796 protein-coding genes, 1 tRNA gene, 3 rRNA genes, 45 pseudogenes and 5 riboswitches (2 of these 850 cut by a window edge) are annotated in these 912,398 nt (G+C 70.4%); of the genes and pseudogenes, 426 read left to right on the top strand and 419 right to left on the bottom strand.

Going from position 1 to position 912,398, the window contains the following annotated elements; translation table 11 throughout:
* From OHO83_RS40000 to OHO83_RS39980, 5 genes are all read left to right on the top strand, one after another.
* Positions 1–1,314, top strand: the 3' portion of a protein-coding gene (locus OHO83_RS40000; RefSeq protein WP_266666894.1) for a hypothetical protein. Its footprint begins 615 nt before the window's first position; 1,314 of the gene's 1,929 nt are visible here — the last part of the coding sequence; its start codon lies beyond the left edge, outside the window; it ends in the stop codon at positions 1,312–1,314.
* A gap of 1 nt (position 1,315) precedes the next feature.
* Positions 1,316–1,936: a DUF624 domain-containing protein gene (locus OHO83_RS39995; protein ID WP_266666896.1), complete on the top strand. Its 621-nt coding sequence runs from the start codon at positions 1,316–1,318 to the stop codon at positions 1,934–1,936.
* A complete protein-coding gene (locus OHO83_RS39990) occupies positions 1,933–3,006 on the top strand; it encodes a right-handed parallel beta-helix repeat-containing protein (RefSeq protein ID WP_266666898.1) in 1,074 nt (357 codons plus the stop codon). The genes OHO83_RS39995 and OHO83_RS39990 overlap by 4 nt, the downstream gene beginning before the upstream one ends.
* 61 nt (positions 3,007–3,067) lie before the next feature.
* Entirely contained in the window at positions 3,068–5,440 is a 2,373-nt protein-coding gene (locus OHO83_RS39985) for a polysaccharide lyase 8 family protein (RefSeq protein ID WP_266666900.1), read from the top strand.
* Between the two features lie 2 nt (positions 5,441–5,442).
* Complete coding sequence (locus OHO83_RS39980; RefSeq protein WP_323186829.1) at positions 5,443–6,417, top strand: acetylxylan esterase; 975 nt, start codon at positions 5,443–5,445, stop codon at positions 6,415–6,417.
* 5 nt (positions 6,418–6,422) lie between these two features.
* Here OHO83_RS39980 and OHO83_RS39975 read toward each other — a convergent pair whose 3' ends face one another.
* The 4 genes from OHO83_RS39975 to OHO83_RS39960 form a co-directional block, all read right to left on the bottom strand.
* The gene (locus OHO83_RS39975; protein ID WP_266666902.1) at positions 6,423–7,973 is read right to left on the bottom strand and encodes a phytoene desaturase family protein; all 1,551 of its coding nucleotides are present in this window, start codon (positions 7,971–7,973) and stop codon (positions 6,423–6,425) included.
* 112 nt (positions 7,974–8,085) lie between these two features.
* Complete coding sequence (locus tag OHO83_RS39970) at positions 8,086–10,344, bottom strand: serine/threonine-protein kinase (RefSeq protein ID WP_266666904.1); 2,259 nt, start codon at positions 10,342–10,344, stop codon at positions 8,086–8,088.
* Positions 10,317–11,273 carry an oxygenase MpaB family protein gene (locus OHO83_RS39965; protein WP_266666905.1) on the bottom strand — a complete coding sequence of 319 codons (957 nt, stop codon included), beginning with the start codon at positions 11,271–11,273 and terminating at the stop codon, positions 10,317–10,319. The genes OHO83_RS39970 and OHO83_RS39965 overlap by 28 nt, the downstream gene beginning before the upstream one ends.
* Positions 11,274–11,344: 71 nt before the next feature.
* Positions 11,345–12,823, bottom strand: a complete 1,479-nt coding sequence (locus OHO83_RS39960) for an MFS transporter (RefSeq protein ID WP_266666906.1) — start codon at positions 12,821–12,823, stop codon at positions 11,345–11,347.
* 231 nt (positions 12,824–13,054) lie between these two features.
* Here OHO83_RS39960 and mptB point away from each other — a divergent pair, with 231 nt between their 5' ends.
* Together mptB and OHO83_RS39950 are read left to right on the top strand one after the other, a co-directional pair.
* A complete protein-coding gene (gene mptB / locus OHO83_RS39955; RefSeq protein ID WP_330280612.1) occupies positions 13,055–14,518 on the top strand; it encodes a polyprenol phosphomannose-dependent alpha 1,6 mannosyltransferase MptB in 1,464 nt (487 codons plus the stop codon).
* Between the two features lie 283 nt (positions 14,519–14,801).
* Entirely contained in the window at positions 14,802–15,500 is a 699-nt protein-coding gene (locus OHO83_RS39950; RefSeq protein WP_266666907.1) for an SDR family oxidoreductase, read from the top strand.
* Between the two features lie 125 nt (positions 15,501–15,625).
* Here OHO83_RS39950 and OHO83_RS39945 read toward each other — a convergent pair whose 3' ends face one another.
* Complete coding sequence (locus tag OHO83_RS39945; protein ID WP_266666908.1) at positions 15,626–16,816, bottom strand: acyl-CoA dehydrogenase family protein; 1,191 nt, start codon at positions 16,814–16,816, stop codon at positions 15,626–15,628.
* A gap of 225 nt (positions 16,817–17,041) precedes the next feature.
* On the opposite strand from OHO83_RS39945, the gene OHO83_RS39940 reads away from it, so the two are divergent.
* Together OHO83_RS39940 and OHO83_RS39935 are read left to right on the top strand one after the other, a co-directional pair.
* Positions 17,042–17,932, top strand: coding sequence for a GNAT family N-acetyltransferase (locus OHO83_RS39940; RefSeq protein WP_330280611.1), 891 nt, complete (start codon positions 17,042–17,044; stop codon positions 17,930–17,932).
* 201 nt (positions 17,933–18,133) lie between these two features.
* Complete coding sequence (locus OHO83_RS39935) at positions 18,134–19,300, top strand: hypothetical protein (protein ID WP_330280610.1); 1,167 nt, start codon at positions 18,134–18,136, stop codon at positions 19,298–19,300.
* Between the two features lie 88 nt (positions 19,301–19,388).
* Here OHO83_RS39935 and OHO83_RS39930 read toward each other — a convergent pair whose 3' ends face one another.
* Positions 19,389–20,021: an HdeD family acid-resistance protein gene (locus OHO83_RS39930; RefSeq protein WP_266666914.1), complete on the bottom strand. Its 633-nt coding sequence runs from the start codon at positions 20,019–20,021 to the stop codon at positions 19,389–19,391.
* A gap of 137 nt (positions 20,022–20,158) precedes the next feature.
* On the opposite strand from OHO83_RS39930, the gene OHO83_RS39925 reads away from it, so the two are divergent.
* From OHO83_RS39925 to OHO83_RS39905, 5 genes are all read left to right on the top strand, one after another.
* Positions 20,159–20,542, top strand: coding sequence for a DUF488 domain-containing protein (locus OHO83_RS39925; RefSeq protein WP_330280609.1), 384 nt, complete (start codon positions 20,159–20,161; stop codon positions 20,540–20,542).
* Between the two features lie 192 nt (positions 20,543–20,734).
* On the top strand, positions 20,735–22,201 hold the full coding sequence (locus OHO83_RS39920; protein ID WP_330280608.1) for an APC family permease: 1,467 nt from the start codon (positions 20,735–20,737) through the stop codon (positions 22,199–22,201).
* Entirely contained in the window at positions 22,198–22,635 is a 438-nt protein-coding gene (locus tag OHO83_RS39915; RefSeq protein ID WP_266666922.1) for a hypothetical protein, read from the top strand. The genes OHO83_RS39920 and OHO83_RS39915 overlap by 4 nt, the downstream gene beginning before the upstream one ends.
* 443 nt (positions 22,636–23,078) lie before the next feature.
* Positions 23,079–24,902: an alkyl/aryl-sulfatase gene (locus tag OHO83_RS39910; RefSeq protein ID WP_329436548.1), complete on the top strand. Its 1,824-nt coding sequence runs from the start codon at positions 23,079–23,081 to the stop codon at positions 24,900–24,902.
* 80 nt (positions 24,903–24,982) lie between these two features.
* The gene (locus tag OHO83_RS39905) at positions 24,983–26,281 is read left to right on the top strand and encodes a hypothetical protein (RefSeq protein ID WP_266666927.1); all 1,299 of its coding nucleotides are present in this window, start codon (positions 24,983–24,985) and stop codon (positions 26,279–26,281) included.
* Between the two features lie 18 nt (positions 26,282–26,299).
* Here the strand turns inward: OHO83_RS39905 and OHO83_RS39900 are convergent, their stop codons facing one another.
* Positions 26,300–26,911 carry a TetR/AcrR family transcriptional regulator gene (locus OHO83_RS39900; RefSeq protein ID WP_266666929.1) on the bottom strand — a complete coding sequence of 204 codons (612 nt, stop codon included), beginning with the start codon at positions 26,909–26,911 and terminating at the stop codon, positions 26,300–26,302.
* 228 nt (positions 26,912–27,139) lie between these two features.
* Here OHO83_RS39900 and OHO83_RS39895 point away from each other — a divergent pair, with 228 nt between their 5' ends.
* The 6 genes from OHO83_RS39895 to OHO83_RS39870 all read left to right on the top strand — a co-directional run bounded on the left by OHO83_RS39895 (position 27,140) and on the right by OHO83_RS39870 (position 32,562).
* Positions 27,140–28,066 carry an acyl-CoA thioesterase gene (locus OHO83_RS39895; protein WP_330280607.1) on the top strand — a complete coding sequence of 309 codons (927 nt, stop codon included), beginning with the start codon at positions 27,140–27,142 and terminating at the stop codon, positions 28,064–28,066.
* 42 nt (positions 28,067–28,108) lie between these two features.
* The gene (locus tag OHO83_RS39890) at positions 28,109–28,597 is read left to right on the top strand and encodes a PaaI family thioesterase (RefSeq protein ID WP_266666933.1); all 489 of its coding nucleotides are present in this window, start codon (positions 28,109–28,111) and stop codon (positions 28,595–28,597) included.
* 51 nt (positions 28,598–28,648) lie between these two features.
* Positions 28,649–30,331, top strand: coding sequence for a class I adenylate-forming enzyme family protein (locus OHO83_RS39885; protein ID WP_330280606.1), 1,683 nt, complete (start codon positions 28,649–28,651; stop codon positions 30,329–30,331).
* A 290-nt stretch (positions 30,332–30,621) separates the two neighbouring features.
* Positions 30,622–31,284: an SRPBCC family protein gene (locus tag OHO83_RS39880; protein WP_330280605.1), complete on the top strand. Its 663-nt coding sequence runs from the start codon at positions 30,622–30,624 to the stop codon at positions 31,282–31,284.
* A gap of 69 nt (positions 31,285–31,353) precedes the next feature.
* Positions 31,354–31,866, top strand: a complete 513-nt coding sequence (locus OHO83_RS39875; RefSeq protein WP_330280604.1) for a DinB family protein — start codon at positions 31,354–31,356, stop codon at positions 31,864–31,866.
* Between the two features lie 66 nt (positions 31,867–31,932).
* Positions 31,933–32,562: a TetR family transcriptional regulator gene (locus tag OHO83_RS39870; RefSeq protein ID WP_266666941.1), complete on the top strand. Its 630-nt coding sequence runs from the start codon at positions 31,933–31,935 to the stop codon at positions 32,560–32,562.
* An 18-nt stretch (positions 32,563–32,580) separates the two neighbouring features.
* Here OHO83_RS39870 and OHO83_RS39865 read toward each other — a convergent pair whose 3' ends face one another.
* Both OHO83_RS39865 and OHO83_RS39860 read right to left on the bottom strand, forming a co-directional pair.
* On the bottom strand, positions 32,581–34,278 hold the full coding sequence (locus OHO83_RS39865) for an AMP-binding protein (RefSeq protein ID WP_330280603.1): 1,698 nt from the start codon (positions 34,276–34,278) through the stop codon (positions 32,581–32,583).
* 56 nt (positions 34,279–34,334) lie between these two features.
* Positions 34,335–37,562 (bottom strand): carboxyl transferase domain-containing protein, encoded by a 3,228-nt coding sequence (locus OHO83_RS39860; protein WP_330280602.1) that lies wholly within the window; start codon positions 37,560–37,562, stop codon positions 34,335–34,337.
* A 180-nt stretch (positions 37,563–37,742) separates the two neighbouring features.
* Between OHO83_RS39860 and OHO83_RS39855 the strand changes: the two genes are divergently transcribed.
* From OHO83_RS39855 to OHO83_RS39840, 4 genes are all read left to right on the top strand, one after another.
* A complete protein-coding gene (locus tag OHO83_RS39855) occupies positions 37,743–38,393 on the top strand; it encodes a TetR/AcrR family transcriptional regulator (RefSeq protein ID WP_330280601.1) in 651 nt (216 codons plus the stop codon).
* A 105-nt stretch (positions 38,394–38,498) separates the two neighbouring features.
* Entirely contained in the window at positions 38,499–39,056 is a 558-nt protein-coding gene (locus tag OHO83_RS39850) for a DUF6069 family protein (protein ID WP_266666951.1), read from the top strand.
* A 58-nt stretch (positions 39,057–39,114) separates the two neighbouring features.
* On the top strand, positions 39,115–39,699 hold the full coding sequence (locus OHO83_RS39845; RefSeq protein ID WP_330280600.1) for a nucleosidase: 585 nt from the start codon (positions 39,115–39,117) through the stop codon (positions 39,697–39,699).
* A 236-nt stretch (positions 39,700–39,935) separates the two neighbouring features.
* Positions 39,936–40,808, top strand: a complete 873-nt coding sequence (locus OHO83_RS39840; RefSeq protein WP_266676115.1) for a YihY/virulence factor BrkB family protein — start codon at positions 39,936–39,938, stop codon at positions 40,806–40,808.
* On the opposite strand, the gene OHO83_RS39835 is transcribed toward OHO83_RS39840, so the two are convergent.
* From OHO83_RS39835 to OHO83_RS39820, 4 genes are all read right to left on the bottom strand, one after another.
* Positions 40,777–41,943, bottom strand: coding sequence for an alpha-hydroxy-acid oxidizing protein (locus OHO83_RS39835; protein WP_330280599.1), 1,167 nt, complete (start codon positions 41,941–41,943; stop codon positions 40,777–40,779). The genes OHO83_RS39840 and OHO83_RS39835 overlap by 32 nt on opposite strands.
* A gap of 166 nt (positions 41,944–42,109) precedes the next feature.
* Positions 42,110–42,652 (bottom strand): TetR/AcrR family transcriptional regulator, encoded by a 543-nt coding sequence (locus OHO83_RS39830; RefSeq protein ID WP_330280598.1) that lies wholly within the window; start codon positions 42,650–42,652, stop codon positions 42,110–42,112.
* 11 nt (positions 42,653–42,663) lie between these two features.
* On the bottom strand, positions 42,664–43,245 hold the full coding sequence (locus tag OHO83_RS39825; RefSeq protein ID WP_330280597.1) for a sugar O-acetyltransferase: 582 nt from the start codon (positions 43,243–43,245) through the stop codon (positions 42,664–42,666).
* Positions 43,246–43,324: 79 nt separating this feature from the next.
* The gene (locus tag OHO83_RS39820; RefSeq protein ID WP_330280596.1) at positions 43,325–43,651 is read right to left on the bottom strand and encodes a hypothetical protein; all 327 of its coding nucleotides are present in this window, start codon (positions 43,649–43,651) and stop codon (positions 43,325–43,327) included.
* 321 nt (positions 43,652–43,972) lie between these two features.
* Between OHO83_RS39820 and OHO83_RS47125 the strand changes: the two are divergent.
* The 4 genes and pseudogenes from OHO83_RS47125 to OHO83_RS39805 form a co-directional block, all read left to right on the top strand.
* A pseudogene (locus OHO83_RS47125) lies at positions 43,973–44,268 on the top strand (3-hydroxyacyl-CoA dehydrogenase family protein); the annotation flags it as partial.
* 172 nt (positions 44,269–44,440) lie between these two features.
* A riboswitch (cobalamin riboswitch) is annotated at positions 44,441–44,664 on the top strand.
* A gap of 164 nt (positions 44,665–44,828) precedes the next feature.
* Complete coding sequence (gene metE, locus OHO83_RS39810; protein WP_330280595.1) at positions 44,829–47,153, top strand: 5-methyltetrahydropteroyltriglutamate--homocysteine S-methyltransferase; 2,325 nt, start codon at positions 44,829–44,831, stop codon at positions 47,151–47,153.
* Between the two features lie 34 nt (positions 47,154–47,187).
* Positions 47,188–47,520 (top strand): annotated as a pseudogene (locus OHO83_RS47120) (tRNA uracil 4-sulfurtransferase ThiI); the annotation flags it as partial.
* 165 nt (positions 47,521–47,685) lie between these two features.
* On the top strand, positions 47,686–49,806 hold the full coding sequence (locus OHO83_RS39805) for a SpoIIE family protein phosphatase (RefSeq protein ID WP_405603767.1): 2,121 nt from the start codon (positions 47,686–47,688) through the stop codon (positions 49,804–49,806).
* Positions 49,807–50,768: 962 nt separating this feature from the next.
* Here the strand turns inward: OHO83_RS39805 and OHO83_RS39795 are convergent.
* A pseudogene (locus OHO83_RS39795) lies at positions 50,769–50,870 on the bottom strand (disulfide bond formation protein DsbA); the annotation flags it as partial.
* Positions 50,871–51,117: 247 nt separating this feature from the next.
* Here OHO83_RS39795 and OHO83_RS39790 point away from each other — a divergent pair.
* From OHO83_RS39790 to lysA, 3 genes are all read left to right on the top strand, one after another.
* On the top strand, positions 51,118–51,654 hold the full coding sequence (locus tag OHO83_RS39790; protein WP_330280593.1) for a universal stress protein: 537 nt from the start codon (positions 51,118–51,120) through the stop codon (positions 51,652–51,654).
* Between the two features lie 261 nt (positions 51,655–51,915).
* A complete protein-coding gene (locus tag OHO83_RS39785) occupies positions 51,916–52,332 on the top strand; it encodes an SAV_915 family protein (RefSeq protein WP_266666970.1) in 417 nt (138 codons plus the stop codon).
* A 9-nt stretch (positions 52,333–52,341) separates the two neighbouring features.
* Complete coding sequence (lysA, locus tag OHO83_RS39780; protein ID WP_329436527.1) at positions 52,342–53,730, top strand: diaminopimelate decarboxylase; 1,389 nt, start codon at positions 52,342–52,344, stop codon at positions 53,728–53,730.
* A gap of 83 nt (positions 53,731–53,813) precedes the next feature.
* Here the strand turns inward: lysA and OHO83_RS39775 are convergent, their stop codons facing one another.
* From OHO83_RS39775 to OHO83_RS39740, 8 genes are all read right to left on the bottom strand, one after another.
* Positions 53,814–55,628 (bottom strand): APC family permease, encoded by a 1,815-nt coding sequence (locus tag OHO83_RS39775; protein WP_266666974.1) that lies wholly within the window; start codon positions 55,626–55,628, stop codon positions 53,814–53,816.
* A gap of 172 nt (positions 55,629–55,800) precedes the next feature.
* A complete protein-coding gene (locus OHO83_RS39770; protein WP_330280592.1) occupies positions 55,801–58,347 on the bottom strand; it encodes a sensor histidine kinase in 2,547 nt (848 codons plus the stop codon).
* Positions 58,348–58,415: 68 nt separating this feature from the next.
* A complete protein-coding gene (locus tag OHO83_RS39765) occupies positions 58,416–59,099 on the bottom strand; it encodes a response regulator (protein WP_330280591.1) in 684 nt (227 codons plus the stop codon).
* A 124-nt stretch (positions 59,100–59,223) separates the two neighbouring features.
* Complete coding sequence (locus OHO83_RS39760; RefSeq protein ID WP_329436521.1) at positions 59,224–59,892, bottom strand: potassium-transporting ATPase subunit C; 669 nt, start codon at positions 59,890–59,892, stop codon at positions 59,224–59,226.
* Positions 59,893–59,897: 5 nt separating this feature from the next.
* Positions 59,898–62,048, bottom strand: coding sequence for a potassium-transporting ATPase subunit KdpB (gene kdpB, locus OHO83_RS39755; RefSeq protein WP_330280590.1), 2,151 nt, complete (start codon positions 62,046–62,048; stop codon positions 59,898–59,900).
* Positions 62,045–63,709: a potassium-transporting ATPase subunit KdpA gene (gene kdpA / locus OHO83_RS39750; RefSeq protein ID WP_330280589.1), complete on the bottom strand. Its 1,665-nt coding sequence runs from the start codon at positions 63,707–63,709 to the stop codon at positions 62,045–62,047. The genes kdpB (OHO83_RS39755) and kdpA overlap by 4 nt, the downstream gene beginning before the upstream one ends.
* An 8-nt stretch (positions 63,710–63,717) precedes the next feature.
* A complete protein-coding gene (gene kdpF, locus OHO83_RS39745; protein WP_018536030.1) occupies positions 63,718–63,807 on the bottom strand; it encodes a K(+)-transporting ATPase subunit F in 90 nt (29 codons plus the stop codon).
* Between the two features lie 300 nt (positions 63,808–64,107).
* A complete protein-coding gene (locus OHO83_RS39740) occupies positions 64,108–65,949 on the bottom strand; it encodes an APC family permease (RefSeq protein WP_329436518.1) in 1,842 nt (613 codons plus the stop codon).
* A gap of 427 nt (positions 65,950–66,376) precedes the next feature.
* Between OHO83_RS39740 and OHO83_RS39735 the strand changes: the two genes are divergently transcribed.
* Entirely contained in the window at positions 66,377–66,799 is a 423-nt protein-coding gene (locus OHO83_RS39735) for a hypothetical protein (protein WP_329436516.1), read from the top strand.
* Between the two features lie 87 nt (positions 66,800–66,886).
* On the opposite strand, the gene OHO83_RS39730 is transcribed toward OHO83_RS39735, so the two are convergent.
* From OHO83_RS39730 to OHO83_RS39715, 4 genes are all read right to left on the bottom strand, one after another.
* A complete protein-coding gene (locus OHO83_RS39730; RefSeq protein ID WP_329436515.1) occupies positions 66,887–68,818 on the bottom strand; it encodes an NAD-binding protein in 1,932 nt (643 codons plus the stop codon).
* A 139-nt stretch (positions 68,819–68,957) separates the two neighbouring features.
* Complete coding sequence (locus OHO83_RS39725) at positions 68,958–69,779, bottom strand: DUF4118 domain-containing protein (protein WP_329436514.1); 822 nt, start codon at positions 69,777–69,779, stop codon at positions 68,958–68,960.
* The gene (locus OHO83_RS39720; RefSeq protein WP_329438038.1) at positions 69,769–72,357 is read right to left on the bottom strand and encodes a sensor histidine kinase; all 2,589 of its coding nucleotides are present in this window, start codon (positions 72,355–72,357) and stop codon (positions 69,769–69,771) included. The genes OHO83_RS39725 and OHO83_RS39720 overlap by 11 nt, the downstream gene beginning before the upstream one ends.
* A gap of 280 nt (positions 72,358–72,637) precedes the next feature.
* On the bottom strand, positions 72,638–74,203 hold the full coding sequence (locus OHO83_RS39715) for a hypothetical protein (protein WP_330280588.1): 1,566 nt from the start codon (positions 74,201–74,203) through the stop codon (positions 72,638–72,640).
* A 489-nt stretch (positions 74,204–74,692) separates the two neighbouring features.
* Here OHO83_RS39715 and kdpB (OHO83_RS39710) point away from each other — a divergent pair, with 489 nt between their 5' ends.
* From kdpB (OHO83_RS39710) to OHO83_RS39695, 4 genes are all read left to right on the top strand, one after another.
* Entirely contained in the window at positions 74,693–76,846 is a 2,154-nt protein-coding gene (gene kdpB / locus OHO83_RS39710) for a potassium-transporting ATPase subunit KdpB (RefSeq protein ID WP_330280587.1), read from the top strand.
* 317 nt (positions 76,847–77,163) lie between these two features.
* On the top strand, positions 77,164–77,973 hold the full coding sequence (locus OHO83_RS39705; protein ID WP_330280586.1) for an SDR family NAD(P)-dependent oxidoreductase: 810 nt from the start codon (positions 77,164–77,166) through the stop codon (positions 77,971–77,973).
* Between the two features lie 203 nt (positions 77,974–78,176).
* Complete coding sequence (locus tag OHO83_RS39700; RefSeq protein WP_329436510.1) at positions 78,177–78,947, top strand: GNAT family N-acetyltransferase; 771 nt, start codon at positions 78,177–78,179, stop codon at positions 78,945–78,947.
* A 56-nt stretch (positions 78,948–79,003) separates the two neighbouring features.
* Positions 79,004–79,354 (top strand): hypothetical protein, encoded by a 351-nt coding sequence (locus OHO83_RS39695; protein WP_266667004.1) that lies wholly within the window; start codon positions 79,004–79,006, stop codon positions 79,352–79,354.
* Here the strand turns inward: OHO83_RS39695 and OHO83_RS39690 are convergent.
* Positions 79,342–79,629, bottom strand: a complete 288-nt coding sequence (locus tag OHO83_RS39690) for a hypothetical protein (RefSeq protein WP_266667006.1) — start codon at positions 79,627–79,629, stop codon at positions 79,342–79,344. The two genes, OHO83_RS39695 and OHO83_RS39690, sit on opposite strands and share 13 nt — an antisense overlap.
* A 54-nt stretch (positions 79,630–79,683) precedes the next feature.
* On the opposite strand from OHO83_RS39690, the gene OHO83_RS39685 reads away from it, so the two are divergent.
* From OHO83_RS39685 to OHO83_RS39675, 3 genes are all read left to right on the top strand, one after another.
* Positions 79,684–80,415 carry a MerR family transcriptional regulator gene (locus OHO83_RS39685; protein ID WP_330280585.1) on the top strand — a complete coding sequence of 244 codons (732 nt, stop codon included), beginning with the start codon at positions 79,684–79,686 and terminating at the stop codon, positions 80,413–80,415.
* 447 nt (positions 80,416–80,862) lie between these two features.
* Positions 80,863–82,818 (top strand): amino acid transporter, encoded by a 1,956-nt coding sequence (locus tag OHO83_RS39680; RefSeq protein ID WP_266667010.1) that lies wholly within the window; start codon positions 80,863–80,865, stop codon positions 82,816–82,818.
* Between the two features lie 36 nt (positions 82,819–82,854).
* Complete coding sequence (locus OHO83_RS39675; RefSeq protein WP_266667012.1) at positions 82,855–83,040, top strand: hypothetical protein; 186 nt, start codon at positions 82,855–82,857, stop codon at positions 83,038–83,040.
* Between the two features lie 208 nt (positions 83,041–83,248).
* Here the strand turns inward: OHO83_RS39675 and OHO83_RS39670 are convergent, their stop codons facing one another.
* The 3 genes and pseudogenes from OHO83_RS39670 to OHO83_RS39660 form a co-directional block, all read right to left on the bottom strand.
* Positions 83,249–83,797 carry an integrase core domain-containing protein gene (locus OHO83_RS39670; protein ID WP_330280584.1) on the bottom strand — a complete coding sequence of 183 codons (549 nt, stop codon included), beginning with the start codon at positions 83,795–83,797 and terminating at the stop codon, positions 83,249–83,251.
* 1,758 nt (positions 83,798–85,555) lie between these two features.
* The gene (locus OHO83_RS39665) at positions 85,556–86,329 is read right to left on the bottom strand and encodes a hypothetical protein (RefSeq protein ID WP_266667016.1); all 774 of its coding nucleotides are present in this window, start codon (positions 86,327–86,329) and stop codon (positions 85,556–85,558) included.
* Positions 86,330–86,553: 224 nt separating this feature from the next.
* Positions 86,554–86,736 (bottom strand): annotated as a pseudogene (locus tag OHO83_RS39660) (IS5/IS1182 family transposase); the annotation flags it as partial.
* Between the two features lie 83 nt (positions 86,737–86,819).
* Between OHO83_RS39660 and OHO83_RS39655 the strand changes: the two are divergent.
* The 3 genes and pseudogenes from OHO83_RS39655 to OHO83_RS39645 form a co-directional block, all read left to right on the top strand.
* Positions 86,820–87,211, top strand: a pseudogene (locus OHO83_RS39655) (transposase); the annotation flags it as partial.
* A 132-nt stretch (positions 87,212–87,343) separates the two neighbouring features.
* A complete protein-coding gene (locus tag OHO83_RS39650) occupies positions 87,344–88,300 on the top strand; it encodes a hypothetical protein (RefSeq protein WP_330280834.1) in 957 nt (318 codons plus the stop codon).
* 270 nt (positions 88,301–88,570) lie between these two features.
* Positions 88,571–88,900 carry a hypothetical protein gene (locus tag OHO83_RS39645; protein ID WP_330280583.1) on the top strand — a complete coding sequence of 110 codons (330 nt, stop codon included), beginning with the start codon at positions 88,571–88,573 and terminating at the stop codon, positions 88,898–88,900.
* 222 nt (positions 88,901–89,122) lie between these two features.
* Here OHO83_RS39645 and OHO83_RS39640 read toward each other — a convergent pair whose 3' ends face one another.
* From OHO83_RS39640 to OHO83_RS39630, 3 genes are all read right to left on the bottom strand, one after another.
* Complete coding sequence (locus tag OHO83_RS39640; RefSeq protein WP_330280582.1) at positions 89,123–91,549, bottom strand: SpoIIE family protein phosphatase; 2,427 nt, start codon at positions 91,547–91,549, stop codon at positions 89,123–89,125.
* Positions 91,550–91,814: 265 nt separating this feature from the next.
* Positions 91,815–92,777, bottom strand: coding sequence for a DUF4331 family protein (locus OHO83_RS39635; RefSeq protein WP_330280581.1), 963 nt, complete (start codon positions 92,775–92,777; stop codon positions 91,815–91,817).
* Between the two features lie 89 nt (positions 92,778–92,866).
* Positions 92,867–93,031 (bottom strand): hypothetical protein, encoded by a 165-nt coding sequence (locus OHO83_RS39630; protein ID WP_330280580.1) that lies wholly within the window; start codon positions 93,029–93,031, stop codon positions 92,867–92,869.
* Between the two features lie 127 nt (positions 93,032–93,158).
* Between OHO83_RS39630 and OHO83_RS39625 the strand changes: the two are divergent.
* Positions 93,159–93,287, top strand: a pseudogene (locus OHO83_RS39625) (ATP-binding cassette domain-containing protein); the annotation flags it as partial.
* On the opposite strand, the gene OHO83_RS47115 reads toward OHO83_RS39625, so the two are convergent.
* Both OHO83_RS47115 and OHO83_RS39620 read right to left on the bottom strand, forming a co-directional pair.
* The gene (locus tag OHO83_RS47115) at positions 93,250–93,462 is read right to left on the bottom strand and encodes an IS1096 element passenger TnpR family protein (RefSeq protein ID WP_443066077.1); all 213 of its coding nucleotides are present in this window, start codon (positions 93,460–93,462) and stop codon (positions 93,250–93,252) included. The pseudogene OHO83_RS39625 and the gene OHO83_RS47115 overlap by 38 nt on opposite strands.
* A 304-nt stretch (positions 93,463–93,766) precedes the next feature.
* Entirely contained in the window at positions 93,767–94,603 is an 837-nt protein-coding gene (locus OHO83_RS39620) for a replication-relaxation family protein (RefSeq protein ID WP_330280578.1), read from the bottom strand.
* Between the two features lie 63 nt (positions 94,604–94,666).
* Between OHO83_RS39620 and OHO83_RS39615 the strand changes: the two genes are divergently transcribed.
* Complete coding sequence (locus OHO83_RS39615) at positions 94,667–95,653, top strand: hypothetical protein (protein ID WP_330280577.1); 987 nt, start codon at positions 94,667–94,669, stop codon at positions 95,651–95,653.
* Positions 95,654–95,728: 75 nt separating this feature from the next.
* Here the strand turns inward: OHO83_RS39615 and OHO83_RS39610 are convergent.
* The 4 genes and pseudogenes from OHO83_RS39610 to OHO83_RS39595 all read right to left on the bottom strand — a co-directional run.
* A pseudogene (locus OHO83_RS39610) lies at positions 95,729–97,300 on the bottom strand (GNAT family N-acetyltransferase); the annotation flags it as partial.
* Between the two features lie 167 nt (positions 97,301–97,467).
* A pseudogene (locus OHO83_RS39605) lies at positions 97,468–99,848 on the bottom strand (glycoside hydrolase family 65 protein).
* A gap of 2 nt (positions 99,849–99,850) precedes the next feature.
* Positions 99,851–100,597 (bottom strand): HAD family hydrolase, encoded by a 747-nt coding sequence (locus OHO83_RS39600; protein WP_329436490.1) that lies wholly within the window; start codon positions 100,595–100,597, stop codon positions 99,851–99,853.
* Positions 100,598–100,676: 79 nt separating this feature from the next.
* On the bottom strand, positions 100,677–103,061 hold the full coding sequence (locus tag OHO83_RS39595) for a phosphoketolase family protein (protein ID WP_330280576.1): 2,385 nt from the start codon (positions 103,059–103,061) through the stop codon (positions 100,677–100,679).
* Positions 103,062–103,109: 48 nt separating this feature from the next.
* On the opposite strand from OHO83_RS39595, the gene ppk2 reads away from it, so the two are divergent.
* Positions 103,110–103,913 (top strand): polyphosphate kinase 2, encoded by an 804-nt coding sequence (gene ppk2, locus OHO83_RS39590; protein WP_330280575.1) that lies wholly within the window; start codon positions 103,110–103,112, stop codon positions 103,911–103,913.
* A gap of 13 nt (positions 103,914–103,926) precedes the next feature.
* On the opposite strand, the gene OHO83_RS39585 is transcribed toward ppk2, so the two are convergent.
* Positions 103,927–104,817, bottom strand: coding sequence for a universal stress protein (locus tag OHO83_RS39585; RefSeq protein WP_405602722.1), 891 nt, complete (start codon positions 104,815–104,817; stop codon positions 103,927–103,929).
* 92 nt (positions 104,818–104,909) lie between these two features.
* Positions 104,910–105,022 (bottom strand): annotated as a pseudogene (locus OHO83_RS39580) (universal stress protein); the annotation flags it as partial.
* Between the two features lie 24 nt (positions 105,023–105,046).
* Between OHO83_RS39580 and OHO83_RS39575 the strand changes: the two are divergent.
* Positions 105,047–105,458 (top strand): annotated as a pseudogene (locus tag OHO83_RS39575) (zinc-binding dehydrogenase); the annotation flags it as partial.
* Between the two features lie 46 nt (positions 105,459–105,504).
* The gene (locus OHO83_RS39570) at positions 105,505–106,170 is read left to right on the top strand and encodes an SDR family NAD(P)-dependent oxidoreductase (protein ID WP_329436486.1); all 666 of its coding nucleotides are present in this window, start codon (positions 105,505–105,507) and stop codon (positions 106,168–106,170) included.
* On the opposite strand, the gene OHO83_RS39565 is transcribed toward OHO83_RS39570, so the two are convergent.
* A complete protein-coding gene (locus OHO83_RS39565; protein ID WP_266667154.1) occupies positions 106,146–106,367 on the bottom strand; it encodes a hypothetical protein in 222 nt (73 codons plus the stop codon). The genes OHO83_RS39570 and OHO83_RS39565 overlap by 25 nt on opposite strands.
* On the opposite strand from OHO83_RS39565, the gene OHO83_RS39560 reads away from it, so the two are divergent.
* Both OHO83_RS39560 and OHO83_RS39555 read left to right on the top strand, forming a co-directional pair.
* Positions 106,366–106,716, top strand: a complete 351-nt coding sequence (locus OHO83_RS39560; RefSeq protein WP_266667156.1) for a cyclophilin-like fold protein — start codon at positions 106,366–106,368, stop codon at positions 106,714–106,716. The genes OHO83_RS39565 and OHO83_RS39560 overlap by 2 nt on opposite strands.
* Positions 106,717–106,781: 65 nt before the next feature.
* A complete protein-coding gene (locus OHO83_RS39555) occupies positions 106,782–108,044 on the top strand; it encodes an MFS transporter (RefSeq protein ID WP_330280574.1) in 1,263 nt (420 codons plus the stop codon).
* 20 nt (positions 108,045–108,064) lie between these two features.
* Here OHO83_RS39555 and OHO83_RS39550 read toward each other — a convergent pair whose 3' ends face one another.
* From OHO83_RS39550 to OHO83_RS39540, 3 genes are all read right to left on the bottom strand, one after another.
* Positions 108,065–108,235 (bottom strand): hypothetical protein, encoded by a 171-nt coding sequence (locus OHO83_RS39550; RefSeq protein ID WP_329436482.1) that lies wholly within the window; start codon positions 108,233–108,235, stop codon positions 108,065–108,067.
* Positions 108,236–108,272: 37 nt separating this feature from the next.
* Positions 108,273–109,268 carry an LLM class flavin-dependent oxidoreductase gene (locus tag OHO83_RS39545; RefSeq protein WP_266667162.1) on the bottom strand — a complete coding sequence of 332 codons (996 nt, stop codon included), beginning with the start codon at positions 109,266–109,268 and terminating at the stop codon, positions 108,273–108,275.
* 63 nt (positions 109,269–109,331) lie between these two features.
* Entirely contained in the window at positions 109,332–110,603 is a 1,272-nt protein-coding gene (locus OHO83_RS39540) for an MFS transporter (RefSeq protein WP_330280573.1), read from the bottom strand.
* A gap of 50 nt (positions 110,604–110,653) precedes the next feature.
* Here OHO83_RS39540 and OHO83_RS39535 point away from each other — a divergent pair, with 50 nt between their 5' ends.
* From OHO83_RS39535 to OHO83_RS39525, 3 genes and pseudogenes are all read left to right on the top strand, one after another.
* The gene (locus OHO83_RS39535) at positions 110,654–111,031 is read left to right on the top strand and encodes a MerR family transcriptional regulator (RefSeq protein WP_323186834.1); all 378 of its coding nucleotides are present in this window, start codon (positions 110,654–110,656) and stop codon (positions 111,029–111,031) included.
* A gap of 85 nt (positions 111,032–111,116) precedes the next feature.
* Positions 111,117–112,073, top strand: a complete 957-nt coding sequence (locus OHO83_RS39530) for a nuclear transport factor 2 family protein (RefSeq protein WP_266667166.1) — start codon at positions 111,117–111,119, stop codon at positions 112,071–112,073.
* A 92-nt stretch (positions 112,074–112,165) separates the two neighbouring features.
* A pseudogene (locus OHO83_RS39525) lies at positions 112,166–112,525 on the top strand (MsnO8 family LLM class oxidoreductase); the annotation flags it as partial.
* Between the two features lie 487 nt (positions 112,526–113,012).
* Here the strand turns inward: OHO83_RS39525 and OHO83_RS39520 are convergent.
* Entirely contained in the window at positions 113,013–113,336 is a 324-nt protein-coding gene (locus OHO83_RS39520) for a hypothetical protein (protein WP_330280572.1), read from the bottom strand.
* A 580-nt stretch (positions 113,337–113,916) separates the two neighbouring features.
* Between OHO83_RS39520 and OHO83_RS39515 the strand changes: the two genes are divergently transcribed.
* Together OHO83_RS39515 and OHO83_RS39510 are read left to right on the top strand one after the other, a co-directional pair.
* Positions 113,917–114,315: a KUP/HAK/KT family potassium transporter gene (locus OHO83_RS39515; RefSeq protein WP_266667168.1), complete on the top strand. Its 399-nt coding sequence runs from the start codon at positions 113,917–113,919 to the stop codon at positions 114,313–114,315.
* On the top strand, positions 114,276–114,518 hold the full coding sequence (locus OHO83_RS39510) for a hypothetical protein (RefSeq protein WP_266667170.1): 243 nt from the start codon (positions 114,276–114,278) through the stop codon (positions 114,516–114,518). Before OHO83_RS39515 ends, OHO83_RS39510 begins: the two co-directional genes overlap by 40 nt.
* A gap of 380 nt (positions 114,519–114,898) precedes the next feature.
* On the opposite strand, the gene OHO83_RS39505 is transcribed toward OHO83_RS39510, so the two are convergent.
* On the bottom strand, positions 114,899–115,525 hold the full coding sequence (locus tag OHO83_RS39505) for a LysE family translocator (RefSeq protein WP_266667172.1): 627 nt from the start codon (positions 115,523–115,525) through the stop codon (positions 114,899–114,901).
* Positions 115,526–115,631: 106 nt separating this feature from the next.
* Here OHO83_RS39505 and OHO83_RS39500 point away from each other — a divergent pair, with 106 nt between their 5' ends.
* Complete coding sequence (locus OHO83_RS39500) at positions 115,632–116,603, top strand: LysR family transcriptional regulator (RefSeq protein WP_266667174.1); 972 nt, start codon at positions 115,632–115,634, stop codon at positions 116,601–116,603.
* Positions 116,604–116,944: 341 nt separating this feature from the next.
* Here OHO83_RS39500 and OHO83_RS39495 read toward each other — a convergent pair whose 3' ends face one another.
* The 3 genes and pseudogenes from OHO83_RS39495 to OHO83_RS39490 form a co-directional block, all read right to left on the bottom strand.
* Entirely contained in the window at positions 116,945–117,259 is a 315-nt protein-coding gene (locus tag OHO83_RS39495) for an ABC transporter ATP-binding protein (RefSeq protein WP_329436474.1), read from the bottom strand.
* Positions 117,260–117,357: 98 nt separating this feature from the next.
* Positions 117,358–117,498 (bottom strand): annotated as a pseudogene (locus OHO83_RS47110) (NAD(P)-binding protein); the annotation flags it as partial.
* Positions 117,495–118,451, bottom strand: coding sequence for an adenosine kinase (locus tag OHO83_RS39490; RefSeq protein ID WP_266667176.1), 957 nt, complete (start codon positions 118,449–118,451; stop codon positions 117,495–117,497). The gene OHO83_RS39490 and the pseudogene OHO83_RS47110, both read right to left, overlap by 4 nt.
* Before the next feature lie 473 nt (positions 118,452–118,924).
* On the opposite strand from OHO83_RS39490, the gene OHO83_RS39485 reads away from it, so the two are divergent.
* Together OHO83_RS39485 and OHO83_RS39480 are read left to right on the top strand one after the other, a co-directional pair.
* Complete coding sequence (locus OHO83_RS39485; RefSeq protein ID WP_266667178.1) at positions 118,925–119,455, top strand: PadR family transcriptional regulator; 531 nt, start codon at positions 118,925–118,927, stop codon at positions 119,453–119,455.
* A 20-nt stretch (positions 119,456–119,475) separates the two neighbouring features.
* Positions 119,476–120,456 (top strand): NADPH:quinone reductase, encoded by a 981-nt coding sequence (locus OHO83_RS39480; RefSeq protein ID WP_329436472.1) that lies wholly within the window; start codon positions 119,476–119,478, stop codon positions 120,454–120,456.
* 76 nt (positions 120,457–120,532) lie between these two features.
* Here the strand turns inward: OHO83_RS39480 and OHO83_RS39475 are convergent.
* Positions 120,533–120,934: pseudogene (locus OHO83_RS39475) on the bottom strand (CoA-transferase); the annotation flags it as partial.
* Positions 120,935–121,587: 653 nt separating this feature from the next.
* On the opposite strand from OHO83_RS39475, the gene OHO83_RS39470 reads away from it, so the two are divergent.
* The gene (locus tag OHO83_RS39470) at positions 121,588–122,787 is read left to right on the top strand and encodes an NAD(P)/FAD-dependent oxidoreductase (protein WP_266676131.1); all 1,200 of its coding nucleotides are present in this window, start codon (positions 121,588–121,590) and stop codon (positions 122,785–122,787) included.
* Between the two features lie 247 nt (positions 122,788–123,034).
* Positions 123,035–123,931 (top strand): RNA polymerase sigma-70 factor, encoded by an 897-nt coding sequence (locus OHO83_RS39465; protein WP_266667182.1) that lies wholly within the window; start codon positions 123,035–123,037, stop codon positions 123,929–123,931.
* Between the two features lie 633 nt (positions 123,932–124,564).
* Here OHO83_RS39465 and OHO83_RS39460 read toward each other — a convergent pair.
* On the bottom strand, positions 124,565–124,876 hold the full coding sequence (locus OHO83_RS39460; protein ID WP_266667184.1) for a hypothetical protein: 312 nt from the start codon (positions 124,874–124,876) through the stop codon (positions 124,565–124,567).
* A gap of 281 nt (positions 124,877–125,157) precedes the next feature.
* Between OHO83_RS39460 and dhaK the strand changes: the two genes are divergently transcribed.
* The 3 genes from dhaK to OHO83_RS39445 are packed head-to-tail and all read left to right on the top strand — an operon-like array spanning position 125,158 to position 127,224.
* The gene (gene dhaK / locus OHO83_RS39455; RefSeq protein ID WP_266667186.1) at positions 125,158–126,150 is read left to right on the top strand and encodes a dihydroxyacetone kinase subunit DhaK; all 993 of its coding nucleotides are present in this window, start codon (positions 125,158–125,160) and stop codon (positions 126,148–126,150) included.
* A 44-nt stretch (positions 126,151–126,194) separates the two neighbouring features.
* The gene (gene dhaL, locus OHO83_RS39450; protein WP_266667188.1) at positions 126,195–126,797 is read left to right on the top strand and encodes a dihydroxyacetone kinase subunit DhaL; all 603 of its coding nucleotides are present in this window, start codon (positions 126,195–126,197) and stop codon (positions 126,795–126,797) included.
* Positions 126,790–127,224 carry a PTS-dependent dihydroxyacetone kinase phosphotransferase subunit DhaM gene (locus OHO83_RS39445; RefSeq protein ID WP_266667190.1) on the top strand — a complete coding sequence of 145 codons (435 nt, stop codon included), beginning with the start codon at positions 126,790–126,792 and terminating at the stop codon, positions 127,222–127,224. Before dhaL ends, OHO83_RS39445 begins: the two co-directional genes overlap by 8 nt.
* 76 nt (positions 127,225–127,300) lie before the next feature.
* Here OHO83_RS39445 and OHO83_RS39440 read toward each other — a convergent pair whose 3' ends face one another.
* Positions 127,301–127,759: a glycoside hydrolase family 75 protein gene (locus tag OHO83_RS39440; protein WP_443066076.1), complete on the bottom strand. Its 459-nt coding sequence runs from the start codon at positions 127,757–127,759 to the stop codon at positions 127,301–127,303.
* 437 nt (positions 127,760–128,196) lie between these two features.
* On the opposite strand from OHO83_RS39440, the gene OHO83_RS39435 reads away from it, so the two are divergent.
* Both OHO83_RS39435 and OHO83_RS39430 read left to right on the top strand, forming a co-directional pair.
* Positions 128,197–129,183, top strand: a complete 987-nt coding sequence (locus OHO83_RS39435; protein ID WP_266667192.1) for a fibronectin type III domain-containing protein — start codon at positions 128,197–128,199, stop codon at positions 129,181–129,183.
* Between the two features lie 567 nt (positions 129,184–129,750).
* Positions 129,751–130,854, top strand: a complete 1,104-nt coding sequence (locus OHO83_RS39430; RefSeq protein ID WP_266667194.1) for a Gfo/Idh/MocA family protein — start codon at positions 129,751–129,753, stop codon at positions 130,852–130,854.
* On the opposite strand, the gene OHO83_RS39425 is transcribed toward OHO83_RS39430, so the two are convergent.
* The 3 genes from OHO83_RS39425 to OHO83_RS39415 form a co-directional block, all read right to left on the bottom strand.
* On the bottom strand, positions 130,851–131,390 hold the full coding sequence (locus OHO83_RS39425; RefSeq protein WP_266667196.1) for a PadR family transcriptional regulator: 540 nt from the start codon (positions 131,388–131,390) through the stop codon (positions 130,851–130,853). The genes OHO83_RS39430 and OHO83_RS39425 overlap by 4 nt on opposite strands.
* 61 nt (positions 131,391–131,451) lie before the next feature.
* On the bottom strand, positions 131,452–133,473 hold the full coding sequence (locus OHO83_RS39420) for an NADPH-dependent 2,4-dienoyl-CoA reductase (protein ID WP_266667198.1): 2,022 nt from the start codon (positions 133,471–133,473) through the stop codon (positions 131,452–131,454).
* A 149-nt stretch (positions 133,474–133,622) separates the two neighbouring features.
* Complete coding sequence (locus OHO83_RS39415) at positions 133,623–133,889, bottom strand: hypothetical protein (protein WP_266667200.1); 267 nt, start codon at positions 133,887–133,889, stop codon at positions 133,623–133,625.
* Between the two features lie 138 nt (positions 133,890–134,027).
* Between OHO83_RS39415 and OHO83_RS39410 the strand changes: the two genes are divergently transcribed.
* A complete protein-coding gene (locus OHO83_RS39410; RefSeq protein WP_443066107.1) occupies positions 134,028–134,420 on the top strand; it encodes a MarR family winged helix-turn-helix transcriptional regulator in 393 nt (130 codons plus the stop codon).
* Positions 134,421–134,442: 22 nt separating this feature from the next.
* Here OHO83_RS39410 and OHO83_RS39405 read toward each other — a convergent pair whose 3' ends face one another.
* Positions 134,443–135,162: a GNAT family N-acetyltransferase gene (locus tag OHO83_RS39405; protein ID WP_266667205.1), complete on the bottom strand. Its 720-nt coding sequence runs from the start codon at positions 135,160–135,162 to the stop codon at positions 134,443–134,445.
* A gap of 193 nt (positions 135,163–135,355) precedes the next feature.
* Between OHO83_RS39405 and def (OHO83_RS39400) the strand changes: the two genes are divergently transcribed.
* Positions 135,356–135,988: a peptide deformylase gene (gene def, locus OHO83_RS39400; RefSeq protein ID WP_266667207.1), complete on the top strand. Its 633-nt coding sequence runs from the start codon at positions 135,356–135,358 to the stop codon at positions 135,986–135,988.
* Positions 135,989–136,157: 169 nt separating this feature from the next.
* On the opposite strand, the gene OHO83_RS39395 is transcribed toward def (OHO83_RS39400), so the two are convergent.
* Positions 136,158–136,949, bottom strand: coding sequence for a VOC family protein (locus OHO83_RS39395; RefSeq protein WP_266667209.1), 792 nt, complete (start codon positions 136,947–136,949; stop codon positions 136,158–136,160).
* A 210-nt stretch (positions 136,950–137,159) separates the two neighbouring features.
* Between OHO83_RS39395 and OHO83_RS39390 the strand changes: the two genes are divergently transcribed.
* Positions 137,160–138,185: an NAD-dependent epimerase/dehydratase family protein gene (locus tag OHO83_RS39390; RefSeq protein ID WP_266667211.1), complete on the top strand. Its 1,026-nt coding sequence runs from the start codon at positions 137,160–137,162 to the stop codon at positions 138,183–138,185.
* A gap of 32 nt (positions 138,186–138,217) precedes the next feature.
* On the opposite strand, the gene OHO83_RS39385 is transcribed toward OHO83_RS39390, so the two are convergent.
* Entirely contained in the window at positions 138,218–139,330 is a 1,113-nt protein-coding gene (locus OHO83_RS39385; protein ID WP_266667213.1) for a sensor histidine kinase, read from the bottom strand.
* A gap of 367 nt (positions 139,331–139,697) precedes the next feature.
* Positions 139,698–140,390 (bottom strand): annotated as a pseudogene (locus tag OHO83_RS39380) (response regulator transcription factor); the annotation flags it as partial.
* A gap of 123 nt (positions 140,391–140,513) precedes the next feature.
* Here OHO83_RS39380 and OHO83_RS39375 point away from each other — a divergent pair.
* The 3 genes and pseudogenes from OHO83_RS39375 to OHO83_RS39365 all read left to right on the top strand — a co-directional run.
* The gene (locus tag OHO83_RS39375; protein ID WP_266667215.1) at positions 140,514–141,248 is read left to right on the top strand and encodes a glycosyltransferase family 2 protein; all 735 of its coding nucleotides are present in this window, start codon (positions 140,514–140,516) and stop codon (positions 141,246–141,248) included.
* Positions 141,245–141,913, top strand: coding sequence for a TIGR04282 family arsenosugar biosynthesis glycosyltransferase (locus OHO83_RS39370; RefSeq protein ID WP_266667217.1), 669 nt, complete (start codon positions 141,245–141,247; stop codon positions 141,911–141,913). The genes OHO83_RS39375 and OHO83_RS39370 overlap by 4 nt, the downstream gene beginning before the upstream one ends.
* Positions 141,910–142,560: pseudogene (locus tag OHO83_RS39365) on the top strand (class I SAM-dependent methyltransferase); the annotation flags it as partial. The gene OHO83_RS39370 and the pseudogene OHO83_RS39365, both read left to right, overlap by 4 nt.
* Here the strand turns inward: OHO83_RS39365 and OHO83_RS39360 are convergent.
* A complete protein-coding gene (locus tag OHO83_RS39360) occupies positions 142,518–143,069 on the bottom strand; it encodes a hypothetical protein (RefSeq protein WP_266667219.1) in 552 nt (183 codons plus the stop codon). The pseudogene OHO83_RS39365 and the gene OHO83_RS39360 sit on opposite strands and share 43 nt — an antisense overlap.
* Positions 143,069–144,301 carry a molybdopterin-dependent oxidoreductase gene (locus tag OHO83_RS39355; protein WP_266667221.1) on the bottom strand — a complete coding sequence of 411 codons (1,233 nt, stop codon included), beginning with the start codon at positions 144,299–144,301 and terminating at the stop codon, positions 143,069–143,071. Before OHO83_RS39355 ends, OHO83_RS39360 begins: the two co-directional genes overlap by 1 nt.
* A 153-nt stretch (positions 144,302–144,454) precedes the next feature.
* Here OHO83_RS39355 and OHO83_RS39350 point away from each other — a divergent pair, with 153 nt between their 5' ends.
* On the top strand, positions 144,455–145,813 hold the full coding sequence (locus OHO83_RS39350) for a hypothetical protein (protein ID WP_266667223.1): 1,359 nt from the start codon (positions 144,455–144,457) through the stop codon (positions 145,811–145,813).
* On the opposite strand, the gene OHO83_RS39345 is transcribed toward OHO83_RS39350, so the two are convergent.
* Positions 145,800–147,545: a phosphatidylglycerol lysyltransferase domain-containing protein gene (locus OHO83_RS39345; protein ID WP_266667225.1), complete on the bottom strand. Its 1,746-nt coding sequence runs from the start codon at positions 147,543–147,545 to the stop codon at positions 145,800–145,802. The genes OHO83_RS39350 and OHO83_RS39345 overlap by 14 nt on opposite strands.
* A 156-nt stretch (positions 147,546–147,701) precedes the next feature.
* On the opposite strand from OHO83_RS39345, the gene OHO83_RS39340 reads away from it, so the two are divergent.
* Positions 147,702–148,928, top strand: a complete 1,227-nt coding sequence (locus tag OHO83_RS39340) for an alpha/beta hydrolase (protein WP_266667227.1) — start codon at positions 147,702–147,704, stop codon at positions 148,926–148,928.
* Positions 148,929–149,065: 137 nt separating this feature from the next.
* Positions 149,066–149,551, top strand: coding sequence for a DUF4440 domain-containing protein (locus OHO83_RS39335; RefSeq protein ID WP_266667229.1), 486 nt, complete (start codon positions 149,066–149,068; stop codon positions 149,549–149,551).
* Here the strand turns inward: OHO83_RS39335 and OHO83_RS39330 are convergent.
* Complete coding sequence (locus OHO83_RS39330) at positions 149,548–150,273, bottom strand: class I SAM-dependent methyltransferase (RefSeq protein ID WP_266667231.1); 726 nt, start codon at positions 150,271–150,273, stop codon at positions 149,548–149,550. The genes OHO83_RS39335 and OHO83_RS39330 overlap by 4 nt on opposite strands.
* Positions 150,274–150,684: 411 nt before the next feature.
* Between OHO83_RS39330 and rho the strand changes: the two genes are divergently transcribed.
* The 3 genes from rho (at position 150,685) to OHO83_RS39315 (ending at position 152,982) form a co-directional block, all read left to right on the top strand.
* On the top strand, positions 150,685–151,845 hold the full coding sequence (rho, locus tag OHO83_RS39325; RefSeq protein WP_266667233.1) for a transcription termination factor Rho: 1,161 nt from the start codon (positions 150,685–150,687) through the stop codon (positions 151,843–151,845).
* Between the two features lie 60 nt (positions 151,846–151,905).
* Positions 151,906–152,394 carry a GNAT family N-acetyltransferase gene (locus OHO83_RS39320; RefSeq protein WP_266667235.1) on the top strand — a complete coding sequence of 163 codons (489 nt, stop codon included), beginning with the start codon at positions 151,906–151,908 and terminating at the stop codon, positions 152,392–152,394.
* Between the two features lie 153 nt (positions 152,395–152,547).
* The gene (locus OHO83_RS39315) at positions 152,548–152,982 is read left to right on the top strand and encodes an inorganic diphosphatase (protein WP_382480806.1); all 435 of its coding nucleotides are present in this window, start codon (positions 152,548–152,550) and stop codon (positions 152,980–152,982) included.
* A gap of 25 nt (positions 152,983–153,007) precedes the next feature.
* Here the strand turns inward: OHO83_RS39315 and OHO83_RS39310 are convergent, their stop codons facing one another.
* Complete coding sequence (locus OHO83_RS39310; RefSeq protein WP_116500521.1) at positions 153,008–153,370, bottom strand: ArsR/SmtB family transcription factor; 363 nt, start codon at positions 153,368–153,370, stop codon at positions 153,008–153,010.
* 89 nt (positions 153,371–153,459) lie between these two features.
* Positions 153,460–153,683: riboswitch (cobalamin riboswitch) on the top strand.
* 29 nt (positions 153,684–153,712) lie between these two features.
* On the opposite strand from OHO83_RS39310, the gene OHO83_RS39305 reads away from it, so the two are divergent.
* The 8 genes from OHO83_RS39305 (at position 153,713) to OHO83_RS39270 (ending at position 161,366) form a co-directional block, all read left to right on the top strand.
* Positions 153,713–154,807, top strand: a complete 1,095-nt coding sequence (locus OHO83_RS39305) for a HoxN/HupN/NixA family nickel/cobalt transporter (protein WP_266667241.1) — start codon at positions 153,713–153,715, stop codon at positions 154,805–154,807.
* Positions 154,808–154,849: 42 nt separating this feature from the next.
* Entirely contained in the window at positions 154,850–155,563 is a 714-nt protein-coding gene (locus OHO83_RS39300) for a YoaK family protein (RefSeq protein ID WP_405637168.1), read from the top strand.
* A gap of 91 nt (positions 155,564–155,654) precedes the next feature.
* Positions 155,655–156,383, top strand: coding sequence for a hypothetical protein (locus tag OHO83_RS39295; protein WP_266667243.1), 729 nt, complete (start codon positions 155,655–155,657; stop codon positions 156,381–156,383).
* 532 nt (positions 156,384–156,915) lie between these two features.
* Positions 156,916–158,637, top strand: coding sequence for a sensor histidine kinase (locus OHO83_RS39290; protein ID WP_266667245.1), 1,722 nt, complete (start codon positions 156,916–156,918; stop codon positions 158,635–158,637).
* Between the two features lie 117 nt (positions 158,638–158,754).
* On the top strand, positions 158,755–159,174 hold the full coding sequence (locus tag OHO83_RS39285) for a roadblock/LC7 domain-containing protein (protein ID WP_266667247.1): 420 nt from the start codon (positions 158,755–158,757) through the stop codon (positions 159,172–159,174).
* Positions 159,171–159,530, top strand: a complete 360-nt coding sequence (locus tag OHO83_RS39280) for a DUF742 domain-containing protein (RefSeq protein ID WP_266667249.1) — start codon at positions 159,171–159,173, stop codon at positions 159,528–159,530. Before OHO83_RS39285 ends, OHO83_RS39280 begins: the two co-directional genes overlap by 4 nt.
* The gene (locus tag OHO83_RS39275) at positions 159,511–160,125 is read left to right on the top strand and encodes a GTP-binding protein (protein ID WP_266667251.1); all 615 of its coding nucleotides are present in this window, start codon (positions 159,511–159,513) and stop codon (positions 160,123–160,125) included. Before OHO83_RS39280 ends, OHO83_RS39275 begins: the two co-directional genes overlap by 20 nt.
* Complete coding sequence (locus tag OHO83_RS39270; protein ID WP_266667253.1) at positions 160,122–161,366, top strand: cytochrome P450; 1,245 nt, start codon at positions 160,122–160,124, stop codon at positions 161,364–161,366. The genes OHO83_RS39275 and OHO83_RS39270 overlap by 4 nt, the downstream gene beginning before the upstream one ends.
* Before the next feature lie 56 nt (positions 161,367–161,422).
* Here the strand turns inward: OHO83_RS39270 and OHO83_RS39265 are convergent, their stop codons facing one another.
* Both OHO83_RS39265 and OHO83_RS39260 read right to left on the bottom strand, forming a co-directional pair.
* Entirely contained in the window at positions 161,423–162,646 is a 1,224-nt protein-coding gene (locus OHO83_RS39265; RefSeq protein WP_266667255.1) for a cytochrome P450, read from the bottom strand.
* 113 nt (positions 162,647–162,759) lie between these two features.
* The gene (locus tag OHO83_RS39260; RefSeq protein WP_266667257.1) at positions 162,760–163,641 is read right to left on the bottom strand and encodes an MBL fold metallo-hydrolase; all 882 of its coding nucleotides are present in this window, start codon (positions 163,639–163,641) and stop codon (positions 162,760–162,762) included.
* Positions 163,642–164,048: 407 nt separating this feature from the next.
* Here OHO83_RS39260 and OHO83_RS39255 point away from each other — a divergent pair, with 407 nt between their 5' ends.
* Positions 164,049–164,558 carry a transglycosylase SLT domain-containing protein gene (locus OHO83_RS39255; protein ID WP_266567632.1) on the top strand — a complete coding sequence of 170 codons (510 nt, stop codon included), beginning with the start codon at positions 164,049–164,051 and terminating at the stop codon, positions 164,556–164,558.
* A 67-nt stretch (positions 164,559–164,625) separates the two neighbouring features.
* A complete protein-coding gene (locus tag OHO83_RS39250; RefSeq protein ID WP_266667259.1) occupies positions 164,626–165,762 on the top strand; it encodes an LCP family protein in 1,137 nt (378 codons plus the stop codon).
* A gap of 19 nt (positions 165,763–165,781) precedes the next feature.
* Here OHO83_RS39250 and OHO83_RS39245 read toward each other — a convergent pair whose 3' ends face one another.
* Positions 165,782–166,228 carry a hypothetical protein gene (locus OHO83_RS39245; RefSeq protein WP_266667261.1) on the bottom strand — a complete coding sequence of 149 codons (447 nt, stop codon included), beginning with the start codon at positions 166,226–166,228 and terminating at the stop codon, positions 165,782–165,784.
* Between the two features lie 105 nt (positions 166,229–166,333).
* On the opposite strand from OHO83_RS39245, the gene OHO83_RS39240 reads away from it, so the two are divergent.
* A complete protein-coding gene (locus tag OHO83_RS39240) occupies positions 166,334–167,395 on the top strand; it encodes a right-handed parallel beta-helix repeat-containing protein (protein WP_266667263.1) in 1,062 nt (353 codons plus the stop codon).
* 50 nt (positions 167,396–167,445) lie between these two features.
* Positions 167,446–168,474 (top strand): methyltransferase, encoded by a 1,029-nt coding sequence (locus tag OHO83_RS39235; RefSeq protein WP_266676135.1) that lies wholly within the window; start codon positions 167,446–167,448, stop codon positions 168,472–168,474.
* 88 nt (positions 168,475–168,562) lie between these two features.
* On the opposite strand, the gene OHO83_RS39230 is transcribed toward OHO83_RS39235, so the two are convergent.
* The 7 genes from OHO83_RS39230 to OHO83_RS39200 all read right to left on the bottom strand — a co-directional run bounded on the left by OHO83_RS39230 (position 168,563) and on the right by OHO83_RS39200 (position 173,872).
* Entirely contained in the window at positions 168,563–168,895 is a 333-nt protein-coding gene (locus tag OHO83_RS39230; RefSeq protein ID WP_266667265.1) for a TcmI family type II polyketide cyclase, read from the bottom strand.
* A 31-nt stretch (positions 168,896–168,926) separates the two neighbouring features.
* The gene (locus OHO83_RS39225) at positions 168,927–169,403 is read right to left on the bottom strand and encodes an SRPBCC family protein (protein ID WP_266667267.1); all 477 of its coding nucleotides are present in this window, start codon (positions 169,401–169,403) and stop codon (positions 168,927–168,929) included.
* Position 169,404: 1 nt separating this feature from the next.
* Positions 169,405–169,665: an acyl carrier protein gene (locus OHO83_RS39220; protein WP_266667269.1), complete on the bottom strand. Its 261-nt coding sequence runs from the start codon at positions 169,663–169,665 to the stop codon at positions 169,405–169,407.
* A gap of 26 nt (positions 169,666–169,691) precedes the next feature.
* The gene (locus OHO83_RS39215) at positions 169,692–170,939 is read right to left on the bottom strand and encodes a ketosynthase chain-length factor (protein ID WP_266667271.1); all 1,248 of its coding nucleotides are present in this window, start codon (positions 170,937–170,939) and stop codon (positions 169,692–169,694) included.
* Positions 170,936–172,204 (bottom strand): beta-ketoacyl-[acyl-carrier-protein] synthase family protein, encoded by a 1,269-nt coding sequence (locus OHO83_RS39210; protein WP_266667273.1) that lies wholly within the window; start codon positions 172,202–172,204, stop codon positions 170,936–170,938. Before OHO83_RS39210 ends, OHO83_RS39215 begins: the two co-directional genes overlap by 4 nt.
* Positions 172,201–172,680, bottom strand: coding sequence for a cupin domain-containing protein (locus tag OHO83_RS39205; RefSeq protein WP_266667275.1), 480 nt, complete (start codon positions 172,678–172,680; stop codon positions 172,201–172,203). Before OHO83_RS39205 ends, OHO83_RS39210 begins: the two co-directional genes overlap by 4 nt.
* Before the next feature lie 67 nt (positions 172,681–172,747).
* A complete protein-coding gene (locus OHO83_RS39200) occupies positions 172,748–173,872 on the bottom strand; it encodes a SchA/CurD-like domain-containing protein (RefSeq protein WP_266667277.1) in 1,125 nt (374 codons plus the stop codon).
* 230 nt (positions 173,873–174,102) lie between these two features.
* Between OHO83_RS39200 and OHO83_RS39195 the strand changes: the two genes are divergently transcribed.
* Entirely contained in the window at positions 174,103–175,824 is a 1,722-nt protein-coding gene (locus OHO83_RS39195) for an FAD-dependent oxidoreductase (protein ID WP_266667279.1), read from the top strand.
* Positions 175,825–175,887: 63 nt separating this feature from the next.
* Here the strand turns inward: OHO83_RS39195 and OHO83_RS39190 are convergent, their stop codons facing one another.
* Together OHO83_RS39190 and OHO83_RS39185 are read right to left on the bottom strand one after the other, a co-directional pair.
* Complete coding sequence (locus OHO83_RS39190) at positions 175,888–176,658, bottom strand: class F sortase (protein ID WP_266667281.1); 771 nt, start codon at positions 176,656–176,658, stop codon at positions 175,888–175,890.
* Positions 176,659–176,862: 204 nt separating this feature from the next.
* Positions 176,863–177,876: a hypothetical protein gene (locus OHO83_RS39185; protein ID WP_266667283.1), complete on the bottom strand. Its 1,014-nt coding sequence runs from the start codon at positions 177,874–177,876 to the stop codon at positions 176,863–176,865.
* 715 nt (positions 177,877–178,591) lie between these two features.
* On the opposite strand from OHO83_RS39185, the gene OHO83_RS39180 reads away from it, so the two are divergent.
* The gene (locus tag OHO83_RS39180; RefSeq protein WP_266667285.1) at positions 178,592–179,983 is read left to right on the top strand and encodes an MFS transporter; all 1,392 of its coding nucleotides are present in this window, start codon (positions 178,592–178,594) and stop codon (positions 179,981–179,983) included.
* A 101-nt stretch (positions 179,984–180,084) separates the two neighbouring features.
* On the opposite strand, the gene OHO83_RS39175 is transcribed toward OHO83_RS39180, so the two are convergent.
* The 4 genes from OHO83_RS39175 to lnt (OHO83_RS39160) form a co-directional block, all read right to left on the bottom strand.
* Complete coding sequence (locus OHO83_RS39175; protein WP_266667287.1) at positions 180,085–182,028, bottom strand: helix-turn-helix domain-containing protein; 1,944 nt, start codon at positions 182,026–182,028, stop codon at positions 180,085–180,087.
* Positions 182,029–182,118: 90 nt separating this feature from the next.
* Positions 182,119–182,910 carry a 3-hydroxybutyrate dehydrogenase gene (locus OHO83_RS39170; RefSeq protein WP_266667289.1) on the bottom strand — a complete coding sequence of 264 codons (792 nt, stop codon included), beginning with the start codon at positions 182,908–182,910 and terminating at the stop codon, positions 182,119–182,121.
* Positions 182,911–182,965: 55 nt separating this feature from the next.
* Positions 182,966–183,445, bottom strand: coding sequence for an NUDIX hydrolase (locus OHO83_RS39165; protein ID WP_266667291.1), 480 nt, complete (start codon positions 183,443–183,445; stop codon positions 182,966–182,968).
* A 10-nt stretch (positions 183,446–183,455) separates the two neighbouring features.
* Positions 183,456–185,054, bottom strand: coding sequence for an apolipoprotein N-acyltransferase (gene lnt, locus OHO83_RS39160; RefSeq protein WP_266667293.1), 1,599 nt, complete (start codon positions 185,052–185,054; stop codon positions 183,456–183,458).
* A 224-nt stretch (positions 185,055–185,278) separates the two neighbouring features.
* On the opposite strand from lnt (OHO83_RS39160), the gene OHO83_RS39155 reads away from it, so the two are divergent.
* On the top strand, positions 185,279–186,349 hold the full coding sequence (locus OHO83_RS39155; protein ID WP_266676137.1) for an O-antigen ligase family protein: 1,071 nt from the start codon (positions 185,279–185,281) through the stop codon (positions 186,347–186,349).
* Between the two features lie 14 nt (positions 186,350–186,363).
* Here OHO83_RS39155 and OHO83_RS39150 read toward each other — a convergent pair whose 3' ends face one another.
* Both OHO83_RS39150 and OHO83_RS39145 read right to left on the bottom strand, forming a co-directional pair.
* Positions 186,364–186,915, bottom strand: coding sequence for a hypothetical protein (locus OHO83_RS39150; protein WP_266667295.1), 552 nt, complete (start codon positions 186,913–186,915; stop codon positions 186,364–186,366).
* A gap of 105 nt (positions 186,916–187,020) precedes the next feature.
* Entirely contained in the window at positions 187,021–187,809 is a 789-nt protein-coding gene (locus OHO83_RS39145) for a glutamate racemase (protein WP_266667297.1), read from the bottom strand.
* Between the two features lie 58 nt (positions 187,810–187,867).
* Here OHO83_RS39145 and OHO83_RS39140 point away from each other — a divergent pair, with 58 nt between their 5' ends.
* Positions 187,868–189,043 carry a glycosyltransferase gene (locus OHO83_RS39140; protein WP_266667299.1) on the top strand — a complete coding sequence of 392 codons (1,176 nt, stop codon included), beginning with the start codon at positions 187,868–187,870 and terminating at the stop codon, positions 189,041–189,043.
* 13 nt (positions 189,044–189,056) lie between these two features.
* Here the strand turns inward: OHO83_RS39140 and OHO83_RS39135 are convergent, their stop codons facing one another.
* Complete coding sequence (locus tag OHO83_RS39135; protein WP_266667301.1) at positions 189,057–190,334, bottom strand: TerD family protein; 1,278 nt, start codon at positions 190,332–190,334, stop codon at positions 189,057–189,059.
* 260 nt (positions 190,335–190,594) lie between these two features.
* Between OHO83_RS39135 and OHO83_RS39130 the strand changes: the two genes are divergently transcribed.
* From OHO83_RS39130 to OHO83_RS39115, 4 genes are all read left to right on the top strand, one after another.
* A complete protein-coding gene (locus OHO83_RS39130; RefSeq protein ID WP_266667302.1) occupies positions 190,595–191,035 on the top strand; it encodes a DUF6643 family protein in 441 nt (146 codons plus the stop codon).
* Positions 191,036–191,080: 45 nt separating this feature from the next.
* Positions 191,081–191,905 (top strand): MOSC domain-containing protein, encoded by an 825-nt coding sequence (locus OHO83_RS39125; RefSeq protein ID WP_266667304.1) that lies wholly within the window; start codon positions 191,081–191,083, stop codon positions 191,903–191,905.
* 173 nt (positions 191,906–192,078) lie between these two features.
* Positions 192,079–192,684 (top strand): Rv1733c family protein, encoded by a 606-nt coding sequence (locus tag OHO83_RS39120; RefSeq protein WP_266667306.1) that lies wholly within the window; start codon positions 192,079–192,081, stop codon positions 192,682–192,684.
* Between the two features lie 115 nt (positions 192,685–192,799).
* Positions 192,800–195,208, top strand: coding sequence for a right-handed parallel beta-helix repeat-containing protein (locus OHO83_RS39115; protein WP_266667308.1), 2,409 nt, complete (start codon positions 192,800–192,802; stop codon positions 195,206–195,208).
* On the opposite strand, the gene OHO83_RS39110 is transcribed toward OHO83_RS39115, so the two are convergent.
* Positions 195,178–197,517 carry a hypothetical protein gene (locus tag OHO83_RS39110; protein ID WP_266667310.1) on the bottom strand — a complete coding sequence of 780 codons (2,340 nt, stop codon included), beginning with the start codon at positions 197,515–197,517 and terminating at the stop codon, positions 195,178–195,180. The genes OHO83_RS39115 and OHO83_RS39110 overlap by 31 nt on opposite strands.
* A gap of 216 nt (positions 197,518–197,733) precedes the next feature.
* On the opposite strand from OHO83_RS39110, the gene OHO83_RS39105 reads away from it, so the two are divergent.
* Together OHO83_RS39105 and OHO83_RS39100 are read left to right on the top strand one after the other, a co-directional pair.
* Entirely contained in the window at positions 197,734–198,561 is an 828-nt protein-coding gene (locus OHO83_RS39105) for a DeoR/GlpR family DNA-binding transcription regulator (protein ID WP_266667312.1), read from the top strand.
* A 66-nt stretch (positions 198,562–198,627) separates the two neighbouring features.
* Positions 198,628–199,125, top strand: a complete 498-nt coding sequence (locus OHO83_RS39100) for an SRPBCC family protein (protein WP_266667314.1) — start codon at positions 198,628–198,630, stop codon at positions 199,123–199,125.
* A 14-nt stretch (positions 199,126–199,139) separates the two neighbouring features.
* On the opposite strand, the gene OHO83_RS39095 is transcribed toward OHO83_RS39100, so the two are convergent.
* On the bottom strand, positions 199,140–200,294 hold the full coding sequence (locus OHO83_RS39095) for a PLP-dependent cysteine synthase family protein (RefSeq protein WP_266667317.1): 1,155 nt from the start codon (positions 200,292–200,294) through the stop codon (positions 199,140–199,142).
* A gap of 306 nt (positions 200,295–200,600) precedes the next feature.
* Between OHO83_RS39095 and OHO83_RS39090 the strand changes: the two genes are divergently transcribed.
* On the top strand, positions 200,601–200,945 hold the full coding sequence (locus OHO83_RS39090) for a hypothetical protein (protein ID WP_266667319.1): 345 nt from the start codon (positions 200,601–200,603) through the stop codon (positions 200,943–200,945).
* 211 nt (positions 200,946–201,156) lie between these two features.
* Positions 201,157–201,675 carry an ATP-binding protein gene (locus OHO83_RS39085; RefSeq protein ID WP_266667321.1) on the top strand — a complete coding sequence of 173 codons (519 nt, stop codon included), beginning with the start codon at positions 201,157–201,159 and terminating at the stop codon, positions 201,673–201,675.
* A 38-nt stretch (positions 201,676–201,713) separates the two neighbouring features.
* Here the strand turns inward: OHO83_RS39085 and OHO83_RS39080 are convergent, their stop codons facing one another.
* The 3 genes from OHO83_RS39080 to OHO83_RS39070 are packed head-to-tail and all read right to left on the bottom strand — an operon-like array spanning position 201,714 to position 205,347.
* A complete protein-coding gene (locus OHO83_RS39080) occupies positions 201,714–204,275 on the bottom strand; it encodes an ABC transporter permease (RefSeq protein WP_266676139.1) in 2,562 nt (853 codons plus the stop codon).
* 5 nt (positions 204,276–204,280) lie between these two features.
* Entirely contained in the window at positions 204,281–205,069 is a 789-nt protein-coding gene (locus OHO83_RS39075) for an ABC transporter ATP-binding protein (protein WP_266667323.1), read from the bottom strand.
* Positions 205,066–205,347, bottom strand: a complete 282-nt coding sequence (locus OHO83_RS39070; protein ID WP_266567544.1) for an SHOCT domain-containing protein — start codon at positions 205,345–205,347, stop codon at positions 205,066–205,068. The genes OHO83_RS39075 and OHO83_RS39070 overlap by 4 nt, the downstream gene beginning before the upstream one ends.
* A 183-nt stretch (positions 205,348–205,530) precedes the next feature.
* Between OHO83_RS39070 and OHO83_RS39065 the strand changes: the two genes are divergently transcribed.
* Genes OHO83_RS39065 through OHO83_RS39055 form a run of 3 tightly spaced genes read left to right on the top strand, consistent with a single transcriptional unit; the run spans position 205,531 to position 207,612 of the window.
* Positions 205,531–206,091, top strand: a complete 561-nt coding sequence (locus OHO83_RS39065; RefSeq protein ID WP_266667325.1) for a TetR/AcrR family transcriptional regulator — start codon at positions 205,531–205,533, stop codon at positions 206,089–206,091.
* Between the two features lie 19 nt (positions 206,092–206,110).
* Entirely contained in the window at positions 206,111–206,695 is a 585-nt protein-coding gene (locus OHO83_RS39060) for a DUF4865 family protein (RefSeq protein WP_266667327.1), read from the top strand.
* Positions 206,692–207,612 carry a phosphotriesterase family protein gene (locus tag OHO83_RS39055; protein ID WP_266667329.1) on the top strand — a complete coding sequence of 307 codons (921 nt, stop codon included), beginning with the start codon at positions 206,692–206,694 and terminating at the stop codon, positions 207,610–207,612. Before OHO83_RS39060 ends, OHO83_RS39055 begins: the two co-directional genes overlap by 4 nt.
* 9 nt (positions 207,613–207,621) lie before the next feature.
* Here the strand turns inward: OHO83_RS39055 and OHO83_RS39050 are convergent, their stop codons facing one another.
* The 4 genes from OHO83_RS39050 to OHO83_RS39035 form a co-directional block, all read right to left on the bottom strand.
* The gene (locus OHO83_RS39050; protein WP_330280571.1) at positions 207,622–208,212 is read right to left on the bottom strand and encodes a DUF1097 domain-containing protein; all 591 of its coding nucleotides are present in this window, start codon (positions 208,210–208,212) and stop codon (positions 207,622–207,624) included.
* Between the two features lie 90 nt (positions 208,213–208,302).
* A complete protein-coding gene (locus OHO83_RS39045; protein ID WP_266667333.1) occupies positions 208,303–209,553 on the bottom strand; it encodes an amidohydrolase family protein in 1,251 nt (416 codons plus the stop codon).
* A gap of 102 nt (positions 209,554–209,655) precedes the next feature.
* Entirely contained in the window at positions 209,656–210,720 is a 1,065-nt protein-coding gene (locus OHO83_RS39040) for an acetamidase/formamidase family protein (protein ID WP_266667335.1), read from the bottom strand.
* Positions 210,717–211,748, bottom strand: coding sequence for a carbamate kinase (locus OHO83_RS39035; protein WP_266667337.1), 1,032 nt, complete (start codon positions 211,746–211,748; stop codon positions 210,717–210,719). Before OHO83_RS39035 ends, OHO83_RS39040 begins: the two co-directional genes overlap by 4 nt.
* Positions 211,749–211,919: 171 nt before the next feature.
* Between OHO83_RS39035 and OHO83_RS39030 the strand changes: the two genes are divergently transcribed.
* From OHO83_RS39030 to OHO83_RS39015, 4 genes are all read left to right on the top strand, one after another.
* Complete coding sequence (locus tag OHO83_RS39030; RefSeq protein ID WP_266667339.1) at positions 211,920–213,536, top strand: PucR family transcriptional regulator; 1,617 nt, start codon at positions 211,920–211,922, stop codon at positions 213,534–213,536.
* 133 nt (positions 213,537–213,669) lie between these two features.
* Positions 213,670–215,247: an acyl-CoA synthetase FdrA gene (gene fdrA / locus OHO83_RS39025; protein ID WP_266667341.1), complete on the top strand. Its 1,578-nt coding sequence runs from the start codon at positions 213,670–213,672 to the stop codon at positions 215,245–215,247.
* Positions 215,244–216,677, top strand: a complete 1,434-nt coding sequence (locus OHO83_RS39020; RefSeq protein ID WP_266667343.1) for a DUF1116 domain-containing protein — start codon at positions 215,244–215,246, stop codon at positions 216,675–216,677. The genes fdrA and OHO83_RS39020 overlap by 4 nt, the downstream gene beginning before the upstream one ends.
* Positions 216,674–217,666: a DUF2877 domain-containing protein gene (locus OHO83_RS39015; protein WP_266667345.1), complete on the top strand. Its 993-nt coding sequence runs from the start codon at positions 216,674–216,676 to the stop codon at positions 217,664–217,666. Before OHO83_RS39020 ends, OHO83_RS39015 begins: the two co-directional genes overlap by 4 nt.
* On the opposite strand, the gene OHO83_RS39010 is transcribed toward OHO83_RS39015, so the two are convergent.
* Positions 217,656–218,045 (bottom strand): transposase, encoded by a 390-nt coding sequence (locus OHO83_RS39010; protein ID WP_323186836.1) that lies wholly within the window; start codon positions 218,043–218,045, stop codon positions 217,656–217,658. The two genes, OHO83_RS39015 and OHO83_RS39010, sit on opposite strands and share 11 nt — an antisense overlap.
* Between OHO83_RS39010 and tnpA the strand changes: the two are divergent.
* Positions 217,971–218,270, top strand: a pseudogene (tnpA, locus tag OHO83_RS39005) (IS200/IS605 family transposase); the annotation flags it as partial. The gene OHO83_RS39010 and the pseudogene tnpA sit on opposite strands and share 75 nt — an antisense overlap.
* A 102-nt stretch (positions 218,271–218,372) precedes the next feature.
* Here tnpA and OHO83_RS39000 read toward each other — a convergent pair.
* The 5 genes from OHO83_RS39000 to OHO83_RS38980 all read right to left on the bottom strand — a co-directional run bounded on the left by OHO83_RS39000 (position 218,373) and on the right by OHO83_RS38980 (position 222,812).
* Entirely contained in the window at positions 218,373–218,864 is a 492-nt protein-coding gene (locus OHO83_RS39000; RefSeq protein ID WP_266667347.1) for a levansucrase, read from the bottom strand.
* A 63-nt stretch (positions 218,865–218,927) separates the two neighbouring features.
* Positions 218,928–220,190 carry an ROK family protein gene (locus OHO83_RS38995; protein ID WP_266667349.1) on the bottom strand — a complete coding sequence of 421 codons (1,263 nt, stop codon included), beginning with the start codon at positions 220,188–220,190 and terminating at the stop codon, positions 218,928–218,930.
* A gap of 69 nt (positions 220,191–220,259) precedes the next feature.
* Positions 220,260–220,976 (bottom strand): alpha-ketoglutarate-dependent dioxygenase AlkB family protein, encoded by a 717-nt coding sequence (locus OHO83_RS38990; protein WP_266667352.1) that lies wholly within the window; start codon positions 220,974–220,976, stop codon positions 220,260–220,262.
* Between the two features lie 60 nt (positions 220,977–221,036).
* Positions 221,037–221,888: a class II fructose-bisphosphate aldolase gene (locus OHO83_RS38985; protein ID WP_266667354.1), complete on the bottom strand. Its 852-nt coding sequence runs from the start codon at positions 221,886–221,888 to the stop codon at positions 221,037–221,039.
* A gap of 39 nt (positions 221,889–221,927) precedes the next feature.
* On the bottom strand, positions 221,928–222,812 hold the full coding sequence (locus OHO83_RS38980; RefSeq protein WP_266667356.1) for an SIS domain-containing protein: 885 nt from the start codon (positions 222,810–222,812) through the stop codon (positions 221,928–221,930).
* Between the two features lie 179 nt (positions 222,813–222,991).
* On the opposite strand from OHO83_RS38980, the gene OHO83_RS38975 reads away from it, so the two are divergent.
* The 3 genes from OHO83_RS38975 to OHO83_RS38965 all read left to right on the top strand — a co-directional run bounded on the left by OHO83_RS38975 (position 222,992) and on the right by OHO83_RS38965 (position 225,944).
* A complete protein-coding gene (locus tag OHO83_RS38975; protein WP_266567508.1) occupies positions 222,992–223,771 on the top strand; it encodes a DeoR/GlpR family DNA-binding transcription regulator in 780 nt (259 codons plus the stop codon).
* 153 nt (positions 223,772–223,924) lie between these two features.
* Complete coding sequence (locus tag OHO83_RS38970; RefSeq protein WP_266667359.1) at positions 223,925–225,142, top strand: MFS transporter; 1,218 nt, start codon at positions 223,925–223,927, stop codon at positions 225,140–225,142.
* A 64-nt stretch (positions 225,143–225,206) separates the two neighbouring features.
* Positions 225,207–225,944, top strand: a complete 738-nt coding sequence (locus OHO83_RS38965) for a maleylpyruvate isomerase family mycothiol-dependent enzyme (RefSeq protein WP_266667361.1) — start codon at positions 225,207–225,209, stop codon at positions 225,942–225,944.
* A gap of 25 nt (positions 225,945–225,969) precedes the next feature.
* Here the strand turns inward: OHO83_RS38965 and OHO83_RS38960 are convergent, their stop codons facing one another.
* On the bottom strand, positions 225,970–226,374 hold the full coding sequence (locus OHO83_RS38960) for a MarR family winged helix-turn-helix transcriptional regulator (protein WP_266667363.1): 405 nt from the start codon (positions 226,372–226,374) through the stop codon (positions 225,970–225,972).
* An 87-nt stretch (positions 226,375–226,461) separates the two neighbouring features.
* Here OHO83_RS38960 and OHO83_RS38955 point away from each other — a divergent pair, with 87 nt between their 5' ends.
* The gene (locus tag OHO83_RS38955; protein WP_266667365.1) at positions 226,462–228,003 is read left to right on the top strand and encodes an MFS transporter; all 1,542 of its coding nucleotides are present in this window, start codon (positions 226,462–226,464) and stop codon (positions 228,001–228,003) included.
* Positions 228,004–228,166: 163 nt separating this feature from the next.
* Here OHO83_RS38955 and OHO83_RS38950 read toward each other — a convergent pair whose 3' ends face one another.
* The 3 genes from OHO83_RS38950 to OHO83_RS38940 all read right to left on the bottom strand — a co-directional run bounded on the left by OHO83_RS38950 (position 228,167) and on the right by OHO83_RS38940 (position 231,001).
* Positions 228,167–228,832, bottom strand: a complete 666-nt coding sequence (locus tag OHO83_RS38950; RefSeq protein WP_266667367.1) for a response regulator — start codon at positions 228,830–228,832, stop codon at positions 228,167–228,169.
* Positions 228,829–230,124, bottom strand: a complete 1,296-nt coding sequence (locus tag OHO83_RS38945) for a sensor histidine kinase (RefSeq protein WP_266667369.1) — start codon at positions 230,122–230,124, stop codon at positions 228,829–228,831. The genes OHO83_RS38950 and OHO83_RS38945 overlap by 4 nt, the downstream gene beginning before the upstream one ends.
* 142 nt (positions 230,125–230,266) lie before the next feature.
* Positions 230,267–231,001 (bottom strand): TetR/AcrR family transcriptional regulator, encoded by a 735-nt coding sequence (locus tag OHO83_RS38940; protein WP_266667373.1) that lies wholly within the window; start codon positions 230,999–231,001, stop codon positions 230,267–230,269.
* Between the two features lie 264 nt (positions 231,002–231,265).
* Between OHO83_RS38940 and OHO83_RS38935 the strand changes: the two genes are divergently transcribed.
* The gene (locus OHO83_RS38935) at positions 231,266–231,748 is read left to right on the top strand and encodes a nitroreductase family deazaflavin-dependent oxidoreductase (protein WP_266667376.1); all 483 of its coding nucleotides are present in this window, start codon (positions 231,266–231,268) and stop codon (positions 231,746–231,748) included.
* Here OHO83_RS38935 and OHO83_RS38930 read toward each other — a convergent pair.
* Positions 231,732–233,027, bottom strand: coding sequence for a geranylgeranyl reductase family protein (locus tag OHO83_RS38930; RefSeq protein ID WP_405637098.1), 1,296 nt, complete (start codon positions 233,025–233,027; stop codon positions 231,732–231,734). The genes OHO83_RS38935 and OHO83_RS38930 overlap by 17 nt on opposite strands.
* A gap of 211 nt (positions 233,028–233,238) precedes the next feature.
* On the opposite strand from OHO83_RS38930, the gene OHO83_RS38925 reads away from it, so the two are divergent.
* Both OHO83_RS38925 and OHO83_RS38920 read left to right on the top strand, forming a co-directional pair.
* On the top strand, positions 233,239–234,597 hold the full coding sequence (locus OHO83_RS38925) for a dipeptidase (RefSeq protein WP_330280570.1): 1,359 nt from the start codon (positions 233,239–233,241) through the stop codon (positions 234,595–234,597).
* Positions 234,598–234,690: 93 nt separating this feature from the next.
* A complete protein-coding gene (locus OHO83_RS38920) occupies positions 234,691–235,428 on the top strand; it encodes an MBL fold metallo-hydrolase (RefSeq protein ID WP_330280569.1) in 738 nt (245 codons plus the stop codon).
* Between the two features lie 14 nt (positions 235,429–235,442).
* On the opposite strand, the gene OHO83_RS38915 is transcribed toward OHO83_RS38920, so the two are convergent.
* Entirely contained in the window at positions 235,443–236,513 is a 1,071-nt protein-coding gene (locus tag OHO83_RS38915) for an NUDIX hydrolase (RefSeq protein WP_330280568.1), read from the bottom strand.
* 148 nt (positions 236,514–236,661) lie between these two features.
* On the opposite strand from OHO83_RS38915, the gene OHO83_RS38910 reads away from it, so the two are divergent.
* Both OHO83_RS38910 and OHO83_RS38905 read left to right on the top strand, forming a co-directional pair.
* Entirely contained in the window at positions 236,662–236,892 is a 231-nt protein-coding gene (locus OHO83_RS38910) for a hypothetical protein (RefSeq protein ID WP_266667384.1), read from the top strand.
* Between the two features lie 61 nt (positions 236,893–236,953).
* A complete protein-coding gene (locus OHO83_RS38905; protein WP_266667386.1) occupies positions 236,954–237,331 on the top strand; it encodes an anti-sigma factor antagonist in 378 nt (125 codons plus the stop codon).
* 18 nt (positions 237,332–237,349) lie between these two features.
* Here OHO83_RS38905 and OHO83_RS38900 read toward each other — a convergent pair.
* From OHO83_RS38900 to OHO83_RS38890, 3 genes and pseudogenes are all read right to left on the bottom strand, one after another.
* A pseudogene (locus OHO83_RS38900) lies at positions 237,350–237,487 on the bottom strand (carbohydrate ABC transporter permease); the annotation flags it as partial.
* A 123-nt stretch (positions 237,488–237,610) separates the two neighbouring features.
* Complete coding sequence (locus OHO83_RS38895) at positions 237,611–238,021, bottom strand: hypothetical protein (RefSeq protein ID WP_330280567.1); 411 nt, start codon at positions 238,019–238,021, stop codon at positions 237,611–237,613.
* Positions 238,022–238,142: 121 nt separating this feature from the next.
* Positions 238,143–238,322: a hypothetical protein gene (locus OHO83_RS38890; RefSeq protein WP_266667389.1), complete on the bottom strand. Its 180-nt coding sequence runs from the start codon at positions 238,320–238,322 to the stop codon at positions 238,143–238,145.
* A gap of 886 nt (positions 238,323–239,208) precedes the next feature.
* On the opposite strand from OHO83_RS38890, the gene OHO83_RS47105 reads away from it, so the two are divergent.
* Positions 239,209–239,916 (top strand): VanZ family protein, encoded by a 708-nt coding sequence (locus OHO83_RS47105; protein ID WP_443066075.1) that lies wholly within the window; start codon positions 239,209–239,211, stop codon positions 239,914–239,916.
* A 122-nt stretch (positions 239,917–240,038) separates the two neighbouring features.
* On the opposite strand, the gene OHO83_RS38880 is transcribed toward OHO83_RS47105, so the two are convergent.
* Entirely contained in the window at positions 240,039–240,749 is a 711-nt protein-coding gene (locus OHO83_RS38880) for a DUF1206 domain-containing protein (RefSeq protein ID WP_330280566.1), read from the bottom strand.
* 19 nt (positions 240,750–240,768) lie between these two features.
* Here OHO83_RS38880 and OHO83_RS38875 point away from each other — a divergent pair, with 19 nt between their 5' ends.
* A complete protein-coding gene (locus OHO83_RS38875) occupies positions 240,769–242,028 on the top strand; it encodes a phospholipase D-like domain-containing protein (protein WP_330280565.1) in 1,260 nt (419 codons plus the stop codon).
* A 352-nt stretch (positions 242,029–242,380) separates the two neighbouring features.
* On the opposite strand, the gene OHO83_RS38870 is transcribed toward OHO83_RS38875, so the two are convergent.
* A complete protein-coding gene (locus tag OHO83_RS38870) occupies positions 242,381–242,554 on the bottom strand; it encodes a CsbD family protein (protein ID WP_266667393.1) in 174 nt (57 codons plus the stop codon).
* Positions 242,555–242,805: 251 nt separating this feature from the next.
* Between OHO83_RS38870 and OHO83_RS38865 the strand changes: the two genes are divergently transcribed.
* The 4 genes from OHO83_RS38865 (at position 242,806) to OHO83_RS38850 (ending at position 245,273) form a co-directional block, all read left to right on the top strand.
* Positions 242,806–242,976: a hydrophobic protein gene (locus OHO83_RS38865; protein WP_266567468.1), complete on the top strand. Its 171-nt coding sequence runs from the start codon at positions 242,806–242,808 to the stop codon at positions 242,974–242,976.
* 409 nt (positions 242,977–243,385) lie between these two features.
* Entirely contained in the window at positions 243,386–243,772 is a 387-nt protein-coding gene (locus OHO83_RS38860) for an ATP-binding protein (protein ID WP_266667396.1), read from the top strand.
* A 133-nt stretch (positions 243,773–243,905) separates the two neighbouring features.
* Positions 243,906–244,769, top strand: a complete 864-nt coding sequence (locus OHO83_RS38855) for a SigB/SigF/SigG family RNA polymerase sigma factor (RefSeq protein ID WP_266667398.1) — start codon at positions 243,906–243,908, stop codon at positions 244,767–244,769.
* Between the two features lie 99 nt (positions 244,770–244,868).
* Positions 244,869–245,273: an STAS domain-containing protein gene (locus tag OHO83_RS38850; protein WP_330280564.1), complete on the top strand. Its 405-nt coding sequence runs from the start codon at positions 244,869–244,871 to the stop codon at positions 245,271–245,273.
* A gap of 478 nt (positions 245,274–245,751) precedes the next feature.
* Here the strand turns inward: OHO83_RS38850 and OHO83_RS38845 are convergent, their stop codons facing one another.
* Genes OHO83_RS38845 through OHO83_RS38835 form a run of 3 tightly spaced genes read right to left on the bottom strand, consistent with a single transcriptional unit; the run spans position 245,752 to position 248,884 of the window.
* On the bottom strand, positions 245,752–246,684 hold the full coding sequence (locus OHO83_RS38845; protein WP_266667402.1) for a carbohydrate ABC transporter permease: 933 nt from the start codon (positions 246,682–246,684) through the stop codon (positions 245,752–245,754).
* Complete coding sequence (locus tag OHO83_RS38840; protein ID WP_405602617.1) at positions 246,681–247,604, bottom strand: carbohydrate ABC transporter permease; 924 nt, start codon at positions 247,602–247,604, stop codon at positions 246,681–246,683. The genes OHO83_RS38845 and OHO83_RS38840 overlap by 4 nt, the downstream gene beginning before the upstream one ends.
* 11 nt (positions 247,605–247,615) lie before the next feature.
* Positions 247,616–248,884, bottom strand: coding sequence for an ABC transporter substrate-binding protein (locus tag OHO83_RS38835; RefSeq protein ID WP_329436371.1), 1,269 nt, complete (start codon positions 248,882–248,884; stop codon positions 247,616–247,618).
* Between the two features lie 266 nt (positions 248,885–249,150).
* Here OHO83_RS38835 and OHO83_RS38830 point away from each other — a divergent pair, with 266 nt between their 5' ends.
* Positions 249,151–251,217, top strand: coding sequence for an NPCBM/NEW2 domain-containing protein (locus OHO83_RS38830; RefSeq protein ID WP_330280562.1), 2,067 nt, complete (start codon positions 249,151–249,153; stop codon positions 251,215–251,217).
* Between the two features lie 179 nt (positions 251,218–251,396).
* On the opposite strand, the gene OHO83_RS38825 is transcribed toward OHO83_RS38830, so the two are convergent.
* Positions 251,397–252,344, bottom strand: a complete 948-nt coding sequence (locus OHO83_RS38825; RefSeq protein WP_329436370.1) for an ROK family protein — start codon at positions 252,342–252,344, stop codon at positions 251,397–251,399.
* A 161-nt stretch (positions 252,345–252,505) separates the two neighbouring features.
* Between OHO83_RS38825 and OHO83_RS38820 the strand changes: the two genes are divergently transcribed.
* Positions 252,506–253,543, top strand: a complete 1,038-nt coding sequence (locus OHO83_RS38820) for a LacI family DNA-binding transcriptional regulator (RefSeq protein WP_266667412.1) — start codon at positions 252,506–252,508, stop codon at positions 253,541–253,543.
* Positions 253,544–253,574: 31 nt separating this feature from the next.
* On the opposite strand, the gene OHO83_RS38815 is transcribed toward OHO83_RS38820, so the two are convergent.
* The 6 genes from OHO83_RS38815 to OHO83_RS38790 all read right to left on the bottom strand — a co-directional run bounded on the left by OHO83_RS38815 (position 253,575) and on the right by OHO83_RS38790 (position 259,903).
* Positions 253,575–255,242: a serine/threonine-protein kinase gene (locus OHO83_RS38815; RefSeq protein WP_330280561.1), complete on the bottom strand. Its 1,668-nt coding sequence runs from the start codon at positions 255,240–255,242 to the stop codon at positions 253,575–253,577.
* 92 nt (positions 255,243–255,334) lie between these two features.
* Complete coding sequence (locus OHO83_RS38810; RefSeq protein WP_266667414.1) at positions 255,335–256,627, bottom strand: DUF6986 family protein; 1,293 nt, start codon at positions 256,625–256,627, stop codon at positions 255,335–255,337.
* Positions 256,628–256,800: 173 nt separating this feature from the next.
* Entirely contained in the window at positions 256,801–257,763 is a 963-nt protein-coding gene (locus OHO83_RS38805) for an electron transfer flavoprotein subunit alpha/FixB family protein (RefSeq protein ID WP_330280560.1), read from the bottom strand.
* A gap of 61 nt (positions 257,764–257,824) precedes the next feature.
* Positions 257,825–258,610, bottom strand: coding sequence for an electron transfer flavoprotein subunit beta/FixA family protein (locus OHO83_RS38800; RefSeq protein WP_266667418.1), 786 nt, complete (start codon positions 258,608–258,610; stop codon positions 257,825–257,827).
* Positions 258,611–258,778: 168 nt separating this feature from the next.
* Complete coding sequence (locus tag OHO83_RS38795; protein WP_330280559.1) at positions 258,779–259,285, bottom strand: flavin reductase family protein; 507 nt, start codon at positions 259,283–259,285, stop codon at positions 258,779–258,781.
* 210 nt (positions 259,286–259,495) lie between these two features.
* Positions 259,496–259,903, bottom strand: coding sequence for a TlpA family protein disulfide reductase (locus tag OHO83_RS38790; protein WP_266667422.1), 408 nt, complete (start codon positions 259,901–259,903; stop codon positions 259,496–259,498).
* 76 nt (positions 259,904–259,979) lie between these two features.
* On the opposite strand from OHO83_RS38790, the gene OHO83_RS38785 reads away from it, so the two are divergent.
* On the top strand, positions 259,980–260,396 hold the full coding sequence (locus tag OHO83_RS38785; RefSeq protein WP_329436365.1) for a DUF4395 domain-containing protein: 417 nt from the start codon (positions 259,980–259,982) through the stop codon (positions 260,394–260,396).
* Positions 260,397–260,571: 175 nt separating this feature from the next.
* Positions 260,572–261,300, top strand: coding sequence for a lysophospholipid acyltransferase family protein (locus OHO83_RS38780; RefSeq protein WP_266667426.1), 729 nt, complete (start codon positions 260,572–260,574; stop codon positions 261,298–261,300).
* 40 nt (positions 261,301–261,340) lie between these two features.
* Here the strand turns inward: OHO83_RS38780 and OHO83_RS38775 are convergent, their stop codons facing one another.
* The 7 genes from OHO83_RS38775 to OHO83_RS38745 all read right to left on the bottom strand — a co-directional run bounded on the left by OHO83_RS38775 (position 261,341) and on the right by OHO83_RS38745 (position 268,254).
* Positions 261,341–262,027, bottom strand: coding sequence for a B3/B4 domain-containing protein (locus tag OHO83_RS38775; RefSeq protein WP_266667428.1), 687 nt, complete (start codon positions 262,025–262,027; stop codon positions 261,341–261,343).
* A gap of 34 nt (positions 262,028–262,061) precedes the next feature.
* Positions 262,062–262,655, bottom strand: a complete 594-nt coding sequence (locus OHO83_RS38770) for a transglutaminase-like domain-containing protein (RefSeq protein ID WP_330280558.1) — start codon at positions 262,653–262,655, stop codon at positions 262,062–262,064.
* 105 nt (positions 262,656–262,760) lie between these two features.
* Positions 262,761–263,831, bottom strand: coding sequence for a threonine aldolase family protein (locus OHO83_RS38765; RefSeq protein WP_266676143.1), 1,071 nt, complete (start codon positions 263,829–263,831; stop codon positions 262,761–262,763).
* The gene (locus OHO83_RS38760) at positions 263,828–264,586 is read right to left on the bottom strand and encodes an SDR family NAD(P)-dependent oxidoreductase (protein WP_116500344.1); all 759 of its coding nucleotides are present in this window, start codon (positions 264,584–264,586) and stop codon (positions 263,828–263,830) included. The genes OHO83_RS38765 and OHO83_RS38760 overlap by 4 nt, the downstream gene beginning before the upstream one ends.
* Positions 264,587–264,612: 26 nt before the next feature.
* On the bottom strand, positions 264,613–266,031 hold the full coding sequence (locus OHO83_RS38755) for a DUF6421 family protein (RefSeq protein WP_266667432.1): 1,419 nt from the start codon (positions 266,029–266,031) through the stop codon (positions 264,613–264,615).
* A gap of 82 nt (positions 266,032–266,113) precedes the next feature.
* On the bottom strand, positions 266,114–267,115 hold the full coding sequence (locus tag OHO83_RS38750; protein ID WP_330280557.1) for an alpha/beta hydrolase: 1,002 nt from the start codon (positions 267,113–267,115) through the stop codon (positions 266,114–266,116).
* Positions 267,112–268,254 (bottom strand): LLM class flavin-dependent oxidoreductase, encoded by a 1,143-nt coding sequence (locus tag OHO83_RS38745; protein WP_329436359.1) that lies wholly within the window; start codon positions 268,252–268,254, stop codon positions 267,112–267,114. The genes OHO83_RS38750 and OHO83_RS38745 overlap by 4 nt, the downstream gene beginning before the upstream one ends.
* Before the next feature lie 154 nt (positions 268,255–268,408).
* On the opposite strand from OHO83_RS38745, the gene OHO83_RS38740 reads away from it, so the two are divergent.
* Entirely contained in the window at positions 268,409–268,993 is a 585-nt protein-coding gene (locus tag OHO83_RS38740) for a PadR family transcriptional regulator (RefSeq protein ID WP_266667437.1), read from the top strand.
* A 292-nt stretch (positions 268,994–269,285) separates the two neighbouring features.
* Positions 269,286–269,969: a glycerophosphodiester phosphodiesterase gene (locus OHO83_RS38735; protein WP_266667439.1), complete on the top strand. Its 684-nt coding sequence runs from the start codon at positions 269,286–269,288 to the stop codon at positions 269,967–269,969.
* A 55-nt stretch (positions 269,970–270,024) separates the two neighbouring features.
* Here the strand turns inward: OHO83_RS38735 and OHO83_RS38730 are convergent, their stop codons facing one another.
* Positions 270,025–270,576 carry a GNAT family N-acetyltransferase gene (locus OHO83_RS38730; protein ID WP_330280556.1) on the bottom strand — a complete coding sequence of 184 codons (552 nt, stop codon included), beginning with the start codon at positions 270,574–270,576 and terminating at the stop codon, positions 270,025–270,027.
* Between the two features lie 79 nt (positions 270,577–270,655).
* Here OHO83_RS38730 and OHO83_RS38725 point away from each other — a divergent pair, with 79 nt between their 5' ends.
* A complete protein-coding gene (locus OHO83_RS38725) occupies positions 270,656–271,042 on the top strand; it encodes a VOC family protein (protein ID WP_266667443.1) in 387 nt (128 codons plus the stop codon).
* Positions 271,043–271,180: 138 nt separating this feature from the next.
* Entirely contained in the window at positions 271,181–272,572 is a 1,392-nt protein-coding gene (locus tag OHO83_RS38720; RefSeq protein ID WP_330280555.1) for an NAD(P)/FAD-dependent oxidoreductase, read from the top strand.
* A 9-nt stretch (positions 272,573–272,581) separates the two neighbouring features.
* Here the strand turns inward: OHO83_RS38720 and OHO83_RS38715 are convergent, their stop codons facing one another.
* Positions 272,582–274,045, bottom strand: coding sequence for a PucR family transcriptional regulator (locus OHO83_RS38715; RefSeq protein WP_330280554.1), 1,464 nt, complete (start codon positions 274,043–274,045; stop codon positions 272,582–272,584).
* A gap of 89 nt (positions 274,046–274,134) precedes the next feature.
* On the opposite strand from OHO83_RS38715, the gene OHO83_RS38710 reads away from it, so the two are divergent.
* From OHO83_RS38710 to OHO83_RS38685, 6 genes are all read left to right on the top strand, one after another.
* A complete protein-coding gene (locus tag OHO83_RS38710; RefSeq protein ID WP_329436353.1) occupies positions 274,135–275,142 on the top strand; it encodes a DUF917 domain-containing protein in 1,008 nt (335 codons plus the stop codon).
* Positions 275,139–275,321, top strand: coding sequence for a hypothetical protein (locus OHO83_RS38705; RefSeq protein WP_330280553.1), 183 nt, complete (start codon positions 275,139–275,141; stop codon positions 275,319–275,321). Before OHO83_RS38710 ends, OHO83_RS38705 begins: the two co-directional genes overlap by 4 nt.
* The gene (locus OHO83_RS38700) at positions 275,318–276,673 is read left to right on the top strand and encodes a hydantoinase/oxoprolinase N-terminal domain-containing protein (RefSeq protein ID WP_330280552.1); all 1,356 of its coding nucleotides are present in this window, start codon (positions 275,318–275,320) and stop codon (positions 276,671–276,673) included. Before OHO83_RS38705 ends, OHO83_RS38700 begins: the two co-directional genes overlap by 4 nt.
* An 87-nt stretch (positions 276,674–276,760) precedes the next feature.
* A complete protein-coding gene (locus tag OHO83_RS38695) occupies positions 276,761–278,167 on the top strand; it encodes a purine-cytosine permease family protein (protein WP_266667451.1) in 1,407 nt (468 codons plus the stop codon).
* A 55-nt stretch (positions 278,168–278,222) separates the two neighbouring features.
* Complete coding sequence (locus OHO83_RS38690; RefSeq protein ID WP_329436352.1) at positions 278,223–279,794, top strand: hydantoinase/oxoprolinase family protein; 1,572 nt, start codon at positions 278,223–278,225, stop codon at positions 279,792–279,794.
* Entirely contained in the window at positions 279,787–280,857 is a 1,071-nt protein-coding gene (locus OHO83_RS38685) for a DUF917 domain-containing protein (RefSeq protein WP_266667453.1), read from the top strand. The genes OHO83_RS38690 and OHO83_RS38685 overlap by 8 nt, the downstream gene beginning before the upstream one ends.
* Here the strand turns inward: OHO83_RS38685 and OHO83_RS38680 are convergent.
* On the bottom strand, positions 280,836–283,172 hold the full coding sequence (locus tag OHO83_RS38680) for a penicillin acylase family protein (RefSeq protein ID WP_330280551.1): 2,337 nt from the start codon (positions 283,170–283,172) through the stop codon (positions 280,836–280,838). The two genes, OHO83_RS38685 and OHO83_RS38680, sit on opposite strands and share 22 nt — an antisense overlap.
* A gap of 176 nt (positions 283,173–283,348) precedes the next feature.
* Here OHO83_RS38680 and OHO83_RS38675 point away from each other — a divergent pair, with 176 nt between their 5' ends.
* Positions 283,349–284,545, top strand: a complete 1,197-nt coding sequence (locus OHO83_RS38675; RefSeq protein ID WP_330280550.1) for an RNA-guided endonuclease InsQ/TnpB family protein — start codon at positions 283,349–283,351, stop codon at positions 284,543–284,545.
* Positions 284,546–284,575: 30 nt separating this feature from the next.
* Here the strand turns inward: OHO83_RS38675 and OHO83_RS38670 are convergent, their stop codons facing one another.
* The 4 genes from OHO83_RS38670 to OHO83_RS38655 form a co-directional block, all read right to left on the bottom strand.
* Positions 284,576–284,818, bottom strand: coding sequence for an imidazolonepropionase-like domain-containing protein (locus OHO83_RS38670; RefSeq protein ID WP_329436350.1), 243 nt, complete (start codon positions 284,816–284,818; stop codon positions 284,576–284,578).
* 10 nt (positions 284,819–284,828) lie between these two features.
* The gene (locus OHO83_RS38665) at positions 284,829–285,083 is read right to left on the bottom strand and encodes a hypothetical protein (protein ID WP_329436348.1); all 255 of its coding nucleotides are present in this window, start codon (positions 285,081–285,083) and stop codon (positions 284,829–284,831) included.
* Positions 285,084–285,656: 573 nt separating this feature from the next.
* Positions 285,657–286,187, bottom strand: coding sequence for a MarR family winged helix-turn-helix transcriptional regulator (locus OHO83_RS38660; protein WP_266667463.1), 531 nt, complete (start codon positions 286,185–286,187; stop codon positions 285,657–285,659).
* The gene (locus tag OHO83_RS38655; RefSeq protein WP_330280549.1) at positions 286,184–287,926 is read right to left on the bottom strand and encodes an FUSC family protein; all 1,743 of its coding nucleotides are present in this window, start codon (positions 287,924–287,926) and stop codon (positions 286,184–286,186) included. Before OHO83_RS38655 ends, OHO83_RS38660 begins: the two co-directional genes overlap by 4 nt.
* A gap of 217 nt (positions 287,927–288,143) precedes the next feature.
* On the opposite strand from OHO83_RS38655, the gene OHO83_RS38650 reads away from it, so the two are divergent.
* The 3 genes from OHO83_RS38650 to OHO83_RS38640 all read left to right on the top strand — a co-directional run bounded on the left by OHO83_RS38650 (position 288,144) and on the right by OHO83_RS38640 (position 290,526).
* A complete protein-coding gene (locus tag OHO83_RS38650; RefSeq protein WP_266667466.1) occupies positions 288,144–288,692 on the top strand; it encodes a DUF5134 domain-containing protein in 549 nt (182 codons plus the stop codon).
* A gap of 159 nt (positions 288,693–288,851) precedes the next feature.
* Positions 288,852–289,787 carry a M56 family metallopeptidase gene (locus OHO83_RS38645; protein WP_266567386.1) on the top strand — a complete coding sequence of 312 codons (936 nt, stop codon included), beginning with the start codon at positions 288,852–288,854 and terminating at the stop codon, positions 289,785–289,787.
* Between the two features lie 73 nt (positions 289,788–289,860).
* Complete coding sequence (locus tag OHO83_RS38640) at positions 289,861–290,526, top strand: phosphatase PAP2 family protein (protein WP_266667467.1); 666 nt, start codon at positions 289,861–289,863, stop codon at positions 290,524–290,526.
* Positions 290,527–290,652: 126 nt separating this feature from the next.
* On the opposite strand, the gene OHO83_RS38635 is transcribed toward OHO83_RS38640, so the two are convergent.
* Together OHO83_RS38635 and OHO83_RS38630 are read right to left on the bottom strand one after the other, a co-directional pair.
* A complete protein-coding gene (locus tag OHO83_RS38635) occupies positions 290,653–290,898 on the bottom strand; it encodes a DUF2630 family protein (protein ID WP_266667468.1) in 246 nt (81 codons plus the stop codon).
* 29 nt (positions 290,899–290,927) lie between these two features.
* Positions 290,928–291,512: a GNAT family N-acetyltransferase gene (locus tag OHO83_RS38630; RefSeq protein WP_266667469.1), complete on the bottom strand. Its 585-nt coding sequence runs from the start codon at positions 291,510–291,512 to the stop codon at positions 290,928–290,930.
* A 260-nt stretch (positions 291,513–291,772) separates the two neighbouring features.
* Between OHO83_RS38630 and OHO83_RS38625 the strand changes: the two genes are divergently transcribed.
* On the top strand, positions 291,773–292,468 hold the full coding sequence (locus OHO83_RS38625) for a TetR/AcrR family transcriptional regulator (protein WP_266667471.1): 696 nt from the start codon (positions 291,773–291,775) through the stop codon (positions 292,466–292,468).
* Here the strand turns inward: OHO83_RS38625 and OHO83_RS38620 are convergent.
* Positions 292,456–293,958 (bottom strand): LVIVD repeat-containing protein, encoded by a 1,503-nt coding sequence (locus OHO83_RS38620; protein WP_330280548.1) that lies wholly within the window; start codon positions 293,956–293,958, stop codon positions 292,456–292,458. The two genes, OHO83_RS38625 and OHO83_RS38620, sit on opposite strands and share 13 nt — an antisense overlap.
* A 117-nt stretch (positions 293,959–294,075) precedes the next feature.
* On the opposite strand from OHO83_RS38620, the gene OHO83_RS38615 reads away from it, so the two are divergent.
* From OHO83_RS38615 to OHO83_RS38605, 3 genes are all read left to right on the top strand, one after another.
* Positions 294,076–294,720, top strand: a complete 645-nt coding sequence (locus OHO83_RS38615) for a DUF305 domain-containing protein (RefSeq protein WP_266667475.1) — start codon at positions 294,076–294,078, stop codon at positions 294,718–294,720.
* Positions 294,721–294,816: 96 nt separating this feature from the next.
* Positions 294,817–296,166 carry an FAD-dependent oxidoreductase gene (locus OHO83_RS38610; protein ID WP_266667477.1) on the top strand — a complete coding sequence of 450 codons (1,350 nt, stop codon included), beginning with the start codon at positions 294,817–294,819 and terminating at the stop codon, positions 296,164–296,166.
* 160 nt (positions 296,167–296,326) lie between these two features.
* Positions 296,327–297,688 (top strand): nucleobase:cation symporter-2 family protein, encoded by a 1,362-nt coding sequence (locus OHO83_RS38605; protein WP_266667479.1) that lies wholly within the window; start codon positions 296,327–296,329, stop codon positions 297,686–297,688.
* Here the strand turns inward: OHO83_RS38605 and OHO83_RS38600 are convergent.
* Positions 297,644–298,033, bottom strand: coding sequence for an ArsR/SmtB family transcription factor (locus tag OHO83_RS38600; protein WP_266667481.1), 390 nt, complete (start codon positions 298,031–298,033; stop codon positions 297,644–297,646). The genes OHO83_RS38605 and OHO83_RS38600 overlap by 45 nt on opposite strands.
* Before the next feature lie 165 nt (positions 298,034–298,198).
* On the opposite strand from OHO83_RS38600, the gene OHO83_RS38595 reads away from it, so the two are divergent.
* Positions 298,199–299,278 (top strand): NADH:flavin oxidoreductase/NADH oxidase, encoded by a 1,080-nt coding sequence (locus OHO83_RS38595; RefSeq protein ID WP_266667483.1) that lies wholly within the window; start codon positions 298,199–298,201, stop codon positions 299,276–299,278.
* A gap of 50 nt (positions 299,279–299,328) precedes the next feature.
* On the opposite strand, the gene OHO83_RS38590 is transcribed toward OHO83_RS38595, so the two are convergent.
* The 3 genes from OHO83_RS38590 to OHO83_RS38580 all read right to left on the bottom strand — a co-directional run bounded on the left by OHO83_RS38590 (position 299,329) and on the right by OHO83_RS38580 (position 301,662).
* Positions 299,329–299,583, bottom strand: a complete 255-nt coding sequence (locus OHO83_RS38590; protein ID WP_116500281.1) for a type B 50S ribosomal protein L31 — start codon at positions 299,581–299,583, stop codon at positions 299,329–299,331.
* A gap of 136 nt (positions 299,584–299,719) precedes the next feature.
* The gene (locus tag OHO83_RS38585; RefSeq protein ID WP_330280547.1) at positions 299,720–301,267 is read right to left on the bottom strand and encodes a M81 family metallopeptidase; all 1,548 of its coding nucleotides are present in this window, start codon (positions 301,265–301,267) and stop codon (positions 299,720–299,722) included.
* Entirely contained in the window at positions 301,264–301,662 is a 399-nt protein-coding gene (locus OHO83_RS38580; protein WP_443066106.1) for an ROK family protein, read from the bottom strand. Before OHO83_RS38580 ends, OHO83_RS38585 begins: the two co-directional genes overlap by 4 nt.
* 254 nt (positions 301,663–301,916) lie before the next feature.
* Between OHO83_RS38580 and OHO83_RS38575 the strand changes: the two are divergent.
* From OHO83_RS38575 to OHO83_RS38555, 5 genes and pseudogenes are all read left to right on the top strand, one after another.
* A pseudogene (locus tag OHO83_RS38575) lies at positions 301,917–302,099 on the top strand (ABC transporter permease subunit); the annotation flags it as partial.
* A 260-nt stretch (positions 302,100–302,359) separates the two neighbouring features.
* Positions 302,360–303,448 (top strand): WD40/YVTN/BNR-like repeat-containing protein, encoded by a 1,089-nt coding sequence (locus tag OHO83_RS38570; RefSeq protein ID WP_266667488.1) that lies wholly within the window; start codon positions 302,360–302,362, stop codon positions 303,446–303,448.
* Between the two features lie 34 nt (positions 303,449–303,482).
* A complete protein-coding gene (locus OHO83_RS38565; protein WP_266667490.1) occupies positions 303,483–304,160 on the top strand; it encodes a uracil-DNA glycosylase in 678 nt (225 codons plus the stop codon).
* The gene (locus tag OHO83_RS38560) at positions 304,157–305,209 is read left to right on the top strand and encodes an N-acetylglucosamine kinase (protein ID WP_330280545.1); all 1,053 of its coding nucleotides are present in this window, start codon (positions 304,157–304,159) and stop codon (positions 305,207–305,209) included. The genes OHO83_RS38565 and OHO83_RS38560 overlap by 4 nt, the downstream gene beginning before the upstream one ends.
* Before the next feature lie 132 nt (positions 305,210–305,341).
* The gene (locus OHO83_RS38555; RefSeq protein WP_330280544.1) at positions 305,342–306,292 is read left to right on the top strand and encodes a sirohydrochlorin chelatase; all 951 of its coding nucleotides are present in this window, start codon (positions 305,342–305,344) and stop codon (positions 306,290–306,292) included.
* An 83-nt stretch (positions 306,293–306,375) separates the two neighbouring features.
* Here OHO83_RS38555 and OHO83_RS38550 read toward each other — a convergent pair whose 3' ends face one another.
* From OHO83_RS38550 to OHO83_RS38540, 3 genes and pseudogenes are all read right to left on the bottom strand, one after another.
* Positions 306,376–307,416 (bottom strand): lactonase family protein, encoded by a 1,041-nt coding sequence (locus tag OHO83_RS38550; protein ID WP_405602550.1) that lies wholly within the window; start codon positions 307,414–307,416, stop codon positions 306,376–306,378.
* A 158-nt stretch (positions 307,417–307,574) separates the two neighbouring features.
* Complete coding sequence (locus OHO83_RS38545; RefSeq protein WP_266667494.1) at positions 307,575–308,954, bottom strand: nitric oxide synthase oxygenase; 1,380 nt, start codon at positions 308,952–308,954, stop codon at positions 307,575–307,577.
* Between the two features lie 300 nt (positions 308,955–309,254).
* A pseudogene (locus OHO83_RS38540) lies at positions 309,255–310,406 on the bottom strand (FUSC family protein); the annotation flags it as partial.
* Between the two features lie 84 nt (positions 310,407–310,490).
* Between OHO83_RS38540 and OHO83_RS38535 the strand changes: the two are divergent.
* Complete coding sequence (locus OHO83_RS38535) at positions 310,491–311,648, top strand: tyrosine-type recombinase/integrase (protein WP_330280543.1); 1,158 nt, start codon at positions 310,491–310,493, stop codon at positions 311,646–311,648.
* Between the two features lie 26 nt (positions 311,649–311,674).
* Here OHO83_RS38535 and OHO83_RS38530 read toward each other — a convergent pair whose 3' ends face one another.
* Positions 311,675–313,186: an FUSC family protein gene (locus tag OHO83_RS38530; RefSeq protein ID WP_330280542.1), complete on the bottom strand. Its 1,512-nt coding sequence runs from the start codon at positions 313,184–313,186 to the stop codon at positions 311,675–311,677.
* Positions 313,187–313,582: 396 nt separating this feature from the next.
* Positions 313,583–314,225 (bottom strand): annotated as a pseudogene (locus OHO83_RS38525) (DNA-methyltransferase); the annotation flags it as partial.
* Positions 314,226–314,849: 624 nt separating this feature from the next.
* Between OHO83_RS38525 and OHO83_RS47100 the strand changes: the two are divergent.
* The 8 genes and pseudogenes from OHO83_RS47100 to OHO83_RS38490 all read left to right on the top strand — a co-directional run.
* A pseudogene (locus tag OHO83_RS47100) lies at positions 314,850–315,438 on the top strand (C40 family peptidase); the annotation flags it as partial.
* Positions 315,439–315,509: 71 nt separating this feature from the next.
* Positions 315,510–315,989 (top strand): annotated as a pseudogene (locus OHO83_RS47095) (C40 family peptidase); the annotation flags it as partial.
* 82 nt (positions 315,990–316,071) lie between these two features.
* Entirely contained in the window at positions 316,072–316,371 is a 300-nt protein-coding gene (locus OHO83_RS38515) for a DUF6112 family protein (protein ID WP_330280833.1), read from the top strand.
* Complete coding sequence (locus tag OHO83_RS38510; protein WP_330280540.1) at positions 316,371–317,057, top strand: hypothetical protein; 687 nt, start codon at positions 316,371–316,373, stop codon at positions 317,055–317,057. Before OHO83_RS38515 ends, OHO83_RS38510 begins: the two co-directional genes overlap by 1 nt.
* Before the next feature lie 34 nt (positions 317,058–317,091).
* Positions 317,092–318,462, top strand: a complete 1,371-nt coding sequence (locus OHO83_RS38505) for an SCO6881 family protein (RefSeq protein ID WP_443066074.1) — start codon at positions 317,092–317,094, stop codon at positions 318,460–318,462.
* A 113-nt stretch (positions 318,463–318,575) separates the two neighbouring features.
* Positions 318,576–320,045: an SCO6880 family protein gene (locus tag OHO83_RS38500; RefSeq protein WP_330280538.1), complete on the top strand. Its 1,470-nt coding sequence runs from the start codon at positions 318,576–318,578 to the stop codon at positions 320,043–320,045.
* 44 nt (positions 320,046–320,089) lie between these two features.
* A complete protein-coding gene (locus OHO83_RS38495; protein ID WP_330280537.1) occupies positions 320,090–320,545 on the top strand; it encodes a DUF6238 family protein in 456 nt (151 codons plus the stop codon).
* Positions 320,546–320,565: 20 nt separating this feature from the next.
* On the top strand, positions 320,566–322,131 hold the full coding sequence (locus OHO83_RS38490) for an ATP-binding protein (protein ID WP_330280536.1): 1,566 nt from the start codon (positions 320,566–320,568) through the stop codon (positions 322,129–322,131).
* 158 nt (positions 322,132–322,289) lie between these two features.
* On the opposite strand, the pseudogene OHO83_RS38485 reads toward OHO83_RS38490, so the two are convergent.
* From OHO83_RS38485 to OHO83_RS38455, 7 genes and pseudogenes are all read right to left on the bottom strand, one after another.
* Positions 322,290–323,074, bottom strand: a pseudogene (locus OHO83_RS38485) (sulfite exporter TauE/SafE family protein).
* Between the two features lie 626 nt (positions 323,075–323,700).
* Positions 323,701–324,564: an SAM-dependent methyltransferase gene (locus OHO83_RS38480; RefSeq protein WP_330280535.1), complete on the bottom strand. Its 864-nt coding sequence runs from the start codon at positions 324,562–324,564 to the stop codon at positions 323,701–323,703.
* Positions 324,565–324,662: 98 nt separating this feature from the next.
* Positions 324,663–325,493 (bottom strand): oxidoreductase, encoded by an 831-nt coding sequence (locus OHO83_RS38475; RefSeq protein WP_330280534.1) that lies wholly within the window; start codon positions 325,491–325,493, stop codon positions 324,663–324,665.
* A gap of 16 nt (positions 325,494–325,509) precedes the next feature.
* On the bottom strand, positions 325,510–326,385 hold the full coding sequence (locus OHO83_RS38470) for an NmrA family NAD(P)-binding protein (RefSeq protein WP_326777071.1): 876 nt from the start codon (positions 326,383–326,385) through the stop codon (positions 325,510–325,512).
* Positions 326,386–326,452: 67 nt separating this feature from the next.
* Complete coding sequence (locus OHO83_RS38465; protein ID WP_330280533.1) at positions 326,453–327,151, bottom strand: winged helix-turn-helix transcriptional regulator; 699 nt, start codon at positions 327,149–327,151, stop codon at positions 326,453–326,455.
* Complete coding sequence (locus tag OHO83_RS38460) at positions 327,118–327,420, bottom strand: hypothetical protein (RefSeq protein WP_326777069.1); 303 nt, start codon at positions 327,418–327,420, stop codon at positions 327,118–327,120. Before OHO83_RS38460 ends, OHO83_RS38465 begins: the two co-directional genes overlap by 34 nt.
* A 531-nt stretch (positions 327,421–327,951) precedes the next feature.
* A complete protein-coding gene (locus OHO83_RS38455) occupies positions 327,952–329,373 on the bottom strand; it encodes an MFS transporter (RefSeq protein ID WP_330280532.1) in 1,422 nt (473 codons plus the stop codon).
* A gap of 108 nt (positions 329,374–329,481) precedes the next feature.
* Here OHO83_RS38455 and OHO83_RS38450 point away from each other — a divergent pair, with 108 nt between their 5' ends.
* Positions 329,482–330,108, top strand: coding sequence for a TetR/AcrR family transcriptional regulator (locus OHO83_RS38450; RefSeq protein WP_330280531.1), 627 nt, complete (start codon positions 329,482–329,484; stop codon positions 330,106–330,108).
* A gap of 33 nt (positions 330,109–330,141) precedes the next feature.
* Here OHO83_RS38450 and OHO83_RS38445 read toward each other — a convergent pair whose 3' ends face one another.
* Complete coding sequence (locus tag OHO83_RS38445; RefSeq protein WP_330280530.1) at positions 330,142–330,393, bottom strand: hypothetical protein; 252 nt, start codon at positions 330,391–330,393, stop codon at positions 330,142–330,144.
* Here OHO83_RS38445 and OHO83_RS38440 point away from each other — a divergent pair.
* Positions 330,392–330,574: a hypothetical protein gene (locus tag OHO83_RS38440; RefSeq protein ID WP_330280529.1), complete on the top strand. Its 183-nt coding sequence runs from the start codon at positions 330,392–330,394 to the stop codon at positions 330,572–330,574. The two genes, OHO83_RS38445 and OHO83_RS38440, sit on opposite strands and share 2 nt — an antisense overlap.
* 469 nt (positions 330,575–331,043) lie before the next feature.
* On the opposite strand, the gene OHO83_RS38435 is transcribed toward OHO83_RS38440, so the two are convergent.
* The 3 genes from OHO83_RS38435 to OHO83_RS38425 form a co-directional block, all read right to left on the bottom strand.
* Complete coding sequence (locus OHO83_RS38435) at positions 331,044–331,226, bottom strand: hypothetical protein (RefSeq protein WP_330280528.1); 183 nt, start codon at positions 331,224–331,226, stop codon at positions 331,044–331,046.
* Between the two features lie 173 nt (positions 331,227–331,399).
* Positions 331,400–331,585 carry a hypothetical protein gene (locus OHO83_RS38430; RefSeq protein WP_330280527.1) on the bottom strand — a complete coding sequence of 62 codons (186 nt, stop codon included), beginning with the start codon at positions 331,583–331,585 and terminating at the stop codon, positions 331,400–331,402.
* 157 nt (positions 331,586–331,742) lie between these two features.
* On the bottom strand, positions 331,743–332,408 hold the full coding sequence (locus OHO83_RS38425; RefSeq protein ID WP_330280526.1) for a hypothetical protein: 666 nt from the start codon (positions 332,406–332,408) through the stop codon (positions 331,743–331,745).
* A gap of 73 nt (positions 332,409–332,481) precedes the next feature.
* On the opposite strand from OHO83_RS38425, the gene OHO83_RS38420 reads away from it, so the two are divergent.
* Entirely contained in the window at positions 332,482–333,438 is a 957-nt protein-coding gene (locus tag OHO83_RS38420) for a GlxA family transcriptional regulator (RefSeq protein ID WP_330280525.1), read from the top strand.
* A 210-nt stretch (positions 333,439–333,648) separates the two neighbouring features.
* Here the strand turns inward: OHO83_RS38420 and OHO83_RS38415 are convergent, their stop codons facing one another.
* Entirely contained in the window at positions 333,649–334,290 is a 642-nt protein-coding gene (locus tag OHO83_RS38415) for a TetR/AcrR family transcriptional regulator (protein WP_330280524.1), read from the bottom strand.
* Between the two features lie 227 nt (positions 334,291–334,517).
* On the opposite strand from OHO83_RS38415, the gene OHO83_RS38410 reads away from it, so the two are divergent.
* The 4 genes from OHO83_RS38410 (at position 334,518) to OHO83_RS38395 (ending at position 338,953) form a co-directional block, all read left to right on the top strand.
* On the top strand, positions 334,518–335,861 hold the full coding sequence (locus tag OHO83_RS38410) for an MFS transporter (RefSeq protein WP_330280523.1): 1,344 nt from the start codon (positions 334,518–334,520) through the stop codon (positions 335,859–335,861).
* Positions 335,858–337,423, top strand: coding sequence for an MFS transporter (locus tag OHO83_RS38405; protein ID WP_330280522.1), 1,566 nt, complete (start codon positions 335,858–335,860; stop codon positions 337,421–337,423). The genes OHO83_RS38410 and OHO83_RS38405 overlap by 4 nt, the downstream gene beginning before the upstream one ends.
* Before the next feature lie 209 nt (positions 337,424–337,632).
* The gene (gap, locus tag OHO83_RS38400) at positions 337,633–338,631 is read left to right on the top strand and encodes a type I glyceraldehyde-3-phosphate dehydrogenase (RefSeq protein WP_330280521.1); all 999 of its coding nucleotides are present in this window, start codon (positions 337,633–337,635) and stop codon (positions 338,629–338,631) included.
* 28 nt (positions 338,632–338,659) lie between these two features.
* On the top strand, positions 338,660–338,953 hold the full coding sequence (locus OHO83_RS38395; protein WP_330280520.1) for a hypothetical protein: 294 nt from the start codon (positions 338,660–338,662) through the stop codon (positions 338,951–338,953).
* A 578-nt stretch (positions 338,954–339,531) separates the two neighbouring features.
* On the opposite strand, the gene OHO83_RS38390 is transcribed toward OHO83_RS38395, so the two are convergent.
* Positions 339,532–339,996: a MarR family winged helix-turn-helix transcriptional regulator gene (locus OHO83_RS38390; protein WP_330280519.1), complete on the bottom strand. Its 465-nt coding sequence runs from the start codon at positions 339,994–339,996 to the stop codon at positions 339,532–339,534.
* Between the two features lie 146 nt (positions 339,997–340,142).
* Here OHO83_RS38390 and OHO83_RS38385 point away from each other — a divergent pair, with 146 nt between their 5' ends.
* Positions 340,143–340,628, top strand: coding sequence for a DUF2269 family protein (locus OHO83_RS38385; RefSeq protein ID WP_330280518.1), 486 nt, complete (start codon positions 340,143–340,145; stop codon positions 340,626–340,628).
* Positions 340,629–340,653: 25 nt separating this feature from the next.
* Here the strand turns inward: OHO83_RS38385 and OHO83_RS38380 are convergent.
* Positions 340,654–341,461: pseudogene (locus tag OHO83_RS38380) on the bottom strand (IS5 family transposase).
* Positions 341,462–342,147: 686 nt separating this feature from the next.
* On the opposite strand from OHO83_RS38380, the gene OHO83_RS38375 reads away from it, so the two are divergent.
* The 7 genes and pseudogenes from OHO83_RS38375 to OHO83_RS38345 all read left to right on the top strand — a co-directional run bounded on the left by OHO83_RS38375 (position 342,148) and on the right by OHO83_RS38345 (position 349,041).
* The gene (locus OHO83_RS38375; RefSeq protein WP_330280517.1) at positions 342,148–342,864 is read left to right on the top strand and encodes a hypothetical protein; all 717 of its coding nucleotides are present in this window, start codon (positions 342,148–342,150) and stop codon (positions 342,862–342,864) included.
* A gap of 362 nt (positions 342,865–343,226) precedes the next feature.
* Positions 343,227–345,020, top strand: coding sequence for a type IV secretory system conjugative DNA transfer family protein (locus OHO83_RS38370; protein ID WP_330280516.1), 1,794 nt, complete (start codon positions 343,227–343,229; stop codon positions 345,018–345,020).
* A gap of 106 nt (positions 345,021–345,126) precedes the next feature.
* On the top strand, positions 345,127–345,363 hold the full coding sequence (locus OHO83_RS38365; protein WP_330280515.1) for a hypothetical protein: 237 nt from the start codon (positions 345,127–345,129) through the stop codon (positions 345,361–345,363).
* Entirely contained in the window at positions 345,360–346,538 is a 1,179-nt protein-coding gene (locus OHO83_RS38360; RefSeq protein WP_330280514.1) for a DnaB-like helicase N-terminal domain-containing protein, read from the top strand. Before OHO83_RS38365 ends, OHO83_RS38360 begins: the two co-directional genes overlap by 4 nt.
* 347 nt (positions 346,539–346,885) lie before the next feature.
* Positions 346,886–347,497 carry a DUF4913 domain-containing protein gene (locus tag OHO83_RS38355; protein ID WP_330280513.1) on the top strand — a complete coding sequence of 204 codons (612 nt, stop codon included), beginning with the start codon at positions 346,886–346,888 and terminating at the stop codon, positions 347,495–347,497.
* Between the two features lie 453 nt (positions 347,498–347,950).
* Positions 347,951–348,268: pseudogene (locus OHO83_RS38350) on the top strand (helix-turn-helix domain-containing protein); the annotation flags it as partial.
* 188 nt (positions 348,269–348,456) lie between these two features.
* Positions 348,457–349,041, top strand: a complete 585-nt coding sequence (locus OHO83_RS38345; RefSeq protein ID WP_330280511.1) for a DUF4352 domain-containing protein — start codon at positions 348,457–348,459, stop codon at positions 349,039–349,041.
* A 158-nt stretch (positions 349,042–349,199) separates the two neighbouring features.
* On the opposite strand, the gene OHO83_RS38340 is transcribed toward OHO83_RS38345, so the two are convergent.
* Both OHO83_RS38340 and OHO83_RS38335 read right to left on the bottom strand, forming a co-directional pair.
* Entirely contained in the window at positions 349,200–349,721 is a 522-nt protein-coding gene (locus tag OHO83_RS38340; RefSeq protein WP_330280510.1) for a hypothetical protein, read from the bottom strand.
* A gap of 11 nt (positions 349,722–349,732) precedes the next feature.
* Positions 349,733–349,966 carry a hypothetical protein gene (locus tag OHO83_RS38335; protein WP_330280509.1) on the bottom strand — a complete coding sequence of 78 codons (234 nt, stop codon included), beginning with the start codon at positions 349,964–349,966 and terminating at the stop codon, positions 349,733–349,735.
* 116 nt (positions 349,967–350,082) lie between these two features.
* Between OHO83_RS38335 and OHO83_RS38330 the strand changes: the two genes are divergently transcribed.
* The 12 genes from OHO83_RS38330 (at position 350,083) to OHO83_RS38275 (ending at position 358,342) form a co-directional block, all read left to right on the top strand.
* Complete coding sequence (locus tag OHO83_RS38330) at positions 350,083–350,676, top strand: hypothetical protein (protein WP_330280508.1); 594 nt, start codon at positions 350,083–350,085, stop codon at positions 350,674–350,676.
* Between the two features lie 867 nt (positions 350,677–351,543).
* Positions 351,544–351,714 carry a hypothetical protein gene (locus tag OHO83_RS38325; protein ID WP_330280507.1) on the top strand — a complete coding sequence of 57 codons (171 nt, stop codon included), beginning with the start codon at positions 351,544–351,546 and terminating at the stop codon, positions 351,712–351,714.
* A 358-nt stretch (positions 351,715–352,072) separates the two neighbouring features.
* A complete protein-coding gene (locus OHO83_RS38320) occupies positions 352,073–352,813 on the top strand; it encodes a DUF6879 family protein (RefSeq protein ID WP_330280506.1) in 741 nt (246 codons plus the stop codon).
* Positions 352,810–353,652: a helix-turn-helix domain-containing protein gene (locus tag OHO83_RS38315; protein WP_266667539.1), complete on the top strand. Its 843-nt coding sequence runs from the start codon at positions 352,810–352,812 to the stop codon at positions 353,650–353,652. Before OHO83_RS38320 ends, OHO83_RS38315 begins: the two co-directional genes overlap by 4 nt.
* Before the next feature lie 87 nt (positions 353,653–353,739).
* Positions 353,740–354,204, top strand: a complete 465-nt coding sequence (locus OHO83_RS38310; RefSeq protein WP_266667541.1) for a hypothetical protein — start codon at positions 353,740–353,742, stop codon at positions 354,202–354,204.
* On the top strand, positions 354,201–354,539 hold the full coding sequence (locus tag OHO83_RS38305) for a DUF6415 family natural product biosynthesis protein (RefSeq protein WP_266667543.1): 339 nt from the start codon (positions 354,201–354,203) through the stop codon (positions 354,537–354,539). The genes OHO83_RS38310 and OHO83_RS38305 overlap by 4 nt, the downstream gene beginning before the upstream one ends.
* On the top strand, positions 354,536–354,739 hold the full coding sequence (locus tag OHO83_RS38300; RefSeq protein WP_266667545.1) for a hypothetical protein: 204 nt from the start codon (positions 354,536–354,538) through the stop codon (positions 354,737–354,739). Before OHO83_RS38305 ends, OHO83_RS38300 begins: the two co-directional genes overlap by 4 nt.
* Positions 354,740–354,931: 192 nt before the next feature.
* The gene (locus OHO83_RS38295; RefSeq protein ID WP_266676150.1) at positions 354,932–356,029 is read left to right on the top strand and encodes a radical SAM protein; all 1,098 of its coding nucleotides are present in this window, start codon (positions 354,932–354,934) and stop codon (positions 356,027–356,029) included.
* On the top strand, positions 356,026–356,238 hold the full coding sequence (locus OHO83_RS38290) for a hypothetical protein (protein ID WP_266667547.1): 213 nt from the start codon (positions 356,026–356,028) through the stop codon (positions 356,236–356,238). The genes OHO83_RS38295 and OHO83_RS38290 overlap by 4 nt, the downstream gene beginning before the upstream one ends.
* A gap of 81 nt (positions 356,239–356,319) precedes the next feature.
* Entirely contained in the window at positions 356,320–357,129 is an 810-nt protein-coding gene (locus OHO83_RS38285; protein WP_330280505.1) for an aminoglycoside phosphotransferase, read from the top strand.
* A gap of 715 nt (positions 357,130–357,844) precedes the next feature.
* Positions 357,845–357,915: transfer RNA gene (locus OHO83_RS38280), tRNA-Cys, on the top strand.
* Between the two features lie 46 nt (positions 357,916–357,961).
* Positions 357,962–358,342, top strand: a complete 381-nt coding sequence (locus OHO83_RS38275; RefSeq protein ID WP_330280504.1) for a hypothetical protein — start codon at positions 357,962–357,964, stop codon at positions 358,340–358,342.
* A 2,634-nt stretch (positions 358,343–360,976) separates the two neighbouring features.
* Here OHO83_RS38275 and OHO83_RS38270 read toward each other — a convergent pair.
* The 8 genes from OHO83_RS38270 to OHO83_RS47090 form a co-directional block, all read right to left on the bottom strand.
* Positions 360,977–361,363, bottom strand: coding sequence for a hypothetical protein (locus OHO83_RS38270; RefSeq protein ID WP_330280503.1), 387 nt, complete (start codon positions 361,361–361,363; stop codon positions 360,977–360,979).
* A 78-nt stretch (positions 361,364–361,441) separates the two neighbouring features.
* Entirely contained in the window at positions 361,442–363,187 is a 1,746-nt protein-coding gene (locus OHO83_RS38265) for a mobilization protein (RefSeq protein ID WP_330280502.1), read from the bottom strand.
* Between the two features lie 3 nt (positions 363,188–363,190).
* Positions 363,191–363,541, bottom strand: coding sequence for a plasmid mobilization protein (locus tag OHO83_RS38260; protein WP_266667565.1), 351 nt, complete (start codon positions 363,539–363,541; stop codon positions 363,191–363,193).
* A 269-nt stretch (positions 363,542–363,810) separates the two neighbouring features.
* Positions 363,811–364,029, bottom strand: coding sequence for a hypothetical protein (locus OHO83_RS38255; protein ID WP_330280501.1), 219 nt, complete (start codon positions 364,027–364,029; stop codon positions 363,811–363,813).
* A gap of 84 nt (positions 364,030–364,113) precedes the next feature.
* Positions 364,114–365,112, bottom strand: coding sequence for a DUF2637 domain-containing protein (locus OHO83_RS38250; RefSeq protein ID WP_330280500.1), 999 nt, complete (start codon positions 365,110–365,112; stop codon positions 364,114–364,116).
* Positions 365,109–365,714, bottom strand: a complete 606-nt coding sequence (locus OHO83_RS38245) for a WhiB family transcriptional regulator (RefSeq protein ID WP_330280499.1) — start codon at positions 365,712–365,714, stop codon at positions 365,109–365,111. The genes OHO83_RS38250 and OHO83_RS38245 overlap by 4 nt, the downstream gene beginning before the upstream one ends.
* A gap of 85 nt (positions 365,715–365,799) precedes the next feature.
* Positions 365,800–366,513, bottom strand: a complete 714-nt coding sequence (locus OHO83_RS38240; RefSeq protein ID WP_330280498.1) for an ATP-binding protein — start codon at positions 366,511–366,513, stop codon at positions 365,800–365,802.
* Positions 366,513–367,457, bottom strand: a complete 945-nt coding sequence (locus OHO83_RS47090; protein WP_405602512.1) for a hypothetical protein — start codon at positions 367,455–367,457, stop codon at positions 366,513–366,515. The genes OHO83_RS38240 and OHO83_RS47090 overlap by 1 nt, the downstream gene beginning before the upstream one ends.
* Positions 367,458–368,318: 861 nt before the next feature.
* On the opposite strand from OHO83_RS47090, the gene OHO83_RS38230 reads away from it, so the two are divergent.
* Positions 368,319–369,203 carry a helix-turn-helix domain-containing protein gene (locus OHO83_RS38230; protein WP_330280496.1) on the top strand — a complete coding sequence of 295 codons (885 nt, stop codon included), beginning with the start codon at positions 368,319–368,321 and terminating at the stop codon, positions 369,201–369,203.
* An 18-nt stretch (positions 369,204–369,221) separates the two neighbouring features.
* Here OHO83_RS38230 and OHO83_RS38225 read toward each other — a convergent pair whose 3' ends face one another.
* The 3 genes from OHO83_RS38225 to OHO83_RS38215 are packed head-to-tail and all read right to left on the bottom strand — an operon-like array spanning position 369,222 to position 372,082.
* The gene (locus tag OHO83_RS38225) at positions 369,222–370,412 is read right to left on the bottom strand and encodes an amidohydrolase family protein (protein ID WP_330280495.1); all 1,191 of its coding nucleotides are present in this window, start codon (positions 370,410–370,412) and stop codon (positions 369,222–369,224) included.
* A gap of 27 nt (positions 370,413–370,439) precedes the next feature.
* The gene (locus tag OHO83_RS38220; RefSeq protein WP_330280494.1) at positions 370,440–371,564 is read right to left on the bottom strand and encodes an MAB_1171c family putative transporter; all 1,125 of its coding nucleotides are present in this window, start codon (positions 371,562–371,564) and stop codon (positions 370,440–370,442) included.
* Positions 371,564–372,082 carry a hypothetical protein gene (locus OHO83_RS38215; RefSeq protein ID WP_330280493.1) on the bottom strand — a complete coding sequence of 173 codons (519 nt, stop codon included), beginning with the start codon at positions 372,080–372,082 and terminating at the stop codon, positions 371,564–371,566. Before OHO83_RS38215 ends, OHO83_RS38220 begins: the two co-directional genes overlap by 1 nt.
* 325 nt (positions 372,083–372,407) lie before the next feature.
* Here OHO83_RS38215 and OHO83_RS38210 point away from each other — a divergent pair, with 325 nt between their 5' ends.
* Both OHO83_RS38210 and OHO83_RS38205 read left to right on the top strand, forming a co-directional pair.
* Positions 372,408–373,220 carry a helix-turn-helix transcriptional regulator gene (locus tag OHO83_RS38210; protein ID WP_330280492.1) on the top strand — a complete coding sequence of 271 codons (813 nt, stop codon included), beginning with the start codon at positions 372,408–372,410 and terminating at the stop codon, positions 373,218–373,220.
* A gap of 258 nt (positions 373,221–373,478) precedes the next feature.
* Complete coding sequence (locus OHO83_RS38205; protein ID WP_330280491.1) at positions 373,479–373,916, top strand: DUF6087 family protein; 438 nt, start codon at positions 373,479–373,481, stop codon at positions 373,914–373,916.
* 319 nt (positions 373,917–374,235) lie between these two features.
* Here OHO83_RS38205 and OHO83_RS38200 read toward each other — a convergent pair whose 3' ends face one another.
* Genes OHO83_RS38200 through OHO83_RS38190 form a run of 3 tightly spaced genes read right to left on the bottom strand, consistent with a single transcriptional unit; the run spans position 374,236 to position 376,780 of the window.
* A complete protein-coding gene (locus OHO83_RS38200; protein WP_330280490.1) occupies positions 374,236–374,910 on the bottom strand; it encodes a 3-oxoacid CoA-transferase subunit B in 675 nt (224 codons plus the stop codon).
* Positions 374,907–375,578 (bottom strand): 3-oxoacid CoA-transferase subunit A, encoded by a 672-nt coding sequence (locus OHO83_RS38195; RefSeq protein ID WP_330280489.1) that lies wholly within the window; start codon positions 375,576–375,578, stop codon positions 374,907–374,909. Before OHO83_RS38195 ends, OHO83_RS38200 begins: the two co-directional genes overlap by 4 nt.
* Positions 375,575–376,780, bottom strand: coding sequence for a thiolase family protein (locus OHO83_RS38190; RefSeq protein ID WP_330280488.1), 1,206 nt, complete (start codon positions 376,778–376,780; stop codon positions 375,575–375,577). The genes OHO83_RS38195 and OHO83_RS38190 overlap by 4 nt, the downstream gene beginning before the upstream one ends.
* 93 nt (positions 376,781–376,873) lie before the next feature.
* Here OHO83_RS38190 and OHO83_RS38185 point away from each other — a divergent pair, with 93 nt between their 5' ends.
* The 3 genes from OHO83_RS38185 to OHO83_RS38175 all read left to right on the top strand — a co-directional run bounded on the left by OHO83_RS38185 (position 376,874) and on the right by OHO83_RS38175 (position 379,363).
* A complete protein-coding gene (locus OHO83_RS38185; protein ID WP_330280487.1) occupies positions 376,874–377,761 on the top strand; it encodes a LysR family transcriptional regulator in 888 nt (295 codons plus the stop codon).
* A 292-nt stretch (positions 377,762–378,053) separates the two neighbouring features.
* On the top strand, positions 378,054–378,578 hold the full coding sequence (locus OHO83_RS38180; protein ID WP_330280486.1) for a hypothetical protein: 525 nt from the start codon (positions 378,054–378,056) through the stop codon (positions 378,576–378,578).
* Between the two features lie 470 nt (positions 378,579–379,048).
* Positions 379,049–379,363, top strand: a complete 315-nt coding sequence (locus OHO83_RS38175; protein ID WP_266667597.1) for a hypothetical protein — start codon at positions 379,049–379,051, stop codon at positions 379,361–379,363.
* Positions 379,364–379,403: 40 nt separating this feature from the next.
* Here OHO83_RS38175 and OHO83_RS38170 read toward each other — a convergent pair whose 3' ends face one another.
* A complete protein-coding gene (locus OHO83_RS38170; RefSeq protein ID WP_266667599.1) occupies positions 379,404–380,057 on the bottom strand; it encodes a TetR/AcrR family transcriptional regulator in 654 nt (217 codons plus the stop codon).
* Positions 380,058–380,205: 148 nt separating this feature from the next.
* Between OHO83_RS38170 and OHO83_RS38165 the strand changes: the two genes are divergently transcribed.
* The 3 genes from OHO83_RS38165 to OHO83_RS38155 all read left to right on the top strand — a co-directional run bounded on the left by OHO83_RS38165 (position 380,206) and on the right by OHO83_RS38155 (position 384,260).
* Complete coding sequence (locus tag OHO83_RS38165; protein ID WP_330280485.1) at positions 380,206–381,516, top strand: MFS transporter; 1,311 nt, start codon at positions 380,206–380,208, stop codon at positions 381,514–381,516.
* Positions 381,517–381,537: 21 nt separating this feature from the next.
* On the top strand, positions 381,538–383,325 hold the full coding sequence (locus OHO83_RS38160) for a glycoside hydrolase family 3 protein (protein ID WP_330280484.1): 1,788 nt from the start codon (positions 381,538–381,540) through the stop codon (positions 383,323–383,325).
* Positions 383,326–383,564: 239 nt separating this feature from the next.
* Positions 383,565–384,260 (top strand): TetR/AcrR family transcriptional regulator, encoded by a 696-nt coding sequence (locus OHO83_RS38155; protein WP_330280483.1) that lies wholly within the window; start codon positions 383,565–383,567, stop codon positions 384,258–384,260.
* Between the two features lie 193 nt (positions 384,261–384,453).
* On the opposite strand, the gene OHO83_RS38150 is transcribed toward OHO83_RS38155, so the two are convergent.
* Genes OHO83_RS38150 through OHO83_RS38135 form a run of 4 tightly spaced genes read right to left on the bottom strand, consistent with a single transcriptional unit; the run spans position 384,454 to position 388,268 of the window.
* On the bottom strand, positions 384,454–385,536 hold the full coding sequence (locus OHO83_RS38150; RefSeq protein ID WP_330280482.1) for an S-(hydroxymethyl)mycothiol dehydrogenase: 1,083 nt from the start codon (positions 385,534–385,536) through the stop codon (positions 384,454–384,456).
* A gap of 25 nt (positions 385,537–385,561) precedes the next feature.
* Positions 385,562–386,746 (bottom strand): NAD(P)/FAD-dependent oxidoreductase, encoded by a 1,185-nt coding sequence (locus OHO83_RS38145; RefSeq protein WP_330280481.1) that lies wholly within the window; start codon positions 386,744–386,746, stop codon positions 385,562–385,564.
* On the bottom strand, positions 386,743–387,078 hold the full coding sequence (locus OHO83_RS38140; protein WP_330280480.1) for a bifunctional 3-phenylpropionate/cinnamic acid dioxygenase ferredoxin subunit: 336 nt from the start codon (positions 387,076–387,078) through the stop codon (positions 386,743–386,745). Before OHO83_RS38140 ends, OHO83_RS38145 begins: the two co-directional genes overlap by 4 nt.
* Positions 387,075–388,268: a cytochrome P450 gene (locus tag OHO83_RS38135; RefSeq protein WP_266667610.1), complete on the bottom strand. Its 1,194-nt coding sequence runs from the start codon at positions 388,266–388,268 to the stop codon at positions 387,075–387,077. Before OHO83_RS38135 ends, OHO83_RS38140 begins: the two co-directional genes overlap by 4 nt.
* Before the next feature lie 130 nt (positions 388,269–388,398).
* Between OHO83_RS38135 and OHO83_RS38130 the strand changes: the two genes are divergently transcribed.
* On the top strand, positions 388,399–389,334 hold the full coding sequence (locus OHO83_RS38130) for a LysR family transcriptional regulator (RefSeq protein ID WP_266667612.1): 936 nt from the start codon (positions 388,399–388,401) through the stop codon (positions 389,332–389,334).
* Between the two features lie 305 nt (positions 389,335–389,639).
* On the top strand, positions 389,640–390,866 hold the full coding sequence (locus OHO83_RS38125; RefSeq protein ID WP_266667614.1) for an MFS transporter: 1,227 nt from the start codon (positions 389,640–389,642) through the stop codon (positions 390,864–390,866).
* On the opposite strand, the gene OHO83_RS38120 is transcribed toward OHO83_RS38125, so the two are convergent.
* The 5 genes from OHO83_RS38120 to OHO83_RS38100 all read right to left on the bottom strand — a co-directional run bounded on the left by OHO83_RS38120 (position 390,801) and on the right by OHO83_RS38100 (position 396,742).
* Entirely contained in the window at positions 390,801–392,093 is a 1,293-nt protein-coding gene (locus tag OHO83_RS38120) for an MFS transporter (protein WP_266667616.1), read from the bottom strand. The genes OHO83_RS38125 and OHO83_RS38120 overlap by 66 nt on opposite strands.
* 81 nt (positions 392,094–392,174) lie before the next feature.
* Positions 392,175–393,131, bottom strand: a complete 957-nt coding sequence (locus tag OHO83_RS38115) for a fumarylacetoacetate hydrolase family protein (protein ID WP_266667618.1) — start codon at positions 393,129–393,131, stop codon at positions 392,175–392,177.
* Positions 393,132–393,298: 167 nt separating this feature from the next.
* On the bottom strand, positions 393,299–394,255 hold the full coding sequence (locus tag OHO83_RS38110) for a VOC family protein (RefSeq protein WP_330280458.1): 957 nt from the start codon (positions 394,253–394,255) through the stop codon (positions 393,299–393,301).
* A complete protein-coding gene (locus OHO83_RS38105) occupies positions 394,248–395,774 on the bottom strand; it encodes a bifunctional 3-(3-hydroxy-phenyl)propionate/3-hydroxycinnamic acid hydroxylase (protein ID WP_330280479.1) in 1,527 nt (508 codons plus the stop codon). Before OHO83_RS38105 ends, OHO83_RS38110 begins: the two co-directional genes overlap by 8 nt.
* 128 nt (positions 395,775–395,902) lie before the next feature.
* Positions 395,903–396,742: an ABC transporter substrate-binding protein gene (locus OHO83_RS38100; protein WP_266667624.1), complete on the bottom strand. Its 840-nt coding sequence runs from the start codon at positions 396,740–396,742 to the stop codon at positions 395,903–395,905.
* A gap of 375 nt (positions 396,743–397,117) precedes the next feature.
* On the opposite strand from OHO83_RS38100, the gene OHO83_RS38095 reads away from it, so the two are divergent.
* A complete protein-coding gene (locus tag OHO83_RS38095) occupies positions 397,118–397,717 on the top strand; it encodes a TetR/AcrR family transcriptional regulator (RefSeq protein ID WP_266667626.1) in 600 nt (199 codons plus the stop codon).
* Between the two features lie 173 nt (positions 397,718–397,890).
* Positions 397,891–398,661 (top strand): hypothetical protein, encoded by a 771-nt coding sequence (locus tag OHO83_RS38090; protein ID WP_330280478.1) that lies wholly within the window; start codon positions 397,891–397,893, stop codon positions 398,659–398,661.
* Here the strand turns inward: OHO83_RS38090 and OHO83_RS38085 are convergent.
* The 4 genes from OHO83_RS38085 to OHO83_RS38070 all read right to left on the bottom strand — a co-directional run bounded on the left by OHO83_RS38085 (position 398,623) and on the right by OHO83_RS38070 (position 401,851).
* Entirely contained in the window at positions 398,623–399,564 is a 942-nt protein-coding gene (locus OHO83_RS38085; RefSeq protein ID WP_330280477.1) for an NAD(P)H-binding protein, read from the bottom strand. The genes OHO83_RS38090 and OHO83_RS38085 overlap by 39 nt on opposite strands.
* Before the next feature lie 225 nt (positions 399,565–399,789).
* Positions 399,790–400,098 carry an antibiotic biosynthesis monooxygenase family protein gene (locus OHO83_RS38080; protein WP_266667630.1) on the bottom strand — a complete coding sequence of 103 codons (309 nt, stop codon included), beginning with the start codon at positions 400,096–400,098 and terminating at the stop codon, positions 399,790–399,792.
* Positions 400,095–400,664, bottom strand: a complete 570-nt coding sequence (locus tag OHO83_RS38075; RefSeq protein ID WP_330280476.1) for a flavin reductase family protein — start codon at positions 400,662–400,664, stop codon at positions 400,095–400,097. The genes OHO83_RS38080 and OHO83_RS38075 overlap by 4 nt, the downstream gene beginning before the upstream one ends.
* Entirely contained in the window at positions 400,661–401,851 is a 1,191-nt protein-coding gene (locus tag OHO83_RS38070; RefSeq protein WP_330280475.1) for an acyl-CoA dehydrogenase family protein, read from the bottom strand. Before OHO83_RS38070 ends, OHO83_RS38075 begins: the two co-directional genes overlap by 4 nt.
* Positions 401,852–402,096: 245 nt before the next feature.
* On the opposite strand from OHO83_RS38070, the pseudogene OHO83_RS38065 reads away from it, so the two are divergent.
* Together OHO83_RS38065 and OHO83_RS38060 are read left to right on the top strand one after the other, a co-directional pair.
* A pseudogene (locus tag OHO83_RS38065) lies at positions 402,097–402,339 on the top strand (ATP-binding protein); the annotation flags it as partial.
* A 405-nt stretch (positions 402,340–402,744) separates the two neighbouring features.
* On the top strand, positions 402,745–403,746 hold the full coding sequence (locus OHO83_RS38060) for a LacI family DNA-binding transcriptional regulator (protein ID WP_266667636.1): 1,002 nt from the start codon (positions 402,745–402,747) through the stop codon (positions 403,744–403,746).
* 12 nt (positions 403,747–403,758) lie between these two features.
* Here OHO83_RS38060 and OHO83_RS38055 read toward each other — a convergent pair whose 3' ends face one another.
* Both OHO83_RS38055 and OHO83_RS38050 read right to left on the bottom strand, forming a co-directional pair.
* The gene (locus tag OHO83_RS38055) at positions 403,759–404,526 is read right to left on the bottom strand and encodes an SDR family NAD(P)-dependent oxidoreductase (RefSeq protein ID WP_266667638.1); all 768 of its coding nucleotides are present in this window, start codon (positions 404,524–404,526) and stop codon (positions 403,759–403,761) included.
* Complete coding sequence (locus OHO83_RS38050) at positions 404,526–405,380, bottom strand: sugar phosphate isomerase/epimerase family protein (RefSeq protein ID WP_330280474.1); 855 nt, start codon at positions 405,378–405,380, stop codon at positions 404,526–404,528. The genes OHO83_RS38055 and OHO83_RS38050 overlap by 1 nt, the downstream gene beginning before the upstream one ends.
* Positions 405,381–405,582: 202 nt before the next feature.
* Between OHO83_RS38050 and OHO83_RS38045 the strand changes: the two genes are divergently transcribed.
* Positions 405,583–406,914, top strand: a complete 1,332-nt coding sequence (locus OHO83_RS38045) for an MFS transporter (RefSeq protein WP_330280473.1) — start codon at positions 405,583–405,585, stop codon at positions 406,912–406,914.
* Between the two features lie 95 nt (positions 406,915–407,009).
* Complete coding sequence (locus tag OHO83_RS38040; protein ID WP_330280472.1) at positions 407,010–408,773, top strand: FAD-dependent oxidoreductase; 1,764 nt, start codon at positions 407,010–407,012, stop codon at positions 408,771–408,773.
* 134 nt (positions 408,774–408,907) lie between these two features.
* Here the strand turns inward: OHO83_RS38040 and OHO83_RS47085 are convergent.
* From OHO83_RS47085 to OHO83_RS47080, 3 genes and pseudogenes are all read right to left on the bottom strand, one after another.
* Positions 408,908–408,973 (bottom strand): annotated as a pseudogene (locus tag OHO83_RS47085) (transposase); the annotation flags it as partial.
* A gap of 142 nt (positions 408,974–409,115) precedes the next feature.
* Complete coding sequence (locus OHO83_RS38035; protein WP_330280471.1) at positions 409,116–409,472, bottom strand: MBL fold metallo-hydrolase; 357 nt, start codon at positions 409,470–409,472, stop codon at positions 409,116–409,118.
* A 253-nt stretch (positions 409,473–409,725) separates the two neighbouring features.
* Positions 409,726–410,067 (bottom strand): MBL fold metallo-hydrolase, encoded by a 342-nt coding sequence (locus OHO83_RS47080; protein WP_405602486.1) that lies wholly within the window; start codon positions 410,065–410,067, stop codon positions 409,726–409,728.
* Between the two features lie 607 nt (positions 410,068–410,674).
* On the opposite strand from OHO83_RS47080, the gene OHO83_RS38030 reads away from it, so the two are divergent.
* The gene (locus OHO83_RS38030) at positions 410,675–411,979 is read left to right on the top strand and encodes an NAD(P)/FAD-dependent oxidoreductase (protein WP_326777022.1); all 1,305 of its coding nucleotides are present in this window, start codon (positions 410,675–410,677) and stop codon (positions 411,977–411,979) included.
* Positions 411,963–412,868 carry an intradiol ring-cleavage dioxygenase gene (locus OHO83_RS38025; RefSeq protein WP_330280470.1) on the top strand — a complete coding sequence of 302 codons (906 nt, stop codon included), beginning with the start codon at positions 411,963–411,965 and terminating at the stop codon, positions 412,866–412,868. The genes OHO83_RS38030 and OHO83_RS38025 overlap by 17 nt, the downstream gene beginning before the upstream one ends.
* Here OHO83_RS38025 and OHO83_RS38020 read toward each other — a convergent pair.
* Together OHO83_RS38020 and OHO83_RS38015 are read right to left on the bottom strand one after the other, a co-directional pair.
* Positions 412,854–415,187: an ATP-binding protein gene (locus OHO83_RS38020; protein ID WP_330280469.1), complete on the bottom strand. Its 2,334-nt coding sequence runs from the start codon at positions 415,185–415,187 to the stop codon at positions 412,854–412,856. The genes OHO83_RS38025 and OHO83_RS38020 overlap by 15 nt on opposite strands.
* A gap of 104 nt (positions 415,188–415,291) precedes the next feature.
* Complete coding sequence (locus tag OHO83_RS38015) at positions 415,292–416,245, bottom strand: LysR family transcriptional regulator (protein WP_266667656.1); 954 nt, start codon at positions 416,243–416,245, stop codon at positions 415,292–415,294.
* A 472-nt stretch (positions 416,246–416,717) separates the two neighbouring features.
* Here OHO83_RS38015 and OHO83_RS38010 point away from each other — a divergent pair, with 472 nt between their 5' ends.
* Together OHO83_RS38010 and OHO83_RS38005 are read left to right on the top strand one after the other, a co-directional pair.
* Positions 416,718–418,073: an oxidoreductase gene (locus OHO83_RS38010; protein WP_326777021.1), complete on the top strand. Its 1,356-nt coding sequence runs from the start codon at positions 416,718–416,720 to the stop codon at positions 418,071–418,073.
* A gap of 118 nt (positions 418,074–418,191) precedes the next feature.
* Positions 418,192–418,779, top strand: a complete 588-nt coding sequence (locus OHO83_RS38005; RefSeq protein ID WP_330280468.1) for a winged helix-turn-helix transcriptional regulator — start codon at positions 418,192–418,194, stop codon at positions 418,777–418,779.
* A 144-nt stretch (positions 418,780–418,923) separates the two neighbouring features.
* On the opposite strand, the gene OHO83_RS38000 is transcribed toward OHO83_RS38005, so the two are convergent.
* A complete protein-coding gene (locus OHO83_RS38000) occupies positions 418,924–419,877 on the bottom strand; it encodes a LysR family transcriptional regulator (protein WP_266667662.1) in 954 nt (317 codons plus the stop codon).
* Between the two features lie 117 nt (positions 419,878–419,994).
* Between OHO83_RS38000 and OHO83_RS37995 the strand changes: the two genes are divergently transcribed.
* The 11 genes from OHO83_RS37995 (at position 419,995) to OHO83_RS37945 (ending at position 431,941) form a co-directional block, all read left to right on the top strand.
* Positions 419,995–421,200 carry an FAD-dependent oxidoreductase gene (locus OHO83_RS37995; RefSeq protein WP_326777019.1) on the top strand — a complete coding sequence of 402 codons (1,206 nt, stop codon included), beginning with the start codon at positions 419,995–419,997 and terminating at the stop codon, positions 421,198–421,200.
* Between the two features lie 35 nt (positions 421,201–421,235).
* A complete protein-coding gene (locus OHO83_RS37990) occupies positions 421,236–422,408 on the top strand; it encodes a CaiB/BaiF CoA transferase family protein (protein WP_330280467.1) in 1,173 nt (390 codons plus the stop codon).
* A gap of 9 nt (positions 422,409–422,417) precedes the next feature.
* On the top strand, positions 422,418–423,236 hold the full coding sequence (locus OHO83_RS37985; protein ID WP_330280466.1) for an HpcH/HpaI aldolase/citrate lyase family protein: 819 nt from the start codon (positions 422,418–422,420) through the stop codon (positions 423,234–423,236).
* A 172-nt stretch (positions 423,237–423,408) separates the two neighbouring features.
* Positions 423,409–424,887: an aldehyde dehydrogenase gene (locus OHO83_RS37980; protein WP_330280465.1), complete on the top strand. Its 1,479-nt coding sequence runs from the start codon at positions 423,409–423,411 to the stop codon at positions 424,885–424,887.
* Positions 424,888–424,926: 39 nt separating this feature from the next.
* Positions 424,927–425,307 (top strand): nuclear transport factor 2 family protein, encoded by a 381-nt coding sequence (locus OHO83_RS37975; RefSeq protein WP_266667672.1) that lies wholly within the window; start codon positions 424,927–424,929, stop codon positions 425,305–425,307.
* 54 nt (positions 425,308–425,361) lie between these two features.
* Entirely contained in the window at positions 425,362–426,372 is a 1,011-nt protein-coding gene (locus OHO83_RS37970; protein ID WP_266667674.1) for a fumarylacetoacetate hydrolase family protein, read from the top strand.
* A gap of 11 nt (positions 426,373–426,383) precedes the next feature.
* A complete protein-coding gene (locus OHO83_RS37965) occupies positions 426,384–427,589 on the top strand; it encodes a VOC family protein (protein WP_266667676.1) in 1,206 nt (401 codons plus the stop codon).
* An 85-nt stretch (positions 427,590–427,674) separates the two neighbouring features.
* The gene (locus OHO83_RS37960) at positions 427,675–428,616 is read left to right on the top strand and encodes an SDR family oxidoreductase (RefSeq protein ID WP_326777017.1); all 942 of its coding nucleotides are present in this window, start codon (positions 427,675–427,677) and stop codon (positions 428,614–428,616) included.
* A 128-nt stretch (positions 428,617–428,744) separates the two neighbouring features.
* Positions 428,745–430,043 (top strand): aminomethyl transferase family protein, encoded by a 1,299-nt coding sequence (locus tag OHO83_RS37955; RefSeq protein ID WP_266667680.1) that lies wholly within the window; start codon positions 428,745–428,747, stop codon positions 430,041–430,043.
* A gap of 103 nt (positions 430,044–430,146) precedes the next feature.
* A complete protein-coding gene (purU, locus tag OHO83_RS37950) occupies positions 430,147–431,019 on the top strand; it encodes a formyltetrahydrofolate deformylase (RefSeq protein WP_326777016.1) in 873 nt (290 codons plus the stop codon).
* 64 nt (positions 431,020–431,083) lie between these two features.
* Complete coding sequence (locus OHO83_RS37945; RefSeq protein ID WP_405602476.1) at positions 431,084–431,941, top strand: bifunctional 5,10-methylenetetrahydrofolate dehydrogenase/5,10-methenyltetrahydrofolate cyclohydrolase; 858 nt, start codon at positions 431,084–431,086, stop codon at positions 431,939–431,941.
* Between the two features lie 80 nt (positions 431,942–432,021).
* On the opposite strand, the gene OHO83_RS37940 is transcribed toward OHO83_RS37945, so the two are convergent.
* The 8 genes from OHO83_RS37940 to OHO83_RS37905 form a co-directional block, all read right to left on the bottom strand.
* Positions 432,022–433,086 carry a maleylacetate reductase gene (locus tag OHO83_RS37940; protein WP_266667686.1) on the bottom strand — a complete coding sequence of 355 codons (1,065 nt, stop codon included), beginning with the start codon at positions 433,084–433,086 and terminating at the stop codon, positions 432,022–432,024.
* The gene (locus OHO83_RS37935) at positions 433,083–433,802 is read right to left on the bottom strand and encodes an alpha/beta fold hydrolase (RefSeq protein WP_266667688.1); all 720 of its coding nucleotides are present in this window, start codon (positions 433,800–433,802) and stop codon (positions 433,083–433,085) included. Before OHO83_RS37935 ends, OHO83_RS37940 begins: the two co-directional genes overlap by 4 nt.
* A gap of 72 nt (positions 433,803–433,874) precedes the next feature.
* On the bottom strand, positions 433,875–434,669 hold the full coding sequence (locus tag OHO83_RS37930; RefSeq protein ID WP_266667690.1) for an SDR family NAD(P)-dependent oxidoreductase: 795 nt from the start codon (positions 434,667–434,669) through the stop codon (positions 433,875–433,877).
* A gap of 53 nt (positions 434,670–434,722) precedes the next feature.
* Positions 434,723–435,928: an NAD(P)/FAD-dependent oxidoreductase gene (locus OHO83_RS37925; protein WP_266667692.1), complete on the bottom strand. Its 1,206-nt coding sequence runs from the start codon at positions 435,926–435,928 to the stop codon at positions 434,723–434,725.
* A gap of 3 nt (positions 435,929–435,931) precedes the next feature.
* Positions 435,932–436,753 (bottom strand): mesaconyl-C4 CoA hydratase, encoded by an 822-nt coding sequence (locus OHO83_RS37920; RefSeq protein WP_266667694.1) that lies wholly within the window; start codon positions 436,751–436,753, stop codon positions 435,932–435,934.
* A gap of 1 nt (position 436,754) precedes the next feature.
* The gene (locus tag OHO83_RS37915; RefSeq protein WP_266667696.1) at positions 436,755–438,143 is read right to left on the bottom strand and encodes an MmgE/PrpD family protein; all 1,389 of its coding nucleotides are present in this window, start codon (positions 438,141–438,143) and stop codon (positions 436,755–436,757) included.
* A gap of 12 nt (positions 438,144–438,155) precedes the next feature.
* Positions 438,156–439,334 (bottom strand): cytochrome P450, encoded by a 1,179-nt coding sequence (locus OHO83_RS37910; RefSeq protein WP_266667698.1) that lies wholly within the window; start codon positions 439,332–439,334, stop codon positions 438,156–438,158.
* On the bottom strand, positions 439,331–439,522 hold the full coding sequence (locus tag OHO83_RS37905) for a ferredoxin (protein ID WP_266667700.1): 192 nt from the start codon (positions 439,520–439,522) through the stop codon (positions 439,331–439,333). Before OHO83_RS37905 ends, OHO83_RS37910 begins: the two co-directional genes overlap by 4 nt.
* A gap of 524 nt (positions 439,523–440,046) precedes the next feature.
* Between OHO83_RS37905 and OHO83_RS37900 the strand changes: the two are divergent.
* Positions 440,047–440,214: pseudogene (locus OHO83_RS37900) on the top strand (hypothetical protein); the annotation flags it as partial.
* A gap of 86 nt (positions 440,215–440,300) precedes the next feature.
* Here the strand turns inward: OHO83_RS37900 and OHO83_RS37895 are convergent.
* The 7 genes from OHO83_RS37895 to OHO83_RS37865 form a co-directional block, all read right to left on the bottom strand.
* The gene (locus OHO83_RS37895; RefSeq protein WP_330280464.1) at positions 440,301–440,912 is read right to left on the bottom strand and encodes a TetR/AcrR family transcriptional regulator; all 612 of its coding nucleotides are present in this window, start codon (positions 440,910–440,912) and stop codon (positions 440,301–440,303) included.
* A gap of 328 nt (positions 440,913–441,240) precedes the next feature.
* Positions 441,241–442,245: a 3,4-dihydroxyphenylacetate 2,3-dioxygenase gene (hpaD, locus tag OHO83_RS37890; RefSeq protein WP_330280463.1), complete on the bottom strand. Its 1,005-nt coding sequence runs from the start codon at positions 442,243–442,245 to the stop codon at positions 441,241–441,243.
* 14 nt (positions 442,246–442,259) lie between these two features.
* A complete protein-coding gene (gene hpaE, locus OHO83_RS37885) occupies positions 442,260–443,747 on the bottom strand; it encodes a 5-carboxymethyl-2-hydroxymuconate semialdehyde dehydrogenase (RefSeq protein ID WP_330280462.1) in 1,488 nt (495 codons plus the stop codon).
* Positions 443,744–444,691 carry a 4-hydroxy-tetrahydrodipicolinate synthase gene (gene dapA, locus OHO83_RS37880; protein ID WP_266667712.1) on the bottom strand — a complete coding sequence of 316 codons (948 nt, stop codon included), beginning with the start codon at positions 444,689–444,691 and terminating at the stop codon, positions 443,744–443,746. Before dapA ends, hpaE begins: the two co-directional genes overlap by 4 nt.
* Positions 444,688–446,178, bottom strand: coding sequence for a fumarylacetoacetate hydrolase family protein (locus OHO83_RS37875; protein ID WP_266667714.1), 1,491 nt, complete (start codon positions 446,176–446,178; stop codon positions 444,688–444,690). The genes dapA and OHO83_RS37875 overlap by 4 nt, the downstream gene beginning before the upstream one ends.
* A complete protein-coding gene (gene hpaB / locus OHO83_RS37870; protein WP_266667716.1) occupies positions 446,178–447,644 on the bottom strand; it encodes a 4-hydroxyphenylacetate 3-monooxygenase, oxygenase component in 1,467 nt (488 codons plus the stop codon). The genes OHO83_RS37875 and hpaB overlap by 1 nt, the downstream gene beginning before the upstream one ends.
* A 53-nt stretch (positions 447,645–447,697) precedes the next feature.
* Positions 447,698–448,201, bottom strand: coding sequence for a flavin reductase family protein (locus OHO83_RS37865; RefSeq protein WP_266667718.1), 504 nt, complete (start codon positions 448,199–448,201; stop codon positions 447,698–447,700).
* Between the two features lie 401 nt (positions 448,202–448,602).
* Here OHO83_RS37865 and OHO83_RS37860 point away from each other — a divergent pair, with 401 nt between their 5' ends.
* Positions 448,603–449,943: an SLC13 family permease gene (locus OHO83_RS37860; protein ID WP_266667720.1), complete on the top strand. Its 1,341-nt coding sequence runs from the start codon at positions 448,603–448,605 to the stop codon at positions 449,941–449,943.
* Between the two features lie 65 nt (positions 449,944–450,008).
* A complete protein-coding gene (locus tag OHO83_RS37855; protein WP_266667722.1) occupies positions 450,009–450,995 on the top strand; it encodes an ornithine cyclodeaminase family protein in 987 nt (328 codons plus the stop codon).
* Positions 450,996–451,083: 88 nt separating this feature from the next.
* On the opposite strand, the gene OHO83_RS37850 is transcribed toward OHO83_RS37855, so the two are convergent.
* The gene (locus tag OHO83_RS37850; protein ID WP_266667724.1) at positions 451,084–452,103 is read right to left on the bottom strand and encodes a dihydrodipicolinate synthase family protein; all 1,020 of its coding nucleotides are present in this window, start codon (positions 452,101–452,103) and stop codon (positions 451,084–451,086) included.
* 63 nt (positions 452,104–452,166) lie between these two features.
* Positions 452,167–453,651, bottom strand: a complete 1,485-nt coding sequence (locus tag OHO83_RS37845; RefSeq protein ID WP_330280461.1) for an NAD-dependent succinate-semialdehyde dehydrogenase — start codon at positions 453,649–453,651, stop codon at positions 452,167–452,169.
* Between the two features lie 112 nt (positions 453,652–453,763).
* Here OHO83_RS37845 and OHO83_RS37840 point away from each other — a divergent pair, with 112 nt between their 5' ends.
* Positions 453,764–454,303 (top strand): MarR family winged helix-turn-helix transcriptional regulator, encoded by a 540-nt coding sequence (locus tag OHO83_RS37840; protein WP_330280460.1) that lies wholly within the window; start codon positions 453,764–453,766, stop codon positions 454,301–454,303.
* A gap of 41 nt (positions 454,304–454,344) precedes the next feature.
* Here OHO83_RS37840 and OHO83_RS37835 read toward each other — a convergent pair whose 3' ends face one another.
* Genes OHO83_RS37835 through OHO83_RS37820 form a run of 4 tightly spaced genes read right to left on the bottom strand, consistent with a single transcriptional unit; the run spans position 454,345 to position 458,891 of the window.
* Positions 454,345–455,298, bottom strand: a complete 954-nt coding sequence (locus OHO83_RS37835) for a fumarylacetoacetate hydrolase family protein (RefSeq protein WP_326777011.1) — start codon at positions 455,296–455,298, stop codon at positions 454,345–454,347.
* On the bottom strand, positions 455,295–457,256 hold the full coding sequence (locus tag OHO83_RS37830) for an acetoacetate--CoA ligase (protein WP_330280459.1): 1,962 nt from the start codon (positions 457,254–457,256) through the stop codon (positions 455,295–455,297). The genes OHO83_RS37835 and OHO83_RS37830 overlap by 4 nt, the downstream gene beginning before the upstream one ends.
* Positions 457,253–457,840, bottom strand: a complete 588-nt coding sequence (locus OHO83_RS37825; protein ID WP_266667730.1) for a cupin domain-containing protein — start codon at positions 457,838–457,840, stop codon at positions 457,253–457,255. Before OHO83_RS37825 ends, OHO83_RS37830 begins: the two co-directional genes overlap by 4 nt.
* A gap of 31 nt (positions 457,841–457,871) precedes the next feature.
* Positions 457,872–458,891 carry a fumarylacetoacetate hydrolase family protein gene (locus tag OHO83_RS37820; protein WP_266667732.1) on the bottom strand — a complete coding sequence of 340 codons (1,020 nt, stop codon included), beginning with the start codon at positions 458,889–458,891 and terminating at the stop codon, positions 457,872–457,874.
* Between the two features lie 112 nt (positions 458,892–459,003).
* Between OHO83_RS37820 and OHO83_RS37815 the strand changes: the two genes are divergently transcribed.
* Entirely contained in the window at positions 459,004–459,603 is a 600-nt protein-coding gene (locus OHO83_RS37815) for a TetR/AcrR family transcriptional regulator (RefSeq protein ID WP_266667734.1), read from the top strand.
* A 21-nt stretch (positions 459,604–459,624) separates the two neighbouring features.
* Here the strand turns inward: OHO83_RS37815 and OHO83_RS37810 are convergent, their stop codons facing one another.
* The 4 genes from OHO83_RS37810 to OHO83_RS37795 form a co-directional block, all read right to left on the bottom strand.
* A complete protein-coding gene (locus tag OHO83_RS37810; RefSeq protein ID WP_330280458.1) occupies positions 459,625–460,581 on the bottom strand; it encodes a VOC family protein in 957 nt (318 codons plus the stop codon).
* A gap of 30 nt (positions 460,582–460,611) precedes the next feature.
* The gene (locus OHO83_RS37805) at positions 460,612–462,147 is read right to left on the bottom strand and encodes a bifunctional 3-(3-hydroxy-phenyl)propionate/3-hydroxycinnamic acid hydroxylase (RefSeq protein ID WP_266667738.1); all 1,536 of its coding nucleotides are present in this window, start codon (positions 462,145–462,147) and stop codon (positions 460,612–460,614) included.
* A gap of 74 nt (positions 462,148–462,221) precedes the next feature.
* Positions 462,222–462,650, bottom strand: coding sequence for a hotdog fold thioesterase (locus OHO83_RS37800; RefSeq protein WP_326777009.1), 429 nt, complete (start codon positions 462,648–462,650; stop codon positions 462,222–462,224).
* The gene (locus tag OHO83_RS37795; RefSeq protein ID WP_266667742.1) at positions 462,647–463,510 is read right to left on the bottom strand and encodes an ABC transporter substrate-binding protein; all 864 of its coding nucleotides are present in this window, start codon (positions 463,508–463,510) and stop codon (positions 462,647–462,649) included. Before OHO83_RS37795 ends, OHO83_RS37800 begins: the two co-directional genes overlap by 4 nt.
* Positions 463,511–463,831: 321 nt before the next feature.
* Between OHO83_RS37795 and OHO83_RS37790 the strand changes: the two genes are divergently transcribed.
* The 3 genes and pseudogenes from OHO83_RS37790 (at position 463,832) to OHO83_RS37780 (ending at position 468,094) form a co-directional block, all read left to right on the top strand.
* Entirely contained in the window at positions 463,832–465,055 is a 1,224-nt protein-coding gene (locus tag OHO83_RS37790) for an acetyl-CoA C-acetyltransferase (protein ID WP_326777007.1), read from the top strand.
* A gap of 612 nt (positions 465,056–465,667) precedes the next feature.
* A pseudogene (locus tag OHO83_RS37785) lies at positions 465,668–467,236 on the top strand (MFS transporter); the annotation flags it as partial.
* 102 nt (positions 467,237–467,338) lie between these two features.
* Positions 467,339–468,094 carry an MSCRAMM family protein gene (locus tag OHO83_RS37780; RefSeq protein WP_266676156.1) on the top strand — a complete coding sequence of 252 codons (756 nt, stop codon included), beginning with the start codon at positions 467,339–467,341 and terminating at the stop codon, positions 468,092–468,094.
* Positions 468,095–468,318: 224 nt separating this feature from the next.
* Here OHO83_RS37780 and OHO83_RS37775 read toward each other — a convergent pair whose 3' ends face one another.
* Entirely contained in the window at positions 468,319–468,819 is a 501-nt protein-coding gene (locus OHO83_RS37775; protein ID WP_405602456.1) for a MarR family winged helix-turn-helix transcriptional regulator, read from the bottom strand.
* 175 nt (positions 468,820–468,994) lie between these two features.
* Positions 468,995–469,804 carry a transposase family protein gene (locus tag OHO83_RS37770; protein ID WP_330280832.1) on the bottom strand — a complete coding sequence of 270 codons (810 nt, stop codon included), beginning with the start codon at positions 469,802–469,804 and terminating at the stop codon, positions 468,995–468,997.
* Positions 469,805–469,907: 103 nt separating this feature from the next.
* Here OHO83_RS37770 and OHO83_RS37765 point away from each other — a divergent pair.
* Positions 469,908–470,234 (top strand): annotated as a pseudogene (locus OHO83_RS37765) (AAA family ATPase); the annotation flags it as partial.
* Positions 470,235–470,805: 571 nt separating this feature from the next.
* Here the strand turns inward: OHO83_RS37765 and OHO83_RS37760 are convergent.
* Together OHO83_RS37760 and OHO83_RS37755 are read right to left on the bottom strand one after the other, a co-directional pair.
* A complete protein-coding gene (locus OHO83_RS37760) occupies positions 470,806–471,984 on the bottom strand; it encodes an alcohol dehydrogenase catalytic domain-containing protein (RefSeq protein WP_266667748.1) in 1,179 nt (392 codons plus the stop codon).
* The gene (locus OHO83_RS37755) at positions 471,981–473,288 is read right to left on the bottom strand and encodes an MFS transporter (protein ID WP_330280457.1); all 1,308 of its coding nucleotides are present in this window, start codon (positions 473,286–473,288) and stop codon (positions 471,981–471,983) included. The genes OHO83_RS37760 and OHO83_RS37755 overlap by 4 nt, the downstream gene beginning before the upstream one ends.
* A gap of 240 nt (positions 473,289–473,528) precedes the next feature.
* On the opposite strand from OHO83_RS37755, the gene OHO83_RS37750 reads away from it, so the two are divergent.
* The gene (locus OHO83_RS37750) at positions 473,529–475,517 is read left to right on the top strand and encodes a helix-turn-helix domain-containing protein (protein ID WP_266667752.1); all 1,989 of its coding nucleotides are present in this window, start codon (positions 473,529–473,531) and stop codon (positions 475,515–475,517) included.
* 210 nt (positions 475,518–475,727) lie between these two features.
* Positions 475,728–476,435 carry an esterase/lipase family protein gene (locus OHO83_RS37745; RefSeq protein ID WP_330280456.1) on the top strand — a complete coding sequence of 236 codons (708 nt, stop codon included), beginning with the start codon at positions 475,728–475,730 and terminating at the stop codon, positions 476,433–476,435.
* Positions 476,436–476,586: 151 nt separating this feature from the next.
* Here OHO83_RS37745 and OHO83_RS37740 read toward each other — a convergent pair whose 3' ends face one another.
* Both OHO83_RS37740 and OHO83_RS37735 read right to left on the bottom strand, forming a co-directional pair.
* The gene (locus OHO83_RS37740; RefSeq protein ID WP_266667756.1) at positions 476,587–478,440 is read right to left on the bottom strand and encodes a hypothetical protein; all 1,854 of its coding nucleotides are present in this window, start codon (positions 478,438–478,440) and stop codon (positions 476,587–476,589) included.
* Between the two features lie 155 nt (positions 478,441–478,595).
* Complete coding sequence (locus OHO83_RS37735; protein WP_330280437.1) at positions 478,596–479,492, bottom strand: LysR family transcriptional regulator; 897 nt, start codon at positions 479,490–479,492, stop codon at positions 478,596–478,598.
* Between the two features lie 194 nt (positions 479,493–479,686).
* On the opposite strand from OHO83_RS37735, the gene OHO83_RS37730 reads away from it, so the two are divergent.
* Genes OHO83_RS37730 through OHO83_RS37715 form a run of 4 tightly spaced genes read left to right on the top strand, consistent with a single transcriptional unit; the run spans position 479,687 to position 482,759 of the window.
* The gene (locus tag OHO83_RS37730; RefSeq protein ID WP_266676160.1) at positions 479,687–480,565 is read left to right on the top strand and encodes a carbon-nitrogen hydrolase family protein; all 879 of its coding nucleotides are present in this window, start codon (positions 479,687–479,689) and stop codon (positions 480,563–480,565) included.
* Positions 480,559–481,941: an APC family permease gene (locus tag OHO83_RS37725; protein WP_330280438.1), complete on the top strand. Its 1,383-nt coding sequence runs from the start codon at positions 480,559–480,561 to the stop codon at positions 481,939–481,941. The genes OHO83_RS37730 and OHO83_RS37725 overlap by 7 nt, the downstream gene beginning before the upstream one ends.
* A gap of 27 nt (positions 481,942–481,968) precedes the next feature.
* The gene (locus OHO83_RS37720; protein ID WP_330280455.1) at positions 481,969–482,427 is read left to right on the top strand and encodes an ATP-binding protein; all 459 of its coding nucleotides are present in this window, start codon (positions 481,969–481,971) and stop codon (positions 482,425–482,427) included.
* Complete coding sequence (locus OHO83_RS37715) at positions 482,424–482,759, top strand: aldo/keto reductase (RefSeq protein ID WP_330280454.1); 336 nt, start codon at positions 482,424–482,426, stop codon at positions 482,757–482,759. The genes OHO83_RS37720 and OHO83_RS37715 overlap by 4 nt, the downstream gene beginning before the upstream one ends.
* On the opposite strand, the gene OHO83_RS37710 is transcribed toward OHO83_RS37715, so the two are convergent.
* The gene (locus tag OHO83_RS37710) at positions 482,680–483,027 is read right to left on the bottom strand and encodes an IS110 family transposase (RefSeq protein WP_330280453.1); all 348 of its coding nucleotides are present in this window, start codon (positions 483,025–483,027) and stop codon (positions 482,680–482,682) included. The two genes, OHO83_RS37715 and OHO83_RS37710, sit on opposite strands and share 80 nt — an antisense overlap.
* On the opposite strand from OHO83_RS37710, the pseudogene OHO83_RS37705 reads away from it, so the two are divergent.
* The 6 genes and pseudogenes from OHO83_RS37705 to OHO83_RS37680 all read left to right on the top strand — a co-directional run.
* Positions 483,018–483,755 (top strand): annotated as a pseudogene (locus OHO83_RS37705) (LacI family DNA-binding transcriptional regulator); the annotation flags it as partial. The gene OHO83_RS37710 and the pseudogene OHO83_RS37705 overlap by 10 nt on opposite strands.
* A 250-nt stretch (positions 483,756–484,005) precedes the next feature.
* Positions 484,006–484,893: an alpha/beta fold hydrolase gene (locus OHO83_RS37700; RefSeq protein WP_330280452.1), complete on the top strand. Its 888-nt coding sequence runs from the start codon at positions 484,006–484,008 to the stop codon at positions 484,891–484,893.
* A 13-nt stretch (positions 484,894–484,906) separates the two neighbouring features.
* Positions 484,907–485,116, top strand: coding sequence for a hypothetical protein (locus OHO83_RS37695; RefSeq protein WP_330280451.1), 210 nt, complete (start codon positions 484,907–484,909; stop codon positions 485,114–485,116).
* 56 nt (positions 485,117–485,172) lie between these two features.
* Positions 485,173–485,970, top strand: coding sequence for an alpha/beta fold hydrolase (locus OHO83_RS37690; RefSeq protein WP_330280450.1), 798 nt, complete (start codon positions 485,173–485,175; stop codon positions 485,968–485,970).
* 87 nt (positions 485,971–486,057) lie between these two features.
* Positions 486,058–487,491 (top strand): MFS transporter, encoded by a 1,434-nt coding sequence (locus OHO83_RS37685; RefSeq protein ID WP_330280449.1) that lies wholly within the window; start codon positions 486,058–486,060, stop codon positions 487,489–487,491.
* Positions 487,492–487,588: 97 nt separating this feature from the next.
* Complete coding sequence (locus OHO83_RS37680) at positions 487,589–490,750, top strand: BTAD domain-containing putative transcriptional regulator (RefSeq protein WP_330280448.1); 3,162 nt, start codon at positions 487,589–487,591, stop codon at positions 490,748–490,750.
* A 63-nt stretch (positions 490,751–490,813) separates the two neighbouring features.
* Here OHO83_RS37680 and OHO83_RS37675 read toward each other — a convergent pair whose 3' ends face one another.
* The 6 genes from OHO83_RS37675 to OHO83_RS37650 form a co-directional block, all read right to left on the bottom strand.
* Positions 490,814–491,185 (bottom strand): MmyB family transcriptional regulator, encoded by a 372-nt coding sequence (locus OHO83_RS37675; RefSeq protein WP_330280447.1) that lies wholly within the window; start codon positions 491,183–491,185, stop codon positions 490,814–490,816.
* A 214-nt stretch (positions 491,186–491,399) separates the two neighbouring features.
* Positions 491,400–494,054, bottom strand: coding sequence for an alpha-L-rhamnosidase (locus OHO83_RS37670; RefSeq protein ID WP_330280446.1), 2,655 nt, complete (start codon positions 494,052–494,054; stop codon positions 491,400–491,402).
* A gap of 42 nt (positions 494,055–494,096) precedes the next feature.
* Positions 494,097–495,962, bottom strand: coding sequence for a hypothetical protein (locus OHO83_RS37665; RefSeq protein ID WP_330280445.1), 1,866 nt, complete (start codon positions 495,960–495,962; stop codon positions 494,097–494,099).
* A 75-nt stretch (positions 495,963–496,037) separates the two neighbouring features.
* Complete coding sequence (locus OHO83_RS37660) at positions 496,038–496,943, bottom strand: carbohydrate ABC transporter permease (RefSeq protein WP_330280444.1); 906 nt, start codon at positions 496,941–496,943, stop codon at positions 496,038–496,040.
* The gene (locus OHO83_RS37655) at positions 496,940–497,845 is read right to left on the bottom strand and encodes a carbohydrate ABC transporter permease (protein WP_266667769.1); all 906 of its coding nucleotides are present in this window, start codon (positions 497,843–497,845) and stop codon (positions 496,940–496,942) included. The genes OHO83_RS37660 and OHO83_RS37655 overlap by 4 nt, the downstream gene beginning before the upstream one ends.
* A gap of 11 nt (positions 497,846–497,856) precedes the next feature.
* Entirely contained in the window at positions 497,857–499,194 is a 1,338-nt protein-coding gene (locus OHO83_RS37650) for an ABC transporter substrate-binding protein (protein ID WP_330280443.1), read from the bottom strand.
* Between the two features lie 276 nt (positions 499,195–499,470).
* Between OHO83_RS37650 and OHO83_RS37645 the strand changes: the two genes are divergently transcribed.
* The 4 genes from OHO83_RS37645 (at position 499,471) to OHO83_RS37630 (ending at position 504,702) form a co-directional block, all read left to right on the top strand.
* Positions 499,471–500,499: a LacI family DNA-binding transcriptional regulator gene (locus OHO83_RS37645; RefSeq protein ID WP_330280442.1), complete on the top strand. Its 1,029-nt coding sequence runs from the start codon at positions 499,471–499,473 to the stop codon at positions 500,497–500,499.
* Between the two features lie 269 nt (positions 500,500–500,768).
* On the top strand, positions 500,769–502,193 hold the full coding sequence (locus tag OHO83_RS37640) for a glycoside hydrolase family 5 protein (RefSeq protein ID WP_330280441.1): 1,425 nt from the start codon (positions 500,769–500,771) through the stop codon (positions 502,191–502,193).
* A gap of 47 nt (positions 502,194–502,240) precedes the next feature.
* A complete protein-coding gene (locus OHO83_RS37635; protein WP_330280440.1) occupies positions 502,241–504,310 on the top strand; it encodes a beta-galactosidase in 2,070 nt (689 codons plus the stop codon).
* Between the two features lie 188 nt (positions 504,311–504,498).
* Positions 504,499–504,702, top strand: coding sequence for a hypothetical protein (locus tag OHO83_RS37630; RefSeq protein WP_330280439.1), 204 nt, complete (start codon positions 504,499–504,501; stop codon positions 504,700–504,702).
* A gap of 297 nt (positions 504,703–504,999) precedes the next feature.
* On the opposite strand, the gene OHO83_RS37625 is transcribed toward OHO83_RS37630, so the two are convergent.
* Both OHO83_RS37625 and OHO83_RS37620 read right to left on the bottom strand, forming a co-directional pair.
* Positions 505,000–506,382, bottom strand: a complete 1,383-nt coding sequence (locus OHO83_RS37625) for an APC family permease (protein WP_330280438.1) — start codon at positions 506,380–506,382, stop codon at positions 505,000–505,002.
* Positions 506,376–507,254 (bottom strand): carbon-nitrogen hydrolase family protein, encoded by an 879-nt coding sequence (locus tag OHO83_RS37620; protein ID WP_266676160.1) that lies wholly within the window; start codon positions 507,252–507,254, stop codon positions 506,376–506,378. The genes OHO83_RS37625 and OHO83_RS37620 overlap by 7 nt, the downstream gene beginning before the upstream one ends.
* A gap of 194 nt (positions 507,255–507,448) precedes the next feature.
* Here OHO83_RS37620 and OHO83_RS37615 point away from each other — a divergent pair, with 194 nt between their 5' ends.
* Entirely contained in the window at positions 507,449–508,345 is an 897-nt protein-coding gene (locus OHO83_RS37615) for a LysR family transcriptional regulator (protein ID WP_330280437.1), read from the top strand.
* A gap of 287 nt (positions 508,346–508,632) precedes the next feature.
* Positions 508,633–509,589, top strand: coding sequence for a hypothetical protein (locus OHO83_RS37610; RefSeq protein WP_330280436.1), 957 nt, complete (start codon positions 508,633–508,635; stop codon positions 509,587–509,589).
* Between the two features lie 395 nt (positions 509,590–509,984).
* Here OHO83_RS37610 and OHO83_RS37605 read toward each other — a convergent pair whose 3' ends face one another.
* Positions 509,985–511,799 carry a hypothetical protein gene (locus OHO83_RS37605; RefSeq protein ID WP_330280435.1) on the bottom strand — a complete coding sequence of 605 codons (1,815 nt, stop codon included), beginning with the start codon at positions 511,797–511,799 and terminating at the stop codon, positions 509,985–509,987.
* Positions 511,800–511,815: 16 nt separating this feature from the next.
* On the opposite strand from OHO83_RS37605, the gene OHO83_RS47075 reads away from it, so the two are divergent.
* The 6 genes from OHO83_RS47075 to OHO83_RS37580 all read left to right on the top strand — a co-directional run bounded on the left by OHO83_RS47075 (position 511,816) and on the right by OHO83_RS37580 (position 517,359).
* A complete protein-coding gene (locus tag OHO83_RS47075) occupies positions 511,816–512,133 on the top strand; it encodes a pentapeptide repeat-containing protein (protein WP_405603749.1) in 318 nt (105 codons plus the stop codon).
* 305 nt (positions 512,134–512,438) lie between these two features.
* Complete coding sequence (locus OHO83_RS37600; protein WP_330280434.1) at positions 512,439–513,242, top strand: SDR family NAD(P)-dependent oxidoreductase; 804 nt, start codon at positions 512,439–512,441, stop codon at positions 513,240–513,242.
* 64 nt (positions 513,243–513,306) lie between these two features.
* On the top strand, positions 513,307–514,617 hold the full coding sequence (locus OHO83_RS37595; RefSeq protein ID WP_330280433.1) for an MFS transporter: 1,311 nt from the start codon (positions 513,307–513,309) through the stop codon (positions 514,615–514,617).
* 11 nt (positions 514,618–514,628) lie between these two features.
* Positions 514,629–515,816 (top strand): C45 family peptidase, encoded by a 1,188-nt coding sequence (locus OHO83_RS37590; protein WP_330280432.1) that lies wholly within the window; start codon positions 514,629–514,631, stop codon positions 515,814–515,816.
* A complete protein-coding gene (locus OHO83_RS37585; protein WP_116501951.1) occupies positions 515,813–516,649 on the top strand; it encodes a polysaccharide deacetylase family protein in 837 nt (278 codons plus the stop codon). The genes OHO83_RS37590 and OHO83_RS37585 overlap by 4 nt, the downstream gene beginning before the upstream one ends.
* 5 nt (positions 516,650–516,654) lie before the next feature.
* Positions 516,655–517,359 (top strand): SDR family NAD(P)-dependent oxidoreductase, encoded by a 705-nt coding sequence (locus tag OHO83_RS37580; protein ID WP_330280431.1) that lies wholly within the window; start codon positions 516,655–516,657, stop codon positions 517,357–517,359.
* Between the two features lie 8 nt (positions 517,360–517,367).
* On the opposite strand, the gene OHO83_RS37575 is transcribed toward OHO83_RS37580, so the two are convergent.
* The 3 genes and pseudogenes from OHO83_RS37575 to OHO83_RS37565 all read right to left on the bottom strand — a co-directional run.
* On the bottom strand, positions 517,368–519,005 hold the full coding sequence (locus OHO83_RS37575; RefSeq protein WP_330280430.1) for an ABC transporter substrate-binding protein: 1,638 nt from the start codon (positions 519,003–519,005) through the stop codon (positions 517,368–517,370).
* A gap of 103 nt (positions 519,006–519,108) precedes the next feature.
* Complete coding sequence (locus tag OHO83_RS37570; protein ID WP_330280429.1) at positions 519,109–519,819, bottom strand: MurR/RpiR family transcriptional regulator; 711 nt, start codon at positions 519,817–519,819, stop codon at positions 519,109–519,111.
* A gap of 57 nt (positions 519,820–519,876) precedes the next feature.
* Positions 519,877–520,101 (bottom strand): annotated as a pseudogene (locus OHO83_RS37565) (integrase); the annotation flags it as partial.
* Positions 520,102–520,139: 38 nt separating this feature from the next.
* Here OHO83_RS37565 and OHO83_RS37560 point away from each other — a divergent pair.
* Positions 520,140–520,289 (top strand): annotated as a pseudogene (locus OHO83_RS37560) (IS5/IS1182 family transposase); the annotation flags it as partial.
* 16 nt (positions 520,290–520,305) lie between these two features.
* Here OHO83_RS37560 and OHO83_RS37555 read toward each other — a convergent pair.
* A pseudogene (locus tag OHO83_RS37555) lies at positions 520,306–520,413 on the bottom strand (transposase); the annotation flags it as partial.
* A 146-nt stretch (positions 520,414–520,559) separates the two neighbouring features.
* On the opposite strand from OHO83_RS37555, the gene OHO83_RS37550 reads away from it, so the two are divergent.
* From OHO83_RS37550 to OHO83_RS37535, 4 genes and pseudogenes are all read left to right on the top strand, one after another.
* Complete coding sequence (locus OHO83_RS37550) at positions 520,560–521,936, top strand: IS1380 family transposase (RefSeq protein WP_330280428.1); 1,377 nt, start codon at positions 520,560–520,562, stop codon at positions 521,934–521,936.
* A gap of 383 nt (positions 521,937–522,319) precedes the next feature.
* Positions 522,320–523,701, top strand: a pseudogene (locus OHO83_RS37545) (IS1380 family transposase).
* Between the two features lie 344 nt (positions 523,702–524,045).
* Positions 524,046–525,185 carry an ABC transporter substrate-binding protein gene (locus tag OHO83_RS37540; protein ID WP_405602430.1) on the top strand — a complete coding sequence of 380 codons (1,140 nt, stop codon included), beginning with the start codon at positions 524,046–524,048 and terminating at the stop codon, positions 525,183–525,185.
* A 37-nt stretch (positions 525,186–525,222) separates the two neighbouring features.
* Positions 525,223–525,382, top strand: a pseudogene (locus OHO83_RS37535) (IS110 family transposase); the annotation flags it as partial.
* A gap of 17 nt (positions 525,383–525,399) precedes the next feature.
* On the opposite strand, the pseudogene OHO83_RS37530 reads toward OHO83_RS37535, so the two are convergent.
* Positions 525,400–525,747 (bottom strand): annotated as a pseudogene (locus OHO83_RS37530) (transposase); the annotation flags it as partial.
* 668 nt (positions 525,748–526,415) lie between these two features.
* Here OHO83_RS37530 and OHO83_RS37525 point away from each other — a divergent pair.
* From OHO83_RS37525 to OHO83_RS37510, 4 genes and pseudogenes are all read left to right on the top strand, one after another.
* Positions 526,416–529,073 carry a SpoIIE family protein phosphatase gene (locus OHO83_RS37525; protein WP_330280831.1) on the top strand — a complete coding sequence of 886 codons (2,658 nt, stop codon included), beginning with the start codon at positions 526,416–526,418 and terminating at the stop codon, positions 529,071–529,073.
* Complete coding sequence (locus tag OHO83_RS37520; RefSeq protein ID WP_330280426.1) at positions 529,057–529,257, top strand: hypothetical protein; 201 nt, start codon at positions 529,057–529,059, stop codon at positions 529,255–529,257. The genes OHO83_RS37525 and OHO83_RS37520 overlap by 17 nt, the downstream gene beginning before the upstream one ends.
* Before the next feature lie 228 nt (positions 529,258–529,485).
* A pseudogene (locus OHO83_RS37515) lies at positions 529,486–529,626 on the top strand (IS5/IS1182 family transposase); the annotation flags it as partial.
* Positions 529,627–529,782: pseudogene (locus tag OHO83_RS37510) on the top strand (IS256 family transposase); the annotation flags it as partial.
* An 87-nt stretch (positions 529,783–529,869) separates the two neighbouring features.
* On the opposite strand, the gene OHO83_RS37505 reads toward OHO83_RS37510, so the two are convergent.
* The 3 genes from OHO83_RS37505 to OHO83_RS37495 are packed head-to-tail and all read right to left on the bottom strand — an operon-like array spanning position 529,870 to position 535,749.
* Positions 529,870–533,709 carry a non-ribosomal peptide synthetase family protein gene (locus OHO83_RS37505; protein ID WP_330280425.1) on the bottom strand — a complete coding sequence of 1,280 codons (3,840 nt, stop codon included), beginning with the start codon at positions 533,707–533,709 and terminating at the stop codon, positions 529,870–529,872.
* A complete protein-coding gene (locus OHO83_RS37500; RefSeq protein WP_405602426.1) occupies positions 533,706–534,674 on the bottom strand; it encodes an EamA family transporter in 969 nt (322 codons plus the stop codon). The genes OHO83_RS37505 and OHO83_RS37500 overlap by 4 nt, the downstream gene beginning before the upstream one ends.
* Before the next feature lie 58 nt (positions 534,675–534,732).
* Entirely contained in the window at positions 534,733–535,749 is a 1,017-nt protein-coding gene (locus OHO83_RS37495) for a PrpF domain-containing protein (RefSeq protein ID WP_330280423.1), read from the bottom strand.
* 434 nt (positions 535,750–536,183) lie between these two features.
* Between OHO83_RS37495 and OHO83_RS37490 the strand changes: the two genes are divergently transcribed.
* The 3 genes from OHO83_RS37490 to OHO83_RS37480 all read left to right on the top strand — a co-directional run bounded on the left by OHO83_RS37490 (position 536,184) and on the right by OHO83_RS37480 (position 540,735).
* On the top strand, positions 536,184–536,654 hold the full coding sequence (locus OHO83_RS37490; RefSeq protein WP_330280422.1) for a DoxX family protein: 471 nt from the start codon (positions 536,184–536,186) through the stop codon (positions 536,652–536,654).
* 1,837 nt (positions 536,655–538,491) lie between these two features.
* Positions 538,492–539,568 carry an ImmA/IrrE family metallo-endopeptidase gene (locus tag OHO83_RS37485; RefSeq protein WP_330280421.1) on the top strand — a complete coding sequence of 359 codons (1,077 nt, stop codon included), beginning with the start codon at positions 538,492–538,494 and terminating at the stop codon, positions 539,566–539,568.
* Between the two features lie 3 nt (positions 539,569–539,571).
* Positions 539,572–540,735 carry a hypothetical protein gene (locus OHO83_RS37480; RefSeq protein WP_330280420.1) on the top strand — a complete coding sequence of 388 codons (1,164 nt, stop codon included), beginning with the start codon at positions 539,572–539,574 and terminating at the stop codon, positions 540,733–540,735.
* 14 nt (positions 540,736–540,749) lie between these two features.
* Here the strand turns inward: OHO83_RS37480 and OHO83_RS37475 are convergent, their stop codons facing one another.
* Positions 540,750–541,367: a hypothetical protein gene (locus tag OHO83_RS37475; RefSeq protein ID WP_330280419.1), complete on the bottom strand. Its 618-nt coding sequence runs from the start codon at positions 541,365–541,367 to the stop codon at positions 540,750–540,752.
* An 898-nt stretch (positions 541,368–542,265) separates the two neighbouring features.
* Between OHO83_RS37475 and OHO83_RS37470 the strand changes: the two genes are divergently transcribed.
* A complete protein-coding gene (locus OHO83_RS37470) occupies positions 542,266–542,598 on the top strand; it encodes a helix-turn-helix transcriptional regulator (protein WP_330280846.1) in 333 nt (110 codons plus the stop codon).
* Here the strand turns inward: OHO83_RS37470 and OHO83_RS37465 are convergent.
* Both OHO83_RS37465 and OHO83_RS37460 read right to left on the bottom strand, forming a co-directional pair.
* Positions 542,511–543,071 (bottom strand): NADPH-dependent F420 reductase, encoded by a 561-nt coding sequence (locus OHO83_RS37465; protein ID WP_330280418.1) that lies wholly within the window; start codon positions 543,069–543,071, stop codon positions 542,511–542,513. The genes OHO83_RS37470 and OHO83_RS37465 overlap by 88 nt on opposite strands.
* Positions 543,072–543,912: 841 nt before the next feature.
* Positions 543,913–544,293, bottom strand: a pseudogene (locus OHO83_RS37460) (FUSC family protein); the annotation flags it as partial.
* 497 nt (positions 544,294–544,790) lie between these two features.
* On the opposite strand from OHO83_RS37460, the gene OHO83_RS37455 reads away from it, so the two are divergent.
* From OHO83_RS37455 to OHO83_RS37440, 4 genes are all read left to right on the top strand, one after another.
* Complete coding sequence (locus OHO83_RS37455) at positions 544,791–546,260, top strand: aldehyde dehydrogenase family protein (RefSeq protein WP_330280417.1); 1,470 nt, start codon at positions 544,791–544,793, stop codon at positions 546,258–546,260.
* A gap of 42 nt (positions 546,261–546,302) precedes the next feature.
* Positions 546,303–547,871, top strand: a complete 1,569-nt coding sequence (locus OHO83_RS37450) for an APC family permease (RefSeq protein ID WP_330280416.1) — start codon at positions 546,303–546,305, stop codon at positions 547,869–547,871.
* Positions 547,872–547,891: 20 nt separating this feature from the next.
* Positions 547,892–549,436, top strand: a complete 1,545-nt coding sequence (locus tag OHO83_RS37445; RefSeq protein WP_330280415.1) for a GMC family oxidoreductase — start codon at positions 547,892–547,894, stop codon at positions 549,434–549,436.
* A 135-nt stretch (positions 549,437–549,571) separates the two neighbouring features.
* Positions 549,572–550,459 (top strand): LLM class F420-dependent oxidoreductase, encoded by an 888-nt coding sequence (locus OHO83_RS37440; protein ID WP_330280414.1) that lies wholly within the window; start codon positions 549,572–549,574, stop codon positions 550,457–550,459.
* Positions 550,460–550,715: 256 nt separating this feature from the next.
* On the opposite strand, the gene OHO83_RS37435 is transcribed toward OHO83_RS37440, so the two are convergent.
* Positions 550,716–552,938, bottom strand: a complete 2,223-nt coding sequence (locus tag OHO83_RS37435) for an NADP-dependent isocitrate dehydrogenase (RefSeq protein ID WP_330280413.1) — start codon at positions 552,936–552,938, stop codon at positions 550,716–550,718.
* Positions 552,939–553,165: 227 nt separating this feature from the next.
* On the opposite strand from OHO83_RS37435, the gene OHO83_RS37430 reads away from it, so the two are divergent.
* The 4 genes from OHO83_RS37430 to OHO83_RS37415 all read left to right on the top strand — a co-directional run bounded on the left by OHO83_RS37430 (position 553,166) and on the right by OHO83_RS37415 (position 556,116).
* Entirely contained in the window at positions 553,166–553,648 is a 483-nt protein-coding gene (locus tag OHO83_RS37430) for an Lrp/AsnC family transcriptional regulator (RefSeq protein ID WP_266667816.1), read from the top strand.
* Between the two features lie 25 nt (positions 553,649–553,673).
* A complete protein-coding gene (locus tag OHO83_RS37425) occupies positions 553,674–554,372 on the top strand; it encodes an HAD family hydrolase (protein WP_330280412.1) in 699 nt (232 codons plus the stop codon).
* A 77-nt stretch (positions 554,373–554,449) separates the two neighbouring features.
* A complete protein-coding gene (locus tag OHO83_RS37420; protein WP_266667820.1) occupies positions 554,450–555,073 on the top strand; it encodes a helix-turn-helix transcriptional regulator in 624 nt (207 codons plus the stop codon).
* Positions 555,074–555,138: 65 nt separating this feature from the next.
* The gene (locus tag OHO83_RS37415) at positions 555,139–556,116 is read left to right on the top strand and encodes a threo-3-hydroxy-L-aspartate ammonia-lyase (protein ID WP_266667822.1); all 978 of its coding nucleotides are present in this window, start codon (positions 555,139–555,141) and stop codon (positions 556,114–556,116) included.
* A 44-nt stretch (positions 556,117–556,160) separates the two neighbouring features.
* Here OHO83_RS37415 and OHO83_RS37410 read toward each other — a convergent pair whose 3' ends face one another.
* Both OHO83_RS37410 and OHO83_RS37405 read right to left on the bottom strand, forming a co-directional pair.
* Positions 556,161–556,805, bottom strand: coding sequence for a hypothetical protein (locus OHO83_RS37410; protein WP_329436320.1), 645 nt, complete (start codon positions 556,803–556,805; stop codon positions 556,161–556,163).
* Positions 556,806–556,864: 59 nt separating this feature from the next.
* Positions 556,865–557,956: a baeRF3 domain-containing protein gene (locus OHO83_RS37405; protein ID WP_330280411.1), complete on the bottom strand. Its 1,092-nt coding sequence runs from the start codon at positions 557,954–557,956 to the stop codon at positions 556,865–556,867.
* 186 nt (positions 557,957–558,142) lie between these two features.
* Between OHO83_RS37405 and OHO83_RS37400 the strand changes: the two genes are divergently transcribed.
* Positions 558,143–559,603 (top strand): basic amino acid/polyamine antiporter, encoded by a 1,461-nt coding sequence (locus OHO83_RS37400; protein ID WP_330280410.1) that lies wholly within the window; start codon positions 558,143–558,145, stop codon positions 559,601–559,603.
* Between the two features lie 40 nt (positions 559,604–559,643).
* Positions 559,644–560,906: an arginine deiminase gene (locus OHO83_RS37395; RefSeq protein WP_330280409.1), complete on the top strand. Its 1,263-nt coding sequence runs from the start codon at positions 559,644–559,646 to the stop codon at positions 560,904–560,906.
* A 20-nt stretch (positions 560,907–560,926) separates the two neighbouring features.
* Here OHO83_RS37395 and OHO83_RS37390 read toward each other — a convergent pair whose 3' ends face one another.
* The 3 genes from OHO83_RS37390 to OHO83_RS37380 all read right to left on the bottom strand — a co-directional run bounded on the left by OHO83_RS37390 (position 560,927) and on the right by OHO83_RS37380 (position 563,108).
* Positions 560,927–561,790: a 3-hydroxybutyryl-CoA dehydrogenase gene (locus OHO83_RS37390; protein ID WP_266667832.1), complete on the bottom strand. Its 864-nt coding sequence runs from the start codon at positions 561,788–561,790 to the stop codon at positions 560,927–560,929.
* A gap of 66 nt (positions 561,791–561,856) precedes the next feature.
* Positions 561,857–562,270, bottom strand: a complete 414-nt coding sequence (locus OHO83_RS37385; RefSeq protein WP_389573678.1) for a Zn-ribbon domain-containing OB-fold protein — start codon at positions 562,268–562,270, stop codon at positions 561,857–561,859.
* A gap of 133 nt (positions 562,271–562,403) precedes the next feature.
* Positions 562,404–563,108, bottom strand: a complete 705-nt coding sequence (locus OHO83_RS37380; RefSeq protein WP_266667834.1) for a TetR family transcriptional regulator — start codon at positions 563,106–563,108, stop codon at positions 562,404–562,406.
* Positions 563,109–563,213: 105 nt separating this feature from the next.
* Here OHO83_RS37380 and OHO83_RS37375 point away from each other — a divergent pair, with 105 nt between their 5' ends.
* Together OHO83_RS37375 and OHO83_RS37370 are read left to right on the top strand one after the other, a co-directional pair.
* Entirely contained in the window at positions 563,214–563,999 is a 786-nt protein-coding gene (locus OHO83_RS37375; RefSeq protein ID WP_266667418.1) for an electron transfer flavoprotein subunit beta/FixA family protein, read from the top strand.
* 61 nt (positions 564,000–564,060) lie between these two features.
* Positions 564,061–565,023 carry an electron transfer flavoprotein subunit alpha/FixB family protein gene (locus OHO83_RS37370; RefSeq protein ID WP_330280408.1) on the top strand — a complete coding sequence of 321 codons (963 nt, stop codon included), beginning with the start codon at positions 564,061–564,063 and terminating at the stop codon, positions 565,021–565,023.
* Positions 565,024–565,091: 68 nt separating this feature from the next.
* On the opposite strand, the gene OHO83_RS37365 is transcribed toward OHO83_RS37370, so the two are convergent.
* The 4 genes from OHO83_RS37365 to OHO83_RS37350 form a co-directional block, all read right to left on the bottom strand.
* A complete protein-coding gene (locus tag OHO83_RS37365; RefSeq protein WP_330280407.1) occupies positions 565,092–566,627 on the bottom strand; it encodes a DEAD/DEAH box helicase in 1,536 nt (511 codons plus the stop codon).
* A 330-nt stretch (positions 566,628–566,957) separates the two neighbouring features.
* Entirely contained in the window at positions 566,958–567,161 is a 204-nt protein-coding gene (locus OHO83_RS37360) for a cold-shock protein (protein ID WP_100598391.1), read from the bottom strand.
* A 289-nt stretch (positions 567,162–567,450) separates the two neighbouring features.
* Positions 567,451–568,548 (bottom strand): alkene reductase, encoded by a 1,098-nt coding sequence (locus OHO83_RS37355; protein WP_330280406.1) that lies wholly within the window; start codon positions 568,546–568,548, stop codon positions 567,451–567,453.
* Positions 568,549–568,601: 53 nt separating this feature from the next.
* On the bottom strand, positions 568,602–569,855 hold the full coding sequence (locus OHO83_RS37350; protein ID WP_266667843.1) for an MFS transporter: 1,254 nt from the start codon (positions 569,853–569,855) through the stop codon (positions 568,602–568,604).
* 82 nt (positions 569,856–569,937) lie between these two features.
* Here OHO83_RS37350 and OHO83_RS37345 point away from each other — a divergent pair, with 82 nt between their 5' ends.
* Positions 569,938–573,186 carry a BTAD domain-containing putative transcriptional regulator gene (locus tag OHO83_RS37345; RefSeq protein ID WP_330280405.1) on the top strand — a complete coding sequence of 1,083 codons (3,249 nt, stop codon included), beginning with the start codon at positions 569,938–569,940 and terminating at the stop codon, positions 573,184–573,186.
* 51 nt (positions 573,187–573,237) lie between these two features.
* Here the strand turns inward: OHO83_RS37345 and OHO83_RS37340 are convergent, their stop codons facing one another.
* The 4 genes from OHO83_RS37340 to OHO83_RS37325 are packed head-to-tail and all read right to left on the bottom strand — an operon-like array spanning position 573,238 to position 578,048.
* Entirely contained in the window at positions 573,238–574,392 is a 1,155-nt protein-coding gene (locus OHO83_RS37340; RefSeq protein ID WP_330280404.1) for an XdhC family protein, read from the bottom strand.
* Entirely contained in the window at positions 574,385–576,523 is a 2,139-nt protein-coding gene (locus OHO83_RS37335) for a xanthine dehydrogenase family protein molybdopterin-binding subunit (RefSeq protein ID WP_266667848.1), read from the bottom strand. Before OHO83_RS37335 ends, OHO83_RS37340 begins: the two co-directional genes overlap by 8 nt.
* The gene (locus OHO83_RS37330; RefSeq protein WP_330280403.1) at positions 576,520–577,512 is read right to left on the bottom strand and encodes an FAD binding domain-containing protein; all 993 of its coding nucleotides are present in this window, start codon (positions 577,510–577,512) and stop codon (positions 576,520–576,522) included. The genes OHO83_RS37335 and OHO83_RS37330 overlap by 4 nt, the downstream gene beginning before the upstream one ends.
* The gene (locus OHO83_RS37325) at positions 577,509–578,048 is read right to left on the bottom strand and encodes a (2Fe-2S)-binding protein (protein WP_330280402.1); all 540 of its coding nucleotides are present in this window, start codon (positions 578,046–578,048) and stop codon (positions 577,509–577,511) included. Before OHO83_RS37325 ends, OHO83_RS37330 begins: the two co-directional genes overlap by 4 nt.
* Positions 578,049–578,328: 280 nt before the next feature.
* Here OHO83_RS37325 and OHO83_RS37320 point away from each other — a divergent pair, with 280 nt between their 5' ends.
* A complete protein-coding gene (locus OHO83_RS37320) occupies positions 578,329–578,916 on the top strand; it encodes a TetR/AcrR family transcriptional regulator (protein ID WP_266667854.1) in 588 nt (195 codons plus the stop codon).
* A 27-nt stretch (positions 578,917–578,943) separates the two neighbouring features.
* Here the strand turns inward: OHO83_RS37320 and OHO83_RS37315 are convergent, their stop codons facing one another.
* The 4 genes from OHO83_RS37315 to OHO83_RS37300 form a co-directional block, all read right to left on the bottom strand.
* Positions 578,944–579,396 (bottom strand): STAS domain-containing protein, encoded by a 453-nt coding sequence (locus OHO83_RS37315; RefSeq protein WP_266667856.1) that lies wholly within the window; start codon positions 579,394–579,396, stop codon positions 578,944–578,946.
* A gap of 383 nt (positions 579,397–579,779) precedes the next feature.
* A complete protein-coding gene (locus OHO83_RS37310) occupies positions 579,780–580,460 on the bottom strand; it encodes a DUF305 domain-containing protein (RefSeq protein ID WP_330280401.1) in 681 nt (226 codons plus the stop codon).
* Positions 580,461–580,546: 86 nt separating this feature from the next.
* Entirely contained in the window at positions 580,547–581,008 is a 462-nt protein-coding gene (locus OHO83_RS37305) for a DUF6153 family protein (protein WP_330280400.1), read from the bottom strand.
* Between the two features lie 175 nt (positions 581,009–581,183).
* Positions 581,184–581,744, bottom strand: a complete 561-nt coding sequence (locus OHO83_RS37300; protein ID WP_266667862.1) for an NAD(P)H-dependent oxidoreductase — start codon at positions 581,742–581,744, stop codon at positions 581,184–581,186.
* Between the two features lie 125 nt (positions 581,745–581,869).
* Here OHO83_RS37300 and OHO83_RS37295 point away from each other — a divergent pair, with 125 nt between their 5' ends.
* The gene (locus OHO83_RS37295; RefSeq protein WP_330280399.1) at positions 581,870–582,523 is read left to right on the top strand and encodes a TetR/AcrR family transcriptional regulator; all 654 of its coding nucleotides are present in this window, start codon (positions 581,870–581,872) and stop codon (positions 582,521–582,523) included.
* An 88-nt stretch (positions 582,524–582,611) separates the two neighbouring features.
* Here OHO83_RS37295 and OHO83_RS37290 read toward each other — a convergent pair whose 3' ends face one another.
* The 3 genes from OHO83_RS37290 to OHO83_RS37280 all read right to left on the bottom strand — a co-directional run bounded on the left by OHO83_RS37290 (position 582,612) and on the right by OHO83_RS37280 (position 584,883).
* A complete protein-coding gene (locus tag OHO83_RS37290; RefSeq protein WP_330280398.1) occupies positions 582,612–582,845 on the bottom strand; it encodes a hypothetical protein in 234 nt (77 codons plus the stop codon).
* A gap of 141 nt (positions 582,846–582,986) precedes the next feature.
* Positions 582,987–583,925 carry an AraC family transcriptional regulator gene (locus tag OHO83_RS37285; RefSeq protein WP_330280397.1) on the bottom strand — a complete coding sequence of 313 codons (939 nt, stop codon included), beginning with the start codon at positions 583,923–583,925 and terminating at the stop codon, positions 582,987–582,989.
* Positions 583,926–583,959: 34 nt separating this feature from the next.
* Complete coding sequence (locus OHO83_RS37280; protein ID WP_330280396.1) at positions 583,960–584,883, bottom strand: NADP-dependent oxidoreductase; 924 nt, start codon at positions 584,881–584,883, stop codon at positions 583,960–583,962.
* 313 nt (positions 584,884–585,196) lie between these two features.
* Here OHO83_RS37280 and OHO83_RS37275 point away from each other — a divergent pair, with 313 nt between their 5' ends.
* Positions 585,197–586,369: an NADH:flavin oxidoreductase gene (locus tag OHO83_RS37275; protein WP_389564152.1), complete on the top strand. Its 1,173-nt coding sequence runs from the start codon at positions 585,197–585,199 to the stop codon at positions 586,367–586,369.
* A gap of 214 nt (positions 586,370–586,583) precedes the next feature.
* Positions 586,584–587,201: a hypothetical protein gene (locus OHO83_RS37270; RefSeq protein ID WP_330280395.1), complete on the top strand. Its 618-nt coding sequence runs from the start codon at positions 586,584–586,586 to the stop codon at positions 587,199–587,201.
* Between the two features lie 83 nt (positions 587,202–587,284).
* Here the strand turns inward: OHO83_RS37270 and OHO83_RS37265 are convergent, their stop codons facing one another.
* Positions 587,285–588,064, bottom strand: coding sequence for a GntR family transcriptional regulator (locus tag OHO83_RS37265; protein WP_330280394.1), 780 nt, complete (start codon positions 588,062–588,064; stop codon positions 587,285–587,287).
* A gap of 204 nt (positions 588,065–588,268) precedes the next feature.
* Here OHO83_RS37265 and OHO83_RS37260 point away from each other — a divergent pair, with 204 nt between their 5' ends.
* The 8 genes from OHO83_RS37260 to OHO83_RS37225 all read left to right on the top strand — a co-directional run bounded on the left by OHO83_RS37260 (position 588,269) and on the right by OHO83_RS37225 (position 596,964).
* The gene (locus tag OHO83_RS37260) at positions 588,269–589,624 is read left to right on the top strand and encodes an MFS transporter (protein WP_330280393.1); all 1,356 of its coding nucleotides are present in this window, start codon (positions 588,269–588,271) and stop codon (positions 589,622–589,624) included.
* 46 nt (positions 589,625–589,670) lie between these two features.
* A complete protein-coding gene (locus OHO83_RS37255; protein ID WP_330280392.1) occupies positions 589,671–590,741 on the top strand; it encodes an alcohol dehydrogenase catalytic domain-containing protein in 1,071 nt (356 codons plus the stop codon).
* A 2-nt stretch (positions 590,742–590,743) separates the two neighbouring features.
* The gene (locus OHO83_RS37250; RefSeq protein WP_330280391.1) at positions 590,744–592,267 is read left to right on the top strand and encodes a mannitol dehydrogenase family protein; all 1,524 of its coding nucleotides are present in this window, start codon (positions 590,744–590,746) and stop codon (positions 592,265–592,267) included.
* Positions 592,268–592,348: 81 nt separating this feature from the next.
* Entirely contained in the window at positions 592,349–593,563 is a 1,215-nt protein-coding gene (manD, locus tag OHO83_RS37245) for a D-mannonate dehydratase ManD (RefSeq protein WP_330280390.1), read from the top strand.
* Between the two features lie 439 nt (positions 593,564–594,002).
* Positions 594,003–595,364, top strand: a complete 1,362-nt coding sequence (locus OHO83_RS37240) for a M20 family metallopeptidase (RefSeq protein ID WP_330280389.1) — start codon at positions 594,003–594,005, stop codon at positions 595,362–595,364.
* Between the two features lie 369 nt (positions 595,365–595,733).
* Entirely contained in the window at positions 595,734–595,865 is a 132-nt protein-coding gene (locus tag OHO83_RS37235) for a hypothetical protein (protein ID WP_329436287.1), read from the top strand.
* Between the two features lie 13 nt (positions 595,866–595,878).
* A complete protein-coding gene (locus tag OHO83_RS37230) occupies positions 595,879–596,112 on the top strand; it encodes a hypothetical protein (protein ID WP_330280388.1) in 234 nt (77 codons plus the stop codon).
* 258 nt (positions 596,113–596,370) lie between these two features.
* Positions 596,371–596,964 (top strand): TetR/AcrR family transcriptional regulator, encoded by a 594-nt coding sequence (locus OHO83_RS37225; protein ID WP_330280387.1) that lies wholly within the window; start codon positions 596,371–596,373, stop codon positions 596,962–596,964.
* A 1-nt stretch (position 596,965) separates the two neighbouring features.
* Here OHO83_RS37225 and OHO83_RS37220 read toward each other — a convergent pair whose 3' ends face one another.
* From OHO83_RS37220 to OHO83_RS37205, 4 genes and pseudogenes are all read right to left on the bottom strand, one after another.
* Positions 596,966–599,011 carry a galactose-binding domain-containing protein gene (locus tag OHO83_RS37220; RefSeq protein ID WP_330280386.1) on the bottom strand — a complete coding sequence of 682 codons (2,046 nt, stop codon included), beginning with the start codon at positions 599,009–599,011 and terminating at the stop codon, positions 596,966–596,968.
* Between the two features lie 285 nt (positions 599,012–599,296).
* Positions 599,297–599,596, bottom strand: a pseudogene (locus OHO83_RS37215) (IS701 family transposase); the annotation flags it as partial.
* Between the two features lie 357 nt (positions 599,597–599,953).
* Complete coding sequence (locus OHO83_RS37210; protein WP_330280385.1) at positions 599,954–602,026, bottom strand: SpoIIE family protein phosphatase; 2,073 nt, start codon at positions 602,024–602,026, stop codon at positions 599,954–599,956.
* Between the two features lie 219 nt (positions 602,027–602,245).
* Positions 602,246–603,172, bottom strand: coding sequence for a LysR family transcriptional regulator (locus OHO83_RS37205; protein ID WP_330280384.1), 927 nt, complete (start codon positions 603,170–603,172; stop codon positions 602,246–602,248).
* A gap of 157 nt (positions 603,173–603,329) precedes the next feature.
* Here OHO83_RS37205 and OHO83_RS37200 point away from each other — a divergent pair, with 157 nt between their 5' ends.
* The 12 genes from OHO83_RS37200 (at position 603,330) to OHO83_RS37145 (ending at position 619,486) form a co-directional block, all read left to right on the top strand.
* Entirely contained in the window at positions 603,330–604,523 is a 1,194-nt protein-coding gene (locus tag OHO83_RS37200) for an ATP-grasp domain-containing protein (RefSeq protein WP_330280383.1), read from the top strand.
* Positions 604,502–605,461: a succinate--CoA ligase subunit alpha gene (locus tag OHO83_RS37195; protein WP_266667894.1), complete on the top strand. Its 960-nt coding sequence runs from the start codon at positions 604,502–604,504 to the stop codon at positions 605,459–605,461. Before OHO83_RS37200 ends, OHO83_RS37195 begins: the two co-directional genes overlap by 22 nt.
* A 628-nt stretch (positions 605,462–606,089) precedes the next feature.
* Positions 606,090–606,611, top strand: coding sequence for an acetyl-CoA carboxylase biotin carboxyl carrier protein (locus tag OHO83_RS37190; RefSeq protein ID WP_266667896.1), 522 nt, complete (start codon positions 606,090–606,092; stop codon positions 606,609–606,611).
* Positions 606,608–608,038, top strand: a complete 1,431-nt coding sequence (locus tag OHO83_RS37185) for an acetyl-CoA carboxylase biotin carboxylase subunit (RefSeq protein WP_330280382.1) — start codon at positions 606,608–606,610, stop codon at positions 608,036–608,038. Before OHO83_RS37190 ends, OHO83_RS37185 begins: the two co-directional genes overlap by 4 nt.
* Positions 608,035–609,459 (top strand): hypothetical protein, encoded by a 1,425-nt coding sequence (locus tag OHO83_RS37180; protein WP_330280381.1) that lies wholly within the window; start codon positions 608,035–608,037, stop codon positions 609,457–609,459. The genes OHO83_RS37185 and OHO83_RS37180 overlap by 4 nt, the downstream gene beginning before the upstream one ends.
* 6 nt (positions 609,460–609,465) lie before the next feature.
* Positions 609,466–610,980, top strand: a complete 1,515-nt coding sequence (locus OHO83_RS37175) for a hypothetical protein (protein WP_330280380.1) — start codon at positions 609,466–609,468, stop codon at positions 610,978–610,980.
* On the top strand, positions 610,973–611,398 hold the full coding sequence (locus tag OHO83_RS37170) for a Zn-ribbon domain-containing OB-fold protein (RefSeq protein ID WP_330280379.1): 426 nt from the start codon (positions 610,973–610,975) through the stop codon (positions 611,396–611,398). Before OHO83_RS37175 ends, OHO83_RS37170 begins: the two co-directional genes overlap by 8 nt.
* The gene (locus OHO83_RS37165) at positions 611,395–612,951 is read left to right on the top strand and encodes a class I adenylate-forming enzyme family protein (RefSeq protein WP_330280378.1); all 1,557 of its coding nucleotides are present in this window, start codon (positions 611,395–611,397) and stop codon (positions 612,949–612,951) included. The genes OHO83_RS37170 and OHO83_RS37165 overlap by 4 nt, the downstream gene beginning before the upstream one ends.
* Positions 612,952–612,960: 9 nt before the next feature.
* Entirely contained in the window at positions 612,961–614,130 is a 1,170-nt protein-coding gene (locus OHO83_RS37160; RefSeq protein WP_266667908.1) for a thiolase C-terminal domain-containing protein, read from the top strand.
* Between the two features lie 83 nt (positions 614,131–614,213).
* Positions 614,214–615,599 (top strand): MFS transporter, encoded by a 1,386-nt coding sequence (locus tag OHO83_RS37155; RefSeq protein WP_330280377.1) that lies wholly within the window; start codon positions 614,214–614,216, stop codon positions 615,597–615,599.
* A 1,042-nt stretch (positions 615,600–616,641) separates the two neighbouring features.
* The gene (locus OHO83_RS37150) at positions 616,642–617,565 is read left to right on the top strand and encodes a TauD/TfdA dioxygenase family protein (RefSeq protein WP_093777795.1); all 924 of its coding nucleotides are present in this window, start codon (positions 616,642–616,644) and stop codon (positions 617,563–617,565) included.
* A 244-nt stretch (positions 617,566–617,809) separates the two neighbouring features.
* Entirely contained in the window at positions 617,810–619,486 is a 1,677-nt protein-coding gene (locus tag OHO83_RS37145) for a long-chain fatty acid--CoA ligase (protein WP_266667919.1), read from the top strand.
* A 1,067-nt stretch (positions 619,487–620,553) separates the two neighbouring features.
* Here the strand turns inward: OHO83_RS37145 and OHO83_RS37140 are convergent.
* Positions 620,554–620,976 carry a YjbQ family protein gene (locus OHO83_RS37140; protein WP_266667921.1) on the bottom strand — a complete coding sequence of 141 codons (423 nt, stop codon included), beginning with the start codon at positions 620,974–620,976 and terminating at the stop codon, positions 620,554–620,556.
* Positions 620,977–621,108: 132 nt separating this feature from the next.
* Here OHO83_RS37140 and OHO83_RS47070 point away from each other — a divergent pair, with 132 nt between their 5' ends.
* From OHO83_RS47070 to OHO83_RS37115, 6 genes are all read left to right on the top strand, one after another.
* Positions 621,109–621,192, top strand: a complete 84-nt coding sequence (locus OHO83_RS47070) for a putative leader peptide (RefSeq protein WP_350495123.1) — start codon at positions 621,109–621,111, stop codon at positions 621,190–621,192.
* 147 nt (positions 621,193–621,339) lie between these two features.
* Positions 621,340–622,254 carry an ABC transporter permease gene (locus tag OHO83_RS37135; RefSeq protein ID WP_330280376.1) on the top strand — a complete coding sequence of 305 codons (915 nt, stop codon included), beginning with the start codon at positions 621,340–621,342 and terminating at the stop codon, positions 622,252–622,254.
* Positions 622,227–623,009: an ABC transporter ATP-binding protein gene (locus OHO83_RS37130; RefSeq protein ID WP_330280375.1), complete on the top strand. Its 783-nt coding sequence runs from the start codon at positions 622,227–622,229 to the stop codon at positions 623,007–623,009. Before OHO83_RS37135 ends, OHO83_RS37130 begins: the two co-directional genes overlap by 28 nt.
* 132 nt (positions 623,010–623,141) lie before the next feature.
* Positions 623,142–624,185 carry an ABC transporter substrate-binding protein gene (locus OHO83_RS37125; RefSeq protein ID WP_330280374.1) on the top strand — a complete coding sequence of 348 codons (1,044 nt, stop codon included), beginning with the start codon at positions 623,142–623,144 and terminating at the stop codon, positions 624,183–624,185.
* Positions 624,186–624,187: 2 nt separating this feature from the next.
* Entirely contained in the window at positions 624,188–625,369 is a 1,182-nt protein-coding gene (locus OHO83_RS37120) for an LLM class flavin-dependent oxidoreductase (RefSeq protein ID WP_330280373.1), read from the top strand.
* 55 nt (positions 625,370–625,424) lie between these two features.
* Positions 625,425–626,525 (top strand): NAD(P)-binding domain-containing protein, encoded by a 1,101-nt coding sequence (locus OHO83_RS37115; protein WP_330280372.1) that lies wholly within the window; start codon positions 625,425–625,427, stop codon positions 626,523–626,525.
* 78 nt (positions 626,526–626,603) lie between these two features.
* On the opposite strand, the gene mltG is transcribed toward OHO83_RS37115, so the two are convergent.
* Complete coding sequence (gene mltG, locus OHO83_RS37110; protein ID WP_330280371.1) at positions 626,604–627,449, bottom strand: endolytic transglycosylase MltG; 846 nt, start codon at positions 627,447–627,449, stop codon at positions 626,604–626,606.
* Positions 627,450–627,543: 94 nt separating this feature from the next.
* Entirely contained in the window at positions 627,544–629,358 is a 1,815-nt protein-coding gene (locus OHO83_RS37105; protein WP_330280370.1) for an ABC transporter ATP-binding protein, read from the bottom strand.
* A 93-nt stretch (positions 629,359–629,451) separates the two neighbouring features.
* On the opposite strand from OHO83_RS37105, the gene OHO83_RS37100 reads away from it, so the two are divergent.
* From OHO83_RS37100 to OHO83_RS37090, 3 genes are all read left to right on the top strand, one after another.
* A complete protein-coding gene (locus OHO83_RS37100) occupies positions 629,452–629,895 on the top strand; it encodes a MarR family winged helix-turn-helix transcriptional regulator (RefSeq protein ID WP_266667935.1) in 444 nt (147 codons plus the stop codon).
* 38 nt (positions 629,896–629,933) lie between these two features.
* Positions 629,934–632,852 (top strand): FAD-binding and (Fe-S)-binding domain-containing protein, encoded by a 2,919-nt coding sequence (locus tag OHO83_RS37095; protein WP_330280369.1) that lies wholly within the window; start codon positions 629,934–629,936, stop codon positions 632,850–632,852.
* A 443-nt stretch (positions 632,853–633,295) separates the two neighbouring features.
* Positions 633,296–634,777 (top strand): Gfo/Idh/MocA family protein, encoded by a 1,482-nt coding sequence (locus OHO83_RS37090; RefSeq protein ID WP_330280368.1) that lies wholly within the window; start codon positions 633,296–633,298, stop codon positions 634,775–634,777.
* Positions 634,778–634,825: 48 nt separating this feature from the next.
* Here OHO83_RS37090 and OHO83_RS37085 read toward each other — a convergent pair whose 3' ends face one another.
* From OHO83_RS37085 to OHO83_RS37075, 3 genes are all read right to left on the bottom strand, one after another.
* On the bottom strand, positions 634,826–636,211 hold the full coding sequence (locus tag OHO83_RS37085; protein WP_266667938.1) for a cation:dicarboxylate symporter family transporter: 1,386 nt from the start codon (positions 636,209–636,211) through the stop codon (positions 634,826–634,828).
* A gap of 190 nt (positions 636,212–636,401) precedes the next feature.
* On the bottom strand, positions 636,402–638,069 hold the full coding sequence (locus OHO83_RS37080; protein WP_266667940.1) for a peptide-N4-asparagine amidase: 1,668 nt from the start codon (positions 638,067–638,069) through the stop codon (positions 636,402–636,404).
* Positions 638,070–638,188: 119 nt separating this feature from the next.
* Positions 638,189–638,875 carry a L,D-transpeptidase family protein gene (locus OHO83_RS37075; RefSeq protein WP_443066073.1) on the bottom strand — a complete coding sequence of 229 codons (687 nt, stop codon included), beginning with the start codon at positions 638,873–638,875 and terminating at the stop codon, positions 638,189–638,191.
* A 245-nt stretch (positions 638,876–639,120) separates the two neighbouring features.
* Between OHO83_RS37075 and OHO83_RS37070 the strand changes: the two genes are divergently transcribed.
* Positions 639,121–641,130: an ABC transporter ATP-binding protein gene (locus OHO83_RS37070; RefSeq protein WP_330280367.1), complete on the top strand. Its 2,010-nt coding sequence runs from the start codon at positions 639,121–639,123 to the stop codon at positions 641,128–641,130.
* Positions 641,127–642,917, top strand: a complete 1,791-nt coding sequence (locus OHO83_RS37065; protein ID WP_266667942.1) for an ABC transporter ATP-binding protein — start codon at positions 641,127–641,129, stop codon at positions 642,915–642,917. The genes OHO83_RS37070 and OHO83_RS37065 overlap by 4 nt, the downstream gene beginning before the upstream one ends.
* A 32-nt stretch (positions 642,918–642,949) precedes the next feature.
* Here the strand turns inward: OHO83_RS37065 and OHO83_RS37060 are convergent, their stop codons facing one another.
* A complete protein-coding gene (locus OHO83_RS37060) occupies positions 642,950–643,744 on the bottom strand; it encodes a metal-dependent hydrolase (protein ID WP_266667943.1) in 795 nt (264 codons plus the stop codon).
* Between the two features lie 157 nt (positions 643,745–643,901).
* On the opposite strand from OHO83_RS37060, the gene OHO83_RS37055 reads away from it, so the two are divergent.
* The 3 genes from OHO83_RS37055 to OHO83_RS37045 all read left to right on the top strand — a co-directional run bounded on the left by OHO83_RS37055 (position 643,902) and on the right by OHO83_RS37045 (position 647,900).
* Positions 643,902–646,415, top strand: a complete 2,514-nt coding sequence (locus tag OHO83_RS37055) for a DEAD/DEAH box helicase (RefSeq protein ID WP_266667944.1) — start codon at positions 643,902–643,904, stop codon at positions 646,413–646,415.
* 67 nt (positions 646,416–646,482) lie between these two features.
* Positions 646,483–647,355 carry an acyl-CoA thioesterase gene (locus OHO83_RS37050; protein ID WP_266667945.1) on the top strand — a complete coding sequence of 291 codons (873 nt, stop codon included), beginning with the start codon at positions 646,483–646,485 and terminating at the stop codon, positions 647,353–647,355.
* Positions 647,352–647,900 carry a tetratricopeptide repeat protein gene (locus OHO83_RS37045; RefSeq protein ID WP_266667946.1) on the top strand — a complete coding sequence of 183 codons (549 nt, stop codon included), beginning with the start codon at positions 647,352–647,354 and terminating at the stop codon, positions 647,898–647,900. The genes OHO83_RS37050 and OHO83_RS37045 overlap by 4 nt, the downstream gene beginning before the upstream one ends.
* A gap of 37 nt (positions 647,901–647,937) precedes the next feature.
* Here OHO83_RS37045 and OHO83_RS37040 read toward each other — a convergent pair whose 3' ends face one another.
* Positions 647,938–648,924 (bottom strand): DUF6397 family protein, encoded by a 987-nt coding sequence (locus OHO83_RS37040; protein WP_330280366.1) that lies wholly within the window; start codon positions 648,922–648,924, stop codon positions 647,938–647,940.
* Between the two features lie 110 nt (positions 648,925–649,034).
* Entirely contained in the window at positions 649,035–649,433 is a 399-nt protein-coding gene (locus OHO83_RS37035) for a roadblock/LC7 domain-containing protein (RefSeq protein WP_266667948.1), read from the bottom strand.
* 96 nt (positions 649,434–649,529) lie between these two features.
* Here OHO83_RS37035 and OHO83_RS37030 point away from each other — a divergent pair, with 96 nt between their 5' ends.
* The gene (locus OHO83_RS37030) at positions 649,530–649,958 is read left to right on the top strand and encodes a PPOX class F420-dependent oxidoreductase (protein ID WP_266667949.1); all 429 of its coding nucleotides are present in this window, start codon (positions 649,530–649,532) and stop codon (positions 649,956–649,958) included.
* A 12-nt stretch (positions 649,959–649,970) separates the two neighbouring features.
* Here OHO83_RS37030 and OHO83_RS37025 read toward each other — a convergent pair whose 3' ends face one another.
* From OHO83_RS37025 to OHO83_RS37005, 5 genes are read right to left on the bottom strand one after another with little or no spacing between them, the layout of a single operon-like run.
* The gene (locus OHO83_RS37025; protein ID WP_266667950.1) at positions 649,971–650,576 is read right to left on the bottom strand and encodes a GTP-binding protein; all 606 of its coding nucleotides are present in this window, start codon (positions 650,574–650,576) and stop codon (positions 649,971–649,973) included.
* Positions 650,557–650,988, bottom strand: coding sequence for a DUF742 domain-containing protein (locus OHO83_RS37020; RefSeq protein WP_116500195.1), 432 nt, complete (start codon positions 650,986–650,988; stop codon positions 650,557–650,559). The genes OHO83_RS37025 and OHO83_RS37020 overlap by 20 nt, the downstream gene beginning before the upstream one ends.
* 16 nt (positions 650,989–651,004) lie before the next feature.
* A complete protein-coding gene (locus OHO83_RS37015; RefSeq protein ID WP_266667951.1) occupies positions 651,005–651,442 on the bottom strand; it encodes a roadblock/LC7 domain-containing protein in 438 nt (145 codons plus the stop codon).
* Positions 651,439–653,988, bottom strand: coding sequence for a sensor histidine kinase (locus OHO83_RS37010; protein WP_266667952.1), 2,550 nt, complete (start codon positions 653,986–653,988; stop codon positions 651,439–651,441). The genes OHO83_RS37015 and OHO83_RS37010 overlap by 4 nt, the downstream gene beginning before the upstream one ends.
* Positions 653,989–654,044: 56 nt before the next feature.
* The gene (locus OHO83_RS37005; RefSeq protein WP_330280365.1) at positions 654,045–654,818 is read right to left on the bottom strand and encodes an MHYT domain-containing protein; all 774 of its coding nucleotides are present in this window, start codon (positions 654,816–654,818) and stop codon (positions 654,045–654,047) included.
* Positions 654,819–655,043: 225 nt separating this feature from the next.
* On the opposite strand from OHO83_RS37005, the gene OHO83_RS37000 reads away from it, so the two are divergent.
* Positions 655,044–655,643 carry a class I SAM-dependent methyltransferase gene (locus OHO83_RS37000; protein ID WP_266667956.1) on the top strand — a complete coding sequence of 200 codons (600 nt, stop codon included), beginning with the start codon at positions 655,044–655,046 and terminating at the stop codon, positions 655,641–655,643.
* Here the strand turns inward: OHO83_RS37000 and OHO83_RS36995 are convergent.
* Positions 655,640–656,419 (bottom strand): alpha/beta fold hydrolase, encoded by a 780-nt coding sequence (locus tag OHO83_RS36995; protein ID WP_266676168.1) that lies wholly within the window; start codon positions 656,417–656,419, stop codon positions 655,640–655,642. The two genes, OHO83_RS37000 and OHO83_RS36995, sit on opposite strands and share 4 nt — an antisense overlap.
* A gap of 136 nt (positions 656,420–656,555) precedes the next feature.
* Here OHO83_RS36995 and OHO83_RS36990 point away from each other — a divergent pair, with 136 nt between their 5' ends.
* From OHO83_RS36990 to OHO83_RS36975, 4 genes are all read left to right on the top strand, one after another.
* Entirely contained in the window at positions 656,556–657,101 is a 546-nt protein-coding gene (locus tag OHO83_RS36990) for a PadR family transcriptional regulator (RefSeq protein WP_266667957.1), read from the top strand.
* Between the two features lie 71 nt (positions 657,102–657,172).
* Positions 657,173–657,469 (top strand): hypothetical protein, encoded by a 297-nt coding sequence (locus OHO83_RS36985; RefSeq protein ID WP_266667959.1) that lies wholly within the window; start codon positions 657,173–657,175, stop codon positions 657,467–657,469.
* A 178-nt stretch (positions 657,470–657,647) separates the two neighbouring features.
* A complete protein-coding gene (locus OHO83_RS36980) occupies positions 657,648–658,607 on the top strand; it encodes a hypothetical protein (RefSeq protein ID WP_330280364.1) in 960 nt (319 codons plus the stop codon).
* A gap of 177 nt (positions 658,608–658,784) precedes the next feature.
* Entirely contained in the window at positions 658,785–660,188 is a 1,404-nt protein-coding gene (locus OHO83_RS36975) for a tannase/feruloyl esterase family alpha/beta hydrolase (protein WP_266667963.1), read from the top strand.
* A gap of 9 nt (positions 660,189–660,197) precedes the next feature.
* On the opposite strand, the gene OHO83_RS36970 is transcribed toward OHO83_RS36975, so the two are convergent.
* On the bottom strand, positions 660,198–660,380 hold the full coding sequence (locus OHO83_RS36970) for a hypothetical protein (protein WP_266667965.1): 183 nt from the start codon (positions 660,378–660,380) through the stop codon (positions 660,198–660,200).
* A gap of 283 nt (positions 660,381–660,663) precedes the next feature.
* Positions 660,664–661,719, bottom strand: coding sequence for a fatty acid desaturase family protein (locus OHO83_RS36965; protein ID WP_330280363.1), 1,056 nt, complete (start codon positions 661,717–661,719; stop codon positions 660,664–660,666).
* A gap of 319 nt (positions 661,720–662,038) precedes the next feature.
* Between OHO83_RS36965 and OHO83_RS36960 the strand changes: the two genes are divergently transcribed.
* The 3 genes from OHO83_RS36960 (at position 662,039) to OHO83_RS36950 (ending at position 668,656) form a co-directional block, all read left to right on the top strand.
* Complete coding sequence (locus OHO83_RS36960; RefSeq protein ID WP_330280362.1) at positions 662,039–664,909, top strand: DEAD/DEAH box helicase; 2,871 nt, start codon at positions 662,039–662,041, stop codon at positions 664,907–664,909.
* Positions 664,906–666,243: an SWIM zinc finger family protein gene (locus tag OHO83_RS36955; protein WP_330280361.1), complete on the top strand. Its 1,338-nt coding sequence runs from the start codon at positions 664,906–664,908 to the stop codon at positions 666,241–666,243. Before OHO83_RS36960 ends, OHO83_RS36955 begins: the two co-directional genes overlap by 4 nt.
* Before the next feature lie 220 nt (positions 666,244–666,463).
* The gene (locus tag OHO83_RS36950; RefSeq protein WP_330280360.1) at positions 666,464–668,656 is read left to right on the top strand and encodes an alpha-N-acetylglucosaminidase; all 2,193 of its coding nucleotides are present in this window, start codon (positions 666,464–666,466) and stop codon (positions 668,654–668,656) included.
* Positions 668,657–668,718: 62 nt separating this feature from the next.
* On the opposite strand, the gene OHO83_RS36945 is transcribed toward OHO83_RS36950, so the two are convergent.
* A complete protein-coding gene (locus OHO83_RS36945) occupies positions 668,719–669,948 on the bottom strand; it encodes an acyl-CoA dehydrogenase family protein (RefSeq protein ID WP_266667975.1) in 1,230 nt (409 codons plus the stop codon).
* A gap of 164 nt (positions 669,949–670,112) precedes the next feature.
* On the opposite strand from OHO83_RS36945, the gene OHO83_RS36940 reads away from it, so the two are divergent.
* Positions 670,113–670,769: a TetR family transcriptional regulator gene (locus OHO83_RS36940; protein WP_266667977.1), complete on the top strand. Its 657-nt coding sequence runs from the start codon at positions 670,113–670,115 to the stop codon at positions 670,767–670,769.
* A gap of 10 nt (positions 670,770–670,779) precedes the next feature.
* Here OHO83_RS36940 and def (OHO83_RS36935) read toward each other — a convergent pair whose 3' ends face one another.
* Positions 670,780–671,334: a peptide deformylase gene (gene def / locus OHO83_RS36935; RefSeq protein WP_326714192.1), complete on the bottom strand. Its 555-nt coding sequence runs from the start codon at positions 671,332–671,334 to the stop codon at positions 670,780–670,782.
* A gap of 141 nt (positions 671,335–671,475) precedes the next feature.
* Here def (OHO83_RS36935) and OHO83_RS36930 point away from each other — a divergent pair, with 141 nt between their 5' ends.
* The 5 genes from OHO83_RS36930 (at position 671,476) to OHO83_RS36910 (ending at position 675,932) form a co-directional block, all read left to right on the top strand.
* Entirely contained in the window at positions 671,476–672,714 is a 1,239-nt protein-coding gene (locus OHO83_RS36930) for a Mur ligase family protein (RefSeq protein WP_266667981.1), read from the top strand.
* Between the two features lie 23 nt (positions 672,715–672,737).
* On the top strand, positions 672,738–673,466 hold the full coding sequence (locus tag OHO83_RS36925; RefSeq protein WP_266667983.1) for a type 1 glutamine amidotransferase: 729 nt from the start codon (positions 672,738–672,740) through the stop codon (positions 673,464–673,466).
* Positions 673,467–673,609: 143 nt separating this feature from the next.
* Positions 673,610–674,635 carry a 6-phosphofructokinase gene (locus tag OHO83_RS36920; protein ID WP_330280359.1) on the top strand — a complete coding sequence of 342 codons (1,026 nt, stop codon included), beginning with the start codon at positions 673,610–673,612 and terminating at the stop codon, positions 674,633–674,635.
* A gap of 103 nt (positions 674,636–674,738) precedes the next feature.
* Positions 674,739–675,689 carry a cytochrome c oxidase assembly protein gene (locus OHO83_RS36915; protein WP_266667987.1) on the top strand — a complete coding sequence of 317 codons (951 nt, stop codon included), beginning with the start codon at positions 674,739–674,741 and terminating at the stop codon, positions 675,687–675,689.
* An 84-nt stretch (positions 675,690–675,773) separates the two neighbouring features.
* Entirely contained in the window at positions 675,774–675,932 is a 159-nt protein-coding gene (locus tag OHO83_RS36910) for a hypothetical protein (RefSeq protein WP_266667989.1), read from the top strand.
* A gap of 38 nt (positions 675,933–675,970) precedes the next feature.
* On the opposite strand, the gene OHO83_RS36905 is transcribed toward OHO83_RS36910, so the two are convergent.
* Positions 675,971–676,381, bottom strand: a complete 411-nt coding sequence (locus OHO83_RS36905; RefSeq protein ID WP_330280358.1) for an SSI family serine proteinase inhibitor — start codon at positions 676,379–676,381, stop codon at positions 675,971–675,973.
* Positions 676,382–676,570: 189 nt separating this feature from the next.
* Between OHO83_RS36905 and OHO83_RS36900 the strand changes: the two genes are divergently transcribed.
* Positions 676,571–677,293: a lysophospholipid acyltransferase family protein gene (locus OHO83_RS36900; protein WP_266667993.1), complete on the top strand. Its 723-nt coding sequence runs from the start codon at positions 676,571–676,573 to the stop codon at positions 677,291–677,293.
* A 75-nt stretch (positions 677,294–677,368) separates the two neighbouring features.
* Positions 677,369–678,406 carry an NAD-dependent epimerase/dehydratase family protein gene (locus OHO83_RS36895; protein WP_330280357.1) on the top strand — a complete coding sequence of 346 codons (1,038 nt, stop codon included), beginning with the start codon at positions 677,369–677,371 and terminating at the stop codon, positions 678,404–678,406.
* A 67-nt stretch (positions 678,407–678,473) separates the two neighbouring features.
* Here the strand turns inward: OHO83_RS36895 and OHO83_RS36890 are convergent, their stop codons facing one another.
* The 8 genes from OHO83_RS36890 to OHO83_RS36855 form a co-directional block, all read right to left on the bottom strand.
* Positions 678,474–679,985, bottom strand: coding sequence for an alpha/beta hydrolase (locus OHO83_RS36890; RefSeq protein ID WP_329438015.1), 1,512 nt, complete (start codon positions 679,983–679,985; stop codon positions 678,474–678,476).
* Positions 679,986–680,281: 296 nt separating this feature from the next.
* The gene (locus OHO83_RS36885) at positions 680,282–681,037 is read right to left on the bottom strand and encodes an urease accessory protein UreD (protein ID WP_330280356.1); all 756 of its coding nucleotides are present in this window, start codon (positions 681,035–681,037) and stop codon (positions 680,282–680,284) included.
* Positions 681,034–681,711 (bottom strand): urease accessory protein UreG, encoded by a 678-nt coding sequence (ureG, locus tag OHO83_RS36880; RefSeq protein WP_266667999.1) that lies wholly within the window; start codon positions 681,709–681,711, stop codon positions 681,034–681,036. The genes OHO83_RS36885 and ureG overlap by 4 nt, the downstream gene beginning before the upstream one ends.
* 59 nt (positions 681,712–681,770) lie before the next feature.
* Positions 681,771–682,445 carry an urease accessory protein UreF gene (locus OHO83_RS36875; RefSeq protein ID WP_330280355.1) on the bottom strand — a complete coding sequence of 225 codons (675 nt, stop codon included), beginning with the start codon at positions 682,443–682,445 and terminating at the stop codon, positions 681,771–681,773.
* Between the two features lie 19 nt (positions 682,446–682,464).
* Entirely contained in the window at positions 682,465–684,186 is a 1,722-nt protein-coding gene (locus tag OHO83_RS36870; RefSeq protein WP_266668003.1) for an urease subunit alpha, read from the bottom strand.
* Positions 684,179–684,490 (bottom strand): urease subunit beta, encoded by a 312-nt coding sequence (locus OHO83_RS36865; RefSeq protein ID WP_227293444.1) that lies wholly within the window; start codon positions 684,488–684,490, stop codon positions 684,179–684,181. Before OHO83_RS36865 ends, OHO83_RS36870 begins: the two co-directional genes overlap by 8 nt.
* Before the next feature lie 16 nt (positions 684,491–684,506).
* Positions 684,507–684,809, bottom strand: a complete 303-nt coding sequence (locus tag OHO83_RS36860) for an urease subunit gamma (protein ID WP_116501972.1) — start codon at positions 684,807–684,809, stop codon at positions 684,507–684,509.
* A 731-nt stretch (positions 684,810–685,540) separates the two neighbouring features.
* A complete protein-coding gene (locus tag OHO83_RS36855) occupies positions 685,541–685,819 on the bottom strand; it encodes a type II toxin-antitoxin system Phd/YefM family antitoxin (RefSeq protein WP_266668005.1) in 279 nt (92 codons plus the stop codon).
* A 230-nt stretch (positions 685,820–686,049) separates the two neighbouring features.
* Here OHO83_RS36855 and OHO83_RS36850 point away from each other — a divergent pair, with 230 nt between their 5' ends.
* From OHO83_RS36850 to OHO83_RS36830, 5 genes are all read left to right on the top strand, one after another.
* Complete coding sequence (locus tag OHO83_RS36850; protein ID WP_266668007.1) at positions 686,050–686,409, top strand: hypothetical protein; 360 nt, start codon at positions 686,050–686,052, stop codon at positions 686,407–686,409.
* Between the two features lie 159 nt (positions 686,410–686,568).
* Positions 686,569–687,204 (top strand): ATP-dependent Clp protease proteolytic subunit, encoded by a 636-nt coding sequence (locus OHO83_RS36845; RefSeq protein WP_266668009.1) that lies wholly within the window; start codon positions 686,569–686,571, stop codon positions 687,202–687,204.
* 7 nt (positions 687,205–687,211) lie between these two features.
* Positions 687,212–687,520, top strand: a complete 309-nt coding sequence (locus OHO83_RS36840) for a hypothetical protein (protein ID WP_329436224.1) — start codon at positions 687,212–687,214, stop codon at positions 687,518–687,520.
* Between the two features lie 354 nt (positions 687,521–687,874).
* A riboswitch (cyclic di-AMP (ydaO/yuaA leader) is annotated at positions 687,875–688,052 on the top strand.
* A 3-nt stretch (positions 688,053–688,055) separates the two neighbouring features.
* Positions 688,056–688,529 (top strand): C40 family peptidase, encoded by a 474-nt coding sequence (locus OHO83_RS36835; RefSeq protein WP_266668013.1) that lies wholly within the window; start codon positions 688,056–688,058, stop codon positions 688,527–688,529.
* A 106-nt stretch (positions 688,530–688,635) separates the two neighbouring features.
* Positions 688,636–689,196 carry a DUF6328 family protein gene (locus OHO83_RS36830; protein WP_329436223.1) on the top strand — a complete coding sequence of 187 codons (561 nt, stop codon included), beginning with the start codon at positions 688,636–688,638 and terminating at the stop codon, positions 689,194–689,196.
* A 53-nt stretch (positions 689,197–689,249) separates the two neighbouring features.
* Here OHO83_RS36830 and OHO83_RS36825 read toward each other — a convergent pair whose 3' ends face one another.
* Positions 689,250–689,684: an ATP-binding protein gene (locus OHO83_RS36825; RefSeq protein ID WP_266668015.1), complete on the bottom strand. Its 435-nt coding sequence runs from the start codon at positions 689,682–689,684 to the stop codon at positions 689,250–689,252.
* Between the two features lie 273 nt (positions 689,685–689,957).
* On the opposite strand from OHO83_RS36825, the gene OHO83_RS36820 reads away from it, so the two are divergent.
* Both OHO83_RS36820 and OHO83_RS36815 read left to right on the top strand, forming a co-directional pair.
* Positions 689,958–690,839: a helix-turn-helix domain-containing protein gene (locus tag OHO83_RS36820; RefSeq protein ID WP_330280354.1), complete on the top strand. Its 882-nt coding sequence runs from the start codon at positions 689,958–689,960 to the stop codon at positions 690,837–690,839.
* A gap of 9 nt (positions 690,840–690,848) precedes the next feature.
* A complete protein-coding gene (locus OHO83_RS36815) occupies positions 690,849–691,085 on the top strand; it encodes a DUF397 domain-containing protein (protein WP_266668019.1) in 237 nt (78 codons plus the stop codon).
* Here the strand turns inward: OHO83_RS36815 and OHO83_RS36810 are convergent.
* Positions 691,069–692,229: an 8-amino-7-oxononanoate synthase gene (locus OHO83_RS36810; RefSeq protein WP_330280353.1), complete on the bottom strand. Its 1,161-nt coding sequence runs from the start codon at positions 692,227–692,229 to the stop codon at positions 691,069–691,071. The genes OHO83_RS36815 and OHO83_RS36810 overlap by 17 nt on opposite strands.
* A gap of 213 nt (positions 692,230–692,442) precedes the next feature.
* Between OHO83_RS36810 and bioB the strand changes: the two genes are divergently transcribed.
* Genes bioB through bioD form a run of 3 tightly spaced genes read left to right on the top strand, consistent with a single transcriptional unit; the run spans position 692,443 to position 695,697 of the window.
* Positions 692,443–693,660 (top strand): biotin synthase BioB, encoded by a 1,218-nt coding sequence (bioB, locus tag OHO83_RS36805; protein WP_330280352.1) that lies wholly within the window; start codon positions 692,443–692,445, stop codon positions 693,658–693,660.
* On the top strand, positions 693,653–694,975 hold the full coding sequence (locus OHO83_RS36800; RefSeq protein WP_330280351.1) for an adenosylmethionine--8-amino-7-oxononanoate transaminase: 1,323 nt from the start codon (positions 693,653–693,655) through the stop codon (positions 694,973–694,975). Before bioB ends, OHO83_RS36800 begins: the two co-directional genes overlap by 8 nt.
* A gap of 5 nt (positions 694,976–694,980) precedes the next feature.
* Positions 694,981–695,697 carry a dethiobiotin synthase gene (gene bioD / locus OHO83_RS36795; RefSeq protein WP_266668027.1) on the top strand — a complete coding sequence of 239 codons (717 nt, stop codon included), beginning with the start codon at positions 694,981–694,983 and terminating at the stop codon, positions 695,695–695,697.
* A 27-nt stretch (positions 695,698–695,724) separates the two neighbouring features.
* On the opposite strand, the gene OHO83_RS36790 is transcribed toward bioD, so the two are convergent.
* Positions 695,725–696,063, bottom strand: coding sequence for a fic family toxin-antitoxin system, toxin component (locus tag OHO83_RS36790; protein WP_266676176.1), 339 nt, complete (start codon positions 696,061–696,063; stop codon positions 695,725–695,727).
* A gap of 49 nt (positions 696,064–696,112) precedes the next feature.
* A complete protein-coding gene (locus OHO83_RS36785) occupies positions 696,113–696,340 on the bottom strand; it encodes a toxin-antitoxin system HicB family antitoxin (protein WP_100597555.1) in 228 nt (75 codons plus the stop codon).
* A 177-nt stretch (positions 696,341–696,517) separates the two neighbouring features.
* On the opposite strand from OHO83_RS36785, the gene OHO83_RS36780 reads away from it, so the two are divergent.
* The 9 genes from OHO83_RS36780 (at position 696,518) to mug (ending at position 706,878) form a co-directional block, all read left to right on the top strand.
* On the top strand, positions 696,518–697,312 hold the full coding sequence (locus OHO83_RS36780; RefSeq protein ID WP_330280350.1) for an ABC transporter ATP-binding protein: 795 nt from the start codon (positions 696,518–696,520) through the stop codon (positions 697,310–697,312).
* Between the two features lie 10 nt (positions 697,313–697,322).
* Positions 697,323–699,890: an ABC transporter permease gene (locus OHO83_RS36775; protein ID WP_330280349.1), complete on the top strand. Its 2,568-nt coding sequence runs from the start codon at positions 697,323–697,325 to the stop codon at positions 699,888–699,890.
* A gap of 77 nt (positions 699,891–699,967) precedes the next feature.
* On the top strand, positions 699,968–700,858 hold the full coding sequence (locus OHO83_RS36770) for an LLM class F420-dependent oxidoreductase (protein ID WP_330280348.1): 891 nt from the start codon (positions 699,968–699,970) through the stop codon (positions 700,856–700,858).
* Between the two features lie 67 nt (positions 700,859–700,925).
* Positions 700,926–701,351, top strand: coding sequence for a GNAT family N-acetyltransferase (locus OHO83_RS36765; protein ID WP_266668035.1), 426 nt, complete (start codon positions 700,926–700,928; stop codon positions 701,349–701,351).
* Between the two features lie 194 nt (positions 701,352–701,545).
* The gene (locus OHO83_RS36760) at positions 701,546–702,886 is read left to right on the top strand and encodes a hemolysin family protein (protein WP_266668037.1); all 1,341 of its coding nucleotides are present in this window, start codon (positions 701,546–701,548) and stop codon (positions 702,884–702,886) included.
* Positions 702,883–703,896, top strand: coding sequence for a hemolysin family protein (locus OHO83_RS36755; protein ID WP_266668039.1), 1,014 nt, complete (start codon positions 702,883–702,885; stop codon positions 703,894–703,896). The genes OHO83_RS36760 and OHO83_RS36755 overlap by 4 nt, the downstream gene beginning before the upstream one ends.
* Before the next feature lie 79 nt (positions 703,897–703,975).
* Positions 703,976–704,764: an SGNH/GDSL hydrolase family protein gene (locus OHO83_RS36750; protein WP_329436212.1), complete on the top strand. Its 789-nt coding sequence runs from the start codon at positions 703,976–703,978 to the stop codon at positions 704,762–704,764.
* A gap of 105 nt (positions 704,765–704,869) precedes the next feature.
* Positions 704,870–706,312, top strand: coding sequence for an adenylosuccinate lyase (gene purB / locus OHO83_RS36745; RefSeq protein ID WP_266668043.1), 1,443 nt, complete (start codon positions 704,870–704,872; stop codon positions 706,310–706,312).
* Entirely contained in the window at positions 706,309–706,878 is a 570-nt protein-coding gene (mug, locus tag OHO83_RS36740) for a G/U mismatch-specific DNA glycosylase (RefSeq protein WP_266676178.1), read from the top strand. The genes purB and mug overlap by 4 nt, the downstream gene beginning before the upstream one ends.
* Positions 706,879–706,918: 40 nt before the next feature.
* Here the strand turns inward: mug and OHO83_RS36735 are convergent, their stop codons facing one another.
* From OHO83_RS36735 to OHO83_RS36720, 4 genes are all read right to left on the bottom strand, one after another.
* Positions 706,919–707,725, bottom strand: coding sequence for an SAM-dependent methyltransferase (locus OHO83_RS36735; protein WP_329436210.1), 807 nt, complete (start codon positions 707,723–707,725; stop codon positions 706,919–706,921).
* Between the two features lie 90 nt (positions 707,726–707,815).
* Complete coding sequence (locus OHO83_RS36730; RefSeq protein ID WP_266668047.1) at positions 707,816–708,250, bottom strand: hypothetical protein; 435 nt, start codon at positions 708,248–708,250, stop codon at positions 707,816–707,818.
* 65 nt (positions 708,251–708,315) lie between these two features.
* Positions 708,316–709,053 carry an ABC transporter permease gene (locus OHO83_RS36725; RefSeq protein ID WP_266668049.1) on the bottom strand — a complete coding sequence of 246 codons (738 nt, stop codon included), beginning with the start codon at positions 709,051–709,053 and terminating at the stop codon, positions 708,316–708,318.
* Positions 709,054–709,055: 2 nt separating this feature from the next.
* Positions 709,056–709,985, bottom strand: coding sequence for an ATP-binding cassette domain-containing protein (locus tag OHO83_RS36720; RefSeq protein WP_266668051.1), 930 nt, complete (start codon positions 709,983–709,985; stop codon positions 709,056–709,058).
* Positions 709,986–710,093: 108 nt separating this feature from the next.
* Here OHO83_RS36720 and OHO83_RS36715 point away from each other — a divergent pair, with 108 nt between their 5' ends.
* The 3 genes from OHO83_RS36715 (at position 710,094) to OHO83_RS36705 (ending at position 713,297) form a co-directional block, all read left to right on the top strand.
* On the top strand, positions 710,094–711,326 hold the full coding sequence (locus OHO83_RS36715; protein ID WP_330280347.1) for a sensor histidine kinase: 1,233 nt from the start codon (positions 710,094–710,096) through the stop codon (positions 711,324–711,326).
* Between the two features lie 45 nt (positions 711,327–711,371).
* On the top strand, positions 711,372–712,022 hold the full coding sequence (locus tag OHO83_RS36710; RefSeq protein WP_330280346.1) for a response regulator transcription factor: 651 nt from the start codon (positions 711,372–711,374) through the stop codon (positions 712,020–712,022).
* Positions 712,023–712,139: 117 nt separating this feature from the next.
* Positions 712,140–713,297, top strand: coding sequence for an ROK family transcriptional regulator (locus tag OHO83_RS36705; RefSeq protein ID WP_266676180.1), 1,158 nt, complete (start codon positions 712,140–712,142; stop codon positions 713,295–713,297).
* A 91-nt stretch (positions 713,298–713,388) separates the two neighbouring features.
* Here the strand turns inward: OHO83_RS36705 and OHO83_RS36700 are convergent, their stop codons facing one another.
* Together OHO83_RS36700 and OHO83_RS36695 are read right to left on the bottom strand one after the other, a co-directional pair.
* A complete protein-coding gene (locus OHO83_RS36700) occupies positions 713,389–714,156 on the bottom strand; it encodes a GntR family transcriptional regulator (protein WP_266668057.1) in 768 nt (255 codons plus the stop codon).
* A 260-nt stretch (positions 714,157–714,416) separates the two neighbouring features.
* A complete protein-coding gene (locus OHO83_RS36695) occupies positions 714,417–715,295 on the bottom strand; it encodes an RNA polymerase sigma-70 factor (protein WP_330280345.1) in 879 nt (292 codons plus the stop codon).
* Positions 715,296–715,479: 184 nt separating this feature from the next.
* Between OHO83_RS36695 and OHO83_RS36690 the strand changes: the two genes are divergently transcribed.
* Complete coding sequence (locus OHO83_RS36690; protein WP_266668061.1) at positions 715,480–716,310, top strand: alpha/beta fold hydrolase; 831 nt, start codon at positions 715,480–715,482, stop codon at positions 716,308–716,310.
* A 516-nt stretch (positions 716,311–716,826) separates the two neighbouring features.
* Here the strand turns inward: OHO83_RS36690 and OHO83_RS47065 are convergent.
* Positions 716,827–717,183 (bottom strand): annotated as a pseudogene (locus tag OHO83_RS47065) (EamA family transporter); the annotation flags it as partial.
* A gap of 47 nt (positions 717,184–717,230) precedes the next feature.
* Here OHO83_RS47065 and pdxR point away from each other — a divergent pair.
* The 3 genes from pdxR (at position 717,231) to OHO83_RS36670 (ending at position 722,017) form a co-directional block, all read left to right on the top strand.
* Positions 717,231–718,709 (top strand): MocR-like pyridoxine biosynthesis transcription factor PdxR, encoded by a 1,479-nt coding sequence (pdxR, locus tag OHO83_RS36680; RefSeq protein ID WP_330280344.1) that lies wholly within the window; start codon positions 717,231–717,233, stop codon positions 718,707–718,709.
* 176 nt (positions 718,710–718,885) lie between these two features.
* The gene (locus OHO83_RS36675; RefSeq protein ID WP_266668065.1) at positions 718,886–720,469 is read left to right on the top strand and encodes an alkaline phosphatase D family protein; all 1,584 of its coding nucleotides are present in this window, start codon (positions 718,886–718,888) and stop codon (positions 720,467–720,469) included.
* 96 nt (positions 720,470–720,565) lie between these two features.
* Positions 720,566–722,017 (top strand): GNAT family N-acetyltransferase, encoded by a 1,452-nt coding sequence (locus OHO83_RS36670; RefSeq protein WP_266668067.1) that lies wholly within the window; start codon positions 720,566–720,568, stop codon positions 722,015–722,017.
* Positions 722,018–722,105: 88 nt separating this feature from the next.
* Here the strand turns inward: OHO83_RS36670 and OHO83_RS36665 are convergent, their stop codons facing one another.
* Positions 722,106–723,317: a trans-sulfuration enzyme family protein gene (locus OHO83_RS36665; protein ID WP_266668069.1), complete on the bottom strand. Its 1,212-nt coding sequence runs from the start codon at positions 723,315–723,317 to the stop codon at positions 722,106–722,108.
* 60 nt (positions 723,318–723,377) lie between these two features.
* On the opposite strand from OHO83_RS36665, the gene OHO83_RS36660 reads away from it, so the two are divergent.
* The gene (locus tag OHO83_RS36660; RefSeq protein ID WP_266668071.1) at positions 723,378–723,872 is read left to right on the top strand and encodes an Lrp/AsnC family transcriptional regulator; all 495 of its coding nucleotides are present in this window, start codon (positions 723,378–723,380) and stop codon (positions 723,870–723,872) included.
* 35 nt (positions 723,873–723,907) lie between these two features.
* Entirely contained in the window at positions 723,908–725,611 is a 1,704-nt protein-coding gene (locus tag OHO83_RS36655; RefSeq protein WP_266668073.1) for a DUF885 domain-containing protein, read from the top strand.
* Between the two features lie 59 nt (positions 725,612–725,670).
* On the opposite strand, the gene OHO83_RS36650 is transcribed toward OHO83_RS36655, so the two are convergent.
* Positions 725,671–726,156: a rhodanese-like domain-containing protein gene (locus OHO83_RS36650; protein WP_266668075.1), complete on the bottom strand. Its 486-nt coding sequence runs from the start codon at positions 726,154–726,156 to the stop codon at positions 725,671–725,673.
* A 146-nt stretch (positions 726,157–726,302) separates the two neighbouring features.
* Between OHO83_RS36650 and OHO83_RS36645 the strand changes: the two genes are divergently transcribed.
* Positions 726,303–726,758, top strand: coding sequence for an Lrp/AsnC family transcriptional regulator (locus OHO83_RS36645; protein WP_116500112.1), 456 nt, complete (start codon positions 726,303–726,305; stop codon positions 726,756–726,758).
* Positions 726,759–726,785: 27 nt separating this feature from the next.
* Here the strand turns inward: OHO83_RS36645 and OHO83_RS36640 are convergent, their stop codons facing one another.
* From OHO83_RS36640 to OHO83_RS36630, 3 genes are all read right to left on the bottom strand, one after another.
* Positions 726,786–729,782: an SMC family ATPase gene (locus tag OHO83_RS36640; RefSeq protein WP_330280343.1), complete on the bottom strand. Its 2,997-nt coding sequence runs from the start codon at positions 729,780–729,782 to the stop codon at positions 726,786–726,788.
* On the bottom strand, positions 729,779–730,942 hold the full coding sequence (locus OHO83_RS36635) for an exonuclease SbcCD subunit D (RefSeq protein WP_266668081.1): 1,164 nt from the start codon (positions 730,940–730,942) through the stop codon (positions 729,779–729,781). Before OHO83_RS36635 ends, OHO83_RS36640 begins: the two co-directional genes overlap by 4 nt.
* 96 nt (positions 730,943–731,038) lie before the next feature.
* Entirely contained in the window at positions 731,039–731,665 is a 627-nt protein-coding gene (locus tag OHO83_RS36630) for a YigZ family protein (RefSeq protein WP_330280342.1), read from the bottom strand.
* 173 nt (positions 731,666–731,838) lie between these two features.
* On the opposite strand from OHO83_RS36630, the gene OHO83_RS36625 reads away from it, so the two are divergent.
* From OHO83_RS36625 to OHO83_RS36610, 4 genes are all read left to right on the top strand, one after another.
* Positions 731,839–733,806 carry an amino acid transporter gene (locus tag OHO83_RS36625; RefSeq protein WP_266668085.1) on the top strand — a complete coding sequence of 656 codons (1,968 nt, stop codon included), beginning with the start codon at positions 731,839–731,841 and terminating at the stop codon, positions 733,804–733,806.
* 74 nt (positions 733,807–733,880) lie between these two features.
* Positions 733,881–734,297, top strand: coding sequence for a BlaI/MecI/CopY family transcriptional regulator (locus OHO83_RS36620; protein WP_329436201.1), 417 nt, complete (start codon positions 733,881–733,883; stop codon positions 734,295–734,297).
* Between the two features lie 7 nt (positions 734,298–734,304).
* Positions 734,305–735,237, top strand: a complete 933-nt coding sequence (locus tag OHO83_RS36615) for a M56 family metallopeptidase (protein ID WP_330280341.1) — start codon at positions 734,305–734,307, stop codon at positions 735,235–735,237.
* 77 nt (positions 735,238–735,314) lie between these two features.
* Positions 735,315–735,722 (top strand): CoA-binding protein, encoded by a 408-nt coding sequence (locus OHO83_RS36610; protein ID WP_266668091.1) that lies wholly within the window; start codon positions 735,315–735,317, stop codon positions 735,720–735,722.
* Between the two features lie 39 nt (positions 735,723–735,761).
* Here the strand turns inward: OHO83_RS36610 and OHO83_RS36605 are convergent, their stop codons facing one another.
* The 4 genes from OHO83_RS36605 to OHO83_RS36590 form a co-directional block, all read right to left on the bottom strand.
* Entirely contained in the window at positions 735,762–736,532 is a 771-nt protein-coding gene (locus OHO83_RS36605) for a cupin (protein WP_266668093.1), read from the bottom strand.
* 99 nt (positions 736,533–736,631) lie between these two features.
* Entirely contained in the window at positions 736,632–737,483 is an 852-nt protein-coding gene (locus OHO83_RS36600; protein WP_330280340.1) for a hypothetical protein, read from the bottom strand.
* A 97-nt stretch (positions 737,484–737,580) separates the two neighbouring features.
* On the bottom strand, positions 737,581–738,138 hold the full coding sequence (locus OHO83_RS36595; protein WP_266668097.1) for a YbaK/EbsC family protein: 558 nt from the start codon (positions 738,136–738,138) through the stop codon (positions 737,581–737,583).
* Between the two features lie 43 nt (positions 738,139–738,181).
* Positions 738,182–738,754, bottom strand: coding sequence for a helix-turn-helix domain-containing protein (locus tag OHO83_RS36590; protein WP_227293492.1), 573 nt, complete (start codon positions 738,752–738,754; stop codon positions 738,182–738,184).
* Positions 738,755–738,857: 103 nt separating this feature from the next.
* Here OHO83_RS36590 and OHO83_RS36585 point away from each other — a divergent pair, with 103 nt between their 5' ends.
* Positions 738,858–739,724: a DMT family transporter gene (locus OHO83_RS36585; protein ID WP_330280339.1), complete on the top strand. Its 867-nt coding sequence runs from the start codon at positions 738,858–738,860 to the stop codon at positions 739,722–739,724.
* An 18-nt stretch (positions 739,725–739,742) separates the two neighbouring features.
* Here OHO83_RS36585 and OHO83_RS36580 read toward each other — a convergent pair whose 3' ends face one another.
* Positions 739,743–740,507 carry an acyltransferase gene (locus OHO83_RS36580; protein ID WP_266668103.1) on the bottom strand — a complete coding sequence of 255 codons (765 nt, stop codon included), beginning with the start codon at positions 740,505–740,507 and terminating at the stop codon, positions 739,743–739,745.
* Between the two features lie 144 nt (positions 740,508–740,651).
* On the opposite strand from OHO83_RS36580, the gene OHO83_RS36575 reads away from it, so the two are divergent.
* The gene (locus tag OHO83_RS36575) at positions 740,652–741,185 is read left to right on the top strand and encodes a gamma carbonic anhydrase family protein (protein WP_266566876.1); all 534 of its coding nucleotides are present in this window, start codon (positions 740,652–740,654) and stop codon (positions 741,183–741,185) included.
* 30 nt (positions 741,186–741,215) lie between these two features.
* Here OHO83_RS36575 and OHO83_RS36570 read toward each other — a convergent pair whose 3' ends face one another.
* The gene (locus tag OHO83_RS36570; protein WP_266668105.1) at positions 741,216–741,857 is read right to left on the bottom strand and encodes a DedA family protein; all 642 of its coding nucleotides are present in this window, start codon (positions 741,855–741,857) and stop codon (positions 741,216–741,218) included.
* Between the two features lie 101 nt (positions 741,858–741,958).
* On the bottom strand, positions 741,959–742,411 hold the full coding sequence (locus tag OHO83_RS36565) for a DUF4442 domain-containing protein (protein WP_266668107.1): 453 nt from the start codon (positions 742,409–742,411) through the stop codon (positions 741,959–741,961).
* Between the two features lie 72 nt (positions 742,412–742,483).
* Between OHO83_RS36565 and OHO83_RS36560 the strand changes: the two genes are divergently transcribed.
* Both OHO83_RS36560 and OHO83_RS36555 read left to right on the top strand, forming a co-directional pair.
* A complete protein-coding gene (locus OHO83_RS36560) occupies positions 742,484–743,440 on the top strand; it encodes a hypothetical protein (protein WP_327576955.1) in 957 nt (318 codons plus the stop codon).
* Positions 743,441–743,535: 95 nt separating this feature from the next.
* Positions 743,536–744,573, top strand: a complete 1,038-nt coding sequence (locus OHO83_RS36555; protein ID WP_327576956.1) for a hypothetical protein — start codon at positions 743,536–743,538, stop codon at positions 744,571–744,573.
* Between the two features lie 71 nt (positions 744,574–744,644).
* Here OHO83_RS36555 and OHO83_RS36550 read toward each other — a convergent pair whose 3' ends face one another.
* Positions 744,645–744,974: a hypothetical protein gene (locus OHO83_RS36550; RefSeq protein WP_266668113.1), complete on the bottom strand. Its 330-nt coding sequence runs from the start codon at positions 744,972–744,974 to the stop codon at positions 744,645–744,647.
* 170 nt (positions 744,975–745,144) lie between these two features.
* Here OHO83_RS36550 and OHO83_RS36545 point away from each other — a divergent pair, with 170 nt between their 5' ends.
* Entirely contained in the window at positions 745,145–746,449 is a 1,305-nt protein-coding gene (locus OHO83_RS36545; RefSeq protein WP_330280338.1) for an MFS transporter, read from the top strand.
* Here OHO83_RS36545 and OHO83_RS36540 read toward each other — a convergent pair.
* The 4 genes from OHO83_RS36540 to OHO83_RS36525 form a co-directional block, all read right to left on the bottom strand.
* A complete protein-coding gene (locus tag OHO83_RS36540) occupies positions 746,411–747,256 on the bottom strand; it encodes a spermidine synthase (RefSeq protein ID WP_329436189.1) in 846 nt (281 codons plus the stop codon). The two genes, OHO83_RS36545 and OHO83_RS36540, sit on opposite strands and share 39 nt — an antisense overlap.
* Before the next feature lie 277 nt (positions 747,257–747,533).
* Positions 747,534–748,373 carry a patatin-like phospholipase family protein gene (locus OHO83_RS36535; protein ID WP_330280337.1) on the bottom strand — a complete coding sequence of 280 codons (840 nt, stop codon included), beginning with the start codon at positions 748,371–748,373 and terminating at the stop codon, positions 747,534–747,536.
* A gap of 88 nt (positions 748,374–748,461) precedes the next feature.
* Positions 748,462–749,640 (bottom strand): elongation factor Tu, encoded by a 1,179-nt coding sequence (gene tuf / locus OHO83_RS36530; RefSeq protein WP_266668121.1) that lies wholly within the window; start codon positions 749,638–749,640, stop codon positions 748,462–748,464.
* A gap of 327 nt (positions 749,641–749,967) precedes the next feature.
* Positions 749,968–750,672, bottom strand: coding sequence for a DNA alkylation repair protein (locus OHO83_RS36525; protein WP_330280336.1), 705 nt, complete (start codon positions 750,670–750,672; stop codon positions 749,968–749,970).
* Positions 750,673–750,722: 50 nt separating this feature from the next.
* Between OHO83_RS36525 and OHO83_RS36520 the strand changes: the two genes are divergently transcribed.
* On the top strand, positions 750,723–751,448 hold the full coding sequence (locus OHO83_RS36520) for a TVP38/TMEM64 family protein (protein ID WP_266668127.1): 726 nt from the start codon (positions 750,723–750,725) through the stop codon (positions 751,446–751,448).
* Positions 751,449–751,505: 57 nt separating this feature from the next.
* On the opposite strand, the gene OHO83_RS36515 is transcribed toward OHO83_RS36520, so the two are convergent.
* On the bottom strand, positions 751,506–752,675 hold the full coding sequence (locus OHO83_RS36515) for a thiolase family protein (RefSeq protein ID WP_266668129.1): 1,170 nt from the start codon (positions 752,673–752,675) through the stop codon (positions 751,506–751,508).
* A 119-nt stretch (positions 752,676–752,794) separates the two neighbouring features.
* Between OHO83_RS36515 and OHO83_RS36510 the strand changes: the two genes are divergently transcribed.
* Both OHO83_RS36510 and OHO83_RS36505 read left to right on the top strand, forming a co-directional pair.
* Positions 752,795–753,265 (top strand): winged helix-turn-helix transcriptional regulator, encoded by a 471-nt coding sequence (locus OHO83_RS36510; RefSeq protein WP_266668131.1) that lies wholly within the window; start codon positions 752,795–752,797, stop codon positions 753,263–753,265.
* Between the two features lie 193 nt (positions 753,266–753,458).
* A complete protein-coding gene (locus OHO83_RS36505; protein WP_266668133.1) occupies positions 753,459–754,334 on the top strand; it encodes an undecaprenyl-diphosphate phosphatase in 876 nt (291 codons plus the stop codon).
* 39 nt (positions 754,335–754,373) lie between these two features.
* On the opposite strand, the gene OHO83_RS36500 is transcribed toward OHO83_RS36505, so the two are convergent.
* Positions 754,374–755,990, bottom strand: a complete 1,617-nt coding sequence (locus tag OHO83_RS36500) for a TROVE domain-containing protein (protein ID WP_330280335.1) — start codon at positions 755,988–755,990, stop codon at positions 754,374–754,376.
* A 486-nt stretch (positions 755,991–756,476) separates the two neighbouring features.
* Here OHO83_RS36500 and OHO83_RS36495 point away from each other — a divergent pair, with 486 nt between their 5' ends.
* Positions 756,477–756,653 (top strand): hypothetical protein, encoded by a 177-nt coding sequence (locus tag OHO83_RS36495; protein WP_266668137.1) that lies wholly within the window; start codon positions 756,477–756,479, stop codon positions 756,651–756,653.
* A 50-nt stretch (positions 756,654–756,703) separates the two neighbouring features.
* Here OHO83_RS36495 and OHO83_RS36490 read toward each other — a convergent pair whose 3' ends face one another.
* On the bottom strand, positions 756,704–757,342 hold the full coding sequence (locus OHO83_RS36490; RefSeq protein ID WP_266668139.1) for a hypothetical protein: 639 nt from the start codon (positions 757,340–757,342) through the stop codon (positions 756,704–756,706).
* Positions 757,343–757,426: 84 nt separating this feature from the next.
* Here OHO83_RS36490 and OHO83_RS36485 point away from each other — a divergent pair, with 84 nt between their 5' ends.
* Both OHO83_RS36485 and lnt (OHO83_RS36480) read left to right on the top strand, forming a co-directional pair.
* Positions 757,427–757,927, top strand: a complete 501-nt coding sequence (locus OHO83_RS36485; RefSeq protein WP_266668141.1) for a nuclear transport factor 2 family protein — start codon at positions 757,427–757,429, stop codon at positions 757,925–757,927.
* Positions 757,928–758,092: 165 nt separating this feature from the next.
* Positions 758,093–759,712: an apolipoprotein N-acyltransferase gene (gene lnt, locus OHO83_RS36480; protein ID WP_330280334.1), complete on the top strand. Its 1,620-nt coding sequence runs from the start codon at positions 758,093–758,095 to the stop codon at positions 759,710–759,712.
* Here lnt (OHO83_RS36480) and OHO83_RS36475 read toward each other — a convergent pair.
* Positions 759,636–760,541, bottom strand: a complete 906-nt coding sequence (locus OHO83_RS36475) for a Gfo/Idh/MocA family protein (RefSeq protein WP_266668145.1) — start codon at positions 760,539–760,541, stop codon at positions 759,636–759,638. The two genes, lnt (OHO83_RS36480) and OHO83_RS36475, sit on opposite strands and share 77 nt — an antisense overlap.
* Positions 760,542–760,578: 37 nt before the next feature.
* A complete protein-coding gene (locus OHO83_RS36470) occupies positions 760,579–761,889 on the bottom strand; it encodes an FAD-dependent monooxygenase (RefSeq protein ID WP_330280333.1) in 1,311 nt (436 codons plus the stop codon).
* A 117-nt stretch (positions 761,890–762,006) separates the two neighbouring features.
* Here OHO83_RS36470 and OHO83_RS36465 point away from each other — a divergent pair, with 117 nt between their 5' ends.
* Positions 762,007–762,621 (top strand): TetR/AcrR family transcriptional regulator, encoded by a 615-nt coding sequence (locus OHO83_RS36465; protein WP_330280332.1) that lies wholly within the window; start codon positions 762,007–762,009, stop codon positions 762,619–762,621.
* A gap of 148 nt (positions 762,622–762,769) precedes the next feature.
* Positions 762,770–763,165 carry a hypothetical protein gene (locus OHO83_RS36460; RefSeq protein ID WP_323186845.1) on the top strand — a complete coding sequence of 132 codons (396 nt, stop codon included), beginning with the start codon at positions 762,770–762,772 and terminating at the stop codon, positions 763,163–763,165.
* Between the two features lie 99 nt (positions 763,166–763,264).
* On the opposite strand, the gene OHO83_RS36455 is transcribed toward OHO83_RS36460, so the two are convergent.
* From OHO83_RS36455 to OHO83_RS36425, 7 genes are all read right to left on the bottom strand, one after another.
* Complete coding sequence (locus OHO83_RS36455) at positions 763,265–763,816, bottom strand: hypothetical protein (RefSeq protein WP_266668152.1); 552 nt, start codon at positions 763,814–763,816, stop codon at positions 763,265–763,267.
* Positions 763,817–763,997: 181 nt separating this feature from the next.
* A complete protein-coding gene (gene ung / locus OHO83_RS36450; RefSeq protein ID WP_266668154.1) occupies positions 763,998–764,681 on the bottom strand; it encodes a uracil-DNA glycosylase in 684 nt (227 codons plus the stop codon).
* Between the two features lie 105 nt (positions 764,682–764,786).
* The gene (locus OHO83_RS36445; protein WP_330280331.1) at positions 764,787–766,367 is read right to left on the bottom strand and encodes an ABC transporter substrate-binding protein; all 1,581 of its coding nucleotides are present in this window, start codon (positions 766,365–766,367) and stop codon (positions 764,787–764,789) included.
* A 165-nt stretch (positions 766,368–766,532) separates the two neighbouring features.
* The gene (locus OHO83_RS36440; protein ID WP_330280330.1) at positions 766,533–767,300 is read right to left on the bottom strand and encodes an SDR family oxidoreductase; all 768 of its coding nucleotides are present in this window, start codon (positions 767,298–767,300) and stop codon (positions 766,533–766,535) included.
* An 18-nt stretch (positions 767,301–767,318) separates the two neighbouring features.
* A complete protein-coding gene (gene fabG / locus OHO83_RS36435) occupies positions 767,319–768,080 on the bottom strand; it encodes a 3-oxoacyl-ACP reductase FabG (RefSeq protein ID WP_266566823.1) in 762 nt (253 codons plus the stop codon).
* A gap of 158 nt (positions 768,081–768,238) precedes the next feature.
* Positions 768,239–768,628, bottom strand: a complete 390-nt coding sequence (locus OHO83_RS36430) for a DUF3037 domain-containing protein (RefSeq protein WP_266668160.1) — start codon at positions 768,626–768,628, stop codon at positions 768,239–768,241.
* On the bottom strand, positions 768,625–769,452 hold the full coding sequence (locus OHO83_RS36425) for a HipA family kinase (RefSeq protein WP_330280329.1): 828 nt from the start codon (positions 769,450–769,452) through the stop codon (positions 768,625–768,627). Before OHO83_RS36425 ends, OHO83_RS36430 begins: the two co-directional genes overlap by 4 nt.
* A 119-nt stretch (positions 769,453–769,571) precedes the next feature.
* Between OHO83_RS36425 and OHO83_RS36420 the strand changes: the two genes are divergently transcribed.
* Positions 769,572–770,030: a Rieske (2Fe-2S) protein gene (locus OHO83_RS36420; protein ID WP_266668164.1), complete on the top strand. Its 459-nt coding sequence runs from the start codon at positions 769,572–769,574 to the stop codon at positions 770,028–770,030.
* Positions 770,031–770,039: 9 nt separating this feature from the next.
* On the opposite strand, the gene OHO83_RS36415 is transcribed toward OHO83_RS36420, so the two are convergent.
* Complete coding sequence (locus tag OHO83_RS36415) at positions 770,040–770,684, bottom strand: cysteine hydrolase (protein ID WP_329436171.1); 645 nt, start codon at positions 770,682–770,684, stop codon at positions 770,040–770,042.
* Positions 770,685–770,808: 124 nt separating this feature from the next.
* On the opposite strand from OHO83_RS36415, the gene OHO83_RS36410 reads away from it, so the two are divergent.
* Positions 770,809–771,276, top strand: a complete 468-nt coding sequence (locus tag OHO83_RS36410; protein ID WP_330280328.1) for a pyridoxamine 5'-phosphate oxidase family protein — start codon at positions 770,809–770,811, stop codon at positions 771,274–771,276.
* On the opposite strand, the gene OHO83_RS36405 is transcribed toward OHO83_RS36410, so the two are convergent.
* A complete protein-coding gene (locus OHO83_RS36405) occupies positions 771,273–772,214 on the bottom strand; it encodes a LysR family transcriptional regulator (RefSeq protein ID WP_266668170.1) in 942 nt (313 codons plus the stop codon). The two genes, OHO83_RS36410 and OHO83_RS36405, sit on opposite strands and share 4 nt — an antisense overlap.
* 75 nt (positions 772,215–772,289) lie before the next feature.
* Between OHO83_RS36405 and OHO83_RS36400 the strand changes: the two genes are divergently transcribed.
* Positions 772,290–773,279: a DMT family transporter gene (locus tag OHO83_RS36400; protein ID WP_330280327.1), complete on the top strand. Its 990-nt coding sequence runs from the start codon at positions 772,290–772,292 to the stop codon at positions 773,277–773,279.
* On the opposite strand, the gene OHO83_RS36395 is transcribed toward OHO83_RS36400, so the two are convergent.
* Positions 773,270–774,601, bottom strand: coding sequence for an aminotransferase class I/II-fold pyridoxal phosphate-dependent enzyme (locus tag OHO83_RS36395; RefSeq protein WP_330280326.1), 1,332 nt, complete (start codon positions 774,599–774,601; stop codon positions 773,270–773,272). The genes OHO83_RS36400 and OHO83_RS36395 overlap by 10 nt on opposite strands.
* A 35-nt stretch (positions 774,602–774,636) precedes the next feature.
* Between OHO83_RS36395 and OHO83_RS36390 the strand changes: the two genes are divergently transcribed.
* Positions 774,637–775,335 carry a pyridoxamine 5'-phosphate oxidase family protein gene (locus OHO83_RS36390; protein ID WP_266668176.1) on the top strand — a complete coding sequence of 233 codons (699 nt, stop codon included), beginning with the start codon at positions 774,637–774,639 and terminating at the stop codon, positions 775,333–775,335.
* Positions 775,336–775,402: 67 nt separating this feature from the next.
* Here OHO83_RS36390 and OHO83_RS36385 read toward each other — a convergent pair.
* The 3 genes and pseudogenes from OHO83_RS36385 to OHO83_RS36375 form a co-directional block, all read right to left on the bottom strand.
* Positions 775,403–776,334 (bottom strand): annotated as a pseudogene (locus OHO83_RS36385) (DMT family transporter); the annotation flags it as partial.
* Between the two features lie 258 nt (positions 776,335–776,592).
* Positions 776,593–777,651 (bottom strand): EamA family transporter, encoded by a 1,059-nt coding sequence (locus OHO83_RS36380; RefSeq protein WP_330280325.1) that lies wholly within the window; start codon positions 777,649–777,651, stop codon positions 776,593–776,595.
* A 168-nt stretch (positions 777,652–777,819) separates the two neighbouring features.
* The gene (locus tag OHO83_RS36375) at positions 777,820–778,332 is read right to left on the bottom strand and encodes a Clp protease N-terminal domain-containing protein (RefSeq protein WP_330280324.1); all 513 of its coding nucleotides are present in this window, start codon (positions 778,330–778,332) and stop codon (positions 777,820–777,822) included.
* A gap of 199 nt (positions 778,333–778,531) precedes the next feature.
* On the opposite strand from OHO83_RS36375, the gene OHO83_RS36370 reads away from it, so the two are divergent.
* Positions 778,532–778,720 carry a hypothetical protein gene (locus OHO83_RS36370; RefSeq protein WP_266668180.1) on the top strand — a complete coding sequence of 63 codons (189 nt, stop codon included), beginning with the start codon at positions 778,532–778,534 and terminating at the stop codon, positions 778,718–778,720.
* A gap of 123 nt (positions 778,721–778,843) precedes the next feature.
* Entirely contained in the window at positions 778,844–779,272 is a 429-nt protein-coding gene (locus tag OHO83_RS36365; protein ID WP_266668182.1) for a type II toxin-antitoxin system Rv0910 family toxin, read from the top strand.
* A 92-nt stretch (positions 779,273–779,364) separates the two neighbouring features.
* Here the strand turns inward: OHO83_RS36365 and OHO83_RS36360 are convergent, their stop codons facing one another.
* Entirely contained in the window at positions 779,365–779,982 is a 618-nt protein-coding gene (locus OHO83_RS36360; RefSeq protein ID WP_330280323.1) for a PadR family transcriptional regulator, read from the bottom strand.
* A 140-nt stretch (positions 779,983–780,122) separates the two neighbouring features.
* On the opposite strand from OHO83_RS36360, the gene OHO83_RS36355 reads away from it, so the two are divergent.
* The gene (locus OHO83_RS36355; protein ID WP_330280322.1) at positions 780,123–780,932 is read left to right on the top strand and encodes a PhzF family phenazine biosynthesis protein; all 810 of its coding nucleotides are present in this window, start codon (positions 780,123–780,125) and stop codon (positions 780,930–780,932) included.
* Between the two features lie 68 nt (positions 780,933–781,000).
* Here the strand turns inward: OHO83_RS36355 and OHO83_RS36350 are convergent, their stop codons facing one another.
* Positions 781,001–781,801 carry a CPBP family intramembrane glutamic endopeptidase gene (locus OHO83_RS36350; protein ID WP_329436162.1) on the bottom strand — a complete coding sequence of 267 codons (801 nt, stop codon included), beginning with the start codon at positions 781,799–781,801 and terminating at the stop codon, positions 781,001–781,003.
* A 164-nt stretch (positions 781,802–781,965) separates the two neighbouring features.
* Here OHO83_RS36350 and OHO83_RS36345 point away from each other — a divergent pair, with 164 nt between their 5' ends.
* Positions 781,966–783,738 (top strand): substrate-binding and VWA domain-containing protein, encoded by a 1,773-nt coding sequence (locus OHO83_RS36345; RefSeq protein ID WP_330280321.1) that lies wholly within the window; start codon positions 781,966–781,968, stop codon positions 783,736–783,738.
* A gap of 22 nt (positions 783,739–783,760) precedes the next feature.
* Here OHO83_RS36345 and OHO83_RS36340 read toward each other — a convergent pair whose 3' ends face one another.
* The gene (locus OHO83_RS36340; protein ID WP_330280320.1) at positions 783,761–785,281 is read right to left on the bottom strand and encodes a glutamate-cysteine ligase family protein; all 1,521 of its coding nucleotides are present in this window, start codon (positions 785,279–785,281) and stop codon (positions 783,761–783,763) included.
* 490 nt (positions 785,282–785,771) lie between these two features.
* Between OHO83_RS36340 and OHO83_RS36335 the strand changes: the two genes are divergently transcribed.
* Complete coding sequence (locus OHO83_RS36335) at positions 785,772–786,359, top strand: hypothetical protein (RefSeq protein WP_329436161.1); 588 nt, start codon at positions 785,772–785,774, stop codon at positions 786,357–786,359.
* Positions 786,360–786,694: 335 nt separating this feature from the next.
* Positions 786,695–786,892, top strand: a complete 198-nt coding sequence (locus OHO83_RS36330) for a DUF5999 family protein (RefSeq protein ID WP_165914281.1) — start codon at positions 786,695–786,697, stop codon at positions 786,890–786,892.
* Positions 786,893–786,981: 89 nt separating this feature from the next.
* On the opposite strand, the gene gcvP is transcribed toward OHO83_RS36330, so the two are convergent.
* Positions 786,982–789,867: an aminomethyl-transferring glycine dehydrogenase gene (gcvP, locus tag OHO83_RS36325; protein WP_330280319.1), complete on the bottom strand. Its 2,886-nt coding sequence runs from the start codon at positions 789,865–789,867 to the stop codon at positions 786,982–786,984.
* A 184-nt stretch (positions 789,868–790,051) separates the two neighbouring features.
* Positions 790,052–790,147: riboswitch (glycine riboswitch) on the bottom strand.
* Between the two features lie 114 nt (positions 790,148–790,261).
* Between gcvP and OHO83_RS36320 the strand changes: the two genes are divergently transcribed.
* On the top strand, positions 790,262–790,645 hold the full coding sequence (locus tag OHO83_RS36320; RefSeq protein ID WP_329436160.1) for a PRC-barrel domain-containing protein: 384 nt from the start codon (positions 790,262–790,264) through the stop codon (positions 790,643–790,645).
* Here the strand turns inward: OHO83_RS36320 and OHO83_RS36315 are convergent.
* The 13 genes from OHO83_RS36315 to OHO83_RS36255 all read right to left on the bottom strand — a co-directional run bounded on the left by OHO83_RS36315 (position 790,631) and on the right by OHO83_RS36255 (position 806,104).
* Positions 790,631–792,061 (bottom strand): DNA polymerase IV, encoded by a 1,431-nt coding sequence (locus OHO83_RS36315; protein ID WP_266668201.1) that lies wholly within the window; start codon positions 792,059–792,061, stop codon positions 790,631–790,633. The two genes, OHO83_RS36320 and OHO83_RS36315, sit on opposite strands and share 15 nt — an antisense overlap.
* Positions 792,062–792,117: 56 nt before the next feature.
* Complete coding sequence (locus OHO83_RS36310; RefSeq protein ID WP_266668203.1) at positions 792,118–792,762, bottom strand: MerR family transcriptional regulator; 645 nt, start codon at positions 792,760–792,762, stop codon at positions 792,118–792,120.
* Between the two features lie 194 nt (positions 792,763–792,956).
* Complete coding sequence (locus tag OHO83_RS36305; protein ID WP_100597640.1) at positions 792,957–793,430, bottom strand: bifunctional nuclease family protein; 474 nt, start codon at positions 793,428–793,430, stop codon at positions 792,957–792,959.
* An 86-nt stretch (positions 793,431–793,516) separates the two neighbouring features.
* On the bottom strand, positions 793,517–794,260 hold the full coding sequence (gene ftsR, locus OHO83_RS36300) for a transcriptional regulator FtsR (RefSeq protein ID WP_266668205.1): 744 nt from the start codon (positions 794,258–794,260) through the stop codon (positions 793,517–793,519).
* A 16-nt stretch (positions 794,261–794,276) separates the two neighbouring features.
* Positions 794,277–795,239: an FHA domain-containing protein gene (locus tag OHO83_RS36295; RefSeq protein ID WP_330280830.1), complete on the bottom strand. Its 963-nt coding sequence runs from the start codon at positions 795,237–795,239 to the stop codon at positions 794,277–794,279.
* Between the two features lie 82 nt (positions 795,240–795,321).
* Positions 795,322–796,206, bottom strand: a complete 885-nt coding sequence (locus OHO83_RS36290) for a DUF881 domain-containing protein (protein WP_330280318.1) — start codon at positions 796,204–796,206, stop codon at positions 795,322–795,324.
* A 5-nt stretch (positions 796,207–796,211) separates the two neighbouring features.
* Positions 796,212–796,544 (bottom strand): small basic family protein, encoded by a 333-nt coding sequence (locus OHO83_RS36285; protein ID WP_100597644.1) that lies wholly within the window; start codon positions 796,542–796,544, stop codon positions 796,212–796,214.
* Positions 796,541–797,449, bottom strand: a complete 909-nt coding sequence (locus tag OHO83_RS36280) for a DUF881 domain-containing protein (RefSeq protein ID WP_266668210.1) — start codon at positions 797,447–797,449, stop codon at positions 796,541–796,543. The genes OHO83_RS36285 and OHO83_RS36280 overlap by 4 nt, the downstream gene beginning before the upstream one ends.
* Positions 797,450–797,538: 89 nt before the next feature.
* On the bottom strand, positions 797,539–800,034 hold the full coding sequence (locus tag OHO83_RS36275) for a mannose-1-phosphate guanyltransferase (protein ID WP_329436155.1): 2,496 nt from the start codon (positions 800,032–800,034) through the stop codon (positions 797,539–797,541).
* Between the two features lie 115 nt (positions 800,035–800,149).
* A complete protein-coding gene (locus tag OHO83_RS36270) occupies positions 800,150–800,758 on the bottom strand; it encodes a CDP-alcohol phosphatidyltransferase family protein (protein ID WP_227293547.1) in 609 nt (202 codons plus the stop codon).
* Positions 800,759–800,929: 171 nt separating this feature from the next.
* Positions 800,930–801,046, bottom strand: a 5S ribosomal RNA gene (gene rrf / locus OHO83_RS36265).
* Positions 801,047–801,135: 89 nt separating this feature from the next.
* Positions 801,136–804,257: ribosomal RNA gene (locus tag OHO83_RS36260) — 23S ribosomal RNA — on the bottom strand.
* 319 nt (positions 804,258–804,576) lie between these two features.
* Positions 804,577–806,104 (bottom strand): 16S ribosomal RNA (locus OHO83_RS36255).
* Together the 16S, 23S and 5S rRNA genes form the textbook arrangement of a ribosomal RNA operon.
* 690 nt (positions 806,105–806,794) lie before the next feature.
* Here OHO83_RS36255 and OHO83_RS36250 point away from each other — a divergent pair.
* Together OHO83_RS36250 and ptsP are read left to right on the top strand one after the other, a co-directional pair.
* Positions 806,795–807,244 carry a PTS sugar transporter subunit IIA gene (locus OHO83_RS36250; RefSeq protein ID WP_266668218.1) on the top strand — a complete coding sequence of 150 codons (450 nt, stop codon included), beginning with the start codon at positions 806,795–806,797 and terminating at the stop codon, positions 807,242–807,244.
* A 74-nt stretch (positions 807,245–807,318) separates the two neighbouring features.
* Positions 807,319–808,989 carry a phosphoenolpyruvate--protein phosphotransferase gene (gene ptsP, locus OHO83_RS36245; RefSeq protein WP_329436154.1) on the top strand — a complete coding sequence of 557 codons (1,671 nt, stop codon included), beginning with the start codon at positions 807,319–807,321 and terminating at the stop codon, positions 808,987–808,989.
* Between the two features lie 62 nt (positions 808,990–809,051).
* On the opposite strand, the gene OHO83_RS36240 is transcribed toward ptsP, so the two are convergent.
* Together OHO83_RS36240 and OHO83_RS36235 are read right to left on the bottom strand one after the other, a co-directional pair.
* Positions 809,052–809,945, bottom strand: coding sequence for a hypothetical protein (locus OHO83_RS36240; protein WP_330280317.1), 894 nt, complete (start codon positions 809,943–809,945; stop codon positions 809,052–809,054).
* 78 nt (positions 809,946–810,023) lie between these two features.
* Positions 810,024–812,000, bottom strand: coding sequence for an acetoacetate--CoA ligase (locus OHO83_RS36235; protein WP_266668221.1), 1,977 nt, complete (start codon positions 811,998–812,000; stop codon positions 810,024–810,026).
* Between the two features lie 214 nt (positions 812,001–812,214).
* Here OHO83_RS36235 and OHO83_RS36230 point away from each other — a divergent pair, with 214 nt between their 5' ends.
* A complete protein-coding gene (locus OHO83_RS36230; protein ID WP_330280316.1) occupies positions 812,215–814,572 on the top strand; it encodes a glycoside hydrolase family 31 protein in 2,358 nt (785 codons plus the stop codon).
* A 36-nt stretch (positions 814,573–814,608) separates the two neighbouring features.
* On the opposite strand, the gene OHO83_RS36225 is transcribed toward OHO83_RS36230, so the two are convergent.
* Positions 814,609–815,142: an NUDIX domain-containing protein gene (locus tag OHO83_RS36225; protein ID WP_266668223.1), complete on the bottom strand. Its 534-nt coding sequence runs from the start codon at positions 815,140–815,142 to the stop codon at positions 814,609–814,611.
* Between the two features lie 72 nt (positions 815,143–815,214).
* Here OHO83_RS36225 and OHO83_RS36220 point away from each other — a divergent pair, with 72 nt between their 5' ends.
* The 6 genes from OHO83_RS36220 to glpK all read left to right on the top strand — a co-directional run bounded on the left by OHO83_RS36220 (position 815,215) and on the right by glpK (position 822,237).
* On the top strand, positions 815,215–816,039 hold the full coding sequence (locus OHO83_RS36220; protein WP_330280315.1) for a M15 family metallopeptidase: 825 nt from the start codon (positions 815,215–815,217) through the stop codon (positions 816,037–816,039).
* 59 nt (positions 816,040–816,098) lie between these two features.
* Positions 816,099–816,545, top strand: coding sequence for a Zn-ribbon domain-containing OB-fold protein (locus OHO83_RS36215; RefSeq protein ID WP_330280314.1), 447 nt, complete (start codon positions 816,099–816,101; stop codon positions 816,543–816,545).
* Positions 816,542–817,732: a lipid-transfer protein gene (locus OHO83_RS36210; protein WP_266668228.1), complete on the top strand. Its 1,191-nt coding sequence runs from the start codon at positions 816,542–816,544 to the stop codon at positions 817,730–817,732. The genes OHO83_RS36215 and OHO83_RS36210 overlap by 4 nt, the downstream gene beginning before the upstream one ends.
* A 106-nt stretch (positions 817,733–817,838) precedes the next feature.
* The gene (locus OHO83_RS36205; RefSeq protein ID WP_330280313.1) at positions 817,839–819,527 is read left to right on the top strand and encodes a GGDEF domain-containing protein; all 1,689 of its coding nucleotides are present in this window, start codon (positions 817,839–817,841) and stop codon (positions 819,525–819,527) included.
* Positions 819,528–819,890: 363 nt separating this feature from the next.
* The gene (locus OHO83_RS36200) at positions 819,891–820,643 is read left to right on the top strand and encodes an MIP/aquaporin family protein (protein ID WP_329436149.1); all 753 of its coding nucleotides are present in this window, start codon (positions 819,891–819,893) and stop codon (positions 820,641–820,643) included.
* Positions 820,644–820,719: 76 nt separating this feature from the next.
* Positions 820,720–822,237 (top strand): glycerol kinase GlpK, encoded by a 1,518-nt coding sequence (gene glpK, locus OHO83_RS36195; protein WP_266668234.1) that lies wholly within the window; start codon positions 820,720–820,722, stop codon positions 822,235–822,237.
* Positions 822,238–822,366: 129 nt separating this feature from the next.
* Here glpK and OHO83_RS36190 read toward each other — a convergent pair whose 3' ends face one another.
* From OHO83_RS36190 to OHO83_RS36170, 5 genes are all read right to left on the bottom strand, one after another.
* Positions 822,367–822,972, bottom strand: coding sequence for a GTP-binding protein (locus OHO83_RS36190; protein ID WP_329436146.1), 606 nt, complete (start codon positions 822,970–822,972; stop codon positions 822,367–822,369).
* On the bottom strand, positions 822,953–826,600 hold the full coding sequence (locus OHO83_RS36185; protein ID WP_330280312.1) for a hydantoinase B/oxoprolinase family protein: 3,648 nt from the start codon (positions 826,598–826,600) through the stop codon (positions 822,953–822,955). Before OHO83_RS36185 ends, OHO83_RS36190 begins: the two co-directional genes overlap by 20 nt.
* Before the next feature lie 72 nt (positions 826,601–826,672).
* Positions 826,673–827,077, bottom strand: coding sequence for a DUF742 domain-containing protein (locus tag OHO83_RS36180; RefSeq protein ID WP_266566735.1), 405 nt, complete (start codon positions 827,075–827,077; stop codon positions 826,673–826,675).
* Between the two features lie 9 nt (positions 827,078–827,086).
* Positions 827,087–827,527, bottom strand: a complete 441-nt coding sequence (locus OHO83_RS36175; RefSeq protein ID WP_266668242.1) for a roadblock/LC7 domain-containing protein — start codon at positions 827,525–827,527, stop codon at positions 827,087–827,089.
* Positions 827,524–830,394: a sensor histidine kinase gene (locus OHO83_RS36170; RefSeq protein WP_330280311.1), complete on the bottom strand. Its 2,871-nt coding sequence runs from the start codon at positions 830,392–830,394 to the stop codon at positions 827,524–827,526. Before OHO83_RS36170 ends, OHO83_RS36175 begins: the two co-directional genes overlap by 4 nt.
* A gap of 466 nt (positions 830,395–830,860) precedes the next feature.
* On the opposite strand from OHO83_RS36170, the pseudogene OHO83_RS36165 reads away from it, so the two are divergent.
* Positions 830,861–831,244, top strand: a pseudogene (locus OHO83_RS36165) (hypothetical protein); the annotation flags it as partial.
* Positions 831,245–831,415: 171 nt separating this feature from the next.
* On the opposite strand, the gene OHO83_RS36160 reads toward OHO83_RS36165, so the two are convergent.
* Together OHO83_RS36160 and OHO83_RS36155 are read right to left on the bottom strand one after the other, a co-directional pair.
* The gene (locus OHO83_RS36160) at positions 831,416–832,603 is read right to left on the bottom strand and encodes an NAD(P)/FAD-dependent oxidoreductase (RefSeq protein WP_329436141.1); all 1,188 of its coding nucleotides are present in this window, start codon (positions 832,601–832,603) and stop codon (positions 831,416–831,418) included.
* Between the two features lie 32 nt (positions 832,604–832,635).
* On the bottom strand, positions 832,636–832,956 hold the full coding sequence (locus OHO83_RS36155) for a bifunctional 3-phenylpropionate/cinnamic acid dioxygenase ferredoxin subunit (protein WP_266668246.1): 321 nt from the start codon (positions 832,954–832,956) through the stop codon (positions 832,636–832,638).
* 175 nt (positions 832,957–833,131) lie between these two features.
* Here OHO83_RS36155 and OHO83_RS36150 point away from each other — a divergent pair, with 175 nt between their 5' ends.
* The 9 genes from OHO83_RS36150 to OHO83_RS36110 all read left to right on the top strand — a co-directional run bounded on the left by OHO83_RS36150 (position 833,132) and on the right by OHO83_RS36110 (position 845,481).
* A complete protein-coding gene (locus tag OHO83_RS36150) occupies positions 833,132–833,950 on the top strand; it encodes an IclR family transcriptional regulator (protein WP_266668248.1) in 819 nt (272 codons plus the stop codon).
* 203 nt (positions 833,951–834,153) lie between these two features.
* Positions 834,154–835,239 (top strand): S-(hydroxymethyl)mycothiol dehydrogenase, encoded by a 1,086-nt coding sequence (locus OHO83_RS36145; protein WP_266668250.1) that lies wholly within the window; start codon positions 834,154–834,156, stop codon positions 835,237–835,239.
* A complete protein-coding gene (locus tag OHO83_RS36140; RefSeq protein ID WP_330280310.1) occupies positions 835,236–835,856 on the top strand; it encodes an MBL fold metallo-hydrolase in 621 nt (206 codons plus the stop codon). The genes OHO83_RS36145 and OHO83_RS36140 overlap by 4 nt, the downstream gene beginning before the upstream one ends.
* 33 nt (positions 835,857–835,889) lie before the next feature.
* Entirely contained in the window at positions 835,890–838,358 is a 2,469-nt protein-coding gene (locus OHO83_RS36135) for a GcvT family protein (RefSeq protein ID WP_330280309.1), read from the top strand.
* 18 nt (positions 838,359–838,376) lie between these two features.
* Entirely contained in the window at positions 838,377–839,600 is a 1,224-nt protein-coding gene (gene solA, locus OHO83_RS36130; RefSeq protein ID WP_266668255.1) for an N-methyl-L-tryptophan oxidase, read from the top strand.
* A gap of 158 nt (positions 839,601–839,758) precedes the next feature.
* Positions 839,759–840,859: an aromatic ring-hydroxylating oxygenase subunit alpha gene (locus tag OHO83_RS36125; RefSeq protein ID WP_382517183.1), complete on the top strand. Its 1,101-nt coding sequence runs from the start codon at positions 839,759–839,761 to the stop codon at positions 840,857–840,859.
* Positions 840,852–842,354, top strand: coding sequence for an aldehyde dehydrogenase family protein (locus tag OHO83_RS36120; protein WP_266668257.1), 1,503 nt, complete (start codon positions 840,852–840,854; stop codon positions 842,352–842,354). The genes OHO83_RS36125 and OHO83_RS36120 overlap by 8 nt, the downstream gene beginning before the upstream one ends.
* Positions 842,351–843,922, top strand: a complete 1,572-nt coding sequence (locus OHO83_RS36115; protein ID WP_266668258.1) for an APC family permease — start codon at positions 842,351–842,353, stop codon at positions 843,920–843,922. The genes OHO83_RS36120 and OHO83_RS36115 overlap by 4 nt, the downstream gene beginning before the upstream one ends.
* 8 nt (positions 843,923–843,930) lie before the next feature.
* A complete protein-coding gene (locus OHO83_RS36110; RefSeq protein ID WP_266676188.1) occupies positions 843,931–845,481 on the top strand; it encodes a GMC family oxidoreductase in 1,551 nt (516 codons plus the stop codon).
* A 92-nt stretch (positions 845,482–845,573) separates the two neighbouring features.
* Here the strand turns inward: OHO83_RS36110 and OHO83_RS36105 are convergent, their stop codons facing one another.
* The 4 genes from OHO83_RS36105 to OHO83_RS36090 all read right to left on the bottom strand — a co-directional run bounded on the left by OHO83_RS36105 (position 845,574) and on the right by OHO83_RS36090 (position 853,668).
* Entirely contained in the window at positions 845,574–850,271 is a 4,698-nt protein-coding gene (locus OHO83_RS36105) for a hypothetical protein (RefSeq protein ID WP_330280308.1), read from the bottom strand.
* Positions 850,272–850,337: 66 nt separating this feature from the next.
* On the bottom strand, positions 850,338–851,231 hold the full coding sequence (locus tag OHO83_RS36100) for a hypothetical protein (protein WP_266668261.1): 894 nt from the start codon (positions 851,229–851,231) through the stop codon (positions 850,338–850,340).
* Positions 851,232–851,322: 91 nt separating this feature from the next.
* Complete coding sequence (locus OHO83_RS36095) at positions 851,323–852,849, bottom strand: hypothetical protein (RefSeq protein ID WP_329436132.1); 1,527 nt, start codon at positions 852,847–852,849, stop codon at positions 851,323–851,325.
* 114 nt (positions 852,850–852,963) lie between these two features.
* A complete protein-coding gene (locus OHO83_RS36090; RefSeq protein WP_266668265.1) occupies positions 852,964–853,668 on the bottom strand; it encodes a GntR family transcriptional regulator in 705 nt (234 codons plus the stop codon).
* A 145-nt stretch (positions 853,669–853,813) separates the two neighbouring features.
* On the opposite strand from OHO83_RS36090, the pseudogene OHO83_RS36085 reads away from it, so the two are divergent.
* Positions 853,814–854,344 (top strand): annotated as a pseudogene (locus OHO83_RS36085) (MFS transporter); the annotation flags it as partial.
* Positions 854,334–855,161 (top strand): biotin-dependent carboxyltransferase family protein, encoded by an 828-nt coding sequence (locus OHO83_RS36080; RefSeq protein ID WP_330280307.1) that lies wholly within the window; start codon positions 854,334–854,336, stop codon positions 855,159–855,161. The pseudogene OHO83_RS36085 and the gene OHO83_RS36080, both read left to right, overlap by 11 nt.
* Before the next feature lie 71 nt (positions 855,162–855,232).
* Here OHO83_RS36080 and OHO83_RS36075 read toward each other — a convergent pair whose 3' ends face one another.
* The 5 genes from OHO83_RS36075 to OHO83_RS36055 form a co-directional block, all read right to left on the bottom strand.
* Positions 855,233–856,081 (bottom strand): SGNH/GDSL hydrolase family protein, encoded by an 849-nt coding sequence (locus OHO83_RS36075; protein ID WP_266668267.1) that lies wholly within the window; start codon positions 856,079–856,081, stop codon positions 855,233–855,235.
* Complete coding sequence (locus OHO83_RS36070) at positions 856,078–857,295, bottom strand: glycosyltransferase (RefSeq protein ID WP_330280306.1); 1,218 nt, start codon at positions 857,293–857,295, stop codon at positions 856,078–856,080. Before OHO83_RS36070 ends, OHO83_RS36075 begins: the two co-directional genes overlap by 4 nt.
* The gene (locus tag OHO83_RS36065) at positions 857,292–858,416 is read right to left on the bottom strand and encodes a glycosyltransferase family 4 protein (protein WP_266668271.1); all 1,125 of its coding nucleotides are present in this window, start codon (positions 858,414–858,416) and stop codon (positions 857,292–857,294) included. Before OHO83_RS36065 ends, OHO83_RS36070 begins: the two co-directional genes overlap by 4 nt.
* A gap of 140 nt (positions 858,417–858,556) precedes the next feature.
* Positions 858,557–859,975 carry a HEAT repeat domain-containing protein gene (locus OHO83_RS36060; protein WP_266668273.1) on the bottom strand — a complete coding sequence of 473 codons (1,419 nt, stop codon included), beginning with the start codon at positions 859,973–859,975 and terminating at the stop codon, positions 858,557–858,559.
* 278 nt (positions 859,976–860,253) lie between these two features.
* Positions 860,254–860,646: an ankyrin repeat domain-containing protein gene (locus OHO83_RS36055; protein ID WP_266668275.1), complete on the bottom strand. Its 393-nt coding sequence runs from the start codon at positions 860,644–860,646 to the stop codon at positions 860,254–860,256.
* Between the two features lie 282 nt (positions 860,647–860,928).
* Between OHO83_RS36055 and OHO83_RS36050 the strand changes: the two genes are divergently transcribed.
* Together OHO83_RS36050 and OHO83_RS36045 are read left to right on the top strand one after the other, a co-directional pair.
* Positions 860,929–861,123, top strand: a complete 195-nt coding sequence (locus tag OHO83_RS36050) for a hypothetical protein (protein WP_266668277.1) — start codon at positions 860,929–860,931, stop codon at positions 861,121–861,123.
* 37 nt (positions 861,124–861,160) lie between these two features.
* Positions 861,161–862,783 carry a hypothetical protein gene (locus OHO83_RS36045; protein ID WP_330280305.1) on the top strand — a complete coding sequence of 541 codons (1,623 nt, stop codon included), beginning with the start codon at positions 861,161–861,163 and terminating at the stop codon, positions 862,781–862,783.
* 94 nt (positions 862,784–862,877) lie between these two features.
* On the opposite strand, the gene OHO83_RS36040 is transcribed toward OHO83_RS36045, so the two are convergent.
* Positions 862,878–864,377, bottom strand: coding sequence for an SCO1417 family MocR-like transcription factor (locus tag OHO83_RS36040; protein WP_266668281.1), 1,500 nt, complete (start codon positions 864,375–864,377; stop codon positions 862,878–862,880).
* A gap of 99 nt (positions 864,378–864,476) precedes the next feature.
* Here OHO83_RS36040 and yczE point away from each other — a divergent pair, with 99 nt between their 5' ends.
* The 4 genes from yczE to OHO83_RS36020 all read left to right on the top strand — a co-directional run bounded on the left by yczE (position 864,477) and on the right by OHO83_RS36020 (position 867,943).
* The gene (yczE, locus tag OHO83_RS36035) at positions 864,477–865,145 is read left to right on the top strand and encodes a membrane protein YczE (RefSeq protein ID WP_329436121.1); all 669 of its coding nucleotides are present in this window, start codon (positions 864,477–864,479) and stop codon (positions 865,143–865,145) included.
* On the top strand, positions 865,142–865,909 hold the full coding sequence (locus OHO83_RS36030) for a glycerophosphodiester phosphodiesterase (protein WP_266668285.1): 768 nt from the start codon (positions 865,142–865,144) through the stop codon (positions 865,907–865,909). Before yczE ends, OHO83_RS36030 begins: the two co-directional genes overlap by 4 nt.
* A 46-nt stretch (positions 865,910–865,955) precedes the next feature.
* Positions 865,956–867,314: an MFS transporter gene (locus OHO83_RS36025; RefSeq protein WP_329436119.1), complete on the top strand. Its 1,359-nt coding sequence runs from the start codon at positions 865,956–865,958 to the stop codon at positions 867,312–867,314.
* A gap of 254 nt (positions 867,315–867,568) precedes the next feature.
* Positions 867,569–867,943, top strand: a complete 375-nt coding sequence (locus OHO83_RS36020) for an RNA polymerase-binding protein RbpA (protein ID WP_164314920.1) — start codon at positions 867,569–867,571, stop codon at positions 867,941–867,943.
* 152 nt (positions 867,944–868,095) lie between these two features.
* Here the strand turns inward: OHO83_RS36020 and fxsA are convergent, their stop codons facing one another.
* The 4 genes from fxsA to OHO83_RS36000 all read right to left on the bottom strand — a co-directional run bounded on the left by fxsA (position 868,096) and on the right by OHO83_RS36000 (position 872,177).
* A complete protein-coding gene (gene fxsA / locus OHO83_RS36015; RefSeq protein WP_329436118.1) occupies positions 868,096–868,677 on the bottom strand; it encodes an FxsA family membrane protein in 582 nt (193 codons plus the stop codon).
* A 69-nt stretch (positions 868,678–868,746) separates the two neighbouring features.
* Positions 868,747–869,514, bottom strand: a complete 768-nt coding sequence (locus OHO83_RS36010; protein ID WP_330280304.1) for a polyprenol monophosphomannose synthase — start codon at positions 869,512–869,514, stop codon at positions 868,747–868,749.
* 519 nt (positions 869,515–870,033) lie between these two features.
* A complete protein-coding gene (locus OHO83_RS36005) occupies positions 870,034–871,668 on the bottom strand; it encodes an amidohydrolase (protein WP_329436116.1) in 1,635 nt (544 codons plus the stop codon).
* A 68-nt stretch (positions 871,669–871,736) separates the two neighbouring features.
* Entirely contained in the window at positions 871,737–872,177 is a 441-nt protein-coding gene (locus OHO83_RS36000; RefSeq protein ID WP_100597468.1) for an Lrp/AsnC family transcriptional regulator, read from the bottom strand.
* Between the two features lie 245 nt (positions 872,178–872,422).
* Here OHO83_RS36000 and OHO83_RS35995 point away from each other — a divergent pair, with 245 nt between their 5' ends.
* A complete protein-coding gene (locus OHO83_RS35995; protein ID WP_330280303.1) occupies positions 872,423–872,863 on the top strand; it encodes a hypothetical protein in 441 nt (146 codons plus the stop codon).
* A gap of 7 nt (positions 872,864–872,870) precedes the next feature.
* On the opposite strand, the gene OHO83_RS35990 is transcribed toward OHO83_RS35995, so the two are convergent.
* Positions 872,871–873,965, bottom strand: coding sequence for a phosphotransferase family protein (locus tag OHO83_RS35990; protein WP_330280302.1), 1,095 nt, complete (start codon positions 873,963–873,965; stop codon positions 872,871–872,873).
* A 12-nt stretch (positions 873,966–873,977) separates the two neighbouring features.
* Entirely contained in the window at positions 873,978–875,102 is a 1,125-nt protein-coding gene (locus OHO83_RS35985; RefSeq protein WP_330280301.1) for a hypothetical protein, read from the bottom strand.
* A 245-nt stretch (positions 875,103–875,347) separates the two neighbouring features.
* Between OHO83_RS35985 and OHO83_RS35980 the strand changes: the two genes are divergently transcribed.
* The gene (locus OHO83_RS35980; RefSeq protein ID WP_266668301.1) at positions 875,348–875,608 is read left to right on the top strand and encodes a hypothetical protein; all 261 of its coding nucleotides are present in this window, start codon (positions 875,348–875,350) and stop codon (positions 875,606–875,608) included.
* On the opposite strand, the gene OHO83_RS35975 is transcribed toward OHO83_RS35980, so the two are convergent.
* Positions 875,571–876,743, bottom strand: coding sequence for an acyl-CoA dehydrogenase family protein (locus OHO83_RS35975; RefSeq protein WP_266668303.1), 1,173 nt, complete (start codon positions 876,741–876,743; stop codon positions 875,571–875,573). The genes OHO83_RS35980 and OHO83_RS35975 overlap by 38 nt on opposite strands.
* A 456-nt stretch (positions 876,744–877,199) precedes the next feature.
* Between OHO83_RS35975 and OHO83_RS35970 the strand changes: the two genes are divergently transcribed.
* Positions 877,200–878,441 carry a glycoside hydrolase family 18 protein gene (locus OHO83_RS35970; protein ID WP_330280300.1) on the top strand — a complete coding sequence of 414 codons (1,242 nt, stop codon included), beginning with the start codon at positions 877,200–877,202 and terminating at the stop codon, positions 878,439–878,441.
* 233 nt (positions 878,442–878,674) lie between these two features.
* On the opposite strand, the gene OHO83_RS35965 is transcribed toward OHO83_RS35970, so the two are convergent.
* Both OHO83_RS35965 and OHO83_RS35960 read right to left on the bottom strand, forming a co-directional pair.
* Entirely contained in the window at positions 878,675–878,821 is a 147-nt protein-coding gene (locus tag OHO83_RS35965) for an SCO1431 family membrane protein (RefSeq protein WP_266566660.1), read from the bottom strand.
* A gap of 285 nt (positions 878,822–879,106) precedes the next feature.
* Positions 879,107–880,474 carry a peptidase C39 family protein gene (locus tag OHO83_RS35960; RefSeq protein ID WP_330280299.1) on the bottom strand — a complete coding sequence of 456 codons (1,368 nt, stop codon included), beginning with the start codon at positions 880,472–880,474 and terminating at the stop codon, positions 879,107–879,109.
* 201 nt (positions 880,475–880,675) lie between these two features.
* Here OHO83_RS35960 and OHO83_RS35955 point away from each other — a divergent pair, with 201 nt between their 5' ends.
* The gene (locus OHO83_RS35955; protein ID WP_329436105.1) at positions 880,676–881,317 is read left to right on the top strand and encodes a uridine kinase family protein; all 642 of its coding nucleotides are present in this window, start codon (positions 880,676–880,678) and stop codon (positions 881,315–881,317) included.
* Positions 881,318–881,750: 433 nt separating this feature from the next.
* Positions 881,751–883,625, top strand: coding sequence for an AAA family ATPase (locus tag OHO83_RS35950; protein WP_266668312.1), 1,875 nt, complete (start codon positions 881,751–881,753; stop codon positions 883,623–883,625).
* A 54-nt stretch (positions 883,626–883,679) separates the two neighbouring features.
* Here the strand turns inward: OHO83_RS35950 and OHO83_RS35945 are convergent, their stop codons facing one another.
* The 10 genes from OHO83_RS35945 to OHO83_RS35900 all read right to left on the bottom strand — a co-directional run bounded on the left by OHO83_RS35945 (position 883,680) and on the right by OHO83_RS35900 (position 893,061).
* The gene (locus OHO83_RS35945; RefSeq protein ID WP_266668314.1) at positions 883,680–884,777 is read right to left on the bottom strand and encodes a hemolysin family protein; all 1,098 of its coding nucleotides are present in this window, start codon (positions 884,775–884,777) and stop codon (positions 883,680–883,682) included.
* Positions 884,774–886,108: a hemolysin family protein gene (locus tag OHO83_RS35940; RefSeq protein WP_266668316.1), complete on the bottom strand. Its 1,335-nt coding sequence runs from the start codon at positions 886,106–886,108 to the stop codon at positions 884,774–884,776. The genes OHO83_RS35945 and OHO83_RS35940 overlap by 4 nt, the downstream gene beginning before the upstream one ends.
* Positions 886,109–886,339: 231 nt before the next feature.
* Complete coding sequence (locus tag OHO83_RS35935; protein WP_266668318.1) at positions 886,340–886,792, bottom strand: PH domain-containing protein; 453 nt, start codon at positions 886,790–886,792, stop codon at positions 886,340–886,342.
* Positions 886,793–886,803: 11 nt separating this feature from the next.
* Positions 886,804–887,652, bottom strand: coding sequence for an ATP phosphoribosyltransferase (gene hisG, locus OHO83_RS35930; protein WP_266668320.1), 849 nt, complete (start codon positions 887,650–887,652; stop codon positions 886,804–886,806).
* A 62-nt stretch (positions 887,653–887,714) separates the two neighbouring features.
* On the bottom strand, positions 887,715–887,987 hold the full coding sequence (locus OHO83_RS35925) for a phosphoribosyl-ATP diphosphatase (protein WP_100597453.1): 273 nt from the start codon (positions 887,985–887,987) through the stop codon (positions 887,715–887,717).
* 34 nt (positions 887,988–888,021) lie between these two features.
* Complete coding sequence (ribH, locus tag OHO83_RS35920) at positions 888,022–888,507, bottom strand: 6,7-dimethyl-8-ribityllumazine synthase (RefSeq protein WP_266668323.1); 486 nt, start codon at positions 888,505–888,507, stop codon at positions 888,022–888,024.
* 73 nt (positions 888,508–888,580) lie between these two features.
* The gene (locus OHO83_RS35915) at positions 888,581–889,933 is read right to left on the bottom strand and encodes a bifunctional 3,4-dihydroxy-2-butanone-4-phosphate synthase/GTP cyclohydrolase II (RefSeq protein WP_266668325.1); all 1,353 of its coding nucleotides are present in this window, start codon (positions 889,931–889,933) and stop codon (positions 888,581–888,583) included.
* Complete coding sequence (locus tag OHO83_RS35910; RefSeq protein ID WP_266569488.1) at positions 889,930–890,574, bottom strand: nicotinamide mononucleotide transporter family protein; 645 nt, start codon at positions 890,572–890,574, stop codon at positions 889,930–889,932. The genes OHO83_RS35915 and OHO83_RS35910 overlap by 4 nt, the downstream gene beginning before the upstream one ends.
* A 2-nt stretch (positions 890,575–890,576) precedes the next feature.
* A complete protein-coding gene (locus OHO83_RS35905; RefSeq protein WP_100597450.1) occupies positions 890,577–891,185 on the bottom strand; it encodes a riboflavin synthase in 609 nt (202 codons plus the stop codon).
* Between the two features lie 303 nt (positions 891,186–891,488).
* Positions 891,489–891,619, bottom strand: a riboswitch (FMN riboswitch).
* Between the two features lie 251 nt (positions 891,620–891,870).
* On the bottom strand, positions 891,871–893,061 hold the full coding sequence (locus OHO83_RS35900) for an ROK family transcriptional regulator (protein ID WP_266668327.1): 1,191 nt from the start codon (positions 893,059–893,061) through the stop codon (positions 891,871–891,873).
* 140 nt (positions 893,062–893,201) lie between these two features.
* Between OHO83_RS35900 and OHO83_RS35895 the strand changes: the two genes are divergently transcribed.
* The gene (locus OHO83_RS35895; RefSeq protein ID WP_330280298.1) at positions 893,202–894,422 is read left to right on the top strand and encodes an MFS transporter; all 1,221 of its coding nucleotides are present in this window, start codon (positions 893,202–893,204) and stop codon (positions 894,420–894,422) included.
* Here the strand turns inward: OHO83_RS35895 and OHO83_RS35890 are convergent.
* Both OHO83_RS35890 and OHO83_RS35885 read right to left on the bottom strand, forming a co-directional pair.
* On the bottom strand, positions 894,382–894,840 hold the full coding sequence (locus OHO83_RS35890; RefSeq protein WP_266668330.1) for an acyl-CoA thioesterase: 459 nt from the start codon (positions 894,838–894,840) through the stop codon (positions 894,382–894,384). The genes OHO83_RS35895 and OHO83_RS35890 overlap by 41 nt on opposite strands.
* 96 nt (positions 894,841–894,936) lie before the next feature.
* Positions 894,937–896,208, bottom strand: a complete 1,272-nt coding sequence (locus tag OHO83_RS35885; protein WP_266668332.1) for an alginate lyase family protein — start codon at positions 896,206–896,208, stop codon at positions 894,937–894,939.
* A 204-nt stretch (positions 896,209–896,412) separates the two neighbouring features.
* Here OHO83_RS35885 and OHO83_RS35880 point away from each other — a divergent pair, with 204 nt between their 5' ends.
* Positions 896,413–897,819 carry a uracil-xanthine permease family protein gene (locus OHO83_RS35880; RefSeq protein ID WP_227293614.1) on the top strand — a complete coding sequence of 469 codons (1,407 nt, stop codon included), beginning with the start codon at positions 896,413–896,415 and terminating at the stop codon, positions 897,817–897,819.
* On the opposite strand, the gene OHO83_RS35875 is transcribed toward OHO83_RS35880, so the two are convergent.
* Positions 897,801–898,994 carry a glycoside hydrolase family 6 protein gene (locus OHO83_RS35875; protein ID WP_443066072.1) on the bottom strand — a complete coding sequence of 398 codons (1,194 nt, stop codon included), beginning with the start codon at positions 898,992–898,994 and terminating at the stop codon, positions 897,801–897,803. The two genes, OHO83_RS35880 and OHO83_RS35875, sit on opposite strands and share 19 nt — an antisense overlap.
* Positions 898,995–899,102: 108 nt before the next feature.
* Between OHO83_RS35875 and OHO83_RS35870 the strand changes: the two genes are divergently transcribed.
* Complete coding sequence (locus OHO83_RS35870; RefSeq protein ID WP_329436093.1) at positions 899,103–899,807, top strand: DUF5995 family protein; 705 nt, start codon at positions 899,103–899,105, stop codon at positions 899,805–899,807.
* Positions 899,808–899,911: 104 nt separating this feature from the next.
* Complete coding sequence (locus tag OHO83_RS35865) at positions 899,912–900,841, top strand: LLM class F420-dependent oxidoreductase (RefSeq protein WP_330280297.1); 930 nt, start codon at positions 899,912–899,914, stop codon at positions 900,839–900,841.
* 41 nt (positions 900,842–900,882) lie between these two features.
* Here the strand turns inward: OHO83_RS35865 and OHO83_RS35860 are convergent, their stop codons facing one another.
* The 10 genes from OHO83_RS35860 to OHO83_RS35815 all read right to left on the bottom strand — a co-directional run.
* Complete coding sequence (locus OHO83_RS35860; RefSeq protein ID WP_330280296.1) at positions 900,883–902,586, bottom strand: flavin monoamine oxidase family protein; 1,704 nt, start codon at positions 902,584–902,586, stop codon at positions 900,883–900,885.
* Between the two features lie 56 nt (positions 902,587–902,642).
* Positions 902,643–903,440: a carbon-nitrogen hydrolase family protein gene (locus OHO83_RS35855; protein WP_266668341.1), complete on the bottom strand. Its 798-nt coding sequence runs from the start codon at positions 903,438–903,440 to the stop codon at positions 902,643–902,645.
* Positions 903,441–903,821: 381 nt separating this feature from the next.
* Positions 903,822–904,274: an Lrp/AsnC family transcriptional regulator gene (locus OHO83_RS35850; protein WP_100597439.1), complete on the bottom strand. Its 453-nt coding sequence runs from the start codon at positions 904,272–904,274 to the stop codon at positions 903,822–903,824.
* 10 nt (positions 904,275–904,284) lie between these two features.
* Positions 904,285–905,757, bottom strand: coding sequence for an amino acid permease (locus OHO83_RS35845; RefSeq protein ID WP_330280295.1), 1,473 nt, complete (start codon positions 905,755–905,757; stop codon positions 904,285–904,287).
* A gap of 384 nt (positions 905,758–906,141) precedes the next feature.
* Positions 906,142–907,584: a GuaB1 family IMP dehydrogenase-related protein gene (locus tag OHO83_RS35840; protein ID WP_266668343.1), complete on the bottom strand. Its 1,443-nt coding sequence runs from the start codon at positions 907,582–907,584 to the stop codon at positions 906,142–906,144.
* A 109-nt stretch (positions 907,585–907,693) separates the two neighbouring features.
* Complete coding sequence (locus OHO83_RS35835) at positions 907,694–908,050, bottom strand: barstar family protein (protein ID WP_266668345.1); 357 nt, start codon at positions 908,048–908,050, stop codon at positions 907,694–907,696.
* Complete coding sequence (locus OHO83_RS35830) at positions 908,047–908,487, bottom strand: ribonuclease domain-containing protein (RefSeq protein WP_330280828.1); 441 nt, start codon at positions 908,485–908,487, stop codon at positions 908,047–908,049. Before OHO83_RS35830 ends, OHO83_RS35835 begins: the two co-directional genes overlap by 4 nt.
* A 72-nt stretch (positions 908,488–908,559) precedes the next feature.
* Positions 908,560–909,603 (bottom strand): sugar-binding transcriptional regulator, encoded by a 1,044-nt coding sequence (locus tag OHO83_RS35825; protein ID WP_227293623.1) that lies wholly within the window; start codon positions 909,601–909,603, stop codon positions 908,560–908,562.
* 78 nt (positions 909,604–909,681) lie between these two features.
* Positions 909,682–910,368, bottom strand: a complete 687-nt coding sequence (gene rpe, locus OHO83_RS35820) for a ribulose-phosphate 3-epimerase (RefSeq protein WP_100597433.1) — start codon at positions 910,366–910,368, stop codon at positions 909,682–909,684.
* A gap of 648 nt (positions 910,369–911,016) precedes the next feature.
* Positions 911,017–912,398, bottom strand: partial view of an RsmB/NOP family class I SAM-dependent RNA methyltransferase gene (locus OHO83_RS35815; RefSeq protein ID WP_330280294.1) — the 3' portion only. Its footprint extends 76 nt past the window's final position; only the last 1,382 of its 1,458 coding nucleotides appear in the window; its start codon lies beyond the right edge, outside the window; the stop codon is at positions 911,017–911,019.

Genomic DNA, 912,398 nt, shown 5'->3' with positions numbered 1-912,398 from the left:
ATGGAGAACACGTTCCGCTTCCGGCTCCACCAGTCGGCGCCCGGGTTCGCCGAACAGACGGGACACGGCGACTGCCACGACCGGCTCAGTGGGCACAGCGCCGCGCTCTACCACCGCCTCGCGGCCGCGTACGGGATCGGCGAGGCCCAGTGGCTCGCCGGTCTCGTCGGGCGCGAGCTGCTCGGCCGCGAGGCGGCCGGGAGCGGGGTGCGGCCGGGCATCCTGCCCGAGGCCTACCTGGAGTACCTCTGGTACGACCCCTCCGTCGGGGCCCGCCCGCCGGCCGCGTCGGACACCCACGCCCACTTCCCCGACCTGGGCCTCGTCACGGCCCGCACGAGCTGGGCCGACGACGCGACGTTCGTGTCGTTCAAGGCCTCGCCCGGCGGTGGCCACAAGGCGTGGGAGACAGCGGCGAAGCACCGGGCGGAGCTCGGCTGGGACACGCTCAACACCGGCCACCACCACCCGGATTCGGGTTCGTTCGTCCTGCTGTCGCAGGGCGCGTTCCTCGCCGTCGACGAGGGCTACAGCAACCGCAAGCGCGCCGCCCACCACAATCTCCTGCTCGTCGACGGGCAGGGTTTCGCGGACGAGGACCGCTATCACGTCTACGAGGGCATCCCCCACGAGCGCCGGGCCCGCATGCGCGACGTCCTCGCGGGCGGTGGCTGGGCACATGGCACGGCGGAGATCGGCGCCATGTACGACCCTCGCCTCGGGGTGCACCGCCTCGACCGCACCCTGGTGTGCACACCGTCGGGGCGGCTGGTGCTCCTCGACCTGGCGCAGGCCGAGGAGGGCGTCGCCCGCGAGTGGACGTTCCTGCTCCAGACCGACGAGCCCACGGTCCCCGAAGGTGACGGGTGTACGCGGCTGATCCGGTCGGGCGAGGCGCGCGCGGCGGTGACCCGGCTCGCGCCCGACGACGTCCGTACGCGGTCCGGTGTGACCGAGGTGGCGGCCAACCCCACCTCCAGCACACCGGAGTTGACGGTCACCAGGACGCTGCACACGCTGCGGGTGACCACGCCCGCCGCGCGCCGCGCCACGTTCCTGACCGTGATCGAGCCGGGCGCACAGGTCACCGCACGCGCGGTGGACTGCGCGCACGGGCACGGCGTGACGTTCGGGTCCGAGACCGTGCTGCTCTCGCCCGTGGGGCGGCGCGTCGAGGGGGCGGGGGTGCGGGCCGACGCGGCGGCGGTCCTCGTGAGCGAGGGCCGGCCCGTGCACGTGGTGGCCGCACGACGTCTGGAGGTGGACGGCCGCGTCGTCCTCGACGTTCCCGAACCGTTCACCGGAGGTGTGTGACATGGCGACCGCTCTCTCACCCGGCCGCTTCGCGGACCGGGGGCTGCTGCGCCGGCTCGAGTTCGTGGCGTACCCGGCGGCCGCCGGGGCGGCGTTCGCGGTACTCGCGCTCGGGGTCGTGACCTGGCTGCCCGCCCTCGCCGCGCTCGCCCGGGCTCTCCAGCGCTGGCGCACGGACGGCGACAGCCGCGTGTTCTCCGGCGTGCTCAGGGCCTTTCCGCACTACTGGCGCTCGCTGTGGCGGCACGGCCTGCTCTCCACAGGCGTCGTCGCACTGCTGGCCGTCAACACCCTTTATCTGCTGGGCAGTTCGAGCCCGTACGCCTTCGTTCTCCTGGCCGCCCAGGCGGGGATCGCGGCGGCCGTGGTGGTGCATCACACCGCGCTCGCGGCCTGCGCGGGCATCGCTCCCGAGGCGTCCGCCGGTGCGTGGACGCGCGGCGCGCTCGCTCTCTCCTTCGGCTCGCCCGCCCGCGGCACCGCGCTCCTCGGCGCCGCCGTCTCCGCCGTACTGCTCTCGCTCGTCGTCCCGCTCGGCCCGCTGCTCCTGGGGCCGAGCGTGCCCGTTCTGCTCGCCCTGTCCTTCGCCGATCCGTCCCCGACCGGAAGGAACCCCTCATGAGCCGCATCGCCCGTACCGTGCTCGTCGCCGCCCTCACGGCGGCCGCCCCGCTCGCGTTACCCGCGCACCCCGCCGCCGCGGCGAGCGCGTACTACGTCGGCCCTTCGGGCAGCGACGCCAACGCCGGTACGTCCGCGTCCGCGCCCCTCGCCACGATCCAGCACGCCCTCGACGTCGCCCCGTCCGGCGCGGTCGTCCATCTCGCCGCGGGGACGTACCGGCAGGACGCCGTCACCCGCAGGGCGAACGTCACCCTGACCGGGCCTTCGAGCGCGGTCGTCAAGGGCGCGGGCAACGCCCGTGTCATCCAGGTGCAGCACGACGGCACCGTCCTCGACGGCTTCACCCTCGACGGCCTGCACGGCTCGTCGACGTCCCTGGACGGCTACCGGCTCAAGCTCGTCTACGTCATGAGCACCACGCCGGGCAACGGCGTCGGCGGGCTGCGCATCACCGGCATGACGCTCAAGAACGCCGCCGACGAATGTCTGCGCCTGCGCTATCTGGTGACGGGCGCCGAGGTGTCCGGCAACACGATCACCGACTGCGGCGTCGCCGACTTCCGCTTCGGCGCGGGCGGCAAGAACGGCGAGGGGATCTACCTGGGCACCGCCCCCGAGCAGCAGGGCGACAACGGCGCTCCGGACGCGGCGCCCGACGTGAGCCGCAACAACCGCATCGACCACAACACGATCGCCACACGCGGCAACGAGTGCGTCGACCTCAAGGAGAACTCGACGAACAACTACGTCGAGTACAACGACTGTTCCCAGCAGCGCGACCCCAGTTCGGCCGGCCTCGACGCCCGGGGAAGCGGGAACATCCTCCGCTACAACACCGTGCACGACAACACGGGCGCCGGGATCCGGCTCGGTGGTGACACCACGGCCGACGGCGTCGACACGAGCGTGTACGGCAACACGATCACGAAGAGCGCGGGCGGCGGCATCAAGTTCATGCGCACCCCCCAGGGCCCCGTCTGCACCAACAAGATGAGCGGCAACACGGGCGGCGACGCCGTGGGCACCTACGGCAGCGCGTACGACCCGACCGGCCCCTGCCCCGCCTGAGCACTCGCCGCCCCTTCTTCTTTCTCCCTCTCCTTCTCCCACCCCTTCGCGAGGTCCCCTGATGACTCCGCACGCCTCCAGACGCACCGTCCTGATCGGCGGCGCCGCCACCCTTGCCCTGACCGGGCTCCCCGCCGCCATGCCGTTCGCGCGGGCCTCGGAGAGCCCCGACGCCGCTTCTCTGCTGGCCCGTTGGCAGGGGCTGCTCACCGGCGGCCCCGGTCTCGACCCGGCCGATCCGCAGATCGCCGCCGCCGTCGCCCGGATCGGCCGCGCCGGCACCTCCGCGGCCGTGGGCCTCGACCCCGGCCGCACCGACGGCCTGTGGCCCGACCTGACCAGCACCACCGTGTCCAATCACGTCACCACCTCCTTCAAACGGCTGGCCACGCTCGCCACCGCCTGGGCCGTCCCCGGCACCCCGCAGCACGCCGACGCCGCCACCGCCGACCTCCTGCTGCGCGGCGTGGACTGGATGCTCGACCACCGCTACGGGCCCGGTGTCGCGCGGTTCGACAACGACTGGGACTGGGAGATCGGCTGCGCGCTCGCCCTCAACGACGCGGCGGTCCTCCTCCATGACGTCCTGGGTGCCGACCGGCTCGCACGCGTCACGTCCGCGGTGCGCCACTACACGCCCGACCCCAATCTGTGGCGCGCCGACCGGCAGATCGCCACAGGTGCCAACCGCGTGTGGATCTGCACGGTCGTCGCCGTCAACGCCGTGCTCCGCGACGACTCCGACGCGCTCGCCCGCGTCCGTGACGCGCTGTCGGACGTGGAGGGGGCCGGCGCGAACAGTGTGCTGGCCTTCAACGACGACCAGACGGGTACGGGCGAGGGCTTCTACTCCGACGGCTCCTTCCTCCAGCACTACAAGCACCCCTACAACGGCGGGTACGGCAAGGAACTCCTCGGCAACCTCTCCCGCCTCCTCCATCTCCTGGCCGCCACACCGTGGGATGTCACCGACCCCGACGTGGCCAACGTGCGGCGCTGGGTGACCGAGGGGTTCGACCCGCTGATGGCGCGCGGTGACATGCTCGCGCCGGTGTGCGGCAGGGAGATCGCGCGCTCCAGCAAGCAGGGACACGTCTCCGCGCAGACGGTCATTGAGGCCGTGCTGCGCCTGCTGCCCGGCGTCCCGGCCGCGGAGACCGACCGTTTCACCGCGCTGCTGAAGCAGTGGATCACCGAGGACACCTACCGCGACTTCCTCGCCGCCACCGACCTTGCCTCGCTGGTGGCCGCCCGCGAGGTGCTCGGCTCCGGTGTCCCGCCCCGCGGGCGGCTCGTGACGCACCGTCAGTACCCGCGGATGGACAAGGTCGTGCACCACAGGCCCGCCTTCACGTTCGGCGTCTCCGCCTACTCGACCCGCATCTACAACTACGAGTCCATCCAGAACGAGAACCTGCACGGCTGGCACCTGTCCGACGGCATGACGCTGCTGTACGACGACGACCTCGGCCACTACAGCGAGGACTACTGGCCGACCGTCGACCCGAAGCGCCTGCCCGGCACCACCGTCCTCACCGGGCGCCCGGCCGACGCGGAGGGGCAGCGCACCACCAGTACGGCCGACTGGGCGGGCGGGACCGTACTGCCCGGCACGACGCTCGGCTCGTACGGGATGGACCTGCGGGCCTACGGCAGTTCACTGCGCGCGCTGAAGAGCTGGTTCTGTCTGGACGACGTGATCGTGCACATGGGGTCGGGGGTGAGCGCGGACGCGGGCGACGCGGAGACGATCGTCGAGAACCGCAAACTGCGCGATCCTCAGGCGCAGTTGACGGTCGACGGCGACCGCTTCGACGGATCCGGTGAACTCAGCGGCGTCCGCTGGCTGCACCTCGCCGGCACCGGCGGCTACGTCTTCCCCCGCCCCACCCGCGTTCGGGCCCTGCGGGAGGAACGCACCGCGACCTGGCGGGAGATCAACCTCAAGTACGGCACCGACACCCCGGTGACACGGCCCTATCTGACGCTGTGGCAGGAACACGGGACGGCACCTTCCGACGCCGGGTACTGCTGGCTCCAGGCGCCGGGCGCGTCCGCCGACCGGACCCGGCGGCTCTCCCTGGCACCGCCCGTACGCCCCGTGGCCACGACGGCGTCCGTGCACGCCGTTCGGCGCGGCGCGGACGGGCTGCTCGCCGCGAACTTCTGGGCGGGGGGCCGGGCCGGTGAGCTGTCCGCCGACGGTCCCGCCTCCGTCCTCGTACGGCCCGAGGGCAAGACCGTGACCCTGGCGGTCAGCGACCCCACGCAGCTGCGCGACCGCGTCACGCTCGACCTCGCGCTGCGCGGTCTGACCCTCGCCCGCGCCGACACGGGCGTCCGGGCCGAGCGCACGTCCGCCGGGACACGCGTCACCGTCGACACGGCCGGCGCGCGCGGCGCCACCTTCGCCCTCACCCTCACCAGGAGTTGACCTTGCTGTTCGACATGCCCCTCGACCGGCTGCGGGACTACCGTCCCGAGCCCGAGGAACCCGCCGACTTCGACGCGTTCTGGACCAAGACACTCGACGAGGCCGCCCGGCATCCACTGGACGCCCGGTTCACGGCGCACGACGCGGGCCTCGCCACGGTCGACGTGCACGACGTGACGTTCAACGGCTGGGGCGGCCAGCCCGTCAGGGCCTGGCTGCTGCTGCCGCGCGGTCACGCGGAGCCGCTGCCCGCGGTCGTGCAGTACATCGGCTACAACGGCGGCCGCGGCATCCCCTACTCGTGGCTGACCTGGAGCTCGCTCGGCTTCGCCCACCTCGTGATGGACAACCGCGGGCAGGGCGGCGGCGGCAAGAACACCGCCGACACCCCCGACATCGCGCCCGAGGGCCACGGCTCCTCGTCGCCCGGCTTTCTCACCCGGGGCATCGAGGACCCGCACCGGCACTACTACCGGCGGCTCATCACCGACGCCGTCCGGGCCGTGGACGCCGCGAAGGCCCACCCGCGCGTCGACGCCTCACGGATCGCCGTCCTCGGCGGCAGCCAGGGCGGCGGGCTCGCCCTGGCCGTCGCGGGACTGCGCGACGACCTGCGCGCGGCCGTCGCGGACGTGCCGTTCCTGTGCCATTTCCGGCGCGCCTCGCAGATCACGGACAGCGGGCCCTACGCGGAGATCGCGCGCTGGCTGTCGGGCCACCGCTTCAGCGTCGAGACCGCGATGGAGACACTGTCGTACGTCGACGGCGTCAACTTCGCGGCACGCGCCACTTGCCCCGCCTGGTTCTCCGTCGGCCTGATGGACAAGATCTGCCCGTCGTCCACCGTGTTCGCCGCCTACCACCGCTACGCGGGGCCCGCCGAGATCGAGGTGTTCCCGTACAACGGTCACGAGGGAGGAGCCGAGTACGACCTGCCGCGGAAGATCGCCGCGCTGGGCGGCGCCCTGCGCGGCTGATCCCTTCAGTGGCCGAGGACCGCCATCGCCGCGTTGTGCCCGGGGATCCCGCTGACCCCGCCGCCGCGCACGGCGCCCGCCCCGCACAGCAGGACGTTGGCGTGCGCGGTCTCGACGCCCCAACGGCCCGTCCCCTCCTGGGAGTACGGGAAGGACAGGTCGCGGTGGAAGATGTTGCCGCCGGGCAGGCGCAGGTCCCGCTCCAGGTCGAGCGGGGTCTTCGCCTCGATGCACGGCCGGCCGTCGGCGTCCGGGGCGAGACAGTCCTCGATCGGCTCGGCGAGCTGCGCGTCGAGCTGGGCGAGCGTGGCCTTCAGGAGCTCGGCGCGGGCGGCGTCGTTGTCGCCCGCGAAGAGCCGTGCGGGGGTGTGCAGACCGAACAGGGTGAGGGTCTGGTAGCCGCGCGCGACGAGGTCCGGGGCCAGGATGGTCGGGTCGGTCAGCGAGTGGCAGTAGATCTCCGACGGAGGCGCCACGGGCAGTGAACCGGCCGCCGCCTGGCCGTACGCGGTCGCCAACTGCTCGTAACCCTCGGCGACATGGAACGTGCCGGCGAACGCCTCGCGCGGGTCGACGGACGTGTCCCGCAGCTTCGGCAGCCGCGTCAGGAGCATATTGACCTTGAGCTGCGCGCCCTCGGCCGGAGCCGGCGGCTCGTCGCCGACGAGCGCGGCGAGTGCCTGCGGGGACGCGTTGACGAGCACGTGCCCGGCGCCCACGCGGCCCGCGCCGCTCTCCGACTCGTACGTCACCTCGGCGCGGCGCCCGTCGGTCTCCACGCGGGTCACCTCGTGCCCGGTGACGAGTTCGGCGCCGGCCACGCGGGCGGCGGTGGCGAGGGCGTCGGTGAGGGCGCCCATGCCGCCGACGGGCACGTCCCAGTCACCGGTCCCGTTGCCGATCACGTGGTAGAGGAAGCAGCGGTTCTGCTGGAGGGACGCGTCGTGGGCGTCGGCGAACGTGCCGATCAGGGCGTCGGTGAGGACGACGCCGCGCACCAGGTCGTCCGTGAAGCGCTCCTCGACAGCCCTGCCGATCGGCTCCTCGAAGAGCATCCGCCAGGCCGCGTCGTCGTCGACCCGCCGACGCAGCGCGTCCCTGTCCGGGAGCGGCTCGGTGAGGGTGGGAAAGACCCGCTCGGCGACGCGGCGGGTCGTCTCGTAGAACTCGGTCCACGCGGTGTACTCCCGCCCGCCGCCCGTGAGCCGCTCGAAGGAGGCGCGGGTGCGCTCCTCACCACCGCCGACGAGCAGACCGGTGGCCCGCCCGTCACGCTCGGTCGGGGTGTACGAGGACACGGTGCGGCCGCGCACGGCGAAGTCGAGCCCGAGATCGTCGACGATCTTGTGGGGCAGCAGGCTGACCAGGTACGAGTACCGCGACAGTCGCGCGTCGACCCCGGCGAAGGGCCGGGTCGAGACGGCGGCACCGCCGGTGGTGCCGAGCCGCTCGAGAACCAGGACGGAACGTCCGGCCCGGGCGAGGTAGGCGGCGGCGACGAGGCCGTTGTGGCCTCCGCCGACGATGACGACGTCGTAGCGCTCGTGTGCTGGCATCCCTCTTGGTAACACGACCCGATCATGCCGGGCCAGACCCCCGGTACGCGGGATGGCGCGGCGGGGACGATCTCGCGGGCCACGCGCGCGGGCAGCCGCCCCGCGCAGGCCCTCAGTGTCCGCCGGACGCCCGCTGCTGACGCAGGGCCGCCACCCGCCGGTACAGCTCGACCGCCTCCGTGCCGCGCCCGAGCTGTTCCAGGCAGTGCGCCTCGTCGTTGCGGCTGGCGAGGGTGTCCGGATGGTCGGCGCCGAGGACGTGTTCGCGGGCCGAGGCGACTTGCCGGTACTCGGCGAGCGCGTCGGCCCACCGGCCGAGCCAGCCGAGACCGACGGCCACCTCGCGACGGCTGACCAGCGTGTCCGGATGCTCGGCGCCGAGGACCCGCGCCCGGATCGCGCAGACGTCGCGGGCCTCGGCGAGCGCTTCCTCCCAGCGGCCCATCCGCCCCAGGTTGACGCCGAGGCCGTGCCGGGTGCGCAGGGTCTCGGGGTGGGCCGGGCCGCTGACGCGCGTACGGTCGTCGACGAGGTCGCGGTAGAGGGCGAGGGCCTCGGCGCTGCGGCCGAGCCGGCCGAGGCTGATGCCCACCTCGTAGCGCGCGGCGAGCGTGTCCGGATGGTCGGGGCCGAGCGCCTGTTCGCGGGCCTCCGCCACCTCGTGGTAGACGTGCAGAGCCTCCGTCCAGTGACCCAACTGGCCCAGCGCGTAGCCCACTTCGCACCGAGTGACGAGCGTGTCCGGATGACTGGCGCCGAGTACGCGGGCACGCGCCGATGCGACCTCGCACGCCATGCGGTACGAGTCCTCCAGGCGCCCGAGCCGGCTGAGGTTGTACGCGAGGTTGTGGCGGCAGCGCAGGGTGTCCGGATGGTCGGGCCCCATGGCCCGTTCCCGCGTGGCGAGCACCGACGTGTACGCCTGGTGCGCGTCGAAGTGCCGCCCCAACTGGCCGAGGACGTACGCCATTTCCTGCCGGGCGCCGAGCGTTTCGGCGTGCTCGGGGCCGAGGACACGCTCACGGCCCTCGGTGACGCGGCGATACTCGCGCAGGGCGTCGGCGGGGCGGCCGGTGCGGCTGAGCGTGAAGGCGACCTCGTAGCGGCTGGCGAGTGTGTCGGGGTGGTCAGGGCCGAGGGCGTGCTCGCGCTCCGCCGCGACGGCGCGGTGAACCTCGCCCGCCTCCTCCCAGCGGCCGAGCCGGCCGAGGCTCAGGCCCGCGTTGTGCCGGGCGGCGAGGTGGGCGACCACCTCCGGCGCGGGCGTGGGGCGTTCCGTGCGCACGGGCTGCTCACTGCGCCGCGACTCGGGGCGCGCGATCCACTCTCCGGCAAGCCCCGCTCCCACGTCGGGCGGCGTGCCGCCCAGGACGGGCGGGCCGGCCGCCTTGTGGCCGGTCGTCATGCCGCGCGTCCAGGACGGCAGCCGCGGCTCACGGGACACCGGCTGACGCGGCTCGACCGCGGCCTGGCGTACGGGGGTTGTCGCCACCGTCGGCACGTGTCCGGAAGGGGAACGGCCGTCAGCGATCCGGCGGGCCACTTCGCGGGCATCCCGCGGCCGCTCGTCCGGCTCCTTCGCGAGCAGGTCGAGGATGAGCCGGTCCAGGAAGCCGGGGAGCCCGGCCCGGTGCGTGCGGGGTGGTTCGGGCAGGGTGTCGCGGTGCCCGACGAGGACGGCCCAGGCGTCCTCCAGGTCGAACGGTGGCGCCCCGGTCGCGATCTCGTAGAGCACGCAGCCGAACGAGTACAGGTCGCTGCGCCGGTCGACGTGTTCGCCGCCGATCTGCTCGGGCGACATGTAGTGCGGGGTGCCCATCGCGATGCCGGTGCCGGTGAGACGAGCCGTGAACCCGATGTCGTGGCCGAGGCGCGCGATGCCGAAGTCGCAGATCTTCACCGTGCCGTCGGTGAGCCGCATGATGTTCGCGGGCTTCAAGTCGCGGTGGACGATGCCCTGTTCATGCGTGTAGGCGAGCGCGGCCGAGACCTGGCCGGCGATCTCGACGATGTCCGCGACGGGTAACGGGTGCTGCTTGTTGTCCTCCAAGAGCTGGCTCAGGTTCTTGCCCTCCAGGAGCTCCATCACGAGGTACAGCACGCCGTCGTGCTCACCGAAGTCGTGGACGACGGTCACGCCGCGGTGCTGAAGGGCGGCCGCCACGCGGGCCTCCCGGCGGAAGCGTTCCCTCAGGACACGGGTGAAGGACTGGTCGTGCTGCGGCCCCATCGGCTTGAGGCACTTGACCGCGACTCTGCGCCCGAGCGACTCGTCCCTGGCACGCCACACCTCGCCCATACCGCCCCGCCCGATGAGATCGAGCAGCCGGTACCGGCCCTGGATCAGCCTGGTCTCCCCCGACTCCGGCATCTCGCGCTGTCGCCCCCGTCGCCTCGCTGCGCCCTCCCCGGCCTGTCCAGTATGGCCGTCCGACTCCCGATTCTGTACGGTGCCGGACGGCTGCCGGGGCCGAGTCGTGACATGGCGCGCAGGATGTGTTTCGGCGGGAGTTGCCAGCGCACACGTGCGGGAACGCAGCGCAGGACGGTGCCGGTGAACCGCAGCTCTCGGGTCACGGCGGCCGGTGCCGGGGCCTGCCTGCCGTACAACTCGTGGGCGTACGGCGGCAGAGAGGCGTACGCGAGATGCGACACGCGCCTCCAGAGTGTCGCGCGCGCCGGGATCAGCAGCGGGTGGACGGGCGGCCTGCGCAGGAAGTCGTCGACGTCCCGGGCCTCCGGACCGGCGGCGAGCAGGGGCCTCGTCCTCTCGAAGTACGCGGCGAGCCCGGCCCGGTCGCCGGGCACGTCGGCGGGGTCGAGGCCGACCAGCCGGGCGCTGGTGCGGTGTTCGGCGACGTACTGGTCGGCCTGCGCGTCCGTGAGCCGGAACCCGGAGCGGCGCGCGACGTGGAGGTAGGAGTCGATCTCGGCGCAGTGCACCCACAGGAGCAGTTCCGGCTCGTCGACCCCGTACCGCTCACCGGTGTCGGGGTCGGTGACCTTGAGACGACGGTGGATCTTCCGCACGCGGGCACCGGCGCGCTCCGCGTCCTCAGCGGTCCCGTACGTGGTCGTCCCGACGAAACCGGCCGTCCGCATCAGCCTGCCCCAGGCGTCCTTGCGGAAGTCCGAGTTCTGCATGACACCGCGCACGGCCCGCGGAAGGAGCGCCTGAAGGTAGAGCGCGCGCACACCGGCAACCCACATCATGGGATCCGCGTGCACCTGCCAGGTCACCGATCCGGGCCCGAAAAGCCCGGGATCGCCCCGCCCCTCGTCCGTCCCTGTGCCCACCACGTCGCCGCCTCTCCCTGACATCAGCGGTCCCGGCGCGATCAGGGATCTCCTTCTGGCGCCTCAGCACAACGCTACCGGTGAGCCGTCGCGGACCGCGTCCGCTCCTCCGCGTCCGCGTCGAAGCCGATCGGCTCCCAGCGCTTCGACAGCAGAGCGATCAGACCGAGGACGGGGGCGGCGAGGATGACCCAGTAGACGTGGGTGCCGAGACCGGTGCTGAGGATGGGGAAGAAGAACAGCGTCAGCGTCGAACCCAGCCGCAGCACGGCCTGGTTGAAGCCGATGCTGACGCCGCGCATCGACGTGGGGAAGCCCAGTGAGGCGTAGCTCATGATGTGCGCGCCGGGGCCGAAGCCCTGGGCGAACATGAACGCGCCGAGCATCAGGATGCCCGCCGTCACGACGGCCGTCCCGGACGGATCCCCGATGAGGGCGAGCACCGTGATGGCGACGAGCTGGATCGCGAAGCCCAGCGTCATCATCGGCCAGGCGCCGCGGGTCGACGCCCAGCGGATGCCGAGCAGCCCACCGGTCAGGGCGAAGACGAGGTTCAGGGCGAAGGAGGACGCGATCGTGGTCAGCGGGCCCTGCGTCATCAGCGTGGCGATGATGACCGGCAGCCCGAACGCGACCGCGTTGTAGCCGAAGGTCTCCGCGAGGCCGACGGCCACCGACTGGATCGTGCGCGTGCGGTACGGAGGGGTGAAGAGCCGTGCGTACGCGCCGAGGCCCGTCCGGGGCGGACGGGACGTCGTCCTGGGCGCGTCGTCGGCGACGCGCGCGTCCACGCCGTACGACTGGCGCAGGATCTTCGCCGCGCCTTCCAGGTCGCCCTGGTCGGCGGCCCAGGTCGGGGACTCGTTCATGTAGCGCCGGCGCAGCAGCAGTACCAGCAGCGCCGGAACCGCGCCGAAGCCGACGGTGAACCGCCACAGCCAGCCCAACTGGGCGTCCGGCAGGAGGAAGTACAGCAGCATGATCACGAGGTAGCAGCCGCTGGTCGCGGTGTACCAGGCGGGTGACCAGGCGGCCGTGCGGGAGCCCTTGCTGCCCTTGCCGTGCAGCCGGGAGAACTCGGCGAGGAACGCGATCGCGACGGGGATGTCCATGCCGACGCCGATGCCCATCACGAAGCGTGCGGCGATCAGCGTCCACACGTCCTGCGCGACCGCGCACACCAGCGCGGTGGCGACGAAGAAGAGCATGTTCGCCATGAAGACGCGGTAGCGGCCGATGCGGTCCACCAGCCAGCCGCCGACGAGAGCGCCGAGGAGCGAACCGACGCTGATCGACGCGGTGACCGTGCCGGCCATCGTGGAGCTGAGGCCGAACTGCTTCGTGATGTCGGGCAGCCCGTACGCCAGGGAGCTCAGGTCGTAGGCGTCGAGGAAGATGCCGCCGAGCGCGATGACCACGATCATCTTGGCGTGACGGCCGCGCGCCGTACCCGAATTGACCAGATCGGAGACGTCTCCCGCGGAGCGGATCAGTACCGTGCCCGACGGCGTCAGCGCAGATGTGCTGGTGGACAGGGGGGAGGTGGAGCTCACGAGCGCCTTCCGGTGTGGTGCGGGACGTACCGTCGGATCGTATGCACCGGCCGGAATTCGCCCGTGCGCATGTCCACATCCTGGTCATCTTCGTGGACTCGGTCGCGACGCGTGATCCAAGCTGTGAACGTGGAGCCGGCCAGGTCGCGGACGCGGGCGACATCCTGCGTTTGCCGTCCATTGGGGCGGAGCCGGGTGCGGTGATCCGCAAAGCGTTCTACCTTCGACCGAATGAGAGCGGCGGATATCGATACACGGGTCTGGGCACAACGCGGCATGTGGGGTTCTGTGCTGCTCTCATCAGGCGCCTGGGGCGCCGGCGCTCTGCCGCGGGGCGTTCCGGACGGGATCTGGGGAGCCCCGGGACCCGCTCTCGCGCTGATCGGTGCGACGGCGGCGTATGCGGGACTCGGTCTGCTGCTGTGGTCCTGGTGGCAGTTGGGCAAGCTGCTGCGGGCCGGTGCGGTGATGAGCAAGCGGCGGCAGTGGCTCACGCTGGGCGGCTGGGCTCTGCCTCTGCTTCCGGCGCCGGCGCTGTTCAGCACGGACATCTACAGCTACGTGGCCCAGGGCGCGCTGGCCGGGCGCTCCTGGAACGTCTACGAGATCGGTCCCTCCGCACTCGGCGGGCCGCTCGCCGCGAACGTCCCGCAGGTGTGGCAGGACACCCCGGCTCCGTACGGACCCCTGTCCGTCGTGGTGAGCCGGGTCGTGGTCTTCGTGACCGGCGAACACCATGTGGTCGCCGCCGTCGTGCTCCATCGGGTGGCCGCGCTCGCCGGGCTCGCCCTGCTGGCCTGGTCGGTGCAGTGGCTCGCGACGCGGTCGGGCGGCGACGGCTCAGGAGCCTGGTGGGCGGCGTCGCTGAATCCGCTGGTGCTGGCCCACCTGGTGGGCGGGGCGCACAACGAGGCGCTGATGCTCGGCTTGATGATGGCCGGTCTTGTGGCGTGCCGGTCCGGACGATGGGTTCTGGGCATCGTCGTGCTGACGTGCGCCGCGTTGGTGAAGGCCCCGGCCGCGGTGGCCCTGGGGTGCGCCGCCCTCGTGGCGGTCGCGGGGCAGACGGGCTGGTGGCGACGTCTGGGACGCGCGGCGGGGATCCTCCTCGCGGCCGTCGGGACGCTGGTGCTGACGGTGGCGCTCTGCGGGCTGGGCTGGGGTTGGCTCGATACGCTCCGCACCCCGACCCGCTCGTACACGCCGATGTCGGTGACCACGGACATCGGCCGGCTGCTGAGGTGGATCGGGACCGAAGCCGGCTGGGTCACCACACCGGACCCGGTGACGGTGATGCGGACGATCGGGACCTTGGCAGGCGTCTGCGGGGCCCTGTACTTCCTGGCGCGCGCTCCTCGCCTCGGCGCCGAACGCGCCGCGGCCCTGGGACTGTTGGCCCTGGTGGTGTGCGCTCCCGCCGTGCAGGGCTGGTACCTGCTGTGGGGTGCGGTACCCCTGGCCACGGTCGCATGGCGCGCGCTGGCGGACAGCCGGGTCAAGACAGCGGTCGTCGTTCTGGTTCTCATGGTGTTTCCGTCCGGCCGTGGGCCCACCGTCACGGATGTGGTCGGCGTTGTCCTGGGGGGCTTGACGATCCTGCTGTGGGTGGCCTGGACATCTCAACGAGCCCGTGACGCCGGGCTTCAGCCTTCGCCTCGGCCCAGCTACGGAGAGGTGCCCTTGCGGTTTCCGTGACGCTCGGTCATGGACTTCGTCAGGGGGCATGAGCGCGACCCGGACCCTGCGCGTGGCGGAGCCCAACGCACGTGCCGGCAGAGCCGGTTCGGCCACTTCGTGTGGCATCGTGGCCGGTCGGCGACGGTCCGCCGGCTCGGCGCGGAGCTCTGTGGGTATAGTGCCGGCGCTGCGGGGGAACCGGCAGCCCGGAGTCGGTCGGCCTCACGCGCCCCCTCGCGTTCATCGACGTCCGGGACCCTGGTGGACCCCCGATGACCGCATTCGCCGAGGAGGCCGCCCCATGGAACCCGTCACGCTGATCACCGGTGGCTCGACCGGAATCGGCGCGGCCACCGCCCGCGCCCTGCTCAAAGAGGGCCACCGCGTGGCCGTCACCGGACGTGACCCGCAGAAGCTGGCGGCCTTCGCCACGTCGGCCGGAGCGGGCGAGCGGCTGCTGACGATCACCGGCGACACCAGCGACGAGCATGACGTCGCGTCCGCCGTTCGCCAGGTGGTGGACGCGTGGGGCCGGCTGGACAACGTCATCGCCAACGCCGGTTTCTCGCTGCCCGGCACCCTGGAGAACCACGCCCCGGAGGACATGCGCGCCATGGTCCTCACCAACGTCCTGGGCCCGGCGCTGCTGGTGCGGGAGACCCTGCCGCATCTCAGGGAGTCCACGGGCCGGATCGTGATCATCGGTTCGGTCGCCGGGGTGCGCAACACGCCCGGCAACCTGTACTCGGTCACCAAGTGGGCCGCGCACGCGCTGGCCGAGAACACCCGACTGCTGGTCGGCAAGGACGGGGTCGGCGTGACCGTCGTCGCCCCCGGGGTGGTGGACACCCCGTTCTGGGACAAGCGCGGCGGCACCCCTGAAGCGGCGCCGGTGATGACCGCCGAGCACATCGCGGACACGATCGTCTTCGTCGTCAACCAGCCCGCGGGCGTGGACATCAACCACATCACCATGCGGCCGTCCGGGCAGGTCGGCTGACACCGGGCTCCCGACGACCATACGAAGAGGCCCCCGCCACGTACCACGCGGTGGGGGCCGGCCGCCGTGTGCGTCACAGCCGACACCTGTGTCGGTCGCGGGCCATGAGTGGCGGACGCGCGGCCTCAGCGGCGGACGCGCGGCATCCCCAGGCCGATCCAGGAGATGATCTCGCGCTGGATCTCGTTGTTGCCGCCGCCGAACGTGAAGATCACGGCTGACCGGTAGCCGCGTTCGAGTTCGCCGTGCAGGACCGCGCCTGCCGAACCCTCCTTGAGCGCTCCCGCCGCGGCGACGACCTCCATCAGCCAGGCGTACGCCTCGCGGCGCGCCTCGGATCCGTACACCTTCACGGCGGAGGCGTCCTGCGGGGTGAGGCTGCCTTCCTGGACGGCGTTCACCATCTGCCAGTTGAGGAGTTTCATCGCGTCGAGCCGGGTGTGTGTCTGGGCGAGGCGCTTCCTCACCCAGCCGAGGTCGATGACGCGGCGTCCGTCGGCCAGTTTGGTGTCCATGGCCCAGCGCTGCACGTCGCGCAGCGCGCGGATCGCCATGGTGCCGTGGGCGGCGAGAGTGACCCGCTCGTGGTTCAGCTGGTTCGTGATGAGCCGCCAGCCCTTGTTCTCCTCGCCGACGCGACGGCTGACGGGAACGCGGATGTTCTCGTAGTAGCTGGCCGTGGTGTCGTGCGAGGCAAGCGTGTTGATGATCGTGCAGGAGTAGCCGGGGTCCGACGTCGGCACGAGGAGCATGGTGATGCCCTTGTGCGGCGGGGCGTCCGGGTCGGTGCGCACGGCGAGCCACACCCAGTCGGCCGTGTCGCCGTTGGTCGTCCAGATCTTCTGCCCGTTCACCGTGTAGTGACCGGTGGCCTCGTCCCCTTCGCGGACCGCACGCGTCTTGAGCGCGGCGAGGTCGGTGCCCGCGTCGGGCTCGCTGTAGCCGATGGCGAAGTCGAGCTCGCCGGAGAGGATCCTGGGCAGGAAGTACGCCTTCTGCTCGTCGCTGCCGTACTGCATGATCGTGGGGCCGACGGTGTTGAGCGCCATGAGCGGCAGGGGCACGCCCGCCTGCGCGGCCTCGTCGAAGAAGATGAACTGTTCCATGGGCGTGAGGCCACGCCCGCCGTACTCCTTCGGCCACCCGACTCCGAGCCACCCGTCGGTGCCGAGCCGGCGCACCGTCTCGCGGTAGAACCGCTTCTGCGCCGCCGGGTCCTCGTAGCGGGCGTACGCGTTGTCGGGCACCAGCTCCGCGAAGTAGGCGCGCAGTTCCGTGCGCAACTGCTGTTGCTCGGGCGTGTATTCGAGGTGCACGGCCCCTCCTGGCGGTCGCTGGTACACCGGGTCCCGGTCCTGACGGCGCACACAGTAGAACTCGTTCCAGAAATAAGGAATGGGCGCGGGCGGCCTGTTCCGGCGCACGGCCTGAACGCGCCCGGCCCGTGGCGCTCGGCCCGTGCGCGCTCAATTGCTTTGCGGGGGTCCCGCGGGCCCGGTTAGGTTCTGCCGCGTCCGCAACTCCCCGTACAAGGAGCCCTCTTGTCACTGCACCTCACGCCGCTGACCGATCCAGCCGGCGGTCCGGACGCCCGCCGCCTGGCGTGGCTGGCGTCCGACGCCGACGGGAATCCGGTCGGCTCCGCGTTCCTGCGGCTCATCGACCGGGACGGGCAGCGACATCTCGCCGAGCTGTCCCTCCAGGTCCATCCCGCGGAACGCCGTCGTGGCACGGGCTCCAGGCTCGTCGACGCGGCGGTGACGGCCGCGAAGGCCGACGGGCGGCGCTCGCTCACCGCCTCGGCCGACGACGGTTCACCCGCCGACCTGTTCCTGGCCGCGCGAGGGTTCCGCCGGGTGCTGAACCTGACGTACGCGCGGCTCCCGCTCGCCGACGCGGACATCCCGGCCCTCACGCGGACGGCGCGCGCGGAGCACCCCGGATACCGGCTCGTCTCCTGGGAAGGCGCGGTTCCCGACCACCTGGCCGCGACGTTCGCCGCCTCGCGTCGCGCCATGGACGACATGCCCATGGACGACACCGACTACGGGACGGTCGCGTGGGATGTGGACCGGGTCCGCGCGGTGGCCGAGGCCGTCGAGCGGCGCGGCGAACACCTCGACACGGTCGCGGCGGTCGACGCCCGCGACGGCACCGTCGTGGGGTTCACCGAGCTCGTCGTCCCCGGTGACGGCACGGGCGACGGACAGCACTACGGCACGGGCGTGCTGCCCGAGCACCGCGGTCACGGTCTCGCGCGCTGGATGAAGGCCGAGGCCGTCCTCCGCGCCCGCGACCGCCACCCGAAGCTCGGGGGTCTGCTCACGGACACCGCCGACAGCAACACACCCATGCGCGCGGTGAACGACGCACTGGGCTACGTGCCGACACACCGGACGTACGAGTACCAGCTCGACCTCCAACAGGCCTGACGACCTCGGCCTCCGGCAGGCCGACAGGCACGCGCGATGGCCACCGCGGGTTCGCGGTGGCCATCGTCACACCCTCCCCCGGGCCCCACCGAAGGCAGGTAGTTGTAGAGTACAACGTGAGTGAAGGTTGTAAACACCAACCCTTTGGTCGTATACGCCGACGCCTGTCTCGCTCTCCGTCCATCACTGGAGGTCCTGCCCATGCCCGCCGACCACAAGGCACACCGCTCCGAGTCCTCGGGCGCCGTGCACGGCGTGCGGAATCCGGCCCTGCGCCACGTCCTGACCCACCTCATCACCCCGCTGCTGATGTGCGTGGGCATGGGGCTGGCGTACATGGGGGCCTTCGTGGCGCCCGAGCCGCACCATCTGCCGGTGGCGGTCGTCGGGGCGGGGCCCGGGACGAAGGTCTTCGCCCAGACAGTGAAGGACAAGGCCGGCGACGCACTCGACGTCCGTACGCTCGACAGCCGCTCGGCCGCCGTCGACCAGCTCCGGTCCCGTGACATCGACGGCGCGTACGTCCTGAGCGCGAAGTCCCCCGAACTGATCGTCGCGACCGCCGGGTCCGACATGAGCGCGATCACCGCCGAGAAGATCTTCACGCCGGTCGCCACGCAGCAGGGCGTGCCGCTCAAGGTGACGGACGTGACCCCGACCGTCTCGGACGACCCGACGGGACAGGGCCTGTTCTTCCTGCTGGTGGCGCTGAGCATCGGCTCGTACGCGTCGGTGGCCGTGGTCGGAGCGGCGGGTGCCGCCCTGTCGATGCGGACGCGGGCCGCGCTCGTGGTCGGTGTGTCCGGCGTGGTCGGCCTCGTCGGCGCGGCTCTCGCCGGACCGGTGTTCCACCTGGCCCACCACGGCCTGTGGGGCATGTGGGCGATGTCCTGGCTGTACTCGGCCGGCATCCTCTTCATCGGCGTCGGCCTGCACACGTTCCTGAAGCGGTGGACGACCCTCGCGCTCATGGTGCTGTTCGTGATGCTGAACTTCACCAGCTCCGGCGGCCTCTACCGGCCCGAGCTCCAGAACGGCTTCTTCGGCACCCTGCACTCCTTCTGGAACGGCGCCGGCTTCGTCGAGGGCTCGCGCAGCCTGCTCTACTTCGGCAGCCACGACCTGTCCAGGAACGTGTGGACGCTGGCCGTCTGGCTCGTCGTCGGCCTGGTCGTGACGGGTCTGGCCGCGCTCACGGAGCGGCGGCGCGTCGCCTCCGCCGTCGAGCCCCGGCAGCAGGACCCGCACAGCGTGGCGCAGGCCCCCGCACGCTCCGCCCGAAGCGAGACCGAGGAGGCCCAGGAGGCCCAGGAGGCCCATCAGTCGGAGGCTGCGGAGGAGGAGATGGAGGAGACGGTCGCGGTCTGACCGTCACCGAGAAGCCGAAGCGGCCGCGCCGGGCGTCCCCGCTGGGGGTGCCCGGCGCTCGGGTGCCTGCCCGCCCCCATCGACACCGTCACACCCCGTGCGGAATCCGCTTCGCCTTGCTCCGCAGCTGGAACGCCGTGACGATCTCCACGACGCCGACCACGAGCAGCCAGCAGCCGCCGACCAGGGTGAGTACGGCGACGGACTGGAACGGCGAGACGATCAGGACCACACCGGCCAGCGCGCTCACGACGCCGAGGAAGATCTGCCAGCCGCGCGCCGGCATCGCCTCGTCGGAGATGGCGGCGACGGTCTGGGTGATGCCGCGGAACAGCCAGCCGATACCGATCCACAGCGCGAGCAGCAGGATCGACTGCGTCGCCCCGCGGAAGCAGAACAGGCCGAGCAGGATCGACAGAGCGCCGCTGATGAAAGCCATCACGCGCAGCCCGGTCGTGACATGGGTACCGAACGCGGCCACCAGCTGGAAGACGCCGGTGACCAGGAGATACACGCCGAAGAGCACTCCGGCGGCGAACAGGGACGCCCCTGGCCAGACCAGGACCAGTACGCCCAGGATCAGGGCGGCTATGCCGGCCAGCAGCACTACTTGCCACGCGGATTGCGCCAGGCGTCCGAGCGGACCCTGGGGCTCGGCGGGGCGCTCTTCGCGGGTGTCGTCGGCCGTCGGGATTCGGGGTTCGTGCGGTGCGTGCGTCATGTCCGACTGTTCACACGGCATCGGCGCGCCCGCCACTCGGGTGAGGCGAACGACGTACGACCCCGGCGGCCGGGGCCGTCACCGCGGCGGCGGACGGCCGCGGACGCGAGGCGGGGAAAACTCCGCACAATTGAGCCATGACAGAACGCTCCAAGAGCTCCGAACCTCACTTCCGCGTCCGCCGCGTCTACGATCCGCCGTCGTCGGACGACGGAATCCGGGTCCTGGTGGACCGCCTGTGGCCGCGCGGCGTCTCCAAGGAACGGGCCGATGTCCAGGAGTGGATGAAGGACCTGACGCCGTCCTCCGCGCTGCGCTCCTGGTACCACGAGGACCGCGCATCCCGCTTCCCCGAGTTCGAGCGCCGCTACCGCGACGAGCTCGCCGAGCCGGACCGTGCGGAGCTGACGGACAAGCTGCGCGCGCTGGCCCGTACGAGCACGGTCACCCTGGTCACCTCGGTCAAGGACATCGAGCACAGCCATGTGCCGGTTCTGGTGCGGCATCTGACCGAGAGCTGACCGGCCCGGGAACGGTGCGGACCCCCTCCCGCCGCGCCCACGGGCGTACGGGCCCGGCCCGACAGCAGGTGCGAACCAGCACAAGCTATGTCAATTTTGTGCAACGACGCACCACTTGGACGCATGGCGTCGTCCGAGCGACGCGGGCACCGGTGGCGCCGGGGCCCGCAGACGCGCCCCGGGAGGGCCCGTATGACCACCATGGACGTGCCGTCCGACGAACCCGTACCGCGGGCGAAGACGGCGCCCCCGGTCGTGGCGCCCGCCATGAAGTGGCTGACGCTGGCGCTGATGACGACCTCGTCCGTGGCAAGTCTGCGGGCCGCTCCGACCATGGCCGTGTACGGCCTGGCCTGCGTCTTTCTCTACCTCGTGCCGGCGATCGTGTTCCTGCTGCCGACCGCCCTGGTCTCGGCGGAGCTGGCGTCGGGGTGGAACGGCGGTGTCTACCGGTGGGTCAGTGAGGGCCTGTCGAAGCCACTCGGGTTCCTGGCCATCTGGTGCCAGTTCGCCATGACGATCTTCTACTACCCGAGTCTGCTCGCGTATGTGGCCAGCACCATCGCGTACGTCATCGACCCCTCGCTCGCCTCCAGCGGTCTCTACACGGCCATCGTCATCATGGTCCTGTACTGGACCGGGGTCTGGGTCTCCTCGCGCGGCACGAAGGCCGTGGCCGGGCTGTCGTCCTGGGGACTGGTCGTCGGCACGCTGATCCCGGGCACGATCCTCGTCGTCCTCGGCCTCGTCTTCCTCGGCCAGGGCAACGGATCGGCCGCCCCGATGGGGGCCGCGCACCTCTTCCCGCAGTGGACGGGCCTCGCCAGCCTGGTGCTGATCGTCAACAACTTCCTGAGCTACTCCGGCATGGAGATGAACGCGGTCCACGTCTCCTCGCTGAAGAACCCGGCCAAGGAGTACCCGAAGTCGATGTTCCTCGCGACGGGGCTCGTACTGCTGATCTTCATCCTGCCCGCGCTCGCGATCAGCTGGGTCGTGCCGTCCGACCGGCTCAGCCTCACCGCGGGCGTGATGCAGGCCTTCCACGCCTTCTTCTCGTACTTCCACGTCGGCTGGCTCACCCCGGTCGCGGCCGTCATGCTGGTCGCCGCCGCGCTCGGCGGGATGCTCACCTGGCTCGCCGGGCCGTCCAAGGGCCTGCTGATGATCTCCCGCGAGGAGGGCTATCTGCCACCGTTCCTGCAGAAGCTCAACAAGAACGGCATCCAGCAGAACATCCTCGTCACCCAGGGAATCGTGACGACGGCCATCGCTCTGATGTACGCGCTGATCCCGAACGTCTCCAGCGCGTACTGGATCTTCTCGGTGATCACCACGCAGGTGTACCTGATCGTCTACCTGCTGATGTTCGCCGCCGCGATCCGGCTGCGCAGGACCCAGCCCGACCACCCGCGCGGCTACCGCGCACCGGCTCTGACACTGATGTGCGGCGTCGGCCTGGTCGCCTCGCTCGCCGCGCTGGCCATCGGGTTCGTGCCGTCCTCGCAGTTCGGCGGAAACAGCGTGTGGATGTACATCGGGCTGATCGGCGGCGGGCTCGTCATCCTCGGTCTGGTGATCCCCGGGCTCTTCCTCAGGTTCCGCAAGCCGAGTTGGCGCAACCCCGCGTCGGCGGCCGAGGAGGCGAGGGCCGCGTGAGCCCCACCAGGTTCGCCTCCGAGCACCGGTGGATCTACGTCTGCGCGATCCTCCTGCTACTGGCCCTCGTGGTCGTCGGACTCGTCCAGTACAACAGCGTGAGGACGACCGACGACGCCCACAAGAAGGCCCACCAGCTCGCGGACGAGCTGGTGGCGGCCGGGTACTCCAGACCCGACACCGGTGGCATCGTGCGCACGCTCGGCACCGACGGCGGCAACGTCTGCCGCGATCCCGGGTCCGCCCTCAAGTCGGGCCTGTGGAAGATCAATCTGTCCAACGGCGCGGGCGGCCCCGGGCAGCGGCCCGTCATCTCCGACCGACGGGCCGTGGAGGCCGAGGCGATCGTCCTGGGCGTCTACTGCCCCGACAAGCTGGCGAAGATCCAGGACAAGATCGACGGCCTCAAGACCGACGACACGGTGAGGCGATGAAGCATGCCCTCCCCCGACAACGAACTGGCTGCCCGCATCGCAGAGTTGACGCGCCGGGCGAAGGCCGGCCCGAGCCGGCTCCTCGCCGTCCCGTCCCTCGCCGACCCGCGGCCACTACCCGCCCGAGGAGGGCCGCAAGGCCGCGCGGTGGGGGTGGGTCGCGGACGCGTTCGGCGAGGCGGGTCTGCGCGACGCCCATCTCGCCGAGACCCCGGACAGCAGCCACGCCGCCATGGGGCACCGGCCCGCGCAGCCCGGCGCGCCGACCGCGCTCCTGTACTGCCCCTACGACGTGCGGCTCCCGGTCGACGACGCGGCCTGGACGACCCCGCCGTTCCCCCTCACCGAGCACGAAGGACGCCGGAACGGGCGGGCGGAGGCGCTGTTCCTGCGCGCGTACGGCACCGAAGCGCGGCGCCGACACACACCCCTGGGAGACTCACGTGACCACCTCCGACACCCCCGCCTCCTCCCCCGACTTCGCCGACCGGTCCGACTTCGAGGAGGCGGACCGGGGCCTCGTCTCCCCGCCGCTGTCCTCGACGGTCACGGCCGAGGACGGGCGCGTCGTGTGGAACTTCGACGACACAGCGTTCCTCGACGAGGACTGTCCCGACACGGCGCACCCGAACCTGTGGCGGCAGTCCCAACTCTGCGCGCGGGCCGGTCTGTTCGAGGTAACGGAGGGCGTCTTCCAGGCACGCGGGTTCGACCTCTCCAACATGACGCTGATCGAGGGCGACCACGGTGTCGTGGTCGTCGACCCGCTCGCCTCCGCCGAGACGGCGGCCGCCGCCCTGGACCTGTACCGGTCGCAGCGCGGTGAACGGCCGGTCGCCGCCGTCGTGTTCACCCACTCCCACCTCGACCACTTCGGCGGCGTGCTCGGCGTCATCGGACCCGACGACGGCGTTCCCGTCGTCGCTCCCCAGGGCTTCATGGAACACGCCGTCGCGGAGAACGTGTACGCGGGCACGGCGATGCTGCGCCGCGGCACCTACTACACGGGGGCCAACCTGGAGCGGGGCCCCGGGGGCCTCGTCGGCATGGGCCTCGGATTCACCGCGTCCACCGGCACCGCGGGGCTCGTGGCGCCCACCGTCGAGGTCCGGCACACGGGACAGGAACTCACCCTCGACGGCGTCGTGTTCCGCTTCCAGATGACGCCCGGCACCGAGGCGCCGGCGGAGATGAACTTCCTGCTGCCCCAGCGGCGCGCCCTGTGCATGGCCGAGAACGCCACGCACAACCTGCACAACATCCAGACCCTGCGCGGCGCCGTGGTCCGCGACGCCCGGATCTGGGCCCGCCACCTCAACGAGGCCATCGAACTCTTCGGCCACGACGCGGACGTCCTGTTCGCCTCGCACCACTGGCCGACCTGGGGCTCGGACCGGATCAGGTCCTTCCTCGCCGAGCAGCGCGACCTGTACGCGTACCTGCACGACCAGACGCTGCGGCTGCTCAACCAGGGCTGCACGGGGACGGAGATCGCCGAGCTGATCGAGCTGCCGCCCCCGCTCTCCGCCGCCTGGCACGCGCGCGGCTACTACGGCTCCGTCAGCCACAACGTGAAGGCCATCTACCAGCGTTACATGGGCTGGTACGACGGCCACCCCGCCTCCCTGTGGGAGCACCCGCCCACCGAGACCGCCGAGCGCTACGTCGACTGCATGGGCGGGCTCGACGCGGTGCTCGGCAAAGCGCGTACATACCTGGAGGAGGGCGATCTGCGGTTCGCCGCCCAGCTCCTGAGGCACGCCGTGTTCGCCGCGCCGGACAGCGCCGACGCCAAGGAGCTGCTCGGGCAGGCCTTCGAGCGGCTGGCTCACGGCGCGGAGAACGCGACCTGGCGCAACTGCTACCTCACCGGCGCCCAGGAGCTGCGCGGCGACATCGGGAGGACCAGCATCGGAGGCGGCGACATGTCCGCCGCGCTGAACGTCGAGCAGCTCTTCGACTCACTCGCGGTCCGGCTCGACGGGCCCCGGGCGTGGGAGCACTCGCTCACCCTGCACTGGCACCTGTCGGACCTGGGCGAGATGTACCGCATGACGCTGCACAACGGTGTCCTGGTCCACACCCGCACGACCCGGCCCGCCGACAACGCGGATCTCTCCCTCACCCTCACGAAGCCCCAACTCCTGGCCCTGCTGGCCGGAAAGAGTCTTCACGGCGTCTATCATTCGGGCGATCTGGGCGTCCTCGACACCCTGCTCTCGCTCCTCGACGACAACGCTCCGGACTTCCCGATCGTCACCCCGTGACGGTGGTGACGGGGTGCGACGGCCGCCCGTACGCACTAACCCAACGCGCCCTCCACCCCCGCATGGCATCCCATGAATACATGACACCGGACCGTGAGGACCGTCCCCCGTCGAGCGACGAGATCGCCGAGCTGCGCGCCCGGGTCGCCCAGCTGGAGTCCGGTGGGCCGGCGCGGCCCCGGCCCCGGCACCATCTGCGCTCGTTCTTCGCGGGCCTCCTGATCGTCATCGTGGCGATCCTGACGCCGCTCAGCGCCGTCGCGACATGGGCCAGCGACATCGTCGGCGACACCGATCGCTACGTGGCGACGATGAAGCCGCTCGCTTCCGACCCCGATGTCCAGGCGGCCGTCACGAACCGTGTCACGAACGTCGTCATGGAGAACATCGATCTCAAGACGCTCCTCAGCGACGTGGCACCCGCCGACCGGCCGAGACTCGAAAAGGCACTGGGGAAACTGAGCGGCCCGCTCACCAGTGGACTCAGCGGCTTCGTGCACGACACCGTCCAGAAGTTCGTCTCGAGCGACGCGTTCGAGAAGCTGTGGACCGGCCTCAACCGGCGTGTGCACACGGCGGTCGACAAGGCACTGACCGGGAGCGGCGGCGGCGCCGTCAAGCTCACGAACGACACGGTGACGATCGACCTGGCTCCCGTCATCGCGGAGGCGAAGCAGCGGCTCGTCGACCGTGGCCTCGGGGTCGCCTCGAAGATCCCCGATGTGCACACCGACTTCACGATCGTGACGTCCGACTCCATCGGAAAGATCAAGAAGGGCTTCCGGCTGCTCCAGCTCATGGGGGTCTGGCTGCCGATCCTCACCCTGGTCCTCGCGGCCGTGGCCGTCCTCCTGGCCGTCCGCAAGCGGCGCGCCCTGGTGGCGGTGGGGATCGCCATCGCCGTGGGCGCCGCGATCCTCGGCATCGGCCTGTGGGCGTTCCGCGCGATCTATCTCGACGGGCTGCCCTCCGAGGTGTCGCAGCCGGCCGCCGGCGCCGTCTACGACGCGCTCGTACGGTTCCTGCGGACGACGGTACGCATGGTGATCACCGTCGGCGTCCTGGTGGCGCTCGCCGCGTGGCTGACCGGCGAGGGTCGGGCGGCGACCCGGGTCATGTCCATGTGGCGCGGCGGCATCGGCGCGGTGCGCGACGCGGCGGGCCTCACCGGCGGCCCGGTGGGCGCGTGGGTGCACCGGGCGAAGTCATGGCTGAACTGGACGGTCGTCGCGGTGTCGGCCGTGATCATGCTGGTGTGGGACCGTCCGACGGGCGTCGTCATCGTGTGGATCGCCCTGTGCGCGCTCATCGCTTTCGCGGTGATCGAGTTCCTGGACGACGACGGATCGCCGCACATGACGGCCGCTCCCGCCGGCTGACGCCGTCGCGGCCCGGTGTCAGGCGCGCGCGGGGCGCCGCACCGCACGGGGCCGGTACTCGACCACCGTCAGCGCCAGGGCCACGTACCGCTCCACCAGCTCGTCCACGGACACCGGGCCTTCCGCCTGGTACCACTCCGCGATGGCGTTGCACATCGCGATGACCGCGCGCCGGGCGTCGTCCGGATACGGGGTGAGGAAGATGCCCTGCGCCACACCGCCCTCGATGACCTCGCGGAACTGCTGGGTGCCGCGCGCCTCGTTCTTCCGGTAGCGCGCCAGGTGCTCGGGCTCCAGGCTGCGCCCCTCGGTCAGCACGATGCTGCTCTTCACGGGGTGGCCGGTACGGAACCGGACGGTCGCCGCGACGAGCGCCTCCAGCTGCTCGGCGGGGTCGTCACCCGCCGCCTCCAACGCCGTGTCGCACGCGCCGAAGTAGGCGTCGAGACCGTCGTCGAGGATGGCGACCAGCAGGTCCTGCTTGCCCTTGTAGTAGTAGTACAGGGCGGACAGGCTCACCCCGGCGCGCTGGGCGATGTCGCGGATCGAGGTCGCGCCGTAGCCCCGCTCGGAGAACTCCTGCCGGGCAGCCTCGACGATGGCCTTGTGGCCTGCGGGTCGCGTGGACACAGCTCTCCGATCTCCTGCTTCCGCCCCGGCGCCGTGCGCACTGAACGAACGGTCGAACAGTCGTAGCGGGACGTCGCCGAGTGTACTGGCACATGCCGCGAACCGGCCGGTCACAGGGTAAATGACCAGTGCAGACGCCTCCGCCGTCCGATCCGGGGCGGCACGGCTGCGGGCCGCGTGAGCACCGTCACAGCCACGGAGGCCCCCGGGGCTGGCAGCATGCCGACCATGGGTGCTCAATACAACCAACTCGCCGTGGCGCAGCCGGATGCCACGTCCGACCGCGCGGACCTGCTTCCCCTCGGCGAGCTACTGGGTCTCGAGGCGTCGGGCGACAGCGCCTTCACCGGCATGCCCCACATGGGCCGGCCTCCGCGGGCCTTCGGCGGGGTCACGCTCGCGCAGGCGCTGCTCGCGGCGGGGCGCACGGTCGACGGCGGGCGGCAACCGCACTCCCTGCACGCCTACTTCCTGCGTTCGGTCGCGCCGGAAGCCTCCGTCGCGTACGAGGTGGAGCGGCTGCGGGACGGGGCTTCCTACGCGGCCCGGCAGGTGGCCGCGCGCCAGGACGGCATGACGGTGCTCAGCCTGTCCGCTTCCTTCAAGAAGCCCGAGAGCGCGCTCGACCATCAGCCGGAGATGCCCGGCGCACCGTCGCCGGACGACTGCGAAGCCCCGTACGAGGTGATGGCGCGGGAGCACCCGGAGCGCTACCGAGAATCCGTCATCCCCCGCGCCGTCGACCTGCGGCTCGTGGAGGCGGACGCCGACGAGCTGGCCGCGCGGGCCGACGGCATGTCGCGGCGGCGCTGCTGGCTGCGGGCGGCGCGGCCGCTGCCCGACGAGCCGCTGCTGCACACCGCCGCGCTCGCGTACCTGTCGGACCTGACGATCTCCCCCACGGCCGCGCTGCCCTGGGAACCGCACGGCGCGCGGAGCGGCCGCCGGTCGAGGGTGATGCTGGCGTCGCTGGACCACGCCATGTGGTTCCACCGCCCCGCGCGCGCCGACGCCTGGCTGCTGTACGCCCAGCACACCACGAACCTGTCCGACGGCCACGCGATGTCACGCGGTGAACTCTGGTCGCAGGACGGCCAGTTGGTCGCCTCGGTACTCCAGGAGGCACTGATCCGCCACCGGCCCGCAGCCACCTGACCCCACCTGTCCCGCAGCACACCCGGAAGGAATCCACTCCACATGCCCGACTTCGCCTGGGGCGCCGGCACCGGCCTGGACCGCATCCGCACGCTCGCCGAGGAACTGGCGCACGCGCCGCACGTCCCCTACACGCAGTTCGGCCTGAGCATCACCCAGGTCGACAAGGGGCGGGTGGAGATGGCCTGGACCCCCGGGGAGTCCCTCCTCAACCGGGGCGGTGTCGTGCACGGCGGCTTCGTCGCGACCACGCTCGACGAGGCGTGCGGCGCCACCGTGATGTCCGGGAGCGAACCCCTGACGCCGTTCCTGACGATGAGCCTGAACGTCGAGTACCTGCGCCCGGTCCGGGCGGGCGCCACGTACAAGGTGGTCGGGACGGTGATCAAGCCGGGCCGCCTGCGGACACTGGTGCGGGCGGCCGTCGAGGACACGGCGGGCAGGCTGTGCGCGGAGGGCACCGCTTCGATGACGCCCAACCGGGCCCTGCTGCAGACGTCTGGACACGCGCCGACGGGGACCGTAGCTTAACGAATGTTCTGACTGCCCGCCCGTCGCACCCGTCGACAAGGGAGTTGCCGCGTGATCCGTCGCCGTCCGAAGGGCATGCCGGCCCGCCTCTCCTACCCTGAGGCATCCGTCGGGGACATCCTCGCCGGCTCGGCCAGGAGATATCCCGACCGGGTCGCCCTGCGCGACGGCGACGACACGCTGACCTACGCGGAACTCCACGAACAGGCGCTCCGCTTCGCACGGGGGCTGCGCCAGCGCGGCATCGCCGAGGGCGACGCGGTGGCACTGCACCAGCCCAACTCCCTCTGGTTCCCGGTCACCTACTACGGGATCCTGCTGGCCGGGGCCGTCGTGGCGCCCCTCAACCCCACCCTTCCCCCGGCGGCTCTGCGCGCTCAGCTGGACGAGGCGGAGGTCCGGGCGGCCGTGACGCACCCGGCCACGGCCCCGGCGCTCCTCGCCGCCGGCACCGACGGACTCGAACTGGTCGCCGTCGTACCGCCGTCGGCCGTCGCGCCCGGCGATCCGGCACCCTTGGACGGCACGGTGCCGCTCGCCGAGCTGCTCGCGGGCGACCCGGAGCCCGGCCCCCACGTCCCGCCCGACGCGGTCGCCCACCTGTCCTTCACGGGCGGCACGACAGGGCGCTCGAAGGCGGTCCAGGTGCTGCACCGTCATGTCGTGGCGAACTGCCTCCAGTTCACCTGCTGGCGCGCGGCCGCCGTGCCCGCGGTGGACCCCGACGGGGGCATCTTCCTCGACCCGGTGGCCGAGGCGGCCACCGAGTACACGAACCAGCCCGGACAGGGCGTCTCGATCGCCGTCGCGCCGTTCTTCCACGCGATGGGGCTGGTCGGCCAGTCGATCGGCGTACTCGCCGGACTGACGAGTGTCCTCGCCGGCCGTTTCGACCCCGAGCGGTTCCTGGAGCTGGCCGAGAAGTTCGGAGCCACCCAGATCGCTGGATCCCCCGCGCTCTTCCACGCCCTGCTCGCCGCCCCCGCCGCACAAGGCCGCGCGCTCTCCGCGGTCCGCGTGGTCAACTCCGGCGCCGCGCCTATCGATACGACGACGCTGCGGGCCCTGCGGACGCTGTTCCCCCGCGCGTGCGTCGTGGAGGGCTACGGGCTGACCGAGGCCACCATGGGCGTCACCTCGGGGATCGTCGACCCCGACGACCCGGTCCCGATCGGGTCGGTCGGCCTGCCCGTCTTCGACACCGAGATCGAGATCCGCGACCTCGTGGAGACGGGACGTCGCGTGCCCGACGGCGAGACGGGCGAGCTGTGGGCCCGCGGCCCGCAGATCACCGCCGGCTACCACGGCCACCCGGAGCTGACGGCAGAGCAGTTCGTCGACGGCTGGCTGCGCACCGGCGACCTGGCACGGTGCGACGAGCGCGGCCACGTCTACATCGTGGGCCGCGCCAAGGACATGCTCATCTACAAGGGTTACAACGTCTATCCGGGCCAGCTGGAGGAGATCCTCAGCGGCCATCCCGCGGTCGCGCAGGTCTCGGTGATCGGTGTTCCCGCGGCCGAGGCGGGCGAGATACCGGCGGCGTACGTCGTGACGCGTCCGGATGCCTCGCCGGCCCCCGGCCCGGCTCTCGCACAGGAGCTGATGGCGCATGTGTCCGCCCGCGTCGCGCCGTACCAGCGGGTGCGCGAGGTGCGGTTCCTCGAGGCGCTGCCGACCTCGGCCGCGGGGAAGGTCCTGAAGGCCGAGCTGCGGCGGACACACAAAGCGTAGCTTTAACGAACGTTCAACATGTTCGGTGCCGGGTCCCACGATCGGTGACGGCCCGGCCGCGCCTTCCTCACACCTCCCGCGCACCTCCCTCACACCCCCGGCCGCCGCGAGCCGCATGGCAGGCGGCGTTCCGGGCAGGCGACCACCGTACGTGCCTGCCATGTCACCCGTTCGGCCTACTCCGAGATGTCGTGGAGCCGATCCGCACGCACGTTTGGAATGTAGAGCCCGTGGGGTGCGTACCCGTCGGCACCGCGCCGACGACCGGACGGGCGTCGGGGAGGTGCGTGATGCCAGAGATTTCCGTTGACGTCCACATAGGCCGATCCGTCACCGAGGTGTACGACTTCCTTTCCGACGCACGGAATCTCCCACTCTGGTTCTCGGGAGTCGACACCGTCGCCGAGAGCGCAGAGCCCGCAGGTCCCGGCGTGGCCCATGTGTACCGCTTTCCCGGGCGCCACCGGGACCAGGTGCTCCAGTGCGTGGCGTACGTCCCGGGCGAGCACCTCGTCTTCCGCGGCGACCGGATGTGGAACGCCCTCGGCGCCCAGACACCGATGTACTCGTTCACGCTCTCCCCGCGCCCCCGCGGCACCCTCCTGCGCCTCACGGTGCAGTGCCGCCTGACCGGCGCGCTGACACTGCTCGCGCCCGTGGTCGCCATGGCCTGGCGGCGCGACCTGCCGAGGGACGTACGCCGGCTGGGCGAGCGGCTCGGCGCCCCGCACTGCCACGTCATATCCGCCCCGCGGCGGGTACGCCTGCCGATATCCGCGGCGGCCCCGGCCGCCGCCCCCACGACCGTTCCACCGGCCTTCGCGCCGCCGGCCCCACCACGGCCGCAGCTTCGTCCCGAGCCCCGCCCCGAGGCCCGCCCCGTGCCCCGCCCCGAGCCGCGCCCCGCCTCGGTCCCGGCCGCCAAAGAACGCGCGCCACGCTCCGCGGCGTAAGGCCGCGCGACGCCACCCGCAGGAAATTGCCGCGCGGCGGGAGAGACCCGGCCAGTAGCCTCCCCACCCATGACTCCTCCTCGCATACGCCCTCCCTACGACGCCGACGAGCGAACGCAGTTGCTCGCCTGGCTGGACATGCAGCGCGCCGTCGTCGAGTGGAAGTGCGAGGGCGTTTCCGAGAAGGACGCCCATCGCTCCGTACTCCCCGCGTCCCCCGCCATGACCGTGGCAGGGGTCGTGTCGCATCTGCGGTGGGTCGAGCACTGCTGGTTCGAGGTCATGCTGATGGGCGGCGCGGCCGAGGGGCCCCAGTTCGACGACGGGCCCGAGGACGCCGACATGCTCGTCGACGACGTCCCCCTCGAGCAGCTGCTCGGCGAGTACGCGCGCCAGTACGCCCGGTCGAACGAGATCACCGCCACGAACTCCCTCGACCAGGCGGGCCGGCACCCCGACTTCCGTGCCGGGTCGGCGAGTCTGCGGTGGATCCTCCTGCACATGATCGAGGAGACCGCCCGGCACGCCGGTCACCTCGACGCGATCCGTGAGCTCCTCGACGGCGAGAAGGGCTACTTCTGACCCGGGGCGTTCGACGGCCTCCGGGGCCCTGCGCGGGCGCCTCGTGCGACCTGCGAGACTGTCGCCATGCCCAGTCCGGTCCGTACGTCCGCAGCAGGCGAGGGCCTTCGCGCGAGGCGCCGCCGCGAGACCGAGCACGCGATCCACGCCGCCGCGGTACGGCTCGTCGAGGGGCACGGCCTGGCCGGGGTGACGGTCGACATGATCAGTGCCGCCGCCGGGATCTCGCAGCGCACGTTCTTCAACTACTTCCCGAGCAAGGAGTCGGCGCTCACCATCGGCCCGCCCCCGCTGCCGGACGCGCTCCGCCGGCGCCTCGCGCACGGCGACCCGGCGCCCCGGGCGACGCTCACCGAACTGCTCGACGTCCTGTCCGCGCACATCACCGACGATGTCGTGCCCGACCGCGAACTCGTCCAGACCACCTTCCGGATCGCCGAGCGGCATCCCGAACTGCGGGCGGCGCTCCACGCGCGGTTCGACGCCTTCGAGGAACAGGTGAGGGAGGCGGTGGCCGAACGGATGGCCGCCGCTCCGGCCGACCCCCGGCCCCGCCTGCTCACCGGCATCGCGCTCGCCGTGACCCGCACCGCGCTGGAACAGTGGTCACTGGGCACCGCCGGCGACCACGCCTCGCCCGAGCCGGACCTCCGGCAGTGCGTCGACCTGCTGCACACGCTCATGCCCAAGACCTGAGGCGCGCCGGCACGGCCTTCAGCGGTCGTCGGCGAGCTGCTGCGCGCGGGCCGTCAGGTCCACCTTCCGGATCTTCATGGTCGTCGTCATCGGCATCTCGTCGACTATCTCGACCAGGGGAACCTTGTAGGCCGCCATGCTCTCGCGCGCCCAGTCACGCAGCGCCGAGGCGCCCACCGCGCCCTTTTGACGGAGCGTCACGAAAGCCACGGGGACCTGGCCCTTCGACGGGTCGTCGGCCGGGACGACGGCGGCCGTGTGCACGTCGGGGTGACGGCACAGCAGCATCTCGACCTCCGCGGGGAAGACACTCATGCCCTTCACCTTGATGAGGTCCTTGTCGCGGCCGAGATAGTGAAGACAGCCGTCGTCGTTGATACGGCCGTTGTCCCCCGTGTGCAGCCAGCCGTCACGCAGCTGCCGCGCCGTGGCGTCGGGCTTGTTCCAGTAGCCGGTCGTCACCGAGGGGCTGCGCACGACGATCTCGCCCGCCTCGCCGAGCGGCAGCGGTTCACCGGTGACGGGCGACACCACGGCGATGTCCGTACCGGGCATGGGCAGTCCGCAGAAGACGGGTTCGGCGTGCAGATCCTGGTCATCGCCCTGGAACCCGTAGGGCGTCACGTCGATCGTGTGCGTCTCGGTCATGCCGTACGCGGCCTCGCGCAGGACGGAGTGGCTGCCCGCGGCGGCCTCCCAGCGCCGCCGGACGCCGACGTCGAGCTTGCGGATGAACGAGGTGCAGAGCGGGTCGACGAGCGAACTCAGGTCGTACGAGGCGAAGTCCGGCCGGTCGAGCAGTTCGAGATAGTTCTCCACGGTGCCGACCATCGTGGTGACCTTGTGCGTGTCGATCGCCCGCAGGACGCGGGCCGGGTCCCAGCGGGGCATGAGCACCGAAGTGCCGCCCAGCATCAGGGGGTTGAGGATGCCCAGATCCTCGCCCGCGATCCAGAAGACCGGGATGTAGCACAGGACCACCACCTCGCCGTCGGCCGTCTGGCGGGTGGCCGCGGCGCTGGTGGCGATGGTGTAGATCATGTGCCGCTGGGTGTGCATGCAGCCCTTGGGGAGGCCTGACGTGCCGCCGGTGTAGTTCAGCGCGGCCAGGGCGTCGAGGTCGGCCGGGCCACCGTCGACGGGCTCGTGCGCCACGGCCTGCGCCCAGGTGTGGACCGCGAGCCCCTCGATCGCCACACCGTCCGGTGCGGTCGCGGCCAGGGCCATCTCGGTGAGCGAGGTGACGAACACCCGTCGCACCGCGGTCTGTCGGCGTACGGAAGCCAGCAGCGGGAGCGAGGTGTCGCGGGTGATGACGGTCTCGGCGCCGCAGTCCTCGAGTTCGTAGGCGAGTTCGGCGCCCTGGAACATCGGGTTGACCGGCACGTGCACCGCGCCGAGCCGCAGCACGGCCAGGAAGGCGATCAGGAACTGGGGGCAGTTGGGCAGGTGGACGGCGACCCGGTCGCCCGCGCCGACCCCCTCGGAGGCGAGGCGACCCGCCACACGGCGGCTCAGCTCGTCCAGCTCGCGGTAGGTGACGGTGCGGCCCTCGAAGACGACCGCGGCCCGGTCGGGACGCAGCCGCGCCCAGTGCGCGACGTGGTCCGGCACGGAGATCTCGCCGAGCGGGTACACGACGTCGGACGGTGTGCCGTGCGGGCGGACCCGGGCCTGACGGGCGCGCAGATCCTCCAGGTACTCCTCGATCTTCATGCGGCTCCTCGGTTGTTGTCCCGACCTGACCTACCTGGACCTTCACCCCACGGGCGTCACCACGTGTCGACGAAACGACGGCGGGTGTGCCCCTCGGGCGGGTGCGGATGCGTGGGGTGCTGGGCGAACGTCGCGCTGATCCAGCGGCGGGTCTCGGCCGGGTCGATCACGTCGTCGACCTCGAAGGTCGTCCCCGCGTTGAGCGCCTTGCCCCGCTCGTACTGCTCCGCGAGGAGCGCCTCGTACATGGCCCGGCGCTCCTGCGGGTCGGCGATGGCTTCGAGTTCGCGGCGGTAACCGAGGCGGACTGCGCCTTCGAGGCCCATCGGACCGATCTCACCGGTGGGCCAGGAGACCATCGCCGTGGGCGCGCGGAAGCCGCCGCCGGTCATCGCCATCGCGCCGAGGCCGTAGCCCTTGCGCAGGACGGCGGAGAAGACCGGCACGCCGAGGTGGGCTCCCGCGACGAAGAGCCGGCTGAAGTGCCGTACGGTCGCGGTCTTCTCGGCGTCCGGCCCGACCATGAAACCCGGGGTGTCGCACAGGGTGATCACGGGCAGTCCGTGGGCGTCGCAGAGTTGCAGGAAGCGGGCCATCTTGTCGGCGGCGTCGCTGTCGATGGCGCCGCCGAGATGCTGCGGGTTGTTGGCGACCAGGCCCATCGGCCGCCCCTCGACCCGTACGAGTGCGGTGATGACGCCGACGCCGAACGCACGGCGCAGTTCCAGGACCGAGCCGGTGTCGGCGAGGAGGGTGACCGCCTCCCGGACGTCGTACGCGCGCAGCCGGTTCTCCGGGACGACGTGCCGCAGGAGGCGCTGGTCCGCGCAGTCCCAGTCGCTCAGGTCGCCCTGGAAGTACGAGAGGTACTTCTTGGCGACGGCCACGGCCTCGGCCTCGTCGTCGACCAGGATGTCGACGACGCCGTTCGGGACCTGGACCGGCATCGGTCCGACCTCCTCGGGCAGGAACTGCCCGAGGCCGCCCGCCTCGATCATCGCGGGGCCGCTCATGCCGACGGTGGCGTCGGCGGTCGCGATGACGACGTCGCAGCAGCCGAGGAGCGCGGCGTTGCCGGCGAAGCAGCGCCCGGCGACGATGCCGATCGTCGGCACCTGCCCGCTGAGGCGGGCGAGGGTGGCGAACGTGGGGACGTCGAGTCCGGCGACCGCCATCATGTCGGTGTCGCCGGGGCGTCCGCCGCCGCCCTCGGCGAAGAGCACGACCGGGATCTGCTGCCGCTCGGCGAGTTCGAGCATGCGGTCGGTCTTCTTGTGGTTGAGCATCCCCTGCGTGCCGGCGAGAACCGTGTAGTCGTAGGCGAGGACGGCGCACTGGCTGCGCCGGTCGCCGAACAGGGCGCCGTTGACCTGGGCGACGCCGGTGACGATGCCGTCGGCCGGTGTGCCGGCGATCAGGTCGTCGAGGGTCCGGCGCCGGCGCTGCGCGGCGATCGCCAGCGCGCCGTACTCGGTGAAGGTGCCCGGGTCGCAGAGGTCGGCGAGGTTCTCGCGTGCGGTGCGGTGGCCGGTGCGCCTGCGGCGCTCGACGGCCTGCGGCCTCGCCTCGTCGAGAGTGACGCGATGGCGCTCGACGACCTCGGCGAGGTCGGGCCTGATGATATCGAGATCGGCCTCGGCCGTCGCCTCGTCGACGCTCTCCTCGCCCTCCGACGGTGCGAAGACGACGAGTTCGGCGCTGGCCGGGACGACGTCCCCGACGCTCGCGCGGACCTCGCGCACCACTCCCCCGCGCGGCGCCGTCAGGACGTGTTCCATCTTCATCGCCTCGAGCACGACGAGTGGCGCGCCGGCCGCCACCTCGGCGCCCGGCTCCACACAGACGTCGACGACACTGCCCGCGGAGAGCGCGGTGAGGACCGAGCCGTGACCCTCCTGGGAAGGCGCGGCTCCCGGTACGAGCTTGTCGAGGTGTTCGTTGACGAAGGCGGTCGTCACGGTGCCGTCCCGGAAGGCCTCGTGGCGCAGGACGGCGCGCAGGAGCGGCAGGTTCGACGGCACTCCGGAGAGCGTGAACTCGCCGAGCGCTGCGGCCGCCTTCCCGGCCGCGTCGGCGAAGTCGCCCCGGACCGTGCGAGTGATCACCTTGGCGACGAGGGAGTCGTACGAGCCCTTGATCTCCAGGCCCGCGCGGCCGTGGGTGTCCACGCGCACGCCGGGGCCGCCGGGCGCCTCGAAGGCGGTCAGCGTGCCCTGCGAGGCGTGGGCCGTGCCGTCCGCGGACAGCTCTTCGAGGTTGACGCGGGTCTGGATCGCGAAGCCGCGCGGCCGCGGGACGTCCTCCTGGAGGAGGCCGAGTTCGGCGAGGGACCTGCCCTGGGCGAGGCGCAGTTGGGTGGCCACCAGGTCTACGCCGGTGAGTTCCTCGGTGATGGTGTGCTCGACCTGGAGGCGCGGGTTGGTCTCGATGAAGTAGGAGGCGTCCGGGTCGTCCGCGTCGACGAGGAACTCGAAGGTCCCGAGCCCGAGATACCGCGTCGCGGAAGCCATCGTGACCGCGGCCTCGATCAGCACGTCACGCGTGCGCGCGGGGAGCCACGGGCTGGGCGCGACCTCGATCAGCTTCTGGTTGCGGCGCTGGACCGAGCACTCCCGGTCCCACAGGTGGGTCACCTGTCCGGTGCCGTCCCCGACGACCTGGATCTCGATGTGCTTGGCGCGGGGCAGCAGTTGCTCGACGTAGACGTCGCCGTTGCCGAAGGCGCGCTCCGCCTCGGAGCGGCAGCGTTCGTAGGCCCAGAGGAGGTCCGCCGCGTCGTGCACGGCGCGCATGCCGCGCCCGCCTCCCCCGGCGACCGCCTTCACCATCACGCCGTCACGCACGCCGGCGAGGAACTCCGTGGCCTGCGCGAGCGAGGTCGGGGCGCCGGTCGCCGCGAGGACGGGGACGCCGTGCCGGACGGCGAGCGCCCGTGAGCTCGCCTTGTCGCCGAAGAGGGCGAGCAGTTCCGGGGTGGGTCCCACGAAGGTCAGCCCCGCCTCGGCGCACGCCTTCGCGAAGTCGGCGTTCTCGCTGAGGAACCCGTAGCCGGGATGGACCAGATCGCATCCCGCGCGCCCGGCGATCCCGACGATCTGGCGCACGTCGAGATAGGCGGCCACGCCTTCGCCCTTGAGCAGGTGGGCCTCGTCGGCGAGCCGCACATGGGCCGCCGAGCGGTCGTCCGCGGAGTGCACGGCCACGGTCCGCAGGCCGAGCGCCGACGCCGCGCGGTGGATCCGGACCGCGATCTCGCCCCGGTTGGCGATCAGCACACCTGTCATCGGACGTCCCCTCCACGGGCCCGTGCCGCGGGCCTTCTGTACGTGACGGCCTCGGGCCGTACATGACGGTTCCGGACGTGCCGGACCTGCCGACGCGCCATTGACGTTGACGCCGGTGTCAACGTCGATGGCGTGCCCAGTCTGCGTTGACGCCGTCGTCAACGTCAATAAGCTGGGGCCATGCCGATCGCGAGAAACTCCTGGACCGTGCGCGACAAGCTGGACCGCCAGGACAGCGCCACGCGCGCCCGGCTGCTCACCGCGGCCCGCACGGTCTTCGAACAGCGGGGCTACGCGCGCACGACGATCGCCGACATCACGGCCGAGGCCGACGTGGGCCGCGCCACCTTCTACGTCTACTTCGCCTCCAAGCAGGAGGTCTTCGCCGTGCTCGCCGCCGATCTGCGCGACCGGTTCCTCGCGGCACAGGAAGCGGCGGACCCCGAGGCCGAGGACCCGTACCTGCTCGCCGAACGGACCAACGCGGCGTTCCTGGACGCCTACGTGGACAACCTCGCCTTCATGACCGTGCTCGAACACCAGTCGCTCACCGATCCGGCGATGCGCGTGCTCCGCGACGAGATCAACGACCGGCCCCGCGGACGCACCGCGCGCTACATCGCCCGTCTGGTGCGCCAGGGCCTGGCCGAGCCGGCCGGTTCGCCGGAGTCCGTGGCCACCGCCGCGGCCGGCATGGTCGCCGGCTTCGCCCGGACCGTGGCCGCCGACCCGGCCTCCCGGGACCGCGCGGTCGCCGACCTGACGGCGATGTATCTGCGCCTGCTCGGCCTCACACCCCGCGCAGGCGCCCCGGCCCCCGGCCGCGACTGACCCACGACTCCTCCTGCCCGTCCATTCGGCCCACGCCCGCTCGCGCCGCGCCACCGCTCCTGTGTTGGCTTGAGCCAGGCATCCGGACGGAGGGGGAGATTCCTCATGGAGACACCGCATACGCCCTACGGCCAGGAACCCGGCTACGGGCAGGATCCGCACCAGCTCTACGGGCCCGACCCGGCACACCCCACCTACCCCGCGTACGGGCCGTACGCCGACAGCGCACCGCCTCCGCCCCCGCCGTCACGCGTCGACGCCCGCAAGATCTGGTCCGGCGGCCTGATGACCGCGCTCGTCGCCGCACTGACCGCCGTGGCCGGTGTGCTCCTCGTCCGCGGTGTCCTCGGCGTCGCCGTGTTCGCACCGGAGCGCGACGGCGCGATGGGGGACGCGTCCACCGGCCTGCTCGCGGGCGGCGCCGCCGTTGCGGCCCTCGCCGCGACGCTGCTTCTTCACCTCCTGTGCCTGGGCACACCGCAGCCCGGGCGCTTCTTCTCCTGGATCGTCACGCTGGCGACGCTTGTCATGGTGCTGCTGCCCTTCACCACGTCGGTGCCCCTCGTGACGAAGGTGGGCACGGCCGCCGTCTATCTCGCCGTCGGACTCACCATCGGGATGCTCCTGACCCCCGTGGCGCGCGGCGCGGTCCGCAGCCGCTGACCGGACGTTTCCTGCCCCGGCTGCGGGCCGGCGACCGCCTCGCCGCTACCGTTGCCGCATGGAACTCATAGGTGAGATCACCGCCGGCCGTCCCCTGCTCGTGCTGGCCGTGAAGGAAGAGGCGCAGTTCCTCGACACGGACCTCCCCGTCCTGCTCACCGGCATGGGCAAGGTCAACGCGGCGACCGCGCTGGCCACCGTCCTGGCCCGCGGCCCGCACCCCTCGGGCGTCGTGAACCTGGGTACGGCGGGTGCACTGCGCCCCGGCTGGACGGGCACCCACGTCATCGGCTCCGTGATCCAGCACGACCTGGACAACGCCGTGCTCGCCTCCCTGACGGGCGAGATCTACGGTGCGCCGATCGACCTCCCCGACCACGGCGGGCCCGTCCTCGCCACCGGCGACTCCTTCATCTCCGACGAGGCGGCCCGCGCCCGCCTGGCCGCGCACGCCCCGCTCGTCGACATGGAGGGCTACGCTCTCGCGTCCGCCGCCCAGCAGGCCGGTGTTCCGCTGCGCATCGTCAAGCACGTCAGCGACGAGGCGGGCGACGGCGCGGCCAGGGCATGGCGCGAGACGGTCGCCGACTGCGCACGCGTCCTCGCCGACTGGACCACGCTGAACCTCCCCGTACGCCCCTGATCCGCGACTCCCCGGCAGGCTGCGGAGACGGCGATGAGATGATCGCGGGCCATGTCCCGCGCGCGCCGGCACCCCCGCCGGGGCCGTCGGGCCCCTCCGACCGAGACGAGCACGCCTTGGGAACCCGGCCGACGGCCCAGGTCACCCGAACCGTCCCCTCCCCCGCCACGTCCGCCTCCTCCGGCGCCGAAGGCGACGACGACCACGGCCACAGTCCTGCGCCGGGCGACACGTCGATGTCCTGGCCCCGGCTGTGGGCGGCGCTGCGTCGCACGCCGGTGTCGATGTGGAACGACGACGTGTCGGACTGGGCCGCGGCGTTGACGTACTACGCGATCCTCGCCCTCCTGCCCGCCATGCTCGTGACCGTCTCGCTCATCGGTCTGGTCAGCCCGGCGACGACGGACGCCCTGATCGCGCATGTGACGGCCTGGGCGCCCGCCGAGTCGGGCACCGCCCTGCACGGGACACTGCGCCACATGGCACACGAGCGTTCCGCGGCGCTCACCGTGACGGTCGCCGGCGCCGTCAGTGCCCTGTGGTCGGCGTCGAGCTACTCGGCGGTGTTCCGCCGGGCCCTGCACACGCTGCACGGCGTCCGCGACACCCGGCCCGTGTGGCGCAAGGCCCACCGCATCCTGCTGACCGCCTGCACCCTGCTCGCGCTCCTCGTGGCCAGCGCGCTCGTCCTCGTGCTCAGCGGATCCCTCGCCCGGTCCCTCGGGCACTGGCTCGGGCTCGGCGACACGGTCGCCGCGGCCTGGAACTTCCTCAAGTGGCCTGCCCTGCTGTGCCTGGTGGCGCTGCTCGTCCTGGTCCTGTTCCGCTCGGGGCCGCCCGCCGCCCGAGGGTGGCGGCACGGCCTGCCGGGTGGTCTGCTGGCCGCGCTGATCTGGCTCGTGGCGTCGGCCGGCTTCACGTTCTACGCCTCGCAGCTCGGCACCTACAGCAAGCTCTACGGCTCCCTGGCGGGGGGCGTCGTGTTCCTCGTCTGGCTGTGGGTGTCGAACCTGGCGCTGCTGGCCGGGGCCCAGTTCGGCGTCGAGCTGGACCGGGCCGCGCCCCACGCGCCCGAGGTCAGCGCCGGCGATGCAGCGCCTGCGGAGTGAGGTCGGCGAGCGTCGGGTAGCCGTCGACGGCCATGATCAGGTCGGTCTCCGCGAGCAGGGACCGCAGTACGTGGACGATGCCGTCGACGCCGCCGAGGGCGAGTCCGTAGGCATAGGGGCGGCCGATACCGACCGCCGTCGCGCCGAGGGCGAGCGCCTTGACCACATCGGCTCCGGAGCGCACGCCCGAGTCGAACAGGACGGGCAGACCGTCGGCGGCCTCCACCACGTCGGGCAGGGCGTCGATGGCGGCGAGTCCTCCGTTGGCCTGCCGTCCGCCGTGGTTCGAGCAGTAGACGCCGTCGACGCCGCCGTCCTTGGCGCGTCGTACGTCCTCGGGGTGGCACAGCCCCTTGATGATCAGCGGAAGGTTGGTGAGCGAGCGCAGCCAGGGGAGGTCGTCCCACGTCAGGGGGTTGCCGAAGACGCTCGCGAACTGCATGACGACGGCCTGCGTGTCATCGGCGCGGCCCTGCGGGAGCCGGGAGCGGAAGACCGGGTCGGAGGTGTAGTTGCTGAGGCAGTGGCCGCGCAGCTGGGGGAAGTTGCCGGTGGACAGGTCGCGGGGCCGCCAGCCGGTGACCCAGGTGTCCATGGTGACGACGATCCCCTTGAAGCCGGCCGCCTCCGCGCGGCTGACGAGGCTCTCGGCGAGGTCGCGGTCGGTCGGCGTGTAGAGCTGGAAAAAGCCGGGGGTGTCGCCGAACTCCTTGGCCACGTCCTCCATGGGGTCCGCGGACAAGGTGGAGGCCACCATCGGAACTCCCGTGCGCGCGGCGGCCCGTGCCGTCGCGAGGTCCCCGTGCCCGCCCTGGCCGCAGAGCCCGATCACTCCGATGGGGCACATGAACAGGGGGCTGTCGAGCTTCAGTCCGAAGAGGTCGACGCTCAGGTCCCGCCGGCTCGCTCCGACGAACATGCGCGGTATGAGCCCCCACTGTTCGAACGCGGTGACGTTCTCGCGCTGGGTGAACTCGTCGCCCGCGCCACCCGCGACGTACGACCACACGGACGGCGCGAGCGCCTCGCCGGCCCGCTGCTCCAGTTCCGCGAAGGCCATGGGCAACTCGGGGACGACGCCCCCGAGCGCGTTGAAGTAGATCTCGTGCTGGTAGTCACCGAACTGCTGTGTCATCGCGGCCACCCTCCTCGTCGAACGCCACCGTGTCCTGGCGGTGGCGATCAGACACTAGTGCGCGGGCCGGCGGATGGGAGCCCGTGGGGTGCGGGGTCAGGTCCGCACCCCACGGGCGGCTCGGGGCCCGCCGCGCACCGGGCGTCGGCCGGGGATCGGGCGCAGATCAGCCGGAGGTCATGCGCCGCACGGCCGCCCGGGTGAGTTCGCGGCTCTGCGGGGCGGTGTCGAGGGAGCGGTGCAGGACCAACCCCTCGATCAGCGCGTCCAGCTGGCGGGCGGTGTCCGCGTCGAAGTGCCGCTCCAGGAGGTCGCGGCTGCGGGCCATCCAGGCGTGGGTGAGTTCGCGGTACTCGTCGCGGCGGGCGGCGAGGGCGTAGAGCTCGTGGGTGAGGACGAGATCGCGACGTGAACCTGCGGACAGGGCGTGGATGAGGTCGGTGACGGCTTCGCGGGCCCGCTCGGGGGTGCCGACGTCGGCCAGGTGCCGCTCGAACACCGCCACGATCTCGTCGGCGAACCGGGTGAAGGCCTCGCGCAGCAAGTCATCGATGCCGGCGAAGTGGTAGGTCATCGAGCCGAGCGGCACGTCGGCGCGTAAGGCGATCTTGCGGTGGGAGACCCCGGCGACGCCCTCTTCGGCGATGTGGTCGAGGGTGGCGGCGAGGATGCGCTCGCGCCGCTGCGGGTCCGTGCGTCCGGTGGCCATGGGGGCGCCGGTCAAAGGGTGCGGACGGGGCGGGCGGGGTTGCCGACGGCCACGACGTTCGCCGGGACGCCCTTGGTGACCACGGCTCCGGCGCCGATGACGGAGTTGTCCCCGATGGTCACTCCGGGGCACACGATGACCCCGCCGCCGAGCCAGACGTTGTCGCCGATGGTGATGGGCAGCGCGGCTTCCAGCTTGTCGCGGCGGGGCTGCGGCTCCACCGGGTGGGTGGGGGTGAGGAGTTGGACGTTGGGGCCGATCTGGCAGTCCTCGCCGATGATGATCCGGGCGACGTCGAGTGCGGTGAGGTGGTAGTTGACGAAGGTGCGGGCACCGATGGTGATGTTGCTGCCGTAGTCGACGTACAGCGGCGGCCGCACCTCGACGCCCTCCCCCACGGACTCGAGCAGGTCGGCCAGGATCGGCCGGGCCTTGTCGGCGTCCTCGAGGAAGGCGTCCTGGTAGTGGGCGGCCAGCCGCATCGCCCGCCGTTGACGCCGGGCGATCTCCGGATCGTCGGCGATGTAGAGGTCACCCGCGAGCATGCGCTCCAGGTTCGTCCGCGGGTCGTCGGCAAAGTGGTCCGTCGTCATGCGTACGATCGTACACTCCGGAATGTACGAACGTACGCTCCCGATCGGCGCGCCACTCGGCGCAGGGTGTCCGGCCCGGCTAGCCCGGCTGCCGCATCAGCATGTCCCGGACCGCGATGCCGTAGTGCGTGCGCAGGCGGCGCAGTTCCCACAGACCGACCGCGGTCACCGAGACCGGGGCACCGAGCACGAGCAGTACCCGGAGCGGGCCCGGCACACCCGCGTAGGCACCCGTGAACAGGTCGACGAGCGTCATCTCCCAGACCAGCGCCATGGCCAGCAGCGGCGGCACGGTCTCGTGGATGTCCGCGGTGCGGAAGTGTTCGGAAGCACCGAGTGAGCCCTCCGAGCTTTCCGCTCCTGTGACCGGATCCCGAGAATCGTGCGCGAACTCTTCACGACTCACACGCGCACCTCACTGCAACTCGGCTCCTGCACAGGCGAGTTGGTGCGTGTAGATCAACGGTCGGCATACTCCTGTGAGAGATCGGCGGACCCTCGGGGAGTGGCGGCGCGGGTCTCAAGTGCCATGCGTGCCGACGTACCGTACCGAGGTCTGTGCACGGGTCGACCTCGACACCGTCGTCTGCGAAGCAGATGCCACAGCCGCCGAGGGCGCACGCGACCGAATCGTCACCTCGCTCGAAAAGGCCGCGCGAAAGAGCAAGTTGACGATCGAAGAGGCGCGCACGGCCACGGACCGCATCACCTTCACCGACCTCCTGGACACCTCCTGTCGGCGATCCGCGCGACCGAGTCCGGCTTCGCCAACCCGACCGACGTCGACCACGGCATGGAACTCGGCTGCGCTCACCCCATGGGCCGGCTGTGGCTCGCGGACCTCATCGGCCTCGACACCGTCGCCGCCATCGCGAAACCCCTCTACTAGGAATTCAAGGAACCGCTCTACGCGCCGCCGACACGCTTCAACACATAGTCGAGGCATGCCTGTTGGGCCGCAAGACAGGCCGCTGCTTCCACGAGTACGAGCGAGAAGGCACCGTCAACGACCACCAGGGCTGAGGGGCCCGGGTACCGCATCCGGATTGAGGGCCGGAGGCGGTCGGAGCGCGGGGCGGGAACCAGACCGGATTCCGGTTCCCGCCCCTCTTTCGTGGTCCGACCCTCCGCCGACGTGCCTCACCTCACCATCCGCATCCTGGACCGGTCCGCTCGTGTGTCAGCGGCACCCCGTAGGGTGACCGGTGCAGCTGGTTCGCCCCGTCCGCCAGACGGGATGCGTCGCAAGAGGGAACCCGGTGGGAATCCGGGACTGCCCCGCAGCGGTGAGTGGGAACGACCGCCGTCATACGCACTGGGCCCGAGGAACGGGACCTGGGAAGCGACGGCCAGTAGGAGCCTCGTACGACACGAGGCGCGCCCGCGAGTCCGAAGACCTGCCAACTGCCCGTGCGCGTATGACGCGTGCGCGGACATCCCGGTGACCTCGTGGGCGGGTCGGCGTACATATCGAGCGGATGACCGCGCCTTTGCCGCGCGAGGTCGTGCCGCCGGTCTGTCACTCCCTTCTGGCCGCGTGAGTCTTCGGGATCTCAGGGATACGTCTCTCGAAGGAGAACTCCGTGACCACCAAGACCACAGCCGCGGGAGCACGGGCCACCGTGTACGGCTACCCCCGCCAGGGACGGAATCGCGAACTCAAGAAGGCGATCGAGGGCTACTGGAAGGGCCGCGTCTCCGCCGACGCCCTTCGGGACACAGCCGCCGACCTGCGCCGCAAGAACTGGCAGGAACTCGCCGGCGCCGGCATCGAGGAAGTCCCCACGGGCGACTTCTCGTACTACGACCACGTCCTGGACACCACCGTCATGGTCGGTTCGATCCCCGAACGCCACCGCACAGCTGTCGACACAGACGCCCTGGACGGCTACTTCGCCATGGCGCGCGGCACGCAGGATGTCGCGCCGCTGGAGATGACGAAGTGGTTCGACACCAACTACCACTACCTGGTGCCGGAGCTGGGCCCGGACACGGTGTTCTCCTCGGACTCGACCAAGCAGGTGTCCGAGCTCGAGGAGGCCCTCTCCCTGGGACTCGCCGCCCGCCCCGTCCTGGTCGGCCCGGTCACGTATCTGCTGCTCGCCAAGCCCGCGCCGGGCGTCGCGGCCGACTTCGACCCGCTCACTCTGCTCGACCGGCTGCTTCCCGTGTACGCAGAGGTCCTCGCCGACCTGCGCGCCGCGGGCGCCGAGTGGGTTCAGCTCGACGAGCCCGCACTCGTCCAGGACCGCACACCGGCGGAGCTGAACGCCGCCGCCCGCGCCTACCGCGACCTGGGCGCCCTCAGCGACCGGTCCAAGCTGCTGGTCGCCTCGTACTTCGACCGGCTCGGCGACGCCCTGCCGGTCCTGGCCAAGGCCCCTGTCGACGGTCTGGCCCTGGACTTCACCGACACCGCGGCCGCCAACCTCGACGCCCTCGCCGGCGTCGGTGGCCTGCCCGGCAAGCGCCTGGTGGCGGGCGTCGTCAACGGTCGCAACATCTGGGTCAACGACATGGAGAAGTCCCTCGCCACGCTCGGCACGTTGCTGGGACTGGCGGACCGGGTCGACGTGGCCGCCTCCTGCTCCCTGCTGCACGTCCCCCTCGACGCCTCCCTGGAACGGGACGTCGACCCGCAGATCCTGCGCTGGCTCGCCTTCGCCCGCCAGAAGACCAACGAGGTCGTCACCCTCGCCAAGGGCCTGACCCAGGGCACCGGTGCGATCACCGCGGAACTGTCAGCCAACCGCGCAGACCTCGCCTCCCGCGCAGGGTCGTCCCTGACACACGACCCCGCGGTGCGGTCCCGCGCCGCCGCCGTCACGGACACCGACGGTCACCGCCCGCAGCCGTACGCCGAGCGGGCCGCCGCCCAGCGTGCCCACCTCGGCCTGCCGCTGCTGCCGACCACCACCGTCGGCTCGTTCCCACAGACCGGCGAACTGCGCGCCGCCCGCGCCGACCTGCGTGCCGACCGCATCGACACGGCCGGCTACGAGGCGCGCATCAGGGCCGAGATCCAGGAAGTGATCTCCTTCCAGGAGAAGACCGGCCTGGACGTCCTCGTCCACGGCGAGCCGGAGCGCAACGACATGGTGCAGTACTTCGCCGAACAGCTCACCGGCTATCTGGCCACGCGGCACGGCTGGGTGCAGTCCTACGGCACCCGCTGCGTCCGTCCGCCGATCCTCGCCGGTGACATCTCGCGCCCCGAACCGATGACGGTGCGCTGGACCGCCTACGCCCAGTCGCTGACGTCCCGTCCCGTCAAGGGCATGCTCACCGGGCCCGTCACCATGCTCGCCTGGTCCTTCGTCCGCGACGACCAGCCCCTTGGCGACACCGCCCGTCAGGTCGCCCTCGCCTTGCGGGACGAGGTGAACGACCTTGAGGCGTCCGGGACGTCAGTGATCCAGGTCGACGAACCCGCGCTACGCGAGACGCTCCCGCTGCGCGCCGCCGACCACGCCGCCTACCTCGCGTGGGCGACGGAGGCGTTCCGCCTCACCACCAGTGGCGTCCGCCCGGACACTCAGATCCACACCCACATGTGCTACGCCGAGTTCGGGGACATCGTCCAGGCCATCGACGACCTCGACGCCGACGTGATCAGCCTGGAGGCGGCCCGCTCCCACATGCAGGTCGCACATGAGCTGGCAGAGCACGGCTACCCGCGCGAGGCCGGACCCGGCGTGTACGACATCCACTCGCCCCGCGTACCGAGCGCGGAAGAGGCAACCGGCCTGCTTCGCAGGGGACTTGAGGCGATCCCCGCCGAGCGGCTGTGGGTCAACCCCGACTGCGGCCTGAAGACACGCGGCTGGCCCGAGACCCGCGCCTCCCTGGAGAACCTCGTCGCGGCGGCCCGCACCGTCCGCGAGGAACTCGGAGCGTCCGCGTCCTGATCCTGGGCACGCCCAGCTCGGCCGGGGCACCGCGGTGCCCCGGCCCGGCACGTCGTACGACTCCCCCGTCGCCGCCCACCGCGCCATGCGCCGGGGCCTCGTCTGCGATTTCGTACACTTCAGCGGCGCCCCGTACACGAATCCCTCGTCCGTCTACAGGGCGTACGCACCGGCCCGTGAGCCGAACCGGTTCCAGCCACCTGACAGTCTGCACATGCTCGCGCTCGGCACAGCACACAAGCAACTCGCCATCGCGGGTGCGGGCCGCCTCCAGGTCATGGCGCGGCGCCGGCTGATGGTCCGGGCGGCTTCGGCCCTGGCCACGCGCACCGGGGCGGAGGCCCTGGTCACCGCCGACAGCCTCGGACAGGTCGCCAGTCCTTCCCGTGCAGGCCCGCGCCACGCGAACGGGGTGTGTTCTCCGGTGGTCTGGGTGACCATGGAAGTCGAAGCCGCCGGCAGGCGCAGACAGGCCGCGCCCCAGTCCGAGGGGTGGCTCATGTGGCGTCGGCGGGCGGAAGGAGTGCCAGCGATGAGCGAAGCCGAATGGCCTCCCCCCGACATCAGCCAGGTGTTCAGCAGCCGAGCGAGCGGCGAACCATCGCAGCCGAGTGGGTTGCTGGACCTTCTGGGAGTGGCGGCAGTGCTGCTGGACGCCGAGGGCCGGGTCGTCCTGTGGAGTCCGCAGGCCGAGGAGCTGTACGGCTACACCGCCGAGGAAGCGCTCGGGCAGTACGCCGCACAGCTGCTCGTCCCCGAGGAGCACTGCGACTGGGTGCTCAAGAAGTTTGCCGAGGTCATGGAGTCGGGCCGGAGCTGGGATGGCACGTTCCCCGTCCGGCGAAAGGACGGCGGCACACGACTGGTGGAGCTGCGCAACATGCGGCTCCTGGACGACCGCGGCGACTTCTACGCGCTTGGGCTGGGCACCGACGCGCCCACACTGCGCGAGGTGGAGCGGGACGTAGCCCTCTCCACCCGGCTGATCTCCCAGTCCCCCATCGGAATCGCAATCTTCGACTCCGACCTGCGGTACATGGCCGTCAACCCCGCGATGGAGCAGATGCACGGCATCCCCGCGAAAGACCACCTCGGCCGCCACTACCGCGAGATCATGAAAGCTGCGAAGTTCGAGATGCCCGAAGCCGCGATGCGGCAGGTCCTCGACAACGGGATGCCCCTGATCGACCAGTCCACCATCGTCGGCCACAGCCCGGCCGACCCGGCACCGCGCCTGCACGCCTGGACGATCTCGGTCTACCGGCTCGAAGACACCCAGGGCCGCGTGCTCGGGGTGGCCGAACTTGTCACGGACGTCACCGAGCGTTACCAATCGGCCAAGGAGGCGACCGCGACGCGGCGGCGTCTGGCCCTGATCGCCGACGGCTCCGCCCGTATCGGCACCACCCTGGACGTCGCACAGACCGCCCGGGAGCTGGCCGACGTCACCGTTCCCGAACTCGCCGACGTGGTCTCCGTCGACGTGCTCGACTCCGTCATCGACGAGCACCGGCCTCGCACCAGCGCCGGTCCCGCGTTCTTCCGCGCCCTCGCACTGAAGGCCGCCCACCCCACCGAGGCCCTCCAGGCCGCCGATCCGCCCGGCCACATCGCCGCGTACGACGACGACCGCGTGGCCACCCGCTGTGTGCGCACCGGCCGGCCCATCTTGATCCCGCACGCCGACGGAAACGACCTGACATGTATCGCCCGCGACGACCACGCCGCAACGCTGCTGGCCCGCGCCGGAGTGCACTCCTACATGGCCGTCCCGCTCATTGCTCGCGCCACCGTCCTTGGCTTCCTGGGGCTGACCCGCGCCCGCGACCCACGGCCCTTCGACGAGGACGACCTCGCCATCGCCACCGAACTGGCCTCCCGCACCGCGGTGTGCATCGACAACGCCCGCGCCCACCAGAGCGTGCGCAACGCCGCCGAGACCCTGCAGCGCAGCCTGCTCCCCCACCATCCACCCCACCTGCCCGGCCTGCAGGTCGCTTCCCGGTACCAGCCCGCACAGGCGGCCTACGAAATCGGCGGCGACTGGTACGACATCCTCCCCCTGGGCGGCGACCGGACGGCCCTCGTCGTGGGCGACGTCATGGGCAGCGGTATCGACGCCGCCGCGACCATGGGCCGTCTGCGCACCGCGACCGCCGCCTTCGCCGGCCTCGACCTCGACCCCACTCGCGTCCTCGAACAGCTCGACACGATCACCTCCGGACTGGAGCCATACATCGCCACCTGCCTCTACGCCGCCTACGACCCCCACCGTGGGGAGTGCCGCATCGCCAACGCCGGCCACCTGCCCCCCGTCCTCGTCCGCGACGGCGGGCATCCCCAGCTGCTCGACGTGCCCACCGGCACCCCACTCGGCGTGGGTGGCGTCCCCTTCGAGACCACCACTGTCAGCCTCGACCCGGGTGACCAGCTGATCCTCTACACCGACGGACTGGTCGAAACGCGCCACCACCCCATCGACGAGCGCCTCGACACGCTCCTGCGCGTTCTGGAAGCACTCGACTGCCCTCTGGAAGAAACCTGCGACCGGCTCCTGCACGATCTCCGGCTGCCCGACGACCACGACGACGTCGCCCTGCTGATCGCCCGCAGCCAGCCGTTCGCGCCAGACGGTAAGCAACGTCCCCGCTGATCCGACGCAGCAGATGACCGCCCCCGCCAACAGGCCACCGTCGGCGGAGGCGGTCTGGTGCCCAGACGACTTGTCTTCTGAACTCGGTGAGGCGGAGGCGTTGTTGAGGCGTCGGGTGGACCGAATCCACGGCGGATACCAGCGAAGCGGCCAATCCCGGCCGCCCCGCACGACGCGCGACATCGACTGGCCGCGTTCGGGCAGTGGCTGCGTGACGCCTTCGTTGTGGGTGCCGATACATCATCCGTGCTGGTCAAGCGGCATGTTCGTACGCGTGGAGAGTGCCGCCGAGCCGATCTTTTCGGCGGATGTCCAGACGCGGGATCTGCCCTGGTTCGGTGATCGGTTCGGGCAGCGAGCGGAGGGGAGCGGCCTGACGCAGGGCCCGGTGCGGCCGATGCCGGATCGCTTACGCCTGCCCACCTGCAGTGATGACGTTCCGAGCCCGACAGCGGGCGCCCGCGCCGCTATGGCACACAGGTGGCGGCATGGCGTAACACAACGTGGATCAACGACCCGGCCAGGGTTGGGAAGCCCCCACGGACTTCACAGCGTCACGACTGTCTCACCGGACTTGAAATCTTCCGCAGCGGCAGCGAAGGCAACGATGGCCGCACTGAGACACCGAAGAGTCGGAACCCGGATCCGAACCGGACGAACTGCCCTTACGAGCCCGGCGATTACCAGCCGCCGCCATGGGCGGTGCAGACCGCGTACCTGGACGCGGGCGGAGTGGCACAGGCCCAGGCCGCGCGGCGTTCACCACGGCGTCGCCCGGCACGAAGTTCAGCGGTTGTGTGCGCCGGCGGCCGGCCGGCCGTCGCAGGAGACCCGCGCCGCCACGGCACCGGCTGTCGCACCGAAAAGGCCGCGATGCTTCTGCCCACCGCACCGGTCGGTCCACCCTGTCACGCTCCGATCGGGCAACGCGCCCCGGTCGGCAGATGGAGGGGATTTCCGTCTCAGTCGAAGAGCGGGCCGACAGTGCGGCCGCGCTTGATCTCGTAGAAGCCGGGCGTGGTGACGACGGCGAGGGCGCCGTCCCACAGGCGTGCCGCGGAGTAACTCGGTGGCACGGGCCAGCTGGTCGGCGACGTCACGGGAGTACGCCCGTATCTCAGGACCGACGCAGCGCATCGGGTTCGGTCGCGAGTACCTGGCGGACAACGCGCGGCGTCAGGAGAGTGTTATCAACCCTCCGCCCGACATCAGGTAGTCGCCAAGAGTGTCGCCATGCAGCGCCCCGGGCCCTTCGATGGAACTCGGATGGCTGTCATGTCTGTGTGGGTGCATGCCGAGGGGTGATCGACTATGCGCAAAGCCGAGAGGCGACGCATCATTGCTGGAGTGAGTGGTTCGCTGGGGAGCCTGGCGGCGCTGCACCGAGCAGCAGACGAGGCCCGTCGTCACCATTGCGAGCTGCTGGCGGTACTGGCCTGGGAGCCTCCCGGCGGTGAACTCGCTCACCGGCGCTCTCCGTTCCCGTCACCAGTCGCCGACTTCCGTAAGGACGCGGCGGATCGACTTCTCTCCGCGCTGCGCACGGCGTTCGGCGACGCAGGGCCCAGGGTTCCCTTCCAGGGCCTTGTCGTACGGGGCGCACCGGGGCGCGCACTGACTGAGACCGCCGACCGCGTCGACGACCTCATCGTGATCGGCGCGGGGTGCCGTGGCAGGATGCGCCGCGCTCTGTTCCCATCGGTCGCCAGGTACTGCGTCGCACACGCCACCTGCCCGGTACTGGCCGTAGCGCCCTCGCCTCTGCAGAGAGAACTCAATTCCGTCCACCGACGCATCAGCCTGCGTCTGCCGATCGATACGCGGGAGCTGACGAACGACAGGTCCTGAGCGGGCGGGGCACGTTCCTGCCTGCCTGTATGTCCCACCGCAAGTCCGCCCCCTCAGTCCTGGCGGCGCTGCCCAAGAACATCAGTGCATCGCTGACCCGGAGTGCCGTTCGCCATCAGCATCGCGTTATGGGTACGGGGTTTCACGTCAGGTATCCGTCAGCGTGGTGGCCTGTCCCCGGCCAGGCGGGCATAGCTTCAATGCAGCGCCCGGGCAGATTCCGCCGGACTGCGCACGTCGCCTTCTTCGAGGAGCAGCACCATGTCTCCAGTCGAGTATTCCGAGGACCCAGAGCCCGCTGAACCGGTCCCGGCCGGACTTCTCCACGTCCCTGTCCGGTCGGGGCCCGCGGGCTGTACGGCCCGGTTCTTCCGAACACCGCTGGGTGGCCGCACGGCCGTCGGATTCACGTCGGCGGCCAAGCTCGCCGCCACTCTGGGCACGGACCAGGCCAGCATCAGGCTCTCCGAACCAGCGTTGCGTGCACTCGCCGCGCCACTGGGCGTCACGGCCCTCACCGTCGACCCACCGTTCTCAGCTCCGGCGGCCGACCGCACCACGGCAGCGATCCGTGAGCGTGAGAACTCCTGGCGCCGCTGGCATCCCCAGCATGTCGGCGCCCTGCGGGTGACCGGCGCCGCCGCCGTCGTCACGTGTCTGAACCTGCTGATCGGCTGAGGAGGCTCCATGTCAGTCCCCGTTTCGCCGCCCCGCGCGGCCTCCCTTCCGTCATCGGTGCCCTCGGATGCCCAGGAACTGTCCCGGCTCCTGGGCGACACCGACGGTCTGTCGGTCTGGCCCCGCTCCACCCGCCTCGAGGCCGACGGAGACGTCTCCGTCGGCGGGGTCTCCCTGACCGAGGCGGCCGAGCGCTTCGGCACCCCCGTCTACGTACTCGACGAGCGGGAGGTTCGAACACGTTGCCGCACGTACCGCACGGCGTTCCCCGACGCCGACGTCGTCTACGCGGCCAAGGCGTTCCTGTGCCGCGCAATGGCGCACTGGGTGCAGGAAGAGGGGCTGGGCCTCGACGTGTGCTCCGCCGGGGAGCTCGCGCTCGCCGTCACCACCGGCTTCCCCCCGGAGAAGATCGTGATGCACGGCAACGCCAAGAGCCCCGACGACCTGCGCACCGCTCTCCGCCTCGGGGTCGGACGCATCGCCGTGGACAGCGCCTCGGAGATAGCGCGTCTTGCCGCGCTCACACCCACCGGCACCCGCCAGAAAGTCATGGTGCGCGTGGTGCCCGGCATCGCGGCCGGCGGGCACACCAAGATCCGCACCGGCACCGACGACCAGAAGTTCGGACTGTCCATCACGGACGGATCCGCGCAGCATGCCGTCGCCCGGATAATCGACCAGCCTCATCTCGAACTCGTAGGCCTGCACTGCCACATCGGGTCGCAGATCGCTGCCGTGAAGCCGTACGTCGCGGCGGTACGGCGTGTGGTCGGGCTGATGGCCAGGATCCGCGACCAGCACAACGTCGTCCTCCCCCAGCTGAACATCGGCGGCGGACACGCCATCGCCTACCGGCCCGGCGAGGAGAGCATGAACGTCGGTGTCCTGGCAGGACGCATCCGCGCCGAGCTCGAGGACGGCTGCGCACGGGCCGGGTTGCCCGTGCCGCGGCTCACCCTGGAGCCGGGCCGCGCGATCGTAGGACCGGCCGGGGTCGCCGTCTACCGGGTCCTCGCCGTCAAACGCACCGGGGACCGCACCTTCGTCGCCGTCGATGGCGGCATGAGCGACAACCCCAGGCCCGCGCTGTACGGGGTGCGTTACGCGCCGCGGCTCATCGGCCGCCCCTCCAGCGCCCCACCGCGGCTGATGACCGTCGTGGGCCGGCACTGCGAAGCGGGCGACATCCTGGCGGACGAGGTGGCGCTCCCTGGTGACGTGCGGCCCGGTGATCTCCTCGCCGTACCCGCGGCCGGCGCCTATCACCTGTCCATGGCCTCCGGTTACAACCTCGTCGGCCGCCCGCCCGTCGTCGCGGTGTCCGACGGCATCGCTCGCGTCCTCGTACGCCGTGAATCGATGGACGACATGAGCCGCAGGGACGTAGGCCTGTAGGCGGCCCAAGTCCCGTGTCCGTCCGCATGGATGCGCTTTCCGCCGAGGCTTGTCCAGGCGGACACCGCTCGGCGTATGGGCATTCAGATGCACAGCCGGTACGGCACGACACACACCACGACGTCGGTACGGGCCCTCAGTGCGGCCGCGAGCAGGAGGCCGCGCTGGTTCTGGAGGATCTGGTAGCGGCGGTGGAGGGGCTCCACCTCGGGAATGAGGACGGCGATCTGCCGTCCTCCCTCCGCCGCCCGCAGGACGTAGTCGACGATGGGCTGCACGAGAGAACGATGCGGACTGTCGATGATCTCCAGTCGGACGCCGGGCTGCCAGCGCGCCCAACTCTCCTGCAAGGCACGGGCCTTGGCGGGGTCGCCGTGCACGGCGACGGCGACGACATCGTGGCCGAGGGCGCGGGCGGCCGTCAGCGCGAGCTGGGTGAGTTTGCTGACCTCGCCGACCGGCACGATCACGAGGGAGTCGGTGACACGCACCGGAGGCGGCACCTCCCCGAGCCCCAGCTCCCGGCCGACCGCCGTGTAGTAGCGCTGGACGCGGGCGAACAACAGCATCAGCAGCGGCACCGCGACGACCACCACCCAGGCCCCCTCCAGGAACTTGGTGGCCAGCAGGACGATGAGCGCCACTGCGGTCAGTACCGCGCCGACCCCGTTGAGCACCGCACGCCGCAGCCAGCCGGGCGGGCGCTGCGCCGTCCAGTGCCGTACGAGCCCGATCTGGCTGATGGTGAAGCCGATGAACACACCGATCGCGAACAGCGGGATCATGCGGTGTGTGTCCGCGTTCACGGCGATCAGCAGCAGAGCCGCGAGCACGGCGAGGGCCACAACTCCCCACCGATAGACGGGGCGTTCCGTGCGCAGCCCGAAGAGATGCGGCAGCCGGTGGTCCTTGGCGAGCAGGCTCATCAGGACCGGTAGGCCGCCGAAACTCGTGTTCGCGGCGAACGCGAGCGCAAGGGTGACAATGAGATTGGTCGCGTAGTACGGCCAGCCCGTCCCGTACGAGCCGGCCGTGAGCTGCGCGAGAACGGTCACTCCGCCGCGCGGAGCCACATGGTCACGGCGGATCAGTACGGCCAGCCCGATCAGCATCAGCCCGAGCAGCGCGCCCAGCATCAGCTCGGTGCGCTGTGCCCGCTTCACGCGTGGCTCGCGAAAGGCAGGCACGCCGTTGGCGATGGCCTCCACACCGGTCAGCGCCGAGCAGCCGGAGGAGAATGCCTTCAGGAGCAGAAGTACCCCCAACGCGTCGGTGGCATGGACGGGTTGGGCGGTGCCCACGACCTCCGCGGGGTGGCTTCGCAGCAGACCGAGGACGATGATGCCGAGGATGCTCACGATGAACAGCACGGTGGGCAGCATCAGCACCCTGGCGCTCTCCGCCACGCCTCGTAGATTCACGAGGGTGAGCAGCGCGAGCCCGGCGAGACAGATTTCGAGCAGATATGAGCCGAGCGAAGGAAACGCGGAGGCGAGACTGGCCGCGCCCGCCGCCAGGCTGACGGTCACGGTCAGCACATAGTCCACGACGAGACTGGCCGCCGCGAGGTAGCTCGTCCTGGGACCGAGATCCTTCTTGGCCACCGCGTAGGCGCCACCACCGTCCGGGTGAACGGCGATCACTTGGCCGTACGACACGACGAGCACCGCCAGCAGTGCGGCGATGACCAGCGTCACCGGCAGCGTGGCGGTCAGGGCCCCGGTACCGGCCGCGATCAGGACGAGCACGATCGCCTCGGGTCCGTATGCGACCGAACTCAGCGCGTCCAGGGAGAGCGCGGCGAGCCCCTCGATACTGGTCAGGTGGTGGCGTTCGCCCTCCCCGGGCTGCAACGGAACTCTCGGCCGCAGTTCGCGGCGGGCCAAGCCGAACGTCATGGGGGACCTCGCGGTGCAGGTGCAGCAGTATGGGAGCCGTGCGAGGCCAGTGTCATCGGGCCTTACGGCGAGGCGCGTCAAGGACGCGCCAAGGCCGCACACTGCGACAGGGAATCCCTGTGCCGAGTGGCGCTGTAGGTGCCTTAGGGCCGCGTGACCGGGCCCTTGGCGGCTAGGAGGCGGTGGTCGCGGGAAGGTCGGGGCCGGCCGGCTGAAGGCCGGACGCGGTCGGCAGGGTGAGGACCATGGTGAGGCCACCGCCTGGGGTGTCCTCCGCGCCGAGTGTCCCGCCCATCGCCTCGGCGAAGCCGCGGGCGACCGCGAGGCCGAGGCCGACGCCCGCCCCGCCGGGGGCGTCGCCGTAGCGCTGGAAGGGCTCGAAGATCCGGTCCTTGGCCTCGTCGGGGACGCCGGGGCCGCGGTCCACCACCCGTACCTCCACCCGGTCGGCGATGGCGCTCGCGGACACCAGGACCCGCTCGCCGGAGCGGCTGTACTTCACCGCGTTCTCAACGAGGTTGGCGACCGACCGCTCAAGAAGGCCCGGGTCAACGGTGACCATCGGCAGGGTCTCCGGGATCTCCAGCTCCACGCTGCCCTCAGGAACGCCGCCGAGCGCCATCGGCACCACCTCGTCGAGGTCGATCTCGCGGACCAGCGGAGTGACCGTGCCGGTCTGCAGCCGGGACATGTCCAGCAAGTTGCCCACCAGGTGGTCGAGGCGGTCGGCACCGTCCTCGATACCCTCGAGCAATTCCGCATGGTCCTCCTCGGACCATGCCACGTCGTCGGACCTCAGCGAGGAGACCGCTGCCTTGATTCCGGCCAGTGGCGTGCGCAGGTCGTGGCTGACGGCGGCCAGCAGCGCGGTGCGGATACGGTTGCCCTCGGCCAGCGTGCGGGACTGGTCGGCCTGGGACTGCAGCCGCTGACGGTCCAGGACCACGGCGGCCTGGGCGGCGAAAGCGGCCAGGACCCGCCGGTCCTCTGCCGGCAGCACTCGCCCGGACAGCGCCAGCGCCATGCGGTCACCGACCGGCATGTCCACGTCCGCGTCCTCGGGACGCTGGACCACCGCGCCCGTACCCACGCTGCCCGCACAGGTCCACGGATCCACGTCGCCGGCCCGCTCCAGCAGCGCCACCGACTCCATCCCGAAGGTCTCCCGCACCCGTTCGAGCAGAGCCTCCAGGCTGGTCTCTCCGCGCAGCACACTGCCCGCCAGGAAGGAGAGGATCTCCGACTCGGCTCGCAGCCGGGCCGCCTGATGAGTACGCCGGGCGGCGAGGTCCACCACGGAGGCCACCGACACGGCGACACCGACGAAGATCGCGATCGCGACGACGTTCTTGGGATCGGCGATGGTCAGGGTGTGTACGGGTGGGGTGAAGAACCAGTTCAGCAGCAGGGACCCCACAAGTGCCGATGCGAGCGCCGGGTAGAGCCCGCCCAGCAGGGCCGCGGCCACCGTCAGCGCGAGGAACAGCAGCATGTCGTTGGCCAGGCCGACTTCGGGGGCGACACCGGTGAGGAGCAGAGTGAGGAGGGCGGGGCCGGCCACACCGGCCAGCCAGCCCCAGATGACCCGGGACCGGCCGAGGCGCGCACTCCGGGCGACCGGCAGACCACGCCCCTTGCCCGCCTCGTCGTGCGTGATCAGGTGGACGTCCAGGTCCGGGCCCGAGTCCCGGGCGACGGTGGCGCCGACGCCCGGCCCGAAGACGTACTGCCACCCCTTGCGGCGGGACACCCCGAGGACGATCTGGGTGGCGTTGACTCCGCGCGCGAAGTCCAGGAGTGCGGTCGGGACGTCGTCCCCGATGACGTGGTGGAAGGTCCCGCCCAGGTCCTCCACGAGGGTCCGCTGGACCACCAGCTCCTTCGGTGACGCGGAGGTCAGACCGTCGCTGCGGGCGATGTAGACGGCCAGTACCTCACCGCCCGCGCCCTTCTCCGCGAGCCGCGCGGCCCGGCGGATCAGCGTACGGCCCTCGGGGCCACCGGTCAGACCCACGACGATCCGCTCGCGCGAGCCCCAGATCTTCGAGACCTGGTGCTCGCTGCGGTACTCCGTCAGATAGGCGTCGACCCGGTCCGCCACCCACAGCAGGGCCAGCTCGCGCAGCGCGGTCAGGTTCCCGGGGCGGAAGTAGTTCGACAGCGCCGCGTCGACCTTGTCGGGCTTGTAGATGTTTCCGTGCGCCATCCGCCGACGCAGGGCTGGCGGCGACATGTCGACCAGTTCGATCTGGTCGGCCCGTCGCACGACCTCGTCGGGGACGGTCTCGCGCTGCCGGATACCCGTGATGGACTCGACGACGTCGCCGAGCGACTCCAGGTGCTGGATGTTGACCGTAGAGATGACGTCGATGCCGGCCGCAAGCAGTTCCTCGACGTCCTGCCAGCGCTTGTCGTTGCGCGAGCCGGGGATGTTGGTGTGCGCGAGCTCATCGACCAGGGCCACCTGGGGGCGCCTGGCGAGCACCGCGTCGACATCCATCTCGGTGAAGACGCCGCCCCGGTATTCCAGCTCCTTGCGAACGACCTGCTCCAGGCCGTGCAGCATCACCTCGGTGCGCGGCCGGTCGTGGTGCTCCACGAAGCCGACCACACAGTCGGTCCCCCGCTCGACGCGACGGTGCGCCTCGGACAACATCGCGTAGGTCTTTCCGACGCCCGGTGCCGCACCGAGGTATATCCGAAGCTTGCCGCGTGCCATCTTCTCGTCTCTTCGTCTCTACGGGCGGAGGCCGTGGGAGTGCTGGGGCCGGTTCACGAAAGCTCGCTTCAGCTCTCGAAGCGGTATCCCATGCCGGGCTCGGTGATGAGGTAGCGCGGGTGGGCGGGGTCCATCTCCAGTTTGCGGCGCAACTGGGCCATATAGACGCGCAGATAGTTCGTCTTGTTGCTCTGGGACGCGCCCCAGACCTCCTGGAGAAGGTACTTCTGCGTGATGAGTCGCCCGGGGTTGGTGACCAGGATCTCCAGCAAGTGCCATTCGGTCGGGGTGAGGCGTACGTCGTGTCCACCTCGGCTGGCCTTCTTCGCGAGCAGGTCGATGGTGAATTCATCGGTCGTGACGAGGACGATGTCCGGGGCGAGCGGAGCGGCCTCGGTCCGGCGGACGGCCGCCCGCAGCCGGGCCAGCAGTTCGTCCATGCTGAACGGTTTGGTGATGTAGTCGTCAGCGCCCGCGTCGAGCGCCGCCACCTTCTCGTCGGAAGCGCGGCGGGCGGAGAGCACCAGGATCGGTACACGGGTCCAGCCGCGCAGGGCCTTGATGACGTCCGTGCCGTCCATGTCGGGCAGGCCCAGGTCGAGTACGACCGCGTCGGGCTGGCGCGCGGCGGCAAGGCGCAGTGCGGTGGCTCCGTCGGGCGCCGGGTCCACTCCGTATTGGCGGGCCTGCAGGTTGATCACGAGGGCCCGGACGAGCTGAGGATCGTCCTCCACCACCAGCACCCGAGTCATCGGTGTGCGCCTTTCCTCTTGTACGGAAGGCCGGAGCCTGCGGAACCTGTTTCATGGCTACGGGAGTTGACGCATCGGGGGTGTCGCCCCGTACGCCAACTCCCGCGTGGTGCGCATAAGGCCATCAGCTCTTCGCCACAAGTTCCTTGAGTGCGACGTTGAGTTCGAGGACGTTGACGCGGGGCTCGCCCATGAAGCCGAGGATCCGGCTGTCGGTGTGCTCGTCGACCAACTTCTGCACCTGGGCGACGGAGAGGTGGTTCCTCTCCGCGATGCGGTGGACCTGGAGGTCGGCGTAGTCCGGGGAGATGTCGGGGTCGAGACCGGAGCCGGAGGAGGTGACGGCGTCGGCCGGCACATCCGCCTTCCTCACCTTGTAGGTGGCCGTGGAGTTGTCCTTGATGACGGCCTTCTGTGCGGCCTCGACCTGGTCGATGAGGTCCTTGTTGTCGCCGGACAGGTTGGTGGCTCCGGACAGGATCAGCTTGTACTGGGTGTTGACGCTGTTGGTCCCCAGTCCGTTGGAGGGGCGCGGCTGGAACCACTTGAGGTCGGGTTCCGCGGTCTCCTGACCCTTCTTGAGCGGCAGGTCGTAGCGCTGGCCGATGAGAGACGAGCCGACGACCTTGCCCTCGGACTTGATCTCGGAGCCGTTGGCCTTGTTATGGAAGACGGCCTGCGCGACGCCGGTCACGGCGAGGGGGTAGATCACGCCGCAGACGACGGTCAGGACGAGCAGCGCACGCAGTCCCGCCCACAGCAACCGACCTGTGTTTGCCACTGAGTTGTTCATCGTGATCAGCCGATTCCGGGGATGAGAGAGATGAGTACGTCGATGATCTTGATGCCGATGAACGGCGCGATCAGACCGCCGAGGCCGTAGATCCCGAGGTTGCGTCGCAGCAGCTTGTCGGCGCTCACCGGCCGGTACTGCACGCCCTTCAGGGCGAGGGGTACGAGCGCGATGATGATGAGCGCGTTGAAGATGACCGCGGACAGGATCGCGGAGTCGGGCGAGGACAACTGCATGATGTTCAGCTTGTCCAGGCCCGGGTAGACCGCCGCGAACAGCGCCGGGATGATCGCGAAGTACTTCGCGACGTCGTTGGCGATGGAGAACGTCGTCAACGCGCCCCGGGTGATGAGGAGTTGCTTGCCGATCTCGACGATCTCGATGAGCTTGGTCGGGTTGGAGTCGAGGTCGACCATGTTGCCGGCCTCTTTGGCCGCCGACGTACCCGTGTTCATGGCCACGCCGACATCGGCCTGCGCGAGCGCGGGGGCGTCGTTCGTGCCGTCGCCGGTCATCGCGACCAGCTTTCCGCCCGCCTGCTCCCGCTTGATGAGAGCCATCTTGTCCTCGGGAGTGGCCTCCGCGAGGAAGTCGTCGACGCCCGCCTCGTCCGCGATGGCCTTGGCCGTCAGCGGGTTGTCGCCGGTGATCATGACGGTCTTGATGCCCATGCGGCGCAGCTCGGCGAACCGCTCCCGCATGCCGTCCTTGACGACGTCCTTGAGGTGGATGACACCCAGTACGCGGGCACCCTTGTCGTCCTCGACAGCGACCAGCAGCGGGGTGCCGCCCGCCTCAGAGATCCGGTTGGCCAGGGTGTCCGCGTCGTCGGAGACCCGGCCACCCTGCTCCTTGACCCAGGTGGTGACCGAACCGGCCGCACCCTTGCGGATCTTGCGCCCGTCGACGTCCACTCCCGACATGCGGGTCTGGGCGGTGAACGCGATCCATTCGGCGCCGGCCAGCTCACCCTGGTGGCGTTCACGCAGCCCGTACTTCTCCTTCGCCAGGACCACGATCGAGCGGCCTTCGGGGGTCTCGTCTGCCAGCGAGGACAGCTGCGCGGCATCCGCGACCTCTGCCTCGCGGGTGCCGGTCACCGGCACGAACTCGGAGGCCTGCCGGTTGCCGAGCGTGATGGTGCCCGTCTTGTCGAGCAGCAGCGTGGAGACGTCGCCGGCGGCCTCGACCGCCCGGCCGGACATGGCGAGGACGTTGCGCTGGACCAGGCGGTCCATGCCCGCGATGCCGATCGCCGAGAGCAGTGCGCCGATCGTCGTCGGGATGAGGCAGACGAGGAGGGCCACCAGGACGACCATGCTGAGGTGCTTGCCCGCGTAGTCCGCGAACGGCGGCAGAGTGGCGACGGCCAGCAGGAAGACGATGGTCAGAGACGCGAGAAGAATGTTCAGCGCGATCTCGTTGGGCGTCTTCTGGCGGGCCGCGCCCTCGACCAGAGCAATCATGCGGTCGATGAACGTCTCGCCGGGCTTCGTCGTGATCTTGATGACAATGCGGTCGGAGAGGACCTTCGTACCGCCGGTGACCGCGGACCGGTCGCCGCCGGACTCGCGGATGACGGGCGCGGACTCACCGGTGATCGCCGACTCGTCCACGGAGGCGACGCCTTCGACGACGTCACCGTCGCCGGGGATGATGTCGCCCGCCTCGCACACCACCAGGTCGCCGATGGTCAAGGCTGTGCCCGGCACCTGCTCCTCGGCCTTGCCGTCCTTGGACAGGCGGCGCGCGACGGTGTCGGTCTTGGCCTTGCGCAACGTGTCCGCCTGCGCCTTGCCGCGGCCCTCGGCCACCGCCTCCGCCAGGTTCGCGAAGATCACCGTGAGCCACAGCCAGGCGCTGATCGCCCAGCCGAACCAGTCGCTCGGGTCCTTGAAGGAGAACACGGTCGTCAGGACCGAGCCGACGAGCACCACGAACATCACGGGCGACTTGACCATGACGCGCGGATCGAGCTTGCGGCAGGCGTCCGGCAGCGACTTCAGCAGTTGCTTCGGGTCGAACAGACCCGCGCCGACACGTCCTTCGTCCTTGTGACCGGTCGGCACATCGCTGTGGGGCGCCCGGGTCGGAGTGGCTGTGGACATCGCGTCCTCGTCGTTTTCTGTACGGGTCTTCGCTATACGAGTGGTCATGACGCCAGCCCCTCGGCCAGCGGGCCCAGCGCGAGGGCCGGGAAGTAGGTCAGGCCGGTGATGATCAGAATCGTGCCGACGAGCAGCCCGGTGAACAGCGGCTTCTCGGTGCGCAGGGTGCCGGCCGTGGCAGGGATGGGCTGCTGCTCGGCGAGCGAGCCTGCGAGGGCGAGGACGAACACCATCGGCAGGAAGCGGCCCAGCAGCATCGCGAGGCCGATCGTGGTGTTGAACCACTGCGTGTCCGCGCTCAGACCGGCGAACGCCGAACCGTTGTTGTTCGCACCCGACGTGTACGCGTAGAGGATCTCGGAGAACCCGTGCGCGCCGGAGTTGAGCATCGAGTTCGGCGGGGTCGGCAGCGCCATCGAGATCGCCGTGAAGACGAGCACGAGCGCCGGGGTGATGAGGATGTAGCAGGCCGCGAACTTGATCTCGCGGGTGCCGATCTTCTTGCCCAGGTACTCGGGCGTACGGCCGACCATCAGACCCGCGATGAACACCGCGATGATCGCCATGATCAGCATGCCGTAAAGCCCCGAACCGGTGCCACCCGGAGCGATCTCACCCAGCTGCATGCCCAGCATCGTGATGCCGCCGCCGAACCCCGTGAACGAGGAGTGGAACGAATCCACCGCCCCGGTCGAGGTGAGGGTGGTGGCCACCGCGAAGATCGACGAACCGCCGACCCCGAAGCGGTTCTCCTTGCCCTCCATCGCGCCGCCCGCGATATCGAACGCCGGGCCGCCGTGGTGGAACTCCGTCCACATCATCAAAGCCGTGAACCCGATCCAGATCGTCGCCATCGTGGCGAGAATCGCGTAGCCCTGCTTCAGGGAACCGACCATGCGGCCGAAGGTGCGCGTGAGAGCGAACGGGATGACGAGGATCAGGAAGATCTCGAAGAGGTTCGTGAACCCGTTGGGGTTCTCGAAGGGGTGGGCGCTGTTGGCGTTGAAGTAACCGCCGCCGTTGGTGCCCAGCTCCTTGATCGCCTCCTGCGAGGCGACCGCGCCGCCGTTCCACTGCTGCGAGCCGCCCATGAACTGACCCACGGAATGAATCCCGGAGAAGTTCTGGATCGCGCCGCACGCCACGAGGACGATCGCGCCGACCACGGAGATCGGGATCAGGACACGGATCGTGCCGCGCACCAGGTCCGACCAGAAGTTGCCGAGCTCACCCGTGCGGGAGCGCGCGAAGCCGCGCACCAGCGCCACCGCGACGGCGATGCCGACGGCCGCGGAGACGAAGTTCTGCACCGCCAGGCCGGCCGTCTGCACGACGTGGCCCATGGCCTGCTCGCCGTAGTACGACTGCCAGTTGGTGTTCGCGACGAACGACGCGGCCGTGTTGAACGCCTGGTCCGGATCGATCGACGTGAAGCCGAGCGAACCCGGCAGGCTGCCCTGGAAGCGCTGCAGCAGATACAGGAACAGGACACTCACGGCCGAGAAGGCCAGCACACCGCGGAGGTACGCCATCCAGCGCATCTCGGTGTTCGGGTTGGCGCCGATGCCCTTGTAGATCCACTTCTCGACGCGCAGGTGCTTGTCGGAGGAGTAGACCCTGGCCATGTAGTCCCCCAGGGGACGATAGGCCAGGCCGAGCGCCACTATCAGCGCGAGGAGCTGGAGTACACCAGCGAGAACGGGGCTCATATCGGTGCTCAGAACCTCTCCGGGTAGATGAGGGCGAGGACCAGATAGCCCAGCAGGGCGACGGCAACGATCAGGCCGACGATGTTTTCGGCAGTCACAGCTTCGTCACCCCCTTGGCGACGAGAGCCACCAGCGCGAACACCGCGATCGTGGTGACGACGAAGGCCAGGTCGGCCATCGCGAGCTCCTAGATGAGGTTCGGATTGAACGGACGATTAGAGGAAACCGCCTCCCTGGCCGAATTCGAGCGCCGTTGACGTCTCCCATACGGAGGCGCGTACGCCTTTGACGGAACTCTTACGGCTGGCTCATCCATCAGCAGGAACCCGCTCCCCCATCCGCCTGAATACGCCGATGGCCCGCGCCGACGAGGTGCGGGCCATCAAGAGTGAAAGGCGTCACGAGATACGGAACCGGAGCCTGCAGATCACCGCGTCCGTGTCCTTCCGTACGGCATGGGCGACGACCGCGCCCCTCTGGTTCTGCAGCAGCCGCTGCCACAGCCGGTCGGGCTCGACCTCGGCGATCAGCACGGTCACCCGGCTACCGGCCTCGGCCGCAGCCGCCTCTCCCACGTACGCGGCGATCGGCCGGCCCAGCGCGCGACGCTCCGAGATGAGCTGGACCAGCGATACTCCGGGGTTCCACAGGGCCCAGTCGCGCACCAAGGCCTCTGTCTGCGCACGGTCCTCGGCGTCCGGGTGGCAGACGGTGACCGCCCGTACCTCGTCGCCCAGCGAGGCCGCCGCGTTCAGAGCCTCACAGGTCAAGCGCGACAGGTTCGACACCGGGACGATGACGACGGATCGGTCTCGGTGGGGCGGATCAGGGATGCGCCCGAGGCCCAGCCGTTCCCCGATGCGCGCATACGCTCGGTGCACCGTCTCGAAGGCTGCGACCAGCAGCGGCAGCGCGATCACGATCAGCCATGCACCGTCTTCGAACTTCGTGGCCGTCACGACGACTGCGGAGACGCCTGTGAGTACGGCTCCGAAGCCGTTCAGCGCCGCCTTGCCCTGCCAGCCCCTCCCTCGCTGCTCACGCCAGTGCCGGACCATGCCCACCTGGGCAACCGTGAACCCGATGAAGACACCGATGGCGAAGAGCGGCACGAGGGTGTTGGTGTCGCCGCCGGAAAAGACCAGCAGGGCGGCCGAGACGGCGGCCAGGGTCAGGACGCCGTGGCGGTGGACCTGACGGTCGGCCTTCAGTGCGAAGACGTGCGGAAGGTAGTTGTCACGGGCCAGCAGCTTCAGCAGGACCGGAAGCCCACCGAAGGAGGTGTTCGCGGACAGTGCCAGAAGGATCATCGTCGCGAACTGGATGACGTAGAAAGCCCAGTTGTGGCCCAGCGACGCGTCCGCGAGCTGTGCGAGGACAGTGACGCCCTCGACCGGCTGCAGGTGGAAGCGCGAGATCAGGACCGACAGGCCGATCAGCATCACGCCGAGTACGGCCCCGAGGGCGACCTCCGCGCGCTGTGCCCGGCGCACACGCGGGACGCGGAAGGACGGCACGGCGTTGGCGAGGGCCTCAACGCCGGTGAGCGCGCTGCATCCGGACGCGAAGGCCTTCAGCAGAAGCAGGGCGCCGACCGTGGTGGCGTTGTCCGCGAGCACGGAGGCGTGGCCCGCGGCAGCCGCCGTACTGACGGGCCCGGACCGGAACAGACCGACGGCGATGAGCACCAGGATCGAGACGACGAACACGGCCGTCGGCACGATGAAGGCCCTGGCCGACTCGACGATGCCGCGCAGGTTGACGCCCGTGATCAGGACGAGCACGGCAAGGCATATCCACAGCCTGTCGTCGTAAAGCTCCGGAAAGGCCGAGGTCAGGGCGGCCACACCGGCCGTGACGGCCACCGCGACGTTCAGCACGTAGTCCAGGACCAGCGAGGCCGCGGCCACCAGGCTCGTACGGGCGCCCAGATGGGTCTTGGCCACCGCGTACGAGCCGCCGCCGTCCGGGAACGCCGCGATCACCTGCCGGTACGAAGCGACGAGCACCGCGAGCAGTCCGGCGATGGCGAGCGTGACCGGCAGGGTGAAGCCGAGGCCGTGTGCCCCCGCGGCGGCCAGCACCAGGACGATCGCCTCCGGGCCGTACGCCACCGACGCCATCGCGTCGAGGGACAGGGCGGCCAAGCCGGTGAGGGCAGTGAGCCGATGGCGCTCGCCGGTATCCGGGGGTTCCTCGTCGGCAGGGGCGGCGCCGGACTCGGCGGTCAGGACAGACATGGGACACGTGCTCCTTCACATCAGAAAGGCCCACGTACACGGGGAGGCGATACGCGGGTGCATCCACGTTCTGTCCTCTTACCGCCCTCACCGAGCGCTCCTTGCGGCTTCTTCGCGCTGAAGTCCCCGACCTTGACGTGATCTTGACGACCGTGTGACTCATACGGCTCCGCAGGAGTGACCCCTTCCTCACGGCCGCGCCCTGACCAGGACGTCAAGGTGGGGCAGCGTGTCCGTCAGAGCCCCGTCAAGGTGCGGGGAATGTGCTTCCCCGGGCTTTACCGTCGGCTCCATGGGACGCCCCGACGACGCGCGACAAGACGCGGTCCACAGCCACGCAGAGCCCCCCGCAGCAGTGACGCACGACAGCCGCTGGGCAGGGGATCTACGCAGTGCGATTCAGTGCTCGGCGGTAATCCTCGGCCTCATGCTGCTGATCGATTGGTGGGCCGGCGGCTTCACGGCCCCGCGAGTCGCACTGTGGGTCGCTCTCGCGGTGCTGCTGTTCGTGGTCCTGTACCCCGCCCGGGTCACCGCGGGCGAAGGCTGGCTGGCCTCGCGCGGACTCCTGCGCGAGCGGCGGGTACGCACCGACACGTTGGTGTCGGTGCGCTGCCTGGGTGGCGTCTCCCAGCGGCTCCGCCTGCGGGACACGTCGGGCAGACGGCTCGAGATCAACCCCCAGGTCCTCCTCAACAATCCCGAGCTGTGGCACCGCTTCGCCAAAGACGCCCACGAGTCCGCCGCCCGCGGACACCTGACATGCGGGGAAACCGCGCTGCGCAGAATCTCCGCGCAGATCGACCGCGAGACGGCCTTGACGGTGTTCAAGGCCTCCGGCCTGGACTGAGTTCTTCACGCCCGTCACCGGAAGTCCCGCGCACCGGACCGGCCCACCGGCCGCAAGCACATCGACGTCGTCGAAATCGGCCACCTCTCACCCCCTTCTGTCCGCCGGGTGCGGCTGCACCCCAGTCATGAGGATGTCCAGGCCACGCCGCGTCGTCGCCAGCACCACTCGGTCGCCCGCACGCAGGACCTTCCCTTGCGAGGGGCGCCAGTCGAACCCGGGCCGGCGCAACCGGATCCCGGCGAGGGTGTCCATCGACGACTGGGGCTCGGGTCCGGCCGCGGAGGGGCCGACGGCCAGGACCCGCCACTCGTGCTCCCGGAACGCCTCGTGGACCGAGCGCCCTTCGAGCTCGGGGTGTCCCGCCACATCCACCACGGTGAACAACAGCGAGCCCCGCTCGACCGGCATCACCCCCAGCACGTGGCGGCCCATCATCGCGGCGGCGAAGGACGGTGCGGCGAGCGCGGAGACACTGCGGCTGCGGGTCGGGGCCTGGGGGTAGGAGGCGCGCAGGGTGCGCTGGACCGTGGCCGCGAAGTCGTCGTCGTACAGCCGCATCACCACGCGCACACTCGGGGTGGTCTCACGTGCGGCCATCACTATGTCGAGGTTCTCGCTGTCGTCCCGGGTGAGGACCAGCAGCGATTTGCTGTGCTGGATGCGTGCCCGGTCGAGGACTCCCGGCGTTCCGGCATCCTCGAGGACCAGCGGAACGTCGAGTTCGCGGGCGAGGGCCACGCCGCGCGCGTGCGGGTCCCGTTCGACGGCGACGACCTTGTGGTCGGTGGTGCGCAGCTGCGCCAGCACACGGGTACCGATCTTCCCGAGACCGACCACGACGATGTGGTCGTTGAGGTCGTCGGAGGGCGCGAAGCCGACGGAGGCGCTACGGAACGCCTCGGTGGCGCTCATGGTGGCGGCCACGACGAGGGGGAGGACAGCGAGACCGACGAAGCCCGCGACCAGTTGCAGCACACGGCGGGCCACCGCCTCGTCGGTGGCCGGGTCGCCCATCGTGAAGATGTCCAACAGAGGTAGGTAGACGTTCTTCCACCAAGGGTGCTCGTGTGCGAACACAGCGGTGGCGACCGCGAGCACGACGACGATCGCCGCCAGCGCGCCGAAGACGGCGATGACCTCGCGGGAGAGGAAGACCCGCCACGGCAGATGCGCGAGCCGCGCCAGCAGCCAGCCGCCGACCGGTCCGCCCCGCACACCGGCGGCCGGCTCAGAGACGTGGCGGTGGGTGACCTCCTCGAGCATCAGCCGTCCGTGCGTGAACTGCCGGTGGTAGGCCGTGCGGGTGTCCGGCAGCAGTTGGGTGCCTTCCTCTCCTGGTGTCTCGGGGCTGTCGTCGCTCGCCGGATCGTCCTGGTGGGCTCCGGACAGCACCGCGAGTGTGGCCAGATCGGTCGACCGGGGTGGCGACCCGGCGGGCCGCACGACGCCGCGGAAGACCTTTCCCTCGACCTGGAGGGTGTGGCCGTGGCCGACCGCGGCGGCGGCCACCAGCTCGGGCACAGCCGTATCGGCGTCGGACAGCACCGTGGTCGACATGTCAGGGCGGGGATCGTCGTCGCTTGCGCCGGTGACCTCGGCGGCGGCGCGGTCCAGGAGGCGCTCCAGGTGGCGTCCGCGCTCGCGGTTGAACATGCGGATGACGAGGCGAACGGACGGGTTGAGACCTCGGGCCAGCAGCGCTGCCGTCATGTTGACCTGGTCGTCGGCGTAGGTCAGCGCGAGTGCCGCGGCCCGCTGCACGCCCGCGGTCCGCAGGATCTGTTCGTCGGGGTGTGCCGCCACGAGAAGCTCGATGGGCGAGTGCGGGTCGCGGTGCAACGCTGCGATCTCGGCGCCGCGCCCGTCGCCTCGTGAGGGCAGTACGACGGTCACGGCCTCGCCGCACACAGCATCCAGTTCGACGGCGAGCCGGTGCGCGAGCCCGTCGTCGCCGCAGATCACCATGTGCTGGGAGCGGTGGCCAAGTTCCGTGCGGAGGTGAAGAGTTGACGTCACATCAGTCAAGAACAGCACTGCGGGGGTGCCTGGTTCCGGGTCAGTGAAGGTTCGGCGTCAACGTTGCGTATATGTACGCCGGCAGTGCGGGGGCGAACCAGGCACCCCTGCAGGCCTGCCGCCCCTGCCCTGCCGGGTGTCAGCCGTCCTTCATCGGTCCCGCGGTGTCGAGGGCCGCGCCGGTCTGGTCGGCAAGAGTCACTGCCACGAGGCGGGCCCGGAGCGGTGGGACGGGTCCCGGGCCGGGGCTGAGCATGAACCGGCCGAGGTAGTGGCCGTTGCCGTATGTGCGCAGTTCCGTCTCACCTTCCGGCCAGCCCCTGCCGTCGACGTCCCAGCGCCTGAGGCCGACCGCGACACTGCCGTCCGGTTGCAGTCGGGGCGGCTGTCCCATGAGGGTGCCGTATTCGAAGCGGCAGGCGCGCAGGCCGAGCAGTTCGGTGAGCTGGTGGCGGACGTGGTCGACGACGGTGTCCGAGGACTTCGCGGACTGAGCGAGGTCGGCCGTCGCGTGGATGCGGGCGAGGTATGCCGCGTCCGTCACCGTGATCACTTCGAGGCTGCGGGCGTGTGCCGCGAGCTGGGACACGATCAGGCCGACAATCAGGAGCAGGACTGCCGTCTCGATGTCGTCGGAGGCGTTGATGTCGAAGGTCCGGTACGGCCGGGTGAGGAAGAAGTCGAACCAGGCGGCCGCCGACAGCGCCGCGAGCGCGCCCGCCACGCGGCTCCCGACGGCGGCGATCGCGACGACCACCACGACCAGGACCAGTGCGGCGTTCGTCTGCGACAGGCCAGTGCGGAAGGGCACGAGCGCGAGCACCACCAGGAACGGTCCCGCAAGGCCTGCCACCAGGGCGAGCCGGTCACGGAGCCGGTAGCCGGTCATCATGCCGTCACCTCTTGCGTTCATCGCGGCGAGTGCGGGCCTGGGCCCTCGTACGCCGATGTCAGAGCTCATGTGCTCCTCCTGTGCTCTGCGTACCGCTGGAGTGCTCCGCCCGGTCGGCGAAGGGCAGGGACAGCACCATGGTCAGGCCCCCGCCGGGAGTGTCCTCCGGGACGAGGGTGCCGTTCATCGCCTCGGCCAGACCTTTTGACAGGGCTAGACCCAGGCCGAGTCCTGTGGCGTTGTCGGTGTCGCCGAGACGTTGGAAGGGTTCGAAGAGACGGTCGCGGGTGGGGGTACCTCCCTGCTCGAGCGGATCCGAGAGCTTGGGGGAGGGCGGGAGGCCCGGGCCGCGGTCGACGACGCGCACTTCGACACGGCCCGCGTGGGCGCTGGCGGTCAGCAGCACCTTGCGCCCCGCAGGACTGTGGCGGGCCGCGTTGCCCGCGAGGTTGGCGACCACCCGCTCCAGCAACGGCGGGTCGGCCAGCACGGCCGGAACCTCCTCCAGGTCCCCCACCTCGACCTCGGGTGTGTCTGCCAGCGCCGCCGGCAGGACCTCTTCCAGCGTGGTGGAGCGCAGGTTCAAGGTGAGCGCCCCTGCCTGCAGCCGGCTGAGGTCGAGGAGGTTCTCGATCAGCCTGTTCAGCTTGGCCATGGATTCGTCGGCGGTGGCGAGGAGCTCGTCCCGGTCCGCGTCGGAGAACTCCACATCGCGGCTGCGCAGCGAGGAGACTGCGGCCCATCCGGCGGCGAGCGGGGTGCGCAGGTCGTGGCCGACCGCCCGGAGGAGCGCCGTACGCATCCGGTCGGCGGCCTTGACCGGTTCGACCTCGGCTGCGGCCTCGGCGAGCCGGGCCCGTTCGACGGCGGCGCCCACGTGTGCCGCGAAAGCGGCCAGCACGCGTCGCTCGGAGGACGGGAGAGCGCGGCCTCGCAGCATCAGGAAGGCGCCGGGGCCCGCGGGCACGACTGTTGCGCCGTCCTCCCCCGGCGGCTCGTCGACCAGTACCGCCGAGTTCATTCCGAAGGTCTCACGGGTGCGTTCCACAAGAGCGGGGATCGTCGCACCGCCGCGCACGATGGTGCCCGCGAGAGATGACATGGTCTCCGCCTCCGCGGTGGCTCGCGCCGAGCGCCGCGACAGACGCAGGGAGCGGTCGACGACGGTGGCCACTATGGCAGCCACCACGACGAAGACCGCGAGCGCCAGCAACGCGTTGGGATCGCTCAGTGTGAAGTGCCCTCTGGGCGGGATGAACCAGTAGTTGAGCAGCAGGGACGCCGTCACCGACGCAATCACCGCCGACACGACCCCGCCTATGCAGGCCACCCCCACCACAGTGAGCAGGAAGAGCAGGGCCTCGCTGGTGAGGTTGAGCCTGTCCCTGGCCGTGTCCAGATCCAGCAGGAAGGTCAGGGCCACCGGCAGCAGGAGGCCGGCGACCGGGCCCGCGACCCTGCGGAAAGTCGACAGGGTGCGGCGGCGGGAGGGCAGCAGCGTGCCGCGCCCGGCGCGTTCGTGCGTGACCATATGGACGTCGATGTCGCTGGAGAACTTGACCACTGTCTCGCCGGTGCCGCGTCCGGTGACGAACCGCTCAAGGCGGCCACGGCGGCTGGTGCCCAGCACGAGCTGGGTGGCGTTCTCGGCGCGCGCGAACTCGACCAGGGCGGTGGCGACGTCGTCACCGACCACGGAGTGGTAGCTGCCGCCGAGGTCCTCGACGAGCCGCCGCTGCCGGGCCAGGGAGGCGTGCGAAGTGCCGGCGGCCAGTCCGTCGCTGCGCGTGACGTGCACGGCGAGCAGGTCACCTCCGGCCGCCCGGTCGGCGATGCGGGCGGCCCGCCGGATGAGAGTGTCACCCTCGGGCCCGCCCGTCAGAGCCACGACCACCCGCTCCCGGGTCTCCCACACGCCACCGATGCCGTGCTCGAAGCGGTAGGACTGCAGTGCCTCGTCGACTCGGTCGGCCACCCACAGCAGGGCGAGCTGGCGCAGGGCGGTCAGATTGCCGGGACGGAAGTAGTTGGCGAGGGCCGCGTCGACCTTCTCGGGGGTGTAGATGTTGCCGTGCGCCATCCGGCGGCGCAGCCCCTCGGGCGGCATGTCCACCAGCTCGACCTGACGCGCCCGGCGGACGACCTCATCGGGCACCGTCTCGTGCTGCGGGACCCGGGTGATCTTCTCGACGACATCGTTGAGGGACTCGAGATGCTGGATGTTGAGCGCGCTGATGACATCGATCCCTGCCTCGAGCAGCTCCTCGATGTCCTGCCAGCGCTTGGCGTTGCGGCCGGCACCCGGAACGTTGCTGTGGGCGAACTCGTCGACGATCGCGACCTGCGGACGCCGCGCGAGGACCGCGGCGAGGTCCATCTCGGTGAACTCGCCCCCGCGGTAGGTGCACGAGTTCCGATCGACGACTTCCAGGCCGTCGAGCATCGCCTGCGTTCCGGGGCGCCCATGGCATTCCACGAACCCCACCACGACATCGGCACCGCGCGCCGACCTGCGCCGCGCTTCGTCGAGCATGCGGTAGGTCTTGCCGACTCCCGGGGCGGCCCCGAGGTAGACCTTCAGCCGTCCGGGGCGTACGCCACCCGCGCCGGTCCGTGTCACACCCTCGCCGGCCCGCACGTCGCTCATCTCGGTCCGTACGTCACTCATCGCAGCCGATGCGCTCCGCTCACTGGCGATCAACTCTCCCGGAGGGAAGGGTTGCTTCTCTCTACCGAAGCGCCAGTGAGAGTGCATCAGCGCGCCTCTTGACGCATCCTTGGCGCCGGTCACGTGGACATTGACACCACATTGACGAAGCCTGGTCCGCCGGGGTGAAAGAGGCGTACCGGGAAGTCGAGTGGGCAGGGGGCCACCAGTCCGTCCGGAGTCGGCAGCGTGCCCTCTGCGGCCTGGTACGGCTCACTCGTCAGCGGAACTCCGCGTACCGCGGCCGCAGCCCGAAAACGGTGAGCGCGACCGCCGCGAGGAGCGCGCCAAGGGCCCAGGGCAGCAAACGGCCTACCGCGGAGCGGCCCGCCTGCACCGAGGCAGTGAAGTGCTGGCGGTTGATGTCGGTCACCTTGTCGAGGGCGGCCAGCCACGCCCCGAAGTGCGCGTTGGACATGCCGGGTTGCCAGCTGATCCCGAACGCGACGGCCTCGCGTTCCTTACCCTGAGCGACCAGTGCACGCATCGTGCGGTCGTCGCGCTCGTAGACGGCGTACGTCTCGACCGCTCTCTCGGCCGCCGCCCGCTCGCCGGGGAAGGTGATGTTGTCCAGCTCGCGCCTGAACTCGCCGGTGAAGCGCAGGTCTTCGCGGTCGGACCGGTACGCCTGCCAGGTCGTGGCGAGTTCGTCGTCGTACGTGGCGAGGGTCGCGCCCCGCACGCCGTACAACCGCTGCGACTTCTCCAGGAACGCTCGCTCGTACCGGCCGCGACGCTCCTGGTCGAGGAGGTAGCGGCTCTCGTCGGCGTTCGCGTCGTACGCGATCGCGCGGGCGCGGGAGAGCGCGACGACGGAGTCGAACGCGTCCCGGCGGGCGCCCCGCAGTTGCTCGGCCGTCTCGGAGAGCGCCTGAGCACCGAGGAGGGTGGCGAGCAGGACGCAGACCGTGGCGGCCAGGACGCCGGGATTGAGGATCCGGCGGAAGCGGCGCGCCAGATACCACTGGAGCACACCCAGCACGGCGAGGAGCAGCACGCCGAGCGCGATGACGGCGGCGAGCTGCGCGGAGAGTGCCGAACGGGCCTGCACGTACTGCGTGTCGAATGCCCGATCGTTGGAGGCCACCAACTCTGCCGATTCCGGCAGGAGTTTCCGCTGGAGCAGGTCCGTCGCATTCCGGTAGTCGCCGACGGCCGACGCCTTGCCACCGGGCCGGCCGTCGTTCTCGAGAGCACGCCCCACCAGCTCCTGGTACTCGGCGAAGTCGTCGGTCAGTGATTCGACGGTGTGCTCGTCGGTGTGGTCGCCTTGAGCGGCGACGGCGAGGATGCGCAGGTCGTGGCCGATGTCGGTGCGGGCGTCGCCGTAGAAGCCGACCGCCTTCTCGTACGGCGTCCTCAGACGCCTGTTGCCCGCGTCGCCGCTGGACAACAGGATGTTCGCGGCCTGCGCGTCCATGTTGTTGAGGGCGAGGTTGAGGTCGGCGGCACTGGTGGTGCGCGGCGAGTCCCGGTCGGCGACCGCGCCCCAGGTGCCGGACGCGGCGAGCCCGGCCAGCACAAGCAGCAGAGCGAGGACTGCGGTCAGCGAGACCGTGGACACGTGCAGGAGGCGCAGCCGCGCGGGCAGGGTGGCCCAGAAGCGGCGGCGCAGAGCGGCCCACGCGTCCACGGCCTCGCGACGGGGGTGAGGGCCCGGCCGCGACCCCCCTCGTGGCCGCGGACCGGGCCCGTCCCCGGGCGGGGCGACCGGTCCGTGCTGCGGCTCTGCGACAGTCTCGGCCTCCGCCTCAGAACTGCGCGTGGTGCCGGCCGTGATGGTCACGAGCCCTCCATCGTCACGCCACGAACGGTCGCCCGTGTCCCCCGTGCCGCTCAGTGTGCGACGCGAAGCGGACACGAATGTGGTCCGTTGACGCCTTCCTGACGTCTTCTCAGGTGACCTTGACGCGAGCTTGATGCCACCGTTCGGCGGGTCGTAAGAGGGGCGCAAATTTCGTACCGGGTGGCGCAGTGCGGTCATCCGGCGGGGCTAGATTTCCCCTCGGCCGCCGGTGAAGACCGCGGGCGTCAGTGGCGTGACGGCTTCCCTCGGAAGCGCCCATCGGACGCCTCCGGTCAGGGCATCTCATGGGCAGCCGAACACGCGGACGGCGTCTCCCAGCCCCGTCGCCGACGTCCGTGCGCAGCCTTGCGGTGCCGGGGCCCCGGCACCGCAAGGCCCGGCAGCCCCCACACGTTCTGTCAGCCCGACCGGTCGCCGGCGCGCCGCCCTGTGCGCGGGCGCGGTCCCCACCGAGGCATGAAGGTCCCCATGTTTTCCGCACCTCCCCAGCAGGCCCCACCGTCCCCTCTTCAGCACGGACCCGAACCATGGACCGAGCGAGGTTCGGGACGCCGCGCGCCGAGCGGACTGTTCGAACCCGCCCAGCTCGCACGGTCCTTCCCCGAGGCGCTGCGAAAACTGCACCCGCGAATTCTGGTCAGGAACCCGGTACTGTTCGTCGTCTCCGTCGGAGCCGTCCTCACCACCCTCTCCGCGGCCCTGCACCCCGCTGTCTTCACCTTGGTCATCAGCGCCTGGCTGTGGCTGACGGTGATCTTCGCGAATCTCGCCGAGGCCGTCGCCGAGGGCCGCGGCAAGGCACAGGCGGAATCGCTGCGCAGGGCGCGTACGGACACGGTCGCGCTGCGCCTGCGTCACTGGAACTACGGCACCGACCCGAACAGCGTGGAGACCGAGGCGGTGGCTGCCACAGACCTCAAGCCGCTGGATGTCGTCGTGGTCGAGGCAGGCGAACTGATCCCCGCCGACGGCGACGTCATCGACGGCGTCGCGGCGGTCGACGAATCCGCCGTCACCGGCGAATCCGCACCCGTCGTACGGGAGTCGGGGGGTGATCGCAGCGGTGTCACCGGCGGCACGACGGTCCTGTCCGACCGGATCGTCGTCCGCGTCAGCGCGCGCCCGGGTCACTCCTTCCTGGACCGGATGATCGCGCTCGTCGAAGGCGCCGCACGGCAGAAGACCCCGAACGAGATAGCCCTGAACATCCTGCTGGCCGCGCTGACGATCGTCTTCGTCCTGGTCGTCGTCACGCTCCAGCCGATGGCCGGGTATGCGGATGCCGCTCAGTCCACCACCGTCCTGGTCGCCCTCCTCGTCACCCTCATCCCGACGACCATCGGAGCGCTGCTGTCGGCGATCGGCATCGCGGGCATGGACCGGCTCGTCCAGCGCAATGTCCTCGCCATGTCCGGCCGCGCGGTCGAGGCGGCCGGCGACGTGGGCACCCTGCTCCTCGACAAGACCGGAACCATCACTCTCGGCAACCGCGAGGCGGCCGCCTTCGTACCGGTGCCCGGCATCACCGAAGGCCAGCTGGCCGGCGCCGCCCAGCTGTCGTCGCTGGCCGACGAGACGCCCGAAGGCCGCTCCGTCGTCGTGCTGGCGAAGGAACGCTTCGGGCTACGGGCTCCCACCGAGGGCGAGTTGGGCCACGCGCGGTGGGTGCGGTTCACCGCGCAGACCCGCATGAGCGGTGTCGATCTGCGCTGGGACAACGGCGCGGTGTGTGCGATCCGCAAGGGCGCCGCCCAACAGGTGATCGAGTGGGTGCAGATGTACGGCGGCCAGGTCCCCGCCGAGGCGCGCTGGTTCGCCGACTCGGTCGCCGCCTCCGGGGGCACGCCGCTCCTGGTCGCCGTGCACGACTGGGACGGGCCACGGGTACTGGGCCTGATCCACCTGAAGGACGTGGTCAAGGACGGCATCCGCGAGCGCTTCGCCGAGCTGCGCCGCATGGGCATCAGAACCGTCATGATCACGGGCGACAACCCGCTCACGGCCAAGGCCATCGCCGAAGAGGCCGGCGTGGACGACTACCTGGCCGAGGCCACCCCCGAGGACAAGCTCGCACTCATCAAGCGTGAGCAGGAAGGTGGCAAGCTGGTCGCGATGACGGGCGACGGAACGAACGACGCGCCGGCGCTCGCACAGGCCGACGTGGGCGTGGCCATGAACACGGGAACCTCCGCGGCCAAAGAGGCCGGGAACATGGTCGACCTGGACTCCAACCCTACGAAGCTCATCGAGATCGTCGAGATCGGCAAGCAACTCCTCATCACCCGAGGTGCATTGACGACGTTCTCCATCACGAACGACGTCGCCAAGTACTTCGCGATCATCCCGGCCATGTTCGCGGGCGCGTACCCGGGCCTGGAGTCGCTCAACATCATGAGCCTGCACAGCCCGACCTCGGCCATCACCTCGGCGATCATCTTCAACGCGCTCATCATCGTCGCGCTGATCCCACTCGCGCTGCGGGGCGTGCGTTACACGCCCGCGTCGGCGCACGACCTGCTGCGGCGCAACCTGACGCTGTACGGACTCGGCGGCCTCGTCCTGCCCTTCCTGGGCATCAAGCTCATCGACCTGCTCATTTCCACCGTGCCAGGGCTCGGGTGAACAGACGGCGTCAAGAACACGTCCGGGCACGTCAGGGGCCCGTAAGAGACAGTGACTTGACCTTGTACGGGGTAGCTGCCCCAGGTTCCATAACAGCATGAACAGCGAGTGGCTCCTCATCGACCGGCCGCCTCATCGGGCGTCCCGCCGTGTGCCCCGCTGCGCGGAAACGCCCGCGTCCGCCGTCCGCTGACGCGCCTTCCGCCGCCCCAGGGGCGCCGTGACCCACGTCCGGCGCCCCTTTCCACGCCCGTACGCAACCGCCGTACGCGGACCCGAGCCGTACGCGAAGCCGTACTCGGAACCCCGGATGGACCATGCCTGACACCACCCTTTCGTCCCGTACTCTCCTCGTCACCGGCGCCACTTCCGGCATCGGCCTGGAGACCGCCCGGCAGCTCGCCGAACGGGGCGCCACCGTGCTGCTGCACGGCCGCACCGCCGAGGAAGCGCGCGCCGCCGCCGACCGCCTCGTCGCGACGGCCGGCATCGACGCCGACCTGCTGTGCACCATGGGCGCCGACTTCACCCGCCTCGACGAGGTCGAGACCATGGCGGCCCGTGTCATCGCCGAGCACCCGCACCTGGACGTCCTCGTGAACAACGCGGGCATGGCGGCACCCGAGCGGCACACCATCACCGCCGACGGCAACGAGATCGCCTTCCAGGTCAACTTCCTCGCCCACTACCTGCTGACCTGCCTGCTGGAACCGGCCCTCACCAGCAGTCCGGGCGGCCGCGTCGTGAACGTCTCCTCGTCCCTGCACCGCACCGGATCCATCCAGTGGAGCGACCCCAACCGCGCCCGCCGCTACTCCCGGCTCGCCGCGTACGCCCAGTCGCAACTGGCCCTGACGGTCTTCGCGGCGGATCCGCGCGTCACCGCGGTGTCCGTCCACCCGGGTGTGTGCGACACCCCGCTGCTCCCCCTCTACGCCCACGACGGCGTCACACCCACCGAGGGCGCCGCACACGTGGTCCGCCTCTGCGACCCGTCGGTCGAAATCGTCAACGGCGCCTACTACGACCGCGCCGAACGCGTCGCCCCCGCGCCCGCCGCCACCGAGGACCGCACCGTCAAGCGCCTCAACAAACTGGCCGACCTCCTCGTCGGCCGCACCGCTTGAACGCACCCACCCCATAACGGAGTTACCACCCATGTCGAAGCGATCCCGCAAGAAGAAGACCCGCCGCAAGAAGAAAGCGAACCACGGCCACAAGGCCGGCCAGCGCTGACCCGCCCGTAGGGGCGAGCGGGGCCACCAGACCGGTGACGCACGCCGCACCTCCCCCGCCCGCCCCTCCCCCTCACTGCCCCACGGAGAAGCCGATGATCGAACTCGAACCCCGCCAACTGCCGCCACTCACCCGCTGGTTCCCTGCCGGCGCCCCCGGGCCGGCCACGATCGGCGAACACGTCCTCACCACCGGCGTCGGCCGCTGGTGGGCGGACCGAACGGATCAGCCGCGCGTCATCGCCGTTTCCTGCGCCGACCATGTCCTGCTGCGCGGCTCCCCTGACACACCCGAGGACCTGGCGGCCCTGGCAGGCAGCCGCATCGACGCGCCCACCCGCTTCCTGCCGGCCCTCGGCGCGGCCTTCGACCGCCTCACCCCGTGGGAACGCATGGTGTGGACCCTGCAGGCCGAACCGCAGCCCTGCCCGACCCCCCGCGGCGTGACCGTACGCCGCCTCGAACCCGCCGACACCGATGCCTTGCACGCCCTTGGCGCCGATTCGGCCTGGATCCACGCCAGTTGGGGCGGCGCCGAGGGCCTCGCCACCTCCGGTCACGGCTGGGCCGCCGTAGACCGCGGCGGCCAGGTACTGGCCATCGCCTGCACATACTTCCGCGGCACCCGCTACGAGGACGTAGCGGTCTTCACCACCCCTGACCACCGTCGCCACCGCCTCGCGCTGGCCTGCGTCACCGCCCTCGCCGCGGACATCACCGCACGCGGCCACACCCCCAGCTGGAACTGCTCCGTCCTCAACCGCGCCAGCCGCCTCCTGGCCTGGACAGCCGGCTTCCGGCTGGTACGCGAGTACGTTCACTACGCGGTGGGAAGCCCAGCTCGCCAGAACCTTCTCACCACGTAGGAGCCCCCATCAGAGCACCTCTCCTCAGCCTGACCATCCTCGAAGGCCGCCACGAAATGGCCATCCGCAAGCTGAAGCTGAAGGCCGATTCCTTCACCCTCACCTACTCCATCACGCTGCCCCTGCCCGAGTCCGACGCCCAGCCTGCCGCTCCGATACTCGAGGCACAGGACGACCTGGGCAACGAGTACCTCGACTGGGGCGGCGCGTACGGCCCGAGCCCCGACGGAAGCAGCACCCACGGCACCCTCTCAGGCCGGCCGGCGCTCCCGGCCGAAGCCCGGACACTGCACGTGCGCTTCACGTTCCTCCGCGCCGGGAGCGAGCAGTCGCACGAGGCGTCACTACAGATCCCGGGTTCGGTAGCAGGACACAGCCGCGACCACGCCCGCCCTCAATCCTCTTGATCGGCGGCCGATGCCTTCAGCAGCCGGTTCACCTGCTCGCCCGCCTCGTCGTACCCGGCGTCGCAGATGCGTTGCAGTTCACGCAGGTCACCGGTCGCACAGGCACGGCGAGTGAGCAGCAGTCCGGCTCGCATGCAGCCCTCGTCCAGCAGTTCGCTCAACTCCTCGACATCGTCTGCCGCGTCGGCGAGGTCGGCCAGCCGGTCCAGAGCAGTCTCATTGCCCGCGTCGGCCAGCTCGCGCAGGGACTCCCGATCGATGTTCGTGTGCGTCATGCCGTCATGGTGCGCCCCTGCCCCAGGGGAAAGGTCAAGTGGGACGATGGCCCGGTGATCACCATCGGGCAGCTGGCCAGGTACGCGGGGGTATCGACCAAGACCGTCCGCGTCTACCACGACAAGGGACTGCTCCCCGAGCCCGACCGGGACGCGTCCGGATACCGCCGGTATGGCGCGCAGGACGCCATCGACCTCATCAAGATCCGCACCCTTGCCGAGGCCGGCGTCCCCCTCGCCCGCATCCGGCAGCTGAGAGCGGCGTCCGACGAGGACCTCCAGCAGGCGCTGCGTGAGGTGGACGACGAACTCACCACCCGTATCCGAGATCTGCGAGCGGCACAGGGTCGCCTGCGCCGACTCGCCGCCGGTCGGGCGACAGCACTCCCCACCGAAGTCTCCACCCACTTGGAACGCCTGGCCGACTGGGGCTTCACTCCACGATGGGTGGATTTCCAACGCGACCTGTGGATCCTCGTGTTCGCCGCCCATCCGGAGCAGGCGATCACCCTGTTCCAGGACCAGTCCGAAACCCTGGCCGACCCCGCGCTGCGAAGCCTCTTCATCGACTACGACCGCGCGTACGACCTCGACGCCGACGACCCCCGCGTCGACGACCTCGCGCACCGCATCGTGGAGGCGACCCGGCTGCGCTACGCCAGCGCCGAACCTCCGTCGTTGGACGCGACCTCCGACGTCTCCGCGCTCATCCAACAGACGGTCAACGCCAGCGCCCCGGCGTGGCGACGACTCGACGCACTCATGCGCGCACAGCTGGACGGGTGATCCAGAGGCAGCCGGGCCGAGTCGGTCCGCCCGCCTGTGACGCTGTTCTCTCCCAGGCCGTTGGACGGCCTGCGCCACCTTGGCGATCTCCTCGACGACGTCGTGCAGCGAGGCGAGGTGCAGAATGTTGACGGCGGTGACGACATCGATCCCGGCTGCGAGGAACTGTTCGACGTCCTGTCAGCGCTGGCGTTGCGGGCGCCGCCGGGCACGTTCGTGTGCGCGAGCAGCGCGCCGGGGTCACGCTCGGTGAACGCGCCGCCGGGGTAGGCACAGTGGGCGCACGGCAGCTGTGCAGCTGGTATGGGCGGGTCCTTCTTAACGGAAGCTTGACGCCCTCGGACAGCTCATCCTCAGGCCCATACGTCACTCTCTGCTTACGCTGGTGCCGCCGTCCGTGTGATGGCCGGGACCACACGCTGAGCGGCACGTCAGGAGAGCACGTCGATGGCCACCACCGAACACCCGCCTCCGAGCCGACTACGGACGTGGATGCTGCAGGGCCTGTCCGACATGGGCAAGCCCGGAGGGCACACGGGACCTCACGCCGAGCCGGAGCCCCCGCACAACGGCCAGCGTTGGTGGCGGGTCATGTGTCTCACCGGCGTCGACTATTTCTCGACCCTGGGCTACCAGCCGGGCATCGCCGCCCTCGCTGCCGGACTGCTCTCCCCCATCGCCACCGTCGTGCTGGTGATCGTCACCCTGGCGGGCGCCCTTCCCGTCTACCGCAGGGTGGCTGAGGAGAGCCCGCACGGCGAGGGCTCGATCGCGATGCTGGAGCGGCTGCTGTCCTTCTGGAAGGGGAAGCTGTTCGTCCTGACCCTGCTCGGCTTCGCCGCGACTGACTTCCTCATCACCATCACCCTGTCCGCGGCGGACGCTTCGACCCACCTGGTCGAGAACCCGCATCTGACCGACACCCTGCACGGCAAGCAGATGCTGATCACGCTGATTCTCGTGGCGTTGCTCGGCGCGGTCTTCCTCAAGGGTTTCCTGGAGGCGATCGGTGTCGCGGTGGCCCTGGTGGCGGTCTACCTCGCGCTCAATGCCGTGGTCGTGGTCGTCGGTATGTGGCACGTGCTGACCGAGGGACACGTGGTCACCGACTGGACCAGTGCCCTGACCGCCGAACACGGCAACATCTTCGTCATGATCGGCGTATCCTTGATCGTCTTCCCGAAGCTCGCCCTCGGCCTCTCCGGCTTCGAGACCGGCGTCGCGGTCATGCCTCACGTCCAGGGCGACCCGGGCGATACCGAGGAGAACCCGAAGGGCCGCATCCGGGACACGAAGAAGCTACTGACGACCGCCGCGCTGATCATGAGCGTGTTCCTGATCGCGACCAGCTTCATCACCACGGTCCTGATCCCGGAGAAGGAGTTCGAGTCCGGCGGCCAGGCCAACGGCCGCGCGCTCGCCTACCTCGCGCACGAGTACCTGGGCGGTGCCTTCGGTACCGTCTACGACCTGTCCACCATCGCCATCCTGTGGTTCGCCGGCGCCTCGGCGATGGCCGGGCTGCTCAACCTGATGCCGCGCTACCTGCCCCGCTACGGCATGGCCCCGCACTGGGCACGAGCCGTCCGCCCCATGGTGATCGTCTTCAGTCTGGTGGCTTTCCTGGTCACCTGGGTCTTCGACGCGAGCGTGGACGCGCAGGGCGGTGCCTACGCCACGGGCGTCCTGGTCCTGATGTCTTCGGCGGCGATCGCGGTGACCATCGCCGCCCGCAAGGCCGGTCAGCGCAACTGGACCATCGCCTTCGCGGTGGTATCGGCGGTCCTGTTGTACGTGACGGTCGTCAACGTCATCGAGCGTCCCGACGGCGTGAAGATCGGTGCCTGCTTCATCGTCGGCATCATCCTGGTCTCGCTGCTGTCCCGGCTGGCGCGCGCCTTCGAACTGCGCGTGACCAGCGTGACGCTGGACGACATGGCGGAACGATTCGTCCGTGACATGGCCACCAGGAAGATACGGTTCATCGCCAACGAGCCCGACCGGCGCGACAAAGCCGAGTATCGCGACAAGATCGAGCAGATCCGGGCGGACAACGACCTGCCGGAGCCGGAGGACTTCGTCTTCCTCGAGGTGACGCTCACCGATCCGTCCGAGTTCGAGGGCGACCTGACCGTCCACGGCGAGGTCCTCCACAACCGCTACCGCGTCCTCACCCTGGAGTCCTCCTCCGTCCCCAACGCCCTGGCCGCCTTGCTCCTCCACGTGCGCGACTCGACCGTCTGCACACCGCACATCTACTTCGAGTGGACCGAGGGCAACCCCTTCCACAACTTCCTGCGTTTCTTCCTCTTCGGCCAGGGCGAAGTCGCCCCGGTCACCCGAGAGGTCCTGCGCAAAGCCGAACCCGACCGCGCCCGCCGCCCCCGCGTCCACACCGGCTGAATCCGACGTCGGCGTCGACGTCAAGATCGCGTCAAGATGCGACCGTACGCGTCAGCGCCACGTCAGGGGCCGTCGCTGATCTGGCACGAGCTCGACACGGGTGTACGCCGCTCCATCGAGCAGGGCGCACTGCGCCAAGGAGCAGACGTCCTGGAGCACCTCGGCCACAGGATCGACGACGAGACCACCCAGTCAGCCCTCAGCGCGTCCGGACTTTCCTGATCAAACACCGAAGAAAGCTACGGCAGGCGACGACGCCTGTGCCGCTCGAAAATACGATTCGTGCTGTGTCCTGTGCTGAAGTCGTTGGTTCAGGCGGCGCGCCGGTACTCGTTGATCAGGCCTCCGAGGACGGACTGTCGCCGAATCCTGCGAGTCTGGAGGTCGGTGACGGTGGCCGGGGCGGGCGTTTAGCCACTGCCGGGGGCCGCTACTGGCGGGATTGACGTGGGCGGTGCCCGTTGTAGTGACACATGCACTCGGTCAGCGTCGCCACGGCATGGGCTTCGTTGTAGATCAGCATGCGGTCCAGGATCTCGCGGCGGAGGGTGCCTACGACTCTCTCGCAGATCGCGTTCGCTCTCGGTGCCCGCGGTGGGCTGAGCAGGGTGTCCACGCCAACGGCTTCGAAGATGGCGTCGAAGGAGCGGATGTATTTACTGTCCCGGTCCCGGATGAGGAAGCGCATCAAGTGCATGCGGCACTCCAGGGTCATGGCGAGGTTCCTGGCCTGCTGAGCGGTCCACGCGGCGGTGGGGTGGGCGGTGACGTCGGCGAGGTGGAGGCGCCGGGTGCCGTGTTCGATGAAGACCAGGGCATGGAGGCGCTTGAGGAAGATGGTGTCGATGTGGAGGAAGTCGGCCGCGATGATGCCGTGGGCCTGGGCGGTGAGGAACTGGTGCCAGGTCGGCCCCGAGCGTTGTGGGGGCGGGGTCGATGCCGGCGGCGTGAAGGATTTCCCAAACCGTGGACGGGGCAATCGCGTAGCCCAGGCCGGCGAGTTCGCCCTGTACCCGCCACTGGCCCCCTCTGCCGTTCTCCCGAGCTAAGCGCAGGATGCGCTGTTTACGATGGGCGTGGTGGAGGGTCTTCCTGAGCGGCGGTGCCGGGTGAACGTCCGTTTGCGGGCCAGGAGTTGACGGTGCCGGGCAAGCACTGTGGTGGGGGTGACCGCGAAGACGTGGCTGCGCAGAACGGCAGCGGGCACCGTGATCAGATTCCGGACCAGTGCAGCGACGACCGACAGCGACATCCGCGGATCGCCCCAGAACGCTCGAAGCCGCGTCGCCAGGATCAACAAACGAGCAGGCCACAGCCCGAATCGTATTTTCGAGCGGGACAGGATTAGCCGCGGAGCTGTCCACATGCTCGCCCGTTGAGTACTCCGTCATCCTCAGCTGCCGGGGTCGCCACTGCTTCGCGTATTCCGAGACACCCCTCTGTCCGAGTTCACGGCGAGCCTCAGCCACGCATGGCGCCATGTTCCGTTTCTCCACGCAGGTCTGCGTGAGACGCTCGATCGCGTCGTCCTGTGTGCCGTAGCCGGCTTCCTCGCGTTGCTTGCCGAGAGCATCCCTGAACCGAATCGTGTACGGGTGCGGACAACGGGTCGGTTTGGCACAGTCGCAGCCCTTGAAGAAGGACCCCATGCCGCGGGCGACCTGTCGGGCCACGTATCGAACCTTCCAAGTGCAAGTCAGTGATCACGCACCCGCGTCTGCGCAACGTGCGCAAGGTCAGCAAGCGGAGACACTGCTGCGACGCATGCTGACCTCTTGCTGACCAGGGCCATCACTCATGCCTCCGGGAGGGGGAACCTCCGACCGGCGAGCAGCGGGACGCGATCGTCGAAGAGATCAGCAGCGCCATCACCAGCAAGATCTACGCTCTGACGGAAAAACGCATCAAAACGGATGTTCAGAGTGCCTGGCTGGATGCCTACTGCCAGCAAGGGAAGGGCTCCACCTTCATTCGGGCGGAGATCATCGACTCCGACGTGCTGGAGCGTGGCGCTCCCATCCCCACCGCCACCCCGTCACGCGATGGGAACGGTCTGCTGCATGCCATGTCCGCTCTTGTGGACCAGGTGATCGAGGAACAGGACCTGTTCCGCTGGAACGGTCATCGACCGTAAATCCCCTCCTGGCTCCCCCGCAGGCCCGTCCCGGTCAGTTCCGGAACGGGCCTGCTTTCAACTGGCCGCGCACCGGCCGCATGTCATGGCGTGGCCCAGGAGGGCGCGGTACGCCAAGTCCCCGGGCTCTTCCACCAGTTTCGCGGGCCCGCTTTGCTCGTTGCGCTCGATCAAGGTCGACTCCTCGTAGGCGGCCGCGCGCCGGCCCGCTCACGCGCGCCGGCGCGCGGCGTGCTCTCCAGAGCCCGACCTCAACTCACTTCAACGCCGTGCTGCCCGCAGTGTTCTGAGCTCAAGAAGACCGGCGACTGGAGTAACCCGGCGGGCACGGGTGAACGGGCAGCCATACGGTCGGTGTGGGCGCCGCGGACGGCGTGCCTTCGGTGGCCTCGCGTCCCGTGCGCAACGCGGGGCCACCATCTCCCGGGGCACCACGCAGACTCGGTGGACAGCGTGACCCCGCTGTCGATCTGCTCCGACATCCAACCGGTGACGTCCAGGAGCAGCCCGTCCAACGGCCCGCCGATGAGCGTGGCGTAGGTCCCGTGCGGGAGCGACCCCGGGTTGGGGTCGTCGTGGTCGTGACACCTGCCCCTCCTCCTCTTACTGCGGCGGCTGGCCGTACTGCGGCGGTTGCTGTTGCCCGTACTGCGGGGGCTGTTGCTGGTGCTGCGGTGCGCCGTACAGGGGCTGCTGCGGCTGGGCCTGGGCCTGGCCGCCGTACCCGGGTGCCTGCTGCCCGTATCCCGGTGCCGGCTGCCCGTACTGCTGCGGCGGCTGGCCGTACTGTGCAGGCTGCGGCTGCCCGTACTGCTGCTGGGAGCCCGGCGGCAGGTAGAAGACCTGGCCGGGGGACGGCTCGTGGCGCACGAAGCCCGCTGTCTGGAGATATGCGCCGGCCTTCTTGTGGCGCAGGAAGTTGACCCAGATGCCGACGCCGACCAGGACGACCATGCCGCACAGGTAGCCGAGGGCGAGACCTATGGAGTCGCCCAGGAAGCTGAGCGAGCGCAGCAACGCCAGGAAGAGGACCACCCCCACGACCGGCAGCCGCTTCAGCAGCGCGGCCTTGCCGCTCAGGTCGAACAGAACGCGCTTCTTGTTGAGTTCCAGCGTCTGCGGCGGGAAGCCGGGTACCTGCGGTGCGTACGGCCAGTACTGCGCAGCGCGTGCCTGCGCCTGCGGGCTCGGGTCGGGAGTGAAGAGCAGTTTGATGGAGAAGATCTCCTGCCGGGCTCCGGCGTACCTATAACCGAAGAGCTCGGCGGTGGACACCAGCGTCGCGAGCCGCTTCATCATCGACATCTTGGTCGTGAACTCGAACGGCATGCCCCTGCGCATGTGGTCGAACAACTGGGCCGTCTGGCGATCTGCCATGCGTCTTCCGTCCCCCGTCTTGGCGCGCCCGGCACTGCCGCACGCCGCCGCTGTGGCAAACATTCAGGAGCGGCAGCCTAGCCAGCCATGCTGTCCAGGCCACCCCCACCCCCTCTGGAAAGCTGGACTCCTACGCGCCGGCCGCGGCGGGGGCCGCCATCCGGAAGTTGCACGATTGACCTCATCCATGGGCGACCAGTATCCCGGGGGTGATCGCCGACGTCGCCGGGATTCTCACGTGCGAGTACGCGGCCGACCGCGGCGACGAACACGATTGCGGCCAGCACCTCACGGTCACCATGCTGGCGCCGACCACCGCCCTGAGGGCGCGAAGGCGGCTCCGGCACCACCCGCTGAAACAATCCCCACAACTCATCCGGCACCAGGCGCTCAACGATCCCCACCATGGCCGACAGCCTAGCGACCCCACCAAATGAGATGACTTCTTAGACGGTGTCCTACATGGTGAGGCTGGGTAGTGCTCCTCAACATGGTGCAGGGGACGTGGAGTTGGATTGTTCCGGACGGGCTGTGCGAGATCGCCAGGCCGTTGATTCCGGCGGATCGGGTGCGGCCACAGGGTGGCGGAAAGCAGAACACGCCTGATGAGACGCTGTTCGCCGCGATCATCTACGTCCTGGTCAGCGGTTGCGCCTGGCGGGCATTGCCGCCCTGTTTTGGGGTGTCGAAGTCGACGGTGCACCGGCGGTTCATGATCTGGTCGAGAGCTGGTGTGTGGGGGCGTCTGCATGAGGCGGTTGTGCACCGGCTGGACGATGCCGGCCTCGTCGATGTCTCCCGTGTCGTGCTGGACTCCGCGCACGTGCGGGCAAAAAAGGGGGCGAACACACAGGTCCGAGCCCCGTGGACCGGGGCACCCCCGACCACGTCTACGCCGGCGCCCGCCTGTCGGAGAGTCTCGACGAGGAGTGGTGGGATACCGCCAGCGCGGCGGAAATCGCCGGAGTGTGGGACCACGTCGGGGCCTGGCAGGAGGGGCAGGCTCGGAGCGAAATGCAGGCGGCACTACGCGCGGGCATCGAGCGGCATCACCGACTGTTGGTGCCCGAGGGCGCCACGGGCGACGTGGTTGCTGGCCTGTACGGCGGGAAGGACATGCCGGGCCCGGCCGTCCCCCTTTCCGCGCACGGTGAGGCCCTGCGCGAGCAGGCTCACGCCCTGTACGAGGCTGCGTTTGACGACTACGGAACGGCTGCCGTGCAGCGCGCCGAGGCGGACCAGGCCGAGGGCGACGCCGCGACGGCACTGCGCACCCGCAGCGAGCTCCTGACCGAGCGCGCCGAGCAGTCGAGTGCGCAGGCAACACGGCTCATGGAGCTCGAAACGGTGCGCCACCCGGCGGAGTTCGCCCGGGTCGCCCGCCGTGCGGCTGCGGCCGGAAAACCGATCGTCGCGCTGAAGATCGGCGCCAGCAAGCTCGCCTCCCGTACGGCGCAGGCCCACACCGGCGCCCTCGTCGGGGACGACCACGTCGTCGACGCCGCGTTCCGACGGCTCGGCATCATCCGCGTGCACTCCTTGGAAGAACTCATCCTCACCGCCGGTCTGCTGGCCAGGACCGGCCCTCTGCCGGGGCCGCGGATCGGCGTGGTCACCCCGTCCGGCGGCGCCTGCGAGATCATCGCCGACCGCGCCGAGCAGGAGGGCCTGGAGATACCGGCGTTCGCACCCGCCACCACCGCACAACTCGAGGAGAGCGTGCCGGAGTTCGCCACCGTGCAGAACCCGCTCGACGTCACCGGGTACGTGCTCGTGGACCGCACCCTTCTCGCCCGCGCCCTGAAGGCCGTCGCCGCCGACCCCGTGGGTCGGCTTGTCGGTCGTCTGGCCCACGGGAGGTGGCTCCCGATGCCGGTGCCCTGGTGCGTGGCGGGCGCCCAGATCGTCTCGTCGACAACTACGGGGTTCCAGCCGACCTGCCACTCGGAGCCCGAGGGCGTACGGACATAGGAGGACAGCTCTTTATCGTTGGCATGCCGGCCGACGGACAGGGCCATGTCGAAGCCGAGTTCGTGGCCGTTCTGGTGGACCTGAAGGAGCCCGGGGCAAGTCCGCCACCTAGTGACGGCCCAGCAGGCGCGAACGGTCGACGCGCTTGCGCGTGCGCGTCTGCCGGGCGGTGTGCGGGTGCCCCGTCCGCTGCCATGGAACCGCCGATCGCCGTGCCTGTCCCTCGCCTCACCACGCACGGAGTCCTGTCATGACCGTGCCCTGGTCACCATGTCGCACAGCCCGCTGCTGGAGTTCGCCGACCCGCCCGCCGAAATGGTCGACGCCGTCCAGGGCGCCTTCTCCTCCGCACGGACCTTCGTCAAGAAGTACGACCCCACCCTGGTCGTCTCCTTCGCACCCGACCACTACAACGGCTTCTTCTACGACCTGATGCCGCCGTTCTGCATCGGCTACGAGGCCATGGGCGTCGGCGACTACGGCACCACCGAAGGCCCCCTCAGCGTGCCGACCGAGCGCGCCGAGGAACTCGCCCCTTCTGGTGGTGCAGGTGACCGGTCCAGCGCCGCAGCAGGTCCTGGAGAAGGTCGGACCTTGTAGAGAATCAGGGTGGTCGATCCGCCAGCCGAAATGACGGCCTCGATCTCCTGCGCCACATCTACTACGACACCGCCTTGTCCTCGTCGCCGTACGCGCTGCCGAGGCTGCCGGCGGGCGTCGTTGCGCGGCGCATCAAGGCACCGCCGACCCTCCGAACCGAGCTGAACAACCAGAGGCTGACTGCTCACCTCGCGCCTCGGCAGCAGCCTGCGCCCCGCCGGCTCACAGGCCCGACCACTCGGCCCAGACGGTCTTGCCGCTCGGGGAGTAGCGGGTGCCCCAGCGGTCCGCCATCTGGGCGATCATGAACAGACCGCGACCGCTCTCGTCCGTGTCCGAGGCCTGGCGCATATGGGGTGAGGTGCTGCTGCCGTCGGCGACCTCGCAGATGAGCGTGGTGGTGCGGATGAGGCGCAGCTGGATGGGGGCACGCCCGTAACGGATCGCGTTGGTGACGAGTTCGCTGACGATCAGTTCGGTGGTGAAGGCGAGATCCTCCATGTTCCAGGCGGTCAGTTGGCTGGTGGTCAGGGCGCGGGCCTGGGAGACGACGGCGGGGTCGAGGGGGAGGTCCCAGGTGGCGACCCGGTCGGGTCCGAGGGCGTGTGTGCGAGCAAGGAGCAGTACGGCGTCGTCGGCGGGAGTGCGGTGGGGCACCAGGGCGTCGAGGACGGCATCGCAGATGCTGTCGAGTCGCCCATCGGGGCGGGCGAGGGTCCTGCGCAGTCGGCGCAGCGCGGCGTCGATGTCGCCACGGCCACTCTCTCCGGAGAGAAGGCCGTTGGTGTAGAGAGCGAGGACGCTGCCTTCGGGGAGCTCGACCTCGGTGGTCGCGAAGGGCATCCCGCCGAGGCCGAGCGGTGGGCCGCAGGACACGTCGAGGAACTGGCCGGCGCCGTCCGGGCGGACCTGCACCGGGGGGAAGTGGCCTGCGGAGGCCAGTGTGCAGTGGCGCGAGACGGGGTCGTAGACGGCGTACAGACAGCTGCCGCCGATGCCGGCGGTAGGTGACCCGAGGGTCTGCTCAGGAGCGGCGCTCTGGCTGACGATGCCGTCGAGCTGGGCGAGCAGTTCGTCAGGGGCGGGATCCTGCTGTGCCAGAGCGCGGACCGCGGTGCGCAGCCGACCCGCCTCGGCCACGGCGTGGACGCCGCGCCCCGGGACGTCGCCGACGATCAGGCCGACCCGCGCCCCGGAGAGCGGAATGATGTCGAACCAGTCGCCGCCGACTCCCGCCGGGCCGCCGGCAGGCACGTAGCGGTGGGCGGTGGTGACCGCGCTGAGTTCGGCCTGGGTGACGTGGAGCAGGCTCTGCTGGAGGGTGAGCGCGGCATGCCGCTCGTGGGTGAAGCGGCGGGCGTTGTCCACGCAGACCGCGGCGCGGGCCACCACCTCACCCGCGGCAGCCAGGTCGTCGGCCTCGAAAGGGTCGGGCCGGCGCCACCGATAGAAATGCGCGACGCCGAGGGTGACGTCCCGGGCGCACAGCGGGACCACCATCACGGAGTGCACCCCGGCTTCGGTCATCTTCCCGGCCCGGTGCAGGTCGTGGGTCAGCCAGTCCGCGGTTCCCTCGAGTGTCGGCAGCAGGACGGCCTCACCTGTGGCCATGGCCTGCGCCTGAGGAGTGGCCGCGTGGAAGGTGATCAGGGCACCGGGCGCGTAGCTGGCCTCCGGGGCGTCCTCGTGGACCGAGCGGATGGCGGCGCGGCGCAGCACTGCGTCGCCGCCGACCGGTCCGGGCACGGACTCCTCCCCGAGCGCGATGCCCTCCAGCAGATCCACGGCGATGAAGTCGGCCAGCCGGGGGACGGCCACCTCGGTGAGTTCGGCGGCGGTGCGGGTGACGTCGAGGGTGGTGCCGATCCGCTCGCTGGCGTCGTTCAGCAGCACGAGCCGGTCCCTGGCCCGGTTGCGTTCGGTGACCTCGACGACGGCGGAGGCCACGCCCAGGACCTTGCCGGCCGGGTCGCACAGGCGGAAGGAGGTGATGCTCCAGTCCCGGTTCCACCCCTGGAGAGTGGGGGTCGGGGCGCGGTGCTCCTTGGTGACCGGTTCGCCGGTCTCCAGCACCTGGCGAATACGCTCCTCCATCTGCTCGGCCTCCGGGCCGGGGAAGAGGGCGGTGATCCGGCGCCCGAGCGCCTCTTCCCGCGGAATGCCGTGGATCTTCTGCAGAGCGTCGTTGATCCGGATGAAGCACAAGTGGGGGTCGAAGACCGCGAGGCCGATGGGTGCCTGGGAGAACAGCCCGTCCACCGTGGCGCGGTCGGTGTCCCAGCGGCGCAGCTCGGACCCCGCGGTGAAGATCGCGAGCCAGTTCCTGCCGCCCTCGGCGGCAATCGGCCAGACCCGCGCCATGATCTCCGCACGGTGGCCGTCGCGGTGCCGCACGGTGAAGGCGTAGCGCAGGCTCCCGCCCCCCGGGCAGTCGCGCAGTTCGGCGGCCACTGCCGCGAGGTCCCTCTTGAGCTCGATCAGTTCGGTGACAGGGCGGCCGATCAGTTCGTCCGCCCTGTAGCCGAGGATGTCCGGCGCCGCGCCGTCCCACATCGTCAACAGTCCACGGCTGTCCGCGGCAGCCAGGCCCAGCGCCCGCTCCCCCAGGAACGCCGTGTTCTCCACCGCGGCAGCCTCCGATCCGTTCATGGCTCCGCGGGCCTTGCCCCGGGAGGCCGTGCTCGACCCTCGACCGGCTGAAGCCGGTCGAGCACAGCGACGCTCGCCGCGCACTCCTGCTCGAAACTCAAGGTTGTCACCGCGGAGCCACCGACGCAGCCGGTGACAAAGCGAAGGCGCTGCGGCCACGCTGCACATTCCGGAGCAGCCCGTGCGGGAGCGCGGGCGCATTGATGAGCACGGCAGCCGCCCCGCGCTGGGCGACGCCGCCGTCCCGCCGGGAACCGTTAACCGCTCAATTACTCACCGGGTGCGGGTGACCCAGGTAGGGAAATTCGGGCAGGAGATCGGTGTGCGGGGGGATGTTGTCCGAGGTGATCTTGCCGCCGGAGACCATGGTGAGCCGGGCCGAGGTGACATCGTCGGTGAGGGCGCGGCCGTTGGGGTAGGCGGCGGGCTTGGAGCGGTCGTAGCGCAGGACGTCCGGCAGGATCGTACGCAAGGTCTGCTCGGCCGCCTGGGCGTCGTAGCCGCCGGTGTGCGCGAGGACCACGATCCATGGCTTGAGGTAGGTGTCCCAGTCCTTCGCGGGTTCGCCCTCGTTGTACGTTTCCTTGGCGTCTTCCTCGTTGAAGTAGGCGGTCACCGAGGGGTGCGCGCCGCGGTCCACCGACCTCAGCTGCCCGTTCTGGCGCAAGCTCACGCGGCCCCAGACGCCGATGTCGGAGCCTGGGCTCAGTTCGGCGTTCGGCATCTCCAGGACGATGCCGAAGATGTTCTTGTCGAGGCCCCAGTCCTTGCCGGTCCAGGTGAAGTTGTTGCCGATCCCCTCCAGGTCGGCGAAGAACGGGTCGCTGCGCAGTCCGACGAAGAACCGGTACGGGCCCGCCTGGATCACCGTGGGTTCGCCGCTGAGGGAGACCTGCTCGTCGGTGAAGATCTTCTCGCCGGACGGCTCGTGGGAGCGCGCCTCCTCGCCCGTCGCCCGGTGCACGGTCACCGTCTGCCTGCCGTCCTGCGGCTGGGAGAAAACGAAACTGAAAGCGAGATCCGCCTGGTGGTCGCCATCAGTGTCGACGTTGATCCGGTAGACGGCGTCGGGGTGGAACGCCTCGCCGCCGGTGGGGGCGACAGGGTTGCTGTTCATGATCAGCACGGTGCGGTCGCCCGGCACGGTGAACGCGAAGAGGTCCGTCATGTCGAGGCGGGAGTCGCCGAGCGGGGGACGGAGGTTCGGGCCACTGAGGTGATGAGACATGGACCGAGGCTCCACCCCCTCGCCTCCGGTGGACGATCAGCCGCGCCGGGCACGCGCCGTGCGTCACTCCCACGGCAGCGACGTCGCATTCATGTCATTCGGCCGGCCCGGTCCCGCTCACGGCCCGCTTCGATGAGGTCGACGACCCCTTGAGGGTGCGAGACGAAAGAGAAGTGGCCGGCGTCGAATTCTTCGACGATGCCGCGAGGATTCATCCGCCGGGCCATCCGGCGTTCGTTGTCGGGGCGGATCACGCAGTCCTGGGTGGACACTTGATACCCAACGGGCTTGTTGCCCCAGGCCAGTATGGTGACGTTGACACCGCACGTGGAGCCGAGCGGGGCCTTCTGAGCGACGTACGACGGCCTAGCCTCCCACACCGTGGACCGGCTCACGCTCGACATCCCGGCGGGCGAGTTCGCAGTCCTCGTCGGTCCTTCCGACTGCGGCAAGACGACCACGACGAAGCTCATCAACCGGCTGACCGGCCCACGTCGGGACGGATCCATCTGGACGGCACGGACGTCACGGACGTTAACCCGGACGAGCAGCGCCGCCCTATCAGGGCGGCCTGGATGACGTGGTGCAGCGATCCGAGCGTGGTGTCGGAGGGGACGCGGAGGCGCCGCCACAACGGCGGCTTCATGCCGATCAGTTGGGTCCTCAGCGTGGTCTCGCGAAGCACTCCTCCATCGTCTACGTGATCTACCAGATCGTCATCGGCGTCCCGCTCATGGGCCTGCTCGCTTGGTTGCGGAGAAACTTCGCCCACGTCGGGCCCGAGCGTCGTGGCGCCGGGTCGATCCCGGCTCTATTGAGGCTCGCCTACACGGTGGAGGCGCCGACTGGGCAGCCCAGAGCAGCCGCTCGCCGGCGACAGGTCGGGCCGGTACGATGCGGGGCCGGGCCGATGCCCACAGCGTGCAGGATTTTCCAGACGGTGGGCGCGGCGATCGGGTGCTGCAGGTCAAGCGGCATAGCGGTGCTCGTTAATGACGCTGCCAAGGACGCGGGTGCGCAGGAGTCTGCGGCCTTCGAGTGCGTGCACGGCGATGAGTTGATGGTCGGCGGCGGTCGAGTACTACAGCGAGGCCCAGGGCTGGGGCGACCTCATGGACGAACTCGGGCTGGGACCCACTGCGCAACCGCCATCTCCTGAGGGGCGCAGAACACATGCAACGGACAAGATCACTGGTCACGGCCGTTGTGCTGAGCGCCATCGGCGTGCTGCTGCTCGGGGCGGTGCGCTGGTAGAAGCGCGCGTACCGGTCGAACTTCGCGGCGATCGTCACCGCGTCCTCGTGGCAGTTGTCGGCCTCAATGAACAGCAGCGGCATCCTGTGCTCGGGCGCGGTGACCACCGCGTCCGCGCGGGCGCTGCCGAGACCGGGACTCTTCCAGGTACCCGACACCGGAAGCGCGACCTCGGTCGCATACGAGGCGATCGTGCCGACCCCCGACGGCGCCTCGGCCGCCGTCCGCGCCGCGGCGAGGACCTCGTCCGGTTCGCCCTCGATCAGCGACAGGTCCGGCTGAGGCCGGATAAGGGCGAGGACCGTCTCGTTCACCGTCATCGCGTGCGCGGCACCGGTGCGTCCCGCACCCTTGGGCAACCCGCCCATCTCCTCCGGCGCGCGCCCCAGTTCGACTGCCGCCGCCGCCAGGCCGGCCGCCGTAAGCAACCGCACCTCCTCCCCCGCCCGCGTACGGCCCCCGTCCACGGAAAGGCCATGACGCCGCAGATCGTTCGCCGCCGCCCGGTGCGACGCGGTCCGCGCCTCCTTGCGCTGCGCCGGCGTGGCGTCTTCTTCGCCGTGTGCCGGCACGTCAGGTGCGGCGAGGACAGACGCTGGATCTGATCCGCCGTCGCCATCTTCAACACACCCAGCGTGCGCAGCACATCACCACGCAACGCGTTCGAGGATCCCGACGCATTCGTCACGCGCCTGCCCGACATCACCCAACCCCCTTCGCTGCTCCGACCGCCCCGGCCGGGCAGCCACTTCCCCCTGACCCCCACCGCTGAGCTGATGCTCCTGCCGACACGGGTAGGCAACCCCCACGGCCGCAAACCGATCGGGGCCGGCTGGCTGTCCGGCCGCCACCGCGAATGGATCCAGTCGCTGCCCGAGTTCCTGGTCCCCACTCGCGTCGAGATCACCGGGCAGCAGGTCACCAAGATGCTGCCCTTCGGGAAGCCCAAGATCTTCCTCTACGCCTACCGGCACACCTACTGCCAGCGGCACGCTGACCAGGGCATCCAGCCCGATGTCCTCCAAAGCCTGATGGACCATCGCCAACTGGCCACTACTCAGCGTTACTACCGGGTCGGTGAGCAGCGCAAACGCGAGGCCGTCGACCGAGTATCGGCGATGCAGTTCGACCGCAGCGGCAACCGCATCTGGCGGCAAGCCAAGGAACTGCTGGACGACGAGTACGCACGCCGCGCCGTCGGCGAAGTTCAGGCACCCTACGGCGTCTGTGTCGAGCCGTCCAACGTCGCGGCCGGCGGACACGCCTGCCCTGTCCGATTCCGCTGCGTCGGCTGCGACGACTTCCGCACAGACACCTCCTATCTCCCCGACCTGGAGGCATACCTCGCCGACCTGCTGCGAAACCGAGAGCGCCTGGCCGCGTTCACCTCCGCCGACGACTGGGCAAAAGCCGAGGCCACACCCTCCGATGAGAAGATCACCCGGGTCCGTCGTCTGGTCCGGCGTGTCCGAGAGGACCTCGACGCCCTCACCGACGAGGACCGCGCGCAGATCAAGGAAGCCACCAGCGTCCTGCGCCGCAGCCGACGGCACATCGTCGGCCTCGGGATGCCCCGCGTCGGACCACCCATGCCCGACTTCCATTCCGGCAGAACAGCATGACCAACATGAGCGACGGCCGGCGGGCCGACTCGGCCCGCCGCCGTGACCGCGTTCTCAAGGCCCTGGACACAATGGCACCTCCGCTAGGGCTTCGGCAGCCACAGGGGTGAGCTGTGGCAGGTCCAGCCCTGCCTCCGCGCACGCGTCCGCGGCGAGTACGCCCGCGCCGCCCGCGTTGGTGACGACCGCAACGCGGGTGCCCGCAGGAAGCGGCTGAGAGTGCATGAGGGCTGCGGTTTCGAGGAGTTCGCCGACCGAGCGCGTCGCGGTGATCCCGGCTTGTGTGAACAGCGCCTGGCGCGTCATCCTGCAGGTCGCGGCGGCCGCCGTGTGCGAGGCGGCGGCACGGCGGCCCGCGTCGGTACGTCCGGCGTCGACGGTGAGCAGCGGCATCCCGCGAGTGACGCGCCGCGCGGTGCGCGAGAACGCCAGCGGGTTACCGAACGACTCAAGGTGCAGCACGGCGAGGTCGGTGCGGCCGTCGCTCTCCCACCACTGGAGCATGTCATTGCCACTGACGTCGAACTTGTCACCGAGCGACGCGAAAGAGGACACACCGATGCCGAGCCGCGACAGCCCGTCGAGCAGGGCGATGCCCACGCCTCCGGACTGCCCGGCAACGCCCGCGCTGCCGGGCAGCGGGTGACCGGCGGCGAAGGTGGCGTCGAGAGAGAGCTCCGGGTCCGTGTTGGAGACGCCGAGACAGTTGGGCCCGACGAGACGCATGCCGTATGTGCGGCACGCCTCAAGCAGCGCCTGGGCCTGGTCACGGTCAAGACCGGACGACACCACGAGCAGGGCCCGTGCACCTGCCTTGCCGCACTCTTCCGCGGCGGCGGGAAGGGCCAGTGCCGGTATCGCGAGAACCACCAGATCAGGCACCTTGGGAAGCGCGCTGACCGAAGGGTAGGACAGAACGCCCATCACCGACGTGGCCCTGGGGTTCACGGCGAACAGTCGCCCGGTGTACCCACCTGTGCGCAAGTGGTGCAGGACGGCCCGGCCCACGGAACCAGGCCTGCGCCCGGCGCCGACGACGGCGATCGCGTCCGGCCGCAGCAGGGGTTGAAGGCTGGCCACGTCGGCGGCCCCGCCACGTGTCTCCACCGCCGAGAGGTACGTCTCGTCCTCGTCCAGTTCAACGGTGCAGCGTACTTCCGGGCCCTCGAAATGGCGGGCCGTGCGCAGCCCCAAGTCGGCGAAGAGCTGCAGCACTTCCCGGTTCTCGGACAGCGCGTCGGCCGTGAACGTAGTGATGCCCTCCGCGCGCGCGGCGGAGATCAGGTGTTCAACGAGGAGCGTTCCGACACCCCGGTGGTGCAGTCCGTCGGCGACGGCAATCGAGATCTCCGCGGACTTCGAGTCGCCGCCGGCCACGTACTCCGCCAGGCCGATCACCCGGCCCTGGGCCTCGGCAAGCAGCGCCCGGCATCCGGGCCGCCGGGGTGCGCAGGCACGGTCCGCGGCCTGCTCAGCGACGCGGCGGCTCGCACCGAAGAACCTCAGCCGGAGGTTGCCCGCGGACATCCCGTCGTACAGGCCCTTGAGCGACGCGTGGTCACCTGGCCGCACCTCGCGGATGCACACCGTGGATCCGTCGGCGAGCAGAGCGTGAACGATCGCTCGGTTGCGCTCGACGTCCGTCATGCCGGCCTCCTCGAAACCTCACGACACTCCGAGCATCCAGCGGTACGCAGGCCCGTCCCAGGGGCTGACCGGGTGCGTCGCATGGGCCGGTCGGCCCCTGCTGCGGTGGCTCGGCGTCACGCACTCGGCCGGATGTGCTCAGCCGTCACACCTGCGGGCGTCGTCCCTCAGCGTCCGGGCAGGGTGAGCGTGCAGGACTCTCCGGGCGCCACCGAGACGGTGCGGTCCGCGAGGGCGATGCCGATCGGGTCCCGGTCGGACGTCGGCACGGAAACCCGCAGCCGGCCCGCGCTCAGCCTCAGTTGCACACCGCGGTGTCCCCGGTAGCGGAGCGCGAATCCGTACTCGGACAGCTCGGGCAAGGGGACCGGGTCGAACCACAGCGCGCCACCTTGCGGGTCTCGAGGCCGGTCAGTCCGCGCTGAACGAGGTCGAGGGTGCCGGCCATGGCACCGAGGTGAATGCCCTCACCCGTGGTGCCGCCCTGCAGATCCGCGATGTCACCCGCCAGGGCCTCGTGGACGTACGTCCACGCCTCGGCCCGGCGCGCCCGGGCCAGCACCCATCCGTGGACAAGACTGCTCAGGGTCGAACCGTGGCTGGTCCGGCGGAGATAGTGATCGACGGTGCGACGCCATACGGTGTCGTCCAGCTCGTGGCCCAACCGGCGGAACAGGCCCGCGAGTTCGGCGGGCGCGAAGAGATAGCCCAGCATCAGGACGTCGGCCTGCTTCGACGCCTGGTAGCGGTTGACGGTGTCGCCTTCGCCTTCAAGGATCCGGTCGAGGCGCCGGATGTCACCGTAGCGGTCCCGGTAGGCAGTCCAGTCGAGCTCGGCCAGGTCGCCGTACCCGTCGAACTGGCTGATGACGCCCGCGTGGTACGGCACGTGCAGCCTGCGGGAGACGTCCTCCCACAAGTCGAGTTCGGCCGGCTCGAGCCCGGTGGTCTCGCACAGGTCCCGGCGCACCGGTTCGGGCAGGCCGCGCAGGACGTCGAGGGTGCGGGCCAGCACCCAGGCGGCGGTGACATTGGTGTACGCGTTGTCGTCCAGCCCCGGATCACGGGCGCCGGGATAGGCGTCGTGATATTCGTCGGGGCCGACGACGCCGCGGATCCGGTAGCGGCCGAGTGACTGGTCGAACTCCGCGACGCCGGCCCAGAACCTGGCGATCTGAACGAGCATCTCGCTGCCCTTGGTATGCAGAAATTCCGTGTCGCCGCTCGCCTCGCAGTACTGCCACACGTTGTAGGCGATCGCCGATCCGACGTGGTGCTGGAGCCGTGAGTGATCGGGCAGCCAGCGTCCGGAGCGCGGATTGAGGTGGAGTCGCTGGGTCTCCTCGCGTCCGTCGCTGCCGCTCTGCCAGGGATACATGGCGCCGGTGCGCCCGGCATCGCGCGCAGCGGAGCACGCCTGTTCCAAACGGCGGTGGCGGTACGTGAGCAGGGCCCGGGAGACCTCGGGGAAATGCAGGTTCAGATATGGCAGGACGAACAGCTCGTCCCAGAAGACGTGCCCGCGATAGGCCTCGCCGTGCAGCCCTCGGGCCGGGACGCCGACGTCGAGGTCGGCGGTGTGCGGGGACAGGGTCTGCAGCACATGGAAGAGATGCAGCCGCAGCACCGGTCCCGCGCCGGTCGGCACATTCAACTCCGCGTTGCGCCATAGCCTTTGCCACGCCGAGTGGTGTGACTCCAGCAGCGTCTCGAAGTCCGCGGCACGGTGGACCCGGTCGACCGCCGCGTGCAGTGGGTCGCTGATGGCCGGGTCACGCGAGGTGTGCAGGGCAACGGTCTTGTCGACCGTCACCGTGCGCCCGTCGGCCAGGGAGATTCTGAGCACCTGGATGGCGCGGGCGTGCTCGTGCGCCACCGCCGTCTCCGCGTGCGCGTCCACCACCGTGCGGGCCGCGAGGCCGATCCTGATGTCCGAGGTGCTGGTGCGGCAGCGCATCCAGACGGTGTCGGGCGTCGGCGATCCGGTCTGGACGTGCGTGAGGTGGCGGTGGGCGAGCGCTTCGTAGCGCGCTACTCCGGTGTTGGTGACGGTCCCGTCCAGAGCCGACTCGACCTCCAGCCGGCCCGACCAGTCCTCGGCGGTGACCTCGGTCCGGAGCAGTGCCAGGTGCGGATCGGCCATGTGCACCACCCGCAACTGTCGTACGGCGAGACGCCGGCCGTCGTCGTCCTCGTACCGCACGACGCGTTCCAGCGTGCCGGTACGGAGATCAAGACTCTGGCGGTGGTCAAGGATCTTGTGGGTGTCCGGGGAGAGCCAGGTCCCGGTGTCCGTACGGAAGCGGAGTCGCAGCCAGTTGGGGAGGTTGACCATGTCTTCGTTCTCGACCCTGCGGCCGGCCACGTCCGAGGTGAGCCGGTTGTAGCAGCCGGCTGCGTACGTGCCCGGGTAATGGACGGCGTCGGCGGCGCATTCCGGTGCTGCTCCGCGGGTCGCGAAATAGCCGTTGCCGAGGGTGCACAGCGACTCCCGCAGCCTTTCCTGGGCGGGATCGTAGCCCTCGTACTCCAGTGTCCAGCCCCGCATCGTCAGCCCTCCCCCAGCAGTTCGCCCAAGTCGTCGACCACCAGATCCGCGCCGCGCTTCAGCAGAGCGCCCCGGGTGTCTGGGGTGCGAGCGCGGTCCACCCCCACGACGAGGCCGAAGCCGCCGCGCCGTCCGGCCTCGACTCCGGCCAGTGCGTCCTCGACGACGGCGGTCAGCCGGGCGGGAACGCCCAGGCGGCGTGCCGCCTCCAGGAAGAGCGCGGGGTCAGGTTTCCCCGGGAGAGCGAGGCGCCCGGCTTCTACGCCGTCCACCAGGACGTCGAAGAGGTCGCGCACGCCGGCACGCTCGAGGAGTTCCCCGGCGTGCCGGGAGGCCGAGGCGGCGGCCATCGGCATCCCGGCGGACCGCAGGGTCCGCACCAGCCGGACCGTGCCCGGATAGGCGTCGACGCCCTCGGCGCGCAGCCGCTCGGTGAAGAGCACTTCCTTGTGGTCGGCGACGGCCTGGATCTCCGTACCGGACGGGTGGAGCCCCCGGGCGCGGAGGAACGCGGCGGCTCCGTCGAGGCGTGATTTCCCGTCGACGTACCGCAGATAGTCGTCGCGCAGGTCGAAGGGCGGTTGTCCCTGCGGGTCCCGGGCGTGCAGGAAGCCGTCGAAGGCCGTCTTCCACGCGGCGGCGTGCACCCGCGCGGAGTCCGTGACGACGCCGTCGGTGTCGAAGACCACGGCTGCCGTACCTCGCAACGCACGGGGCACGGCGGCCGTTCCGCTCCGTTCACCACTCATCGCTCGCCGGCCCTCGAATTGGCGTCGTGCCGCGCGTCGCCTCCGTCATGACGATCAACTCCTTTGAGCAAAAGGCGCCTTACGCGCTCCAGGCCCAGTCGGCGACCTCCGGCAGGTCGGTTCCGTGCTCGCGGATCCACGCGTGGTGCCGGGTGCGGGCGTCGGCCATGCGCTGGCGTACGGCGGCGGCCCGGACAGCGAAGCCGGGCACTCGGTCGATGACGTCCATCACCAGGCGGTAGCGGTCCATGTCGTTGCGGACGACCATGTCGAACGGGGTCGTGGTCGTGCCCATTTCCTTGTAGCCGCGGACATGGAGGTTGCCGTGTCCGGTGCGGCGGTAGGCAAGACGGTGGATCAGCCAGGGGTAGCCGTGGTAGGCGAAGATCACGGGCTTGTCCGTCGTGAACAGCCCGTCGTACTCGAAGTCGCTCATCCCGTGGGGATGTTCATCGCGGGCCAGCAGGCGGGTCATGTCGACCACGTTGACGACCCGGACGGCCAGTTCTGGCAGGTGGCGCCGCAGCAGGTCGGACGCTGCCAGGATCTCCAGGGTGGGGACGTCGCCCGCGCAGGCGAGGACGACATCGGGCTCGCGGTCCCCGCCGGAGGACCCTGCCCAGTCCCAGATTCCGGCGCCGCGCGCGCAGTGGGCGCGGGCCTGGTCCATGGAGAGCCAGTCGAAGCAGGGCTGTTTGCCCGCGACGACGACGTTGACGTAGTCCCTGCTGCGCAGGACATGGTCCGCGACGGACAGCAGCGTGTTGGCGTCGGGCGGCAGGTACACCCGTACGACCTCGGGACTCTTGTTGAGGACGTGATCCACGAAACCGGGGTCCTGGTGCGAGAACCCGTTGTGGTCCTGCCGCCAGACGTGTGACGTCAGCAGGTAGTTGAGGGAGGCGATCGGAGCCCGCCACTCCAGTGCCCGAGAGGTCCTGAGCCACTTGATGTGCTGGTTCACCATCGAGTCGACGATGTGGACGAACGCCTCGTAGCACGAGAACAGTCCGTGCCGGCCGGTGAGGAGGTAACCCTCCAGCCAGCCCTGACAGAGGTGTTCGGAGAGGATCTCCATGACGCGGCCGTGTCGGTCCAGGTGCTCGTCCACCGGGAGGGTCTGTGCCTGCCAGGCTTTGCCACTGGCCTGGTAGACGGCTTCGAGCCGGTTGGAGGCTGTCTCGTCGGGCCCGACCAGGCGGAAGTCACGGCGGCCGGAGGTGTCCTCCATGATCCGTTCCAGGAGGTTGCCCAGGACACGGGTGGGCTCGTGCTGGGTGGCGCCCGGCTTGTCTACGGGGACGGCGAAGCCGTCGAGGGGCGGAATCGGCAGATCGCGCACGAGACGGCCGCCGTTGGCGTGCAACGTGGCGCCGAGGCGGCGGTCCCCCTCGGGGACGCACGCAAGGACGTCCGCGCTGGGCCGCCCCGCTGGATCGAAGAGTTCCTCGGGTCGGTACGAGCGTAGCCATGCCTCCAACTGCCCCAGATGCTCCGGGTTTTCACGTACGCCGGCCAGGGGGACCTGGTGGGCCCGCCAGGTCCCCTCGACGGGCACGCCGTCGACCTCGGCGGGTCCCGTCCAGCCCTTCGGCGTACGCAGCACGACCACGGGCCAGCGCACCCGCTCGGCCACGCCGCCCTCGCGGGCCGTGCGCTGCATCAGCTCGATGCGGTCCAGCGCCCGGTCGAGAGCGCCGGCCATGGCGCGGTGGACCTGAAGCGGATCGTCGCCGGTCACGTGAATCGGCTCGTGCCCGTATCCCCGTAGCAACTCGTCGAGTTCGGGCTCGGGGATGCGGGACAGTACGGTCGGGTTGGCGATCTTGTAGCCGTTGAGATGGAGGATCGGCAGGACAGCGCCGTCGTGGACCGGGTCGAGGAACTTGTTCGAGTGCCAGGACGCGGCGAGCGGACCGGTCTCCGCCTCGCCGTCGCCGATCACGCAGGCAACCAGCAGGTTCGGATTGTCGAAGGCGGCGCCATATGCGTGAGCGAGTGAGTAGCCGAGTTCACCGCCCTCGTGGATCGACCCGGGCGTCTCGGGCGCCACATGGCTGGGCACGCCGCCCGGGAACGAGAACTGCCTGAAGAGGCGTTCCATGCCCGTCGCGTCACGCGTGACGTCCGCGTAGGTCTCGCTGTAGCTGCCCTCCAGCCAGGAGTTCGCGAGGACCGCGGGCCCACCGTGGCCCGGTCCCCACACGCACAGCGCTTCGAGGTCACGGGCTTTGATGGCGCGGTTAAGGTGGGTGTGGACGAGGTTGAGGCCGGGCGACGTTCCCCAGTGGCCGAGCAGGCGCGGCTTGATGTGGGCGGGAGTCAGGGGCTCGGCGAGCAGCGGATTGGCCATGAGGTAGATCTGGCCCACGGCAAGGTAGTTCGCGGCCCGCCAGTGGGCGTCCAGGGTGCGCAGTTCGTCGTCGGTCAGTAGCGTGCTGTCCTGGTGTTCGACCTTGGGCATGGTGGCTCCGTATGTCATCGGGGCAAGTCATCGGGCGGAGGAGGCGGCATGGCCGGCGAGAAGGCCGCGAAGGTGCCGCGCGCGGCGTACGAGCGGGAGCTGCTGCGTCTTCAGACGGAGCTGGTGAAGCTTCAGGAGTGGGTACGCACCGAGGGCGCCCGGCTGGTGGTCGTCTTCGAAGGACGGGACGCGGCGGGCAAGGGCGGCACCATCAAGCGGGTCGCCGAACACCTCAACCCTCGAGTCGCCCGGACCGTGGCTCTGCCCAAGCCGACCGAGCGTGAACGCGGCCAGTGGTACTTCCAGCGTTACGTCGAGCATCTGCCGGCTGCCGGTGAGATCGCGTTGTTCGACCGGAGCTGGTACAACCGCGCCGGTGTCGAGCACGTGATGGGCTTCTGCACCAAGGAGGAGTACCAACTCTTCCTCCGCCAATGCCCCGTGTTCGAGCGCATGCTCATCGAGGACGGCGTCCTGCTGCGCAAGTACTGGTTCTCGGTGAGCGACGCCGTGCAGCAGGAGCGGTTCAGCCGGCGGCTGGAGGATCCGACGCGGCGGTGGAAGCTGTCCCCGATGGATCTCGAGTCGATCAGTCGGTGGGAGGCCTACTCCCGGGCCAAGGACCAGATGCTGGTGCACACCGACACCTCGGACGCGCCGTGGTTCGTGGTGGAGAGTGATGACAAGCGCAGGGCGCGACTGAACATGATCGCCCACCTTCTGGAATCCGTTCCCTACCACGAGGTGCCACCGCCGGTGCTCGAGCTGCCGCCCCGGCCCGCGTCGACCGGCTACGAACGCCCACCGCGTGACCTGCAGACATACGTCCCCGACCACGCGGCGGGCATCTGAGCCGGCCACGCGCTCAGCCCCACTGCGGAACGACGGCGACGGGACATCGCGAATGGTGCAGGGCCGTGTGCGCGACCTGGCCGAATTGAAGACCAAGGTGGCTCCGGCGCCGCAGGGCACCGACAACCAGTAGGTCGGCCCGCATCGAGGCGTCCAGCAGCACCCTGCGGGCGGGCCCCTCGGCAGTCCGTCGACGCAGTTCCACCGATGGGTACTCCGCCGCGAACTCGCTCAGCGCCGACTCCAGGATCTCCACCGCCCGCTCCTCGTGCAAGCGGGCGGGTTCTCCCGCAAGCAGCGGATGATCGACCGACTCGTGCGCCGGGCAGCGCCAGGCCCGCACCGCATCGAGAGCGGCTCCACGGCGTTGTGCCTCCTGGAAGGCGAAGCGCACGGCCTCCGAGTTCTGCTGCTCCTCGCCGACTCCGAGAGCGATTGTGTGCAGCATCCCGGTCCTGGCCTGGTTGTCGTGACTGCCGCGCAGCACGAACACGGGGCAGTCGGCGTGGGCGGCCACCGCGAGGCAGACCGAGCCGAGCAGCACCTCGGCGACACCACTGCGGCCACGCGATCCAAGCACCAGGGCACAGGCGTTCCGCCCCTCGTGTAGGAGAGCGCTGACCGCGTCTTCGGGCAGCACCTCGGTGGTGACCTTCAGATCGCTGTCACGGCGGTGGGCGCGCCGCGCCGCGGTATCAAGAATGTCGTCGGCCAGCACCTGTTCCGAAGGCCTGCCGAGGGTCTCGGCGAGCGCTGCTCCCTCATAGCGCTCCCACAACGACGCGTACACCAGCCGTAGCGGCACCCCGCGCAGGACGGCCTCGTCCGCCGCCCAGTCCACCGCGCGCATGCTCGACTCGGAGCCGTCGACACCCACGACCAGGGGAAGTCCCACAACCTTCACCTTCCTTCACCGTCGTCTTCGGAGTCGGTCAGCGCCACGACGCACGCCCACGCCGCTGGCGGCTTTTCACGAGAATCACTCCTCCCAGGTGATCACTCATGGGGAACCACCGCGACAGGGGCGGCGGCATGGTGCAGTACGGCGTGGGTGACCGGCCCCATGTGGGTGCCGAGCACAGAGCGGGGCCACGACGGCCCACGACCACCTTCGCTCACACCCAAGGTGGGGCCGGCAGAAGCTGGCCCGCGCGTTCGGCGCCACCGACATCGTCGCCGAGCGCGGCGACGAGGGCATCGAGCGGATCAAGGAGCTGACCGGCGGCATCGGCGCCGACAGCGTGCTGGAGTGCGTCGGCACCGCTCAGGCCCTGCACTCGGCCCGCCCGGGTGGCATCGTCGGCTTCGTCGGCGTCCCCCACGACGTCGCCGTCGACGGCCAGGAACTGTTCTTCTCCCACGTCGGCCTGCGCGGCGGCCCCGCCCCCCGTACGCCGCTACCTGCCCGACCTCATCGACCGCGTCCAGACCGGCCGCATCGACCCGGGCAAGGTCTTCGACCTCACCCTCCCGCTCGACCAGGTCGCCGAGGGCTACAAGGCCATGGACGAACGACGCGCCATCAAGACGCTGCTGAAGCCCTGACTAACCGCCGACTCACCGCCCTGCTGCTCATGCAAAGGAATCTCTCGTGACGACTTTCGCCCTCGTCGGCGCCGGTCCCGGCCTCGGCCTGGCCTGCGCCCGCCGCTTCGGCGCCTCCGGCCACACCGTCGCCCTCCTCGCGCGCCGCCCCAACCACCTCGTCCCGCTCGTGGACGAGCTGGGCCGAGACGGTATCCAGGCCCGCGGCTACACCGCCGACGTCCTGGACCCCGAATCCCTCACCACCGCCCTGCGACGGGCCGGTGAGGAACTGGGGCCGGTGGAGATCCTGCAGTTCAGCCCAGTGCCCCGCGCCGACTTCATGAAGCCGGTCCTCGACACCAGCCCGGCCGACCTCGACGACCCCGTCGCCTTCTCCATCAAGGGCCCGCTGACCTGTGTGAACGCGGTGCTACCCGGGATGCGGGCGCTCGGGCGCGGCACGCTGCTGTTCGTCAACGGCGGCAGCGCGGTCCGCCCGCACCCCGAGCGGGCCGGCACCTCGATCGCGTTCGCCGGCGAGAGCGCGTATGCGGCGATGCTCCACGACGCGCTCGCGGGCGAGAACATCCACGCCGCCCAGCTCATCGTGCCCGGAGCCATCAGCCCGGACTCCGAACGCTCCAGCCCGAGCGCGCTGGCCGAGCGGCTGTACAGCCTGCACACCGACCGGGACGGCTTTCGGCACTACGCCGAACCGATGCCCGACTGATCCGAAAGATCCTCCATGCCCCGCTCCGCCCTGCGAACCTGTGCCCGCGCGGTCGCGGCCGTAGCGCTGCTGCTGGCTGTAACGGCGTGCAGCACCACCACACCGGACACCGCGCCCACGGTGTCGCCGCCGTCCAACGACTCGCCTCGGCAGTCCGCGTCCGGCCGGCCGGCGACCGAACAGGAGAACAGCACCATGCACCTTCGCCTCACGATCGGCGGCCACACCGTGGACGCCACCTTGAACGAGAGCGCCACCGCGCGGGACTTCGCCGCGCTACTGCCGCTCACCCTCGATCTCGACGACTTCCAGGGAACCGAGCGCGTCGCCGACCTGCCGCGCAAGCTGAGCACCGACGGCGCCCCCGAATCGTCCGTCCCCAAGGCAGGCGACCTGGCGTTCTACGCGCCGTGGGGCAACCTGGCGCTCTTCTACCGCGACGGCCACCCCTCACCGGGCCTGGTCATCTTCGGTCACCTCACCGACCAGGACGACATCGCACGCCTGGCCAACGCCGACCGCGTCCGCATCCAGCCCGCCACCTGACCAGTGCCCACCCCATTTCCTGTTTCCTGTTTCCTGTTTCCTGTTTCCGAGGAGTAGTTCTCCGTATGTCCGCTCCCGCCGCTCGCGCGCCGGGCAAGCTGCCCTTCGTCGTGTGGGTGCTCGCCGCCGGCACCTTCCTGATGGGCACCACCGAATTCGTCATCGCCGGGATCCTCCCGGACATCGCCCCCGACCTCGGAGCCAGCGTCTCCCACGCCGGCCTGCTGATCACGGCCTTCGCCGTCGGCATGATCGTCGGCGGGCCGACCATGGCCCTGGCCACCCTGCGCCTGCCCCAGCGCCTCACCCTCGTCCTCGCCCTGACCGTCTTCGCCGCCGGGCACGTCATCGCAGCACTCACCAGCTCCTTCACCATCGTCTTGGCCGCCCGGTTCGTCGCCGCGCTGGCCACCGGCGCGTTCTGGGCCGTCGGGTTCGTCATCGCCACCACCGCCGCCGGGCCTGCGAACGCCACCCGGGCCGTCAGCGCGGTGATGGGCGGCCTGACCCTGGCCAACGTCGTCGGCGTCCCCGCCGGGTCACTGGCCGGTCACGTCACCGGCTGGCGCGGACTGTTCTGGGCCCTGGCCGCACTCGCCGCACTGGCCGCCGCCGTCATCGGCCGCTTCCTCCCCCGAACGCAGCAGCGCCCCCAGGTTTCCGTTCGGGACGAGATCCGGGCGCTGCGGCAGGGCCGCCTGTGGCTGGCCCTGGCCGCCGCCGTGCTGATCATGGGCGGGGTTCTGGCCGTCTACACCTACATCACCCCGCTGCTGACCGACCGCGCCGGCATCCCCGAGGGTGCCGTACCTCTGGTGCTGATCGCGTTCGGAGCCGGCGCGCTGGGCGGCACCGCGATCGGCGGCCGGTTCGGCGACCGCCGACCGATGGTCACGACGATCCCGGCAGCCGCGGCGACCGCGCTGATCCTGCTCGCGCTGATCCCGCTGTCCACCAGCCCGGCCGGTGCCGTCGCCCCGATCTTCCTCATGGCACTGGCGGGATTCACGATCAACCCGGTCGTTACCGCCCTCACTGTCCGCTTCGCCGGCGACGCCCCCACCCTGGCCTCCGCGCTGACCACGTCCGCGTACAACACCGGCATCGCCGCCGGCTCCGCGCTCGCCGGTCAGGCCCTCGCTTCCTCCCTCGGCGTGACCGGCCCCGCCCTGGTGGGCGCCGTCCTCGCCGGGCTGACCCTGCTGCCGCTGATCGCCCTGGCCGTCACAACCCGGCGCGCCACGACGCGCACCGTCGCCCACTGCACTCCCGACAGGACCGCCCCCGCAGCACGCACGACCACGGACACGGCACCGGCGCGGAGCTGAACTGGACGACCGCCCGCCCCTCACCCACCTGGAGCACCCCCATGAACCCCGTAGTAGTCGCTCATCAATGCGGTGGGGGTGCCGTCCGCTGCGGCGCGGGCCCGGCTCATCGGTGCCATCGCAGAGCGGTTCGGCACCGTGAGAGCGCCCACCGTCGCATTGACGAACAGGGTCTTGCTCGTCTTGTTCACGGCGTCGGTTCCTTCCTCTAGAGGCGGTGGCTGGGTGTCATGCGTTCTTCAGCTCCGCGAGGAGTTCGTAGCTGCGGATGCGGTCCTTGAAGTCCCAGGTCTCGGTCAGGACGATCAGTTCGTCGGGCTGCGCGCTCTTGACCAAGTCGTCCAGGCCCTGGCGGACAGTGGCCGGCGAGCCGACGGCGGAGATCCTGACCATGGAGCCAACGGCGGCGGCCTCGTGCTCGGACCACAGTTGGTCGATGTCGTCGACGGGTGGCAGGTTCTGCAGTTCGCCGCGGATCAGGGTGAGGAACTTGCGCTGCAGGGTGGTGAAGATCCGCTGGGCGTCGCGGTCGGTGTCCGCGGCGACGACGTTCACACCGACGATGGCGTGCGGCGCCGCGAGGCTCTCCGAGGGGCGGAAGTTGCTCCGGTATACGTCCAGCGCGGCGTGCAGCTGGTCGGGCGCGAAGTGCGAGGCGAAGACGAAGGGCAGGCCCTCCTGCGCGGCCAGGGCGGCGCCGAAGGTGGAGGAGCCGAGGATGTACAGCGGCACGTTGGTGCCCTCGCCCGGGATGGCGCGCACCCGGCGGGTGGGCGCACCGGGACCGAGGTAGCGGCGCACCTCGGTGACCTGGGCGGGGAAGTCCTTGGCGGTGGCTTCGCCTCGGCGCAGGGCCTGCGCGGTCCAGGGGTCGGTGCCGGGGGCGCGGCCCAGGCCCAGGTCGATGCGTCCGGGGTAGAGCGAGGCAAGGGTGCCGAACTGCTCGGCGACGACGTACGGGGCGTGGTTGGGCAGCATGATGCCGCCGGACCCGACCTTGATCCGCTCGGTGGCCGCGGCCACCTGGCCGATCAGGACGGAGGTCGCCGAGGAAGCGACGGCGGACGTGTTGTGGTGCTCGGCGATCCAGTAGCGGTGGTAGCCGAACTCCTCGGCCTTGCAGGCGAGTTCGATGGTCTCGTGCAGCGCCTCGGTGGCGGTGCCGCCCTTGCGGATGGGGGCGAGGTTGAGCAGAGACAGCGGAATGTCACGCAGGTGCTTCACAGTGTGCGGGATCGCCTTTCCGAAACGGGAGTGAAGGGAAGCCGGGCGGCGTGGACGCCGCGCTCAGGACTGGACGGATGCCTCGGGACGAGGCTCGGTGGTGCCGCGGGCCGGTGCGGGCTCGGGGGTGGACCCGGCCCCGACGACCGAGCGGAAACGCGGGCTCCGGGGGAAGGCCGAGGTGCGCGCTCCGAGGACCAGGAGCCAGGCGAGTACGGCGAGTACGGCTGCCACGGCGGGGAGCGCGGGTGCGCCCAGGTGGTCCAGGATCTGCCCGCCGACCAGCGATCCCCCGCCGATGCCGAGGTTGAAGCCGATGATGAAGAGGGCGGAGGCGGCGGCCTGCGCGGCCCCCGCGGCCTTCAGCGCGGCCGACTGCAGGAAGGTCGGCAGGGCCGCGTAGGCCAGCCCCCACACCACGGTCAGAGCGATCGTCGCCGGCGTGAAACTGCCGAAAGCAGCCAGCGCCGCGAGGGCGAGGACCATGATGCCCACCGCGCCCAGCAGGGCACCGCGCGGACGCCGGTCCACCAACAGGCCCGCGCACCACACCCCCGCGATCCCGGCGACGCCGAAGGCGAACAGCACAGGGCTGACCGCTTGCTCGGTGACACCGGCATGCGCCAGGTACGGCGCGACGTAGGTGTAGAGGGTGAAGTGGCCCAGCATGATCAAGGTGGTGGCCAGCGCAATGGCCAGGACTCCGGGGATCCGGAAGGCCTTGGTGACCGAGGAGTCGCTGGAGCGGGCGCCGGGGGCATGCGGCAGCAGGGCCGGGGCCAGCGCCGTGATCACCGCGGCCACCACGGCCAGCGCGACGAAGGCCGATCGCCAGCCCAGCGCATTGCCCATGGCTGTCCCCAGGGGGACGCCGAGGGACAGTGCCGCGCTGTTGCCCGCGTAGACAGTGGCAACCGCGCGACCGGCCCGTTCGGGGGTGACCATGCGGGTGGCGTACGCGGCCATCATCGACCAGAGCACCCCGTGCACCAGTGCGGCGACCACGCGGCCGACGATCGCGACGGGGAAGCTCGGTGCGAGGGCCATCAGCAGGTTGCTCACGGCGAAGGCCGCCATGATCACAAGGAAGAGCCGACGCCGCGGCCAGCGGGCGGTCCACGAGGCGAGCGGCAGGGTCACCACCATGATCACGAAGGCGTACACCGCGACCAGCAGGCCGACCTGCGACTCGGAGGTCCCCAGGCCCTTGCTCATCTGTGGAAGGAGCCCCATCGGCAGGGTCTCGGTGGTGATGGTCAGGAAGGCGGCCACGAACAGGACGAGGAGGCCGAGACCGCCCCGTCGGGGCAGGGAAGAGTGCTGTACGTCGTTCACGGCACCGAAGCTAAACTTGCACATCAATGTCAAGGTCAAGCCGGAACGGAGTGACGTACCACACCATGAAGATCGGCGAACTCTCCCGCCACACCGGAGTCTCCACCAGGCTCCTGCGCTACTACGAGCAGCAGGACCTCCTGCACCCCGACCGCCAGCCCAATGGCTACCGGGACTACCCCGAGAGCTCGATCCAGCGCGTGCAGCAGATCCGCGACCTGCTCCAAGCGGGGCTGAGCACCGAGGTCATCCGAGAGATCGTGCCCTGTTTCCTCGGCGCGGGCACCTCCCTGCGCCCCATGGTCGACCCGGCGCTGGCCGCGAACCTCGCCCGCGAGCTCGGCGAGATCGAGCGGCGCATCGACACACTGACACGCAATCGCGACGCCATCCGCGCCTACCTGACGGTCGCGAGCCAGGCGGCGTAGCTGCGCGGGAGGCGCCGCCCGGACCTGAGTGGCACGTCGCCCGCGTTTGACACTGACATTGATGTCAATGTTTAGCGTCGCCAGCATGACCTCCCACAACCATGACTCCCGCGCACACCGGACGGCTAAAGACGTGCTCGCCGTACTGGAGACCCTCGCCAACGGCTGGGCGAACGGCGATACGTCCGCGCTGGCCGGCCTCTTCAGCGAGTCGAGCAAGCTGCACTCCAGTGCGCACGGCAAGGCTCGCGGCGCCTCGGACATCGCCGCCGTGTTCAGCACGGACTTCGCCCCGGACTCGGCCCAGCCCTTCGCCATCACCACCACCAACCACTACGTCGGCGGCAACGACGAGCGGGCGGTCCTGACCTCCTACCTCTACGGCATCAGCCCGCAGTCCGGCCCGGCCGCCTCGGTCTTCGGCGCGACGCTTCTGGCCGACCTCGTCCGCACTGACGTCGGCTGGCACATCGAGACCCTGCGGCTGTCCATCCCATGGACCGACGGCGACCCGGCCCGGTTCGACAAGTGGACCCTCCCGTCCGTCGAAGGCTGGAAGCTCGGCGACCCGACGCCCACCATCGTGAGCGAACTCGACTCGCCCTGGGCCCGCGGCATCCCGGACCTCCACCCCGACGACGCCATACGCCAGGCCGAGGACTTCTACTCGCGCTACTCCTGGGCCATCGACCAGGGCGACATCGCGCTGCTGAGTGACTGCTTCACCGAGGACGCCTTCGGGTCGTTCCCACCGATGGGCGACCGCCAGGGGCGGCACGACGTCATCGGGCAGATGAAGTCCTTCCGCCGCCTGTGGCCCTGGATGCAGCACTTCGGCCGCCCACTGAAGATCACCGTCGACGAGGCCGGCACCACCGGGCACCTCGTCGTGGGCCGCATCATCCCCCAGCAGCCGACCACGCCCACCGGCAGGGACCTCTACGGCGCCCACTACCAGCTGGATCTCCGCCGCGAGAACGGCACTTGGCGCATCTCCCGCTTCGACTACATCCCCGGCTGGATCTCCACGACGGAGGAGTAGCCCACCTCGGCTCCTGGCTTCCTTCGCCGTCGGCACCCTCATCCGCAAAGAATCGACACAACTCATGACCAACGCCGCCCCCCGGCCCGGCGCTGTCCCTCCTGGACCTCGCCACCATCCGCCGGGGCCACTCCATCGGCAACGCCCTGCACCGCACGGTCGAACTCGCCGCCCACGCCGAAAGCCTGGGCTTCCACCGCTACTGGCTCGCCGAACACCACAACATGGCGCCAATGGCGCGCTCCGCCAACACCATCCTGGCCGGAGCCGTCGCCGCCGGAACCGAGACCATCCGCGTCGGTACCGGCAGCCTGAACCTGTCCAACTACGCGCCCCTCGTGGTCGCCGAACAGATCGGCACCCCGGACGCCCTGCACGCCGGCCGCTTCGACCTCGGCCTCGGCCGCGCACCGGGCACCGACCCGTGGACGGCCGCCGCCATCCGCCGCGGGCGCCCGGCCGACCAGGACTTCGCTGCCCAACTCGAGAACCTCCGGTTACAACCTCGTCGGCCGCCCGCCCGTCGTCGCCGTGTCCGACAGCATCGCGCGCGTCCTCATACGCCGTGAATCGCTGGACGACATGAGCCGCAGGGACGTCGGCCTGTAGCCCAAGTACCGCCGCCCTGAACGTGGTTACGGACTCCGCCGAAGCTGCCTCGCGGTGGAGACCGCTTCACGGGATCAGCCGGTACGGCACGACGCACACGACGACGTCGTTACGGGCCCTGAGCGCGGCCGCAAGCCGGAGGCCACGCTGGTTCTGGAGGATCTGGTGGCGGCTGTGGAGGGGGCTCCACGTCAGATATGAGGACGGCGATCTGCCGTCCTCATTCCCGGGCCGTCGCCACCCGCTTCGACAAGCCAGGCCACGTCTTCCACGGCACCATCACCGTGGCTGCGATCCTCCTAGGCTCCGGCCGTGATCCGCCGACACCCTTCAGACATCTGAGGGATCGGCGTGATTCGGGTTTCGGCGGAGCGGCAGCAGCTGGCTGAGGGCAATCAGGAGTAGCCCAGCCAACAGCAGGGCGTTCCCAGTGAAGAAGCGGGCCTCCCAGGAAACGCTCGGCAGGACTCGAAAGTAGAAGAGGCCCTGCAGAACGACGGAAGCGCCCGTGAGCAGGGCACCGAGACCGTGGAGTTGGGGCCTGGTGACGTGGCGGCGCGCCGTGGGCAGGATCCACCCTGTCCGGAGCGTGACGATTCCCAATCCGATCGCCAGCAGCCCCAGGAACGCGCCCGTTCCTACTACCCATGCCATGGTGTCACTCCGCTCCGACCGCAAGAGGCCCGGAACGCGAGTAACGCCCGGCCCGAAGATGCCCACATTGTCGCTGGACCCGGTGGTGCCCGACCATGCCGGTGCCAGGCAATCTCCGTACAGCTCCGCTGCCGTCTGTGCGCTGCATGCTCGAGATCCGCCGGACACTGCCTGACCCCTGAGCGGTTCAGGCCCGAGACGGATGCAGGGTCCTCGTGTCGCGCAGAGGAGCGGCGGACCTCGCGAGCTCTTCGCAGGCGGCGGTGTACTGCGCTCCGAGTTCGTCGACGAGTGCGGAGACGCTCCTGAACCCGATTGATCGCGCCGATGCCCCGACCCGCGCCACCCACCCTCACCTGCGCCACGCCCCACCCCCTCCTCGACCGGAAGGACTTCGGCCTGCCACGCCTCAGATACGACGCGGCCATGTCGCCGACGCGCTCCCCGCCGGCCCCGGATTCACGCCGGCGACGCTCGCCGAGACGAAGGGCGCCCCTACCGACGATTGCGCCCTTGGATCAGTATCGTCCGCCCCGACGCCCCGGTCCGCGACTCAGCGGCCCGCACGAGGAGGAGCACCATGGCCGATCGCCGACAGGAACCCTCCTCGGATGACGGATCCCCATCGCGGACACTGGACACGCGTCGGACGAGCGCGCGCGACACGGTGCGCCTCGCCGTGGTCATCGGTGCTCTCGGCGTGGTCTTCGGCGACAGCATGATCACTCCGGCGATCTCGGTGCTGTCCGCGGTCGAGGGACTCAAGGTCGTCGAGCCGTCACTGGAGGACGCGGTCGTGCCCATCACCGCGGTGATCATCGTCATCCTGTTCCTGGTGCAGCGCAGGGGAACCGCCGCCGTGGTCTTCCAGTCCTACGACGTGGAGATCCTGCTCAGCCCACCTCAAGCATCGAAGGCGAACGCGGTCTGCAACGAGCCGTGGGCACCCTGCGCCGCGAGATCCTCGACCGGATCCTGATCTGCAACGAGTCCCATGCTGTGAAGTCACTAGCCGAGTACATCCAGCACTACAACGGGCACTGTCCCCACCCCCGGCGGCAACTGCCCTCGGACAGCGCCGAATTGCCCGCCCCGGCCATCGTCACCGATCTCCAAGCCCGCCGGATCCGACGACAACCCATCCTCAGCAGCCACATCAACGAGTATCACCTCGTCGCCTGACCGAACGACATCACCGCAGCTCACCGCGCCGCATCGTATTTCCGAGCGGGACAGGCCCACGACACCGCGGTCGCATCCGCCTTCCGTGGCCTGTGGAACCTGAACGCTCAGATCCGGCAATAGCAAACGGCGCCAATCGCCACAGAAATGTCTGCGCGGGCCCAGGTTCATGCGAGTTCGCTGTGCCCTGTGGGTGAGATGCCGCAAGCACGTCCCGGACGTCAGGGCCGTGTCGCGTCCTCAGGGCGCGCTGACCGTGACGCCTCCCGGCCGCCACCCTGCGCTCGGCACGGCGTCCAACATCCCTTGTGTGTAGGGCTGTTCGGGGGCGGCAGCGCCCAATCCCGCGTCCCCTGCCCGGTTCGACCGGCGCCGGCGGCTCACACCCCTGCGGCGACGCCCACACCGAGCAGGACCAGGACCACGCCCGTGCCGATGCTCAGCCCTCGGCGCACAGCGGGCCGGGAGAAGAAGGTGCCGCCCCGGCCGACGGCCCAGGTGAAGAGCAGGTACCAGCTGACGTTGATCGCGGTCCAGAGCGCGCCGAGGGCGAGGCTGGACAGCAGCACCGGGCCATCGGGGGTGACGAACTGAGGCAGTACGGAGATGGCGAACACGCCTGCCTTGGGGTTGCCAAGGGCGGTGCCGAGCCCCGAAAGAAAGGCGGCACGCCACCGCCTGGGCCTTTCTGCCTCCACAGAGGGCGTGTCGGCGCCTGCGGCCTTGCGGGCCGCACGGAGGGTGGTGACGCCGAGAACCACCAGGACGCAACCGCCCGCCGCTCGAAGCACTTCGTATACGTCTGGGTTGGTCATGAGGACGGCAGACAGGCCGGTCGCGGCAGCCGTGGACCAGACCAGCAGTCCGGTGGCATTTCCCGCGATGGTGGCGCGCGCCCGGCGGTGGCCGCCCGCCAGGGTCTGCCGGACCATGACCGCTTGGCCTGCACCGGGAAGCATGGTCAACAGCCAGACAGTCGCCACGAAGGCGGGCAGGTGAGTGGGCACGGTGAGGAAACCTTTCCTGGGCAGGCGGGGATCCGCCTCTCCAGGCTGGCGCGTGAGCTGGTTTCACAGAAGTAAAGGAAGAAGCTGCCAGTATTAAGATAAGTGAATGCATGACCCAGGACAGCTGCGGCTGCTCGCCATGATCGAACAGCACGGTTCACTCACCGGCGCCGCGCACGCCCTCCGGCTCAGCCCCGCTGCGGTGACTCAGCAAGTGGCGCGCGCCGAACGGGACTGGGAGGCCCCCCTGGTGCTGCGCGGCCCGCGCGGCGCCTCGCTGACACCGGCGGGTGCGCTCCTGGCCCGACACGGGCGGGCGGTGGACGAGCACACGGAAGCCGCCGCTGAAGGGCTGGACGCGTTGCTGGGACGGCTGTCGCTGCGGCTGCGGGTCGGCGCCTTCCAGGCCGCCGCGCTCCACCTGCTCCCGCCCGCCCTGACCGCTCTGCGCCACCGCCATCCGCAGGCGGACGTGTCTGTGGAGGACCTGCTGTCCGAGCGCGGCCCCGACGAGGTCGCCGAGGGACGCCTGGACCTCGCGGTGATCGCCTCATGGAGCGAACTGCCCGATCCGCCCCCGCACGTCGCCGTCCATCACCTGCTCCGCGACCCGATGGTGGTCGCCCTGCCCGACGATCATCCGCTGGCCACCCGGCAGGTGCGTGAAACCCCGCTCCAACTGGCCGAGTTGCAGCACGAGGCGTGGGTGGTGATCGTCGCCGGAACCGCCGCCCGGGACCAGTTCGACCAGGCCACGCAGAGGGCGGGCTTCACCCCGCGGATCCGCTTCCAGACCGCCTCCTACGCAGTGGCCCAGGCTCTCGTCGGAACCGGCATCGGCGTCGCACTCGTGTCCCATCTGGCCGTGACCCGGACTCCCGGGATCGTTCACCGAGATCTCGCGCCACCGCAACCCCACCGCGAACTGCATGCGGTCACCATGGCCGACACCTCACTCACGCCGCTCGCTGCGGTCTTCCTGACGCTTCTGCGCGATGTGGCGCAGGAGATCAACACCGGTGGAGACGTCTCCACAGCCGGAACGGCGCACAGCACACCGCCCCAACCACACGATTGATCTTGATAGCCAGCGTGCCTCGGGCGTACGGGGGCAGGCCGGCTGAGGCTCTCTCAAACGGTGGACGGAGCTTGGCCACCACAACGGAACTCGGCGAACACCGGCGCGAGGCCGGGACCTGCTACGCCCCCGGCGCAACGTTCGCCCAAGCAGTGCGAAGCAGTCCTGGAGGAGCACATCACCCACAGCCGTTCACAATTGCGGCTTCGGTGACCCTGCGTGGCCCGGGCACCGAGGTGATCCAGAACCACCCTTCGAGCGCCGCCAACACGGCGACGGCCTCAATGCCTGTACGTCCTTTCCGGCCGACACCCCAAAGAGTCCAGGCAAGGGAGGCGGCATCAGAGTGGACTGGCAGCGGCGCCTCCTGGCCGCCACCCCGCACGCGGCACTGCATCCAACAACCCGCGCGTGTAGGGGTGTTCGGGGGTCGACAGGATTCGGTCCGTGGGCCCCTGCTCGACGACGCGGCCGAGGTGCACGACCAGGACCTCGTCGGTGATCTGCTGCGCGACGGCCAGGTCGTGGGTGACGAACACATAGGAGACGGCACGCTGTTCGCGCAGATCCGCGAGCAGGCCGAGGACCTGCGCCTGGACCGAGAGGTCGAGGGCGGACACCGCTTCGTCGAGGACGAGGACGGCGGGTTGCGGCACGAGCGCCCGGGCAATGGCGACGCGCTGGCGCGCCCTTTTCGAAGACCAGCCCCCGAGTACCTGCGCGGCAAAGCATACGAGGCCACGTGCGCCACATGGGGGCCGTAGTCGGGGCCCGCCTCCACCAGGCAGACCGTGCGGGCGGGGTCTTCGCTGAGGCGTGCGGCCAACACGCTGCCGGTGACTCCTCCGCCCAGGACGACGACGTCGTAACCGGATGTTCGCGTGGCGGCGCTCATCCGCGCCATCCCGCTTCTTCGGCGCGGTGCTCGGCGGGCGCCGCATCACATTGCAACTCCACGAGGCGGGAGTGGAGTTCGTCGCGTGTGATGCTGTCGGTACGCATCGACGGCACGGTGCAGGCATGGGCTCCGGCCACCGCGCCGTACAGGCCGCAGCGCTCAGCAGGCTCGCCGTTAAGCCAGCCGTAGAGGAAGGCGGACGCGAATGCGTCGCCTGCGCCATTGGAGTCCACGACCGGTGCCGGGGGTGTGACGGCGGGGATGTGTGACAGCTCGCCATCGACCAGGAGATACGCCCCGTCCGCCCCGGCCGTGGCGATGACCGCCCGGGCACGGCCTCGCTCGACGATCCGGCGCATGGTCCGCTCGGGGTCGGCCAGGGCGGTGGTGGACAGGAAGACGAGGTCGGCCTCGTAGGCGAATACCTCGTGATAGGGGTTCATACCGTCCCAGTTGTGCAGGTCGGTGGAGATGGTCACGCCGGCTTCGCGCAGCGTGGGCAGCGTGAACGCGCACGGGTAGGTGATGACGACGTGCGCGTGACGACTCGCGGCGGCCAGTTCCCGGACCGTCGCTTCGGGGAGCCGGTCTGTCTCCTGCGAGCGGGTGTCGTCGTACAGGGACAGCCTTCGCCCGTCGGGGCCGACGAGGTTGACCGCTCGTTTAGTGCCTTCGGGCTGGAGGCTCGTGGTGAACGCGATGCCCTGGTCCCGGTGGAAAGCGCGGACGAGGTCGCCCTCGTAGTCGTCGCCGATCAGGTCGAGGTGGTGCGTACGAAGTCCCAGGCTGCTCACCCCCAGGGCGACGAAGTCGCCGCTCTGTCCCGCGCGTGTCCGGATACCTGGCTGGATCATGTAACTGTCGGCGAACGAAAGGGGCAGCTCGGGGACGTGCACGATCGTGTCCACGCCGGCGCCCCCCAGGACGAGGACGTCGATCTCGATGCTCATGGTGTTCCTCTCGGGCTGAAAGGGGTTGCCAGGCCGGTCACGGAACGGGGGCGCAGTGGCCCGCCCCGCAGTTCGCGGTGCGGATGGTGGCGCCTGATCCAGGGCGGCCTTTGCCGGATCGCTGAGAGCTGCCCGGCGCCCGGGCCGTTGTTGCCTGTCGCCAGGCGAGTCAAACAGTCGCTTCCCACTCCGGCAATCACTTGCAGAAACTTTCAGCAATTCTCTCTGGCTGGTGGGTGTCACGCGCTCCCTGGCGCACATCGACAACAGCACGGCGTGTTCGGGATGGTCGGGCCTGGCAGCATCCGGACCTTGGCGTGCCCAAGGCGAACCGGGGTGACCCTGAAGGTGCCAGTAACCTCGTCCGTGCTGGTCAGGCCACGTGTGAGCACTGTCGACAGCGAGGGGAGGCCATCCGTAACATCGAAGCGATGTATACATCGATTCGATGTTACGCATGAGAAGATGACCTCATGCTGGAACTCGCGATTCTGGGCTTCCTCGCCGAAGGCCCGATACCAGGTCACGAACTACGACGGCGCGTCTCACATCTGACCGGCTTCACTCGCCCGGTCAGTGACGGAAGCCTGTACCCGGCCATCACCCGACTGGCCAAGGCGGGCCTACTCGCACGGCGGGCCGATCCGCGGGCGGGCGCCGCCCGCTATGTACTCAGCCTGACCGAGGCGGGACGCGCCGACATGCTGGAGCGCCTGCGCAGGCCGGCCGATCACGAGATCACCGATTTCGCCCGGTTCTCCACGATCCTGGCTTTCCTCTCGCAGTTGCCCGACGTCGCCGAGCAGCACGCCGTGCTCCTCCGCCGCCTCGCCTTCCTGGAGGAGCCCGCGAGCTTCTTCTACGACGGCGACCGCCCGATGTCCGCCGAGCAGGTCGCCGACCCATATCGGCGCGGCCTGATGCTCACCGCCCGTGCCACGAGCCGAGCCGAACGAACATGGCTCCGCGAAGTCCTGGGCAAGGCAGCACCCGACCGCCCCTGAGAGCCACCGGAGGTACCTCCATGTTCGCGTCCTGGTACGACCGACAGGGCCCGGCCGCCGATGTCCTGCACGTCGGTGAACTACCCGACCCTGAGCCCGGCTTTGGCGAAGTCCGAGTCCGAGTCCACGTGTCCGGGGTCAATCCCGGCGACACCAAGAAGCGGCGCGGCTGGCTCGGCTCCTCCATGCCGTATCCCCAGTTGATCCCGCACAGTGACGCCGCCGGCGTCGTCGATGCCGTCGGCGGTGGGGTCGATACCCGCCGCGTGGGCGAGCGGGTGTGGGTGTACGGAGCCCAGTCCTACCGGCCCTTCGGTACCGCCGCTCAGTTCACGGTGGTTCCGGACCATCAGGCCGTGCCACTCCCCGACCACCTCGGCGACGAGCTCGGGGCGAGTCTCGGCATCCCTGGTATCACCGCGCACCGAGCGGTGTTCGCGGACGGCCCGGTCGACGGACGACTCGTCCTTGTGAACGGCGTCCTTGGCGGTGTGGGCTCGTTGGCCGCTCAGCTCGCCCGCTGGGGTGGAGCCACGGTCATCGGCACCGTCCGCCGCGAGCGCGATCTGGATCGCGTCGACCCAGCCGTCGCCTCGCACGCCGTCGCCCTGGACATGGAGGACCCCGCCGCGGCAATTCGCGCGCATGCACCGGACGGCGTGCACCGTGTCATCGAAGTGTCGCTTTCTGCCAACGCCGACCTCGACAACGCGGTCACCGCACTCGATGCGGTCATCGCCGCCTACGGAACCCACGCCGACCGCACCGAACTCCCCTTCTGGCCCCTGCTGTTCAACAACGTTACGCTGCGCCTGCTCGGCAGCGACGACTTCCCGGCCGAGGCCAAACGGCAGGCGGCCCGGGATCTTATCGCTGCGGCTGCTGTGGGCGCCGTCACCGTCGACGTCGGCGACCGCTACCCGCTACAGGAAATCGCCAAAGCTCATGAACGGGTCGATGCGGGCGGACGCGGCCGGGTACTGGTCACCATTCCGGACTGACGTCTGCTCTGGCGCTCCGCGCCGACCAGCCGTCGCCGACGTAGTTCGGCGACGGCGATTCCCCACCCGTGAAGCACTACTCGACGACGGTCAGGGGTACGTCCAGGCGTGCGGCGAGCTCGTCCGGTGTGATGCCGAATGTCTGCGTGACGCGCACTCCTTGGGGGGTGATGTCGAAGACCGCGAGGTCGGTGTAGACGCGGTCGACGCAGCCGAGGCCGGTGAGCGGGTAGCCGCACTCGGGCACCAGCTTGGGCGTGCCGTCTTTGGTGAACAGGGTCATCATCACGAACACCTTCTTCGCCCCAATCGCCAGGTCCATGGCTCCGCCGACGGCAGGGATGGCGTCGGGGGCACCCGTCTGCCAGTTGGCCAGGTCGCCGGTGGCGGAGACCTGGAACGCGCCGAGGACACAGATGTCGAGATGGCCGCCGCGCATCAAGGCGAAGGAGTCGGCGTGGTGGAAGTACGCGGATCCCGCGGGGTGACCTCGACCTCCTTGGGTACGCGGCAGACGAAGAGCATCTCGTCCTTGAAGCCGGGTGGCGTTGTGCCTTGCATTCCGGATTCCCTGTGACGTCGTCGATGTCCTCGATGGTGTCGAACCGGCGGCCCTGGTCGTGGATCAGGGCGTTGGCGATGAGCAGCAGGCAGGCGAGGTCCATGCAGCTCTTCGTCTCGGCAAGGGCAGGACGTGAGACAACCCGAGAACCTGCTGGTCAGCGCGATCCTAGACGCCGGAGCTGGGTATGTGACCTTGCGGGCCGTCGTCTCCAAGGAGCCCCGGCGGCGCTGGGCACCGGTCTTCCCCGCCACGCCAGGGGACTCCCCAGGCCTGGCACCGCAAGCGCATGTCGGGCTGGCACCACGTCGTGTCCGTCGGCTCCAGTCGCCCGCGCGGCCACCACCGAGCCGTGTCAGGCCGAGTGCCGCAGGCTGGGCCCCCTCGCCCGCGACCGCGAGACTCCCCGGCCCTTGCCCCGACCTCGTCAGGGCCGCGTCACGCCACTCGCGGCGGAAGGGGCGGCGCTTCTGCCGCGTCCGATGTGCGCTACGTCTCATCCGCGAGCTGTTACACCGGATGCGCGGCTGGTGTCTCAATGCCGAGTCCATAAGAACGAGGGAGACATGATGAACGGGAACGTCCAGGTGGTCGTGATCGGCGGCGGGTACGGGGGCGTGACAGCCGCCAACAGCCTGGCTCGGCGCGATGGCGTGTCGGTGACCCTGGTCAATCCGCGCCCCGAGTTCGTCTCGCGGATCCGCCTGCACCAGCTAGTGACCGGCTCCGACGACGCGGTCGAGGGCTTCGGTGAAGTTCTGGGCGGGGACGTCCGCCTGGTGGTCGACACCGCGACCCGAATCGACGCTGCCGGGCGCCGGGTGTCGTTGGCGGGTGGTGACACACTCTCCTACGACTACCTCGTCTACGCGGTGGGCAGCGGCGCCGCCGATCCCGGCGTGCCCGGAGCGGCGGAGTTCGCTCACTGGGTGTCGGACTTCGAGGGGGCGCAACGACTGCGGTCGGCGCTGGATACGACGTCCGCGTCGGCTTCGGTGACCGTGGTCGGGGCCGGACCGACCGGCCTGGAGACCGCCGCCGAGCTGGCGGAATCGGGCCGCAAGGTCACCCTGGTCTGCGGCGACGCGCTCGGCCCCTCCCTGCACGCCCGGGTCCGCCGCCCGGTCGCCCGCCGGCTCGCCAAGCTGGGTGTGACCGTCCTCGAAGGCCCCCGTGCGCGGGTGAGGGAAGTGACACAGGACGCCGTACAGCTCGACGACGCCCGCTCGCTGCCCAGCGCGGTGACCATCTGGACCGCGGGATTCCGTGTCCCGGACCTGGCCGCCCGCAGCGGGCTGCGCACCGACACCGACGGCCGCCTGCTCACCGACGCGACGCTGACCAGTGTGGACGACGTGCGCATCGTCGCCGCCGGGGACGCGGCGGTGATGACGGACCAGCCGTTCCGGATGAGCTGCCAGGCCGCCGTGCAGCTGGGCCCGGCAGCCGCCGACACGATCCTGCGCCGGATCGCGGGGAAAGCACCCGCTCGCGTCCGGATGTTCTTCGCCGGGCAATGCCTCAGCCTCGGCCGAAACGAGGGCATCACCCAGTTCTCCTACCCGAACGACAAGGTGAACGCGCTCCGCATCAGCGGGCGACCCGGTGCCGGCGTCAAAGAGATCGCCTGCCGGTTCACCCTCAATAAGTTGGTGTCCGGGGCGCGCAAGGCCAGTTCCCGCGCATCCCACGGCGACGGCACCGACCGCCTGGAAACGTCTCTGCCGGAACACCCCACGACGCCGCCCGACATCCGACGCGCGGCCTAGCCGCCAAGTCCCCTTGTTGGGCCGGACCGACCGGTCCGGCCCAACAAGGACCGAGCCGGAGTGACAAGCGCCCAACGCCTCGGCCTCGTATGCCATGGCCGGGCACCGGGGTGCCATCCCCCCCACCCCACGTGGCCTGACCAGTGGGGAGGCTGCTGCCGACAACCCCGTCATCGGACTGGGTTCATGTTCCTTACGGCCCGTTTCCGGCACATGGGGCCAACCACGAGAAAGTGAAGCGCACGACATGAACGACCACGTCACCGAGCCCGCGACCGAGGCCTTCGTCGCCCACCGCGACCTGCTGTTCACCGTCGCGTACGAGATGCTCGGATCGGCAGCGGACGCCGAGGACGTCCTCCAGGAGGCCTGGCTGCGGTGGATCAAGGTCGACCTGGAGCAGGTGCAGGACCAGCGCGCCTACCTGGTACGGATCACGACCCGGCAAGCACTCAACCGGCTACGCACCCTCAAACGGCGCAAGGAGGCCTACGTCGGCCCCTGGCTGCCCGAGCCCCTGCTCACCGCGCCGGACGTGGCCGAGGACGTCGAACTGTCCGAGAACTTGTCGCTGGCACTCATGTTCATCCTCGAAACCCTCTCACCGACCGAGCGCGCCGTCTTCGTGCTGCGCGAGGTCTTCGACTTCGGCTACGCCGACATCGCGGCCGCGATCGACAAGAGCCCCGCCGCCGCACGCCAGATCTCCTACCGCGCCCGCCGGCACGTCGACGCCCGCCGGCCGCGCACATCGGTATCCCCGGAAGAAACCCGGGCAGCGTTGAATTCGTTCCAGTCCGCGCTCGAGACCGGGGACCTACAGGGGCTGCTCGACGTACTCGCCCCGGATGTTGTCTTCGTCAGCGACGGCGGCGGCCTCAGGCTGGCGGCCTTGCGACCGGTCGTCGGCGCCGACAAGGTGCTCCGTTACATGGCCGGCAGTGTCGAAAAGGCCGGCGGCACCTTCACCAGTGAGCCCACGACGGTCAACGGCAACCCCGGACTTATCCTGCGCGTGGACGGCGTGATCGACGGCGTGCTGGCCTTCCGCGTGGAGAACGCTCGCGTCACGGGTCTCTACTACGTCCGCAACCCCGAAAAGCTCACCCGCGTTGAGTCCGAAACCCCCCTCACCTCCCGCTGACCGTCCCCCTCGACACGGCCGACCGACGTGCGCGGTAGCGCAGGCGTCGCGGCACAAGCCGCTGACCGCCCCGGAGAAGCAAGCGGACCGGCTGGTCAGCCGGGAACGCGCGGCAAACGAGCACGGCTTCGCCGACCTGAAGAAACTGGCGCGTACTCACCAAGCTCCGCCACGTCCTGACGTACGCGGAGACGAGCCGCTGACTCGACGCGGCACACAACTTCTACGAGAAGGCCCGCCAGCGGATACGGCAGGGCTCGGCCGAGTAGTGGTATGAGCCTTCGCCGTTCCCTGGTTTCAGTCGACCGCAGGTGGAACGGTGCAGATCTCGGCGGGTTCCCCGCCAAGATCGTCTAACCGAGCCGGGGGACGGGAGAAGTCTCCGTCCCGCCACTATGCACCTGAAGCGAGTCGAGCCTGTAGTTTCACGCTGGCCAGGCGGCAACGTGCCTTGCGGCTCGCCATGATTGGCGGCGGGCGGCATGGCGGGCTGGCGAGAGAGGCAGCATCGGCCCGGCCCGCGCAGCAGATAGCTCACCTACGTGGCGCCGTGCTTCTCCTCGTACTGCTCAATCGCTTCTCGCACCGAGCTGGGCATAGGAACCTCCCGGGACTCCCCCGCCTTGCGGTGCTTCAGGTTTGCCGGCCGGCGGGGTTGGAGTGGATCTGCTCGTGCACTCGGTAGACGTCATCGGCCACGAGGTTGTTGATGTTGACGGCCTGGGCCTCTCCGTTGCGCAGCCCGCACCCCGCCATCATCACGATCTCCAGCACGAGGCCCTCATCCGCGACAGTCAGGGCTTGCTTCAAGTACGCGAAGGAAGGAACGACCATCTTTTGGCGGACATACTCCGGCTCTTGCATGCCTTCCACAGGGTCTTCCGCCATCGAACCCTTGTCGTGGGCGTCACGCAGAATCGGCTTGGGGGTGCGAAAGATCGCCATGCTTGGCGACGACACCTTCTGCCAACCACCCACGCCGCACACGTGACCAGGTCTCCGCGAGAGCCGATACTGCCGTGAGTGAGCGGTTGGGAGCGCCGGTCCGCAACTACACGTCCACCTGATACTCCGTCAGTAAAGTCAGCAATAGGTCAGCAACAGCCCCGCCAGAACCCGCTCCCAGCCGCCACGGACCGCCAAGATCGAAAACCTTCCAAACCCGCTTTGACCAGGGAAAAAACACTGGCCAGAGGCCCAGATGCTTCGCTCACTTGGAGGTACCCATGAAGATGCTCATCAACGTGGCCGAGACCGTGGTCGCCGACGCGTTGCGGGGGATGGCTGCGGCTCATCCGGAGCTGAACGTCGATGTCGAGAACCGGGTGATCGCGCGCCGGGACGCCCCCGTCGAGGGGAAGGTCGCGATCGTCTCCGGCGGTGGGTCGGGGCACGAGCCGCTGCACGGGGGGTTCGTGGGGCACGGGATGCTGTCGGCCGCCTGTCCGGGTGAGGTGTTCACGTCGCCGGTGCCGGACCAGATGGTGCGGGCCGCGGCCGCCGTGGACAGCGGCGCCGGGGTGCTCTTCGTGGTGAAGAACTACACGGGTGACGTGCTCAACTTCGACATGGCCGCGGAACTCGCCGAGGACGAGGGGATCCAGGTCGCCAGGGTCCTCGTCGACGACGACGTGGCCGTCACGGACAGTCTGTACACCGCGGGCCGGCGCGGCACGGGCGCGACCCTGTTCGTCGAGAAGATCGCGGGTGCGGCGGCCGAGGAGGGGCAGTCGCTGGAGCGCGTGGAGGCGATCGCCCGTCAGGTCAACGCGAACGCACGGAGTTTCGGTGTGGCCCTGAGCGCGTGCGCCACGCCCGCCAAGGGCAGCCCGACCTTCGATCTGCCGCCCGGCGAGCTGGAGTTGGGCGTCGGCATCCACGGGGAGCCGGGCCGCGAGCGGCGCGCCATGATGACCTCCGGCGAGATCGCCGACTTCTCCGTGGACGCCGTCCTCGAGGACCTTCAGCCGACCGGCCCGGTACTCGTCCTCGTCAACGGCATGGGCGCGACCCCGCTGCTGGAGCTCTACGGGTTCAACGCCGAGGTCCAGCGCGTGCTCACCGAGCGCGGCGTGCCGGTGGCGCGCACCCTCGTCGGGAACTACGTCACCTCGCTCGACATGGCCGGTGCCTCCGTCACTCTGTGCCAGGTCGACGAGGAGATGCTGCGCCTGTGGGACGCGCCCGTCAGCACGGCGGGCCTGCGCTGGGGCATGTGAGGCAGTCCGTCGTCCGAACCATCACCACCACGCAAGGAGATGACGTGCTCGACGCCGATTTCTTCCGACGCTGGCTCACGGCGGCCACCGCGGCTGTCGACCGGGAGGCGACCCGGCTCACCGAACTCGACTCGCCGATCGGTGACGCCGACCACGGCAGCAATCTGCAGCGCGGTTTCGTGGCCGTGAGCGCCGCCCTGGAGAAGGAGGCACCGGCCACCCCGGGTGGTGTTCTCACCCTGGCCGGGCGCCAGTTGATCTCGACCGTGGGCGGCGCGTCGGGTCCGCTGTACGGGACGCTCCTGCGCCGTACGGGCAAGGCGCTGGGGGACGCGCCCGAGGTCAGTGAGGCGGAGCTCGCCGCGGCGTTGCGGACCGGGGTGGACGCGGTCATGACGCTGGGCGGTGCCGCGCCGGGCGACAAGACCATGATCGACGCGCTGGTGCCCGCGGTCGACGCGCTCGGCACTTCTTTCGACGCGGCCGCCTCCGCCGCCGAGCAGGGCGCGCTCGCGACGACTCCGATGCAGGCGCGCAAGGGGCGGGCGAGCTATCTGGGCGAGCGCAGCATCGGGCATCAGGACCCGGGCGCCACGTCGTCGGCGCTGCTGATCGGGGCGCTGGCCGAGGCGGCCCGCGATGAGTGATCCTGGGGGCGTGGGCAGCGGTCAGGAGAAGGTCGTCGGGATCGTCCTCGTGTCGCACAGCCGGGCCGTCGCCGAGTCGGTGGCGGAGCTGGCGACGGGGCTCGCGGGCGACGGTGCGGCCGTTCCTCTGGCACCGGCGGGCGGCACCGAGGACGGTGGGCTCGGCACCAGCGCGGAGCTGATCTGCGGCGCAGCTCGGTCGGTGGATCGTGGTGCGGGCGTCGCCGTGCTCGCCGATCTGGGCAGTGCGGTGCTCACGGTGAAGGCGCTGCTCGCGGAGGGCGGCGACCTCCCGGACGGGGCGCGCCTGGTGGACGCCCCCTTCGTCGAGGGGGCGGTGGCCGCGGTCGTCACGGCGTCGGCGGGGGCGGATCTGGACGCGGTCGAGGCGGCTGCCGTCGAGGCGTACACGTACCGGAAGGTGTGAGCGACCGGGGCGGCGGCTCACCCGCCGCCCCGGCGCGCCGCGTGCGTTCGTCGCTCCGACCCGGCCTGTTCCGGGCTCAGTTGACGGCCAGGAACTTCTTCGCCTGTGCCTCGCCCAGCGCCACCGCGGCCCGGTGGCTCTCGATGGGCGACACTGCGGTGTTCTTGAACAGGATGTACGTGACTTCGCCGGCGCCGCCGCGTACGGGATCCGGGTTGATGCCGAGGTTCACCACGGCGGCGTACGAGGCCTCGCCGATGACGTCCGTCGGCCCGGTGTCGCCGACGACGGCGTACTGGACCTGGTTTCGGTAGATGATCGCGGCCACCGTTCCGCCGCGGATGCCGTGGGCCGCAGGGGTCCATATGGGGCTCGCGCCGGGGACGACGACGTACGGGAGGCTTTCCGCGGCGAGAGCTCCGCCGTGGGAGTCCCGGTAGGCGGTGGCGCTCAAGAACACCGGGTCGGTGCGGCTGTTGCAGTGGGTCCCTGAGCGGCCGTCGCAGTCGATGTCCATGTCGGCCTTCCAGTACACGGCGTCACCCTTGCCGCAGACCGGGATGTTCGCGGGCGCCCGTTCGTCGGTGCGGTAGCGGCCGCGCGAGATCTGTCGCGCACCCTTTCACCTTGCCCAGCAGGTCCGCGGCCCGCACGGAACCTTCCTGGACTCCCCCGGCCGGGCGTGGTGCGCGCTCGCGGGGGTCCGGCGCGTGGGCCGCCGCGGGGGGCGCGGGGACGAGCAGGGCGCCACCACAGACAGCGGTCAGGGTCAACGCGCGCATGCGCAGCACAAAGGTGCCTATGTCGGGAATGCTGCGTATGTACATAAAACCCAAATCTGGGATTACTTGAGCGTGTAGTCCACCGCTCGGGGTCCGGACGGGAACGACGCCCGCGACACCGCCTCTTGATGTGACCCCGTCACTCATGACATACAGGTCTGTACCAATGCTTCCGAGCGGAAGGCCTGCCGTGCGACGCATCCCCGGACGCACCTCGCTGGCGTGCACGACCTGCGCCGCCGCGCTCCTGTTCGCCACATCGTGCGGCCTGCTCGACGACGACACCCGGCAGGGGCCCGCCCTCACGGCCCCCGCCGGAGTCACGGCGCAGGCGGGCAGCGCCACCTCCGTCCACGTCATGTGGAGCCGCCCCGAGGGAGCCGCCGAGGTCAAGGGCTACACGGTGTACCGGGGCGCCACCAAGGTGAAGGAGGTACCGGGTGAACAGCACATGGTCGACGTCGTCGGGCTGCACCCGCGCTCCGCCTACACCTTCTCCGTCCGGGCCGAGGACACCGACGGCACACTCGGACCGCTCAGTCCGAAGGTGGCCGTCACGACACCGGCCGCCGTCGCCGAGGACCGGTCGGCCCCGACCCGGCCGGGAGCGCTGCGCGGACGGGCGGACGGCGGCCGGGCGGCTTCGCTGTCGTGGGGCGCGTCGAAGGACGACAAGGGCGTCGTCTCGTACGACATCTACCAGGGCGCGTCGAAGATCCACAGCGTCGGCGGGGGCGAGACCCGGGCGCTGATCACCGGGCTGCGGCCGGGCACCAGGTACTCGTTCACCGTGAAGGCGCGCGACGCCGCCGACAACACCTCCCCCGCCGGCTCGGCCCTCAGGCTCACCACCGCGAAGGGCTCCGACGAGGGCCCCGGCACCGCCCCCACCGACTTCCGCGCCACGTCCCGCCGGGCCGGCGGCGCGTACTACATCGACCTGTCGTGGACGCCGCCGCGCACGGGCGGCACCGTGCCCGCGTACCGCATCTACCTCGACGGCCGGCAGGCCACCACGCTCGTCTGGGGCGACGCCCCGCCCAAGGGCACGGCACGGAACAGTTTCTACGTGGGCAAGGAGGCCGGCGTCCGACACCGCGTACGGATCCGGGCCCAGCTGCCCGACGGGACGTGGGGCGCCTACTCCGCCGAACGGAGCGTCACCACCGGGTCCTGACCGGGGCCCTCCGGGCCGGACGGGCACCGGGCCCGGTGGGCCGGAGGATGGAACCGGCCACCTGCCCCGCTCCCCGTCCGCATCCGCATCCGCCCGACCACCCAGTTGGCTCTCAAAGAGCCACGAGAGCGGGCGACGTCCTCGTGGCCGCATGCGCGAGCCGGCGGCCACGCCTCGGTTCCTGCGCAGAACTGGGGCACACCACCGGGTCCTGAGCGGGGCCCTCCGGGCCGAACGACAGCCGGGGCCCGTTCGGCCGGACGATGCAACCCGCCACCTACCCAGCCCCCGTCCCGTCCCCATCCGCCCAGCCCAGCAAACGAGTTGGCCCTGGAAGGACAACGACAGCGCGGCAAACGGTGTGGGCGGAGTCCTCGTGGCCGCATGCGCGAGCCGGGGCAACGCCTTGGTTCCTGCGCGAGCGTGGGGCACACACCGGACCCAGGTCGGTGGCATCGCCGTGTCCCGCCCGGGACGCGCCCTTGTCTGCTCCCCTCCCGGCGTCCTACCGTCTCCGGAGCCGCGCGGGAGCGGCCGCATCACCTACGCATCCGCCTTGGGGGCAGCGTGAGTTCGGGGCCGGTCGGTGTCGCCGTCGTCGGGGCGGGCGTCATCAGCAACGAGTATCTGCGGACACTGTCCTCCTTTCCCGATCTGCGGGTGGTGGGTGTCGCCGACCTAGACGCGGGCCGCGCCACGGCCGTCGCGCGCGAGCACGGCGTACCGGTCGCCGGAGACGTGGCGACGGTGCTCGCCGTTCCCGAGGTCGAGCTCGTCGTGAATCTCACCGTGCCGGCCGCCCACGCGCAGGTCGCGACGCAGGCGCTGCGGGCCGGGAAGCACGTGTACGGCGAGAAGCCGATCGCCCTGGCCCCCGGTGAGGCCGAGAAGGTGCTCGCCCAGGCGGCGGAACGGGGGCTCCTTGTGGGGAACGCGCCGGACACGTTCCTCGGCGCGGGTCTCCAGTCGGCGCTGCGGGCCGTCGGGGCGGGGCACATCGGCGAGCCGGTGGCGGCGACGACGGCGGTGATGGGCCTCGGGCCGGAGGGCTGGCACCCTGATCCGGCGTTCTTCTACCAGCCCGGCGCGGGACCGCTGTTCGACCTCGGGCCGTACTACCTGACGGCGCTGGTGGCGCTGTTCGGCGGGGTGTCGCGCGTGGCGGCCTCGGCGGCACGCGCGCGCGAGGAGCGCGTCGTCGGGTCGGGGCCCAGAGCTGGGCAGGTGTTCCCGGTGGCGGTGCCGACGCATGTGTCGGCGCTCGTCGAGTTCGGGTCCGGGGTGCGGGCGACCTCGGTGCTCAGCTTCGACTCGGCGCTGCCGCGTATCCAGTTCGAGGTCACCGGCACGGAGGGCGTCCTCGCGGTGCCGGACCCCAACACCTTCCGCGGGCCGCTGAAAGTGCGGGCCAACGGGGCGGAGGACTGGCGCGACCTGCCGGTCGCGGGGCGCGTCGACGGGCGCGGGCTCGGCGTGCTCGACCTGGCGCGGGCGATCCGCCGGGGCGGTGCGCCGCGTGCGTCGGGGGCACTGGCCCTGCACGTCCTGCAGACGATGACGGCGATCACGCACTCGGCCGAACACGCCGAGTTCACCCGGGTCGCCACCTGCCCTGCGCCACCACCGCCCGTTCCGGCGGACTGGGACCCGGGGGCGGCGACCCTCGACTAGGCCGGGTCGAGGCCGAGTTCCTCCAGGGTCTGTTCGAGCCAGCGCGCCCAGAAGGTCTCCAGGTCGATGCCCGCGCGCAGCACCACATGCTGCAGGCGGGCGTCGACGGAGTCGAGGCCGGGCGGGAAGTCCCGCTTCTCGATCTCCTCGTACTCCGCCAACTGCCGCCGGTGCAGGTCGAGATGGCGGCGCAGGTCGGCCTCGATGCCGTCGGTGCCGACGACGGCGGCGGCGCGCAGGCGCAGGAGCAGCGGGTCGCGCAGCGGTTTGGGGTCCTGGCTCGCGGCGGTCCAGCGGGCCAGTTCGGCGCGGCCCTCGGGCAGGACCTCGTACTCCTTCTTCTGACCGCGCGCGGGCGTCGGCGCGGGCAGGGCCCTGATGTACCCCTCGCGTTCCAGGCGGCCCAGCTCGCGATAGATCTGCTGGTGCGTGGCCGACCAGAAGTAGCCGATCGACTTGTCGAAGCGGCGCGTCAGTTCGAGGCCCGACGACGGCTTCTCCAGGAGGGCCGTGAGGATCGCGTGCGGGAGTGACATGGCTGCACCTTATGCGGAGGCGGTCACGCGGCCGGCGGGCCCGGCCACGTGACCGCCGGTCTCACAGCGCCGCGGCCAGTTCGGTGCCCTGGCGGATGGCGCGCTTGGCGTCCAGCTCGGCGGCCACGTCGGCGCCGCCGATCAGGTGCGCCTCGCGGCCCACGGCGAGCAGGTCGTCGTACAGACCGCGGGCCGGGTCCTGGCCGGTGCACAGGACGACGGTGTCGACGGGGATGACGGTGGAGTTGCCGTCGACGGTGACGTGCAGGCCCGCGTCGTCGATGCGGTCGTAGGTGGCGCCCGCGACCATGGTGACCCCGCGGTGGCGCAGTTCGGTGCGGTGGATCCAGCCGGTGGTCTTGCCGAGTCCGGCGCCGACCTTCGAGGTCTTGCGCTGGAGGAGGTGGACGGCGCGCGGCGGGGTGGGACGGTCGGGCTTCGTGAGGCCGCCGCGGTCGCGGTAGTCCATGTCGACGCCCCACTGCCGGAAGTACGTGGCGGGGTCCTGGCTCGCCTTGTCCCCGCTGTCGGTGAGGTACTCGGCGACGTCGAAGCCGATGCCGCCCGCGCCGACGATCGCGACGCGCTCCCCGACGGGTGCGCCGTCGCGCAGGACGTCGAGGTAGCCGACGACGCTGGGGTGGTCGAGCCCCGCGATCTCGGGGGTGCGGGGGGTGACGCCGGTGGCGACGACCACCTCGTCGTACGCGTCGGGGGTGAGGTCGGCGGCGCTGACGGGGGTGTTCAACCGGACGTCCACGCCGTGCAGTTCGAGCTGCGCGCGGTAGTAGCGGAGGGTCTCGTCGAACTCCTCCTTGCCGGGGACCTTGCGGGCGACGTTGAGCTGGCCGCCGACCTCGGAGGCGGCGTCGAAGAGGGTGACGGCGTGCCCGCGCTCGGCGGCGGAGACCGCGCAGGCGAGACCCGCGGGGCCCGCTCCGACGACGGCGACACGCTTGCGCAGGCGGGTGGGCGCGAGGACGAGTTCGGTCTCGTGGCAGGCGCGCGGGTTGACGAGGCAGGAGGTGATCTTGCCGCTGAACGTGTGGTCCAGGCATGCCTGGTTGCAGCCGATGCAGGTGTTGATGGTTTCCGGGCGCTCGGCCTGGGCCTTGGCCACGAAATCCGGGTCGGCGAGCAGGGGCCGTGCGAGGGACACCATGTCGGCGCAGCCGTCGGCGAGCAACTCCTCGGCGATCTCAGGGGTGTTGATGCGGTTCGTGGTGACGAGCGGGATGGAGACCTCGCCCATGACCTTCTTGGTGACGAAGGTGTACGCGCCGCGCGGCACCGACGTCGCGATGGTCGGGATGCGGGCCTCGTGCCAGCCGATGCCGGTGTTGATGATGGTGGCGCCGGCGGCCTCGATCTCCTTGGCGAGCTGCACGACCTCCTCGAGGGTGGAGCCGCCGGGCACGAGGTCGATCATCGAGAGCCGGTAGATGAGGATGAAGTCCGTGCCGACGCGCTCGCGGACGCGGCGGACGATCTCGACGGGGAAGCGGATGCGGTTCTCGTACGAGCCGCCCCAGCGGTCGGTGCGCTGGTTCGTGGCGGCAACGATGAACTCGTTGATGAGGTAGCCCTCGGAGCCCATGATCTCCACGCCGTCGTAGCCCGCCCGCCGGGCGAGTTCGGCGGCGCGCGCGAAGTCCTCGACGGTCTGCTCGATCTCGGCGTCGGTGAGTTCGTGCGGCGGGAAGGGGCTGATCGGCGCCTGGAGCGGGCTCGGGGCGACGAGGTCCTCGTGGTAGGCGTAGCGGCCGAAGTGGAGGATCTGCATCGCGATCTTCCCGCCCGCCGCGTGCACCGCGTCGGTGACCTGGCGGTGCTCGTCGGCCTCCGCCTCGGTGGTCAGCTTCGCGCCGCCGGCCCAGGGGCGTCCGGCCTCGTTGGGGGCGATGCCGCCGGTGACCATGAGGCCGACGCCGCCGCGGGCGCGGGTGGCGTAGAACTCCGCCATCCGCGCGAAGCCGTTCTCCGCCTCCTCGAGGCCCACGTGCATGGAGCCCATCAGGACCCGGTTGGGCAGCGTGGTGAATCCGAGGTCGAGCGGGGTGAGCAGGTGCGGGTATCGGCTCATGGTGGCCCTCCGTGCGCGGCGAACGTCGTCACAGTTGTAGACGACGACGGCTCGCTTTTGCAACAAGTTGCATAAGAGAGCTGCGCCACGCCGCACAGCGCCGCCGCACCCCGCCGTCGGGGCGGGGCACGGCGCGGCCGGGCGGCCGGTCAGTCCGCGGCGATCTCGGCCACCCACCCGTACGGCAACTCCTCGCCGTCGACCGTCACGGCCTCGACGGAGCGGGTGAGCGGGTCGATCTCCACCTGCACCCCTTCGCCCACGAAGCGCGGATAGCCGGACTCCCCGGACGCTCCGGTGGCCTCGACGGACACCACGCGCAGGGGGTTGCCGTGCACGGGGTGGCCGTCCTTGTCGGCGAGCTGGGGCTTGACCAGGACCGTGTAACGGGCGGGCACATCACTGGGGTCGCTCATGCTCAGGAGGCTAGCTCCGGGCCCGGGAACGCGCCTGCCCGCGGCGCCCCCTCCCTTCGGTTGTAGAATGCAACGAGCAGCGGGGAGAGGACGCACGTGACAGACCGAGAGACGGCCGTCGAGACCATTCAGCGCGAGATGACGTCGTTCGCGCGGCGTGCCAGAGCGATGGCCGGACGGATGCACCCCGAGCTGTCGCTCGTGTCGTACACCCTGCTCAGCCACCTGGACGAGAAGGGCGGCTGCCGGGCCACGGACCTCGCCACGCACTACGCCCTCGACAAGTCGACGGTGAGCCGGCAGGTGTCCGCGCTGGAGCGGGCCGGGCTCGTGATGCGCCGGGTGGACCCGGACGACCACCGCGTCCAGGTCCTCCACCCGACCGAGGCGGGGGCCGACATCCTCGCCCAGGTCACCGTCAGCCGCCGCCAGGCGTTCCAGGAGCGGGTGGCGGACTGGCCCGAAGAGGATCTCGTCCGCTTCGCGGACTATCTGCTGCGCTACAACGCGCAGGTCCAGGACGACGCCTGAGCCGCCCCGGACGTCCGGCGCGTCAGCGGGCGGCGGCGTGGTCGAACTCCGGGGCCCTGGCCGCCATGAACTTCGTGGTGCGCCGCAGCCGGAAGCCCAGGGACTCGTAGAGCCTGATGGCGTTCGTGTTGCGCGCCGCCGTGTGCAGGAACGGGGTCTCGCCGCGGTCCTTTATCCCCGCCGCCACGGCGAGGACGAGGCGGGCCGCGAGCCCCTGGCCGCGATGGTCCGGGTCGGTGCAGACGGCGCTGATCTCCGTCCAGCCCGGCGGGTGCAGCCGCTCCCCCGCCATCGCCACGAGCGCGCCCTGCCTGCGGATCCCGAGATAGGTGCCGAGCTCGACGGTGCGGGGCAGGAACGGCCCCGGCTGGGTGCGCGCGACGAGGTCCAGCATCTCGGGCACGTCGGCCGCGCCGAGCAGCACGGCCTCCGCGTCCGGCGCCGCGGCCACACCGTCGTCGACGAGCTGCACCCCGTCCATGCTCATCGTGAGTTCCCAGCCCTCGGGCGGCGCCGTGCGCATCCCGGGCAGCGGGACGGTCTCGCCCGGCCCGGCGAGCGCCGCGAGATCCGCCCAGTCCCCGGGGCCCGGCTCGTCCGGCAGCGCGAGCCACGGCGACACGTCGAGGGGGTACCGCAGCACCCGGCCCCGCCGCTCGGCGAAGTGTGCGTGCGGGCCGGTGAGAGAGCTGTACGCGGGGTTGTCGAGCGGGTGGGCGGTGGCGGCGGCCGGGACGGACATACGGCGGGCTCCCAGGAGGCGGCGGTGGGCGTGCGGGCGGTGGGGCGGCCGTGCCGACCATGGCCGCCCTCTGATGAAAGCCCATGTCACCGCGGTCTCATTCCCCCACCGGGCGAATGTTCACGAGCCCGCAACGATGCGCGCGGCGCGGTGGACGTTGCCGACGCGTGATCCTTCTTGACATGCTGGCGCGATGCCCTCCGTACCCCTGAGTGACCGCGTCGAGGAACTGCTCGCGGGCGAGCACCCGTTGCCGGTCGTGGAGGCGGGCGATCCCGTGCTCCGGTCCCCCGCGCAGACCTACGACGGTCAGCTCGCGCCCGAGCTCCTGGAGCGTCTGATCGCCGCGATGCGCGCGTCGATGCACGCCGCTCCCGGCGTCGGTCTCGCCGCACCGCAGATCGGCGTCCCGCTGCGGATCGCCGTCGTCGAGGACGCGGCCGAGGTCCCCGAGGAGGTACGGGTGGCGCGCGGCCGGGTGCCGCAGGCGTTCCGCGTCCTGATCAACCCGTCGTACGTGCCCGTGGGCGCGCGCCGCGCCGCGTTCTTCGAAGGCTGCCTGAGCGTGCCCGGCCTGCAGGCCGTGGTCTCCCGGCACCAGCGGGTGCGTCTGCGGTGTCTCGACGAGCGGGGCCGCCGCGTGGACGAGGAGTTCACGGGGTGGCCCGCCCGGATCGTGCAGCACGAGACGGACCATCTGCACGGAACGCTCTATCTCGACCGGGCGGAGCTGCGCTCACTGTCCACCCGCAACGCGATGGCCGAGCGCTGGACGCAGCCCACTGCGGAGCTGGCCGCGGGCGCGCTCGGCTTCTCGCTTCCCTGAGGGCGCGGGCTCGTTGAGGGCGCGCGCGTGCCCGCAGAGGGCGCGCTTCCCTGAAGACCCGTGTCCCCGAAGACCGTGTCCCTGAAGACCCGTGTCCCCGAAGACCGTGTCCCTGAAGACCCGTGACCCCGAGGACCCGTGTCCCCGAGGTCCCGTGCGCCCCCTCCCGTCAGGTGAGGTCGGGCATCTCGCCCTCCGTCGTGCTCAGGTCGATCACCGAGAACGCGGCGCCCTGCGGGTCCGTCACCGCCGCGAAGCGGCCGAACGGGGTGTCCATCGGGCCGTAGTGGAGCTTTCCGCCGAGCCTGGTCACCGTCGCGACCGCCGCGTCGCAGTCGTCGACCGCGAAGTAGACGTTGACGTACGACGGGACCTGCGGCGGGAAGTCCTCGGTCATCTTGAAGCGGCCGAGCTGGGGCTGTCCGTCGAGCTGCCAGAGGTTGAAGTCGACGTTCTCGTCGGCCATCTTCCGTACCTCGTACGGGAAAGCGGCCTCGAAGAACCCGTCCGTCTTCCCTGTGTCACGCGTGGTCACCTCGGCCCAGGCGTACGAACCGGGCTCGCCCACCTTCTCGAACCCGTCGTGCGTACCCGGCTGCCAGAGGCTGAAGAAGACTCCCGCCGGGTCCTTGACGGTGACCATCGAGCCGAAGTCGCCGACCTCCATGGGCTCCATCAGCAGGGTGCCGCCGGCCTCCTTGACGCGGGCCGCCGTGGCCCTGACGTCCGGCGTGGCCAGGTACAGGTTCCAGGCCGGCGGGGTGCCCTCCATGCCCGGCATCTGCGGCGAGAGCGCGCCGACCCGCTTGCCGTCGGACATCGCCTGCGCGTAGTTGCCGTACTCCTCCCCGCCCTCCTCGAACGTCCAGCCGAGAAGCTCGCCGTAGAAGCGCTTGGCGGCCTCCAGGTCGGGGAACATGGCGTCGGCCCAGATGGGCGCGCCCTCCGGTCGTGCGGCCATGGCGCGAAACCCTTCTTCCGAGTGGTGGTGGCTCCGTGGGTGGGACGGTCCGGGCAACGGTGGTGCGATTCGTCCCGGTTCCACCGATTCACGCTAGCCGCGTGCAGGCCGCCGCGCGATACCGAACTCTGTTCGCACAAGCCTTACGGAGCCATGACGCATCGGCGAGGAGAACCCTCGCGACGCCCCGTCCCGCATAGCGTGGGCGGCATGCGTGTACTGGTCACCGGCGGTGCCGGGTTCATCGGGTCCGCGGTCGTGGACACTCTCTCCGCACGAGGACATGAGGTCGTCGTGCTCGACGTCCGGCCGCCCGGCCCGGACGAACGCCGGCCCTGGTCCGTCGCCGACGTACGCGACCCCGCCGCCGTGGAGTCTGCCCTCGACGGCGTCGACGCGGTGTGTCATCAGGCGGCGAAGGTCGGCCTCGGCAAGGACTTCGCCGACGCGCCCGACTACGTCTCCCGCAACGACCTCGGCACGGCCGTGCTGCTCGCCGCGATGGCCTCGGCGGGGGTACGCAATCTGGTGCTCGCCGGGTCGATGGTCGTGTACGGGGAGGGGCGGTACGAGTGCGGGCGTCACGGAGTGGTGCGCCCGGGACCGCGCGCCGAGGCCGACCTGCGGGCCGGCCGCTTCGAGCCCGCGTGCCCTCGGTGCGGCGATGCGCTGAGCCCCGGCCTCGTCGGCGAGGACGCCCCCACGGACCCGCGCAACGTGTACGCGACGACGAAGCTCGCCCAGGAACATCTGGCGTCCGCCTGGGCGCGGGCCACCGGGGGCCGCGCGGTGTCGCTGCGCTACCACAACGTGTACGGGCCGGGGATGCCGCGCGACACCCCGTATGCGGGCGTCGCGTCGTTCTTCCGGTCGGCGCTGGCCCGGGGTGAGGCCCCGCGCGTCTTCGAGGACGGCCGCCAGCGGCGGGACTTCGTGCACGTTCACGACGTGGCCGCGGCGAACGCGCTCGCCCTGGAGACCCTGGGCGACCGGCCCGCCGACTCGTGCGTCGCGTACAACACGGGCAGCGGGGACCCGCACACGGTGGGCGAGATGGCCCACGCACTCGCCGCCGCGTACGGCGGGCCGATGCCCGTGGTGACGGGCGAGTACCGGCTCGGCGACGTACGGCACATCACGGCGGACCCGGCCCGGCTCAGGGCGGAGCTCGGATGGCGCGCCGAGGTGGGGTTCGAGGAGGGGATGACGGAGTTCGCCAAGGCGGAGCTGGGGTGAGGTGACCCCGCCGGGCGCGGGACGCGTGCCCGCTACGCCCCCGCGGCCGGAAGGATCACCTCGAAGCAGCAGCCGCCGGCCACATTGCGCACGGCGGCGCTGCCCCGGTGGGCCTCCACGATTCCCCTGACGATGGCGAGCCCGAGGCCCGCGCCCGACGGCGGCGTCCGGGCGTGGCTGCCACGCCACCCCGTGTCGAAGACGCGCGGCAGATCCTGCTCGGGAATGCCCCCGCAGCCGTCCGTGACCGTGAGGACCACACCCTCCGTGGAACCGGCCGCCGCCACGGCGACCGTGCCGTCGGCCGGCGTGCGACGGATCGCGTTCACAAGGAGGTTGCCGAGGACGCGGCTCATCTCCTTGCCGTCGACCTCGACGGGAATCCTGTCGACCCGGTCGCCGACGAGGCGTACGCCGTGTTCGCGGGCCAGCGGGTCGGCGCCCGCGAGCGCGTCGCCCACGAGGTCGTGGAGGGAGATCCTGGACGGGCTCAGGACGAGGGTCCCCGCGTGGATGCGCGACAGTTCGAAGAGGTCGCCCACCATGTCGTTCATGCGCTCGACCTCGGTGCGGATCTGGCGCAGATAGCGGTCCGGGTCGGCCGCCATACCGTCCTCCAGTGCCTCGGACATCGCGCGGAGTCCGGCGAGCGGGGTGCGCAGATCGTGCGAGATCCAGGCGACGAGCTCGCGACGCGAGGTCTCCAGGGCGCGCTCGCGGTCCCTGGAGGCGGCCAGCTTGGCGCTGGTGGCCTCCAACTCCCTTGAGAGCGCGGCAAGTTCCGCCGTCGCGGGAACGAGAGGCGCCGCGAAGCTGCCGCCGTCACCGAAGGAGCGGGCGGCGAGGGTGAGCGCGTTGCTGCGGGCCACGACCCAGCGGCCGAGGAGCAGGGCGGTGGCCAGTGACACGGAGGCGGCCATCGCGGCGACGGTCGTCACGACGGTCAGGTCGTGCGGGGACAGGAACATCGCCCAGGCCACGACGAGTGTGCCGGCGAGCATCGCCGTCACCGCGACGGCGGCGACGACCGTGAGCGACACCGTCAGGGAGCGGCGGCGCAGCACGAACAGGGCGAGCGCGCCCAGCAGGCCCGCGCCGACGGCGCCGAGGAACGCGAGGAGGGCGATGAGGACCATGTCATGCACGGGGCTCGGTCCCGTCTGCCGGTGTGCGGTCGGGCCGAGGAACGTCCGGCACACGGCCTGAATGCGGGACTTCCGGCGCACGGCGTGTCTGCGGTACCTCCGACACACGGCCCGGCTGCGGGACCTCCGACACACGGCCCGGCTGCGGGACCTCCGACACACGGCCCGGCCAAGGAACTTCCGGCGCACGGCGCGTCTGCGGGACTTCCGGTGCACGGCCCGGCTGCGGTACCTCCGGCGCACGGCCCGGCTGCGGGACTCCCAGCACACGACCTGACTGCGGTACCTCCGGCGCACGGCGTGTCTGAGGGACTTCCGGTGCACGGTCGGATCGAGTGGTGTCGCCGTGCGGGTCCGAGCCCGGGCCCGAGTCCAGGCGGTAGCCGACTCCCCAGACCGTCTGGATGAGGCTCGGGGCCGCCGGGTCGTCCTCGATCTTGCCGCGCAGTCTGCGGACGTGAACCGTGACGGTCGACAGGTCACCGAAGTCCCAGCCCCACACCTGCTGCATGAGTTCCTCGCGGGAGAAGGCGCGGCCCGGGTGGCGCAGGAAGAAGGCGAGAAGGTCGAACTCCCTTATGGTCAGGGCGAGTTCGATCCCCGCCTTGGTGGCTCGACGTGCCGCGGGGTCGATGGTGAGGGCGGCCGCGCGCAGCGGCCCCGCCGGCTTGGGTGCCGTGGCCGCGCGGGCTCGGCGCAACACCGACTCGACCCGCAGGACCAGCTCGCGCGGGCTGAACGGCTTGGTCACGTAGTCGTCCGCGCCGACCTCCAGGCCGAGGATGCGCTCGTCCTCGTCGCCGCGCGCCGTCAGCATGATCACGGGGACGGGACCGCGGGCCCGGAGTCTGCGGCACACCTCGAGGCCGTCCATGCCGGGCAGCATGAGGTCGAGAACGACCAGGTCGGGCCCGTGCGCGTCGGCGCGGTCGAGGGCGGCCGGGCCGTCGGCGGCGCGGTCGACGTCGTAGCCGGCGCGGTCCAGGTAGCCCGCGACGACCTCGGCGACGGTCGGGTCGTCGTCCACGACGAGGACGCGGCCGAGCGGTGGTGTCTGCATTCCACCAGCGTCGCACCCGAGGGGGCCGGTCCGAGCCGCCGGAGGGGTCACCCGGGTGCGACGTCCGCGTTTCGTAAGGAGCTGAGGGGCGGAATGTCCGGTTTGGATTCGTAGGGTGACATCGTGATCCCCCCTGACTATCCCTCGCTTCCCACCCCGGCCCCCTCGGTCGATGTCGTGCTGCCCTGCCTCGACGAGGCCGCCGCGCTGCCGTGGGTGCTGGCCCGTATCCCGGACGGCTGGCGGGCGCTCGTCGTGGACAACGGGTCCACCGACGGCTCACCCGACGTCGCCCGTTCCCTGGGCGCGACGGTGGTGACGGAGCCCCGGCGCGGTTTCGGGGCCGCCTGCCACGCGGGCCTGCTGGCGTCCGACGCGGACGTCGTCTGCTTCTGCGACTGCGACGCGTCGCTCGACCCGGGTCTGCTGACGCGGTTCGTCCAGGACGTCGTCGCGGGCCGGGCCGATCTCGTGCTCGGGCGGCGCAGGCCGCAGGGGCGTGGCGCCTTCCCCGTGCACGCGCGCGCCGGGAATCTCGCGCTGGCGGGGATGCTGCGCCGGCGCACCGGGCTGCGGCTGCACGACCTGGGCCCGCTGCGCGCCGCGCGCCGCACCTCCCTCCTCGCCCTGGACCTCGCGGACCGCCGCAGCGGCTACCCCCTCCAGATGGTCGTCCGGGCCGCCGACGCGGGCTGGCGCATCGAGGAGCGCCCGGTGCCCTACCGGCCCCGTACGGGAAAGTCGAAGGTCACCGGCACCTGGCGGGGCACCTGGCAGGCGGTACGGGACATGCGCGCGGTCCTCGCGGAGAAGCCGCTGCCGGCGCTCACGTCGCACGGAGAGGCGGCATCCCGGTGAGCGGCGGCGAATCGCCCGCGGCACGGCGGCACGGCACCACCCTCCTCGTCATCGCCAAGTCCCCGGTGCCCGGGCGGGTCAAGACGCGGCTCACGCCGCCGTTCACGCCCGAGGAGGCCGCCCGCCTGGCCGAGGCCTCGCTCGTCGACACCCTGCACGCCGCGCTCGCCACGTCCGCGCGGCGCCGGGTGCTGATCCTCGACGGGGCGCCCGGAGCATGGCTGCCGGCCGGGATCGACGTGGTCGCGCAGTGCGACGGCAGCCTGGACGAGCGGCTCGCGGCGGCGTTCGCCGGGTGCGACGGGCCCGCCGTCCTGATCGGGATGGACACGCCTCAGGTGACGCCCACGCTGCTGGCTCCCGCGCTCGGGCCCGGCGCCTGGCGGGACTGCGACGCGTGGCTCGGGCCCGCCGACGACGGCGGGTTCTGGGCGCTCGGGCTCGCCGAGCCCGACCCGGAGCTGCTGCGGGGCGTCCCGATGTCGACAGCGCACACGGGTGCGGCCCAGCGGACCCGGCTCACGGACGCGGGGCTGCGCGTACGGGACCTGGCGGTCCTGCGGGACGTCGACACGGCCCACGACGCCGCCCTGGTGGCGGCCGCCGCGCCGGACGGCCGGTTCGCCGCCGAACACGCGCGGCTGACGGGGGTGGTCCGCTCATGACCACGGCGCGCGAGGCGGCACCGGCCTGGTGTACGGACCCTTACGCCGACGCCCTGCGCAACGAGCGCGGCCCCCTCTTCCTGCGGCGCGCCGACGGATGGCTGCTGCCTCTCGACGTGGAGCGCTGGTGCGCGGTCGCCGACGCCGCCGACCTGTCGGCGCTGCGTCGCTGCGAGGGCGCCGTCCTCGACATCGGCTGCGGCCCGGGCCGGCTGGTCGCCGCGCTCGCCGCGGCCGGACACCGCGCGCTCGGCATCGATGTGAGCGAGGCCGCGGTCGCGCGGACGGTCCGCCTCGGCGGCGCCGCTCTGCAGCGGTCCGTCTTCGACTCCCTGCCCGGCGAGGGCCGTTGGGGGACGGCACTTCTCCTCGACGGCAACATCGGGATCGGCGGCGACCCGAGGGCCCTGCTGTCCCGCGCCGCCGAACTCACCGCTTCCGGCGGGCTGTTGATCGCCGAGACGTCTCCGCTCGACATGGACGAGCGGGTGGAGGTGCGGGTGGACGACGGACAGGGCGCCGCGGGCTCGCTCTTCCCGTGGGCCCGGGTGGGCACGCGGGCGCTGCTGCGGTACGCGCGCCCGCTCGGCTGGCTGCCGGTCGCTCAGTGGTCCGAGGGCGGGCGCTCCTTCGTCTCCTTGCGCCGCTGACGCTCCCGTTCACGCTCCCGCGCCCGCTCTTCCCGGCGCGCCCTGCGTGCCTGCCTCCAGGGCGACGCGGGAGCGAGGAACGTGACGGCCACGCACCACAGGGCCGACGCGGCGAACAGCACGGCCGTCAGCAGCAGCCACCGCGGCAGGAACGCGTCCCCCGAATGTCCCGTCACGAGGGCGTAGTGGTCCTCGCGCCTCCGCGTGATCAGCGGGAACCACACCAGGAGCAGCAGGCCCGACAGGAACGCGGGGACGCGCACATACGTCATCGTCGTGCGGCTCCGGTCGCCGAGCGCCTTCTGCGCCGCGACGTCCGCGAGCGAGTACACCGGCACGAGCAGCAGGTCGTGGACGAGGGCCGCGCCGACGAACCAGGCCGCCACGGCCCACGCGTCGTTCTCGAGCAGCCGCACGCCCGCGTATCCCGCGAGGGCGAACGATGCCGCCAGGAGCGGGAGTTGGAGCGGGCTCTCGCCGTACCAACGGCTCAGGAGTCGGTTCATCACAGCGCTCCGAACGTCATGCGGGCGACCCACTTGGTGTTGAGGACTCCCGGCGCCGCGGGGACGATGACACGGGCCGGGTAGCCGTGGTCGAGGGTGAGGTCGGCTCCGTTGACGCGCAGGGCGAGCAGGGAGCGCGGGTCGTGGACCTGGTTGTGCCGCAAGGCCGCCTTCCGGAACGCGCCGTGCTGTTGCAGCGATTCGACGAACACGTCGGTGTCGCCGTCGGTCCCGGCGAGGGCGGCGAGGTCGCGCAGCCGTACGCCGCTCCAGTGCTGGTCGTCCGTGGACCAGCCTTCGACGCAGGCGATGGGCAACGCGCTGGTGTGCTGCGGTAGTCGCAGAAGGTCGTCGCGGGTGAGCCGGTGGACGGTGCCTTTCGGTCCGGTGACGACGAGCCGCCACGGCTCGCCCGTGTCGGCGGTGCGGATGCCGGCCACGGCGGCGGTCTTGTTGATCTGGAAGCGGCCGGGGCCGGTGCCCGGGTCGGCGCCGCCGTGCGGCGCGAACAGAGCGGTGCGGCGCCATCCCCCGTCGATGCTCTGGCCGGCCGTCGTGACGAGCAGCAGGAGCGAGCCCGCGCCGACCATGGCGAACGCCCCGCGCCGCGAGACCGTGGGCTCGGCCGGTTTCGCCGGCACCAGGTCACCCGTCTCGGGCAGGCCCGCCTTCCGCTCGCGCAGCACGCGCAGCGCCTGCGGCACGCGCAGCACCGCGTGGACGACGAACGCGCTGATGAACACCCAGGCGCCGTAGAAGTGCAGCGGATAGAAGGAGCCGGGGAACAGGTAGTCGAGCTGCACGTTGAGGATGCCGGTCACGAACTCGAAGAGCGCGCCGCCCACGAGCAGGAGCAGCGACAGCCGTTCCAGGGCGTGGCCGACGGAGCGCGCGGGGGGCAGCTCGAACAGTTTGGGCACGACCGACCACAGCTTGGCGAGGAGCACGGGCACGAGCACGACGCCCACGGTGACGTGCAGTCCCTGGGTGAGACGGTACAGCCAGTGCGGGTCCGTCGGCCAGGAGAACAGATAGAAGCCGAGCAGGCCCTTGCCGGGCGTCTTGTCGTTGACCGCCGCGAGGTTCGGGTTGTAGGCGGCGTACGACAGGAGGCCGGTCACGAAGAGCAGGGTCATGCCGACGAGCAGGACGAGGCCGAGGACCGCGGTGAAGCGCGGGCCACGCAGGGGGCTGCGCCACGGATCGGGGAGAGTGCGGGGGAGGACGCCCATGTGGTTCCTTCAGGCTGTGCGCGGCGGGGGCCCGCCGACCTGTTCCGACCGTATTGCGCACAGCCCGCGGATCGGCGCAGGAAGATCTGACGGTTCGGTGACGCGACCTCGCGGTGCACCATATGGGCGGTGCGGGCGCCTAGCGTTCCGGGTGTGAAGCTCGAAGCTCCCCCCGACGCCCCCCGCACCGCGCCACCCTCCACCGGGACGCGCCGTGACCTGCTCGCCGCCGCAGCCGCCGCCGCCCTGGTCGCGACGGCCGCGCTCGTGGGCCGGTACATCGAGGACCACTACGGCAACCTGTACGTCGACTGGGCACCCCTGTACGCCCATTGGGATCCCCACGTGGGCCCGGGGACCCCGGCGGCGATCGCCGTCGCCGTACTGGTCATCACGTACGGGCCCGGGGTGGCGGACCGGCTTCGGTGGCGGCGGCTGCTGCCCGCCGTGTGGGCCGCGTCGGCGGCGTGGACCTTCTCGCTCGCGCTCGTCGACGGCTGGCAGCGGGGCATCGCCGGACGCCTCACCACGTCGTACGAGTATCTGCGGGTCATCGACCGGTTCGACGACGTCGGCGCGACGCTGCGGGACTTCACGCGGCACATCCTGCTGCACTCCCCCGACCACTGGCCGCCCCATGTCGCGGGGCATCCGCCGGCGGCGACGCTGACCTTCGTGGGCCTGGACCGGATCGGGCTCGGCGGGGGCGCGTGGGCCGGGGTGTGGTGCATCACGGTGGGGTGCACGGCGGCTGTCGCCGTCCTCGTCACGGTGCGCGTGCTCGCCGGCGAGCGGACGGCCCGCCGCGCGGCGCCCTTCCTGGTGCTCGCGCCGTCCGCGGTCTGGGTGGGCACGTCGGCGGACGGCTACTTCGCGGCGGTCGCCGCCTGGTCGGTGGCGCTGCTCGCGGTGGCGGCCACCCACGGCAGCCGCTGGGCGGCCCTCGGCGGCGGACTGCTGTTCGGGCTCACCTGCTATCTGTCGTACGGGCTGACGCTGATGGTCCTCGTCGCGGCGGCCGCGCTGCTCGTGGCGCGGACACTCCGGCCGCTGCCGCTGTTCGTGGTGGGGGCGGCCGTGGTGCCCGTCGCGTTCACCCTCGTCGGGTTCAACTGGTGGGAGGCCTATCACCTGCTGACGGAGCGCTACTACCAGGGCGCGGGCGGGACCCGGCCGTACGGCTACTGGGTGTGGGCCAACCTCGCGTGCACCGTGCTGATCGTCGGGCTTGCCACGGCGGCGGGGCTGAGCCGGGTTCCGGGGCGTGTCCTGCGCGCGCGTGCGGAGCCGGAGGGGCGGCTCGCGCTGGTCGTCCTCGGCGCGGCGCTCGCCCTCCTGGCCGCCGATCTGTCGGGCATGAGCAAGGCGGAGACGGAACGTATCTGGCTCCCGTTCGCCGTCTGGCTCGTCGCGGCCACCGCCCTGCTGCCCGCGCGGTGGCGCCGCGGGTGGCTGACCGCGCAGGCGGTGCTCACCCTGCTGGTCAACCACCTGCTGGTCACGGGGTGGTGACCTTCACCGGCTGCGGCGTGTCCTCACGGGCGGCGGGCCGGTTCCGCAGCAACTGCCTCAACCGCTCCGCCGGGTGCGGCAGGACGACGAACGCCTCGGCCTGGAGACAGGCCCAGCTGATCCTCGGCAGGTCGCGCACCGTGGGGTAGACGACGAAGCGCGGCTCCCACTCGGGCCGGAACTTCGCGTTGAAGCGGTACAGGGACTCGATCTGGAACCAGCGCGACAGAAACACGAGCAGCCCCCGCCACACCCGCAGCACCGGGCCCGCGCCGAGGCGCTCGCCGCGCGCGAGAGCGGCCCGGAACACCGCGAAGTTGAGCGACATACGGCGCACTCCGAGCGCGGGGGCGCCGCGCAGAGCGGCCACGATGAGGAGTTCGTTCAGGCCCGGCTCGGCCGTGCGGTCGCGGCGCATCAGGTCGAGGGAGAGACCGTCCTCGCCCCAGGGCACGAAGTGGAGCAGGGCGCGCACACGGTCGTTGCCCGCCTCGTCGTCCTGGTGGGCGGTGACGACGACGCAGTCCCCGTCGCCGGGGTCGCCGAACCGGCCGAGCGCCATGGAGAACCCGCGTTCGGTGGCGCTGCCCCGCCACGCGGCGGCGGCCTCGCGCAGCCGCTTCTTCTCCTCGTCGGGCAGATCGCGTACGCGCCGCATGCGGCAGGTGTAGCCGGCGCGTTCGATGCGGTTGACCATCTGCCGGACGTTGCGCATGGTGCGCCCCGAGAGGCTGAAGGCCTGGCAGTCGACGATGGCCTCGTCGCCCAGCTCCAGGGCCTTGAGGCCGCCTTCGCGGGTCCAGACCTGTCCGCCGAGTTCGCTGCACCCCATGACGGCGGGGGTCCAGGCGTGCAGGGCGCACTGCCGCAGGAACTCCTTGATGGCACCGGGCCAGGCCTCGTGGTCACCGATGGGGTCACCGCCCGCCAGGGCGACGCCGGACACCACGCGGTAGGCGACGGCGGCCTTGCCGGAGGGCGAGAAGAGGACACTCTTGTCGCCGCGCAGCGAGAAGTAGCCGAGCGAGTCGCGCCGGCCCTCGTCAGCCAGCAGGGCGCGCAGCCGTTCGTCGCTGTCGGCGGGGCGCAGGGAGACGGGCCGCAGGGCGAGATAGACGCTGGTGGCGGCGGTGACCACGCCGAGAGCCAGCAGCGAGAAGTACACGACGTCGCCGGCCCGGTCACTCCTGTACGCGATGGGGCCCGACGCACCGAGCAGGCCGTAGGCGACCTCCCGGACCCGGTCCGCGAAAGTGATGGCGTGGCCCGCCTCCTGGTTCGCCCGCACCCCGACGACGAGCAGGCCGAGCCCGATGCTGCTGCCGCCGAGGACGACGAGGTTCCACAGGGCGCGCGTTCTGCCGCGCGGGTCGGCGAGTGCGTAGAACTCGTCGCGGTAGGCGACGAGCGCGACGCACAGGACGACCGAGACGGTCGCGGGGATCAGGGCGTGATGGCGCACGCCCTGGACGAGCGCGCTGACCGCGAGGAGCCCCACGGCCGCCTCCCAGGCGCGCCGTTTACGGCGGCGCAGGCCTCTGGCGAGCATCACGAGCAGCAGTCCCGCGGCGAGCGCGGCGGCGCGGGCCACCTCCTCGGCGAGGCCCGGCACGTAGGGCGCGATGCGCTCTATGCGGGTCTCCTGCATGTGCGGGGAGATCGCCGACGCGATGTCCAGAATTCCGATGATCAGGCACGTGTGACCTGCCACGGCGGCGGGGCGTTGTTTCACAGTGACCGAGCGTAGGAGCGCTCCACCTCGCTGGAGTAAGAGCGACACAGGAGCAGGGTAAGAACGCGGTGGCCGGCAAACCTTCCTCGGTCATCGCGCCTCTTTCCGGTGAAAACTGCCGAACAGCGCAGATGACGGCTGAAAGTTGAGGAAGACATGGGCCTGACGAGCCGGGCACTCGAGTACGCGACGGTGCTGGCCGCCCTGGTGTGTGTGGGCCTCGCGGTCCGGGTGTGGCCGCGGCTCGCCCGGCGCGGGCCCATGGCCGTGCTCGGCCGCCTCGGCGTGATCGGCGCGACCCAGCTCACGATCCTCACCGCGTTCGCCGTCGCGGTGAACACGAACTTCGACTTCTACGGCTCGTGGGACGAGCTGCTCGGCCATGTCGACAAGGCGCCCGCCGAGGTCACGGCGCTCGGCCGGTCCGGCGTCCACTCCACCGTCGGTGCGGTGCGCGGCGGTCTGGTGCAGCCCGCCGGGCCGCAGGGCCTCGATCGGGTGAAGGGCATTCCGCACGGGCCCGCGGCACAGGTCGGCCGGGTCGAGTCGGTCAAGATCGTCGGACGTCGCAGCAGGGCCGTGAACCCGGCGTTCGTGTATCTGCCGCCGCAGTACTTCCAGAAGCAGTTCCACCGCCAGCGCTTCCCCGTGATGGTCGCGATCAGCGGCTACCCGGGCGGCATCATGAACCTCGCGCAGTACCTCCAGGTCCCGCAGACCGCCGGCCGGCTGCTGAGGGCGGGCGGGATCCAGCCGACGGTGATCGTGATGGTGCGCCCGACGATCGCGCCGCCCCGCGACACGGAGTGCGTGAACGTGCCGGGCGGCCCGCAGGCCGAGACGTTCTTCTCGAAGGATCTGCCGGAGGCGCTCAAGCGGTCGTACCGCGTGGGTCACGACCCCAGCGCGTGGGGCGCTCTCGGCTACTCGTCGGGCGGCACGTGCGCGCTCCAGCTCGTCCTGCGCCACCCCGGCGTGTACACGTCGGCGGCGGCGCTGTCGGCGGACTACAGGATCGGCGACGACCTGACCACCGGCAGCCTCTTCGGCTCGGGTCCCGGCGCCGCGCGGCGGCAGCGCGAGCACGACCTCATCTGGCGTCTGGACCACCTGCCCGTGCCGCGCGTGTCCGTCCTGGCCGCCAGCAGCAGGTCGGGCGAGAAGGACTACGGCGACACGATGAGGTTCCTGCACGCGGTGAAGTCGCCCATGACGTCGGCCCGGATCATCCTGCCGCGCGGCAGCCACCACTTCACGACCTGGCAGCGGGAGATCGCTCCGGCCATGCGGTGGATGAGCGGCCAGCTGACGTTTCCGCAGGACACCATGCCGTCGCCGCACCGCCGGCCCACGGCACAGGCCGCGAACCGGCCACACCCTTAGCCGCGCCCGCGCCGGTGTCCCACCGGGCCGGGCCTCGTCCCGGCCCGACGGATCATCCGGCACCGACGACCCGTTACGGTGGCCTGGCATCGGCGCCGCCCCGGCGCGCCGTCCCCGTCCGACCAGGAGCAGCCCTCATGCCCGAGTCCGCCGTGTCCGCCCGCCCCGCACTGGCCAGGCCGGGCGCGGCGCCCGGCGACGTGGCCGCCGTCTGGTCCGTCGTGACCGGCATGTACGAGGCGTACGCCACCGGGGACCGCGCCCAGATCGACGCCCGGCTCGACCCGGAGGCGACGATCTGGGACCCGGCCGCCGAGCCGCTGCTGCTCGGCAAGCCGGACCTGGACCGGGTGCGAGACGAGCGGCCCGAGTCCGGGGACGGGCCCGTGGGGAGCGGTCTTCGCCCGTACGACCCGGTCGTCGACGTGTTCGGCGACACGGCGGTCCTGCGCTACTGGCTGCGCGTCGCGTACACACCCGGCCCGGACGGCACCCCGCTCCGTCCCGAGCTGCTGCGGAACACGGCGGTCCTGCGCAAGGACCCCACGGTGGGCCGCTGGCTGATCGTGCACCTCCACGAGGACGTACGGCAGGCGGGCGGGGCGCCCGAGACGGCCGTCTAGCGCGGCGGGCCGGCCTTCGTGGCCACCAGGAGGCGGCATCTGGGGCTGCCGTCGGAGCGCTCGCCGAGTTCGGGCAGCGCCCGGAGCGCCACGTCGAAACCGGCCCTGACCAGCTCGCTGCGTACGTCGCCGAGGCGGAAGCCGCGGTAGTACATGACGAAGGGCGGCCGCCACAGCGCGTTGCGGACCCGCATCGCGCCGTCGAAGGCCAGCATCGACCAGTAGCCGCGGGAGCCGGGCCGCGCGGGCGCCGGCACCGGGAACGCGAAGCGTCCGCCCGGCCGCAGCACGGAGTGGACCTGGGCGAACAGGGCGGGCCGCTGCCGCGGCAGGAAGTGGCCGAACGCCCCGAAGCTGACGACGAGGTCGAAGGCCGGTCCGAAGGGCAGGGCGAGGGCGTCGCCGCGCACCAGGTCCGCGCCGCTCCCGTGGGCCGCGCGGCCCGCCGTGAGCATGCCCGCGCTGATGTCGACCCCGACAGGCCGCTCGCGGCACACCTGCGCCAGCACACCGAACCCCGCGCCGGTCCCGCAGCACAGGTCGAGTCCGCGCTCGAAGGGGCCCATGCCGCGTAGGGCACGGGTCACGGGTGCGAGGACCGACCGGGGCGTGCGGAACGGCGTGCGGTCGAACTTGGGGGCGAGCAGGTCGTAGCCGCGCTCGACGGAGGACAGCGCCTGGACGGCGAGCTCCCGGACTGTGGGGCCTTCAGGTGCGAACATCGGGGCTCAGCATAGGCCGCGCCCGGCGTCACGGGGCTTTGCTCAAGGGGTCGAGCAGGGTTCACGGGGCGGCTGGGAACGGTGGCCCGTGACGTGAGTCCTTGCGGGACGGCGCCCCCATGGTGTTACAGTGCGAATGGCACATGTGCTAGCCGCCTCTTCGGCGCCGGTGCCAGTCTCCCTCTCCGAATCGCCGCGACAGCGGGATTCGTCGAATCGATGTCAGCGATGCGCCAGGCGGCGCCGACGCGCCGTACCCCGCATCGCTTCTCCCCGGCCACAGGCTTCTCAGGGCTTTCACGGGCCTCTTCGCCCGCCCGCCTCAGCGGGGCGTGCAGTCACCGCCCCGATCCCGCCGGATCCCACCTCACTCATGCTCTCGTACGAACGTCCGCGAAAGGACCGATTCCGATGACCACCACACTCGAACCCCCCACCACCACAAAGGCGTTCACGTCGCAGCCGAAGGAGGTCGCGGTCCAGGCCGCGGGCGTCCTCGACAGCTCGGGCAACGGGCCCGGGTTCCTGCGCCTGGCCGACCTCCTGCCGACGTCGCACGACGTCCAGGTCCCGGCCGCGCTCATCCGCCGACTCGGCCTGCGCAAGGGCGACTTGATCCAGGGGACATGCGGCAGGCCGCGCGTACTCGCCGAGGTCGAGCGCGTCAACGGGCGCCCCGTCCAGGAGCTGCGCGGGCGGCCCCGGTTCGGTGACCTCACCCCCCTGCACCCGCGGCAGCAACTGCGCCTCGAAACCGCGAAGGGCGGCGTGACGCCCCGCCTGGTCGACCTGTTCACCCCCATCGGCAAGGGGCAGCGCGGGCTGATCGTGGCGCCGCCCAAGACCGGCAAGACGGTGCTGCTCCAGCAGCTCGCCGCGTCCGTCGCCACGAACCACCCCGAGGCCCATCTGATGGTGGTGCTCCTCGACGAACGGCCGGAGGAGGTCACCGACATGCGGCGCTCGGTGCGGGGCGAGGTCTTCGCCTCGACCTTCGACCAGCCCGCGAAGGCGCACATCGCGCTGGCCGAACTGGCCGTCGAGCGCGCCAAGCGGCTCGTCGAGGACGGCCGGGACGTCGTCATCCTCCTCGACTCCCTGACGCGCCTGTGCCGCGCCCACAACAACACGGCCTCGTCCGGCGGCCGTACGCTCAGCGGCGGTGTCGACGCCTCCGCGCTGATCGGGCCCAAGCGGTTCTTCGGAGCGGCGAGGCTCGCCGAGGAGGGCGGCTCGCTCACCGTCCTCGCCACCGCGCTCGTCGACACCGGCTCCCGCGCCGACGACTACTTCTTCGAGGAGCTCAAGAGCACGGGCAACATGGAGATCCGCCTCGACCGCACCCTCGCCGAGCGCCGGATCCACCCCGCCGTCGACCTCGCCCAGTCCGGCACGCGCCGCGAGGAACTCCTGCTGCCCGAGGCCGAGTTGGCGGTCGTACGCGGTCTGCGGCGCGCGCTTCAGTCGCGGGACGGGCACGCCGGGCTCGAGACGCTCGTCGAGCGGATCCGGCAGACGCCGGACAACGCGACGTTCCTGCGGCAGGTGCAGTCCACCGTTCCCCCCGCGTGAGACGGCCGGCACACAAGGTCCCGGGTCGATCCGCGCGACAGGATGCGTAATACTCTCACTATGACTTCGAGCATTACAGCCCCGGAAAGCGCGGGGGCCGGCGGGGCGGTCCGGGTGCGCAGGGCGACCGCCCGCGACGCCAAGCGGCTGACCCGGCTCGTCCGTACGTCCCGCGCCTACGAGGCCCCGTACGCGTCGATGGTGGCCGGCTACCGGGTGGGCCCCGACTACATCGAGGCTCATCGCGTCTTCGTCGCGGTCGGCGCCGACGACCTGGTGCTCGGTTTCTACGCCCTCGTGATCACACCGCCGGAGCTCGACCTGATGTTCGTCGCCGACGCGGCGCAGGGCCTCGGGATCGGGCGGCTGCTGGTCGCCCACATGAAGGACGAGGCGCGCGCCGCCGGACTCGCCTCGGTCCGCGTGGTCTCGCACCCGCCCGCCGAAGGCTTCTACCGCAGCACGGGAGCCGTCCGCACCGGCACCGCGGCCGCCGATCCGCCCGCCGTGATGTGGGACAGGCCGGAATTGGAGTTCCCGATCGGCTGACGCACCCGTACTCCCGGGAGCACACTCGGGGTGGACGAGGAGGCCGGCTTGGACAACGAGGTCCGACACAGCGACGCAGCCCACGGCACCGACGCGGTCCACGCGTTCGACGTCACCGTGGAGATCCCCCAAGGCTCCCGCAACAAGTACGAGATGGACCATTCCGTCGGCCGGATAAGGCTCGACCGGATGCTGTTCACCTCCACCCAGTACCCGGCGGACTACGGATACATCGTGGGCACCCTCGGGCGCGACGGCGATCCGCTCGACGCGCTCGTCCTGGTGGGCGATCCGACGTTCCCCGGCTGCACCGTCGAATGCCGGGCGATCGGCATGTTCGTGATGCGGGACGAGAAAGGCATGGACGAGAAGATTCTGTGCGTGCCCGCGCACGATCCGCGCCATACCTCCGTGCAGGACATCGAGGACATCCCCGAGTTCGACCGTCTGGAGATCACGCACTTCTTCGAGGTCTACAAGGACCTGGAACCCGGCAAGTCGGTCGAGGGATCGCACTGGGAGGGCCGCGACCTCACGTACGCGGAGATCGCCGCCGCGCGCCGCCGGGCCGCCGCCCGAGGGGACTGAGACCGGCCCTGACGGCGCGCACGTGTCAGTGCGCGCCGTCCGTCGCGCAGCGCTCCAGCAGGTCCGCGGTCGCCGCGTCGACGACGCGGTAGCGCACGATCCTGCCCTCTTTCTCCCCCTCGACGACGCCGGCCGCGCGCAGCAGCCGCAGCGCCTGCGAGACCGCCGGGTCGTTCATGCCCGTGGCCACGGCGAGATCCGACACGGCCAGCGGCCCCGCCCGGTACAGCGCGAGCAGCAGCGCGAGGCGCCGGGGATCGGCGAGCAGGGAGAACCGGTCGGCCCAGGCGCGGACGTGTCCTGGCTCACCGATGGCGGCGATGGCCTCGCAGACCCGGTGGCCGTCGATCGTGCGGCGGTCGGCGCGCTCGGCAGGGACGAGATGCATGACGCCATCCTCGCAGCCACCGATGTGATCTTGAATACCCGCGCACACCTACGCAGCTGTGCAGCCTTGCAGGCGTCGCCGAGCGGCCTCTACTGTGGGCGGGCCGTGGTGCTCGGGAATTCGGTGACGGTCCTTCAAAGGACCCAGACCGAAGCGGCCCTCGCCACTGTGATCGGGCCCCGGGTCCCTCGGTAACGAGACGACTCGGGACGCCCCGCCCCACCACGCCACTGGCTGCCGCGCGCAGCCGGGAAGGCAGGGGCGGACGCGGACACCCGTCAGCCAGGAGACCGGCCACGGCATCTCACGAAGTGATTCCACGAGGTGTTGGAGCGTGACCGCATGGCCCTGCCCGTAAAGCCCCCGGAGACCGGACGCGACGCGTTCCACTGGCGGCGCGAGGACACCGTCCGCACCGCCGGGCTCCTGGCGGTGATAGCCGCACTCCATGTCGTCGCGTTCGGCGTGCTGTTCCTGCTCGTCGTGCCGGAGCACTACGAGGTGGGGTCGAAGGCCTTCGGCATCGGCCTCGGCGTCACCGCGTACACCCTGGGGATGCGGCACGCGTTCGACGCCGACCACATCGCCGCGATCGACAACACGACCCGCAAGCTGATGGCCGACGGCAAGCGCCCGGTGTCGGTGGGGTTCTGGTTCGCGCTCGGCCACTCCAGCGTGGTGGTCGTGCTCGCCGCGCTGATCGCCGGCGGCACCCAGCTCGCCGGGCGGATCATGAACGAGGGCTCCGCCACCCATCAGACGCTCGGCGTCATGGGCACCACCATCTCCGGGTCCTTCCTCTACCTCATCGCGGCGCTCAACCTCGTCGCCCTGGTGGGGATCCTGCGGGTGTTCCGGGCGATGCGCGCGGGCTCGTACGACGAGGCGGAGCTCGAACAGCACCTGGACGCACGGGGGTTCATGAACCGGATCCTCGGCCGGTTCACCAAGTCCATCACCCGGCCGGGCCAGATGTACCCGCTCGGCTTCCTCTTCGGCCTCGGCTTCGACACGGCGACCGAGGTCACGCTGATGGTGATGGCGGGCAGCGGCGCGGCGGCCGGACTGCCCTGGTACGCGATCCTGTGCCTGCCGCTCCTGTTCGCCGCCGGGATGAGTCTGTTCGACACCCTGGACGGGACGTTCATGAACTTCGCGTACCAGTGGGCGTTCTCGAACCCCGTGCGCAAGGTGTTCTACAACCTGGCCATCACCGGCCTCTCGATCGCCGTCGCCTTCCTGATCGGCACCATCGAGCTCGTGGGCGTCCTGCACGACAAGCTCGATCTGCGGGACTCGGTGACCGGCTGGATAGCGGGGCTCGACCTGGACAACGTGGGGTTCATCATCGTGGGCCTGTTCGTCGTCGTCTGGGCGGCCGCCATCGGGTACTGGCGGCTCGCGAAGGTCGAGGAACGGTGGGCCGTGCGGACCTGATCCGGCGGGCCGCCGGGACCGGGAATCCGTAAGGTCGTGCGGGTGAGTGAAGCCAGCGTTCCGCCAGCGGCGCCCGCGCCCGTGCCGCGCAGGACCACCCTCCCCGCGGCCCTCACGGTCCTCACGGTCGTGAGCGGCATCGTCGACGCGGTCAGCTATCTGGGCCTCGGCCGGGTCTTCGCGGCGAACATGACCGGCAATGTCGTCATCATCGGCTTCGCCGCCGCGGGCGCTCCCGGGTTCTCCGTCCTCGGGTCGCTCACCTCCCTCGGCGCGTTCCTCGCGGGGGCCGTGTGCGCCGGGCGGCTGACCGCAGTGTTCGCCGGGCGGGCGCGGCAGACCTGGGTGCGGTCGGTGTTCGTCACCGAGGCGGTCCTGCTCGCCGCGGCGACCGCCGTCGCGTTCGCGTGGCCGGGCGAGGCGACGTACGCGCTCATCGCCGTCCTCGCATGGGCGATGGGGCTGCGCAACGCAACCGTCCGCAAACTCGCGGTCCCGGACATGACCACGACGGTCCTCACGATGACGCTGACCGGGCTCGCCTCGGAGTCCTCGCTCGCGGGCGGCACCGATCCGCGGCCGGGGCGGGGGATCACCTCCGTGGTGGCGATGCTCGCGGGCGCCGGGCTCGGCGCGCTGCTCGTGCTGCACCACGGCCTGGGCTGGCCGCTCCTCGTCGGCACCCTGCTCGTGGCGGTGGCCGCGGCCGGATATCGCGAGCCGGCCGCCGACGGGGACGACATCCGATCGGCCTAACCCTGCGGGCGCCGTCCGCCCGGGCTCACTAGCGTCCTGACCAGGACCGCAGCTCCCCCTGCCGCTGCGGCACAGGGACCGGAGACGCCTCATGTTCTGCCCCATAGCCACCGTCATCACGACGACCGCCTGCCTCACCGCGCTCGCGCCCGGGTCGGCAGCCGCGCAGCACCCCTTCGCAGCACCCGCCTCGGTGACCGCACCCGACGAGGTGGGCCGGACCGGCTCGGTGGGCCGGACCACCCCCTTGAGCCCCTCCGACGACGGGCCTCTCGACCGGGGCGCGGACGACGGGACCCGTGACCGGGGCTCGGACGGCGGAACCCGCGACCAGGGCCCGGACGGCGGAACCCGCGACCGGGGCCCGTCGAACCGCGACTCCTACGCGGAGGCACGCCTCTCGCCGCCCACGGTGGTGGGGGCCGCCTCGTCCACCGCCGAGATCACGGTCTACTGCGCCGGCGGCGGGCGCGGCTCCATCACGGCCCGCTCCGAGGCCTTCGCCGCCGGCTCCGTCACACTCCCCGTGTTCGGCGGCGGAATCGGGCAGGACGGGCGGACCCAGTACAGGGGGACTGCACGCCTCGCCGGCGCGGTCGGGGCCAGCTCGCAGGTGTCCGTGCAGGGAGCCTGTCCCGACGGCAGGCAGTGGAGCACCCCGATGAACCTGGCACGCGACAACTATCGCGGCGCACGCGCAGGCGTCGGCAGCACCGCCGGCGGCGGCGTGGACCTGGGCCGGATCGGCTTCGGCGCGGCCCTCGCGGGCGGGGCCGCCTGCCTGCTGTGGCGCAGGACGCGCGCCCCGCAGGAGGACTGACCGTTCCACCCGCCGACCGTCACGCACGAGGCACGTGCGCCGTACGTCCGTTCCGCCCCTGACCAACCGCGCTTTGCCGACAATCGCCTCCATTGCGGCCGGCCGAACGGCGCCCCCGAGGCTCCGCATCCATGACGCACCACCGCGCATCCGGCCGGGGTTGGCTGAAAACAGCCCCTCGGTAGTAACGCGAAAGCCGCTCCGGGCAGCCGGCCACCGGCCGACGCACCGATGAACGCGCCCCGGCCCGAGCGCACTGACGCCCAACACCCGCACACGTGTCCCCATTTGACGCGCCCATGGCGACGAAAGCCCTTACCACGGCCCCCTGACCGGCTGGCGACTTCGCGACGAACTTCGCCGCCGGGCGCTCTGCGTTCATTGTCCCGGTTCCCTCACCGCGCGCGGTGGCTAGCATGAGCGCCACATACGTGCCGGAAGATCACCATCCCGTTGGTGGGACCGGCCGTGCGGCCGACCCGAGCCGATCGGCCACGACCTTCCCGCACGCAAGCACCGATGGGACCGCGGAATGCCAGTGCCTGCCCGCCCGAGTCCGCGCCGCACACCCACGTCGCGGCGCTCCACGCTCGCTGTCCCCCTCGCCGTCCTCGTGGTGGCCGGAGCGGCCGTCGGCGCGGTGACCGCCGCGGCTCCGCAGGCCGCCCGCACCTGGGTGCTCGTAGCGCTCCTGGTCAGCTGGCTCTGTGTGGCCGCCTCCCTCATCACGGCCGCCCTGCTCCAGCAGCGCGCCCGGGGCACCGTGGAGGCCGCGCAGGGCGAATCACTGGCGCTCCAGCAGCAGTTGACGCAGCGCGGGGCCGAGGCCGCCCATCTCGTGAACGTCACGCTCCCCTCCGTGTCGAAGCGGCTGCGGGACGGCGCGGGCGCCGAGGAGGCACTCGCCGCCACCGCGCCGCCCGCGGACCACCAACTGCGCCAGGTACTCGAGGCGTTCACCGCCGAACTGGACGACGCCGTACGGCGCGAGGCGTCCGCGGTGGCCACCGCTCAGGACACGGCCCGCCGGATCGCCCGCACCGACCGCGACCTGGACGAGCTGGCCACCGCGACCCTGCCGGCCGTCGTCGCGGCGCTGCGCGAGGGCTCCACCGCCGACGCGGTCCTCTCGGGCCTCGATCACCCCGACGACGCGCACCTGCGCACCCTGACGGAGTCCTTCGTACGGGAACTCGCCACCAGCGAGCGGCGGGCAGCGGCCGCCCAGGCCGCCAGCGCCAAGGCCCTCAGCCGGGTGCAGGCCAAGTCGGTCAGCATGCTCGCCGATCTGCGCGACATGCAGGACCGGCACGGCGAGGAGGTCTTCGGCGATCTGCTCAGGCTCGACCACAACACGTCCCAACTCGGGTTGCTCACCGACCGGCTGGCCCTCCTCATGGGCGGCCGCGCCAGCCGCGCGTGGAACAAGCCGATCGTCATGGAGAGCATCCTGCGCGGCGCGGTCGGCCGGATCGCCGCCTACCAGCGGGTCAGGCTCCACTGCGCCACGAACGCCGCGATCGCCGGCTTCGCCGCCGAGGGCGTCATGCACCTCCTCGCCGAACTGATGGACAACGCCGCGAACTTCTCGCCGCCCATCGACGAGGTCCACGTCTACGTCGAGGAACGCAGCGCCGGGATCGTCGTGACGATCGAGGACAGCGGCCTGAAGATGGCGGACGCCGCCATGCGCCGGGCCGAGGCCGCGGTGTCGGGCCACGACACGGACCTGGCCTCGCTCCAGGGCACCCGGCTCGGCCTCGCCGTGGTGGGCCGTCTCGCCGCCAAGTACCGGATGAGCGTGAACTTCCGGCCGTCCTCCCGCGGCGGCACCGGTGTCGTGGTCCTCCTTCCGCCGCAGCTGCTCGCCCAGCAGCGCGACCCCGCCCCGCCGCAGCCCCCGGCCCGCCACGCCGCCCCGGCGGCACCTGCCGCACCTGTGACGGCGCCGGACCCCGCGGCGCGGGCGTCCGACGACACCACGCCCGGGATTCCCGCCCAGGCGGACCCGCCGTCCGCGACGCCGGGCGGCCTGCCGGTACGGGCGCCGGGGCGCACCATGGCCTCGGCCGAACGCGACCGCAAGGACCGTGCCCCCGCCGAGGGCGGCACGCCCGCGGAGGAGTCCGCGCGTGCGCCGCGCGACGCCGGTGCGCAGTTCGGTGCCTTCCACCGCTCGCGGCGCGCCCGCGACGAGACGCCCGGCACGTCGCCCGAGGTGCCCCATCAGGCCGACGGTTCACCGGCCGAGTAACCCGCCCCGCTCCCCGCACGCGCCCGGGCACCGGCGCCCCCATCCCCCGTACGAGAACGTTTGATTGGAGGCACGGGCTGGTGACCGGTTCGCCGGGCACAACCCGCCCCACACGCCATGCGGACCACTGACAACAGCCTGACCTGGCTCCTGGAGAGCCTGCTGGACCGCACGCCCGGCACGCGTCACGCCCTGGTGCTCTCCCGGGACGGTCTGAAGCTGTGCTGGAGCGAGCATCTGACCCTCGACCAGGCCGACCAGCTCGCGGCCATCTGCTCCGGCATCCAGGCGCTCGCCCAGGGCGCCTCGGTGGAGTTCGGTGACGGTACGGGCGGTGTACGACACTCGATGACCGAGTTCCACGGCGGTCTGCTGTTCATCGTCGAGGCGGGCGAGGGCGCGCATCTCGCGGTCATCGCCGAGGACGGCGCCGACCCGGGCGTGGTCGGTCACCAGATGAGCGAGCTCGTCGAGCAGATCGGCGAGCACCTGCGGGCCGAACCACGGACGGACGACGGCGAGAGCGCGTCCTCATGACGCGCCGGCCCGTCGACACCGGTGACCCGGACCGGCTGTACACGGTCACGGGTGGCCGCAGCCGGGCCGACGACGACACCTTCGACCTGGTCACCCTGGTCGTCGCCGAGTGCGAGCCCACGCCGGGGATGCAGTCGGAACAGGTCCGCATCCTCGACCTGTGCCGGCATCCGGCGGCCGTGGTCGAGATCGCGGCCGAGATGAAGCTGCCGATCACGGTGGTGCGCATCCTGCTCGGCGATCTCCTCGCGACGGGCCGCATCACCGCCCGGCACCCACGCGCGGCGCGGTCCGTCGCCTCACTCCCCGACTCCGCCCTTCTCAAGGAGGTGCTGCATGGACTCCGCAACCTCTGAGCTGCCCTCCCGTACGCCGCTTGCCGACGTCGCCGAGACCGGGCTCAAGATCGTCATCGTGGGCGGGTTCGGCGTCGGCAAGACGACCCTGGTCCGGTCCGTCAGCGAGATCCGGCCGCTGAACACCGAAGAGGTCATGACGCAGGCGGGCGTCGGCGTCGACGAGCCTGCCGCGGTCTCCTCGAAGACCACGACGACGGTGGCGTTCGACTTCGGGCGCATCAGCCTCACCGAGCGGATGGTGCTCTATCTGTTCGGCGCCCCCGGGCAGGAGCGCTTCTGGTTCCTGTGGGACCGGCTGTTCTCGGGGACGCTCGGCGCGGTCGTGCTCGTCGACACACGGCGGATGAGCGACTCCTGGTACGCCATCGACCGCCTGGAGCACCACAGGACGCCGTTCGTGGTCGCCGTGAACCGGTTCGACGGCGACGGGACCCGGTTCTCCCTCGACGAGATCCGCCAGGCGCTCACGCTGCCCGAGCACGTGCCGCTGATCGACTGCGACGCGCGCGTCAGGTCGTCGGGCAAGCACGTCCTGATCACCCTCGTCGACCACCTCTACGAACTGGCCATGGCCCGGGAGAAGACACCATGACCGACGCGACCCCGCCGCCCGGCTGCCCCGCCCACTCCGGCGCGGTGGCCCTCAGCGGCCTGGAGTACCAGCAGAGCCCCTCGGAGCTGTACCGCTCCCTGCGCAGGGAGCACGGCGCCATCGCGCCCGTCCTGCTCGACGGGGACATCCCGGCGTGGCTGGTCCTCGGCTATCCCGAGGTCACGTATGTCACGAGCCACGACGAGCTGTTCGCCCGGGACTCGCGACGCTGGAACCAGTGGGAGCACATCCCGGCCGACTGGCCGCTGATGCCGTTCGTCGGCTACCAGCCGTCGGTCCTGTTCACGGAGGGCGCCGAGCACCAGCGGCGCGCGGGCGTCATCACTCAGGCCCTCGAAGCGGTCGACCAGTTCGAACTCGCCCGTGACTGCGAGCGCATCGCCGACCAGCTCATCGACGCGTTCGCCGGCAGCGGCAGGGCCGAGCTGATGGCCGCCTTCGCCCATGCCCTGCCGATGCGGGCGGCGGTGCAGTTCTGCGGGATGCCCGCGGGCAGCACCGACTTCGAGCAGCTGGTGGACGATCTGCGGATCTCCCTGGACGCCGCGGAGGGCGACGACCCGGTGGCCGCGTACGGCCGGGTGGGCGCGCGCATCCAGCAACTGGTCAAGGAGAAGCGGGAGTCGCCGGGTCCTGACGTCACGTCACGGATGCTGGCGCACCCGGCGGGCCTCACCGACGAGGAGGTCGTCCAGGATCTGATCTCCGTCATCGCGGCGGCGCAGCAGCCGACGGCCAACTGGATCTGCAACACGCTGCGTCTGCTGCTGACCGACGAGCGGTTCGCGCTGAACGTCTCCGGCGGGCGGCTCAGTGTCGGTCAGGCGCTGAACGAGGTGCTGTGGCTGGACACGCCCACGCAGAACTTCATCGGCCGGTGGGCGGTGCGCGACACGCAGCTGGGCGGGCGGCAGATCCGGGCGGGCGACTGTCTGGTGCTCGGCCTCGCGGCGGCCAACACCGATCCGCAGATCTGGCCCGAGTCGCAGGTGGGCGCGGAGAACTCGGCCCATCTGTCGTTCAGCAACGGCGAGCACCGCTGCCCGTATCCGGCCCCGCTCCTCGCGGACGTCATCGCCCGTACGGCGGTGGAGACGCTCCTGGAACGGCTCCCCGACCTGGTGCTCTCCGTGGAGCCGCAGGAACTGACCTGGCGCCCGTCGATCTGGATGCGCGGACTGACCGCGCTGCCGGTGCAGTTCACCCCTGTGTCGCACTGAGACCTACGGACACGACGCGGCCGGGACCGGGCAACTGCCGGTCCCGGCCGCGTTGTTCACGCCGTGACCGGGGTGAACTGCACCGGCAGGGACTGCGGGCCGCGGGTGAACACCCCTTGTTCCACCGGGTCGAAGCCATCGGCGAGCCGCACGTCCGGCATCGCGTCGAGGAGCTGGCCCACGCCGATCTCGACCTCGGCCTTGGCGAGCAGCGCCCCGACGCAGAAGTGCCGGCCGAGCGCGAAGGACAGATGGTCGGCCGCCGCCGAGAACGCGTTCGTGGCGGTGAGGTCCTCGCGGAAGATGTCGAAGCGGTCGGGATCCGTGTAGCGGTCCGCGTCGCGGTTGGCGGCGCCGATCAGACAGGTGACGGTCGCTCCCGCGGGGATCGTGCCGCCGCTCACCTCCACGTCCGTCGCCGACTGGCGCATGATCATGTGTACGGGCGGGGTGTAGCGCAGCGTCTCGGCGAAAGCGCGGGCGATCAGCGTGCGGTCCTTGCGGACGGCGTCGAGCTGCTCGGGGTGGGTGAGCAGGTTGGCGAAGATGCTGGCGATGGCCTTGTCGGTGGTCTCGCCGCCGGCCGCGAGGAGCAGGCTGCAGAACGCCTTGATGTCCTCGTCGCTCATGCGGACGCCGTCGACCTCGGCGGCGCAGAGCGAGGAGAGCAGGTCGTCGCCGAGGTTGTCCCGGCGCTGCCGGATGATCGGGATCATGTACTCGGCGAACTCGACGCGGGTGCGCTCACCGGCCGCCGTGACGTCCTTGTCCCCGGACAGGTTGCCGAGGAACGCGATGACGGTGGTGTACCAGCCGTGGAAGCGCGCGTGGTCCGCCTTGTCCAGGCCCAGCATGTCGGCGATCACGTTGACGGGGAAGCGGGTGGCGTACGCGCCCACGAGGTCGACGGAGCCGGTGGCGCGGAACGTGTCGATCAGTTCGCGGGAGTTGCGCTCGATGACCGGCAGGAACTTCTCCTGGAGGTCGCTTCCGCGGAACGCCGGTGCGACGAGGGCGCGGCGGACTGCGTGCTCACGCCCGCTGAGCTGGAGGATCGTCTTGCCGTGCACCGGCTCGATCTGCCAGTTGTAGTTGTCCGTCGTGAACTGCGACTCCTTGTCCTTGAAGACGCGCTCGACATCGGCGTACCGCGAGATGACGTAACTCTGTGTGGCCTCGTGCCAGATGAGCGGAGAGTGCTCACGCATGGCCGCGTAGGCCGGGTACGGATTCTCGGCGAACTCCGGCGACAGTATGTCGGGGACCTGTGCGGTGGACATGAAGCTCCCTCGGTCAGTAACAGGCAACGCCCACCAGGTTATTGATCATCCGTCGGCGGAGACAGACCCCCTCACGGTTTCGGTGCGAAGGTCGGCGTGGTAGGCCGGGGCGCTCACTCGCCGGAGCGGCAGATGATGAAGTCGGGGAAGACGTGGCGGCCGGTCCGGTCGCCGATCTCATCGATCGCACGGCGGATGTCCCGCAGTTGCTCCACCGTCATCTCCAGGGGTGGCTCGTCCGGCTGACAGGTCGTCAGGACGGGGTGATCGACCCCCGGCTCGCCGCTCATCTCGATGTGGCAGCCCAGGACGTGGGTGACCGTCCGGGTGGCCGCGAACTCGACCATGCGGTCGATGGACTCGGTGAACGCCGCCCAGTCCTCGACGTACAGCCGCCCGGGATAGACCGTGTCCCCGGTGAGCAGGAACCCAGTGTGCGGGTCGTAGTAGGTGACGGCCGCCGCATGGTGGCCCGGGGTGGCCAGGCACTCCAGGACGCGGCCGCCCAGGTCGACCCGGGCCACTCGCCCTTGATCGTCCGCGAATCCGAAGAACTCCCAGGCGCTGTCACGGTCCGCCCCGACCACGCGCGTGTGCGGCCGGTCGGCGAACTGGGCATCCGCCGCCACGTGGTCCCCGTGGGCATGCGTGTGCAGGACGAGGAGTTCATAGGCGTCCCGGGGGTGCTCCGCCAGCCAGTCCCCGATGAGCCCGTCGACGACCCGGCGCAGGGGGAAGTACTCGGCGGACGCGGTGGCTCCCGTGTCGATGAGTACGGCACGCGCGTTGCCGAACAGCAGAAACAGGAAGGGTGCCTCGTAATGCACGGCCATGTTCTGGCGCAGGACGACCGTGTGCTCGTCATAGAGGTGCGCCTGGATGTCCGGGTCGGTGTTGTGCTTCGCCGACTCCGATCCATGGATCCAGCTCACGTCCAGCGCCAGCGGCACGGGCCCCTCGGTCACGAAGTCGACCGGCCGCGCGGTCCCACCCATTCCGCCTCCTTGAGAGAGTCGCCCTCCGAGGGCGTCATCCAGGCCTCCGCACCGGGCTGAACGCGTGACCTGGGTAACGCGGAGGGGGGCCGAGCCTGTGAAGCACCCCATAGGAGCCAGATCACATACTAGAGGCGGTAGTAGCGGACAGCGCCGCCCAGCGGTGCACAGAGAGCATCACATCGGTTCATTTCGGACATTCCTCCGTAGTGGGGTAGTACGTCACATCCTTGCGCCCCCTCTCGGGCATCGCTAACTATGGCTGTCGTCCCGGAGAGCGGGTCGGAGCACGAGCCAAGGCGTTCGCTCCGGACCCCCGGGTCAGGACGCGGATCTCCACTCCGCTCCCAGCGCCACCACACGGCCGGCGCCGCACGATGTCCCCGAGCATGAAGAGGTAATCCCGTATGGCCTTCTCCACTCAGATCACCGCTGCCGCCCGCCCCACCCGCTTCAAGCGCGCCACCGTCACGGTCCTGGCCGCCGCCGGTCTCGCGGGCGCTGCACTGACCTTCGCCCCGTCCCCCGCGCAGGCCGCCGAGCCCGCCGCGGCGCCGAAGGCCGCTCCCTCGGTGTCGACGAAGAAGGCCACCGACGGGAACAACGTCGACGCCTGGATCAACGAGGCCCTCAAGGTCATGAAGGCCAAGGGCATCCCCGGCTCCTACGAGGGTCTGCACCGCAACATCATGCGTGAGTCGTCCGGCAACCCGAATGCCGTGAACGGCTACGACGTCAACGCGGTCAAGGGCACCCCGTCCAAGGGCCTGCTGCAGGTGATCCAGCCGACCTTCAACGCGTACCACGTCGCCGGCACCGCCAACAGCCTGACGGACCCGGTCGCCAACATCACCGCGGCCGCCAACTACGCCGCCGACCGCTACGGCTCCATCGACAACGTCAACTCCGCGTACTGAGCCGTCGTCACCACACGCCGCAACTGATCCACGGCACACCTCAACCCTCGAACGGAGGGCAGCGCCCATGCCGCACAACAGCGGAGACGAAGGGCACGCGCCCTCAGCCGACGCCCTTGACCACCCCGGATACGGGTCCGCGAACCTGCACCGCTCACGTGGCAGGTCCCGCAGGAAACGGCTGCGCGTCATCACGTACAGCGCACTCGGCGCCGTCCTTGTCGGCGGCGGTGGTGCGGCCTACGCGTGGTCACACCTGAACGGGAACCTCAAGGGCACGGACATCAACGCCGTACTGGGCGAGAACCGCCCTGACGCGGGCCACGACGGGGCGATGAACATCCTCCTCCTCGGCTCCGACTCGCGCGCCGGTACACACGGCAAGTACGGCAGGGGCGTCACCGGCGCCCGCTCGGACACGGCGATGGTGCTGCACGTCGACAAGAGCCACAAAATGGCCTCCGTCGTCAGCATCCCCCGCGACACGATGGTCGACCGGCCGCAGTGCGCGAAGCCGTCGGGCGGCACGGCACCGGGCGAGCATCAGTCGATGTTCAACGCGGCGTACCAGGTGGGCGGCCCCGCCTGCACCGTGAAGACGGTGGAGAAGATGTCGGGCGTCCGCATGGACCACTATCTCGAGGTCGACTTCAAGGGCTTCCAGAAGTTCGTCGACGAGCTCGGTGGTGTCGACATCACCACCCACCGGGCCATCAAGGACACCAGCAGCCATCTGTCCCTGAGCGCAGGCAAGCACACCCTCAAGGGTGAACAGGCACTGGCACTCGTGCGGACCAGGCACGCCGTCGGCGACGGCAGCGACCTGGGCCGGATCCAGCTCCAGCAGACCTTCATCAAGGCACTGATCCACCGCGCCGAGTCGATCGGCGTGCTCAGCAACCCCGCCAGGACGTACGAACTCGCCGACACCGCGACCAAGACCGTGAGCGCCGACTCCGGTCTCGCCTCCGCGGACAAGCTGCTCGGCCTGGCGAAGGACCTGAAGGGCATCAGCCCCGACCACATGAACATGGTCACGCTGCCCGTCACTTACGACCCCCAGGACGCCGGCCGCGTCCTGCCGCTCACCAAGGCGTCCCACCAGGTCTGGCAGGCCCTGCGCGACGACCGGCCGATCCCGAGGTCCGCGACCGACAACTCGGTCGCCGCGCGGACCGACTCACCGGTGTCCACGGACACCTAGCGCCTCTCGACCCGTGCCGTCACGGCAGGTCGGTGCGGCCCAGCCAGACCGGCTTCACCGGCACCCCGTCCGCGTACCGGTCCACGGTCGGACCCGAGCGCGCCGGAGCGGCGTCCTCGGGCGGCACGGCGGGCGGGGGCGCTGCTTCCTCGGGCGGCGGCACGGGCGACGGCACCGGCGACGGCTGCGGCGCGGCGCTGTCCTTCACCAGTTCCGCGACCGTGAACCGGGAACTGAAGGTCTGCCAGGCACCGTCGATGACGAGCAGGAACCCGTCGGCGGTTCGGAAGATCCGAGTGCGCTTCGGACTGCGGGGGTGCTCCGGCGTGTAGCGCCCGATCCACTCCCCCAGCTCCGCCAGGGCCTCTTCACGTGAGCCCTCGACATGCGCGAGCACGGACGCCTCCATGTGCTTGCGCTCCCCCGTACCCACGGTCATCTCGACGATCAGCCCCCAAGTGGCCATGCGCCGCCCCCCTTTCCGCTCGTTCGGCTCACCCACAGCGTAGGTGGCGGCCCACCTGGGCGATCAGCAGTGGCGGGCCGGAACACCCGCTCGTAGCTTCGCCATATGACCAAGCGACAGATTGCGTACCTCGCATGCACCGCGGCCGTCGTCGCGTCGAGCGTGGGGGCCGCGGCCCCGTCGGCCGACTGCCGGACGGTGCACCGTGTGAAACCGGGCGAGTCGATCCAGAAAGCCGTGAACACGGCAAAGCCGGGAGACGTCATCGTCCTCTCCCCCGGCACCTTCCACGAGAGCGTCAACATCACCGTGTCCGGACTGACGCTGCGGGGCGCGAGCGCCCGGTCCACCGTCATCCTCCCCGGCACGAGGTCCGCCGACAACGCATGTGCCAAGGCCGGCAACGGCATCTGCGTGACCGGGACCAAGAGCAAGCCCGTCGAACGCGTCACCGTGCGCTCGCTGACCCTTCGTGGTTTCACCAAGAACGGTCTGTGGGCGACGGGTACCGACCGTCTCCGGATCGAGGGAGTGACCTCCGAGAAGAACGGCCAGTGGGGCATCGGCCAGGAACGGTCCGTGCGCGGGGTGGTCCGCCACGACACCGTCGCGGCCAACGGCGACGCCGGCCTCTTCCTGGGCAACACGGTCTACGCCGAGGAGGGAGCCCTGAACACCGATGGGACGGTGGTCAGCCACAACCGGATGCTCGGCAACCGGATCGGCGTCACCGTACGGCGGCTGCGGAACCTGGCGGTCGCGCACAACGAGGCGGCCGGCAACTGCGCCGCGATGATGCTCGTGGGTGACGAGAACAAACCGCGCCCCGGCGCACTGACGGTGCGGAACAACTACGTGCACGACAACAGCAAGTACTGTCCCGCGACCGCGCGCCTGCCCTACATCCAGGGGTCGGGCATCGTCCTCACCGGCGTCGAGGACTCGCTGCTGGCGGACAACAGCATCGTGAACAACGTGGGCAAGGCCCCGATGTCGGGCGGCATCGTGCTCGCCAAGAACTTCAAGGGTGCCCTCAACCAGCGCAACGAGATCCGCGACAACCTCGTGATGGGCAACACGACCGACCTGGTCACCCAGGACAAGGGCAAGGGCAACAAGTACCGCGACAACAGGTGCGCGGTGTCCGTGCCCGCCGGAAGGTGCTGAGGACCCATGCCATGTCCGCACACATCACGCCAGCAGAAGCGAGGCAGCAGATGACGACCGTCGATCAGGCTCCCCAGTCACCCATGCGTCTGCGGGAGCTGGTTTTCGGGGCCGCGTGCGCCGCCGCCGTACGCGCGGCCGCCCGCCTGGGCGTGGCCGACGCCCTGGACGACACGCCCATGAGCGTGGAGGACCTGGCGGCTGCGGTGGAGACCAAGCCGCTGACGCTGCGCCGGCTGCTGCGCGCACTGGCCAGCCAGGGCGTCTTCACGGAGCGCCCGGACGGCACGTTCGCGCACACGGACATGTCCCGGCTCCTGCGCGAGGACGACCCGCACAGCCTGCGCTACATCGCGCTGTGGTGCACCGAGCCGTGGACCTGGAACGTCTGGCCGAAGCTCGACGAGGCGGTGCGCCACGGCCGCAACGTCTTCGAGGACGTGTACGAAGCTGAGTTCTTCACCTATCTCAACCAGGAGGCTCCCGAGTCGGCGCACGTGTTCAACCGCGCCATGACGACATCCAGCGAGCAGTCCGCGCGCGACGTCGCCGCCCTCCTCGATCTGGAGGGAATGGCCTCGGTCGCGGACATCGGCGGCGGTCAAGGGCAGGTCGTGGCCAGCCTGCTGGAGAAGCACCCCGACATGCACGGCACGCTGCTCGACCTGCCGGGCGTGGTCGAGAACGCCGATGCGCGCCTGCGCGAGGGCGGTGCGCTGTCCTCACGGGTGCGCATCATCGCCGGTGACTGCCGCGAGGACATCCCGGTCCAGGCGGATGTCTACATCATCAAGAACATCCTGGAGTGGGACGACGACAGCACCCGCAGGGCGCTGGCCAACGTCCGCAAGGCGGCGCGGCCCGGTGCCCGCGTCATCGTCATCGAGAACCTCGTCGACGACACCCCGTCGATGAAGTTCACGACGTCCATGGACCTGCTGCTGCTCCTCAACGTCGGTGGCGCCAAGCACACCCGGCTGAGCATGGTCGAGCGGCTGACGGACGCGGGTCTCGTCCTCGGCGAGGTCCGTCCCGTCAACGCGTATCTGCACGCCTTCGAGTGCACCGTGCCCGCCTGACCCGCACACGGTCTCCGGACACAACCCGAGGCCGCCGGCTCCGCGTCTGACGCGGGACCGGCGGCCTCGGGTTGTGTCGTGCCCTCACTCAGGAGGGGTTGTTCCGGTCCCAGTGGTAGAAGCGGTGCGCCATGGCGTCCTTGGGGCTGCGCCATGTCTGCGGGTCGTACGCGCTGACGTACGCCGACAGCTGATCGCTGATACTGCGGAACTCGGGGTGGCCGGCCACCTGCGCGATGGCGGGCGCCGGGTCCTTGTCGGACTCGATGAGGTGCAGGTACACGTCGCCGAACTGGAACAGGCTACGGCTCTTGACGCCGATCAGACGCGGGAGCTCACCTCGGTCCGAGTCGGCGAACACGTCGGAGATCGCCGGCGCCGAACCGGGCGCCATGCGGGCGACGATCAGGGCGTGATGCATCGGGTTTCCTTCCTGGACGGGCGGTCGGCGATCAGCGGGGCACGGCGGCCTTCTGTCGGTCACGGGCGACCCGCTCGATCTGGTCGCGGATGAGGCCCATCTGCGTGACGGAGTTGCGGTTGATGTTGTCCGTCATCCAGGCGTCGTCGACCGGGGCCTCGGGCTTCATGGCGAAGTCCTGCACCCAGTCCATACGGGTGCCTTCCGGGGTCTCCTTGTAGTCCCACCGGATGTCCATGTGCGCGAAGGGCCCGGTCTCGACACGGCGGGCACGCACGGTCCGCTTCGCGCGGTCCATGGTCCGCTCCGAGACCCAGCTCCAGACCTTCCCGTTGTCGTCCGGGTGCATGGTCAGGCGGAAGGTCGTCGTGTCGCCCTCGCGGGAGAGCACTTCGAGGGACGCGTACTCGCTGAAGAGCTGCGGCCAGTTCTCGATGTCGTTGGTGATGTCCCAGACGAGGTCGAGGGGGGCGTCGATGGTGATGCTGTTCTCTGTGTGTCCGGACATGTCAGGCTCCAGCCTTGAGGGTGCTGTTGACGAGGTCCAGGAACTCGCGGGGCGTCTTGCAGCGCTCCGAGTCCTGGGGCAGCGACTGGCCGTACCGGTTCTCGAGCTCGCCCACGATGCCGAGCAGGCCGAGGGAGTCGAGGCCGACGGAGTCGAACGGGAAGTCCGGCGACTGCTTGAGTTGCTGGGGGTCCACGGTGACTCCGGCCGCCTTCTTCATGAGGCCGGCCAGATCGTCGAAGGTCAGTTCTGCGGTGATCATGCGGGTGTTCTCCTTCCCGCCCGGTCCTATCGGGCGGAGTCGCCGCCGCGGCGCACTACCAGCGCCGCGTTGGAACCCATGAGTCCCCTGCTGAGGACCAGGGCCGTGCGCAGCTCGGCGGGGCGAGCGCGAGACATCACCAGGTCGAGGTCGTGGCAGATGTCGAACACGTTGGGTGTGGGGGGTACGAGGCCGTTCTCCATGGCGAACACGGCGGAGGCGACGTCCAGCACGGGCGCCGCGCAGTAGGCCCGCCCCGTACCGGTCTTGGGTGCCGTGACGGGGACGCGGCTGCCGTGCGCGCCCAGGGCGTCGGCGATGGCCAGCGCCTCGGCACGGTCCGCCTCCGGTACGCCCATGGCGTCGGCGAAGACGACGTCGATCTCCTCCGGGGCGCAGCCCGCCTCGTCGAGGGCGCCCTTGATCGCGCGGGCGAGCCCTTCCCGGGACTCCTCCCAGCGGGAGGCGCCGGTGAAGGTGGCCGAGTGACCGGCCACCACGGCCCGGACGTCCGTCCCCCGTTCGCGGGCGCGGTTCTCGTCCTCGACGACGAGCATCGCGCCGCCCTCGGCGGGCGCGAACCCGCAGGCCTTCTCGGTGAAGGGCAGGTAGGCCCGGTCGGGGTCCTCGGCGGTGCTGAGTTCGGGGTAGCCGAGCTGGCACACCATCGAGTACGGGGCGATGGGTGCCTCGGCGGATCCGACGACCATGGCGCCGGTTCCGCGCCGTACGGCGCGGGCCGCGTGCGCGATGGCGTCCAGACCGCCCGCCTCGTCGCTCGCGACCACTCCGCACGGCCCCTTGAAGCCGCTCCAGATGGAGACCTGTCCGGTGGTGGCGGCGTAGAACCAGGCGATGGACTGGTAGGGGCCAACGAACTTGGAGCCCTGCCCCCACAGCTTCTGGAGCTCCCGCTGTCCGAACTCACCGCCGCCGGAACCGGCCGCGGTGACCACGCCGATGGAGTACGGCTCCGCGGGGTCACCGCGGCCGAGCCCGGCTTCGTCGAGGGCGAGCGCGGCAGCGGCCATACCGAAGTGCGTGAACCGGTCCGTCTGGACGAGGAACCGCTCGTCGATGAGGCCTGCGGGATCGAAGCCGCGGACCTCACCGCCGACGCGGAGCGGCATGTTCTCGCATCCCTCGCGGGTGATCCGGTCCAGGGCGCCGAGGCCCTCCCGGACGGATTTCCAGTACGCGTCGGCGTGCAGTCCGTTGGGCGCGATCACACCGATCCCGGTGATGGCCGCGCCGCGGGCGCGTTCACTGCTCATCGTGTCCTCCCACCTGGTTCCGTCAGAAGCACCGCGGACTGGAATCCGCCGAATCCGCTGCCGACGGAGAGCACGTTCCGCAGCTTTCGCGGGCGTGCGGTGCGCGGTACGTAGTCCAGGTCGCACTCGGGGTCGGGGGTCTCGTAGTTCGCCGTCGGCGGCACCACCTGGTGCTTCATGGCAAGGACGCAGGCGACCACCTCGATCGCGCCGATCGCGCCCAGGGAGTGCCCCACCATGGATTTGATGGAGCTCATGGGTGTGTCGTAGGCGTGAGCTCCCAGGGACACCTTGACGGCGGCCGTCTCGTGGCGGTCGTTCTGTCTGGTGCCCGAACCGTGGGCGTTGACGTAGTCGATCAGCGTGGGGTCGAGGCGGGCCTGGCCGAGCGCGTTGTCGATCGCCCGGGCCATCTCCAGGCCTTCGCTGGTCAGACCGGTCATGTGGTAGGCGTTGCCGTAGGTGGCGTAGCCGCTGAGCTCGCAGTAGATGTGCGCGCCGCGCGCACGGGCGTGCTCGTAGTCCTCAAGGACGAGCACCGCGGCGCCCTCGCCCATCACGAAGCCGTTGCGGTCGGCGTCGAAGGGGCGGGAGGCGTGCTCGGGGTCGTCGTTGTTGGGCGACGTCGCCTTGATGGCGTCGAAGCACGCCATCGTGATCGGGGAGATCGGCGAGTCCGACGCCCCGGCGATGCAGATGTCGGCGCGGCCTTCCTCGATGGTGTGGAAGGCGTAGCCGACCGCGTCGAGCCCGGAGGTGCAGCCGGTGGATACCGTCTGCACCGGACCCTGGGCACCGAACTGCTCGGCGACGACCGAGGCGAGTGTGCTCGGCGAGAACGCCATGTGCAGTTTCGGTTCGGCCGCGCGGTGGTCCACGTCCCACCGCTTCCCGCCCTCGCTGACCAGCACGTAGTCACGCTCCAGGCGGGTGGTGCCGCCGATGGCGCTGCCGAGGGACACTCCGATGCGCCAGGGGTCCTCGACCCCGGTGTCGAGTCCGGAGTCCTTGACGGCTTCGTCGGCGGCTATGACCGCGAACTGGATGTACCGGTCGGCGTGTTCGACCAGGTCCGGGTCGAGGCCGTGTGCGACCGGGTCCAGGTCGCACTCGGCGGCTATGCGTGAGCGCAGGCCCACCGGGTCGAAGAGCGTGATGCCGCGGGTCGCGGTACGGCCGCTGGCGAGAAGGTCCCAGAACGCGCTCGCCCCGATACCACCCGGGGCGACTACACCGACTCCGGTGACAGCCACCCGCCGGGTCACCTTATGGCCCCACTACGCTCGGACGCCTGTCCGTGTTCTGGCGCGGTCAGGTCCGGGCCACCGGTGATGAACCCGGGGCCGGCTTCGGCGCCCTCGGTCTCCTCCGTGTCGACGTGGCCGAGGCTGGGGCGCGGGGCGAGCGGGCCGAGGTGGAAGACCATGCGGGCCTCCACGTCGCCGACGTTGCGGAAGCGATGCCGCATGTTGATCGGGATCAACAGGCCCTGGTCCGGGCGGAGTTCATGTGTCTCGCCGTCCAGGTCCACCTCGAGGGCGCCGTTGACGACGTAGACGAACTCCTCCGAGTACGGGTGGTAGTGCTCGCCGATGCGCTCGCCGGGCTGGACGAGGGCCAGGCCCATGAAGCCGCTGGTGGAACCGACCGTCGCCGGCGTGAGCATGGCCCGCAGGTCACCTCCTCGGCGGCGGTTGGGTTCGGTCTCGCTCAGGTCCACGATGCGTGGATTCTTGGTCATGGTTGATACCTCCGGGTGCGGCGGTGGTGTCCGGGGCAGCACCCACGGACACCCCCGCGGTTGTCCGTCAGGAACCCGCCGAGCTGCGGTCGGTGATGGGCATCATGTCGGCGTGCGACAGGAGCCGGTTGATGTTGCGCTCCGTCTGCAGGGAGCCCTCGACACCGATGGCTGCGCCGTCGAGGAGCTGCTCGAGCTCCGCGCTCTTCTTGGCGCCCTTGATGCCCAGGGAGGCGGCGGGGTCGCTGTCGAGCTCACCGGTGATGTCGATGAGACGCACCACGGTGTCGTCGCGCTGGAAGACGGTGCTGCCGTACACCGGGTTGTCCGGGTCGTCCGCCGCGGTCGCGTCCTGCTCGGCCAGCAGCCGGGCCAGATCCATCCCGCGGCCCTTCTTGGCCGGGTAGTACAGGGCGTGACGCCGCAGGTCGCGCGGCTCCGGTACGTCGGACACCACATGGTGGACGGCCGGGAGCGCGGCCCGGGTGAAGAAGACACGCGCCGAATCGGCGTCGGTCAGGTCCCGGTGCTGCTCGAGGTAGGGGTTGATGGCTTCCTCGACCGCCTGCACCTCGGGCTGGCGGGCCACGTGGCGCAGCGCGGCGAGGAGGTCGCCCTCCACCTCCACGGCACGCACGACGCGGTTGCCGTGCATGAAGAGCGAGGTGCGGCGCAGGCGGGTGGTCTCGTCGACCTGGGCCTCGGGCGACTCGTACCCGGCCAGGATCTCCGCGACCTTCGACTCGGAGCCCGGCTTGACGGTGAAGGTGAGGGCGTGGCGCGCCGCGCCGTCGCCCACCCGGGCCGCCACCGCGTTCGCCGCCGCCGGCGCCCGCGTGACCTGCTCGGCGGGGTTGGTCTCCCGGAGGATGCTGTACCGCATCGACCGGGTGTCCTTGACGCAGCTGTGCATCGGCCTGACGGTCTCGACGTGCTCCTCGCTGTTCACCCAGGCGAGGAAGGGCGGGGCGCTCTCCCACTCGCTGGTGATGAGCCACTGCGAGGGGTTCTCGATCGACTGGCAGAGCTGGTCACTGAGGTGACCGGGCACGGACGCGACCTGATTGCGCATGTGCTCGTACGCGTCCAGGAACTGCTGCTGGGCTCCCTCGTACAGATCGAGCAGGAGGATCACTCGCAACCTCGAACCGTCGAAGGCCGACTGCGATATGCGTCCTGAGATGGGGGTCATACGGCGCACCTCTCCTCTTCCTCACCGAAGATCAAGAACGACCACCGCGTCCGAAATGCCGGGGTCGCCATGAGCCGATCGTCGATCGGGCCCCCGGGGGGCGCGAACCAAAAGCGCCGGACGGGTGACCGAGGCACCCGTCCGGGTGCTCCGGGGGGCGAAGTGACGCGGGGAAGCATGGACTGTGATTCCAACCCCCACTCACCCGCGGCTGCGGCTGGAGGCAATCAATGAAGCGATCGGAAGAGGCCCTTGAGGGCGCTCAGCACGTGCCGGTGCTCATAGTCGGCGGCTCTCTGGTGGGCCTGTCGACCTCGCTCTTCCTGGGGCGTCTCGGCGTCCCGCACATGCTCGTGGAGCGCCATTCCGGCACGTCGATCCATCCTCGCGGGCGCGGCAACAACGTGCGCACGATGGAGTTGTTCCGGGTGGCCGGAATCCAGCAGCGCATCGAGGACGCCGCGTCGGTCCTGGCCGACAACCACGGCATCCTGCAGACGCCGACCCTGGTGGGCGACGCCGGCGAATGGCTGTTCAAGGAGATCGACCCCGGTGGCGGCCTCGCCCGCTTCAGCCCCGGCGGATGGTGCCTGTGCAGCCAGAACGATCTCGAACCCGTACTCCTGGAGAGCGCACGGGAGTTGGGCGGTGATCTGCGGTTCCACACCGAACTGATGTCGTTCGAGCAGGACGCACAGGGTGTGACCGCACAGCTCAAGAGCCGCGACACGGGCGAGCACACCACCGTCCGGGCGGACTACCTCGTCGCGGCGGACGGCCCGCGCAGCCCCGTCCGCGAGCGGCTCACCATCGGGCAGAGCGGCCCGGGCGACCTGTTCCACAACGTGAGCATCACGTTCACCTCGCGCGGCCTCGCGGACGCCGTCGGTGACCGGCGCTTCATCGTCTGCTACCTCACGAACCCGGAGGCCGACGGCGCCCTGCTGCCGGTCGACAACCGTGAGCACTGGGTCTTCCACGCTCCCTGGCACCCCGAGAACGGCGAGACGCTCGAGGAGTTCACGGACGAACGCTGCACGGAACACATCCGGCGGGCCACCGGAGTCCCGGACCTCGATGTGCAGATCACCGGCAGGGCCGCCTGGCACGCCGCCGAGCGGGTCGCCGAACGGTACTCGGACGGACGGGTGTTCCTCGCCGGCGACTCGGCCCACGAGATGTCCCCCACCGGGGCGTTCGGCTCCAACACCGGTATCCAGGACGCGCACAACCTGGCCTGGAAGCTGGCCGCCGTCCTCGGTGGCTGGGCCGGACCCGGTCTGCTGGAGTCCTACGACCTGGAGCGCCGGCCGGTCGCGGAGGCGACGAGCGCCCGCGCCTCGAACCGATCGGTCGAGCACAGCCACCCGGGATACACCCCCAACCCGGAAGCGGGCGGCCCCGGCGGACCCGGCGGACCGGGACCCGGCGGACCGGGAGCAGGAGGACCGGGAGCAGGAGGCCCCGGCGGCAAGAGGGGCGGAATCCTCAACGTGGCGCTGGGCTACCGCTATCCGCGGGGCGCGGTCCTCGGTGCCGACCCGGCGACGCCGGTCGTACCCGAGGGCATGCGACTGACCGGCGAGCCCGGGAGCCGCGCGCCCCACATGTGGCTGAACCGCGCCGCCACCCGGGTCTCCACCCTCGACCTGTACGAGCGGTCGATGGTGCTCCTGAGTTCGGGGGACGGCGACGACACGTGGCACGACGCGGCCACGGCCATCGCCCGGCAGATGGCCCTGCCGCTCGACTCGTACCGCATCGGCAGTGGGCCCGACGCGGAGCTGTCCCCCGTGGGCGACGTGGACTGGGCGGAGACCCACGGTGTCGCCCCGGGGGGTGCGGTCCTCGTCCGCCCCGACGGGTTCGTCGCATGGCGGTCCGAAGGGCCGTCGGCGGATCCCGGGAAGGATCTGCGGGACGCCCTCATGGGAGTCCTGGACCGAAACTGACAGCTCCCGGTGCGGGACACCCACACGGGAGTCCCGCACCGGGACTGACAGCTCCCGCCGGCCTCAGACGAGATGGGCGAAGACCACCAGGTTGTCGATGTAGTCCTTCTTGACGTGGTCGTAGACCCCGGTGCAGGTGATCAGCCGGACCTGAGCCTGAGGCGTGTCCCCGTACACGCGCTCGTTGGGGAAGTTGTTCTTCGCGTACGTCTCGACGCTGTCGACCACGAACGAGGCCGTGCTCGCGTCCTCCCTCTTGACCGTGAAGGTGTCCCCCGTCCTCAGATTCCGGAGGCCGGCGAACACCGCGGCGGACGTCTTCGTGTCGACATGACCGGCGATGATCGAGGTACCGGTCTCGCCCGGGGTCACGCCGGAAGCCATCCAGCCGACCAGGTTCGTGTCGCTGGCGGGCGGGGGCTGCAGCTGGCCCGTGGGGCCGATGGCGAGCTCGGTGAAGGGGGCGTTCACACCGATCTTCGGGATGAGCAGCCGCGTGGGCCTGGCCCGCGGCAGATGCTTTCCGACGGGCTCCACGGACGCCGCGGGCGGCACGGGCGGCTCCGACGGCACGGGCGCTGCGGGCAGCACGGGCTCTGCGGGCGGCTCCGACGGCGCGGGCGGCACGGCGTCCGAGGACGGCGCGTACGCCGCCGAGGGCTGCGACGCACCGGAGGCATCGGATGTGGTGTCTGACGTCGTGTCATTGCCGCCGAACAGACTCACCGCCAGGACGACGATTCCGACGGACCACACGATCCACGCGCCGATGCGGGATCGGCGCCCGGGCGGCACGGACTCGGTCTGATCGGGGGAAGGCAACCGGGCTGCCATCTGGCATCACCTCACTGGAACGAGCAGGTCTGGAACAGCACTAGAAGAACGGGATCGGCAAAGGGGCCCGGTAACAGCTCAAGCGCGGTTCAGGACCGCGCAGCCAGGTCGGGAGCCATCAAGAGGGAATTGCGCAAAAACGAAGGCAGCCGGGCCGCCGCGACGTGTTAACGCGGCGGCCCCGGCTGCTATGACGGGCACCGGTCAGGACGCGTCGGACGCGCGCTTACGGCGCATCGCGAACGCGCCGGCCGCGGCGACCCCGAGGATCGCGATGCCGCCTGCCGTGACACCCGGCGTGGTGGCGAGCCCGCCACCACCGGTGTGCATGCCACCACGCGGCTTGCCGTAGCCGGAGTCGGAGCCGGAGCCCCAGGAGTCCTTGCCGGAGTCGTCGCCGTCCTTCTTGTAGCTCTCCGGGTCGTACTTCTCCTTGTCCTTGGTCCAGTCGTCGTCGTTCACCATGGACAGGGCGCCACCACCGGTGTGCAGGCCGCCACGCGGCTTGCCGTGGTCGTCGCCACCCTTCTTGCCGTAGCCGCCGTCCTCCTTGCCGTAGCCGCCACGGTCGTCCTTGCCGGAGCCGTGCTCGTCCTTGCCGTAGCCCCCGCGCTCGTCCTTGCCGGAGCCGTGCTCGCCCGAGTCACCCTTCTTGTTCTCGTCCTTGGTCCAGTCGTCGTCGTTCACCATGGACAGGGCGCCACCACCGGTGTGGATGCCACCACGCGGCTTGCCGTGGTCGTCGCCACGCTCCTTGCCGTAGCCCCCGCGGTCGTCCTTGCCGGAGCCGTGCTCGTCCTTGCCGTAGCCCCCGCGCTCGTCCTTGCCGGAGCCGTGCTCGCCCGAGTCACCCTTCTTGTTCTCGTCCTTGGTCCAGTCGTCGTCGTTCACCATGGACAGGGCGCCACCACCGGTGTGCAGGCCGCCACGCGGCTTGCCGTGGTCGTCGCCACCCTTCTTGCCGTAGCCGCCGTCTTCCTTGCCGTAGCCGCCGCGGTCGTCCTTGCCGGAGCCGTGCTCGTCCTTGCCGTAGCCCCCGCGGTCCTCCTTGCCGGAGCCGTGCTCGCCCTTGTGGTTGCTGTCTTTGTCGTGCTCCGAGCTGTAGGAAGAGCCGTCGTTGTCCCAGTCGCCTGCGGCGGCGGCGAACGCACCAGGAGCAGCGATGGCGAGTGCGGCCGTAGCCGTCGCGGTAGCGAGAAGCATGCGGGCAGTACGCATCGTCGAAGTCCTTCCGCCACGGCCGAGCCACTGACGCTTTGTCAGCTCGAATTACCCGGCCCCGACCTCATCACCGTTAGCCAAACGCGGACCGATCACCACTTGAATCGCCCGCCCGGCCGATAGCCGCGCCGTCACCCAATCGGCCTCCGATGGCTCGACCCGGCGGCAAGTCACAGATCCTGACCAGGCATTTCGCCACAGAAGTTCCCTGACTTCACGCTCGTGGATCGCTTCGAGCACAACCCGATCGGCCCCGACACGACTGCGCGCACCCGACCCATCCGAACCAGCGGCCCGGCGCACCCCGATCGCTGACGACGGGTCCGATCCCCCGCCCCTCATCGCTGACGCCCAGTCCGATCCGGGCGTCCCTCATCGCTGACGAGGCGTCCGAACCACGCCCGCCCCGATCCCTGACGGCGGGTCCGATGCGCCGGTCCTCATCCCTGACGACGGGTCCGATCCCCACGCCCTCGTCGCTGACGATCAGTCTGATCCACCTGGCCCAGTGACGAGGGAGGCTCATCGGCGGCGCGCTGCCGCGACACGCCGACGCGCACGGAACTTGACGCTGCTCACCGCCTCCTCATGGTGGCTCCCCGCATAGCACCGTCCAAAACTATGGTGCCCCACCACATGTGCCGTTGACCTGCGTCTTTCTACCTTGTGCCGACACGTACCCGTCCCCGCCCAACGCCTGGAAGTGGTCCACATGGCCTCCGCAGCAACCGCTCCCCCACCGCCCGCGAGCCTCCGGCGGATCGTCGCCGCGAGCCTCATCGGCACCACGATCGAGTGGTACGACTTCTTCCTCTACGGCTCCGCCGCCGCACTGGTCTTCAACAAGCTCTTCTTCCCCAACAGCGACCCGCTCGTCGGCACGCTCCTCTCGTTCCTGACGTACGCTGTCGGATTCGCCGCACGGCCGCTCGGCGCGCTCGTCTTCGGGCACTACGGCGACCGGCTCGGCCGCAAGAAGCTGCTGGTCCTGAGCCTGCTCATGATGGGCGCGGCGACCTTCGCGATCGGCCTCCTGCCGACCTACGCCACGGTCGGCGTGGCCGCTCCCGTGCTGCTCACCGTCCTGCGCCTGATCCAGGGCTTCGCGCTCGGCGGTGAGTGGGGCGGCGCCGTGCTCCTCGTATCCGAGCACGGGGACGCCAAGCGACGCGGTTTCTGGGCCTCCTGGCCGCAGACCGGAGCGCCCGCGGGACAACTGCTCGCCACCGGCGTGCTCTCCTTGCTGACCGCGCTCATCTCCGACTCCGCGTTCACCTCATGGGGCTGGCGCGTCCCGTTCCTGCTGTCCGGCGTCCTCGTCATGGTCGGACTGTGGATACGCCTGTCTGTCGATGAGTCACCTGTCTTCAAGGAAGCGCTGGCCCGGGCCGAGGCACGCAAGGCCGCACAGGGCGACGCGAGCGAGAAGACACCGCTCGTCGCCGTGCTGCGCCACCACTGGCGCGACGTCCTCGTCGCCATCGGCGCCCGCATGGCCGAGAACATCAGCTACTACGTCATCACCGCCTTCATCCTCGTGTACGCCACCACGTCGGCCGGCGTCTCCAAGCAGACCGCGCTGAACGCCGTGCTCATCGCGTCCGCCGTGCACTTCGCGGTCATCCCGGCCTGGGGCGCGCTCTCCGACCGGGTCGGGCGCAGGCCCGTCTATCTGCTCGGGGCGGCGGGCGTGGGCCTGTGGATGTTCCCGTTCTTCTCGCTCATCGACACCGGGGGCTTCGGGAACCTGATCCTCGCCGTGACCGTGGGCCTCGTTCTGCACGGGGCGATGTACGCACCGCAGGCGGCCTTCTTCTCCGAGATGTTCGCGACGCGGATGCGCTACTCGGGCGCCTCCATCGGCGCACAGTTCGCCTCGGTCGCCGCCGGAGCGCCCGCGCCGCTCATCGCCACTGCGCTCCTCGCGGACTACGGCAGCTCCACCCCGATCGCCCTGTACGTGATCGCCGCCGCCGTCCTGACGCTGATCGCGGTGGGCGTCGCGAAAGAGACCAGGCATCGCGACCTGGCCCAGATCGAGGAGGACGGCGCCGCCGACGAGAAGTCGGCCGCGGCCCGAACGGCGGACGCCCGCACCGTCTGACCCGGCACCGCTCCCCCGGCCCCCGTACCCACCTCGCGTACGGGGGCCTTGCCGTCACACCAGGCACCGAGGACCTCACAGCGAGACCCGCTACCCGACCGTCAGCCCGATATGGCCCCGGCCAACCGGTGCAACCGCAGCGCGAGTTGGATCTCCAGGGCGCGAGCGGGCGACTGCCAGTCCGGGCCGAGCAGGCGCCCTATTCGTTCCAGACGTTGCGCCACCGTGTTCACGTGCACGTGCAGCGCGTCCTTGGTACGGGCCGGGCTCATGCCGGAGGCGAAGTACGCGTCGAGCGTGCGCACGAGATCGGTCCCCCGGCGCCGGTCGTAGGACACGACCTCGCCCATGGTTCGTTCGACGAACCCGGAGATGTCCCGGCTCTCCGCGAGGAGCAGGCCGAGGAAGCCGAAGTCCTCCGCGGCCGCGCCCTCCCCCGCTCTGCCGAGCAGGCGCAGGGCGTCCAGGCAGCGCTGCCCCTCCGCGTAGGCCGCGGCGACGGTGTCGGTGCGGTTGGCCAGGTCCTCCACGGGGGCCGACGCGCCGACCGTCACCTGCTCGTGCACCGCGGAGGAGAGGTGCCTGGCGGTGCGGCGGGCCAGGTCGGAGGCCCGGTCGGCGGCGCTCAGGGGAAGCAGCAGGACCGTTCCCCCGTCGCGCGCGGCTGCGAGCCCGTGCCGCGTGGCGGCGAGGTGGGACGCGGCGGACCACAGGCGGCGCCGTGCGGCGGCCTCGTGTTCGGCGTCGGCGCCCGGGGTCTCCAGGCGCGCGGCCAGCACCACATGCGTGGCGTCCAGGTCGGCGTGCAGTCGCGCGGCGCGCTCCCGCAGCAGTCGCGGGTCCCGGTCCCGCGCGTCGAGCAGATCGTCCAGCAGCTCGCCCCGTACGCGCTGTTCGGCCTCGGAGGCGGAGCGCCGGGCGAGCAGCAGGAGCGAGGTGACCATGGCGGCGCGCTCCAGGGTGCGCTGGTCGACGGGGTCGAGGCCCGGGTGGCCGCGCAGCACGAGCGCGCCGAGGAGTTCGCCGCCCGCGGCGACGGCGGCGACCCAGTCGTCCCCGTCGCGCACGGCGTGCCCGTCGGCGCGCGAGGCGTCGAGGGGTTTGTCGGGGGCGGTGACCGCGTCGGCGAACTCCACTGTCCCGTCGAGGACTTGGGACACCGCGGCCGCCACGTCGTGGACGCCGCCGCCCCGCAGGACGAGTTCGGCGAGGCGGTCGTGGACGTCGGACGCGCGCTCGATGACGTCGCCGCGGTCCCGGATGATCTCGTTGGCGCGCTCCAGCTCGCCGAGCGCCTCCCGGGTCTCGGAGAGGAGGTTCGCGGTGTCGATGGCGGCCGCGGCGAGTGCCGCGAACGAGCCGAGCAGCGCGATCTGCTCCCGCTCGAAGACCCGTGCGCGCCGGTCCGCGGCGAACAGTACGCCGATGACATGGGGGCCGAGCATCAGGGGCACGCCCAGGATCGCGACGAGACCCTCGTCATGGACACCGGTGTCGATGGTGCGCGTGTGCTTGAAGCGGACGTCCTGGGCGTAGTCCGCGGTGACGTAGGGCCGGGCGGTCTGGGCGACGAGTCCGCCGAGGCCCTCGCCCATGCCGAGCCTGAGCTGCTGGAAGCGCGCGGCGACGGAGCCCTCGGTGACACGCATATAGGTGTCGCCCCTGGCCGGGTCGTTCAGCGTCAGATAGGCGACGTCCGTGCCGAGGAGGGAGCGGGCGCGCTGCACGATGGCCTGGAGGACGGCGCCCAGGTCACGCAGGCCCGCGAGATCGTGCGCGGTCTCGAAGAGCGCGGACAGCTCCGCCTCGCGGCGACGCCTGCCTTCGAGGTCGGCACGGACGCGCAGAGCGAGCCCCTTGGCGCGTTCGAGGGCGTCGATCCGCCCCGGTGGCTCGCCCTCGGCGCGGGCGACCAGCACGGGCTGTTCGTAGGCGTCGGCGGACGCGCCCCGGGCGAGGAGCTCGAGGAACGGCGCCTCGGCACTCGATGCGGGGCGTTCAGAGCCTGCGGGGCCCGACGGGGACTGTGCTGGATCGTGCGACATGCTCAACAGGATTACCCGTCGTACGGCCGGCCCCGCCAGCCCTGTGGACAACTCAGTGGATCAGACAAGCGCCGCCACCCGCGAGGGTGGTCAGTGTGCGGTCCAGCCGCCGTCCAGGACGAGCGACGTCCCGGTGATGAAGGAGGCCCGCGGGCTGCACAGGTACGCGACCGCCTCGGCGACCTCGTCGGGTTCGATGAGCCGCTTGAGCGCGCTGTCCTGGAGCATGACCTCGGCGAGGACCCGCTCCTCGGGGATGCCGTGGGCGGCGGCCTGGTCGGCGATCTGTTTCTCGACCAGCGGTGTGCGGACGTAGGCGGGGTTCACGCAGTTCGAGGTGACGCCGTGCGGAGCGCCTTCGAGCGCGGTGGTCTTGGAGAGCCCTTCGAGGCCGTGTTTGGCGGCGACGTACGCGGACTTGAACGCGGACGCGCGCAGGCCGTGGACCGAGGAGAGGTTCACGATGCGTCCCCAGCCCTGCTCGTACATGTGCGGCAGGGCGCCGCGGATCAGGCGGAAGGGTGCCTCCAGCATCACCGTCAGGACGGTGTGGAAGACGTCGGGCGGGAACTCCTCGATGGGGCGCACCAGTTGGATGCCCGCGTTGTTGACCAGGATGTCGGCGCCCGCGGCGCACTCCTCGGCCGCGTCCAGGTCGGTGAGGTCGAGGACACGCGGCTCGATACTGCCGGGGGTGGCGCCGACCTGCCCGGCCAGCGCGTCAAGGCCCTCCCGGTCCCGGTCGACCGCTCTCACCTCGGCCCCGGCCGCGGCGAGCCGCAGCGCACAGGCGCGGCCGATGCCGCCTGCGGCGCCGGTGACGAGTGCGATGCGGCCGCTGAGATCGAGCGGCGCGGTCAGGGGTGCGTTGGGCGCGGTCATGCTCCGCACCCTAGGCAGCGCTCGCGCCCCGCCCGATGTGGTCAGCACCCATACTTCAGCGCTCGGACATGGTCTCGAACCATGTCGGCCCGTCGGAGGCCGCCTGCTTGATCCGGAGCAGGCAGAAGTCACCCAGCGGCGGCAGCGAGTCCCTGTCGAACCAGCCCACCTCGAGGGACTCGTCGTCGTTGACCCGGGCCTCGCCGCCGGTCGCCCGGCACCGGAAGGAGATGTCCGTGAACTGGCACCGGTCGCCGTTCGGGTACGTCACCGGCTTGAGGGTCTTCACCAGGACGACCCGCTCGGCCACGCACTCGACGCCCGTCTCCTCGTACACCTCGCGGACGGCGGCCTCGGCGGGCTGCTCCCCCGGCTCCGGGATTCCGGCGAGGACCGCCCACCTTCCGGTGTCGGCGCGGCGCCCGAGAAGGACCCTGCCGTCGTCGTCGAAGACGACGGCGCTGACGCCGGGCAGCACCAGGAGCTGGTGGCCGACGTCGGCCCGGATCTTGCGGATGAACTCTGGGGTAGCCATGTCTGCGACCCTATCCGGCGGCGGACCCGCTCCGCCGTGAGCGCATCGCGGCCCAGCCGAGACCGCCCACGCCGATGGCCACGAGCAGCAGCTCCGGCCATCCGCCCAGGCGGGTGGCGAGGGTCAGCGAGGTCCGCTTGGGCACGTCGGCGACCAGGGTGTCGGCGACGAACATGCCGGTGCGCTGGGCCACCGATCCGTCGGGCCTGATGATCGCGCTGACGCCGCTCGTCACCGGCACCATCACCGCGCGGCCGTGCTCGACGGCGCGCACCCGGTCCATCGCGAGCTGCTGGTAGGTCATCTGGCTGCGGTCGAAGGTGGCGTTGTTGCTGGGCACGGAGAGGATCTGCGCGCCCGCCTCCACCTGGTCGCGCACGACGGAGTCGAACGCGGCCTCGTAGCAGGTCACCGGCCCGACCCTGGTGCCCGCCATGTCGAAGACGACCGGCTTCTCGCCGGCCACGAAGTTGCCCGCGCGGTCGACGTCCTTGCTGAAGATGCGGAAGAAGCTCCGGTAGGGCATGTACTCGCCGAACGGCTGGAGCTGCCGCTTGTCGTAGACGGCGCCGGGTCCGGTCTTCGGGTCCCAGAGGATCTGCCGGTTACGGGGCGTGCCGTCCTTGGCGGTGACGACCGCGCCGACAGAGATGGGTGCGCCGACGGCCCTGGCCGCCTTGTCGATCTCTGCGTACGCGTCGGCGTTGACGTAGGGGTCGATGTCGGAGGAGTTCTCGGGCCACAGCACGAGGTCGGGCTTCTTGACCTGGCCCGCCTCGATCTTCGTGGCGAGCTTCATCGTCTCCCGTACGTGGTAGTCGAGCACGGCCCGGCGCTGGGAGTTGAAGTCGAGGCCCATACGCGGCACGTTGCCTTGGATGACGGCCACGCGTGCGGTGCCCTCCTCTGCCGCGGTGGAGACGAGGGGCGCCGCGACGGCTCCCCCGATGACGGGCGCGAGGGTGAACGCGGCGGCGACGGCCAGGCCCCTGTCGCGTACACCGCGTACGTCCTTGAGGCGCAGCGCGAGAGCGGCGAGGCCGAAGCCGCACAGGGCGACCGCGAAGCCCAGGAGCGGGGTGCCGCCCAGTGAGGCGAGGGGCAGGAACAAGCCACTGGGCTGACCGAACGCGACCTTGCCCCAGGGGAAGCCCCCGAACGGGAAGCGGGCCCGCAGCGCCTCGTCCGCGATCCACACACCCGCGGCCCACAGCGGCCACAGGGGCAGCCGTGAGACACAGGCGATGCCGAGTCCGGCCAGGGCCATGACGAGTGATTCCGCGAGGGCGAGGGCCAGCCACGGCAGCGGCCCGACATCGACGCCGGTCCACGACAGGAGCGGCACGAGGAAGCCGAGGCTCATGAGGAAGCCGAGGCCGAGACCCGCGCGCATCCGCCGCCCGTGAACGGACGCTCCGAAGAGCGCGAGGGCCAGGGGCGCGAGCCACCACAGCTCACGGGGTGGGAAGCCGACGTACAGCAGCACTCCGGAGAGCACCGCGGCGGCGGCCGGAGCGATCCGTCGGGGCAGGCGGGCCCAGCGCGAGGCGGGCGCCGACTGCGGATCGAGCTGTTCCGGCTCGTCTACGGAGGTTGCGGTGGCGGTCACTCGGGGAGTGTACGGCGGGTCGTCTGCCGGGCGACACGGCGGTCTGCGGGGGTCACGCCGGCCGCGCGGACCACCCCGTGCAGCATCGTTCCTGCGCAACCCGTGCACAAACCGGCGCATCAGCCGTTACGGTGTGCCCGAGTCCCCGAGGGACGGCCGTATCCGGCCATGACGCTCGGGGCCCGTCACAGTCGGGGGGCGACGGGGTGGTGGGGACCACGGGGATGTCGTCGGCGGCCGGTCCGTCGGCGGAGTACGAGCGGCGCAATGTCGCCGACGCAGCGGGCGTCTTCGCGCTGGGGGCGTGCGCCGCCTGGTCGCTGATCACCGCGACCGCCCGCGCGGGCAGGCCCGAGGGCGTGCTCCTGGCGGTGCTCGCCGTGGCGGCGGGCTATGCGTGCGGCCGGATCTCCGGCGCGCTGCTGCCCATGGCAGCGCCCTGCGCGGCGGCCGTCGCGGGACTCGGGCTCGCGCTCACGTCCCCCCACGCGGTGCCCGCGCCCGACACCGGCTCTCCCCTCGGCCGCACCGGCGCGACGGCCGCGCTGCTGGCGCTGTCCACCGGGGCGGCGTGCTGTGCGGCCTGGGCGGCGCGGCGGCCGCCCGTGCGCGCGGCCCTGTTCCTGCTGGCGGGCGGCACGGTCGCGGCCGCCGCCGTCGTCGGGTCGGTCGCCGGGGTCACCGCGTGCGCGGGAGTGCTGCTGTGCTCCCTCGCCTCGGTGCGGATGCGGCACCACAGGGGTCTCGGCCTCGCCGGTCTCGGCGTCATGACGGGCCTGGTGACCGGACTCTGCCTGGCCCTGTTGAAGGGCGCACTGCCCTCGGGGCTCTCCGCTTCCCTGGAGGGGCAGCTCTCGCAGCACCGGATCCTTCTGTGGCAGGACGCACTGCGCCAGGCCGAGTCCGATCCGGGCCTCGGCATGGGCCCCGGCCGCTTCGGGGAGCTCAGCCCCACGGTCGGCGAGACACTGCTGCCCGACGGCAAGCCGCACTCCGCCCCGCTCCAGCAGGCCGCCGAGCAGGGACTCGTCGGCGTCTGCCTGCTGGCCGCAGTCTTCTGCTGGCTCCTGTACGTCCTGTGGCGGTCGGAGCGGTCCACGCCTGTGGTCCTGACGGCGGGCGCGGCGCTGACCGCTCTCGCCGGCCTGGCGACGCTCGGCAACGCCCTGAGCTTCACCACCGTCACCGCGGGCGCGGGCCTGCTCGCGGGGGTGGCGACGGCGAGACCCTGGGGCGACGAGCCCTCGGACAGCACTACGGCCGCCCCGGTACGTGTCCGGGGCGGCCGTGTGTGAGTGTGCGGGTGCCGTCAGGCGGCGGGGCCGACAGAGGTCGGCTTGAGCCGGGCGTGGATGGCGCGCACCGCGGACTCGGCGTTGTCCACGGTCACCGTGAACTTCCTGCCGTCGCCCAGGATCACCACGACACCCTCGCCGCGCCGGACGATGACGGCCGTGCCCTGCTCGGGGCGCCAGCGGTATCCCCAGCCGCCCCACTGGCGGGGCGTGACACGGGGTTCGAACTCGGCTCCCACCACATGGGCGAGCAGGATGCGGCGGCGTGGCACTCCTATGTGGCCGCACCGCACTTCCAGGGAGTCCTTGTCGACCGTCACTGCCACATGGACGAAGGCAAGGGTCCCGAACAGGATCAGAAGACCCGCGGCGATGCAGCCGACCACCGACATCACCAGCGCGGCGATACCGGAGGTCCACTGGGAGGCCACGGCGAGCTCGATGCCGAGCGCCACACACGCGGCGCCGCCCAGCGCTGCCAGCCACTGCACGCGATTGCGTGCACGGCCTGTCCAGATCTCGGGGGCGACGGACGCGCGCCCCTCACTACCGGAGTGGTCCCTCATGGAATTGAGACTACTCATGTTCCGCAGCGAAGGCACTGTGCATCGGAGAGTGATTGCGCAAGGCCCCGGGGCGCCTGGGCCGTGCCCGGAATCCGGGCTCCGCCGTCACTGTGCGTGGCTGACGGCAGCCTGGAGCAGCCGGCCCTCCGCGTACGCGAGTGCGGCGGGCGGCAGCGCGGAGGTGCGGCCGCTGAGGATGACGGTGAGGGAGCCCTGCGCACCGCTCTCGGCGTCGGGCCCGGCGCCGATCCTGCGCAGTGTCTGCGCGGCGACGGCCCCGGCGCTGCCGTGCAGGACGAGCGGCGGCACGCCGGGCTGCTGGACGGCGGCGCGGATGCGTTCCGCCACGAGTTCGTAATGGGTGCAGCCCAGGACTACGGCCCTTACACCGGTCGGGGTGAGCGCGGCGGCGGCCGCGATCGTCCTGTCGATGGCGTCCTCGTCCGCGTGCTGCACGGCGTCGGCGAGGCCCGGGCAGGGCACCTCGGTGACCTCGACCCCGTCCGCGAAGTCCCGGATCAGTCCCCGCTGGTAGGGGCTTCCGGTGGTGGCGGGAGTGGCCCAGATGGCGACGGGTCCGGCGCCGGCGGCGGCCGGCTTGATCGCGGGGACCGTACCGATGACCGGGATGCCGGGTTCGAGGCGGGCCCGCAGGGCCGGCAGGGCATGGACCGAGGCGGTGTTGCACGCCACGATCAGCGCCTCGGGGCGGTGCTCCGCGGCGGCCTCGGCCACGGCCAGGGCCCGCTCGGTGACGTCCTGCACGCTGCGCGGCCCCCAGGGCATTCCGTCGGGGTCGGAGGACAGGACGAGGTCGGCGTCGGGCCGCAGGCGCCGTACCGCGGCGGCGGCCGCGATGAGTCCGATTCCCGAGTCCATCAGCGCGATCTTCACCCGGAAACCATAGACGATGGCCCTCACACCAAGGGTGCGGTGGGGCAGACTGCGGCGGATGGACGCCGTTGTGTGGGTCACCGCAGCATCACTGGCCGCGTGGGTGTGGCTGCTGGTCGGGCAGGGCTTCTTCTGGCGCACGGATCTGCGCCTGCCCCCGCGCACGGACCCTTCGGAGTGGCCCTCGGTGTGTGTCGTCGTCCCCGCGCGGGACGAGGCGGCCGTGCTTCCGAAGAGCCTGCCCTCGCTGCTGGCGCAGGACTATCCGGGGCGCGCCGAGATCTTCCTGATCGACGACGGCAGCACGGACGGCACCGGAACGCTGGCCCGGGAGCTGGCCCGGCGCCACGGCGGGCTGCCGCTCACGGTCGACTCGCCGGGCGAGCCGCCGGCGGGCTGGACCGGCAAGCTGTGGGCGGTGCGGCACGGCATCGGCCTGGCACGCGCGCGTGACCCCGAGTTCCTGCTTCTCACCGACGCCGACATCGCGCATGAGCCCGACAGCCTGAGGGAGCTGGTGGCCGCGGCGCGTACAGGCGGGTTCGACCTCGTCTCGCTGATGGCGCGGCTGCGCGTGGAGAGCGTGTGGGAGCGGCTCGTCGTCCCGGCCTTCGTGTACTTCTTCGCCCAGCTGTACCCGTTCCGCTGGATCTCGACGAAGGGCTCGCGCACGGCGGCCGCGGCCGGCGGCTGCGTGCTGCTGAGCGCCGAAGCTGCCGACCGTGCCGCGATCCCCGACTCGATCCGGCACGCCGTCATCGACGACGTCGCGCTCGCCCGGGCGGTGAAAGGCTCCGGAGGGCACATCTGGCTGGGCCTCGCCGATCGCGTCGACAGCGTGCGCCCCTACCCGAGGCTCGGCGACCTGTGGCGGATGGTGTCGCGCAGCGCCTACGCGCAGCTGCGGCACAACCCGCTGCTCCTCGCCGGGACCGTGGCCGGGCTCGCGCTCGTCTATCTGGCGCCGCCGGTCGCGCTCGTCGCCGGACTCGCCACGGGCCATGGGCTCGCCGCGCTGCTCGGCGGGCTCGCCTGGCTGCTGATGACGGCGACGTACGTCCCGATGCTGCGTTACTACGCGCAGCCGCTGTGGCCGGCGCCGCTGTTGCCGGGCACCGCGTTCCTGTATCTCCTCATGACGGTCGACTCCGCCGTGCAGCACTACAGGGGGCGGGGTGCGGCCTGGAAGGGGCGTACGTATTCCAGGCCGGACCCCGCGCCGGAGCGGCAGTAGGCGACCGGGGCGGCTACTTTCTGCCGGGCGTCCAGTTCATGCCCCACCCGTAGGCGTGGTCGAGGGTGCGCTGCGGGCTCACACCGCGCTCAGGCACGAGGTAGCGGGCCTCGCGCTGCACGGTCAGGTCACTGCCCGTGTTGGTGATCAGCGCGAGGGCGCACACCGTCGACGGGACCGTGCACTCGTCCAGGGAGAAGTCGACGGCCGCGCCGAACTGGGGCTGGAGCGTGACGGTCGCGTGCAGGTCGGCGAAGCTGCGGGCGCCTTCGTAGATGGTGACGAAGATGAGGACGCGCCGCAGCTCGGCCTTGTGGTCGAGGTTGATCGTCAGGTTCTCGCCGCTGGAGACGGCACCTGTGCGGTCGTCGCCGTCGAGGTGGATGTACGGCGGGCGGTCGAGGGCGCCGAAGGCGTTGCCCAGCGCCTGGACGACACCCTTGCGGCCGTCGGTGAGTTCGTAGAGGGCGCACAGGTCCAGGTCGAGGTCCGCGTGCTGCGCGACGGCGCGGCCCAGCTTGCTGCCCCACCCCTTGAACTGCTTGCGCACCTCCCAGTTGAGGTTCACGCGCATCGAGCCCGACGTACCGCCCTGCTTGGCCAGGGAGACGGAAGGAGCCGCCTTGGTGAGCGTCACCTTGGTCAGGCGGACGGGCTGCTGCGGGGGTGCGGCCGGGGGCGGCGGCGCGGTGACGGGGGCCGCGACCGGCGGTGCGGGGGCGGGCGTGACTGCGGGCGTGGGTGCGGGTGTCGGCGCGGGGGTCTGGGGTTCGTCGACCGTGATCCCGTAGTCGCCGGCGAGGCCCGCCAGACCCGTGCCGTACCCCTGGCCGACGGCGCGGAACTTCCAGGCGCCCTGGCGCCGGTAGAGCTCGCCGAGGACGAAGGCGGTCTCGACGCTCGCGTCGGCGCTGTCGTAGCGCGCGATCTCGGCGCCGTCCGCCGCGTCGAGAACTCTGATGTACAGCCCGGGGACCTGCCCGAACGTGCCGCCGTCCGCGGACGCGGCGAGCACCACGTTCTCGATCGCGGGCTCCACGCGCGCGAGGTCGACCGAGATCGTGTCGGTCACCTGGCCGTCCGCGCTCCGCTTGCCCTCGTGCCGTACGGCTCCCGAGGCGTGCGCCGGCTGGTTGTAGAAGACGAAGTCCGCGTCCGACCGGACCTTTCCGGCGACGAGCAACAGCGCGGAGGCGTCCGCGTCGGGCACCCCCGCGCCTGAACGCCACCCCAATTCGATCCGCACGGCCGGCGCCGGCACGACGACATTCGAACCTTTAGACATTGGCATGTCCGCCCCCAACAGAGATCTCCGGCTTCCTGGTCAACCTATTCTCCGCGACCGAAAGCGGCACAGGGGCACGCGTTCGATGATCACTGGCCAACCGCCGGTAACCCACGGAGAACTCGCCTTTACACGATCCGAACGCTGAACGACGACCGATTTTGCCAAGTTCGCTCGCATTGGGGATCTCGAGTCACTGCCGACACGCAAAACAACCCTCTTATCGGTCTCCCCAACCAGCACATCGTGGGCTTAACTTATGTGCCATGACCTCCCCCCGCTCCACCTATGGCGGCGGTTACTACTCCGCGCCGTCCTTCCCGGACACTCCGATCTACGACTCCCTCGTCGCAGAGCGGGGCACACCCCAGATCGCCCCGATCCGGGTTCCTGCCATGTACGACACCGGCAGTCATCTGCCCGCGCTCCCGTCCGCGCTTCCCGCGCTGCCGGCCGCGCCCTCCGCACCGATGCCCCAGTACGGTTACCCGGCCCCGCAGCAGGCGCCTCTCCAGCACGCGCCGGCGCCGTACATCCCGCAGCAGGCCTCCGGGCCTCGCGGCTACGCGGGCATGCAGCAGCCGCAGCAACAGCAGCAGCAGCGTCCGGCGCCCGGCACCGGCTACGAGGCCATGCGCCCCGCGGCGCCCCGCCCTGCCGCGCCCTACGAGGATCCGTACAACCGTCAGCAGTACCGCGGTTACTGATCTCCCGGACATGGGGCTGTCCGTGCCTGCTGGCAGGATGGCCCCATGCCGAATGCCTCGCTTCGTTCGATCCACATACACCCACTGAAATCGGTTCGGGGGCGCGCGCCGCGCGAGGCGGCCGTGGAACCGTGGGGTCTTGCAGGAGACCGCCGGTGGGTGCTCATCGACGCCTCGGGCAAGGTCGTCACCCAGCGCCAGCACCCGCGGCTCGCGCTCGCTTCGGCCGAGACCCCGGACGGCGACGGCCTGCGCATGTCGGCACCCGGCCGCGCGCCCCTGACCGTGCCGGTGCCCCGGCCCGCCGGGACGACCACGGTGAACATCTTCGGGGACAAGGTCGAGGCCGTACTCGCCGACGACGCGGCGCACGCCTGGTGGAGCGCGTATCTGGAGGCCGACGTGCGGCTCCTCCACCTCGACGACCCGGCGACGCGACGGCCCGTCGACCCCGAGTACGCGAAGCCGGGCGAGACGGTCAGCTTCGCCGACGGGTATCCGCTGCTGCTCACCACCCTGTCCTCCCTGGACGCCCTCAACTCCCTCATCGCGCAGGGTGATCACGCGGACGAGGGCCCGTTGCCCATGAACCGCTTCCGGCCGAACGTCGTGGTGGACGGCACCGCGCCCTGGGCGGAGGACGACTGGTCACGCATCGCCATCGGCTCCGTCACGTTCCGTATCACCAAGAAGTGCGGCCGCTGCGTGGTGACCACCACGAACCAGTCGACTTCGGAGCGTGGCAAGGAGCCCTTGCGGACGCTCGCCCGCCACCGCCGCTTCGGTGACCAGCTGTGTTTCGGGACGAACCTGGTCCCGGAGACGACCGGGACGGTCCGGATCGGTGACGCGATCACGATCCTGGCCTGACGCCCCGGCCGCGCGGGGAACCCCGCGCCGGATCACGGTCGTTGGAGCACAATGGAAAAGCGGGGACAGGCGGAGAGCTTCGTCGAGTGGGGTGATTTCGCTCTCTCTTCGTCCCACCCGCGCGTGAGCCGTGCCGTTCACGGTTAAGACGGACGCGGAAGGGGGTGCTGGCTGTGCGGGCAATCGCCGGACTCTGGCGGTGGCGGCACAATCCGCTGCGCCGCGCGACCGACCTCGCCGAGGCCTGGGTCGCGCTGGTGGCGGTGCTGCTCATCGTCGTTGTCGCACCGATCATCGGCGTCGCGACGGGATCCCTGGCACAGGGCGCCTTGATGCAGGCGGTACAGGAACAGCACAAGAACCGACGGGAAGTTCCCGCCACGGTCGTACGGAAGCTGGCCCAGCCGCCACTGGACTCCGACCCCGAGACATCCACGGCGAGAGACGCCCACAGCAGGGTCGTCGCCGACTGGAAGGCACCCGACGGCGCCCACCGCACGGGCCGCGTCCTGTCGAGCCTCACGACCCCGCACCCGGGCGACCGGTTCCCGCTGTGGGTCGACCGCACGGGTCAGGTCGTGGGCCGCCCGCTGGACAACGCGACGGCGACAACTCACGCCGCGCTGGCCGGATTCGGGACCGCGGCGGCAACGGCGGGGCTCGTCGAGTGCGCCCGGCGCCTGATCGTGTGGCGCATGGTCCGCCGCCGGTACGACCGTTGGGACCGCGCCTGGGACAAGGCGGGCCCGGACTGGGGCAGGACAGGGACCGGCAGCTGAGCGGCCTTCCGCTCCGGTCAACTCAGCGGCCGCGCGCACGCTACGGTTGACCCACCTTCGCCGCGGGGATCGCAGCGAGGACCCGCGTACGACGAGGTGGGGGCACGGCAAAGCCATGGCACAGGGCACGGTCCAGGTGACGCACACCGGCACGTCGCGGTGGCGGCGCCGCACTGGGGAGTACGCATCGCTCGCCGCGGCCCTGGAGGCCGCGGGTGACGGCGACGTGCTGACCGTGGCGTCGGGAACGTACAGAGAGAACCTCGTCGTGGAGCGCGCGGTGACGCTGCGTGGTCCGGAGGGCTCGCCCGGATCCGTGCGGATCGCTCCCATCGACGGGGTGCCGCTCACGGTGCGCGCGTCCGCGACCGTCCTCGATCTGCATGTCGAGGGGCAGGATTCGGCGGCCCCCGCACTCCTCGTGGAGGAAGGCGCTCCCGAGCTCTGCGATCTGCGCATCGTCACGCGCTCCGCGGCCGGCATAGAGGTGCGGGGCGGCGCGCGGCCCACGGTGCGCCGCTGCACCGTCGACAACCCCGGAGGGATCGGCATCGCCGTGCTCGACGGCGGGGGCGGTGTCTTCGAGGAGTGCGAGGTCGTCTCGGCGGGTCAGGCCGGAGTGGCCGTACGCGGCGGCGCGCACCCTCGGCTGGAGCGCTGCCGGGTGCATCACGCGTCGGGTTCCGGACTGTCCGTCACCGGCGAGCACAGCGGCCTGGAGGCCGTCGGCTGCGAGGTGTACGAGGTCAAGGGCACCGGCGTGCAGATCACGGGGCGTGCGTCGGCGCACCTGACGGACTGCGATGTGCACCGCACCACGGCGGACGGCGTCACGCTCGACACGGACGCGGTGCTCACCCTCGCCGACTGCCGTATCCACGACATCCCGGAGAACGCGATCGATCTGCGCTCCCGGTCGGTCCTGACGCTGACGCGCTCGACGGTGCGCCGGTTCGGGCGCAACGGCCTGTCCGTGTGGGACCCGGGCACGCGCGTGGACGCCAACCAGTGCGAGATCCACGACAGTACGGGCGACTATCCGGCGGTGTGGGTGAGCGACGGCGCGACCGCCGTGCTCGACGCGTGCCGGGTGCACGACGTGCCGGACGCGCTGTTCGTCCTGGACCGGGGTTCCCGCGTGGACGTCGTCGACAGCGATCTCTCCCAAGTCCGCAACACGGCCGTGTCGGTGAGCGACGGCGCCACGGCCCAGCTGGACGACTGCCGGATCCGGGAGGCCGCGACGGGTGCCTGGTTCCGTGATCACGGGAGCGGGGGCACCCTCGCCAACTGCACGGTGGACGCCGTCCAGACCGGCGTGATCGTCACCAAGGGCGCCGACCCGACGATCGAACGCTGCACGGTCACCTCGCCTGCCGAGGCCGGCTTCTATGTGTCGGCCGGGGGCCGGGGCAGCTTCCACGGCTGCCGCGTCACGGGCAGCGAGGGCTACGGCTTCCACATCATCGACGGCTGCCGTACGACCCTCAAGAAGTGCCGTACGGAACGGTGTTCGCGCGGGGGTTACGAATTCGCCGAGGACGGTCCCGTGGCCGAGGACTGCACCAGCGACGAGAGCGGCGGGGTGCGCTCCGCCGGGCAGGCCGCCGCCCCGGCGCCGGGCGTCCAGAAGGCCACGCAGACCGTGGGACTGCTCAGCGCGCTGCCCGACCAGCGTGCCGTGGCACCCGACACGCAGACATCTGCCACGGCCCGTACATCGACGGATGTCCTCGGTGAACTCGACACCCTGGTGGGTCTGGAAAGCGTCAAGCGCGAGGTGCGTGCCCTCACGGACATGATCGAGGTCGGCCGGCGCCGGCAGCAGGCGGGCCTCAAAGCGGCTTCCGTCAGGCGGCACTTGGTGTTCACGGGCTCCCCCGGTACCGGCAAGACGACGGTGGCTCGCCTGTACGGGGAGATCCTCGCCTCACTGGGCGTCCTGGAGAAGGGCCATCTCGTCGAGGTGTCCCGGGTCGACCTGGTCGGCGAGCACATCGGCTCGACCGCCATCCGCACGCAAGAAGCCTTTCAACGGGCCACCGGCGGCGTGCTGTTCATCGACGAGGCGTACGCCCTGTCCCCCGAGGACTCCGGCCGCGACTTCGGGCGTGAGGCGATCGACACGCTGGTGAAGCTGATGGAGGACCAGCGCGACTCCGTCGTGGTGATCGTCGCGGGCTACACCTCCGAGATGGAGCGCTTCCTCTCGGTCAACCCCGGTGTGGCGTCTCGTTTCTCACGGACCATCACCTTCTCCGACTACCTGCCCGAAGAGCTGCTGCGGATCGTGGAGCAGCAGGCCGACGAGCACGAGTACCGGCTCGGCGAGGGCGCGGCCGAAGCACTTCTGAAGCACTTCACGGCGCTCCCGAAGGGGCCCGCGTTCGGCAACGGCCGCACGGCGCGGCAGACCTTCGAGTCGATGGTGGAGCGCCACGCGGGCCGGGTCGCCCAGCTCGCCGAACCGAGCACGGACGACCTGACCCTGCTCTACGAGGACGACCTGCCCGAGCTGCCCTGAGGCGCGGCGGGCTCGCCGTCCGGGCGTGGCCCCGGGACCTCGGGGCGCAGCCTGGCGAGGAGGCGGGCCCGTTCCTCGGCGAAAACGGGATCGGCCTGGTAGTCGGAGTGGCCCAGGATCGGTGCGGGCAGCGGGTGTTGCTCGGTACGGCCGTAGGCGAGCGGGTCCTTCAGCGCCGGGTGGTCGACCTGGGGGCCGTCCTCGCCGGGCAGCCGGACGGGTCCGCCGATCGGGTCGGTGGTGCGGTGCAGGTTGCGCCAGCAGTCGACCTGGCGGTGCAGGGCGCCGAGCGCGGCGGGACCGAAGTGCGCCGGGAACCAGCGCCCGTAGAGCCGCTCCAGAGGCGAGCCGTAGGTGAGCAGGGCGACGCGTCGGCGGACGGTGGGATGCAGCTGCCAGGCGGCCGCGGCGGCGAGGACGCTGCCCTGGGAGTGCCCCGACAGGACGAGGCGGCCGCCCGTGGCGCGGGTCCAGGTGGCCATGCGCCAGGTCAGGTCGGGCACGGCGCGCTCGGCGTAACAGGGCGGCGCGAAGGGGTGCGCGGCGCGTGGCCAGAACGTGCCGACGTCCCACAGGATGCCGATCGTGCGGCGGGCTGACGCGTCGCGGTAGGCGCGCCTTCCCCAGGTGACGAAGAGTATGAAGCCGAGTCCGATGAGCCAGGAGCCCATCGCCTGCGCGGTCTGCGCGGCGCCTTCCACGATGTCGTACGTGCCCTGTGCGGCCTCGCCCGGGACCTGGTGGGTCGCCCACGCGCCGATGAGCGCTCCCGCACCCAGGAGGAGTGTCACCGTCGAGACCGCGCCGATGATCATGGGCGCCTGGTCGGTGAGGGCGGCACGCGCGCGCGTGCCCGCGATGCGGCTGGTGCGGGCGGCGTCCTCGGGCTCCCCCGGGTAGTCGGTCGCGACGGTGGCCGTCTCACGGCGCTTGAGCCGGATGGTGCGCTGGGCGAGTACGGCGCACACCACGGCGACGACGATCAGCAGGGGCGGGATCACGGAGGCCTGCCAGGACAGCAGGACCGGCGGTCCGTCGATGGTGCCGTCGGCTCCCGGCGTGCCGGAGCCGTCCAGCCAGTCGGCGACGCGCTGGGACACTCCCCCGGACATCACACCGCCCAGGGCGCAGGCGAGCATCGCGGTCGCGGGTCCGCCGAGGCCGCGCAGGGCCGCACGGGAGTCGCGAGCGCGGCGGTGGATGGCGTGGGCGACCACGGCGAGCGCCACGACCACCGCGCCCTGGACGAGGACGATCCCGCCGAACGTCGCGTCTCCGGGCAGGCGTCCGTGCGACCGCCACTCGGGGCGTGACCAGCCCGCGTACAGGAACGTGAGCAGCAGGAGGGCCAGGGCGGCCGCGGGCAGGAGGCGGACGAGGGTCCGGTCGAGCGTGCGGTCGACGATGTTCTCGCTGCGGCCCCTGCGGCACACCACCCAGACGACGATGCCGGTGCCCACGACGAGTGCGCCGTCGAGGATCCTGCCGAGCACGTCGAGGAGAACGGGTCCGCCGCTCCCGCGGTCGAAGCGGGCGGCCGAGGTGCCGACGGCGGCCGCCACCGTGAGCAGGCCCGCGGCGGTGTGCGCGGCGCGCAGGCGGGCGACGAGACGGCGTCCGTACCAGAACCCCGGCCTGCCGAGCGCATTGGTCGGCGCCTCCTCCTCGGGGTCGGGCTGGTGAGGCAGCGGCTGCTGGGACTCGTACGCGCCCCAGGTGCGGTGGGAGAGGTACCACAGGAGGCCGACGAGGGCGGCCGGGACGGCCGCGGCGAGGGCGAGGCGGCGGCCGGGCTGGCTCCACCAGCCGCCGTGTCCGTGCGCGTCGACCGACAGGAAGCCCAGCCAGGAACGTCCCTGGGCGCACGCGTGCGTGCCGGCGCACTGCCAGGCCAACAGATCGAGCGCCACCTCGCAGGCGGCGGCGACCAGGAGGACGGTGAGGCTGAGCCCCACGAGCCGCACCAGGAGGCCGTAGGCGCGCACGGTCCGTGTGCGGCGGTGGGCGTTGGGGCGCATCCAGTGGGCGAGGTTGACGACCATGAACGGCAGCAGCAACAGCCATAAGGCGCGCGAGCCGTTGCCGGACGTGAGGTTGCACCAGACGTACGCCTCCGGGACGGGCTTGCCCCGGTAGTCGTCGGGGCGTTGCTCCGCGTCGGCGTCGTCGGCGCGGCGGTACACCGCGGCCGTGTCGTCGCCGGACACCCGGACCGTGCGCGGGTCGCCGAGCATCGCCTCGGGGGTGGTGCCCCCTACGCCGTGGACCAGAAGTTCGAGGGCGGTCTCGTCCGCCGTGTCACGCTCCACCGTTCAGCATCCCCCGATTGACGTGCGCGTGTGGTGCCGGAATCAGAATCCCCGCTCACGACCGCGCTACGCATCCCTCCTCACCGAATCTCCTCCATCCGTGCGACCGCGCGCCATACGGCGGGCACGAGCGGGCAGTCGCACGGCTGTCGGCGGCGCGTGCGAGGATGTGGCGACCATGGACGGCTGTGACGAGGCGAAGGGATCCGACAGGACGTGAGCGAGAATCAGAACCTCCTCGCGGAGCAGCGCCGGGCCCTGATCCTCGACGAGGTCAGGCGCCGTGGCGGCGTCAGGGTCAACGAGCTCACTCGCAAGCTGGGCGTCTCCGACATGACGGTCCGCCGCGATCTCGACGCGCTCGCCCGGCAGGGTGTCCTGGAGAAGGTGCACGGCGGCGCGGTCCCCGTGGTCGAGGCGAGCACGCACGAGCCGGGCTTCGAGGCGAAGTCGGGTCTGGAGCTCAGCGCCAAGGAGGACATCGCGCGGACCGCCGCGGCCCTGGCGGTGCCGGGCACGGCCATCGCGCTGTCCGGCGGCACCACGACGTACGCGCTGGCCCACCACCTCCTCGATGTGCCGGACCTGACCGTGGTGACCAACTCGGTACGGGTGGCGGACGTGTTCCACGGCGCGCAGCGCTCGTCGGGCCAGCGCCAGGGCGCGGCGACCGTCGTCCTCACGGGCGGCGTGCGGACACCTTCGGACTCGCTCGTGGGGCCCGTCGCGGACCAGGCCATCGCGGCGCTCCACTTCGACGTGCTGTTCCTCGGTGTGCACGGCATATCGCTGGAGGCCGGCCTGTCGACGCCGAACCTGGCGGAGGCGGAGACGAACCGGCGGCTCGTGCAGTCCGCGCGCCGGGTCGTCGTGGTCGCCGACCACACCAAGTGGGGGACGGTGGGCCTGAGTTCGTTCGCCTCGCTCGACCAGGTGGACACGCTCGTCACGGACGCGGGGCTGCCCGCGGACGCGCGCGCCGAGGTCTCCGAGGAGCTGCGGCTCGTCATCGCGGGCGAGCCCGGAACAGGTACAGACATCTGACGGTTCGCCAGCTATGGTGACCCCTGCCCGGTCAACCGCCCGATTCCGCTTGGGGGCTGAAGGTCCATGGCACGCCGACTGAAGCCCGTGGGGCTCGAGTTCACCGAGTCCGCGCCGCTGCGCCTGGTCTTCGCCCGAGAGGTGTCCGCGCCTCCGCAGGCGGTGTTCCGGGCGCTCGCCGAGGACGTGACGGGCTGGCCCGAGTGGTTCTCCGCCGTGACGCTCGCCCGCCCGACGGACGACGGCGCGGGGCGCGAGGTCCGGCTCAGGGGCGGTACGCGCATGCGGGAGACCATCCTCACGGCCGACCCCGACGAGGTGTACGCGTACCGGGTGGACGAGACCAATGCGCCGGGGATACGCGCCCTGGTCGAGGAGTGGCGGCTCACGCCGTCGGGCGCCGGCGGGACGCGGGTGCAGTGGACGTTCGCCGCGGACGGGGTCGCCGCGTTCCGCGCGGGCCTGCGCCTCGGCCGGGCCGGACTCGGCCGCGCGTTCCGTGACGCCGTGGCCGCGCTCGACCGGAGGATCGCGGCGAACTCCCGGGATTCCAGGGCGAGTTAGAGCGGCCCGGGTCCTCAGTCGGCGCTCGGCCAGACTCCCGTCGCGAGCAGCGTCTCGATGGCCCGCGTGTACGGCGCGATGTCCAGACCCTGGTGGGCCAGCCACTGGTCGGAGTAGTACTTGTCGAGGTAGCGGTCCCCCGGGTCGCACAGCAGCGTGACGACGCTGCCGGTCCTGCCCTCGGCCACCATCTCGGCGACGATCTTCAGTGCGCTCCACAGGCCCGTGCCCGTCGATCCGCCCGCCTTGCGGCCGATCGCCCCCTCCAGGGCGCGCACGGCGGCGACGCTCGCCGCGTCCGGCACCTTCATCATGCGGTCGATCGCGCCGGGCACGAAGCTCGGCTCCATGCGGGGCCTGCCGATGCCCTCGATGCGGGAGCCGCAGTCGCAGGTGACGTCCGGGTCCCCGGTCGTCCAGCCCTCGAAGAAACAGGAGTTCTCCGGGTCCGCGACGCAGATGCGGGTGTCGTGCTGCATGTAGTGGACGTACCGGGCGATGGTCGCGGAGGTGCCTCCGGTGCCGGCGGTGGCGACGATCCAGGTGGGCTCCGGGTAGCGCTCCAGCTCCAGCTGCCGGTAGATCGACTCCGCGATGTTGTTGTTGCCCCGCCAGTCCGTGGCCCGCTCGGCGTACGTGAACTGGTCCATGTAGTGCCCGCCCGTGTCGACCGCGAGCGCCGCCGACTCCTCGTACATCGTGCGCGAGTCGTCGACGAAGTGGCACCGGCCGCCGTGGAATTCGATCAGGCGGATCTTCTCGGGGCTGGTGGTGCGCGGCATCACGGCGATGAAGGGCACCCCGATGAGCTTCGCGAAGTAGGCCTCGGAGACGGCGGTCGAGCCGCTGGACGCCTCGATGACGGGGCGGCCGGGCCGGATCCATCCGTTGCACAGGCCGTAGAGGAACAGCGAGCGGGCGAGCCGGTGCTTCAGGCTTCCCGTGATGTGCGTCGACTCGTCCTTCAGATAGAGGTCGATGCCCCACTCCTCGGGGAGCGGGAAACGCAGGAGGTGGGTGTCGGCCGACCGGTTGGCATCGGCCTGCACCTTTCGTACGGCTTCTTTGAGCCAGCTTCGGTACGCGGCGTCCGTGTGGTCCACGTCCAGCGTGGCCGCCGGGTCCTGCCCTTGGGTCCCGGCTGACTGGTCCTGCTGAGGGGTGCTCACCGCATGGCTCCTTGGCGTCGTTCCGCGCGCCGGTTCGACGCCGTCCACACCCGGCCGTCGCCTTTGTGACCGGTCGGACGCCCCGATCATAAACACCTTCCGCACGCTTCTCACCTGCATAAACACCCCTTTGGGCAACTCAAAGGAACACCTGCCCCAGGGCAGGAACAGGCGTGCGGAGGAACAAAGGCGTGAGTCGGCCCTTCCCCTGCCGGGCGCACTGCCTCACGCACTGGTGCGGACGCCTTCGTGCGGGCAGACTGCACCGCGGGGCCGGTGAGACCACACACCAAGGGGGCGGACGACATGGCGGAGCCGGAGTTCACGGCGACGGGTGTGCGCATAGGGCGACTCCTTCGCTCGCTCACCCGGGCGGGCGAGGTCCGCATCAAGGGCGGCCGTCTCGAACTGCTCACCAGTTACGGCAGCGAGATCGACAGCGCGCCGCTTCAGGAAGTCCGGGCCGGCAAGGCCTGGTTCGCGCCCGGCGACCGGGCCCTCGCCGATGTCGCCGGCAGGCGCTACCTGCTGAAACTCGGCGCCGATCACCAACCCGGCGACGCGGTGCCCCGTCTCGTCGGCGAGAACGGGCCGCCCACGACGCGCCGGTTCCTCGAGGCGGTGCGCAGGGCGCGCGGCCGGCTGACGTAGCCGGCCGCGTACTGGGGGACTGCGTGCGCGAGTTGCAGGCTCGCACCCCCTGAGTCACTCTGGTCACACATCACTACTCAGGGTTTACCGGCGATAACGCTGCGAACCAGCCCGCCGGACACGCAGCAGGCGGGCCCCGGCTGTCAACGCGGCCCACTGCTGGATCGGTACTCCGCCTTCTTCCGGACCTTCAATTCGGGGAGTCGCAGCCGTGATCACCCACCCAAGCAGGCATTGCACGGTGGAGCTCCAGGCCCTGCCGTCGCGGATCCGCCAGGTCCGCAGAATCGTATCGGCGCAGTTGCGCTACTGGCATCTGGACCCGCTGATAGACGAGGCGATGCTCGGCGTGACCGAGCTGCTGACCAACGTCCACCGGCACGCGGGTCCCGACAAGATGTGCACCGTCGAGATCGAGCTGCTGCTCGACCGCCTCACGGTGTCCGTGCACGACCACGACCCGCACCTGCCGCAACCCTGCGAGGCCGACCCGCTCGCGACCTGCGGCCGGGGCCTCGCCCTGGTCGCCGCGGTCAGCGAGAGCTGGGGCGCGCGGCCGCAGGGCGAGCACGGCAAGGTCGTGTGGTTCACGCTCCCCGCGCCGTCGGCGGCGATGCCGCTGCCGCCGATTCCCGAGTACCGGATGCCGGACGCCATCCCCGAGCTGGACTCCTCGGTGGACCGCCGCACGGCCCGACATGCTCCCGCCCGGTCGGCCGTTGTCGGCTGACCGGGCGGTGACCACCCCTGCTCACGGCACGGGCCACGTCACTCTGTGGCGATGGCCCGCAGCACGTCGAGCCGTGCGGCGCGGCGGGCCGGGCGCAGGCCCGCGAGCGCTCCGGCGGCGAGGCCCACCAGGGCGACGACGACGAGCTGGAGCGGGGGCAGGGCGAACGCGAACGCGCTGTCGCTCGCCCCGTCCGACGCCTCGACCAGGACCCAGCCGAGGAATCCGCCGAGCACCAGACCACCCGCGGTACCGAACGCGGCGACCAGGACGGACTCCCACCGGACCATGGCCCGCAGCTGGGCGCGGGTCTGGCCGACGGCCCTCAACAGGCCCAGTTCGCGGGTGCGTTCGTGGACGGCCAGGGTGAGGGTGTTGGCGATGCCGAGCAGAGCGATCAGCACCGCGAGGGCCAGCAGCGCGTAGACCAGGGTCAGCATCATGTCGATGCCGCCGGCGGACGACTGCGCGTACTCGTCGCGGGTCTGCACCTCCGGATGCCCGTACGCCGCCGCGACCTTGGAGACGGCGGCCTTGCCGTCGGCCGTGCTCACGCCGTCCTTGAAAGTGACGGCGATCAGGGTGTCGGAGTCCTGGGCGCGGTGCGGGGCCCAGGCCCGGCGCGTGATGACGTAGTCCCCGGCGAGCTCCGACCGGCCGTAGACCGCGCGGACGGTGAAGTTCTGCCGCTTGCCGTCGGTGAAGGCCAGGCGGGCGGTGCTCCCCGGCCGGAGGTGCTGCTTGTCGGCCTCCTCCCGGGTGACGGCGATGCCGTCCGTGCCGAGGTCGTCGAGCGAGCCGCGGACGGTGCCCAGGTCGAAGGACCTGGCGAGCGCGGCCGGGTCGGTGACGGTCAGGGCCCGGCCCTCGCCGTCGACCTCCGCGACGCCCTTGCCCAGGCCGACGGCGGTCGCGACCTGCGGCTGTCCGGCGAGGGCCGGGGCGAGCTTCGGGCTGAGGCCGCTGCCGCCCGCGCCGAACGACGGGGCCGACACGGCGATGTCGCCGGCGAAGGAGCGGGACACCGTCTGGTCCATGGTCGCCTTCAGCGAGGCGCCGAAGACGGTGAACAGGGAGACGACGGCGACACCGATCATCAGGGCGCTCGCGGTGGCCGCGGTGCGCCTCGGGCTGCGCAGGGCGTTGCGCCGGGCGAGACCGCCGGTGACACCGCGCAGCTTGTCGAGGGGGCTGCCGAGGACACGTACGGCGCGCGACGAAGCGACCGGACCGAGCACCACGAACGCGACGAGGATCAGCACGCCGCCGAGGCCCGCGAGTTGGACGGACGGCGAGGCGAGGACTCCGACCAGGGTGACGGCGACCGCCACGACGCCGAGCGCGATACCGATGACGGCGCGGCGGCGCGAGGCACCCGACTGGTCGACGGCCGTCTCGCGCAGGGCCGCGAGGGGTGCGGTGCGGCCGGCCCGTACGGCGGGCAGGAGCGCGGAGCCGAGACAGACGAGGATGCCCACGGCGAGCGGGAGCAGCATGGACAGGCCGCTGATCACGAGAGCGCCGTCGGGGAACGGGAAGCCGATGGCGGGGAACAGCGCCTGGAGCCCGGCCGCGATGCCGATGCCGCCGACGAGACCGGCGACCGAGGCGAGGACGGCGACGGCGCTCGCCTCGACGAGCGTCGTGGCGGTGACCTGGCGGCGGGAGGCGCCGAGGGCGCGCAGGAGCGCGTTCTCACGGGTGCGCTGGGCGACGACGATCGCGAACGTGTTGTGGATCGAGAAGGTCGCCACGAGCAGGGCGATGCCGGAGAACACGAGGAGGAAGGTGGTGAAGAGGGTCAGGAACTGGCCGGAGATCATGTCGGTGTTCTCCTGCGCCGACGCCTCGCCGGTGATGGCCTCGACTCCCTTGGGCAGTACGGGAGTCAGCTCGTCGACGAGTTCCCGCTGGCTGGTGCCGGGGCCGGCCCGCACCTGGATGGACGCGGCCTCGCCGGGCCTCGGCGTGAGGTACTTCTCCGCGTCGGCCTGCGTCATGCCGGTGTACGTCACCTGCGCCATGCCGTCCTCGCCGCCGAAGGTCGCGAGGCCGACGATCGTCACCCTGACGGGATCGGGGGTGCGCAGGGTCGTGGTGTCGCCGATCTCGAGGTCGCCCTTCTTGGCGGCTCCCCGGTTGACGACGACCTCGCCGGCCTTCGAAGGGGTGTGTCCTTCGGCCAGGCGGTAGGGGTTGAGTCCGGGGTCGTCGATCCAGTTGCCCGCGAGGGTGGGCGGGCCCTGGCCGCCGATCGCCTTGCCGTCGCTGCCGACGAGCTGGCCCGCGCCCTGGATGCCGGGGACGGCGGCGGCGACGCCCGGGGTGACCGCCAGCTTCTTCGCGAGCGACGCGGCGACGGGCTGCCGGGTGCCCTGGCTCTCGCCGGGGGTCGTGATCACGTTCGTGCTGCGGACGACGGCGTCCGTACCGCTCGACGCGTTGCCGAACATGGTGTCGAAGCTGGCGCGCAGGGTGTCACCCATGACGAGCGTGCCGGCGAGGAACGCGACGCCGAGCAGGACGGCCAGGAAGGTGCCGGCGAAGCGCCGCTTGTGGGCGCGCAGCGACGACAGGCTCAGGCGCGCGGACGTGCTCAGGGAGCTCATGACGGCGCCTCCCCCGCATGTCGTGCGCCACCGGCCGCGTCGAAGGCCTTCATGCGGTCGAGGACCTTGTCCGGGGTCGGTGTCCGCATCCGGTCGACGAGGCGACCGTCGGCGAGGAAGACGACCTCGTCGGCGTGGGCCGCGGCCACCGGGTCGTGGGTGACCATGACGACCGTGCGGTCCATCTCCCGTACGGCGCGGCCGAGGAGCCCGAGCACCTCCTCGCCGGAGCGCGAGTCGAGGTTGCCGGTGGGCTCGTCGGCGAAGACGACGTCGGGGCGGCCGGCGAAGGCCCGGGCCACGGCGACGCGCTGCTGCTGTCCGCCGGAGAGTTCGGACGGCCGGTGGTGCAGCCGGTCGCGCAGTCCGACGATGTCGACGAGGGCGTCGATCCACTCCCTGGAAGCGGCGTCGTCCTTCGCGCCCGCGAGGTCCCTCGGCAGGGTGATGTTCTCCGCGACCGTCAGCGTCGGCACCAGGTTGAAGGCCTGGAACACGAAGCCGATCCGGTCGCGGCGCAGCAGGGTCAGGCGGCGGTCGTCGAGGTCGCTCAGGTCGGTGTCCCCGATGAGGGCGGAGCCGGCGCTGAGGGTGTCGAGGCCCGCCGCGCAGTGCATCAGCGTGGACTTGCCGGAGCCGGAAGGACCCATGATCGCGGTGAACCTCCCGGCCTCGAAGCCGACGCTCACACCGTCCAGGGCCCGGACCGCGGTGTCGCCACTGCCGTAGACCTTCACGGCGTCGACGACCCGGGCCGCGGTCCGGGTGCGTGTGGCGGTGGTCATGCCGCACCGCCCTTGGAACGGCCGAACTCCTCGTTCAGGACGGAGCTCCGGCGCCAGTACTCGTCCTCGTCGATCTCACCCGCGGCGAAGCGCCGGCCGAGCACGGTGAGGGGCGAGTTCTCGTCGGCGGCGGGCCGCCAGGGGCCGCCACGGCGGCGTCCGCGCCACACGGTGCGGCGCAACAGCGTGACGACGCCGATGACGACGGCCGCCCAGATCAGGGGGAAGAACAGGATCCACGGGCCGGGCCCGCCGTCCCAGTCGGCCAGGGTCTGCATGAGACTCATCTCCTCGGAACACGTGCTCACGTCTTGTCGATGACTCGAGACTCGCTCCGAAGGGGGGTCGAAGTCGTCGTACAGCCAGCGGCAGCGCACGTACCCCCACGGGAGTACGGGGCCCTCTTCCGCCTACTCTCCGCACTCTCGACGTCTGTACCTACTAGTATGTACAGTGGCTTTATGAGCACTTCGGACCGGTTGATCGAGTCCACTCGTGAGCTCCTGTGGGAGCGGGGTTACGTGGGCACGAGCCCCAAGGCGATCCAGCAGCGCGCCGACGCGGGGCAGGGCAGCATGTACCACCACTTCGGCGGCAAGCAGGACCTCGCGCTCGCCGCGATCGAGCGCACGGCGCAGGAGATGCGGGCCACCGCCGCGCAGTCGTTCGACGGCGGCGGTTCCGCGTACGCCCGCGTCGAGGCCTACCTGCGGCGCGAGCGCGATGTACTGCGGGGCTGCCCGATCGGCCGGCTCACGATGGACCCGGACGTGATCGCGAGCGACGCGCTGCGCGCACCGGTCGACGACACGATCGACTGGCTGCGGGAGCAGCTCGCGGAGATCGTCGAAGAGGGCAAGGAACAGGGCGAGTTCGCGCCTTCGCTGGACGCCGAGGAAATCGCGGCGACGATCGTCGCGACGGTCCAGGGCGGCTACGTCCTCGCCCGCGCGTCGGGCTCGCCCGCCGCCTTCGACGCGGGGGTGCGCGGACTGCTTTCGCTGCTCGCACCCGCCGCCTGAGCCGAGGAGAGACACGACCGTGCACGCGATGCAGTACGAGATCACGCTGCCCGCCGACTACGACATGGGCATCATCCGCAAGCGGGTGGAGGACAGGGGGCACCTCCTCGACGCCTTCCCCGGACTCGGCCTCAAGGCCTATCTGATGCGGGAGCGCGGTGTCGCCGGGTCACCCGTGAACCAGTACGCGCCGTGCTACCTGTGGAACACCCCTCAGGGCATGAACTCGTTCCTGTGGGGGCCCGGATTCCAGGGGATCGTGGACGACTTCGGGCGGCCCGAGGTGCAGCACTGGGCCGGACTCGCGTACGTGGAGGGCCCGGCCTCACAGTCCACCCCGAGGAGCGCGGTACGCCGCCGGACACCCCTCACCGGACAGGCTCCGCTCGCCGACCTGACGGACGCCGCCGTGCGCGACGCGGCCCGCGTCGCCGGGCAGGACGGGGCGGTGTGCGCGGCCGTCGCCGTCGACCCACGCCACTGGGAGCTGCTCACCTTCTCCCTCTGGGACCACGCGTCGCCCGACACGCCGGGCGATCTCTACGAGGTGCTGCACCTGAGCGCCCCCGAGCGCGACCGGCTCCCCCGGGGGAGGCAGTGGTGACCGCGACCGTTCGGACCGTGCTCGGGGACGTGCCTCCGGAGGAACTCGGCGTGTGCGACGCGCACGACCACCTCTTCTTCCGCAGCTCTCTGCTCCCCGGCCAGGAACTCGACGACACGGCCGCCGCCGAGGCGGAACTGCGCGCCTACCGGGATGCGGGCGGCGGCGCGGTCGTCCAGTGGACACCGCACGGGCTCGGACGCCGGGCCGAGCTGCTGCCCGGACTGTCGACCACGACGGGCGTACGCATCGTGGCCGCGACGGGACTCCACCAGGCCGCCCACTACCCGCCGGAGTTGCTCGCCCGGCTGCGCCCCGTCCTCGCCGGCGTGTTCGTGCGGGAACTCACCGAGGGGATCGGCGACAGCGGTGTGCGGGCCGGCCTCATCAAGGTCGCGGGCGGCTTCCACGCCCTCGACGGCCACGCGGTGTGGACGATGCGGGCCGCCGCCGAGGCCCATCACGCGACGGGCGCACCGATCGCCGTCCACCACGAGCTGGGGACAGGTGTACTCGACGTACTCGACCTGCTGTGCGGGGAGTTGGGGGTGGCGCCGGAGCGGGTCGTGCTCGGGCACCTCAACCGCTCCCCCGACTTCGCCGTGCACCGGCAGGCCGCCGAGTCCGGCGCGTACCTCGCCTTCGACGGGCCGTCGCGCGCCAATCACGCGACGGACTGGCGGATGCCGGACGCGATGGCGGCGCTCGCCGACGCGGGGTACGGCGACCGGCTTCTGCTCGGCGGCGACACGACGACCGCCGGAGCGCGCTCGGTGAGCGGTGGGCCCGGGATGCCGTATCTGCTGCGCCGCGTCCGTCCTCGCCTCGAACTGGCCCTGGGCGAAGCGCTGGTGGACCGGATCCTCGTCCACAACCCGGGCAGGGCGTTCGCGGTGGAGCGGCTGCCCGGGAGGTGACGGACGGCCTCACTCGGCCTGTGTGCTTCCGGCCGACGGTGTGCGGCCGTCGTGGTGCACGGGGCCGGCGGACGCCACGACCGACGTCGGCACCGGCGAGAGGACCGGGTACATGAGCCGGTTGGACAGATAGGCGAAGACCGGCCCGAGCGCGTTCATCGCGACCACGCACACCCACGCCGCCCAGATGTTGCCCGGCTTGTAGCCGAAGCCGCCGAAGAACGTGGCGAAGTAGCTGGCGAAGCCGAGGAACATGCCGGGAACCAGCGAGAACGCCTTGATGCGGCCCGTGTACATCAGGACGGTGTTGACGACCATGATCACCAGGGCGAGCACCACGTTCCGGGCGAACTGGCTGTCGCCGAAGGCCGTGCCCGCGTGCTGGTCGATCAGCACGATGATCAGGGCGAAGGCGGAGCCGGCGGGCATCGTGCACCACAGCCTGCGGGCGTTCGCCCAGCTCGGCCCTCCGAGCGCGAAGACGGCCGCCCACGAGATGAAGATCGCCCAGGGCGGGAGATGGAGCGCGGTCCCTCCGATGAACGCCGTCAGTCCGGCGAGTACGGAGGCAACGATTTCGTGAGAGAGGCGTTCGCGCATGGGGATTCCTCTGCTGGAGTCGGATGGCAGAGCGCGGTGCCGTGCGGGGGCGTGTGGGGGGCTGATGGGGGTGCGAGGGGAGAAGGAGGTTCAGTGGACGAGGAGTTCGCTGGTCCTGACCGTGCGGGCCACCACCTTCCCCGCCTTGACGACATGGGCGCGTTCGGGCCGGTCCAGGACGATGTCGTCGTAGACCTGCGTGTCCAGCACCACCAGGTCGGCGCGGGCGCCCGGCCGTACGCCGTAGTCGTCGGCGACGCCGACGACCCGGGCCGCGTCGTGCGTGACCATGCGCAGCACCCGGTGGAGGTCGTCGGACCCGGACAGATGGCCGGTCTGCGCCAGCAGGAGCGCCGTGTCCAGGGGGTCCGCGCGTCCGAACGGGGTGAAGGCGTTGCGGATGTTGTTGGAGGAGCAGGCGGCGAGCACGCCGTGGTCCCACAGTTCGCGGACCGGGGCGACCCCCCGCCGGACCGCCCGGGTGTCCCGTCGCCCGCCGAGGTGCAGGTCGGTCGCCGGGAGCGGCACGACGGCGACGCCCGCGTCGGCGAGGGCCGCCATCGCCCGCGCCCGGTCCGCGGGCTCCCGGCCGCCGAGTGAGGTCATATGGCCGAGCGCCACCCGGCCGCCCAGGCCCCGGCGCGCGGTCTGGCCGGCGATGAACTCGGCGAGCGCGTACCGGGGGTCGGACGCGTCGTCGGCGAAGTCCGCGTGCAGATCGGCCGGCACCCCGTGCTGGGCGGCGAGGTCGAGCACGAGCTCGACGTGGCGGCGGCAGTCGTCCAGGGTGGCCTCGTTGTAGGTGCAGCCGCCCACCACGTCGGCGCCCGCCGCCAGTGCCGCGATCAGCAGCTTCTCGGTGCCGGGCGACCGCAGGATCCCCTCCTGCGGGAACGCCACGATCTGGAGGTCCACCATGCCCGCGTACTCCGCGCGGAGTCGGAGCAGGACCTCGACGCCGAGCAGCCCGGCGATCGGGTCCACGTCCGGATGGGCGCGGATCACCGTCGTGCCGTTGAGGACCGCCGCCTCCAGGACGCGCCGCGCACGAGCCAGTACGTCCTCGTGCGTGAACGCGCTCTTCAGTTCGCCGGTGACCGCGATCGCTCCGGCGAGGGTGCCGTCGGGGTTGCTTCGTACGCCGTCCAAAAGGGCCTTGTCGAGATGCAGATGGGGTTCGACGAAGCCGGGCAGGACGACCCGGCCCGCGCAGTCGATCACCTCGTCGGCGTCCTGGCCCGAGGCGTCCCCGACGGCTCGCACCCGGCCGCCGTCGATCACCACGTCGCTGAGCGACCGGGCGTCTTCGACGCGTGCTTGACGCAGTATCAGTTGAGGCATGCGAGCTCCCGGTGAGTGGAGGGGCGGGGGCGGATGCGGGGGGGCCGGCGTACGCGGCAGGCAGAGTCAGCCGCGATCGCGATCGGGCTGGATCGGACCGGATCAGTCAGGGAAGTCCGCCTTGCGGATGAGGCAGTGCACTCCCTGGACCTGGTCGACGACCTGCGAGATCTCGAAGTCCGCCGCCGCGCTCAGGTAGGCGTACGCGGACGGCCCGTCCATGCCGAAGCGGTCCGTGAGGAAGCGGACGGCGGCGCGGACCGCTTCCCGCATCGCCTCGTCCAGGTCCTCGTGCAGCCCCACGGGGATCCAGTGCCGGTCGGTCTCGCCGAAGGGGTGCGTGAGGGTCGCGGCCGCCGCGCGGGCCCGTGCGCCCTTGAGGAGGGTGAGCCGGAACGTGGCGCGCAGCGGCGCCTCCAGGGCGGTGAGGGCGACTTCGCCGTTGCCCTGGGCGTAGTGCGGATCTCCGGTGTAGAAGCCCGCCCCGGCCGCCTGTACGGGCAGATACAGCGCGGAGCGCGTCTCGAGTTCCTTGATGTCCAGGTTGCCGCCGTGCCGTCCCGGCGGCACCGAGTGCTGCGATCCGTCCGTGTCGGTGGCCACGCCCATGATGCCCATGAAGGGCCGCAGCGGGAACCGGGCCGCCCGGCCCTCGGCGTAGCGGATCACGCCGACGTCCCGGCCGTCGGCGCGCTCCACCTCGCAGAGGGTGAACTCCGGTGCCGTGCGGGCGAATTCGCCCGGCAGGGCGCCACGGCCGTGCCTGCTGGAGATGACGCCGTAGTCGGCACGCCGGTGCAGGGACAGCACTTCGGCCTTGAGGAGGTCACCCGGCTCGGCGCCCCTGATGTGGACGGGCGCGCTGACGACATGGGGGCCGTCCTCGTCCGGGTCCCGTGGCGGCGGGGACTTCGCCAGCAGGCGTGCGTCGGAGAGCACTTCGGTCGCGGCGATGCCGTACCGCCCGAAGAAGGCCGCCGGGTCGCGCCCCTGGTCCTCCAGGATGCCCTCGTGCGAGACGGTGTCGAAGGTGACGCTGTCGCCGGAGTCGATCGTGAGCGCCGGCGCCGTGGTGCGGCACGGCAGCCGCCCCCAGCCGACGGTCTCCGGTGTGGCTCGCAGATAGTGCGTGCCGTCGATCGGGCCTTGTCCCGCTTCGAGAATCACTGCGGCCTCCCTGCCGTGACGGTGCCGTTGAGGGGTTCTTCGGTGGTCCGCGCCGGGTCGCTGTCGAGCCAGGTGCCGCCGTGTCCGTCGAGGGCGGCGCCCAGCTGCTGCGGTGAGGTGATGAGCACCTGGCGGCCGGGGGCGCCGCGCAGGAAGTCGAGGGCGGCACTGATCTTGGGGCCCATGCTGCCCGGCGGGAACTGGCCCTGGGCCAGGAGCCGTTCGGCCTCGGCGCAGGTCAGCCGGTCCAGGAAGCGCTGCGTGGGCCGGCCGTAGTCGACGGCTACGCGTTCGACAGCGGTGGTGATGACCAGCAGGTCCGCGCCGAGTTCCGCCGCGAGATGCGCCGAGGTCAGATCCTTGTCGATGACGGCTTCGACGCCCTGGTAGCCACCGTCGTCGCCTTCCACGAGAGGGATCCCACCGCCACCGGCCGCGATCACCGTGAATCCTGCCGAGGACAGTGCCCGTACGGACTGCGTCTCGAGGACCCGGCGCGGCCGGGGCGACGGGACCACGCGGCGCCAGCCCCGCTCGCCCTCCTCCGCCACTGTCCAGTCGTGAAGATCCGCCAACTCCCGTGCTCTGGCTGCCGGATAGAAGGCTCCGATGGGTTTGGTCGGGTGGCTGAACGCCTCGTCGTGCGCGTCCACCACGGTGTGGGTGATCAGGGCGGCGACCCGGTCGTCGGCGCGCCCGAGCGACCTGAGGCGGCTCGCGATCGCGGTCGCCAGGATGTATCCGAGGCCGCCCTGAGAGCCGGCCACGCACATGTCGAGGCCGAGGGCGGGCAGTTCGGGGGCCAGGGCTGCCGCGAGATCCGCGCGGCGCTTGATGAATCCGACCTGGGGGCCGTTGCCGTGGGTGACCACGACCCGCCACCCCGTGTCGGCCAGCGTCACCACGGGCGACGCGAGCCGGCGCGCGGCCTCGACCTGTTCGGCGACGGTGGCGTGGGTGCCACCGCGCAGCAGCGCGTTGCCGCCGATGGCGACCACCGCTGTCCTCGGCACGGCTCGGGGAGTCATGCGGGTCACCGTAAGAGAGGCGTGCCGAGCCGGTCATGGGCACCGGACGCCAGGATGAGCCGTCCGCCGTTGACACCCGCTGACAAGGGGCGTCCCCAACCACAGAGGGAAACATGGAAGTTACGCGCGGGGTATTACAGGTTACTCGCGGCTGTCGCATAGTGACTGTGCATGACAGGCATCGGTATCGGTACCGCCCCGACCGTCCCCTACGGCCTCTCCCCCGGGCTGACCGTGAGCGAGGCACTGGCCCTGCCCTGCCTCAGCGGCGCACGACTCGTCGCCGGGGCCCGCGGCCGCGGCCGCCGTATCCGCGTCGTCAACATCATGGAAGTTCCCGACATCGTGCGCTGGATGCGCGGCGGCGAACTGCTGCTGACCACCGCCTACGCCGTCCGTGACGACGCCGAGGCGCTGAGCGACCTGATCCCCGTACTCGCCGAGCGCGGCCTCGCCGCCCTGGCCGTGAAGGTCGGTCCCTATCTGCCCGCGTTGCCGCCGGTGATGCTGGCGGTGGCGGACGAACTCGGCTTCCCCGTCGTCGAGTTGCCGGGTGCCGTCATGTTCAACGACATCCTGTCCGAGGTGCTGGGCACCGTACTGAACCGTCAGGCCCTGGAGTTGGAGCGTTCGCGCGCCATCCATGAACGGCTCACGGCGGTGGCCCTCGACGGAGGCTCCTACCAGGAGCTCATGAACGTACTCCTCGAACTGTCCGGTTGCGCGGCCGCCGTGCTCGACGAGCACGGGTGGATCCTGGCCTCCGCGGGCTCCCCGCCCTCCGACGTCCCGCCCGCCGCCGAGCGCGCCATCGAGACGGGCACCGGCGCGAGCGGCGCCGTGGCCCTGTGGCGGGACGACGCCCCGGCCGCGGATCACGAGGCCGGGGCTGCCTCGCCTTCCCCTCATGAGCTCGACACTCATCAACGGATGGCGCTCGAGCACGCCACGACCGTCGCGGCCACCATCGCCGCCCAGGAACGCGCCCTGGCCAGCCGCCAGCAGCGCTACCGCACGCTGCTCCTGATGGAACTGGTCTCACGGCCGCCGCGCGACCGCGCCGAGACCGCGCGCCGCGCGGCGGCCATGGGCTGGAACCTGCGCCTGCCCCGTGCGGTCGTCCTCGTCGAGGTCGCCTCCACCGGCACCGGCGGCCCCACCGACACCGAACTCGCTCTGGAGGAGCGGCTGTTGCCCCTTGTGCGGTCGGCGGCCGGGCCCGGCGCGATCATCTGGGGCAGTCAGAGCGGACTCGTCCTGCTGATGGAACCGGGGCCGTCCCTCAACGGCCGATGTCAGGCCCTGCACGCGGCTGTCACCGCCGCACACCCCGACTGGGACGTGGCGGTCGCCGCCGGAACCGTCCGGGACGACTTCACCGACTACCACCACAGCTACGAGGAAGCGGCTCAGACCCTGACGCTCGGCCGCGAACTGCACGGCCCAGACTTCGTCCGCGGCCATGCGGACCTGGGGGTGTACCGGCTCCTCGGCCAGCTGCCCGCGACGGAGCTCGCGGCCCTCGTCGACGACGCGCTCGGCCCGCTGCTCGCCCATGACGCCGAGCACGAGGGCAGCCTCGTCGAGACCCTCGGCGTCTACCTCCTCCACGACCGCAACGGCGTGGCCACCGCCGCGCGGCTGCACGTCCACTACAACACCCTGCGCTATCGACTGCGCCAGATCGACCGCCTCACCGGCGGTCTCGAACGCCGGCCGACAGCCCGACTCCAGACCGAACTGGCCGTCCACGCCCACCGGTTGCTCTCCGCGCGCGACCGGCGCTGAGCGTGCCCTCCGCACGGCTGACGCCGACCCCCGCGAAGGCGGGTCACTGTCACCCGTTGCCGGTAATTCCCCGTCCGGTTCTGGCACTTCGAGCCATGCTGCGAGGGGCGGGCCGCTGCCTAGAGTCGGAGCCATGGTGCTGCGAAACGCCGTGCACAAGGATCTCTACGCCGACTCCGTCGCCCTCATGAGGGTCGCCGCCCGCCTGGCCGAACCGCCGGGCGTCGAAACCATCAGCCTCGTGATGGGCACACCCGCCAACCGCGACGTCCTCGCGCGGTCGGGGCTGCTGACCAGCCCGGGCCACGACGCCGGACCCAACGACCTGCTCGTCGCCGTCCGCGGCGAACCCGACGCGGTGGACACCGCCCTCGCCCTGGTGATCGATGCCCTGTCCGGTCCCGGCGAGGGACCGGGCGCAGGACCGGAGGCCGGTGCGGACGCCGGGCCCCCGGTGCGCTCGCTCGCCGGCGCCCCCGCCGGCGCGAGCCTCGCGCTGATCTCCACCCCCGGACCGTACGCGGCCGCCGAGGCGCTCAAGGCGCTGCGCCTGGGCATGCACGCCTTCGTCTTCAGCGATCACGTGCCGATCGAGCAGGAGGTGCTCCTGAAGCGCGAGGCCGCCCGCCGCGGGCTGCTCGTCATGGGCCCGGACTGCGGTACCGCCGTCATCGGCGGCATCCCCCTCGGCTTCGCCAACGAGGTGCGGGCGGGCTGCGTCGGCCTGGTCGGGGCCTCCGGTACGGGACTGCAACAGGTGTCGAGTCTGCTGCACTCCCTGGGCTCGGGGGTCAGCCATGTGATCGGCACGGGCAGCCGCGACGTGAGCGCGGACGTGGGCGGGCCGACGATGCGGGCCGGGCTCGACGCCCTGGCCGCGGACCCCGCCACGGAGGTCATCGTCCTCGTGTCCAAACCGCCCGCGCCTCACGTGGCCGGGCAACTGCTGCGGCACGCGGGCGCGTTGGGGAAACCGGTGGTGGCCTGCTTCCTCGGCACGGACGGGACCGCCCCCGCCCCGGCCGGCGTGACGCTCGCGCCCACTCTCTCGGAGGCAGCGCGGTCCGCGGCTTCCCTTGCCGTCGGCGGAGCGCTGCCGCCGGGGGAGGAGCTGCCCAAGCTGCCCGCCCCCGCTCCGCCGCGCCGCCTGCTGCGGGCCCTGTACGCGGGAGGCACGTTCGCCCATGAGGCGGCCCTGCTGCTCGGCCCGGCGCTCGGTGACATCACCCGCACCGCTCCCCCGCCGGTGCCGGGCGCCGCCCCACGTCTGCCGGACCGGCATCTCGTACTCGACCTGGGCGACGACGAGTTCACCGCCGGGCGCCCCCACCCGATGATCGACCCCACGGTGCGCACGGCGTATCTGCGAGCAGCACTCGCGGACCCACGGAGCGCCGCGGTCGTCCTCGACGTGGTCATCGGACACGGCGCGGCGCCTGATCCGGCAGCGGCTCTCGCCGAGGCCCTGGCCGAGGCTCCTGACGACTCCCCGCCGGTGATCGCGTTCGTCGTGGGCACCGACGACGACCCGCAGGGGCTCACCGCACAGCAGCGGATTCTGCGGGACGCGGGTGCGTACGTCGTCGACAGCAGCACGAGCGCCGCACGGGTGTGCGCCGAACTCCTCTCCATCGATGGCGACTTGACTCTCGCATCCGCCGCCCCCGGCTCCGCCGCCGCCTCATCCTCCCGGATCGGAGAGACCGCATGACCGCACAGGCCGCGCCCGCGCAGGGCCTCCTGACCGGCGTACCGCACGTCGTGAACGTCGGTGTCGACGCGTTCGCCGGGCCGCCGCGGTCCGCGGGGGCGACGGTGACGGCGGTCGACTGGCGACCCCCGGCCCACGGTGATCCGGAACTCGGCGGCAGGCTCGCCCGCCTGGTCGCGCACCCGGCCGTCGAGGCGGCCAACGCCGAAGCACTCGAGCGGATACTCGGCGTCGTGCCACAGTGGACCGACGTCCGCCCGGCCGGGGAACTCATCCCTGAACTGGCCCAGGAGAAGCTCCTGTTGCACGCCGGACCGCCGATCGAGTGGCAGCGCATGTGCGGCCCGATGCGGGCCGCCGTCGTCGGCGCCGCGCTCCTGGAGGGCTGGGCCACGACGGCACCGGACGCGGAAGCACTCGCCGACACGGGAGCCATCCGCTTCGCCCCCTGCCATCACCACGACGCCGTCGGCCCGATGGCGGGCGTCATCTCCGCGTCCATGCCCCTGCTCGTCGTGGAGGACGAGGCCACGGGACTGCGGGCCTACTCCAACCTCAACGAGGGGCAGGGCCGCTGCCTGCGCTACGGCGCGCTCGGCGACGACGTGATGAAGCGGCTGCGCTGGATGGGAGAGCGCCTCGGCCCCGCGCTGCGGGCGGCGATCGGCTCGCTGGCCGAGCCGGTCAACCTGCGGTCGGTCACCGCACAGGCCCTTCAGATGGGCGACGAGTGCCACAGCCGCAACACCGCCGCGAGCGCCCTGCTCACCCGCGAGCTCTCCGCCGCGCTCGCCCGGCACGCGGAACTCGGCGGGATCGAGGCGCTGGACTTCCTGCGCGACAACAACTACTGGTTCCTCAACTTCTCGATGGCCGCGAGCAAGTTGGCGCTGCTGGCCGGGCACGGCGTGCCGCACTCCACGGTCGTCACCGCCTTCGCGCGCAACGGGGTCGATGTCGGCATCCGCGTCAGCGGCCTCGGCGACGCCTGGTTCACGGCACCCGCCGCCCCCGTGGACGGCCTCTACTTCGCCGGATACGGGCCCGCCGACGCCAACCCGGACATCGGTGACAGCGCCATCACCGAGATGCACGGCCTGGGCGGATTCGCGCTGGCCGCCGCGCCGGCGATCGTCGGCTTCGTGGGCGGCACCCCCGAGGGGGCCCGTCGCGTCAGCCAGGAGATGGCGACGCTCACCGTCGGCCGACACCGCGACTACCGCCTCCCCGGCCTCGACTTCGTCGGCAGCCCCGTCGGCCTCGACATCCGCAAGGTCGTCGACACGGGCCTCGAACCGGTCATCACCACGGGCATCGCCCACCGCGAACCGGGCATCGGCCAGATCGGCGCCGGCCTCACCCACGCCCCGATGCGCTGCTTCACGGACGCGCTGAGCGCCTTCGACGTGCCCCCGGAGCCCGGGGAATGACGGGCACGGCGGCCGGCGGGGCATCCGCACGGGCTGAGGTGACCCGCCCCGAGCAGGTACACCTCGGCACCGTCCGTCACACGCACCTCGGCACCATCAGCACGGCCGTCGCCCCGCTGCTGCACGGTCCGCCCCGGCCGGCCCGCGTCGTCGCCGCCACCCGCCACGCGGTCCATCTCGCCACCGGAGACCAGGAGTTGCCCGCGCTCGCCGTGGTGACCCGGGACGCGATCCTCCTGCCGAACGCGCTCGTGCTGCCCTTCTCGTCGGCGGACCGGCCGTTGGACCTCGACACACCGCGGGCCGGCTTCGGGGCAGGCCGCGTAGTCATCGGGCCCGTTCGCTTCGAACCGGAGGCGTCCTGGACACCGCCCCGTGTCCAGGACGCCTCCTCCCCACCGGACCCCGCCCGCCTCGGGCGGGTGGCGGCGCTGCTCGACGCGTCGGCGCACCCCCTGCCGCCCCCGCTGGCGCCCCGTCTGACCGACCTGCGCCACGCCCTGCACACCGATGACGCGGGCGAAGTCCGGCGGGCCGCCCGCGCGCTGGTCGGCCTCGGCCCGGGGCTCACCCCGTCCGGTGACGACATCCTGTGCGGCGCGCTGCTGGCGAGCCGAGCGTGGGGAGGCCCTCTCGCACCGCTCTCGGAGGCGGTCGCGGACGCGACCCTGCGCACACCACTGCTCTCGGCGGCACTCCTGCGGCACGCGGTGCGCGGCGAATGCGTGCCGCAGGCCCACGCGTTCCTGCGGGCAGTGAGCGGGGACGGCTCGTTGGAACCCGCTCTGCGCGAACTGCTCGCCGTCGGGCACCACTCGGGAGGCGATCTGGCGCGTGGGGTGCTCGCGGTGGGCCTCGGCAGAGCGGGCGCGACGCCCGGTGTCCGTGACGACTACCCGGTCAACTACCCGAGGCTGAAGCCCGGGCTTGCTGCTCGGGTCATCACTGGCGATGATGAGGCCCGGCTGCATCCAGCGCTCACGCGATGAGGGTGAGCGCAGGGGCCTGCGACTCAGCCCCGCGAACCCACGTCCACCAGCCGCGTGCGGCGATGTTGTGGGACGAGTTCAGATCCGCGTGCTCAACGAAGCCGCAGACCTGGCACGCGAACCGGGCCTGCGAGGGCCGGTTGCGTCTGTCGGTGTGATGACACTGGGAGCATTCCTGGCTGGTGTACGCCGGATCGACGTGCACCAGCGGGACCCCGGCTCTTTTCGCCTTGTAGGCGATGAAGGCGCCGAGCTGATGGAAGGACCAGGAGTGCAGCGTGACGCATTGGGGCTTCCTGAGCCGTGCCCGCTCATCACGGCCGAGGTGTGCGGCGACTTCCGGGCCGAGCTGACCGAATTCAACGGCGAGGCGGACCATGTCCACCTGCTCGTGCACTATCCCCCGCAGATCGCTCTGTCCCGGATGGTCGGCTCGCTCAAGGGCGTCTCCGCCCGCCTGCTGCGCAAGGAGTACCCGGAGCTCATCCACCGCCACCTGTGGGGCGAACACTTCTGGTCACCGTCATAATTCGCCGCCTCCGCCGGGGGCGCCCCACTACAGGTGGTCAAGGAGTACATCGAGAACCAGAAACGTCCCGGCTGAGCAACACCCCGGCTCCGCCGGGACGGCAATGCGCCGCTCCGGAGCGCCGCCACAGGATGCGATTCCACCCGATGGCTAAAGCCACGGGATTCCTCGCAAGAATCAGTTGAAGTAGCGGTTGCCCTTGTCGATGAGGTGGGAGGCGTAGACGCGGCCGATGGCCGGCTTGCCGCGGTAGAAACCGACGTAGCGCTGAGCGCTGTCCACGACGACCGGGCGCGCGAAGCAGGCGAAGCGGTTGCGCTGCTGCTGTTCGGCCCAGGCCATGGCGGCCGGGTCGACGCGCTCGCTGACGAGGACGGGGAAGGCCGCGAGGCCGGTCTGCAGGCCGACCGGGAGGCCGCCCTTGTTCTTCTTCGCGTACGTCAGGACCTGCGAGGTGAACGCGTCGACGCTCTGCGGCGTGATCTCGGGCACGGCGGCGGCGACGGTGAACAGGTACAGGTTGGTGGCCATCCAGCGCATCCGGAAGTCGGCCCGCCGCCCCACGAGGACGGGCACACCGAACCAGTCCTCCCAGCGCGTCGCGCAGCCGTCCGCCTGGAGGCGGCTCTCCACCGAGGCCAGGTAATTCCGGGCCGATTCACCGATCATGGCGGTGATTGTGCACGGTCAAGCCCGCCAGGACCAACTGGGGTGCGCCTGGTCTCCCGCGCGTCAGGCGAGGCCCAGCGCCGAGAGCGGGTCGTCGAGGACCGGCTGCCACGCCAACTCGGCTGCTCCGACCAGGCTGTTGTGGTCGAGGGTGCACGCCAGGATGGGGACGCCCCCGCTGCGGCCCCACAGGCTGCGGTCCGCGACGACGGCCCGCAGGCGGTCCGGGTCCGCGTCGAGGAGTGCCCGGTGCAGGCCGCCCAGGATGATGCGGTCGGGGTTGAGGATGTTCACCAGGCCCGCGAGGCCGAGTCCGAGACGGTCGATCAGGGCCTCGGTGGCCATCCGCACCTTCGGGTCGTCGAGGCTGCCGACGATCAGGTCACGGGCCTGCTGGAGCAGGGAGCCGTCGGGGCCCGGTTCGCGGCCCGCAGCGTCGAGCAGGGCCAGCGGGTCGGTCTCCACGTCGAGGCAGCCGCGGCTGCCGCAGTAGCAGGGCCGGCCCTCGGGGTTCACGGTGAGGTGTCCGACCTCCAGGGCGAGGCCCGAACTGCCGGTGTGCAGACGCCCGTCGAGGACGAGCGCGCCGCCGACCCCGCGGTGGCCGGTGGCGACGCACAGCAGGTCGCGGGCGCCGCGGCCCGCGCCGTGGCGGTGCTCGGCGAGGGCGGCGAGGTTGACGTCGTTCGCGGCGAACGCCGGCCGCCCGATGCCCGCCTCCCGTACGCGCTCGGCGAAGATCTCGCGGACGGGCGAGCCCGCGGGCCAGGCGAGGTGGAGCGGGTTGAGGGCGGTGCCGTCGGGCTCGGCCACCGCCGACGGCACGGCGAGCCCCGCGCCGACGCAGTGGCGGCCGGTCTCGCGCAGGAGTTGGGCGCCGGCCTCCACGACCGAGCCGAGTACCTGCGCCGGGTCCGGGTCGATGATCTCGCAGCCGGGCGTGGTGGCGACGATACGGCCTCCGAGGCCCACGAGGGCCGCGCGGTAACCGTCCGCGTGCACCTGCGCGGCGAGCGCCACGGGCCCGTCCTCGGCGACGGACAGCCGGTGCGAGGGACGCCCCTGCGACCCCGCCGCGGCGCTCGGCTTCGCGTCGATCCTGATCAGCCCGAGCGCTTCCAGCTCGGCGGCGACCGCGCCCGCCGTGGCCCGGGTCACCCCCAGTTCGGCGGTGAGGACGGCGCGGGTCGGCGCGCGGCCGGTGTGCACGAGTTCGAGCGCCGGGCCGAGAGCACCACGGCCCCGCTCGAGACGGGGCGCACGCGCGGAACCCTCCGCCTCGCCCGCCGTCTGCCCCCCGGCCCCGGAGGCCGCCTTGCCACGCATCAGCAACTCCTCGCCCTGATCACCGTGTCGCATCGTATCCGGTGAACGCCACAGCCCCTGCGGGTGAACTCACCCCCGTGCGGAGGGTGCGCAGGGCGGTCCGGCGAGTCCGGTGACGCGCATCGTGAGATTCAGGCGGCCTCTGGAGAGCCCGGTGGCCGGGTCGCCGGTGCCGGGGTACACCTTCGGCACCCCGTGGAAGGCGAGCCGCGACGGTCCTCCGAAGACCAGCAGGTCCCCGGAGACCAGCTCCACGTCCTCGTACGGTCTGCCGCGGTTCTCGGTGTTGCCCAGCCGGAAGACGCAGGTGTCGCCGACGCTGAGCGAGACGACGGGTTCCCGGGCGCGCTCGTCCTTGTCCTGGTGCATGCCCATGGTGGCGGCGCCGTCGTAGAAGTTGATCAGTGCCGTGTCGGGGTCGTAGCCGTCACCGGCCGTGTCGTTCTCGTAGGCGTCGACGAGCGCGCGTCTGCCCAACTCCTTCAGCCAGTCGGGGAAGTGGGCCACCTGCGCGCCGTTCACATCGGATGCCGTACGCGTGTAGCGGTAGGGCTGCCAGTGCCATCCGACGCACACGGTCTGGACGGACATCACGCCGCCGCCCGGCAGCCGCGTGTGGCGCATCGGCACGGGCCCGGTGGCCCAGCCGCGGCAGGCTTCGACGAGTGCGCGCCGGGCCTCGGCATCGAGCCAGCCGGGCACGTGCACGGCGCCGGGGGCGATCTCCCGGCGCTCCCGGTGCACCGGGAAGAGCGGGGGCGCGTGCGGTTCGTGCTGGCCGGCCATGGCCCCATTGTCCCCGGTACGAGGTGTCTTCCGCGTACCGGGGCGGGAGCGGGGGACGGGTCAGCGGCGCATCACCTCGACCAGCTCCGTCACCGTGCGGGCCATCGCCTCGCGGCCCACGCTCAGGTACTTGCGGGAGTCGACGGCGTCGGGATGTGCGGCCAGGAACTCCCGGATGGCCGCCGTCATCGCTATGTTCAGGGCCGTGCCGACGTTCACCTTGGCGATGCCGCCCCGGACGGCCTGCGAGAGTTCGTCGTCACCGACACCGGAGGAACCGTGCAGGACCAGCGGTACGTCGAGGCCCTCCGAGAGCTGCTTGAGGAGGTCGTGGTCGAGCGTCGCGGTGCGGGTGGTCATGGCGTGCGAGGAGCCGATCGCCACGGCGAGGGCGTCGACGCCCGAGTCCGTCACGTAGGCGCGGGCCTCCCCGGGGTCGGTGCGGGCACCCGGCGCGTGGGCGTCGAGCGGCGCGGAGCCGTCCTTGCCGCCGACCTCCCCGAGCTCGGCCTCGACCCAGAGCCCGTTGGCGTGCCCCCAGTCGGCGGCCGCGCGGGTGGCAGCGAGGTTCTCGTCGTAGGGGAGCCGGGCCGCGTCGTACATCACGGAGCTGAACCCGGCGTCCGCGGCCTGGCGGAGCAGCTCGTCGCTCTGGACGTGGTCGAGGTGGAGCGCCACGGGCACCGCGGCCGCCTCCGCGGTGGCGGCCGCGGCCCTCGCGAGGGGCAGCAGGCGCCCGTAGCGGTACCGCACGGCGTTCTCGCTGACCTGGAGGATCACCGGCGCGTTCGCGGCCTCGGCGCCCGCCACGACGGCCTCGATGTGCTCCAGGGTGATGACGTTGAACGCGGCCACCGCGGTACGCGCCGCGGTGGCCTCGGCGACGAGCGCGCCGGTTGCTGCGAGGGGCACAGCCCCTCCTTTCGGAAGGCTCGGAAGCTCGGTCGACGGTCAGCCGGCGGTGAGGATCACCGAGCGGGTGAGGTGGCGCGGCTGGTCGGGGTCGAGTCCGCGGGCGGCCGCGACGGCCACGGCGAGGCGCTGCGCGCGCACGAGTTCGGCCAGCGGGTCGAGGCCGCCCTCGATCCAGAGCGCGCCGGTGCCGGCCACCTGCTCGGCGAGCCCCTCGGGCGCCGTGCCGATCATCCAGGTGGCGGTGCCCGCGGTGGTGACGCTGATGGGGCCGTGGCGGTACTCCATCGCGGGGTACGCCTCGGTCCACGACAGGGACGCCTCGCGCATCTTCAGGGCGGCCTCGTTCGCGAGACCGACGGTCCAGCCGCGTCCCAGGAAGCTGAACTGGCCGCACTCCACGAGGCCTTCGGGCAGCGGAGTCTCCAGCGCGGTGCGCGCGTCGGCGACCGCCTGCTCGGTGTGCAGGCCGAGGTGGGCGCGCAGGAGCGTGAGCGCCGTCGTCGCGAAGCGGGTCTGGACGACGGACCGCTCGTCGGCGAAGTCGAGGACGATCACGTCGTCGGCGGCGGAGACGATCGGTGTGTTCGGGTCACCGATGACGGCGGTCGTCCGGACGCGGCCCTTGACCGCGGCCAGCAGCTCGACGACCTCGGTCGTCGTGCCGGACCGGGACAGCGCGATGAGGCGGTCGTAGGGGCGCCCTGCCGGGAACTCCGAGGCCGCGAACGCGTCGGTCTCGCCCTGCCCGGACTGCTCGCGCAGCGCGGCGAAGGCCTGCGCCATGAACCACGAGGTGCCGCAGCCCACGATCGCGACGCGCTCCCCCGGCGCGGGCAGCTTGGCGGCCTCGCCCGCGGCCAGACCCGCCGCGCGCGTCCAGCACTCCGGCTGGCTGTTCAGCTCGTTCTCGACATGGCTCATGCCGTGCCCACTCCCTGATGTGTCGTGTCCGTGGGCCGGTCGAGCACGTCGCATGCGTCGCGCTCGACCGGTCCCGCCGAGCGTATGCTCGTTCCTGCAAGAATTCGATACCTTTCGAGCATAACCAAGCATCAGGTAGTGCGCTAGGGTCACCGGAGAACGACGATTGGAGGCCGCGGATGTCCCGCGACGCCCGCTGGAAGTCCCTGCTGGAACTGCTCGTGGAGCGGGGGCGCCTGGATGTCGAGGAGGCGGCGGCCGAACTGGGGGTGTCCGCGGCCACGATCCGGCGCGACTTCGACCAGCTCGCCGAGCAGCAGATGCTCGTACGCACCCGGGGCGGCGCCGTCGTCCACGGCGTCTCCTACGAGTTGCCCCTGCGCTACAAGACCGCGCGCAACGCCTCCGAGAAGGAGCGGATCGCCAAGGCCGTCGCCGAGCTGATCACGCCGGGCGAGGCGGTCGGTCTGACCGGCGGCACGACGACGACCGAGGTGGCGCGCGCACTCGCGGTCCGCCCCGACCTCGCCTCCGGCTCCCCGGCCCTCACGATCGTCACGAACGCGCTGAACATCGCCAACGAGCTCGCCGTACGGCCCCAGTTCAAGATCGTGGTGACGGGCGGGGTCGCCCGGCCGCAGTCGTACGAGCTCATCGGCCCACTCGCGGACGGCGTGCTGAGCCAGATCACGATCGACACGGCCGTGCTCGGTGTCGTCGGTTTCGACGTCGCACACGGCGCCGCGGCGCACGACGAGGCGGAGGCGGCCATCAACCGGCTGCTGTGCGAGCGGGCGGAGCGCGTCGTCGTCGCGGCGGACTCCAGCAAGCTGGGCCAGCGCGCGTTCGCGCGGATCTGCTCGACGGAGCGGATCGGCACCCTGGTCACCGACAGCGCCGTGGACGCGGCGACGGTGGAGCGCTTCGAGGAGGCGGGGGTCAAGGTCCTCGCGGTGTGACACCCCGAGCCACACCTACGGTTCTCCTGGCTGCGGCCCCTCCCGGACGGGTGGGGCCGCAGCCGTTTTCCGTGCGCCGGTCCGGCGGATGTCGTGGCCGTCACGCCGCGAACCGTCTTGTCCCCGGCCGGGGTGGCGCCCTACCCTGACTTTGTGCCGACACTAAACAAACTCCGGGCCGTCAAGGACGACAGCCCGCGGACCGCGTCCCTCACCCGCCTGCGTATCGCGCTCACGATCTTCTTCGCGCTCGACGGCTTCATCTTCGCGGGATGGGTCGTACGCATCCCCGCCGTGAAGGAGCAGACCGGCGCTTCGGCGAGCACGCTCGGGCTCGCGCTCCTCGGCGTCTCCGCGGGGGCCGTGATCACGATGATGCTCACGGGGCGCCTGTGCAGGCGCTTCGGCAGTCATCCGGTGACCGTGGTGAGCGGCGTGCTCCTGGCGCTGAGCGTCGCGCTGCCCCCGCTCACCCACTCGGCACTCACCCTCGGCCTGGTCCTGCTCGTGTTCGGCGCCGCCTACGGCGGGATCAACGTGGCGATGAACAGTGCCGCGGTCGATCTCGTCGCAGCCCTGCGCCGCCCCGTCATGCCGAGCTTCCACGCGGCGTTCAGTCTCGGCGGCATGCTCGGCGCCGGGCTCGGCGGCCTGGTCGCGGGCCACGTCTCCCCCACCCGGCACCTCCTCGCCCTCACCGTCATCGGCCTGCTCGTCACGGCCGCCGTCGGCCCCACACTCCTGCGCCACGACGCGCCCACGGCCCCGGACGACCACGGCCGCGCACGGAACGAGCCCGCATCGGCGCCCCAGCGACCCGCCGGGCGCGTGCGCGGGCTCGTCCTCGTCTTCGGCCTCATCGCCCTGTGCACCGCGTACGGGGAGGGCGCGCTCGCGGACTGGGGCGCCCTGCACCTGGAGGAGGACCTGCACGCCCCTCCCGGAGTGGCCGCGGCAGGCTATTCCTGCTTCGCCCTGGCCATGACCATCGGCCGGATCAGCGGGACGACGCTGCTCGAACGCCTGGGCAGGACACGCACGCTGGTGTTCGGCGGCGCCACCGGCGCGGCCGGCATGCTGCTCGGCTCGCTCGCCCCCACCGTGTGGCTGGCCCTCCTCGGCTTCGCCGTCACGGGTCTCGGCCTCGCCAACATCTTCCCCGTGGCGGTCGAACGCGCGGGCGCCCTGGCAGGACCGACCGGCGTCGCCGCCGCGTCCACGCTCGGCTACGGCGGCATGCTCCTCGGACCGCCGATGATCGGCTTCATGGCGGACTGGTTCTCGCTCCCCGCCGCGCTGACCAGCGTGGCCGTACTGGCGGGCGTCGCCGCCCTGATCGGCTTCGCGACCCGGCGCGCGGCCGTCTCCTGACCCGCGCGCGACGAGCATCCGCAAGGACGTATTCCAGCCAGGTCCCATCGGGCAGACTCCCGCCATGGAGACTGCCGAACACATAGAGACGCTCGACGAGGAGGGCCGCCTCCTCGCCGGCGCCGCCGAGACGGCGGGGACCGACGCCAAGGTGCCGACCTGCCCGGGCTGGGCCGTACGGGACCTTCTGCGACACGTGGGCATGGTGCACCGCTGGGCCACGGCGTTCGTCGCCGAGGGGCACACCTCGTACCACCCCGACGCCGGTCTGCCGGATCTGGACGGCGCGGAGCTCATCGCCTGGTTCCGTGAGGGCCACGGCCGGCTCGTCGGAACGCTCGCCGGGGCCCGGCCCGACGTGGAGTGCTGGACGTTCCTGCCCGCACCGTCGCCGCTGGCGTTCTGGGCGCGGCGGCAGGCGCACGAGACGACCGTCCACCGGGTGGACGCGGAGTCCGCGCTGGCCGGTAGGCCCGGCGTCATCCCCGCGGAGTTCGCGGTCGACGGCATCGAGGAACTGCTGCTCGGCTTCCATGCGCGCGGCCGGAGCAAGGTGCGGTCGGACACCCCTCGCCTGCTGCGCGTGCGGGCCACCGACACCGGCCGGTCGTGGACCGTACGGATCTCGCAGGAGCCGCCGGTCACCGAGCGGGACGGGGCGGGCGAGGCCGACTGTGAGCTGTCGGGGCCCGCGGCGCGGCTCTATCTGTCGCTGTGGAACCGGCTGCCGTTCCCGGGCCTCACCGGCGACGCGTCACTGGCCGCACTGTGGCGGGAGCGCTCGGGGGTCACCTGGAGCTGACGACGGGCCGGGCCGCCCGGGGAAATCAGCCCTGGGCGCGATCGGCGAGCATCCGCCCCAGTACCGCGCGCTGCAGCGGCCGGACCTCCGTGTGCAGGTCGCGGCCCTTCCGCGTGAGGCAGACCCGTACGCCGCGGCGGTCCTCGGGGCACATGCCGCGCTCCAGGAGGCCGTCCTTCTCCAGGCGGCCGATCAGGCGCGACAGGGCACTCTGGCTGAGGTGGACCTGAGCGGCGATCTCCTGCACGCGGAAGGAGGAACTGCCGTCCTCCGCCGTACTGTCGGCCAGGACGTCGAGCACCTCGAAGTCGCTGGCGCCCAGGCCGTGCCGATGCAGCTCACGATCGAGCTCGCACATGGTGCGCGCATGCACCGCAAGGATGTCCCGCCACTGATCCACGAGGCCGGGCTCGGCCTTTTTCGCCGCCATGACCGCACCGTAGCAGAAAAGACGGGCATTGTTGCATCGGAATTAAATGCACTTGCAGTCAATGCATACGCATGTAGTCTGCTCCGCATGACCTCTCCGCTCGCCAACACCCCTGCGTCCCAGGAGCGTTGGTCCCCCCGTCTGTGGGGCACACTGCTCGTCCTCTGCGCCGCGATGTTCCTCGACGCACTCGATGTGTCGATGGTCGGAGTCGCCCTGCCGTCCATCGGCTCGGAGCTCGACCTGTCGACGTCGACACTGCAATGGATCGTCAGCGGCTACATCCTCGGCTACGGCGGCCTGCTGCTGCTCGGCGGCCGCGCGGCCGACCTGCTCGGCCGGCGCCGGGTGTTCCTGATCGCCCTCGGCGTCTTCGCCCTCGCGTCCCTGCTCGGCGGACTCGTCGACTCCGGGCCGCTCCTGATCGCCAGCCGCTTCATCAAGGGCCTCAGCGCCGCGTTCACCGCGCCGGCCGGCCTGTCCATCATCACCACGACGTTCGCCGAGGGTCCGCTGCGCAACCGCGCGCTCTCCATCTACACGACCTGCGCCGCCACCGGCTTCTCCATGGGCCTCGTCCTGTCCGGACTGCTCACCGAAGCCAGCTGGCGCCTGACCATGCTGCTGCCCGCGCCGATCGCAGTGATCGCGCTGCTCGTCGGCATCAAGCTCATCCCGCACAGCGAGCGCGAGAAGAACCACCGCGGCTACGACATCCCCGGCGCCATCACCGGCACCGCGTCGATGCTGCTCCTCGTGTTCACCGTCGTCCAGGCGCCGGAGGCGGGCTGGGCCTCGGCCCGCACCCTGCTGTCCTTCCTGGCCGTCGCCGTACTGCTCGCGGTCTTCGTCTCCATCGAGCGCCGCTCCCCGGGCCCGCTGATCCGCCTCGGAGTGCTGCGCTCCGGCCCACAGATCAGGGCGCAGCTCGGCGCGATGGCGTTCTTCGGCTCGTACGTCGGCTTCCAGTTCCTGGTCACCCTGTACATGCAGTCCCTGCTCGGCTGGTCCGCGCTGCACACCGCGCTGGCGTTCCTGCCGGCGGGCGCCCTCGTGGCGCTCTCCTCGACGAAGGTCGGCGCGATCGTCGACCGGTTCGGCACCCCGCGCCTCATCGCGGCCGGCTTCACCTTCATGGTGATCGGCTACGCGCTGTTCCTGCGCATCAACCTCGACCCGGTCTACGCGTCCGTCATCCTGCCGACGATGCTCCTGATCGGCGCGGCCTGCGCCCTGGTGTTCCCCTCGCTCAACATCCAGGCCACCAACGGCGTCCACGACGACGAACAGGGCATGGTCTCGGGGCTGCTCAACACCTCCGTGCAGGTCGGCGGCGCCATCTTCCTCGCCGTCGTGACGGCCGTCGTCACCGCGAACTCCGGCGAGGGCTCGTCCCCGCAGGCCGTCCTCGACAGCTTCCGGCCCGGTCTCGTCGTCGTCACCGCGATCGCGCTGGCGGGCCTGCTGATCACCCTCACCGGGCTGCGGACACGGCGTCCGCAGAGCACGGTCCTGATCGCGAAGTCGGTGCGGGAGGAGGAGTCGGTGCACAAGGACTCGGTGCGGGAGGAGTCGGTACTGGAGGGGTCGGACGCCGCGCGCACGGAACGCGTCGCGGTCCACGACTGAACCACGGATCCCTCGACCGGCCCACTGAACCTCGACCCACCCACGGGTGCTCGACCCGAGCCCACACGCTCGACCTGACCGCACGCGGGTGCGCCCGGCCGGCAGTCCCCTGCCGCCGGGCGCACCCGCGTGTCAGTGGCGCGTATCAGCGACGCGTGTCCGCTCACCCGAGCCAGCCGGGCCTCACCAGGCCCGACTCGTAGGCGAGGACGACCAGTTGGGCCCGGTCACGCGCGCCGAGCTTCACCATCGTGCGGCTCACGTGCGTCTTCGCGGTGAGCGGGCTGACGACGAGGCGGCGGGCGATCTCCTCGTTCGACAGGCCGATGCCGACCAGCGCCATCACCTCACGCTCGCGCTCGGTGAGCTGCCCGAGCGACCCGGCGGCCGCGGGCTCCTTGGAGCGCGCCGCGAACTCCGCGATCAGGCGACGGGTCACCCCCGGCGAGAGCAGCGCGTCGCCTTGCACCACCGCCCTTACGGCGCGCAGCAGTTCCTCGGGCTCGGTGTCCTTGACGAGAAACCCGGAGGCTCCGGCGCGGATCGCCTCGAAGACGTACTCGTCCAGTTCGAAGGTGGTCAGCATGACCACCTTCACGGCTTCCAGCGCGGCGTCGTCGCTGATGCGGCGGGTCGCGGCGAGCCCGTCGAGGACCGGCATCCGGATGTCCATCAGGACGACGTCGGGCCGCAGTTCGCGTACGAGGCGCACCGCCTCGTCGCCGTCGGAGGCTTCCCCCGCGACCTCGATGTCGCTCTGCGCGTCGAGCAGCGCCCGGAATCCGGCGCGGACGAGCGACTGGTCGTCGGCGAGCAGTACGCGGATCAACGGTTCTCCTCCGTCGGCGTGAAGGGCAGTTCGGCGAGCACCCGGAAGCCGCCGTCGGGCCGCGGTCCCGCCTCGATCGTGCCACCCAGCGCGGCGGCCCGCTCACGCATTCCCGCCAGGCCGTTCCCGCTGCCGCCGGCCGCCTCGTGGCTCGCCGGCCCGTCGTCGTCGATGCGCAGGGACAGCGCGGTCCCGGTGTACCGCACCTCTACGCGCGCGTTGCGCGACTCCGAATGCCGTACGACGTTGGTGAGCGCCTCCTGCACGATGCGGAACGCGGCGAGGTCGGCTCCGGGCGGCAGCGCCGCGCGGGATCCTTCCGTGGCGATGTCGACGCCGAGGCCCGCGCTCGCGGCCTGCTCCACGAGTTCCGGGAGCCGGTCGAGGCCCGGGGCCGGGGCGCGCGGCGCGTCGCCCGGGGTCCGGAGCGTGTCGAGGACCTGGCGGACCTCGCCCAGCGCCTCCTTGCTCGCGGACTTGATGGTGGTGAGGGCGGTACGCGCCTGCTCGGGGTCGGAGTCGAGCAGCGCCAGACCCACGCCCGCCTGGACGTTGATGACCGAGATGGAGTGCGCGAGCACGTCGTGCAGCTCCCGCGCGATCCGCAGGCGCTCCTCGTCCGCGCGCCGCTCGGCGGCCTTCTCGCGCTCGGCGCGCTCCTTCGCCCACTGCTCGCGACGCGTTTTGACCAGCTCGGAGAAGGCGACGATCGCCAGGACCCACGCGGCGATGAAACCCTCCTGCCCCCAGGACGCCGCCTCGTCCCCCGACGGCGGCAGATACGCGTACAGCCAGTGCGCCACGAGGACATGCCCCACCCAGAACAAGCCGACCGCCGCCCACGCGGCTCTGCGGTGCCCCGCGACGATCGCGGCGTAACAGCCCACCGCCACGGTGATGAAGACCGGACCGTACGCGTAGCCCGCGCCGAGGTAGAGCGTTGCGCAGGCCGCCGTGCCGAAGGCCACCAGGACCGGGTACCGCTGGCGCCACAGCAGGAGAACGCCGCCCGCGAGCAGCAGCACGCGGGCGAACACGTCGAGGTCGGCCCGACCGGTCTGGGCGTGTGCCGCGAAGGTCGAGCCGACGAGGACGAACGCGGTGATCAGGACGGTGGACCGCCAGGGCCAGCGCGGCCCTTCCTGCCCCGAGGCTCCCCACCAGGGCGGCCCGAACCGACCGCGCCGGGCGACGCCTTTCGCCGTCCAGGGCGGCCCGTAGCGCCCGAGGTGCGGCGGACCCGCCCAGGTCCGGGGCGGGCCGCCGGCCCCGCGTACGTGCTGCTCATCCATGACCGCAACGCTAGACGCCGCACGCCGTCGCGGGCGTCAGCCGGGCGTGGTGACCGCACCTACTCCGCGGGGAGTACGCGACGCGGTTCGGGCGGCGCGCGGCGCGCCCGGGGCACGACATTCACTCCGGGGCGGAGGCATGTCATTCCCGGGGCAGCACCAGGCCCACGCCGTGGGCGAGCTGCGTCGCGGCGTGCGTGAAGAAGGTGGCACGGTCCTCCACGACCCGGTTGAACTGACCGAACAGCTCGAAGCCGATCAGGCCGAACAGCTGCGCCCAGGCGGCGACGAGCGCGGCCACCACGGCGGGCGGCAGGTCGGGGGCCAGGTCGGCGCCCAGCCGCTCGGCCTCGGGTCGCAGCTCCTCGGGGAGCGGCGGCTCCGCGATCCCGCGGCCCTGATAGGCGTCGCGGACGATGCCGAAGAACAGCAGACCGACGCGCGACGCCGCCGGGACGGTTGTCATCGGCGCGGTGTATCCGGGCACGGGCGAGCCGAAGATGAGCGCGTACTCGTGCGGGTGGGCGAGCGCCCAGGCGCGGACGGCTTCGCTGACGGTGACCCAGCGGCGTACCGGCGCGATGCTTCCCGCCTTGCTGTCGGTGCTCTTCGACGCCTTCTTGAGCAGGGCGGCGTCCGCCTGCTCGGCCGCCTCGCCGATGGAGTCGTACGCGTCGATGATGAGCGCCGTCAGGAGGTCGTCGCGGCTGGGGAAGTAGCGGTAGAGCGCCGAGGAGACCATGCCCAGCTCGCGCGCCACGGCGCGCAGGGACAGCTTGGCCGCGCCCTCGGCCGCGAGCTGTCTGCGGGCCTCGTCCTTGATGGCGGCGGTGACTTCTTCCCGTGCCCTGGCCCTGGCTCCTCGTGCGGTGCTCATACGGGCAGTGTCCCACGACTTCGGAGCAGTGCACACGTTCCGGATCGATGCACGCGTTACGGATCGGTGCACTCATTTGGGAGCAGTGCACACAGTGGTGAGCAGCGCCCTCGGCGACGGCGAACAGAAAAGAGAGCACCGCTCTTGCTTTGGATCACCGATCTCGTGCACACTGATCTCAAGCGAGAGCAGTGCTCTCGCAACCGAGATCGAGACCGACTCCAGCGGCGCTCACACCGCGCCACCCACACCCAGGAGAACCCCATGACCGCGAACGCCCAGTCCGGCTCGTCGTCCTCCCCCAGCCCCTACTACCTGAAGGGCAGCCGCCTCAACGTCCGGCTGAACGGCGTGATCGGCTGGCTCGCGCGGCACGGCGTCAGCCTGATGGGGTCCGCCGAACTCTCCGTGCGCGGCCGCAAGAGCGGCCAGATGCAGCGCATCCCGGTCAACCCGCACACGTACGAGGACGCGCAGTACATCGTCTCGGCGCGCGGGCACTCCCAGTGGGTGCGCAACATGCGCGTCGCCGAAGCCGGCGAGCTGCGCGTCGGGCGCAAGGTCCGTACGTTCACCGCGACCGAGGTGCCCGACAGCGAGAAGCTGCCGATCCTGCGCAGCTACCTGGAGAAGTGGGGCTGGGAGGTCAACCAGTACTTCCAGGGCATCACCGCCAAGTCGACCGACGAAGAGCTGACCGCCGCCGCACCGGACCACCCGGTCTTCCTCATCACGGTCGAGAAGTAGCCTCCGGATCGTCGTCGACCGACGGCGCGACCGGCGCGGCCGGCCGGTCCAGACGGCTCAGGACGCGACCGGCCATCGGGTACGTCCTGACGATCTCGCCCAGCGTCGTCGAACCGCGGGTGATGCGGGCGAACGCCTTCCACGCGGGCCGGAACCCGGTGATCGCCGCATGCAGCACACCGGGCCTGCGCTCGAAGACCGTCAGCATCCGCTTGCCGACGCTCATCTCGACCCCGAGACCCGCCTTGACCGCGAACGCGTAGTTCAGAGCCTGCCGGCGCGCGTCCACCGCGTCGTGCGCCTCGGAGACGCGGACCGCCCACTCCCCCGCGAGACGACCGGAGCGCAGCGCGAACGAGATGCCCTCGCGGGTCCACGGTTCGAGAAGTCCCGCCGCGTCACCGCAGACGAGTACGCGGCCGCGCGAGAGTGGCGAGTCGTCGGCGCGGCAGCGCGTCAGATGGCCGGAGGAGACCGACGGTTCGAAGCCGGCGAGGCCGAGCCGGGCGATGAAGTCCTCCAAGTACCGCTTGGTGGCGGCACCCTCGCCCCGCGCCGAGATCACTCCGACGGTCAGGGTGTCCCCCTTGGGGAAAACCCAGCCGTAACTGCCGGGCATCGGGCCCCAGTCGATGAGGACGCGGCCCTTCCAGTCCTCGGCGACCGTCTCGGGCACGGGAATCTCCGCCTCGAGGCCGAGGTCGACCTGGTCGAGCTTCACCCCGACATGAGCCCCTATGCGGCTGGCACTGCCGTCCGCCCCGACGACGGCGCGGGCCAGGACCGTCTCGCCGCCCTGGAGGATCACGGCGACCGTGCGACGGTCGGGCACGGCCGAGCCGTGCTGCTCGACCCGCGAGACCGTCGCCCCCGTGCGCAGTTCGGCGCCCGCCTTCTGGGCGTGCTCGACGAGCTGGTGGTCGAAGTCGGCGCGGTTCACCAGGCCGAACAGCATGTGCCGGGAGCGCCGGGTGCGGGTGAACTTCCCGTCGAGGGAGAACGTCACCGCGTCGATCCTGTCCCGGAACGGCAGCTCGAACCCCGGGGGCAGCGCGTCCCTGGAGGGGCCGATGATGCCGCCGCCGCATGTCTTGTACCGGGGCAGTTCCGCCTTCTCCAGAAGGAGGACGCTGCGTCCGGCGACCGCTGCCGCGTAGGCGGCGGAGGCGCCCGCGGGACCGGCGCCCACGATGACGACGTCCCACACCTGCCCGCCGCCACCGGCGTCCGCCGCGTGCTCGCCCGTACCGTTGCCGCCCGCCGAGTTCTCGCTGCTCACGATGGTCTACTGCTCCCGATCCAGCCGCCTGCCGCACCTTTCCCAGGCATCCTACGGCGGTGTCCTGCCGACCCCCTGTGGGAGGATCGGCGCTGCATGCCCTGTGCACGAAACGCTCACGCACACCAGCCGACGGCGGACCCGCACGGACGCGTGCGAAAGCCGCATACGTATACACACGTGCAACGTCGCACCTACGAGGAGCGTTCCCATGTCACCGAATCCGATCGCCGAGACCGTCGCCTCGCTCATGCCCGGGGCCCGGACCGAGCTCGCCGAACTGGTGGCGTTCAAGTCGGTGGCGGACTTCGACCAGTTCCCGAAGAGCGAGAGCGAGGGCGCCGCGAGCTGGGTGGCGCACGCGCTGCGCGCCGAGGGCTTCCAGGACGTCGCGCTGCTCGACACCCCGGACGGGACGCAGTCGGTCTACGGTTTCCTGCCGGGCCCCGAGGGCGCGCCGACCGTTCTCCTGTACGCGCACTACGACGTGCAGCCGCCGCTGGACGAGTCGGCGTGGGTCACTCCGCCGTTCGAGCTGACGGAGCGCGAGGACGGCCGCTGGTACGGGCGCGGCGCCGCGGACTGCAAGGGCGGGGTCCTGATGCACCTGCTCGCGGTGCGGGCGCTCAAGGCCAACGGCGGCGTCCCGGTGAACGTCAAGGTGATCGCCGAAGGTTCCGAGGAGCAGGGCACGGGCGGTCTCGAGCGGTACGCCGAGCAGCACCCGGAGCTGCTGAAGGCGGACACGATCGTCATCGGTGACGCGGGCAACTTCCGGGTCGGCCTGCCGACGGCCACGTCGACGCTGCGCGGCATGACGCTCATCAGGGTCCGGGTCGACACGCTCGGGGGCAACCTGCACTCGGGACAGTTCGGCGGCGCGGCCCCGGACGCGCTCGCGGCGCTGGTGCGGATCCTCGACTCGCTGCGCGCGGAGGACGGCTCGACGACGGTCGACGGTCTCGCGACCGACGCCGCGTGGGACGGTCTCCAGTACGACGAGGGCCAGTTCCGCAAGGACGCCAAGGTCATCGACGGTGTCGAGCTGATCGGTTCGGGCACCGTCGCCGACCGCATCTGGGCCCGCCCCGCCGTCACCGTCCTCGGCATCGACTGCCCGCCCGTCGTCGGCGCTACGCCGTCCGTGCAGGCCGGGGCGCGCGCCCTGATCAGCCTGCGGGTGCCGCCGGGCACGGACGCCGTGGAGGCGACGAAGCTCCTCGTCGCGCACGTCGAGTCGCACACCCCGTGGGGTGCCCGCGTCCAGGTCGAACAGATCGGACAGGGCCAGGCGTTCCGCGCGAACACCGACAGCCCGGCGTACGCGGCCATGACGGAGGCGATGAGCGTCGCCTACGACGGCCAGGAGATGCAGTACGCGGGCCAGGGCGGCTCGATCCCGCTGTGCAACACGCTGGCGTCGCTGTACCCGGAGGCGGAGATCCTGCTGATCGGCCTGAGCGAGCCCGAGGCGCAGATCCACGCGGTGAACGAGAGCGTGTCGCCGCAGGAGCTGGAGCGCCTCTCGGTCGCCGAGGCCCTGTTCCTCCAGAACTACGCCGCGATCTGAGCCGCGCAGCCGCCACCTTCGCCCCGGGCGGAACCCTTCTGCCCGGGGCGTAGCCATGTCGCCCGGACAGCCGCCCGTCCCTACGGTCGGCGTATGAGCATCTACGCCATCACCGATGTGATCGAGGTCGTCCCCCGCCTGCACCTGTTGCGCTTCCCGGTGGGGCAGGCCTATCTGTGGGACGACGGGGACGAGTTGACGCTGGTGGACGCGGGGGCGGCCGGCGCCGGGGCGGCGATCGCCGACGCCGTCCGCGCGCTGGGCCGGCATCCGCGCGAGGTGCGCCGGATCGTCCTGACACACTTCCACGAGGACCACGCGGGCGGCGCGGGTGAGTTCGCGGCGCTCAGCGGGGCGGTGGTGTACGCGCACCGGCTCGACGCGCCGTTCGTACGCGGTGAACGGACGGGTCCTGCACCGGAGTTCGAGGACTGGGAGCGCCCGCTGCACGCCGAGGCCCTGAAGCTACTCCCGCCCCCGCCGACGGACCCTGTACTGCCGCGTGAAGTACGGGAGTTGGCGGGCGGTGAGACGCTCGACTTCGGCGGCGGCGCCCGCGTCGTCGCGGTGCCCGGGCACACGGACGGCAGCATCGCGCTCCATCTTCCCCACCACGGTGTGCTGTTCACGGGTGACGCCGTGGCCGCCTCCCCGCTGGACGGGCAGGTCATGCCGGGTGTGTTCAACCTCGACCGCCGCCGGTCCGTCGAGTCCCTCCGCACCCTGGCCTCGCTCGACTCCGACGTGGCGTGCTTCGGGCACGGCGACCCCGTGACGAGCGGGTCGGCGGCGGTCCGGCGCGCGGTGGCCGCGCGCCTGGACGCCGCCTAGTCACCCGTACGGCGTCAGCTGCCCACCGGCACTCCGGCCTCCAGGTAGAGGGCGGCGCCGCGCTCGCGGGCTCGCAGCGCCCAGCGCAGGCGCTCGTACCGCACCGGAGGCATGAGTCCGGCGGCCTCCTGCTCGGTGACGAACCGCCAGCCGCGCAGTTCCGGACCCGGAAGGATCATGCGGCGGGCCTCGGCGCCGTCGAGGCGCCCGCCGTCGAAGAGCAGCCGCAGGCCGCCGTACGCGGGGGGTGCGGGCGCCTCCCAGTCGACGACGAGCAGCCCGGGCAGCTCGGGGAGCTGTATCCCGGTCTCCTCGGCGACCTCCCGGACCCCGGCCCTGGCGGGAGCTTCCCCGGGTTCCACGACACCGCCGGGGAACTCCCAGCCGGCCTTGTACGTGGGGTCGACGAGCAGGACGCGGTCGTCCTCGTCGAAGAGCAGTACGCCCGCGGCGACGGTCTCCCCCGTGGGCTCGGGTGTCTGCACGATGTCGCAGGGCTCGACGGCGCCGGTGCGCACGGCGTCGGCGATGCGGACGGCCGCTTCGTACGCACTCAGTGCGCTGGTGTCGACGGGGTGGGCGTCGGCGGCGAGCCAGGTGGCCAGCGCCGTGCCGTAGGCCTCGATGTGCTCGTAGGGCCACTGCCGGACGCCCATCTCGCCTGTCTCGGCTGTCTCGCGTATCTCGCCGTCGGGCGAGTCGGGCCGTGTCTCGCGGCGGGCCGTTCGCTCGCGCAGGATCGTTTCGGCCGGGGCGAGAAGCACATGGCGTACGGGGATCCTGCGGGCGGCGAGACCGCCGAAGATCTCGTCGCGGTACTCCTGCCTGAGCAGGGTCGCCGGGACGACGAGAACGCCGCCCACCTCGGCGAGCAGCGCGGCCGCCGTGTCGACGACGAGGCGCCGCCAGATCCGCAGGTCCTGGATGTCGGTCACCTCGGCCAGGTGCTTGGCGGGCAGCAGCCGCGCCAGTTCCCCGCCGATCACGTCGGGGTCGAAGAGCGTGCTATTCGGGATCAGCTCGATCAGTTCCCGTGCGGTGGCGGACTTCCCCGCACCGAAAGCACCGTTGATCCAGACGATCACGGTTCCCCCTCCTCCGTCGGCCCCCTGAGGCTTGCCCGCAACAGCGTGCGCCGGAAACCAGCACCTGATGGGGGCGCGCCTCGCGTACGCCTCGCGCACGTCACCGAGGTCCGCGAACGAGCCGCGAGGGCCGCTTAGGATCCGCTCCGTGGACCTTCCCGAAGAGTTGATTCGCATGCAGCACGACGCCGACGACAAGGGCCGCACTCTGGAGCACCTCGACGAAGGGGAGCGCCAGGCACAGCAGGAGGCCTGGTTCGAGGCGGCGGCCAAGGTCGAGGCCGCGGTCACGGCGTTCGCGCAGGAACAGAGCCTGAACCGGCACGACGTACAGAAGACCCTGCGCCAGGCCGCCCGCCGGCCGCACTCCCAGAGCTGACTCCGGACGGTGTACGGGAGCGCTCTCCCCATGAGGTGGGCCCGCGCGGCCGAGGGGATCCATGCGACAGGGTGAACATCGCCGCGGCGGCACGGGCACGCCCCCGGCGCCTGCGGTGGTCTACGAGACCGGTGACTGCGTCGTCGTCGAACTGCGCGGCGAGGTCGACATCGTGACGCTCCAGGGCTCCGTCGCCCTGCTCGAGACGGTGGCAGCGGGCCCGGCTGCCACCGTGGTCATCGACCTGACCCGCACGACGTTCCTCGACTGCTCGGGCCTGACCCTCCTCCTGCGCACCCGCCGCCACGTCGAGTCCCGCGGCGGCCGCCTCAGACTGGTCTGCGACCACCCCCTGACGCTGCGCCTGCTGGAGGTGACGGGCCTGCTGCCCCTCTTCGCCCCGGCCCCGACCGTCGAGGCGGCGACACGGCAGAACTAGAGCGGCCGGTTCCGGCTGTCCCTTGCTCGACCCCAGCGTGAGTCCCGCGATGAAGTGTCTCTGCAGGCGCAGGAACACCATGATCGTGGGGAGCGCCACGAGGACCGAACCGGCAGCCAGCAAGCTGTAGTCGGTGAAGAATTGGCCATCAACGTTGGCCGGCCTGGGGCGATGAGACCAGTCGCCTGCCGCAGCGCTCTGACCAGACATCAAGAGGTGCGATTGCTTGCCATTGAGTTCTATCAGCTGGTACCGGGAGAGATTCCTCCCGCTCCCCAGTCACTCCCCAGGGCGCCCGGGGCGGGCCCGATAGGGGGCTTTTTGGGTCGAAGCGCTGTGCTCGACCGCTCGCACCGCGCCCGACGCACCGGCTGGACACACCCCCAACTCACGGTCGGCCTCGGCCATGCCGGCGCGGGCGGCCCGGCGCAGCTCGCGTGTCCAGGGCATCGCCCGCAGCGCCACGTAGAGCACCGGAACAACAAGCACGATGAGGAGGGTTCCCGCGAACGGATGCGCCCCGGCCCAGTGGGCGAAGCGCACGAAGAGCAGCAGGCCGGCGCAGAACACAGCCCCGATCAGCGCGAGGGCGACCACCAGCACGCTCAGGCGATCGCCCCCGCCACGGGCGGGGGTGCGCAACTGGTCCTGGGACGCGCACCTGTTCACGCTGTCGGGCTCGCGTGTCACCACTGAATCTCCTCGTCCGTCAGTGAACGTCGTGGAGAGACAGGTACCCCGGGAAACCCCGACCATGATCGACTACTTGCGCGTGCACCACACCGCGTAGGACCGGGGTGTGAGCACGTGTTCAGCGTCGACGCGACGTTCTGGTACGCGCCCAGCCACCGGCTCCCGCCAGATGGAGAGCCAGAGCGGTGAGTCCGAGGAGCATGACGTTCACGGACGAGAAGACGTCGTTCGTCGCGATGTCGGCGGCATTGATCAGGAATGCCAGGAAGAGCAGCACGGCAGAGGCGATGGCAAACATGGGAACTCCTGTTCCTAGTCGTTGTCGCCCGTGTGCCCGCTTTCGTGTTCCGTACTGCTTCCCGGGTAGCCGCAACGTGAGCGGCGACGCGATGTGGCGGCTCTTACCGAACGACACCTTGGAGGCGTCATGCCCGGCATTCTCGACCGGATCAAGCAGTACAGCCGCAGTCCGCAAGGCCGGCGGGCCATCGCGACGGCGCGCCGGACGGCCGCGGACCCCCGCAAGCAGGCTCAGGCTCGCGCGTGGCTCGACCGACTGCGGCGTCGCTGAGCGACGACGATGTCGCGCTTAAGGAACGGTAGCCACACATGACGAAACAGCGCAGACGACTCCCAGTGTCCGAGTCGGCTGCGCTGCCGCGGTCCCGCGTGCGCCACCGCGAGGGGTCCGGGTGCAGGCGGTCGGGTGTGGACGTGCGTCATCGGTCTGCACTCGGCCTCGTTGCCGGCACGGTGCGTCGTCCGGGCCCGGGGCCGGCATCGTCGGATCCCGGGTCGGCAAGCGCACCCACCCGGGCGGACCTTGGCCAACCCGCCCCTCGCCGAGGAGATGCCGGTGCCGACCGCCAGCCGCTCGGTGCCACCAAGCAGGGTGTCGGTCTGGAGGAAGGACTCCCTGCCTCCGGCTTCGCCGCAGGACGCGATGCGTAGCCGAGGTCCTCGATCTCGCGGGCGCGTGCCATCACCTCGCTGATCGACCACCGGTCGCTCGTCCCGCCACGCGCCGCCAGGAGAGCTGAAGTTGATGTCGGCGCCACGCTTCGAGGCTGCCGGCGCCGACAGGGGGAACCGACGCCCCCAGAATCGCGTTGGGGCGCACGCGGTGCCGCACGCATCAGGCCGTACGACGTGTGCGGCACCAGCTTCCGGGTACTTGGCGCCGCATGGAACCCGAACCTCGCCTGCAGCAACACTCATGGGGCTGGAATCTGGTACGCGCCTTTGTCATGGCGGTTGGTTTCGTCTGCATGGTGGCGTTCGCCGTCGCGCTGGCGAAGGTCACACTCGTCCCGTCACCTGCGTCAGTACCGTTGACCCACACCAACCTGCACCCCGGCAGCTCGATTCGGCTGTACTTCAACCAGCCTGACTGGCGAGACACGATCAAGCAGGTGGGAGGAAACGTCGTTCTGGGAGTGCCGTTCGGATTCCTGCTGCCGGTGATCTTCCCACGCACACGGGGCCTCGTCCGAGTGGTACTCATGACGGCGTTCGTGATGCTCACCGTAGAGATCGCTCAAGGACTGCTGGTCGCCGGCCGGGCATTCGACATCGACGATGTGATCCTCAACGCGGCGGGCGCCTTCCTCGGGTATCTCGTCCTCGGCCGCAGGCTCGGCCGAGCGTTGCATCCGCGCCGCTTCCACTGGTGGCGCCCGCGCACCGAATCGGCCGACGAACCAGCTCGGGACGCCGCCGTCAAGAAGAGCCGGAACCGCTGGATGTGGGCCTGGCACAAAAGCGATGCCCGCCCCACGGCGGGCACCAAAACAAACGCCAAGACAAAGACCAGGAAAACGACCAGGAAGCAAACTGCGCCGAAACGTCTCCGCAAGAGGATTCCCGCGTTGCTGCGGGCCAAGCGCCCCTGATTTGCTACGCCGCCCGCCGCGACAGGAGCCTCCTCCTGAGGCACTGGTGAAGCCTCCCCTTGAGTGCGGACACCTGGAGGCCGGGAGGTGTGAGCTCAGAAGCAACGCCAGGTGTGGGGCAATTACACGAAGCGGTACTCGGAGAAGTTCAACGAATTGACCACCTTGCGGGTCTTCGGCGACATATCAGACATCTTCAGGTGCTTCTTGAACTTGTGCGTGACCGCCCTGACAGCGATCTGTGCACCAGCACCGGCCACCGCCGCACCCGCGATCCCGACGATCCACTGCCCGGCGGGCCAGTCCAGGACCTTGATGTCCTGGGCGTCCTTGTCCAAGCTCCCGCTGCCGCTTCCCTTCTCCCCGGCCGCGTACGACAGCACGGAGTAGGCGACGAATCCGAAAGAGACGCAGCGGCCTGCGGCCATCGCCCTCTTGCTCGCCTTCCAGCCGTCGGGCCCCGCCTGCCCCAAGGCCGCTTCGGTCGGCCGCCACGCAGCCATCCCCACCAGCGCTATGCCGAGCAACCACAGCGGAACCGCGCCAAAGAGCTTCTCAGCGATCGCGGCAATGGCACCACCCCGGTCTGCCTGCTCACCACCTCCGTCCGAGAAGGCGATCCTGAGCGAGAGCACGCCAATGAGTGGGTGGATGACCTGGCCCCACGGGCCACGACGCCCGCACGAGCTGCGCCCGAAACTGCCGTGCCGTTCGCCGCGCGCCGGGCCTGGCGCCCGCGTGCCGTTACCGATCCGGTTGCCATGCGCGCCTTCCGCCCACAGTGGGGTATGCGATCCCTGGACCAGGCCCTTTGCTTCTGGTCTCCCGCTCATCGTCGAGGAAGGTGCATCTATGACACACACGCAGAGCGCTCCCGCAGGCCCCACCGGAACGACCGACATCGTCAGCTCATCTTCCTCCGGGAGCGCGGGAGAGGGGGACATCAAGGCCATCCTTGATGAGCGGGCCCGGCGCGCCAGACGTCGGCTGGAGAGACTCATAGGGGTAGCGGCGACCGAAGGCAACGCGCTGGTCCCGCTGCGCAACGGCGACGAGATCTTCACAGCGATGCTGGACGGCATCCGCTCCGCGCGCCACACCGTAGACATGATGACGTTCGTGTACTGGAAGGGCGAGATCGCCCAGCGGTTCGCCAACGCACTGGCGGACCGGGCGCGGGAGGGGGTGCGGGTGCGCCTTCTGCTGGACGGCTTCGGCAGCCGGCTCATCGAGAAGGATCAGCTGGAGGTGATGGAGCGGGCCGGTGTGCAGGTGGCCTGGTTCCGCAAGCCGCTCTATCTGTCACCGCTGAAGCAGAATCACCGCTGTCACCGCAAGGTCCTGGTCGTCGATGAGGAGACCGCGTTCACCGGCGGGGTCGGTATCGCCGAGGAGTGGTGCGGCGACGCCCGCACTCCGGACGAATGGCGCGACACCCACGTGCAGGTGCGCGGTCCCGCCGTGGACGGGCTGGCCGCCGCTTTCGCCCAGAACTGGGCCGAGTGCCATGACGAACTCTTCGATGACCGCGACCGGTTCATCAACCACGCCCCGCAGGGCGAAGCCGTCGTGCAGGTGGTGCGAGGCTCGGCCAGTTTCGGCTGGCAGGACATGCAGACACTGCTGCGCGTGGTGATCGAGTCTGCGGAGGAACGGATTCGGCTGGCCACCGCCTACTTCGCGCCTGATGCGTTCTTCATCGAGCTGCTGTGCGCCGCCGCACGCCGCGGCGTCGAGATCGAGATCCTGCTCCCGGGCCCGCACACCGACAAGAGGGTCTCCCGGCTGGCCGGCCAGCGCTACTACGAAGACCTCACCGCGTGCGGCGTAAAGGTCTTCCAGTATCAGCCGACAATGCTGCACACCAAGGTCATCACCATCGACAGAACCATGGCCCTGGTCGGTTCGACGAACTTCAACCGCCGCTCCCTCGACCACGACGAAGAGGTCATGCTCGCCGTCCTGGACCAGACGTTCACCGCCACGCTCGATGGCCATTTCACCGAGGATATCGAGCGCAGCGAGCTCATGAGGCCCGGACGCTGGAAGCGCCGTTCGACCCTCCAGCGCGCCAGGGAAGCAGCTGTCGTACCCATCCGGCGCTTCCTCTGACCCGCCGGACCCGCCACCGCGCCAGTCCCACGCCGGCCGACTGCACCACCCGTGAGGGCTGAAGTCCTTTTCCCGGCACGTGGGCCTCAGCGTGCCCCAGCCCCGGCCCAGTTGCTGGACTGGGCCCATCGCTGCGCGGGGTTGTCAGCGCCACGAGCGAAAACCCGGAAGGGACCACACGGCGTTCCCCCGACGAGACGTGCGAGAGCCTGGTCTTCCTGGCCGAGAGGAATTCCTCGTTCTCAAAGGTCACCACCCCGCAGCGAGTGGCGGGGAGGACCGAATGACGCGACAGCGGTGGGGCGGACTCTCCCGAGGAGTCCGCCCCACCGCTGTCGCGTCATCCGGTCGGCTAGTGCTTGCCGACATCCTTGATCTTCTCCTTGGCCTCCCGGGCGTCGCCCTTCTTGCGCTCTGCGCGGCCCTCGACGGTCAGACGTTCGTTGCCGACGGTGCGTCCCGCGACCTCCTTGGCGGCGCCCGTGACCTGCTCGGTCTTGGCCTTGGCCTTCTCGTTGGCAGTCAAGTCCGCTCACACTCCCTTGGCTTGGACATCATGTGCTGTCAGCTCGTGTGGCCACGGATCAACAGCGCAAACATGAGTGGCGGCGAATTTCCCGGATGGATAACCACGGCATCCGATGACCAGTACGGGCAAGGGAATTCAGCGAGCGGCCACGGCGCGATCAAATACCCTTGCCTCTATAAAACAAACGCGTCTTTCATGCGTTTGCGTGAGTGAGACGAGGACACATGGCGGTCAGGAGGTCGATAACGATGGTTCCCCTGATTCTTGTTCTTCTTCTGGCTCTGATCCTCTTCGGCGCGGGCTTCGCGTTGAAGGCCCTGTGGTGGATCGCGGTCATCGTCCTGGTGCTGTGGCTGCTCGGCTTCGTGATCCGTCCGGCGGCGAGCGGTGGCCGCAAGGGCCGCTGGTACCGATGGTGATCACCGCCGGCTGAAGACGGCCCGGGCGGACGCAGCACTGCCGCCAGGGCGATGGACTGAGGGGTGGCCCCCGACCTGGGACGGTCGGGGACCACCCCTCTTCTGCGCGACTACGAAGGATGAGCCGTCCGCCAGGCCGACGTGCTCGAACAGCACATCAACATTCCGCGGAGAGCGCGCTGGATCGACCGCGTGCAGAAATGCCGTGCGCGGAAGGCGGGAACAGCACATGGGGACCAGTATCGGCAGAGTGCCCGAGGTGCCGTGCTTGTACTGGATAACGTTGACGCTCTTCCTTTGGTCGGATAGGGGGAGTGTTGTGCGACGAGTCGGGCAGGTGCGATAACACGACGGCGCACCTTCCGATTGACGAGTTCGCAGAACGACACAGAGAGGGGCTGAGATCTTCATGGCCACTCACACGGCGCCCGGGATCCAGGAGATGGGCTGTCACGACGCGCGCGCCGAGGTCAGGGCGGTTGTGGAAACTGCCTGCCGGCTGCGCTCAGGCCAGGCCAGACGTTTTCGTGAGGATGCCCTGCTGGTGGCCGGCGAGTTGGCGTCCAACGCGATCCTGCACGGCGGCGGGCTCACCCGGTTCGATGCCCGCATCGAGGACGGAGCCCTGCTGGTGCAGGTGAGCGACCACAGCAGGACGGCACCTCACCTCGTACGCCACAACCCCGGACAGCCCGGCGGCTTCGGCTGGATGATCACCCAGCGCCTCGCCTCGCACGTCTCCGTCGACATCCAGCCCGGCGGCAAGACCATCACAGCCGTCCTCGCCCTGCCGTAGAGCACGGGTCGCTCATCACCGGACGACCGGAAGGATCTTCTGGCCTCCGCATGCATGTTCGTCTCCACGCCGGGTAGTCGCGCCAGAACGGGGAGCGGTAGACAAGCTCGGAACAAGCAAAAGGGGCGGGTGCATGATCACCGTAACGACGCAGGAGACGATCCCGGCCGCTCAGGCTCAGCAGGACCTCGTCGAGCGGGCTTACGCCGACCCCTCTTCCATCGCGCCGAAGGATGCGCGAGAGATCGGCAAGCGATTCTTCGGCCGGCTCGGGCAGTTGGAGGAAGGCACCCACGAGTATCAGTACGTGCGCAACTGCCTGATCGAGATGAACCTCTCCCTGGTGCAGTACGCGGCTTCCCGCTTCCGTCACCGCGGCCAGGAGGAGATGGAAGACATCGTTCAGGTCGGCACGATCGGCCTGATCAAGGCGATCGACCGGTTCGAACTGACCCGTGAGGTCGAGTTCGCGACGTTCGCCGTCCCCTACATCACCGGTGAGATCAAGCGGTTCTTCCGCGACACCAGCTGGGCCGTGCACGTGCCGCGCCGCCTCCAGGAAGCCCGCATCGAACTGTCCAAGGCCACCGAGGAGCTGCGCACCCGCCTGGGCCGCAACCCCTCCACGGCCGAGCTGGCGGAGCTGATGCAGCTGGAACCGTCCGAGGTCGCCCAGGCGCAGATGGCCTCCAACGGCTACAACGCCTCCTCCCTGGACGCCTCGGTGATGAGCGCAGGTGACGAGTCCGACACCGCGCTGGCCGATTTCATCGGCTTCGAAGAGGACTCCTACGAGCTCATCGACAACTTCCATTCCCTGGCCCCCCTCATCGCCGGCCTCGACGAGCGTGAACGCACACTGATCCATCTCCGCTTCGTCGAGGAGCAGACCCAGTCGCAGATCGGCGAGGCGCTCGGTGTCTCGCAGATGCACGTCTCCCGTCTCATCACCCGCGTGGTGGCGAAGCTCCGCACCGGCCTGATGGCCAGCAACTAGTCCAGCCCCGCTCTTGGTGAACGCACGCACCCCGCCCTCCACCACAAGTGCCGGAGGGCGGGGTGCGTGCCGCGGACGCTGTGTGTCAGGGTGCTGCGCATGACATCAGGCAGCGGGAAAGTACGTGTTGATCAGCAGGAACGTGTGGCGGTGATCACGCCGTTCGGCGACGTGGACCTGCACAATCTCGCCGACGTCGAGGAAGTCTTCGCACAGGTGCTGTCCGACACGTCGACGGACGCAACGCTCCTCGATCTGTCGGAAGTGACCTTCGCCGACAGCACCTTCCTCAACCAGCTCATCCGGACGCTCTCCGACCACACCTCGCTTGCCAGGCCGCTCGTCCTCACCGGGCCCCTGCAGTCGGCAGTGCGACGACTGCTGGAAATCACCGGCATCGACACCGTTCTGCCCCTCGCCGACACCGCACACGAGGGACTGCAGCGACTCCGCGCAGTCGGGATCTCGGCAACGAGGGGTCACACACCCGCCACTGGCATCTGACCGTCATCTCCCCGGTCCCCGCCCCAGCGGGGACCGACAGGTGTCACGCCGGCCAGAACTGCAGCGGGTAGCGCTCGCCAGGGACCGCGACTTCCTGCTCAGTCCGTTCACGGACCCGCTCGCGACCACTCACATACACCCGCACCTGCCAGCGCCGACCCGTCACCTCGCCCAGCGCGTCAAGGCCCACCGCGCCGACCCGTCTCAGACCGTGACGCTGCCCTGGAAGGTCCCCCGTCCCGCGACAACAAAGAAGGAGGCGGACGAGCGCGCCCCACGAACTCACCGCCTCCCGGTGACGAACACCGAGCGGCGAGCACGGATCTCCCCTGGTTCTCCCCGGCCTCTGACTCGTCGACTCCGCCGGACCTGGCGGTGCCTCTGAAGGGGCCGTGTCGTCGCCCCCGGACGGGCCCGAACCGCCAGACGGCGTCGATGCTCTGGCGGCCTGAGCGTCCGGAAGGGCCAGGTCAGACGGCTACCCCTTGCTCGACCCCAGGGTGAGTCCCGCGATGAAGTGCCTCTGCAGGAGCAGGAACACCAGGACCGTGGGGAGGGCCACCAGGACCGAACCGGCGGCCAGCAAGTTGTAGTCCGTGAAGAATTGGCCGCGGAGGTTGTTGAGGGACGAGGTGATCGGGAGTTTGTCGGGGTTCGAGATGAAGATCAGGGCCCAGAGGAAGTCGTTGTAGATCCAGGTGAATTCGAGCGTGCCGAGCGCCGCGAGTGCCGGTCGGCACAGTGGCAGCGTGATGCGCCAGAACTGCGTCCACAGTCCCGCGCCGTCGACGATCGCCGCTTCGAGGATCTCCTGGGGAAGCGTCCGCATGAAGTTCGCCAGGACGAAGACACAGAATCCCAGCTGGAATCCGATGTTGACGATGATCACTGCCCAGTACGAGTCGTACATCGTCAGTGAGTCCGACATCCACCAGGGCAGCGGAATCTTCAGGAAGAGGACGTACAGCGGAGTGACGAGCACCTGGGGTGGCAGCAGGTTTCCCGCCGTGAAGAACATCAGGAGCACGATTCCGCCGCGCACCTTGATGCGCGACACCGCGAACGCGACGAACGAGGCGAGAAAGAGCGTGATCAGAACGGCCGGGACCGCGATGATCAGGGTGTTCTTGAAGTACTCGCCCATCCCCGAGTCGCTGAGGGCCTCGCGGTAGTAGTCGAACGACAGATGGTCGGGCAGGGAGAAGTAGCCGTGCTGCGCCGTCTCCTCGTAGGGCCGCAAGGAGGCGTAGACCGCGAGCAGGAGTGGAGCGAGGAACGCCAGCGAGACGGCCATGAGGAAGATGTGCACCCCGAACCGGCCGCGTCTGCGCGGGTGTTCACCGCGCCGGTCGCCGCCGGCCAGGGAGCGGCCCCGGGCGGCGGGGGATGTCGTACGGATGTCGGCGGTCATCGGTCGCGCGCACCTCGCAGCTCTTGGACCAGGAACGTCACGATGAATCCCAGGGAGACCGTGAGGAGGACGACCGCGATGGCCGAGCCGAAGCCGATGCGGCTGGCCTCGCCGATGACGTTGTCCGTGATGAGGACGGACAGCAGCTCCAGGCCGTTGCGGCCCTTGTTCACGGCGTAGACGATGTCGAAGGCGCGCAGCGACTCGATGACGGTGATGACGCCGACGATGACATTGACGGGGCGAAGCGTCGGGAAGACGACGCGGAAAAAGGTCTGGCGGGCGTTCGCGCCGTCGATCGCCGCGGCTTCTTTCAGGGTCGGGTCGACGGATTTGAGGCCGGCGAGATAGAGGATCATCACGTATCCGGTGTGCCGCCAGCTCGCGGCCAGCATCATCATCCAGATGTTGATGTCGGAGTCGCCCAGCCAGTCGACCGGGTTCTTGTGGTTGTCGAGGAGGGTGTTGACGACACCCTGGTCGGTGCCGAGGATCAGTTGCGCCATGAATCCGACGACGGCCAGTGAGAGCACGACCGGCATATAGAGCGTCGACTGGTAGAAGCGGCTGAAGCGCACGCCCCGGTCGATGAGCACGGCGAGCAAGAGGCCGAAGGGCGTGGCGATCAGGCCGAGAAAGGCGAGCCACAGGAGGTTGTGGCGCACGGCCGGCCAGAACGGCGGATAGTTGTCGACGAGGTTCCGGTAGTTCTCTCCACCGACCCAGTGGATGTCGCCGATGCCGTCCCACGACGTGAAGGACAGGCCGATGGAGGCGAGCGTGGGCCCCCAGATGATGACGATGTCGAGCAGTACGGGTATTCCCAGGAGCACGACGAGAACGGCGAGGTCACGGCGTGTGAATCGCCGTGACCTCCGCCGCCCTGCGCGCCGCGCGGTCTTCAGCGCCACGGAACGCATTCCCCCACTACTCAGCTGACGGCGGACGAGAAGATTTCCTTCTTCTGCCGCTCGATCCGGTTGACGAGACCGTCGACGTCGTTCGGATTTCCGATGAAGTCCTGGAGCGCCTTGATCATCACGGTCTGCGCGAAGTCGGGCCGGGTGTCGCGGTCCATGAACTGCGATATCTGCTGGGCACCGGAGACGAGTTCGGCCGACTTCTTCTGCAGCGGGGTGTACTTGGACGTGTCGGCGCCGTCGTTCACGGCGACGTTGTTGGGGTCGCCGGCGAGGTAGATGTCCTCGGCCCCGGGAGTGCCGAGGTATTTCAGGAGCGCCTTGCCCGCTTCGACGTTCTTGGCCTTCTTCGCGATGAGGAAACCGTCGATGGGAGCCTCCACCGCGTCCTGCCCGTACTGGGGGTCGATCTCCGGGAAGGCGAAGAAGTCGATGTCCGAGCGTTCGTTCTCCGGGAACTGCTGGCCCGGGTGCGGCATTCCGAAGACGGCCATTCCGGTCTGGCGCTTCTGCAGGCCTTGAGCGGCCTCCTCCCAGGTCCGGCCGAGCGCGCCCTTCTGGTAGTACGGCATGAGTTCGCGCCAGAGGTCGAACACCTTCTTGACCTTGGCGTCGGTCCAGGCTTCCGTACCCGCCATGAGGCCCTTGTGGAAGTCGTATCCGTTCAGGCGCATGTTGATGTAGTCGAAGGTGCCCATCGCGGGCCAGCCGTCCTTGTCGCAGAACGCGACCGGGGTGCCGTCCTTGTGCATCTGCTTCGCCAGGGCGATGAAGTCGTCCCAGTTCTTGGGCTGTTCGTAGCCCTGCTTCTCGAAGAGGCTCTTCCGGTGGAAGACGGCCCACGGGTAGTAGTAGTACGGCACGAAGTACTGCTTGCCGTCGTGCGTGGACTGGTCCTTGAGGGCCTGCGAGAAGCCCTTGAAGCCCTTCCAGACATCGTCGATGTCCGTCAGGAGTCCCTTCTCGGCGAAGTACTGCATGCGGTAACCGGCGAACCACATGAAGACGTCGTCCGGGGTGCCCTGGAGATAGCGCGTGATGTTCGTCTGGAACTCGTTGTGATCCGTGGTGTTGACGTCGACTTTCTTGCCGGACTTCTTCTCGTACGCCGTGAAGGCCGCCGCGAACGCCTTCTTCGGCACCTCGTCCGAGGAGTTGGACCCCACGGTGACGGTCTTCTTGTCGCCGCCCGGGCCGTCCCCGCACGCGGTGAGCAGTGCCGGAAGCGTGAGCGCACCGGCGCCCACCGCCGCACCCCGCAGGAGACCCCGACGGGACATCCGATGTCCTGTCGCGCTCCCGGGCGCACCAGAACCGTAGAACGATGACTGTGCCATGTCCCCCTCCTGGGGCCGCAACCCAACACAACCGAACGCGAGGTTGGATCCCACTCCCAACTCCCGAGATGGTCAAGGGTTCTGACGGGACATCGGGCAACCGTTACCGCATCTCTTCCAACAGAGTCCAACACGGCCTACCGTAAACGCGCGCCACTGACGCGAACATGACGTCACCCCACCTTTCGCGAGTACGGAGGAACGTAACGATGCGTCACCTTCCCACCCGCACCTCTCGCACCATCCGCCGAAGAATCGTCGGAGCGTTGGCCACCGGGCTGCTGTGTGCCGCGGGCGTCACGGCACCGGCCGCGGTCGCCGACCCGCCGGAATCCGGCGCGTCCGGATCACCGGGCGCAAGTGCTCAGGATGCCTCGCCCACGCTCGACGACGGGCTCGCGCTGACCCCGCCCATGGGCTTCAACAACTGGAACTCGACGCACTGCCGCGCCGAGTTCAACGAGGCGATGGTCGAGGGCATCGCCGACATCTTCGTCGACAAGGGCCTCAAGGCCGCGGGCTATCAGTACGTCAACCTCGACGACTGCTGGGCCCTGCCGCAGCGCGACGCGAACGGCAAGCTCGTGCCGGACCCCGCGCGCTTCCCCCACGGCATCAAGGCCGTCGCCGACTACGTCCACTCCAAGGGCCTCAAACTCGGCATCTACACGAGCGCCGGCACCAAGACGTGCAGCGACATCGGCTTCCCCGGCGGCCTGGGTCACGAGTACAGCGACGCCCAGCAGTTCGCCGACTGGGGCGTCGACTACCTCAAGTACGACAACTGCAACAACCAGGGCGTCGACGCCAAGCAGCGCTACCGCACGATGCGTGACGCCCTGAAGGCCACGGGACGGCCCATCGTCTACAGCCTCTGCGAATGGGGATCCAACAAACCGTGGGAATGGGCGGCCGACGTCGGCCATCTGTGGCGTACCACCGGTGACATCAGTGACAGCTGGGGCTCGATGCTCTCCCTGATGAAGCAGAACCTGCCGCTCGCGCAGTACGCGGGGCCCGGGCACTGGAACGACCCCGACATGCTCGAGGTCGGCAACGGCGGCATGACCGCGACCGAGTACCGCACGCACTTCTCGATGTGGTCCATCATGGCCTCACCGCTGCTCATCGGCACCGATCTGCGCAAGGCCTCCGCCGAGACCCTCGACATCCTCAGCAACCGCGACGTCATCGCGGTCGACCAGGACCCGCTGGGCAAGCAGGGCACGGTGCTCTCCTCCGAGGGCGGGCGCTGGGTCGTCGCCAAGGAGATGAAGGACGGCAGCCGCGTCGTCGCCCTCTTCAACGAGTCGGGCGACGCGCAGCGGATCGCCACGTCGGCCGACACGGTCGGCCTGCCGCGAGCGAGCGCCTACACGCTGCGCGACCTGTGGCAGCACAAGAGCTACAACACGGCCGGGACCATCTCGGCGACCGTGCCCGCGCACGGGACCGTACTGGTACGGGTGGCCGCCGACGGCAAGTGGGCCGCGAACCCGCCCGCCGTCGAACTCGGCCTGGGCGGCGCGCCGTTCGTCGAAGCCGGCAAGGCCGTCCGGCTCACGACGTCCGTCACCGATCTGGGCCGCACGCCCGCCCGCCAGGTGTCCGTCGCGCTGAGCGGGCCCTCCGGGTGGAGCGTCAGGCCGGCCTCGCCGACCGGCGCCGGATCCGTACCGACGGGCAAGGCTCTCACCACGTCATGGAGCGTGACCGCGCCGGCGGGGACCGCGACGGGAGCGTACGACCTGTCCCTCAAGGCCACCTACCGCTCGCCGGGCGGTGTGCGCGCCCAGAGCGTGCTGCCGCTGACCGCGCACGTGGTGGTCGCACCACCGGCCGGGGCGTCGTCACTGGGCGATCTGCCGTGGATGTCCACGACGAACGGGTACGGGCCCGTCGAGCGCAACACCAGCAACGGGGAGAGCGCCGCGGGCGACGGGCATCCGATCACCATCGGCGGCGTCGTCCACCAGAAGGGGCTCGGCGTGCACGCGGACAGCGCCGTCGAGTACTACACGGGCGGCTCGTGCGAACGCGTCAGCGCGAGTGTGGGCGTCGACGACGAGAAGGGCACGAAGGGCACCGTGACGTTCGAGATCTGGGCCGACGGCAAGAAGGTGGCCTCCACCGGCACCCTCACCAACGCGGACGAGGCCGAGCCGCTGTCGGCCGACGTGAGCGGGGCACAGGCGGTACGCCTCGTGGTGACCGACGCAGGCGACGGCGTGGACTCCGACCACGCGGACTGGGCGGACGCGACGCTGTCCTGCTAGCGCGTCACCCGTGAGCCGGGGCGGGCCACATGTCCCGCCCCGGCTCCGGCCGGCCCTGGAGCGGCGTGAAGACGCACGGACGACGTGCAGGGCTTACAGACGCACGGACGATGTGAAGGGCGTACGGACGTACGGGTGATGTGAGGGCGTACGGACGTACAGACGTCAGGACCCGCGCCTCAGAGCGCCGACACGTCCCGGTCGCGTGTGAGCGCCGCCGCTGCCGCGCCGACGAGGCCCGCGTCCGTGCCCATGCGGGCCGGGGCCACCGTGAGGCGCTGCACGAACGACAGCGTCGCGTAGTCGCGCAGCGAGCGGCGCAGGGGCGCGAAGAGTACCTCTCCCGCCTTCGCCACTCCCCCGCCGATCACCGCGATGTCGATCTCCACGAGCGTGGCCGTCGCGGCGATGCCCGCCGCGAGCGCCTGGGCGGCACGTTCGAAGGAGGCGATGGCCACCTTGTCGCCCTCGCGCGCGGCCGCGGCCACCGCCGCGGCCGACACGTCACCGTCCGCGCCGGGGCGCCAACCGCTGTCCAGCGCGCGGCGCGCGATGTTCGGCCCGCTCGCGATCCGCTCGACGCAGCCGCGCGCCCCGCACGGACACGGGTCCCCGTCCAGATCCACGCTGATGTGGCCGATGTGGCCCGCGTTGCCGGTGGGCCCCGGGTGCAGCTTGCCTCCGAGGATCAGGCCGCCGCCGACGCCGGTGGAGACGACCATGCACAGCGCGTTGTCATGGCCTTGCGCAGCGCCCTGCCAGTGCTCGGCCGCCGTCATCGCCACGCCGTCCCCGACCAGTTCGACCGGCAGGCCCCCGGTGACCGCGCGGACCCGGTCCACGAGCGGGAAGTCGCGCCAGCCAGGCACGTTGACCGGACTCACCGTGCCCGTGGAGGCGTCCACCGGACCCGCGCTCCCGATGCCCACGGCCCCCGCCCGCACCCACAGCGGCGCTGCGGTCAGTTCGCGCAGCACGTCCTCGACGGCCCGCATCACCGTGTTCCCGTCCTCCTTGGCCGGAGTCGGCCGCTGCGCGCGCAGCAGGATGCGGCCGTGGTCGTCCACCAGGGCCCCGGCGATCTTGGTGCCGCCGATGTCGAGCGCGGCGACGAGGTCGGTCTGCATCAGTGTGAGGTCCCCTGGTGAAATGGCAGGTCGAGAGAATGCGATGGATAGTCTCTCGCGCATCTGACAACGTTGTCCAGGGCCTATGCTCGACGCCACATCCCCATACAGCATCATGAACCCCCTGGAACCGCAGCGACGACAGGACAGGACAGCCCACCGTGGACCGCACCGCCCGCCGCCCCGACAGCCGTTACGGCAACCGCCCGACCATGAAGGACGTCGCGGCGCGCGCCGGAGTCGGCCTCAAGACGGTGTCCCGCGTCGTGAACGGCGAAGCGGGGGTCACCCCCGACACCGAACGCCGCGTCCAGGAGGCCATCGAGGCCCTGGGTTTCCGTCGCAACGACAGCGCGCGCGTCCTGCGCAAGGGCAGGACCGCGAGCATCGGCCTGGTGCTCGAGGATCTGGCCGACCCGTTCTACGGACCGCTGAGCCGCGCCGTCGAGGAGGTCGCCCGCGCCCATGGCGCGCTGCTCATCAACGGGTCGAGCGCCGAGGACCCGGAGCGCGAGCAGGAGCTCGTCCTCGCGCTCTGCGCCCGCCGGGTGGACGGGCTCGTGATCATCCCGGCCGGCGACGACCACCGTTACCTGGAGCCCGAGATCGCCGCCGGTGTCGCGACCGTGTTCGTCGACCGTCCCGCCGGGAAGATCGACGCGGACGTGGTCCTGTCCGACAGCTTCGGCGGCGCGCGTGACGGCGTCGCGCACCTGATCGCGCACGGCCACCGTCGCATCGGCTTCATCGGCGACCAGCCCCGCATCCACACCGCCGCCGAGCGTCTGCGCGGCTACCGGACCGCGATGGAGGACGCCGGGACAGACGTCGAGGACGCCTGGATGTCGCTCGGCGTGACCGATCCGGAGCGGGTGCGACGCGCCGCGGAGGAGATGCTCGCGGGCCCCGATCCGGTCACGGCGATCTTCGCGGGCAACAACCGTGTGACGGTGACCGTCGTACGAGTGCTGTCCGAGATGGACCGCCCTGTGGCGCTCGTCGGCTTCGACGACATCGAGCTGGGCGATCTGCTGCGCCCGGGCGTGACGGTCGTCGCGCAGGACGCCGCGCAGCTGGGCCGCACGGCCGCCGAACGGCTGTTCCGGCAGCTCGACGGGGTGTCGCCGGTGCCGGAGCGGATCGAGCTGCCGACCCGGCTGATCACCCGCGGCTCGGGCGAACTTCCCCCGGCCGACTGACAGTTGGGCCATCGGACGCCTCGGCGGGCGGTCAGCAGACGGGGAGCCCGGGGAGCGGCGCGTTGTTGTCGCCGCCCTTGAGGTAGACGTCGCTGACGAAGACGTTCGTGTTGCCGCTGTCGTCGTCCGTCTTCGCCCACCAGACATTCGTCCACTTCCCGTACGTCTCACGGCGGCCCAGGTTCTGCTGGCAGTAGAAGTAGTTGATGCCCGCGTTCAGGACGCCCGCGCGGTCCCCGGAGGCGGTGTACGAATCGGACGTGCGCCACACCGTGCAGTCGTACTTGCCGCCGCCGGCGGAGTGGCAGGCCGGAGCGGGTGCCGGGCTCTCCGCGCCGCCTCCTCCTGTGGTGCCGCTCTTCGTGGGGCGGGGCGCGGCCGGAGTGGAGGCGGCGGGCGCGGGCCGGGTCGCGGACGGCTTCGGGTCCGGCTTCTCCGACGCGTTGCCGTCGTCCGGCTCCCGCGCCTTCTGGTGGCCCTGGCCCGAGGACTTCCCCGTGCCGTCCAGGGCGCCCCGGCTGCGGTCGGGTTCCGTCGTGCCCGTGGCCGCGGAGCCCGTTGAAGCGGCCCGGTCTCCCTCGTCGCCGGACCCGTGGAGCGCTGTCACCGTCGCACCCGCCGCCCCGAGCACGGCGATCACGGCCGCCACGGCGAGCAGGACGCGCGTACGGCCGGGCTTGCGTGCCTCGTCAGGCGCCGGGGCGTTCACGGGGGCCGGCGGCGGGGCGTGCACCGGGGCCGGCGCCGGCCCGAAGCCGGGCGGCGGCACGGACGGCACGTTGCGCACCGTCGTCTCCCGGGGGCGCGGCCCCGGCTGTCGGAGTGCGGCCGTGGCAACATCCGCCGGTGCCGCGGCGACCGCTTCGAGAAGCTCCCGTGCCCGCTCGGCGTCCGGCCGCGCCAGCGGGTCCTTGGCCAACAGCTGCTGGAGTACGGGGGTGAGGCGGCCGGCCCGCCGGGGTTCGGGCAGCGGCTCGACGACGATCGCCGTGAGGGTCGACCACGTGGACGTACGCCGGAAGGGCGAGGCTCCTTCGACGGCCGCGTACAGCGTGGCGCCGAGGGCCCATACGTCGGATGCCGGACCGGGGTCCTGGCCCTGGGCGCGCTCGGGGGCCAAGTAGTCGAGGGAGCCGACCAGTTCGCCGCTGCGGGTGAGGTGGGTCGCGCAGCCGTCGTCGGGGTCGTCCATCGTCGCGATGCCGAAGTCCGTGAGGACGACGCGGCCCGAGCGGTCGAGGAGGATGTTGCCCGGCTTCACGTCCCGGTGCAGGACCCCGGCGCGGTGGGCGGCCGCGAGAGCGTCCAAGACCTTCGCGCCGATCGCGGCGGCCTCGCGCGGATCGAGCGGGCCCCGGTCACGCAGCACGTCGTCGAGGGACGGGCCGTCGACGAGCTCCATGACGATGAGGGGCCGGCCGTCGGCCTCCGTGACGTCGTGCACGGCGACGACTCCGGGGTGGCGCACGCGGGCGGCGGCACGGGCCTCGCGCTGCATCCGCACGCCCAGGTCGGCCAGTTCGGACCCGGCGGCGTCCGAGTAGGTGCGCAGTTCCTTGAGGGCGACCTCGCGGCCGAGCACCTCGTCGACCGCGCGCCACACGACTCCCATGCCGCCGCGGCCGAGCTGTTCCCGCACCCGGTACCGCCCGGCGAGGAGGCGGCCGCCGCCCGTCTCTTCCTGATCCCCCGAAGACACCGCTGCCCCGTCCTTGTGACGCCTGTTTCAGTGGCGTACAGCCTACGGGGCAGCGGTGACAGGACCGGATGAGCGTGACGGGACCGGGACGGTCAGCGCTCCTGCGCGGTCAGGTCGCCACGGCGCGGGCCCGCGAAGCCCTGGAGGCGGGCCAGGGTGAGGCCGGTGATCCGGGTGACCTCTCCGGTGTCGAGGGCGCCGCAGTCCAGGCCGCGCAGCAGATACCCGGCGAGCGCCTTGGCGGTGGCGGGCTCGTCCGCCACGTCGCCGCCCTCGTGGTGACCGGCGTAGGCGGCCAGGCGCGCGGCGGCCGACTCGAAGCCCTCGCGGTAGAAGGCGAAGACCGCGGCGTAGCGGGTCGGGATGTGACCCGGGTGCATGTCCCAGCCCTGGTAGTAGGCGCGGGCCAGGGCACGGCGGGTGAGCCCGTAGTGCAGGCGCCAGGCGTCGTGGACCTTCGCGGTCGTACCGACGGGCAGGACGTTGGTGGAACCGTCCGAGACGCGGACGCCGGTGCCGGCGGCGGCCACCTGCATGACGGCCTTCGCGTAGTCGGCGGCCGGGTGGTCGCTGGCCTGGTAGGCGGCGCTGACGCCGAGGCAGGCGCTGTAGTCGAAGGTGCCGTAGTGCAGTCCGGTCGCGCGGCCTTCGGCGGCGTCGATCATGCGGGCGACGGCGGCGGTGCCGTCGGCGGCGAGGATGGACTGGCTGGTCTCGATCTGGATCTCGAAGCCGAGGCGCCCCGCCTCGAGGCCGTGGGCCTTCTCGAACGCCTCCAGGAGCCGGACCATGGCGGTGACCTGCTCCGGGTACGTCACCTTGGGGAGCGTGAGGACGAGCCCGTCGGGAAGGCCGCCCGCCTCCATGAGGCCGGACAGGAAGATGTCGAGGGTGCGGATGCCCCGGTCGCGTACCGGCTCCTCCATGCACTTCATGCGGATGCCCATGTACGGGGCGGCGGTGCCGTTCTGGTACGCCTCGGCGACGAGACGGGCGGCGCGGGCGGCGTCCTGGTCCTCGTCGGCGCCCTTGTAGCCGTCCTCGAAGTCGATGCGCAGGTCCTCGACCGGCTCGCGCTCCAGCTTGGCGCGTACGCGCGAGTGGACGGCCTCGGCGAGGTCGTCGCCCAGGCCGAGGACGGCGGCGAAGGAGGCGGCGTCCGGGGCGTGTTCGTCGAGCATCGCCAGGGCCTTGTCGCCCCACGTACGGATGCTGTCGGCGTCGAACTGCTCGCCCGGGATGTACACGGTGTGGACGGGCTGCCGGGTGCCGGGGTCTCCGGGGTAGCGGCGCTCCAGCTCCGCGTCCACCGGGGCGAGGGAAGCGCTGATGCCCTCGCTGACCGCTCCGGCGAGGCTCGTTGCCACCTTCTCTTGCTGACCCATTCCTGCACCCTCCACACTCTCGACGTTCCAGAGTTTCCGCTTCACGGAATCAACAATCCGCATGGCGAAGTTATCTGTGCTCGTCACCTGCGTCAATGGTCCCCCGTACGCGAACGGGGCCGCGCGGTGAAGATCACCACGCGGCCCCGTCACCGTTACCGGCCCGGAGAAGCTCAGCCCTTGCGGGTGTTGATGTCCTCGGTGAGCTGGGGGACGACGTCGAAGAGGTCGCCGACGACGCCGTAGTCGACGAGGTCGAAGATCGGGGCCTCGGCGTCCTTGTTGACCGCGACGATGGTCTTCGAGGTCTGCATACCGGCCCGGTGCTGGATCGCGCCGGAGATACCGTTGGCGATGTACAGCTGCGGGGACACACTCTTGCCGGTCTGGCCGACCTGGTTGGAGTGCGGGTACCAGCCCGCGTCCACCGCGGCACGCGAGGCACCCACGGCCGCACCGAGGGAGTCGGCGAGGGCCTCGATGAGTGCGAAGTTCTCCGCGCCGTTGACGCCACGGCCACCGGAGACCACGATCGCGGCCTCGGTCAGGTCCGGACGCCCGGTCGACTCACGCGGCGTGCGCGAGACGACCTTCGTGCCCCTCGCCTGCTCGGAGAAGGACACGGTCAGGGCCTCGACCGTGCCGGCCGCCGGAGCCGGCTCGACCGGAGCCGAGTTGGGCTTGACGGTGATGACCGGGGTGCCCTTGGCCACACGGGACGTGGTCGTGAACGAGGCGGCGAACGCCGACTGCGTGGCAACCGGACCCTGCTCGCCGGCCTGCAGGTCGGTGGCGTCGGTGATGACACCCGACCCGATCCGCACCGCGAGACGGGCGGCGATCTCCTTGCCCTCCGCGGACGAGGGCACCAGAACCGCGGCCGGGGACACCGCGTTGTAGGCGGCCTGCAGCGCATCGACCTTCGGCACGACCAGGTAGTCGGCGTACTCGGAGGCGTCATCGGTCAGGACCTTGACGGCGCCGTGCTCGGCCAGGACGGCCGCGGTGCCGGCGGCACCCGCACCCAGCGCCAGCGCGACGGGCTCACCGATGCGGCGGGCCAGCGTCAGCAGCTCCAGGGTGGGCTTGCGGACGGCACCGTCCACGTGATCGACGTAGACCAGAACTTCAGCCATGGGACTTCTTCTCTCCTGCGTGCGAAAGATGAGGGCTAAGGGGGCGATGGGACGGGCGGGGCTAGATGAACTTCTGGCCCGCGAGGAACTCGGCGAGCTGCTTGCCGCCCTCGCCCTCGTCCTTGACGATCGTGCCCGCGCTGCGCGCCGGACGCTCGGCCGCCGCGTCCACGACCGTCCACGCACCCGCCAGACCCACCTCGTCGGCCTCCAGGTCCAGATCCGACAGGTCCCAGGACTGAACCGGCTTCTTCTTCGCCGCCATGATCCCCTTGAACGAGGGGTAACGCGCCTCGCCCGACTGGTCGGTCACCGACACCACCGCCGGCAGCGAGGCCTCCACCTGCTCCGAGGCGGTGTCACCGTCACGACGGCCCTTCACCACACCGCCCTCGACCGACACCTGCGACAGCAGCGTCACCTGCGGCACACCCAGCCGCTCCGCGAGCAGCGCCGGCACCACACCCGCCGTGCCGTCCGTCGACGCCATACCGGACACGACCAGATCGAAACCGGCCTTCTCGATCGCCTTCGCCAGCACCAGCGACGTGCCCACGATGTCCGTGCCGTGCAGATCGTCGTCCTCGACATGGATCGCCTTGTCCGCGCCCATCGACAACGCCTTGCGCAACGCGTCCTTCGCGTCCTCCGGACCCACCGTCAACACGGTGATCTCCGCATCGTCCGCCCCGTCCGCGATCTGCAACGCCTGCTCGACCGCGTACTCGTCCAGCTCCGACAACAGACCGTCCACATCATCACGGTCCACCGTCAGATCATCAGCGAAATGCCGGTCCCCCGTCGCGTCCGGCACATACTTCACGGTGACAACGATCCTCAAGCTCACGCCGGCTCTCCTACTGCAATCGTCTTTACTGGGCGGCCTTGCTCCCTGCAGGCAGCATAGGCGTCCGAAGCGGACTCTCCCGGTCGGGGCGGCCCGCGCCCCGAACGAAATATTACTCGTCAGTACACCCAGCATCTGCCCGCTAAGCAAGCGCTTTGAACTGTGATCCTAGTCGCGCAGACCGTTGAAGCGGCCCTGGTGGTAGACGAGCGGCCGACCGGTCCCCGCGGGGTCCCCGGCGACGGCCTCGGCGAGCACGATGCGGTGGTCTCCGGCGGGCACGCGCACGATCACCCGGCACACCAACCAGGCCAGGACGCCGTCGAGTACGGGCACACCCTCCGGGCCCTCGTGCCAGCCCGTGGGCTCCCCGAAGCGGTCGGCGCCGCTCTTCGCGAACGTGGCGGCCAGATCCCGCTGGTGCTCGCCGAGTATGTGCACGCCGACATGTTCGGCCTCGGAGACGACGGGCCAGCTGGAGGCGCCCAGGCCGATGCCGAACGAGATGACGGGAGGCTCGGCCGACACCGACGTCAGGGAGGTGGCGGTGAAGCCCACGGGGGCGGCGCCCCGGGCGGTGATCACGGCGACTCCGGCCGCGTGCTGCCGGAAGACCGAGCGCAGCAGGTCGGGCGATGCGGCGGTGGCGGTGCGGAGATCGGGCGTGGCCGTCATGGAGTTGTCCTTCTGCCGGAGGGGTGCGAGCGGGGTCCGTGGCTGCTCAGGAGCTGGGACAGCGCGCACTCGCGCAGCGGGCGAGGTCCACATGGACACGCTCGAAGAGAAGGAGTTCCGTCGGCATACAGTCAGGCTGACGATAGGTGGTGCGTGCAGTCAAGGGCGTCCCGCCATCTGGGAGAAGCGTCACCACGGGGTCACCACCCGTCAGACCGCCTCCCCGAGCGCGGCGATGACGTCCGCCTTGCGCGGCTGGCCGGAGGCGCGACGGACGATGTGTCCGGCCGCGTCGAGGACGAACACGGTGGGTGTCTTGAGGACGCCGAGTTCCCGTACGAGGTCGAGCCGGTCCTCGGCGTCGATCTCCACGTGGGCCACGCCGGGAACCATTTCGGCCACTTCGCCGAGCACGCGCCGGGTGGCCCGGCACGGGGCGCAGAAGGCGCTGGAGAACTGCAACAGGGTGGCCCGCTCCCCCAGTTCCTCGCCCAACTTCGCCGCCCCGAGAGCCGCTTCGCCCTGCCGCACCTTCATCCTCCCGCTCCGCCGCCGTTGCATCAGCCCGAAGACGCTCGCCGCGGCGAGCACGGCCACACACACCACAAGTCCGGTCATCGTTCCAGTGCAGCATTCACGAGACCGCAAAGATTCCCCGGGTCCGCGCGGCGCATCGATGCGGAATGCTGGGTTCATGGACATCGATGTGAGAGGGCCGCGGTTCGGCGCCGCGGTCACGACGGTCGTACTGGCCCTGGTGCTCGTCACGGGCAGCGCCTGGCTCCTGGCGTGGCAGACGCTGTGCTTCGCGCTCGGCGCGGCGGGCGGGGTGGGGCGCTCTCCCTACGCGTGGCTGTTCCGGACGGCGGTGCGGCCTCGGCTCGGGCCGCCCACGGAGTTCGAGGCCCCGCAGCCGCCGCGGTTCGCGCAGTTCGTCGGGCTCGTCTTCGCCTCGGCCGGCCTGGTGGGTCTGGCGTGGGGGCCGGGCTGGCTGGGGCTCGGGGCGACGGCCTGCGCGCTGGCGGCGGCGTTCCTCAACTCGGTGTTCGGCTACTGCCTGGGATGCGAGATGTACGTGCTCCTGCGGCGTGGCGCGGCACGATTTGGCTGATCAACGGGTTGCGGAGACCGCGTCGGAGTGACGAGGATCTCGCGCCCTGCCGGAACCAGGACTGGCTACTCAGCCGTTGATGGGGCACGATCTGCGCTAGCCACAAAACCTACGGCTGCGTAACTTCCCGCCGGGAGCCCCCTCCCCAGGCAGAGATGAAGGGTCCTCCCCCTCCATGGCAGAGCTCGTCTACCGTCCGGTCATCGGCGCGGCCCGCACGATGTTCAAGGCGCTCGATCTGAAGATCGACGTCAAGGGCGCGGAGAACATTCCGCGCTCCGGCGGCGCGGTCCTGGTCAGCAACCACATCAGCTACCTGGACTTCATCTTCGACGGTCTCGCTGCGCTGCCACAGAAGCGCCTGGTGCGTTTCATGGCGAAGGAGTCGGTCTTCCGGCACAAGATCTCCGGTCCGCTGATGCGCAGCATGAAGCACATCCCCGTGGACCGGAAGCAGGGCGAGGACGCGTATGCGCACGCCCTCGACTCGCTGCGCTCCGGTCAGGTCATCGGGGTGTTCCCCGAAGCGACGATCTCGCAGTCGTTCACGCTGAAGAGCTTCAAGTCGGGCGCCGCGCGCCTGGCCCAGGAGGCCGGTGTGCCGCTGATCCCCATGGCGCTGTGGGGTACCCAGCGTCTGTGGACGAAGGGCCACCCGAAGAACTTCAAGCGTCATCACATCCCGATCACGATCCGGGTCGGCGAGCCGATGGAGGCCCCGCGCGACCAGTTCGCCGGTGCGATCACGCGGCGGCTGCGCGAGCGCGTGCAGGAGCTTCTCGAAGCGGCGCAGCGCGCGTACCCCGTACGTCCCAAGGGTCCGGACGACACCTGGTGGATGCCCGCGCACCTCGGCGGCACCGCGCCCACCGCGGCAGAGGTGAAGGCCGCCGAGGCGCGCTGAATCGGTACTGCAGACGTGCCGCGGGCCCGCCGCGGTGCGTCTACTCCGGTGCGTGGACGGTGATCCGCGCGCCGGGGCTGAACTTCTCCAGGAGTTCGGCGAGTTCGGTGCCGGCCGCCGCCACGTCGCAGTGCGGCCCCATCGCCTCCAGCAGGAAGAGCGCGTTGACCGATTCCTCGGTGAGGCGCGTGCGCGTGCCCTGGCGCCAGTTCCAGCGGCGGCAGGTCACGCCGTCGTCGTCGCACCAGACGACCTCGCCCGCGTCGGGGTGTTCCACGACGTCCGCTCCCCCGGCCACGGTGGCGAAGCCCTCTTCGCCGGTGGCCCTGACGAGGCGCATCCCTCCCTTGATGTGGTCCAGGTCCTCGCCGCCGACCGGGATCAGATGGGCCACGCTGATCGCGTTGTAGACGTCGACCAGAGTGTTGATCCGCGGCAGCCCGCCGTCCGCGAGGGCCCTCTTGGCCAGTGCCTCCGCGGAGTTGCGGGTACGGGAGGGCTTGGCGCCGAAGGCCGTGTAGGCGGCGCGCCAGGCCTCCATGTGCGGGTCCTCGTGCGGGGCGCGTCCGTCGAGGCGCGCGGCGAGGCGGCGTGCGGCGTCGTCGAGGAGGGCCGAGGTCCCTTCTCCGCTCGGGGTGTTGACCAGCCCGTACGCCTCGATGGCGACGTGCCGGAACTCGGGTGCGAGGGTCCGTACCTCGTCGGACACGGTGAGGTGGAGGGTCATCGTCCGCCTTGCTGTTCGGGGTGCGCTTGCTGTTTCAGAGTGCGTCGGGGAGGTGTTCCCACAGGTACGGCCGGTCGGGGGCGTCTCGCAGGGCGCGCAGAACGGCCGGGTCCGGTACATCAAAGAGTACCGGATAGTCCACCTCATTGGACTCCGCGTCCGCGACGAAGGCCAGCCGCTCGCCGTCGAGGGAGAACTGGGCGTCGACCCCGGGCTTGTTCCCGCGGCAGTCCTGCCGATGCCAGGCCCCATGGAAGCGCACGGCGACCAGGCCGTGCAGCACGTGTCCGCTTCCGGCGTCGTGCCTCAGCCGCTGGTAGCAGAGCGCGGTGGGGATGTCCTCGGCGCGCAGGAGCGCGGCCAGCGCGTGGGACTTGGCGTGACAGATGCCCGTCCCCTGCTCCAGGACGTCCGAGGCGCGCCAGGTGACGCGGAGGTCCCCGCTGTCGGCAGAGTGCGGAATGGCGTCCCGCACGAACTCATAGGCGACCTGCGCGTATGAATATGAGTCGGAGGCCTGGGCGGCGAGGCGCTCGGCAGCCTTCCGCACCAGTGGATGGTGATGGTCGACGGCCTCGTCGGCCGCCAAGTAGGCAGACAGGTCAGGGTTCTTCTGGATCAGCCGCATGGACCGGGAGCATAGAAATGCGACCGACCGCGCGTCAATGGCTTTACGGTCGATCGCATATCTATGCAGTAATGCGGGTGAGGACAGGCGAGTCCGGAGGGGCGCCTAGCGGGCCATTTCCTCCTTGAGGGCGGCGACGAAAGCGTCGACGTCCTCCTCGCGGGTGTCGAAGGCGCACATCCAGCGGACGTCGCCGGCCGCCTCGTCCCAGAAGTAGAACCGGAAGCGCTTCTGGAGGCGCTCGCTGACGTCGTGCGGCAGCCGCGCGAAGACGGCGTTGGCCTGCACCGGATACAGGATCTCGACACCGTGCACGGCGCGGACCCCCTCGGCGAGGCGCTGGGCCATCTCGTTGGCGTGCCGCGCGTTGCGCAGCCACAGGTCCTTGGCGAGCAGGGCCTCCAACTGCACCGACACGAAGCGCATCTTGGAGGCGAGCTGCATCGACAGCTTGCGCAGATGCTTCATGTGGCTGACGGCGTCCTGGTTGAGGACGACGACGGCCTCGCCGAACAGGGCGCCGTTCTTCGTGCCGCCCAGCGACAGGATGTCGACGCCGACCGCGTTCGTGAACGTGCGCATCGGCACGTCGAGGGAGGCGGCCGCATTGGCTATGCGGGAGCCGTCGAGGTGCACCTTCATACCGCGCTCGTGGGCGTGGTCGCAGATCGCGCGGATCTCGTCGGGCGTGTAGAGCGTGCCCAGTTCGGTGTTCTGCGTGATCGAGACGACCTGCGGCATCGCGCGGTGCTCGTCGTCCCAGCCGAAGGCCTGCCGGTCGATGAGCTCGGGCGTGAGCTTGCCGTCCGGGGTCGGCACGGTGAGCAGCTTGAGGCCGCCCATCCGCTCCGGGGCCCCGCCCTCGTCCACGTTGATGTGCGCGGACTCGGCGCAGATCACCGCGCCCCAGCGGTCGGTGACCGCCTGGAGCGCGACGACGTTGGCCCCGGTGCCGTTGAAGACCGGGAAAGCCTCGGCCGTGGGGCCGAAGTGGGCGCGGATGATCTGCTGGAGGTTCGCCGTGTAGTCGTCCTCGCCGTACGCGATCTGGTGACCGCCGTTGGCGAGGGCGAGGGCCGCGAGAATCTCCGGGTGCGCGCCCGCGTAGTTGTCGCTCGCGAAGCCGCGGACGTCCGGGTCGTGATGCCTGCGGGCGTCGGTCTTGGGCGGATTCACGGCTTCTCGGTCAGCCACAGACGGGTCCCGTTCAATTCCTTGGCGGGCCGGTCCCAGACGCCGGCGATGGCATCGGCCAGGTCCGTGACGTCCGTGAAGCCCGCGAACTTCGCGTTGGGTCGCTCGGCGCGCATCGCGTCGTGCACCAGCGCCTTCACCACCAGGATCGCAGCCGCCTGCTGCGGACCCTCGTCACCCCCCGCCTTGCGGAAGGCGTCACCGAGGGCGAGCGTCCAGGCCTCGGCGGCGGCCTTCGAGGCCGCGTACGCCGCGTTGCCCGCGGTCGGCTTGCTGGCGCCCGCGGCGCTGATCAGCAGGAAGCGTCCGCGGTCGCTGCGCAGCAGGGCGTCGTGGAACGCGAGGGAGGTGTGCTGGACCGTACGGATGAGGAGCTTCTCGAGCAGCTCCCAGTCGGCGAGGTCGGTCTCGGCGAAGGAGGCGCTGCCGCGCCAGCCGCCGACGAGGTGGACCACGCCGTCGACGCGCCCGAAGTCCTTCTCCACGTGGTCCGCCCAGTCGCGGGTCGCCTGCAGGTCGAGCAGGTCGACCGTGTCCCCGATGACGGTGGCGCCGCCGTGCGCGTAACGCGCCGCGTCCACGGCCTCCGCCAGGCGTGTGGCGTCCGCGTCCGCTCCGACGACCGTCGCGCCCGCCTCGGCGAGGCGCAGCAGGGTCGCGCGGCCCGCGGGTCCCCCCGCGCCCGCGACCGCGATGACCGCTCCGTCCAACGTGCCGTTCCCGTTGCCTTCGGCCATGACCGTCGCCTCCTCGTCGCGAGCGCTCACGCGGCGGCCTGCTCGGCGCCCGCAGCCGTGATCCCCTTGGTGGAGGCGATCACGTTCTTCAGCTTCTTGGACAGTGCCTCATAGAACATGCTCAGCGGAAACTCGTCCGGAAGCACGTCGTCGACGAGTTTGCGCGGCGGCAGGCTCAGGTCGAGGGCGTCTGGGCCCTTGGCCCAGCGGGAGCCGGGGTGCGGGGCCAGGTACTGGGACACCAGGTCGTACGCGGCGAACCAGTGCACCAGCTTCGGGCGGTCGATGCCGTCGCGGTAGAGCTTCTCGATCTCGGCGCACAGCTGGTTCGTGACCTGCGGGGCACGCTCCCAGTCGATCTGGAGCTTGTTGTCGGTCCAGCGCACCACGTCGTGCTTGTGCAGGTACGCGAAGAGGAGCTGGCCGCCGAGTCCGTCGTAGTTGCGCACGCGCTCGCCGGTGACCGGGAAGCGGAACATGCGGTCGAAGAGGACGGCGTACTGCACGTCGCGGCCCTGCGGGAAGCCGTCGGCCTCCAGCTTCACGGCCTCCTTGAAGGCGGTGAGGTCGCAGCGCAGCTCTTCGAGGCCGTACATCCAGAACGGCTGGCGCTGCTTGATCATGAACGGGTCGAACGGCAGGTCGCCGTGGCTGTGGGTGCGGTCGTGCACCATGTCCCACAGCACGAAGGCCTGCTGGCAGCGGTCCTGGTCGGAGACCATCTCGCGGATGTCGTCGGGCAGTTCGAGCCCGAGGATGCCGACGGACGCCTCGGTGACGGCGCGGAAGCGGGCCGCCTCGCGGTCACAGAAGATGCCGCCCCAGGAGAAGCGCTCGGGGGCCTCGCGCACGGCGATGGTCTCCGGGAAGAGCACGGCCGAGTTGGTGTCGTAGCCGGCGGTGAAGTCCTCGAACGTGATCCCGCAGAACAGCGGGTTGTCGTAGCGCGTCGCCTCCAGCTCGGCGAGCCACTCGGGCCACACCATGCGCAGGACGACGGCCTCCAGATTGCGGTCCGGGTTGCCGTTCTGCGTGTACATCGGGAAGACGACCAGGTGCTGCAGTCCGTCCTCGCGGCGCGCGGCGGGCTGGAAGGCCAGCAGCGAGTCGAGGAAGTCGGGGACCTGGAAGCCCCCCTCCGCCCAGCGGCGCAGGTCGGCGACGAGCGCCGAGTGGTACGCGGCGTCGTGCGGGAGCAGCGGAGAGAGCTGCTCGACGGCGGATATCGCGCGGTCGAGCGTCAGCTCGGCGACGGCCTTGGACGGGGCGCCTTCGGCGGCGAAGTCGATGGAGCCGTCCTTCTGCTGCCAGGGCCGGACCTCTTCCACGGCGGCCTTGAGCAGGGGCCACGCCGGGTGTTCCACCACCCTGCTTTCGGGGCTTCCCCCGACCTTCTCCGGAGGAACCTTCCCCTCCACGCCCGACTGCACAAGAATTTCCGTCATTACCCATCCTCCACGGGAGAACCTCGCGTACAGACACCGTAAACGGGCGAGGTTCTCCACCACAAGGGGAGCCGGGAGGAAGTTATCCTGCGCGACCCCCTGGTTCACCGTCGTTTTTCCTGCCCGACACGGTTGAAACGATGGCCTTCGCCACATCCGCCAGGGCCGTGCGGGCGTCGTCGAGCAGCTCGGGGAAGCCGAAGAAGCCGTGGAACATCCCCGGGAAGTGGCTCTCGGTGACCTCCACGCCCACCGCACGCAGGGCGGTCGCGTACGCGAGCCCCTCGTCGCACAGCGGGTCGCAGCCCGCCGTCACGATGTGGGCGGGCGGCAGCGAGGCGAGGTCGGCGAGGAGCGGTGAGACGTGCGGGTGGGACCGGTCGTCGTCCGGGCCGAGGTACTGCTCGGCGAACCAGCGGCAGTGCGCGGCGGTCAGGAAATAGCGGTCGGCGTTCCGCGCGAACGACTCCGTCGACTGATGGGCGTCGGTGGCCGGATAGACGAGGGCCTGGAGCGCGATGTCCGGGCCGCCCCGGTCCCGGGCCAGAAGGCAGATGACGGCAGCGAGGTTTCCGCCCGCGCTGTCGCCCGCCACCACGAGGGCGTCCGCGTCGCCGCCCAGCGCGGCGTGGTGGTCGGCCGCCCAGCACAGCGCCGCGTAGGCGTCGTCGACGGCGGCCGGGAACGGCGACTCGGGAGCCAGCCGGTAGTCGACGGAGACGACCACGGCCCCCGCCTCGCGGCACAGCCCGCGGGCGGTGGAGTCGTGGCTGTCCAGGCCGCAGATCACCCACCCTCCCCCGTGGAGGAAGACGACGGTCGGGCGCGGGCCGGGCGCGTCGTCAGGGTCCGGGCGGTAGATGCGTACGGGGATCCGCGGCGCTCCGGCCGGGCCGGGGATGTCGCGGTCCTCGACGGAGCCGACCACCGGGGGCGGGAGCGGCGACGCGGGCGCCGCGGCCAGTACGCGGCGGGCCTCGGCGGCGTCGGTGACGGCGCCGCCGAGGTCGGGGAAGAACGCCGTCATCGCGTCGACCAGGGCGCGGACATCGGGTGCGAGGCGGTCCTCGGGCGCGGGGTTCATGCGGACACCGCCTGGTGCTCCTGGGCGCGGAAGTGCGGGATGACCTTCTCGCCCCACTGCCGCAGCGTCTCCAGACAGGCCTCCTGGGGGACGGTCCCCATCTGGACGAGGCACATGATCTCGTCGGCGCCCGCGTCGCGCAGGCGCTCGACATAGGCGATGGCGTCGTCGGCGGTGCCGTAGGCGTGGTCGGCGTTGAAGGTGGCCGTGGCGGTGGGGCGGACCGGGATCCGGTGTTCGTGGAGGCGGGCCACGACCTGTTCGGCGGCCCTGCGCATGTCGGCCGCCTCGTCGGCGCCCTCCACCACCGCCTCGTCGGGGACGCCCGCGCCGCCGTACCAGTGGCCGATGGACTGCGCGAAGAACCGCTGTCCGCGAATGCCGATGTTCCGGGCCGTCTCCTGGTCGTCCAGGACGATGGTCGGGCACAGGACGGAGAAGTGGTCGTTGACGACGCCGGACACGAAGCGGTCGGGGGTGCGGGCGGCGATCGCGTCGTCGTAGGCGCGCCGCATGCCGGCGATGGACTCGGGGCCCGCGAAGCCCATCACCAGGGCGCCGATGCCGAGTTCGGCGGCCTGGGTGAGTGTCTCGGTGCGGCTGCAGGCGAGGAAGAGGGGCGGGTGGGGCGTCTGTTTCGGGCGGGGCAGGACGGGGTGCGGGTCGATGTCGAGGAGCTCCCCGTGGTGTTCCAGCTCGTCCTTCTCCCAGGCCTTCCCGATGATCCGCAGCGCCTCCTCGACCTCCTGTGTCGTGCGCTCCCTGTCGACACCGCACAGGGAGGTCTCCTGCTCGGTGCCGCCCCGGCCGGCCCCGAGGTCCAGGCGGCCCCCGGAGAGCAGGTCGAGCATGGCGGCCCGCTCGGCGACCCGCACCGGATGGTTGAAGTTGAAGGGCATGCACACGACGCCGTGCCCGATCCGGATGGTGCTGGTGCGGGCGGCGACCCAGGTCAGGAAGATCTCCGGGGCCGACATGTGCGCGTACCACTTGAGGGAGTGGTGCTCGACGGCCCAGATCCGGTCGAAGCCCATCTCCTCGGCGAGGACCGCCTGCTCCACGCAGTCATGGATGACCTGATGTTCGTGTTCGACGGTGGGATCGGCGAGCTGCGCCTCGAAGATGACGGAGAACTTCACGTTGCCTCCAGGGAGTTGAGCCATCCACGCTATTCCGGTTAGGTATATGACTAACCGTCAGATGCCGGGGCGGCAAGACCGGGGACGGGATTCGGCGAGAAGGCACGTGCCAGCATCTTGCGGTGACCGGCTCCCGGTCACTTCAATGCGGCGCATGGCTGACGACCTGCCACCGACCGCGTGGGCCGTACTCGGGCTTCTGTCCTTCCCCGGGGAACGGACCGGATACGAGCTGAAGAAGTGGGCCGACGCCTCCCTGCGGTTCTTCTACTGGTCGCCCGCCATCAGTCAGATCTACGCCGAACTGCGCCGCCTCGAATCACTGGGCTACGTCACGTCGCTGCACTCCGGGGCCGAGGAGCCGCGGGCCAAGCGGACGTACGCGATCACCGAGGAGGGGCGCGGGGCGCTCGCGGTGTGGGCCGGGGGCGGGCAGGATCTCGGCGCGCCCGTGCTCAAGCACCCCGTGCTCCTGCGCGTCTGGCTCGGGCATCTCGCCGCGCCGGAGCACCTGCGGGGCCTCGTGACGGAACACGTGGCCCGCACGAAAGGCGAGCTGAAGGAGGTCAGGGACGCGCTCGGGCGGGCCGACGGAGTCGAGGCGTGGGCCCATCCGCAGATCGCGTTGCGCTGGAGCGAACGGCGGCTCGCGGCCGAAGTCGAACTGGCCGAGGCCATGCTGGACGACCTGGACGCGGCCCCCGGTCAACCTCCGGGGAACTCGCCCACCCAAGGGTGATGCTTCCCGCGCCAGGCTGCCGGGGGCGGTAGGACGGACCGGTCCCCGTCCTCCCCCTGTCCCTCAGCCCGTCTGGAGCCTCCGACCGTGAGCATCCGTGCCGTCCTGGTCGCCGCCGTCATCACTGGACTGGTCCTAGGAATCACCGCAACCAGAGCGGACCACTCCACTCCCTCGCGTCGGACCGGTCCCATCGTGGAGACGGGCCGTTAGGCTTCGGCCGTGCCGCGCGGGAGAGTCCGTCCGTGACCCGCGCGGGTGCCGAGCCGCCGTCGACGGAAGCGAGACGATCTTGAACTTCCTCACCATCGGGCATCGCGGAGTCATGGGTGTCGAACCCGAGAACACCCTCCGGTCCTTCGTCGCCGCGCAGCACGCGGGCCTCGACCTCATCGAACTCGATCTGCATCTGAGCAAGGACGGCGCCCTCGTCGTCATGCACGACGCCGAGGTCGACCGCACGACGGACGGCCGGGGCCCCATCGCCGACAAGACCCTCGCCGAGCTGCGCGCCCTGGACGCGGGGCGCGGCGAGCGGGTGCCGGTCTTCGAGGAGGTGCTCGACGCCGTCTCCAAGCCGCTCCAGGCCGAGATCAAGGACGTCGCCGCGGCACGCGCCCTCGCCGACGTCATGCTGCGCCGGGACCTGGTGAGCCGCGTCGAGGTGATCTCGTTCCACGACGCGGCCATCGCCGAGATCGCCCGGCTGGTGCCGGGCGTCCGTACGGCGCTGGTGGCCAGCCGCTACGGCACCGACGTGGTGGAGCGCGCCACCGCCGTCGGCGCCACGTCCCTGGTCCTCAACATCCGGCGTCTGACGCAGGAGATCGTCGAGCGGGCCCGCAAGGCGGACCTGCGGATCATCGGCTGGGTCGTCAACACGCAGGACGATCTGCGCCTGGTGCGGGCGCTCGGCCTGGACGGCGCGACGACCGACTACCCGGAGATCAAACGGACCGGTCGCTTCACCGCCTGAGCCGGGCGAGCGGCCCGTGTCGGCAGAGCGGCCCGCGTCGGTCGAACGGCCCGCGTCAGCCGAGGGGCTTGACCAGCAGCTCGAACTGGAGGTCGTCCCTCTGAGGGATGCCGAAACGCTCGTCGCCGTACGGGAAGGGCGTCATCTCTCCCGTACGGCGGTAGCCCCGGCGCTCGTACCAGGCGATGAGGTCCTCGCGTACGGAGATCACCGTCATGTGCATCTCGCGCACGCCCCACGCCTCGCGGGCGGTGCGCTCCGCCTCCGCGATGATCACCTTGCCGAGGCCCGCTCCCTGGAGGGCCGGGCTCACGGCGAACATGCCGAAGTAGGCGTGCTCCCCGCGGTGCTCCAACTGACAGCAGGCGACGACCGCGCCCTCGCGCTCCACGGTGAGCAGCCGGCTGTCCGGCGACTTGATGACGTCGACGACGCCCTGCGGGTCGGTGCGCTGCCCCTCAAGGATGTCCGCCTCCGTGGTCCAGCCGGTGCGGCTGGAGTCCCCGCGGTACGCCGACTCGATCAGCGCGACGAGCACGTCGACATCGGCGTCGGTGGCGTCCCGGAAGGTGAGGTCACCGGTCGTGGGGCGGGGAGCGATGGACATGGGACGGTCTCCGATCTCGTGCGCGACTGTCGGCGCGGGCGCCGTCGAGCCTAACGCCGAGCCTCTACGCTGCGTTGCCATGGTTCACGTACTGAGCAGCAGGACGCTTCTTCGCCCCACCGACCCGGAGCGGTCGCGGGCCTTCTACGGTGAGGCGCTCGGTCTTGCCGTGTACCGGGAGTTCGGGACGGGTCCCGAGCGCGGGACCGTCTACTTCCTCGGCGGCGGCTTCCTGGAGGTGTCGGGCCACTCGGAGGCACCGCCGTCGCCCGGGCTCCAGCTGTGGCTCCAGGTCGCGGACGCGGCGGCCGCCCACGAGGAGCTGGCGGCGCGCGGCGTCGAGGTGCTCCGGCCTCCGGTCCAGGAGCCGTGGGGGCTGATCGAGATGTGGATCTCGGACCCGGACGGCGTGCGCATCGTGGTCACGGAAGTGCCCGAGGACCATCCGTTGCGCTACCGGCCTTGAGGGAGCGGGTTCCTGGGTACACGCGAGCGGAAGGACCCGTTCGGCGTGCGTGGCACCTGCGCGCGGAAGAGGATGAGCGGGACGGCCGCAGAGCGGCCCCTTCGCGTCCGGATGAGCCCGACCCAGGAGAGACATCCCATGGCAACTCCTCGGATCCTGATCGTCGGCGGCGGATTCGCCGGCATGGAGTGCGCGCACAAGCTGGAGAAGATCCTCAAGCCGGGCGAGGCACAGCTGAGGCTGGTCAGTCCGTTCGACCATCAGCTGTACCTGCCGCTGCTCCCCCAAGTCGCCTCGGGCGTGCTCACTCCGCAGTCGGTCGCGGTGCCGCTGCGCCGCATGCTGCGGCACACCGGCATCGTGCCGGGCGGCGCGGTGGGCGTGGACCCCGAGGCGAAGGCCGTCGTCGTGCGGAAGATCAACGGCGAGACGGTGGTGGAGCGCTACGACTACCTCGTCCTGACCCCGGGCAGCGTCACGCGGCAGTTCGACATCCCCGGCGTGGACCAGTACGCGGTCGGCGTGAAGACGCTGGCGGAGGCGGCCTGGATCCGCGACCACGTCATCTCGCAGCTCGACCTGGCCGCGGCCAGCACCGACCCCGCCGAGCGGGAGTCGCGGCTGCAGTTCGTGGTGGTGGGCGGCGGGTACGCCGGTACGGAGACGGCCGCCTATCTGCAGCGCCTGACCACCGCCGCAGCCAAGCGACTTCGGGGGCTCGACCCGGAGCAGATCAAGTGGCACCTCGTCGACATCGCGCCCAAGTTGATGCCCGAACTCGGTGACCGGCTCGGCGAGAAGGCCCTGTCGATCGTGGAGCGGCGCGGGCTGCACGTGTCGCTCGGGGTGTCCGTGGAGAAGGTGACCGAGGACACCGTGACGCTCACGGACGGCCGGGTGCTGCCGTGCCGCACGCTGATCTGGACGGCGGGTGTCGCGCCGAGTCCGCTCATCGCGACGCTCGGCGCGAAGACGAACCGTGGCCGGCTCGTGGTCGAGCCCGATCTGATGGTGCCGGGGTTCGACGGCGTGTTCGCGCTCGGTGACGCGGCCGCCGTGCCCGACCTCGAGAAGGGCGCCGAGGCGATCTGCCCGCCGACCGCCCAGCACGCCATGCGGCAGGGCTGGGCCGCCGCGAAGAACGTGGCCGCCGCGCTGCACGGTCAGAAGCTGACGCCGTACCGGCACAAGGACCTGGGGCTCGTGGTGGACCTGGGCGGCATTCAGGCGGTGTCCAAGCCGATGGGTGTGCAGCTGACCGGGCTGCCCGCCCAGTTCGTCGCCCGCGCCTACCACCTGGGTGCGCTGCGCACCGTGACGGCCCGCTTCCGCACGGCGGCGAACTGGGGGCTCAACGCGGTCGCCGGCGACGACTTCGTGCGCACGGGGTTCCAGTCGGAGCGGCCCGCGACCCTGAAGGACTTCGAGAAGACGGATGCGTATCTGACGCCGGAAGAAGTGCACGCGATGGTGACGGAGCACGTCAAGGGCAGTTCGACATCGGATCCGACCCGGCCCGGGACCCCTTAGGGACGGAGGTCACGCAGGGCCCGGCGGGGCCGACAGGCGTGCGCGGCAGGCCAGTTGGAGGGCCAGCCTGGTTTCGGGATCGGTGAGGTCGGCGCCCGTGAGGTCCGTGATGCGGCGGATGCGGGCGCCGACCGCGTTGCGGTGCAGATGGAGCTCCTCGGCGGAGCGGGCCGGCGAGTTGTTGTGGTCGAGGTAGGCCTGCAGCGTGCGCAGCAGCGGGTCGGCGCGGTCCGGGCCCAACTCCGTGACGGGCGCGAGGAGTTCGTCCACGGCTTCGCGAGCGGTGTCCGAGGCGTACCACTCCAGGAGCATGCGGTCGAGGCCCGCGGCGTCGTGCGCCGTGACGGGGGCGGTGTCGACGGTGGGCTTGAGGAGGGCGGCCCTGGCCTCACGGGCCGAGGTGCGGATGCCGAGGGGGCCGCGGTGCGGGGCGCCGACGCCGCCGCGCAGGTCCGCCTCGGGGTGCAGTCGGCGCAGCCGGTCGACGGCGCGGCGGGCCAGGGCGAGCGCCGTGCGGCGGCCCGGGGCGCCGGGGTCGGTGGGCCAGGTGCCGAGCAGGACGAGCGCGTCGTCGACGAGGGCGGCGTTCCAGTGGACGCCGTCGGGGACGTGGCCGTCGGCGTGCTGACGTACATCGGTCAGTGTCCTGGGCAGGACGGTGTCGAGGAGCCGGTAGCGGTCCGCGGCGGGCAGCGCCGCGGCTTCGATCCGCAGGGCGATGTGGCGGCCGTCGACGGGGAGGCCGATGGTCCGGCCGCGGGCGGCCACGCGGGCGGTCTGGTCCTGCGGGGCGACGAGGAGTTCGGCGAGGAGGTGGCCGCGGGAGCGCACGGGGACGTCGCCGTGTCCGCCGCCCGCCGCCGTGAGCGCGGCCAGCGCCAGGACGGAGCGGACGGCGGTGCCCGGGTGACCGGGCTGTGCGGCCGCGGCGAGGCGCACCTCGCCGTCGGGTCCGGCGGCCGATGCGCCCTCCTCCCCGGGGCCGGCGGCGCGGCGCTCGACGGGTGTGCCGAGCAGGCGGGCGGCAATCGCGGCGGCCCGTTCCGGGTCGCCCGCGGCGGAGGGCAGTTCGCGGGCGGCTGCCCCGATCCGGGCTAGGGCGTCGGCGGAGTCTCCCGCGACGGCGCGGTCGACGGCCACGACCAGGGCCGCGAGGTCTCCGTCCGTGGTCAGGACGGCGATCCGGCCGCGCTCCGCGAGAGCGTGTACGGCGATGTCACCCGCCGCCTGTTCACCGCCCGGAAGGACGAGCGCCGCGGCGCCGGCCGCCGCGGCATCCCGCACGGCCACGTCGAGGAGGTGGTCCGGCAAGGGCGCGAGGAGCACGGCGACCGTGCCCGCGGGGACGGCCGCGAGTCCGTCGGCGCGGGGTTCCAGGCGGATGCCGGTGACCTCGGTGGCGTCGAGAGGGCCCGCGAGCGGGCGGAGCGTGTCGAGGCCGGGTGCGCTGAGCAGGTCGACGAGGCGCGGCATACGGCCATTGTGCTGGAGGCACATCGTGCTGCCAAGGTGTGTGCTTCCGGCCCATTGGTGGGCGCGTGCGGGCTCGTACTCTGAGCCGTATGCAGATGGACGCCGAAGTGCTCGCCGACTTCGCGCGGGGCTGTGCCGTCCTGGGTTCGGGAGGCGGCGGTGGCCCCGCCGCCGTGACGTGCCCCGTGGCCGAGCAGGCCATCGAGGAGTGCGGGCCCGTAGAGGTCGTGGCGGCCGGCGAGCTGCCTGAGGACGCGTTCGTCATGCCGGTCGGTCTGATCGGCTCGCCCGCCGTCGCCGAGGAGCGCATCGGCAGCCGGGGCGAGCCCGCACGGATGCGGGAGCGCGTCGAGGCGCTGCACGGCGTGCCGGTCGCCGCCGTCCTCATCTCTGAGATCGGCGGGCTCAACGGCTGCACGGCCGTCGCCTGGGCGGCCCGGCTGGGGCTGCCGTTGCTCGACGCCGACGCCATGGGCCGGGCGTTCCCGCGCATGGACCAGAACGTCCTCGAACTGGCCGGGCTCCGGCCGGGCCCGACCGTGCTCGCGGACGAGTACGGCCGCACCGTCGTCCTCGACCATGTCGACGGCCCTTGGCTGGAGGAACTGGCGCGGGCCGTGGTCGCGACGTTCGGCGGGCACGCCGCGTCGTCCGAGTACCCGCTGACGGCCGGGCAGGCCGCCCGGCACGCGGTCGCGGGCTCGGTGACGCGGGCCGTCGACGTCGGGCGCGGCGAGGGGACCCCGCCGGTCCTGACCGGCAAGGTGTCGTCCGTACGGCGGACCGGCGAGGACGCGACACGCGTGCTCCTGGAGGGCACCGGCGCCGACGCGGGACGCCTCGTACGGATCGAGGCCCGCAGCGAGTTCGTCGCGGCGGTCGAGGACGGCAGGGCGCTGGCGCTGGTGCCCGACGTGATCGCTCTTGTCGACGTGCGGACGGGCTGGGCGGTGCCTGTGGAAGAGGTCAGGTACGGGCTGCGGGTGCGCCTCGTCACCCTTGCGTCGGCGCCGATCTGGTACTCGGAGGCCGGCCTGCGCCTCGCCGGCCCCGCCGCGTTCGGGGTGCACGGGCTGACGAGGGAGGTCACGCCGTGATCACCAGCACCGACGAGCAGTCCCGCTGGGCCACCCCGACGAAGCGGCTCACGCACCGACCGCCGACGCGGCTTGCCGCGCCGCCCTCCGCACCGGTCCGGCACACGGAGGCCCGTCTGTCTAGCGCCGCGCCCGCCGCGTTCGGGGTGCACGGGCCGGCGAGGGGGGCCACGCCATGATCATCGGTGTGGATGTGGGCCCCACCAGCACGGATGCCGTCCTGCTGGACGGGGACGGTACGGGCGGCGGTCGGGCGGTCCGGTCGGTGAAGGTGCCGTCTCTGCCCGGCGACGCCGTCGGTTCGCTCGTCGCCGCTGTCGAGGCGCTGCCCCGCGAGCCGCGGGCGCGCGCCACGCAGCTCGCCGTGGGGCTGCGGATCGCCGACCGGGCCCTGGCGGAGCGCGCGGGCCTCGCCCATGTGGGGGTGCTGCGCATCGGGGGCGAGGCCGCCGACACCGTACGGCCGCTGTTCGGCTGGCCGGCCGAGCTGCGCGACGCCGTGTGCGCCGGCACCGCGAACGTGGCCGGTGGCGGTGGGCTCGGCCCGCACGACGGGGCCCCGCTCGACCGGGACGCCGTGGCCCGCTTCGGGGCCGAACTCGCGGGCCGGGCCGAGGCGTTCGCGGTCAGCGCCGTGTTCGCGCCCGCCGACGGGACGCAGGAGCGGGAGGCCGCCGAGATCCTGCGGGCCGAGGCGGGCGCCGACGTGCCGGTGGTCCTGTCGGGCGAGATCGGCTCGCTCGGGCTGCTGCGGCGCGAGAACGCGACGGTCCTCGACGCCGCGCTGTGCCTCCTGGTGACGCGCGTCGCCGGCGAACTGACGGCCGCGCTCCCCCTGCTCGGGCTCGCGCCGGGCGCCGCCGTGCTCGTGACCCGGCACGACGGCACCCTGATGAGCCTGGACTACCTGCGCCGCCAGCCCGGCCTGAGCCTCGGCTCCGGCCCGGCGTGCACGATCCGTGGCGCGGGGCTGCTCGGCGGCGTACGGGACGCCGTCGTCGCGGACATCGGCGAACGCCGGGCCCGAGTCGGCGCGTTGACCGCCGGCTATCCCCAGGAGGCCGGACCCGGAGGGCGCATCGGCGGCGTACCCGTCAGCCTGCGCGTCCCCGAACTGCTCACCGTCGGCGCCGCGGCACACCGCGACCTGGCGGAGGCGGTGGACCGCATGCAGTCGGCCGCCGGCCGGCTCCCCGTCGTCCTGGTCGGCGGTGGCGCGGCCGCGGTGCCCGGCCGCGCGCTTGCCGGATGCGATGTCGTACGGCCCGAACACGGCGGCGTCGCGGGCGCGTTCGGCGCGGCCGCGAGCCCGGTGGGCGGCCACCACGAGCGCATCGTGCGGGCCGGTCCCGGCCGGCGTCTCGACGCCGTACGGGACGAGGTGCGCGACCTGGCCCGGGCCGGGGCCGTGCGCGCCGGGGCGGATCCCCGTCGTGTGCGCACGCTCCTCGAACCGGATCTCACCGTGCCCTACCTGCCGGGCGCGCTGCTCCTGAGGGCCAGGGCCTTCGGGCCGCCACTACCGCTCTGACCTGATCAACACCCTTTCCCCGCACGGCAGTTCAGCTTCGCCCTGCCGTGATTCCGCCCATCCCTCTTCGACGCGAGGACCGTCCCCATGCCCAAGTCGTCCGACGCTCCAACAGCTGACCAGACCGACGAGGACTACCCCCTGGAGCGGGTGCCGCTCGCGGCCCGCTACTCCTGGTTCAACGTAGCCGTGCAGCGCTTCGGCTCGCTCTCCGACCTCACACAGTTCCTCCTCGGCGCGACGCTCGGCGCCGGGCTCTCCTTCTGGGGCGCCTTCTGGGCGATCACGCTCGGCTCGGTGATCCTTGAGGTCGTCTGCATCTTCGTCGGCATCGCCGGGATGCGCGAGGGCCTCGCGACCTCGATGCTGGTGCGCTGGACCGGGTTCGGGCGGTACGGCTCGACGCTCATCGGGCTCGTCATCGCGGTCAGCCTGTTCGGCTGGTTCGGGGTGCAGACCGCGGTGTTCGCGGCCGGTCTCCAGTCGATCATGCCGTCCCTCCCGCTGTGGGCCTGGTCCCTGATCTGCGGGCTCGCGGTCACCGCCCTGGTGCTGCGCGGATTCCGGGCCATGGGCTGGACGGCGTTCGTGACCGTCCCCCTGTTCCTGGGACTCGCCGGGTGGGCGATGACCGTGCAGATCTCCCGGCACAGCTTCACCGACCTGGTCGCGTCGCCGCCGTTCGGCGCGCACATCTCCATCGCGACGGGGGCGACGATCGTCGCGGGCTCGTACATCGTCGGCGCCGTCACCACACCCGACATGACGCGCTTCAACCGCACCACCGGCGACGTCGTCAAGCAGACCCTGGTCGGGATCTCCCTCGGCGAGTACGTCCTCGGCCTCGCCGGGGTGCTCCTCGCCTACGCCGTGAAGTCCTCCGACCTGATCGCGATCATCACGTCCAGCTCGGGCGTGGTCGGCGTGATCGTCCTGGTGTCGGCCACCGTGAAGATCAACAACTGGAACCTGTACTCGTCCGCGCTCGGTCTCATCAGTGCCGTGGAGACCGTGTTCAAGGTGCGCCTCGGCCGGGTCGGGACGACCGTCGGCATCGGTGTGTTCGGCAGCCTCGCCGCGGCGGCCGGGATCCTGGACCACTTCACGGACTTCCTGACGGTCCTGGGCGTCCTCACCCCGCCGATCGCCGGGATCATGGTCGCCGAGTATTTCGTGGTCAAGACGTGGCGGCCCCAGCTCGACGCCTCCCGGGCCTTGGGCCGGCTTCCGGAGAGCGAGCCGAGCTGGGTGCCGGCCACGGTCGCCCTGTGGACCGCCTCCTCATTGGTCGGCTGGTTCAGCGACCACTACGCGTGGTGGGGCATCCCGGCGCTCAACTCACTGATCCTCGCGGGCCTCGGCTACGTGGTCCTCGGCAGGCTCGGCCTCGTGCGCGGCGTCCGTGAGCTGCCCTTCACCCAGCCCGCCCGCCCTGCGGCCCAGATCGAGGCCGAGTCCGGCGCGGCCGGTCCCCTGCCCACCCCCACCCACTGAATCCCGTACCGATCCACGGACGCACCGTCCACGTACGCACGAAGGAAGTCACCACATGCGCATCGGCATCGACGTCGGAGGAACCAATACCGACGCCGCCCTCCTCGGGGACGACGACCGGGTCCTCGCGGCGGCCAAGTCGCCGACGACGCCGGACATCACGTCCGGGGTCACGGCCGCGGTCCGGGCCCTCGACCCGCCCGTCGAGTCCATCACCGCGGTGATGATCGGCACGACCCACTTCCTCAACGCCCTCATCGAGGGCGCCCGGCTGGCGCCCGTCGCCGCCGTGCGCCTCGGCCTGCCGGCGACGGCGGCCCTGCCGCCGATGACGGACTGGCCCGACCGGCAGCGGGCCGCGGTCGGCGGGCACGGCTACCTGTGCCACGGCGGCCGCGAGTTCGACGGCCGGGTGCTGTCGCCGCTCGACCCGGACGAACTGAAGCGGACCGCTGCGGACATCGCCGCACGCGGGATCGGATCCGTGGCCGTCTCCTCGGTCTTCTCACCGGTGGCCGAGGACGACGAGCGGCTCGCCGCGGAGATCCTGCGCGGCGAGCTGGGCGACGGCGTGCACTTCTCGCTCTCGCACGAGCTCGGCCGGATCGGCCTGCTCGCCCGCGAGAACGCCACGATCATCAACGCGGCGCTGCGGGACCTGGCGACGGTCATCGTCGAGTCGTTCGGCAAGGCGCTCGCGGAGGTGTCGATCACGGCGCCGTTCTTCCTGTCGCAGAACGACGGGACGCTGATGGACGTGGACTTCGCCCGTACGTATCCGGTGGCGACGTTCGCGTCGGGCCCCACCAACTCCATGCGCGGCGCGGCCTTCCTGTCCGGACTCGGGGACTGCGCGGTGGTCGATGTGGGCGGCACGACGGCCGACGTGGGGATCCTCGCCGGCGGCTTCCCGCGGGAGGCCGCGGGCGAGAGCGAGGCGGCGGGCATCCGCACCAACTTCCGTATCCCTGACGTCCTTTCGCTGGGCATCGGCGGCGGTTCGCTGGTCTCGCCGGACGGGGAGACCGGGCCGCGGTCGGTCGGCTACCGGCTGACGGAGGAGGCGCTCGTCTTCGGCGGCTCGACACTGACGGCAACGGACCTGGCCGTGGCGGCCGGCCGCGCGGACGTCGGGGACGCGGCGCGGGTCGCACACCTCGACGAGGACTTCGTGGCGCGCGCCCTGGACCGGATCGCCGACCGGCTCGCGGAGAGCGTCGACCGGATGCGGACCTCGGCCGACCCGCTGCCCGTGGTGGCCGTGGGCGGCGGTTCGATCCTGGTGCCCGAGTCACTGCCCGGCTTCGACGACGTACGACGGCCCGGCAACTTCGGCGTCGCGAACGCGGTCGGCGCGGCCATCGCGCAGGTCGGCGGCGAGGTAGACCGGGTCTTCCACATCCCCGAAGGGCGCAGGGACTCGGTGCTCGCCGAGGCGCGCGACGAAGCCGTGGGCCGGGCCGAGGACGCGGGCGCGCGGCCCGGCACCGTACACGTCGTGGACATCGAGGAGGTGCCACTCGCGTATCTGCCGGGCGGCGCGACCCGGATCCGCGTCAAGGCGGTCGGCGCCCTCGACCTGCACCGCATCGGAACCCAGCAGCACGGAGCGACGGCACATGCGTGAGATCAACCTGGACAACCTCGACGACATCGCCCGCGGCGCCGGCATCCTCGGCACCGGCGGGGGCGGCGACCCGTACATCGGCAAACTCCTGGCACGGGAGGCCATCCGCAAGCACGGCCCGGTGCGGGTCGTGGACATCGACGAGGTGGCGCCGGACGCGACCGTCGTGCCGGTGTCGGGGATGGGGGCGCCGACCGTCCTCCTGGAGCGGGTCCCGAGCGGCGGCGAGGAACTGGCCGCCCTGCGGGCGCTGGAGAAGCACATCGGGCGGCCCGCCACGCACATCGCGCCCATCGAGGTCGGCGGCGTCAACTCCATGCTGCCCATCGCGTGCGCCGCGGAGGCGGGCCTCCCGATCGTGGACGGCGACGCGATGGGGCGCGCCTTCCCCGAGGCGCAGATGGTGCTGCCGGGCCTGATCGGCGTGAGCAACTCGCCGATGGCGCTCGCGGACGACAAGGGCAACACGCTCATCGTGGAGGCCGTCGACAACCACGCGGCCGAGCGGATCGCGCGCGCCGTGTGCGTGGAGCTCGGGTGCCAGATCTCGTGTGCCGACACGGTCATGCGGGGCGACCAGCTCGCCGACGGCCTCGTACCCGCGACGCTGACCCTCGCCGAGCGGCTCGGCGCGGCGGTGCGCGAGGCGCGGGCCGCGCACAGCGACCCGGTGGCCGCGGCCCGCACGATGCTCGACGGTGTCCATCTGCTGACCGGCAAGGTCGTCGACGTGAGCCGGCGGACCGAGGGCGGCTTCGCGCGGGGCCGGGCCCGCGTCGAGGGCATCGCCGACGAGGCGGGGCAGGTGCTCGAACTCGACTTCCAGAACGAGCACCTGCTGGCCACGCGGGACGGCGTGACCGTCGCCACGACGCCCGACCTGATCTGTGTCCTGGACAGCGAGTCGGGCGATCCGGTGACCACCGAGGGGCTGCGCTACGGGCTGCGCGTCAGTGTGCTGGCCGCGCGCTGCGACCCCCGGTGGACCTCGCCGGGCGGCCTGGCGCTGGCCGGGCCGCGGTACTTCGGGTACGACGTGGACTATCTGCCGTTCGGGTCCTGAGCCGTGACCGGCGCGGGCGGTCGCAGGGTGATCGTCCGCGCCGTGTGCTTCTCCACCTGCTCGCGGCTGTAGAGGAGCGGGAAGAAGCCGTCGGCGGCCCACGTGGTGAACAGGTCGCTGTAGTGCTCGCTGTCCGGATCACCCGACTGGCCGGGCGAGTTCATGGCCACGGAGTCGTCCCACGAGCCGACGTCGACGACCAGGCGGAAGGTGGCGCCGGTCGTCTGGCGGAAGTCGGGTCCGTACGGCGCGACGCCCACCGTGTCCCCGCTGCCGCCGCGCGGGGCGGGACCGACGGACGCCCACGGCGGCTGCGGTCCGTCGTGGAGCGCGGTCACCGGGTGGTACACGCGGGCGTGGTGGAGCGCGCCCCAGGTCCACGCGGCCGGGTCGGGGCCGAGGAGTGCGGAGAGTTCGCCGACCGCGGCCGACAGGGTGGCCAGCAGGGTGCCGGGGTCGGGGCCCGTCTCCGCGCCCGTGAGCAGGTCCAGGTCGACACGGGGGTCGGCGGCCGGGTCGTCGGACGGCAGGATCCGGGCGAGGGCCGCCGCGCGTTTGGCCTCGGGGGCGACTTCACGGAGCGCCTCGGCGAAGACGGCCGGGCGCAGATGACGGCGGTACCAGATCTCGAAGAGCGCGGCGGCCGCCGAGTCCGCCGTGACGTCGGCGTCCCACTCCCGCAGCAGGTCGATGGCCCGCGCCGTCAGCGGGTCGTCGCCGGTCAGCTCGGCGAGCAGCGGCAGGATGCGGCGCGCGGGCAGGCTGACGGTGTCGGTCTGGAGCCGGACGCAGTCCTCCACGGTCCAGTCCGTGCGCGCGTCGAGCTTCTCGGCGATGCGGTGGTGGCGGGTGGGGGCGTACCAGTCGTACGTGACCGTGTCGCGGTCGTTCGGGTAGCCGGGCGGCAGGTTCATCTGGTTGGCGGTGGCGAACCAGCCCTGGTCCGGGTCGCGTTCGGCGGGCAGCGCGTCGGCGTCGAGGAAGCCGTCCCATTCGTAGCGGCCGTCGCCGGGCACGGGCAGGGTACCGTCCCAGTTCGGGCGGACCGGGGCGCGGCCCGCGGGGCGCCAGCCGACGGTGCCGTCGGGCGCCGCGTACACCTGGTTCTCGCCGGGCGCGCCCCAGCGGCGCAGCGCGGCGACGAACGCGTCGGGCCCTTCGGCGCGCATGTAGCCGGTGCTGCCGAGGTAGGGCGCCATGCCGGGGCCGAGCCAGGCGGCGCGCACGGCGAACGCGGCGTCCCGCGTGGGGTGTTCGTGGATGACGGGGCCGTGCCGGGTGAACCACAGCTCGGCCTCGGCCGGCTCCCCGTCCTTGACCGGGATGGTCTCGGTCACGCGGGTCATCGCTTCCCAGCGGCCTTCGTAGCGGTAGGCGCGCGGGTTGCCGGGGTCGGTCTCGTAGACGTACAGGTCCTCCTGGTCGATCGGGAAGATCGTGAAGCCGAACGCGATGTTCCCGTTGTGGCCGATGGAGAGGCCGGGCAGGGCGGGCTCGCCCGCGCCGATGACGTCGATGCCGGGTGCGGTCAGGTGCGCGATGTAGCGCAGGGCGGGCAGAGTGACCGCGCGGTGCGGGTCGTTGGCGAGGATGGGACGGCCGGTGGCGGTCCTGGAGGGCGCGAGCACCCAGTTGTTGGAGCCGTCGATGCCCTGGAGGGCGGCGGCGTCCGGCCAGGGCGGGACCGTCGCGAGGTCGTACACGCGCAGGACGTCGTCCGGAATGACGCTCAGGTCGAGACCCTCGGGAACGGTGAGGTGGTGCGGGGCGGGTTCGCGGCGCCGGCGCAGATCCTCGACGCCGGTGCCGTGATCGCGCAGGGTGAGGGCGCGGGCGACCTCGTCGTGGAGGTTGTACTGGAGGCCGTGGCTGCGGATCCTGGCGACGTCCGAGGGGTCCCAGTGGGCCGGTTCGTAGCCCAACATGGCGAATTCCGGCGGACGTCGGGACGGGTCGCGGTGGCACAGGGACACGTAGGCGTTGATGCCGTTCACGAACGCCGTGGTGATCCGTTCGGTGTCCTCGCCGTACGCGCTCCACTCCTCGGCCATGTCGCCCCGGTAGAGGAACAGGCGGGCGGCGCGGTCGTGCCCGACGTACTGCCCGCCGAACACCTCGGACAGCAGGCCGAGTCCGCGGCGACGCCACAGGTCGAGCTGGAAGAGACGGTCGCGGGCCGCGTTGAAGCCCTGTGCCAGGAACAGGTCGTCCTGGGAGCCCGCGTAGAGGTGGGGCACGCCCCACCGGTCGACGAGTATCTCGACCGGTTCGGCGAGGCCGGGGATCTCGAAGTCCGCGACTGTCGGTGTGTTCACCGGTATGTCACCGCCATCATCGGAGTCCTTTCGTGGGTACTCCCGGCTTCAGCCGGGAGTAGGAGACGACACCTTGCGGAGCAGGGCAGGGAGCGAGGTTTCGCCACCAGGGACGAAAGGCCCTGCTCTGCCCCGCAGTTTTGGGCCTTCACGTGCGGCTCCACCAGTTTGTGAGCGTGACCACGACGTATGTGAAGCGGGCGTTCAAGTACCGCTTCTATCCGACCGATGCGCAGGCGGCCGAGCTGTCGCGCACGTTCGGTTGCGTCCGCAAGGTCTACAATCTGGCCCTCGCGGCCCGTACCGAGGCGTGGGCGCGGCAGGAGCGGGTGAACTACAACGCCACCTCGGCGATGCTGACGGCGTGGAAGAAGACCGAGGAACTCGCGTTCCTCAACGAGGTGTCCTCGGTCCCGCTGCAGCAGTGCTTGCGCCACTTGCAGACGGCATTCACTCACTTCTTCGGCAAGCGGGCCAAGTACCCGCGCTTCAAGTCGAAGAGGAAGTCTCGTAAGTCCGCCGAATACACCACGTCCGGTTTCCGCTTCCGTGACGGCAAGCTGACCCTGGCGAAGATGAGCGAGCCGTTGGACATCATCTGGTCGCGGCCGCTCCCGGCGGGGGCGAAGCCGTCCACGGTGACCGTGTCCCGGGACGCGGCGGGGCGCTGGTTCGTCTCCATGCTGTGCGAGGACCCCAACATCAAGCCGCTCCCCGCGAACGACAAGGCGGTCGGTGTCGATGTCGGCCTTGACCATCTGCTGACCCTGTCCACCGGCGAGAAGATCGTCAACCCGCGCCATGAGCGTCGCGACCGCGCCCGTCTCGCGCTGGCCCAGCGTCGTCTGGCGAAGAAGGAGAAGGGGTCGGCGAACCGGGCCAAGGCTCGACGCCAGGTCGCCAAGATCCACGCCCGGATCGCAGACCGACGCCGGGACAATCTGCACAAGCTGACCACTCGACTCGTGCGTGAGAACCAAATGCTCGTGATCGAGGACCTGACCGTGCGGAACATGGTCAAGAACCGGAATCTGGCCCGCGCCATCAGCGACGCGGCGTGGTCGGAGTTCCGGTCCATGCTGGAGTACAAGGCCGCCTGGTACGAGCGGGACGTGGTCGCCGTCGACCGCTTTTTCCCCTCGTCCAAGCTGTGCTCCGCCTGCGGCGCTCTCCAGGAGAAGATGCCGCTCAGCGTCCGTACTTGGACGTGCGGAAACTGTGGTGTGACCCAGGACCGGGACGTGAACGCCGCGAAGAACCTGCTGGCCGTCGGGCTGACGGTGACAGCCTGTGGAGCCGGTGCAAGACCTCAACGGAGAACTCCGGGCGGGCAGTCGGCGACGAAGCAGGAACCCCCACTGCGCGAGCCGTAGGAATCCCCCTCGTTCACGAGGGGGAGGAAGTCAACACCAGGTGGATGTGGGCGCGGCGCGTGCGCGGCGCGCGTCGTTCAGGCCGGGCACGAGGGTGGCGTCACCGTGGTCGGTCTCGGGCGCGCCGGGGAAGCGGTCGCGCAGGGCGGCGACGGTGCCGGTGGCGCGGATCCGGCCGTCGGCGACGGCGATCATCTCGGGCTCGGGGCCCGCGCCGCTCTGGCTGACGATATGGGCGGCGCGGTGGAGGACGGGTGCGGTCTCGTCGATCATCAGGACTCCTTCACCCCGGCCGTCGAGGTGGCCGGGGCGGTGGGCCGTTGCGGGGCGGGGCGTTCGGGGCCGGTGTGGCGCGGGAGACCGCGAACGTCACCACGAGGTTCGCGGCCAGCGCGATGATGCCACCGTTGACCCCGTGCCACGGGTCGTTGTCGGTGGCCCACAGCGCCGTCATCACGGCGAGCCCGGCGAGCATGCCGGAGATCCCGGCGCGCGCCGTCATCCGCCGCCAGAACAAGGAGAGCAGCACGACGGGCACGAGCTGGGCCAGGCCCTCGTACGACAGGACGGACAGCTGGACGAGCGGCGCAGCCGGACGAGTTCCTGGGTGAGGGCGACCGCCGCCTCGGCGTCGGTCCCGGGGAGGGACAGGGCGGTCGAGCGGGAACGCATGGCACCGCCACGTCGGTCGGCCACCAGGCCGACTGACTGGTCGGACCAGTTGACTTCCCGCACTCTGCCCCCACGTTCACGCCCGGGTCAATGGTCGGATCATGAATTCGCTCCGGCGCAACCGGCCGGCGCGGACAGGCACATGGCGCCCGACGGCGATCTCTTCCAGCCGGTGAATCCGGTCCGCCCCTGCTGAGGCGGCGGTGTCCGCGGCGCCCGCGGTCTGTGCCACGCCGAGCGTGTGGAGCCAGGGACCAGGCGGTTGCTCGCGGCTGCCGAGGAGGATCCCTCGGACCAGCGGTCACCGCGGGCCGCCGACCGGGGTCCTCAGTTCGGACCAGCGGCTACCGCCGGCCGCCGACCGAGGTCCCCAGCAGGGGCTCCACCTGGCCGGGCGCACGGCCGGGCCGATCCGGGCAGGGCCACGTCGAGCCCCGGATCAGGCGCGCGGGCCACCCGGGCGGCCTTCGAGCTGACCGAGCAACTCGCCCAGAAGGACACTGAGTTGCCCCTGTCCGGCGCCGCCGAGGCCGGACAGCACCGTCTTCTCGTACGCGAGCTGGTCGGGCAGCAGCGCGTCGACCAGCTCGCGGCCGGCGCCGGTCAGGCTGAGGTGGGAGACGCGCCGGTCGCGGGTGTCGCCGCGCCGGTCGACCAGACCGCGCTCCTGGAGCTGCTTGAGCCGCTTGGTGACGGCGGCGCCCGAAGAGAACGTCTCCCGCGAAAGGTCACCCGGGGTGAGTTCGTGGCCGGTACGGCGCAGCGCGCCGAGCAGGTCGAACTCGGCGCGGGTCAGCCCGGCGCGGCGCAGCGGCGCGTCCTCGGCCTGCTGGAGGAGGGCGGCGCAGCGGTTGATCCGCCCGATGACCTCCATGGGCCCGGTGTCGATGTCGGGGCGGACCGTCTGCCACTGCCGCACCACCGCGGCGACGGTGTCGTCCGCCGCAGCCCTGCCGTTGCGTGTCGTCATGCTCGCGTGTTCTCCCGGGCGTCCGTGCCGCCCCTGTGCTCGTCGGTCTCCTGGACGGTCCGCCGCGTGCGGCGTCGGACCGTCGCCGCGAGCGTACGGTGTCCGGCCTGCTCCGCGGCGACCACACGCTCCTCGGGCAGGGCGCGCTGCCACCATTCGCCGGCCGCGGTGTCGTCGGCGGCGCGCAGTTCGACGAGGGCGGCGGTGAGCCTGCGGCGCGTGGTCTCCAGTCCGCCGGGCTCGGGACGCGGGGCGGCGAGGGTGCGCTCCGCGGCCTCGCGGGCGCGGTCGGTCGCCTCCAGGGCGAGCTCGATGTGGTCGGCGGCGCGCCGGTTGGTGACGATCACGGCGGCGACGATGCCGAGCAGCGCCCCCACGAGGGTGTCCACGACCCGGTCCGCGATGAGCTCGCCGGCCTCCTGCGTCCTGGCGAACTCGGTGATCAGCAGCGCCATGGGGGTCACGCAGACGCTGCCGAGCCAGTAGTTGCGGGAGATGAACGCCTCGGCACCGAAGCTGAAGAGCAGGCAGAACAGGACGACGAAGATCTGACCCACGTGGGCGAGGGGCACCACGGCGGCGAAGACGAGCACTCCGGCGAGGTTGCCGGCCACGCGCTGCACGGTGCGGTTCCAGGTGAGGGTGACGTTGGCCTGGTAGAGCGAGGCGGCGGTGACCAGGGCCCAGTACGGGCGGCCGACGCCGAGGGCGAGGGACCCGTATCCGGCGAGGGCGCAGCCGACGGCGGTGCGCAGGGCGACCGGCAGCAGAGGTGAGCCGGGGGCGAGCCTGCGCCACAACGACGGCTTGCCGAAGGCGAGTTCGGCCTCGATGCCGAGCACTTCGTCGTCGACGTCGCTTTCATGGGTGTGGGCGTGGCCGACGCGCGGGACGGGGCCCGTGCCGCTCAGGCCGGCGGCCCAGTCGCGCAGGAGCGCCGGGTCGGTGTCGTCGGGCGCCGCGAGGGCGACCTCGGCGCGCACGACGAGGCGCTCCAGGGCACGGCGGGCGGCGCCCCGGCCGCCGGTGGCGAGGAGGGACTGCCAGGCGGCGTGCACGGCGGCGGCAGCGCCGGCCCTGGCCCGCTCGCGCGCGCCGTCCTCGGCGCTCACGTACGCGGCGGCGGCGTTCAGCGCGCGGGCGGTGGCGCGCCGCTCCGGGCCGTGCGGGCGCACGAGGGCGGGGGCCATGCCGACGAGCCAGGCCACGGCGCCCGCGCCGACGGTCAGGGCGAGGTGGCCGGGTATCTGCCCCAGGGTCTGCGGGGCGAAGAGGCCGGCCGAGCTGATGAACGTGAGGATCAGGTGGCCGGGCGGTCCGACGCGGGTCGCGTCGCACAGGGTCTTCTGCGCCGCGGCGAGGAGCGCGCCGACTGCCACGAGCACGGCGGCCGACGAGGTGAGCGAGGCGGTGAGCAGGGCCACGGCGAGGCTCGCGAGCATGCCGAGGACGACCCAGGCGAGGGCACGGGCGCGCGCCGCGTACGGCAGGTTGTGGGCGTAGAGAGCGCACAGCGACCCGGCCATCGTGTACATCGCGAGGTCGAGGCGGCCGAGGGCGAGCAGCGTCAGATTCGGCACCGCCGCGGACACGACGACGCTGGTCGCGGGCTTGAACCAGATGTCGGACGGCTTGTTGAGGCGCAGCACCCCCGCGAGCGGGAGCCGCCGCACCGGCCGGGGCCTGGACGGGGACGGGGACGGGGAGGAAGTCGAGGTCGGGGTTTCCGTGCTGCTCATACAGAGAAGTTTAGCAAGTGTTTTACCTGCAAACTTTCCGCTGGTCCAAACCTGGCCCCCGCACCCGCTCCCCGACCGGCGGGCCGCCGACCGCGCACCGCCCGCGCACGGTCGCACCGCCGAACGCTCCCAGTGCTCCCCTGCGCTCGATTGCGCCCCGCCCTGCACGGGCATCTCGTCCCCGACGCGGTACGGCGTCCGACTGGGGGAGGTTCGCGTGCACGGACCGGGCTCGGCCGCCTGGCTGCTCGTCGCGCTGTGCGCGGCGACGGGGGCGTACTGCCTGCTGCGGATGCGCAGCGGGGTCGAGGAGCAGCGTCGCACGGCGGGCAGCGAGGCCCTCATGGGGTTCGGCATGGCGCTCATGGCGATACCCGCCGCGGTGATCACGCCACCGCGCGCCGCCTGGGCGTTGTACGCGCTCGTGTTCGGGGCGGCGGCGCTGCGCGCGCTGTGGGCGTCCCGTTCGAGCGCGCACCACCTGCACCACCTGGTGGGTACGTTCGCCATGGCGTACATGGCGGTGGGGATGGCCGCGGCACCGAGCGGGCACGCCGGGCACGGAGGTGCGGGCGCACCGCTGGTGACCGGACTGCTCCTGCTCTATTTCGCGGGGTACGTGCTGTGGTCGGGGGCGCGGCTGGTGCCGGTGGCGACGGCCGGGGGCGGCCCGCCCGTGTCCGGGTGGGGGGACCGCCCGGAGCTGGCGCGGGCCTGCCGTCTCTCGATGGGCATCGGGATGGTCGCGATGCTGCTCACCATGTAGCCGCGCGGGCGGGGCCGTGGACGTGCCTCGCGAGCCCGCCCGGACAGCGGGCCGGGGAAACTGCTCCATTGCGGACAACTGCCCGCTCAAAACCGTGGCGTACGTCACTTGACGCGACAGCCCGTACCCTCCGGTAGCCCCGGCTCATAGGCTGAGGCCATGACGGTCCCCGTAGCACTGCTGCTGCTCGGCACCCTCGCCGCTGTCGTCGCCCCCCGCCTTCTCGCGCGGGCCGACTGGCCGGAGCGCGAGCCGGTGGTCGCCCTCTGGGTGTGGCAGTGCGTGGTGGCCGGTGTCCTCCTGTGCTGCGCGCTGTCGATGACGCTGAGCGCGGCCGCCGCCTGGCAGGCCGTCCGCGGCCATGTGTTCGCGTCCGCCCCGCACGCCGTCGTCGACGCGTACGCGCTGCGGGCGGCCGGCGGATGGGCGGCGACGCTGGCCGTGACGCTCGCGCTCGGCGGGCTGTGGACCGCGGCGATGCTCGCCCGGGAGATCTTCCGATCGCGGGCCAGGCGCAGGCGGCGGCGCGCCGAACTCCTGGTGCGTTCCCCGCTGTTGCCGGGCGAGGAGCCGGGCAGCGACCGACTCGTCGTCCTCGAAGGCGAGCGCCCCGACGCCTGGTGGCTGCCGGGCGCCGCGCCCCAGCTGGTCATCACGACGGCCGCCCTGCGCCGCCTCAAGGGCCGTCAGCTGGACGCGGTCCTCGCGCACGAGATGGGTCACGCACAGTGGCGGCACGACTGGCTGCTGCACTGCTCGGGGGCGCTGGCCACGGGCTTCCCTCAGGTTCCGGTCTTCGCCGCGTTCCGCGACGAGATGCACCGGCTCGTCGAACTGGCCGCCGACGACATGGCGTCGCGCCGCTTCGGACGCCTGACCATCGCTCTCGCCCTGGTCGAACTCAACGAGGACCGCGGGGTGTTCGGCCCCTGCCCCACCCCGCAGGCCCATGTGCCGCAGCGCGTGCACCGGTTGCTGACCCCGCCGCGGCGGCTCACCCCGGCCCGGCGTCTGCGCCTGACCGCGGCGGCCGCCCTCGTACCGGTGGTGCCGCTCCTGGTGACCTTCGTGCCGGGCCTGCGCGCGCTGGGCTGACCGACGGCCGGAGCCGGACGCGTCCGCTCCGCCTGATGGCCACCGGCGCCGTCCATGGGTGAGGATCATTCCCATGCACCCGGCACCGGTCGACTCCCCGCCCCGCCCACGGCTCGCGCGCGCGACGGCGGTGCTGGCCGCCCTCAGCGCGCTGCTGCTGATCGCGGTGGCAACGCGCTGGGAACCGCTGATGTCGCTGGACGGCGAGCTGGCGCGCACCGTCCACCGCTGGGCCGTCGACGATCCCGGACTGACGCGGGTGAACCGGGTTCTGACGGACTGGTTCTGGGATCCGTGGGCGATGCGCGCCCTGTGCGCCGTGGTCGTCGTCTGGCTTGTATGGAGACATGACGCCTGGTGGCTCGCGCTGTGGGTGGCCGCCACATGTGCGGTGGGCACACTGATCCAGCAGGGCCTGAAGGCGGCCGTCGGCCGTGACCGCCCCGTGTGGAAGGACCCCGTGGACTCCGCGCACTACGCGGCCTTCCCCTCCGGGCACGCGATGACGGCGACAGTGGTGTGGGGGCTGATCCTCTGGCTGCTGCGCCGCTACGGCGCAGGCCGCGCCCTGTGGCGCACGGCGTGCACGCTCGCGGTGGTGTCGGTCGTCGGCGTCGGCCTCACACGGCTGTGGCTCGGCGTGCACTGGCCCTCGGACGTACTCGGCGGCTGGCTGCTCGGCGCGCTGACGGTGACCGTGTCCGTGACGGCCTACGAGCGGCTCACCGCGAACAGGTGACCCGTCAGGACAAGGCCGTCGGGGTGTGCCGTCACGACTGGACGACACAACTGGACGTCACGACCGGCCCGTCATTCCTGGGCTGTCACTCCTGGGCTGTCACTACTGGGCGTCACGACTGGGCTGTCACGACTGATAGCCCTCGACCTGGGACTCGGGCCTGGCCCTCGCCTCGTCGGGGTTCTCGCCGAACTCCGTCTTGGCCCGGCGCTGGCGCAGCAGGTCCCAGCACTGGTCGAGTTCGCGTTCCACGGCGGCAAGGCGCTCGTGCTCGGTCGCCCCGTCGATCTGTCCGGAGGCGAGCGACGCGCGGAGCCGCTTCTCGTCGTCGACCATCGCCGTGATCCGGGCCAGGATCTGCTCTTGATCCATGTCGGTACGCCTCCTAGCCGGCCTGCCCGTCACCCCTTGTCCACTGTAGGGAGGGTTCGCCCGGTGTGCGATCCGGCTCCGGTGGGCGTCCAGTACCGCAGCACCCCGTCGTCCTCGCCCCCTTCGTCCCGTACTCCACCGCAGGCCTCGATGACGCGGCGGGAGGCTGCGTTGTCCGTGTCACACGTGATCAGCGCAGGGTCGACGCCCAGGCGCGCGGCGAGCGGGAGAGCGGCGCGGAGCATCGCGGTGGCGTGTCCGCGGCCACGGGCGCCGGGCCGTACGTCGTAGCCGATGTGCCCGTCGCGCAGCCAGGCCTCGGTGAGGCGGTGGCGGATCGCGAGGCGGCCGAGGTAGGCGTCTCCGTCGACGTACCAGAGGGTCGTGCACTCGACGTCGTACTGCAGGATGCTGCGCGGTCCGTGGGTGAGCCGCATGCGGGCGACGTACTGCGCGAAGACCGCCGGATCCTGCCAGGTGTCTCCGTACACGCGCAGGCTGAGCCCCGCCGTGGAGTCGTCGTCGGGTCCGCCGTGGCCCTCGGCGCGGGCCTCGTCCATGGCGGCGAGGAAGGAGGCGTGGACGCGGACGTCGGGAGCGATCAGCTGCGGCATCGGGCCAGTGTGCCCTGGAGGAGTCCGCCGCCGGCAGGAATTTCCGGCGCCGGCGGCCGGGCCGGAATCCACCGGCGGGCGGGTGTCCGGACGGCGCCGACGCCGTCCGGACACCCGCCCGCTGGGACCGGGCGTATCCGACGATCCCCCGCGTCGCCGGATACGCCCAGGGGCCCTGGGCAGAGGTTCCGCAAAGAGCCCTCTGACAGGGACGCGCTGAGTATACTGGCTGTGAGCCAGTCAACGCAGGAGTTAACAGGATGTCCCCGCGGAGCGCATCGGTCAACGAGGAGTTGCGACGGCGATCCCGCGAGCGGCTTCTGCAGGCGACGGTCGAGCTCGTCGGGGAGCGCGGGTACGACGCGACGACGCTCGGCGACATCGCGGACCGCGCCGGTTCGGCGCGGGGTCTGGTGTCGTACTACTTCCCCGGCAAGCGGCAGCTGCTCCAGTCCGCGGTGCACCGGCTGATGCACCGGACGCTGGAGGCGGCGCTGGAGCGCGAGCCGCACACCGAGGACGGGCCGGAGCGGCTGGCGCGGGCCGTCGACGCGATCCTCGGCCTCGCCGTCGACCACCCCGTCCTCATGCGGACGCACATGGCGGGGATCCTCCAGGCCGAGGGCTTCGTGCAGTGCCCCGAGCAGCAGCGGCTCGCCGAGCTGCTGCGCGACACCGTCATGCGGAACGGCTCGCTCAGCGTCGAACGCGACTATCCGCTGCTGCGCTCCCAGCTGATGGGGGCGGTGTTCGCGGCGCTGGTTCCGGGGGCGCCGATGCCGTTGCCGACCCTTCGGGCGGAGCTGTTCGCCCGGTACGGGCTCGCGTGGGAGCTCGGAACCCCGCCGGACGACGCGGCGCCCGGCGGGAGAAGCCCGGGGGGTGCCCCGGACTTCTCCCAGTACTTCGAGCCCGGAGGTCCCGGGTCCCGGTCGAACGGCGCTCAGTCGAAGTAGTCCGGCTGCGTCTGGACGTTCAGCTCGCCCGTGCGGACCCGTTCGGCCGGGTCGGTGCGCCGGTCGCTGAGCTTCAGGACGTCGAAGCCCTTGGCGATGTCGTTCGAGTAGATGTAGCCGTTGTAGTAGTACGCGGACCAGGCACCGCCCACCTGGAGGGTGTCCGTGGTGAGCGGACCGCGCTCGAAGTAGCCGATCTCCTTGGGCTTCGAGGAGTCGGTGAAGTCCCAGACCGAGACGCCGCCCTGGTACCAGGCCTGGACCATGATGTCCTTGCCCTTGACGGGGATCAGCGAGCCGTTGTGGGCCACGCAGTTCTCGGTGTCCGCCTGGTGGCGGGGGATCTTGAAGTAGTTCTTGAAGACCAGCTTGCGGTGGTCGCCCTTGCCGACGATGGCGTAGATGCCGTCGGCGCCGCGGTCCGGCCCGACGGCCTCGTTGCAGGTGGCCGCCCCGCCGCCGCCCAGCTCGTCCGTGAAGACGACCTTGTCGGCCTTCTGGTTGAACGTCGCCGAGTGCCAGAACGCGAAGTTGGTGTTGTCCTCGACCTGGTCGATGACCTTGGGGTTCTCGGGGTCCTTGATGGAGAACAGGATGCCGTCGCCCATGCAGGCACCGGCGGCCAGGTCCTTCGAGGGCAGGACCGTGATGTCGTGGCAGCCGGTGGTCTTGGAGACGCCCGGGTTGGTGGGCCCGCCGGGGTTGCCCCCGCCGTCGGGTCCCTCACCGGGGAACAGGACGGGGAAGTTGACCATCGCCGCCTTCTCGGGTGCCTTGCGCGGCACCTTGATGACCGAGATCCCGTCGTGCGGCGGCTGGCAGTCCGGGAACGTCGCGCTCGGCGAGTACGACGAGACGTACACGTAGACGTTCTTCTTCTCCGGGACCAGCGTGTGCGTGTGCGAGCCGCAGGCGGTCTCGACGGCTGCGACGTACTTCGGGTTCTTCTTGTCGCTGATGTCGAAGACCTTCATGCCCTCCCAGGAGGACTTCTCCGTGGCCGGCTGTGTGGTGCTGGCACAGGAGTTGTCGCTGCGCGACGAGTCGGTCGACAGGAAGAGCAGGTCACCGGAGACGGAGATGTCGTTCTGCGATCCGGGGCACAGGACCTGCGCGACGGTCTTCGGGGCCTTCGGGTTGCTGATGTCGAAGATGCGGAAGCCGTCGTAGTTCCCCGCGAAGGCGTACTTGCCCTGGAACGCGAGGTCCGAGTTGATGCCGGGCAGCACGTCCTTGGGGATGTTGGCGAGATGTTCGATGTTGTCTGAGTGGACGACCTCGTCCTGGGCGGGTATGTCGCCGTTCACGATCGCCGCCCGGGTGTCGGCCGCCGCGCTCTTCGAGAGCCGCTCGGCCTTGGCCGGGGCGTCGCCCGGGTCGGGGGTCGCCGCCGCCGGACCGGCCATGAGCAGCGCGGCCAGCAGCCCGGCCGCTGTCGCGGCAACTCCCAGGCGTCTGCCGCGCGTTCGGGACTCGTTCAACAGGGTCACTGCTGTCTCCCTCATCGAGGACTTCCCCGCTTCCCCCGTTGATGCGGGAGCGGAGCACGGACCCCCACGAGTATCGTCTTCATCATGCACAGATCAACAGATGGCAACGTACTCGTCATGAAAGTTGTTCTGCCGTTGACGGTCGCGGTCGCCGCCCTCGTACTCGGCGGCTGTGACACGGCGTCGGACGGTGAGGGCGCCGACGCCAACTCCCGTGCTCAGCCGGGGCCTTCGGTGATCGCGCCGGGCAAGCCGGGCGAGGGCGCCGAGACGCTGTCGGCCGAGGACGCCCAGAAGCGCAAGCCGGACGACAGCCCCAACTCGGCCGACTTCAGCTACGCGCAGATGATGATCGCGCATCACACACAGGCCCTCCGGATGACCGAACTCGCCCCGAAGCGAGCCGAGTCGGGCCAGGTCAAGCGCCTCGCGGAGCGCATCGCCGCGGCGCAGGGCCCGGAGGTCGGAGCCATGGAGGGCTGGCTCAACACCCAGGGCAGAGAACGCGAGAGCGGCGGGCACCACGGGCACGAGGCGATGCCGGGGATGGCGACCGAGGCACAGCTAAAGACGTTGCGCACGGCGCACGGCGCGGCCTTCGACGAGCTCTTCCTGAAGCTCATGATCACGCATCACACCGGGGCGGTCACCATGGCGACGGACGTGCTGTCCGAGGGGAACAACGTCCAGATCGAAGAGATGGCGAACGACGTGATCGCACAGCAGACGGCCGAGATCGGGCGCATGCGGAAGATGTCGTGACGCCCGGCGGGTGAGCTCCCGTGCGCGTCACACCCTCCCGGACCGGCCCCCTCGGTGTCATGCTGGAAGTCCGTCGGCCTGCGGAAGGAGTCCGCCGTGCTGCGCGTCGCCGTTGTGGGGTCGGGGCCGAGCGGGGTGTACACCGCGCAGAGCCTGGTCCAGCAGGAGCGGGTCCCGGACGTCCACGTGGACGTCCTCGACCGGCTCCCCTGCCCGTACGGCCTGGTGCGCTACGGCGTGGCACCGGACCACGAGAAGATCAAGTCGCTGCAGAACAATCTGCGCACGGTCCTGGAGCACGAGCGCGTCCGCTTCGTCGGCGGCGTCGAGATCGGCCCCGGCCTGCCTCCCGACCGGCTCCTGGAGATGTACCACGCGGTCGTGTACTGCGTGGGGGCCGCCACCGACCGCCATCTGGGCGTACCGGGCGAGGATCTTCCGGGCAGCTGGTCGGCGACCGACTTCGTCTCCTGGTACAGCGCGCACCCGGACGCGGCGGCGGAGGCGTTCGTGCGGGGCGTGGAGTCGGCCGTCGTCATCGGCGTGGGCAACGTCGCCGTGGACGTCACCCGGATCCTGGCCCGCGGCGCGGCCGAGCTGGCGCCCACCGACATGCCGCAGGCGGCGCTCGGCGCCCTGGCCGACAGCCGGGTGCGGGACGTGCACATGGTGGGGCGGCGCGGTCCTTCGCAGGCACGCTTCACGACCAAGGAGCTGCGTGAGCTCGGCACGCTTCCCGGGGTCGAAGTGGTCGTGGATCCGGCCGAGTTGGCGCTCGATCCCGCCTATGCCGACCCGTCGGCGCTGCCGGCGGCGAACCGGCGGAACGTCGAGGTGCTGCGCGGCTGGGCCGAGCGCCCGTCGCCGGGTCTCCCCCGCCGCATCCATCTGCGTTTCTTCCAGCGGCCGGTGGCGCTCCTGGAGGGGGCGGCGGGCCGGGTGTCGGGCGTGCGGTTCGAGCACACCGCGCCGGACGGCTCGGGCGGTGTGAGCGGCACCGGCCGCTTCGACGACATCGACGCGCAGCTCGTCCTGCGGTCGGTGGGATACCGCGGAGTGCCCCTGGACGGCCTGCCGTTCGACGAGGCCACCGCGACCGTGCCGCATCGCGAGGGGCGCGTCCTGCGGGCGGGCGAGGTCTCGCCCGGCGAGTACGTCGCGGGCTGGATCAAGCGCGGCCCGACGGGCGTGATCGGCACCAATCGCCCGTGCGCCAAGGAGACCGCGCAGTCACTGCTCGACGACGCCGCCGCGCTGACCGTCCGGGACGTTCCCGGTGACGCGCTTCCCGGGCTTCGCGCGGCGGGCTGCGCGGCCGTCGAGTGGCCCGGGTGGCTTGCGATCGAGCGCGCGGAGGCGGAGCTGGGCCGCTCCCTGGGGCGCGGCCCGGTGAAGATCCCGGACTGGGCGGGCCTGCTGGCGGCGGCCCGCGACGGGACGACGTAGCGCCTGAGCAGCGATGCGCGCCGACGCAGGGCGCCGGGAAGCGCGACACGTCCCGGCAACAGACGCGAAATCAACAAATCGTTCAAGTCCCTTACGGTCTCGTGCTGTCCACCCCGCCCCCGCACCCACGTTCGCGTTCCGACATCCCCTTGGAGTGCCCATGGCAGCCCCGGCCGCCCCACCGCCCGTCCACCCCGTCGACGAGGTGCCGCCCGTGCGGCACCTGGCCGCCTTCGGCCTTCAGCACGTGCTCGCCATGTACGCGGGCGCGGTGGCCGTGCCGCTGATCGTCGGCGGGGCGATGAAGCTGTCGCCCGCCGACCTCGCGTACCTCATCACGGCGGATCTGCTGGTGTGCGGCATCGCTACGCTGATCCAGTGCGTCGGGGTATGGCGGTTCGGCGTCCGGCTGCCGATCGTCCAGGGCTGTACGTTCGCCGCCGTCTCGCCGATGGTGATCATCGGCACGACGGGCGGCGGGCTTCCCGCGATCTACGGGGCGGTGATCGTCGCCGGGCTCGCGATGACGCTGCTCGCGCCGGTCTTCGGCCGGCTGCTGCGCTTCTTCCCGCCGCTGGTCACCGGCACGGTCATCCTGATCATCGGCGTCTCGCTGCTGCCGGTGGCGGGCAACTGGGTCGCGGGCGGCGCGGGTTCGAAGGACTTCGGCGCCCCGAAGAACGTCGCGCTGGCGGCGTTCGTCCTCGTGGTGGTCCTCGCGGTGCAGCGCTTCGCGCCGCCGTTCCTGAGCCGCGTCGCCGTGCTCGTCGGCATCGTCGTCGGCACGGCCGTCGCCGTGCCCACCGGTTTCACGGACTTCGGCGGTGTCGCGGACGCGCACTGGGTGGGGATCAGCACGCCGTTCCACTTCGGTACGCCGACGTTCCACGGCGCGGCGATCGTGTCGATGCTGATCGTGGCCCTCGTGACGATGACCGAGACCACGGGCGACTTCATCGCGGTGGGCGAGATGACGGGGCGGCCCGTCCAGCCGCGCTCACTGGCGGACGGCCTGCGCGCGGACGGCCTCTCCACGGTCCTCGGCGGCGTGTTCAACACCTTCCCGTACACCGCGTTCGCGCAGAACGTCGGGCTTGTGGGCATGACGCGGGTGCGCAGCCGCTGGGTCGTCGCCACGGCCGGCGGCATACTGGTGCTGCTCGGCCTGCTCCCCAAGCTGGGCGCGGTCGTCGCCGCGATCCCGGCACCGGTGCTCGGCGGCGCGGGCCTGGTCATGTTCGGCACGGTCGCGGCGAGCGGCGTGCGGACGCTGGCCCGGGTCGACTTCGCCGGCACCCACAACCTGACGGTCGTCGCCGTGTCGGTGGCGATCGGGGTGCTTCCGGTGGGTGTGCCCGGGATCTACGCCAAGTTCCCCGACTGGTTCCAGACGGTCATGGACAGCGGGATCAGCGCGGGCTGCATCACGGCGATCACACTCAACCTGCTGTTCAACCACCTTCCGGGGAGCGGGAATTCAGCCCCCGAGGCCGTCGGCACCGTCGGATCCCCCGCCACCTAGCCGGTCGTCCTGCCGGGCGGCCGCCGCGAGGACGCTGTCGAGAAGGCCGGGGAAGAGCAGGTCCAGGTCGGCGCGGCGCAGCACGCTCATCTTGGCGGTGCCCCGGTAGATCTGCCGGATCACACCGCTCTCGCGCAGGACGCGGAAGTGGTGCGTGGTGGTCGACTTCGTGACCGGGAGGACGAAGTGCGAACAGGAGAGCTCGCTGTCCTCGCCCTCCTCCGCCAGCTCCCGCACCACCCGCAGGCGCATCGGGTCGGCGAGCGCGTGCAGCACCGACTCCAGGCGGATCTCGTCACGCGTGGGGTGAGCAAGCGCCCTGCTGCTCGGTGCGGCGGTCGTCACGGCGGCTCCACTTCGTTCGGCCCGGTGTGCGGACGGGGGTGGCGGATGCGTTGCGGTTGCGTCAGGCCCATTGTACGAGACCCGTCGTAGTTTGACAGGTGCCGTACTACGATGTCTATCGTACGAGGACCCGCCACGCCCGCCGTGAACGTAGAGGAGTCTGCCGTGAGCGCGCTGTTCGAGCCCTACACCCTTCGGTCGCTGACCATTCCCAACCGGGTCTGGATGCCGCCGATGTGCCAGTACAGCGCCGCCCCCGAGGGCCCGGACACCGGCGCCCCGAACGACTGGCACTTCGCGCACTACGCGGCCCGCGCCGCCGGCGGTACGGGCCTCGTCATCGTCGAGGCCACCGGCGTCAGCCCCGAGGGCCGCATCAGCCCGTACGACCTCGGGATCTGGAACGACACGCAGGTCGAGGCGTTCCGCCGGATCACCGCCTTCCTCAAGGCGCACGGCACCGTCCCGGGCATCCAGCTCGGGCACGCGGGCCGCAAGGCGTCGACCGACCGCCCCTGGAAGGGCGGCGGCCCCGTCGGAGCCGACGCGCACGGCTGGGAGTCGGTCGCGCCGAGCCCGCTCGCCTTCGACGACCGGCACCCCGCCCCGGCCGAGCTCACCGTGGAGGGGATCCGCGAGATCGTCGCCCAGTTCGCCGAGGGCGCCCGTCGCGCCCTGGACGCGGGCTTCGAGGTCGCCGAGATCCACGGCGCGCACGGCTACCTGATCGGCCAGTTCCTCTCGCCGCACTCCAACGTCCGCACGGACGAGTACGGCGGCTCCTTCGACAACCGGGTGCGCTTCGCCCTCGAGGTCGTCGACGCGGTCCGCGCCGTGTGGCCCGACGACAAGCCGCTCTTCTTCCGTGTCTCCGCCACCGACTGGCTGGAGGAGAAGGGCTGGACGCCCGAGGAGACCGTGCGCCTCGCCACCCTCCTCAAGGAGCACGGCGTCGATCTGCTCGACGTCTCGACCGGCGGCAACGCGTCCGGTGTGCGCATCCCGGTCGGCCCCGGCTACCAGGTCCCCTTCGCCGCGCGCGTGAAGGCCGAGACGGAGCTGGCCGTGGCCGCCGTCGGCCTCATCACCGAGGTGGAGCAGGCCGAGAAGATCCTCGCCAACGGCGAGGCCGACGCCGTCCTGCTCGGCCGTGAGCTGCTGCGCAGCCCGTCGTGGGCGCGCTCGGCGGCGCGCGAGCTCGGCGCGGACGTGCACGTGCCGGACCAGTACCTGCGCTCGGTCTGATCCCCGGCGGTACGGCGGTCAGGGAGGCGGGCGCTCGGGCAGCCGGCCGGTCAGCCCTTGTCCTGCTCGCCGTACCGCTTCTCGAACTTGGCGACCTGCCCCTCGGCGTCGACCACCCGCGCCTTGCCCGTGTAGAAGGGGTGCGACTCGGAGGAGATCTCCACGTCGACGACGGGGTAGGTCTCGCCGTCGTCCCACTCGATCGTCTCTTCGCTGGCGGCCGTCGAGCGGGTCAGAAAGGCATAGCCCGCCGACCGGTCACGGAACACCACGGGGCCGTAGGCGGGCTGTTTGTCCTGCTGCATCGGGTCTCCTTCAGCGCGCGGTTCGGCGCACCGGCTCGTCGACGGCCGGTACGGGCCTCTCAAGCCTCACCCGGAAGCGGCCACTCCGCGACTCCGTCCGCTGCCGGTTCGCCGAAGCGCGCCGTCCCAGGCGCGCCTACAGGAGGGTGGCCGTGAGGTCGGGGCCCGGCCCGTGCGCGTACGCGTCGTCGTCGAACGGGTACAGCGGCCGCTCGACCCGGTGGTGGCCCAGGCGCAGGAGGTCCTGGTCGACGCCGCCCGGGGTGAGGGCGAGCAGCCAGTCGGCGGCCATGTCGTGGAGTTCGGGCTCCAGGTAGCCGATCTTGACGACGACCAGGTCGTACGTGCGCGGGTCGACGCCGAGGCCGCCCTCCGCGGGGCCCATGAAGTCGGCGAGCGTGTGGAACGGTTTGCGGCGCTCCACGAGGACGACGGTGAGTCCGCCGACGCGCACGGCCGCCATGTCGACGCCGCGGTCGTACGCGCCGCCCTCGGCCCGGTCCTTCTGCTCGGTGGCGCGCTGCAACGCCGTGACGGTGCCGGTGAGTTCGTACGGTCCGCCGTGACCGGCGTCGACCTTGCCGCCGACGCTGAGGGTGACCTCGGCACCCACTCCCGCCTCGAAGCAGCGGGCCACCGCGACCGGGTCGGTGATGCCGGGGTGCACCGCCGTGACGCGGCCCGTGCGGATGGCGTCGTCGGCGAGGAGCTTGCCCAGCATGTACGCGAGGTCACCGGCGCCGCCCGCGGTCGGGTTGTCGCCGGAGTCACTGATGAGGAACGGGCGCTTGTCGGAGGCGACCGCCTTCTCGATGCACTCCTCGGCGCTGCCGGTCGGGCCGACGAAGACGAAGTCCCTGCGGGCGTCCCAGAAGCGCCGGGCGAGCTGCTCGGCCTCACCGGCGGCGAGTCGGGCGTCGTCGCCGGTGACGACGATGGCGGCCTTGCAGCGCGGCTCGTCGGCCCAGGCGTAGCCGACCCACATCGCCGCGTCGAGGATGCCGTCCTTCCGCTCGATGTCGGCGAGCGAGGCGTAGAGGGACTTGGCGGGTTCGAGGCGGGTGCTGGTCTTCTCGCCGGGCAGCAGGACCGGAACCTGGACCCAGGCGCGGTGCGGGCGGGTGCCCTCGCGCAGGCAGCGTACGAGGTTGCGGGCGGCGCGCTCGCGCGTGTCCCAGGCGTCCTCGTGCGGGGCGAGGCGGTGGGCCGTGAGCAGGTCGCAGGGGTCGGCGAAGCGACGCGAGACATTGCCGTGCAGGTCCATCGCGGCCGACAGCAGCGGGCGGGTGCCGTGCGCGTCGAGGGCGGCGCGGACCGCGTCCGTCAGGTCGCCCTCGGCGTCGGTGAGGCCGATGACGCTCATGGCGCCGTGGATGTCGTAGACCATGCCGTCGAGGGGGCCCGCCTCGCGTATGCGGCTGACGAGTTCGTCCTTGAGGACCAGGTACGACTCCGCCTCGACCGGGCCGCCGGGCAGCGAGGTCGCGTGCAGCAGCGGCACCCACTCGACCACGTCGGCGAGATCGGAGTCGGGCCGGGTCCAGGTGTAGCGGTCGAGGAGTTCCTGGCCGCGGGTCTGGCGGAAGTCGTCCGTGGTGGAGCGGTGCGGGCAGAACGTGGAGGACTCGATGCAGATGCCGCCGATGCCGATGCGCAGGCGGCGTGCGGGGACCGTGCTCGTCATGCTGAGGCGCTCTCTTCCTGGGGGACGGGTGCGGTGGGGAGGTTGTGGCGCAGCGCGGTGAGGCCCGCGCCGAGCAGTCCTGCGTCGGGGCCCGTGACCGTCGTGGTGATCTCCAGGTCCGCGGTCGCGAGCGGCAGGCAGCGCTCGTACAGGACTCCGCGGACGGCGGCGACCGGCGGTTCGGCGGCGGCGAGCGCCACGGCCTGCGGGTTGAAGAAGTTCACGACCACGGACAGGACCGTGCCGATGTGCCGGCCTGCGGTGCGGACGAGGGTGGTGGACTGCGGGTCGCCGTCGGCGACGAGCTGGAGGAGCTCGGTGGTGGAGGCCACCTCGACGCCCTGCCGCCACGAGTACCTGCACCCGCAGCGAGACGGTGAAGGGGCGAGGCCCAGCTCCCGTGCGAGATCGGCCCGGGAGGTGGTGGCACCCGAGGAGAACAGGTGCAGGATGTGCTGCGCCGACCCCGGTTCACCCTGCGATGTGTCGGACAGACCGCCCTCTTGATTGCTCGGCTGCTTGGTTGTCTGCTTCAGAGCGTGGGGTTCGATGAGCTTGTTCGGCGCGTCGGTTCGATGTGTTTCTTCGATAGCTGATCAAACCCTAGACCGAGCCGAACCAAGATGGCCATACCTTCGAAACGACGCACGGATCACGCCTCCCGACGCTGTTCAGCGGCGCTCTCGTCGTCGAGTCGATGGTCAACTACCCGGGCATGGGGCTGCTGTTCCGGAACGCGGCCCAGGGCTCCGACTTCCCCGTGCTCCTCGTCGTGACCCTCGTCGTCGGCATCGCCACGGTCCTCGGCTCGCCGCTCACCGACATCCTGTAAGCCGTCCTCGGCCGCCGGATCCGGAGCGTGGCATGAGTACGTCCGCCGGCCTTCCCGCCCGGCCGGGAGGTCGAGCCGCCGGTCGCGGCGCCGCGTGGGGCCGGCCACCAGATGGCCTGTCACTTCCCGCTGCCCGTGCCGGAGGAAGCCGCCGCCCAGCCGGTGTGACCTGCGGCGATGCCGTCTCCGGGGGTGACTGTCAGTGGTCGGGTGCAGACTGAGCCGTACCTGAGACAAAGGCGTCCTCGGAGGTGTCCGGCATGACTGAAGTGCTGCTGACGGTTGGCACGCGCAAGGGGCTTTTCATCGGCCGCAGGCGGGGCGGCGGCGCGTGGGAGTTCGACGAAGGCCCGTACTTCAACTCCCAGGCCGTGTATTCGGTGGCGATCGATACACGGGGCGGTGTCCCGCGGCTCCTCGCGGGCGGTGACAGCGCGCACTTCGGCCCGTCGGTCTTCCACTCCGACGACCTGGGGCATACGTGGACGGAGCCGTCGCACCCCGCCGTCAAGTTCCCCAAGGACACGGGGGCCTCGCTGGAGCGCGTGTGGCAGCTGCACCCGGCCGCCGCCGAGCGGGACGTGGTGTACGCGGGCACCGAGCCGGCGGCGCTCTACCGCTCGGAGGACCGGGGCGAGACGTTCGACCTGGTGCGCCCGCTGTGGGAGCACCCGACGCGGTCGAAGTGGGTCCCCGGCGGCGGTGGCGAGGGCCTCCACACGGTGGTCACCGATCCGCGTGACGCGCGGGCGGTGACGGTCGCGGTGTCCACGGCCGGGGTGTTCCGCACGCGGGACGGCGGACAGAGTTGGGACCCCGCCAACTCCGGGGTCTCGGCTGTCTTCCTGCCGGATCCGAACCCCGAGTTCGGCCAGTGCGTCCACAAGGTGACGCAGGACGCGGCCGACCCGGACCGCCTCTACCTCCAGAACCACTGGGGCGTGTACCGCAGCGACGACGGCGGTACCCGGTGGAACGACATCGGGGCGGGTCTCCCCTCGACGTTCGGCTTCGCCGCCGTCGCGCATCCGCACCGCGGGGACACGGCGTACGTGTTCCCGATCAACGCCGACTCGGACCGCGTGCCCGCGGAGCGGCACTGCCGCGTCTTCCGTACGGAGGACGCGGGCAGGAGCTGGGAACCGCTGACGGCGGGTCTCCCGCAGGGCGATCACTACGGGACGGTGTTGCGCGACGCGATGTGCACGGACGACTCCGACCCGGCGGGCGTCTACTTCGGCAATCGCAACGGCGAGGTGTACGCGTCGGCCGACGACGGGGACAGCTGGCGGCAGTTGGCCTCCCATCTGCCGGACGTGCTGTGTGTGCGAGCGGCCGTGGTCGGTTGATCGGCCCGTCCGTCACGGCAGTAGGGTGACGCCCGTGGCACCACGACCCTTGCACGAAATCGTAGAAGCCGGCTGGGCCAAGGCCCTCGAACCCGTCGCGGGACAGATCACCGCCATGGGCGAGTTCCTGCGCACGGAGATCGCCGCGGGACGCACCTACCTCCCGGCCGGGGCGAACGTGCTGCGCGCGTTCCAGCAGCCGTTCGACGAGGTGCGGGTCCTGATCGTCGGCCAGGACCCCTACCCCACGCCGGGACATGCCGTCGGACTCTCGTTCTCGGTCGCGCCCGAGGTGCGGCCACTGCCCGGCAGCCTCATCAACATCTATCGCGAACTGAACACGGACCTGGGCCTGCCCCAGCCGTCGAACGGTGACCTCACGCCCTGGACGCAGCAGGGGGTGCTCCTGCTGAACAGGGCACTCACCACGGCCCCCCGCCGCCCCGCCGCACACCGCGGCAAGGGCTGGGAAGAGGTGACCGAGCAGGCGATCAGGGCGCTTGCCGCGCGCGGCCGTCCGCTCGTGTCCGTCCTGTGGGGCCGCGACGCCCGCAATCTGCGGCCCCTCCTCGGCGACCTGCCGTCCGTGGAGTCCGCGCACCCCTCCCCCATGTCGGCCGACCGCGGTTTCTTCGGCTCGCGCCCGTTCAGCCGGGCCAACGACCTCCTGGCGCGGCAGGGCGGGCAGCCGGTGGACTGGCGGCTGCCGTGACGCGCGGGCCCGCCGCTGCCGAGCCCGGTCCGGGCCACGGCGGGGACGATCCCGCGGGCCCGGGGTGGGTCCTCGGCGTCGACTCCGGCGGTTCCGGTCTGCGCGTGGCGCTCGCCTCGGCCGGGGATCTCACCCGTCCCTGGACGACGGTGTCCCGCGAGCCCGTGCGGACCGGTGCGGCGGGCATCGACGCCGGGCATCTGCTCGAACAGATGCTTCCGATGGCCCGGGAGCTGCTCGCCCGCGTCGGCGACCGCGGCCCTGGCGTGCCGCGGCTGGCAGCGGTCGCCGTCGGCGCGGCTGGCATGGCCACGCTCGGCGACGGACTGCGGGCCGAACTCCCGGGCGCCCTCGCGGCCGAACTGGGCGTACGGCGGCTCGCGTTGGCCGCGGACGGTGTCACCGCCTACGCGGGCGCGCTCGGCCAGCGGCCCGGCGCGGTCGTCGCCGCGGGCACGGGCATGATCGCGCTCGGTACGGACCTCACCTCCTGGCACCGGGCCGACGGCTGGGGGCACCTCCTCGGCGACTGCGGTGGCGGTGCGTGGATCGGGCGTGCGGGCCTGGACGCGGCGATGCGCGCGCACGACGGGCGCCGCGGGGGTTCCGCCGCGCTGCTCGCCCTCGCCGAGGAGCGGTTCGGCCCGGCGGCCGGACTTCCGGCCCGGATCTACCCGCGCACGGACCGTCCCGCCGTCCTCGCCGCCTTCGCCCCAGACGTGGCCCGCGCCGCACTCGACGACTCCGTCGCCGCCGGCATCCTGCGCGAGGCGGCCGGACATATCGCCGCGGCGGCGGCCGCGGTGTGCCCGACAGGTGACGGCAGTGAAGTGGCGCTCACCGGCGGCCTGTTCAAGATGGGCGAGCCACTGCTCGCCCCGCTCCGCGCCGAGCTCGCGGAGCAACTCCCGTACGCCGACGCGGTGTCGGCGACCGGCGACCCTCTGCACGGTGCGCTGGTGATCGCCGCCGCGCTCGCCGTCGACGGTCTGCGCCTGCCGTGCGACGGCCGCCTCCTCCACGTCCCACAGGAGGCCGTCGACCGCTGACGGAGGCCCTTGCGCCCCTTCTGACCTGGACAGTTGAGCCATTCGTAACCGAAAGGATAAATACGGACGGATACCGCTCAGCTGCCCCCTCCCCGAACAAGGGAGACCCGTGAGCCAGTAGCATGCGGCGGCATGAGCTCCCCCACTGGGCCTGCATCCGGCCTGCCTGTACGAATGCCGCGACCCCGTCAGCCCGGTCGGCACCGCCGCCCGGAACCCGTGGCCGCTCCCGAGGGCGCACCCGCACTCGTCCTCGCGGTGCCCGGCGCGCCCAGCAACGCCTCGCGCAGCCTCGCCGAAGAGGTAGTCAGCATCGCCCGCTCCGAGCTGCCGGGCCTCGACGCCCGCATCGGATACCTCGACGGTGACGACTCTGAGGCCGCCGAGGCCTCGGCGTTCGCCGAGTTCCCCTCCCTGCGGGCCGTGCTCTCGCGCGCCGCGAAGGAGCGCACCGCCCGTTTCGAGCAGGCCCGTGCCGCGGGCGCCGACGTCGCGGAGCCCGACGGACCGGTCGCCGTGGTCGTGCCCCTGCTCGCGGGCCCGGACAGCGCGCTCACGCGCCGCATCCGCCAGGCCGTGATCGACAGCCGTACGGCCGCCGAGCTGACGGACGTCCTCGGCCCGCACCCGCTGCTCGCGGAGGGCCTGCACGTGCGTCTGTCGGAGGCGGGCCTGGCCCGCGCCGACCGCGCCCGGCTGTTCACGGTGGCGACCGCCGCCGACGGCATCATCCTCGCCTCGGTCGGCGGCGACGAGGCCGTCCAGGCGGCCGGGATCACCGGCATGCTCCTGGCCGCGCGCCTCGCGGTGCCGGTCATGGCGGCCGCGCTCGACGAGGAGGGCGCCATCGCGGTGACCGCCGAGCAGCTGCGCGGATCCGGCTCGCAGCAGCTGGCACTCGCCCCGTACCTGATCGGCCCGGAGATAGACGCCAGCCTCCTCGAGGCGGCGGCGAACGAGGCGGGCTGCGCCTCCGCCGAGTCGCTGGGCGCCTACCCGGCGATCGGCAAGCTGGCCCTGTCGAAGTACACGACGGCGCTGGGTATCGCCCCGCAGCAGCCGCAGGGCGCGCCGGTCCTCTAGCGGACCCGGACCGCACAGGCACCCGGCGACGGGCCCGAACCCCGGTGGGGTCGGGCCCGTCGCCGTACCCGCTGGGGAACGTCTCAGCCGAAGATCACGCAGGACGCGGCGGGCGCCTCGATGGAGCCGCTGCGACGCGGGAGGCCGGTCTCGGGGTCGACGGAGAACCACGTCACGTCGCCGGACCGCTCGTTCGCCGCGTACAGGAATCGGCCCGAGGGGTGCAGGGCCAGGTCGCGCGGCCAGTCGCCGCCGCAGGAGACGGTGGCGCGCAGCGTCGGCCGGTCCCCGGTGGCGTCGAGAGCGAGGACGGAGATGACGTTCGCGCCGCGTGTGGCGGCCCACAGGAAGCGCCCGTCGGGCGATACGACGGCCTCGGAGGGGAACGCGTCGCCGTGCGGCGCGTCCGGCAGCACGGGGATCTCGCCGAGCGGCTGCAGGGCGCCGCCGTCGGCGTCCCAGTGGCAGACGGTGAGGGTCGGCGTGAGCTCGTTCAGGATGTACGCGCGGTCGCCGCGCGGGTGGAACGCGAGGTGACGCGGTCCCGAGCCGGGCCGCAGCGCGACCTCGCGGTGCACGTCCAGGCGCCCGCCCCGCATCGAGCAGACCCGCACGGAGTCGGTGCCCAGGTCCACGCTGACGGCCCAGCGGCCGCTGGGGTCCGGCGTCACCTGGTGGGTGTGCGGGCCCTGCTGGCGCTTGGGATGCGTGCCCGAACCCTCGTGACGCAGCACGTCGACCGACCCGCCGTCGAGGGTGCCGTCGGCGCGCAGCCGTACCGAAGTGACGCTGCCGGAACCGTAGTTGGCGGTGAGTACATGACCTTCGTACAGGGCGAGGTGGGTGGGGCCCGAACCGCGCACGGACACGCCGCGCCCGGCGGGTTCGGGCTTGCCGTCCCCGGTACGGAACGCTGCGACGGCCCCCTCGGCGGTCTCGCTCACCGCGTAGAGGATGTCGCGCGCGGGCGAGAGCGCGAGATACGAGGGGTCGGGAAGCGAGTCGACGGCACTGAGCACGGTGAGTGAGCCGCTGTCCATGTGGACGGACGCGGTGAGGATCCCGGAGCCTCCCGCGGCGGTGAAGGATCCGATGTACGCCCGTCCGCCCTGCCTGTCACCCACACGAATCCCCTTGCACCGCGTGCACGGTGAGCCCGGTGCTCCCCGTTCGTGCGGCCGACGGTAGCAGCGGGCCCAGGGCGTGGATCCGGCGACCGACGACAACGCGGCAGATGTGCGTGCAAGATCCCGCGGACCCGGCCCGATCCGGACGAAGGGCCCTAGACCAGGAAGTCGCCGGACGCCCTGGCGAGTGCCTCGGGATGCTGTACGTACGCCGGCGTGCGCTCCGTGGTGTCGTACGTGCGGTGGAAGACGGGGGTGGCCGAGCCGGAGATCGGCGGCACGATCCAGGACCAGTCGGCGCCGACCGTGCGGCCCTTGCGCTCCTCACGGTCGAGGTGGGTGAGGAAGCGGCGGGACTCGGTGTGATGGTCCGTGACGGTGACGCCGGCGCGGTCGAAGGAGTACAGGACGGCGCGGTTCAGTTCGACGAGGGCGCGGTCCTTCCACAGGGAGCGGTCGCTGGTGGTGTCGAGGCCGAGGCGTTCCGCGATACGCGGCAGGAGGTCGTAGCGGTCGGTGTCGGCGAGGTTGCGGGCACCTATCTCGGTGCCCATGTACCAGCCGTTGAAGGGGGCGGCCTGGTAGCAGATCCCGCCGATCTCCAGGCACATCGTGGACAGGGCGGGCACGGCGTGCCAGCGCAGGCGCAGCCCGGCCCACCAGTCGTGGTCCTCGTGCTCGATGGGGACCTCGAGGACCGCGTCGGGCGGCAGGTCGAAGCAGCGCGGTTTGTCGTCGGTGCCCTGGACGATCAGGGGCAGTACGTCGAAGGGGGTGCCGTCGCCGCCGCGCCAGCCGAGGCGCCGGGCGAGCGCGGTGAGGCCCTCGTTGCGCGGGTCGCCGACGACACGGCCGTCGCGCTGCACGTACCCCGCGTACCGGATGAGCTGTTCGTTCCAGATGCGCGGTCCGGGGCGGTCCGGCGCGTCGGGTGCGAAGACGGTGATCAGGGGGCGGATGCGGCCGCCCTGGGAGGCCCCGCGCAGATGGTCGGCGCAGGCGGCCGCGATGTCTTCGGCGGCGGTGAGGTGGCGGCGGTCACGGACGTGCAGGGAGTTCCAGTAGAGGCGGCCGATGCAGCGGTTGGCGTTCCGCCAGGCGACGCGGGCCCCGAAGGTGAGCTCGCGCTCGGTGTGGCCATACGTTCCTGACTCCGCGATCTCGGCGTATGCCTCCGCGAGGCGGGGGGCCGGGTCGCCGAGGCGCTCCTCGGCGTGGTGGGCGCGGATGAAGTCGGAGGCCGCGGGCCAGAGTTCCGGGGTGCGGGGTGCTGGATCACGGGGGCCGGGTGTGCGCGGGTGGCCGATTCCGGCGGCGGCGGAAGGGTGACGGCGGGTGGCGGCTTCCGGGCAGCGATCGTGCCGTTCCTGGAAGCCTGCGCCCCAGCCGACGGCGCCGTCTCCGCTCGCGACTCCGCCCCGCGCCGCCCCTCTGTCCCACGCCGTGCCTTCGCCCCGGGCCGCGCCTCCGTCTCTTGCCTCGGCTCGGTCCAGCCAGCCGGCGGGACCGTCGGTTCGCTGTGGTGTATCGGGCATGGCGCACTCCCAGGGGGTCCCCGGCCGCGGGCCCTCCCGCGGGGCCGCGCACTCCGTGCGTCCACATGATGCCGCTGCGTCACCCGTCCGGGGGCCGATCCGTCGTCTACGTGACAGGCAAACCCGCCCCGGGCCGCACCCGGCCGTCCACCTCGCGCGGCATTTCCGCAGGTAGGACCAGTGACGTAGGGCCGCGACCGTGCGCGCGATCAGACCCCACCCCGTGGAGAGCGCGAAGAGCACTGCAGGGGCGCGAAATATCCAGCGCGCGCCCTCTCGCCAGGCCGGAGCGGCGAGGACTCAGGCGCCGACCGCGACCCGGTTGGATCCGCGCAGCGGGACGGCGAGTTCGAGCAGTGCCTGCTCCAAGGCGTGGAGATGGGCCAGCACGGGTTCGCCCTCGACGAGCTGCGGCTCCGCGGCGGATGCGGTCCGGCGGCGCTGCCCGCTCGCCGGGGCGTCGGTGAGCGCCTCGACGGCGGTCTCCACGCGCCAGCAGGCCGCGGCGAGCCGGGCGTCGTGCGAGGCCTCCGGGTCGGCGACGACCGAGGCGAGCCCGCGCACCTCGCGCGCACAGTCGTCGAGCAGCGCGAGTACGTGCCGGGCCCGGCCCATCCGCGCCCGCATCGGGCTGAACGGATGCACCAGCGGCGCGAGCGAGAGCCGCACCCTGCCGAGGATCGACTCCAGTTCGGCCACGCGCCGGGCCGGGTCGGCCGTCGGCGAGCCCGCGAGCCGGGCGGCGGCCTCGGCGGTGCAGGCGTGCACACAGCGCAGCGCCCGCTCGACCCACGCGTCGGTGACGGAGTGCGTGGTCACCGGCAGCACGAGCAGCACCGCGAGCACGGCGCCGAGCGCCCCGACGGCGGTCTCGCCGACCCGAAGGGCGAGCAGTGCCGGGTCGAGCACGCCGAGCAGGCCGTACAGCATGCTCGCCATCACGGTGACGGCGAGCATCATCCACGTGTACGAGACAGCGGCGGTGTAGAAGATCCCGAACACGCTGAGCGCGACGATCACGGCGGCCGCGACCGGCTCGTCGTGCAGCGGCACGGCCACCACGAAGCCGAGCACGATCCCCAGCACCGTGCCGAGGAACCGCCGGAACCCGCGCACCACGGTCTCCCCGCGGGACGTCGTGTTCACGAACACCCACCACGTGGCACCCACGGCCCAGTACCACCGCTGGTCGGACAGCACCTGACCGGCGGCGAGCGCGAAGCCGGCGCCCACGGTCGCCTGCACGGCCTGCCGCGTCGTGATGCGCGCGAGCCGGCTCCCGCCGGTGGGCGCCGCCACCGCCGCGGGCGCCGGCAGCCGGCGCTCGTAGCACCACAGGCCGAACCGCACGACGGACGCGGCGGCCAGCGAGAGGAGTACGGCCGCGTACAGCTCGGGGAGCTGGTCCGGCACGGTGTGCAGGAACTGCGCGGCGAAGAAGGTCATGAAAGCTGCTCGTTAGGCGCGGCCGCAGGTCAGCGCCATACTGACGCCCCCGGGGTCAGCAAAAGGTCAGCATGAGTACGGAGTCAGCACGTGGCCACCAAGACCCTCGCACGCGGGATGGGCAGCTTCTTCAAGGAGTGCGATTGCAAGGCACCGACCCGGTGCCTGCACCCCTACAAGATCCGCTACAGGGACGCGTTCGGCAAGCAACGTGAGGAGTCGGGCTACGCCACACAGGACAAGGCGACGACCCGGCTCACGGAGATGTACCAGGCGAAGAAGGGAGCAGCGAAGGCAGGCCCCTCCGACGGAGAGAGGATCGCCGTCCAGACTCTTGAGGACTTCGCGTCCAACTGGATTCGGCACCGAGCACGCGGGCTCACGGACAATAGCGTCGAAAGCTACGAGCGGGCTCTGACGGTGCACATATTCCCCCGCCTGGGGTCACGCAAGATCGGCACCTTCACAGCCGACACCGTGGACGACTTCGTCGCCGACATGGCCCTCGACGGCATCGGCAGCGCGGCGCAGATGACCGCGTACAAAGTTCTGCGTCTGGCGATCAACTCGGCGCGGCTTCGCGGTGCCCTGGGCCTAGACCCGTTCATGGACGCCACTCCCCCGGACTACCGGCGCAAGGACATCCTCATCCCGTCCCTGGAGGAGCTCAACCTCATCAGGCAGCACGCACACGACGAAGACTTGCGCCTCGTAGTGGAAATGATGTCGTCATGTGGCCTACGAAACGGTGAGGCACACGCCACCAACATCAACGGGCTCGTCGCCGACGATGTCTACCGCATCAGTAATCAGATTCATGGGCGCCAGCGAATACCAGCACCGCTCAAGCACCGCAGCTGGGGAGAATTCCGCGAGACGCCACTGCCCGCAAAGACGCGAGCATTCTTGCTGCAATACGCGGAGACTCACGCCGCCGATGATCACGGGTACCTACTGACCAATGGCGGACGGGGAGGAGCCGGCGTCGGCGGCAGCCCGTACTACTGCGGAAATGCGTTTCGCAGTAAGTGGCGGAAGGTTCTGCGCTCAGCGGGTATCAAGGTGCCCTACACGATGTACGGCCTTCGCCACTTCTTCGCTTCCAATTGCCTCAGCATGGGCATCCCGATCACGGATGTCGCCGAATGGATGGGCCACAAGTCCATCGAGGTGACCTACCGCAGCTACCGGCACCTGATGCCGTCCTCTATCGGGAGGGCCGCGAGGCTGCTCAACACAGGTATCTGACCGATGCGCTGCACAGCCTCGTCGGCTCAGGCGCTCGACGAAACCTGACGGGTCCTGCGCAGGGGGACAGCGAGTTCAAGCAAAGCGTGCTCCAGGGCCTGGAGGTGGGCGAGCACGGGCTCGGCGCCTGTAGGTTCGGGAGCCGCCGCATCGTCGACGCGGACGCGCCGACGGACGGTCGGCGCGTCGGTAAGCGCCTCGACTGCGGCCTCTACCCGCCAGCAGGCAGCAGCAAGCCGCGCGTCGTGAGAGGCCTCCGGGTCGGCTGCTACCGACGCGAGCCCGCGCACCTCACGCGCGCAGTCGTCGAGCAGCGCGAGCACCTGCCGAGCGCGCTTCTTGCGCGCCCGCATCGGGCTGAAGGGATGCACGAGCGGCGTGAGCGACAGCCGCACCCGCCCCAGGATCGCGTCCAACTCCGCCACGAGCGGGACTGGATCGGCGTCCGCGCTTCCGGCGAGCCGTGCCGCGGTCTCAGCCGTGCAGGCGTGCACACAGTGCAGCGCACGCTCGACCCATGCGTCGGTCACCGAGTGCGTGGTCACCGGAAGCACGAACAGCACTGCCAGCACAGCTCCGAGCGCGCCGACCGCCGTCTCGCTTACCCGTAGTGCAAGTAGCCCCGTGTCGAGCACCCCGAGCAGCCCGTACAGCATGCTCGCCATCACGGTCACCGCGAACATCATCCACGTATAGGAGACGGCGGCGGTGTAGAAGATCCCGAAGACGCTGAGCGCGATGACTACGGCGGCAATCATCGGCTCATGGTGCAGCGGCACAGCAACTGCGAAGCCCAGCACCACACCCAGCGCTGTTCCCAGGAACCGTCTGAATCCCCGCACCACTGTCTCGCCGCGCGAGGTCGTATTGACGAACACCCACCACGTGGCGCCGACTGCCCAATACCAGCGCTCGTCGGAGAGCACCTGCCCGGCAGCGAGCGCGAACCCGGCTCCCACAGTGGCCTGCACGGCCTGCCGCGTCGTCATCCGACCGAGCCGGTTACCCCCTGTCGGCGCGGGCACCACAGCCGGCCCCGGCATCCGACGCTCGTAGCACCACGCCCCGAACCGCACTGCGGACGACGCAAACAACGACAGAAGCATGGCCCCGTACAGCTCGGGCAGCTGCGCAGGCACAGCGTGCAGAAACTGGGCTGCGAAAAGGGCCATAAAGGCGAACACGCCGAGCGAGTGCCCGCGCGGCCCCCAGCGCCGCGCGTACACCCCCACCCCTACGACAGTGAGGAACAATGCGTCCCGCGCGACAGGCACGTCATGCACCACGGCCGCGAGCGCAAGTACGGGCAACCCCACGACCGGCAGCAGCGCCGTCGTCACCGCCTGCTCACGTACCGTCGCATCCGTCACCGTGAACAGAGCGAGCAGCGCAGTCAGTCCCCCCGCGATGGCCGGCACCAGCGAGTGCCCGACCACTCCGCACAGCGTCACCGCGAGCCCGATCCCCAGCACGGCCCGGCTCGCGAAACGCAGCCGCATCCGACCCGGATCCGCCGCCACGAACACCCTCTTCAGCAATGTGCCCCGCCCCTTCCGTCGGCCGCCGTACGCGCACACGACAATGGCGCCGCGGAGTCCCTTTAAGGACCGCAGCGCCATTGACGCATCCATCTCAGCATCTGTACGACTGTTGGTTCAACAGGGCTCAAACCCCCTATACCAATGGCCCAACACGATCACATATCACTCAGGCACAGCAGTACCAACGGACCACCCCCGGGGCATCTGGACACGCACAGCAGCGAACCCCACCGACCACCTACGTGGTCAGCGCAGCTTCTGCTGCCGAACTCATGCCTTCACTTCCGAACCCTGAACTGGATCTTGGCCTTGACCTCGACCGTGCTGCTGGCCTGATCCAGCGCAGCGTTGAGTCCGGGGGGACTGTCAGAGAACGGCCCTGTCTCATATTCGGTGGTGGTCAAAGAGTTCGATGCCGACGAATTTGCACCCCTCGCGCAGGGCAGCGACGCCGGTGGTCCCGGTGCCGGTGAAGGGGCCGAGGACCGTGCCACCTGGCGGACAGATCTTCACCAGCTCCTGCATCACATCGACGGGCTTCTGCGTGATGTGTACGCGGTCCTTGCTGAGCTGGCTCGCGGAGTAGAGGCCGGGCAGTAGACGGGGTTCCGTTGGCGTCGCCCTGGCCCTCGGCGCCCCAGACGATGTACGCGCAGGACTGCTTGAGGCGGCCCTTCTGCGGACGCGAGACCGGCTTGTGCCAGGACGCGATGTCGCACCAGGTCCAGCCGGTGGCCTGCAGCGCATCGGTCGTGGTCGGCAGCTGCCTCCAGTCCTTGAAGACCAGCGGGGTACCGGACTCGACGGTCGCACGGTAGGACTCGGTGAGCAGGGACGTGAGCCAGACGCCGTAGGACCGCTGATCTCGGTTCTCGCCGGGGAAGTTGGCGAGGTCGTGCTCGGCGTCGGCGGAGGTGTACTTCGCGCGGGCGCTGCGGCCGGTGCGGTCGCTGCTGGTTCGGCCGCCGCTGTTGTAGGGCGGATCGGTGACGAGGGCGTCGACGCTGCTGTCGGGGACGGTGGCGATGGCGGTCAGCGCGTCACCTCAGTGCAGGGTGTACGGCATTGCGCGGTTCTCTCTTTCCGAGCGGTCTCCGTGCGTGTGAATGAGCCAGGCCTAGAGGGCGCGAAGGAAGCCTTCCCGGGCGAGCAAGTGGCTGGAGATTAGCCACCTTTCACGGCCGCACCTAATGACCTGAACGGCGACTGCGCGGTGCGATCAAGTTCGGGTTCGTTTGGCGCGGCCGGAATACGTCCCTACAGTCCAGCCATGTTCGACGAATGGAGCCCGGCTCCGCCCCTGTTGAGCTGTGCCAATACGCGTTGCCGCATCCAGGCGGCGGCACTCTGGCACGACCGAAAGTGCTGCGAAATTGGGCAGGAGCGATTCTCCGTGTGGAGTCTGAGATTACGAAGGCGGCTGGCTGCCGCTCTCCGTTAAGGGCGCCCAGGGGAAGGGTGTTATCTGCTGCCGACCCCCTGGGCCCCTTCTTTCCACGAGTTCCTCAATTCCTGCCCGGCGCGGCGTTGGTGACCTTTCCGACGAGAACGCCAGTGTCGTGCCGCCTACGCGTAAGGAGTTGCTGATGCACCACGCACCGGCACGCCCTTCACCGGGACCCTGCGCTCCGGTCCACTACCCGACGTACGGCCCGCGACGTTGAAGACGGCCGCAGGCATAGTGGGGGTGGTGTTGCTTGGTCCGCCGCTGTTGATTGCGCCGATCGCTGTCGCCGCAGCTGGTGCCGCTGACGCTCAGGCCGCCTGCTCTGATGGTGATACACAGACTGTGGATTCCTCGTCGGTCGCCAAACAGGTGGAGTCGATCCTCAAGGGCGGCGGCAAACGGTTCGCTTCGGTTGCGGGCCTGGACCATCCCACGGAGCAGATCCCGAATGCCAAAACGATCCAGGCCACGGGTGTCGCCATGAAGGTGCCGGCGCGGGGGCAGATCGTTGCCCTGGCCACGGCCCTGCAGGAGTCGGGACTGCGGAACCTGGACTACGGCGACCGGGATTCACTCGGCCTCTTCCAGCAGCGTCCCAGCCAGGGCTGGGGGACGGCCACTCAGGTCCGTGATCCGGTGCAGGCATCGAGGAAGTTCTACGAGGGATTGCTCAGCGTCTCGGGATGGCAGTCCATGACCGTTACGCAGGCCGCGCAGACAGTCCAGCAGAGCGGCTCACCCGATGCCTACGCCAAGTGGCGGCCCCTTGCCACAGCTCTGCAGAAAGCCATCGCCACGTCGCCGTCCAAGAAGTCGGCGTCCGGTAAAAGCGGCTACACGGACGCCAAGGACGGGGAGTCGGACTCTGTGCCTGGCGGGTGCGGCACCGGCGAGGACGAGGCCGCGTTCGGTCCGATCTCCGCCGGCTCCGTCCCCAAGGGCTACAAGATCCCGACCGCCGCTCCGAAGTCTGTGCGCACGGCTATCCGTTGGGGGCTTGGCCAGCTCGGCACTCCATATCAGTGGGGTGGCGAGTGTTCGGATCCGCACGGTCAGGATCCGATGGGCCGCTGCGATTGCTCTTCCCTGATGCAGGCGTCGTACAAAGCCGGTGGGGTCTCGATCTCCCGGACCACGTACACGCAGGTTATGGAGGGCAAGGCCGTCAGCGTGGATGCCCTCAAGCCGGGTGATCTCCTCTTCACCCGCGGCACCGCTGAAGTCCCGGAACACGTCGGGATGTTCATAGGTGACGGCCTGATCCTTCAGGCTCCGCGCACCGGCGACGTGGTCAAGATCTCGACCCTTGCCGCTTGGCGACCGGACGTGCTGGCCGCCCGCCGGATCGTCTGACCGGCGCCTCCCCCTCTCTTCTCGCTCCACCCTCTCCGGGCTCTCGCGCGCCCAAAACCGTACTGGAGTACCAGTGAAGCTCATGCAGCATGCCCAAATCCTGGCGTACAACCCCGGCGTCACCCCGAGTGAGGGGGGCCTGCCCGGACTCGATGTCTTGAAGAAGGTCATTGGCAGCATCAACCTCTTCGGCATCATCGCCGTGGTGGGCGCGCTCGCAATCTCGGCGATCGTCTGGGCCTGGGGCCACCACAGCGGCGGCCACCAGGCGGAGGCCAACGGCAAGAAGGGCACTGTCGTCGCGGCCGGCTGCGCGCTGCTGCTCGGCGCGGCCAACGGCATCGTGGCGTTCTTCTCGGCGATGGGGGCGCAGGTCCGCTGATGCCGAAGAAGCCATTTCCCTCCTCTGGCGAGCGAACGCACCAGGCTCCGGCCTCGGTTCTGCGCCGCGCTGCGATCGGCGGTGTCGGCCTCGCTGTGCTTCTGGCGGTCGCCGGGCTCCTTGCGTACGTCACACGTCCGGAGAGCCCCACTTCGGCCAAGGCCACCCAGGGTCCGCCATCCTCCTCGGCGTCGGCCTCCCCGTCCGCCGCGCCGCACGCAGATTCGGCGGTCGCCGCACCACCGAAGACCAACGATCCGATCGTCTTCAGCAAGTACGCCACCAAGGTCTTGTGGACGTACGACACACGTTCCTCCTCCCAGGCCGAGCACCTGGCCGGCCTCAAACAGTGGATGACCAGCGAGAAGAAGTACGCGGACTGGACGTCCGTCACGGACCGGGTACCCAGCCCGATGCTGTGGTCACGGATGCACGACAACCAGCAGCACACGAGGGCCACGGTCGGCGAGGGCCACTTCCCGCAGGCGTTCAAGACGGCCCTGGCCCAGGATCCCGGCGCGATCACCGAGGCGTACGTCTACGCCGTCACGGTCACCGGCAAGCAGTCCATCGCTTGGAAGGGCTCAGGCGCCGGGGCCGAGTCCCGCTCGACAACGCTCGCTGTGCAGTGCCGACCTCACCAGAACTGTGCCCTGGTCGGGGTCCTGCCGAGCGTCGCGCCGTGATCCACCCCCACAACTCTCGAAACGAGGTGCCCTGATGGGGGCTTGCGACCTTCCTCTGATGAACACGGTGTGCGCCACCGTGGACGGTGTCGTCGGCGCAACCGGCGAGGCAGTCACAGACGGAATCGGTGCCTGGATCGCCAAGTCGATGGGTGAAATGGCACAGGCAGCAGCTGATCTGGCGTCGAAGGCCGTCGATCAGACGACGGGTATCGATCTGAACGCCGAGTGGTTCCGCAGCAACTACGAACTGATCCTGCCCATCGGCCTGATCCTGACCGTGGGGACGTTCTGTCTGCAACTCACCCGTGCCGCCTGGCGACGGGACGAGCGAGCCCTCGGCCAGGCGGTTTACGGCACCGTGGCCGGAGTCCTGTTCGCCTTCGCTGCCATAGCCTGCACCACCGTCGCAATCACCGTGGTCGACGCGCTCAGCGCGGGACTGTTCAAGGCTGCCAACAGTTCGGTGGACGATGCGGTGCGCCGCGTCATCAAGGTCAACGAACTGGGGCCGATGTACGGCCTGGGCTGGGCCATCCCCTCTCTGATGGCACTCGGCTGCGCTGTGGGCGCCTTCCTTTACTGGGCAGTCATGTTGGCCCGCAAGGTCGGCATCCTGGTGCTCGTTACGCTTGCCGTGTTTGCCGGGGCCGGTGGCGGCTGGGAGGTCGCCAAGCGGTGGCGGCGTGGCTGGATCGAGGCCACCAGTACCCTGATCGTCTCCAAGCTCCTGATGACGATCGTGTTCCTTCTGGGCGTCTCGGCCATGGGCAAGTCCGACGCAAACGACGGGCTCAGCGCCCTGTCCGATGCGCTCGCGGGCATCGTCGTGATGGTCCTCGTCATGCTTTGCCCGTATGTGACGTACAAGTTCGTGCACTGGGCGGCCGACGGCGGTGGTCATGACGACGTGCACCGCTCCGGTGTCGCGGGCATGGCGGTGGCCGCTGGCGCGGCCAAGACGGCAGGGCAGCTGGCCATGCAGTCCGGTATGGGGATGCGTCCTCCGCAGGGTCCGGCGAAGGTTCCGGGCCAGGGGTCGGATGGTGTTGCCTCCGGGATCGATCCGACCGGCGGCTCCGGCGGAGATGAGAAGCCGGACCGGGCCCACTTCCGCTTCGGCGAGGCCCCGAACGCCTCGGGCGACAAGGGTCGGGCGCTGATCCGCCGGCCTCCCACGGACGGCGACCGGGGAGTACCTCTCATTCAGCGCCCCGGCCAGGGTTCCGCGAGCGACTCCGCTCCAGTGGCCTCGGCGCCAACGCCACAGGATGCCTCCGTCGCACCGCCGCGCGTTACACACCAGGATCCGCCGGCACCGCGACGCATCGGGCCTGCGCCGCAGGGCGGTGCCACCCCGCAACGGTGGATCTATCCCGCGCCGCCAGGTGATTCGGGCTCATAGCTCACAGCTCACAGCTCATAGCCCGTAGCTGATGGGGCGGGATGGAGGCCCAGCCCGGCCGCCCCGTCCTCCCTCCCTCTTCCTTCTCCTCACGCTCCAAGGACGGCTTCGCCATGCACTCTGGCTCTCCCCACCCCGACGGTCCGGTCACCGTGAAGTTCCCACACCGCTCACGCCGCGGCGTGCTGCTCGGACTCTCGGCCCCGCAACTGATCGTCGTCGCGGTCACCGGCCTGCTGCTGCTCGCGGTGCTGCTCTCAGCCGGCGTGACCGGGGCACTCAAGCTCATACCGCTGTGGGCCCTGGTACTCGCGGCAGTCTTCATGCGCCACCGTGGACGCTCGCTCGCCGACTGGGCGCCGATCGTATTCCGTTACGCGCTGCGTCGCTTCCGGGGCCAGTTGATCTGGCTCACCTGGCCCTCGACCCGGCCGCAGCGCGAGGGCCTGCTCCACCTTCCCGGAACCGCTGCATCGCTGCGTGTGGCCACCTCTCCCGACGGCCGCTTCGGCGCAGTGCACGACCCGCACGAGGGCACCCTCACCGCCGTGGTCAAGGTCTCCTCCCGCGCCTTCGCCCTGCTAGACCCAGCCACCCAGACCAGCAACGTCTCCGGCTGGGGCCGCACGCTCGCCGCCCTCGCACGCACCGGACACATCGCCCGCGTCCAGGTCCTGGAGCGCACCGTCCCCGACTCTGGTGACGCACTGAACCGTTACTGGAATCAGCATGGCGATGCGCAATCGACACTGGCTGGGCCCATCTACCGGGACTTGCTGAGCGCCGCTGGTCCGGCCGCCGCCCCGCACGAGGCATACGTCGCCCTCGCCCTCGACCTCAAGGCGGCCCGCCGCCTGATCAACCAGGCCGGCGGCGGACTCACTGGCGGCTTCGCCGTCCTGGCCCAGCTCACCTCCACCTTCGACCAGGCCGCCCGCAACTCCGGCCTCATGCCGAGCAATTGGCTACACGCGACCGAGATCGCAGCCGTGATCCGCACTGCGTACGACCCCAAGGCGTCGGCCGCCCTCGACCAGTGGTCCGCCTCGGGGCGCCCGCAAGCGGACCCGGCTGCCGCTGGACCCGTCGTCCTGGTCGAGAAAGCCGACCGGATCCACACCGACTCGGCCCACCACGCCACGTTCTGGATCGAGAACTGGCCGCGCATCGAGACCTCACCGGGCTTCCTGCACCAGCTCCTGTTCACCTCCGGCGTCCGCCGCACCCTGTCGCTGACGTACGAGCCCAAGGGACTGGACTCCGCGCTCAAGGACGTGCAGCGCAAGAAGGCCACCGTGATCGCGGACGCCGCCGAGCGAGCCCGCAAGGGGCAGGTCGATTCCGAGGAGGACTCGGTCGAGTACGCCGATATCAAGCAGCGCGAACGCCAGCTCATCGCCGGGCACGCTGATGTCGCCCTCACAGGCCTGCTCACCGTCAGCGCCGACAGCGACGAACAGCTCAACGCCGCCTGCGCCGCGATCGAGACTGCCGCCGTCGCCGCGCTCATCGATCTGCGCCCGCTGACCTGGCAGCAGGCCGAAGCGTTCACCAACGCCGCCCTGCCACTCGCCCGCCCGTAGCGCACCCCAGCACTACCGACCGCGCTCAACCGAAGGGCACCATCATGCCGACCGAGCCCCTGCCCGAACTGGCGGAGGACTTCATCCCGTTCGCCACCGCCGCGCTCGACTTCCACCAGGCCATCAACATGCCCGTCGCCCCGGTCGCCGCAAGCCGCACCGAACTGGACACCTTGCACGCCCACGTGATTGCCCTGTACGAGCTGCTCGACACGCACGCCGTACGCACCGCCCAGGTCGCCGATGCCGAGGGCGATCACCTCAAGGCCTGCCGGATCCGGCTGTGGCAAGCAGCCGAACACCTCCACGCAGCCTTCCACTCGGCGCCGCATCCGGGCACTGACCGCCTTGCCACCCATGACGCTTGCCGGACCCGGCTGCCCGAGGGTGCGCCCGAACTCAGCGTGTGCCAGCGCCATCTGGCGGCCTCGGCCCGAGTTCGACGCGACCACACGCCGGCCGACCTGCGGGACCCCTTCACCGGCCTCACCCGTCACTGACCACCAGGAGCACCGCAGCCATGTCCTCCCGTACTCGCACCTCCGCCAGCCCACTGTTCGTTCCCCGCAAGAGCGACCGCCATACAGCCCGCGCCGCCCGTAACCAGTTCGCCGCCGCCCGCGACCAGGCCCGCAATGCCGCCCGGCCCGAGGCCAGCACACCTCAGGCCGCGGCCGACCCCGACCTGTGTGCCACCTATATGCCCGCAGGGCGCCCCGGTCCCGCCTCCGCCCGAGGTGGCCGACTCAAGCTCTCCGCCCATCGAATGACCACCGCGACCGCCTCGGGCGCCTACCCCTTCCTCGCCGAGGGCGGCCTCGGCGCACAGGGCATCTACGTCGGACGCGACGTGCACGCCGAAGCGGCGTTCACCTACGACCCGTTCGTCCTGTACGGACGGCTCGACGGCTTCACCAACCCCAACATCCTGCTCGCCGGGGTCATCGGCATGGGCAAGTCCGCGCTGGCCAAGTCTCTTGCCGTGCGAGCCGTGGCCTTCGGCTACCGCATCTACGTACCCTGCGATCCCAAGGGCGAATGGACCATCGTCGCCAAGGAATTGGGCGGGCAGACCATCGCACTTGGACCCGGGCTCCAGGGCCGGCTGAATCCGTTGGACGCGCCCTCCAAGCCGTCCGGCGTCAGCGAGACGGACTGGGCCAGCGAGGTCCGCAAACGACGCCTTCTCCTACTCGGCTCCCTCGCGAAAACCGTCCTGCAGCGCGACCTACACCCAATGGAGCACACCGCACTCGACGTCGCGCTCGACCAAGCAGTCACGCACGCCGACGCCACGGGCACCACACCACTGCTCGGCGAAGTGGCGTACGTACTCGGCTCTCCCGAGCGCCTCGACGGTGCGCTCGGGGAGCTGTCGGGGCGCCTTGGGCAGGCCGCCGAGGACCTGGCCCACGCCTTGCGGCGCTTGGTTCACGGTGACTTGTCCGGGATGTTCGACGCGCCGTCGACCGTGGACTTCGACCCGGCCGCTCCGATGCTCTCCATCGACTTGTCCCGCCTCGGCGGCGCAGGCGATGACACCGCGCTCGTCCTGGCGATGACTTGCGCCTCGGCCTGGATGGAGTCCGCGCTCGCGGATCCCACAGCAGGGCGACGCTGGGTGATCTACGACGAAGCATGGCGGGTAATGCGGCACGTAGCCCTGCTGGAGCGCATGCAGTCCCAGTGGAAACTCAGCCGCGGACTCGGCATCGCCAACATGATGGTCATCCACCGCCTGTCCGACCTGCTCACCGCGGGCGATGCTGGCTCCCGGGGCCGAGCACTGGCCGAAGGCCTGCTCACCGACTGTTCCACACGGATCATCTACCGCCAGGAAGCCGACCAGCTGGGTTCCGCTGCCTCACTGCTGGGCCTGACCGGGGTCGAGACACAGGCGGTCTCCGCACTGACCAAGGGACGCGGCCTGTGGAAGGCCGCGGGCCGATCCTTCATCACCCAACACCTACTCCACCCACGGGAACGCGAACTGTTCGACACCGACGCCCGGATGCACGCCAAAAGCGCCGAGTTCACGAAAACTGAAGCGCCTTTGCTGCCCCTCAGGCTCCGGGAGGTGCAGTGATGAGTGTAGGTGAGGTCCTGAGTTCCGGGCGGCTGGCATCGTGCGTCGGGCCCGACACCACTTCGACTCGGGTCCGGGAGGCACCTACCAGTCGAGGTAGGTCCGAGATGGTCGCCCGTTGCGACAGCAGTCCACAGCCGGAAGTTGAGACCTGGATGTCAGCTCATGGTCTGGACCGTGTAGAGGGCGCCGATGCCTGCGGCGAGAGCGCCGAGCAAGAGCCGGAGACCGGCCTCGGGCAGATGCGGCTGGAGCCGGGCACCGAGGTACCCGCCGACCAGTCCGCCGGCTCCACACGACAGGCCGAGGAGCCAGTCGGGGGCGACGTCACCGGTCACGGCGAGGGAGAGCAGTGCGTAGGTGGACGACCCGATGATCGAGGTGATGAAGGTGGAGGCCAGAGCGGCGGGTGCCACGGTGGCAACCGGCACTCCCCGGCCGACGAGGATCGGGCCGAGCAAGGAGCCGCCCCCGATGCCGTAGACGCCGCCGACCACCCCGACGGTCAGGGCCAGCGCCGTCGTGGCGCGGGGCGACGGCGGCCGGGGCGCGGGCGGACATCCGCCGGACGCAGCGTCCGTGCCAGCAACCAGATCCCAAGGGGCAGCAGCAAGGCGGCCACGAGGAGTCGAAAGACGCGCGGGCCGGGAACGGCGAATACCCGAATCACCGCGCCGATGACCACGGCGGGCACGGTGCCCGCGATCAACAGGCGCGTGAGCCGCCCTCGCAAGCTCCCCGTCCGATGGTGACGCAACAGAGCACCGGGACCGGCGACGACGTTGTAGAGAAGGTTGGTCGGTGTCACCGCCGGGCTCGGCACGCCCAGAATGCTGACCTGTACGGGCAGCAGGAAGACGGCGCCGGAGACGCCCACAGGCGCCGTGACCACCGATATCAGCAGCCCGGCCACGAATCCGAGCAGGCCCGTCGACCAGTGCACTACAACCCCTCAGAGACAGCCGCTCCCGGAGCACGCCCGGAAGCGTGGGTGCCTCCCGCTCTCGCGAACAGCGACCCCTGCTTGATCCAACCGCCTGGCGAGAGGACGAACAACTGCTGCCCACGCTTGTGTACCGAGCCAGTCGGCTACTGCTCGGAGTGGCCTGCGGGGTCGGCCTGTGTGAGGACCAGGGTGTAGCGCAGGGCCGCGTCGATTCCGATGCCGAAGAAGTCGCAGATGCGGCGGACGTCGCCGCCGGTCGCGAAGATCTCCTGGAGGATGCGGTCCTCGCGCAGGGCCTGTGGTGAGCGGCACCGGGCGGCTTACGTCCGTCGGGCTTGATTTATGCGCTGTTGAGCTGTCCACGGGTTATCGTCCACCGTCATCTCGATCACGGGTTGGCGGGTGCACTTCACTCGCCGAGACCAGGCGTGGCCGCGCGAAGAAACCCCGTTCTTACGGGAGTTCAGCGCCCTGTTCGCCGGTCTCAATGAGGGGTTGGACGACCGGGGTATACCTGAGGGGCAGCCGTTCCTGATCAGTCCGGCGGGCGGGTACGACATGGCGCTGAGCCGGTACTTCTCGGTCTGGCTCGCGTCTTCACCCCAGGTGCAGTCTCCGTGAAATCAGCGGCGACGGCAGATCATCTCGGTCGGAGCAAGGAGACCTTCCTCGATGTTCTGGAGTACCTTTGCGACCTTGGTCGATGCGTCACTGCCCATCGCCACGCTGATCGGGGCCGGAGGAGTGTCCCCGCCTGCAGGGTTATGCGGCGTTCTGGTTCGGTGGTGCGCACCGCCCGCGTCACGAAGCGACTGGACTGCTTGCAAGCGGTGATCGTGCTCGGCGACGATGTCGAAGCCGGCCTTGCGCAGCCGCGACCGGTATTCCTGGGGGTGGGCCAGGAAGCTGTGTTCGGGCTCCGAGGCCCACGGCAGTGGGTAACGGACGAGGGCGGGATTGCCGAGGAGCATGACGTCGTACACGATGAAGAGGCCCTCGTCGGTCAGGACGCGGCTGATCTCAGTGAACAGGCGGGCTTTGTCCTCGATGTTCATGCCCACGTGCAGCATCCAGGCCCGGTCGAAGCTCGCCCGGGGAAAGGGCAGTGCGGTCACGTCACCCTGCTGGAACCGGGCCCGGCCCGTGAGGCCCACACGGTCGGTGAGCCAGCGGGCGACGTCGACGTACTCCTCGGTGAGGTCCACGCCGGTGACGTCCGCGCCTGCGTGCTGGGCCAGATGGCGGGCCGGGCCACCCAGGCCGCTTCCCACGTCAAGGACGCGCAGGCCCGCTCTCAGCTCCAGGTGTTCAGCCAGCTCTCGCGTCGCCGCATGGCCGCCGGTGTGGAACTCGTCCACGCCATGAAGGTCGTCGGTGGTGAGGGCGGTATGCCCCGGGTAGAGGCGGTCGAGCGCTTCGTCGATCTTCCGGCGCAGATCGCCTTGCCGGTAATGGCGTGCTACAGCGGACGGCTGTGGTGCGGTCACGGGAACGTCCTTCAGGTCATGGGTGGTCAAGGCGCGACCGAAGCTTCTGCAGGGCTTCGGGCCGTGGTGCCGGAGAAGGCGGATGCGGCGGTGTTGTCCTAATCGTGATCGGTGGAGTGGGCGACGTGCCGCCAGGCGTCCATCTCCTTGCGGAAGGTGTCCAGCTTGGCGTCGAAGGCTTGCAGGGTGTCGGCTCCGAGTGGCAGGCGCAGGGGCGGCTCGGAGGCGGCGGCCATCTCGACGATGGCGCCCGCGGCCTTGACCGGGTCGCCGGGCTGGGCGTGATTCAGGCTCGCGGCGGCTGCACGCATCGCGCCGACGGTGGGCGCGTAGTCGTCGATGGTGTCGGGGCCGGTGTGCAGGCTGGTGGGGTCGAGGAAATCGGTGCGGAAGAAGCCCGGTTCCACGAGCGTGACGTGGATGCCCAGGGGGGCGAGTTCGGTGTGGAGGGTCTCGGTGAAGCCTTCGACGGCGAACTTCGTGGAGGCGTAGATGCCCCAGCCCGGCGCGGTGGCGAAGCCCACGATGGAGCTGATGTTGATCACGTGGCCGGAGCGCTGGCGCCGCAGCACCGGCAGTACGGCGCGCTGAACGGCGAGCGGTCCGAACACGTTGGTCTCGTACACCGCGCGGACCGCGGCGTCGTCGGATTCCTCGACGGCGGCGAGCAGTCCGGTGCCGGCGTTGTTGACCAGGACGTCGATCCGGCCGAACCGCTCGACCGCTGCGTCTACGGCCGCCTGGATGCTCTGCGGGTCGGTCACGTCCAGCGGCGCGGTGAGCAGCGCGTCGCCGGTGTCGGGAAGCTGCTCGCGGATGGTTTCGGCCTTCCGCGCGGTGGCGATCACCTGGTGGCCGGCGGCGAGGGCGGCACGGGTGATTTCCAGGCCGAAGCCCCGGGACGATCCAGTGATGAACCAAACGCTCATTGTTTTGCTCCGGTGTTCAGGCAGTGGGCAGATCGAAGGCCGCACGGTTCTGGGCGATGAAGCCCTCGACGTCGAGGGGGTCGCTGCCGCCGATCGTCTTCACCAGGTCGTTGGTGCCGGCGAAGACGCCGTTGCGGTAGTCGACGGCCACGGCGAGCAGGTGCTGGATCAGGTGGTCCGGTGCGCCGCGCCCGCGCAGGATGGCGGCGAATTCGTCGAGTTCGATGGGCACGTAGGTGACTTCACGGTCCAGCGCCCGCGACATCTTCTCGGCGATCTCGTAGTGGTTGAGCTCCTCGGCTCCGTACAGCCGGTAGATCTGGCCGGCGTGCGGGGCGGGGTCTTCCAGGACGGCGGCGATCACCTTCGCCTGGTCGCTTTCCGCGATGGGGGCGTGGCGTCCGTCGGCGAACGGCAGGCGCAGTTCGCCGGTTCCGTCGGCCCAGGTGTCGATCAGCCACTGGGCGAAGAAGGTCGGGCGGATGTGGGTGACGGGGACCGGGGAGCGGTCCAGGACGCGTTCGGCGACCCAGTGCTGGCGTGCCGCGTTGCTGGCGGTGTTGCGGCGGGCGGAGACCTGCGACATGTTCACGATCGCCTGGACCCCGTTCTCCTCCGCCGCCTGGGCCACGTTCGCGGTGGCGTCCATCAGGCCGGGGCGGATCGGATAGGTGAAGTACAGGGCGTCGATCCCCTTGGTCACCTGGGCCAGGGAGTCCAGGTCGAGGACGTCGCCTTCCACGACGTCCGCCCCGAGGGCGGCGAGCCGCTCGGCGCGCCCGTCGTGACCGCGGACGAGTGCGCGGACGCGGTGCCCGCGCTGGAGCAGGAGTTCGGTGGTCTGGCCGCCGGTCTTGCCGGTGGACCCGATCACGAGGAGGTTGCGTTCCATGATGATGTTTCCGTTTCTGGAGAAGTACCGGTGTATGGGGGTTGAGTCCTTTGAGTGGGCGCCGCACTCAGTGAGGGGTCGTGCCATGCCCATCGGGCAGGCGGAACAGTTCGAAGAACAGCCGGGCGGCGTCTGGCTCGCCGTGCACGACGAGTCGCCCCGAGGCCACCGCGTCATCGACGGCGACCTGCCCCTTCGCGAGGGCGTAGAACGTTTCCTTGTCGCAGATCAAGCGCAGACCGGGCTTCAGCGGCGCCGGGCCGGTCTCCACCCGTACCCGCTCGCCGTCGCCCTGCAGCCACAGCATCTCCTCGCCGACCACCAACTCCGTGAGCGTGTCGAAGCGCGCCGCCTCTCCTGTAGCCGTGAGGCGCATCGCCACCACGGACCAGGCGGCGCGATCGGTGTAGCTGGGCGGCGGGTCTCCCCGACCTGCGCCCCACTCGGCGAGGCCAGCGAGGACCGGCATCAACGCTTCGCCCCGGCCAGTCATTTCATAGGCGGCTACGCGGCCCGGACCCGGCAGCGTGGTGCGACGCAGCACGTCATGCTGCTCGAGGTGCTTGAGACGTGCGGCCAAAAGGCTGGTTCCCATGCCCGGCAGGGCCGATAGGAGATCCCCGTAGCGGCGAGGGCCCAGGGCCAGCTCCCGCACGATCAGCAGCGTCCATCTCTCACCCAGCACGTCAAGCGAGCGGGCGATGAAACAGGTCTGTTCGTAGGAGCGGCTCATCATGCCACCCCGGCCGGCGACATCACCGAGCATGCGGAGGGCATTGCCATCCGGTCGGCTACCGGAGCGGACAGGCTGACATGACCCAGCAGGCCACTGATGACTCGCTGCACTTGCACCCGCTGGACGTCGAGTTCGCCGCCACGTCGGCCCGCAGGCTCCGACTCGAACTCGGCCATCCGGGCGGCAGCGCGGCGTGCTTCGGCACTGTCTGATACGCCGTCCACCAGATAGAAGTGCTCAATGATCACTCCGACCCCAGAGCGGCGGCGGAATCCAACCATCCACTTATTGTCGCTCATGGACCTCCTCCTTCCTCGTCGCGCTCACACGCCTGGAACTGTCGCCCACTTTGAAAACATGTAGTTGTTACTACTTGTTTTAGAACTATCAGGGGCTCCAGAGTCTTCCCGATATGGCAGAAAAATCTCGGTTTGCTTCACAGCAAGGCGTAAGCGAGGGCGTTTGCGGCGCCAACGACCCCCCGCGCGGGAGATGCACCGCGTCAGGAAGGCTGCTCAGGTCGGCCCAGGATGCCCCGGCGGACTTCGACCAATGGGGCTCGGAGTGTCGGGAGCTCAGCCTTTCTCGCCGACCCGGGTACACGCGAATACAGCCAGCCGGCCGCCACATCCCGCCCCCCCAAATCGGGCGCCCCGGCTCTCCGGCCTGCACCAAGCCCTCTTTCACTCCGATGGCCGCATGCAGTTGTGCGCCGACTGCATAGTGACCCAACTCGGTGAACCCCGGCCGCGTAAGGCCGAGAGGAGGCGCTCGGGGAGGCGCTCCATGGGCAATAGCGTTCGCTCTCGAGCGGTTGGGAGGCCGTGCTGTCAGGGCATGCGGCGGGAGTGGAGGGCGAGCAGGGCGATACCGGCGGCCAAGCCGGCTCCGGCCTGGACCGACCAGGCGTGGTCGAATCCGATGAGCGTGGCGTGAGGCGTGAGGGCGACGAGCACGGCCACGCCGACGGCGCTGCCGATCTGTCGGCTCATGTTGAGTACGGCGCTGCCGGTGGTGGCGCGTTCGGGTGCGAGGGTGCCTGCGGCGGCGAACAGCGGTGCCCAGGCGAGCCCGCCGGCTAGGCCGACCAGAATCAGGCCCGGGAACATGGCGCCCCAGTAGTCGGGGGTGGTGTGCACGGTCGCGAGCCAGTAGCCGGCGGCCAGTGCCATGGCCAGCGTGCCGGTGACGGCGGGGGCGGTGCGTCCGAAGCGGGTCTGGATGGGGCCGGCGTTCATGGCGAAGGCGATCGAGGCCAGGGGGGCCGGTGCAATGGAGACGCCTGCGCGCAGTGGGCTGAAGTGCCAGACCTCCTGCATGAACAGGGCGGTGCTGAGCAGGACGATGGCGAAGCCGGCGGAGAACAGGAACAGGGCCACGGTGGCGGCGGTGAACTGCCTGCCGACGAAGAGCTGCTTCTCGATCACCGGTGCCTTGGCGCGCAGGGTGCGCTCGATGGTCGAGGCGGCGGCCAGGGCGGCTGCGCCGAACAGGGCCACGGTGCGGATGTCCGTCCAGCCCCACGCCGGTCCCTGGACGGTGGCGAGCACCAGCAGGCTCACGGCCAGCAGCAGTGCGAGGGTGGACGCCGGGTCCGGCACGGCGGCGCCCTTGGGCTGGCGCACCTCGGGCAGGAGCAGCGCGCCGGCGAGGAGGGTGGCGATGCCGACGGGGACGTTGATCAGGAAGATCCAGCGCCAGTCGAGGGTGACGAGCAGACCGCCGACGGGCGGGCCGGCCGAGGCCGCGATCGCGCCCACGCCCGCCCACAGGCCGACGACCAGGGTGTGCTGGCGCTTGGGGAAGCTCGGGTAGAGCAGGCCGAGCGAGGTCGGCACGATCATCGCCGCGCCGACGGCCTGGACAGCCCGGGCCGCGACCAGCACGCCGAGACTGGGTGCGGCGGCCGCGACGGCTGAGGTGAGGGTGAAGAGTGCCACTCCGGACAGCAGCATCTTCTTGCGTCCCCGGTGGTCTGCGATCCGGCCCGCGGGCACGAGCACGGCGGCGAAGACGATCGCGTAGGCCGACAGCACCCACGACACGTTCGCGACGTTCGTGCCGGGGAAGGACTGCCCGATTCCGTCGAGGGCGACGTTGACGACGAAGAAGTCGAGCTGCGCCATGAAGGCGACGGCACCCAGCACCGCCATGATGCTCCAGCGGCGCGAGTGACCCGCCTCGGCGACGGCCGGAGCCGGGCCGGTGCGTGGTGTCGTCGAGACCGCCTGCGGTGAAGTCTGTGTGGACATCCTGCCCGCCTTCGAAGGAATGGGCTTGGCAACCCTTTTTCTGCCTGCCTCCAGAGAACACCTCACAGAATGGGTTGTCAAGCCCTTTTTTTCGCTAAGGTGGTCACCATGACCACCACCAGCGAAGCGCCGGGCCAGAAGCTGACCGCCAAGGGCCTGGCCACACGCGAACGCATCGTCCGGGCGGCGGCGGAGCTGATCTACGAACATGGCGCGCAGAACACCAGCAACGAGCAGATCCGCGAAGCCGCCGGGGTCAGCGGCTCGCAGCTGACGCGCCACTTCCCCACCAAGGAGTCCCTGGTGCGCGCGGTGCTGGCCTGGCAGGCCGACAGCATCGTCGTCCGCCACCAGGCGCCCGAGCTGGGCGAGCTGGACAGCTTCGCCGCCCTGCATCGGTGGGCCGACTCCTACATCGCCTCGCAGGACATGTTGCGCGGCGGCTGCACGTTCGGCTCTTTGGCCGCTGAGGTCGTCAAGACCGAGTCCTCCCACCAGGACGTGGTGGCCGACGGCTTCGAGCGGTGGCATGAGCTGTTCAAGCGCGGCCTGGGCAAGATGCGCGAGCGCGGCGAACTGCGGCCGGAGGCCGACCCGGCCGCGCTCGCCCATCTGCTCGCCGCCGCGTTCCAGGGCGGAGCGCTGCTGGACCAGGCGGCCGGCGAGTCCACACCCCTGCGTGATGCGCTGTACGGAGCCCTGGCCTACATCGAGTCATTCGCCGCGGAACGCTGACCGCACCGCGGAGTGCCCTCGGGCAAGCGGCGCTCAGGAAGCGCCAGAGACGACCGGACCCGGGCGGGGCGCCTGCGGGGACCAGGCCTGTGCCGTGAGCGGGAGCCCGGCGAACGCTTGATCGGCGACGCGTTCCGGCGCGGCCGTGTCGGACCCGGCCCAGGCCAGCGCTTCCATGCCCCGCTTGACCGCCATGAGCAGGTGACTGATCCCCTGCGCGTCCGCCTCGGGATCGAGGTCGCCATGGCGCTGTGCCGCACTCGGCATCGACGAGGTACTGACCATGGATCCGCTGCCCGAACGAGGCATGGACGGGGTGGCCGCGCCGAACTGCGCGGAGCCGCTCGCACGCCGTCGTCGGCACGCCTGGCTGCTCGCCACTCTCACCGAACTGATCGGCGACTGCGCACAAGCCGCCGGGGAGGTGTACCGGGCGGTCGCCGAGGCCCCCGCCCACACAGACTGATGTCCCCGTGAACCTCGGGCTGCTTGGCGGCCTCTGCCGGTACTGGGGGGACGCGGCGCGTGCTCAGGACGCCGCGCGATGCGCCATAACCGAGGCGGAAGGGATCTTGGCCCAGGCGGACGGCGCGCTGGCAGATGTCGGTGCCGACTTCCTCACCGAGCTGCTGGACGATCCGGCACAGGCCGTCAAGTGGGTACAGGAACGGGCGAGCACAGGCGAGTTCACCGTGGATCAGATCCTTGGCGAGGCAACCGATTCGGTCGGCTGTCCGGACTGCTCCACGAAGCACAGTGGCAGTCCGACCCGGGCACAGCGGCGGCGAAGTGCCTGGCCGCTGCCGGGCACTTCGCCTTGGCCGTCTGCGTGGTCTTGGCCAACGTACCGGCCGCCACGCCCTGAGAAGTGAAGCCGAGCGCGGGTAAGGCGGACGTCCACGAGATTTACCCCGTCCGCTGTGCTTGCGTACGGACTATTGCGCAACCTCGGCGGGAACGTCGCGGACGATCTCGGTCAGCCCCCCGGAATCGATGACGTAGAAAAGGCCGTAGATCTCCACGTGCTTCGGGGTGCCCGGGCTGTTGCGGATCAGGCTCACGTCGTAGTTGAGCAACTTTTCGAAGTCGGTGATGGCGATGCCGTCACAGTCGTACAACGACGAGATGTCGGTGTGCTGCTCGTTCTTCCACGCAGAGGTGATTCCCTCCGCCGTGAAGGAGGTGGCGCCACAGAAGGAGTGGTGTACGACGACAACTCGTTCGACACCGAAGAGGTGCTGGGAGACCGTGATCGAGCGAAGAGCATCCGCCGCGCGCCCACCCCCGACGATCAGGGGAACACCGTCGCTGTGGAGCCCATCTTCTTGCCGGTCGCGTCGAGGAGAAGTTCGCCGGGGTAGACCTCGTCGCCGAAGTGATCGGCCACCGCCTGAGCAGCCCCGGCCGCCCGAGGGTCGAAGCAGTACATGATGATCGTCCTGACGGGAATCGAACCGGTGACGATCTCCCGAGCCACCGCTTCGTCGTAATCCGGCTGCGCTCGAAACGTGAACTCCGCAAAATCCGACACTGCTTGACTCCGCTTCTCATGGTTGACTCCCCGGCTCTCTCGGGAAGCCAGGAACGTTTCAGATAGGGAATGGGCACCTGGCACCGCCGCTGAAAGCTCCTGGCTACTCCCCCCACGGCCCGCCGACCACGCCCCGCTCCATGGTGGTGACGCCGTCAGCTGCCCGCTCCTGCGCAAGGTGGAAGGCGAGCGCGTAGGGAGGCGCGGCTGACTCGGAGCGGGCACCGTGGGCAAGGATTTCCTCGGCCAGGTGGTGGACCATCTGAAGCCGCGGATACGCGGCATGGATCTGACTCTGCTCCTCGGCCACGAGGTCGGCGTTCTTGCCGAAGTCGATCGAGATGCCTTCGTAGGTCAGGTAGGTCAGCAGCCCCATTCGTTCGGGGATCTGCGGAGTGGTGTGCAGAGCGATGGCCTCCCAGACCTTGTCCACATCCCCGGCCGGGGCGCCGACACCGGTCAGCACAGCGGCGGCGAGATCGGCGCTCTCGATCTCGAACCGGAGCAAGCCCGGTGCGTCCGGCCCGGTTCCCAGGTCGTGCATCACGTTGGCGGCGAAGAGGAGTTCCTCGTTGTAGTCCGCGTCGTTCAGAACCCCCTTATGGGCGGCGAACAGGCGCGACCAGTGGAAGCCGCGGATGCAGTGGTTCAGCACGGACGGATGCATCGCGGCGCGGGCGGCGGCGAGGCTCGCCTCGACCAGCGGCCCGGAAGGGAGAGCGAATACGCCGTCGTGCAGCCTGTTCGAGGGGGCAGGAATGTCGGTCATGACTCGACGCTACGAGAGCGGATCTCGCGCGAAAAGTGGCACTGATGCCAACCAGCGCTACTGTCGTGCCACCATGACGAACAGACACCATGTCGCCGTGCTCGTGCTGCCCGGTGTGCTCGCGCTCGAATTCGGCGCTGCGACGCAGATCTTCTCGACGGACCCGCACTACGAGCTGACCGTATGCGCCGACAACGGGCCCGGACCCGTGCCCGTGTCCGGCTTCACGATCGCTGTCGCAGCCGGCCTCGAGGCACTGGAGGACGCCGACACCGTGATCATCCCGGGTTACGACGACATCGACACGACCCACTCACCGGGAATGCTGGCGGCGCTGCGGGCGGCTCACGCCCGGGGCGCCCGGCTCGTCTCCATCTGCACCGGGGTCTTCGCCCTTGCCGCGGCCGGACTGCTCGACGGGCGCCCCGCGACCACGCACTGGCGGCATGCCGAGCAACTGCGACGGCGCTACCCGCACGTCGATGTCCTGCCCAACCAGCTCTACGTCGACGACGGCGACATCCTCACATCCGCCGGCGTGACGGCAGGGATCGATCTGTGTCTGCACCTGATCCGCACCGACCTGGGCGCCGCAGCAGCGAACACACACGCACGAGACCTCGTCGCACCGCCACGGCGACGGGGCGGCCAGGCGCAGTTCATCGAACAGTTCCGCCCCGAAGCCAGCGGAGACGAGCTCGCTCCCCTGCGCGAGTGGATGCTCGACAACCTCGCAGCCACCTTCACTGTCGACGACCTCGCAGAACACGCCCATATGTCCCGGCGGACCTTGATCCGCCGTTTCCGCGAGGAAACCGGCACTACACCGATGGCCTGGCTGACCGACGCGCGTATCGACCGAGCACGCGAACTGCTGGAGGCGAGCACCGTGCCCGTCGAGCAGGTCGGCCGCCTCACCGGCTTCGGTGCTCCCGCTTCGCTGCGGGCCGCCTTCCACCGGCACCTCGGCACCTCCCCCCAGGAATACCGGACCCTGTTCCGCCACAAGACGGAGCCGGCGCAGACCTAACCGCGCAACTACCGCCAGCCGACCGACGTGCCCCTCCGAGGAGGTCACACGACGTTGGATACTCACGCACCGGGACCCAGGTGCGCCGGTGACACCCCGTCACGGGTAGCGGCGTCAGAGATGGCACGTCAGGATCACACGTAGCGCAGGAGGGGGACTCCGGCCAGGGCGGAGCGCGATCCGAACGTCTCCTGACCTGCGCGTGAGCGCTCAGGAAGCATCCGCGGTGGCCGCCTGGGACACCTGCTGGGACCGGGCTCGCGCCGTGAGCGGGAGTCCCTCGAACGCGTGACCGGCGACGCGTTCCAGCGCGACCGCGTCGAGCCCGGCCCTGGCCATTACTTCCATGCCCCGGTTAACGGCCATGAGCATCTGGCTGATTTCGGGGGCATCCGCCTCCGGATCGAGGTCGCCATGGCGCTGTCCGGCCTGAACGCACTCGGTGAGTGAGCCCTCGATTCTCGCGAGAGCCTGCCGGACGCGTGCGCGGGCCTGCGGATCGTGGTCGACTCCCTCGACGACGAAGCCGGTCACCATGCAGCCGAGCCCGTCGGGGTCGTCATGGACGACCCGTGCCGACTTCAAGAGATATGCCCGCAGCCGCTCCAGCGCGGTCTCGTCGGGACCTTCGAGTACCGCCGCCCAGGCGGCCTCGTTGCGCTCGCAGTAGGCCGACAGCGTCTGCCGGTACAGGGTGCTCTTGTCGCCGAAGGCGGCGTAGAGGCTGCCGCGGCCCAGCCCGCCGGCCTTGGCGATGTCGTCAACGCTCGTGCCGGCGTATCCGCTTCGGCGGAACTGTCGCTCGACGGCCTGCATGACCTTGGTCCTGTCGAATCCTGGTGGGCGTCCCATGGGGCCACTTTACAGGCCGCACGAGCATTCTTGACACGTCGTTCCAGAACTTCGTAGAGTTCTTGGCGAATCAGTCCAGAACTTTGCTGCCAGTTGCTCACGGCACCCTCGAAGCCCACGGAACGGATAAAAGACGTATGTCTTGGCAAGATCAGATGGCCCCTGCGCGAGCGCAGACGAAAGGCGGGGAGACACCAAAAACACGGCCTGTCCTCATCCTCGCCGTGATGGCCATGGCGAGTTTCCTCGGCCAACTCGACGTGTGGATCACCAATGTCGGTCTGCCGAACATCGGTCAGGGACTGGGTTCGACCTCCTTGTCGGACCTGAGCTGGGTGCTCAATGGCTACGCGATCGTCTTCGCCGCCCTTCTCGTCCCTGCCGGGCGGCTCGCCGACCGCTTCGGACGCAAGAACGGCTTCCTGCTCGGCATGGCCGTCTTCGTAGCGGCGAGCCTCGGCGCGGCGCTGTCCGGCGACGTTTGGGTGCTGGTCGTCTTCCGCGCCATCCAGGCGGTGGGTGCCGCCCTGCTGACCCCCGCCAGCCTCGGCCTGGTGTTGACGAGCGCGCCCGCCGACAAGGTGGAGCGGTACGTCAAGATCTGGTTCACCGCAGGCTCGCTGTCCGGGGTGTGCGGACCGATCTTCGGCGGGCTGCTGGTCCAGGCCTCCTGGCGGTGGCTGTTCCTGGTGAACATTCCCGTCGGACTGCTCGCCATCGCACTGGCCGCCCGGCTCATCACCAACGCCCGGCACGAACAGAACGCCCGCATCCCCGACCTGCTCGGCGGCGTCCTGCTGATCGTCATGGTCGGCGCCCTGGCTCTCGGCGTGGTGAAGGCGCCCGACTGGGGCTGGTCGGACACCCGCGTCATCACGTCCCTGGCCGTGGCAGTGGTCGGATTGGTGGCGTTCCTGTTCCGCTCGTCACGGCACCGGGTGCCCGTGGTCGACCTTTCGCTCTTCCGTGACCGGATCTTCGCCTCGGCGAACCTCGCCGGCATGCTGCAACTGGCCTCGTTCGCCAGCCTCCTGCTGTCGTCGATCCTCTGGATGCAGAACCACTGGCACTACTCCGCCATCAAGACCGGATGCGCCAGCCTTCCCGGCCCGATCGGCTTCGCGGTCGCCGCCACCATCAGTGAGACCCTCCAGCGCCGGTTCCGGATCCCGGCCGGTGTCGTCGCGGCGGTCGGCAGCGCGATCGCCTCCGTCGGCATCCTGCTCTTCGTCTTCCTGCTGCACGACGACCCGAACTACCTTTCCGGAGTCCTCCCGTGCTGGCTGCTCTTCGGGTTCGGCGCCGGCCTGGCGCTACCGACCGTCGTCTCGTCCGCGACGGTCGGATTGCGCCCCGAGGAGGCCGCCACCGGCAGCGCCATCGTGACCATGTCGACGCAGATCGGCTCGGTCGTCGGCATCAGCATCCTGGTCGTCATGCTCGGCACCGCCTCCGGTGGCTCCTCCTTGGACACTTACCGGCACGCGTGGCTGGTCGCGATGGCCCTCATGGCCGTCGCGGGCGTGGTGTCACTGGGCGTGTCTCCGAAGAGGGCGGTGGCGGTCCGATGACGGCGTCCGTTCCCGCTCAGACCTCCCGCGCCGCGGGCCCCGGCAGCGGGCGGTCCCGCTGGCTCGGCCTCCTGGTGGTCTGCCTCGGCGTCATGATGGCCTTCGTCGACGTCACCTCCACCATCTCGGCCCTGGGCGACATACAGACCGACCTGCACGTCACCGCGAGCACCCTGGTGTGGATCACCAGCGCCTACAGCCTCGCTGTCGTGAGCTTCGTGATGTCCGCAGGTACCTTCGGCGACCTCGTGGGGCGCCGGCGAGTGTTCAGCCTGGGTGCCGCCGTCTTCCTGGCCGGCAGCGTGGTCGCTGTCTTCGCCGACAGCGCCGGCATGCTCATCGCCGCACAGGCGACCGCGGGCCTCGGCGGGGCAGCCGTACTGCCGACGAGCCTGGCGATCGTCAGCGCCACGTTCACCGCCCCGCACGAGCGCACCTCCGCGATCGGCATCTGGGCCGCATGCTCCGGAGTCGGCCTCGCCGTCGGCCCGATCCTCGCCGGAGCCCTGCTCGAACACTTCTCCTGGCACTCCGTCTACATCGCCAACATCGTCATCGCCGGCGTGGCCCTCCTCCTGGCCCCGGCCTTCGTGGCCGAGTCCAAGCACCCCACGCGCAAGCCCGACCTCGCGGGCCTCGTCCTCGGCACTGTGATGACGGCCTCGGCCACCTACGCGATCATCCAAGGTGGCTCCACGGGCTACACCGAGGCACCGATCATCACCATGTACGTGGTCTTCGCCCTATCCCTGTTCCTGTTCGTACGCGTGGAACTCCGCAACCCCGACCCCATGTTGGACCTGAGGCTCTTTCGGAGCGCTTCCTTCTCGGCCGTGATGGGCGTGGCTGCTGTCAGCGTTTTCGGACTGGTCGGTGTCGCCCTGCTCAGCGTGCTCTACATGGAACGCGTGGGACAGACCAGCCCTCTCGACGTCGGGGTGCGCCTGCTGCCGCTGTTCGGACCGTTCCTCCTGGTCACCGTGGTGGCCGCCCGGGTGCTGGTACGCCGGGTCGGCCTGACCTCCTTGATCACCGCAGGTCTCGTCCTCATCGGAGCCGGGTCCCTCGCACTGCTCGCGACCGACGCCTCGGGAGGCTACGGGGCGATGTGGCCGGGGCTGCTCATCGCGGGCGTCGGCGCGGGCCTGCTGACGGCACCTTCGACGGCCGCCGCGGTCAACAGCGTCCCGCCACAGCAGGAGGGCATGGCGGCGGCAGCGGTCAACATGGCTCGCCAGCTGGGCACGGTTCTCGGCCCCAGTGTGCTCGGAACGATCGTCACCAGCCGCTTCCCCCGCAACCTGCACGACCGCCTCGTCGAGGCGAACATCCCCTCGCCGCAGGCGGACAAGATCGTGGAGGGTGTGTCACACGGGGGTGGCGGAGCGGACCTCCCCGCTTCCCTTGCCCGCGTGGTGGGAACGGCGGTACCGAGGGCGTTCACCGACGCCGTGCACGTGGGCAACGTCATCGGCGGAGTCGTACTGATCGTCATGGCCGTACCTGCCGCGCTGTTCGTCCGCCACAAGGTTCACAGTCCCCGAAAATCCGCCGAAGCATAAGCGGTAGGCGAACAGGCCATTGCGAGGCCTGAAGGTCTTCTAGCCGAACAACGTCCCACCGAGCAGCCGGTGTTGATCGCTGAGCAGCCCCTCTCATCAACACCGGCACCTCCCGCGAATTCACGTTCCGGGCCATGAGCGCAGCTGTGCCGAAAAGAAGCGCAGCGCCTCTCAACAAGCACTGGTAACGAACCGAAGGAACACAACGCATGACTCGCATCGCCATCAACGGATTCGGCCGCATCGGGCGCAACGCGCTGCGCGCACTACTCGAACGCGACAGCGACCTCGAAGTCGTCGCCGTCAACGACCTCGCCGAGCCCGTCACCCTCGCCCGGCTCCTCGCCTACGACACGACGGCCGGACGGCTCGGCCGTCCGGTGACCGTTGACGGGGATGCCCTCGTCGTCGACGGCCGTCGCATCACAGTGCTCGCCGAGCGCGAACCCTCACAGCTGCCGTGGGCCGAGCTGGGCGTAGACATCGTGCTCGAGGCAACCGGCCGCTTCACCTCCGTCAAGGCCGCCCGCGCTCACCTCGACGCGGGCGCGAGGAAGGTGCTCGTGAGTGCGCCGTCGGACGGTGCCGACGTCACGCTCGCCTACGGAGTCAACACGGAGGCATACGACCCGGTCGCGCACACAATCGTCTCGAACGCCTCATGCACGACCAACGCGCTTGCACCGCTTGCCACGGTGCTCGACGAGCTCGCCGGCATCGAGCACGGCTTCATGACCACGGTGCACGCCTACACCCAGGAGCAGAACCTGCAGGACGGTCCGCACCGCGACGCCCGCCGCGCCCGCGCCGCCGCTGTCAACATCGTGCCGACCACGACGGGCGCCGCCAAGGCGATCGGCCTCGTGCTGCCCAGCCTCGACGGCAAGCTGTCCGGCGACTCGATTCGTGTGCCGGTGCCGGTCGGCTCGATCGTCGAACTCAACACCACCGTCGCCCGCGACGTGACCCGCGACGATGTGCTGGCTGCGTACCGCGCCGCCACGCAGGGCCCGCTCCTCGGCATCCTCGAGTACTCCGACGACCCGCTCGTCTCGTCCGACATCATCGGCAACCCTGCCTCGTCGATCTTCGACGCCGCCCTCACCCGCGTCGACGGCCGCCACGTCAAGGTAGTCGCCTGGTACGACAATGAGTGGGGCTTCTCCAACCGCGTGATCGACACGCTGGAACTCCTCGCCACACGCTGAACGGTCTCCGAACCGCCGCCTGCGCCGCATGAAAGCTGAAGCCACAGCGGCTGGAAGGGAACTACGGATCCTGCATCGCATCTGCAGCGTTTACGCCCTGATGCGCCTCGCCGTACCCACCTTGGGTATGGCCACCGCCTCACGCATGCATGTCCTGGACTCCCTGTGGCTGATCGCCTCGATCGGTCTCACGGCCTTGGCTGCCGTGACCCTCTTCGCGACCGTGGCGCTTCAGACGAAGGCGCTGGAGGAGTCCAGCCTCGCATCGCCAGGTCGGCTGGCCGGGACGGCTGGCGCGTTCAACCTGTTATGGACATCGTGACCGTCCTCATGATTCTTCGACCCGGCCCCACGACCGGTGGGACCGACAGCCTGGCTACCGGCCGCGACCGACGACCAGTTGGCCCCGCGCGGAGAGCCGCCCCCACAGACCCGAGCCTCGGCGCATTCCCCGGCTCCGGGGCTCGTGCGGGTCATACATGCAAAATCGGGGTGGCGTTGTCGACCTTCGATCGGCCCACTACGGACCGTCCAGGTCTTGAAGACGGGTGAACCGAAGGGCCACGGACGGCGGATGAAAAGTGAGCCACTCTGCGATCTCTTGATCCTCCTGACTTCACCGTTTCTGGAGTCGGGAGGAAGAGAGGAAGAAAGGGTGATCCACGTGGAGGACTGGGCTGAGATCCGTCGGATACATCCGATGAGAGGGCTGCCGGCTCGGGCGGTGGCTCGTCAGCTGAGGACCTCCAGGATCACCATGCTGCGGGCGCCGGCCTCGGACCGCCCGCCGCGGTATCGGCGGGCGCCGAAGGGTTCGGCGGTGGACGCGGTGGAGCCGGCCGTGTGGGAACTGCCCGCAAGGACGCCGCACCCTTCGGCGAGCCGCTCCGCGACCGGGAGTCAGGAGCTGCCGGGCGCGTCAGCCCGGAGATTCTTGGCCAGGAGGCGGTGCAGCAGCGCGCCGAGGCTGGCCTGCTCCTCGGCCGTCAGCCCATCGAGCAGTGGGGTCTCGACCGAGCCGAGGGCATGGTCCAGTTCGCGCAGCAACTGGCGGCCTGTGTCAGTAACGCGCAGTTCGGCGGTGCGGCCACGTCCTGCTGGAGTCACGCGGCGGACGGCGCCAGCTTGTTCGAGTTGGCGAACAGTGGCCTGCATGCTCTGCGCGGTGACTCCAGCCCTGCGCCCCAACGCGCTGTAGGAGAGCCCGGGCTCACGCGAAAGATGACCCAAAGCGCTCAGAAGGCGCAGCGACAGCCCCTGGGCCTCAAGGGCGCGCTCGACCTCCTCCCGCACGATCCGCCCCAGGGTGAGCAGCAGCAGCGCGGGGCGCCCTGGGGGTAGGCGCTCGGCCGGGTTGCTCGTCACCTGTCCCACCTTCCAGGCCGGATGCCGACAGTCGGCAGTTCTGGGCTCTTGAAACAGGAATGCTATCGTCGACCCAGTTTAAGCCTGACTGAAACTGTGCACCTGACCCCCGCGTCAGCGTGTGCGCGAAAAGGGGAGACACCGCCATGGCCAAATTCCTGCTCAGCATCCACGTGCTGGCGGCGATCCTGCTCATCGGACCGGTCACCATTGCGGCGAGCCTGTTCCCGCGTTACGCGCGCCAGGCACTGGCCGACGGACCCGAGCAGCAGTCGGCCAGCGGCTCGGTCGAGCTGCTGCACCGGATCTGCCGCGTCTACTCGGTGGTCGGAATCGCCGTCCCGGTCTTCGGTGTCGGCACCGCCGAGGTGATGGGTGTGATGGGCAGCGCCTGGCTCATCGCCTCCATAGCACTGACAGTTGTCGCCGCCGTCCTGCTGGGCATCGCGGTACTCGGCATCCAGGACAGCGTGGTCACCCAGCTCGACAAGCCCGAACAGGTGTCGACCTCCGTGGAGCCCCTGATCGCCCGGCTGCCTCGCCTGTCGATGATCACCGGCTTGTTCGCCCTCGCCTGGCTGATCGTGGTGGTCCTGATGATCGTCCGCCCTGGCTCGACGACAGGTGCATAACGGCCCAGCCACCTCAGAATTCATTTCATTTGGGGAGTCTGCGGTGGCAGATGAGTGTTGCGGCGATGGCGACGAAGGCAAGGAATTGTTCGGGCTTGCGTTCGTAGCGACGGTGAAGTCTCGGGCAGCCAGCAAGCCAGGCAACGGACCGTTCCACGACCGGGCGGTGCCGTCCGAGGCGTTCGGAGTTTTCGATGCCTCGACGGGCGATGCGGGGCGTGATGCCGCGTGAGCGGCGCCATCGCCGCAGATGAGGGTAGTCGCAGCCCTTGTCGCCATGGAGCTTGTCCGGCCTGCGGCGACGAGGTCCGCGGCGGGACCTGATCGGCGGAATCCCACGGACGAGGGGCTGAAAGCCCTGACTGTCATGGGTGTTGGCCGCGGAGATTCCGAGCGAGATCGGAAGACCGTTGCGGTCAACTATGCGGTGGATTTTGGGCCCCTTCTTACCTCGGTCGGTCGGATTCGGTCCCGTCACCTGCCCCCTTTGAGCGCTCGGACACTCATCGAATCGATCGCGCAGCGCGACCATTCCAGCTCGCCCTGGGCACCGAATTCATCGAGCACCAGGCGGTGGAGCCTGGCCCACACTCTGGCCTGAGACCACTCGGTAAAACGCCGGAATGCGGTCACACCTGACGGCCCGAAACCAGGTGGGAGCTGGTTCCACGTACATCCTGACGAGGCCACGAAGACGATGGCCGCCAGCACTTCACGGTCCCCCTGCCGGCGCCGGCCGCCACCCTGGGGCGCGTCGGCGCCGGAGGAACCACCCGCTGGAACAACTCCCACAAGACGTCCGGCACCAACCGCTCAATAAGCTTCGTCGTCACCCCATCAGCATCCCGCAAGATCACACCAAACGAAATGACTTCTTACTCGCCCTGGTGCACGATATCCGGGCGCACTAGCAAGAGCGTCCTTCAGCCGTCAGCGCCTTGCTCAAATGAGGATGACTGCGGGGTGGGCTGCAGCCTGGTAGGCAATGGAGAGTTTGTCGGTACGCAGGGCGTCCGTTGATGCATCGCTCGACCGCGTTGCGCTGCTAATTTGCCTCCGTGTCGAAGGTCGGCGGGCGACCCCCGGTGATGAGGACTGGGCCCAGGGCCCGCCCCGGGCTCTAGCAGGTCAGTGCAGCGGCCCTCGCGAACGTCGTCGTCCTGAGCAACGCCTGTGGCTGGCATTACTCCCTGACGCAGGCAGAGAACGCCGATGCGCGCGCGTCGACATGGCTCGGACCAAGAAGGCCCTATCTCCCTCGCCGACGCGGCCGGCCTCCGGTGGATACCCCTCGGCTCGGGTCGAGGCAGCCCGCGCCTGGTCACCACACGTGGCCACATGGCCTGCCCACACCGCTGCGGCGATCGAGACGCCTCTGGCCCACCGGCCGATCGGTTCTTCCGCGCTGCCCGGCCGCCGCGCTCGCGCTCAATAGCTCAGATTCCAGGCCGCACCAAACCCGGCTTCGGGCCGCATTCTCGTCCTCCGCACGGCCCCGACTTCTGCGAGGTGCATCTTCGTGGCGGAAACACATCCGCACATCACCGTCGGCCATCACGGCCGCTACGGCGTCGTGGCAGCGACATCGCACGACAACCACGTCGCCGAGCACATCCTTCGCCTCGTCGGTTTCGAGCGGCTCCCCGGCAGCGATTTGTACAGCCTCACCGATCCGACCCGCGAACCGTTGCGGCGCGGAGCACAAGCCGTGCAATCCATGCGGGCCGCGCAGTACAGCGTCACCTCCGACGCCGCGTACGACCTTCAGCCCTACACCCGGCTGAGCCCGAGCCGAGGTCCCACTGACCTGCCGGAGAAACCTCCCATCATGCCGGTCTCCGGCATCCAGGAGGCGGCGGTCGCCTCGGCCCGCCCCCTCGACGCCGACATCCGTGCCGACCGGATCATCGTGCACGACCAGGTTCGCGACCCCGAAGGCATCCTGCGGGCCATGGGCACTGAGACCCGCACCAACGAGGGCGTCCCGCTCCCTGGCGAGGGCGACCTCCAGTACGTCGAGACCCTGCAGGTCCGTACCGACCTCGCCTTCGACGCCTTTTCCTACGTGCGCGACAGCGGGTGGCCAGACCCTGTATCGACCATGCAACAGCGCCGAGCCCAGGCCGCCACTGCCCTCTCCCCGGCCTGTACGGGTGTATCGCCGCCACGACGGCCCGCTGTTTCCGTCGAGTACCACCCCACCCCAGCTGCCCCGGAGCCGAGCCGCACCCGCTAGCCGATCCGCGCCAACAAGAACTCACGATGAATCTGCAGCTCGAGCCGGACGTCGCCTCGGCGTGGCCGCCGCCGTCGCAGACGAGCGTCGGTCGTCCTCGGCAATCACCCTGCGAGGGCTGCGCCACACCCCGACGGGGCGGCACCGAGCAGTGCGGGCACCCCGCACACCCCAGCTCGTACCCTCCGGCCGCCCGGCTGACCGGCGGGCTGGATACGCGCTGGCTCGCCAGCCGGGACTGCACCGACTGCCGCCCCCTTCTTCCTTCGCGCCACAGCCTCTTGGAGCCCCCTCGTGATCACCAGAAGAAGCCGCTGGTCCCACCCCATCGCCCGCCACTCAGCACGTAACGGGACCGCGCCTTGTCTCCTGCACGCACCAGCACGCCCTCGACCACCACCGGCACCGACGTCCTCCTCTACCTCCTGATCGCGGTCGCCGCGCTCGGTATGGGCGGCGGGACTCTCGCCTGGCTGTTCGGCAACCTCCTCAACGCGGCTGTCGGCTCCGATCCGCGGGCCTCCTTCCGACCAACAGAATCGCTGCTGCACCCCGGTGAGGTCTGGCCGCATCTCGCCCACCCTGCCGTGATCAGCGGGTGCTACGTCCTCCCTGCGCTCATCCTCCTGGCCGCCACGCTGCTCGGGGTGAAGGTGTGGCTCCGGCTGCGCGGCAACCTCAAGGGGCTGGCCGACCAGCGGGACCTGGCCGACCTGATGCCCAAGAAGAACTTGGCGAAGGCGGTCGAGCTCCGTCCGAGCCTCAAGGGAACCAAGCTCAAGGCCGTTTCGCCCGACGACCGCGGGGTCCTGCTCGGCACGCTCACCCCTGGCGCGCGGGAGGTTCGCTCATCCTGGGAGGACGTCCTCCTCGCAATCATGGCGCCCCGCTCGGGGAAGACCTCCGGATTGGCGATACCAGCGATCCTCCGCGCGCCGGGCCCTGTACTGCTGACCTCCAACAAAGCGGCGCGCGACGCCTACACCGCCACGCTCGCGGCCCGCGCCGAGGCTGGCACGCTGTGGACGCTCGATCCTCAACAGATCGCCCACGCCCCCCAGATGATGTGGTGGGACATCCTCGCCGACGCCCACGATCTTGCCGGGGCCCGCCGCTTGGCCGGGCACTTCGTGACCGCCTCCGTGGACGAATCGAGCGCGGGCGACTTTTGGTCGACTGCCGCCGCGAATACCCTCACCGCGCTGTTCCTCGCTGCCGCCCGCGGCCGACGGCCGATCACCGACGTCCTAGCCTGGCTCGCCTCCCCAGCCGACCGCGCCCCCATCGACCTGCTCCAGGACGCCGGGCTCGACGCGGTCGCCGCCCAACTCCACGGCACCGTGGCCGGAGCCGTCGAAACCCGTGACGGAATCTTCGAAACCGCCCGGCAGTACGCCAGTTGCCTACTCAACCCGGTCATCGCCGCCTGGGTCACCCCACCCAGCGGGATGGACAAGATCCGGGAGTTCAAGCCCGAGGCGTTCGCCACCAGCAAGGACACATTGTTCCTGCTGTCGAAGGATGGCGGCGGCTCGGCTTCGGCGATCATCGCCGCCGCTGCCGACGCCGTGATGCGCTCGGCCGTTATGCAGGCAGAGCGCGACGGTGGTCGGCTCGATGCCCCGCTGCTCGCGATCCTCGACGAGGCCGCCAACGTATGCAAGATCGCGGACCTGCCGGACCTGTACTCCCACCTCGGCAGCCGGGGCGTCATCCCGATCACGATTCTGCAGTCCTACCGCCAGGGCGTCCGAGTGTGGGGCGAGCCCGGCATGGACGCGCTCTGGTCGGCCGCGACGATCAAGCTCGTCGGCTCCGGTATCGACGACGCCGACTTCGCGGACAAGCTCTCCCGCCTGGTGGGCGACCACGACGTTCGTACCGTCTCGGTGTCCACCAGCGAGTCGGGCAAGTCCACTTCAGTTTCCATGCGCCAGGAACGCGTGCTGCCCGCCGATGCGATCCGCGCCCTGCCCAAGGGTTCCGCGCTCCTGCTCGCCACAGGCATCCGCCCCGCCCTCCTCAGCCTCAAGCCCTGGTACCGCGAACCCAACGCCGATCAGCTCGGCGCCGCCTCCGCCAGGGAAACCGCGGCCATCACCGAGCGCGCGCTGGCCAAGACCCTGCGCCGCGACGGCATCGGTCACGCCACGTGAACCCGCCGAAGACGCACCCCCGCAGGGCGAGACGCGACGGCGCACTTCCCCGAACGCCAGTACATCCCGGGGCCTTCGCCCCTTCCTCGTGAGGTACTCACTCCCAATGTCCCACCCCACACCGTCCTGGGCCTCCGTTCGCCGCTCCGAACGTCTCGCCGGCGCCCCCGTCGTGAAGCGGGGCGGCCATTGGTGGCTCGTGTCCCAGAGCGGCTCCCTGCTCGCATCGGACCCGGCGTTCACCGGCGAACTGCAGCGATTTGCCACCGCCTTGACCGCCGCCGACCTTGCCGTTGCTGAGATTCGCGCCCAGCACCAGGCCGCACGCAAGGCGCAGCCGTGACCCCGCTCGTTCACGCCGAGCAGGCCGTCTTGGGCGCACTATTCCTGAATCCCGGCCAGCTCGACCGGCTTGGTAGCTGGCTCCACCCGGAGCACTTCTCCCGTCCCGCGCACTCCGCGCTCTACGCCGCGATGCTCAAGCTCCGGGTCGCCGAACACCCAGCGACGACCGCGCCGGAGGGTGGGTCCGTACCACTTGCCTGGATCACCGACACCTTGCAGGAGGCGAGCACTCACACCCGCGGGCTCACCCCGTCGTACCCGCACCTCCTGATCTCGGCGTGCCCGCGCCCCGACCACGTCCCGGTGTACGGACGGATGGTCCTGGAGGGCGCTATCCACCGCAGCGTCGCCCAACACGCCACACGCCTGCACCAGGCCGCGTTCGCCGACGACCGGAACGGGACGGTGGAGGAGACGCTGCACCACGCCCAGGTGCTCTCCGATGTGCTGACCGACCTTGCCCGTGCTTGGGGAACCGAGGCCCGGCCCGCGCAGCCGCCCGCCGCGTACGCGCAACAAGCCACCCCTCCCCAACCCGTCAGCGACCAGGGACTCGCTGATGAGGAGTTCCTCCTCGGTTGCCTCGCGTCCCGACCCGAGCAGCTTCTCGACCTGGTGCGCTGGCTCCACCCCGACGACTTCGCCGACCCCGGTCATCAACAGATCTACCGCGCGCTCGGAGCACTGCACCATCGCGGTGAACCGATCGACCAGTTGACCGTGCTGTGGGAGACACAGCGACGCGGTGCGCTGGCCGACGGGGTTCTCGACCCCGAGCGCGTACGGCGGATCTGTGACCCACTGCTCGGTGGAGCAGCCGAACACTTCGGCGAACAGGTCGTCCAAGCCTCCCTCATCCGCAGCGCCACGCTGACGGCCCGGCAGGTCGCCGCCTTGGCCGACCGCGACGCGCTCGCCCCTGGGCAGCTCATCAGCTACGCCCTGCACGCCCTCGGTCCATTGGACGACGTCCGCCGTCGCCTTCGCACAGCGCGCGGAGCTGAGCGGGAACCGCGACCATCGCTCGGCCCACCTGGCGCCCCATCGCCGAGCGCCCGAAGCAATGCCGCACGTGCCCGCAGCCGCCTCGCGGACACCACGCTGTCGGCAACGTCCACCACAGTCCCCCGGCCCGCCATCACCGGCCGTCGCACCCATCGGCGTCCGTCATAAACGATCAGGCCAGCCGGGTCGGCTTGGAAGGGGACGGATGTACGCCATGGCCCACGAGTTCGAGAATCTCCGTAGTGATCGCTCACTCGTACCCCGGGCTCCCTGCTCGCCCCATCCCACCGTCGACGCCGGCCGCCTGAGCCCGCGGTTTGCGGAGTAGATACAGTGCCCCGACGAAGGATGGGTAACCGGCACCCCAGGCCTGGGCAGGCCCGCCCAACCGACCGCGCTCTGCAACGGTGTCGTTCCAACAGGCATCCTGCGCCGTGTACACGAGATCTCCGGCGGGGCCAAACCGCTGAATCTCCGGACTCTCGACACCCCACGAATTCTTCGGAGGTGTCGAGATGTCCGAGCCCGCACGAGACAGCACCGCGCCGGTACGCATACCGGATCACGACCTGGACGACCTTGTCTCCACCGTTACGCAGCTGGTCACGGTGACCCGCAAGCAGAACGAAACGCTCGCCCGCCTCACCGACGAGGAGCCGTCCATCAACGACGGCACCGAGGGTGAGGCCGAGTCCGATGACGCCCAGACCCCGGCCTCCGCTACAGCGGAGGCCGTGCTGGCCGCCTCGGAGGAGGCGCCGACCACCATCTTCATCCTGGCGCTCGACGGCACGGCGTACACCGAGGAACTCGCCGCGCTCACCAAGTGGCTGGACGACCTGCTGCTGCCGGTGTACGGGCGGGAGGTCACCACCAGCCGCCCGTGGTGCCAACGGTGGCAGGATCACCCCGAAGCGGTGGCACGGTTGCACGCCCTGTGGCTGGCCTGGCAGCAGCTCACCGACGTCGAGGCCGGCCTCACCGGCCCATCGACCTGGCACCGCGATCACCTCGATCCCACGCTGCTTCAACTCCGCACACCTGACGGCCCATTCGGGGCGTGCACCACCAGCGCAACCCGCCCCAACCACCGGCTACTGGCCTCCCCCCAGTCTGCCGGAGCCTGACATGGCCAGCACGTACGAGCCCTCGGAGCCGGATTACCGGATCGACGGCTTCGGCGCCGCCACCGAGCGGTCGATAAAGAGCCGGAGGCCACCGACCCAACCCGAAACTGCGGCCCCGGCCTGCCGACGTGCTCACCTCACGGTTGCAGGACCTGCTCCGAGCCAATCCCCAGGACCGGTATGAGGTCGTCGCGCCCCCGCCGGAGGCATGTCCTAGCCTGTGGCCGTTTCGCGTGGTGATCGACGGGGCCTACGGCCCTATCCATATGTGGGCGCGCATCGGCGCAGCCGGGGGGAGCGGGCCGAGGGCAGGAGCGGCGCCCCAGAGCGCAGACGGGGGCATTGATGAGGTCCGGTCGCCAACGCAGTTCCGGTCGTTGCTACTGAACTTGATCGGGTGATGTCGGGTCGGTTCGCCTGCGGGTGGTTGGTTGGCTGCGGTAGCCCTGTGGCGTGAGATACGCGCAGGGCGGCGGGCTGACCGACGCCGGGAGGGCTATGCGGGAGCGGATCCGGCTGGAGGCCGTGGAACGCTTCGGGCGCGGGGAGAAAAGCCGGGAGATCGCGGTCATTTTGCGGGTGAGCAAGCGGTCGGTGGAGCGGTGGCGTCGGGCCTGGCGTGAACGCGGCGAGGCTGGTGTCCTGTCGAAGGGCTCGCCCGGCCGCCCGAGACTCGGCCCCGCGCAGATCGCCAGGCTGGAGCGGGAACTGGAGCGCGGTCCGCTTGCTCACGGGTGGGTGGACCAGCGGTGGACGCTGGCGCGGGTGAAGGGGCCGCTGACCAACCCATGAGACCCGGGGCGGCCGATCGCTGCCAGGCATCCCGGCCGCGGCGGCTACTACCCGGTGTAGGAGCAGCCGGTCTCTGGCACACCGAGGAAAAAGTAGCGGCGACGTACAACCATCCACCTCCTTCACATGTCACACACATGTCGCTCACAGAAAGGGCACCCTCTCCAATGAACCGCGCCGCCAAGACCGTTGCAGCCCTGCTCCTCGCGGGCCTCCTGCCCCTCACAGCCGCATGCAGCAGCGGCTCCGAGGTCAACACCACTCCGAACAAGAAGAGCGACACCAAGCCGGACGACAAGCCCGCCAAGAAGCCGACGAAGGAAGCCGCAAAGAAGGACGCCAAGACCGGCGACACCATCACCCTCAAGGGCATGGAAGACGGCAGCCAGCTCGACGTCACCGTCGTCAAGGTCGTCGACCCCGCCAAGAGCAGCGACGACTTCATGACTCCGGAGTCCGGCAAGCGGTGGATCGGCGTGCAGTTCAAGCTCGTCAACACCGGCACCAAGGCGTACAACGACAGCCCCTCCAACGGGGCTCAGGTCGCCGACGCCGACGGGCAGCAGTTCCAGTCCACGTTCGGAGACATCACGGCTGGTCCGTCCATGTCGTCCAGCGTCAAGCTGACGCCTGGCGGCAAGGCTCTCGGCTGGATCGTGTTCGAAGCGCCCACTAAGTCGAAGGTCACTCAGGTGCAGTTCGCGATGGACTCGGGCTTCTCGGACCAGACTGGCCAGTGGAGCATCGGCTGAACCGCCGCTGATCCAGGCCCCGCCGCGCCCCCCCGTCGCGGCGGGCCTCGCTCCACGCACCCCGTGGAGGAGAAGCCTGCTCCGGGCGCACCCAAGGACGAGCGCTGACACACTGGAGTCCGGGCCCGGCCACGTTCCCCCGTCGTGGCGGGGCCTTGCTATACCTCCGATACGGAGCCCAGATCATCGCGCCGCCACCGCACACCCGCGGCGTCGGTGAACTCGAACACCAGTCGGCCCCTGTTGCCTTGCTCTCTCGGAAACGACGCAGCCTGCCCAACACCGACGACTGCGGCAGGGGTGTTGGCCGCTCCCTGCAAGATCGCTGCGAGCAATTCAGCCGACGCCCGATTCGTGCCGTCAGCGACGAATACGCGGTCAATCTCGACACCATCGTCGGTGCACGTCACGTCAGTGATCGGGTCGTCGCTGTCGTTGACCAGCCCGACGTACGGCCGCGAATTCACTAGGCGCACACGTCTCGCCTGCTCTTGTCGCCGCTTCAGGGCGGCTGCGTGCAACTCCGCGCGTTCCAGAGCCAGCGTGGCGGCCTGCTCTGCGATGAACTGCCGCTGCTCGCCGATCTGGTCTCGCTGGCTCTTCAACGTCCAGATCGTTGCGGCCGCCGCAAGGGCAGCGAAGGTCACGCCGCCCCACGTGGGTACGTCTCCCCAGTTCACTGCGCGCCACCTCAGCCGTAGTACTCGTCGGTGTACGCGGGCCCGCCGGGTTCGCCCTCGCAGCCCTGCTCACGGTCGGGGCTTCCTCCGTGGCCGATGGTGAAGCTGTAGCCCTGGACGAGGCTGCACCCCTTGTCAGTCCAGGAGTTGGCCATGGCGGTCCAGGCTATGAGGACGAGCAGCGCGGCGACGATCTTTGTGGTGCGCGAGGGACGCCAGCCTCGCGTGGCGGTGGTGTCTGGCATGCGCACGAGTGTGGCGTACGGGCGTGATGTCGGGTGTGGGAGTGATGAGTTCGTGACCGGATGTCGCGTCACGAATCCAACACTTTGCCTTCACGGATCCCACACAACGGCGCATCATGCGCAGAGAGAGCACAACCGCAGGGGGACCCATGAGCAACACCACGCCGCCACCGCCGCCCACCTTCCCACCGCAGCCACCGCCGGCAGAGAAGAAGAGCCGGACCAACCTCGTCATCATCGGCTCGGCCGCCGCCGTCATCGCGGCCGTCGTAGCCACTGGCATCGTCGTCACGCAGTCCAGAGATGACGACACCAAGCCGGCCACCGCCGCCCGGTCGAGCGCACCGGACAAGAACGTCGCGACCGACGCCGCGAAGGAGCCGGAGCCCGAGCCGACGTACAGCGACGTCGACGCCGACAGCTTCACGATCGACCTCAAAACCAAGTCGCGGCAGTGCTTCGGGTCCGCAGGCTGCAATGTCACGGTCGAGCCGGACCTGACCCTTGTGATCGACAGCGAGAGCGTTGACCCGGACGCGGTGTACGAGATCACCTACGAGATTCACGGCGACGAGTCCGGCCCGATCATCGAGACTGCCGAGCTGTCGGACCGGACAAGCCTGAACTACACACCCTCCATGATCAGCACCGCTTCGGCGAGCACGAAGGTGTCAGTGGAGATCACCGACGTTACGCCCCAGGGAGAATGAGACCAGGCTCGCCCACACGCCAGGGTCGCAGGCCGGGCGTGGAGCAGCCCTGCCGTGCGTCCCCGTCGCAGCGGGGCCTCAGCCTTTGAGGATCGCCCGGACCCCAGTCACGTACTCCCGGATACCCCTGGCGAGCCCAGCCGACGACGCGTCAAGGGCTGTCTCCGCAGACCTCCGTTCCCCCTCTGAAGCTCCACCGCGACGCCCCATAGCCTGAAAGCATTCGTCCACACGGGTCCCTAGCACGCGCGCGGCTCGCTCCTCCTCGTCCTCAACAGAGAGGGCCAGCACCAAGCGCTCGCGATGCACCTCCTTGAACGCTGCCTGGAACTGGTCAAACGCTCTATCCATATCGGACTGCGCCCGTTCATGCCCTGGATGACCGTCCACAAAGTCTTGGCACGCAATCAATTGCCCCATGGCTGAGCGGAAAGTTTCGACGCTGCGGAGGAAGACCGCGTGAGCATCCCGACGCATCTGCCAAAGCCCATCATCGCGTTGCGCCCTAGCCTGCATCTCTACGGCCCTGAGTGCCGACTTTGCCTGCGTCTTGGCCCCGAACCACGCCAAGACTCCTCCAAGGGCCGTAGCGGCGGCACCTACGAGCACCCCTTGCATTGCAGCATCCATGGCGAAATCACCCACGGTGCTGGCGGAGCTCGACGGCGTAGCCGCGGTGGTCTACAAAGACGTCTGCTTCGCATAAGTCACAACACGGACACGCCCATGCAAACCTAACGCCCCGCGTCGCATCATGCCCCTCAACACCAACGCGAGGGGGCGGGCGCCGTGGCGAACTACAACGAGGTTCAACAGGCCGTGCGGGTCGAGTAATTCAAGCTGTGGTTCGCGTGGATCACCGGCAACGTGATCATGTTCATCGTTGCGGGCGCCCACGCAGGACATCGCCATCGTCTCCGTGCCACACAGGTGCTGCTCGTCGTCGTGCTCCTCGGACTCGCGGTCGCCCTGTTCCGGATGGCGGGCGCACTAAACAGGAAGGCTGACGCCGCCCGGCGCGAGGTGCTCGGGGAGTAGCAACGCTGGGGTCCAGGCCCCGCCACGTTCCCCCCGTCGTGGCGGGGCTTCACTACATCCGTAGTTGGGGTCCGGCGCTCCGGCGCCGGCCTCCGCGAGGATTGCGGACACCTCCGCCTGCGCGGCGATGCCGTCCCTCTCCAGGCGAAGGATCATGACCTTCATTGCGTTGAGAAGGTCAAGGTGGTCGGTCGCGGTCGCCTGATCCGTCTACAGGTGCGGGAGAGGCCCCCTCGTCAGGGCTGATTGCGCGCAATCACAACGAGCCTTCCCTGATCTGCAATCCGACGCAATGCCTCCATCCTGGCGTCCTTCTCGGCGCATGCTGTTCCTCCAACACCCTCTGACGGAGGACGACATGACCCTGCGGTTCATCGGCACCACCAGCGATGACGGAGACTGCCCCACCCTGTACGAGATCCCTGAGACCGATGAGTACCTCGTGCAAGGCGACCGCGAGACCCACCCCCAGCACCTCGTCTCCCTCCGCGACGTGAAGCCAAGCGAGACGTTCGTCCGCGTACCCCGCTCGCTCCTCACTCGCTACGCCCCTCGCACCCCTGCGCCCGAGCTGGTGCCGTTCGGCGAGATCTCCCACCTGTTCCGCGAGTTCCGCCACACGGCCTGGCGCCTGGAGACCCGCCGCGGCTACGCCTCCGACCGCAACAGTCCCAAGTGGGCGCGGTTCCTCGCGGGTGAGGACATCACTCAGGATCCGGACAACTCGTGGCGTGAGAACGTCCGGGCCCAGACCGCGCAGGGCAAGCGCTTCGAGCGCGTCCGTCTCCTCGACGAGCCCGCCACGCAGGGCCAGGAGTTCCTCCTCGCCAGCGGGCTCGGGAACGTCGCCGCGGGCGAGGACATCCGCCACCTCGCTCGCACGCAGGCGCAGGACCTGCGTCTGCCGGAATACGACTTCTGGCTCTTCGACTCCCGCGTCGTCGCCCGCTTCGCGTTCGACGAGGACGACACCACCCTTGGTGTGTACGTCACCGAGGACCCTGCCGAAGTCCTCGCCGCCTGCCAGGCCCGCGATGCCGCCTGGCACCACGCCACCCGTACCGAAGACGTCGTCAGGCAGGTACGTTCCACCGTGTGAGCACGGACTTTCAAACGGCACGAGAGGCCCTCGGCGCGCGGCTGCGTGAGCTGCGCGCCGATGCCTGTCTGGAGGGCAAGGACCTCGCCGCGCAACTGGGGTGGCAGCCTTCCAAGGTCTCCCGCCTACAGGGCGGGAAGCAGACCCCCAGCGCCGAGGACCTCACGGCGTGGGCCGAGGGAGTCGGCAGGCCGGATGTCGCCCACGAACTGCACGGCCTGCTCGCCGGGCTGGAGATGAAACACCGCTCGCTGCGGCGCACTCTCTCGGCCGGCCAGCATGCTCGGCAGGAACTCGCGATCGCCGAGACGTCAGCCACGCGGGAGATCCGGGCGTTCGAAGTCGCCCGCATACCCGGTCTGTTGCAGACCCCGGAGTACGCCCGCTCCGTGTTCGAGGCGAACGCCGAGTTCCGGCAGATCCCCCGGTCGATCGATGAGGCGGTCGCATCCCGCATCCGGCGGCAAGAGGCGCTGTACGAGCCAGGGAAGTCGTTCACCTTTCTCGTCTCCGAGGGCGCGCTCTTCATACGGCTGTGCTCGCTGGAGGTGATGGCGGCCCAGCTCGACCGGCTGTACAACGTGGTCGGGATGGCGTCTGTCCAGCTCGGTGTGATTCCTCTGGGAGCGCAGCTCCGGCGCACCCCGGCGCACGGCTTCTGGATCTATGACCGACGCCTCGTCATTGTCGAGACGATCAGCGAGGAACTGTGGCTCGACGGCGACGCGGACATCGCTCTCTACGAGCGGGCGTGGGACTGGCTCACCGAGGCTGCGGCATACGGCCGCGATGCGCGCCGCCTCATCGGGCGGGCTCGGGCCTCGCTGGAATCTCCGTAAGCAATCCGGTGCAATCGCGGATCGGGCGCACGCAATCACGCGCAATCGATCAACCCGGTCACGAGGTGCTCTCCTACGGTCCTGGTCATGGCCGCAACGACGCGCACCACCACACCCGCGCGCGAGGCAGGTGACACCTGGCTCGCCGACTGGGCTCGCCATCCGGAACTCGCCCACCAAGTGTGGGACATGGACGGCCTCGCGCCGATCCACTGCACCCACTGGCTTGCCGCGGAGGCACAGCTCAGCGTCGCCCTCCAGGCACTCAGACGCATCCCACAACGACACCGCGGGCCGCTCCTCCTCGACCCCGACCTCGACACCGCATGGTGGCTGGTCGCGCCCGACGCCGCCGAGGAGCTGGCCGACGTCCGCCTCCTCACCGTGCACCCGGCCGGTTGGCCCCTACACTGCCCACCCACGAGGCGCCCCGCTGCCGGCCGGTTCTGGCTCCACGCACCCGACGGCCGCGGTCGGCTAACCGACCCCGTGCATCTCGCCTCCGCGCTCGGTCCCGGCGGGCCCCGCATCCTTGCGGAGGCGTTCGGATGACGGTTCTCAGAGGCACTGCGTTGCCGGCGCCCACGGCAGGCGAGGTGATCAGGGCGGCGCTGTCCGCGCCGCGCGACTACCCCGGCCCTGATCGGCTGCGGTACCTGTACGCGGCGGCCCGGCAGATGATCCAGGTACGGCTACCGGTCGTGGCCGCTCAGGTCGAGGACGCGCCCGGCGGGCCGGAGCGTGCCTCACGGGAGCGCGCGGTGGACGAGGCGGAAGCGATCCTGTGCGACGGCTTGAGCCCGAGTTGCCTCGCGGCGTCCCTCACGGTGAGCGCACTGGGACGCGCGCTGCTCGGCCTCGAGCGGTTCGCGGGAGACGACCGATGAACGTGAAGCGCACGGCGCCCCTCGATCACGTCGAGATCCCCGGCATCTGCTTCATCCGCCAACCCGAAAGCACGCGGCGCTGCACGCTCCAGGCCGGGCACTACGGCGAACACCAGAACTTCTACACCGGCCCGCTCCGCAACGGCTTCCGCGTCGGCACGAGCTGGCCGCGCCGGCCCGGCGAGACGCAGGCCGACTAGAGACTCCCGCCGCCGGGGTGCTTGGAGGTGACCGGCGACGGGACAGGGCGGACCGCCCGATGGCGAGCAGTGGGGGCGGCCCGCCCAACATGAACCGCCTACCCCGTAGTCCCCGCCCCGTCCGGCGGACCTCCTCCCCATCCCATCCACCCGCACCGCCCCTCCGCGGAAGGAACGCCCGTGCACCGACTGATCGCCAGCCCGTTCCTCAGTGACTACCTCCTCCTGCACCCCGGTCATCCCTCCGGCGTCCGCATCCCTGAGGCCCGCTACAACGAGCTACGCGCCCGCACTGGGCCGGACGCCGCCCCGGTCTGGCTGCACGACGCCGCCCGCCAGGCATGGGGGCTGACCCTGGACCGGCCCCTGACTGCGGACCTCCTCGTCCGCGAGCGCTCCCGGTACGGGTACGCGAAAGCATCCTGGGAGATCAACCTCGGCTGCGACTACGACTGCGAGTTCTGCTATCTCGGAGAGAAGCGGTTCAAGGGCCTCGACTGGCAGGGCAAACAACAACTCCTCCGCACGATGCGCGACGCCGGCGTCCTGTGGCTACAGATCACGGGCGGCGAGGCCCTCATCGACCGAGAATTCGGCGCGGCCTACGAATACGCCCACCAGCTGGGCATGATGGTGCAGGTCTCCTCGAACGGCTCGTCCCTACGGAAAGCTCCGATCCGTGAGCTGTTCGCCCGGCACCGCCCCTACCGGCTCACCCTCAGCGTGTACGGGGCGACCGCAGAAACCTACGACAAGGTCACCCGGAACCGCGGTGCGTTCGGCCGGTTCATCAAGGGCCTGGACGCCGCCCACGAAGACGCACTTCCTGTCCGCCTGAACGTCATCGTCTCGGACGACAACGCCCACGAGGTCGACGACATGGTCGCCCTGTGCAAACGGTACGGATTCCCGCATCAGGTCTTCACGAACATGTCGCCGACGATCGACGGCGAGGCCAACCCCCTCGCCACACAGGCCGAGAGCCACATCACTCCGCGCAGCGTCTTCACCGGCTGCAACGCGGGCCACACCTTCTTCCACGTCAACCCACACGGCATCGCCTCGATCTGCAAGGTCGGCCGCGACCCGAGCGTGAACCTGATCACCGAGGGCCTGGCTACCCTCCCTCGGCTCGGCCAGATCGCCGAGTCCCTACAGCTCCGCACCGGTGGCTGCTCCGGCTGCACAAAGGTCGGCACGTGCCGAACGTGCCGACCGCTGGCCAAGCTCTACCAGGAGGCGGGGGATCGACGAGAACTCTACTGCCAACACGGAGGTTACGGATCATGACACCGCCCACCGCCACTATTGCCCCGCCGCGCGAGCCCGTGATGCTCACCATCAGCACCCGGCCGCCCGCACACGCGACCGCTACCCCGCCGCTCCCGCTGACCGCGACGCCGATCCGCGCGGACGAGTTCCAGATCATCGCCGATCTCGACGTGGCCGCCGAGGGCGCCAAGTGCTCCTGCTCGGCCGGCGACGACCAGCCCTACTAGAACCGCACCCTGCACCACCGTGCCGCCCCGGCCCGTACTCTGGCCGGGGCGGCATCCCCCCCATTCTCCGAGGATCAGCGCGTGCCCATCCCCCGCATCGCCTTCGAGCAGCTCCCCGCCGACACCCGCCGGGCTGTCGCCGACAAGACCGGCGCCGTGCATCAGGCCGTGACAGTGTCCGGCGGCATGAACTCCGGCATCGCCTCCGTCCTCGACACAGACTCCGGTCCGGTGTTCGTCAAGGGCATTCCCGTCGACCACCATCAGGTCGACGCGCAGCGCCGCGAGGCCGCCATTGCCCCGCACCTGCCCGCCTCCTGCCCCCGCCTGTTCTGGTACGTGGAGGCCGCGGGGTGGAGCCTGCTCGGATATGAGGTCGTCGACGGGCGCCATGCCGACTACGCGCCCGGATCCCTGGACCTCCCACTCGTCCAGGCCGCGCTCGCCGAGCTCCAGGCCGTGCGCGCGCCAGCCGACGTCGAGATCAAGGAGGCCGCGGACCGGTGGAAGAACTATGCGCCGCCCGGAACGCTGCACTACTTCGCCGGCGGGGCGCTGCTCCACACCGACTTCGCCCCTGACAACATCCTGATCACCGGCGGCCGGGCCCGCCTCGTCGACTGGGCGTGGCCGACGCGTGGCGCAGCCTGGATCGATCCAGGGGCGCTGGCGCTGCGGCTCATGGATGCCGGCCACTCGGTTGAGGATGCGCTCAGGTTCGCCGACCGGTTCCCGTCGTGGCACAACGCCGAGCCCAGAGCGCTCGCAGCATTCGGGATGGCCACGGCCGCACTGTGGCGCGAGATCTCCGAGCAGTCGCCGATCGAGTGGAAGCAGGGGATGGCTCGCCACGCTGCCTTGCTCGCTGACCACCTGGCCGAGGGACGGTAGGTCAGACGAGGTCGCGGAGCGAGACGCCGAGCGCGTCGGCGATGCGGATCAGGTTGCCGACGTCTTGGTTACATGGGGATGTGGACTCCATGTGGATTCCGGAGACGACATCGGCCCCCTGGAGAGATCTCCAGGGGGCCGACGCAGGTCAAGGGACTTAGTTCCGGTGGGTGCGGACGGCTTCGAACCGCCGATTCTGCCTTGTAAGGGCGGGGGTACGGGGTCACCGTGGTGCCCAGGTCACAAGGGCTCTGGCCGCAGCCCAGGTCAACGGCGCATCTCGACTGCAGCAAACCCTCATTGACCGTGATTGACCGCACGATGTGGCACGACTGTGGCACGTTCCGAGCGACCGAGCGCTTAAAAAGATGCGGGCACGCCTTGGTGAGTTCGCCCGATCGACTTATGCCGGCACCGTGCCGGGCCGCCGAATGCCGCTGCCGTCCGCCGTCGTTGCCGTCAGCGCTGCCGTCACTGCGGTCGGACAGGAGCGCTCGTGTACACCTCCGTCCGGCGTCGTTGACGCCAGCCGGACGTCATCGCCCCTCGATGCGAACTACTCGGCACGGTGGTCGCTGAGGTCTGCCGGCTGGTCAGTCGGCCGCTGGGGGGGCGGTGTGGGCTGGGGACAGCTGCCGTGGTTGCTGTACTTCGCTGCTGTACAGCACGACGCGTTCCCGCTTGCCCGCCCTACGGTCGTACTCGTGCACAACACGACCGTGTGCCCAAGTTGTTCAGGGACCCGTTTGCAAGTCGGGTGACGTCGGTTCGATCCGATCACGGACCCTACGGGATGTTCACAGGCTCACCTCCCGCGTGCGAGAGTCCGCCCATGACTGACATAGGCAGACGACGCAAGCTCGGTGCCCTCGCTGGCGTATGCATAGCCGGGGCCCTGCTGCCCGGCATCACCCTGGGTGCGGAAGACGTGGACGTGCCGTTCTCACTCATGGTCGCGGCCCTCGTGGTCATCCTCCTCACCCAGCTCGTCTACGTCGGCCCATCCGCCCGTGTCCCGGCCCCGGCTCTGCTGGCCTTCGGCCTGGCCGGATTCTTACAGGACTCGCTCATCTGGTGGCTGCTCTCCTGGCTGGGCGGGAAGTTCTCCGAGCTGGAGGTCGAGGGCCTCGGCACGATCCTGCTTGCGGGATTGATCACGCGCGTCTCGATCCTCGCGTTCTCCCTGATCGGGACAGAGCCGACGGCGGACTGACGACCCTGCGAGCCCACCCCGGCCGCCCCGCGTTACGGCAAGCAGGGCGGCCGCTCCCGTACCCCTCAGGCAGCAGCCCGCGCCGCCTTCGCCATCTCCTTTCAGATGGTCTTCATCCGCCTTGCTGAGCGAGGTCTGCCCGAACTGTCCGCCGTACGTCGCCAGTTCGGGCACCACCTTGTCGGCCGCCGCCTGCTTCACCACTGCTGAGCCGACGCAAGGCTCTGGAGCACCAGTTTGGAAGACGCCGTATGCGGATCAGTGCTGACCTGCGGTGCCGCTGACCTGCGTGGCAGTGCCGGACCCTCCGTGGTTCTCCGTGGTTCCCCGCTCGTCTCCCGCTGATCGGGCACGCCAGGGGCACGGGGAAACTTCTAGTCCGTAGCTCTATGCAGAACGGTCAGCGAGGACCAAGCAGGTCGCTCGTGGGCCAGGCAGAGGCGCTATCGGATGCGGTCGATCGCTGCAGTTGCGGTAATCCGCCGCTGTACGCCCACTGCCGCCCTTGCGCTAATACTGACGCCGGCCTGCGCGAGCCACAACGCGTTCAGGACGATCAACGACGTGATCAGTTCCTGTACTTGAGGCACGGCCGCCCAGAGAATGCAGACGATCACGGTTATTACCAAGATCGGCTGGGGACTACGAGTTGACAGCCGCGGGGTGGACGGGGGGACACTCAAGCTGGACCTCCAAGGTTCGTCGCCCACCTATACCGCTCTCGTTGGGAAGCCAGCGCGGTTCAGGTGGGCTTCTTCGTGGTCCAACCATGTTGGCGCGTCAGCGGCGGGCGTGGGAGGCTCAGACTCGATGTGCGCTCGCGGTACACCAACGCCCCCTTCATTTCGACGCATTGGGCCACTTTGCGTGATCCCGAGCGGGTCAGAGGGCGCTGAACTGGCATTTCTTCCACCGGCTCCCCCTTATACCGCCCCCCACTGACAATCCGGCGTTCTGCGCGTCCCACCTCTTCACGGTCTGTCCACTTCGCCCGTTTCCCTCTTTACTTAGTCTTTTCCTTAAGCGACCGAAATGACGTAGAGGAACTACGGCGAATCAACAGCCAAGGTACGGCGTCCCGCGTAAAAGTTGGTCTTGCAAGATCGTGAAACGCCGCGTGAAACATCGTGGGCAGCGGAGCCGCTGGGGCTCGATCGAGCGAGACTTTGAGGTCGGCCTGGATCTTTATCAGGTCGATCAGGCAGCATCTGCTAGGTCGTCAGCCCGCTGCGCACCTTGACCCGATGTCCGCTGCCATCCGCCTCCAACCGTTGCGGCTCGCCCCTGTTGGTGTCAGGCGTTGGTGTCAGCTTCACCCAACGACCTCGACAGATGCACGGTCCCTACTCCTCGCCGTCTCTGTCGCCGCGCTGACGGCGCCAAGCCTCGATCCTTCGCCCAAATTCGAGCAGCGCCGAGGCTAGGGTGACGAGTTGGGCGACGGTCTGGAGAAGATCCACAAGGGCTCCTGAGGTGATCCTCCGAGAGCCTGGGCGTTCTTCCGGGGGAAGCATGCACAGACTCCCGGAACTAACGGTCCGGGGCTGTGCGCTTCAGCCCGAGCCAGCAAATCCACTGCTGGCAACTACCTCGGGTCCCAGCCGGTGCAGGTGCTTGCACCTTCAGCGCTCCTGGCCACTGGGCCAGACGCTTAGCTGGTTAGCTTGTCGGCTTCGGGCGGAACTGTCGCCCGGCGCGCGGTCAGGCTACCACCGGTAGAAGTGACCACGGCGCCTTTGTGCCGCACTGGCTGCTCCCATCTCTGCAACCCAAAACCCACCACTGCCCCCAGCTCCCATCCCGTCCGCCGTCGACCCACACGTCTGTGGAGCGGGCGTGGTTCATGGCGTCCAGGTGGAGCGCGCCACTGTACGAACGACTGTGAGGATTGGTCATGGCACCGCTCGGCGGCCTGACCCACCGAACGATTGACGCTTCGGGCTGTCTTTTCCAGGAATCGTCGGCGGTCTGGCGGTGCCGCTCTGCACGCGGCCGGTCGAGCGCCTGTGACCTCATAGGAGCCCGGCCAAAGGTCCCATCACAGTCTTGTCCTGACGCCCGACCGGCCCGTGCGATCCCTCGCGTATCGCACGGAAGGAGAGCAGTTCCCAGCATGGCAGACGGCGTGGACACCCACACCGACTTCCACCAGGCAGCCGTCCGGGCTGCCGTCAGGCCCAGGAGCTGCTCTATACGAGCCAGCCGCTCCGGGGCAGGGTCTACCAGATGGGTCGGTGACACGGAGGCCCGGGGACTCGGCCAGCGCTGGGACATGGGCGAATTCCGCGATGCTTCCGCAGCCGACCAGCACGACCTGCGGCGGGAAGGCCCGGAGAGCGGAGCTCAGCCGGATGCTTGATGAGGTAGGAAAGTCCTACCGTGCCAGCGCCTCGACAGACGCAGGAGTGACGCACTGTCGAGTCCCATCGTCAGGTCCCGCTGACCCGTAAATGACCCATGAGGTCATTCAAGGGCACTCTCATGAGCACCGGCCAGGAATCAGCTGACTCGTGAATCCTGCCGCCAGGAGTGGCTCGAATGCCTCTACAACTGCAGTGGAATCGGATGGCCGACTACGAACCCCGAGGCTTTGAGCGCTACGGCGTATGTTGCCATCCAATGCAATATCGCTCGCTATGCGAGGTAGGCGCCAGCCAGCGTGCCGTCGTATCCCATGGCCTGGGCAGCGGCCTCCAGGCTCGGGTGGTCCACGCCGCCGACATCGATCATCGCCTGGTAGTCCGCGCGAGTCAGCTCCGGCTCGACCCACTCGTGCGCGCATCGGCAGCGGATACTGATCGTGCTGCGGTCACAGATGACCATCCAGTCCCGCCGGGCCCCACACTTCGAGCACATCACCGGGATGCCCGTGATCCGGATCTCTTCGGGGTGGGTGGTGGTGCGGAGGCGGATGATGCCGTCACCGAGCTGGGATTCCTGCTGGAGCCGCAGCAGAGGGTCAGCGTCCCCAGCCGATGTCGGCGGAATGGCTCTCGGGGGCTGGCGGTCTTCAATGAGCATCGGCATGGTCTCCTCGTCCTCTTCTTCACCAGCCCTAACAGACGGCGTCTGTGAGTGTCCAGCCCTTTGCGGTGCTGGTCAGCGCCGAGGGCCTGGCCTGCGCGAGCTGCTCACTCCCCTCCGGGCCGGAGACTCGGGTGTCGTTGGCTTCGGGGCCTGGGGCTGTGGCGGGTGCAATCGGGGGTTCGTTCGTCCGCGGGCTGAGATGGCAGCTGCGGGCAGCTCTCCGATGCTACGCAGTCGCCAGACGAGGACGTCGGTGACGTTGTCAGCGGTGTCCAACTCGAGAGATTCGATGGCTTGTTGAAGGAGCGTCTCGGGATCGTGCCCTGCTTGTTCGGCTTGGGCGAGGGTGGCGGCAAGGGCGTCCCAGCCGGGTTCGCACAGGAGGTGGTCGGCCTGTGCGGGGAGGGCACCTTCGAGGGTGTGGGCGTAGCAGTCGCGGACGGGAGCGGGGAGCTGGCGGCCCTGCGCGCGCATCGTGTTCATGGGGGTGGCGGCAGCGGTTCGGTACGCGGCGCGCAGGTGTTGGGCGGCTTGCCGGGCGGCAGCGGCCTGTTGGGCGTGTCCGCGGGCGGAGTGCCAGCGGATGGCGGCGATGGTGACGAGGACCATGGTGGACAGAAGCATCGCGGTGCTACCGCCGTCCTCGCCTTTGCCCAAGGCGTTGCCGGCACGGACGATGCCGCGCGCAGCGGACCGTAGAGCGCGATGGTCGGCGTGCTCGGCACGGATGTGGGAGCGGGTGGCGCGCTCGAAGGTGCGGGCTGCTTCGGAGAGTTCCTTGCGGGTGGAGGCCGGGGCCGTCTGGGCGACGGCGTCGAGCAGTTCGCCGACTCCAACGAGCTGCGCGGCTATATCTCCGTCGTGGTCTCCGGCGAGTGTCGTGAGCGCCTGCTCAGCAACGTGGGTGGCGTTACGTCGTGCGCGGGCCGGTCGGGAGGACGGGTGGACCGGGCCGCCGGGGGCTGGCCCGTTGTCGACGGTTCCAGCTTCAAGGCGTTCCCGGATCTTAGGGAGGGAGAGGTCGGGGGCGAGTTTGGAGCCGGGGAACCAGATGGGCTGTCCGTCGCGGTTGCGGTCACCTGGCAGGGCGACCTTGTATCCGATGGTGTCGCCGGAGGGGGCGATGCGCTTTTCGAGACGCAGGCCGGCCTCGGTGAGGCGGCGGAAGAACTCGTCCTCGGCGGCGGCTCCGGTCAGGGCCTGGCGGACCTGCTCGCGTAGCGTTTCGCGGGGCGGTTCGGCCCGGCCCGTGCGTTCGGCCTTGGAGCGTTCGGCACTGGTCGGGCGTTGAGCAGCGGTTCCGTCACCCTGGTTGAGGATCTGCAGGCCCCATGCCCTTTCGATCTTGCGGCATTCGGCCTGGGCGCGAATGCCGTCTTCGTGGCGGCGGGGACTGCGTCCGTCTTCGCGCTTGAGCGTGGCGACGATGTGGATGTGGTCGTCGGCGTGGCGTACGGCGATCCACCGGCATGCCTTGTCGTCGCCATCCTCGGCGATGCCTGTGGCGTGGACGATGCGGCGGGCTACCTCGCCCCACTCGGCATCGGTGAGGTGCCGGTCGCCCGGCGCGGTGCGTACGGGGCAGTGCCACACGTGCCGGACCGGGCGTTGGTCCTTCGGCAGGGCGAGAACGGGGAGGTCGAGTCGGTCAGTGAGCTGCTTGAGGGTGGCGGCCGGGTCGCGGCCGGGGTCTGGGGCGAGTTCCTGACTCCAGGCGGCGACGATGTGCGGGGCGGTGTGTTCGTCCCGGCGGCCGGGCCCATAGAGATAGGCGAGGAGTCCGTACGTACGGCTGCCGGTAGAGATGTCCGGGACCACGGTTCACCGCCTGGCCAGTTCGATGGCCGCAGCCTCAATCCGGGCCGCGGCTCGCAGGACACGGGCGACCGCCTCGTCTGCGTATTCGACATGACCTCCGGAATTGAGGATGCGGGCAACCTGGTTGAGGTTGTTGCCGGCACGGACGAGCTGGGTGCTCGCGGCCATCAGTTCCTCGACCTGGCGGCGCTGGTCCAACAGCCAGGTTTTCGGACCGCCTTGGGCCTGGGCGACCGCGACGGCGGCGTCTGCGAGGAATCCTGCGGTCTTCAGGCCGACGGATTCGGCGGCGTGGTGGACGAGGTCGAGTTCGTCGCGGGTCAGGCGGACGCTGCGGATTTGGTCGCGGGGCACGCTCTGGCGCAGTCGGGGACGCGCACACGTCGCGGCGGTCGGGTCGGCTTCTCCCCCAGGCTGCGATCCGCCCTCGATCGCAGCCTCAGAGCCCGGCGCCCCCTGGTGCCGGGCCTCCTCCTCCCCTTCAGGGGTGGGGGCATGCGCTTCCGTAACTCCTCCGCAGCCCGTGGCAGCGGAGGAGTTACGGAGGCTACAGCTTGCTCGGCCTCGGTACGGGCAATGGACCTCACCCGATTCCAGGCGGGTCTGGGTCGGGTCGTGAAGGGTCATCGTCGAAGGCCTGAGGCGTCGCGGCGTACGTCGCGCAGGACGTCGGCGACGAAGTCGAGGGCCAGAACAGGGCGGTGAAGGGGCTGGGGCGTGCTCGCGGGTGTGCGCTTCACGGTCCAGGTCTCCTCGGGTCCGGATTTGTGCAGGTGCTCGTACCTGATGAGTACGGCGATCCACGCGTCGGCTTCGAGGCGGGTGGTTGATGTGGTGCGCATTCGTGCTGCGTCCTGTTCGTGTGCAGGGGCGGGTGCCCGGCTCGGTGGCGGTTCCTTGGCACCCGCCGGAGAGAAGGTGTCCGGTCAGTTGACCGGGTCGTTGACCTGTTGCTGAGCCTTGTCACGTTCTTCGCGCAGGAGGCGCATGAGGTCGGTGAGCCGGTCGTTGCCCAGACCGAGGTTTCGGCTTCGGATGGCGTCGCCGACGACCTTCCGGGTCACGCGTCCGGAGTCGCTGACCGCGGTGCGGGCGATGTCGAGGAGTTCGTCGTCGGTGACCGCCGTTGGCTTCTGGTCACGGTTGTCCGGGCGGCGGGCGCGGATGGTGTCCGCGAAGGTCTCTGGCGCTTTCGCCGAGGGCAGGACGGTGACCGTCCGAGGTCTGGCGACCGACTGACCGTCCAGGTCGGCAGCTCGGTCATGGCGTGCGGGTTCCGGGCCGACCGGCGAGTGTCCGGAGGCTTCGACCGGCGCTGTGACCGTGTTGGTCTCCACGGACACTTCGGTGGCCGATGTCCGGACGGTCGGCCGACGGACGTTGTCTGCGGGTACCTGGCCGGTGGCTATCGGGACGGTATCCGGGTCGGCAGCGCCGTCCCGCCCGCTCCGGGCACTCTGGTTGTCCGTTGTCCCGGCCACAGCTGCTTCGGTAATTCGGCGGGCGATGAGGATGTACAGGTGGACGGCTCCGGCCAGGGCGAGTGGGGCCAGGGTGGACAACACCCCGACGGTGACGTCGCCGAGGCGGAGACCGGTGCGCTCGGGCTGTTGTTCGTTGAGGCGTACTGCGTGCAGTGCGTTGGCCCAGATGCTGGCGGCAGTCGCTGTGCCGAAGAGCAGCCAGACATAGCAGCGGGCGGCGAGAGGTGCGCTGCGTAGGACGAGGAGTGCGCGTACTCCGTAGGCGATGAAGCCGTCGATGACCAAGGGAAAGACGAAGGTCAGGAAGCCTCGGATGTGGATGGCGGTGGCCATCTGTTGGAGGGCGTCGTAGGAGAGAGCGCATCCGGCGCCGCCGAGGGCGACGATGGCCGCTCGGTCCCATGAGTTGATGTGGGCCGGAGTGGGCGGCGAGTGGCTCACGCGGCGCTCTGGCCTGTGCCGTGTGCAGAGGCTTTGCGCTGCGGGTTATGCGACGCCTTGCGGGTGTCGCCGAGGGGGATCACTGCCGCGTTATCCTCCGTCGCTTGCTTCTGTTCTGCGGCACGGTTGCGGATTTCGCGCCGGGTGCGGCGGTAGAGCTTCTTGGCGTGCTCATCGCTGATCTTGAGCATGGTGGCGAGCCGGTCCGCGGGGATGTCGGCCTGGCAGGCGGCACGCGCGACGGCGCGGCGTTCGGCGCGGGAGAGGAAGATGTCGCGGCCGGCCAATGCGTCGTTGACTCGGCTGTAGTCGAGTCGGAACTCCGTCTTCTTGTGCAGCGGGTCCCGTTCCTCTTCGGTCATGCCGCCCCGGATGCCGACGGTGTCGCCGTTGTCTAGGGCGGCGTCAAGGCAGCCTTGGCGAACGGGGCACTGGGCGCAGAGGGTCTTGGCCTGGTGGATGCGGTCCAGTTCGTCGGGTTCGGGGAAGAAGAGGTCGGGGTCGACCTGGTGGTGAGGTGTCGAGCGGCAGCCCGCGCGGTCGCGCCATGCGTGGTTGCCAAGTGCGCGGTGCTGAGAGGTGTTGCTGGTGGTGTGGTGCATGGGTGTCTCCGTCTTCCCTGGGCGCCTTTGGGCGGGGGTGGCCAGGGGGTGGTGCAGGGTACGGGCGTGACGTGGGTCCGTGCGGTCAGGTGCGGGCCGCCGCTGAGGCGTAGCGCTCGGCGGCGAGGGCGCGTCTACGGTCGGGCCCGTCGAGGATGACGCGGTCGGTCATCTCGGTCAGGCGGGAGGCGACGCGGTCGCCGATGTGTGTGCGTAGGTCGGCCATGCCGAGGTTGGTGGTGATCAGGGTCGGGAGCATCGCGTTGTAGCGGCGGTTGATGAGCCGCATCGTGATCTCCTCGGTCCATTCGCTGTACTTGGCGGCGCCGAGGTCGTCGATGATCAGCAGGGGGCAGCGGGCCAGGTCCATCAGTTCCCGTTCGCCGTCGTGTCCGGGCCTGGGGCGCAGTTCGGCGTAGAGGTCGGCGGCGGTGATCGCTTTCCAGCGCAGTCGGACTCCGGCGATCAGGAGCGAGCGCACGGCTCCGTAGGCCTGATGGGTTTTGCCGGTGCCGGTGGTGCCGACGATCAGGAGTGATCGGCCTTCGGCGAGTCCGGGGGCGCCTTGGGGGCCGGGGCGTCCGCCGTCGGCGACCTCGCGCACCCAGGCGGCGACGGCGGGGTGATCAGCGACGGCCCTTTGGTAGCGGGTGGGGATGCGGGCCTCGCCCAGTTCGAGGGCGGGTAGCCGTTCCGGTTCGTAGGAGGGTTGTGCGGTGGGGTCCTGGCCGCGAGCCGCGAGGATGCCCGCGAGGCGTCGGGCCAGGCCGCCGACGGGCTGGGCGTCGTGGTCGCGCATCACAGCTCCTCGGCGTAGGCGGCGGCAGGGTCGGCGGGGTTGGCCCAGGCCCGATGGGCGGGCACGTTAGGTCGGGAGTCCGGCCGGTCCAAGTTGGTCCTGGAGGCATTCATCGCTTCGTGGACGAGGCTCGGCAGGGTGCTGGGGTGTAGGCCCTTGGCCCGGTGCAGGCTCAGCCCCGAGCGGATGTGGGCCGGGGCGATGCCTTCCGAGAGGAGTTTCACCGTCTCCCGGCCCAGATGTCCCAGGACTCCGCTGGGCGGTCGGTGTGTGCAGGCAGCGGCGTATTCGGCAATGAGCTGCTGGGCGGAGAGGTGCTGGGACGCGGGAGCGCTTGCGCTCCCCGAAGGGGAAGTAGTTCCTAGATCCAGGTTCCTAGGTCCTAGATCCGGAGTGTGAGGGTTCACCGAGGGCTCAGTGAGCTGCGCCTGAGCTTGGGCAGAGCCCTCCAATACAACTCTCTGGCCTGCTATTTCGAGGCGTTCGGGCACGTCCGCAGGCTGGGGTGAGAGTCGCTTGTCAGCCTCGTGAGCCGTCCGTGAGTCCTCCGTGAGCACTCGTCGCGTGCTCGCATCCTCGACCCGGTCGGCCGGCTCCTGGTCGTGATGCGGGCAAGGGGGGGTGCGTACGCCACTGGGCCGGTTGATCCGCTGATGCCGGGACCAAGTGACGACGTGGAGGTAGGCCTTGCCGTCGTCACCTGTGTAACGGCAGATGAGGTCTTCGGCAGCGAGTTGGATGAGGTCATCCTCGACCCCCATGGGCCCATGGCCCGGACGCAGGGACCACAGCAAGCCGGCGATGACGGCAGGTTGGTCGCGAAAGCGGCCGCGGTCGTCGGCTTGAGTGAGGAGGCCGAAGAAGGTCCGTTCGGCGGTCAGAGAGACCGCAGCGAGAGATTCGGACGCGAAGGCTTCGGGCTTGATGGTGCGGATGCGGGCCATGGTCAGCGTGCTCCGTCCATCGAGTACGCAGTGGCTGCTGCGCTGGTGATCGATCCGCTTGCCAGGTCGAGTACTTGCCCGTGGCGCCACTCGGCCTCGGGGCAGGCACGGATGATCCAGCGGGCGGCCGTTCGGGCTTGGGCCTGGTTGAGCGTGAGCCGTCGCCCTGATGCGTCGTAGGCGGTTGCGTAGGGGCTTGGCCAGGTCCGTGCCGGTGCTTGGAGCGTGACCCGGACAGTGCGGGCGTCCGGGATGATCTCTGCAAGGCAGCGCGTCAGCCGGATGCGGCGATTGCCGGCGGCTGGGTTGCCGACGGAAGCACGAGGGCCTGCCGGCCTTTCGCGACTGTGCTGGGACATGCGAGAATTCCTCACTCGTAGATGAAGTGGGACGGCCGTTCTCGTCGAAAAGGCCAGCCGACCCGCTCCAGTTATGAAGCCGCCCCTCTCAGGGCGCGGTCTCGGCGTCCGGAAGCTGCGAACTTCTGGACGCCGCTTTCGTTTCCCCTGGTAGGGGCGCCGTCTCTGGCGTGTGGTAACTCCCAAACAGCTCCTTTGAGTTGCCCGTCAGGTCTGCGCTGTCGCCGAGGGAACAGCAACATGTGCATGAAGCCTTCGGCGATCCGGCGGACCGCGTCCATGACCACGCTTCGACGCCGACTCGTCATCGCCGACGCATGGCGAGCAGCCGACCTGCGTGTCCTGCCGCCCGCGGGACACGCAGGTCGACATGAGTACAGGGGCGCAGGAGGTGTACGTTGGACACCTCGATTCGCCAAACTGAATCTATCCCGGTTTGAGCATCGAATCAACAAGCTGAAGTTTTCGGGATTTGGGAAACCAGAATCGGGAGAGCCGTCAGATGGCCCCTCGTCGCTTCGACCGCGACCGAGTTCGCGCCCTGCGCCGCGCACGCGACATCACGCAGAGCGATCTCGGGCACGCTGTCGGTGTGGGTGACTCGACCGTGGCCAGCTGGGAGCTGGGCTCCTCGACACCCGACGGTGAGAAGCTGCCCCTCCTGGCCAGATTCTTCGGCCTCCCACTGAACGACCTGTTCCCCCGCCCCTCAGGCGAGCAGCCCGACCTGGCCGATCTGCGCTGCGATGCCGGCTACAGCCAGTACCAGACGCGAGAGCTCATCGGCACCAAGAGCTCAGGCCCGGTCGCCAATGCCGAGCGCGGCAAGCGACGTCTGAGTCCGAAGTTCCAGGAACCACTGGCGAAGGCCTACCGCGTGCCCGTCGAGGAGCTCCTGGCGGCGCAGGAGCGCTCCTTCGGCATCGAGGTACCGGCGGCATCCGGTGGATCGTCGGTGCCCCGATCGGTGGCCGAGAAAATCACCTACCTGCTGGAGCATTCATATCCCGGCGCTCAGACTCCCCCGTCGGACGCCGAGATCGCCCGCGCGGTCAATGAGCACGCCGGTGGCCAGGTCATCACGGAGACCGGTGTGCGCGACTTGAGAACGGGCGACGACGCCGAACTACCGCCGCTCGTCGCATCCGGCCTGGCCGAAGTCTTCGACGTCTCCCCCCTGTTCTTCCAGCCGGACGACACCGTGGCCCGGCAGGTCGTGGAAGGGCTGCGGCTGCTCGCTGCCGTCAGGACCGGCGCGGTGGGGCGCGTAGCAGCGCGCGGGCTCGGACCGGAGGGAATGTCGGACGAGCTTCTGTCGTTCCTGAACCAGGTCGTCGAGGAGATGGCCGACAGGGAAAAGCCCGGAGCCGACGGCCCCGGGCACTGAACAACTTCCTTCGTTCGGTTACTCGTTGGTGTCCAGGTGGTGGTGTCGTCCCGCCGCGATCACCGCGTTGACCGACTTCAGGGAGTCGAGGTCGGTGAGCGGGTCGCCCTCCACCACCAGGAGATCGGCGCTGTATCCGAGGGTCAGCTGCCCCGTGGTGTCGCCGAGCCCCAGCGCTCCGGCGGCTTCCGTGGTGGCCATCGCGAGGATGCGCTCGTTGGGCAGCCCCAGGTGCTCGTAGAAGCGGAGGCTTGACGCCAGTCCGTCGAAGCCGGCGCGCTGCACCCCGGCGTCCGTACCCGCGATCAGTCGGGCTCCGGCCTGGGCCATGCGCCGTACGGCGTCGAACATGGCCTCGGCGCGTTCGGGGCCGAAGAACTTCGGCAGCATCGGCCAGTGCGGGCTGACCGCCGGGCAGACGTAGATGCCCTTGTCGATGATCTGTGTGAGCACGTCCTCGAGGACCTCGAACCCGTCGGCGGTCATCCAGGTGCAGTGCTCGATCGTGTCGACGCCTGCCTCGACCGCGGCGGTGATGCCGTCGACGCCGTGGGCGTGCGCGGCGACCGGCAGTCCGGCGCGGTGAGCCTCGTCGACGAGCGCGTCCAGCTCGGCCCGGGAGAACTGGGTCTCCCAGCTCTTGGCGCCCCCCTTGGTGAGCCCGCCGCCGGTCTCCATGACCTTGATGACGTTGGCACCGGCGGCCACGTTGCGCTGCACGAGACGGCGTACTTCGTCGACACCGGACACCTCACCGCCGAGGAACCAGCAGTGGCCCCCCGGAGGCGTCACGGGCGTGGTGGCCGAGACGACGCGCGGGCCGACGCTGAGGCCGTCGGCGACGGACTGCGCCAGGCGCACGGCCAAGCCATTGCGGTCACCGAGGTCACGCGCGGTGGTGACGCCCGTGCACAGCAGCTGCTCGGCTCGGGCCTGCATCTCCGTGAACAAGGCCTCGTCGTCCTGCTCTTCAAGAGTGGCGACGGGTTCGGGACCGGCGTCGAAGCAGAGGTGGACGTGAGCGTCGATCAGCCCGGGCATCACCGTGCCGGCCGGGAAAGCAAGGCGCGGCTCGTCGGAGTGAGCGTGGCGCTGGACCTCTTCGCGTGGTCCGATACCGGCGATCGCGCCGTCGCGTACGAGGACGGCACCATCGGCGATCGGATGCCGGTCAGGTCCGGCGAGAACGTGGGCGGCGGTGATCAGCATGTGACGCGGTTCTCCTCGTGTTGCGGGTCAGTTGGTGGAGCGCAGGGCATCGGACAGGGCGAGGAGCTCTTGCACGTCAGCTTCCCGGCTGCGCGGGCCCGGCAGAGCAGGCGTCGTGGGCGTGGCTGCGTTCGTCGGTACGCCACTCCGACGGGAGTACCCGGCTGCGCGGAGTTGCTCAGCCACCCGGTCAACGTTCGTCTCGGGCGACACCGCATCGCTGCGCGGATTCGGTTCAAGGTACGGGCTGATCTCGACCAGGCCGTCGCGGCACTCGACGAACCGGCGGTGATGCCTACGGTGGACGCCACGCGCTCGCCACTGGTCCCAGCGCGAACGTGAGTCGGTCTTGAGTACCACGTGCGGCGCGGCCTCGGTCATCAACAGCCAGAGCGGTTCGAGGCGAGCGTGTTCGCGCCGGTGTCGTAGCCACAACCGACACAGCGACAGCCGAGTGCGTACGCCAGGGTAGGTGATACCGACGACGAACAGGAGGCTCGAGCAGACGAGGATCAGCGCTACACAGAGCAAGACCGAGTCGGAGACCGCCACTCCGCGCCATCGCGCGGCGACGATGACGGCACGCATCGCGCAAGCGGTCGCCATACCGACCATGCCCGCTCCGGCGGCCCACAGGCCCGTCGAGTGCGGCCTCATGGACAGTCGTGCGTACCGGCGGGTCCACAGGCCGGCGACCGTCAGCGCGTACATCAGATACACGCCGGCCACTGCGTAGAAGAAGGCAACTTGCCACACTGTCATGTCGGTTGTGGCGAAGCTGCCTGCCAGCTCGTGGTGCGGGACGCTTGCTGCGGCGGCCGTGATGGCGGTGCCGACCACGAGCACGAGGGCGGCCTCGGCCCGTGCCCGGCGGCGGCCACGGCGCTCGTCCGCGGCCGCGTACAGGTAGAAGCACATCAGGAAGTACACCGTGGCGAGCAGCAGCAGATTCTGAGCGACCTTTGCAGCGCCATGGCCGGCGACCGTATCCAGGCCAGTCGCTCCCCCGGGCATGGCGACCGGGTACGACGCGGCCGCACACGTCAGACAGAGAGTGACGGACCGCAGGGGTCGATCACTCGGCGCCTTCGACAGCTGGTACCACTTCCACGCCACGGCCACGCCGAGGCAGACGAGGAAGACGAACGCCACTACAGCCACCCTGCATGATCACCCAAAGCGGACTGCACCCGGCGGACTGACAGGTCATCACTTTGCACCGCCGGCGTGACGTGATCCAAGATCGCCGCCCACTCCCCCACGATCGTGGCGACAAGCTCGGCCTCCTGCTCCTCCTTGGTCCCGTACGAGCAGCGAAGGAGCGCACGTCGTATCGCGTCCGCGCCAAGCCCAGGAAGCAGGGCCTCCCACACGGCACCGCCCGGCGGTCCAGGATGGTCGGCGAGGATGTGTCCCAGCTCGTGCAGGACGATGTGGTCCTGGTGGTGCGCTGTCGTCTCCCGCTGGAAGACGATCACGTCTGCCTGCGGTGTCTCCAGCCATGCCCCGAGCGGGCCATCGGCCCGCAGCGGAAAGGCCCGCAATTCGATGTGCCGGCCTCTGTGCCGCGCAAGGGCCCTACACAGATCCGGCACGCTCAGCGGCGGCTGAACATCAAGAGAACGCAGCAAGCGCCGAATACGCTTCTCCAGCTCACGGGTGGTCCACACCTGCACACCACGTCCGCTCGACCGCTCACGTGGGACCGGCCGCGCCACTTCCTCGGAAGCCTGCTCCGATCCGAGGCTCGGTACCGATTCAGACCTGGCGGAACGCCATCGCAACACCACGGCTGCCCAGCTCCCTCACTCACACATTCTTTGCATGAGTAATCCTGCACAGCCACTTCCGCCACCAAGAGTGGCGCTACTCGGTCTGTCGCACCCTCGACACTCCGCACACGTCCAGAATGTCGCTCTTAGCACACGTCAACCAGCAAAAATAGTCGGACATAACCTCAAATTCTCCATACGCGGGAAGCGGTGGATTCGGCACATGAGTGACACAGCCCATACACCGTCCAAGCACGCGGTTTCTCCGGAGTTGGGCCCCCTGCTCAAGCGGTGGCGCAAACGGATCGACCACAGGCGGATCACCGGCATCGATTCCACGCGCAGGCGCCTGAAACCCGGGCTGACTCAGGACGAGGTCGCCTCTCTCACCGGCGTCGCAAGCTCCTGGTATCGCCAGCTGGAGGGCGGCAGCCCGCGCCCCGTCTCGGAACAGTTCGTCCAGCGCTTGGCCATGACTCTCCGGCTGAAGGAAGCCGAGCGCGTCATCCTCTTCCAGCTCGCGCTCGGCCACGCGCCTCCGCCGCCCCGGACAGCGCCGGACCCCGCGTCCTATGCGAATCTGCAGTCAGTGCTCGACGCGCTCCTGCCTCATCCGGCCTATGTCTCGAACCTCTGGTGGGACATCGTCGCCCATAACAAGCCCCAGGAGGACTGGTTCCCCTGGCTGCCCTACGAGCCGAACCTAATGCGCTTCGCCTTCTTGTATCCGGAGGCCCGGGACCAGCTCGTCAACTGGCGTAGTGACTGGGCCGTCCCCTTCCTCGCGCAGATCCGCTTCGCGATCGCCACGCATCCCGACGTTCCAGAGCTCCTACAACTCCGCGACGACATCCTGGACGGCAACGACGAAGCGCGTGAGCTCTGGGCCGATCGTCTGGCACAGGCGCATCCAGACGGGGAGGTCCGAGGCTTCTCCCTGCCCTTTCACGACGGCCAGGAGATCCAAGTACGCATCATGGCCTTCGCTCCGATGAGTCATCCAGATCTACGCATGATCGCGCTGGTCCGACAATGAGCAGTGACTTCGATCTCAACATCGTCAACATCTTCTGCCGCTCCATCGAGGCATCACGACGGGCAACCTGAGACACCTTCTTGCACGACGGTGAAATCTTGGGGCACTCAACTGCCCACCACGTCCGTCGATTGGCCAGATGGCAGCTCATCGACGGACGGGGAGGCGATGCGCAGACACGCGCCGGTTCGGCGAGGTCACGGTGACGTCTGGCCAAGCCGGTGGCCGCGGCCATCACATCTGCGCCACGATGCTGAGATGCACGACGAACAGGAGTCGCTGGAGGACTGGGCACGGCGACGCGAGGAACGTCAGAACGCCTCGAAGGGCAAGCGTCGCGCGGTGCCGCTGACCGAAGGGCCGCACCGCGGGCAACACGTCGCCCCCGACGCACCCCGCGTGATCCAGGAATGGGACGGAACCGAGTGGGAGACGGTCAGCCTGGTCAGCGATCTCGCCGAGGCCAAGACCGTGCTGTACCCGCCGCAGCCGGCCGAACAGAAAGCCGCCGAATGGGATCGCCCCGCGCTGGAGAAAGGCCGGGGTCGACACCGGAAGCCGACGCCAGCAGAGAACCGAGAGCAGCAGCAGTCCATTCAGGGCCACGCGGGAAGGCGGCGGCAATATAGCGGCGGATCCCCGGTTACCGAAACCGGGGATCCGCCGAATACTTGTAGCTCCACCGCCACTTCCTGACCGCCCGTCGAAAGGCAGCACTGCCACGATCCATCACGTCACCGCCACGCGTCACGTGTGCCGGCTCCTGCTCCGTCACGCCGCGGCGTAGCTCAGCCGGAACAGGTCTTGAGCGCGCTCCAGGTCCCGCTCGGTACGCAGCTGAACCCGTGGGCGCCCTCACCGTCGACATCGGCGACCGCCAGCCGTTTCAGGATATCGCCAAAGTTCACGAGCGGGTTGAGGCCGTCGGGCGCGGCCGGGTGCTGGTCACCATTGCGGACTGACGCCTGCTGTGCGCACCTCGCATGTTCCGCGACGGCGGTCCATCACCCGCACATCACTGCTCGACGACAGTCAGCGGCATGTCCAGGCGTGCGGCGAGCTCGTCCGGCGTGATGCCGAAGGTCTGCGCGACGCGCACTCCTTGGGGGGTGATGTCGAAGACCGCGAGGTCGGTGTATACGCGGTCGACGCAGCCGAGACCGGTGAGGGGGTAACTGCACTCGGAAACCAGCTTGGGTGTGCCGTCCTTGGTGAACAGGGTCATCATCACGAACACCTTCTTGGCGCCGATCGCCAGGTCCATGGCTCCGCCGACGGCGGGGATGGCATCGGGCGCGCCCGTGTGCCAGTTGGCCAGGTCGCCGAGGGCCGAGACCTGGAATGCGCCGAGGACGCAGATGTCGAGATGGCCGCCGCGCATCATGGCGAAGGAGTCGGCGTGGTGGAAGTACGCGGCCCCGGGCAGTTCGGTGACGGGAACCTTGCCCGCGTTGGTCAGGTCGGGGTCGACCTGGGCGTCCTGCGCGGCGGGCCCCATGTTGAGCATGCCGTTCTCGGTGTGGAGGACCACACCTGAGGCGGCGGGCAGATGGTCGGCAACGAGGGTCGGCTGACCGATGCCCAGGTTGACGAAGGCGCCCTGGGGGATGTCGCGCGCGATCAGGGCGGCGATGTCGTGCTTGCTCAGCGGGCCCTGATCGTTCTTCAGTACGTGGCTCGTGGGTTTCATGCGCGTGCCGCCTCCTGCACCACTCGGTCGACATAGATGCTCGCGGTCACGACGGTTTCCGGGTCGATCTCGCCCGTCTCGACGATCTCGCGGACCTGCGCGATCACCGTGGTCGCCGCCGTGGCCATCACCGGCCCGAAGTTGCGGGCGGTCTTGCGGTAGACGAGGTTGCCCATACGGTCGGCGCGGTGGGCGCCGATCAAAGCGACGTCGCCCTTGATGGGGTACTCGAGGACGTAGGTTCGGCCGTCGATGACGCGGGTCTCCTTGCCCTCGGCGAGCAGGGTGCCGACGCCAGTGGGGCAGAAGAAGGCGCCGATGCCGGCCCCCGCCGCCCGCATGCGCTCCGCGAGGTTGCCCTGCGGAACCACCTCGAGCTCGATCCGGCTGGCGCGGTACAGCTCGTCGAACACCCACGAGTCCGCCTGCCGCGGGAAGGAGCAGATCACCTTGCGGACGCGGCCCTTGGCAAGCAGCGCGGCGAGTCCGGTGTCGCCGTTGCCCGCGTTGTTGGAGACCACAGTGAGGTCTTTGGCGCCCTGGCGGATGAGCGCGTCGATCAGGTCGACCGGCATGCCGGCCATGCCGAAGCCGCCGACGAGCACGGTGGAGCCGTCCTCGATCCCGGCCACAGCCTCGTCCACGTCGGCGCATATCTGAGTGGTCATCGGTTGCTCCCGGTCACGTTCTCCAGGACCACGGCGAGTGCCTGGCCCACTCCGATGCAGATGGCCGCGACGCCCCAGCGCTCGCCGGACTCGCGCAGCCGGTGGGCGAGGGTGCCGAGCAGTCGGCCGCCGGACGCGCCGAGCGGGTGGCCGATGGCGATCGCGCCGCCCTTGGCATTGACGATCCCAGGGTCCACCTCCCAGGCGTCGACGCAGGCAAGGGACTGCACGGCGAACGCCTCGTTCAACTCGACGGCGGCGACGTCGGACCAGGTGATCCCGGCGGCCTTGAGCGCCCGGTTCGCCGCCTCCACGGGGGCGTAACCGAACATCTGCGGATCCAGGGCGGACACGCCACGTCCGGCGATCCGGGCAACAGGGTCGGCGCCTATCCGTGCGGCGGCAGCACCCGAACCGAGCAGGACGGCGGAGGCACCGTCGCTCAGCGGGGAGGCGTTACCGGCCGTGATGACCCCGTCGGGGCGGAATACGGGCTTGAGGCCGGCGAGCTTCTCCGCCGTCGAGCCGGGACGGATGCCCTCATCCCGGTCGTGCGTGGCGCCCTTGGCGTCCACGGCGACCGGCACGACCAGGTCGTCGTAGAAGCCCGCGTTCCAGGCCTCGTCGGCGAGGGTGTGGGAGCGGGCCGCGAAGGCGTCCTGGCGTTCGCGGGGGACGTCGAAGCGGTCGGCGAGCTGCTCGTTCGCCTCGCCGAGCGAGACGGTCCACTCCTTGGGCATCCGCTCGTTGACCAGGCGCCAGCCCAGCGTGGTGGACACGGCGGTCATGTCGCCGGCGGGGAAGGCCTTCGCGGGCTTGGACAGGACCCAAGGCGCGCGGGTCATGGACTCGACGCCGCCGGTGAGCACGATGTCCGCGTCGCCGGTCTCGATGGCGCGGGAGGCGATGATCGCGGCGTCCAGGGACGACCCGCACAGGCGGTTGACCGTCGTGGCGGGCACCGACGTCGGGAGCCCGGCGAGAAGGACGGCCATCCTGCCGACGTTCCGGTTGTCCTCACCGGCGCCGTTGGCGTTGCCCCAGACGACGTCGCCGATCTCCGCCGGATCGAGGCCGGGGGTCTTGGCCAGTGTCCCGGTGACGACTCGGGCGGCAAGGTCGTCGGGCCGGACGTTCGCGAGGGCTCCCGAGAACCGTCCGAAGGGGGTTCGTGCTGCTGCGTACAGGTAACTGTCGGTCACACTCCCCACCGTAGAAGCGCCGGGTTCATCACGTCCAAGACCTAGTCAGCATTGATTAATAAGGCATCCTTATGAGTTGGATAGGCTGGGGTCATGGAACTCCGTCAGCTCCGGTCCTTCCTCGCCCTCGCCGAGGAGTGCCACTTCGGCCGCGCGGCGGCCCGTCTGCACATGGCACAGCCCGCCCTCTCACAGCAGATCAAGCAGCTGGAACGAGAGTTGGGCGTCACCCTGTTCCACCGGTCCACGCGCCGCGTCGAACCCACCGAGGCCGGCCGCCGGCTCACCGACTACGCGCGCGCCCTGGTGACGGAGGAGGAGCGGGCCCGCATCCACATGCGCGAGCTGGCCACCGGCCACGCGGGGCGGGTGTCGGTGGGCTTCATCGGCACGGCCACGTACGACGTGCTGCCGCGGGTCGCACGGACCGTACGGGCACAGCTGCCCGGCATCACCCTGGACCTGCGCGGTGAGCTGCTCACCCCGGAACTCGTGGAGGGCGTGCGCTCGGGCACGTACGATCTCGCGGTCGTCCGCGGCGCGGCCGGAGACGCGGACCTGCTCGTCACACCGCTGCGGTCCGAGCCGCTGGTGGCCGTGCTGCCCTCGCACCACCCGCTGGCGGGCCGCGCGAACATCGGCCTTGAGGAGCTGGCCGGCGAACCGTTCGTCATCCATCCCTCGCGGTCACGATCCTCCATGTACGACCGCGTGCTGTCCGCGTGCGAGCGTGCCGGGTTCCAGCCGGTCTCGCTGATCGAGGTCGGCGAGACGGCCACCCTCGTCGTCTTCGTAGCCGCCGGCCACGGGGTCGCTCTGGTGCCTCGGTCCGTACGCAGTCTCAGCCTCGACGGCGTCACCTACCTGCCGCTGGCGGAACCCGAGACGGTCGATCTCCTCCTGGCCCGCCGGGCACGCCGCGCCTCCCCCGCGACCGACCAGGTCGTCTCGGTGATCGAGGTGTGCGTCAGCGCTCAGTGAGCGCCGGCTGCCGCGGTGCCTCAACCGGTCACGGCCTGACGATCGGACGACAGGTTGAAAGGGCGGACCATTGAGGTTCGCCCCACTGTCACACCCCGCCCAGTCCCGAGCGCCGAGCAGGGCGCGAGGCAGACGGGCAGGGATGAGATCGCGGCCGAAGCGTGGGCGTGGTCCGGACGCTGCGGCGCCGAATGCTTCGTTCACGTCAGGTGCTCGCCTCGGGCTGCCGAGCGGGCGAACTATGCGATGGCGTCGTGGAGAAGACAGATGCGGCCGGCCCTTGTGCGCCAATGTGCTCGAGCATCCTGATGGCCGGATGCTCATCCCCCTATGCGAATGCGGCGTCGCCGGAATGCGTGCTGATGAGGCCAGTCGCCTTCTCCCGCTGCCGGATGCCGATCTCCTCCGCCTGCTCAAGAAGCTCAGCGACAGTGAAGCCGCCGGCAGATATCACGTGCAGAGGTACCTGTCGGAAGCCGTTCCCTGGTCATACGCCTTTGGCTTCCCGCCCTGGGACCGCAAGCGAGGAGAGGAACGCTGGCATCCCAGGCTGGATCGCGGCGACTGGGTCGATCGCGTCCACGGCACGCTCGACGTGCTCGCCCGGGGGGCGCGCGGCGCCAGGGATGCCTCGGGACACCTTGGTGAGGTTCCGATCGATCGAGACCAACGGACCTTCATACTCCCGCCGTACGTCGAGGCGATGCGCAGGAGCACTCCAGGGCAATTTGAGCCGTTGTCTGACGCCGAAGTGCCTGCTGCGCCTCAGACGGTGATCGTTGAGCGAAAGCCAAAGCGGACGCGGAAGCGGAAGTAGGCGCCCCGTCCTCGTCGGCAGCCACCGTGCCCGGATCAACTGCGGATCAGATCCTCTCCGAGCGATGGCACCGACAGGAGGCCACCAGCCGCCTTGAACCACCAGCTGAGGTCACATGGATCAGCGGCACCGCCTAGCGTCACAGGACCCCACGCCCTGCCACACTCAAGTAGGCGGCAGAGCGTCTGACCAGTTCCACAGGGCGGCTGACGACCCATCAGAACGAGCGCCATTTCGGCGTCAAGATATCGCCCGTAACGCCCACACTGTACATAATGCGCACGGGTAAAAGCGCAGGTCAGGCGCCCTTCGCGACCGGTTCAAACACCGCGACGCATTCAACATGGTGCGTCATCGAGAACACGTCGAGACAACACCGACGGCTCCCGCTGCCAGCGCAGAAATGAACAAGCACCGCACAGCCCGGCGCACCCGTCCCGGTACTCACCTTCCAGGGGGACGCCGACCCGGTGAACCCGTACCTCGGCGGCGGCGCACCCTACTGGGGTTACGGGGCGGAGAGCGCCCTGCACACCTGGGCGAAGCTCAATGGCTGCAAGGCGGGCCCGCGCACCGCCGAGGTCTCCACACACGTCGACAAGGTGACGTACAAGGGCTGCCGCACGGGCGCAGACACGCAAATGTATGTCGTGCACGGCGGCGGCCACACTTGGCCCGGTTCCACCGGCCCCGAGATGCCCGGACTCGGCCCGGTCACCCACGAGATCGACGCCACCGAGATCATGTGGGACTTCTTCAGCGCGCAAAGTCACGCCACAAAGTGAGTCGGCTGCCCGCGCCCGCAGCGGGTGCGGCCAGTCACCGTCACTTGGGCAGACCGGACCCATCCCGATTGATCGAGCGCAGCAGCCGGTCGATATAGCGCCGCAGCCCGCCCGTCATGTCGTAGGCGCCAGGCGCGAGCGCCCACTGCAGCTGCAACCCGTCCATGACAGCGACGAGTTCACTCGCGACGCCTTCGCAGTCAGTGCCGGGCTCCAACACGCCGCGTTCCAGGTCACCGCGGAGAGCTCCGGCGATCTTGGCGATGACGGCGCCATAGCGGCGCACGAAGAAGTCATGGGCGGGGTGGCCGGGTTCACCGGCCTCAGCAGCAAGGACGTTGAACATCCTGGTCCGGCCGGGCCGCTGAGCGTTGGACTCGGCCAGCTCCAGCATCGCCTCGAACACCTCCACCACACTGCCGGGTTCCTTCGCGAAGAACCGCGCCACATCCTGCTCCTCGCTGCGTTCCAGGACGGAGACGAGAAGGTCTTCCTTGGATCGGAAGTGGTGCAGGAGTCCCCCCTGCGTGATGCCAACATCCTTGGCGATGCGGGCCAGCGAGGAGGCGTGGAAACCCCATTGGGCATAGTGCTCGACGGCCGTGTCCAGGATCCTCGCGCGCCGTTCGTCACCGACGGCATAGCTGCCCCTGGCCGCGTTCGTCCGCGGGTTCCGCTCCTGCTTCCGGTCCATGAGGTTCACCTTAACGGGCGGCCGACAAGGCCCCACCTGGTGTGATTCAAGCCACTTCAACGAAACCTACTGGTCACTCGCTTTTCACGTCTACGCTGACCGCGCAGGTCGGCAAGGAAGCCGTCCCCGTCCTCTCAGGAGAGCCGTCATGGCTGTCTTCCCCGGCGTCGCCCCGAGCGCCAAACCCCCCGAGTCCGCACCCACGGCCGCTGCGGCCCCCGCTCCCGGTCCGGCCCCGGCGAACGCCTCCGGCAAGCTGGTCTTCGGACTCGCCTTCGCCCAGTTCGGCGTCATGGCCACCCTGCTCACCCCGGTGATGGTGACCCTCGCCCTGCGCGTCGCCCAGATCGTCCCCGAGGGCGACCGGGGTGCCGCCCTCGGCCAGGTCCTCTCCCTCGGCGCGGTCCTCGCAATGATCGCCAACCCCGTGATGGGCGGCCTCTCCGACCGCACCACGTCCCGGTTCGGCCGACGCAGGCCCTGGCTGCTCGGCGGTGTGCTCGCCGCCTTCGCGGGCCTGGTAGTGGTGGCACTCGGTGGCAATGTCCCGACGCTGATGCTCGGCTGGGCCCTCGCTCAGATCGGCGGCAACGCGGCCCTGACCGCCGTCACTGCCAGCATCCCAGACTTCGTGCCCGAGCATCAGCGCGCCCGGGTCTCCGGCATGGTCGGCATGACGACGTCCCTGTCGATGATCGCGGGCAGCGGCCTCGCGAACGCCTTCAGCACCCACCTCGCGCTCGCCTTCCTCGGCCCTGGCCTGCTAGGCATCGCCGGCGTAATAACGCTGTGCGCGGTGATGAAGGACCGCCCGGCCCGCCTCGGCGCCTTCGCGCCGTACAGCTTCAAGGAGTTCCTGCGCAGCTTCTGGGTCAGCCCGTGCAAGCACCCGGACTTCGTGTGGAACTTCGCGGGCCGCTTCCTGGTGTTCGTCGGCATTTCCTGCGTCACTTCCTACCAGGCGTACTTCCTGATGGACCGCCTCGGTTACGACGACGACCAGGTCGCGAACAAGCTGTTCGTCGGCATTCTCGTCATGGTCGTCACCGTCGTCGCTGGCTCGGTCATCGGCGGGCAGCTCTCTGACCGCTCGGGCCGCCGCAAGCCGTACGTGCTCGGCTCCTCGATGATCATTGCGGCAGGCCTGGCCCTGCTCGCGTTCGCGCACTCCTTCCCGGTCTTCCTGCTCGCCCTGGCGGTCTTCGGCTTCGGTGAGGGGCTGTACCTCTCCGTCGACGTGGCGCTGGCCGCCGCCGTGCTGCCCGACCCCGAGCAGGCCGCCCGCGACATGGGCGTCCTCAACATCGGCAACGCGCTCCCCCAGTCGCTCGTCCCGATCGTCGCCCCGGCCCTGCTCGCCCTCGGCGGCGGCGGGAACTACGGCGCCCTATTCCTCTTCGGCGGTATCGCGTGCGTGCTCGGCGCGTTCGCCGTCCAGTTCATTCGCAGCGTCAAGTAGCTCCAAGTAAGGCACCAAGCGATGAAGCCCACGGCACAGAAGTCCACGATCCGCAACGAAGGCCACCCGTACCAGAACCCTGAACTCCCCGTGGAGCAGCGGGTTGAAGACCTCCTGAGCCGGATGACGCTCGCCGAGAAGGCCGGCCAGCTCTTCCACACCATGCTCGCCATGAAGCCGGAAGGCTCCACCATCGAGAAGGGCGACGCCGGCGTCATACCGCTGGACACCACGTCCATGCTCCAGGGCCAGTTCATGACCCACTTCAACCTCATGGGGACGTACGAGCCTGGCGCCATGGCGCGCTGGCACAACACCCTCCAGTCGATGGCCGCCGACACCCGCCTCGGCATCCCGGTCACGCTCTCCACCGACCCGCGCCACGGCTTTACCGACAACGTCGGCGCGTCCTTCAACGCGGGCGCCTTCTCCGCTTGGCCCGAGCCCATCGGCCTCGCGGCCCTGCGCGATCCGAAGCTGGTGTACGAGTTCGCGGACACGGTGCGCCGGGAGTACCTCGCCGTCGGCTTCCGGGTGGCCCTGCACCCGCAGATCGACCTGGCCAGCGAGCCGCGCTGGTCCCGCCAGAACGGCACCTTCGGCTCGGACGCGGCCCTCACCTCGCAGCTGGTCCGCGCCTACGTTCGCGGCCTCCAGGGCGACACGCTCGGCAAGCAGTCGGTGTCCGCGATGGTCAAGCACTTCCCCGGCGGTGGCCCCCAACTGGACGGCGAGGACCCGCACTTCCCCTGGGGCAAGGAGCAGATCTACCCCGGCGGCATGCGCGACCTGCACCTCGAACCCTTCAAGGCGGCCATCGCAGCCGGGTGCGCGCAGATGATGCCGTACTACGGCCAGCCCATCGGCACCGACTGGGAGGAAGTCGGCTTCGGCTTCAACAAGGGCGTCGTGCAAGGTCTGTTGCGTGACCGCCTCGGTTTCGACGGCATCGTCTGCACCGACTGGGGCCTGATCAGCGACGCGGAGATCTTCGGTGAGATGCACGAGGCGCGCGCCTGGGGCCTCGAATCGCTCACCGAACTGGAGAAGGCGGCGCGGGTCCTGGACGCGGGCTGCGACCAGTTCGGCGGCGAATCCCGCACGGACCTGATCATCGAGCTCGTCGAGTCTGGGCGGATCCCCGAGTACCGCCTGGACCAGTCCCTGCGGCGCATCCTGCGCGACAAGTTCGTCCTCGGACTCTTCGACGCCCCGTACGTCGATGCCGACGCGGCTGCCGAGACGGTGGGCCGCACCGACTTCACCGAAGCAGGTGCGAAGGCACAGCGCCGCTCGCTGACGCTGCTTACCAACCCGGGCGGCACTCTGCCCGTCACCGGTCGCCCGAAGTTGTACGTCGAGAACGTGACAGCCAAAACAGCCGCGCAGTACGGCAAGTTGGTGGACGCGCCCGAGCAGGCCGATCTCGCGGTACTACGCCTGCGCACGCCGTACGAACCTCGTCCCAACACCTTCGAGTCGTTCTTCCACTCCGGCACGCTCGCCTTCACGCCCGAGGAACTGAAGCCGATCCTCGACCTCCTTGCCACGGTCCCGACGGTCGTCTGCATCAACCTGGAGCGGGCGGCCGTCATCCCGGAGATCGCCGAACGCGCCGCAGCCCTCGTCGCCGACTACGGGGCGAGCGACACCGCACTCCTGGATATCGCCTTCGGCAAGGCCAAGCCGGAAGGACGGCTGCCCTTTGAGCTCCCGCGCTCCATGGAGGCCGTGGCGGCCTCCCGTCCCGATGTCCCCAACGACACGGAGAACCCGCTGTTCCCGTACAGGGCGGGCCTGACCTTGTAGGCGAGGGTGTCCGAGCAGGGGCACCGGCGGGACCTTCCCGCCACCGGTCACCGCACAGCAGCTGGGCCACCGGGACCAACCTCTCACGTCACCAACGGGCTGCGAATGAGTGCACGTTCGCCTGCGTGTGTCGGCCACGCGGGGACCGTCTCGTTCTCGATCTGACCGAGCGGCGCGGACTCCTGGTCAACAGGATCGTTGCTCGGTGACGGAAACAGCCGCCGGATAGGGTCGACGGCGTGGCAGCGCAGGAGAAGGCAGCGGGCAGGCAGGCGGCACGGTCCGGCAAGCGGCAGCAGCGCAGGCAGCCCAGTGATCCCGGCCGGCAGCGCGACCCGGTGGGGACACGGCGGTCCATTCTGGCCGCTGCCGGTGCAGAGTTCGGCACCCACGGGTTCGAAGGGGCCCGGGTGGTGCGGATCGCCGAGGCCGCCGGAGTCAGCCACCAGCTGATCACCTACTACTTCGGCGGTAAGCGCGGGTTGCACGAGGCGCTGAGCGACCGATGGCCGTCGACGGCCATGCCGGTCAACCGCGACCTGTCTATCGACAAGGTCGCACGGCGGTACGTGCACTTGGCGCACGACGACCCGGGGTGGGTGCACAGACTGGCACGCGAGCAGCCCGACGTCCCGTCGCCAGCCGGGGACGAGCGGGCCGCCGAGCTGTTGAAGTGCGTGGAGGAACTCCGCGCGCGCCAGGCACGCGGCGAGCTCCGTGGCGACATCGACGTCGGCGTTCTGTTCCTCGTCTTCTTCGCCGCCTCGGTCGCCCCCGTCGCCCTGCGTTCGATCACCCGCGAGTTCACCCAGCAGGATCCGGGCTCCGAGGAGTTCATCGACCACTACGCCGACCAGGTCGCCCGCATCATGGCGGTGATCGGTGACGCGGCAGCAGTGGAGGACGCCCACGCGCCCGAACCGTCCGGGGGCTGATCACCGGCGTCATTCCCATCAGCAGTCCGTTCCCATCAGAAGACGAGGAGCCATCTGCCGATGAACCAAGCGCCCTCACGCTGACGACGGCCGTCGCCACTCGTAGGGCAGCAAACGTCCCGCACTCCCGCTCCGAAGACCGAGTCGCAACTCCTGGCCGAGGCAAGCGACGCCGCCGCGAACACCCCATCGTTCAGAACGCCACCACGGACCGCAGCACCTCACCCGTGTGCATCTTCTCGAAGGCCTTCTCCACATCGTCCAGAGAGATCGTCTCGGTGACGAAGGCGTCCAGGTCCAGACGCCCCTGCCGGTACAGATCCACCAGCATGGGGAAGTCCCTCGAGGGGAGGCAGTCGCCGTACCAGGAGGACTTCAGCGCCCCGCCGTGACCGAAGACGTCCAGCAGTGGCAGTTCCACCTTCATCTCCGGCGTCGGCACCCCGACCAGCACGACGACGCCGGCCAGGTCCCGGGCCTGGAATGCCTGAAGGTAGGTCTCCGGTCGCCCCACGGCCTCGATGACGACATCCGTGCCGAACCCGTCGGTCAGCTCGCGTATCGCCGTCACGGGCTCGGTTCGGCGGGAGTTGACCGTGTGGGTGGCGCCGAAGGTCTCGGCCGTGGCCAGTTTCCGGTCGTCGATGTCCACGGCGATGATCCGAGCGGCTCCGGCGAGGCGTGCTCCGGCGATCGCGGCGTCGCCGACTCCCCCGCAGCCGATCACAGCGACGCTCTGACCACGCGTGATCGCGGCCGTGTTGAGGGCGGCTCCCAGCCCGGCCATGAGCCCGCACCCGAGGAGCCCCACCGCTTCGGGGCGGGCCGGGGCGACCTTCGTGCACTGCCCCGCGGCCACGAGCGTCTTCTCCGCGAAGGCGCCGATGCCGAGGGCGGGGGCCAGTTCCGTTCCGTCGGCGAGCGTCATCTTCTGCCGCGCGTTGTGCGTGTCGAAGCAGTACCAGGGCTGTCCCCGCCTGCAGGCACGGCAACGCCCGCATACCGCACGCCAGTTGAGGATGACGAAGTCCCCCGGGGCGACGTCGGTGACGTCTTCGCCGACCGCTTCCACGACTCCCGCGGCCTCATGACCGAGCAGGAAGGGGAAGTTCTCGCCGATCGAGCCCTGCCGGTAGTGGAGGTCGGTATGACACACCCCGCAGGCCTGTACCCGCACAAGAGCCTCTCCCGGACCCGGGTCGGGCACCAGGATGGTCTCGACCGATACGGGAGCGCCCTTCTCGAGCGCCACCACACCTCGGACCTCATGCGTCATGTCTGTGTTCCTTTCGAAGGTCGGTTCACCGAGTGGCCCAGGTGCCGCGGAGTTCCCGCCGCAGCCGCCCGAACTCCTTGGGGCTGTCGACGGCGAGCACCCCGGTGACAGCGCCGTCGCGTCGGTACACGGCCACGAAGCCGCTGTCGAACGAGCCGGAGACCAGTTCCAGGGCGTCGTCTGCATCGGGCCGGCCGGCGATCTGCAGATGGGAGTCGTACTGGTCGGACCAAACGTAGGGAAGCGGGTCGTGGGCGGGCTGCTCCACGGGGTCCTCCCCGCGCAGCGTGGCCAGCAGCGACCTGGCCGCGGTGGCCGGCATGTCGCGCGCGTTGGTCCAGTGTTCGATACGCAACCGCCGGCCACCCCGACAGCGATACGCGGCCACATCTCCCGCCGCGACGACTCCGGGCACAGTGGTTCGGCACCACTCGTCCGTGAGGACGCCGTTGTCCAGGGCGACCCCGGAACCCGCCAGCCACTCGGTGTTGGGTACGGCGCCGATGCCGACGACGACCACGTCCGCGGGCAGCGAGCGGCCGTCGGACAGGGACACCGCCTGCACCCTGTCCCGGCCGACGAGCCCCGTGACGCTGACGCCGGTCACCAGCGGGACGCCGTGGTCCGTGTGCAGGCGGCGCAGGACTCCGGCGGCGGCAGAACCCAGCTGCCGCAGAAGCGGCATCTGCTCGAACTCGACGATGGTCACCTCGTGTCCGAGAGCACGCGCCGCAGAGGCGACCTCCGCGCCGATGAATCCGCCTCCCACCACGGCGACCCGGCCCGGGCGGGACAGGTCGTCGCGCAGCCTGCGCGCGTCGTCGAGCGTCCGCAGGGTGTGTACCGAGTCCAGCTCCGGCACGCCGGAAAGCGTGCGGGCGCGGGCTCCGGTCGCGATGACGACACCTTCCGCGTGAAGGCTTTGCCCGTCGGACAGCGTGAGGTGACGCGTCACCGGATCGAAGGCTGTGGCGCGCGTCCCGAGCAGCCACTCGGCGTCGAGCTCGGCACGCGACGCCGTGTCCGTCAGCGCGATGTCGCAGGCCTCGTACGTTCCCAGGAGAACCTGCTTGGACAACGGCGGTCGGTCGTAAGGCTCGACGGCCTCCTCACCGATCATCACGAGGCGCCCGTCGTGCCCTTGAGCGCGCAGCGCCTCGCCAGCCCTGACCCCGGCCAGGCCGACGCCGACGACAGCGATCGTGCTCATCGTGCCGGCTCCTCGGCCGCCACGGAGGACTCCTCCACGTACACGATGCCGTCGACGAGTCGGACGGCATGGGTGCGGATGGAGCGCCGGGCGGGCGGGCAGTCGGGCCTGCCGGTCCGCACGTCGAAACGGGACTCGTGGAGGGGACACTCGACCTCGTGTCCGTCGAGCCAGCCGTCGGAGAGTGAGGCCGTTTCGTGAGAGCAGGTGTCGTCGATGCAGAAGACGCGGTCGCCGACCTTGACGAGTGCCAGAGGGGCCGGAAGATCGGGCCTGGCGATGCGGGTGACCGTGCCCGGAGTGAGTTCCTCGACGGAGCAGAGCTGAATCACTGAACCGCTGCCTTTCCCTGCTGTGTGTCGTGCTGCATCCGGACCGAGTCCGGGCCACGGAACATCCAACCGGTCAGGTTCGGCGTTCCGTTGACGCGCAGACCCGTGAGCGTCTCGAACAGCACAGGTACGGCGGTGCGCAGCTGCTCGCGCGCCAGATAGGTGCCGAGGCAGTAGTGGGCGCCGAGGGAGAAGGCCAGATGGTCCTGAAGATCGGGGCGGTCGATGTCGAACGCGTCCGGGTCGGGGAACTTCCGCTCGTCGCGGTTGGCCGACCCGGCGAGTGCGAGCAGTTTGTCCCCTGCTCGCAGGGTCACACCTTCGACGGTGTGGTCGACGGCGAGCTGCCGTGGAAGGGCGCCGATGGGGCTGAGCCAGCGCATGGTCTCCTCGATGGCGGCGTCGAGGGCCGCGGATTCGGCGAGAACGCGGTCGCGCAGTTCGGGCCGCATGCTCAACTGCCAGACGAGCGTGGCCAGGGCATGCCACGGCTCGTTGAAGCCACCGGAGATCATCAGGCGCACCTGGTCGGCGATCTCCTCGGCCGACAGCGGTTCGGCGAGGTCGGCGTGGACCATGGCGGAGATGACGCTGTGGTCCGGTGCGGCCGTCACGCGCGTGATCGTCTCCCGCACCCGTTCCCCCACCTCGTCCCTTGCGCGCCCGGCACGCTCCCAGACGGCCGGGTCGTCCTCATGGTTGGCCAGACCGGCGATGAAGGCACCGGACCACTCGACCACCTGCGCGGTCGTCACGTCCGACAACCCCGCGGTGTTCGCCAGCGCCTGCGCGGCGAAGGGTGCCGCGAAGTCTGACACCAGATCGAACTCCGGCTTGTCCCGCAGTGCTTCGGCGAGTTTTCGTGCGTGCGCGGTGAGCCCCGCCGACCAGTGCTGGCGTACGGTGCGGCGCTTCAGCGGGCCGTCCACGGCGGAGCGCAGCCGGCGGTGGGCGTCCCCGTCGGTCCGGATCATGACTCGTCCCATGGTGCGCTCCGCAAGGGAGTTGTGCTGGTGTGCGCTGAAGATCTCGGGGTGCTCGTCCACGAAGACGACGTCCTCGTAACGGCTGACGAGCCACATGTTGAGTCCGTCCGACCAGGCCCATGGCTCGTTCTTCCTGAGCTCGCGGTACACGGGGTACGGATCGGCGTACAGGTCCCTGTTGGTGAGATTCGTTGCGATGGGCATAGCGGCTCCTCACATGGGATGTGTGCCACATCGGGATGCTGTGACTGTCCTGCACAGGGCCGCGAGCAGGGAATACCCTGGAATCCATTAAATGATCGGAAACAACCACAGGAATCCTGAGGTATGGACGATGACGCTCTCCCTGCGACAGCTTCGGTACTTCGTGGCGGCAGCGGAGATGCGCACCATCTCGGGTGCCGCGGCACGCGAGCACATCTCGCAGTCGACCGTCGCGCTGGCCATCAGTGAGCTGGAGCGCACGCTCGGCGTCCAGTTGTTCCTCCGGCAACAGGCCAAGGGGCTGACCATCACGCAGGCCGGCCTGGCGGTGCTCGCCGATGCACGCCCGCTGCTCGCCCACGCGGACGAACTGGTTTCCAGCGCACGCCACTTGGGCGGACAGCTCTCGGGTGACCTCACCGTCGGCTGCTACACGACCTTGGCCCCGTTCCTGATGCCGGGCTTGTTGCAGGGCTTCGCCGCGGAACACCCGACGGTCGAGCTGAACTTCGTCGAGGGCTCACAAGTGGAGCTGCAGGAGCGGTTGTTGGACGGAACGTGCGAGATGGCACTGCTCTACGAACTCGACCTGCAACCGGGCGTGCACCACGAGACGCTCTACCGAACCCGCCCTCACGTACTGCTCCCCCACACGCACCCGCTGGCCGGGCAGGGGGCAGTGAGCCTGCACGACCTCGCGGACGAGCCCATGGTCCTTCTCGACTATCCGCCGAGCCGTCACTACTTCACTCAGTTGCTCGCATCGCTCGGCGTGCGGCCCACGGTCCGGCACACGACCAGCAGCTTCGAGACCGTGCGGTCCCTGGTCGCGCGGGGGCTCGGCTACTCGCTTCTGATTCAACGGCCGCCTTCCGGCATCAGCTACGAGGGAATCCCACTGGCCGAATGCGCGATCCAGGAGGAGGTGCCGGAGATGCCCGTACTCCTCGCCAGGCCGACCCGCGCGAAACTCACGCGCCGGGCTCAGGCTTTCGCCGATTACTGCCGCCGCACGCTCGCGGACGGACCGACGCACCCGGCAGACGGAGACTTCAGTATTCGATGAGTCCGCCCAATCGGGGCTGCACCGATACTAGACGTACCGTTTCGACGGTGCTTATCTTGCCGACACAACGCACTTCTCCCGGCGGCCTCCCGGTGTGACCCATCGACGCACGACTGCGCGGGCGACGGTGCAACCACCGTCGCCCGCGCCCGCCGCCGTCCGTACCTGGTCCTGCCCGCACGTGATCGCTGCCCTGCCATGCCCGCCTGCCCGGTCGCCGAGCCGACGCCGGGCGGCCGACACCTGCACACAGCGACAGGACGACCTGCCCGGCACCTACGACGTTGCACCGCGAGGGGACTGACATGTCATCAACATCCGAGCGCTGGACTGTGCTCGGCGGTTCATTCCTGGCCTACATGTTCGACGCGCTGGAGTTGGCGATCCTCGCCCTCGCGCTGCCTCACATCCGGGAGGACCTCGGGCTGTCGCTCGCCGAGGGCGGACTGCTGGCCACGGCCACGCTGATCGGCATAGGCGTCAGCAGCATCACCTTGGGACGGATCGCTGACAGGTACGGCCGCAAGCGGGCACTGATGATGTCACTGGCCGTCTTCGGCATGTTCACCACGGCCATCGCCGCAGCTCCGGGATTCTGGACGATTCTGCTGCTGAGGTTCCTGTCGGGCCTCGGCCTCGGTGGCGTCTGGAGCGCTGTGTCGGCCTACGTGGTGGAGACCTGGCCGCAGCGGCTGCGTGGCCGCGCCACGTGCTTCGCCTTGAGTTCGTCGCCGGTCGGTGGCCTGCTCGCCGCCGTGCTGGCCCCTGCGCTCCTGCCCGACTGGCGCATGTTGTTCTTCGTCAGCGGCCTCGGCGCCGTGCTGCCCCTGCTCGTCGTCGGATTCGCCTTCGACGAGTCCAAGGAGTGGATCGCACATCGTCGGCTTCCCGTGCGTGCGGCCGAAAAGGGCGGCCCGCGCCAGGTGTTCGATCGCGCTCTCCTACGGGTCACCCTGTTCGGAACGCTGCTGGCCACCTTCGCTCTGATCGGATGGTGGGGGACCTCGACCTGGCTGCCCACCTTCCTGGGGGCAGACCATGGGCTCAGTGTCTCCGAGATCGCCACATTCATGATCGTTCTGAATCTGGGGAACTTCGCGGGGTGCAATGTCTTCGGGTACCTGGCGGACCGTCACGGGCACCGGCGCGTCGTGGCGACCGCGCTCCTCGGAAGCGGAGTTCTCCTCGCTGTGACCGTGACGCAGTCCCCAGGCGCCTTCTTGCTCGGATCAGTAGCGGCTTTCGGGATCTGCACCTCCTTCTTCGGCCTCTTCGGCGGCTACCTCGCCGGCCTCTTCCCCACCGAGGTGCGAGCCACCGGAGCGGGTCTCTGCTTCAACGTGGGACGCGGCGTATCAGCCTGCGCGCCGTTCCTGCTCGGTTCATTGGCATCCGCCGGAAGCCTCGGCACCGGGTTGCTGGTGTGCGCGGGCTTCTTCCTGCTGGCCGCTACCACGCTGATCGGGCTACCGCCCACCGCCGTCACCCGCGCGGTGGCGCCTCGAGTTGCTCCGGCGCGCGGTGGCACCTGATGTGGTCGGTGGTGCGGGGCGGCGCCGTTCGGCGCGACTGCCGAATGCCCAGACCAGCACCGTCAGTACGCCAAGTGCCAGACCCAGCACGCACACCCCGGACCATTCTCCCGCCGCGTACACCGCGCTGGTGAGTGCGGAGCCGATGGCGCCACCGATGAAGTACGCCGTCATGTAGGCCGAGTTGACGCGGCTCAGCGCACCGGTGTTCAACTGGTAGATGCGGCTCTGATTGGCGACCTGAAGTCCTTGCACGGCCAAAGTGAAGACCGCTGCTCCGATGATGATCGGCACGATGTGGTGGTCCCCGAAGAACAGGACTACCCAGGACACGGCGAGCAGCAGGCAGCTGAGCGTGGTCAACAAGCCTCCGCGGCCCTGGTCGGTGAGCGTGCCTACGGGCCGGGCCACGAGACTGCCCACGGCGCCGAGCAGTCCGAACAGGCCGATGGTGCCGACCGAGTAGTGGTACGGCGCTCCGCTCAGCAGCATCGTCAGTGCGGTCCACAGCACCGAGAACCCGGCGAAGCTGAGACCACCGAGCATCATGCGTACGCGGAGCACCGGCTCCCGTCCAATGATGCGGAACGTGGAAGCCAGCAGTGCTCCATAGCCGATCCGTTCGGAGGATGACGTCACGACCGGCATCCGTAGCCGCAGGACCAGTGCGAGAAGGGCCATCGCCACGGCGGCCGCGCCGTAGACGGTGCGCCAGCCGGCGAAATCGGCGAGGTAGCCGGCCACGGTGCGGGCCAGGACGGAACCGAGCAGCAATCCCATCGCGATCGTTCCGACCACTCGCCCGCGGTGGTGCGGCGGCGCGAGTTCGGTGGCGAACGGGACGAGGACCTGCGCGGTCGACGCGCCGACGCCGGCGACGGTGGCAGCGGTCAGGAACAACGGGGCGGAAGGGGCGAGCGCCATCGCGGCCAGGGCGACCGCGGTCGTCAGTGCCATCAGCGGCACGAATCTCGCCCGGTTGACGAGATCACCGAGGGGCAACAGCAGGAGCAGCCCTGCCGCGTAACCCGCCTGTGTCAGCGTGATGAGGAGAGCCGCGGTGGACGAGGAGGTGTGCAGCCCTCGCCCGATGGCGTCGAGAAGCGGTTGCCCGTAGTAGAGGTTGGCCACGCACAGTCCGGTGGCCGTGGCCAGGAGCCCGACGATGCCGCCCGTCGACCGGCCTGCGGGTGACTGGAGGGAGTCGGTCTTGGCACCAACAGACATGATTCTCCTTTGCAGTTGTTGATCGAGCCGTCCCTGCGGGGCCACCGAGGGGTGGCCCCGCAGGGACGTCATAGGCGATGCCTAGCTGCACACGGTGCGCTGCGTACCGAGGCCGGTGATCTCGCTCTCCATCACGTCGCCCGCACGCAGGAACCGCCCGTAGTGGGAGCCGTTGCCCTCCGGCGAGCCGGTGATGAGCATGTCGCCCGGCTGCAGGACCAGGCGGTGGGAGGCGTACGAGATGAGCGAGGCGATGTCGAAGATCATGTCGCCCGTGTTGCCCTTCTGCATGACCTTGCCGTTGAGCTTCAGCGTGATGTCCAGGTCCTGCGGGTCGGACACGAAGCGCGCGGGCACCACGTACGGCCCCGTGGGGTAGAAGCCGGGCTGGTTCTTGGAGCGCATCCAGTCCGTGCCCATCATGGGGATCTCCGGGCGGGGCACAAGACTGCGCGTCGTCATGTCATTACAGATGGTGTAGCCCGCGACGTGGTCGAGTGCCTCGGCGGGGCTCACCTCTCGCGCCTCGCGACCGATGATCACGCCCAGTTCGAGTTCCCAGTCGTGGTTCTCGCCGAGGGAGGGCAGAACGACGTCGTCGTAGGGGCCGTTGATGGCCGAGGGGGCGCCGACCCACACATAGGGATCACCGTTCGCCCGGCGCTCGTCGACCTCGCGGGCGGCCTGCTCGCGCAGTTCCTCCGGGGTGGCGTCGGCCTTGCCCAGGCGGTGTGCCACGGTGATCTGGATGACGTGCTCGCGGTAGTTGGCGCCGGCGGCGATGATCTGCCCGGGCGGCTGGACCGGTGCCAGCACCCGCAGGTCGCCGACCGGCCGCCCCAGGCCGGCCTCGGGCGCGTCAGCGAGAGACTGAAGCGCTTCGAGCGCCGCCTCCCAGTCGGCGAGCAGGTCCCGGGTGGTGGCGGCTTCGGGCAGAACGGTCCGGGTGTCGTACACCTTTCCGTCCACGACAATGCCGGGGAACGGACTGCCGGTTGCTTCGGCGAAGGTGCCCAAGGAGAAGGGTGTGGTGCTCATGGTGTCCTCGACTTCTTGATGATGGCGGGCGACGGGACTCTGCGCATCGGCGCGGCTCGCAGGGTGTGCGGCACGGTCCCGTCCAAGGTCGTCGCCGACCGAAGGCGGCCGGCGACGTCGTGGGGGGGGGCGGGCTGCCGACGCGAGGGCAGCGGCCCACCCTGGTCTCATACGGGGGGTGGGGTGAACAGGCCGCGGTCGGGATCGTTGAACATCTCCCGGGACACGAAATCGTTCATCGGGTTCGAGGTACCCCACTGATCCGACGTCTCCGGATCGTCCGTGGAATACAGGTGCGGATGCCAGGAGTCCTCGTCCAGCGTCTCCAGCTCCGTCGTGTACTCCATCGTGTTCCCGTTCGGGTCATGGAAGTACGTGAACGTGTTGTCCCCCGCCCGGTGCCGGCCCGGACCCCACACCTTGTGCACACCGTCCCGCATCAGCCGGCCACTGCCCCGCATGTACTCATCCAGCCCACGCATCTCGAACGACGCATGATGCAACGACACATGCGGACACCGCGCGATCGCCATCGAGTGATGCTGCGGATTGCACCGCATGAACCACATGATCCCGCCCAGCTCCGGATGCACATTCGTATCCGTCAGCCGGAAATCCAGATACTTCTCATAAAACGCCTGCAGCTTCTCCGGCTCCGGCGAGTTCAACACCACATGCGACAGCCGCACCGGAATGTCCTCACGCTCCTCGATCCGCCGATGCCTGCGCGCCGCCACCTCCGTCGACACCTCGATCGTGCGGCCCTCCACATCGAAGAACCGGAAACCGTAACCACCCCCCGGCGTCTGCAACTCATCCGGCTCCCCCACCAACCGCACACCCCCGCGGGCCAGCCGCACCGCGAGCGCGTCCACCGTCTCCCGGTCCGCAGCCCCGTAGGACACCAGGTCCAGCCGCTTGTCCTGCGCCCGACGCACCCGGATCACATACTGCTCCGGCGAACCCTCCGCCGCGAAATACGTGACATCACCATCCGACCCCGCCTTGACCAACCCCCACTTCTCCTCATAGAAAGCCACCTGCTTCTCATAGTCCTGCACCGCGATATCCACATGCCGCAAATGCGTGATCGGACTCACCGAACTGATCGGACTCTCAGACATGACGAACTCCAGAAGTAGCGGTAAGGGGTGAATCCGGGAGCCCGGACCCGAACGGCAGCAGGCGCAGCAGATCTTCGAGGCTCCGCGTTGTCTGCGCAGTCCCGAGTACGTATCGGTCGGGACGAACCAGGACAGCCGACGACACCACGCTGTCGAGCAGCACGCCGACGTGTTCTGGAGAGCTGACCACTGCGATCTCGGGGTCGTTCTCCAGCGCGGTACGCACGAACTCGGGCAGTTCCGCCAGGAGTTGAGGCGACGCAGCCAACAGGAACCGGCGCCCGACGAGATCATCGAGACGGGTCCCGTCCGCCAGCATCGGCTGGATCGACAGGCGACCGGCCTCTCGGTCGACGGACCCGGCGTGCAGGCCGGGGCCGAGAGCCGGGTCGGCCGGGAAGCCCTTCTCGGGTTCGGCGAGAACGAAGGCATCTCGTCGGGCGGCGACCTCGGGGTCGGTGGTCTGGACGAGATTGGCCATCATGGCTGCCTCGTTGACCCAGTACCAGGCGTGTGGGCGGCGCTCGGACTCATAGGTGTCGAGCAGGGATTCAGGCGCCCTGCCGTCGGCGACCAGCCGGAGCTTCCACACGAGGTTCGACACGTCCCGCATTCCCGCACACAGACCCTGGCCGAACAGCGGCGGCGCCTGGTGGGCGGCGTCACCCGCGAGGAACACGTTGCCCACGCGCCACCTCTCCGCGACACGAGCGCGGAAGGTGTAGATCGAGCGACGGTCGGGGGTGAAGTTCTCGGGCGTGAGAAGGCCCTTGCTCAGCCGGGCGATTCCCGCGGGCGTGATGATCTCGTCCGGATCGTCTCCCGGCAGCACTTTGAGCTCGATGCGGGCACGGTCGCCGGGGAGCCGGATGAACAGGGCCGGCCGCGTGTGCCGGCCCAGCAGCACCATGTCGCCCTCCATGTCCAGCGCTCCGTGCAGCTGCCCGTCGGCGACGAGCCACGGATCGTCCACGCCGAGGTTCTCGACGGGGATTCCGAGTGCCTCCCGGACCGTGGAGTTGGCGCCGTCGCAGGCGACAACCCAGCGCGCTGTGATCGTCTGACGCGTCCCGTCGACCGTTTCGACGTGGCAGTGGACACCGTCATCGTCCTGGTCGATCTCCAGGAGCGTCGTTCCGAGTCGGAGCTCCACACTGGGGAGCCGTTCGACCTCGGCACGCAGCAGAGCGTCGATCTCCGGCTGATGGAAGAGGTTCTGACCGTGCCACGCCTGCGGCTCCCACTGCCCGGTCGCGAAGGACAGGAGGGTGTCCCCGGCCTCGTTCTCCATCCGGTAATGCCGCATCGGACTTGTCAGTTCGGAAACCTGCGCGGCGAGGCCGATCGACTGGAACGAGCGCATCGCCTCGGCGTCGAAGTGCACCGCCCGAGCCTGCTTCCACATCTCGGGCCACATCTCGATACCCACGGTCCGCACGCCGGCATGGCCCAACTCGGCCAGCATCTTCACCCCTACCGGGCCACCGCCGACGACCAGGACTTCGCAGTCTTGGGACACCAAATCTCCCTGTTCTTCTCCGGTACTTGTTGGAAGTACCGCTCTTACTTGTGCACTCCGCCGACGCGCGCCGGATCCGTTGCCGTGTCCGCGGGAATGTGCGGCGACGGCCACATCGCGGGCCGATGTCACCGGTTCAGCTCGGCACCGAGGAGCTCGTCGTCGTACAGATCGCTGAGACCCGGCGCAGGCTGGGGCAGCAGGCCGAGCCCGTCGCGCATCGCCAGGATCCGCTCCAGTCCCGCACGTGAGGGAACCAGTGACTTCGGGCGCGTGCGCAATGCCGCTCGCACCGAGGCGGGCCCGTGACCGCCCCGCGACAACAGCTCCCGTACCCGCTCGTCGGAGGCGTCGCAGAGCCATTGCCGCGCCGCTTCCAGTGCCGCCAGATACCGCGGAAGCCCGTCGCCGCCCGCCTTCCGTGCTGCCGGTCCCGCGACCACACCCTGTCCGGGGTAGTCAGGTACCTCCGCCTCCACGGCGGCCAGTGACACGAAGCCCGCCTCGGCCGCCAGCTCATCCAACGGCGGCCCCAGCAAGGTCGCATCGATCGATTCCGTACGCAGTGCTTCCCAGCGCTCACGCACACCGCCTACGGGCAGCAGCGTGTAGTCGGCGGTGGACAGTCCACGCCGGGCAAGCAGATGGCGCAGCACCACCGCGAACCCGTTGTCCACGGCGTCGACGCCCAGCACCGCACCGCGCAGCCCCTCTATTCCGTCCACCGATGGCCGGGCGACCAGTTCCAGCGGTGTCGTCGACTCCACCTGGGCCACGATCCGAAGACCCCCGCCGCCGGCATTCCAGACCACGAGGTTGTCCATGGCCGTCACACCCACGTCGACGTTCCCGCTCAGCAACCGGTCCCGCTGATCCGTGGACGACTCGATGAGCACGGTCTCGACGTCCACGCCCACGTCGGCGTAGAACCCCAGCTCCTCGGCGACGACAGAGACAGAAGGCGGCACGAAAACCGCCTGTCGAAAGCACACCGTCATTGGGGCGCTCCTTCCCTACAAGAGGTGACGTGACTCTACATTCGAAACGATACGTTTCGCATCTGACGAGTCTCACCTCACCCCCATGAAGGAGGACAGGCGGACCGCAGCCCCCGCCCGCAAGGCGCTCAATACGTGCGATTAATCCCTATTTCGCCCCCCATTCCACTCCGGAAGAGTGGCCTCCGCCGCAGGCGTTCGGCTCATTGGGGGCGTCCCATCACTTCGACTTCCTGCACCACCACTACACATTCGATACGTCTCGTATCATTTGTGGGGTAACATGGGAGGGCCAGTCGCGCGCTGACGCGAGAACTACGGTCGCGTCCGAGGTAAATTTCCCCTGTGGCTGTACGAAGCGAATCGAGTCGTCGAGCAATCCTCGACGCGACCATGGACCTGCTCGTCCGTGATGGCCGACGCGCCATCACGGTGCAGAAGCTGACCATGGAGGCGATCGCCAAGCGGGCCAAGGTCAGCAAGGCGACGATCTACCGGTGGTGGCCCAACAAGGCAGCCGTCGTCATCGACGCCTTCATGGAGAACCACCTCGCGCACACCCGCATCCCCGAAGGGGTGCCGGTACGAGAGGCGCTCCTCGCGCACCTCAAGGCACTGATCTCCCACTACGCCGGGCCCATGGGCACACTCGTCGCCCAGATCGTCGCCGAAGGACAGTACGACCCCGAGACGATCGCCGACTTCCGTGGCAGATTCTGGAACGAACGCGCAGCAGCGGTCGAGAAGTTGATGCGGCGCGGCATCGACGAAGGCGTCTTCCGGTCCGACCTCGACCCGAGCGCGGCAGCCCAACTGTTCTACGCACCGGTCTACTTCCACCTCCTCTTCGGAACCAGCCCGCTCGACGACGCGCTCGCTGAGCAGCTCGTCGACATGGGGACCCGCGGCCTGGCAGCCCACTCGGTCGAGGTCGGGTGCGCCTGACTTCTCCGCGCGCGACTCATCGTTGTGCGCCGAAGACGGTACCGCTCCCGCTGTCGGAGTTCTTGCAACCTCGCGTCAGGCGGTTGAGCCGCCCACCGTTCCGGGTGAGGGTGTGGGCTGTAGTCGAGGAGCCGAGGAAGGGATGTCAGCCATGACCGCCACCGCGAAAGCACATGGACTTCATCTACGCCCTCGGCGGCATCAGCCGCGTCGAGGACGAGTCGCTGCACGTCCGCTTCCACAACGAGGACGGCGACATCGAGTTCGCGCCGCCCTCCACGCGCATCGACGGCACCGTACGACTCGACCACACGATCTTCGGCGACGCCTTCGCCTTCCTCCGTGACGCCGTCGCCGACGGTGTCACACCGAAACTGACCATCCCCTCGCCGAGCATGGTCCACTACCGAGGCGGGCGCTCCGCGATCGACGCGTCCGTCTACCCCGACCTCGATGACCTCTGGTCCGACCTCACTGACGCCTACGCGGCCCAGATCCGCGGCGTGCACGAACTCGGCTGCCGTTACCTGCAGTTGGACGACACCTTGATGGCGATATCTGATTCAAGAATCCGCATCACTCCCTGGCGACCCGGCGATCTGGCCACGCACGGGAAACGGGTCCGCGAACTCCTCGTCGGCGAACAGAGCCCCCAGCTCATCGCGGACGCGGATCACCAGACTCCCCTTGGGGAACGCGGTCTTCGCGACCCGAGCCGTCTCCACCGGCACGTCTCCCGTATTCCTGAGCCACAACGACATCGTCGACCTCCAACCCGCCACGGCATCGGCCCCCGAGGACCAGTCCCAGGAGCCGACAATGCTACGCGCCAGGAATTCGCCAACAGGGTCGTTGAACAAGTGAGCCGTCACGAAAGATCGAGGCTAAACGGGGGATCGGATCGGCTACGAAACAGCCGCATCCGTCTCGTCGTAGCGCAATGACTTGCAACGCTCCGTCACAGACCGCAGTGACTCGGCGTCTTGCCCCGTGATGTGCTCCACGTGGTGAGACAGGATGGCTTGGTACCCCTCGGCGATGGCAACTTCAGCTGATACCAATTCGTCGCTGGCCCACATGTGCCCGTCCGCGCTCGGCGGCATGTTCGGGTCATAGGTTCGAGGAATCCCCACGGAATCGAAGAAGGCGAGACGGTCTTCGGCCGACACCGGGACATACTTGACAGGGGTACGGTGCACTTCCGAACCGATCACCGCGATGTCATGGAAGTTCAGCAATTCGGTGCCGGTGATCTCGTAAACGGCACCGGCATGTCGCTCGGCCTGTAGCAGGCAAGTAGCAGCGCTACGTACCACATCCTGCTTCGCGACTGGCGCAAGGAAGCCATAGCCCGTTGCCTGCACCATCAACCCACTTGCTACTGCAGGCGCAAGAAGAACGTTGCTTACAATCTCAGAATAGAGAGAATTCCTGAGAATTGTATATGTCAGACCTGACGCTCGCAGATCAAGCTCAGTCTGATAGTGGTCTTTGGCCGACAGGGCAGGATTATTCGGCTGTACGCCTCCCACCGAGGTGTACACGATATGGCGAATGCCAGCCCGCTGCGCTGCGGCAATCGCAGTCCGGTGCTCGGAAACTCGTCGGCCGAGATTCAGTCCGCTGATCAAGAAGAGTATCTCCCCGCCGCCGTACGCGGCATCCAGGGAAACGGCCTCCCGGTAGTCGCCTCGACAGATCCGGAGCCCTTGCGCCTCGCGCTGGCGGAGATTCTCCGGCGTGCGCGTTACAAGCGTCAGTTCGAGATGGGGATCCGCGTTGAGAAGCAAGTCCGTGACACGGCGCCCCAAGTCTCCCGAGGCGCCGCTGATGACAATCCGACCCATGCTGTGTCTCCTGTTCCTGTCTCTCGCAACCTCGTCAGGGCACATGCGCGCGAACGGAGTTGACCTCAGAGCGCGCGAGTGCCTCCACGCTCAGGCTCCTTGGAAGCGACGCCGGCCGGCCATTTGATGCCGCGGCCGAGCGGTGTGGCCGGCCCGTCGTAGGGCACCGCTCCAGGGAAAGTGAGGGAGGGCGGAGGCCATTGGAAGCCCCCGGTCTGCGGGTTGTCACGCGGCGGTTGTACTGTCTCCCTGGGCCGCGTAGTGGACGACCCGGGGCCGGGCGACACAGTGTGGTGCGACTGCCTCGGCAAAGGCCTTCGCCTGCGGGGTTCCGGGGAAGACGTCGGTGTGGTCCTCGAGCCGTTCCCAACCGACGCGCAGCAGGTAGGTGTCAGGGTGGTCGACGCTGCGCAGCAGTTCGGCGGATCGGCACCCGGGAGCCTCCAACAGCAGATGCCGGACCGCCGCGAAGTCCGTTTCGAGCCGAACGCCTCCCCTCGGGTGGACATGCAGTTCGGCGTGCTCGTAGATCATCCGTCCCCTTCGTCGCGTCCGGACGCTGCGCCCGAGGCACTCAGATCCAGGAAGCCGCCGCGCAGGAAGATCAGCGGGGGATCGGTGGCGCGCAGCTCCAGTGACTCGACGCGGCCGACCACCTGGTAGTGATCGCCAATGAGATCGACCTTGAACCTCGTGCATTCCAGGGTGACGATCGCCTCGTCCAGGAGAGGCAAGCCGCGAGCCGACATATGCCAGTCCAAGTCGAGGAAGCGGTCCTGGCCGCGCCGGGAGAACGCCTTGCACAGCTCGCTGTGGTTGTGGCCGAGGATGTTGACGCCGAAGTGGCTTGCCTCGTACAGGCGCGGCCACGTGCTGGAGGACCGGTCGACGAAGAAGGCGATGAGTGGCGGGTCCAGCGAGACCGAGGTGAACGAGCCGACGGTCATCCCGACGGGCCCGGACCTGGCGCTTGCGGTGACGACGGCCACGCTGGTCGGGACGTGTCCGAGGACGCGTCGGTAGTCGGTGGCGTCGGCGGCCAGGCCGCTCTGTTTCGTGGTGGGAACAGATGTGGTCGTCTGCATGGTCGCTGTCTTCACAGCGCGATCGTCGGTTCTTCGTTGCCGAGCAGCAGTCGGCCGTAGGCCTCCTTGCCGATCTCGGGGGTGACGAGGGCATGCCGGGCGGCGGTCCCGGAGTCCCGCCAGATGCGGTTGAGCACGTTGACCTCGGCGAAGGAGCCGGCACCGTTGGCGGTCAGCAGCAGGTCGATCGCGTCCTTGACCAGTTCGGCGACCACGCCGGTGTCGTTGCGGATCCGAGCGCGAGTCTCCAGGTCGGGCAGCCGGCGTTCGTCCGCGGCCCGGTCGAGGTCGAGGCACATGCGGTACATCGTCAGCTCGGCCAGGTGCAGCTTGGTGGCCGCGTTCGCCACGCCGATCTGGTGGGTGGGGGAGAGCCTTGCCTCCTGGTAGCCGGTGTAGGCCACCGGCTTGTGGGGCAGCTTGGCCCGGGTGATCTCCAGCGCGTGCCGGCCCAGACCGATCTGCGGTGCGACGAGAATGGCGGCGGCGACCGCGTTGAGGGCCATCGAAGCCATCCGGTCATCAGGGTGGGGCGTTCGGTAGCGTTCCTCGGAGCGGTCTTTGACCGAATGAATCCGGTGATCGGGAACGAAGTGGTCTTCGATCACGATGGTGTCGCTGCCCGTGCCCTTCATCCCGGTGACGAACCAGGTCGGCTCGATCGTCCATGTTTCCGCCGGGACCAACGCCATCGCGGCCTCGCCGCTCTCGAGGGAGATTCCCAGGCTCCCCCAGTCGGCAGCGAAGGAACCCGAGGCGTAAGGCCAGCGGCCACTGATCAGGTAGCCGCCGTCGACCCGCTCCGACTTGCCTCCCAGGGAGAAGATGCCGCACAGCTTCGCCTTCGGATGCGCACCGAAGATCTCCTCCTGTGCCTGAGCGGAGGCAGTCGAGGCGAATCCCGTGGCGACGGTCATCAGCGCGGCGATCCATCCGGTCGAACCATCACCACGGGCCACCTCGGCCACGGCGTCGACGGCGGTGCGCAGCGTCGTCCCGTGGCCGCCGTACCGCTTGGGCACGAGCAGACGGAAGATGTCCGCGTCCTCCAGCGCCTTGACCACCTCGGGGACCACTCGCCGCGCCTCGGAACCTTGCGCGGCGTACTCACGGATCAGCGGGACCAGGCCGGTGGCGCGGCCCACCAGCTCGGCGTCAGAGGTTTCGAGATCCGACACTGTGGCGCTGGACGACATTGTCATGGTGCCTCTCTCATAGAGTTTCGTGAGCCGATGGATGTCATAACCGACGTCACGGAGTGATGGCAGCCATCATGCGGATGCGCTTCGAGGGGCGTATAGGCCAGGGACTTCACCAGAAGTTCGTGCCTGTGATGCATCAGACGCATGACGCCGCTTCCGCGAGGTCGGAGGGCCGGACCATGACGTCCACGCCGATCTGGGGGCCGCTTGCGAGAACGACGAGACGAACCCGCATGCTGCCCTGCGGGCAAGCCGCCGCCGAGGCGTTCTACCGCGTGATCGATGCCGCCTACGAGCGCCGCTCGGTGATCGTGACGAGCAACCTTCATCCCTCAGGCTTCGATTCGATCATGCCCAAGACCTTGGCCACCGCCGCCGTCGACCGGCTCCTGCACCACGCTCACATCGTGCTCACCGAAGGCTCCTCGCTGCGACTGACGCAGGCCACCAGCGGGCAGGGAGTCGAGCCCCTCGCCCCGAACGGCTGACCCGCCAACCGGGCGACGAAAAGTCATACCGCAACGGGAGATGAGTTGTCCGCCCACCAAGATCCGAACTGTCCGCTCACCCGGACGTCACACTGTCCGTGGACACCCGGGCGGGATCAGGCGACTCGGGCACGTCCCGCCATCGAGGGCCCCGGAAGAGGGTGCCTCAGTCTCGGCCTTCAACACGGTCTCCCGGCCCATAGTGGCGCCGGCCACCTGAACGTGAGTGCACTGCCGGTGTGCACATGGTGGTAAGCAGCTCGTCGGGGACGGAGAGGCTGTCGGTGACACCTGTCGCACACCGCATGGTTCGCATCAGCCTCACGCGCCGACCACAACACACGGTGAGACCGACTTCGGAGAGCGGGCTGCAGGGGCGTGCAGGTGGAGCCGTATCCTCATACCATGGTGACGAGTGTCGACCTGGCACGGCAGCTGGGTCTTTCCCAGACGACGGTGTCCCGGGCGCTGCGCGGACATCCCTCCGTGACGGAGAAGACCCGTCGACGCGTGATCGACGCGGCGCAGGCGCTCGGATACCGGCCCGATGCCGCGGCCCGGATGCTGGTCACGCGTCGAGCGAAGGCGCTCGGCGTGGTCGTGGCCGACCTGAGGAGCCCCCTGTACCCGCCGGCGATCGCGGCGATCCAGGAGCGGTCGGCGGCGCGCGGCTATCGGATGGCCCTCATCCGCGACCCTGAGGAAACGCACGACGCGGACGCCCTGGAGGTCCTGAACGAGGCGATCGTCGACGGGCTGATCTTCATGTCCGCGACGGACGACTCCCCGGGAGTGGCCCAGGTGGCGGCACGTCACATGCCGATGGTGCTCCTCAGTCGCGACTTCTCGGACCTGCGCGCGGACACCGTCATGAGCGAGGACCGAGCGGGCGGTGCACTGGTCGCACATCACCTGGGCGAGCTGGGACACCACAGGATCGCGATGCTGTCGGTCCCGCGCACGGTGAGCAATGGCCGTGAGCGCGAGGACGGCATGCGGGACGCGCTCCGGGAACGTGGCCTGGATCTCCCGGAGGAGTACGTGCGGCGAGGGCCCATCGATCACGAGAGCGGGTTGGAGATGGCCCGTTCGTTGTTGGCGGTGGAGCCGCGACCGACCGCGATTTTCTGCTCGACGGACTCTTTCGCGTTCGCGGCGCTGGATGCGGCGTCGCAGCTCGGGATCCGGGTCCCCGAGGAGTTGTCCGTGGTCGGGTTCGACGACTCGGAACCGGCTCGGTGGTCGATGATCAACCTCACCACGGTGCACCAGCCGTTCACGGAGATGGCGACGAAGGCGGTGGACGTGCTCATCGACCGGCTCGAGGGCCGGGCAGACAGCGAGTTCTCCCAGACGGTCTTCCCGGTGCGACTGATCGAGCGGGGCACGACCGCCGCGCCGGCGTGAACGAACAGAGGATCAGGCGGTGTTGCGCCCGCCGCTCAGGTCGAGGGTCTGTCCTGTGGTGTAGCTGGCCTCGGGCGAGAGCAGCCAGGCCGCGAGCGCGGCGAATTCCTCCGGTGTGCCGACCCTGCCCATCGGTACCCGGGCGAGCAGCGCGGCATTGCGTTCCTCGCTGAGGTCCTCGAGCATGCGGGTCCGCATCATCGAGGGGGCGACGGCGTTGACGGTGATGCCGTCGCGTGCGTACTCCTTTGCCGCGGTCTTCACCAGGGAGATGACAGCGGCCTTCGACGCGGAGTAGGCGGCCTGGTGCGGGTTGCCTTCGCGGCCGGCTATGGAGGACAGGATGGTGACACGTCCGTAGCCGCGTGCGCGCATCGCCGGCAGGGCGGCGCTGAGGCCGTGCAGACAGCCGTCGAGGTTGATGGCGAGGGTGTGCTGCCAGCCGTCCCTGGGTGTCTCGTCGATCGGTGTCTCGGGGCCTTGCACTCCGTGGGCCAGGAGCGCGCCGTCGAGCCGCCCGTGTGTGCGCATGATGTCGGCGACGACCCGGCACCAGGCTTCCGGGTCGGTGACATCAAGGGACAGGCATGTCTCGGGAGAGGAGCCGTCCCCGTCGCCCGCCACGTCCGTGCAGATCACGGTGGCACCTTCACGGGCGAGGCGCCGGCAGGTGGGTGCGGCGAGTCCGCCCGCCGCGCCGGTGACCAGGACGACCTGGTCGCGGTAGCGGCCAGGCCAGTAGTCGGTTGTGGGGGCCGAGGTGTCGACGAGCTCGGTCATCAGCGGACTCCTGCAGTGTCGGGGGAGGTGAGCAGTGTGGTGGTGGCCCGGTGGAGATCCTTGAGGTGCGCTCCGGCGCCTTCGCGCGCGACCCGGGCGGCGCTGGGTACCTCGACGCTGATCGGCACATTCGGTAGCGCGCGCAGAATGTCGCTCAGAGGGAAGACCCCCGATCCGGGTGTCAGGCGATGCGCCCGGGACTCGATCTGCCGCGAGGAACCGTCGACGCTCTGCCCGAGCGGGAGTTCCGTCGGTGTGGGCAGGTCGGGGACCGTGGCCGGGCCGTCGCAGAGCTGGATCACCTCGACGACCCCGGTGGGCAGCGCTTCGAGGTCGGCGACCGTGCCGCCCGCGCGCACGAAGTGCAGGACATCGAGCATGATCCCGGCCCCTGTCCCCTCGGCCAGCCGCGCGGCCTTCGCGACGGTGTCGACGCACTGGTAGGAGATCGGTTCGAGGCAGGGGCGGATACCGAAGCGGGACGCGTCGGCCGCCAACACGGCAAGTGTGTCTTGCAGTCGGGACGAATCGGGGTCTCCCCCGATGACGTTCAGGATGCGCGCGCCGAGTTCTGCCCCGGCCTCCAGCGCGGGCATCCACTCGGCGGGCCCGCGCGCTCCGTCGAGGGTGAAGGCCTCGACGTCCAGGACCGAGACACCGGTGCTGCGACAACGCCGAACCGTCTCGGCTGTCATCGGCGCCCCCGCCGCGATCGGATAGCGGGCCTCGGTCCCGGTGGCGGGGAAGACCCGCACACCGACCGCGGCAAAGCCGGCCTCGCTCGCCGCGGTGACCAGGGAGGGCGGATCCAGATGCAGGGCCGACAAGTGAGCGAGCCCGAACGTGACGTCCACGTATTTGAACCACCAATCGAGTGCGGGTATTGACGCGGCGCAGATGACGTTCCTACGCTGCCCGAACCAGAATGACTACGTAGTCATCTCAGTGTCAATGACTTCCTGCCCAGCAGGACTCGACTCTCACGGCCCGTGCAGTGATCGATGGCCGCCCAGGTTTGGAGCAACGATGCCCCACAACAACTCTCACGCAGGGCCCATGGAGACCACAGTTGTCTCCATGGACAGCCCGCACCCCCCTGGTGGCGCCTCACCGCGACGCCGGGCGGCGGCCAGCATGACCGGTGCCGTGATCGACTGGTACGACTTCTTCCTCTACGGCATCGCCGCCGCGACGATCTTCGGGCCGCAGTACTTCCCCTCGCACGACGAGTTCGTCGGGCTTCTCGCCTCCATGGCCTCGTTCGCCGTCGGATTCGTCTTCAGGCCGCTGGGCGGCGCCATCTTCGGCCACTTCGGTGACCGCATCGGGCGCAGGCAGATGCTGTTCCTCACCGTGCTCATCATGGGTCTGGCCAGCGCCGCGATCGGCGCACTTCCCACCTACGCGGCGATGGGCATCGCAGCCCCCATCTGCCTGGTGCTGCTGCGTGCGATCCAGGGCGTGGCGGTCGGCGGAGAGTGGGGCGGCGCCGCCCTGATGGCCGTGGAAAGCGCCCCGCCGGGGAAGAAGAACTTCCTCGCCAGCGGCGTCCAGGTCGGCTCCTTCATCGGCCTGCTGCTCGGCACCGCCGTCTTCTCCCTGATGCAGGCGCTCACCACACAGGCCCAGTTCGAGTCCTGGGGCTGGCGCATCCCCTTCCTGATCAGCCTCGTCTTCGCCGTCGCCGGCCTCCTCATCCGCACGGGCGTGGCGGAGTCCACCGAGTTCGCCGAGGCCAAGGAGAAGCGGGAGCAGACCAGGGCACCGCTCTGGGTGGCGCTGAAGACCTCGCCCCTGCGGATCCTCGCGGTGATCGGCATGCGCCTCGTCGATCAGGGCTGCTTCTACATCGCCTTCACCTTCTCCCTCGTCTACGTGGAGAACTACACCGACCACCCGACGAGCACGGTGCTGGCCGCGTCGATGATCGCGCTGGCCCTCGCCTCGTTCCTCACCCCCGTCTACGGCAAGCTCGCCGACCGCGTGGGAGTCCGCTGGTTCTACGTCGCCGGCCCCCTCTGCGCCGCCGCGGCCGCGGTCCCGTTCTTCCTGTCCCTGCGCTCGGGCTCCCTGGTGCTGATGACACTGGCCTTCTTCGCCCTGATCAACCTCGGCCACAACATCTCCACCGCGGTGCAACAGACCTGGTTCACCGGCATGTTCGACATCTCCGTGCGCTACAGCGGCGCCGGATTCGGCTACGCCCTGGCCGGCGCGGTCGGCGGCTTCATCCCGCTGGTCGCCACCGCTCTCGCCGGACACGACGGCGACTGGCTCGGCGTGGCCCTGCTCCTGGCAGGACTCGCCCTCGCCGCCCTGGTCACCGGCCTGTTCGCCTACCGATGGACGTCCGCGGCCTCCACGGACCAACGGCACGAGCCCGTATGACCCACCCGAGAAGGTGACGTCGGCCCGACCGGCGGCAGATCAGCACGCGAGCAAGCAATACGCCGGGACAACACACCGGCGGGAAGAGAGACCCCATGAGTGCCCAAGCCACCACCACGTCCAGTCACGGGCAGGCGGCAGCAAGGGAGTTGGACTGCGACCTGTTGGTGATCGGGTCGGGCGCCGGCGGCCTGTCGGCCGCGGTCACCGCCGCCTGGCACGGCCTGAAGGTGGTCGTGGTCGAGAAGGACCCGGTCTGTGGCGGCGCCACCGCCTGGTCCGGCGGCTGGATGTGGACACCGCGCCACCCCCTCGCCCAGGCCGAGGGCTTCGTCGAGGACATCGACCAGCCGCGTACCTACCTCAAGAACGTCCTGGGCAAGGAATTCGACGAGACACGGGTGAACGCCTTCCTCGAGGCCGCTCCCCACATGGTCGGCTTCTTCCACGACCACACCAGCCTGCGCTTCGTCAACGGCGCCAAGATCGCCGACATCCAGGCGTGGCAGCCCGGTGCGAGCGCCGGCGGCCGTCAGGTGGGACCCGAGCCGATCAACGCCCGCCGCCTGAGCAAGTCCCTGCGCCGCAAACTGCGCCCGCAGATGTACGAGACCTCGTTCCTCGGCATGGGCATCATGGCCGGCCCGGACCTGCAGCACTTCCTGCACGCCACCACCTCGGTCAAGGGCTTCCTCCACGCCGCCCGGCGCGTCGCCCTCCACACACTGGGCCTCGTCACGCATCGGCGCGGTATGCACCTGGTCAACGGGCCGGCGCTCGTGGCCCGACTCGCGAAGTCCGCCGAGGACCTGGGCGTGAAGCTCTATGTCAACGCCCCCGCCACACGCCTGCTCACCGAACGCGGCAAGGTCAACGGAGCCGTGGTCTCCACCCCGCGGGGCGACGTCACCATCCACGCCCGCCGCGGCACGGTCCTGGCCACCGGCGGCTTCCCGCACGACGACGAGCGGCGCCGCGCCCTCTTCCCCAAGGGCACCGGCGTGGACCACCAGGCCCTCGCCCCCGCCGCCACCACCGGCGACGGCATTCGCCTCGCCGAGGAGGTCGGCGGCGTCCTCGACACCACCGGCGCCTCCCCCGCCGCCTGGTGCCCGGTCTCCCCCGTCAAGCTTCCCAACGGCCGCACCGGCACCTTCCCCCACATCGTCGACCGCGGAAAACCCGGTCTCCTCGCGGTGATGCGCGACGGCCGACGCTTCGTCAACGAGGCGAACGGCTACCACGACTACGTCACCGCCATGATCGACGCCACCCCGCAGGGAGAAGAAGTGGTCTCCTGGCTCATCTGCGACCACCGGTTCCAGCGCCGCTACCCCTTCGGCATGGCCAAGCCGTTCCCGGTCCCCCAGTGGCCCTACCTGCGCAACGGATACATGACGCGCGGACGCACCCTGGAGGAACTCGCGCAGGCCTGTGGCATCGACCCGGCCCAACTCCGGCTCACCGTCGACGAGTTCAACCAGCACGCACGCCAGGGAGAGGACCCCGATTTCCATCGGGGCACCACCCCCTTCAACCGCGGCTCCGGTGACTACGCGCACGGCCCCAACCCGTCCCTGGCTCCACTGGAGAAGGGCCCCTTCTACGCGATCAAGGTACTGCCCGGCAGCTTCGGAACCTTCGCAGGCCTGAACACCGACGACCGCGCGCGGGTCCTGAACGCGACCGGCGAGGCGATCCCCGGCCTGTACGCGGCAGGCTGCGACCAGGCCAACGTGATGGGTGGCCACTACCCGTCCGGTGGCATCAACATCGGCCCCGCCATGACCTTCGGCTACGTCGCCGCCCGGCACGCCGCCAACACCACCACGTACGAGACCGGGTCGCGCCCTCGCTGAGAACCTCCGGTCAGGCGCCCTTCGCCGCCTGGCCGGCACACATGCCGTACACACCCCGGCTTCTGCTTCGACCCCTTCCGAGCGAGGGCGGTTCGAGCAGGCGGGCCCCCGCGAGGAGGCCCGAGCCGATACCTCCGCTGCAACAGCCCGCCCTCACCGGTCAGTTGCAGACCTTCCGTACGGGCACGATCGACCAGCATCCCAATCAGCTGACCGACCGCCACCGACGATCAACGCCTACGAAAATCTTGGCAGAACCGTTGATTAGACACTCCCCGGCCCGAAGAGCCTGTCCGTCCCCAATGCAGCACTCACTCCGCAACGGCAGTACCGGCCACGCAGTCATCGGCCCGACGCCCTCGGTCCGATCCCGAACTGGTCGAGGTCATGGCCGACGATCAGGCGCCCGGAGAGTCCCTGCACGTCTCGCTTCCACCGGCTTTCGGGCCAGTCAGCAGGGACGAGGTGCGAGAGCACCAGGGTAGCCACGCCTGCCTGCTCTGCGACCGTACCGACCTCATCGTCCGCGGTATGGGAAGCCAGCAGGTGGGCGACGAGCCCCTCCTCGGACTCGCTGCGCGGCGGCGGGTACTGCTGCTCCACGTACGCGCGGGCAATGACCTCATGCACCAAGACATCTGCGCCCGAGGCGAGTTCGACGAGGTTGGCCGAGGGGCCGGTGTCTCCGGAGAAGACCACCGACCATCGTCGGTGTCGAACCGGTAGGCCAGGGCGGGAAAGACCGGCGCGTGCTGCACCAGCGTCGCGGAAACCCGGACCCTGTCGTCCTCGTAGAAGGTCACCGGGCTCATGCGAGGGTGCGGCTGCCCGTTGGGATCCTTCAGGTACTGCAGCGGTATCGGAACGTCCCTGCCCTCGAGGAGCTGCGAAGGGAGCGGCTTGCGGTTGTCGAACGCGCGGTCGTTGAAGTCCGTGGCATACGTACGGGCCATCAGCTCGAGCATCTCGCGGGTGCCCGGTGTGGGATTGTCCGGGGCGACTGGTTCCGGTGCGTGCGGTTGACCGTACAGCGGGGGCAGGGAACCTCTGTTGCCGGGGCCCACACCGGCACTGAACGGCCGGAACTCTCCAGGCCGTTGAAGGCCCCGAAGGACAGCAGGTTGTTCAAGTCGACGACGTGGTCGGAGTGGAGGTGGGTGAGGAAGACCGCGGCGAGCGTATCGAGGACACCCGGTTCCCCGAGCCCGGAATCGTGCAGTCGTCCGCCGACACCTGATCCCGCATCAACAAGGTAGTACCGGTCTCCCACGGCCACCGCAGAGGCGGTCCCCATCCGCGGGGAGCGGCCTCCCCACCAGGTCGGACCGCCTCCCGTGCCCAGAAGGACAAGTCGTGTTCGGTGGTCCGATGCAGAACGGGGATCAGCCTGAGCGACTGCCGGGCCGGCGGCGAAAACACTACCTGCGCTGACGGCAGCCCCGCCGATGAGCAGCGAACGCCGGGTTGCCCCGGCCGTCTGGGATCTTCCCGGGACGGTGCACACAGTTCCTCTTCCAAGGTCGCGGCAGTCATGGCGCGACCACAGAGAGCGGCACGCAGAGGGCCCGGAAGGCAGGACAGATTCTTCGGAGCCGCAACGGACACTCAACTCACGTCACGCGGCTGGTTTTCGCGGGGAACGTAAGCCGTCGCGGCCAGCCAGGCATAGGGAGCAACTCGGCTTCGTGATCGGGGCGTTACCCGCCGGGATGTCCGTCGGATCCGTTACCTGTACCTATGCAGCAGGTGCATGAAGCGACGGAAGTTTCCGGTGATTCACATCGCGAGTCCGTCAGCGCACGATTGGTCTACCTCGCTCGCTCACCGGAGGAGAACCGTGCCCGACTCCCGCAATGCCCATGATGAAGGGGCCCTGACCGCGCCGCGGAGGTGTGAGGCAGATGGCTGAGGTGTCCGGGGCTCTGTCCCGGGACATCGTCGTCGTGGGCGCCTCCGTGGCCGGGCTGCACGCGGCTCATGCGGTCGCGAAGATGGGCCGAGGGCTCTCGGTCATGGTGATCGGTGAACGTGTACGGCCCCGCTACAACCTGCCGCTGGCTGACAGGACGGGACTCACCGGCCCGACCGACCTCGACTCGACCACACTGCGTGCCTTGAGTCAGCTCGGCAGCCAGGGCGTGGACCTTCGGTTGGGAGCCCGGGCGAGCGAACTCGACCTCGCCAACCAGCGGATTCTGGTCGGAAACGGCAGCGTCTCCTACCGTGCGCTGGTCATCGCCTGCGGCTGCGCACCCACGATCCCGGCACTCCTCACCGAAGAGTCACGGGTCTACACGGTCGGGCAACGCGAAGAAGTGTCGGCGTTGCGCGCCGTGCTGGCCGACCCCTCCCTGGCCGTCGCCGTCATCGGAGCGGGACTGGCCGGTGGCGAGACGGCGTCGCGGCTCCGGCGCGCGGGCCGCACGGTGTCGCTTGTCGATGGCTCGCCCGAGCCGATGGGACGTTTCGGCGCCGTCGCGGTGAACTCTTATGCCGCGCTGCACCATCGGGCCGGAGTCGCGCCCTGCTTCGGTGACGGAGTCGTCGAGGTCGTCAAGGACGGCCTGCGCCGACGCCTGCGGCTGAGCAGCGGGACGCTGGTGCCGGCCGACGTGATCGTCATCGCCGATGGGCACCGGCCCGCAACTGAATGGCTGGAGTCGTCCGGACTTGCTCTCCGGGACGGCATCGTCTGCGACGCGGGGCTACAGGCGTACAACCATGTCTTTGCGGCCGGGGACGCCGCCCGTTGGTCCAACCCTCGCTACGGCACCCGCATGCGGGGCGAGCAATGGACGAACGCCGCCGACCAGGGCCGCATCGCAGGCCTCAACGCCGCGCGGTCGATCACCCGCGGAGCCCCCGATTCGTATGCCGGCATTCCGTACCGGCGCTCCTACCAACACGGAGTGCGCATTCAACTCACCGGGTTCCTCAATGGGGACGAGCGGGTCGTCACCCAGCGGACGGGCGAGGGCGAGGTCGCTCTGTTCGGCCGCGAGAACGTTCTGCACGGCGCCCTTGCCTTTGAGCACCAGTACCTCTTCGACGAGGTGCGCGCGATGCTGACGGACGGGGTGGCGTGGGACGCCGCACTGGCACACGTCGGTGCCGCAGTCAGTACCGGCCGTGTCCCGGCGCGCTCCGGTCCCCGACTCCACGACATCGGCATAAGGAATGCGATCTGCCATGACGTTCTCCCCTGACATCTCCGACGAACAGCGGACCCGCGAGGACGAACTCGTCGAGCGTGTGCTGCGCTCCTTCGACGGGTGCCAGGACCCTCGGCTTGACCAGGTACTGCGTTCGCTCGTACGGCATCTGCACGGCTTCTTGCGCGAGGTCCGGCTCACCGAGGCGGAGTGGCAGTCGGGCATCGACTTCCTGACCGCCGTGGGACACATCACCGACGCCACACGGCAGGAGTTCGTCCTGCTGTCCGACGTGCTCGGCGCATCGATGCAGACCATCGCCATGAACAACGAAGCGCACGGCAATGCCACTGAGGCCACCGTCTTTGGGCCGTTCTTCGTCGAGGACGCGCCGCGCATCGACAACGGGGGTGACATCACCTTCGGCGCCAAAGGACAGCCGTGCTGGGTGGAGGGCACTGTCACCGACGCGGAAGGCAATCCCGTTTCGGACGCGCGCCTCGACGTGTGGGAGGCCGATGACGACGGGTTCTACGATGTGCAGTACGCCGAGGACCACCGGGCAGGAAGGGCCCAGCTGTCCACAGACAAGGACGGCACCTACCGCTTCTGGGCGGTCACGCCCACGCCGTATCCGATTCCGCACGACGGTCCGGTAGGCCGGATGCTGGCGGCCGCCGGCCGGTCACCCATGCGCGCGTCGCACCTGCACTTCATGGTGACCGCGCCGGGTGCCCGTCGGCTGGTGACTCATATCTTCGTGCGCGGGGACGGGTTGCTCGCCTCGGACGCGGTCTTCGGCGTGAAGGAGTCGCTGGTCAAGGAGTTCGTAAGGCAGCCGGCCGGCACACCGGCGCCCGACGGCCGTCTGCTGGACGGAGACTGGACACGGGTGAGGTTCGACATTGTCCTCGCACCTTCCGCGCCGTCAGGCGTGCGGTGACCCTCCGAGCGTCCGGGCAGCCCACATGCCGGCCTCGGCCCGTGAGCGGACCTCGAGCTTGGCGAGAATGTGCTCCACGTGAACCTCGGCCGTACGCGGGGAGATCACCAACGCGGCGGCGATCGCACGGTTGCTGAGGCCATCAGCCAAGTACGACGCGACCTCCTTCTCCCGAGCGGTGAGCAGGTCGGGTGCGGGAGCGGCTTCGCTTCGGTCCTTGTCAGGCTCGGTGATGTGGTCGAGCGCCAGCCTTGTTCGCCCGTCCGGGTCGAGGCGGCGCCCCTCCTCGTACAGGCGCTGAAAGGTGGCATGGCCGAGCTTTTCCTCGACGGTGCTCTCGATCGCTTTGTACTGGGAGCCGAGTACGGGACCGAAAGCCGCGGTCCTGGTGTCGAGCCGGGACCACAGGGCTTCGACGCCGCCGAGGAGTTGGGCCGCCTTCGTGGCCTCGCCCCTTTCCAGGGCGATGCCGGCCATCAGGTTGATGACGAGCGCTGTGCCGACGTCGTCCCGGAAGGCGAGCTTGAGTTCCAGGCTCTGCTTGGCCCACTCCTCGGCCGCGGCCAGGTCATGGCGTGTCCAGGCGTCATAGGCAAGGACCCACACGGCGTAGGAGCGGCCCCAGGTCTCGCCGAGGTCTTCGCTGCGGTCGATGGCCTCGCGGCACGACTCCGCGGCGCCTTCTTGGTCACCCTCTGCGCTCTTGAGGAATGCGCGCAGGAAGAGCGTCATCAGCAGCCCCTCCGGGTCGGCGAGATCTGCATGGCCCACCCGTGCGGTTTCGAAGGCATGCCGGGCTATCGGCAAGTCGCCTGAGGTCAGGGCTACTTGGCCGCTCCAAGTGGCGACGTGAGCCGTCAGTCGGGGGTCGCCGGTCGACCGTACGATGTCGCCGGCGGCGAGGAGGTGCTCCTTGGCCAGGGGCAGTTCTCCGTGGAGTGCCGCTACGGCGGCGGCCACCCAGAGTGCGTTGCCGCGCTCGACGGAAGGCGCGGTGTCCGCCTGAAGTGCCTGCGCCAGCCAACGACGGCCCTCACGCAGGTGGCCGGTGATCCAGTAGACGCTGAGGCTGGAAGCGAGCTGGAGCGCTTCGCGCGTACGGCCCGGTTCCCCGAGCGAGCCCTCGAAGGCCAGTTCAAGATTGGCGAAGTCCGATGCCAGTCGCTCGAGAGACTCGGTCTGGTCGGGTCCGAAGAAGCTCTGTGCGGTCCGGGTGGCCCAGGATCGGTAGTGATCGACGTGAGCACGGCGGGCACGGTCGTGGTCCTCGCTCGGCCGACCGTGCACCAGGGCGAACTCCCGCAGGGTCTCCAGGAGCCGGTAGCGCATTTCCCCGTTCCGGATTTCGGGCAGGAGGATCGATTTGGCGACCAGCCCGTCGAGTGCGTCGAGCAGCTCGGTGGCTTCCAGCGGCGGAAACCCGCACACCGCTTGGATGCTGGCGAGGTCGGGGCTCCCGGTGAAGGCTGCCAGCCGGGTCCACAACCTCTGCTCCTGCGGTGTACACAGGTCGTAACTCCACCGCACCATGGCGTCGAGCGAGCGGTGGTGCGGCGAGGCGGTCGGGTCGCCGCGGTTGAGGAGCGTAAACCGGTCGTTGATGCGGTCGAGCAGTTCGCGGATCGACAGCGACCTCAACCTCGCCGCAGCCAGCTCGATGGCCAGCGGCATACCGTCCAGGCGGGCCACCAGTTCCACCACCGACGGCAGCTCCCGCTCGGTGATCTCGAACTGGTCGTTGACGGACTTGGCCCGGGCCTCGAGCAGAGCGACGGCCGGAAACGCGCGCAGTTCGCCCACGGTACTCTCCCCGCCGACCGGCGGTACGGGCAGCGGACGGACGACGACGGCGCGTTCGCCCCGCAACCGCAACGGCTCCCGGCTGGTCGTCAGCACGCGCAACTCGTCGCAGGCGCCGAGAAGCCTGGCCACCAGGCGCTGGCAACCGGGCAGTACGTGCTCGCAGTTGTCCAGGACCAGCAGAGCCGACCGGCCGGTCAGATGCCGACGGAGCTGCTCCTCGGCATCCTCGACGGGTGCCGTGCTCAGCCCGAGGCCGGTGGCCACCCATTCGGCGACGGTCTCCGAGCTGCGCTGAGCACCCAGCTCCACGAACCAGACCCCGTCCTTGAACGCCCGCTCGAGCGTGCCGGCCATCGCGGCGGCAAGGGAGGTCTTGCCGACACCACCGGGGCCGGTGAGCGTCACGAGGCGACTGGACGCCATCAGGCCACGGGCATCGGCGAGCTCGCGGTCCCGTCCGAACAACTGGGTCGGCCATGACGCCGGGGGGCCAGAGGGGACTGCGTGCCAGCTCATGCGGGCCATTCTCTGCCGACCTGGCCTTCTGGGCCAAGACTCCTGCAGATATCAATGGCCGTCCCGTCCCGGCCGGATGCCGCGTCGCTGCCGTCCGGTACGGATCAGACGCTGATTGCCGGGGCGAGCGCGACCGCCCCTGTCCCCTCGTCTGCCGCTCGGCACGGTGTGGCTGCCGGATGGGCACGGCCCGCGACGTATCCGAGGAATCGTTGTGCAGCCCTGCTGCCCGGCCCCCCTCGCCTGGTGACCGCCCCGTAGTCCCGGAAGGCGGTCGGATCGCTGAACGGGACGGTGATGGCGGTGGAGCCGGGCATGCCCTCGGGCCACGAGGCGGGTACGACTGCCACGCCCATCCCCGCTGCCACCAGGGCGTGCAGGGTGGACAGTTCTGTCACCTCGATGGCGATGCAGGCTCGGAATCCTGCCTGCCCGCACAGGCTGTCAGTGATCTGCCGCAAGCCGAACCCGGTCTTGAGGACCACCATCGGCTCCGCGGCCAGCTCGGCGATCGCCACCTGATCGCGTCCTTCGAGGGCATGGCCCGGCGGAACCGACAGACACAGCCGTTCGCGCCCGAGAGGGGTCCACTGCACGTCGTCGGCGCCAGGTTGGGGCGCGACGAATCCGATGTCGACCGTTCCGTCACGCACCTCGTCCACCACGGCATCGCAGGCCGCTCCGTGCAGCTCGAAAGAGGTTCTGGGGGCGAGCTTTCGGTAACCGTTCAGGAGGTCGGGAACCAGCCAGCCGCCGAAGGAATGGATGAATCCCAGCGATACGGACCCTCGCTGCGGGTCGACCAGGGTGGCGATCCGTTCCTCGCCCCTGTCGACCTCACTCATCGCCCGGACGGCGTGCGCGTGGAAGATCTCCCCGTACTTGTTCAGACGCAGTCCGCTGTGGTGACGGTCGAAGAGCTGGACGCCCAGTTTGCGCTCGAGTCTGGCCAGGGCGCGCGACAGCGTCGGCTGGCTGATGCTGAGGCGCAGCGAGGCTTCCGTCATGTGTTGGGTCTCGGCCAGGGTCGTGAACCATTCGAGTTCGCGCAGCAGCATGATTGTTCTCCCTGGCAGGTAGGGGCGGCACCCGGTCCATCGCCACGTCCGGGCTCGTGCACGTGACCGAGCCCGGCTGGCTGGCGGGTTTCACCCTCCGCCGCCTGCAGCGCGTGCTCCATCCGTAGGAGTACGTATCCACCACGTAGATCACGGGTCTACGTAGTCCCTCCGCGGGTCCCCCGAGCAGCTCGTTCGGGCTGATCGTCCACGACCTCCACTCCGAGGAGCGCCGCATACCTCGCGCCGACGGGGGGGGTGACGATCCCGCCCTCTCGTCGCTCATCACCTACTGGCAGGCTGTCGGCGAAGCGGCTCCGTGCCGCGATCGTCCACCGGATGCGTCGGCCCGTCCTCGATGTCAAGAACATCGATCGCTTTCGGTCCAGGTAGCTGGGCCCCTCCACGACCAGGGGCAGGTTGCCCTCTTCTGGCTACGTCGCCGACATCACCGTAATCGGAAGAAACTTCTATGAGTTCGAGAGGACAGCAGCCAGAATTTTCGTCCAGCGATTCACCTGGCGCATGCCGGACATTCGACCGTCACGCGAACAAAAAAGTACCCACTTGTCGTGCACCAACACGCCGCCTAGCCTCTCGGCCGTTCCTTCAAACTTCCATGCGCTGGGGGCAGAAGATGCATTTTCAGTCCAATTCGGACCCGTTGTTCACACCTCTGCGCGTGAATACAACCACGGTACAAAACCGCTTCGTCATGCCGGCCATGCAGCGCGGAATGCGCGACTACACGCCGACAGAGAACATGATCGAGACCTTGCGCCGATGCGGCCAGGGTGGCTCGGGGATCATCATCTCCGAAGGTGCGGCGCCAGATCACCCGGCGGCCTACTGGCAACCGCTGTTCGGCATCATCGGCCACGACTCCGCGGAGGAGTGGCGGCGCGTCGCTCGCGCTGTGACCGGGGCCGGCAACAACACGTTCCTCATGCAACTGTGGCATCCCGGCGCATTGCGGCTGATCGTCGACGGGGTTCCCAACCCGTTCCCCGACCAGCCCGCACTCAGCCCGTCGGGGCTCGTCCAGGAGGGCCGTCCGAACGGCGTGGCGATGACGGCACAGGACCTCGAGGACACCAAGGCCGCATACGTCCAGAGTGCGCTCATCGCACAGGAGGTCGGCGCGCACGGGATCGAAGTGCACTGTGCCCACGGCTACCTTCTCGATCTGTTCCTCTGGCACGAGACCAACAAGCGCCAGGACAAGTACGGAGGCGCCACCCTCGCGGACCGTGCTCGGTACCCCGCCGAGATCGTGTCGGCGATACGTGAGGCGACGGGACCGGACTTCATCATCTCGTTCCGTTTCTCGCAGTGGAAGGAGGTGGACTACGGGGCGCGCATCGCGGAGCACCCCGACGCCCTGGGCCCCTTCCTCGCTCGTATCCAGGATGCAGGCGCCGACATGTTCCATGTCTCCACCCGCCGCTTCGACGCAGTGGCATGGCCGGAGCTCGATGCGCGGCGCAGCTTGGCCTCCTGGGTGAAGACGATGACGGACCTCCCCGTCGTCGCGATCGGCAGCGTGGGGCTGACCACCGACCTCGCCCGTGACATGTTCGACAACGAAGACTCCGAGCTGCAGGTCGAGGACGACATCGCCCGGGTTCGCCTGGGCCTGGAGGCCGGGGACTTCGACCTGATCGGGGTCGGCAGGGCACAGATCGCGAACAACGACTTCGTCAACCGGGTACGCAGCAGCGACTTCGCGGACATGCGGAACTTCCGCAAATACGTGGACCTCGCGGACGCATACGAAAGCTACGCCCACGAGGGCCAGCTCGTGGATCAGTCGAGAAAGACCGAGTGATGACGAACTGCGCTGCGAACGCGAGGAAGTTGGGCGAGAGCGATCCGTACCACGGCGTCCTCGGTGCCGGCAGCTTCTCATCTCGCTCTTCGACGGCACCTGTAGGGAAGATGGGCCGATGATGTCCGACACCCGATCCGCATCCATCGACGCGTGCACCGACCGTTCACACAGCCGTCGTGCTGATCAGAGTCCGGCGGTAACGGCGAACTCGGACGAGAGTGACGGCGGCGCACAGACCATGGCGAGGTTACGGGCTGCTCTCGCCCCGACCGACAGCCACTGGATCGACGCAGCCGAGGAGGAGCTCTTCGAGCACGTCTCCGCGCAACTGTCCCGGTTCAACTCGACTCAGGACAACCCGATTGTGAACGTCGTAGACCACCTCGGGAACTACTGGCGAAACTGGCTGCTGGTGATCGCTCGGACTGGACCGTACCGGCCGTCCACGATCAGGAGAATCATCGCCGCCCTGGTCCCTGAACGTCCCATCTCGCAGAGGATGCTGACGCTCAACCTCCGGATGCTGGAGCGTGACGGCCTGATTGTCCGACACGTCTTCGACGACGAGTGCAGGCACGTCGAGTACTCCCTGTCACCTATCGGCATGGACCTGTCGGACCGAGTCATGTCGCTGATCGGCTGGGCCGAACGTCATTCAGGCGAGATGGAAGCGGCAAGGGAGGCGTTCGATGAGCGACGATAGGCCAGCGTCTCCCTCCTAGGTAGCCGATCACAGGCGGGCTTCCGGAGGCGGAAACCCGCACACCGCTTGGATGTCGCCGAGGTCGGGTCTCCCACTGAGGGCCACCAGCCGTAGGAGTACGTATCCGCCACGTAGATCGAGGGTCTACGTAGTCCGTCCGTGGGTCCTCTCACCAGCTCGTTCGGGCTGATCGTCCACGACATCCACTCCGAAGAGCGCGGCAAACCTCGCGGCGACGGGCGTGACGATCCCGCCCTGTCGCCGCACCAGGCCCAGCGGCAGTTCGGGCCAGCCTCCCTCGACCGGGATGCGGTCGACGCCGGGGTGGGTTGCGGCCATCTCGTCGCTCATCACCGAGACACCGAGCCCAGCGGCGACCAGTGTCCCCGCGGTCTGCATGGTCGGTACCGGGATGACGGTCGTGGGGCTGCCACCCGCAGCGGTGAAGCGGTCGTCGATCAGCCGGGAGAGGCTCCGCGTACCAGGCACTCTCCCGGGAAGAATCCACGTCCTGTCCTTCAACGATGCGAGGGCCAGGGGCTTTTGGGCGTTCAGTCCCCAGCTGCTCGGCGCGACGAGGGTGAGCGGCAGAGTGGCGACGATGTCGACGTCGAATTCAACGTCGTTGATGTGCGGCAGTGGTTCCTGCGGCAGCACGGGGATCACTGCCAGATCCAGGTAGCCGTTGGCGAGATTCTCCAGTTGGGCCCAGGGCGCCACGTCCGTCAGGTCGAGCGACACCCTGGGATGCTCGGCCAGGAACTCCGCTACGCGTGTGCTGACGACCCGCCACAAGCCCATGGGCTCGGCGCCGACTCTGAGTTCACCTTCAAGGCCTTGCCCCATCGCCTGCAGGGCCGCGGAGAGCCGCTGTTCCTCCGTGACAAGGCGCAGCCCGGCGGCTTGCAGGTAGCGGCCGGCAGGCGTCAGCGAGACACCTCGCGGCAACCGGTTCAGCAGGGTCACGCCAAGTTCCGTCTCCAACTTCGCCATTGCCATGCTCAGCGGCGGCTGAGAGAGGTGCAGGGTCTTCGCCGCTTCCGTGATGGAGCCTGTGTCCGCCACGGCGAGGAAGTACCTGATGTTCCGGAGATCCATGCATCCAGCGTATCGGGGCACCAAATTGCAGACATTGGACCTATGGCTCGGTCTCCAGCATCGTGAAATGCGGCTCACGGTCCACAGCGGCCGGAGACACTCGAGACGGGAGAACTGGTGTCAGCAGAACAGCAGGTGATCGTGGTGGGGGCCGGGCCGACCGGACTCCTCAATGCGCTCGGCCTGGCACAACAGGGCGTTGTCGTCACGATCCTCGAGCGGGCGTCGGCTCTGCAGAATGCGCCGCGGGCCATCGTCTATCACTGGGCGACCCTGGACGGCCTGGCCCGTCTGGACCTGCTCGACGACGCCCGCAGCGCCGGCTTCCTGAAGCAGGACTACGCCTACCGCGTCCATCGCACCGGCGAGGTCATCGAGTACGGCCTGTCGGCGCTGGAGGGAAAGGTGCGGTACCCCCACAACCTGCACCTGGGACAGGGAGCCCTGGCCGCTGTGATCCTTCAGCGCCTGGAAACGTTCGCGAACGTCCGAGTGCTCTGGGGTCACGAGGTCACTGCGGTGACCCAGGATGACGCCGGTGTCGATGTCACCGTGCGCGCCGGGGAGCAGAACCGGACGCTCCGAGCCGATTGGCTCATCGGCGCCGACGGTGCCGGTTCCAGGGTCCGCGCCGAGTCGGCCCTGGGCTTCGACGGGATGACGTGGCCCGAGCGGTTCGTCGCGGCCAATGTCCGCTTCCCCGACGACCGGCCGGGCTGGGCGCAGTCGACGTTCTACGTGGACCACGTCTACGGCGCGATCATCGCCAAGATCGACGAGTCGGGCGAGCACGGGCTCTGGCGCTACTCGTACATGGAGGACGACGCACTGCCCGCGGGGTCGGCCGAGGAGCGGCTGCCGGAATTCCTCGCCAATGTCTTCGGGAAGGAGATCGCGCAGCAGACCGAACTCGTGGCGATGTCGCCGTACCGCATGCACCAGCGCAGCGCGGCCTCTTACCGCGCGGGCCGAGTACTCCTCGCCGGGGACGCGGCGCACGCCACAAATCCCACCGGCGGGCTCGGCCTGACGATGGGGCTTTTCGACTCGTACGTCCTACAGGAAGCTCTCGGGGCCGTCGTCCAGGGGCGCGCCGGGGAGTCCGTCCTCGACGGCTACGCGCAGATGCGCCGCCGGGCGTTCCTCGATCACGCGAGTCCGCGGGCTTCCGCGAACAAGCGGCTGCTCTTCCACTCCACCGATCCGGCCAAGCTCGACAAGGATCTCGAAGTGTTCCGGCGGATGTCCCGTGACCGCGAGTTTGCCGCCGAGCGCCTGTACTTCACCAAGACGTTGGAGACCCCGTCTCTGCTCGCCGACTGATCCCGGTGCGGCGATACACGAAGGAACCATGCTCAATGAATCCCCTTGACGGGCTCACCGTCGTCTCTCTCGAGCAGGCCGTCGCTGCCCCCTTCGCGACGCGCCAGCTGGCCGATCTCGGCGCCCGGGTCATCAAGATCGAACGCCCTGGCCCCGGCGACTTCGCCCGCGGCTACGACGAGACCGTACGCGGACTCGCCAGCCACTTCGTCTGGCTGAACAGGTCGAAGGAGTCGGTGGCACTCGACCTCAAGACCGAGCACGGCAGGGCGGCCGTCAAAGCCCTGGTGAGCCGCGCGGACGTCTTCGTGCAGAACCTCGCTCCCGGCGCGGCCGAGCGGCTCGGCCTGGGCAGCGACACGCTCCGGGCGGCAAATCCGGGCCTCATCCACGTCTCGATCTCCGGCTACGGCAGCGGCGGCCCGTACACCGACAAGAAGGCGTACGACTTGCTGGTCCAGTGCGAGGCCGGGCTGGTCTCGATCACCGGCACCGAGGACGAGCCGTCGAAGGTCGGGATCTCCATCGCGGACATCGCCTCCGGCATGTACGCCTACACCGGCATCCTTGCCGCGCTCCTGCAGCGACAGCGCACCAGCGAGGGCGTCACGATCGAGATCTCCATGCTGGAGGCGCTCGCCGAGTGGATGGGCTTTCCGCTCAACTACGCCACGTACGGCGGCACTCCGCCCCGACGAACGGGTGCGCGGCACTCGGCGATCGCACCCTACGGTCCGTTCCAATGCGGCGACGGCGAGCAGGTCTTCCTCGGGCTCCAGAACGAGCGCGAGTGGGCCACCTTCTGCGAGCAGATACTCCACGATCCGGCGCTCGCGGCCGACCCACGGTTCGCCCGGAACTCGTCTCGCGTGGAGAACGCGGCGCAACTGCAGGACGAGATCGAGCAAGCCTTCCGTGACGATACTGCCCCGGATGTCGCAAAGCGGCTGGAGACCGCGGGCATCGCCAATGCCCTGCTGCGGGACATGGCCGGCCTGGCGAGCCATCCGCAACTGCGGGCCCGGGACCGTTGGAAGGAGTACGCATCGCCGGCCGGGACATTGAGCGCTCTCATTCCCCCGGCGACCTTCGTGGGTGCCGAGCCGGTGATGGGCCCTGTCCCGGATGTCGGCGAGCACACGGACGCCGTGCTCGCCGAGTTCGAGGTGCTGCCACCGGCGACGCCCGAGGGCACGGGACTGGCATAGGTGATCGGGATGACGTACTTGGACCGGGCGCAATCCGTTCAGCTCGCGAAGTCGCTGCTCTTCGTACCCGCCGATCATCCGGCCCGCTTCGACAAGGCGGTCGCGTCCGGCGCCGACCTCGTGGTGCTGGACCTCGAGGACGCTGTCGCGGCAGATCAGAAGGACACCGCGCGTGCCTCGGCGGTCAGTTGGCTGTCGAACGGCGGATGTGCTTGCGTGCGTATCAATACGCCTTCGGAGCTCCTGGGCGCCCAGGATCTGGAGGCTCTGGCCGGCGCCCCCGGGCTGATCGCCGTGATGTGTCCGAAGGCCGAATCGCCGGAATCGCTGACCGCCGTCTCCGAGCGCACCCGTGTGCCGGTCATCGCCTTGATCGAATCAGCTCTCGGGGTGGTCCGGGCACAGGACATCGCCGCCGTCCCAGGAGTCCACCGACTGGCCTTCGGGCACCTCGACTTCGCGCTCGACCTGGGTGCCGACTCCGGGTGGGATGCGATGCTCCACGCCCGCTCCTCGCTCGTCCTGGCGTCGAGGGCCGCCGCACTGCCGGGCCCTGTCGACGGGGTGACGACGGCGCTGGACGACGCCGTCGTTCTCACCGACGACCTGAGACGGGCCAAGGCGCTCGGCCTCACGGCCAAGCTCCTCATCCATCCGCGTCAAGTCCCGGTCACCCACGACACCTTCCGGCCCGACGAGAAGACGCTCCGCTGGGCCCGCCGCGTCGTGGAGTCCGCCGGCGGCGGCAATGCCGCGCGTGTGGACGGACACATGGTCGACGCACCGGTCCTCGCACGGGCGCACGCGATCCTGCGGTACACGGACTGACCCCTGCGCCGCGGGCGGTTCGGACGGCCTGCCGCCTCGACCACCGAGCCTCGAATGCACTCATGCAGCGCATGCATGAGCGACCGAACATTCCCGGCATCGCCAATTGCACCCCCCGCCCAACATCCTTTGTTTATCAGCGATGTCCGTCATGTGACAGGCAGGAGAAAACATGTCCCTCAGCGTCGAGCGGACCGGTGACCTGGACCGGAAATACTTCTTCATCGACGGCACGTGGGCCGCCCCCAGCGGCGACCGCGTACAGGAACAGATCGAGGCCGCCACCGGGGAGCGCATCGGCGTCGCCTCGCTCGGCACCGCGGCGGACATCGACGCCGCCGTCCGCGCCGCCCGCCACGCACTGGACGAGGGCCCCTGGGGCCGGACCACCGCGGCCGAGCGTGCGGCGGTCCTGCGCAGGTTCGCGGATGCGCTGGACAAGCGCGCCGGTGATACCGCGACCCTGGTCAGCCGGGAGAACGGCATGCCGATCGCGCTGTCCCAGATGCTGAACGGCGGTGCTCCTGCCGGTCTGCTGCGGATGTACGCCGACGTCGTCGAGAACCTGCCCCTGGAGGAGGTGCGGGCGAGCCAGGCCGGGGCGACCATCGTGCGACGCGAACCGGTCGGTGTGGTCGGCGCGATAACGCCGTGGAACTTCCCCCAAGCGCTCGCCATGTTCAAGATCGCGCCGGCTCTGGCCGCAGGCTGCACGGTGGTCCTGAAGCCGTCGCCGGAGACAGCGCTTGACGCCTACGTCTTCGCCGACGCAGCCCAGGAGGCCGGACTGCCCGCGGGCGTGCTGAACATCGTGCTGGGCGACCGCGATGCCGGAGCCGCGCTGGTGTCGCACCCCATGGTCGACAAGATCGCCTTCACCGGGTCCACCGCGGCCGGCCGGGCCATCGGCCAGGAGTGCGGCCGCCTGGTGCGCCGGGTCACCCTGGAGCTGGGAGGCAAGTCAGCCGCGATCTTCCTTGAGGACGGGAACGTCGAAACCCTGCTCGCAGGCCTGGACAACGCGGCCTTCCTCAACAACAGCCAGACCTGCACGACCCAGTCGCGCATCCTCATCGCCCGGTCCCGCTACGACGAAGTCGTCGACGCCATCGCGGGATTCGCCGACGCGTACCGGCTCGGCGACCCGCTCGACCCCTCGGTGACAATGGGCCCGATGGCCACACAGGGCCACCTCGAGCGGGTTCTGCGTCACATCGAGATCGCCAAGGGATCGGACGCCCGTCTCGTCACCGGCGGCGGCCGGCCTGACCACCTGAGCCGAGGCTGGTTCGTGCAGCCGACCGTCTTCGCCGACGTCCACAACTCCGAACACCTCGCCCGCGAGGAGGTGTTCGGCCCCGTCCTGGCCCTCATCCCGTTCGACGACGATGCGGACGCAGTCCGGATCGCCAACGACAGCAACTTCGGCCTCGGCGGCTCCGTCTGGAGTGCCGACGAGGACCGGGCGCTCGCAGTAGCACGGCGAGTCCGTACAGGAACGATCGGGCTCAATTACTACACCCTCGATCTCGGCGCGCCCTTCGGCGGATTCAAGGACTCGGGTATCGGCAGAGAGCTCGGCCCGGAGGGAATCGCCGCCTACCTCGAATACAAGTCTGTCTACGCCTCGGCGAAGTACCTCCCGGCCTAAGGGAGTTCCCGGAACAGCGAGAAAGGACCCCAGGACAAGATGAATGCCCTATCGGTCGTCAAAGCCTATTTCGCCGGTGTCCAGGACGCCGACGCCGGCGCCGTGGCCGCCCTCTTCGCACCGGACGCGGTCCTCCACAACACCGCAGGCACACTCACGGGCGCCGACGCCATCCAGCGCATGTATGAGAACGGCCTGGCACCCGGCGTGATGAAGCCGACCCCCACGCAGTACGTCGTCAATGGCGATCACGTCGCCGTGGAGATTTCTCTCCTCACCGACGGACGCGAGGTCCTGCTGGGCGACTTCTTCACGATCCGCGACGGAAAGATCCAACGGCTGGCCATCTACAGCCTCTCCCCCACCGGCGGAGCCCTGCTCGAGAAGGTCGGTATCGACCCCGGTGCCGCGCCCGCCTGACCATCGGCCGCCTCCACATATCCCCACCTCCTATACAGAGCCACCAGGAGAGCAATGAAGATCGCAATATTCGGCCCGGACCGACGCGTAGGTGTGGTCCAGGAGAACCGCGTCATCGATATCAACGCGGCCTACGCGAAGTACCTCGCCGAGACCACTCCGACCGCCCGGCCGCTCGCCGAGGCCGCCGCAGCGGTGCCGGCCCAACTCAACGCGTTCATCGAGGAGGGAGACCGAGCCCTTGACGGCGCCCGGAGCGCACTGGCGTACCTGAAGGACCAGACACCGGACTTTCGTGGGCTGGAAGGCGTACAGCTCAGCTTCGCCCTGGACGAGGTCCGGCTGCACGCTCCGATCGAAGGCCAGTCCCGCATCCTGTGTGCCCTGGCGAACTTCGCCGACCATATGCAGAGTGCCGCCGAGAATTCACAGGGCAAGGACACCGAGGAGACCCTCAACCGTCTCCTCGCTGGCGGTCCCAAGTTCTTCGTGAAGGACCACCGCGCCGTTTCCGCCGACGGTGACCCGCTGCGCTATCCCGCGCGCACCGAGCGCCTCGATTACGAGGCGGAGGTCGCCGTCGTCATCGGCAAGGCCGGCCGAGACATCAAGGGCGGCGAGTTCACCGACCATGTGTGGGGCTACACCCTCTTCAACGACTGGTCGGTCCGGGACAATGTGTCCTTCGGGCCCGACTTCGCCTACTCGAAGAACTTCGATTCGTCGGCGACGATCGGCCCCTGGATCGTGGTGAACGACGACATCGATCCCCAGGACATACCCATCGAATGCCGGGTCAACGGAGAGGTCCGGCAGAGCGGCAACACGAAGTCCATGGTGCACGTGTTCGCGGCGCTCGGCGAGCACCTCTCCCGGGATACCACGCTGCTGCCCGGTGACCTGATCGCCAGCGGCACGCCCAAGGGCACTGCGGTCGACTCCAGCCGGCAGCAGGCGGACGGCTCCTTCTTGAGCGACCGCTTCCTCAAGCCCGGCGACGTCGTCGAGGTCTCCTCCCCTCTGATCGGCACCCTCCGTAACGAAGTCGTCAAGCCGACCGACTGAGAGGCCAGCGCATGACCACGGAGAAGTTCCCGGTCGGCGGCGTCCTGTACGACCGCCCCTACAAGATCCGCCGCCTCAATCACTTCGGCATCAGCGTCGACGACACCGGCAAGGCCGCAGCCTTCTACCGGGACCTGCTGGGCTTTGCGGTGGCCGACACCCTCGACCTGGAGAAGTACGACCCGGGTCCGTGGCTCGACGAAGTCCCGGACAAGCGCATCTACTTCCTGCGGCACAACAGCGACCACCACACCTTCGTCCTGATGCCCCGCTCATGGTCCGACCACATGGAGGAGCCGGCCCGCCCCGACCTCACGGTCAACCAGATCACCTGGCAGGTAGGCAGCCTTCGCGAGGTCGTCGAGGCGCGCAAGTGGCTCGATTCGCTCGGCCAGCCGATCGAGCGCTACGGCCGCGACCCTGGCTCGAACTGGCATACCTACTTCCCGGACCCGACCGGCCACATCAACGAGCTGGAGTACGGGATCGAGCAGGTCGGCTGGGACGGCGTGAGCAAGCCGGAGGTGACCTGGCCGTGGCTGAACGGCCACCCCGACCTGCCGTACAAGGCTGAGTCGACGGAACTCGCCGAGGCCCACGCCGAGGGCATCGACCTGGCCTCCGGCCACCGCTGGGTGGACGAGCTCCCGAAGACGTACGACGTCGGCGGGGTTCTGCTGGCCCGGCCGTTCAAGCCGGTACGGGTCGGGCCGGTGAGCATCTTCGTCGAGGACCTCGCCGCCGCGGAGCGCTTCTACATCGAGCGCCTCGGCTTGATCAAGAGCGAGGAATGCGAGATCGCCGGGCACCGCGTGCTGTTCCTGCGCGCGAACACCGAGCATCACAGCCTGACGCTGCTCCCGCTCGAACTGCGCGATGTGCTCGGTGTCCGGGACGACAGCACCCTGCTCTCCTTCGGTGTGCAGCTGGGCTCCTACGAGCAACTCAGGGCGGCAAAGGCCTTCCTGGAGGAGAAGGGCGTCAAGCTCCTCGACCTGCCCGCGGAGATCCACCCGGGAATCGACTACGCGATCCACGCGGTCGCCCCGGACGGTCACGTGATGCAGCTCTACTACTACATGGAACAGGTCGGCTGGGACGGCCGGGTCCGGCCGCAGTCGGAGCGCCGGAAGGTCGAGACCGGCGTGTGGCCCGAAACGCTGCCCGCCCTGTCCGACACCTATGGCGGCGAGACCTTCTGGGGCCCCCTGGGCTGACGTACCGCCCGGGCCACACACGCTGATCCGCTCCACCACCCCCCTTTTTTCCGGCATCGCCGGCCGAACAGATAGCAGAATTGCCATGAGCCGAATCGTCATCAGCGGAGCCTCGGGAGACCTCGGGCGCCGCGTCACGAAGTTGCTGCTCGCTGCGAGCCCCGGCGCCGAACTGGCGCTGGTGACCCGCACCCCCGAGAAGCTGGCCGACCGCGCGGCCGAGGGTCTCGCCGTACTGCAGGGCGACTACACCGACCGGGAGTCCCTGGACGCGGCCTACCGCGGCGCGGACACGCTCTTCCTCATCAGCGGCCTCAACCTCGGCCGACGGGTCGAAGAGCACCGCAACGCGATCGCGGCTGCCCGCGGAGCAGGGGTCAAGCACATCGTCTACACCTCCGTCGGCGGTGGCGAGCACCCCAAGAACCCCGCCCTGTCCGCTCAGGACCACTACCAGAGCGAACTGGACCTGCGATCCTCCGGGCTTGCCTACACCTTCCTACGCAACCATCTGTACGCCGAGATCGTCAGCAACATCTGGATGGCGCCCGCAGCGGAAAGCGGCCGGCTGGAGATGGCGACCGGCGAGGGCTCCCTCGCCCCCGTGGCCAAGAGTGACGTGGCCCGCAGCACCGCCGCTGTGCTGCGCGCGCCCGAGGAGCATGCGGGCGCCGTCTACGAGATCACCGGACCCGAGCTGCTGAGCATGCGCGACATCGTGCGGATCGGCTCCGAGGTGCACGGGGTCCCGATCACCTACACGCCCCTGACCCGCGAGCAGCGGCTGGCGCACTTCGACTCCGTCGGCCTCCCCCGCACCTACGACCCGGCCATGCCGGCCAGCGACGAGGGCCACCGGTGGGCCAGCGACGAGCTGGTGTCGGCGGACGTGGCACAGGCCGAGGGCTACCAGGCACTGCTCTCCCACCACGTACAGCGGCTCACCGGTCGGCAGCCCGAATCGCTCCGATCGGTGATGGAGCGCGTCAAGTCCGTCCGCTACGACCAGATCGACGCGTCGGCTTGACCACGGATCCGCTTCGAGAGAGAGGTGCATGAAGAATGGACAGCAAAGAAAGTACTGCGGGAGACGGACCCGGCGGTTCGCCAGACCTCCGGTCGGCGGCCGTACACGGCGTTCCGGCGTATGCGGACGTGCCGACATACCTGAACATCTTCGGCGGCCTGCACATATGGGAGGGGGACGGCTGGAAGCAGGAGTCGATGTCGTGGAAGACGAGCTCCTATCTGGCGTCGAACCTGACCGGGCTGCCCGAGATGATCTTCAGCGGTCCGCACGCGCAGGAGTTCCTTTCGCGACTGAGTATCAACAACGTCTACAAGTGGCCGGTCGGCACCTCCAAGCACCTCGTGATGCTCGACGAGCGCGGCTACATCGCCACCCACGGGCTGGCGGTCAGGCAAGGCGAGGAACGCTTCCGTATGTTCGCCGCCATGCCTTGGCCGCAGTACATTGCGCCATCGGTGGGGCTGGACGTGGACTTCGAGACGCGGGACATCTTCCTGTTCCAGATCGCCGGTCCGACCTCGCTACAGGTCCTGGAGCGGCTGACCGGTGAGTCGCTGCGCGACCTGAAGTTCCTCGGCGTCAAGCCGATCACCATCCCGGGGATCGACGGAACGGCGGAGATCGAACTTTCCCGGATCGGCATGGCCGGAACCCTGGCGTACGAGCTTCGCGGACCGGTCGAGCACGGCCCCGCGGCGTTCGACGCGACGTACCGGGCGGGGAAGGAGTTCGGGCTCAAGCGTCTTGGCTGGCGCACCTACCTCGTCAATCACACCGAGGGCGGCTTTCCGCAGCAGGGCTGCACCTTCCTACCGGCCGCGTTCGCCGACCGGGGATTCGTCACGCACCCGGTGTTCGGGGCCGGGCTTCCACCGGGCCACGTGCAGGGGCCGCTGCCGGGCAGCGCCGAGCCCGACGACCTGAGCACTCGGCTGCGCACCCCGTTCGAGGTGAACTGGGGCTGGATGGCCAAGTTCGACCACGACTTCATCGGCCGCGAAGCTCTGGAGACCGAGGCCGCCAACCGCCGTCGCAAGACGGTTGTGCTGCGGTGGAACAAGGAAGACGTACTCGACGTCTTCGCCTCGCAGTTCGAGTCCGGCGAGGAGTACAAGCACTTCGAATTCCCCACCACACCGCAGGCTCCGGCCGGCGGCCATGCCGATCTGGTCACCCGGGACGGCGAGACGGTCGGGATCTCTTCCGTGGCGGTGTACTCCTACTACTACCGCGAGATGATCTCGCACTCCACGATCGATGTGGACCTCGCCGAGATCGGCACGGAGGTCGTCGTGCAGTGGGGCGACCACGGCGGCCGGATCAAGCAGATCCGCGCCACCGTCGAGCGGTTCCCGTACCTGGAACTGGCCTCCAACAAGGACTTCGACCTCAGCTCCATCCCCTCCGGCGTCGCCGCTCCGTGATCGGAGCCGTACCACGGGGCGTGCCGGGAACTCCGAAGCCGCGGACCGTTCCCCGCACGCCCCCGCCGAGGCCAGGCCTCATGCCTCGAAAGGATCTACCTTCATGCCCGCACCCGATCAACCCACCCCGGACCTCGGCCGTCTGATCGTCCAGGGCGCGGACCAGCCGGGCATCGTCTCGGCGGTGTCGTCCGTACTCGCCCGGGCCGGCGCAAACGTCGTCTCCCTCGACCAGTACTCGACCGGCTCCGCCGGCGGCCGGTTCTTCCAGCGCACCGCCTTCCATTTGGACGGGCTCGCAGGCCACTTGCCCACGCTCTCCGCCGAGCTCGATGAAGCGCTGGGCTCGCTGGGCCTCAGCTACCGCCTCATAGAAGCGCGCAAGCCCAAGCGGGTCGCCATCATGGCCTCGAAGTCCGACCACTGCCTTCTCGACCTGCTGTGGCGACAGCGCCGCGGCGAGATCCCCATGAACATCGCCATGGTCATCTCCAACCACCCCGACCTGGGCGAGGACGTACGCGGCTTCGGTATCCCGTTCATCCACGTTCCCGTGGAGAAGGGGGCCAAGGATGTCGCCGAGAAGGAGCACCTGAAGCTGCTCAAGGGCAACATCGATCTGCTCGTGCTGGCCCGCTACATGCAGATCATTTCCGGCGACTTCCTCGAGGAGGTCGGCGCTCCTGTCATCAACATCCATCACTCCTTCCTGCCGGCGTTCGTCGGCGCCGGCCCGTACCAGAAGGCCAGGGACCGGGGTGTGAAGTTGGTCGGTGCCACCGCCCACTACGTGACCGAGGACCTCGACGAAGGCCCCATCATTGAGCAGGACGTCGTACGGGTCTCGCACCACGAGACGACCCCCGACCTTCAACGGCGAGGCGCCGACGTGGAGCGGCAGGTCCTGTCCCGGGCGGTGACATGGCACTGCGAGGACCGGGTGCTGCTCAACGGCAATCAGACCGTCGTGTTCTGAACGGTCGCCCATCACTGAAATGTCTCCCGTCATTCCCCGATCGCGAATGAAGCGAGGTACACGCGTGACTGCACAACTCCTGGACGGCCGCGCTACATCGAAGGCGGTGCTCCAGGACCTCACGAAGCAGGTCGACCAGTTCGTCCTCGAGCACGACCGCCGGCCGGTACTGGCGACCGTACTCGTGGGCGACGACCCCGCTTCGCACACCTATGTGCGCATGAAGGTCAACCGCTGCCGGGATGTCGGCATCGAATCCCGGCGGATCGATCTCGACGCCGACATCGACACCGAGAACCTGTGTCGGGTCATCAGCGGCCTCTCGGCCGATCCCGAGGTCGACGGCATCCTTCTGCAGCACCCAGTCCCCGGCCACATCGACGAGCGCGCCGCGTTCGAGGCGATCTCCCCGGCCAAAGACGTCGACGGTGTGACCCGCACGTCGTTCGCCGCCATGGCCTTCACCGAGGAAGGCTTCGCCTCCGCGACGCCGGGCGGCATCATGGCCTTGCTCGACGCCTACGACGTGCCGCTGGTCGGCCGGCACGCGGTGGTCGTCGGCCGCAGCGCCATTTTGGGCAAGCCCATGGGGATGCTCCTGCTGGGTCGCGATGCGACCGTGACGTACTGCCACTCGCGCACCACCGACCTACGTGCCCAGGTCGAGCAGGCCGACATCGTCGTGGCGGCGGTCGGATCGCCGGGTCTGGTCAAGGGCGAGTGGATCAAGCCGGGGGCTGTCGTGATCGACGCGGGTTACGCCGACAATCGCGGCGATGTCGAGTTCGAGGCGGCCGCGGAGCACGCCTCCCTCATCACCCCGGTACCCGGTGGCGTAGGCCCGATGACCATCGCGACGCTCCTCGTACAGACCCTCCGCGCGGCCCGGCTGCGGTCGGCCACGAAGGTGTCGGTCGGCTGACTGCGGCGGACATACGGAATGTGGGCCGGACCTCTTGATGAGGTCCGGCCCACACAGCGTTTCAGGCCCTGCGCGTTTCCTTACGTGATCGGATCACCAGCCCACGCCGCGCGCAGCAATTCCTCCAGCGCTTCCCTGGTCACCGGCCGGGGGTTGGAAGGCGGGACAGCAGGGAGGATGAGGTCCGCCGCTGCCGGCAGGTCCTCCTCCTTGAGGCCGAGTTCCTTCAGGGAACTCGGGGCATCGATCTGTCGGCCCAGCGCGTGGATTCCTGCGGCGGCGGAAAGGCCGTCGCCAACAGCGGCGGCGACGCGCTCGGCTGCATCGACGGCAAACGGGGCGTTGAAGGCCGTGACATAGCCGATCACGACGGAGTGGGTCTCGGCGTGCGGCATGGCATAAGCGCCGCCGAGGGCGTGGCAGATCTTGTGGTGCAGGCCCGATCCGGCCGAGGCGAAGGCGACGGCCGCGAGGTAGGCGCCGTAAAGGGTCTGTTCGCGAGCCGCGATATCGTCCGGGTCGGCGTGCAGGGCACGCAGGCCCGGGACGAGGGCGCGCAGCCCTTCGGTGCCCATCGCCTTGTTGATCGGGTTGCTTCGCGGGGCCCAGAAGCCGTCGACCGCGTGGGCCAGGGCATTGAGCCCGCTGGAGACGGCCAGTTGCCCCGGCAGACTCGCCATCAGGGAGGCGTCGTAGACGACGATCTTCGGCAGCACCTTGTCGTCGATGCCGGTGGTCTTGCGTCCGGCCTCGGTGATGCCCCAGACGTTCGTGGCTTCGGAGCCTGCGAAGGTGGTGGGTACCGCCACGATCGGCAGGCCGGCGTCGCGGGCGACGATCTTCGCGAGGCCCACTGCCGAGCCGCCGCCGATCGTGACGATCGCGTCTGCGTCGTGCGTCTGCGCGACCTCCACTGCCCTGGCGGCGTTCTCGGCAGGGACGTGTTGGACGATCTCGTGGATACGTGCCACCACACAGACCCGTTCCGCCACGGCGTCGGAGAGTTCCGATACGAACGCGTCCGCGATGAGCAGGACGCGCTCGGCACCCAGACCGTTGAGCGCCGCGACCGTATGGGCGGCTGCGTCGCCGGTTCCGAACAGCACCCGCTGGCCCTGCGTCGTGTGGTCGAAGGTGATCGTCATGACCTGCGCCTCCGCTCTTGATCGTCGGTACGCAGCAGCCAGTCCGCCAGATGTGAGGCGACGAGGGCGGGCGCTTCGAGGGTAGACAGGTGTCCGACGCCTTCGAGTACGTGCAGCTGCGCGTTGGGTACCGAGCCGGCCATCTCCTCGCTGAGCGCGAGTGGAGTGATGGCGTCGGCGTCTCCGGCGACGATCAGCGTCGGGGCCTTGATCCCCGGCGTTTCCATCGTGCGGTCGTCGCGGTTGAGGACGGCGAGTTGCTGCGCCTTGAAGACGTCGGCTCCCAGGTCATGGGCCATGGTGGCGGCGACGGCCGTCACCTCGGGCCGGCCTGGCGCGACGGCGCCGCTGACGTTGCGCACGGCCTCTGCGAAGTGGCCGGACTCCGTCAGGGAGATCGCCTGGTGGCCACCCTTCTTCCGGTCGGGCGGGGCGGCGAACGCGGAGGTGTTCAGCAACGCGAGCCCGACGACTCGCTCGGGCTCGCGCAGCACGATGTCCAGCGCAACGTAGCCGCCCATAGAGATCCCGGCCAGGCAGAACCGGTCCGGCGCCTGGGCCAGGATGCTGTCCGCCATGGACTCAATGGAGTCTCCGACGCCCCGGATGACCAGGCATTCGACTTCGAGGCGCTCGTGGAGGTGGTCGATGACCGGCTGCCACAGCCGGGCGTCCGAACCAAGTGCCGGTATGAGGACCAACGGATCTTGGAGCAACGGTTCGCTCTCCTTCTTCACTCTGGTGGTGCGGAAGCGCCGGCCATGGCCCGCGCCGGGAGGGCGGAACGGCTAGGAAGCTGCGCCGTCGACGTCCAGAACGGTGCCGGACGTGAAGCCGGCTCCCTCTGAGACGAGGTAGGCGACGGCCGCGGAAATCTCCTGAGCCGTGCCGGTCCTGCCCGCCGGAATGGCCGCGCGGATGGCGGCCTGGTCCGCTGCCGCCAGGGAGTCGAACACCGACCGCACCCGCCCCTCATCGGGCAGGATGAGGCCCGGAGAGACCGCGTTGACGGTTATCCCGCTGCGAGTGAGGTCCTTGGCGAGCTGCCGGGTGAAGCCGTTGATCGCCGCCTTTGACGCGGCGTAGGGAAGCCGCGCTCCGATCGTCCCGGACGGGCCGGACAGTCCGCGGGATACCGCTGAGGAGAAGTTGACGATCCGGCCGTAGCCGTTGCGGCGCATGACCGGCACCGCGTACTTGCAGCAAAGGAAGGTGCTGGTGACGTTGTTGCCCAACACCGTGTGCCAGACCTGCGGGGAGAGCTCCTCGATGTCCCGGACCTGCAAGGTCCCGCTGCCGCCCGCCGTGTTCACGAGCACATCGATGCGTCCGAACGCGGCGTCGATGTCGCGGAATGCCTCTGCAACACTCGTGTCCTCGGAGAGGTCCAGGGGCATCGTCTCGATCCTGGCACCGCCGTGGCTGCTCTCGATTTCCTCCTTCGTACGGTCCAGTCCCTCCTTGTTCAGGTCCAGCAGGGCGAGGTCGAACCCGCCATCCGCCAGCCGGCGGGCGATGTCCGCGCCCAGGCCCTGTGCCGCGCCGGTGATGACCGCGCTGCGGCGGTCTGTCTCGTCACTCATGACTCGTCCTTCTTCTCGCCAGTTGCTTGCCCGCCGGATCCTGGCGGGGCTGTTCATCGCAGGAACTCGTCTGCTGCCCGCCGGGTGAGTTCCCGGCGCAGCAGGGCCCGCAGCTTCACGAAGTCGGCACGGCGATCGAACGCCAGCACACCGTTGACCACGCCACCGCGGTGGTAGAGGAAGAGCGTCCCGTCCCCGGTACTGCTCTCCTCGATCTCCTCATCTCCGGTCAGACAGCCCGCGAACTGGATGCGGACCCCGTGCTGGTCCGACCAGAAGTAGGGCACGTTGGCGAAACCGTCGCCCGTGTCGCCGTGGATCAGTTTCGCCGCGTTGATTCCCGCCGCACGGCCCTGTTCGGCGGCACTCGTCCAGTGCTCGATCCTCATGGGGGCGCCGAATCGTGCGTTGGGCCAGCGGACCGCGTCCCCGGCAGCGAACACGTTGCGCGAGACACGCAGGGTGGCGTCGGCCAGGATGCCGTTGTCGAAGGTCAGCCCTGATCCGTTCAGCCAGTCGATCGCAGGACGCACTCCGACGCCGACGACGATGACGTCGGCCGGTACCCATGTGCCGTCGGTCAGCAGCAACGAACGGCGTCCGTCCCGTTCGACGACGTCGGTGACGGCACTGCCCAGATGCAGGCCGACACCGGCCCCGCGGTGCAACGCCGTATAGGCGTCGGCGACAGGTTCGCCGAACCGCCCCAGTGGCTTGGCAGCCAGGTCGATGAGCGAGACCGTGCGCCCCGCCTTGGCGAGTGTCGAGGCGAATTCGCCACCGATGAATCCGGCCCCGACTACGGCGACGGCAGCCTTGGGGTCGGTGACCGCGGCGCGCAGGGCCGTCGCGTCCTCGAAGCGGCGCAGTACGTGCACACCGCGTTGGTCTGCGAACGGCGGCGGAACAACGGCCTCGCATCCGGTGGCGATGACCAGAGCGCGGTAGGTCAGTGCTCCACCTGATGACAGATGGACGGTGTTCGAGCCGGTGTCGAGCGACCTGGCACGGGTGCCCAGCCGGAAGTCGACGCCCTTGTCCCGCAAGTCGCGAGCCAGGGGGTAGACGAGCGTGTCGATGTCGACGCGGTCGTGCAGCGGGATCTTGGACAGCGGTGGCAGCTCGTAGGGCAGGTGGGATTCGTCGCTGATCACGGTCACGCTCAGCTCGGGTGCGTGGCGTGCGACGGCTTCTGCGGCGCGGAGGCCGGCAGTGGAACCGCCTATGACGGCGACGTCGGTGGTGGTGGATGGGCTCACGGCTCATGCCTCCGTGAGGGTGCTCACCGCGGCGACGGTGCCATCGGCGCCACGGGCCTCGGCGCCGTGCTCGAGTCCCTTGGCAGAAGGGGCGATCGTGATCTTCTGCGGCTTGGTCAGCGGCGAGACGAACCGGTAGGCAAAGGTCTTGCCCCGCAGGTCGATGCCCTGGCGGCGGAAGTGTTCGCCCATCATGAGGGCCAGCAGCGGGCCATGGATGACAAGGCCGTCGTACCCCTCCTGCTTGCACCAGTCCACGTCGTAGTGGATGCGGTGAGAGTTGTACGTAAGCGCCGAGAACCGGAACAGCAGCCGCTCGTCGACGACCAGCTCCAGCTTCGGACCGTCGTTCCGGGGCGGCTTCACGGCGGGGCGCGGCAGGGCGCTGGAGCCGGGTGCCCGGTAGACGATGTCCTGCTCCTCCCGGATCACCAGTTCACCGTGCTGAAGGATGTCCTGACGAACCGTGGTGAGGGTGAGCGGGCCTGTCCTGCCCTCCTTTTCGACGGACCGCGCGATCGAGGTCACCTTGGTGGCGGGCGCCCCGATCACCAGCCCGCCATGGGTCGTCACCCGCCCCCCGCCGAACATGCGGCGGCGTCCCGGACCGGGCGGGGCGGGAACTCCGGTCTCGGGATGGCCGTCCTCGCCGAGCTCCCGTTCCGGTCCCCTCTCCAGCAGGTAGGTCCAGTGCCACAGTGGAGGCACCATGTCTCCCGCGGCGTGAGGGACGTCGATGTCCAGCGCCGCTGCCAGGGATTCCGTCTGCTCGGCCGCGATGACCTCGGTCCGTTCGACGGTCTGCGTCGCTTCGCGCGTGGCCACGTCAGTCTCCTCGTGTTCCTGCGCGCAGCGCGCGCAGCAGCTCGGTCAGGTCCCGAGAGTTGTCCAGGTTCTCCACTGCACGCACCAGGCCGTCTGCGACCGACGGCCCGTACGGTGCGAGCAGTTCCTCCGCCTTGCCCACGACTTCGGCATGCGTGAGCGGGCTCTCGGCCGACCCCTTGGCGGTGGTGGGGTTGCCGGCGACCAGGGTCACCTTCTCCCCGTTGGTGAACTCGACCTCCAGCAGCGGCCCGTCCTCCAGCTGGATGTCGATGTCCACCTGCATCGAGATCTTGTCGAGCGTTGCGCGGACGGCAGGCTCGCCGACACGGGGCGGGTCGAACTGGTCGAGCCCGACGCGCCGGTGATGGAGGGCGACGGCGACCGCGTACGGAAGGCTGAACTGCGCATCGAAGACCGACTCGATGGGGTCGACGGAGAGCATGTTCACCGCTGTCTCACCGGCGGTGATCACAATCCGGTGCACATCCTGGGGCCGGATGTCCCGCGCGTCGACCATCGCGAGCACAGCGTCGATGGTCGAGTGGCTGCCTCGGCAGCAGGCGTACGGCTTGATGTACGCGCTCGCCACGTTGAAGTCGACTCCAAGTTCCTTCAGCGCCTTCTCGGGAAAGCCCTCGCCGCCGTTGTACAGGGCGAACAGGCCGCCCCATTCGGCCTCGAAGATCCGGCGCGGGCCGGTGATCCCGGCCCGGGCGAGAAGTGCGGCGTCGGCTCCGGTCTCCCCCGCCTTGCCGGGGTGGATCCGCTTGGTCCAGGCCCCGTCGTCGATGAACGCCCAGACGCCGCCGGTGAAGGAGCCGGCGATTCCCAGGGCATCGGCGAAGCGCTCGGCATCCAGGCCCAGCACCTTGGCACTCGCCGCAGCTGCGGCGAAGCTGCCCATGGTGCCGCTGGAGTGCCATCCACGGTCGGTGTGCGCGGCGAAGCCGCCGAGCGACTGCAGGGTGCGGTAGCCGATGTCGTAGCCGGCGATCGTCGCGGCGATCAGCGCCGGTCCGTCCGCCCCGGTCGCCTCGGCGACGGCTATTGCCGCAGGCAGCACCGTGGATCCTGCGTGCCCGGGACCGCCGCCGTCGTCGAAGTCGCGGGCGTGGGCTGCCGTCCCGTTGGCCAGTGCGGCGTGCGCGGGCGACAGCCTGTGGGGCGTACCCCAGACCAAGCTCCCCGACCCGTTGCCCTGCACGTCGGCCAGGGCTCCGTTAACCCGCGTGGCCTCGTCGGTTCCGGCTCCGGCGAGCGCCACGGCCAGCGTGTCCAGGATGTTGTCCTTGACGCGCTCGACAACGTCGGTGGGGATCTGTTCGAACGGAAGATCCGCCCAGTGCGTGGCCAGGCGTTCCGTCAGCGATGGCTGCGTGTCAGTCATCAGTCTCTCCCCCTACGGCCTGAGGTCCACGGAGAGGGACTTGACCAGCCAACGGCCGCCCGCCTGACCGATCTCGGTGCCGTCCTCCACCACAACCGCGTCGGGGAAGTGGTCGGCCAGGTAGCGGACGACCTCTTCCATCTCGACCTTGGCGAGCCCCTGTCCGAGACAGTTGTGGCCCCCGGTGCTGAAGGTCAGCGGTTGGTTGTTCTCACGCTCCAGCACGAACTCGGCCGGACTCCCGAAGCGCTCAGGGTCGCGGTTGGCAGACCACACCGCGACATGGACGTCCGAACCCGTCGGGATGACCGTCCCGTTCAAGTCAATGTCCTCGGTAGCGATCCGGCTGATGACCCCTGGCCGGGGATACAACCGCAGCACCTCGGTGATCGCTGCCGGGATAAGCGTGTGATCCTCGACAAGTCGCTGCCAGATCTCGCGGTTGCGCAACAGGGTCCACACCACCAGGCCTGCCTGGTGCGTGGTGTTGACCGAGCTCGCCTCCAGCATTGCGGTCGCTTCGTCGAAGAGCTCCTTCTCGTTGAGCTTGCCGGCATCGTGCCGCCCGATGAGGAACGACAGCATGTCCTCGCCCAACCCCTGTGCCCGCTTGCGGGCGACGAGTTCCCGCAGGTACGCGAAGAGTTCGTCGTAGGCCTCAAGGATGTCCGGGATCAGGCTCGGGTCGCGGTTGAGCAGCGACAGGGTCCGCTCCGAGAGGCTTGCGACCTTGGGGGCGTCCTCGACCGGAGCGCCGGCGAGGTAGCAGTACACGCGGGCCGGCAGGCGACGGTCGATGACACCGTGGAAGTCGACGGGGGCAGCGGGGTCAAGGTCCGCGGCAAGGTCCCTGATGATCCCGCGTAGCACGTCGCGGATGTTCTCGACGGTGGCCGGTCCCATGAACCGGGCCAGCGGCGTACGCAACCGAAGGTGCCGCGGCCCCTCTGCCATCAGGACGCTGTCCGCCCGGAAGTCACGTACCGGGCCCTCCTTGATACCGAAATCCTCCATCAACTGGAGCGAGGCGTTCCGGAAGCGGCTGTCACGCAGGACGGCGGTGGCGAGTTCGAAGCTCAGGACTGTGTAGCCGGCCGAGCCGTGGGCGAGCGGGCCTTCCGCCAAAGCACCTCCAGGGTGCACGAGGGCGTCGGGCGCGAACGGTTCGAAGTGCGGCAATGTCGTGGTCATGAGGCGGAGATCGCCCCCAGCGGGCAGCACAGGACAACTTCTTCAAGTTCGTCCGCACGCTCCTCCTCGACGTCGGTCCGCAGCTGCTCGAGCAGCCCGTCCTCGCCGATACGGAAGATGTCCGGCATGAGCGCCGCACAGGTGCCGTTCGCGTCGCACTTGGCGAAATCCACTGTGACTTCGAACATTTGGGAAGACTCCCTTCTTGTGGAGCCCGCCCTGCAGGTGCATGGCGTATCAAGCGGTAGGGACTCCAGCAGTTATCACAGTGACCCGCACCGAGGGATCCGACAAATATCAATTCCTTCACTCATCGATACACTCAACATATGACCCACCGAGGTCACACGCATGATGGGCAGTGGAGCATCGTGACCATGACCCTCACGATGGAGCCAGGGCACGTGAGGCGGGCGTCCGAAGCCGACAAATCACGGGGCCGGCATGGAGGCGATCTCCGAACTCGCCACAGCATCAGGCCCGTTGTGGATCATGCGGCACCAGACTGTGTCCGCGAACTCGTACACCAGTTGCGGGTCGCTCAGCGCGGCGAGCGAGCTCGTCCGCGCCTACGTCCGCGGCCTCCAGGGTGAGCGGTTGGGCAAGCAGTCGGTCTCGGCCATGGTCAAGCACTTCCCCGGCGGCGGCCCCCAACTCGACGGCGAGGACCCGCACTTCCCCTGGGGCAAGGAACCAGGTCTACCCCGGTGGCATGCGCGACCTGCACCTCGAACCCTTCAAGGCGGCCATCGCCGCCGGCTGCGCCCAGATGATGCCCTACTACGGCCAGCCCATCGGTACCGACTGGGAAGAAGTCGGGTTCGGCCTCAACAAGGGCGTCGTACAAGGGCTACTGCGGGACAAGCTCGGATTCGACGGCATCGTCTGCACCGACTGGGGCCTGATCACCGACGCCGAGATCTTCAGCGAAGTGCACGAAGCACGCGCCTGGGGCAGACCGGGACGTCACGTGGCGCGGGTCAGCAGCGGCATGGCAACGCCGTCGACCAGATACTCGACGAACTCCGCATCCAGAGGCAGGCCGAGCAGAGCGTGGCGCATGAACAGAGCCGGCGCACAGAGCTCATCGATGAATCGCACGTCCTGGTGATCCAGAGCGAGTTCCCCACGCTGTTCCGCCCGCTCGCAGACAGCCCGGACGGGCGGTACAGCGGGGATCAACAAGGGGCGCAGCAGCGCCGCGAGCTCGGCATCATTGCGCATGGTGACGAAAAGACCGCTGATCACGGCGCCTTGCTCGCCACTCATCCACTCGGCGAGCAACCGGAGGTATGCCAGGAGGTCGCCGCGCAGCGTGCCAGTGTCCGGCACCTGCAGGTCTTCGGCCGGGCGGCAGCTGATGGCCGTGGTCACCAGGTCCGCCTTGGTGGGCCAGTGCCGGTACAGCGTGGCCTTGCTCGTCCTGGCGCGGGTCGCCACTGCCTCGTAGCGCAGTCCCTGGTATCCGGACTCAGCGAGTACCTCATAGACGGCTCGTAGGATGGTTCGCTCACGGCTTGCCGAGAGCCTCTTGGTAGGCCGGGCGATCGCCGTGGTCGGTGCCGCCTGCTCGGACATGGCACCCCCTCGCTCTTACAACGTGGACAATCTCGGCGCGTGCCCGACCGATCATCCAGCAACGGTTGAGCCGGGCAGTTGCCTCGACAAAGTCGAAGCCTTGGACGGCTACTTGATCCTTTACAGGATACGCGGCAATCGGCGCAGCCACCGAACGGCTTCCGAGGTCGGGTCACCCCTGTTGACCAGGGAGGATGCCGGTTCTGACGGCCGGTTCACCATCGCGGCATTCGCGCCCCGCCCAAGGCCGTCCACATCGATCCACGCTCTGACCTCGCCGTGCTGAACGCTCCGGTGCCGCACCCGGCACCGGAGCTGTTCCGCGCAGTCAGCCGAGCCCGTCCGCGCCGACCTGGACAGCGGACTCGTCCAGCAGGGCATCACCGACCGGCTGCGGCTTCCCTCCCAGGTCGAGGACCGGGGTCGCCTCCTTGTACCAGGACTCGATGACGGCGTTGCCCCAGAAGTCGCGGCGGCGATCGTCGTGGACGTTCCAGCGGTACGTCTCGTGGTCCGGGTCGCCGGTGTAGTAGTCGGAGGTGTAGATCTCGACGCGGTGGCCGTCCGGGTCGCGGAGGTAGACGTAGAAGGCGTTGGAGACGCCGTGTCGGCCCGGCCCGCGCTCGATGTGCTTCTCCTCGTGGAGCGCGCCGAAGATGTCGGCGGTACGCAGCACCTGGTGGGATTCGTGGGTGGCCACCCCTAGGTGGTGCAGGCGCGGTCCGGCACCACCGGTGAAGGCGACGTCGTGGACGGTCTGCTTGCGGTACATCCACGCCGCGTACAGCTCGTGCTCGTCGCCCTCGATGGTCTCCGAGCAGCCGAAGCCGAGGGACTTGTAGTGGGCGTAGGCGGCCGGGATGTCGGGGGTGCAGATGTTGAAGTGGTCGAGGCGGGCGATCTGCGCGCCGCGGTGGAGGTCGTAGCGCTGGATGAGACGCTCGCCGCGTTCGATGTCGTGGAAGAACTCGACCGGGAAGCCGAGCGGGTCGATGACGCGGACCGCGTCGCCGACGCCGACCGTGCCCTTGTCCTTCTTCAACCTCTTTACCGGGCGGCCGAGTTCGGTGAAGAACCTCTCCGCCTTGTCCACGTCCTCGGGGGTACGCACGCGGTACGCGATGTGGTCGAGCGCCGCGGTCTCGCCCTTGCGCAGGACGAGGGAGTGGTGGGTCAGTTCGTCCGTTCCGCGCAGGTAGAGCGAGCCGGCGTCCTCGTGCTGGACGTGGAAGCCGAGCATGTCCACCCAGAACCAGCGGGCCCGGGACAGGTCGGTGACAGCGAGCTGGGCGTAGGCGGAGCGCACCACGTCCGGTGCGGGTGCGACAGTCACAGCAGGCGCGGCAGTCATCGGGCGACTCCGAATCGGGGGGTGTGCACGTCTCCGAGGGCCACGTGGACGATCTTGGACTCGGTGTAGAAGTCGATGCTGTGGGCACCTCCTTCGCGGCCCACGCCGGATGCCTTCACGCCGCCGAAGGGGGTGCGCAGGTCACGGATGTTGTGGGAGTTGATCCAGACCATGCCGGATTCGACGGCGTGCGCGATGCGGTGGCCGCGCTTGAGGTCCGAGGTCCAGATGTACGCGGCCAGGCCGAACCGGGTGGCGTTCGCCAGCTCGACCGCCTCCGCCTCGTCGTCGAAGGGTGCGACCGCCACGACGGGGCCGAAGATCTCCTCCTGGAAGATCCGGGCGTCCCTCGCCACATCGGCGAAGACGGTCGGCTGGAGGTAGTTGCCCTCGGCGAGGTGGTTGGGGCGGGCACCACCCGCCACCAGCCGGGCTTCCTTCTTGCCGATCTCGACGTAGTTCAGGACACGTTCGTAGTGCTCACTGTGGACCAGCGCGCCGACCTGGGTGTCCGGGCCCGCAGGGAGTCCGACCGTGACCTGCTCGGCGCGCTCGGCGAGGCGGCGGGTGAACTCCTCGTAGAGCGGCCGCTCGACGAGGACGCGTGAACCGGCAGTGCAGCGCTCGCCGTTGAGCGAGAACACGCCGAAGACGACCGAGTCGAGGGCCGCCTCGATGTCGGCGTCGGCGAACAGGACCACCGGCGACTTGCCGCCCAGTTCCATGGAGGTGGTCTTCAGGTGCTCGGCGGAGGAACGGATGATGTGCCGACCGGTGTCGGTCGAGCCGGTGAAGGAGATCAACGGGACGTCCGGGTGGTCGACCAGTGCCTGACCGGCCTCGTCACCGATGCCGTGGACGATGTTCACGACTCCGGCCGGCACGCCCGCCTCGGCGAAGATCTCCGGCCACAGCGTCGCGGACAGCGGGGTCCACTCGGCGGGCTTGAGGATCAGGGTGCAGCCGGAGGCGAGCGCCGGGGCGAGTTTCCAGCTCTCCAGCATGAACGGGGTGTTCCACGGTGTGATGAGCCCGGCGACCCCGACCGGGGTGCGCACCACGTAGCTGAACTGGTCGCCGCCCTGCCGGAACGCCTCCTCGCCGAGCGCGACGATGACGTCGGCGAAGTAGCGGAAGTTCTCGGCGGCGCGGCGTGCCTGGCCCCTGGCCTGGGTGATCGGGAGGCCGGAGTCGTACGACTCGAACTGGGCGAGCCGGTCGTGGCGCGCCTCCACGGCGTCGGCGATGCGGTTCAGGACGCGGGCGCGCTCACGGTTCGAGAGGGCCGACCAGGCGGGGAAGGCGGACTCGGCCGCAGTGACAGCCCGTTGGATGTCGGCGGCTGCGCCGCGTGCCGCCTGCGCGTAGACGGAGTTGGAGGCAGGGTCGGATACGTCGAAGGTGCGTCCGTCGGACGCGTCGACGAGTTCGCCGCCGATCCAGTGCCGGATGGTCGAGGGCAGGCCCTCGGGCGAGTTGCTCACTGGTCGGCTCCGTTCTGCTGCGTTCCCAGCTGCTGCGTCAGGTCGCCGCCCTCGGTGAGGAGCGCGCGGATGCGGGTCAGGCCCGGGTCGGTGGGCGTGATGAGCGGCGGCCGTACGTGCGGCGAGGCGATCCGCCCCTGCTGGGCCAGGACCCACTTCGCCGGGGCCGGGTTGGTCTCCACGAACAGCAGGTCCACCAGCGGGTGCAGGCGGTAGTGCAGTTCGCGGGCGCCCTCGAAGTCGCCCGCCTCCCACAGCTCATACATGCGTGCCACGGCGGTCGGCGCCAGGTTGGCCACCGCGCTGACGAAGCCGGCGCCGCCCAGGGCGAGTAGCGGCAGGGACAGCAGCTCGATACCGGACCACACGAGCAGCGAGCGGCCGCAGGCGTGGAGCACACGGGAGAAGTGCTCGAAGTCCTTCGTCGTCTCCTTGACGCCGACGAAGTTCTCGAAGTCGGTGAACAGTCGCTTCACCGTCTCGGGTGCGATGTCGACGGCGGTGCGCGAGGGCACGTTGTACGCGACGATCGGCATGTCCGGGAACTCGCGGGCCACGGTGGCGTACCACCGGTAGAGGGCCTCCTGGGTGGGGCGCGCGTAATAGGGCGTGATCACTAGTGCCGCGTCGGCTCCCAAGTCCCTTGCCGCTGCGGTCAGTTCGAGTGTCTCGTTCAGCTTGTGCGAGCCGGTTCCCGGCAGGAAGGGGACCCGGTCCCCGATCTCCTCGACCGCCGTCCGCATGCCGGCAATCCGCTCGGCGACGGTCTGCGCGCTCGGCTCACCGGTGGAGCCGCCGAGCGAGATGCCGTGCGAGCCGGAATCCAGCTGGAAGCGGATCAGCGAGCGCAGGCCCTCATGGTCGACAGCGCCCTCGTCGGTGAACGGGGTGACGACAGGGGCGATGGATCCCCGTATGACGGCGGGATCGCTGCGGAACTTCATGCGGAATCTCCTTGCGAGGCATGCGGGGCGTACGAAGAGTCAGAAGTGTCGGATGTGTCGTGCGTGCGGCTGCGGCGCCACAGCTCGAACGGCTCGCTCCACTCAGGTCCGAGGGGGTAGAGGCCGTCCACGCTGTGCCCGGCGCGCACCTGCTCGGTGATGAACTGTTCGCGCAGCTCCTGCTCCTGGCAGTCGGCGATCAGCTCCTCCGCGAGGTCGAGCGGTACGACCACGACGCCGTCCGCGTCGCCGACGATCAGGTCGCCGGGCTGGACCAGGGCTCCACCGCAGGCGATGGGCACGCCGGAGTCCCACGGCACATGGCGGCGGCCCAGGACCGAGGGGTGCTCACCCCCGTGGTACACCGGCAGGCCCAGATCGGTGACCGCGGCGCTGTCACGCAGGCCGCCGTCGGTGACAACCCCGGCCGCGCCGCGCGTCTGGGCGCGCAGCGCGAGGATGTCACCGAGGGTGCCGGCCGAGGTGTCGCGGCGGGCGTCCATGACGAGTACATGGCCGGGCCGCAGCTCCTCGATCGCCCGCTTCTGGGCGTTCATGCCGGCGCCGTACTTCTTGAAGAGGTCCTCGCGCAGGGGCAGGTAGCGAAGGGTGTGGGCGACGCCCACCATCTTCTGGCCCGGCAGCGTGGGGCGGACGCCGTCGATGCTCATGTGCGGCAGTCCGCGGGAGCGGAGCTGTGCGCTGAGGGTGGCGACGGCAACCGACCGCAGCCCGTCCTCAAGCCCCTTTGCTAGCAGGGGGGTTGGCGTGTAGGCGGTGCCGTACGCCGCCTCGCGCTCCACCTCGTCCGCCCTGGGCATCGCTCCGTACGCCTCCAGGGCGGGCCCGGCGGCGACGGGGTTGCGCAGACGGCCCGTGGACAGGCCGCTGCCGCGGACCTCGACCTCCACCACATCCCCCGGTGAGGCGACGGAGGCGCCGGCCGGGGTGCCGGTGAGGATGACGTCCCCCGGCTCCAGCGTGACGAGGCGCGACAGGTCGGCGATCAGCTGCCCGAAGGGGAACAGGAGGGTGTCCGTGGTGTCGTCCTGGACCAGCTCACCGTTGACCCAGGAACGCAACTGAAGTGCGGCCGGGTCGAGTTGGCGGGCGTCGAGGAGTCGCGGGCCGAGCGGCGTGAGCCCGTCGGCCCCCTTGGAGCGGAGGTTGGAGCCGCGGTCCGCGTAGCGCAGGTCGTAGACCCCCGCGTCATTGGCCGCGGTCACCCAGCGCACGTACTCCCAGGCATCCTCAGGGCTCACCCGCTGGGCGCGCGAGCCGATCACCAGGGCGATCTCCCCCTCGAAGCCCAGGAGTTCGCAGCCCTGCGGACGCACGAGGGCGTCCTTGGTGCCCGCGAGGGACGAGGGCGGCTTGAGGAAGTAGGACGGGTGGGCGGGGATGCGTCCCCGTTCCCGGGCGCGGCTGGGGTAGTTGAGGTGAACCGCGATGATCTTCGAGGGAGGATTGCCGAGCGGGTGCGTCATCACGAGCGCTCCAGGCTGTGCTGGTCCAAGAAGGCCTGCACCTTGGCCTTGTAGGGCTCGCGGTCGTACGACTTCACGTAGGCACCGGCCATCCGCACCGGGTCGCCGAAGAAATAGTACTCGTACAGGGCCTGCCGGCTGGAGAAGGCGGAGATGCAGGTGTCCCACACCAGGCGGAAGAGCTTGACGCGCTCCGCGCCCGTCAGCGTGGCCGACTGCAGGTAGGCCTCGATGTCGGCGGCGGCGGGGCCGTTGACGTCCAGTTCGGTCGGCGTGGCCATCAGGCCGGAGGCGCCGAGCTTGCGCAGGATCGCCGGGAAGCGCTGGTAGAGCTTGGGATAGAGGTTGCGGGCGGCGTTGAGCGGCGCCCAGGCCGGGGTGAGCACGCCGTACTCGTTGAGTTCGGCGTCGGCCTCCGCGGCGCGCAGGAAGGCGCGCAGCGTCTCCAGCGTGGTGATGATCTCGGCCACGTCCTCCTGGACGTGGCCGAACTGCTCGATGCCGATGGCCTCGGTGAGGAGCGACACCAGACCGAGGACATACTCGGTCTTGGCCGTGGTGCGGGTCACGACCTGGTGGGTCATGTGGTTGACCGAGTTGGTCTGCGAGTAGAAGCCGTTGCAGAGCTCCGCGTCGCCCAGGGCGAAGCAGCGCTCGAACGGGACGTGCACGTCGTCGAAGACGACCACGCAGTCCGACTCCTCGAAGCGGGAGGCGAGGGGGTGGTCGTGGCGCGGCCGGTCGTAGTCCAGCGGTTCGCGGGCGATGTAGCGCAGGCCCGGGGTGTCGTTGGGGATGGCGAAGGCGTAGGAGTACGGCTTGTCCTCGGGGGTGCCGCGCAGCACGGTCGAGGGGAAGACGAGCATCTCGTCGGCGAACGGAGCGATGGTCGCGAGCATGCGCGCTCCGCGGATCACGACGCCGTTGTCGTCCTCCTTCACGATGCGGGCGGCGAGCTTGCCGCCGGCCTGCTGGGTGCCGGCGACCGAGCGGTTGACCTGCGGCGGGATCAGGGTGTGCGTGCACAGCAGGTCCTGCTCGCGGACCTGCTCGTAGTAGCGGCGGATGTTCTCGCCGAACGCCGGATTCGCCTGGGCGAACCAGTCGGCGGCCGAGGCGAGGGCCATCAGGGAGCTGTTCATGTAGTCGCCGGTACGGCCGAGCATGCCGTTGCTGTGGTCGGCCCACACCTTGAACGCGTTGCGGCGCTTGACCAGGTCCTCGGGAGTCTTCGGGGTGAGGAAGGAGGTGCCGACGGGCTCGCCGGTCGTGGGCGAGGTGTAGGTGAGGACGTCCTTGTGGGCGTCGGAGTGCTGGAGGTCGTACAGCTCGGCGTACGTCTGGACGACATTGCGGAAAGCGGGGTGGTCCTGGATGCCGCCCTTGAGGGTCTCGCCCTGGATGTGCACGGTGGCACGGGAGTTGGACAGTCGCTCGAGGAATTCCTTGCCGGTGCGTGCAGGCATGCTGGTGCTCCTGAAAGTGTGGGAGTGCGCGGCCGCGAGCGGGCCGCGCCGAATCAGATGAGGTATTCGAAGCCGTCGGTCGACTCGGTCGCCGCGCCGAACCGGCTCCAGGCGTAGGTGAGTGCGTCGCCGTCGCGATGGCCGAGGTCCGTGACGCGGCCCAGGACGAGGGTGTGATCGCCGCCGTCGTACGTGCGCCAGGGCTCGCATTCCACCCAGGCGAGGGGGTTCGCCAGGCGCGGGACGGAGGTTCCGTCGGCCCAGCGCGGCTCGGCCGCCTCGCGCGCCCCGGCGAACTGCCGCGCCAGCGGCTCCTGTTCGGCCCCCAGGATGTTCACACAGAAGGGGCGGTCGAGCAGCTGGTCGTGGCAGCGAGCGCGACGGGCGACACTGACGAGGACAAGTGGGGGCTCCGCGGAGACGGAGGTGAAGGAGTTCATCGTCGCGCCGCGCGGGCCGTCTTCGCCCGCGTACGTCACGACGGTGACACCGGTGGCGAACCGGGCCATGCAGGCACGAAGGGCCGCCGGGCTGGGCGGGGCAAGCATCTGTGTCATGAGAAGGACTCCCTTGAGTCGGCCGCCGCAACGGCGCCACGTGCGGGACGCTCAACCGGTCGGGCGCGGTCCCGTGAACAGGGAAGGAAATCGAGTGAGTTCGACTCGAACCCACTAATCAAAGCTTTGATTAATTGGGACGGTACTCGCCCTCGCGACCCCTGTGAAGCCCTGCGGCGAAGACTCTCCGACGATGCGGCAGCGATCGCCCGCAGCACAGAATGAGCCGCCTCCTGATACTAGACGTACCGTTTCGAATCTGGTTTATTGCAGGAAGTGCACACCGTCCGGCACCTGCGCTGTGCCATGGGCTCGCACGTCGGGACGTTGTGCGAGCCCCACCGCGCCACCGGTGTCTCCGTCGGGCGCGTCCAGCCGAAGAGCGAGGAGCACGAGGCCCCATGTCCGTCGCCGGCGTCTCCCTGCTCGTGCTGCCCGCCATATTCATCATCGGGACCGTGTGGCCGATCAGCATCGGCGTGGTGTCGTTCGCGGCGACCTTCGTCGTCGGCATTCTCATCGCCGGCATCCCTGCCGAAGGCCTCTTCGCACTGTTCCCTGCCGACATCTTTGTCCTGCTGGCAGGAATCACCTACATGTTCTCCGTGGCCCGGCAGAACGGGACCATGGCGGTGATCACCGAGGCGGCCGTGCGGCTCGTGCGCGGCCGTGTCGCGGTCATCCCCTGGATCTTCCACGCACTCGCGATCGTCTTCAGCGCCATGGGTGCCGGCCCCGCGGCGGCGACCGCCGTGCTCATCCCGGTCGCACTGGGGGTCGCCCAGCAGGCCAAGATCAGTCCCTTGCTGATGGGCATCATGGTCATTCACGGGAGCCATGCCGGATCCATGTCGCCCCTCAGCCCGATCGGTGCGCTCGTCAACGGGGCGGCTGCCACGGCGAAGCTCCCCGACTCCTCGGGGACGGTCTTCGTCAGCTCCCTGCTCTTCAACATCACGCTCGCGCTGACCGCTTACCTCCTGCTCGGCGGCGTGGGGCTGATGCGCCGCGGCAGTGAGTCCATCCGGATCGGTCCGGCCCGGGCAAAGGAGCCGATGGAAGGGCACGGCTCACCCTCGACACTGGGCACAGTCCTGGCCACGCAGGAAAGCACGACAGTGTCCGCCCCGGCAACGCTCCGCCCCCAGCACTTGGCCACGCTCGCCGGCATCGCCGCACTGGTCGTCCTGGGGGTCGGCTTCCAGTTCAACGTAGGCCTCAGCGCATTCGCGGTCGGACTGCTGCTCACGGCCATGGCTCCGAAGCAGGACACTCACGCCGTCGCCAGCATGTCCTGGTCCACCATGCTCATGCTCAGCGGCGTCATGACCTACATCGGACTGGTCACCAAGGTCGGCGGAATGCGGCTGCTGTCCGATGCGCTGCTCGGTGCGGGATCCCCCGTCCTGGCAGTTCTGCTGATCGCCTTCGTCGCCGCACTGACCTCGCTGTTCTCCGCCACCGGAGCCGTCGTCGGGGCTCTCGTCCCAGTACTGGGAGCCGTATTGGGCGCGCACGCGTCCGTACCCGCCGCTGGCGCCCTGTCGGGGGTCGCGATCTCCTCCAGCGTCGTCGACAGCAGCCCGCTCTCACTCCAGGGAGCGGTGCTCCTGGCGAACGTCGAGGAGCACCAGCGGCGACCGCTGTTCCGGCGACTAATGGCCTGGGGAGCGGCCATGGTCGTGGTGGGCAGCGCCGTGCCACTGCTCCTCTTCGTCCTTCTTCCCATGTGGCTGGGGTGAGCCGGCCTGTACGGGTCGGCTCGCCTCGGCGACCGAACCACCCGCAACCTGCAAAGGGCATCTTCATGGCTGTATTTCTCTCCGACCACGACGTCCGTTCCCTGCTCGACTGGGAGTCCGCCATCGACGCGCTGCACGAGGCTTATGCGGCACCGACGTCCGAGGGGCACTTCCCGCCTCGGACGATGGCCCGCGGCGAGCAGGAGTGGATGCGCACCCTGAGCGGGATACTGCCGGGCAGCGGTGTGATGGGGGCCAAGCTCATCGCTGTGTCGAACGGCCATCGCCGTGGCGCCTACCTCGTCGCGCTGTTCGACCTGGAGACCACGGAACTCGTCGCCCTGCTCGACGGGCGGTCGATCACGGGGTTCCGCACGGCGGCGACCTCCGCCCTCGCGGTCCGTTGTCTGGCACCGCGACGGCCGCTGTCGGTCGCGGTCATCGGATCGGGTTTCGAGGCGACGAACCACCTCCGCGCCCTGGCGACCACGATGGATCTCACCTCCGTACGTGTCTTCAGCCCGAGCCCGAAGAGCCGGGCCCGGTTCGCCGACTCCTTCGCCGACCTGTCGGTCGATGTGACTCCTGCCGAGTCCCCTGAGGAGGCTGTCGAGAGCGCGGATCTGGTGGTGTGTGCCGCCCGTTCGCGGGACGAGACACCTACGCTCCGGGGCTCGTGGCTCAAGGCCGGCACGACGGTCGTCTCCATCGGCTCGACGCTGCCCGAGCAGCGCGAACTCGACCCGGCCGCCATCGACCGCGCGGACGTCGTGGTGTGCGACCAGGTCCGCGAAGTCGCAGACGAGACCGGTGACTTCATCGCCGCGCGCGAAACGGGCATCGAGTTCACCGACAAGCTCGTGACCCTGGCCGATGTCGTCTCCGGCCGCGCCCCGGACCGAGCCACAGCCGACGGCATCGTGCTCTACAAGTCGGTCGGAGCGGCCCTGCAGGACCTCACGGTGGCGGCCCTGTGTGCCCGGGTCGCTGAGAAGCGAGGCGTCGGTGTGCCCCTGGACGCGAGCATCAGCCGCGCCTTCCACGAGGCCTGAGCCAACAGACCGAACAGCCCTCGGGGGCGCCTCCACCGCCTTCATCAGACGGTGGAGGCGCCCCCGAGGGCTTACTCAGGCCGGCGCGTCACACAGGGTTACGTCCAATGAAGAACTCGCGGAACGGGTCCATGCTCGGCTCGAAGCCGGAGTCCACCAACCCCTTGCGCAGAGCCGCCATCTGGCTGTCCTGCAGGCGCATCGTCGGCTGACGGAGCGGGCCGCCGTTGTAGCCCTGGAGCCACCCCTGGAACTTCCAGGCCTGACGGTTGAGAACGGATCCCCCGTGCAGGGTGCCGAACAGTCCGGCCTTCGTCTTACGGGCCGCGTGCAACTGCCAGTAGATGGCGGTCGCCTCGTCGTGCTTGCCGTCACGGAGCAGCTGCATCACCCGCGGGATCATCGGACCGAAGTACTCGTGATCGCTGGTGGCCGACAGCTGGATGGGCATCACCTGCGACAGCGGGATCAGATCGCCCTCGATCGGCACCGAGATGACCACCTCGTCGCCGAAGAGCCGGTTGCACTCCACGGCGCTCTGGATGTTCGGGTATCCGCCCTCGGCCTTGATGACTGCGATGTTGGGAATGTCGTCGATCAGTCGGCGGGTCAGGCTCGTCGGGAGGTCCGAGGGGTGGATGCGGGCGCCGAAGTTCCAGATCGTCATCGGGAACAGGATGATCCCGAGGTTCGTGGCGTCGCAGACGGCCTTCGTGTAGTCGTAGATGTCCTGCTCGGACTCGGGGTAGAAGTTGGGCGGGTACGCCAGCAGCACGAGGTCCGCGCCCGCGGCCTCGGCACCGCGCACGGCTTCCAGGTTCTGCTCCAGGTTGTTCCAGCTCGCGTGGTGGACGACGTAGAAGCCGTCGCCGGCCTCGTCCTTCGCAATGCGGAGGAACTCCAGGTACTCGTCAAGTCCGATGCTGATCTCGGATATGCCCAGGGTGCCGATGAAGCCGTGCTCCTTGGCGAGGCGGATGTCGTGGCGGATACCTCGTTCGTTGATGCCGCGCAGGTCGCCGGTGAACGAGGGGATGGTGCAGTTGACAGCGCCGACGAGCTTCTCGCGGGCCCAATCACGGGCCTCGGCGCGCGTGTATGCGGGCATGCTGGTTCCTTTCGTGCGGGTGCTTTTGTACAGGTGCTCTTGTACGGGTGGTGACCGTGGGGTCTACCGGGCGCCGGCGCCTTCCCAGGAGAGGTACTTCATCTCCAGGTACTCGTCGATGCCGTGGACCGAGCCCTCGCGCCCGAGGCCGGACTGCTTGACGCCGCCGAAGGGGGCGACCTCGTTGGAGATCAGCCCTGAGTTGATGCCGACCATGCCGGCCTCGAGAGCGGCGGACACTCGCCAGATCCGCTCCGCGTCACGGCTGTAGAGGTAGGCGGCGAGCCCGTACTCGGTGTCGTTCGCCCTGCGGACCGCCTCCGCCTCGTCCTCGAACCGGATGAGCGGCGTGACCGGTCCGAACGTCTCCTCCCGCGTGATCTTCATGTCGGCGGTGACATCCGCGAGGACCGTCGGCTGGAAGAAGAATCCCCCGCGGTCGTGGCTCGTCCCACCACACAGGACACGCGCACCGTGACGGGTGGCGTCCGTGATGTGGTCCTGGACCTTGTCGACAGCGGCGGCATCGATGAGCGGCCCCTGCTCCACCGCGGGGTCGAAGCCGTCCCCGACGGTCAACCGGGCCACGCGCCGGGCGAGTTCGTCCGCGAAGCGGTCGTAGATGCCGGCCTGGACGTACACCCGGTTCGCGCTGATGCACGCCTGGCCGGTGTTGCGGTACTTGCTCGCCAGGACGCCTTCCACGGCCGCCTCCAGGTCGGCGTCGTCGAAGACGAGGACGGGCGCGTTGCCACCCAGTTCCATCGAGGCCTTCTTCACCGTCTCGGCGCACTGGGCCAGGAGGATCCTGCCCACCTCGGTCGAGCCGGTGAAACTGACCTTGCGGACTGTCGGGTTGCCGGTCAGTTCGGGGCCGATCTCCCGGGCGTCGCCCAGGACGATGTTGAGGACGCCCGCCGGGACCCCTGCGCGTTCGGCGAGTTCGGCCAGCGCCAGCGCGGTCAGCGGTGTCTCCGCAGCCGGCTTGACCACCATCGTGCATCCGGCGGCCAGGGCCGGTGCGGCCTTGCGCGTGATCATGGCCGCCGGGAAGTTCCACGGCGTGATGGCGACGCACACACCGACCGGTTCCTTCAGTACGACGACACGGCGTGACGGGTCGGGCGCGGGGAAGACGTCGCCGCGTACGCGCTTGGCCTCCTCGGCGAACCACTCGATGAACGAGGCCGCGTAGGCCACCTCACCGCGTGCTTCACTCAGAGGCTTGCCCTCCTCCAGGGTGATGAGGCGGGCCAGGTCCTCCGTGTGCTCCGTCACGAGGTCGAACCAACGGCGCAGGATCTGGGCACGCTGCTTGCCCGACCGGGCCCGCCAGTCCGGCAGCGCGCGGTCGGCGGCGGCTATCGTCTCGGCCACCTGGGCACGGTTCATGGCCGGCAGATCCGCGAGCGTCTCGCCCGTGGCGGGGTTGGTGACGGCGAATCGCCCGGACTCACCGTGGTCGACCCAGCCTCCGTCGACGTAGGCGGACTGGCACAGCAGTGACCCCTCAGTGAGGAGGTCTTCGGGAGCAATGGTCGTACTCATGGAACTGCCTCTTTCACAGGCGGGAATTGGGGGGTGGGCATCGGCGCCGGGCCGTCCTGGGGACGTGCCGGGCGGGCGAGGGCCGGAAGGCCGCGCCGCCTAGACTCCTGGGGTGAGCCACGAGAACCCGGACGCCGATAAGTTGCATTTCTGGTCGTTCATCGACCACGCGGTCAGCCGCACACACCGCGAGTTGCCCGCCGTGGATCCGCTGGCGATGCGGCTCGTGCTGACCTTCACGCGGGCCGCGAGCATGCTGGTCTACGACCTCGAATCCACCGTCCACCGTCCCCGCGGCTGGTCCTGGGCAGGTTTCCGGGTGGTGTTCGCGATCTGGCTGGCGGGACCTGTCGAGGCGAAGAAGGTCGCCGAGCTGTCCGGCATGAGCCGGGCGGCCGTCTCGGCGCTCATCGCGACACTGGAGCGCGACGGTCTGGTGACCAAGGAGCGCGCACCGTACGACGGGCGCGCGGTGCTCCTCAGCCTCACCGAGGGCGGCCGTGAGGCCATCACCACGGCGTACCAGGCGCACAACGAACGCGAACAGGAGTGGGTGGGAGCTCTCAGCGAGGACGAACAGCACACACTGATCGCCCTGTTGGAGAAGCTCACCGCCCACTCGCTCCAGTTCGAAGTCAAACAGCGATCGTAGGTGCCGGGTCCCACCACCGGCCGCATCGGTCATGACGGCCGCTACCAGCACACGGTGCGCTGTGTGCCGAGCCCGGTGATCTCGCTCTCCATCACGTCGCCCGCGCGCAGGAACCGCCCGTAATGCGAACCGTTGCCCTGCGGCGATCCGGTGATGACCATGTCGCCCGGTCGCAGCACGACGCGGTGGGAAATGTACGAGATGAGGGCCGCGACCCCGAAGATCATGTCGCTGGTGTTGCCCTTCTGCATGAGCTCGCCGTTGAGCCGCAGGGTGATGTCGAGGTTCTGCGGGTCGGGTACGAAACGGGCAGGGACGAGATAGGGGCCTGTGGGGTAGAAGCCGGGCTGGTTCTTGGCCCGCATCCAGTCCGTGCCCATCATCGGAATCTCGGGTCGGGGCACGAGGCTGCGCGTCGTCAGGTCGTTGCAGATGGTGTAGCCCGCGACGTGGCCGAGGGCTTCCTCCCGTCCGACCTCGCGGGCCTCGCGGCCGATGATGACACCCAGTTCGAGTTCCCAGTCATGGTTCTCGCCGAGGCTCGGCAGGATGACGTCGTCGTACGCGCCACTGATCGCGGACGGGACGCCGACCCACACGTACGGTTCACCGTGAGCGGCACGTTCGTCCATCTCGCGGGCCGCCTGCTCGCGCAGTTCCTCCTCGGTGGCGTCCGCCTTCCCCAGGCGGTGGGCCACGGTGATCTCGATGACGTGCTCGCGGTAGTTGGCGCCGGCGGCGAGGATCTGGCCCGGCGGCTGGACCGGGGCGAGCACGGTCAGCTCGCCGACCGGCCGCCCCTCGCCGACGGGCGCATCGGCCAGACTCTGCAACTTCTCCAGGCAGGTCTCCCAGTCGGCGAGCAACTGCGACGTCGAAACCGCCGTGGACACGGCGGCCCGGGTGTCGTACACCCTGCCGGCCACGACGATGCCCGGGAACGGCTGCGACGGTCCGGCGCTGAAGGTCCCCAGCGCGAAAGAGGTTCGGCTCATGATGTGATTCCTCGGGATTTTCTGTGGGTGCGGGCGAACTCCTCGTATTCCAAAAGCAGTTCGGGATCGTCGACCGCGCCCGAATCGACCACGTCCCGCAGTGCGGCGCCCTGGAGCAGACGCTTGACCGGCACCTCGATCTTCTTTCCGGTACGGGTGTGGGGGATCCCGCGCACCGCCACCACGTCATCCGGTACGTGGCGTGGGGACAGGCCCTCCCGGATCGCTTCCTTGATCCGCAGGGCCGCGCCCACCTGGTCGGCGCCGTCCTGAAGGGCGACGAACAGCGGCATGTAGTAGGCGTCCGGGCCCAGTTCGGCGCCGACGACCAGTGCCTCTCGGACCTCCGGCAGCGCCTCGACGACCTGGTAGATGTCCGCGGGGCCCATTCGCACCCCCTGCCGGTTGAGGGTGGAGTCCGAGCGGCCACGGATCACGCTGCTGCCGTCGGGGTCGAATTCGATGAAGTCCCCGTGCCGCCAGACCCCGTCGTACGTGGAGAAGTAGCTCTCCTGATAGCGCCGGCCGTCCACGTCGTTCCAGAACTTCAGGGGCATCGACGGCATCGGCTGGGTGACGACCAGCTCGCCCTGTTCTCCTACGACGGGGCGGCCGGCCTCGTCCCATGCCTCGACGGCGACTCCCAGGGCGGGGGCCTGGATGCGCCCAGTCCTGACGGGCAGGGTAGGGGCGCCTCCGACGAAGATCGAGCACACGTCTGTGCCGCCGCTCATGGAGGCGAGCCACACGGCGCCGAGCCGGTCGTACACCCACCGGAAGCCGTCGTCGGACAGGGGCGATCCGGTGACCTGCACCGTCCGCAAGGAACTCGCTTGCGGGGCCAGGTCCGCCTTGAGGCAAGCGTGCAGATAGCCGGCGCTGAGCCCGAGCGTGTCGACGTCATGCTCCTCGACGACCCGGAACACCCGTCCCAGGTCAGGGCGGACCGGGTTGCCATCGAGGAGGACGATCGTCGCGCCGACCGCGAGTCCGGAGACCAGCATGTTCCACACCACCCAGCTGGTGCTGGCGATGTTGAGATAACGGTCGCCCGCCCGCAGGTCGGAGTGGAGCCGCAGGACCTTGAGGTGTTCCAGGAGAACGCCGCCGTGGCCGTGCACGATGCCTTTCGGCGCTCCGGTGGTGCCGGAGGAGAACAGGACCCACAGCGGGTGGTCGAAAGGAACCTGGTCGAACTCCGGCTCGCCTCCCCGATCGACGACCTCACTCCACAGGGACACGGGCCGGTCCGCGGGCGGCACGCTGCCTGGGTGGAGGTGGTCGACCCAGAACACGTGCTCCACCGAAGGGAGTTGCTCGACCACGGCCAGCATCTCGTCAGCGCGCTCGTGCGTGCGGCCGCCGTAGTGATAGCCGTCCGTCAGCAGCAGGACCTTGGGCTCCAACTGCGCGAACCTGGACAGCACTCCGTCCGCGCCGAACTCCGGCGAGCAGACCGACCACACGGCCCCGACGGCGGCGCAGGCGAGGAGCCCCACGACCGCCTCGGCACGGTTGGGCAGGACGGCTGCCACCCGGTCGCCGTGTCCCACTCCGAGGCGGCGCAGCGCGGCCGAGACCGCGGCGACCTGCCCCCGGAGCTCGGACCGCGACAGCGAACGGGAGGCTCCGTCGTCGTCCACCACGACGATCGCCTCGTCCGGACAGCGGCGCAGGACGTGCTCGGCGTAGTTCACGGTGCGCCCGGGGAACCAGGCGCCCCCGGGCATCTCCGTCGGAGCCACCGGACCGGCCGGGACGCCGCCGAGGCGGACGTCCTCGAACGCGGCGACCGACTCCCAGAACCGGCCGGGATCCGCGACCGACCATCGCCACAGGTCCAGGTAGTCGGCCCCGCCGTCGTAGTCCTTCAACCCGCTTCGGTAGCGGGTCAGTTCACTGCCTTCGTGCCCGGCCCTGGTCGGCCGCCACAGAACGTCGTCATGCTCGGCGCTCATGAGACGACGGAGGCGGCGCTGCCGACGGGCAGAGCACCCATGAGGACGAACGCCATGCGGCAGGTGCGATCGCTGCGATTGGCCCAGGAGTGGTTGGTGCCGCGCTGGATGATCACGTCTCCGGTCCTGGCGAGGGTCTCCTCCTCATCTGTCAGCAGCCAGATCTCGCCCTCGAGGACGATCGCGTAGTCCAGGCTGTCGGTCCGGTGGAACCAGAAGTGGCGGTCGCCCTCGGTGTCCTGCGCGGCATCACGGGCGTGATCTCCCCCGATGTCACCGAAGAGGGAATCGGCGGCAGCGTCGCTGTAGGACTCGTCGGGCGGGAAGCTCGCGATCCTGAACACCGTCCCGCCGAGCTTCGGGGACATCGGAACCTCGGCCTCCGCCGGGGCGGGGTCGTTGTTGTCGTCGTTGCTGAGGTCACCGGGCTCGGTCTGCCACGGCACGATCGCGCCGAACCCTTCGACGTCCGTCGACACGAAGACGTTGGGGGTCGGACCGTCATTGACGATCGTCGAACGCCCCTTGGCGGTGTGCCCGGTGACGATGCGGCGTACCGGCTTGAGGACTTGCGCGCTGCTCATCTGGTGCTCCCGTGGTCTCATCAGGTCGTCGTCAGTTCTCTGGCGTGCCGAAGGGGTAGGGGCGGGCCTCGGGCCACCAGGGCGCCTTCTCCGGCTCCCTGCTCAGGCGGTTGCGCAGTACGCCGACGCCCTCCAGTTCGAGCTCGATCACGTCACCGGGCGAGAGCTTCTTGTCGATCTCCAGGCCGGCGCCGTAGGGCAGGGTCCCGGAGCCGATGAGGTCGCCGGGCTGCAGGTTGTCGCCGATGGAGACGTAGGCGAGCATTTCCTCGGGCGTGTAGATCATTCCCTCGGCGCGGGTCTCGCTCCACACCTCGCCGTTGACCCGGACGACGCCCTTGAGGCCCTCGGTCGAGGGCAGCTCGTCGACGGTGGTGATCCAGGGGCCGATGCCGTACGCGTAGTCCTTGCACTTCTGAGGGCCCATGCCCATGCCCATCTCGGGGCCCTGGACGTCGCGCGCACTGAAGTCGTTGAAGATGGTGACGCCGAAGAGCCGCGAGCGGGCCTCGTCGGGCGTCAGGTTGTGGCCGGCCGCGCCGACGATCAGGCCCATCTCCAGTTCGTAGTCGACGTATTCGGAGTAGGCGGGGTAGGGGATCTCCTGGTCGTGACCGAAGCTCACGCCGGTGGAGCCCTTGAAGTAGCCCGGGGTCTTGAACAGTTGGGGGTTGGGTAGTCCGCCGCCCACCTTCTCGTGGAAGTGCTTCATGTGCTCCGGGAAGGTCAGCCCGTCCCGGATGACGGGCGAGTCCACGGCGGCCACCCACTTCACGCTGTCGAGGGGCAGCGAGGCGTCATCGGCGGCCTGGTCCACCGCCCAGTGGGCGGCTTCGAGGAAGGCGGGGCCCGCGGCGATGGCAGCGGACATGCTCGAGGGGAAATGGGCCGCGGCGAGGCGCCGGGCCGCGTCCGGTGTCGCTCCCTGCGCCTGCCGGCCCAGGGCGTAGGCCCTGGCCAGGTCGACGACCCTGCCCTCATCCGGCAGGGCGGCGACCAGCCTGATCTGTTCGCCGTCGGGCGATGCAGCGGAAATACGACCGAGTTTCATGAGCTTCTCTCCCTTGCAGTTCGATACGTTTCGTATCGTTTGATGAATATGCGTCCACGTCAAGCCCTCTGGTGGGGCGACTGCGCGTACTGACGTGGGGTAATTTGAGCCTGTGGCTGTACGAAGCGAATCGAGTCGCCGAGCAATCCTCGACGCGACCATGGACCTGCTCGTCCGTGATGGCCGACGCGCCATCACGGTGCAGAAGCTGACCATGGAGGCGATCGCCAAGCGGGCCAAGGTCAGCAAGGCGACGATCTACCGGTGGTGGCCCAGCAAGGGCGCCGTCGTCATCGACGCCTTCATGGAGAACCATCTGGCCAGCACCCGCATCCCCGAAGGGGTGCCGGTACGAGAGGCGCTCCTGGCACACCTCAAGGCGCTCATCTCTCGCTATGCCGGACCGCAGGGCAAGCTGGTCTCGCAGATCATCGCCGAGGGGCAGTACGACCCCGACATCCTGGCCAACTTCCGTTCGCGGTTCTGGAATGAACGCGCGGCGGCGACCGAGAAGTTGATGCGGCGAGGCATCGACGAGGGCACCTTCCGGTCCGACCTCGACCCGAGCGCTGCAGCCCAACTGTTCTACGCACCGGTCTACTTCCACCTCCTCTTCGGAACCAGCCCGCTCGACGACGCACTTGCCGAACAACTCGTCGACCTGGGGATCCAGGGCCTCGCCGCGCATCCGCCCCAGGACGGCGCGACCTGAGGCTCCGCCTCGGCGGTCAGGTCATACGGGGGGTGGGGTGAACAGGCCGCGGTCGGGATCGTTGAACATCTCCCGGGACACGAAATCGTTCATCGGGTTCGAGGTACCCCACTGATCCGACGTCTCCGGATCGTCCGTGGAATACAGGTGCGGATGCCAGGAGTCCTCGTCCAGCGTCTCCAGCTCCGTCGTGTACTCCATCGTGTTCCCGTTCGGGTCATGGAAGTACGTGAACGTGTTGTCCCCCGCCCGGTGCCGGCCCGGACCCCACACCTTGTGCACACCGTCCCGCATCAGCCGGCCACTGCCCCGCATGTACTCATCCAGCCCACGCATCTCGAACGACGCATGATGCAACGACACATGCGGACACCGCGCGATCGCCATCGAGTGATGCTGCGGATTGCACCGCATGAACCACATGATCCCGCCCAGCTCCGGATGCACATTCGTATCCGTCAGCCGGAAATCCAGATACTTCTCATAAAACGCCTGCAGCTTCTCCGGCTCCGGCGAGTTCAACACCACATGCGACAGCCGCACCGGAATGTCCTCACGCTCCTCGATCCGCCGATGCCTGCGCGCCGCCACCTCCGTCGACACCTCGATCGTGCGGCCCTCCACATCGAAGAACCGGAAACCGTAACCACCCCCCGGCGTCTGCAACTCATCCGGCTCCCCCACCAACCGCACACCCCCGCGGGCCAGCCGCACCGCGAGCGCGTCCACCGTCTCCCGGTCCGCAGCCCCGTAGGACACCAGGTCCAGCCGCTTGTCCTGCGCCCGACGCACCCGGATCACATACTGCTCCGGCGAACCCTCCGCCGCGAAATACGTGACATCACCATCCGACCCCGCCTTGACCAACCCCCACTTCTCCTCATAGAAAGCCACCTGCTTCTCATAGTCCTGCACCGCGATATCCACATGCCGCAAATGCGTGATCGGACTCACCGAACTGATCGGACTCTCAGACATGACGAACTCCAGAAGTAGCGGTGGAAGGGATCAGCTGGGCGCTACGGCCGCATCCCCTTGCGGAGATGCCTCGCCGCAGGATTCTTGAGCCCCCGCCAGGGGCAGGAGCCTGACCAGCTCTTCGAGTGCGGCCGGCGTCTGCGCCGTGCCCAGCACGTAGCGGTCGGGGCGCACCAGAACAGCCGACGCCTCGAGCGACGCGAGCAGCGCGCTCACATGCTGGGGCGAGCTGAGGACCGTGACCTCGGGCTCGTCCTCCAGCGCGGTACGCACGAACTCGGGCAGTTCCGCCAGGAGTTGAGGCGACGCAGCCAACAGGAACCGGCGCCCGACGAGATCATCGAGACGGGTCCCGTCCGACAGGATCGGCTGCGCGGATATCAGACCGCCGTGCCGGTCGGCCGGGCCGGTGTGAAGTCCCGGCCCGAGAGCGGGCGCCGCCGGGTACGAGTCCTCCGGGTGGGCGCGAATGTAGGCGTCACGTTGCGCCGCGACCTCCGGATCGGTGGTCTGGATGAGGGTGGCCATCGTGGCCGCCTTGTGGACCCAGTACCTGGCGTGCTCCCTGCGTTCGGACTCGTAGGTGTCGAGCAGCGACGGCCTGGCCCTCCCGAGCGCGACGAGCCGGAGCTTCCACACCAGGTTGGCCACGTCCCGCAGTCCGGCGCACAGGCCCATGCCGAACATGGGAGGCGCCTGGTGCGCGGCGTCGCCCGCGAGGAACACGTTGCCGACCCGCCATGAGGCGGCGACGCGTGCGCGGAACGTGTAGACGGCCACGCGTTCGGGGTCGAAGGTCCGCGGCGTGAGGACGCCCTGACTGATGCGGGCCAGGCCCTCCGCAGTGGCGATCTCCTGCGGATCGTCGCCGGGCAGGACCTTGAACTCCATACGGGCCCGGTCTCCGGGAAGCCTGATCCACAGCGCGGGCCGGGTGTGGCGGCCGAGGAACACCATGTCCCCCTTGATGCCGTCCGTATCGTGCAGGCGTCCGTCGGCGACGAGCCACGGATCATCGGTCCCGAGGTTCTCCGTGGGGATGTCGAGCAGGCGCCGGACGGTCGAGGTGGCACCGTCGCAGGCGATCACCCAGCGGGCCGTGAGCGTCTGCGTTGCTCCCTCGGGAGTCCGCACCTGACATCGCACGACGTCATCGCCCTGCACGACCTCCATCAAGGTTGTGCCCAGGCGGAGTTCGACACTCGGGAGCCGGTCGACCTCCGCGCGCAGCAGCGCATCGATCTCGGGCTGGTGAAACAGATTCTCGCCGTGCCAGGACTGCGGTCCCCACTCCCCCGTGGGCTGAGCGATCAGGGTTTCGCCGGCTTCGTTCTCCATGCGGTAGTCGCACATCGGCTTGGTCAGAGCCGCGATCTCCGCTCCCCGCCCCATGGCCTGGAAGGACCGCATGGCTTCGGCGTCGAAGTGCACGGCGCGCGCCTGCTGCCACAGTTCGGGCTCTCGCTCGACTCCCAGGGCGCGGACACCGGCGTGCCCCAGTTGCGCCAGGGCCATCGCCCCGACGGGTCCGCCACCGATGACAACCACTTCGTAGTCCTGTGACACCACAACTCCCTCTGCGGCTCTGGTACTTGGGGGTACCGTTACGACTTGTCCACTCGTGCGCGTACAGCGCGCGTCTATCCGCCCGGGCGCCCGCGATCGTCCTTGAGCTGCGCACCGCGTCCACGAAACTCAGCGATGATCTCCTCGCCGCGCCGCACCGTGACGTCACAGACCAACGAGCGGCCGCGCCGGGCGCGGGTCACCGCCTCGGCGACCAGCACGTCACCGAGCGACCCGGGACGCAGGTAGGTGACGTCCGCGCTCGCGGTGACGACCGGCGGTCCGTAGCTGTTGACCGCACAGGCGAACGTGGTGTCGGCCAGCGAGAACACCAGTCCGCCGTGCACGATCGCGTGCCCGTTCACCATGTCGGGCCGTACGCGCATCGTGGCCCGCGACTGCCCGTCTTTCGCGAACTCCACCTGGATTCCAAGTAGTTCGCAGGTGTGGTCGCCCTCCAGCATGGTGCGCACGCTCTGCGCCACCGGGAGTTCTTCCGTCATGACCGCAGCCCCAGACCGAGGGGGCGACCGTCATACAGCTCATCGATCCGCACCGGGTCGGGCAGCATGCCGAGCTCGTCCCGCATCGACACGATCCGCGCCAGTCCGGCGCGCTCGGGAGCCAGGGACACCGGCCGCGTCCGCAGCGCGGCTCGCGCCGACGCCGCCACGTACCCGCCGCGGGTCAGCACGTCCAGAGCCTCATGCGGCGGAGCGCCGTGCAACCAGACGCGCGCCGCCTCCAGGGCCCTGAGGTAGCGGACGAGCCCTTCGCTCTCCCGCAAAGCCCTGGCTCCGGCCACGATGCCCTGCCCCGGAAAGTCCCGCACCTGATCCGCCACGGACAACAGCGCCACATGACCTTCCCGCAGGGCCAGTTCATCCAGTGGCGGGCCCAGCAACGTCGCATCGATGCTGCCGGCACGCAGCGCCTCGAAGCGCTCCCGCACCCCGCCCACGGGCACGAACTCGCACTCCTGGAGCGCCAGACCGTGCTCCACCAGCAGGTGCCGCAGGACCACCGCGAAACCATTGGCCAGCGCGTCCACGCCAAGCTTCCTGCCCCGCAGATCCTCGACCGTGCCCACCGAGGCGTTGGCGGTGAGCAGCAGGGGCGTCGTCGTCTCGACCTGGGCCACGATCCGGAGATCCCCTCCGGCCGCGTTCCACACCACGAGGTTGTCCATGGCCGTGACACCGACGTCGACATTCCCGCTCAGCAACCGATCCCGCTGATCCAGCGACGACTGGATCGACACGGTCTCGACCTCGACACCGGCCTCGGTGAAGAACTCCAGCTCCTCAGCGACGACGCACACGGGAGGCCGGACAAACACCGCCTGTCGAAAGCACACCGTCATTGGGGCGCTCCTTGTCTCCATGAGATGCGCTCACACTAGGCCGTTCGAAACGGAACGTCTAGGATCAATGCAAAAGAGATTTCACCTGTACGCAACATGCCGGCAGGGCGCGACCGATCAGCCAGGACACCCTTTGACCTGGTGAAATGTGCACCACAAGAGGCGCCCAGTGCACGGATACGCCGCCTTCACGACCGCCCACCGCGCCCACAAGGCCAGCAATCATTCAATACGTTCCGTTTAGCATCGAACGCGTGCGAGGCACGCCTTGTGCCACGACGCCCCGCACGCCGCCATCCCTCACCCCGAGAGGTGCCACACATGCCTGAAGCCGTCGTTGTCGCTGCCGCCCGAACCCCGATCGGGCGCGCGTTCAAGGGCTCCCTCAAGGAGGTGCGCCCGGACGATCTGGCCGCGGCCGCCATTCGCGCGACCCTCGACCAGGTACCCGCCCTGGATCCGACACAGATCGACGACCTGCACCTCGGCTGCGCCGAGCCCAGCGGGGAGCACGGCGGAAACATGGCTCGCCGTGTGGCCGTACAGCTGGGCCTAGACGAGGTGCCCGGCACCACGGTCAACCGGTTCTGCTCATCGTCGCTGCAGACCGCGCGCATGGCCTTTCACGCCATCAAGGCCGGAGAAGGTCACGCGTTCATCAGCGCCGGAGTCGAGTGCGTATCCCGGTACCAGCGGTTCGGAGCGGCCGGCGCGGACTCCGACGACGTACTGAACCCGGCCTTCGACCAGGCGCGAGCGCGCACCGCGAACGACGCCCTGAGCAACCAACGTTGGACCAACCCCCGAGCCGACGGTCAACTGCCCGACATCTACCTGGCCATGGGGCAGACCGCCGAAAACGTAGGTGGCTTGCGTCAAGTAGGCCGCCGGGAGCAGGACGACTACGCCGTGCGCAGCCAGCAGTTGGCCGCCCAGGCCGCCAACTCCGGCTTCTTCGCACGGGAGATCACCCCCGTGCGACTGCCGGACGGAACGATGATGGTGAGCGACGACAGCCCCCGCCCGGGCACAACGATCGAAGCCCTCGCCCAACTCAAGCCGGCCTTCCGACCTGGCGGAACGGTGACCGCGGGCAACTCCTGCCCCCTCAACGACGGCGCCGCCGCAGTGATCATCATGAGCGACATCCGGGCACGCGAACTGGGCATCACCCCCCTGGCGCGGATCGTGGCCACCGGCGTCTCGGGGCTCTCCCCCGAGATCATGGGCCTGGGCCCTGTCGAAGCCACCCGCCGAGCCCTCACCCACGCCGGTCTCTCCATCGGGGACATCGACCTGTTCGAGATGAACGAGGCGTTCGCCGCCCAAGTCATCGCCTCCCAGCGCGAGCTGCGTATCCCGGTGGAACGGCTCAATGTGCACGGCGGGGCCATTGCGCTGGGACATCCGTTCGGCGCCACTGGCGCGCGCATCATGACCACCCTGATCAACGGGCTGCGAACACGCGACGCGCAGTGGGGCGTGGAGACCATGTGCGTCGGGGGTGGCCAGGGCATGGCCATGGTGCTGGAACGCCTCAGCTGACCACTCCGCACCGATCCGGGGCTATCGGCCGCCAGCCGGGCGGCCCCGGGCTGGTGCACCCCGCCCGCCCCATTACCCATGTTGACATAGCTATCTTCATATATGTACTGTCGATGCCGTGTGGGTAAGCAGCAGGGCTCCTAGGAGCCGAAGCATCGACCGCGCGGCCGGAGGCCTCGCGGCGTCGCTGCCCACGCCCCAGTCGGCCGATGCGCCACTGATGACACTGCCGGGCCTCAACGCCCTCATCACCCGCCTCAGCGAAGTTGGCATTTTTCAGCAGCTCGAGGGCCACGAGGCTCACTCCGACAGGCGTGACGCTTACCTCCGCGCCCTAGTCGCGGCGCACCAGCGCATCAATCTCACCCAGAGCGTCGCGGCACAGCGGATCTCCATGGCCCTGTGCCCCCGCACCGACGGCAACCGCGATGCCCTCGGCTCAGCACTCTGTGCACTCTCGGGTTCCACCCGTCGGCTCCGCGTCCGCGCCGCCTGACCGGTCTCGACCCCGTACGCCCGCTGCCCTTGCCGCCGTTGCGGCGGAGCCGGACGTGCTCCCCCACATGACCGCGCGCTGCTGAGCGCGCCGAACGTCCTGAGGATTCCTCACCCATGTCTGTCACCGCCGCCCCCGCGGCGTCCCCGTCGGCAAGCGCGCGCCACGGACGGCGCGCCAACCCATGGCTGACGCTGATCGCCGTCGCCTTCGGCCTGTTCATGGTCGGTCTCGACGGCTCCGTCGTCTCGATCGCCAACTCGGAGATCGCCCGTGACCTGAGTGCCTCCACTGCCGAACTGCAGTGGGTCACCAACTCCTACCTGCTCGCCCTCGCCGCGACGCTCATCCTCGGCGGCAAGCTCGGTGACCGCTTCGGCCGCCGCACCCTCTATCTCGTCGGCGTTGCCGGATTCACTCTCGCGTCCGTCGCCATCGGTCTCGTCGGCTCGATCGAGGGTGTCATCGCCTTCCGCGCCGTACAAGGCCTCTTCGGCGCGATGCTCATGCCCAACACCCTCGCCCTGCTGCGCGCCGTCTTCCCGCCGAAGAAGTTCGGCATGGCGGTCGGCATCTGGGCAATGATCTCGTCCGTCTCCACGGCACTCGGCCCGATCGTCGGCGGACTCCTCGTCGAGCACGTCAACTGGGAGTCGGTCTTCTACATCAACGCCCCCATCGGCGTCATCGCCTTCGTCTTCAGCATCCTGGTACTCCCCCAGTCCAAGAACGAGGCAGCGGCGAGCGAGAAGTTCGACGCGCCCGGCGTCGTACTCCTTGCGCTCGGACTGCTCGCCGTCGTCTTCGGCGTCGTCAAGGGCGAGACCTGGGGCTGGACTTCGGCCGGCACGCTCGGCTCGATCATCGCTGGACTCGTCGTCCTGGTCCTGTTCGGCTGGTACGAGACCCGGATCAAGCACCCGCTCCTGCCGATGCGCCTGTTCCGCAACCCAGCCCTGACCGTCGGCACGATCGTGACCGCGCTGAACTTCTTCATCATGCTCGGCGTGATCTTCTTCGTCATGCTGTACATGCAGAACGTGCGCGGCTACTCCCCCGTCGAGTCCGGGGTGCGCACCCTGCCTCTCAGCCTCGTCTCCATGGTGGCCGCGCCGCTCGGCGCCAAGCTCACCGAGAAGTACGGTCCGCGGCTGTCCATGCCGCTCGGCATGGTGCTCCAAGCGGGCGCCGCGTTCGCCATGCTCTCGTGGAGCGCCGACTCGTCGTACACCACGATGTGGCTGCCGTTCGTCGCGCTCGGCCTGGGCAGCGGCATGGTGATGTCCGCGTCCTCCGACGCGATCGTCGGTAACGCTCCAGTCAGGGACGGAGGCGTCGCCGGTGGCCTGCAGGCCACCTCCCTGCAGATCGGTGGAGCGCTGGGTACGTCGGTACTCGTTTCACTCATCAGCAGCCGCGTCGGCTCCACGCTCAACGATGAGCTGACCGGCGCGGGCGTGCCCGGATCGGTGGCCACACGGCTCGAAGAGGCGAAGGACGCTGTCTCGATGGGCGTCGCCCCAGTCAGCAACGCGATGCCCGCGCAGCTCAAGGCCGCCGTGACAGAAGGCAGCCAGGCCGCGTTCATGAACGGTGTCCACACCGCCGTCGTCGTCACAGGCATCCTGGCACTCATCGGCGCCGCCCTCGCCGCACTCGGCATCCGCACCAAGGCCGGCGGCCATACCGAACCGGACCCGGCCGACGCCCCCGCGGCTCAGCCGCCCGTCACGGCCACCCCGGCAGCTCCGGCCCACACCCGGACCGAGGCCCTGCCCTCCGGCGGCATGACGATCAGCGGCCACGTCAGAGGAGCCGAATCCGCCCCCGTGCCCCACGCCTCCCTGACCCTCATCTCGCTGGACGGGCGGCAGTCGGGCCGCGCGGTGGCCCACCCGGACGGCTCCTACGAAATCGCCGCGTCGGCCGCGGACAGCTACGTACTGATCGCCGCGGCCGACGGTTACCGGCCCCAGGCCTCCAGCGTCGTGGTGGGCGAGGCACCGGTCGCGTACGACGTCCTGCTCTCCGGCACCAGCGGCTTGATCGGCACGGTCCGGTCCGCGGAGAGCAAGGAGCCTGTCGACAGCGCCATGGTCGTCGCGGCCGATGTACGCGGCGACGTGCTGGCGGCCGAGCTCACCGACGCGGACGGCACCTTCGCCTTCACCGAGATGACACCCGGGTCGCTGACCCTCGCGGTCACCGCCACCGGGTACCGGCCGCTGGCCCTGCCCGTCGAAGTCGCCCCGCAGGGCGTCACCAGGACCGAGATCGAGCTGCCAGCGGGGGCGCAAGTGAGCGGCGTGGTAACGGCAGTCGGCCGGCCGCTGGCCGATGCCCGGGTCACGCTCGTCGATGCCGCAGGCAACGTGGTCGCCGCCTCGGCCACCGGCGAAGACGGCGCGTACGCCTTCTCCGACCTGGACGGTGGCAGCTACACGGTCTTCGCGACCGGCTACCCGCCGAAGGCCAGGGACCTGTCCGTCCGGGGCAGCTCCATCGACGGCCACGACATCGAACTCGCCCACCCCGGCGAGTGACAAGGCCCGGGCCGGACGCGATTGAGGACACGTCCGGCCCGGCACCAAAACCCCGGGCCGGTGGTCGGGAACGGCAGGGACGGCCGTCCGATACCGGCCCGGGGTTCGGCATCTCCGGGAATTCATACGCAGCCGCGCGCCCACGGCAAAGATCCGCAGACCGACGCGGTGCAGCGCGTGAGCGGTACGCCCTGAAAACAGGGTGCGGCATCCCTGAACGTGCGTCAGTGCGTGTCGGGGTGAAGGCGCTCGTTCAGGGCATGCAGTGCGGTCAACGCCGAGTCGAGAGCCTCCAGTTCGTCCTCGGTCATGCTCCGCAGCGCCCGTCTGAGCAGGCTGCTCATCAGGTGCTGGACCTCGGCGAGCTGCTGCCGCGAGGCCGATGTGAGGTGCAGGTGCGCAACGCGCTTGTCGGCAGAGTCCTGTCGGCGTTCCAGCAGACCCTGCTCGGTCAGCTGCGTCACCATTGCGCTCACGTTGTTGGGCTTCATCAGCAGTGCGTCTGCCGCCCTCCGCACCGTGACCCCGTCATTGGCCTCAACGTGACGGAGCAGCGCAATCTGCGCCTCGGGCGGTTTGGGGTGTTCGAAGTCCGGGCCGATCTGCCGTTCCATGGCCCGAGCCAGCGCGGGCAGACACACGACTAGCTCGTCAGCTACGTGGTTGACGTCCTGAACGGATGCTCTGGGCTGGCTCACAGTCCGAAAACGTATGCGGCTGAACATAGCTATGTCAATATATCTACCTTCTACGCCCATATCTACTAATGACGCAGCCGAGAAGCCGAGCCGACCGACGACACGCAAGTTCGTCAGGCTGGGGCGCCACGAACCCGGTTCACGCCCCGACACATGTGCACATGCGCGAACCAGCAGGTCACTGAGGTCTTCTCTATGAAGATCACTTCCAACGCTGGTTGAGGACGAGCGCGGCGCGGGTGATGTCGCCGATGCGGCAGGGGCTGAGTGTGACGCGCTTGAGCGCACGCCAGGGTTCCTTGAGCTCGGCGGCGGCACGTTCCCCCAGGGCTCGGACGTGCCTGATCAGGGCGTTCGCCATCCGGATGTCGATGTGGAGGGCTTGCTCGGAGCGGCCCTTCGGGCGGCGGACGGGGATGCGTATGCCGATGCCCGCCCCGATGTAGCCCTTGTCCGCCAGGGTCGGCAGGCCCTGGGCAGCCGCCTTGTAGAGCGCAGGCAGGACGTGGATCCGGGCCGCGGTGATGTCAGGCGTCGATCCGGGCTCAACCTCGCAGACCCACAGCGGAGTGCCGTCCGGGGCGGAGAGGAACTGCACGTTGCCGCCGAACACCTTGTGCTTCTGGCTGAACCAGAGGTCGTTGCCGTTCTCGCGCTCCCCGGAGACGCGGTCTGACTCGATCAGGGTGCCGTCCAGAATCACGTGCGTCATTCCCTCCTCCTGGCAGCGTGTCAGGACGTCGTGCAGGTCGGGGGTCTGGTCGGCAAGGACGTCGATGCCCTCGTGCAGGTAGCGGTAGCCGGTGGCCTGCGAGATCCCGGCGTCTCGCGCCAGGCAGTGCACGCAGCCGCGTTCCCGGAACCAGCGCAACACCAACACGGCCTGTCGGAACGGCCCGAGCGCCCGCGAGCCGTGCGGAGTGCCGATCAGGCGGCGGTGCGCGGCCAGCAGACGGGCGAGGTGGTCCACGACGTGGCGGGGGACATCGAGCGTGGCAACATAGGTGACCAACGTGAAGCCTCTGGTGGTTACGGACATGATCTTGTGGTGAGACCTGTCCTACCAGGGGCTTCACGGCAGTTCGGACTCAGGTGCACCATGACGGGGGCCAACAGTGCAGGAGCTCAGTTCCGCAGTAGTGCTCGTCACCGGAGTCATGGCGTCAGGGAAGTCCACCGTCGCCCAGTTGCTGGCCGAGCGGCTCCCACGCTCCGTGCACCTGCGCGGTGACAGCTTCCGGCGGATGATCGTGTCCGGTCGCGACGAGTTCACGCCTCAGCCGACCGCAGAGGGAAGGGCTCAGCTGCGGCTGCGCTACCAGGCATCCGCTGCGGTCGCAGACCTGTACGCGCAGGCGGGATGGACCGTCGTCGTCCAAGACGTTGTTCTCGGCGAGCACCTGGACACCTACCTTGACGCCGGGACGGCGAGGCCCCTCTATCGGGACACACCCCGCTAGCCCGGCACCGACAACGCACCGTCCCCGGCCAGCAGTCGACATTGTGACAACTAGACACTTCGGTCAGGCGAATCATGAGTCAGACCCCGGACCCGGGACAGCACCCGCCCATCCTCCCGGCACGGCTGCTGCGGTAAGGGAGCATTCCCGAAACTCGTGCTTCGCACGGAAACCACCGTTCAGGCAGATCCATGACTGACCGAACAACGGAAACCGGTCTGGGATCAGACTCCTCGCCCACCCGTGACCGGCATCAACGGACGGCCGAGCGCGGAACGATCAGATTTCCCGGACCGGAACGCCGACGCCGGTCGGCCGTGCGCTACTTGCGGATGAGGCGGCAGCCATGGTCGAGGCGCTACTTCCGGACAGGCCAGGGCCCGCAGACTACGTAAACGTGCTGTGCGGCAGACCAAGCCGGTGCCAGAGCAAGTGTCGGCGTGTACCGCGTCGTCGGGCGAGGTACACGCCCGCGCCCACATCCCCGACGTCCTCACCATGAGCGAGCAGGAATGAGGAATGGCTGGCCCGCGAGGCGGGCCAGCCACCGTACTCACACCGCTGGGGGTGTGTCCTCGTCGTCGAACACGATCACCTGCCGGAGTTGGGATCCGCCGGCGAGGAGGTCCATCGCCTCGTTGATGTCGTCCAACCGGATGCGGGAGGAGATGAGCCGGTCCACGGGCAGCCGGCCCTCGCGCCACAGCTGTGCGTAGATCGGGATATCCCGTTGGGGCACGGCCGAGCCGAGGTAACTACCCACGATGGTCCGCGCTTCCGCGGTGAGCGTGAGGGGCGAGACGGTGGCGCGCGCCTCGGGCCCGGGCAGGCCGACCGTCACCGTAGCGCCTCCGGGGGCGGTGATGGCCAGGGCGGTCTCGAATGCCCGCGGATGTCCGGCGGCCTCCACGACGACGTCAGCCCGAAGTCCTTGATGGAGGACCTGTTCCGGGGTGAGCGCCTGCGCGACGCCGAATGGCCTCACCAGGTCCAGTTTGGACTCGACGGCGTCGACCCCTACGACTTCGGCTCCGAGCGACAGGGCGGTGAGCACTGCTGCCATGCCGACCCCTCCGAGGCCGACGACCGCCACGGTCTGGCCCGGTGCGGGGCGCACCGCATTGAGTACGGCTCCGCCGCCGGTCAGGACCGCGCAACCGAGCAGGGCGGCGACATCCGGCGGCACGTCGTCGTCAACCGGGGTGACGGACCTGCGGTCGACGGTGGCGTGCGTGGCGAAGCCGGAGACGCCCAGGTGGTGGTAGACCGGTTCTCCGTTGCGCGACAGCCGGGTACCACCGCCGAGGAGCGTCCCCGCGTTGTTCGTCGCGGTGCCCGCGGCGCACGGCATCTTGCCCTCGGTTCGGCACCCCGCACATGCTCCGCAGCGGGGCAGGAACGCCATGACGACCCGCTGGCCGACACTGAGGTCGGCGACGTTCTCGCCGATCTCGACAATGCGCCCGGCGGCTTCATGGCCGAGCAACATCGGAGTCGGCCGGCGCCTGTTGCCGTCCACCACGGACAGATCCGAATGGCACACACCGGCAGCCTCGATGCGGACCATCACCTCATCGGGGCCGGGACCGGACAGTTCGAGGTCGCACACGGTGATCGGCCGGCTCGTGGCGAAGGGGCGTTCGTTGTCGCACGACTCCAGCACGGCCCCTCGGATCTGGCGGGTCTGGTGGGTCGAGGTGGGGGTCGTTGTCGTGTTCGTCGTCGTGGTCATCGTGCCGCTCCTACCGGTGCCGTGTCCTGCCGAGCTGAGTGATCCTGTTCGTCGATGGCGCGCAGCGATGCCCCGGAGGTTTCCTTGTACGCCGCGAAGACCGTGGTGGTCGACACCGCGAGGACAACGAGGATGTAGATCGTGATGGGCACGGTCGAGCCGAAGTGAGACAGCAGCAGGGCAGCGATGATCGGGGCGAGGGAGCCCGCGAAGATCGACGTCACCTGGTAGCAGAACGACACTCCCGTGTACCGGACCCGGGTCGGGAACATCTCGCTGAGCATCGCCCCCAGGGGGGCGTAGAGCATCGCGTGCACCCCGAGGCCGACGACGATCGCCGCGAGGATCACCCAGAAGTTCGCTGTCTCGAGAGCGAAGAAGTAGCCGACGGCCCAGGCGAGCCCGCTCACCCCGCCCAGGAGGTAGGTGGGGCGCCGGCCGATGCGATCGGACACGTACCCGGCGAGGATCATGAAGCCGGTCTGGAAGGCGTTCCCGATGAGCATGAGCAGGAGCACGGTCTGGCTGGACATGTCCTTCGACACGGTGAGGTACGTGATCGTGAACGTGGCGATGAGGTAGTAGAGCGTGTTGTCACCGAAGCGTGCGGCCATTCCTGCGAGGACCTGTCGAGGGTGGCGGCTGAGCAGTTCCCTGAGTCCGGCCTGTTCCTCCTCCCGCTCTTTCTGCCGCTCGAGGGCTTCGACGAAGAGCGGGGCGTCCTCGATGTTCTTGCGTACGTAGTAGCCGACGATGATGATCACGGCCGACAGCCAGAACGCGATGCGCCAGCCCCAGGTGAGGAACATGTCCTGTGACATGACGGCGTTGAGGCTCAGCAGGACGATCGTGGCGATCAGGTTCCCAAGTGGCACGGCCGCCTGAGGGAACGCGGCCCAGGTGCCGCGGCGGTCGTCGGGGCTGTGCTCGCTGACGAGCAGCACGGCACCGCCCCACTCGCCGCCGACGGCGAAGCCCTGGACGAACCGCAAGGTCACCAGAGCGACCGGCGCCAGGTAGCCCCAGGTGTCGAAGCCCGGCAGACAGCCCATCAGAAAGGTCGACGCGCCGACGAGCAGGAGCGAGATCTGCAGGAGCTGCTTGCGCCCGTACCGGTCACCGAAGTGCCCGAAGACGAGGCCGCCCACTGGGCGGGCGACAAAGCCGATGGCGTACGTCGCGAAGGCGGCGATCACCCCGTCGAGCGGGTTGTCGGACCCGGGGAAGAACAGCTCGCCGAAGACGAGGCTCGCGGCCGTTCCGTAGATGAAGAACTCGTACCACTCGGCGACGGTGCCGGCCATCGAACCGGCGATGATCTTTCTGAAACCTGCCGGGGGAACACCCCGCGTGCCAGCATCCATGGTGGCCATTTGGCGCCCCTTCTCTCACTGCACGGCGTTGTCACCAGCGACGACGCCTCCGCACAGCTTCCCCGGGCCGCTTCCGTGGAGCTATGGAGAGATCTCCATGTTCTCTGCGGATTACTGTGGACTTCTCCGTTACCGGCGGGGAGTTCTCAGACGATCAAGGAGGCTGTGCCCATGTCTGACGATGGCTCCGCCTCGGCCGCACAGTCCCGCGCGGCCACCTCCTCGACCGGCCCCACGGTGCCCGCCCATGCTGTCGAATCCGTCCTGACCGCCCTGGCCTCCGAGGCCGACGTGGCAGCCCTCGACGCGCTGCTCGCGGGCCCGGATCTCCGACACCTGTCACCCGCGGCCCGGCAAGCGATGCGGACGATCGGTCACACCCTCGCCGAGGCTCGCTCACGGCAGGCTCTGCTCAATGCCATCTACGAGACGGCCCTCGAGATCACGGCCAAGCGCGACCGCGAAGCGGCGATCCGCACGATCGTGCGCAGTGCGCGCACGATCGTCGGCTCGGACATGGCGTACTTGAGCCTCAACGACTACGCCACGGAAGAGACGTACATCCACACCACGGACGGTGTCGTCACTTCTGCCTACCGCTCCCTGCGCATGCCGTTCGGCACGGGCATCCTCGGCGCCGTCGCCGACTCGGACGTGCCCGCTGCCACCCGCGACTATCTGGCCGACGAGAGCGTGCACCACATCGCGTCCGTCGACGAGGCGGTCCGCGCCGAAGGAGTACGGGCGATCCTCGGTGCGCCCCTGCACGTCGAGGGCCGTGTGATCGGAGCACTCCTGGTCGCGGACCGCTACCCCCGTAGTTACGACCACGACCAGGCATCGACGCTCAACTCCCTTGCCTCGCTGGCCGCCGTCGCCCTCGAGACCGCGCAACTGGTGGAGAGCCTCCATCACTCGCTCGACCAGGCACGGCATGCCGAGGCTGAGAGCCGGCGCCACGTCACGGACCTTCAGCGGCTGGAACGAGCCGACGCCGCGCTGGTATCCGCGCTGTCCTCGATGGAGGGACTGAGTCGCATCGAGGCGGAGGTCGCGACGATTCTCGGCACCGACGTGCAGATGGTGACCGCCGACATGCTGAGTGGAGCGCGGACCACGGCCGGGCACGACGCCCGACGGTTGAGCGAGCTGGCGCAGGAGTCCCGCCGCACCGGGGAGCCGGCGACGGGCGACCTGCGCCCGGCCGACCAGCGCTCGACCGACCCGGAGGCGAACTCCCCGGCGCAGACACGAATGACGACGACCGTGATGGCCGCGGTCGTGGGCGACAAGGTACTGGGCGTGATCTGCGCCTCCGGTCCCCTCAGCGCGCTCGACGGCCTCATCCTGCAACGGGCCGCCACCACCCTCATCGCCCAGTTGCTGTTCGATCAGGCCATCGCGGAGGCGGGCACGCGCGAGCAGTCCGAGCTCCTCGATCTCGTGCTGGCCGAGGACGCGACCGGCCCTTCCCTGCCTGTGCTGCAGCGAAAGCTCGCCGAGCACGGCATCCACGTAGAGGCGTCACTGGCCGTCTTGATCGTCGATTCGCAGGAACCGGAGACGGCTCACGCGGTCGTCGCCCGCGTCGTCCATGAGACGGCGGCCGGCGTCGGACTGGTCGCGTCGCACCGTGGGCACGTGTGCGCGCTGCTGCCCTCCGAGGCTCCGTCGCACATCGGCACCGAGATCTCCACCGAGCTGCAGCGCAGGAACGTGGCGGCCACGGTCGGTTGCGCGGGCCCCGGGCGTGGCATCGCGTCGGTCCGCGACACGCACGAACGGGCGCACCGGCTCGCGCGGGCGCTCCGGCTGCTCGGGCGGGAGGGCGAGGTGGCGACGGAGTCGATGCTGGGCAGTGTCGGGCTCGTTCTCGGGGCGCAGGACACGGCGTTGCACCGCGCCATCGTCCAGGACACCATCGGTCCTGCCCTCGTATACGACACCGAGCACGGCACCTCCATGGCGCCCACCGCCCTGGCGTACCTGGATGCCAACCGCAGCGTCGCCGCCACCGCGGCGCGCCTCCACCTGCACCAGAACACCGTGCGTCAGCGGCTGGACAAGCTCGACCGTCTGCTGGGCGCCGACTGGCGGGACGGCACGCGCGTACTCGACGTCCACCTCGCGCTGCGCCTCTGGCAACTCTCGCATCTCTGAGGCATCTGTAACCCTGCTGTAACGCGGCTACCTAACGTTCCCTCCACTCGGGCAACCGGTCAGGTTTCGGCCGCTCTACGGTATCCGGACGCGCAGCAACAACCTGGCTCCCGCCCGTTGACCATCGGTCGCTCACTCGGCCGACGCACGTGTCCATGGATCGGCCGAGCAGTCTCAGGCGATCCACGGCCCATCTCCCAGGAGCAGACAATGAGCCGCATTTCTGATGCCTCCGCCACACGCCGCAACCGCTCCGCACTCACCGCGCTCGCCGTCGCGGGCACGCTCGCCCTCGGCGGCGCGGCCACGGCCCCCCGGGCCGAGGCCGCCACCCGCACTCCGGTCGTCTTCGTGCACGGCTATGCCGAGAGCCCGTCCAACTGGAGCGCCGCAAAAGCATCGTTCGAGGCCGCCGGGTACCCGGCCAGCGACCTGTTCACCTACCAGTACACCTGGACGCAGTCGAACAAGACCAGCGCTCAGGGCCTGGCCAGCTACGTACAGCAGGTGCTGGCCACCACCGGAGCCAGCCAGGTCGACATCGTCAACCACTCCATGGGCGGCATGGTCACCAACTGGTACGTCAATGAGCTCGGCGGGCAACCGTACGTGAAGCACATGGCCTCACTGGCCGGCGCCAACCACGGGAGCAGCAACGCCTCTTCCTGCCAGACGTACACCTCGTGTCAGGAGATGTACCCCGGCTCGTCCTTCCTGACCACCGTCAACTCCGGCGACGAGACCCCCGGCAGCACCAAGTACGCCACCTGGTACTCGCCCTGCGACGGCATGATCAACCCCTACACCAGCACCAAACTCGCCGGGGCCACCAACAACTACGTGGCCTGCGAGACACACATGGCGTACCTCTCCGATGCGACGATCCTCAGCGCCGTACGGAAGTTCCTGACGACCTGATGTCCTTCAGGGGAGGGCTGGTCATTCAGTTGAGCTGGGTGCGTCATTGCTAGTTCGATCCCGCCCCGGTGACGCATCCAGGCACGCTCCTGCCCGTCGGTTGTAGTGCCCGACGGGCAGGAGCGTGACCATACGAAGGAGGCTGGACTGCCTACTTCGATGGGGTCTTCCTCACCGCAACCGCCGTGCCGGGCATGGGCGCCAGCTTGTCTGCTTCGGCGACGGCGGCGTTCCAGCTGAATTCGTTGTTGTCGCTGAAGTAGTAGTAGGTGGCGCCGTTCGGCATCATCGCGACGGTGATGCCACCGTATCCCGACATGAATGGTACGTAGAAGGGGCTGGTGTAGGCGGGGTCGTCGGCGGAGGTGAACTCCCGGCCCCAGAAGCCGTTCTGGTACTTCATGGGCTTGGTGCCGGTGGTGGTCATGCCCCGGTCCTGCGGTGTGCGTTGCATGGTGGCCGCGAGCAGAGTCGGGTCGAGTATCTGCGTGCCGTTGACGGCGCCGTGGTCGTTGTTGAGGAATTTCGCGAACTTGGCGACGGAGTCCTGCGTCCAGAACATGCCGTAGCCACCGAAGGGCACCCCGCCAGGGCTGTTGTCGGTACGCGAGGAGACGAGGGAGTCGGGCCCGACGCCGATGGGCTTGAGCACGTCGTCGCGGAGCATGTTGAAGATGTCGGCGCCCGAACCGGCCTTGTCCTGCAGGTAGTTGTTCATCGCGCGGGTGGCGAGGAAGGTGTCGGAGGTGTGGTACACCCACTTGCTGCCGGGCTTGGCCTTATGTGGGAACGACAGGGCGAGTCGCATCTTGTCGGCGTAGGGCTCGGCCGCGAAGAAGTTCGCCATGGTGCTGCCCGATTCGTCGGTCTCGTAGCCGGGCGAGGTGTAGTTCCCTGTGGCCATGTCGAGGGTGTGGTCGAGGGTGACGCCGCTCCAGGCAGTGTTGCCGGCGGTCTCGGGGATTCGGTCGGAGAGCTTCTCCTGGGCCACGGCCGGGCCGTAGCGCTGCGCCAGACGCAGCATGGCCGTTCCCGCGAATGCCGACTTCGCGGTCGAGTACGACGGCAGCAGCATCTGGCCGCAGAAGGGGTAATCCCCTTGCCGGGTACGACAGTTGCCCACGTAGTGGACTCCGCTGTAGTAGAAGCCGAAGGTGCTCAGCGCGGACGGCGTGACGCCGGAGCCGAACTTCGTCACGTCCACCCCACTGTCCGGGTAGTCGGTGGCCAGCGCCGAGATGGGCTTGGTCGGGAGCCGGTCCTTGACCTCGGAGGCGTACGCGTCGCGCAGGTTCTCGGCGTCGTCGACGGGGCCGGGCCGGTAGTCGGCCGGCACCTGGCCCCACATGTCGAACTGGAAGTACTCGCAGGTCTCCGTGGTGATCTGGTAGCGGACCTCGGAGACCGACGTGTCGTCGAAGAGGAAGGTGAGGGCGCCGTTGTGCACGCAGTTGGCGTTGCGCTCGATCAGCGCGAACGGCAGGGAGGCGCGGGTGCGTTGGCCGTCGCCGTTCTCGTTCCACGCGCGGCCGGGCCCCACCGCCAGATTCCACGCCGGGTTCCCCGTGTACTCCAGCCCGCGCTTCGCCGGGACGAGGTGGCTGCCGTTCTGCACGAGCGCGATGTCGACCGGCGGCAGATGCCGGGTCGCTGCCGCGTCTGCGTATCCGTCCGGGTCTTTCAGTGCGCGGAATCCTCCGGCGGTGGAGAGGCCGTCGAGGGTGAGGGTGCCTTCGAAGCTGTGGGTGGGTGGCGCCGCTTGCGCCGGCAGGGCGAAGGCGCTGTCGGGCACGGTGCCCTCGGCACTGCCCCCGGCGAGCTGGGCGGCGGTGAGCTGGGTCCGGTTCACCGCACCGCTTCCGGTGAGCGGATCACCCGGAACGGGTACGGATGCGGTCGCGACGGGCGCCGCGGTCGTCAGTGACGGGACGGCGAACAGCCCCGCGAGCACGGCGGCGACGGCAGCGGCACGGCGTAGCCGTCGGACAGGGAACGGTCTCGACACGGGTCCGAGGTCCTCTCGGTCGGTGACTGATGCGGGATCCCGCCGCGTGGCGGGATATCGCCGCATGATGGGGCGCGCCCGGGCCACCGTCCAATGCCCGCCCGGCCTGGTCAGGCTGCCTACCAGGCATACCTCCATGTAGTCGTCGCCGCAGTTCATAGGCGGGCGGCGACCTGTGGCCCGTACCGCTCGACGCAAAAACGTGACAAACCGGCCGCGAATGCCTCGATGCTGTGCAGCGCGTAGTGGCCGGCGTCCCACGCCGCGTGGAGGTGGATCTGCAGCGGTTCGCCCGTGCTGTCGAGGATCAGCAGCGGGTGCAGGTCGAAGCGGGGATCGTCGGAGACCACCGCGACGCCATGGCCCGAGGCCGCCATGGCCTGTACGACGTGCGGGGTGTCGCATTCGAGCACGATGTCGTACGAGGCGTCCGCGTCCTGCACGGCGTTGTCCAGGATGCGGCGGGTGCGGTGCGCCGCGGTGAGGACGATGAGGGGCTGCGCGGCAAGCTCCCTGATGGTGACGTGGTCCCGGTCCGCCCAGGCGTGGTCGGCACGGACGTAGGCCCACAGCGGCAGGCGGGCCACCGGGAGGCCGGCGAATCGACTCCTCGGAGGTGCTGAGGAGACGGCTACGTCGGCGCCCCTGGCAAGGGCCTGGTACGCATGTGCCGGACTCTCCGCCTGCACGGTGACGAGCGGATCTTCCGGTCCCCAGGTGGCCAGGAACGGCGCGATCACGTCGGTGATGGTGGTGGGCGGTGCCGCCACGGTGATCCGCATGGCACGACCGGCGGCCAGCGCGCCGACCGCGGCCTCGGCGGCGTCCGCGCGGGCGACCAGGTCGCGGGCCAGCGGAAGGAAGCGCCGGCCGGCCGCCGTGAGGACCATCTGCTTGCCGCCGCGGTCGAAGAGCGTCATCCCCAAGGTCCCTTCCAGGCCGCGCAGTTGGCGCGACAGCGAGGGCTGGGCGACGCGGACCACCTCGGCAGCCTTGGTGACGGAACCGGTCTCCACGATGGTCAGGAAGTAGCGCAGCACTCGGATTTCCATGGCGGTGGTCCTTCGGGAGACGGAGGAGGCATGACACCTTCATGCCTCAAAGGCATGATAGTCAACCCTGCCAAGTATTTGAGGCTATGGCTGACTGGCTGCATTCTTGTCCCACCGGAATTCCTGGTGATCGGCACCCGAATCTCCGTCGACTTTTCCTCGTACAACAATCCTTTCGATTGGCTGGTTCCCGCATGGCCCGCCCCCTGCCCCTGATCCTCGCCCAGGCGCCCGGCCGCCCGGCCGACGACCTCACAGGCTTCGCCGCCGACGTGGAGCGGCGCGTGAAACTGCGCGCACCCGGCGCCCTCGTCGTCTACCCCGAACTGCACCTCGGCGAGAGCGCCCCCGGCGTCCCCGCCGCCCCGGCGGAGGCCGCCGAGCCGCTCGACGGCAAACGCGATGCGGCCTTCGCCGAGCTCGCGGGGGACCTGGGCATCTGGCTGGTACCCGGCAGCGTCTACGAGCGAGGCACCGACGACCGCGTCCACAACACGACACCGGTCTATTCACCACAGGGTGAGCGCCTCGCCGCGTACCGCAAGATCTGCCCGTGGCGCCCGTACGAGACGACCACACCCGGCAACCGGTTCGAGGTCGTCGACCTCCCCGGGGTCGGCCGCATCGGCCTGTCCATCTGCTACGACACCTGGTTCCCGGAGATCTCCCGCCATCTGGCCTGGATGGGCGCCGAGCTGATCGTCAACGTGGTCCGCACGTCGACGAGCGACCGCGCGCAGGAAGTCGTCCTCAACCGCGCCAACGCCATCACCAACCAGGTCTTCGTCGCCAGCGTCAACTCCGCCGCCCCCTCCGGGACCGGCCGCAGCCTCGTCATCGACCCCCAGGGCACGGTGCGCGCCGAAACCGTCGATGCCGGCGACTCCACCCTCACCGACGTGATCGACCTCGACGAGGTCAGCAACGTCCGCCGCTACGGCACCGCCGGTCTCAACCGGGTCTGGGACCAGTTCCGCCCCGGCGACCCAGCTCTCGAGCTCCCGCTGTACGGGGGCCGCATCGACCCCGCCACCTGGAACCCCGCCCACACCACCGAGGAGCCGCGATGTTGAACAGCGAGACCACACAGAGCACAGAGAGCACCATGAGGCTGAGGGGCGACCTGAGTCTCCTCTCCGTCGTCCTGTTCGGCCTGGCCTACATCTCGCCCGGCATCGTCGTCACGATGTTCGGCGTGGTCGCCGCCACCAGCGGCGGCGCGGCCCCGACCGCGTTCGCCATCGCCACCGTCGCGATGCTGCTCACCGGGCTGAGTTACGCGAAGATGGCGCGCGCCGTGCCCGGCGCCGGGTCCGTCTACACCTACGCCCGCAAGATGCTCGACAGCCGCATCGGTTTCCTGTCCGGCTGGGCGATGCTGCTCGACTACTTCTTCATCCCGATGGTCGGCTGGCTGATCACGGCGATCTACTTCAACGCCCAGTTCCCCGAGATCCCCAAGTGGGTCTGGCTGATCGTCTCGGTGGGCATCACCACCGCCATCAACGTCTTCGGCATGAAGCTCGCGGACCGCGTCAACAAGGTCCTGATGTTCATCGCTCTGGGGTCGCTGGTCCTCTTCGCCACCCTGTGTGTCGTCTTCCTCGGCAAGCACGGCTCCTCCGCCCCCGCCACCAACGCCCTGTGGAACTCAGGCACTTCGATCGGCGCGGTCACCGCGGCCGCCGCCATCGCCGCGTACTCCTTCCTCGGCTTCGACGCCGTCTCCACGCTGGGCGAGGAGGCCAGGGGCGGGGCCAGGACGATCGGCCGCGGCATCATCGGCTGCGTCATCGCCGCCGGAGCGATCTTCATCGTGCTGTCCTTCGTGATGCAACTGGTCCACCCCGGCGCGAAGTTCGCCGACGTCGACGCGGCCGCCTACCACCTGAAGGTCCAGGTCGGCGGCGAGACGTACGCCGAGATCATCAACTTCGTCACCATCGCCGGATCCATCGCCTCCTGTATCGCCCTGCAAGCCTCCGCCGCCCGCCTCATGTACGTCATGGGACGCGACGGCGCCCTGCCCAAGGCCATCTTCGGCAACCTGTCGAAGAAAACCGGCACGCCCGTCCTGAACCTGCTGCTGACCGCGGCCGCCGGTGTCATCGCCATGAAACTCGACCTGACCACAGCCACCTCATTCATCAACTTCGGCGCCTTCCTCGGCTTCACCCTGGTGAACGTCTGCGTGATCGCCCACCTGGTCCGAGAGCGCAGACACGGCCGCACCCCCAACCTCTTCTCGTACCTGGTGATGCCGGCCATCGGCGCCGCCGTCTCCCTCTACCTGCTCACAAAGCTCGGTCACGTCGCACTCCAGATCGGCGGCGTATGGCTGGCGATCGGCGTCGCCTACCTGGCCGTCCTGACCAAGGGCTTCCGCCGGCCCGCACCGGAGATGACCTTCGACGACGACACCGCGGCCACGGACCCAGTCACCGCGTAGCTCCCCTCCCGATGCGAGGAAACGAGCATGCCCCCCACAACTGCTGAACTGGTGCATGACCGGAGCCTCGGAGACCTGCTGATCCACCGTGATGTGGTGCTCGACGGACTCGATGCTCCGCAGCGCGCCGCCCGTACCGTCCTGGCCGACGTCCTGGACGGCAAGGCGGAGGATCAGCTCTTCGACGCCATGCTGGTGGCCAGCGAGCTCATCGCCAACGCCATCCAGCACAGCAGCGGTGCGGTCCTCATAAGGGTTGAGGTCTACGAGTTCGGCGCGGCGTTGGGCGTCGTTGACCGCGGGGCCGACATCACTGCCGTCCCTGTCCGACCTTCGAACTCATCTGTTGACGAAGGGACGGTGGCTGCAAACGGGCGCGGCCTGTTCATCGTGGACAGCCTCGCCAGTGCCTGGTCGGTTGAGGAGACCGAGAACGGAAAGATCGTCATCGCCATACTCACCCTTCCGGCAGGCCCTCGTCGATGACCGCTCCCGACCTCACGCGACGCCATCTCGGCCGAGGACTCTTCGCCCATCCGCTCGGCGTCAACTGCGGAGCCAGCGGACTGTCACAGGGCACTGAGTCAGAGACGGACGACGGGCGCTTCCTCGATGGCCTGCGCCGCGCCGTCGAGCTCGGTGCCAACCTCCTGGACACCGCAGACTCCTACGGCGCCGGCCGAGCTGAACGCATGCTGGGCCGACTCTTGCGCGGGTACCCGAACAACGACTTTCTCGTCAGCAGCAAGGTCGGGCGAATCCGCGGCTCGGCACCGCATGCGTACGCCGGTCGGCACCGCGAACCTGGGTCACAGTGATCATGTGGAGTGCGTGGTTCACGGTGTGGTTGCCGCCTCGGTTGAGTCGAACGCGGACCTTGTTGCCCGACCAGACCGGGATCGGTGCGGTGCCGTTGAACCGGGCGAAGGCGGCCTTGGAAGCGAACCGGGTGGTGTCGGCGGTCTCTCCGAGGAGTACTACGGCGCCGAGGATGCCGCAGCCGGGGATGGCCAGCAGGTGCGGTGCCTGGGCGGTGACCGGGCGGCGGATCTGGCGCTCGAGTGCATTGATGCGCTCGGCCGACACCCTGCCCCTGCCACGGCAGGACGTACGTCTTCCGAGGCCAGGGCGCCGTCCGTACCGGAGGGCACCAGGGCGCGAGGCTCATCGACGTCGCGCGCCGCGCAGGGGTCTCCGCGGGCACGGTCTCCAACGTCCTCAACCACCCTGACCATGTACGCGAGGACACCCGCGTACGTGTCGAACTCGCCATCGCAGAGCTCGGGTTCGTACGCGGAGGCGTCACGGCGGAGCACGCTGCTCACTGGCGCCGCAACGGCTTCGCTACCTGGCTGTTCACCCCGGCGGCCTCCGGCTGGTACCCGAAGAAGGCACCACAGGAAGCCCGCCCGGTACCGATTCTCGGCGAGCCCTGGCCCGGCATCCCAGCCCGAGGCCGAGGCGCAGCCGCTCGGGCCGACGCCTGCTGGCTTCCGATCGCCAAGGGCCTCACACCGCACGGCCTGCACCACACCCACCGCACGATGATGGAGGACCTCGGCACCGAGAAGGTCCACATGGACGAGCGCATGGGCCACATCGACGGCTCGGTTTCCGCGCGCTACGCCCACGTCACGCCCGGCATGCGCCGGCGCCTCATGACTGGCCTGACCGAGCAGTGGGAGGCGGCGCTCGACGCGCGGCTTGCGATGTGCCCCTCGTCACCGGCGCGTGTGCTCAACGACTCGCGCACGCGCGGCTACCCTCCGGTAGTTCCGCGGTGCCCGCTGCCCGTAGCGGCGTTGCGGGAATAGATCCGATCTCCTCTGCTGCGAGTCGACGCCTGGCTCTGTACCCCCTTCGGGAACCGGACGGTTGTCCACGTGGCCCCATTCGCTCCCCGGCCGCCCGACACCGGGAAACCGACGCGTTGCCCCGGGTAGAGGAATGCGCATCCTTTGCGTCCCCCTGTCTCGGGGCTCGGACGGGTTGCTCCCTGGCTGTAACGCTGATGAAACGGGTGCACCCGAACCTCAGGCATCGACCACGCCTGAGGAGGTATTGATGGAGGACGGCGACGCCGGGCTGTTGTATGTGACTGCTCCCGATGGGGCGACGATCGCGGCCAAGGTCATCGTTCCCGCGCGGCCGGCGGTGGCGACGCTACTGCTCGTCCCGGGTCTGGGTTACGGGCCGTGGAGTTGGGCACCACAGCGAGCGGAGTTCGCTGCCGGTTACCAGTTGGTGCTACTCCACAACCGCGGTACCGGGCAATCCGACGCACCGACCGGTCCGTATTCCATCGACACCTTGGCTGATGACGCGGCGGCCGTGTTGCGCTCGCTGGGCTCCCCACCAACCCACGTGATGGGTACTTCGATGGGGGGATACGTCTCGCTGCAGTTGGCAGCCGCGCATCCTGACCTGGTGGCGTCGGTGGTCGTGATCGCCAGTTCGCCAGGCGGTCCCGGTGCGCTGCCCGTCCCCGAGCAGACGGCCATGCTGTGGCGCGACCACGCGCACCTGCCCAGCGAAGAGTTCGCGCGGCGGACCATGCCAAACTCCTTCGCTCCCGGCTGGACCGAAGCGCATTCCCGGGAGTATGCGGAGCTGCTGGCCGCCCGCATGGCTTCACCCGTGTCGCCGGAAGCCTGGGCGGCGCAGTCGGCGGCGTGCGAGGAGTTCCTCACCCACGGCCTGCGGGGTGTGGGACCTCACCAGCCGGTGACCGGCATTCACGGCACCGCCGATGGCGTCGTGCCGTTCGAGAACCTCGCCGAGCTCGGCCGTCAGCTCCCGCAGGCGCAGAGGATCGCCCTCCGCGGCGCTGGTCATCTGTGCTGGCTGGAGCGTCCCGGGGACGTCAACGAGGCCATTCGTGACCATCTCGCGCGTGCTGGTGCCGCCCCGGGCCTCGCCGTCCCCATCCGTCCACGGGCGGAATCATGCTGACCACCCGTGCTGCGTGCTCGTCGATGAAAACCGTGGTCATCCCTACGTCGATACCCGGCCCCTGGCCGACGCTTCTGCGGCCACCGTCACGGGCGGCCCGACCGTGACCGTCGGGCTCACGCACCCACGCAAGGAACGCCTGAATGCCGGCTGCGAGGCGCTGCACGAGGCCACGGTGCCACGCCAGACCGACGTCCCTGGCGGCGCTGTAACTGCGGCGTAACGCCGTAGCCGCACGCTCACCCATCACTTCGCAGGAATCACAACGAGGAGAAGCTCATGCCGTATGTCGATGTGGCGCCCGGTGTCCGTATGGCCTACGAGGACCGGGGCACGGGCCGCCCCATCGTGTTCGTGCACGGATGGGGAGGCAGTGGAGACGTCTGGGACTACCAGGTGCTCGACCTGGCCGACCAGTTCCGCGTCATCACCGTTGATCTGCGGGGCCACGGAGTGTCTGACAAGCCGTGGGGTGACTACGGCTACGCGACGTTCTGCGCCGACCTGGCCACGCTGATGCGCGAGCTGTCCCTCGAGGACGTCACCTTGGTGGGCTGGTCGATGGGCGGCCACATCGGCCTGAAGTTCGTGCAGACCATCGGGGCGCCGGTCGCGCGGCTCGTGCTCACCGGGTCAGGCCCCCGCTTTCTGCAGGCCCCCGACGCGCCGTACGGCGGTCCCGAGGACAGCGCCCAGGCGCTGTGCGACGCCGTGCGCTTCAGCAGGGTGGAGACGATCCAGGGCCTGTACGGCCAGAACTTTCACCGTACCGATCTCGCCCCGAGGCGCGACTGGATGATCCGCATCGGCCTGCAGGTGCCCGCGTTCGTGGGCCTCAAGTCCTTCGAGGCGCTGCTCGCCGAGGACCTGCGCCCCGGTCTCGCGGACATCACGATCCCGGTCGCCGTGTTCTGCGGACGCCACGACGAGATCTGGGACCCACGGTGGTCGGAGGCGGCAGCCAAGGACATCCCCCGCGCCTCCCTCACCTACTTCGAGAACAGCGGCCATGTCCCGTTCATCGAGGAACGTGCCGCCTGGAGTGCCGCTCTGGCCGACTTCATCACCGGTAGCTGAGGCGGGACCCCCAGCACCCCGGCAAGCGATTCAGACCCCTCCGCATGTCCCCGGCCAAGCCTGGCCTGCCAGAAGAAGGAGCCGCACATGAAGACTCACCATGAATCAGGCCCGCCGCCACTCGCCAGTGGGCCCGACCAGCTACCTGGGCGCGCGCAGCGCAAACTGCTTGCCGCCGGTCTGCTCGGCAGCTCGATCGAGTGGTACGACTTCTTTCTGTACGGCACCGCTGCCGCCCTCGTGTTTCCTCATGTGTTCTTCCCGCACTCCTCCGCGCTGATGGGGACGCTGCTCTCGTTCAGCACGTTCTGGGCGGGCTTCCTGGCCAGGCCGATCGGCGGAGCCATCGCCGGCCACCTCGGGGACCGGCACGGGCGCAAGCCCGTCGTCGTGGTCGCCCTGCTGGGCATGGGTCTGGCCACCTTCCTGATCGGCTGCCTGCCCGGTGCCGGCACCATCGGTGTGGCCGCGCCGCTGCTGCTGGTCGTGCTGCGGTTCGCGCAGGGCTTGGCCTGCGGCGGTCAATGGGGCGGCATCGTGCTGCTGCTGACCGAGTCGGCGAGCCCCAAGCGGCGTGGGTTCGCCGGGACCTTCGGGCAGATGGGCGTGCCGCTCGGCATCATCCTGGGCAACTCCGCCTTCTTGCTCACCACCAAGCTGACCTCCGACGACACCTTCCTGAGCTGGGGATGGCGCGTCCCGTTCTTCTGCAGCGCCCTGCTGTTCCCCGTCGTGCTCTTCATCCAGACCAAGGTCGAGGACACTCCGGAGTTCGAGCAGCTGCGGCGCAGTGCGGAGCGCGGGGCCCGTCCGCAGGTGGCGCAGGCGCCGCTCAAGGAGGCCGTCCGCGGCCACTGGCGCTCGATTCTGCTGGGCTGCGGTCTGCTCGCGGCCACCAACTGCCTCTTCTACATCAGCAACACTGGCGTCCTGGCCTACGCCACCGCCGAGCTCGGGATGGACCGTGAGGCACTGCTCACCGGATCGCTGCTGAGCTCCCTCGTGGCAGTGGCGGCGACGCTCGCCGCGGGGGCCGCCTCCGACCGCTTCGGGCGGCGCCCCGTCATCCTGGTGGGAGCCGTCGCGCTCGTCGTCTGGGCCTTCCCGTACTTCTGGCTGGTGGACACGGCGAAACTGGGGATGCTCTTCGTGGCTGTCACCGTCGGCGCGGTCTTCCAGTCCCTGACCTTCGGCCCGCTGGCGGCCTACCTCGGTGAACTTTTCGCTCCCCGGGTCCGGCTGTCGGGCGCCTCACTCGCCTACCAGCTCGCCGCGATCACCGTCAGTGGTGGCACGCCGGTGATCATGACGGCGCTCATCGCCCGGACCGGAGCGACCTGGTCGGTAGCTGTTTTCGTGGCCGTGATGGGGCTGGTGACGACCGGTTGCGCCTGGCGGCTGCGGGAGACCAACCCGGCGTCCGTACGACGTGATCCACAGGCCGTTCCCGGTGCCGACGGGACAGGCGCGCCGGGTACTGACGTGGACGTGGCTGGCGCGGAGGCAGTGGCCAAGGCGTAGGCCGGAGCACATGGCCAGGCGCAGGCCGACATCGGTCGGGACAGGGACCGGGACAGGAGCAGACCTCGTGGCCGCAGAGCGGACTTACGATGCGGTGGTGACCGAGATCGTCCGTACCCGTCTGCGGCCGCCGAGGCCGGTCGCGGCGCGGATCGCACGGCCGCGAGCCGCGGCCGCCTTCGTCGCCGCGGCCGACGTGCCGCTGGTCTGCGTCGAGGCGGATGCGGGGTACGGCAAGACCACCTTCGTCGACGCGGTGACGACAGGTGCCCACCGGGCCTGGTACGCCCTGACCCCTGCGGACCGGGACCCGCACACCTTCCTCGCGCACCTCACCGCCGCCGTGACGGCCACACAGGAAGTCGCCGGAGATCCAGAGTCGCCGAGCGGCAGCTGGTCCGCCCTGCTCGACCGTGCACTTGACCGGATCGACGAGTGGGCCGCGGCGGGCGGGACGTACATCGTGCTCGACGACTACCACGTGGTCCACGGCTCTCCGGTGGACGCGGTCGTTGGGCGGCTCGTGGACGTTCTCCCGGCGAGGGTGCAATTCGTCGCTACGTCGCGGACCCACCTCGGTCCCGAGTCCTGGGGAGGCCGCAACGCCAGGTACGACGCGGTGCGCGTCATCGACCGTGCCCTGCTCGCGTTCGACGACGACGAGACCGTCGCTTACCTGCACTCCCGTTTCGGGGTGAGCCTGCCGCCGCCCGTGGTCGAGGTGCTGGTCGAGGAGACCGAGGGCTGGCCGATCGCCCTGTCGCTGATCGGCCGCCGCCTGCATCGCGGTCACCACGCTGCCGAGGAACTGCTCGCGGCGCTGCCCGCGGGGCGGGACGCCGCCTTCGACTTCCTCGGGAACCAGGTCTTCGCCGAGCAGCCCCTGGACGTGCAGCGGTTCCTCCTCGACGTGTCGGTTCTGTCCCCGCTCACGCCCGAAGCCTGCGCCGCCGTTGCCGGCACGACGACGGGGGTGGCGGCGCGCACGCTGCGGGGCATCGCGGCAGCGGGGTTGTTCTGCGCCGAGACGGACGCGGGTTCCTACCGGATGCACCACCTGTTCCGCCATTTCCTCATCAGCCAGATCGACCCCGCGCGACGGCGCGAACTGCATGCCGCCGCTGCTCGCCACCACCGCGCGGGTGGCGAGTACGAGCGGGCGGCCACCCATGCCCTGGCATCGCAGCAGCCCGAGGCCGCCGCGCGCGATGTGGCCGTGATCGCCGGGCAGTTGCTGGCCTCCGGCCGTCACCTCACCCTCCTCGCCCTGACGGACGACCTCGGCCCCGCCCTCGACGAGCACCCGGCGCTCCTCGTCGCCCGCAGTCACGCGGTCCGCCTGAGCAGCCGGTTCGACGAGGCCATCGACCTCGCGCGCCGGGCCGCACAGCTCATCGGCCCCGAAGCCGGCCCCGAAGTTGGCGAAGACCTCGGTGAAGCACTGCGGGCAGAGCTCGCCGTTCATCTCGACACGGTGCACCCCGCGCGCGCCGAGCAGGTCCTCGAACGCCTCACGGCCGTCGGCCCGCACGGGCACGACCTTCTCGCGCCGCGCATCGAGAACGAGATCAACCGTGGTCGCCTGGCCCACGCCGCGCGCCTGCTGGAGCGCGCGGGTGACGCGCACACCGCCGCACTGCGCCCCCGCTTGCTGGTGCGTCAGGGCAGGCTGTTGGAGGCGCGCAGCCTTCTGGAGCGGTTCACCGACGACCACAGCCGCATCCCGATGGCCCACCGCGAGAGCTCGGCTCTGCTCGCCTGGATGCACGCACTCCTGGGGCATGTCGGCCGGGCGGCCGAGCACGCTCGAGTCGGGATCGGTCTGGGGCGCGACCTGCGCTCCCCGCTGCTCACCTGCGTCTCGACCGGTCGCCTGGGGCTGGCCCTCATCACTGGCTCCGGCCCCACCGACGTCCGTCAGGCCCACCAGCACCTGCTGGAATCCCTCGAACTCGCCGAGCGGCTCGGCGTCGACCGTTTCCGGGCCGAGCCCCTCATGGGCCTGACGGTCCTCGCTGATCGGATGGGGCGGCCTGAGGACACGTTGCGCTTCGGGATCGACGCGGTCGAGATTCTGGCCGCTGCCGGAGACCGCTACCTCGAAGCCATGGCCCGACTGTCGATCGGCGCCGCACTGGCGGGTCGGCACGACCCGACGGCCCGCACGTGGCTCCAGGAGGCCCGGGAGCTGGCGCACGAGTGCGGCGATGCGCTCGTGCCGCTGCTCTGCGACCAATGGCTGGCGTCGCTGGACCTTGCCGAGGGGGATCGGGCCGCGTTCGCCGCGCGGGCACAGGACGTGCTGACGCGTACGGTGCATCTCAACCTCACCGACATCTGGCTGACCCCCGGCTGGCTGGGGATCACAGAGGAAGCCGTCCGACGGGCGTGGCTCGACGCAGCGCAGGCCGAGGGGTGCGCCGCCGCCCACGTGGCCTACCTGCAGGGCCGGATCAGCCCGCCGGCCGACGGCACCACCACCCACCCGTCTCCACCGGCGCAGTCCGTACTGCGTGTGACGACTCTCGGCGGATTCGCGGTCGACCGTGGAGGCGCCACCCTGACCGCGGAGTCGTTCGGGCGCCGCAAAGCGATCGAGATCCTCCTGCTGCTGTGCGCGAGCGAGCGCCACTCCCAGAGCCGCTCGGAGCTTCAGGACAAGCTGTGGCCGGAGCTGTCACGCGAGAAGGCGAGCGTCAGGTTCCGGGTGGCCCTGCACGCGCTGCACCATGTGCTCGAGCCCGACCGGGCGCCGCGCGAGCCCACCCGATTCGTGCGCACATCCGCGGACCGGATCTGGCTCGACCCGCACAGCGTGACCATCGACGCCGACGAATTCCGCGTACACGCCGACCAGTTGCTGGCGTCCGCGGAGTGCGACCCGGCAGAAGGCCAGAAAGTTCTGGGCGCCTACCAACAGCCGTTCCTCCACGACTATCCGGCCTTCGAGTGGGCGATTCCCGTACGCGACGAGCTGGCGGTCCGCTTCACCGAACTCACCCTGGCGACAGCTGAGTTGTTGCTGGAAGCCGGCGACCACACAGCGGCCATTGCCGCCTGCCGCCGTCTTCTCGCCCATGACCCGTTCGTCGAACCAGCCTACGAAGTCGTGGCGGCGGCCCGCCTCGCCGCAGGCGACTCGGCGGGCGCTCACCGGGCATTTCGTGAGTGCGAGCGACTCTTCGAGGAGGAGCTGGACATCAGGCCCACGTGGACTCTGAACGCGTCCGGCGTTCACTCACTTCGCCATGTGCGGTGACTGCGGCGGGCAGGAGGGCGGTCTTGGTGTAGGTTCCGCGGGGTGGTGAGTATTTCCACGTGATCATGAGCAGCGATCGAGCACTTCTGCGTGATCATGAGCATCGGTAGGTTCAGTAGTGGTCGCTTGCCGACATTTAACGATCTTCCGGTTTAGGTGGTGGGACTTCTTCGCACCGTTTCTCGGGCGCCCGGCCGGGGTGGTTGCCCAACTGGAGAGGACCTTGATCCGGTCTTCGTTCGGGGTGCCCGGCTCGGCGGTGTAAAGGGTCAGGGAGCGCGCTTCGCGGGCGGACATGGGCAGATCCAGCGGCTGGTAGGTGAGCTCCAGAGGGCCGGCGACTGGGTGCTGGATTTGATGCCGCCGTGGTGGCTCCGCATGGGATGCGCGGCCCACCGCGTGCGGACCTCGGGACTGAGGGTGGACGGTGTCCATCGATCCCGTCGCCCGGACCACGACCCGCCCACCGGCCTGGCGGCACAGCGGAGCGTCCCGCAGCAGCCCGCCGAGGAGGACGCGCTCGCTGGGCAGAGTGCGCATTACGCCTGACGGCTGCACCCACCGTGCGTTGAAGAAGCGGAGCGGACCACCCTCCCCCGTGCCGCCCGGTCCTGTTGGACGCCGCCGAGAAGCGCCTAACAGGAGAACCTCAGCCCCGGCGTGCCGTGAACCGACCGGGGCCCGTGGCCAGTTCCTCGCCATCAGGGAAGATGAGGGTGGCGGTGGCCGTCGGCGGGACGTCGACGGCCAGGTGCAGTTCGCTGCCCTCGGTGCGCCATTCGACCGATATGGTGCCGCGCGGGCTGACGAAAGTGCCACGCGCCCAGCCCACCGACGGATGTGGCACCGGCGCCACGACAAACCGCTCCCAGGCCACCGAGCCTTCGGCCTGTCGCAGCCCGAGCACGTGGGTGTGCAGGAAGTGGATGACCGCGCCCTTGCTGTAGTGGTTCAGGGATTCGTGCGCGTCGCCGTTCTCGTCGACGCCGTCCCACTCCTCCCAGATCGTGGTGGCACCCCGGTCGAGCATGCCTAGCCAGGACGGCGACGTGCGCTGAAGCAGGACCTCGTACGCCAGGTCGGCGTGGTCGGTGTCGACGAGGACGGGCAGCAGGTCGGCGCTGGAGAGGAAGCCGGTGCCCAGGTGGGTGCCGGCCTCGCGGATCAGCTCGGCCAGGCGTGCGGCGACCGCGTCGCGCAGCTCGTCGGGGGCAAGGCCGAGGGAGAGTGCGCGGACGTAGCTGGCCTGGGTGTCGACGGTGGTGCGGCCGGTTTCGTCCAGGAACTCCGTGCACCAGGCGTCCTTGACCCGCTGGGCAAGGCGGGCGTACCGGGCGCTGTCGGCTGCGCGGCCCAGGACATCGGCGACTGCGGCGAGGGTGACGCAGGACCGGTACAGGAAGGCGGTACCCACCTCGCCCTTGTCGGTCTCCATCCAATTCTGTGCCGGTTGGAGGAGGGATCCGTCCGAGGTGCGGGGTTTCGGTTCGCACCACTCGCCCCAGTGGAAGGAGCCGTCCCAGAGGTACTCCTCGTGCGGGAGAGGTTCGACGGAGCGGGCCACCCGGGAGGGGTGGCGGGCGGTTCGGGCGGTGGTCAGCGCGAAGTCGACCCAGCGGACCATCGCGTCCCAGTTCTCGCCGAGGGCCCGGCGGTCGCCGTACGTCTCGTACAGCAGCCACGGCACGAGCACGATGGCGTCGCCCCAGCCGGCGGAGCCGGTCATCGAGTCGAGGCGCGCGTCGGTGTGGAGCTTGATGCGTCGTCCGTCGGGGGAAAAGTTGGCGATGCGTCCGTCATCGAGCTGGTCGTCGCGGACCGAGCGCAGCCATTTGCGGCTGAAACCGTGGATGTCGTAGAGGCGTGCGGCGGTGGGCGCGAAGACCTGGTAGTCGCCGGTCCAGCCGATGCGTTCGCGGGTCGGGCAGTCGGTGGGTACGTCGACGGCGTTGCCCCTGAAACTCCAACGCGCTACGTCGTAGAGGTGGTTGAGGTCTTCGTTGCCGCAGGAGAAGGTACCGGTGGGGCGCAGATCGGTATGGACCACCCGCATGGTGAGGTCCGACGCGTCCAGTGGGGCGGCGCTGCGCTCCAGGCGTGCGTAGCGGAATCCGTGGACCGTGTGGCGGGGCTCGAAGGTCTCGCCAGCGGCGCCGGAGGAGGTGATCTCGTCGTGCTGGACGAAGACGGTGACCGGGTCGCCGGGGCGCTGGATGTCGAGGTGGGTGGTGGTCAGGTCGCCGGTGGCCGGGTCGAGGTGTTCGCCGTGGTCGATCACGGTGCGGGTGCCGGCCGGGCCGAGGTCGGTGAGCGAGAGCCAGCCGGAGGCGTTCTGGCCGAAGTCGGCGATCCAGGCGCCGCTCTGCAGCCGGGTGAGCGCGCGGCAGGGCAGGTCCTCGATGTGGCGTACGGGCGGGGCCGGGGACCAGTCGATCGGGGGTGCCGTCACGGCGTCGACGAGGACCGGAAGCGCCGGTCCCCGAGCCGCGAGGAGGTCGGTGATTTGACCATCCATCAAGTCGGCGCGGGTGATGGAGCCGAAGGTGGAGGTCCAGTGCTCGTCGGTGCGGACGATCTGGCGTGTCCCGTCAGCGAGGTCGAGATGCAACTCCAGGCGGGCCGCGAGGAGTTCGCCCCAGCCGGCGGGTTTGCGAAAGGCTCCGACCTGGCCGCGGTACCAGCCGTCGGACAACACGATCTCGATGCTGTTGACGCCGGGGTGGATGGATGCGGTGACGTCGGCGGCCTGGGCGTAGAGGGTGCGTTCGTAGGAGGTCGAGCCGGGCGCGAGTTCGACAGTGCCGGCGCGTTTGCCGTTCACGAACGCCTCGTACACCCCGAGGGCCGTGGCGTACAGGCGGGCACGGGCGACTCCCGGCGTGCTGAATGTGGCGTGCAGGGTGCGCGCCGGCCGGGTGCCGGGCGCTAGCTGCGCGATCTGGGGATCGTCGGCCGGGGTGATCCAGGACGCCGTCCAGTCCGCCTCCAGGAGCCCGGCCTCGAAGGCGTGCCAGGCGCTCCACTCGGAAGCCTCCGTGGCGGCACGGGTCCGTGCCCGCCAGCGGATCTGTTCACCACTGCGCAGTGGGCGCATCGGCCAGTCGACAAGCAAGTGGCCGACAACGAGGGCGATCTGCTCCGGTTGGCCGTCGATGTGGATCTGCAGCTCGTACTCCTCGTCCAGCGCCGCGGCGCTGCGGGGAGGTTTCCACGAGAGCCGCGGGCGGCTGCCGGACACCGGAAACCGGTCGCCGCCGAAATCGATCGCCAACTCATGTGGGGTGTCGGGGGTGTTGAGAGTCATCCGGTCTGTGTCCTCCGGTGTCCGGATCTGGAGCCGCCTGGGTCAGATGCCGTTGGCCGGCTGGCTGTAGGTGGTTCCGTCGATGGTCGTGGTGAGCGTGCCGATCGCCTGGAATTCGTTCTTGAGCATCGCGGCCGGGCCGAGGGTGAACCCGTCGGGGCCTGTGCGCTTGGTGCCGGTGTGCCGGCCGGACAGGGTCAGGTCCTCGGTCCAGGTGACACAGGCGAGGGCCGAAGCGGTGCCGGGGGTGCAGCCGAGCGCCGTGTTGGAGACGTGCTCCACCTTCTCGGTGCCGTTGATGATGTTCGTGCCGTCGTCGCTGTAGTTGCTGTAGGAGACGGCGATGCCGAGGGCCTGGGTGCCGGAGCTGTTGTTCGTGATCTGCACGGTGGCCGTGCCCTGGACCTTTCCGCGCAGCGTGTACGTACCGGTCGGCACGGGCTTCGGCTGCTGCACAGGTGTGCTCGGGTCGTACGGCTGGCCCCACGTCTTGTCCGAGACCGGCGCGGGCGTCACGGGTGCGCTGGGCTTGAGGTCGGGGAAGCGGGCGATCATCAACCGGCTGTTGCGGCCCCCGGGTTCCGTGGAGTCGGCGCAGCGGTGCGGTGCCGGATTGGCGCCGCAGGCCAGGTTCTCGGTGTAGACGACGGCGGTGCTGTCAGCCAGCCACACCGGGTCGGCGGCGGCGTTCCAGTTCGGGTCGGATCCGGCGTTGAGCTGGAAACCCCGGCCGGTCTTCGCGTCCACGAGCCAGGGGGAGAAGAAGCGGCGGTTGCCGTTGTTGCGGATCCCGGAGATGTACGGGGCGGTGCCCGCTGCCGCGGTGAGCGGGGGGACGCCCGGCATGCCGGAGATGAAGTCGAGGCGTCCCGATCCGTTGACCTCGTCGGCGAGCAACCACTTGCCGTCGGGGGACATCGCCATGGGGTCGGTGTAGTGGGCCTGCTGCGTGAGCGGCCGCGAGGCTCCGGTCGCCAGGTCGGTGGCCCAGGCGTCCATGCTGTCGGAGTTCAGGCTCTGAATGCCGAGGATCCCGCTCCCGTCGCTGGTGAAGCCGCGCGGCTCACCGATCATGCCGGCGTGGTTGAGGCGCAGTTGGTTTCCGCCCTCTACGACCAGGGGCTGGTACGCCGGTGACAGGTTCACCAGGACCGAGGTCCCGGTGAGCTCATAGCGCCGGTTCTCCTTGTCGTAGGAGAGGCGTCCGACGTACGGGATCTCCATGAGTGCCCTGAAGTCGAGGACGTCCCAGACCAGATGGACGCCGTCGGGGCTCAGCCGCCACTCTCGGCCGTTGTTGATGCCGCTGCTGTCGGGCTCGAAGAGCGGCTTGCCGTTCCAATAGATGGGCGTGATGCGGGTGTTGGCGGGGGTGCAGCGCGGGTCGGTGACCGCGTACGTCGCTCCGTCGGGACCACACTCCAGGATGCCGTTGCTGACCAGGACGCGCTTGCGGTCGGGCAGTTCGTTCGCGGGCGGGTAGACGAGTTGGCTGGTGTCGATGTCGGGGCCCAGGGACACGCCGCACGTGACGCACTTCCATGCCTCGCCGTTCGGGAAGGCGCCCCCGTCGGTGCGGACCACCAGGACTTGGTTGCCGCGGTAGACGCTCGCCGGTCCTGAATCCGGCGCCCCGGAGTAGGTGATGCCCAGGAACACATACTTCGGGTCCCTGGCCGGGCCGGGTGTGCCGATACCGCTCCAGTCGGCCGAGACGCAGCCGGTGGGATGCGTGCACACGCCGTCCTGCGGGACGGTCGGCGGCACCGGCAACTGCTGCATATCGACCCGCGGTCGAGTCGTGCTCGACGCGTCCGCGGCCGCGGCCATGGACGTCGGCGGACCCGCCAGGGCCGCGGCGAGCGCCAGTACTGCGGCCGCGGCACCTCTCACAAGGGTGGAACGCACACTCCGGACTCTTATGGACACTGCAGCTTCCTCACTGGTCGTTGCCGGGTCGAGTGAGCGACTGATTGTGCGGGGCTACTTGAGCGCGCCCGCCGAAAGCCCGCTGATGATGTGGCGCTGCGCGATCGCGTAGAAGATCACGATCGGCAGGACCGCGATGACTGAAGCGGCGAGCAGGATCTGCTGTTGCGGGGAATCGGCCGACACGAAGTTGGTGAGTCCGCGCTGTACGGGCATCAGTGAGCTGTCGTTGAACAGCACCAGACCCATGAGGTACTCGTTCCAGACCCCCATGGCCTGGATGACGGCCACCGCGATCAGGCCCGGCTTGGCGAGGGGGAGGATGATCCGCCAGAAGGTGCCGAGCAGGGAGGCGCCGTCGATGGCGGCGGCCTCCTCCAGCTCCTTGGGCTGGCTGGCGAAGAACCCGCGCATGATCAGGATGGAGATCGGCAGTCCGCCGGCGATGAGGACGAGGATGTAGCCGATGCGGGTGTTGGCGAGCCCGAGCGTGATCAGCAGCTTGTACTGGGCGATGAATGACGCGGGCATCGGGATGATCATGATGACGAGGATGAAGCCCACGACGGCGCCCCGGCCGGGGAACTCGATGCGGGCCAGGGCGTACCCGGCCAGGCTCGCGATGATCAGGATGCCGAGGACCGCCGCCGCCGTGTAGAGGAGGCTGTTGGGCAGGTACTGGCTGAAGCCGCCCTCGTTCCAGGCGGTGGCGAAGTTGCCCCATTCGAAGGGGTGCGGGATGGGGTCGGTTCCCTTGTACAGCTGCTTCGCGCTCTGCAGGGAACCGCTCAGCACCCACAGGATCGGCACCAGCGCTTCCAGTGCTCCGGCGATCAGCAGCGCGTACAGGGCTACCCGTGGTCCGCGCAGACGGTTTCGACGGCCTCGCGGCTCGCTCTGCGTCGGTGTCGGCGCCGTCTTTGACTTCGGTGCCGGGTCGAGAAGAGTGTTCACGGTCACCTTCCCTTCTCCGTCCGGGGGTCGGTGCTTCCGCCGAGCCTGCGGGAGACCCACAGCTGGAAGCAGGCCAGGGCAATCAGGCACAGCCCGAAGATGACGGACATGGCGGCCGCGCGGCCGTACTCGTTGTACTGGAAAGCCTGTTGGTAGATGTGCAGGGTGGGAACCTCGGTGTGGCCTGCGGGGCCGCCGCCGGTCAGGACCTGGACCGTGCCGAAGATCTGCAGTCCGCTGAGCAGGGTCAGTACGCTGACGATGCCGGTGACGTGCGACATCCCGGGCCAGGTGACGTAGCGGAACTGGGCCCAGCCGCGGGCCCCGTCCAGGGATGATGCCTCGTACAGCTCCTTGGGCACGTCCTGCCGGCCGGCGAGGAAGAGGATGAAGCCGAAGCCCCAGTGGTACCAGACGAACACGGCGGCGACCGCGATCACGGCCGTCTTGGGGTCACCCAGCCAGTTGTGCTGAAGTCCGTCGAGGCCGACGGCCTTGAGTGCCTGGTTGACGATCCCGATGTTCGGGTCGAGGAACCACGAGAACATCACGCCCACCACCACCGTGGAGAACACCCCAGGGAGGTAGAAGACGGTGCGGAAGAACGCGGACCCGCGGCGGGCACGGTGCACGGCAAGGGCCATCACCATCGAGACCGCGTTGGCGACGACCAGACCGACCGCGCCGTACAGGACGGCGTTCTTCATCGAGCCCCAGAACTGGGTGTCATGCCACACATAGCGGTAGTTGTCGAGCCCGATGTACGGCGTGTCCAGGCTCACCCCGTCCCAGGACTGGAAACTCAGGAGAATGCCCTGCACGAAGGGGACCACCGTGAACAGGCCGATCATGGCGAGTGCCGGCGCCAGGAACAGCCAGGCCGCGGGCACGCGACTGCGCCGCCTCATCACGCGCTGCATTACGCGCTCTTCTGCGCCGCGTCGAGGTCGCCGAGGACCTGGTCGACCGAGCGTTCCTTGAGGACGAGGGCCTGAGTGCCCTTCTGCAGCGCGGTGTTGACCTGCTCCAGAATCTGGTTCTGGACGAGCTGGATGTGGGAGGTGTCCGCGGCGATGCCGGTCAGCTGCTTGGGGATGTTCTTGCCGGACACGGCACGCGCGGAGGGGATCAGCGGGACCCCGGTGGCCCATGTCTGCTGCTGGTCGGCGGCGGTCAGCCACTTCAGGAACTTCAGCGCCTCGGCGGCCTTCTTACTGCGGGGGTTGACCGCTGCGCCCTTGGCCGCGCCGCCGACCAGGCGCGGGGTCTGGGTGCCGTCATCGGCCTTGGGAAGCGGGAAGGAGCGGAAGTCGGTGAAGTCCGGGGCGGTCGCGCGGGCCACGCCGACGGCCGAGGTGCCGTCGAAGATGGCCGCGACGCCCTGGGTGTTGAAAAAGGCCTTCTCCACGTTGGGGTTGTCGGTGTTGCCGCTCGGCAGCGAGCCGGTGGCGATCACGCCGGCGTCTCGCAGGTCGACCACGAGCTGCAGCGTCTTGCGCCAGCCCTCGCTCTTCCAGCTGTTGTCGCCCACGAAGGTGGCGTTGAGCTCCTCGTCGGTCATGTAGTTGGAGGCGTAGGACTGGATCACCTGGTTGGACAGGCTCGCTGCGAACCAGAAGGGACCCTTCCCAGACTTCTTGATCTTGCGCATCTGATCGATGAACTCGCCCATGGAAGCAGGCGCCTGGTCCGGGTTCAGCCCGACGGCCTTGTACATCCCGGCGTTGACGAAGACCCCCAGGGCCGGGGTCTCCCAGTGTGCGCTGTAGACACCCGGCTTCACGCCCTGCGGATTGTCCGCCGCGAACGTCGTCGTCTTCAGTGTGGCGGGCCGGAAGCTGTCGCCCCAGCTGCCCTTCATCTTCTCGGTCAGGTCCATCGCCCAGCCGGCCTTGTAGTAGGGGGCCATGGTATGGCCGTCGACCACTGAGTACATGTCCGGCATGTTGCGGGACTGGGAGCTCGACTGAAGCTTGGTCACGAAGTCCGCAGGGCCGACGTCGTCGATCCTGATCTTCACGCCGGTCTGCTTCGTGTACTGCTGGGCCAGCTTCTTCAGCGTCGAGGCCTGACCGCGGGACTGGTTCATGAAAACGATCTCCGAGCCGCCCGAGCCGCCCGAGCCGCCGGAACTGCAGGCCGCCAGTGACGTAGTGGCGAGACCGGCGCCGACCGCTCCCAGAAGGAAGCCGCGCCGGGAAGGTCCCGTGGTGGTGCCGGTCGGGTCTGCTGAACCCTTCACGTGGATTCGTGTCATCTCGGGTCTGCCCCTTTGGGTCGGTGGCGTCGACATCGCCTGAAGAGCCGCCATCGCACAGGACCGAAAGAACATGCCCTGCGAGTTCGAAACTTGTTTCTATCTGGCGTGCTGGCGGTGAACGCTAGGTGCGGCAAACAAGCCCGTCAATACCTGCCGCACGGCCAATTTTCCTGTTCTGCAACCACCTTGACTCAAGGGATTCACGAAAAAAATTTCGATGCTACGGTGCTGGGCAGTCGGGCCAACCGCCCGCCGTCACGCCCCGGGAGAGCCATGGCATCCGATCCTCAACGCGTCACCCTTGCGAAGGTCGCTGAGACCGCCGGCGTCTCGGTGGCCACCGTCTCGAAGGTCATCAACGGTCGCCGTGACGTGGCTCAGCAGACGCGCGACAAGGTCCTGGAGCTGTTGCGCCGCTACAACTATGGCGGCTACCGGGATGATCTGCGCTCACACCCCACTGTGGAGCTCTTCTTCGGGTTCGAGCGACTGAGCATCTACCACACCGAGATCATTCAGAGCGTGGTGGACGCCGGAGCGGATGAGGGCATCGCGGTGGTGGTGGGCAGGCGCGGCGACCGTGATCCGACGGCCGATCCTGCCTCCTGGGCCCGCGACCTGGCCGCCGCAGGACGGCGTGCCGTCATCGCGGTGACGGCGAACACCCTGTCGTCCACGGCCCGCGAGGCGCTGGACCGGGTCCGTATGCCGTTGGTGCTGCTCGACCCGGAATCACTGCCCGACGACTCGATCGTCAGCGTCGGTGCGACCAACTTCTCCGGCGGCCACGCCGCCACCACGCACCTGCTGTCCCTCGGCCACCGCCGCATCGCCTACCTCGGCGGCACAGAGCACGCCGGCTCCAACCAGGCTCGCCTGCACGGCTTCCGCAGTGCGATGGATGCGGCAGGCGCGCAGGTGCCGACCGAACTGATCCGCCACGCCGGTACGTTCCACGCCGCCGAGGGCGTCGACCATGGGGCGCGCCTGCTCGCCGTGAACCCGGCGCCCACCGCGGTATTCGCCGCCTCAGACGAACTGGCCGCCGGGGCCATCGAGGCCGCCCGGCGGTGCGGCCTGCGCGTACCCGACGACCTGAGCGTCGTCGGCTTCGACAACACACCGCTCGCCCAGGTCACCTCCCCACCGCTGACCACCATCCACGGCCCCGTCCGCGAGATGGGGGCCGTGGCCCTGCGTACCGCCCTGCAACTGGCCGCCGGGGAGAAGATCGACTCCCACCATGTCGAGCTCGCAACCCAGTTGGTCGTACGAGAATCCACCCGGCCACCGCACGACTGATCCGGGCGGCTGCCCCTGGGGGGCGCCGTCCCCGGTTGCCCGGCAGCCTCCGTCCCGTCCCCGACCCCCTTTAAGGGGGCCCGGACTCCCTTGCCCGATCCTGCTCGCGCGGGCTCGGCGCCGAGCGTATGAGGATCGTCGTACCGCCGCCGGTGTGGTGCCCACGGCCTGCGAAGCCGCACCGCAGGTCCCTCCCAACAGCCCGGCCGTCCAACTCCCCCTGATCCGCCATCGCTCCCAGCCCGCCACCACACAGCGAAGGATCCCCCGTGCTGATCACGACACCATCCGCGCCCAGCTCCCACGACTCGTTCCCGGACTCGAACCCCCTGCTCAAGACCTCCGGCACCGGCCTGGCCACCCGCGACGGCACTCCGGTCCGGCTTCGCGGCGCCGGGCTCGGTGGCTGGATGAACATGGAGAACTTCATCACCGGTTATCCGGGCAATGAGGACGCCATGCGTTCAGCGGTACGTGACGTCCTCGGCGAGCGCCGCTACGAGCTGTTCTTCGACCGGTTGCTGACCGTCTTCTTTACCGAGGCCGACGCCGCGCTCCTTGCGTCCAAGGGTCTCAACTGCCTGCGTGTGCCCGTGAATTACCGTCACTTCGAGGACGACGCCCGACCGTTCGAGATACGCGAGGAGGGCTTCGCGCACCTCGACCGCGTGGTGGAACTGTGCGCCCGGTACGGCATCTACACCATCATCGACCTGCACTCCCTGCCCGGCTATCAGAACCACCAGTGGCACTCGGACAACCCCACGCACCTGTCGTTCTTCTGGACCCACCCGCACTTCCAGGACCGGGTGGTCCACCTGTGGGAAGTCATCGCCGACCGCTACAAGGACAACCCGTGGGTGGCCGGCTACAACCCGATCAACGAGCCCGCCGACGATTCCGGGCAGGTGCTCCCCGCCTTCTACGACCGCCTCGCGGGCGCGATCCGCGCGGTCGACCCGCACCACATCCTCTTCCTCGACGGCAACCACTACTCCGCCGAGTTCGACATCTTCGGCGACCCCATCGACAACACCGTCTACACCTGCCACGACTACGCGCGCGCCGGGTTCGCCCGCAGCACCGGCTACCCCGGCCACACCGACGGCGTCTGGATCGACAGGGACCAGGTCGAGGACTCCTTCCTGCGTCGCACCGCGTACATGCGCAAGACCAACACCCCCATCTGGGTCGGCGAGTTCGGTCCCGTCTACACCGGCGACCCCGTGCGGGACGAGCAATGCGCCCAACTGCTCGCCGACCAACTGGAGATCTACCGGCGCCACGAAGCGAACTGGACCATCTGGACATACAAGGACGTCGGCCTGCAAGGGCTCGTCCACCTTGCCCCTGGCAGCGCCTACGACCGGCACTTCGGCGCGTTCATGGCGAAGAAGCACCGCCTGGGTGCGGAAGCCTGGGGTTCCCCCGAAGGCGCCGCCCTGGACCTGATCAAGCCGCTCGAACAACTCGTCGCCGACGAGTTCCCCGGCTTCTGCGGGCAGCCATTCAGCACCCGCCAGTGGCTCGACGTCATCATCCGGCACGTCATGCTGGGCCAGCCGCTGATCCAGGAGTACGCCGAGCTCTTCCGCGGCCTCGGCGACGACGACGTACTCGCCCTGGCCGACTCCTTCGCACTCGAGCGGTGTGTCTCGCGCGACCAGCACCTGGACCTGCTCGCGAACGGCTGACGGATCGCCCCGGCCCTGGCCGGCCACTCGACAACTTACGGAGAGTCATGTTCCAGCCGCCCCGGCGCGTCCTGTTCGGCGCCGCCTACTACTACGAGTACCAGCCCTACGAGCGCCTCAAGGACGACCTCGACCTGATGGCCGAGGCGCACTTCAACGTCATCCGCGTCGGTGAATCCGTGTGGTCGACCTGGGAGCCCGAGAACGGGGGCTTCGAACTCGACTGGCTCCAGCCGGTCCTGGACGGCGCGCACGAGCGCGGCATCGCCGTGATCCTCGGGACCCCGACCTACGCGATACCCCCGTGGCTCGCCCGCCAGTACCCGGAGATAGCCGGCGAACGCGGCACCGGGCAGCGCATCGGCTGGGGAGCGCGGCAGGAAGTGGACTACACGCACCCGGCGTTCCGCTTCCACGCCGAGCGCGTCATCCGCAAGGTCGTCGCCCGGTACGCCGAGCACCCCGCCGTCATCGGATTCCAGGTCGACAACGAGCCCGGCCTGGAACTGTTCCACAACCACGGCGTCTTCCAGCGCTTCGTCGACCATCTGCGCCACACCTACGGCGACGTCGACACCCTCAACCGCGAGTGGGGCCTGACCTACTGGTCGCACCGCCTGTCCACCTGGGCCGACCTGTGGACGCCCGACGGCAACAGCCAGCCACAGTACGACCTGGCCTGGCGCCGCTTCCAGGCCGCTCTCACCACCGAGTTCATCGAGTGGCAGGCCGGCATCGTCCGCGAGTACGCGAGCCCCGACCAGTTCGTCACCACCTGCATCGCCTACGACCGCCCGGGCATCGAGGACGACGCGCTCACCCGCAACCTCGATGTCACCGCCGGCAACCCCTACTACCCCATGCAGGACGCACTCACCCTGCCGAACCCGCACCCCACGCGCCAGAGCGCGGCCGCCAACGAGGGAACCTGGGCGCTCTACCGCATCGCCGACCGCTTCTACGCCTCCCGACAGGAACCCTTCCTCGTCACCGAGACCAACGCCCAGACCATCGGCGGATCCTGGAACAACAAACCCGCCTACGACGGGCAGTGGCGCCAGGCCGCCTGGGCGCTGATCTCCCGCGGCGCCTCAATGATCGAGTACTGGCACTGGCACACCCTGCACGTCGGCACCGAGACCTACGTCGGCGGCATCCTCCCGCACAGCGGACGGCCGGGCCGGATCTACCGCGAACTCGCCGCTCTGGGCGCCGAGTTGGAGGCGGCCGGTGACCTGGTCGCCTCGCTCACCCCGGACACGGACGTCGCCTTCCTCTACTCACTGCCCAGCAAATGGGCCCTGGGGGCTCAGCCCCCACTGGCCAAGCCGGACGGCTCACCGGATACGCGCTCCCACGCCACGATCTTCGACGCCTTCTACCGGGGCGCGTTCGACGCGGGCCTGCAAGCACACCTGGTCCACCCCGGCCAACTGGACACGGCGGACCTGCCGCCGCTGCTCGTCGTGCCCGCGCTCTACATCGCGGACGACGCGACGCTGGACCGGCTGCTCGCCTACGCGGAATCCGGCGGACACCTGGTGATAGGCCCCCGCACCGGGTACGCGGACCCCGAAGCCCGGGCCCGCACCGACATCCAGCCGGCCCGTCTCGCCCGGGCCGCCGGGGTCTCCTACGACGAATTCACCAACCTGGACACGGCGGTACGGGTGCACGGCAGCGCGGAACTCCCGCTGCCGGCCGGAGCCGACGCCCTGCACTGGGCGGAGGCTCTCGTCCCGGACGGAGCGGACGTGCTGGCCACCTACGACGACCCGCACCTCAAACGCTGGCCCGCGACTACGACCCGCCGCTGCGGCGAGGGCCGCATCACCTACGTCGGCACGGTGCCCGACCCGGCCTTCGCCGAGGCACTGTTCGGCTGGGCGGCCGCCCCGGCCGGGGCGTGGCGCCTCCCGTATCCGAGCGTCACGGCCACCTCGGCCACGGCCCCGGACGGCCGTCGCGTCCGCTTCCTGCACAACTGGTCATGGGACCCGGTGTCCGTTTCACTCCCCACTGCCGTGGAGGACATCCTCACCCACACCACATACGCAGCCGGGCGCACGATCGAACTCGGCCCGTGGGACGTCAAGGTCTTCACGGAACGCGACTGACCTGACACGCCGGGGCCGGCCTGATGAGCGGCGGCAACACCCGTTCATCAGGACCTGTTGTGCTCTCGATCTTCTGACCTGCAACCGCCGTGCCTGTGCGCACGGCGCCGATAGGAGTGTGCAAGACCTTGACCAGTGACACCCGGCGGGCACTCGTCGTCCGTGCTGCTGGTCACGGGCACCAGCCCGTGACCAGCAGCAACACCTTCCTGCCGTTCCTGAAGGAACATGGATTATTCGTGGCGACCTCCGATGACCTCGCGGTGTACGAGGACGCCGAGCGCCTCGCCGCCGCCGTCCGCGCGGGGACCGGCCTCACCGGCCGGCACGGCGGCATCGCCGCTACTCGCAGTGACCGCACTAGATTTCCTGGTGCCGGTTTCTGCTCATGATCAGCCGCCACAGGCAGTGCTCATCACACGCGGACTCCGACGTTCCCGCAGGAACTCCTGCGCACGACCCCGCGTTCCCTACACTTGGCCCCTCCGTCGGCTGACCGTGGATCTCATGGCAGACAGCACGAGAAGGCCCCACACCGCTGATTTTCGCAGGACCGCTCGACGATCCGATCAGGAGCACGGCAGCATTCGCCCCTCGTCCTGCCGCAAGGGACTACGACCGGGATCACGCGCAACGGCCAGCCTTCGTTGGTGTGCTGGGCAACGATGAGCCCGGGCGAGGGAGGGGAGCTACGCGGTGACTGGGTCCGTGGCCGCGGTGTCGTCGTCGAAGGTCATCTCCGGTGCGGGCCGGCGGAAGCCCTTGGTCAGGACGGCCAGGTAGGCGACGCCGATCGCCAGCCATACGCCGCCGATCTGGAGTGCGACGTGACCGAGCTTTGTGAGCAGGTAGAGGGAGACGGCGGCGCCGATGGCCGGCATCACCAGGTACGAGAAGAGGTTGGGGGTGCGGCCGTGTCTGCGCTCTCGGACCAGGTGGGCGATCACGCAGACGTTCACCAGGGTGAAGCCGAGGAAGGCGCCGAAGTTGATGAATGAGGTGGCTGTGGTCAGGTCGAGTTTCATGGCGATGACACCGGCGGCCGCGGTCAGCAGCAGGTTCAGGACGGGCGTGCCGGTTTTCTTCGACAGGTTGCCGAAGATGGCCTTGGGCAGGGCGCCGTCGCGTCCCATGACGTACATGAGGCGGGCGGCGGAGGCTTGCAGGGCGATACAGGAGGCGATGGATCCGGCGATGGTGACGAAGTTGATGATCTCGGCGTACGTCTCGCCGCCGACCTGGACCTTCAGGTGGTAGGCGGCCGCGTCGACGTCGGCGAACTTCGCGCCGGGGTGGACCAGTTGCATCACGAAGGACAGCACGATGAAGATCGCTCCGGCGGCGATGACGCAGCCGATGATGCCGCGGCCGATCGTCCTGGCCCCGCCCCTGGCCTCCTCGCCCAGCGTGGAGACGGCGTCGAAGCCGAGGAAGGAGTACGCGGCGATGGCGGCGGCCGCGGTGACCGCGCCGATCGAAGTGCCTGAGTTCCACAGGGCGTTGGTGGCGGGGGCGGAGGAGCCGTGCTTGCCGAGGAAGACGACACACAGGGTGGCGAAGAGGACCAGCGACCCCAGAGCGATGAACATCAGGACCTTGTTGACGCGGTCCGCGAGCTTCATGCCGAAGACGTTGATGGCGGTGGTGATGCCCACCGAGACGATCAGCCAGACCCACTTGGGGATCTCGGGGAACTGGGCGTTGAAGTAGATCGCCGTGATCAGCCAGCCGACCATCGGGATGAAGAAGTAGTCGAGCAGCATCGCCCAGCCGGACAGGAAACCGATGCGGCTGTCGAGCATCTTGCGGGCGTAGGTGTAGACGGACCCGGCGCCGGGCACGGCGCGCGCCATCTTCGCGTAACTCAGCCCGGTGAGCAGCATCGCGACGGTGGCGATGGCGAACGCGGTCGGGGCCGCGCCGCCGCTGGTGGCGGCGACCACGCCGAACATCGTGACGACGATGCCGGGCGAGATGTAGGCCAGGCCGAACAGGACGACGGAGAGGAGACTCAGGTCGCCCCTCAGCCTCATGGTGCTCTCTGTGCTCTGTGTGGTCTCGCTGTTCAACATCGCGGCTCCTCGGTGGTGTGGGCGGGGTTCCAGGTGGCGGGGTCGATGCGGCCCCCGTACAGCGGGAGCTCGAGAGCTGGGTCGCCGGGGCGGAACTGGTCCCAGACCCGGTTGAGACCGGCGGTGCCGTAGCGGCGGACGTTGCTGACCTCGTCGAGGTCGATCACGTCGGTGAGGGTGGAGTCGCCGGCATCGACGGTTTCGGCGCGCACCGTGCCCTGGGGGTCGATGACGAGGCTGCGGCCGGTCCCGGAGGGGGCGGCGGAGTTGACGCTGGCGACGAAGACCTGGTTGGTGATGGCGTTGGCGCGGTTGAGGACGACTTCCTGCGCGCGGTCGCTCGTCGACGTGCGGACCACGTTGACGATCAGCTCGGCGCCCATCCAGGCCAGATGGCGGGAGATCTCCGGGAACCAGGTGTCGTAGCAGATGGACAGGCCGATGCGGCCGACCCCGGGGAGGTCGACGACCTCGAACCGGTTGCCGGGTGTGGTCGTCTCGTACGGGCGCCACGGGCAGATCTTGCGGTACGCGGCGAGGCGCTCACCCTGTGGTGAATAGACCGGTGTCGTGTTGTGGACGCGGTCGTCGGTGCCTCGCTCGTAGACGCTGCCGGGTACCAGCCAGATGCCCAGGTCCCCCGCGAGCTCGGCGAAGGCCGCATCGCGTTTGCCGTCGAGCGGCTCGGCGGCCTCCGCCGGGGCGGCGGGGACGCCGGGGGCGCTCTCGCCGAGGTGCAGTTCGGGGTAGACGACGAGGGCGCCGGGTGCGCGCAGTTTCACGCGCCGCTCCACGTCGGCGGCGAAGCCTGTGAGGTCGTCGGCCGGGCGGCCGGGCGCCTGGGCGAGGATCAGGGGCAGGGGGCGGGCCATGCGGGAACCAGCCAATCGAAAGGATTGTTGTACGAGGAAAAGTCGACGGAGATTCGGGTGCCGATCACCAGGAATTCCGGTGGGACAAGAATGCAGCCAGTCAGCCATAGCCTCAAATACTTGGCAGGGTTGACTATCATGCCTTTGAGGCATGAAGGTGTCATGCCTCCTCCGTCTCCCGAAGGACCACCGCCATGGAAATCCGAGTGCTGCGCTACTTCCTGACCATCGTGGAGACCGGTTCCGTCACCAAGGCTGCCGAGGTGGTCCGCGTCGCCCAGCCCTCGCTGTCGCGCCAACTGCGCGGCCTGGAAGGGACCTTGGGGATGACGCTCTTCGACCGCGGCGGCAAGCAGATGGTCCTCACGGCGGCCGGCCGGCGCTTCCTTCCGCTGGCCCGCGACCTGGTCGCCCGCGCGGACGCCGCCGAGGCCGCGGTCGGCGCGCTGGCCGCCGGTCGTGCCATGCGGATCACCGTGGCGGCACCGCCCACCACCATCACCGACGTGATCGCGCCGTTCCTGGCCACCTGGGGACCGGAAGATCCGCTCGTCACCGTGCAGGCGGAGAGTCCGGCACATGCGTACCAGGCCCTTGCCAGGGGCGCCGACGTAGCCGTCTCCTCAGCACCTCCGAGGAGTCGATTCGCCGGCCTCCCGGTGGCCCGCCTGCCGCTGTGGGCCTACGTCCGTGCCGACCACGCCTGGGCGGACCGGGACCACGTCACCATCAGGGAGCTTGCCGCGCAGCCCCTCATCGTCCTCACCGCGGCGCACCGCACCCGCCGCATCCTGGACAACGCCGTGCAGGACGCGGACGCCTCGTACGACATCGTGCTCGAATGCGACACCCCGCACGTCGTACAGGCCATGGCGGCCTCGGGCCATGGCGTCGCGGTGGTCTCCGACGATCCCCGCTTCGACCTGCACCCGCTGCTGATCCTCGACAGCACGGGCGAACCGCTGCAGATCCACCTCCACGCGGCGTGGGACGCCGGCCACTACGCGCTGCACAGCATCGAGGCATTCGCGGCCGGTTTGTCACGTTTTTGCGTCGAGCGGTACGGGCCACAGGTCGCCGCCCGCCTATGAACTGCAGCGACGACTGCAGACCACGGCCCTCACCACGACGCGAGGGGTGAGCGCACGCCGACCCGACGGCCGACAGGCCAAGGAGAGCTGGAGGTATGCCCGGCAGGCAGCCTGACCAGATCGGGCAGGCATTGGACGGCGGCCCCGGCGCGCCCCACCATGCGGCGATATCCCGCATCAGCTGCCGGCCCGAGAGGCTGGCGCAGCAGCTCGCGGACCGTGCGCAGGACAGTCGCCGCGGCCTCGGGAACGCTGGCGGGCACGACCAAGTCCTCAACGAGGTATGCATGGCATTTCTCTCAAGTCGCCGCAGACGGGCACGTCTCGTCCTGGAGCTCGACGACGCTGCCCTCGGCCGGCTGCTGAAGTCCCTCCAGGCGACAACAAGTACGGGCACGATCGCGACGACGGACCTGTGCATGGCCCAGATATCCCGTCTCCTGGACCAGAGCCGGGCTGACTGGGACCGCCGCACCCACCAGCTCTCCGTGCTGGCGTTCCGCCTGTCCGCATCGCACGGGCCCCGTGCCTGGGCCACTCGTGAGCCGCGCAACGCGAGCGCGCTCGTCCTCTCCGCATGGGCGCAGCTCGAACGCGGACGCTCCCAGGGACGTCCGCAGGACGCGGCCGGCATCGCCGACAGCTGTCTGCGCGCCGCCGAACTGGCGCCGGAGGATCCCACTCCCTGGGTGGTCCTGTTGGGTCTGTCACGGCTGGAGCGCCGCAGTCAGCCGGAGGTGTTCGGCCTGTGGAACGAGGTACTGACCCGCGACCGCTGGAACCGCGAGGCGTACCTGAGCATGCTGCGCTATCTGGGGCCGGAGGAGATGGGATCGCGCGTCCAGGTACTGGACTTCGTCGACGCGCTTCGCGCCAGCACGCCCGCAATCGCGCCCTGCGCGGCCACCGAGCTCACCGCCGAGGTTCTGCAGTACCAGTCAGTCCTCGCCCGTGGCGGAGTCGAGGCGCTGATGGCACGCACCCACTGGTCCCACGCGTCGGCCGCCCAGGCCCTCGACCGTGCGGCACGCACCTGGGCCCGGCCCGGGTTCTTCCACCACGCGGCAGCCGTCGCCGACCTGAACCTGCTGGCCTACGCGCTGATGGCCGCCGAGCGGCGCGGCGAGGCCCGTCCGGTCTTCGAGGCGATCAACGGTACGGTCGCGGCCTGGCCCTGGAGCGTCGGAGGCGACCCGGTGTCGGAGTTCGAGAAGGCGCGGATCAGGAGCGGGACCGGCGTGTGAGTTGCGGGGACTCGCCCCTCGGCACGGCGGGCGGACAGCTCTTGACGGCAGAGGAGCGTGGGAGGGGGCCCGGCACATGCCGGGCCCCCCCCCACGAGTCGCCAGTGGGGGACGTCAACCGCGGATGATGTTCCCGGCCTTGGGGTCCTTCTGACCATGGGCACTGGACACCCGCGCATCACGCAGTCGAGCAAGGGGATGCAGAGGCCCAGGCTCGATTACCGGCCGCTGGCTTCGATCCCGATGAAGGCGAACCGGGTGCCGCCGTGCGGCACTTCCCGCGCGTTGTTGGACGCGACCTTGTCGTCCGCCGTCCATGGCGACGCCGTCCCGGTCTCGAAGCCGCCGTTGCCGAGCAGCTGGCCGGCCGTGCACGGCCGGCCGCCCCCGCCGCCTCAGCCGGTGGCGGGCAGCTTGTACGCCTGCGCGGCCGCCGCCGACCAGTCGAACTCGTTGTTGTCGCTGAAGTAGTAGTACGTGGCGCCGTTGGGCAGCATCGCCGCGGTGATGCCGCCGAAGCCGGACATGAACGGCACGTACACCGGGCTGGTGAACACCGAGTTGTCCGCCGAGGTGAACTGCCGGGCCCACAGGCCGCTCTGGTACTTGTAGGTCTTGCCGGTCGTGCCGGCGGTCGTGGTGAGGCCGCGGTTCGCCGGGTTCTGCTGCATCGCGTCGGCGAGCATCGTCGGGTCGAGCTTCTGCACGCCGCCGATCTTCCCGCCGTCAGCGTTCAGGAACCGGCTGACCTTGGCGATGTCGTCCTGCGTGTAGAACAGGCCGTACCCGCCGAACGGCTGCCCGGTGGCGCTGTTGTCGGTGCGCTCGGTGGTCAGCACGTCCGGGCTCAGGTGCAGCGGGACCAGCACCTGGTCGCGGATCCAGCGGTAGATGTCGCTGCCAGCGCCGGCCTTGGACACCAGGTAGTTCTGCATCGCCCGAGCCAGCACGAAGGTGTCGGAGGAGTGGTAGACCCACTGCGTGCCGGGCGCGGCGGAGTGCGGGAAGGCCAGCGCGGCGGCCATCTTCGGCCCGTACGCCTCGGCGTCGAAGAACGCCGTCATGCCGCTGCCGGACTCGTCGGACTCGAAGGCGCTGGAGGTGTAGTTGCCGGTGGCCATGTTCGCGGTGTCCTGGAACGTGACGCCGGTCCAGGCGGAGGTGTCCGCCTCACTGACCCAGTCGCGGATCAGCTGCGACGGCACGGACGAGCCGTAGACCTGCGTCAGCCGCATCAGCACGATGCCGGCGAACATCGTCTTGGCCAGCGAGTACGACGGCAGCACCATCTGGTTGCAGTACGGGTACGCGCCCTGCCGGGTCTGACACGCGCCGACGTAGTTCACCCCGCCGTAGGACACGCCGTACGTACTCAGCGCCGAGGCGGTGATGCCGCTGCCGAACGCGCTGGTGTCGATGCCGGCGTTCGGGTGGTCGGTGCTCAGCGCGCTGATCGGCTTGGTCGGGATGCGGTTGGCGACCTCGGCGGCGTACGCGTTCTTCAGGCCGGTGCCACCGGTCACGGTGTGCCGGGAGTAGGTCGCGCCGACCTGGCCCCACATGTCGAACTGGAAGTACTCGCACGTCTCGTGCACGATCTGGTAGCGGACCCGGGAGATCGTGCTGCCGTCGAAGAGGAAGGTCAGCAGGCCGTTGTGCACGCAGTTGGCGTTGCGCTCGACCAGCGCGAAGGGCAGCGAGACGCGGGTGCGGCCGCCGTCGCCGTTCTCGTTCCAGGCGCGGCCGCCCCCGACGATCAGGTTCCAGTACGCGCTCCCGGTGATCTGCAGGCCGCGGACGGCAGGGATGACGTGGCTGCCGTTCTGCACGAGGTCGATGCTCACCGGCGGCAGGTGCTTGAGCGCGGCGGTGGCCGCGTAGTGGTAGGTGTCCTTAATGGTGCTGAAGCCTCTAGCGGTGGCCACGCCGTTGAGCGTCAGGGTGCCCTCGAAGGTGTGCTTCGGGGCGGCGGCCGCCGCGGGCAGCGCGAAGGCGTCGTCGGTGACGGTGCCGGTGGCCGCGCCGCTGGTCAGGTCGGCGGCGGTCAGCACCGACCTGGTCACGGCGCCGCTGCCGGTGAGCGGATCACCGGGTACAGCGGTCGCGGCGTACGCGGGTCTCGCCGCCAGCGGCGAGACCGGCACGAGGGCCAGGGCCAGTACGAGGAGGGCCAGCACGGTACAGCGGCGCCGGGCGTACAAGAGGGACACGGTGAACTCCTCGGGAATGCGAAGTGGTGGTGCCCGCATTCTGGGGACGCGCGGTGCTGCCGTCGAAGACCAATGGGGGTTCGACGGCATGCCTCGAAGGCATCGGCGGGGGTCAGAGGTCACGGGGTGCGCAACCGCCGCTGGTGGGCAGCCAGCAGCCGGGCGAGGAACTCGGCGGTGTGGTGCGGGACATCGAGCGTGGCAACGCACCAACACGAATCTGACCAGAGCGCAGCTGAACGACGCGGACTTGACCGGCGCGCACCTGAACGACGCGAACCTGAACGAAGGGGGCCTGACCGGCGCGGCGCCAGCCTGCGCGGCGCGGACCTGACCGGCGCGGACTTGATGGGAACGCATTTCCTGAAACCGTGGGTATGCGTCTTCCGTCCGGAGCAACCTGGAACTTGCAAACTCGGTGGCCTGCTGCGCTGGCATCGGTTGCCTTCGCGCGGTCCGATGAGGTGAGCCCCGGCGTCTACAGGTACGAACCGGACCGGTCAGGCGCGGTTCGGGTCTGAGGAACGTGGGCAATCCGTGGCCAATCCGGCCGCAGTCCGCTGAGAGCCGACACCGACGGAAGAGCTTGTCCCCACCGAGAAGTCCCCAGCAATCACCCCGCCTCCCCACATCGGTCAGATGACCGATGTCGCGGCCCGCGACCAGACCTACTGTCCCCCTTCAACGACACCGAAGGGAGTGAAGTCCATGGGCCTGGACGGCAAAATCGCGGTGGTGACGGGCGCAGCTGGCGGCATCGGGGCCGCGGCGGCCGACCGGCTGGCAGATCTCGGTGCCGTCGTGGTGCGGGCCGATGTCCAGTACGCGGACGACGCCGGCGGGACGGGTCGAGTGCGCTTGGACGTCACCGACCCCGCGTCGTGGGATCGGCTGCGTGACATCGTCCGCCAAGAGTTCGGACCGGTCGGCCTACTGGTGAACAACGCGGGCGTCAGCGCCCGGGCGGACCTGCTCGACACGAGTGACGAGGACTTCACCCGGGTGCTCGCGGTGAACGCGTTCGGCCCGTGGCGAGGTATCAAGACCTTCGCCGACGACCTGGCCAGGACCCGAGGCGTCATTGTCAACATCGGCTCGATCTACGGGGTCACCACCCCTCCCACCGGGGACGGCACGGTCCCGTCCTCGGTCGCGTACCAGATGAGCAAGGCCGCCGTGCACCAGCTCACCAAGGTGGCCGCGGTCGAGCTCGCCCCGCGCGGTATCCGCGTGAACGCCCTACTGCCCGGGGTCTTCCGCACCGCGCTCCTGGACCACCTGCCACCAGAGGCCCTGCGGGCCCGCGTCAACGGCGCCCCGCTGGCGCGGCCGGGCGAGACCGATGAACTGGCACACGCCCTCGCGTTCCTCGCCGGACCCGAGTCCTCGTTCGTCACGGGGGTGCTGCTACCCGTGGACGGCGGCTATCTCGCCGCTGCCTGACGACCTGTCACCTGCCATGCCCTCCCCTGTATCCCGTCAAGAGCCCCTCGCGAGAAGAGAGACCATGAAGGCATCAACGACCGAGGCACCGGTCACCGACACCGGCCCCAGAGAGGCCCTCAAGCTGCGGGCGGTCGTCTCCGGAAGCATCGGCAATCTGCTCGAGCAGTACGACAACCTCGTCTACGCCTACTCGACGGTGTATCTGAGCGCCGCGTTCTTCTCCAGTGGCGGCTCTGTGTCGTCGCTGCTGTCGACCTTCGCTGTCTTCGCCGTGGGCTTTCTGGCCCGGCCGCTCGGCACGGTCTTCTTCGGGCACATCGGCGACAAGATGGGGCGCCGGCCCGCCCTGCTGGCCAGCGTGATCCTCATGGGCGCGGCAACCGTCCTGATCGGGCTGCTGCCCGGCTATCGGACCATCGGCGTCGCCGCCCCTGTGCTCCTGGTGGTGCTGCGGCTGTTCCAGGGCTTCGCCGTCGCCGGTGAGTGGGCCGGGTCGGCAGCCATGCTGGTGGAGTACGCGACCCCGCGCGCCCGCGGCAGGTACGGCAGCCTCAACCAGGTCAGCACCGCTGCCGGCTTCCTGGTGGCCGCCGGCGTGGTGGCGCTGAACTCGCTGTTCTGGAGCGAGCAGGGCATGCGGGAGTTCGGCTGGCGGGTGCCGTTCCTCGTCGGCGCGGTGACCGCGGTCGTCGCTCTGCTGCTGCGTTTCGGTCTGGAGGACACTCCCGCCTTCCGCGAACAGGAGGCCGCCGGGGAGACCAGCGCGAGCCCGCTGCGGCTGGCACTGCGCACGCAGAAGGGCGCCATGGCACGCGGCTTCTTCTTCACCGTGAGCTGGACCGTCGCCTACTTCTTCTTCCTCACGTATCTGCCGACGCATCTGCGCCAGGAGGCCGGCATCGCCCCCGGGATCGTCGAGGCGTCGAACATCGTGGGCCTGGTCGTGCTGACGGTGGCCATCTTCGGGTTCGGTGTGCTGTCCGACCGGATCGGCCGCAAGCCGCTGCTGCTGATCGGCTCCGGCGGACTCGTGCTCCTGAGCTTCCCCGCCATGTTGGTGTTCCAGACCGGAAACACGGCAGGCGTCTTCCTCGGCCAGATTCTCATCGGGCTCATCATCGCGGCGTTCTCCGGGCCGGGACCTGCAGCGCTCGCCGAACTGTTCCCCACCAACGTCCGCTACTCGGCGCTGGGCATCGGCTACAACTTCTCGGTCATGGCCTTCGGCGGCACGGCCGGCTTCATCGCGACGCTGATCGTCGACAGCACCGGCAACGCCGTCCTCGTGGCCCTGCTGCCGACGATCGCGGCCCTCATCACTTTCGTCACCGTGTGCCGCATGCCCGAGACCTACCGGACCGAACTGAAATGAGAGATACCACCGTGTCCGCAGCGACTCCCCAGAACCCGCGGCTGATCGTCGTCCAGGGCAGTTACCGTCAGATGGGCGAGGACCTCGGCCAGGCCACCGCCGACCTCATCGCCCGCAGCCTCGACACCTACGTGGGCCGGTTCCGCGACGACGCCGGGCTCAGCGACGCCGACATCGAGCGCTGGGGACGGATCTACCTGGACATCGCCGCGTCGTACTCCCCCGAGATCGCCGCGATGCTCGACGGCATGGCGACCGGCTCGCGTCAGCCCGCCCACCGGCTTGCCGCGCTCAACGCACGCACCGAGATGCTGTACGGCACCGGCTACCGCGACGAGGGCTGCACCTCCCTGTCGGTGCTGCCCCGGTACACCGGCAACGGGCACACCCTGCTCGCCCAGAACTGGGACTGGCACCCCGAGCAGGCGGAGGTCACCTTCCTGCTCGCCACCCGCGACGAGACCGGGTTCAGCGTGCTGTCCCTGGCCGAGGCGGGCATGCTCGCGAAGAGTGGCCTCAACTCCGCCGGGCTCGGGGTGTGCGCCAACCTGCTGGTGTCCGACCGGGACCGGGGCGGCGCCGGAGTCCCGTACCACTATCTGCTGCGTGGGGCCTTGCAGGCACGGACGATGTCCGGCGCCCACAAGAAGCTGCTGCCCGTCGAACGGATCTCGTCCGGCAATGTGCTGCTCGCCGATGGCACCGGCGGCGAGGCCGTCGACTTCGAACTGGCGCCGGACGTCTTCGGGACGCTGCTGCCCGAGAACGGGCTGATCGCCCACGCTAACCACTTCGAGACGTCGCTGCCGCTGCGCGACAAGAAGGCGGCGACCAGCGCGCTCACCCTCCTGCGCCCGGCGCGGGCCCGGCATCTGCTGGAACCCGCGCTCGACGAGCGCCGGGTCGGCGTCGCCGACCTCGTGGCGACGCTGCGCGACGAGTGGTCCTTCCCGGACGGCATCTGCCGTCACCCCGACCCCGACGTCCCGGAGGGCGAGCGCAACGCGACCGTCTACTCCGTGGTCACGGACCTCACCGACCGCGTGCTGTGGATCGCGCCGGGCCCGCCGAGCCGGCACGGCTACGCCCGCTGGGAGTTGGACACCCTGTTCGACGACCCGGCCCCGAAGCCCCTGGAGTTCCTCCCGGAGGACACCCTGGCCGCCCCGACCACCCAGAGCGAGGAGATACCCGCATGAGCCGCGGAACCGTCTGTCTGACCTTCGACTTCGACGCGATATCCCTGTGGATGGCCCGCGGCCAGACCACCCCGGGCCCGGTCTCCCGCGGCGAGTTCGGCGCGTACGCCATCGATCGCATCCTGGCCCTGCTGCGCCGCGCCGAGGTGCCGACAACGTTCTTCATTCCGGGGCACACACTGGAGACGTACCCCGCACAGAGCGCCGCCGTCGCCGAGGCGGGACACGAGATCGCGCTGCACGGGTATGCCCATGAGCCGGTGTCGACGCTGGACCGGGTCACCGAGCTGGCGGTCAACCGCCGTTCGGCGGCGCTGATCGAGAAGCTGACCGGCACCCCGCCCGCCGGACACCGCACCCCCAGTTGGGACTTCACCGAGCACACCGTCGACATCCTCACCGAACTCGGCATCGTCTACGACTCGTCGCTGATGGGCACCGACTTCGAGCCCTACCTCGCGCGCTCCGGCGACCGCTGCCCGGCCGACGGGCCGTTCCGGTTCGGACCGGACTCGGCCGTGGTCGAACTCCCGGTGTCCTGGACGCTGGACGACTATCCGCACCTGGAGTACGTCCGCACCTCGCAGATCGTGATGCCCGGACTCCAGGACGCCGACGCGATGTTCGACCGGTTCCTGCGCGATGTGCGATATATGACGGAGACCGTGCCCGACGGAGTGGTGACGGTGACGCTGCACCCGCAAGTGGTGGGGCGGGGTGCGCGGATGTCGGCCCTGGAGAGCTTCATCACCGGCTGCCGCACCCTGGACGTGACATTCGAGCGGTGCGTCGACGTGGCGCGCCGGGTCCGGCCCGCGCTGGTCGGGGTGTGACGGCCGTGGGACGTACGGTGCTCGTGATCGGCGCGAACGGGGGCATCGGCCGCGCCGTGGTGGACCGGCTCAGGGCGGACGGCTGGTCGGTCACGGGGACGGATCTTCCGGAGATCGACCTGTCCCGCGGCGGCGTGGTGGCGGATCACGTGGCGCGGCTCTGGGCCGAGCAGGGCGGCTTCGACGCGCTGGTGCACGCGGCAGGCGTGTTTCCCGCCGTACCGGTCGTGGACAGCGACGAGGAGCTTTTCGACCGGGTCATGGGTGTGAACACGCGCTCGGCGCTCAGCGCCGGAGCGGAGTTCGTGCGCCGCTGCCGCGCCGCAGGCCGGCCCGGGACGCTGCTCTTCGTCAGCAGCGGGGCCGCCACCCGCGCCCGGCTCGGGACGACCGTCTACGCCGCGTCCAAGGCGGCGCTCGACGCGCTGGTGCGCGGTATCGCGTTGGAGCACGGCCGCGACGGCATCCGCTGCTGCGCGGTGGCACCGGGCTTCGTCGACGTGGAGTCGGCCGTCAACCCCGTCCCTCGGACGTATGTGGATGCGCTGACGCATGCCTCCGTACGCGGGCGGGTCGGGCGCCCCCACGACATCGCCGCGGTCCTGTGCTGGTTGCTCGGGCCGGACGCGAACTGGGTCAACGGGCGGACCGTTCCGGTCGACGGCGGCGACGGCATCGGCACACTGACCGCACCGAACTGGGTCACCTGACCACTGGATCAGCTCACCAGGGGTGGCGCCAGCCGCTGGTTGGCGCCACCGGTGATCCGGTAGATGAGGTGCGGGTGGCCGCGGGCAGGGTCGCGCGTCTCGTCCGGATAGCTCAGCCCGCGCTGGCCCCGCCCCACGAATTGGTGGGCCCCCGTCACTCCGAACGACGTCGACGTACGCAACTGCTCCCGTACGGCGGCGAAGTCCCACGGCCGGCTGACCCGGCTCCACGCCTGCGCCAGCACATTGACCATGTCGTAGTGGACGGCTGCGGCGGCGGGTCCCGGGTCGGCGCCGAACATGGCGCGGAAACGCTGTTCGAACCTCATACACAGCGGGCTGTCCACGTTGCCGATCACCGTCGACCAGAGCAGGCCTTCACTCAGCTCTCCGAGCCGCCAGGCGAACTCCGGGGCCGCCGGCGACCACGCCGCATGGAACGTGGCACTGTCCCGCATCCCGGCAGTAGCCTCCAGGAACGCCCGCAGCGTCGGCTCCGGAAAGACCGACAACGACACCAGGTCGGGATCCGCCATCTCAAGGCGGCCGACGACGTCGGCGAAGTCCAGCGCGTCGTCGGACACCGACTCCAGGAACACCAGATCCCAGCCGGCTTCGGCGGACTGTCGCTGTACGCGCTCGACGACACCCGCATCGAAGGTGCTCGCCCGCTGCAGCACGGCGAGCCGCCGACGTCGCGGCAGGAACGCGCCACTGTCCTCCAGGTCCCGGACCGTGCGCAACAGGCCCGGCACGTACGCGGACTCGGTGGAGCAGACCTGGAAGACCGCGCCGAGCCCGGCCGGGTCCGCGCGCACCCGCTCGGACAACGCCTTCCCAGTCATGCTGTGCAACACCGGAGTGCCGGACGCGTTGGCGGCGGCGAGCGCGGGCAGCGCGACCGGCAGCGGGAAGTTCCCGAACAGGATGCCGTCCACCCCACGGTCCGCCAAGTCTCCTACGGTTCCCAGGAGTTGCTCAGGAGTCACGGACACGGCCAGGTGCTCGATCTCGCGACCGGACACACCCCCACTCGCCGAAATGTCCCGCACCGCCAGCCGGGCGCCCCGCCGCATCTCGAGGACGGAACCACCAGCCAGGCTGTCCGCCGGGTACACCGAGGCGAGCACCGCAGGCCGCCGCAGCGGCGCCCGGGACACCGCCGGCCGCGACACCGGCTCCTGCTCCCCGAGAACGCCGAGCAGCGCCGGGGGCAGGACGAGGTCGGGGCTCGGCAACGGAGCGACGTACGCATCCTCCGCGGCGATCAGGGTGGCCACGGACGCCCGGGCCCGCACCCCGAGCTTGGCGAAGACATGCTCGAGGTGCGTGGCGACGGTACGCCGGGAGCAGGCCAGCACCGCGGCGATCTCCGGGTTTCCCAGCCCTCCGGCCACACAGGTGGCGACCTCCAGCTCACGGACGGTGAGACCGAACGGCACTTCGGTGTCGCACACGTCGAGACGCACCACACCACGACCGGAGTCCGGCACGTCGAGACTCACGCGGCGCACCGTGTTCCCGGTGATGTCCAGATAGCGAAGACTCCGGCCGGGCAGTGCGCGTGCCGCCCGCCGGGCGACCAGCACCAAATCAGGCCGCGAGGCGAAGAACTCGGGGTCACTCCCACTGCCCGACCCGTTCACCGGCTGCAACCACCGCCGCGACCCGGGAAAGGGAGCGGGTAGCCCCTCCTGCTTTCTCACCATAGGTCTCCTCCCCACTCCCCCGGACCGGCCCATCAAGCGCTCATGGTGACAGGTCGAACACTGTCGCGAGCACCCATGATTCCCAGACGTGCGGGAAGGCGCGTGCTGCGCAGGCGCCTGGGGACATGCCAGAGGCCCCGGCGCTCGGCCGAGCCGGGCCTCCGGGGAAGCGACGCCGGCGCCCTCTCCTCGTCCTCCAGGAACGCACAGCCTCGGAGCTCGCCCCCAGCCGCGCCGACGACCCCGCGCGCGTCACCAGTGAGCGGCCCAGGCAACCGCCGCTCACCGAGCGGTGATAGCTCAGCAGCTTGAAGCGCTGCCACTCGTGCTCGGCGCTCGCCAGGGCGCGGCGCGTCTGGTTCGGATCCATCGCGGACAGTTCCACGACGACGCTCTGCACGACAGCCAGTGCCGCGATCAGGGACGGGAAGAAGCCAACCCCCTCTGAGGGCACGGCGATCTGCAGCGTCGCCTTCGTGCCGAGCAGGGGTGCCCCCGAGTCGGTGATCAACACGGCGCCGACGCCCTTCTCCGCAGCGGCGTTCAGGGCCTCGACGGTCGAGGTGTAGATCTGCCAGCAGTTGATGGCGATCAGTAGATCGTCCTCCTGGAGTCTGCCGAGGGTGTTGACGAGGTTCGCGGGGTCGCAGATGTGGACGACGTCGTCGCCGCACAGTGCCGCATTGTGGGCGAGCGCCACCCCGACGGATGCGTAACTGCCCTGCCCGGACGGTGGTGAAGCCGCGCGCAAGCATCTCCCGCATGGTCCGTGCGCTCATCCGTGCCGCACGCCGAACTGTCGTATTCGCGCATCGACCCAGCCCGGCCGCATCAGCTCAGGGGTGACCGTGCGAGCCAGCAGCACGCTGGCATCCACCGCTTTCGTCGTCGGCCGCAGCACCGCCGCGGTCACCGTCCTGGACGCGACATCGATCATGCCCGTCAGCTCGACCTTGCCCACCACTCCGTCGTCCAGGTGGACCAGCACATCCAGCGGAGGGGAGTCGATCTGCATCACCTCGCCCGGCGCGAACGCGCGGCCGTCGCCTCAAGCGGTGGCAGCGCCGGCACAACAGCACACACGCCAAGATCCGCTGCCTCGGCGAGCAGGCCATGGCCACCCTCAAGGGCTGGCGCCTCCTACGGAAACTCCGGTGCAGCACGAACCGCATCACCAACTTCGTGAAGGCCGTCCTCGTCCTTCACCACGCATCAACGTGAGGTTGGAAAAGGCTCAGTCCTGGCGGGCTGCGTAACGGAACGAATTGCGCAGGAGGTGAACCACACACGTCTGGACAATCGTGCGAGGCCAGACAGCCTCCACGGCTTCGGGTAGGCCCTTGAGCAGAGGCCGAGCCGAAAGACCTAGCCTCGCGCTTTCACGAGGTGGAGTGTCCGATGCTTGATCAAATAAGCAAAGAGTGCTTCTGACCTGCAACGATGGGACTTGTCTAGGGTCCTGTTGGCTGCACGGAAAGAAGCACTCTCCAGGTGAAGAAGCGTATCGGGTCGTACCCGCGTGTCCGCATCGAGGGCGGCGGCCGGGCGGTGGTCTCGCAGGCCGGGGGTGTGCTGCTGGTCGAGACAGTCCGCAAGGCCGGCCTGGACGCCGCGATATCAGCAGCGCTGACGCCGTGGCGGAAGGTTCGGGCGGTGCACGATCCGGGCAAGATCCTGCTGGACGTGGCCCTGGCGGTCGCGCTGGGCGGGGACTGCCTCGCGGATGTCGCCATGCTGCGGGCCGAGTCGGCCGTGTTCGGGCCGGTGGCCTCCGACCCGACGGTCTCCCGCCTCGTCGACACCCTCGCAGCCTCCGAGGAGAAGGCCCTGCGGGCCATCCGTGCCGCGCGGGCTGAAGTCCGCCGACGTGTCTGGCGGTTGGCCGGCCGGGAAGCGCCTGACGCGGGCGGGACGGTGACCGTGGACCTCGATGGTGTGCTGGTGATCGCGCACTCGGACAAGGAGGACGCCGCACCCACGTGGAAGCGAACTTACGGCCACCACCCGCTGATGGGGTTCGTCGACCACGGACCGGGCGGCACGGGTGAACCGGTCGTGGCCCTGCTCAGACCAGGCAACGCGGGATCGAACACGGCGGCCGACCACATCACCGCCACCCGGCTGGCCTTGGCCCAGCTGCCGAAGAAGTACCGACGCGGGCGCCGGACCCTGATCCGCACCGACTCCGCGGGCGGCACCCACGACTTCGTCGCCTGGCTCGCTCAGCGGGGACGGTGGCTGTCCTACTCGGTAGGCATGGTGATCACCGAGCAGGTCCACCAGCATGTGATGAAGGTTCCGGCATCGGCCTGGACGGCGGCCGTCGAGGCGGACGGCGGGATCCGCGACGGCGCCTGGGCCGCCGAACTCACCGGCGACGTTCTGGACGGCTGGCCCAAGGGCATGCGGCTGATCGTCAGGAAGGAACGACCGCACCCCGGGGCCCAGTTGCGGCTCACGGATGCGGACGGCATGCGGCTGACCTGTTTCGCGACCAACACCTCGGGCCGGCCGATCGCCGAGCTCGAGCTCCGTCACCGGCTGCGGGCCCTGGCCGAGGACCGCATCCGAAACGCCCGGGCCACCGGCCTGCGGAACCTGCCCCTGCACCGCACAGCCCAGAACCGGATCTGGCTGGAGATCGTGCAGATCGCTCTCGACCTGCTGGCCTGGATGCCGATGCTCGCCCTGACAGGCAAGGCCCGTGTCTGGGAACCCCGCCGACTGCGGCTCCGCCTGTTCACCGCGGCCGGACAGCTCGTGACCACCGGCCGTCGGCGGATCCTCCGCCTGGCCCGGCACTGGCCCTGGACCGGTCACATCACCGCAGGCCTCGACCGGCTCACCCAACTGCCCGACCCTGGCTGACCAGCGGATTCCCCGTCCCTTCGACAGCACCCCAACACCCGGAGCAGTGGAATCCGGCGCCACCCCGAGACGACACTCTGGCCCTCGGCCTGCACAGCCTCAGCCCACGACACGAAAACGGTCCACCGACTCCGTCGGCGGACCGTCACGAAACTTCGAGGCTAACGGAGTCCTATTAGCGCCCACCGGAAAGACGATTTTGGCCGACCAGCCGACTGTGACAACGCTGCCCCAGCCGGCAGGGATCCTGGCGTGGTCTCAGCCTGGATCCACCGGTTGATGTCCGGCCGTGATACCGCCGGGAACGAGGAAGTACCTTGTGACCTGCGATGATGGGAGTTCTCTAGGCTTCCAGCACGCACGATCAGCAAGGCACTTCTGAGATGCAATCTTCCCATGCCGCGGCGAAGGTCTCCGCACGGTTCGATGATCCGAATCTGGTCGCGTACGGCGGGCTCGCGCCGCTGGTGCGCCTGGCCGAGCGGTGCGGGTTGCCGGGTCTGATCGGCGAACTGGTGCGGCTGCCGGCCTCGAAGAACGGCACCGGCGCTTTCCCGTCCGCCAAGGCGATGGCGCTGATCGCGGGCATGGCCGCGGGCGCGGACAGCATCGACGACATGGACCGGCTGCGGCACGGCGCGATGCGGCGACTGTTCACCGGGGTGCGCGCCCCGTCCACGCTGGGCAGCTTCCTGCGCTCTTTCACCCACGGGCATGTCCACCAACTGGCCGCCGTGGCCCGACGGTTCCTGCCCCGGCTGGCCTCGCGCACTCCGCTGCTGCCCGGCGCGGGAACGGTCGCCTACCTCGATCTGGACGACACGATCAAGCCAGTCCACGGCTATGCCAAGCAGGGCGTGGGCTACGGCTACAACACGGTCAAGGGCCTGAACGCGCTGATCGCGACACTGTGCACGCCGCTGGCCGCCCCGGTGATCGCCGCAACGCGGCTGCGCAAGGGCGGCGTGAACTCGGTGCGCGGAGCCGGGTCGTTCGCCGCCGAGGCGATCCGCACCGCCCGCGCATCAGGTGCGAGGGGCATGCTGATCGTGCGGGCCGACTCGGCCTACTACGCCGCCGAGGTGATCGCCGCCTGCCGGGCCGCCGGCGCCCGCTTCTCGGTCACCGTGCGGATGAACGCCTCCATCAAGCAGGCCATCGCCGCCATCGACGAGACGGCCTGGAGAGCGATCAAGTATCCCCAGGCGGTCTGGGACGATGAGGAGGAACGCTGGATATCGGACGCCGAAATCGCCGAGATCCCCTACACCGCCTTCACCTCGAAACCGAAGAAGCAGCAGGTCACCGCCCGCCTCATCGTGCGCCGCGTGAAACGGCTCAACCCGGCGGCGGTGCCCGAGGGCCAGGGTGAGCTGTTCACCACCTGGCGCTACCACGCCGCATTCACCGACAGCACGCTGCCGCTCATCGACGCCGAGCGTGACCACCGGCAGCACGCGATCGTGGAACAGGTGATCTGTGAGCTGAAGAACGGACCGTTCGCGCACGCCCCCTCGGGCAACTTCCAGGCGAACGCGGCCTGGCTCGCGCTGGCCGCCCTCGCCTTCAACCTGACCCGCGCCTGCGGGACGCTCGCCGGCACCGTCCACGCCCGCGCGACATGCGCGACCACCTCATCAACGTGCCCGCCCGGCTGGCCCGTTCGGCCCGGCGGCTCACCCTGCACCTGCCGGAACACTGGCCCTGGCACGAGGCCTTCGAAGCCTTCTTCCACGCCGTGCATACCCCGCCCCAATCAGCCTGACCAGGTCGTATCCAACCCGCCCGCCGGGGCCCGAGAGCTGTCGACAGGTGGAAAAGCTGGGCAGACCAGCGGCCACCCCATGCCCGCCGCCAGACGCATCGCCCCGATCACCGAAAACGATCACTCGCGAAGTAGGCCGGTGGATCCGGGCTCAGACGGCATCGGTCGGGGAACCCCGCCTGAGAGGCGGCTGAGTTACTCTGGTTTCCAGGATTTCCGAATTTGCTGCGTCGACACAATACGCCACTCACAGCGACGGGCCACACGAGACGCCCCGAGTGACGACGTGTTCCTTGATGATACCGGTTATCAATTCATCCCCGTCCCTCGCCCCTGGAACGCCCGTGACCGCACTGCATGCCCGAGCAATCGCCCTCTTCGGCTGCCTTGCCCTCTCGGCACTGGTCCTGACTTCCTGCGGCGCGAGCCCCACCGGCACACCCGCGAAGCCATCGGTGGCCACATCCGCTGCGAACGTAGGCGGCATGGACGCACTGATCGCCGCCGCTAAACAGGAGGGCAAGCTCAATCTGATGGGGCTCCCACGCGACTGGGCCGGCTACGGAGCTCTGATCGATGGCTTCGAGAAGAAATACGGGATCGATGTGAGGGACGAGAACCCGTGGTGGGCTACAGTCTCGGACCAGATTAACGGTGTGAAGAGCCGGAAAGGCCAGGCCAACGCCCTCGACGTGATCGGAGCCGATGACGCGTCCATGCGGGCGGCAGCTCGTCAGCACCTACTAGCTCCGTACAGGGTGGCCGCGTACAACGTGATCCCGAATAACCAGAAGGACCCGAATGCCCGCTGGGCTAACAGCTACGGCGGCTACATCTCCATCGGCTGCGACGCCGCCCGCGTCGAGGAGTGTCCCCAGACTTTCGCCGATCTACTGAAGCCTCGGTACAAAGGTAAAGTCTCGGTCACCGACCCCACCGGATACGTTCCCGGGTTCGCCACTGTTTACGCTGCGGCCCTTGCGAACAAGGGCTCGTTCGACGACATCAACCCCGGAATTGACTTCTTCGTCAAGCTCAAGAAGATGGGTAACGTTAATTCTGTCCCGCTTTCCGTAGCCACGATCGAAAACGGTCAGACACCCATCTCAATCGGCTTCGATTTCACAAATCTAACCTACACCGGCGAGCTACGCAGTAAGGGCGTGAAATGGCGGGTCTCCATCCCCTTCGACGGCAGCTTCGCCCAGTACTATGCGGAGGGAATCAATAGGGACGCCCCGCACCCAGCGGCCGCGCGCCTGTGGCTGGAGTGGCTCCTCAGTCCCGAGGGTCAGAACCTCCGGCTCGACGGTTACGCTCGCCCGGTGCTGATGGACGTTATGGAGAAGAACGGCACCCTCGATAAGGTCGCCGCATCAAAGCTGCCGATTGTTGAGGGCACGCCCGAGTTTCCCACAGACGCGCAGATCGAAAAGGCTAGAGCAGCGATCATTCGAGACTGGGTGAAGACCCTATCGGGCTGACACCTCAGCTCGCGAAAACCGGGCGAATCGGCGAGTACTGTCCCAGCCTGATTCCCGCGCCTCCTACGACAAGAAACGACGCGAGGGAAAACACCACGTCGCCGCTATCGTCTGCCTCGCCCGACGCCGCATTGACGTGCTCTTCGCGATGCTCTGCCGGCACGTTCTACGAGTCTGCAACCAGTACCGCCGCTTGACGAAAACCATAGGGGCACTTTTTTGTCCGCACGTGCGCGGAGTCCAGCAGGACACGGGAGACATCGACGAGGCCGGCATCGTCCAGCCGGTGCACAACCGCCTCGTGCAGCCGACCCCACACACCGGCTCTCGACCAGATCATGAACCGCCGGTGCACCGTCGACTTCGACACCCCAAAACAGGGCGGAAACGCCCGCCAGGCGCAACCGCTGACCAGTACGTAGATGATCGCGGCGAACAGCGTCTCATCAGGCGAGTTCTGCTTTCCGCCACCCTGCGGCCGCACCCGATCCGCTGGAATCAACGGCCTGGCGATCTCCCATAGCCCGTCCGGAACAATCCAACTCCACGTCCCCTGACCCAGGTTGAGGCCAGATCTTTCCCAATTTACCTGCTCTCGAACGGCTCACCACCGCCGTCCTCATCGAGGTGCACGACGAATGGATCGCCTTTCCGCGAAGCTTCCTACCCAAGGGCGGCATGGACTCGATCTACCCTCCGGCGGAAGTTCGAGCCGACGCGATTACACCATTACAGGGGACATGGCCGGAACGCCATAGCGCTTCCCCTGCCAGGCGCACCACCCGGGCTTTCGTCCAGTTCTATTAGGTTTCGGGCACTGATTCCAGATCGGATCCGCAGGAGTCGGCGCTTGCCCATACGTAGGGGGTGGCCGGGCACCTTGTTGACCGGGACGCCGCTTTGGTCGTGGATGACACCCTTGACGGAGGGCGCCCTGTCGGCCGGAGTGCGGCGCCAGTACTTCGGCCCAGCCCGGCTCCAATCGCCCGTGATCAGCAGCCCAGAGGCGGTAGAAACCGATTAAGCGTGTAGAAATGGGTTATGTGCAGAGTTCTGGGTCGGGTCGGGCATAGGTTGGCTCGCTGGGCGAGGAACCTCGGTACGCCCGGTCGGTCTCCTCGTCTGTCGTATGGCCACCCGCGGAACCAGGGGCACTCCCAGCCTCATCAAGGGACGTCGCGCCGGGAGCGCAGGCGCTCCCTGCTGAGTGTGCACAGCCTCGCCGGCCAGATGTTCCTTCTGCAGCTGGCGGTCGTGGTGCTGCTCGTAGCCGCCGCACTGCTGGCTCTCGTGGTCCAGGCTCGGCGTGATAATACGTCCGGTGCCCGGGACCAGACGCTTGCCGCAGCCCGCACGCTTGCGACCTCTCCGGATACCGTGAAGGCATTGGACAGCACCGACCCGACCGCGGTGCTGCAGCCGCGCGCCGAGGCGGCTCGGAAGGCCGCCCGCGTCAATGCCGTCATCGTGTACGGGCTGGACGGGATCATCCTCGCCGACAGCGACCCGAAGCAGATTGGGAATCGCGTCATCGGGCCGTACGCGGATGCAGCGGCAGGCAGGGCCTTCACGAGGACCTTCAAGGGGACTTTGGGTCCGTCCGTGATCTCGGCGGTCCCCGTCAGGGACTCTGACGGATCGGTCGTCGGCATTGTCTCCTCCCTGGTCACGGTCCAGGAGGTGCAGGGCGTGCTGAACCGACAGCTCCCGGTGCTGTTCGGGAGCGCTGCAGCGGCGCTTGCCCTTGCCGCGGGCGGGGCAGGGCTGGTGAGCCATCGTCTGCGGCGGCAGACGCGTGGGCTGGGCCCGGTCGAAATGACACGGATGTACGAACACCATGACGCGGTTCTGCATGCCGTGCGCGAGGGAGTACTGATCACCGGGGGTGACGGCCGACTGTTGCTGGCCAACGACGAGGCCCAGCGGCTGCTGGACCTTCCGGCGGACGCGGCAGGGCGCCACATCACCGACCTGGGTCTTGATGCGGGCCTTGCCGAGCTGCTCGCCTCAGACCGCACGGCCACCGACCAAGTCCATCTTGCGGCCGACCGTCTTCTGGCAGTCAACAAGCGCCCTACCGACCCCTATGGGCCTGCCAGCGGCGTGGTGACGATGAGGGACACCACCGAGTTGCGGGCGCTCTCCGGCAGGGCCGAGAAGACGCGCGAGCGGCTGAATCTGCTCTACGACGCCGGGGTACGGATCGGGACCACCCTGGACGTGACACGCACCGCCGAAGAGCTGGCGGAGGTCGCCGTTCCCCGATTCGCCGACGTCGTCACCGTCGAGCTGATGGACCCGGTCCTGCGCGGCGAGGAACCGTCCGGGGCGAACACCGAGATGCGTCGCACGGCCGTCGTCGGCCTGGAGGCGGACCATCCTCTCTACCCGGTCGGCGAACTGGTCCAGTTTGGTGCCACCAGCCCCGTTGCCGCCGGAATCGCCAGCGGCCGCGCTGTCCTCACGGCGGATCTGGACGCAGCCGATGGATGGCGGGCCCAGGACCCCGAACGTGCCCAGCGGGTCTTGGAGTACGGCATTAGATCCCTGCTTGTCGTGCCGCTCCAGGCCCGGGGAGTGGTGCTGGGGATGGCGGCCTTCTGGCGGGCGGAGTCCTCCCCGCCGTTCGAACATGAGGACGTGTCCTTCGCCGAGGAGCTCGCCGCCCGGGCCGCGGTGTGCATCGACAACGCCCGGCGCTTCACCCGCGAGCATGGAGTGGCGGTGACGTTGCAGCGCAGCCTGCTGCCCCGGGGGGTGCCAGAGCAGACCGCCCTTGAGGTGGCTTACCGCTACCTGCCCGCCAAGGAGGGGGTGGGTGGGGACTGGTTCGACGTCATCCCGCTGCCCGGCGCGCGGGTGGCCCTGGTGGTCGGCGATGTCGTCGGCCACGGCCTGCACGCCGCAGCGACTATGGGCCGGCTACGTACCGCGGTTCACAACTTTTCCGCCCTAGACCTGTCTCCCGACGAGCTGATGGCCCATCTGGATGAACTGGTGGACCACATCGACGCCGCCGAGTCCACCGGCGAGGAGGACGGGCAGAGGATCACAGGGGCCACCTGTCTGTATGCGATCTACGATCCAGTCTCCGGGCGGGTGGCAGCTGCCACCGCAGGCCATCTGGGGCCGGCAGTGGTCCATCCCGACGGCAGTGTGTCGTTCCCCCAGCTACCCATCTCCCCGCCCCTGGGCCTGGGCGCCGGGCTGCCCTTCGAGAGCGCCGAGCTGACCCTGCCTGAGGGGTCCCGGCTGGTGCTCTACACCGACGGGCTGGTCGAGGCCCGCGATCGCGACCTGGACACCGGCCTGGAGGCCCTGCACACCGCCCTGGCTGGGTCCGACTGTGCCCCCGAGGCCACCTGCGCCGCGGTGATCGAGGAGGTGCTGCCCTCCCGGCCCAGCGACGATGTCGCGCTGCTGGTGGCCCGCACCCGCCGGCTGGAGTCCGCCCAGGTCGCCGAGTGGAACGTGCCTTGCGAGCCGTCGGCGGTAGCCCCGGTCCGCAACTCCTGCGCCCGCCAGCTGGCGGACTGGGGTCTGGAGGAGATCGGGTTCGCGACTGAGCTCATCCTCAGCGAGCTGATCACCAACGCCATCCGCTACGGCGGCGAGCCCATCACTGTCCGGTTGCTGCACGACCGCACCCTGATCTGCGAGGTCTCCGACGGCAGCAGCACCTCACCCCGCCTGCGCCGAGCCAAAAGCACCGACGAGGGCGGCCGAGGTCTGTTCCTGGTCGCTCAGTTCGCCCAGCGCTGGGGCACTCGCTACACACCCACAGGAAAGACCCTCTGGACCGAGCAAAACCTCCACGACGGTGCTGTCCCGGCGGGGGAGGACCTCGGCGAGATCATCCTCGACACCTGGGATGACACAGCGCTGTGAGCGTGACTTCGGCATCAGTAACCCGACCCAGGGGCAGGCCCTGCCCGACGCCTACGTGGCGTTCAGCCTGCGCGCTCTGCTCTTCGAGCCCGCTCGCAGGCCCGGTGACCGGCGAGGCCCCACCATCGTCACCGGCATCCCGGCACAGGCGAGGCGGACCCCCGCCGGACCGGTACAAACGTGAGCGGCACCGGCCGTAGATTGCCGGCCGCACCGCCTTCGCCGTGGGGTTGACCTCGTCCAAGGGCCCGACAACGGCGGCAGCCTTCCACCGAGCTTGGTGGCTCTTGCACTTACGGAGCCCTTTCCAACCTGACGGCGTTGCCTGGAGGTTGGCGGCCTGTACGAACCGATGAAGCTCCTGGTAGACGGGTTCACGACCAAGATCACCCGTGCCGACCAGGAGCTTCGTGTGCTTGTCTATCCATCGGCGATCGATCTGTCCAGTGCCCACCTGCGCCACCTCGCTGGGCATCTCACGGTTCGCCGTCGCGAGATCGGCACCCGGTGGCGCCGCGTCACGCCAGGCCGTCAGGCTCTGCTGGTCCTGGCCCCCAACGAAGCCGCCGCCCTCAAGTGCATCTACATGGCCCTGATGAGCCTGGACCCGACGGGGAAGGGCCGCAACAGGTGGACCATGCGCTGGAAGGCACCCCTGAACGCGTTCCAGATCGCCTTTGAGGGCCGCCTGACCCCGAGCAACAACTGACCACTCAACAATCAAGATCAGCGTTAAATTGACACACCCGGCCGAGTGACGGCCCCACCGCCGCGGGCACGGCGGCGGGGCCGGCGTTCACCGGAGGTCGGCGAGTCCGCGGATCGCCGTGGCCAGTTCCGCGATGCCCTGTTCCTTCAGGACGCTGTAGTGGTCACCAGTCAGCTCCACGATCGTCGGTGGGGCGCTGGAGTAGCCGGAGTGTGCCTCGATGAAGGAGTAGTCGTCACCGGCGGCCTTGATGATGGTCACGGGTGTGTTCAGTTGGTGTTCGGTGAGTTCGCGGAAGGTGTACTCGAACTCGTAGGTCTCCGCGACGATGTGGGTGATGCGGCGGATCAGCTGCTCGTCCAGGCCGGGCAGCCGGTCGTGGACGAAGCTCACGAAGCTGTCCTCGTCCTGCGTGGCCGCGACGCACGCATCCACGTCGGGGCCGCTGACGGCGCCGGCGAAGACCGAGTACAGGATGGAGACGTAGACGGGGTTGCGGTAGGAGGCCTCGCGGCCGAACCGGTCGGCGCCTGCGGCGCGGACCTTGGGGTTGCCGGGGCAGATCAGCAGCAGGTGGTCGACCCGGTGGCCGGACTGCTCGAGCTGCCAGGCGGCCTCGAAGGCGACGCGGGCGCCGAATGAGTAGCCCCATAGGCTGTGGAGGCCTTCGGGTTGGGTGCGTAGGATGTCGGCCACGTCGGCGGCCGCCATGTCGCGGATCGTCGGATACGGCCTCTCGCCGGCGTTGATGCCGTGCGCCTGGACACCGAAGAACGGCCGGCCGGTAGTAGCTGTGTGGGCGAGCAGGCGCAGGTTCATCGGGTAGCCGCCGAGGCCCGGCCAGCAGAAGATCGGGCGGCCGGTGCTCTCGCCGTGCAGCGGGACGAGCCGTGAAGAGGGCGCGGCCCCGTCGTCCTCGATGCGCGCTGCGAGATCGGCGAGCTTGGGGCGCTCGAAAACGACCTGGAGCGGCAGGCGTAGTCCGAACTCACGGTTGATGCGGTTGACGAGCGCCACCGCGATCAGCGAGTTGCCACCGGAGGCGAAAAAGTCGTCTTCCACGGACACTTCGTCGTACTTCAGTGCCTTCGCCCACGCGTCGGCCAGCCACTGCTCGGCCGGGTTGGCGGGGGCGACGTAGGACCGGCCGGTGTCGGCGGAGCGGACCTGCTCGGCGGCGGCCAGTGCCTTGACGTCGACCTTGCCGTTGGCGGTGAGGGGCATCCGTTCGAGCACCAGGACGCGGCCCGGAATCATGTAGTCGGGCAGTCGCTCCGCCAGGTCGTCCCGGATCATCTCGGCCGGGCCCTTCATGTGGACCGCATCCTCGTTCATGCCCTCGCTGCGGAGCTGCTCCTCGCTGACCTTGCCGCCAAGGAAGAAGTACGAGGGACCGGTGGGTAGCGCGCAGGAGGCGAGGATGTCGTCCACGCGCCGTGCGGCGGGCAGTGGGTGGCCGGTCTTGGAGCTGTAGCCGGACGACATCAGACCGATGCGCCGGGCGTTGCGCTGCAGGTGGTGGAGCGTGGTGCCCATCGCGATGTACTGCAGTCGCTCGTCGCCCGTGCGGCTCACCGCGGTGATACCGAAGCTCGCCCGCTCGTACACCTGCTGGTTGATGGCGATCACATGCTTGGGCAGGACGAGTGCGTCGGAGATGGGGGTCAGGTCGCGGCCGGTCCATCGGTACTGGCCAGCCGGCAGGCCGTGCACACAGCCCGGGTGAGCCTGTACATAGATGTCGGTGGGGTCGTGCGGGGGCACGCCGTCGTGGGAATCGATGGTGAAGGTGCCCAGGTAGTAGTCCTCGGCGGCGACCTCCAGGGTGTCCTGCACGGCGGGCCGGTGGGCAGCGGGGCGGATCGTGAGGCCGTACTCGGGGAGTATCTCCTCGAAGACGCCGAGCATGTGACCGGCTTCGAACTCGAGCACCTCGCGGATGTTGTTCTTGTAGACGGGCTCGATGGCCCGCCTCTTGCCGATGAGGTGCACCGACAGCCGCGGGTCGGCAGTCTGCGCGGCCTCGGCGATCCGCACCAGGGTGTGGTCGGCGGGGTGGTAGTAGTACACGCCGGCGTCCAGGCCATCCAGACCACCGGCCTCCAGGTACAGCTGTGTGGCGTACAGGGCTCCGGGTGAGGCGTAGGAGTACTTCGACAGGAGCCGCTCCTCGCTGCGGAACTGGCCGAACCAGCGCAGCAACTCGCCGAGTTGATGGAACGTCAGGTCTGACAGCGGACGTGAGTGTGCGCCGGTCGGGCGCGGGGCGAGCAGGGCGAGGATGTCGTCGCGAGTGACCTGTCCGCCGTCGAAGTACCGGTAGGTCTTGCGGGCAAATGTCTCTCGCCGCTGCCGAACGGTCTCTTGCCGGCCCGGCAGCGGTAGTACGTGCCTGCCGTCGAGTTCGTCCGCGTCCCGCAGGCCCGGGTTCGACAGCTGCGCCTTCACCTGGAGCTTGCTGGCCTTGGACTGGTGGTGGGTGCCGGCGTTGCCCTGGTCCATCAGGGCGGCTTCCTTCGGGTTGAGCTCGACGCACGCCAGCAGATTGGTGGAGCCGGTACGCGGGTCCTCGGCGGTGATCGCGGCGGCGCGGCGCACCCAAGTGTGCTCCTCGATGGCCAGGGCTATCTCGTCGAGTTCGACGCGGTAGCCCCGCAGCTTGATCTGGTTGTCGGTGCGGCCGGTGAACTGGATCGTGCCGTCGGGGTGCCAGTACGCCAGGTCGCCCGTCCGGTACAGCCGCTCGGTCGGCACGAACGGCGAGGGGACGAATCTCTCCTTCGTCTGCTCGGGCCGGTTCAGGTATCCGCGGGCCAGCTGGACGCCGCCTATGTACAGCTCACCGCTCTCCCCGATGTCCACCGGTGCCAGGTTCTCGTCGAGGATGTAGCACTGAGTGTTGTCGACCGGCACGCCGATAGGGACCGATCCGGTGCCCTCGCCCAGCGCGTCCGGGTCGACCAGGTGGGCTGTCGCGTTGATGGTGCACTCGGTCGGCCCGTACAGGTTGACCAGCGATGCCCACGGAACCTCGTCGAGGAAGGTGCGGGCCAGCTGCCGGGAGAGTGCCTCGCCGCCGGAGAACACCCGGCGCAGCGTGGTGCAGGAGCCGAGCCGCTCAGTGTCGAGCAGTGCCTGCAGCAGCGTGGGCACGCACTGCACAGTGGTCACCTCGTGCGCGGCGATGGTGTTGATCAGCGCCTCAGGGTCGCGGTAGCTGCCCGGCGCTGCCATCGCCACACGAGCGCCGAGGGCGGGGGCGAGGATCTCCCACTGCGCCGCGTCGAAGCTCATCGGCGTCTTTTGCAGCACGGTCGTACGCGGACCCAGATGCCCGCACATCTGCATCCACTGCATCTGGTTCAGGATGCTGCGGTGTTCGATCAGGACGCCCTTGGGTCGGCCGGTGCTGCCGGAGGTGTAGATGACGTAGGCGAGGTTGCCGGGCGCGGGCGCCGACAGCCCGGTGGCCGGGCTCTGCGCGGCCTCGGTGAGCGTGACGATGCGGGTGCCGGACGGGGCGAGGTCATGCAGTCGGGCCGCGAGGTGGTCCTGCGTGACGATGACGTCGGTGCGGCTGTCTTCGATCATGTAGCGCAGCCGCTCCTCGGGGTACTCCGGGGACAGCGGCAGATAGGCGGCGCCCGAGAACAGGATGCCCCACACGCCCGTCATCAAGTCCAGGGACGGCTCGGCGTACAGGCCGACGCAGTCGTCGCGGGCCATGCCCAACTCGTTCAGGTGGCTGCCCAGTCGGGCGGCGGCTACTGCCAGCTCCTGGTAGCTGAGGCTTTCGCCGTCGCTGGTGACTGCGGTGGCGGCGGGCTGTACGGCGGCCTGCTCTTGCAGCAGTTCGGGCAGGCTTCCGCCGAGGCGGAGGCCGTGGGCGCGGGTCGTGGAACGTACGGTGGGCTGTGCTGTGGTCATGGTTTCCCCTTGGCTGCGGGTGCGTGGTCGTGAGTCGGTGTCGATGACGTGCCGTCAGCCGGTGTCCCGGCGCGTGGCGGCTGCGAGGTCTGTGCCAGGGCGACGGAGGCGACGACCGCCGCGGAACCGGCGAGTTGGAGGGGTGTCAGGCCCTGGCCGAGGACGAGGTATCCGAGAGCGGTTGCGGTGAGTGGGCTGGCGAAACCCAGGATCGACACCGCCAGGGCCGGTAGCCGTGCGATTCCGCGGAACCAGACGGCGTAGGCGAGCAGTGCCCCGATCAGGCACAGATACGCGAAGCCTGCGATGTTGCCGGCGGTGACACGGGTGGGCAGTCCTTCGGCAGCCAGGGTGACCGGCGCGAGCAGCAGGCCGCCTGCGGTCAGCTGCCAGCCGGTGAACGTCAGGACGCCGATGCCCGCAGGCCGTCCCCAGAGTTTGGTGAGCACGATGCCGACGGCCATGCTGACCGCGGCGGCGAGACCGGCGACGATGCCGGTGGCGTCGATGTCGGCGCGGGGTGTGAGGGCGAGCAGCGCCACCCCTGCCACGCCGAGTACGCAGGCGGTGACCTGCGCGGGACGGATCGGCTCCTTCAGCAGCACGGCCCCGAGCAGCAGAACGATCATCGGCTGGACGGCGACCACCAGCGCGGCCACCCCGCCGGGCAGATGGTAGGCGGCCACGAACAGCAGATAGAAGAAGACGCCGATGTTCAACGCCCCCAGCACCGCAGCACGCCACCACCACGCGCCGTGTGGGAGCCTCCGGCCGATCGCGAGCAGGACCAGCCCGGCGGGCAGCGCCCGCACTGCGGACGCCAGCAACGGCCTGCCCGGTGGGAGGAGTTCCGTTGTCACCAAGTAGGTGCTGCCCCACACCGCCGGGGCCAGCGCCGTGAGCAACACGTCGCAAGCCTGGGCCCGTCCGGGAGTTGATGGACAAACGCGCAGGGCAGAAGGCATACGTGAACCGCCTGTGTGTGGAGGAAGTGAGTTACGTGGAGCGGCGCTTGTTGGAGCGTCAGCTGATGTGGGCGGGAGTGAGCATCAGGTCGCGCAGCGGCTCGAGGAAGACGGGACCGTCATACCGGACGGTCCCGCGGCGCACGCCTGCGCGGACCAGGGTGTCCTGCAGGGTGGTGCCCGACACGGAGAGCCGCACGACCGTGGTGCCGCCTGGGGTGTCGATGACCAGTTCGTCCGTCCGGCTCCAGCCCTGGAGGGCCAGCCGCTGCGGGATCGTGCCGTCGATCACCGCGGCGGCGGCCACAGTGATGGCGTCGGCCGGCGCAATCGGAGCGGACGGGACCGGCGCCGGAAGTGTCAGAACCGCCAGACGCCGGTACTGGTACTGGCCCACGGCGGCAATCTTTGGTAACACGCTGCTCTCCGGTAGGCCCAGGCGGCCCGCGGCGGCACGGCGGATGCCGGCCAGCCGCTCTCGCACCGCCGAACCGGCCGCGAACAGGGCCTCCTGATCCGGCAGACCGAGCTCGGCGGCATCGACGAAGACATACGGATTGCCGGCGGACACCAGGGACACCGGTACGCCCTCGAGCTCGGTCTGCGGCGTTCCGGCGGGCAGCAGGTCACGCAGTCGGCGAGGGGGGTCGTAGGCGAATTCCACGGCGAACGCCGCAGTACGGCTGGTTCCGCTGACCTCGCAGGCGACTCGGTCACCGGTATTGAGGACGTTGACGTGCCATCGGCGGCCCTCGGTGAGGCGGGGCAGCCAGGCAAGGCGGTGTGCCACGGCGACGGAGGACAGGATCGAGTTCCCGCAGCTGCCGCGCAGAGCGAAACGCGGCAGTGTGCCGGGCACGTACTGGGCGAACAGGTGGTCAAGGTCGGAATTCGGGTCGGCGGACGGCTCGATCATGGCGATGGTCGTGACATCGGCCGCGTAGTGATCGGCCAGCCAGTCACGCGCCACGAGGAGCGTGTTGATGAGTACCCGCTCGTCCGCGGGCATCGCCCTGCGGTCCAGCACGAGCGTGGGGTCGCTCTTTCCTGCCGTGTAGCAAAGATGGCCGATCATCCGGTCCCTCCATAGCTGGTGTCTGCCATGGCCCTCGGACAGCGTCGTCGGCGCGGGAGCCGGCCGGCGGCGATTCACCCGAGTGGGGCGGGCCGCTTGCAGCTTGTACGGGCGCACTCCGGCTCACAACGACTACCTGGCAAACGAGAGGGAAACCGCGCATTCGACCAGGTAGAGCGGCGGCCGGTGATCACGATCACAACGCGCCTACCGCTTCGCACAGATGCCGGGTTGCGCTGCGGCGACCCCTCTGAACTGGCCTGCTTCCAGCGTTGGCTGACTGTTCGCCAATTGGCAGCCCACCTGCGAGCGGGGGCATATAGCGTCCCGCATCGCCGTTCGGGTACCGCTCTCCGCGGCCGAATCCTCCCCCACGCCGTACATCCGCAACCGCATTTCCCCATTGCCCCACACGCTTTGAAGGACTGAGGCTCATGTACCGCTCTGTCGAATCCGTCGGGACCAAGGCTGCCGGTTCCATGCAATCACTGGTCCGTATCGTCGTCGGGTTCCTCTTCGCCTGCCACGGCGCCGCTTCGCTGTTCGGCGTGATGGGCGGAGCCGTTGGTACGCATGGCGGGAGCGTTCCGCTTGGCGCGTGGCCCGGATGGTGGGCGGCCGTCATCCAACTGGTCGGGGGCATCCTCGTGGCACTCGGCCTGTTCATCCGGCCGACGGCGCTGATCTGTTCGGGATCAATGGCGTACGCCTACTTCACCGTCCACCAGCCGACCGGCCTGCTGCCGATCGAGAACAACGGTGAGCCCTCTGCCCTGTATGCCTGGATCTTCTTGATGTTCGCCGCCTTTGGTCCTGGCCCCTGGGCGCTGGAGCGGCTGCGGTCGACCACGCGGAAGGAGCCGCGACGGGCGGCGGTCGCCGATCGGGCCGCGGCGGACGCGTAACGCGGCCGCCGGTAGCTCCTCACCGGTGGCGGCTGCCGCCACCGGTGACGTCCCACCGAGTGACGTAGCCGATCAAGGTTGGTGAACGCGCAGGTATCTGCCCGGGGCGGGTATCCACTGCCGGTGAGCGCTCCCCGCGTAAGGGCAGGCCACCGCTCAAGTCTCCGCCGCAGCGACGGCCGAGGGTACGGAAGGTGCGCTCTCATCGATCTCGACCCCTCCGCGGAAAGAGCCGAGCGGCAGCCCTCCATCCACGCACCCGGCCGCCCGCAGCGCCGAGCAGGCCCATCCCCTGCACCCGCCGTACCACCTCAAGCAGCACCCCGACACCCTGGGCGTGCAGCTCTGCCCCGTCTGCGCTACCAGTCCTGAGCACCGACCACGGCCTATAAGACCCGGTGAGCCGAAGTCAACGACTGAACCGTCGGCCAGCACACGGCGCCCTGCCGGAACGGTTTCGTGTCATTGCTGGAAACGTGACGATGCGCAGCCGGTTCGTGATGGGCACTCCGCGCTCAGCTTGCGCACTATGACCCGCCGCCTTGAACGTCTTGGTCGCCTCGCTGCAGCGCCGCCCCCTGACGCAGAGTGGACCGGAGGACCTGCTCGGGAGAGGGTTGTTGGTTTGCGAGGGGGCGGGGACAACCCGGAGGAGATTCCCCAGGGGGCGGGAGCCGGATGCCCACACTCCGAGGGTGTGGCGGTCGACCACGAGCAGCCGCTGCTGCTTGGCGAAGGCCACAGCCGACGCGGTGACTCTGCCGTTCGTCACGATCACCGCCACGTCGGCCCCGGACCTGTCGGGCTGTGCCGTTGAGTACCTGAAGCCCACTACGGATCAGGCGAGGCCGTTGCGGCGGTGCGTCCCCAACTGGCAGGCGAGCACGGGTGTATCAGAAGTCGCCGTCACAAAGCAGCAGTTGCAGCGCATCTGAGTTCACCGTTCGGGTGCGCGGTCATTTCGGTTGCGCTGCAGGGTGAAGGTGTCGACCGGCTCCGCCTGGCCGTACAGACCGGTGACGGCGTAGTACGTCACAGCCATCGTCGTACGGCCGCCCGGATGGGTACCCGGATCGACTGTGAAGGCAACGAAACCGTAGGGGTTGACCCGGTCTCGGACCGCGGACCACGGCGCGTCCTCCGTCACGTAGACCGGAGTCTTCTTGCCGTTGGCTCCGGGCCGCCGACGCCGGTGATGACGTTGCAGCGGGGGGTGTCGAACAGAACGTCCATCGACGGGATCGAGGTGCCACCTCCGCCGATGATCACGGCTGCCACTTGACTTCTTAGCTCGCTGAGATGTCTATCGGTACACACCCCGCCAGCCCGGCACCGACAACGCACCATCCCCGGCCCACGGCCGACACTGTGAGACCAGGACACATTGGTCAGAGATGTCAGGAGTCAGACCCCAGAGCAGGGACAGCACCCACCCATCCTCCCGCCCCCACAACACCCGAACCCGACGTGCTCAAACTCGACCGCCAACCGCACCTATGCGGCAATTGATGTTCGTTGATGGCGGCGAACGTGCGAGAGATACAGCCGTGACGAACACGATGCGGCAACCCTGTGTTCCACCGCGGAGCGACCTCCTGATCTGTGCAGCGATGTCTCGGGCGGATGATGCACGTGAAGCCCTCTCCCACCCAACAACGGTCACCAGACAGACAGTTGGACTGCCAGGGGCGCGTGGTATCCCTGAAGGCATGACACCTTACGGATCACGTACGGAATATTTTGAGGGATAAAACCGTGTACCCTCAGTGGAGTTGAGGCTTGTCAGGGATGGAGGCGGACCGTGAGTGATCAAGAGGAGTTGCTCGCGGATCCCGCCATGCTCGTCCTGGCGCGCGACTCTCGAGGATGGACCCAGTCCGAGCTTGCCGAGCAGATGTCGCACGTGGACGACAACCGCATCACGCAGGGGTACGTAAGCCGGGCCGAAGCCGGACGCATCCCGGTCCGGGCCGAGCGGGTCCTCCTGTTCGCCGCCGCGCTTCGCTTCACACCCGAAATGCTGTGCCAGACCGCCGATACGGCCGGGGCAGGCATCGGGCTGATACACCACCGCAAGCGGGCCTCACTGGGAGCCCCCGCGCTGCGCCGAATCCATGCCACGCTGGCCCTCACCCGCCTCCAGGTCGAAGCGGTAGCGCGGGCGGCGGCCCTTCGTCATCCCCACCGGTTCAGGCACATTGAGGTCAACGACTTCGACACACCCGCGGACGCAGCGGAGACGCTGCGCGAAGAGTGGAACGTTCCCACCGGCCCCATCGACGACCTGGTTGCGCTGCTCGAACACGCCGGCGCCCTGGTCGTAGTCCGCGATCTGGGCACCACCGAACTCGACGCCGTCAGCCAGTGGCCGCACGACCGGGCGCCGCTGATACTCATCAACTCCACTGCCCCTGGCGACCGTTCACGCTTCAGCCTCGCTCACGAGCTGGGCCATCTGATCATGCACCGCGAGCCAGGCGAGGGACGTACACAGGAGTCCCAAGCCGACCGGTTCGCCGCCGAGTTCCTCATGCCGCACGAGGTGATCCTGGGCGAGTTGAAGCCCGGCATCGACGTCGCCCGCCTCATGGATCTCAAAGCCCGCTGGGGGGTCTCCATGGCCGCTCTCATCCGGCGGGCCGTGGACCTGGGCGTGATCAGCGAATGGCAGTACCGCACGCTCATGGTCGAGTTGTCCGCACTCGGCTACCGCACCAACGAACCAATCGTCATCCGGCGCGAGACCCCGCGCCATATCGCTCAGGCCGTCACCTGGCTTGAGGGGCAGCACCACCTCAGTGCGACCGAGACCGCGCATCTGGCGGGGCTGGGTCGTGAGGAGTTCCACGAGATCTACTTGTGCGCTTCTTCTCCGTCCGGACACAAGGACGTGCCGGACCCTTCTGCGAGGTGATTCATGAGCAACGCTCCCGATCCGAGGCGGCGACCGCCCGCCGTGAAGACGCTCGACCACACCGTGGCAGCGGTGCCGCTCCTGCAAGGCCGGGTACTACTGCACGAACATGCCCAGTACACTCCCCGACCTCGCCCGGCCCTCGATGACGGCCTGAGCGGCGTGGTCATGACCGGCGCCAACGCCGACGCACGCGCCTTCCAGCTCCGCGCCGACGTCGGCTACCAGGGCACTCTGCTGATCGACAGCGCCGTGTACACCACGTACACGGCAACGGCGGAGGAGCCGTTCATGGCTCCTCCCGACGAACTGTTCGCCGCCGTGGACACCTCGCTGAACTTCCAGAAGGCTCGAGGTGCAACCGCAGCACTGACACCCACCGGCTACATACCGCCGGCGAACTCCCGCGCCCTCAAAGCGGTAATGCGGGAAGCCAACCGCATCGAGCGAGCAGACACGCTGGTCTCCCTTCCGATCGATGTCACCTGGCTGAGCCGGGAGAACATCGGCCAACTGATCTCGGTCTGTGACAAGATCCGTCACCCGAAGGCAGTCATCCTCTTCTGCCAGTTCGACCCACTGGGACAGACGAAGGACATCCCGGCCAACTTGCGCAGGCTGTTCACCGAGGTCGAGCACATGTCACTGCTGCGCACAGACCTCGCAGCTCTCGACGTGATGGCGCACGGCGCCCTCTGCGCGGGAATCGGCGTCCAGAGCTCGCTCCGCCACGCGATACCACCCGACGAGAAGGCCCAGATAGGCAAGCGCGGTGGCGGCCCCACGTACCCGCACATCCTGATGCCGCAGTTGATGTGCTTCAAGGGCGCCGAGTTCTTCTCCAAGGTCTACGGCAATGCCGATCCGGCAACCTGCGACTGCGAGGAGTGCGACGGGCGCAGCCTCGACAGCTTTTACCTTTCCGACGGTGAAACGCGGCGTGAAGCCGAGAACCACAACATCCACACCTGGGGCGCATGGGTCAGCGACATGGCAAGCCACCGAGCCGGCTCCGAGCGTAAGACGTGGTGGCGCAACAAATGCGCTGCAGCCGTCGACCGCTACGCACTGGAAAACCAGCGCATCGGGGTGGGTGCGAGTCCCAAGTCCGGGTTCCAAGTACCCGCGCCGCTCAAAGCATGGGCGACGTTGCCCGTCGCTCAGTAGCCGGATGCACCCGCTCAGGGGAGCTGACGGTGGACGTCTTCCAAGAATTTCCAGCCAGCAACCGTATGGCGCTTGCGCACGAAGGGGCTGGGTGGCACAACAACCTCGACCGCATCACCCTGGACGTGGAGCAATCCGATGCCGTAGAAGTCAGCGCGCATCACCGCCTCGTTCTTGCGCCGCAACGCGCCATCGATCAATACGGAACGAGCAGTGAATGGCGTGAACCGCTCGGCCCGCTCCATCGCCGATTCCCAGCTGCGTCCGGGCACGAACACCATGTCGACGTGGACCGGCTGGGCTGCCAGACGGGTAATCAATCCGTCGCGTCGGACCACCGCCCCCTTCGGCAGGCACTTCAACGCTCGGCGTTCCCTGCCGTTCAGTGATCCGGCAGGAACAGGCTCGCCGAGCGGCAGCGCCATCAAGAGGTTCAGGGCATCCGGCCGCGTCAGGGGTGGCATACCCGCAGCCGCCCGTCGCTCCCGCTCTCGCGCCTCGACTCGGTAGGCCGCAACGACCTTCGCCCCCTCGGCTTCAACAACCGCCAGGTTCGCATCACGGGGTACGAGATCGCCGGGAGCCAGCGCTCCCGCAACCACACCCAAGGGCTCTCGTGCCGCGATTGCCATCGACCAACCCGCTCTCGTCCTGCACCCGACGCTCTCCCCAGCAGGGCTGTACGCGCTCATCCTTACCGCTTGCCCCGCGCCACCGGAAGCAGCCTCAACAACAAAGCCAACGGACCTCAACCGGCCCTAGACACGGAAGCGCGTCCAAACGAACGGCAAGGCTAGTACGGACACTCGTGCGATCGTCGACCGCCTCCCCGGATAGCTCCACATCGGCCACCCGCCGCCCTCTCGCTGCGCAATTTGCACCCACAACAGGTCACGAGCGAACGACTGCGATCGTAGTCATCCCGCGCCACGATGCCTACAGCTGTTCGAGTTCTTGGGCATGCCCCGACCTACCGGAAGCATCCACTCCCAGGCCGCGGCCCACCAGCGCCGCGCCAGCGGCCCCGCAGGCCGACGAGGGTCAACCTCTGTCACGTCCGTGTCACCAACAGCGTCGACGCACCTGAACCACCAAGACCAAACCTGCGTGAACGGCGTCGAACTGGACCACGTGGACGTCAGAAGACGGTTCCGACTACCTGTGCCATGTGGGACCGTCACGGCTCAGGGCGGGCAGCCGCCTCGCTATCAGTGGCCGGACGCAGTGCCTTCGAAGCGACGGGTACGCACAGGGCGGAGATCTTGGAGCCGAGATCACCCCCGGGATGCCGGTTGAGCACCCGCTACAGTCACTCACCGTGCCAGCGACAGCGCCAAGTTTCGTCTCTCGCCGTCCGTCACGGCGGCCTTCCCTGGGGGGAATCTGGGGAGGATCAGCGCTGCTGGGGAGCATCGACTGCATAAGACGGCACGCACTCTGACAGACCCTCAAAGACTGATCTGCGCTGGCCAGAGGCGACTGAAGCTGCATCGCTCCAGGTCAGCGCGACGCGGTAGACAACTTCATGACGTGAGTACCCAGATCGTCCGCTTCGACGATCCCGGGCAACGATCCGCCCTCCCGAACGGAATGACGAACTCGTACCAGGCCTCCTACGGCCTCACCAAGTCGCATCCCGTGCTGACACTGATCTCCCGCACAAGTATTGGAGGTCGGATGCCCCCGCGCTTCATGGATGCCAAGCAGACCGCCGAGTACCTCAACATGTCTCTCACCTGGGTCTATCGCGACGCACCCCGCCTCGGCTTGGCCGTCTACAAGTTCGGCGCCGGCCGGAACGCAAAGCTGCAGTTCAAGGTCTCCGAAGTCGACGCGTGGGCGCGCCAGCAGCGCCTCGGCTGACGCGGAGACGGCTCCGGACCCTCGTGCATCCGGGGGGTCTCGGCCAGGGCGGCGTTCCATGCCTTGGCCAGCGGCCGGCCCAGGGCTTCGGCGTTACGCACGCTTTCCACCTGCCCGCTGTCCACTGCCTCGATGGGCCCGCTGAGGTGCGGGTAGTAGTTGGTTGTGTCGATGACCACCGTCTCGTCGGAGACCAGGGCGAGCACGTCGGCCAGTTCTGGGGCACGCTCGAAGGGGATGGACATGATGATCACGTCCCTGTCCCGTACAGCAGAGTCCAGGGGCACGGCGCGGGCGCCGGGCTCCAGCACGTCAGCCGGGACGGCCTCGGGGCCCCTGGCGTCGGCCACCTGTACGTCGTGACCGGCGGCGGCAAGCTTGCAGGCCAGATTGCCCCCGATGGCGCCAGCACCGATAGCAGTAAGTTTCGTGATTTGTCCTTCCTGGGATCGTGCCGCTGCTCGGAATGGCACGATGTTCAGCGGCGCGGTCGATTAGGCACCGCTACGGCAAGGCAGTTGCCTGTGCTCGCCGCCTGGCCCCTGCCTTGCGCGAGGTACGGCCGTAGGGGAGGCCCAAGCACGCGGGCGTGATGCGTTATCCGGAAACGTCGCCCGGTTCCCGCAGGATGCCCATCGCCTGGTCCACGAGGTCCGGCATCGAGGGGTCCCGCCGCTTGCGGTCCAGCATCGGCGGCCGCGTCCAGGCACGAGATCGCGGCCGCCGCGAGTGCGTTGGCCCGCATGTCGATGACGGGATCCGGCCCGCCGAGCCGACGGGAGATCTCTGGCGCCAGCATGCTCTGCCAGCCCTGCGTCTTCTCCCAGTGCCGCGTCATCAACGTGCAGGCGTCGCTGAGCAGCCGCATCATGCCCATCGGAGGTCCGGGCTCGCCGGTCTAGGGCTCGGCGATCACGTCGAAAGCGCGGCGCAGGGCGTCCCAGGCCTCCTCTTGAGCCGGGCGGGCCGGGTCCACCATTCGAGGCGAAGCCCGGGCAGCGCTGCCGGCGTCCCTGACCTTCGTCGCGGGCGCCATACTGCTGGCGACTCTGATCCGCCGCTTCGGGCTCGGCTCTTTGGAGCACCTGTTCCGCCCCGCCACTCGGTCCGCACGGTCACCGGCCTCACCACAGAACGCGCACCCACACCGTCACCTAACGGTGCGTCAGGGAAGTCAGCAAGTGGTCAGCACGCACCCTGATTCACCCGACAACACGTGGCCACACATGCGGCTCGCCGAGTGCACCCCAGCACAGCTCCGACCAGCAAGAACACCGGCTATACGGGACTGGTTGCCTGTCGCGCCCTTGACATGGCGAAGAAGGTCATGAACGCGAACACGCCGAGGGAGTGCCCGCGCGGCCCCCACCGCCGCGCGTACACGCCGGCGCCCACGACCGCGAGGAACGCCAGGTCACGGGCGACGGGCACGTCGTGCAGCGCGGCCGCGAGCCCGAGCACCGGGAGTCCGACGGCCGGGAGCAGCGCGGTCGTCACGGCCTGTCCGCGCACCGTCGCGTCGGTCACCGTGAACAGGGCGAGCAGCGCGGCCAGGCCACCGGTGATGGCCGCGACGAGCGAGTGTCCGGCGAGCCCGCACAGGGCCACCGCAAGGCCGATTCCGAGGACGCCACGGGCCGCGAAGCGCAGCCGCAGCCGCCCCGGATCCGGAGCCACGAACACCCTCTTCAGCACAGCCGCCCACCCTTTCCGCGTCACCGCGAAACTCCGCATGAAAAAGGCGCCGCGGAGATCCCGCAGCGCCATCGACGGAAACATCACAGCATCTCAAGGGCCTATGGATCAACAGCAGGCGAATGCCTTGGGCCAATGGCCCAGTCAGGCGCTCCACGCGTGGGCCGGGAGGGGACCAATGGACCACAACGCACGGGACGGCGCACCGCCGGCCTCCGAACCGGCGGGCGAACACAGCCGGCGAGCCGCCCGCCCGCGAGCCGCCTCACTGGGACCCGCCGACTTCCCTGACATGGCACGAGCACCGCCGGGTGGTCGCGCCTGACGGCCGGCAACGGGACGCCTCTCACCTCACCGCCGGCCCCCGTGGTGCTGCGCCGACGACGCCGCGTACTTACTGTCGGTTGACGGAGCACCACACCGCGTGCCCGGGAGCAGGGTCGGGGGACCGGTCGTGCTCGGGAGCTGGACCGAACGTCCGACCCGGAGGAGTCTGCATGCCTGAGCTGTTCATCGGTGGCAGGTGGATCGCCGCCGTCGACGGGCGGGTGCGCGAGATCCGCTGCCCGGCCGACGGCACGCTGGTCGCCACGGTCGACGAGGCGGGTCCGCAGGACGCGGCGGCGGCGGTCGCCGCGGCCCGTGAAGCCTTCGACCGCGGACCGTGGCCCGCCACACCGGCGGCCGAGCGCGGCGCGCTGCTGCTGCGCGTGGCCGTCCTCATCGAGCGTGACAAGGACGCACTCGCCCGCGCCGAATCCCTGGACACCGGGAAACGGCTCGCGGAGAGCGAGTACGACATGGACGACATCGCCAACTGCTTCCGCTACTTCGGCAATCTGGTGGCCTCCGGGGGCACCGACCGGATCGTCGACACCGGCACCCCCGGCGTGGACAGCCGGGTGGTGCACGTGCCGGTCGGTGTGTGCGCGCTGATCACTCCCTGGAACTATCCGCTGCTGCAGACCGCCTGGAAGGTCGCCCCCGCGCTCGGCGCGGGCAACACCTTCGTCCTCAAGCCCAGCGAGCTCACTCCCCACACCGCGATCGTCCTGATGCGGCTGCTGGCCGAGACCGGGCTGCCCGACGGGGTCGCCAATCTCGTCCTGGGCACCGGTCCGGACGCGGGGGCACCGCTCACCGAGGACCCTCGGGTCGACATGGTGTCGTTCACCGGTGGTCTCGTCACGGGACGGCGCATCATGGCCGCGGCCGCGGCCACCGTGAAGAAGGTGGCTCTGGAACTCGGCGGCAAGAATCCCAACATCGTGTTCGACGACGCCGACTACGAGACGGCTGTCGACTACGCCCTGATGGCCGTGTTCCTGCACTCCGGTCAGGTCTGTTCGGCCGGGGCGCGGCTGCTGGTCCAGGACGGGCTGCACGACAGGTTCGTCGAGGACCTGGTGGCGCGGGCCCGGGCGATCCCGATGGGCGGCCCGTTCGACGAGGACGCCCGCACGGGTCCGCTGATCTCCGCCGCCCACCGCGACAAGGTCGAGGCGTATGTGGCCGCGGGTGTCGCGGAGGGTGCGGTGCTGCGCTGCGGTGGCGTCCGGCCCGACGACCCGGCGCTTCGGGACGGTTACTTCTATCCGCCGACCGTCCTCACCGAGTGCACCGCGGGCATGTCGGTGGTGCGCGACGAGTCCTTCGGACCGGTCCTGACCGTCGAGCGGTTCCGCGACGAGGCCGAGGCGGTCGCCCTCGCGAATGACACCGTCTACGGCCTGACCGGTGCGGTCTGGACGCAGAACGCCGAGCGAGCCGAGCGGGTCGCGTCCCTGCTGAACGCCGGGACCGTATGGATCAACGACTTCCACCCCTACGTACCGCAGGCCGAGTGGGGCGGTATGAAGCAGTCCGGCGTCGGCCGGGAGCTGGGTCCGACCGGCCTCGCGGAGTACCGGGAGGCCAAGCACATCTGGCGTAACACCGCGTCACGGCCGCAGCGGTGGTTCGAGTGAGCCCTGGGCACGCCACCACCCGCGCGGGAGAGGAGAACGGCGATGCCGGACATTCCGCCTGACGGACCTGGTCACGCCGCGAGTGGTCACGACCAGGACGCCGCGCTCACGGAGCTGGGCTACAAGCCCGAACTCAAGCGCACCCTCGGCAATTTCCACACCTTCGCCGCCGGAATCAGTTACATCTCCATCCTGACCGGCACCTTCCAGCTGTTCTACTTCGGCGTCAGCTTCGGCGGGCCGGCCTACTGGTGGTCGTGGCCGATGGTCTTCATCGGCCAGCTGATGGTGGCGCTGAGCTTCTGTGAACTCGCGGGGCGCTTCCCCGTCGCGGGGTCGGTCTACAACTGGGCCAAGCACACGGGCGGTCCGCACATCGGCTGGCTGGCGGGCTGGATGATGACGATCGCGACCATGGTGTCGCTGGCCGCCGTCGCCCTCGCGTACCAGCTGACGCTGCCTCAGATCTCGAGCGTCTTCCAAGTGATCGGCGACGGGACGGGACAGTACGACGCGGCCGCCAACGCCGTGCTCCTGGGCACGATCCTCATCCTCTTCACCACCCTGGTCAACGCCTTCGGCGTCAAACTGATGGCCACCATCAACTCCGCCGGGGTCTTCATCGAGTTGATCGCCGCGGTCGTGCTGGTGTGCCTGCTGGCAGCGCACATCACCCGCGGTCCGAGCGCGCTCCTCGACACCGGCGGCCACGGACAGGGCCAGCCGCTCGGCTACCTCGGCGCGTTCCTGACCGCGTCGCTCGCCTCGGCGTACGTGATGTACGGCTTCGACACCGCCTCCTCGCTCGGCGAGGAGTCCATCGATCCGGCCCGCAACGCTCCGCGCGCCATCCTGCGCGCGCTCATCGCCTCCTTCGTCCTGGGCGGCCTGATCCTGCTCTTCGCGCTGCTCGCCACCCCTGATCTGCAGGCCAAAGAGCTGTCGGTGGACGGTCTGCAGTACGTGGTGAAGGCCACGCTCGGCGAGACGGTCGGCCTGGCCGTGCTGTGGTGCGTCGTCATCGCCATCACGGTGTGCGCCCTGTCCGTCCAGACCGCCGGTCTGCGCATGGCGTTCGCGATGGCCCGTGACAACAACCTGCCGGCCGGCTCCCGACTGGCCAGGATCAGCCCGCGGTTCAGGACACCGGTGGTCGCCACGTGCCTGATCGGGATCGTGGCGATCGCCATCCTCGTCGTCAACGTCAAACAACCGCAGATCTTCTCGGTCGTCACCAGCATCGCCATCATCATGATCTACATCGCGTATCTGCTGGTCACGGGGCCGATGCTGGTCCAGCGGCTGCGGGGCGAGTGGACGCCCGCGCCCGGCTGCTTCTCACTGGGCCGCTTCGGCCTGCCGGTCAACATCCTGGCGGTGCTCTGGGGCGCCGCGATGTCGGTCAACCTGCTGTGGCCGCGCGCCGCGGTCTACAACGCCACCGGACCCCAGCACTGGTATCTGCGCTGGGGCGGCGTCCTGTTCGTCGGCGTCGTCGCGGCCGCGGGCTTCACCTACTACTGGTTCGTCCAGCGCAAGAAGACCGGCGTGATCGCCGAACACGCCGTCGGAGAACCCCCGGAGCCCGCGCCGGCCCAGGGCGGAGCCTGAGTCGAGAAGGAGCAGCAGAGGTGGATGAGTTCGATTACGTGGTGGTCGGCGGTGGTACGGCCGGGGCGGTCGTGGCCGCGCGGCTGAGCGAGGACCCGGCCGTCACTGTCTGTGTGCTGGAAGCCGGTCCCTCCGACGTCGGCGACGACAGCATCCTGCGGCTGGAGCGGTGGATGGCCCTGCTGGAGTCCGGTTACGACTGGGGCTACCCGGTGGAGCCGCAGGAGAACGGCAACAGTTTCCTGCGGCACGCCCGTGGCAAGGTCCTCGGCGGCTGCTCGTCGCACAACTCCTGCATCGCGTTCTGGGCGCCGGCCGAGGATCTCGACGAGTGGGGGACGCTGGGCTGTACGGGGTGGAGCGCCGCGGACTGCTACCCGCTCTACCAGCGCCTGGAGACCAACGACGCGCCCGGCGACCACCATGGCCGCTCCGGTCCCGTGACCATCCGCACGATCCCGCCCCACGACCCGTGCGGCAGAGCCCTGTTGGCCGCCTGCGCCGACGCGGGCATTCCCACCACGCCGTTCAACACCGGCTCCACGGTGGTGCGCGGCGCGCACTGGTTCCAGATCAACGCCCGTGAGGACGGCACCCGTTCGTCCGCGTCCGTGTCGTATCTCCATCCGATTCTCGACAGCCGGCCGAATCTGGAGATCCGTACCGGCCTCCAGGCCAGGCTGCTGCTGTTCGACGGCAACCATCGCTGCACCGGTGTCGAATACCTGGAGCCCGACACCATTCACAGCGGCTCGGTCGCGGCGCGGCGTGAAGTCATCGTGAGCTGCGGGGCCATCGACTCGCCGAAGCTGCTGATGCTGTCGGGCATCGGCCCGGCCGGGGACCTGCGCGACTGCGGCGTCGACGTGCGGGTGGACTCCCCCGGGGTCGGCTCGCATCTCCAGGACCATCCGGAGGGTGTGATCATGTGGGAGGCGAAGCAGCCCATGGTCACGAGGTCCACGCAGTGGTGGGAGATCGGCATCTTCACCGGAACCGAACCAGGCCTGGACCGGCCCGACTTGATGTTCCACTACGGCTCGGTGCCCTTCGACATGAACACGTACCGGCACGGCTACCCGACGACGGACAACGCGTTCTGTCTCACGCCGAACGTCACCCGGGCCCGGTCCATGGGCACGGTGCGGCTGCGCACCCGCGACTTCCGCGACAAGCCCAGGGTGGACCCGCGGTACTTCACGGATGAGCACGACATCCGGGTGATGATCCACGGGCTTCGGCTCGCACGGGAGATCACGGCGCAGGCGCCAATGGCCGCGTGGGCGGGGACCGAACTCGCCCCCGGCCCGGCCGCTCAGTCCGACGACGAGCTGTTCGCGTACATCAAGGAGACCCACAACACGGTGTATCACCCGGCGGGAACAGTCCGGATGGGCTCGGCGTCCGACGCGGACTCGCCGCTCGACCCGCAACTGCGGGTCAAGGGGGTCAGCGGGCTACGGGTGGCCGACGCGTCAGTCATGCCGTTCCTGCCTGCCGTCAATCCGTGCATCACGACGATGATGATCGGCGAGAAGTGCGCCGACATGATCAAGGCGGGTTGATCCGGGGAGTGTGTCGACGGTGCGGCCCGCCGGCGCGGCCCTCGCGCACGGCGTTGCAGTGATGGAATACAAGATCGCCTACGAGGGTTGCGGCAGACGTCGGACATCGATCCACCTGGCAGCGGGAGACAGCTCATGAGCTTCAGCGACAGCAGCAGCACGCAGACATCCGCGATCGGCAGGTACGGCCTGTGGAACTCCGGGCTGCGCGACCCGGACCCTGCTCGCGCGGCCGAACTCGCCGAAACCGCCGTGGAGTTGGAGCAGCTCGGCTACGGCGCGCTCTGGCTCGGCGGCAGTAGTGGCATCGAACACGCCGCCCCACTGATCGAGGCCACCTCGAAGATCACCGTCGCGACCGGCATCCTCAGCATCTGGCAGCACGAGGCGCGGGAGACCGCCGACCGCTGGGCCGCCCTGGAGGCCGCCCACCCCGGCCGGTTCCTGCTCGGCCTCGGCGTCAGCCACGCGAAGCTCACCGCGCAGTACAAGCGTCCGTACGGCGCCATGGTCGACTACCTCGACGCGCTGGACGCCGCGGGGGTCCCGGCCGACCGCCGCGTGCTGGCCGCGCTCGGCCCGCGCATGCTGGAGCTCTCCCGGGACCGTGCCGCCGGCGCCCACCCGTATCTGGTCACCCCGGAGCACACCGCTCAGGCCCGTGAGACGCTCGGCCAGGGGCCGCTGCTAGCGCCGGAGTTCACCGTGGTCCTGGAGGCCGACCCGGACCGCGCCCGGGCGACCGCCCGCGAGACGCTCGCGCTCTATCTGCAGCTGGCCAACTACACCAACAGCTGGCTGCGCCTCGGCTTCACCGAGGACGACTTCGCGAACGGCGGCAGCGACCGGCTCGTCGACGCCCTCTTCGGCTGGGGTGACGAGCAGCGGGTGCGCGAGCGGATCGACGCCTTCCTGGACGCGGGCGCGGACCATGTCGCCGTCCAGGTGCTGGCCCCAGGCGAGGACCGGGCCGGCCTGCCCCGGGAGCAGTGGCGGCGGCTGGCGGCGGCGCTGGAGCTCTGAGGCCAGGGGCTGAAATCCTCGCGCGAAATCCTGTGCCTCCCGGGCCTGCCCCTGTGGCACACCCCCTGCGCCGCGCACCCTCATACGGTTGAGGGATGACCGGCGGCGGTGATCCGCCCGGCCGCAACCACTCGGAGAAATGCGTGAGGTGAGGTGCGGGACATCGTTCCACCCGAACCGCGCATACGGGACCGCCCCGGTCGGCTGGTGCCGACCGGGGCGGAACGCGTCACGCCGGGAGCGCTGCCCGAAGTGCTCAGGCGAGCGACGCGATGGCCTGGTTGAACGTGGCCGACGGCCGCATGATCGCCGCGGCCTTGGTGGCGTCGGGCTGGTAGTAGCCGCCGATGTCGGCCGGCTTGCCCTGGACCGCGATCAGCTCGTCGACGATCGTCTGCTCCTGCTCGCCGAGGGTCTTGGCGAGCGGCGCGAACGCCTCGGCGAGCTGGGCGTCGTCGGTCTGCTTGGCCAGCTCCTGCGCCCAGTACAGGGCGAGGTAGAAGTGGCTGCCGCGGTTGTCGATGCCGCCCAGCTTGCGGCTCGGCGACTTGTCCTCGTTGAGGAAGGTGCCGGTCGCGCGGTCGAGGGTCTCGCCCAGGACCTTGGCGCGGGCGTTGCCCGTGGTGGTCGCGAGGTGCTCGAAGGAGACGGCGAGGGCGAGGAACTCACCGAGGCTGTCCCAGCGCAGGTAGTCCTCCTTGACGAGCTGCTGGACGTGCTTCGGGGCGGAGCCGCCGGCGCCCGTCTCGAACAGACCGCCGCCGTTCATCAGCGGGACGACGGAGAGCATCTTCGCGCTCGTGCCCAGCTCGAGGATCGGGAAGAGGTCGGTCAGGTAGTCGCGCAGGACGTTGCCGGTGACGGAGATGGTGTCCTCGCCGCGGCGGATGCGCTCCAGGGAGAACGCGGTGGCCTCGACCGGCGACATGATCTCGATCTGGAGACCGTCCGTGTCGTGGTCGGCCAGGTACGTCTTGACCTTCTCGATGAGCGTCGCGTCGTGCGCGCGGCCCTCGTCGAGCCAGAACACGGCCGGGTTGCCGGTCGCGCGGGCACGCGTGACGGCGAGCTTGACCCAGTCCTGGATCGGCAGGTCCTTGGTCTGGCAGGCGCGGAAGATGTCGCCCTCGGCGACCTCCTGCTCCAGGACCACGTTGCCCGCGGCGTCCACGAGGCGGACGGTGCCCGCGGTCCGGATCTCGAAGGTCTTGTCGTGGCTGCCGTACTCCTCCGCCTTCTGCGCCATGAGGCCGACGTTCGGCACCGAGCCCATCGTGGACGGGTCGAAGGCGCCGTTGGCGCGGCAGTCGTCGATGACGGCCTGGTAGACGCCGGAGTAGCTGCTGTCGGGCAGCACCGCGAGGGTGTCGGCCTCCTCGCCGTCCGGGCCCCACATGTGGCCGGAGGTGCGGATCATGGCCGGCATGGACGCGTCGACGATGACGTCGGACGGTACGTGCAGGTTGGTGATGCCCTTGTCGGAGTCGACCATGGCGAGGGCGGGGCCCTCGGCGATCTCGGCCTCGAAGGACGCCTTGATCTCGGCGCCCAGGTGGGGCACGGAGTCCAGGCCCTTGAGGATGGTGCCGAGGCCGTCGTTCGGGGACAGGCCGGCGGCGACGAGCGCCTCGCCGTACTTCGCGAACGTCTTCGGGAAGAAGGCGCGCACGACGTGGCCGAAGATGATCGGGTCGGAGACCTTCATCATCGTGGCCTTGAGGTGCACGGAGAACAGGACGCCCTCGGCCTTGGCCTTGGCGATCTGTGCCGTGAGGAACTCGCGCAGCGCGGCGACGTGCAGGACGGAGGCGTCGACGACCTCGCCGGCGAGGACCGGTACGGACTCGCGCAGGACGGTGGTGGTGCCGTCGGCGGCCGCCAGCTCGATGCGCAGGGTGCCGGGCTCGGCGATGACCGCGGACTTCTCGGTGGAACGGAAGTCGTTGGCGCCCATGGTGGCGACGTTGGTCTTCGACTCCGGCGTCCACTTGCCCATGCGGTGGGGGTGCGCCTTGGCGTAGTTCTTGACCGACGCGGGGGCGCGGCGGTCGGAGTTGCCCTCGCGCAGGACCGGGTTGACGGCGCTGCCCTTGACCTTGTCGTAACGGGCGCGGACGTCCTTGTCCTCGTCCGTCTGCGGGTCGTCCGGGTAGTCCGGCAGCGCGTAGCCCTGACCCTGCAGCTCGGCGACGGCCGCCTTCAGCTGCGGGATGGAGGCCGAGATGTTCGGCAGCTTGATGATGTTCGCGCCGGGCGTCTTGGCCAGCTCGCCGAGCTCGGCGAGCGCGTCGTCGATGCGCTGGCCCTCCTCGAGGCGCTCCGGGAAGCTGGCGATGATCCGTCCGGCCAGCGAGATGTCGCGGCTCTCCACACTGACGCCGGCGGTCGAGGCGTAGGCCTCGACCACGGGCAGGAACGAATACGTCGCGAGGGCCGGGGCCTCGTCGGTGTGCGTATAGATGATGGTCGAGTCAGTCACCGGGTGCTCCGCTCCACGTCTGCAACATTGCTCGACATCAAGATATCTCGTGACCGACCCCCTCTCGACAGGACCCCGCACCGGATACCGCACAGGATCCCGGGCGCTCCCCCCTCGCGGCCCTCCGAAGGCCGCCGTTTCACCCACTGGCTCGCGCAATCCCGGATCCGCTGGACCATTGGTACAGTCGTCCGGCGATCACCGCCCCGCGAAGGAGGCCGCAGCCCATGGCCGTGGACGAGTTGGACACCCGCATCCTGCGTCTCCTCCTGGAGCAGCCGCGTACGAGTGTGCGCGAGTACGCCCGCATCCTCGGCGTGGCCCGCGGCACGCTCCAGGCGCGGCTCGACCGGCTGGAGCGCGACGGTGTGATCACCGGCACCGGCCCGGCCCTCTCCCCCACGGCGCTCGGGCACCCGGTCCTCGCGTTCGTCCACATCGAGGTCACCCAGGGCCATCTCGAAGACGTGAGCGACGGGCTCGCCGGTGTGCCGGAGATCATCGAGGCCTTCTCGATCACCGGCGGCGGAGACCTCCTGACCCGCGTGGTGGCCCGCGACAACGGCCATCTGGAGGACATCGTCCAGCAGCTCAACCGGCTGCCCGGCGTGGTCCGCACCCGCACCGAGGTCGCGCTGCGCGAGCGGGTGCCGCACCGGGTCCTGCCGCTCGTCGAGGCGATCGGCCGGGCCGCCGCCGAGCGCCGCTGACCGCGGCCTTGTCATCCTGGAGCACATGAGCACCCTGGGCAGCACCGCGGTCGTCCTCGACCTCGACGGAACCCTCGTCGACAGCGAGCCGAACTACTTCGAGGCGTGCCGGCGCACCCTCGCCGAGCACGGCGTCCCGGACTTCTCCTGGCGGGAACACGAGTCGTACGTCGGCATCAGCACCCAGGAGACCATCGGGATCCTGCGCCGGAAGCACGGCATCCAGGCCCCGGTGGAGGCGCTGCTCACGGAGATGAACACCCGCTATCTGGCGCTCGCGCGCGTCGGCACGCCGGTCTATCCGCAGATGCGGAAGTTCGTGGAGCGGCTGCACGAGGAGGGGGTCCCGATGGCCGTCGCGTCCGGATCGTCGCCCGAAGCCATCGACGCGATCCTGGCGGGTACGGGCCTGGCCGCACAGCTCAGGGTCTGTGTCTCGGCGGACGAGGTCGCCCACGGCAAGCCCGCGCCGGACGTGTTCCTGGAGGCGGCGTGCCGGCTCGGCGCGATGCCCGCACACTGCACGGTGATGGAGGACGCGATCCCGGGCGCCGCCGCCGCGTACGCCGCGGGAATGCGCTGCATCGCGATCCCGTACGTGGCCGCGCAGGCCGACGATCCCGCGTTCGCCACGGCGGGGCTGCTGTTCCGGGGCGGACAGCGGGAGTTCACGGCCGAGGCCGCGTACGACTGGCTGGCCAGGACGGCGGCTCCGAGCACGTGACGACGTGATCACGTGAACTCTCCGCACGGCAATCGATCTCTCTGGACGGATCGTCCAGCTCTTTATAAACTGTCAGCATGTCCGAACCCGGTCACACCCATCTCATGGAGCAGCTCCAGCAGGTCGCCAAGGGCCTCGCGGCTACCTTCGCGCCGTTCTGCGAGGTCGTCGTGCACGATCTCGACGACCCTGACCACGCGATCGTCGCCATCGAGAACAACCTGTCGGGCCGTTCCGTGGGCGACCCCGCCACCGAACTCGGGCTCGCACGGCTGGCCGACGACGCCTACCCGCAGGTCGTGGCGAACTATCCGAACCGGTTCGCGGACGGCCGCCGGGTCAAGAGCACGTCGATCGGCATCAAGGACGAGCGGGGCCACTACGCGGGCGCGCTCTGCCTGAACATCGACATGACCGTCTTCGACGGCATCGGCACGGTGCTCGACCACTTCGGCCGCTCCGACGGCTCCGCGGCCCCCGCCGAGTCGCTCGACCCGGCGGGCGGCGACGCCATCCGCGCCCGCATCGACGCGTTCGCCGCCGACCGCGCGACCACGCCCCGCGCCCTGCGGACCACCCAACGCCGGGAACTCGTACGGGAGTTGAAGTCCCAGGGCTTCATGGAAGTACGCCGGTCGGCAGGCATCGTCGCCGACCACCTGGGTGTGTCGAGGGCGACGGTGTACGCGGACGCCAAATGAGCGGATGTCCCGTCCCGCACGCCCGGACGCCACATGAGCAGCTGCTGATCGAGAGGAATTCCCCCATGGCCGACCTGACGCCGACCGACCTGCCGACCTACGAGGACGTCGTGCGCGCGCACGAGCGCGTCGCCCCGTACGCCCACCGCACCCCCGTACTCACCTCGCGCCTCACCGACGCCGAACTCGGCGCCTCCCTCCACTTCAAGTGCGAGAACTTCCAGCGCATGGGCGCCTTCAAGTTCCGCGGCGCGTTCAACGCGCTGTCCAGGTTCTCCCCGGAGCAGCGCCGGGCCGGCGTCGTCGCCTACTCGTCCGGCAACCACGCGCAGGCCGTGGCCCTGTCCGCCGCCATCCTGGAAATGCCCGCGACCATCGTCATGCCGCACGACGCGCCCGCGGCCAAGCTGGCCGCCACCAAGGGGTACGGCGCGGAGGTCGTGATGTACGACCGCTACTCCGAGAACGTCGAGGAGATCGGGCACCGGGTCGCCGCCGAGCGGGGCCTGACGCTGATCCCGCCGTACGACCACCCGGATGTGATGGCGGGTCAGGGCACCGCGGCCAAGGAGCTGTTCGAGGAGGTCGGTGAACTCGACGCGCTGTTCGTGCCGTTGGGCGGCGGCGGCCTGCTCTCCGGGTCGATCCTCGCCGCCCGCGCCCTGTCCCCGGGCTGCGCGGTCTACGGCGTCGAGCCCGAGGCGGGCGACGACGGCAGGCAGTCGCTGCGCGAGGGCCACATCGTCGACATCGACACCCCGCAGACGATCGCGGACGGCGCGCAGACACGACACCTGGGCAAGCACACCTTCGCCGTCATCAAGGACGGCGTCGACGACATCCTCACCGCGACGGACGACCAGCTCGTCGAGTGCATGCGGATCTTCCACACCCGGATGAAGACCGTCGTCGAGCCGACGGGCTGCCTCGGCTTCGCCGCCGCGCGCGCCCTGGCCGGGCAGCTGCGCGGCCGCCGCGTCGGTGTGATCGTCAGCGGCGGCAACGTCGACATCGAGCGCTTCACGCAGTTGCTCCGGCCCTGAGACACCTCTCCGCGGCGCCGTGCTCTCCGCAGCGCCGCTCGGTCTCAGTAGCGCTGAGCCTTGGCGACCTTCGCGGTCAGCTTCAGCTCCGGGGGCTTGCGGCTGATGGCGAGGGGCTGGGCCCGCTCGCCGGGGTCGAGGTTCTCCGCGCCGACGTACCGGGTCTCGACGACCTTCCCGTCGGGGTCCTTGAAGTCGACCTGCACGGCGTAGTTCGCCTTCTTGTCCGTGCGGTTGGTGATGTTGACGACGACGGCGAACACGCCGCCCGTCTGGGACCGCGGCTTGCCGGTGAGGGCGACGTCGGCCGTGGCGTTGCCCTGACCCTCGACCTTCATGAGTTCGCTGGCGGCCGCGGCGTTGGCCCGTTCCACCTCGGCCGACACGGACGCCTCGAACTCGGAGGCCCTGGCCGAAGCGGAGCTCGCCGCCGCCGAGGCCTCCGCCTTCGCCGAGGCGACGGCCGACTTGGCGGACGACGCCATCGCGGACGGCGGGCTGCCGGAGAAGGAAGCCGTATTGGGGGGTGTCGGGCGCGGGCTGACGCTCGACGAACTGTTGTTGCCGTTGTCCGTGCTGCACGACACGAGGGCCGCGGCGCCTGTCGCGGCGGCGAGCACCGCGAGGGCGGCCGTCATGGACCGCCGCCGGCGCGGCGCTGGCTTCTTCCCGGGGGAACCGGCACTCATTCAGACGTCTCCTTGAATCTCTGGCTCTTCCGACACCTCCGACGGGGGTGCCGGCGAGGTCAATAGCGCATGATCCCGACGATTCCCGTCCCCTCCGGGAGGGTTGCGTCGGGGACGAAACGCACCTCGGCGCCCGTCTCCAGGGCCCGTTCGACGATCTCGTCGACGATGTCGTCGTGGGCGTCCAGGTCGCCGGGCTCGGCCGGGACCAGGTGCTCGCCGTCCTGCCGGACGGTGGTGCGGAAGTGCTCCTCGACGACGAGTGCGCGGACCCGCCCGGCGGCGACGTGCTCCCAGACCTCGTCCACGCCCGCGGCGAACTCCTTCCAGCCCCGGGCGCGCTCGATGTCCGCCATGGTGGTGGCCACGCTCTGCTGCTCCTGTGCGGTGACGGCGGACCGTACCGCCTCGCGCACCGCTTCCGCGCCGGCGTTCGCGAGCCCGCCGTGGGCCACGGGAACGGCGTGCTCGGTGGCGGTTCCGACCTCGTTGAGCAGGGTGACGGCCTCCTGCTCACCGGCGACGTACAGCCGCCCCGTCGGAGCCGGGGTCTCGCCGAGCGCCGTGTCGACCTGCCGGAGGAACTGGCGGGTCTGCTCGTCGCGGTAGGTGCTCGGCAGGTCCCCGATGCGCTCCTTGCGCTCGGCGTCGGGGTCGTCGAGGCTCCGGGTCAGCGGGAATCCGGCGGTGTGCTGCTCCACCAGGCGCCGCGCGTCGCCCCTCCACAGCGCGGCGCGGTCCGCCGAGACCGCGAGGACCCAGTAGGGCTGTTCGGCGGTGTACGCGGCGACGAGATTGCGGGTCAGATACGTGTCGGCGAGTACGACGCGTTCGGGGACGGTGCGCGGCAGCGACCACACGTGGTGCTCGCCCGGCGAGGCGAAGATCGCCAGACCGTCCTCGGCGTGGTCGAGGTCGATCTCCGCGAGCGCCAGATCCAGCTGCTGGACGACGTCCTGGCGGCGCTCCGGGGTCACCGCGGGATCGGCCTCCAGCTCCTTCGCCGCACCGGCCAGCAGATTGCGCAGCCGGATGGGGTCCTGCGCGTTGTCCGGCTTGCGCCGGTGCGTGGGCAGGAGGACCGACACCGCCGGATAGTGCCGGGGCCGGCGCAGCGACGTGAGTACGGCGGGTGTCAGTTCGGGCTGCATGCGACCGCCTTTCCGGAGGCGTGAGGCTTCACAAGGCTTCCTCGATGCACGATATGCCCGAAATTCCCGTTCGGCGCGCGGCGTTGCTCCCCCTGCCGTCCGTGCGCCCCTCAAAGGGACATACAGCACATTTTGTGAATATGGTCATCCCCTGTCGGTTCCAACGCCCCACGGCCAGAGGAAGACATGACGCAGGCAGAAGGCTCCCTCGCCGCCGACCGGCCCGAGCAGTCACCCGCGGCCAAGCTGACCCTGCTCACGCTGACGACGATGGTCGTCGGATCCATGGTCGGTGCCGGCGTGTTCTCCCTGCCGAGCCGCTTCGCGCAGGAGACCGGCGTGGCCGGCGCCCTGATCGCGTGGGCCATCGCCGGCACCGGCATGCTGATGCTCGCCTTCGTCTTCCAGAAGCTCGCCGTCCGCAGGCCCGACCTGGACGCGGGTGTGTACGCGTACGCCAAGGCCGGGTTCGGCGAATACCTGGGCTTCTTCTCCGCGTTCGGCTACTGGGCCAGCGCCTGCGTCGGCAATGTGACGTACTGGGTACTGATCATGTCGACCATCGGCGCGATCGCCCCCGCCCTCGGCGACGGCGACACCGCCCTGGCGATCATCCTTTCCTCCGCGGGGCTGTGGGCGTTCTTCTTCCTGATCCGGCGCGGCGTCAAGGAAGCCGCCACGATCAACCGCATCGTCACCGTCGCGAAGGTCGTGCCGATCCTCGTCTTCGTCCTGCTGGCCCTCTTCTGCCTCAAACCGCATGTCTTCGCGGAGAACTTCGCCGGCGCCGACTACGCGGGCTCACTGTTCCACCAGGTCAGAGGCACGATGCTGGCCACGGTCTTCGTGTTCCTCGGCGTCGAGGGCGCGAGCGTCTACTCCCGCCACGCCAAACGCCGCGAGGACGTCGGACGCGCGACCGTGCTGGGTTTCCTGAGCGTCTTCGCCGTCTTCGCCTCCGTCACGATCGTGTCGTACGGCATCCTGCCGATGGGCGAGATCGCCGAGCTGCGCCAGCCGTCCATGGCGGGCGTCCTCGAGGAGGCGGTCGGCACCTGGGGCAAGGTGTTCGTCAGCGTCGGCCTGATCGTCTCCGTGCTCGGCGCCTACCTCGCGTGGACGCTGATGGCGGCCGAGGTCCTCCTCGTCGCCGCCCGGGACAGTGACATGCCGCGGTTCCTGGCCCGCACGAGCAGCGCCGACGTTCCCGTGCCCGCACTCGTGATGACCACGGCCCTCTCCCAGGTCGTCCTCGTCATCACCTCGTTCTCCGACGACGCGTTCAACTTCGCGCTCGATCTGACGAGCGCCCTGTCGCTGATCCCGTTCCTGCTGGCCGCCGCGTTCGCCGTGAAGATCGCGGTGCGGCCGGACGCACTCACGGTCGCGGCCAACGGCTCGCGCGGCGAACTCGTCGTGGCGGGCCTCGCGACCGTCTACACGGCGTTCCTTCTCTACGCGGCCGGGATGAAGTTCGTCCTGGTGTCCTTCATCGTCTACGCGCCCGCCACGGTCCTCTTCGTGATGGCCCGCCGCGAACAGGGCAGGCGCCTGTTCTCCCCCGCCGAACTCGTCATCCTCGCGGTGTCCGTGGCCGGAGCCGTCCTTGGTGTCATCGCCCTGGCGGCCGGCTGGATCAGCCTCTGACCGGCCCGCCCGTCACACCGACTCTCTGGAAAGGCACATCGTGACCAGCAACGACACCACGGCCGAGCCGGCCCTCGGCGTCCACTCCGAGGTCGGCACGCTGCGCAAGGTCCTGGTCTGCGCGCCCGGCCTCGCCCACCGCAGGCTCACCCCGACCAACTCCGACGACCTCCTCTTCGACGACGTGATGTGGGTGGAGAACGCCCAGCGCGACCACGCCGACTTCGTCAGCAAGCTGCGCGGACGCGGCGTCGACGTCGTCGAACTGCACGAACTGCTCACCGAGACCATGACGATCCCCGAAGCGAAGGCCTGGCTCCTGGACCGCAAGATCGTCGCCAACGAGGTCGGCCTCGGCCTCATGGACGACACCCGGTCCTTCCTCGACGAGCTCAGCCCGCACCGTCTCACCGAGTATCTGATCGGCGGCCTGGCCACGACCGACCTGCCGGACGAGTTCCGCTCCGACTACGTCGCCCTGGTCCGCGAGTCGACGGGCGTACGCGAGTACCTGATGCCGCCCCTGCCCAACACCCTCTACACCCGCGACACGACCTGCTGGCTCTACGAAGGCGTCACCCTCAACCCGCTGTACTGGCCCGCACGCCACGACGAGACCCTGCTGATGAAGGCGATCTACACCTTCCACCCCGACTTCACCGGCTCCACCGTGTGGTGGGGGGACCCCGAGCGGGACTGGGGCCAGGCCACGTTCGAGGGCGGCGACATCATGCCCGTGGGCAACGGCGTCGTCCTGATGGGCATGAGCGAACGCACCTCACGCCAGGCGATCACGCAGGTGACGGCCGCCCTGTTCGAGAACGGCGCGGCGGACCAGGTCATCGTCGCCGGCATGCCGAAGCTGCGCTCCGCCATGCACCTGGACACCGTCTTCACCTTCGCCGACCGCGACATCGTCACGCTCTACCCGGTCATCATGGACGCCGTCCACACCTTCACGCTGCGCCCCGGCGATGATCCGTCCGGCCTCCACATCACCGACGAGGGCTCTCGCCCCTTCGTCGACGTCGTGGCGAAGGCGCTCGGCGTCGGCGCACTGCGCGTGATCGAGACCGGCGGCGACGTCTACGCCTCCGAACGCCAGCAGTGGGACAGCGGCAACAACGCCGTCGCGGTCGAGCCGGGCGTCGTCGTCACGTACGACCGCAACACGCAGACGAACACGCTGCTGCGCAAGGCGGGCGTCGAGGTCATCACCATCGTCGGCGCGGAACTGGGCCGCGGCCGAGGCGGCGGGCACTGCATGACATGCCCGCTGATCCGGGACCCGGTCGACTTCTGACCGGTGCCGACTGCGGCGGCTCAGCTGTCGTACGCGTAGAAGCCGCGCCCCGACTTCCGGCCGAGCGCGCCCGCGGCGACCATGCGGCGCAGCAGCGGCGGGGGCGCGTACAGCGGCTCCTTGAACTCGTCGTACATCGACTCCGCGATGGACTGGGCCGTGTCGAGGCCGATGAGGTCGAGGAGGCGCAGCGGGCCCATGGGATGCGCGCAGCCGAGCACCATGCCGTTGTCGATGTCCTCGGCGGACGCGGCCCCCGACTCCAGCATCCTGACGGCGGAGACGAGGTACGGGATCAGCAGGGCGTTGACGACGAAGCCCGCCCGGTCCTGAGCGTGGACGACGGTCTTGCCGAGCCGCCGCTCTGCGAAGTCCGTCACCGCGTCGGTGACGCTCTGCGCGGTGAGCTGCGTCGGAATGACCTCGACGAGGCGCTGTACGGGTACGGGGTTGAAGAAGTGGACGCCGACGACCTGCTGGGGGCGTGAGGTGACCGCGGCGAGGTCGATGATCGGGATGGAGGAGGTGTTGGAGGCGATGACCGCGTCCCCGCCCCCGAGCACCCGGTCGAGCTCCTTGAACACGGCGATCTTCACGTCGGGCTGCTCGGCGACGGCCTCGACGACCAGGTCACGGTCGGCGAACTCGTCGAGGTCGGTGGTGAACTCCATTCTGGCCAGGGCGGCTTCGCGCTCGTCCGCGCTCAACTTGCCGCTGCGCAGGCCGCGGTCGAGGGACGCCGTGACACGGGACCGGCCCGCCGCAAGCGCCTCTTCGCCGCGCTCGGCGACCAGGACGTCGAGACCGGCGCGGGCGCAGACCTCCGCGATGCCCGATCCCATCAGGCCGCAGCCCACCACGCCCACTCTGCCGAACTCACGCATCGAAGATCCTCCTCTCTTGCGGCCGCCCGCGGTTGCCGGGCCTCCAGTTGTCGCCATTCGGCAGAGTCACTGCCAGTCGGTGCGCCCACCCGTGTCACACAGTTCGAAGACCACTTCCCCGGCGTCGGGGTCGCTGCCGGCCACGGGTCGCACACGGGCGCCGATCCACACCAGGTTCGGGGCGGCACCGACGACACGGCACCGGAACACGAAGCCTTCCGGGAAACGGACGAGGGACTCGTTGCGCGCCGTCCCCGTGTACCGGTTCACGACGCTGGACTGCACGACGACGCCAAGACCGTCGCTGTGTTCGGCCTGCAGATCGCTCGACGCGCACACCGGACACAGAAGCCGCCTGAAGGAGGCGGTGCCGCACCATCGGCAGCGCTGGATCGTCAGGCCGGTCCCGTCGGGCCCGGTCGGCGCGGTGTGGGACACCTCGTGCCCGATCGGCGCGGTGTGGGTTGCTGTCTCGGACACGGCTCGGCCCCCTGCGCTCGGCTCTGATGCGCCGCACCATCGCGTCGGCGCCTTCGCACCGTATGGCACTGAGTTCCACGCTGTAAAGGTACTGAGTGCCAAATTAAGCAGGATCCGTCTCCGGACCGAGTCCTCAGCCCTGCCCCAAGGCCGCTTCGATCCGCTGCACGACCTGCCACATCGGGGCACCCTTCGGGGCGACCATCACGACGACTTCGTCCTCGGCGGCGCGCGGGGCCGCACCCTGGTCCGCGCCACTCCACACACCGCGCACCATCCCCAGAGCATGGTCCACGGCCGCGTACGGGTCTCCCTCACCACCCGAACGGAGCCAGGAGCGGAGCCCGTTGTTATGGGCGGCGACGACGGACGCGGCGATCACCTCGGCCCGCAGCGCGCCGTCCCGCTCCCCCTCGAATCGCTCCCGCAGATAGCCCGCCAGGGTGCGCTCGTAGCGCCGCACCACCGACAGTTCGTACGTCCGCAGCCCCGGCACCTCGCGCGTGAGGCGGTAGCGCTGCACGGAGAACTCGGGGTTGGCCGCGTACATCCGCAGCACGAGGCGCGCCGCGTCGGAGACGGTACCCACCGGGTCGGTGCCGTCGGCCTCTTCGAGGAAGGCCGTCATGTCGGCGAGGCAGCGCTCGTGATCCGGGAAGACCGCGTCCTCCTTGGACGGGAAGTACCGGAAGAACGACCTGCGCCCGACACCCGCACGGGCGACGATGTCGTCGACCGTGGTCTGTTCGAAACCCCGGTCGAGGAAGAGCTGGAACGCCGCCTCGGCGAGCACCTCGCGCATCGGCGCCTTCTTGGCCGGTCTGGTCGCCTCAGTCATGCCGGGAACGTAACACCGAAGCGGCCCCTCTGGCACCACGTACCTTGCCAGAGGGTACTGAGTGCCATAGTGTCGCTTTCAGGAACCAGAGGCAGGAGAGCCGGCGTGAGCTTGAGGATCGTTGTCACCGTGAAGTATGTGCCGGACGCGACGGGGGACCGGCATTTCGCTGATGATCTGACGGTGGACCGTGATGATGTGGACGGTCTGTTGTCGGAGCTGGACGAGTACGCGGTCGAGCAGGCGTTGCAGATCGCGGACGGGGCGGACGATGCGGAGATCACCGTGTTGACGGTGGGTCCGGAGGACGCGAAGGACGCGTTGCGCAAGGCGTTGTCGATGGGCGCGGACAAGGCGATCCATGTCGAGGACGACGATCTGCACGGCACGGACATCGTGGGCACGTCGCTGGTGCTGGCGAAGGCGATCGAGAAGGCCGGTTTCGATCTGGTCGTGTCCGGTATGGCGTCGACGGACGGCACGGCGGGTGTGGTGCCGGCGCTGCTCGCGGAGCGGCTGGGTGTGCCGCAGGTGACGCTGTTGTCGCAGGTGTCGGTCGAGGGCGGTGTGGTGAAGGGCCGTCGTGACGGTGACACCGCCTCGGAGCAGGTGGAGGCCTCGCTGCCGGCGGTGGTGTCGGTGACCGACCAGTCGGGCGAGGCGCGTTACCCCTCGTTCAAGGGGATCATGGCGGCGAAGAAGAAGCCGGTTCAGTCCTGGGACCTGTCGGATCTGGACCTGGAGGCCGACGAGGTGGGTCTGGCGGGTGCGTGGACGGTCGTGGACGCGGCGGCCGAGCGTCCGGCGCGCAGCGCGGGCACGATCGTCAAGGACGAGGGCGAGGGCGGCAAGCAGCTCGCCGAGTTCCTCGCGGGCCAGAAGTTCATCTAGCCCCGCCCGTCCCATCGCCCCCTTAGCCCTCATCTTTCGCACGCAGGAGAGAAGAAGTCCCATGGCTGAAGTTCTGGTCTACGTCGATCACGTGGACGGTGCCGTCCGCAAGCCCACCCTGGAGCTGCTGACGCTGGCCCGCCGCATCGGTGAGCCCGTCGCGCTGGCGCTGGGTGCGGGTGCCGCCGGCACCGCGGCCGTCCTGGCCGAGCACGGCGCCGTCAAGGTCCTGACCGATGACGCCTCCGAGTACGCCGACTACCTGGTCGTGCCGAAGGTCGATGCGCTGCAGGCCGCCTACAACGCGGTGTCCCCGGCCGCGGTTCTGGTGCCCTCGTCCGCGGAGGGCAAGGAGATCGCCGCCCGTCTCGCGGTGCGGATCGGGTCGGGTGTCATCACCGACGCCACCGACCTGCAGGCCGGCGAGCAGGGTCCGGTTGCCACGCAGTCGGCGTTCGCCGCCTCGTTCACGACCACGTCCCGTGTGGCCAAGGGCACCCCGGTCATCACCGTCAAGCCCAACTCGGCTCCGGTCGAGCCGGCTCCGGCGGCCGGCACGGTCGAGGCCCTGACCGTGTCCTTCTCCGAGCAGGCGAGGGGCACGAAGGTCGTCTCGCGCACGCCGCGTGAGTCGACCGGGCGTCCGGACCTGACCGAGGCCGCGATCGTGGTCTCCGGTGGCCGTGGCGTCAACGGCGCGGAGAACTTCGCACTCATCGAGGCCCTCGCCGACTCCCTCGGTGCGGCCGTGGGTGCCTCGCGTGCCGCGGTGGACGCGGGCTGGTACCCGCACTCCAACCAGGTCGGCCAGACCGGCAAGAGTGTGTCCCCGCAGCTGTACATCGCCAACGGTATCTCCGGCGCGATCCAGCACCGGGCCGGTATGCAGACCTCGAAGACCATCGTCGCGGTCAACAAGGACGCCGAGGCCCCGATCTTCGACCTCGTCGACTACGGCGTCGTCGGCGACCTCTTCGACGTCGTCCCCCAGCTCACCGAGGACATCACCACCCGCAAGGGCTGACAGCAGCAGAACGGCCGGAGGCCCTGGACCGATATGGGTCCAGGGCCTCCGGCCTTCGTGCGTATGCGTCAGCCGGCGCGGCGGACCCGCGCGGCCTTGCGGGCGTCCGCGAGCTGGCGGGCCTCGGAGGTGCGGCGCGAGTCACCACCGGCGCGGCCCGGGCGCGAGCCCATGCCGCGGAACGGGGCACCGCCGCGCTTGGGGCGCTCCGCGGCCGGCGCGGTGCCGGTGACCGGGACGCCGGAGGGCGCCTGAGCACCGGTGATACGGCTCAACTCAGCCTCGCCCGAACGGACTTGGGTGATCTGCGGCCGGATGCCGGCGTCGCGCATGAGCCGGCTCATGTCGCGGCGCTGGTTGGGCAGGACCAGGGTGACGACGCTGCCGGACTCACCGGCGCGGGCCGTACGGCCGCCGCGGTGCAGGTAGTCCTTGTGGTCGCTCGGCGGGTCGACGTTGACCACGAGGTCGAGGTTGTCGACGTGGATGCCGCGGGCGGCGACGTTGGTGGCGACGAGCGCCGTGACCGTACCGGCCTTGAACTGGGCCAGGGTGCGGGTGCGCTGCGGCTGGGACTTGCCGCCGTGCAGGGCTGCGGCCCGCACGCCGCTGCCGAGCAGGTGCTTGGTGAACTGGTCGACGGCGTGCTTGGTGTCCAGGAACATGATGACCCGCCCGTCGCGGGCCGCGATCTCGGTGGCGGCGGCGAACTTGTCGGCGCCGTGCACATGCAGTTCGTGGTGTTCCATCGTGGTGACGGCGCCCGCCGACGGGTCGACGGAGTGGACGACCGGGTCGTGCAGGTAGCGGCGCACCAGCAGGTCGACGTTGCGGTCCAGCGTCGCCGAGAACAGCATGCGCTGCCCCTCGGGGTGCACCAGGTCGAGCAGCTCGGTGACCTGCGGCATGAAGCCCATGTCGGCCATCTGGTCGGCCTCGTCCAGGACGGTGATCTTCACCCGGTCCAGACGGCAGTCCTTGCGCTCGATGAGGTCCTTGAGGCGTCCGGGCGTCGCGACGACGACCTCGGCGCCACCGCGCAGGGCACTGGCCTGACGGCCGATGGACATACCGCCGACGACGGTGGCCATCCGCAGCCTCAGCGACCGGGCGTAGGGGGTGAGCGCCTCGGTGACCTGCTGCGCGAGCTCGCGCGTGGGGACGAGGATCAGACCGAAGGGCTGCTTGGCGTCGGCGCGCTGACCTGCGAGGCGCGCGAGCAGAGCGAGCCCGAAGGCGAGGGTCTTGCCGGAGCCGGTGCGGCCGCGGCCGAGGACGTCCCGGCCCGCGAGCGAGTTCGGCAGGGTGGCCGCCTGGATCGGGAACGGCACGGTCACACCGAGGCCGGTGAGCGTCTTGAGGATCTCGGCCGGCAGGTCGAGCTCACCGAAGGTCTCGACGGCGGGAAGGGCGGGCGTGACGGTGACGGGCAGCGCGAACTCGCCCTGCGGCGCGGCGGGCCTGCGCCCGTAGCCGCCGGAGCTCTTGCCGCCGGGGCGTCCCTGGCCCTGGCCCTGGGGTCGAAAACGGGCGCCCCGGTCGCCGCCGGCGGAACCCCTGCGGGGGTTGGAGTAACGGTCGTTCGTGCGAGCTGAACGGTTCATGGAGAACCTTCCTCGATATGGCACGTATCGAGGAATTCCCGGCGCATGAGTGCCGGACGAATTGCAAGAACGAGCCGAATAGCAGACTGAAAAACAGCCGGCGCGCCGGTACGGAGAATGGCGACGCCTGACGTCGGAATGCTGGGATTCCACTGCGGCAGGCGGCCCTCGGACGGGCCGGATCAATGGGGTGCGGGGGTCTTGGCGCCCCGCCGGGGTGGTGTGCCACCCGGTGGTCGTGTCTACCCGGGCGGGATGCCCCGCAAACAGCAACGAGCTGGTGCCCGTACCACCAGGGTACGGGCACCAGCTGCGCTCAACGCTTCAGCGTCAGGCGGGAACGATGTTCTCCGCCTGCGGGCCCTTCTGGCCCTGCGTGACATCGAAGTTCACCTTCTGGCCTTCCTGAAGCTCACGGAAGCCCTGGGTGGCGATGTTCGAGTAGTGGGCGAAGACGTCGGGGCCGCCACCCTCCTGCTCGATGAAGCCGAAGCCCTTTTCCGAGTTGAACCACTTCACGGTGCCAGTAGCCATATGCAAATTCTCCTTCGGGGCAGTGCCCGGGGCCCACACTGTGCGGACCTCGGCGTCGCCGCAATGATTGCCCCGCCCGGAAAAAATGCATCCGGAAATAGAAAAGCGCCCGGCAACGTGAAGTTACCTAAGGCACTTGAAGTATCTATGGGAACCACAACTGCAACTGAGATCAAGACTAGCACGGACCGGGCTTCGGAGCACGGTGAGCCAGAATATTTCGCGCGTCGCCGCGAACCTTCACCCCGGATTGAGCAAATCCAGGGGCCCCGGGCGCCTGATATTCACTTCATCGGCGGCTGCCGGACAGGAACGGATAGTCCGTGTAGCCCGTCTCCCCTCCTACGTACATCAGGTACCGGTCCCTGACCTGGTTGAGCGGCGCGCCCACTCGCAGCCGCTCGACCAGGTCGGGGTTGGCCAGGAACGGGCGGCCGAGCGCCACCAGGTCGGCGCCGGCGGCCAGGAGACGCTCGCCCTCGCTTCTGCCGCCGTCGGCGGGAATCCGCTCCCTCGGCAGCACGGGGTTGGCGATCAGCGTGCCGGTCCAGCGCTTGCGGAGGTCCTGGAAGAGCGGACTGTCCGGGTCGGCGAAGACGATGTGCAGATAGGCGAGGTCCAGGTCCGAGAGGGCGTCGACGAGCGCGGGGTAGATGTCGTCGGTGTCTCCCTCGTCCATGCCGTTGACGGTGAGTCCCGGAGAGATCCGCAGGCCCACCCGCTCGGGTCCGATCGCGTCCGCGACGGCACGCACGACCTCGACCACGAACCTGACGCGGCCCTCGACCGTTCCGCCGTAGGCGTCGGTGCGGTGGTTGGTGCCCCGGCCGAGGAACTGGTGGAGGAGGTAGCCGTTGGCGCCGTGCACCTCGACGCCTTCGAAGCCCGCCGCCACGGCCTTGCGGGCGGCGTCGGCGAAGTCGGCCACGGTGGTGCGGATGTCGTCGGACGTCATCTCCCTCGGTATGACGGCGGGCCGGTGGCCGGTCGCGGTGTGAATGGTGTCGGGGAGCGGCACCGGTGAGGGGGCGATCGGGGTCAGGCCGCCGCTGTTGTCGGGGTGGCCGATCCGGCCGCCGTGCTGGAGCTGGAGGAACATCCGGCCCCCGGCGGCGCGGACCTCGTCGGTCACGTGTCGCCAGCCCTCGACGTGGGCCGCGCTGTGGATGGCCGTGATGTTGGCGTAGGTCTGCCCTACGGCGTTGGGCGTGGACGCCTCGGCGATGATCAGGCCCGCGGTGGCGCGCTGGGCGTAGTAGGTGGCCATGACGGGCTGCGGGACGCCGTCCGCGGAGGCGCGGTTACGGGTCATGGGCGCCATGACGAGGCGGTTGGGCAGGGTCAGCGCGCCGAGGCGGGCGGGGTCGAAAAGGCGGGACGTCGTCATGGCGGTGCTCCTCGAATCGGGGTGAGTGGTGTGACGGGGTGCGGTGTGGACGTTCATGAGGTGCGCGCCGTGCGGCGGGCGGGGAATCCGTGGGCGCGGGCGGCGACGACCACGGCGAGCACGGGAACCAGGAGCAGGAGGACCGTCCAAGGGAAGGAGCGGGATCCGACCAGGTCGAGGAGGATCCCGCCGGCGATTCCGCCGCAGGCCATGGCCACGTTCCAGAGGGTGACGAGCATGGCCTGCGCGGCGTCCGCCGACTCTCCTCCCGCGTCACCCGCGGCGGTCTGCAGGAGCGTGGGGGCGCCGCCCCAGCCGAGGCCCCACAGCGTCACGGCCGCGTACACCAGGGCGGAACTGTCGGACGGCAGGGCCAGGACGGCCGCCGCCACGGCGACCAGCAGGGCGGCCGCGACCGTCAGGGCGCGCAGGTGGCGGTTGATCAGTGCGCCCACGATCCAGATGCTCGCCAGGGACGCGGTGCCGAAGACGAGCAGCACGAGATCGGTGGAGTTCCCCATGCCGACTCCGTCGAGGAACGTCGCGACGAACGTATAGAGGACGGTGTGGGCGAGGACGAAGACGAGGGTGACGAAGAGGACCGGGGACACGCCGGGGACGCGGAGCGCCCGGAGCATCGGCGGCCGCGCTCCCTGTCGCTGTCCTGGCTGGTCGGGGACGGTCGCGGCGATCCAGCCGAGGAGGGCGACGGTGAGGACGGTCATGCTCAGGAACGCGATCTGCCAGTTCACGGCCTTGCCGAGGAACGTGCCCGCGGGAACGCCCAGGGACAGTGCGACCGGGATGCCCGCCATCGCGATCGCGATGGCCCTGCCCTGGAGGTGGGTGGGCGCGAGGCGCCGGGCGTAACCGGCGAGCAGCGCCCAGGCCAGGCCGGCCGCGACTCCGGCCACGAAGCGGGCCACCATCGTGAGGGGGAAGTTCGTCGACAGCGCGGTGACCGTGTTGGCGACGCCGAACCCCGCCATCGCCGTCATCAGGAGACGCTTGCGGCGCCATCCGGCGGTGGCCGCGGTGAGGGGGATCGCCGTGAGGGCGGTGCCGATCGCGTAGACCGTCACGGTCTGCCCGGTGGCCGACTCGCCGACGCCCAGGTCACGGCTCATCGCGGGCAGCAGACCCGCGGGCAGGGTCTCCGTCAGGCTCGTGACGAAGACGGCGGTGGCGAGGGCGAGCAGGGCGAGGAGGGGCAGCTCGCGGTTCTCGGTGGTGTCCCCGGCGGGGGCTGGTGAGGCGTCGGGGGGTGTGCGGGTCGACTCTGTTCGGGTGACGTCTGTTCCGGTCATGCGACGACAGTGCAGGTCGGGACTTCGGGAACGCTGACGGTCCGCTGACGGTCGGCGGCCACGGCGTGTGTACCGTGCTCACATGCGGTTCGGGGTGCTTGGTCCACTGACGGTGCGGGACGGCGAAGGGGATCCGGTCGCGGTTCCCGAGGTGAAGGTCAGGGCCCTCCTCGCCGCGCTCCTGGTCCACGAGGGGCGGCCTGTCTCCGCCGACCGTCTCATCGACGGCCTGTGGGGGGACGATCTTCCGGGGAATCCCGCCAACGCCCTCCAGGCGAAGGTCTCTCAACTGCGGAAAGCGCTCGGCCGCGACCGCGTGGTGCGCCAGGCTCCCGGCTACCGGCTCCGTCTCGACGAGACCGGGGACGAGGTGGACGCCGACCGCTTCCTGTCGCTGGTGGACCGGGCCGGATCCGCGGCGGGTCCGCGCGAACGGGCCGAACTCCTCACCGAGGCACTGGAGTTGTGGCGTGGGCCGGCCTACGCCGATTTCGCGGACGAGGAGTTCGTACGTACTGCTGCGCAGCGCCTGACGGAGCAGCGGCTGGCCGTCCGGGAGGAACGGGCCGAGGCGCTCCTGGAGTCGGGCGACCTCACGCTCCTCACGGGGGAGCTGGCGGACCTCGTCGCGCGCCATCCGCTCCGGGAGCGGCTGCGCGCCGTCCAGCTGCGGGCGCTGTATCGGTCGGGCCGGCAGAGCGAGGCGCTCGCCTCGTACGCCGAGTTGCGGGCCCGGCTCGCGGACGAGCTCGGCCTCGACCCGAGCCCCGAGCTGGCCGCGCTCCACGAGGCGATCCTGCGCCAGGACCCTGCGCTCGCCCCTACCCCGGCCTCTCCTGCGGGCGCCGCGCCGCCGCCCGAACGCCCTCGGTCGAACCTTCCCGCCCCGCTCACGGCGCTCGTCGGCCGTGAGCGCTCCCTGGCCGGGATCGGTCAACTCCTCGCCACGGAACGCCTGGTCACGCTCACCGGCCCCGGCGGAGTCGGCAAGACGCGGCTCGCGGTCGAGGCGGCCCGGCGGATCCAGGACGCCCCCGACGGGGTGTGGCTGGTCGAACTCGCCGGTGAGCGCGGGAGCGTGGCCGATCTCGCGCAGGTCGTCTCCGCCGCGTTGGGCTTGCGTGACGACGCGCTTTCGGGTCCGCCCGGACAAGGCGCGGCGTCCGCACCTGAGCAACGGCTCGCCACGGCCCTGCGGGACCGCAGGACGCTGCTCCTCCTGGACAACTGCGAGCAGGTCGTCGATTCGGTGGCCCGGCTCACCGAATCGCTGCTGAGCCGCGCACCGCACCTGCGGATCCTGGCCACCACCCAGGAGCCGCTGTGCGTCACCGGGGAGACGGTGCATCTGGTCGAGCCGCTGGAACCCGCGGACGCGGTACGCCTGTTCACGGCGCGCGCAGCGGCGGCCTCCCCCGGCTTCTCGACCGACGAAGCCACTCCTGAGATCCTAGCGGCGGTTCTGGAGATCTGCCGGCGCCTCGACGGCATCCCGCTCGCGCTCGAACTGGCGGCGACGCGCGTACGGGCCCTGGGCGTGAGGGAGTTGGCGGACCGGCTCGAGGACCGCTTCCGGCTGCTGACGTCGGGGCGGCGGGGTGCGCCACCGCGCCAGCAGACTCTGCGGGCGGTGATCGACTGGAGCTGGGAGCTGCTCAGCGTTTCCGAGCGGACGGTGCTGCGCCGCCTGGCCGTGCATCGCGACGGCTGCACTTTGGACGCGGCGGAGGAGGTGTGCGCGGGCGGCGGGGTGCGCCGCGACGAGGTTCTCGACCTCGTGACGCGACTGGTCGACCGGTCGCTGGTCGTCGTGGTGACCGGCCCCGGCGGCGCCGGCCCCCGCTACCGGCTCCTCGAGTCCGTCGCCGCGTACGCCGAGGAGCGCCTGCGCGAGACGGATGAACTCGCCGCGGTGCGCCACCGTCATCTGCGGCACTACGCGGAACTGGCCGAGCGCGCCGAACCCCGCCTCCGTGGCGGCGGGCAGCGCGAATGGCTCGGCCGCCTCGACGCCGAGACCGCCAATCTGCGAGCGGCGCTCGACGAGGCGACGCGGCGCGCGTCGACGAGTGGCGCCACCGGCGACGCCGTGCGCCTGGCCACCGACCTGTCCTGGTGGTGGCTGCTGCGCGGCCGCCTGAGCGAGGCGCGTCGGGCCCTGTCCGCCGTCCTCTCCGTGGCGCCGTCCGCGGGCGAACTCCGGGTGCTGAGCGATGCGTTCGGACTGATGACCGGTGAGCAGCCCCCGGCGGCGACTTGCCCCGACGTGGCGATCACCGATCCTGTGCGGCGGGGGCGCGCGGTGTGGTTCTCCGCGTACGGCCTGTTCAGGTCGGGTGATCTCGCCGCCAGTGAGGAGGCCGTCTCGCGGGCGCTCGCTCTCTTCGACGCCGTGGACGACCGGTGGGGTACGGCCGCGGCTCTCGGGCTGCGGTCGATGCACGCGCTGATCCGTGGTGACCTGGATGCCCTGGGGCGCGACGGGCTGCGCAGTGCCACGCTGTTCCGTGAACTCGGCGACCGGTGGGGCGAGTTGCAGACGGTGGAGCCACTGGCGGCGCTCGCGGAGATCAAGGGTGAGTACGCGGAGTCCGCCCGGCGCCACGAGGAGGGACTGCGCATGGCGCGGGAGCTCGGTCTGGACGCGGAGGTCTCCGCCCGGCTCTCCGGCCTGGGCCGGCTCGCGCTGCTCGACCGAGACGGGGACCGGGCCGCCGAACTGCACGAGCAGGCTCGGCGATCGGCGTCCGAGCAGGGCTACAAGTACGGCGAGCTCCACGCGGAGATGGGCCTCGCCCTCGGCGCACGCCGCTCCGGCGACCTCGATGCGGCGCAGGCGCACCTGCTGCGGATCCGCGACGCATTCGGTGAGGTGTCGTCGGAGGCGGGTGACCATCTGCTCCAGGCGGAACTGGGCTTCGTCGCCGAGCTGCGCGGGGATGCGGCCGGGGCGGCCGCCCACCATCTCCTCGGTCTGGACGTCGCCTGTGCCATCGGCGAGCCGCGCGCCGTGGCCCTGTCCCTGGAGGGCCTGGCAGGCGCGGCAGCACTGGCTGGGGACGGGGGCCGGGCGGCCGCACTCCTCGGCGCCGCGGACGCGGCCCGCCGCTCCGCGGGCGCACCGCTCCCGCCCGCGGAACGCGGCGACGTGGACCGCATCACGGCGAGGGCGACGACCGCGCTGGGCGGCCCGGCGTTTGCGGAGGCGTTCGGGCACGGCGCCGACCTGTCACCGGCGGAGGCGGCCCGTACGGCGCGGCTGCACTTCCGAGCTGCCGCGTCGGGCGAGGGCCCTGGGGGCCTCCACACCCCTCCCCGCACGAGTCGCTGAGGCCGGTCACACCGACGGGCCCGCCCTCTCCGGCGACGGTCGTGTCCTACCTCAGATCCGCCCCGACATCATCCGACCCCGCTCCCCCGCCTCGTCGTCGTGATGGATCGGTGTGCGCGAGGTGGTCAGGGGTGCGCCCGTGCCGCCCTGTCTCGACGCGACGATCTCCGCCGCGATGGACAGGGCCGTCTCCTCGGGTGTGCGGGCGCCGAGGTCCAGGCCGATAGGCGAGTGCAGGCGCGCCAACTCCTCGCTGGTCAGGCCGACTTCACGCAGGCGGCGGTCGCGGTCCTCGTGCGTACGGCGTGAGCCCATCGCTCCGACGAAGGCGACGGGCAGCCGCAGCGCGATCTCCAGCAGCGGGATGTCGAACTTCGCGTCATGGGTGAGCACGCACAGGACCGTGCGTTCGTCGGTCGTGGTGCGCCGAAGGTAGCGGTCCGGCCAGTCGACGACGATGTCGTCGGCGTCGGGGAAGCGGGCCCGCGTGGTGAAGACGGGGCGCGCGTCGCACAACGTCACGTGGTAACCGAGGAACTTGCCCGTACGGACCAGAGCCGCGGCGAAGTCGACGGCGCCGAAGACGATCATCCGGGGCGGTGGCACGCTCGACTCGACGAAGAGGGTCAGGTCGGCGCCGCAGTGGGAGCCGTCGGCCGAGAGGTCGAACGTGCCGGTGCGGCCCGCGGCGACGAGGGCCCGCGCCTCGCCCGCCACGGTGCGGTCGAGACCGGAGCCCCCGGCGAGCCCTCCCTCGTACGACCCGTCCGCCCTCACCAGCAGTGCCCCGCCCCGCAGTCCGGCCGGTCCGCGGGACACCCGGGCGAGCGCGGCCGTCTCGCCGCGGGCGGCGGCCGCGAGCGCCGCCGCGAAGACGGGCCTGTCCGGCGCGTCGGCGCGCACCGGCGTGACCAGGACGTCGATGACGCCGCCGCAGGTGAGCCCCACGGCGAAGGCGTCCTCGTCGCTGTAGCCGAACCGCTCCAGGACGGACACGCCGTCCTGGAGCACCTGCACGCACAGTTCGTATACCGCCGCCTCGACGCAGCCGCCCGAGACCGATCCGATGACCGTGCCCTCGCTGTCGACGGCGAGGGCGGCGCCGGGCGGGCGGGGTGCGCTGCCGCCCACCGAGACGACGGTGGCGACGGCGAAGTCCCGGCCCTGCCCGGCCCACCGGTTCAGCTCGTCGGCGATGTCAAGCATCGCCGTCACCCTCGGCAGGGGCTCCGGCCGACAGGACACGGTCGGGCCGGATCGGCAGGTGACGGTGACGGACTCCGGTCGCGTGCCACACCGCGTTGGCGACGGCCGCGGCCGCGCCCACGATGCCGATCTCGCCGATGCCCTTGATCCCAACGGGGTCGTCGGCATCCGGGTCGTCGACCCAGTCCGCCTCGATCAGCGGTACGTCGGCGTTCGCGGCGAAGTGGTAGCCCGCGAGGTCGGCTCCGACATGGCCGCCCGTGACCTGATCCCGGACCGCCTCTTCGTGCAGCGCCATGGACAGTCCCCAGATCATCCCGCCGATGAACTGGCTGCGCGCGGTCAGCGGGTTGACGATCCTGCCCGCCGCGAAGACGCCGAGCATGCGCCGTACGCGCACCTCGCCGGTGGTGACGTCGACGGCGACCTCGGCGAACTGGGCGCCGAAGGAGTGCCGTTCCTTCTGGGTGAGGGAGCCGACGGCGGCGGTGGTGTCGGATCGTACGGTGATGCCCTGCGGCGGAATGTCGCCGCCCAGGGCCAACTGCTCCCGCAGGTCTCGCCCGGCGGCCGTGACGGCCCAGCCCCAGGAGCGGGTGCCCATCGAGCCGCCCGAGATCGCCGCCGGGCCGAAGTCGCTGTCGCCGATGCGCACGTGGACGCGCTCCCCGGCCACGCCGAGGGCCTCCGCGGCGAGCAGGGTCAGCGCGGTCCGCGCCCCCGTCCCGACGTCCGACGCGCCGATCCGCACCGTGAAGGTGCCGTCGGCCTCGGCGGTCACGGCCGCCGTGGACGGTGCCACGATCACCGGGAAGGTGGCCGCCGCCGTGCCGGTGCCGAGCAGCCAGCGCCCTTCGCGCCGCACGCCGGGACGTGGGTCCCGGTCCGCCCAGCCGAACCTGCGGGCCCCCTCGTCGAAGCAGGCCAGCAGGTTGCGGGAGCCGAACGGCAGCCCGGAGACCGGGCCCACGTCCGGCTCGTTGCGGGCACGCAGCGCGATCGGGTCCATGCCGCACCGTTCGGCGAGTTCGTCGAGCGCGGACTCCAGGGCGAACGAGCCCGGAGCCTCACCGGGCGCGCGCATGAAGGTCGGCGTCGGCACGTCCAGGCGCACCACCCGGTTGACGCTGCGGTGAGCGTCGGCGGCATACATCGGACGCCCGAACCCGGCGCTGGCCTCGACGAATTCGTGGACCGTCGACGTGAGGCTGTGCGCCTGGTGGTCGAGAGCACGCAACCGCCCGTCGGCGTCGGCGCCGAGCCTGACGCGCTGGGCCGTGGGGCTGCGGTAGCCGACGAGCGAGAACATCTGACGTCGCGTCATGACGACCCGGACCGGGCGGTCGAGTACGGTCGCCGCCATCACGGCGAGGATCTGGTGCACGCGCACACCCTTGGACCCGAAGGCACCGCCGATGTGCTCGGACCGCACCCGCACCGAGGCCGGGTCGAGCGAGAACAGTTTCGCCAGCTCCTGCGCCACCCACATGCTGCCCTGGTTGGAGTCGAAGACCTCGAGGCGTCCGCCGTCCCAGCGCGCCATCGCCGCGTGCGGTTCCATCGAGCTGTGGTGCTCTTCCGGGGTGGTGTACTCCGCGTCCACGACATGGACGGACGCGGCGAGTTCGGCCGCGAGGTCGCCCTTCTCCACCAGCATGCCGTCGCCGTCCGGTGTGTAGATGCCGGCGTGTCCGGCGGAGAACGCGACGTCGTGCGGCTCCTCGTCGTACCGCACCACCAGCGCCTCGGCGGCCTCCCTGGCCTGTTCGGAGGTCTCAGCGACGACCAGCGCCACCGGCCAGCCCACGAACGGCACCCGGTCGTGCTGGAAGACCTCGACGATCGGGTCGGGCCGCCCCAGCATGCCGACGTAGTTCCCGTCGACGCGCGGCGCGTTGCCGTGGTGCAGCACGGCCAGCACCCCGGGCATCGCGCGGACGGGGTCCGACTCGATCGAGCGGATACGGCCGCGGGCGACGGTGGACAACACCAGCCAGCCGTGGGCGAGTTCGGCGGCGGGGACGTCCCCCGCGTACCGGGCTGCCCCGGTGACCTTCGCCAGCCCCTCCACCCGGGTGTACGAGGCGCCGACGGTGCCCGTCGCCGGGACTGCCGTGGTCGTCGTGGTCATCGGGCGGCCTCCTCGGCGAGCTCGGACAGCACGGCCACGACGAGATTGCGCATCAGCGTCACCTTGTATCCATTGTGGGGCAGCGTCTCGGCAGTGGCGAGTTCGGCGTCCGCCGCCGCGGCGAAGGCCTCGGCGGTCGCGGGGCCGCCGGTCAGGACGCGTTCGGCCGCGTGTGCGCGCCAGGGCCGTGACGCCACCGCCCCGAAGGCGAGGCGCACTTCGTGGACGCTTCCGTCCCGGACGTCGAGCGCGGCGGCGACGGAGCCGATCGCGAACGCGTAGGACGCGCGCTCGCGGACCTTTCGGTAGCGGGAGAGGCCGGCGACGGGCGCCGGGGGCAGGGTGACGGCGGTGATGAGCGCGCCGGGTGGCAGCGTGGTCTCCACGTGCGGGGTCTCCCCCACGGGCGCATAGAACTCCGCAAGCGCCAACTCGCCCGGGCCGTCGACCGTTTCGTACGCGACGACGGCGTCGAGCGCGGCGAGCGCCACTCCCATGTCCGAGGGGTGGACGGCCACGCAGTGCGCGGAGGCGCCGAGGATCGCGGCGTTGTGGTGCTCCCCCTCGATGGCGGGGCAACCGCTGCCGGGCGTGCGCTTGTTGCAGGGTTTGGCCAGGTCGGTGAAGTAGCCGCAGCGGGTGCGCTGGAGCAGATTGCCGCCGACGGTGGCCATGTTGCGCAGCTGGCCCGAGGCGCCCGCGAGGACGGCCTGCGCGAGCATCGGGTAGCGGCGCCGTACCTCGGGATGCGCGGCGAGGTCGCTGTTGGTGACCGTGGCGCCGATGCGCAGGCCGCCGTCCGGCGTCAACTCGATCTCGTCGAGCGGCAGTTCTCGTACGTCGACGAGCCGGGCCGGCCTCTCGACGCCCGTCTTCATCAGGTCGACGAGGTTGGTGCCGCCGCCCAGACAGCGCGCGTCGGGGTCGGCGTCGAGCAGGGCGACCGCGGCGGGCACGTCGAAGACGCGCTCGTAGCCGAACTCCTTCATGCGACCGCCTCCGTTCCGGCGGCGCGTGCGACGGCGTTGACGATCGAGACGTAGGCGCCGCAGCGGCACAGGTTGCCGCTCATCCGCTCCCGGATCTCGTCGGCGGACAGCGGCGGGGCACCCGCCTCCGGCCGTACGTCGGCGGTGACGGCGCTGGGCCAGCCCGCCGCGTGCTCCTCGATGACGGCGAGGGCCGAACAGATCTGGCCGGGGGTGCAGTAGCCGCACTGGTACCCGTCGAGGTCGAGGAACGCCTGCTGCACGGGATGCAGCCCGTCGGCGCCGGCCACGCCCTCGATGGTGGTGATCTCGCGCCCCTCGGCGGCGACCGCGAGCTGCAGGCAGGAGACGGCGCGGCGGCCGTCGAGGAGCACGGTGCAGGCGCCGCACTGGCCCTGGTCGCAGCCCTTCTTGGTGCCCGGCAGATCGAGTCGCTCGCGCAGGGCGTCGAGCAGGGTGGTGCGGTGGTCGACGGGCAGCGTGTACTTCTCACCATTGATGTTCAGCGTGATGACGCTGGACGTCGATGGGGCCATGATCAGCCTTCTTTCGCTCATGGGGTGCGAGGGCTGTGCGTATGCGAGGGGTGTGCGTAGAGGGAGAACGTCAGGATTGCGCGCCTGCCGCCCGCTCGTCGGCCGAAAAACCGCTTGCGGTGGGCGGCGGCCGTTAACTCGAGCCGGATCTGCCGCTATGGTGGACCTAAGCGGACACGTGTCCACTACGTCAGAACCTAGCGGACACCTGTCCGCTTAGCAAGGGCATACCGGTTCTCGGCACCGGCGTACGGATTCGTGATTCCCGGAAGGGGGACGGGTGCAGCCGAAGAAGGACGCGCCGCTGCGCTCGGACGCGCAACGCAATCGCGACCGCATCCTGGAAGTGGCGCTGGTCGAGCTGACGCGGTCGGCGGACGCCCCGCTGAGCGCGATCGCGAAGAAGGCGGGCGTCGGCCAGGGCACGTTCTACCGCAACTTCCCCAACCGTGAATCCCTCGTCCTCGAGGTCTACCGCTACGAGATGCAGCAGGTCGCCGACACCGCGTCCCAGCTGCTCGCGGCCCGCGCTCCCGACGATGCCCTGCGCGCATGGATGGACCGCCTCGCCCAGTACGCCATGGCGAAGGCCGGCCTGGCGGACGCGCTGCGCGAGGCCACCACGCGCGGCAGCCTGGCCGCCCTCGGTCACGGCCCGGTGACGTCGGCCATGTCACTCCTGCTCAAGGCGAACGAGGAGGCGGGCACGATCCGCCCCGGGGTGACACCGGAGGACTTCGCGCTCGCCATCGCCGGGCTCTGGCAGATCGACCCGCACGGCGACTGGCAGTCGCGCGCCGGGTGGCTGTTCGACCTCGTGATGGACGGCCTGCGCGCCGGTGCGCCGGGGGCCGCCCGGGGCGGGTGAGGTCCGTGCGCCCCGGGCCTGGCCCTCTCAGGGTGAAGGAGGCCGGGGATGCGGGGGTCTGGGCGGCCCGTCGTCCAGCGCGTCGGGGCTCGTCACGGGCGGCCAGACCGGCCGGTGCGAGGGCGGCAGCGACAGCAGGGCCTGGCCGACGGACCGTTGGGCGGGGAGCAGGTCGACACTGCCTGTCTGGGCGAGGAGTTCGGTCAGCCGTCGCCCCGCCCCGGCCAGGAGGAGCTTGCCGCCCCGGCGGTCGAGCAGCCACCGCATGGCCAGCAGGCAGTACAGACCGCGTGAGTCGCAGAAGGAGAGCGCGGTGACGTCGAGGACGAGGTAGGGGTGGCCCGCGTCGACGCAGGCACCGAGCGTGCCCAGGAAGAGTTCCTCGGCGCTCTGGTCGAGTTCGCCGCTGACCCGCAGCACCGCGCAGCCTTCGCAGCTCGCCAGCTCGGTGATCATCAAACGGTGGCTCTGCGTGGACATCGCACCTCCATCCGGCCGACGTACGAAGGCCTTTGGCGTCGAGCCTCGCACACACCGGCGCCGGTTCCCGAACCGGACGAGTGCCCCGGGTCGGCACGATCAGGCCGTGGCGGGTCCCGGTTCACGGTCGGCGCGGATGCCGGGCGGCCGTTGCGGTGAGGGTCTCCCACCATGCCCCCGATCGCGCGTACCGTCACCGGTCCGGCGGCAAGCAACCGTGCGTGGACTCCGCCGGGGTGTGGCCGACAGGGCGCCTGTCGGCCACACCCCTGGGGTGCACGGCGCGTCCACCCAGGGCATTTCGCCAGATCTTTCGGATCCGTCAGATCTTTCGGATCCGTCAGACGTCGGATCCGTCAGGTCATTCCAATCTCTCGGGACCGTCAGCTCTTGCCGAGCATCTTGTTCATCTGCTCGATCTCGGCGGTCTGCGCGGTCACCACGTCGGCGGCGAGCCGCGTCGCGGGGCCGTACTTGCCGTCGGACTTCTCGGTCCTGCCCATCGTGACGGCGCCCTCGTGGTGCTTGACCATCATCGCCAGGAACTTCTTGTCGAAGTCGCCGCCGGAGGCCTTCTTGAGCTCGTCCATGTCACCGGCGCTCATCATGCCGGGCATGGACGAGGACATGTCGTGGCCCATGCCGGACATGTCGGCGGGGACTTCCTCACCCCATGCGGTGAGCCAGCCGGACATGTTCTCGATCTCGGGGTCCTGGGCCCCCTCGATCCTGGCGGCGAGGCTCTTGACGTCCTTCGACGCGGCGCGACCCCCTGCCAGTCCGGCCATCTCGACGGCCTGACGGTGGTGCTGGATCATTTCCTTGGCGAAGGAGACGTCGGCGCTGTTGTGACTGTCGGCGTTGTTGCGGCCTGCCTTGCCGTGGTCCTCGGCCCGGGTCGAGGCAGTCGCGGCCGAGCCGGATTCCTTCGCCCCCATGTCGTGTCCTCCGGCCGGCTTGTCGCTGCCACAGGCGGCGAGCACCAAGGCGGCCGCCCCTGCGGTGGCGGCGAAGGCGGCGCGGCGGACGAACGTGCGGTGTGCGGTCGTGCGGTGTGCGGTCATGCGGAACTCCTGGTGCTGATCTCGGGTGAAGGGCTCGCGCGAGCGCGGCGCCGCCCCTTGGGGCGTGCGGTACCGCGCGGGCCGTTCTAGATCCGCAGGAGTTGGAGTTCCGAGAGTGACGGCGGGGCGCGGCCGCCGTCGGGGCCACTGCCGGCCGACGAGGTGCGGGCGTCCGGGCGGGCGGGGCAGGCGATCACGTCGGGGAGCAGCGCGGGCGCGACTGCCGGGGGCCCGGCGATGGAGGCGGAGGCGCAGACCGAGTCCGCGTGCGCCATGTGCCCGCCGCAGCCACCGTCACCGTGGTCGCACGAGTCGGATGCGGAAGCCTTGACGCCCCGCTGTCCGGGCCCGGCACGGTCACCCGCGTCCGCGGCGCCACCCATGCCCATGTCGGACGAGGCCGCTGGATGCGTCTCGCTGTACGCGCCGGCCGGTACGGGTCCCAGGCCGTGCATGCCGAGCAGACCCAGGAGCACGGCGCCGAGGAGCAGCCCGAGAAGCCGCAGCGTCAACTGCGGTCGCACGGACGGTCCGAGGCGGGTGGTCACCACTGCATCGTAGGCAGAGAGGATCGACGTGCGCGCTCCGGGGCCGCCACGGGTCAGCCGTTCGTGGCCCGGCCTGGTTCGTCCGGAACCCGTAAGGGCTCCCCCGGAACGGGAGCGGCCGGAGGCCCGGGACAGTCGTCGCCCCGGGCCTCCGGCCGCACTCGTGTCAGGAGCCTCAGGCAGCGGCGGGGGTGACCTGCTCGCTCAGGCGGCCGACGACCTCGGTCAGCGCGGTCGCGACCTCGGAGTCGTCGGCGGGGTGGGTCTCGGCGAAGCGCGTCACCGAGCCGGGGATGGACAGCTTGACGTCCTCGAGCACCGCGCCACCGGCGATGCCCGCGGCCTTGCGCACGTCGTCCTGCGCCCACACGCCGCCGTACTGGCCGAACGCGGTGCCGACGACGGCGACCGGCTTGCCGGAGATCGCGCCGGCGCCGTACGGGCGGGACAGCCAGTCGATGGCGTTCTTCAGGACGGCCGGCATGGTGCCGTTGTACTCGGGCGAGAAGAGGAGGAAGGCGTCGGCCTGAGCGGCGGCCTCGCGCAGCCGCGCGGCAGCGGCGGGGACGCTGCCCTCGACGTCGATGTCCTCGTTGTAGAAGGGCACGTCGGCGAGGCCCTCGAAGAGCTGGATGTCGGCGCCGGCGGGCGCGTGCTTGGCGGCGGCCTCGGCGAGCTGACGGTTGTGCGAACCGGCGCGGAGGCTGCCGACGAGGGCGAGGATGCGAACAGACATGGCATAACTCCAGATAAGGGCGAACGGATCTCATGCACGGTCCAACCGGACCGAAGTCCGTTTAAAGTTGTACCACCTATCCGGACCACGGTCCACTTGTCGGCTCCCGGCGCTACTCTGAAGCCATGACCGGCCCCATCCCTCCCCTCGTCACGACGTCCGGCACCCTGGGCGGACCGACCGACCTCGCCCTGACACCGGCGGGCGAGCGGCCTGCGCTGCGGGCGGACGCGGCACGCAACCGCACCCGCCTGCTGGAGGCCGCATCACGCCTGATGTCCGAGTGCGGCGCGGCGAACCTCACCATGGAGGCGGTGGCGATGGCGGCCGGCGTCGGCAAGGGGACGGTCTTCCGGCGCTTCGGCGACCGGACCGGGCTGCTCATCGCCCTCCTGGACCACCGGGAGCAGCAGCTTCAGGCGGCGTTCCTCTCGGGCCCGCCTCCCCTGGGTCCGGACGCGCCCGCCCTGGAGCGCCTGCACGCCTTCGGCCCCGCCCTCATGCGCCACGAGCGGGACCACCACGAGCTGATCCTCGCCGCCCGCACGGACCCCCTGCGCAACTACGCGGTCCCGGCGAACCGCCTGCGTCACACGCACGTCACGCTGCTGCTGCGCCAGGCGGGCGCGCAGGGCGACACCGACCTCCTCGCGCACACGCTGCTGGCCGCCGCGGACACCGCGCTCGTCCACCATCTGACCGTCGAGCGGGGCATGCCGCTGGACCGCGTGGAGGCGGGCTGGCACGAGCTGCTCGACCGGCTCGCGCGAACGACCTAGCCGGTCAGGATCGCGTACGCGGACGTCCTGTTCGACGGTCTGCACACATGCCCCGGCGGGCGCGCGCGAGCGGCCCATGACCGACCGGTCACGACGTCATCTCCGGCCCGTCCGGGCCCCAGGAGTCGGGCCCCGCATCATGCCAGTCGATCAGTTCCGGGTCGTCGACGGCGGTGTCCGCCTCGGGAAGGCCCGCGGCCCGCAGGAATTCCAGGACGTCGAGCAGGTTGTAGGCGGTCCCCACGTCCTTGCCGCGAATCGTCACCCGCCGACCGCCGTCAGGCAGGGGCGGGTGCACGATCACGGGCGCACCTTCGGGCATACCTCAAGAATGGTCCAGGCAACCCGAAAATGCACCCCCGCTCGAACCCGCATTCGAAGATCAGGCCCCGCCTGCGCCGCCCGGCCGCACCGCCCCGCGGCGCCGCCCTGCCCCCACGCAACCCTGACCCCGACGCCCTGCCTACGCCGCCCTGGTCTGCCGCCGGTAGCCACCCGGGGCGAGCCCGTACTCCCGTTTGAACGCCTTGGCGAAGGCGAACTCCGAGCCGTAGCCCGCACGGGCGGCGACCGTCGTCAGGGGCGCGTCGGACTCCCGTAGCAGCCGGGCCGCCGTCGTCATGCGCCAGCGGGTCAGATACGCCATGGGCGGCTCCCCCACCAACGCGTTGAACCGCCTGGCGAACGCGGCGCGGGACAGCCCGGCCCGCCCGGCCAGCGCCTCGACGGTCCACTGGGTCGACGGGTCGCCGTGCATGGCCGCCAGCGCGGGTGCGACGGCCGAGTCACCGAGCGCCGCGGCCCAGCCCTGCGCGGCGGAGGCGGGCTGGCCCTCCAGCCAGGCGCGCAGGATGTAGAGGAGCAGCGAGTCGATCAGCGTGGGCACGATGCCGTCCGAGCCGATCCGCGGATTCTCCAGCTCGGAGCCGAGGAGCTGGACCGCGGCGCTCAGCTCCGGGTGGCGCCCGTGCCGCGTGGGCAGGTGGACCACCTCGGGCAGCTGGCGCACCAGGGGGTGCGGGCGGCCCTGGTCCAGGTGGTAGTTGCCGCAGAGCAGGCGGGTCTCGGGGCCGTCCCCGCCAAGCGTCACCGAGCCGATCGGCGACCCCTCCCGGAAGTTCTCGGCCCGGGGCTCCTCGGCCGCGCTGGACGGGTGGTCGGCGAGGATGTGGCCCCGCCCGTCGCGCAGGAAGACGACATCACCGGCGCTCAGCGGGATCGGCTCCAGATGCGGGGCCGAGTCCTCCAGCGGGACCAGCCAGCAGGCCCCGTACAGCACCACATGGAATCCCGCGCCGGCGACCGGGGGCAGGCGCAGGCCCCAGGGGGCGCGGCCGTTGGTGCGGACGGACGCCGGGCGTCCGGTGCGCATCGAGGCCAGCGCCTCGGTGAGGATGTCCATCCGGCCTCGCCCTCCCTGGTGCGGCCCGTCCCGGTCAGACCGTCAGGACAATCTTGCCCTGTACATGTCCCGAGGCGACCAGCTCGTGCGCCTTGCCCGCCTCCGCCAGCGGGAACGTCTCCTCGACGTGCGGTCGGATCGCGCCCGCGTCGACGAGTTCGGCGATCGCCTCGAGCGCGGCGTAGTCCGGCTCGACCGAGATGCCGGCGAAGCGCCGCCCGGCCGCCTCCACGCGCGCGGCGAGTTCCGGGTCACCGTGTTCCAGGATGCTGATGAGCACGCCGCCGGGACGCAGCGCCCCGACCGACCGGTCCCCCTGGGCGAGCGAGTCGAGGACGATGTCGGCGTCCTTGACCACGTCGGTGAAATCGGTGGTCCGGTAGTCGATGACCTCGTCGGCACCGAGACCGCGCAGGAAGTCCCGCCGGGCCGCGCTGCCCGTGGCGATCACGTGGGCTCCCCGCGCCTTGGCGATCTGCACGGCGAAGTGGCCGACACCGCCTGCCGCGCGCTGGACGAGGACCCGGTCCCCCTCCTTCACGCCCGCGGCCTGCACGAGGCCCTGCCAGGCGGTGAGCGCCGCGAGAGGGATGGCGGCGGCGTGCACGTGGTCGACCGACGCGGGCTTACGGGCGAGCTGGCGGGACGGTGCCGCGACGTACTCGGCGTAACCGGTGGCGGCGCGGGGGAAGAACGGCATCCCGTAGACCTCGTCACCCACGGCGAACCGGCTGCCGGGGGCGGCCTCCTCGACGACCCCCGAGATGTCCCAGCCGACGCCGAACGGGGGCTCGCCGAGCAGCGGGAAGGCGCCGGACCTGACGGCCACGTCCACCGGGTTGACCGCGCTGGCGTGCACCTTGACGAGAACCTCGCCGGAGAGCGGCTTCGGCCGCTCGGTCTCGACGACCTCGAGAACCTCGGGACCGCCGAAGGACTTCTGAATCACTGCGCGCACGGTAACTCTCCCTGTTCCAGGCGGGGTTGAGGGCGCCGGCCCGGCGCCCCGCTTGATGTCCTCAACCATAGGGAGCTCGAACGAGCCACTGAATAGCCTTCCGTCTCGGCTGCATGTCCCAGCGTCTCGATGGCCGGGAGCCCCGGGCATGCTCCCTTCAGAGCGACGCTCGCGCCGCCGGCTGGGGCGCTGCGACAGACCTTCGACGCGGTCGGCCACCCAGGGACCCCTGAGCCGTGGCCCGGATCACATGGGGACGAGGCCGACCCGCGGAATGCCGTGGAGGCCGGAACGGTTGGCACACGCGGATTGCATGCTTGTGCACATACCGACTGGTACCCAAAAGGAGCACTCTGTGACTGACGCCGCGTCGCCTGTTTCCCGCGCTGCCGAGATCCTGTCGCGCCCTGTCGCGCTGAACGGCCTGAAGGTCCCGAACCGCATCGCGATGGCGCCCATGACGCGTATGTTCTCGCCGAACGGCGTCCCGGGCGAGGACGTTCGGTCCTACTACTCCCGCCGCGCCGCCGCGGGCGTGGGCCTGATCGTCACCGAGGGGACCTACGTCGGCCACGAGTCGGCCGGAGAGAGCGACCGGGTGCCGCGCTTCCACGGCGAGGAGCAGCTGGCCGGCTGGGCGAAGGTCGCCGAGGACGTGCACGCGGCGGGCGGCACGATCGTGCCGCAGCTGTGGCACATCGGCATGGTGCGCCAGCAGGGCAAGCCGCCCTTCGCCGAGGCCCCGGCCGTCGGCCCGTCGGGCCTTCGCATCGACGGCACCGAGGGCACGGGCAAGGCCATGACCCAGGGCGACCTGGACGACGTCATCGGCGCGTTCGCGCAGGCCGCCAAGGACGCCGAGCGCATCGGCTTCGACGGCGTCGAGGTGCACGGCGCCCACGGCTACCTGCTCGACCAGTTCTTCTGGGCCGGGACCAACCGCCGTACCGACGGCTACGGTGGCGACGCGGTGGCCCGCACGCGGTTCGCCGCCGAGATCGTCGCCGCGATCCGCGAGAACGTCTCCCCCGAATTCCCGGTGATCTTCCGCTACTCGCAGTGGAAGCAGGAGGCCTACGACGCGCGGCTCGCCGAGACCCCGGACGAGCTCGAGGCGATCCTCAGCCCCCTCGCCGCGGCCGGCGTCGACGCCTTCCACGCCTCCACCCGCCGTTACTGGAGCCCGGAGTTCGACGGCTCGGACCTGAACCTCGCGGGCTGGACCAAGAAGCTCACCGGCAAGCCCACCATCACGGTCGGCTCCGTCGGCCTCGACGGCGACTTCATCCGCGCCTTCATGGGTGAGGGCTCCGCGGTCAAGGGCATCGACGACCTCCTCGACCGCCTGGAGCGCGACGAGTTCGACATGGTCGCCATCGGCCGCGCCCTGCTCCAGGACCCGGAGTGGGCGGCGAAGGTCCTGGAGGGCCGTTTCGACGAGCTGAAGCCGTACGACGCGGCAGCGGCGCTCAAGACCCTGAGCTAGGCCCCGCCTCCAGTCCTGGGGTCGCCCTTCATGGCGCCCTCCACGACGCCTCACACGAGCAAGGACAAACCGGCCGGCGCCCAGGTTTGTCCTTGTTCGTGTCGGCGGGGCCCCGTGGGGACAACCCGTCGCCCTGCCGACTCGGCGTCACATGTTCGGACCGCGGCACGGCTCTCAGCGCAACTGACGGCGCGTTCGGAGAGTCGTACCCGCCATGACCGAAGAACGTACGCAGCGCAGCGTGAGCCTGTCGCCCACCGTCTCCACCGCAGTAGGCACCGGCAGCCTGGCTCTCGCCGCCGTGGCGAGCTGGAGCAGTCTCCTGCTGGTCGTGCAGGGACGGGTGATTCCCGGCTGGGGCGTGAGTGCGGCTCTCCTGGTCATGTCGTTCGTTCTCCGACGGGCCCTCACCCGGGCGGGTGGCCCGGCGGATGCTTCGGGCCTCCCCCGCAAGCGAGCCCCACGGGCCCGGCTGGGGAACGTTCTGCTGATCGTCACCGCCGTGCTCGGCACTGGCTGGGGAGCCGTGGACGACCTGATCTCGGAAGCGGACTACCAGGTGCTACGCCCGGCGGGGCCGGGGGGCTGCACGGCCGTGGTGCGGGAGACGTCGTTCCTCGTGATCGGCAACGGCGAGGCCTACGCGGTGGGGCGCACCGGCCTGGCGCTGGGCAAGTCGGGGTCCTGGACGGTCGACGACGGTTTCCGGCCCGTCGGCGCGGGCGCGTACGACTTGAGTTGGGGGCAGGACAGCGGTGCGCTACGGATCAGGGGCACGGCCACCGATCCGGTCCTCCACGGAGGATCGACCGACATCGACTGCGGATGGTGAGGCCGCTCACCGGTACCGGGGAACCGGGCGCAAGGCCGCTCGCCCCTCGACCGGCAGACGAGCCGCCCCCGGAGTGAGTGACGTCAGGCGCGCAGCCCGGGATGGACCCGTGGGCGGGCCGGGGCGCTGCCCGGCTGCTCATGCGGATCCGCGAACAGCTCCGGATGGCCTGCCCTGATCGTTCCGATGTCGTCGAAGACGCCTTGGAGGTGTCCGCGCAGCGCGCCCTCCGCGCGCGCCGCGTCCCGCTGTTCCAGGGCGTCGACCACCGCGGCGTGCTCGGCGACCAGCGTCTCGATCCGGTGCGGCAGCGGCAGACTCAGCCGACGGGCCCGGTCGAGGTGCGCCTTGGCGGTCGCCACCGTGCGCCACAGTGTGCGGTGCCCGCTCGCCTCCATCAGGCGGCGGTGGAAGGCCTCGTCCTGCTCGAAGAACAGGCCCGCGTCCCCCGCCTTCAGCGCGGCCCGCTGCGCCTCGAGGATGGCGCGCAGCGCCGTGATGTCCTGCGCGCCGGACTTCGTCACCGCCTCGCGCAACGCCGCCAGTTCGAGCGCCTCCCGCATGAACTGGGCTTCCAGTACGGCGTCGACGCTGATCCGCGAGACGAACGTACCGAGCTTGGGGAAGACGTCGACCAGCGACTCCTCGGCCAGCAGGATCAGTGCCTCGCGCACCGGGGTGCGGCTGACGTCCAGCTCCGCGGCCAGCTCGTTCTCCGACAGGGGCGCGCCCGGCAGGAGCTCGAGGGAGGTGATGCGCGCCCGCAGCAGGGCGTGCACCCGAGTCCGGACGGACTCGCGCGGACGCGACGTCTCCGCTTCGACCCGTCGCGTCTTTCTCGGTTCCCGCCGCTGAGCTGCCATGACGCTCACTTTCTCACCTCAGCTGCAAGGTTACTTACATACAAGGCTTGTATGTAAGTACGCACGGGGGGTAGAAAATGACGCGGAGGTCAACGACCCCCTGGCCGTGCCCGTGTCCCTGTCCCCGCTGTGGACACTCCTGTGCCCCGGTCTCGCGAACCGCTTCCGTCACGTCCGCCCGTCCCCCTCGACCGGAGGTCAACGATGACCACCCGCTCCGCCACCGAGAGTGAGGCGCCGGCTGCCCCGCCCGGCACCCCGCTCCCCGCCCGCCCGCGCGGCCGGGGGAAGAACGTCCGCTGGGGCATAGCCGTCCTGTGCTTCGGCGGCCTCGCCGTCAACTACCTGGACCGCTCCACGCTCAGCGTCGCGTTGCCGTCCATGTCGGACGACCTGCACATCGGTCCCGAGACCCAGGGCTTCATCCTCAGTGCCTTCTTCTTCACGTACGCGCTGTGCCAACTGCCCGCCGGGGCACTCCTGGACAAGTACGGCGTGAAGCGGGTCTTCGCGATCGGCGCCGTCTGGTGGTCGGTGGCCACCGTCGGGATGGGCCTGGTCCGCGGCGTCGGCTCGCTCGTCGGCGCCCGGATGCTGCTCGGCGCCGGTGAGGCCGCCAGATATCCCGCACCCGCGAAGGCCGTCTCCCGCTGGTTCCCCCGGCATGAACGAACGCTCGCCAACAGCGTCTGGGACAACGGCGCGCGCGTCGGCACGGCCATCGCCCTGCCACTGGTGACGATGCTGGTCTCCGCGTTCCACTGGCGGGTCGCGTTCATCGCCTGCGGCCTGCTCGGCTTTCTGTGGATCATCGGCTGGTGGCGGCTCTACCACGAGCCCGCCGACCACCCGAAGCTGACCGCCGAGGAGCGCGCCTACATCGAGGCGGGCGGCGCTCACACCGACGAGACGGCCGCGCAGGATGCGGACGCGCCCAAGGTGCGCTGGCGGGACCTGTTCCGCTACCGGACGGTCTGGGGCATGATGCTCGGCTTCTTCTGCCTCAACTACGTCATCTACTTCTTCATCACCTGGTTCCCCAGCTACCTCGTCGACGAGCGCGGCTTCGACCTCCTCAAGCTCGGCTTCTTCGGCACGGTCCCCGGCCTGGTCGCCATCTTCGGGTCGCTGCTCGGCGGCTTCACCGCCGACCGGCTGCTCCGCAAGGGCTGGTCGACCACCAGGGTCCGCAAGACCTGCCTGGTCTCCGGCACGCTGTGCTCGTCCGTGATCGCGCTCACCGTCGTCGTGCCGACCGCGTCCGGCGCCCTCGCCTTGCTCTCCCTCAGCTACGCCTCGCTGACCTTCTCGACCGCGTCCGTGGCGTCGCTGCCCGCCGACGTGGCGCCGACCGCCGGACATGTCGCCTCGCTCGCCGGCATCCAGAACTTCGCCTCGAACGTGGCGGGGATCCTCGGCCCGATCGTCACCGGATTCCTGCTGGCATCCTCCGGGGGCTCGTACCTGGTGCCGCTCCTGGTGTCCGGCGCCCTGTCCGTCGTCGGCGCCCTCACCTACGCGTTCGTCATCAAGCGCGTCGAACCGCTGCCGGTGCGCTAACCCGCCCCAACCCGCTCCATCCCCGCACGAAAGAGAGGGACGCCCCGTGGCCCAGTCGGTCGAGCCCGTCGAGTCCATACATCGCGCCGCCGTGCTGCACGGCCCCAAGGACGTGCGCGTCGAGGACCGCCCGGTGCCCGAGCCCGGGCCGGGCCAGGTCCTGGTCGCCGTCCGTGCCGTCGGACTGTGCGGGTCCGACCTGCACTACTACGCCCACGGCGAGAACGGCCCGAACGTCCTGCGGCAGCCGACCGTCCTCGGCCACGAGCCGGCCGGCGTGGTCGTCGGCCACGGCGCAGGTGCCGACGACCTGCCCCACGGCACGGCCGTGGCCGTGGAACCGGCGCACCCGTGCGGCACCTGCGCGCTGTGCCGGGCCGGGCGCTACAACCTCTGCCCGAAGGGCACCTGTTTCGGTTCGCCGCCGACGGACGGCGCGCTCGCCGAGTACGTGTGCGTGCCGCGGGACTTCGTACATCCGCTGCCCGCGTCGACGGACGTCCGGCTCGGCGCGCTCATCGAGCCGCTCGCTGTCGCCGTGCACGCGGTGCGCCGCGCGGCGCTCGCCCCCGGTCAGCGTGTGCTGGTCACGGGGGCGGGGCCGATCGGTGTGCTGGTCGCGCAGGTCGCTGCCGCCGCCGGCGCCGGGACCGTGACGGTGTCCGATGTGGCGGCCGAGCGCCGGGAGTTCGCGGCGCGGCTCGGCCTGCACACCGTGGACGCGGCCGGCCTCGCGCCCGATCCGGAGCGGGCTCTCGCGCTGGCCTCGCCGGACGGCTACGACGCCGTGTTCGACTGCTCCGGCGTGGGGCCCGCCCTCGTGTCGGGGATCCGCGCGCTGCGCCCCGGCGGCACCGCTGTGGTCGTCGGCAATCCGAGCCGGCCGCTGACCGAGCTGCCGCTGGCGTGGATGCAGCGTCAGGAACTGTCGCTGGTGACGTCGTTCCGGTACGGGGCGGGGGACTTCGCGGCGGCGGCCGCGTTGGCGGGCCGGGTCCAGCTGGCTGAACTGGTCACCTCCGCCTTCCCGTTGGAGCGGGCGGCCGAGGCGCTCGAGGTCGCGCTGACCGACCCGTCACAGATGAAGGTCCTGGTCGAGCCGGCGCGGGAGGCCTGACCATGACCTCGCACGCATGGCCCCGCCCCTCGCGTACCGCCCTGCCCCGCCTGTCCCGTACCGCCCTGCCCGTGGCCGGTCTGAAGCTGCCCCCGCCCCTCCCCGAACCCGGCATCGTCCATCTGGGCCTGGGCAACTTCCACAGGGCCCACCAGGCCGTCTACACCGCCGACGCCCTGCGCCACAGCCCCGGCCCCTGGGGCATCACGGGTGTCTCGACGAGTGCGGCACGAGGTCCGCGCCCGGTGCTGACCGGCATGGCGGAGCAGGACCGGCTCTATACCGTCCTCACCCTGCGCCGCGACGCGGGCGTCGCCGCGACCGTGCCCGGGGTGCATCATCCGGGCCTCGTCGCCGACGGGCAGGGCGCCGAGGTCGTCGCCGCGATCGGCAGCTCCACCACGCGCATCGTCTCCGTCACGGTGACCGAGAAGGGGTACACCTTCGGCGCAGACGGCCGCCTCGACCTCGACGACCCGCTGGTCCGCGCCGACCTCGCGGGCGGCCCGCCCCGCACCGCACTCGGCCTGATCGTGCGCGGGCTCCAGCACCGGGCCCGCACCGACGGGTCGCCGCTCACCGTGCTCAGCTGCGACAACCTCATGGACAACGGGCACCGACTGCACACCCTCGTGGACGAGTTCGTCGCCGCGCTGCCCGCCGCGGAACGCCCCGAGCTGCAGGCCTACGTCGCGACCTCGCTGACCACGCCGAACACCATGGTCGACCGGATCGCGCCCGCCACCACCGACGAGCACCGTGACCTGGTCGCCCGCGCCTTCGGCGTCCGCGACACGGTGCCGGTGCCCGCCGAGCCGTACCGGCTGTGGGTCATGCAGGACGACTTCCGCGCCGGACGCCCGGCGTGGGAGCACGCGGGCGCGCTGTTCACCGACGATGTCGCTCCGTACGAGCTGATGAAACTGCGGCTCCTCAACGGCGCCCACTCGCTCCTCGCCTACCTCGGCCTGCTGCGCGGACACCGCTGCATCGACCAGGCGGTGACGGACGAGCTCCTGGGCGGCGCGGTGGAGTTCGCGATGCGGGAGGAGATCCTGCCCACGGTCCCGGAACCCGAGGGAATGCCGGGCGCGGCCTACGTCGGCGAACTCCTCGACCGGTTCGCCAATCCCGCGCTCGGCCACCGCACCGCGCAGGTCGGCTCCGACGGTTCCTTGAAGATCCCGGTCCGCTGGGCGGGGGTGCTCGCCGAGTCGCTGGCGGCGGGGCGCGTCCCGCGCGTCCTCGCTCTCGGCCTCGCCGCGTACCTGCGCGTCATCACGGCCGACGACGCGTACGACGAGCGCGCGCTCGGCACGGTCCACGACGGTGCCAGGCAACGCCTGGCCGAGCTCGCGGCCCGAGCGAGCGGTCCCGCCGACACGGCCCGTCTTCTGCTCTCCGAAGGCGGCCTCCTGCCGCCGGACGTCGCCCATCACCCCGAACTCGCTCATGCGGTCGGCGAGTTCGCGCGCACGCTCGCCATGCACGGCGTCGAGGCCGCGCTGCGTTCCGCGCTCACCTGATCCAAGTTCCGGCCGCCGAACCCGTGCGCCGGCCGGCACCTCCCCCTACCCCGCGCTCCCCCATCGAGAAGAACGGCACCCATGGCCACCATCACCTCGGCCGAGGTCTTCGTCACCTGCCCCGGCCGCAACTACGTCACCCTGAAGATCACCACTTCGGACGGTGTCACCGGCATCGGCGACGCGACCCTCAACGGCCGCGAGCTGTCCGTCGCCTCCTACCTGCGCGACCACGTCTGCCCCACCCTGATCGGCAAGGACCCGGCCCGCATCGAGCAGGTGTGGCAGTACCTGTACAAGGGCGCCTACTGGCGGCGCGGCCCGGTCACCATGACGGCCGTCGCCGCCGTCGACGTCGCCCTCTGGGACATCAAGGGCAAGGTCGCGGGCCTGCCCGTGTACCAGCTGCTCGGCGGCGCGGCCCGCGACGGCGTCACGGTCTACGGCCACGCCAGCGGCAACACGGTCCCCGAACTCCTCGACGACGTACAGCGATTCCTCGACAGGGGCTTCCGCGCGGTGCGCGCGCAGGCGGCGGTGCCCGGTCTGGAGCGGGTGTACGGCATGCGCAAGGGCGACGGCGACACCTACGAGCCGGCCGACGGGACGCTGCCCAGCGAGGAGGTCTGGGACACGGGCGCCTACTTGGACTTCGTCCCGACCTACATGTCCGCCGTCCGAGAGCGGTTCGGCTACGACTTCCACCTGCTGCACGACGTGCACCACCGGCTCACCCCCATAGAGGCGGGCCGCCTGGGCAAGTCCCTCGAGCCCTACCGCCTGTTCTGGATCGAGGACCCCACGCCGGCCGAGGACCAGGAGGCCTTCCGCCTCATCCGGCAGCACACCACGACACCGCTCGCGGTCGGCGAGATCTTCAACTCGATCTGGGACTGCCAGTACCTGATCACGAACCGCCTCATCGACTACATCCGCACGTCCGTCTCGCACGCGGGCGGCATCACACACCTGCGCAAGATCTTCTCGCTCGCCGAGCTGTACGGGGTCCGCTCCGGCTCGCACGGCGCGGGCGACCTCTCCCCCGCGTCGCTCGCGGCGGCGCTCCACGTCGACCTGTCGATCCCGAACTTCGGCATGCAGGAGTACATGGCCCATCTCCCGGGCTACGAGGAGGTGTTCGAGACGTCCTGGACGTTCGAGGACGGCCTGATGCACCCCGGCGACCGCCCCGGCATCGGCGTCGAGTTCGACGAGAAGGCCGCCGAGCGCTTCCCGTACGAGCGCAAGTACCTGCCGGTGAACAAGCTGCGGGACGGATCCGTGCACGACTGGTGAGGCGACTGGCCACGGCGGCCGCACGCCGTGGCGCCGATCCGCCCGGGTCCTCTCCTGACCGGGACAGGGAACCCCGGAGGTATGGGGGCGAGCGTGGAGCGGCGTGGAGAGGGGCCAGACCGGACCCTTTTTTGGGCCCAAGTGGATCCAAATAATTCACGGAAGCCCCCTCTGCCTCTTCTTGACGGGCCTTGCCCTCACGGCCCTTCCGCCCGAGTGAGGGCGAGTCAAGGGTTGAGCAGGGAATAAATGGATCCCGATGAACCCTATTGACATGCCCGTTGACGTGCCAATACCGTCGCGATCCATGGGTCCGGCTGGATCCATATCCGAGGGCTGGACCCATCATGCGGCGGTCCACCGTCGGCCACTTGCCCTTCCACCGTTTTCACTACGGCGGCACCGACTCCCTCTCGTCCACTCCCTCGATGGTGGAGGCATGATGCACCGCGCCCACGACCAGATCCTGACGGCCGGCCGGGCGGGCCTGGCCCACCTGGAACGCAACGCCCACCAGGCGGCCCGAGCGGCGGCCGCCGCTCCCGCACCGGCGTCACCGTACAAGGGGGCCTCGGAGCAACTCGGCGTGCGGATCGACGCGGCCGTGGAGGAGGACGGTCCTGATCTCCTCGCCCTCAGCCACGCCCTCCACGAGGACCCCGAACCCGGCTTCGAGGAGCACCGGGCAGTCTCCCGGATCGTGGCTCTGCTCGGCGCGCGCGGCATCGAGGCGGAGGTCGGCGTCCATGGGCTGCCCACCGCGCTGCGGGCGCAGGTCGGAGACGGCACGGGCCCGACCGTCGCGGTACTGGCCGAGTACGACGCCCTGCCCGGGACAGGACACGGTTGCGGCCACAACATCATCTGCGCGGCCGGCGTCGGCGCGTTCCTGGCGCTGTCCCGCGTGGCAGAAGACATCGGGGCGACCGTACTGCTCCTCGGTACCCCCGCCGAGGAGAACGGCACCGGCAAGGAACTCATGGCGCGCGCCGGGGCGTTCGAGGGGGTCGACGCGGCGGTGATGGTGCACCCGTTGGCCGGCGCCGACCTCACCGACGCGCCGTTCCTCGGGCTGCGCGAGGTCGTGGTCGAGTACACCGGGCTCGCGGCCCACGCTTCCGCGTCCCCGTTCATGGGCGTCAACGCGCTGGACGCGGTGGTCGCCGCGTATCAGGGAGTCTCCGCACTGCGACAGCACATCCCGCCCACCGACCGGGTGCACGGAGTGATCACGCAGGGCGGTACCCGGCCCAATGTCGTGCCCGAGCACGCCGCCGCGCACTTCTACCTGCGCGCCGCGACGGTCGAGGCGCTCGGCGAGCTGTCGCAGCGCGTCCAGCGCATCTTCGAGGGCGCGGCCGCGATGACGGGCACGCGCGTCGCGGTCCGCTGGGACGACTGCCCGCCTTGTCTGCCCGTTCGCTCCAACGACGCGCTCGCGGCCCGCTTCGCACAGCACCTCCGACGCCGTGGCCGGACCGCGCTCCCGGGCAGTGCGGCGCCCGACGCCGCGCAGGGCTCCACCGATCTCGGCAACGTCAGTGTCCGCGTTCCGGCGATCCATCCGATGCTGGCCATCGCCCCTGCCGGTGTGGCCCTGCACACGACCGACTTCGCCGCGCTCGTCGCCGGCGAGGCCGCCGACCGCACCGTTCTCGACGCGGCCGCGACACTCGCGCGCACGGCCGCGGACCTCGCCGCGGATGCGGAGCTGCGTGCCGCGGTGGCCGACGAGTTCGCGGCGGCCGGTGGCGCGCTCGACGTGGAGAAGCTCCTCTCCACGCCGTCGACGTCCGCCTGACCGCTCCCCTCACGGCGTCGGACCGACCGCGTTTCGAGGCCTTCACCCGCGCCACCGGCGATCGCGGCTCCGCACCGCCCTCGACGCACACGAAGCGGCCGCCACGTCACCACCCCGGAGACGACCACCGCAGCTGACGCTCCGGCCCCGCCGACCGACGTGCCGCCTCGGCCAACTCGCAGCCTCGACCGCCTGACCGACGCGACCGGCGAGCCGCGGGAGGCGTCTCGAACGGCCCCCTGCTCTGCCACGAACTCAGCCGCGCGTCCGCCGGTCCCGCGTGCCCGGAACGCCGGGGCGGTCCGGTGCGGACGCGCTGGGACCCGCTGAGCCACCGCGTCGACAGCGAGACACTGCGGTCATCCAACGATGTCTTGGCCACCGATCTTCACCGCGCGCGGGGCCGGGCTTCACCGGTCCCATGGACGGATCGAGATCGAGCAGGGACTCGCCAACTCCGTCTACGACCACCATGTGGCCACGTACTGGCTCAACCCGTGAACGAAAATGGATCATGCCTGAACTGACGCAGCCGACAGAAGAATTGATCAGTTCGACGTACGCGGAGGATGCGCCGCGCATCCCGGACCCGGTCCGGCACTTCATCGAGAAGATCACGTTCGCCACTCCGGAAGAAATCCTCCCGGCGTTGCGTGGCGCATTGGCCGAGGACCGGATGGCCATGCCGGTCCGGGCCCGCAATCTCGCCTTCCGGCTGGCCTGCCTGCAGCGCCCGGGACGATCCTGAACTGCTGCGCGAGGCAGCGGCCGATCTCCTCTCTTTCGAACCCGACCGGGATCATTTCGCGGAAGACCTGAAGACTCGGGCCGCCCGCCTGGACGGCTGATCCCCACGATCGAGGGTTCGAGCGCGACTCGTTCGGTACGGCCGCACCTCATCTTCGTGTCCGCGAGACTCCCTCGGCGGAGCTCGCGGGCCGTCACAGCGGCCCGCTGCGCCGCACCCCCGCGGCGTATGCTTGCGCAGGTCAGGGGAGGAGGCACCATGGGGCGGATGCCGTCGGCGCAGCGGCGCAGGCAACTGGTCGAGGCTGCTATCCGGGTCATGGCCCGCGACGGCGTCGCGAAGACCACCACGCGGTCCGTCGTGGCGGAGGCGGGCGTCTCGCTGAGCGTTTTCCACTACTGCTTCGACTCCAAGCAGGAGTTGCTCGAAGCGGTGATGGACACCATCTCCGAGCACTCCGAGTCGGACGTCCTCACCACACTCACCCGCAGGCCCACCCTGCGCGAGACGATCCGCGCCGGGCTCCAGGCGTACTGGGACCACGTACTGGCCAATCCGGGCGAGCACATGCTGACGTACGAACTCACCCAGTACGCCCTGCGGGAGCCCGGCTATGAGCATCTCGCCCGGCGGCAGTACGAGCGCTATCTCGCGGCCCACACCAAGGTGCTCCGTCAACTCCCCTCGGCCCTGGGCGTGGAGCTGACCGTGCCCGAGCCCGCGGCTGCCAGGTATCTGGCCGCGCTGACCGACGGGCTCACCCTCAACTTCCTCGTGCTGGGCGACGAGGAGAAGGCGGGCGACGTGCTGGACGTCGTCGCGGACCAGATCCTGACGTTGGTGCGGGAGTAGCTCAGCGGCCGTACACCGCCGCCTCGTTGATCGAGTAGCCGTACTTGGTTTCGCGTGTCACGCCGTGGATACGTACGTACCGCGCCTGCACCGGACTGAACACCGCGTTGTCCAGGCCCCCGTCCCCGCTGTCCGTGGACCACACGGTCCGCCACGCGGTCCCGTCGTCGGACACCTCGATCCGGTAGGCCCGCGCAGAGGCCCGTTCCCAGTCGAGGGAGACCTTGCCGACCGTACGGGAGCTGCCCAGATCGAGCCGCAGCCACTGGTCGTCCGACCAGCCGCTCGCCCATCTCGTGCCGGTGTCGCCGTCCACGGCCCGGCCGGCGGCGTAGCTGGTGAACGGGTTCCACTCCGTCGAGCTGGCGCTCGCCGGGGCACCGGCGGCGAGGTCGGGCGCGGGCTTGTGGAGTTCGGTCGCCTTCCAGGTACGGAGGTAGGACTCCGCGCCGCCGAGCAGGTCCTGCACCGTGTCCTTGCCGCCGCTGAGGCGCATCTGCTCGAGCCAGTCGGGCACCATGCCGACATGGGCCGCACCGTCGGTGTTGAAGTCCCAGGTGCGTTCGCCGGTGTGCTGCCGGTCGATGACGGAGCCGCCGTCGGCGCTGCGGAAGGGGTACTTGACCGCGTTGGGGGCGTCGGGTCCGACCGGTCCCGGCCAGCCGCCGACACCGTTCATGTCGGTGCCGTAGCCGAGTCCGACGCCGTACTTCTGGCGCAGCGCCCGGGTCCCGGCGGACTCCTTGGCGAAGCTGTCGGCGCTGGACATGTACGAGGCCTTGAAGCCGCCGAGGCGGTAGACGCGCTCCAGCCAGCCGTCGTCCATCCAGCTGTGGCTGGAGAGCACGCCGGGGTAGTCCGCCGACTCCAGCAGGTCCAGGGTGCGGCCGGCCGCCTTGACGCTCATGTGGTCGACCTCGACCATCATGTTGCGCTTCATCAGCCCCTTGACCGCGTACTCACCGAGGCGGGTCAGACCGCGCTTGTTGCACTGCGCGTCGCTGTCGTACGTGGGCACCTTGGCGCCTGCGGGGAGCAGCTTGGTCACCTCTGCCGGGGCGGCCGCATTGCCGGTGGGGTTGTCGTGCTGCGGACCGCTGCACTTCTCCGTGTTCCAGAAGGTGCCGGTGGAGAGGAACTGGCCGATGTCCACGGCCGTTCCGATGGTGCCGGAGTCCATCCGCACCCCGCACAGGGCGTTGTCGAACTTGTGGCACAGGAACATGCTGCGCACACCCAGCTTGTACAGCTCGTCCAGACCGCTGTCGATGTCGGCCTGGCTGCACTGGGGGACGTCGAGGATCTGCTTGCAGCCGAAGGGCTCCGAGGTCTCGACGCCGAGCACCACGGCGAGCTTGCCCTCCGCGACGACCTGGCGGGCCTGGGTCGAGTCGGTGACGATACGGAAGAAGCCCTTGCCCTTTCCGCCGTAGATCTTGTCGATGTAGTCCTGCATCTCGTAGGACTTGCGGGCCTCGAGACGGATGGCGTCCATCTCGTTGCAGCCGCGGTCCCTGACATAGATCGAGCACAACAGGCCGTTGGTGACCAAATCGTTGACCAGCACCCGCTGGCCGCCGCGCCAGGCGCGCTCCAGCCACGCGTAGTAATTCTGCTGGTGGCTGAGGGAGTTGTGGGCCGGCCAGTCCTTGAACGTCGGCCAGCCCACCGGGTCGTGGTGACCGTCCGCACCGCCGGTGACGTTCTCGAAGAGGGCGAGCGAGCCGTCGGGATAGTGCTCGGGACAGTCCTTGAGTGCGTCGGCGATGCCCGCTTCGGAGAACGGCTTGCCACAGATGATGCGGCCGCCGAAGCCCTCGTTGGACATCAGGTGATTGTGCGCGTCGACGAAGCCGCGGACCCGGCCCTGGCTGTCCGTGCCGTGGAAGGGTTCGCCGGTGACGTTGATCTGAGAGTCGGCGGCGGGCCGCGCCGTGGGCTCCCACCAGGGGGTGTCGGCGCCGACGGCCGGAGGGGAGCCCAAGCCGAGGGCCAGCAGGAGGGCGACGACGACGGCAAACAGGCTGCGTCTGCGGAGGAGGGTCATCCGGGCTACCTTCGCTGTCCGGAACGGGCACGCGCTAACTTACTCGCGCGTAGGTCCCGTCGAGGATGGCGCGGCCCTGACAACGAGTCAAGAGTCCGGGACGGCTGACCTATTTGATGCATCGTCAGTTCCACTGGCTGAAAAAGGCCCTCTCGAACGGCCTGCCGCCGGGGCCGAGGCGCTGCCCTTGGACGCGCCACGAACCGGAGTTCAGTCCGCCGCGATGGCGTCGGGCACCACGTCCTGCCGTATCGCGTTACTTCGCCTCGACGCCCTGAACGTCCCCAACGGTTGAGGAGTTGCGGGCCGGGGGTCGGTGAGGTCGATGGCGGCCCAGTCGTAGGAACGGTGGCCCGTCGCGCCGCCCCCGGCGGAGGGCCTCTGTCATGCCCGTCTGAGCAGCTTCTTGACCGGGATGTCCCCGCGGAACTTCCCGGCGCTGACCGTGACTTCGTGGGAGCAGGCCACTGCCAGGACCTAACCGGTGCAGCTTGCCTCCAGTGCGGTTCGTAGCCGCGGGTTGCCGCCGTAGGACTCGTCGCCCGCGACCCAGGCAGCACGGTGGCCGGCGTCCAGGAACCGGCTCCGCTCCGTGTCCGCTCCACGTACACCTCAAGATCCATCGGCGGTCGGCCCATTGACACCTGCGCACCCTCCGTGGGGTGCACCAGTCTGCCGCAGCCCCACGGCCCGCACCGGCCCGAAGGGGGCCAACGGTCGGGCAGCGTGCTCGCCACCGACGCGGCTTGTGGACGCCGCCCCCGAGGGCCGCTCTCATGCAACCTTCTGTCGACAGACCACTGCCCAGACACCAAGATCGGGATCTACAACTGGAGTACTATCCGCAGCCACCGACCCGGCCGAACAGGGAGCTGACTGCTACGCAGAATGCGTCCCTTCCAGCCCAACTGCGGCCCTGGCGATGCGGCGGGCCGGCTGCAATCAGGGGAGCGTCTGCTCGGTCCAGACGGTTTTGCCGTCGGCGTTGTAGCGAGTGCCCCAGACCTGAGCGATCTGGGCGACGATGAACAGCCCACGACCCCCCTCGTCTACCGTCCGGGCGTGGCGAAGATGTGGTGCAGCAGGGCTGGTGTCGCGTACCTCGCAGGTGAGGGTGCGGCCGTGGATCAGGCGCAATTCTGTCGGGGGGCTGCCGTGGCGGACGGCGTTCGTGACGAGTTCGCTGACGATGAGTTCGGTGTTGAAGGCCGTTTCCTCATCCATGTTCCAGGTGGCGAGCTGGGCGTGGACGTGGTGTCGGGCGGTGGCTGTGGCGGTGGGGTCGGCGCTGAGCTGCCAGGTGGCAACGCATTCGCTGGGGAAGCCGCGGGGGCGGGCAAGGAGGACCGCCGCGGCCCTTGACCCGGCGTCGGTGGCGAGCAGCCTGGACACAATGGCGTCGAGGATCTCTTCCAGAGACTGATCGGCGCCTGCCGGTGAGCGCTGGACGAGCTCCGGATCACTTGGAAGCGCGCTCAGGGTCGAGGGGCTCGCCATGGCCAGTATGCCGCCTTCGGGAATCGCGAAGGTGTTTGCGGCGAACGGTGCCCTGTCGACGGCACCCAGTTGTGGACCGGCCGGGATGTCAGGGATCCGGGTGGTCCCGTCGGGGAGGGTGATGGCGAAGGTCGGGCGGCCGGCACTGGCGGCCGTGCAGGTGAGGGCCAAGGGGTCGTAGATGGCATATGTACAGGTGGCCGCGAATACCTCGTGATGGAGGGAGTCGCCTGACGGTAGTGATGCGCGTTCGGCGGCCAGGAGAGTTGCCGTGTCGTCCAGACGCGCGATCAGTTCGTCGGGTTCCAGGTCGAAAGCGGCCAGGGAGCGGACGACGGTGCGCAGTTGCCCCACGGCTGCGGTGACGTGGATGCCCTGTCCCGCGATCTCGCCGACAACCAGGGCAGTTCGGGCACCTGGCAGGGCGATCGTGTCGTACCACCCCACCGCGCCCTCGGAAGGGATGGGCATACCAGCGGTTCCCAGGGCGGTCTGGGGGACGGCGCGGTCGGGGAGGAGACGCCGTTCGAGCGTCGTGGCGATGGTGTGCTCCCGCGTGTACCGGCGAGCGTTGTCGATGCACAGGGCGGTGTGGTTGGCCAGGTCGAGCGCGAGTGCTATGTCGTCCTCGTCGTACGGGTCTGCTTCTCCGATGAGGTAGAGGCTGATCAGGCCGAGCACGGCACCACGCAGTGTCATCGGCGTGATCAGGAGCGTGTGTGCGCCGGAGGCGTGTATGGCTTGGGCGCGGGTCGGGTCGGCGGCCAGCCACGGCAAGTCGGCGTGCAAACGCACCACGCGGGGGCGCAGGTCGCTCAGGATCTCGGTGTCAGGGGTGGGGCCGGGGACGTCGCGGATGTGTCCTACCGGGTGGGCTTGCGGGGCATTCGGGACTCTGCTGCTGAATGCGGCGCGGCGCAGCTGGACGCCGGCAGGAAGCGGGGCGGGAGGGGGTTCCTCGCCGCGCATCGCCGAGTCGACCACCTCCACCACAGCGGTGTCCGCGAAATCCGGCACCACGATGTCCGCGAGTTCTTGGCAGGTAACCCCTGCGTCGAGGGTGCGGCCGACACTGTCGCGCGCCGCGGCAAGGAGATTCAGGCGTTGGCGCGCCCGTTCGCGTTCGGTGACGTCGACCACCGCCGCGGCCAGGCCGAGCACCGCCCCCCGGTCGTTCTGAAGGCGAAAGACCGAGACCGCGAAGCGGTGCTCGCGCTCAGGGGCGGCTCGTGGACGGAGCCGCACGATGCGATCGATCGCGGGGACGCCGCTCACGAGGACCCCGCGAACAAGGGCTTCGATCTCGTCGGGTTCGACGAGCCCGTATGTCTCCGTGAACGGTCGTCCGAGGATGTCCTCGACGGGCACGGACCGGGCCAGGGCAGTGGCCGTGTTGAAGCGCACGACGTGCAGATCGGTGTTCAGCAGATGCAGTCCCACGGGCGACTGGGTGAAGAGGGCCTCGATCAGTGCCGCCTCCAGATCACTCCTGGACGCAGTCAGGTCGCTCCTCGCCATAGGGCCACCTCCAGACGTGGCGACAGAGGTCCCAGCTGGTGATCCGCTGCGAGCCTTGCCCTACACCTCTATAGTCACTCGATCGTCGTCGCGAGTCGCGCGCGGTGGTGTCCGAGACGCGTGGTCGGCGATGTTTCGCCGCGCACTGCCGGCGCCGCCCACAGCTGGCTCGAGCGATTCACCGGGGAACCTGTCGTCGCGGGCCGTCCGGCCGGTGATCTACTGCGGCGATCGGGCCGATGGTGCGGTCGCGTGACGGAGGGCAGCCTGCGACCGCTCCGCACTCACCTTGCGCAGAACCTCAATGAGCTTTCGCACTGCGGGCCCCGGCTGCATGTCCGCGCGCGCGATCATGGACACGGTCAACCGCAGCGGGTCCCAGTCGGTTACCGGCGTCACGATCTCATCAGCCCGGTGGCTGAGGAGCGCGGATCGGGACAGCAACGCGATGCCCACCCTGGCGGCGACCATGAGCAGGGTCGAATGTGGGTTGGTCGTCTCGTAGACGACGTTCTGGTCGCTTGGCGCGAACAGGGAATCCGCCAGGTGTCGCGCGGCGTAGCCGCGCGCGGGGAGCACCCACGACTGGCCTTCCAGGTCCGGGACACTCACGGTCGGCTTGTCCGCCAAGGGGTGGCCCCGGGGCACGCACAGCACGATTTCGTCGGAGATCAGATCGGTGGAGACGAGGCCGCTGTCGGTGTCGGGATCTCTGGGGCCCGCGACCAGTCCGAGGTCGAGCTCGCCGTTCGTCACCTTGTCGCGCACGGCCGCGGAGCTGGCCTCCCACACGGAAAAGCGCACGCTGGGGAAGGCGTTCCGGTAGAGCGGGACCACTTCGGGCAGCAGGATCTGGCCCGCTGTGGTGACCGCGCCCAGGCGGACGCAGCCGCTGCGCAGCCCGTTGATCAGCTCGGCCTCCTCCCGAAGGGCTCGGTCGGCCTGGATGACCTGCCGTATGTGTGGCAGCAGAATCCGGGCCTCGGCGCTGGGGAGGACCCCGTTGGCGCGGCGGATCAACAGGTTGACGTTGAGGTCCTCCTCGAGGCGTCGGATCTGCTGGCTGAGCGTCGGTTGCCCGATACCCACTTCCGTGGCCGCCTTGCGCAGGGAACCGAGGCGGATCGCCGCCTCCAGATAGCGCATCTGTTCCGATCTCATCCTGCGACCATAAGCCGGGCGATCGATGAAGGCAATCACTGTGGTTGCTAGTAGCCACTTCCGTGAATCAGGGGCCCGCTCCAGACTGACACGAGCGGTCCAACACGCGAACGCCAAGACACCGGCCAGGAAGGGAGTCCAGATGCCACAGGCCACTGAGAGCGCTGCAATGCCGTGGCTTCGTCGGCTCGGCGTCACGACGCCCGAGCTGGTCGTCGTGACGGATGGGCGGATCCTGGCGCCGCACGAGCCGGCGTTCGGGCCACCGTGGGTGGTGAAACCCGACATCGTCGGCGGCGGCAAGGCCGGTCTCGTGCACATCTGCCGGTCCTCGGACGAGCTGTCGGCCGCTGTCGCCGCGACTCTTCGACGCGGTACGCCCGCCGTCGTGGAGGAGTACGTCGAGGGGGGCGAATACTGCCTCTCCATCGCGCTCGACGAGATTTCGTACGGCGCCGTCGTGCGGGCGAGCGTTAACGGCGGAGTCGGATTCGACACGCATCAGGCGGCTGCGGTGAGGGTCCACCTGTCAGAGGGCCTGCACGACCACGAGGTCGTCAGCCTGCTCGACCAGGCTGACGTCAAGGACCGGCAACTGCGCGGTGCACTCGCTCACGCGCTGCAGATCCTCTGGACCGCCTTCTGCGCCGCCGAAGCAGTTCTTGTCGAGGTCACCCCCTTCCGGTGGGACGAGCAGCGTCTGGTCGCCGTCGGCGTGGCGGTCGAATTCGACCCGCACGGCCGGGCAGCGGCCAGGGGATTCCGGCCGGACGTGCTGGTCGAGCCCGGGATCGCCCCGCACAAGGCTCCCTCGCCGCGCGAGATCGCCGTGCGTGAGGCGGACGCCGCCGAGCCCCACCGTCCCGGCGTGGCGTTCTTCGAGCTCGACGGGGACGTGGCCTACCTGATCAGTGGGAGAGGCGCAGGTCTTGTCGGGTTGGACTACCTGTACGACAACGGCGTCCTCCCGGCCTGCTACCTCGACGCCTCGCCGGGTGCCGGGAGCGCCAAGGTGCAGGCGCTGTTCCGTTCCGCCCTGTCCGTCCCCGGGATCCGCGGGGCGCTGTTCGGCGCTGCGGTGCTGAACCTGGTGGATGCCCGCGAGCTGGCCCAGGAGTTCATCGAAGCCGCCGAGGAGGCCGGATTCGATGCTGGGCATGTGCCGACGGTGGTCCGGCTGGCCGGGCCGTTCGAGGCCGAGGCTCGGGAGATGCTGAAGGCAGGGCTGCCGGGAGCACTCGTACTCGACCGCGCGGCGTCGCTCGAAGACGCATGCGACCTGCTGATCTCCGCGATGGGCCGAGCGCCCCAGGCATGGGAGGGCTTCGCCCGATGATCCGAGGACTTCTGGAAACCGGTCCGGGGCTGCTGGTACAGGGCATCACCGGCACGCAAGGACGGCTGGAGACCCGCTGGATGCTCGATTCGGGCGTTCGTGTGGCGGCCGGCGTCACCCCCGGCAAGGGGGGCTCCGAGGTGCACGGGGTGCCCGTTTTTGACACAGTCGCGCAGGCCGTCGCCGTGACCGGCGCAAGGGTGGCGATGAGCTACGCGCCGCCACAGGCCGCGGCGGATGCGGTTGTGGAGGCGGCGCAGGCCGGAATCGAACTGGTCGTGGTCAGCTCGGAGAAGATTCCGCAGCATCACTGGCTGCGGGTCCTGGAGGTCGCCCGCCGGGGCAACTGCCGGGTGATCGGGCCGAACTCGCAGGGGATCGTGGTGCCGGGCGTGGGCCGGATCGGCTGCCCGGGCGGCGATGAGCCGTGGCAGCGATTCACCCCCGGTCCGGTCGGGATCGTCTCCCGCAGCGGCGGCATGGCTTCCGAGCTGGGGATGTCCGTGCGGACCTGGGGCTGGGGCACCAGCGTGCAGGTGTCGATCGGCGGCGTGCCGATGGTCGGAACACCCCTGACCGAAGGGGTCGAGCTGGTGGCCCAGGACCCGCTGACCCGGGCCGTGCTGGTCTTCGGTGAGCCGTCCAGCCGCCAGGAGCTCGACCTGGCCGCCGCCGTGGCCGAGGGGCGAATCGACCTGCCCGTGGTCGCGATGGTGGTGGGACGCGCAGGCGACTCCTTGCCGGATTCCGTGCCGTTCGGGCACGCGCTGCACGGAGCCGGCGGGGCGACCGTCCAGGAAAAGATTGCAGCGCTCAGGGACGCGGGGGTCCGTGTCGCTCGCTCGACGCACGAAGTGCGCGCGTACCTGCAGGAAGCCCTCCCGGCCGAGGCCCTCCGTGCACCGGCGTCGCTCGCCGTAAGGAGGACCTCCCCATGACCGAGCCCGACCCCCGAAGTGCTCGGCCGGCCCTGGCCGTGGGCGCCGGCACCGCGGACAGCACGGGCCGACCGCGATACGAATCGGAGATGGTCAGGCGTCGCACCTTTGCCGCGGCGGTGCGCGGCCCCGACAAGATCGCCCGGCAGCACGCGAGCGCCACGGCATCAGGACCGGGATGCCGATCGAGCAGGCCATCGTCCCCTGGCCGTCAGTGTTCGTTCGCCGCGTATACGGGCCGCCCGACACCACCTACGCCCCGATGGGTGCAAGCATTAAGTAGCAGTACGCCTGCCCGACCGCACGCTGGGGACGGATCCCGGTGGAGGGCGGAACCGAAGCCGTGTACCCGCGACAGCTTTCGGAAAGTGACGACGCCGACGCGCAGCGTCGCGAACTGTGTGCCCGGTTCCTTCCCATAGAGAACCCGTTCCGGACCGTAGAGCACCTCGGAATCCAGGACATCATCGACCCCCGCGAACCCGCCCGCTGCTGTGCGGATGGGTGCGGCTCGCCCGCCGACTCCTGCCGGAGCAGCTCGGCACCACCGCGTGCCCCATGCCGGCCTGCCCGAACGCGCCCTCGCAGAAGCGCAACGCAAGGAGTGGAACATGACAAGGAGTGGAACATGACACTGCAGCACGCAGATGTCCGGCGCATCCTCCAGCTTCTCGACAGCGCAGAGCACCTCGAGTCGCTCGAGATTCGCATCGGAGAGTTCGTCCTGCAGGCCCGTAAGCCCGGTGCGGCCCCGTTGGAGGCGCTGACCACCGCGCCACCGGTGCATGCGCCTGGTCCCTTGGCCGACCGCACCAGCTCGACCGGCCCCAGCACGGCGTCGCCGGAGCCTGCGGCGAGTGCCGACGAGCAGGCTGCCGAGATCCCTGTCGGCATGACGGCGATTCGGGCGCCCATGCCCGGGACGTTCTACCGCACGCCCGCACCCGACCAGCCGCCCTTCGTGGAGGAGGGCGAGCCGATCACCGCCGGCACCACCATGTGCCTGGTCGAGGTCATGAAGATGTTCAACTCGGTCGCCGCACCGGTGACCGGCCGGGTCCACAGCATCCTCGTCGAGCACGGTCAAGCGGTGAGCAGTGACCAGATCCTGATGATCATCGCCCCGGACGAGACGGAGGCCGCAAAATGAGTCATGCCGCCCCTGTCGTCCGCCACGACATCCGCAGGCTGTTCGTCGCCAACCGCGGCGAGATAGCCGTCCGCATCATCCGAGCCTGCCGATCACTGGGCATCGAGACGGTCGTAGGAGTATCGGAAGCGGACGTCGACAGCCTGGCCGCGCGCATGGCCGACGAGTCCGTCGTCATCGGGCCGCCCCAGCCGATACAGAGTTACCTGCGCGTCGACGTGCTCATCGACGCAGCGAAGCGCAGCCGGTGCGACGCCGTCCACCCTGGCTACGGCTTCCTGTCCGAGCGCGCGGCGTTCGCCCGCGCCTGTGGCGAGGCCGGCCTGATCTTCATCGGTCCGACCCCCGAGGCCATCGAGAGCATGGGCGACAAGATCACTGCGGTGGGCCTCGCCGCGAAGGCGAAGGTGCCGTGTGTGCCCGGCTCCGGCGCCGTCGCCGACCCGGCGGAAGGCCTGCCGATCGCCGTGGAGATCGGTTTTCCGGTCCTGGTGAAGGCGAGCGCCGGCGGCGGCGGCCGCGGCATGCGGGTCGTCCGGTCGGCCGAGGAGTTCCCCGAGGCGTTCCGGGCCGCGTCCACGGAGGCCCAGTCCGCGTTCGGCGACCCGACCCTCTACATCGAGAAGTTCATCGAACAGGCGCGTCACATCGAGATCCAGGTGATGGGCGACCAGTTCGGGAACGTGGTGCACCTGGGCGAGCGCGAGTGCTCCACGCAGCGACGCCACCAGAAGCTGATCGAGGAAGCGCCCTCGCCGGCGCTGGGGGCACAGGCCCGCCGGGCCATGGGGCAGGCCGCGGTCCGACTGGCCGAGAACGTCGACTACGTCGGCGCGGGCACGGTCGAGTTCGTCGTCGACGACCGGGACGGGGAGTTCTACTTCCTCGAGATGAACACGCGCATCCAGGTCGAGCACCCGGTGACCGAGATGATCAGCGGACGTGATCTGGTGGCCGAGCAGATTCGCGTCGCCTCGGGCCTGCCGCTTTCGTTCGCTCAGGACGACATCGTCCTGCAGGGGCACTCCATCGAGTGCCGGATCAACGCCGAGGACGCGGACCGCGGCTTCGCCCCCAGCCCGGGCCTTGTCAGCGACTGGTCCGCACCGCGAGGGGAAGGCATCCGGGTCGACACCCACTGCTATCCGGGATACACCGTCTCGCCCTACTACGACTCGCTGCTCGCCAAGGCCATCGTGCACGCGCCCACGCGTGCCGAGGCGATCGAGAAGATGCGCACGCTTCTGGCCGCGCTGAGGGTCGACGGCCCGACGACCACCGCCGCGTTTCACCGAGCGGTGCTGGCCCATCCCGACTTCTCCGACGGGGCGGTGACGACGCGTTGGGTCGAGGACGTGTTCCTCCCCTCACGCAGCCAGGGACCCCACACTCGTCAGTCCCTCACGGAGGCGGGAGCGCCGGCATGAGCACGCACCAACTTGCATTCACCGACAGCAGCCTGACCGACGGCCAGATGGCCGTGTGGGGCGGCGCATTGGACACTTCGATGATGCTCGCACCCGCGGGCGGACTGTCGGCCTCGGGGCTCGCGGCGATCGAGATCCTCAGCCCGGCCGTCCTGGACGCCTGCCTCGCCCGGGGCGAGAACCCCCTGCAACGCCTGGAACTCGCGCGGCGGCACTACGGTTTCGTGCCGCTCCGAGCCACCGTCAACCTGCTCACCGGGCACGGACGCCCCGGAGCCGATGTCCTCGGCCCCGAGATGATCGACCGCTGGCTGGCCGCGCTCGCGGCCGCGGGCTTGCAGCAGGTCGTCCTGCTCGATCCGCTGCTCGACACGAACCGCCTCCATGCGGCGGTCAAGTCCGCGTCCGCCGCGGGCCTGGTGGCGATCGCCGCCCTGCCCTACCAGGCCGACGACGATCGCCCCGACGAGACGTACGCCCAGCTGGCCGCCTCGCTCGCCGACGGCGGTGCGGCACGGGTGATGCTCCGCGACGAGAGCGGCGTGCTGACGCCGGACCGGCTGCACAGCCTGATCCCTGCCCTGGTCGAAGCGCTCGGCACCACCCCGCTCGATCTCCACACCCGCTGCCACACCGCCCTGGGGCCCGCCGTGGTGCTGGAGGCCGTCGGCCTCGGCGTCAGCGGCATCGACACGGCCCTGCCGTGTCTGGCCAACGGCGCCTCGCTCCCGTCGCTGCCGTCGCTGCTGCGCGCACTGCGCCAACAGGGCGCCACGCAGGACCTGCCGGATCACGACAGCCTGCTGGCGGCCGACGCAATCCTGGCGGCCATCGCAGATCAGGAGGGTTTCCCGCAGGCAGCGTCGTGGCCCTTCGATCTGGCGGCCTACGCCCACCAGTTGCCCGGAGAGGTCGCGGTCGACTTCCTGGCGGCGCTGCGCGGCCGTGGGCGCTGGGCGGATCTGCACGAGTTCGCCGCCGAGTGCGCCGCCGTCCGCCGCGAGATGGGATCACCTCCGATGGTGGCCCCGTTCGCCCGCGCGATCGCCGAGCAGGCGATCAGCCACTTCGACAGCGAGGCGCGGTACGAAAGCCTGCGGCCGGTGCTGCGCCGCTTGCTGCAAGGGGCGTACGGGAGCGTGGACGGAGAGCTGCGCGCGGATCTGCGCATGCGGGTCGGAGTCCTCCCGGCCGCGGAGCCCCAGGCGGCCGACGTCGACGGCCCGGAGGCACTGCTCGCCTGGATCGCCGGAGTCGAGATCTCCGCGCTACCGCCGAGGGCGGCGGCGAGCTCGTTCAGCTACGCGACGTTGACTCCCTACGAAGCCCTGGTTCGTGGCCTGCTCACGCGTGCCGGCCGCTTCGCCGTGCTGAGCCTGCACGGGCCCGGCGTCCGCGTCCATCTGCAACAGGAAGCGTGAAAAGCAATGCTCAGTACCCTGCGTTCTCTTGTCGCAGCCGAGACGGCCCGGACCGGCAAGCGTCGGACGGTCGACCTGGTCGACAGCACCTTCCGGGACGCCCACCAATGCCTGTGGGCGACCCGGATGCGCACCGAGCACATGCTGCCCATCGCGAAGCAGCTCGACGAGGCCGGATTCCACAGCATCGACGCCCTCGCGCTGGTGGGCTTCGACGTCAGTGTCCTCTTCCTCGACCAGGATCCCTTCGAGCGGGTGCGCCTGCTCCGGGAGCGGATCACCGCGACACCACTGCGCGGTGCCATCCGCAGCAACCTGATGCGGAGCTTCTTCCCACAGGCGGACGACGTCAACGAACTCTTCGTCGAGCGGATGGCCGCCAACGGCATCCGTGAATTCGGAGTTCTCGACTCCCTGCACTGCTGGGACAACGTGGCCCCCGGCATCCGGGTCGCCAAGCGGCTCGGGGCCAAGGTGCTGGTGGGACTCGTGTTCAACCTTGCGCCAGGTTACGACGACGACTTCTACGTCCGTCAGGCCCGCGAGGTCATCGACCGCTTCGACGTGGACACGATCTGCCTGGGGGACGCCGGCGGCAGCCTGACCGTCGAACGTACGCGGACGCTGGTGCCGGCGCTGCGAGCGGCGATCGGTGACAAGCGGCTGGAGTTGATCACTCACTGCCTGACGGGGACGGGACCGCAGGTCGCCCTCGAGGCCGCGGTGTACGGCGCAGACCAGATCATGACGGCCGTGGACCCCCTGGCCAACGGCAATTCGCTGCCGTCCGCCCAGATGATCGCCCGCGACCTGCGCGCCCTCGGGTTCGACGTCAACGTCGACGACCGGCTGCTCGACGACGTCGGCGCCTACCTGGGCAAGCTCGCCGACGACCTGGGATACCCCGTGGGCGTCCCCGCCGAGTTCGACCCTTCGCTCTACCAGACGCAGTACGCCGGCGGTGCCATGACCAACCTCGAGGCACAGCTGAAGCAGGCGGGCATCGCCGACAGAATGCCCGCGGTGATCGAGGAGATCGGCCGGGTGCGCGAGGAGTTGGGCTCGCCGGTGATGGCCACACCCTTCCCCGCCATCGTCGCCGCCCAGGCCGTGATGAACGTCCTGCACGGTGAGCGCTACTCCGTGGTGCCCGACGAGGTGAAGAAATACGTCTGCGGATACTACGGCGAGCTGCCGCTGCCCATCGACGCCGACATCAAGGACCGTGTGCTGGGCAACGGCTCGCGGGATGTCGCCGAGACCCCGCCGCCGCTGGACCCGGTCCTGCCGGCGCTGCGCAGCCGCTCCCGGAACCAGTCGGACGACCAGCTGCTGCTGCGATACATGTACGGCGACCAGAAGATCGACGGACTCGTCCCGGTCGAGGACACCTTCAGCGTGCAGCAGTCGATCGTGGAACTGGTGGCCGGTCTCGCACAGATGCCGAGCAAGCGCAGGGTCCGGCTGGTGGCGCCCGGCGTCGAGCTCCGAGCCAACGGGGGGTCGAGCGACCATGACTGATACCACCGCCCGCCCGGAACCGGCCCCCACGGCCGAGACCAGGCCCTACTGGGAGGCGGCCGCCGAGGGCCGCCTGGTGATCCAGCGCTGCCGGAGCTGCGCGCGTCATCAGTTCTACCCGCGCGGCTTCTGCACGGCTTGCCTCTCGGACCGCCTGGAGTGGATCGAGTCGGCAGGGCTGGGCCGTATCTACACCTTCACGGTCTGCCGGATCCCGGCTCATCCCTCGATGAGGGACAAGGTCCCCTACGCCGTGGCCGTCATCGACCTCGACGAGGGCGTGCGCCTGCTGACCGACATCGTCGACTGCCCCGTCGACCAGGTCCGCATCGGCGCCCGCGTCGAGGTCCGCTTCGAACGGATCAGCAGTACCTGCGTCCTTCCCCAATTCACCCTGGCACACCTGGAAGACCAATGATCACCGACTACTTCGACGCCGGGGCCGCCCGGTACCCGGATCGCACCTTCCTGCAGTCCGCCACCCAGCAGCTCAGCTATGACGACGTCGTGGTCGCCTCGCACGCGATCGCTCACGGACTCACCCAGGAAGGGCTGGGCGGCGGCACCATCGGTATCCTCTCCCCGAACCACCCCAGCGGCTTCGTGGCGATGCTCGGGGTGCTGCGCGCGGGCGCCACCTACGTCCCCCTCAACGCCCGCGACGCGGTTGACGACCTGATCTGGTTCATGCGTTTCACCGGGCTGTCGGCGCTGATCTACCACGAGCAGTACCTTCCGTACCTGGATCGCATCGAGTCCGAGGTGCCCACCCTCAAGACCTGTATCGCGCTGAACGAGCAGGGCACGACCGGGCCGAGCATCGAGGCCTGGCAGCGGGACCACGCCGGGCAGACCTGCGACACGCGTCGAGGCCTCGACGACGTCGCACTGATCAAGTCCTCCGGAGGTACCACCGGCCGCCCCAAGGCGATCCTGCAGACCCACCGCAGCCTGCTGTCCGCCTACCGGATCGCGAACCAGTTCTGCCCGCCCGAGAAGGACCCGGTGCACCTGGTGGTGGCACCGCTGACCCACGCGGCCGGCGCCACGGCGATGGGCCTGTCGGCCTTCGGCACGCGCAACGTGATGGCACCGTCGACGGATCCGGCCGTGATCCTGGAGCTGATCGAGCGTGAGCGGGTGACGCACATCTTCCTGCCGCCGACGATGATCTACCGGATCCTGGCGCACCCGGACACCCGCCGGCGCGACTGCTCCTCCCTGGAGTACGTGATCTACGGTGCCGCCCCCATGTCGGTGGACAAACTCAAGGAGGGACTGGCGCTCTGGGGCCAGGTCTTCGTCCAGTTCTACGGCCAGGCCGAAGCGCCCGGAGTGATCACCTGCCTCGCTCGTAAGGACCACTACCTCAGTGACGATCCGGCGGCCGTCAAGCACCTCCAGTCCGCCGGTCGGCCGACCGGCGCCTGCGAGGTGGTGCTCATGGATGACGACGGCAACATCGTGGCGCCGGGTGAGCGCGGCGAGATCGTCGCCCGCGGTGAGCTGGTCTCTCCCGGATACCTCAACAACCCCGAGGCGAACGCCGAGGCCCACCGCTTCGGCTGGCACCACACCGGTGACATCGGGGTCTTCGACGAGAGCGGATACCTCTACGTCGTCGACCGTAAGAAGGACATGGTGATCTCCGGCGGGTTCAACATCTACCCCAGTGAGATCGAGCAGCTGATCTGGTCGCACCCCGCGGTGCAGGACTGTGCCGTGGTGGGGGTGCCCGACGCCGACTGGGGTGAGCGACTGACCGCCGTGGTCGAGCTGAAGCCCGGAGGACACGCGACGGCCGAGGACATCACCCAGATGTGCCGCTCCCGCTTCGGCGGTCTCAAGACCCCCAAGCAGGTGGAGTTCTGGCAGACGCTGCCGCGCAGCGCGGTCGGCAAGGTCCTCAAGAAGGACGTCCGCGCCAGGCTCGCGGGCGCGGGCGCGGGCGCGGACACGGCGACGGTCTGAGGGACGGCAGTGGACAAGACCAAGCTCTCCGGACGCCATGCCATCGTCGGGGTCGGCGAAGCAGGACTGGGCGACGCCCCCGCCGGCGCCACCGCGCTGTCGCTGCAGTGCCGTGCGGCCCGTGACGCCGTGCTCGAGGCCGGGCTCAGCCTGACCGACATCGATGGTGTCTTCGCCCACTGGGACGACCGCGCCAACGCCCTCCTCGTCGCCGAGTACCTCGGCATCCATCCGCGCTACGTCGACAACACCGTCGTCGGCGGCCAGTCGAACATCACCCACCTGGTACACGCGATGGCTGCCATCGAGGCAGGACTGTGCGACGTTGCCCTGGTCACCTACGGCAGCACCCAGCGTCTGGACAGGAGCCGGAGCCGCGGTGGACACGTCCAGGACCCGCGGTCGCCGATCAGCCAGTTCACGTTGCCCTACGGAATGCTCAATCCGGTCGGCTACTACGCGATGCTGGCCCAGCTCTACCAGCACCGCCACGGTGGGGCGCCGGAGCACTTGGGTGAGGTGGCGCTGGCCGCCCGCCGCTGGGCGCAGCTCAACCCGAATGCGGCGGTCCGGACACCGCTCACCATGGAGGACTACCTCGCCTCGCCCGTGATCGCCGACCCGCTGCGCAAGCTCGACATCTGCCAGATCAACGACGGCGCCGGCGCCATGATCCTCACCAGTGCGAGCCGTGCCCGCGACCTGCCCCGGCGGCCCGTGTCGATCCGCGGCTTCGGCGACACCTACCGCCATCACCTGACCCCGCTCGGCACCGCCGACTGGCTCGACGACGGCGCGCTGCGCACGGTCGCCGACGAGGCGCTGGCCATGGCGCAGATGGACCGCCAGGACATCGATCTGGTGCAGATCTACGACGCGTTCACGATCAACGTACTCGTCGCGCTGGAGGCGCTCGGCTTCTGCGAACCCGGAGGTGCGGGCGCGTTCGTCGGCGGCGGGCGCATCGCCCCGGGCGGGACGTTCCCGCTGAACACCTCTGGCGGGGGGCTGTCGTTCAACCACTCCGGCCAGTTCGGAATGCAGTTGATGATCGAGGCGGTCCGCCAGCTGCGCGGTGAATGCGGCTCACGTCAGGTCCCCGGCGCGCGCACCTGCCTGGTGCAAGCCGGCGGGATGGTCATGTCCGCCTACATGGTCATGGTTCTCGACGCCGACTGACGTCTCGTTACGGCCATCGTGGGGTCTTCGCCTTCGGCGACCCCGCTTACTCCAGGAGGTTCGTCTTGAGCCAAACCAATGTTGTGTCAGACCCAGTGGTGACCGCCGACCTGCTCGGCCGCCTGGACCGGCTCCCCATGACGAGGACCGCCCGGCTGACAACGGTGCTGCTGATCGTCGTATGGGTCGCGGAGGGGTTCGAGGCCGGGATCATCGGCCCCATCCTGCTGATCGTGAAAGCGCCCTGGCACCTGACCTCGCAGAGCACAGCCCAGCTGGGCGTCGCCTCGACCCTCGGCATACTCGTGGGTGCGGCGCTCGCGGGCCGTCTCGCGGACCGCTACGGCCGCAAGGTCGTGCTTCTCTGCGGCATCACCTTGTTCTCGGTCTTCGCTGCGGCGTGCGCGGTCTCCTCGGACATCGGCTGGATCATGGCGATGCGCGCCCTGGGCGGCCTCGCACTCGGCGCGGTCTTCCCGATCCCCTACCTCCTGCTCTCAGAGCTGTTGGGGAAACGCTCTCGTGCCTCGGTGATCGCCACGGCCTCCGCCATGCTCGCGCTGAGCTACATCATCCCCCAGCTCACCGCGCTCGCCGTGATCGGCAACACTCCCTTCGCGTGGTCCTGGCGCATTCTGTTCCTCATCGGTGGCCTTCCCGTCGTGGCGATCCCATTCGTCTACCGTCACCTGCCGGAAAGCCCCCGCTGGCTGCTGCTCAACGGCCGGGCATCCCAGGCTCAGGCTCTCGTCGAGCGCATGGAACGCGAGGCTGGGTACGAGGACGGGGAGGGCATGGTGAACTCCGGAACCGCCGGCGTCGTGCAGGCCGAGTACGCGGCCTACTCCGAACCGGGTCACCAGGCCACGGCCTTGCTGCGCCAGCCACTCCTGGGTCGCTTCGCGCTGTCCCTGCTGATCTGCGCCGGCGCCACCGCGAGCGGGTACGTGGTGGTGGTCTACGCGCCGACACTCTATGCGGGGATGGGACTGTCCAACCACGAAGCGCTGCTCGCCACCGCCGCACTCATCACCGGGGGTGTGGTCGGCGCAATGCTCGTGGGAGGCCTGGCCGACCGACTCGGGCGCAAGAAGACCTTCCTGATCTACAGCCTTGGTGCTGTTGCCGGCTACAGCCTGCTGGCGATGTCACCGAACGCGTCGCTGAGCGTCTGCTTCGGCATCCTCAGTGCCTTCTTCAGCACCGGCATGGTGCCCTTCTCCCGATTGTTCACGGCCGAGCAGTTTCCCACCCACACACGAGGAACAGCAGCCGGATGGGTGGAGTCGATCGGCCGGTTCATCGGCGGTGTCCTCATCGCCGGGTCCATCCCCTACGTCCAGACCACATGGGGAACCGGTGCACCGTTCTGGATCATCAGCGCGATCTTCCTGGTCTGCCTCGGACCCGTCATGTTCCGCGCTCGCGAAACCAAGGGCATGAGCATCGACCAGGCGGGAGCCGTCTGAGCACCTGCCGCCGGATGTCATGCACCCCGGCCGCTTGCGACCGGACGGTGCCGATGGTGCGCTGGGCTCTGAACTCGCCCACGAGCAGGGCCGTCCCGTCGCCTGAGCAGCCACCGCTCCTCGGCGTCGCTCCAATCTCCAGGTGACCGCCGGTCGGCGGCTCTCAGGCCCGGTCCCCGACGAGGCCGCCGCAACTTCGGTCAGTTGCCTTGCCGATGCTGCGTTGTCCCGCCGAGCCGCACTCCCCGGCCTCGTGACCCGTACCAGACCGCGGTGCACCACGTGGTCCGGTCTCCTGCGCTCCCCGGCCGACGCGTTACCGGCCTGCGGCTTCATCGAGACCGTCACCCTGACCCGCCAACGCCAGCGCATCCTGCCGGTCATCGAGCATGCCACTCACCCCCGGCGTCCGGCCGGGGGTGCCTTGTGTCCTGATAGCGCGAGGATGTCGGAGCCACCGTCAGGAACCTGATCCAGGAACCGGATGCGAAGACCCGGTGGTCTCGCCAGTTGCGCATACGCCGACACCATCCGTTCGGTGGAGCGAACCACGCTTACCGCCATGCGGCGTGACCTGGTCGGATGAGATCTTCGTCGGGCGCAGATCGCTGCCTCCAAACAGCGCATCTGTTCCAGTCTGATCGAGCGACCCTGGCCCGTGCGATCGATGATGACAATCGCCGTGGTCGCCGGTGGCCACTTCCGTCAATCGGATGCCCACGCCAGACTGAATTGAGCGGTCCACCACGCGAACGCTTGAGCCGCAAGCGGACCGACGCATGGATCAACGCCTCGCGTGTCGGCGCCGACGAGCAGAATCCGGACACCGCCAGGGGGATCTGGCTGCTCTCCGGAGAGATCCGGTTCAACGCCGAGCCGGGACGCGCTGTCGGCACAACAGCGCCGGGCCGACCTCTTCCTGACCAACGGCCAACTGCCGAGCAGGTTCGGCGTCTCCGGCGAGTTCCCCGACATCGACCACGACGTCGACGCCATGGCCGCATCAACCAGCACTGACCGCAACAGAAAGGACACCGTTACCATGAGCAGCCTCACCATCCGTCCGGTCGCCGGCCACATCGGCGCCGACATCGACGGCGCGGACCTGTCCCAGCCGCTGCCCGACGGAACCATCGAGGAGATACGGCAGGCCCTCCACCGCCACAAGGTCGTCTTCTTCCGGGGCCAGACGCTGGACCACACCTCCCAGATCGCCTTCGCCCGTCGCTTCGGCGAGCTCACCTACGCCCACCCGCACGACGACGCCCCGCCGGAGGACCACCCGGAGATCTTCACCGTCGACCCGGACCGCTTGGAGAAGCGCTTCGGCAAGGGCTTCCGGGACGAGTACCGCTGGCACACCGACGTCACCCCTGCGGTGAACCCGCCCGCGGGATCCATCCTGCGCGCCGAGGTCGTCCCCGACTTCGGTGGCGACACCCAGTGGACCAACCTGGTCGCGGCCTACCAGGGGCTGTCCGCTCCGGTCCGCGCGTTCGTCGACACCCTGCGCGCCGAGCACCGCTACGGCGGCAGCTACGGGGTCAAGGGCGACAACGACTTCGCCAGGAGCGTCAACAAGAACCTGCTGGTGGCGGTTCACCCGGTGGTGCGGGTGCACCCGGAGACCGGGGAACGCGCGCTCTTCGTCAACCCGGGCTTCACCAGCCACATCGTCGACGTCAGCGCGAGCGAGAGCAAGCACATCCTCGACATGCTCTTCGCCGAGGTCACCCGACCCGAGTACACGGTGCGGTTCCGCTGGGAGGCCGGGCACGTCGCCTTCTGGGACAACCGGGTCACCGCACACCTCGCGCCGCGCGACCTGGAACACCTCGTCGTGGAGCGGCGGCTGCACCGAGTCACCCTGCTCGGCGACGTCCCGGTGGGGCCGGACGGGCGCGAGTCCGAGCTCGTCGCCGGACGTCCGTTCACCGCCGACAACCGGGCCGTCGCTGCCTCCTGACTCCGTCACCGCGGAAAGGAACAAACACGGCGTCCGCCGGCACGAAGCCCGCAGTCGAGGTCCCGCCCGACCGTGCTTCCCCGGCGGACACCGCCACCCTCAGTCGCCGGCGCCGCACCCGGGAACCGCTCCCGCACGGCGTCCGGCGGCCGGCGAACCCGGCTCCGGTGGCCCGGCTGTTCCGGCTCGGGGATGACCAGTAGCAGTGCGGCGGGGTGCAACCGACAGATCAAGGAGGACCCGAGTGCTCAGCACGATGCAGGACGTACCGCTCACCGTCGGCCGGATACTGGTCCACGGCTCGACCCACCACGGCCGCTCCACCGTCGCCACCTGGAACGGGGATTCGGCCGACCACCGCAGCTACGCCGAGGTCGGCGCCCGCGCCGCCCAGCTCGCCCACGCCCTGCGCGACGAGCTCGGCGTCACCGGCGACCAGCGGGTCGCCACGCTCATGTGGAACAACACCGAGCACCTCGAGATCTACCTCGCCGTACCCGGCATGGCCGCGGTGCTGCACACCCTCAACCTGCGGCTGCCCACCCACCAGCTCGCCTTCATCATCAACCATGCCGCCGACCACGTGATCCTTGTCGACGACACCGTGCTGCCGCTGCTCGCCCCGGCGCTCCCGCTGCTCCAGACCACCCTCAGGCACATCGTCGTGGTCGGAGACGGCGACCGCTCCGCCCTGGCCGACTTCACCGGCGCTGTCCACGGCTACGAGGAACTGATCGCCGACCGGCCGACCGAGTTCCCCTGGGCCACCGAGATCGACGAGCGCACAGCCGCCGCCCTCTGCTACACCTCCGGCACCACCGGCGACCCCAAGGGCGTCGCCTACAGCCACCGCTCCATCTATCTGCACTGCCTCCAGATCAACGCCGGGGAGAGCTTCGGCCTCGGCACAAGCGACCGGGTCCTCCCGGTGGTCCCGATGTTCCACGTCAACGCCTGGGGCATCCCGCACGCCGCCTTCATGTCCGGCGCCAACCTGCTGATGCCCGACCGCTTTCTTCAGCCCGAGCCGATCGCCCGCATGATCGCCGCCGAGCGTCCCACCTTCAGCCTCGCCGTCCCCACCATCTGGACCGGCTTGCTCGACGAACTCGATCAGGGGTCGTACGACACCTCCTCGCTGACCCGGGTGGTGATCGGCGGCTCGGCCTGCCCGCCCGCCCTGATGCGCGCTTTCAAGGAGCGCCACCGCATCGAGCTGATCCACGCCTGGGGTATGACCGAGACCTCCCCACTGGGCTCGGTCGCCCACCCCCCGGCAGGACTCACCTCCGAGGAGGAGCAGGCCTACCGGATCACCCAGGGCCGCTTCCCGGCCTCGGTGGAGGCGCGGCTGTCCGGCCCATCCGGGGACCTCCTGCCGCACGACGGCCGGTCGGCCGGCGAGCTGGAGGTCCGCGGCCCGTGGATCGCCGACGCGTACTTCGGCGGCGCGCACCCCGGCGGCACCGACGCCCACCCCGAGCGGCCGGACGACAAGTTCACCCCTGACGGCTGGCTGCGCACCGGGGACGTCGGCACCATCTCCCCCGACGGTTACCTGACCTTGACCGACCGGGCCAAGGACGTTATCAAGTCCGGCGGCGAGTGGATCTCCTCCCAGGAGCTGGAGAACCACCTGGTGGACCATCCCGATGTAGCCGAGGCCGCCGTGGTCGCGGTACCCGACGACAAGTGGGGCGAGCGTCCGCTGGCCACTGTGGTGCTGCGTGACGGTGCCTCGGCCGACTTCACCGCGCTACGCGCCTTCCTCGCCGAGCGGGTCGCCTCCTGGCAACTGCCGGAGCGTTGGTCACTGATTCCGGCGGTGCCCAAGACCAGCGTCGGTAAGTTCGACAAGAAGCTGATCCGGGCCCAGTACGCCGACGGCGAGCTGGAGGTCGTCCTGGTGGACAAGGCGTAGCCCGTGCAGCAGGGCGGCGTCAGCCGGTGACGCCGCCCTCTCTCACGAAGGTACCCACCCGCCGCCCGGAGACAGGTCGCTGAGGGGCATTCGTAGAACTCGTCGGCCAGGAGCCTGCGGAGGGCCTCGGCCCAGCTCGTAGGCGTACCGGTACGCCTCGCCCCACAGGCGGTCGATCGTCGACGTTGGTGCCGGCGGCAAAATGGGCACCCAAGGTTCACACGACCGTGGCGCGCCGCTGGCCGTCCACATGGCCGAAGCACCGGCGGCCAGTTGGCGCCCGGTCGCGGGCAGGGCGAGAACCTCGGCGTGCAAGGCGAGATCACCGCCGGTCACGACCACCCGCATGTCGAAGGCGACAGCGACCTCGACGGCACCAGCAGACGAGTCGGCTGCGGGCCAACCAGGTGACGAAAACGCCGCCCGCTCGCGCGTCACAGCCCGGTCACCCCACCCGGCACGGAGAGTGAGTCCGCAGCGCCCAGGCCGGCCCTGTATGGCGCCAGCCTCCTGAAGCTTCCGGAACGGCATCGTGACACCGTCCTCCGGGAAGCCAGGGCACCCACGACCGGCAGGCAGGCGACCTTCGCCAGCCGCACCGCCGACCGGTCGTGGTGACTCCCCAAGCAACCCATCGCGGCCGGATAGGCACCGGGATGCCGATTTCCGCACTCCACGTCCATGTGGTCGGTGATGGTGGTTGGTGTCGGACGGTGTTGTCCCGTCGAAGAAGCCCATGCCACCGCCCCGGCACTTGCCCGCCGATCATCTGCTGCCAGTGTCCATGGTGTTGCCACCGATGCCATCGCAGCTGGCAGACATATTGCCTGTGCAGCAGTTGTCGCTTCCGATCTCTGGTCAGCGCCCTACACCTCCGCAGCGGCCATCAGCCGCCATTCCAGTGGGAGCAGCCTCGGTTGTCCGGCTGCGCCACCGGGGCCGTCAGTCCTGACAAGGTGCAAGGCGTGGGCAGCGGTGCCGAGTTCCGAGTCGGCATGCTGCAGCTACGCACGCTGCTCATTTGGTACGGCCGGACTTCCCCTCTACAGTCCCGCCGAAGCGACCCACTAACCGAGGAAGCTCAACCGCACCTGACGGTCAGGGTTGTCCCTGTTCGTATCCACCAGACACACCGACTGCCACGTGCCCATTTCCAGGGTGCCGGCGATCACCGGGAGGGTGGCGTGGGGTGGGACCAGGGCCGGGAGGACGTGGTCGCGGCCGTGGCCCGGGGAGCCGTGGCGGTGTTGCCAGCGGTCGTCCGCGGGGAGCAGCGAGTGGAGGGCGGTGAGGAGGTCGTCGTCGCTGCCCGCGCCCGTCTCGATGACGGCCACGCCGGCCGTCGCGTGGGGCACGAAGATGTTGAGCAGGCCGTCGCGGCCCGCGGCGACCTCGCTCAGGAAGGTCTCGCAGTCGTGGGTCAGGTCGACGACCCGCTCCGCGGAGCCGGTGGATACGTTCAGGATGCGCGTGGTGAAGGCGTCGGACATGCGTCCATCCTCACTCATCGGGCGCCGTCCGGGCCCGATCCGGGCCCGATCCGAGCCCGCCACCTGATACAGCGCGTCCATCCATCGAGACGCCATTGACCTTGCGTCGACAAGGTGGCTACTTTCTGCGGCATGTTGCGTTCAGTTCTGCTCACCACGCGCGGTCACATCGACCTGCTGCGGGTGGCCTCCGCCGCGTGTCGCCGCGGCTGCTGACGCCCTTTCCCCGCATCTCCGGCTACGTCGCGTAGCCCCGTACGCCCCTGCCTCGACCCCGCGTGAACTCACGCGGGGGCGCTGACGCATACGCGTACCCCTTTCACCTTCACCGCTGCCCTCCCCTGCCTTCTGCGTGGAGCACCCATGAGCATCAGCCATGCCCCGCCGGATCCGGACGTCGTCGCCAAGTCGGCTGCCCCGGATGCCGTCCCCGCCGATTCCGATGCCCCATCCCATGCCGATTCCGTCGGCAGCCCCGAGCTCGTCCGTCTCGTCCCCTCCTCCACCCGACGCACTCGGGTCCCGCGCTGGCTGCGTCGCACCTCCGGGCCCGTCCTGCTGCTCATCCTGTGGCAACTCCTCAGCAGTACAGGCGTGTTGACCACCGATGTACTCGCCTCGCCCGGCACAATCGCCCGGGTCGCCGGTGATCTCGTCTCCGACGGGTCGCTGCCCAACGCCATGGGGGTCTCGCTCCAGCGCGTCGCGATCGGCCTGCTGTTCGGCGTGGTCGTCGGTACCGGACTCGCCCTCGTCTCAGGCCTGTTCCGGGTAGGCGAGGACCTCGTCGACGCAAGCGTGCAGATGCTGCGGACCGTGCCGTTCGTAGGGCTGATCCCGCTGTTCATCATCTGGTTCGGGATCGGCGAGGCGCCGAAGATCGCCATCATCACGCTGGGCGTCTCGTTCCCGCTGTATCTGAACGTGTACGCCGGAATCCGCGGCGTGGACGCGCAGTTGATCGAGGCCGGGGAGTCGCTCGGACTCTCCCGCTGGGGTCTCGTACGCCATGTGGTCCTGCCGGGCGCGCTGCCCGGCGCCATGACCGGGCTGCGGTACTCGCTCGGCATCTCCTGGCTGGCCCTCGTCTTCGCCGAGCAGATCAACGCGGACGCCGGCATCGGCTTCCTGATGGTGCAGGCCCGCGACTTCCTGCGGACCGACGTCATCGTCGTCTGCCTGATCGTCTACGCGTTCCTCGGCCTGCTCGCCGACTTCGTCGTCCGTACCCTCGAAAGGCTGCTGCTGCAATGGCGACCGACGTTCACCGGCCGGTGACCACCCCGAAGTCCCCGTCCACGCAGACTCGTCCGGCCGTACGCGTGGAGGGACTCACCCGCTCCTTCGACGGGCGTGCCGTCATCGACCGTCTCGATCTCGAGGTGAGGCCGGGCGAGTTCGTGGCGCTGCTCGGCCGCAGCGGCTGCGGCAAGTCGACCCTGCTGCGCATCCTCGCCGGGCTCGACCGCGACATCGAGGGCACCGTGCTCGTGCCGCGTCGCAAGGCCGTCGCGTTCCAGGCGCCGCGTCTCATGCCGTGGAAGCGGGTGTGGCGCAACGTACTGCTCGGGTTGCCGGGCAAGCCCGAACGAGCCCTCGCCGAGCGGGCGTTGGAGGAGGTCGCACTCGACCACCGCACGAACGCGTGGCCCAAGACCCTGTCCGGCGGCGAGGCCCAGCGTGCATCGCTGGCCCGCGCCCTGGTGCGCGAGCCCGATCTGCTGCTGCTCGACGAGCCGTTCGGCGCACTCGACGCGCTCACCCGCATCAAGGCGCAGCGCCTCGTCGACGAGCTGTGGCAGCGACGCGGCTGCGCCGTCCTCCTGGTCACGCACGACGTCGAGGAGGCCGTCCTGCTCGCCGACCGTGTGCTCGTGATGGACGAAGGCGTCATCGCGTACGAGACCGAGATCGATCTGGAGCGTCCGCGCGGGATATCCGACCCGCGCTTCGGCGAACTGCGCACCGAGCTGCTCCACCGACTGGGGGTCGACGCGCCGGAGACTTCCTCCCCTGCCGCCACCGCCGCCTGACGTCTCGTCAGTTCGGCTGCCTCCACACACACCACCCGTACCGGCGCACCGCCCTACGGCCATGTCGGCCTGCGCCGACAGACCGGCGCCGGCCCTGACCGGCCGGCCATGAACCCACGAAACGGACTCCCCATGCGACGACGCCTCGCCCCCGCTCTGCTGCTCCCCCTGGCCCTGCTGCTCGCCGCCTGCTCCGGCACCTCCGCCGCCGATACGTCCACGGGCGGCTCGGGCAGCGGCGGGACCGACGGCAAGGGGAGCCTCACGCTCAACGTCGGTGACCAGAAGGGCGGTTCGGAAGCCGTACTCCGGGCCGCCGGCGAGCTCGACGACCTCGACTACAAGATCCGCTGGTCGACCTTCACGTCCGGGCCACCGCTCTTGGAGGCCGTCAACGCCAAGGCCGTCGACATCGGCGGGGTCGGCAACACCCCGCCCGTCTTCGCGGCCGGTGCCAACTCGAAAATCACCATCGTGGCGGCAAGCCACGGAACCGCGAAGGGCGACACCATCCTCGTCCCGATCGACTCGAAGCTGAAGAAGCCCGAGGAGCTCAAGGGCAGGTCCATCGCCGTGGCGCAGGGCTCGTCCGCGCACTACCAGCTGGTCGCGTCCTTGAAGAAGGCCGGCCTCTCCCTGAAGGACGTGCAGGTCAAGTACCTCCAGCCCGCCGACGCGCTCGCCGCGTTCACCGGCGGCAAGGTCGACGCCTGGGCCGTCTGGGACCCGTACACCTCCCAGGTCCTGCGGGGCAAGCAGGGGCGGGTGCTCACCGACGGGGACGGGCTCACCAATGGGCTGGCGTTCCAGGTCGCGGCGCCCTCCTCGCTCAAGGACAGCAAGAAGGCCGCCGCGATCGGCGACTACCTCAAGCGGCTCAGGCGCGCCCAGGACTGGGTCTTCAAGCACCCCGAGGCATGGGCGAAGGTCTGGGCGAAGGACACCGGGCTGCCCTACGACGTCGCACTGGACGCGGTGAAGCGCACCAACGGCACCCGGGTCACCGTTGCCGTCGACAAGCCCGCCATCGCCTCGGAGCAGCGGATCGCCGACACCTTCGCGACGCTGAAGCTGATCCCCCGGAAGGTCGACTTCGCGTCGTTCGTGGACACCCGGTTCAACGGCGGTCTGCCGGCGTCGACGACCGCGCCCCGCACCTTCGGCAAGGAGTCCTGACGATGAGCGTCCACCTTCACTGGTTTCTGCCGACCGGCGGCGACGGCCGCACCCTCGTGGACCGGCACGCCTACACCGACGGGGGCGTCAAGCGCTCGCGGATCGCTCCGGTCAGCGGCGTGCGCGCCCCCGACATCGACTATCTGACCCAAATAGCCAAGGCCGCGGAGCAGTTGGGGTTCGAGGCCGTTCTGACGCCGACGGGCACGTGGTGCGAGGACGCGTGGCTGACGACGGTGGCCCTCGCCCAGCACACGGAGCGGCTGAAGTTCCTGGTGGCGTTCCGACCCGGGGTGATCTCGCCGGTGCTCGCCGCCCAGATGGCGGCGACGTATCAGCGGATCACGCGCGGGCGGCTGCTCCTGAACGTGGTGACCGGTGGTGACTCCACCGAGCAGCGGCGCTTCGGAGACCATCTGGACCACGACCGGCGCTATGCGCGGACCGACGAGTTCCTGTCGGTGGTGCGAGGGGTGTGGAGCGGGCAGCCGTTCGACTTCGACGGTGAGCACTACCAGGTGGAGGGCGGTCTCACCGCGTTGCCGCCGGACCCGCTGCCGGAGATCTTCTTCGGCGGTTCGTCCGCCGCGGCGGGGCCGGTCGCCGCGCGGCACACCGATGTCTATCTGACCTGGGGCGAGCCGCCCGAGCAGGTGAAGCAGAAGATCGACTGGATCCGGGGGCTCGCCGAGAAGGAGGGGCGCACGGTCCGCTTCGGGATCCGGCTGCACACCATCTCGCGCGACTCGTCGGCGGAGGCGTGGGCGACGGCGAACCGGCTGCTCGACGACCTGTCGCCGGAGACGGTGGCCGCCGCCCAGGAGGCGCTCGGCCGCAGCGAGTCGGTCGGGCAGCAGCGGATGCTGGCGCTCCACGGGGGTTCGCGCGACGACCTGGAGATCTCCCCGAACCTGTGGGCGGGCGTCGGTCTGGTGCGGGGCGGCGCGGGCACGGCACTCGTCGGCAGCCACTCCGACGTCGCGGACCGGATCGAGGAGTACCACGCGCTGGGCGTCGAGCACTTCGTCCTGTCGGGCTATCCCCATCTGGAGGAGGCGTACTGGTTCGGGGAGGGCGTGATCCCGGATCTGGCGGCGCGCGGTCTGTTGCCGCGGATACCGGCGTCGCCGCTCATCCGGCCGGCCGTCGGTGGCGCGCCGCTACTGGTCGCCGGGGGGCGCTGAACCGTCGCGCGCTCGCCGCGGGAAGATCCACGGCCCCGGTGCAGTTAGTAGAAGCGTGAACGATATCGGGGTGCGGAGCGCAGCGGGCGTACGCGAGGTCGACGTGATCGTCATAGGCGCTGGACAGGCAGGACTGTCCAGCGCCTATCACCTGCACCGGGCCGGCTTCGAGCCGGAGCGGGACTTCGTCGTGCTCGACCACTCCCCCCGCCCCGGCGGGGCCTGGCAGTTCCGCTGGCCCTCACTGACGTACGGCAAGGTGCACGGCATGCACTCGCTGCCGGGCATGGAACTGACCGGCGCGGACCCGGTCCGGCCGTCGTCCGAGGTGATCGCTGCGTACTTCGCCTCGTACGAGGAGACGTTCGACCTGCGCGTGCGGCGTCCCGTCGACGTGCGAGCCGTGCGTGAAGGGGACGGCGGGAGGCTGCTCGTCGAGACGTCCGACGGGACGTGGTCGACGCGGGCGCTGATCAATGCGACGGGGACCTGGGACCGGCCGTTCTGGCCGCGCTACCCGGGGCAGGCGACGTTCCGCGGGCGTCAGCTCCACACCGCGATCTACCCGGGCCCGGAGGCGTTCCGCGGACAGCGGGTGATCGTGGTGGGCGGTGGTGCCTCCGGGACGCAGCACCTGATGGAGATCGCGCCCTACGCTGCCGCGACGACCTGGGTGACACGCAGGCCGCCCGTCTACAACGAGGGCCCCTTCGACGAGAACCTCGGCCGCGCGGCCGTCGCCCTGGTCGACGAGCGGGTCCGGGCGGGACTGCCCCCGCAGAGCGTGGTGTCGGTGACGGGGCTGCCGCTGAACGACGCGATCCGGCAGGCCCGCGCCGACGGCGTGCTCGACCGGCTGCCGATGTTCGACCGGATCACGCCGTCCGGCGTGGAGTGGGAGGACGGCCGGCGCGTCGACGCGGACGTCATCCTGTGGGCCACGGGCTTCCGGCCCGCGATCGAGCATCTGGCACCGCTGAAGTTGCGCGGGCCCGGCGGCGGCATCCAGGCCGAGGACACCCGGGTGGTCGCTGATCCGCGGATCCATCTGGTGGGCTACGGGCCTTCGGCCAGCACGATCGGCGCCAACCGGGCGGGGCGCGCGGCCGTACGGGACATCAAGCGCCTGCTGGCCGGGGCGCCGGTCGCCGCCTGACGCTCCCGAACGCGACGCTCCGGCGCGGCCCGATCAGGCTGCGTGCGATCAGGCGCGGCCCAGTCAGTCGCGACCCGCTCAGGCGGACGACGGCTTGTCGCTCGTGCGCAGCCTGTTGAACTCCGCGACGTTCTTCTGCTGTTCGTTGAAGTCCGCCGTGAAGCGAGTGTCGCCGGGCTTGACCGTCACGAAGTACACCCAGTCTCCCTGCGGCGGGCTGATCGCGGCCTTCATGGCCTCGACCCCGGGGTTGGCGATGGGGGTGGGCGGCAGCCCCATCCGGACATAGGTGTTGTACGGGTTCTCTGCCCGGGTGTCCTTGGTGGTGGTGTCGAGCGTGGAGCGGTTGAGCCCGTAGTTGATGGTCGAGTCCATCTGGAGCGGCATACCGCGGTCGAGCCGGTTGTAGATGACGCGGGCCACCTTCCCCATGTCTTCCTTGGTGGCCGCCTCGGCCTCGACGATGCTCGCGATGGTGAGGGTCTGATAGGGGCTCACCGCGTCCCGGTCGGCTCCCGCCGTCACCTGGCTGCCGTTCAACTTCCTGTTGGCGGTGTTGACCATGTAGGACAGCAGGCCCGCCGGAGTCGACTTGTCGTTGAGTGGATACGTCTCCGGGAAGAGATAGCCCTCGGGGTTGCCCTCCGCGTCCGTGGGGAGCTTGAGGCCGGCTCCGGGTACGGCCTTCTTGGTCGTGCCCGCCGGGACACCGAGGGCCTTGTCCAAGGCCTCATAAACCTGGCTCGCCCGCCAGCCTTCGGGGACGGTCAGCGCCGGGGGCACCTTGGTGCCCCCGTCGTCCGGGAGGAGGAGCGGCACCACCACGGCCGCGGCTGCCGCCACAAGGGCCCCCATCGCGATCAGGGAGGCCCGGCCTCTGCGCGTCAGTCGCATCATGCCCCGTTGCGGAATCTCGTTCAGCATGGCCGAACGGTAACCCGCATAGAGCATCAAACCAGGCATATCGTCACGCCGAAGGCTCCGCTGGGGCGTCGTCACCCACAGGCCCGTCCGCGGCCTAGCGGGCGGGCTCCAGTTGGGAGTCCCTGCGGACCAGGGCGGCATAGCGGCCGTCCCGCTCCAGAAGCTCCTCATGTGTGCCGCGCTCAGCCACCTTCCCGCCGTCGAGGACGACGATCTGGTCGGCACTCCGGATCGTGGAGAGCCGGTGGGCGATGGTCACGGTCGTGCGATTGGCCGACAGCGCGTCGATGGCCTCCTGCACGGCGAACTCGGTGCGGGTGTCCAGTGCGCTCGTCGCCTCGTCGAGGATGAGGATCGGCGGGTCGCGCAGGATCGTGCGGGCGATGGCGAGGCGCTGCTTCTCGCCGCCGGAGAACCGGTGACCGCGCTCGCCGACGACGGTGTCGTACCCGTCGGGCAGGGAGGCGATGTGCTCGTGGATCTGGGCCGCCCCGGCCGCCGCGTGGAGCTCCTCCTCCGTGGCGTCGGGCTTGGCGAAGCGGAGGTTCTCCGCGACGGAGGCATGGAAGAGGTACGTCTCCTGGGAGACGACGCCGACAGCCCTCGCGAGGGTGTCGAAGTCCAGGTCACGCACGTCGACTCCGTCGAGAGTGACGCGGCCGCCCGTGACGTCGTACAGGCGCGGCACCAGGTAGCTGAGTGTGGACTTGCCGGAACCGGTGGGGCCGACGACGGCCAGGCTGCCGCCCGCGGGGACGGTGATGTCGATCCCGTCGAGTATCGCCGCGCTCTCGCCGTCGGCGGCGTCGTAACGGAACTCGACGTCCTCGAAGCGGACTTCGCCCTTGATCGTGTCCAGGCGGACGGGCTTCTCGGGCTCGGTGATGTCGATCGGCAGGTCGAGGTACTCGAAGATGCGCTGGAAGAGCGCCAGCGAGGTCTGGATCTGGACGCCGGTGGCGAGCAGGCTCACGGTCGGCCGGAACAGGCCCTGCTGGAGCGAGACGAAGGCGACCAGGGTGCCGATCGAGACCGCGGGACCGCCGAACTGGAGCGCGACGCCCGCGACCCAGTAGATGACGGCGGGCATGGCGGCCATGACGATCGTGATGACGGCCATGCGCCAGCGCCCCGCCATGTTCGACCGGACCTCGAGCCCGACGAGCTGCTCGGACTCGTCGGCGAACGACCGGGTGAGCGAGTCGGCGCGGCCCATGGTGCGGCCGAGGAGGATGCCGCTCACGGAGAGGGACTCGGTGACCGTGGCGGCCATCGCCGCCATCTGCTTCTGGCGTTGCGTGGTGATCTTCTTGCGCTCGCGGCCGACGCGGCGGCTGATCCACACGAAGACGGGCAGCAGGAGCAGCGAGACGGCCGTGAGCCGCCAGTCGAGCGCGACCATCGCCACGATGGTCGCGACCACACTGGTGAGGTTCGAGACCAGGGACGTGGCGGTGGAGGTGACCGTCGCCTGCATGCCGCCGATGTCGTTGGCGATGCGGGACTGGACCTCGCCCGTGCGGGTCCTGGTGAAGAAGGCGAGCGACATGCGCTGGAGCCGGCCGTACACGGCGGTGCGCAGGTCGTGCATGACACGCTGGCCGACCGTCGTGGAGATCAGGGTCTGCAGGACGCCGAAGATGCTGGTCATGACGGCGCTCAGGATCATGCCCAGGGCGAGCAGGCTCAGCAGACCCGTGCGGCCCTGCGGGATCGCGGTGTCCAGGATCTCCTTGAGCAGGAAGGGCGTGGCGACCGAGACCAGCGAGGCGGCGCCGACGAGCAGGCCGACCAGCGCGAGACGGGCGCGGTAGGGACGGAAGAGGGCCAGGATGCGGCGCATCTGCCGCGGCTCCGGCGACGTGGCGTCGGAGGGCGACGGCGTCCAGCCGGGTTCGTCGTGATGCATGAGCCTCCTACGAGTGGCGATTCAAGGTCTCAGGGAGCATAGCTCATTGTTACCTATACTCACAATGCACAAGGTCCTGATATTGTTCCGCACATGAGTACCCCGGACGCCGACGGCCTTCTCGCGGAACAGCTGCTCCGGCTGACCCGACGGCTGCAGCGGATCCAGAAGCGTTATCTGGAGCCGGTCGGGATCACGCCCGCCCAGTCCCGGCTCCTGCGCACCCTCGTGCACTACGACACGCCGCCGCGCATGGCCGACCTCGCCGAGCGCCTCGAAGTCGTACCCCGCGCCGTGACGACCCTGGTCGACGGCCTGGAGACGGCCGACCTGGTGCGCCGGGTGCCCGATCCCACCAATCGCAGGGTGATCCGCATCGAGCTCACCGAACAGGGCCGCAAGGCGCTGCGTGAGCTGCGCAGCGCGCGCAGGACCGCCGCAGAGGACATCCTGGCTCCATTGAGCCCCGACCAGCGCGCCCAGCTGGGCGTCCTGCTGAACGCACTGTTCGAGACGCCGTACGACCACCGCTGTTAGCCCCGGGCCGACAGCAGCCGAGGAGAGGTTGAAGAGGCATGCCCCTGCTGGAGCCGAAGCCGGAAGCGCTGCGCCCGGGACCGCACAGGGGAGGCCCGGCGCCCGACCGGGTGCCGGACGCGCAGGCCGGCGGGACCCCGGAGCCGCTGCGCTCCGAGCTGTCCGGGCTCCTGGGGACGGACAAGGTCCTCACGCATATCTCCGACCTCGTGCGGTACGCCTCCGACGCGAGTCCCTACCGTTTCGTGCCACAGGTCGTGGTGGTCGCCGAGGACATCGACGACGTGTCGGCCATCCTGTCCTACGCACACGGCAAGGGCCGCGAGGTGGTCTTCCGCGCGGCGGGCACATCGCTGAACGGGCAGGCGCAGGGCGAGGACATCCTCGTGGACGTCCGCAAGCACTGGGCGGGCATCGAGGTCATCGGTGACGGCGAGCGGGCCAGGATCGGCCCGGGCACGACGGTCGTGCGTGCCAACGCGACGCTCGCGCGGCACGGGCGTGTGCTCGGCCCCGACCCGGCCAGCGCGATCGCCTGCACCATCGGCGGGGTCGTCGCGAACAACGCCTCGGGCATGACGGCGGGCACCACCAGGAACTCGTATCGGACGGTCGCCTCGCTCACCTTCGTACTGCCCTCGGGCACCGTGGTGGACACGGCCGACCCCGACGCGGACGCGCTGCTCGAGCACGCGGAACCGGCGCTGTGCGTGGGCCTGTTGGAGATCAAGGGCGAGATCGAGGCCGATGCGGAGCTGGTCGCCCGTATCCGCGCCAAGTACGAGATCAAGAACACCAACGGCTACCGCCTGGACGCGTTCCTGGACGGCGACACCCCGGTGGAGATCCTGCGCGGCCTCATGGTGGGGTCCGAGGGGACGTTCGGCTTCATCTCCGACGTCGTCTTCGACACGCTGCCCCTCGACCGGAAGGTGTCCACGGCGCTGCTGTTCTTCCCCTCGCTGCCCGCGGCGGCAGCGGCGGTCCCGCTGTTCAACGCGGCGGGCGCGATCGCTGTCGAGGTGATGGACGGCAATACGCTGCGGGCCTCGGTGCGCGTGGAGGGGGTGCCCGCCGACTGGGCGCGCCTGCCCAAGTCGACGACGGCCCTCCTGGTGGAGTTCCGCGCGCCGGACGAGCCCGCCCAGGAGCGTTACGAGGCGGCGGCCGCCAAGGTACTGGACGGGCTCGAACTGGTGGCGCCCGTGGCCTCGGTGACCAACGCGTTCACGCGGGACGCGAAGACGATCGGTGGCTATTGGAAGGCCCGCAAGGCGTTCGTGACGGCGGTCGGCGGATCGCGCCCCTCCGGGACGACGCTGATCACCGAGGACTTCGCGGTGCCGCCGTCGCGCCTGGCCGAGGCGTGCGAGGCACTCCTCGAACTCCAGACGCGGCACGGCTTCGACGCCGCCGTCGCAGGTCACGCGGCGCACGGCAATCTGCACTTCCTCCTCGCCTTCGACGCGGGCAGGCCCGAGGACGTCGAGCGGTACGCGGCGTTCATGGACGAGTTCTGCCGCCTCACCGTCGAGCGCTTCGACGGTTCGCTCAAGGCCGAGCACGCCACGGGGCGCAACATCGCACCGTTCCTGGAGCTCGAATGGGGCGCGAAGGCCACGGAGTTGATGTGGCGCACCAAACAGGTCATCGACCCGGACGGCGTCCTCGCGCCGCGTATCGTCCTCGACCGCGATCCCAAGGCCCATCTGCGCGGCCTCAAGACGATCCCCAAGGTGGAGCTGATCGCCGACCCGTGCATCGAGTGCGGCTTCTGTGAACCGACGTGTCCCAGCGAGGACCTGACGACCACACCCCGCCAACGGATCGTCCTGCGCCGCGAGATGATGCGCCAGCCGTCCGGTTCGCCCGTCGAGGACGGTCTCGTCGAGGCGTACGGGTACGACGCGGTGGACACGTGCGCGGGCGACTCGACCTGCAAGCTGGCGTGCCCGGTCGGCATCGACACGGGCGCCTTCATGAAGGACTTCCGGCACGCGCGGCACACCCCGCGCGAGGAGAGGGTGGCCGCGTTCACGGCGAAGAACTTCAAGGCCGTGGAGGCGTCGGCGCGGCTCGCCGTGGCGGCCGCGGGCAAGATCGGCGACCGGCTCCTGACCTCCGTGACCCAGGCGGCCCGCAAGGCCGTCCGCCCCGATCTCGTACCGGAGTGGCTGCCTGAGATCCCCGCTGCCGCCGCCCGGAAGCTGCCGCGCACCGCGCGCGTGGGGGCCGCCGCGGTCTACTACCCGGCCTGCGTCAACCGTATCTTCGGCACCCCGGGGGACGTGTCTCTCGCGCAGGCCATGGTCGCCGTCTCCGCGCGCGCGGGGCGGTCGGTCTGGATTCCGGACGATGTCGCGGGGACGTGCTGCGCCACGATCTGGCACTCGAAGGGCTACGACGAGGGCTACATCGTCATGGCGAACCGGATCGTCGAGGCGGCCTGGGGCTGGACCGCCGGGGGCAGACTGCCGCTCGTCGTCGACGCCTCGTCGTGCACGCTCGGCCTCGCCCATGAGGTCGTCCCCTATCTGACGGACGACAACAGGGAGTTGCACAAGGAGCTCAAGATCGTCGACTCGATCGTGTGGGCGGCGGACGAGCTGCTGCCGCACCTGACGGTGCACCGGACGGTCGGTTCGGCGGTCCTTCACCCGACGTGTTCCATGGAACACCTGGGCGATGTGGCGCAGTTGCGGGCCGTCGCCGAGGCGTGCGCCGGCGAGGTCGTCGTCCCGGACGACGCGGGGTGCTGTGCGTTCGCGGGCGACCGGGGCATGCTCCACAAGGAACTCACCGAGTCGGCCACCCGCAAGGAGGCGGCCGAGGTGACCTCCCGTGGCTTCGACGCGCATTTGTCGGCGAACCGGATGTGCGAGGTGGGTATGGATCACGCGACGGGCCGCAGCTATTACTCCGTGATCGTGGAGCTGGAGCGCGCGACACGTCCCTGAGGTCCGTCGCGCCGCGTTCGCGTGGTGGGCCCGGAAGGGCGGGCGTTGATACCGAGTTTCAAGGCCCGTCGCCACATTCCGGCCGTCCGCCCGCAGGGGCGTGGATCCGGAGTTCAGGGCCACGCCCGTGGACCGGGTCCCCACTCACGCCCGTGGACCGCGTCTTCACCCACGCCCGTGGACCGGGGCGCCTCCCATCGGCGGAGACGGCGGCAAGCCGGGCGGCGGCGAACGCGACGGTCGGGAACCCCCGGTGACGCGGCGGTGAAGCATGCCACCACGCGGGCCGCGCGAGTGTGCGGACGCCTCCCCGCTACCCATGAGTCCCAAAGAGTCCGTAAAGAAAGTCCAACTCCCCGACCTCTTCCGTCCCTTGCGCCCCGGTGTCGACCCCTCCAGGGTGGCTAGCGCTTGCAGCGCACCCACCCATCGATGGAGGTCCGATGCACGACGACAACGCGACACCGGCACCCGACGCGAGCCACGAGCACCCCGAACAGGACGACGCCGGGCAGTCCCGCAGGTCCGTCCTGCGGACGGCCGGCATCGCCGGGGCGGGGCTCGGACTCGGCGCGTTCACCGGTGGCGTGGCGCAGGCCGCCGACGGGCAGGCCGAGGCCGGGCGCGGCGGGGCCGGGCAGGCCGGGGCGACGGCCGCCGAGGCTCCGGCCCGGAAGGGCGAGACCATGGTCGGCGTGCCCTTCGAGGGGCGTTCCACCGTGCGGGTCGGCATCATCGGGCTCGGCAACCGTGGCGGCAGCATGATCGATCTGTTCCTGGCGATGCCCGGGGTCCAAGTGGTCGCGCTCTGCGACCCGGTGAAGGACAAGACCGCGAGTGCGGCGGCCAAGGTGACAGCCGCGGGGCAGCCCGCCCCGGCGACGTACACCAAGGGCGATCACGACTTCGAGAACCTGTGCAAGCGGGGCGACATCGACTTCGTGTACGCGGCGACGCCGTGGGACTGGCACTTCGAGATGGCGAAGACGGCGATGCTGAACGGCAAGCACGTCGGTGTGGAGTGTCCGATCGCCCTCCAGCTCGACCAGCTCTGGGAGTTGGTCGATCTCTCCGAGCGCACCCGCAGACACTGCATGCAGCTGGAGAACTGCTGCTACGGCAGGAACGAGATGCGAGTCCTGCGGATGGCGCACGCCGGCAAGTTCGGCGACCTGCTGCACGGAGCGGGCGCCTACAACCACGACCTGCGCGGCCTGATGTTCGACCCTGACTACTACGAGGGCCCGTGGCGGCGCCTGTGGCACACGCGGCTGCGCGGCGACCTGTACCCCAACCACGGCTTCGGCCCGGTCGCCAACTACATGGACATCAACCGCGGTGACCGCGTCACGCACATCTCCAGCTTCGGCACGCCCTCGCTGGGCCTCGCCCAGTACCGCGAGGCCCACATGCCGAAGGGCGACCCGAGCTGGAAGGAGACGTACATCGAGTCCGACCGCACCATCAGCCTGGTCCAGACGGCGAAGGGCCGCGTCATCCGGCTCGAACACGATGTGTCCACGCCCCACCCCTACTCGCGGATCAACAGCCTCGGCGGCACGAAGGGGGTGTTCGAGGACTACCCGGAGCGGATCTATATAGAGCCGGACCACACGAACGACTCCTGGGGTGACTTCTCCAAGTACACCGACTTCGACCACTGGCTGTGGAAGGAGCACTCCAACCCGCCGGGCGGCCACGGCGGCATGGACTACATCATGGTGTTCCGTCTGATGCAGTGTCTGCGGGTGGGCCTGGTACCGGACTTCGATGTGTACGACGCCGCCACGTGGACGTCTCCGGTGCCGCTGAGCCACCTGTCCATCAAGGCGAAGGGTGCGCCTCAGGCGATCCCCGACTTCACGCGCGGGATGTGGAAGAAGGCGCGGCCGGGGGTGGATTCCGACAAGCCCGAGGAGGCCTGACGGCGCGGGGGCCCGGCACACGCGTGTGTGCCGGGCCCCCGCTCGGGCTCAACCCACTGTCTCCGCTGCGGATTTCGAGTCCTGGGGCTTCGCGAGCTCCGGCGACTCGACCGGCTCGTCGCGGTCCTCCTCCGGTACGAACGGGATCTCGCCGCCCAGCACCTTCTTGGCCTTGACCGTGTCGAGCGCGCCCTCCCAGCGGGAGACCACGAAGACGGCCACGCAGTTGCCGAGCAGGTTCGTGGAGACGCGCATGGCGTCCATGATGCGGTCGACACCGAGCAGCAGGGCGACGGCACCCGCCGGGATGACCCCGAGTGCGGACGCGGTGGCCGACAGGGCGAGGAAGGCCGAACCGGGCACCCCCGCCATGCCCTTGCTGGTGAGCATCAGGACGATCACCACGGTGATCTGCTGCCCGAGTGAGAGGTCCACGCCGACGGCCTGCGCGATGAACAACGTACCGATGGAGAGATAGATCGACGCTCCGTCGAGGTTGAACGAGTACCCCGTCGGCAGGACCAGGCCCACCGCGTCGTCGCGGCAGCCGGCGTGGCGCAGCTTCTGCATCATGCGGGGCATGACCGTTTCACTGGAGGCGGTGCCGAGCGCGAGGAGCAGTTCCTCGCGCGTGTAGCGGACGAACTTCCACAGGCTCAGTCCGGTGACCGCCTTCATGGCGAGGCCGAGGAGCACGAGGAAGACCACGGCGACGGCGTAACAGACGCCGATGAGCTTGCCGTACGTCGACAGGGCGCCGAGGCCGTACTCCCCCACCAGGTGCGCCGTCGCGCCGAACACGGCGAGCGGGGCCAGCTTCATGATGAAGCCGACGACGGCGAAGACCACTTCCTGGCCCTGTTCGATGGCGGGCAGGATCGCGGGAACCTTGGTGTTGCCGAGATGCAGCAGCGCGGCGCCCACGAGGCAGGCGAGGACGAGCACTTGGAGCAGCGAGTTCTCGGCGAAGGCGCCGACGGCGCTGTCGGGGAGCGAGTGCAGGATGAAGTCGCCGGTCGACGGGAGCGAGCCGCCGCCGGTCTTGTCCTCCACGGCGGACGCGTCGAGCTTGGACGGGTCGACGTTCATTCCGACGCCGGGACCGGCCAGGTTTCCGGCGAGCAGTCCGACGACGAGGGCGACGGTCGTCGCCACCTCGAACCAGAGGAGCGCCTTGAGCCCGATGCGGCCGAAGGCCTTGAGGTCTCCGGCCTTGGTGATTCCGGCGACGACCACGCAGAAGACAAGAGGCGCGATCATCGCCTTGATGAGACGTACGAAGCCGTCGCCAAGCGGTTGGACGGCTGTGCCCGCGTGGGGCCACAGCCGTCCGACGACGACTCCGATCACGAGTGCGCAGGCGACCTGCGCGAACAATGAGGTACGTAGTACGCGTGCGGCGCGTCGCGGCAGGGACGGTACGGACTGCGGCACGGGGCATTCCTCCGGAGCAACGTCAGTGACTTGTGCGGATTCTGCTATGCGGAAACTGGATTCCAATTTCTGTTCCGCGAAGCGTCACTATGTCGGAGTGGCGGCTTCCGTAGAAGACCCCGATGTCACATCGGCGTAAATCTTGGATATTGCTCCAAGGTCTGAGCGCCCGTCCCCGCGGCCGCGCCCCTCAGCAGCGCCTGCGGTCCACCGTCAGCGCACCCTGTGCCGTATGCAGCTCTCGGTCGTAGCAGCCGTTGGGGCTGGTCAGACGGTATCGCTCACGGCTGGTGCCGACGGCGTGCCGTTGGTCACGCGGCACGTTCGCCGTGTACGAGGCGTCGCCCGTGTAGGTGTCGTCGAGCACTGTCCACGCCGTGCCGCCCGCGCGCGTGGCCCGTCCCGTCTCCGCCCGGTCTCCGAGCTCGATCACGGTCCGCAGCCGGTTGTCCGCGTCGAGCGTGGTGGCGCCGTCCATCGTGTAGGTCCGGTTCGTACGAAGGGTGTTGTGGCCGGAGACGACGGTCTGGCGGTCGGTCCAAGTTCCCTTCAGGGCGTCGTTGTTCTCGCCGTCGGTCCATCGGTGCGTGGACGTGCTGGTGAGATCGCGGGTGACGGTGGTGGCTACGCGGCCGTGCGAGGTGTTCACGTAGCCGGACACCGTCAGCCTGTGCCCGCCCTTCGCATCGAGGCGGTACTCGTCCGTGCCCGGCGTGTACGTCGTCGAACTGTCCGGCTCGCTCTCCTTGTGACCGGTCAGCGCGCCGGTGACGCGCGCACTCCCGGCGTCCTGCCAGACGAGCACGTTGACCGGGGCGCTCCAGCCGCTCTGGCCCTTCGGGACACCCACGACGGAGACGTCGACCTGATGCGGACGGCCGTCGTCGAGGAGTCCGGCGAACGGCGTCAGGTCGTACTGCAGGGGCCGGACGTCGAAGGCTCCGGGTGCCGGAATCACGTACCAGAGGAAGGGGTTGGACCAGCCGCCCGTCCAGACGTTCGGGAACGGCGAGGCGATGCCCGCGAGTTGACCGTCCACGGAGATCTGCACCTCGCGGTACGGGCCGCCGTCCGCCTTGCACGAGTACGGGACCTGGTTCGGCACCGCCAGGTACCAGAACTCCTCGCAGCCGCCGCCCGATCCGGTGGCGTACACCTCGGCGACGATGCGCTCGCTGTTGCGCGGGGTGGTGAGTGTGCCCTGGTCGAGGGTGAGTACGCGGTCGGGGGTGTCCGTGGCGGGCCGACGCTGCGCGTGCGGCTCGGCGGCGTAGAAGGTGAGGGTGGCCTTGACCTCGATGACGCCGGTGTACGTGTCGTCGACAACGTTGCCTATGAGCATCTCGACCGGCTGGTCGGCCCGCAGGGTGTCGCTGTAGCGGGTGACGTCCTTTTCCACATTCCAGGCGATGCCGTCGGGCGAGGGCTCGGGGGTGGAGGTGCGCAGGACTTCGACGCCACCGATGTGCAGATAGCCGAGACGGTCGAACTGCCGCCCCTTGACCTTGCCTTCGAGGCGCAGGACGACCTTGCTCCACCGGTCGCCGCAACCCTTGGGCGGTGTGTAACTGCCCTTGTAGGGCGTGAAGTCACGGAACTCGGTCTCCGCGAGCGTCACGCGGCAGGACTTGGTGGCGGGCTTGGCCACCGGTGGTGCGGCGGTGATCGGATCGTGCCAGTCGGTGCCGAACTCCGTTGGCGGGTCGGCGGGTCGGGATGCTGCGGGCCGACTGTCGGCGAAGGCCTCGGCGTGACGGCCTTCAGGGGAGGCGGAGGCGGAGGCGGAGGTGGTCTGGCCGGCGAGGGCTGCGGCCGCGAGGGTCACCGCGGCCAGCATGGACATGACGCGTCTTCTCATGAGGGGTGTTGTACGGGGCGGACGCGGTCCCCGCAACAGCCCGTCCCGACACCGGGTGACGCGTCAGCTCTTCGGCTCCGCCGCTCCTCGTCGCCAGAGCTCCAGAGCTCTACGGCTCTCTAGCTCTTCAGTGACGCCTTGTCGCCCATGACCACGACCGGGTGCTGCTCGGGGTCGATCGTGCGCAGCAAGTACTCCATGCCGGACTTCGACAGGCTCACGCATGCCGATGTGCCGCTGCCGTGGTCCATGTGGAGCCAGATGCTGCCGCCCTTGGTCTGCCCCTCGGGCCGGGTCGGGTCGTTCGGCGCGGTGCCCTTGACGCGGTTGTAGTCGATGGCGATGACGTAGTCGAAGTCGTGCCAGTGCGACTTGGCCCAGTAGTGCGGGGCCTGGAACGACGCGGCCTGCGTGTAGGGCAGCTTCGCGCCCGGGTCGGCGAGCACTCCGCCCGCGTCCGTGAGCGTGAACACTCCTATGGGGCTTCGCTTGTCGCCCTCGCGGTGGTCGGCGGTCCAGCCCTTCTTGCCGTTGTGGGCGGGCCAGCTGCGCGTCTTTTCCCAGGTGGAACCGGACTTCGTGTAGAGCACGACGGTCGAGTCACCGGAGTTCTTGCCGTCGCCGTAGACCGCGACCACCTGTCCCGCGTTCTGCGGGATCTTCGACTGGAGCTGGTCCCCGACGTCGGGAATGCGCTTGAGGTCGACGGCCGGGCGATCCTCCTGCCGGGCGTCGGCCGAGCCCGACTCGGCCTTGCGCTCGGTCCCGTCACCCCCGCTCGAACCGCCGCAGGCGGACAGGGCCATGAGAAGGACGCTGCAGGTCGCCGCAGCGACCGCCGTTCGAACCGCACCCGCGTTACGCATGCGGTCCATGGTCGCACCACGCACCAGGTGCCCCCGACCGGCCCCGCCCCCGGCGTCGAACTCGGGCCGAAACTTTGCCCCACGGCGGAAAACCGTTTGCCTCCGGTGCCTGAATCCCGCGAACCTTGCACGGTTTGTTCCGCCCGTACCCGACTTCGCACTCCCCTTCCAAGCCCTGGGACACCATGCAGATCCACGATCTTCCGTATCCCGACCCGGGCCTGCCGGACGCCCGCTCCGGCCCCCGCTTCCTGCTCTGGCTCGGCCGGAACCAGCTCGGCGGCCAGTTCAAGTCCCTCTGCTGGGGACTCCTGCACTTCCTGTCCGTCGCCTCCCTTCCCTACGGTGTCGGCTTCGCCGTGCAGGCCGTGGTCGAAGGCTCAGGCTCACGACTCGCCCTCGCGGGCGGACTCATCCTGCTCCTCGGCGCCGCGCTGGCCCTCGGCGACACGATGCTGCACCGGACGGCGGTCACCAACTGGATCACCGCGGCGGCCCGGGTCCAGCAGTTCCTCGCCCGCAGGACGGCCACCCTGGGCGCCGCGCTGACCCGGCGGGTCGCCGCCGGTGAGGTCGTCGCGGTCTCCACGGGCGACGTCGAGAAGATCGGCTGGTTCGTCGAGGCTCTGTCGCGTTTCGCCGCCGCCGCGCTCACCGTCGTCGTGGTCTGCGTCGGGCTGGTCATCTACCAGCCGGCGCTCGGCATCGTCGTCGCCGTCGGCATGCCGGTCCTCGCGCTCGCCGTCCTGCCGCTCCTCCCCCGCGCAACCCGCCGCGCCGACCAACAGCGCGAGAAGGCGGGCCGCGCCACGGAACTCGCCTCCGACACCGTCGCGGGACTGCGTGTCCTGCGCGGCATCGGCGGCGAGGAACTGTTCCTCGACCGCTATCGCCGCGCCTCGCAGGAGGTCCGTTCGGCCGCCGTGCGCAGCGCGCGCATGTGGTCCCTGATCTCCGCGGTCCAGGTGCTGCTGCCGGGCCTGCTGCTCATCGCAGTGGTCTGGTACGGCATCGAGCTGGCCCGCCAGGGCCGGATCACCGTCGGTGAACTCGTCACCGTATACAGCGCGGTGATGATCCTCAATTACCCGTTGCGGCACTTCGAGGAGATCGCCATGGCGTACTCCTTCTCGCGCCCCTCGGCCCAGCGCGCGGCGCGCGTCCTCTCCCTCGAACGGGTCACGGAGCCGGGCGGCCTCCGCGCCGCCGAGGCACCGGCCGGTGACCTGTACGACCCGGTGACGGGGCTGCTGGCCCCCGCGGGCCGACTCACCGCCGTGGTGTGCGGCGACCCGGACCTCGCGGGCCGACTCGCGGACCGGCTCGGCGGGCACCCCACGGAGGGAGACACCGGGACCGGTTCGGGTGCGGGTACCGGGTCGGGCTCGGATTCGCGTTCGGGGACCGGGGCAGGGTCTGCGTCCGGGACGGGCTCGGACTCGGAATCGGACTCGGAATCGGACTCGGGTTCCGGCTCCGGAAGCGGTCCCGGCAAGCCGACCACGCCCGTCACCGCGCTGCCCTCCGTGCTGCTCGGCGGGGTGCCGCTGGACGAGCTGCCGCTCGACGCAGCCCGCGCCGCCGTGCTCGTCCAGGACAAGGACCCGGTACTGCTGTCGGGCACGCTCGCCGAACTGCTCGACGTCCCCTCCTCGGGATCCGTACGTCCCGAGGAGGCGCTGGCCGCGGCACAGTGCGCCGACGTGCTGGACGCGCTCTCGCAGGCCTCCCTCGACGACGACCCGATGAACGCGCGGATCACCGAGCGCGGGCGTTCCCTCTCCGGAGGCCAGCGGCAGCGGCTCGCTCTTGCGCGGTCCCTGGTCACCGACCCGGAGGCGCTGGTCCTCGACGAGCCGACATCCGCCGTCGACTCCCACACCGAGGCCAGGATCGCCGAGGGCCTACGGGCGCTGCGCAGCGGACGTACGACCGTCGTGCTCACCTCGTCACCGCTGCTTCTCGACCGCGCGGACCGGGTCGTCCTGGTCCACGAGGGCACGGTCGCGGCGGTCGGTGAACACCGGGAGCTGGTACTCACCGAACCCCGGTACCGGGCCGTCGTGACCCGCGAGACCGACGAGGAGGCGGCGTCGGCGGCCCCGTCCCGTGACGCCGGCACCTCTCTGCGCGCGGAGCCCGGCATCGGCGACGCCGGCATCGAAGAACTCACCGAGATCGAGGAGACGGCATGATCGGCCTGGCGCCACCGGCCTACGACCCGGCGGCCCCGACGACGGCGAACACCCTGCCCGTCGGTGCCCCGGCGACCGTCCGGTCCTACGTCCGCGAGCTGTACCGGCGGCACCGCCGCGCGTTCCTGCTGCTCATCGGCGTGAACACGATCGCCGTCCTGGCGTCGATGGTCGGCCCCTATCTGCTCGGTGCCCTGGTCCAGGACGTCTCCGACGGCACGGACCGCCTGCGCGTGGACCATCTGGGCAGCACCATCGCCGTGTTCGTCGTCGCGCTCGTCGTCCAGGCCGTGTTCGTGCGGCAGGTGCGGCTGCGGGGCGCGATGCTCGGCGAGCGGATGCTGGCGGACCTGCGCGAGGACTTCCTCGTACGAGCGGTCGGCCTGCCGCCCGGCGTGCTCGAACGGGCCGGTACCGGTGACCTCCTTTCCCGTATCACCACCGACATCGACCGGCTCGCCAACGCGATGCGCGAGGCCGTTCCCCAGCTGTCCATCGGCGTCGTGTGGGTGGGGCTGCTCCTCGGCGGTCTCGCCGTGACCGCGCCGCCACTGGCGCCGGCGGTACTCGTCGCGGTACCGCTGCTCGTCGTCGGCTGCCGCTGGTACTTCAAGCGGGCCCCGTCCGCCTACCGCTCGGAGGCCGCCGGCTACGCCGCCGTGGCCGCGGCCCTCGCCGAGACCGTCGACGCCGGGCGCACCATCGAGGCGCACCGGCTCGGCGACCGTCGCGTGGCCATGTCCGACCAGCGGGTCAAAGAGTGGACCGCGTGGGAGCGCTACACGCTCTATCTGCGGTCGGTGCTCTTCCCTGTCATCAACGCCACCCATGTGACGGTGCTGTGCTCGGTGCTCCTGATCGGTGGTGTCTTCGCACTCCAGGGCTGGATCGGCGTCGGGCAGCTGACCACGGGCGCGCTCATCGCCCAGATGCTGGTCGACCCGCTGGGCCTGATCCTGCGCTGGTACGACGAGCTCCAGGTCGCCCAGGTGTCGCTGGCCCGGCTGGTGGGCGTCAGAGACATCGAGCCGGACGCGGGCGACACCTCGGTGGCGCCGGACGGCCGGCACGTGCAGGCCGACGACGTCCACTTCGGGTACCGGGCGGGCGTGGACGTGCTGCGCCAGGTGTCCCTCGACGTGCGGCCCGGGACGCGGCTCGCGCTGGTCGGGCCGTCCGGAGCGGGCAAGTCCACGCTCGGGCGGCTGCTCGCCGGGATCTACGCGCCGCGCACCGGGCAGGTCACTCTGGGGGGCGCCGAGCTCTCCCGGATGCCGGCCGAGCGTGTGCGCTCGCATGTGGCGCTGGTCAACCAGGAGCACCACGTGTTCGTCGGTTCCCTGCGCGACAATCTGCGGCTCGCGCGCCCCGGGGCCGCGGACGCCGAGCTGTGGGCGGCTCTCGGCGCGGTCGACGCGGACGGCTGGGCGCGGGCGCTCGACGGAGGCCTCGACACCGAGGTCGGCTCGGGTGCGGTGGCGCTGACCCCGGCGCAGGCGCAGCAGATCGCACTGGCACGCCTGGTCCTCGCCGATCCGCACACTCTGGTCCTGGACGAGGCGACCTCGCTGCTCGATCCCCGGGCGGCCAGGAACCTGGAGCGTTCGCTCGGCAGGGTCCTGGACGGCCGCACGGTCGTCGCGATCGCCCACCGGCTGCACACCGCTCATGACGCGGATGTGATCGCCGTGGTCGAGGAGGGGCGGATCCGGGAGCTCGGCAGCCACGACCAGCTGGTCGCGGCCGACGGGGCGTACGCGGCGCTGTGGCGGTCCTGGCACGGGTGACCGCCCGGGCGGGGCTGGGTGTGTGCGGCGGCTCAGATGACGTTGAGCGCGGCCGCGCACCCCACTCCGCCGAGCAGCATGAACACCGGCATCAGCACCTTGAGCTCGACCCAGCTGCCCGCGCGGAAGCGCATCATCTTGGGCGGACCGATCGGGTACCAGCGCTTGCGGCCGATGGGGATGGGCCACAGGACCGGGCAGCCGGAGACCGTGAGCGCGTCCCCGATGTCGTGCACCAGGGCGCCCAGGACGATGGGCAGGCCCAGCCACAGGTACTCCTGGCCGGGCTGCGTGAACAGCCAGTCCGACCCGTTGCCCGGCTTGTCGAGGATTCCGGCGAGTATCCAGGCGCTGGTCCCGGCCAGCAGCCACACCAGGACGTCGCTGCTGGAGCCCCGAGCCGCCCGCCACAACAGGCCCTCGATGGCGAGCACCATGTGGACGAAGAGGAGGGCGAGGACCGCCCAGCGCCCGCCGAAGATCGCCGCGGCCGAGGCGCCGGCTCCGATGAGGACCGCCCACAGCCAGGTGTGCGTGAGGGTGCGGTGTCCGCCGGAACGGCGCGGGTCGCCCTTCATACGGGTCGCCTTGTAGACCGCGTACGACAGCTTGTCGACGATCTCGCACAGGCCGCGCGACACTGGGCCGAAGGCCCGCGAGATGGTGGCCGCCTTGTGGTCCAGGTCGGGGGCGAGGGCTGCGCCCGCGCAGATCAGTGCCCCGACGAGTACGACGGGCCAGGGCATGGGGTGCCCGGCGGCGGCCGCGGCCGCGCCCACCCCCAGCCAGGCCGCTGCTCCTGACAGCGAGTGTGCCGGTCCCATCATGGCTGCGTTCCGCCCCATTCCACTTGTGCAGGTGCCCAGTTGTCCCCACCCGGGCCACCGCGTCCTGACGCTCCGTCGGCGCCACAGCGTACCTTTCGTGATCTTCGTACGGGCAACCGATTGCCGGATCGGGTCGGAAGCCAGGCAAGATGGGGGCGTGACCCTTATCGATCAGCTGCCGCAGACCGCCGACCCCGACGCCCTCTACGAGGCTTTCGAGTCGTGGGCCGAGGAGCGCGGGATCACCCTCTATCCCCACCAGGAGGAGGCGCTGATCGAGGTGGTGTCCGGGGCGAACGTGATCGTCTCGACGCCCACCGGGTCCGGCAAGAGCATGATCGCCGCCGGTGCGCACTTCGCGGCGCTCGCGCGGGACGAGGTCACCTTCTACACGGCACCGATCAAGGCGCTGGTCTCCGAGAAGTTCTTCGAGCTGTGCAAGCTCTTCGGCACGGAGAACGTCGGCATGCTCACGGGTGACGCGTCGGTCAACGCCGACGCCCCCGTGATCTGCTGCACCGCCGAGATCCTCGCGTCCATCGCGCTGCGCGACGGGGCACGCGCCGACATCGGCCAGGTCGTGATGGACGAGTTCCACTTCTACGCGGAGGGCGACCGCGGCTGGGCCTGGCAGATTCCCCTGCTCGAACTCCCCCAGGCGCAGTTCATCCTCATGTCGGCGACGCTCGGCGACGTCGCCATGTTCGAGAAGGACCTGACGCGGCGCACCGGCCGCCCCACGTCCGTGGTCAGCTCCGCGACGCGTCCGGTTCCCCTGTCCTACGAGTACCGGCTCACGCCGCTCACGGAGACGCTGACCGAGCTGCTCGACACCCGGCAGGCCCCGGTCTACATCGTGCACTTCACGCAGGCGCAGGCCGTCGAGCGCGCGCAGGCACTCATGAGCATCAACATGTGCACGCGCGAGGAGAAGGAGAAGATCGCCGACCTGATCGGCAACTTCCGCTTCACCACCAAGTTCGGCCGCAACCTGTCGCGCTACGTGCGGCACGGGATCGGCGTGCATCACGCGGGCATGCTGCCCAAGTACCGGCGCCTGGTCGAGAAGCTCGCGCAGGCCGGCCTCCTGAAGGTCATCTGCGGTACGGACACGCTGGGCGTGGGCGTCAACGTGCCCATCCGTACCGTCCTTTTCACCGCTCTGACGAAGTACGACGGGACGCGGGTGCGGACGCTGCGCGCGCGGGAGTTCCACCAGATCGCGGGCCGGGCCGGCCGGGCCGGGTTCGACACGGCGGGCCTCGTCGTGGCGCAGGCGCCCGAGCACGTCATCGAGAACGAGAAGGCGCTCTCGAAGGCGGGGGACGACCCGAAGAAGCGCCGCAAGGTGGTCCGCAAGAAGGCGCCCGAGGGCTTCGTCGGCTGGACCGAGAACACCTTCGAGAAGCTGATCGGCTCCGCTCCGGAGCCGCTGACGTCCCGCTTCCGGGTGACGCACATGATGCTGCTCGCGGTCATCGCCCGCCCCGGCAACGCCTTCGACGCCATGCGCCACCTCCTCGAGGACAACCACGAGCCGCGCAAGCAGCAGCTGCGGCACATCCGCCGCGCGATCGCCATCTACCGCTCGCTCCTCGACGGCGGCATCGTGGAGAAGCTCGACGAGCCCGACCCCACGGGCCGGATCGTGCGCCTGACGGTCGATCTCCAGCAGGACTTCGCCCTCAACCAGCCGCTGTCGACGTTCGCCCTCGCCTCCTTCGACCTGCTCGACAAGGACTCGCCGTCGTACGCGCTCGACATGGTGTCCGTCGTGGAGTCGACACTCGACGACCCGCGGCAGATCCTCGCCGCCCAGCAGAACAAGGCGCGCGGTGAGGCCGTCGCGGCGATGAAGTCCGACGGCGTCGAGTACGAGGACCGCATGGAGCGGCTCCAGGAGGTCACGTACCCGAAGCCTCTGGACGAGCTGCTCTACCACGCGTACGACGTGTACCGCAGGAGCCACCCGTGGGTGGGTGACCACCCGCTGTCGCCGAAGTCCGTGATCCGTGACATGTACGAACGGGCCATGACCTTCACGGAGTTCGTGTCCTTCTACGAGCTCGCCCGCACCGAGGGCATCGTGCTGCGTTACCTCGCCGGCGCGTACAAGACGCTTGAGCACACGGTCCCCGACGACCTCAAGTCCGAGGACCTCGAGGACCTGATCGCCTGGCTGGGCGAGATGGTCCGTCAGGTCGACTCCAGCCTTCTCGACGAGTGGGAGCAGCTCGCCAACCCCGAGGTCATGACGGCCGAGGAGGCCCAGGAGAAGGCCGACCAGGTCAAGCCGGTCACGGCGAACGCGCGCGCGTTCCGTGTGCTCGTCCGCAACGCCATGTTCCGCCGGGTCGAGCTGGCCGCCCTCGACAACGTCGACGAACTGGGCGAGCTGGACGCCGACGCGGGCTGGGACGCGGACGCCTGGGGCGAGGCCATGGACAAGTACTGGGACGAGTACGAAGATCTCGGCACCGGTCCCGACGCCCGCGGGCCGAAGCTGCTGCGGATCGAGGAGGACCCCGCGCACGGCCTGTGGCGGGTGCGCCAGACGTTCGCCGATCCGAACGGCGATCACGACTGGGGCATCGGCGCCGAGGTCGATCTCGAGGCGTCCGACGCGGAGGGCCGTGCCGTCATCCGCGTCACGGATGTCGGCCAGCTGTAGGTCCTGACCCGGTCGCGCACCCCGGACGCAGCGCTCGGAGCGCGGCGCAGAGATGGGAGAACAACGCATGACGAACCCGGCTGAGCGGCTCGTCGACCTGCTCGACCTGGAGCAGATCGAGGTCAACATCTTCCGGGGCCGCAGCCCGCAGGAGTCTTTGCAGCGGGTCTTCGGCGGCCAGGTGGCCGGCCAGGCGCTCGTCGCGGCGGGCCGCACCACCGAGGGCGACCGGCCCGTGCACTCGCTGCACGCGTACTTCCTGCGTCCGGGCCGTCCCGGCGTGCCCATCGTGTACCAGGTCGAACGGGTCCGCGACGGCCGGTCGTTCACGACGCGTCGCGTCACCGCCGTGCAGCAGGGCCGCACGATCTTCAATCTGACCGCCTCCTTCCACAAGCCCGAGGACGGGAGCTTCGAGCACCAGCTGCCGCCGGCGCGCGAGGTTCCCGATCCGGAGTCCCTGCCGACGATCGCCGACGAGGTCAAAGCCCATCTGGGCGCGCTGCCCGAGACGTTGGAGCTCATGGCGCGGCGCCAGCCCTTCGACATCCGGTACGTGGACCGGCTGGGCTGGTCACCCGAGGACATCGAGAGCGCCGAGCCGCGCAGCGCGGTGTGGATGCGCGCGGTCGGGCCCCTCGGCGACGACCCGCTCGTGCACACCTGCGCTCTCACGTACGCGAGCGACATGACCCTCCTCGACGCCGTGCGCATCCCCGTGGAACCGCTGTGGGGGCAGCGCGGTTTCGACATGGCCTCGCTCGACCACGCCATGTGGTTCCACCGTCCCTTCCGTGCGGACGAGTGGTTCCTGTACGACCAGGAGTCCCCGATCGCGACGGGCGGCCGCGGCCTGGCGCGCGGCCGGATCTACGACGCCGACGGACACCTCCTCGTGTCCGTGGTGCAAGAGGGCCTCTTCCGGAAGCTCGGGGAGTGACCGGATCCGCCGACCGGGACGCCTCGCTCGCCCGGGCCGTGCGGCTGCGCGAGGACGGCCTGCGCGAGGAGGCCCGCGAGCAGCTGGTCGAGCTGTCCGCCCGGTTCCCCGACGACGCCGAGATCGCGTACCAGACGGCCTGGGTCCACGACGCTCTCGGACTCGAGGCGGACGCCGTTCCGTACTACGTGCGGGCACTCGCCGGCTCCGGTCTGACTGCGGACGACCGGCGTGGCGCTCTGCTCGGTCTGGGCAGCACGTACCGCACTCTCGGCCGCTACCCGGAGGCGGTCGCCACGCTGAGCGGCGGCGTCACCGAGTTCCCGGGGGACAACGCCCTGCAGACGTTCCTGGCCATGGCCCTGTACAACGTGGGTCGCGCGCACGACGGGATGCGGCTGTTGCTCACCGTTCTCGCGGAGACGAGCGGCGATGCGGACCTCATCGCGTACCGGCCGGCCATCGAGCACTACGCCAAGGACCTCGACGCCACAGATCTGGACGCCACCGACCTCGACGCCACAGGTCTCGACGCCGTCGAATAGGCCCATCCTCCCGAACCGCCGCCGCCACAGGCCCGGTTCAAGCTCCTCTGCGGCGCAGCCAGCCGAGCAGTCCGCGCGACGGGCGGCGTGGCTCGGCCACGACCGGACACTGCTCGCCCGCCCCGGTGGCCACTCCCGCCGCCTCGACATCCGGCTCCGGCGGGGCCACTCCATTTGAGTACGTGGCCGGCGCGAGCCGTTCTTGGTCCGCGGCGACGGAAGTGCCCGCGTTCGGTCGCGGCGCGGGCCTCAGGCGTCGCGCCTCCGCCAGGCTGAGCAGCAGGCTCGCCCTCAGCCGGCTGATCTCGTGCGGGTCGTCCGCTGTCATGATCCGCTCGGCGATGCGTGCCGATGGCGAGTCGGGCGCCCCGTGACCGGCCGACTCGGGCCGCAGTTTGCTCAGATAGCCGCGCTCGTAGGGGCACTTGACGAGTTCCAGGATCGTCCCCGGGTCCAGGAGGGATGCGACGGCGGCGGCGCGCTCCCATGCGTCGGTGCTCTGCCCGAGCAGGTGGCCCGCGTGCCGCGACCGCCAGTTCCGGGGCCGGAGGTCGATCCCCGCGTCGAGGCGGGCGCGCATTCGGTCGGGTGCGCGTCCCGTCATCAGCGGTGCGTTGACCTCTGCCGTCGCGAACTCCCGTAGCTCTTCGGCCAGATAGAGCCAGACCACAGCCCGGTAGCGATTGAGGTAGAAGCGGACCGGCGTCAGCATCCCCGCGCGGGCTAGCCGGGTGAACCTCGCCGTGGTGAAGTCCATGAGGCCCGCACCTTCCGTGGTCCCCACGGCCCGGACACGCTCCCGCAGCGAATCCGGGAAGCCCGCGGTGTCACGCACCCGCTCGATCTCCTCGCGGGCCACACGGCGGCGCCCGCCGTCGTGAGCCGGTACGGTGCGGACGCGTCCGAGTCGTACCGCCAGCTCGAACTCGCCCCGTTTCAGACCCAGCTCGCGAGCCGCCCTGCTCTGGGCGAGCGAGGCGGTGGGTACCCGCGTGGCCGGTGTCGCAATCGTGTTGCCACCCATGTCTGATCTCCCCCGTGAGTCGTGATCGCTCCCGGGAAAAACCGTAGCCCGGATCCCTCCCGCGCCGCTGAGCCTGTGGATAACTCCGACTGGCTCGACGTTTGTGCAGGTCAGGAGCCTTCTGCTCGGCGGGCTCCCACACCGAGGTGCTCGCCGACCCGATTGACGAGCAGTGTCATCTCGTAGGCGACCTGGCCGATGTCGGCCTCGGCCGAGCTGAGGACGCACAGGCAGCTGCCGTCACCCGCGGCCGTCACGAAGAGTACGGCGTCGTCGAACTCGACCATCGTCTGCCGGACGCCGCCGGCACCGAAGTGCCGCCCGGATCCCTTGGCCAGGCTGTGCAATCCGGACGACACGGCCGCCAGATGCTCGGCGTCCTCCCGCATGAGGTCGCTGCTCGCTCCGGTGACCAGACCGTCGTTGGACAGGACGAGAGCGTGGCGTACATGTTCGACACGCTCTGTCAGGTCGTCCAGCAGCCAGCCGAGCCCCTCGTTGTCCGCCATGATCCCGACTCCCCCATTCCCTATCGCTCCCCTACCCGGAGGATCTGTCTCGCCAGCCTTCCCCACGCCCGGCATCTCGGCAAGCAGGATGACCCCATGGCACACAAGATGACCGATGAGGAATGGCGGGCGTTCGTCTCCGAGGGGACCCGTACCGCCAAGCTGTCCACCGTGCGGGCCGACGGCAGCCCGCACATCGCGCCTGTCTGGTTCGTCCTCGACGGCGAGGATCTCCTGTTCAACACCGGCAAGGACACCGTGAAGGGCCGCAATCTCGCCCGGGACAACCGGGTGGCCCTGTGCGTGGAAGACGACCGGCCGCCGTTCTCCTTCACCGTGATCGAGGGCCGTGCCGAACTCGTCGAGGACCTCGGGCAGTTGCGGGAGTCCGCCACGAGGATCGGCGCGCGCTACATGGGCGAGGACCGCGCCCAGGAGTTCGGCGAGCGCAACGGCGTGCCCGGCGAGCTCCTGGTGCGCGTGCGGATCGAGAAGGTCGTGGCCCTCGCGGGGCTCACCGACTGACGGCGTCGCACCTCAGCCCACGGAGTCGAGGAGCCGGGCGGTGTGCATCCGCCCGGCGTACTCGACGAGCCGGATCAGCACCTCCTTCCCCGAGTCGCGGTCGCGGGCGTCGCACAGCACGACGGGGGTCCCGCGGTCGAGGTCGAGGGCACGCGACACCTCGAGGGCACCGTAAGCACGCGCGTTCGTGAAGCAGTTGACCGCCACCACGAACGGGATGCGGCGATGCTCGAAGTAGTCCACGGCGGGAAAGCTGTCCTCCAGCCGGCGGGTGTCCGCGAGGACGACGGCGCCCAGGGCGCCCTGCGAGAGTTCGTCCCAGAGAAACCAGAAACGGTCCTGGCCCGGCGTGCCGAACAGATAGAGCGAGAGACCGGAGCGGATGGTGATGCGGCCGAAGTCCATGGCGACGGTCGTCGTGGTCTTGCGCTCCACGGCTCCGGTGTCGTCCACGTTCTGGCCGAGCTCGCTGAGCAGTTCCTCGGTGCGCAGCGGTCGGATCTCGCTCACGGCGCCGACCAGGGTGGTCTTGCCCACGCCGAATCCGCCCGCGACCAGGATCTTCAGAGCCAGGGCGGAGCTGTCGGCGTTCGTCTCTTCAGAGTGCTCGGAGGCCATCGATGACTTCCCTCAAGATCTTTTCGTCGGGTAGCTGAGCGGGCGGCACGGGCCGGCTGACCTTGACGCAACCCATGTCGAGAAGGTCGCCCAGGAGCACTCTGACCACCCCTACGGGGAGGTCGGTGCCCGCGGCGAGTTCGGCGACCGACTGCGTCTCGGTGCGGCACAGCTCGATGAGCGCCCGGTGCTCGGGACCGAGCGCCGTGTCGTCGTCCTTGCCGGGCGCGGCGTCGTCGAGCTTGACGAGTGCGATCAGGTCGAAACGCACCCCTCTGGGACCGGGTGAGGTGCGCCCGCCGGTCATCGCGTAGGGGCGGACCAGGGGCCCGGCCTCGTTGTCGTACCACTGGCTGCCCGACCTGTCCGGGCTGCCCTGTCCCTGGTCGTCCCTGTGGCCGTGATCGTTCATCGTCGTGGCCGTCCGGTCATCCGGCGGCGGGCGGCTGCGCGGCGAACCGCGGTGGTGTGTAGAGGTGTTCGCCGACCCGCTTGACCATGCGGGCCATCTCATAGGCGACGAGGCCGATGTCGGCGTCGGCCGTGCTGAGGACGGCGAGGCAGGAACCGTCGCCCGCGGCCGCGACGAAGAGGAAGCCGTCGTCCATCTCGACCATGGTCTGGCGGACGCCGCCCGCTCCGAAGTGCCGGCCTGCCCCCTTGGCGAGGCTGTGGAAGCCGGAGGCGACGGCGGCCAGGTGTTCGGCGTCCTCGCGGCCGAGACCGCTCGACGCGCCGACGGCGAGCCCGTCGTTGGACAGGACGACCGCGTGCCTCAGCTCGGCCACACGCTGCACCAGGTCGTCGAGGAGCCAGTCGAGTTCTCCGGACCGGGGCGCGGCGCCCATGGTGGGGTCCTGGATCATGTGGGATCTCCTTCGGTGCTGTCGCGGCCGGGCACGGGTCCTGAGCCGGTTCCTGGTGGGCGGCCGCCGCCCCGGACCCAGCCGTCACGGAAGGCCGCCATGCGCTGCCGTGCCTGTTCGGGCGTCCGTGCGTCGGGTTCCTGGTGCTGTGCGCCGCTGTCCTGCTCCTCCGGCCGCTCGCGCAGCTGGGGCGCGAGGCTCGCCTGCCGCACCCGCTTGGGCAGTCCGTCCGGCGATTCGTCGTCGGTGTCGTCCGCGTTGTTCGCGTTGTTCGCGGGCTGCCTGCGCAGGCGCAGGGCGGTGACTCCCGGGGGTGGTGGGGCGTCGTGAGCCGTGTCGGCGTCCGGCACGGCGTGTACGGCGGCGGCGATGGCGGGGCGCGGCCCCTGGGCGGGCACGGATTTGCCGTTCATGTGGGGTGCTTCCGGGTCGGGCACGCGCGCGTAGTGGTGCTCCGTCGCGTGTTCCTGGGTGGTGTCCGCCCGCTCCGGGGTTCCGGCGTGCAGCAGGGGTGTGGGCAGCAGGACGACCGTGGTGGTGCCGCCGTAGGGCGAGGTGCGCAGGTGCACCTTGATGCCGTGGCGGTGGGCGAGCCGGCTGACCACGAAGAGCCCGAGCCGGTCGCTGTCGAACAGGTCGAGCGCTTCGGAGTGGGCGATGCGGTTGTTGGCCTCGGTGAGGGTCTCCTTGCCCATGCCGAGGCCCCGGTCCTCGATCTCCAGGGCGTAGCCGTTTCCGACGGGTTCGCCGCTGACTCTCACCTTGGTGTGCGGTGGGGAGAACTGGGCGGCGTTCTCGACGAGTTCGGCCAGGAGATGGGTGAGGTCGGCGACAGCCGCGCCCTGTACGGAGGCCCCGGGCAGTTGCCGTACCTCCACGCGCGCGTAGTCCTCGACTTCGGAGACGGCCGCGCGGACCACGTTGGTCAGCGAGACGGGGGTGCGCCAGGCGCGGCCCGGGGCGGCTCCGGAGAGGATGATCAGGCTTTCCGCGTGGCGCCTCATGCGGGTCGTGAGGTGGTCGAGACGGAAGAGGTCGCTGAGTTCGTTCGGGTCCTCGGCCCTGCGCTCCATGGCGTCGAGGAGGCCGAGCTGACGGTGTACGAGGACCTGGCTGCGGCGGGCGAGGTTGACGAAGACCCCGGAGATCCCGCTGGCGAGTTCCGCGCGTTCGGCGGCGGCGCGCAGGGCTGCCCTGTGCACCGTGCCGAGCGCCTCGGCGACCTGCCCGATCTCGTCCTCGGCGGGAGGGCCTTCCGGTGCCTCGGCGCTGACGTCGATCTCCTCGCCGGCGCGCAGTTTCCGCATGGCCTGCGGAAGTTTGCGCCGGGCGATCTCCAGGGCTCTGTTGCGCAGGCTGATCAGTTCGATGACCAGGCCCCGGCCGATGCGTACGGAGATCACTAGGGAGGCGGCGACGGCCAGCAGGCCGAAGAGGACCGCGGCACCCGCGGGCGTGAGCAGTCCGCGGGTGATCGGATCCGCCCGGACCCCGGCCGTGCGCGCGGCGTCCGTCTCGATCGAGCGGAACCGGTTCTGCACGGTCGTGTGCGCGCTGTCCCAGGTGAGTGCGGGTGCCGCCGCGAGCGCCGCACTGCCGGGCCTGGCGGCGAGCGCCTTGTCCTCGACGGCGTGTACGTCGCCGTACGCGCTCCCCTCCACGAGGTGGCGCCAGGCGGTCCGTTGCGGTGCCGGGAGGTCGGCGACGGCCGATTCGGCGAGGGTCCGCCGGGTGTCGACCGCTCCGGTGAACAGCCGTAGCCGTGCGCCGTCCAGGGAGCCCGCGAGCCGCGCGGCGGCGAGCAGGGAGTCCTCGCGGGCGAGCATCTCGCCGGACCGTGAGAACTCGAGCAGCACGCGCGCGTCGGAGCCGAGACGGTCGTCCTGGATCCCGGTCACCGCGCCGGTCACCGCGAACGCCGAGTCGATCGTCTTCGTGTACTGGCCGTACGCGCCCTCCCAGCCGGTGCGTCGGCCGAGCACCGCGCTGCGCACGGCGCGCAGTTTCTCGGTCCCGGTGACGAACGCCGACAGGCGCTCACCGACGCGGGCGGGCAGATCGGCGCCGTCCGCGACGGTGTTGCCGTCGCCGAGGCGGAGCTTCGCCACGGCCTTGTCGGTCGCCGAAGTGCGCTTCCTCAGGTCGTCACCGCGGTCGGCCGCCGGCTTCGCGGCGTAGGCCACGGCCGCGGTGCGTTCGGCCTGGAGCGCGACGACAGCGTCGGCCACAGGGCCACGGACCGTGGAGTCGACCCGCTGCAACTGCCGCATGCGGGCGACGTCCTGGGCGGTGGTGACCGTCGCGTACGCCCAGAGGGCGAGCAGCGAGACGACGGGCACCATCAGGAGGCACACGATCTTGGCACGTACGGTGCGGGGCCGCAGTCCTCGGCCGGCCGCGCGTGCGGGAGGCACGGTCGGAGCGGACGGGTCGTCCACCGTGTGATCCTCTTCCGCGGGCGGTCCGGCGTGCGCGCGCCGTCCGCGCGCCAGGGGCGCGGGCTTGGGCGGCGCGCCGTTGATGGGGGTCCTACGGGGTGTACGCATGGCCTCCTCGCTCGTGGTGCGCTCGTTCTGGGAAGGGTCGTGGCGCCGGTCCACCGTCAGCGGGCGACGCTCTCGACGGGCCGTTGGGCCGACGCGGAGGCCTCGCGCTCCCCCGTGGTGGGTGACAGCGCGACGAACGCGGACGTCAGGAAGAGGTAGGACCCGAGGCCGACGGCGAGGGGGAAGATGAACTGCATCGCCGTGGCCCCGGGCAGGGCCGCTGCGGAGGACGCGACCTTCACGCTCACCGCCATCATTCCGGTGTAGTGCATGCTGCTCACCGCGCCGCCCATGACGAGGGAGGCGACCGCGACGGCGGCGGGCGACTTGATGTTGAGTCCGGCCCAGAGGGCGGCCGTCGCGGCGACGACGGCGATGGCGACGGAGAGCCCCACGAGCAGCAGGTCGTAGCGCACCTGGCCGTGCAGGCGCAGCGCCGCCATGCCCAGGTAGTGCATGCTCGCGACGCCGAGTCCCGTGGTGAGCCCGCCGAGGGCGAGGGCGCGGTTGCGGTCGCGGCTGTAGCCGACGGCGAAGACGCCGACGCCCACGACGGCCACGGCGACGACCAGGCTGAGGACGGTGAGCGGCACGTCGTAGCGGATCTCCGTCCCGGTGACGCCGAAGCCGAGCATCGCCACGAAGTGCATCGTCCAGATGCCCGTGCCGATCGCGGACGCCGCGGTGATCAGCCAGTTGCGCCGCGAACGGCCGGTGGCGCCGAGGGCGCGGACGGTGCAGCGCAGACCGAGCGCGGCGCCGATGGCGGCCATCACGTATGACAGCACGGGGGTAAGCCAGCCGAAGGTGGCGTGGTCCAGGTGTCCCATGGCTCCGGGACGCTAGACCTCTCGGGGGCGCACAACAGGGGCGCGTTTCGAAAGCTGCTGGAATATGACAGAGAGACGCGCGTGAACGATCGCGTCAGGCTCGAACATGTGCACCGTCCGCGCATGCGGCGGTTTCGGTTCGCACCGGTTCTCATCGGTCGCATGCGGAGTTTTCGATCCCCCACCCCCGTCCATGCGCGCCCGCACGCGAGGGATCATGGGGTCATGAGCGACGACCACACGCACGTTCAGGAGTTCTTCTCGGCCCGCGCGGCCCACTGGGACACACGGTTCCCCGACGACGGTCCGCGCTTCGAGGCGGCCGTCGCCGAGTTGGGGCTCCGCACGGGCGACCGGGTGCTCGACGCGGGATGCGGCACCGGACGCGCCCTGCCGGCGCTCAGGGACGCCGTGGGGCCTTCGGGGGCCGTACTCGGCGTCGACCTGACGCCCGCGATGCTGGAGGCCGCCGCGCGGGCGGGACGGGATCGCGCCGGCTCGCTGATGCTCGCCGACGTGACGCGCCTACCCGTACGGTCCCAGTCGCTCGACGCCGTCTTCGGTTCCGGCCTTGTCGCGCACCTGCCCCGACCCCAGGAGAATCTGCGGGAGTTGGCGAGGGTGGTGCGCCCGGGTGGACTCCTCGCGCTGTTCCACCCCATCGGGCGAGCGGCACTGGCCGCCCGACAGAGCCGCGAGCTCACCCCGGACGACCTGCGCGCCGAACCGAACCTCCGCTCGCTGCTGGCCGGTTCGGGCTGGCGGATGACCTCGTACGTGGATGAGGACGCCCGTTTCCTGGCGCTGGCGGAGCGCCGGGGCTAACGCGTGCCGGGCGACGTGAGAACGTGGTCCGCCACCGCCGCGGCGAAGGCCTCCGCGTTGTCGAACATGACGTTGTGCCCGGCGTCGGGCACGGTACGCACGCGTACACCCGCAGCCTCGAGGCCCGCGCGGTCCGCGAGTTCGCCGCTGCGCGCGCCCTGGAGATACAGCCGGTCGATGTCCAGGTCCATGAGCATCCGCCGCATGGTGGGGCGGGTGCCTTGAGCGAGTCCGACAGCGGTTCGGTGCAGGGCGAGGGGGTCCGCCAGACGCATGGTGGCCGCCCATAGAGGACCGACCTTGGCGAGCACGCGCGCGTGGCCGACGCCGTTGACGTACTCGTCCTCCCCGTAGGAGGCGATTCCGCTGCTGCCCTCCACACGGGGAGGGTACGGGTCGAGGTTCGCCTCGGTGAGCACGAGCCGCGAGACGAGGTCGCGGCGCAGGTGGGCGAGAACGATCGCCACGGCGCCGCCCATGCTGTGCGCGACGAGCTCGGCCCCGGACACACCGGCCGCGTCGAGAGCGGCCGCCAGAGCATCGGCGTGGTCGTCCAGCGAGTACCCGAAGTCGGCGGGCCGGTCACTGATGCCGTGCCCCGGCAGATCGACGAACAGCGAACGCCGGCCCGCGAGTTCGGGCCGTCCGGCGATGTGCGCATGGTAGACGGTCGAGGCGGACCCCAGCCCATGGACGTACACCAGCGGAGCCCCGTCCCCGTCGGCCTCGACCCAGCGGATACAGCTCCCCTGCGCGTCGAACCGGGCCTGCTTCATCATGCGCTCCCACTCCCTCTCCCCAGCAACCGCACAGCCCCGCCCTTACGAGGCACTCCGTAGAGCATACATCGGGACCGATGTATTACTAGGTCGATGTACACCGAACCCGGAGGGCGTGCGGCACAATGGGGGCATGCTGGAACTCGCCATCCTCGGTTTCCTCTACGAAGCGCCCCTGCACGGATACGAGCTGCGCAAACGGATCACGGCACTGACCGGACACGTACGGCCCGTCGCCGAGAGCACGCTCTATCCGGCGATCAAGCGTCTGGAGAAGGCGGGCCTGCTCACCCGCGAGACGCAGCCGGGGTCGGTCGCCGCCCAGCGCCACGTCCTCAACCTCACGGCAGCGGGCCGGGAGGAGCTCCGCGGCAGACTGGCCGAGCCCGGCCGGGCCGACATCACCGACGAGAACCGCTGGTTCACGATCCTCGCGTTCCTGCGGCACCTCGACGACCCGGCGGCGCAGGCGACCGTGCTCGCGCGCAGACTGGCATTCCTGGAGGAACCGGCCAGCTTCTTCTACGAGGGTGAACGCCCTCTGCGCGCCGAGGAGTTGGACGACCCGTTCCGCCGCGGCATCCTCACCATTGCCCGCGCGACCAGCCGGGCCGAACTGACCTGGCTGCGCTCCACCCTCACGGACTTGCGAGCACGCACGGAGACAAAACTCTTCTGACGCTCGAACTCCCGCTCTAAGTTGAGGAAGTGACGTACCGTCGCACACCGCACAGGGGGAAGGTGGCGTACATGTTCGACAGACTCCGCAAGGCCTTGGCCGCACGGACACCGGCCGGCGCGAGCATCGCGGCACCGTCGCGCAAGCGGCCGCCCAACCTCTTCGAGGCGGCGGCCACCTATGTGTCGGCATCCGTCGAGGACGACGAGGACAGGCTCGCCGAGGCCGCGACCTGGGTGTCTCCGGAGGCTCTGACGTTCGGCATCAACGAGCTCGCGTGCCGCGCGGTCGTCGCGCTGGCACGGGAACGCGACGAATCGCCCGAGTCGGTGGCACGGGCGCTGCTCGGCCTGCCCGCCGCCGGCTGACCTCGACTCCCGTCGACCCTCCACGGAAGGCACACGAAGTGCGCACGGGATCTTGGCATGGCCCACCCAGCGGGCGCCACACCGGGTCCCCGGGGAGAATTTCCAGCTCAACGCCCTCGACGATCTCCACCGCGACTGGTTAGGGTGCGCCGACGGACGAAGCTCAGGGGAGGCTGGCATGGCCGGGACGGACGACGCGGTCGCCGCCGGGGACGACGCGCTGTACGTACTGACGGCGGTGTTGCTGACCCCTGCGAAGTTCCCCAGTGTGCTCGGGGACGACTACCCGGAGGCATGCGGCGCGCTCGGGCTCCCACCTCTCGCCGACGGGTACGGACTCGTACTCGGGCAGGACGGGGCGGGGGCGCGCTGGACCGTCGTCATCGACGACGTGTCCCTGGTCGCCGTCGCCATCGCGTCCTGGGACTGCGGCATGGAGTACGAGTTGTCGCCCGACGAGCGGACGGTGGTCTCGGCCCTGCCGGGGTGGCCGCTCGCCCTGTCCGTGTCCGCGCCGGGCGTCCCCGACCCGCACGACCCGGAACACGACCCCGAGATCATGGACGGCCCGCCCCTCACCCCTCCGAACACGGAGACGTGGGGACCCGCCCAACGCCGCCTCGGTGCCGACGAGATCGCCCTCCAGTGGGCGTCCTGGCGGGAGCAGATCGACGACGGTGCGTTTCTGACGGAGGACTCGGACGACTCGGACGACTCGGACGACGCCTCTGGTGCGGAGGGGACGGACGGCACGAACGCCGACGGCCCCGACGCCGACAGCAAGGCCGCCCCCACCACCACCGATTCCGGCGACGCCGCCACGGCCACCACCTCCGGAAGCGACACCGAGGCGCAGAGCAGCCGGGCCCCGCACGCCGGCATCCGGCGGGTCCTCGCCGAGGTGCGCGCCTACGTGGACAGCCCGCCGCCCCTGGGCCGTGTCCGGTCGGCGTTCGCGTCCGGCGATGCCCGGACGCTCCGGGCCGACGGCCCCGGCTGGTCGATGGTGGCCCGGACGGACGACATCGCGTTCGTGCTCCTGGACGACGAGCCCGGCGAGGTGCTGCCCGTGGGGCGGGGCCCCGAGCTCCCCGGCCTCCTGGAAGCGCTCGACAAGATGGCCGTGCGCCCCTCCTGACCTCTCCCGCGGCGGGCCACCCGGCCCGCCGCGCGCAGGCCGCCCTGTATTTCCCGCGCCCCACATACCGCTCCCCTCCCCCATGTGGCCCCGGCCCATGGCCCGGTGACCGGTCCCGCCCGCACGATGGCCCCGCTCCTCACCCTTGCCGGTCCCTCGTCGTCGCGGAGGCTCACCATGCGCGTGTCCGGAACAGTCCCCCTCTTCGCCACAGCTCTGCTCGCGCTGGCCGCCTCGGGGCCGGTGCCCGCGGGGGCCGCCGCGGAGAGCGGCGGAGGCTCGGCGCACTGCGCGCGCCAGGAGCGGGTGCACGTCCCGGGTGCCGCCCTTCAACAGAGCGCCTGCCTCGACGACTTGACGACTGCGGCCCTGGCCGGAACCCCGTACACCGACACCGCCGACCAGGCGGGCCTCACCGCGAAGGGGACCCGCAACCCGACCGGTGTCCCTGGCTCGCAGATCGACGGGTACTTCCCGGACGACTCCACGTCGAACGCGACGCACGGCTGGCAGCACGACGCCCAGTTCGTGATCAGGCTGCCCGACCACTGGAACGGCGGCCTCGTGGTGACCGGCTCACCCGGCAACCGTAAGCAGTACTCGACGGACGCGGCGATCTCCGACCGTGTCCTGGCCCAGGGATACGCCTACGCGGCGACCGACAAGGGCAACACCGGCCCTGACTTCTACCGTGACGGAAAACGTCCCGGCGACGCGATCGTCGAGTGGAACGACCGGACCACCCAACTCACCAGAGCGGCGAAGAAGGCCGTGGCCCAGCGCTACGGCCGGGCTCCGCGGCGGACCTACATGACCGGCATCTCCAACGCCGGATATCTGACGCGCTGGCAGCTGGAGAACCATCCCGAGCTGTACGACGGAGGCGTGGACTGGGAGGGCACCCTCTGGACCGCGGACGGTCCGAACCTGCTCACGTCACTGCCGACCGCCGTCGCCTACGGGCTCGGGGAGGCCGACGCCGACGATCTGTACCGCGCGGGCTTCGCGCGCGGGTCGGAATTCCTGTGGGCCTACCACCAGAAGGCCTACTGGGGGATCACGCAGAAGATCTACCGCGCCGAGTTCGACCCCTCGTACGACTCCAAGTGCCCGGGCCCGTCGGCGGGTTCGACGACGGACGAGCTGCTCGCTCCGTGTGCGTCCGACGCCTCCTACGACTACGCGGCACGCCCCGCCTCGGTCCACCGGGCCGTCGCACGGGTCGCGCTGAGCGGGCGGATCGGCAAGCCGCTGATCACGCTCCAGGGCGACCTGGACACCCTGCTGCCGATCGCGGCCGACGCCGACGTCTACGGACGGATGGTCGACGACCGTGGGCGCGGCCGCCTGCACCGCTCGTACACCGTGCAGGACGGCACGCACACCGATGGCCTCTACGACACCTATCCCGACCGGCTGCGGCCCGTGCTGCCCTGCTACCGGTCCGCGTTCGACGTGCTCACCGCGTGGGTGGAGGACGGCACGCGACCGCCGGCCGACCACACGATCGCCAGGCCGGCGAGCGGCGACGTCGTCAACAGCTGCTCGGCGACGGAAGCGACAGCCGCCACCCGCCCGTAGCACCGTCGGTCAGCGGCCGATCTCCCTGCGTGAGACGCGGCGGAGCCTGCGCCGCTGGGAGGGGTCCAGCGCCAGGTAGGCCGCCGCCGGCACCCCGAGCACGATCAGGAGTGACGCCCACCAGGGCAGCCAGATCAACAGGATGAGTCCGGCCGCCACACCTCCTGCGGCGATCTTCGCGTTCCTCGACATCTCCGTCGCCTCCTTCGGGGGCAGCGAACCGCCCTCGCCATGAGAGGCGGGCCCCCGCCTCTACTCTCTGAAACGGACTCGCGGCCCGGGCGGTTCCTGTTCACGACCCTGAGACACCCCTGAGCCGCCACCCTGACGCATCCCTGAGCCTCGCGCAGTTCCGGAGGACTCGCACCCCTGATCCCTGCGTGACCCCAGCCAGGGCGCACGCCCTGAGCCCCGGGCGAGGAAACCCGGGGCTCAGGGCTGCACAGGGGGGCGACCGGCCCACCCGCACAGTGCCTCACTCCATGCGCAGCGGCTCCCCGACCTCGTACATGTGGCGCAGGGCCTGCCGGTAGGAGTCGACGAGCCCGGTCTCGGTGAAGGGGATGCCCAGGTCGCGGCAGTGGGTCTTGACGAGGGGCTGGGCCAGGCGCAGATGAGGGCGGGGCATGCTCGGGAAGAGGTGGTGCTCGATCTGGTAGTTGAGGCCGCCGAGGAACCAGTCGGTCAGTGCTCCACCCTTGATGTTGCGGGAGGTGAGGACCTGTCGGCGCAGATGACCCCAGCGTTCGCCGTCCGGGTCGGGCATCTCCATGCCCTTGTGGTTCGGCGCGAAGGCCATACCGAGGTGCAGGCCGAACAGTGCCTGGTGGATCGCCGCGAAGGCGAGGGCATGACCGAGCGGCATGGTGGTCAGGAGCAGGGTCACGTAGCCGATGACGTGCGCGATGAGGAGCATTCCCTCCACGGCACGCTCGCGCGGGGGCTGGCGGCGCAGGTCCTGGAAGCCGTAGAGCTTCACGGCGAGGCCCTCCAGAAGGGTCAGCGGGAAGAACAGCCAGGCCTGGTTGCGGGTGAGCCAGCGGCGGAAGCCGGAGCGGGTCGCGGCCTGCTTGCTCGTGAAGACGAGGACGTCGGCGGCCACATCGGGGTCCTTGTCGATGTGGTTGGGGTTGGCGTGGTGCCGGTTGTGCTTGTCGTTCCACCAGCTGTAGCTCATGCCGAGCAGGAGATTGCCGTGGATGAGCCCGATGACCCGGCTCACCGCGCGGTTTCCGGTGATCTGCGCGTGGCCGGCGTCGTGCCCCACGAAGGCGGTGCGCGCGCAGAGCACCGCGAGGACCGGCGCGAGCGCGAGGACCCACCAGGAACCGCCGATGAGGGCCATGCCCGTGCCGACGGCGGCGAGGGACAGGGCGTTCAACGCGATGTTGCGCACGTACCAGCCGGTGCGCCGCTCCAGGAGATCCTGGCTCTTGACGGTGCGCAGCAACGGCGTGAACTCGCTACCTTGCGGCTGCGCCCCGGCCGCTCCTGAGGAATGGTCCACTACGGGTTCGACGGCCAGGGTCATGGCGAGGTCTCCGGTCTCTGGGCATGGCGGTGGGAGTGGCAGGGGGAAGGGAAAGGCGTACTGTCCGGACGCCCTGCTCACGTGACGGCCCGACCTCAACAAAGCTAGAAATCGGCGGCCTTGGGCACCATGCGGCCACCACCCGACCGGGCGCGGGGGTAGCACCGCCCCCGAAGGGGGGCTAGCCACACCCCTTCGAGCAGGAGTGACCGGCGTCACCCTGGGATGCGGCACACCGGTCGGAGTCTTGGGGTACCCTCGGCGATTCCGCCCGGTAGTCAAATTTGAGGAATACGTCATCGCTGCCCACAGGCGTCCCGTGGCAACACTCCCCGAGATCTCCGAACTGGTCCGCTGCTGCGCTGTCTTCGTGCCCGGTGACCCGGCACGCGAAGGACGAGTCGCCTTCTGGCGCCCCGACGGCGAACGGCCTCCGCACACCGAGGCCGGCACGCCCGAGGAGTTGAGCCTCGCCGTGCCCGGAGACACCGGTGCGGAGCGCGAGTCCGTCCCCGCCGTCCTGCTGCCCGTACGCGCCGCGCTGCCGGTCCTCACGCGCGCGCGTGCCACCGCGCAGGCGCACCCGACCGCCGTCTTCTGGGGCGCCGCCTCCGTGCTCGCCCTCCAGTTCGCGGCGCGCGGCCTGCTGCTGCCCGGGCTCACGCCGACCGATCACGACGCCTGGCGCGCGGGCCCGCTACGGGCCGAGGACCTGGCGCGGGTCGGTGAACTGGCCGCCGCTATGCCGCCCGAGGCCCACGCGACACCCCTGGACGGACCGGGTCCGCTGCGCCTCCCCGCGCCCGAGGCACTGCTGCGCGCCTTCCTCGACGCCGTCGCCGACACCCTGCCCCGCTCGCCCGCGGCGAGCCTCGCGGCGGGCGCGCGGCCCTTCGCCGCGACCGAACCGCAGCAGGTGCCCGACCATCGCGCGTGGGCCGCCGATGTCGCCGCGGGACACGACGCGGGCGTGCGGATCTCGCTGCGCGTCGAGGTGCCGGGCCTCGACCGGGACCTGACGGGAGCCGCGGACGAGAAGCACGTCGCCTTCCGCGCCGTGCTCCAGATGCACAGCGTCAGCGACCCCGCGCTGGTCGCCGACGCCGGCGAGGTCTGGGCGGCACCGGGCGCTTCGGCCAAAGCGTTCGGGCCGCGGGCCCGCATGGACGCCCTGCTCGCGCTGCGGCGCGCAGCACGCGCCTGGGCCCCCCTCACGCCGCTGCTCTCGGCGGCCGTCCCTGACACGCTGGATCTCGCGGACGAGGAGATCACCGACCTGCTCGGCGCCGGTGCGCGGGCCCTCGCGGCGGCGGGCGTCGACGTGCACTGGCCCCGGCAGTTGGCGCGCCGGCTGAGCGCACGCGCGGTCATCGGCCCTCCGGACGAGAGGCCACCCGGAGGGAAGGACCCGGACCGGCTCCGGAGGGACATCCCGTCGTTCCTCGCGGCGGACGCGCTCCTCGCGTTCAACTGGCGCTTCGCGCTGGGCGACCAGGAGCTGAGCCGGGAGGAGCTCGACCGGCTCGCCGAGGCCAACCGTCCCGTGGTCAGGCTGCGCGACCAGTGGGTCCTCATCGATCCCGAGGAGGCCCGGCGCGCCCGCGAGCACCAGGACCGCAAGGTCACGCCGATCGACGCGCTCGGCGCGGTCCTGACGGGCTCCACGGAGGTCGACGGCCGCCGCGTCGACGTCCACCCGACGGGTTGGCTCGCGGAGCTGCGGGAGCGGCTCGCCGACCCGGAGGGCATGGAGCCCGTCGGACAGCCCGCCGCGCTGTCCGCCGACCTGCGCGACTACCAGCTGCGCGGCCTGAACTGGCTGGCCCGGATGACGTCCCTCGGCCTCGGTGCCTGCCTCGCCGACGACATGGGCCTGGGCAAGACGATCACGCTGATCGCCCTCCACCTGCACCGGCAGACCGCACCGGAGACCGCCGCCCCGACCCTCGTCGTCTGTCCCACGTCTCTCATGGGCAACTGGCAGCGCGAGATCGAGAAGTTCGCGCCCGGCACCCCCGTGCGCCGCTTCCACGGCGGGCGCCGCAGCCTGGACGACCTCGCCGCCGGCGAGTTCGTGCTCACCACGTACGGCACGATGCGGCTCGACGCCGCGCAACTCGCTGGCGTCGACTGGGGCATGGTCGTCACCGACGAGGCACAGCACGTCAAGAACCCGCACTCGGCGACCGCGAAGGAGCTCCGGACGATCGGTGCCCGCGCGCGCGTGGCGCTCACCGGCACCCCCGTGGAGAACAACCTGTCCGAGCTGTGGGCGATCCTCGACTGGGCGACCCCGGGGCTGCTCGGGAAGCTCGGCACGTTCCGCACGCGTTACGCGCGCGCGGTGGAGGAGGGCAAGGACCCAGCCGCCGCCCAGCGCCTGTCCCAACTGGTGCGTCCCTTCCTGCTCAGACGCCGCAAGTCGGACCCCGGCATCGCGCCCGAGCTCCCGCCGAAGACCGAGACCGACCGCGCCGTGTCCCTCACCACCGAGCAGACGGGGCTCTACGAGGCCGTGGTACGCGAGACGCTCGCCGAGATCTCCGGAGCGGACGGCATCGCCCGCCGCGGACTGATCGTCAAACTCCTCACGGGTCTCAAGCAGATCTGCAACCACCCGGCCCAGTTCCTCAAGGAGGAAGCGCCGCGCATCCCCGGCCGCTCCGGCAAGCTGGAGCTGCTCGACGAACTGCTCGACACCATCCTCTCCGAGGACGCGAGTGTCCTGGTCTTCACGCAGTACGTACAGATGGGGCGCCTGATCGAGCAGCATCTGGCAGCTCGCGGCGTGCCCTCGCAGTTCCTCCACGGCGGCACGCCCATCGCCGCGCGCGAGGCGATGGTGGGGCGCTTCCAGGAGGGCGAGGTGCCGGTCTTCCTGCTTTCCCTGAAGGCAGCGGGTACGGGCCTCAACCTCACCCGCGCCGAGCATGTCGTGCACTACGACCGCTGGTGGAACCCCGCCGTCGAGGCGCAGGCGACGGACCGCGCGTACCGGATCGGGCAGAACAGGCCGGTGCAGGTCCACCGCCTGATCGCGGAGGGGACGATCGAGGACCGGATCGCCGACATGCTGGTCCGCAAGCGGGAGTTGGCCGACGCGGTGCTCGGGTCCGGCGAGGCGGCCCTGACCGAACTGACCGATTCCGAACTGGCCGATCTGGTCGAGCTGCGAGGGGGCGCACGATGACGGACCGTCACGAGTACGACGACGACCTGTTCGACACCGAGGGCAACAGCGAGAGGGCCGGCGTATCGGATGAGGAACGTGTCTTCGCGGCGCTGGCGCCCGTCCAGGGGCGCGGCTTCGCGCAGTCGTGGTGGGGGCAGACCTGGCTCAAGGCACTGGAGGACACGGCTCTCGACCTCCAGCAGCTGAAGGCGGGACGCCGGCTCGCGCGCGCAGGGTCCGTGGGGGCGGTCTCGGTGCGGCCCGGGCGGGTCACCGCGGTCGTCGGAGACCGGGGCGGCGCCGTGTACCGCGCCGACGTGCTCCTGCAACAGCTGAGCGAGGAGGAGTGGGACCGCTTCCTCGGGATGGCGGTCGAGCGGGCGGGGCACATCGCGGCGCTGCTCGACCGTGAGATGCCGCCGCACCTGGTCGAGGACGCGGCGGCGGCTGGTGTGGAACTGCTGCCCGGAATCGGCGACTTGGAGCCGCGCTGCGCGTGTGACGCGTGGGACCACTGCGCCCACACGGCCGCGCTCTGCTATCAGCTGGCCCGTCTCCTCGACCAGGATCCGTTCGTACTGCTGCTGATGCGCGGGCGTGGCGAGCGAGTGCTGCTCGACGAACTCCAGGTGCGCAGCGTCGCGTCCGCCTCGGCCGGGACTGCAGACGAGGAGGCCGACGAGGGGCTGGTGGACGCGGACGGCGTCGACGCCACGGAGGCCTTCGCGGCGGGGAGCATACTGCCGCCGCTGCCCGCCACTTCCCCGGCGCCGTCCGCGGCGGGGCCCGTACCGTCCCTTGACACGGAGACGGAGCCGCCCCCCGGGACGGATGTGGCGGCGCTGGAGTTCCTCAGGGCGCGGGCGGCCGCCGAGGCGCACCGGATGCTGACGGATGCGCTGGCTCCCGGCCACGAACTCCGCGCACCGGATGAGGAATTGATGACCTATCAGGACGCCGCCAAACTGGCCGCGGGCGCCCCCGAGGCGTGGATCGGGGCACGGCTCGCAAAGAGGTCGGGGCGGGACGGCGACGGGCTCGCGGCGGCCGCGCTGGCATGGGAACACGGAGGCACCGCGGGCCTGTCCGTCCTGGAGGACGAGTGGACGCCGGACGCGGAGACAGCGGCACGCGCGCGTACCGCTGTCGACGCGGCCTGGGACGCCGGGGAGGGCCCGTCGTTGCGGGCGACCCGCAATCGGTGGACGGCCGCCGACTCGGGCACACAGATCCGTCTCGGCCGCGACGGTCGCTGGTGGCCGTTCCGCGAGAACCGCGGCCGGTGGCTCCCGGCGGGCCCGGCCGCCCACGACCCGGCCGCGGCGCTGTCGGCCGCCGCCGGGGACGAGTGACGTCCGGCCGGGGTGAACAGGCACGCCCTGTGTCCACCCCGGCCCGCCCCCCGAACCCCCGGCACCCGGCACCCGGCACCCGGCACCCGGCACCCGGCACCCGGCACCCGGCACCCGGCACCCGGCAAGCGCTTACCCGCGCTCCCTACCGAACCCTCCCCGCCCTCCGTAAGATCCCCGGCGCAAGTGGTCCAGTCCACTCACGCGCTTGGAGTGCTCCATGAACCTCGGTCGCCGTACCGTGCTCACCGCCCTCGGCTCCGCCGCCGCACTCGCCGCGTCCGCGCCCGCCGCCACCGCCGAGAGCGCGGCGGATTCGCGCACCCCGGCCGCCGACGCACTGGCCCGGCTGCTGCCGCGCCACCACGACCAGGTCACCTTCCGCACCGTCCCCCACCCTGCCGGCGGCACGGGCGACGCGTTCCGGGTGTCGGGGTCCAGAGGCCGCATCCTCGTCGAAGGCACCACGCCCGCCGTGCAGTTGACGGGCTTCCACCACTACCTCCGCCACCACGCCCACGCGCACTTCTCGTGGAACGGCGAGCAGACCGAGTCCCTGCCGGCGCGGCTGCCCGGCCTCGCCGCACCTCTGAGGCGCGGCGCGAACGTCGCCCACCGGTTCGCCTTCAACGACACCAACGACGGCTACACAGGCCCGTACCACGGCTGGGACTACTGGGAGCGCGAGCTCGACGTCCTCGCGCTGCACGGCTTCAACGAGGTCCTCGTCTACCTCGGCGCCGACACCGTCTACCACCGCACGTTCCAGCAATTCGGTTACCACGACGCCGAGATGCGCGCGTGGATCGCGGGCCCGGCCCACCAGCCGTGGTGGCTGCTCCAGAACATGTCCGGGTTCGGCGGCCCCGTGTCGCCTCAGTTGCTCGACCGGCGTGCGGCGCTCGCCCGCAGAGTCGTCCGCCGGATCCGCGAACTGGGCATGACACCGGTGCTCCCCGGCTACTTCGGCACCGTGCCGCCCGGCTTCGCCGACCGGAACCCGGGTGCGCACACCGTCCCCCAGGGCGATTGGGTCGGCTTCACGCGCCCCGACTGGCTCGACCCGCGCGACCCGCACTTCGCCAGGATCGCGGAAACGTTCTACCGCGTGCAGAGCGAACTGCTCGGCGACACCGCCATGTACAAGCTCGACCTGCTGCACGAGGGCGGAAGGCCGGGTGACGTGCCGGTCGGTGAGGCCGCCAAGGCGGTCGAGGAGGCGCTGCGCACCGCCCATCCCGGCGCGATCTGGAACATCCTCGGCTGGCAGACCAACCCGCGCCGCGACATCCTCGACGCCGTCGACCGCTCGAAGATGTTCATCGTCGACGGTCTCTCCGACCGTTTCCCCTCGGTGACCGACCGCGACAAGGACTGGGCAGGCACGCCGTACGCGTTCGGCTCGATCTGGAACTTCGGCGGCCATACGACGATGGGCGCCAACACCCCCGACTGGGCCTCGTCGTACGAGAGTTGGCGCACCAAGGAGAACAGTGCCCTGGACGGCATCGCACTCATGCCCGAGGGCGCCGACAACAATCCGGCCGCGTTCGCCCTCTTCAGCGATCTGCCGTGGACGGACGGCCCGGTCGAGCTGAAGAGCTGGTTCGAGCAGTGGCCCGTGCAGCGCTACGGCGGGCACGACGCGCACGCGGTGGCCGCCTGGGACGTCCTGCGCCGCACCGCCTACGGCACCACGCGCGCGGACAGCTGGAGCGAGGGCCACGACGGCCTGTTCGGCGCCCGGCCCGATCTGGACGTCTCCAGCGGGGCGTCCTGGTCGCCGGGCGCGCTGCGGTACGACCCCGAGGAGTTCGCGCGCGCCCTGCCCGAACTGCTCGCGGTCGCACCGGGCTTGCGCCGCAGCTCCGCGTACACCTACGACCTGATGGACGTCACCCGGCAGACGATCTCGCACCGCAGCCGCATCCTGCTGCCGCGGATCAAGGCCGCGTACGACGCCAAGGACCGCGCGGCGTTCGAGGAGCTGACGGGTGAGTGGTTCACATGGCTCGGGCTGCTGGAGGAGACGGTCGCCACGCAGCCGCGGCATCTGCTCGGGCGCTGGATCGCCGACGCGCGCGCGTGGGGCGCCGACGACGAGGAGCGGGACCGTCTCGAGTACGACGCGGTGTCGCTGGTGACGGTGTGGGGCCCGCGTTCGGGCGCCGACGACGGAGGTCTGCACGACTACGCGAACCGCGAGTGGGCCGGACTGATCGGCGGCCTCTACACACTGCGCTGGCGGACCTATTTCGACGGACTCGCGGCCGCCCTGGCCGACGGCACGACACCGCGGCCGGTCGACTGGTACGCCCTTGAGGACGGCTGGGTCCGCGACCACCCGGGGTACTCCGCACGGCCCTCGGGCGACATCGTCCGTATCGCCCGCAAGGTGGCCGCACGGCTCTGACCGGGCGGTACGACCGCTGAAGCCGGTGCCCTTCGCCGCGCGAAGGGCACCGGCCGCCTCGGCTAGCGGATCGGCAGACCCGAGAGGGTGCGCGCGATCACCAGGCGCTGGATCTCGCTGGTGCCCTCGAAGATCGTGTAGATCGCCGCGTCGCGGTGCATGCGCTCGACGGGGTACTCGCGGGTGAAGCCGTTGCCGCCGAGGATCTGGATGGCCTGGCCGGTGACCTTCTTGGCGGTCTCGCTCGCGAAGAGCTTCGACATCGAGCCCTCGGCCGACTCGAACTTCTTGCCCGTGGTCGCCATCCAGGAGGCACGCCACACCAGGAGCCGCGCCGCGTCGATCTGCGTGCGCATGTCGGCGAGCTGGAAGGCGACGCCCTGGTTGTCGATGATCGGTCGGCCGAACTGCGTACGCGTCCTGGCGTACTCCAGGGCCTCCTCGTAGGCGGCGCGGGCCGTGCCCACCGCCATCGCGCCGACGGCCGGACGGGACGCCTCGAACGTGGCCATGGCGGCGTTCTTCACGCGCTCGCCGCCGCCGGCCTTGGCACGTTCACGGGCGCGCGCCATGCGCTCGTCGAGCTTGTCCTTGCCGCCGAGCAGGCAGGAGCCGGGGACGCGTACGTCCTCGAGGACGACCTCGGCGGTGTGCGAGGCGCGGATGCCGTGCTTCTTGAACTTCTGCCCCTGGGACAGACCCGGCGTGTTCGGCGGGACGATGAAGGAGGCGTGGCCCTTGGAGCCGAGCTCGGGGTCGACGACGGCGACGACGACGTGGACGTTGGCGATGCCACCGTTGGTCGCCCAGGTCTTGGTGCCGTTGAGCACCCACTCGTCCTTGGCCGCGTCGTAGACGGCGCGGGTGCGCATGGAGGCCACGTCGGATCCGGCGTCCGGCTCGGACGAGCAGAAGGCGGCGACCTTGACGTCGTTGGCGTCGCCGTACATCTGGGGGATCCAGGTGCCGATCTGCTCCTCGGTGCCGTTGGCGAGGACGCCGACCGCGGCGAGCCCGGTCCCGACGATCGACAGGGCTATGCCCGCGTCACCCCAGAACAGCTCCTCCATGGCCATCGGGATGCCGAGACCCGTCGGGTCGAAGAACTGCTGCGCGTAGAAGTCCAGGGAGTAGATTCCGATCTTGGCGGCTTCCTGGATGACCGGCCACGGCGTCTCTTCGCGCTCGTCCCACTCGGCGGCCGCGGGACGGATCACATCGGCGGCGAACCCGTGGAGCCAGTCCCTGACTTCCTTCTGCTCGTCGTTCAGATCCATCGTGAACTCGGCCATGGCCCCTCCAGCACTGCGTACACTTCACACGTTACTTGCGGTAACGGCAGTCTGTTACTCGCCAGTAGCCCCTGTCAACTCCCGGCAGCCCGTTCGATGCCTTTCGGGCGTCGAGTGTTACGTTTCCCGTGCGTCAGGCCATCGCACGGGCGGGGAGAAACCTCATGGAGACCACACAGCGGACGGAACAGCAGACGTCTGCCGAGCGCCGGCGGCGTGAGCTGCTGGAGGCCGCGGACCGCGTGGTGCTCCGCGACGGGCCCGGTGCGTCCATGAACGCCATCGCGGCCGAGGCGGGCATCACCAAGCCGATCCTCTACCGGCACTTCGGCGACAAGGGCGGCCTCTACGCCGCGCTGGCCAAGCGCCACACCGACGCGCTCCTCGCCTCACTGCGGGCAGCGCTCGACGCCCCGGCCGAGCGCCGGGAGCGGGTCGAGTCGACGCTCGACACCTATCTCGCGGCGATCGAGGCGAGCCCCCAGGTGTACCGCTTCCTCATGCACCCCTCGGAGAGCGTGTCCGAGAGCGCGGCGCCGGGCGAGCAGGGCTTCTACGTGGGCAAGCACTCCGCTCCCCTGCTGCGCCGCATGGGCGAGGAGCTCGCCGAGGTCATCGAGGAGCGCGTCGACCTCGGCCCCGGCAGCCAGCAGCTCGCACGGGTCTGGGGCCACGGAATCGTCGGCATGATGCACGCCGCGGGCGACTGGTGGCTCGGCGAAAGACCCTGCTCGCGGAGCGAGTTGGTGCGCAGCCTCGCCGACCTGCTGTGGGGCAGGCTCGCGGCGGCGGGCGACAAGGTGGGCGGGCCGGGGTTCTAGCCGGACGTCCCTACGACGCCGCCGTCCCGGTCGCCCAGGAGGCCCGCGCCGCCTGGCGCAGCACCCTGCGGCGGCGCCACCCCGTGACGTGGTCCGTGTAGACCCGCCCCTCCAGGTGGTCGCACTCGTGCTGGAGACAGCGGGCGAACCAGCCCGTGCCGTGCACGACCAAGGGCTCTCCCCGCAGGTCCACGCCCTCGACGAGGACATGGTCGAAGCGGGGCGTGCCCGCCTCCAGGCCCGGCAGCGAGAGACAGCCCTCCGGGCCGCGCACGACCACGCCGTCCGCCTCGACGAGGCGCGGGTTCACGATGTGCCCGAGGTGGCGGACGTCCTCGTCGTCGGGGCAGTCGTACACGAACACCCGGGCGGACTCACCGATCTGGTTCGCCGCCAGGCCCACGCCCTGGGCGGCGTACATCGTCGCGAACAGGTCCTCCACAAGACGGCCGAGCGAGGGCCCGAAATCTGTCACCTCCTCGCAGGGCGTGTGCAGCACGGGATCACCGAGCAGGGTCAGGGGTCGTACGCGCCCGGAGGCGCCCGGGATCGAGCCGTGTCGCATGGCCGTAAGGGTACGGTCAGGGCGAGCCCCGGATCCGGGGTGGTGCCGCGGTTCGGGCTCAAAGGTGGATCTCGATAGGCTGACTCCACCAAGCGATGCCGGGGGCAGGCGCGGCGCCGTACGCAAGGAGGATCCAGAACGATGTCAGGCAACTCGGAGCCGCTGACTCCGCGGGCCAAGCTGGCCGTCACGGCGGGCAAGGCGGCCGCGGCGGTGTCCCGCGCGGCGGGCCGCGGCAGCGGATCGGTGATCGGCGGCAAGGTCGCGCTCAGGCTCGACCCCGAGCTGCTCGGGCGGCTTGCGCAGCATCTGGACGTGGTGCTCGTCTCGGCGACGAACGGCAAGACCACCACCACGCGGCTGATCGCGGAGGCCCTGCGCGCCGCCGGCCCCGTCGTGTCGAACGCGCTCGGCGCGAACATGCCCGCGGGCATCACGTCGGCGCTGGCCGGCGGCTCGGACGCGAAGTTCGGCGTGATCGAGGTCGACGAGAAGTACCTCGCGGGCGTCGCCCGCGACACCGCTCCCAAGGCCATCGCGCTGCTCAACCTCTCGCGCGACCAGCTCGACCGTGCCGCCGAGACCCGCATGCTCGCCGAGAAGTGGCGCGAGGGCCTGGCCGGTTCGAAGGCGATCGTGATCGCGAACGCGGACGACCCGCTGGTCGTCTGGGCCGCGTCCTCCTCGCCGAACGTGGTGTGGGTCGCCGCCGGCCAGGAGTGGAAGGACGACGCCTGGTCGTGCCCGTCGTGCGGCGGCGTGATGCAGCGCCCCGGCGACGACTGGTACTGCGGCGAGTGCGGCTTCCGCCGTCCGACGCCCAGCTGGGCGCTCCAGGGCGACTACGTCCTCGACCCGCACGGCTCGGCCTGGCCGATCCACCTCCAGCTCCCCGGCCGCGCCAACAAGGCGAACGCGACCTCGTCGGCCGCCGTCGCCGCGTGCTTCGGTGTGCCGCCCCAGGTGGCCCTCGAGCGCATGTACCAGGTGCAGGCGGTCGCGGGGCGCTACGACGTCGTGCAGTTCCTCGGCCGTGACCTGCGTCTGCTGCTCGCGAAGAACCCGGCGGGCTGGCTCGAAACGTTTTCCCTGATCGACCCGCCGCCCACCCCGGTGATCCTTTCGGTCAACGCACGCGGCGCCGACGGCACCGACACCTCCTGGCTGTGGGACGTCGACTACACGCGTCTGGCCGGTCACCCGATCTTCGTGATCGGCGACCGCAGGCTCGACCTCGCCGTGCGGCTCGAGGTCGCCGGCCTGGACTTCCGGGTCTGCGACAGCGTCGACGAGGCGGTGCAGTCCGCCCCGCCCGGGCGGATCGAGCTGATCGCCAACTACACCGCGTTCCAGGACGTCCGCCGCCGCGTCGGCAACTGAGACCCCGCAGAGGATTCATGAGCATGAGCGACAACGGCCTTCGTCTGGTCTGGGTCTACCCCGACCTCCTGAGCACGTACGGCGACCAGGGCAACGCCCTCGTCGTGGAGCGCCGCGCCCGCCAGCGCCGCCTCGACGTGCACCGGATCGACGTGCGCAGCGACCAGCCGGTGCCCACCTCCGGCGACATCTATCTGATCGGCGGCGGTGAGGACCGGCCGCAGCGTCTCGCCGCGGAGCGGCTGCGCCGCGACGGCGGTCTCCAGCGGGCCGTGGCCAACGGCGCGATCGTCTTCTCGGTCTGCGCCGGTTACCAGATCCTCGGCCACGAGTTCATCAACGACCTGGGCGAGCGCGAGCAGGGCCTCGGCCTGCTCGACGTGGTGTCCACGCGTGGTGAGGGCGAGCGGTGCGTCGGCGACGTACTGGGCGACATCGACCCGCAGTTGGGGCTCCCCCCGCTGACGGGATTCGAGAACCACCAGGGCATCACGCACCTCGGCCCGTCGGCGCGGCCCTTCGCCCGCGTCAAGCTCGGCAGGGGCAACGGCACGGGTGACGGCACGGAGGGCGCGTTCAACGACACCGTGTTCGGCACGTACATGCACGGCCCCGTCCTCGCCCGCAACCCGCTGATCGCCGACCTGCTCCTGAAGCTGGCCCTCGATGTCAACGCGCTGCCGCCGGTCGACGACCGCTGGTACGAGGCGCTGCGCAACGAGCGGATCACGGCGGCACAGCAGCCCGCCTGATCAGGCTCCCGCACAAGTGAGCGGGCCAGTCCAGCAGGCGGACGCCGGGTGCGGCCCCGCCCCCTCCCGCCGGTAGGGTGGCGGGGATCCAGCCCGGACGACGTGGTCCGGTCATCGGCCCACGTTGCAAAGGTTTTCGGGCTATGCGTATTGGTGTCCTCACCTCCGGCGGAGACTGCCCCGGCCTGAACGCGGTGATTCGTTCGGTCGTGCACCGTGCCGTCGTCGACCACGGCGACGAGGTCATCGGCTTCCACGACGGCTGGAAGGGCCTGCTGGAGTGCGACTACCGCAAGCTCGACCTGGACGCGGTGGGCGGCATCCTCGCCCGCGGCGGCACGATCCTCGGCTCGTCGCGGGTCCAGCCCGCGCATCTGCGCGACGGCGTGGAGCGGGCCAAGGGCCATGTCACGGATCTCGGTCTTGACGCGATCATCCCGATCGGCGGCGAGGGCACGCTCAAGGCGGCCCGCCTCCTGTCCGACAGCGGCCTCCCGATCGTCGGCGTACCGAAGACGATCGACAACGACATCGCCGTCACGGACGTCACCTTCGGCTTCGACACGGCCGTCGGTGTCGCGACCGAGGCGCTCGACCGCCTCAAGACGACCGCCGAGTCCCACCAGCGCGTCCTGATCGTCGAGGTCATGGGCCGTCACACCGGCTGGATCGCGCTGCACTCGGGCATGGCCGCGGGCGCCCACGCCATCGTCGTGCCGGAGCGCCCCTTCGACATCGAGGAGCTGGCCGCGAAGGTCGGCGAGCGGTTCTCCGCGGGCAAGAAGTTCGCCATCGTCGTGGCCGCCGAGGGCGCCAAGCCCGCCCCCGGCTCCATGGAGTTCGACGAGGGCGTCAAGGACATGTACGGCCACGAGCGCTTCGCGGGCATCGCCACACGGCTCTCCGGTGAGCTGGAGCAGCGCCTCGGCAAGGAGGCCCGCCCGGTGATCCTCGGTCACGTCCAGCGCGGCGGCACCCCCACCGCGTACGACCGGGTGCTCGCCACGCGCTTCGGCTGGCACGCCGTCGAGGCCGTGCACCGCGGCGAGTTCGGCATGATGACGGCGCTGCGCGGCACGGACATCGTGATGGTGTCGCTCGCCGAGGCCGTGGAGACGCTGAAGACGGTTCCGCAGGAGCGGTACGCCGAGGCGGAGTGCGTTCTGTAGTTCGCGCTTGAAGAGTCTGCCCCCGGTCGCAGCCGCGACCGGGGGCAGTTCTACTCTGGTGCGGACAGACAGCACACAACCAGTACCAATCAGGAGCCGGCGGATGGATCACAGCGGGCACGGCATGAACATGGATCTGCCGCCGTTCACGCTGGGGCGAGGCCTCGCATGGTCGGCGGACCCCTTCTTCCTGATCGGGTGCCTGGTGGCGCTCGGCCTCTACGGCTGGGGTGTCGTGCGGCTCGCGCGGCGCGGTGACAGCTGGCAGGTGGGCCGCACGCTGTCGTTCGTCGTCGGTGTGCTGACCGTGATGCTGGTCATGTGCACCAAGCTGAACGACTACGGCATGGTCATGTTCTCCGTGCACATGGTGCAGCACATGGTGATCAGCATGCTGTCGCCGATCCTGCTCCTGATGGGCGCGCCGATCACGCTCGCGCTGCGGGCGATGCCGGTGGCACGGCGTGGCGCCAAGGGGCCGCGCGAGCTGCTCCTGATGTTCCTGCACAGCCGGTACATGCGGATCATCACGCATCCCGCGTTCACGATCCCGCTGTTCATCGCGAGCCTGTACGCGCTGTACTTCACGCCGATCTTCGACACGCTGATGGGTTCGAAGGTGGGGCACATCGGCATGATGGTGCACTTCCTCGCCGTCGGCCTGGTCTTCTTCTGGCCGATCATGGGCGTGGACCCGGGCCCGCACCGCCCCGGCTACGTGATGCGGATGCTGGAGCTCTTCGCGGGCATGCCCTTTCACGCGTTCTTCGGCATCGCGCTGATGATGGCGTCCGGGCCGATGATCGGCACGTACGAGCACCCGCCGGCCTCGCTCGGGATCGACGCACTGGCGGACCAGACGGCGGCGGGCGGCATCGCCTGGGCGTTCAGCGAGGTGCCCTCGGTGCTCGTGCTCCTCGCGCTGCTGTTCCAGTGGAAGAAGTCCGAGGACCGGCAGGCGCGCCGCAAGGACCGGGCCGCCGACCGTGACGGCGACCAGGAGCTGGCCGCGTACAACGCGTACCTCGCCTCACTGAACACACGCGGGCAGTAGCGCCCGGCGCCCCTGAGGGGTGACCATGGTGTTCAGCCGTGGTCCGGGCGCTGCGCCGTCCGGGTTGCCGGGAGGAGGCGGGCAATGCCCGGATCGATGAAGACGATGGGGGTGCTCACCGTCGGCTCCCTCGTCGCGGTGACGGCCTACACAGTGGCACTCGGGAGCAACGGCTGGCTGTGGTTCGGCTGGGTCGTGCTCGGTCTGCTCACCCTCGGGATGGCCGCGTCGCGCAGCACCTGACGCCTGGCGCGGTGCCGCGCGAGAGCGGGTCCCGGGCCTCAGAAGCGGAAGACGTATCCGGTCGACGCTTCCATCGTGCACGCGTTGGCGAACGTCTTCTGCCACGTGACCTGCTTGCCGCCGTACGTGCCGTTCGCACTCACGGTGACCGGGGCGTAGACCTGGGTGCACATCTCCGGATCCGCGACGAGCGCGTCCAGATTCCCGTGCGCCCTGTCGAGTGCGCCGCACGCTTCGGACGCGTGCGGGTGGTGTCCCCACGCCTCCGGCTCGCAGCGCAGGAGCTCACCGCGCATCCACGAGCCCTGGTCCCCGGAGACCGTGAGGAAGACCCCCTGGGGCTCGGGCGGGTCGGTGGCGACGGCGCGGGCGGGGCCGGCCGCGGCGAGGACGGTGAGCGCCGCGGCGGGGGCCGTGAGGGCCGCGGCGACGAGAACGAGCGGACGCATGCTGGACCTCCGGTGAGGGTGCGGGACGCAGGGAGGCCAGGGCACTCCCTGCACCGTACGGACACCAAGCGGACGCGCCGCGCGGTCCCCCGGCCGGAGGTCCGGCGAGGCCCGAACGGGCTCTCGCGCGCGGGCCGCCGATTGGTTACTGTGCGCACGCATCTGGATCCACGGGGAAGGCGGCCCAGCATGTTCTACCGACTGCTCAAGTACGTGATTCTGGGCCCACTGCTGCGGCTGGTGTTCCGGCCCCGGATCGAGGGGCTCGAACACGTGCCGGAGTCGGGCGCGGCGATCATCGCGGGCAATCACCTGTCGTTCTCGGACCACTTCCTGATGCCGGCCATCCTGAAGCGGCGCATCACGTTCCTGGCGAAGGCGGAGTACTTCACGGGGCCCGGCATCAAGGGCCGGCTGACGGCCGCCTTCTTCCGCAGCGCCGGCCAGATCCCCGTGGACCGCTCCGGCAAGGAGGCGGGTCAGGCGGCGATCCGCGAGGGCCTCGGCGTGCTGAGCAAGGACGAGCTGCTCGGGATCTACCCGGAGGGCACGCGCTCGCACGACGGGCGGCTCTACAAGGGCAAGGTCGGCGTGGCCGCGATGGCCCTCAAGGGGCAGGTCCCGGTGATCCCCTGCGCGATGATCGGCACCTTCGAGGCGCAGCCGCCCGGCCAGGTCATCCCGAACCTCCACCGTGTGACGATCCGCTTCGGCGAGCCCCTGGACTTCTCGCGCTACGCGGGCATGGAGGGCGAGAAGGCGATCCTCCGCGCGGTCACGGACGAGATCATGTACGCGATCCTCGGTCTGTCCGGCCAGGAGTACGTCGACAAGTACGCGGCCGACGTCAAGGCCGAGGCCGAAGCGGCCAAGGAGAAGGCACGGAAGTTCCCGCGGATGCCGCTGAGCTGAGAGCGGCGACCGGCGGTTTCTGCGCACCGCGTATTGCCCTGGGAGCGAGGCCTCCTCGCGGCGTACGGTCCGGTCATGAGGACTGCGGTGGTGATCGGGGCTACGGGGCAGATCGGGCGCGCGGCGGTGCGGGCGCTCGCGGAGGACGGCTGGGCGGTGACGGCGGTCTCCCGCGGCGGCGGGCGCGACGCAAGCTGGCCGGGGGACGTGCGGGAATCCCGCGCCGACCGGGAGGACGACGGCGCGCTCGGCGCGCTGCTCGGGGACGGCGTCGACGCGGTCGTGGACGCTGTGGCGTACGGCTCGGCCCACGCGCGACAGCTGGCCTCGTTCGCCGGCCGGATCGGTTCCGCGGTGGTGATCTCCAGCGGGTCCGTCTACGAGGACGACAAGGGGCGCGGCTTCGACACGCAGGGCGAGCCGGACGGGGCGCCCGCGTATCCGGTACCCATCCCGGAGACCCAGCGGACGGTCGCACCCGGCGAGGCGACGTACAGCACGCGGAAGGCCGGGCTGGAGCGGGAGCTGCTCGCGCTGGGCGGCCGGCTGCCGGCGACGCTCCTGCGCGCGGGCGCTGTGCACGGGCCGCACTGCCGCACGCCGCGCGAGCTGTACTTCGTGAAGCGGAATCTGGACGGCCGCCGTACGCGCGTGCTGGCCTACGGCGGGCGGAGCCGGTTCCATCCGGTCAGCGTGAACAACCTCGCCGAGCTGGTGCGGCTCGCCGCGGCGCGGCCCGGTTCGCGGGTCCTGAACGCCGGCGACCCCGAGGCACCGACGATCGCGGAGATCGGGGCGGAGATCGACGCCGTGATGGGGGTCGAGACGGAGACCGTCCTGGTGGACGGTGCGCCTCCGGAGCCGAATGTGGGTGACACCCCGTGGTCCATCGCGCATCCCGTCGTGTACGACATGGCCGCCGCGGAGCGGGAGTTGGGCTATCGCGCGGTGACGACGTACAGCGCGTCGCTGCCGGGGACGGTGGGCTGGCTGACCGAGCGGCTGAGCGCGGGGCGAGGCTGGGAGGAGGCGTTCCCGACGATGGTGCGGAACTACACGACGGGGCTCTTCGACTACGCGGCCGAGGACGCGTGGCTGGCGCGGCGCGGCTGACCGCACGGTGCCGGCCCGGCCCCCGAGCGGGGGCCGGGCCGGCAAAGGGGCTGCCGTCAGACGGTGGTTACGGCTTGGGCGTGGCGTGCGGGGTGCAGGTCACGTCCTTGCTGTCCGTCTTGCCGGTGAGCAGGTAGGTGTCGACCCGGTCGTTGATGCACGGGTTGGTCAGGCCGGTGACACCGTGGGAGCCCGCGTCCTTCTCGGTGATCAGGCGCGAGCCCTTGAAACGCTGGTGCAGTTCGACGGCGCCCTTGTAGGGGGTGGCCGCGTCACGGGTGGACTGGACGATCAGAACGGCGGGCAGGCCCTTGCCGGTCTTCACGTTCACGGGGGTCTGCTGCTTGGTGGGCCAGGTGGCGCACGGCAGGTTCATCCACGCGTTCGCCCACGTCATGAACGGGTAGTCCTTGTGCAGCCGCGTGTTGTCGCGGTCCCACTTGTTCCAGCTGGTGGGCCACTGGGCGTCGGCGCACTCGACGGCGGTGTAGACCGCGTTGCCGTTCTCCGACGCGGCGTTGCCCGCGGTGTCCGACATGTCGGGGGCCGCGGCGTCGACGAGCGCCTGGGTGTCCCCGGCGACGTACTTGCTCCACACCTGCGCGACCGGCACCCACGACGAGTCGTAGTACGGGGCGCTCTGGAAGAAGCCGATCAGCTCGGCGGGGCCGACGACGCCGCCGATGGGGTTCTTCTTCGCGGCGGCGCGCAGCTTCAGCCACTGGGCCTCGACCTTGGCCTGCGTGTCACCGAGGTGGAAGGAGGCGTCGTTCTTCGCCACCCACGACGTCCAGTCGTTCCAGCGGCCCTGGAAGGCGACGTCCTGGCCGAGGTTGGCCTCGTACCAGATGTTGTCGCGCGACGGGTCTACGACGCTGTCGACGACCATGCGGCGGACGTGGCCCGGGAAGAGCGTGCCGTAGACGGCGCCCAGGTACGTGCCGTAGGAGACGCCCAGGTAGTTGAGCTTCTTCTCGCCGAGGGCGGCGCGGATGACGTCGAGGTCACGCGCGGTGTTCGGCGTGGTCATCTGCGGCAGCATGTCGCCACTGCGCTCGGCGCAGCCGTCCGCGTACTCCTTGGCGAGCTTGCGCTGGGCGAGCTTGTCGGCCTCGGAGTCGGGGACCGGATCGGCCTTGGGAGCCTTCACGAACTCCTGCGGGTCGATGCAGGAGATCGGCGCCGAGTGGCCGACGCCGCGCGGGTCGAAGCCGACGAAGTCGTATGCCTTCGAAGTCTTCGTCCACAGCGGGTTCTTGGTGGTCACGCGCGCCGGGAAGCGCATGCCGGAGCCGCCGGGGCCGCCCGGGTTGTAGACGAGGGCGCCCTGGCGCTCGTCCTTGGTGCCGGTGGAGCCTATGCGGTCGACGGCCAGCTTGATCTGCTTGCCGTACGGCTTCGCGTAGTCGAGCGGCACCGTCACCCAGCCGCACTGGATGGGCTTGGCTATGCCCCAGTCGGCAGGGCAGTCCTTCCAGTCGATGCCGGCCTTGGCGGCACGGGCCGCCGCGACGGCCGCACCACGGGCCTCACGGTCCTGGCCGGTCCGGGAGTCCGCGCTCGCCACCGGCGCCGCCATCGCTCCGGCAATCAGGGTCGCCGCCACCAGGGTTCCGGCGGAGCCGATCACCGCCGTCCGGCTGCTTCGACTGGTAAGTCGAGTCCGTCTCAACTGAGGCCTCCGTACATCGATTCGATCATTACTTCGATCGGGTTCTCGATCAGTACGGGGATCCTTGCGCCTGCACCGTCCCTGACAACAGAGACAGTTGACGTTCTTTACCAATCCGATAAACGGTATAACTCGTCCCGGTGAGCGGAATGGGCCCGTACGGTCGTTTGGTTCGGACCGGCCGGGCCCCCTCGGGCCCTCTCTCAGGCCAGGCGACGCAGGGCGTCGTCGAGTGTTCCGCGCAGCCGCAGCGCGTCGGACGCGAGGGCCGTGACCAGGACCGCGGGCCCGGCGAGCGGCGTCAGCGCGGCGTTCTCGCCCAGCAGCGCGGGAGGCGGCCTGTCCTTCTCGAACTTGGGCTTCACGAACACGAGTTGACCGAGCGCCCGGTGTCCCCCGAGCACGGCGGGGCCGTCCCAGCCGCCGGGCGCGCCGGGACCGCAGGCCAGCTCCTGGTCGAGCAGTGGCCTGCCCGCGCGGTGGACGGTGAGCCGGCTGGTGAGCCGGCCGGGCACCTCCGCGGTGCGGCCGAGCACCTGCTCCTCACGCAGCACGAGCCGGGCGCCCGGCGCGAGCTCGGCCCGCGTGGTGACGCGCAGGTCGCTCTCGCAGGCCGAGATCAACTGCTCGGGCAGCCACCGCAGTTCGGCCCCGTCGTCGACCGTGAGACGGACGTCGTAGCGCGCCTCGCCCTTGGTCTGGCCGGGCAGGGCGATCGTCGCGGCGACGGACCCGATGCGCAGGCGGGCACCGGCCGTCGCGTGCGCCTCGACCGTCATGTGGTCGCCGCCGAGCGGCCCGCTCATCGCGCCGACGAGCATGACGCGCGCGTCGGGACCGGTCGAGCGGATGCGGCGCAGGGCCAGGGAGCCCTCTCCGTCGAGGACGGGCAGACAGGTGCCGCCCCGTCCGTCGTCACTCGCCGTGATGCGGGCCGTGGAGCGTACGCCCGCTGTCATGCCGTCCACACGGTGAGCTGTCCACGCACCCAGTCGGCGACCTCGCGCACACCCTCGGCGGAGCGCAGGGACTGGAGGACGACGGGGAGCTCGGCGCGCTGCGCCTTGGCGTCGGCGGACATCCGGGCGAGGTCGGAGCCGACGTACGGGGCGAGGTCCGTCTTGTTGATGACGAGCAGGTCGGCGGTGGTGACGCCGGGGCCGCCCTTGCGCGGGATGTCGTCGCCGCCGGCGACGTCGATGACGAAGACCTGCGCGTCGACGAGACCGCGCGAGAACGTGGCGGTGAGGTTGTCGCCGCCGGACTCGACGAGGATCAGGTCGAGCGGCCCGACCTCGTCCTCCAGGTCCTCCACGGCCTCCAGGTTGGCGGAGATGTCGTCGCGGATGGCGGTGTGCGGGCAGGCGCCGGTCTCCACGGCGGTGATGCGCTCGGGCGGCAGGACGGCCTCGCGGAGCAGGAACTCGGCGTCCTCACGTGTGTAGATGTCGTTCGTCACGACGGCGAGGGACAGCTCGTCGCGCAGCGCGCCGCAGAGCGCGGCGACGGTGGCCGTCTTCCCGGAGCCGACGGGCCCGCCGAGGCCGATACGCAGGGCACGGCGGGTGCCGTCGGGACGGCGGGCGTCGGCGCTGACCGCGGCGGGGCCGTCGTGCGAGTGGTCGAGGTGCATGGTGTTGCTCCAATCGTTCTGTGTGGAGGACGGGGCGCCCTGGGGCGCCTGTGCGCGTCCTACGACGCGAACAGGCGTACAGCCCAGGCCGCGTGGGCCTCGGCCCCCACCTCCAGCAGCGGCGCGGACGCCGCGGGCAGTGAATCCACGCCTTCGGTGACGGCGCGTGCCGCCGCCTCGGCGGCCTCCGTCGCGACGCGGTCGATGTCGTCGGCGAGGCGCGCGAGCCCCGCCGTCGCGTCGAACGGATCGAGGCTGAGCAGCCTGACCGTCGCGGTGGCGGGCCCGCTGACGCTCTCGTACGCGGAGCAGTAGGCGGCGTCGACGGGGCCGAGTCCCGCGGCCCGCGCGGTGAGGCCGAGGACCACCGGCTGGTGCGCCCCCTTGGGGAACCGCCGGGCGAGTGCGTCGAGTTCGGGATGCGGCCACGCCGCGCGGGCGGCGCGCATGAGCTGTCTGCCGAGCCTGCGCGCCGCGGTGCGCAGGGCGGGCGAAGGCGTACGGGCGTCAGCGGCCTCGTCCAGGGTGACCGGGTCGAGGCCGAGCGCGGCGGCGGCGGCCAGCGACGCCGACACCAGCCCCGTGGTATGCAGACGGCCCCGGCAGAATTCCTCCAGGCTCGCCGCGCCGGTGATGCGTCCCGCCTTGACGGCGGCCTCCGCCCCGCCGGAGTGGGCATGCCCACCGGCGGGGAAGCGGCCGTCGGCCAGGACGAGTAGTGCGGCTCGTGTCATGACTCTTCTTCTCGGCCCGTCAGAACAGGAAGTACCGCTGGGCGAGCGGCAGTTCGGCGGCGGGCGCGGGCTCGACGAGTTCTCCGTCGATGGTGACGGCGAAGCTGTCGGGGGCGACCTCGACCCGCGGCAGCGCGTCATTCTCCCGCATGTCCGCCTTCGTGCGTCCCCGCGTCGAGCGGATCGGCACGAACTTCCTGTCGAGACCGAGGCGTTCGGGCAGACCGTCGTCGAGGGCGGTCTGCGTCACGTAGAAGAACGAGTTCGAGGCGGGGGCCCTGCCGTGGGCACCGAACATGGGGCGGGGCAGGACGGGCTGCGGTGTGGGGATCGACGCGTTGGCGTCACCCATCTGTGCGTACGCGATCTGGCCGCCCTTGATGACGACCTGCGGCTTGACGCCGAAGAACTGGGGGTCCCAGAGGACGAGGTCGGCGAGTTTGCCGGTCTCGACGGAGCCGATCTCGTGGTCGATGCCCTGTGCGACGGCCGCGTTGATCGTGTATTTGGCGACATAGCGACGGGCGCGCCGGTTGTCGGCGCGGGTGTCGCCGGGGAGTTGGCCGCGGCGGCGCTTCATGACGTGGGCGGTCTGCCAGGTCCGCAGCACGACCTCGCCGACGCGGCCCATCGCCTGGGAGTCCGAGGACATGATCGAGATGGCGCCGATGTCGTGAAGGACGTCCTCGGCCGCGATGGTGGTGGGCCGGATCCGGGACTCGGCGAAGGCCAGGTCCTCGGGGACGGCCGGGTTGAGGTGGTGACAGACCATCAGCATGTCGAGGTGCTCCTCGACGGTGTTGACGGTGTGCGGCCGTGTCGGGTTGGTCGAGCTCGGCAGCATGTTGGGCAGCGAGACGGCCGTGATCATGTCGGGCGCGTGCCCGCCGCCCGCGCCCTCGACGTGGAAGGCGTGGAGGGTGCGGCCGGCCACGGCGTCGAAGGTGGCGTCGACGAAGCCCGCCTCGTTCAGGGTGTCCGTGTGGACGGCGAGCTGCGCGCCGGTGTCCTCACAGACGTTCAGGCAGGCGTCGATGACGGCGGGGGTCGCGCCCCAGTCCTCGTGGATCTTGAAACTGACGGCGCCCGCGCGCAGTTGGGCGTACATCGACTCGGCGGACGTGGTGTTGCCCTTGCCGAGGAAGCCGATGTTGACGGGGCTCGACTCCATCGCCTCGAACATGCGGGCAAGATGCCACGAACCAGGAGTGATCGTGGTCGCCTTGGAGCCCTCGGCCGGGCCGGTACCGCCGCCGATGAGCGTGGTGACGCCGGAGGCGAGCGCCTCGTCGACGATGGTCGGCGAGATGAAGTGGATGTGGGTGTCGATGGCGCCGGCGGTGACGATCTTGCCGTTGCCCGCGAGGATCTCGGTCTCGGGGCCGATGACGAGGTCGGGGTGGACGCCGTCCATCGTGTCCGGGTTTCCGGACTTGCCGATCGCGGTGATCCGGCCGTCCCTCATACCGATGTCGGCCTTGACGATGCCCCAGTGGTCGATGATCACGGCGCCGGTGATGACGGTGTCGGGGGCGCCGTCTGCGCGCGTAGCGCATGACTGGCCCATGGACTCGCGGATCACCTTGCCGCCGCCGAAGACCGACTCGTCACCGGAGAGTCCGGGGCCGCCGGAGCGGTCCTCCTCGATCTCGATGAGCAGGTCGGTGTCCGCGAGGCGGATGCGGTCGCCCGTGGTGGGGCCGAACAGGTCGGCGTAGGCGGCGCGGGAGAGTTCAGCCATCGAGGGCACCTCCGGTCCGGCCCCGCAGACCGGGCACGATGCGCCGGCCGGCCAGAGGCACGAGTTCGATGTCGACAGGGATTCCGGGCTCGAAGCGCACGGCGGTCCCTGCGGCGACGTTGAGTCGCAGACCGTGCGCTGCGGCACGGTCGAACTCCAGACCGGGATTGGCCTCGGCGAAGTGGTAGTGGGAGCCGACCTGGACGGGCCGGTCGGCGGCGTTGAGCACGGTCAGACGGGTGACCTCGCGGCCCTCGTTGAACACGACGGGCTCGTCCGCGAACAGGATCTCTCCGGGGATCATGGAAGCGCTCCCCCCGTCAGACGATCGGGTCATGGACGGTGACGAGCTTGGTGCCGTCGGGGAAGGTCGCCTCGACCTGCACATCGTGGATCATCTCGGGGATGCCCTCCATGACGTCGTCGCGCGTGAGCACCTTGCGACCGGACGACATGAGTTCGGCCACGGTCCGGCCGTCACGTGCGCCTTCGAGAATGTGCGACGTGACAAGCGCGATCGCCTCGGGATGGTTGAGCTTCAGACCCCGGGCCCGGCGCTTCTCGGCCACGTCGGCGGCCACATGGATGAGCAGTCTCTCCTGCTCGTGCGGGGTCAGTTGCACGGCTCCCACCTCACAGTCCTTCGCTCCGGACCGTGCGGGGTCCGGCTGCCGCGGCCACCGCGACGGGTATAGATGTAACACACAAGAAATGGATACGATCTTGTGCATCCCGGTTACAAAAGCCCCTGGTGACGTGCGGTGCAGGCTAATTGCGGGGAGTTTCAACGAGGTTAACCGCCCTTTGACCCACTCATGACTGTCAGCTGGGCTCACCCATACCCGTCAGGGCCCGCGGGCCGTTCTGCAAAGTTTCGCTATGGACCTCCCCGAACAGCGCCTGCCACGCGGTCCCATCAGGCCATGACCACCGAGGCGCTACGGCCGCCGATACCCGAACGGCGCGCAGGGGCGGGGGTGGCGCTGACGATTCCGCAGCTGCCCGAACCGGTGGCCCCCACAGGCAAGTTCACGCCGTCGAGCGCGGGCGGGACGCCGCTGCGCCCGGTCTCGCAGTCGACGGGGCGCGGCCTTGTCGCCCTCGATCGCGGCGCCGGCCCGAGCGGGGCTCGGGCTCGCATACGTACGGTTCGGCGGACTGCGCAAGAAGCGGGGCGGGCGCCCAGAAGGAGCCCGGTGAGCCCAAGTCGCTCGATCCGGGTCCTGGTTGAGGCCTGACAGACGTGTCCGACCAGTCAGGTCAGCCAAATTCGCCGGACCTGCCCGGCCCGTCCGACCTCCCGACCCGCCCGGCCTCCAGACCTGTCCGACCTACCTGACCTGACCTGACCGACCTACCTGACCTCCGGCCCTCGGTGCTCGGCGGCGATGCCGAAGCGGTGGCGGTCGCCGCCGGTGGACGGGGTCGACCCGATGCCGGAGACGGAGCTGATCACTTGCTCGTCCTCCGGCTCCCCCAGAGCTTCCAGGCGTTCGAGATCGGCGGCGGAGACCAGCGCGACGAGCGGCTTGCCGTGCCGGGTCACGACGACGCGCTCCCCGCCGTACACGACGCGGTTGATCAGATCGGCGAGCTCAGCGCGGGCTTGCGTCACCGGAATCTCGTAGGCCATGTCCTCCAGCTTAGACCGGGCCCCCAGAGCGGACACGGTCCGTGACCGCGGGGCGACCCACAGGCGGGAAGGCCGCCCGGGCGGGACGGTGCGGGCCGCCGCCGTTGTCAGTGGCTGCCCGTAACGTCGACGTGTCAACTGTTCGTGCCGCATGGCTGCTTGCGCGGATTCGACGCAGCCCCGCCCGGAACAGCGCCCGCGGCGGGGCCTCGCGCGCCTAGGCTCCGCGCATGGAACAGAGCGAGATCATCTTGCGCGCAATCGGCGTCCTGACCGAGACCCAGGAAATGGTGCGCAGGCTCAGCAAGGATGCCGAGCCCGACATCGAGGCCGAGGACGCCCAGCTCGGGCGCCTGGTGACAGAGGTGTTCCCCTCCATCGAGATCCCGGCGGAATCGAGCGTGGAGGAGGCGGCGGAGGCCACCGTCGCGGCACTGATGCCGGTGACGATCTCCCTGGTGGGCGCGTTCGCGTTCCTCTTCTCCGAGCTCGCCGAGGTGCATGACTCGGGCCGGACGGACATCAAGACCGCCGACCTCCTGCAACACCTCGCGCTGCGCCTGTCCAGGTCGGAAGACGGCGACCGGTAGCCACGACAAGGAGAGCGGAGCAGGGGTCGGCCGGCGCCTCGGGCGCGGGCCGACCCCTTTTCGCGCTCCTTGAAGCCTGCGCCCTACCCGATTTTCTGTACGTCCTGTACATTTTTTACGAAGCAGCGACAGAGTCCCGCGCTCACGGAGGCATGTGCCATGAACCGACCTTCCGCCCGCTACGTCCTGCCCGAGTTCACCGAGCGCACCTCGGCCGGGCACCGCACTCTCGATCCGTACTCCAAGCTCCTGGAGGAGCGGATCGTCTTCCTGGGGACACCGATCGACGACACCTCCGCGAACGACGTCATGGCGCAGTTCATGCACCTCGAGTACGCCGCGCCGGACCGGGACATCTCCCTGTACATCAACTCCCCCGGCGGCTCGTTCAGCGCGATGACGGCGATCTACGACACGATCCGGTTCGTCAGCTGCGAGGTCGAGACCGTGTGCCTCGGGCAGGCCGCGTCCGCCGCCGCCGTGCTCCTGGCGGCCGGGACGCCGGGGAAGCGGGCCGTGCTGCCCGGCGCGCGCGTGGTGATCCATCAGCCGGGGCTGCCCGAGCCCGCGCAGGGACAGCCGAGCGACCTGGAGATCCAGGCCCGTGAACTGGTGCGGATGCGCGCCCAGCTGGAAGAACTGCTCGCACGGCACACCGGTCGGAGCCGCGAGCGCATCGCCGCCGACATCGAGCGGGACACGATCCTCCGGGCCCAGGACGCCGTGGAGTACGGGCTCGTGGACCGGGTCATCGGCAACCGCAAGACGTCCGGTTCGGCCCCCGGCGCCAGGTGAGCCGACGATGCTGCCGCCCGAACTGCCCCCGCTGCCCGCGCTGACGCGCGCCGAGTGCGACCTCCTCGACCGCTATCTAGAGGTGGTCGACCTGCTCGGCAGGATCAACCCGGCCAGAAGCAACCACACATATGGCGGACTGCGCGCTGCGCAAGCACTCGTCGGCAGGGCGACGGCCCTCAGGGACGCTCTGACGCTCATGCATCAGCGGGGCGAGAGCGAGGTCCACGCGACGACGCTCGCCCAGGCTTTGCGGGTCCTGGACGGAGAAAGAAGGGCACAACGGGTCACAGTTCCACCGGAGCCGGTCAATTGACGGTGCGTTCGAGACCGAAGCGATCCGATGCGAACTGTCCGGTCCCGGATCGAAACGGACCAGAAGAGGTACCCACATACGGAGTAGCCGGCACCCGCACATGCGAACCGGAAAAGTTGCGCGGAACGCCTACGCGAAGTCCGGGATTCCGCCTTCCGCTGCTGGTGCGGGCGTCGTCGGGACCCCGACGACGGGGTGGAAACGTGCGCTGTCCACCCGAACAGGCCAGCCGTGAGGACACTCACTCAACGCCGATTCGGCGCTGCATTCGCGCCGTTCGTGCGTGAAGATCCCTTCCGACGACAAGCCCCCGCCACCGCGGCGGGGCGGTCCGTGCGGACGCCGAGTCCTGCCGCCGTACGGATGCCAGGTCGACAGAAGTGGATCGGCAGGAGTGGAGGACCCGAGCACGACGGGCCGCCGGAGCTGTTTTCCGGGCCGGTCCTTGGGGTGAAGCCGCACATCGCGGCCGGGCAACTTCGCCAGCCCGAATCCGACAGGTCATCCTTCACAGGCGGCTGACGAAGGGTTGCGCATGACTGCGCTCAATCGTGTCCCGTCGCTGCTCGCCCGGGCCGGAACCGCCTCGGCCCTCACGCTCGCCGTAGCGGGTGGCAGCCTGCTGGTGCCCGGAGCCGCGCCCGAAGCGGAGGCCGCACCACCGGCGACGAAAGCACTCCAGATCGCGGCCTCCAAGAAGGGAAGTCCCTACCGGTGGGGCGCCACAGGGCCGCGCACGTTCGACTGCTCGGGCCTGACGCTCTACTCGTTCAAGGCCGCGGGCAAGAAGCTGCCCCGCACCGCCGCCCAGCAGTACAACAAGACCCGCCATGTCTCCGCGTCCCATCGAAAACGCGGTGACCTCGTCTTCTTCCATTCGGGCCGCGGCGTCTACCACGTCGGCATCTACGCCGGGAAGGGGAGGATCTGGCACTCGCCGAAGACCGGTGCCGTGGTGCGGCTCGAGCGGATCTGGACGAAGCGCGTCTGGTACGGGCGCGTGCGCTAGCGCAGCCTGGCGGGTCCCCGGGAGCTCCAGGGACCCGCCAGGCACCGGAGAGTGTCACGCCCGCCCGGGCCGCCTCGGAACCGCGCAATGGGGTACTCGTGGTCGTATGGACGAGGACCGAACCGCAGGCGACGAGGACGCCCCACGCGACCCGGGCCCGCCGAGCGGAGGCCGGGACCGGCACGAGACGCCGCTGGAGCGCGCGGACCGGAACTTCGGCGAGCTGCTCCAGGAGCTGAGAGTCACCCAGACGGGCGTGCAGATCCTCTTCGCGTTCCTGCTGACGCTGGCGTTCACTGCGCGGTTCCCGTCGCTGGACACCGTGCAGCGCGCGACCTACATCGCGACGCTGCTGCTCGCGGTGCTCGCCGCCGCGCTGCTCACGGCGCCCGCGGCGCTGCACCGCGCGCTGTTCCGGCGCGGTGTCAAGCCGCAGATCGTGCAGATGTCCTCGCGGCTCGCCACCGCCGGCCTGAGCGTTCTGGCGCTCGCCCTGGCCGGGTCCGTGCTGCTCGTCGTGGACGTCACGGCGGGGCGGGCGGCGGGAATCGCGGCGGGAGCGGGCACGTTCGCGGTCTGCGCGGGCCTGTGGGGTGTGCTGCCGCGTCTGGCGCGGCGCTCGCTCACCCGGGCACAGGAAGAGGGGACGGGCACTCCGCCCCCGTAGCCGCGTTCATACCTGCCGGACTTCCTCCTGTTGGCCTTCGCCCCTGCCGACCCTCACACCTGCTGGACAGGGACCGTCCACGGCAGGGCGATCCATACGGTCTTGCCGCCTTCGGGGGTGGGCCTGACCGACAGGCTTCCGCCGCACTCGGCGGTCAGCCAGCGGATGATCACCATGCCGCGCCCGTTGTCCTGCTGGACGGCGGCCGGGAGCCGCTTCGGGTAGCGCGGGTGGCTGTCCGTGACGCCGATGCGCAGATGTTCGTCACGCTCCAGCTGCACGTCGACCGTGAAGACGGGCGACTGTCCGCGGGTGTGCATCACGGCGTTCGTGGCGAGTTCGGAGACGATGAGCCGGACCGTGTCGGCCGTTTCCGCGTCGCGCGGCATGCCCCATTCGGCGAGTACGTCGCCGACATAGGTGCGGGCCGAGGAGACCGAGGCGGGATCGCTCGGCAGAGTGACGGATGCTTCCTGGTGATCTGCCATGGCGACGTCGTCCCTTTTTTCGCCGGGGCCTGAATCCGACACATGGCGGATGACTCGAGGCGACCCCCGGACTGGTGCTTCGCGCCAGAGTGCCACTACCGCCCGGCCCGTGGAGCCGATCCCCCGAGATATGCATATATCTGTCGCTCGAAGCGGTGAACTCTGCCTCGGTGGACCGCATTTGGGCGTACACCGCCGACTTCCTCTACCGTCGCCTCAGAACACCGATCCGCCGGGCCGGAAGGAGCCGGGCCACAGGTCCGAGGAGACAGGATGAAACACGGTCCGGCGGTGCGCCGCCGCAGGCTCGGCGCGGAACTGCGCGCACTGCGTGCCCGCGCGGGGCTCACAAGTGGCGAGACGGCCCGGCTCGTCGGCTGGCACCAGTCGAAAGTGAGCCGTATCGAGACCGGGCGCAGCGGCGTGAAAGCGTCGGACGTGCGCCTTCTGCTCGACGCGTTCGAGGTCGCGGACCCCGGCCTACGGGATCTGCTGGTCGCGCTGACCGGGTCGGGGGACGACGGCGGCCAGCACTGGTGGCACGCCTACCGGGAGCTTCTGCCGCCCGCCTACCGGGACTTCATCAGCCTGGAGTCGCAGGCGTGCCGGGTCAGGACGGTCGAGACGTCCGTCGTGCCGGGCCTCCTCCAGACGCCCGACTACGCGCGTGCGGTGACCAGGGCCGCGCTCGGCGGGCTGCCGGACGGGCAGGTCGACGCCCTGGTCGAGGTGCGGATCGCCCGGCAGGACGTGCTGCGTTCCGCGTCCCCGCTCCGGCTCAGCGCGGTGCTCGACGAGGCGGTGCTGCGGCGCTCCGTGGGCGGTCCTCGGGTGATGGCGGAGCAGCTGCGTCAGCTGGCCGCCGTGGCGAAGCTTCCCCATGTGCGGCTTCAGGTATTGCCGTTCGCCGCGGGGGAGCATGTCGGACTGACCGGCCCTTTCGTTGTGTTCTCATTTCCGAACACTTCTGATCTCGACGTAGTAGTTCTCGACCATTTGACGAGTAGCCTCTACCTCGAGCGGAAAGAAGACCTCAAGGCGTACACGGACGCCTTCGAAACCCTTCGGATCCACGCACTTTCGCCCGGGGACTCGTTGGATTTCATCGCCGGGATCGCCGGAGCGCACCGCCCTCCGGACAGTGAACGCACGTAAGGAGGCACCATGTCAGCACTGCCTCGGTACGTACCATCCGCCGCGGTTCCCAGCACCTCTCTGCACGACGCGCCATGGCGGCGAAGCAGCCGAAGCACCGGAATGAACAACTGCGTCGAGACGGCTCCCCTGCACCGCGGCCCTGCGGCCGGACTCCTCGCCGTGCGCGACTCCAAGCGCACGGCCGGACCCGCCCTGCTGTTCTCGCCCTCCGCGTGGGAGGGGTTCCTCAACTCGTTGCGGTGAACGCCGAGTCGGGAGCGTTGCGGCTGATCACCCGTACGGCCTCGGCGATCTGATCGCCGGTCAGGTCGGCACGGGCGGTCAGCCGCAGCCGTGAGATGCCGTCCGGCACCGACGGGGGACGGAAGCAGCCGACGGCGAGGCCGGCTTCGCGGCAGTCCGCCGCCCAGCGCACCGCCTCCTCGGGGGACGGCGCGCGCACGGAGACGACGGCTGCGTCGGGCCGTACGGCCTGGAGGCCCTCGGCCGTGAGGAGTTCGTGCAGCGAAGAGGCCACGGTGCGGGCCCTTTCGGCCCGCTCGGGCTCACGGCGCAGCAGGCGCAGGGCCGCGAGCGCGGCGCCGGCCGCCGCGGGCGCGAGGCCCGTGTCGAAGATGAACGTCCGTGCGGTGTTGACGAGATGGTCGATCACCCGGGCCGGACCGAGAACGGCGCCGCCCTGGCTGCCGAACGACTTGGAGAGGGTGACGGTGACGACGGTGTCGTCGGCGCCCGAGAGCCCCGCCGCCTGCGGCGCGCCCCTGCCACCGTCGCCGAGCACACCGAGTCCGTGCGCGTCGTCGACGATCAGGCCTGCCGCGAACTCCCTTGCCACTCCCGCGAGTTCGGCCAATGGAGCGGCGTCGCCGTCCACCGAGAAGACGGAGTCCGAGACGACGACGGCCGGTCCCTGATGCGTGTCGAGTGCCTTGCGGACGGCGTCGGGGTCGGCGTGCGGGACGACCTGGGTCGCGCCGCGGGCGAGCCGGCAGCCGTCGATGAGGGAGGCGTGGTTGCTCGCGTCCGAGACGATCAGTGAGCCGTGCGGGGCGAGAGCGGTCACGGCGGCGAGGTTCGCGGCGTAGCCGGACGACAGGACGAGCGCCGCCTCGAAACCGCAGAACTCGGCCAGTTCGCGCTCGAGTTCGGCATGCAGCTCCGTGGTGCCCGTGACGAGCCGCGAGCCGGTGGCGCCGCCACCCCAGCGCAGCGCCGCGTCCGCCGCTCCTCCGGTGATCTCGGGGTGGCGCGTGAGGCCGAGGTAGTCGTTGCTCGCGAGATCGAGGAGGGGGTTCGACGACGGGCGGGGGCGCAACGTGCGGACGAGTCCGGCGCCGCGACGCACGCGCTCCTGCTCGTCGATCCAGCCGAACGGCGATCCCGCCATGTGAGTCCCTCCGCCCGGCCGTCGAGCGACCGGTTCTCGAGTGGGGTGTGCTGTCCCGTGCCCACTGCCGCTTTGTAGACAGTTTTGTAGGCAGTGCACAGACACTAGCGGGACATCCAGCCACCCAGGGTGTGGCAATACCCACACCTCGAACCGGCAGAGTTGTGCAAAGCCTCCTTGGCCTGAGCAGGGCACGTAGGTCAGGATCGGGCCATGGACCTGCTGAACACGCTGGTGGACAAGGGGCTGCGGCGCGAGCTGCCGAGCCGCGAAGAAGCGCTCGCCGTTCTGGCGACTTCCGACGACGAACTGCTCGATGTGGTGGCCGCGGCCGGCAAGGTGCGGCGGCAGTGGTTCGGGCGCCGGGTGAAACTCAACTATCTGGTGAACCTCAAGTCGGGCCTGTGCCCCGAGGACTGCTCGTACTGCTCGCAGCGGCTCGGGTCCAAGGCGGAGATCCTCAAGTACACGTGGCTCAAGCCCGACGAGGCGTCGAAGGCCGCGGCCGCCGGTGTCGCGGGCGGCGCGAAGCGGGTCTGCCTGGTGGCGTCCGGGCGCGGCCCGACGGACCGCGACGTCGACCGTGTCTCGGAGACCATCGGCGCGATCAAGGAGCAGAACGAGGGCGTCGAGGTGTGCGCCTGCCTCGGTCTGCTCTCCGAGGGCCAGGCCGAGCGGCTGCGCGGTGCCGGCGCCGACGCGTACAACCACAACCTCAACACCTCCGAGGGCACGTACGGCGACATCACGACGACGCACACCTACGCGGACCGTGTCGACACGGTGCAGAAGGCCCACGCGGCCGGTCTGTCCGCGTGCTCCGGGGTCATCGCGGGCATGGGCGAGAGCGACGAGGACCTGGTCGACGTCGTCTACTCGCTGCGCGAACTCGACCCGGACTCGGTGCCGGTCAACTTCCTGATCCCCTTCGAGGGCACCCCCCTCGCCAAGGAGTGGAACCTGACGCCGCAGCGCTGCCTGCGGATCCTCGCGATGGTCCGCTTCGTCTGCCCCGACGTCGAGGTGCGGATCGCGGGCGGCCGGGAGGTGCACCTGCGCTCGATGCAGCCGCTGGCGCTCCACCTCGCCAACTCCATCTTCCTCGGCGACTACCTGACGAGTGAGGGCCAGGCGGGCAAGGCGGACCTGGACATGATCACGGACGCCGGGTTCGAGGTCGAGGGCACCGACCAGGTGACGCTGCCCGAGCACCGGGGCGGGCCCTGTGGTTCCGACGCGGAAGCGGGCTGCGGTTCCGGCGCGCATGCCGCATGCGGTTCCGGCGCGGCTTCGGCCTGCGGTTCCGGTGAGGGCTGCGGCTCCCACGAAGAAGCCGCGGAGTCCCCGGTCGCCGAGGTCCCCGAGGCGCGCACGGACCTGGTCGCCGTACGCCGCCGGGGTGCCGGTACGGATCTCGCGCCCAATGCCTGAGCGGCCCGGGCCCGCGGTGTCGGGGCTGCCCGTGCCGGAGCTACTCGACCTCGACCGGCGGCACGTCTGGCATCCGTACGGTCCGATGCCGGGGCGGCAGGAGCCGCTGGTCGTCGAGTCGGCGGCCGGGGTTCGGCTGCGACTGGCCGGCGACGGCGGTGAGAACGGTCAGGGCGCCGAGCTGGTCGACGGGATGTCGTCGTGGTGGTCGGCGATCCACGGCTACAACCACCCCGTGCTCAACGAGGCGGTGCGCGACCAGCTCGGCCGGATGAGCCACGTCATGTTCGGCGGGCTCACGCACGAGCCCGCCGTCGGGCTCGCGAAGCGTCTTGTCGACATGTCGCCGGAGGGACTCGAGCATGTGTTCCTCGCCGACTCGGGCTCGGTGTCCGTCGAGGTCGCCATCAAGATGTGCCTCCAGCACTGGCGTTCCCTCGGGCGGCCGGAGAAGCGCCGCCTGCTGACGTGGCGCGGCGGCTATCACGGCGACACCTGGCAGCCGATGGCGGTCTGCGACCCCGAGGGCGGCATGCACGAACTGTGGTCGGGGGCCCTGCCGCGGCACGTGTTCGCCGACGCGCCGCCCACCGAGTACGAGCAGGCCTACGCGGATCATCTGCACGAGCTGATCGGGCGGCACGCCCATGAGCTGGCGGCCGTGATCGTGGAGCCCGTGGTGCAGGGCGCGGGCGGGATGCGGTTCCACTCCCCCGCGTATCTGCGGGTCCTGCGCGAGGCCTGCGACGCGCACGACGTGCTCCTCGTGTTCGACGAGATCGCCACGGGGTTCGGCCGGACCGGAGCGCTGTTCGCCGCGGAGCACGCGTCGGTGACGCCCGATGTGATGTGTGTCGGCAAGGCGCTGACCGGCGGCTACATGACGCTGGCGGCGACGCTGTGCACGGCGCGCGTGGCGGACGGGATCTCGCGGGGCGACGTGCCGGTGCTCGCGCACGGGCCCACGTTCATGGGGAACCCCCTCGCCGCCGCGGTGGCCTGCGCCTCGATCGACCTCCTGCTCGGGCAGGACTGGGCGACGGAGGTCAAGCGGATCGAGTCGGGGCTGCGGGACTCGCTCGGCGCCGCCTCGGAGCTGCCCGGGGTGCGCGATGTGCGCGTGCTCGGCGCGATCGGTGTCGTACAGCTGGACCACGAGATCGACATGGCGGCGGCCACGCGGGCGGCGGTGCGCGAGGGCGTGTGGCTGCGGCCGTTCCGCGACCTCGTGTACACGATGCCTCCGTACATCACGGGGGACGAGGATCTGGCACGGATCGGCCGCGCGGTGTGCGCGGCCGCTCGGGAGGGCTGAACAGCATGACGGTACTGGTGGTCACGGGGACCGGAACCGAGATCGGCAAGACGGTCACGACGGCGGCCGTGGCGGCCGCCGCGCTGGCCGCGGGGCGGTCGGTGGCCGTCCTGAAGCCGGCACAGACCGGGGTCGGGCCCGGTGAGCGCGGCGACGCGGACGAGGTGACGCGCCTGGTGGGCGGCGGGGTGACGGCCGTCGAACTGGCGCGGTACCCCGAGCCGTTGGCGCCCGCGACGGCCGCGCTGCGCGCCGGCCTCCCTCCGGTGCGCCCGCACGAGGTGGCCGAGGCGGCGGCGAAGCTGGCGACGGACCACGACCTCGTCCTGGTCGAGGGCGCGGGCGGCCTGCTCGTGCGGTTCGACGCGGACGGGGGCACGCTCGCGGACGCCGCCAGGCAGCTCGGAGCGCCGGTCCTCGTCGTCGCGGCGGCGGGGCTCGGCACGCTCAACTCGACGGCCCTGACGACGGAGGCCCTGCGCGCCCGGGACCTGACGCCGCTCGGCGTGGTCGTCGGCAGCTGGCCGGAGCACCCCGACCTCGCGGCCCGCTGCAATCTCGCGGACTTCCCCGAGGTCTCGGGGACGAAGCTCCTCGGAGCGATCCCGGAGGGGGCCGGTGCACGCCCCGACTTCCGTGAATCCGCGCCGAGTTGGCTGGCCCCGGAGCTGGCGGGCACCTGGGACGCGGCGGCGTTCGCCGCGAGCGCGTACCCCCGGTGAGCGCCTGGGGCGAAAGGCCCTAGCGCCTCACAGGCTCCATCTGCGCAGTTCCTCCGCGATGTCGTGCACGGTCGCCCCGCCGTCCTTGACCAGGCGGGCCAGTTCCCTGACCTGGTCGGGCGACGTGGCGACCTTCAGACCGCTCGCGACGAGATAGGCGTACGCGACGGCCGACGCGAACATCGCGTTCGAGCGTTCGAGGGCGGGGACGTGGAGGAGCAGCTGGAGCAGTGCGGCGGCCCGCGCCTGTGGGCTGTCGTACACGGCGGTCCCGAATATCTCCGCCTCGTGCCGGCTGACGGCGGCGATGAGCGCGCCCCAGTCGGTCACCTGGGGGTCTCCGGGGGTCTTCTGCTCGGCGATCATGAGAAGCCAGGCCAGGTCGATCCGCACGTTCTTCGATTCGCTCAAGGGCTCAGCGTCGGCCTTCGCGCTCCGCGCCGAATTCCTCGGCGAACACGGACTCGTACTGCTTCATGAAGTCGGCGGCCGCCTCGACGAACGTCCGGCCGAGCTCGCCCGCGTCCTGTCTGACCAGCTCCTCGATGTACCGGTTCACACTCACGCCGCGTGCCAGCGCACGCTCACGCGCGGCTCGGGCGGTGTCCTCGTCCACCCGTACGTTCAGCTGAGTCTTCGCCATGACTTCACGCTAGCGCCGACGTGCTAGCACCCGCAAGGAGATGCCGAATGTGCCCCTTACACGCGTATCGGGACCCCGACCTCGGAGGGATACCGCGCGTGTGACGCACCCCACTACTCTCGTACGCGACACGGGAGTCGGTACGGCCAGGACGACGGCGAGACCCAGGAGGCGGCCTTGTCCACAGCGGCAGCAGAACAGCCCCACGGCCTGGCGGAGGCGGGCGACGTCGCCGCGCGCGCCCGGGGCCTGACCAAGGCGTACGGGTCAGGTGAGACCGCCGTCCTCGCGCTCGACTCGGTCGACGTGGACATCGCGCGCGGCCGGTTCACGGCGGTCATGGGCCCCTCGGGGTCGGGCAAGTCCACGCTGATGCACTGCCTGGCCGGTCTCGACTCGGTCTCCGCGGGCCAGGTGTGGCTCGGGGACACCGAGATCACGGGCCTGCGCGACAAGGAGCTGACGCGGCTGCGGCGCGACCGGATCGGCTTCATGTTCCAGTCCTTCAACCTCATTCCGACGCTGAACGCGGCGGAGAACATCACGCTGCCGATGGACATCGCGGGCCGCACCCCGGACGCGGAGTGGCTGAAGCAGGTCATCGACACGCTGGGCCTCGGCGACCGGCTCGGACACCGTCCCGCGCAGCTCTCCGGAGGCCAGCAGCAGCGGGTGGCCTGCGCGCGGGCGCTCGCCTCGCGACCGGAACTGATCTTCGCGGACGAGCCGACCGGGAACCTGGACTCGCGTGCGGGCCTCGAGGTCCTCGGGTTCCTGCGCGAGGCCGTGGACGACCTCAGGCAGACCGTCGTGATGGTGACGCACGACCCCGGCGCCGCGGGCCACTCCGACCTGGTGCTCTTCCTCGGCGACGGCCGTCTCGTCGACGAGATGCCGCGGCCCACGGCGGAGGCGGTCCTGGAACGGATGCGTCTGTTCACCGGGGGCAACCCCCACAACTCCCAGCCGTAGAGGGGCCGCTGTGCTGAAGGCGACGCTCAGGAGTTTCCTCGCGCACAAGGGCCGACTGGTCCTGTCGGGGCTTGCCATCGTCCTCTCGGTGGCGTTCGTGGCGGGCAGTCTGGTCTTCTCGGACACGGTCACCCGCACCTTCGACCGGCTCTTCGCGTCCACGTCCGCCGACGTGCAGGTGAATCCGAAGCAGGACTCCCTCGGCGAGACGGTGCCGACCGGGGCGGTCCGGACCGTCCCCGCCCGGCTCGCCCGGCAGATCAGGTCCGTCGACGGCGTCGCCGCGGCCAGGATCGACGCCGCCGCCGAGAACATCACCGTCGTGGACGACGCGAACAACTCGGTCGGCCCGACCAGCGGCGCCCCCACCATCGCCACCAACTGGTACGTGACGGACCGCAGTCCGGTCCGCCTGACCTCGGGCCATGCCCCGCGCGGCAGTGGCGAGGCGCTGCTCGACGCGGACACCGCCGACAAGAAGCACATCCGCATCGGCGACTCCCTCACCGTCCTCGCTCAACCGGGCTCCTTCACCGTCCGGATCGTCGGCATCGCGACCTTCCGCACCACCAACCCCGGCGCCGCGCTCGTCTTCCTGGACACGGCGACGGCACAGACGAAGCTGCTCGGCGGGACGGACCGCGCGACGAGCATCTCCGTGGACGCGGCGCCCGGGGTGAGCGACGCCGCGCTGAAGCGGCGGATCGCCCGGCAGCTCGGTTCCGGCTACGACCTGAAGACCGCAAGCGAGCAGGCCACGTCGGACGCGGCGGACCTCGGCCCGTTCCTCGACGTGATCAAGTACGTGATGCTGGGCTTCGCCGGGATCGCGGTCCTGGTCGGGATCTTCCTGATCGTGAACACGTTCTCGATGCTGATCGCGCAGCGCACCCGCGAGCTGGGACTGCTGCGCGCGCTCGGCGCCGACCGGCGGCAGGTGCGCCGCTCCGTCCTGACGGAGGCGGTGCTGCTCGGCCTGGTGGGCTCGGTGCTCGGCCTCGCGGCGGGCATCGGGCTGGCGCTCGGCCTCATCCGGCTCATGAGCGCGTTCGGGATGAACCTGAAGTCGACCGAGATGGTGATCGGCTGGGGGACACCCGTCGCCGCGTTCGCGGTCGGCGTCGGAGTCACGTTCGTGGCCGCGTATCTGCCGTCGCGGCGTGCGTCCCGGGTCTCCCCCATGGCGGCGCTCGCGGACGCCGAGATCGCGGGTGCGGGGCGGCCGCTGCGGGTGCGCGCGGTGGCGGGAGCGGTGGTCGGCGTGGCGGGGGTCGCCGCTCTCGCGGGTTGTGCCGCGGCCACGAAAACGGCGAGCGCCTCGCTGCTCCTGATGGTCGGCGTCGTCCTGACGCTGCTGGCCACGGTGATCGCGGGCCCCTTGCTCGTACGTCCCGTGATCCGCGTCCTGGGCGGCGCGTTCCCCGCCGTGTTCGGCTCGGTGGGGCGACTGAGCCAGCGCAACGCTCTGCGCAACCCACGGCGCACCGGGGCCACCGCGGCCGCGCTGATGGTCGGGCTCGCCCTGGTGGCGGGCATGTCCGTGGCCAGCGCGTCGATGAGCAAGTCGTTCGACGAGCAAATCGACAAGACCCTGGGTGCCGACTTCACCGTCCAGAATGCCAACTTCGCGCCCTTCCCCGAAGAGGTCACCGACAAGATCCGCGCCACGGAAGGTGCCGGGCTCGTCGTGCGACAGCGGTTCGTGCCGCTCGCGGTGCGGCTGCCGGACGGCAAGCGCGTGAAGACGACGGCCGCGGGTTACGAGGCACAGCTGGACGACGTCGCGCACATCACGTACTCCCAGGGCGACTCGGCGGCCGCGCTCGCGCCCGGGAAGGTCGCGATGGACGCGGAGTTCGCCAAGGAGCACCACGCGCGCGTGGGCACGGTGGTGCCCGTGGACCTGCCCGGCGGACGCTCGGACCGGCTCACCGTCGCTGCCCTCACCGACCAGGGCGGGGGCGACGGATTCGGCATGTCCGGCGGCCTGTTCATGGGGATGGGGACGCTGGAGAAGTTCCTGCCCGACGGCCAGGACTCGGCGGTGTACGTGAACGCCTCCCCCGGCACGGGCGCGGACGTGCTCCGCGCCCGTCTGGAGAAGGCCCTCGATCCGTACCCCCAGGTACAGGTCCGCGACCTGGCCGACTACAAGAAGCTCGTGCACGACCAGATCGCGGTGCTGCTGTACCTCGTGTACGCGCTGGTCGGGCTCGCGATCGTCATCGCCGTCCTGGGCGTCGTCAACACCCTTGCCCTGTCGGTCGTCGAGCGGACTCGGGAGATCGGCCTGCTCCGCGCCATCGGGCTCTCCCGGCGCCAGTTGCGGAGGATGATCCGCCTGGAGTCCGTGGTGATCGCCGTGTTCGGCGCGGTGCTCGGGCTCACGCTCGGAGTCGTGTGGGGGCTCGCCATCCACGAGGTGCTCGCCCTCCAGGGCATGAAGGCGCTCGCCGTCCCGTGGGGGACGATCGTCGCGGTCGTGGTGGGCTCGGTCGTCGTGGGGCTCGCGGCGGCGCTCCTTCCGGCGCTGCGCGCCTCGCGCATGAACGTGCTGGCGGCCATCGCCCACGAATGATGTACTCGCCGCGCGGGCTCCCGGCCGTCCTGCTCCCGCTCCGCCGGGTCCAACTCGCCCGAGACTGAGGAGAGTTCATGAGTCGCGCGTTCCGCTTCGGCGTCAACATGGTCACCCCCGCGTCCGGCGACGAGTGGCGCAAGCGCTGTCGCAGGGCCGAGGAGCTCGACTACGACGTGATCCTCGTCGCCGACCACCTGGGCATGCCCTCACCGTTCCCCTCCCTGGTCGCCGCCGCCGAGGCGACCGAGCGCCCGCGTGTCGGCACGTTCGTCCTCAACGCCGGCTTCTGGAACCCGGTGCTCCTCGCCCGCGAGGTGGCGACCACGGACGCGCTCACCGGCGGCAGGCTCGAACTCGGCCTGGGCGCGGGCTACGTACAGGCGGAGCACGAGGCGGCCGGGCTTCCCTGGGGATCGCCCGGTGAGCGCGTGGACCATCTGCGGCGCGTCGTGGAGGAGCTGGACCGGCTGCTCGGGTCGGACGAGCATCAGCCTCGGCCCGAGCAGCACCCCCGCCCGCCGCTCCTGATCGGCGGCAACGGCGACCGGATGCTGAAACTGACCGCGGAGCACGCACAGATCGCGGCGTTCACCGGAGCGCGCTCCGTCCCCGGCGACACGAACGGGAAGCTCCAGCTCCTCACCCCGCAGGAGCTGGACCGGAGCGTGGCCACGTACCACCGCTTCGCGGCGGGCCGCGCGGAGCCCGCCGAACTCAATCTGCTGATCCAGATGGTCACGGTGACCGATGACCGGCGGGCGGCGGTCCGGCCGATCCTCGACCGCATCCGGCCCTTCACGGAGGACGAGGCGCTGGACCTGCCGCTGCTGCTCGTCGGCACGGTCCGTGAGATCGCGGACCAGGTGCGCGCGCAGCGCGACCGCTACGGGTTCACGTACGTCACGGTCCTGGAGCCGTACATGGAGGCGTTCGGTCCGGTCATCGAGGAGCTGCGGAAGGCCTGAGCCGGGGCTCTGTCCGCATCCTGAAAACAGTGCGCGGGCCCGGTCGCCCGGTGATGGAATCGGCCCCATGAGTGATCTTCGTATACGGGCCGCGACGCCCGACGATCTCGATGCCGCCCTCGCCTTCTGGAAGCTGGCCGCCGAGGGCACGAGCATCAGCGACGACCGCGCGGGTGTGGAGCGGCTCGTCGCCCGCGACCCCGAGTCGCTGCTGCTCGCCGAGCGCGACGGGGAACTGCTGGGGACCGTCATCGCCGGCTTCGACGGGTGGCGCTGCCATCTGTACCGGCTCGCGGTGCGTCCGGACGCGCGGCGGCAGGGCGTGGGGTCGGCGCTGCTCGCGGCCGCGGAGGAGCGGTTCGTGCGGCTCGGTGGGCGGCGGGGCGACGCGATGGTCCTGGACCGCAACGAGCGCGCGCAGCACGCGTGGCGTGCCGCGGGTTATGCGCCGGAACCGCAGTGGTCGCGCTGGGTCAAGCACCTCACGGACTGACCCCGCACGGGCCGGGCGGCGGCGCTCCGGCTCCACGGGGCTTTGCCGATCCTTTACCATGGGTGCTCCACTTGTCCCGTCTTCCCTCTTGAAAGGTGTGAGCGTCCGCCCATGGGCGAGCCTCCCAGTACCCGGCGCCTGCGACATCGCGCGATACCCACCGCCCTGCCCGATCATGGGACGGAGGTGACCCGATGACCGAAGTGCTCCTGCTCGCCGTGGCGGTGCTGCTCTCGCTGGCCTGCGGTGCGTTCGTCGCTGCCGAGTTCTCCCTCACCACGGTCGAGCGTTCCGGCCTCGAGCGCGCCGTCGAGCGCGGTGAGCGGGGCGCCGCCGGCGCCCTCAAGGCCGTACGGAACCTGACCTTCCAGCTCTCCGGCGCCCAGCTCGGCATCACCGTGACCAATCTGGTCGTCGGCATGCTCGCCCAGCCGTCCGTCGCCAAGCTGATCACGGGGCCCCTGGAGAGTCTCGGGCTCTCCCGCTCCACCGCCTCCTCGGCCGCACTGGTCATCGGCACGGCCCTGTCGACCGTCTTCCTGATGGTCGTCGGCGAGCTCGTCCCCAAGAACTGGGCGATCTCGTCGCCGCTGGCCGTCGCCAAGAACGTCGCGACGCCCCAGCGCCTGTTCAGCGCCGCGTTCCGCCCCTTCATCACGCACCTGAACAACACCGCGAACCGGGCGGTGCGCCGCTTCGGCATCGAGCCCGCCGAGGAGCTGGCCTCCGCGCGCGGACCGCAGGAGCTGGTGGCACTGGCCCGCCACTCCGCGAAGGAAGGCGCCCTCGAGGCGGACACCGCCGAGCTGTTCATGCGCACCCTGAACCTCGCGGACCTCACCGCGGAGAACGTGATGACGCCGCGCGTCCAGGTCGTGGCGCTCGACACGCAGGCCACCTGCGAGGACGTGGCGAACGCGACCCGGGCCACGGGCCTGTCCCGCTTCCCCGTCTACCGCGGCAGCCTCGACTCGGTCGTCGGCGTCGCGCACATCAAGGACGTCCTCGCCGTGCCGGCCGAACTCCGGGGCCGCCGTTCCGTCTCCGATCTGATGCGCGAGCCGCTCCTCGTACCCGAGACCCTGACCGTCGACCGGCTCCTCGACCGGCTCTCCGGGAAGCGCACGATGGCCGTCGTCATCGACGAGTACGGCGGCACCGCGGGCGTCGCGACCCTGGAGGACATCGTCGAGGAGGTCGTCGGCGAGGTGCGGGACGAGCACGATCCGCACGAGACGCCGGACCTCGCGCCGGCCGGCGCGGACGACGAGGGCCGCGCCCTCTACTCCGCCGACGGCGCCGCCCGCACCGACCAGCTCCAGCGGGTCGGCCTGCGCGTCCCCCACGGCCCCTACGAGACCCTCGCCGGCCTGGTCGCCGCCGAGCTCGGCCGGATCCCGGCCGTCGGCGACAGCGTCGGGGTGGCCGGATGGCGGCTCGACGTCGTGGACGCCGCGGGCCACCGCGCGGCCCGCGTCCTGATGCACGCGCCGCTCACCGAGCGGTCCGAAGACGCCCCGGAGGGGGACCGATGACCGCGATCCAGCTTCTGATCGGCCTGGCGACGCTGGTGGTCAACGCCTTCTTCGTGGGCGCCGAGTTCGCCCTGATCTCCGTACGCCGCAGCCAGATCGAACCGCACGCGGACGAGGGCGACCGGCGGGCGAAGAGCGTCCTGTGGGGCCTGAAGCACGTGTCGGCCCTGCTGGCCGCGGCGCAGCTCGGCATCACGCTGTGCACCCTGGTGCTCGGCATCGTCGCCGAACCCGCCATCGCCCATCTCCTGGAGCCGGTGTTCGACGCGGTCGGCGTGCCCCACGGGCTGATCCACCCGATCTCGTTCGTGATCGCGCTGACGGTGGCCACGTATCTGCACATGCTCCTCGGCGAGATGATCCCGAAGAACGTCGCGCTCGCCGAGCCGGTGCGCAGCGCCCTGCTCCTCGGGCCGCCGCTGGTGACCTTGGCGAGGGCGCTGCGTCCCGTGATCTTCATGATCAACGCCTTCGCGAACGGGCTGCTCAAGCTGTTGCGCGTCGACGTCAAGGACGAGGTGTCCGCGACGTTCTCCGACGACGAGCTGGCCCGACTCGTCAAGGACTCGGGCGACGCGGGCCTCATCGACGACCGCGCCCAGGAGCGCCTGCGCGACGCACTCGAACTGGGCCGCCGCCCGGTCAGGGACGTCGTCCTGCCGCTGGAGCGGGTGGTCTACGCGCATGTGGGCGTCACCCCGGAACAGCTGGAGCAACTGTCGGCCCGGTCGGGGTTCTCGCGCTTCCCCGTGGTCGACGACAACCGCCGCATCGTCGGCTATCTGCATGTGAAGGACGCCCTGGACGCGTCGCCGCGCGATCTGCCGTTCCGGATTCCGGACATGCGCCCGATCGCGCGCGTCCGCGAGACGACGCCGCTCGACGACGTCCTCTCGGCGATGCGCGGCAGCCGCACGCACGTGGCGGCGGTCCTCGGCGCCGACGGGCGGCTCGCCGGTCTGGTGACGATGGAGGACGTCCTGCGGGAGCTGTTCGGACAGCCGGTGTGATCTCGGCGCCGTGTGCCCGACGTCGGGCACACGGCGCCGAGTCGGCCGTCCCGGGGCCCGGGTTACCATCGCTTCCGCCATGCAGAAAAATGCCGACCACACCAGTTACAGCAGCCTCGTCACGATCGGTGACTCGTTCACCGAGGGCATGTCCGACCTGCTGCCCGACGGCTCCTACCGCGGCTGGGCCGATGTACTGGCCGGCCGGATGGCGGCCCGCACCCCCGGGTTCCGCTACGCGAACCTCGCCGTGCGCGGCAAGCTCATCGGCCAGATCGTCGACGAGCAGGTGGACGTCGCCGCCGCGATGGGCGCCGATGTCATCACGCTGGTGGGCGGGCTCAACGACACCCTGCGCCCCAAGGTCGACATGGGCCGGGTGCGCGGGCTCCTCGAAGAGGCCGTCGAAAAGCTCGCGCCGGCCTGCGAGCAGCTCGTCCTGATGCGCAGCCCCGGCCGCAACGGGCCTGTGATGGAGCGCTTCCGGCCGCGCATGGAGGAGCTGTTCGCCTGCATCGACGACCTCGCGGCGCGGCACGGCGCGGTGGTCGTGGACCTGTACGGGCCGCCCGCCCTCGGTGACCCCCGCATGTGGGACGTGGACCGGCTGCATCTGACGGCGGAGGGGCACCGCCGGGTCGCCGAGGCCGTCTGGCAGGCGCTCGGCCACGAGCCCGAGGGCGACTGGCAGGCCGTGCTCCCGCCGACCGCGCCGCCGGGATGGGGCACGCGCCGCGTCGCCGACGTCCGCTTCGCCAAGCAGCACCTGGTGCCGTGGATCGGCCGCCGTCTGACGGGCCGCTCCTCCGGCGACGGCCGCCCGGCGAAGCGCCCCGAGCTGCTGCCGTACGAGGCTCCGCGCGGCTGACCTGCCGTGACGGGGGCGGCGCGCGCCGGGTGCCCCGCCCTCGTAGCTTCCGACGAAGGGGACCCTGGCGCTGGCCTGCACGAATCGCCAGTAGAATCCGTACACGTGACTGCTGCGCCTGCAAAGCCCCGTATCCCGAATGTTCTCGCCGGACGCTACGCCTCCGCCGAGCTCGCCACTCTCTGGTCCCCCGAGCAGAAGGTGAAGCTGGAGCGTCAGCTCTGGCTCGCCGTGCTGCGCGCGCAGAAGGACCTCGGGATCGAGGTGCCGGACGCCGCTCTCGCCGACTACGAGCGCGTGCTCGACCAGGTCGACCTGGCCTCCATCGCCGAGCGCGAGAAGGTCACGCGCCACGACGTGAAGGCCCGCATCGAGGAGTTCAACGCCCTCGCCGGCCACGAGCAGGTCCACAAGGGCATGACGTCCCGCGACCTCACGGAGAACGTCGAGCAGCTCCAGATCCGCCTCTCCCTCGAGCTGGTCCGCGACCGCGCCGTCGCCGTCCTCGCGCGCCTCGGCAAGCTGGCCGGCGAGTACGGCGAGCTGGTGATCGCGGGCCGCTCGCACAACGTCGCGGCGCAGGCCACGACCCTCGGCAAGCGCTTCGCGACCGCCACCGACGAGCTGCTCGTCGCGTACGCCCGGGTCGAGGAGCTGCTCGCCCGCTACCCGCTGCGCGGCATCAAGGGCCCCGTCGGCACCGCGCAGGACATGCTGGACCTGCTCGGCGGCGACGCGGCGAAGCTCGACGAGCTGGAGCAGCGCATCGCGGGCCACCTGGGCTTCTCGCAGGCGTTCACCTCGGTCGGCCAGGTCTACCCGCGCTCCCTCGACTACGAGGTCGTCACCGCGCTCGTACAGCTCGCGGCCGCGCCGTCCTCGACCGCCAAGACGATCCGTCTGATGGCCGGGCACGAGCTCGTCACCGAGGGCTTCAAGCCGGGCCAGGTCGGCTCGTCCGCGATGCCGCACAAGATGAACACCCGCTCCTGCGAGCGCGTCAACGGCCTCATGGTCATCCTGCGCGGCTACGCGTCGATGACCGGGGAGCTGGCGGGCGACCAGTGGAACGAGGGCGACGTCTCCTGCTCCGTGGTGCGCCGCGTCGCGCTGCCGGACGCGTTCTTCGCGCTCGACGGTCTTCTGGAGACGTTCCTGACCGTGCTCGACGAGTTCGGCGCGTTCCCGGCCGTCGTCGCCCGCGAGCTGGACCGCTACCTGCCGTTCCTCGCCACGACGAAGGTCCTGATGGCGTCGGTGCGGGCGGGCGTCGGCCGCGAGGAGGCCCACGAGGCCATCAAGGAGAACGCCGTCGCGTCGGCCCTCGCCATGCGCGAGCAGGGCGCCGAGCGCAACGAGCTGCTCGACAAGCTCGCCGCGGACTCCCGCATCCCGCTGGACCGTGCCGGGCTCGACGAGCTGATGGCCGACAAGCTGTCGTTCACGGGTGCGGCCAGCGACCAGGTCGCCACCGTCGTCGCGCGCGTCGAGGAGATCGTCAAGCAGCACCCGGAGGCCGCCGGCTACACGCCCGGAGCGATCCTCTGACCCGGCTGACCCCCGCGGACCTGGAGGCCGCTCGCGACCGCATCGTTCCCGATGTGGTCGCGAGCGGCCTCTCCGTGCTTTTCTGCGGGATCAACCCGGGCCTGATGACAGCGGCGACCGGCCACCACTTCGCGCGCCCCGGCAACCGTTTCTGGCCGGTGCTCCACCTGTCCGGGTTCACGCCCCGCCTTCTGGCCCCCGCCGAGCAGGAGGAACTCCTGTCGTACGGGCTCGGGATCACGAACGTGGTCGCGCGGGCCACGGCGCGGGCGGACGAGCTGAGCGCGCAGGAGTACCGCGACGGCGGCCGCCTGCTCACCGCCAAGGTGGAGCGGCTGCGGCCGCGCTGGCTCGCGGTCGTGGGCGTGACGGCCTACCGGTCGGCCTTCGGGGAGCCGAAGGCGAGGATCGGCCCGCAGGACCGGATGATCGGCGGGACCCGGGTGTGGGCGCTGCCCAACCCCAGTGGCCTGAACGCGCATTGGACGGCGGCGGCGATGGCCGAGGAGTACGGGCGGCTGCGCGCCGCCGCCTCGGAGGACGACGGCGTGGGGCTCCCCGGCTGACGCGGCGCGTGGTGGGTCGGGGCTTGCGTCACGGCATTCGTCAGGGCTTGCGGGCCACGACACCGAACTGGGCGACGAGCGGCCCCCCGTCGGCACCGTCCGTCCGCCAGCGCGCGCAGGAGACGAGGCCCGGCTCCAGGATGTCGAGTCCGTCGAGGAAGCCCTCGATCTCGGCCCGGCTCCGTGCGGTGATCGGCGGCGTCGCGTTCTCGTTCCAGAAGCGCATCGCCGCCTCGTTCCCCTCGCCGCCCAGTTCCAGCGTGGGGTGCGTGAGCACGAGGTGGCTGCCGGAGGGGACCGCGTCCAGGAGGTGGCGCACGATGGACGTGGCCTCGGCGGTGTCGAGGATGAAGTTCAGGATGCCGAGCATCATGACGGCGACCGGCCGGCCGAGGTCGAGGGTGCCGGACGCGGCGCGCAGGATGGCCGCGGGGTCGCGCGCGTCCGCGTCCACATAGCTGGTGGCGCCCTCGTCCGTGCTGGTGAGGAGCACGCGGGCGTGCGTGAGCACGATCGGGTCGTTGTCGACGTAGACGACGCGGGAGTCGGGGGCGATGCGCTGGGCGACCTCGTGGGTGTTCTCGGCGGTGGGCAGGCCCGTGCCGATGTCGAGGTACTGGCGGATGCCTGCCTGGCCGGCGAGGAGGGTCACCGCGCGGCCGAGGAACGCCCGGTCGGCGCGAGCCACTTCGCCGATGCTGGGGTACATGGAGGTGACCTGGTCCCCGACCTGCTGGTCCACCTCGTAGTGGTCCTTGCCGCCGAGCCAGTAGTTCCACACGCGGGCGTTGTGCGCGATGTGGTTCGCGGTCCGCTCCCCCGGCTCCTGCCCGCTCTGCTCGCTCACGTGCTCTCCCTCACCTCGGTCGTGCCATGATCCGATGCCAAGATCCCATGGTGGCACGGCAGTTCCCGCATGCCGGGTCCAGGCGCGTCATCAGGGCGGGTCCACGTCCGTGACGGCGGCGACGAGCCGGAACGGCAGGTCCTCGGCGCCGAGCGGGATGCCCAGTACGATCCACCGCCCGTCGGCCTGCCACACCTGAACGTCCGGCACGTACGCGCTGAGCGCGGCCCAGGGCTCCGGTATGTCCTCGCCGCCCTCGACCGCGCGCAGGCTGACGCTCCACAGGCTGAACCACTGCGGCTTCCCCCAGCGCTCGGTGAGCACCGAGGAGAGCCCGTCCCGGTCGGCGATCCACTGGTCCTGAGCGGCGCCCTCGGGGGCCGCCTCCTGGAGCGCGTCGCAGGTCGCCAACTCCGCGATGTGGTAACCCGGTCCGCCGGAGCCCGCGTCCGACCTGCCGTGCTCCGCGGGGAACTCACGGGAGCGCAGCAGGTCGATCGTCGCGAGATGCTGTGCGGTGCTCATGGCGTCCAGTAAAGCGGCCACCACTGACATTTGGCGGGGCGTCCGGCGGTTACGAGCCCCTGCCCTCACGCGTCCCTGCGGCGCAGCGCCCACCAGCCGGCGAGGAGCGCGGCCGCCGCCCACCCGGCGGTGACGGCGAGTCCCGACCACGGCCCGAGCGTCCCGACCGGGTCCTGGTGCAGGACCTGTTGTCCGGCGTGGTCGGGCAGGAAGTCGGCGACGGAGGCGGCCATGTCGCCCACGACGAAGGACACGATCAGGATGAACGGGATGAGCAGGCTCAGGACGGCGACCGCGCTGCGCAGGACGACGGTGAGACCGGCCGCGAACAGGGCCATCAGCGCGAGGTAGAGGCCGCCTCCGACGCAGGCGCGCAGCGCGCCCGGATCGCCGAGCCCGAGGGCGTAGGACCCCATGAACACCTGCCCGGACAGGAAGGTGACGAACGAGGTGAGCTGGCCCGCGATGACGGCGAGGGCGCCGACAACCGTCATCTTCGCGGCGTAGAGGAGGTTCCTGTCGGGGACCGCGGCGAGGGAGACGCGCAGGGCGCCGTTGAGGTACTCCGAGGACACGGCCGTCGTGCCGAAGGCGATGGCCGCGATCTGGCCGAAGTTGAGCGCGTAGAAGGCTCCGAAGAGGAGGTCGGCGCCTTCGTTGTCGGCCTCGGCCTGCCCGACCGCGGCGGAGGCCAGGATGTTGATGGTGACGGTCGTGACGAAAATGGCGACGAGCGAGCCGGCGCTGGCACGCACCGACCTCACCTTGATCCATTCGGAACGCAGCACGGCGGTGGTCGACATCGTCAGGCCTCCTGGAGGGGGGTCGCGGCGGACGCGAACTCGGTGGCGCCCGCGGTGAGGGCGAGATAGGCCTCCTCCAAGGAGGCGGATTCGTCGGCGAGTTCGAGGACGGGGATGCCGCCGGTGGCGGCGAGCGCGCCGATCTCCTCCGCGCGTGCCCCGGCGACGGTCCAGCGGCCGTCGCCGGTTGCCACGGCTTCGAGACCCTTGCGGCGAAGTGCGGCACGCAGGCTCGCGGGGTCGGTGGTGCGGACGCGGACGCGCCGTTCGCTGTGCGCGTCGATGAAGTCCCGCATCGGGGTGTCGGCGAGGAGCCTTCCCCGGCCCAGGACGACGAGATGGTCGGCGAAGGTGGCGGTCTCGTTCATGAGGTGGCTGGAGACGAGGACCGTGCGTCCCTCGCGGGCGAGGCTCCGCATCAGTTCGCGGATCCAGATGATGCCTTCGGGGTCGAGGCCGTTGGACGGCTCGTCGAGCATCACGACCTGCGGGTCTCCGAGGAGTGCGGCGGCGATGCCGAGTCGCTGGCGCATGCCCAGCGAGAACGTCTTGATCCGGCGTCCGGCGACGGCCGCGATGCCGGCGAGTTCCAGGACCTCGTCGACCCTGCGTACCGGGATGCGGTGGGAGGCGGCGAGGACGCGGAGGTGGTCGCGGGCGGTACGGGAGCCGTGGGCTGCCTGGGCGTCGAGGAGGGCGCCGACCTCGCGCAGGGGTTCGCCGAGCGTCGCGTAGGGGCGGCCACCGAGTGTGGCGGTGCCCGACGTGGGCCGGTCGAGCCCGAGGACGAGGCGCATGGTGGTGGACTTCCCGGCGCCGTTCGGGCCGAGGAATCCGGTGACCCGGCCGGGCCCGACGGTGAACGTCAGGCGGTCCACCGCGCGGGTCGTGCCGTACTCCTTGGTGAGCTCTTGGACGTCGATGCTGGTCATGGCTCCAGCCTTCCGGCCGCGCCCCCGCCGGGTCCTCCCCCGGGCGTGGAGAGCGTCTCCCCCATGAGGGGGAGCCGTCCGCACCCGCACCGCTGGCACGATGGCGGCATGTCCCGCCTCCTCGCGCCGCTGACCCGCGCGGTCACGTACACCCGCTGGCTGCACCTCCTCGTCGGCGCGATCATCGCCCTCGTGTGCGGGGCCGTGTACCCGGGGCTCACCCGGCCGGGGTACGCGCAGTGGGTCCTGATGCTGTTGATTCCGGTCCCGCTCCTCCTGGCGGCGGCCGTGATCCCCGTGGTGCGCAGGGCCGAGGGTCTTCAGGCCCGCCTGATGCTGTTTCCCGGTGCCCACGCGCGCGTGGACGGCGGTTCGGGTCCACGGGAGGCGGGGGTGTCCGTGGCGCCGTCGGCGTCGTGGCGCGACCGGGGCAGGACCGCGGTGTGGCTGGTGCTGCGTCTGTGGGCAGGCTGCGCGGTCGCGTTCGTGACCGGCCAGCTCATGGCTCTCGCCCTGGAACTGGTGGACGCCGCGTCGGGCGGCCCCGTCGAGGCCGAGTCCCTCATCCCCGTACCGGGGCACGGCTGGGCGTACGCGCTGCTCGTGCCGGTGCCGCCGCTGGTGCTGCTGGGACTGGTCGCGCTCGCCGGGCGCCTGATGGCCTCGGCCGCCCTCGGTCTGCTCGGGCCGTCGGCGGCCGAGCGCCTGGCCGCCCTGGAGGAGCGCACCGAGCAGCTGCTCGAACGCAATCGCATCGCCCGCGAACTCCACGACTCCATCGGGCACGCGCTGACCGTCGCCGTCGTGCAGGCCGGCGCGGCGCGGGCGGCCGCCGATCCGGCCTTCACCGACCGCGCCCTGGACGCCATCGAGGAGACGGGCAGGGCGGCCCTCGAGGACCTGGAGCGCGTTCTGTTGGTGCTGCGCGAGTCGGGGCAGCCCGCGAGCCGCCGGCCGACGCTCACGGAGGCGGACCGCCTGCTGGACTCGGCGCGCGCCTCGGGCGCCGAGGTCGACGTGGAGGTGCTCGGCGCGCTGGACACGGTGCCCGGTCCCGTCTCCAGAGAGGGTTACCGCATCCTCCAGGAGGCGCTGACCAACGTGCTGCGCCACTCGGGGACCGTCCCGATCCGGGTCGCCGTCACGGTCGACGACGCCCGCCTGTGGCTCGATGTACGCAATCCGCTTCCCGCGGGCGCACCGGTGAACGGCCGAGGCAGCGGTGGCAGCGGCAGCGGTCTGCGGGGCATCCGGGAGAGGGCGGCGCTCCTCGGCGGCCGGGCGCGGACGGGGCCCGACGAGGGGCAGTGGCGGGTGCACGTCGAACTGCCGCTCGGCTGATCCCCGTCCTCACGTACGTCCCGACCGCTCCCCTAGGCTGTCCGGATGCCGCTCACCGTGCTCCTCGTCGACGACGAACCGCTGGTCCGCGCGGGGTTGCGCGCCGTGCTTTCGGCGCAGCCGGACATCGAGGTCGTGGGCGAGGCGGCCGACGGCGCCGCGGTGATCCCGCTCGTCCGGCAGCTGCGTCCCGACGTCGTCGCCATGGATGTGCGCATGCCTCTCCTGGACGGGATCGAGGCCACGCGCGCGGTGCTGCGCAGTGTGTCCGAGCCGCCCAAGATCCTGGTCATCACGACGTTCGAGAACGACGAGTACGTCTACGGGGCGCTGCGGGCGGGTGCCGACGGGTTCCTGCTGAAGCGGTCGCGGCCCGCCGAGATCGTGAACGCGGTCCGGCTCGTGGCCGAGGGCGATTCCCTGCTGTTCCCGGCGGCCGTGCGGCGGCTCGCGGCCGAGTACGGCAACAGGTCGGCACGCGAGGCGCTGGACCGCGCCGCGCTCACGGAGCGGGAGGCGGACGTGCTGCGCCTGATGACGCGGGGCCTGTCCAACGCGGAGATCGCCGAGCGGCTCGTCGTCGGCACGGAGACGGTCAAGTCGCATGTGAGCGCCGTCCTCGCCAAGCTCGGCGCGCGGGACCGGACGCAGGCCGTCATCGCCGCGTACGAATCCGGTTTCGTGTCGCCCGGCTGAGTGCCCCTTGGTCCCGCCCGGCTGACCGTCGCGGGACGCAGAAGTGCACCCGCGCTCGCCGGTGTCCGCCGCGGCGAGTACGATCCGCCCAACACGCGCGAGCTGGGAGGACGGACGTTGGGGCGGCTGACCGGCGGGGACCCTTCCCTGCTACGGCGGATCAACTCCGCGGTGGTGCTGCATGCCCTGCGCGCCACGGATCTCGCGACGCTCACGGAGATCACCCGGGTCACCGGGCTTTCCCGGCCCACGGTCGAGGGCGTCGTCGAAGGGCTCATCGTGGCGGGGCTCGTCGTCGAGACGGCCGTCGACGACAGCGGGACGCGGCGCCAGGGGCGGCCCGCGCGACGGTTCCGCTTCCGGGCCGAGGCGGGGCACCTGCTGGGTCTGGAGATCGGCCCGCACCGCGTGGCCGCCGTCCTGTCGGACCTGGACGGCAAGGTGCTCGGCACGGCCGCGAAGGACGTCGACGAGACCGCTCCGGCCGACGAGCGCCTCGAGCGGCTGCGGACCGCGGTCGCGGACCTGCTGCGCCGCGCGGGCGTCGCCCGGAACTCGCTGCGGGCGGTCGGCGTCGGCAGCCCCGGCATCGTGGAGGCCGACGGCACCGTGCGCCTCGGCACCGCCCTGCCCGAGTGGACGGGGCTGCAGCTGGGCGAGCGGCTGCGGCGCTCCTTCAAGTGCCCCGTCCTGGTGGAGAATGACGCGAACGCGGCGGCGGTGGCCGAGCACTGGAAGGGCGCGGCGACCGAGTCCGACGACATCGTGTTCGTGCTGGCGGGGCTCAGCCCGGGCGCCGGCGCGCTGATCGGCGGTCGGCTGCACCGCGGGTACGGCGGCGCGGCCGGGGAGATCGGCGCGCTGCACCTCCTGGGACGCGAGGTGCGCCCCGAGACGCTGCTCTCGACGACGGACGAGCCGCTGCACCCGCTCGACGAGCAGGCCGTCGCGCAGGTCTTCGCTCTCGCGCGCCAGGGCGACGAGCGGGCCGGCGCGGCTGTCGACCGGTTCCTCCAGCGCCTGGTGCACGACGTGGCGGCGCTGGTGCTCGCCCTGGACCCGGAGCTGGTGGTCGTGGGCGGCTGGGCGGCCGGCCTGGACGGCGTACTGGAGCCGCTGCGCCGGGAGTTGGCCCGCTACTGCCTGCGTCCGCCGCGCGTGGCCCTGTCGGTTCTGGGCGAGGCGGCGGTGGCGACCGGGGCGCTGCGGCTCGCGCTGGATCACGTCGAGGAGCAGCTGTTCGCCGTCGAGGGAACGGTCACGGCGCGCCGCTAGCCCAAGACACACAGACGCCGAAGGCCCACCGTGGAGGATCACGGTGGGCCTTTTGCGGAACGTGACGCGCGCGGGTCTCGTCTCGCCTCTGTCAGGAGGCGCGGCGGTCCGGGCCGTGGTGGATCTCGACGCCGCCCGAGTCGCCGAAGGTGAGGCGGCAGGTGTCGGCACGGTAGGTGGCCACGGAGACCGCGGCCGTCTCGCCCTCGCTGAAGAACCGGGTCGTGACGACGAGGACGGGCGCGCCCGGCAGCCGGTCGAGCTCCTTCGCGTCGTCGGCACGGGCCGAGCCCAGCTCGACGGCGCGGTCCTGGCCCTCGAGCCCGAGCCGCCCCAGTTCGCGGAGCACCACACGCGCGCGTGAGGGCCCGGACGGGGCGTCTATGGCGGAGAGTTCGGGCACGGACGACGAGGGTACGTAGAGCAGTTCGGCGGCGACGGGCTGGCCGTGCGACACGCGCGTACGGCGCACCCGGTGGACGCGCTCGTCGGGCGCGGTGCCGAGGATGCGGGCCACGGCCGCCGGCGGCACCGCGGGCTCGCTGTCGACGGCCTGCCAGGCCTCACCGTCGTCGGCGCCGGGCCACTCCTGGTCGTCGGACGAGTCGACCGCCACGCCCACGCGGGGCGGGGCGACGGTGGTGCCGACGCCACGGCGGCGCTGGAGCCTGCCTTCGAGTTCGAGCTGTTCGAGCGCCTGGCGGAGCGTGGCACGGGCGACTCCGAAGCGGGCCGCGAGGTCCCGCTCGTTCGGCAGGATCTCTCCCACGGCGAACTCGGAGTCGAGTGCCTCGGTCAGCACGGTCTTGAGGTGCCAGTACTTCGGCTCCGGCGCCGTTTCCAACTGCGTGGTCCCCACCCTGTCCTCCGCAATCGCCGTGTCCCGGCGGCGTTTAGCGCCCTTGTTTATTAAAGGTTCCTGCACTATCTCTGCGAGGGTAGGCCCGCCCTCCGACTTGGTCAAGACCAATCCTCGGTCCGTGCCGGGGCCCGAGGGGGCTGCGCCGCAGAGCGTTCATGGCGGTCCGCAGAGCGTTCACACCGCGTTCGCGAAACGACGAAAGCCCCCGCCCTGTCGGGGCGGGGGCTTCGGTGACGGCGGACGCCGCGGAGGGGACGTCAGGCGAGCGACATGAGCTTGTCCGGGTTACGCACGATGTATACGCACTGCACGTGGCCGTCGGCGATGTCGACCTGGAAGACGCTGTCCGGCTCGCCGTCGACGAGCGCGAGCACGGCGGGCCCCGCGTTCAGCTCCACGATCCGGAAGGTGAATCCGGTGCCGCCGCTCTTGGCGGCCCCGAGCAGGAATCGGCCCACCTTGTCGGCGGACTCGATGACGCGCAGCGGCGCCTTGGACTTGCCGCCGCTGTCGCCGACGAGACGCGCGTCGGGCGCGAGGAGCGTCATCAGACCCTCCAGGTCCCCGCCCGTCGCGGCCGCGAGGAAGCGCTCGGTGAGGTCGCGCCGCTCGACAGGGTCGACGTCGAAGCGCGGCCGGCGCTCGTCCACGTGCTTGCGGGCGCGTCCCGCGAGCTGGCGCACGGCGGACTCGCTGCGATCGAGCGTGGTGGCGATCTCGGCGAACGGGAACCCGAACGCCTCGCGGAGCACGAACACGGCGCGCTCCAACGGCGAGAGCGACTCCAGGACGACGAGGACGGCGAGCGAAACCGACTCGGCGAGCACGGCCGCCTCCGCGGTGTCGGGCGCGGTCGGCCCGAAGTCGGTGGCCAGCGGCTCCGGCAGCCAGGGACCCACGTACGCCTCACGCCGGACCTGTGCCTGCCGCAGTCGGTCGATGGCGAGGCGGGTGGCGACGCGGACGAGATAGGCGCGTGGTTCGCGCACCTCGTCGCGGTCGGCCTGTGCCCAGCGCAGCCAGGCGTCCTGGACGACGTCCTCGGCGTCCGCCACGCGGCCCAGCATGCGGTAGGCGACCCCCATCAGGACCGGCCGGTGCTCTTCGAAGACCTCAGTCACGGTGTCGGTTGCCACTCCTCCATCCCAATGGACGCGACGGTGCGTGTCCAGGCGGAATCGGTGCGGCGATGACCACAAACGGCGCCACGCCGGACCTTGTCTCGCCCGCTCCCCCTTGAACTGAAGGCTACTGAGCGGTAATTGTTGCTGACAAGCCGTCTAAGGAACCGTCGCTCGGGCGTCGGGGACAGGGAGCGACATGGCCACAGAGGTGTCCTTCAGCATCGAAACCCCCGGTGGCCCCCGTGAGGTGACCGTCGCGTACGAACGCGTGGGCACCGGGGAGCCCCTGCTGCTCCTGCACGGGATCGGCCACCACTGGCAGGCCTGGGCACCCGTGATCCCGGTCCTGGCCGCCGAACGCGACGTGATCGCGATCGATCTGCCGGGCTTCGGCGCCTCTCCCGCGCTGCCCGACGGCGTCGCCTACGACCTTCCGACGGTGACGGCCACGCTCGGCTCGCTCTGCGCGGCTCTCGGCATCGAGCGGCCGCATGTGGCCGGCAACTCCCTGGGCGGTCTGCTCGCGCTGGAGCTCGGCCGCGAGAAGCTCGTACGGTCGGTCACCGCGCTGTCGCCCGGCGGGTTCTGGTCGCAGGCCGAGCGCCGTTACGCCTTCGGTACGCTGCGCGCGATGCGGCAGGGCGCACGGGCGCTGCCGGTTCCCGCGATCGAGCGGCTCGCGCGCTCGGCCGCGGGACGGACGGCCCTGACGAGCACCATCTACGCCCGCCCCGGCCGTCGTTCACCCGACGCGGTCGTCGCGGAGACGCTGGCCCTGCGCCACGCTCCCGGGTTCGCCCAGACCCTCGCCGCGGGTCTGGAGGTGCGGTTCACGGACGACGTGCCGGACATCCCGGTGACCGTCGCCTGGGGCACCCGCGACCGGCTGCTGCTGCGCCGCCAGGGCATCAGGGCCAAGCACGCCGTCCCCGGGGCCCGCCTTGTGCGGCTGCCCGGCTGCGGTCACGTCCCCATGAGCGACGATCCGGCGCTCGTCTCCCGCGTCATCCTGGACACCAGCCGCTGACCGCACCCCGAACACCCCGGAGCCGAGCGCCACTCCGGCGCCGACGAGCGCGCTGCCGACGGCCTGCGCGGCGCCGTACGTCCCGGTCCCGACGAGCGGCGCGGTGCACGCCGCCGCCACGGGGATGAGCCCGGAGAACAGGGTGGCGCGCTCGGCGCCGACGCGCTGCATGCCGAGGTACCAGCACACGAAGCCGATCACCGTGACGACGGCGGCCTGCCACAGCAGGGCCGTCGCCTCGGTGGCGTCGGGTACGCGGAGCATGGCCGTGCCGTCGAGCACGGCGCCGCAGAGGGCCGACTCCAGGGCGGCGAGCCCGCAAACGGTGCAGGACAGCAGCTTCGGGCCGAGGGGGCGCAGCACCGGCACTGCGAGGACGGCGAAACCGACCTCTCCGATGAGGGCTCCCACGGAGAAGAGGAGCCCGGCCGTGTCCGTGCGCCCCCAGCCCTGGACGGTGAACGCGCCGAGGGCGACCAGCAACGCCCCGTGGAGGACGACCCGTTGGGGCCTCCGGCCCGCGAGCACGGGCACGAGCACCGCCACGACGACCGGGGCGCATCCGACGAAGACTCCTGGGACGGCCGGTTCGGCGGTGCGCTCCGCGGCGAGCACCGCGAGGTTGAAGCCGACCATCCCGACGGCCGCCAGCAGGGCGAGCCGCCCCCATCGGCGCCCGGTGAGGTGGCGCAGCGGCGCCATGCCGCTCCTGCCGAGCAGCGGCACCAGAAGCAGGCAGGCGAGGGCGTACCGGAGGAACTGGCCGCCCGCGTACGGGTAGTCCCCGAGGACGCTGTTGGCGGTGAAGGACGCGCCGACGAGGACGCAGGCGACGGCGGCCGGCAGGGCCCCTCGGATCGAGTGCGGGTTCATGGCCCTGACGCTAGGGAGGGCGGCGGCCCGGATTAAGGTCCACGTTCATGACGTCATCGGGGACCAATCCGCGTGCGGCCGGTCCAGGCGCCGCGGAAGGCGGGGTCCAACCTCCTTCCGCCGCATGGGAGTTACTGCTGCCCGCCGCATCGGCGCCCGCACGCGCGCGTGGCCGCGGTCTCCAGGCGGCGCTGCGGGACGCCGTCAGGTCGGGGCGGCTCGCGCCCGGGACACGCATGCCGTCGAGCCGCGATCTCGCGGCGGATCTGGGCGTCTCGCGCGGGCTGATCACCGAGGCGTACGAGCAGTTGACCGCCGAGGGGTATCTGCGCAGCGGGCGCGGTGCGGGGACCTGGGTGGGCGGGGCGGTGCGCGCCGCGGCGGCCGGCGGTGTGCGGGACCTGGCGCCCCGTCCGCCGGGCACCCGGGCCGACTTCGTGGCGGGCAGCCCCGATCTGTCGCTGTTCCCGCGCGCCGCGTGGGCGGCGGCGCAGCGCGGAGTGCTGGCCGAACTGCCGCACCACATGCTGGGCTATCCGGACCCGCGGGGCATCCCCCGGCTGCGTACCGCGCTGGCCGGACTGCTCTCGCGGCGGCGGGGCGTGGTCGCCGATCCGGAGCGGATCATCGTCTGCTCCGGGGTGGCGCAGGCGGTGACGCTGCTCGGATTCGTGCTGCACGCGCGCGGGGAGCGGTCCGTGGGCGTCGAGGACCCCGGGAGCCCCGATCTCGGTTCGCTGTTCGCCTCGGCCGGTATCGGCACGACCGCGCTCCCGCTGGACGACGAGGGGCTGGCCATCGGGCCTCTGCGGGACTCGGGGGTGCGCGCCGCGGTGACGACGCCGTCCCACCAGTTCCCCTCGGGCATCGCCTACTCACCGGCGCGCCGCACTCAACTCCTCGACTGGGCACGGTCGATGGACGGCCTCGTCATCGAGGACGATTACGACGGGGACTTCCGCTACGACCGCGCGCCGGTGGGCGCGCTTCAGGGTCTCGACCCGGAGCATGTCGCGTACACGGGATCGGTGAGCAAGTCGCTCGCCCCCGGGCTGCGGCTCGGCTGGATGGTCGTGCCCGCGGGGCTGACCGACGAGGTCGTCGAGCGCAAGCGCTACATGGATCTCGGCAATCCGGCCCTCGACCAGGCCCTCCTGGCCCGTTTCGTCGAGCGCGGCGACTACGACCGTCAGCTGCGGCGCTGCCAGCGCGCTTACCGCGAGCGCCGCGACACCCTCGTGGCCGCGCTCCACGCGCATCTGCCGGGCGCCCAGGTGACGGGGATCGCCGCCGGACTGCACGTCATCGCCCGGCTCCCCGAGCGCTACGGGCAGCAGGAGGGGCTCCTCGAACGGGCCTCGGCCGCCGGGGTCACCGTCCGCCCGCTGACCCACTACGGCACCTCGGACAGCCGAGACGGCGGAGTGCGCCTCGTTCTCGGCTACGCGCATCTGCCGCCCGCCCGGATCACGGAAGGCGTACGTCTCCTGGCGCGCGCGGTCCAGGAGGGGGCCACGCGCGCGTGAACGGCGGTGTGGTCGTGTGAGGCGATGCAGCGCGCCGGGTTCCCCGACCCCCAGGGGCAGTTGTTCACTTGGGGTTCGCGTGCGCGCCGTGGTGAACCCGTAGGTGTGGCTTCGCCGCGGCGCCCCGCAGTGGTGGCACCGCACTGTCGTCGGAACCCGTTTCTGGAGGCGTATTCATGTCACACCGTCCGCCGAGTTCTCTGCCCGGCCGCCGCGGGGTGCTGCGCGGTTCGCTCGCCGCCTCGGCCGCGCTGGCCCTGCCCGCCGTGGGCGCGGCCGCCGCACCGGCCTTCGCCCTGTCGGGTCGCCCGAAGGCGGCATGGGGTGTCCAGGCAGGCGACGTCGGCGCGGACTCGGGGCTGATCTGGACCCGCTCCGACCGCCCCGCCCGCATGATCGTGGAGACCTCCGCGACGGAGTCGTTCCGCCGGGCCACCAAGTGGCACGGGCCGCTGATCGGCGCAGGCACGGACTTCACGGGCACCACCCGCCTGCGCGGCCTGCCGCCGGGCGAGCAGATCCACTACCGCGTGGTGCTCGCCGACCCCGACGACCCCCGCCGCACGGGCGAACCCGTCACCGGCACGTTCCGCACCACCCCCGTCGGCCGCCGCGACGGGGTGCGCTTCCTGTGGTCGGGCGACATCGCGGGCCAGGGCTGGGGCATCAACCCGGAGCTCGGCGGCTATCGCGTGTACGAGGACATGCGCGCCCTGAACCCCGACTTCTTCCTGTGCAGCGGCGACAACATCTACGCCGACGGCCCGATCCTGCCCAGCGTCACGCTGCCGGACGGCCGCGTGTGGCGGAACGTCACGACCGAGGAGAAGTCCAAGGTCGCCGAGACGCTGGCCGAGTTCCGCGGCGCGTTCCGCTACAACCTCCTCGACGAGAACCTGCGCCGCTTCAACGCGCAGGTGCCGTCGATCGTCCAGTGGGACGACCACGAGGTGCACAACAACTGGTACCCGGGCCAGATCCTGGACGACGCCCGCTACACGGAGAAGGACACGAACGTCCTCGCCGCGCGCTCCCTGCGGGCGTTCAGCGAGTACTTCCCCGTGTCCACGCTGCCGCCGGGCGACGACGAGGGCCGCGTGTACCGGGTCCTGCGGCACGGCCCTCTGCTCGATGTGTTCGTGCTCGACATGCGCTCGTACCGCAACGCCAACTCCCCCGGCCGGCAGCCCGACGACGCGACCGGGATCCTCGGCGCGCGGCAGCTGGCCTGGCTCAAGCGCGAGCTGTCGCGGTCGCGGGCCGTCTGGAAGGTGATCGCCTCCGACATGCCGCTCGGCCTGGTCGTGGCCGACGGCAAGGTGAACTTCGAGGCCGTCGCCCAGGGCGACCCGGGAGCGCCGCTCGGCCGCGAGCTGCAGATCGCGGAGCTCCTGCGCCACATCAAGCACGACCGGATCACGGGCACGCTGTGGCTCACGGCGGACGTGCACTACACGTCGGCGCAGCACTACGACCCGTCGCGCGCCGCGTTCCAGGACTTCGAGCCGTTCTGGGAGTTCGTCTCCGGCCCGCTGGCGGCGGGCGGTTTCCAGGCGGTGAAGCTGGACGCCACCTTCGGCCCCGAGCAGAGCTTCATCAAGGCGCCGGACCGGGCCAACACGTCCCCCATGGAGACCCCGCAGTATTTCGGCGAGGTCGACATCGACGGCGGCAGCGGCGAACTGACGGTACGGCTGCGACAGCAGGGCGGCGACGTACTGTTCTCCAAGGTGCTCCAGCCGGGGCGAGTAGGACAGTAGTCAACAAACGGGACGTAAGCAGTCTTTACTCATCGGTCACAAGGCGTTCGTGATCACGCAACACGGTTCCTTCACAGTGGCTGCATGAGTCCAGACATGTCTGATGTGAGGCGGACCAGGAACGGCCGCCCCGTCCACCACTGGCGGCGCGACGTCGTCGAGCTCGCCGCCCTGTTCACGGCCGTGGCCGTCGCGGACGGCGTGGCGAACCTCGTCGGTCACGGCCCCGACGGCCCCGCGCTGCTCGCCGTCTCGGCCGTGGCGCTGCTCGCCACGGCCGGCTTCCACACATGGTGGGCACGACGCCACAACCACGCACCCCCGACAGGCGATACCGACGCCCGGCGGCTCCCCTCGGAGCGCGCCGGGCAGTCGGAACAGCCCGACACAGAGGTCCCCGCGGCCGCCGGCCCGCAGACGACGCACCAGGCCGCGGCCACCGCGCTGTGGCGCATGCGGACGACGGTCCGTGACGAGCCGGGGTCGCTCGCGTCGCTGTGCACCGCGCTCGCCCCGCTGCGGGTCGACATCCTGAGCCTCCAGACACACCCCCTGGGTGAGGGCACCGTGGACGAGTTCCTGCTGCGCGCGCCGCAGGAGCTGCCCACCGCCGAACTCAGCCGGGTCGTGGCCCAGGCCGGCGGCTGTGGCACCTGGATCGAGCGGGCCGACGCCCACGACCTCGTGGACGCGCCCACCCGCATCCTCGGTCTCGCCACGCGCACCGCCCTGGACGCCGCCGAACTCCCGCTGGCGTTGCGCCAGTTGCTCGGGCGGTGCACCATCAGGTCACTGCCGGCCACGACAATGGGCGGCCGAAGGACCGAGAGCGCACCGGTGGAGGGGGCGCTCGAAGGAACCGTGATACGGCTCCGGGCCCCCGAAGGCGGCGTGATCACCGTGGAGCGGCCGTATCTGCCGTTCACGCCGACCGAGTTCGCGCGCGCCCGCGCCCTGGTCGAGCTCGACGCGCGGCTCGGCCCGCGCATCCCGCGCAGCCAGGACGTCCTGACGCTCCCCGAGGGCAACGCGATCACCGTGCGCCGGGCCGACTCGAACGATGTGGAGGCGGCCAAGGCGATGCAGGAGCGCTGCTCCCGCGCGACGCTGGGCAAGCGCTACCACGGGCCCGTAGGCGACGCGGACCGCTACCTCAACCACCTGCTCAGCCCCCGCTTCGGCCGCACGCTCGCCGCGCAGACCGCGTCGGGCCGGATCGTCGCCCTCGGGCATCTGCTCTGGGACGGCGACGAGACGGAGATCGCGCTGCTCGTCGAGGACGACTGGCAGCGCCGCGGCATCGGCACCGAGCTGCTCGGCCGCCTGGTGGCGATGGCGGTCGAGGCGGGCTGCGAGAGCGTGTACGCGGTCACCCAGGCGTCCAACACCGGGATGGTCGCGGCAATGCGCGGTCTCGGGCTGCCCCTCGACTACCAGATCGAGGAGGGCACGCTGGTGATCACCGCTCGGCTGGAGGCGGCCCCGGTCAGGTCGCGGCTGCCGTACGAGGGGCCCCGCGCGGCGTACGAGCAGGCCGAACAGCACTGAGGACCGGGCCGGCCGGGACCGACTCCACGCGAGCCGGCCCGGACCGGTCCCCTCCTCTTACCGGCCGGTCCGGGCAGGCGGCTCTACATCACTCAGGCACCCGCAGGCCTGCCGCGGTCGCACGCCCCGTGATGCCGCCCGGCTCCCCCAGGGCCTGGTCCAGGTCCGCCCACAGGTCCTCGACGTCCTCCAGACCCACCGACAGCCGCAGCAGCCGGTCGCTCACCCCGGCCGACCTGCGGTCGGAGGCGTCGACGATGCGGTGGCTGATGGACGCCGGGTGCTGGATGAGCGAGTCGACGCTGCCGAGGCTGACCGCAGGTGTCACCAACCGGACCGTCCGGATCACCTCGTGCGGGTCACCCACGGTCTCGAAGGCGACCATCGCGCCGCCGATCCGCGGATAGTGCACGCGCGCGACGCGCGGGTCCCGGGACAGTCGCGCCGCCAGTTCGGCCGCCGTCGCCGACGCGGCCCGCACGCGCACCGGCAGCGTCGCGAGGCCGCGCAGCAGCAGATAGCCGGCGAGCGGATGCAGCACGCCGCCCGTCGCGAACCGCACCTGACGCAACTGCCGGGCGAACGCCTCGTCGCAGGCAACGACCCCGCCCATGACGTCCCCGTGCCCGCCGAGGAACTTGGTCGCGCTGTGCAGCACCAGCCGCGCGCCGTGCTCGACGGGCCGCTGGAGCACCGGCGTGGCGAAGGTGTTGTCCGCGAGGAGCGGGACCGTTCCGCAGGAGTGGGCCACGGCCCGCAGATCGAGTTCGGCGAGCGTCGGATTGGCGGGGGACTCCACCATCACGAGCCCGGTGTCGGGCCGGATCGCGTCCGCGATGCCCGCCGGATCGACCCAGGTCACCTCGGTACCGAGGGCCCCGGCGGTGAGCAGGTGGTCGCTGCATCCGTACAGCGGCCGGACGGCGACGACGTGGCGCAGCCCGGCACCGTTCCGTACGAGCAGCACCGCGGTCAGCGCGGCCATGCCGCTGGCGAAGGCGACCGCGCTCTCGGTCCCTTCGAGCCGGGCGAGCGCCGTCTCGAAGCGGCCGACGGTCGGGTTGCCGAGCCGGGCGTAGACCGGCGGGCCCTCGTCGACGACGCCGTCCGCCGCGAACGCGTCGATGCGGGCGGCCTCGCCGCGGCTGTCGTACGACGGGTAGGTGGTGGACAGGTCGATGGGCGGGGCGTGCAGCCCGAGTCCGGCGAGGTCGTCGCGGCCGGCGTGCACGGCTTCGGTGGCCAGGGCCCGCCGGTGGGCGGGGCCCGGGCGCGTCCCTGCGTACAGGTCGTGGTCCATGGAGGACAGCCTGAACATCGGCCGGGGTTCGCCGGACGAACTCCGTGCTACGTTCGGCCGATGGCCGATTCTGTCGTACTCGATCCGGTTGATCTGCACATACTGCGCCTCCTCCAGAACGATGCCCGCATCACCTACCGGGACCTCGCCGCGCAGGTCGGTGTCGCGCCGTCCACCTGTCTCGACCGCGTGACCCGGCTGCGCCGGTCCGGCGTGATCCTCGGGCATCAGCTGCGCCTCGACGCGGCGAAGCTGGGCCGCGGGCTCCAGGCGCTGCTCTCGGTGCAGGTGCGGCCGCACCGGCGCGAGCTGGTCGGCCCGTTCGTGGAGCGGATCCGGGCACTGCCGGAAGCGCGGTCCGTCTTCCATCTGACGGGCCCCGACGACTATTTGGTGCATGTCGCCGTCCGCGACACCGCCGATCTCCAGCGGCTCGTGCTCGACGAGTTCACCGCGCGCCGCGAGGTGGCGCGCGTGGAGACACGGCTGATCTTCCAGCAGTGGGAGTGCGGCCCGCTCCTGCCCCCGTCGGCCGACGCCGTCGGTGAATCCTGATGACGCGGCCCCCCGCCCCGTACGACGATGGCGGCATGTCAGATTCGCCAGCCACAGCAGCAGCCGTCACCGGACCGCTCCCGCGCGAGGTCGCCGACGCCTACGTCGACGAGCTCATCGCCCTCGACCCCGTCACCGGCACCTACCTCGGCGTGCCCGAGAGCCACAGCAAGCTGCCCGATCTCTCACCGGCCGGCCTGGAGGCCCTCGCCGATCTCGCGCGGGCGACCCTCGCGCGGCTCGACGAGGCCGAGCGCAGGCCCGGCGCCGACAGTGCGATCGAGCGCCGTTGCGGGCGGCTCCTGCGGGAGCGGCTCATGGCCGAACTCGCCGTGCACGACGCGGAGGAGAACCTTCGGGCCGTCACCAACCTGGGCGGGCCCGTGCACAACGTGCGGGAGGTCTTCACCCTCACGCCGACCACGACGGACGCGGACTGGGCGGCCGTCGCCGAGCGGCTGCGCGCCGTGCCGGGGGCGCTCGCCGGATACCGCGAGACGCTGTCGCTGGGCCTGGAGAAGAAGCTCCACGGGGGACCGCGTCCCACCGCCACGTTCATCGAGCAGCTCACCGAGTGGGCGGGCCAAGGGCGCGGCTGGTTCGAGGACTTCACCGCGGACGGGCCCGACGCGCTGCGCGCCGAGCTGGACGCGGCGGGCGCCGCCGCGACGGCCGCGGTCGCCGAGCTGCGCGACTGGATGCGCGACGTGTACGCGTCCGCGATCGAGGGCTCCGCCGACACGGTGGGCCGTGAGCGGTACGCCCGCTGGTCGCGCTACTACAACGGCACGGACCTCGACCTGGACGAGGCGTACGCGTACGGCTGGGCGGAGTACCACCGCCTGCTCGGCGAGATGAGGACCGAGGCGGAGAAGATCCTGCCCGGGGCGGCGACCCCGTGGGTGGCGCTCGCGCACCTCGACGAGCACGGTACGCACATCGAGGGTGTGGAGGAGGTGCAGCGCTGGCTCCAGAGCGTGATGGACGAGGCGATCGAGGCCCTCGACGGCACCCACTTCGAACTCGCGGAGCGGGTACGCAAGGTGGAGTCCCGGATCGCCCCGGCCGGCAGCGCCGCGGCGCCCTACTACACGGCGCCGTCCGAGGACTTCACGCGGCCGGGGCGCACCTGGCTGCCGACGATGGGCCAGACCCGGTTCCCCGTCTACGACCTGGTCTCCACCTGGTACCACGAGGGTGTGCCCGGCCACCATCTCCAGCTCGCGCAGTGGACGCACGTCGCGGACAGTCTGTCCCGATACCAGGCGAGCATCGGCATGGTGAGCGCCAACGCCGAGGGGTGGGCGCTGTACGCGGAGCGCCTGATGGACGAGCTGGGCTTCCTCACGGACGCCGAGCAGCGGCTCGGCTATCTGGACGCGCAGATGATGCGCGCGACCCGCGTCATCGTCGACATCGGTATGCATCTGGAGCTGGAGATCCCGGCCGACTCTCCGTTCCACCCGGGCGAGCGCTGGACGCCCGGCCTCGCGCAGGAGTTCTTCGGGGCGCACAGCAGCCGGCCCGCGGACTTCGTGGAGAGCGAGCTGACCCGCTATCTGTCCATCCCCGGGCAGGCGATCGGCTACAAGCTGGGCGAGCGCGCGTGGCTGCTCGGCCGGGCCAACGCACAGGCCAGGCACGGGGACGCGTTCGACGCGAAGGCCTGGCACATGGCGGCTCTCTCGCAGGGGTCGCTCGGCCTCGACGACCTGGTGGACGAGCTGTCCCAGCTGTGACTCCCTTGCGGGCGGCGGCTGTCGGAGCCACCGCCCGCACGGCGTCCCCTCTCGCGTTGTCAGCAGCCGCAGTCGTCCGAGTCGACCGGCGCCGTCAGCGGGTCGGCGTCGCGCCGCGCGGGCCCCTCCCACGTCTCGTACGCGAAGCCCTCCCGCGCCCAGTACTCGAAGCCGCCGAGCATCTCCTTGACCTGGAAGCCGAGTTCGGCGAGGGCGAGGGCCGCCCGCGCGCCGCCGTTGCAGCCCGGGCCCCAGCAGTACGTGACGACGGGCACCGCCTTGTCGAGGAGCCGCCCGGCCTGCTCGGCGATGAGCGCGGTGGGCAGGTGGACGGCGCCCGGTACGTGTCCCTGGTCCCACGAGGCGGTGGAGCGGGTGTCGATGACGACGAAGCCCGGGTCCCCGCCGGCGGCGAGCGCCGAGGCGACGTCGGACACGTCGGCGTGGAAGGCGAGGCTCGCGCCGAAGTGGGCGGCGGCCGCGGCGGGGGATGCCGGGGGCACACGGAGCACGGCGTTGGGGGTGACGGTGGTGGTCGCGGTCATGATGTCGGCCTCCCTGGCGGATCGCTGCGGGCCGCACGACCGTGCCGCCCTCGACCAGAAATCTACGGTCCGTGACGATCTTCCTGAAGTGACGATCCCCGGCATCCCTCTTGATCGGCCGGGGATGTCCCTGCTATTCCTGCCACATGACCGGTGAATCCCCGTACACCCCCGATGCCACCGACTGGCGCATACTCGACGTCCTCCAGCGCGAGGGCCGGGCGAGCTACGCCGAGCTCGCGCGGGCCGTCTCCATGTCCGCGAGCGCCGTCACCGAGCGGGTGAAGCGCCTCGAGGAGGCCGGGGTGATCGCGGGGTACGCGGCGGTGGTCGTCCCCGAGCGGATCGGCCTGCCCATCCTGGCGTTCGTACGGCTGCGCTATCCGAACGGGCACTACAAGCCGTTCCACGACCTCGTCGAGGTGACGCCGGAGATCCTTGAGGCGCACCACGTCACCGGCGACGACTGCTTCGTCATCAAGGTCGCGGCGCGCTCGATGAAGCACCTGGAGGAGGTCTCCGGCAGGATCGGCGCGCTCGGCTCGGTGACGACCAGCGTGGTCTACTCGTCCCCGCTCCCCCGGCGGCCGCTCGGCCACTGACCCGCCGCCGGGCAGCCACGGCCGGGCTCAGGTCCGCTGCCGTACGACCGACCCCGACCGCCCCTTCACGATCTCGAGCTGCGCGTGCACCCGGCGGCGCAGGTCGGCGACGTGGCTGACGATGCCGACGCTGCGGTCCCGCTCGCGCAGGGAGTCCAGGACGTCGAGCACCTCGTCCAGGGTCTGGTCGTCGAGACTGCCGAAGCCCTCGTCGATGAAGAGGGTGTCGAGGCGGACACCGCCCGCCTCCTCCGTGACGACGTCCGCGAGGCCGAGGGCGAGGGCCAGCGACGCGAAGAACGTCTCCCCGCCGGAGAGTGTCGCGGTGTCCCGCTCGCGCCCCGTCCACGCGTCGACGACGTGCAGGCCGAGGCCCGAACGGCCGCGCCCCGTACGGCCGTCGGAGTGCACCAGCGTGTACCGGCCGGAAGACATGCGGGCCAGTCGCGCGGTCGCCGCCGCCGCGACCTGTTCGAGCCGGGCCGCGAGCACATAGGACTCCAGGCGCATCTTGCGCTCGTTGTCCGCGGACGTGCCGGCGGCCAGACCCGCCATGCGCGCCACTCGGTCGTACGCGGCACGCAGCGGCGCGAGCCGTCGCACGGCCGTGGCGCAGCGGGCCGAGAGCCGGTCGATCTCGGTGCAGCGGCGGTCCGCGTCGTCGCGCGCGGAGGCCGCGTCGCGCACCCTCCGGTCGGCCGCCTCGGCAGTGCGCTGCGCCGCGGGAACATCGGCGGGCGACTGCCGGGCCGCCGCCGCGGTGTCGCCCTCGGCCAGGACGGCACGCACCGAGGCCTCCTCGGACTGGCGGGCGTCGAGCCGGTGTTGAAGGTCCCTGTGCTGGGCGTCGTCCAGGAGGGCGGCGGCCGCGGCTTCCGGCGTGTCGAACCCGGCGCGGAACGCCGCGTCGGCGAGTCGCGCGTCGGCGGCCTTGAGCCGCTCGGCGGACTCGTCGGCGGCCCGGGCCGCGTCCGCGGCGGCCGTGAGCTGCGCGGCGAGGCTCTCCAGCTGCGCGGCGCGCGCACCCACACTGGCCTCCGAGCCGCGCGCCTGGACCAACTCGCGCTCCAGGACGCCCTGTTCCCGGTCGACGCTCTCGCGCAGGGTGGCTCGGGCGACGGCGCGACGTGCGGCTTCCTGCTGTGCGGCGAGCCTGCGGTCGTGCTCGCCCTCGGCCTGCCCGAGGGCCTCACGTGCGGCGTGCAGTCCGGAGGCGAGGTCGCGAGCCTCGGCGTGTCGGACGCGCAACTCCTCGGCCGCGTCGGCGAGTTCCAGGGCGGATGTCTCTCCGGCGGCGGCCGTCGCGGCGGCGAGGGACTCACGCACCGCGGCGAGCCGGCTCTCCTGCTCGCTGCGCGCCTCGTCCGCGCGGCGGTACGCGGCGAGGGCTGACTCCTCGGCGTCGCGGCCGACATGCTCCGCGGTCTTGCGCATGGGGTCGGGGTGCTCGGTGGATCCGCACACCGCGCAGCTCTCGCCGGGGACGAGCTGCGCGGCCAGTTCGGCCGCGATCCCGTTCAGCCGCTGTTCCTTGAGGCCGAGCCAGAGCTCATGGGAGGCCGCGGCCTCCTCGCGGGCCCGCAGCGTGCGCGTCCGGGCGTCGGCGGCCTCGCCGGAGAGCCGGTCGCGACGCCGGGCGGCCTCCAACTTCTGTTGCGCGGGTTCCAGTTGACCCGCCAGGTGCTCGGCGCGCGTCGCCGCCTCCTGCGCGGACTCGACGGCTTCCTGGAGCGCGGCCCGGGTGCCGTCCCAGCCGGCGAGCCAGTTGCCCGCGTCCTGGAGCAGCTCGTCGTCGGCGCGCTCCTCACGGTCGAGTCCCCGGCGCTGCCCGTCGAGTTCCGTCAGGCGCAGTTCGGCGCGCCGGGCGGACTCCAGGCCGCCCAGCTCCTCGGCCGCCTTCCGCGCGGCGGCGGCGAGACCCGCCGCGCCGGCGCCGTCGAACGACGCGGACAGCACGGCACGCGCGCGTGCGTCCCCGCTCGTGGCCCTGCGGTGTTCGGTCTCCGCGGCCTCGCGCAGCGCGAGGGCGGGCGCGACGGCCTCGGCCTTGCGGCCCCGCTGCATGCGCTCCTGGACCCGCCGGTGCTCGTCCGCCCGCTCGTCGAGCCGCTCGGCCCGCTCCCGCGCCTCCTCGAACCGCCGCTGGAGCCGATGCACTTCCTGCATGCCGGCCAGCTCGCGCTGCGCCTCGGTGCGGGCCGCGTCGGCGGCGGTCAGGGCGAGGTGCGCGACGGTGAGCCGCTCGCGGGCGGTGGAGCGGGCGACGGCGGCCCACGTGAGGACGGAGTCGGCGAGCCCGGGGTCGCCGGGCGCCGCGTCGGTGGCGGGCAGTTCGACGATGCTCCCCGCCGCCTGCTGCATGCGGTGCGCGTCGGCGAGCAACTCGGCGTCCGCCGCGCGCACTTCGCTCTCGGCGGCGCGGCGCTGCTCGGCGAGTCTCTGCTCGGCCGCGGCGAAGCGGCGTGTGTCGAAGAGCCGGCCGAGGAGCTTGCCGCGGGCCTCGGCGTCGGCCCGCAGGAACCGTGCGAAGTCCCCCTGGGGCAGCAGGACGACCTGGCAGAACTGCTCCTTGCTCATCCCGAGGAGCTGGCTGATCTCCTCGCCGATCTCCTGGTGGGAGCGGCTGAGGTCCTTCCAGGTGCCCGCCGTGGCGTCGTACTCGCGCAGCCAGCTCTGGGCCTTGTCCATGGTGGTGCCCGTGCCACGCTTCTTGGGGCGTTCCCACGGGGGCTGCCGGGTCAGCTCCAGGCGGCGTCCCGCGACGGTGAGGTCGAGGGTGACCTCGGTGCGGGTGGCGGGCGCGGCGTGGTCGCTGCGCAGGGACGTGCCCTGGCCGCTGCCCTGCCGGACGCCGGGGACCGAGCCGTACAGGGCGTAGCAGACGGCGTCGAGGACGGAGGTCTTGCCGGCGCCGGTCGGTCCGTGGAGCAGGAAGAGGCCCGCCGAGGAAAGGCCGTCGAAGTCGACTTCCTGGCTCGCCCCGAAGGGTCCGAAGGCGGTGATCCGCAGCCGGTGGAGCCTCATCGGGCGACCTCGCGCCTGATGTCGTCGACGCGCACGGCGTCGAGCGCCTCGCGCAGGACGGCGCGCTCGCGCTCGTCGGGTCCGGCGCCGCGCACATGGGTCACGAAGTCCTCCGCGATCTGCTGGTCGTCGCGCCCCTTGAGGCGCTGCGCGTACGAGACGTCGGGGTCCTCGGGGGCGCGCTGCGGGTCGAAGGCGAGGCTGAGGGTGTGCGGGAACCGCTCGGTGAGGCGGGCCATGGGGTCGTCCGGCCTGACCGGGTCGGTGAGCGTGGCCTCGACCCAGGACTTCTCGTGCGCGGTGAGGTCCGGGCGCGCAAGCAGGTCCGCGAGGTCCCCGCGGATCCGGGCGAGCGGCCTGGGCACCGGGCAGTCGACGCGCTCGGCGGCGGCGAAGCCGTCCGCGTCCAGGTCGACGAGCCACATGCTCTTGCGGTGGTCGGCCTCGGAGAAGGAGTACGGGAGCGGCGAGCCGGAGTAGCGCACCCGCTCGGAGATGACCTGGCTGCCGTGCAGATGCCCGAGCGCCACGTAGTCGACGCCGTCGAAGACGCCGGAGGGGACGGCGGCGACTCCGCCGACGGTGATGTCGCGCTCGCTGTCGCTGGCCTCGCCGCCGGTGACGAAGGCGTGGGCGAGCACCACGGACCGGGTCCCCGCCGGTCGCTCGGCGAGATCGGCCCGCACCCGGTCCATGGCGGCGGCCAGGACGGCCTCGTGTCCCGGCTTCGACACCCGGAACTCGTCCTTGACCAGCGCCGGTTCGAGGTAGGGCAGTCCGTAGAAGGCCACGTCTCCGGTGGCGTCCGGGATCAGGACGGGGGTCGCGCACGCGCCGGGGTCGGTGCGCAGATGGATGCCGGCGCGGCCGATGAGCCCGGCGCCGACGCCGAGGCGGCGCGCCGAGTCGTGGTTCCCGGAGATCATCACCGTGGGGATGCCCTGGTCGGCGAGGCGGTGCAGGGCGTCGTCGAACAGCTCGACCGCGGCGAGGGGCGGCACCGCGCGGTCGTACACGTCGCCCGACACGACCACCGCGTCGACGCCCCGCTCACGGACGGTCGCGACGAGGTGACCGATGAACTCGGCCTGGGCGCCGAGCATGTTCACCCGGTGGAACGCCCGGCCGAGATGCCAGTCGGAAGTGTGCAGCAGCCTCATGATCCCCGAGACTAACGGGCGGGTCGGACATCACGGGCGGCTACCGGCGTATCGGTACCGGCTCCGCCGCGCACGCGCCCCGCCCGCCCGAGCCGGTCACGCGTCCCCGTACGCCTCTCCCCCGAGCTCGAACTCCGCGGTGCCGGCGGTGACATCGGCCAGCCACGCGCGGAACGCTTCCACGTCGGCGTCCGGCAGACCGATCTCGATCGTGACCGCCTCCCCGTAATGGACGTCACGCACCTCACGTCCCGTCGACCGCAGATCGTTCTGCACCTTGCCGGCGCGCTGGTGGTCGACGGTGACGGTGGCGAGCCGGAAGCGGCGCCGGGTGAGGGTGCCCAGCGCGTCGAGCGCCTCGCCGACGGCTCCTCCGTAGGCGCGGATGAGGCCGCCCGCGCCGAGCTTCACGCCTCCGTAGTAGCGGGTCACGACGGCGACGACGTACCGCATCTCGCGGCGCGTGAGCATCTGGAGCATGGGGACGCCGGCCGTGCCGCCCGGTTCGCCGTCGTCGCTCGCCTTCTGCACGGAGGCGTCGGCGCCGATGACGTACGCGTAGCAGTTGTGGGACGCCGTGGGGTGCTCCTTGCGGATGCGCGCCACGAAGTCCTGGGCCTCGCGCTCGGTGGCCGCGGGCGCGAGCGCGCACAGGAACCGGGAGCGGTTGATCTCGGTCTCGTGCACGCCCTCACGGGCCACGGTGCGGTACTCGTCCTGCATCCGGCCAGCGTATGCCGCGTGCCGGGGTTCGCTCGCCCCCGCCCGTCGCCCCGGCCACGCGGTGGTGAATACTCGCTCGTCGTCGCAGCGCTCGCGGGACGTCCGTTCCCGTGGCTTCCTGCGCGGATGCACCCCCCGGGTCCGTACCGGCACGACAGAAAGCAGTTTCGCCCATGACCGGCACGCAGACCGAGATCGAGGCCGTCCGGCCGCCGTCCCCACGCTGGCGGTCCTGGCTCCTCGAAGGGCTGAGCGAGACGACGGCCCGGCATCCGGGACCTCACGGCACTCCGCCGGCCGAGCACAAGGGCCACACGTGGTGGCGGGTGATGTGCCTGACGGGCGTGGACTACTTCTCGACCCTCGGCTATCAGCCGGGCATCGCCGCACTCGCCGCGGGGCTCCTGTCCCCGCTGGCCACCCTCGTCCTGATCGCGCTCACGCTCGGCGGCGCGCTGCCGGTGTACCGCCGCGTCGCCAGGGAGTCCCCGCACGGCGAGGGTTCCATCGCGATGCTGGAGCGGCTCCTTCCGTGGTGGGCGGGGAAGCTGTTCGTCCTCGTGCTGCTCGGGTTCGCCGCCACCGACTTCATGATCACGATCACGCTGTCGGCGGCCGACGCCGCGGCGCACGTCGTCGAGAACCCCTTCGCGCCCGCGTCGCTCGACGGCGCGAACATCTGGATCACACTGTTCCTGGTGGCCGGCCTCGGCGCGGTGTTCCTCAAGGGTTTCCGTGAGGCGATACGGGTGGCGGTCGTGCTCGTCGCCCTTTACCTCATGCTGAACGTGGTCGTCCTCATGACCGCCGCCTGGCACGTCCTGACCGAGCCGGTGAAGATCGGCAACTGGTGGGACGCCATGACCGCCGCGCACTCCTCACCCGTCGCCATGATCGGGGTGGCGCTTCTCGTCTTCCCGAAGCTGGCGCTCGGCATGTCCGGCTTCGAGACGGGCGTCGCCGTGATGCCCCAGGTGCGCGGCGACGCCACGGACACGTACGCGCGTCCCGAGGGACGGGTGCGTGACACCCGCAAGCTGCTCACCACGGCCGCGCTGATCATGAGCGGTTTCCTGCTGCTCTCCAGCCTCGCGACGACGATCCTCATCCCCCAGTCCGCGTTCGAGAGCGGCGGCCCGGCCAACGGCCGCGCCCTCGCGTTCCTCGCGCACCAGTACCTGGGCGAGGGATTCGGCACCGTGTACGACGTCTCGACCATCGCCATCCTGTGGTTCGCCGGAGCCTCTGCGCTCGCGGGGCTCCTCAACCTCGTGCCGCGCTACCTGCCGCGCTACGGCATGGCCCCGGAGTGGACGCGCGCGGTCCGCCCGCTGGTGCTCCTGTTCATGGCGATCGCCGTCTTCATCACGCTCTGGTTCAACGCGAACGTCGACGACCAGAGCGGCGCGTACGCGACCGGTGTCCTGGTCCTGATGCTGTCGGCGTCGTTCGCCTCGACGGTCGCGGTGCGCTCGCGCGGGCGCAAGGCCGCGACCGTCGGCTTCGGGGCGATCACCGCCGTGTTCGGGTACACGCTCGTCACGAACGTCATCGAGCGGCCCGACGGAATCAAGATCGCCCTCCTCTTCATCGTCGGGATCCTCCTCACCTCGTTCGCGTCGCGCGTGCACCGCGCCTTCGAACTGCGGGCGGGCGAGGTGACGTTCGACGCAACGGCCGCGCGGATCGTCGACGAGGCCGCGGCCCACGGCCCGCTGCGCATCATCGCGAACGAGCCCGACGAGCACTCCAAGGCCGAGTACCGCGCCAAGGAGTACAGCCAGCGCGAGCAGACCCACATCCCGGACGGGCGGCCCGTCCTCTTCCTGGAGGTCTTCGTCCACGACTCGTCGGACTTCACCGCGCCGGTCGAGGTCCACGGCGACGAGAAGCACGGCGTACGCCGGCTGCGTGTCCAGGGCGCGGGCGTGCCGAACACCATCGCGGCCGTCCTCATGAGCCTGCGGGCCCGCACGGGCGAGGTGCCGCACGCGTACTTCAACTGGACCGAGGGCCATCCCGTCAGCCACCTGTTGCGCTTCCTGGTGTTCGGCGACGGCGAGGTCGCACCGGTCACCCGCGAGGTGCTGCGCCGCGCCGAGCCCGACCCCGCCCGGCGGCCCCGCGTCCACGTGGGCTGACCTGCGCCCGCATCCCGCGGAATAGGATGTGGCGCTCATGCGTGGGTGACGGCCGGGGCGGAGGGCGACGGGACATGACGCGGGACGGACACGACGGCCGGCGGCCGCGGCGCCGGGGGCAGGGCGAGCTGGAGGCCCAGGTCCTCTCGGCGCTGTGCGAGGCGCCGGGCCCGGTGACGGCGGCCTGGGTCCAGGAGCGGGTCGGCGGCGACCTCGCCTACACGACCGTGGTGACGATCCTGACGCGGCTCCTCGCCAAGAGCGCGGTGACCCGCGCCCGCCAGGGCCGCTCCTTCCTGTGGACGCCGGCCGCCGACGGGGCGGGGCTCGCAGCGCTGCGCATGCGCAAGGTGCTCGACGGCGAGTCGAACCGCGAGGCGGTCCTCGCCCGCTTCGTCACCGCGCTGCCTCCGGGCGACGAACAACTGCTGCGGGACCTCCTCGAACAGGCGGAACGGCCGGACGAAGCCCCCGGCACCGGCGAGGGCTGAGCCGGCGATGGGGGTCTTCGTCTTCCTGCCGCTGGTGCTGCCGCTGACGGCGTGGCCCATGGCGCGCCTGGCCGAGCAGCATCTCCACCCGCGCACCGCGACCCGTCTCCTGACGGCCGTCGCGGGGGTGATGGCCGTGTGCAGCACGCTGTGCCTGGCGCTGCTCATGGTCGTCGGCACGGCCCAACTGCCCGGAAACCCCCTCCCCGACGGCTGGTCGGACCCCGAGGTGCGGGCGGCCGTGCCGTTCGACGGGATGGCGGGCAGGGCCGCGATCCCCGCCCTCGCCGTCGTGCTCGTGGCCTGTACGCGGGTCGTCGTCCGGCACCACTCGGTGCGGCGCCGGGCCCGGCGGGCGCTCGCCGGGCTGCGCGACCGGGGCGTCGCGGTCGTGCCGGACACGGTGCCGTACGCGTATGCACTGCCCGGTGGGGACCGTGACCGGGTGGTGGTCACGACCGGGCTCCTGGCCGTGCTCACCGGGCCGGAGCGCAGGGCGCTGTTCGCGCACGAGCGGGCCCACCTGGCGGCCCGGCACCACCGTCATCTGCTGGTGGCGCAGTTGGCGGCGCGGGCCAATCCCTTCCTGCTGCCGCTGCGCACGGCGGTGGTGTACTCGACGGAGCGGTGGGCCGACGAGGACGCGGCGCGCTGCGTGCACGACCGCCGTGTCGTGGCCCGTGCGATCGGCAAGGCCGCCCTCGTCTCGCGCGCCGCGCCGGCCCCCACACTGGCGGGCCTCGCGGCGCCGGGCCCGGTCCCGCGCCGGGTCGCGGCCCTTCTGCGCCCGGCCCCTGCGGCGCGCATCTGGCCACCGGCCGGCACGGGGATCGGCCTCGCGGCGTGGGCGGCAGCCGTGGGCACGGCGGTGTCGGCGATGTCGTCGGCGAACTCCGCGGTGACCATGATCCGCATCCTGCACGCGGCCACGTTCCTCTGACCTCGTCCCGGGGGAATCCCGCACGGCACCGCCCTGTTGATCACGGTGAACACCCGTCGACCCCCAGGAGGCAGCGCATGTACGGCGATCAGGAGACGGTCCGCAGGATCCTCACGGAGCTCGGTGACACCTGGGCGGTCGTGGGCCTCTCCTCGAACAGGGCGCGCGCCGCGTACGGCGTCGCCGAGGTCCTCCAGCGCTTCGGCAAGCGCATCGTCCCGGTCCACCCGAAGGCCGAGTCGGTCCACGGCGAGCAGGGCTACGCGTCCCTCGAAGAGATCCCGTTCAAGGTCGACGTGGTCGACGTCTTCGTCAACTCCCACCTCGCGGGCCAGGTCGCCGACGAGGCCCGGTCGATCGGCGCGGACGCGGTCTGGTTCCAGCTCGGCGTGATCGACGAGGCGGCGTACGGGCGCACGCGCGACGCGGGGCTTGCGATGGTCATGGACAAGTGCCCGGCGATCGAGATCCCCCGCCTGGGCTGAGTCGCCCCGTCCCGGTGACTCCCTTACACGAGGCGGCAGTTACCCGTCCCGCTGCGGCAGCGTCGACCCGGGCAGCTCGTACTCGTCACGGCGGCCGCACATGCCGTACCCGCCGCGCCGGGTGGGACCCGTGTCGTACGAGGCCGATCCTGTGAGGTAGGAGGGGTCGCCGGATGCGAGGGCCGCGAGCTGGGCGCCGGTGCGCTCGGCGGCGGCCAGCGCCCCGGCCCGCCACAGCTCGCGCCAGACGGGCACCTTGTCCCGGACGAGGCGCGCCGCGGCCCGCTGGAATTCCAGGTACGGCGCGTCGTCCCCGGCCGACAGCGCCTCGCGCAGCGGCAGATAGCCCTCGACGGCGAGGTCGCGCCGCTGCCGTGCGGCCGCCTCCGCCAGGGGTCCCGTCCGGGCCGGGAGTGTCGCGGCGGCGGCGTAGCGCTCGGGATCGGCGAGCACGTCGGGCGGGAAGGTGAAGACGGCGTCACCGGCCTCGGGCAGACCGCTGTTCTGCATGAGGACGGTGATGCGCAGGTCGCCTCGCTGCACCATGCGGTGCACGGTGCCCGGCGTGAACCACGCCACCGAGCCCGCTTCCAGGGAGACTTCGCGGTAGCCGCCGGGGCTGAGTGTCTGCACGGCGCCGCGTCCGCCGGTGACGACGTAGGCCTCCGTGCACACCAGGTGCAGATGCGGGGTGCCGCCGCACACTCCGTCGGCGGCCTCCCACTCGTAGGCGTTCAGGTGGGAGAGGCCGACGGCTCCGGGCAGCGGATGGGAGAGGTCGGTCGACGGGAGGTCGGTCTCGGAGGGCATGCGGGGCTCCTCAGCCAGGCCGGGCGGAGCGGGGCAGGGGCGAGCGGGACAAGGCGCGGAAAGCGCTTGCTCCGAGAGGGAGCCTAAGCGTCCCCGTCCTCACTTGCACCCGATCGGCTCGATCGCCCCCGGCCACCGCTCCACGACGCCCCCGGTCCGCACAAAGGCGTCGGACCTGTCGGCCGAGAGCCACAGCCGGCGCCGCCCGTCGCGGTATCCGGTGTCCGTGGCCCCGTCCGGCAGCCGGGTCCTCTCCGCGTACGAGGAGTGCAGGAGTTTGCGGGGCAGCGCGTGTTCGGGGTCCCGGAGGTACTGGCGGTCACCGAGGTGGAGGAACTCCGCCGACTGCCAGTCGCAGTGCTCGGGCCCGGACGCGCTGAAGATCTCGGACGCCGGCACCGGACGCCCCTGGCGGTCCTCCCACACCCGGACGTCGAGGTGGGCGCGGTCCCGGCGGGCGAACTCGGACGGATCGCACTGGGCGTACGTCTCCAGACCCCAACCCGGCCTGTGCGGCAGGTCCTTGGCGACGATCACGGCCACACGGGTGCGGCCGCCGACGTCGTACGAGTACAGGACGCGGCGGCCCGCCTCGCGTTCGACGCGATAGCCGCGCCGCGGAAGGGACCGGGAGAACTCGTCGGCCACGAGCGCGTTCAGGGCCTCGTCCGGCGAGTCCGCGCCGTCCGACGCGCCCCAGCCGTCGTCCCCGCCGCCACCCTGGTACGGCTTGCCCGCGCATTCGAGGGCGAGGACGGAGGCACCCCCGCCCTGGACGTTGTCCTCGTCCCCGTCGATGTCGGGCGCCTTTGTCTTGAGAGGACCGCGGTAGGGGACAGCCGGCGAGGAGCCGGTCACCACCAGGCCCTCGGGGACTTCCGCGCCGCAGGCCACCACGGACACCAGCGCCCCCGACACCATCGCCAGCACGGCCGCCGTCCGGATTCTCATACCTCGCCCCACCCGTTTCTCCGCCCCGCCCCACGCCACTGCGCGGAGCCGCTCCTCAGACGCGGCGGCCTCCGGGTTCGTTCGGCCCCGGGCGGGGTCAGTTCACGCCGAGCCCTTCGAGCACCACCGCTCCGGGCAGGTCGAGGAAGGCCTTGCCGGGCACGATGAGCTTGCCGCGGCGCGTTCCGCTGCCGATCAGGACGTGCGGCCGGTCGACGACGGCCGCGTCCACGAGGAGCGGCCAGTCGGCGGGGAGCCCGATCGGTGTGATGCCGCCGTACTCCATGCCGGTGGCGCCGGTGGCCGTCTCCATCGGGGCGAACGACGCCTTGCGGGAGCCCAGTTGACGGCGTACGGCTCCATTGACGTCGACCCGGGTGCCGGAGAGGACCAGGCAGGCGGCGAGGGTCGTCTCGCCGCCGCGCTTGCCCGCGACGACGACGCAGTTCGCGGAGTCCTCGAGCAGCTCGGGGCCGTAGTGCTCGACGAACGTGGCCGTGTCCGCCCACTCGGGCTCGGTGTCGACATGGATCAGCTGCTCCGCCGGGACCGCGCCGCGCCAGTTCCGTACGGCGTCGGCCACCGGGTCCGTCAGCAGGTCGAGCGCCTCGGGAGCGGGGCGGACGTGTTCGAAGTTTCCGATGGGTGCGCGCATGTCGGCACGCTAACAGCCGTCCACCGCGACCGAGTCGGGCGTCTCAGCGTACGGGCGGCACCGAGACAGCCATGGTCATCTCCATCGTCTCGGTGCCGTCGTTGCGGTAGGTGTGCGAGGCGTCGGCCTCGAACGAGACGCTGGAACCGGCGGGCACGCGGTACTCGGCGCCGTCCAGGACGAGGGTCAGCTCGCCCGCCGTCACATGGAGCAGCTCCACCGTGCCCGCGGGGTGCGGGTCGGAGCCGCTGCCGTCGCCGGGTTCCAGGTGCCAGTCCCACATCTCCAGAGGGCCGGGGGCCTCGGTCCCGGCGAGCAGCCGGTTGTAGCTGCCGGCGTCCGTGCTCCACAGGCGTACGGCCTGCTCGGGCGGGACGATGCGGACCTTCGGACCCTGTTCGTAGTCGAGCAGGGTGGTGATGCTGATGCCGAGCGCGTCACCGATCTTGACCACGGTGCCGATGCTGGGGTTGGTGCGGGCCTGCTCGATCTGGATGAGCATGCCGCGGCTGACTCCGGCGCGCGTCGCGAGACCGTCCAGGGTGAAGCCGCGCTCGGTGCGCCAGCGCTTGACGTTGCGGCCGAGGGACTGGGTCAGCAGGTCGAGGTCCGACACATTCCGTCCAATATTCTGGATGACAGCGTTCAATTCACTGAACTAACGTGTGGTGCAACAAAGCATTCACCGATGTTCACCACACTGTACTGCGAGGCAGACCATGACAGCACTCTTCGCCCTGGCCACCAGCCTCATGTGGGGCCTGGCCGACTTCGGCGGAGGGCTCCTCACCCGGCGAACTCCCGCTCTCACGGTCGTGGTGGTCTCGCAGAGCATCGCCGTCGTGGTGCTCGGCGCGATCGTGGCCGCGACCGGCGCGTGGAGCGAGGCGGGACCACAGCTGTGGTTCGCGGTCGCGGCCGGTCTCGTCGGCCCAGTCGCCATGCTCGCCTTCTACAAGGCGCTCGCCCTCGGCCCGATGGGCGTCGTCTCGCCCCTCGGCTCGCTCGGCGTCACCGTTCCCGTCGCCGTCGGCCTGGTCCTCGGGGAGCGTCCGGGGCTGCTCCAGTTCGCGGGGATCGGAGTGGCCGTCGCAGGGGTGATCCTGGCCGGCGGTCCGCAGTTCAGGGGCGCGCCCGTGCAGCGTCAGGCCGTCCTGCTCACGCTGCTCGCCGCGTTCGGCTTCGGCGCGGTGATGGCCCTGATCGCGGAGGCCTCGACCACCGTGACCGGGCTCTTCCTGGCGCTCTTCGTGCAGCGGGTGACCAATGTGACGGCGGGTGGCACGGCCCTGTACGTGTCCGTGCGGCGCGGCGGCCGGGCGCTTCCCGAGGACGGCGGGATGCAGGTCGTCCGGTCGGCGCTTCCCGCGCTGGCGTTCGTGGGCCTCGCCGACGTGGCGGCCAACGGCACGTACGCGATGGCGGCGCAGCAGGGCCCGGTCACCGTGGCCGCCGTGCTCGCCTCGCTCTACCCCGTCGTGACGGCGCTGGCCGCGCGCGGCTTCCTCGGCGAGCGGTTGCGCGGGGTGCAGGCCGCGGGGGCGGGCCTCGCACTGGTGGGCACGGTGCTGCTGGCGACGGGTTAGGGCCCGGCCGGACAGGCCCTAGGCGCTCGCGCCCGGCTGGACGCCTTCTCCGAGTTCTTCCAGGTCGGCGAGCGCGAGGAGTTGCTCGGGGGTGACGCCTTCGGGGATCGGGGCGGGGGCGGGGGTGCGCAGCGGCGGCTGCCACCCGTTCTCCTCGTCCCAGCTCCGTACGACCCGGGCGGGCGCACCGGCCACGACCGAGTGGTCCGGCACCTCGCCGCGCACGACGGCACCGGCGGCCACCACGACGTTCCGGCCGATCCGCGCGCCCGGCAGGATCACCGCGCCGGTGCCGATCCAGCAGCCGGGCCCGATCTCCACCGGCTCCATGCGCGGCCACTGCTTGCCGATGGGCTGGTGCGGGTCGTCGTACGAGTGGTTGGTCGAGGTCACGTAGACGTACGGGCCGAAGTAGCAGTCGCTGCCGATCGTCACCGTCGTGTCGGCGATGACATGACTGCCGCGGCCGAGGACGACGCCGTCACCCACGCGCAGGATGGGCTCGGACCCGAGGTCGAGGTCGGGCATCAGGCCCGCGGTGAGAGTGACCTGTTCGCCGATGATGCAGTGCGCGCCGAGATGGATCCAGGGCTCGCCGAAGACCGTGCCCTGCGGGAAGGCCAGCTTGGTGCCGTGGCCGAGGGACCCGAAGCGGTAGCGGCCGGGATGCGCGGCGGTCACCGCGCCCGCGCGCTGCGCGAGGCGCCAGCCCGCCTGCACCGCGCGATGGGCCAGGCGTCCGGTGAAGGCGCGGGATGAGAACGCGTTCCAGTTCTTCGGCACAGCCACACGTTACTCAGACGTACGCCACCGCGCAGAGCCCTGGCCTGTGATCTTCGCCCCACGCGGCACCCGCTCGGGGCCGTCCCGTACGGTTCGCTCTGGCGCGGCACAGTCTGTGCGGAAGACCGAAGAGGAGACAGAGCGATGGGCCAGCAGGCACTCATCACCGGGATCGGCGGCAAGGACCCGGACCTCGACCAGGAGGCGTTCGCCGCGCCGACCTCGGTCGTGATCGGCGAGGTCACCCTGCACGCCGGGGCGAGTGTCTGGTACGGCGCGGTGCTGCGCGCGGACTGCGGCCCGATCGTGCTCGGCGCCGACAGCAACATCCAGGACAACTGCACCGTGCACGTCGACCCCGGCTTCCCGGTGACGGTCGGCGAGCGGGTCTCCGTGGGACACAACGCGGTCCTGCACGGCTGCACCGTCGAGGACGACTGCCTCGTGGGCATGGGCGCCACGGTTCTCAACGGCGCGGTGATCGGAGCCGGTTCCCTGGTCGCCGCCCAGGCGCTCGTCCCGCAGGGGATGCAGGTCCCGCCGGGCTCACTCGTCGCCGGGGTCCCCGCCAAGGTGAAGCGGCCGCTGACCGACGAGGAGCGTGCGGGCATCACCCTGAACGGCACGCTCTACGTGGAACTGGCGAAGGCACACCGCGCGGCGCACGCGGACGACTGACAGCTGACAGCAATCGTCAGGCGTCAGGTGTCACTCGGCGGCCGGGACCGGCTGTTCCTCGGCCGCCGCCGCCGTCTTCTTCGCCTTGCGCCTGACGATCAGCATGGACGCCAGGCCGATCAGCACGGCCGCGGCGAGCCCGAAGTACGAGAACCGCTTGAGCCAGTCCTCGGCGACCACGCCGATGTAGTAGATGACGGCGGTCGTGCCGCCGGCCCAGATGACCCCGCCGAGGAAGTTCGCGATGAGGAACTTCCAGTACGGCATGTGCAGCACGCCCGCGAGCGGGCCCGCGAAGATGCGCAGCAGGGCGACGAAGCGGCCGAAGAAGACCGCCCACATGCCCCACTTCTCGAAGGAGCGCTCGGCGGTCGCGACATGGGCCTCGCCGAAGTGGCGTGGGAACTTGTTGCCGAGCCAGGCCAGCAGGGGGCGTCCGCCCTTGCGGCCGATGGCGTATCCGATGGAGTCGCCGACGACGGCTCCCGCGCTGGCGCAGGCCCCGAGGATGATCGGGTCGACGTCACCCTGCTGGGACGACAGCAGCGCCGCCGAGACCAGGACGATCTCCCCCGGCAGCGGGATGCCCAGGCTTTCGAGCCCGATGACCCCGGCCACCAGGGCGTAGATGGCGACCGCCGGTACCGTGTCGAGCCATTCCTGGACGTGCAACGCCGATTCCTCCCGTGTCGGTGGGCGTGTGCCCGGCGCACGCTCCCCCGGGTGCGCATGCCGGGCAGCCTACCTGTTCGAGGGAAACGGAGATGTCCGGCTCAGCTGTTGGGGCGCAGCGTCCAGACGACGCTCATTTCCCCGGTCACCGCACCGTCGGCGCGCTGGATCTCGACGGTCACCGGGAACTCGGGCCGCTCCCCCGCGTCGAGCTCGGCGACCACGTCGGCGGCCGGGCGGCCGAGCGTGGCCGTCGCCGTGACAGGGCCCATGGCGAGCTTCTTGTACGCGATGTCGGCACGCACGGCGAGCGGCACCGCCCGCGAGAGCTGGTCCCCGAAGGCCGCGAGGACGATCGCACCGCTGGCGGACTCGCCGAGCGTGAACATCGCTCCGGCGTGCGGTCCGCCGACGTGGTTGTGGTACTCGCTCTGGTCCGGCAGGGCCACGACGGCCTTCTCCGGGGTGGTCTCGAGGAATTCGAGGTTCAGGGTCCGGGCCATCGGCACGGTGGCGGCGAGCATCTCGCCGATCGACATCTGTTCTGCGCTCATGCCGCGTGATGTTACCCGCGAGTAGCAGCCTTGGCCATCCTCGGTCCGGCGGTGCCTCTATCGTTGCTCGCCATGTGGCCAGGAGAGCAGGGTCCCGGGGGCGAGCAGAACCCGCAGGGCCGCCAACCGAATCCGTACCAGCAGCCGAACGCGTATCCGCAGCCGTCCGGACAGCAGGTCTGGAACGCGCCCACGATTCCCGCCGGTTCACCCCAGCCGTCACCCGAACCCCCGAAGCGCGGACGGACGGCTCTCATCGCCGTGGTGGCCGCAGCCGCGGTCGTCGTCGCGTCCGTGGTCACCGGGGTCCTCGTCCTCGGCGGCGACAAGGACAAGAAGGACGACGACGCCGGACCCGGTCCCACGAAGTCCTCCACCGCCGCGCCGAGCGCGACCGGCAACCCGCGCGCGGGCGGCGCTGTCGAGCCCACCGTGCACGGCTGGAAGACCGTGGTGAACACCGACCACGGCATGGCGTTCGACGTTCCCTCCACCTGGCTGGTGAAGTCGAACGGCTGGGTCAACTGGGTCTCCAAAGAAGGCGACCCGCGCGAGAAGCCGCTCATCGCCATGAGCAACCCTGCGTTCCTCGAAGAGAAGTGGTGCGTCTCCGACGACGACAAGGACGGCAACGAGGAGGAGTCCTCGCTCGGCGCGGCCGGGTCGCGGGGCAACAACGGCGCCAAGAGCACCGAGGACGCCGCCACCAAGGACGCCACGATGTGGGTCTACGGCGCGTACTCGCAGCCCGACAAGAAGAGCATCACCACGAAGCCGGCCCAGTCGTACACCACCGCGTCCGGCCTCAACGGCAGCCTCGTGACCGCCTCTTCGACGGGCGTCAAGCAGAAGAAGCACGGGAAGTGCTCCTCCGACGGCAAGGCCGCCGTGTTCGCCTTCAAGGACGCCGACGGCGACTTCGCGTCCTGGTCGTTCTTCGGGCCCACGGGCGTCAAGGGCGAGGTGCCCGACGCGACGGTCAGGAAGATCGTCAGCACCGTGCGGCTCGTGGACGTCAGCGACTCCTGAGACGAGGGGCCAACCCGCGGCCGCCGGCGAACCGTTGCACGTCCGGTACAGGGCGACGATGTCGGCGGCTGCCGGGACCTCTATTGTTGTGCGCCATGTGGCCAGGACAGCAGCCGCCCGGGGGCGAGCAGAACCCGCAGGACCAGAACCCGTACCAGCAGCCGGGGTACCAGCAGCAGCCCAACCCCTATCAGCAGCCGGGTTACCAGCAGCAGCCCAATCCGTACCAGCAGCAGCCCGGGCAGCAGCCTCCCGGGCAGTGGGGCGCTCCCACCGTCCCGCTCGGCGCTCCCCAGCCGCCGAGCGGCAACGGCGGCGGCAACAAGACGAAGATCACCGCGATCGTCGCGGCCGCGGCCGTCGTGGTCGCCGCCGGCGTGACCGGGTTCCTTGTTCTCGGGGGTGACAAGGAGGACAAGGCGGACCCCAAGCCGCCCGAGTCCCCCACGAAGTCCGCCTCCAAGGACCCCAGCCCCGACGCGAGCGACGACGTCAACCCGCGCGACCCGTCGAACGCGCCGAAGGCCACCATCGCGGGCTGGCAGGTCGTCGTGAACCCCAAGTACGGGACCGCGTTCGACGTACCGGCCGACTGGGTTGTCAAGTCGGACGGCCTGATCACCGGCTTCGAGGACGCGAAGGACGAGAGCGGCAAGCCCCTCATCACGATGTCCGCACCCGCGTTCCTCAAGGAGAAGTGGTGCACGTCCGACGACGACAAGGACGGCACCGTCGACGACAGCGCCCTCGCTGGGGCGGGCACCAAGGGGCAGAACGGCGCCAAGAACACCGCGGACGTCGCGCGCAACGACTCGGCATGGTGGGTGTTCGGCGGCTACACCGACCAGAAGAGCTCGTCGAAGAAGCTCCTGAAGATCGGTAAGCCGAAGGACTTCACGACCGCTTCCGGCGTCAAGGGCAGCGTGGCGACCACTACATCGTCCGGTGTACCGAAGACCGGCAAGTGCGACACGGACGGCAAGGCCACCGTGTTCGCGTTCAAGAACTCCCAGGGCGACTTCGTCTCCTGGACGTTCTACGGCGCCAAGGGCGTGAAGGACGAGGTCCCCGACGCCACGGTGCAGAAGATCCTCAGCACCGTACGCCTCCAGGGCGACCCCAGCGTGGAGTGAGCCGCACACAGCACAGCGTCCGGACCGCCCCGGTGAAGGGCGGGCCGGACGCTGCCGGCGGCGTGCTGCGATCAGCGCAGGTAGTTCCGGTAGACCCACCTGCCGGAGATCGCGTCCTCGGTCACCTTGCAACTGCCGATACACACCCACGGGTTGCCGGAGCTGTTGGTGCAGGCCCAGTAGGCGTGCACCGAGTTGTTCTTGTAGATGTAGTCGATCACGGCCGCGTTCCCCGAGATCGAGGAGTGGACGGGCACCTTCTCCTCGGCGACCGTGTAGTCGTGGCTGGCCGGCGCACACGTGGTCGCCGCCGCCGAAGCGGGTGCCGCCGCCACGACGGGGAGTGCGGCGGCGCCGGCGAGCGCGGCCGCGGCCAGGAGAGACGAGAAGTACTTCCGCATTTCATCCCTTTCCTCGAGAACCAGCCGGTTCCCGGGGGTAGATTAATCGTGAACATGACACGAAGATTCATGATCAATCTATCCGAGTGACTCGCCGGTAACCATTACCTTCGGCCAACCCGAAAGAATCCCGTTTGGCAAGTAGGACCCACGGCGGCGATAGTCCATCAGTGAACTCTGCCGCCGCCTCCCCGCTCAGACCCCGCCGACCCGCCTGGGCGGGCCGCAATTACAGCCTGCTGGCTCTGGCGGCGTTCGTGACGACCCTCGGCAGCAACGGCGCGCTGATCGCGTCCGCGTTCGCGGTGCTCGAGACGGGGGGCGACGGCGGGGACGTCGGCCTCGTCGCCGCGTCACGCACCCTGACGCTCGTGCTGTTCCTGCTCGTCGGCGGAGCCGTCGCCGACCGGCTGCCGCGCCACCACGTGATGGTCGCGGCCAACGGGCTCAACTTCCTCTCCCAGGGCGCCTTCGCGCTGCTAGTCCTGACCGGCAGGCCCGAGCTGTGGCAGATGATGCTGCTCAGCGCGCTGGGCGGCACCGGGCAGGCCTTCTTCAACCCCGCCGCCGAAGGCATGCTGATGTCGTCGGTGGACCGGGAGCAGGCGAGCCGCGCCTTCGCCCTCTTCCGGATGGCGATGTCGGGCGCGGCCGTGGGCGGCGCGGCGCTCGGCGGCGCGATGGTCGCGGCCGTCGGGCCCGGCTGGGTGCTCGCCGTGGACGCGGTCGCGTTCGCCGTCGCGGGCGCCCTGCGCTCGTTCCTCGACGTCAGCCATATCGCGCCGCGCGAGCCCGGCGGAGGCCTCCTCGCCGATATGCGGGACGGCTGGCAGGAGTTCATCAGCCGGCCGTGGCTGTGGGGCATCGTCGCGCAGTTCTCCGTCGTGGTCGCGGTGGTCGGCGCCGCCGACGCGGTCTTCGGCCCGCTGGTCGCGCGCGACTCCCTCGGCGGACCCGGGCCCTGGGGACTCGCGCTCGGCGCGTTCGGCGTCGGGACCGTCGCCGGGGCGTTTCTGATGATGCGGTGGAAGCCGCGGCGGCTGCTGCTCGCCGGAACCCTGTGCGTGTTCCCGCTGGCGCTGCCCTCGGCGGCGCTCGCGGTACCGGTGCCTCTTGCCGTGCTGGTCTGCGTGATGTTCGTGAGCGGCGTGACGATCGAAGTGTTCAGCGTCTCGTGGATGACGGCGCTGCACCAGGAGATCCCGGAGGACAAGCTGTCCCGGGTCTCCGCGTACGACTGGTTCGGCTCCGTCGCGATGGTGCCGGTCGCCACCGCGCTCGCGGGCCCCGCGGAGGCCGCCTTCGGCCTGACCCCCGCGCTGTGGGGCTGCGCGGCACTCGTCGTCGTCGCGACGGGCGCGGTCCTGTTCGTGCCGGAGGTACGCCGGCTGACGCGCCGCCCCGACACCTCCGGGCAGCCTGCGCCCGAGCTCGTCTCAGCCGATGCCGAAGGAGCCGCCGGGCGGCTCGGGTGACGGCACCGCCTCCTCGTCCCGTACGGGCTTCGCGCCGCCGGTGAAGCGGCGCAGCTGGGCGCCGTGCTCGACGCGGGCCGGGAACGCGTCGGCCGCGGCGCGGCGGGCGAGGGCCGTGATGTCGAGTTCCTCGTGGGAGGCCACGAGGACCGTGTTCCCGAAGCGCCTGCCGCGCAGCACGGCGGGCTCCGCGATCAGTGCGAGATGCTCGAACACCGTTGAGAACGTGGCGAGTTGGGAGCGGAGGAAGGCGAAGGGCGTGCCGTCCGCGAGGTTCGCCGCGTAGACGCCCGTGGGACGCAGGACCCGCTCGGCGGCCTCGGCGTACGCCACGGTGGTCAGATGGGCCGGGACGCGGGAGCCGCCGAAGACGTCCGCCACGAGGACGTCGGCGCTGTCGGCGTCGGCCGACTCCAGCCAGGTGCGGGCGTCTGCGCCGTGCACGGTGATCCCGGCGCCGTCGGGGACGGGCAGGTGCTCCGCGACCAGGGCGAGCAGCCCCCGGTCCGCCTCGACCACGTCCTGACGCGAGCCGGGCCGCGTCGCCGCCGCGTAGCGCGGCAGGGTCAGCGCGCCACCGCCGAGATGCAGCACGTCGAGCGGCTCTCCGGGCTCGCCCGCACAGTCGAGGACATGCCCGAGCCGGCGCGCGTACTCGAATTCGAGGTGTTCCGGCGCGTCCAGATCGACGTACGACTGCGGCGCCCCGTCGACCGTGAGCAGCCAGGCCCTGCGCCGGTCCACGTCGGGCATCAGCTTGGCGGTGCCGTGATCGACGGTCCTGGTCACGGGTATCGGCTCGTCCACGCGTCCATTGTGCCGGGCGGTGGGGGTGGCGGGAGGACGGGCGGGGTTCATGGGATGGACGGGGCCGCGGGGCAGCCGGCTCACCGGACGGCGTTCGGCGGTCGCCGGGGTGCCTGGTGCCGGGTGGCATTCGCCGCGATGCGCGGGCAGCGAGGAACCGGGGGCCGCACGGCACTCACCGGATGCACGGCCGGCCAGGGTCCTATGCCGCACAGCACACACCCGATGTACGGCATGCGAGGGGCCGGACGCCGCGCCGCACTCACCAGGGCGTCGCTCAGCCCCACGTCTCCGCCACGGCCGCCGCGTGCGCCGGAGCCTGTTCCCGGCCCGCGCGGGCCGAGGGGGCGCGGTGTGCCGGGTCGAGGCTGTTGTGGCCCATCGCCTTTCTGGTGGTGCGGTTCGGGGTGATGAGGGTGACCCTCGCCCCGCCTGCGGTCAGGCGCTCCGCCTGGGCGCGGGCCGATTCGAGAGTGCCGCCGCCCGCGGCGATCGGGGCGATGACCACGATGCGGTCGTGGCCTTCGGCGAGGTGCGCGTTGGCCGGGGACCGGACGCCGCCGTCGATCCAACGCCCGTCCGCGAACGTGACCGGCGGCCAGACGCCCGGCACGGCGCAGCTGGCCGCGACGGCGTCGACCAGGCCGACGCCGCTGCCCCGGTCGAGAACACGGAACTCGCCGGTCGTCGCCCGCACCGCCGTCACCAGGAACGGCCGTTCGGGCCAGCTGTGGGAGACGAGCCGCCCCGCGATGACCGCGCGGCGCGTCGCCTCGTCCGGGGTGTCGGCGGCCAGCGCGATGTGCCCCACCTTGCGGCCGAAGTCCTCCGGCGTACGGGAGGAGAGCGCGGCGCGGGCGTGGCGGAGGGTGGCGGCGGCGCCCAGGTGCCCGGCGATCTCCCCTACGGGCGCGGCGAGTTGGCGCTCGTACAGCTCGGCGGGCGTCAGTCTGCCGGAGGTGAGCTGGGCGCCGACGACGGAGCCCGCGGAGGTGCCGATCACGGTGTCGGCGTCCCACAGGTCGGCGCCGGCCTCGGCGAGGCCGTGGAGGATTCCGGAGATCCAGCCGATGCCGGAGAGGCCGCCGCCCCCGAGTACGAGTGCCCTGCCTGCCACTTGAGACCTCCCTGCCGGCTCCGGCGTCCAGTGTGGCCGACGTGCGACCGCCCGCCTCCCGCGGGGTGCGGGAGGCGGGCGGTGCGGTTCAGCCGACGGAGCTGACGGTGCCCGCGCCGACGGTGCGCCCGCCCTCGCGGATCGCGAAGCCGAGGCCCGCCTCCAGGGGCATGTCGCGGCCGAGCTCGACCGTCATCGTGACGGTGTCCCCGGGCCGGGCGACGGCGCTCTCGCCGAGGTCGACGTCTCCGACGACGTCCGCGGTCCGCAGGTAGAACTGCGGGCGGTAGCCGGTGGCGACCGGTGTCGTCCGGCCCCCCTCGGCCGCCGAGAGGACGTACACCTGGGCCGTGAAGCGGCGGCTCGGGCTGACGCTGGCCGGTGCCGCGACGACGTCGCCGCGGCGGACCGCGTCGCGGGGCACCCCGCGCAGCAGCAGCGCCACGTTGTCCCCGGCCTGCGCCTCCTCCATGGGCTTGCCGAAGGTCTCCAGGCCGGTCACCACGGTCGCCGCCGCGTCGGTGTCCGCGCCGAAGATCTCGACGCGGTCGCCGACACGCACCCTGCCGCGCTCGACGGCCCCGGTGACGACCGTGCCGCGTCCGGTGATGGTGAGCACGTTCTCCACCGGCAACAGGAACGGCGCGTCCACGTACCGCTCGGGCATGGGCACATACGTGTCCACTGCGTCGAGCAGCGCGTCGATCGCCCCGGTCCAACGGGCGTCGCCCTCGAGGGCCTTGAGTCCGGAGACCCGCACCACGGGGACGGAGTCGCCGCCGTACCCGTGCGCGGAGAGCAGCTCGCGGACCTCGAGCTCGACGAGGTCGGTGAGCTCCTCGTCCCCCGCGTCCGCCTTGTTGAGCGCGACGACGATGTGGTCGACGCCGACCTGGCGGGCGAGCAGGACGTGCTCGGCGGTCTGCGGCATGATCCCGTCCAGCGCGGAGACCACGAGGATCGCCCCGTCGAGCTGCGCGGCCCCGGTGACCATGTTCTTGACGTAGTCGGCGTGACCGGGCATGTCGACGTGCGCGTAGTGGCGGGTGTCGGTCTCGTACTCGACGTGCGCGATGTTGATGGTGATGCCGCGGGCGGCCTCCTCCGGGGCGCGGTCGATGCGGTCGAAGGGCACGAACGTGCCGGCGCCGCGCTCGGCGAGGACCTTGGTGATGGCGGCGGTGAGGGTCGTCTTGCCGTGGTCGACGTGGCCCATGGTGCCGATGTTGAGGTGCGGCTTGGTGCGCACGTATGCCGTCTTGGGCATGACTGGGTGGTTCCTCCCGGAACGTGTTCCTCAGCGGAACAGGGTGTGATGGCCTCCTTGACGAGGCGGGGACCCCGGATTCCTACCGACCCTCCCCCTGCGGGGTCCGCCGGAATGTCCGGAGAGGGTCAGCTTCGGGCGCCGTCTGCTGCGGCGGCCAGGAAGACGGCAGCCTTCGCAGCGTCCGCGACTGCGGACGTGGCTGCGGGGAAGGCGTACCGGAACATGACGCCGATCATTGCCGAGGAAGCGACGCAGGTCGAATGGTTTTCCGGCGGCCGGGGCGGCTCGGCGGGTGGCCCGGTCTCCCTTGGGACGTAAGGGAGTTCAGGGCCCGATGTTCTTCAGGGCCTCGCGCACCGACAAGGGCGCGAGCCGGTCCCGGTGGGCGGCGACGAAGGAACGTACGGCGTCCGGGTCGGTCTTCGCGTACTCACGCAGGCACCAGCCGATGGCCTTGCGGATGAAGAAGTCGGGGTGCGGCGCCTGGCGCAGGCAATAGCCGAAGAGGCGCTCCGTGTCGGTCGTCTCCTTGCGCCGGAGCTGGTGCAGGAGCGCGGTGCGGGCGATCCACAGGTCGTCGTCCTCGATCCACGCGTCCATGTCCTTCGCCAGGCGCGGGTCGGCAACGACCAGCGCGCCGACGACGTGCGCGGCGAGCAGGTCGACGGTGTCCCACCACGGGACCGTCGACACGAGGTGCCGGGCGACAGGCAGGAAGCCGGACGAGCAACGGCCCACGTTCCGCCGCAGGTAGTCGACCGCGAAGTACGCGTACTCGCGCTCGGGCAGCTCCCAGCAGCGCAGGGCGAGCGTGGTGCAGTCGGTCTCGTCGGGGCGCGGGGCGCCGGCCAGGACCGTGCGCGAGAGTGCTCGGCGTACGGGGGTGGTGAGACCGAGGAAGGGTGCCACGTCCTTCATGTACGCGCGCATCTGCCCGGCCCGCTCGGGATCGGCCGCCTTGGGGTACACGGCGGTGAGCCGCTCCAGCAGGGTGTCGGCCAGCGCGCTGCGCGGGACTGTGACGGTCATGCGACACAACCCTACGGCGAATTTACATATGGGTCGGTTAGTCTCCCCGGATGCCCGACACCGTCGCGACCCGTCCCGAGGGACTCGCCGCCGCCCGGCCGGCGGGCCTTGCCCTGCGCTGCACGAGAGTTCTGCTGTCGCCGTGGTCGCGGCTGTCGCTCCTGGTGGCGCTGCTCGCGGCGGGCGGGGCCATGGTGTTGCTCCTTCAGCCGCAGCGACTGCTCGCGGACGGCTGGCCACCCCAGATGAGCGGCGCCGCGGCGGTCGTCCTGTTCGGCGTCGCGTACGGCCTGTGCACGGTGGCCTTCGTTCCGCGGCCGCTGCTGAACCTCGCGGCGGGCGCTCTGTTCGGTTCGCAGCTGGGCACCGTGGCGGCGCTCGGCGGGACGGTGCTCGGCGCCGGGGTGGCGTTCGGGCTCGGCCGGGTGCTCGGCCAGGAGGCGCTGCGGCCCCTCGTACGCGGCCGCTGGCTGAAGGCGGCCGACGGGCAGCTCAGCCGGCACGGCTTCCGGTCGATGCTGGCGGCCCGGACGTTTCCGGGTGTGCCGTTCTGGGCGGCCAACTACTGCGCCGCGATCTCGCGCATGCGCTGGGCGCCGTTCCTTCTCGCCACGGCGATCGGCTCGGTCCCCAATACGGCGGCGTACGTCGTCGCCGGGGCAAGGGCCTCGACTCCGACGTCGCCCGCGTTCCTGATCGCGATGGGGTTCATCGCGCTGACCGGCCTCGCGGGTGCGGTGCTCGCGTGGTGCAAGCGCCACCGCCTCCGCGGCTGATTCACCCGTCGGAGCGCCTCTGAGGACTCCGAGCACTTCGAGTACCGGTCGCGAGACTCAGAGCGCTTCGAGGACGGTCGCGTTGGCGAGCCCGCCGGCCTCGCACATCGTCTGGAGTGCGTAGCGTGCGCCGCGGGCGCGCATCGCGTGCACCAGGGTGGTCATCAGGCGGGTGCCGCTGGCGCCGAGCGGGTGGCCGAGCGCGATGGCGCCGCCGTGCACGTTCAGCTTCGCCGGGTCGGCGCCGGTCTCCTGGAGCCAGGCGAGGACAACGGCCGCGAACGCCTCGTTGACCTCGAACAGGTCGATGTCGCCCAGCGCGAGACCCGCCCTGCGCAGCACCTTCTCGGTGGCGGGGATGACGCCCGTGAGCATCAGCAGCGGGTCCGAGCCGGTGACGGCGAAGCTGTGGAGGCGGGCGAGGGGGCGCAGGCCGAGCCGGGCCGCGTTCTCGCTCGTGGTGATGAGGACGGCGGAGGCGCCGTCGTTGATGGGGCTCGCGTTGCCCGCGGTCACCGACCAGTCGATCTGCGGGAAGCGCTCGGCGAAGTGCGGATCGTAGTAGGCGGGTTTGAGCCCGGCGAGGATCTCGGCGGTGGTGCCGGGGCGCACGGACTCGTCTCGGGTGGCGCCTTCGAGGGGCGCGACCTCGGCGTCGAAGAGCCCGTCCGCCCAGGCCCGGGCGGCCTTGCGGTGCGACTCGACGGCGTAGGCGTCCATCAGGTCGCGGGACAGCGACCACTTGGCGGCGATCAGCTCGGCGCTGACGCCCTGCGGGACCAGCCCCTCCGGATAGCGCTCGGCGACGCCTGGACCGAACGGGTCGGCGCCCTCGGGCACGTTCGACCACATCGGCACGCGGCTCATGGACTCCACGCCTCCGGCGATCACCATGTCGTAGGCGCCGGAGATCACGCCCTGCGCGGCGAAGTGCACGGCCTGCTGGGACGAGCCGCACTGGCGGTCGACGGTCGTGGCGGGCACGGACTCCGGGAAGCCCGCCGACAGGACGGCGTACCGGGTGGTGTTCATGGCCTGCTCGGCGACCTGGTCGACCGTGCCGCCGATGACGTCGTCGATCTGGGCGGGGTCCACCCCGGCGCGGCGGACGAGGGTGCGCAGGGTGTGGGCGAGGAGTTCGACGGGGTGGACATGAGCGAGCGTTCCGTTCGGCTTGCCCTTCCCGACGGGGGTGCGTACGGCTTCGACGATGACTGCGTCACGCATGGTGCGGGCCTCCTTGGCCGGCGGGTCGGTGCCCGGCTCCGGCTACCGGTGAGTAGGAAAACTGAACTCACCATAGCCCTGTCGGTTGGAAAAGCAAACCCTCGCATACACTGATGCGCATGCCAGCCGCCAAGGACCCGCGCCCCTGCTCGATCGCCGACACGCTGGCCGTGGTCGGCGAGAAGTACTCGCTCCTGGTCCTGCGCGAGGTGTGCCTCGGCAACGGACGCTTCGACCAGCTGGTGCGCAACATCGGGGCGCCGCGCGACATCCTGGCGACGCGTCTGCGCCGCCTCGTCGACGCCGGCATCCTCAAGAAGGTCGCCTACCAGGAGCGCCCGCAGCGCTTCGAGTACCGGCCCACCACGGCGGGGCTCGAACTGGAGCCTGTCCTCATGACCCTCATGGCGTGGGGCGACCGTCATCTGCGCGACGACGGCGACCGTCCGATGGTGATCGAGCACACCTGCGGCAACGAACTGGTCCCCGTCGTGACCTGCTCCGCGTGCGGCGACGCCGTCCACCACGAGGACCTCAGCGCCCATCCGCAGGCCCCGGGCTGGACCACGGCGGGCCCGGCGGCGGCGTAGCGCCGTCCGGGTGAAGAGGCCCTGTCATCGTCTCTTCACACAAGGGCGCTACGCTGCCCCACGGCGGGCACCCTTCCACTTCCGTACCTCTTGACCCGTACGGCCTCGCCCGCCCATCCGTCCTTCCTCCGTGTCCGCCTCTGACCTGCGCGTCTGCGGTCAGCTCACGTCAGCACTTGGATCGCGTAACTTCATGTCTTGGTTCGAATCATTCATCCTCGGGCTCGTCCAGGGGCTGACCGAGTTCCTGCCCATCTCGTCGAGCGCGCATCTGCGGCTGACCGCGGCCTTCGCGGGCTGGCACGACCCGGGGGCCGCTTTCACGGCGATCACCCAGCTCGGCACGGAGACGGCGGTGGTCATCTACTTCCGCAAGGACATCGCGCGGATCATCTCCGCATGGTTCCGCTCCCTCACGAACAAGGCGCTGCGCAGCGACCACGACGCGCAGATGGGCTGGCTCGTGATCGTGGGCTCGATTCCGATCGGCGTGCTCGGTGTCGCGTTCAAGGACCAGATCGAGGGCCCGTTCCGCGATCTGCGCCTGACCGCGACGACCCTCATCGTGATGGGCATCGTCCTCGGCGTCGCCGACCGTCTCGCGGCGCGCGACGAGGTCGGCGGCAAGCACCGCGCGGTGCGGGAGCGCAAGGGACTCAAGGACCTGAGCGTCAAGGACGGGCTGATCTACGGCGTCTGCCAGGCCATGGCCCTGATCCCCGGAGTCTCGCGCTCCGGCGCGACCATCAGCGGCGGCCTGCTCATGGGGTACACCCGTGAGGCCGCGGCGCGTTACTCGTTCCTCCTCGCGATCCCCGCGGTCCTCGCCTCAGGAGTCTTCGAACTGAAGGACGCCGGGCAGGACGGCTCCGTCTCCTGGGGCCCGACCGCCTTCGCGACGGTCATCGCTTTCGGCGTCGGATACGCAGTGATCGCATGGTTCATGAAGTTCATCTCGACGAAGAGCTTCATGCCGTTCGTGTACTACCGGATCCTGCTCGGCATCGTGCTGATCGCGCTGGTGACGGCGGGCGTCCTGAGCCCGCACGCCGGGGAGTCGGCGGGCTGACCCCGCCCGGCCCGAGCCGGACGGGACCACCCTCGCCCGCTACATCTCCCACGGCCAGCGCGCGCCCCCGCCCCGCTCGATGAGCGGGATCAGGCGGAACGCCTGGTCGGTGAGGCCGCCGAAGGCGTGCCGGTTCGCGCCGCCCGAAGGGGTCGCCCCCACCTTGTATCCGGCCATGTTCCACATGTAGACGGGCACGTCCCTCGGCACGAGCGCGTCGATCTCGGTCTCGGCCATGCCCCCGTGGTCGTGGGCGTTCGACGGGAACCAGCCGGGCCGGGTCTGCTCGTCGGTGACGACGACCACGCGGTCGTGCCCGGTGAAGTGCTTCTTCACCGCGGTCGGGATGTCGGTGCCGGAGATCTGCCCGAACCTCTCGACGAGCGGCAGAACACTCCCGCCCTTCCGGACGTTCAGGCGCCGGCTGTCCATCCCGAACTCGACGAGCGTCGGCATCTCCGCGCGCATGGCGAGCGCGGCGCCGAACACCGCCGCCTGCTCGGCCGGCGGGACGTCCGAGCGGTGCGGCGTCGAGAACCCGTAGCCGGGGAACATCGACGGCGACCGGTCCACGAGGATCAGCGATCGGCCGGGCAGCGCGGGCACACCGGCCAGCGAGTGCGCGAGCGCCCGCTCCAGAGCGTGCCCCCAGCGCAGCGACGGGGCGTGCTTGTACGCGGCCCAGAAGCGGAACGGGAACATACGCGAGCGGCGCACCTCGTCCGCGTCGGCGAACCGCGCCGCCACCCGCTGCGCGACCTCGTCCGAGACACCGGCCTCGTCGAAGTTGCGCAGGTTCCGCGCGAGCGCCATCAGGCCCATGGACGGGATGATCGCCTCCCACGCCTCCGCGTCCATCGGCCGCTGGAGCCAGCCCGCGAGCGACTCCCACGTCATGGCCGCCTCGGCGAGCCGGCCGGTGTCCGTGGTGAGCACCGCGTGGCGCTCCTCCACCGGTACACGCATCAGCCGCTCGCGGGCGCGCAGGGTGCGCAGCCGCTCCGGGATCTCCCCGGCGTTGCCGTGCCGGCGGTCGAGGGCGTGCCGGAACAGGTCGCCCTGCCACGGCTTCCCGGTGGCGGGCGCCGGGTGCGCGAGGTTGAGGACGTCACCGAACCGGTAGCCCTTGGAGTCGGTGTCGTACTTGAGGAGCGAGCGCTCGTCGTAGAGCCGCTGGACGGCGTCGGCGATGCCGCGCTTCACCGGCTTCGGCAGGCGCCGGCCGTGCCGCGAGGTCCAGTAGCCGAGCAGCTCGCCCGGCTCGTCGGCGCGCTGGAGGACGCTGTCGACGGCCTGACGGGAGTGGCCGGGCGCGCCCGCGTCGATGCGGGCCTTGACGAACTCGGCGGCGCCGACGAGCGCGGCGGTCCGCATGTTCCCCTCGCCGCGCAGCCAGCCGAGCAGGCCCGCGGTCCACACGGGGTCCTCGACGGCGAGCTGCCGTACGAGGGCGCTGTAGCGGTCGTCGCGGTCGTCCGCCGACTCGTAGAAGGCGTCCGTGGCGACGAGGTTCGAGACGGCGAGCAGGAACAGTTCGCTGCGCGCGTCGCGCAGGTATCCGGTCGCGCCCTCGTGCGTGCGCGCCCGCTCGCCCGTCACGGTGGCGATCGGCGACCGGCCCACCGGGCGGGTGCCGCGGGTGTTGAAGCGTGCCATGAGGCGGCCCCTCTCCGTGGAGGGGAGGCACCGCGTGCGGGCATGCCGAACCGGGGCGCGGCGCTGCCGGGTGCCTCCCGAGATCAAGTCGGCCCGCGGCGTGCGTTCACCATGAGAAGGAGCCGCGGACCTGCGCACCGGGAGGTGCGTGAAGTGTGCTGCCCAGAGATCGGAATCGGTGCAGGTACAAGGTGCTCTGCCGACTGAGCTACGCCGGCCCGAAGCCGACGACGGGACTCGAACCCGCGACCACCCCATTAACAGTGGAAGTAACCCGCTCCTTCGCACCTGGGCATGCCGCAACTCTAGTGACGGGGCGCGACGCTGCCACCTGGTTTTCCACCGGCCGGCCCGAGCACGATCACCCGCTTGCCGCCGGGCGTTGTCAGCGACAGGAAGCCAACTGATGGATGTTCACGATCACTTGGCGAATATGTTCCGTCGCTGAGGGTTCCCAGCGGGCGGCGCGCCCCCTAGCCTTACCGCATGCCGCTTGAGTGTTCGGATTCCGCGCGGTCTGCCGAGGAAGTCAACGAGCAGATCCGCGGGTTGTGGTTGCGCGCGGGTGGCCGGCTCTCCACCGAGCAGCGCGCACAGTACGCGCGGCTCGTCACCGAGTGGGCTGTCGCGGTGCGTACGGAGGTCGTCCAGGCCGCGGCCTGACGCCCCGTCAATTCTCTGGTGTGTCCCGGCCCGGTCGGCCTGTCGGTCCGTCAGCGGACTTCGGCGTTCCAGCGCCAGGACGTGAGCCGCTCCCTGTCGGGCAGCTCACCGCGCCCCGTCGCCCACAGCAACGTGCGCCAGGGATCGTCACCCCGTGGCGCGTCGGGGAACAGCCGGGCAAGAGCCCGGGCGCAGACGGCGGCGGGCGGGGTCCATTCGAGGCCGAGGCCCTCGGCGATGTCGTGCGCGTGGACAAGGGTCTCCACCACGCCCATCGCGCCGAAGCCCGCGGGGTCCGAGAGGCCGAACACATGGTGGGCGCGGGTCTCGGGCGCGGCCGTCCGTACCATCGCGACCAGCAGGGCGCCGCTCGCGTCGAGCACCTGGAGCAGTCCCGCCGGGCCCGCGTCGCGGTTCGCGAAGATGACGTTCGCGGGGCCGTCCGGCCTGCGGCGCGTCCAGTCGAACGGCACTTCGGTGTCCAACGGCGGCTTCGACGGCCCGAGTTGGGCCGCGTACGCGAACAGGTCGTCGGCCAGATGCTCGGCCGTCTCCCAGCAGTCCCACTCCAGCGGACCGGCCTTGACGCCCCAGTCGGCACCCGGTGCCCCGCCGAAGGTGTCCACCGCGAGCCGCACGGAGTGCGCGAGGTCGTCGGCGGCGGTCGGCGAGGTGCTCTCAGGGGACATGCCGAGAAGGTACCAATGATCGCTGCCGGCCTCTCCCCCGTCGCGCCCCTTGGATCTGCGGTTCCGGTGCCCAAGACTGACTCAATGACACAGCGCGTAGAACTCGCCACCGTGATGGACCGACTCGCCATCGAGGAGCTGATCACCGACTACGCGGTGTCCGTGGACGACGGGGACTGGACGGCGTACCGCGGACTCTTCAGCCCGGACGGGCGCGCCGACTACCGGCGGGCCGGCGGCATCGAGGGCAGCGCGGCCGAGATCGCCGAGTGGCTGACCCGGACGATGGAGCTGTTCCCGATGCGCCAGCACCTGATCGTCAACCGGCGCCTGCGCTTCGGCCGCCTCGACAACGACACCGGGGACACGGCCGACGTGCAGGCCGACTACATCAACCCGATGCGGTTCGCCGGCGACGGCGCGGGCAGCCCCTCTGAGGCGCCCTCCGGTGCGCCCGACTTCGTGTGCGGCGGCCGATACGCCTTCGCCCTGGTCCGGACGCACTCCGGCTGGCGGCTGCGCGGGGTGACGGTGCACGAGAAGTGGCGCCGCACCGAGAGCGCCGCGGCGACCACCGCGCCCTGACACGAGCCCCCGATGCCCACTGTCAAAGATCGTCCCGGGCGCGCACACTGAAAGCACGTACCGGGCGTCCGACGACGAGGGAGGCGGCGCATGGACGGGTCGGGCGGGAACGGTCGGTCGCGCTCGTCGAGTACGACGCAGTCGTCACCGGCGTCGGCGCCATCGATGGCGCGGAGGGCGCCCGCCGCGTCGTGGCAGGGCATTGCTCTCCGCCTCGCGGCGTCCCCCTGGTGGCGTGGCGTCGCCGCCGTGAGCGCCGGCGCGCTGCCCGCCCTGGCGTTCCCGGCGCCGTCGCTGTGGTGGCTGGCCTACGTCGCTCTGGTGCCATGGATGCTCCTTGCCCGCTCCGCTCGCACACCGGGCCGCGCGGCCCTCGACGGCTGGCTCGGCGGACTCGGATTCATGCTGGCGGTGCACAACTGGCTGCTGCCGAGTCTGCATGTGTTCACGGTGGTGATCGCGGCGCTGCTCGGCGCGCTGTGGGCGCCCTGGGGCCTACTCGTGCGGCGGCTGCTCGGCGGTTCGCCCACGCGCAGGCAGGCGGCCGCTGCCCTGGTCGCGGTGCCGTCGGCGTGGCTGATGGTCGAACTGATCAGATCCTGGCAGGGGCTGGGCGGCCCGTGGGGACTCATAGGGTCGAGCCAGTGGCAGGTGCAGCCCGCCCTGCGCGTCGCGTCGGTGGGCGGGGTGTGGCTGGTCAGCCTGCTCGTCGTGGCGGTCAACACCACCGTCACGCTCCTCCTTGTGGCGCGCGGCGCCCGTACGCCCGCGGTGGCGGGGCTTCTGGTGACGGCCACGGTGACGACGGCCTCCTGGGCCTGGGCCCCACGCCCCGAGCCGGACGGCCAGGTCAGGGTCGCCGTCGTCCAGCCGGGCCCCATAGGCGGCGCCGACAGCGGCGAGAAGCGCTTCGACCGGGAGGAGCAGCTGACGCGCGGCCTGGCCGGGAAGGGCGTCGACCTGGTGGTCTGGGGCGAGAGCAGCGTCGGCTTCGACTTCTCGCAGCGGCCGGACCTCGCGCGCCGGATCGCGGCGCTCTCCCGCGAGGTCGGCGCGGACGTCCTGGTGAACGTGGACGCGCGGCGCGTCTCCTCCGGCGGCGCCCCCGGCATCTTCAAGAGCTCGGTCCTGGTGGGCCCGGACGGTCTCACGGGGCAGCGCTACGACAAGATGCGGCTCGTCCCCTTCGGTGAGTACATCCCGGCGCGCCCACTGCTCGGCTGGGCCACGTCGGTCGGCAAGGCAGCGGGCGAGGACCGGGTGAGAGGGGCCCGGCAGGTCGTGATGGACGCGCGGTCCTCGCGGGGCAGCGACCTACGGATCGGCCCGCTCGTGTGCTTCGAGTCGGCGTTCCCCGACATGACGCGGCGGCTCACGCGCGACGGGGCGCAGGTGCTGCTCGCGCAGTCCTCGACGTCGACGTTCCAGCACAGCTGGGCGCCCGAGCAGCACGCGTCGCTCGCGGCCGTGCGCGCCGCGGAGACGGGCCGCCCCATGGTGCACGCGACGCTGACCGGGGTGTCGGCCGTGTACGGCCCGGACGGCTCACGCACCGGCCCCTGGCTCGGCACGTCGGCGAGCGCGGCCCGGGTCTACGACGTGCCCACGGCGCACGGCACGACCCTCTACGTACGGTTCGGCGACTGGCCCGTGCACGCGGCCGTCGCCGTGCTCGCCCTGCTGGGCGCGGCGGAGGCCGTCCGCCGGTTCAGGCGGCGAACCGCTGCACCTCACGTACGACCTGCTCGCACAGGAGATGCGTCTCCAGCGCGTCCCTGGCGCTGAGGATCTTGCCCGCGCGCACGCCGTCGAGGAAGCCGAGCACCACCTGCTCGATGCCACGCTGGCGGGCCACCGGAACCCAGTCTCCGCGGCGGCGCACCGTCGGCTGACCCTTGTGGTCGATGACTTCGGCGAGGTTGACGACCTGCCGCTTGGTGTCCTGCCCGGAGACCTCGAGGATCTCCTCGGTCGAGCCGCTGAGCCGGTTCATGACGCCGATCGCCGTGAACCCGTCCCCACCGAGCTGGAGCACCACGTGGTGCAGCAGGCCGTTCTCGACCCGGGCGCGCACCGACACGTCGTCGATCGGACCGGGCACGAGGTAGCGCAGGGTGTCCACGACGTGGATGAAGTCGTCGAGGACGAGCGTGCGCGGCTCCTCGGGCAGCCCGATCCGGTTCTTCTGCATCAGGATCAGCTCGCGGGGGTGCTCGGCGCACTGCGTGTAGCCGGGCGCGTGACGGCGGTTGAAGCCCACCGTCAGGCTGACCCCGCGCTCCTCGGCGAGCCGCACGAGGCGCTGCGAGTCGGCGAGCTCGTAGGCGAGCGGCTTGTCGACGTAGGTCGCGACGCCCGCTTCGAGCAGCCGTGTCACGATCTCGGGGTGGACGGCGGTCGGCGCGTGGACGAAGGCCGCGTCGAGCCCCTGCGCGAGCAGCGCGTCCAGGTCGGTGTGCCGGTGTTCGGCGGGGATGTGGTGCGTGTCCCCGACCCGCCGGAGCGTCGCGGGTGTGCGGGTCTGCAGGTGCAGCTCGACCCCCGGCAAGGTGGTGAGCACCGGCAGATACGCCTTCTGCGCTATGTCGCCGAGTCCGATGCAGCCGACCTTCACGTCCGTCTTCCCCTCGCCCCGGGCCGTCAGTGCCCGGCTAGACCCTCTGTGTCTGGGCAGCATACGGCCGCTGCGGGGGCCGCCAGTCCGCGATCTCGTCGAAACCGCGCAGCATGACGGCGGGTCCGGTCCTGTCGAGTGCGGCGATGAGGGTGTTGCGCAGCGCCATGGCGGGCCGGTTGCTGAGCATGTTCACCCGGCCGACCGCGACGGCCTTGCGGGCGACGGCGGTCGTACGCGGCCTGCGCGCGGCGGTGTACGCGGCGAGGCCCAGGGCGTCGGGCTGCGCCGGGTCCGCGTGGTGGGCGAGCACGACGGCGTCCTCGATGGCCTGGTTGCCGCCCTGGCCGAGGGTCGGGGGCATGGCGTGGGCCGCGTCGCCGAGGAGGGCGACCCGGCCGCGGTGGAAGGCCGGCAGGGGTTCGGCGATGTGGTGGACGTCATGGCGCAGGATCACCTCGGGCGCGGCCGCGTCGATGATGGCCGGGATCGGGTCGTGCCAGTCGCCGAAGCGGCGCAGGAGCGCGGCCTTCTCGCCGTCGGGCGCGTGTTCGCCGGGGGGTGCGACGGCGGCGCCGTAGGCGTAGACCGTGCCGTCCGCGAAGGGGTGCGTGCCCCAGATGCGGCCGCGTCCCCAGGTCTCGTGCTGGGCGAAGGGCCTGCCGAGGGGCGGGACGAGGAGGCGCCAGGTGGTGAAGCCTGCGTAGACCGCGCCCGGGTGGGTGGGGAAGAGCGCCGTGCGCACGGCGGACCTGATGCCGTCGGCGCCGACGACGAGTTCGGCCTCGAATGCGCCGTCCGGGGTGGTCACCCGGGCGGGGCGGGCCGGGTCGCCTGCGACGCCGGGGTCGGCTAGGGCCGCGGCGGACGCTGTGTGGACGACTCCGTCGGGGAGCCGGGACGCCAGCTTGTCGATCAGGGTCGCGCGGTGGAGGAGCACGAGGGAGCCGCCGAAGCGCTCGGCGGCAGCCTCCGCGTCGGAGCGCGAGAGCCAGCGGCCGCCGGGAGTGCGCAGGCCGCCCTCGCCCTCCCATGCGGCGAGGGACCGGATCTCCTCCCCCAGGCCGATGACGTCCAGGGCCCGCTGCGCGTTCGGGGCGAGGGAGATCCCGGAACCGACGGACTTCAGCCCGGCGGCCCGCTCGAGGACGGTGACGTGCCAGCCGCGCAGGTCGAGCGCCACGGCGGCGGTGAGGCCTCCGATGCCGCCGCCCACGACGACCGCGCGGGGCCGCCGCCCGCGGCCGCCGGCGGTACGTGCTTCCGGTCGCGCCGGCGTCTTTCCCGTCGAGCCCGTCGAGTCGGTCAGTTGCTCGGGAACCGCTGATTCCCCCGGTTCGGCAGTCATGGCTTCGCGCTCCTCACGTCTCACAACGCCCGGTTCGACCCGTCAAGACTTACTACACCTGTAGTAAGCCAGGCTGTGAACGTACTACATCTGTAGTTCCGGCGGTAGGTTGGGACCATGCCCCCTCGCAACAGCGCCGCCGGCGCCAACGGCGCACCTCGCGCCGAAGTCATCGCCGACGCCGCGCTCGACCTGCTCGCCGAGCGCGGGATGCGTGGCCTGACGCACCGAGCCGTCGACGAGGCGGCAGGTCTGCCGCAGGGGTCGACGTCGAACTACGCGCGGACCCGGCTCGCCCTCCTGGAGGCGACGGTGCGGCGCCTCGCCGTGCGCGAGTCGCGGGTGCTCGCCGTGGACGAACTGCCGGATCCGGCCGGCGGGATCCACTCACTCGTCGACGGCATGGCGCTCGCGCTGCACCGCTATCTGACCCACCACCCTCAACTGCTGCTCTGCCGTTACGAGTTGGCACTGGAGGCGACGCGGCGGCCGGAGTTGCGGACGTTCTTCGACGCGACGGGTCGGCTGTTCCACGAACCGCTCACCGCACTGCTGCGGGCCGCTGGGTCGCGGGATCCGGAGCGGCACACGCTGTCGCTGGTGGCCTGGTCCGAGGGGATCATGTTCTCGTGCGTGGCCGGGGCGTTCCACGCGTCGGTCCCGGACCTGGCGGAACTGCGGGCGGGGTTCGGGGAACTGCTGCGCGGGATGCTCGACGCGTCCCCGTCCTGACCTGCGCGTCACCCGTGCGGGGCATCATCCGCCGACGGGCCCGCCGCGAGGGTCCGTACCCGACAGAGTTGCGCGGGTGCATCGATCGACGACCTCAGCAGCGCTTCTGCTCACGGTGGCGGCCACGGCCGCCGCGGTGTCCGGTTGCGTGAGCGTACGGCAGCCGGAGCCTCCGGCCGCGTCCCCCAGCACCCCGGCCGTTCCTGCGGCGCCCCGCCCCGACGGCCGGGCGGACCCCCAGGTCGTGCAGGCGCCGGTACGGGAGGCGCTGGACAGGATGGGCCGCACGCCACCGGCCCACTCGCCCTCACCCGAGCCGACCCGTACGCCGCGCCCGCCCCGGCCGCCACGCCACGAAGCCCCGCACCGGCCGGGCCCCGGCCACGCGGCACGCCCGGCAGCACCTCCTCCGCGCCACCCGCACACGGCCGCCCCCGCGGCACCGGGCGTCCCGGGCGATGTGTGCGCCCTGGGCAAGCAGTACGGCAAGTGGAACCCGGACAGCCCCGAGGCCCGCATCTGCCGGGAGACGTACGGACGGTGAGGCCGGGCGGAAAGTGAGGGGTGACGAACGACGAGGGGCGGCGGGCGGCGAGGCGCGGTGGGCGGCACATCGAGCACGGGCCGGTGAAGGGATGTCCGGCTACGAACTCCGTCTGGGCGGCCCCAGCGGCTCGCCCCCGGCGGAACCGCGGCCCGCGCCCTCGTCCCGGCCGGGCGGCATCGCCGCGACCCGCGTTTCCAGGCGGGCGATGGCCGCCCGTACGCCGTCCCCGTAACCGTCGTCCCCGAGCGCGCCCACCACGGCGCGCGCCTGCGTCAGATGGCTGCGGGCCGCTTCGGAGCGGCCGAGCTTCACATAGTCCGCCGCCAGGTTGAGATGCAGCGAGGGGTAGAGGGCGCGGAGCGCGAGCGACTGCTCATGGAGCGCGAGCCTCGCCTCCGTCAGGCCCTCGGCGGCGGACAGGGCCCGCAGGTCCCACGCCAGCTCGTGGTCCGGGTCGTCCTGGGCGTCCGCCATGTAGTGCGCGAGCGTGCAGCGGTGGAGGGGGTCGCCGTCCTCACCGATCTCCGCCCACAGGCCGAGGTACCGGTCCCTGGCCTCCTCGCGGTCACCGGCGTGATGGAGCATGACCACCTGCCCGATCCGGGTCATCATGGCGTCGTCCGCCGCCTGCTCCCGCTGCTCAGCCACAGGTCCTCCACGCTCGTATGCCGATCGTCCAAGCTGATAACAATTCCGACGCTATAGGCAGTAGCCGACAATCCCGGTCAGGCGCGGGCGGGGGTCCCTCCGGGGGCCGGGGTCCCTCCGGGAGCCGGGCGGTCACCGCACGCGGAGCCGCACGCGCCCGGAGGGACAAACACCCGGGGCGTCAGCCCAGGTTCGGAATCCGCCAGTCGATCGGCGTGTGACCCTGTGCGGCCACCGCCTTGTCGATCTGCGTGAAGGGATGCGAGCCGAAGAACTTCTTCGCGGAGAGCGGCGAGGGATGCGCGCCCTTCACGACGACGTGGCGCTCCTCGTCGATGAGGGGGAGCTTCTTCTGCGCGTAGTTCCCCCACAGGACGAACACGGCCGGGTCCGGCCGGTCCGCCACCGCGCGGATCACCGCGTCGGTGAACTTCTCCCAGCCCTTGCCCTTGTGCGAATTGGCCTCGCCGGCCCGCACCGTGAGCACCGCGTTCAGCAGGAGGACGCCCTGCTCGGCCCACGGCATCAGATACCCGTTGTCCGGGACCGGGTGGCCGAGCTCCTCCTTCATCTCCTTGTAGATGTTCCGCAGGGAGGGCGGCGTCTTCACGCCGGGCCGCACGGAGAAGCACAGACCGTGCCCCTGCCCCTCCCCGTGGTACGGGTCCTGGCCGAGGACAAGGACCTTGACCCGGTCGTACGGGGTCGCGTCGAGCGCCGCGAAGACCTCCTCGCGCGGCGGGTAGACGGGACCCTTCGCGCGCTCCTCCTCGACGAACTCGGTGAGCTCCTTGAAGTAGGGCTTCTGCAGCTCCTCGCCGAGGACGCCGCGCCAGGACTCGGGCAGCATCGCGGTGTCGGTCACGTCAACAACCTCCGGGGTACGGTCACTTCACGGCCGTACGAGGCACGGCCGCTGCACACCCCAGAACCTACCCGCGGCCACTGACAACGGGCCCCGGCGGACCGCCTACCAGCTGGTCTTGCGCTGCAGCTCCCACATCATCATGATCGTCGACGGGTCGAGGGCCCGCTCGCCGCCCGAGATCTCCCCGCTGGCCGCGATGTACTGCTTGCCCTGCCACAGCGGCAGCAGCCGGGCGTCGTCGACGAGTATCTGCTGGGCGCGCTTGAACTGGCCCACCACGGCGGCGCGGTCGCTCTCGCGGCGCGACTGCGGCAGCAGATCGTCGGTGATCTCCTTGGACGCGTAGGGCGTTCCGAGTGCGTTCTGCTGGCCGACGAAGGGCGCGATGAAGTTGTCCGCGTCCGGGAAGTCGGGGAACCAGCCGCGTCCGAAGACGGGGTACTCGCCCTTGCGGTATCCGGCCTCGAACGTCTTCCAGGGGCGTCCCTTGACCGTGACCTCGAACAGTCCGGACGCGTCCAGCTGTCGCTTGAGCTCGGTGAACTCGGCGCCGGTCGCGGACCCGTAGCGGTCGGTGGTGTACCAGAGGGTGAGCGGGACCCGGTCCGTGATGCCCGCCTGAGCGAGGATGGCCTTGGCCTTGGCCGCGTTCGGGTCGCCGAAGTCGTCGAAGAAGCCGGTGGTGTGCCCGGTCAGGCCCCTCGGGACCATCGAGTAGAGCGGTTCGACGGTGTCCTGGTAGATCTTGTGGGCGATCGCGCCGCGGTCGACGACCTGGGCGACGGCCTTGCGGACGGCGGACTTGCGCGCCCAGGGATCCTTGGGGTTGAACACCAGGTAGCTGATCTCCATGCCCGCGCCCTCGACGAGCTGGATGCCGTCCTTGGCCTGCTTGCCCTGGAGCCCCACGACGTCCGACGCGGCGAGCCCGCGGTACGTGGCGTCGATCTTCTTGGCGCGCAGGGCGCCGACCATCGAGGCGGAGTCCTTGAAGTAGCGGATGGTGACGGCGCTGTTCTTGCGCTCGGCGAACCCGTCGTAGTGGTCGTTCTTGACGAGCTCCGCCTTGTCGCCGTCGGTGTACGCGTCGAGCGCGTACGGCCCGGAGCCGGCGATCTTGCCGTCGTCGCGGACCGCGTCGGCCGGGTACTCGGCGGGGTCCACGATGGACATCGCCGGTGTCGCGAGTACGAAGGGGAAGGTCGCGTCGGGCTTGTTCAGTTTGAAGGTGACGTCACGGTCGCCCTTGACCTCGACCGTCTTCAGGCTGCCGAGGAGCCCCTTGGGGCCGCCCTTGACATCGATCCTGCTGATGCGGTCGATGGAGTACTTGACGGCCGCCGCGTCGAGCTTGTCGCCGTTCGAGAACGCCATGCCCTCGCGCAGCTTGCAGTGGTAGACGCTGTTGGAGGGGTCGGTGAACTCGCAGCGCTCGGCGGCGTCGGGCTTCGGCTCGGAGGCGCCGGAGGGGAAGCTGACGAGGGTCTGGTAGACGTTCCTGAACAGCTCCCAGGAACCGTCCCAGGACGCGGCCGGGTCCAGGGTGCTCGGCGCGCTGGTGGTTCCCACGACGATGGGCTCGGTGTCGTCGGACTCTCCGGACGACATCAGTCCGCATCCGGCAAGAAGCGATATGCACGTTATCGCCGCCAGTTGACGGGGGCCCTGGATCCGGTTGAACACGCGCGCGCTCCTCGATCGGCCATGCCACAGGTCGGCAGACCATACCGCAGTGCCCCGCCGGGCCAACGAGGCACTCCGACGGGGCACTTGATGCGCACGTACGCGACGTACGCGGGGAACTTCAGTTAAGCGAACTTGGTCCGATTCAGCCTCGCGGAGGCTTTGTCAGCTGACGCCCGCATTGAGGAAAATTCCGCCGTCGACCACGAGGGTCTGACCGGTGATCCAGTCGGACTGCTGCGAGGTCAGGAAGGCGGCGGCGCCGCCGATGTCCTCGGGCACGCCGAGCCGGGCCAGCGGGTATGCGGCCGCGGCCTCGGCCTCCCGGCCCTCGTAGAGAGCCGTCGCGAACTTGGTCTTCACGACCGCCGGGGCGATCGCGTTGACCCGCACCTTGGGCGCGAACTCGTGCGCGAGCTGGACGGTCAGGTTGATCATCGCCGCCTTGCTCATGCCGTACGCGCCGATGAACGGGGACGGGGCGAGACCCGCGACGGAGGCGATGTTGACGATCGCCCCGCCGTTCTCGCCCTGCCACGCCTTCCACGTCTGCTGGGCGAAACCGAGCGCGGAGACCACGTTGGTCTCGTAGACCTTGCGGGCCACGCTCAGGTCGAGCTCGGCCATCGGGCCGAACACCGGGTTCGTACCGGCGTTGTTGACCAGGTAGTCGACGCGGCCGAACGCCTCCATGGTGCGCTCGACGGCGGCGGCCTGGTGCGCCTCGTCGTGGGCCTTGCCGGCCACGTAGATGACGCGGTCGGAGCCGAGGGCCTCGACGGCCTCCTTGAGCGCGTCCTCGCCACGGCCGGTGATGCACACGCGGTCGCCGCGCGCGACGAATGCCTCGGCGATGCCGTGGCCGATGCCGCGGCTTCCGCCGGTGACGAGGGCGACCTTGCCGGAGAGCTCCGGGAGCTGGGATGAAGTCATGTCCGTTTCCCCCCGGCCCTAGTTGAGCGGTCCGCCGGCGACGTACATGACCTGGCCGGAGACGAATCCGGCCGCCTCGCCGGTGAAGAAGGCGATGGCGTTGGCGATGTCGTCGGGCTTGCCCACGCGCTGGACCGGGATCTGCGTGGCCGCGGCGGCCTGGAACTCCTCGAAGCCCATGCCGACGCGGGCGGCGGTGGCGGCCGTCATCTCGGTGACGATGAAGCCGGGGGCGACGGCGTTCGCGGTGACGCCGAACTTGCCGAGCTCCTTGGCGAGGGTCTTGGTGAAGCCCTGGAGGCCGGCCTTGGCCGCCGAGTAGTTGACCTGGCCGCGGTTGCCGAGCGCCGACGACGAGGACAGGTTGACGATGCGGCCGAACTTGGCGTCCACCATGTGCTTCTGGACGGCCTTCGACATCAGGAACGCGCCGCGCAGGTGGACGTTCATGACGGTGTCCCAGTCCAGGGCGCTCATCTTGAACAGCAGGTTGTCGCGGAGCACGCCCGCGTTGTTGACGAGGATCGTCGGCGCGCCGAGCTCCTCGGCGATGCGCGCGACCGCGGCCTCGACCTGCGCCTCGTCGGCGACGTCGCAGCCGACCGCGAGGGCCTTGCCACCGGCGCTGGTGATCTGCTCGACGGTGTCCTTGCAAGCGGCCTCGTCGAGGTCGATCACGGCTACGGCGCGACCCTCGGCGGCCAGACGTACGGCGGTAGCGGCGCCGATGCCGCGTGCGGCACCGGTGACGATCGCGACGCGCTGCTCAGTGGTGGACATGCTCTTCGGTCTCCTCGCCCTAGAGTGCGGCCCTCACGTCCAACTCGGTGAGCGACCGCTTAGTACCCTGTGGACGTGACGCTAGAAGTCCTGGCACCCGGTGTCAACGTACCCATCGGGTGCGCCTGATCACTCACCGCGAAGGGGCTGCCGCGAGGTCACCTCACCAGGAGGTCGAGAAGCCTGTCGGCCTCGGCCTCGGGGTCCTCGGTGAGACCGGTGTGCACGGGTCCCGGCTGCACGACCGTGGAGCGCGGCGCGACCAGCCACCTGAAGCGCCGGCCCGCGTCGTCGTCCGCCGCCTGGCCCGCGTCGCCGCCCCCTCGGCAGTGGCGCTCGACGGCGGCGAGCGACGCGCGGACGCCGGTCACGTCCGCCTCCGGGTCGAGGGCGCGCAGCTTCGCCTCGTCGAGGTGCGTGAGCGCGCGGACGTAGGACTTGGCGCGGCAGTAGACGACCACGCCGGCGTTGATCTGCTCGCCGCGCTCGACGCGCGGGACGACGCGCAGCAGTGCGTATTCGAAGACGTCTCGGGTGCTCGTGGTCACCGGGTGCCGCCCTTCACGGTCGCCGTGCCGGTCAGCCAGCCCGGGGTGCGCGGGACGCGGTCGGGATCCGGCTCGGGCAGGCCGATCCGCTCGTGGACGGTCGCCGCGCGGGGCAGCAGCACGGCGGCGTACGCGCGCCGCACCGCGTCCGGGTCGTCGAAGCCCGGCTCGTCGGCGAGCCAGGCGTCCGGGACGTCGGCGGTGACCTCGGCGAGCAGTTCCTCGGTGAGCCGCGGCGCCAGCTGGGCGGCGGCGGCCGCGACGTCGGGCCCGAAGGGGGCGAGGGCGTGGTCGAAGGCGTCGTACGGCCGGGCCGCCGCGGCCTCTGCGCCGCGCCAATTGTGGTGCCAGATCATGCTCGCGCCGTGGTCGATCAGCCACAGGTCGCCTTGCCAGACCAGCATGTTGGGGTTGCGCCAGGACCGGTCGACGTTGTTGATCAGGGCGTCGAACCAGACGACGCGGCCCGCCTCCACGGGATCCACCTCGTAGGCGAGCGGGTCGAAGCCGAGCGCGCCGGAGAGATACCGCATCCCGAGGTTCACGCCGCCGCTCGACTTGAGGAGGCCCTGCACCTCCTGGTCGGGCTCGCCGAGGCCGATCACGGGGTCGAGTCCGATCCGCACGAGCCCGGGCACCCGGAATCCGAGCCGCCGCGCGAGCCCTCCGCAGATCACCTCCGCGACGAGCGTCTTGCGGCCCTGTCCCGCGCCGGTGAACTTCATGACGTAGGGGGCGAGATCGTCGGCCTCGACGAGCCCGGGGAGCGATCCGCCCTCCCTCATCGGGGTGACATAACGGGTCGCCGTGACTTCGGTGAGCATTGCCCCAGGTTAGGCGAGACATCATCGCCGTACGAAAGTCCGTCCGGTGTTGAACACTCCGGCCCCGTAGCCCGTACGGGAGTGGGCCACCCCCCTCGAACCGAAGGGAAACACCAGTAATGACCGCTTCGCACGAGTCCGTATCCGCCCCGACCCGCCGCACCGTCGTCGCGGCCGTGGGAGCCGCCGGTATCGCCGCCGCGCTCACGGCGTGCGGGAGCTCGGACGACTCGTCGTCCTCCCAGCCGGCGGGAAACGGGGCCAAGGAGGGCGCGGCCGGGGACGGGGCGGGCAAGGAACTCGCCAAGACCGCCGACATCCCCGTCGGCGGCGGCAAGATCTTCGGTGACGCGGGCGTGGTGGTCACGCAGCCGAAGAAGGGCGAGTTCAAGGCCTTCACCAACATCTGCACCCACAAGCAGTGCCCGGTCACCGCGATCGAGGGCGGCACCATCAACTGCCCGTGCCACGGCAGCAAGTTCTCCATCGAGGACGGCAGCGTGGCGCACCCGCCCGCCGCGCAGCCCCTGGCCGCCAAGGAGATCACCGTCTCCGGCGACTCGATCACGCTCGCGTAGCGACGCGGGTCAGCGGCCTCGGCGCGGGCGCTTCCAGCAGGTGAGCACGTCGTGTGTGGACGTCACGGTGGCGACGAGGGCGAGCGTGTTGCGGATCATCGCGGGGGTGTAGTCGGACGGCACCCCCGCGACGGCGTCGGCGGGCACGGCGACGGTGTAGCCGCGGTTCACCGCGTCGAAGACGGCGTTCGGTATGGCGACGTTCGCCGAGACGCCGGTGACGATCAGCGTGCGGCAGCCGAGGTTGCGCAGCAGGGCGTCCACGTCGGTGCCCGCGATGGGCGAGAGGCCGTGCAGCCGGCGTACGACAATGTCCTCGTCCGCCACCTCGACGGGCGGCGCGATCCTGACCGCCTTGGTGCCGGAGATCTGCTGTACGGGCAGGCGCGCGGCGGCACGGAACAACCGTCCGTTGCGGTTGGCGCCGCGCCCGTCGGGCCGTCGCTCCGCCACGGCGTGCAGCACCTGTACACCGCTCTCGTGGGCGCCCGAGACGAGTCGCGCCACATTCCCGAGCGCCCCGGACGACCTGGCCTCCTGGGCGAGCTCGGGCAGGGCGCTGTCGGGGCCGACGACCCCCTGCTGGCACTCCACGGTCAGCAGCACGGTGGTGGCCGGATCGAGCAGTTCGGCGAGCTCTTCGTACGACGGCACGGGGTCCCCCTGTCGCAGGCGTCCTGAGCGGCGAGAGATTAGCCACCATTGCGCCATGGGGGAAGACACCGCATGCTTCTGATCTGACACACCGTCAGCGAGAAGCCCGTGAAGGGGAGTACGCATGGCCGTCACACAGCGCCGGGGTCGAAGGATCATGATGACACCGGCCGAGCTGGACGAGTTCCTGGGATCCCAGCGCACCTGCCGCGTCGCCACGGTCTCGCCCGACGGCTCCCCACACGTCAGCACCCTGTGGTTCGTCTGGGACGGCACATGCCTGTGGCTGTACTCGATCACGCGCAGTCGCCGCTGGGCCGACCTCCTCAATGACCCGCGCATCGCTGTCGTGATCGACGCGGGCGAGGAGTACGGGGAGCTGCGCGGCGCCGAGCTGTCGGGCTCGGTGGAGTTCGTCGGGGAGAGCCCGCGCACCGGTGAGCCCGTACCGGAACTGGACGTCCCCGAGCGGCTGTTCGCCCGCAAGAACTTCGCGATGGACGAGATGGTGCACGACGGCCGGCACGCCTGGGCCCGGCTCACGCCCGACAAGATCGCGTCGTGGGACTTCAGGAAGCTGGAGTCGCTCTAGCCCTGTCGTGCGGACCCCTCTCTCAGGGCGACGTCCCCGCCCAGACTCGCTCCCACGCTCCGGAGCGCCCTCACCGCCGCCCTGATCGACGGCCGCCGGTCCGCGTCGGCCCGCCACACGACGTAGACGTGCCGGCGTACGCGCTGACGCACCGGCACGGTCACCACCCCGTCCGGCACCGGATCGCGCCCGAGGAGCGGTGCCACGCACACACCGAGCCCGGCGGCGACAAGGCCGAGCTGGGTGTGGGTCTCGGCGGCGCGATGGCCGACACGGGGCTCGACGCCCTTGGCGCGCAGCGTGAAGAGCAGCCACTCGTGGCAGAACTCACCCTCGCCCCACGTGATCCACTCGTCGTCGGCGAAGTCCTCCAGGCCCACCTCGCGGCGACCGGCGAGGGGGTGGTCCGCCGGCATCGCGACATCGGCGGGATCGTCGAGGATCGCCGCCTTGACCAGGCCGTCGGGGAGCGGCATCGGCTTGTTGTACCAGTCGAGGACCACCGCCAGGTCCAGGTCGCCGCGCACGACCCCGGCGACCCCCAGCTCGGGCTCCAGCTCCTGCGAGCGCAGCCGCAGGCCCGGGTGCTCCGCGCGCAGGGCCGCGAGGGCGCGCGGGAAGAGGCCGCGGGCCGCGGTCGGGAACGCGGAGATCCGCAGCTCCCCCACGACCTGCCCGCGGTGCGCCTCCAGGTCCGACTGCGCGAGCTCGACCTGGGACAGGATCCGCCCCGCATGCTCGGCGAGCAGCCGCCCGGCGTCGGTGAGGCGCACTCCCCTGCCGTTCTTGGCGAGAAGCTGCTGGCCGACCTCGCGTTCCAGCTTGGCCATCTGCTGCGAGACGGCGGACGTCGTGACGTGCAGCCCTGCCGCGGCGCCGCTGACGGACCCGTGGCGGGCGAGTGCGTCGAGGGTGCGCAGACGCTCCAGATTCAACATCTAAGCGATGCTAAGCGATACCAGGGAACAAGTCTCGCTTGTGCTAAGAGGTCGTGGGGCTGCATCGTTACGCCCATGAGCACCGTCGCCTCCTCGTCGCCCCCTGCGACTCCGGCCCCCGCGCCTTCCGGCATCCCCACGGAGACACCTGCCTCCGCACGGGCCCGCCGCGCCCTCGACTGGCGCGTCCGCTTCGGCGCCCTGTCGCTGATCTGGGGCTTCAGCTTTCTCCTCATCAAGGTCGGCACCGACGGCTACGCACCGTTCCAGGTGACGCTGGGGCGGCTCGCGTTCGGCACGGCCGTGCTCGCCGTGGCCATGGCCGTGAAGCGTGAGCGGCTGCCGAGGGGCCTGCGGACCTGGGGGCACATCGCGGTGGCGGCGCTGCTGCTCAACTCCCTGCCGTTCTCGCTGTTCGCGTTCTCCGAGCAGACGATCCCGTCGACGCTCGCCGGCATCTGCAACGCGACGTCTCCGCTGTGGGGCATGGCCCTGTCTTTGGTGGCCCTCTCCGAGGACCGGCCCACGCGCCGCCGGGTGGCGGGCCTCGGCATCGGCTTCCTCGGGGTGCTCACGGTCCTCGGCGTGTGGCAGGGATTCCACGGCCTGGACCTGGCCGGCACGGCCATGGCGCTGCTCGCCTCGCTGAGCTACCCGGTCGGCTGGATCTATCTGCGCCGTACGCTGGCCGGGACCGGCCACTCGAACCTGTCGCTCTCCGGCGCGCAGCTCCTGATGGCCACGGTTCAACTGGCCGTCGTCACCCCGGTGTTCACGACACTCCCGGCCCACCTCCCGGTCGTGCCCCTGCTCGCGATCGTCGCCCTGGGCGCACTCGGCACCGGCCTCGCCTTCCTCATCCAGTACGGCCTGGTGGCGGAGGTCGGTCCGACCACGGCGCAGATGGTCACCTATTTCATCCCGGTGATCGCGACGGCCGCGGGGGTCGCCCTGCTCGGCGAGTCCCTGACCTGGTCCACCCCGATCGGCGCGGTGATCGTGCTGGCGGGCGCGGCGCTCACACAGTCCAGGGCGCGGACCTCCCGGCGTAGCCCTCAGCCGTAACGGCGCGCGGGGGCCGGCCCGGTGGCGGACGCGACGGCGTCGGCCACCGGGCCGATGTCGTCCGCGCCGAGCGTCGACACGGTGATGCGCACCCCGGGCGCCGCCCCCATCCGGAAGCGCGCCCCTGGCGCGACGGCCCACCCGGCGTGCAGCAGCCGTGCGACCGCCCCCGTCTCGTCCGGTACGGGCACCCACACGTTCATGCCGCTGCGCCCGTACGCCTCGACCCCGCGCTCGGCGAGGGCCGCGACGAGCGCGTCGCGGCGCCGCCCGTAGGACGCGGCGACGGCGCGTGTGTCCACCGTGCCTTCGGTCCACAGCCGGGCGACGGCCCGCTGAAGGATGCGGCTCACCCAGCCGGGGCCCAGGCGCTGCCGCCCCTGCACCCGGTCGACCGTGACCGCGTCGCCCGTCAGCACGGCGAGCCTCAGGTCGGGCCCATAGGCCTTGGCGGCGGAGCGGACGAACGCCCAGTGCCGCGTCACACCGGCCAGCGGATACAGCGGCAGGTCGACGATCCCGTGCCCGTGGTCGTCCTCGATGAGCAGTACGTCCTCGTGGGCCGCCAGGACTTTGCGCAGCGCACGCGCGCGTGGCGCGGTGACGGCGGCGCCGGTGGGGTTCTGGGCGCGGTCGGTGACCACCAGGGCCCGCACCCCCGCGCTCAGGGCCCGCTCCACCTCGTCGGCCAGCGGCCCGTCGTCGTCCACGCCGACGGGCACCAGGCGCAGCCCGAGCGCCGGGACCAGGTCGAGGAGGCTGCCCCAGCCCGGGTCCTCGACGGCGACGGCGTCGCCGGGCTTGAGGTGCGCGGCGAGCACCCGCTCGATGGCGTCGAGGGAGCCCGACGCGACGGCGACGGGGGCCTGCGGGATCCCGTCCTGGTCGAAGGCCACGCGCGCGTGGCGTGCCAGTTCCGGCTCCAGGGGACCGTCGCCGTAGAGGACGGGCGCCTTGTCACCCTGCGCGGCCGCCCAGGCGAAGGCTTCGGCGAGCGGGGGCAGCAGGGCCGTGTCGGGGTTGCCGTCCGAGACGTCGCGCACCCCGGCCGGTACGTCGACGCGGATCAGCTCGCGCGCCGTCGTGGCCGGCTTGGACCGCACGCGGCTGCCACGTCGCCCCGCGGTCTCGATCACTCCACGCTCACGGAGCGTGCGATAGGCGGCCGCGACCGTATTGGGATTGACCCCGAGATGCTGGGCCAACTCCCTCATCGGCGGCAGAAGTTGACCCGGCTGCAGGTCACCGCCGCCCACCGCGCGCTCCACGCTGGCCGCAATCTCTGCTGCGCGCCGTCCTTCGATCGGATACTCTCCTAGCACAAAGCAGATTATGCACTAGTGCAATGGAGTTTGCAATGAGCGTGGCATCCGAGCCCGGCACCGTCGCTTCCGGGGACGCCTCCGCCTCCTACCCGGTGACCGACCGCACCGTCCCGGCCCGCATGCGCGAGCGGACGCACTACGACCGCGAGCTGGTCCACTCGATACTCGACGAGGCGTACATCTGCCATCTCGGGTTCGTCCGCGACGGTTCCCCCGTCGTGCTGCCGACCCTGTACGGACGCGTCGGCGAGACCCTCTACGTGCACGGTTCGACGGGCGCGCGCGTCCAGCGCATGGCGGGCGCGGCCGACCCCGGACTGCAGGTCTGCCTGACGGTCACCCATGTCGACGGTCTCGTGCTCGCGCGCTCCGCCTTCCACCACTCGCTCAACTACCGCTCCGTGGTGGTGCACGGCCTCGCCCACCAGGTGACCGACCCCGACGAGAAGCGCACGGCTCTCGACGCGCTCGTCGACCACGTGGTGCCGGGCCGCTCCCAGGACTCGCGCCCCGGGAACGACAAGGAGCTCGCGGCCACTTCCGTCCTGCGTCTCGACCTCGCGGAGGTCTCCGCGCGGGTACGCGCCGGCGGCCCGAACGACGACGAAGAGGACCTCGGCCTGCCGTACTGGACCGGCGTGGTCCCGCTCACCAAGGGCCACGGCGCGCCGGTCCCGGCCGACGACCTCGCGCCGGGCATCGCGGTGCCGGACTACCTGTCGGTTCCGTAGGGCACTTCCATGGCGCCTCTTGGGACGAGCCCGCCCCGGTGAGCGTCGGTACGCGCACCGGGGCGCCCTCGCCTCCTGCCTCGCGCGCCTCGGCGACGGCGAGCCCGGTCACCGCGGCCAGCATCAGGACCGTGCCCGCCACCGTCGGCGCGGTCAGCCGCTCGCCGAGGAGCACGACCGCGATGACGGCGGCGCTCACCGGTTCGAGCAGCATGATCACCGAGACGGTCGCGGACCTGACGACCGCGGCGCCCGAGAAGTACAGGGCGTAGGCGTGCGCAGTAGGTACTGACGCGATGTAGACCAGCATCCCCAGCACCTGGAGCGGCTGGGAGGTCTGCGGCACCAGACCCTCCAGCGCCCCGAGCGGCAGGAGGCTCACCGCGGCGACGGCGAACGTCAGCACGGACGTGCCGAGTTGATCGCCCGACCGGCCGTCCCGCCCGAACCACCGCGTCAGCAGGGTCATCACGGCGTAGCCGGCCGCCGAGACCAGGGAGGCGACCCCGGCGGGACGCACGGCCGCGCCCCCGCCGCCGAGCACAAGGACGGTCAGGCCCGCGAGCGCGCCCAGGACGGCCGACAGCCCACCGCCGCCGAGCCGTTCGCCCATGGTCAGGCGCGCGCCGAGCGCGATGAGTACGGGGCCCGCGCCCAGCGTGACCACGGTGGCGACGGCGAGCCCGGTCGCCTGGACCCCCGCGAAGTACGCGGTCTGGAAGACGCTCAGGGCGATCCCGGTGACGACGACCCGCACCGCCTTGCGCCGACGCGGTTCCGACGCGGGCCGGATCCTGCGCGGTCGCAGGGCCCGCGCCACGAGCAGCAGGCCGAGGCCGCCCAGACAGCGTCAGAACGACAGGGCTGCGGGGCCGAGGTCGCTGGCCCGGAAGACCAGCGAGGCGGCCGCGCCGCGGTGCCCCAGGCGGCGCCGGCGACGACGAGGTGGAAGAGCCCGCGCCCGACGGGCAACAGCGGTGCCGCTCCGGCGGGCGGCATACGGGACGAGGTGTCGGCTGAGTCAGCCGCGACAGTGTGCGACACGTGGTTCTCCACGAAGAAGGCCGCCGCGCCCCACGGACGGGGGCGGGGCGGGGACGCGGACTGTCGTCTGCGGGCAGCCGTGACCCGCTCGGGTCGTCCCGAGCCGGATCTTCGTCAGACGGGCCGTCGGAGCGCGATGCTCCGGACCGCCACCGCCCGCGTCAAGCGGCCTGGGGCGGAAGCACGAGTGCGCGTGAATGCATGATCAACACCCTAGTTCGCCCTTCCGCGGCCGGACAACGTCTTGTCCGGCCGCCCCGGGGGCACGTTGTCCGGGGTTGCCGAGTCCGCTGCCGAGTCCGGGGCCGCCTCGACGGCAACGGCGACGATCTCGGGTTTCGCCGGGGCCGAGGACTGCGCGATGAACGCCCCGACCAGGACGACCGCACCGCCGACGATCTGCGGCGCCGACAGGTGCTCGCCCAGGAGCACCCAGGCCAGCACGGTCGCGATGACCGCCTCCAGGCAGGCCACGACTCCGGCCACCTGGGGCGAGAGCCGGCGCACCGAGAGGACTCCGGTGACGTAGGCGATGACCGTGGCGATCAGCACGATCCAGCCCAGCAGCAGCCACGCGGGCACGGAGGTGCCGTTCATCGAGGCGCTGCCGCCGAGCACGGACCAGTCCATGCCCCAGGGGCGCGCCACGACCGTCAGGACGAGGGCGCCGACGAGCAGCCCGTACGCGATCACGCCAAGCGGGTCCGGCGCCCGGTCCCCCGCGTCGCTGCCCTGGTCGGACAGGACGAAGTAGCCGACCTGGCAGCAGGCGGCGGCGAGGGCGAGCAGCAGGCCGACCAGGTCGACGCTGAGGCCCGCCCATACCTCGACGACGCAGGCGAGGCCGCCGACGGCGAGGACCACGCCGAGCGCGGCGGCGCGCGTCACGGGCCTGCGCTGCACGAAACGCACCCAGCCGAGGACGAGCGCGGGGGCGAGGTACTCGATGAGGAGGGCGACGCCGACGGGGATACGGGAGATCGCGGCGAAGTAGCAGGCCTGCACACCGGCGACGGCGAGCAGGCCGAACCCGGCGAGCAGCGCGGGCCGCTGGACGACCAGGGCGCGGTGCCGCCAGGCGACGGGCAGCATGACGAGCGCGGCGCCGGCGACGCGCAGCCACACCACGTGGAGCGGGTCGAGACCCGCCTCGATCAGCGGCTTCGCCGCCACACCGGAACCGCCGAAGGCGAGCGCCGAGACAAGGGCGAGCCCCAGTCCGACACCTCGCCCGCGGTTCGCCTGAATCCCCTGAGACGCATGCACCGGCACATCATGACAGCCGGCGTCATGACCGTCATCCCCGATGACCCCTGTCTCACGTGCCGGACGTGCCGGACGTGCCGGACACGACGACCAGGGGCACGGCCTCAGGAGCCGCACCCGGAAACAGAACCAAGCCTCGGCACAGAGCCAGGCCTCAGCCCAGAACCGCTCGCCTCAGCACCCGGCCTCGGCATGCCGCTGCAGGTTCTCCACATCGACCCCGGCCCGTCCGAGCACCTCGACGGCGCGGCACTCCCGGTCCGCCACGAGTGAGGTGAGGAGGTCCACGCCGCGCGCACGCGCGTCGCCGCGGCGCTCGGCGCGGTCGAGCGCGGCTTCCATCGCGGCGGCCGCGGCGGGCGACCAGCCGAGCCCCGCCACGACGGGCACGGCTCCGGAGTCCTCGACCGTGCCCTGCCACTGGAGGCCGTAGCCGATGCTCCGCTGCACGAGGTAGCCGAGGAGACGGGCGAGCTGCGGACCGCCGCCGAAGGCCTCGCGCACCTGAGGGTCGGTCTCGAGGAGCGAGTGCAGGAGATGCGCGGTGTCGATCTGACGGTCCCCGTCACGGACGGCTCTGCGGCGCGCGCCGGCCACCACCGAGGCGAGCTCGGGACTGAGCCTGGTGTCAACATCTGCACGACTGTGGCCGCTTGCGGTGGCCTCGGACGGGGTAGGGCTTTGCACATCTCCCACCTCATCAGCCCCTGTCCGGCCGGGCATCCCCGGCGGGAAGCATTTCCACGTCCGACACAAGGTGGGCACGCATGAGTGAGTTCTCCTCCTTACGGATGAGATCGCGCCTTTTTACCCCGAGGGGCTCGCGCCGCCTTGCATCGCGCCCCTGACGCAACCACAGGCGTACCGGAACTCGTCCTTCACAAGTATGAAGAGCAGGTGCTGGCTCGTGGCCCTGCCGGCGATCGACGGCAGACAGTACGTGTACCGGGTTTACGCACCTGACGACGCGCTGCTCGCCGACCTGTTCTGGGATGCCTGGCACTGCCACGACGAGGGGCCGTTCCCGCGCGCCTCGGACCTCTTCGACGCCGCGGTCATCGAGAAGTTCGGCTGACCGCGGATCCCCGCCCATCCGTTTCTGACACTTCATCAGTATTGAATGTTCGAGGCCCTGCGGCTACTTTCCGCGACACCACGGCTGCGCCCGCCGCAGCTCTCGTCGAGAAGGGGTGGTCGCATGGCCGAAGTCAGCGCGGAAGCACGGATCGGGGCGCCCGCGGAGAAGGTCTGGGCCCAGCTCACCGACTTCACCACGTACGGTGAGTGGAACGCCACACACACGAGTTTCCCGAAGGGCGCCCCCACGTCGCTCGAAGTGGGCGGCACGTTCGAGGAGAACATGAAGCTCATGGGCTTCCCGGCGGAGGTGACCTGGACCGTCGAGGACCTGGAGACCACCCGCACCCTCGCCATCAGGGGCAAGGGCCCGATGGGCGTCAACGTCGGCACGCGCTACACCCTGACCGCGGACGGCGACGGAACGACGGTCCGCATCGACGGCGAGTTCACCGGCGCCGCGGTGTCCCTGATGGCGGGCAAGCTCAAGGACTCGGCGACGGCCGCGCTCAACGAGTCGCTGCGCAAACTGGCCGGCCTCGTCGCCTGAGCCGGACACGCCGGCGAGCACGCGAAGGCGCCCCGCACACTCGGTGCGGGGCGCCTTCCTCTGTCGGTACGGGGCATCACCACGAGGACGTGTCAGTCCTCGTCGGCGAGGATCAGGTACAGCTTCTTGCGGGCGTCGTTGATGACGGTCAGCGCCTTCTCGCGCTGCTCCTTGCTGCCGGTCTTCCAGACCTGCCCGAACGCCTCCATCAGACCGAAGCCGGCCTGCCGGATCTCGTTCAGGGTGTCCCAGTCGACCCCGCGCCCGGCCTCTTCCCAGGGGGCGTCGGGTCCCTCGTCGGCCGCGGAACGGCCCGAGTCGGTGAGCGCGAACAGCTTCTTGCCGCCCTCGCTCTCACTGGCGATCAGGCCCTCGTCCTCCAGCAGCTGGAGGGTCGGGTACACCGAACCGGGGCTGGGCTTCCACGCCCCGCCGCTGCGCTCGGCGATCTCCTGGATCATCTCGTAGCCGTGCATCGGACGGTCCTTCAGGAGGGCCAGGATCGACGCGCGTACGTCGCCGCGCCGTGCCCTTCCACGAGGCCCGCCCCGGCCGCCGCGCCCGCCGCCACCCCAGGGTCCCGGGCCGAAGCCCGGCCCGAAGGGGCCGAAGGCGGCGCGCCGCCCTTCGAAGCCGCCCCGACCGGGATGGCCGGGCCCGCACTGTCCATGTCCGTGTCCGTGCTCATGCTCGTGGCCATGGGAACGCATCGCAATCATTCCTTCCATCGTTGATCGGTCGCGATGCGTCAACGATATATCGGAACTGTTCGGCTGACAACCCTCTGCCGGTCCAGCTCTTCCGAATTGGCCTTGGCCTGCGCTTTCGCCGTCCCCGTAGCGTCGGCCCCATGCGCATTCGAATCGTGGACGCCTTCACCGACCGCCCCTTCGCCGGCAATCCCGCCGGCGTACTGCTCCTCGGCGCCTTCCCCGACGACGCCCGGCTCCAGGACATCGCCGCCGAGGTCAACCACGCCGAGACGGCCTTCGCCCATCCGCTGCCCGCCGGCGGCGGCGCCGACTGGGCGCTGCGCTGGTTCACCCCCGCCACCGAGGTCGACATGTGCGGCCACGCCACCCTGGCCACCGCGCACGTGCTGCACAGCACCGGCACCACCCACGGCCCGGTCCGCTTCGCCACCCGCAGCGGCGTGCTCGTCGCGACCCCGCGCGAGGACGGCACGATCACGCTCGACTTCCCGACCGCGCCCCTGACCCGTATCGACAGCCCCGAAGGGGTCGCGGCAGCCCTCGGCGCCGAGCCCCTCTCGGTGCACGACACCGGCCGTCAGGTGGGCGATCTGCTCGTCGAACTCGCGGACGAGAAGACCGTCCACGCCCTCGCACCCGACCTCAAGGCGCTCGCCACCCATTCGGAGCGCGGCGTGATCGCCACCGCCCGCGCCGCGGACCCCGACGGCGCCTACGACTTCGTCTCCCGCTGCTTCTTCCCGCGTGTCGGCATCGACGAGGACCCGGTCACCGGCAGCGCCCACACGGCCCTCGCACCGTTCTGGTCCGCGCGCCTCGGCCGCGCCGAACTCACCGGCCTCCAGGCCTCCGCCCGCACGGGCCTCGTGCGCACCGAACTGCGCGGCGCCCGGACCCTGCTGACCGGCCGCGCCGTCACGGTCATCGAGGGCGACCTGCTCGCCTAGGGCCTCGCACGCCGCAGGGGACGTACGAAGATCTCGTACGCCCCCTGCCTCCGGCACCCGCCCCGGCCTCACGCCGTGGGCAGCCACCCCACCTTCCCCGCGAGCAGCGCGTATCCGACGAACGCGCCGATGTCGAGCAGCGAGTGCGCCACCACCAGCGGCCCGACCCGCCCCCAACGGCGGTACAGATACGCGAACACCAGGCCCATCGCGAGGTTCCCGAAGAAGCCGCCGATGCCCTGGTAGAGGTGGTACGAGCCGCGCAGCACCGAGCTGGCCACGATCGCGGTACCGGGCGTCCAGCCCAACTGCCCCAGCCTGCGCAGCAGATACCCGACGACGATCACTTCCTCGAGGACGGCGTTCTGGATCGCCGACATGATCAGGACCGGGAACTTCCACCACACATCGGGCAGCGCCTCCGGCACCACCGTGAGGTTGAAGCCGAGGCCACGGGCCGCCAGGTAGAAAGCGATGCCCGTACTGCCGATGACCGCCGCGATCACCGCGCCGCGGGTCGCGTCGAAGAGTGGTCTCGTACGGTCGAAGCCGATCGTCCGCATCCCGACGCCCTCGCGCAGCAGCAGGTGCGCGACGAGCGCGACCGGGACGAGCGCGCTCGCGATCCCGAACAACTGCCACGCCAGATCGAGCCACGGCCGCCCGGGAGCCGCCGAGGCGTTCAGGGTCGCCGCCTGGTCCTTCAGACCCCCCGGTTTCGTGACCGACCCGACAAAGCTGATCAGCGCGGACACTCCGCTCGCACCGAGCGAGAGCGCCAGGACGAGCAGTGTCTCGTTCCGAAGAATCTCTCGCGAGAGCCGCTCGTTCGGAAAGGAATCAGCCACCGCACCCGCCTCCGCCTGCACACCTGCCTCCAGTTGAGTAATCCCGCCTCATCCCCCACCTAGCCCCGCTAGGGTCTCGAATACAGGTACGAAGATCGCGCGCGACAGGCCGGGGGGACGAAGGCCGTTCTTTGGTGTACCTCTCCCCTTCCGTCGGGCCCTGACCCAGGGAAGGGCACCACCGCATGGGACGTCACAGCTTGCCCGACGAGTATGGGACGGACGCGGTCGCCCCCCGCCGCCGCACGCGCGGCCGGACCGTCGCCATCGCCACGGCCCTCGTCCTCGTGGTCGCCGGGGGCACGGCTCTGGCCGCCCGGAGCGGTCTGCTCTCCCTGGGCGGGACCTGCGACGGCAAGACGGTCCATCTCGACATCGCCGCCTCGCCCGACATCGCCCCCGCCCTGCGCGACGCCGCGGACCTCGCCCGCAAGAACCACCTGACCTCCGATGGACAGTGCCTCGACACCCGCGTGCGGGCGGGCGAGTCGTACAAGACCGCCGATGCCCTGCGCAAGGGCCAAAAGGGCACCGGGGACTACGAGGCGTGGGTGCCGGATTCGAGTCTGTGGATCCGGCGCGCCGGCCTCGGCGGGAACGCCACTCCGGTCACGGCGGTGGGCAACGTGGCCTCCTCCCCCATCGGCATCAGCATGGTGCCGTCGGCCGCGAAGAGCATGGGCTGGCCAGCGAAGAAGTACACCTGGGCGCAGTTGACCGGCGCGGCCATGGAGGGCGACAAGCTGCGGCTCGGGACCGCGGACCCCGCGCGCAGCGCGACCGGTCTCCTCGCCCTGACCCAGCTGGGCGCCTCGACCGAGAAGTCCGAGTCCGAGGGCGACACCGAGGCCGCCGCCATGGCCAAGGCGCTCTCACAGCGCACCACCGACAGCGACGGCCGGCTGACCGACACCCTGGCGCGCGACTCCTCCGGCACCGAGCAGGGCAATCCGCGCCGCAATCAGGCGCTGATCCTCTCCGAGCAGTCCTCGTTCCGGTACAACGCGAGCGCCGGCGACAAGGACGGGCTCGAACTCTTCTACCCGAAGGACGGCTCGCCGCAGCTGGACTACCCGCTCGCGCTGGTCGACGAGGGCGTCAAGTCGACGGACGAGCGACGGGCCGCGATCCGCTTCATGACCCTGCTCGGCGAGGACGCCGGCGTCAGGATCCTGGACAGGCACGGGTTCAGGACGGACGACGAGGAGCCCTCGGACGCGTTGGTCGCCGGGGCGGGAGGCCGCAGCCCGCAGCCGTACGCGGCGTCGGACTCCGAGCCCCCGACGGACAAGGAGCTCCAGGAGACCCTCGGCATGTGGACGATCACGGTGCAGAGCGCCCGGATCACCGTCGTCGTGGACGCCTCCGCCTCCATGGCGAACTATGTGCCGGGCCGCAACCAGTCCCGCATGGAGGTCACGAAGGCCTCGATGCTCCAGGCGCTCGCCACGTTCACGCCCGAGGACGAGATCGGCCTGTGGGAGTTCGCCACGCTTCTCGACGGGAACCGCGACTACCGCAGACTCGTACCTACCGAGCGTCTCGGCGACCGCAAGGCCGGCGGCACCCAGCGCGACAGACTGTCCGAGGCCTTCAGCGGCCTGCAGCCCGTGCCGGGCGGCGCCACGGGTCTTTACGACACCACGCTCGCCGCCTACGAGGACGCCACGTCCTCCTACCGGAACGGCAAGTTCAACGCCCTCGTGGTCGTGACCGACGGTGCGAACCAGGACCCCGGGTCCCTCTCTCGCAGCAGCCTCGTCTCACGGCTCCAGAGCCTCGCCGACCCGCAGCACCCGGTGCCGCTCATCGCCATCGCGGTCGGCCCGGACGCCGACAAGGACGAGGTCGAGCAGATCGCCGGGGCCACCGGCGGCTCCGGGCACCAGGTCAGCGACCCGGCCGAGATCCACGCGGTGATCCTCAAGGCGATCGTGGAGGCGGGCGCCAAGGGCTGACCCGGCCGAACCGCCGCGCCGGTCAGCCCAGTTGCACCGCCGGCGCCGGGAGCCCCACCGGCCAGGTGTGCACCGGGTCGCCCGCGTGCATCAGCTCGCAGTAGCGCCGGGTGGTCGCCGCCAGCGCCGCGTCGCGCTCCAGGCCGCTCTCCAGCGCGCGGTGGAACGTGGCCGCCTGCCACGAGGCCCCGTTGACCCGCCGCCGGCAGCGTTCCTCGACCACCCCGAGGTAGAAGTCACGGTCGGCCGCCTCGACCCCCCAGGCGTCGAGCCCGGCGGCGGCCAGCGGCAGCAGCTCGTCCCGTACGAGCGTGACGGCGGGAACCTTCTCGACCCCGCCGAAGCGGCCCCGGCGCGGCCAGTCGAGGCGCGCCTCGATCCCGTACCGGCACGCCTCGTCGAAGTTGCGGGCCGCCGCGTCGAAGGGCAGGCGGGTCCAGACGGGGCGGGCGTCCTCGGCGAGGGCGCGCACGACGCCGTAGTAGAAGGCGACGTTCGCGATGACGTCGGTGACCGTGGGCCCCGCGGGCAGGACGCGGTTCTCCACGCGCAGGTGCGGCATGCCGTCGGCTATCCCGTACACGGGCCGGTTCCAGCGGTAGACGGTGCCGTTGTGCAGGACGAGCTCGCCGAGCGCCGGCACCCCGTCGTCGTCGATGACGCGCAGCGGCTCCTCGTCGTCGCACAGGGGCAGCAGCGGGGGGAAGTAGCGCAGGTTCTCCTCGAACAGGTCGTACGCGCTGCTGATCCAGCGCTCGCCGAACCAGGTACGCGGCCGTACCCCCTGGGCCTGGAGCTCGGGCGGGCGGGTGTCCGTCGACTGCTGGAACAGGGGCGGCCGCGACTCCCGCCACAGCTCATGCCCGAACAGGAAGGGCGAGTTGGCGCCGACCGCGACCTGCACGGCCGCGACGGCCTGCGCCGCGTTCCACACGTCGGCGAAGCGGGCGGGCGTGACCTGGAGGTGCAACTGCACGGAGGTGCAGGCCGCTTCGGTCACGATGGACCCCGAGCTGCAGCGCAGGTGCTCCACCCCGTCGATGTCGACCACGAAGTCCTCGCCGCGCGCGGCCACCATCTGGTCGTTGAGGAGGCTGTAGCGGTCCACGTCCGACAGGTTCGCGGAGACGAGATCATCGGGCCCGAGCGTCGGGAGAATGCCGATCATCACGATCCCGGCGTCCACCTCGTTCGCTTTCCGGTGGGCATAGGCGAGGCCGGTCCTGAGCTCCTCGGCGAGCCGGTCGAGAACGCGGCCTTCCAATCGATGGGGGGCAATGTTCACTTCCAGATTGAACATTCCGAGTTCGGTCTGGAAATCACGGCTCGCGATGCGCTCGAGAACTTGCGCATTCATCATTTTCGGCATGCCGTCGGGTCCTGCGAGATTCAACTCGATCTCCAGGCCCATCAGATTCCTCGGACGGTCGAACCTCTCCTCCTCCAGGAGTCGCCCCAGCCCCGCCAGACACTGCTGCAACTTCCTGCGGTAGTGCCGCCGATCGGACAGGTCGAACGCGCCCGCCACGACCTTCTCCCCCATGGAAGCGTCCCTCCTCGCGTGGGCGGCCGGCCCTCCCGGCCGCTGTGTCACGGTGGATGATGCCCAGGCAAGTTGATCGATAACGCCCCGCTTCCGGCCACGGGCGAGTAGGCTCGCAGCAGTTGTCACGGGGCACATTCACGCGGCATGCAGCATGTCGAAGAGTCGATTCCACCTAGCCTGGTGATAAACGCCGACGAGAATCGGCCGTCCGCTCGCCGTGAAGATTACGAGGTCACGGACCCGGCCCCGCTGGAAATCGGGAGATTTCCCTCATCCCGGCGACCGAATAACGCCTTGCCGAGTATTTTCGCGACGGCTAGACGAAACACTGCGTGAACACGTGTCGTATAAACTTCGCGAACGAGGCAGAGAGTTGGCGCTCGCGGTACCTGCCCCGCCCCCTCTGGCCCGGTCAGCAGACAGCGCCGTCCGCTCGTCCCGCCACGCCCTCGATCCACCGTGCCTGCCGAATGAGAGGCGACCCACCATGCCGCTGCATGTCCCTCCGGCTCCCGCGCCCGCCCTGCGCACCGTCCTCACGGCCCTCGGTTCCCCCACCGCAGTCCGCGAGGCCCGCACCCCTTCCCTGCGCTCCGCCCAAGGACCGGTGAGCCCCGAACTCCCTTTGCCCGTCCATGTACTGGACCGGGTCACGGGCAGCGCGGGCCCCTCGCCGACCCGACTCGCCGGCTGGCGGTTCCTGATCCGCTGCGGGGAGCGCGCGGTCGCCGCCGCGGACACGATGCTGACCGCCGACGGCTGGGCGTTCTCGCACTTCTTCGAGGGCCCGTACCTCGCGGCCACCGAACGCGCGCTGCGCCAGGCCGAGTCCATGCCCGCGGCCTACCAACCGCGCCTGCTCTCGGTCCCGGAGCTGTACATGCTCACCCTCTGGCTGCACGGGGACTGCAACGCCGACGCCTCCACGGGACATCCCGCGGCCAGTGATCTCCTGGTCCCGCTCGCGCCCGCGCCGCCCGGCATCGCCGCCCACCGCCCCCACCGGGTCGCCGAACTGCTGCCCGTCCTCACTCATCGACTGACCCCCGCGCCACTTCTGGGCTCACCCGCCTGACGCGACCGGACCGTCCGACGCGCCCCGCTGCCGATGCCGACCGGTCGCGGGGCGCAGTCATGCCCTCGCGGGCCCGTCCGGACTAGCCCGGTCAGGCCACCCCGAACCACCCGAAGGGACAGTGCAGTTGGGGTGAACCGTCCGCACGGGTGACGCGTCATCATCCAGTGAGGACCGCTGCGACGAAATACCTGCGGATTGACGCCCGTGGGGCAACACTGGGTTCCGGACCGACCGACAAACGGGGGGCGGCCATGAACAACGCTTCGAGCCGCAGGACAGACAGCGACATCACACCCATCACCGACATCACTTCACAGGGAAAGATCCCATCCATGTGCCAGCACCAGCCACCGTGCCCGTCCGCAGACTCCGCCGACCGGGAGGCCGCGCTCCCTGTGGCCCACCACCCCGAACAGGGCTGGAGTCTGCTCTGCAACGGCGTCCTGCTCTTCGAGGACACCGGTGAGCTGCTGCCCAACGGCCAGATCATCGCGCCGCACCGCCCGGTGCACGTCGTCACCGCGGCCTGAGCGCAGCCGGACGCCGACGGCGTCCCCCGTACGAAAGGGCCGGCCCCGGGAGACCCCGGAACCGGCCCTGACGCATGTCAGCGTGTGTATCAGTCCTCGTACGCGTCCATGGGCGGGCACGAGCAGACGAGATTACGGTCGCCGTACGCCTGGTCGATGCGGCGGACCGGCGGCCAGTACTTGTCGGCGGCCACGACACCGGCGGGGAAGACGGCCTCCTCGCGGCTGTACGCGTGCTCCCACTCGCCGCCGAGCGCGGCCGCGGTGTGCGGCGCGTTGCGCAGCGGGTTGTCCTCGGCGGGCCACCGGCCCGAACCGACCTTGTCGATCTCCCCGCGAATGGCGATCATCGCCTCGCAGAACCGGTCGAGCTCGGTCAGGTCCTCGCTCTCGGTCGGCTCGATCATCAGCGTCCCGGCAACCGGGAACGACATGGTCGGCGCGTGGAACCCGTAGTCGATGAGCCGCTTGGCGATGTCGTCGACGCTGACGCCGGTCGCCTTCGAGATCGGGCGCAGATCGATGATGCACTCGTGCGCGACGAGGCCGGCGGGACCCGTGTACAGCACCGGGAAGTGCGGCTCGAGCCGCTTGGCGATGTAGTTGGCGCTGAGCACCGCGACCTGCGTGGCCCGCTTGAGGCCCTCACCGCCCATGAGACGCACGTACGCCCACGAGATCGGCAGGATGCCCGCGGAGCCCCACGGAGCCGCGGAGATCGGGCCGACGCCGGTCTCGGGTCCGGCGGCGGGCTGCAGCGGGTGGTTGGGCAGGTACGGCGCGAGGTGCGCGCGGACGCCGACCGGGCCGACGCCGGGGCCGCCGCCGCCGTGCGGGATGCAGAACGTCTTGTGCAGGTTGAGGTGCGAGACGTCGCCGCCGAAGTGGCCCGGCTTGGCGAGACCCACCAGGGCGTTCAGGTTGGCGCCGTCGACGTAGACCTGACCGCCGGCGTCGTGCACCTGCGCGCAGATGTCGGCGACGTGCTCCTCGAAGACACCGTGCGTGGACGGGTAGGTGATCATCAGGACGGAGAGCTCGTCGGCGTACTGCTCGATCTTGGCGCGGAGGTCCGCGACGTCGATCTCGCCGTCGTCGGCCGTCTTCACCACGACGACCTTCATACCGGCCATCACGGCGCTCGCGGCGTTCGTGCCGTGCGCGGAGGACGGGATGAGGCAGACGGTGCGCTGGTCGTCGCCGTTGGCGCGGTGGTAGCCGCGGACCGCGAGCAGACCGGCCAGCTCGCCCTGGGAACCGGCGTTCGGCTGGAGCGACACGTTGTCGTAGCCGGTGACCTCCGCGAGACGCTCCTCCAGCTCACGGATGAGCGTGAGGTAGCCCTGCGCCTGGTCGGCGGGCGCGAAGGGGTGCAGCTGACCGAACTCGGGCCAGGTGACCGGCTCCATCTCCGTCGTCGCGTTGAGCTTCATCGTGCAGGAGCCCAGCGGGATCATGCCGCGGTCGAGCGCGTAGTCACGGTCGGCCAGCTTGCGCAGGTAGCGCAGCATCGAGGTCTCGGAGCGGTGCGCGTGGAACACGGGGTGCGCCAGGTAGTCGTCGCCACGCAGGAAGCCCTCGGGCAGCGTGTCCACGGCCGCCGCGTCGAGCGCGTCGACATCGGCCTCGACACCGAACGCGGTCCACACGGCGCCCAGCTGGGTACGCGTCGTGGTCTCGTCGCACGAGATCGACACATGGTCGGCGTCGACGAGGTGGAGGTTGACGCCGCCTTCGCGCGCGGCGCTCACGACATCGGCGGCCCGGCCCGCGACCTTCACGGTCAGGGTGTCGAAGTACGCGCCGTGCACGACCTCCACACCGCCGGCCTTGAGGCCCTCGGCGAGCAGCGTCGCGAACCGGTGCGTGCGCCGCGCGATGCCCTTGAGGCCGTCGGGCCCGTGGTAGACGGCGTACATGCCGGCCATGACGGCGAGCAGCACCTGAGCGGTACAGATGTTGCTGGTGGCCTTCTCGCGCCGGATGTGCTGCTCACGGGTCTGCAGCGCCAGGCGGTACGCCTTGTTGCCGTCGGCGTCGACGGAGACGCCCACGAGGCGGCCGGGCAGGCTGCGCGCGAACTTCTCGCGGACGGCCATGTAGCCGGCGTGGGGACCGCCGAAGCCCATGGGGACACCGAAGCGCTGCGTCGTACCGACGGCGATGTCGGCGCCGAGCTCACCGGGCGAGGTCAGCAGCGTGAGGGCGAGCAGATCGGCGGCGACCGTGACGACGGCGCCCAGCTCGTGGGCCTGCTCGATGACGGGCTTGATGTCGCGGACGGCACCGGAGGCGCCCGGGTACTGGATCAGAACGCCGACGACGCCGCGCTCGGCGACCTCGGCCGGGATGCCGTCGGACAGGTCCGCGACGACGACCTCGACCCCGGTCGGTTCGGCACGCGTCCGGATCACGGCGATGGTCTGCGGCAGCGCGTCCGCGTCGACCACGAAGGCGCCGTTCTTGACCTTGCCCATGCGCCGGGACAGCGCCATCGCCTCGGCGGCGGCCGTGCCCTCGTCGAGCAGCGAGGCGCCCGAGGTGGGCAGGCCGGTCAGCTCGGCGACCATCGTCTGGAAGTTGAGCAGCGCCTCGAGCCGGCCCTGCGAGATCTCCGGCTGGTAGGGCGTGTACGCCGTGTACCAGGCCGGATTCTCCATGACGTTGCGCAGTATGACGGGCGGCGTGAACGTGCCGTAGTAGCCCAGTCCGACCATCGAGTCGAGGACCTGGTTGCGGTCGGCGAGGGAGCGGAGCTCTGCGAGCACCTCGGCCTCGGTACGAGCCCCGGGAAGATCGAGCGCCTCGGCGCTCTTGATCACGTCCGGGACTGCGGCCGCCGTCAGCTCGTCGAGCGAGCCGTACCCGACCTGCGCGAGCATCTTGGCCTGCGCTGCTTCATCCGGACCGATATGGCGCTGCTCGAAGGGGATTCCCTGCTCCAGCTGGGAGAGCGGAATACGGTTGGCGGTCATTGGCGAGGCCTCCTGGTCATTGCGACCTGCGAGGGGCACCACGGCGCGGGTGCCCGGACGGCCTCCCCCTCTGTCATCTCAACCTGAGAGTTTCACCGGCACACCCCACATCACGGAGGGCATGACGACTTTCACCGTCGGTGAGAGCGGAGGCCTGAACGCCCGCCCTGCTTTCCAGAGTGACCTCGTCCGTGCGGTACAGGGGCCTGAGAGATTCCGGGGAGGAGTTGCTCCTTCGGCGCCTCCGGTGTCATCCGAAGGACTCTCCCGCACGGGGTCAGCAGCCATCGCAAGCCTACCAGCGGCGACAACACCCCCGGCCTCGAGTGGCCGCCTTCCCCAATGTGCACTTTGGTAGTGCTTACGGATGAGTTGCGAGCAGCTGGAGGGCCCCGTGCAGACCGATGTCGATCCGCGCAACCTGATCGGCCGCAAGGCGTTCGACCGCAACGGAGCCAAGATCGGAACCGTCGACGAGGTCTATCTCGACGACGCGACCGGTGTCCCCGAGTGGGCGGCGATACGCACAGGCCTGTTCAGCCGTGACGCCTTCGTCCCCCTGGAGCCGAGCGAGCTGGTGGAGGGCACGCTGCGCATCCCCTTCGAACGCTCCCTGATCAAGGACGCCCCCGACTTCGGCGTCGGCCGTCACCTCTCCCCCGAACAGGAACTCCAGCTCTACCACCACTACGGTCTCGACCTCTCGGCCCCGGACGACCCCAAGCCCCCTGAGGACCGGGACTTCGGCAAGATCGCCCGCCCGTCAGACGACACCTGACCCGGCTTCCGGCTCCCGCGCCGCAAAGCGCCCGGCCCCGCCCTCCACCAGCGGCAGCGGCTCCGCAGGTACCAGCGCGGGGTCATCGGTCCGGAACGTACGCACCCGCCCCGGCACCGAGTACGGCGTCTCGAAGCGCACGGTCACCCGCCCGAGCCCGCTGCCCTGCACCCACCCGTGCCCGAACTCCTCGTGCCGCACATCGTGCCCGGCCACCCAGCGCCGGTCCGCGGCCTCGACGACCTCTCCGGCAGCCACCTGGACCTCGTCCCCCGCGCCACCCGCCCCCTCCGCCTCGCCCTCACGCTCCCCCTCGGCCACGTGCGCATCGGCCTCGGCCTGTGCCCGCGCCTGCGCGAACAGGTCCTCCTGCGTGTAGTCGGCCAGGCCTGTCACCCCCACACCGAGCAGCCGCACCCCACCCGTCGTGTCCACGGACTCCAGGAGCCGGGCTGCCGCCTCCCGCACCACGGCGGGGTCGTCGGTGGGCCCGCGCAGCGTCTCCGACCTCGTCAGCGTGGAGAAGTCGTAGCGCCGGACCTTGAGGACCACGGTCCGCCCGGACCGCTCCGCCCCCCGCAACCGCTGCACGCACCGCTCCGCAAGCCGCTGCACCTCGGTCCGCACCCGCACCCGGTCGTGGATGTCCACGTCGTACGTGTCCTCGACCGACACCGATTTGGCGTCGCGCTCGGCCACCACGGGCCGGTCGTCGTGCGCGAGGGCCATGGCGTACAGCGACGCCCCGTGCGACTTCCCCAGCAGCCGCACGAGCTCGTCCTCGCCTGCCTCGGCGATCTCCTCGACCGTGGTGATCCCGGCACGTCTCAGATGATCCCCGGTCGCCGGCCCCACGCCGGGCAGCGTGCGCACCGACATGGGCCCGAGCATGGCGCGCTCGGTGCCCGGCTCTATCAGCACCAGACCGTCCGGCTTCGCCTCCTCGGAGGCGATCTTCGCCAGCATCTTCGACGCCGCGAGCCCCACCGACCCGGTCAGACCGGTCACGGCCTTGATCTCGTCCCGCAGCCGCTCACCGACGAGCCGCGCCGACGCGGCGTCCCAGGCCGTCTCACCGGCCTCCAGATCGACGAACGCCTCATCGAGGCTCAGCGGCTCCACCAGCGGCGACAGCGCCCGCAGCAGGCCCATCACCTGCTCGCTGACCTCCCGGTACAGCCGGAAGCGCGGCACGAGATACGCGGCATTGGGCGCGAGCCTGCGCGCCTGTCCTATCGGCATCGCCGAGTGCACCCCGAACACCCGGGCCTCGTACGAAGCGGTGGCCACCACCCCACGAGGCCCGATCCCGCCCACGACCACGGCTTTCCCGCGCAGACTCGGCTTCGACGCCTGCTCCGCCGAGGCGTAGAAGGCATCCATGTCGAGATGCAGGATGGTGGGCGCGGTTCTCACATGTCCGATGCTGCCCTACGGCACTGACAATGCCCCGGCTGACGCATCGGCCCCGCTCACACCGCGCGGTGGCGCCGTCTCGCCAGCTCGTCCGCCGGGTTGTTCCCGAGGAGCGTCTCGCCGGTGTCGATGCGCTCCCCGTGCAGCTGCGACAGGGCGCTCTCGACATCCCGCCACACCACACCGACAGCGATACCGAAGATGCCCTGACCGCCCTGGAGCAGATCATGGACCTCCGCAGGCGAGCTGCACTCGTAGACGGTCGCGCCGTCGCTCATGAGGGTCAGCCGCTCCAGATCACTGAAGCCGCGCTCCCGCAGATGCTGCACCGTGGTGCGGATGTTCTGCAGGGAGACACCGGTGTCCAGGAACCGCTTCACGATCTTCAGGACGACGACGTCCCGGAAGCTGTAGAGCCGCTGGGTCCCTGACCCGTGGGCCGGGCGCACACTCGGCTCGACCAGTCCGGTCCTCGCCCAGTAGTCCAGTTGCCGATAGGTGATACCGGCCGCCGCGCACGCGGTGGGGCCCCGGTATCCGACCTGCTCGGGCGTCGCCTCGTCATCCCGCTGAGCGACCACCGGCAACACCGTCGGCCGATGCGGAATGTGACCGGCCGCGTGGCCGTGAAGCGAGTACGGGCCGCTCTCCGCCGGACTGTGTCCGCCGCCCCCAGCCGTACCGCCGCCGCTGCTTCTCACGCCGACCTCCTCTTTGACCTGCCTTCTCGACGGTAGGCAGTCACCAGGGGTGCGTCAACGATCGCCACACTCGGCACGCCGAGTGATAATCACCCTACGAGTGGTTTCCCGTGCCTCACCGCGGGGAAAGGCTAGCCGAATGGTCCGGCCGGGCCTCCGGCGCGGCAGCGGCCGCCTCACGACGGCCGCTCGCCTCACTGACTGTTGGTCCCGAAGTCCTCGGGCGAGATCTGGTCGAGGAACTCGCGGAACTTCTCCACCTCGTCCTCCTGCTCATCCGGGATCGCGATCCCGGCATCGTCGAGCACACCGTCACTGCCGTAGATCGGCGTACCGGTGCGCAGCGCGAGCGCTATGGCGTCCGACGGGCGGGCACTGACCTCGACTCCGCTCGAGAACACCAGTTCCGCGTAGAAGACGCCTTCGCGCAGGTCCGTGATGCGTACTTCCGTGAGCTCCTGCCCGACCGCTTCCAGCACGTCCTTGAAAAGGTCGTGCGTCAGCGGGCGTGCGGGGGCCATGCCCTGCTGTGCGAAGGCGATGGCCGTCGCCTCCCCCGGTCCGATCCAGATGGGGAGGTAGCGGTCGCCTCCCACTTCACGCAGGAGCACGATCGGTTGGTTGGAGGGCATTTCGACCCGGACACCTACGACGTCGAGCTCGTTCACACAGCAACCCTAGGACGTGCCCGGCAGGTTTGGGTAGTCGGGCACCCGTCGATCGCCGGACGCACACCGCGCGAGCACCCCTCGGATCAGGGCAGACGCACGCCGAGCGCGGTCTGCACAAGCGCACCGTGAAGCTTCACCGTCAGCCCCGCCAGCTCCTTCGCGCGGGCCTGCGCATGGGCCCGGGTCTGGGGATTGCGGTGCCGTCGCAGCGGAGCGACGACCTGGTCGACCAGACCGGCCTCCCGGTCGGCCGCGGCCTTCATCGCCCGCAGATGCCGCGGCTCGATCCCGAAGCGGCCCAGTTCCATGACCAGCCCGGCGACCGTGACCGCCTCCGCGTCGTATCCGCCGTCGGGCAGCGGCGCGATGAGGCCGTACGACTCCCACTCGTCGAGCTCGGGAGACTCGATGCCGGCGGCGGCGAGCAGCTCCTCACGGCCCACACGGGCCACTGTCGGCCCGTCGCCGCCCTCCTGGGCCCTGCCGTCCTCGCCGTCGCCCGGTCGTCCCGCAGAGGGCAGCGTGATCGCTTCTCCCCGCTCCAGGGCGTCGAGCTGTTCCTTGATGACCTTCAGCGGCAGGTAATGGTCCCGCTGCATGCGCAGTACGTGGGCAAGTCGCTCGACGTCGTCCGGGCTGAACTTGCGATACCCCGAAGGGGTACGCTGCGGCTCGATCAGCCCCTCCGACTCCAGAAACCTGATCTTGGAGATGGTGACTTCGGGGAACTCGTCGCGCAGCACGTTCAGCACGGTGCCGATGCTCATCAGCCGACTGTCCGTGAGGGCGATGCCGTGACCGGCACCGCCCTTCGGTGTTTGAAGCATGGACCTTCCTGACAGGTCAGATGCCCCGCTGGCTCGCGTAGAAGACCAACCGGTACTTACCGATCTGCACCTCGTCGCCGTTCGACAGCGTGACCGAGTCGATCCGCTCCCGGTTGACGTACGTGCCGTTGAGGCTGCCCACGTCGCTGACGGTGAAGGCGCCGTCAGCACCGCGACGGAACTCCACGTGGCGACGCGAAACGGTCACGTCGTCAAGGAAGATGTCGCTCTGCGGGTGCCGTCCCGCCGTGGTCAGTTCGCCGTCGAGGAGGAAGCGGCTGCCCGAATTCGGACCGCGTCGCACCACCAGGAGCGCCGAGCCGAGCGGCAGGGCGTCGACGGCGGCCTGGGCCTCCGGGGAGAGCGCCGGCGACAGCGTCTGACCGGTGACTTCGGCGTCGTAGGCCTCAAGGCCCGAAATGGAAATAGTCGAGGTCGTCTCGGACGGACGCTCGGCCGTGGCCCGCAGAGGCGCACCACAGTTGGAGCAGAACCGGCTCGCCTCGGCGTTGCGGTTTCCGCACCTCGTACACACCAGTGCCGACATGGACGGATCCTCCTGCCGCGACTGCCCCGCGGGGGCATGGGACGCATACGGATCGGGGGTAAACCCTCCACCCGCACTTGAGGTTGACGGTTCCCCGAAACCTATGCGGCCGGACGCGGCAGGGTCAACAGACGACGCGCCCTGTCCGCCCGAAATGTCACCACCCTGAGGGCTGACCTGATCACGGAACAGCGGACGCTCCGTCCCCTGCACCTCCGCATCCTGGGCACGCGGTGCACGGTGGCGGGCAGTGGCATTGGCATTGCCGCTGTCCTCACGTGCGCTCTTGCCGAACAACTTCGCAAACAACTTCACGGGCGATTCCCCTTGACCGAAACAGACCCGCCCGTGGGGCAGGACGAACCCTGATTGCACACACCGCCGTACATCGGCGACACAGACATCCTCACAACGTCCGTATCCGCCAAACAGTTTCCACCACGCACCCCGCTTACGGTGCGCCGACCCCCCGCAACCTCATGCCCTTGCCCGAACGCCCGCACGCGCCCCCGCCTCACTGGGACGACGACTGAGCGTAGTCAGGCCGCTTCGCCGGTCGCAAGGCGTCCACAACGATCTTCTGCGTCTGTGTCACGGTAACGGTGGCCTGCTCCTTCTCCAGAGTCTGAACCACCCCACCAGGAATGTTGAGCGCCGGCTCCAGGTCCTGCGGCTTGCCGATGACCTTGAAGACGAAAGGCTCGCCGATCTTGTGACCGTCCACACTCACCTTCCCGCCGCTCGCATCCGTCAAATACGTGTCGGCCACGACCCGGACGTCGTTCACCTGGATCGCCTCGGCGCCCGCCGCGCGTAGCTCCTGGATCGCATCGAGCAGCATGTCCGCCTGCACCGCGCCCTTCTTGTCGGTGATCGTCAGCGTGATCCCGGGGCCCTGCGCCGCCACGGTGCCCGCCAGAATGCCGAGTTGCCGTTCCCTCTCGACCGTCTGCTTGCGGGCCTCCTCGGCCTGGTCCGAGCTGTTCTCCAGCTCCGTGCGCTGCCCCTCGAGACGCTGCTTCTCATCTCCCAGACGCTGAGTACGGTCATCCAGTTCATCGAGGATGCGTACGAGATCTTCCTGACGTGCCCCGCGCAGCGCGCTGCTGTCGCTGTTGGACCGCACCTGGATGGCCAGACCCAGGCCGAGCACGAACAGCAGGACGGCGACGATGAGTTGCGCACGGGAGACCCTCGGCGGCCACAGCCCCTTGGCCAGCCGCTGACGTCCGGTCAGCGACGGGGGCTTCGTCTCCCCGGCCGGCGTTCCCGCACCGGCTGCGCCACCTGCGTGGTCCGCGCCGTCCGCCGCTTCGGGAGCGACTTCGTCCGGCAGTTCCTTGCGCAGGCGGTGCTGCTCGTTGCTCTTGTTCTCGTTCTTGTTCTCGTCCTCGGACATCGGCCTCACGCCCGGAAGATGTGCCGCCGGATGGCGGCCGCGTTGGAGAAGATACGGATTCCGAGCACCACGACGACGCCGGTGGACAACTGCGCGCCCACGCCCAGTTTGTCGCCCAGGAACACGATCAGGGCCGCCACGACGACGTTCGACAGGAACGACACGACGAAGACCTTGTCGTCGAAGATCCCGTCGAGCATCGCCCGCAGGCCGCCGAACACCGCGTCGAGGGCCGCCACCACGGCGATCGGAAGATAGGGCTCGACCACCGCCGGAACCTCGGGCCGGACGAACAGTCCGACCACAACTCCCACGACGAGGCCCAGTACGGCGATCACGATGTGCCCTTCTCTGTTCTCGGCTGTGCTGTACGTACGGTCACGCTCGGCGCTGCGGGCAGGCGGACGTCGTCCTGGGCGGAAATGCTGGTCCGGATCCCGAAGTTCTCCTGCAGGGCGTGCAGGTACAGACCGTCAGGGCTGTTCTGGAACCGGGTGCTCAGCCGCTGGCCGTCCCCCACCGCGAGCACCGTGTACGGCGGCACGAGCGGTCTGTTGTCGACCAGTATCGCGTCACCCGCCGCGCGGATCGCGGACAGGGCCGTCAGCCGCTGTCCGTTGATGGCGACCGCTTCGGCACCGGACTGCCAGAGTCCGTTGACGACCCGCTGCATGTCCCGGTCGCGCACCCGCCCGGTGTCCGAGAAGCCGGCGCTCTCGCGCGGCCCCCCGCCGCCCTGGTCGGCCTCCTTGGCGTCGTCGACGACCAGCTTCACTCCCGGGCCGTGCACCGCCGTGGCACCGGACAGCAGACCGACCAACTCGCCCTTGTCGCCGCCGTGTTTCTTCAGCGCCTCACGCTGGCGGTCGCTCACGTCGTTGCGGAGCGTGTCCACCTTGCGCTCGAGCTTGTCCGCGGCCGCCGTCTCCCGCTCGATACGGGCGATGAGCTCCTCGCGCTCCTTCGCCACGACCGGTGCCGCGACCCGCGCCTGCGCCGCCCCCACCGTCACCACGAGCGCCGCGAGGACGAGCCCCGCCGCGAGCCCGAGCTTGGCCCGCAGGGTGCGCGGCATACCTCCGCTGCCCTCGGCCTTCTTACGGGCCGCCGCCTCCGCGTATCCGTCGTCGAGGCTGTGGTCCATCACGTTCGTCAGCAGCGACATGGAGGCGTCAGGACGCCTGGGGCTCACGGGGCGTGAGGGGCTGCTCCGATCGGGGGGCTGCTGCGGCATGCCGCACATCGTCGCACGTGCCGGCCCCTACCTCCGAATGGCCCCACCGGCGTACCGGTCGGCGCCCGTGACAGGCGCCGACCGGCCCGTACGACGGCTCAGCGACCAGCGCTGTCCACGACGGCCGCCCACTCGTCGAGCAACTGCTGTGCCGACGCGTCGTCGGGCCCCTCGGCCCACAGATGGGTGACGGCCTCGGCCGGGTCGGGCAGCACCATCACCCAGCGCCCGTCCGCCTCGACGACCCGCACGCCGTCGGTCGTGTCGACGGACCGGTCGCCGGCCTCCTCGACGACCCGCCGCATCACGAGCCCCTTCACCGCCCACGGAGTCGCAAGGTCCCGCTTGAGCACGTGCGCCCGCGGGATCCGCGCATCGATCTGGCTCAAGGTCAGCTGCGTCCGCGCCACGAGACCGATCAGCCGGACAAAGGCGGCCGCGCCGTCGAAGACGGAGCTGAACTCCGGAATGATGAACCCGCCGCGACCGTCACCGCCGAAGATGGTCCCCTCGTCCCGCCCGACCCGCGTGAGGTCGTCGGGCGACGTGGTAGTCCACTCCACCTGCGTCCCGTGGTAAGCGGCCACCTGCTCGGCGATACGCGTCGTGGTCACCGGCAGCGCGACCCGGCCGCTGCGCCGCTCGGCGGCCACCAGGTCCAGCATGACCAGCAGAGCACGGTCGTCCTCGACGATGCGGCCCTTCTCGTCGACCAGCGACAGCCGCTCGCCGACCGGGTCGAACCGGACGCCGAACGCGGCTCGCGCGGACGCCACGATCTCACCGAGGCGCACGAGCCCGGACCGGCGCGCGTCCCGCGTCTCCGTCGGCCTGGACTCGTCGAGCCCCGGGTTGATCGTCAGCGAGTCGACACCGAGCCGTCCGAGCAGGCTGGGCAGTACCAGACCGGCGCTGCCGTTCGACGCGTCGACGACGACCTTGAGCCCCGCCTCGGCAATCCCCGTCGTATCGACATTCCGCAGCAGGGAACCGGTGTACGAGTCGAAGACGCTCGACGGGAAGTGCAGATCGCCGATCTCTCCGGGGAACGCCCGCCGGTACTCCTGTCGCGCGTACACCCGGTCGAGCTTGCGCTGACTGGCCTGCGAGAGATCCGCTCCCCGCTCGTCGAAGAACATGATGTCGACGGAGTCCGGCACGCCGGGCGTCGTACGGATCATGATCCCGCCGGCGCTGCCCCGCGCGGTCTGCTGCCGGGCGACGGGCAGCGGCACGTTCTCCAGGTCCCGCACGTCGATGGCGCTCGCCTGCAATGCGGAGATGACCGCCCGCTTCAACGCTCGCGCACCACGCGAGTGGTCACGGGCCGTGGTGACGGTGGAGCCCTTCTTGAGCGTCGTGGCATACGCCCCCGCGAGCCGCACGGCGAGCTCCGGGGTGATCTCCACGTTGATGATGCCGGAGACGCCGCGGGCGCCGAAGAGATGCGCCTGCCCCCTGGACTCCCAGATCACCGAGGTGTTGACGAAGGCACCGGCCTCGATGGTCTTGAACGGATAGACCCGGACGTTGCCCTGGATAATCGATTCCTCGCCGACGAGGCACTCATCGCCGATGACGGCGCCGTCCTCGACGCGGGCGGCCCGCATGATGTCGGTGTTTTTGCCGATGACACAGCCGCGGAGATTGCTGTGCTGCCCGATGTACACGTTGTCGTGGACGACGGCCTTGTGCAGAAAAGCCCCGCTCTTCACGACGACGTTCGAGCCGACCACGGTGTGCTCGCGCATCTCCACGTCGGCTTCGACCTTGGCGTAGTCGCCGATGTACAACGGACCACGGAGCACGGCGTCCGGATGGACCTCGGCACCTTCGGCGACCCACACTCCGGGCGAGATCTCGAATCCGTCGATCTCGACGTCGACCTTGCCTTCGAGCACGTCGGCCTGCGCCTTGACGTAGCTCTCGTGCGTCCCGACGTCCTCCCAGTAGCCCTCGGCGATATAGCCGTAGACCGGCTTGCCTTCCTTCATGAGCTGGGGGAAGACATCACCGGACCAGTCGACCGAGACATCGGCCTCGACATAGTCGAATACCTCGGGCTCCATGACGTAGATGCCCGTGTTCACCGTGTCGGAGAAAACCTGGCCCCAGGTGGGCTTCTCGAGGAAGCGCTCGACCTTGCCCTGTTCGTCGACGATGGTGATGCCGAATTCAAGAGGGTTGGGAACGCGGGTCAGGCAAACCGTGACGAGCGCGCCCTTTTCCTTGTGGAAATTGATGAGGTCGGTGAGGTCGAAATCGGTCAGAGCGTCACCGGAGATCACAACGAAAGCGTCGTCCTTGAGTGCTTCCTCTGCGTTCTTCACGCTGCCGGCTGTGCCGAGTGGCTTCTCCTCATTGGCATAGGTGAGCTCCATTCCGAGCTCTTCGCCGTCCCCGAAGTAGTTCCTGACGAGAGATGCCAGGAACTGCACGGTGACGACGGTCTCGGTGAGCCCATGCCGCTTGAGCAACCGCAGCACATGCTCCATGATCGGCCGGTTCACAACCGGCAGGAGCGGCTTGGGCATACTCGAGGTCATGGGGCGCAGGCGCGTGCCTTCGCCTCCAGCCATTACGACGGCCTTCATGTCGGAAGCGTCCTCCTTGAAGAGACGACTGTCTAGCCGACTTCGCCCGTCCGGATGGACCCGCAGATCTGAGACTGCGGACCGACCTGGCCTCGAATACCGCCATATGGAGAGCTCAATCGGCCGTGGAGTCCGCCCTGACCAGTCGGCGGACCTGCACTACGTAGAGGATCCCTGCCCACCAGTAGAGCGTTGTACCCCATCCCGCGAACGCCCATCCGAAAATGGCAGCGAGTGTGTTGATCCAGCCACTTCCGTCGCTGAGGAGCAACAGGGGGAACGCATACATGAGGTTGAACGTGGCGGCCTTGCCGAGGAAGTTCACCTGCGGCGGCGGATAGCCGTGACGGCGGAGGATACCCACCATCACCAGGAGAACCAGTTCCCGGGCAAGCAGTACGGCCGTCAACCAGATCGGCAGAATCTCGCGCCAGGTCAGTCCCACCAGCGTGGACAGAATGTAGAGCCGGTCGGCGGCAGGGTCGAGCAGCCGGCCGAGGTTGCTGATCTGATTCCAGCGCCGGGCGAGCTTCCCGTCGAGATAGTCGCTGACACCGCTGAGCATCAGGACCAGGAGGGCCCAGCCATCGCTCTTGGGCCCGCCGAACTCGGGCCTGAGGATGAGCCACAGGAACAGGGGTACGCCAAGGAGACGCGCCATGCTGAGGATGTTCGGGATGGTGAGCACCCGGTCCGTCTGGACACGGGTCTCCTGGACCTCCACCCGGGGGCCTCCTGTGGGGAAACGAGCCAACGATGCCCCCTGACCCTACCCTCAGCTCACATGAGGCCGTGCAGAGGGGTGCACAAGAATTGCCGCACAATGCTTGGCGTACAACGCAGAGAACCCCCGCAACAGGACTCTCATCCGTTACGGGGGTTTTCTTCAAAAATAGTTCGGCGGCGTCCTACTCTCCCACAGGGTCCCCCCTGCAGTACCATCGGCGCTGTGAGGCTTAGCTTCCGGGTTCGGAATGTAACCGGGCGTTTCCCTCACGCTATGACCACCGAAACACTATGAAACTGTCAACCGCACCACGCTCTGTGACAAACGTGGGGTTGTTCGTGGTTTCAGAACCAACACAGTGGACGCGAGCAACTGAGGACAAGCCCTCGGCCTATTAGTACCAGTCACCTCCACCCGTTACCGGGCTTCCAGATCTGGCCTATCAACCCAGTCGTCTACTGGGAGCCTTAACCCCTCAAGGGGGTGGGAATACTCATCTCGAAGCAGGCTTCCCGCTTAGATGCTTTCAGCGGTTATCCTTTCCGAACGTAGCCAACCAGCCATGCCCTTGGCAGGACAACTGGCACACCAGAGGTTCGTCCGTCCCGGTCCTCTCGTACTAGGGACAGCCCTTCTCAATATTCCTACGCGCACAGCGGATAGGGACCGAACTGTCTCACGACGTTCTAAACCCAGCTCGCGTACCGCTTTAATGGGCGAACAGCCCAACCCTTGGGACCGACTCCAGCCCCAGGATGCGACGAGCCGACATCGAGGTGCCAAACCATCCCGTCGATATGGACTCTTGGGGAAGATCAGCCTGTTATCCCCGGGGTACCTTTTATCCGTTGAGCGACGGCGCTTCCACAAGCCACCGCCGGATCACTAGTCCCGACTTTCGTCCCTGCTCGACCCGTCGGTCTCACAGTCAAGCTCCCTTGTGCACTTACACTCAACACCTGATTACCAACCAGGCTGAGGGAACCTTTGGGCGCCTCCGTTACTCTTTAGGAGGCAACCGCCCCAGTTAAACTACCCATCAGACACTGTCCCTGATCCGGATCACGGACCCAGGTTAGACATCCAGCACGACCAGAGTGGTATTTCAACGACGACTCCCCCTGAACTGGCGTCCAGAGTTCAAAGTCTCCCACCTATCCTACACAAGCCGAACCGAACACCAATATCAAACTGTAGTAAAGGTCCCGGGGTCTTTCCGTCCTGCTGCGCGAAACGAGCATCTTTACTCGTAGTGCAATTTCACCGGGCCTATGGTTGAGACAGTCGAGAAGTCGTTACGCCATTCGTGCAGGTCGGAACTTACCCGACAAGGAATTTCGCTACCTTAGGATGGTTATAGTTACCACCGCCGTTTACTGGCGCTTAAGTTCTCAGCTTCGCACACCCGAAAGTGCACTAACCGGTCCCCTTAACGTTCCAGCACCGGGCAGGCGTCAGTCCGTATACATCGCCTTACGGCTTCGCACGGACCTGTGTTTTTAGTAAACAGTCGCTTCTCGCTGGTCTCTGCGGCCACCCCCAGCTCATGAAGTAAATTCAATCACCGGTGATGGCCCCCTTCTCCCGAAGTTACGGGGGCATTTTGCCGAGTTCCTTAACCATAGTTCACCCGAACGCCTCGGTATTCTCTACCTGACCACCTGAGTCGGTTTAGGGTACGGGCCGCCATGAAACTCGCTAGAGGCTTTTCTCGACAGCATAGGATCATCCACTTCACCACAATCGGCTCGGCATCAGGTCTCAGGCACAAGCTGTCCGGATTTACCTAGACAGCGCCCTACACCCTTACCCCGGGACAACCACCGCCCGGGCTGGACTACCTTCCTGCGTCACCCCATCACTCACCTACTACAAGTCTGGTCCGTCGGCTCCACCACTTTCCTTTCCCCGAAGGGTCCGGAACGGCTTCACGGACTTAGCATCGCCTGATTCAATGTTTGACGCTTCACAGCGGGTACCGGAATATCAACCGGTTATCCATCGACTACGCCTGTCGGCCTCGCCTTAGGTCCCGACTTACCCTGGGCAGATCAGCTTGACCCAGGAACCCTTAGTCAATCGGCGCACACGTTTCTCACGTGTGTATCGCTACTCATGCCTGCATTCTCACTCGTGAACCGTCCACAACTCGCTTCCGCGGCTGCTTCACCCGGCACACGACGCTCCCCTACCCATCCCAGCGGGCGTTGGCCCTACATGCTGGAATGACACGACTTCGGCGGTACGCTTGAGCCCCGCTACATTGTCGGCGCGGAATCACTAGACCAGTGAGCTATTACGCACTCTTTCAAGGGTGGCTGCTTCTAAGCCAACCTCCTGGTTGTCTGTGCGACTCCACATCCTTTCCCACTTAGCGTACGCTTAGGGGCCTTAGTCGATGCTCTGGGCTGTTTCCCTCTCGACCATGGAGCTTATCCCCCACAGTCTCACTGCCGTGCTCTCACTTACCGGCATTCGGAGTTTGGCTAAGGTCAGTAACCCGGTAGGGCCCATCGCCTATCCAGTGCTCTACCTCCGGCAAGAAACACACGACGCTGCACCTAAATGCATTTCGGGGAGAACCAGCTATCACGGAGTTTGATTGGCCTTTCACCCCTAACCACAGGTCATCCCCCAGGTTTTCAACCCTGGTGGGTTCGGTCCTCCACGAAGTCTTACCTCCGCTTCAACCTGCCCATGGCTAGATCACTCCGCTTCGGGTCTTGAGCGCGCTACTGAATCGCCCTATTCGGACTCGCTTTCGCTACGGCTTCCCCACACGGGTTAACCTCGCAACGCACCGCAAACTCGCAGGCTCATTCTTCAAAAGGCACGCAGTCACGACTGCATGTGCAAGCACATACAGCGACGCTCCCACGGCTTGTAGGCACACGGTTTCAGGTACTATTTCACTCCGCTCCCGCGGTACTTTTCACCATTCCCTCACGGTACTATCCGCTATCGGTCACCAGGGAATATTTAGGCTTAGCGGGTGGTCCCGCCAGATTCACACGGGATTTCTCGGGCCCCGTGCTACTTGGGTGTCTCTCAAACGAGCCGCTGATGTTTCGACTACGGGGGTCTTACCCACTACGCCGGACCTTTCGCATGTCCTTCGCCTACATCAACGGTTTCTGACTCGTCTCACAGCCGGCAGACTGTGAAAGAGAGATCCCACAACCCCACATGCGCAACCCCTGCCGGGTATCACACGCATATGGTTTGGCCTCATCCAGTTTCGCTCGCCACTACTCCCGGAATCACGGTTGTTTTCTCTTCCTGCGGGTACTGAGATGTTTCACTTCCCCGCGTTCCCTCCACATACCCTATGTGTTCAGGTATGGGTGACAGCCCATGACGACTGCCGGGTTTCCCCATTCGGAAACCCCCGGATCAAAGCCTGGTTGACGGCTCCCCGGGGACTATCGTGGCCTCCCACGTCCTTCATCGGTTCCTGGTGCCAAGGCATCCACCGTGCGCCCTTAAAAACTTGGCCACAGATGCTCGCGTCCACTGTGCAGTTCTCAAACAACGACCAACCACCCATCACCCCGAACCAGCAGATTCGAGTGCACTGGGGTCGGCACTGAAGGCGACCGTTTCGGCCGTACCTTCAGACACCCAACAGCGTGCCCGACCCGGTTCCGCCCGGAGATCATGCTTTCCACGCTCCGAGGAGCAGTACTCACAGCCTCCGACCCGTGAACCCGGTCGAATAGTCAACGTTCCACCCTTGAGCGACCACCGTCGGACATTTGCCGACGAAATGGCTCTTGGACCACCAGACAATGCCTGGCAGCCAAAGTGCTCCTTAGAAAGGAGGTGATCCAGCCGCACCTTCCGGTACGGCTACCTTGTTACGACTTCGTCCCAATCGCCAGTCCCACCTTCGACAGCTCCCTCCCCACAAGGGGGTTGGGCCACCGGCTTCGGGTGTTACCGACTTTCGTGACGTGACGGGCGGTGTGTACAAGGCCCGGGAACGTATTCACCGCAGCAATGCTGATCTGCGATTACTAGCAACTCCGACTTCATGGGGTCGAGTTGCAGACCCCAATCCGAACTGAGACAGGCTTTTTGAGATTCGCTCCGCCTCGCGGCATCGCAGCTCATTGTACCTGCCATTGTAGCACGTGTGCAGCCCAAGACATAAGGGGCATGATGACTTGACGTCGTCCCCACCTTCCTCCGAGTTGACCCCGGCAGTCTCCTGTGAGTCCCCATCACCCCGAAGGGCATGCTGGCAACACAGAACAAGGGTTGCGCTCGTTGCGGGACTTAACCCAACATCTCACGACACGAGCTGACGACAGCCATGCACCACCTGTATACCGACCACAAGGGGGGCACCATCTCTGATGCTTTCCGGTATATGTCAAGCCTTGGTAAGGTTCTTCGCGTTGCGTCGAATTAAGCCACATGCTCCGCTGCTTGTGCGGGCCCCCGTCAATTCCTTTGAGTTTTAGCCTTGCGGCCGTACTCCCCAGGCGGGGAACTTAATGCGTTAGCTGCGGCACCGACGACGTGGAATGTCGCCAACACCTAGTTCCCACCGTTTACGGCGTGGACTACCAGGGTATCTAATCCTGTTCGCTCCCCACGCTTTCGCTCCTCAGCGTCAGTAATGGCCCAGAGATCCGCCTTCGCCACCGGTGTTCCTCCTGATATCTGCGCATTTCACCGCTACACCAGGAATTCCGATCTCCCCTACCACACTCTAGCCTGCCCGTATCGACTGCAGACCCGGGGTTAAGCCCCGGGCTTTCACAACCGACGTGACAAGCCGCCTACGAGCTCTTTACGCCCAATAATTCCGGACAACGCTTGCGCCCTACGTATTACCGCGGCTGCTGGCACGTAGTTAGCCGGCGCTTCTTCTGCAGGTACCGTCACTTTCGCTTCTTCCCTGCTGAAAGAGGTTTACAACCCGAAGGCCGTCATCCCTCACGCGGCGTCGCTGCATCAGGCTTTCGCCCATTGTGCAATATTCCCCACTGCTGCCTCCCGTAGGAGTCTGGGCCGTGTCTCAGTCCCAGTGTGGCCGGTCGCCCTCTCAGGCCGGCTACCCGTCGTCGCCTTGGTGAGCTTCTACCTCACCAACAAGCTGATAGGCCGCGGGCTCATCCTGCACCGCCGGAGCTTTCAACCCCCTCCCATGCGAGAGGGGGTGTTATCCGGTATTAGACCCCGTTTCCAGGGCTTGTCCCAGAGTGCAGGGCAGATTGCCCACGTGTTACTCACCCGTTCGCCACTAATCCACCCCGAAGGGCTTCATCGTTCGACTTGCATGTGTTAAGCACGCCGCCAGCGTTCGTCCTGAGCCAGGATCAAACTCTCCGTGAATGTTTCCGGGATATCCCGGTGAACACCACGAGAGCGGAACCGTCGGGAGGAATAATCCCCACGATTCACTGCGTCCTCGCTAGTGCGCCTCACCCCGGTGTGGGAGTGAGGACTTTTTCAAAGGAACCTCCAACCCACAATGTGGGCCGGGGTTGTCAATCTGGCGTTGACTTTTGGCACGCTGTTGAGTTCTCAAGGAACGGACGCTTCCTTTGTACTCACCCGAGAGACTCTCTCAGGCTTTCCTCCGGGCAGTTTCCCTTCGGTCTTGCGTTTCCGACTCTATCAGACTCTTTCGTGTCCGATTTCCTCGGTGCCTTTCAGGTTTCCGCTCCGGCCTTTCGGCTTTCCGCGTTTCCCTTTCCGGCGGTCCAAACACTATCAGTCATTTTCCGCTGCTCCGACCGTGAGCTCCTGCGGGCATGCAGAAGTCGATCAAAGCTAGGATCTGTCGTGATGGTTGCCGATGAGCCACCGGGCACTCGAAGGTGCCGCTTGGCCTCAAGCGGGAGTACGACAGTACATGGGGTGAAGGGCAGGCGCAAATCGTTTGCGTGCACCCTCTACGTCAGCCAACCGGTACCTCCCATGGGGAACCGGGACTTTTTATGACTTACGCTTCTGAAACGGTACGCCGTCCGGGACAGGCAGTGACGGTGACCATCAATCTCCACCCCTGGGAGGCTTGCCATGACCAGTGTGACGTCCCCGCTCGCCGGACGCGCCATTGGACTCACCGCCGTTCCTGACCCGGTCTTCTCCGGTGCGATGGTCGGTCCCGGCACCGCCATCGACCCGGTGCGTGAGCCCTCGGCTGCCGTCGCGCCCGTCGACGGCATCGTCGTCTCTCTCCACCCTCACGCCTATGTAGTAGTGGACGGGCAGGGTCACGGCGTCCTGACGCACCTGGGCATCGACACCGTGCAGCTCAACGGCGAGGGCTTCGAGCTGCTCGTCAACAAGGGCGACACCGTGCAGCGCGGTCAGGAGATGGTGCGCTGGGACCCGGCGGCCGTCGAAGCTGCCGGCAAGTCCCCCATCTGCCCGATCGTTGCCCTCGAGGCCACCGCCGAGTCCCTCTCCGAAGTGATCGAGGACGGCGACGTCAAGTCCGGCGACGCACTGTTCAGCTGGAAGTGACGCGGGCCGTCGCTGGCGGCATGCAGGTCAACCACCGCGGCGGCTGGGCCCGCCGCATTATCGGAGACGGTGAGATGGAGACAACGCTGCGAGGCGTCGGCGTGAGCCACGGTGTGGCGATCGGCGAGGTTCGGCACATGGGGACGGCGGTTCTCGAGCCGCCGGCCAAGCAGATTCCGACGGAGGACGCGGAGCGCGAGCAGGGGCGCGCCCGTCAGGCCGTGGAAGCTGTGGCGGCCGATCTGATTGCACGCGGCAATCTGGCCGGTGGCGAGGCACAGCACGTGCTCGAGGCCCAGGCCATGATGGCGCAGGACCCGGAGCTCATGGCCGATGTCGACCGCCGTATCGCGGTCGGCAGCACGGCGGAGCGTGCGGTGTACGACGCCTTCGCGTCTTATCGGGCGTTGCTGGCCGGAGCCGGTGAGTACCTCGCGGGTCGGGTCGCCGACCTGGACGACGTGCGGAACCGGATCGTGGCGCGGCTGCTCGGGGTGCCTATGCCGGGTGTCCCGGACAGCGACAAGCCTTACGTGCTGATCGCGCGGGACCTCGCGCCCGCGGACACGGCGCTGCTCGACCCGACGCTCGTCCTCGGTTTCGTCACCGAGGAGGGCGGGCCGACCAGTCACAGCGCGATTCTGGCGCGGGCGCTCGGAGTGCCGGCCGTGGTCGCGCTGCCCGGCGCGGGTGAGCTCGCCGAGGGCACGGTGATCGCTGTCGACGGCAGCACCGGCGACATCTTCGTCGACCCGAGTTCGGAGAAGCGGGCCGAGCTGGAGGCCGCTTCCGCCGCGCGGAAGGCCGCGCTGGCCGCGTCGTCCGGTCCGGGTGCGACGTCCGACGGTCACAAGGTCCCGCTGCTGGCCAACGTCGGCGGTCCGGCCGACGTGCCGGCCGCGGTCGAGGCCGGTGCCGAGGGTGTCGGTCTCTTCCGTACCGAGTTCCTCTTCCTTGACGACAGCAGCAGGGCTCCTTCCGAGGAGAAGCAGGTCGAGGCGTACCGGAAGGTTCTCGAGGCGTTCCCCGAGGGTCGCGTCGTGGTGCGCGTCCTCGACGCCGGTGCGGACAAGCCGCTGGACTTCCTGACGCCCGCCGACGAGCCGAACCCGGCTCTGGGTGTGCGTGGTCTGCGTTCCCTTCTCGAGCACCCCGAGGTTCTGCGTACGCAGCTGACCGCGCTGGCCAAGGCTGTTGAGGGGCTGCCGGTCTACCTCGAGGTCATGGCGCCGATGGTCGCCGACCGTGCCGACGCCAAGGCCTTCGCGGACGCGTGCCGTGAGGCGGGCCTCGAGGCGAAGTTCGGTGCGATGGTCGAGATTCCGTCGGCCGCTCTGCGGGCGCGTTCGATCCTTCAGGAGGTCGAGTTCCTTTCCTTGGGGACCAATGACCTCGCGCAGTACACGTTCGCCGCTGACCGGCAGGTCGGTGCGGTGTCCCGGCTTCAGGACCCGTGGCAGCCCGCGCTGCTCGACCTGGTCGCGCTGTCCGCGGACGCGGCGAGGGCCGAGGGCAAGAGCTGCGGTGTCTGCGGTGAGGCCGCGTCCGACCCGCTGCTCGCGTGCGTCCTGACCGGTCTGGGCGTCACCTCCCTTTCCATGGGTGCGGCGTCGATTCCTTACGTGCGGACGGCGCTCGGCAAGTACACGCTGGCTCAGTGCGAGCGTGCTGCCTCGGCCGCGCGCGCCGCGGACTCCGCCGAGGAGGCCCGCAAGGCCGCTCAGGCGGTGCTGTCCGGCGAGTAGCCGGAAGCCGGTTCGTTGTCGTGGGGCGCTTCACCTTCGTGGTGGAGCGCCCCACGGTCGTTTCAGTGGGTGTGCCCGCCCTCGGGGCCGGTGTCTCCGAGGTCGGGTGCCGCGCAGTAGTCGACGCCGGACTCGGGTGCGACGAGGTCGCCGGACTGGGCGTCGGTGCAGTAGGCGTCGAAGACTTCCGCCGCGGTGAGGGGGAGCAGGCGTTCGTCGCGCAGGCGCCAGCCCTGGACGCGGTCGTCCCTGTCCGGGGTGGTGGTGCGCATGACCAGGCCGCCCGGGCTTGCGGTGGCGAGGCCGAGGGCCAGGACCGTGGTGAACTCGAGCGCCTCCTTCTCGTCCAGTCGTGTGCCGTCCTCTGTGTAGCGGTCGACGTGGAGCACCGACAGCAGTGATTCGGTGTCGGTGGGGACGCTGCACACGAGGTGGTGGGCGCCGATGCCTGCCGTGTCGAGGACCCGCGTCAGCAGGAACGAGGCGCGGGCGAAGGCGTCCCTTCCGATGTCCCGGCCGCAGGCGCCGCACACTCCGATCCGGGCGAGGACGGACGAGGCGTACTCCCAAGTGGCCTGTCGGACGGCTTCGTCGACCAGGTGGGGCAGGAGGTCGGCCAGGGGCTGGCCTTCGTAGGGGACGGTGGCGCCCATGACAGCCAGCTCGGCGGTGAACCGGGTGCGGCTGGTGGGGGTGTCCGGTTCGAGGCCGCTCTCGGCGCAGAACTCCGCGTACTCCTCGGGGTCGAAGAGGGCGACGGTGGTGTGTCCGCCTTGGGCGGCGAGGGCTTGGAGGAGGGTCTCGACCTGCTGGAGGTACGTGCCGTGGTCGTCGAAGGCGAAGGTGCGGTAGCTCCGCATCGCCGTGAAGTCGCGTTCGTCGGCGAGGAGGCCGATGATGCCCGCGACTTCACGGCGCAGGACGCGTCGCATGCCGGCGTTCTGGGTGTGCGCCATGGTTCCCCCTGAGAGCTGTAGGTCAATGCTCACTCACAGTAATCGCGGGCACTGACAACGGCGGGGAACCGGGTTCGGTCAGGGGCGGTTGCGGGCGATGTCCTCGTAGAAACGCAGGAGTTCGACGCTGTCGACCGAGCCGAGGTTGACGGCCTTTTCCAGGGGTGTGCCTTGGAGGAGGCGCTTGACGGGGACCTCGATGCGCTTGCCGGTGAGGGTGTGCGGGACGCCGGGGGCTTCGATGATCTCGTCGGGGATGTGGCGCGGGGAGAGGCTGTCGCGGATGGTCTGCTTGATGCGGGCGCGGAGGTCGTCGTCGAGTGCGGCGCCCGGTGCGAGGTGGACGAACAGAGGCATCCAGTAGCCGCCGTCGGGCTGTTCGAGGCCGATGACGAGGGACTCGCGGATTTCGGGGAGGCGTTCGACGGCCTCGTAGATGTCGGCCGATCCCATACGGACGCCCTGGCGGTTCAGGGTGGAGTCCGAGCGGCCGTGGATCACGACCGAGCCGCGGGAGGTGAGGGTGATCCAGTCTCCGTGCCGCCAGACGCCGGGGTAGGTGTCGAAGTAACTGTCGTGGTAGCGGCTGCCGTCGGGGTCGTTCCAGAAGCGGATCGGCATCGAGGGCATGGGGTTGGTGACGACGAGTTCACCGACCTCGTCGATGAGCGGCTTGCCCTGTGGGTCCCAGGACTGGAGGTCCGTGCCGAGGCAGGGGGCCTGGAGTTCGCCGATGTGGACGGGCAGGGTCGGGACGGCTCCGGCGAAGCAGGAGCAGACGTCCGTGCCGCCGCTGACGGAGGCGATCCAGAGGTCTTCGCGTACCTCGTCGTGCAGCCAGCGGAAGCCGTCGGGCGGGAGGGGCGAGCCGGTCGTGGCAACGCACTTGACACGGGAGAGGTCGTGGTCGCGCGAGGGGTGGACGCCGGCCTTGCGGCAGGCCATGACGTAGGCGGCCGAGGTGCCGAAGAGGGTGGCTCCGGTGCGTTCGGCGACGGCCCATTGGGCACCGGTGTCGGGGTAGCCGGGGCTGCCGTCGTAGACGACGATCGTGGTGCCCGTGAGGAGGCCGGAGGCGAGGAAGTTCCACATCATCCAGCCGGTGGACGTGTACCAGAAGAAGCGGTCGCCGGGGCCGAGGTCGCAGTGCAGGCCGAGCTGTTTGAGGTGCTCGATCAGGATGCCGCCCTGGGACTGGACGATCGCCTTGGGGAGTCCGGTCGTGCCTGAGGAGTACAGGACCCACAGCGGGTGGTCGAAGGGGACGGCTTCGAAGACGGGCTCGGTGTCGGCTGAGGTGAGCTCCGACCACTCGAGGGCCCCTTCGGGGGCGTCCGTGCCGAGCAGCGGGATGTGGACGACCGCTCGGAGGGTGGGCAGTTCGGCGCGGAGTTCGCCGACCGTGTCGCGGCGGTCGTGCTCCTTGCCTCCGTAGCGGTAGCCGTCGACGGTGAACAGGACGACGGGTTCGACCTGCTGGAAGCGGTCGAGGACGCTGCGGGCGCCGAAGTCCGGGGCGCAGGACGTCCAGACGCCGCCGACGGCCGCGGTCGCGAGGAGGGCGACGACGGCCTCGGGGATGTTCGGCAGGTAGCCGCTGACCCGGTCGCCCGGGCGTACGCCGATGGCGCGCAGTTCGGCGGCGAGCGAGCCGACCTGGCGGCGCAGTTCGGCCCAGGTCACGGGGCGTGGTTCGTGTGTCTCGTCCACATGGAGGATGGCCGGGGTGTCCGCGCGCGCGGGGTCGGTGGCCGTGCGCAGGGCGTGTTCGGCGTAGTTCAGGGAGGCGCCGGGGAACCATTCGGCGCCGGGCATGGCGCGGTCGCCGAGCACGCGCGTGTACGGGGTGGTGAACCGGATGTCGAACCAGTCGGCGACGGCCTTCCAGAACGTGTCCAGTTCGGTCACCGACCAGCGGTGCAGTGCTTCGTAACCGCCGTCGGCGGGGGCTCCGTGGTGTTCGGACGCCCAGGCCTGGAAGCGCGTGATCTGCGCCTCGGCGATGAATTCCTCGTCGGGCTTCCAGAGCGGCGTCGGATTCGCGGCTGACGGCATGGGGCGGCTCCCGGATGTACGCGTGGTGTGCGTCGGTCCCGCGCACGGGCCGGTGTGTGCGCGTGACGCGGCTGACAGGGACGATGCCATGTGATCGACTTCCGCACCAGGTTGTGCCCCACATAGTCCGTGTCGTGAAGATGTGCTGCCACCACGGATGAACGGCAGTTGAACGACGCATCTTTGTGTGCCGCGCAATGACAGGGTGAACAGCATGAACGGTCGTGACCTGGTACGCGCGGTGAGGGCGGTCGGCTTGGTGGGTGCGGTCCAGGGTTTGCGGACGCTGCGGTCCTCGTGGCGCAGGAGGCGGACCGATGCGGTGGGTCTGCGGCGCAGAGGGCCGGAGCGGGCGCGGGTGCCGGGTCCGGTGACGGGGGCCGAGCCGGCGCCCGGTGGTGGCGTCGTCCGGTTCACGCGGTCCGGTCTGCGGATCACGGTGACGGTGACGGGTGCGGTCTTCTGGGGCTGGGACGGGGCGGACCCGGAGCCGTCGTACGCGCTGGCGGGTTCGTGTCCGCAGCCGGATCCGCGGGCTGTCCTGGAGCCGGACAAGGACGGCGGCTGGCGGGTGGTGGCGGAGCGGGTGACCGTCGTCGTGTCGCGGCACGGCGCTGTCTCCGTGTGCACTCCGGGCGGTGTGGTGCTGCGGCGGGATCTGCCGCCGCGCTGGTGGGAGCCCACGGACGGGGGCGAGGCGCGGTGGGTGCAGCGGTCCGAGGTCGCGGCCGACGCGCGGTTCTTCGGGTTGGGCGGCCGGGCCTCGGGGCCTCGGCTGCGGGACGGCGCGTACCGGCTGTGGAACACGGATCCGGGCGGTTCGTTCGGGCCGGCGGACGATCCGCTGTATCTGACCATGCCGGTGCAGATGGTGGTCGCCGACGCGGGCACCCATCTGGTGTTCCACGACAACTCGTGGGACGGCACGGTGACGCTTTCGGAGGGCGAGGAGGGGGCCGGTTCCGGGCATGACCGCGCCGGGACGTGCGAGGTCCGGATGGAGGGCGGTCCGCTGCGCTGCTGGGTCATGGTGGGTGCCCCCGCGCGCGTGCTGCGCGCGTGGGCGTCGCTGACCGGCGCGCCCGCGCTGCCGCCGGCCTGGGCGCTCGGGCATCAGCACGCGCGCTGGGGCTTCGGCGGGGGCAACGAGGTGCGGCGGATCGTCGCGGGCTACCGGGAGCGGGGGCTTCCGCTCGACGCGGTGCATCTGGACATCGATCATCTCGACGCGTTCCAGGTGTTCACGGTCGACCAGGAGACGTATCCGGGGCTCCCGCGGCTCGCCGAGGACCTTCGCCGGGACGGTGTGCGGCTGGTGTCGATCGTCGACCCCGCGATCAAGGCGGAGGCGGGGAACGCTGTGTACGACGCGGGAGCGTCCGCTGACGCCTTCGTGAAGGACGCGGGGGGGAAGCCGGTGCGCGGCGTGGTGTGGCCGGGTGAGTCCGTGTACCCCGACTTCACCGATCACGCCGTGCGCAAGTGGTGGGGCGGTCTGTACGAGGAGCGGCTCGCCCAGGGGTTCTCGGGGTTCTGGCACGACATGAACGAGCCGGCGTCGTTCGCCGCGTTCGGTGACCCGACGCTGCCCCGCTCGGCACGGCACTCCCTGGAGGGGCGGGGCGGCGACCATCGGGAGGCGCACAACGTGTACGGGCTGTGCATGGCGCGCGCCGGCCACGAGGGGCTGCGTGAACTGCGGCCCCAGGAGCGGCCGTTCCTGTTCTCTCGCTCGGGCTGGGCGGGGATGCAGCGCTACGGAGGGACGTGGTCGGGGGATGTTGCCACAGGGTGGCCCGGTTTGCGCGCGTCGTTGTCCCTGGTGATCGGGCTCGGGCTGTGCGGAGTGCCGTACTCGGGGCCGGACGTGGGCGGGTTCGACGGGGAGCCGTCTCCGGAGCTGTATCTGCGGTGGTTCCAGCTGGGTGCGTATCTGCCGCTGTTCCGTACGCATGCGGCGCTGCGGGCGGGGCGTCGGGAGCCGTGGGAGTTCGGTGACGAGGTGCTGGGGCACGCGCGCGTGGCGCTCGTCGAGCGCAGGCGGCTGCTGCCGTACTTCGTGACGCTGGCGCATCTCGCACGGCGTACGGGTGCTCCGTATGTGCGGCCTGTGTGGTGGAGTGCTCCGGAGGACAGGGCGCTGCGGGACTGCGAGGACGCGTTCTTGTTGGGTGACTCCTTGTTGGTGGCGCCGGTCCTGGAGCCGGGTGCGGACGGGCGGGCGGTGCGGCTGCCGTACGGGCGCTGGTACGACACGGAGAGCGGGCAGGCGCACGAGGGGCCCGGTCAGGTTCTGGTGGACGCGCCGTTGTCCCGTGTTCCCGTCTTCGCGCGCGCGGGCGCGGTGATCCCTGTGCGGGGTGACGACGGGGGGCTGTGCCTGGAGGTGTGGGCGCCGGCACGGGGGCGTACCGGCGGCGGTGTCGTCGTGCCCGACGTCGGTGACGGCTGGGAGACGCCGGACGTCCAGCGCTATACCTCGCGGTGGAGCGGCGGCAGTGTGGTGGTGGAGCGGCAGGACGAGGGAGGGCCGGCCGAGCCCGCGTACCCGGTGCGGATCCGCGGGCTCTGAGCGTTCAGAGGGCTGGGTGGTTCATGCGGCGGGGTGTCACACGTAGCGGCCCTCGAACCAGGCGCGGACGGCCAAGGTGTGGAGGGGGAAGGCGAGTTCGGCCGGGCGGCGCAGGAGGTGCCAGCCTTCCGTCTCGTCCGTGACGGCGGGCTCGGGCAGTTCGGCGGCCGGGCGTTCCGGCAGGAGGCCGAACAGGAGCAGGTGTCCGTCGGGTGAGCTCATCGCGTCGGCGAGGCGTACGTCGCGGCTCGCCGCCTCGATGCCCGTCTCCTCCTTGAGCTCACGGACGACGGCGTCGCGCCAGTCCTCCCTGTGGTCGACGAACCCGCCGGGCAGGGCGACTCCCCCGCGGGCGGGGGCGATGGTCCGAGTGATCACGACGAGAGCGGAACCACGGCTGTCGTAGACGGCCTGGAGGGCGACCGCGACCGGCAGGGGGTTGCGGTAGCTCACATCGGCGCAGGCCGGGCACGTGCGCGGCCATCCCGAGACGTCGGGTCCGTAGGCGGTTCCACAGCTCGAACAGTGGGAATCCGGAACGGGGTTGGTTATGTGGTGGGGTGCTGACACGCCGCGGACTGTATCCGATCGCGAAGCGTGGCTCTTCCCTGGCCACCATTGATCCTGATAGATGCAGGGTTCATGACACGAACCGCAACTGCCCTACGCAGAATCGCCGTCACCGCCGCCGCCGCGCTCCTGTGGACGGCCAGCGCTCCCGGCGCCGCCCAGGCGAAGCCCGAGCCCAAGGCGCCCCAGCAGTTCGTGGCGCTGCGGGACGTCGACCCGACGATCATCCAGGAGATCCGCTACATCACTGCGCACAACTTCGTCGGGGCGCCCGTCGACGGCTACGAGAAGCCGATGTGTATCCTCACCGAGCCTGCCGCGAAGGCGCTCCACAAGGCGCAGGCCGGGCTCCTGAAGCGGGGCTACTCGCTGAAGGTGTACGACTGCTACCGGCCGCAGCGGGCGGTCGACCACTTCGTGCGCTGGGCCAAGGACCTCGACGACCAGCGGATGAAGGCGGAGTTTTATCCGCAGGTCGACAAGACGCGGCTGTTCACGGACGGTTACATCGCGGAGAAGTCCGGGCACAGCCGCGGCTCCACACTCGATCTGACGGTCGTGAAGCTGCCGGCGCTGCCCACGCGCGCGTACGTGTCCGGTGAGCGGCTGGCACCCTGCTACGGGCCGAAGAAGGAGCGCTTCCCCGACAACTCGGTGGACATGGGCACGGGCTTCGACTGCTTCGACACGCTCGCCCACACCGACGATCCACGGATCAAGGGGGCGCAGCGCGCGAACCGTGACCTCCTGCGGGACGCCCTGGCCGCGCAGGGGTTCGTGAACCTGCCCGAGGAGTGGTGGCACTTCACGTACAAGCCGGAGCTCTTCCCGGACACGTACTTCGACTTCCCCATCTCGCGGCGTTCCCTGAGTGGCCGGCCCATGGCACACTTCTGACGGTCCATCAGATCTGCTGGCGTTCTGGTGGCGTCGTCGGATCCAGCGCGGGAGGGGCCTTGTCGCGTACGCGTACACCTGTCGTGGCCGATTGGTTCACCGGGGAGGGAGAGGACTTCCGGCTGCTCGGCACGCGATGCTCGGCCTGCGCCTCGGTCTTCTTCCCCCGCGAGGACACCTTCTGCCGCAACCCCGGCTGCGCCGGAGGGGAGCTGGCCTCCTTGCCGCTCTCCCGGCGCGGCCGCGTCTGGTCGTACACGGACAGCCGGTACCGGCCTCCGGCACCGTACGTGTCCGATCCGGAACTTCCCTGGCAGCCCTACACGTTGATCGCTGTGGAGCTGGAGGCGGAGCGCCTGGTGGTGCTCGGGCAGGCGGTTCCCGGGGTCTCCGTGGCCGACCTGGAGGTTGGCATGGAGGTGGAGGTCGTGCCCGGCGTGCTCGACGAGGACGGGGACACGACCTGGACGACGTGGCACTGGCGGCCGACGGGGGTGGCGGCATGACGGACGACGTGGCGGTGCTCGGCGCGGGCATGCACCCCTGGGGCAAGTGGGGGCGCGGCTTCGTCGAGTACGGGACGGTGGCGGCGCGGGCGGCGCTCGCCGACGCGGGCGTCGACTGGCGCGACGTGGACTCCGTCGTGGGCGCGGACACGGTGCGGGGCGGATACCCGGGCTACGTGGCGGGCGCGACGTTCGCGAAGGCTCTCGGCTGGCAGGGCGCGCGGGTCGCGAGCGTGTACGCGGCGTGCGCCTCGGGAGCCCAGGCGGTCAACGCGGCGCGTACGCAGATCCTCGCGGGGCTCGCCGACGTCGTGCTCGTGGTGGGTGCCGACGCCGCGCCCAAGGGGTTCTTCCGTCCCGCGGGCGGGGACCGGCACGACGATCCGGACTGGCTGCGGTTCCGGGTGCTCGGCGCGACCAATCCCGCGTACTTCGGTCTGTACGCGCGCCGGCGCATGGCCGTGCACGGGGACACGCTGGAGGACTTCGCGCAGGTCAAGGTGAAGAACGCGGCAGCGGGCGCGCTCAATCCGAACGCCCGGTACCGCAAGACGGTGACTGCCGAGGAGGTGGCCGCGTCGGCGGTCGTCGCCGATCCCCTGCGACTCCTGGACATCTGTGCCACGTCCGACGGGGCGGCCGCGCTCGTGCTGTGCGGCATGGACTTCGCGCGCAAGCACGGAGTGCGCAATCCGGTGCGGATCCGCGCGGTGTCGACGGTCACGCCGACGTATCCGAACACCGTGCTCGACCTCCCTGACATCGCCACCGACTCGGCCGCGGTCGTCGAGCCGGACGGCGTCCCCTTCCGCGCCTCGATCGCGCGGGCGGCGTACGAGGAAGCCGGGATCGGCCCCGAAGACCTCTCCCTCGCCGAGGTGTACGACCTGTCGACCGCTCTGGAGCTCCAGTGGTACGAGGATCTGGGGCTGTGCGACGAGGGCGAGGCGGCGAAGCTGTTGAGGGAGGGCGCGACGGCTCCCGGCGGGCGCATACCCGTGAACGCCAGTGGCGGCCTCGCGTCCTTCGGAGAGGCGGTCCCCGCGCAGGCCATCGCCCAGGTCTGCGAGCTGACGTGGCAGCTGCGCGGTACAGCGGGCGCCCGACAGGTGGCGGACGCGCGCGTGGGGATCACGGCGAATCAGGGACTGTTCGGCCACGGCTCGTCCGTCGTCGCGGTCCGCTGACCGGCGCCCGCCGGGAGAACCGTACGCTGCGTGTTCGGCCGGAAAGGGTGCGTGAACAGCTCGTGAACTGCGCCTGGGTGCGCGCCGGGGGCGCCATCATGCTTCCGTGCCTTCCTGGACGGACGCTCTCCGTTTCGCCTTCCAGCCGGTCGTCAATCTGACGACCGGAGCCGTGGCGGCCCTGGAGATACTCGCCCGTCCGGAAGTCGGCGACGTGTTGGCGCAGGCCCGGCGCGACCCCGAACTCGACGGCCGTCTGGCCGCGTTGGCGGTGCGCTCGGCGGCACAGCGGGAGACGCTGCTGCCGCTGCACGTCAATGTGTTCGCCGGGACGGTGGCGGATCTGGGGGGCCTCGCCGCGCTGCGGGACGCCGTCCGGGACGTGGGGCGGCTGCCCTGGGAAGTGACGGTCGACATCGGTCCCCCGTTCACCCACGTGCCGCACCGGGCGCTCCTGGAGGGGGTCACGGCCCTGCGCGACGAGGGCTTCCGGGTCTGCGCGGACGGCGTCGGTGACGGCGATCTGCCGCTGCGGCTCCTGGTCGACCTGGCGCCGGACCTCGTGAAGCTCGATTCGTCGCTGCTGTCGCGTCCCGCCTCGGTGAGTGCGATGCGGACGCTGTGCGAGGGACTGGGCGCGCTGCTGGCCGTCGAGGGCGTGGAGACGGAGTTGCAGTGCGGCGCCGCTCGGGACGCCGGGGCGCAGCTGGCACAGGGCGAGCTGTTCGCGCCGCCGTCGCGGCTGCCGGCGGCCGATGTGTACGTGCCGGCGCTCACTCCCCCGGTGGCGGCGCCGCCGCCTTCCGGGCCGCCCGTGCGCCAGTTCGTGCGGCCCGCCGCGCTGCTGCCCGCTTCGGCCTCGGCAGGGCGGGTACGCGCGCTGCTCACCGGGTCGCCCGACGTGTCCGGCGTGCTCCTGGTGGACTCGGCGGGCGCACCGGTGCGGTCGGTGCAGCGGGACCGCTTCCTGTTGTCGCTCTCGGGCCGCTACGGGCATGCGCTCTACGCCGACCGGCCGGCCGCCCGCCACGGTGACCGGCCACGCACGGTGGGCGTGGACGCCACCGCCTGGGAGGTCCTCGACGTACTCGCGGACGGCGAGCGCAGCCGTACGGCCGACGATGTCGCGGTCGTCGACAAGCGGGGGCGCTGCGTGGGCATCGTGCGACTCGCCGATCTCGTGCGCGCGCTGGCCGAGAGCCGCGTCGAGGAGGCGGCCGCGCTCAATCCGCTGACGCGACTGCCCGGTTCGGACTCGATCACGGGCGAGGTGGACCGGCGGATCGCGCAGGGGCGGGGGTTCGCCCTGAGCTGGCTCGACATCGACGGGTTCAAGCAGGTCAACGACGGTGCGGGGTTCGCCGCGGGTGATGATCTGATCCGTGAGGTGGGCAGGTCCCTGGAGCGGGCCGCGTCGGGCACGACCAGGGTGGGGCACATCGGGGGCGACGACTTCCTGGTCCTGGCCGATCCGGACGGGCTCGATCCGCTGGCGGCCGCGGTGCTCGACGTGCCGTGGGCGGCGGGAGGGCGGCCCGTCACGCTGTCGCTCGCGACGGTGCTGTGCGCGGCGGGCAGCGTCGCCGACCACCGGCAGGCGGCCGCGTCGCTGGCGCCGCTCAAGCAGGCCGCCAAGGCGCTGCCGGGGGCCAGTTGGGTCATCGGGCGGTCGGGCACTCCGGGGCACGAGGTACGGAGGGGTGTGCTGTCGGGGGCGGCCCCTGTGGCCGGGGCCGCATGGACGGGGACCGGGCCGCGCGCGGAAGCGGAATCGGGCCGGGCAGCCGCGGGATGACGCGGTCGCGGACCGTGCGTTCGGGCGCCGACAACCGTTCCCGTCCGCGACCTTGACGCTCCATCACCGCCGGTGAACACTTCCGGGTGTCAGTCGGCATCGCCGCACGTCGTCCCACCGCCGCTCAGGGCCCCTGCCTGTCCGTCGGGCTCCTCCTGTCGCGTTCGGGCAGGTCAGGGCCTTCCCCGACCGGCGAAACGAGTGATCCGACTGAGCGGGAACGCCTGTCGCGGGCGCATTGCGGGGCGCGGGAAACCCCGCCGTCGGCCGTTGCAGCCAGAGCCGTCCGGAACCAGCCATGGAAAACGCACCCTGCACTGAGGACCGGGGCGTATCGCTCCGGGCGAGGGCCTAGGAGCCGCCATGAGCAATGGAGACATCTTCGTCGGTGAGGTCATCGGGACCGCGATCCTGATTCTGTTCGGCGCGGGCGTGTGCGCCGCGGTCACGCTCAAACATTCCAAGGCGAGAGCCTCGGGATGGGTCGTCATCGCGTTCGGGTGGGGCTTCGGCGTGCTGGCCGGCGCGTACACCGCCGCGCCGCTGTCGGGAGGCCAGCTCAACCCGGCGGTGACGATCGGCATCGCCGTGGACACCGGCAAGTGGGACAAGGTCTGGGTCTATCTGCTCGGTCAGATGGTCGGCGCGATGCTGGGCGCCGTGCTGGCCTATCTCGTCTATCTGGCCCAGTTCAACGCCAACGTCGCGTCGGGGTCCGGCGAGGGCGAAGCGGACGACGACGGGCCCACTCCGACACTCGGGATCTTCTCCACGATCCCCGAGATCAACAACCCCGTGGCCAACCTGATCACCGAGATCATCGCGACGATCGCCCTCGTGCTGCCCATCCTCGCGTTCGGGCTCACCAAGGGACTCGGGGAGTCCGGTACGACGGCACTCGTCGTGGCCTTCCTGGTCGTCGGGATCGGCCTCTCGCTCGGTGGGCCCACCGGGTACGCCATCAACCCGGCGCGCGACCTCGGTCCGCGCATCGTGCACTCGTTCCTGCCGATCCCCAACAAGGGCACATCCGGCTGGGGTTACGCCATCATCCCGGTGGCCGGGCCGCTGATCGGCGGCTTGCTGGCGGGGCTCATCTACAACGCGGCGTTCTGACCGCGGCCACGCCGCCACCACGTCGCTTTCGAGTCCCCGCGCGCGGGGACCTCAGACGAAGACGAAGGGGAGTCACATGCCCGACAACGATGTGAAGTACGTCGCCGCCATCGACCAGGGCACCACGTCGAGCCGTTGCATCATCTTCAACCACGGCGGGGAGATCGTCGCCGTCGACCAGCGCGAGCACCGGCAGATCTTCCCGAAGCCCGGCTGGGTGGAGCACGACGCCACCGAGATCTGGTCCAAGGTGCAGGCCGTGGTCGCCGGCGCGCTCGCCAAGGCCGGGCTGCGCGCCGACGACCTGAGCGCGCTCGGCATCACCAACCAGCGGGAGACGACGGTCCTCTGGGACCGGGCCACGGGCCGGCCCGTGCACAACGCGATCGTGTGGCAGGACACCCGTACGTCGGCCCTGTGCAACGAACTGGGCGGCACGGACGGGCAGGACCGGTTCCGCGAGCAGACCGGTCTGCCGCTCGCGAGCTACTTCTCCGGCCCCAAGGCGGCCTGGCTGCTCGACAACGTACCGGGGCTGCGTGCCCGCGCCGAGCGGGGCGAGATCGCGTTCGGCACCATCGACTCCTGGCTCATCTGGAACCTGACCGGCGGCACGGACGGCGGCGTGCACGTCACCGACGTCACCAACGCCGGTCGCACCATGCTGATGAACCTGGAGACGCTCCAGTGGGACCAGGGGATCCTGTCGGCGATGAACGTGCCGGAGGCGGTGCTTCCGGAGATCAGGTCGTCGGCCGAGGTCTACGGGACGGCCGTCGGCCAGCTCTCCGGGGTACCGGTCGCGTCCGCGCTCGGCGACCAGCAGGCCGCGATCTTCGGACAGGCCTGCTACGACACGGGGACGGCCAAGAACACGTACGGCACGGGCAGTTTCCTGCTGCTCAACACCGGGAACCGGCCCGTCCCCTCGAAGCACGGGCTGCTCACCACGATGGGGTACAAGATCGGCTCCGAGGCGCCGGTGTACTGCCTCGAAGGGTCGATCGCGATCACCGGCGCCCTGGTGCAGTGGTTCCGCGACCAGCTCGGGATCATCCGCACGGCCGACGAGATCGAGACGCTCGCGGCGAGTGTGAGCGACAACGGCGGCGCCTACATCGTGCCGGCGTTCTCGGGTCTGTTCGCGCCGTACTGGCGCTCGGACGCGCGCGGTGTCGTCACGGGGCTGACGCGGTACGTCACCAAGGCCCATCTGGCGCGGGCCGTCCTGGAGGCGACGAGCTGGCAGACGCGCGAGGTCGTCGACGCGATGTACCAGGACTCCGGCGTCCAGATCACGACGCTGAAGGTCGACGGCGGCATGACCAAGAACAATCTCCTGATGCAGCATCAGGCGGATGTCCTCGGAGTGCCGGTGATCCGGCCGCGGGTGTCGGAGACGACGTGCCTGGGCGCCGCGTACGCGGCCGGGCTCGCGACGGGGGTGTGGAACGACCTGGACGAGCTCAAGGCGCACTGGCAGCGCGACGCGGAGTGGACGCCGGCCATGGACGGCGCGACGCGTGAGCGCGAGTACCGCAACTGGCGCAAGGCCGTGGAGAAGAGCTTCGGCTGGCACGACGACGAGGCGTGAGCGTCGGCGCGCGCCTCTGGTGACTGGCGCGTGGTCCTGGTGAGGGCCACGCGCGCGTGGACGACGGTCCGCACCCCGGTCGGCGAGGGTGCGGGCCGTTCCCGTGTCCTCCGTCGGCGCCCGGGCGGTTCAGGTGGTGGCCGGCTGGCGGCGGCGCGCGCCCACGGTCATCGCGTGCTCGACGACGCCGATGAGGACCTCCTTGACGGTCTCCTTCTCGCGCGCGTCGCACAGCAGGACAGGCACGTCGGAGTCGAGGTCGAGGGCCTGGCGTACGGCGTCGGCCGGGTAACGGGCCGATCCGTCGAAGCAGTTGACGCCCACGACGAACGGTATGGAGCGCCGCTCGAAGTAGTCGACGGCGGCGAAGCAGTCCTCCAGGCGGCGGGTGTCGGCGAGGACGACGGCACCCAGAGCGCCGGTCGCCAGCTCGTCCCACAGGAACCAGAAACGGTCCTGCCCGGGGGTGCCGAAGAGGTAGAGCACCAGGTCCTCGCGGAGCGTGATCCGGCCGAAGTCCATGGCGACCGTGGTGGTGCGCTTGCCCTCGACGCCCCGGGTGTCGTCGAGCGGGCGGCCCGCCTCGCTGAGCAGCTCCTCGGTGCGCAGGGGCTTGATCTCGCTGACCGCGCCGACGAGCGTCGTCTTGCCCACGCCGAATCCGCCGGCCACGAGGATCTTGAGCGTGACGGGCTCCACGGGGGGCTTGCCGCGCTCAGAACGCCCGAAGATCATGGGTCTCTTCTCCTGCCTCACTGCTGTCGCTGTGGTCGTTCCCGGCGGGCGGCGGCGGACCGTATCCGCCGCCTCCGGGGGTTTCGATGACAAGTACGTCGCCGGGGAGCACGTCCGCCGAGTCGCTGCCGGCGAGCCGGTCGACCGTGCCGTCGGGGTGCTCCACGGAGTTGGCGCCCAGGGCCCCCGACCCGCCGCCCGCCATGCCGTACGGCGGGACCCTGCGGTGCTGCGAGAGCGTGGACACGGTCATGGGTTCGAGGAAGCGGAGGCGGCGTACGGCGCCGTCGCCGCCGCTCCACCGTCCAGGGCCCCCGCTGCCGCGCCGCACGGCGAACTCCTCGAGCAGGACGGGCAGTCGCCACTCGAGGACCTCGGGGTCGGTCAGCCGCGAGTTGGTCATGTGGGTCTGCACGACGGGCGCTCCGTGGAAGCCGTCGCCGGCTCCGGAGCCCGAGGCCACGGTCTCGTAGTACTGGTGGCTCTCGTTGCCGAAGGTCACGTTGTTCATCGTCCCGGAGCCCTCGGCCTGGACGCCCAGGGCCGCGTAGAGGGCGCCGGTGATGGCCTGGGAGGTCTCCACGTTGCCGGCGACGACTGCGGCGGGCGGCTCGGGGGCGAGGAACGAGCCGGGCGGGACGACGATGCGCAAGGGGCGCAGGCAGCCGTCGTTGAGGGGGATGTCGTCGTCCACGAGGGTCCGGAAGACGTACAGGACGGCCGCGTTGACGACGGCGTAGGGCGCGTTGAAGTTGGTGGCAAGCTGTGGTGACGTGCCGGTGAAGTCGACCGTCGCGCCGCGCTGTTCGCGGTCCACGGTGACCCGGACGCGGATCACGGCGCCCGAGTCGGTCTCGTAGGCGAACTCGCCGTCCTGCAGTGCGTCGACGACGCGGCGCACCGCTTCCTCCGCGTTGTCCTGGACGTGCTTCATGTACGCCTGGACGACGTCGAGCCCGAAGTGGTCGATCATGCGGGCGACTTCGTCGACGCCCTTCTGGTTGGCGGCGATCTGGGCACGCAGGTCGGCGAGGTTGGTCCGCGGGTTGCGCGACGGGTACGGGCCGCCGGTGAGCAGGCCCAGGGTCTCCGTCTCGCGGAAGCGGCCCCCTTCGACGAGCAGCCAGTTGTCGAAGAGGATGCCTTCCTCTTCGATGGTGCGGCTGCCCGCGGGCATGGAGCCGGGGGCGATGCCGCCGATCTCCGCGTGGTGGCCGCGCGAGGCGACGTAGAACAGGATCCGCTCACTCTCCGTGTCGAAGACCGGGGTGATGACGGTGACGTCGGGGAGGTGGGTGCCCCCGTGGTAAGGGTCGTTGACGGCGTATGAGTCCCCCGGCCGCATGCGCGTGCCGCGCCGGCGGATGACCTCCTTGACGCTGGTGCCCATGGATCCCAGGTGGACGGGGATGTGGGGGGCGTTCGCGACGAGGCTGCCGTCGGGGTCGAAGAGGGCGCAGGAGAAGTCGAGGCGTTCCTTGATGTTGACCGACTGGGAGGTGGACTCCAGGCGGGCGCCCATCTGTTCGGCGATCGACATGAAGAGGTTGTTGAAGACTTCGAGGAGTACGGGGTCGGCCGCCGTGCCGATGTCGGAACTCTCCGTGACCGCCGCACGTTCCATGATCAGGTGGCCGTCGTCCGTCACAGCCGCTCGCCAGCCGTCGTCCACGACCGTCGTGGAGCCGGACTCGGCGATGATCGCGGGTCCGGTGACGCTCTCGCCGGGCGGCAGTGCGTCGCGTCGGTGCAGGGGCACGTCGCGCCAGGTGCCGCCGGTGTGGAGGCTGACGGTCTCCGGAGCGGCGGGGGTGGCCGAGCGGGGTACGAGGGCGGACAGATCGGGGGGTGCGGTGAGGCCGGTTGCTTCGACGGAGAGAGCTTCGACGACGAGAGGGCGGTCGAGGGTGAAGGAGTAGGTGGCGCGATGGCGCTTTTCGAAGGAGGCGCGCATCGTGTCGGGGTCGGTGAGTTCCACGGTGAGCGTGGTGTCGGTCCCGTCATAGCGCAGTTGGGCCCGGCGGGTGACGCGGATACGGTCCTCGGGCACGTCCTCGGCGAGAAGTTCGGCGCGGGCGGTGCTCTCCAGGTCGTCGGCGGTCTTGTGGACGTGCGGCATGGCGGACGGTTCGAGCGGTGCCTCGACGGACTGCTCGCGCATGGCGGTCGTGTCGGCGAGGCCGATGCCGAGGGCGGACAGGACTCCGGCCATGGGCGGCACGAGGACGGTGCGGATGCCGAGCGAGTCGGCGACCCTGCACGCGTGCTGGCCACCGGCTCCGCCGAACGTGGTGAGGGCGTAGCGGGTGACGTCGTGGCCCTTCTGGACGGAGATCCGCTTCACGGCGTTCGCGATGTTGGCGACGGCGATCTGCAGATAGCCCTCGGCGACCTGTTCCGGGGCGCGGTCGTCGCCGGTGCGGTCGCGGATCTCGCGGGCCAGCGCGGCGAAGCGGTCCCGGACGAGGGTGTGGTCCAGAGGCTGATCCCCGTCGGGGCCGAACACCGCGGGGAAATGAGCGGGTTGGATGCGCCCGAGGGCCACGTTCGCGTCGGTGACGGTGAGCGGGCCGCCGCCGCGGTAGCAGGCGGGTCCCGGGTCGGCGCCCGCGGAGTCGGGGCCCACGCGGTAACGGCTGCCGTCGAAGTGGAGGACGGACCCGCCGCCGGCCGCGACGGTGTGGATGTCGAGCATGGGGGCGCGCAGGCGCACGCCGGCGATCTGCGTGGTGAAGACGCGCTCGTACTCCCCCGCGTAGTGCGACACGTCCGTGGACGTACCGCCCATGTCGAAGCCGATGACCCGGTCGAAGCCGGCGAGGCGGGACACCCGGGCCATGCCGACGATGCCACCGGCGGGTCCGGACAGGATGGCGTCCTTGCCGCGGAACTGGCCGGCCTCGGTGAGCCCACCGTTGGACTGCATGAACATCAGGCGCACGCCGGCGAGTTGGTCCGCCACCCGCTGGACGTAGCGGCGAAGGACCGGCGACAGGTAGGCGTCGACGACCGTCGTGTCGCCGCGCGGCACGAGCTTCATCAGGGGGCTGACCTCGCTGGAGAGCGAGATCTGCGGGAAGCCGATCCGGGCCGCGAGGGCGCCGATCCGCCGCTCGTGGTCGGGGTACAGATGGCTGTGCATGCAGACGACGGCCAGGGCCCTGATCCCGTCTTCGTACGCCTGACGCAGCGACACTTCGAGTGCGTCCGTGTCGAGGGGGGTGAGGACGGCGCCGTGGGCGTCGACGCGCTCGTCGACTTCGATGACCCGTTCATGGAGCGGTTCGGGCAGTTCGATGCGGCGCGCGAAGATGCGGGGCCTGTTCTGGTACGCGATGCGCAGGGCGTCGCGAAAGCCCCGGGTGACCACGAGGGCGGTGCGTTCGCCCTTGCGTTCCAGGAGGGCGTTGGTGGCGACGGTGGTGCCCATGCGGACGGAGTCGACGCGGGCGTGCCCCGACTCGCCCTCGCTGTCGAGGAGTTCACCGATCGCGGCGACGGCGGGGTCCCGGTAGCGGGCGGGGTTGTCGGACAGGAGCTTGTGGGTGAGCAGGCGTCCGTCGGGGTGGCGGGCGACGACATCGGTGAACGTGCCGCCTCGGTCGATCCAGAACTGCCAGCCTGTCACGCGCGTCTCCGTTGTTCGCCCCGCTGCTCGCCTGGTCCCCACCCCCGTGTGTGGCCTCGGTGTACGCGTGGGTCAGAGCGCCCTGAGACCGTTGATCACGTCGCGCAGAATACTCTCGTCCGGGAGCTCGGCAGGGGGTACGGGCCGGGTCACATGGACGAGTTCCTCGTCGACGAGATCTCCGATGAGGACGCGTACGACGCCGATCGGAAGGTCGAGTTCCGCGGCGAGTTCGGCCACCGACTGAGGGCTGTCGCGGCACAGCCCGACGATGTCCACGTGCTCCGGGGACAGCGTCTGGTCGGCGGCGGGGTCGCCGGTGCGGTGTTCCGCGACGACGACCGCGATCAGGTCGAGACGATGCTGGGCCGCGCTGGTGGTGCGGCCGCGTGTCATGGCGTACGGGCGAACCACCGGTCCGGCGTCGTCGTCGAACCAGTGGTGCGTCTCCTGCGTCCCCTCCCCGTCAGGACTCATACCGGCCCACTACCCGCCGGCGGACAGATCGGTGCGCGGCGCGGTCCCCAGATGCACGCCGACCCGCTTGACCAGCAAGGTCATCTCGTACGCGACGAGACCGACGTCGGAGTCCGAGTCCGACAGGACGGCGAGACAGCTGCCGTCGCCGGCGGCCGTGACGAAGAGGAAGGCGTCGTCCAGCTCCACGACGGTCTGGCGGACGCTGCCCGCCTCGAAGTGCCGGCCGACCCCCTTGGCCAGGCTGTGGAAGCCGGAGGCGACGGCGGCGAGGTGCTCGCTGTCCTCCCGGGTGAGGTCCTTGGAGACCCCGGTCGGGAGGCCGTCCCCGGACAGCACGAGCGCCTTGCGGATACTGGCGACGCGCTCCACCAGGTCGTCCAGGAGCCAGTTCAGCTCCCCGGAACCGCCGTTCGCGGTGGTGTGTGCGGCGGCCTTCGGTGCGGTCATCGACCGTCCCCCTCAGATGTCGTTCCTTGTGCTGTGCCGTCGGAGGCGTCGTCGCCTGCGGCGTTCTCCTCGCGGCCGCGGCGCCAGCCCCGCTGGAGCGAGGCCATCCTGTTGCGGACCTCGTCGGCGTCGCGCTCGGCGGGGCTGTCCGAGTGGTTGGGCCCCTCCCGGCCTGCGACGCGGTCGGCGCGCAGGTCGGGTCCTTCCTTGAGCTGCGGGGCGAGATTGGCCTGCCGTACACGACGGGGCAGACCACTCGGCGCGCTCGGCGCGGGGGCGTCGGCGGCCGGGGCGGGCGCGGGGTCGCGCACCGGCTCCGGGCGACGTGCGGGAGTCGCGTCCTCCGGGACCTCGGCACGGGCGCGCCGGCGCGGCAGGTCCGGCGCGGGCGCCGACATGAGGCGGCGCTCGCGGGGTCCGTCCGGGGCTTGCGGACGGTACGTGTCCCCGGGGGTGTCCGGGGTCGCGGTCATGGGCTCGGACGGGACGCCGCCCGGGGTCTCGGGCTGTGCGTCTGCGCGGAGGTTGTCCGGCTCCGGCTCTCCGGGCCTCGTGTGGGTGACGGGCCTGCCGTGCGAGCTGACGAGCTTGGGCGCCCTGCGGCGCGGCAGCGGCACGGGCGCTTCATCGGCGTCGGGGCCTGCGGGTCCACCGGCGCGACGGGACGGCTCGGGCCGGTTCTCGAACTCGTCGTGCGCGTGCTGGTGCTGCTCTCCGGGAAGCGCGGCCGGGCGGCGGCGCGGCCGGAAGAGCCCGCCCCGCTCGCTGTCCTCGTCGTCGAGAGCGCCGGGGAAGGGCTCGAGGTCCGACGCCGCCAGAGGCGCCTCCAGCTCCACGGGCCCGTCCAGGAGAGAGGCGGGAAGGCCCGGGAGCGGACTGCCCGCCGTGGAGAGCTTGGGAGAGCGCACGCCGGGGCCCTCGCCGCGCCGGGGGCTGTTCGGACGGTCGAGACGGAAGCCGGCGCCCTCGGTGTCGGGGGCGTCGGTGAGCAGGGTGTCCGGGATGAAGACGACCGCGGTCGTACCGCCGTACGGGGACGGCTGGAGCGAGACGCGGACGTTCTGGCGCTGGGCGAGCCGGCTGACCACGAAGAGGCCGAGCCGGTCGGTGTCGGAGAGTTCGAACTCGGGCGTCTCGGCCAGCCGCAGATTGGCGTCGAGCAGCGCGTCGGCCGCCATGCCGAGGCCCCGGTCGTGGATCTCCAGGGTGAAGCCGTTCGCGACACGCTCGCCGATGACGTGCACCGCGGTGTGCGGCGGCGAGAACACCGTGGCGTTCTCCAGGAGTTCGGCCACGAGATGGGTGAGGTCGGCGACCGCGGGGCCGGTGACCGCCAGGCGCGGCAGGCGCCGGACCTCGATGCGCTCGTAGTCCTCCACCTCGGCGACCGAGGCCCGGACGATGTCCATGAGCTGGACGGGCCTGCGCCACTGCCGGGAAGGAGCGGCCCCGGAGAGGATCACCAGGCCCTCCGCGTGGCGCCGCATGCGGGTGGTCAGGTGGTCGAGGCGGAACAGGTCGGCGAGTTCGTCGGTGTCCTCGGTCCTGCGCTCCATCGTGTCGAGAAGGGTGAGCTGCTTGTGGAGGAGCACCTGGCTGCGCCGGGCGAGGTTGACGAAGACCTCGGAGACGCCGTGGCGCAGTTCGGCCTGTTTCACGGCCGCCTCGACAGCTGAGCGCTGAAGCGTGTTGAGGGCCTGACCGACCTGCCCGATCTCGTTCTTGTCGTACTCCAGGCGGGGGGCCTCGGTCTCCACATCGACGCGTTCGCCGGCCGCGAGGCGGCGCATCACGCTGGGCAGCCGGACACCGGAGGCCTCGTGGGCCTCCAGGCGCAGCCGCCGCAGGTCGCGGACGAGGCCGCGGCCGATGCGTACGGACAGGAACAGCGAGAGCAGGACCGCGAGCAGACCGAGCACACCGGCGGCTCCGGCCTGCAGGAAGACATTGATCGCGACCGGGCGCGCCCGGTCCTGGTAGCGCTCCGTGGCGGCGGTGTCGCGCTTGACCAGCTCGTCGAGCACCTGGCCCGAAGCGTCGTTCCAGGCACGTGCGGTGACGCCCCTCGGCGCGCCGGCCGAGGAGTCGGCGAGTGTGTTCTCCGCCGTGCGCAGGGCCGCCGTGTCGGCGCTCTTCCAGTAGCGCTCGAACTCCGCGCGGTCGTCGTCGGGGAGCAGCGCGAGGCTGGTGTCGTACAGGATGCCGCGCTGGGCGACGAGGTCGGAGACCTGACGCAGTTCCTTGTGCGTGATCCTGCGGGCGACGAGCGCCGAGCCGACCAACGCGTCCTCGCGGGACAGCAGTTCACGCGCGCGCAGCACGCCGATGACGGCGCGGCCCTGGCGGTCCATCTTCGAGTTGTCGAAGGAGCTGAGCGTGAGCAGGAAGTCGTACGTCGGGTCGATGAGGCGGTTGTAGAAGTCGAGGGCCTGCGCGCGGGTGACGGTTCCTTCGTCGACGTTGCGGCGCAGGGACTCGATGCCGTCGAATCCCTCGACGACGGTGGACATGCGGCGCCGGGAGTCGTCGCTCATGTCGTCGCGGATCCCGGAGTTCTCGGCCTTCGCCTTGATCTGGGCCATCGCCTCGTCGGAGGCACTGCGGCGGCTGCGCAGCTTGGAGAGGGCATCGGAGGCCCGTGGGTCGGCCAGATAGACAAGGGTCTGACGGCGCTCTTCCTGAAGGGTCCGGCCGGCGTCGGCTATCGGGTAGCCGATCTCGTCCGCGACCCTCCCCGCCGACAGCAGTTGCGTCGCGGCGCGGCCCGTGATCACCGTGGAGAAAGCCCAGATGGCGGTCAGGGACACCAGCGGCACCAGGAGCAACGCCACGATCTTCCGGCGGATGGACTTCCCGCGAAAGCGCATGGCCTCCCCCAGATCGACCCCTGCGGTCAGGGGTACACATGTGCGGCAACAAACGGCGCGAGCCTACTACTGACGCAGGTGCAACTCGAAGGGCTGTCCGGATGCTGTCCGGTGGCAGGTGGAGTGGGTCGTCAGCATGTGTCCGGGCATTGCGGGAGATTACATCCCGCAAAGTGGCGCTCCGAATCCGGCACCATCCGGTCTGACACGGACGGCAGTTGGCCGGAATCGATCGATCTTCGGCGGGGCGGAAGTGACCACCGCAATCCGGGGGAATCTTTCGACGCCGCCGTACGTCCTTCCTTACGGGTCATACGTGATGAGGCCCGCGCGAGGCGAGCGGGCAGCGTAAAGCGGCGCAATCCGGGCAGCCATCGAAGAGCCCCGATACGGGAGCACTCAGGGCGGCGGGCTGTGACGGCGGTGGGGAGACGAACTGATGGGCACGGCAGAGCGGCGCGGGGAGTTGTGGGTCGAGGAGCCGGCGGGCCGGCGCCGGATGCCTGATCCGGTGCGGACGGCGGCGGTACGGGCGGTGCTCATAGTCGCGCTGACCCTGATGCAGGCGGTGATCGCGTTCCTGTGCACCTTCGCCGACTCATGGCTGGCGTTCCCGATGGTGCTGAGCAGCGTGGGGAGCACGGTCGCGGCGACCTGGGGCGTGCTGGATGTCTGGGTGACCCGACAGGTGTGGAACCAGCGCAACGGCGTGGTGTCCGCGCCCAACAGCACGGCACGGCAGCTGCGCAGGGAGCGTCGCCAGGCCCGCCGGCAGGCACGGGCGCAGGGCCGTCCGGCCCCGGAACGCATACGGAGGCGTGGCGGGGCCGGACAGTTGACGCATACGTAGGTGCGTGCGGACGGCGCGTCAGTAGTTGGGTGTGCCTGCTTGCCTCTGCATACATCTGTATGCGTCCGCATGGGCAGGTGGGAGTGGGATCGGTGGCGGTTGCGTAGCGCTGGGACAGGTGTCGGCTAGCTACGCGCGCCCGAGGCGAGAGCCACCGTCACCGCGACACCCTCACAGCGCCACCGGCTCCGCGACGCTCTGCACGACCGGTCGCGCCTCGGCCCGTGCCAGCTCCCGGCGCACCCGTGTGAACGGCCGCGGCCGGTCCACCGCGAGCGCGGCCGTGGTCACTCCCGCGCGCTCGTAGAGTGCGAGGAAACTCCCGTCCTCCACGGCGCCTTCGACGACGCGGACCAGGTCCCCGTCCTTCCTGCGCCCGGCGAACTGGATGCGCGAGCCGTACTGGTCCGACCAGAAATACGGCAGCGGCCGCACGGTCTCGACGGCGCGGCCCGCCAGCAGATTGCGTACGGCGACCCGCGGCTGCGCCGTGGCGCTCGTCCAGTGCTCGGCCCGCGCCCCGCCCACGCGGGCCACGTCGCCCACCGCCACGACCTGGGGCAGCGCCGTGACGCAGCCGTCGTCGCAGAGCACGCCGTCGTGCAGCGCGAGCGTCGAACCGGCGAGCCAGCCCGTGTTGGGTACGGCACCGATGCCGACGACGACCACGTCGGCGGGCAGCACGCGCCCGTCGGCGAGCTCCACGCCGTGGACAGTGCTGTCGCCGTGCAGTGCCGCGACCCCGACGCCCGTGACCAGTTCCGCCCCGCCGCGTGCGTGGAGCCCCGCGCACACCGCGGCCATCTCCGGCCCGAGTTGGGGCAGGAGCGGCAGCGGCGCCGCCTCCACGACGGTGACGGAGTGACCGAGCGCCGCGCAGGAGGACGCCGTCTCGGCGCCGATGAACCCACCGCCGATCACGACCACGCGCCGCGGCCCGCGCAGGAGTTCGGCACGCAGGGAGCGCGCGTCGTCCAGGGTCCTGAGCGTGTGCACGCCGGTGAGGGCGGGGCCGGGGAGCCGGCGGGCGCTCGCCCCGGTGGCGATGACGACCCCGTCCGTGGACACCGTGCGGCCGTCCTCCAGGAGGACGGTGCGACCGCGCGCGTCGAGCCCGCGGGCCCGCACGCCGAACATCCACTCGGCGCCCAGTTCCAGCGTCTCGTCGACGTCGGACAGGGCGAGCTGTTCCTCGCCGGCCTTCCCGAGGAGGAAGTCCTTGGACAGCGGCGGGCGGTCGTAGGGACGGTGCGGCTCCTCGCCCACGATGACGAGCCGCCCGTCGAAGCCCTGGGCCCGCAGCTCACGGGCGGCGTACAGCCCGGCGAGCGAGGCGCCCACCACGGTCACGGTCCTCATGCCGGATCCCGTCCTCATTCCGTTGACAGTGCTCATGCGGCGGAACCTTCCTCGGCGGCAGGATGGACGTGGACCACGCCGTCGTCGACCGTCACCCGGTGGGTGCGTACGGGGCGGCGGGCGGGCAGGCAGGTCGGCCGCCCGGTGCGGAGATCGAATGAAGCCTCGTGAAGAGGGCATTCGACCAGACAGCCCTCCACCCAGCCCTCCGACAGGGAGGCGTCCTGGTGGGTGCAGGTGTCGTCGATGGCGTACAGCTCACCGTCAGCATGGAAGACGGCGATGGGCGGTGCTGTGTCGATGCGGACGGATCCGCCCTCGGGGAGGTCTTCAAGGCGGCAGACGGGTATCACGGGCCCCCCTCTTGGTCCAGGGCTGTCTGACTCAGGACTGTTCGGTAACATGGCGTTCCGCATGGCGCACGAGGGAGCGCTATGCGCAACAGAATCCGGTCGAGGTGCCCGCCGCGTCAAGGGCTTCTCGAAGATGCGACCCGCCAAGGGGTCGCCAGGTGGTGAGAGTTGAGTGATGACCCGCAAGGAATCGCAGGCTGAACCAGGCACGACGACACCGGAGAAGACCCCGAAGGGCGCGGCCGCCTCCGTCCAGTCCGTGGACCGCGCGGTGAGCGTCCTCGAGATCCTCGCCCGGCACGGCGAGGCGGGCGTCACCGAGATCGCCGACGAGCTGGACGTGCACAAGTCCACCGCCTTCCGACTGCTCGGAGTGCTGGAGAACCGGGGCCTGGTCGGGCAGGCCAAGGACCGCGGCAAGTACTACCTGGGGGCGGGTGTACTGCACCTCGCGGGGGCGGCGGCAGTGCGCCTGGACATCTCGCAGGAGGGCGTGCCCGTCTGCCGCGAACTGGCCGACGAGCTGGGCGAGACGGTCAACATCGCGATCCTCGACGACGATGTCGCCGTCAACATCATGCAGGCGCGCGGCTCCGCCTCCGTCACGGCGCAGAACTGGCTGGGCAGACGCACTCCCCTGCACGCCACATCGAGCGGCAAGGTACTGCTCGCCCACCTGCCGTCCGCGCTGCGCGAGGGACTGCTCGCCCGCCCGCTGGCGCGCTTCACCCCGCACACGGCGACCGGGGCGGTGTCGCTGCGGGCCGAGCTGGAGGCCGTGCTCGACCAGGGGTACGCCGTCGCCGTGGAGGAGTTGGAGGTGGGCCTCGCCGCGGTCGCGGCCCCCGTGTTCGCCCACGACGGAAAGGTCATCGGCGCGATCAGCGCGTCGGGTCCCGTGTACCGGCTGACCGAGGAACACCTCCCCGAGCTGGCCAAACGCACCGTCGCGGCTTCGACCGAACTGTCGCGCCGGATGGGATACGGCTTCTAGCACGACTTTCCACAGCACGGTTACTGAACGCGGGGTCAGGGAAACCTGGCCCCGCGTTCTGCGTGTGTCGACCAGGTTTCGGTGCGGCCGATCGTTTTGCCAAGCATTAACTCCCACCCCTTGACGGGGCCTTGATGGCGTTTCCAAGATGTTCCTCATCGCGCAACTGGGCGTGCACTGCGCAACAGCAGAGGAGTTTGGTCGTGCCACATGAGGTCCGCGCCGTCGTCGCTGTGAAGAAGGGCGCACCCGTCGAGGTGCAGACGATCGTCGTGCCCGATCCCGGCCCGGGCGAGGTTCTGGTCAAGGTGCAGGCGTGCGGGGTCTGCCACACGGATCTGCACTACCGGGAGGGCGCCATCAACGACGACTTCCCGTTCCTGCTCGGCCACGAGGCGGCCGGCACCGTCGAGTCCGTCGGCGACGGGGTCACCGACCTCACCCCCGGCGACTACGTGGTGCTCGCCTGGCGCGCCCCCTGCGGCAACTGCCGTTCCTGCCGACGCGGCCGCCCCTGGTACTGCTTCGACTCGCGCAACGCGACGCAGCCCATGACGCTGCTCGACGGAACGCCGTTGAGCCCCGCGCTCGGCATCGGTGCGTTCGCCGAGAAGACCCTGGTCGCGGCAGGGCAGGCGATCAAGGTCGATCCTGCGGCGCGTCCCGAGGCCGCGGGCCTGATCGGCTGCGGCGTCATGGCCGGCTACGGCGCGGCCGTGAACACGGGCAACGTCCAGCGCGGCGACACCGTCGCCGTGATCGGCTGCGGCGGCGTCGGCAACGCGGCCATCGCGGGCGCCTGTCTCAACGGCGCACGCCGCGTCATCGCCGTCGACATCGACGACAAGAAGCTCGACCAGGCCGAGAAGTTCGGCGCCACGCACACGGTCAACTCCCGTGGCACGGACGCGATCGAGGCGGTGCGCGCGCTCACCGGCGGGTTCGGTGTCGACATCGCCATCGACGCGGTCGGCCGCCCCGAAACGTACAAGCAGGCGTTCTACATGCGTGACCACGCGGGCGTACTGGTGCAGGTCGGAGTGCCCGAGCCGGACATGACGCTGGACATTCCGCTCATCGACCTGTTCTCGCGCGGCGGCGCCCTCAAGTCCTCCTGGTACGGCGACTGCCTGCCGAGCCGCGACTTCCCGGTCCTCATCGACCAGTACCTCTACGGGCTGCTCGACCTGAACGGGTTCGTGACCGAGACGATCGCCCTCGACCAGGTGGAGGAGGCGTTCGCGAAGATGCACCGCGGCGACGTGCTGCGCTCGGTGGTGGTCCTGTGACCTCTGTGGCCCGCGCCGAACGCGTCATCACCTCCGGCACGTTCAGCCTGGACGGCGAGACGTTCGACGTCGACAACAACGTGTGGCTGATCGGCGACGACGAGGAGGTCCTGATCGTCGACGCGGCGCACGACGCGGGGTCGATCACTGCCGCCGTCGCCGGGCGCCGTGTCACCGCGATCGTCTGCACCCACGGGCACGACGACCACATCGGCGCCGCGGCCGATCTCGCCGGGGCGACCGGCGCCCCCGTTCTCCTGCATCCCGCCGAGCGCGCGCTGTGGGAGGCGGTGCACCAGGACCGCAAACCGGACGCGGAACTCACCGACGGGATGCTCCTGACCGTCGCCGGGGTCGATGTCCAGATCCTGCACACCCCCGGGCACTCCTGGGGCAGTTGCAGCCTCTACGTGCCGTTCCTCGACGCCGTGTTCACCGGCGACACCCTCTTCCACGGCGGCCCGGGCGCTACCGGGCGCTCGTACTCCGACGCCCCGACGATCACGGCGTCCATCCGCAGCCGGCTCCTCACCCTGCCGGGCGACACGGTTGTCCACACCGGCCACGGCCAGGACACGACCATCGCCGCGGAGCGCGCCAACATACCTGCCGTATAAGGCCATTCCACCCCCACCAGCAGGAGGAGGGGCATGTCCAGCACGCCCGAAAAGCCCGGAACATCCAGCCCTCGCGTCGTCGTCATCGGCGCCGGAATCGTCGGCTGCTCCCTCGCCGACGAACTCACGGCCCGCGGCTGGACCGACGTCACCGTCCTCGAACAGGGCCCGCTGCCGGCCCCCGGCGGGTCCACCTCGCACGCGCCAGGACTGGTCTTCCAGACGGGTCCGTCCAAGACCCTCACGGAGTTCGCCCGGTACACGGTGGAGAAGTTCAACACCCTTGAGGTGGAAGGACTTTCCTGCTTCAACCCCGTGGGCGGTCTGGAACTGGCGACCACCCCCGAACGCTGGGCCGATCTGCACCGCAAGGCCGGCTACGCCGCCTCCTGGGGCGTGCGCGGCGAACTCGTCAGCGCCGCCCGGTGCAAGGAACTGTGGCCCCTCATCGACGAGTCGGCCGTACTCGGCGGTTTCCACACCCCCGACGACGGCCTGGCCCGTGCCCTGCTCGCCTCCCGCGCCCAGATGGAACGCGCCCTCGAGCGCGGCGCCACGTTCCTCGACCGGCACACGGTCACCGGCATCGAGCAGGAGGACGGCCGGGTCACGGCGGTGGTCACCGACCGCGGCAGCTTCCCCGCCGACCATGTCGTCTCCGCCGCCGGATTCTGGGGCCCGGTGATCGGCCGCATGGCGGGCGTGGACGTCCCGCTCCTGCCTCTCGCGCACCAGTACGCGAAGACCAAACCCATGGCGGAGCTCGTCGGAGCCGACGACCCCCGCACGGAAGCCTCGAAGCCGATCCTCCGCTTCCAGGACCGTGACCTGTACTTCCGCGAGCACACCGACCGCATCGGCATCGGCAGTTACGCCCACAAGCCGCTGCCCGTCGATCCGTTCAAGATCCTCGACTACGACGCGGCCCGGGCGGGTGAGCTGGACATGCCGTCGTCGCTGCCTTTCACCGAGGAGGACTGGGCGCCCAGCTGGCAGGACTGCCGCCGCCTGATGCCCGCGCTGCGCGGGACGGAGATCGAAGAGGGCTTCAACGGCGTCTTCTCGTTCACGCCCGACGGGATGCCGGTCCTCGGCGAGACCCGTGCGCTGCGCGGATTCTGGCTGGCCGAGGCCGTGTGGGTGACGCATTCGGCGGGCGTCGCCAAGGCGGTCGCCGAGTGGATGGTCGACGGGCGGCCCACCGTCGACGTGCACGAGTGCGACCTCACCCGATTCGAGGACGCCCAACGCTCTCCCGCCTATGTGCACGACCGCGGGGCGCAGCAGTTCGTCGAGGTCTACGACGTCCTGCACCCGCTCCAGCCGGCGGAGCAGCCGCGCCCGCTGCGGGTGAGCCCCTTCCACGCCCGCCAGGAGCGGCTCGGCGCGTACTTCCTGGAGGGCGGCGGCTGGGAGCGTCCGCACTGGTACGAGGCGAACGCGGACCTGCCCACCGGTGACCTCCCCGAGCGCGACGCCTGGTCGGCCCGCTACTGGTCGCCCATCGCGGCCGCCGAGGCAAAGGCCACCCGCGAGAAGGTCGCCCTCTACGACATGACGCCACTGCGCCGCCTGGAGGTCACAGGACCGGGCGCCCTCGGCTTCCTCCAGCGCATGACGTCGAACAACCTCGCGAAGAAGCCGGGCGCGGTCACATACACACTCCTCCTCAACGAGGCGGGAGGCATCCGGTCCGACCTGACCGTCGCCCGGCTCGCGCCGGACCTGTTCCAGATCGGCGCGAACTCCCCCGCCGACCTGGACTGGCTCACCCGCCACGCGCCCGATGACGTGCAGATCCGCGACATCACCTCCGGGACCTGCTGCATCGGCGTCTGGGGCCCGCTGGCCCGCGACCTCGTCCAGCCGCTGACCCGCGACGACTTCTCGCACGAGGGCTTCGGCTACTTCCGCGCCAAGCAGACCTTCCTCGGCCACGTGCCCGTCACCGCGATGCGCCTGTCCTACGTCGGTGAGCTGGGCTGGGAGCTGTACACCACCGCCGACCTGGGCCTGCGCCTGTGGGACACGCTGTGGGAGGCGGGGCGGGAGCACGGCGTGATCGCGGCCGGGCGCTCGGCCTTCAACAGCCTGCGCCTGGAGAAGGGTTACCGCTCCTGGGGCCACGACATGACCGAGGAGCACGACCCGTACGAGGCCGGCGTCGGCTTCGCCGTACGCATGGATCGCGGTGACTTCCTCGGCAGGGCCGCACTGGAGCGGAAGGGCGGGCAACCGGCCCGCAGGCTCACGCCGCTCCTCCTGGACGACCCCGCGGCCGTCGTCCTCGGCAAGGAGCCCGTGCACGTCGCAGGAGGCGCCGCCGGTTACGTCACCAGCGCGTCGTACGGCTACACGCTGGGCCGCTGTGTCGCCTACGCGTGGTTGCCGCCGCTCGACGCCGGTACCGGTGTCCACATCGAGTACTTCGGCGAGAAGATCCCCGCGACGGTCGCCGACGAGCCCTTGTTCGACCCGAAGATGACCCGCATCCGCCGCTGACCACACGGAGGTTCGGACATGTCACCCACCTACGACGTGATCGTGATCGGCCTCGGCGGCATGGGCAGCGCCGCCGCCCACCATCTGTCCGCCCGCGGGGCGCGCGTGCTCGGCCTGGAGAAGTTCGGCCCGGTCCACAACCGCGGCTCCAGCCACGGCGGTTCGCGCATCGTCCGGCAGTCCTACTTCGAGGACCCGGCGTACGTGCCGCTGCTGCTGCGCTCGTACGAGCTCTACGCCGACCTGGAACAGGCCACCGGGCGCGAGGTCGCCACCCTGTGCGGCGGTGTCATGCTCGGTCGCGCCGACTCACGCACCGTCTCCGGCTCCCTGCTGTCCGCCGTGCAGTGGGACCTGCCGCACGAGATGCTCGACGCCCGCGAGATCCGCCGCCGCTTCCCGACGCTCACCCCCAGGGACGACGAGGTGGCGCTGTACGAGGAGCGGGCCGGTCTGGTGCGCCCCGAGAACACCGTCGCCGCCCACCTCCAGCTCGCCACCCGTCAGGAGGCCGACCTGCACTTCGAGGAGCCGATGACGCGCTGGGAGCCGTACAGGGACGGGGTGCGCGTCCACACGGCCGAGAACACCTACACGGCGGGCCGGTTGGTGATCTGCCCGGGGGCGTGGGCCCCGGAACTGCTGACTGATCTCGGGGTGCCGTTCTCGATCGAACGGCAGGTCATGTACTGGTTCCGGCCGACCACGGGAACCGCCCCGTTCCTCCCCGAGAACCACCCCGTCTACATCTGGGAGGACGCGGCCGGCGTCCAGGTCTACGGCTTCCCGGCCATCGACGGCCCCGACCTCGGCGCCAAGGTCGCCTTCTTCCGCAAGGGCGTCGAGTGCACCCCTCAGACCATCGACCGCACGGTCCACGACCACGAGGTCACGGCCATGGCGGAGCACCTGGCCGGTCAGATCCCCAGCCTGCCCGGGACCTTCCTCAAGGCCGCCACCTGCATGTACTCCAACACGCCCGACGAGCACTTCGTGATCGCCCGGCACCCCGCCCACCCCGAGTCCGTCACCGTGGCCGCCGGGTTCTCCGGCCACGGCTTCAAGTTCGTGCCCGTCGTCGGCGAGATCGTCGCCGACCTCGCGCTCACCGGCACCACCGCGCACCCCATCGACCTCTTCGACCCCAGCCGCCTGGGGCCTGTCCGGCGGACCACGCCGGAGCCGCGGGATCTGGCACGCACATCGGCGGCGTTGTCGTCGGTTGCCGACGCTCCGCGTTGACGCCCTCCTGCCCTGTGCAACTGCACGCACCGGACCTCGCTCACCAGCACGGACCATGTACGGCCACCCGCTTCCGGCCAGGTCCGCCGGACAGGCCCTACCGCCGCGCCCGCCTGAGGAGTACGCACGTGACGACGACCCCCATAGCCCCCAGCCTGATGGCCACGCTGCCCGGGCACTACTACACCGATCCGGAGATCTTCCGGCAGGAGCAGGAACGCATCTTCGAGTCGATGTGGTTCTGCGCCGTGCGATCCGCCGACCTCGACAGGCCGGGCGCGTTCCGCACGGTCCAGGTCGGCCGCGAGAACGTCCTCATCACCCGGTCCCGCACCGGCGAACCACGGGCCTTCCTCAACGTCTGCCGCCACCGCGGCGCCCGCCTGTGCACCGAGGAGTCGGGCCAGGTCCGCCGCAACCTCCAGTGCCCGTACCACGCGTGGACGTACGACCTCGACGGCAAGCTCATCGCCGCGCCGAACCTCGTGCAGATGCCGGACGTCGACCGCACCGAGTACGGCCTCGTCAAGGTCGCCCTGCGCGAGTGGCTCGGCTACGTCTGGGTCTGCCTGGCCGAGGAGCCGCCCTCCTTCGAGGAGACGGTGGTCGGCGCGGCCGTGGAACGGCTCGGCGACACGGCGTCGATCGAGCGCTACCGCACCCAGGATCTCGCCCTCGGCAAGCGCATCTCGTACGACGTGAAGGCCAACTGGAAGCTGATCGTCGAGAACTTCATGGAGTGCTACCACTGCGCGACGATCCACCCCGAACTGACCGACGTCCTGCCGGAGTTCGCGGACGGCTACGCCGCCCAGTACTACGTGGGCCACGGCGCCGAGTTCGGGGACGGCGTGCGGGGCTTCACCGTCGACGGCAGCGAGGGCTTCGGCCGGCTGCCCCAGGTCGCCGACGACCAGGACCGCCGCTACTACGCGATCACCGTGAAACCGACGGTCTTCATCAACCTCGTCCCCGACCATGTGATCCTGCACCGGATGTTCCCGCTGGCCGAGGACCGTACGGTCGTCGAGTGCGACTGGCTCTACGCGCCCGAGGTCGTCGCGTCGGGCGCCGATGTCTCCAAGTCCGTGGAGCTGTTCCACCGGGTCAACGCCCAGGACTTCGAGGCCTGCGAGCGGACCCAGCCGGCCATGGGCTCCCGCGCCTACCGGCGCGGCGGCGTGCTCGTCCCGACCGAGCACCACATCGGGATCTTCCATGAATGGCTGACCTCGAAGCTGGGCGGTGCCCATGCCTGACCTGTTCATCGGCGGCGTGTGGACCACCGCCCGGGACGGGCGGACCCGCGAGATCCGCTGCCCCGCGGACGGCTCGTTCGTCGCCGTGGTCGACGAGGCGGGGGCCAAGGACACCGCCGACGCGATCGCCGCGGCCCGCCACGCCTTCGACGAAGGCCCGTGGCCCCGGATGACGGCGGCCGAGCACGGCGACCTCCTCGTGCGGGTCGCGGACCTGCTCGTGCGCGACAAGGACGCACTGGCGCGCGCCGAGTCCCTGGATACCGGGAAGCGGCTGGTCGAGAGCGCGTACGACATCGACGACATCGCGAACTGCTTCCGCTACTTCGGGCGGCTCGCGGCCGCCGACACCGGACGCGTCGTGGAGACCGGGACGGAGGGCGCCGAGAGCCGGGTCGTGTACGAGCCGGTCGGGGTGTGCGCCCTGATCACCCCGTGGAACTACCCGCTCCTGCAGACCGCGTGGAAGGTCGCCCCGGCGCTCGCCGCCGGCAACACCTTCGTCCTGAAGCCGAGCGAGCTCACCCCGCACACTGCGATCCATCTGATGCGGCTCCTCGACGAGGCGGGGCTGCCCGCGGGCGTCGCCAACCTGGTCCTCGGCGCGGGCCCGGAGGCGGGCGCGCCGCTCGGCGACCATCCGGACGTGGACCTCGTGTCGTTCACGGGCGGTCTGCACACGGGACGGCTGCTCATGGCCGCCGCCTCGGGCTCCGTCAAGAAGGTCGCCCTCGAACTCGGCGGCAAGAACCCGAACATCGTGTTCGCGGACGCCGACTTCGACGCGGCCGTCGACATGGCGCTCACCGCGGTGTTCCTGCACTCGGGGCAGGTGTGTTCGGCCGGCGCGCGGCTCCTCGTGGAGGACTCGCTGCACGACCGCTTCGTCGACGAGGTCGTGCGGCGCGCCGAACTCATCAGACTGGGCGGCCCGTTCGACCCGGACGCGCAGACGGGGCCGCTGATCTCGGCCGCGCACCGCGCCAAGGTCGAGGCGTACGTCGCACGGGGCGTCGAGGAGGGAGCGGTGCTGCGCTGCGGCGGCGCACGGCCGGAGTCGGCCGCGTACGAGCAGGGCTTCTACTATCTGCCGACGGTCCTCGACGCGTGCACGAGCGGCATGTCCGTCGTCCAGGACGAGTCCTTCGGCCCGGTCCTGACCGTCGAGCGGTTCACCGACGAGGCGGAGGCGGTGCGGCTCGCGAACGACTCGATCTACGGGCTCGCGGGCGCCGTCTGGACCAGCGACGAGGGGAAGGCCGCGCGGGTGGCGGCCGGCCTGCGCCTCGGCACGGTCTGGATCAACGACTACCACCCGTACGTCCCCCAGGCGGAGTGGGGCGGCTACAAGCAGTCCGGCACCGGGCGCGAACTCGGGCCCTCGGGGCTCGCCGAGTACCGAGAGACCAAGCACATCTGGCGCAACACACGGCCCGTCGCGCAGGGCTGGTTCGGCGCGACGCCGGAGTGTTCTGAGGACGGTGACCCTTCATGAGCCAGGACGACAGCACGCAGGGGAGCCGGAGCGGGGACGACGCCGAACTCGCCGAGTTCGGCTACCGGCCCGAACTCAAGCGCACGCTGGGCAACTTCCACACCTTCGCCGCGGGCATCAGCTACATCTCCATCCTCACCGGCACCTTCCAGCTCTTCTACTTCGGATTCGCGAACGGCGGCCCCGCCTACTGGTGGTCCTGGCCGATGGTGTTCGGCGGCCAGTTCATGGTCGCCCTGTGCTTCGCCGAACTGGCCGCCCGCTACCCCGTCGCGGGCTCGGTCTACAACTGGGCGAAGAAGGTGGGCAATCCGCACATCGGCTGGCTCGCCGGGTGGATGATGCTGCTCGCCTCGGTCGTGTCGATCGCGGCCGTCGCGCTCGCCTACCAGCTGACCCTGCCGCAGATCTCGTCGTCCTTCCAGTTCATCGGGGACGGCACCGGCCCGTACGACGTCGCGACCAACGCCGTCGCCCTGGCCGCCGTACTGATCCTCTTCACGACACTCGTCAACGCCTTCGGCGTGAAGCTGATGGCGACCATCAACACGGCCGGCGTCTTCCTCGAACTGATCGCGACCGTCGTCCTGATCGTCCTGTTCGCGGTGCACATCGTGCGCGGCCCGCAGGTCGTGACGCACACGGCGGGGGCGGGCCACGGCCAGCCCTTCGGCTACCTGAGCGCGTTCCTCGTCGCGTCGCTGGCCTCCGCGTACGTCATGTACGGCTTCGACACGGCGGCCTCGCTCGGCGAGGAGTCCCTCGACCCGACGCGGGGCGCGCCGCGCGCCATCATCCGCGCGATCGTCGCCTCGTTCGTCCTCGGCGGGCTGATCCTGCTGCTCGCTCTGATGAGCGTGTCGAGCCTGACCGGCAAGAAACTGTCGACGGACGGCCTGCAGTACGTCGTCCTCGACGTGCTCGGCCCGACAGCGGGCAAGGCGATGCTGTGGTGCGTCCTGATCGCGGTCACGGTGTGCGCGCTCGCCGTGCACACGGCGGCGATCCGCCTCGCCTTCGCGATGTCGCGCGACAACAACCTGCCGGCGTCGTCGGTCCTCGGCCGGGTCAGCCCGCGCTTCAGGACACCGGTCGTCCCGGCCGTCGTCATCGGCGTCCTGGCGCTCGCGATCCTGGTCGTCAACATCCGTCAGCCGCAGATCTTCACCGTGGTCACCAGCATCGGCATCATCATGATCTACCTCGCCTATCTGCTGGTCACCGGCCCGATGCTGGTGGCCCGCCTGCGCGGCAGGTGGCGGCCCGCGGGCGACGGGAAGTTCTCCCTCGGCCGCTGGGGACTGCCCGTCAACATCATCGCCGTGCTGTGGGGCGGCGCCATGACCATCAACCTGATCTGGCCGCGCGCAGCCGTCTACAACGCCGCCGCCCCCTACCACTGGTACCTGCGCTGGGGAGCCGTCCTGTTCATCGGTGTGATCGCGGGCGGCGGCTTCGCCTACTACTGGTTCGTCCAGCGGCACCGCACCGGTGTCCTCGCCGAGCACGCGGCCCAGCCCGCCCCGCCCGATGAATCCGTCGCCCTGGAGGAGGTCACCACCCCGTGAACCAGCCCGTGAACCCTGATGTCTTCGACTACGTCGTCGTCGGCGGAGGCACCGCCGGAAACGTCGTCGCGGCACGCCTGTCCGAGGACCCGTCCGTCACCGTCTGCGTCCTGGAGGCGGGGCCGAGCGACGTCGGCGACGACAACGTCCTCCAACTGGACCGCTGGATGGCCCTGTTGGACTCCGGATACGACTGGGACTACCCGGTCGAGCCGCAGACCAGCGGCAACAGCTTCATGCGGCACGCGCGCGCCAAGGTCCTCGGGGGCTGCTCGTCCCACAACTCGTGCATCGCCTTCTGGGCGCCCGCCGAGGACCTGGACGACTGGGCGGCGGCGGGCTGCACGGGGTGGAGCGCCGCGGACGTGTTCCCGCTGTACAAGCGGCTGGAGAACAACGACGCCCCCGGGGACCACCACGGCCGCTCCGGCCCGGTGAGGCTGCGCACCCTCAAGGGCGCGGATCCGTGCGGCAGCGCGTTGCTCGCGGCCTGCGCCGAGGCGGGCATCCCGACCACGGCGTTCAACTCGGGCCGCACGGTGGTGCGTGGCGCCAACTGGTTCCAGATCAACTCCGACGAGAACAACATCCGGCAGTCGTCCTCGGTCGCCTATCTGCACCCGGTCATGGGCAAGCGGCCCAACCTGACGGTGCGGACCGGGGTACGCGCCAAGCGGCTCGTCCTCGAGGGCCGGCGCTGCGTGGGCGCCGAGTACCTCGACCCCGACCTCATCCACACCAGGACGGTGCGGGCCCGCCGCGAGGTGATCCTCTCCTGCGGCTCCATCGACTCGCCCAAGCTCCTCATGCTGTCGGGGATAGGCCCGGCCGGTCATCTGCGCGCGATGGGCGTGGACGTGCTCGTGGACTCCCCCGGGGTCGGCGAGAACCTCCAGGACCACCCCGAGGGCGTGATCATGTGGGAGGCGAAGCAGCCGATGACCACCACGTCCAGCCAGTGGTGGGAAGCAGGCATCTTCTACGACACCGAGCCCGGCCTCGACCGGCCCGACCTGATGTTCCACTACGGCTCCGTGCCCTTCGACATGAACACCGCGCGGTACGGCTATCCGACGTCGGAGAACGCCTTCTGCCTCACGCCCAACGTGACGCGCGCGAAGTCACGCGGCACCGTGCGGCTGCGCACCCGCGACTACCGGGACAAGCCTCTGGTCGACCCGCGGTACTTCACGCACGAGCACGACGCCCGCGTGATGACGTACGGGCTGAAGCTGGCGCGGCGCATCGCGGAGCAGCCCGCGCTCAGCGGCTGGGCGGGCGCCGAACTGGCTCCCGGACCCGATGTGCGCACCGACGACGAGCTGCTCGACTACATCCACAAGACGCACAACACCGTCTACCACCCTGCGTGCACGGTGAAGATGGGCGCGGACGACGACCCCTCGGCCCCGCTCGACGCGCGGCTGCGCGTGAAGGGGACCGAGGGCCTGCGCGTCGCCGACGGCTCCGTGATGCCGGACCTCGTCACGGTCAACCCGTGCATCACGACGATGATGATCGGCGAGAAGTGCGCCGATCTGCTGCGGGCCGACGCCTAGGGTCCACACGAGAGACCCTGACCGTCCGGTTCCGGGGCAGCCGGTTCCGGACCGGCCGACTCCAAATACGGTCGGCTCCAACTCGGTTGGCTCTAACTCGGTTGGCTCGCGGGGCGCTTGTACATGCGCGTCGCCGTGATCTCCCCGTGCACGGTCTCCTCGGCCGGGTCCTGCTGCGGCAGGCCCGGCCGCAGGTGCTCCTCGACGCTGATGTATTTCAGGCCGGCCCTGAGGTCCGCGTCGTTGCGCAACCTGATGACCAGCGGGAACTCGGCGAGGGCCGTCGTGTCGAACAGGCCGGTGGTGTACAGGAGCTGCACACCGAGCGCGTCCGACACGGCCCGCTGGAGTTCGAGCAGGTACGTGGCGTTGGCGCGGCCGATCGGGTTGTCGAGGAACAGCGTGCCCGCGTGCCGGTGCTTGTCGCGGCCCCGGTCGTTCGAGCGCAGGGCGGCCATCGTGCAGTACAGGGCGATGGCCGCGGTGAGCAGCTGGCCGCCGGAGAACACGTCGCCCATCTGTCCGACGGGGACCCGCTCGGCGCGCAGCACGGCGTCCGGCTTGAGGATCTCGACGGCGATGCCCTTGGGCTGGAGCGCGGCGGCGACGCCGCGCAGGAGCAGGGACATGCCGTCGCGGCGCAGGTCGGAGTTCTTCTTGACGGCGGCGCGGGTCGCCTCGTCGACGACCTCACCGAGCCGCTCCACGAGGGTCGCCTGGTCCGGCTCCTCGAAGCGGATGCGCACGAACTCCTGACCCGACCACTCGCCGAGCCCCTCCGGGAGGCGGGACAGTCGCTGGGCGGAGCGCAGCGTGGCGAGGGCCGACTCCACGAGCCCGCGCAGCCGGTCCACGATCGAGTCGCGGTTGCGCTCCAGCTGCTCCAGCTCGTCGGTCAGGACACGCAGCCGGGGCGCGAACGCATCGGCCCACTTCTGCGCGTGCTCCGGCAGCGACGAGGCGGGCAACTCGCGGATCTGCTGCCGGGCGGGCGTGCGCACCTGCTCGTAGCGCGTGGCGTTCGCATGCCGTACGAGGATGTCGCTCGCGTCGCGCACGGAGGCCTCGGCGGCGGACAGGTCGGCGGCGCACCCGCGCAGGGAGCGCCGGGCCTCGGCCGCCGCGTGCCGGGCCTCTTCGAGGGTGCCGGGGTAGGGCTCGGGCTCGTCCTGCTCGGGCTCGTGCCGGTCGGGGTGTTCGCGCAGCAGGTCCTTGAGGAGCGCGGCGGTCTCCTCGAAGCCGCCGGTCGCGTCCTCGGCGGCGCGGTGGGCGTCGAGGAGTTCGGTGTGGGCGGCGCGCGCCACGGTCAACGCATCGGCGCGCGCGGCCAGTTCGCCCGTGGCGGTGCGCAGGAGCGTCTGAGCGTGCTCGGCACCGGTCGGGACGAGGTCGTCGGGCAGCTCCGTGTGGGCGTCGTCACCGTCCCCGGGCGCGTGCCGCTCGGCCTCGCCGCGCAGGCGTCCGAGCTGCTCGCTCGCCGTGGAGACGCGGGCCTCCAGGATCTGGACCAGCTCGTCGGCGCGCGCCGCGGCGGCCTGCCGTGACGGCCCGTCGGAGCCGTCGGGGGACTCCAGGAGCTGGGCGGCGCGGGTGCGGACCTTGTTGCTGAGCCGGTCGAGCTCGGCGAGCGCGGCGCTCTCGTCGCTCTCCGCGCGGGCCTGCTCGGCGCGCAGGTCGGCGCCGACGCCGACCTTCTCGTAGACCTGGGATGCCGCGCGGTAGGCCTCGCGCAGGGCGGGCAGCGACGGCTTCGGCGCGGCGCTCCCCGAAGCGGGCTGCTCCGGGTCCGCCGGTACGTCGTCGGGTGCGCCGGCGATCTCCGCGCGTTCGGCACGCAGGGCGCGGGCGGTACGGCGGGCGTCGTCGGCGGCGCGCTGGGCCGCCCTGCGGTCCTCGTCGGCGGAGCGGGCGCGCTCCAGGCACGTCTGGGCGCGTGCCTCCGACTCGACGGCCTCATCGGCGAGTTCGCGCAGCTTGACCTGCCAGCCGGCGCGCTCGCGCAGCCGGAACGCGAGGCCCGCGAGGGCGTCGGCGACGCGCCGCGCACGCTGGGCCGCGTCCTGCCGCTCGTCGCGTACGCGGGTCGCCTCCACCGACGTCTCGTCGGCCTCGGCGCGGACCGTGCGGGCCTCGGCGAGTTCGGCCTCGGCCTCGTCGGCGAAGGCGCGTGCCTCCTGCGCGGCGGCGGCCAGTTCGGCGAGGCGTCCGGCCGGGCAGCCGGTGCGCCACGAGCCGATCCGGGCGGCGAGCTCCCGGTCCTTGGAGAGCCGGGCGGCCAGGGCGCGGATCTCCTCGTCGCGCTCCGTCGCGCGCGTGCGCAGCGCCTGCCGCTCCTCGTCGGCGGCGTGCTCGTCGTGCATCGCCGGGTTCGGCGGCACGAGGAAGACGCCGCTGTCGCCGGTCTCCTCGTGGGGTGTCGGGGCGAGCAGGGCGGCCGCCGTGCCCACGGCTACGGCGGAGCGGGGCAGCAGGGCGGCTCCGCCGAGGGCCTCGCGGGCCCGGGCGTGCGTGTCGGGGTCGGTGATGACGACGCCGTCGACGAGCTCGGGGCGTGCGGCGAGCACGCGCGCGTGATCCGCGGGATCGACGGCCTGGGCGAGGTAGCGCCAGCCGGGCAGGGCGGGGATGCCGTGCTCGCCGAGGAACTCGACGGTGGCGAGGACGTCGGGTCCCGGCGGCAGGAGCCCGCCGTCACCGAGCGCGCCCAGGATGCGGGCGTCGTCGGCCGCGGCCGTGCGCAGATCGAAGAGCTGGCGTTCGGCGGAGGCGACGCCGTCGTCGAGGAGTGCCTTGAGGTCGTCGGCCGCGCGGTCCAACTCCTCGGCGGTGAGCGGGGTTTCGGCGAGGTCGCGGGGGACGGTCGCCGCGCGGGCGCGAGCGGTCGTACCGCCGTCGGCCGCCGCGTCCCGGGGTGCGGGCACCGCCGCGGCGGGGATCCCCGGGGCACCGGACAGTCCGAGCAGCTCGGCGACGCGCTCCTCGCGCGCGAGGGCACCGGCGGCACGGTGCTCGGCCCCGTACGCGTTCTCGGTGGCCGTGGCGGCGTCCGCGGCGCGGGCCGCGGTGAGTTCGGCGCGGGCCTCGGCGCCCGCCGCCTCCCGGGCGTGCTCGCTCGCGCGCCGCGCGGCGTCACGCGCCGTGTCCCAGGCGGCGACCGTGGTCTTCTCCGCGTCGCTCGCGGCGAGCGCCGCGCGCGCGGGGTCTGCGTCGGGCGCCGTGTCGTCCAGCCAGCCGGCCCGTACCGCCTCGGCGGTCTCCTGCTCGACCTCGGAGAGCCGCTGCCGCAGGTGTCCGACCTCGCTGCGGGCACGCTGCGCCTCCGTCGCGGCGACGGTCGCGTCGCGGTGAGCGGTCTCGCCCGCCTCCTGGAGCGCGGCGGAACGCTCCTCGCCCTCGTTGGCCAGCTGCTCGGCGCTCTCGGCCGCTCCGTGCAGGGCGCGTACGAGGTCGGCGGCGGCCTTGGCGCGGGCGGCGAGGGCCGGGGCGGCGTCCCGCTCGGCCTCGCGAATGGCGACGGCCACGCGCGCGGAGCGGTCGGCGGCGGCGCGGTGGCGCAGGACCGCCTCGGCGGCCTGCCAGGCCGCGTGCAGGGTGCGCGCGTCGGCCAGCTCGCGCTTCTGTGCGGCGGCGGCCTTCTCTGCTCCGGCGAGTGCCAACGAGGCATGCCGGTACGCCAGTTCGGAGGCGATGAGGGCGCTGCGGCCACGGGCCTGCTCCGCCTCGCCGACGGTGTGCGCGGCGGCGGTGACCTGCTGGGCGAGGTCGGCGGCGCGGCCGCGCTCCAGGGCGGCGCGGGCGGCGAGCCTGCGCGCCAGCGTGCGGGTGCGGCGCTCGGCCCCGGCGTGCACGTCGCGCGCGCGTGCCCGGGTGTCCGCGGCGTCCACGATGCGGCCGAGGAGGTCCACGGAGCCGGCGGTGAACTCGCGTTCGGCGATCAGCTCGGCGCGCCGCCCCAACTTGTTGCCGAACCCACTGACCAGGTCGGCGAGCCCGTCCGTGTCCCGGGTGTCGGTGACGGCACGCAGGAGCAGGTCGGTGAAGTCGGAGTCCTTCTTGACGGCGAAGAGGCCGGCGGCCTCACCCTCGTCCGCGTTCATCTCGCGCTGGTAGCGGAAGAGTTCGGGGTCGAGGCCGAGGTCGCCCAGGTGCTCGTTCCACCGGTCGTGGATCTCTTCCCAGTGCACTTCCAGGTGCGGGTACGCCTTGCCCGCGTCCGTGAGCGCGTCCCGGAAACCCTTCATGGTGCGCCGGCGCCCCTGCGCACCCGACACGCCCTCGGCCGAGGCCCGTACGGCGGAGGACTCGGCGACGGGCAGCGAGTCCAGACTCATGCCGGGCCCGGGCCGCAGTGAGTACCAGGCCTCGGCGAACTTCCGCGGGTCGTTCGAGACCTGCCGCCCCCGCCACTCGCTGACCTTGCCGACGACGACGCACTCGCCGGTGAGGGTGTGCTGCCACTCCAGGGCCACATGCCCGCAGTCGTCGGCGAGCAGGAACTTGCGCAGGACGCCGGAGCTGGCGCCGCCGAGCGTGTTCCGGTGGCCCGGCAGCATCACGGAGAAGATCAGCTTGAGGAGGACCGACTTGCCGCCACCGTTCTCCAGGAAGAGCACGCCGGCGGGCGCGGGGCGGCGCGGCGGCCCGACGGGCTCGTCCTCGAAGAACTCCGCCTGGGTGGGCGCGGGGTCGGGCACGGGCTCGCCGACGCCCCGCAGGTCCAGGACGGTGTCGGCGTAGCGCGCACCGGCGGGCCCGATGGAGTAGAGGCGAATCCGGGACAGCTCGTACATGGCGGCGGGCTCTCGTCGTAGTAAGTCGGTACGGCGGTACGTCGTGGGGCGGTGGTGCGTGGCCGGTCAGGAGTGGAAGGGGAGTCCTGCGTCGGCCACGAGCTCCCCGTCGTCCTCGTCCGCGGGCGGCAGGAGGCTCGCGGAGCCGTCCGTGACGGGCACGATGCCGAGGTCCGCCAGCTCGGAGAGGGCCGCGGTGCCGGCCAGGTCGCGGACCTGGAGCTGGTAGCGGGCCGTGGTGCGGTAGGTGCCGCCCGAGTCGTCGCCGGTTCTCTGCAGGAACCCGGAGTCGGTGAGGAACGCGACGGCCTTGGCGACGATGCCGGTGGTGGATCCGGCGAGGCGGCGCGCGTCCTTCGTGGCGCCGGTCGAGCTGCGCCGGGCCCAGACGCGCCACGCGGCCTCGAGGCCCGGGGCGTCGGAGGCCGGGTCGGTGTTCTCGCCCTGTTCCTCGGCGCGCTCCTCCAGGCGGCGGCAGGCCTGGCGGACGAAGGCGTCCACGCCGTTGACCGTGACGCGGCCGATGTACCCGTCGTCGGCGAGGTCCTCGGGGCGCGGGAACGCCATGGCGGCGACGGCGAGGTGCGCGAGGCCGTGCAGGAAACGGTCGGTTCCGTCGGCGGACGTGCGGCGCGCGTAGTCGCCCATCCGGACGGCGAAGACTGAGTCCTCGGCCGCGGTGACCGCCATCCCCGCGCGCGTGGAGACCTCCAGGACGACGAGGCCGAGCCCGGCGGCGACGGCGTCGGCGAGCCGCGCGAACGGAGGGTCCTCGCGGTAGCGCCGCAGCAGCTCGGCGTACTCCTGGTCGCGGGCGGGCTGCAGTTTGGGCTGGAGGCCGAAGGCCACGAGCCGGGCCGCGTCGGCGGCGTCGGCCGGGGTGACGGGCGCGCCGGCCGCCGGAGCCTCGGAGGGCTCCGCCTCGCCCCACGCGGCGTGCTCTGCGGGGTGGTCGGTCACGGCTGGCGCTCCTTGGTCGGGTGTGCTGCGAAGCTCGGGTGTAGGTCGGTGGAAGCGTGCGGCACGGAGGCCCGGTGTGCTGTGATCGGCACTACGCGGCCTCCGTCCGGTCGGCCGCCATGCCCGCGGCGTCCAGCAGGGCCGTGCCGACGATGAGGTCGGCGCCGCCGAACTCGGGGTCGTCGAGCTCGGTGCCGTCGTCCACGGCGAACAGCAGCTTCTCCTCGCCCTGCCGGTAGGCCGTACCGACCGGCGGGCTGGCCGCGTGGACGGACAGCAGGGCGACCAGATACGGCAGTTCGGGGTCACGGCGCCGTGCGTCGGCGAGCAGTCCGGAGAGCCTGCGCGGCGCGTCGGAGGGGAGGTCGAGCAGCTCCATGGCGCTCGCGAGCTGTTCCTCGCTGAAGCGGCTGTCGTCCGGCGTCGCGATCAGGTCGGGCTCGGGCATTTCGACGCCCAGGTGTTCCCGCTCCTGGGGCGGCGTGAGCAGTATGTCGATGAGGTCCCCCACCCGTACGGACACGGGCGTGCGCATGCCCGCGCCGCGCGCGAAGAACGCGTCGGTGACGCGGCTCGCCTGCTCGACGGGCAGCGGGAGCAAGGGCGCGACGAGCTGCCCGTACAGGTCGAGGCCCGCGCGCGCGGAGGGCGCGGCGAAGGCCTGCCGGTCCTGCTCGGCGCGGAACAGCGGGCCCGCTTCGAGGAGGCGGGACTGCAGTTGCGTGTGGCGGCGGATGCAGTCCTTGACGATGTCGACGAGCTCGGCGGCCCGCCGCTTGTGCTCGGGGTCCTCGGACTCGTCGCGGGCCTTGCGGATGTTCGTGAGGATCGCGTTCTCGTGGCGGTACCGGTCGGCGACGTGGTCGAGCGCCTCAGCGATCATGTCCGGGACGGCGTTCAGCCAGTCCACCGCGCGGACGTTCCTCCGGGTCGCGTCCAGGGCCCTTCGGAGGGTCTCGGAGTACTGCACGGTCCGGTACCTGGCCTGCTCGGCGGCGAGCTGGGCGTCGGCGAGACGGCCTCGGCTGATCAGCACCTCCAGCTTCACCTCGGCGGCGATCTGGGCGCTGGTGACGTCGGTGTCGAGGGCGCCCACCAGGACGTTGACCGCTTCGTCCGTGGTGCGGAGGTAGACGCTGCCCCCGTAGCCGGGGACCTCCTCGATCAGCTTGAAGTCGTAGTCCCTGCGGACGTAGGAGCCGTCGGGCGCGAACGTGCCGTACACCGCGCGGAAGCCGCGGTCGACGCTGCCGACGTTGATCAGGTTCTCCAGGACCCAGCGGGCCACGCGCTCGTGCTCGGCGGCGGGGCGCCGCGGGGCCTGTGCACCGACGCGGGGGATGAGCCTGGCCACTATCTGCTCGTGGTCGGCGCCCGTGTCGAAGTCCATGTTGAGTGTGACGAGGTCGATGGCCGAGAGCGCCACCTCGGCCATGCCGTATCCGGAGTACTCGCCCGCGAGATTGGCCTTGCGCACGTCGAGGTCGTGCAGCGGCGCGGTGCAGGCGAGCGCGCGAAGGCGGCGCGCGAGCCCTTCGTCGGCGGCCGGGCCCGGTGCGGGCCGCGGCCCCGCGCTGAGCTGGGGCGGAACGGATTCCGTGGTGGCAGGCGAAGTCACGGAGCACAGACTAGGTCCTTGGTCTGACAACGGTCGAAACGGCGCAGAAGCGACCGCCCGTACCCCGGGCCCCGAGACCGCAGCGCCGCCGGGTGCGGAGCCCTCTGCGAGCCGTCAGCCGTCCGGCTGTTCGCCCTTGGCGACCCGCCGGCCGTACACGTCGACCAGGCCCTCGCGGGAGTCGTCCAGGTACTGGGCGAGCAGCCGCTCGGCGTCGTCTCGGCGCCCCGCCTCCAGGGTCTCGAGGATCTGCTGGTTGCGGGCGAGATAGGGCTCGTGCAGGCGGCGGGGGTCGTCCACGACGTGGAACGCGAGGCGCAGTTCGGCGAAGACGCTGCGCATCAGCTCGTCGGTCCGCGCGCTGCCCGCGAGCGCCACGAGCTCCCGGTGGAAGTGGATGTTGGCGGTGGAGACACCCTTCCACTCCCGCTCCTTCGCGGCTCGGAGCCCGTCGGAGACCGCGTCGGCCACCGCACCGAGGTCGTACGGGGGCCGGCCGAGGCCGCGTACGACGGCGCACTCGACGAGGCGGCGCGTGAGGTAGATGTCCTCGACGTCCTCGACGGTGAGTACACGCACGAAGACGCCTCGGTTGAGCTGGTGCACCAGGAGCCGCTCGTGGGTGAGCAGCCGGAACGCCTCGCGCAGCGTGTTGCGCGAGACACCGAGTGCGCCCCCGATGCTGTCCTCTGACAGCCGCGTGCCGGGCGGGAAGTACCCCTCCGCGATGCGGCTCCTGAGGATGTCCGCGACCCGCTCGGCGGTGCTGGTGCGCCCGAGGAGCGCGCGATCGTCCGCCAGTCCGTTCAGTTCGGCCACGCCCGAATTCAAGCGCAGATACCAGAACGAAACAACATGGGTACTGAGGGATCGTTCAACGATCCTCCACTTTGGCGGGCAGACGCGGATCCCCCCACGCTCCGCGTCCATCGGTTCAGCCCACTCAGGAAGCCCCCCTCTCCTCCTGCGAGGTGCCCATGACACGACCCCACCGCCCGACGCGGCAGTGCCCTCATCTCCCGCGCGCCCTGGTGAACTCCCGCCCTCGGAGGGCGCGTTCGGCTGGCTGCGCGATCTCGGCCCGCGCGGCCGACGCGCCTTCGGGGGCGCCTTCGGGGGCTATGCGCTCGACTCGTTCGACCACTTCACGCTGCCGCTGAGCATGGTCGCGCTCGCCGCGTACTTCGGGCTCGACAGCGGCCAGACCGGCCTGACCACGGTCCCGCTCGTCGTCTCCGCGATCGGCGGCGCCGTCGCCGGCGTCGTCGCGGACCGCATCGGCCGCGTGAAGGCCCTGCTGATCACGGTCGCCACGTACGCGGTCTTCACCGTGGCCTGCGGTTTCGCCCCCGATTACGAGACGCTGCCGGTCTTCCGCGCCCTTCAGGGCCTCGGCTTCGGCGGTGAGTGGGCGGTCGGCGCGATCCTCGTCGCCGAGTACACCACGGCCAGGAACCGTGGCCGCACCCTGGGAGCGGTGCAGAGTGCGTGGGCCCGGACACGCGCATCTCGGGGTGCCGCACTCCGGCGCGCTCGACCTCCCCGCCGCCCGCCTCGCCAACCGGCTCGTCGGCAACCCGCCCGCGGCCGCCGTCCTGGAGACCACCCTCGACGGATGTGCCGTACGGCCGCGTTGCGAGGTGACGGTCGCCGTGGTGGGCGCGCCGTGCAGGGTGACCGTGGACGGACGGCCGGTCGCCTGGGGCGCGCCCGTACGGATCCCGGCCGGGGCGCTCCTCGACCTCGGACCCGCGCTCTGCGGGGTACGCAGTTACGCGGCGTTCGCCGGTGGGGTGGCCGTCGAGCCGGTCCTCGGCAGCCGGTCGACCGACCTGCTCTCCGGGCTCGGCCCGGCCCCCCTCGCGGACGGCGCGGTGCTCCCCCTGGGCACGGTGTCGACGGTGCACGCGCGCGTGGACATAGCCCCGCAGCCGGGGCCGCCGCGTGAGTTGGTGCTGCGTGTCTCGCTCGGGCCGCGCGCGGACTGGTTCGCTGCGGCGTCCCTGCGCGCGCCGACCACACGCGCGTACCGCGTGTCGTCGGCGAGCAACCACATCGGCCTGCGAACGGAAGAGCCGCCCCCGTTCAGGGCGTCGGAGGGCGAACTCCCCAGTGAGGGAATGGCCCTTGGGGCCGTACAGGTACCGCCGGACGGCAGGCCGGTCGTGTTCCTCGCCGACCACCCGACGACGGGCGGCTGTCCCGTGGTCGCGGTCGTACGCCGGGAAGACCTGCCCGCCGCGGCACAGGCGACCCCGGGCACACCGGTCCGTTTCGTCGTTTCGTCCCGGTGGCGGGCCGCTGACGGGTAGCCCTCTCAGCGACCACCGACCCCCGGGACCGGATCCGCCCACCATCACGTCACCTCACGCGCCAACCGCCCTCACGCCGCGTCCGCCTGTTCCACGGCCGCCAGCGCCGCGAGCGCCGAGCTGGACGCCCGCAGGTCCAGACGGGCGCTGGTGCCACGTGCCCGGTGGCGCAGCTCGTCCGCGGCGAGGGTGAGGAGCTGGGGCAGCAGGTCGGTGCACCGCCGTGCGACCCAGCCCGTGCCGGCCGTGGCGAGCCACAACAAGCTCGCCGAGCGCGTGGGCGCGGGCCGTTCGGGCTGCGGCGACGGCGGCGTGCCCTGGGCGTGCCCGTCGGCCGCGAGCAGGGCGTGGAACCGCGCGGCGAGCATCCGGTGCCCCCGTTCACCGGGGTGCAGCCGGTCCGCGCTCCACATGGAGCGGTCGGCGACCCATGCCCCCTCGGCCGCGTGCAGATGCACGGCGCCGTAACGCTCGGACAGGGCGTGGACGACCGAGTTCACCGCCTGCTGGCGCCTCGCGAGAGGCCGGCCGAGCAGCCCGGGCAGCCCCAGCATCGTGCCGGGGTCGGGCAGGCACGCCGTGAGCAGGACCGCGCCCTGTTCCGTGAACGCCGCGTACACGTGGTCGAGGCGGGCGGCCACGGCGTGGATGTCGAACGTGCGGCGCAGGGTGTCGTTGACGCCGACGAGGACGGAGGCGATGTCGGGCCGCAGAGCGAGCGCCTGGGGCATCTGCCGGGCGAGGACGTCAGATGTCTGGGCGCCGCTCGCCGCGAAGTTGTGGAACTCCACGGGTGTGCCGTCCGGGGTGAGACCGGTGGAGAGCAGCTCGGCCCAGCCGCGCCAGGCGCCTCCCACCGGGTCGCCGACCCCTTCGGTGAGTGAGTCCCCGAGCGCGACGAACCGCAGTACCGCGCTCATACGGCATCCCGCCCGGTCACCCGTATCGGCACGTCGACCGTCCCCCGCAGAGAAACGTCCGCCGTCCCCCGCAGAGGCACCTCGGCCCTCACCCGTACCGCGTCATGCGCCTGCAGGAAGGCGTCCACCGCGGCGCCCCACCCGAAGCACTCCGCACGCGCGCGTGCGGCCTCGCGGCGTTCGTCCCGGGGCCGTGCGACGAGTTCCGTCACCGCGACGGCGAACGCCTCACCGGTGTCCTGTGCGACTCCCCCGGCGGACCCCACGACCTCGGGCAGCGCGGACGACGCGCTGGCGACGACGGGTGTGCCGCAGGCCATCGCCTCGAGCGCGGCGAGCCCGAACGTCTCCGCGGGTCCCGGCGCGAGGCACACGTCGGCGGCGGCCTGCAACGCCGCAAGCCGCCCGCGGTCCGCGACGTGCCCGAGGAACCTCACCGGCAACCTCCGTGCGCGCGCCTGCTGTTCGAGCCGGGCCCGCAACGGCCCGTCCCCGGCGACGACGAGTACCGCCTGCGTCCCCCGGCGACGGAGGGCGGCCAGCGCGTCGAGTGCGGTCCCGGGCCGCTTCTCCACGGACAGACGCGAGCACAGGACGAGCAGCACCTCACCCACGCGCGCGTACCGCTCCCGCACGGCGGGGTCCCGCAGGCCCGGGTGACAGCGCTCCAGATCGACGCCGAGCGGGGCGCGTACGACGTTGCGTGCCCCGATGCGGATGAACTCGCGTTCGGCGTACTCGGTCGTGCACACCACGCGCGCGTAGGCGTGCGCGGTGCGGGAGTTGAGCGCGTCGGCGGCGCGCAGGGCGACCTTCTCGGGCAGCCCCCAGGTCCGCAGGACGCCGTCGGCCGTCTCGTGGGACACCATCACGGCGGGCACCCGGGCACGCCGTGCCCACTCCCCTGTCCACCTCAGGGTCGTACGGTCGGACACCTCGATCCGGTCGGGGGCGAGACGCTCGAGCAGTTCGGCCACGCGCCGCCGGTCGGTGAGGACCCGGTAGCCCCCGGTGCCGGGAAGCAGCGTCCCCGGCAGCGTGATGACGCGGCCCTGCGCGCTCTCGTGCTCGGCGGCCCGCTCCCCCGGCACGATCAGGACGGGCTCGTGCCCGGCGGCGCGGTAGCCGGCCCCCAACTCCCGCAGGGCGGTCCGCAGCCCGCCCGATGCGGGCGCGACGAAGTTGGCGAGACGCACGATCCGCAGCCCGCTCATGCCGCCACCGCCGTCCGCGCGTCGAGGACGTCTTCGTAGTGGCCGACGAGCTGGTCACCGACGGCCGCCCAGGTCCGCCCTTCGACCGTGCTGCGGCCGGCTGCCCCGTAGGCGAGACGGCGCAGCGGGTCCTCGGCGAGCGACCAGACGGCGTCGCGTACGGCGGCCGCGTCGCCGGGTGCCACGAGGAGCCCGGTCCTGCCGTGTGCGACGAGGTCCAGCGGCCCGCCGGCGGCGGGCGCGATCACCGGCACGCCGCTGGCCATGGCCTCCTGCACGGTCTGGCAGAACGTCTCGTAGGGCCCCGTGTGGGCGAAGATGTCCAACGAGGCGAAGATGCGGGCGAGTTCGGCACCGGTGCGGCGGCCGAGGAAGACGGCGCCGGGGAGTGCCTCGCGCAGGCCGGGCTCGCTGGGGCCGTCGCCGACGACGACCACGCGCACACCGTCGAGGGCGCAGGCGCCTGCCAACAAGTCGACTTGTTTCTCGGGGGCGAGCCGGCCGACGTAGCCGACGATCAGCTCTCCGTCAGGGGCGAGCTCGCGCCGCAGGGCCCCGTCGCGCAGGTCGGGCCGGAAGCGGACGGTGTCCACCCCGCGTGGCCAGAGCCGCACGCGCGGCACCCCGTGCACCTCAAGGTCGCGCACCGCGGCGCTGGACGGGGCGAGTGTGCGGTCGGCGGCACCGTGGACGCTGCGGATCCGCCGCCAAGCGGTCGCCTCACCGGCCCCCATGTACGTACGCGCGTAACCGGCGAGGTCGGTCTGGTAGACGGCGACGGCGGGGATCCGCAGCCGTGACGCGGCGGCCATGCCGCGCACGCCGAGGATGAACGGGCTGGCCAGATGGACGAGTTCGGCGCCGTGCGCGGCCACGGCGGCGGCGACCCGGCGGCTCGGCAGCGCCACCCTGACCTGCGGGTAGCCCGGCAGGGGCAGGGACGGCACCCGTATGACGGGGCAAGGGGCGTCGGTGTCGGCGTCAGGGCCCGGCGCGGTGGCCGGGGCGATGACGAGGGGATCGTGACCGCGGGCGGCGAGGTGCCGGGCGGTCTGCAGGGCGCAGTGAGCCACACCGTTGATGTCGGGGGGAAAGGACTCGGTGACGATGACGACACGCATACCGGTGTTGTCGTCGCGTCGAGCGTGGCCACGTCAACGTGGATCTTTCCTGGCGAGGAACGTCCCATGAGCGTTGGCCCTCGCCCGCCGGCGGCCGGGAGGCAGCGTCCTTCGAGCGTTGCCTCCCGGAAAGCCGCCGGTCACAAAGCCGTCGCGTCCGGTCCTATTCTGCTGCGCACCGCGGTCTGCACCTCGGCCTCCTCGGCCGGGTCGGCGGCGAGTCTCCGGAGCTGGTCCACGACGCGCGCGTCGCCCGTCTCCGCGTGGCGCGCGGCGACCTCACGGGTCGATTCCTCGCAGTCCCACAGGCATTCGACGGCGAATCCGGCGGCGAAGGACGGGTCGGTGGCGGCCAGGGCCTTGGCGGCGTGGCCGCGCAGATGGGACGAGGCGGTCTCTCTGTAGACGTGGCGCAGGACGGGGGCGGCGCAGGCGATGCCGAGGCGCCCGGCCCCGTCGACCAGGGGCCACAGTGTCGGTGCGTCGGCGCCTTCGCCGCGCACCGCCTCGCGCAGTGCGGCCAGGACCAGTTCGGTGTCCTGGGCGCCGCCGCGGCAGGCGAGCATGCGTCCCGCGGCGGCGCCGAGGGCGTCGGGCCTGGGGGCCCAGCGGCGGGCGCGCTCCAGAGAGGCGACCGTCCGCATGCGTTCGAAGGCGTCGAGGGCGGCGTCCACGACAGCGTGCGAGGGACTCTCCACGGCGGCCTCGATCAGATCGAGTACGTCGGGATCATGGGCGTCGGCGAGATAGCGCAGTGCCGTGCTGCGGGCGCCGTCATGCCCGGTGAGCGCGGCCTGGACGATCTCGGCCCTGTCGCCGGGTCCGGCGACGGCGGTCAGGCAGCGCGCGGCGGGCACGTACAGGACGGCTCCCCGTTCGAGGCCTTCCTGGGCCCAGTCGAAGACGGCCCGCACGCTCCACCCGGGGCGTGGCCCGGAGGGGCGCATCTGGCGCTGCCACTGGTCGAAGGAGCCGCGTTCCTGAGCGGCGCGCACGCGGGCGCCGATGGCTTCCCTGGGGTCGTCGGCCCACAGCCGCCAAGGGCGCGGTTCGAAGGCGTCGCGCACGGCGGCGGCCAGTTCGGCGTCGCCCTCGGCGCCCTCGGGGAATCTGTCGAGGATGGGGGCGGCGAGCACGCGCAGACCCGCGTCGTCGTCGCGCAGGGCCAGCTCGTCGAGCGCCCAGGCCCAGCTGGACCCGAAGGCGGCGTAGCGGCGCAACAGCTCCAGGGCGTCGCGCCTGCCGTACGAGGCGAGGTGGCCGAGGACCGCGAGCGCGAGGCCCGTGCGCGACTCGTCCGTATTGAGGACGTCGTCGGGGTCGAAGAGGTGCCGCTCGATCTCCCCGAGCTCTCCGTGGAGGTCGAGGTAGAGACGGGCGTAGTACAGCGAGCGGTTCTCCACCTGCCAGTCGTGGCGGGGGTCGCTCAGCACACAGTGATTGAGAGCCGCGAGCGCTTCGGCGCGCGGCGCCGTCAGCGCGTGCAGGGTGCCGTCGCCACGGCCCCTCTGCAGCAGGCCGAGCAGCGTACCGCTGGGCGCTATGACCGGATCGAACATGGGAAACAGCCTCACATCAAGCGTCGACGCAACCGGGGGAACTGCACTACCTGGCCGCGCGACAACACTGCGGGGCGCCCGCCGTCTCTTGCTTGCTGTAGACCATCTTCCTCTGCCTCTCGTCTGTGGCCCGAATCGGACCGTTCACGGCCCACGCGGTGTGGCACCATCTGCCCCGCCGTCGCGTCCGTAAATCACGTCGTCATGATGACCCAGCGGTTCTTCTCGCCGCGACCACATTTCCTGCTCCCCCGTTCTGGCTGGTCAAAGCCGGTGTCTCAGGAAGTGCCAAAGAGCTCCAGAAGCTCCGCCTTGCCGAACATCCGGGCGGTGTCGACCGCCGACGGGGTCCCCGCCGCCGGGTCGGCACCGCCGTCCAGCAATGCCCGGATCACTTCGTCCGCGCCCTTGAAGACGGCGCCCGCGAGCGGGGTCTGGCCCCGGTCGTTGGCGCGGTCGGCGTCGGCGCCGCGCGCGAGGAGCGCGCGGACCGCCTCGGCGTGCCCGTGATAGGCGGCGAGCATCACGAGGGTGTCGCCACGGTCGTTCGTGAGGTTCGCCGATACACCCGCGTCGACATAGGAGGCGAGCTGTTCGCTCTCGCCCCGGCGCGCAAGATCGAAGATCTTGGTCGCCAGTTCCACGACCTCGGGGTCGGGGACTTCGCTCATCGGAACAGACCGCCTTTGCGTATACGGAGTGCTACGACCGTGCGGCCGTACGAGTGAATCGACAGAGTACTGCCCGGTTCGACACATGAGCAGCGCCGACCGAGGCAAAGATCACGAAGAGCTCTGACGGCGGTACAGCACACGCCCAGGAGGCTCACCGGACGCCTGCCGAACGGGTGAATTAAAGAATATTCCACCCATTTGCACCTTTTATCGTATAGATACATGCTGTGAGCCTGGAAGAACTCATGGTGACTGTCCCCATCGACCAGGAGAACTCAAATGATCCTGTCCATCTCAGGCGTGGTGCTGCTCGGAATCATCGCCTTCCTCTTCTTCCGCAAAGACGGACTCAAGCCATCGCACGGTCTGACCTGCGCTCTCTTCGGGTTCTACCTGGCGGGCACCGCCATCGCCCCGAGCATCAAGGCCGGCGGCGCGAGCCTGGCCGGCCTGCTCGGCGGGATCAAGTTCTGACCCCCTCCCCCCTCGCACGCACCATCAGGAGACAGAAGTGGCTCGGCGCCCCCTCCCCCGCATTCTGAGCAACGGCAGCGCCTCCATCGCCCGGAGCCGGGAACTGGCACGGACGGCAGCCGACGGGGCCACCGACGTACTCCATCCCCTGATCACGATCACGAAGGGCCTGGGCCGCCTGGCAGCCGCAGGGCGGCACAAGTGGGCCGACACCCCGAAGGACCGGCGGGGACCACTGTTGTTCCTGGTGGCGGCCATGTTCCTGGTCGTGGTGCTGATTCCGTACGGGCCGCTGCTGGCGCTCATCACCCTGATGGCAGCGGCCGCATGGAAGGGCCGGGACCTCACCCCGCCGGCGCCGACCGGCCCCGACGAGTCCCAGGTCGAGCGGCTCACCGCGCTCTACGAGGCGCTCGTCCCGTACTTCTCCGTCCCAGAGGACCCGAACCCGCTCTTCGCCCACGGCGGCGAGTGGCGGAAGGCCTTCGAGTCGTACGACTTCGACGACGACGGGCGCGTCTCACGCATCGTGGTGCGCTACCCGGCGTACTTCACGGACGGCGAGGCCGACTCCCGCGCCCGCATCGAACAGCTCCTGCACGCCAAGTCGGGCCGGGGCCGCGAGTACCACTTCGAGTGGGACGAGGAGGGCAACCGACTGGCGGTCACCGTCCTGCCCCCGCTGCCCACCGACATCGCCGCGCAGCGCTTCGTCACGGCACCGGGCGAAACGGTTCTCGGCTTCACCGACGAGAGCGACACCCAGCGGACCCTCCCCCTCGGTGACGGCGACGAGCAGCGCGACGTGCCGCCCGTCGTCTGGCGTACAGGCATGCGCTCCACCGAGCCGCATCTCCTCGCCGTCGGCCACCCCGGCAGCGGGACCACCTCACTCCTGCGCTCGATCGCTCTCCAGGCCCTCCAGCACGGTGACGTCCTCATCGTGGAGGGCAACGGAACGGGCGACTACGCGTGCCTGACCGGACGCAGCGGTGTCCTGGCCGTCGAGTGCGGGCTCGCCGGCGCGCTGGCCAGCCTGGAATGGGCGGCCCACGAGACGGAGCGGCGCCTGATCTCCGCGAACCGGGCGCGCCAGGCCGGCCACCCCGCGCCCGAAGACACCCGGCGCCCCCTGTGGATTCTGTTCGACCGGCCCAGCGTCCTCGGTCATCTGGCCGCGGCCGACGGGCGCAAGGACCCGCAGACCCTCCTGCAGGTCCCTCTGCGGCACGGGCGCGCGGCCAACGTCACGGTCGTCGTGGCCGACCAGTTCGACAGCCTCGACTCCCTGACCGACGCCGTCTGTCAGCACACACGCGCGCGCGTGGTGCTCGGCCCGGCCACGTACGACCAGATCGAGGACGTTCTCGGGGTCGCGCCCCACACGACGCCCACCCCGGACGTCCCGGCGGGACGGGGCTACGCGCGCCTGGGCGCGGGGGCCGTCCACCGCCTCCAGGTGCCGGCCACCCCCGACCCCTACGACGACGCGACCAGTGAAGCGGACCGGCAGGCGGTGCTCGCGCTCCTCCCGCAGCGGACGACGCCGGACGACGACAGCCCGGAGGCCGAACCGGTCGTCGAAGCGGCCGAGCCGGTCGACGTGGCGGAAGCGGTGGAAGCGGTGGGTACGGTGCGGACGGTCGCCGCGGAAGGGTGACGACCGGCCCCAGGGCCCTTCTTTCGGATCATGCCGGGCTCGCGGCGTGTGGCCCCGCGCCTCTCCTGATCCAGCCTGATCCAGAAGAAGGGCCCTACGCGATGAGTGTCCGCGGCGGCTCAGCCCCGGATGCTCCGCCTTCCCGCACGAGCCGCGCCGCCGCCGCGAGCCGCACCGCCGCCTCGTCGGCGACCGCCCCGGAAACGGTGAACGGCAGCCGCACATAGCCCTCGAAGGCGCCGTCCACCCCGAAGCGAGGACCCGAGGGCACCCGTACGCCGACGCGTTCGCCGACCTCCGCGAGCCGGGACCCCGACAGACCTCCGGCACGCACCCACAGCGTCAGCCCGCCGACCGGCACGTCGAACTCCCAGTCGGGCACCTCGCGGCGCAGCGCGGCCACCAGCGCGGCGCTGTTGTCCCTCGCCTGGCTGCGGCGCAGCTCCACGGCCTCCTCCCAACCGCCCGTACTGAGCAGCCAGTTCACGGCCAGCTGCTCCAGGACCGGCGTGCCGAGGTCGGCGTAGGCGCGCGCGGCCACGAGGCTGCGGATCACATCGGGCGCCGCCCGCACCCAGCCGATGCGCATGCCCGCCCAGAAAGCCTTGCTCGCCGAGCCGACCGTGATGACGGTGGAGCCCGCCGGGTCGAAGGCGCAGACGCGGCGGGGCATGTCCAGGTCGGGGTCGAAATGGAGCTCGGTCATGGTCTCGTCGACGACGAGCACCGTGCCGGCCGAGCGCGCCGCCTCGACGAGCTGCCTGCGCTGGTCCTCGTCGGCGAGCGCCCCGGTCGGGTTGTGGAAGTCGGCGACGACGTAGGCGAGACGGGGCGCCGCGTCGCGCAGGACCTGCCGCCAGCGGTCGAGGTCCCATCCCGCGAGCCCCTCGGCCATGGCGACCGGGACGAGCCGTGCGCCCTCCTCGCGCATCAGCTGGAGGATGTTGGCGTACGAGGGCGACTCGACGGCGATGCGCTCGCCGCGACCCGCGAACAGATGACAGATCGCGTCGATCGCGCCCATCGCGCCGGTGGTCACCATGATCTGCTCGGGCATGGTCGGAATACCGCGGGCTGTGTAGCGCTCGGCCAGCATCTCGCGCAGCGCGGGCAGGCCCGCCGGGTAGTCGCCGTGGGTGTGCGCGTAGGGCGGGAGTTCGCCGAGCGCGCCCTGGACGGCGCGGGTCAGCCAGGGCTCGGGGGCGGGCAGGGCCGCGGTGCCGAGGTCGATCATCGAGCCGAGAGCCTCGGGCGGCAGGGGCTCGAGGCCGCGCGCGGGCAGCGGGTTCCCGGCCGGCACGGCCGTCCAGCTGCCCGCCCCCCTGCGCGATTCGAGGAATCCCTCGCCGCGCAACGCCTCGTAGGCGGCGGCGACGGTCGTGCGGCTGACGGCCAGGGAGACGGCGAGCTCGCGTTCGGCGGGCAGGCGCGCAGCGACGGGTACGCGCCCTTCGAGGACGAGGAGGCGGATGCCGTCGGCGAGGGCGCGGTAGGCGGGCGGACGGCGGCTCCCGGGGCCCGGAGGGCGTGTCTGCTGGGAGGTGAGCAGCCGGGCGAGCTGAGCCGCGCCGACCGCCGAAGTCCACTGAGCCATGGAGTCCAGTCCACCTTCCCCAAATTGGCCATGGTTGGCCTGTGTTCCCAAGCCACAGAGTGTCATGCGACAGGCCACTACCACCACAGGGGGCTCCACTTGTCCGCGTCGTCCACGCCACCCGGCCCGGGTCTCACCCGGCGCCTTCTCCAGCTCTATGTCGGCCTGGCGCTGTACGGCGTGAGTTCCGGCCTCCTCGTGGAGGCGGGGCTCGGCCTGGAGCCGTGGAACGTGCTCCACCAAGGCCTCGCCGAACTCACGGGGCTCTCCATCGGCGTCGTGTCGATCATCGTGGGCGCCCTGGTGCTGCTCCTGTGGATCCCGATCAGGCAGCGCCCTGGCCTCGGCACCGTCTCGAACGTCTTCGTGGTCGGCATCGCGATGGACGGCGCGCTGGCCGTCGTCCCCGATGTGCACGCCCTCGGGATCCGGATCCCGCTGATGGTGGCGGCGATCGTCCTGAACGGCGCGGCGACGGGCCTCTACATCGCCGCGTCGTTCGGGCCCGGCCCGCGCGACGGCCTGATGACGGGGCTGCACCGGCGTACCGGCCGCTCGCTCCGGCTGGTGCGCACGACCATCGAGATCGCGGTGGTCGTCACGGGCTTCGTCCTCGGCGGCACCATCGGCGTCGGCACGGTCCTGTACGCCGTGGCGATCGGCCCGCTGGCCCAGGTGTTCCTGAAGCTCTTCGCCGCCCCCGCGCCGCCCGAGGCACCCACCTCGGTTGCCGGCGCGTCACCCGAAGGGGCGATACTTCCGCGGTGACCACGCGCGTACGCCATCCGTACCTCGACCGTCCCGGACCGCTGGCCTTCGCCCATCGCGGCGGGACGGCCGACGGCCTGGAGAACACGATGGCGGCGTTCCGGCGCTCCGTGGACCTCGGCTACCGCTACATCGAGACCGATGTGCACGCCACGTCCGACGGCACGCTCGTGGCCTTCCACGACGCGACGCTCGACCGGGTCACCGACGCGGCGGGCCGGATAGCGGACCTCCCTTGGAGCGATGTGCGCCACGCGCGCGTGGCGGGCCGCGAACCGGTGCCGCTCTTCGAGGAACTCCTGGAGACCTTCCCCGACGTGCACTGGAACGTGGACGTCAAAGCCGAACCCGCGCTGCTCCCGCTGCTCGATCTGATCGGCCGCCTGGACGCGTGGGACCGGATCTGCGTCGGCTCGTTCTCGGAGGCCAGGGTCGCCAGGGCGCAGTCCCTCGCGGGCCCCCGCCTCGCCACGTCGTACGGCACGCGTGGTGTGCTCGGCCTGCGGCTGCGGTCTCTCGGGCTGCCCGCGGCGCTGCGCCCTTCGGCGGTGTGCGCCCAAGTACCCGTGGCCCAATCGGGGATACGCGTCGTCGACCGGCGCTTCGTCCGCGCGGCCCACGCGCGCGGGCTCCAGGTCCATGTGTGGACGGTCAACGACCGCGCACAGATGGGTGAACTCCTCGACCTCGGCGTGGATGGCATCATGACCGATCACATCGAGACGCTGCGTGACGTGCTCAAGGACCGGGGAGCCTGGACCTGACCGCCCGTCGGCCGCGTCCGGACACGGGGACAGCGAGGGGGCGCGGGTGGGCGGCGACACCGTGCGGGCGGAGCCGGCGGACGACGAGGCGGCGCAGCGGCGCCGGGAGCAGCGCGGCTGGTACTTCTACGACTGGGCGTGCTCGGTCTACTCGACGAGCGTCCTCACGGTGTTCCTCGGGCCGTATCTGACGGCGGTCGCCAAGTCGGCGGCGGACGCGGACGGCTTCGTGCACCCGCTGGGGATCCCGGTCCGGGCCGGGGCGTTCTTCGCGTACGCCGTCTCCGCCTCGGTGATCATCTCGATCCTGGTGATGCCGCTCGCGGGTGCCGCCGCCGACCGTACGGGCCGCAAGAAGCCGCTGCTCGCGGTCTCGGCGTATCTGGGGGCCGCCGCGACCGCCGGGATGTTCTTCCTGGACGGGGACCGCTATCTGCTGGGCGGATTCCTGCTCGTGGTCGCCAATGCCTCGCTCGCGGTGTCGATGGTCCTCTACAACTCGTACCTGCCCCAGATCGCGCCCCCCGAGGAACGCGACGCGGTCTCCTCGCGCGGCTGGGCGTTCGGCTACGCGTCCGGGGCGCTCGTCCTCGTGGCGAACCTCGTCCTGTACTCCGGCCACGACTCCTTCGGCGTGTCCGAGTCGACGGCGGTACGGATCTGCCTGGCCTCCGCGGGCGTGTGGTGGGGCGCGTTCACGCTCGTACCGCTACGGCGACTGCGGGACCGGCGCACGGCCCCCGCCGAGGGCGGGGCAGCCACCGTGCCCGGCTGGCGTCAACTGGCGTCGACCGTGCGCGACATGCGCCGCCGCCCGCTGACGCTCTCGTTCCTGCTCGCCTATCTGGTCTACAACGACGGGATCCAGACGGTGATCTCGCAGGCATCCGTGTACGGCTCGGAGGAGCTCGGCCTCGACCAGTCGACGCTGATCGTGGCGGTGCTGCTGGTCCAGGTCCTTGCCGTGGCGGGCGCGCTCGGGATGGGGCGCCTCGCCCGTACGTACGGCGCGAAGAACACGATCCTCGGCTCACTGATCGCCTGGACGGTCACGATCGGGGCGGGTTACTTCCTGCCGGCGGGTGCGCCGGTGTGGTTCTTCGTGCTGGCGGCCGGGATCGGGCTCGTGCTCGGCGGCACTCAGGCGCTGTCCCGTTCCCTCTTCTCGCATCTGGTACCGGCGGGCAAGGAGGCCGAGTACTACTCCGCATACGAGATGAGCGACCGGGGAATGAGCTGGCTGGGACCGCTCGTTTTCGGCCTCGCGTACCAGCTGACCGGCAGTTATAGGGACGCCATCGTGTCCCTGGTGGTGTTCTTCATGATCGGCTTTGTGCTGCTTGCCCGGGTTCCGGTGAGGCGGGCGGTACGCGACGCAGGGAATCCGGTACCCACCCGGATTTAGCACCTGGGGCCAAAGGCCGGTAGTGTACGCGTTTGGCCTGCCAGGCGTACCGTTACTGCACGTCAATATCGCAAAACGCTGGGTGACATCTGCTGGCAGATGTGACAAACCGGGCGCCGGTGGGTACAACAAGGGGCGGCTACGACGGCGACGCATGACCCGGAACGGGAATCTTTACCGCCGACCGGACGTTGACCGGATGACGACGACAGCGACACCTGTCCTGTGGGCGACAAGCCCGGGAGGCACGATTCATGAGTGAGCGAGCTCTTCGCGGTACGCGCCTCGTAGTGACCAGCTACGAGACGGACCGCGGCATCGACTTGGCTCCGCGCCAGGCCGTGGAGTACGCATGCGAGAAGGGACATCGTTTTGAGATGCCCTTCTCGGTGGAGGCCGAGATTCCGTCGGAGTGGGAGTGCAAGGTCTGCGGGGCCCAGGCACTCCTAGTCGACGGTGACGGCCCTGAGGAGAAGAAGGCCAAGCCCGCGCGTACACATTGGGACATGCTGATGGAGCGGCGCACTCGCGAGGAGCTCGAAGAGGTCCTCGAGGAGCGGCTTGCCGTTCTCCGATCGGGCGCCATGAACATCGCGGTGCATCCGCGCGACAGCCGCAAGTCCGCCTGATCCCTCGGGAGCAGCGGGAGCGCGACTGAAGTAGGCCGTGGGCCGGACACACGTCATGTGTGTCCGGCCCACGGCCTTTCGCGCGCCCTGTACCGGTCTGCGCATGTCCAGTGCCGGGCGGGGCTCAGCGAGCTTCTGAGCCCCGCGCGGGCTCAGGAGGTGATCGGGGGGCGCGGACCCGCGTCGGGGCGCTGTGCGGGCCGCCCACCGTCCTTGATCACCTCGCCCTGGATGACCGTGCCGTCGGGCCGGTGCATCCGGGCCTGCTGGAAGGCGTCGCCGAGGGTCCCGGGGGCGGCCGACTGCATCTTCCGCTCGATGGTCCGCTCCGTGTAGCGGCTCAGGGCCGTGCGCACGGGCGGGACGAGCAGGAGGAGGCCCAGGGCGTCGGAGACGAGGCCGGGGATCATCAGGAGCAGACCCGCCAGCATCAACAGACCGTTGCCCCCGGAGCGCTGTTCGCCTGCCGGTACCGCGCCGCTCTGCTGCCGTTGCAGCGTCTCACTCAGATTCTTGAAGGCCCGGCGGCCGGCGCGCTTGATGACGACGGCGCCGAGCACGATCCCGGCGAGCAGCAGCAGGAAGACGGTGAACCCGCCGGTCGCGCCGGCCACCACGGTCAGCAGCCAGATCTCCAGGACCAGCCATGCGGCGATACCGAGCGGCAGGAACGTGCGGACCCGGGAGCGCCGGGGCGTGGCGGGGCGCGAAGGGGGCGGTGTACCTGTGGTCATGCCCCCAGTGTGCCTGGGCCCCGGCGCAAGTGGCGTAAGGGGGAGATCAAGATCGACGGAAGCCCCGGCTCAGGGCTGCTTGCGGCCGATCACACGCCCCATGCGCTCCCCCACACCCCATGCGGTGACCCGCCACAGGGCCTCGACGACGATGTCACGGCTCATCTTGGAGTCGCCGAGCTCACGCTCGACGAACGTGATGGGCACTTCGACGACGTGATAGCCGGCCCTGACCGCGCGTCGCGCGAGGTCGACCTGGAAGCAGTAGCCCTGGGAGGAGACCTCGCCGAGCCCGAGGCCCTCGAGGGTCTCGCGGCGGAAGGCCCGGAAGCCGCCGGTGACGTCCCGGATCGGCACGTCGAGCAGCAGCCGCGAGTACGTGCTGCCGCCGCGGGAGAGGAACTCGCGTGACTTGGGCCAGTTGACGACCCGTCCGCCCGGCACCCAGCGCGAGCCGAGTACGAGGTCGGAGCCCTTCAGCGCGGTCAGCAGCCGGGGCAGCTCCTCGGGCTGATGGGAGCCGTCGGCGTCCATCTCCACCAGGACGCCGTAGCCGTGCTCCAGGCCCCAGCGGAAACCCGCGAGATAGGCCGCGCCCAGACCCTCCTTGCCCTGTCGGTGCAGGACCTGGACCTGGTCGTCGGCCGAGGCGAGCTCGTCGGCGAGCTTTCCCGTGCCGTCGGGGCTGTTGTCGTCGGCGACGAGGACATGCACCTCGGGCACGGACGCGCGCACCCGGCCGACGATCGACTTGATGTTCTCCGCCTCGTTGTAGGTCGGGATGATCACCAGCGCCGTACCGAGAGGACCGAACTGCCGCCCACCGCCGTCGTTCACAGCTTCCCCTTAAGACTCCTGTACGAGGGGACCACCATAGCGAGGCCGCCTGTCGGCGCAGGTAAGGCGCCCTGCAACGGAGCTGCGGGATCGGGGCCCGGTGCCCTTCGGGCCGACCTGGGACCCGCTGGCTGCGGGTCTACCGAGAGCCGTTGTCTACTGAGCTTCCGGGCCCCACCCGGGTCGCACCGTCCCCCGTGCTCCCGCGGAGCAGGGAGGGACCGCCATCCGGCCGGAACGTTCCAGCGCCCCATGGCGCGGGTGCTGGGCCTGGCTCCCAGTGGCGGTGCGCCGGTGCGGCACACCGCCCAATGACCCAGCGGCGTTCATCGACTGCGCGGAGGTTCCCCGGTCGGACGTCCAGTGGTGGACCCGGCAGAACCTACCCGTCGACCGCGCCCAGCTGTCAACACCCGTTTGAGCTGCGGATATTGGGGAAACCGCCTGGTCAGTGCCGAGGATCCGCAGGTCGCGCGAACATGTGGCGGACCGCGATCGGCGGTACGGCGACCGCCGACATCACTCGTCCGGCCCTACGTACACGGTCCGCCCGCCGACCACCGTGCGCAGGCAGAGCGGCAGTTGGGCCCCCGGCGTGAGATCCGGGAGGCCCGGAGTCCCCGAGCGCGGGTCGGTCGACCAGCGCGCGACGCGGTCGTCCGGCGCCTGGACGACGAGCTCCTCGGTGCGCCACACGGCGTAGTCCGCCGGGGCGCCCGGGACCAGGATGCCCGCGTCGTCCCGGCCGACGGCGCGCCAGCCGCCGCGAGTGTGAGCGGTGAACGCGGCCCGTACGGACACCCGGTGCTCGGGCGTGCGGTGGAAGGCCGCGGCGCGGACCGTGCCCCACGGGTCGAGCGGAGTGACCGGGCTGTCGGAGCCGAAGGCCAGCGGAACCCCGGCGCGCAGGAGGGCGGCGAACGGGTTGAGGGCGCGGGCCCGTTCGACGCCGAGACGATCGGCGTACATGCCGTCCTCGCCGCCCCACAGGGCGTCGAAGGCGGGCTGCACGGACGCGGTGAGGCCGAACTCGGCGAAGGAGGCGATGGTCTCCGGCGACAGCATCTCCGCGTGCTCGACGCGGTGCCGCGCCGCCCTCACACGGCCGAGGCCGACCTTCTCGGCGGCGGCGCGCACGCCGTCCACCACGGCGGTCACCGCGGCGTCCCCGATGGCGTGGAATCCGGCCTGGAGCCCCGCCTCGGTGCAGGCGACGACGTGGGCGGCGACGGCGTGGGCGTCCAGGTAGGACGTGCCGGTGTGCCCGGCGGCCGCGTCTGCGTACGGCTCGTGCAGGCAGGCCGTGTGGGAGCCGAGGGCACCGTCCACGAAGAGGTCGCCGGCGGCGCCGACGGCGCCCAGCGCGCGGGCCCGCTCGATGTCCAGGTCGGCCCAGTACCCGACGACCCGGGGGCCGGACTCCTCGGCGGCCAGGCGCAGCAGGCCCGTGAAGTCGTCCTCGGAGGAGATGTCCGGACCGCCGCACTCGTGCACCGAGCCGATCCCCAGGGAGGCCGCGTGCCGCAGGGCCGCGCGCTGGGCCTCCGTGCGCTGCTGCGGGGTGACGGCGGAGTGGGCGGCGGCGCGCACCGCGTGGTGGGCGTCGCGGGTGAGCGGCCCGTCGGGGGTGAATCCGGGGCGGTCCGCGATGCCGGGGACGAGGTCGAGCAGGGCCGTGGTGACGGCGGCCGAGTGGACGTCGATGCGGGAGAGGTAGAGCGGGCGGCCGCCCGTTGCCTCGTCGAGCTCGGCGCGCGTGAGGGGCTCGCCGTCGGGCCAGCGGGCCGCGTCCCAGCCGTGGCCGAGGAGGATCCGGTCCGTGGGGCGGGCGGCCGCGTGGGCGCGGACGAGGGCGAGCGCGTCGCCCCGGTTGCGGGCCGTGGAGAGGTCGAGGCCGGTCAGGGCGAGCCCCGTCGACGTGGTGTGGACGTGGGCGTCGGTGAACGCGGGAGTGACGAGGGCGCCTTCGAGGTCGACGACCTCGTCGACCCCCTCGGCGAACGCGTCGGCCGCGCCTTCGGAGCCGACCCAGGCGACGTGCCCCCGCTCGACGACCATGGCCGTGGCGAAGGGGTCGGCGGGGCTGTGGACGTCGCCACCGCGCAGAAGGACGGTGCGGGACTCTGCCGGTGCGGGCGTGGGGGTCGTACTCATGGGGACAGTTTCCCGCGTTTGTGCCCCAGGGCCGCACCCGGGGGCCTCAGCGGTCGGACCCGTGCCGGTCAGACGCGGGGCGGCCGTGCCTCGTACGGGGTGGAGAGGACCACGGTCGTGCGGGTGGAGACACCGGCGAGGGAGCGCACCCGCGCGAGCAGGTTCTCCAGGTCGTGCGGGGTCTCCACACGGACCTTGAGGATGTAGTTCTCGTCGCCGGCGACGCTGTGGCAGGCCTCGATCTCGGGCACGCCGGCCAGGCGTTCCGCGATGTCGTCGGGGGCGCTGGGGTCGAACGGTTTCACCGAGATGAAGGCGGTGAGCGACAGGCCGACCGCCTCGGGGTCGACAACCGCGGCATAGCCCCGGATGACGCCACGCTGTTCGAGGCGGCGCACGCGCTGGTGCACCGCGGACGTGGACAGGCCGGTGGCCTTGCCCAGGTCGGTGTAGCTCATCCGCCCGTCCTTGACGAGCAGCTGCACGATCTGTCGGTCGAGCTCCTCCATGGCGCAGAACCTACAGTGCGCTTGATCCCCGCGGATACCCGAGTGATCCCCACGGATACCCGAGCCCACCATGGGGGCGGATACGCCTACCTGCCGCCCGGCATCCGCAATCACCATGTGACGAAGACCACACCTGTCGAACCGTGTCCAGGCGCGTGCCACGATTACCCCCACGACGGGACGGGAAGTGCTTGCTGTGGTCGAGGCCGCAGCGCCTTGTCGGCCCACCCGAGGGGGAGAGTCCCATGCAGAATGTGAAGCGTCCCGGTCGTCCTGCCCGTAGTCGGCAGCAGCCGGCGATCGAGCCCGAGCCGGAGGGTGTCGAACCGGAGGACACCGGAACCGACGCGTTCGACGCGTACGACACCTTCGAGATGTACCGGGTCTTCTGCCCGGACTGCGCGCAGCCGATCGCGCTGCTCGCCGACGAGGATGTGCTGCCCGAGCACGCGCTGTGCGCCTCGCCGTGGAACCCGTTCGGTCTCACGGTCTGTGCCGGTACGGGCCGCGCGGCGGCCGACGCCCGGCCCGCCGACGACTCGACGGGGGCTCAGGAGCAGGACGCCGCGCTCTTGTTGACGCTCCCTCAGGGGCTCGACTGGCGGATGCAGCCCTTCTCGCACGTGGCCGGCCCGGGGTCGCGCCCGCTGCGCATCCCCGAGCAGGTACGCCGCACGGCCGCCTGACGACGCCTCAACTCCAGTAACTGTCCTGCATCATGGCCCGCAGACTGGCGTGATGCAGGATCAGTGTGTCCGGATCGTCCGGCACGGCCACCTCTTTGAAGTACACCTGCCGGTAGGCGACGCGCAGCATCACGACGGCGTGGCGCAGCGCGGCATACAGGGTGTAGAAGTCCATGTCGCGCGGTGTGTGGCCGGTGAGTTGGGCGTAGCGCCGCTCGATGTCCGCGCGGCGCAGGAAGCCCGGCAGGCCGGCCTGGCCGAAGCTCTCGGTCAGGTCCTGGAAGAAGCGGTGCAGGTACACGGTCCAGCCGAGGTCGACCTCACGCGGGGCCAGGGCCGCCATTTCCCAGTCGAGCACGGCGGCCGGTTCGAAGCCGTCGTAGATGATGTTCCCGATGCGGGCGTCGCCCCAGTTGAGGACGGGGTCGCCCTCGTCGGCGGGCCAGAGTTCGGCCAGCCGTTCGAAGGCGCTCTCGATGAGCGGTGAGGGCGGCAGCCCGTCCACCACCCAGGCGTAGTAGGCGCGTTGGGCCTCGACGTGGCGGCGCAGAGCGCTGCCCTGGCCGGGTGCGGCGAGGAACTCGGCCTCGGACGCCGGGACTCCGTCGTGCAGGCGGGCGATGAGGCCCACGGTCGCGTCCTGGAGCCGCGCGCGCTCGGCGTCCGTCGCGGAATGCAGCCAGTTGCCTTCGTACGTGTACGGCATGACGTCCGGCGGCACGCGGCCCTCGACGCGCTCCATCACGAAGAACGGGGCACCCAGGGGCCCGGGATCCTCCTCGAGCCACAGAACCCGCGGCACCGGCAGCCCGGTGCGCTCGGCGGCGAGCCGCATCGTGCGGTACTGCCGCGGCATGTCGTAGTCGGGGAAGATCGTGTACGCGGACGGGTCGGCGGCGAGCCTCAACGCGCAGGCCCGGACCGGGGGTTCGGGGTGTTCGATGTCGAAGAGCAGGGTCTCGCTGGACATGCCGTTGGACTCGGGCACACTCACGTTCGCCGCTTTGGCGCCCGGTAGACGGACGGCCAGCCACGAGGTGAGCTTCCGGGCCACCTCCTCCGGGTCGCGGGTGCTGGTGCGCGGTCTGGGTACTGTCGCCATCGCAGGCTCCTTTCAGGGCGCCACGGAGTCGTAGCCGGTGAAGCCGCTCGGGTCGTGCCTGCCGAAACTGCCGTGCTCGAAGATGCCGTGGCCGACCTGGCCGTCCAGGGTGAAGCGCGCCGCGTGGTCGATGACCCCGTAGGCGGCCAGTGGGTGGGCGGCCGGGTCGGAGAGGTCGTAGCTGCGGCGGTCGGTCCAGTCGCGGCCGCGCCAGGTGCCGTGCTGCCAGTCGTCCGCGGGCGGGTAGCCGGCGCCGACGGCGAGCGGGGACGAGGCGAGGATCTCGACGCCGATTTCCAGGGGTTTGCGGGAGAGCGGGTCGGTGAGGTGGACGACGGCGCTCTCGGGGTGGCGGGTGCCGGTCCGGTAGGCGATGTCGGCCTGGGGCCAGCCGAGTTGGAGGTCCGGGTGGCCGTCGCGGACGAGGGTGGCGTCGTTGAGGGTGCGGTAGCCGTCCGCGTCCTCCTGGACGATCACCATCAGGAAGCGGTCGTCGAAGCGGACCGGTGACCAGATCCAGTGGAAGCCCTCGGTCCTGTTCTCCTCTGCGAGCCGGCCGCCCTCCTCGCCGGGGACCGGGCGCACGCCCCAACTGCGGTCGCGGGTGCCGGTCCAGCCGTCGAGGGAGACCTCGCGCCCGCCGATGCGGAGCCGGCCGTCACAGCGTCCGGCCTGCACGAAGCGCCTGCCCTCAAGGGTGAGGCGGCCGCCGCGGCGCTGCGTGTGATGGGGCTCCCAGAGGGCCGGGAAGGCCGCCGACCAGTTGATCTCGTACGAGAGTCCGTCGGGGTCGGCCGGGTCAGCCGCGCAGGTCAGGGTGAAGTCCTTCAGGGGACGTTCCACCTGGATCCGGAGCGGTCCGACGGCGAGTTCCATGCGGGTGTCGTCGCGCAGGGCGTCGGAGGCGCGGACCGCGTGGAGGGTGTCGCCGACGCGCAGGGTCGCGTACGCGTCGATGACGCCGAGGTTCGGGTAGACGCCGAGGCCGAGGATGAGCAGGAACTCCCCGGTGGGGTCGACAAGGTGGAAGATGCACCGGTCGTAGGCGTTGCGGTCACCGGTCGCGACGTGCTTCATGGACAGCGGGACCTGATGGACCGGGTATTCGTCGAGTGCGACGGGGCGGTCGTCTGCCACGCGTTTCCTCCCAGGGCGTACGGCGGTTGACGTCGCCCGGAGGGGTGCGGCCCCCGGCGGCGGAGTTGACGGTACGTCAGCTGAGCCGCCGGAGCCAGATGCGTGCGCCGACCCGGATGCGGCGACGGCCGGATCAGGCCGGGCCCGCGGGGCCGGTGATCGGCCCGGTCCGAACGGGGGCCCTAGAACGCACGCCCCCATGCCCCGAAGGGTGACCTGCCCGGCGCGGGCGCGTTGGCCCGGGCATGACCCTTACGCAGACCGCCACCGGCCGTCGCCGGCGCCTCCTGGTCCCCACCACCGCAGAATCGGTTCCGCAGCCGCCGCCCCCGGAGCGCCCCGCGCCCCAGGACCCGCCGATCTACCGCGCCCTGGTCAGCCACTGGGCCGACCGCGGCAAGACCCTGCCGGGACGCCACGATCCGGAGTGGGCCCGGCTGGTGGCGTCCCCGGTCAGAACCGGGCAGTTCAGCGGCTTTCGGGACCGGCCAGGTGCCGCGCGATGACCATGCGCTGGATCTGATTGGTGCCCTCCACGATCTGGAGCACCTTGGCCTCGCGCATATAGCGCTCGGCCGGGAAGTCGGCCGTGTAGCCGTATCCCCCGAGCACCTGGACGGCGTCCGTGGTGACCTTCATCGCCGTGTCCGTGCACATCAGCTTGGCCATGGCCGCCTGCTTGGAGAAGGGCCGGCCCGCGTCGCGCAGGCGCGCCGCCGTCAGGTAGAGAGCGCGGCCGGCCTCGATCTGGGTGGCCATGTCGGCGAGCATGAAGCGCAGGCCCTGGAAGTCGGCGACGGGACGCCCGAACTGCTCGCGCTCCGTGGCGTAGGAGACGGCCTCGTCGAGGGCCGCCTGGGCCACGCCGATCGCGCAGGCGGCGATGCCGAGCCGCCCCGAATCGAGGGCGGAAAGCGCGATCGCGAAGCCCTGCCCCTCGTCGCCGATCCGGCGCGCGTCACTCACACGCACCCCGTCGAAGTGGACCTGCGCCGTGGGCGAGCCCTTCATCCCCATCTTCTTCTCGGGCGCAGCCGCGCTCAGCCCCTCGGCGTCACCCGGGACCAGGAACGCGGTGATGCCACGCGCCCCCTCCCCGCCGGTGCGCGCCAGGACGGTGTAGAAGTCGGCGACACCGCCGTGCGTGATCCACGCCTTGGTGCCGGTGATCACCCAGTGGTCGCCTTCGCGGACCGCCTTGGTCCGCAGGGACGCGGCGTCCGATCCCGAGGACGGCTCGGAGAGGCAGTACGCGCCGAGCAGGCCGCCGCCGAGCATGGCGGGCAGATGCTCGGTCCGCTGCTCCTTGGTGCCGAAATTGGCCAGTGCGTGGCAGGCCAGCGAGTGAACGCTGACGCCGAGGCCGACGGTGAGCCGGGCCGCGGCGAGCTCCTCCAGCACCTGGAGGTAGACCTCGTACGGCTGGTCGCCGCCGCCGAAGTCGGAGTCGTAGGGGAGGCCGAGCAGACCCGACTCGGAGAGCAGTGAGAACGTCTCGCGCGGGAAGCGTCCGGCGTCCTCCTCCTCGGCCGCGCTCGGGGCGATCTCGCGATGCACGAGCTCACGTACGAGCGAGAACAGATCCCGGGCCTCGTCCGTGGGCAGTTGACGGTCCACCGGCTGCGGGGCGCGGTCGGGCATATCGACGCTCTCCTCCCTGTCGGGCGCTGCGGCGGTCGCGCGCGGGGTGGTGCGGCGGCGCCGTTCTCGAGCCGCCGCCGAGGGCTCCCCTCCGGGTCTCGGACGGGTGCTGACCAGCGGCTGCGGCCCGTTGAGTATGCCTGTTCGACGGCGGCCAGTCACCAGTTAACGACCGCTTACTTCAAAGATACCGAAAAGACGACGGAGAGGCGGCCCGGAGCCCCCACGGGGAGCCGCAGGAACCCCGCCCCGAAGCCCTTGCCCGCCGGAACCGAAGCTCGCCGAGCCCCGGGCGTATTGGTCCGCACCATTGACCCCACTGGTCTAGTCCTCCTAAGGTTCCCTGCAACGTCTTAACGCGTTCATGCCAAAGATGCATGGCACGCATGCGCGTGACGACGCCCACGAGGTCCACAGCAAATCCCCCCACGCTCCCCTCCCCCACGAGGAGACACGATGCTCAGACCGCACCGTCCACGCGCCTCCTTCCGGGCGCTCCTCTCCGCCGCGTGTTGCGCCGTTCTCGGCGCCGGACTGCTCGCCTCCGCGGGCACCGCCGCGGCACAGAACGACGTCGGCACCCAGGAAGCCGCGGCCGGTTCGAAGGTCGTCGGCTACTTCACCGAATGGGGTGTCTACGACCGGAACTACCACGTCAAGAACATCGAGACGTCCGGCTCGGCCGACAAGCTCACGCACATCAACTACGCCTTCGGAAACGTCACCGGCGGCAAGTGCGCGATGGGCGACTCGTACGCCGCCACCGACAAGGCGTACACCGCGGACCAGGCGGTGGACGGCGTCGCCGACACCTGGGACCAGCCGCTGCGCGGCAACTTCAACCAGCTGCTCAAGCTGAAGAAGCTGCACCCGAACCTCAAGATCCTCTGGTCCTTCGGCGGTTGGACCTGGTCGGGCGGGTTCACCGACGCCGCCAAGGACCCGGCCGGGTTCGCGCAGTCCTGCTACGACCTGGTCGAGAACTCCAAGTGGGCCGATGTCTTCGACGGCATCGACATCGACTGGGAGTACCCCAACGCCTGTGGCCTGTCCTGCGACACCAGCGGGCGCGACGCCTACAAGAACCTGATGAGCGCGCTGCGTTCGAAGTTCGGCTCCAGCGCGCTCATCACGTCCGCGATCCCCGCCGACGCCTCCGACGGCGGCAAGATCGACGCCACCGACTACGCCGGTGCCGCCCAGTACGTCGACTGGTACAACCCGATGACGTACGACTACTTCGGAGCCTGGGACGCACAGGGGCCGACCGCCCCGCACTCGCCCCTGACCTCGTACAGCGGCATCCCCAAGGCGGGCTACAACAGCGACGCCACCATCACCAAGCTCAAGGGCCTCGGCGTCCCGGCGTCGAAGCTGCTGCTCGGCATCGGCTTCTACGGGCGCGGCTGGACCGGCGTCACTCAGTCGGCGCCCGGCGGCACGGCCACGGGCCCGGCGGCCGGCAAGTACGAGCAGGGCATCGACGACTACAAGGAGCTCAAGTCGAAGTGCCCGGCGACGGGCACGGTCGGCGGCACCGCCTACGCGTACTGCGGCAACAACTGGTGGAGCTACGACACCCCGGCCACCATCGCCGGGAAGATGGACTACAAGAACCAGCAGGGCCTCGGAGGCACCTTCCTCTGGGAGCTCAGCGGTGACACGACGAACGGCGAGCTGATCAAGGCGGTCGACTAGCCGCTCGGGCACGGCACTTGGGGCGGGGGATGCGCGGCGTCCCCCGCCCCTTCGCGTCGTGTCGGGATCTCGCGGGCGCCGGACCGGTGGGCCGGTCGGCGCCTGGGCCGGGCTGCCCCTGTACGCGGTGCTCGCCCTGCCACCCCGGTGCTCTCCCCTGCGGTGGCTCTACGGGCTCGTGGGGCTCCCGGGCCGGCGCCGGCGCGTCGAGCGCGGCGCCGGGGAGAACCGGGTCACATCAGGCCGGCCTGCGTGACGAACATGGCGAGGACCACGACGAACGTCCAGCCGAGGATGTGCTCGAGGATCTTGGGGCCGTTGTCCTTGGGACCGCCGGTGCGGGTCCGGGCGGCGCGGTTCGTGACGGTGGTCGCGGTCATGGGCATCTCGCTGAGGTCGTCCGGCAGTGGCATCCCCCCACTGACCCGTCCACCATGCCACCGCCGCGGCCGGTTGCGGGCGAGAGCTTGGTCACGCACAACCACCCTGCGCCGCCGTGCGGCTCACATCGGTGACACAGCGGCGAGGGAAGCACCGCCGGCACCGATGCCGGGCCCGCCCGGACGGGGGGCGAGGATCCGGTCACGAGCCGGTCCGCTCACGGGGCCGTCGAGGACATGCCGCGGCCCCTCCCGGTCGCGTCGGGAGGGGCCGCGGCGGGTGCCTCAGCGGACGCCGACCGCCTCGAGCGCGTGGCGCTGCTTCGAGGTCGGGTGGGCCGGGAAGTACAGGTAGCAGACGCCGCCGGTGCCGGACACGACCTTGCCTGTGGCGTTGTACCGCTTCGTCCTCAGCCAGATGTTCTCCCACTCCGACCGCTTGTAGACGCGGCGCACGGCCGTGTCACTGGGCGACGCCGGATCGTTGGCGATCACGTCGCCGTCCGCGGTGAAGCCGATCACCGTCATCAGGTGTCCGGACGTCCCGTAACCCGCGCCCGTCAGTTCCTCCTTGAGGAACGACTGCGACGTTATGGCCGGGATCCCCGCCGCGATCAGCGTCTCCAGATCGCTGAGCGAGCCGAGCCGCGTGACGACTCCCTGAAGATCCTTGTACGTCGCCGCGTAGGCCGCATTGAAGGGCCAGTTGCCGCAGCCCTCGTACTGGTAGTCGTACGTGAAGCGGGCCGCGTGGCAGACCTCCGGGTCCGCGTAGTCCGGGTTGACCCAGGACAGGTCGTCCGCGGAGGGCTTGCGGCCCCAGTACTCGATGATCATCTGCGAGGAGGTGGGGCTGCACCAGGCCTCGCCGCCGTTGTCGTACTCGGGGTACTGGCCCGCGTGGACGTTCTGCGAGAAGCGCGGAACGGCCAGTTCCTTGGCCAGTCCCGGGGTCGAGGCAGGCACCGAGAAGCGGTCCGGGACGTCGGAGCCCATGGCCCCGAGCCGCCACACGAGGGGCGAGTCCTTGGAGCCCGGCGCGCGGTACAGGGTGAGCCGCAGGCGGTAGGAGACGAGGCGCAGGCCCGAGGCCGCGTCGTCGATCGAGAAGGTGTCCGTCCAGATGCTGGACTTTCCGTCCGACTGGTCGTCGACGGAGGTCCGCCGGATGTCCTGGTCGCCGGCGGCCCAGCGACCCATCACGTACCAGGGCGTCGCCGCGCCGTCGGAGTACGTGCCCTGGAGTTCGATCTGGATCCAGGTACCGGCCGGGGTGCGCGCGTTCCAGGAGGCGATGACCTCGGTGGCGGGCACCGACAGGCGGTGGGCCGGGGAGGTCCACCGGCCGTACTCCCAGGTGGCGGTCTTACCCGTGTGCGGATCCGTGTAGTCGGTGCGGCCCTCGGGGGTCGCGAGCGTCAGGCCGGGGCGGGACCCGGCGACCGCGCGGGTGCCGGCCGCCGTACCGGAGCGCCAGTCCGAGTGCGAGGTCCAGGCGCGGTTGTCCACCAGGCTCGGGGCCGCGTGGGCGCGGGCCGGTGCGCCGGTTCCCGCGACGGCGGTACCCGCGGTCGTGGCGAGCGCCGCTGCGCCCGCGGTGGCCGCGGCGGCGGTGAGCAGGGTTCTGCGGGACAGAGGTTCGGGTCGGTTCATGGGCGGGGCTCCCCCAGTCGACGAGGTATCCGTAAAGGGGCGGGTGAGGTGCACGACAGTGCGCCAACTATGGCCGGTACCCGCTGACTTCCACCAGCGTTTCCGGGCCTGTCGTGGTGACCAATATTGGCCTGTACCACTGGCATGACCTGCGGCGGCGCGCGGGAAACCGGACGAGCGCCTCCCGTACCCTTGCGGGCGATGACCTTCCAGCACATGCCGCTCCCCCGGCTCGCCGCGACCCTGCGCGCCCTGCCGCCCTCCTGCGGCCCGGTGCGGCTGATCGCCGTCGACGGCCACGCGGGCTCCGGCAAGTCGACGTTCGCCGCCGGGCTCGCCGAGGCACTCGGTCGGGCGCCCGTCCTGCACCTCGACGATCTCGCCAGCCACGACGCCCTCTTCGGCTGGACGGCGCGGCTGCGTGAGCAGGTCATCGATCCGCTCTCCCGAGGCGAGAGCGCCCGGTACGAGCCGTACGACTGGAACGCCCGGCGCTTCTGCCCGCCGCGCGCCCTGGCGCCGGCGCCGGTGGTTCTGATGGAGGGCGTGGGCGCGGGCCGGCGCGCCGTGCGGCCGTTCCTGGCGGGGCTGTTGTGGATGGACACGCCTCAGGAGGTGTCCTGGGAACGGGGGCGGCGACGGGACGGGCCGGCGCAGAGCGAGTTCTGGGACGGCTGGATCCGTGCGGAGCGCGCGCACTTCGCCGACGACCCCTCGCGCCCCTTCGCCCGGACATTGGTGCGCGAGTGTCCTGAGGGCTACGAGGCACGTCAGATGCCTCCCGAGGCCCGACTTTCGACGCCTTCCGTCACTCACCGTGAAGGGCCGTCGGCAGCGCGCTGACCCCTTCCGAAGCCCCTTCCGCCAGTTTGCGCGAGTGCCTCAACTCGGCTTGACCGAGGGGCCGTACAGGACTTACGTTCTGAATGTGCGGTCTTTCGGGGCCGCCGGCAGACGCGAAGCCCCCGGTTGTTCCCCCGTGATCGGGGGCTTCGTTCTGCCCTGTTGCTCCCTTCGGGGGTGCGGTGAGCCCTGATTCGTTCACCCTCGGTCACCGTCAGGCCCCACCCTCACCTGCGCCGTCCGCCTCGGATCCGGCCCTGCGGCGCCCTCGGCCGACGACTGCTGCGCAGGTACGATGCCTCTCGGTGCGGCTTACGGACGGCTCGCGGTCCGCACCGTGACAACTCCCGTCCACGGCACATCGGTTCGACGCAGGAGCCGGCGGGCACCGGCCCGGCGGCGCACCACGGGGGCACGGTTTGTGGGGGACGTGATGGACTTCGGCACACAGGGCTCGCCCGGCCCGGCCGACCTCGCCTGGGTGCGTGGCGTGGACGCCTACACCATGGGCGCCTATCCGCAGGCCGAGGAGGAGTTCCGGGCCGCGGTCCGGATGGATCCCGGCATGGCCGACGGCTGGCTGGGGCTGCACGCGTTACGCATCGACACGACGACGGCGCTGCTGCGCATGTTCCGGCACCGCGACCGGTTCGGCGAGCAGCGCACCCGGCACCGGCGCACCCTGAACTCCTGGTACTGGCTCGGCTGGTGGGTGCAGCCCGTGCTCGAGCGGCCGCGCGATCTGCTGCTCGCCCACGCGTCGCACTGGCTCGACGGGCGCCATGTGCCGGACCTGGACGGGGCGTTGGCGACGCTGCCGCGGGTGGACGCCGATCCGCAGGTGCGGTTCCTCCACGCCTGCCGCGCCTACCTTGTCAAGGACTGGGAGCAGCTGGTCCGGCACACGGACCCGCTGCTCGACGACGGGCTGCTCGGCATCGAGGCCGGGCTCTTCGGCGGGATGGCCCGGGTGCGCCTGGAGATGTACGGGCAGGCCGAGCCGCTCCTGTCCGCCGCGCTGATGCGCTGCCGGAGTGAGCAGCCCCAGCGCAAGGAGCTGCGCTACTGGCTGGCCCGCGCGCACGAGGGCACCGGCCGCTCCGCCGCCGCGCTCCCCCTGTACCGGGCCGTGCACCGCGTGGACCCCGCCTTCATGGACACCTCGGCCCGCCTCGCGGCCATCGCCGAGAGCGACGGGTACGGCGACTTCGGCGACGGCACGGACCTCAGCCCCCTCACGATGACCGGGCTCGGCCAGGACGTGCTGGACGGCTCCGAGTCGATGGACCCGCTGTACGAGGGCGACGGGCGGAACCTGAAGGTGAGCGAGCCCGATCTGCCGCCGCCCGGCGCCGTGTCCGCCGAGACCGACGCGGTCCGTGAGAAGGCCGTCGTACCGATCACGCCGCAACTGCCCGCCGGCCCCGCCGACCCCGCACTGCTCGAGGAGGCCCTCGCCGAGCTGGAGCGGATGGTCGGCCTGGAACCGGTGAAGCGGCAGGTGAAGGCGCTCTCGGCGCAGTTGAACATGGCGCGTCTGCGGGCCGGTCAGGGCCTTCCCGTGCAACCGCCGAAACGGCACTTCGTCTTCTCGGGCCCCTCCGGCACGGGCAAGACCACCGTGGCCCGTATCCTCGGCCGCGTCTTCTACGCGCTCGGGCTGCTCGGCGGCGACCATCTCGTGGAGGCCCAGCGGGCCGACCTGGTCGGTGAGTATCTGGGCCAGACGGCCGTGAAGGCGAACGAGCTGATCGACTCGGCGATCGGCGGCGTCCTCTTCGTCGACGAGGCGTACGCCCTGTCGAACTCGGGCTACGGCAAGGGCGACGCGTACGGCGACGAGGCGCTCCAGGTCCTCCTGAAGCGCGCCGAGGACAACCGGGACCACCTCGTGGTGATCCTCGCGGGCTACCCGGAGGGCATGGACCGCCTCCTCGCGGCGAACCCCGGACTGTCCTCGCGCTTCACGACGCGGGTCGACTTCCCCTCGTACCGGCCCCTCGAACTCACCTCGATCGGCGAGGTGCTCGCCGCGGAGAACGGGGACATGTGGGACGAGGAGGCGCTCGACGAGCTGCGCTCCATCAGCGGACACGTCGTCGACCAGGGCTGGATCGACGAGCTCGGCAACGGAAGGTTCCTGCGGACGCTGTACGAGAAGTCGTGTGCCTACCGGGACCTGCGGCTGACGGGGTACACGACGACTCCGACGCGGGACGACCTGTCGACGCTGCGGCTACCCGATCTGATGCAGGCGTACGGTGAGGTGCTCTCGGGGCGCGGGCCCCAGGATCCGTCCGCGATGTGACACGGCGAAGGGGCGGGCCCGATCCGGGACCCGCCCCTTCGCCGTGTACGCCTGTCAGCCGGCCAGCGCCTCCTCCGGCGCCTCGGCCCGCGGCTCCGCCACCCGTGCCCCGGGCGCCTGAGCGTCCCGGTGCGCGGGGTCACGGACCTCGCCGACGAGCATCTCCAGGACGTCTTCCAGAGCGACCAGGCCGAGGACCCGGCCCGAGGCGTCGGCGACCTGCGCGAGATGCGTCGCGGCACGGCGCATCACCGTCAGGGCGTCGTCGAGCGGGAGTTCCGCGCGCAGCGTCGTCATGGGACGCCAGATCTGCTGCGGCACCGCGCGGTCGTGGTCGGCTGAGTCGATCAGGTCGAGGACGTCCTTCACATGCAGATAGCCCATGAAGGCGCCCCCCTCCGCGCAGACCGGGAAGCGGGAGTAGCCCGTACGGCCTGTCAGCTCGATGACCTGGCCGGGGGTGACCGAGGGGCCGACCGTGACCAGGGACGCCCGGTCGAGCAGGACGTCGGTGACCGGGCGCGAGCCCAGCTCCAGGGCGTCCTCCAGGCGTTCCTGCGCCTCGGGTTCGAGCAGCCCCGCCTGTCCGGAGTCCTCGACGAGCCGGCCGAGCTGCACGCTGGTGAAGACCGCCTCGACCTCGTCCCTCGGCTCGACCCCGAACAGCTTCAGCACGAGCCGGGCACAGGCGCCGAGGGCGACGGTGACCGGCCGGCACAGCCGCGCGAAGGCGACGAGGCCGGGGCTGAACCAGAGGGCGGTCTTCTCCGGCGCCGCCATCGCGAGGTTCTTCGGGATCATCTCGCCGATGACGAGGTGGAGGCTGACGACGGCGGCGAGCGCGATGACGTAGCCGAGGGGGTGGATCATTCCCTCGGGCAGGTGCATCGCCTCGAAGAGCGGCTCCAGCAGATGGGCGACCGTCGGCTCGGCGACCGCGCCGAGCGTCAAGGAGCAGACGGTGATGCCGAACTGGGCCGCCGCCATCATCTGCGGCAGGTGCTCCAGGCCGTACAGGACCTGCCGGGCCCGCTTGGTGTCCAGGGGCTCGATCTGGCTGCGGCGCACGGAGACGAGGGCGAACTCGGCGCCCACGAAGAAACCGTTGGCCAGCACGAGGAGGACGGTGAAGAACAGTTGGAGCGCGCTCATCGGGCGGCCTCCGCCAGCTGGGCGGCGTCCGCGCTCCGTACGATCCGGACGCGCTCCGCGCGGTAGTGGTCGACCTGACGCACGGCGAGCCGCCATCCGGGCAGCTCGGCCCGGTCACCGGGCGCGGGGATCCGGCCCAGCAGATCGGCGACGAGACCTGCGACGGTCTCGTACGGGCCTTCCGGTACGTCGAGTCCTATGCGGCGCAGGATGTCGACCCGGCAGCTGCCGTCGGCGTCCCACGCGGGGCGGCCGTCCTCGGACGGGGCGACCGCGAGCTCGGGCAGGTCGAGGCGGTCGTGCTCGTCGCGGACCTCGCCGACGAGCTCCTCGACGATGTCCTCCAGGGTGACCACCCCGGCCGTGCCGCCGTACTCGTCGACGACGACGGCGATGGGCTGCTCGCTGCGCAGGCGCTCCAGGAGGGGCTGCACCGGCAGCGTCTCCGGGACGAGCAGCGGGGCCTGGGCGATGCGGCTCACGGGAGTGCGCAGCCGCTCGTGCGCGGGCACCGCCAGGGCGTCCTTGAGGTGCACCATGCCGACGATCTCGTCGATCCGCTCGCGGTAGACCGGGAAGCGGGAGAGGCCGGTGGCGCGCGTGAGGTTGACGACGTCCTCGGCGGTCGCCGAGGACTGGAGCGCGCTGACCTTCACGCGCGGCGTCATGACGTGCTGGGCGGTGAGCTCGCCGAGGGACAGGGTGCGGACGAACAGGTCCGCCGTGTCCTGCTCCAGGGTGCCCGCCTGCGCGGAGTGTCTGGCCAGGGAGACGAGTTCACCGGGGGTGCGGGCCGAGGCCAGCTCGTCGGCGGGCTCGACGCCCAGGGCGCGTACGGCGCGGTTGGCCACGGCGTTGAGCAGCGCGATGACGGGCCTGAAGAGGCGCGAGAACACGTGCTGGGGGCCCGCGACGAACCGGGCGACCTGGAGCGGCTTGGACACCGCCCAGTTCTTCGGCACGAGCTCGCCGATCACCATCTGCACGGCGGAGGCCAGGAGCATGCCGAAGACCACGGAGACGCCGCCGACGGCGCCTGGCGGTACACCGACGGCGGTGAAGGGCCCCGCGAGCAGCGTGGCGAGCGCCGGTTCGGCGAGCATGCCGACGACCAGTGAGGTGATGGTGATGCCGAGTTGGGTGCCGGAGAGCTGGAAGGACAGCTCCTTGAGGGCGTTCACGACGGTACGGGCCCGTCGGTCGCCTTCGGCCGCGGCCTTCTCGGCGTCGGCGCGCTCCACCGTGACGAGGCCGAACTCGGCCGCCACGAAGAAGCCGTTGGCCAGGATCAGCAGGAATGCGGCTCCGAGGAGCAACAAAGGGATGGTCATGCCGCCGCCTCCGCGCACACAACGCGCAATTCGGTCGCGCTATGTCGGGAGGGGGCGGCGCATGTACTGCAGGACGAACCGTCCATCGCCGGAGGGAGTCACTCCTCGGTTAGCAGGAAACCCCCGGGGCCCTGGCGGACCCGTGGTCGGGAGCGGGGCGGCGATGTGCGCGCGCCCCGCCACCAGATTAATCAAGACGGGGGTGGAAGCGTCAGGGCGTGCGGCCCTGAGTCAGCCCTGAAGTTCCACGGAGGCCGTGGAGCGGGCCTCGCTGAGGGCGCGCAGGGCACGCGCGTCGGCGAGGGCACGCTCCTTGGCCATGGCGGGCTGGATGCCCATGGCCGCAAGGCTTGTGCCGTCGCTGAGGTTGAGGAACACCCAGGGGTCGCCGGGCCGCAGGGTGACCTGGACGATCTCCGCCCAGGCCAGGCGGCGGCTGCGTGCGATGTTCACCACGGTGACGCCCTCGTCGTCCGCCACGACCTTGGGCCGGGCGAGCAGGACGAGCCCGCCGAGGAGGAGCGCCCCCGTGAAGATGAACGTGAGTCGGTCGCCCGGGTTGAGGCTGCCCAGCATGAGGGCGATGGCGGTGAGAGTGACGAACATCGCGCCGCCGAGGCCGAGCAGGACGGCCCGGGTGCGGGCCGGCCGGAAGGTGACGGGCAGCGTGGGGACTTCGGACATGGGTGCGGTCCTCAGAGGCGGCAGGCGTGGATGGCCGTGGTCAGGATGGCCCGCGCGCCGAGTTCGTACAGGTCGTCCATGATGCGCTGGGCGCTCTTGGCGGGGACCATCGCACGGACGGCGACCCAGCCCTCGTTGTGCAGGGGCGAGACCGTCGGCGACTCGAGACCCGGGGTGAGGGCGACGGCCTGCTCCAGGTGCTCGGCGCGGCAGTCGTAGTCCATCATCACGTACGTCCTGGCGACCAGGACGCCCTGGAGACGGCGCAGGAACTGCTGGACCTTGGGCTCTTCGGCAGCCGCGCCGGAGCGGCGGATCACGACGGCCTCGGACTTCATGATGGGCTCGCCGAAGACCTCGAGGCCCGCGTTGCGCAGGGAGGTACCGGTCTCGACGACGTCCGCGATGACCTGGGCGACGCCCAGCTCGATGGCCGTCTCGACGGCGCCGTCGAGGTGGACGACGGAGGCGTCGACGCCGGACTCGGCGAGGTGCTTGCCGACGATGCCCTCGTAAGAGGTGGCGATCGTCTTGCCCGCGAGGTCCTCGAGGCCGGAGACGGTGCCCGGCTTGGCCGCGAAGCGGAACGTGGAGCGGGCGAAGCCGAGCGGCAGGATGACCTCGGCGTTGACGCCGGAGTCGATCAGCAGGTCCTCGCCGGTGATGCCGATGTCGAGCTTGCCCGAGGACACGTAGATCGCGATGTCCTTGGGCCGCAGGTAGAAGAACTCCACCTCGTTGACCGGGTCGACGAGGACGAGCTCCTTGGACTCCTTGCGCTGCTGGTATCCGGCCTCATGGAGCATCGCCGACGCAGGTCCGGACAGTGAACCCTTGTTGGGGACGGCGATGCGCAGCATGAGGTCGGATTCCTTTGCGTTCAGGAGGGGTGTGACGTGCGAGTGGGAACTTGACGCCGGCTCTAGAGGTGGGCGTAGACGTCGTCGAGGGAGATTCCCCGGGCGACCATCATCACCTGGACGTGGTACAGCAGCTGCGAGATCTCCTCGGCAGCGGCCTCCTTGCCCTCGTGCTCGGCGGCCATCCAGACTTCGGCGGCCTCCTCGACGACCTTCTTGCCGATGGCATGGACACCCTTGTCCACCAGTTCGGCGGTGCGGGACGTCGCGGGGTCGCCGTTCTTGGCCTTGAGCTGAAGCTCGGCGAAGAGCTCTTCGAAGGTTTTGTTCGCCATGATGGTCCTAAGACTACGGGGTTCGCCCGGCCACTCAGCGCCAGGGTTCGCTGACCGAGCGCAGTGTGGCCGCCGTGGCGACGGCCGCCGTGACGGCCTCGTGGCCCTTGTCCTCGTTCGAGCCCTCGATTCCGGCGCGGTCGAGGGCCTGCTCCTCGGTGTCACACGTCAGCACGCCGAAGCCGACGGGGACGCCGGTGTCGATGGAGACCTGGGTGAGCCCCATGGTGACGCCCTGACACACGTACTCGAAGTGCGGGGTGCCGCCCCGGATGACGACGCCGAGGGCGACGATCGCGTCGTAGCCGCGGCCCGCGAGGACCTTGGCGACGACGGGGAGCTCGAAGCTGCCCGGGACCCGAAGGAGGGTCGGCTCGTCGATGCCGAGCTCGTGCAGGGCGCGCAGGGCGCCGTCCACGAGGCCGTCCATCACCTTCTCGTGCCACTGCGCCGCGATGACGGCGACGCGCAGGTCACCGCAGTTGCGTACGGACAGTTCGGGTGCGCCCTTGCCACTCACGTTGCTCCTCAGTGCTTGTGTGGTGCTGTGTGCTGTGTGCTGTGTGTCGTGTGTCGTCTGAAGGGGGTACGGGCTACTGGTTCGCGCAGGTCGTGGACGCGGGGGCGTCCAGCCAGGGCAGGTCGTGGCCCATCCGGTCCCGCTTGGTGCGCAGGTAACGGAGGTTGTGCTCGCCCGCCTGGACCGGCATGGACTCGCGGGCTACGACCTTGAGGCCGTGCCGCAGGAGCGCGTCGGTCTTGTCGGGGTTGTTGGTCAGCAGGCGCAGGCCGCGCACGCCGAGGTCCTCGAGGATCTGGGCGCCCGCCGCGTAGTCCCGCGAGTCGGCCGGAAGACCCAGTTCCAGGTTGGCGTCCAGCGTGTCGCGGCCGCGCTCCTGGAGCTCGTAGGCGCGCAGCTTGGAGAGCAGGCCGATGCCGCGTCCTTCGTGGCCGCGCAGGTAGACGACGATGCCGCGTCCCTCCTCGGTGATGCGCCGCATCGACTCCTCCAGCTGGGGGCCGCAGTCGCAGCGCAGCGAGTGGAAGACGTCGCCGGTGAGGCACTCGGAGTGGACCCGCACGAGGACGTCGTCGCCGTCGCCGATCTCGCCGTGGACGAGGGCGACATGCTCGACACCGTCGACCGTGGAGCGGTAGCCGTATGCCGTGAAGTCGCCGAAGGCGGTGGGCAGATTGACCTCTGCCTCACGGCGGACCGTCGGCTCGGAGGAGCGGCGGTAGGCGATCAGGTCCTCGATGGAGATGATCGTCAGGCCGTGCTTGCGGGCGAACGGGATGAGCTCGGGCAGGCGCAGCATCGTGCCGTCCTCGCCCGCGATCTCGACGATCGCGCCGGCGGGGCGCAGGCCCGCGAGCCGGGCGAGGTCGACGGCCGCCTCGGTGTGGCCGTTCCTGACCAGGACGCCGCCGGACTTGGCGCGCAGCGGGAAGATGTGGCCCGGCCGCACGAAGTCGCCGGCCTCGGCGGTGCCGCCGGCCAGGAGCTGGAGCGTGGTGGCGCGGTCGGCGGCGGAGATGCCGGTGGTCACGCCGTGCGCGGGGCCCGCGTCGACGGAGACCGTGAAGGCGGTGCGCATCGACTCGGTGTTGTTCTCGACCATCTGCGGCAGCTGGAGGCGCTCCAGCTCGTCGTTCTCCATGGGAGCGCAGATCAGGCCGCGGCACTCGCTCATCATGAAGGCGACGACCTCGGGGGTCGCCTTCTCGGCCGCGATGACGAGGTCGCCCTCGTTCTCGCGGTCCTCGTCGTCGACGACCACGACGGGCCGGCCGTTCGCGATGTCGCGGATCGCCTGCTCGACGGGGTCGAGCGACAGGTCCGAGGTGTCCTCGTCGTGCGAGGTGCTGTACCAGACGTTGGTGCCTGCAGGAGCGGCGCGCAGCGCCTCGTTGAGGGCGGTGGTGGGAGACGGGTGGGAGGTCATGCCGGTGCTCCTTCCAGGGCGGGCTGCGAGGCCGAGCGGGACCGCAGCCACCAGTCGCGCATGCCCCACAGGACGAGCGCGCCGTAGATCACGTAGACGAAACCGGAGAAGGCGAATCCGTTGGCGAAGTTCAGCGGTACGCCCACCAGGTCGACGAGCAGCCAGGCGAACCAGAACTCGACCATGCCGCGCGCCTGGGCGTACATGGCGACGATCGTGCCGACGAAGATGTACGCGTCCGGCCAGGGGTCCCACGAAAGCGTGGGGAAGGCGGTGAACAGGCCGCCGACCGCCAGGGTGCCGAGTGCGGCGGCGCCCAGCAGGTAGCCGCGCTCGCGCCAGGTGGCGAACCGGACGGCGAGGGAGCCGTCCTGGGCCTGCCCCTTGCCGCGGTTCCACTGCCACCAGCCCCACCCGGCGACGACGATGACCACGAGCTGCTTGCCCGCGCTGCCCGAGAGGTGGGCTGTCGCGAAGGCCGTGAGCAGGATGAGGCCGGAGACGAGCTGCGCGGGCCAGGTCCAGATCGAGCGGCGCCAGCCGAGCGCGAGGGCGACCAGACCGACGGTGTTGCCGATCATGTCGGACCACATGATGTGCTGGCCGAAGAGCGTGAACGCCTCGGAGTTCAGCCAGTTCAGGCTCACTTGGTGGCCTCCTGGGCACGGTCGCCGAGCAGCCGCTCGACGTACTTGGCGATGACGTCGACCTCGAGGTTGACCGGGTCGCCGGCCTGCTTCAGGCCGAGCGTGGTCAGGGCGAGGGTGGTGGGGATGAGGCTGATGGTGAAGTAGTCGGGGCCCGCGTCGACGACCGTGAGGCTCACTCCGTCGACGGTGATGGAGCCCTTCTCGACGACGTAGCGCGCGAGGTGCGCCGGGAGCGAGACCTTGACGATCTCCCAGTTCTCCGACGGCTTGCGCTCGACGATGCTGCCCGTGCCGTCGACGTGTCCCTGCACAATGTGTCCGCCCAGGCGCGCGCCGACAGCGGTGGGGCGCTCCAGGTTGACCCGGGAGCCGACCGCGAGGGCGCCGAGGCTGGAGCGGTCGAGGGTCTCCGCCATGACATCGGCGGTGAACTCGTCGCCCTCGTGCTCCACGACCGTCAGACAGACGCCGTTGACGGCGATGGAGTCGCCGTGACGGGCCCCTTCGGTGACGACGGGGCCGCGCAGCCTGAAGCGGGAGGCGTCGCCGAGTTCCTCGACGGCAGTGATCTCGCCCAGCTCTTCGACGATTCCGGTGAACACTTCAGTGCTCCTTCGTTGCAGGGGCCGCGGGGCCGACAAGGGCGGCGGTGAGGCGCAACGCCTCAGGGCCGGCGGGGATTCCTGAAGGAGCGAAGGACGCGTGCGGGCGCACGGCTGCTCGCCGGGCGGGCACTGCGGAAGTGGTGGCCACCGGGTCCTCCTGCCTCTTCGGGCACGGACTCCGGGGCACTGTCGCGATACGGCGACAGAACGTACGGGCGAGGACACCGAGGACGACGCCGAATGAGACCTGTCCCTGAGGACAAGTCGAAACAGACGGCGGCGCGCACGAATGCCCGCCCGCCGCGCACTGCCTCCCATCCGGACTTTAACCGTCGGTCCAGGAATTTCACCTGGTCAACCGGCCGCTGGAAGCGACCGGGTCGCGGACTGTAACCGCCGGTTCGGACTTTCACCGACCCCGGAGTGCGCTGCTTCTGGTACAGGGCCAGTGTGCCACGTCCACGCGTGGGCCAAACGGGTGATCGACTGTGGGCTGGCTCACAGGCCGTGTGCGTGGACTCGCGCAGCGTTCCGGGCGGTCACCTCTGCCAGGGTAAGAGCGCGACGATCGCAACCGCCGACGCGTTCGAGTCCGCCGTCCGCACATGTTCGGGCTCGCGCAGGGCTGTCGCCGGTTCTGAGCGGGCGAGGGACATCCCACCGCGGAGCCGTGCGCGGACTTTCAGCGGTCCGTCGGCGCGAAGAGGTCGTCCTGCGCCCCGTCCCGCGCCATGAGCAGCGCTCCCCGCAGCACCGCCGCGCCGCCGAGGGCGCCGGCCCGCACCTCGGTGGGCAGGGGAGACATGGCGGCGAGGCGGGTGGCGACGAGGGTCGCGAGGCGGTCGCCTCCCGCGCGGCCGACCTCGCCGCCCAGGACGAGGCAGCCGGGGTCGAGGACGGCGACGACGGAGGCGGCCCCGAGGACGAGCCGGCCGGCGAGTGCGTCGAGGAAGCGTGCGGCGGGCGTCCCGGGCTCCGCCCGTACCGCTTCGCGGACGAGCGCCGCGGCGGCCGGCTCCCCCGGTGCGGCCGCCGGGTCCACCAGGCCGTGGGCGCGGGCGAGTTCGGCGATGGCGGCGGATCCGGCCAGCGAGTGGAAGCCTCCGTCACACCCGGTCGCGGACGGGAGTCCGGCCGTGCCCGGCACGGGCAGGAAGCCGATCTCGCCAGTGCCGCCGGAGGCCCCTCGGCGCAGGACGCCGTCGAGGACGACGGCGGCGCCGATGCCGTGGCCCAGCCAGAGCAGGGCGAACGTGTCGCGGTCGCGGGCGGCGCCGTCGCGCTGTTCGGCGAGGGCGGCGAGGTTGGTCTCGTTCTCCACCAGGACGCGGGCCGGCAGGCGTTCGTGGAGGGCGGCGACGAGGCGACGGTGCCACTCAGGCAGGCCCGACGAGTCACGGAGTTCACCGGTGACGGGGTCGACGAGGCCGGGGGCGCCGATTCCCACGGTGTGCAGGGGCTCGGCGCCCGCCTCCTTCGCGGTGCGCTCGACCAGGGCGACGGCCCGTTCGACGGCGGGGCCGGTGCCCCCTTCGTCGTCGATGGGCGCGGATGCCTCGGCGAGGACGGTGCCCACGAGGTCGGCGACGGTGAGGGTGACGCCCTCGGTGCGGACGTCGAGCGCGGCGAGATGGGCGAGCCCGGAGACGATCCCGTGGAGTTTGGCGTTGGGGCCGCGGCGCTGGGCGCCTGCTTCGCCGACGACCTCGATCAGGCCCTGGGCCGTGAGCCGCTCGACGAGGTCGGCGACGGAGGGCCGGGACAGGCCGGTGAGCTCTTTCAACTGCCCGGCCGTCAGGGGGCCTTCGCTCTGGAGGAGGCGCAGCGCGAGCCGGTCGTTGATGGCCCTGGCGGTACTCGGTGATGCGGGCATGGCGCGGATCCTTTCAGATCGCCTTCGCTGCCGGGACCGGGGCCGTGCGGGGAGACCGGTGGGAAACCGACTATTTATCAGGCAGGGTTCCTGATAGTTTACGCCAGCAGCCTGGGGACGGATCGGGAGGGGCACGCCGGATGAGCGAAGTGGTTTACAGGGCAAGGGAGTTGAAGCGCGCGCGCTATGCGGTCGCGACTGTCTTCTGCGTCCATGGAGCGGTCACCGGGTCCTTCGCGACCCGTGTGCCCTGGATCCAGGACCACGCGGGGGTCAGCGCGGGCCAGCTCGGTATCGCGCTCGCCTTCCCCGCGCTCGGCGCCTCGGTGGCGATGCCGCTCGCGGGCTGGGTGAGCCACCGGTTCGGCGCGCGCACGGCGCTGCGCGGCCTGCTCGCCCTGTGGACGCTCGCGCTGATCCTGCCCTCACTCGCGCCGAATCTGGCCGTGCTGTGCGTGGCGCTGTTCGCGTACGGCGCGTCGGCGGGCATGTCGGACGTGGCGATGAACGCGCTGGGCGTCGAGGTCGAGAACCGACTCGACCGGTCGATCATGTCGAGCCTGCACGGCATGTGGAGCGTGGGCGCCCTCATCGGATCGGCGGCCGGCACGCTGGCCGCGCACCTCGGCTCCGACGCGCGTCTGCACCATCTGCTCGCCGCGGCGACCCTGACGGCCGTGGGCTTCATCGCGTGCGGCGGCGTGCTGGACCTGCACCCCACGGAGGACGAGGAGCCGCCGCCGCGCTTCGCGCTGCCGCCCAGGTCGGCGCTGCTGATCGGCGCGGTCGGCTTCTGTGCCGTCTTCGCCGAGGGGGCGAGCCTGGACTGGTCGGCGGTCTATCTGCGGGACGTCCTCGACACGTCCGCCGGACTCGCGGCCGCGTGCACCACCGCGTTCACGCTCACGATGGCCGTGGCGCGGCTCGCCGGCGACAGGATCGTGGACCGGTTCGGCGCGGTGCGCACCGTGCGGGTCGGCGGGGTCGGCGCCGCGCTCGGCGGACTGCTCGTGGTGGTGGCGCCGAATCCGGCGGTCGCGATGGCCGGTTTCGGCCTGATGGGCCTCGGGATCGCGGTGGTCGTACCGCTCGCCTTCGCGGCGGCGGGGCGCAGCGGACCGAATCCGAGCCAGGCCATCGCCGGCGTCGCCACCATCACGTACACCTCGGGGCTCATCGCCCCCTCCGCGATCGGGACGGTCGCCGACGCGACGAGCCTGGTGGTGTCGTTCGGCCTGGTGACGTTCCTGGCGTGCGGGCTCGCGGTGTTCGCGGGGGTGCTGCGCACGGGGGACCGTACGCGGACGAAGCAGGCCGAGGTCAGTCCTGCGTCCGCAGGAGTTCACGGCCAAGGTTCCTGAACATCTCGCTCCAGGGGGCGGGGCGCAGGGTGGCCGGATCGAGGCGGACGAGGACACGCGTGCCGTGGGCGTAGGTCGTCCCACCGTCGGCCGAGCAGAAGCGGAAGCCGTACGTGAGGCCGGTGGTGCCGAGCCGGTCGAGCCAGAGATGCACGGCGTACGCGCCGGGGCGGCTGACCGGCGCGTCGTAGGTGATGCGCAGCTCCTTGACCGCGTTGCAGAAGTCGCCGGCCGCCACCCAGTCGCCCTCGAAGACGAGGCCGCGCTCCGCCCACAGCGCGGTCCAGGCGCGCTCGACCATCACCGGGTAGCGGGCGTTGTGGAGCAGGCCGAGCGCGTCGAGGTCGTCGAAGTGGACGGTGACGGGGACGAGCTGTCCGTGGGACTGGGCGGGGCGGGCGAGGGCTTCGGCGGTCACGGGTGGGGCTCCTGATGCGGTACGTACAAGAGCCCCATCGTACGACCTTGAACTAAGCAAACGCTCAGGAGGCCGGGTCGGGGTGACGCGACCCGTTCAGCCCGCGATCGAGTCGAGCTGTTCGGCCGCCGGGCGCAGCGCCCACAGGTCCCCGCCGGGCGGCGTCTCCAGATGCGGGACCGCCCGCTTCGCCGCGGCGCTCCCGGCGTCGGCGGCGGCGTGCACGATGTCGCTCGCCGCGAACCGGTGGAACTCCAGCTCGGGGTGCGGCCACGCGGTCTCCCCGGTGGCCGCGGGCAACAGATAGTCGACGGCCTTGAACAGGCTCTGCCCGTCCGGGCCGCGGTACGACCACAGGTCCACGCCGACATGCCGCCCGATCGCGGCGAGCCGGGTGTAGGCGACCAGGTCGAAGGTCGAGTAGTGCCAGCTGCGGGTCCTGGCGAGTTCCTGCGGCTGACTGCCGTCGCCCGCGATCTGCGGGGCGATGCGCCTGGCTCGGGCGTCGAGGACGGTGCGGCGGGCGAGGGCGGTGTCACCGGTGGCGTAGGCGAGGGCCGCGACCTGGAGGTCGTAGAACGTGCCGTGGTTGTTCTCGGCGGCGCCCTCCTGCGCGCCGAAGTCGCTGTTCACGAGCCAGCCGAGGAAGTCCCTGTTCCACTCCCCCATCGCCGAGCGGTCACCCTTCGACCAGCCGGGGGCGCCCGTGCCGAGGAGGGCGACGGCGTCGGTGACGCTCGTGTACGACTGCGAGAAGTCGATGATGCCGATGGCCCGGCCGTCGTACTTGCAGGGGATGAACTGGGCGTGGTCCAGGTTCGGGTTCATGCGCGTGTCCGGGTCGAGGAACCAGGTGCGCAGGACCGTGGCGGCCTTCTCCGCGTACTCCTTGCGGCCCGTGTAGTACCAGGCGAGGGCGAGGTCGTACGTCGAGTCGAAGACCTTCTCCACGTCCTGGCGGTCGGTCCCGGTGTCGACCTCGGGGTTGCGCTGCCCGTCGCGCTGGACGTACGGGCAGCCCCAGGGGTTGTCGGCGGTGGGCGTCTGCGAGGGCCACCAGTAGGGGGCCTGGCTCAGGTAGTCGTGGACGTCGCCGCCGGGCGCGGGCTTCGGTTTGTCGACGACGGTCCAGGGGCCCTGGTCCAGCCAGGTGTCGGCGCGGGCCGTCAAGTCCCTTACGGTGCGCTTGAGTTGCGGGTCGCCGTGGTCGAGGCGCTGCTTGGTCCGCAGCAGGCGTTCGCCGTCGAGGACGGCGGTACGCGGGGCGCTCACGCCGGCCGTCGCGGACTGGGCCGGGACCAGCACGGCGGCGAGGGCCGCCGCGGCAGTGAGCAGGGCACCGAGACGCACACGGGATCTGGCACGCATCACAACTCCCATCACATATCTGAACGACGTTCATGGATCGAGCCGTGTGAGCGTAGGGCGCCGAGGTGGGCGTGACAATGCCCCCGGCAGGGATTCATGGATGGGATCGGGGCCGTCGGCCGTGGCGCGAAAGGGGCCTTACGGCGCATTAACATGGCGGCGATCATTTCGAGCCACGGAAGCACCACAGAAAGCAGAACTCATATGGACCTCGGTGTGCGCTGGAAACTTCACGGCGACGGGCGCACCCCGGCTCCAGGCGCCGTCGTGCGCCCGGACGAGCGGCTCTCCTGGCCGCGCACACTCGGGCTCGGCGCCCAGCACGTCGTCGCGATGTTCGGCGCGTCCTTCGTGGCGCCCGTCCTGATGGGTCTCGACCCGAACCTCGCGATCATGATGTCCGGCGTCTCGACCGTGATCTTCCTGCTCGCCACCCGTGGCCGCGTGCCCAGCTATCTGGGCTGCTCGCTCTCCTTCGTCGGCGTCGCCGCGGTGATCCGGGCGCAGGGCGGGACCAGCGCGACGGTGACCGGAGCGGTGTTCGTGGTCGGCGCCGCGCTGTTCCTGGTGGGGCTCGCGGTGCAGAAGTTCGGCGCGCGGATCATCCACGCCGCGATGCCGCCGATCGTCACCGGTGCGGTGGTCATGCTGATCGGGTTCAACCTCGCGCCGGTGACGGCGTCGACGTATTGGCCGCAGGACCAGTGGACCGCGCTCCTCGTGATGCTGTTCACCGGTCTGGCCGTCGTGTGCCTGCGCGGTTTCTGGTCCCGCATCGCGATCTTCCTCGGGCTGCTCTTCGGCTACGGCATCTCCTGGGTGTTCGACCGGATCTTCGGCCGGATCCACTCGCCCTCCGGCGGCGCCGAGGCCGTCGACCACTGGCGCCTGGACCTGTCCGGTGTCGGCAAGGCCGACTGGATCGGCCTGCCCTCCTTCCACGCGCCGTCGTTCCAGTGGTCGGCGATCCTCGTCGCGCTGCCCGTAGTGATCGCGCTGATCGCCGAGAACGCCGGACACGTCAAGGCCGTCGGCGAGATGACCGGCGACGACCTCGACGACAAGCTCGGCACCGCGATCTCCGCCGACGGTGTCGGCTCCATGCTCTCCACCGCGGTCGGCGGCCCGCCCAACACGACGTACTCCGAGAACATCGGCGTGATGGCCGCGACCCGCGTCTACTCGACGGCCGCGTACTGGGCCGCCGCCGGCTTCGCCCTGCTCTTCGGCCTGTGCCCCAAGTTCGGCGCGATCGTGGCCGCCATCCCGGGCGGCGTGCTCGGCGGCATCACCGTCATCCTCTACGGCATGATCGGCCTGCTCGGCGCGCAGATCTGGATCAACGCCAAGGTCGACCTGCGCAACCCGCTGAACCTCGTCCCCGCCGCCGCGGGCATCATCATCGGCGTCGGCAACGTGTCCCTGAAGTTCACCGACAACTTCTCGCTGAGCGGCATCGCGCTGGGCACCATCGTCGTCATCACCGGCTACCACGCGCTGCGCGCCATGGCCCCCGCGCACCTCAAGACGCAGGAGCCGCTCCTCGACTCGGGCACCTCGACGTACGACGACCCGCCCTCGGACGACGGCGGTCAGTCCGCCAGGTCGTAGGCGTAGTCGGGGGCGAACGTTCCCGGCTCGCCCTTGCAGCCGTCCGACTCCCCCGGCAGCTTCACCCACAAGTAGGCGTCGATCCCGCGCTCCCCGGTGCGCAGGGTCGGCGCCTGCCCCAGTTTGCGGCCCGAGGGGTCGCACCACGCGCCGTCCGCCGGGGCGCCGTTGCCGTTGCGGCTGGTGTCGATCACGGCGCCCAGGGACGGCGGGCCGCCCATCGCCGCCAGGACCCGGCGGGCGTAGGCCACTTCGGCGGACGTGCGGTTGAAGTTGGAGACGTTCGTGAAGACGCCGTCGGACGAGGCCGGCGACGCGGCGCCCGCCGCCCGCAGCCGGGCCGCCTGAGTACCGGCGGGGTTCCAGTCGGAGTGACCGGCGTCGTAGTACACCCTGGCTCTGGGGTTCGCCGACTTGAAGGCGCGGCCCGCGCGGGCCAGCGCCGCGTACCGGTCGGCGAGCTGCCCGCCGGAGAGGCACTCGGTCTGGGAGAGCGCGTCGGGTTCGAGGATCACGACGACCTCGCCCGATCCCAGGCCCGCCGCGAACCTCCGCACCCAGCCGTCGTACGCGGCGATGTCGGGCGCCCCGCCCTCCGAGGCACCCCCGCAGTCGCGCTCGGGGATCGCGTACGGCACGAGCACCGGCACCCGGCCCTCGCGCGCCGCCGTGGACGTCACCGCACGCACCCGGGACGTGATGGTGCCGGGCGTGAAGTCGGCGAACCAGACCGCGGCGGGCCGGTCGGCGATCCGCGACTCGATGAGGGGGCGACGCGGGTCGGAGCGGTGGGCCCTGGCCCAGTCGAGGACCTGGGAGTCGGTGTGCCGGTACAGGCGCGTGGAGGCGGGCGCCACGGACTTCCCCGTGGACGCCCTCGGAGTGGGCTTCGGCTTCTGCTTCACGGTCTTCGAACTCGACAGGGAGGGCGAGGGGCCCGAGGCCGGGGCGGATGTCGCGGTCGGCACGGCGGGCAGCGGAAGCAGGTCGGGCGAACGCGTCACCCGGGGCCGCGCCACATCGCCGCCCCCGGACCCGTCGAGCGCCGACACCACCCCGGTGACCGTGCCGACCGCCGCGACCAGCGACGCGGCCGCCGCCATGGCCCCCCGGCGGGCCGCGCCCCTGCGCTCGGCGCGACGCTCGGCCAGCCTCTGCGCACGTAAGCCTGACACGCTGTTCTCCCCTTCCCCCCACGCGCGGCGCCCGGCCCGTTCCCCCGTTCTGGGGAAGCCCCCGGCCAGGCGGTACCCGCGCCACCCTAGGCTTGAGAACCTGCCCCCATGGCGCAGTTGGAACGGTTCGCGAAGTGCACGCCCGCCGCGCGCGGGGTCGACTCCGTGGTGGCCCGGATGCGTGAGCTGGCCGCGTCCTGGCCCGCCCGCGACGGTGTGGCCGTCTTCAACCGGGTCTATCTGTCCGTCACGGAAGAGGTCGACCGGCACATCGACGGCGGCCGGTTCGCCGACGCCGAGGCCGCGGCCACGCTGGACGTTCGGTTCGCCGGGCGCTATCTCGCGGCCGTCGGAACCAGCTCCCCCGAGGACCGTCCGCCCGCCTGCTGGCGTCCGCTGCTCCAGTACCGCCGCCATCCAGGCGTACGCCCACTGCAGTTCGCCCTCTCGGGCATCAACGCGCACATCGGCCACGATCTGGCGCTCGCCGTCGTGGACACCTGCCGTACGCTCGGCTGCGAACCGGCCGACGTGGAGGATGAGTTCGACCGCGTGGGCGATCTCCTCGTCTCGCTGGAGGAGCGCATCCGCGAAGATCTGATGCCGGGCCCCGATCTGCTCCAGATCGCCGACCCGCTGACCCATCTGCTCGGCTCCTGGACCCTGGAACGCGCCAGGGACGGTGCCTGGGCGGCGGCCCGCGCCCTGTGGGTGCTGCGTGAATTCCCGGACGTCACCGAGGAGTTCGTCCGACGCCTCGACACCTCGGTCGGGCTGGTCGGCCGCATGCTGCTCACACCTCTTCCGGACTGATCCGGCCACGCGCCCGTCTTCGCCGCGGAACTCCCGCGTGATCGCTGTACGTTGACGAGGAGTTACGCGAGCGATCCCTGATGCGAACGCGAAGGAGCACCTGCATGGCGACCCGACTCGGCCTCAGCCTCCCCCAGATGAAGCAGTACGACATCGGGCGCGACATCCCGGCGGTGGCCCGCGCCGCCGAGGAGATCGGCTACGAGAGCCTGTGGGTCTTCGAGCGGATCCTGTTCCCCGAGCCCGCCCGCCAGGGCCTGTACGGGGTCCCCGGCCTCCCCTGGCCGGACCAGTACCGCTCGGTCGCCGACCCGCTGGTCTCCCTCACCCTGGCCGCCGCCGCCACCGAGCGGGCCCGGCTCGGCACGAGCGTCCTTGTCGCCCCGCTGCACGTACCGTTCCAACTGGCTCGCGCGCTGGCCTCGTTGGACGCGGCCAGCGGTGGCCGCGTCGTCGCGGGCATCGGCACGGGATGGTCCCACGACGAGTACGCGGCCGCCGCCGTGGCCCCGTTCGAAAAGCGCGGCCAGGTCCTGGACGAGCTGCTCGACGTGTTCGAGGCCGTGTGGGGCCCCGACCCGGTGAGCTACGAGGGCGAGCTGACGACCATCGCGCCGTCCGTGGTGGGGCCGAAGCCCGCCGGGCCGATCCCGGTGCTGCTGCCGGCGAACAGCCCGAAGGCCGCACGCCGGCTCGTGGACCGCGCCGACGGCTGGATGCCGGGGGCCGCGGGCGCGGAGCAGCTCGCCGAGCAGTGGCGCGGCCTTCGGGAACTGGCCGAGGAGCGCGGCCGCAAGGAGCCCATCCAGAGCGTGCTGCGGGTGAACACGACCTACACGCGCGACGAGTACAAGGGCGACGACCGCCGCCCGTTCCAGGGCAACGTCGCGCAGATCGTCGAGGATCTGGTCGCGCACGACGCGGTGGGCCTCGAGGAGATCCTGATCGACCTCCAGGGTCTCGCCCGCGACGCGGACGAGCTGACGGATGTCGCGGCCGAGGTGTTCACGGCCGCGCGCGAGGCCGGGGTCTGAGCGATGCGGGCCCCGGCAGTCCGCCGGGGCCCGCACGCCGATCAGTCCTCGGGCAGCTCGACCGGCGCGATCTCGTCGTACACGTCACCGGGGCCGGGGTTGGTGCCGTCCGTCGCGCCGCCCAGCTGGTGCATGACGCCCCAGACCGCGTTGAGCGCGGTCTGCACGGCGCCCTCGGCCCAGCCGGCCGTCCAGGAGATGTCGTCGCCCGCGAGGAAGATGCCCCGCTTGTCCTCGGGGAGGCGGTCCTGCATGAAGTGCGTGAACAGGCGGCGCTGGTAGCGGTAGTGACCCGGCAGGTTCGCCTTGAACGCGCCCATGAAGTAGGGCTCGTTCTCCCAGGACACGGTCACCGGGTTGCCGATGATGTGCTTCCGGATGTCGACCTTCGGGTAGATCTCGCCGAGCGACTTGAGCATGACCTCCATGCGCTCGTTCGCCGACAGGGGCAGCCACTTCAGGCTGTCGTCGCACCAGGTGTACGACAGGCAGATGGTGGCCGGCTTGTCCGGGCCGTCGTCGAGCAGGTACGTGCCACGCGTCATGCGGTCGGTGAGCGTCATGGACATCGTGTCCCGCCCGGTCTCCTCGTCCTTGTCCAGCCAGAACGGCCGGTCGACCGGGACGAAGAGCTTCGAGCTCTCCATGTAGTGGGTGCGCTCGATCGCCGTCCAGTGGTCGATCGGGAAGAGCGAGTCGTCGCACGCGACCTTGGACAGCAGCATCCACGACTGCGCGGTGAAGATCGCCGCCTGGTAGGTGCGGATGTCACCCGACGCGTCGGTGACCGTGATGTGGTTGCCCACGGTGCGGTGCAGCCGGGTCACGGCCGGGCGCGGCTTGCGGCTGTCGTGCAGCTCGGCGAGCGAGGTGCCGTACGCCCAGTGGACGATCTTCTCCGGCTCGCGCTCCCACAGGCGCAGCGGCAGCTGCTGGGAGCCGCCGACGATGCCGCGGTGGTGGTCGTCGGCCTCGGTGTAGACGACGCGCAGGATCTCCAGGATGGAGTTCGGGAAGTCGGTGTCCCAGCCACCGGTGCCGAAGCCGACCTGGCCGAAGATCTCGCGGTGCCGGAAGGACTTGAAGGACTCGGAGTCGCAGAGGAACCCGTAGAACGTCTGGTTGTCGAGCTTGTCGACGAGCTTCGACCAGATCTCGCGGATGCGCGGCACGTCGCGCTCGCGCATCGCGCGGTTCATGTCGGAGAAGTCGGCGCCCTCTTCGAGACAGGCGTTCCACGCGTTCATGACGTCGCGGTAGACCTGCGGCAGGTCGTCGACGGTGTTGGCGTAGTGGGACTCGCCCTTGAGGTCGACGACGGTCGACGGGGTCTCGGGGGCGAGCGGGTTGGGGAAGGGCCGCGTCTCCAGGCCCACCAGGTCGATGTAGTGCTGGAGCGCGGTCGACGACGGCGGGAAGCGCATCGCGCCCATCTCCGCGGTCAGCCCGGCGGCCTCGGCGGGGGTGCCTTCGAAGCCGACCGTGCGCAGCCGGCCGCCGATCTCGTCCGCCTCGTACACGACGGGCTTGAGGCCCATCTTCATCAGCTCGTACGCGGCGACGATCCCGGAGAGGCCGCCACCGATGACCGCGACCTCGGTGCCGTGCTCGGTCGCCGGTATCTGGCCGAGGCCCGCGGGGTGCGCGAGGAAGTCGTCGTAGGCGTACGGGAAGTCCGGCCCGAACATCGTGATGGGCGGCTGCGCGTCGGTGTGCTGGACGGCGTTGGGCACCGTGGACGTCATGGGGTACGGACTCCTTGCGGGAACTGAGGTACTGAGGGTTCGGGGCGGCGCGGGGCTCAGATCAGCGGCGTGTACAGGCCCGGGCGGCGGTCGCTGAGGTACGGGTTGGCCTCGCGGGACGCGGCCAGGAAGGCGGGGTCCACGTCGGCGCAGATCAGCTCGTCGCCGCGGCCGGCGCGCGCCCTGGCGACCCCGTCGGGCCCGGCGAGCGTGGAGAGCCCGACGAACTCGAACTCCCCTTCCTGGCCGACCCGGTTGACGTATGCGACGTACATCTGGTTCTCGAAGGCCCGCACGGGAACGACCGATTCGGCGACGAACTGGTACGGGTGCATCTGGGCCGTCGGCACGAGCAGCAGGTCGGTTCCGGCGAGGGCGTGCGCGCGCACGTTCTCCGGGAACTCGACGTCGTAACAGATCATGAGGCCGATGCGGACACCGTCGAGCTCGGCCTGGACGACGGCCTGGTCGCCGGGCGTGAACGAGTCGCGCTCGAAGCAGCCGAAGAGGTGGGTCTTGCGGTAGTTCGCGATGCCGGTGCCGTCGGGGGCGATCAGCTGCGCCGAGTTGAACACCAGCTCCCCGTCGCGCTCCGGGTAGCCGTAGGCCACGGCGACACCGTGGCGGGCCGCGATCTCGGCGACGGCCTGCGCGGAGGGTCCGTCGGCGGGCTCGGCGAGGCGGGCCACGTCGTCGCCGATCGCGTACCCGGTCAGGAACATCTCGGGGGCTGCCAGGAGCCGGGCTCCGGTCGCGGCGGCGCGGCCCGCGGCCTCGTCGAGCACCTTGAGGTTCTCGGCGACGGACCCGGGGCGGCCGGAGCTCTGGAGCAGGGCGGTGCGCAGCGGCGGCATGGTCGTCCTAGGGAGCGTGCGAAAGGGAGGGGGATCGGATAAGACGGTACGTTTCCGCGGACCGGCGGGACAAGACGGGACTGTTGCGTCTTCTCATGCGATCTGTTGCGCCTGATGAGCCGTCGGCGGCGATTTGTTGCGCGTCCGGGTGAGCTCCCGGTCGCAGTCCGTACGAGGCGGCCTCCGCGGCCGACGAGGGGAAGCCGGCCGGGGTCCGACGTGCCCGGTGGGGATCCTGGGCTGCACCTGACCGAGCCCCGACGCGGAAATGACGAAGGTGCCGCGGAGCCTGGGCTCGGCGGCACCTCTCAGACGGTCGTGCAGGGCACCGGCGACTTCAACGTGCCGCCGTGGCGTCCGGCACACCCACGCGGTGCGGCGTCACGCGGGCGAGCCCGACGTGTAGCGCCGCATCAGCGGCGACAGGACGAGCACCGACTTGGTCCGCTCCACGAACGGCTCCCCCGCGATCCGTTCCAGGACCCGCTCGAAGTGCCGCATGTCCGAGGCGAAGACCTGGACGATCGCGTCCGCGTCGCCGGTGACGGTGGACGCGGACGCGACCTCGGGGTAGCGCTCGAGGCCGCGCTTGATGGCCTCGGGCGAGGTGTTGCGGCGGCAGTACATCTCGATGAACCCCTCGGTCTCCCAGCCGAGCGCGGCCGGGTCGACCCTGACCGTGAAGCCCGTGATGGCTCCGGTGGCCCGCAGCCGGTCCACGCGCCGCTTGACGGCAGGCGCGGACAGGCCGACGAGCTGGCCGATGTCGGCGTAGGAGCGGCGGGCGTCCTCGGCGAGGGCGTGCACGATGCGTTCGTCGAGATCGTTCAGCAAGGCAGGTGGTTCACTTCTCTTGGGCAGGCGCGGAGGCGAGTCGGGAGCGACGGGCCCCGTAAAGGAAGTAGAACACGAGGCCGACGGCCATCCACACGCCGAAGACCACCCAGGTGACGGTGGACAGGCTGCCCATCATCCACACGCAGAACCCGAAGCCGAGCGCCGGCAGGATCGGCGAGAGCGGCACCCGGAAGGTGCGCGGCATGTCGGGGCGCGTGCGGCGCAGGACCACGACCGCGATGTTGACCAGGGCGAACGCGAAGAGCGTGCCGATGCTGGTCGCGTCGGCGAGCTGGCCGAGCGGGATCGCGGCGGCGAGGATGCCGCAGAACAGCGAGACGATCACGGTGTTGGCGCGCGGCGCCCCCGTCTTGGGGTGGACCTTCGAGAACACCTTGGGCACGAGGCCGTCGCGGGACATCGCGAACAGGATGCGGGTCTGGCCGTAGAGCACGGTCAGGACGACGGACGCGATGGCGATGACGGCTCCGGCGGCGAGCAGCGTCGCCCAGAACGACTGCCCGGTGACGTCCTTCATGATCCCGGCGAGCGCGGCCTCGGAGTCGTTGAACTGCTTCCACGGCTTGGCGCCCACGGCGACGGCCGCGACGAGCACGTACAGCGCGGTGACGATCACGAGGGAGAGCATGATGGCGCGCGGCAGGTCGCGCTGCGCGTTCTTGGCCTCCTCACCGGCGGTGGAGGCGGCGTCGAATCCGATGTAGGAGAAGAACAGGGTGGCACCGGCGGCGCTGACGCCCGCCATGCCGAGCGGCATGAAGTGCTCGTAGTTGCCGGACTGGAAGCCCTTGATGCCGATGGCACAGAACAGCAGCAGCGCCACGATCTTGACGACGACCATGATCGTGTTGGCGCGGGCGGACTCACGGGCGCCACCGAGCAGGAACGCCATCGCGAGGAGTACGACGATCAGCGCCGGCAGGTTGAAGATGCCGCCGTCGCCGGGGGGCGCGGACAGGGCGTCGGGGATCGTGACGCCGATCGTGCCGTCCAGGAGCTCGTTCAGGTACTCGCCCCAGCCGACGGCGACCGCCGCGACCGAGACGCCGTACTCGAGGACCAGACACCAGCCGCAGATCCAGGCGATCAGCTCACCCATCGTTGCGTACGCATACGAGTAGGAGGAGCCCGCGACCGGTATGGTCCCGGCCAGTTCGGCGTACGAGAGCGCCGAGAAGAGGGCCGTGAGGCCGGCGATCACGAACGACAGGGTGACCGCGGGGCCCGCCTTCGGGACGGCCTCGCCGAGCACCACGAAGATGCCGGTGCCGAGCGTGGCACCGATGCTGATCATGGTCAGCTGCCACATGCCGAGCGAGCGGCGCAGACTGCCGCCTTCGCCCTGGCCACCCTCCGCGACCAGGGCTTCCACCGGCTTGCGCCGCATCAGCCTGGCGCCGAGGCCCGGGGTGGGGGTCTCGGTTGTTCGGGTGCGCGGTGGTGCGCCGTGGTCGAGCACGGGCTGGCTCCTTCATCGCTGCCGGTCAGGTGGGCGCGCGCCGGGAACGGCAAGCAGCGACAGCCCACACCAGACCGGGGACCGCCGAGCAGGCCGTCCCCGCCACGCCACGTACAGCGCCTGACTCTAAAGGTTTTCTCTTCCCAGCTGTAATGCAGCAACCTTGCGTATACGTGTATGAACGTTGCGTGGTGCGCGCGGGTGCGGACGAACGTTGCGCGGTCCGTTTCGTCCGTTGCGTTCCGACTCTCGGAAACTTCCGGAAAAAGCGAGACCCCGCGCCCCGAGAGGGGGCGCGGGGCTGTGCCGGGATGCGGCTCCGCCACGCGGGCGCGACCAGCCGCTCGACCCGCAGGCAGAGAGCGGCCGGACCCTGCGGAGCGACTAGCTCCAGCTGGCGTGCAGAGGCTTGCCCTCCGCGTAACCGGCGGCGGACTGGATGCCGACGACGGCCTTCTCCTCGAACTCCGCGAGGGAGTTGGCACCCGCGTAGGTGCAGGAGGAGCGGACGCCCGCGATGACCGAGTCGATCAGGTCCTCGACGCCCGGACGCTGCGGGTCGAGGAACATGCGCGAGGTGGAGATGCCCTCCTCGAACAGCGCCTTGCGGGCGCGGTCGTAGGCGGACTCCTCGCTCGTGCGGTTCTTCACGGCACGCGCGGACGCCATGCCGAACGACTCCTTGTACGCGCGCCCCTGGGCGTCGTGCTGGAGGTCGCCCGGGGACTCGTACGTGCCCGCGAACCAGGAGCCGATCATGACGTTCGACGCGCCGGCGGCGAGCGCCATGGCGACGTCGCGCGGGTGCCGGACGCCGCCGTCGGCCCAGACGTGCTTGCCGTACTTCTTCGCCTCGGCGGCGCACTCCAGGACGGCGGAGAACTGCGGCCGGCCGACGCCGGTCATCATGCGCGTGGTGCACATGGCGCCGGGGCCCACGCCGACCTTGATGATGTCGGCACCGGCCTCGATGAGGTCCTTGACGCCCTCGGCGGCGACGATGTTGCCCGCGACGATGGGCACCTGCGGGTCGAGGCCGCGGACGGCCTTGATCGCGGAGATCATCGACTCCTGGTGGCCGTGCGCGGTGTCGACCACGATGGTGTCCGCACCGGCGTCGAGGAGCTGCTTGGCCTTGCCCGCCACGTCGCCGTTGATGCCGACGGCGGCCGCGATGCGGAGCTTGCCGTTCGCGTCGGTGGCCGGGGTGTAGAGCGTCGCGCGCAGGGCGCCCGTGCGGGTCAGGATGCCCGCGAGGCGGCCGTCGGCGCCCACGGCGGGGGCGTAGCGGCGGTTGGCGTGGTCCAGCTTGTTGAAGGCGTCGCGCGGGTCGATGTCCGCGTCGAGCAGGAGCAGGTCCTTGGACATGACCTCGGACAGCTGCGTGAACCGGTCGACGCCGGTCAGGTCGGCGTCCGTGACGACGCCGACGGGCCGCTGTTCCTCGTCCACCACGACACCGGCGTTGTGCGCGCGCTTGTTCAGCAGCGCGAGCGCGTCGGCGACGGTCTGGTGCGGGACGAGGACGATGGGGGTGTCGAGGACCAGGTGGCGGGTCTTCACCCAGGAGATGACCTCGGTGACCACCTCGATCGGGATGTCCTGCGGGATGACGACGAGGCCCCCGCGGCGGGCGACGGTCTCGGCCATGCGGCGCCCGGCGATCGCGGTCATGTTGGCGACGACCAGCGGAATCGTGGTGCCTGTGCCGTCGGGGGACGCCAGGTCGACCGCCTGACGGGAACCCACGGCGCTGCGGCTCGGCACCATGAAGACATCGTCGTAGGTCAGGTCGTACGCAGGCTGGATGTCGTTGAGGAAACGCACGTGCTGCTCATCCCAGTCGATCAGAGGTGGCCCCCGGGCAGGTCAGCCCGTGGGGGAAAAGCACGTACTTCAGTGTCCCATGCCGCCGCTACCACATGCCCACGGACGATTACACAGGCGGTCGGGAGGGGGTGTGGTCGGATCCTCCAAGGGTCAGTGCGATCACGAGCCTCGGGTTCCGGCCACGCCTGCGGTCGACCGCGTCGGTGAACACGTCGAGCGCGGTCTCCCAGTCCTCGGGCCTGGCACTGGCGTAGGGCCGCCAGCCCTCGACGGACAGCAGCAGCGCCTGCTCACTGCCGTCGGGCCAGAAGGAGACATCGGTCAGGACGTCGAACAGCGCGTCCCAGTTGCGGCCGAACCAGTCCGGCAGCTCCAGGTCGCGCACGCACCGGTCCATGAACCCGGCCTTGTCCTTGACACCTTCGAGGTCGAGGACACGGATCCTGTCGGGACCTCCGGTCATCTCAGCACCGCCTTGAACGACTCGTAATGGTCATCGGTGTAGTACGTCTCGTGGCCCTGCCCCATGACGATGCGCCGGGCGCCGCGGTCCCGCTCGCCGGGGGTGGGGACGGTGTACTCGTGGTAGTAGCCGCGGCTCTGCCGGGGCAGCTCCCGCTCGAAGTTCCCGAAGACGGCACCGTCCTTGGCGTACGGGAACGGGCCGCCCTTCTCGATGAGGGTCAGGGTCGTACGGGCCTCGGCGGGGAGCCCAGACTCAGGGACGGTGCGCCGGCCCCGCGCCCAGGCGGGCGTGGAGCGGCCCGGGGCCGCCGTCGTGCCCTGTTGTGTGTCCTGGGCGGAGCACCCGGTGCCCAGCACGGCGAGGGCTACGAGCACCGCCCCCAGGAGGCGCACGGGGAGGAGAGCGGGGAGGCGGGTGAGAAGCCGCGGCAGCATGCTGCCGATGCTGCCACAGCCGCCTCCGGTGAGCGCGGTACGCGACATGGGCACCGCGCTCATGCAGGGGGCCTAGGCCCCGTCGGGGTCCGCGCGGTTCAGCGCCGGCTTCGGCGTGGGGCCAGCGGTGAGGAGGAAGTCCGCGGCGGCCGTGTCCGTGACGAGGCTGGTGACGAGCCCCGACCTGAGCACCGCGTCGATCGCGGCGGCCTTGCGCTGACCGCCCGCGATGGCGACGACCTCCGGTATCCGCCGCAGGCGGTCCGCCTCGACCGTGATGCACCGCTCGCCCAGGTCACGGCCGACCCGGCGGCCCTCGGCGTCGAAGAGGTGCGCGGACATCTCGGCGGCGACGCCCAGCGAGGCGTAGTGGGCCCGCTCCTCGTCGCTGAGCATGTCGTGGACGGTGGAGATGCCCGGCTCCCAGGAGCCGATGGAGACGCAGGCGACCGTGACCTTGTCGAAGTACTCGAAGGCGCGGGCGATGCCCGTCTGGCTGCGCAGCGCGGCCGCGGTGGCCGGGTCGGGCAGGAGCATCGGCGCGTAGATCGGGTGGGCCTCGCCGCCGGAGACCTGGGCGGCGCGCCGCACGGCCTCGACGGAGCCGCGCTCGGCGGTCCCGGCGTCGTACACGCCCGTGAGCTGCACGACCGTGCAGGGCGGCAGCCGGTCGAGCGCGGCCGCCATGTGGATGGTCGAGCGGCCCCAGGCCAGGCCCAGCACATCGCCCTCGGAGACCAGCTCGCCCAGGAGGTCGGCCGCGACCTCGCCGAGGTTCTCGGGGTCGGGCGACTCCTCGGCCTCGGCCGGGGATTCGACCACCACGGCGTGCCGCAGGCCGTAGCGGGCGCGCAGCGCGTCGGAGCGCTCCGCGTCGAGCTCGGCCGGTACGCGGATCTCGATGCGTACGAGATCCCGTTCGAGCGCGGTCTCCAGGACCCTGGCCACCTTGAAGCGGCTCACGCCGAACTCCTCGGCGATCTGGATCTTGGATTTGCCCTCGAGATAGAAGCGGCGGGCCATGGCCGCCGCCTGCACCAGCTCCGCGGGTCCCATCCGCATCGCTGAGCGACCCGGCGACAGTGCCGACACGGCGATCTCCTCACTGCTGTTCACAACCTGGACTCGCCGTTCATCCTTGCAGATGTGGCGGACTTGATCTGCCCTGATGGGCGGCGTTCACGTTCCCGTGGCTCAGTGGCCGCATGCCCAGGCCGCGGCGGCCGACACCGTCTCCGCCTGCGTGCGCAGTGCACGTACCGCCTGGGCGGGGTCGGCGGCGCCGTAGACGGCGGAACCGGCGACGAAGACGTCGGCGCCCGCCTCCGCGCAGCGCTCGATGGTGGAGGCCGAGACGCCGCCGTCGACCTGGAGCCAGAGTTCGAGGCCGTGCTTGCTGATCAGCTCACGGGTGCGGCGGATCTTCGGCAGCATGAGGTCCAGGAAGGCCTGCCCGCCGAAGCCCGGCTCAACCGTCATGATCAGCAGCATGTCGAGCTCGGGGAGCAGGTCCTCGTACGGCTCGATGGGGGTCGCCGGCTTGAGCGCCATGGAGGCGCGGGCGCCCTTGGCGCGGATCTCGCGGGCGAGCCGGATGGGGGCGGCCGCGGCCTCCGCGTGGAACGTGACGGACCCGGCGCCCGCCTCGACGTACTGCGGCGCCCAGCGATCGGCGTCCTCGATCATCAGATGGCAGTCCAGCGGGATGTCCGTGGCCCGCGCCAAGGACTCCACGACCGGCACCCCGAGGGTCAGGTTCGGGACGAAGTGGTTGTCCATGACGTCGACATGGAGCCAGTCGGCGCCCTCGACGGCCTTTGCCTCCTCGGCAAGGCGGGCGAAGTCCGCGGACAGGATGCTGGGGTTGATCTGCACGGCCATGACCCAAGACTGCCATGCCCGGCGCCGGTTGCTCGCCCCGGTCCAGACCTGTCTCGCTCCCCGGATGCCGCGCCCTGGCCCCCGTGCCATGCTGAGCGCCCGGGAAAGCACCGTGCGGGCAGCCGGAGAACCCGTGGCGGACGTGCCCAAGGCCGTACCAAAGGGGGCTACCGGAGTCGGCCCGAGGTCGCTCGGTGGCCCGGCCGGTCTGCGGACCGCGCTCCAAGAGGCCGCCGGTCCCGCTCTGACTCGTCGCCCCCGTGGTGGGCCGCGCCCCTCGCGCAGAAGCTCTCGGACGCACAGGCCAACGACGCCTCGTCCCGGCTGCCCGGCTCCTCCGATCCCGCGCAAGTCCTCGACATCTCCGAGGACTTCAGTCCCGAGACCGTCCCCGCTGGTCGTGATCCACGCGCACGGGAGCGGGCTCACGGTGCAGGACGGCGCACGGATCACCGAGGACGTACGGCAGGTCAGGGCCCCGCACTCCCGTGGGAACCACGGGCCTCGGGCCCGCGGCCCGGTCTTCGACAAACCGGTCCCGGCGGCGGCGCCGGCCATCCGGATCCCACCCCCGCCGCCCGCCACGGCAAAGACCGCCGGCCCCGGCACCTGACGGCGCGCGGACCGACGGTCAGCCGTGCGTCGGTGTCAGGCGGTGCGCCGGATCAGCGCCAGATACATCGCGTCCGTGCCGTGCAGATGCGGCCAGAGCTGGATGTCGGGGCCGTCCCCGAGCGCCGGTACGCCGGGCAGCAGCGGGCGCGCGTCGATGAGTTCGGCGCCGGCGTGGTGCTTCATGACGTCGTCCACGACGGCGCGGGTCTCGGCCAGGTGCGGCGAACAGGTCGCGTAGCCGACGATGCCTCCCACCCGTACGGAGTCGAGCGCGGTGGTCAGGAGTGAGCGCTGGAGCGGCGCGAAGCCCTCCAGGTCCTCGAGGCGCCGCCGCCAGCGCGCCTCGGGCCTGCGGCGCAGCGCGCCGAGACCGGTGCAGGGCACGTCCATGAGGACGCGGTCGAACGTACCGGGACCCCACGGCGGGCGGGTCCCGTCGGCCGCGATGACCTGGTACGGGCCCGGGTTCCCCGCGAGCGCGTTCGCCACGAGGCGGGCGCGGTGGGGCTGCTTCTCGGCGGCGAGCAGGGCGGCACCCCGTTCGGAGGCGAGTCCGGCGAGCATGGCCGCCTTGCCACCGGGGCCGGCGCAGCCGTCGAGCCACTTCTCGTCCCGGCCCTCCAGGGGCGCGTTCGCGAGGGCGATCGCCACGAGCTGGCTGCCCTCGTCCTGGACACCGGCCCGGCCGGTCCGCACGGGATCGAGGGAGCCGGGCTCACCGCCCTCGGTGAGCCGCACGGCGTACGGCGACCAGCGCCCCGGCAGCGCGGACTCCTCGCCGACCTCGTCCAGAACGACATCCGCGGTCGTCCGCCCCGGCCGCGCCACGAGCGTCACCTCGGGCCGCTCGTTGTCGGCCTCCAACAGGTCCTCGATACCCGCACGGCCGCCGCCGAGCGAGTCCCACAGCGCCGACACGATCCATCGCGGATGCGAATGCACCACGGCGAGATGGTCCTCGGCGTCCTCGTCGTACGGCGGCGCGACCTTCTCCACCCACCCGTCGAGGTCGTCCTGCGCCACCTTGCGGAGCACGGCGTTCACGAACTTGGCGCGCCCGTCACCCAGCACGACCCGCGCCAGCTCCACGGAGGCCGACACGGCCGCGTGCGTGGGGATCCGCGTGCCGAGCAGCTGGTGGACGCCCATGTTCAGCACATCGAGAACAGGCGGGTCGACCTCCCGCAGCGGCCGGTCGATGCAGGCGGCGACGATCGCGTCGTACGTGCCCTGCCGGCGCAGCGTCCCGTACACCAGCTCCGTGGCGAGCGCCGCGTCACGGGCGTCGAAGTCGCCCTTCTCGCGCGCCTTGCGCAGCAGCGGCGGGAGCACGAGGTTCGCATACGCATCGCGCTCGTCCACGGCCCGGAGCGCCTCGAAGGCGAGGTAACGGACCGGGTCCTTCTGAGGGCGGC

The organism is Streptomyces sp. NBC_00569 (assembly GCF_036345255.1).
Classification (GTDB): domain Bacteria; phylum Actinomycetota; class Actinomycetes; order Streptomycetales; family Streptomycetaceae; genus Streptomyces.
Note: the sequence above shows the minus strand (reverse complement) of the source record. Positions and strands in the feature narration are given on the sequence as shown.

Excerpts from the sequence above, each read along its gene's own strand:
- OHO83_RS39995 (WP_266666896.1), top strand. The coding sequence starts at position 1,316 with ATGGCGACCGCTCTCTCACCCGGCCGCTTCGCGGACCGGGGGCTGCTG.
- OHO83_RS39990 (WP_266666898.1), top strand. The coding sequence starts at position 1,933 with ATGAGCCGCATCGCCCGTACCGTGCTCGTCGCCGCCCTCACGGCGGCC.
- OHO83_RS39985 (WP_266666900.1), top strand. The coding sequence starts at position 3,068 with ATGACTCCGCACGCCTCCAGACGCACCGTCCTGATCGGCGGCGCCGCC.
- OHO83_RS39975 (WP_266666902.1), bottom strand. The coding sequence starts at position 7,973 with ATGCCAGCACACGAGCGCTACGACGTCGTCATCGTCGGCGGAGGCCAC.
- OHO83_RS39970 (WP_266666904.1), bottom strand. The coding sequence starts at position 10,344 with ATGCCGGAGTCGGGGGAGACCAGGCTGATCCAGGGCCGGTACCGGCTG.
- mptB (WP_330280612.1), top strand. The coding sequence starts at position 13,055 with ATGAGAGCGGCGGATATCGATACACGGGTCTGGGCACAACGCGGCATG.
- OHO83_RS39950 (WP_266666907.1), top strand. The coding sequence starts at position 14,802 with ATGGAACCCGTCACGCTGATCACCGGTGGCTCGACCGGAATCGGCGCG.
- OHO83_RS39935 (WP_330280610.1), top strand. The coding sequence starts at position 18,134 with ATGCCCGCCGACCACAAGGCACACCGCTCCGAGTCCTCGGGCGCCGTG.
- OHO83_RS39930 (WP_266666914.1), bottom strand. The coding sequence starts at position 20,021 with ATGACGCACGCACCGCACGAACCCCGAATCCCGACGGCCGACGACACC.
- OHO83_RS39925 (WP_330280609.1), top strand. The coding sequence starts at position 20,159 with ATGACAGAACGCTCCAAGAGCTCCGAACCTCACTTCCGCGTCCGCCGC.
- OHO83_RS39920 (WP_330280608.1), top strand. The coding sequence starts at position 20,735 with ATGACCACCATGGACGTGCCGTCCGACGAACCCGTACCGCGGGCGAAG.
- OHO83_RS39905 (WP_266666927.1), top strand. The coding sequence starts at position 24,983 with ATGACACCGGACCGTGAGGACCGTCCCCCGTCGAGCGACGAGATCGCC.
- OHO83_RS39895 (WP_330280607.1), top strand. The coding sequence starts at position 27,140 with ATGGGTGCTCAATACAACCAACTCGCCGTGGCGCAGCCGGATGCCACG.
- OHO83_RS39890 (WP_266666933.1), top strand. The coding sequence starts at position 28,109 with ATGCCCGACTTCGCCTGGGGCGCCGGCACCGGCCTGGACCGCATCCGC.
- OHO83_RS39880 (WP_330280605.1), top strand. The coding sequence starts at position 30,622 with ATGCCAGAGATTTCCGTTGACGTCCACATAGGCCGATCCGTCACCGAG.
- OHO83_RS39875 (WP_330280604.1), top strand. The coding sequence starts at position 31,354 with ATGACTCCTCCTCGCATACGCCCTCCCTACGACGCCGACGAGCGAACG.
- OHO83_RS39870 (WP_266666941.1), top strand. The coding sequence starts at position 31,933 with ATGCCCAGTCCGGTCCGTACGTCCGCAGCAGGCGAGGGCCTTCGCGCG.
- OHO83_RS39865 (WP_330280603.1), bottom strand. The coding sequence starts at position 34,278 with ATGAAGATCGAGGAGTACCTGGAGGATCTGCGCGCCCGTCAGGCCCGG.
- OHO83_RS39860 (WP_330280602.1), bottom strand. The coding sequence starts at position 37,562 with ATGACAGGTGTGCTGATCGCCAACCGGGGCGAGATCGCGGTCCGGATC.
- OHO83_RS39855 (WP_330280601.1), top strand. The coding sequence starts at position 37,743 with ATGCCGATCGCGAGAAACTCCTGGACCGTGCGCGACAAGCTGGACCGC.
- OHO83_RS39850 (WP_266666951.1), top strand. The coding sequence starts at position 38,499 with ATGGAGACACCGCATACGCCCTACGGCCAGGAACCCGGCTACGGGCAG.
- OHO83_RS39845 (WP_330280600.1), top strand. The coding sequence starts at position 39,115 with ATGGAACTCATAGGTGAGATCACCGCCGGCCGTCCCCTGCTCGTGCTG.
- OHO83_RS39840 (WP_266676115.1), top strand. The coding sequence starts at position 39,936 with ATGTCCTGGCCCCGGCTGTGGGCGGCGCTGCGTCGCACGCCGGTGTCG.
- OHO83_RS39835 (WP_330280599.1), bottom strand. The coding sequence starts at position 41,943 with ATGACACAGCAGTTCGGTGACTACCAGCACGAGATCTACTTCAACGCG.
- OHO83_RS39830 (WP_330280598.1), bottom strand. The coding sequence starts at position 42,652 with ATGGCCACCGGACGCACGGACCCGCAGCGGCGCGAGCGCATCCTCGCC.
- OHO83_RS39825 (WP_330280597.1), bottom strand. The coding sequence starts at position 43,245 with ATGACGACGGACCACTTTGCCGACGACCCGCGGACGAACCTGGAGCGC.
- OHO83_RS39805 (WP_405603767.1), top strand. The coding sequence starts at position 47,686 with ATGAGCGAAGCCGAATGGCCTCCCCCCGACATCAGCCAGGTGTTCAGC.
- OHO83_RS39790 (WP_330280593.1), top strand. The coding sequence starts at position 51,118 with ATGCGCAAAGCCGAGAGGCGACGCATCATTGCTGGAGTGAGTGGTTCG.
- OHO83_RS39785 (WP_266666970.1), top strand. The coding sequence starts at position 51,916 with ATGTCTCCAGTCGAGTATTCCGAGGACCCAGAGCCCGCTGAACCGGTC.
- lysA (WP_329436527.1), top strand. The coding sequence starts at position 52,342 with ATGTCAGTCCCCGTTTCGCCGCCCCGCGCGGCCTCCCTTCCGTCATCG.
- OHO83_RS39775 (WP_266666974.1), bottom strand. The coding sequence starts at position 55,628 with ATGACGTTCGGCTTGGCCCGCCGCGAACTGCGGCCGAGAGTTCCGTTG.
- OHO83_RS39770 (WP_330280592.1), bottom strand. The coding sequence starts at position 58,347 with ATGGCACGCGGCAAGCTTCGGATATACCTCGGTGCGGCACCGGGCGTC.
- OHO83_RS39765 (WP_330280591.1), bottom strand. The coding sequence starts at position 59,099 with ATGACTCGGGTGCTGGTGGTGGAGGACGATCCTCAGCTCGTCCGGGCC.
- OHO83_RS39760 (WP_329436521.1), bottom strand. The coding sequence starts at position 59,892 with ATGAACAACTCAGTGGCAAACACAGGTCGGTTGCTGTGGGCGGGACTG.
- kdpB (WP_330280590.1), bottom strand. The coding sequence starts at position 62,048 with ATGACCACTCGTATAGCGAAGACCCGTACAGAAAACGACGAGGACGCG.
- kdpA (WP_330280589.1), bottom strand. The coding sequence starts at position 63,709 with ATGAGCCCCGTTCTCGCTGGTGTACTCCAGCTCCTCGCGCTGATAGTG.
- OHO83_RS39740 (WP_329436518.1), bottom strand. The coding sequence starts at position 65,949 with ATGTCTGTCCTGACCGCCGAGTCCGGCGCCGCCCCTGCCGACGAGGAA.
- OHO83_RS39735 (WP_329436516.1), top strand. The coding sequence starts at position 66,377 with ATGCTGCTGATCGATTGGTGGGCCGGCGGCTTCACGGCCCCGCGAGTC.
- OHO83_RS39725 (WP_329436514.1), bottom strand. The coding sequence starts at position 69,779 with ATGAGCTCTGACATCGGCGTACGAGGGCCCAGGCCCGCACTCGCCGCG.
- OHO83_RS39720 (WP_329438038.1), bottom strand. The coding sequence starts at position 72,357 with ATGAGCGACGTGCGGGCCGGCGAGGGTGTGACACGGACCGGCGCGGGT.
- kdpB (WP_330280587.1), top strand. The coding sequence starts at position 74,693 with ATGTTTTCCGCACCTCCCCAGCAGGCCCCACCGTCCCCTCTTCAGCAC.
- OHO83_RS39705 (WP_330280586.1), top strand. The coding sequence starts at position 77,164 with ATGCCTGACACCACCCTTTCGTCCCGTACTCTCCTCGTCACCGGCGCC.
- OHO83_RS39700 (WP_329436510.1), top strand. The coding sequence starts at position 78,177 with ATGATCGAACTCGAACCCCGCCAACTGCCGCCACTCACCCGCTGGTTC.
- OHO83_RS39695 (WP_266667004.1), top strand. The coding sequence starts at position 79,004 with ATGGCCATCCGCAAGCTGAAGCTGAAGGCCGATTCCTTCACCCTCACC.
- OHO83_RS39690 (WP_266667006.1), bottom strand. The coding sequence starts at position 79,629 with ATGACGCACACGAACATCGATCGGGAGTCCCTGCGCGAGCTGGCCGAC.
- OHO83_RS39680 (WP_266667010.1), top strand. The coding sequence starts at position 80,863 with ATGGCCACCACCGAACACCCGCCTCCGAGCCGACTACGGACGTGGATG.
- OHO83_RS39675 (WP_266667012.1), top strand. The coding sequence starts at position 82,855 with ATGCGACCGTACGCGTCAGCGCCACGTCAGGGGCCGTCGCTGATCTGG.
- OHO83_RS39665 (WP_266667016.1), bottom strand. The coding sequence starts at position 86,329 with ATGGCAGATCGCCAGACGGCCCAGTTGTTCGACCACATGCGCAGGGGC.
- OHO83_RS39650 (WP_330280834.1), top strand. The coding sequence starts at position 87,344 with ATGCAGGCGGCACTACGCGCGGGCATCGAGCGGCATCACCGACTGTTG.
- OHO83_RS39645 (WP_330280583.1), top strand. The coding sequence starts at position 88,571 with ATGTCGCACAGCCCGCTGCTGGAGTTCGCCGACCCGCCCGCCGAAATG.
- OHO83_RS39640 (WP_330280582.1), bottom strand. The coding sequence starts at position 91,549 with ATGAACGGATCGGAGGCTGCCGCGGTGGAGAACACGGCGTTCCTGGGG.
- OHO83_RS39635 (WP_330280581.1), bottom strand. The coding sequence starts at position 92,777 with ATGTCTCATCACCTCAGTGGCCCGAACCTCCGTCCCCCGCTCGGCGAC.
- OHO83_RS39600 (WP_329436490.1), bottom strand. The coding sequence starts at position 100,597 with ATGAGTGGTGAACGGAGCGGAACGGCCGCCGTGCCCCGTGCGTTGCGA.
- OHO83_RS39595 (WP_330280576.1), bottom strand. The coding sequence starts at position 103,061 with ATGCCCAAGGTCGAACACCAGGACAGCACGCTACTGACCGACGACGAA.
- ppk2 (WP_330280575.1), top strand. The coding sequence starts at position 103,110 with ATGGCCGGCGAGAAGGCCGCGAAGGTGCCGCGCGCGGCGTACGAGCGG.
- OHO83_RS39560 (WP_266667156.1), top strand. The coding sequence starts at position 106,366 with ATGCACCTTCGCCTCACGATCGGCGGCCACACCGTGGACGCCACCTTG.
- OHO83_RS39565 (WP_266667154.1), bottom strand. The coding sequence starts at position 106,367 with ATGGTGCTGTTCTCCTGTTCGGTCGCCGGCCGGCCGGACGCGGACTGC.
- OHO83_RS39555 (WP_330280574.1), top strand. The coding sequence starts at position 106,782 with ATGTCCGCTCCCGCCGCTCGCGCGCCGGGCAAGCTGCCCTTCGTCGTG.
- OHO83_RS39530 (WP_266667166.1), top strand. The coding sequence starts at position 111,117 with ATGACCTCCCACAACCATGACTCCCGCGCACACCGGACGGCTAAAGAC.
- OHO83_RS39520 (WP_330280572.1), bottom strand. The coding sequence starts at position 113,336 with ATGGCATGGGTAGTAGGAACGGGCGCGTTCCTGGGGCTGCTGGCGATC.
- OHO83_RS39515 (WP_266667168.1), top strand. The coding sequence starts at position 113,917 with ATGGCCGATCGCCGACAGGAACCCTCCTCGGATGACGGATCCCCATCG.
- OHO83_RS39500 (WP_266667174.1), top strand. The coding sequence starts at position 115,632 with ATGCATGACCCAGGACAGCTGCGGCTGCTCGCCATGATCGAACAGCAC.
- OHO83_RS39490 (WP_266667176.1), bottom strand. The coding sequence starts at position 118,451 with ATGAGCATCGAGATCGACGTCCTCGTCCTGGGGGGCGCCGGCGTGGAC.
- OHO83_RS39485 (WP_266667178.1), top strand. The coding sequence starts at position 118,925 with ATGCTGGAACTCGCGATTCTGGGCTTCCTCGCCGAAGGCCCGATACCA.
- OHO83_RS39480 (WP_329436472.1), top strand. The coding sequence starts at position 119,476 with ATGTTCGCGTCCTGGTACGACCGACAGGGCCCGGCCGCCGATGTCCTG.
- OHO83_RS39470 (WP_266676131.1), top strand. The coding sequence starts at position 121,588 with ATGAACGGGAACGTCCAGGTGGTCGTGATCGGCGGCGGGTACGGGGGC.
- OHO83_RS39465 (WP_266667182.1), top strand. The coding sequence starts at position 123,035 with ATGAACGACCACGTCACCGAGCCCGCGACCGAGGCCTTCGTCGCCCAC.
- OHO83_RS39460 (WP_266667184.1), bottom strand. The coding sequence starts at position 124,876 with ATGGCGATCTTTCGCACCCCCAAGCCGATTCTGCGTGACGCCCACGAC.
- dhaK (WP_266667186.1), top strand. The coding sequence starts at position 125,158 with ATGAAGATGCTCATCAACGTGGCCGAGACCGTGGTCGCCGACGCGTTG.
- OHO83_RS39445 (WP_266667190.1), top strand. The coding sequence starts at position 126,790 with ATGAGTGATCCTGGGGGCGTGGGCAGCGGTCAGGAGAAGGTCGTCGGG.
- OHO83_RS39425 (WP_266667196.1), bottom strand. The coding sequence starts at position 131,390 with ATGTCACTCCCGCACGCGATCCTCACGGCCCTCCTGGAGAAGCCGTCG.
- OHO83_RS39420 (WP_266667198.1), bottom strand. The coding sequence starts at position 133,473 with ATGAGCCGATACCCGCACCTGCTCACCCCGCTCGACCTCGGATTCACC.
- OHO83_RS39415 (WP_266667200.1), bottom strand. The coding sequence starts at position 133,889 with ATGAGCGACCCCAGTGATGTGCCCGCCCGTTACACGGTCCTGGTCAAG.
- OHO83_RS39410 (WP_443066107.1), top strand. The coding sequence starts at position 134,028 with ATGACGTCGTTCGCGCGGCGTGCCAGAGCGATGGCCGGACGGATGCAC.
- OHO83_RS39405 (WP_266667205.1), bottom strand. The coding sequence starts at position 135,162 with ATGTCCGTCCCGGCCGCCGCCACCGCCCACCCGCTCGACAACCCCGCG.
- def (WP_266667207.1), top strand. The coding sequence starts at position 135,356 with ATGCCCTCCGTACCCCTGAGTGACCGCGTCGAGGAACTGCTCGCGGGC.
- OHO83_RS39395 (WP_266667209.1), bottom strand. The coding sequence starts at position 136,949 with ATGGCCGCACGACCGGAGGGCGCGCCCATCTGGGCCGACGCCATGTTC.
- OHO83_RS39390 (WP_266667211.1), top strand. The coding sequence starts at position 137,160 with ATGCGTGTACTGGTCACCGGCGGTGCCGGGTTCATCGGGTCCGCGGTC.
- OHO83_RS39360 (WP_266667219.1), bottom strand. The coding sequence starts at position 143,069 with ATGAACCGACTCCTGAGCCGTTGGTACGGCGAGAGCCCGCTCCAACTC.
- OHO83_RS39355 (WP_266667221.1), bottom strand. The coding sequence starts at position 144,301 with ATGGGCGTCCTCCCCCGCACTCTCCCCGATCCGTGGCGCAGCCCCCTG.
- OHO83_RS39340 (WP_266667227.1), top strand. The coding sequence starts at position 147,702 with ATGGGCCTGACGAGCCGGGCACTCGAGTACGCGACGGTGCTGGCCGCC.
- OHO83_RS39335 (WP_266667229.1), top strand. The coding sequence starts at position 149,066 with ATGCCCGAGTCCGCCGTGTCCGCCCGCCCCGCACTGGCCAGGCCGGGC.
- OHO83_RS39330 (WP_266667231.1), bottom strand. The coding sequence starts at position 150,273 with ATGTTCGCACCTGAAGGCCCCACAGTCCGGGAGCTCGCCGTCCAGGCG.
- rho (WP_266667233.1), top strand. The coding sequence starts at position 150,685 with ATGACCACCACACTCGAACCCCCCACCACCACAAAGGCGTTCACGTCG.
- OHO83_RS39320 (WP_266667235.1), top strand. The coding sequence starts at position 151,906 with ATGACTTCGAGCATTACAGCCCCGGAAAGCGCGGGGGCCGGCGGGGCG.
- OHO83_RS39315 (WP_382480806.1), top strand. The coding sequence starts at position 152,548 with ATGGACCATTCCGTCGGCCGGATAAGGCTCGACCGGATGCTGTTCACC.
- OHO83_RS39310 (WP_116500521.1), bottom strand. The coding sequence starts at position 153,370 with ATGCATCTCGTCCCTGCCGAGCGCGCCGACCGCCGCACGATCGACGGC.
- OHO83_RS39305 (WP_266667241.1), top strand. The coding sequence starts at position 153,713 with ATGGCCCTGCCCGTAAAGCCCCCGGAGACCGGACGCGACGCGTTCCAC.
- OHO83_RS39295 (WP_266667243.1), top strand. The coding sequence starts at position 155,655 with ATGTTCTGCCCCATAGCCACCGTCATCACGACGACCGCCTGCCTCACC.
- OHO83_RS39290 (WP_266667245.1), top strand. The coding sequence starts at position 156,916 with ATGCCAGTGCCTGCCCGCCCGAGTCCGCGCCGCACACCCACGTCGCGG.
- OHO83_RS39285 (WP_266667247.1), top strand. The coding sequence starts at position 158,755 with ATGCGGACCACTGACAACAGCCTGACCTGGCTCCTGGAGAGCCTGCTG.
- OHO83_RS39280 (WP_266667249.1), top strand. The coding sequence starts at position 159,171 with ATGACGCGCCGGCCCGTCGACACCGGTGACCCGGACCGGCTGTACACG.
- OHO83_RS39275 (WP_266667251.1), top strand. The coding sequence starts at position 159,511 with ATGGACTCCGCAACCTCTGAGCTGCCCTCCCGTACGCCGCTTGCCGAC.
- OHO83_RS39270 (WP_266667253.1), top strand. The coding sequence starts at position 160,122 with ATGACCGACGCGACCCCGCCGCCCGGCTGCCCCGCCCACTCCGGCGCG.
- OHO83_RS39265 (WP_266667255.1), bottom strand. The coding sequence starts at position 162,646 with ATGTCCACCGCACAGGTCCCCGACATACTGTCGCCGGAGTTCGCCGAG.
- OHO83_RS39260 (WP_266667257.1), bottom strand. The coding sequence starts at position 163,641 with ATGGGTGGGACCGCGCGGCCGGTCGACTTCGTGACCGAGGGGCCCGTG.
- OHO83_RS39255 (WP_266567632.1), top strand. The coding sequence starts at position 164,049 with ATGGCCTTCTCCACTCAGATCACCGCTGCCGCCCGCCCCACCCGCTTC.
- OHO83_RS39250 (WP_266667259.1), top strand. The coding sequence starts at position 164,626 with ATGCCGCACAACAGCGGAGACGAAGGGCACGCGCCCTCAGCCGACGCC.
- OHO83_RS39245 (WP_266667261.1), bottom strand. The coding sequence starts at position 166,228 with ATGGCCACTTGGGGGCTGATCGTCGAGATGACCGTGGGTACGGGGGAG.
- OHO83_RS39240 (WP_266667263.1), top strand. The coding sequence starts at position 166,334 with ATGACCAAGCGACAGATTGCGTACCTCGCATGCACCGCGGCCGTCGTC.
- OHO83_RS39235 (WP_266676135.1), top strand. The coding sequence starts at position 167,446 with ATGACGACCGTCGATCAGGCTCCCCAGTCACCCATGCGTCTGCGGGAG.
- OHO83_RS39230 (WP_266667265.1), bottom strand. The coding sequence starts at position 168,895 with ATGCATCACGCCCTGATCGTCGCCCGCATGGCGCCCGGTTCGGCGCCG.
- OHO83_RS39225 (WP_266667267.1), bottom strand. The coding sequence starts at position 169,403 with ATGTCCGGACACACAGAGAACAGCATCACCATCGACGCCCCCCTCGAC.
- OHO83_RS39220 (WP_266667269.1), bottom strand. The coding sequence starts at position 169,665 with ATGATCACCGCAGAACTGACCTTCGACGATCTGGCCGGCCTCATGAAG.
- OHO83_RS39215 (WP_266667271.1), bottom strand. The coding sequence starts at position 170,939 with ATGAGCAGTGAACGCGCCCGCGGCGCGGCCATCACCGGGATCGGTGTG.
- OHO83_RS39205 (WP_266667275.1), bottom strand. The coding sequence starts at position 172,680 with ATGACCAAGAATCCACGCATCGTGGACCTGAGCGAGACCGAACCCAAC.
- OHO83_RS39200 (WP_266667277.1), bottom strand. The coding sequence starts at position 173,872 with ATGACCCCCATCTCAGGACGCATATCGCAGTCGGCCTTCGACGGTTCG.
- OHO83_RS39195 (WP_266667279.1), top strand. The coding sequence starts at position 174,103 with ATGAAGCGATCGGAAGAGGCCCTTGAGGGCGCTCAGCACGTGCCGGTG.
- OHO83_RS39190 (WP_266667281.1), bottom strand. The coding sequence starts at position 176,658 with ATGGCAGCCCGGTTGCCTTCCCCCGATCAGACCGAGTCCGTGCCGCCC.
- OHO83_RS39185 (WP_266667283.1), bottom strand. The coding sequence starts at position 177,876 with ATGCGTACTGCCCGCATGCTTCTCGCTACCGCGACGGCTACGGCCGCA.
- OHO83_RS39180 (WP_266667285.1), top strand. The coding sequence starts at position 178,592 with ATGGCCTCCGCAGCAACCGCTCCCCCACCGCCCGCGAGCCTCCGGCGG.
- OHO83_RS39175 (WP_266667287.1), bottom strand. The coding sequence starts at position 182,028 with ATGTCGCACGATCCAGCACAGTCCCCGTCGGGCCCCGCAGGCTCTGAA.
- OHO83_RS39170 (WP_266667289.1), bottom strand. The coding sequence starts at position 182,910 with ATGACCGCGCCCAACGCACCCCTGACCGCGCCGCTCGATCTCAGCGGC.
- OHO83_RS39165 (WP_266667291.1), bottom strand. The coding sequence starts at position 183,445 with ATGGCTACCCCAGAGTTCATCCGCAAGATCCGGGCCGACGTCGGCCAC.
- OHO83_RS39155 (WP_266676137.1), top strand. The coding sequence starts at position 185,279 with ATGTCGTCGGCGGCCGGTCCGTCGGCGGAGTACGAGCGGCGCAATGTC.
- OHO83_RS39150 (WP_266667295.1), bottom strand. The coding sequence starts at position 186,915 with ATGAGGGACCACTCCGGTAGTGAGGGGCGCGCGTCCGTCGCCCCCGAG.
- OHO83_RS39140 (WP_266667299.1), top strand. The coding sequence starts at position 187,868 with ATGGACGCCGTTGTGTGGGTCACCGCAGCATCACTGGCCGCGTGGGTG.
- OHO83_RS39135 (WP_266667301.1), bottom strand. The coding sequence starts at position 190,334 with ATGCCAATGTCTAAAGGTTCGAATGTCGTCGTGCCGGCGCCGGCCGTG.
- OHO83_RS39130 (WP_266667302.1), top strand. The coding sequence starts at position 190,595 with ATGACCTCCCCCCGCTCCACCTATGGCGGCGGTTACTACTCCGCGCCG.
- OHO83_RS39125 (WP_266667304.1), top strand. The coding sequence starts at position 191,081 with ATGCCGAATGCCTCGCTTCGTTCGATCCACATACACCCACTGAAATCG.
- OHO83_RS39115 (WP_266667308.1), top strand. The coding sequence starts at position 192,800 with ATGGCACAGGGCACGGTCCAGGTGACGCACACCGGCACGTCGCGGTGG.
- OHO83_RS39100 (WP_266667314.1), top strand. The coding sequence starts at position 198,628 with ATGGCACGCCGACTGAAGCCCGTGGGGCTCGAGTTCACCGAGTCCGCG.
- OHO83_RS39090 (WP_266667319.1), top strand. The coding sequence starts at position 200,601 with ATGGCGGAGCCGGAGTTCACGGCGACGGGTGTGCGCATAGGGCGACTC.
- OHO83_RS39075 (WP_266667323.1), bottom strand. The coding sequence starts at position 205,069 with ATGACCACCGCCACACGCACCCGGACCGCGGCCCGGGTCGTCGACGCC.
- OHO83_RS39070 (WP_266567544.1), bottom strand. The coding sequence starts at position 205,347 with ATGCAGACCCTGGCCGACTGGGACGGCGGGCCCGGCCCGTGGATCCTG.
- OHO83_RS39065 (WP_266667325.1), top strand. The coding sequence starts at position 205,531 with ATGAGCACTTCGGACCGGTTGATCGAGTCCACTCGTGAGCTCCTGTGG.
- OHO83_RS39050 (WP_330280571.1), bottom strand. The coding sequence starts at position 208,212 with ATGCGCGAACGCCTCTCTCACGAAATCGTTGCCTCCGTACTCGCCGGA.
- OHO83_RS39045 (WP_266667333.1), bottom strand. The coding sequence starts at position 209,553 with ATGCCTCAACTGATACTGCGTCAAGCACGCGTCGAAGACGCCCGGTCG.
- OHO83_RS39035 (WP_266667337.1), bottom strand. The coding sequence starts at position 211,748 with ATGACTCCCCGAGCCGTGCCGAGGACAGCGGTGGTCGCCATCGGCGGC.
- OHO83_RS39030 (WP_266667339.1), top strand. The coding sequence starts at position 211,920 with ATGACAGGCATCGGTATCGGTACCGCCCCGACCGTCCCCTACGGCCTC.
- fdrA (WP_266667341.1), top strand. The coding sequence starts at position 213,670 with ATGGTGCTGCGAAACGCCGTGCACAAGGATCTCTACGCCGACTCCGTC.
- OHO83_RS39020 (WP_266667343.1), top strand. The coding sequence starts at position 215,244 with ATGACCGCACAGGCCGCGCCCGCGCAGGGCCTCCTGACCGGCGTACCG.
- OHO83_RS39015 (WP_266667345.1), top strand. The coding sequence starts at position 216,674 with ATGACGGGCACGGCGGCCGGCGGGGCATCCGCACGGGCTGAGGTGACC.
- OHO83_RS39010 (WP_323186836.1), bottom strand. The coding sequence starts at position 218,045 with ATGGTCCGCCTCGCCGTTGAATTCGGTCAGCTCGGCCCGGAAGTCGCC.
- OHO83_RS39000 (WP_266667347.1), bottom strand. The coding sequence starts at position 218,864 with ATGATCGGTGAATCGGCCCGGAATTACCTGGCCTCGGTGGAGAGCCGC.
- OHO83_RS38995 (WP_266667349.1), bottom strand. The coding sequence starts at position 220,190 with ATGCGTGGCAAGGCGGCCTCCGGGGCCGGGGGGCAGACGGCGGGCGAG.
- OHO83_RS38990 (WP_266667352.1), bottom strand. The coding sequence starts at position 220,976 with ATGGCCGGCCAGCACGAACCGCACGCGCCCCCGCTCTTCCCGGTGCAC.
- OHO83_RS38980 (WP_266667356.1), bottom strand. The coding sequence starts at position 222,812 with ATGAGCCATGTCGAGAACGAGCTGAACAGCCAGCCGGAGTGCTGGACG.
- OHO83_RS38975 (WP_266567508.1), top strand. The coding sequence starts at position 222,992 with ATGTCCCGCGACGCCCGCTGGAAGTCCCTGCTGGAACTGCTCGTGGAG.
- OHO83_RS38965 (WP_266667361.1), top strand. The coding sequence starts at position 225,207 with ATGGAGACTGCCGAACACATAGAGACGCTCGACGAGGAGGGCCGCCTC.
- OHO83_RS38960 (WP_266667363.1), bottom strand. The coding sequence starts at position 226,374 with ATGGCGGCGAAAAAGGCCGAGCCCGGCCTCGTGGATCAGTGGCGGGAC.
- OHO83_RS38955 (WP_266667365.1), top strand. The coding sequence starts at position 226,462 with ATGACCTCTCCGCTCGCCAACACCCCTGCGTCCCAGGAGCGTTGGTCC.
- OHO83_RS38945 (WP_266667369.1), bottom strand. The coding sequence starts at position 230,124 with ATGGATGAGCAGCACGTACGCGGGGCCGGCGGCCCGCCCCGGACCTGG.
- OHO83_RS38940 (WP_266667373.1), bottom strand. The coding sequence starts at position 231,001 with ATGAGCACCGCACGAGGAGCCAGGGCCAGGGCACGGGAAGAAGTCACC.
- OHO83_RS38935 (WP_266667376.1), top strand. The coding sequence starts at position 231,266 with ATGACCGCGAACGCCCAGTCCGGCTCGTCGTCCTCCCCCAGCCCCTAC.
- OHO83_RS38925 (WP_330280570.1), top strand. The coding sequence starts at position 233,239 with ATGTCACCGAATCCGATCGCCGAGACCGTCGCCTCGCTCATGCCCGGG.
- OHO83_RS38920 (WP_330280569.1), top strand. The coding sequence starts at position 234,691 with ATGAGCATCTACGCCATCACCGATGTGATCGAGGTCGTCCCCCGCCTG.
- OHO83_RS38905 (WP_266667386.1), top strand. The coding sequence starts at position 236,954 with ATGCGACAGGGTGAACATCGCCGCGGCGGCACGGGCACGCCCCCGGCG.
- OHO83_RS38890 (WP_266667389.1), bottom strand. The coding sequence starts at position 238,322 with ATGTTTGCCATCGCCTCTGCCGTGCTGCTCTTCCTGGCATTCCTGATC.
- OHO83_RS47105 (WP_443066075.1), top strand. The coding sequence starts at position 239,209 with ATGGAACCCGAACCTCGCCTGCAGCAACACTCATGGGGCTGGAATCTG.
- OHO83_RS38880 (WP_330280566.1), bottom strand. The coding sequence starts at position 240,749 with ATGAGCGGGAGACCAGAAGCAAAGGGCCTGGTCCAGGGATCGCATACC.
- OHO83_RS38875 (WP_330280565.1), top strand. The coding sequence starts at position 240,769 with ATGACACACACGCAGAGCGCTCCCGCAGGCCCCACCGGAACGACCGAC.
- OHO83_RS38865 (WP_266567468.1), top strand. The coding sequence starts at position 242,806 with ATGGTTCCCCTGATTCTTGTTCTTCTTCTGGCTCTGATCCTCTTCGGC.
- OHO83_RS38860 (WP_266667396.1), top strand. The coding sequence starts at position 243,386 with ATGGCCACTCACACGGCGCCCGGGATCCAGGAGATGGGCTGTCACGAC.
- OHO83_RS38855 (WP_266667398.1), top strand. The coding sequence starts at position 243,906 with ATGATCACCGTAACGACGCAGGAGACGATCCCGGCCGCTCAGGCTCAG.
- OHO83_RS38850 (WP_330280564.1), top strand. The coding sequence starts at position 244,869 with ATGACATCAGGCAGCGGGAAAGTACGTGTTGATCAGCAGGAACGTGTG.
- OHO83_RS38845 (WP_266667402.1), bottom strand. The coding sequence starts at position 246,684 with ATGACCGCCGACATCCGTACGACATCCCCCGCCGCCCGGGGCCGCTCC.
- OHO83_RS38840 (WP_405602617.1), bottom strand. The coding sequence starts at position 247,604 with ATGCGTTCCGTGGCGCTGAAGACCGCGCGGCGCGCAGGGCGGCGGAGG.
- OHO83_RS38835 (WP_329436371.1), bottom strand. The coding sequence starts at position 248,884 with ATGTCCCGTCGGGGTCTCCTGCGGGGTGCGGCGGTGGGCGCCGGTGCG.
- OHO83_RS38830 (WP_330280562.1), top strand. The coding sequence starts at position 249,151 with ATGCGTCACCTTCCCACCCGCACCTCTCGCACCATCCGCCGAAGAATC.
- OHO83_RS38825 (WP_329436370.1), bottom strand. The coding sequence starts at position 252,344 with ATGCAGACCGACCTCGTCGCCGCGCTCGACATCGGCGGCACCAAGATC.
- OHO83_RS38810 (WP_266667414.1), bottom strand. The coding sequence starts at position 256,627 with ATGGGTCAGCAAGAGAAGGTGGCAACGAGCCTCGCCGGAGCGGTCAGC.
- OHO83_RS38805 (WP_330280560.1), bottom strand. The coding sequence starts at position 257,763 with ATGGCTGAAGTTCTGGTCTACGTCGATCACGTGGACGGTGCCGTCCGC.
- OHO83_RS38795 (WP_330280559.1), bottom strand. The coding sequence starts at position 259,285 with ATGACGGCCACGCCCGATCTCCGCACCGCCACCGCCGCATCGCCCGAC.
- OHO83_RS38790 (WP_266667422.1), bottom strand. The coding sequence starts at position 259,903 with ATGACCGGACTTGTGGTGTGTGTGGCCGTGCTCGCCGCGGCGAGCGTC.
- OHO83_RS38785 (WP_329436365.1), top strand. The coding sequence starts at position 259,980 with ATGGACATCGATGTGAGAGGGCCGCGGTTCGGCGCCGCGGTCACGACG.
- OHO83_RS38780 (WP_266667426.1), top strand. The coding sequence starts at position 260,572 with ATGGCAGAGCTCGTCTACCGTCCGGTCATCGGCGCGGCCCGCACGATG.
- OHO83_RS38775 (WP_266667428.1), bottom strand. The coding sequence starts at position 262,027 with ATGACCCTCCACCTCACCGTGTCCGACGAGGTACGGACCCTCGCACCC.
- OHO83_RS38770 (WP_330280558.1), bottom strand. The coding sequence starts at position 262,655 with ATGCGGCTGATCCAGAAGAACCCTGACCTGTCTGCCTACTTGGCGGCC.
- OHO83_RS38760 (WP_116500344.1), bottom strand. The coding sequence starts at position 264,586 with ATGGCCGAAGGCAACGGGAACGGCACGTTGGACGGAGCGGTCATCGCG.
- OHO83_RS38755 (WP_266667432.1), bottom strand. The coding sequence starts at position 266,031 with ATGACGGAAATTCTTGTGCAGTCGGGCGTGGAGGGGAAGGTTCCTCCG.
- OHO83_RS38750 (WP_330280557.1), bottom strand. The coding sequence starts at position 267,115 with ATGAACCCCGCGCCCGAGGACCGCCTCGCACCCGATGTCCGCGCCCTG.
- OHO83_RS38740 (WP_266667437.1), top strand. The coding sequence starts at position 268,409 with ATGGCTGACGACCTGCCACCGACCGCGTGGGCCGTACTCGGGCTTCTG.
- OHO83_RS38730 (WP_330280556.1), bottom strand. The coding sequence starts at position 270,576 with ATGTCCATCGCTCCCCGCCCCACGACCGGTGACCTCACCTTCCGGGAC.
- OHO83_RS38725 (WP_266667443.1), top strand. The coding sequence starts at position 270,656 with ATGGTTCACGTACTGAGCAGCAGGACGCTTCTTCGCCCCACCGACCCG.
- OHO83_RS38720 (WP_330280555.1), top strand. The coding sequence starts at position 271,181 with ATGGCAACTCCTCGGATCCTGATCGTCGGCGGCGGATTCGCCGGCATG.
- OHO83_RS38715 (WP_330280554.1), bottom strand. The coding sequence starts at position 274,045 with ATGCCGCGCCTCGTCGACCTGCTCAGCGCACCCGGCCTCGACACGCTC.
- OHO83_RS38710 (WP_329436353.1), top strand. The coding sequence starts at position 274,135 with ATGCAGATGGACGCCGAAGTGCTCGCCGACTTCGCGCGGGGCTGTGCC.
- OHO83_RS38700 (WP_330280552.1), top strand. The coding sequence starts at position 275,318 with ATGATCATCGGTGTGGATGTGGGCCCCACCAGCACGGATGCCGTCCTG.
- OHO83_RS38695 (WP_266667451.1), top strand. The coding sequence starts at position 276,761 with ATGCCCAAGTCGTCCGACGCTCCAACAGCTGACCAGACCGACGAGGAC.
- OHO83_RS38690 (WP_329436352.1), top strand. The coding sequence starts at position 278,223 with ATGCGCATCGGCATCGACGTCGGAGGAACCAATACCGACGCCGCCCTC.
- OHO83_RS38685 (WP_266667453.1), top strand. The coding sequence starts at position 279,787 with ATGCGTGAGATCAACCTGGACAACCTCGACGACATCGCCCGCGGCGCC.
- OHO83_RS38670 (WP_329436350.1), bottom strand. The coding sequence starts at position 284,818 with ATGATCGACGAGACCGCACCCGTCCTCCACCGCGCCGCCCATATCGTC.
- OHO83_RS38660 (WP_266667463.1), bottom strand. The coding sequence starts at position 286,187 with ATGACGACACGCAACGGCAGGGCTGCGGCGGACGACACCGTCGCCGCG.
- OHO83_RS38655 (WP_330280549.1), bottom strand. The coding sequence starts at position 287,926 with ATGAGCAGCACGGAAACCCCGACCTCGACTTCCTCCCCGTCCCCGTCC.
- OHO83_RS38645 (WP_266567386.1), top strand. The coding sequence starts at position 288,852 with ATGACGGTCCCCGTAGCACTGCTGCTGCTCGGCACCCTCGCCGCTGTC.
- OHO83_RS38640 (WP_266667467.1), top strand. The coding sequence starts at position 289,861 with ATGCACCCGGCACCGGTCGACTCCCCGCCCCGCCCACGGCTCGCGCGC.
- OHO83_RS38635 (WP_266667468.1), bottom strand. The coding sequence starts at position 290,898 with ATGGATCAAGAGCAGATCCTGGCCCGGATCACGGCGATGGTCGACGAC.
- OHO83_RS38630 (WP_266667469.1), bottom strand. The coding sequence starts at position 291,512 with ATGCCGCAGCTGATCGCTCCCGACGTCCGCGTCCACGCCTCCTTCCTC.
- OHO83_RS38625 (WP_266667471.1), top strand. The coding sequence starts at position 291,773 with ATGTCCCCGCGGAGCGCATCGGTCAACGAGGAGTTGCGACGGCGATCC.
- OHO83_RS38615 (WP_266667475.1), top strand. The coding sequence starts at position 294,076 with ATGAAAGTTGTTCTGCCGTTGACGGTCGCGGTCGCCGCCCTCGTACTC.
- OHO83_RS38605 (WP_266667479.1), top strand. The coding sequence starts at position 296,327 with ATGGCAGCCCCGGCCGCCCCACCGCCCGTCCACCCCGTCGACGAGGTG.
- OHO83_RS38590 (WP_116500281.1), bottom strand. The coding sequence starts at position 299,583 with ATGCAGCAGGACAAACAGCCCGCCTACGGCCCCGTGGTGTTCCGTGAC.
- OHO83_RS38585 (WP_330280547.1), bottom strand. The coding sequence starts at position 301,267 with ATGACGAGCACGGTCCCCGCACGCCGCCTGCGCATCGGCATCGGCGGC.
- OHO83_RS38570 (WP_266667488.1), top strand. The coding sequence starts at position 302,360 with ATGACTGAAGTGCTGCTGACGGTTGGCACGCGCAAGGGGCTTTTCATC.
- OHO83_RS38555 (WP_330280544.1), top strand. The coding sequence starts at position 305,342 with ATGAGCTCCCCCACTGGGCCTGCATCCGGCCTGCCTGTACGAATGCCG.
- OHO83_RS38545 (WP_266667494.1), bottom strand. The coding sequence starts at position 308,954 with ATGCCCGATACACCACAGCGAACCGACGGTCCCGCCGGCTGGCTGGAC.
- OHO83_RS38515 (WP_330280833.1), top strand. The coding sequence starts at position 316,072 with ATGCAGCATGCCCAAATCCTGGCGTACAACCCCGGCGTCACCCCGAGT.
- OHO83_RS38510 (WP_330280540.1), top strand. The coding sequence starts at position 316,371 with ATGCCGAAGAAGCCATTTCCCTCCTCTGGCGAGCGAACGCACCAGGCT.
- OHO83_RS38505 (WP_443066074.1), top strand. The coding sequence starts at position 317,092 with ATGGGGGCTTGCGACCTTCCTCTGATGAACACGGTGTGCGCCACCGTG.
- OHO83_RS38500 (WP_330280538.1), top strand. The coding sequence starts at position 318,576 with ATGCACTCTGGCTCTCCCCACCCCGACGGTCCGGTCACCGTGAAGTTC.
- OHO83_RS38495 (WP_330280537.1), top strand. The coding sequence starts at position 320,090 with ATGCCGACCGAGCCCCTGCCCGAACTGGCGGAGGACTTCATCCCGTTC.
- OHO83_RS38490 (WP_330280536.1), top strand. The coding sequence starts at position 320,566 with ATGTCCTCCCGTACTCGCACCTCCGCCAGCCCACTGTTCGTTCCCCGC.
- OHO83_RS38475 (WP_330280534.1), bottom strand. The coding sequence starts at position 325,493 with ATGAGCGTTTGGTTCATCACTGGATCGTCCCGGGGCTTCGGCCTGGAA.
- OHO83_RS38470 (WP_326777071.1), bottom strand. The coding sequence starts at position 326,385 with ATGGAACGCAACCTCCTCGTGATCGGGTCCACCGGCAAGACCGGCGGC.
- OHO83_RS38465 (WP_330280533.1), bottom strand. The coding sequence starts at position 327,151 with ATGCTCGGTGATGTCGCCGGCCGGGGTGGCATGATGAGCCGCTCCTAC.
- OHO83_RS38460 (WP_326777069.1), bottom strand. The coding sequence starts at position 327,420 with ATGAGCGACAATAAGTGGATGGTTGGATTCCGCCGCCGCTCTGGGGTC.
- OHO83_RS38455 (WP_330280532.1), bottom strand. The coding sequence starts at position 329,373 with ATGTCCACACAGACTTCACCGCAGGCGGTCTCGACGACACCACGCACC.
- OHO83_RS38450 (WP_330280531.1), top strand. The coding sequence starts at position 329,482 with ATGACCACCACCAGCGAAGCGCCGGGCCAGAAGCTGACCGCCAAGGGC.
- OHO83_RS38440 (WP_330280529.1), top strand. The coding sequence starts at position 330,392 with ATGGATCCGCTGCCCGAACGAGGCATGGACGGGGTGGCCGCGCCGAAC.
- OHO83_RS38445 (WP_330280530.1), bottom strand. The coding sequence starts at position 330,393 with ATGGTCAGTACCTCGTCGATGCCGAGTGCGGCACAGCGCCATGGCGAC.
- OHO83_RS38425 (WP_330280526.1), bottom strand. The coding sequence starts at position 332,408 with ATGACCGACATTCCTGCCCCCTCGAACAGGCTGCACGACGGCGTATTC.
- OHO83_RS38420 (WP_330280525.1), top strand. The coding sequence starts at position 332,482 with ATGACGAACAGACACCATGTCGCCGTGCTCGTGCTGCCCGGTGTGCTC.
- OHO83_RS38415 (WP_330280524.1), bottom strand. The coding sequence starts at position 334,290 with ATGGGACGCCCACCAGGATTCGACAGGACCAAGGTCATGCAGGCCGTC.
- OHO83_RS38410 (WP_330280523.1), top strand. The coding sequence starts at position 334,518 with ATGGCCATGGCGAGTTTCCTCGGCCAACTCGACGTGTGGATCACCAAT.
- OHO83_RS38405 (WP_330280522.1), top strand. The coding sequence starts at position 335,858 with ATGACGGCGTCCGTTCCCGCTCAGACCTCCCGCGCCGCGGGCCCCGGC.
- gap (WP_330280521.1), top strand. The coding sequence starts at position 337,633 with ATGACTCGCATCGCCATCAACGGATTCGGCCGCATCGGGCGCAACGCG.
- OHO83_RS38395 (WP_330280520.1), top strand. The coding sequence starts at position 338,660 with ATGAAAGCTGAAGCCACAGCGGCTGGAAGGGAACTACGGATCCTGCAT.
- OHO83_RS38385 (WP_330280518.1), top strand. The coding sequence starts at position 340,143 with ATGGCCAAATTCCTGCTCAGCATCCACGTGCTGGCGGCGATCCTGCTC.
- OHO83_RS38365 (WP_330280515.1), top strand. The coding sequence starts at position 345,127 with ATGTCCCACCCCACACCGTCCTGGGCCTCCGTTCGCCGCTCCGAACGT.
- OHO83_RS38355 (WP_330280513.1), top strand. The coding sequence starts at position 346,886 with ATGTCCGAGCCCGCACGAGACAGCACCGCGCCGGTACGCATACCGGAT.
- OHO83_RS38345 (WP_330280511.1), top strand. The coding sequence starts at position 348,457 with ATGAACCGCGCCGCCAAGACCGTTGCAGCCCTGCTCCTCGCGGGCCTC.
- OHO83_RS38335 (WP_330280509.1), bottom strand. The coding sequence starts at position 349,966 with ATGCCAGACACCACCGCCACGCGAGGCTGGCGTCCCTCGCGCACCACA.
- OHO83_RS38330 (WP_330280508.1), top strand. The coding sequence starts at position 350,083 with ATGCGCAGAGAGAGCACAACCGCAGGGGGACCCATGAGCAACACCACG.
- OHO83_RS38320 (WP_330280506.1), top strand. The coding sequence starts at position 352,073 with ATGACCCTGCGGTTCATCGGCACCACCAGCGATGACGGAGACTGCCCC.
- OHO83_RS38310 (WP_266667541.1), top strand. The coding sequence starts at position 353,740 with ATGGCCGCAACGACGCGCACCACCACACCCGCGCGCGAGGCAGGTGAC.
- OHO83_RS38305 (WP_266667543.1), top strand. The coding sequence starts at position 354,201 with ATGACGGTTCTCAGAGGCACTGCGTTGCCGGCGCCCACGGCAGGCGAG.
- OHO83_RS38300 (WP_266667545.1), top strand. The coding sequence starts at position 354,536 with ATGAACGTGAAGCGCACGGCGCCCCTCGATCACGTCGAGATCCCCGGC.
- OHO83_RS38290 (WP_266667547.1), top strand. The coding sequence starts at position 356,026 with ATGACACCGCCCACCGCCACTATTGCCCCGCCGCGCGAGCCCGTGATG.
- OHO83_RS38275 (WP_330280504.1), top strand. The coding sequence starts at position 357,962 with ATGACTGACATAGGCAGACGACGCAAGCTCGGTGCCCTCGCTGGCGTA.
- OHO83_RS38270 (WP_330280503.1), bottom strand. The coding sequence starts at position 361,363 with ATGCTCATTGAAGACCGCCAGCCCCCGAGAGCCATTCCGCCGACATCG.
- OHO83_RS38255 (WP_330280501.1), bottom strand. The coding sequence starts at position 364,029 with ATGCGCACCACATCAACCACCCGCCTCGAAGCCGACGCGTGGATCGCC.
- OHO83_RS38245 (WP_330280499.1), bottom strand. The coding sequence starts at position 365,714 with ATGCACCACACCACCAGCAACACCTCTCAGCACCGCGCACTTGGCAAC.
- OHO83_RS38240 (WP_330280498.1), bottom strand. The coding sequence starts at position 366,513 with ATGCGCGACCACGACGCCCAGCCCGTCGGCGGCCTGGCCCGACGCCTC.
- OHO83_RS47090 (WP_405602512.1), bottom strand. The coding sequence starts at position 367,457 with ATGGCCCGCATCCGCACCATCAAGCCCGAAGCCTTCGCGTCCGAATCT.
- OHO83_RS38230 (WP_330280496.1), top strand. The coding sequence starts at position 368,319 with ATGGCCCCTCGTCGCTTCGACCGCGACCGAGTTCGCGCCCTGCGCCGC.
- OHO83_RS38225 (WP_330280495.1), bottom strand. The coding sequence starts at position 370,412 with ATGCTGATCACCGCCGCCCACGTTCTCGCCGGACCTGACCGGCATCCG.
- OHO83_RS38210 (WP_330280492.1), top strand. The coding sequence starts at position 372,408 with ATGAGTGACACAGCCCATACACCGTCCAAGCACGCGGTTTCTCCGGAG.
- OHO83_RS38205 (WP_330280491.1), top strand. The coding sequence starts at position 373,479 with ATGCACGACGAACAGGAGTCGCTGGAGGACTGGGCACGGCGACGCGAG.
- OHO83_RS38200 (WP_330280490.1), bottom strand. The coding sequence starts at position 374,910 with ATGAAACCCACGAGCCACGTACTGAAGAACGATCAGGGCCCGCTGAGC.
- OHO83_RS38195 (WP_330280489.1), bottom strand. The coding sequence starts at position 375,578 with ATGACCACTCAGATATGCGCCGACGTGGACGAGGCTGTGGCCGGGATC.
- OHO83_RS38185 (WP_330280487.1), top strand. The coding sequence starts at position 376,874 with ATGGAACTCCGTCAGCTCCGGTCCTTCCTCGCCCTCGCCGAGGAGTGC.
- OHO83_RS38170 (WP_266667599.1), bottom strand. The coding sequence starts at position 380,057 with ATGGACCGGAAGCAGGAGCGGAACCCGCGGACGAACGCGGCCAGGGGC.
- OHO83_RS38165 (WP_330280485.1), top strand. The coding sequence starts at position 380,206 with ATGGCTGTCTTCCCCGGCGTCGCCCCGAGCGCCAAACCCCCCGAGTCC.
- OHO83_RS38160 (WP_330280484.1), top strand. The coding sequence starts at position 381,538 with ATGAAGCCCACGGCACAGAAGTCCACGATCCGCAACGAAGGCCACCCG.
- OHO83_RS38150 (WP_330280482.1), bottom strand. The coding sequence starts at position 385,536 with ATGACGCATGAGGTCCGAGGTGTGGTGGCGCTCGAGAAGGGCGCTCCC.
- OHO83_RS38145 (WP_330280481.1), bottom strand. The coding sequence starts at position 386,746 with ATGAGCACGATCGCTGTCGTCGGCGTCGGCCTGGCCGGGGTCAGGGCT.
- OHO83_RS38135 (WP_266667610.1), bottom strand. The coding sequence starts at position 388,268 with ATGCCCATCGCAACGAATCTCACCAACAGGGACCTGTACGCCGATCCG.
- OHO83_RS38130 (WP_266667612.1), top strand. The coding sequence starts at position 388,399 with ATGACGCTCTCCCTGCGACAGCTTCGGTACTTCGTGGCGGCAGCGGAG.
- OHO83_RS38125 (WP_266667614.1), top strand. The coding sequence starts at position 389,640 with ATGTCATCAACATCCGAGCGCTGGACTGTGCTCGGCGGTTCATTCCTG.
- OHO83_RS38120 (WP_266667616.1), bottom strand. The coding sequence starts at position 392,093 with ATGTCTGTTGGTGCCAAGACCGACTCCCTCCAGTCACCCGCAGGCCGG.
- OHO83_RS38115 (WP_266667618.1), bottom strand. The coding sequence starts at position 393,131 with ATGAGCACCACACCCTTCTCCTTGGGCACCTTCGCCGAAGCAACCGGC.
- OHO83_RS38110 (WP_330280458.1), bottom strand. The coding sequence starts at position 394,255 with ATGTCTGAGAGTCCGATCAGTTCGGTGAGTCCGATCACGCATTTGCGG.
- OHO83_RS38090 (WP_330280478.1), top strand. The coding sequence starts at position 397,891 with ATGGACTTCATCTACGCCCTCGGCGGCATCAGCCGCGTCGAGGACGAG.
- OHO83_RS38085 (WP_330280477.1), bottom strand. The coding sequence starts at position 399,564 with ATGGGTCGGATTGTCATCAGCGGCGCCTCGGGAGACTTGGGGCGCCGT.
- OHO83_RS38080 (WP_266667630.1), bottom strand. The coding sequence starts at position 400,098 with ATGATCTACGAGCACGCCGAACTGCATGTCCACCCGAGGGGAGGCGTT.
- OHO83_RS38070 (WP_330280475.1), bottom strand. The coding sequence starts at position 401,851 with ATGACAATGTCGTCCAGCGCCACAGTGTCGGATCTCGAAACCTCTGAC.
- OHO83_RS38060 (WP_266667636.1), top strand. The coding sequence starts at position 402,745 with ATGGTGACGAGTGTCGACCTGGCACGGCAGCTGGGTCTTTCCCAGACG.
- OHO83_RS38055 (WP_266667638.1), bottom strand. The coding sequence starts at position 404,526 with ATGACCGAGCTCGTCGACACCTCGGCCCCCACAACCGACTACTGGCCT.
- OHO83_RS38045 (WP_330280473.1), top strand. The coding sequence starts at position 405,583 with ATGGAGACCACAGTTGTCTCCATGGACAGCCCGCACCCCCCTGGTGGC.
- OHO83_RS38040 (WP_330280472.1), top strand. The coding sequence starts at position 407,010 with ATGAGTGCCCAAGCCACCACCACGTCCAGTCACGGGCAGGCGGCAGCA.
- OHO83_RS47080 (WP_405602486.1), bottom strand. The coding sequence starts at position 410,067 with ATGGGGACCGCCTCTGCGGTGGCCGTGGGAGACCGGTACTACCTTGTT.
- OHO83_RS38030 (WP_326777022.1), top strand. The coding sequence starts at position 410,675 with ATGGCTGAGGTGTCCGGGGCTCTGTCCCGGGACATCGTCGTCGTGGGC.
- OHO83_RS38025 (WP_330280470.1), top strand. The coding sequence starts at position 411,963 with ATGACGTTCTCCCCTGACATCTCCGACGAACAGCGGACCCGCGAGGAC.
- OHO83_RS38020 (WP_330280469.1), bottom strand. The coding sequence starts at position 415,187 with ATGAGCTGGCACGCAGTCCCCTCTGGCCCCCCGGCGTCATGGCCGACC.
- OHO83_RS38015 (WP_266667656.1), bottom strand. The coding sequence starts at position 416,245 with ATGCTGCTGCGCGAACTCGAATGGTTCACGACCCTGGCCGAGACCCAA.
- OHO83_RS38010 (WP_326777021.1), top strand. The coding sequence starts at position 416,718 with ATGAGTTCGAGAGGACAGCAGCCAGAATTTTCGTCCAGCGATTCACCT.
- OHO83_RS38005 (WP_330280468.1), top strand. The coding sequence starts at position 418,192 with ATGATGTCCGACACCCGATCCGCATCCATCGACGCGTGCACCGACCGT.
- OHO83_RS38000 (WP_266667662.1), bottom strand. The coding sequence starts at position 419,877 with ATGGATCTCCGGAACATCAGGTACTTCCTCGCCGTGGCGGACACAGGC.
- OHO83_RS37990 (WP_330280467.1), top strand. The coding sequence starts at position 421,236 with ATGAATCCCCTTGACGGGCTCACCGTCGTCTCTCTCGAGCAGGCCGTC.
- OHO83_RS37985 (WP_330280466.1), top strand. The coding sequence starts at position 422,418 with ATGACGTACTTGGACCGGGCGCAATCCGTTCAGCTCGCGAAGTCGCTG.
- OHO83_RS37980 (WP_330280465.1), top strand. The coding sequence starts at position 423,409 with ATGTCCCTCAGCGTCGAGCGGACCGGTGACCTGGACCGGAAATACTTC.
- OHO83_RS37975 (WP_266667672.1), top strand. The coding sequence starts at position 424,927 with ATGAATGCCCTATCGGTCGTCAAAGCCTATTTCGCCGGTGTCCAGGAC.
- OHO83_RS37970 (WP_266667674.1), top strand. The coding sequence starts at position 425,362 with ATGAAGATCGCAATATTCGGCCCGGACCGACGCGTAGGTGTGGTCCAG.
- OHO83_RS37965 (WP_266667676.1), top strand. The coding sequence starts at position 426,384 with ATGACCACGGAGAAGTTCCCGGTCGGCGGCGTCCTGTACGACCGCCCC.
- OHO83_RS37960 (WP_326777017.1), top strand. The coding sequence starts at position 427,675 with ATGAGCCGAATCGTCATCAGCGGAGCCTCGGGAGACCTCGGGCGCCGC.
- purU (WP_326777016.1), top strand. The coding sequence starts at position 430,147 with ATGCCCGCACCCGATCAACCCACCCCGGACCTCGGCCGTCTGATCGTC.
- OHO83_RS37940 (WP_266667686.1), bottom strand. The coding sequence starts at position 433,086 with ATGACGATCACCTTCGACCACACGACGCAGGGCCAGCGGGTGCTGTTC.
- OHO83_RS37930 (WP_266667690.1), bottom strand. The coding sequence starts at position 434,669 with ATGAGTGACGAGACAGACCGCCGCAGCGCGGTCATCACCGGCGCGGCA.
- OHO83_RS37915 (WP_266667696.1), bottom strand. The coding sequence starts at position 438,143 with ATGACTGACACGCAGCCATCGCTGACGGAACGCCTGGCCACGCACTGG.
- OHO83_RS37910 (WP_266667698.1), bottom strand. The coding sequence starts at position 439,334 with ATGACCACGACATTGCCGCACTTCGAACCGTTCGCGCCCGACGCCCTC.
- OHO83_RS37905 (WP_266667700.1), bottom strand. The coding sequence starts at position 439,522 with ATGTTCGAAGTCACAGTGGATTTCGCCAAGTGCGACGCGAACGGCACC.
- OHO83_RS37895 (WP_330280464.1), bottom strand. The coding sequence starts at position 440,912 with ATGTCCGAGCAGGCGGCACCGACCACGGCGATCGCCCGGCCTACCAAG.
- dapA (WP_266667712.1), bottom strand. The coding sequence starts at position 444,691 with ATGAAGTTCCGCAGCGATCCCGCCGTCATACGGGGATCCATCGCCCCT.
- OHO83_RS37875 (WP_266667714.1), bottom strand. The coding sequence starts at position 446,178 with ATGACGCACCCGCTCGGCAATCCTCCCTCGAAGATCATCGCGGTTCAC.
- hpaB (WP_266667716.1), bottom strand. The coding sequence starts at position 447,644 with ATGCCTGCACGCACCGGCAAGGAATTCCTCGAGCGACTGTCCAACTCC.
- OHO83_RS37865 (WP_266667718.1), bottom strand. The coding sequence starts at position 448,201 with ATGACACAGATGCTTGCCCCGCCCAGCCCGGCGGCCCTTCGTGCCTGC.
- OHO83_RS37860 (WP_266667720.1), top strand. The coding sequence starts at position 448,603 with ATGTCCGTCGCCGGCGTCTCCCTGCTCGTGCTGCCCGCCATATTCATC.
- OHO83_RS37855 (WP_266667722.1), top strand. The coding sequence starts at position 450,009 with ATGGCTGTATTTCTCTCCGACCACGACGTCCGTTCCCTGCTCGACTGG.
- OHO83_RS37850 (WP_266667724.1), bottom strand. The coding sequence starts at position 452,103 with ATGCCCGCATACACGCGCGCCGAGGCCCGTGATTGGGCCCGCGAGAAG.
- OHO83_RS37845 (WP_330280461.1), bottom strand. The coding sequence starts at position 453,651 with ATGAGTACGACCATTGCTCCCGAAGACCTCCTCACTGAGGGGTCACTG.
- OHO83_RS37835 (WP_326777011.1), bottom strand. The coding sequence starts at position 455,298 with ATGAGCCGAACCTCTTTCGCGCTGGGGACCTTCAGCGCCGGACCGTCG.
- OHO83_RS37830 (WP_330280459.1), bottom strand. The coding sequence starts at position 457,256 with ATGAGCGCCGAGCATGACGACGTTCTGTGGCGGCCGACCAGGGCCGGG.
- OHO83_RS37825 (WP_266667730.1), bottom strand. The coding sequence starts at position 457,840 with ATGAGCAGCGCGCAAGTCCTCAAGCCGGTACGCCGCATCGTCACCGGG.
- OHO83_RS37820 (WP_266667732.1), bottom strand. The coding sequence starts at position 458,891 with ATGAAACTCGGTCGTATTTCCGCTGCATCGCCCGACGGCGAACAGATC.
- OHO83_RS37810 (WP_330280458.1), bottom strand. The coding sequence starts at position 460,581 with ATGTCTGAGAGTCCGATCAGTTCGGTGAGTCCGATCACGCATTTGCGG.
- OHO83_RS37800 (WP_326777009.1), bottom strand. The coding sequence starts at position 462,650 with ATGACGGAAGAACTCCCGGTGGCGCAGAGCGTGCGCACCATGCTGGAG.
- OHO83_RS37795 (WP_266667742.1), bottom strand. The coding sequence starts at position 463,510 with ATGACGGTGTGCTTTCGACAGGCGGTGTTTGTCCGGCCTCCCGTGTGC.
- OHO83_RS37790 (WP_326777007.1), top strand. The coding sequence starts at position 463,832 with ATGCCTGAAGCCGTCGTTGTCGCTGCCGCCCGAACCCCGATCGGGCGC.
- OHO83_RS37780 (WP_266676156.1), top strand. The coding sequence starts at position 467,339 with ATGACGATCAGCGGCCACGTCAGAGGAGCCGAATCCGCCCCCGTGCCC.
- OHO83_RS37775 (WP_405602456.1), bottom strand. The coding sequence starts at position 468,819 with ATGTTCAGCCGCATACGTTTTCGGACTGTGAGCCAGCCCAGAGCATCC.
- OHO83_RS37760 (WP_266667748.1), bottom strand. The coding sequence starts at position 471,984 with ATGACCACGACGACGAACACGACAACGACCCCCACCTCGACCCACCAG.
- OHO83_RS37755 (WP_330280457.1), bottom strand. The coding sequence starts at position 473,288 with ATGGCCGGCACCGTCGCCGAGTGGTACGAGTTCTTCATCTACGGAACG.
- OHO83_RS37750 (WP_266667752.1), top strand. The coding sequence starts at position 473,529 with ATGTCTGACGATGGCTCCGCCTCGGCCGCACAGTCCCGCGCGGCCACC.
- OHO83_RS37745 (WP_330280456.1), top strand. The coding sequence starts at position 475,728 with ATGAGCCGCATTTCTGATGCCTCCGCCACACGCCGCAACCGCTCCGCA.
- OHO83_RS37735 (WP_330280437.1), bottom strand. The coding sequence starts at position 479,492 with ATGGAAATCCGAGTGCTGCGCTACTTCCTGACCATCGTGGAGACCGGT.
- OHO83_RS37730 (WP_266676160.1), top strand. The coding sequence starts at position 479,687 with ATGGCCCGCCCCCTGCCCCTGATCCTCGCCCAGGCGCCCGGCCGCCCG.
- OHO83_RS37725 (WP_330280438.1), top strand. The coding sequence starts at position 480,559 with ATGTTGAACAGCGAGACCACACAGAGCACAGAGAGCACCATGAGGCTG.
- OHO83_RS37720 (WP_330280455.1), top strand. The coding sequence starts at position 481,969 with ATGCCCCCCACAACTGCTGAACTGGTGCATGACCGGAGCCTCGGAGAC.
- OHO83_RS37715 (WP_330280454.1), top strand. The coding sequence starts at position 482,424 with ATGACCGCTCCCGACCTCACGCGACGCCATCTCGGCCGAGGACTCTTC.
- OHO83_RS37700 (WP_330280452.1), top strand. The coding sequence starts at position 484,006 with ATGGAGGACGGCGACGCCGGGCTGTTGTATGTGACTGCTCCCGATGGG.
- OHO83_RS37690 (WP_330280450.1), top strand. The coding sequence starts at position 485,173 with ATGCCGTATGTCGATGTGGCGCCCGGTGTCCGTATGGCCTACGAGGAC.
- OHO83_RS37685 (WP_330280449.1), top strand. The coding sequence starts at position 486,058 with ATGAAGACTCACCATGAATCAGGCCCGCCGCCACTCGCCAGTGGGCCC.
- OHO83_RS37675 (WP_330280447.1), bottom strand. The coding sequence starts at position 491,185 with ATGGACACCGTCCACCCTCAGTCCCGAGGTCCGCACGCGGTGGGCCGC.
- OHO83_RS37670 (WP_330280446.1), bottom strand. The coding sequence starts at position 494,054 with ATGACTCTCAACACCCCCGACACCCCACATGAGTTGGCGATCGATTTC.
- OHO83_RS37655 (WP_266667769.1), bottom strand. The coding sequence starts at position 497,845 with ATGAGGCGGCGCAGTCGCGTGCCCGCGGCCTGGCTGTTCCTGGCGCCG.
- OHO83_RS37650 (WP_330280443.1), bottom strand. The coding sequence starts at position 499,194 with ATGACACGAATCCACGTGAAGGGTTCAGCAGACCCGACCGGCACCACC.
- OHO83_RS37645 (WP_330280442.1), top strand. The coding sequence starts at position 499,471 with ATGGCATCCGATCCTCAACGCGTCACCCTTGCGAAGGTCGCTGAGACC.
- OHO83_RS37635 (WP_330280440.1), top strand. The coding sequence starts at position 502,241 with ATGTTCCAGCCGCCCCGGCGCGTCCTGTTCGGCGCCGCCTACTACTAC.
- OHO83_RS37625 (WP_330280438.1), bottom strand. The coding sequence starts at position 506,382 with ATGTTGAACAGCGAGACCACACAGAGCACAGAGAGCACCATGAGGCTG.
- OHO83_RS37620 (WP_266676160.1), bottom strand. The coding sequence starts at position 507,254 with ATGGCCCGCCCCCTGCCCCTGATCCTCGCCCAGGCGCCCGGCCGCCCG.
- OHO83_RS37615 (WP_330280437.1), top strand. The coding sequence starts at position 507,449 with ATGGAAATCCGAGTGCTGCGCTACTTCCTGACCATCGTGGAGACCGGT.
- OHO83_RS37610 (WP_330280436.1), top strand. The coding sequence starts at position 508,633 with ATGGCATTTCTCTCAAGTCGCCGCAGACGGGCACGTCTCGTCCTGGAG.
- OHO83_RS47075 (WP_405603749.1), top strand. The coding sequence starts at position 511,816 with ATGCGAAGTGGTGGTGCCCGCATTCTGGGGACGCGCGGTGCTGCCGTC.
- OHO83_RS37600 (WP_330280434.1), top strand. The coding sequence starts at position 512,439 with ATGACCGATGTCGCGGCCCGCGACCAGACCTACTGTCCCCCTTCAACG.
- OHO83_RS37595 (WP_330280433.1), top strand. The coding sequence starts at position 513,307 with ATGAAGGCATCAACGACCGAGGCACCGGTCACCGACACCGGCCCCAGA.
- OHO83_RS37585 (WP_116501951.1), top strand. The coding sequence starts at position 515,813 with ATGAGCCGCGGAACCGTCTGTCTGACCTTCGACTTCGACGCGATATCC.
- OHO83_RS37525 (WP_330280831.1), top strand. The coding sequence starts at position 526,416 with ATGTTCCTTCTGCAGCTGGCGGTCGTGGTGCTGCTCGTAGCCGCCGCA.
- OHO83_RS37520 (WP_330280426.1), top strand. The coding sequence starts at position 529,057 with ATGACACAGCGCTGTGAGCGTGACTTCGGCATCAGTAACCCGACCCAG.
- OHO83_RS37505 (WP_330280425.1), bottom strand. The coding sequence starts at position 533,709 with ATGACCACAGCACAGCCCACCGTACGTTCCACGACCCGCGCCCACGGC.
- OHO83_RS37500 (WP_405602426.1), bottom strand. The coding sequence starts at position 534,674 with ATGCCTTCTGCCCTGCGCGTTTGTCCATCAACTCCCGGACGGGCCCAG.
- OHO83_RS37495 (WP_330280423.1), bottom strand. The coding sequence starts at position 535,749 with ATGATCGGCCATCTTTGCTACACGGCAGGAAAGAGCGACCCCACGCTC.
- OHO83_RS37490 (WP_330280422.1), top strand. The coding sequence starts at position 536,184 with ATGTACCGCTCTGTCGAATCCGTCGGGACCAAGGCTGCCGGTTCCATG.
- OHO83_RS37485 (WP_330280421.1), top strand. The coding sequence starts at position 538,492 with ATGCTCGTCCTGGCGCGCGACTCTCGAGGATGGACCCAGTCCGAGCTT.
- OHO83_RS37480 (WP_330280420.1), top strand. The coding sequence starts at position 539,572 with ATGAGCAACGCTCCCGATCCGAGGCGGCGACCGCCCGCCGTGAAGACG.
- OHO83_RS37475 (WP_330280419.1), bottom strand. The coding sequence starts at position 541,367 with ATGGCAATCGCGGCACGAGAGCCCTTGGGTGTGGTTGCGGGAGCGCTG.
- OHO83_RS37455 (WP_330280417.1), top strand. The coding sequence starts at position 544,791 with ATGCCTGAGCTGTTCATCGGTGGCAGGTGGATCGCCGCCGTCGACGGG.
- OHO83_RS37450 (WP_330280416.1), top strand. The coding sequence starts at position 546,303 with ATGCCGGACATTCCGCCTGACGGACCTGGTCACGCCGCGAGTGGTCAC.
- OHO83_RS37440 (WP_330280414.1), top strand. The coding sequence starts at position 549,572 with ATGAGCTTCAGCGACAGCAGCAGCACGCAGACATCCGCGATCGGCAGG.
- OHO83_RS37430 (WP_266667816.1), top strand. The coding sequence starts at position 553,166 with ATGGCCGTGGACGAGTTGGACACCCGCATCCTGCGTCTCCTCCTGGAG.
- OHO83_RS37425 (WP_330280412.1), top strand. The coding sequence starts at position 553,674 with ATGAGCACCCTGGGCAGCACCGCGGTCGTCCTCGACCTCGACGGAACC.
- OHO83_RS37420 (WP_266667820.1), top strand. The coding sequence starts at position 554,450 with ATGTCCGAACCCGGTCACACCCATCTCATGGAGCAGCTCCAGCAGGTC.
- OHO83_RS37415 (WP_266667822.1), top strand. The coding sequence starts at position 555,139 with ATGGCCGACCTGACGCCGACCGACCTGCCGACCTACGAGGACGTCGTG.
- OHO83_RS37410 (WP_329436320.1), bottom strand. The coding sequence starts at position 556,805 with ATGAGTGCCGGTTCCCCCGGGAAGAAGCCAGCGCCGCGCCGGCGGCGG.
- OHO83_RS37405 (WP_330280411.1), bottom strand. The coding sequence starts at position 557,956 with ATGCAGCCCGAACTGACACCCGCCGTACTCACGTCGCTGCGCCGGCCC.
- OHO83_RS37400 (WP_330280410.1), top strand. The coding sequence starts at position 558,143 with ATGACGCAGGCAGAAGGCTCCCTCGCCGCCGACCGGCCCGAGCAGTCA.
- OHO83_RS37390 (WP_266667832.1), bottom strand. The coding sequence starts at position 561,790 with ATGCGTGAGTTCGGCAGAGTGGGCGTGGTGGGCTGCGGCCTGATGGGA.
- OHO83_RS37380 (WP_266667834.1), bottom strand. The coding sequence starts at position 563,108 with ATGACTGAGGCGACCAGACCGGCCAAGAAGGCGCCGATGCGCGAGGTG.
- OHO83_RS37370 (WP_330280408.1), top strand. The coding sequence starts at position 564,061 with ATGGCTGAAGTTCTGGTCTACGTCGATCACGTGGACGGTGCCGTCCGC.
- OHO83_RS37365 (WP_330280407.1), bottom strand. The coding sequence starts at position 566,627 with ATGAACCGTTCAGCTCGCACGAACGACCGTTACTCCAACCCCCGCAGG.
- OHO83_RS37360 (WP_100598391.1), bottom strand. The coding sequence starts at position 567,161 with ATGGCTACTGGCACCGTGAAGTGGTTCAACTCGGAAAAGGGCTTCGGC.
- OHO83_RS37355 (WP_330280406.1), bottom strand. The coding sequence starts at position 568,548 with ATGACGACGTCCCGCCTTTTCGACCCCGCCCGCCTCGGCGCGCTGACC.
- OHO83_RS37350 (WP_266667843.1), bottom strand. The coding sequence starts at position 569,855 with ATGACCGGAACAGACGTCACCCGAACAGAGTCGACCCGCACACCCCCC.
- OHO83_RS37345 (WP_330280405.1), top strand. The coding sequence starts at position 569,938 with ATGCGGTTCGGGGTGCTTGGTCCACTGACGGTGCGGGACGGCGAAGGG.
- OHO83_RS37340 (WP_330280404.1), bottom strand. The coding sequence starts at position 574,392 with ATGCTTGACATCGCCGACGAGCTGAACCGGTGGGCCGGGCAGGGCCGG.
- OHO83_RS37335 (WP_266667848.1), bottom strand. The coding sequence starts at position 576,523 with ATGACCACGACGACCACGGCAGTCCCGGCGACGGGCACCGTCGGCGCC.
- OHO83_RS37330 (WP_330280403.1), bottom strand. The coding sequence starts at position 577,512 with ATGAAGGAGTTCGGCTACGAGCGCGTCTTCGACGTGCCCGCCGCGGTC.
- OHO83_RS37325 (WP_330280402.1), bottom strand. The coding sequence starts at position 578,048 with ATGGCCCCATCGACGTCCAGCGTCATCACGCTGAACATCAATGGTGAG.
- OHO83_RS37315 (WP_266667856.1), bottom strand. The coding sequence starts at position 579,396 with ATGTCCACGCAGAGCCACCGTTTGATGATCACCGAGCTGGCGAGCTGC.
- OHO83_RS37310 (WP_330280401.1), bottom strand. The coding sequence starts at position 580,460 with ATGACCGCACACCGCACGACCGCACACCGCACGTTCGTCCGCCGCGCC.
- OHO83_RS37300 (WP_266667862.1), bottom strand. The coding sequence starts at position 581,744 with ATGTCTGTTCGCATCCTCGCCCTCGTCGGCAGCCTCCGCGCCGGTTCG.
- OHO83_RS37295 (WP_330280399.1), top strand. The coding sequence starts at position 581,870 with ATGACCGGCCCCATCCCTCCCCTCGTCACGACGTCCGGCACCCTGGGC.
- OHO83_RS37290 (WP_330280398.1), bottom strand. The coding sequence starts at position 582,845 with ATGCCCGAAGGTGCGCCCGTGATCGTGCACCCGCCCCTGCCTGACGGC.
- OHO83_RS37285 (WP_330280397.1), bottom strand. The coding sequence starts at position 583,925 with ATGGACATCCTCACCGAGGCGCTGGCCTCGATGCGCACCGGACGCCCG.
- OHO83_RS37275 (WP_389564152.1), top strand. The coding sequence starts at position 585,197 with ATGCTTGTGCACATACCGACTGGTACCCAAAAGGAGCACTCTGTGACT.
- OHO83_RS37270 (WP_330280395.1), top strand. The coding sequence starts at position 586,584 with ATGACCGAAGAACGTACGCAGCGCAGCGTGAGCCTGTCGCCCACCGTC.
- OHO83_RS37265 (WP_330280394.1), bottom strand. The coding sequence starts at position 588,064 with ATGGCAGCTCAGCGGCGGGAACCGAGAAAGACGCGACGGGTCGAAGCG.
- OHO83_RS37260 (WP_330280393.1), top strand. The coding sequence starts at position 588,269 with ATGACCACCCGCTCCGCCACCGAGAGTGAGGCGCCGGCTGCCCCGCCC.
- OHO83_RS37250 (WP_330280391.1), top strand. The coding sequence starts at position 590,744 with ATGACCTCGCACGCATGGCCCCGCCCCTCGCGTACCGCCCTGCCCCGC.
- manD (WP_330280390.1), top strand. The coding sequence starts at position 592,349 with ATGGCCACCATCACCTCGGCCGAGGTCTTCGTCACCTGCCCCGGCCGC.
- OHO83_RS37240 (WP_330280389.1), top strand. The coding sequence starts at position 594,003 with ATGATGCACCGCGCCCACGACCAGATCCTGACGGCCGGCCGGGCGGGC.
- OHO83_RS37235 (WP_329436287.1), top strand. The coding sequence starts at position 595,734 with ATGTCTTGGCCACCGATCTTCACCGCGCGCGGGGCCGGGCTTCACCGG.
- OHO83_RS37230 (WP_330280388.1), top strand. The coding sequence starts at position 595,879 with ATGCCTGAACTGACGCAGCCGACAGAAGAATTGATCAGTTCGACGTAC.
- OHO83_RS37225 (WP_330280387.1), top strand. The coding sequence starts at position 596,371 with ATGGGGCGGATGCCGTCGGCGCAGCGGCGCAGGCAACTGGTCGAGGCT.
- OHO83_RS37220 (WP_330280386.1), bottom strand. The coding sequence starts at position 599,011 with ATGACCCTCCTCCGCAGACGCAGCCTGTTTGCCGTCGTCGTCGCCCTC.
- OHO83_RS37210 (WP_330280385.1), bottom strand. The coding sequence starts at position 602,026 with ATGGCGAGGAGCGACCTGACTGCGTCCAGGAGTGATCTGGAGGCGGCA.
- OHO83_RS37205 (WP_330280384.1), bottom strand. The coding sequence starts at position 603,172 with ATGCGCTATCTGGAGGCGGCGATCCGCCTCGGTTCCCTGCGCAAGGCG.
- OHO83_RS37200 (WP_330280383.1), top strand. The coding sequence starts at position 603,330 with ATGCCACAGGCCACTGAGAGCGCTGCAATGCCGTGGCTTCGTCGGCTC.
- OHO83_RS37195 (WP_266667894.1), top strand. The coding sequence starts at position 604,502 with ATGGGAGGGCTTCGCCCGATGATCCGAGGACTTCTGGAAACCGGTCCG.
- OHO83_RS37190 (WP_266667896.1), top strand. The coding sequence starts at position 606,090 with ATGACACTGCAGCACGCAGATGTCCGGCGCATCCTCCAGCTTCTCGAC.
- OHO83_RS37185 (WP_330280382.1), top strand. The coding sequence starts at position 606,608 with ATGAGTCATGCCGCCCCTGTCGTCCGCCACGACATCCGCAGGCTGTTC.
- OHO83_RS37180 (WP_330280381.1), top strand. The coding sequence starts at position 608,035 with ATGAGCACGCACCAACTTGCATTCACCGACAGCAGCCTGACCGACGGC.
- OHO83_RS37175 (WP_330280380.1), top strand. The coding sequence starts at position 609,466 with ATGCTCAGTACCCTGCGTTCTCTTGTCGCAGCCGAGACGGCCCGGACC.
- OHO83_RS37170 (WP_330280379.1), top strand. The coding sequence starts at position 610,973 with ATGACTGATACCACCGCCCGCCCGGAACCGGCCCCCACGGCCGAGACC.
- OHO83_RS37165 (WP_330280378.1), top strand. The coding sequence starts at position 611,395 with ATGATCACCGACTACTTCGACGCCGGGGCCGCCCGGTACCCGGATCGC.
- OHO83_RS37150 (WP_093777795.1), top strand. The coding sequence starts at position 616,642 with ATGAGCAGCCTCACCATCCGTCCGGTCGCCGGCCACATCGGCGCCGAC.
- OHO83_RS37140 (WP_266667921.1), bottom strand. The coding sequence starts at position 620,976 with ATGTCCGACGCCTTCACCACGCGCATCCTGAACGTATCCACCGGCTCC.
- OHO83_RS47070 (WP_350495123.1), top strand. The coding sequence starts at position 621,109 with ATGTTGCGTTCAGTTCTGCTCACCACGCGCGGTCACATCGACCTGCTG.
- OHO83_RS37135 (WP_330280376.1), top strand. The coding sequence starts at position 621,340 with ATGAGCATCAGCCATGCCCCGCCGGATCCGGACGTCGTCGCCAAGTCG.
- OHO83_RS37130 (WP_330280375.1), top strand. The coding sequence starts at position 622,227 with ATGGCGACCGACGTTCACCGGCCGGTGACCACCCCGAAGTCCCCGTCC.
- OHO83_RS37125 (WP_330280374.1), top strand. The coding sequence starts at position 623,142 with ATGCGACGACGCCTCGCCCCCGCTCTGCTGCTCCCCCTGGCCCTGCTG.
- OHO83_RS37120 (WP_330280373.1), top strand. The coding sequence starts at position 624,188 with ATGAGCGTCCACCTTCACTGGTTTCTGCCGACCGGCGGCGACGGCCGC.
- mltG (WP_330280371.1), bottom strand. The coding sequence starts at position 627,449 with ATGCTGAACGAGATTCCGCAACGGGGCATGATGCGACTGACGCGCAGA.
- OHO83_RS37105 (WP_330280370.1), bottom strand. The coding sequence starts at position 629,358 with ATGCATCACGACGAACCCGGCTGGACGCCGTCGCCCTCCGACGCCACG.
- OHO83_RS37100 (WP_266667935.1), top strand. The coding sequence starts at position 629,452 with ATGAGTACCCCGGACGCCGACGGCCTTCTCGCGGAACAGCTGCTCCGG.
- OHO83_RS37095 (WP_330280369.1), top strand. The coding sequence starts at position 629,934 with ATGCCCCTGCTGGAGCCGAAGCCGGAAGCGCTGCGCCCGGGACCGCAC.
- OHO83_RS37090 (WP_330280368.1), top strand. The coding sequence starts at position 633,296 with ATGCACGACGACAACGCGACACCGGCACCCGACGCGAGCCACGAGCAC.
- OHO83_RS37080 (WP_266667940.1), bottom strand. The coding sequence starts at position 638,069 with ATGAGAAGACGCGTCATGTCCATGCTGGCCGCGGTGACCCTCGCGGCC.
- OHO83_RS37075 (WP_443066073.1), bottom strand. The coding sequence starts at position 638,875 with ATGGCCCTGTCCGCCTGCGGCGGTTCGAGCGGGGGTGACGGGACCGAG.
- OHO83_RS37070 (WP_330280367.1), top strand. The coding sequence starts at position 639,121 with ATGCAGATCCACGATCTTCCGTATCCCGACCCGGGCCTGCCGGACGCC.
- OHO83_RS37065 (WP_266667942.1), top strand. The coding sequence starts at position 641,127 with ATGATCGGCCTGGCGCCACCGGCCTACGACCCGGCGGCCCCGACGACG.
- OHO83_RS37060 (WP_266667943.1), bottom strand. The coding sequence starts at position 643,744 with ATGATGGGACCGGCACACTCGCTGTCAGGAGCAGCGGCCTGGCTGGGG.
- OHO83_RS37050 (WP_266667945.1), top strand. The coding sequence starts at position 646,483 with ATGACGAACCCGGCTGAGCGGCTCGTCGACCTGCTCGACCTGGAGCAG.
- OHO83_RS37040 (WP_330280366.1), bottom strand. The coding sequence starts at position 648,924 with ATGGGTGGCAACACGATTGCGACACCGGCCACGCGGGTACCCACCGCC.
- OHO83_RS37035 (WP_266667948.1), bottom strand. The coding sequence starts at position 649,433 with ATGGCGGACAACGAGGGGCTCGGCTGGCTGCTGGACGACCTGACAGAG.
- OHO83_RS37030 (WP_266667949.1), top strand. The coding sequence starts at position 649,530 with ATGGCACACAAGATGACCGATGAGGAATGGCGGGCGTTCGTCTCCGAG.
- OHO83_RS37025 (WP_266667950.1), bottom strand. The coding sequence starts at position 650,576 with ATGGCCTCCGAGCACTCTGAAGAGACGAACGCCGACAGCTCCGCCCTG.
- OHO83_RS37020 (WP_116500195.1), bottom strand. The coding sequence starts at position 650,988 with ATGAACGATCACGGCCACAGGGACGACCAGGGACAGGGCAGCCCGGAC.
- OHO83_RS37015 (WP_266667951.1), bottom strand. The coding sequence starts at position 651,442 with ATGATCCAGGACCCCACCATGGGCGCCGCGCCCCGGTCCGGAGAACTC.
- OHO83_RS37010 (WP_266667952.1), bottom strand. The coding sequence starts at position 653,988 with ATGCGTACACCCCGTAGGACCCCCATCAACGGCGCGCCGCCCAAGCCC.
- OHO83_RS37005 (WP_330280365.1), bottom strand. The coding sequence starts at position 654,818 with ATGGGACACCTGGACCACGCCACCTTCGGCTGGCTTACCCCCGTGCTG.
- OHO83_RS37000 (WP_266667956.1), top strand. The coding sequence starts at position 655,044 with ATGAGCGACGACCACACGCACGTTCAGGAGTTCTTCTCGGCCCGCGCG.
- OHO83_RS36995 (WP_266676168.1), bottom strand. The coding sequence starts at position 656,419 with ATGAAGCAGGCCCGGTTCGACGCGCAGGGGAGCTGTATCCGCTGGGTC.
- OHO83_RS36990 (WP_266667957.1), top strand. The coding sequence starts at position 656,556 with ATGCTGGAACTCGCCATCCTCGGTTTCCTCTACGAAGCGCCCCTGCAC.
- OHO83_RS36985 (WP_266667959.1), top strand. The coding sequence starts at position 657,173 with ATGTTCGACAGACTCCGCAAGGCCTTGGCCGCACGGACACCGGCCGGC.
- OHO83_RS36980 (WP_330280364.1), top strand. The coding sequence starts at position 657,648 with ATGGCCGGGACGGACGACGCGGTCGCCGCCGGGGACGACGCGCTGTAC.
- OHO83_RS36975 (WP_266667963.1), top strand. The coding sequence starts at position 658,785 with ATGCGCGTGTCCGGAACAGTCCCCCTCTTCGCCACAGCTCTGCTCGCG.
- OHO83_RS36970 (WP_266667965.1), bottom strand. The coding sequence starts at position 660,380 with ATGTCGAGGAACGCGAAGATCGCCGCAGGAGGTGTGGCGGCCGGACTC.
- OHO83_RS36965 (WP_330280363.1), bottom strand. The coding sequence starts at position 661,719 with ATGACCCTGGCCGTCGAACCCGTAGTGGACCATTCCTCAGGAGCGGCC.
- OHO83_RS36955 (WP_330280361.1), top strand. The coding sequence starts at position 664,906 with ATGACGGACCGTCACGAGTACGACGACGACCTGTTCGACACCGAGGGC.
- OHO83_RS36950 (WP_330280360.1), top strand. The coding sequence starts at position 666,464 with ATGAACCTCGGTCGCCGTACCGTGCTCACCGCCCTCGGCTCCGCCGCC.
- OHO83_RS36945 (WP_266667975.1), bottom strand. The coding sequence starts at position 669,948 with ATGGCCGAGTTCACGATGGATCTGAACGACGAGCAGAAGGAAGTCAGG.
- OHO83_RS36940 (WP_266667977.1), top strand. The coding sequence starts at position 670,113 with ATGGAGACCACACAGCGGACGGAACAGCAGACGTCTGCCGAGCGCCGG.
- def (WP_326714192.1), bottom strand. The coding sequence starts at position 671,334 with ATGCGACACGGCTCGATCCCGGGCGCCTCCGGGCGCGTACGACCCCTG.
- OHO83_RS36930 (WP_266667981.1), top strand. The coding sequence starts at position 671,476 with ATGTCAGGCAACTCGGAGCCGCTGACTCCGCGGGCCAAGCTGGCCGTC.
- OHO83_RS36925 (WP_266667983.1), top strand. The coding sequence starts at position 672,738 with ATGAGCGACAACGGCCTTCGTCTGGTCTGGGTCTACCCCGACCTCCTG.
- OHO83_RS36920 (WP_330280359.1), top strand. The coding sequence starts at position 673,610 with ATGCGTATTGGTGTCCTCACCTCCGGCGGAGACTGCCCCGGCCTGAAC.
- OHO83_RS36915 (WP_266667987.1), top strand. The coding sequence starts at position 674,739 with ATGGATCACAGCGGGCACGGCATGAACATGGATCTGCCGCCGTTCACG.
- OHO83_RS36910 (WP_266667989.1), top strand. The coding sequence starts at position 675,774 with ATGCCCGGATCGATGAAGACGATGGGGGTGCTCACCGTCGGCTCCCTC.
- OHO83_RS36905 (WP_330280358.1), bottom strand. The coding sequence starts at position 676,381 with ATGCGTCCGCTCGTTCTCGTCGCCGCGGCCCTCACGGCCCCCGCCGCG.
- OHO83_RS36900 (WP_266667993.1), top strand. The coding sequence starts at position 676,571 with ATGTTCTACCGACTGCTCAAGTACGTGATTCTGGGCCCACTGCTGCGG.
- OHO83_RS36895 (WP_330280357.1), top strand. The coding sequence starts at position 677,369 with ATGAGGACTGCGGTGGTGATCGGGGCTACGGGGCAGATCGGGCGCGCG.
- OHO83_RS36890 (WP_329438015.1), bottom strand. The coding sequence starts at position 679,985 with ATGGCGGCGCCGGTGGCGAGCGCGGACTCCCGGACCGGCCAGGACCGT.
- OHO83_RS36885 (WP_330280356.1), bottom strand. The coding sequence starts at position 681,037 with ATGACAGCGGGCGTACGCTCCACGGCCCGCATCACGGCGAGTGACGAC.
- ureG (WP_266667999.1), bottom strand. The coding sequence starts at position 681,711 with ATGCACCTCGACCACTCGCACGACGGCCCCGCCGCGGTCAGCGCCGAC.
- OHO83_RS36875 (WP_330280355.1), bottom strand. The coding sequence starts at position 682,445 with ATGACACGAGCCGCACTACTCGTCCTGGCCGACGGCCGCTTCCCCGCC.
- OHO83_RS36870 (WP_266668003.1), bottom strand. The coding sequence starts at position 684,186 with ATGGCTGAACTCTCCCGCGCCGCCTACGCCGACCTGTTCGGCCCCACC.
- OHO83_RS36865 (WP_227293444.1), bottom strand. The coding sequence starts at position 684,490 with ATGATCCCCGGAGAGATCCTGTTCGCGGACGAGCCCGTCGTGTTCAAC.
- OHO83_RS36855 (WP_266668005.1), bottom strand. The coding sequence starts at position 685,819 with ATGGCCTACGAGATTCCGGTGACGCAAGCCCGCGCTGAGCTCGCCGAT.
- OHO83_RS36850 (WP_266668007.1), top strand. The coding sequence starts at position 686,050 with ATGGAACAGAGCGAGATCATCTTGCGCGCAATCGGCGTCCTGACCGAG.
- OHO83_RS36845 (WP_266668009.1), top strand. The coding sequence starts at position 686,569 with ATGAACCGACCTTCCGCCCGCTACGTCCTGCCCGAGTTCACCGAGCGC.
- OHO83_RS36840 (WP_329436224.1), top strand. The coding sequence starts at position 687,212 with ATGCTGCCGCCCGAACTGCCCCCGCTGCCCGCGCTGACGCGCGCCGAG.
- OHO83_RS36835 (WP_266668013.1), top strand. The coding sequence starts at position 688,056 with ATGACTGCGCTCAATCGTGTCCCGTCGCTGCTCGCCCGGGCCGGAACC.
- OHO83_RS36830 (WP_329436223.1), top strand. The coding sequence starts at position 688,636 with ATGGACGAGGACCGAACCGCAGGCGACGAGGACGCCCCACGCGACCCG.
- OHO83_RS36825 (WP_266668015.1), bottom strand. The coding sequence starts at position 689,684 with ATGGCAGATCACCAGGAAGCATCCGTCACTCTGCCGAGCGATCCCGCC.
- OHO83_RS36820 (WP_330280354.1), top strand. The coding sequence starts at position 689,958 with ATGAAACACGGTCCGGCGGTGCGCCGCCGCAGGCTCGGCGCGGAACTG.
- OHO83_RS36815 (WP_266668019.1), top strand. The coding sequence starts at position 690,849 with ATGTCAGCACTGCCTCGGTACGTACCATCCGCCGCGGTTCCCAGCACC.
- OHO83_RS36810 (WP_330280353.1), bottom strand. The coding sequence starts at position 692,229 with ATGGCGGGATCGCCGTTCGGCTGGATCGACGAGCAGGAGCGCGTGCGT.
- bioB (WP_330280352.1), top strand. The coding sequence starts at position 692,443 with ATGGACCTGCTGAACACGCTGGTGGACAAGGGGCTGCGGCGCGAGCTG.
- OHO83_RS36800 (WP_330280351.1), top strand. The coding sequence starts at position 693,653 with ATGCCTGAGCGGCCCGGGCCCGCGGTGTCGGGGCTGCCCGTGCCGGAG.
- bioD (WP_266668027.1), top strand. The coding sequence starts at position 694,981 with ATGACGGTACTGGTGGTCACGGGGACCGGAACCGAGATCGGCAAGACG.
- OHO83_RS36790 (WP_266676176.1), bottom strand. The coding sequence starts at position 696,063 with ATGATCGCCGAGCAGAAGACCCCCGGAGACCCCCAGGTGACCGACTGG.
- OHO83_RS36785 (WP_100597555.1), bottom strand. The coding sequence starts at position 696,340 with ATGGCGAAGACTCAGCTGAACGTACGGGTGGACGAGGACACCGCCCGA.
- OHO83_RS36770 (WP_330280348.1), top strand. The coding sequence starts at position 699,968 with ATGAGTCGCGCGTTCCGCTTCGGCGTCAACATGGTCACCCCCGCGTCC.
- OHO83_RS36765 (WP_266668035.1), top strand. The coding sequence starts at position 700,926 with ATGAGTGATCTTCGTATACGGGCCGCGACGCCCGACGATCTCGATGCC.
- OHO83_RS36760 (WP_266668037.1), top strand. The coding sequence starts at position 701,546 with ATGACCGAAGTGCTCCTGCTCGCCGTGGCGGTGCTGCTCTCGCTGGCC.
- OHO83_RS36755 (WP_266668039.1), top strand. The coding sequence starts at position 702,883 with ATGACCGCGATCCAGCTTCTGATCGGCCTGGCGACGCTGGTGGTCAAC.
- OHO83_RS36750 (WP_329436212.1), top strand. The coding sequence starts at position 703,976 with ATGCAGAAAAATGCCGACCACACCAGTTACAGCAGCCTCGTCACGATC.
- OHO83_RS36730 (WP_266668047.1), bottom strand. The coding sequence starts at position 708,250 with ATGAGCACCGCACAGCATCTCGCGACGATCGACCTGCTGCGCTCCCGT.
- OHO83_RS36725 (WP_266668049.1), bottom strand. The coding sequence starts at position 709,053 with ATGTCGACCACCGCCGTGCTGCGTTCCGAATGGATCAAGGTGAGGTCG.
- OHO83_RS36720 (WP_266668051.1), bottom strand. The coding sequence starts at position 709,985 with ATGACCAGCATCGACGTCCAAGAGCTCACCAAGGAGTACGGCACGACC.
- OHO83_RS36715 (WP_330280347.1), top strand. The coding sequence starts at position 710,094 with ATGTCCCGCCTCCTCGCGCCGCTGACCCGCGCGGTCACGTACACCCGC.
- OHO83_RS36710 (WP_330280346.1), top strand. The coding sequence starts at position 711,372 with ATGCCGCTCACCGTGCTCCTCGTCGACGACGAACCGCTGGTCCGCGCG.
- OHO83_RS36690 (WP_266668061.1), top strand. The coding sequence starts at position 715,480 with ATGGCCACAGAGGTGTCCTTCAGCATCGAAACCCCCGGTGGCCCCCGT.
- pdxR (WP_330280344.1), top strand. The coding sequence starts at position 717,231 with ATGACGTCATCGGGGACCAATCCGCGTGCGGCCGGTCCAGGCGCCGCG.
- OHO83_RS36675 (WP_266668065.1), top strand. The coding sequence starts at position 718,886 with ATGTCACACCGTCCGCCGAGTTCTCTGCCCGGCCGCCGCGGGGTGCTG.
- OHO83_RS36670 (WP_266668067.1), top strand. The coding sequence starts at position 720,566 with ATGTCTGATGTGAGGCGGACCAGGAACGGCCGCCCCGTCCACCACTGG.
- OHO83_RS36665 (WP_266668069.1), bottom strand. The coding sequence starts at position 723,317 with ATGGACCACGACCTGTACGCAGGGACGCGCCCGGGCCCCGCCCACCGG.
- OHO83_RS36660 (WP_266668071.1), top strand. The coding sequence starts at position 723,378 with ATGGCCGATTCTGTCGTACTCGATCCGGTTGATCTGCACATACTGCGC.
- OHO83_RS36655 (WP_266668073.1), top strand. The coding sequence starts at position 723,908 with ATGTCAGATTCGCCAGCCACAGCAGCAGCCGTCACCGGACCGCTCCCG.
- OHO83_RS36650 (WP_266668075.1), bottom strand. The coding sequence starts at position 726,156 with ATGACCGCGACCACCACCGTCACCCCCAACGCCGTGCTCCGTGTGCCC.
- OHO83_RS36645 (WP_116500112.1), top strand. The coding sequence starts at position 726,303 with ATGACCGGTGAATCCCCGTACACCCCCGATGCCACCGACTGGCGCATA.
- OHO83_RS36640 (WP_330280343.1), bottom strand. The coding sequence starts at position 729,782 with ATGAGGCTCCACCGGCTGCGGATCACCGCCTTCGGACCCTTCGGGGCG.
- OHO83_RS36635 (WP_266668081.1), bottom strand. The coding sequence starts at position 730,942 with ATGAGGCTGCTGCACACTTCCGACTGGCATCTCGGCCGGGCGTTCCAC.
- OHO83_RS36630 (WP_330280342.1), bottom strand. The coding sequence starts at position 731,665 with ATGCAGGACGAGTACCGCACCGTGGCCCGTGAGGGCGTGCACGAGACC.
- OHO83_RS36625 (WP_266668085.1), top strand. The coding sequence starts at position 731,839 with ATGACCGGCACGCAGACCGAGATCGAGGCCGTCCGGCCGCCGTCCCCA.
- OHO83_RS36620 (WP_329436201.1), top strand. The coding sequence starts at position 733,881 with ATGACGCGGGACGGACACGACGGCCGGCGGCCGCGGCGCCGGGGGCAG.
- OHO83_RS36615 (WP_330280341.1), top strand. The coding sequence starts at position 734,305 with ATGGGGGTCTTCGTCTTCCTGCCGCTGGTGCTGCCGCTGACGGCGTGG.
- OHO83_RS36610 (WP_266668091.1), top strand. The coding sequence starts at position 735,315 with ATGTACGGCGATCAGGAGACGGTCCGCAGGATCCTCACGGAGCTCGGT.
- OHO83_RS36605 (WP_266668093.1), bottom strand. The coding sequence starts at position 736,532 with ATGCCCTCCGAGACCGACCTCCCGTCGACCGACCTCTCCCATCCGCTG.
- OHO83_RS36600 (WP_330280340.1), bottom strand. The coding sequence starts at position 737,483 with ATGAGAATCCGGACGGCGGCCGTGCTGGCGATGGTGTCGGGGGCGCTG.
- OHO83_RS36595 (WP_266668097.1), bottom strand. The coding sequence starts at position 738,138 with ATGCGCGCACCCATCGGAAACTTCGAACACGTCCGCCCCGCTCCCGAG.
- OHO83_RS36585 (WP_330280339.1), top strand. The coding sequence starts at position 738,858 with ATGACAGCACTCTTCGCCCTGGCCACCAGCCTCATGTGGGGCCTGGCC.
- OHO83_RS36575 (WP_266566876.1), top strand. The coding sequence starts at position 740,652 with ATGGGCCAGCAGGCACTCATCACCGGGATCGGCGGCAAGGACCCGGAC.
- OHO83_RS36565 (WP_266668107.1), bottom strand. The coding sequence starts at position 742,411 with ATGAGCGCAGAACAGATGTCGATCGGCGAGATGCTCGCCGCCACCGTG.
- OHO83_RS36560 (WP_327576955.1), top strand. The coding sequence starts at position 742,484 with ATGTGGCCAGGAGAGCAGGGTCCCGGGGGCGAGCAGAACCCGCAGGGC.
- OHO83_RS36555 (WP_327576956.1), top strand. The coding sequence starts at position 743,536 with ATGTGGCCAGGACAGCAGCCGCCCGGGGGCGAGCAGAACCCGCAGGAC.
- OHO83_RS36550 (WP_266668113.1), bottom strand. The coding sequence starts at position 744,974 with ATGCGGAAGTACTTCTCGTCTCTCCTGGCCGCGGCCGCGCTCGCCGGC.
- tuf (WP_266668121.1), bottom strand. The coding sequence starts at position 749,640 with ATGCCCAAGACGGCATACGTGCGCACCAAGCCGCACCTCAACATCGGC.
- OHO83_RS36525 (WP_330280336.1), bottom strand. The coding sequence starts at position 750,672 with ATGACCGTCACAGTCCCGCGCAGCGCGCTGGCCGACACCCTGCTGGAG.
- OHO83_RS36520 (WP_266668127.1), top strand. The coding sequence starts at position 750,723 with ATGCCCGACACCGTCGCGACCCGTCCCGAGGGACTCGCCGCCGCCCGG.
- OHO83_RS36515 (WP_266668129.1), bottom strand. The coding sequence starts at position 752,675 with ATGCGTGACGCAGTCATCGTCGAAGCCGTACGCACCCCCGTCGGGAAG.
- OHO83_RS36510 (WP_266668131.1), top strand. The coding sequence starts at position 752,795 with ATGCCAGCCGCCAAGGACCCGCGCCCCTGCTCGATCGCCGACACGCTG.
- OHO83_RS36505 (WP_266668133.1), top strand. The coding sequence starts at position 753,459 with ATGTCTTGGTTCGAATCATTCATCCTCGGGCTCGTCCAGGGGCTGACC.
- OHO83_RS36500 (WP_330280335.1), bottom strand. The coding sequence starts at position 755,990 with ATGGCACGCTTCAACACCCGCGGCACCCGCCCGGTGGGCCGGTCGCCG.
- OHO83_RS36495 (WP_266668137.1), top strand. The coding sequence starts at position 756,477 with ATGCCGCTTGAGTGTTCGGATTCCGCGCGGTCTGCCGAGGAAGTCAAC.
- OHO83_RS36490 (WP_266668139.1), bottom strand. The coding sequence starts at position 757,342 with ATGTCCCCTGAGAGCACCTCGCCGACCGCCGCCGACGACCTCGCGCAC.
- OHO83_RS36485 (WP_266668141.1), top strand. The coding sequence starts at position 757,427 with ATGACACAGCGCGTAGAACTCGCCACCGTGATGGACCGACTCGCCATC.
- lnt (WP_330280334.1), top strand. The coding sequence starts at position 758,093 with ATGGCGCGGAGGGCGCCCGCCGCGTCGTGGCAGGGCATTGCTCTCCGC.
- OHO83_RS36470 (WP_330280333.1), bottom strand. The coding sequence starts at position 761,889 with ATGACTGCCGAACCGGGGGAATCAGCGGTTCCCGAGCAACTGACCGAC.
- OHO83_RS36465 (WP_330280332.1), top strand. The coding sequence starts at position 762,007 with ATGCCCCCTCGCAACAGCGCCGCCGGCGCCAACGGCGCACCTCGCGCC.
- OHO83_RS36440 (WP_330280330.1), bottom strand. The coding sequence starts at position 767,300 with ATGACTTCATCCCAGCTCCCGGAGCTCTCCGGCAAGGTCGCCCTCGTC.
- fabG (WP_266566823.1), bottom strand. The coding sequence starts at position 768,080 with ATGTCCACCACTGAGCAGCGCGTCGCGATCGTCACCGGTGCCGCACGC.
- OHO83_RS36425 (WP_330280329.1), bottom strand. The coding sequence starts at position 769,452 with ATGCTCACCGAAGTCACGGCGACCCGTTATGTCACCCCGATGAGGGAG.
- OHO83_RS36420 (WP_266668164.1), top strand. The coding sequence starts at position 769,572 with ATGACCGCTTCGCACGAGTCCGTATCCGCCCCGACCCGCCGCACCGTC.
- OHO83_RS36410 (WP_330280328.1), top strand. The coding sequence starts at position 770,809 with ATGGCCGTCACACAGCGCCGGGGTCGAAGGATCATGATGACACCGGCC.
- OHO83_RS36405 (WP_266668170.1), bottom strand. The coding sequence starts at position 772,214 with ATGTTGAATCTGGAGCGTCTGCGCACCCTCGACGCACTCGCCCGCCAC.
- OHO83_RS36400 (WP_330280327.1), top strand. The coding sequence starts at position 772,290 with ATGAGCACCGTCGCCTCCTCGTCGCCCCCTGCGACTCCGGCCCCCGCG.
- OHO83_RS36390 (WP_266668176.1), top strand. The coding sequence starts at position 774,637 with ATGAGCGTGGCATCCGAGCCCGGCACCGTCGCTTCCGGGGACGCCTCC.
- OHO83_RS36370 (WP_266668180.1), top strand. The coding sequence starts at position 778,532 with ATGAAGAGCAGGTGCTGGCTCGTGGCCCTGCCGGCGATCGACGGCAGA.
- OHO83_RS36365 (WP_266668182.1), top strand. The coding sequence starts at position 778,844 with ATGGCCGAAGTCAGCGCGGAAGCACGGATCGGGGCGCCCGCGGAGAAG.
- OHO83_RS36360 (WP_330280323.1), bottom strand. The coding sequence starts at position 779,982 with ATGCGTTCCCATGGCCACGAGCATGAGCACGGACACGGACATGGACAG.
- OHO83_RS36355 (WP_330280322.1), top strand. The coding sequence starts at position 780,123 with ATGCGCATTCGAATCGTGGACGCCTTCACCGACCGCCCCTTCGCCGGC.
- OHO83_RS36345 (WP_330280321.1), top strand. The coding sequence starts at position 781,966 with ATGGGACGTCACAGCTTGCCCGACGAGTATGGGACGGACGCGGTCGCC.
- OHO83_RS36340 (WP_330280320.1), bottom strand. The coding sequence starts at position 785,281 with ATGGGGGAGAAGGTCGTGGCGGGCGCGTTCGACCTGTCCGATCGGCGG.
- OHO83_RS36335 (WP_329436161.1), top strand. The coding sequence starts at position 785,772 with ATGCCGCTGCATGTCCCTCCGGCTCCCGCGCCCGCCCTGCGCACCGTC.
- OHO83_RS36330 (WP_165914281.1), top strand. The coding sequence starts at position 786,695 with ATGTGCCAGCACCAGCCACCGTGCCCGTCCGCAGACTCCGCCGACCGG.
- gcvP (WP_330280319.1), bottom strand. The coding sequence starts at position 789,867 with ATGACCGCCAACCGTATTCCGCTCTCCCAGCTGGAGCAGGGAATCCCC.
- ftsR (WP_266668205.1), bottom strand. The coding sequence starts at position 794,260 with ATGCTTCAAACACCGAAGGGCGGTGCCGGTCACGGCATCGCCCTCACG.
- OHO83_RS36290 (WP_330280318.1), bottom strand. The coding sequence starts at position 796,206 with ATGTCCGAGGACGAGAACAAGAACGAGAACAAGAGCAACGAGCAGCAC.
- OHO83_RS36280 (WP_266668210.1), bottom strand. The coding sequence starts at position 797,449 with ATGTGCGGCATGCCGCAGCAGCCCCCCGATCGGAGCAGCCCCTCACGC.
- OHO83_RS36275 (WP_329436155.1), bottom strand. The coding sequence starts at position 800,034 with ATGAAGGCCGTCGTAATGGCTGGAGGCGAAGGCACGCGCCTGCGCCCC.
- OHO83_RS36250 (WP_266668218.1), top strand. The coding sequence starts at position 806,795 with ATGACCAGTGTGACGTCCCCGCTCGCCGGACGCGCCATTGGACTCACC.
- ptsP (WP_329436154.1), top strand. The coding sequence starts at position 807,319 with ATGGAGACAACGCTGCGAGGCGTCGGCGTGAGCCACGGTGTGGCGATC.
- OHO83_RS36240 (WP_330280317.1), bottom strand. The coding sequence starts at position 809,945 with ATGGCGCACACCCAGAACGCCGGCATGCGACGCGTCCTGCGCCGTGAA.
- OHO83_RS36235 (WP_266668221.1), bottom strand. The coding sequence starts at position 812,000 with ATGCCGTCAGCCGCGAATCCGACGCCGCTCTGGAAGCCCGACGAGGAA.
- OHO83_RS36230 (WP_330280316.1), top strand. The coding sequence starts at position 812,215 with ATGAACGGTCGTGACCTGGTACGCGCGGTGAGGGCGGTCGGCTTGGTG.
- OHO83_RS36220 (WP_330280315.1), top strand. The coding sequence starts at position 815,215 with ATGACACGAACCGCAACTGCCCTACGCAGAATCGCCGTCACCGCCGCC.
- OHO83_RS36210 (WP_266668228.1), top strand. The coding sequence starts at position 816,542 with ATGACGGACGACGTGGCGGTGCTCGGCGCGGGCATGCACCCCTGGGGC.
- OHO83_RS36200 (WP_329436149.1), top strand. The coding sequence starts at position 819,891 with ATGAGCAATGGAGACATCTTCGTCGGTGAGGTCATCGGGACCGCGATC.
- glpK (WP_266668234.1), top strand. The coding sequence starts at position 820,720 with ATGCCCGACAACGATGTGAAGTACGTCGCCGCCATCGACCAGGGCACC.
- OHO83_RS36190 (WP_329436146.1), bottom strand. The coding sequence starts at position 822,972 with ATGATCTTCGGGCGTTCTGAGCGCGGCAAGCCCCCCGTGGAGCCCGTC.
- OHO83_RS36180 (WP_266566735.1), bottom strand. The coding sequence starts at position 827,077 with ATGAGTCCTGACGGGGAGGGGACGCAGGAGACGCACCACTGGTTCGAC.
- OHO83_RS36175 (WP_266668242.1), bottom strand. The coding sequence starts at position 827,527 with ATGACCGCACCGAAGGCCGCCGCACACACCACCGCGAACGGCGGTTCC.
- OHO83_RS36170 (WP_330280311.1), bottom strand. The coding sequence starts at position 830,394 with ATGCGCTTTCGCGGGAAGTCCATCCGCCGGAAGATCGTGGCGTTGCTC.
- OHO83_RS36160 (WP_329436141.1), bottom strand. The coding sequence starts at position 832,603 with ATGAGGACCGTGACCGTGGTGGGCGCCTCGCTCGCCGGGCTGTACGCC.
- OHO83_RS36150 (WP_266668248.1), top strand. The coding sequence starts at position 833,132 with ATGACCCGCAAGGAATCGCAGGCTGAACCAGGCACGACGACACCGGAG.
- OHO83_RS36135 (WP_330280309.1), top strand. The coding sequence starts at position 835,890 with ATGTCCAGCACGCCCGAAAAGCCCGGAACATCCAGCCCTCGCGTCGTC.
- solA (WP_266668255.1), top strand. The coding sequence starts at position 838,377 with ATGTCACCCACCTACGACGTGATCGTGATCGGCCTCGGCGGCATGGGC.
- OHO83_RS36125 (WP_382517183.1), top strand. The coding sequence starts at position 839,759 with ATGGCCACGCTGCCCGGGCACTACTACACCGATCCGGAGATCTTCCGG.
- OHO83_RS36120 (WP_266668257.1), top strand. The coding sequence starts at position 840,852 with ATGCCTGACCTGTTCATCGGCGGCGTGTGGACCACCGCCCGGGACGGG.
- OHO83_RS36115 (WP_266668258.1), top strand. The coding sequence starts at position 842,351 with ATGAGCCAGGACGACAGCACGCAGGGGAGCCGGAGCGGGGACGACGCC.
- OHO83_RS36105 (WP_330280308.1), bottom strand. The coding sequence starts at position 850,271 with ATGTACGAGCTGTCCCGGATTCGCCTCTACTCCATCGGGCCCGCCGGT.
- OHO83_RS36075 (WP_266668267.1), bottom strand. The coding sequence starts at position 856,081 with ATGAGCGCGGTACTGCGGTTCGTCGCGCTCGGGGACTCACTCACCGAA.
- OHO83_RS36070 (WP_330280306.1), bottom strand. The coding sequence starts at position 857,295 with ATGAGCGGGCTGCGGATCGTGCGTCTCGCCAACTTCGTCGCGCCCGCA.
- OHO83_RS36065 (WP_266668271.1), bottom strand. The coding sequence starts at position 858,416 with ATGCGTGTCGTCATCGTCACCGAGTCCTTTCCCCCCGACATCAACGGT.
- OHO83_RS36060 (WP_266668273.1), bottom strand. The coding sequence starts at position 859,975 with ATGTTCGATCCGGTCATAGCGCCCAGCGGTACGCTGCTCGGCCTGCTG.
- OHO83_RS36055 (WP_266668275.1), bottom strand. The coding sequence starts at position 860,646 with ATGAGCGAAGTCCCCGACCCCGAGGTCGTGGAACTGGCGACCAAGATC.
- OHO83_RS36050 (WP_266668277.1), top strand. The coding sequence starts at position 860,929 with ATGATCCTGTCCATCTCAGGCGTGGTGCTGCTCGGAATCATCGCCTTC.
- OHO83_RS36040 (WP_266668281.1), bottom strand. The coding sequence starts at position 864,377 with ATGGCTCAGTGGACTTCGGCGGTCGGCGCGGCTCAGCTCGCCCGGCTG.
- OHO83_RS36020 (WP_164314920.1), top strand. The coding sequence starts at position 867,569 with ATGAGTGAGCGAGCTCTTCGCGGTACGCGCCTCGTAGTGACCAGCTAC.
- fxsA (WP_329436118.1), bottom strand. The coding sequence starts at position 868,677 with ATGACCACAGGTACACCGCCCCCTTCGCGCCCCGCCACGCCCCGGCGC.
- OHO83_RS36005 (WP_329436116.1), bottom strand. The coding sequence starts at position 871,668 with ATGAGTACGACCCCCACGCCCGCACCGGCAGAGTCCCGCACCGTCCTT.
- OHO83_RS36000 (WP_100597468.1), bottom strand. The coding sequence starts at position 872,177 with ATGGAGGAGCTCGACCGACAGATCGTGCAGCTGCTCGTCAAGGACGGG.
- OHO83_RS35995 (WP_330280303.1), top strand. The coding sequence starts at position 872,423 with ATGCAGAATGTGAAGCGTCCCGGTCGTCCTGCCCGTAGTCGGCAGCAG.
- OHO83_RS35990 (WP_330280302.1), bottom strand. The coding sequence starts at position 873,965 with ATGGCGACAGTACCCAGACCGCGCACCAGCACCCGCGACCCGGAGGAG.
- OHO83_RS35980 (WP_266668301.1), top strand. The coding sequence starts at position 875,348 with ATGACCCTTACGCAGACCGCCACCGGCCGTCGCCGGCGCCTCCTGGTC.
- OHO83_RS35975 (WP_266668303.1), bottom strand. The coding sequence starts at position 876,743 with ATGCCCGACCGCGCCCCGCAGCCGGTGGACCGTCAACTGCCCACGGAC.
- OHO83_RS35970 (WP_330280300.1), top strand. The coding sequence starts at position 877,200 with ATGCTCAGACCGCACCGTCCACGCGCCTCCTTCCGGGCGCTCCTCTCC.
- OHO83_RS35965 (WP_266566660.1), bottom strand. The coding sequence starts at position 878,821 with ATGACCGCGACCACCGTCACGAACCGCGCCGCCCGGACCCGCACCGGC.
- OHO83_RS35960 (WP_330280299.1), bottom strand. The coding sequence starts at position 880,474 with ATGAACCGACCCGAACCTCTGTCCCGCAGAACCCTGCTCACCGCCGCC.
- OHO83_RS35955 (WP_329436105.1), top strand. The coding sequence starts at position 880,676 with ATGACCTTCCAGCACATGCCGCTCCCCCGGCTCGCCGCGACCCTGCGC.
- OHO83_RS35950 (WP_266668312.1), top strand. The coding sequence starts at position 881,751 with ATGGACTTCGGCACACAGGGCTCGCCCGGCCCGGCCGACCTCGCCTGG.
- OHO83_RS35945 (WP_266668314.1), bottom strand. The coding sequence starts at position 884,777 with ATGAGCGCGCTCCAACTGTTCTTCACCGTCCTCCTCGTGCTGGCCAAC.
- OHO83_RS35940 (WP_266668316.1), bottom strand. The coding sequence starts at position 886,108 with ATGACCATCCCTTTGTTGCTCCTCGGAGCCGCATTCCTGCTGATCCTG.
- OHO83_RS35935 (WP_266668318.1), bottom strand. The coding sequence starts at position 886,792 with ATGTCCGAAGTCCCCACGCTGCCCGTCACCTTCCGGCCGGCCCGCACC.
- hisG (WP_266668320.1), bottom strand. The coding sequence starts at position 887,652 with ATGCTGCGCATCGCCGTCCCCAACAAGGGTTCACTGTCCGGACCTGCG.
- OHO83_RS35925 (WP_100597453.1), bottom strand. The coding sequence starts at position 887,987 with ATGGCGAACAAAACCTTCGAAGAGCTCTTCGCCGAGCTTCAGCTCAAG.
- OHO83_RS35915 (WP_266668325.1), bottom strand. The coding sequence starts at position 889,933 with ATGACCTCCCACCCGTCTCCCACCACCGCCCTCAACGAGGCGCTGCGC.
- OHO83_RS35900 (WP_266668327.1), bottom strand. The coding sequence starts at position 893,061 with ATGCCCGCATCACCGAGTACCGCCAGGGCCATCAACGACCGGCTCGCG.
- OHO83_RS35895 (WP_330280298.1), top strand. The coding sequence starts at position 893,202 with ATGAGCGAAGTGGTTTACAGGGCAAGGGAGTTGAAGCGCGCGCGCTAT.
- OHO83_RS35885 (WP_266668332.1), bottom strand. The coding sequence starts at position 896,208 with ATGCGTGCCAGATCCCGTGTGCGTCTCGGTGCCCTGCTCACTGCCGCG.
- OHO83_RS35880 (WP_227293614.1), top strand. The coding sequence starts at position 896,413 with ATGGACCTCGGTGTGCGCTGGAAACTTCACGGCGACGGGCGCACCCCG.
- OHO83_RS35870 (WP_329436093.1), top strand. The coding sequence starts at position 899,103 with ATGGCGCAGTTGGAACGGTTCGCGAAGTGCACGCCCGCCGCGCGCGGG.
- OHO83_RS35865 (WP_330280297.1), top strand. The coding sequence starts at position 899,912 with ATGGCGACCCGACTCGGCCTCAGCCTCCCCCAGATGAAGCAGTACGAC.
- OHO83_RS35860 (WP_330280296.1), bottom strand. The coding sequence starts at position 902,586 with ATGACGTCCACGGTGCCCAACGCCGTCCAGCACACCGACGCGCAGCCG.
- OHO83_RS35855 (WP_266668341.1), bottom strand. The coding sequence starts at position 903,440 with ATGCCGCCGCTGCGCACCGCCCTGCTCCAGAGCTCCGGCCGCCCCGGG.
- OHO83_RS35835 (WP_266668345.1), bottom strand. The coding sequence starts at position 908,050 with ATGACCGGAGGTCCCGACAGGATCCGTGTCCTCGACCTCGAAGGTGTC.
- OHO83_RS35830 (WP_330280828.1), bottom strand. The coding sequence starts at position 908,487 with ATGCTGCCGCGGCTTCTCACCCGCCTCCCCGCTCTCCTCCCCGTGCGC.
- rpe (WP_100597433.1), bottom strand. The coding sequence starts at position 910,368 with ATGGCCGTGCAGATCAACCCCAGCATCCTGTCCGCGGACTTCGCCCGC.